Raw genomic sequence first — 922,746 nt, 5'->3', positions numbered from 1 at the left:
GTCTCACCTTCAGCCGGCGGGTCACGCCGCCCATCTGCACGGACCTGCCGAGCATCCGGCCGCTCGGCGAGGGGCGCTTCGAGGTGAGGTTCGCCGACGGACGGGTACCTCGGGCGGACGGCGCGACGGCGGCCGTCGCGGCGGCCCTGGCCGGTCTGCCCGACGACGCAGTTCCGCATCCGTAGACCGATCCGCAGCAGGCGGGCATGCAGGCAAGCGGGCAGCGGGGGCGGGCAGGCGGGCAGCAGGGGCGGTCGGGCAGGCGGGCAAGCGGGCCGTCCGGCTTCCGCCCGGCCCTTCAGCCCGATGTCAGCCGGGTCGGCTGCACCCCCGTGAGCAGGGTGTTCAGGGCCCGGTCGATGTCCGCGCCGAGGAACCAGTCGCCGGTGTGGTCGATGCTGTAGACGCGGCCCTCGCTGTCCATGGCGAGGATCGCCCGCCCCTCGCTCTCCTGTCCCAGCGGGCTGATCTCGGTGGCCAGCGCGCGGCCGAGGTCGCCGAGGGTGCGGGCGAGGTGGAGGCCGCCGAGCGGGTCGATCCGCACGGAGGCGGGGGCGATCTGCCGGCCGGGGCCGGGCGCGAGGATGTGCAGGTTGCCGAACTCCGCCCAGGCCTCGACCACGGCAGGGAACACCGCGTGCTCGTGTCCCGCCGGTGAGGTGTGGGCGCGCAGGGCGTCGGCCCACTCCTCGGCCTGCCGGATGATCCAGCGGCCGGGCTCCCAGCCCGCCGTGCGCAGGGCCTTCTCCACGACGGGGGTGAAGCGGGTGGAGGTGTGCTGGTTCGGATCGTGCATCGGGGTGCCGTCAGCCCTTCTCGGCCGTGGTGGCCGCGCCGTTGGCCGTGAGGTCGACGGGGCGTACGCCGAAGTGGGCGAGCATCACCGTGCAGGAGCGACAGGGCGCCGCGTAACTTCCGTGGCCGGGGTCGCCGTCCTCGCGGATGTGGCGGGCGGTGAGCCGGCCGTGCTTGAGCGCGCGCCGGGCCTCACCGCTGGTGAGGGGTTTGCGCTGGGCGCGCTTGGACCGGGTCCCCTCGGCGGCGGTGAGCTGCCGGGAGAGGAGTATCGCCTCGGGGCAGCGGCCCGTGAAGCGTTCGCGCTGGCTGGTGGGCAGGGTGTCGAGGAAGTCCTGCACGAGGTGGTGCAGGACGGGTGGCTGGTCCCCCTTGCCGGCGGTGCAGGTGAGCGTCTCGCCGCGCAGGGACAGCGCGGCGGCCACGGCCGGCAGGATGCCGTCGCGTCGGTGGTGCAGCCGGGGGGTGCGGCTGGAGTCGGTGGTGCTCCAGCTGAGGCGCGGATCCCCGGAAGTGACTGTCTGTACGTCGTGCATGGCGTCGATTTCCTCCCGTGCAATCCCCCGAGTTGCGGGGGACAGCCTGCCAAATGTGTCGGACGGTGGGGAAGCTGGGGCGGTATTGGGTGCAGCGTGTCGCTCAAAGCCGCCCAACCGTCGCTCTTCCGTCACCTCCGTGTGACGGTCGGTGACGGCCGCGGAGGGACGGTTCGGCCTGTTGCGCCACCGCATAGGCTGTGCGGAACACCGGACGCAGCAGGGGGCAACCGCCATGACGACAGGTCGGCTCGGGCAGCAAGCCGCGCCACCGAACGCGGCCTACGCCGGGCAGGTCGTGCACTTCCCGGACCCGGTCCGGGCGTCGCGCCACCCGAGGGGTGTTCGGATCGACGCGAACGGCCATCCGGACTTCTCCCCGTACGCGCGTGCGGCCGCCGAGATCGCCGATCCGCCTGAGGGTTTCGGCGTCGACGAACTCCGGCTCACGGACTACGTGTCGGCCAATGCCGCGCTGGCGGCGACCGGGCACGAGCTGTGGGACACGATCCCGGCGGTGGCGACCCCGCACGGCTGGACCTGGCACCACGTGTCGGGCAGCCGGCGGATGGAGCTCGTACCGGTCGACGTGAAGGCGTTGTTGCGCCACCACGCCGGACTGTCGACGACCCCGGTGGACCACGAGCGGCGCGGCACCCGGCCGTTGCAGGGCACCAAGCCCGCGCACTTCCGGCTGCCGAAGGGGGCCGTCGCGGTGTCCGAGACGCAGATCCTCGGCGCGGAGGAGGACTTGGGCTACCGGCTGCCGGGCGCGTACCGCTCGTTCCTGAAGGCGGCGGGCGGCTCGGCCCCGGCGGGTACCGCGCTCGATCCCGAGCTGGGGCTGCTGGTGGACCAGCCGTTCTTCACGGTGCGCGAGGAGGCGGCGGTCAACGACCTCGTCTACGTCAACAAGTGTCTGCGGGACCACTTCACCAAGGACTTCCTGGGCATCGCGTTCGTCCAGGGCGGCCTGCTGGCGGTGAAGGTGAGGGGCGACGGCATCGGTTCGGTCTGGTTCTGCGCGTACGACGACGCGCGCGACCGGAACGAGATGACGGTGCAGGAGCGGTCCGACCGGCTGATGGTGCAGTGCGGCGCGGACTTCGACGCGTTCCTCCAGCGGCTCGCGGGCAGCCCGCAGGAGCTGGACACGGTGGCGAACCTGATGGTGGACGGCGGCTTCGCGCGTGCCGTCCCGGTGGAGGGCTGAGCGCGATGGTGACGTTCGCACAGGCGCAGGAGCGGGCCGACGAGTGGGTCAACGGTGACGTGCCCGCCTACCAGCACCGGGAAGTCCGGGTCCGCGAGTTCGAACTGGGCTTCGTGGCGTGGGCGGAAGACCGCCCGGAGGGCCCCGTCTCGGACGGCGGCCGTCAGCGGCTGGTCATCGCCCGCGACAGCGGCGAGGCCACGCTGTGGCCGGGACTGCCGGTGGGCGAGGTGATACGGCGTTACGAGGAGGAGTACGGCTCCCCGGCGGACGCGGTGCCCGCGCCCCGGCCGCCCGCGCGCATCGACCTGAACCAGACGTCCTTCTTGCTGACGCCGCCGGAGTGGCTCCAGGAAGCGGCCGACAAGCTGGGCATTCCGGACCACAGGCGCGAGCCGTCCGACGCGGTTCCGGACGGCTCCGGCGGTGCCGGGGCGGTCCCCGCGCAGGCGAGCGGGGAGGGTGCGGTGAACGACGCGGTGAACGACGCGGTGCCGGTGGCGCCCGCCGCTCCTTCCGCTCCGCCCGCGCCGTCGGTGCCGTTCTCCGCGCCCTCCGTCGCGACCTCGCACGCGCAGGACTCCGGGGCGACGCCGTGGCCCGCCCGGCAGCAGCCTGAGGACCACGAGCCGACCGCCTCGGACGGGGTGCCCGCGACGGGCTCGCCGGTCGCCGCCGCCGTGCCGGACGGCGCCACGCCGTGGGCGGGTACGGACACCAACCGCGACTCGGACGACGCGGCGGTCCCGCTGCCCGCCACCGTGTTCGCGCCGCCGCTCTCGGGCGCCGACGACGAGGGCGCGCCCGCGCCGGTGGTTTCCGCCGACGCCCCGACCGCGCTGATGTCGGGCGGTGCGCCGGGGCGCAGGCGGGTGCCGGGCGTCCCTCCGGGGGCCGAGGACATCGCGAACGCCGCGACCAGCAAGGCCGCCGTCCCGCCGCGCGGCCCCCGCCCCGGTTCCGTACCGCCCCCGCCGAGCGCCCCGGGCATCCCGGGCGCGCGCCCCGGCGCGGTCCCGCCGCCCTCGGGTCCGGGCGCGCCCGGTGTGCCCGCCGCCGGTTACGTACCGACGCAGATGGCCCCCGCGATCGGCCTGGGCGGCGCTCCGGGGGTTCCCGCCCCGCCCGGTCCGCCCGGTCCGCCCGGCGCTCCTGGGGTGCCTGGTGCTCCGGGGGTGCCTCAGCCGCCTGCCCCGCCCGGTCCGCCCGGTCCGCCCGGGGTTCCGGCGCCTCCCGGTCCGCCCGGAGCGCGTGGCGACGTGCACCACGCCGAGACGGTGTTCGCCGCGCCCCCGGTCGGCGCCCCGGTCGGCCCGCCCGGCCCGCCGCCCGGCGTGCCCGGTGTGCCCGGGGCGCCTGGTCCCGGGGCCGTGCCTCCGCCGCCGCCCGCGTACGGCTATCCGCAGCAGCCCGCCCAGCCGCCGACCGTGGGCCCCGGCTACCAGGCGGTGCTGCGGTACCGCGCGCCCGACGGCAGCGAGCAGCAGCTCATCCGCCGTTCGGCGCCGGGCACCCCGCACCCGGAGTGGCAGATGCTCTACGAGTTGCGGGGCATGAACGTGCCGCCGCAGCAGGTCATCGAACTCCACACCGAGCTGGAGTCCTGCGAACTGCCCGGTGGCTACTGCGCGCGGATGATCCGCGAGATGTGGCCGCAGGTGCGGATCACCAGCGTCGCCCCGTACGGCACCGACCACGCGAGCCGTCAGCAGGGCATGCGGCACCTCCTCACCCATCAGGGTGAGCTGCACCAGGTGGCGGACGGCCCGGCGCGGCCCGCCCCGGTGCGGGCGCCGCTGCCGCCGGTGCAGCCCGCGCCGCCGGTCGGGCCGGAAGGGGTGGCCGAGGAGCTGCTCCAGGCGTTCGGCCCGCAGGGTGTGCTCCGGTTCGACGAGCGGTCCGTGTCCCGCCAGGGCGTACCGGAGACGGTGGGTCGGACCCTGGTCTGGGCGGGGCTGCCCGCCGATTTCGGGCCGTTCTTCTGGGCCCAGCCCGGTCAGCCGGTCGTCCCGACGCTTGCCGAGCTCGCCGCGCAGCGCCAGGTGCGGCCCGCGCCGGACGCGGGGGCGTACCTCGTGATGGGTACGGACTTCGGCCGGGCGATCTGCGTCCAGTACGGCACGGCGAACATCGTGGCCGTGCCGGTGGAGGCCGGCCCGGGCGGGCAGTCGGTGCTGCCGCAGTTCGTGAACACGGGGCTGCCGGAGTTCGTCCGGTCCATGGCCCTGCTCGGGCGGATGTGGCGGCTGCGGTACGGGCTGAACCCGGAGCAGGCCGGCCGCTGGACCGTCGATTTCCAGGCGCAGCTGGCCGCCCTGGACCCGGCGGCGCTGGCGTCGCCGGAGAGCTGGTGGTCGGTGCTGCTGGAACAGATGTGGGATGGCTTGATCTGATCCCTCCGCCGCGCGAGGTCGCCGGAAACGGCACACGCTGAGACGCCTGACCCCTTGTTCTTCTGTTCGAAGGGGCGGGCGTCTTCGCGTGTCCGGCCCGCTTCGGCCGGGTATTCCTTGGGGTGTTTGCGGTGGGCGTTCGCGAACGCCGCCGGGCTGTGACGCCGGTCGCTTCCGTCCGGAAAGCGGCTGATCGATTCCGACTTCCGGCCCAATTGCCGCATCCTTGACCTCAGGATCGATGGCGGCGTGCGGAAGAGAGGGCTTCAGGGATGAGTGCTGCACCGGTGTCCGGACATGGCTTCGTGGGGGGACGAGGACGTGGTTACCGCCCGGAGCAGGTGGATCGTTTCGTCGCCGCACTCTCGGCCGAGCGGGACGCGGCCCTGGACCAGCTCTCCCGGCTGTCCGCCCTCGCGGAGGAGCTGGCGGCCGAGTCGGCCCGGCTGGCCGACCAGGTGGCGGGCCTCGCCCCGCAGACGTACCAGGAGCTGAGCGAGCGCGCCCGGTCGATACTGGCCCTCACCGAGGAGGAGGTGGCCGAGTCCGGTGCCGCCGCCCAGGAGGCCGCGCAGGCGCTCCGCGACGCCGCCGAGACCGCCGGGCGCGAGGCCCGGGACGCGGCTCGCGCGTACGCCGAGAAGGTACGGACCCAGGCCGGGGAGGACGCCGATAGCATCCTCGCCGAGGCCGGGCAGGCGGCGGCGCAGACCCTGGCGGCGGCGGGCGAGGACGCCGCGCGCATCCGGGCGGAGGGTGAGGAGCTGATGGCCCAGACCCGTGCCCGCACGTCGAGCGTCCTCGCGCACCAGGAGCAGGAGCACGCCGAGCGCCACAAGGTCGCGGAGGCCGAAGTCCTCGCCCGGGAAACCGAAGTGACGACACGTCACGACGAACTGATGGGCCGCGCCGAGGCTGTCCTCGCGGCGGCGTGGCGCGGGCGCACCGAGGCCGAGGAAGCCGCGCGGCACCGCCAGGAGGACGCCGAGGACCGCTCCACCGAGCTCTTCGCCCAGGCCCGGGTCCGCGAAGAGCGGGTGGTCCGCGAGACCGAGCGCATACTGCGCGAACACGAGGTCGCCCGCGAGGAGTTGCACGCCCGCATGACCCACGTGCGCAACTCCCTCGCCGCCCTCACGGGACGCACGCCGAACCCGCCGACTCAGGAGGGTTGAGCGGGGAGCGGTCGAAGGCCCTGCTGCCGTTCTGTCGCCTTTTGTGGCTTTGCGGCTTTGCGGCAGATGACGGGCGACAGGGGGCCAGGGCGACCGGTCGGCCGCGGCCGCTCGACATCGAAACACGCCCAGTGCCCGCGTCGCGCCCTGCCGACGGGTTGCGGGAGGTGCTCAGGCGAGTGAGGTCGCGCGCGCCCAGGGCTGTCTGCGGGCCGAGAACCTCGGGCTTCTGGTGGGGGCGGCGGCCCGTGCTTCCCTGCTCTCGCGGAGAGCGGTACGCATCGACGCGATCGAACCGGTGGCGGCGTCGGCGGTGTGCTCGGGCGCCGGGCCGTCCGGGTCGGCGCACTCCTGGCACGAGCCCGGTTCCGCCGCGCGGAACGCTCGCTCGCAGCCGCCGTCGCAGGTCTGCCAGGGAAGTCGCGCCACCGGCGACGGGGCGTCAAAGGGCCTGCTCAGATCCTCTGTTGCCTCGACCCGGGTGGTGCGCGAAGGCATCGGGAGCGGCATGGGCCGGTCGCGGAGGCGGTAGGCGAGGATGCGGGCCGGGCGGGCACGGAGGGGCGTCGGCAGTGTGGCGGTCAGGGTGGAGGTGATCGTCGCGGCATCCACCCCGTGGGCGAGCCAGTCGGCAACGGCGGGCGCCAGCTTGCTCACTTCGCGCCGGGACAGGATCAGCCGGGAATCGACGATACGCAGCGAGGCGAGGATCACCACCGCCTGCGGGTCGACACCGGTGATGCCGAGGGGGGAGTCGTCCTCGACGTCGGCCTCGTCCGCCCGAGTGGGGCGAACGAGGGTGTCGGCGCTCATCTCCGGGTCCGCGTCCGGGGCGGTGCTGGTGGCTGTGGTCGTGGCTGCGGCGGCTGTGGCGTCGGCATCCGGGTCGGCCGGGGTCGTCGCCGTGGCCGTCGCCGGGTTCGTGCCGGGGGGCGTTTCGGGGGCCGGGGCGGTCGGCTCCTCGGCTGGCGGACGAGGGGCGGGCAGCAGCGGTCCGTGTGGCTCCGGCGCGGGAGGGTCCGGTACGCGCGGCTCCGGCGCGGGCACCACCGGTACGGGCACCACCGGTACGGGCGGCACCCGGTTCGGCGCCTCCGACTCCGGTAGCCGCAGCTCCGGGACCGTACGGAAGAAGGTGCGGGTACGGATGATGCCCCCGGCCCAGCGCTCCTTGCGGCGGACCAGATACCCCGCGTGCTCCAGCTCCCGCAGGGCTCGGGAGAGGGTGATCCGGCCCTCGTCGAAGTGGGCGCAGAGCGCGTCCACGGTCACGGGGGCGCCGTCCGGCAGCGACAGGATGTACGCGCCGACGCCCACCGCGACCGCGCTGCCCCGGCGTTGGGCGAGGGCGTTGTGCAGGATCGTGAAGTCGGAGGTCAGCCGCGTGCGGACATGGGTCACCCCGGAGGGTGGGTGCGCGGGCCCTGAACGGGCGCGCGGGGGCGCGATAAAGTCGGTTCCAGCCATGGGGAAGGTCCTTTGCTTCCTGAGTGGTCAGACCCCCGGCTGGGATTGCCGTCCCGTCCGGGGGTCGCTCTGCGTATGAAGTCGTTGCGCTGAACGTAACCGCCCGAACTGCCCCAGAGCAACCAAGTCACCCGCACGGGTGATGACAAGGAGGGGAGGGAGGGGGGTCAGTTCTGTCTACCGGTCCTTTGAGGAGTCCGCCGACCCACCGGAGTGCGGATTCCTGCCGCCCGGTGAGGCGGTCTGCGGCAGGCCGATGTCCGGTGACGCGGGCTGAGTTGGCGAGCCCGGGGGGTGTGAGGGGCATGGCTCAGTCGCGCAGGGACTCCGCGTACTCGACGGCCCTGTCTAACTGCGCCGCGGTGAGCCGCCGTACGTCCCAGATGAGTCCGGCCACTTCGCCGGGACGGGGGCCGGTCGACCGGGGGTTGGCAGGGGTGATGCCGGTCAATGCCGCCAGATCCTCGCCGGAGACGTCGAGAACGGCACAGAAGTCCGCGAGGAGTTCAGCGGTGAGCGGGACCGTTCCGCGCCCGATCCCTCCGTAGGTGGCGGCCGACCAGTAGCGGCCCGTGGCCGCGAGGAGCGTCTGCGCGGTGGCGGTCCACCCGAGGTTGCGGTTCCGTGCCAGTCGCATGAGCAGCGCCCCGGGTGTGTCGGGGTACTGCTCGAAGGGTGGCGGTGAGGTCGGGGCGGGGAGAGCCGGGCCGTAGTCCCGTCCGGGCTCTGATCCGAGAGGGTGGGGCCGGTAGCCTCGTCGGCATGCCGCACGGTCTCGATGTCTCGGTGGCGCTGCGAGGCGGAGTGCGTACGCGCGCCCATGCCTGGGACTTCGTGCGCTGGTTCGCCGACGCCTGGGTGGGGCGCCCGCTGGAGCCGGAGGACGGCTTCGGCGAGGCCGAGTTGGTCGCTGTGGAGGACGAGTTGGGCTTCCGTCTCCCGGCAGCCCTCCGCGAGGGGTACGCCCTGTTCGGGCGCCGGGCCGACCTGACTCGGCAGCAGGACCCACTCCTCCCGGTCACCGGGCTCCACGTGGACGACGCTTTGGGTGGCGTGCTGGTGCTCCGCCACGAGAACCAGGGCTGCGCCCAGTGGGCGATTCCCCTGGCCGGGATCGACCAGGACGATCCGCCGGTCGTGGTGGAATCGTGTGACGGCTGGGTTCCGTTCCTCGACCGGATGTCCGTCGCGTGGGTCGAACTCGCTCTGAGTGAATCGCTCTTCGGGGCGGACGACCTCGGCCTCTACGATGCCTGTGAGCTGCCGGACGCGTTGCTGCCGGGCCTCCGCGAGCGCTATGCCCGAGTGGATCTGCCCGACCACCCCATGTGGGCGTCGGGGGCCGACTCGCCCGTACGCTGGTACGCGGCACCTGGCCGGCTGGTGCGCCGGGACGGCGTGCGGGACCACACGTGGATCCACGCGCGCGGGCGTACGGCCGCCGACCTCGAAACCCTGCGCCGGGATCTCCCGGGACCGTGGGTGCGCTGAGACCGATGACGGCCCTGCCCCGTGCGCAACGTACGTCAGGGTGCAGGAGATCGGCCAACTCCTCCATCCGCATCAGAGGTGACGGTTTCGGCCGCACTGTTCTCCGTCCGGCTCCGGTCCGCCCAGGAGCCTCGGCACGTCGCTGTGGCAATACCAGGTTCCGCGAATCGGGTGGCCCCGCCGCACCCGACACCATCGGGCACAGGATGTCGGGTGCGGTGTGATGGGCTCCTCCTAGCGTGGTGAACGTCAAGAGGAGGGACACCGGGCATGCTGGAGCGGCTGAACCAGGCCATGGAGCACATCGAGCTCCACCTCGATCAGGCGATCGACGTGGGCGAGCTGGCCCGTATCGCGGCGACCTCGGAGTACCACCTGCGCCGGATGTTCTCCGCGCTGGCGGGCATGCCGCTGTCGGAGTACGTACGGCGCCGGCGGCTCACCCTCGCGGGGGCCGAAGTGCTGGCGGGCCGGGAGACGTTGCTGGAGATCGCGGTGCGGTACGGCTACGGCTCCGGCGAGGCGTTCGCGCGGGCGTTCCGGGCCATGCACGGCATCGGGCCGGGCGAGGCCCGGCGCACCGGGGCCGCGCTCAACTCCCAGTCCCGGATGTCCTTCCGCCTCACCGTCGAAGGAAGTAGCAGCATGCGCTACCGCATCGTGGAAAAGCCCGAGTTCACCGTCGCCGGGTTCAAGGCCCGGGTGCCCCTGGTGCACTTGGGTCCGAACCAGGCGATCATCGACTTCGTCCGAGGGATCGACCCGCAGGCTCTGGAGCGTCTGGAGAAGCTCTCGGACCAGCAGCCCGAGGGCATCGTCGCGGTCTGCGACGACCTCGACCCCAGTCGCGCCGAAGGCACCGAACTCGACTACTACCAGGGCGTGACCACCTCCGGGGAGGTGCCGGCCGGCATGACCGCCCTGGCGGTCCCGGCCGGCACCTGGGCGGTCTTCACCGCCTCCGGGCCGGTGCCGCAGGCCATCCAGGAGCTCTGGCGGGACGTGTACACCGAATGGTTCCCGTCCAACCCGTACCGCAGCCGCCCCGGGCCGGAGATCCTGCGCACCCGGCTGTCCCCGGACAAGACCGAGGCCGAGGCCGAACTCTGGCTCCCGGTGGAGCGCGAGCGGGCCTGAGCGAGAGATCCCGGCGCCGGACGATCGTGCTGGGAATCATGCTCGGGGGAAGCGGCACCGCCACCATCAGCAAGATCGCCGAGCGGACGGGGCAGCACTGGGGTCGCCAAGTCGTCGCCAGGGTGCCCGTCGAGACCTTGCGCCAGATCAACAAGGCCCTCGGCAGGCACTTCATCACGAAGTACGGGACGAAGCGGGGAATCATCGTCCTCGGCCGGGTGGCGTCCTTCGGCATGGGTGCCGTGATCGGTGGGGGCGCCAACGCCGGCCTCGCCGCTCTGGCGGTGCGGGCCGGACGTCGCGCCTTCGGCCCGCCCCGACGTCGTGGTCGTCGCCGACGAGCAGCGCTCCGCCCACGTCCGTGGACCCGCCGGGGTGATTCCGTCCAGGCACCGGCGTTCCGAGTGGTTCGAGCCACCCGGGTGCCGGTCCGGCGCCCCGCACCGCTCCCCGGAAACCCGCTCCCCGGAACGCAGTGACGGCCGTCGACGGACGCCGCAACGCGCCGCGCTGACCACAGCCGTGACGTGGACGGGCGCGGATACCGTGGCACCCATGGAACAGCGCATCAGTCTCGTCACGTTGGGCGTCACCGATCTCGCGCGTGCGCGGTCGTTCTACGAGGCCCTCGGGTGGGTGGGGCAGACGGTTCAGGACACGGTCTTCTACCAGGTGGGCGGCCTCGCGGTCGTGCTCTGGTCCCGCGAGAAGCTCGCGGCCGACTGCGGTCTGGACGACCACGGCCCGGCCGGCTTCGGCGGGATCGCGCTCGCGCAGAACCTCCGGTCGCCCGAAGAGGTCGACGCGCTCATGGCGGTGGCCGAGCGCGCGGGTGCCACCGTCACGCGCCCGGCGGCCACGACGTTCTACGGCGGCTACGCCGGTGTCTTCACCGACCCGGACGGCCACGCCTGGGAGATCGCGCACAACCCGGGCTTCCCGCTCGCCGCCGACGGCTCGCTCACCCTCCCCGACTTCGACAGCCTCTGACCCCGCTGCGGCCCGCCCCCGGCCCCCGGCGACACCCGTCAGCGCCGTGTCGCCGGGGGCGCGCCCGCCAGAATCCACGGCTCGACCTGCTCGTAACGGCGGCGCTCCTCGGCGGCGGGCCGCCGGCCGAGGACCGTACCCAGCCAGCCCGCGAGGAAGCCGACCGGGATCGAGACCAGCCCGGTCGTCGTGTACGGGAACCAGTTCGCGTCCACGTCCGGGAAGACCGCCCCCGGGGTCCCGGAGATCAGGTTGGTGCCCGACATCAGCACCACCACACCGGTGGTGCCCACGATCAGGGTGCAGAGCAGGCCGGTACGCGTGAACCGCCGCCAGAACAGGCTGTAGACGAGCGCCGGAGCGAGCGCCGAGGCACCGACGCAGAACGAGAAGATCGCCAGCGCCTGGACGTTCCAGTGCCGGGCCACGACCGCGAGCACCGTCGCGAGGATGCCGACGCCGATCGCCGCACCCTGGGCGGTCATGATCTCGGTACGGGGAGCGGGGGCGGGCCGGTCCTCGCGAGCCAGACCGTGTGCGAAGAGGTCGTGGGCGAGGGAGTTGGCACAGGCCAGGGTCATTCCGGCGACCGAGGCGAGCAGCGTCAGGAAGATCGCCGTGGTCATCGTCGTGGCGATCAGCGCCCCGGTACGGCCACCGCCCGCGACCACACTGGTCACCTGGAGGATCGCGCTGCTGCCCTGGCTGCCGCCCGCCGAGACGGCACCGTGGCCGACGAGGGCCGCCGCACCGAACCCGATCACGGTGAGGAACACGCAGACGAGGGCCACCGCCGACACCGCCCACGACAGCGAACGGCGCACCGCCCGGGCGCTCTTGACGGCGGACATCCGCATGATGATGTGCGGCAGGCACGCGGCTCCCAGCACCACGGTGAGCTCCGAGCTGATCATGTCGAGGTCGTCGCCCCCGTACTGGAGCCCCGCCCGCAGATACGCGTCCCCGGCCCCGCTGCGCCGTGCGGCGGCGGCGAGCAGCGCACCGGTGTCCCACTGGAAACGGTCCAGGATCAGTACGGAGATGAGCAGCCCCGCTCCGAGGAGCGTCACCGTCTTCATGATCTGGATCAGGGCGGTGGAGCGCATCCCGCCGATCGTCGCGTAGCTGATCATCGCCGCGCCCACGGCGGCGATCGCGCCGGTGCGGAAACCGGAGCTGTCGAAGCCGAGGATGAACGCCAGGAGGTTTCCGCTTCCCGCCAGTTGGACCGCCATGAACGGTACGAGGGCGACGAGCGTGACCGTGCAGGCGGTGATCCGCACCGCGCGCCCGGGGGAGCGGCGGGCGAGTACGTCCCCCAGCGTGAACCGGCCCGCGTTGCGCAGGGGTTCGGCCAGCAGGAACATCAGCAGCATGAGCGAGAGGACCGTGCTCAGCACGAGGACCAGTCCGTCGTAGCCGGTGAGTGCGATGACGCCGGTGGTGCTGAGCACGGTGGCCGCGGAGAGGTAATCCCCCGCGATGGCCAGGCCGTTGCGAAGCGGCGCCAGATCGCCGTATCCGGCGTAGAACTCCTCCAGGTTGTCCCGGTCGGGGCCGGCCAGAACGCAGAGCAGCAGCACGATGGTGGCCACGGCGATGAAGACCACGAGGGACGTCGCCTGCGCGGACTCGTCGAAGCCGGTCATCGGTCGGTACCCCAACTGCTGGGCCGGACCGAGGAGTCGGTGCGCCGGGCGCGTTGGCGCAGCTCGGCGGCGAGCGGGTCCACGGTGCGTCGCGCGGTGTGCTCGTAGAGCACCACGGCCACCAGGGCGATGGGCAGTTGGGCGAGTGCGAGCAGCAGCCCGAGGTTGAGGCCGCCGATCCCGACGTCCCGGCCCATCGCTCCGGGGGCGTACGCGGAGAGCACCAGCAACGCGGTGAAGTAGCCGAGCGCCGTGACCGTGGAGACCCGGCGCAGTACCCGGTACGAGGTACGCAGCCGCCGCAGGTCGCGGTGGCGGCCCGGCGCCTGCGAGCGGGTGCCCGTCGCCACCGGGAAGCGTGACACCGGGGGTTCCGGCGGCGGGGAGCTCTGCCAGGGGAGCAGGTAGTCGCGCTGGAACGGTGGCGGCGGGGGAGGGAGCTCAAGGGGCTCGCGGGGCTCGGGCTGCGCGTGGGACATGGGCAGTGCTGCTCCTTGCACGAGCCGGTACGAGGGGGACTGCAAGGCACACGGACGGGACTGCTGGTGGCATCGTGGCGACGTTACTCACGGGTAGCGAGCGGATGGCGAAGAATGGCCGAACTGCCTCTGCAAATCGGCCAGTTGGCGACCTTGCGCGCGGGCCGGTCGGAATGCGCGACGCACTGCCGGGACGTGAGGAGCGGAGCGGCGCCTCAGCGCCCGCCCGCACCCTGGGCCGGCTCCTCGGCGACCAGCGGGAACCGCTTCGGGGCCACCACGAGCAGGACGAGCAGCGCCAGGGCGGCAGCCGCCGCCGCGCCCAGGTACACGTGGTCGACCGCCGCGTCCACCGCTCGCCGCAGGGTGTCGGCGGCGTGGGCGGTCAGCGCGCCCGGGTCCTCCAGCGCGTGCGAGACGGAGTCCAGGTCACCGGGCAGCCCCGCGGCGGCGGCGCCGTCGAGCCGGGCCGCCAGGGTCGCGTTGGCGACGGCGCCGAAGAGGGCGGCGCCCAGCGACTGGCCGAGCTGGCGGCAGAAGAGGACGGAGGCCGTCGTCGTACCGCGCTCGGCCCACCCCACCGTCGACTGCACGCCCACGATCAGCGGGAGCTGGAAGAGCCCGAGCGAGGCACCGAGGAGCAGCATGATCAGGACCGGCTGCCACACCGCCCCCGGATAGGGGAGCGCCGGGAACGCGAGCAGCACCAGCAGCGCGCCGGCCATGCCGATCATCGCGGTGGAGCGGAACCCGATCCGTCCGTACACCCGGTTCGACAGGGCCGCCGCCACCGGCCAGCTCAGCGTCATTACCGAGAGCACGAAGCCGGCCGGGATCGCCCCGAGCCCGAGCACCGACTGCGCGTAGGTCGGCAGGAACACGGTCGGCGCCACCATCAGCAGCCCCATCGCGCCCAGCGCCAGATTGACCGCCGCGATCGGGCGTCGCCGCCACACCCACCCCGGCACGATCGGGTCGGCCGCGCACCGCTCCACCGCGACCGTCAGCGCGGCGAGCACCACGCTCGCTCCGAACAGGATCAGCGACGGCGCCGAGAGCCAGTCCCAGGCGACCCCGCCCTGGACGAGGGCGGTCAGCAGCAGCGCGGTGGAGGCGAAGATGCCGAGCGCGCCCGCCCAGTCGATCCGGGTCGCCGTGGCGGGGCGCGGGCGGGACGGTTCGTGGAAGTGGCGTACCACCAGCCAGAGCGCCAGGGCGCCGACCGGCAGGTTCACCAGGAAGATCCAGCGCCAGTCCGCGTACGTGGCGAGCAGGCCGCCGATCGCGGGCCCCGCCACGGACGAAGTCGCCCAGACCGTCGATATCTTGGCCTGGATCTTCGGGCGCTCCTTGAGCGGGAAGAGATCTGCCGCGATGGTCTGCACCGTCCCCTGGAGCGCGCCGCCCCCCAGACCCTGGACGACCCGGAAGGCGATCAGCGCCGTCATGTTCCACGCGGAGGCGCAGAGCAGCGAACCCACCGCGAACAGCACGATTCCGGCCACCAGTACAGGCTTGCGGCCGAAGGTGTCGGAGAGCTTCCCGTACACCGGCAGGGTGACGGTCACCGCCAGCAGATAGCCGGAGAACAGCCACGAGAACACCGTGAACCCGCCGAGGTCGCCGACGATCTGCGGCACCGCCGTGGAGACGATCGTGCCGTCCACGGCGGCCAGCGCCATCGCCACCATCAGCGCCGCGACGACTGCCCGGGGCACGGGGGGACGCGGCGGCGTCGCCGGCTCCGGGGTGGTGGCGGGGTCGCGTCCCGCGTCGGTGCCGTCCGGGTTGCTCGTGGCGCCCACAGACATTCCTTCCCCCTGCACGTATCTGCCGGGGAACACTGTCTCATTCCGTTCGGTACGGGTCCGCCGCGCTCTGCGGCGGGCGTCCTCGTGAGCGGGGGTCTTCAGCGTGAGCGGGGGTCTTCAGCGCGGACGGGGTCTTCAGCGCGGAAGCACCCAGTCCGGCACCCAGGTCCCGACGGCGTCGTGGCCGGTCGTCGTGGCGGCGAGGTGGGCGCGGAGAGTGGCCAGCGCCGGGTGGGGGCTGTCGCGGTGCCAGAGGAGCGAGTGCGGGTAGACGGGCGTCGGACCGGTCACCGGGATGCGGCGCAGGCCGTGGCCCGCGGGCCAGATGAGGCGGGAGTGCTCGCCCATGAAGGTGGCCAGGGCCGGGGTGTCGGCGATGGTGTCGAGGAGGGCGTCGGAGCCGAAGTTGGGGCCGGTCGCCTCGATGGTGAGGCCGAATTCGGCGACGAGGTCGTCGTAGTAGGCGGCCCATTCGGTACCGGGGGTGAGACCGGGCATCCAGATCCGGTGCCCGGCGAGCTGGGCGACGGTCACCGACCGGGCGTCCGCCAGTGCGTGGGCGGGGCCGGTGAGGAGCTGGAGCGGCTCGTCGAGGACCCGGACGGAGACGATGTCCTCGGGAAGGGGCCGGCCGGGCGCGGCGACCGCGCGGAAGGACGCGTCGATCGCACCGGACCGGATGGCGGCGACGGCCGTCTCGATGTCGAACAGCATCATCACGTCGAGCTCGATGCCGGGGTGCGCGCGGTGGAAGTCGCGCATCAGGCCCGACTGCGCGCTGCGCGAGGTGATCACGTCGACGCGCAGCGGACGGCGGCCGGGGCGCACGGACGCGCCCGCACGCTCGGCGACGCGCAGCAGCTCGCGCGCGTGGGGCAGGAACGCCCGCCCGTCGATGGTGAGCTCGGCGCCGCGTGGGGCACGGATGAACAACCGCACGCCGAGGGTGCGTTCCAGCGCTGCGACGCGTTTGGAGACGGCCTGCTGGGTGATCGACAGGTCGGCGGCGGCCTGCCGGAACTGGCCCGCTTCCGTGACGGCGACGAAGGTGCGTACTGCTTCGAGGTCCACGCCGACCCACCCTAAGGGCCAAGGCCGTGAACAACCGATGGTTGTGGATTTCCGGCCGATCGGTTGTTTGACCTGCGGTGGTCACGCCCGATTGGCTCTCCTGAGCCAACGCTGGTTTGTTCGAGTGGGACCTTGAGGGGAGTGCGCCGGGCATGGTGGGCAGGAGTCGGTTGGGCCGGAATTTCGGCTGGCTGTGGGCGTCGTACGCGGTGAGCGCCTACGGGTCCGGGCTCGGATTCGGGGCGTTGCCGCTGATCGCCGTACTGGCGTTGCGTGCCGGACCCGCCGAGGTGTCCGCGCTGTCCGCGGTGGGGCCGGCGGTGGGCGCGCTGATCGCGGTGCCGCTCGCGCCGTGGGTGGAGTTCCGGCGCAAGCGCCCGGTCATGATCATGATGGACGTGGTCCGGTTCGCGGCCATGGCGACGATCCCCCTCGCCTACGCCCTCGGACTCCTGGGTCTCGCCCAACTGTTCGTGGTCTCGGCGGTGGTCGCCGCAGCCAAGATCGCCTTCAACGCGGCGAGCGGCGCCTACCTCAAGGGCCTCGTCCGGCCGGACGACCTGCTCGTCGCCAACGCGCGGTTCGAGTCCACGAACTGGAGCTCCATCGCGGTCGGGCCGCCGCTCGGCGGGGCGGCGATCGGCCTGTTCGGGCCGGTCACCACCGTGGTGGCCGACGCGCTCAGCTACCTGCTCTCCGCGCTGGGCATCACCGCGATCCGGGACCCTGATGAAACTCCGCGAACGAGGGGAAAGAGCCCGCTCCGGGCGGGCGCCCTGCTCGACGGCTGGCGGCACATCATGGGCCACCCCGTACTGCGCCCTCTCTATCTCAACCAGGTGTGCGTCGCCGGACTGATCATGGCCACCGAACCGCTGCTGGCCGTACTCCTGCTCCGCACGCTCGGGTTCCCGCCCTGGCAGTACGCCCTCGCCTTCGCCGCCCCCTGCCTCGGCGGCCTCATCGGCTCCCGGGCAGCCCGTCGTGTCGTGCACCGCTTCGGCCGGCACCGGGTCTTCCGGATTGTCGGCACCCTGCGTGCCGTCTGGCTGATCGGCTTGGCCTTCGTCGGTCCCGGCGTCGTCGGCCTCGTCACCGTGATGGCCGTCGAGCTGGCCATCATCGTCCACATGAGCCTGTACGGCCCGGTGCTCGCCACCTACCGGCTCGAACACACCCCCGAGCATCTCGTCGCCCGCACCCTGACCGCATGGTCGATCGGCCAGCAGGCGTCCATCGCCGTGCTCACCGCACTCGCCGGGCTGCTCGCGGACGTCACCGGGCCGCGCACCGCTCTCACGGTCGCGGGACTGCTCATCCTGGCCACACCGCTCCTGCTGCCCCGGGCGACAGTCGACGGACGACCGGGGAGCTCCCGTCTCCGGGGCGAGGGGGGTTACCCCCACCGTCTCCAGGACGAGGCGGATTCCGCGAACCCCTAGGGGAAGCTCCCCCCAGCGCCCAAGGGGACGGTCCTCCCCGTGGACGACGTGATCGGGGCACGTCATTCCCTAGCGTATTCATCAGGTCGCGGAGTGCGGCCGGTGACGGTGGACGGGGGGTCCACCGCGTTCGCAGGGCGGTGTACGCCCGACCCCGGAGGAGAGAATCGTGACGACGGCTGTGACCAATCCCAGGCACGGGGGCGCCGGAGAACGGACTGCCGTGGCAGCGCGAGCACGTCAGGTGGTGAAGGCGTACGGCACCGGCGAGACCCGGGTCGTCGCCCTCGACCACGTCGATGTCGACATCGCACGCGGCGAGTTCACCGCGATCATGGGCCCGTCGGGCTCCGGCAAGTCGACGCTGATGCACTGCCTGGCCGGACTCGACACGGTGACCTCCGGCGAGATCTTCCTCCACGAGACGATGATCACCGGCCTCAAGGACAAGAAGCTCACCCAACTCCGCCGCGACCGCATCGGGTTCATCTTCCAGGCGTTCAACCTGCTGCCGACGCTGAACGCGCTGGAGAACATCACGCTGCCGATGGACATCGCGGGCCGCAAGCCCGACGCCGCCTGGCTCCAGCAGGTCGTGGAGACCGTGGGCCTCGGCGACCGGCTGAAGCACCGGCCGACACAGCTCTCCGGCGGCCAGCAGCAGCGCGTCGCGGTCGCCCGCGCGCTGGCCGCCCGGCCCGAGATCATCTTCGGTGACGAGCCGACCGGAAACCTCGACTCGCGGGCCGGCGCCGAGGTGCTCTCCTTCCTCCGCACCTCCGTGGACCAGCTGGGCCAGACCATCGTCATGGTCACCCACGACCCGGTCGCCGCGTCCTACGCGGACCGGGTGCTCTACCTCGCGGACGGCAAGATCGTCGACGAGATGCGCAATCCCACGGCCGACCAGGTCCTCGACCGCATGAAGAACTTCGACACCCGTGGGCGGACGTCATGACCGTCTTCAAGACCTCGCTGCGCAACTTCCTCGCGCACAAGGGGCGGATGGCCCTCTCGGCCGTCGCCGTCCTGCTGTCGGTGGCCTTCGTCTGCGGCACGCTCGTCTTCACCGATACCATGAACACGACGTTCGACAAGCTCTTCACGGTCTCCGCGCCGGACGTCTCGGTCGGCCTCAAGTCGGCCGAGGAGTCCGACGCCGTACCGGACTACGGCAAGCCGGAGACCATGCCGGCCTCGCTCCTCGCGCAGGTCGAGAAGGCCGAGGGCGTCAAGTACGCCGAGGGCCAGGTCTCCACCCTCCAGGTGACGCTCGTCGACAGCCACGACAAGAACCTCAGCCCGGAGACGGGCGCCCCGACCATAGCGGGCAACTGGACGCGCAACGACCTGCGTTCGATGAAGATCAGCTCGGGCCACGCGCCGCGCGGCCCCACCGAGACGATGATCGACTCGGGTACCGCCGACAAGCACGGACTGAAGCTCGGTGACGAGCTGCGCACCATCACCTCGGCCGGTGACCTCCGGGCGAAGATCGTCGGCATCGCCGAGTTCACCGTCACCAACCCCGGCGCGGCCATCGCCTACTTCGACACCGAGACCGCCCAGACGAAGCTCCTCGGCCGCCCCGACTCGTACAGCATGATCAGCGTCACCGCCGAACCCGGTGTCTCGGACGCCCGGTTGAAGGCCAACGTGGCGACGGCGCTCGGCGACACCTCGCTCTACACCCTGAAGACGCAGGCCGAATCGGCCGAGGACGGCAAGGACTCCATGGGGTCCTTCCTCGACGTGATGAAGTACGCGATGCTCGGCTTCGCCGGAATCGCCTTCCTCGTCGGCATCTTCCTCATCGTCAACACCTTCTCCATGCTGGTCGCCCAGCGCACCCGCGAACTCGGCCTGATGCGCGCCATCGGCTCCAGCCGCCGCCAGGTCAACCGCTCCGTACTCGTCGAAGCCTTCCTCCTCGGCATCGTCGGCTCGGTCCTCGGCGTCGCGGCGGGCGTCGGGCTCGCGGTCGGCCTCATGCAGCTGATGGGGGCCGTCGGCATGGAGCTGTCCACCGACGACCTCACCGTCGCCTGGACCACCCCCGTCGTCGGCCTCGCGCTCGGCATCGTCGTCACCGTGCTCGCCGCGTACGTACCCGCCCGGCGTGCCGGGAAGGTGTCGCCGATGGCCGCCCTGCGGGACGCCGGTACCCCTGCCGACGGCCGGGCCGGACGCGTCCGCGCCGCCCTCGGCGTCCTCCTCACCGGCGCCGGCGCCGCAGCCCTCTGGGCCACCGCGAGCGCGGACGAGGCGAAGGGCGGATCGGTCCTGCTCGGTGTGGGCGTGGTCCTCACCCTTCTCGGGTTCATCGTGATCGGCCCGCTCCTCGCCGGAGTCGTCGTACGGGCGCTCAGCGCGGTCCTGCTCCGGTTCTTCGGCCCGGTCGGCTGCATGGCCGAACGCAACGCCCTGCGCAACCCGCGCCGCACCGGAGCCACCGGCGCGGCCCTCATGATCGGCCTCGCCCTGGTGGCCTGCCTCTCGGTCGTCGGCGCGTCCATGGTCGCCTCCGTCAGCGACGAGCTCGACAAGTCGGTGGGCGCGGACTTCATCGTGCAGACCGCCGACGGCCAGCCGATCGTGCCGCAGGCCGCCAAGGCCATCGAGGCCGTCCCCGGCCTGGAGCACGTCACCCACTACACCTACCTCAACGCCACCCTGACCTCCCCCGACGGGGCCAAGGACGACGACGGCCTGGTCGCCGCCGACTCCAGCTACCAGCAGGACGTGCACCGCGAGGTCCTCTCCGGCGACCTCGCCGCCGCCTACGCCGAGGACGCCGTGGCCGTCGGCGAGGACTACGCGAAGAAGCACGGCGTCAAGGTCGGCGACACCCTCGACGTGGCGTTCAAGGCCGGCGCTACGGCGAAGCTCACGGTCGCCGCCGTCATGTCCGACGACACCAGCATCGACGGCGGAGCGAGGTACATCGGTCGCGCCACCGCCGCCAAGTACGTCGCTGCCGACCAACTCCCGGACAGCCTGCTGATGTTCGCGCAGGCGAAGGACGGCCAGGAGGAGACGGCCTACGCGGCGCTGAAGAAGGCCCTCGCGCCCTACCCGGTCTACCAGCCCCGCAACCAGGCCGACTACAAGGAAGACCTCCAGGACCAGGTGGGCCAGCTGCTCAACATCGTCTACGGCCTGCTCGCGCTCGCCATCGTCGTCGCGGTTCTCGGCGTGGTGAACACCCTCGCCCTCTCCGTCGTCGAACGCACCCGTGAGATCGGCCTGTTGAGGGCCATCGGCCTCTCCCGCCGGCAGCTGCGCCGGATGATCCGCCTGGAGTCGGTGGTCATCGCCCTCTTCGGCGCCCTGCTCGGCCTCGGCCTCGGCATGGGCTGGGGCGCCTCCGCCCAGCAACTCCTCGCGCTGGAAGGGCTGAACGCGCTGGAGATCCCCTGGCCGACGATCATCACCGTCTTCGTCGCCTCCGCCTTCGTCGGCCTGTTCGCCGCCCTCGTACCGGCCTTCCGGGCCGGGCGGATGAACGTCCTCGCCGCCATCGCCACGGACGGCTGAGCGGGCGGCCGGGCGCCGCACCGAGCACCACGGCACCCCGCGACGTTCCTCGGAACGTCGCGGGGTGCCGTGGTGACGGGTACGTACTCGGGTACGGGAACGGAACGTACTCGGGTACGGGGAGGCGTGCGTACGGCCCCCGTCAGCCGCAGCCGAAGCGCAGCGGGCCGTCCGTGCCCGGAGCGGCGTCGATGCCGCTGACCGCGAGGGTGCCCCCGTCCCCGGTCCACCGCAGCTCGTACGGGGCGGCGTGGTGGCCGTTGGCGGCGTGCCACGAGGCCGAGGGCTTCCAGGCCGTGCCGCTTTGGCCCACCGTGTACAGCTCGCCGTCGTGGCCGTACAGGAACGCGGCCTCCCGCACGACGGCCGTGCAGCCGTCCGGGCCGGCCGGCCGCAGGACCTCGTAGTGCGCGGTGAGGTCGAGCAGCGCCCCGAGGACGCACATCCAGCCGCCCAGCACCATCAGCGCGACGCGCAGGTACCGCGCGAGCGCCGCACGGCGCGGAGCTGCCCGGTCGCGCTCCGGTGGGCGCCGAGCCTCACCGGCACGCCGCAGGACGACGGACCCGAGGATCAGGGCCGCGCCCGTCGCCCACCCGGGGACCACTCGCCCGAGGACGAGGATCAGCAGACCGCTCGGACGCACGGCCACCGCGAGCAGCAGGCACACCGTGGCCGCGCCCGTGTACGGCGCGGATCGCGTCGCTCGTCGCGTACGAAGCACCCCGAACACCATCGGCGCACCCTACGGCCGGCCCGAACCGCCCCGCTACGGTCGGTTCCGGCCACCTCCCCGCAGCCGGGGCCGCCCGGGGCCGCCCGGCGGCGCCCGGGGGCGTGCGGAGCGCCCCGAGCGCCCGCCCGCACCCCGTCGCGGACGCGACTGTCCGTCCCGAGTCGTAGGGTGGAGACCCCGGCCCGTTCCACGTGTCGGGCCCTTCGCGTTGTGCCCCACGGGCGCGGCGCGCAGCTCCTGGCAGCAGCCGGCTGCCGGGAAGCCCGAAGCCACCCCGGACGGAAGCCCTCCATGAGCCTGCACGGTCTGCTGGATCTCGTCGCACGCGATCCCGCGCTCTCCGAAGCGGTGAAGGCCGCCACCGACGGTCACCGGATGCACGTCGACCTGGTGGGACCGCCCGCCGCGCGCCCCTTCGCCGTGGCCTCGCTGGCCCGGGGGACCGGCCGTACGATCCTCGCGGTCACCGCCACCGGACGCGAGGCCGAGGATCTGGCCGCCGCGCTGCGCACCCTGCTGCCCGCGGACTCCGTCGCCGAGTACCCGTCCTGGGAGACGCTGCCGCACGAGCGGCTCTCGCCCCGCTCCGACACCGTGGGGCGCCGCCTCGCCGTACTGCGCCGTCTCGTGCACCCGCGCGCCGACGACCCGGAGACCGGGCCGGTGAGCGTGGTCGTGGCGCCCGTACGCTCCGTGCTCCAGCCGCAGGTCAAGGGGCTCGGCGACCTGGAACCCGTATCGCTGGTCGGCGGACAGAGCGCCGACCTGGGCGAGGTGGTGGAGGCGCTCGCCGCAGCCGCGTACTCACGGGTCGAACTCGTCGAGAAGCGCGGCGAGTTCGCGGTGCGCGGCGGCATCCTGGACGTCTTCCCGCCGACCGAGGAACACCCGCTGCGGGTCGAGTTCTGGGGCGACGACGTCGAGGAGATCCGGTACTTCAAGGTCGCCGACCAGCGCTCCCTGGAGGTCGCCGAACACGGGCTGTGGGCCGCGCCCTGCCGGGAGCTGCTGCTCACCGACGAGGTCCGCGGGCGTGCCGCCGAGCTCGCCGAGGCCCACCCGGAGCTGGGCGAGCTGCTGGGCAAGATCGCCGAAGGCATCGCGGTCGAGGGCATGGAGTCCCTGGCGCCGGTGCTGGTGGACGACATGGAGCTGCTGCTGGACGTCCTGCCGAAGGGCGCCATGGCGCTGGTCTGCGACCCCGAGCGGGTCCGTACCCGCGCGGCGGACCTCGTCGCCACCAGCCAGGAGTTCCTCCAGGCGTCCTGGGCGGCCACGGCGGGCGGCGGTGAGGCCCCGATCGACGTGGACGCGGCCTCCCTCCGGTCCATCGCGGACGTACGCGACCGGGCCCGCGAGCTCGGCATGATGTGGTGGTCCACCTCCCCGTTCGCCGCCGACGACGAGCTGGACGAGGACACCCTCAAGCTCGGGATGCGCGCCCCGGAGGCGTACCGGGGCGACACCGCACGCGCGCTCGCCGACACCAAGGGGTGGATCGCCGACGGCTGGCGCACGGTCTACGTCACCGAGGGCCAGGGGCTCGCCTCGCGGACCGTCGAGGTGCTCGGCGGCGAGGGCATCGCCGCCCGGCTCGACGCCGACCTGACGGAGATCTCGCCCTCCGTCGTGCACGTCTCCTGCGGGGCCATCGACCACGGGTTCATCGACGCCGGGCTCAAGCTCGCGGTGCTCACCGAGACCGACCTCACCGGCCAGCGCACCGCCACCAAGGAACTCGGCCGGATGCCGGCCCGCCGCCGCAAGACCATCGACCCGCTGACGCTGGAAGCGGGCGACTACATCGTCCACGAGCAGCACGGCGTCGGCCGGTACATCGAGATGGTGCAGCGCACCGTCCAGAACGCGACCCGCGAGTACCTGCTCGTCGAGTACGCCGCCGCCAAGCGCGGCCAGCCCGGCGACCGGCTCTACATCCCGACCGACCAGCTGGAACAGGTCACCAAGTACGTGGGTGGTGAGGCGCCGACCCTGCACCGCCTCGGCGGCGCCGACTGGACGAAGACCAAGCAGCGCGCCAAGAAGGCCGTCAAGGAGATCGCCGGCGACCTGATCAGGCTCTACAGCGCCCGCATGGCCGCCCCCGGCCACGCCTTCGCCCCCGACACCCCGTGGCAGCGCGAACTGGAGGACGCCTTCCCGTACGCGGAGACGCCCGACCAGCTCTCCACGATCGCCGAGGTCAAGGAGGACATGGAGAAGACGGTCCCGATGGACCGCCTGATCTGCGGCGACGTCGGCTACGGCAAGACCGAGATCGCGGTACGCGCCGCCTTCAAGGCCGTCCAGGACGGCAAGCAGGTCGCCGTGCTCGTCCCCACGACCCTCCTGGTCCAGCAGCACTACGGCACCTTCACCGAGCGGTACTCGCAATTCCCCGTCAATGTGCGGGCGTTGAGCCGCTTCCAGTCCGAGGCGGACTCCAAGGCCACCCTGGCCGGGCTGAAGGACGGCGCCGTCGACCTCGTCATCGGCACCCACCGGCTGTTCTCCTCCGAGACCAAGTTCAAGGACCTCGGCCTGGTCATCGTCGACGAGGAACAGCGCTTCGGCGTCGAGCACAAGGAGCAGCTCAAGAAGCTCCGCGCCAACGTCGACGTCCTCACCATGTCCGCCACGCCCATCCCCCGTACCCTCGAAATGGCCGTGACCGGCATCCGCGAGATGTCCACCATCACCACCCCGCCCGAGGAGCGCCACCCCGTACTGACCTTCGTCGGCCCGTACGAGGAGAAGCAGATCGGCGCCGCCGTACGGCGTGAACTCCTGCGCGAGGGACAGGTGTTCTACATCCACAACCGGGTCGAGTCCATCGACCGCGCAGCCGCCCGGCTCCGCGAGATCGTCCCCGAGGCCCGGATCGCCACGGCGCACGGCCAGATGTCCGAACAGGCCCTGGAACAGGTCGTGGTGGACTTCTGGGAGAAGAGGTTCGACGTCCTCGTCTCCACCACCATCGTCGAGTCCGGCATCGACATCTCCAACGCCAACACCCTCATCGTCGAGCGCGGCGACAACTTCGGCCTCTCCCAACTCCACCAGCTGCGCGGCCGGGTGGGCCGAGGCCGCGACCGCGGGTACGCCTACTTCCTCTACCCGCCGGAGAAGCCGCTCACCGAGACCGCCCACGAACGCCTGGCCACCATCGCCCAGCACACCGAGATGGGCGCCGGCATGTACGTCGCCATGAAGGACCTGGAGATCCGCGGCGCGGGCAACCTCCTCGGCGGCGAACAGTCCGGCCACATCGCGGGCGTCGGCTTCGACCTCTACATCCGCATGGTCGGCGAGGCCGTCGCCGACTACCGCGCCCAGATGGACGGCACCGTCGAGGAGGAAGCGCCGCTGGAGGTCAAGATCGAGCTCCCGGTCGACGCCCACGTCCCCCACGACTACGCCCCCGGCGAGCGGCTCCGCCTCCAGGCGTACCGCGCCATCGCCTCCGCCAACTCCGAGGAGGACGTCCGCGCGGTCCGCGAGGAGCTCACCGACCGCTACGGCAAGCTCCCCGAACCCGTCGAGAACCTCCTTCTGGTGGCCGGGCTGCGCATGCTGGCCCGCGCCTGCGGAGTCGGCGAGATCGTCCTCCAGGGCTCCAACATCCGCTTCGCCCCGGTGGAACTCCGCGAGTCGCAGGAACTGCGCCTCAAGCGCCTCCACCCGAAGACCGTCATCAAGGCCCCCGCCCACCAGATCCTCGTCCCCCGCCCGACCACCGGCCGCATCGGCGGCAAGCCGGTCGTGGGCCGCGAACTGCTGGCGTGGACCGGGGAGTTCCTGACCACGATCCTGGGGTCGTAGCCAGAGGAGCGCCGGTGCCCCACCCGTGGCCCGGCGCTCTCCGTGGCCCGGCGCCGCACGTGGCCCGGTGCTCCCCGTGGCCCGGTGGGATCGACGCCCGCCCGGCGGCAAGCCGCCCGGTGTCACTATCTGCATGTATGTACCACGTTCGGGTGGCCGTCGGGGTGCTGCGGGGATTCCGGGGCGGGGTGGGCAGCCTTCTGGCGACCGCTGATCCTCGGCCCGAGAGGGTAATTCGTGGGACTGCCCCGTCCGTTCACCCGCGCCATCACTGAGGGACCGACCCCTGCCGACCTCGCGGGCACGCCCGCCCTGCCCTACCCGAGCGGCTGGTCCGCACTCGCCTTCGCCTCCGAGCTGAAGCCCGGCACCGTACTGACCCGGCCGCTCGCCGGAGAGGACGTGGTGCTGTACCGGTTGCGATCGGGAGGGTTACGCGCCATCAGGCCGTACTGCCCCCACCTCGGCGCCCACCTCGGGCTCGCGCGCGTCGACGGCGACGAACTCGTCTGCCCCTTCCACCAGTTCGCCTTCGGGCCCGACGGCACCTGCGTACGTACGGGATACGACACCCCGCCCCCGAGGTCGCCGCTGACGCGGCTGCCCGTGCACGAGGTCAACGGCGCCGTGTTCGTCTGGCGCCACCACGACGGCCGGGAACCCGACTGGTTCATTCCGCCGTGGCACGAGATCGGCCACCGCCCGGCCCGCGAGGCCGCGTGGGAGCTGGGCGGGAACGTCCAGGAGGTCATCGAGAACTCCGTCGACCTCGGCCACTTCGCCACCCTGCACGGCTGGCGGCGTGCCGAGATGGGCGGCCCGGTCGTGTACGAGGATGCCGGGTTCCACGTCTCCATGCGGGCCCACGAGTCGGCCCCGCTCCTCGGCGACTTCGTCGTCGGGATCGAGGTGGACGGATACGGGCTCGGCTGCCTCCACGCCGACGTGTACACGCCCCGGCTCGGCCTGCGGATGTGCACGATGGTGCTGCCGACCGCCGTCGGACCCCACCGGATGCAGTTCCGGCAGCGCAACCGCATCGCCTTCACCGAACCGTCCCGGCTGCCCGCCCCGCTCGCCCGCACGGTGAGCAGGACCGCCGCCCGGCTGCTGGACCGGGCGGTGTTCCGGTCCAGCTGCGAGTTCACCGCCGCGGACTTTCCGATCTGGAACCACAAGCAGTACCTCCAGCCCCCGAGACTCGCCCACGGCGACGGCCCGATCGGCCCGTTCCGCCGGTGGGCACGCCGTTTCTACCCGCCCGTGGGCGTGGACGGGGAAGGCGGCGCGGCGGTGACCGCGTGGGCCGGGCGCGAGAGCGAGGTGGCACGCCGGGCCGGGGCCTGAGGGCGACCCGGGCGCCCGCGTACCGATCCGCGCGCGGTCCGCGGGGGCCGGTGCGCGATCATCTGGACCGTGACCTCAACGAACCCGTCCGAGTCCGGCGCCGCCGACAGCGACCGCATCAAGGTGTGGTTCCGTTTCGTGCCACGCGAAGGCTGGCTTCCCCACGACACGGAAGGGCTGTGGGCAACGCGGCTGAGTGCCGACACCGCCCGGATCGAGAACATCCCCTTCCTGCAGAACGGGGTGGCCGAGGGTGACGTCGTGCGGTTCGTGACGGACGCCGACGGCCTCCACCGGTCGAAGGAACGGGTGGAGGCGTCGGGCAACTGCACCGTCCGGGTCCTGCCCGTTCCGTCCGGCCCCCTGGGACGGAGCGCTCGTGCCGTGCACGAGCGGCTGTCGCCGTTCGGCCTGGGCGGTGAGGTCTTCAGCGAGGAGTTCCCCCTGGTCGCCTTCACCGTGCCGGCCGACGCGGACCTCGGCGGGGTCAAGGCGCTGCTCGTCCGGGGCGTGCGGGACGGGTGGTGGCACTTCGAGGCGGGCTGTGTCACCGACGCGTGGCGCGACGCGTAGTCCGGCGACCGGTACCTGCTCCACGGCGGTGAGGTGCTGCCCCCACCCGCGCCGTGACGAGATCCAGGGCTCAAGGTGGGGTCGGGCACCGGATCAGGGCGTGCTGTGAAAGTGGACGATCACCGGGACGGTTCGGCCGACCGCTCTGTCGGCGACGCAGGTCGGGTGGGGGGCCCGGGCGAGCCGGCGGCAGGCCCGGTCGGAGCCGCACCGGCGGGGCTCACTCGCCGTTGACGTTGGTGATCAGCCGGCGGAGCAGTAGCCGGGCGGTGGTGTGCTCCTCGGGGGTCAGGCCCATGGCGGAGCCGATGGACACGGGGACGCTGAGGGCCTTCTCCCGTAGATCCCCGCCCGCCCCGGTGAGGTGGACGGCGACCGAGCGTTCGTCGTCGGGGCGGCGTTCGCGGCGGATCAGTCCGGCCGCCTCCAAGCGCTTCAGCAGTGGCGAGAGGGTGCTGGACTCCAGGTGGAGAGCGGCACCGAGCTCCCGGACGCTCATGCCGTTCCGCTCCCAGAGCGCCAGCATCACGAGGTACTGCGGATACGTCAGACCGAGTTCGTCCAGCAGCGGCCGGTAGCGGGCGGTCACCGCCCGCGAGGCCGCGTAGAGGGCGAAGCAGAGCTGGTCCTCCAGCAGCAGGGAGCCCTGTTCCTCGGGCTGCTCCGTGACGTGGCCCATGGCTTCTCTCCTCCGTGCGTACCAGTCCGCATCGATCGGCCTCAAGCCGCATCGATCGTCACCACCAGCCTAACTTCCGAAGAACGCGAACGACCCGATCGAGCACGACTTCCTTGCTTTCGATTCAGTTGTGCACGACCTAATCGCGTGCTACTTTTTCTCTCGTGAGCACCGACCGGGTCGACCGGCCGGCGCGATCACCACCCCGACCGCCGGCGCCGTCACGGCGCGGGCCGCCCCGACCCAGGAGTACGTCATGACCGAGCAGGCCGTCCGCCCCGTTCTCGAGCCCGCCGCAGCGGCCTTCGCCGAGGCCACCGCGAATCCGCCGTACCTCTTCGACCTGGCGCCCGCCGAAGGCCGCAAGGCCGTCGACGAGGTGCAGTCCGGCGAGACCGTGAAGCCCGCGATCGACGAGGAGTGGGTCACGGTCCAGGGCGGGCCCACCGGCTCGGTCAGGGCCCGCATCGTCCGGCCCGAGGGCGCCGAGGGCGCACTGCCGGTGATCATCTACATCCACGGCGCCGGCTGGGTCTTCGGCAACGCCCACACCCACGACCGCCTCGTCCGCGAACTCGCCGTCGGCGCCGGAGCGGCCGTCGTCTTCCCCGAGTACGACCTCTCCCCGGAAGCCCGCTACCCCGTCGCCATCGAGCAGAACTACGCCGTGGCCCGCTGGGTCGTCGCCGAGGGCGCCGCCCACGGTCTGGACGCCACCCGGATCGCGGTGGCCGGCGACTCGGTCGGCGGCAACATGAGCGCCGCGCTGACCCTGATGGCCAAGGAGCGCGGAGACGTCCCGCTCGTCCAGCAGGTCCTCTTCTACCCGGTCACCGACGCCGCCTTCGACACCGGCTCCTACCACCAGTTCGCCACCGGCTACTTCCTGCGCCGCGACGGCATGCAGTGGTTCTGGGACCAGTACACGACCGACGAAGCCGAGCGCGCCCGGATCACCGCGTCCCCGCTGCGTGCCACCACCGAACAGCTCACCGGCCTGCCCCCGGCCCTGGTGATCACCGCCGAGGCCGACGTCCTGCGCGACGAGGGCGAGGCGTACGCGAACAAGCTGCGCGAGGCCGGTGTGCCGGTCACCGCAGCCCGCTACCAGGGCGTCATCCACGACTTCGTGATGCTCGACGCCCTGCGCGGGACCCACGCCGCCGAGGCCGCCATCCGTCAGGCCGTCGACGCTCTGCGCACCGCCCTGCACACCGCCTGACCCGCACCACCCCGCCCCGTTCCCTGCTCGCCCCACCCCTTTCTCCAGGAGCTCCCGTGTCCAGCGGAATCACCACCGGCACCCTCTCGCACCAGGCAGGAACGGCCCGTCCGACCGTCGTACTCGTCCATGGCGCGTTCGCCGACGCTTCCAGTTGGTCGGGCGTCGTCCAGCGGCTGCGCCAGGACGGCAACCCGGTCGTCGCCGTGGCCAACCCCCTGCGCGGCCTGCACGACGATGCCGCCTACCTGCGGGGCGTACTGGCGACCATCGAGGGCCCTGTGGTCCTGGCCGGCCACTCCTACGGCGGTTCCGTGATCAGCGAGGCCGCCACCGGGAACCCCGAGGTCAAGGCGCTGGTCTACGTCGCCGCCTTCATCCCGGACCAGGGCGAGAGCGCGGGTGAACTGGCCGCGAAGTTCCCCGGAAGCACGCTGGGCGACACCGTGGAACCTTCCGCCTACCCCCTGCCCGACGGGGGCAGCGGCACCGAACTCACCATCAGGCAGGACCTGTTCCACCAGCAGTTCGCCGCCGACGTTCCCGCCGCAACCGCTCTCGTCATGGCGGCCACCCAGCGGCCCGTCTCCACCAGAGCCCTGGAGGAGACCGCGTACCGAGTGGCCTGGGACGCCGTCCAGGCGTACGCGTTGGTCTCCGGCCAGGACCTCAACATCCCGCCCCGGGCCCAGCAGTGGATGGCCGAGCGGGCCGGTGCCCACATCGTCACCGTCGACGGTGCCTCGCACGCGGCCACCGTCTCCGAACCCGGGGCGGTCGCCGACCTCATCCGCCGCGCGATGAGCGACATCGGCTGAACCTCCGCGCTGAACCACCAGGTTGAGCCACTGGGCGCCGAACCGCCGGGCTGAACCGCCGCGCCGAACCACCGGGCCGGGCCTTCGGGTCCGGCCCGCAGCCGTACCGAAGGGCCGACGGGCCCTCGACGGGACGCGGGCCGGCGCGGCCCGGAGGGGTCGTGCCGGCCCGCGCGGGCCGGACTCGCGGGCTGGTCAACTCCCCGGCCGCCGTCACCCCGCGCACCAGGAACGCGGTGCCGAAGCCGCTGGCCGGGGCGTCCAGGGCCAGGGCGCGGGTCGCGGCTCCCGGGGGCGTCCGGCGGCAGGCTGTTCACGGCGATGGGCCCGCCCGCCGCGGCGATCTCGCGTGCCGCCGCAAGTCGTCCGGCCGGCAGGCCCGCGCCGGACGGGCCCGATCCGAACGCCGAACCCGCATGGCTGAGGGCGACCGGTGCCCCAGCCCGTACGGGCGGCGGTCCGGGTGCCTCAGCCCGACGGGCGATGATCTGCCCGTTGACGGAGAAGTGCGCCCCGCAGGAGGGGCAGGCCGCCTCTCCCCAGGCATACGTCAGAGCGTCCGCCACCTCCGCGTGGCCGTCCGTCAGCGCCATGTCGTGCAGGCGCCGGCCGAGGCCGTCGAGGGCGCCCGGTGCGGCGGGGCGGAGCGGGAGGGTCTCGACGCCGTCCGAGAGGGCGTAGTCCTCCGCCGTGCTGAATCCAAGCACCGGCCTTCCGGGTGCCGCGGTGCCGGGCCTTCCGCCGGCTCTTCAGCTCCCGAAGACCGCCTCCGCGACGGAGAGGAACGCCTCCTCGGGGTCGCGGCCGCCCAGGAAGTCCGTCAGGTTGTGGCTCAGCAGCAGCGCGGCGAAGCCGTGGGCCAGGGACCAGGCGGCCACCCCCGTCCGACGGGCGTCCCCGGCGTCGGCCCCGGAACCGTCGGTCGTCAGGCCGGCGACGCCCTCGCGCAGGACGCGGGCGGCCCGTTCCCGGGCGGCGGCCAGGGCGGGGTCGTCGCCGCGGTAGAGGCCGGGCTGGAACATCACCTGGAAGTGCGCCGGGTGGTCGGCGGCGAACCGGACGTACCGCGCGCCCTGTTCCCTGAAGTCGGTGACCTCGGAGAGGGAGTCCGCGAAGAGCGTGTACGCCTCCGTCGCCACGGCGGTCAGCAGGCCCGTGCGGTCCTTGAAGTGGTGCGCGGGCGCGGCGTGCGAGACCCCGGCGCGGCGGGCCAGGTCGCGCAGGCTGAGGGCGGCCGACCCCTCTGCCGCGATGACGTCCACGGCCGCCGCCAGGATCGTCCGGCGCAGGTCGCCGTGGTGGTACGAGGTCTGGTCGCGGCTCGCGTCCCGGTCGGTGCTCATGTACGTACCGTACGCCGCATCTAGTCATTGACAAGTTCGGGGAGGGGGTGCACGCTGGCGGCCGAGCATCTAGGCAGTGACTAGATGGCGAGTCGATCGATCGCGGAGGTAGGAGCATGTCCGAGGAACTGGGGCGCGTCCGGCAGATGTGGCACCTGTTGGAGCCCTTGCACGCCGTTCTCTACTACGCCCCGGAGGCGTACGAGGAGGCCGCCGCCCTCGGGTACGACGTCGAGGAACGCTGGCCGAGCTATTTCGCCTGGCGCGCGGCCCCGGCCGGGGCGTCCGGAGGGGGCGGCCCCACGGCGGAGTACGTCACCGAAGCGTTCTACAGCTTCAGCTCCGCGATGGTGCGCGGGTACGTCCCCGGCATCTGGGCCACGGCCGGCCCGGAGGCAGTGCTCGCCGCGCGGGTCCGCGCGGTGGACCGGGCGTACCGGGCGCTGCTCGGAGCCTGGACCGACGGGCCCGAGGCGGCCGAGGCGGCGGCGCTGGCCCGCCGCGCCGCCGAGGCGGTCACCGCCGACGCGGCCCGTCCGGTGACCGGGCTGTCCCTCGGCGCCGCCAACTCGGCGCTTCCCTGGCCGGACGCCCCGCACCTCGTCCTCTGGCAGGCGGCCACGATCCTGCGGGAGCACCGCGGCGACGGCCACCTCGCCGCACTCCGGGAGGCCGGACTCGACCCCGTCGAAGCGCTGGTCTCGTTCGCCGCCGTGGGGGCCGCCCCCGTAGCGGTGTTCGCGAGCCGGGGATGGAGCGAGCGGGAGTGGACGGCCGCCGGGGAGCGGCTGGCGGGCCGGGGTCTGCTGGGCGAGGACGGTACGGCGACGGAGGCGGGCCGGGCGCTGCGCACGGAGGTGGAGCGGAGCACCGACGAGCGGGCCGCCGGACCGTGGCGGGCGCTCGGCGAGGCGGACCGGGCCCGGCTGGCGGAGCTTCTGGGTACCCCGTGGCTGGAGGTGATCGGCTCCGGACTGCTGCCGGCCGAGAACACGCTCGGCATCGGCAAGGTGTGAGGCGCCGACCCGCACACCGGCCCGCGCGCAGTCCCGCGGCCGGGGCCGCATACCGGCCCGCATGCCGGGAGCGGTGCCGGGGCTGAGGGCTGGGGGGCTGGGGGCAGGTGGGCATGGGGCGGGGAGCCGGGTGGTGAGGGCGTCGGCCGTTCCGGCCGGTGCGCGCGCCGGAATGCGTGACCGGAGTTCCGCGTTCCGCTACGTATGAGTGGTAAGTCCGCATCCGTCCCCCTCCCTGGGGCCGGCCCCGCCCGGTCCGGGGGCGGCCTTACCGGGCCGTCCCGGGCCGGCCCCGCCCGGTCCGACGACCGGCTTCCCGAGTCGCCCGGACCGGGCGCCGTGCGCGAGCGCATCGCCGCAGAACGCGCCTCCACGAACGCGCGGATCGAAGCGCTGCGACGCGACTTCGAGGGGATCGTCGAGGCGAACGCCCTGGTGGCCGTCGACGACGAGCACGACCCGGAGGGCTCCAGTACCGCGTTCGAACGGGCCCACGTGGCCGCCCTCCTCGCGCGGGCCGGTGAACAGCTGGCGGAGCTGGACCGTGCGCGGGAACGGCTGGACCACGGCGACTACGGGCGGTGCGAGAGCTGCGGCGAGCCGATTCTGGCCGCCCGCCTGGAGATACGGCCGGAGGCGACCCGCTGCGTCGCCTGCGCCCGGACGCGGGGGAGGCGCCGGCGCTGAGGCGCCCGCCGTCCGGCTGAGCGACCGTCACCCGGAGCCCCGTACGCCATGAATGGCGGCCGACGGGGAAGACGTCCGTAGGATTCCCGGGTTCGGCTCTCTCCCGTCAGGACGGCTGCCAGTGATATCTCTCCGTTCGTACCGCGTCGCGCTGCCCGCCCTGAGCGCGGCCGCCGTACTGGCCCTCGCCGGCTGCGACCCCGACGACCTCGCGGCCCCGGAAGGCACCCCGGGCGCCGGGGCGAACGACGGCGCGCGGTCCACCGAGGGCTTCGGCGCGAGCCCGCTGGACAACCCCGACGGAACGAAGCCCGGCCTGGCACCGCTGACCACCGGCGCGGACCGGGCCGAGGCGCGGAAGGTCATCGAGAAGGTACTCACCAAGGGGCGCGGGCCCAAGACCGGTTACGACCGCGACGAGTTCGGCTCGGCGTGGAAGGACACGGTGAACGGCATAGCGCTGGCCCGCAACGGCTGCGACACCCGCAACGACCTGCTCAAGCGGGACGGCCAGGAGGTGCGCTTCCGCAGCGGATCGGACTGCGTGGTGGCCTCGCTGACGCTCAAGGACCCGTACACCGGCACGACGATCGCGTGGACCAAGACGAAGGCCACGAAGATCCAGATCGACCATGTGATGCCCCTTTCCTACGACTGGCAGATGGGCGCCTCGCGCTGGAGCGACGCCAAACGCCAGCAGATCGCCAACGACCCGCTCAACCTCATCCCCGTCGACGGCCCCACCAACGGTTCCAAGAGCGACTCCGGGCCCGCCGCCTGGCTGCCGCCCTACAAGCCGATCCGCTGCTCCTACGCGCTCCGCTTCGCCCAGGTCTCGCTCAAGTACCAACTGCCGGTGACCACGGCCGACAAGGCGATGATGCTGAGGCAGTGCGCGGGCTGACGGCTCGGACCCCAGCGGCCGAACGCTCCGGCGCGGCAGCCCCGGCGTCCACGTCCACCGCGGCGGCCAGACCGCGGAAGGCCTTGCCGCCGCCGGTACGGGCCGGGCGGAGGAACACGAAAAGGTGCTGTCCCGGGTCGGGCAACGCGAGGACGGTGCAGCCGAAAGGGGCGTCCGGGGCCAGGGCGGGGTGCGGGATGTGGAGGGTGCCCTCGCGGACGGCGGAGGCCCGGCGTTCGGGCCGGAGCGCCCCGAACGCGGCACTCGATGCCGACAGACCTGCGACCAGCCGTGCCAGATCCGGGTCGGTCGGGTGGTCGGCGTGGTGTGCGCGCAGCGCCGCGACCAGGTCGGCGCCGACCGAGATGCCGGGTGCGCGATCGCCGGGCAGACGGTCGCCGTAGGGGCAGCAGAAGACCTGCCAGAGCGGATTGGGCTCGTGCGGGAGACGGTTGCCGGGTCCGTTCAGCAGGGCTCCGCCGAGCGGATTCCAGGCGAGCAGGTCGGCACACGGGCCCAGGACGAGGGCGGGACTGTCGGTGAGGGCCGCCGGCAGGGTGCAGGGGCGACTCGGTGACGGCGGGAGTGGGGGGCGCGGCCCCGGGTGAACGGACAGCGCCGAGCCCCCCGGCCCCGACGCTGTCCGCCTCCCCCGTTCGGGCGCCCCCCGACGCCCGCCCCCGCCCGGCGCGTCCCCCCGAGCGCGCCGGGCCGTTTTCGATGCCCGGATGCCCGGATGCCCGGATGCCCGGATGCCCGGATGCCCGGATGCCCGGATGCCCGGATGCCCGGCCGACGGACCCCGGCTCAGCCGAGGTCGACCATGTCCTTCGCGGCCGGCTTCTCCGCCACGACGGGCTTGTCGAGGTCGGAGAAGGTCATCGTCATCGGCTCGTCGCCGCCGGTGGTGGTGATCTGGAGGAGCTGCGGGTCGCCCTTCGTGGAGACCAGGACCGAGTAGGTCTCCTCGCCGTCCTTCTCGGTCAGGCGGAGGGCGGGAGTGCCGTCGAAGGTCGTCGTGCCCGCCTTCTTCGCCTCGGTGTCGCCTTCCTCGAACTCCGAGAGGAGCGACTTCAGGTCACAGAACCCGATCATGTCCTTGGTGTCCGGGTCGGAAGCCTTCTCGGCCATCCAGTGGTCGGCGACCATGTCCACCGTGGCCTGTATGTCCGCCTCGGACTCGCCCTCGGACTGAGCGCGCAGCATCGTCTCGTCGAGCTTCATGTAGACGGTCTCGGCGATCTTGATGATGGACATCGAGCCGCCGGCTCCCATGTCCGTCGTGCCGGTGCACCGGGCGCCGTCGACGGTGGTGGAGAAATCGGCCTTCAGGGGGGCGTCGGTCGACCGCATGTCCACCGAGAGGCGCAGGGAGGTCGCCTTGTGGATGTTCTTGAACGCCGCGCTGACGATGTCGGGGCCCGACATGTCCGCGAACGGCTCCTTCTCCGCCGGGGCGGCCGAGGAGGCGGCGCCGCCCTTCTTCGCGTCCGTGGCGGTGTCGCCCCCCTCGCTGCCGCAGGCGGCAAGGGTGAGCACGGAGAGGGTGCAGACGGCGGCAGCTGCGGTACGCGCGACTCGGCGCATGGCGGTACTCCAGGAGAAGTCAGAAAGAAGAGGGGGACGGGAAAGAAAGGGGGCACCGACGCCCGGCGGTACCCGGGCAGGCGGGTTTCTCCGGACCTTTCGCACCGATGGACTCCACCGGTGCGGGCACAGCCCCATCACAGCAGAGCCTGTGAACCGAGTCAACCAAGACTTCTGTGAACAACGGAAACCTGCCTGTGAATCGAGCGGTGCGGTGCGCGTCGGTATGCTCGCCTGCACAGCGCGGACGGTGGCGCGAACGGTTGACGGTTCGGACCAGGGAGACAGCACAGTGCCGGAGAACGCCTCTGAGGTGACCGCTGCCGGGATCGCCCGCCTGGCCGGCGTCGGACGGGCCGCCGTCAGCAACTGGCGCCGTCGTCACGCGGACTTCCCCAAGCCGGTCGGCGGTACGGAGACCAGCCCCTCCTTCGCGCTCGCCGACGTCGAGGAGTGGCTCCGGGGCCAGGGGAAGCTGGCCGAGGTGCCCCTCCGGGAGCGCGTCTGGCAGCAGCTCTCCGGCCATCCGGCCGGTGCCGTCACCGCCTTGATCCACGTGGGCTGTGCCCTGCTGCTGGTGCGCGACCGGCCCACCGACTGGCTGGAGTTGGTTGCGGTATCGGACGAACGCGTCGCCCGTCTGCTGCCCGACGCCCTCGCTCCCGTACTCGAAGCCCGGTTCGGGCCCCAGGCTCCGGCCGGGGGTGCCGGGGCGGCGGCCGTCCGGGTGCCCGGGACGGAGGTGCTGCGGCCGTCCGTGCCGCTGCTGCGCGGGGCCGCCGCGCTGGCGGCGGAGTCCGGGGCGGGACAGGCCTTCGAGTTCCTGTTCGGCCGCCAACTGGACGCCAATCCGCGTCAGTACACGCTCACTCCGCCCGAGCTGGCCGCGCTCATGGCCGACCTCGCCCTCCAGCGCCAGGGACCCGGCCGCGCGTCCGGGAAGGCGCCCGCCCCCGTCGTCCTGGACCCCGCGTCCGGGACCGGTGCGCTGCTGCGGGCCGTCGGCCGGCCCGCAGCCCTCCACGCGCAGGAGGCCGACCCCGACCTCGCGGCGCTCACCGCGCTCCGCCTCGCCCTGGGGGCCGGCGCCCCCGAGGCGCCGGAGCCGGCGGTGCGTACGGGGGACACCCTGCGCGCCGACGCCTTCCCGAAGCTGGCGGCCGACGTGGTGCTCTGCCACCCGCCGTTCAACGAACGCAACTGGGGCCACGACGAGTTGGCCTACGACCCCCGGTGGGAGTACGGATATCCGGCCCGTGCCGAGTCCGAGCTCGCCTGGGTCCAGCACGCGCTGGCCCGGCTGCGACCCGGCGGCACCGCCGTGCTGCTGATGCCGCCGGCCGCGGTCTCCCGCCGTTCAGGCCGCCGCATCCGCGCCGACCTGCTGCGCCGCGGCGCACTGCGGGCCGTCGTCGCGCTGCCCGCCGGAGCCGCCCCGCCGTACGGCATCCCGCTGCACCTGTGGATTCTGCGCAAGCCGGACCACGGTGTGCAGCCCACGCCCGAGCTCCTCCTCGTCGACACGGCCGAGTCCCCCGACCCGGCGGCGGGCGCGACCGGCGCCGCCGGAGGCGGCAGCACCGGGAGCCTCGCGGGAAGCGGCCGCGAGCGGATCGACTGGCCCGCCGTCCGGCGTACGGTCCTGGACGCCTGGCGCGCGTTCGCCACCACCGATCGCGGACCCGGCGCCCCCGCCGCGCCCGGCACCCTGCGGACCGGCGATACCGCCGCCACCGTCCCGCCCGGCTCGGGGGCGAGCCGGGCCGTGCCCGTCATCGACCTCCTCGACGACGATGTCGACCTCACCCCCGCACGCCACCTGCCCCGGCCCGCCACCGCCGGGGGCGCGGCCGAACTCGCCGACGTACGGGACAGGTTGACCGACGAGCTGCGGCTCACCCTCCGGCTGACCCCGCCCTCCGCCGACCTCGCCGATCCCGCCTCCCGGCCGTTCACCACCCTCGGTGAACTCGCCCGCGCGGGCGCACTCCGGCTCAGCGTCGGCGGCTCCGGAGGGGGCCGGGGGCCCGTCCTCACCGAACACGACGTCCTCGGCAACACCCCGCCCAGCGGCGCACCCGCCGGCCCCGCCCAGGAGTCCGAGACCCTCGCCTTCCTCGCGACCGGGCCCGCCTCCACGAGCGCCGCCGGTGCGGCGGGGGCCGCCGACGACGCGGTCGTCCTGCGCACGGGCGACGTCGTCGTCCCCGTGCTCGGCGGCGGCTCGGTCGTCCGCGTCGTGGACGAGGCCACCGCCGGTGCCGTGCTCGGCCGCAACCTCCAGCTGCTGCGCCCCGATCCGGGCGTGCTCGACCCCTGGTTCCTCGCCGGCTTCCTGCGCGGCACGGCCAACAACCGCCGTGCCAGCAGCCACGCCTCCACCGCCTCGCGGCTCGACGCCCGCCGTATCCGGCTGCCCCGGCTCCCGCTGGACGAACAGCGCCGGTACGGTGAGCAGTTCCGCGCCCTCGCCGCCTTCGAGGACGCGTTGCGCACGGCGGGCCGACTCGGCGGGCTGCTGGTCCAGGGCATGTACGACGGACTCACGGACGGGACGGTGTCCCCCTCGGTGAGCTGAGTCACGTCCGTTGTGCACAACCAGGGAACGGCTGCCCGCGTGGGTGTATACGCTCGCACCACACATCCGCCCATCGCCTCCCGGGAGCGGCACATGCACGGCTACGGCTATCCGCCGGAGCTTCCCCCGGCGCGCCCGTCCTCGGCGACGCTGACGGTCCTGCGCGTGGTCTTCGTGGCACTGACCGTGCTGAGTTGCGGCTTCCTGGCCTGGACGGCGATGCTGCGGCTGGCGATCGTCACCCGGCGACCGCGCGACTGGGGGCTGTTCGTCCTGTCCGTCGTGCTCACCGTGGGACTCGGCGTCTACCTGGACGTGCTCCCCAGCGCCGAGGACGAGATGACGGACAACCAGGCGTTCGCCCTGATCGGCTGGATCCTGGCCCTCCTCGGCGGCGTCACCTGGTACTACCTCTTCACCGACATCCGGCACTTCGGCCCGAACGGCCCCGGGGCCCTCGCGGCCCGCGCGCGGGCCACCCCCGGCTACCCGTCCGCCGGCCCCGTCCAGGGGTACGGCTACCCGCCGGCCACCCCCCGGCAGCAGACGCCCCCCTACGGCGCACCGCCCGTCACCCCGCACCCGCAGGGCCCCGCCGCGCCCTACCGAGCCGTCCCGCCGCAGCCCCAGCCGCAGCCGCAGCCCCAGCCGCAGCCGCAGCCACAGCCGCAGCCCACCCCGCCCCCGCGGCGCCCCGGCCCGCCCCAGCGGCTCGACCAGGTCCGCGCCGAGCTGGACGAGCTGAGCGACTACCTGCGCAAGGAAGGTGAGGGCCGGTGAGCGGACGCGTCGTCGCCGGACGGTACGCACTCGCGGCGATCCTCGGCCAGGGAGGGATGGGCCAGGTCTGGACGGCGTACGACCAGCGGCTCGACCGCCGGGTCGCGGTGAAGCTGTTGCGTCCCGACCGGATGGGCGTGCCCGGCGGCCGGGAGGAAGCCGAGGAGATGCGCCGCAGGTTCGCCCGGGAGTGCCGGGTGACCGCGCAGGTCGACCACCCCGGACTCGTCACCGTCCACGACGCCGGGGGCGACGGCGACGACCTCTTCCTCGTCATGCAGTACGTCGAGGGCTCCGACCTCGCCGACCACCTCGCCGAGCACGACCCCTACCCGTGGCCCTGGGCCGTCGCGGTCGCCGCCCAGCTCTGCGCGGTGCTCAGCGCCGTGCACGCGGTGCCGATCGTCCACCGCGACCTCAAGCCCCGCAACGTCATGGTCCGCCCCGACGGCACCGTCACCGTGCTCGACCTCGGCGTCGCCTCCGTACTGGACACCGACACCACCCGGCTCACCCACACCGGTTCGCCGATCGGCTCTCCGGCCTACATGGCGCCCGAGCAGGCGATGGGCGGCGCGGTCGGCCCGTACACCGACCTGTACGCACTCGGCGTGCTGCTGCACGAGCTGCTCAGCGGGGACGTGCCGTTCTCCGGGTCCACCGCCCTCGGCGTGCTCCACCGCCACCTCTACGAACCCCCGCTGCCGGTCCGCAACCTGAGGGCCGACGTGCCCGAGCAGCTGGAGGCCCTCGTCCTGCGGCTGCTCGCCAAGGACCCGCAGGCCCGTCCCGGCTCCGCCCAGGAGGTGTACGAGGCCCTCGCCCCGCTGCTGCCGGCGCACGGTTCGCCCGCCGGACCGCTCGACCCGACCCGGCCGTTCCTCCGCCCGCACGCCCCCTGGCCCGACCGGGCCACCGCCCCCGCTCCCGCGCCGGCCACCGGCTTCGGCCCGCCGCCCGTACCCACCCAGCGCCCGGCGTCCGGCCGGGCGGACGTGGCGCGCGCCGTCGACGAGGTCAAGCAGCTCCTCGGCGAGGGCCGGATCACCCAGGCCGTGGACATCCTCGGCTCGATCCTGCCGACCGCCGCCGCCGAGCACGGCGAGCGCTCACCCGTCGTCCGCATCCTGCGCAAGCAGTACGCGGCGACGCTGATGGACGACGGCCAGTACCGCCGGGCCCTGCCCGAACTGCGGCGCCTCGCCGACGACCGCACCGCCGAAGCCGGCCCCGGCGACCCGCAGACGCTCCAGTACCGCTACGACGCCGCCCAGTGCCTGGAGCAGCTGGGCGAGACGGCCGCGGCGCTCAACGAGTACCGCGCGGTCCTTCCGTACTACGAGAACGTCTACGGAGCCGTCGCCACCGACCCCGGCCGGGCCTTCGACATCCGCCACCGCATCGGGCTGCTGCTGCTCGCGGTCGGCGACCACACCGCCGGCCGTGCCCAGCTGCAGGCCCTGCTGTACGACACCGAGCGCTCCTACGGCCCGCACCACCCGCTCCCCGCCGAACTCCGCCGCCAGCTGACGCACCAGCGGGACGTACGCGGCGGCTGAGGCCGACGGCGGGCACGGCCGGGCGGAGACCGCCCGACGGCACCACATCCCCAACTCGTCCCGAATCGTTGGTCGAACCAGTGGCCCCCATGGCCACCACTGCCTAACATCGATCACCGCAAGGCTTTGTGCACTGATGCACAAACTCTCATCGGGAGGCTCCTTTGCACCGCCGTCGTCGCACCGCGCTCACCCTCTCCGCCGCACTCCTGCTCTCCGTGCCCGTCCTCACCGCCTGCGGGAGCGAGGCCCACCCCGGCGCCGCCGCGATCGTCGGAGGGCAGCGGATCGAGGTCTCCACCCTCCAGGCGGACGTCGCCGAGGTGCGCGGCGCGCAGCAGAACTCGCCGCAGTCCGCCCAGCTGGTGAAGGGGTCCGGACAGCTCCCGCGCGCCGCCCTGCACCGGCTGATCTTCGGACGGGTCCTCGACAAGGCGGCCGGGGACGCCGGGGTGACCGTCAGCCGCAAGGAGCTCCAGCAGGTCCGCCAGGCGGCGGTCGCCCAGTACGGCGGCGAGGACGAACTTGCCGCGACCCTCCTCCAGGAGCGCTGGATCTCCCCGGAGCAGATCGACGGCGACCTCCGCCAGGAGGTCCAGCTGCCGAAGCTGGCGGCGTCGCTCGGCGCGGACCTCCAGACCCAGGAGGGCACCCAGAAGGTGACCGAGGCGCTCACCAAGGCATCGAAATCGCTGCACATCGACGTCAACCCGCGCTACGGAGCCTGGGACGACCAGCAGATCCGCCTCGGTACCTACGAGTCCCCCTGGCTCGCCAAGGCCACCGGCGCCGACGACGCGACGTCCGGAGGGGACGGCGCCGGAGGCGACGGCAGCGGGCAGGACGGCTCCGGGCAGACGGACACCGCCCCGGCGGGCTGACACGCAGCCGAGGTAGGTTCGACGGGTGAACGCTGAAGCACCCGGCCGGGTCGTCCTCCTCACCGCCAGCCACCGAGTCGCCCCCGGACTGCTGTCCTGGCCCGCCTGGCAGACGTTGCGCACCGCCGACCGCGTCCTGTGCGGCGCCCCCGACCACGTACAGCTCCCGTACCTGCGCGAGGCGGGCGTCACCGTCGAGAACACGGAGCTGACCGCCGAGGAACTGGTCGACGCCTGCGCCGGCGGCCGGACCGTGGTGGTGCTGGTCGGCGGTGAGGGCGACCAGCGGCTCACCGACGGACTCGCCCGCCTCGGTGGCTCCGGCCGGGTACGGATGCCGGACCTGGAACTGCTCCCCGGTTCGTACGACCTGCCGGGCGCCCGCCTCCTCGACCTCGTCCAGGTCATGGACGTGATCCGCCGCGAGTGCCCGTGGACCTCGACGATGACGCACCGGGGGCTCGCCAAGTACGCCATCGAGGAGACGTACGAGCTGGTCGAGGCGATCGAGGACGGCGACCGCGACGAACTCCGCGAGGAGCTCGGGGACGTCCTCCTCCAAGTCGTCTTCCACGCCCGGATCGCCGAGGAGGACGCCGAGGCGCCCTTCTCCGTCGACGACGTGGCGGGCACCCTGGTGGAGAAGCTGATCCGCCGTCACCCGCACATCTTCGGCGACGCCACGGCGGAGACCCCGGAGGACGTCCGCGCGCACTGGCTGCGTACCAAGGCGGTCGAGAAGCGACGCGACTCGGTCACCGAGGGCATCCCGCTCGGTCAGCCCGCCCTCGCCCTCGCGGCGAAGCTCGGCAGCCGGGTCCGCGGCTCCGGCCTGGAGGTCGCCCCGCCCGCCGGCGACACCCTCGGCCACGAGCTCCTCGCCCTCGCCGTCCGCGCCGAGGCCGAGGGCGTCGACCCGGAGGCCGCCCTGCGCGCGGCGGCCCGCGCCTACCGCGACGTGATCCTCGCGGCGGAGGGCGCGGACGCCCCGGGCACCGGCGATGAGTGACCGGCCGGTGGACGACAGCCCCGAGGAACCCGGCCCCGCCGGCTGCCCCGCGCACCGCGCGCCCGCCGCCCCCGAACTCTTCACCTGGGAGTTCGCGACCGACCCGTACCCGGCGTACGCCTGGCTCCGCGAGCACAGCCCGGTGCACCGCACCACGCTGCCCAGCGGCGTCGAAGCCTGGCTGGTCACCCGGTACGCGGACGCCCGGCACGCCCTCGCCGACCACCGGCTCTCCAAGAACCCGGTCCACCACGCCGGGTCGGCGCACGCCAAGGGGAAGACCGGGATTCCGGGGGAGCGCAAGGCCGAGCTGATGACCCATCTGCTCAACATCGACCCGCCCGACCACACCCGGCTGCGCCGGCTCGTGTCCAAGGCGTTCACCCCGCGCCGGGTCGCGGAGTTCGCGCCCCGCGTGCAGGAGCTGACGGACCGGCTCATCGACCGGTTCGCGACCGAGGGCAAGGCCGACCTCATCCACGAGTTCGCGTTCCCGCTCCCCATCTACGCCATCTGCGACCTGCTCGGGGTGCCCGAGGAGGACCAGGACGACTTCCGGGACTGGGCGGGCATGATGATCCGCCACGGCGGCGGACCACGTGGCGGAGTGGCGCGCTCGGTGAAGCGGATGCGCGCCTACCTCGCCGAACTCATCCACCGCAAGCGGGAGAACCCGGGCGACGACCTGATCTCCGAACTCATCCGCACCAGCGACCACGGCGAGCACCTCACGGAGAACGAGGCCGCCGCGATGGCCTTCATCCTGCTCTTCGCGGGCTTCGAGACGACCGTCAACCTCATCGGCAACGGCACCCACTCCCTGCTCCGCCACCCCGAGGAGCGCGCCCGCCTCCAGGCGTCGCTGGCGGCGGGGGAGGAGGAGCTGCTCGCCACCGGCGTCGAGGAGCTGCTCCGCTTCGACGGCCCGGTGGAGCTGGCCACCTGGCGGTACGCCACCGAACCGCTGACCCTCGGCGGCGAGGAGATCGCGGCAGGCGATCCCGTGCTCGTGGTCCTCGCGGCGGCCGACCGCGACCCCGCGCGCTTCGAGGACCCCGACACGCTCGACCTCGCCCGGCGTGACAATCAGCACCTCGGCTACGGCCACGGCATCCACTACTGCGTGGGTGCGCCGCTCGCCCGGCTGGAGGGACGGACCGCCCTCGCGACCCTGTTGAGGCGCCTCCCTGACCTGCGTCTTGCGGGAGAAACAGCCGATTTGCGGTGGCGTGGAGGGCTCATCATGCGTGGACTGCGCACCCTTCCGGTGGAGTTCACGCCCAGGCCGGCGCTCGACCAAGGTGACGTTCCGTCAACACTGTGATGTTCACGTGATCTGCGAGGCATCGACTTGTGACACACGTTCGAGTCCCGCTAGGTTCACGGTTCGACGCATCAGTTCACCCGTCAGTCACACGGAAGGCACTCCCATGGGCTCCGCGAACGGCAGACACCGCCGCCCTCGCCAGGCACCCGCCATCGTCGTCGCAGCCGGCGTGACAGGCTCCGCCCTCGCGATTCCGCTCCTCGCCGCAGGCAGTGCCGGCGCGGCGGACGCGAACACCTGGGACAAGGTCGCCGAATGCGAGAGCGGCGGCACCTGGAGCGCGGACTTCGGCAACGGCTACTACGGCGGACTGCAGTTCTCCCAGGAGACCTGGTCCGCCTACGGCGGTACGGAGTACGCGCAGCGCGCGGATCTCGCCAGCCGCACCCAGCAGATAGCCGTGGCGGAGAAGGTGCTCGACGCCAAGGGCCCGCAGGCGTGGCCCGGGTGCGCGGTGATCTCCGGGCTGGCGCCCGCGGGCGCCCTCATCGGCGTCGACCCCGGCTCCACGGACGCGGGAGCCTCGGCCGGCACGATCCCGGACGCGGACGGCGCACCCGTCTCCACCGGCACCGCGGAGTCGACGGGCTCCTCCGGCTCGACCGGCGCCCCGGACTCCGGCGGCACCTCCGGGAGCAGCGCCACGCCGAGCCCCGACGCCTCCGCGACCCCCTCGCCCTCCGGCTCGGCCACCCCGGACGCCACCACGCCCGGCAAGAGCGGTGCGAAGAGCGGTACCAAGGGCGGCGCGACGGACGCGGCGACCGGTGACACCGCGACGAGCGGCAAGCACCGCGGGACGCCCGACCCGGACGAGGCGGCCGCCGACGCCTCGCGCGACACCGGCCGGCACGCCTCGCGCGGGGACGGCGACGCGCGCGACGACACGACCCTCGCGACGGACGGGACGTACACGGTCCGGTCCGGCGACAACCTCTGGGCGATCGCCGACGCGCAGAACCTCTCCGACGGCTGGACCGAGCTCTACCAGGCCAACGAGAGCGTGATCGGCTCCGACCCGGACCTGATCCTGCCCGGCCAGGAGCTCGACCTGACGTCGGCGGAGGCCCCCGCGGCGACCGGCACCGCCCCGGCCGCGTCGGACGCCACCTCCGACACGCCGGAGACCGTTCCCGACACGGCCGAGACCGCTCCCGCCAACTGATCCAATTCGGGAAAACACCCCAAAAAGAGGGGCAGTTAAGGGGCCTATGTCCACTTTTGCGAAAGTGAGACATGGGTCTCTTCGCTGTTTCGGCGTGTCGCGGTCACCGGCGTTCGCAGATGTCCGCTTTGACCTGCGGAAACGGTTATTCAACCGTGGCTAGTAAGGTCTGATTGTCTGATATGTCCATCATTGAATGTGGGGGTTCCCTCTGTTTACGGTCAGAACCGCTCGCACCGCGGGCCCCGTCGACCGTCACGCCGAATCCTGCCGTCGGTCGAAGGGAACAGACGCGTAAAGCGCCGTAGGCAGGAGCGGGGGACCCAGGTAAGCCGCCGGTATCGGACGGCCCGTCGGAACGACGGGCGGCCGGAGCCGGCTAGGGGTTAAGCCACACGCAAGGACGTGTGGCCGGGCACTCATTGGCCCGAACCCGACAGCTCACCTCGTAGGCGTCGGTGAGGAGACGTTCCATGCTGCTGTCCAGCAACGGTAAGCACCGCCGCTCGTCCAAGGCCGTCCGTGTGGCCACGCTCGCCGGCGTCGCCGGTGCCGCCATCGCCCTCCCGCTGATGGGCGCCACCAACGCTTCCGCCGCCTCCGTCGCCACCTGGGACGCCGTCGCCCAGTGCGAGTCCGGTGGCAACTGGTCCATCAACACCGGCAACGGCTACTACGGCGGCCTGCAGTTCTCGCAGTCCAGCTGGGCCGCCGCCGGCGGTACGAAGTACGCCCCCCGCGCCGACCTGGCGACCAAGGAGCAGCAGATCGCCACCGCCGAGGTGCTGCTCGACCTGCAGGGCCCGGGTGCCTGGTCCTGCGCCGGTGCCGGCAACCTCACCAACGACGGTGTGGACCCGGGCGTCGACACGGGCTCCTCCGCGAGCACCGGCTCGACCGCGACCGACGACAGCGCCACCACGGCGACGCCGGACCGCGCCACCGACTCGCAGACCGCCTCCCGCGGCGAGGACCGCCCCGCCGCCGCGAAGTCCGAGACCGTCACCACGCCGACCGGCGACAAGGTGGAGAAGGGCGACGGCGAGTACAAGGTCGTCACCGGCGACACCCTCAGCACCATCGCCGAGAAGCAGGGCGTCAAGGGCGGCTGGCAGAAGCTGTTCGAGTTGAACCACGACATCGTCGACGACGCCGACCTCATCTTCCCGGGTCAGCAGCTCCACCTGAAGTAATCACGAACCACTCCTCCCCGGAACGGGGGTGTCCGGCGGCACCCCTTTCCCACTCCCTGGCCCGGCGCGCACTCCCCCCGCGCGCCGGGCCAGGGCCTTTTCCGGCGCCGGTGCGGATGCGGGACCGCGAGCGGCGTACAGGTGAGGAGGGGAAGGAGAGGTTCGCTTCCCCCGCCGTACCGCGGACCGCCGGCCCCCGTACCGCCGGACGTTATGTTCCGTACGGAAACAATGTGTAGGCTCGTCGTGTCACTGGACGGACGGTCGGCTGGCCGATGTCCTGTGTCCGGTTAGGCTCTAGTCGCCAGGCTCAAGAGCCCCGCACAGTCAGCGTCACATCCCAGAAGGAGATGCTCGTGCCGTCCATCGACGTCGTCGTAGCCCGGGAAATCCTCGACTCGCGGGGTAACCCCACCGTCGAGGTCGAAGTTGGTCTCGACGACGGCAGCACGGGCCGTGCTGCCGTTCCGTCCGGCGCCTCCACCGGCGCGTTCGAGGCCGTCGAGCTTCGCGACGGCGACCCCAAGCGTTACCTCGGCAAGGGCGTGGAGAAGGCCGTCCTCGCCGTCATCGAGCAGATCGGCCCGGAGCTCGTCGGCTACGACGCCACCGAGCAGCGTCTGATCGACCAGGCGATGTGCGACCTCGACGCCACGGAGAACAAGGGCTCGCTCGGCGCCAACGCCATCCTCGGCGTCTCGCTCGCCGTGGCCCACGCCGCCTCCGAGGCCGCCGACCTCCCGCTCTTCCGCTACCTCGGCGGCCCGAACGCGCACCTGCTGCCCGTTCCGATGATGAACATCCTGAACGGTGGGTCGCACGCCGACTCCAACGTCGACATCCAGGAGTTCATGATCGCCCCGATCGGCGCGGAGTCCTTCTCCGAGGCCCTTCGCTGGGGTGCCGAGACCTACCACACGCTGAAGAAGGTCCTGAAGACCAAGGGCCTCTCCACCGGTCTCGGCGACGAGGGCGGCTTCGCCCCGAACCTCGAGTCCAACCGCGCCGCCCTCGACCTCATCGTCGAGGCCATCAAGGAGGCCGGCTTCGTCCCCGGCCGCGACATCGCGCTCGCGCTCGACGTCGCCGCGTCCGAGTTCTACAAGGACGGCAAGTACGAGTTCGAGGGCAAGTCGCGCTCGGCCGCCGAGATGACCGAGTACTACGAGGAGCTCGTCTCCGCGTACCCGCTGGTCTCCATCGAGGACCCGCTGTACGAGGACGACTGGGCCGGCTGGAAGGTCATCACCGACAAGCTCGGCACCAAGGTGCAGATCGTCGGCGACGACCTCTTCGTCACCAACCCCGAGCGCCTCGCCCGTGGCATCGAGGAGGGCTCGGCCAACGCCCTGCTCGTCAAGGTCAACCAGATCGGTTCGCTGACCGAGACCCTGGACGCCGTCGAGCTCGCGCAGCGCAACGGCTTCAAGTGCATGATGTCCCACCGTTCCGGTGAGACCGAGGACGTCACCATCGCCGACCTCGCCGTCGCCGTGAACTGCGGTCAGATCAAGACCGGCGCCCCGGCCCGCTCGGACCGCGTCGCCAAGTACAACCAGCTGCTGCGCATCGAGGAGATCCTCGACGACGCCGCCGTGTACGCCGGCCGCTCGGCGTTCCCCCGCTTCAAGGGCTGATCCGCGGCCCGGCCAGGGCCCGCTCCACCAGCCTCCGTCCGTCCCCGCACTCGGTCCCGTACCGTGTGCGGGGACGGACGTGCGTGACGGGGAGGCATGAACATGGCCGTGAAGGACCGCGACCGGTTCTCCACCGCGACCAGGCTGCGGCTGCTCGGCGAGCAGACGGCGGCCCGCGTCTACCGCTCCCAGAACCGCCGCCAGGCCCACCGCTCCCGGCTCACCGGCCGCGCCGCGTTCCTGGCGCTGATCGTCTGCACCCTGATCGTGGCGCTGGCGTACCCGATGCGGCAGTACGTCTCCCAGCGCGAGGAGATCGCCGACCAGGAACGGACGCTCCAGGACGCCGGGAAGCGCGCCGAGGAGCTGCGGGACGAGAAGGCCCGCCTCCAGGACGACGCGTACATCCGCCGCCTCGCCCGCGAACACCTCCACTACGTCCTCCCCGGCGAGACCGGCTACACCGTGATCGACCCCGACGCGGCGGACGACGGCCGGGGCGAGCCCGGCGCCGACGGCCGGCCCTGGCACTCCAACCTCTGGGACGGCGTGGACAGCGCGGACGGCTCCGGCAACGAATCCGACGGCTCCTCCCACGGCGACTGAGCCCCGCGCGGCCAGGCACACTGGTCCGAGCAGAACCGCGCCCCGCGGCGCACCGCACCCCACAGAGCAGCACCTTCGAGCAGAACCAAGGCAGGCATGGACACCGCCCCTCCGCAGACCGAATCCACTCCGCCCACCGACGCGGACATCGCCGCGTTCGAGCAGCAGCTCGGACGGCCGCCGCGCGGGCTGCGCGCCATCGCGCACCGCTGCCCCTGCGGCAACCCGGACGTGGTGGAGACCCAGCCCCGTCTGGAGGACGGCACGCCGTTCCCGACGACGTTCTACCTGACGTGCCCGCGCGCCGCGTCCGCGATCGGCACGCTGGAGGCGAACGGCGTCATGAAGGAGATGACCGAGCGCCTGGGCACCGACCCGGAGCTCGCCGCCTCCTACCGCGCCGCGCACGAGGACTACCTCGCCCGCCGCGACGCCATCGAGGTGCTGGAGGGCTTCCCGAGCGCCGGCGGCATGCCGGACCGGGTGAAGTGCCTGCACGTCCTCGTCGGCCACTCGCTGGCCGCCGGACCCGGCGTGAACCCGCTCGGCGACGAGGCCATCGCCATGCTGCCCGAGTGGTGGGCCAAGGGCCCCTGCGTCACGCCCTGCACGCCCGAGAAGCAGGCCGGGGAGACCGCGTGACCACGACCCGGGTCGCGGCCGTCGACTGCGGTACCAACTCCATCCGGCTGCTCGTCGCCGACATCGACCCCGCCACCGGTGGCTTCACCGAGCTGGACCGCCGGATGCGGATCGTCCGCCTCGGCCAGGGCGTCGACCGCACCGGACGCCTCGCCCCCGAGGCCCTGGAGCGCACGTTCGCCGCCTGCCGCGAGTACGCCGGCGCCATCGAGGAGCTCGGTGCGGAGAAGGTCCGCTTCGTCGCCACCTCCGCCTCCCGCGACGCCGAGAACAGCGCCGACTTCGTCCGGGGCGTCCACGAGATCCTCGGTGTGGAGCCCGAGGTGATCACCGGCGACCAGGAGGCCCAGCTCTCCTTCGACGGCGCCACCAAGGAACTCCACGGCACCGACGGACACGGCTTCGCCGCCCCGTACCTCGTGGTCGACATCGGCGGCGGCTCCACCGAGTTCGTCCTCGGCGACGACACGGTCCGCGCGGCCCGCTCGGTCGACATCGGCTGCGTCCGCATGACGGAACGCCACCTCGTCCAGGACGGCGCGAAGATCGACCCGCCGACCGAGGCACGGATCGCCGCGATCCGCGCCGACATCGACGCGGCCCTCGACCTCGCCGCCGAGACGGTCCCGCTCACCGGGGCCACCACCCTCGTCGGCCTCGCCGGTACGGTGACCACGATCGCCGCCATCGCGCTCGACCTCAAGGAGTACGACTCCGAGGCCATCCACCACTCCCGGATCTCCCTCGCCCGCGTGGAGGAGATCACCACCAGCCTGCTCGCCTCCACCCACGCCGACCGCGCCGCGATCCCCGCGATGCACCCCGGCCGGGTCGACGTGATCGCTTCCGGGGCCCTGATCCTCCAAGCCCTGATGCGGCGCACGGGGGCCCAGGAGATCGTGGTGAGCGAGCACGACATTCTGGACGGGATCGCGTTCTCGGTGGCCTGACGCCGGTCCCGTCCCGACTCGCTGAACGGCCCGGGGGACTCAGATCAGGCGGTCGTGGCGATGGCGGCCGAGGGCCCGGCCGAATCGCTCGGAGATGCCCGGCAGGAGACTCTCGCCTTCGACGGGACGGTCCAGGCCGAAGACGTAGCCGGGGAAGTCGAGATCCTTCTGCACCGCCCAGATCGCCTCGTGATCCTGGGGCGGAAGGATTCGGGCCGGATCCCCGACGGCCACCCAGCCGATCGGCACCGTCGAGTCGGCGGGCAGCACCGTACGCAGGTGCACGATGCCGTTGATGCGGACCTCCGAGCGGGTACCGATGCGCGCGCCGTTGAACACCCGGCTTCCGGTCGCCAAGAACACCTCGTCCTCCACCGAGCAGCCGGTCAGGTAGGACATGGGGCCGACCAGGACCTGCCGTCCCAAGCTCAACGGATCGCGCCGTGTCCCGCGCAGGACCGCGTTCTCCATCACGATGCAGTCCTCACCGAGTTCCACCGGCCCGCCTTCGGCGCTGAGCACGGCTCCGAACAGCACCCGGCAGCCCGCTCCCACCCGAACGTCCCCGCACAGCGTCGCCGTCGGCGCGACGTAGGCCGTGGGGTGGACGGTCGGCGAACAACCCTCGTGATCGATCAGCATGTTCGCGATCATGCAACGGCCCAGGCCGCTTCCGCAGGCACTTTGAGTCACTGTTCGGCGAAGAGACTGCGGAGCAGCCGGTGCCATGTGCCGACATGCGTGCTGATGTGCCGACCGGTGCCGCGTCGCCACGTCGGCCGTCCCGATTCACCGGACCTCCGGCCCGGATTAAATCGGCGACCCCTTGACGTAGATCATCGGGGATTCCCATGCTGGATTCATGCCGTCCGAGGTCGGTCCGCAGGCTCGTCGCGAGCGGGGAACGACCCGCGGATCATGCGTGCCGCGCCGCGGTCCGGCCGCCTGTCCGGGTTCGCGCTGACCTTCAATCCCGCTCGCGGAGACAGGCGTTGAGCGTATCTGCCGACGCCCCGTCGACCATCGTCGCTCGGTGCGCAGCGGACGCACGGGCGGCCGTCGCCGCTCGCGCGCCGACCGGGCGCGGTGCCGCCGCGTGCCCGCGTGCCGGCACAGGACACTCGTACCCCGAAGGAGGGCTGACCGATGACCAGCCACGAGAACCGACCGCCCGTCGGACGCCGGGCCCTGCTGGCAGGGGCCGCCGGACTGGGAGCGGCGGTGGCCCTGCCGGTACAGGCCGCGCAGGCCGCGCCGAGTGGGCATGCCGCCCCGCCCGCCCCGCCCGCCCCGCCCGCCCCGGTCGCGCCGAAGGAGCCGCCCGGCCACGCGCGCGGGCGGTACCCGGCGAACTGGCCCGACCCCGCCCCGAACGGCACCGCCGACACCCGCCAGGACCTCTGGCCGAGGGCGGACAACTCCTTCGTGCTGCCACTGGAGTTGCGCCCGCGCGACGAGGAGCTCGGGCGGGTCTGGATGCGGGACACGTACGTCAACTGCTTCACCGTCGACGGCCGTCCGCTCTACGTCGCCACCGGCACCACCCGGGTGCCGGGGCTCGAAGCGGCCGGTCCCTGGAACGACGGGATCTTCGTGTGGACGGCGCGGGACCTCAAGGGGCCCTGGAAGCTGGCCGACACGACCGGCATCCGGCCCGGCGCCGAGAAGGGCAAGGTGTGGTCGCCCGAGTTCGTGGACGAGAACCGGCCCGGCCGTACGGTCGTCGCCCCCTGGCAGGAGTACTGGTACGACTCCCCGTTCGGCAAGCGCGGTCAGGCGTGGGCGCCGGAGGTGCACCGCTTCGGGGGCACGTGGTACATCGTCGCGTGCATGGGCGACCACTCGAAGAAGGTCGGCTCGTTCCTGCTCGTCAGCGAGGGCGGCGTCGAGGGCCCGTACCGGCTGATCGAGGGCAACCTCGACAAGCCCTTCGGGGACTCCTTCATCGGCGGCCCCGCGTTCATCGCACCCGGCGCCTACCACCACATCGACGGCAGCCTGTACGCCGAGGGCGACGACGCCTGGCTGGTGCTGCACAACAACCTGTACGCGAAGTTCCGGGACGACATGGAGGACATCGTCCCCACGACGGGCCTTCCCGCGTTCCGGCAGACCCCGTACTCCCCGGAGCCGTACCTCGAAGGCGCGTACGTCTTCACCTACGGCGGCAAGTACTTCCTGCTCCAGGCCGCCTGGGACCGGACCTCGGTCAACGCCGACGGCAGTACCCGTCAGGGGTACGACACCGCTGCGACCGGTCGGGTCCAGTACCAGTACGACGCCGTCGCCGCCGTGTCCGACACCTTCGAGGGGCCGTACTCGCAGCGGTGGACGGTCGGCGTGGGCGCCGGCCACAACAACTTCTTCGAGGACCACCAAGGACGGCTGTGGGCGACTTTCTTCCGCAACCCGAACTTCGGCCACTGGTCCAACGCTTCACGGCTCGCCGAGTCCGCCGTGCCGGGGGTCGTCCGGGTGGAGTGGACAGGGCCGGAGGGCAACCGGCTGTACGTCCGGCGCCGCGACTGAGCCCGGGAGGGCGGCGGAGGACAGAGCGGGGGAGAGGGCTCAGCGCTCCCCTTCCCCTCGCTGTCCGGCCTCCCTTTCGTCTTCCGCTTCGTCTTCGTCTTCGTTCTCGTCCGTCGGGCCCTGGTGGTCGGTGAGGACGTCCGTCAGCAGCTCGGCCACGGTCGTGGTCGGGTCGACTCCGGCGAGCACCGCCTCCATGTCGAGCACGTCGGCCGCCTCCTCCAGGGCCTCGAAGTCCGCGATCGGCACCACGGCGGCCACCGGGGTGCCGTCGCGCGTGATCACCGTGGGTTCGCCCTGCTCGGCGTGGTCGATGGGGGCGGCGGGGTTCGCGCAGGCCTCCCGGACCGTCACGGTTCTCCTTGTGGTCATATGTCCAGTGTGTGCGCACTCGGGGCGGGTGCGCGCGTCCGGCCGCCGGGCGCGCTCCCGGGCCCGCCGTGCCCACCGGCCCGGGTGCTCGCGGGCCCGCCGCGCACCCCCGCCCGGGCACCCCTTCGCGCGCAACCTGACCTCTCGCGATCCGTGCGCTCACATGCGGCCCCGCCTGCACTTCTGATGTTTCCATGGGGCTCCGGAGGGGTCTCCCGGGGGCTCGGAGGGGGTCTTCGGGGAGGCGTCGGGACCAACTTCGTGAACTTCTTCACAAGGAATTCGGCCCCCTTGGGGCAAGTTCTTGGCTCTCCGGGGTTCGAACGGGCCTGTGCGTACGTTTTGTGCGGTACGCGCGGGTGTCCCACGCGCGGTGCGCTCGGGGTGGACGCAAGGGGTGGAGGGGGAGCGGGGGACCCCCGTTCCGGGGCCAAGGGCCAGCTCACAGGCGGTGAACAACGTTCGCCGCGCGGCTGTGGTTCCCCGCGCCGAGCATGACCTGGGTCACGCGGGCCGCGCAGTGTAGCAGAGGGGGCCCACAACCTTGTGAAGGGGCTCACGAGCTACCCCCCTGGATGGGGTGGATACTCGATTGCATGAGCACCACGGAGCGTCCCAGGATCCTCGTTGTAGGCGGTGGGTACGTAGGCCTGTACGCAGCTCGACGCATTCTCAAGAAGATGCGCTACGGAGAGGCGACCGTCACGGTCGTCGACCCGCGCTCGTACATGACCTACCAGCCCTTCCTTCCCGAAGCTGCCGCAGGCAGCATCTCGCCTCGGCATGTCGTCGTCCCCTTGCGACGCGTGCTGCCCAAGGCTGAGGTTCTCACCGGTCGTGTGACGACCATCGACCAGGACCGCAAGGTCGCCACGGTCGCGCCGATCGTCGGCGAGGCTTACGAGCTGCCCTTCGACTACCTCGTCATCGCGATGGGCGCGGTCTCCCGCACCTTCCCGATCCCCGGCCTCGCCGAGCAGGGCATCGGCATGAAGGGCATCGAGGAGGCCATCGGCCTGCGCAACCACGTCCTGGAGCAGCTGGACAAGGCTGACTCCACGACCGACGAGGAGATCCGCCGCAAGGCGCTGACCTTCGTCTTCGTCGGCGGTGGCTTCGCCGGTGCGGAGACCGTCGGTGAGGTCGAGGACATGGCCCGGGACGCGGCCAAGTACTACACGAACGTCAAGCGCGAGGACATGCGCTTCGTTCTCGTCGACGCCGCCGACAAGATCCTTCCCGAGGTGGGCCCGAAGCTGGGCGCCTACGGCAAGGAGCACCTGGAGTCCCGCGGTGTGGAGATCTACCTCTCCACCTCCATGGACAGCTGCGTCGACGGCCACGTCGTGCTGAAGAACGGCCTTGAGGTCGACTCCAGCACCATCGTGTGGACCGCCGGTGTGAAGCCGAACCCGGCGCTCTCCCGCTTCGGTCTGCCGCTCGGCCCGCGTGGCCACGTGGACACCAGCGAGAAGCTCCAGGTGCAGGGCACCGACTACATCTGGGCCGCCGGCGACAACGCCCAGGTCCCGGACATGGTCGGCCGCCGCGCCGGCAACCCGAACGCCTGGTGCCCGCCGAACGCCCAGCACGCGCTGCGCCAGGCCAAGGTCCTCGGCGACAACGTGGTCTCCGGCATGCGGGGCTTCCCGCAGAAGGAGTACAGCCACGCCAACAAGGGTGCGGTCGCCGGTCTCGGCCTGCACAAGGGCGTCGCGATGATCGTCATGGGCAAGGTGAAGATCAAGCTCAAGGGCCGTCTCGCCTGGTACATGCACCGTGGCTACCACGGCATGGCGATGCCGACGTTCAACCGCAAGATCCGCGTCTTCGCCGACTGGACCCTCGCGATGTTCCTCAAGCGCGAGGTCGTCTCCCTGGGTGCCATGGAGACGCCGCGCGAGGAGTTCTACGAGGCCGCGAAGCCGGCTCCGGCTCCCGCCGCCGCGAAGTCCGAGGGCGAGAAGGCCAAGGCCTCCTGACCCCGGCGCTCCCGCGAGGGCGCTCGGGCTCCGTACGCGGAGCCGCCGGTGCGTGACCTGTACGACCCGAAGGGGCCGTCCGCCATCCGTGGTGCGGACGGTCCCTTCGGCGTACTCGGACGGGTTTCCCGCAGGGCCCCGCCCCGGTAGGAGTGCCGTCGTTCCGACCGATACTTGGTAGCTACATGTATTTTGCCCAACCATTGCCCAGTAGCGGGATGACGGTAGCCCCGGCCAGAGTTGACGTATGCGTTACCTCGTCGCGACGCTGAGGCGTGTCGGCGGGGCAATGATGCATGTGTACGCATATATGGGCATTTTGGGAACACCACCACGGAGGTGTGCGCCATGGCAGACGCCGCGTCGCGGCTGACCGCTCTTCTCACGGAACTGCTCGGAGAACCCCTTCCGGTTCGCATCCGGGCCTGGGACGGCAGCGAGGCCGGCCCGCCGGGTGCCCCCGCTCTCGTCGTCCGCCACCGCCGCGCCCTGCGACGACTGCTGTGGAAGCCGGGCGAGCTGGGACTGGCCCGGGGCTGGGTCGCCGGAGAGATCGACGTCGAGGGCAATCTGTACGAGGCGCTCGACAGCATCGCCGCCCTCCTCTGGGAGCGGGGCGCCGATGCCAAGGAAGCGATCCACCCGCTGCGCGACCCGAAGGTCCGGGCCTTCGCGAAGGGCCTCGCCCAGCTCGCGGGCCCTTACCCGCCGCCCGCCCCGCCCGCCGAGGAGATGCACCGCCGCCGCATCGGCCCGCTGCACACCAGACGCCGGGACAAGGAGGCCATCAGTCACCACTACGACGTGGGCAACGACTTCTACGAGATGGTCCTCGGCCCGTCCATGGTCTACTCCTGCGCCTACTGGGAGGACGGCGGCACCCTGGAGGACGCCCAGCGCGACAAGCTCGACCTGGTCTGCCGCAAGCTCGCCCTGAAGGAGGGCGACCGGCTGCTCGACGTCGGGTGCGGCTGGGGCTCCATGGCCATCCACGCGGCCCGCGAGTACGGCGCCCTCGTCACCGGCGTGACCCTCTCCACCGAACAGGCCGCCTACGCCCGCAAGCGGGTCGCCGAGGAAGGGCTGACGGACCGCGTCGAGATCCGGGTGCAGGACTACCGTGACGTGCGCGACGGACCGTACGACGCGATCTCCTCCATCGGCATGGCCGAACACGTCGGCTCCGTCCGCTACCGCGAGTACGCCGACGACCTCTACGCCCTCCTCAAGCCCGGCGGCCGACTGCTCAACCACCAGATCGCCCGCCGCCCCGAGAAGGACGAAGAGGCGTACCACGTCGACGAGTTCATCGACGCCTACGTCTTCCCGGACGGCGAACTCGCGCCGCTGGGGCGGACGCTCGGCCTCCTGGAGGAGGCCGGATTCGAGGCGCGGGACGTTGAAGTGCTGCGTGAGCACTACGCTTTGACGCTCCGTCAGTGGGTCGCCAATCTGGAGGCCAACTGGGCCGCCGCCGTGGCGGCCACCTCCCCCGGGCGAGCCCGGGTGTGGCGGCTCTACATGGCCGCGTCCGCCCTCTCCTTCGAGCACAACAAGATCGGCGTCAACCAGATCCTCGCCGTCAGGCCGACGGACGCCGGACACTCCCGGATGCCCGCCCGCTCCCGCCGGTGGACGGCCTCCGCCGGCGGCTGAGACGTCGGCCGGCGCGTACCGCCACGCACCAGGGGCCGGAGCCCGCTTCCCGCGCGGTCTCCGGCCCCGAGGGCCTCCAGGTCAAGAGGCCCTTCTCCGTGACGGAAGCCCCGTCACTCGGTCTTGATCGCCGTCAGCATGTTCAGCCGTGCGGCGCTGCGGGCCGGCCAGAGCGAGGCGAGGACACCCACCAGGGCGGCCAGCACCAGGAAGATCCCGATGCGTCCCCACGGGACGACCAGTACGTACTGGGGGATCGCGGCGGCGATCGTACGGCCGATCGCCCAGGCCAGGAACGTCCCCAGGAGTACGCCGACCACCGCGCCGAAGAGCGAGATCACCACGGCCTCCAGCCGGATCATGCGCTTGACCCGGCCGCGGTCCAGGCCGATCGCCCGCAGCATCCCGATCTCCTGCTTGCGCTCGAAGACCGACATCGCCAGGGTGTTGACCACCCCGAGCACCGCGATGAGCAGCGCCATCGCCAGCAGCCCGTACATGATGTTCAGCGCCAGGTTCACGAAGCCGCCGAACATGTCCCGGATGTCCTGCCGGTCGCTCACGCTCATCGCCGGGTTGTCGCCCAGCGCGTCCACGATGGCCTGCTCGTTGGCTTCGGAGGCCCCGCCGTCCGTCGTCAGCCAGATCTCGCGGATGTCGGCGACCCGGGTGTGGGCGTTCGCGAGGTCCTCCGGGAGCAGGACGGGGGAGAGGAACTCGTTGGCCTCGTAGACCGCCCCGATCGTCGCCTCGCCCTTCTTCTCGTCCTCGAAGGTCACCGGCAGGGTGTCACCGGTCTTCCAGTGGTTCTTCCGCGCGGTGTCGGAGTCGACCGCGATCCGGCCGTCGGCGAGCGAGTCCAGCGAGCCGGAGACCAGCCTGAGCGCGAAGAGCTTCTCCACGTCGCCCGGGGTGACACCGGACGCCGCGTGGTGCCTGCCGCCGACCGTCAGCCAGTTGGCCTGCTGCGGGGAGACCGCGGTGACGCCGTCCGCCTTCCGCAGCGCGGTGAGGGCGGAGGTGTCCAGCGCGTCGCCGCTCGCCATCGAGACCAGGTAGTCGGCCTTGATGTTGTCCGTCGTCATCCGGTCGACCGCCTGCCCGAGGGTGACGCCCAGCACCGAGATGCCGGTGACCAGGGTCAGCCCGATCGCCAGGGCGGAGGCGGTGGCGCCGGTGCGGCGCGGGTTGCGCACCGCGTTCTGCGCGGCCAGCTTCCCGGACACCCCGAACACCCGGGTCAGCAGCGGGCGGACGAGCGCGATCGCCGGCCGCGACAGCAGCGGGATCAGCACGATGATCCCGATCAGCGCCAGGAAGGCGCCGGCCGCGATCAGCTTCCGGCCGTTCCCGTCCGCCGAGGCCGCGCCGCCGACGATCCCGGCCGCGCCCAGCAGGGTGAGGGCACCGCCGATCGAGTTCCGGACGACCAGCGAACGGGTGCTCGCCGCCGCGTGCACACTGCTCATGGCGGCCACCGGCGCGATCTTCGCGGCCCGGCGGGCGGGCAGATAGGCGGCGAGGACCGTGATCACGACCCCCACGGCGAACGCGGCGAGCACCGTGCCCGGGGCGATCACCAGCGGACCTGCCGGGATCTTCCCGCCGATCAGGCTCATCGCCGACCGCAGCCCCGTCGCGAGGCCGACGCCCAGCGCGAAGCCGATCGCCGAGGCGATGAGGCCCACCACGGCCGCCTCCATCAGCACCGACCGCTTGACCTGCCGGCGGGAGGCACCGACGGCACGCATCAGGGCCAGCTCCCTGGTGCGCTGGGCGATCAGCATGCTGAAGGTGTTGGCGATCAGGAAGACGCCCACGAAGAGCGCGATCCCGGCGAAGACCAGCAGGATCGTGTCGAGATTGCCCAGCCCGTCCTCGATCTGCTTCGCCTGCTCGTCGGCGAGCGCCTGCCCGGTACGGGCCTCGGCACCCTTCGGCAGCAGGGTCTTCACCTCGGCCAGCAGCTTCGCGTCCGAGGCGCCGGGGGCCGCGGTGACCGTGGCCTCCTGGAACTCGCCGGCCCGCAGGAACAGCCGCTGCGCGGTGGCCCCGTCGAAGAGGACCAGGCTGCCGCCCGCGTTGACCGCGCCGTCCTCGGTGGTGAAGACGCCGGTCAGGACGTACTCCTTCACCGGCCCGTTGGTGGCCACGCGCACCGTGTCGCCCACGTGGTAGCCGCCCTTGCCGGCGGAGGCGCTGTCCAGGGCGATCTGACCGTCCTCCACCGGGCCGTCGCCGGAGGTGAAGGTGTACGAGGGGTCCCGGCCGTCCTCGCCGGGGGCGAAGTTGCCGCCGTTGGTGGACCAGCCGTCGCCGATGAGCTTGCCGTCACGACCGGCGGCCCCGGCGAAACCGGAGACCCGCCCGGTCGCCCCGGCCACGCCGTCCAGCGCCCGGATCTTGTCCAGGGTGGCCTCGGAGATGCCGGCGGCGCTCCCGTCGTGGCGGCCGGCAGAGGTCGAGACGGCTACGGCGACGTCCTCGTAACTCTTGGCGGACTGGTTGCGGAAGGCGTTGCCGAGGGTGTCGGTGAAGACCAGCGTGCCGGAGACGAAGGCGACGCCGAGCATGACCGCGAGCACGGTCATCAACAGCCTGGCCTTGTGCGCCAGCACATTGCGCAGGGCGGTACGGAACATGTGTGTGTCCTGGGATGAGGTCCGGGAGGACCGGGGGAGGGCGAGGCACGCCCGGGGACGGGGGCGGAACGGAGTACGGGCCCGGGCCGCGGGTGGGCCCGGCCCCGGGTCAGCTGGTGCGGCCCTTGGCGTCGAACGCCTTCATCCGGTCCAGCACGCCGTCGGCCGTGGGCCGCGCCATCTCGTCGACGACCGCGCCGTCCGCGAGGAAGATCACCCGGTCCGCGTAGGAGGCGGCGACCGCGTCGTGGGTCACCATCACGACGGTCTGGCCCAGCTCGCGTACGGAGTTGCGCAGGAAGCCCAGGACCTCCGCGCCGGACCGCGAGTCGAGGTTTCCGGTCGGCTCGTCGCCGAAGATGATCTCGGGCTGGGACGCCAGGGCGCGGGCGACCGCGACGCGCTGCTGCTGGCCGCCGGAGAGCTGCGTCGGGCGGTGCTTCAGCCGGTCCGCGAGCCCGATCATGTCGATGACCCGCTGGAGCCAGGCGGCGTCGGGCTTGCGGCCCGCGATGTCCATCGGCAGCGTGATGTTCTCCAGCGCGGTCAGCGTCGGCAGCAGGTTGAACGCCTGGAAGATGAATCCGATCTTGTCCCGGCGGAGCTGGGTGAGCTGCTTGTCCTTGAGCGACCCGAGCTCGGTCTCGCCGATCCGCACCGACCCGGAGCTGAAGGTGTCGAGCCCGGCCACGCAGTGCATCAGCGTGGACTTGCCGGAGCCGGACGGCCCCATGATCGCGGTGAACTCGCCTTGCGGGAAGTCGACGGAGACCCGGTCCAGGGCGACCACCCGGGTCTCGCCCTGGCCGTAGACCTTCGACAGCTCCGTGGCGCGCGCGGCGACTCCGGTGGCACGGGGGACGGGGGGTGCGGTGGTCACAGGGACGCTCCTGAGGGACACGGGGGTGGAAAGCCGGGGGGCCGCGGGGCCGGACGCCCCCGTGACCGGACCGACCGCGCGGCCGACAGGGCCGACGGCACCCGGAGGTCTCAGGGGACTCCTACATCCTCCGTGTCCCCCACGCCCCGGTCGTCAGTCCCCGTGCCCGTTCGGGTGCCGACTTGAGTCGCACCGGGGCGGGACCCGCCTCCTCCTCCGGTATGACATCCCCGCAGCCGGTACGCCTCCGGGACCGCGCCGCGTTCCGGCAGGTCAGGCGAAGACCGGCCGCGGATCGCGTGCCGGTCAGCCGCCGGTCGGCCGCAGACATCGCGTGCCGGTCGGCCGCCGGTCGGCCGCAGATCGGCACGCCCGGTCAGCACGCCCGGTCAGCGCGCCGGTCAGCGCGGCGGTGCCGTCGAGCCGCGCGGTACGAGACGGGCGGTCGTCTCCTGGCGGCACTCGGCGGCACCCTCCGCGATCAGCGTCAGCAGGGTGCGCGCGGCCAGCGCCCCGTACGCCGGGATGTCCCGCCGCAGCGCGGTCAGCGGCGGCCGGACCACCTGCGAGAGCTGCGAGTCGTCCCAGGCGACGAGCGAGAGGTCGGCGGGTACGTCCAGCCCCATCTCCTGGGCGACGGAGAGCCCCGCGACGGCCATGATGTCGTTGTCGTAGATGATCGCGGTGGGCCGGTCGGGTGCGCTGACGAGCCGCCGGGTCGCGTGCGCGCCCTCGTCCCCGGAGTAGTCGGTGTGCACCACCACCGGTGCCTCCAGGCCGAGTTCGGCGCACGCGCGGTGCTGTTCCCGGTCGCGGAGCCGGGTGTGCGCCAGCTCCGCCAGCCCGGCGACGCGGGCCACCCGGCGGTGGCCGAGCGCGTGCAGGTACGTCAGGGTGTCGTGGAGCGCCGCCGCGTCGTCGGACCAGACCGCCGCCAGCGCACCGGCCGCCGAGGGGTGGCCGATCGCGACGGCCGGGAGACCGAGCCCGGCGACCCCCGTGACGCGCGGGTCAGGTTCGCCGTGGACGGCGCTCCTCCCGCGCAGATCGGCGAGGAACACGCCGTCCACCCGGCCCTCGCCCCACCAGCGCCGGTACACCTCCAGTTCGTGCGCCGGACCGCTCACCATCTGGAGCAGCAACGCGCACCCGCCGTCCGAGAGTTCGCTCTCGATCCCGCTGATCAGTTCCATGAAGAACGGCTCCACCCCGAGCATCCGGGCGGGGCGGGAGAGCGCGAGGCCGACCGTGTCCGCGCGGGCGCGGGTGAGCGCGCGGGCCGCGCTGTTGGGCCGCCAGCCGATCTCCTCGGCGATGGCCTTGATGGTGGCACGCGTGGCGGGGGACACCCCCGGACGGTCGTTGAGCGCGTAGGACACCGCGACCTTGGAGACCCCGGCGCGGAGCGCGATGTCGGCGATCGTCGGGCGGTTCTTGGGCAAAGGGACCTCGCTTAACCGGTTCGCATCGACCGGCATCGTAGCTCCTGCTCCCTTCCGCATCGCCGCGCCCCCACCCCTTACGGGCGCCCTCGAATCCCCTTCCGTTTGTCTCGAACGTACCGTCAACTCCCCTACGCGGCAAGGGTGGGAGCGCTCCCGCAAAGCCTTGACAGCGCCTCTGGGCCCCCATACCTTCACGGCACTTACCCGGTTCAGTGACTCCGCTCGCAGGGACGGCGGGGAGAGGAAGGGCTATGAGGACGGGTATCCGGGTGCGGATCGCCACCGCACTCGCCGTGATCGCGCTCACCGCCACCGCGTGCACCGGAGGGAGCCCGGCGACGGGCAAGGGTGCGGGCGGCGCGAAGGGCGGGGCGTTACCGCGCGACGAGACGCTCTACACCACCGGTACGCAGTGGGGGCCGCCGGCCAACTACAACCCGCTGCGCGACTGGGACCACGCCACCGGCACCAAGGGGCTGGTCTACGAGACGCTCTTCCACTTCGACCCCAACGCCGGGAAGCTGACCCCCTGGCTCGCCGAGTCCGGCGCCTGGAAGGACGCGAAGACCTACGAGGCGAAGCTGCGGCCCGGGATCACCTGGTCCGACGGCGAGCCGCTCACCGCCAAGGACGTCGCGTACTCCTACGGCCTCGGCAAGATCGAGGCCTCCTCCTTCCACTCGCTGTGGAGCTGGCTCTCCGGTGCCGAGGCGGTGGACGACACGACCGTCCGCTTCACCTTCAAGACGGCCCACTACCAGGAGTGGGACTTCACCCTCTACGGCCGGGCGATCGTCCCCGAACACGTGTGGAGCGGCCGGTCCGAGGAGGAGATCCTCAACGGGGTCAACGACAAGCCGGTCGGCAGCGGGGCGTACACCCTCAAGAGCAAGTCCCAGGACCGGGTGGTCTGGCAGCGCCGCGACACCTGGTGGGGCACGAAGGCGCTCGGCATGACGCCCGCGCCGCGCTACATCGTGGACGTCTCCAACCCGAGCAACGAGGTCGTCATCGGCCAGCTCGGACAGGGGCAGCTCGACCTGAGCAACAACTTCCTGCCCGGCGCCTCCTCGCTGGTCAAGGCCAAGAAGGTCGTCTCGTACTACGACCAGCCGCCCTACATGCTCTCCGCCAACACCGCCTGGCTGGTGCCCAACACCACCCGCAAGCCCCTGGACGACGCCGCCTTCCGCAAGGCGCTCGCCGCCTCCGTGGACATCGACAAGATCGTGAAGGGCGTCTACGGCGACCTGGTCAAGAAGGCCGACCCGACCGGCCTGCTCCCGCAGTGGGACAGTTACATCGACAAGGGCGTGGTGGCCTCGGACGGGTTCTCCCACGACACGGCGGGCGCCAAGAAGATCCTCGCCGACGCCGGGTACCGGGACACCGACGGCGACGGGCTCGTCGAGAACAAGGACGGCTCGAAGATCAGCCTCAAACTGGCCGTGCCCACCGGCTGGACCGACTGGATGGAGGCCGCCAAGGTCATCGCCGCAGGCGCCAAGTCCGCGGGCATCTCGGTGACCACCGAGTTCCCCGACCAGAACGCGCTCAGCGAGCAGCGTGCCAAGGGCGACTTCGACCTGGTCATCAACAACGACCGCCAGCTGTCCAACACTCCGTGGACGTACTACGAGTACATGTTCCAACTCCCCGTCCAGAAGCAGCAGAACACGGTGAACTTCGGACGGTACGAGAACCAGCGGGCGTGGGATCTGGTCCAGCAGCTCGGCGCGGTGCCGACCGACGACGCGGCCGGGATGAAGGCGGTGACGGGCAAGCTCCAGAAGATCCAGCTGGACGAGATGCCGATCATCCCGCTCTGGTACAACGGCCTCTGGTCGCAGTCCACCACCGGCACCTGGACCAACTGGCCCTCGGACGAGCCGGGAGCGCCCACCTACGCCCCGGCGCTCTGGCGCAACTGGCTGGAGATGGGCGGCTTCGAGATGCTGACCCAGCTCAAGCCGGCGAAGTAGCCCCCGCCGCAGGACCGGTACGGGAGGTCCCACGGGCTCCCGTACCGGCCCCCTCCGCGCGGACGTCCGCCACTCTCGCGCGGACGGCCGCCCCCTCCAGCCGCCCGGCCCCCTTGCCGCCGTCCGGCCCCCAGACCGTCCCGCCGGGTGCGCCGCCCTGACACGCGCGCGCCCGGCGGGGCACCCCGACGGGAGCTCCCTTGCGCCGCTACTTCGCCCGTAAACTCCTGGTCTACGCGCTGACCTTCGTCGTCGCCGTCACCGTCAACTGGATGATCCCGCGCTTCATGCCGGGCGACCCGGTCGCCTCCATGGTCTCCCGCGCGCGCGTCTCCCAGCCGGAGGCCGCCGAGGCGATGCACGCCTACTACAACAACCTCTTCGGCTTCGACGAACCCGTCTGGCAGCAGTACCTGCACTTCTGGGGCTCCCTGCTCACGGGCGACTTCGGGATCTCCGTCTGGGTGTTCCCGACGCCCGTCTCCGACGTACTGCTCGACGCGCTCCCGTACACCCTGGGGCTGATGGTCCCGGCGGTGCTGCTCAGCTGGATCGTCGGCAACTGGGCGGGCGCGCTCGCCGCCCGCCGCAAGGTGCTCGACAACACCGTGCTCCCGGCGGGCTATCTGCTGACCGCGATGCCGTACATGTGGATCGCCGTGATCCTCGCCTGGGCCCTCGGCTCGAAGGCCGGATGGTTCCCGATCTCCGGCGGCTACAGCCTGGACATCCAGCCCAGCTGGACCCTCGACTTCGTGGCCGACCTGGCGCACCACTGGGTCCTGCCGTTCCTGTCGCTCTTCCTCGTCGCGCTCGGCGGCTGGGCCATCGGCATGCGCAACATGATCATCTACGAGCTGGAGTCCGACTACTCCTCGTACCTCTCCGCTCTCGGCGCACCCCAGCGGCTCATCCGGCGCTACGCGTTCCGCAACGCGGTGCTGCCCCAAGTCACGGGTCTGGCGCTGCAATTGGGAGTACTGGTCGCCGGCGCGCTGGTCACCGAGATCGTCTTCGCCTATCCCGGGCTCGGCTCGCTCATCCTCGCCGCCATCCAGAACCAGGACTTCTTCCTGCTCCAGGGCGCCTTCCTCTTCATCGTCATCGGCGTGCTGATCGCCAACTTCGTCATCGACGTCGTGTACGTCCTCGTGGACCCCCGCACCCGTACCGGCATGGCAGGAGGCCAGTCATGAGCGCACCGCCCGGACCGGCCGGGAACGACACCGGACCCGCCGCGACCCCCCTGGAGAACGCGACCCCCCTGGAGAAGAAGGCGGTCGGCCCCGCGCGCGAGACCCTGCACTACGCCGTCCGCAACCCGAAACTGCTCATCGGCTTCACCGTCGTCGCCCTCCTCCTCGCCGTGGGGCTCTTCGGCCCACCGCTGCTGGAGACCACCGACCCGAACGCCTACGGCGGCCCCCAGGCCGCGCCGCCCGACTCCACGTACTGGATGGGCACCACCACCTTCGGCCAGGACGTGTACGCGCAGTTCGTGCACGGACTGCGCGCCACCTTCCTGGTCGGCGCGGTCGGCGGCGCCATCGCCGCCGTCGTCGCGATGCTCGTCGGCTTCTTCGCCGGCTACCGGGGCGGGGTGCTGGACGAACTCCTCACCATGGTCACCAACGTGGTGCTGGTGATCCCGGCGCTCGCGGTGCTGCTCATCATCAACGCGTACCTCGGGGTGCGCTCCGTGCCCGTACAGGGCGTGTTCATCGGGCTCACCTCCTGGCCCTGGGCGGCCCGCGCCATCCGGGCGCAGACCTTCACCCTGCGCACCCGCGAGTTCGTGGACCTGGCCCGGCTCAGCGGCAACGGCACCTGGCGGATCGTGTTCCGCGAGATCGCCCCCAACATGAGCTCCTACCTCTTCATGATGTTCATCCTGCTCTTCGGCGGCTCCGTCCTCATCGCCTCCTCGCTCGACTTCATCGGCCTGGGACCGACCGGCGGCGTCTCGCTCGGCCTGATGCTCCAGAGCGCCCAGCAGTGGAGCGCGCTCCAGCTCGGCATGTGGTGGTGGTTCGTACCGCCCGGCGCCGGGATCACCGCCATCGTCGGCGCGCTCTACGTCGCCAACGTCGGCCTCGACGAGGTCTTCAACCCGAAGCTGAGGGAGTCCTGAGCACATGACGCTGACCGTCACCGACCTGCGGGTCCACTACCGCACCCTGCGCGGCGAGGTCCGGGCGCTGGACGGCGTCGGCTTCGACGTGGCCGACGGCGAGATCCTGGGCCTGGCGGGCGAGTCCGGCTGCGGCAAGACCACCCTCGGCAAGTCCCTGATCCGGCTCGACGGCCGGATGCGGCACGCCGGCGGCACCGTCACCCTCGACGGCGAGGACGTACCCATCGCCGACGACCGGGCGATGAACGCCTTCCGCTTCCACCGGATCTCGCTCGTCCCGCAGTACTCGATGAGCGCCCTCAACCCGACCCGGCGCATCGGCCGCATGATCCGCGAACTCCTCGCCTCGCGCGGAGTGAGCGTGGACACCGCCGAACTCCACCGCAGGCTCGACCTGGTGGGCCTGGAGCGACACGTCCTCGACCGCTACCCGATCGAGCTCTCCGGCGGCATGAAACAGCGCACCGTCATGGTGATCTCCACGCTGCTCGACCCCTCGGTGCTCATCGCGGACGAGGTCACCTCCGCCCTCGACGTCTCCACCCAGAAGGCCGTCGTCACCGCGCTCACCGGACTGCGCGACGCGGGCCTCGTCACCAGCATGCTCTTCATCACCCACGACCTCGCCCTGACCTCGCACATCGCCGACTCGATCATGGTGATGTACGCCGGGAAGCTCGCCGAGAAGGCGCCGACCCGGGTCCTGACCTCCGAACCCCGCCACCCGTACACCCGGATGCTCCTCGGCTCGCTCCCCGAGGTCGGCGTCCGCCACCGCGACCGCCCGCTCAGTGGCATCGCCGGCTCCCCGCCGTCGCTCCTCGACCCGCCGGCCGGCTGCCGCTTCCGCGACCGCTGCCCGCTGGCCGACGCCGGCTGCGCCGAGGAGCCGCCGGTCGTGGAGATCGCCCCCCGTCACTCCGTCGCGTGCTGGAAGGCATGATGCTGACCCTCGACCGAGTCACCAAGACCTACCGCGCGGGCGCCTTCGGCGGCGGCTCCGTCACCGCCGTCGACCGGGTCTCCTTCGACGCGGCGCCCGGCGAAGTCGTCTCCCTCATCGGGGAGAGCGGCAGCGGCAAGTCCACCATCGGCCGCATGATCCTCGGCCTCACCCAGATCTCCGGCGGCAGCCTCACCCTGGACGGCGCCCCCGTCCGCCCGGGCAAGGACTTCTACCGACGCGTCCAGGGCGTCTTCCAGGACCCCTTCTCCTGCTACAACCCCGTCTTCAAGGCCGACCGCGTCTTCGACATGATCCGCCGCGCCTACCACTCCGGCGTCCCCGACCGGGAGTGGGCCGACCGCGTCGAAAAGGCCGTGCGCGACGTACGCCTCGACCCCGGGCAGGTACTCGGCCGCTACCCCCACCAGCTCAGCGGCGGCCAGCTGCAGCGCCTGCTCATCGCCCGCGCCCTCCTGCTCGACCTGAGCTTCCTCGTCGCCGACGAGATCACCAGCATGCTCGACGCGTCCACCCGCATCGACGTCCTCAACCTGCTGGCCGGACTGAAGGAACGCGGACTCGGCGTCCTCTACATCACCCACGACCTCTCCCTCGGCACCTACCTCGCCGAACGGACCGTGGTGCTCCGCCGGGGCCGGGTCGTGGAACGCGGCGACACCCAGAAGGTGTTCGGCAACCCCCTGCACCCGTACACCCGGACCCTGCTGGCCGCCGTGCCCCGGCTCAACACCCCCTGGGACCCGCCGGAACCGGTGGAGAGCTGCGCGTACCACCGGGGCTCCCCGGATCCGGGCGGCACCGGCGGGCTGCACCAGGCGGAAGACGATCACTACGTGGCCTGTGCCGGACTCCCCGACTGCGGAAGGACCATCGCGTGACCCTGCACCGACTGCCCCTCGCCGAAGGCTGGACGCTGCGCCCGGACGGGCCGGTCCCGCTGACCTTCCCGGCCGACGGCATACCCGCCACCGTCCCCGGCTGCGTCCACACCGACCTGCTCGCCGCCGGGCTCATCGACGATCCGTACCTGGACGACAACGAGAAGCGGCTCGGCTGGATCGGCCGCACCGACTGGACGTACCGCACCACCTTCCACCGGCCGGCCGCCGGGGACCGCCGCGCCGACCTCTGCTTCGACGGCCTCGACACCGTCGCCACCGTCACCCTCAACGGCACCGGACTCGGCCGCACCGCCAACCAGCACCGCTCCTACCGCTTCCCGGCCGAACACCTGCTCCGCGAGGGCGCCAACACCCTGGAAGTCCGCTTCACCGCCCCGTACGCCTACGCGGAGGCGCTCCGCGAACGGCTCGGCGACCGCCCCGGCGCCTACACGGAGCCGTACGCCTTCATCCGGAAGATGGCCTGCAACTTCGGCTGGGACTGGGGCCCCACCCTGGTCACCTCCGGCATCTGGCGCCCCGCCGCGCTGGAGAGCTGGACCGGCCCCCGGATCGCCGGGGTGAAGCTGCTCGGTGACGTGGACCCGCACGGCGTTCCGAGACTCTCGGTGGTGCTGACGGTGGACCGCCGGGGTGAGGGCGGCGAGGGCGGTGGAGCGCTCACCGCGCAGGCCGAAGTCGCGGGCGAACGCCACACGTTCACCGTCCCCGCAGGGGAGACGACCGCGACTCTGGTGGTGCCGGTCCCGCAGGCCGAACGGTGGTGGCCGCACAGTCACGGCGAACAGCCGCTGTACGCCGTCGAGGTCCGCCTCGGCGGCCACGCCTGGCAGGGCAGGACCGGCTTCCGCACGGTCGCGCTGGAGCGCGAGGCGTTCCGGATCGCCGTCAACGAGGAGCCGGTGTTCGTCCGGGGCGTGAACTGGATCCCCGACGACTGCTTCCCCTCCCGCACCACCCGGCAGCACCTCTCCGACCGGCTCGACGAAGCCGTCGCCGCCGGGGTCAACCTCGTCCGGGTCTGGGGCGGCGGCCTCTACGAAAGCGACGACTTCTACGAACTCGCCGACGAGAAAGGCCTCTTGGTCTGGCAGGACTTTCCCTTCGCCTGCGCCGCCTACCCGGAGGAGCAGCCGCTGTACGACGAGGTCGCCGCCGAGGCCCGCGAGAACGTCGCCCGCCTCGCCCGGCACCCCTCGCTCGTCCTGTGGTGCGGCAACAACGAGAACCTGGAGGGCCACGCCGACTGGGGCTGGGCCAAGGAACTCGGGAGCCGCACCTGGGGCTACGGCTACTACCACGAACTGCTCCCCGCGATCTGCGCCGAACTCGACCCCACCCGCCCCTACTGGCCCGGCTCGCCCTACTCCGGATCGCCCGGACTCCCGCCCAACGAGCCCACCCTCGGCACGGTCCACCTCTGGGACGTGTGGAACCGGGTCGACTACCGCCACTACGCGGACCACGCGCACCGCTTCGTCGCCGAGTTCGGCTTCCAGGGCCCGCCCGCGTACGCCACCCTGCGACGCGCGATCAGCGGCGAACTCGCACCCGACGCACCGTACGTGACACACCACCAGAAAGCCGAGGACGGCGACGCCAAGCTGCTGCGGGGGCTCGGCGACCACCTCCCGCAGCCCGGCGGTACCGGCGCCGCCTCCTTCGACGACTGGCACTGGCTCACCCAGCTCAACCAGGCCCGCGCCGTCGCCTTCGGCATCCGCCACTTCCGCTCGAACACCCCGTACTGCATGGGTGCGATCGTCTGGCAGCTCAACGACTGCTGGCCAGTCGTCTCCTGGTCCGCCCTCGACGGCGACGGTCGCCGCAAACCCCTCTGGTACGCCCTGCGTTCGGTCTACGCCGACCGCCTCGCCGTCCTTTGCGACGCCACCCTCCACCTCGTCAACGACGCCGCCGGGCCCTGGGGCGGCACCCTCCACCTGACCCGGCACGCGCTCGACGGCACGGTACTGGCCGAGGAACGGCTGCCCGTCGCCACGGCCGCCCGGGGCGTCACCCGCGTACCCCTCCCACCGTCCGTCGTCACCCCCTCCGATCCGTCGCGCGAGCTGCTGGTGGTGCGGCTCGGGGAGGTGCGGACCGTGGAGTTCTACGCGGAGGACCCCGCCGTGGACCTGCCCCCGGCCCGCTGGACGGCCACCGTCGCCCCGGACCCCCGGGACCCCGCCGGCTACGAGGTGCGGGTGACCGCCCACACCCTCCTGCGCGACCTCGCGCTCTTCCCGGACCGGCTGGACCCGGCGGCCCGGGTGGACGACATGCTCCTGACCCTGCTGCCCGGCGAAACCACCGTCTTCCGCGTCACCGGAGCCCGCCTCGACGATCCGGAGGCCCTCACCCGGAAGCCGGTGCTGCGCTGCGTCAACGACGCGTGGACGACGTGACCGGCTGACCAGGGAGGGACAGGGGTGGCGCGGCCCTGGCGAACGGTGGTGGAAGTCCGGCGGATTGGTCCGTAAGAGTGCGGCGACTTTCCGTCAATCCCGTTCGCCGGGGAGAGGGACCATGATCGGGTCGGGTCCATGGTCATGCCCCTGGGACACGGCCTGACGCACCATCAAGCGATCAATAAAATAAGACAACATCGCGCTACTGCTCCGCTGGTGGGGGGCGCCCCCCGATAGGGTCAAGTCCCGACGCGGAGCCGCGCGCCAGCCCGGGTGGTGGAACGCAGACACGGCGAGCTTAAACCTCGCTGCCCCTCGGGGGCGTGCCGGTTCGAGTCCGGCTCCGGGCACCTTTCTCCGTCGCGGCTCCGATCCTGGGAGCGTGGGGGGTTCAGCCTCGACCCGACGGCGACCGCCCGGCCGAGCGGTTCGGCACGCGGTGGATCACGCGAGGGCCGGCGCCGCGTCGAGGGTCCATCGGGGCCGGCGTCTCGGCGTCGCCCCGAGCGCCGCCCGGGTGGAGAGCGTCCGCCCGCCCTTCGGTATCCGGAAGTCGCGTGGACAGGGTTTCGGCCATCCCGTGCCAGGCCTCATCCAAGCGCCCTCCGGGTGCGGAATCCCTACGTGACGACACGAAGAGAGGGCCCTCGCGCGGCGGAGCCCGATGCCGCATATCGCGCCTATTTGACGCATACCATCCAGTGCTCGACCTGCCGCGCGGGTGAACGCTGCACCGCCGCGTCGCGCCTGGCCGAGGAGTGGCGGAGGCTCCGTTGATCTGTGTGGACTGCGATCAGGCCATTCTCGGGCCGGCCGTGCTGGTGTCGGAGGTGGACAGCATGTCCGGGGCGCGGGCCGACGCCTACGCCCACCCCCCGAACTCGCCGCAGTGCGTGCCCCGTACGCCCGGTAAGGCGAGACTGCGGCGCCTCATCGACGGCGGGGCGGGACCGGGGCGCACCGGAGCGGGATGACCCGCGCGGGAAGGAGTGCCGGGCGGGGTGACACGCTCCGGCGAGGGTGCGCGGCTTGGGCGAAATCCATGTGCGGCAGGGCTGGTTGAGCCGCACCATGGGGCGATGCGGAAGATTCCCACACTGTTCCTGCGCGACTTCGCCACCCGCCCCGCGGGCGTGCTCCCCGAGGTGACGCCCGGATGCGACTGGGTGCTCGCCGGGGAGGGCGTGGCCACGCGCAAGTACGACGGTACGTGTACCCGGGTGGACGAGGCGGGGGCCTGGTGGGCGCGCCGCGAGGTGCGGGCCGGCCGGGCCGCACCCCCGGAGTTCGTACCGCTGTCCACGGACCCCGCCACCGGGAAGACGGTCGGCTGGGAGCCGGTCGTGCGGTCCTCCTTCGCGAAGTTCCACACGGAGGCGCTGGCCGAGGGCGGGCGGCGGCAGTGGCCCCCGGGGACGTACGAGTTGATCGGGCCGCGGATCAACGGCAACCCCGAGCGCAGTGGTACGCACCGGCTCGTCCACCACGGCACCGCCGAGCGACTCGACGTGACGGAGCTGACGTTCGAGGGAGTCCGGGCCCGCGTGCTCGCGCTGGCGTCGGCCGACGGGTGCGAGGGGATCGTCTGGCACCACCCCGACGGCCGGATGGCGAAGATCAAGGCCAGGGACTTTCCCCGGGCCGGCGGACCGACGGCCTGAGCGGGCGCGCCCGTTCTGTGGCGAGTCGGCCAGGTCGGCCAGGTCGGCCAGGTCCGAGAGACCGGCCAGGTCGGCCAGGTCGGCCAGGTCCGAGAGACCGGCCGGCCGGTGGAACTCAGGGCCGGGGCCAGGGCCGCCCGCCGAGGCGTTCGAGGTCGGTGTTGAACCGGCGGAGGTAGTGGGCGAAGGCGGCGACGTCCTCGCCGGGCCAGTCGACCAGGACGCGGCCCAGGGACGCGACCGTCCCCTCGCGCTCCTCGTCGAGGATGCGGCTGCCCTCGGCGGTGATGCGGAACTTGCGGGCCATCCCGCCCGCCGGGTCGGGGATGCGCTGCACGAGTCCGGCACGCATCGCCGCCGTGGTCTGGCGGTTGAGCGTGGAGGCGTCGAGGTCGAACGCCTCACTCAACTCCCCGATGGACATGGGGCCCTGCACGCGGATGCGACTGAGCAGGATGTACGCGCTGCGCTCCAGTACGCCGTTCTCGCGCCGTCCCTTCCGGTGGTTCAGGAGGCCGTGGCGGCTGAGCAGCATCTGCTCGTACTCGACGTCCTCGACGGCCCTGTCCATGAGTGGGATGCCTCCAGCTTCCTGCCGGGCCGGTGTGCCGTTGCCCGGGGTGACCGAGGGTCCATCCTGGCACATGGTGTGCATCAAGCACATCGCATGCATAATGCACTAGGCGTGCACGACGCCACTCGTGCGCCGCCCCGCTCCTCCCGCCGGATTTCCGTCCCGGACTCCCGTCCCGACCACATCGAGGAATCGCGTTATGGACGCCCCCCAGCCCACGGCCCGCGCAGGCGGCGTGATCACCACGCTGGCCCTCGCCGGCACCGCCGCCGCGATCATGCAGACGCTGGTGACCCCGCTGATCGCGGAGCTCCCGCAGATCCTGCACACCTCGTCCTCGAACGCGGCGTGGGTGATCACGGTCACCCTGCTCGTCGCGGGCGTGTGCGTCCCGGTCACGGGCCGCCTCGGCGACCTCCTCGGCAAGCGCCGCATGCTCCTGGCGTGCGCCGTCCCGCTGATCGCCGGTTCCGTGGTCTGCGCCCTGGCCTCCTCCGTGGTGCCGATGATCGTCGGACGCGGTCTCCAGGGCATGGGCATGGGCATGGTGCCCCTCGGCATCGCCCTGCTCCGTGACGTGGTTCCCGCCGAGAAGCTCAGCAGCTCGATCGCCCTGGTCAGTGCCTCGATGGGGATCGGCGGTGCTCTCGGCCTGCCGATCTCCGCCGCCGTCGCCGAGTACACCAGCTGGCGCGTCCTCTTCTGGGGCTCCGCGGCACTCGCGGTGATCGTCGCGGTGCTGATCTACACCTTCGTTCCCGACGTCCCGGCCGGTGCCAAGGGCCAGCGGTTCGACGCACCCGGTGCGGTCGGGCTCGCCATCGGGCTGGTCTCCCTGCTGCTCGCGATCTCCAAGGGCGCCGACTGGGGCTGGGGCTCCGGCACCACCCTCGGCCTCTTCGCCGTGGCGGTCGTGGCCCTGGGCGCCTGGGGCTTCTACGAGCTCCGCACCCGCGACCCGCTGGTGGACCTGCGGACCACCGCCCGCCCGCGTGTCCTCATGACCAACATCTCCTCGATCCTGGTCGGCGTCGGCATGTACTCCTTCATGCTGATCGCCCCGCAGCTCCTCCAGTTCCCCGAGGCCACCGGCTACGGCCTGGGCCAGTCGATGCTGGCGTGCGGTCTGTGGATGGCCCCCGGTGGCGTGATGATGATGATCGTCTCCCCGCTCGGCGGAAAGCTGATCAACGCCCGCGGCCCGAAGATCGCCCTCGTCCTCGGCGCCCTGGTCATCTCCGCCGGGTACGGCATCTCCCTGCTGCTGATGGGCTCCGCCTGGGGCCTGATGATCGTCGGTATCGTCATCAACAGCGGCGTCGGCCTCGCCTACGGCGCGATGCCCGCCCTGATCATGAGCTCGGTCCCGATCTCGGAGACCGCCGCCGCCAACGGGTTCAACACCCTGATGCGCTCGCTCGGTACGACCATCGGCTCCGCCGTCATCGGTGTGGTCCTCGCCCAGATGACCATCAACCTCGGCGGCCACTCCCTCGCCTCCGAGGGCGGCTTCCGCGTCGGCCTGACGGTCGGATGCGCCGTGGCCCTGATCGCCGCCGCCGTCGCCGCGTTCATCCCGGGCCTCGTCCGCCCGGCCGAGGACAAGGCCGACGCCGCCCCGGCCGAGAAGGCCGCCGTCGAAACCGCCTGAGCCGTCGTCCGAACCCTGCGAAGCCGGGGCCCCGCACACTCAGGTGCGCGGGGCCCCAGCTTCGGTCGTCCGGGCGGCGGCCGGGTGTCACCGCTTCCGGCCGGAGCTCCGTGCGCAGGAGCCCGGCGACGTCTCGACGACCTCGCGCCGCCACGTCCTCCGGACCTGCTCCAAGCGCTCTCGGTGCTCGGCGATCCAGCCGTCCCGGTGCCGCGTTCCCCACGGGTGCCGTCAGGCGATCCGGGTCGTCGACTCGATCGACAGCCAACTGCCGTCCTCGTGGGTGTGGATGCCGAGCCCCGGCGCTCCGGTAGTGGGTCGCGTGATGTGCGGGCTCGCTTCCGTTCGGGACGACCTCGAGGACGGCCGCGTCCTCGGCCCGCGCGGCCGGTGGCAGCGGACCGGACGAGAACGGATCCGGCCCCCGCCCCGTCAGCCCCCCTGTCCCGCCACGTACTCCCGCGCCGCCGCCAGCGCCTCCGGGTGCAGTGCCTCGCCCGCGGGGAGGAGGCTCGGCAGCAGGGTGCGGTCGGTGAAGGAGCGGAACTCCAGTGCGGCGGTCACCCCGTGGTCCGGGCGGTGGACGATCTCGATCACGTCCCCGGCGCGGACGGAACCCGGGGTGACGACCCGCAGGTACGCGCCGGTGACCGCCTCCTGGCTGAAGCGCTTCACCCAGCGCTCCTCCCGCACGTGGCCCGCGAACGTACGGCACGGGATGCGGCCGGCGGTCACTTCCAGGACCAGGTCCGGGCCGATCCGCCACCGCTCGCCGATCAGTGCCCGGCTGACCTCCAGGCCGAGGGTCGTCAGGTTCTCGCCGAAGATCCCGTTGGGCAGCGGCTTGCCGAGCTTCTGCTCCCAGGCGTCGAGCTCCTCCCGGGCGTACGCGTACACCGCCTGGTCGCTGCCGCCGTGGTGGCGCAGGTCACAGACGGCGTCCCCGGCCAGGCCGCTGCCGCCGGTGCCCTTCGGCCCCGGGTCGGTCACCGCCACCGGTCCGTCCACCGGGCGCTTGTCGATGCCGGTGAGGCCGTCACGGGCGCCGGTGTGCGCGGAGTGGCGGGGGATTCCGACATTCACGGTCAGCAGATGCATGGGAAGAGGTTAGAACGCCGCACATGAAAGTCGCATCGCATTTTTTCGCGATCAACAGAAGTGACGCTTATGGTGGGAGGGTGATCGAAGCCCGTCATCTCCGCGTCCTGCGTGCCGTCGCCACCACCGGTTCGTTCTCCGCCGCCGCCCGCGAGCTGGGTTTCACCCAGCCGGCCATCAGCCAGCAGATGAAGGCGCTGGAATCCTCGGTCGGGACGCCGCTGCTGATCCGTACCGGCCGGGAGATGCGGCTCACCCAGGCCGGCGAGGCTCTCGTACGGCACGCCTCCGGCATTCTGGCCGGGCTGACCGCCGCCGAGGAGGAGGTCGCCGCCATCGCGGGGCTGCGCGCCGGCCGGGTCCGGCTCGTCTCGTTCCCCAGCGGCAGCTCCACCCTGGTACCCGGCGCCCTGGCCGCGCTGCGCGCCGAGCATCCGGGCACCCAGGTCTCACTGGTGGAGGCGGAACCGCCCCGGTCCGTGGAGATGCTCCGTGACGGGGACTGCGACATCGCGCTGGCGTTCCGGTACGGGAACTCCGGGGAGGGTGGCGCCGGCGACTGGAACGACCTGGTGGTCCGGCCGCTGCTCGCGGACCGGCTGATCGGCCTGCTGCCCGAGGGCCACCGGCTGGCCGGGACGGACGCGATCGACATCGGCGAACTCGCGGGGGACCCGTGGATCGCCGGCTGCCCGCGCTGCCGCCGGCAGCTGGTGGAGGTCTGCGAGGAGTCCGGGTTCACCCCCCGTATCGACTTCGCCACCGACGACTACCCCGCCGTGATCGGACTGGTCGGCGCCGGGCTCGGGGTGGCGGTGCTGCCCGCGCTGGCGATCGAGTCGGTACGCCCCAAGGGAGCCGTGACCGTGACGGTGGAGCCGCCCATCGTGCGCGAGATCGTGGCGCTGACCTTGCCGGACCTGGCGCGGGTCCCGGCGGTGGCGGCCACGCTGGACCAGCTGTCGCGCGCCGCGGCCCGCTGACGGCACGACCGAGCCCCGGTCCGTCGAGGTCCCGGCGGGGACGGACCGTGGATGGCGAAACGTTCCTGCGGTACGGGGCGGCGCGGGCCCCTCAGTCGTGGTGCGCGCTGTCACCCGGACCGGTGGCATGGCCGGAAGGGGAGGCGGTCGTGACCAGACGGTTGCGGGCGCGGCCCATCAGCTCCTCGCGTTCGTCCTCGGTCAGGCCGCCCCACACTCCGTAGGGCTCGCGCACGGCCAGCGCGTGGGCGGCGCACTCGGCGCGTACGGGGCAGCGCATGCACACCTCCTTCGCCGAGGTCTCTCGGGCGCTCCGGGCGGCTCCGCGTTCGCCCTCGGGGTGGAAGAACAGTGAACTGTCGACCCCTCGGCAGGCCGCGAGCAGCTGCCAGTCCCACAGGTCCGCGTTGGGTCCGGGAAGGCGGGAGAAATCTGCCATTGCTTGTCCCCTCGAAACCGTGCTCTGCCGGAGACGTCGTCCCGGCATTCGCAGTCCGTCGTCGTCCGTCGGTGGCCGATCCCCTGTTCCACAGGTCCTCAGGTCCTGGGTGATCGAGCCTGCCGTACATCTACGGTCGTAGTAGATGTAAATATGACTGATTGCGAATCTAGTCACAGACACCAGCAAAAGGGAAGAAAAGCCGCCAAATAGGGCACGCCAACCCGTGAAGTTTCGGTTGAAGGGTGAAGCGCCCGCGCCGATCCGCTCCGTGTGCGGCCCTTCACGTAGAGTGCCGAACCCTACGGTCCGACCCGTAACTCTTTCGAGTGACCATCGTTGAGAGTGCGGAGGCGGTTGGCGACGAACCGGCTCGGGCACATGTCCGAGGGGGTCAACCGCACAGGTGACGACTTGTATCAGCCTGGAGGCTCAAGGTGACGCGCATCAGCTGCGGAGGACGGTCATGACATCCGTCCTCGTCTGCGACGACTCCCCGCTCGCCCGAGAGGCGCTCCGTCGCGCGGTTGCGACCGTGCCCGGCGTCGAGCGTGTGACGACGGCGGCCAACGGCGAGGAAGTACTCCGCCGATGGGGGGCCGACCGTTCGGATTTGATTCTGATGGACGTCCGCATGCCAGGCCTGGGAGGTGTGGAGACCGTCCGGCGGCTGCTCTCCGCCGACCCCGGTGCCCGGATCATCATGCTGACGGTCGCCGAGGACCTGGACGGGGTCGCGCTCGCGGTCGCCGCCGGAGCCCGCGGCTACCTGCACAAGGACGCCTCGCGCGCCGAACTGCGGGCCACCGTGACCCAGGCGCTGGCCGACCCGACGTGGCGGCTCGCCCCGCGCCGGCTGCGGTCCGCGGAGATGGGGGCCGCCCCCACGCTCACCGCGCGGGAGATCCAGGTGCTCGAAGGCATGAGCCACGGCCGCTCCAACGCGGAGATCGGGCGCGAGCTCTTCCTCTCCGAGGACACGGTCAAGACCCACGCCCGCAGGCTCTTCAAGAAGCTCGGCGCCTCGGACCGGGCCCACGCGGTGGCGCTCGGATTCCGCTGGGGCCTGGTGCGCTGAGCCTGTCGGGTGGCCTCCGATCGGCGTGCCGGAATCGTCCCCGTCCGCGGACCCGCGGGCGGGGCGACGGAGGGCCAGCCCGCGGCGGCGCACCCGTGGCGGGCCGGTCGTGGCGGCGGTGGGTGACGCTTCCCGGCCGATGACGCATCCTTGAGCTGTGGAGTTCCTCGGGAACGACGATTCGGACCAGCGGATCCAGCGGAAGGGGAGGGCGCAGGACATGACATCCGGCGCACCCGCTCGTAACGCTTCGGTGCACAACTCTGAACGCGATGGCGCGGACCGGTCGGCATCAAGGCACCATGGTCCGATGCGCGACGACGAGACGACGGTGATCGCTGCCCTGGTGCAACGGGCCGTGGACGGCGACGCGCAGGCGACACACGACCTGCTGGCCCGCGTCCACCCCCTCGCGCTGCGGTACTGCCGGTCCCGGCTGAACCGGCTGCCCGGTGATGCTCGTCACTTCGGCGAGGACCTGGCGCAAGAGGTCTGCGTGGCGGTGCTCATGGCACTGCCGCGCTACCGCGACACCGGCCGCCCCTTCGAGGCGTTCGTCTTCGCCATCGCCGGACACAAGGTCGCCGACCTCCAGCGCGCCGCGATGCGCCACCCCGGCTCCACGGCCGTCCCCTCCGACGAGATGCCCGAGCGCCCCGACGACTCCCTCGGCCCGGAGGAGCGCGCCCTGCTCAGCAGCGACGCCGCCTGGGCCAAGAAGCTCCTCGCCAACCTCCCGGAGAACCAGCGCGAGCTGCTCGTCCTGCGGGTCGCCGTCGGACTGACCGCCGAGGAGACCGGGCAGATGCTGGGGATGTCCCCCGGCGCCGTGCGGGTCGCCCAGCACCGTGCGCTCAGCCGGCTGCGAGCCCTCGCCGAACAGTGATGTCGGCCGCACCCCGCGCCGGTCACCCCCGCCGACGCCCCGTGTTCGCGGGGTGTTCACGCCGTCGTAGGAATCTACGGAGCCGTTCGGCGATCTTGCTCGTGGAATGAGACACCCCCGAAGGCCGTTAGCATGGACATCCGCACCGATCAAGACCATTTGGGGAAGGTGTCATGACTGCAAACGTCGACGGAGTGCCTGGGAAGTTCGCCACGCTCGGGCTGACATACGACGACGTGCTGTTGCTGCCGGGCGCGTCGGAGGTCCTGCCCAACGCGGTCGACACCTCGTCCCTCATCTCGCGCAACGTGCGGGTGAACATCCCCCTGTTGTCGGCCGCCATGGACAAGGTGACCGAGTCGCGGATGGCCATCGCGATGGCCCGTCAGGGCGGTGTCGGTGTGCTGCACCGCAACCTCTCGATCGAGGACCAGGTGAACCAGGTCGACCTGGTGAAGCGGTCCGAGTCCGGGATGGTCACCGACCCGATCACCGTGCACCCCGACGCCACCCTCGGCGAGGCGGACGCGCTCTGCGCGAAGTTCCGCATCAGCGGCGTGCCGGTCACCGACCCCGCGGGCAAGCTCCTCGGCATCGTGACCAACCGTGACATGGCCTTCGAGTCCGACCGCTCGCGCCAGGTGCGCGAGGTCATGACGCCGATGCCGCTCGTCACCGGCCGGGTCGGCATCTCCGGCGTGGAGGCCATGGAGCTGCTGCGCCGCCACAAGATCGAGAAGCTGCCGCTGGTCGACGAGGCGGGCATCCTCAAGGGCCTCATCACGGTCAAGGACTTCAAGAAGGCCGAGCAGTACCCCAACGCCGCCAAGGACGCCGAAGGCCGTCTGCTGGTCGGCGCGGCCGTCGGCGCCAGCCCCGAGGCGCTCGACCGCGCCCAGGCGCTCGCCGCCGCCGGTGTCGACTTCCTGATCGTCGACACCTCGCACGGCCACAACAGCAACGCCCTCGACTGGATGGCGAAGATCAAGTCGAGCGTCGCCATAGACGTCATCGGCGGCAACGTCGCCACCCGCGACGGCGCCCAGGCGCTGATCGACGCCGGCGTCGACGGCGTGAAGGTCGGCGTGGGTCCGGGCTCGATCTGTACGACCCGTGTGGTCGCCGGTATCGGCGTCCCGCAGGTCACCGCGATCTACGAAGCCGCTCTCGCCGCCCGCGCGGCGGGTGTGCCGGTGATCGGCGACGGCGGCCTGCAGTACTCCGGCGACATCGGCAAGGCGCTTGCCGCGGGCGCGGACAGCGTGATGCTGGGCAGCCTCCTCGCGGGTTGCGAGGAGTCCCCGGGCGAGCTGATGTTCATCAACGGCAAGCAGTTCAAGTCGTACCGCGGCATGGGCTCGCTCGGCGCGATGCAGTCCCGCGGCCAGGGCCGTTCCTACTCCAAGGACCGCTACTTCCAGGCCGAGGTGTCCTCGGACGACAAGCTCGTGCCCGAGGGCATCGAGGGCCAGGTGCCCTACCGGGGCCCGCTGGCCAACGTCCTCCACCAGCTCGTCGGCGGTCTGCGCCAGACCATGGGGTACGTGGGCGCCGCGTCCGTCGACCAGATGGAGAGCAAGGGCCGCTTCGTGCGCATCACGTCGGCGGGTCTCAAGGAGAGCCACCCGCACGACATCCAGATGACGGTCGAGGCACCGAACTACAGCAGGAAGTAACACCCACACGGTGGGGGAGGGGCGGCCGGGGTTCCCCGGGCCGCCCCTCCGCCGTGTGTCGGGGATACTGGTCAGCGCAGACGTAGAGGGAAAGGCCACACATCGTGACTGAGATCGAGATCGGGCGCGGCAAGCGCGGCCGCCGGGCATACGCATTCGACGACATCGCCGTCGTACCGAGCCGCAGGACCCGGGACCCGAAGGAGGTCTCGATCGCCTGGCAGATCGACGCCTACCGCTTCGAGCTGCCGTTCCTGGCTGCTCCCATGGACTCCGTCGTCTCCCCGCAGCACGCCATCCGCATCGGCGAGCTCGGCGGGCTCGGCGTCCTCAACCTGGAAGGTCTCTGGACCCGCCACGAGGACCCGCAGCCGCTGCTCGACGAGATCGCCGAGATGCCGGTCGAGTCCGCGACCCGGCGCCTCCAGGAGATCTACTCCGCTCCGATCCAGGAGGAGCTGATCGGGCAGCGCATCAAGGAGGTGCGCGACTCCGGTGTCGTCACCGCCGCCGCGCTCTCCCCGCAGCGCACCGCCCAGTTCTCCAAGGCCGTCGTCGACGCCGGGGTGGACATCTTCGTCATCCGCGGTACGACCGTCTCCGCCGAGCACGTCTCCGGCGCCGCCGAGCCGCTCAACCTCAAGCAGTTCATCTACGAGCTGGACGTCCCGGTGATCGTCGGCGGCTGCGCCACGTACACCGCGGCCCTGCACCTGATGCGCACCGGTGCGGCGGGTGTCCTGGTCGGCTTCGGCGGCGGCGCCGCGCACACCACCCGCAACGTCTTCGGCATCCAGGTGCCGATGGCGACCGCCGTGGCGGACGTGGCGGGTGCCCGCCGCGACTACATGGACGAGTCCGGCGGCCGGTACGTGCACGTCATCGCGGACGGGGGCGTCGGCTGGTCCGGCGACCTGCCGAAGGCCATCGCCTGCGGCGCTGACGCCGTGATGATGGGCTCCCCGCTGGCCCGCGCCACCGACGCTCCGGGCCGTGGCCGGCACTGGGGCATGGAGGCCGTCCACGAGGACGTGCCGCGCGGCAAGCTGGTGGACCTCGGCTCGGTCGGCACGACCGAGGAGGTGCTGACCGGCCCGTCGCACACCCCGGACGGCTCGATGAACATCTTCGGCGCCCTGCGCCGCGCGATGGCCACGACCGGCTACAGCGACCTCAAGGAGTTCCAGCGCGTCGAGGTGACGGTGGCGGACTCGCAGCACCGCCGCTGATCCCGTACCGAGCGTACGGAGAGGGGCCCGGTCACCACGTGGTGGCCGGGCCCCTCTCCGTACGTCCGCGGACGGGTCAGTCGGAGATCTTCTTGGCGGCGGAGAAGGCGGCGAACCCGGCGATCCCGAAGAAGAGGATGCTGATGAAGTCGGTGTCGGCCTTCCAGATCTCCTGGAGCACGCCCAGGTGCTGGAAGAACATCTCCGACACGGAGACCGGGAGCTGCTTCGAGGCCATGATCGCGTCGGCGAGCAGCTGGCCGAAGTAGACCGAGCCCAGCGCGAACACCACGGAGGCGAACGGCAGTACGGGGTTGCGGCCGCCGGTCTTGCCCGCGACCCAGCCGACGAGGAGACCGACGACGACCGCCGCGTAGACGAACTCGCGCTCGGTGGCGCCGGTGATACCGCCGTAGATCGCGCCGACGACGAGGGCGGTGCCGAAGGAAGCGAGCAGGCCGAGGGCCAGGTTGTTGCGGACCGGACCGGTGATCGGTGCGAACGGCACGCCGGGGAACTGACCCGGCTGACCGGGCTGCTGCGGGGCGAAGGGGTTGCCGGTGGGCGGCGCCATGGGCGCGCCGACGGGCGGTGCCATGGGCACGGGCGCGCCGGTGGGCGGCGGCACGGGCGCACCGACGGGCGCGCCGACCGGCGGCGGCACGGGCGCACCGGCCGGCGGTGCCGCCGGAGCCGGCGCCTGGGGCTGCTCGGCCGCGTAGGGGTTGCCCTCGACGGGCTGCCCGCCGGTGGGCGGCTGGGGTCGGCTGGGCGGCGGCACGGGCTGGCTCATGGTGAAGATCCCCCCTGGGACGGATGCGCGCACGACTGTGCGGCAGATACGCAACTCTGTGCGAAGGTGACGACGCAGGCTAGCAGTCACCTGCGACATCGCTCACCGTGATACCGCCCGCCCTCGCGCCCGTCCCCGCGCCCGTCCCCGCCCACGGGGCGGATCCCCTCCGTCACAGCCGGTGCGCGGCCCCCGCCGGAGTGGCCCCCCGGGTGTCGAGCAGCAGCTGCGCCTTCACCGCGAGGCCCTGGAGGTCGTACGTCCGGTGGTGCTGGAGGAGCAGCGTCAGGTCGGCGGCGGCAGCCGCCTCGTACAGCGAGTCGGCGCGGGGGACGGGGGCGTCGCGGACCCGCCAGTCCAGGACGTGCGGGTCGTGGTAGCCGATCTGGGCACCCAGGTCCATCAGCCGGCTCGCGATCTCGCGGGCCGGGGCCGCCTCCTGGTCGGCGCTGTCCGGCTTGTAGGTGACGCCGAGGAGGAGGATGCGGGCGCCGCGCACGGACTTGCCGTGCTCGTTCAGCAGGGTGGCGCTGCGCCGGATCACGTAGCTCGGCATGCGGTCGTTGATCTCCTGCGCCATGGACACCAGCCGCAGCGGCGGGCCGGGGGCGTGGCCGGGGTACGGGACGCCGCCGGGGTCCAGGGGGACGCCGTGGCCGCCGACCCCGGGGCCGGGGCGGAACGGCTGGAAGCCGAAGGGCTTGGTCTCCGCGCACCGGATGACGTCCCAGAGGTCGACGCCCAGCTCGTGGCAGAGCACCGCCATTTCGTTGACGAGGGCGATGTTCACGTGCCGGAAGTTGGTCTCCAGCACCTTCGTCATCTCGGCCTCGCGCGGGCCTCTGGCGCGTACCACCTTGTCCGTGAGCCGGCCGTAGAACGCGGCGGCGGACTCGGTGCAGGCGGGGGTGAGGCCGCCGATGACCTGGGGGGTGTTGGCGTGGGTGTGGGTGCGGTTGCCGGGGTCCAGACGGCCGGGGGAGCAGGCCAGGTGGAAGTCCCGTCCGGCGCGCAGCCCGGAGCCCTCTTCGAGCAGCCCGCGCAGGAAGTTCTCGGTGGTGCCCGGGGGTACGGCCGACTCCAGCAGCACCGTGGTGTGCGGGCGCAGCCGGGCGGCCAGGGCGCGGGCGGCGTCGCCGAGGGCGGTCAGGTCGACGGTGCGGTCGGCCCCGAGGGGGGTGGGGGAGCAGATCACCGCGGTGCGGACCCGGCCGAGTTCGGTGGCGTTGGTGGTGGGGCGGAAGCCCCGGGAGAGCATCCTGCGGACCTCGGAGGCGGTGAGCGATCCCTCGACCGGGGTGCGCCCCGCGCTGAGATCCGCGTACGGGCGGGGGTCGGTGTCGTAGCCGATGGTGTCGATACCGGCGGCGACCGCTGCCTGGGCGAGGGGCAGGCCGAGGTGGCCGAGGCCGATGACCGCGAGGTCTGCGGGCATTCGAGGGCCGTCCTTCCCTTGGGTCGTGTGGTGAAAGTCCCGCCCGCCCTCGGGGGACGGCGCTACTTTCACCACACGCCCTGGGGTCGTGAGGGCCGAAAGCGCAACCGCTGAGGGCCGTGCGAGGTCAGACTAGGCGTAAATATGACCTGCATGTCGCATTTATGTCGTATTCGATGATCGTTGTCGCGCGTGGCCGCGCACCGCCGGTACCCGGTCGTCCGGCCGCCGGCGGCGGCGTTGTCCACAGGCGGTGGCTGAAGTCGCCCGTCGCGGACAGAATCGGGAGGTGGGCACGTCCGGCCCGCCCGGACATCACCGGACACGTCGCCCGGTGCCCGACCACCCCGATCCACCGGGAGGCAGAGTTGAGGACATCGACACTGGGACCCGCCGAGCGCGCCGAGGCGCTCGCCGCGATGGCCGAACGCGAACTGGACGTTCTGGTCGTCGGGGCGGGCGTGGTCGGCGCCGGGACGGCGCTGGACGCCGCCACCAGAGGACTCGCCACCGGACTCGTCGAAGCACGCGACTGGGCCTCCGGCACCTCCAGCCGGTCCAGCAAGCTCATCCACGGCGGCCTGCGCTATCTGGAGATGCTCGACTTCGCCCTGGTCCGCGAGGCGCTCAAGGAACGCGGACTGCTGCTGGAACGCCTCGCACCCCACCTGGTGAAGCCCGTGCCGTTCCTCTATCCGCTCCAGCACAAGGGCTGGGAGCGGCTGTACGCGGGCTCCGGCGTCGCCCTCTACGACGCGATGTCCCTCTCCTCCGGACACGGCCGGGGGCTCCCCGCCCACCGCCACCTCTCCCGCCGCCACGCCCTGCGCGTGGCACCCGCGCTCCGCAAGGACGCCCTGGTCGGAGCCCTGCAGTACTACGACGCCCAGATGGACGACGCCCGCTACACCGCCACCCTGGTGCGCACCGCCGTCAGCTACGGCGCGCACGCGGCGAACCGCGCGCGGGTGTCCGGATTCCTCCGGGAGGGCGAACGCGTCGTCGGCGCCCTGGTCGAGGACGTCGAGACCGGCGGCCGGTACGAGGTCAGGGCCAAGCAGGTGGTGAACGCGACCGGTGTGTGGACCGACGACACCCAGGCGCTGATCGCCGAACGCGGACAGTTCCACGTCCGGGCCTCCAAGGGCATCCACCTCGTGGTGCCGAAGGACCGCATCCACTCCTCGACCGGGCTGATCCTGCGGACCGAGAAGTCCGTCCTCTTCGTCATCCCCTGGGGGCGCCACTGGATCGTCGGCACCACCGACACCGACTGGAGCCTCGACAAAGCCCACCCGGCGGCCTCCAGCGCCGACATCGACTACCTCCTCGAACACGTCAACACCGTGCTCGCCACCCCGCTGACCAGGGACGACGTCGAAGGCGTCTATGCCGGGCTGCGCCCGCTGCTGGCCGGCGAGTCCGACGCGACCAGCAAACTCTCCCGCGAGCACACGGTGGCGCACCCGGTGCCCGGCCTGGTCGTGGTGGCGGGCGGCAAGTACACGACGTACCGGGTCATGGCGAAGGACGCCGTGGACGAGGCCGTGCACGGGCTCGACCAGCGGGTCGCCGAGTGCGTCACGGAGGACGTGCCGCTGCTCGGCGCCGAGGGCTACCGCGCCCTGTGGAACGCCCGTGCCCGGATCGCCGCCTCCACCGGGCTGCACGTCGTCCGGGTCGAGCACCTGCTCAACCGGTACGGCTCGCTGGCCGAGGAACTCCTCGCGCTGATCGCGGAGAACCCCGCACTGGGCGAGCCGCTGCCCGCCGCCGACGACTACCTCGCGGCCGAGATCGTCTACGCGGCCTCGCACGAGGGCGCCCGCCACCTGGACGACGTCCTCACCCGGCGGACCCGGATCTCCATCGAGACCTTCGACCGGGGTACCCTCAGCGCCCGCGTCTGCGCGGAGCTGATGGCCCCGGTGCTGGGCTGGGACGCGGACAGGGTCGACCGTGAGGTCGAGCACTACGAGAAGCGGGTCGAGGCCGAACGGGAGTCGCAGCGCCAGCCCGACGACCTGACCGCCGACGCGGCGCGGCTCGGAGCACCGGACATCGTGCCCATCTGACGGGGCGTCGCGCGACGGAGCCGGAGGCGGTACGGGCCCGCGCGCACGGCCCGCCCGAGGCATGGCCGGGCGCCGAGGGGGAACCCGTCGGCAGGGGCACCGCCGGGCCGGCGGTGCCCGGACGAAGCCGCGGCGGGGCGGCCGAAGGGCTCCGGCGCCGTGGGTACCGGGGCCCGGAGAGCCGTATGCCGGAGCCCTTGTCCGGCCCCCACCGGGGCCGACCCCGGACCCGGGACCAGAACCGGTCCCGGGGTGAGGGACAATGAACGCTCTGCCAGGGCGGGTTGATCGCAGAGGGGACGCATGTCGGAGGCGGAGCAGGCAAACGGGCCCCAACGGGACACCGAGGGACGTCTTCTCGCGGGACGGTACCGGCTCGGGAAGGTGCTCGGGCGAGGCGGTATGGGTACCGTCTGGAGCGCCGACGACGAGACGCTGGGCCGCACGGTGGCGGTGAAGGAACTCCGGTTCCCCACGGCCATCGACGAGGACGAGAAGCGACGCCTGATCACGCGCACGCTGCGCGAGGCGAAGGCGATCGCACGCATCCGCAACACCAGCGCGGTCACCGTGTTCGACGTGGTGGACGAGGACGACCGCCCGTGGATCGTCATGGAGCTCATCGAGGGCAAGTCCCTCGCCGAAGTCATCCGTGAGGACGGCACCCTGACGCCCCGCCGGGCGGCCGAGGTCGGACTGGCCATTCTCGACGTACTGCGCTCCGCGCACCGCGAGGGCATCCTGCACCGGGACGTGAAGCCGTCCAACGTGCTGATATCCCAGGAAGGCCGAGTGGTCCTCACCGACTTCGGCATCGCCCAGGTCGAGGGCGATCCCTCGGTGACCTCCACGGGCATGCTCGTCGGCGCACCCTCGTACATCTCGCCGGAGCGCGCCCGCGGACACAAGCCCGGACCCCCCGCCGACCTCTGGTCCCTCGGCGGTCTGCTCTACGCGAGCGTGGAAGGAAGCCCCCCGTACGACAAGGGCTCGGCCATCGCCACGCTGACGGCCGTGATGACCGAACCGCTCGACCCGCCGAAGAACGCGGGTCCGCTGAAGGACGTCATCTACGGCCTCCTCACCCGCGACCCCGAGCAGCGGCTCGACGACGCCGGTGCGCGGGCCCTGCTCACCGCGGTCGTCAACGCACCTGAGCGGCCGGCCGCCCCGCCCGCCGACGCCACCCAGGTCATGGCCGTACCCACCGGGGTGGGCCCGTCCCCCGCGGACGGGACCAAGCCGGCGGGCGACGCGGCGACGCCCGCGTCCTCGCGTACCGGCGAGGGGACCCGGGACCGGCTGCGCGGCGCCCTGCGTGCCACGCGGAACTCGAAGGCCGCCGCGGCCGCGGCGGCTGCCGGGGCTTCGAGCGCCTCCTCCGCCACCCCGGCCGGCCCTCCCGCCAAGCCCGCCGCCGCTCCGGCCGCCGGCTCCGGGCCCGCCGCCACCGCCGCGACCCCGGCCACGCCGGTCGCCCCGGGGGCCGCCACGGCCTCGGCGTCCGGCGGACTGCCGCCGCGCGGCCCCGGCGCGTCCACCCGCGCCTCGCTCACCGACGTGGTGCCGCGCCGGACCCTGGCGGTCATCGCCGGGATCGTGGTACTCGCCGTCGTCGGCACGGTGCTCGCGCTCAGCCTCGGCGGGGACGACACGGGCGGCAAGGACACCGGCGGGCAGTCGAGCGCGGCCGGATCCACCGGCGGGGCCGACGCCTCCGGGAAGGACAAGGACACCGGCAAGGAGGGCACCCAGGGGCAGGGGAACTCCGACGGCTCCGCGAGTCCGTCCACGGCCGGCACCCCCTCGGGGTCCGCCGCTTCGCCCGGCGGCACCGGGAGCGGCGAGGACGACGGGGGCAAGGACGACGACGGCGGCAAGGACGACAAGGGCGGCGACGCACTGCCGCAGGGGTACAAGACCGTCACCGACAGCCGTTTCCACTTCACCATGGCGATGCCCGGGTCCTACGGGCTCACCGCCATCGCGGGCACCAACTCGGGCGGCATCTACAACGCGTCGAAGGGCTCTTTCCCGCGCGTCCAGGTCGACTACAACAACTCTCCCGGCAGGGACGCCGCCGCGGCATGGACCGCGGCCGTCGCGGGGGTGAGCGCCGCGAGCAACGACTACAAGCACATCGGCATCAAGAAGGTCGAGTACAACGGCTACCCGACCGTCGCGGACTGGGAGTTCGAGCGCACGCAGAACGGCGAGCGGGTCCACGTCCTCAACCGGGGTTTCCGGGCCGACTCCACGCACGGTTACTCGATCATGGTGAGCTGCCCGGCCGGGGAGTGGAACAAGGACGAGTGCCGCACCCTGCGCCAGACGGCGTTCGCCACGTTCGCACCCAAGGACTGACGCCCGCCGGTGACCGCCCCCGGCGGGCGGTCACCGCACCGGTCGGCGAAGGCCGCACCCGGCCCGTACCGCCCGGGTTGCGTGACCCGGACACGCCGTCGCGTCCGGCCACGTATCGTAAGAGGCTGAGAACCGTAAGCAGCTGTGACGGCGTGTCTTATGTACGCGCATGACCGTGATGTGACGGGCCGCGCGGATCTCGTGACCGGGGGACCGTGCGCTCTGGGGAGGCGTCGTGGACGACTACGCGGGTCGGGTGCTCGCCGACCGCTACCGCCTTCCGCTGCCGCCGAACGACGCCTACGAACTTCTCGAAACCCGGGCCTTCGACACCTACAGCGGCCAGGAGGTCCTGGTCCGGCAGGTGCCGCTCCCCGAGGTCGTCGACGCCGAGGTGCTCGACGGTGACGGCCGGCCGTCACCCGTGCGCCGGGCCACCGGCCGGGCGGTACGCCGTTCCTCGGACCCGGCGGTGCGCCGCGCGATAGAGGCCGCGCAGGCCGCCGCCCAGGTCCCGGACCACCCGCGACTGGACCAGGTCTTCGACGTGTTCGCCGAGGCGGGTTCGCTCTGGATCGTGAGCGAGCTGGTCCCCGCGCGTCCTCTCGCCGCGCTGCTGGCCGAACGCCCCCTCAGCCCCTACCGCGCCGCCGAGATCGGCTCCGACGTGCTCACCGCCCTGCGGGTGCTGCACGCGCACGGCTGGACCCACCGCAACATCACCGTACGGACGGTGCTGGTCTGCGACGACGGCCGGGTGATGCTGACCGGCCTCGCGGCGGGCGCCGCCGAGGAAGCGCTCTGCGGGTACGTCACCGTGCCCCGGCCCGACCTGGACGAACCGGAACTCCCGCCCCGCCTGCACGAGGCCGAGGACGAGCACGGCGACACACACGGCGACGCGCACGGCGGCGACGACGGACACCTCCGCGAGAGCGGATACGAGGACGACGGACACCTCCGCGAGAGCGGATACGAGGGGGAGGCCGACGGCAGCGGGGACGGCGGTGACGGCGGCCGTCGATTCGCCGGGTACGCCCCCGCGCCGCCCGCCGCGCTTCCGCCCGCGCTGCCCGCCGCACCCGCCCCGTACGCGCCGCGGCCGGAGCCCTTCGACCCGTACACCGACCGGGACCCGTCCACCGGCCAGGACCCGTACACCGACCGGGACCCGTACACCGACCGTCCGGAGTACGCCCCGCGACCCGAGTCCCGCGACCCCTATGCGAAGGGCGCCCAGGCGTACCCCGGCGCCCACCACCCGGGCCCGGACGCGCCGCCGGAGGGCGGTGGGCACGAACTGGTGCCACGCCCGGCGGCACCCCCCGTCCCGCAGCGCCGGCTCCCGGGCCCGGAGACGCCGCCCGCTGCCCCGCCGCCGCCCGTCGACCCCGCCGCCGCGACCGCCGCCCAGCTGCGGGCCGCCCGCGCCGGGGCGATAGCGGCCTACCGGGCGGGCGCCCTCGCGGCCTCGGCCCGCGTCACCGAGGAACAGCAGCGCGCCGAGGAGCAGCGCCGGGCCGAGGAGGAACGACTCGCGGACGAGCAGCGCCGGGCCGAGGAGGAACGGCTCGCGGACGAGCAGCGCCGGGCCGAGGAGGAACGGCTCGCGGACGAGCAGCGCCGGGCCGAGGCCGTGGACGGGCCGGGGCTGCTGCCGCCTCCGCGTCCCGCCGCCGGTGCGCTGCCGCCGCTGCCCAGCGGCTGGGGCCGCTCGTCCGCCGACCTCTACCCGGACCGGTACGACGAGGAGGACGACGAGGAGGACGACGACCCGGAGGACCCGGGTCCGGCCGCACCGGGCCGCCGCGTTCACCTGGCCGGTTCCTGGGAGGACGGCGACCCGGGTCGTCCCGTGCCCGCAGGCGGTTCCGGCGCCGACGCCCTGCGGGCCGACACCCGGCGCGAGGTGCTGCCCGCCGCCCGGTCCGGGGCCGCCGTCGAACGTGTTCCCGCCGGCAGCTGGGACGCCGTCGTCGCCGCCGGTGACCAGGGCCCCGTCTACCGGGGGCCCGCCACCCCGCTCGCCGCCGAACGCGCCCGCCAGGCCCGTATCGCCGTCGTCGGAGCCGTCACCGAGCGGTGGGCGCCCGAACAGGCCGGGCCGGTCCACGAGAACTGGCAACTCGCCCCGCCCATCGGTCCGTCCACCGATCTCTGGGCGCTGGGCGCGCTGCTCTACCGCGCCGTCCAGGGGCACGCGCCCTACCCGGAGGAGAACGCCGCCGAGCTCGTCCAGATGGTGTGCGGGGAGCCGCCCGCCTTCGCGGAGGAGAGCGGTCCGCTGCGGCCGGTCGTGGAGTCGTTGCTGCGCCAGGACCCCGCCGAACGGCCCGACTTCGAGGAGCTGCGCGGCTGGCTGCGCTCCCTCATCCGGTCCGCCCCGGAGCCCGAGGCGGGCTCGGACGTCGTACCGCTCCCCGCCGACGACGCCACCAAACTGCCCATCGTCCGCCGCAAGGGCGAACTCGTCCGCAGGCGCCGGGGCCGCTTCCGTTCCGCCTCGCAGGGCCGGCACCGCCAGTCCGCCCACGGCGGTCAGGGCGGCGGCCAGGCCGAGGGCGGGCTGGAGTCCTTGGGGCTGCACGCCTACCCGGAGGCCGACGAGCGGGCGTACCAGGAGCCCCCTCAGCAACACACGTACCACCAGCCTCAGGAGACGCAGGGGCGCAAGCCCCCGCGTGGTCCGCGCGAACCCAAGGTGCTCCGGGACACCGGCGACAGGCCGCCGCGCCGCCTCGGCCGGCTGCTCCTGGTGCTCGTGCTGCTGGCGCTGGCCGGTGCCGTGGTCTACGCGATGCTGTTCATGCCGAAGAACGACGACGCCACCCGTACGGGCGCCGCTCCCACCCCGGCGGCCACCGACTCCGCGACCCCGGCCGGCTCCCGGCCGCCCGCGGAGAAGCCGTCCCCGTCCGGCAAGACCACGGAAGCGCCCGGTACCCAGGACCCGCAGACGAGCCGGTCCGCCGTCGCGCTCCCGCCGGGGTACACGCTCCGCAAGGACCCGGAAGGGTTCGAGGTGGGCGTGTTGAAGGACTGGCAGCGCAGCCCGGCCAACACGGACGGGCAGATTCGCTACGGCAGCGACGGGTTCAGCCTGCTCGTCGTGCCGGGCCGGGACACCGTGCAGGCCAACGGCTCCGATCCGCTGGCGTACCAGCGCGACAAGGAGGCGGAGTTGCAGCCGTTCCGCGACTCCTCCTGGGCCACGGCCACCGGGCTCCGCCGGGTCGACGTCGGCCGGCAGGCCATGGCCGAGGGGCAGTACACCTGGCAGGACGGCAACGGCCGTGAGGTGTACGTCCGCAACCTCGCGATGATCGTCGACGGCCGGTACCACGTCATCCAGGTCATCGGCCCGGTCAACGAGCGTGACCAGGTCTCCAGCATCTACCAGCAGGTCATCTCCTCGTACAAGGTGACCTCCTGACGGTCCGGAATGTTCCGGTACGGCGCCGTCCGGGGTCATCACAGTGCGGTCTCATGGGCGGTGCGAGGTTCCCCGCCTCCGGGCCCCTCCGTAACCTGGCACCTGAGGAACGGGGCGGGGACGACACGTGGATCACTCATCGAACAGCGGCAGGCGTACCGACAGGGTCGCCGCGACGGCGCCGGGACTGGTGCTCGCGGGGCGGTACCGGCTGGTGGACGTACTGGGCCGGGGCGGCATGGGCAAGGTGTGGCGGGCCGAGGACGAACTGCTCCACCGCACGGTCGCCGTCAAGGAGCTGACCGCGGGGCTGTACGTCGCGGAGGCCGACCGGGTCGTGCTGCACGCCCGTACCCGCAAGGAGGCGCGCGCCGCCGCCCGCATCAGCCACCCCGGGGTGGTCACCGTCCACGACGTGCTGGAGCACGACGACCGCCCGTGGATCGTCATGCAGTTCGTCGACGGGCCGTCACTCGCCGACTCCGCCAAGGAGAACGGCGAGGTCACCCCGCACGAGGCGGCGCGTATCGGGCTCGGGGTGCTCGGCGCGCTGGGTGCCGCGCACGCGGCGGGGGTACTGCACCGGGACGTCAAGCCCGGCAACGTCCTGCTCGCCCGCAACGGCCAGATCCTCCTCACCGATTTCGGCATCGCCGCCATCGAGGGCGACTCGACCATCACCCGGACCGGCGAACTCATCGGGTCCATCGACTATCTGGCGCCCGAGCGGGTGCAGGGCCACGACCCCGGTCCCGCGTCCGACCTCTGGTCGCTCGGCGCCACGCTGTTCGCGGCGATCGACGGCCGCTCGCCGTTCCGTCGCTCGTCCCCCATCGCGACCATGCAGGCGGTCGTCACCGACGAACCGTCGATCCCCGCGTCGGCGGGCACCCTCGGTCCGGTGATCGCCGCCCTGCTGTGCAAGGACCCGGCGGGCCGGCCCTCGGCCGTCGAGACCGAGCGGATGCTGCGGTCCGTGCTGACCGGCCGCGAACCGCGGACCGCGCAGGTGTACGTGGACACACGGCACTACCCGGGCGGGACGCGGAGCGACACGAACCCGCCGCCGGCCGGTGGGACCGTGACCGGGCAGGGCCCCGTCACCGGACCGACCGTGCCGGTGGAACCCCGGCACGGGCAGGCTCCGCCCGGCCACGGTCACGGTGCCCCGGCCGGGCAGCCGGTGACGGCGTCGCCCGCACCCGGCTTCGGCGCCCCCACGCCCCCGGCCGGCTTCCCGTACGGAACGCCGCCGGGCGGCACCACCGCGGCGACCGGACCGAAGGCAGGATCGCGGCGGCGCCGCAACACGGTGGTGGCCGTGGTGGTCGCGGCGGTGCTCGGTACCGGGGCCGGACTGGGCGCGATGCACTACGCCGGTACCGGCTCGGACGACGACGCCGCACCGCCCTCGCCCACCGTCACCGCGGGGGAGTCCGCCACCGCGCGCCCCTCGGACGAGGCCGCCGACCCTTCGGTGGACCCCTCCGGCACCGCCGCTTCGCCGACCGCCGGGTCCGGCGGGACGGCGGGCTCCGCGATACCGGCGGGCTGGAAGCGGGTGCAGGACCCGGCCGGCTTCACGCTCGCCGTACCGGAGGGCTGGGAGCGCCGGACGGAGGGCACCCAGATCGACTACACCCCGGACGAGGGCGGGCACCGCATCCGCATCAGCATCGACGACGCACCCGACTTCGACACCCCGTACGCCCACATGCTCAACATGGAGGGGAAGCTCGTGGACCGGCTGCCCGGGTACGCGCGCGTCTCGCTGGAGGAGAACACCTTCCGCGACTACCCCGGCTCGCTGTGGGATTTCACCTGGACGGAGACGAAGGACCATCCGGGGGAGCGGCGCGGCATCGACCAGATGTACTTCGGCGGGGACACCGGCGGTCCGGAGTACGCGCTCTACCTGACCGCCCCGGTGGACGACTGGGACGACACCCGGCAGCTGTTCGACACCATGCTGAGGAGCTGGCGCCCGCCCGTCGGGACCGGGTGACCCGCGCGCGGCCGGTGCGGCGGGAGGCGGGCGCGGGGCCGGGGCCCGCGTCGCGCCCCCATCGGCCCGATCACGTGGTGCCGGACGGGTAACCGCGCTGATCAGCGGTTACGTCGCCAGTGATCACTGGCCGGGTGTGGGGAGTGTGAAAAGGCTGTTACCCACGGGTACCCAAAGTCGTCCGGTGGACTTACCCTCGCCCTCATGACGGACTCGCAGGCAGCGGACACGAAGGCAGCGGACTCGCAGGCGGCGGACACGGACGCGGCCGACTCGCAGGCGGCCCCGGCCGCCGGGACCAACCCGGTGGCGGCGGCCCCGGCGGGCGTACGCACGGCGGCCGACGTGGTCACCCCCGACCTGGTCGCCCGGCTGGTCCGCGGTGTCGTCGGCTCGGGACGGACCGCCAACCACACCCCGATCACCGGCGAGAAGCTGGCCGACCTGCCGGAGTCCACCCCCGAGGACGTGGCGACCGCCTTCGAACGGGCCCGCGCCGCCCAGCCCGTCTGGGCCGCCACCCCCGTACGCACCCGGGCCGCCGTGCTGCTCCGCTTCCACGACCTGGTGCTCCAGCGCCAGGCCGAGGTGCTCGACCTCATCCAGCTGGAGACCGGCAAGGCCCGGCTGCACGCCCACGAGGAGGTGCAGGCCGTCGCCGTCGCCTCCCGCCACTACGGGCGCAAGGCGCCCGCGTACCTGCGCCCGAAGCGGCACACCGGGGTCGTACCGACGCTGACCAAGGTCACCGAGCTGCGCCAACCGCGCGGGGTCGTCGGCCAGATCGCCCCGTGGAACTACCCGCTGGAACTCTCCGTCGGCGACGCGCTGCCCGCCTTCGTCTCCGGCAACGCCGTCGTGATGAAGCCCGACACCGAGACCGCGCTGACCGCCCTCTGGGCCCGTGACCTTCTGATCGAGGCCGGACTGCCCGCCGAGGTCTTCCAGGTGGTGCTCGGCGAGGGCCCGGTCGTCGGCCCCGAGGTCGTCCAGCGCGCGGACTACGTCTCCTTCACCGGCTCCACCCGAACCGGCCGCGAGGTCGCCCAGGGCGCGGCGGCCCGGCTGGTCGGCGTCTCGCTGGAGCTCGGCGGCAAGAACCCCATGCTGGTGCTGGCCGACGCCGACGTGGAGAAGGCCGCCGCCGGTGCCGTCCGCGCCTGCTTCTCCTCCGCGGGGCAGCTCTGCATCTCCATCGAGCGGCTGTACGTCCACGAGTCCGTCGCCGACGACTTCGTGGCCCGCTTCGCCGCGCGGACCAAGGCGATGCGGCTCGGCGGCTCCCTCGCGTACGGCGCGGACATGGGTTCGCTCGCCGGGGAACGCCAGCTGGAGGCCGTCGTCCGGCACGTGGACGAGGCCGTCGCCAAGGGTGCCACCCTCGTCGCGGGCGGGAAGGCACGCCCCGACATCGGCCCGCTCTTCTACGAGCCGACCATCCTCGAAGGCGTCGAGGCGCCCATGGAGGTCTGCGCCCAGGAGACCTTCGGCCCGGTCGTCTCGGTCTACCGCTTCACCGACGAGGACGAGGCGATCGCCCTCGCCAACGCCACCCCCTACGGCCTCAACGCCAGCGTCTGGACCAAGGACTCCCGGCGCGGCCACCGGGTCGCCGCCCGGCTGAACACCGGCACGGTCAACATCAACGAGGGGTACGCCCCCGCCTACGGCAGCGTGCAGTCCCCGATGGGCGGCATGAAGGACTCCGGGCTGGGCCGACGGCACGGCTCCGAGGGAATCCTCAAGTACACCGAGGCACAGACCGTCGCCCAGCAGCGGCTGATCCCGCTCGCCCCGGCCTTCGGGATGGACGACGAGAAGTACGCGGCGTTCATGAGCCGCAGCCTCAAGGCGATGAAGGCGTTCCGGCTGCGCTGATCGCGCGCGGCCGTCCGTGACGACCCCAGCAGGTTCCACCGAGGTCCGCGAGACATCGCGACGAGAACGAGGAGAGCCATGCCCGAGGACAGCGCTGCCCGCCATCGGGCCGACGGCGTCGACACCGCCTCCGAAACCGCCTTCGACTACGACGTCCTGGTCGTCGGCTCGGGCTTCGGCGGCGCGGTATCGGCGCTCCGGCTGACCGAGAAGGGGTACCGGGTCGGGGTGCTGGAGGCGGGCCGCCGCTTCACCCCGGGGACGCTGCCCAGGAACTCCTGGGACCTGAGGAACTACCTCTGGGCCCCCGCCCTCGGCCTCTACGGCATCCAGCGGGTGCACCTCCTCGGCAAGGTCATGGTGCTGGCCGGAGCCGGCGTCGGCGGTGGCTCGCTGAACTACGCGAACACGCTGTACGTGCCGCCGGCCGCGTTCTTCGAGGACCGCCAGTGGGCGGGCATCACCAACTGGCAGGACGAGCTGCGGCCTTACTACGACCAGGCCACCCGGATGCTCGGGGTACGGCTCAACCCGACGACGACCCCCTCCGACGTCCACCTCAAGGCGACCGCCGAGGCGATGGGCGTCGGCGACACCTTCCACCTGGCACCCGTCGGGGTGTTCTTCGGCGACGGCCGGGACGCCGACGGCACGGCGAAGGCGGAGCCCGGCGGCACGGTCGCCGACCCGTACTTCGGCGGCGCCGGGCCCGCCCGGAAGGCCTGCACCGAATGCGGCGAGTGCATGACCGGCTGCCGCCACGGAGCGAAGAACACCCTCACCGAGAACTACCTCCACCTCGCCGAGAAGGCCGGGGCCGTCATCCACCCGATGACGACCGTGCTCTCCGTCACCGAGGACCCGGACGGCCCGGAACACGGCCACCGGGTCGAGACCGTTCCCACCGACCGCCGCCGCAAGGCCGCGCCCCGCACGCTCCGGGCCCGGTACGTGATCGTCGCGGCGGGCACGTACGGCACCCAGACGCTGCTGCACCGGATGAAGGACGAGGGGCGGCTGCCCCGGCTCTCGGACCGGCTCGGCGAGCTGACCCGTACCAACTCCGAGGGGCTGGTCGGCGCGCAGACCAGCGACCGCCGCTACCGCCGCACGCACGGCACCAAGCCCGACTTCACCAAGGGCGTCGCGATCACGTCCTCGATCCACCCGGACGCCAGCACCCACATCGAGCCGGTCCGCTACGGCAAGGGCTCCAACGCCATGGGCGGCCTCACCATCCTCCAGGTGCCGTTCGCGCGCCGGCGGGTGCTCGCCTGGGTCGGCAAGGTCATCAGGCACCCCACGATCGCGGCCCGCTCGCTCTCCAACCGCAAGTGGTCCGAGCGGACCATCATCGGGCTCGTCATGCAGTCGCTCGACAACTCGCTGACCGCCTACCGCAAGCCCAGCGGCATCGGAAAGGGCCTGCTCACCGCCCGGCAGGGCCACGGGGCACCGAACCCGACCCAGATCGCCGAGGCCACACAGGCCGCCTCGCTGCTCGCGGCGGAGATCAACGGCTTCGCCGGGTCCAACATCGGCGAGCTGATGGGCACCCCGCTCACCGCGCACTTCCTCGGTGGCTGCCCGATCGGGGCGAGCACGGCGGAGGGCGTCATCGACCCGTACCACCGGCTGCACGGCCACCCCGGGATCTCGGTGGTGGACGGCTCGGCGGTCTCCGCCAACCTGGGCGTCAACCCGTCGCTGACGATCACCGCGCAGGCCGAGCGCGCCATGTCGTTCTGGCCCAACAAGGGCGAGGTGGACCCGCGACCGGCCCAGAGTCAGGCGTACGAGCGGCTGACCCCGGTGAAGCCCGTCGCGCCGGTGGTGCCCGAGGAGGCGTTCGGCGCGCTGAAACTGCCGTTCCTGGGCATCCCGGCCGTACCACCGAAGCCGGCGCCGAAGACCTGAGGGCGGGACGTACGGAGAAAGCGGTGGGGGCCGGCCCCGGGTGTCCCCGGAGCCGGCCCCCACACGGGTGACCGGACTGCTGTCCCCTGCCGACCGGTCACCCAGGGCTGTCCCGCGATTCCTGGCGGGTGCGCGACGACGGCCACGGCACCTCGCCGCGTTGTCGGAACGTCCCGCTCCATCCCGTATGCGGACGCCCCTGCGCCTTGCGACGCACCACATCCGACGCCGCGCACCGATCCACCACGAAGTGCGGGACGACCCTGACGCCGGGACGCGGTCCCACGACGCACCTGAGATACGTCACACGTCCGAGCGGAGCCACGCGCGCTTTCCTGCCGACGCCGCCCCTGGTTGGCACGGACACCCCGAACAACGAAGACCGGCCGGGGCCGGACACGCTCCGTACGGGTGAGACGGAGACCGAACGGGGGTGCGGCCGTACAGCCCTGGGCGCGGCGGAGCGCCCGCGCGCACTTTGCCGCGCGCCGGGTTCACACCTGGCCGCGACAGAGCTCCAGCAGCGTCATCGCGAGCGGGGTACCGGGCTTCCCGAGCGCGTCCCGGAAGTGGCTGAGCACCTCCATCTCGCGGGAGAGGTTCACCCGGCGGCCCCCGGACGTGATCCTCGCCTCCTGGATGACCGCCGACACCGCCATCCGCTCCTGCACCAGTCCGATGATCCGATCGTCCAAGGCGTCGATCCGTGTCCGGGCGCCGCCGATCAGCGCGGCGGCCTCCTCGGTGCGCGCCCCGGTCACCTCCGTCGCGGTCTTCGCGGTCGTCGAGGTCTTCGCGGCCCCAACGGTCCCAACGGTCCCAGCGGTCCCAACGGTCCCAGCGGTCCCAGCGGTCCCAACGGTCTCAGCGGTCTTCGCGGTCTTCGCGGGCTGCGGGCTTCCGGCGGCGGGGGCGGCGGGCCCGGTGGCCGTCGTGGAGGAGGTGGCGGCGGGGGTGGTGGCGATGCTCATGGTCGGACTCCTGATCGGGATGTCGGGGTACGGGCCCCGGGCCGACAGCCCCTCGAACGCCAAGACGCCCCGGGCCTGTCGGCCCGGGGCGTCTGGAAGGTCGCTCGTCAGTTGCTCAAGCAGCACGACTATGACACCCGGCGGGCCGGATGTCATAGGTAAAGACGTGGATCGTGTGCTGACGCATGGAGTCAGTATGGACCCGCCCGGTCCGCCGCCCCACGGGGGCCCGGATGGTGAGACGGCGGCGGCGGAACGGGACGGTCCGGTGGGACGGCGGCGGAACGGGGACGAGGGAGGCGTCTTCGCCGCGGCCGGTAACATTGAAGGACCGACCCCTCTCACCGCCGGAAGGCCGCCTCGTGCCAGCAGCACCCCCCGCCGCCCCCGACATGACCACCGACGTGGTTCTCGTCGTCGACTTCGGCGCGCAGTACGCCCAGCTCATCGCCCGCCGCGTCCGTGAGGCCCGGGTCTACAGCGAGATCGTCCCGTCCACCATGCCGGTGGCCGAGATGCTGGCGAAGAACCCCCGCGCGATCATCCTGTCCGGCGGCCCGTCCTCGGTGTACGCGGAGGGCGCGCCCTCGATCGACCGCTCGCTGTTCGAGGCCGGGGTGCCGGTCTTCGGCATGTGCTACGGCTTCCAGCTGATGGCGACCACGCTCGGCGGCACCGTCGACGACAACGGTGCCCGCGAGTACGGCCGTACCCCGCTCACCGTCACGAAGTCGGGCTCCACCCTCTTCGAGGGCACCCCCGACGAGCAGGCCGTCTGGATGTCGCACGGCGACGCCTGCTCCGCCGCTCCCGAGGGCTTCACCGTGACCGCGTCCACCGACGTCGTCCCGGTCGCCGCCTTCGAGAACGACGAGAAGAAGCTCTACGGCGTCCAGTACCACCCGGAGGTCATGCACTCGACCCACGGGCAGCAGATCCTGGAGCACTTCCTCTACCGCGGCGCGGGCATCGAGCCGACCTGGACGACCACCAACGTCGTCGAGGAACAGGTCGCTCTCATCCGCGAGCAGGTCGGCACCAAGCGCGCCATCTGCGGCCTCTCCGGCGGCGTGGACTCCGCGGTCGCCGCGGCCCTCGTGCAGAAGGCCATCGGCTCCCAGCTCACCTGCGTCTACGTCGACCACGGTCTGATGCGCAAGGGCGAGACCGAGCAGGTCGAGAAGGACTTCGTGGCCGCCACCGGCGTCCAGCTGAAGGTCGTCGACGCCGAGAAGCGCTTCCTCGACGCGCTCGCCGGAGTCTCCGACCCGGAGCAGAAGCGGAAGATCATCGGCCGCGAGTTCATCCGCGTCTTCGAGCAGGCCCAGGCGGAGATCATCGCCGAGGGCGCGGCCGACGGCGAGCAGGTCGCCTTCCTCGTGCAGGGCACCCTCTACCCGGACGTCGTCGAGTCCGGCGGCGGCACCGGCACCGCCAACATCAAGTCGCACCACAACGTCGGCGGTCTCCCCGACGACATCGAGTTCGAGCTGATCGAGCCGCTGCGCCAGCTGTTCAAGGACGAGGTCCGGATGGTCGGCCAGGAGCTCGGCCTGCCGGAGGAGATCGTCCAGCGCCAGCCGTTCCCCGGTCCCGGCCTGGGCATCCGCATCGTCGGCGACGTCACCAAGGAGCGCCTCGACCTGCTGCGCGAGGCCGACGCCATCGCCCGCGAGGAGCTGACGGCCGCCGGTCTCGACCGAGAGATCTGGCAGTGCCCGGTGGTCCTCCTCGCCGACGTCCGCTCGGTCGGCGTCCAGGGCGACGGCCGCACCTACGGTCACCCGATCGTGCTGCGCCCGGTGTCCTCCGAGGACGCCATGACGGCCGACTGGTCGCGCCTGCCGTACGAGACGCTGGCGAAGATCTCCACCCGCATCACCAACGAGGTCGCCGACGTCAACCGCGTCGTCCTCGACGTGACGAGCAAGCCGCCGGGGACCATCGAGTGGGAGTGATCCTCCCCGCGAACCCCTGACGATGCCGCCGTTCTCCCCCGTGGGAGCGGCGGCATCGCCGTGTCCGGGCCCGTCCGCCGGGAGCACGCCGGGGCACAGGTGCGCGAAACGGGGCCGCCGGGCCGCCCCGATGCGGTCCGAAGGCGTCCGGTACGGCACAATTCACAAAAAACGTAAGTGAGTTGGCTGTACCGGGGCGGGAAAGGGCGGCACGGGTCGTGGCGTTGGACGAGGCGAGGGCAAGCGGGACGCACGGCGGGGGCTGTACGTGCGGCGACTGCCCGCACGGGGCACGCGAAGGACACCGGCGCGCGGTCGCCGCCTTCCTCGCCAAACGGGACGAACTCGCCGCCGGGAAGGGGCTGCCCGCCGGGGTGCGGCAGTCGCCTTCGGCCTCCCGCCAGTGGGTCTCCGACGAGCTGACCGGCGCCGCCCGGGCGGTCGCCGACCGCGGCCGGGATGCCGGCGACGCCTGGTTCCACCTGGTACGGCTGCGGACCCTGGCCGTCATCGCGGTCGCGCTCGTCGCGCTCGTCCTCGGCGAGACCGCCACCGCGATCGGCGCCGGCTGGTCCACCGCCCGTACCGCCGGGCTGATCGCCGGGCTCGTCACCGCCGTGCTGCTGGCCGTCGCCGCGTCGTACCACCGGGCGCGCGGCGGTCTGCTCGCCCCGCTCATCGGCGAGGACAACCGGCTCTCCACCTCGCGGACCGTCGCCGCCTGCTGGGTGCTTCTCGCCGTCTTCGCCGTCCTGGTGCTCTCCCTCCAGCTGGCCGGGGCTTCCGACCACGAGGAGCGGGACGCGCTCATCGAGGGGCTGGACCTGACGCGCTCGGCGGGGGTGCTGACGGTGCTGGCGCTGGTGTGCGCCGTCGCCGTCGTCGTCCGCCGGGTCGTCTCCGTGCGCGTACTGGCGCAGCGGCTCCAGAAGATCCGGGCCGACCGGCCGCGCGCCGCCGACCTGCTGACCGACGACTCCGGCCGCGGCAGCTTCACGGACGTGAGTTACGTGCTGGTCAACGGCGTCGCGGTGCTCTTCGCGGCGGTCCGCCTCGCCCGTCGGCCCGAGCAGCTCCCGGACCTGCCGTGGGGGCTCGCGCTGCTGGTGGCGGTCTCGGCGGCGACCTACTTCGCGGGGAAGTACGCGGAGGGCGGCCGGCCGGTGGTCCTCTCCGTCGTCCGGGCCCGCGAGGCCGGCGACCTGGACGCCCCGATCCGTACCGGCGACGACATCGAGATCCGGGGCGCCGGCTTCGTACCGCCCGGCGCGGGCGGCCCGGCCGGACTGGCCCGGCTCGTCGTCCGGATAGGGACGGTCCACGTCCACGTCCCGCTGATCCCCGTCAGCGGCGGATTCGCCAACCCGACCGACACGGTCCTCACCGTGCCCGTGCCGGTGGAGGTCGAACCCGGCTCGGTGGACGTCCAGGTGGTGACGGCCGCCGGGGTGGAGACCAACAGCTGCCGGATCGACGTGACGGACTGACCCGCTCAGAACACGGGTGCGGCCATGAAGGTCGTGAAGACCGATCCGCCGAGGATCAGCCACAGCAGGACCGCGCTGGTCAGCAGAGAGCGCGCGGCGGGGACGGCGGCCGGGCGGTCGCGGAGCGAGGCGACGACGCATCCGCAGGCGACGCAGACGACCGGCAGTCCGAAGAACAGCAGGGCGGTGCGCTGCAGGGCGAGCTTCGTCTCGTGGTTGCCCTGCCAGTCGGTGACGCTCTTGTTCCGGATCGCCTCTTCGGCGTAGTACCAGAACCCGAGGAACAGCGGGGTCAGCAGCACGGCGCTCACCACGAGGAGAACGACGAGCGTGCGTCCTCGGGACGGGAGGTCCGTGCCGTCCGGGTGGTCCGCGCCCGCGGGGGAGCCCGCGTCCTCGGGGGAGTTCGCGGCCTTCGCGTAGGCCGCGTCCACCGCTGCAGCCGCGTCCTCCGGGGCGGTCGGGGAAACCCCCGGGGCGGTCCGGGAGTGCTCCGGGGGGTGCTGGGCGTCGGTCATACGGGCATCCTCGGCGAGCGGGCCGGTGCTCCGCCACCCGTGTATCGCGTACGGGGACGGACGGGTGCGGGTTCGTGACACGGACCCGCCGCACGGTGTCCGGTCCGCCCGATGTGCGCCGGTGTGCACGCCCCCGTACGCGTGGCGTGCGCCGGAAGCCACCCTCTGCCCCCACGTACGTGTGTTCTTACGTATGGTCTGTTGACGGGGCAACGGAAAGGTGGGGCAGTTCATGCAGGGCCACGGAAGCAACGGTTACGGACGCGTTCCCGGCGAACCCAAAGGGCTGAGGGAGCAGGCGCGCACCTACGCGCTGCTGCCGCTGCGCGTCTTCCTCGGCGTCACCTTCGTCTACGCCGGACTCGACAAGCTGACGGACAGCGCGTTCCTGTCGTCCAGCGGCGCGGGTTCGATCGGCGACCAGATGCGCGGTGTACGCGACTCCGCCGGCGCACCCTGGCTCGTCGACCTGGCGCTGCACGGTCCGGTCGGCTTCGGGTACGCCATCGCACTCGGCGAGCTCGCCGTCGGCATCGGCACCCTGTTCGGGCTCTGGGGCCGGCTCGCGGCGCTCGGCGGCGCGCTGATCTCGCTGAGCCTCTGGCTCACCGTCAGCTGGCAGGCCACCCCGTACTACTACGGCAACGACCTCGTCTACCTCATGGCCTGGCTGCCGTTGCTGCTCGCCGGATCGGGCCCCTTCTCGCTGGACAGGCTCCTGCCGCCGCGCCGCCGCCGGAGCCTGTAGGCGACCTGGGCGGCCACGGCGGCGAGGAAGAGCCCGCCGCCCAGCACCGCGACGAAGAACACCCACGGCGCCTGCCAGGCACCGGCCCAGTCGGCCGCGTACCCCCCCGAGAGGGCCAGCAGGGTCAGGCCGAGGACCGCGCGGCCCGGCCGGAACTCATGAAGCAGCACGGGTGACCTCCACCTGTCCGAGACCGACTTCCAGGCGCAGCTCGATCGTGCCGGCCAGGTCCGCGCCCTCCGGGGGCGCGAGTGTGCGGGTGGTCCGCCGGTCCGGGGCGATGTCGATGTCCTGGCCGGCCGGATCGCCGGGCAGGGTCACGTCCCCGAGCCCCACCTCGGCCCGGACCCGGACCGTCGCGTCCTGCGGGACGACCACCACCACGCGCCCGGCCCCCGCCTCCACCCGGGTGGCGAGGGTGGTCCCCAGCGGGACGTCCAGACCGGACAGGTCGAGCCGGGCGGTACCCGCCCCGATGTCGTACGAGGGCTCCAGGGCGGCGGCGGTGACGGGACGCCACTCGGTCCGCGCCCAGGTCGTCCCGATGTCCCTCGGCAGCACGGTCGCCGCGGCGAGAACCCCCGCGACGAGCAGCGCGAACACCAGCGTCCCGAAACCGGTCCGCCCGAAGAACGAGGCGACCAGCAGCCCCACCCCGAGGACCGCGAGCGCCGCGACGGCCCCGATCTGCAGGCTCTCGCCCAGCGGGTGCCTGCCCCAGCCGGGCCAGGCCGCCGCCACCCCCGCGACGATCGCCAGGAACCGCACCAGGAACCCGATCGAGTGCGGCCCGTGCGTCTTCTCCCGCGGATCGGTGGCGACGGGCGGTACGTACTTCCCGTGCGGGTGCCCCGGATGCTTCCGGTGCGGCCCGTGCCCGCCGTGCTTCCGGCGTGCCTCGTCCGCGTCGGCCGCCTCGTCCGCGGGGCGGGGCACCGCGTCCGCCGGGCCCCACAGATAACCCGGGCCCACCGGTCCGGTCGTGCCGTCCTTGACGATCGGGTCCCGCCACCACGAGGGACCGGCCGGCGCCGGGGGCGCCTTGACCTCGGGAGGCACCGAGCCCCGTCCGGAGGGCGGCGGGGCCGGGGCGGTGCGGGGCGCGGACGGTGCGGGTTCCCGGTCGGCCCGGTCGGGCTCCTCGTCCGTCGCGGCCGGCCGGCCGTGCCGCGTCCACACCGAGAACCCGGCGACGGCCAGCATCAGCAGTACGGCGAACGCCAGGACCCCGCCGTTGTTGATCATCGAGAGGAAGAGCCCGCAGCCGACCAGCGCGAGGAGCAGCGCCACCAGCGACGCACCCTCCACCCGGCCGGAGAGCAGCCTGCGGAACTCGTTCTCCTCCTCGCCGTCCACCGGGAGCAGCAGCCACGCGAAGCCGTAGAGGATCAGCCCGGTGCCGCCGGCGACGGCGAGGACACCGAGGACCACGCGGAAGATGACCGGGTCCACGTCGAAGTACCGGCCGAGACCGCCGCACACCCCCGCCACCACCTTCTGCCGGGGGCTCCGCGTCAGCTGCGGTTTCGGTGCGCCCGCCGGGGCGCCGGGGGGTGCCTCGCCGGGGGGTGCGGCGGACGGGGAAGCGGTCATGACTCCATGGTGACGGCCCCGGGGCGCCCGGGGCACCCACGGCGACCCTGGCCCTCCCCTGATATTGGAGTAGGGGCACTCCCTGATGCCCCGGCGCACCCGGACGTGTGACGATCGGTCCCATGCCAACCGCCACGTCCCGAGCCGCCGGCGCACCGGTCACCGACCCGGAGGAGCCACCGGCGCGCAAGCTGTACCGCAGCGCCGAGGGGCGCATGCTGGGCGGCGTCGCGCGCGGGCTGGCCGGACACCTCGGGCTGCCGGTCGTCTGGGTGCGCCTCGTCTTCCTCGGACTGTTCCTCGCGGACGGCCTCGGCGCGGTGCTCTACGCGGTGTTCTGGATCGTGGTGCCCCTCGGCGTCGGCGGCGTCGGTGGCGTCGACGGCTCGCGCTCCCTCTTCGAGACGGCCCCGGACGGCAGCCGCCGGCTCCGCAAGCCCGACAAGGGACAGGTCTTCGCCCTCGTCGCGCTCATCGTCGGCGCCCTGATCTTCCTCGCCAACGTGAACATGGGCAGCGGCGCCGACCGCTACATCTGGCCCATCCTCCTCATCGGCGCCGGCTCCGTGCTGGTCTGGCGGCAGGCCGACAACGCCCGCCGCGCCCAGTGGATGGAGGTGGGCCGCCGGCGGGGCATGCTGCACCTCGCGCGCGGGCTCGCCGGGGTGGCACTCGTCGGCCTCGGCCTCGCCGCGTTCCTGGTGGTACGCGGCTCGGCCGCCCAGCTCGGCAACGTCCTCACCGCCGCCATCGCGGTCCTCACCGGCATCGCGCTGCTCGCCGGCCCCTATCTCGTACGGATGACCCAGGACCTCTCCGAGGAGCGCCTGATGCGTATCCGTGCCCAGGAGCGCGCCGAGGTCGCGGCCCACGTCCACGACTCGGTGCTGCACACCCTCACCCTGATCCAGCGCAACGCCGAGGACGCCGGAGAGGTCCGCAGGCTGGCCCGCGCCCAGGAGCGCGAGCTGCGGAACTGGCTCTACGACCCCGGCGGCACCGGAAAGGACGCGGACGACGAACCCACCACCCTCGCCGACGCCGTGAAACGCGCCGCAGCCGAGGTCGAGGACAAGCACGGCGTCCCGCTGGAGGTCGTCGTGGTCGGCGACTGCCCGCTGGACGAGAAGATCACCGCCCAGCTCCAGGCCGCGCGCGAGGCGATGGTGAACGCCGCCAAGTACGGTGGCGAGGGCGGCGCGGTCCAGGTCTTCGCGGAGGTCGAGGGCCGGACGGTCTTCGTCTCCGTACGCGACCGGGGCCCCGGGTTCGACCTGGATTCGGTCCCCGAGGACCGCATGGGCGTACGAGAATCGATCGTCGGCCGGATGCGGCGCAACGGCGGTACGGCCCGGCTCAGGTCGGTGCCCGGCGGCGGCACGGAAGTCGAGCTGGAGATGGAGAGGGCGGGCGAATGACCGAGAACACCGAAGTGACGACCCAGGGACCGGAGCGCCGGGTACGGGTCGTCCTCGTGGACGACCACCGGATGTTCCGCACCGGCGTCCAGGCCGAGATCGGCCGCACCGAGGAGACCGGCGTGGAGGTCGTCGGCGAGGCCGCCGACGTCGACCAGGCCGTCACCGTCATCACGGCGACCCGCCCCGAGGTCGTCCTCCTCGACGTCCACCTCCCCGGCGGCGGCGGGGTCGAGGTGCTGCGCCGCTGCGCGCCGATGATGTCGGCCGCCGACAACCCGGTCCGCTTCCTCGCGCTCTCCGTCTCCGACGCGGCCGAGGACGTCATCGGGGTCATCCGGGGCGGCGCCCGGGGCTACGTCACCAAGACGATCACCGGCGCCGACCTGGTCGACTCCGTCTTCCGGGTCCAGGAGGGCGACGCGGTCTTCTCGCCCCGCCTGGCCGGCTTCGTCCTGGACGCCTTCGCCTCCACGGACGCCCCTCCGGTGGACGAGGACCTCGACCGGCTCACCCAGCGCGAGCGCGAGGTACTGCGGCTGATCGCCCGGGGATACGCGTACAAGGAGATCGCCAAGCAGCTCTTCATCTCGGTGAAGACGGTGGAGTCGCACGTGTCGGCGGTGCTCCGCAAGCTCCAGCTGTCGAACCGGCACGAACTGACCCGCTGGGCGACCGCCCGCCGCCTGGTCTGACGCCGGTCACGGTCACGGCCGCGACCGGCGGCCCGGTGGGCGGCCCGGGCCCGGGTTCCCGTCGTCGTCACGCCACCCGGGTCGCCCCCGCGAACGGCATCTCGTCGATCGGGGCGATCCGGACGGGCGCTCCCGGGCGTGGGGCGTGGATCATCTTGCCGTCGCCGACGTAGAGGCCGACATGGCTGATCCCGGAGTAGAAGAACACCAGGTCGCCGGGGGCGAGCTGGGACCGGGAGACCCGCTGCCCCGCGTTGATCTGGGTGTAGGTGGTGCGGGGCAACGAGACGCCCGCCGCCTGCCAGGCGGCCTGGGTGAGGCCGGAACAGTCGTACGCGGACGGGCCGGTCGCGCCCCAGACGTACGGCTTGCCGAGCGCCCCGTACGCGAAGGCGACGGCCTCGGCGGCGCGGGAGTTCGGGGCCACGACCGGGCCGGGCGCACCGCTCGCGGCGCCGGCGCCCACGGTGGTGGCGCCGGTCGAGTCCTCGTAGGCGGCGCGTTCGGCGGCGGTGAGGGTGTGCAGCAGCTTCCGGGCGTCCGCGAGGCTGCTGGTGATCTCCTTCTTGTGGCGCGCGAGTTCGGCCTCGCGGGCGGCGAGCACGGCGGACTCGTCCTCCGCGCGGGCCCGGACCTGGTCGATCCCGGTGATCTGGCGCCGGATGCCGCTGATGGCCCCGGCCTGGCGGTCGCCCGCCATCTCGACGTACGAGGAGCGCTCCAGGTACTGGTCGGGGTCGGAGGTGAGCAGCAGCTGGAGAGCGGGGTCCAGTCCTCCCGAGCGGTACTGCGCGGAGGCGAGCGAACCGAGCGCGTGCCGGGATTCGTTGAGGAGGTCCGTGCGGCGGGCGGCCTCGTCGCGCAGCGCCTCCACGGACCGGGCGGCGTCGCCGGCCTTCTCCTTGGCCCCGTTGTACCGCTCGGTGGCGGCCTCGGCGTCCCGGTAGAGCTGGTCCACCTCGGACTTGACCTGGGCCGCGGTGAGGCGGGGCTCCGCCTGGGCGGAACCGGTCGCGGCGGTCGCGGTGGCCGCCCCGGCGAGTGCCAGAGCGGCGGCGGAGCGGGCAGCAGAGCCGGTGAAGAGGCGCTGCTTGGGCTTGCGGTGAGCAGATTTCCGGTGCGCGGCCACGAGGGCTGCATCCTTCCTGTCGGCTGCCCGCCCGGGGGTGTACCGGCGGGGCCCGGCGGACCCCGGCGGCGCGCGCCACATGGGGGAGGGCGGGCACCACCGGGACCTTTCGGCCAGGCGACCGGTGCCACCCGTCAGGGGTGGCAAGGCGGGCCGGTCACCTGGGAGGGACGCTAACCCCGGGGCAGGCCCAGAAGGCGTCATGATCGGTATTGACCTTCGGTGACGTTTCGCCTTCGGAGTGTGACCGTGGTGGTGGAGGGTGACCCGGTCATATTCGTGCAGCTTCGGGAAAAGGCTGCCAGGGCACCGGGTAAGCCCCACCTGACCTCCGGGGGGTGGTACGGCCGTCGTTAGGCTGCCGGCATGTCTGTACTCATCCATGTCTTCGTCGCCCTGCACATCATCGGCATCGCCTCCCTGCTGGGCGGCTTCCTGACGCAGACGAAGGCGATGGGTGCCGGCACCGCCCGCTTCTCGCCCGCGATGCTGCACGGCGCGCTCACCATGCTCGTCACCGGCATCGCCCTCGTCGGCTTCCACCAGGCGGACGACAACCCGGTCAACAACGTCAAGATCGGCGTCAAACTGCTGATCCTCGTGGTGATCCTGGCCCTCATCTACCTCAAGCGCGACGAGGAGAAGGTCTCCAAGGGCGCCTTCGCCGCCGTGGGCGGTCTGACCCTCGCCAACATCTTCATCGCCACCCTCTGGACCTGATCCGGCCCGGACGGGCGGCGGCCCCGCCGCGCGCCCGTCGCCGCCGGCCGACCGGGCCGGGGCGGTATGTCAGTACGGGCCCGTAGGGTGCCCGGCATGCCCATACGACCCACGGGGCGCGCGGACGGGCCGTACGACGCCGCCTTCCTGCCGCGTCTCCGGATCGTCCTCGAAGCGCCCGAAGAGCCGGTCACCGATCCGGTGGCGAAGTTCGGCGGCGATCCGGTCTGGCTCTCCGAACCCGCCTGGCCGCTGGACCCGCACTCCGGGGTCCCCCTGGTGTTCGTCGGCCAGTTCCCCGTCCCCGGCGAAGAACTCCGCCTGGCCTACCTCTTCCTCGGCGAGGAGGACATGATCATGGGCGGGCTGGGGCCGGAGGACGGAGACGGCGTCCTCCTGGTCCAGCCCGACGGCCGCATACCCTCCTCCGCCGTGATCGGGCCGTCCGGAACGCGCGGCCGGACGCTCTGGCGCTGCGGGCCCGACGGGTCGAGGACCCCCGTCGAGTGGCGCGTCCATCTGCGTCCGGTGGAGCCGGAGGCGGACCGGTCCGCCCACGAGCAGGCCGCCTCCGAGCACGGCACGCGCCGTGAAGGCCCCGCCGTCGCACAGCCCGGCGACGACGACCTGAGCGACTACCTCGGCGGCACCGCCCGCTACCCGAACGCCTGGGCGCAGGTCGAAGCCCCCTGGCAGTTCCTCTTCCAGCTGAGCGACGCCCCCGACGAAGACGGGGACTACCCGTACTTCCTCAACTTCGGCTACGGCCACGGTTTCGCCTTCGTCAGCCCCGACCACCGCGAAGGGCGCTTCTACTGGGAATGCTCGTAGGCGCCCCACCACCCCGGCAACCCGAACGAGGCGGGCCGGGACGGCGGGGTGAAGGCGGTCCGGTCGGGTCAGCCCGGCCGGACGCTGCCGTAGATCGGCATGTAGTAGATCGACTCCTCGCGGACGTACGCACCCGGCTTCGGCGCGTGGACCATCATCCCGTCGCCCTGGTAGATGCCCACGTGGCTGATGTCGTCGTAGAAGAAGATCAGGTCTCCGGGCTGGAGGTCGGCGGTCGCGACCCGCGTCCCCACGTTGACCTGGTCCCAGGTGGTACGCGGCAGGTCCACGCCCGCCTCCCGCCAGGCCGCCTGGGTCAGACCGGAGCAGTCGTACGACGCCGGGCCGGTGGCGCCCCACACGTACGGCTTGCCGATCTGGGACTCGGCGAACGCCAGCGCCTGGGCGCCCTTGGTGGAAGCGGACGTGGTCGAGCCGGTCGTGGTCCCGGTGGACCCGGTGGTCGCGTCCGAGCCAGAGGCGGCGGCGTCGGCAGCGGCCTCGTCGGCCGCCGCCTTCGCCGCGGCTGCCTGCTCTGCGGCGAGCTTCTCCGCCTTCTTCTCCGCCTCGGCTTCCTTCTTCCGCTCCAGCTCGGCGAGGCGCGCCTTCTCCTCGGCGGTCAGCTTCGACAGCAGCGTGCGCGCCTCGGCCAGCTTGTTCTGCACGGTCTGCTTGCTGGTGCGCAGATCCTCCTGCGACTCCGTCAGCGCTTCCAGGCTCTTGGTGGCCTCGGTGCGCTTCTCGGCCGCCGCCAGCTGCTGGGTGCGGAAGTCGGAGACCGCCTTCTCCTGCTGCCCGCTGCGACGCTTCATCAGCTGGTCCTGGTCGAAGTACGACTGCGGGTCGTCCGCCAGGAAGAACGTCATCGAGGACGCCAGACCGCCGGTGCGGTACTGCGCCGCCGCGTAGTTCCCGAGCGCGCGCCGGGCCTCGTTGACCTTCTCCGCCCGCTGGGCCGCCTCCTCCAACAGGGCGTCCACCTTGTCCTGCTGCTCGGCGGTGGAGTCCTTGGCCCGGTTGTACTCCTGGGTCGCGGAGCCCGCCTGACGGTAGAGGTCGTCGACCTTCTTCCGTATCTCCTCGATGCTCGGCTTGGGAGCCGACGGCGCTGCCGTCGCGCTCTGTGTCGAGAGCAGCGTCACCGAGGCCAGCGCGACCGTGGTGAACCCCACAGCCGGTGACGTCACGCGCATCGGGGTGCGCGGCTTGCGATGCGATGCCAAGACCGGCATCTCCTTCCATGGACCGCCTGCCGAGTGGGGCCTTCGGGTTCGGGCGGAACGGAAGGCTGCCCTACGCCCCGTACCCGTATCGACGCGTACGACCCGATTCGCCCCGGTGGTGCGTGTGGGGCCCCGGTTCCGGACAGCCGTGGGCGGGCCGGATTCGGCGGGGGCGGCCCTGTGGCGCGGTTCGCCCGTCAGGGGATACGGGCCGCCCGGCTGAGCACGGTAACCAAGCCGCAGGGCGGCTGGGAAGAGCGATGTGCGATATGCCCGATACATTTTCGTGACCTCGGCCACGAGGGGATGTCCTTCAGCGCGCCGCGTACGGTCCTTGACACTCGGTGACCGTCGCCGTGGGGACTCTGTCAAGGCCGCCCGGACTGTCGGTCGGGGCATCTAAACTCGACAAGCGATGAGCAGCCTCTTTGACGACAGTTACCTGACCAACCTCCAGCCCGTGGAGGAGGGGCCCCCGCCGCCCCCGGAGGACCACGAGCCCGAGGAGGAGCCCGAGGGCCTCTTCGAAGGGCTCTTCGACGCGCCCCCGCCGCCCAGGGACGGGTACTACCGCGACGGCGCCCCGCGCCCGGTCATCGACTCCGCGGCGCTGCTCGACGGGCTCAACACCGAGCAGCGTGCCGCCGTGGTGCACGCCGGGTCCCCGCTGCTCATCGTCGCGGGCGCCGGCTCCGGCAAGACCCGGGTGCTCACCCACCGCATCGCCCACCTGCTGGCCGAGCGCGGCGTGCACCCCGGGCAGATCCTGGCGATCACCTTCACCAACAAGGCCGCCGGTGAGATGAAGGAGCGGGTCGAGCAGCTCGTCGGCCCCCGCGCCAACGCCATGTGGGTCATGACCTTCCACAGCGCGTGCGTGCGCATCCTGCGCCGCGAGTCGAAGCGACTCGGCTTCACCTCGTCGTTCTCCATCTACGACGCGGCCGACTCCAAGCGGCTGATGGCCCTGGTCTGCCGTGACCTGGACCTCGACCCCAAGCGCTACCCGCCGAAGTCCTTCACCGCCAAGGTCTCCAACCTCAAGAACGAGCTCATCGACGAGGAGACCTTCGCCGGGCAGGCCGCCGACGGCTTCGAGAAGACGCTCGCCCAGGCGTACGCGCTCTACCAGGCGCGGCTGCGCGAGGCCAACGCCCTCGACTTCGATGACATCATCATGACGACGGTCCACCTGCTCCAGGCGTTCCCCGACGTCGCCGAGCACTACCGCCGCCGCTTCCGGCACGTCCTGGTCGACGAGTACCAGGACACCAACCACGCCCAGTACACCCTGGTGCGCGAGCTGGTCGGACCGGCGGGCGAGCACGACGCACCGGGCGAACTCTGCGTCGTCGGTGACGCGGACCAGTCGATCTACGCCTTCCGCGGCGCGACGATCCGCAACATCCTCCAGTTCGAGGAGGACTACCCGGACGCCACCACGATCCTCCTGGAGCAGAACTACCGCTCCACCCAGACGATCCTCTCGGCCGCCAACGCGGTCATCGAGCGCAACGAGAGCCGCCGCCCGAAGAACCTCTGGACCAACGCCGGAACCGGCACCCGCATCGCCGGGTACGTCGCCGACACCGAGCACGACGAGGCGCAGTTCGTCGCCGACGAGATCGACCGGCTCACCGACGCGGGCGACGCCAAGGCCGGCGACGTCGCGGTGTTCTACCGCACCAACGCCCAGTCCCGTGTCTTTGAAGAGATCTTCATCCGCGTCGGCCTGCCCTACAAGGTCGTCGGCGGCGTCCGCTTCTACGAGCGCAAGGAGGTCCGGGACATCCTGGCCTACCTCCGGGTGCTCGCCAACCCCGAGGACTCCGTCCCGCTGCGCCGCATCCTCAACGTGCCCAAGCGCGGCATCGGCGACCGCGCCGAGGCGATGATCGACGCTCTCTCGCAGCGCGAGAAGATCTCCTTCGCGCAGGCGCTGCGCCGTGTCGACGAGGCGTACGGCATGGCGGCCCGCTCCACGAACGCGGTGAAGCGGTTCAACACGCTGATGGAGGAGCTGCGCACCGTCGTGGAGTCCGGCGCGGGCCCCGCGGTCGTGCTGGAAGCCGTCATGGAGCGCACCGGCTACCTCGCCGAACTCCAGGCGTCCACCGACCCGCAGGACGAGACCCGCGTCGAGAACCTCCAGGAACTCGCCGCCGTCGCCCTGGAGTTCGAGCAGGACCAGGCCCGCGCGGTGGCGGAACCGGGCGCCACCGGTGACGCCGGCGCCGACGCCGGCACGGAGGAGGAGGCCGGACCGTCCGGGACGCTCGCGGAGTTCCTGGAGAAGGTGGCCCTGGTCGCCGACTCCGACCAGATCCCCGACGAGGACGAGGACGGCTCCGGCGTCATCACGCTGATGACGCTGCACACCGCCAAGGGCCTGGAGTTCCCGGTCGTCTTCCTCACCGGCATGGAGGACGGCGTCTTCCCGCACATGCGGGCGCTCGGCCAGGTCAAGGAGCTGGAGGAGGAGCGCCGTCTCGCGTACGTCGGGATCACCCGCGCCCGCGAACGCCTCTACCTCACCCGCGCCTCCATGCGGAGCGCCTGGGGCCAGCCCTCGTACAACCCGCCGTCGCGGTTCCTGGAGGAGATCCCGGACCAGCACCTGGAGTGGAAGCGGAAGGGGCCGATGGCGGCCTCGGCCGGACCCACCTCGGGGATCACCTCGTCCCTCTCCTCCTCCCGCGCCCGCTCCGGCCCCTCCGGCTTCGCCACCCGCCGCACCGGCGACAAGCCGGTGGTCACGCTGGCGGTCGGCGACCGGGTCACGCACGACCAGTTCGGACTCGGCACGGTGACCGCCGTGGACGGCTTCGGCGACCAGGCGAAGGCCACCGTCGACTTCGGCGACGAGCGGCCCAAGAAGCTGCTGCTGCGGTACGCCCCCGTCGAGAAGTTGTAGACGAGCACCGGGAAGCCGCGGCGAGCCGCTCCCGCCGGAGCGCGGACGTACGGAAGGGCCGGGTCGCCACGACCCGGCCCTTCCGTCGATTCCCGCGCTTCTACTGCGGGTCGAGTCCGTGGCTCGCCAGCCAGGGCAGCGGATTGATCGCGGCACCGCCGCCGGGGCGCACCTCGAAGTGCAGGTGCGGACCGGTGGAGTTGCCGGAGCTTCCGGAGTACGCGATCACGTCGCCGGCCTTCACCGAACCCGAGCGGATCTTGGTGCTGCTCAGGTGGCAGTACCAGGTCTCGGTGCCGTCCTCCGTGGTCACGATCGCCATGTTGCCGTAGGCGCTGTTCCACTGGGTGCGGACGGTGCCGTCGGTCGCGGCCATCACCGGAGTCCCGTACTGCACGGGGAAGTCGATGCCGGTGTGCACGGACATCCAGTTGACCCCGGCCTGGCCGAAGTAGGCGCTGAGCCCGTGCTGGGCCACCGGCAGAAGGTACTTGGGGCGGGCGGCCTCCTTGCGGGCGGCCTCCTCCTCCCGCTTCTTCTTCTCGGCGGCCTGCCGCTCCTTGAGGTCGATGCGCTCCTGCGTACGGCTGGCCCGGTCCCGGAAGTCCTCGCCGGCCGCGCTGACCCCCGCGAGCTGGGTGTCCAGCTTGGTGTTGGACGCGAGCGCCTTGACGCCGGCCGTGTCGGCGGCGGCCATCGTCGTGGCGTCGTCCTTGGTCTCGTCCGCACGCCCGAGCCCACCCACCGAAGCCGCCGCGATCCCCGCGACACCCATCACGCACGCGGACGGCACCGCGATCGTCAGCAGCGCGGACCGCTTGGCGGGCGTACGGCGGCGGGCACGGTTGCGGGCGGCGGACCGGCCCTCGGACCGCCCTTCGGGCCCGCCCTCGGACCGGACGGCGGGCTGGTACGGGTCGGGCCAGGTGTCCGGGAGGCCGGACGGGTCCTCGGACTCCGGCTCGGGGGCGAGGACCTGCGCGGAGTCGGGCGCGTCCGCCCCGCCCGTCGCGTCGTCGGGCCCCGCGTGTTCGGAGGCCTGGTGTTCCGTGCCCTGGTGTTCGGAGATCTGGTGTTCGGGTGTCGCCTCGTGCCGCGCGGCGGACGGGTAGGACATCTGTTCCGGGACGTACGCGGTCGCCCCGGGCGTGGCGTCGAGGTCCGACGCGGTGTTCCAGGCGGTCGCGTCGTAGGCGCCGGTGTCGTACGCGCCCGTGGCGAAGGCGGTGGGCGCGTGGACCGGGATGCCGGAGGCGGGGGTGTCGTAACCGGGGGTGTCGTAACCCGGGCTGTCGTAGCCGGGGGTGGCGCCGTAGCCGCCCGCCGCTTCGAAGACACCGGTGGTGTCGTAGTGCCCGGTGTCGTAGGCCCCGGTGTGGTGGGCGCCGGTGGGGCGGGCCCCGGTCTCGTAGGTGCCGGTCTCGTAGGCGCCGGTCGCGTAGGCGGTGGGTCCGTAGTGCGGGGCGCCGGCCTCGTGGGCGGGGGTGGCCGCCGCGTACCCCGCGGTGTCGTACCCGTCGTGGGCCTCGTACGCGCCGTTGGCCGGTGCGGCGGCCTGGTAGGTCCCCGTCTCGTACAGGGCCGACTCGAAGGTGGTGGTGGGGAAGGCGCCGGTGTCGGTGAAGGACCACTGCCCGGTCGTCGTGCGGGTCGCGTCCTGTTGCCAGGCGCTGGAGTCCCACTGCCCGGTCCCGTCGGGCGTGCCGACCGGCCAACTGCCGGTGGTGTCGTAGGAGTGCTGGTGCGTGGCCTGGTGGGGCTCCGCCGCGTAACCGCTGTAGGTGCTCCCGTTCTCCCAGGAGGAGCCGGCGGCGTAGGTGGTGTCCTGACCGGGATACGTGTCGTGGTGGGCGGCGGCCGTGGGGCCCGCCGCGAAGTCGCTGTCGTATCCGGAACCGGGAGCGACGCCGTGCTCACCGGGAAGCGTCCCGTAGAGCGGACCGGCGGGGTGGCTGCCGGTCTGTGACGTGTCGTATCCGGCGTACCCGGCGTGGGTGTGCTGGTCGTTCACCAACTTCTCTCTCGCCTCGGCAGCAGGACCAGTCCGGAGTTCAGTGGGGTGAGCCCCGGGAAGCAGTGGCCGCGACTGTACCTGTCGCTGAGTGACGGCCACAATCTTCGGAAGCGTTTGGTCTTGCGGGAAGCGGGCATTCGAGCGCCTTTCGGCGCAGCCGAGACCTGTTGTTGGCGTTACGTTCGAGGAATCCGTTCTGATTTCCACCGTGCGTGATGACGGAACGTAGTCATGACGGTTGACGTCATGGAAGATCGGTGTCCGAACGCGTTCGGAGGGGGAGATTCGGTGGACGAGGCGATCAGGGGTGGCGAGGGCTGGGGATACGCCCTCCGGTCCGACGAGGACGAGACCGACTTCTGGGGTCTCGCGCGCGGCGCGGAGGGACTGTTCACGCTGGTCGACGGGGGCGGGGAGATCGGTGAGGGGGGCGCCGCCGAGAAAGCCCCCGACGCCGGGCAACGCCGGGTGCTCCTCACCGGCTTTCGTCCCGAGGGCGGCCTGCTGAAGGCGGTCGGCCACATCGGCGGCCGACGCGCCGAGGCGGGGAACGCCTGGATCGACGTGCTCGACCCGGACGGTGCCCCGATGGGTTCCTACTTCGTCAACGGGGTGGCTGCCGCTGACGTCCGGCCATCCGCCCACGGGACCGGGTTGGTCGACCTCACGGTCGACCTGTGGTGCGAGGCGGCCGAGCCCGGCTCGGACGCCGTGTGGGACCTGGCCCGGGCCGGGGGGCCGGACCGTACGGGACTGTGGCGCGGACTCTCCGGTGACGAGCAATGGGCCTGGTTGTCGGTGGCGTTGAACTCCCACGAGTACCGCCGCCGAGGCAAGCCCGAAGCGCCTGCGGAGCGGACGGTAACCCTGGACGGCCGTTACGTCGTCGACCGGAACAGCTTCTGGTGCGCCATCGGTGAAGCCGTCAACGGGCCGCTGGGCTATTTCGGTTGGAACCTGGACGCCCTGAACGACTGCCTGTACGGCGGCTGGGGTACCGCCTGCGGATTCACTCTCGAGTGGACGGATTCCGTCGAAGCACGGGCGCGGTTGGCGGGGCCGGGGCCATCGAGTGACGGGGGGGCTCCGTTCTTCGACGTACTCATGGAGATCTTCGAGGAAAGGCGCGTCACCGTGGTGCTGAAGTGACGGCGGCCCGTCCCGGCCTCCTCAGGCCACGGTGGTGCCGCCCGTGAAGCTGGTTCCGGCGCATGGCTGACCGGCTGGGCTCGTGGTGTCGGGCAGGGTGGCGCCTGCCGGTGCGTCCAGTACCTGGCGGATGCGGGCGGCGACGGCCGGGTGCACGGGGAGCGCGAGGTGACCGATGCCCGTGACCCGAATGTTCTCCGCGTCGAGGTCCGGGTGGTCGACGCGCGCGGTGCTCACGGGGACCATCACCCGGTCCAGCTCGCTCCAGAAGGCGGCGAAGTGCGTCCGGCACCCGGGCGCCGGGGTGCGCAGCTCCTCGATGAAGTCGGAGCCCGCGCGCATCTGCCGCACGATCGGGTGGGCGCTCGCCAGGGGGGCGACGGCGGTGCCGCCGTGCGGGGTGCCGAGGGTGACCAGGACGCGTACCCGATGGTCACCGCCGAGGCACTGTACGTAGTACCGGGCGATCAGGCCGCCCAGGCTGTGCCCGACGATGTCCACCCGTTGGTGGCCGGTGCGCTCGCAGATCTCCTCGACGTGCCGCCCCAGCAGTTCGGCGGCCGTACGGATGTCGCAGGTCAGCGGGGAGTAGTTGAGCGATTCCAGATGGCCCCTGCCGTGCCGGGCGAGGGAACGGCGGAGCAGGACGAAAACCGAGCGGTTGTCGATGAACCCGTGCAGCAGAACCACCGGCGGACGGTCGTCCCCCTGGGCCGGGGGCAGCGCGGCGACGTCCGAGGGCAGCGTGTCGAGGTCCTGCTCGATCCCGGGGGTGGCTTTACGGCGCTCCGGGGTGAGGCCGGTCGGGTAGAACAGCACGTGTCCGGCGAGGATCGCCAGATCCAGCGCGGTAGCCCTGAGCAGCGCGGACGAGGTGCGCAGGCCCTGCGGTGACGGCAGGCGCGACAGGCGTGGCAGACGCGGCAGCAGGGTGAGCAACGACAGCAGATTCATGGCCGACCTCCTGCACCGGCACGCGCGAACGGCTTCGGTCCCGCGCGCCTTCAGGGGGTGCCGTGGCGAGGTCGCGACCGGCCCGGTCGGCCGCCGACGGAAGCTCGCGCCGGTCGGACCGCTCTTCCGGTGCCCGGATCACCTGGCGGAGGTCCGGGTGGCCGTCCGTTCTGCTCGTCGCTCCGGCGGCCGCGCCGGTGCGGAGCGGGTCCCGGCGGCCGGGATCTCCGGCGTGCCGGGCGTCCGGTTCCTCGGTGGCCTTGGTCGACGGCCGAGGGACCGGACGTTCGCGGGGGCCGCACCTCCGCGCCGTGCGGCTGACGGCGCGGGTGCGCGGCGACCTCTGGCGGCTCCCCTCACGGCCGTCCCCAGGTGGCGGGTGTGCGCCACTCGGTGTAGGGGGCGGACGTACGGCGAACATGTCCCACAAGGAGATTTCCCCCCTCATGTCCTTCACGAAACAGCACGCGACGGGGAAGGATGTCGAGGATAACGTTCGTTCACATCCGCGGGCCGTCGGCGCGAGGGACAGTGCGAAGCTGCGTGAGCTGCGGGAGTCGGTGCGGGCACCGCCTCGGATACGGCGCGGAACGGCGCAGTACGCGGGGCAGTACGCGGGAACGCGGCGCGGGACGGCGCGACCGGTGGTGCGGGAGACCAGGTGGAGGCAGTGATGGGTTTGTCCGGTCCGATTCGTGTGGTGGTGGCCAAACCGGGGCTCGACGGCCATGACCGGGGGGCCAAGGTGATCGCGCGGGCACTGCGGGACGCCGGCATGGAGGTCATCTACACCGGTCTCCACCAGACCCCCGAACAGATCGTGGACACCGCCATCCAGGAGGACGCCGACGCGATCGGCCTCTCGATCCTCTCCGGCGCCCACAACACGTTGTTCGCCAAGGTGATCGAACTGCTGAAGCAGCGGGAGGCCGAGGACATCAAGGTCTTCGGCGGCGGGATCATCCCGGAGGAGGACATCCCGCCGCTCAAGGAGCTCGGGGTGGCCGCGATCTTCACCCCGGGCGCGACCACCACCGCGATCGTCGACTGGGTCAACGCGAACGTCCGGCACCCCGCGGACGCCTGATACGGGCGGTACCGGGCACCCGGCGCGGGCGGTACCGGAACCCGGCGCGGGCGGTACCGGAACCCGGCACGGGCGGGCCCGGCACCCGGCACGGGCGGGCCCGGCACCCGGCGCGCGCGCCCCGGCGCCCGGGCGGGCGGCACCGGAACAGGCGCCGGTACCGGCACCTGACGGGTCCCGGGCTTCGAACGCCCGCATGCGCACCGCGGCCCGCATGTGGGCCGCGGCACCTCTGCGTACGCGTAGGCGCCCGCGGCCCGCGGCCCGTGCGCGTCCGGCGTCTGACGCGGACGCGGCCCTGCGCCTGAGGCTGCCGGGCACCCGGGCCTCATGCGTCGGTGCGGGGCGACCTCGGTGGCTCGCCCGCTGTGTCCGGCTCCCGCGCAGGTTTCCCGCCGGACTCCCGTTGGGCCCTGCCCCGGAGTTGCGCGCCAGTCCTCCGCGCCAGTCCTCCGCGCCAGTCCTCCGCGCCAGAGCCTCCCCGGTGGCTGTCGGCCGTCCTGTACGTCGGCCGACCCGGTGGGGTCGCCGCCTCGGCCGGGTGCCGGGGCTGGTGCGGGGGCTGGTGCGGGGGCTGGTGCGGCCGGGCGCCCGTGGCCGCCGACGGCCGACCACCCCGACGACCGGCCCTCCCTCCGGGCGTCAGGGGCCGGTGGCCTCCAGCTCGGCTTCCATGGCCGCTCGCAGCCGGAGCGTGGAGACCAGCCTCTGAAAGGCCTCCGACCAGTAGCCGCCCGCCCCGGGTGAGGCGTCCTCGCGTTCGTCCTCCGTCGTGGTGAGGACCTCCAGCCGGTCGGCCTCACCGGGGTCGAGGCAGCGTTCGGCCAGGCCCATGACTCCGCTGAAGCTCCAGGGGTAACTGCCCGCCTCCCGGGCGATGTCGAGCGCGTCGACGACCGCGCGCCCGAGCGGTGCCGCCCAGGGCACGGCGCACACGCCCAGCAGCTGGAACGCCTCGGAGAGGCCGTGGGACGCTATGAACTCGGCCGCCCAGGAGGCGCGTTCCTCCCGGGGGAGGGTGGCGAGGAGCTTGGACCGCTCGGCCGGCGAGTCCGTCCCCGTGGTGTCGGAGGGGGGCGCGGTGGGAACGCCGAGCAGTGCCCGCGCCCATTCCTGGTCCCGCTGCCGTACGGCGGCGCGGCACCAGGCGGCGTGCAGATCGGCGGCCCAGTCGTCGGCCACCGGCAACCCGACCACCTCCCGCGCCGTGCGTCCCCCGAGCTTCGCGGACCAGATGGCGAGGGGCGTCGATTCGACCAACTGCCCGAACCACCAGGAGCGTTCACCCTTCCCTGTCGGTGGTACGGCCACCACGCCGTCCCGTTGCATCGCGGCGTCGCACTCGTACGGTGCCTCGATGACCAGGGAGGGTCCGCCGGGGTTCGGCGAGAGGCCGCCACACCTGCGGTCCAGGCCGACGCAGGAGACCGCGCGGGCGGCCATCCGACGGCCGAACGCCGTGTCGGGCAGGGTGGAGAGGAGCTCGGCGGCGGTGGCCCGGACGTTGCGACTGCGATCCCCGAGCGCCTCCTCCAGGAAGTCCTCGTCCGCTCCGGAGAGCTTGGCGCGGAGGGTGTCCAGGAACATCAGCCGGTCCTCGGCGCGCTCGGTGGACCAGGTGCCGGCGAGCAGGTCCCGGGCCGCGTCCGGATCACGGAGCCGTACAGCACTGAGCAGCGCGATCCGCTCGGTGAACAGCCCCTCCTCCCACAGCGCGTGCACCGCGTCCGGGTCGGCACCGCCGCCGGGCCCGCCCCGGAGGGCGGCCTGCGGGGCGCCGTCGCGCAGGGCGAACCGCCAGTCCGGGTTCTGGCCGGCCAGCCAGCGGCCACGCGGGCCGGCGAAGACCAGTGCGTGCGGACGCAGGTCGGTACGGGCGCGCGCCGCGTCCAGCAAGGGCGGGAGCAGGGCCGCGGGGGCGCGGTAGCCGTGGCGGTTGGCGGCGGCCAGCCACTGCGGGATCAGTTCCGTCAGATCGGGGGCCGTGCCGCGCCGGCCGCCGGGAGAACCGCCTGTCCGGTCCGCGAGGAGCTGTGCGAGTCGGCGGTGGGCCGCCGGGGGCAGCGGTGGACGGGGGTCCTCGGGGGCCCGGTCGGGGAGCGTCCCGGCCGTCGCGGGGCACAGGCCCGCCCGGCGGCGCACGGCGTGCACCGCCGCCGCGTCCAGCAGGACGGTCGGACCCCAGGGCGTGCCGTCCCGGGCGTGAGCGGGGCGGCGGTCCGTACCGAGAAGGGCCCGGGTGACCAGTTCGTTCCACTGCTCGGTCCACTGCTCGGTCCGCGGCGGAGGGCCGGCCGGGTGCCGTGCGTCCGTGGGGTCCGGAGCGGTGGCCCGGGGGTGGTCGTGATCCGGGCAGCCGGGCCCGGAAGTCGGCGAGTTCGTTGCGGACATGGGTTCACCTCCGGCAGGCGGGGACGCGTACAGGTGGGGCGGGACGGGGAGCTCGGCGACGGAGAGGGCCCGGGCGGACCCTCCGGACTGTCGCGCGTCGGCGTCGGTGCCGATCAGTTTCAGTTCAGATCAGTTCAGATCAGGTCGGTTCAGGTCAGGTCAGGTCAGGACCACGGTCTCGACCGGACCGGCTCCCTCTCGCCGGTCGGCGCCGTCGTCCTCACCGGCGGACCAGGCCGTCAGCGGGGCGAAACCGCGCGGGCCCAGTTCGCCGAAGACCGTGACCGGGCTGCCGCCCGACAGCGCGCCCAGCCGCCAGAGCCCCGGCCTGGAGCGTGGGTCCCCCGCTATCGGCAGGGCGGCCCCGGTCCCCTCGTCGGCGAGCTGCCAGCGGCCGGCGGAGGGGATGGGTATCACCGCCTCCAGCACCACCGGCTGCCTCTGCGACCAAGGGTCCTCGCCCAGCGCGCGGCCGTACCCGGCGAGGGCCTCGGCGGGGGAGACGCCCACCGGGGGTGCGGGGGCGGGCTCCGGGGCGCCGAACACCGGTCCCAGCTCGGCACGGCGGCCCGCTCCCGGGTGCGGCGTCAACTCCGCCTCCAGGACCGCGCCCACCGGAAGGGATCGTTCCGGGGCGCGGCCCCCCGATCCGTAGGAGAGCAGCACCACCGTGCGGCCCGACCCTGCTCCGTGCAGCCAGACACGGCGGGTGACGATCTTGCCGTCCGGGACGTCGTACTGGGCGAGCACCTGCCAGCGGTCGCGCACCGCCGGGCCGACCGGCGCGGACGGCAGCCCCACCCGGGTGCGGACCGTCGCCAGCAGGGGTTCGGGCAGCCGATCTCGGTGCAGCCATGCGGTGTTGAGCAGATGCAGCAGTCCGCACTCCTCCAGCATGCGCACCGGCCACCCCGGACCGGAGGATGGCAACGCACCCAACTCCCGCACCCGTGCGGCGAGTCCAGGGGCCTGGGAATCGACCATCCGGGCGGCGGTCTCCTCCCAGTGGTCGCCACCGGACTGCCCCGCCGCCGCGAGGCCGGAGCGCAGGAGGTCGGCGAGACGCTCTTCCAACTCCCGTGCCCCATCGGTGATCCGGGCGGCCCTGCGCTCGGCCCGCTTGCGCGCCGCCTCGGCGTCGGCCGGGACGGCAGGTGCGCGCCCCACCGGATCGGTGGTCCGCGCGGACTCTCCCTCATGAGACAGCAGCATGGTGTCGACGTTAAGGCCCCCCACTGACAATCGCGCTGAGCTGCGGTGACGGTGAGTGAAGGGCTGATTGTCAGTGGCGTGGTGCACGGTGGTGACACATCGGACGAGCGATGAGCGATCTGGAGGGGGACCATGACCGTGTACGAACGAGCCGGACAGGACGCGGCCACCGGGCACGCGCCGGACGGCAGCACACCGGGCGCCGACGCTCAGCCGGGGGTGCCGCCGGGCGGGGTGCCGCCGGCCGGTTCGCAGCCGGACGGGGCGCTGCCGGACGCGGGCGCGCGGGCGCTCAGGCCGCACGCGGAGGTCGCGTTCGCCGACGAACTCAAAGCGCTGGCCGCCGCCGACGACCGTCCCAGGCCGGCCCGTTGGCGGCTCTCTCCGTGGGCCGTCGCCACCTATCTGCTCGGTGGGACACTCCCGGACGGCACGGTGATCACCCCCAAGTACGTGGGCCCGCGCCGGCTCGTCGAGGTCGCCGTGACCACGCTCGCCACCGACCGCGCCCTGCTGCTCCTCGGGGTCCCCGGCACCGCCAAGACCTGGGTCTCCGAGCATCTGGCGGCAGCCGTCAGCGGGGACTCGACCCTCCTCGTCCAGGGCACGGCCGGCACGCCCGAGGAAGCGATCCGGTACGGCTGGAACTACGCGCAGTTGCTCACTCACGGACCGAGCCGTGCCGCCCTGGTGCCCGGCCCGCTGATGCGAGCCATGGCCCAGGGGCTGACCGCCCGGGTGGAGGAACTGACCCGCATCCCGGCCGACGTACAGGATGCGCTCATCACGATCCTCTCGGAGAAGACCCTCCCCGTCCCCGAACTGGGGCAGGAGGTCCAAGCGGTCCGCGGATTCAACCTCATCGCCACCGCCAACGACCGCGACCGGGGCGTCAACGAGCTGTCCAGCGCGCTCCGCCGCCGCTTCAACACCGTCGTGCTGCCGCTCCCGGCGACGCCCGAGGACGAGGTGGACATCGTCTCGCGACGCGTCGAGCAGATGGGCCGCGCCCTGGACCTGCCGGCCGCACCCGAGGGGCTGACCGAGATCCGGCGCGTGGTCACCGTCTTCCGCGAACTCCGCGACGGCGTCACCACGGACGGCCGCGTCCGGGTCAAGTCCCCCTCGGGCACGCTCTCCACCGCCGAAGCGATCTCCGTCGTGACCCACGGTCTGGCACTCGCCGGCCATTTCGGCGACGGGACACTGCGCCCGGGGGACGTGGCCGCCGGAATCATGGGGGCGGTCGTCCGCGATCCGGCGGCGGACCGGGCCGTCTGGCAGGAGTATCTGGAGACCGTCGTCCGCGAACGGGACGGCTGGAAGGACTTCTACCGGGCCTGCCGCGAGGTCTCGCCATGACCTCGCCCCGTCCGAATCCCGCATCCGCGCCTCCGGCGCCCGGGGGCCAGGGGCCGCTGCTGCTGGGTGTGCGGCACCACGGCCCTGGGTCCGCACGTGCCGTGCTGGCCGCACTGGAGGCGGTGCGGCCGCGTGCCGTGCTGGTCGAAGGACCGCCGGACGGCGACGCGTTGCTGGCGCTCACCGCCGATCCGGACATGCGGCCCCCGGTGGCGCTGCTCGCGCACGCCGAGGACGATCCGGGGCTGGCGTCGTTCTGGCCGATGGCGGAGTTCTCGCCGGAGTGGGTCGCGATCCGCTGGGCGCTCGCGCACGGGGCGGCCGTCCGCTTCATCGACCTGCCCGCCGCCCATTCGCTGGCTCTCGCGGCGGCGGCCCAGGGCGAAGGACCGGGGGAGACCGCGCCGGCTCCGCCCGACCCGATCGCGGTGCTGGCCGAAGCCGCCGGTCACGACGACCCCGAGCGGTGGTGGGAGGACGTCGTCGAACACCGGTCCGCGGTGACCGGCGCCGACTCCGTCGCCCCCTTCGCCGCGCTGGCCGAGGCGATGACGGCGCTGCGCGAGACGTACGGGGACGGCGGGCACCCTCTCGACGCCGTACGTGAGGCATTCATGCGTATCCGGCTGCGGGCGGCCCGGAAGGAGTTCGGCGACGAGGTCGCGGTCGTCTGCGGCGCCTGGCACGTGCCCGCCCTCGCCGCGCGGACGACCCTCACCGCCGACCGCGCCCTGGTGAAGGGGCTTCCCAAGGTCAGGACCGCCATGACCTGGGTGCCCTGGACGCACCGGCGGCTGGCCCGGCGCAGCGGATACGGCGCCGGGATCGAGGCCCCCGGCTGGTACGCCCACCTCTTCCACGCCCGGGACCGGCCCGTCGAGCGATGGATGACGAAGGCCGCGGGTCTGCTCCGCGCCGAGGACCGGTTCGTCTCCCCCGCCCACGTCATCGAGGCGGTACGGCTCGCCAAGACGCTCGCGGCCCTGCGCGGGCGCCCTCTCGCCGGACTCGACGAGGCCACCGACGCGGTCCGGGCCGTCATGTGCGACGGGTCCGACGTACCCCTCGCCCTCGTCCACGACCGACTCGTGGTCGGTGAGGTGCTCGGCGAGGTCCCCGAGGACGCACCGGCCGTGCCGCTCCAGCGGGACCTGACCCGGCAGCAGCGCACCCTGCGCCTGAAGCCGGAACCGCCGGACCGTGAGGTGGAGTTCGACCTCCGCCGGGACACCGACGCGGCGAGGAGCCGGCTGCTGCACCGGCTGCGTCTTCTCGCCGTGGGCTGGGGCGAGCCCGTGGACGGACGGGGGAGTACCGGCACCTTCCGGGAGACCTGGCGGCTGCGGTGGGAGCCGGAGCTCTCGGTCCGGATCGCGGAGGCAGGCACCTGGGGCACCACCGTGCTCACCGCCGCGACCGCCAAGGCGGAGTCGGACGCCTGGAACGCGACCACCCTCGCCGAGATCACGGCCCTCGCCGAACTCTGCCTCCTCGCCGCTCTGCCCGACGCCCTGCCCGTGGTGATGCGGGCCCTCGCGGACCGGGCCGCGCTCGACGCGGACGTGGCCCGCCTCGCCGAGGCCCTGCCCGCGCTGGCCCGGTCGCTGCGGTACGGCGACGTGCGGGGCACGGACACCGCCGCCCTCGGCGAGGTCGCCGCCGGACTGGCGACACGGATCTGCGTCGGGCTCCCCGCCGCGTGCACGGGCCTGGACGCCGACCGTGCGGAGGCGATGCGCCGCACGGTGGACGAGGTGCACGGCGCGATCACCCTCCTGCCGGCCCCGGACGGGCCGGGGGTCTCGGGCGGGGCCGGGGTTATGGGCGGGGCCGGGGTTTCGGACGGGCCGGGGGTCTCGGGCGGGGCCGGGGTCTCGGGCGGGGCCGGGCCCTCCGGCGGGCCGGGGGCGCCGGACGCTCCGGGCCCCGGCGGGCCGCGGGGACGCTGGGCGGCGGTGCTCCACAAGCTGTCCACCCGGGACACGGTCGCCGGTGTCGTGCGCGGTCGCGCCACCCGGCTGCTGCTGGACGAGGGCCGGCTCGGCGACGACGAGGCCGCGCGGCTCATGGGCCTCGCCCTCTCGCCCGGCACCCCGCCCCCGCACGCCGCCGCGTGGATCGACGGCTTCATCGGAGGAGCCTCCGGAGGCGGGATGCTCCTCGTGCACGACGAGCGCCTGCTCGCCCTCGTGGACGGTTGGCTGACCGGCGTACCCGACCACGCCTTCGCGGACGTGCTGCCGCTGCTCCGCCGCACCTTCTCGGCGTACGAACCCGGCGTACGGCGCACCCTGGGAGAACTGGCCCGCCGGGGTGGGGCCGCGGGCGGGCGGGCGCGCGGGCCCGGCACGGAAGCAGCTCTGCCCGGCTACGGCCCCGAGCTGGACGGGCCCCGCGCCGACGCCGCACTCCCGGTGCTGCGCCTGCTCCTGGGCCATGTCTGACACGGCCCGGGCCCGACCGACGGGTCCCGGAGTACACCGAGCGCGCCCCGGCCGGACCTCGACCGGCCGACCGCCCCGGCCGGACCCGACCGCCCACCCCGAGCCCGACCGCCCCGGCCGGACCCGACCGCCCACCCCGAGCCCGACCGGCCCGACCGCCCCGGCCGGACCCGACCGGACTTCCACGTAGAGGAGTTGATCGACCGTGACGACACGCGCCCCCGGCTCCGGGCAGCCTGCGGAGCCCCAACGCGCCCTGCCCGACAGGACATCCGAAGACGAGCGGCTGAGGCGGTGGCGGCTGGTGCTGGGCTCCGACAGTGCGGAGTCCACCGGCCACACCCCCGAGGGCCGGGACGCCGCGATGGACCGTACCCTCACCGCGCTCTACGGCGGCGGGAAGAACCCGGTCACCCGGTCACCCGGTGAGCGCGGGGCCGGACTCGGCGCGTCCGCCCCCGCCGCGGCACGCTGGCTGGGCGACATCCGTACCTACTTCCCCGCCCCGGTCGTCCAGGTCATGCAGCGGGACGCGATCGAGCGGCTCGGTCTCGCCGCCCTGCTGCTGGAACCCGAGCTGCTGGACGCGGTCGAAGCCGACGTCCACCTCGTCGGCACCCTTCTCTCGCTCGGCGGGGCGATGCCGGAGACCACGCGGGAGACCGCCCGCGCGGTGGTGCGCAAGGTCGTCGCCGACCTGGAGAAGAGGCTGGCGGGCCACACCCGGGCGACCCTCACCGGCGCCCTCGACCGGTCCGCGCGGACGGGCAGACCGCGCCACCGCGACATCGACTGGAACCGCACCGTCCGAGCCAACCTCAAGAACTGGGTCCCGCTCCCCGCAGCGGACGGCGCTGCCCTTCCGAGCGGTGGTGCCGGTGCCGGCACGGTGGTCCCGGAGCGGCTCATCGGTTACGGCCGGGTGGGCCGGGCCGTGCGCAAGGAGGTCGTTCTCTGCGTCGATCAGTCGGGTTCGATGGCAGCCTCCGTCGTCCACGCGGCCGTCTTCGGGGCGGTCCTCGCCTCGATGCGCTCGCTGGACACCCGGCTGATCGTGTTCGACACGGCCGTCGTGGACCTCACCGACCGACTGGACGACCCCGTCGACGTTCTCTTCGGCACCCGGCTCGGCGGCGGAACGGACATCAACCGGGCCCTCACCTACTGCCAGGCGCGCATCACCCGCCCCTTCGACACCGTCGTCGTGCTGATCAGCGATCTCTACGAAGGCGGGATACGGGACCGGATGCTCCAGCGGGTCGCGGCGATGAGGGACGCCGGAGTGGAGTTCGTGGCACTGCTCGCGCTCTCGGACGAGGGGGCGCCCGCGTACGACCGCGACCACGCGGCGGCCCTGGCCGCCCTCGGGGTCCCCGCCTTCGCCTGCACCCCCGACCTCTTCCCGGAGGTGATGGCGGCGGCTCTGGAGAAGCGCCCCCTGCCGGTCCCGGAGCGGTAGCGCCCGAGCGGCGCGGCCCCGCGCCCGGACCGCGAAGGTGGTCCTTATCTCACCGGCCCGAGGGTTGGGGGGACGCGCGCGCGGCCGTCGTCCCGCCCGTTCCGCCCGCACCCCCGCTGACCAGCGTGGCCACCGGTGCGACACCGTGCCGTTTTGTCCCCTCCGGCCCGGTCACCAGCGGTGTCTGTGACCGTAATCACCGCTCGTGCGCGATCTCCGATTTAGGGTCGGGCGGAGCGCGGGGATAACCTGCCGGATGGACATGCCGCGTACCGGACACCGTGTACGCATTCCTGGTGACAGCGCAGTCACGTTTGCCCCTCGCGGCACGCCCACGCATCAAACCAACCGCGAGACCACTAAAAGGGACGGACGCGCGTGGACCTGTTCGAGTACCAGGCGAGGGACCTCTTCGCCAAGCACGGTGTACCGGTGCTGGCCGGTGAAGTCATCGACACGCCTGAGGCAGCCCGCGAGGCGACCGAGCGGCTGGGCGGCAAGTCCGTCGTCAAGGCGCAGGTCAAGGTCGGCGGCCGCGGCAAGGCCGGCGGCGTCAAGCTCGCCGCCACGCCGGACGAGGCGGTCGCCCGGGCGACCGACATCCTCGGCATGGACATCAAGGGCCACACGGTCCACAAGGTGATGATCGCCGAGCTGTCCCCCGAGATCGAGGCGGAGTACTACGTCTCGTACCTCCTCGACCGCACCAACCGCACCTTCCTCGCCATGGCGTCGGTGCAGGGCGGCATGGACATCGAGGAGGTCGCGGAGAAGACCCCCGAGGCCCTCGCGAAGGTCCCGGTCAACGCCGTCGACGGCGTCGACATCGTCAAGGCCCGCGAGATCGTGGCCCAGGCGAAGTTCCCGGCCGACGTGGCTGAGGGTGTCGCCGAGGCGCTGGTGACCCTGTGGGACACCTTCGTCGCCGAGGACGCGCTCCTCGTCGAGGTCAACCCGCTGGTGAAGACCAAGGACGGCCGCATCCTGGCCCTGGACGGCAAGGTCTCGCTCGACGAGAACGCCGACTTCCGCCAGCCCGGTCACGAGGCGCTCGAGGACAAGGCCGCGGCCAACCCCCTCGAAGCCGCCGCGAAGGCCAAGAACCTCAACTACGTCAAGCTCGACGGCGAGGTCGGCATCATCGGTAACGGTGCCGGACTGGTCATGTCGACCCTGGACGTCGTCGCGTACGCCGGTGAGAACCACGGCAACGTGAAGCCCGCCAACTTCCTCGACATCGGTGGCGGCGCCTCCGCCGAGGTCATGGCGAACGGCCTGGAGATCATCCTCGGCGACCCGGACGTCAAGTCCGTGTTCGTCAACGTCTTCGGTGGCATCACCGCTTGTGACGAGGTCGCCAACGGCATCGTCCAGGCGCTCGCGCTGCTGGAGAGCAAGGGCGAGAAGGTCGAGAAGCCGCTCGTCGTGCGTCTCGACGGCAACAACGCGGAGCTGGGTCGCAAGATCCTTTCCGACGCCAACCACCCGCTGGTCCAGCGTGTGGACACCATGGACGGCGCGGCCGACAAGGCCGCCGAGCTCGCCGCGGCTGCGAAGTAAGGACGAGGGACTCCACACCATGGCTATCTTCCTCACCAAGGACAGCAAGGTCATCGTCCAGGGGATGACCGGCGCCACGGGCATGAAGCACACCAAGCTCATGCTGGCCGACGGCACCAACATCGTCGGTGGCGTGAACCCGCGCAAGGCCGGCACGACCGTCGACTTCGACGGCACCGAGGTCCCGGTCTTCGGCTCCGTCGCCGAGGCGATGGAGAAGACGGGCGCCGACGTGTCCGTCCTCTTCGTGCCGCCGGCCTTCGCGAAGGCCGCCGTCGTCGAGGCGATCGACGCCGAGATCCCCCTCGCCGTCGTCATCACCGAGGGCATCGCCGTCCACGACTCCGCCGCCTTCTGGGCGTACGCGGGCTCGAAGGGCAACAAGACCCGGATCATCGGCCCGAACTGCCCGGGTCTGATCACCCCCGGCCAGTCCAACGCCGGCATCATCCCGGGCGACATCACCAAGCCCGGTCGCATCGGTCTCGTGTCCAAGTCCGGCACGCTGACCTACCAGATGATGTACGAGCTCCGTGACATCGGCTTCTCCTCCGCCGTCGGCATCGGTGGCGACCCGGTCATCGGTACGACGCACATCGACGCCCTCGCGGCGTTCGAGGCGGACCCCGAGACCGACCTCATCGTCATGATCGGTGAGATCGGTGGCGACGCCGAGGAGCGTGCCGCCGACTTCATCGCGAAGAACGTCACGAAGCCGGTCGTCGGCTACGTCGCGGGCTTCACCGCGCCCGAGGGCAAGACCATGGGCCACGCCGGCGCCATCGTCTCCGGTTCCTCCGGCACCGCCGCCGCGAAGAAGGAGGCCCTTGAGGCCGCCGGCGTGAAGGTCGGCAAGACGCCGACCGAGACCGCCAAGCTGGCGCGCGAGATCCTCGGCGCCTGATCACGGGCAGTTCGGCGGCCCCGCCGCCGCACCCCGCGTGAACGCGTCACGACGGCGCGGGCCCGTACCCCTTTCACCGGGGGCACGGGCCCGCGCCGTTCGTCGTTCCGGACGCCCCGCTCCGGAAGGGGGAGCGGGACGTCCGCGGAGTGGCCGGTCGTCAGCGGGCCAGCGGCACCACGCGTTCCGGTCCGTGGACGAGTTCCTCGCGCAGGGACGCCTGGAGTTCCAGGTCCTGTTCGGTCAGGCGCTGCGGGCCGCCGCGCGGGGGGACGCCGCCGACGCGTTCGGCGGGGGAGAGGGGTTCCTCGTACTGGGTCGGCGCGGTGTGCAGGGTGAAGGCGGTCGCCCCGATGAGCAGGGCGGCGAAAGCGATGGCCGCCCGGGTCCACAGCTGAGCCTTGCGCTCGCTCCCGGCGCGGACGGCCTTCGGGGCGGGCAACGCGGGTGGCGGTTCGACGGCCGCGAGGGCGTGGAGCCGCTCGCGCAGCCGGGCGGAGAGTTCCGTGGACGACGGGGCCTCGGCCAGTTCGGGCAGCCGCTCGGCGAGTGCGGCACGCGCGTTCACCAGCCGCCCGGCGGCGGCCGGTGTGCTCGCCTCCGTCTCGGCCGCCGTCTCCGGCAGATCGAGCCCGATCCCGTCGTAGAGGAGCACGGTACGACGGGAAGCGGGCGGCAGCGCGAGGAACGCTTCCAGCGTCGCCTTCCGCTCCGGGTCGGCGGGCGGGGCGTCCGGGTGGCGGTGGGCGCGGTGCACTCGGCGCCACGGAGACAGCGCGTAGTCGTGCGCGGCGGCCCGCACCCATCCCACCGGGTTCCGGTCCGTGGCGACTTCGGGCCACCGCTCCCACGCCGTGTGGAACGCGCGCTCCACGGACTCCTGGGACAGGCCCCGGCGCCCGGTCAGCAGGAAGGCCTGGCCCGCCAGTCCGGGGGCGGTCCGGTGGTAGAGCGCGTCGAACGCCCCCTCCGGGGTCGGCCCCGCAGGCACGTCGGGTTCGGGCGGAACCGGAACAGCGTCGTCCGGCACCGGAACGACATCGGGCGGAACCGGAACAGCGTCGTCCGGCACCGCAACGGCATCGGGCGGAACCGCGTCGCGGTCGCCGGGGCCCTCGGCGGTTCGCTCCGGAGAATCCGGGGCCGGGTCCGGCAAACCTGGGTCCGGGGAAGGGGTGGGGTCGGGGTCGGTCGGGGACATGGGTGTGCTCCCGGTGGCTGCGGCGATGGGGGGTGGCGCCGCGGCGGCTGCCGTACCGGGCGCGGTGGGAGGCCCGGGCGGTGCCGAGGTGCTCCCGGGGCCTGGTGGGTGGCCGGCGCGCCCGATGAGCCGGGCGTACGCCACCCGCTTGCGTCCACGCGGGGTCGTACGCCCCGACTCCCAGGACCGGACGGTGGCCGGGGTGACCCCGACCGCGGAAGCCACCTGCTCCTCGCTCAGTGATTTCGCCTCGCGCAGCCTCCGCCGTTCCTTGGGGGGCGGCAGTGGAACGTCGGCGGTGCCGGTCGTACGCTCCGTCACGGGTGGCCCCCCGTAACACTGCACCGGGTGAAAAAGTACATAAACGTATATTGGGCGACACGGCGCCCGTTCGCCCGTTACACGGATTCAGCGCGTGTCGTTGGCAGCATGGCGGGCGTGACCCAAGTGACCGATCGCAGCCCGATGTTGTCCTCCGGACGCGGCAGGGCCGCAGCCCTGGCCTTCGCGCTCCTGCGCGGTTCGATCGCGGCCGGACTCGGTCTCGGCACCCTCACCGTCCTTCTGCTGGGACTCTGGATCAGCTCGCCGTACTCCGACGCCGGACCCGGCCGGGCGGTGCGCACGGCGGCGGCTCTGTGGCTGCTCTCGCACGGTGCCGAACTCGTCAGGACCGACACCCTCAGCGGTGTCCCCGCCCCGGTGGCGACCGTTCCCCTGCTGCTGACGGCGCTCCCCGTGTGGCTGCTGCACCGGGCCGCCCGCGACGCGCTGGACGCGGCGGACCCCGTGTCCGTGGCCCCGGTGGACGCGACGGAGGACCGGCCGCCGTCGGCAGCCGCCGTCTGCTGCGCGGTGATGACCGGTTATCTGCTGGTGGTGGCCGGAGCGGTGGCCTCCGTACGGTCGGCTCCGCTGCGCGTGGACACGGGGGCTTCGGCCACGCTGGCGTTCCCCCTGGTGGCGGTGGTGGCGGGCGCCGCGGCGGCCGGAGTGTGGACCGCGTCCGGCCGGCCGCTCGGCGCCACCCCTTCATGGGCGCCCCTGCGGGTCCAGGAGGCGGTGGCCCGTACCCTCTTCCGCGACCGGGCCGAGGCGGCGACCCGGTCGGCGCTGGCGGGGGTCGCGGTGCTGCTCGGCGGCGGCGCGCTGCTCGTCGCGGTGGGGCTCGTACGGAACAGGGCCGCGACCGAGGAATCGTTCCTGGCGCTCTCCGACGAGGTGTCCGGGCAGGTCGCCGTGGTGCTGCTCGCGATGGCGCTGGTGCCGAACGCGGCGGTGTGGGCGGCGTCGTACGGACTCGGGCCCGGCTTCTCGCTCGGAACGGCGGCCACGGTCGCCCCCCTCGGGTTCCACGGCGACCCCGCCCTGCCCGGGTTCCCGCTGCTGGCGGCCCTGCCGCAACCGGGTCCGGGAACGGCCGTGAACGCGGCGGCCGGCGTGGTCCCCCTGATGGCGGCCGCCGCTGTCGCCTGGTTCACCGTGCGCAGGGCGGCCCCGCTGTACGGAGCGCGCGAGGATGCCTGGGGCCCGGGGGAGACCGCGTTGGTCACGGCTCTCGCGGCGATCGGCTGCGGTGCGGGCACGGCAGTTCTCGCCGCCCTCGCGGGCGGGCCGATGGGCACCCGGGCGCTCGCCGAGTTCGGACCGGTCTGGTGGCTGACCGGCGCCGCCGCGGTGACCTGGACCGCCGTCCTCGGAGTCCCCCTGGCCCTGCTGATGCGGTCCTGGCGACTGCGGGAACAGACCTGGGGCTGGCGGTGGGAGGCGGCCGAGACGGTGCGGGGCGCGGGAGCCGCGAGCGCGGTGCCCGAAACCGTGGCGGCGCAGGAGTGGACGGTGCTGCCTGCCCGCGCGTTCGGTTCCTGGCGGTCCGGGGCCCCGTCCCCGTCCGGGACCTCGTCCGGGGCCGCTCCTGAGGCGGCTTCCCCGGGCGGGGCGGCCGAGGTGTCCACCGGAGGTGCTCGTGACGCGCGCCCCTGGTGGAACCCGCGCCTTCCCTGGCGGAAGCCCGGGAAGCCGGACGCCGCGACCACCGGGACGCCGCCCGCTCCGCCGGACTCCGCGAGCCCGGCGCCCGGTGAGGCCGCGGACGGGACGCCCGGCCACGTCGGACGCGTCGGCCCGGAGCACCCGGCCGAGGCATCCGCCGCGCCGGCCGTCGCCCCCTCGGCTCCACCCGTCGCCCCCTCGGCGCCCCCCGTCGCTCCCGCCGAACCGGGGTCCGAGCAGTACGACTTCCTGCCGAGGTCGGAGCCCGCGGGCCGTCCCGAGCCGGAGGACCCCCGGCCGACGACGGACGGCGCGACAACCTGAGGCTGCCGCGCCGCCGCGCCGGTCGGGGTCCTGTCGATGTGCGGTACGAGTGCCGTGGTCGACAGGGGTGGTGCGGTGGGTGCGGGTCAGCTCGCGGTGCAGGTGACCGTCGGCCAGGTCCAGGCGCCGTTGGCCTGGATCGTCACGCCCCAGTTGTTGCCGCTGCCGTTCGGTTTGGCGACGAGCTGCTGGGCGCTCGGATAGCTGGCCCCGATGTTCCAGGTGGAGAGGACCTTCTCGGGCGAGGGCACGTTCATGGTGACGGTCCAGTTGCTGGAGCCGCTGACCGAGACGTTGAGGTTGTAGCGGTCGCTCCACTTGTCCCCTGCGGAGAGCGTCGCGGTGCAACCACTGCTCCCGCCGCCGGTGCCGCCGCCGCCGGTGCCGCCGCCGCCGGTGCCGCCGCCCGTACCGTCGACCGTGATGTTGGAGCTACCACTGCTCTGGTAGCCCTCGGTGGCGAGCACCATGTAGTGGTTGAACGAACCCAGGGGCATGCCCTTGCTCGCCCAGGCGTCGAAGTGGTTGCCCGTGGTGATGGTGCCGCCGGTCTTCTTGGACTGCCGGACGCTCCAGTACTGCTTGAACGTCTTGTTGTCCCCCTCGATGGACGGGGCGTTGGTCCGGGTCGTCTCGTAGATGTCGTAGGTGCCACCGTCGGTGGTCACCGTGCCCTTGAAGGTCCCGGTGGGCCGGTAGGTGCCCCAGTTGTCGACGACGTAGTACTCGACGAGCGGGTTGGAGGTCCATCCGTAAAGGGCCAGATAGGCGTTTCCGGACGGGTTGAACGTGCCGGTGTAGTTCACGCTCCGGCGTCCGCCGTTGCTCCATCCCTTGCCGGCGACGAAGTTGCCGACGTTGCTCCAGTTGGTGCTGTAATTCCCGCCGGAGCCGAGGTTCATGGAGACCGATCCGCCACCGTCGGACCAGTACGAGTAGTAATAGCCGTTGTTGGTGCCGGTCTGGTTCGTGTTGATCGTCGTATCGGCGTTGGCGGTGCCCGGCAGGATCAGCGCGGTCACCGCCGCAGCCAGGGCGAAGGCCCGGCCGAGGAGCCGGAAGCGGCCGAGGCCGCGACTCCTCGAACGAGTGGTGCCTTCCTTCATGAACATGCTTCCTCCTTGTGCGGACTGGCCGGCGGCCAGGTGGCGAGACGCCACCCCGGGCCCAGAAATGTCATGGACGCGTCAGATCCGGAGTCGCGTCGGTGTAGGGGCGACGCGGCGGGTGGGGCGTTCCTGACGCGGCCGGGAGCCGGAGGGGCGGGTCGGTCGTGCGGGTGCCTCAAATCAACGGCCTTTGAGGTCTGTCAGCGACGTCAGTGTTGATTCGGCGCCCTTGGGTGTCAATGGTTTCGGCAGCTATAGCGAAAAACTTTTTTGCCCCTAGGAGGGGGCTGGAGTGTATTTGCCCAGGTCAAGGCAATATTTATCCAGGGTGGCGCGGTGGAGGTCGGGGTAATCCTCGGATGCGGGAAGTAATGGGGAGTCGATGAAGGGTGTGGAATTCGAAACATTTCGAAAGTCTTTCGACCATGCACGGGTATGTCGGAATGCGTATCCGGCGGGTATCCGGGGCGGGGTGCAGGGGTGCAGGGGTGCAGGGGTGCCGGGGCGACGGCGAGTGTCTCCGGCGGAGAGCGGCGGGAGAGGGTCAGGGGGCGCCGCAGGTCGTGTGGAGGCGCGCTTGCCAGGAGGGGCGCCGTGGGAGCGGGGCGGGCGGGGCGCGCGCCTCGGCTCCGCACGGCTGGGGTGGCCGGATTCCGCCCTCGCGTGAACGGCCCTCGCCGTGCGGACGGGGGCCCGTGCGCACGAGTCCCCGCTGGAGGAGCCCGCCCCGGGCGAACGCCCCCGGGGCGGGCGGCCGTCGGGCGGACGGCCCGCTGCCGAGCGCACGCCCGCCCTCGCGCGCGGGCCCGCCCCGTGCGAACGGCCCGGCTCCTGGATCGGAGCCGGGCCGTTCGCGCGGGGCGGGGGAGGGGTGGGTCAGTTCTTGACGCCGAAGATCGGTTCGAGGGTGTCCGGCAGCAGGTCGTTGCAGGCCAGTGCGCTGGAGCGGGTCAGGGCGTCGTCCACGCAGGTGTAGTAGTCGCGGTAGACCAGCTCGACCGTGAACGTCCCGGCCACCATCAGCAGCGCCAGCAGCGCGGTCACCAGGCCGCTGACGGCGGCCGTGGTCTGCGGCTTGCCCCCGGGGGCCGGTACGGGGCGTCCGAGCTGACCGCCCGGCGGTACGGAACCGGGCGCGGGCTGTCCGGCGGACGCACCGGCGACACCGCCGGCCGTCGGCGCACCGATGCCGGGGGGCGTACCGGTCTGGCCGGAACCCGCCGTACCGTCGGCACGGGCGGGCGGCTTCGGCTCGGCACGCAGCGAGCTGATCGCCCAGTACGTGCCGAGCGCGCCGAGCAGCAGCGCGATCTCCGGGAAGCCGAACAGGACGAAGAAGAAGGCCCACATTCCGCTGAGCACCGCGTAGCGAGCACGGCGCTGGGCGGGATCGGTGGGGTCCCACCGCATTCCGCCCCGGCCGCCGTCGGGCCTCTCCGGACCGCCGCCCGCACCGGGGCGCCGGCCGAAGTCGCCGCCCTCGCGGCCCGGCTGCCGGTCGCTCCACTGGCTGCCCCAGGCGGGGCGGCCGTCGGACGGGCCGTTCCCGTTGCCGTTCCCCTGGCCGGTTCCCTCGCCCTGGCCGTTGCCCTGGCCGCTGTGGGCCGAGGGGTGGCGCGGCCGCCAGGGCTGGTCGGGGCGCCCCTGCGGGGGCGCGGCGAACGGGTTGTCCTCGACGGGTGGGGCGGGGGTGCCGGGGGCGGGCGTGTCCCCGCCCCCGGTACCGCCGGGGGCGGCCTGCCCGCCGGGCGTGCCCGGCGCACCCGGATCGGCCGGACCGGTGGAGCCGGGCGCCTCGGAGCCGCCGTGCGGCGAGGGCTGCCGCTCCCGCAGCAGGGGAGTCGCCGGCGCGGGACCCGGCACGGCCGGGGCGCCCCCGGTCAGCGGGGAGAGGTGCGGATGGCGCGAAAGGCGCGAAGGCTGGAAAGGGCGGGAGTCGGTGCGGCGGCGTCGGTCCGGCATGTGGTGAACGTCTTCCCCATCTCGTCGTTTCCGCCCGTCGGACGGTTCGCGTCCCCTGACGCTACCTCCCGCCCACGCCCCCGTCCCGTGGGGGCCGCAGGGTGTGCCGGTATCGTTGCCGACGACCGGTCCGTTCGTAGGGTCCCCCGTACTCGAGGGCGATCCTCGTTCGTAGGACCGTACAAAGAGACCGTACGAAGAGTTCGTCAGTCCAAGAGTTCCGCCGGCACGACGCAGGCGCGTCACCACGCGAGAAAGGGCCCAACCGTGGCCTCGCCCACCTCAGCCGATCCGGCTCGTCCCGCCGATCCGGCCCGTCTGGTCGTGCTGGTCTCCGGTTCCGGTACCAACCTCCAGGCCCTGCTCGACGCCATCGACGCCGACCCTCAGGGATACGGTGCCCGGGTCGTCGCGGTCGGCGCCGACCGTGAGGGCATCGTCGGCCTGGAGCGGGCCGAGCGTGCCGGTGTCCCCACCTTCGTCCGCAAGGTGAAGGACCACGCCACCCGCGGGGAGTGGGACGCCGCGCTGGCCGCCGCCACCGCCGCGCACCGGCCGGACCTCGTCGTCTCGGCCGGGTTCATGAAGATCCTGGGCAAGGAGTTCCTGGCCCGGTTCGGCGGCCGGATCGTCAACACCCACCCCGCCCTGCTCCCGAGCTTCCCCGGCGCCCACGGAGTGCGTGACGCACTCGCGTACGGCGTGAAGGTCACGGGGTGCACCGTCCACTTCGTCGACGACGGTGTCGACACCGGTCCGATCATCGCGCAGGGCGTGGTCGAGGTGACCGAAGAGGACACCCCGGAGGGCGAGTCCGCTCTCCACGAACGCATCAAGGAAGTCGAGCGCAAGCTGCTCGTCGAGGCCGTGGGGCGGATCGCCCGTGACGGTCATCGCATTGAGGGACGAAAGGTTCATCTCGGTCATGTCGGTGAATAAGCCCATCCGTCGCGCCCTGGTCAGTGTCTACGACAAGACGGGGCTGGAAGACCTCGCCCGCGGTCTGCACGAGGCCGGCGTCGAGCTCGTCTCGACCGGCTCCACCGCCGGAAAGATCGCCGCCGCCGGTGTCCCCGTCACCAAGGTCGAGGAGCTCACCGGCTTCCCCGAGTGCCTCGACGGCCGCGTGAAGACCCTCCACCCGCGCGTGCACGCCGGCATCCTCGCCGACCTGCGCCTGGACGCCCACCGCGAGCAACTCGCCGAGCTGGGCGTGGAGCCCTTCGACCTGGTGGTCGTCAACCTGTACCCGTTCAAGGAGACCGTCGCCTCCGGCGCCTCCGACGACGAGTGCGTCGAGCAGATCGACATCGGCGGCCCGTCCATGGTCCGCGCCGCGGCCAAGAACCACCCGTCCGTGGCCGTCGTCACCAGCCCCGAGCGGTACGCCGACGTCCTCGCCGCGGTGCGGGCCGGCGGCTTCGACCTGACCGCCCGCAAGCGGCTCGCCGCCGAGGCCTTCCAGCACACCGCCGCGTACGACGTGGCCGTGGCCTCCTGGTTCGCCGCCGACTACGCCGCCGCGGACGACTCGGGCTTCCCCGACTTCTTCGGTACGACGTACGAGCGCTCCAACGTGCTGCGCTACGGCGAGAACCCGCACCAGCCCGCGGCCCTCTACACCTCCGGCAGCGGCGGCCTCGCCGGGGCGGAGCAGCTGCACGGCAAGGAGATGTCCTACAACAACTACACGGACACCGACGCCGCGCGCCGGGCCGCGTACGACCACGCCGAGCCGTGCGTCGCGATCATCAAGCACGCCAACCCCTGCGGCATCGCCGTCGCCGACGACGTGGCCGAGGCGCACCGCAAGGCGCACGCCTGCGACCCGCTCTCCGCGTACGGCGGCGTCATCGCCGTCAACCGCCCCGTGACGGTCGAGATGGCCGAGCAGGTCGCCGGGATCTTCACCGAGGTCATCGTGGCCCCGGCGTACGAGGACGGCGCGGTCGAGATCCTCGCCCGCAAGAAGAGCATCCGCGTGCTGCGCTGCGAGGGTGCCCCGACCGCCCCGGTCGAGGTCAAGCCGATCGACGGCGGCGCACTGCTCCAGGTCGCCGACCGGCTCCAGGCCGACGGCGACGACCCGGCCAACTGGACGCTCGCCACCGGCGAGGCGCTCTCCGCCGACGAGCTGAAGGACCTCGCCTTCGCGTGGAAGGCGAGCCGCGCGGTCAAGTCCAACGCGATCCTGCTCGCCAAGGGCGGCGCGTCGGTGGGCGTCGGCATGGGCCAGGTCAACCGGGTCGACTCCGCCAAGCTCGCCGTCGAGCGCGCGGGCGCCGAGCGGGCCCAGGGCTCGTTCGCCGCCTCCGACGCCTTCTTCCCCTTCCCCGACGGTCTGGAGATCCTGACCGCCGCCGGGATCAAGGCCGTGGCCCAGCCGGGCGGTTCGGTCCGCGACGAGCTGGTGGTCGAGGCCGCGAAGAAGGCCGGCGTGACCATGTACTTCACGGGCACGCGTCACTTCTTCCACTGAGCCGCGCGCTGACGCGGTCAGGAACCCCGCCGTCGAGGTGTGACGGCCGTGCGGCCCGCCGGGACTTCCCGGCGGGCCGTCCGCGTACCGGGGCCGCGGCCGTCGGTGAACGGGACGGAACCGAGGGCTCCTCGGGGTCCCGGCTCTCTGTTCTAATGGATCGCTTGTCCGAAGGGGTGTGCGAGGCCGCGCGATCCGCGTGGCCGCCCGATCCGCGAGACCCTCCGATCGGCGTGCACGACTCGATGCGAACCGGTGGGTGAATTCATTGCGGATGGGGAAAGCGGCGCCCGGCCCGGGTGGCGACGAGCGGAGCCGTACCGGAGGCGGCTGGTCCGTCCCGGCTCAGCAGACGCGCGGCAAGGACCCCGGTGACCGGAGGGACGACGACCTGCCGCCGGCAGCCCCCGACGCGCCCGCTCCGGACGCACCGGCCCCCGAGGCGCCCGCTCCCGACGCGCCGGCCCCGGACTCACCGGCCCCGGACTCACCGGCAGCCGACTCACCGGCAGCCGAGGAGCGGCCCGGCCGCGTCCCGCTGCGCCCGTACCTGATCATCGGTGCGGTCCTCTGCGCCCTGTACTTCCTCTACGCCTACTTCCAGTACGCCCGCTTCGACTCGCCCTCCTGGGACCTCGGCATCTTCGAGCAGGAGGTCCGGGCGTACGCCGGGTTCCACGCGCCGGTCGTCGACATCAAGGGCCCCGGCTACCTGATCCTCGGCGACCACTTCTCCCCGGCGGTGGCGCTGCTCGTCCCGCTCTACTGGATCTGGCCGTCCGCCGTCGCCCTGCTGTTCGCGCAGGCCGCCCTGTTCGCGCTCTCCGCCGTCGTCGTGGGACGCACGGTCCAGCAGGTCCTCGGTGGGCGCTACGGGCCCTGGGTCACGGTCGCGTACGGCCTCTCCTGGGGGCTCCAGGAGGCGGTGAAGTCCGACTTCCACGAGATCGCCCTCGCGGTCCCGCTGATCGCCCTGGTCTGCCGGGCGCTGCTCACCGAGCGCTGGTCGGCGGCCGTCCTGTGGGCCCTGCCGTTGGTCCTGGTCAAGGAGGACCTCGGCATCACGGTGGCCGCCGTCGGGCTGGTCCTCTTCGTCCTCGGACAGCGGTTTTGGGGCACCCTGCTCGCGGTCACCGGAGTCTGCTTCTTCGTGCTCACGGTCTTCGTCCTCATACCGGCGGCCAGCAGCGCGGGCGGTTACGACTACTGGAAGAAGATCGAGACCGACGGCCAACAGCACGTCTCCACCCTCGACGTGGTCCTCGGGGCGTTCGACTCGTCCGTCAAGATCGAGATGCTGGTCTTCCTCTTCGGCATCACCGCCTTCATGAGCCTGCGTTCACCGCTGGCGCTGCTCGTCCTGCCCACGCTCGGCTGGCGGCTGCTCTCCCAGGACCCGAACCACTGGGGCATGGTCTGGCACTACAGCGCCGTCCTCATGCCGGTGGTCTTCCTCGCCATGGCGGACGGCATCCGCCGCAGCCGTACGTCCCCGAGGCCCTGGCTCGTCTCCTTCGGGAACGTCGTCGTCCCGGTGACCGTGGGCATCGCCTTCGCGATGACCCAGCACCTGCCGCTGCGCGAACTGCTGCGTCCGGAGACCTACCGTGCCGACGCCGGGACGTACGCGGCGCGCGAGGCGATGGCCGCGATCCCGGTGGGCGCCCGCGTCGAGACCGACATCGCGCTGATGGCGCACCTCACCTCCGACCGGACCGTCTACTGGATCGGCGGCGCACCCGGCACCGCCCCCGACATCGTCGCCTTCAACCTGGACTCCGGCTGGGCCCGTTCGATCCAGGACCCGGCGGCGTACGCGACGCAGCTGCACCCGGAGGCGGCGTACCGGCTCAAGCTCCGCACCGGCAGCATCGTCGTGGTGGAACGGATTCCGGCGGCGGGCTGACCCCGGGCCCGGACACGACGAAGGCCGTGCCCCGCGAACGGCGGAGTCACGGCCTTCGTGCGTCGGCGGTCGCGCCGGGGTGTCAGTACTGCTGAGGCTGCTTGTGACGGTTGAACCAGGCGCTGCCGTCGCTGTTGGCCGCGAAGACGACGACGAGGATGGCGAGCACCGTGTAGACGAGGCCGACCACGATGAACGGGTAGATGCCGAGGATCGCCGTCAGCACGCCGAAGACGATGGCCGTGACACGCAGGCCGCTGCCGCCCTTGCCGAACTTCGCCCCGAGGACGATGGCCAGCACCGCCCACACCAGCGCGAAGACGGTGATCCCCCACAGGACACCGCCCGAGTAGTCGGCGAGCTGCTGGAACTGCACGTCCTCCTGGAGGGAGGCGTCGTTCTTCGCGGCGCCGACGGCCGCCGCGCTGATCGCGAAGAGGATGGCGCCGATGATGCTGAGGCCGCCCATCACGAAGAGCATCACGCGGGCCGCCTTCACCCCGCCCGGCATCTCGGTCGGGCCGGCCGGGAACCCGCCCTGGCCGTACGGCGCCTGGGGGTAGCCGTAGCCCTGCTGGGGCGCGCCCTGCGGGTAGCCGTATCCGGGCTGCTGGCCGCCGGGCTGCTGGCCGCCCGGCTGCGGCTGGCCGTAAGGGTTGTTGGGGTCGCCGAAGCTCATGGCGAGGTTCCTCCGTTGTGACGATGCGGGGACGGTACGGCCCGCGCGGAGGATTTGCTGCGCAAACGAACGGTTCGTCCCCCCGGCACGGTCCGCATTGCTGCGCGCCTTATCGTCGTCCTGCTGGCCGGTTCCTGTCCACTCGATTGGCGTAGTAGTTGTGCAAGTGCAACCTCACGCGTCCGTCCACCGGACCTGAATTGGTACCCAGGTGGGTTCATCCGCGAGGATGGGGGCATGACTGCCCAGATTCTCGATGGCAAGGCCACCGCAGCCGCGATCAAGTCCGAACTGACCGTCCGCGTGGCGGCCCTCAAGGAGCGGGGCATCACGCCCGGCCTCGGCACCCTGCTCGTCGGGGACGACCCGGGCAGCCGGTGGTACGTCAACGGCAAGCACCGGGACTGCGCGCAGGTCGGCATCGGCTCGATCCAGCGCGAACTCCCCGACACCGCCACCCAGGAGGAGATCGAGGACGTCGTCCGCGAACTCAACTCCAACCCCGACTGCACCGGTTACATCGTGCAGCTCCCGCTCCCCAAGGGCATCGACACCAACCGCGTGCTGGAGCTGATGGACCCGGCCAAGGACGCCGACGGGCTGCACCCCATGAACCTCGGCCGTCTCGTCCTGGGCGAGGCCGGTCCGCTGCCCTGCACCCCGCAGGGTGTCGTCCAGCTGCTCCGCCACCACGGCGTGGAGATCGGTGGCAAGCACGTCGTGGTCGTCGGCCGCGGTGTCACGATCGGCCGCCCGATCCCGCTGCTGCTGACCCGCAAGTCCGAGAACGCCACGGTCACCCAGTGCCACACCGGCACCCGCGACCTCTCCGCCCACCTCAAGGAGGCCGACATCATCGTCGCCGCCGCCGGGGTGGCCCACATCATCAAGCCCGAGGACGTGAAGCCGGGCGCCGCCGTGCTGGACGTCGGCGTGAGCCGCGACGAGAACGGCAAGATCGTCGGAGACGTGCACCCGGGCGTGGCCGAGGTCGCCGCCTGGATCTCGCCGAACCCGGGCGGTGTCGGCCCGATGACCCGCGCGCAGCTGCTGGTGAACGTCGTCGAGGCCGCCGAGCGTGCCGCCGCCGAGGCCGACGCCCCGGCAGCCGGCTGACCCCGACGCGTCCGACCCCGCCCTCGCGAGTCCGGTCTGCCGACCGGTCGCGACTCCGTTCCCGCAGACCCGGAAGGAACCCGATGGCTGCTGCCACGAGCCCGGCAGACCCCGCCCGCCGCGAAACGCGGGACCCGGGCGACGCGGACCACGCCGGGACAGCGGGAGAAGCCGGGGGGCCCGCCGCCGAGCCCGACGAGGCCGCGGCGCCGCAGGACGCGTCCTCGTCGACGGCCCGGCGGTCCTGGCGGTTCACGCTGACCCGCGACACCGCCCGCCCCGAGGGCGGCGGTCGGGCCGCGTCGGGCGACGCCCCCGCACCGGCCCGCCAGTGGCCGCTGCTCACGGTGCTCGTGACGGCGGCCCTGGGGCTGCTGATCGTGGCCACCGACCCGTTCGCCGAGGCGTTCCGGATCGGCTCCCTGCTGATCGGGGTGGCCCTGCTGGCCGGGGCCGTGCTGCGCTGGGCGGTCCCGTCCGTCGGCATGCTGGCGGTACGGTCCCGGTTCACCGACCTGGTCACGTACGGGGTGATGGGCGCGCTGATCGTGTTGCTCGCGCTGATGGCGCAGCCGCAGCCGTGGCTGGACGTCCCGTTCCTGGAGGACGCGGTCCACTTCACGATCCGCTGAGGGCCGGACCCCGGACGGGCGGCCGTCGCGCGGACGGCCGCCCGCGCGGAGCCCCCGGGCACATGGCCCGCGCGGTGTCCGTCCCTTCCCCCGACAGGGACGGACACCTGGGTGGGCGGGGCGGTACTGCCCCGGCGGGCGGCGACGCGAGCGCCGTCCGCGACCCGCTCCAAGAGTCATGGACACGATCAGTCGGGGCAAGGAACGGCCGCTCCCTGTGGCACGGAAGTGACCATTCCGGCACTCTGTGACCGCTGTGCGACCGCCTCATGACCACCCTGCACAGGTGGCCGCGCCCGCCCCCTCGCCGGCCGGACGTGCCGATCCCCGGGGGTCGGTACGGAGGGTCTGTGGGCCGTGACACAGGGGGGCGGGCGGTCCGCGTGGCCCGGGTCGGATAGCCTGACCGACGGATATCTCTTCACATCAAGATTCAGGAGATGTCCAGCTCCAGGGGCCATGAGCCCCCACCGCCAGCTGTCTAACGGAGATCGCCATGACCCGCACTCCCGTGAATGTCACCGTGACCGGCGCGGCCGGCCAGATCGGCTACGCGCTGCTCTTCCGCATCGCCTCCGGCCACCTGCTCGGCCCGGACGTGCCGGTCAACCTGCGTCTCCTGGAGATCCCGCAGGGTCTCAAGGCCGCCGAAGGCACCGCGATGGAGCTCGACGACTGCGCCTTCCCGCTGCTGCGCGGCATCGAGATCACGGACGACGCCAACGCCGCGTTCAACGGCGCCAACGTCGCGCTGCTCGTCGGCGCCCGCCCGCGTACCAAGGGCATGGAGCGCGGCGACCTGCTCTCCGCCAACGGTGGCATCTTCAAGCCCCAGGGCAAGGCCATCAACGACAACGCCGCGGACGACATCAAGGTCCTCGTCGTCGGCAACCCGGCCAACACCAACGCGCTCATCGCGCAGGCCGCCGCGCCGGACGTCCCGGCCGAGCGCTTCACCGCGATGACCCGCCTCGACCACAACCGCGCGATCTCGCAGCTGGCCGCCAAGACCGGTGCCGCCGTCTCCGACATCAAGAAGCTGACGATCTGGGGCAACCACTCGGCCACCCAGTACCCGGACATCTTCCACGCGGAGATCGCCGGCAAGAACGCCGCCGAGGTCGTCAACGACGAGGTGTGGCTGGCCGACACCTTCATCCCGACCGTCGCCAAGCGCGGTGCGGCGATCATCGAGGCCCGTGGCGCGTCTTCCGCCGCCTCGGCCGCCAACGCCGCCATCGACCACGTGTACACCTGGGTCAACGGCACCGCCGAGGGCAACTGGACCTCGATGGGCATTCCGTCGGACGGTTCCTACGGCGTCCCCGAGGGCATCATCTCGTCCTTCCCGGTCACCACGGAGAACGGCTCGTACAAGATCGTCCAGGGCCTGGACATCAACGAGTTCTCCCGTGCGCGCATCGACGCGTCGGTCGCGGAGCTCGTCGAGGAGCGCGACGCGGTCCGCGAGCTCGGCCTGATCTGAGCCTGAGGGGCCACCCGGCCCCACCGGCTTTTGGAGCGCCCGTACGGCATCGGCCGTGCGGGCGCTCCGGTGCGTCGTGGCCCGTTCCCCGTGTGGCTGGTCCCGTAGTGCCCGGCCCGTCGTGTTCCGGCCCCGTCGTGCTCCGGCTCCGCGACGCGCCTGCGGGAAAGGGCTGCGGGGAGGGGCTGCGACGCGCGGACGTGAAGGTTGCGTGCACGGCCCTCTCGTGACGCGCAATCAGTTCGCACCGCCACTCCGCCGCCCGCTACATTGGCGTCCTTTCCCATCTGCAACACCCGTGCGAACGACGCGGGTTGCTCATCGAAGGGGTGCCGGTGTCCGTGACCTCCGTGCCGTCGCAGGAGCCCCCCGGCGGGGACGAGCCGCGCGCGAGGCCGCCGGTGCATCCGTCGGGCAGCGAAGCCTGCCGACTGCTCTGCGCCGGGGTCCACCACGACGAGGGCTTCCGCGACGCGGTGATCGACCACCTCTACGTCCAGGAGAACCGCATCGTCGCCCCGTCCGCGGGCTTCGACGCGACCCGCGTCCTGGCGCACGCCCTGTGGGCGCAAAGGACCCGGCTCCGGTGGGCGGCGGGCGTCCTGGCGTGCTGGGCGCTGGCGGTCTACGTCACCCGTGGCGTCTTCCTCCTGCCGGCCATGGCGGCCGTCTACATCGGTCTCGCCCGTGCCGTACGGGGAACCTCCGCGGAGCCGCCCTTCTACCGGGTCTTCCCGGCCCTGTTGATGCGCTGGTACGGACGCTTCTTCCTCGTCGCGTTCCTGGTGGTCGTCGTCGGCGCCCTCTTCGGCGGCACCGTCGACTGGTTCGACGACGGCGACTCCTACTCCTCCTCCTACTCCTACGACTCCAGTGGCTCGTACGGGTCGGACGACGGCTTCTCCGGCAGCCTCCTCGGCGTGTTCGTCCTGGGGCCCGGCGTCCTCTCCGGACTTCTGGAGGGCATGCCCACCTCACTGCCGTGGCTCTGCCTGCTGGCCTTCGCCGGGATCGCCGCCCTCCTCGTCGTCCAACGCGACCGGTGGGCACGGGTGATGGGCACCCATCTCTCGCCGCAGCACTTCGCCGACCTCTCCGCCGACCCGGCCGAGCGGTCCGCGGGTGGCCGGTTCCGCCGGCTCCGCGACCGCATCCGCGTCGAGCAGCACTCCCCGCTGATCATGTACAACGAGACCGATCCGTTCTGCGGGAGCGGCGACACCCGTCGTGCGTGGAACCTCTCCGTCGAGCTCCGCTCGCGTACGGACACCGAGGCCGAACCCCTCGACAACGCGGCCATCCTCCGCCGGATCGTGCCGCTGCTCGAAGGGCTCCGGGTGCCGTCCCCGCACGGATCGCCGCAGGCCGCAGAGGCCGTGCGCGACCGTCTGCGTGAACTCGAGGTCGACGAGTGCGTCTTCCTCCCGGTGCGAGGGCTGCCGAGGCGGCAGGACGCCCCGTACGGGCCCGAGGGGTTCGAGACGCACCGGCGGGCAGCCTTGGAGGAGGGCGGCGAAGGCCGTCGCCACTTCCTGCGGATCAGGGTCGGAGGCTGGGGCGAAGAGGTTGTCGTCACCGTCTTCGTCCGGGTCCACACCCAGGGCGGGATGCTGATGCTGGAGGTCGCCCCGCACATACTGACGCCGCTGCTGCCGTACTTCCGGGACGCGGACCAGATCGCACACCAGCACCGCAACAACAGCTGGTTCGGCAAGGCGTACTGGGCAGCCACCCGCGTGCCCGACTCCCTGGTGGCCTCCCTGACGACGCTCTTCAAGACAGCTGTCGGCGTACGGCGCCGGCTCACCGAGGGCTTCGGCGGAGCGCTTCCCGAGGGACCCGGACTCTCGGTCCGGCAGCTCGCCTCGGACACCGGGGCTGCGCTCTTCCAGGAGATGGACGTCGACCGCTACCTCAAGAGCATCGAGGACCGGGTGACCAGCGGGGTACGGCTGGCGCTGCGCGAAGCCGGCTGGCAGACCGACGAGTTCGAGCAGAAGATCATCCAAGTGGGGGCGGGCGGGGTCTTCATCGAGTCCGCGGTCGACAGCGCCATCGGCGTCGGCGACCACAACACCGTCACCAGCAACCGGACGCGCGCGGAGCGACGCGACGCCTCCGACGCGTCGCCGGACTCCAGGGCGGGCGGTGAGCCCCGGTCGGGACCGGATCACGACGCCGGCAGGCCGGCGTCGTCCCCCCGACCGTCCTCGCCGCTCGCCGCCGAGGGCCCGAAGAAGTGACCCGCTCCACCGGAGGGAGATGACCATGGGAAGCACGGACGGCCAGCAGGGACCGCCGGCCGGTGTGCGCATCGGTTCCGTGACGGGCAGCGCGTTCGCCATCGGCGACCACAACACCGTGACGCAGAACCAGAACAGCGTGCCGGTCGCCGAGGACCAGGCGGAATTGCTGCGTACGGTCAAGGAGCTGCGCGCGGACCTCGCCCGCTTCGTCGCGACGGACGCCACCGGCCGCCTCGACACCGAACTCGCCGTCGTGGCCGAGGAGATCGAGACCGGCGGCGCCGCCGAACCCGGGCGGCTCGTCCGGCTCCGCGACGCCATGGAGGCGGCCGGTGCCTTCGTCGCGACGCTGGCATCGGGTGTCGCGGTCGGCCATGAACTCGCGGCCCTGCTGGGAGGCTGACCGATGACCGGGGGCGGCGCGCCGCGCTGGAACGACGAGACACAGAGGTGGGAGACCGGGGAGCACACTCCGCCGGCCGCCCCGCCACCCCTGCCGGACTCCCCGCCGGTGGCCCCGAGTCCGCCGATGGGGTACCCCTCCCTGCCTCCGGGCCCGCCGCAGCCGCCCGCGCCCCCGCAGGCGTCGGACGGTCCGACGCGGTCCGGGTACGTCTACGGGCCGGACGGGCGGGGCGGGTTCGCGGACGGCTTCCCCGGCGGGTTCGTCGGCGAGGTCGAACCCGGGGACGGCGACGGGACCTGGTGGCAACGGTTCACCCCGCTCACCGCCGGGCTCACGGTCGGCGTGCTCGCCGCGTGCACGGCCGCCCTCTGGTTCACGCTCGCCCAGGACCCCGCCCCCGCGACGCAGGGAGCGCCGGCCTCCGACACCGCCCCCGTGGCGGAGGCGGCCGGCGGGCAGGGCACCGGTGAGGAGTCCCTCGCCGAACCGACCGGCGAGGGACCGGCCCCCACCGACGAGGAGACCTCGGCGACGGCAGGCCCCGGGTACACGGCCGTGGACGACCCGGGCGGCTTCACCGTCACCGTGCCCGAGGAGTGGCAGAACCGCACCGAGGACGACCACGGCGTCTACTACACCTCGGCGGACGGCACCTCGCTGCTCCAGGTCTGGCAGGTCACCGGGTTCACCAGCGCCCTGGACGCCGCGCACGCCGCCTCCGAGAGCCGCAGGGCCAGCCCCGGGTTCCAGGAGATCAGCGTCGGGGCGGTGGACTCCCCGGACGGCGGCGACGCGGCCGAGCTGGTCTACGCGTACGACCACGAGGCGACCGGTACCCGCCGCAAGGTGCTCGACCGGGTGTTCACCGCGTCGGACGGCAGGCTGTACGCCCTGCTGGTCGCCGCACCCGACACGGAGTGGCCGCTCCACGAGGAGATCCTCGCCGAGGCGGTCGCCGGTTTCGAGCCGCGGGGATCGGCGCTCTGACCCCGGGGCGGCCGGAAGCGGGGGCCGTGCTCAGCCGTTGGCGGCGGTGACGTTCACCGCCGCCCACGCCTTGTTCACCGCCGCGTACTCCGTGCCGCTCTGCCCGTACAGGTCCGCCGCGGCCTGCAGGGTCGCCGTGCGGGCGTCGTGGAAGTCGGTGCTGGAGACCATGTACCGGGTCAGTGCCTGGTAGAAGATCGCCACCGCCTTGTCGCGGCCGATGCCGGTCACCTTCGAACCGTCGTACGTCGCCGAGCTGTAGGGGACGCCACCGATGGTCTTGCTCCCGCTGCCCTCCGCCAGCAGGTAGAAGGCGTGGGAGGAGACGCCGGAGCCCGCGTGCACCTCCGTACTGGGAGCCTTCGTGCTCCAGTAGTCGACGGTGCCCTCCAGCTTGTCCAGTGACGGGTGGTCGAGCCGGCGCAGGAACCCCTGCGCGAGGCCCAGCTGTTCGCCCATCAGGTAGTTGGGGGCGTGCGTGGGGTTGTCGGTGGTGAACTCGACGGCGGAGCCGAAGATGTCGGCCAGTGACTCGTTGAGCGAACCCGCCTCGCCGATCTGGTCGCCGGCCGCGTCGTAGTCGGTCTCCAGGCCTGCCGTGGACGACACCACCCCGTGCGTCAGTTCGTGCCCGGTGACGTCCAGCTGGGTCAGCGGCTTGGTGAAGGTCGAGCCGTCACCGTCGCCGTAGACCATGCACCAGCAGCCGTCGCTCCACCCGGCGTTGCCGTAGTCGCGGGCGTAGTGGACGACGCCGTGCGGGCCGGCGCCGTCGTTCTTGATGCCGTTGCGGGCGAACGTCTTCTTGTAGAAGTCGAAGGTCGAGGTCATCCCGTACTGGGCGTCCACCCCGGCGGTGTTGGTGTCGGACGTGGTGCCGTTGCCCCACTTGTCGTCCGTGTCGGTCATGACGGTGGAGCCGGTGAAGACGCTCGACTCCGACAGTGACTTGTTCTTGGCGTTCTTGACCTGGGCGCCGCCGCGGGTGGTGTCGGTGAGGGTGTACGAGGACGCCGCGGTCTGGGTGGTGTTCAGGGTCACCGTGCCGTCGTACATCGACGCGCCGGTGCCCACCGCCGGGGCGGGGTACGAGGCGACGAACCGCCTGGCCGCCGGTGCGAACGCGGGCGTGGTCGTGGTCTTGGCAGGTCTCGCGCGCTCTCCCAGGGCCAGGAGCTTGTTCTCCAGCTTGGGCGAGATGAACTCGTCCAGGGCCGCCGCGTCGCTCACCACCCTGCCGGTCACCGCGTCGAGCAGTACCGAGCGGGAGGCTGCCGCGTCCGCGCCCGCGGACACCCCCACCTGGTAGGCGAGGATGCTCGTGCCCTGGTGGAACCGCACCACCAGGCGAGGAGTCGAGGCGGAGCCGTTCGAGACCACCGAGGCGGCCTTGGCGCGGGCCTGTCCGGTGGTGACCTTCGCCGCCACCGACGGCACCGAGACCGCTCTGTCGGCGGCGCGGGTCACGCCGAGGTACCCGGAAGTGCTGCTGAGGTGGACAACGATGTCGGCACCCATGACGGGAATGCCCCGGAAGGTCTGCGAGAAGCGCACGTGCTGCCGGCCGTTCCGGTCGGCCATGACGTCCGTGGCGACCAGCCCGCTCAGTCCGCTCAGTCCGGTCTTGGCGGAGTGCGCGAAGGCCGCGGAGCGCGCGGCGTTCACGATCGCCCCCCGGGCGGGAACAGCCTGCGAGCCGCTCGGCGCGGGGGAGGCCGTCGCGGCGGTACCCGTGATCGAGGCCGAGGCCACTGTGGTGAATGTCAGCGCGATGGCGAGCCTGGATATGAGAGGAGAGGGCATCTGCGGGTTCGTCCTTCCGGGACTCAACTCGACGCGCCCCGCCGGAAACGGCGGGGCGCTGGCGAGAGCATGCCATGGAGGGTGTCACGAACACAGATGCTTCGAGCAGGCAGGGTTCCTTCGCTGATCCGCGGAGAGTGAGGACATTTCTCGCCGCCGCAGGGCCCGTTGAACGCGGGCACCGCCCGCCGGGCCCGACGGGCAATTCGGCGCCGAAATTGTGGTGTTGCTCCGGGATCGGGGCGAGTGGAGGGAGGCGGCCGACGGTGCGGGCGGGACACGGCGTGGACGCACCGGACGCGGGTCCGGGCAGGGAAACGCCCCGCGGGCCGCGGCCCGCGGGGCGTCCCGGACGCACCGGCCGACGCACCGCCGGACGCACCGGCCGACGCACCGCCGGACGCACCGGCCGACGCACCGGGGCGCCCCCCGGCAGTCCGGTGCGTGCCGGGCGGGTCGGTGCGGTGCGGCGGGTGCCGGGGGTGGGTCAGTGCGCGCCCGGGGTGTAGTGGCCCGGGACCATGCGGGTGCTCACGGCGAAGCGGTTCCAGCCGTTGATCACGTTGATCGCGGCGACCAGGTGGGCCAGCTCGGTCTCGTCGAAGTGCTTGGCGGCCTTCTCCCAGACCTCGTCCGGCACGAACCCGTCGGTCACGACGGTGATCGCCTCGGTCAGTTCGATCGCCGCGATCTCCTTCTCCGTGTAGAAGTGCTTCGACTCCTCCCACGCGCTGAGCTGCACGATCCGCTGGACGGTCTCGCCCTGCGCGAGGGCGTCCTTGGTGTGCATGTCCAGGCAGAACGCGCAGTGGTTGAGCTGCGAGGAGCGGATCTTCACCAGCTCGCCGATGACGGGGTCGAGTCCCTTACGGGCCGCCGCGTCCAGCCGGACCATGGCCTTGTAGACGTCGGGGGCGAGCTCCGCCCAGTTGAGGCGCGGGGTGTGCTCGGGGGTGAACTCGGACGTGGCGTGGGTGTGGCTCCGTGTCGTCATGCCCACCACGCTACGGCTCGGGTGGCACCGGACTATGGTCCATTTCCATGACGGATTCCTGGGCCACTTTCGGCGCCGACCTGCACATCGAGCCGCACGCCGGAGGCTTGCGCGACGGACTGATGGAGGCGCTGCGGGACGCCGTCCGCACGGGGAGACTGGCCCCCGGCAGCCGGCTGCCGTCCTCCCGGGCGCTCGCCGCCGACCTGGGGATCGCGCGGAACACGGTGGCCGACGCCTACGCGGAACTGGTCGCCGAGGGGTGGCTCACCGCCCGCCAGGGCTCCGGGACCCGTGTCGCGCGGCGGGCGGAGCCGCGTGGCGGGACCCCGGTCGCCCGCAGGACCCTGCCGGCCCGCAGGCTGCCCACGTACAGCCTGATGCCCGGCCAGCCGGACCTGGCCTCCTTCCCGCGCGCCGCCTGGCTCCGCGCGTCCCGCCGCGCGCTCACCGATGCGCCGGACGGAGCATTCGGATACGGCGATCCGCGCGGGCGCACCGAACTGCGCACCGTCGTCGCGGAGTACGTCGGCAGGGCGCGCGGGGTGTACGCCGACCCGGAACGCGTGGTGATCTGCTCGGGCTTCATCCACGGACTGCGCCTGGTCGGCGAGGTGTTGGCGCGGCGTGAGGTGCGCGAGGTCGCCGTGGACTCGTACGGACTCGACTTCCACCGTACGGCCCTGGCGCGGGCCGGACTGCGCACGCCGTGCGTGCCGGTGGACCGACTCGGCACGGTGGTGGGCGCGTTGGCGGACAGGCCCGAGGCGGGGGCCGTGCTCATGACGCCCGCGCACCAGTTCCCCACCGGGGTGCCGCTGCATCCGGACCGCCGGGTGGCGGTCGTCGACTGGGCGCGTGCGACGGGCGGGCTGATCGTCGAGGACGACTACGACGGCGAGTTCCGCTACGACCGCCAGCCGGTCGGCAGCCTCCAGGGACTCGACCCCGACCGCGTCGTCCACATCGGCACGGTGAGCAAGTCCCTCGCTCCGGGGCTCCGGTTGGGCTGGATGGTGGCGCCCGCCGGCATGGTGGCGGAACTGGCCGACGCCAAGGGCTTCTCCGACTGGACGACCAGCTCCCTGGATCAGCTCACCCTCGCGGAGTTCATCGCCTCGGGCGCGTACGACCGTCATGTGCGAGCGATGCGGCTGCGCTACCGGCGCCGACGCGACCAGCTCGTCGCCGCCCTGGCCGAGCGGGCCCCCGGCATCCGGATCAGCGGCATCGCGGCCGGGCTGCACGCGGTCCTCGAACTCCCCGAGGGCACCGAACGTTCGGTGATCTCGGCCGCCGCCTTCCAGGGACTGGCGCTGGAGGGCCTCTCCTACTTCCGCCACCCGGACGCCGCACGGGAGCGGGACGCGCTGGTCATCAGTTACGGAAGTCCCTCGGACAGCGCCTGGAAGGGGACCCTGGACGCACTCTGCCGGGTGCTGCCATGACGTGGGCGGCCCGGTACCGCCGCGGTGGAACGACCGCAAGGCCGGACGTGCCGGGTGGCGGATCGGTTACCGTGACGACGGGCGGTCGCAGGGGGTGACGCGATGGGTGCGGCGATGCTGACGCTGGCGGCGGCGGTGATCGGAGGCGCGGTGTCGCTGGTCTCGGTCCTGCTCGCGCAGCGCCACGCACAGCGGGTCCACCGGCGGGAGCAGGAGCGCGTCGAGCGCCACCGGCAGGAGGACCTGACGCGCGCCCGGGAGGATCGGCTCCTCGCCGAACGGCAGGCCGTCTACGTACGGTTCAACGCCGCGTCCCGCTCGGTCCGGGACGCGCTCGCGGCCTGCGCGGCCGATCTGCGGCGGACGGGCGGGGTGGACGGTCCGTGCCGTGACACGCTCCACGAGAGCTGGCGGGCGTACGTCGCCCACCACGCGGAGGTGAACATCCTCGCCTCCGACGAGGTCCACGGCTTGGCCGGCCGGGTCAACGGCGCCCTGCAGAAAATGCACCGCCATGCCGTGCGGCTGGACACCGGCGCGACCGACCCGGGGGACGGTCTCGACGTCCTGGAGGGGCAGATCGAGGAGCTGTGGGAGCGTCTGGTCGCCCTGCGCGAAGGGATGCGCCAGGACCTGGGCATGACCATGACGCGACCCGGAGAGACGACCGGGGAGCGGCGGTAGGCCGCCGACGGGCTCACCAGCCGAGCAGGTCCATGGAGTTCCGGTCGAGCCACTCCGGGAACAGCACCGGCCCGCCGTCCAGGTCCAACGGAAGGATCCGGTCGCAGGTTGCCCGGCCGTCGAACCACAGAGTGCCCCGGTGCGGACCGGTGACCACGAGAAGCGTCGAGAAGCCGCAGCCGTTGTCCTGGATGAACACCGCCCCGGCGGTCTTGTGCTCCTGGAACACCTCGTACTCGGCGTCCCACCGCGCCCACGCGGCCCGGTGCGCGCCGGGGTCCGGGAAGTCCTCCGGCCGGGGCTCACGGGCGTCCAGTTCGTCCTCGCGGGCACGGTAGGAGTCCGGATGCGGAAAGGGGGTGGAGAGCAGGGCGTGGTTGGTACGCCAGTCCTCTTCCCAGCGCCATCCCTCCGGGGTGTGAAGCAGTCGCTTGACCCGCCCGCCGGCGCTCCTTCGGAGCAGGTACTCCCGGTACCCCTCCGGGAACGTGATGCCCAGCTCCGCTTCCGCCGCGCGGACTTCCTCCTCGGAGAGCCGCGGCGGAGAGGCGTCCCGCCCGGCTGGGGGCGGTGTAGCCGGACCGTCGGGACGGTGCCCCCGGCCCAGCCGTTCGGCGGCCTGTGCCGCCCGGTCCGTCGTCATACGGGCGAGGATAGGCGCCCGGTGAGGTGCCCCCGGCGCCTGCCGCCCGCCGCCCGCGTCGACACCAAGCCGCCGGGCCGGACGCGCGCGGTGGTCCGTACATCCGGACGTGGCCCGGATCATCGACGAGCACGGCAGCGGTGCGGTGAACCGCTACTTCGAGAGCCAGATGCCGGACGCGTCGGGATGGTCGGAAGGGGACGGAGGAATGGGCACCATCGGTGACCTGGACGACCCCGCACTCGGCTGAGCCGCCGTCCTCACGCGCTCGCGGGGAACCCGGCGGTGAGACGGGCCGCGAGCTGCCCCGCCGCGTCCTCCTGGAGGAGGTGGCCCGCGCCTTCGATCCAGTGCAGTTCGGCGTGCGGAACGCGCTCGTGCAGCCAACGCGCGTACTCCGGGGGGAGGATGCGGTCCTCCCGCCCCCAGATGAGCCGTACGGGAAGGGAGATGGTGCCGAGCAACTCCTCGTACGGGGCGGTGTCCGCCTGCCTGATCTGGCTGTACTGGCGGTAGAACGCGGCCTGGCCCGACGCTCCCCGCCACGGCGCGAGGTACGCGTCGAGGACTCCCGGCCGGAAACCGACGTGCGTGGCGTGCCGCAGGTGGGCGGCGACCAGCGCCTCGTGCGCGTACCCCGGCAGCTGCTCGAACACCTCCGTGTGCTCCAGGAAGAGCCGGAAGAGCCCTCGCTCCCAGTCGCCGCCGCTCACCGCGTCGAAGAGGGTCAGGTCCCGGTAGTTCCGCCGCTCCAGCAGCAACGTCCGCAGGGCCACGGCGCCGCCGATGTCGTGCGCGACGACGCTGGGGGAGGACAGTCCCCAGTGGTCGAGGAGGGCGGCGAACCTCCTCGCGTGGGCCGCCAGACCGAGGTCCTGGCCCTCGCGCTGCTCCGACCGGCCGAAACCGAGGTGGTCGAAGACGAAGACCTGGCGGGTACGGGCGAGCGCCGGCGCGATGTCCCGCCAGAGGAAGGAGGAGTAAGGGGTGCCGTGCACCAGCACGACGGGGGCGCCACCGGTGGCGTCCGCGTCGCCGAAGCGCCTCCACCGCATGACGCCATCGGGCGTCCCGAACTCCTCGCGCAGCTCCCACTCCACCGTCGTCCTCCTCTTCTCCGGCATGGTCCGCACCTTTCACCAGGCGCTTTCCCGGTGATCCCTACGATGGGCCGCCTGCCCCGAGAACGTGTCGACGCCACACCGCCGAGGAGCGAAGACGGGCCCCCGGGGCCGAGGGCGCGACGTCGGCGAGGAGAGAGGGCGGACCGGAGCCCGCCGGTGGGCGGCCCGGTACCACGGCCCGGATCTCCGCCGAACCGGTGCGGCAGCGCCCGGACTTGTTCACCGCGGGCGTCCGGCATCGCGCTTATGATGCTCCGATGCTGAAGTTCACCGACGTCATCCTCGACTGCCCCGACCCGTGGAAGCTGGCCGAGTTCTACGCCGAGGTGCTGGGCTGGGAGATCAACACCGACAGCAGCCAGGAGGACTGGGTCAACCTGCGCAACGACGGCATCGAGCTGTCGTTCCAGCGGGTGGCGGACTACCGGCCGCCGAGCTGGCCGGGTCAGGACCATCCGCAGCAGTTCCACCTCGACTTCGAAGTGGACGAGTTCGAGCCCGAACGGCGCCGGGTGACCGAGCTGGGCGCCACCTTCCTGAAGAGCTGCGTCGGCGAGTCCGGCTACGGCTGGCAGGTCTACACCGACCCGGCCGGGCACCCGTTCTGCCTCTGCCGCAACCGCCCGTAGGGCGCCTCCCGGCAAGCCATGTCCCGCCCCGGCGTCCAGCCAGCCACGGGCTGACACCGCGTCCCACGAAGGCCCTGGTAGCCCGGCTACCGGGGCCTTCGCGCGCCTGCGGTCGCCCACGCCGGCGCCGCTCCTCTTCGGGCGGACGCCGCTGTCCTGGCACCGGCCCGGCGTCCGGCCGACGGCGCCGCGCGTCCGAGAAGGGGTTGACCTCCACCTCCCTCGCTCTTATCGTTTCTCGATAACATCGATATTCGATACGGGGGCACTGGTGTTCGCTGAGGTGCGGGGGTCCGGACGGGCCGAGTCGCGGGATCGGTCGGCGTCACACGACGGCGACCGTGCGGAGAAGAGACTGCTGGAGCCGCTCTCCACGGTGGTCCGGGGCGTCTACCGACTGCTTCTCGGGGGCTTCGTCATCGGTGCACTAGCACCCCTGATCGGCGCCGGGCCGCACCTGATGTGGGGCGGTTCGTCCGTGTGCGCCGAGGACCGCGCGGACTACGGCGCGGACTCGTTCACGAGCATCTTCGCCCCCCGGCCGGGGGCCGAGGTCATGGCGCGACCGTCGTACTGCACCGACCACGCCGACGGCGCGCAGCGGCTGTTCGACTTCCTCGGCGGCTTCCCCTCGTGGGTGCTGCTCATGGGCGTGCTGTTCCTGCTGAACCGCCTGGTGCAGGGCGCTTCCCGCGAGGGCGTCTTCACCCCACGGGTGGCCAAGCTCCTGCGCGTCGCGGGCTGGTGGCTGCTGCTCGGCTGCCTGATCGGGGAGTTGGTGGAAGCCGCCGCCCACGCCGCCCTGCTGGCGACCCTGGCCCAGGACCACCCGTTCACCGCCGACAGCTGGCTGGGGGGCTGGGAGCCGCCCTACGCACTCGTGCTCACCGCCCTGGGTATCCTCACGTTCGCCCGCGTCATGCGCGCCGGGGTGGCCATGCGGGAGGATCTGGACGGGACGGTGTGACGGTGGTGGACGACAACGGGAGCCATGGGATCGAGGTCCACCTCGACCGACTGCTCACCGACCGCGGCATGACCCTCGCGGAGCTCGCCTCCCGGGTCGGTGTCACCAATGTGAACCTGTCCATCCTCAAGAACGGACGGGCCCGCGCGATCCGCTTCACCACACTGACCCGCATCTGCGAGGCCCTCGACTGCCAGCCTGGTGACCTGCTGACGTACGACGCGGACGGGTAGAGGCGGCGGACGGGGCCCGCCGGCCACCGGCCGTCCTCGACCGCATGACACGCGGGCGCACCCGGCCAGTCGGCGCCGGTCCTCCGCGCGCTCGTACGGAAGCGCCGGCGGGGGCCCGGCTCAGCCGCTCCACGCCTCGATACGGCGGTCGACGCCCGCCGTGATGGCGGGGATCACCGCCGTCATCTGCGGGCGCCAGCCGGGGACCGCGTTGACCTCGCAGACCGTGAAGGTGTCCTCGGAGGCGAAGAGGAGGTCCACCCCGGCGATGGCGAGGCCCATCGCCCCGGCCGCCCGCACGGCCAGCGCCTCCGCCTCCGGGTACTCGCCCGGGCAGACGGTGGCGGAGCCGCCCTGGCCGATGTTCGAGGCGAGGCCGCCGTTGCGGGAGGTGCGTACGGCCACGCCCACGGTCTCGCCGTCGACCACGATCAGCCGCAGGTCCCGGCCGTGCGAGTGCGCGACGTACTGCTGGAAGAGGTGCGGGGTCTCCTGCGCCAGAGCCCCCGCGATACCGCGCAGCAGGTGGGTGTCGGGGGCGAGGAAGACCTGCTTGCCCTTGTGGCCGGTGACCGACTTGACCACGCACGGGGTGTCGAGACCTTGAGTACGGACCACCCCCTCCAGGGGCGCCGTCCCGTACGAGAGTGTGTCCGGCACCGGCAGGCCGGCCAAGGCCAGTTCCTGCATCTGCCAGACCTTGTTGCGGCAGACGAGATGCGCCGCCAGCGGGTTGAGGAGGGTGGACCCCATGCGCTCCAGGTGCCGCAGCAGGGTCACCTCGCGATCGTGGTGCATGGAGCCCGGGGTCTGGCGCACGAGGACGACCTTCGGGGCGGGAACCTCCGCGCCGCCCAGGGTCCGCAGGAACAACCGCCCCTCGCGGACGCCGAACACGAACTCGTTGGTGTGCCAGACGGCGAACCTCGGGCCGTGGAGCGCGGCGAGGGCGTCCGCCAGCCGGTGGGTCGCGCCCTGCAACGGCACCGGCAGCGCCCGTACCAGCAGCCACACGTCCGTCGGGGGAAGTAACTCCGTGCGTGCCATTGTCTGTTCGCCTCTTCCGTCTCGATGTCGGAGTCGGCCGCAACGTAACGCGGGAGGCTCGGGTTCCTGGGGGGAATCAGGGATGTCGCACCCCAAAGAGCGTTCCTGATCCGAGGAGCGGCGATGCGCCAGGGGTTGCCCCCGGCGTCGTGGGCTGCGCCCGCGGGGCGATTCGACGAGGCCGTGGCGGGGTTCTGGGGCGACAGTGAGCCCCGCGTCCAGCCGCCTCCGACGGACGAGGCGGTGCGTGAGGCCGAGAGGGCGCTCGGGGTGACGCTGCCCCCGGCCCTGCTCGGCCTGCCGGCGATCCGTGACGGCGCAGTCGTGGCCGATGCGTACGACACGCTCCGCACCGGCCGGCCGACCTCGTGGGGCGGGGATCGTTCCGCGCCGGTCGCCGGTCGCCGGTCGCCGGTCGCCGGTCGCCGGTCGCCGGTCGCCGGTCGCCGGTCGCCGGTCGCCGGGCGTGGGCCCGGCCCCTGGCTGCCGTCCGCCTAGTGGGTCACAGCCGCTCGCCCCGGCTCCGCGCGTTGCACCGCGCGTTCTCGGCGCGCAGCCGCTCGGCGGGGTCCGCGAACCGCACCTGCTCCGGATCGGCCTGCCACTCGGCCCCTCCGGCCACCGGCCGCAGCTGCCAGAAAGAGCCCGAGACGCTCCGGAACTCGCCGATCACACCGGGGCGTGACGCGTCCACCACCAGTGCTCCGACGGCGGGTTCGCTTCTCTTGGCGTTCACTCTTCTCGTCCTCTCCGTATCCGAAGGGTGATCTTCGGATACCCAGAGTGAGGCAGAAACGGGGCGGTTGGTATGGAATCCGGGACCGACCCGCGCGGGAGTCGTCCGGGTGCGGTGCCGGGGCCCTACCGGCGTCGTCGCGGTGTCCGCTCCGGACGCCCGGGCCGCCGGTCGGGAGCGGGGGGATGAAATCCGGGAGGCAGGTTGACAGGGGTGCGATCGGCCCGCGCGAGCCGTCCGCGCGGCCTCCGCGCGGACGGCTGCGGCCGGACTCGCCGGAACCGTCACCGCTGCCTCAGGAGGCCCTGCCCGGGGCCGGTTCGAAGGCCGTCGGCAGTGAGCCGGGGGAGACCGGAGTCCGCTGGCCGGAGCCGGTGACGGGCAGGCGGGCGCCGTCCTGGGCAGGGTCCACGTACCGCGCGAACCAGGCGTCCAGACGGGCGGCGAGGGCGACGCGCTCGGCGGCGCGGGACGGGTCGCCGACGAGGTTGCGCTCCTCGCCCGGATCGGCGGTCAGGTCGTAGAACTCGTGCGGTCCGTGCGGGTAGCGGTGGACGTACTTGCGGTCCCGGGTGCGGATCATGCGCACCGGGCCGTACTCGTCGTAGACCACGACCCGCTCGCGGTCGGCGTCGCCCGCGCGGACCGGTCCGGCGGCTGCGCCGGTGATCGCCCCGGTGGCCGCTTCGTCGGCCGGGGCGCCGTCCGTGCCCGCCAGGATGTCCGCGAAGGAGCGGCCCGGGAGGGCGGGGTCATGGTCGTGGTCGATGCCGAGGTGTTCCACGAGCGTCGGCAGTACGTCGTACTGGGACAGCAGCGCCTCGCTGTGCCGGCCGGCCGGGATGCGGCCGGGTTGTGACATCAGGCAGGGGACGAGCACCGAACTGTCGTACATGTTCTGCGGGAAGGTGCCGTTGCCCTTGCCCCAGATGCCGTGGTGCCCGGCGTTGAAGCCGTTGTCACTGGTGAAGATCACCAGGGTCGATCCGGTGAGGCCGAGCGCGTCGAGCCGGGCGAGCACCCGGCCGATGGCGGCGTCCATGGCCGTCGTGGCGGCGAAGTAGCCGATGAGGGCCTCGCGGGTGTCGCTCTCACCGCCGACCGGGGCGCCGTTCTCGTCCAGCGGCTGCCAGGGGTGCGCGGGGCCCTGCGGGCAGCTGTCGAACGCGCAGTCCTCGTACAACGCCGTGTATTCAGGCGGGTGTTGGCCCTTCCAGGGCTTGTGCGGGGCGGTGAAGTGCAGGGAGAGGTGGAAGGGCTCCGGGCGGCCGGACTCGGCGGTGAGGAACTCCTGGGCGTCGTCGGCGAGCGCGTCGGTGAGGTAGGACGGCTCCTCGGTGCGGACGCCGTCGCGGTAGAGCGGGGCGCCGTAGTACGGGCCGCCGCCGCTCTCGTGCGCGTACCAGTGCACGAAGCCCTTGCGCGGGCGGTCGTTGGCGCCCAGGTGCCACTTGCCGCTGAGGCCGAGGCGGTAACCGGCGTCGGCGAAGACATCCGTGAAGAGGGTCCGGCCGGACAGGAAGTCGATGCCCGTCCGTCCGGCGTGATGGTACGAGAGCCAGTCGTGCACCCCGTGCTGGGACGGCAGTTCACCGGTGAAGAGCGAGGCGCGGGCCGGCGAGCAGACCGGCGAGGTGCAGAAGAAGCGGCTGAAACGGACCCCGCGGTCCGCCAGCGCGTCCAGATGCGGGGTGTGGATCTCGTCGTTGCCCGCGCAGCCCATGGCCCACGGCCCTTGGTCGTCCGAGAGGATCAACAGGACGTTGGGGCGGAGCGGGTCGCGGCTGGCCATGGGAAGTCCTCCTCGGGTGAGCCGAACGGGGGTCGAGCGGGGGTCGCGCGGGCGGCGGGGGCGAGCGGGCGGTACCGGAGCCGAGCGGGCGGTACCGGAGATCGGGCGCCCGGCACCGGAGCCGGGCCACCGGTACGGAAGCCGGCGGGGCGGCACCGAAGTCGGGCCGCCGGTACCCGAGTCGAGCGGGCGGCGGTGGCGCCCCGGGCGCCTCGGCGGGTTCGCCGGGCTGTGCAGAGCGTGGGCTCTGGTGGCCGGATAAGTCAACTGTTTCAACGATATGAATTGCTGATGTCTTGCGATTGAGTTCGACTCCTGGTTCCCCTCCCGTCGCACGCGATCACCTGGTGTTAGGCCCTTCCTCGCGGGAAAGATGCCTCGGCCTCGGAGAATTCATAGGGGATTCATGCGCTCAAGAAGCGATTGACCGCTCTATGAATGGCTGGAAATCATTGGGCCACTTCGCCAGCCCCGCCTCAGACCCCCGTTTCCGAGGAGAGCCATGCCTTCCGACCGATCCGCGAGCCTCTCGCGCCGCACCGTTCTCGCCGTCGCCCTGGCGGCGACCCTCGGCCTCACGGCATCCGCCTGTTCGTCCGGCGCCTCCTCGGCGGGCGGGGGCGGCGACTCGTTCACCTACTGGTCCATGTGGAAGCAGAACGAACCGCAGGCCAAGGTGGTTCAGGCGGCGATCGACGCGTTCACCGAGGACACCGGCATCAAGGTCAGCGTCCAGTGGAAGGGGCGACAGGTCGTCCAGCAGCTGGCGCCGACTCTGAACACCTCCAACGTTCCCGCCGACCTGGTCGACTCGTCGGACCGCTTCGCCTACGCACAACTCCAGGCAACCGGGCAGGCGCTCGACCTCACCTCCGTACTCGACCAGGAGATCCCGGGGGAGAGCGGCAACACCGTCGGCAGCGTCGTACCGGCCTCCTACCGCGATCTGAACACGGACGAGGGCACCCTCTGGCAGATCCCCTACGAGGTGCTGACCACCCAGGTCTGGTACGACGGCAAGGCCCTGCCCGACGTGGCCGCCGAGCCGCCGGCCACCTGGGACGAGTTCACCGCGCTGCTGGCGGACCGGAAGAAGGCCCGGGGCGACGGCCCGCTCGCCCTGGACTCCGACATCGCGGACTACTCCGCCTACTGGACGTACTACGCCGTTCTGCGCGCACTCGGCCCGGGCGCCTTCGGAAAGGCCGCCGCCGACCCGACCGGAAAGGCTTTCGAGGCACCGGAGTTCGTCGCCGCGCTCAAGAGGGTCCAGGACCTGGTCAAGGCCGACGACTTCACCGGTGGGTACGACGGCTCCAAGTGGCCCGCCGTGCAGCAGAAGTGGGCCAAGGGCAAGTCCGACTTCCTGCTGCTGGGTACCTTCGCGCCCAGCGAGACCGCCGAGTTCGCCTCGCCCGGCTTCAGCTACCGCTCGTTCCCCGTGCCGGCCGTGAACACGGACGGCGGGAAGCAGGCGCAGGACATCTCGCTCATCGGCTTCTCCATCCCGAAGAAGGCGAAGAACACCGACGCCGCGAGCAAGTTCATCGCCTACTTCCTCGCCAAGAAGCAGCTCTCCGGCATCTCCACCGAGGCCAAGAACATCACCCCGCGCGCGGACATCCCCGCCCCGGCCGAACTCGCCGACGCGCAGAAGGCTCTGGCCTCCGGTACGCCCGTGAAGACGCTCGACGGCGTGAAGGAGACCGCCGCCGAGTGGTACACCAAGGTCTTCCAGCCGCTCAACACCAGCTTCATCACCGGCAAGTCGAGCGCCGAGTCCTTCGCGGGGAAGCTCAAGTCCGGCACCGCGGACTACTGGAAGAACGCCTCGTGACGCCCGCCGGGACGACGGCCACCGCGACGACGGACACCGGGACTGCGTCCACCGACACCGAGGGCCGCGGCGCGACGTCCGACGGCGGGACCTCGACCGGGGCGGCGGCGCCCGCCGCCACCGGCAAGGGGCGCCCCGGGAAGAAGCCGTCCGAAGCCCGCCCCAGCCCGCTCGCCGTCCGGCGCCGCAAGCTGTTCTGGCCCCTCCTCGCGCCGGCCGTCCTCGTCTACGTGGTGTTCTTCGCCGGCCCGTCGCTCTACACGGTGTGGCTCAGCTTCAACAAGTGGGGCGGCGCCGGCCCCATGAGCTTCGTCGGCATCGACAACTACCGCCGTCTGTTCGACGATCCGACCTTCCAGCAGTCCTTCGCCAACACCCTGTGGATCATTCTGGGCGTCGGCGGACTGACCTTCCTGGTCTCCTTCGGGCTGACGATGGTGCTGCGGGACATGAAGGGCCGCAAGGCCGCCCGCTCCATCCTCTTCTTCCCCAACATCGTGCCCAGCGTGGTCCTGTCGATCCTCTGGGGCTTCCTCTTCCAGCACGACGGGCTCGCCGACGCGCTCGTGGGCGCGCTGGGCATGGAGCACCCGCCGAACTGGCTCGGCCAGAGCAATATCTTCCGGGTCATCATGGTCGGCCTGGTCTGGACGTCCACCGGCTTCTACACCACCATCCTGATGGCCGCGGTGGACCAGATCCCGCCGGAGCTGTACGAGGACTGCGAGCTGGCCGGAGCCAACGCGCTGCAGAAGTTCCGCCATGTGACCCTGCCCCTGATGTGGGAGGTCGTCGGCGTCTGCGCGGTGCTGTGGACCATCAGCGCCGTCAAGGTCTTCGAGTTCATCTACGCCTTCGCCGGCGCGGCCGGACAGATGCCGGACGCCGGGGTGTGGAACACCGCGCTCTACACCTACGGGGAGGCCTTCGCCTCCGGTGGCGTACCCCGCTACGGCTCCGCCGCGGCGAGCGCCGTCGTGATGGTCACCCTGGTCGGCGTACTCGTCGTCCTGATCCGCCGCGTCATGCGGCGCGACACCGTGCAGTTCTGACCGCGCGGTCCACCCCCGACCGGATCGCGCCCGGGGGCTCCCGTCCACCGCGGCGCGGCCCGGCGCCCGAACCGTCCCGCTCACCCGGGACACCCCGATGATCCCGCGTACCCCAGACCACAGGAGGCCCGCCGCCATGGCCGTCACCACGTCCGGTCGTCCCCCCGGCCGCCTCGCCCGCACGAGGAGCCGGCTCACCACCACCCAGGTACTCGGCGTCCCGCTGGTCTGGATCGTCGCAGGCTTCAACATCCTCACCGGGCTGTGGCTGCTGCTCTCCTCGCTGAAGAGCGCCGACGAGATCTTCAGCTCGCCGTGGCACCTGCCGGGCGCCCTGCACTGGGACAACTACTCGCGGGCCTGGAGCGAGGGGAACTTCGGGGTGGCGGCCGTCAACACGGTCGTCGTGGTCGGCGGCACCGCCGTGATCACCCTCGTGTTCGCCGCGCCCGCCGCGTACGTCCTCAGCCGGGTCACCACCCGGTTCAACGGCGGCTTCGTCCTCTTCTTCGCCCTCGGCCTCGGCATCCCGGCACAGGTCGTGATGCTGCCGCTCTTCGTGGTCATGAACAAACTGCTGCTCGTGGACAGCCTGTTCGGCCTGATCGTGGTCTACGTCGCGACCTCGCTGCCCTTCGCCGTCTTCTTCCTCACCGGCTTCTTCTCGACCCTGCCGGTCGAACTGGAGGAGGCCGCCGCACTGGACGGGGCGTCCGCCTTCCGCACGTTCTGGCAGGTCATGCTCCCGCTGGCGCGTGGCGGCCTGGTCACCGTGCTGATCCTCAACGTGATCCAGCACTGGGGCGAGACCGTGTTCGCCCTCGTCTTCATCCAGAACACCGACCACCAGACACTCTCCCTGGCACTTCTCGGCTTCCTCCAGCAGATGCAGTACAACGGCGCGGACTGGGGCGGCCTGTTCGCCGGCGTGGCCGTGGTCGTCCTCCCGGTCCTCGCCTGCTACGTATGGCTGGGCCGCCGGATCATCGAAGGCATGACCGTCGGCTCCGTCAAGTGACCTCCGAGGGAGACGACATGGACGACAACACGCCCGACGGCATGGACGACAACCCGCCCGCCGACAGGGCCCACGAGACGCCCGGCCGCAGGGCCGTCGCGGAGGGGCCCAAGGACCTCAAGTTCCGGTTGCTCGCCCAAGAGCTGCGGCAGCAGGTGCGCGCCGGAGTCTGGCCGGTCGGCGGACGCCTGCCCACCGAGAAGCAACTCGCCCTCGGCAGCGGCTCGTCGGTCTCCACCGTGCGCCGCGCGGTGGACGAACTGATCGCCGAGGGGCTCGTCGTGCGCAGGCAGGGCTCTGGCACCTTCGTCCTGGCACCCGACGCCCCCCGCACCGCCCGCGCCCTGATCGGCGTACTCGTCCCCGACACCACCTTCTACTACCCGCAGGTCCTCCAGGGCATCGAGGAGGGGCTGTCCGCCGCCGGCGCCCGGCTGCTGCTCACCTGCTCCGGTTACGACCAGGAGCGCGAAGCGAGGGACGTGGCGGATCTCCTCGACGGCGGAGCGGACGGACTGCTGCTCGTCCCCACCTTCAACGGGCCCGAGCACCGCGAGAGTTACCTGGCACGGATCGCCGCTCTGCCGGTCCCGGCCGTCCTGATCGAGCGGCGCGGCACCTCGCTCGGCGACACCAGCGAGTACGTCTGCACCCACCACGAGGCGGGCGCCTACGACGCGGTACGGCACCTCGCCGCACTGGGCCACCGCTCGATCGGGCTCGTCCTGCGCGCACCCGCCCCGACCGCCCCGCCGCTGATCGAGGGGTACCGTCAGGCTGCGGCCGAACTCGGCTGCGCGACAACGGAGTTCGAGGCGACCCGGCAGGAGTGGAGTCCCGCCACCGCCGACCGCGCCCTCGCCGCGCTCCGGGCGGGCGGCGCCACCGCCGCCGTCTGCTTCGGCGACCGGCAGGCCGCACTCCTGGAGGGCGCCGCCCGCCGGGCCGGGCTCACCGTCCCCGACGATCTCGCACTCGTCGCGTACGACGACGAGATCGCCGACCTCGCCGACATCCCGCTCACTGCCGTGGCGCCCCCCAAACACCTGCTGGGCCGCACCGCCGCCGAGACGCTGCTGCGACGGCTCCGCGAACCCGGATCGGCCCGCCACCGCATCCTGCTGCGCCCCAGCATCACCGTCCGCCAGTCCTGCGGCGCCCGGCCCACCTGACCCGCGGCGGCCACCGCCCGGCGGCCACCACCTCCACCACCGCCTTCCCCTCACCCACCCCCTCACCCAAGCAACGGGAGATCACCTCGTGACGGACATACGGCTCGGTCTGATCGGCGCCGGAGCGGTCGGCGTCCTGCACGCGCAGGCCGCCGAGACCGCCTTTGGGGTGCGTGTCACGGCCGTCTGCGACCTCGTGGAAGCGACCGCGCGCGGGGTCGCCGGTCCCCTGGGCGCCGCCGTGTTCACCGACCACCGCGCACTGATCGCCTCGGGCACCGTCGACGCCGTCGTGGTCAACACCCCGCACGCCCTGCACACCGCGATCGTGACCGACAGCGCGGCGGCCGGTCTGCATGTCCTCGTCGAGAAGCCCATGGCCACCAACTCGGCCGAGTGCACGGTCATGGAGCAGGCCTGCGCGGACGCCGGGGTGACGCTCTTCGTGGGGCACATCCAGCACTTCCTGCCCCCGATGGTGGCCGCCCGCGCGGCGCTCGACGCCGACGCCATCGGCGAACTGCTCGCCGTCAGCGACTGGCGCTCCACCGACTACCGGCCGGGCAGCCGTCCCGCCTGGTTCTTCGACCCGGCGGTCTCCGGCGGCGGTGTCTTCGTCAACATCGGTACGCACTGTGTGGACCGGCTCGTCTGGCTGGCCGGCCGCCGGGTCCGCGCGGTCAGCGCCAACGCGGTGCACCGGGCCGGCGCGCTCCCCGGCATCGAGACCGACATGATGGCCCGGCTGGAGCTGGAAGGGGGCCTCGTCGGCCACATCGGCGTCACCAGCACCGGGCTGCCCTCCCGCGACGAGCTGCTCCTGATCGGCGAGCGCGGCGCGATCCGGGTGGCGCGCGGGTCCGGCGCGACCCTGCACACCGAGCACGTGCCCGGCAGCGTCCCCACCGTGCTCGCCGCCGAGTCCTCCCAGGACGTGCCCCGGGCGTTCGCCGCGCAACTGGCCGCGTTCCGCGCGGCGGTACGCGGCGAGAGCGCGCCGGCCGTCACGGCGGACCACGGGCGGCACGTCGTCGAAATCATCGAGGCGGTCTACCGCTCCAGCGCCACCGGCGCACGCGTCGAAACCCCGGTGCCGGCCGGCGCCTCCGCCGCCTGACCCGTCCACACCCGAGTCCGTACCACCAGAACCACCAGCACCGTGAGCGCCACCGGCATCACCGGCACTGGCACGGAACGCACCACCGCACATGTCGAAGCTCCGCCCCCCCGAGGAGGATTCAGTGCACGAGACCACCGCCGCACCGTTCGGCCGCCGCGGCTTCATGTCCGCGCTCGCGCTGGCCCTGGCCGGCGCCGCGGGCGGCCTCCAGCTGCTGCCCGGCGCCACCCCGGCAGCGGCCGAAGGCGACGCCTTCGACGTCCTGCGCGAGACCTGGGCCGCCCTGCTGACCGGCGGTGACATCGATGCCACCGACGCCGACTACGCCCCCGCGCTGACCGTCCTGTCCACCGGCGCGACCGACCTGTGGAACACCATGGCGCCGGACGCCGCGGGCAACTCCCTCTGGCCCGGCAAACCGCTCACCGTCCCCGCCAACATCACCGCCGGATACAAGGCGCTCGCCTCGCTCGCCACCGCCTACGCCACCGAGGGCGCCACCGCCACCGACGGCAGCGGGCGCGCCCTGTACGGCTCCGCCGAGCTCGGCGCCGGCATCGTGGCCGGGCTCGACTTCCTGCACGCCCAGGCGTACAACGCCACCGCCGTGGAGGTCGGCAACTGGTGGGAGTGGGAGATCGGCTGCCCCGTCGCCCTCAACAACGCGGCCGTCCTCGTCCACCCCCTGCTCACCGAGGCCCAGCTCGCCGACTGGGCGGCTGCGATCGACCACTTCGTGCCCGACCCCACCCAGAACCGGTACGGCGCCGACCGCACCACCTCCACCGGCGCCAACCGCGTCGACCTGTGCCAGGTCGTCGCCCTGCGGGGGGTCCTCGGCCGCAGCGACGAACGCGTCGCCGCAGCCGTCGCGGGCCTCTCCGACGTGTTCCCGTACGTCACCTTTGACGACGGGCTCTACGCAGACGGCTCCTTCGTCCAGCACTCGTACATCCCCTACACCGGCACGTACGGCATGGTGCTGCTGCGCGGGCTCACCAACCTCTTCCAGCTGCTGCGCGGCTCCCGGCACGAGGTCACCGACCCCGCCGCCGCGCACATCCACACCTCGGTCGACACCGCGTTCGCCCCGTGGATCTGGAACGGCCTCTGCATGGACGCGGTCCGGGGCCGGGCCGTCAGCCGCGCCGCCGAGACCGACTTCTACGACGGCAACCTCACCGCCCAAGCCGTACTGCGCGCCGCGCTCTCCGCCCCCACCACCGAGCAGGCCACCCGCTTCAAGGGCCTGGCGAAGGGCTGGATCACCCGGGGCGAGGCGTACGCCCCCTACAGCGCCACCGCCGGTATCGCGGGGGTCGCCCTCGCCGCCCCGGTCCTGGCCGACCGCCGGCTGAAAGCCCTCCCCGAACCCGTCGGGCACCTCCAGTTCCCGAACATGGACCGGGCCGTCCACCGGGGCGAGGGCTGGGCGCTCGCGCTGTCCCTCTCCTCCGCGCGCATCGCCCGCTACGAGTCGATGAACGGCGAGAACCTGCACGGCTGGCACACCGGCGACGGCATGGCCTACCTCTACCTCACCGGCGATCCGGGCCACTTCACCGACGACTTCTGGCCCACCGCCGACCCGAAGCGGATGCCCGGCACCACCACGGACACCACCCCCCTCGCCGACGCGGCGGGTACGGGAACCCGCCCCGCCGCCACCTGGGCGGGCGGCGCGAGCCTCGACGGTACGTACGGCAGCCTCGGGCTCGACTTCCGCGCCCACGGCTCGACCCTCACCGCGAAGAAGTCGTGGTTCTGCCTGGACGACTCCGTCGTCTGCCTCGGCGCGGGCATCACCGGCGGCAGCGGCGCCGAGGTCGTGACCACCGTCGAGCACCGCAACCTCGGCGCCCCGGGCGCCCGCACCGCCCCGAGGCTGACCGTCGACGGCACCGCCCGGCCGTCCACCGCAGGCTGGGCCGACACCCTCGACGCCACCGGCTGGGCGCACCTCGCGGGGGTCGGCGGCTACCTCTTCCCCGGCGGCGCCACCGTCCGGGCCTCCCGCACCGACCGCACCGGCTCCTGGCACGACATCAACACCGGCGGCACCACCACCGCCTCCACCCGGCGCTACCTCACCCTCGGCCTCTCCCACGGCACCGCCCCGGCGAACGACACGTACGCCTACGTCCTGCTGCCGGGCGCCACCGCCTCCCGCACGGCGGCCCGCGCCGCCGAGCCCACCGTGGAGATCCTGGCCAACACCCCGGTCGTCCAGGCGATCCGGGAGAACTGCTCCGGAGTCGTCGCCGCCAACTTCTTCGCGGCCGGCACGGCGGCGGGCATCACGGTCAGCGCCCCCTGCTCGGTGATCCTGCGCCGCACCCGGACCGCCTTGACGGTGGCGGTCTCCGACCCCACGCACACCGCGTCCTCGGTCACCGTGCGGCTCGTCCACACCGGCACGGCCGTGGGCGCCGACCCCCGGATCACCGTCGACACGGCCTCCCCGACCCTCGCCTTCACCGTGAACACCGCGGGCGCCGCCGGAGCCACCGCCGAGGCCGTCTTCACGGTCACCGGTGCCGCCCTCGCCCCCGTCGCGGACGGCTACGTCCGGGACGGCGCCTACGCCGACACCTCCTACGCCACCGCCACCACCCTCGTGGTGAAGAACGCCACCGGCGGCGGCTTCGACCGGCAGTCCTACCTGGCCTTCGACACCTCGGCGCTCACCGGCCGGATCTCCTCCGCCACCCTCTCCGTCCATGGATTCGTCTCCGACTCCGGCGGCACCGACGCCGTCGTCACCGCGTACGGGGTCGCCGACACCGCCTGGACCGAATCCGCCCTCACCTGGAACACCCGCCCCGCCCTCGGCACCGCCCGCGCGGACGCCCCGGCCTCCGCCGTACCGTCCTGGCTCACCTTCGACGTCACCGCCCAGGTCGCGGCGGCCGTCCCCGGTCGGGTCTCCCTCGCCCTGGCCCAGGCCGCACCCGGCCTCGCCGTCGTCCTCAACTCCCGTGAGAACAAGGCGTACCCGCCGGTGCTGACCGTGACGCTGGGGTGACCCGGACACCCGACCTGAAGCGCGTTGCGAAAGCAGCGCCGTCCGTCCGGACGCCGCCGGACAGGCGGGACTTCCGCAACACGCTTCAGACGGGGTGGGCGCCCGCGGGCACGCCGTGGGCGACCCCGTACGGGGTCAGGGCGACCACGCCACCACCGCGCATGACGGTCTCGGGGCCGATGGTGAGCGGGCTGGCTCCGAACGACTCGGCGATCCCGGGCGCGAGGTCGAACGCGGCCCACTTCCACTCGTCCGCGTCGTCGTCGGACTCCAGCGCCGGGTCCCACTCCGGGCGGAGGCCGAGTTCCGCCCGCCGCGCCCGCTCGAACGGCAGAGGATCGCCGAGGGTCAGCAGATGGTCCTCGCCGTCGCCGGTCTCGCAGTAACGCCGGATCACCGTGCCCCGTTCGGCGGCGAGCCATCCCGAGCCGTCGTGCTGGGCGCCGTAGTAGTACGCCTGGGCGCTTCCGTAGCGCGTGCTGAGCAGCGTGCAGAGCCTCAGGACGTCCTCCGCGCGCTCCGCGCCGCAGGGGTCGCACCACGCGCCCAGCACGAAGGTCCACCCGTCGAGTTCGGGGGTGACGAAGACCCGGGCGAAACCGGACGGGTCGTCCGGTCCGGCCTCGTGGCCGTCGGCGTCCACGATGTCGTTGCCGAGCGCGAAGGTCACCGGTCTCGGAGCGACGAGGCCCAGCGTGCCGATGATCCCCGCCTGGTCCCCGCTCGGCACCGCGATCCAGTGGTTCCAGCAGGCCCAGGACGCGGTGGGCCGCTCGTCCAGGGCCTTCACACGGACGAGCCGCTCGACCGCCGCCACGTCGCGCTCGGACAGCGCGCTCTCGCCGCCGAGTCGGGCGAGCACGGACAAGGCCCCGGCGCGCTGCCTCCCCGGGCCGTCCCGCCGGATCCGCCGGAGGAGCGGTACGAGAATCTCCGCGGCCTCCGTGCCGCCCGCCATCAAGGTGTCCCGCGCCTGCCGGGCGACCTCGCGATCGGTGTCGCCGAGCAGGGGAAGCAGCGGGAGAAGGGCCGTGCGGCCCTCGCCCGCGCAGAGCCCGATCCCGCGTACCGACTGGCGGCGGACGAGGGGTGACGGGTGGGACAGAGCGCCGGCGTAGCGGTCGGCGACCCCGATGCCCAGCCGGACGAAGGCGTGACCGGCTTCGTCGCGGGCCTTCTCCGTGGGCGCGTCGAGGAGTCCGCGCACCAGACGGTCGAACGCCGGCTCCCCGATACGCCGGAGTACGGGAGCCGCCTCCCGCCAGGTCAGGGGCGACGAGGGGTCCGTCAGTGCGCGCACGAGGGTCTGCGCCGCCGCGGCCCCGCCCCGGGACAGCTCCTCCGACGCGGGCCCGCGCCGCTCCGGGCGCGCCAGATCCCGGACCAGGTCCCCGAGCGGTTCCGGGTCCCCGGGCGGTCGCACCTTCACGAAGCTCCTCCGTCCGGCCGCCGGCCCGGCGGGAAGGGCCGGACGTGGTCCGCCCGCACCGTCCGCCATCATCGCGCGGGGGTGTGACAAAGCGACGCCCGCGGGCTGTCCGCGCGGGGCGACCCGCTCGCCGGAGGGGGCGGACGCGCGCCGCGGCCGACAGTTGGTTATGTCATGACCCTGGCGGAACGATGCGCCCGGCTCCAGAATGGGCCCCGACTGTGGGAGCGCTCCCACCTTTGGATCGCTCCCCCCATCCGCACCCCGCCGACGCACGACGAAAGGTGTCCCGGTGAACGCCCCGCCCCCACGCCTCCGTACCTCGCGCCCCCGCCCGTCGCACCGCCGCAGCGCCCGGTCCCTCGCGCGGCTGTCCGGTGCGACGGCCGCCGCCCTGCTGGCCGCGGTGCTCGCCGCACCCGGCGCCGCCGCGGCCGACGAACCCGCACCCGCCGAAGGCGCCGAGCAGATCACCAACGGTGACTTCTCCGCCGGTACCGCGCCCTGGTGGTGGACGGCGAACACCTCCGGGACGGTCGTCGACGGACGCCTCTGCGCCGACGTCCCGGCCGGCACGGCCAACGCCTGGGACGTCATCGTCGGCCAGAACGACGTGCCGCTCGTGGCCGGGGAGACGTACCTCCTCAGCTACACCGCGAGCTCCACCGTGCCGCTGACCGTGCAGACCCGCGTCCAGGAGGCCGTCGAGCCCTGGACCACCGAACTCGCCACCGCCGACCCGGTCGGCGCCGAACCGGTCACGGTCACCCACACGTTCACCGCCACCGCCGACCGGCCGGGCGCACAGGTCGCCCTCCAGATCGGCGGCGGCGAACGGGCCACCACCTTCTGCTTCGACGACGTCTCGCTGCGCGGAGGCGCCGAACCGCCCGTGTACGTCCCCGACACCGGCTCCCCGGTCCGCGTCAACCAGGTCGGCTACCTCCCGTACGGCACCAAGGCCGGCACCGTGGTGACGGACGCCGACGCGCCGCTGACCTGGACGGTGAAGGCCGCCGGCGGAACCACCGCGGCCACCGGCACGACCGTCCCCGGCGGCGAGGACCCGACCTCCCACCAGCGCGTCCACACCTTCGACTTCAGCGCCCTCACCGCCGTCGGCGACGGCTACACCGTGGACGTCGACGGCCAGGTCAGCGAGCCGTTCTCGGTGCGCGCCGACCTCTACGACGGCCTGCGCTCCGACGCGTTGGCGTACTTCTACCACAACCGCAGTGGCATCCCGATCGAGGCGGACCTCGTCGGCGAGGAGTACGCGCGCCCCGCCGGACACGCCGGTACGTCCCCCAACCAGGGCGACACCGACGTGCCCTGCGTCCCCGGTGTCTGCGACTACCGCCTCGACGTCCAGGGCGGCTGGTACGACGCGGGCGACCACGGCAAGTACGTGGTCAACGGCGGTATCGCGGTGGCTCAGTTGATGGACACGTACGAGCGGACCCTGACCGCCGCCGACGCCGAAGGCGCCCAACTCGCCGACGGCTCCCTGCGCGTCCCGGAACGCGGCAACGACGTGCCCGACATCCTCGACGAGGCCCGCTGGGAGCTGGACTTCCTGCTCCGCATGCAGGTACCGGCCGGTGAACCGCTCGCGGGCATGGTCCACCACAAGGTGCACGACGCCGCCTGGACCGGCATCCCCACCCTCCCGGACCAGGACCCCCAACCCCGCCGGCTGCACGCCCCGTCGACCGCCGCGACCCTCAACCTCGCCGCGACCGGCGCCCAGTGCGCACGCCTCTTCGCCCCGTACGACCAGGAGTTCGCCGACCGCTGCCTGCGGGCGGCCACCACCGCCTGGAAGGCCGCCTCCGCGCACCCCGCCGTGTACGCCGACCCGGCGGACGGCACCGGCGGCGGGACGTACAGCGATGGCGACGTGACGGACGAGTTCTACTGGGCCGCCGCCGAACTCTTCACCACCACCGGCGACTCCGCCTACCGCACCGCCCTGCTCACCTCCCCGCTGCACGGCGACGCCGACAAGATCTTCAGCGCCGGGGGCGGCATCTCCTGGGGCTCCACCGCCGGACTCGGCGTGCTCACCCTCGCCACCGTCCCCAACGACCTCACCGCCACCCAACTCGCCGGTGTCCGCTCGGTGGTGACCGCCGGGGCCGACCGCTACGCCGCGCAGTCGGCGGCCGAGCTCTACGGACTGCCCTACTCCCCACCCGGCGAGGACTACGCCTGGGGCTCCAACAGCCAGGTCCTCAACAACATGGTCGTGCTCGCCGTCGCCCACGACCTCACCGGCGAGCCCGCCTACCAGAACGCCATCCTGCGCGGCGCGGACTACCTCCTCGGCCGCAACCCGATGGGCCGGTCGTACGTCACCGGGTACGGCGAGCGGTACTCCGAGAACCAGCACCACCGCTTCTGGGCCCACCAGAGCAACCCCGACCTGCCCCACCCGCCGCCCGGCACGGTGGCAGGCGGACCCAACCTGACGGCCGTCGCCGCCGGTGACCCGGTGGCCGCCGAGAAGCTCGGCGGCTGCGCCCCGGCCATGTGCTACCTCGACGACAACGGCTCCTGGGCCACCAACGAGGTCACCATTAACTGGAACGCGCCGCTCGCCTACATCGCCTCCTACCTGGACGACGCGGGCGACGGCCGCACGGCGGCCGACCGCGCCGACCGGGTCTGCCAGGTGTCCTACGCGTCGCACGCCTGGACCGGCGGCTCCACCGTCACCGTGCGGGTCCGCAACACCGGCGCCGCCCCGCTCCCCGCCTGGCAGTTGAGCTGGCTCTTCCCCGGCGGGCAGCGGATCGGCCAGACCTGGAGCGCGGACCTCGTCCAGAGCGGCCGTACGGTCACGGCCAAGCCCTTGGACTGGAACCGCGCCCTCGCCCCGGGCGCGACCGCCGACTTCGGGTTCAACACCACCACCGCGAAGTCCTGGGCCGACCCGGCCGTCTTCAAGCTCGGCGGACACGCCTGCTCCACCGCGTAGCCGCTCCGAGGCGTCCGGCCCCGGGTGGAACCACCGGGGCCGGACACCCCCGCCGGGCTACTTCTCGCCCAGCACCGCGCGGAGCCGGTCGAGCCCCCAGTCGAGGTCCTCCCGCTCGATCACCAGCGGGGGCGCGATCCGGATGGTGGAGCCGTGGGTGTCCTTCACCAGGACACCGCGCTCCATCAGCCGCTCCGAGATCTCCCGCCCGGTGCCCAGCGCCGGGGCGACGTCGACCCCGGCCCACAGCCCCCGGCCGCGCACCGCCTCCACCGCGCCGCCGCCCACCAGCCGGCCCAGCTCGCGGTGGAGATGGGCGCCCAGCTCCGCCGCCCGCTCCTGGTACTCGCCGGTGCGCAGCATCGCGATCACCTCCAGCGCGACCGCGCAGGCCAGCGGGTTGCCTCCGAACGTGGAGCCGTGCTCGCCCGGCCGGAACACCCCCAGCACCGCCGCCGAGGACACCACCGCCGACACCGGTACCACCCCGCCGCCGAGCGCCTTGCCCAGGACGTACATGTCCGGCACCACGCCCTCGTGCTCGCAGGCGAAGGTCCGCCCGGTGCGGCCCAGGCCCGACTGGATCTCGTCCGCGACGAAGAGCACGTTCCGCTCCCGGGTCAGCTCGCGGACCCCGGCGAGATAGCCCTCCGGCGGCACCAGCACCCCGGCCTCGCCCTGGATCGGCTCCAGCAGCACCGCGACCGTGTTGTCCGTCATCGCCTCGCGCATCGCGGTGAGGTCGCCGTACGGCACGATCGCGAACCCGGGGGTGTAGGGCCCGTAGTCCGCGCGCGCCTCCGGGTCCGTGGAGAAGCTGACGATCGTGGTGGTGCGGCCGTGGAAGTTGTCCGCCGCCACGATGATCTTGGCCATGCCGTCCGGGACGCCCTTGACGGTGTACCCCCACTTGCGCACGGTCTTCACGGCGGTCTCCACCGCCTCCGCGCCGGTGTTCATCGGCAGCACCATCTCCATGCCGCACAACTCGGCGAGCTCCGCGCAGAACGCGGCGAACCGATCGTGGTGGAACGCCCGTGAGGTGAGCGTCACCCGGTCCAGCTGTGCCTTCGCCGCGTCGATCAGCCTGGGGTTGCGGTGGCCGAAGTTGAGCGCCGAGTACCCGGCCAGCAGGTCGAGGTAGCGGCGCCCCTCCACGTCGGTCATCCAGGCCCCGTCCGCCGTCGCGACGACGACGGGCAGCGGGTGGTAGTTGTGCGCGCTGTGGGCCTCGGTGGAGGCGAGGGCGTTCTCCGTGGTCGACACGGGGTCTCCGTTCGTCGTGCGGCGCGTGCGGACGCGGTGCTGGCCGGGCGGGTGACGCCCGGGATCGGGGGCGGCGGGCAGGTCGTGCCCACTTTGTATCGTTCCGTCGCCGTACCGCCCGGGAAACCCGCCGCCCGCCCGGTGTCCCGTCCCGCCAGGCACGCCGGGCCGGTCCCGGCAACGTGTTTCTCCTCTCACCGCCCGCTCCGGCGGCCCCGCGCACCGCTGAACCGGGCCGCCCCGGAGCCCGCCCCGGATTCCCGAGTACCGGCTGCCCGGGATCGGTTGCGCACCTGAGACAATGGGCACATGGCCTCTGACCGACCTCGCGTGCTCTCCGGAATCCAGCCCACCGCAGGCTCGTTCCACCTCGGCAACTACCTGGGCGCGGTGCGCCAGTGGGTGGCGTTGCAGGAGTCCCACGACGCCTTCTACATGGTGGTGGACCTGCACGCGATCACCGTGCCGCAGGACCCGAAGGAGCTGCGGGCCAACACCCGCCTCGCCGCGGCCCAGCTGCTGGCCGCCGGCCTCGACCCCGAGCGGTGCACGCTCTTCGTGCAGAGCCACGTACCCGAGCACGCGCAGCTCGGCTGGCTGATGAACTGCCTGACCGGGTTCGGCGAGGCCTCCCGGATGACCCAGTTCAAGGACAAGGCCGCCAAGCAGGGTGCCGACCGGGCGACCGTCGGCCTCTTCACGTACCCGGTCCTCCAGGTCGCGGACATCCTGCTCTACCAGGCCAACCAGGTACCCGTCGGCGAGGACCAGCGCCAGCACATCGAGCTGACCCGCGACCTCGCCGAGCGCTTCAACGGCCGCTTCGGCGACACCTTCACCATCCCGGCGCCGTACATCCTCAAGGAGACGGCGAAGATCTTCGACCTCCAGGACCCGTCGATCAAGATGAGCAAGTCGGCGTCCACGCCGAAGGGACTCATCAACCTCCTGGACGACCCGAAGACCACGGCCAAGAAGGTGAAGAGCGCCGTCACCGACACCGACACGGTGATCCGGTACGACGCCGGGAACAAGCCGGGCGTCAGCAACCTCCTGACGATCTACTCCACCCTCACCGGCACGACGGTCCAGGCGCTGGAGCAGAAGTACGAGGGCCAGATGTACGGCGCGCTGAAGACGGATCTCGCCGAAGTCATGGTGGAGTTCGTCACGCCGTTCCGTGACCGTACCCAGGAGTACCTGGACGACCCGGAGACGCTGGACTCGCTGCTGGCCAAGGGCGCGGAGAAGGCCCGGACGGTTGCCGCGGAGACGCTGGCGCAGGCGTACGACCGGATGGGCTTCCTGCCCGCCAAGCACTGAGTCGAAGGACCCTGGCGGGAGCACGGCACCGCGCGGCACACTTGCGGCGACGGCCCCGTGCGACCGCCGGTGCCGCGGCGCCCCGGCGCGCGCGGTCATCGGGCATCATCGATCGACGACAGAGGAGAACGACGTGGGGACCGTAACGCTCGGCGTTTCGATCGCGGTCCCGGAGCCCTTCGGCACCCTGCTCCAGCAGCGCCGTGCCGGCTTCGGGGATCCGGCCGCGTACGGCATCCCCACGCACATCACCCTGTTGCCGCCGACCGGGGCCACGGCGGACGAGGTGCCGGCCGCCGAGGTGCACCTCGCCAAGATCGCCGCCGACTGCCGGCCGTTCCCGATGCGGCTGAGCGGGACCGGTACCTTCCGCCCGCTCTCGCCCGTCGTCTACGTCCGGGTCGTCGAAGGCGCCTCCTCCTGCGCCTGGCTCCAGAAGCGGGTCCGGGACGCCTCCGGACCGCTGACGCGTGAGCTCCAGTTCCCGTACCACCCGCACGTCACCGTCGCGCACTCCATCGAGGAGGCGGCCATGGACCGGGCGTACGAGGAGCTCGCGGAGTACGAAGCCGCCTGGACCTGCACCTCCTTCGCGCTCTACGAACAGGGCCCCGACAGCGTCTGGCGCAAGATCAACGAGTTCCCGTTCGGTTCGGGCGGCGGCATGCCTCCGCTGCCCCTGCAGACCGGGTTCTCCGCGGACGAGCCCTCGCTGCACCGCCTGCCCTGACCGGGCCGTTCCCGGACCGTTTCCGGGCCGGAGGGACAGTGGGCCGTTCGAGTGGGAAAATTTCCACAGGTAAGGCCGACGGCATGCCGTCGTTCCGGCATTCTTCCTGTCGCGGAGGTGGTCCGCGTGGTCCCGCTCTCCAGCCGTGAACGCCAGATACTGGCGCAACTGGAAGCCTCGCTCGCACGCGACTTCCCGGACGATCCCGCCGTCCAGTTCGGGCGCGACGTCGAGGGTGAGCACAACGCGGGTGGCGAGCGCGACCTCCTGGAGAAGCCACCGAGCGAGGGGCCCGGCACAGCGGGGTCCCGCCGCGAACCCCCCGGCGCGCGACCGGGCCGCGAGCCCCCGGCCGCCCACCCTCCGGGGCCACCGGCGCCTCCCGCCGCCACCGCGCCGGACGGACCCACCGGCACCCCGCGCCGCCCCGGCCCCCTCGGCCGGCTGATCCGGTCCCGCCGGACGTTCGTCCTGCTGGCCGTGGTCTCGTTCGTCCTGCTGGGCACCGGCATGGTCACCGGGAACCTCTGGGTGGTGGTCGCCTTCGTGGTGACCTGGTCGGCGACCTTCCTCATCGGCGCGGCCCGGATGCTCGCCTGGTCCCGCAGACAGGGGTACTGACCCCTCAGCGTGAGGCGGGGAGCCGGCGGAAGAGCGGGCGCGGCACGTGCCGCAGCGCCGACATCACCACCCGCAGCCCGCCCGGCACCCACACCGTCTCCGCGCCCCGGCGCAGCCCCGCGACGATCGCGTCGGCGACCTCCTCCGGGGTGGTGTCCAGCGGTGATTCCCGCACTCCGGCCGCAGGGACGGTCCGCACGAACCCCGGGCGCACCACCAGCACCTGCACCCCGGTGCCGTACAGCGCGTCACCGAGGCCCTGGGCGAACGCGTCCACGCCCGCCTTGCTGGAGCCGTAGATGAAATCCTCGCGCCGGGCGCGCTCGGCGGCGACGGACGAGAGCACCACCAGCGAACCGTGGCCCTGCGCCTGGAGGGCGCCCGCGCACACCAGACCGGCGGAGACCGCCCCCACGTAGTTGGTACGGGCGACCAGCGCGGCGGCGGCCGGGTCCTCCTCGTCACGAGCCTGGTCGCCCACGACGCCGAAGGCCAGCAGCACGGCGTCCACGTCCCCCTCCGCGAACACCTTGCCGAGCCCCGACGCGTGCGACTCCGGGTCCAGCGCGTCGAACTCCACCGTGGAGACCTCGGCGCCCAGTCCCCGCAGTTCGTCCGCCGCGGTCTCCAGCGCGGCCGACGGCCGTCCGGCGAGCCGGACCGTCCGGGTCCTCAGCGCGATCAGCCGGCGCGCGGTGGCCAGCCCGATCCGCGAGGTGCCACCGAGGACGAGCAGGGACTGCGGGGCGCCGAAGGCGTCCTTCACGGGAACACTCCAGGGTGACGGGCTCGATGGCGGGACGGGGGCGGTGCGGGCGGGGTGCGGTCCCGGGGCGTGAGGCGCCGGGCATGCGGTGCCGGGGCGTGCGCTGTCGGCGGGCGTGCGCTGTCGGGCGGACGCGCGCTGTCGGGCGGACGTGCCTCAGAGCCCGAGCCGGCGCGCGAGGTCGGAGCGGAACGCGCCGGTCGGGTCCGTACGGGCCCGCAGCTCGCGGAACTCCGCCACCCGGGGGTACATCGCGGCCAGCGACTCCGGCCGCAGCCGGGAGTCCCGGGCCAGGCTGACCCGTCCCCCGGCGGCGGCCACCTCGGCGTCCAGCCCGTCCAGGAAGTGGCCGATGCCCGGCGGCCCGGCCGGTACGTCCAGGGCGAGGCACCAGCCGGGCGCCGGGAACGACAGCCAGCCGGGCCCGCCCGCGCCGAACCGTTCGAGCACCGCGACCGAGGACGGGCAGGCCCGGGTGGAGAGCCGGCGCACCACCCGGTGCAGCGTCTCCTCCCGGCCGGGGCCGACCGTGAACTGGTAGCGCACGAAGCCGCCCCGCCCGGCCGGAGCGGGCGTCCGGGGCAGGGAGTCGGGGGAGCGGAAGAAGGAGTCGAAACTCCGCAGCGCACCGGTGCGGGCACGGGGCGCCGCCCGGTGGCGCACCTCGTTGACCAGCCCCATCGCGGTGCGGCCGAGCAGGCTCGTCGGTGCGAAGGCGGGTACGGCCGGCAGGTGCGGCAGCAGCGCGGGCGCGTTGAGCGGGGCCCGCCGGTCGCGGGCCGGCAGTGCGTCGAGCGGGGCGTGCGCGCCCCGGACCAGCACCGCGCGGCCGGTGGCCCGCCCACGCGCCATCAGGTCGATCCAGGCACTCTCGTACGGCGGCCGGGCGGTGGTCCCCGCCATCCGGGCGAGCAGATCGTCGAGGTCCGCCGCCCGCTCGGTGTCCACGGAGATCAGCGAGGTGGCGATCCGGCGGCAGTGCAGGGTGGCGGCGAGGACGATCCCGGTCAGCCCCAGTCCGCCCGCGGTGGCGTCGAAGAGCGGGGTGCCCGGCAGCACCGTGCGGACCGAGCCGTCCGCCGTCAGCAGGTCGAGCGCGCTCACGTGCCGGGTGAAGGAACCGGCCGTGCGGTGGTCGTGGCCGTGCACGTCGGAGCCGATGGCCCCGCCCACGGTGATCCGGCGGTCGCCGGGCACCACCGGGAGGTACCAGCCGGACGGGCGCAGCGTCTCGGCCAGCCGGTCCAGCCGCGTCCCGGCGTCGCAGACGACGGTGCCGGTGGCCGCGTCGAAGGAGCGGACCCGGTCCAGTGCGCCCATGTCGAGGACGGAGCCGCCGGCGTTCTGGGCCGCGTCCCCCGGCGCGCGCCCGAGCCCCCGGGCGATGGCACCCCGGGGCCCGCGCCCGCGTACGACGTCGGCCGCCTCCTCGTACGTCCGAGGACGGAACCGTACGGCGGTGGTCGGGGCGGTGCGGCCGGAGCCGCTCAAGGACACCGTGTCGACGGACATGCGGATGACCGTATCGCCCGAGAAAACCTCTTTGGGGTATTTGTTACAGGGCTCACCGGAATGGGTGATGCAGCGAGTGTCAGCGCTCCCGGGCGTCGAACTTCCTCCGCCGCGCGGAAGTGTGCCTCCCGTCCACAGGTTTTCCAGGCCCCGGAGGGTACCCGTACGTCATGGACTGGCTGAAGCGACTTCCCGTGGTCGGCCCGCCGCTCGCCCGGCTGATGGAGACGCACGCCTGGCGCTCCTACGAGACGCTGGAGCGGAAACACTGGGCGCGGCTCGCGGCGGCCATCACCTTCATCAGCTTCCTCGCGCTCTTCCCGCTGATCGCGGTCGGCGCCGCCGTCGGAGCCGCGCTCCTGAGCGACGACCAGCTCGACACGATCGAGAAGAAGACCGCCGAGCAGGTGCCCGGCATCTCCGACCAGCTCGGCATCGACAACCTCGTCGCGCACGCCGGGACGGTCGGGGTCGTCGCCGGTGTGCTGCTGCTCTTCACCGGCGTCGGCTGGGTCGGCTCGCTCCGCGACTGCCTGCGCGCGGTCTGGGGCATCGACGACCAGGACGACGGCAACCCGGTCGTCCGCAAGCTCAAGGACGCCGGACTGCTGGTGGGCCTCGGCGGCGCCGCGCTGCTGACCCTCGTCCTGTCCACCGTCGGCTCCACAGCGGTCGGCTGGACCGCCGACCGGATCGGCATCCCCGAGGACGGCGCGGGCGGCCTGCTGCTCCAGGCCGCCGCCATCGCCGTCGCGGTGGTGGCCAACTTCCTGCTGCTGCTCTACCTGCTGACCCTGCTGCCCGGGGTCGAACCGCCGCGCCGCCGGCTGGTGGTGGCCTGCCTGGTCGGCGCGGTCGGCTTCGAACTCCTCAAGCTGCTGCTCGGCAGCTACATGAGCGGGGTCGCGTCCAAGAGCATGTACGGCGCCTTCGGCGTGCCCATCGCCCTGCTTCTGTGGATCAACTTCACCGCCAAGCTGCTGCTGGTCTGCGCCGCCTGGACCGCCACCGGCAGCAAGGAGGAGGCGGAGGCGGAGCGGGAGGCGGAAGCGGCGGGCGCCGGCGGCCCGGCCGCTACGGGCGGGGGCGGCGCAACGGCCAGCGCCGGTTGACCAGGAACACTCCGGCCGCGAGCACCACCAGCACCCCGCCGACCAGGGCCAGGGCGATGCCGACGCCACCGGAAGACGCTTCGGCGTGGGCGGCCGTCTTCGCCGCGGTCTTCTGCGGGTTCGCCCCGGCGGCGGCCTGGGGCCCCTTGCCCGTACCGCTGCCGGCGTCGGTTCCGGCGTCCGTGGAGCTGCCGACGTCCGCCGACTTCGGCGGCACCAGCTCGCCGACCGGTGTCACCTTGCCGCTCGCCGCGAAGCCCCAGTCCAGCAGCGAGGCCGCCTCCTTGTAGACCGCGTGGCTCGCGTCGGAGGACGGGTTCATGACGGTGACCAGCAGCACCCGGCCGTCGCGCTCGGCGATTCCGGTGAAGGTGTTGCCCGCGTGGCTGGTGTAGCCGTTCTTGACACCCGCGATGCCCTGGTACGGGGCGATGCCGACGTCACCGGTGAGCAGCCGGTTGGTGTTCTGGATCGCGAAGGTGTCGCGCTTGCCGTCGTCCTTCTCCTCGCCGGGGAAGTCGGCCGTGGCGGTCGCCGCGTACTCGCGGAAGTCCTTCTTCTGCATCCCGCTGCGGGCGAAGAGGGTGAGGTCGTACGCGCTGGACACCTGGTCCGGGGCGTCGTACCCGTCCGGTGTGACCACGTGGGTGTCGAGCGCCTGGAGCTCGTCGGCGTGCTCCTGCATCGCGTTCACGGTCTTCGCGACGGCTTCCTTCTCCCCGCCGGCCTCCCCGCCGCCGTACATCGACGCGAGGACGTGCACCGCGTCGTTGCCGGAGCGCAGGAAGACGCCGAGCCAGAGGTCGTGGACCGTGTAGGTCTGGTCCTCCTTGACGCCGACCAGACTGCTGCCGTCCCCGAGGTCCGCCAGCTCGGCGTCGGTGACCTCGTGGGTCAGCGTGGAGGGCTGGAGGGCCGGCAGCACGGTGTCCGCGAAGAGCATCTTCAGCGTGGAAGCCGGGGGCAGCCGCCAGTGGGAGTTGTGCGCCGCGAGTACGTCCCCGCTCTCGGCGTCCGCCACGATCCAGGAGCGGCCGGTCAGCTCCTCGGGCAGCACGGGGGCGCCCGGCCCCGGGTTCACCTGGGTGCCCTCCTTCGCGAGCTGCGGTCCGCCGATGCTCGACATCGGCAGGGTCGGCCTCGGCTGCTTGTCGTCGCTCTTGTCCTTGTCCGCAGCGAATGCAGGCGCGGGACCCAAGACAAAGGTGGACATCAAGGCGGCGCAGATGGCTGTGAGTACGGTCTTTTTCAGAGCAGGCACGGTCGGAAACGTACAGGGCGTTCGTGCCGATGGGGACCCGGAGCCCCTGACCCGCCGAGGGCGACGCCGGGACAGCCCACCTCCGCCGCCAGGGCCGCCGGGGCCGCCGTTCCTGACGAAACGCCAGGATCGGGACACGCCCCGTTGAGCCGTCCGGCCCACCGGGGGAGCGGACCCGGCCGGGGTACCCCCGGCCGGGGTACCCCCGGCGGGGGGAGCGTCGCCGGGCGGCGATACTGGGTCCATGAAGCTCAGCCGTCCCGTCTCCTGGTTCCTGCTCGCGTTCGGCGCGTGGTCGTGGGTGATCTGGGTGACCTTCGCCAAGAATCTATGGAAGGACGGCAGCGGACTCGCGTTCGACGACGCGGGCGATCCGACCGCCTACTTCTGGGTCCACCTGCTCCTCGCCATCACCTCCTTCCTTCTGGGGACGGCCGTGGGAGTCATCGGGTTCCGGGGAATCCGGGCGCTGCGCACCGCACGCGCGTAGCGAGCCACCCGCCGGCGCCGTCCCAGGGCCGCCCCCGGTGACGCCGGGCCCGTCCGGCGCCCCGCCTCCCCGCGGGTGAGCGGGGCGAACCCGGGAGCCGTGGCCGTCCGGCCGCTCCAGGACGACGCGCCGCCCGTCGGTGGTCCGCCGTCCGTCGTCACGGGTCCTCCTCGCCGCCGGTGATCGCCGCACGATTAGCATGCGGGAGCAAGCCGCGCCGCGTACGCGCCGCGGCGGCACGGGGCGGGGAGTACCGGTGGTCGTGGTGTTCGTGGTGGTTCTGATCGTGGTGGTGGCACTGCTCGCCGGTGTGCACCGCTATCTCTGGCGCCGCTTCGTCGGCGACACCACCGCCCCGGGCACCGTGCTCCGGCGCCTGGGCACGGTGGCGGCCTTCGTCCTGCCGCTGCTCAGCGTCGGCGCGCTGGTCTCCGGCCAGGCCGGCGCGCCCTTCTGGGTGCAGCGGGTGCTCGCCTGGCCCGGGTACCTCTGGCTCGCCTGCCTGCTCTACCTGACGCTCGCACTGCTCGTCGGCGAGGCCGCCCGTCCGCTGCTCCGCCGGGTGCTCGACCGCCGGCGGCCGGAGCGAGCGGCCGAGGGTACGGCCGAGAGCGCGGGTGCTGATGCCGCACCGGCCGCCGAGAACCTCGCCCGCGGGAGCACCGACGCCCTCGTGCCGTCCGGTGCCACCGCCCGTACGGCAACCCCCGAGCCGGCCACCCTCGAGCCGGCCGCTCCGGTGGTGGCCGCCCCGGTCCCCGCGTCCCCCGGCCCCTCGCGACGGCTCTTCGTCGCGCGGGCGGTCGGCGGTGCCGCGGCCGTCGCCGGGTTCGGGACGGTCGGGTACGGCACCTACGGCGTGCTCCGCGGCCCCCGCACCAAGCGGATCACCGTGCCGCTGGCCAGACTGCCGCGCTCCGCGCACGGGTTCAGGATCGCGGTCGTCAGCGACATCCACCTCGGCCCGATCCTCGGCCACGCCCACACCCGGCGCGTGGTCGACTCGATCAACGCCACCCGCCCCGACCTGATCGCGGTCGTCGGCGACCTGGTGGACGGCTCGGTCGCGGATCTCGGGTACGCCGCCGAACCCCTGGCCGACCTGGAAGCGCGGCACGGCAGTTTCTTCGTCACCGGCAACCACGAGTACTTCTCCGGTGCCGCCGAGTGGGTCGACCACGTACGCGAACTGGGGCTCCACCCGCTGGAGAACGCCCGGGTGGAGATCGACGGCTTCGACCTGGCCGGGGTCAACGACGTGGCCGGCGAGAGCGAGGGGCAGGGGCCCGACTTCGACCGCGCGCTCGGCGACCGCGACCCGGCGCGGGCCGCGGTCCTCATGGCCCATCAGCCCGTCGTCATCGACGACGCCGTCGCGCACGGGGTGGATCTCCAGCTCTCCGGGCACACCCACGGTGGCCAGCTCTGGCCCGGCAACCTCGTCGCGGAACTGGCCAACCCGACCGTCGCCGGGCTCGAACGGTACGGCGACACCCAGCTGTACGTGTCGCGCGGCGCGGGTGCCTGGGGCCCGCCGGTCCGGGTGGGTGCGCCCTCCGACATCACCGTCGTGGAACTGGCCTCCCGGCAGGCCTGAGCCGCCTCCGTGGGCGCAGGCCCTCCCGAGTGAGCCCTCGATGAGGCTTTTCAGCTCTTTTCCTAGGTATTTCACCGAAGAAGGCCGTTGTGTGAAAGTCGACATGACGATCAATCAGCAGAGTCGCCGCACCCCGCCCGCACCTCGTTTTCGTCACCCCGCGTGACGGTTGTCCCACTCAATGGACAGGTGTGCCCTGCCTCTTGACGGCTGGGGCATCCAGCGTCAGTCAAAAGGCCATCGGTCACCCGTTTGGGCTTCCAGATGCGAAAATCCTGTGATTGAGTGAGCGCGAACATGCGGTGATGTGCGCGTATGCGCGCGCTGATCGCGGCGGGGCTGGTAAGGGAGAGCACGGCAATGCGTTCGATCCGGGTACGGATTCTTGCGATATGCGCGGTACTGATCATCGCAGGGGTCGGGGCCTGGCAGCTTCTCCCCTCCGGTGAGGCGGGTGGCAAGCCGATTACTGTGGGTACTGTCGACGAGGTCACCTCGCTCGACCCGGCAGGTGCGTACGACGCGGGATCCTGGTCCCTCTTCAGCAACCTGTACCAGACTCTGATGACTTTCAAGTCCGGAGCCATCGTGCCCGAGCCGGATGCCGCGGAGAGCTGCCAGTTCATCGGTCAGAAGCTCACGACCTACCGTTGCAAGCTGCGGGACGACCTGACCTTCTCCAACGGTCACAAGATCACGGCGAAGGACGTCAAGTACTCCTTCGACCGGCTGATGAAGATCAACTCCGATGTCGGCCCGGCGATCCTCTTCCCGAGCCTGCGGAACGTGGTGACCGACGGCCGCGACATCACCTTCAACCTGTCCGCCCGTGACGCGACCTTCCCCGCGAAGCTCGCCACCGGCGCCGGTGCGATCGTCGATCCGGCGACGTACCCGAAGGACAAGCTCCGCACGGACAACAAGGTGGACGGCTCCGGGCCGTACGTCCTGAAGTCCTACGAGGCCGGTGTCAAGGCTTCGATGACGCCCAACACCAGCTACCGGGGCGCGATCAGACACGTCAACGCGGCGATCGACGTCAAGTACTACGAGACCTCCGACAAGCTGCTCGCCGCCTGGAAGGCGGGCGGCCTCGACGTGACGCACCGCCAGCTGCCGCCGGCCGAGATCGCCAAGATCAACCCGGCCGACCCGAACGTGCAGATCACCGAGATGGACAGCGCCGAGATCCGCAACCTGGTCTTCAACGTCCGTGAGGGCGCGACGCTCTCGGACAAGCGCATCCGGCAGGCCATCGCCTGGACGATCGACCGCGGACCGCTGGTCGGCAACGTCTACGACTCCACCGTCGAGCCGCTCTACTCGCTGATCCCGCAGGGCTTCATCGGCCACTCGACGCCGTTCTTCGACACCTACCCGCAGCCCGACGTGGCCAAGGCCAAGGAGCTGCTCCAGGAGGCCGGCGCCGAGATCCCGGTGCCGATCACCTTCGCGTTCCGCCCGGACGGCGCGACCACCGCGGAGTCCGCCGAGATCAAGCGTCAGCTGGAGAAGGACGGGCTCTTCAAGGTCACCGTCAAGGAAGTGGAGTGGCAGGCGTTCCAGAAGGGGTACGCGGCCGGTAAGTACGACGCGTACACCGTCGGCTGGCTCCCCGACTTCCCGGACCCCGACACCTTCGGCCAGCCGCTCGTCGGCACCGACAGCAGTCTCCACAACGGCTACTCCAACGCCAAGCTGGACAAGCTCGTCACCGACACCCAGCAGTACGAGGACCGCAGCCGCACCTCGAACGACTTCAAGGAGATCCAGCAGATCGTCGGCGAGGACGTGCCGCTGGTCCCGCTGTGGCAGAAGAAGGACTACGTCATCGCCAAGACCGGGATCTCCGGTTCGCAGTACCTCTCCGACGGCACCGGCCTGTGGCGCCTCTGGGAGCTGAAGCGGATCTGATCCGCCGGTGGTCCGCACGCCACCCGCACGAACGGCCCGCCCGCGGAAGGGATTCCGCGGGCGGGCCGTTCTCGTGGGTACGGGGTCGGGCGGGGGCCCGTCAGTGCGCGGTGGGCCCCCGGCGCAGGCCCGCCGCCGCGACGACGGCGCCCGCCAGGCAGAGGACGCCGGTGACGGTGACGGCGGTGTGCACGCCGTTCATGAACGCCTGGCCGCTGCCCTCCACGACGGCCGCCCGGAGCGGGGCGGGCATCGCGGCGGAGACCGGGGCGACACCCATCGACACCGCGTCCCCGGCCCCGGCCAGGCCGTCCGCGACGCGCGCGGGCACCCCCGCACCGGTCAGTTCGCCGACGAGCGTGGAGCCGGCCCGGCCGCTGATCAACGAGACCAGCACCGAGGTGCCGAGCGCACCGCCGATCTGCAGCGCGGTGGCCTGGAGGCCGCCCGCCACTCCGCCGTCCCTGACCGGAGCCTGTCCGACGATCGCGTCCGAGGACGCGGAGAGCACGATGCCGACCCCCAGCCCGAGCGCGATGAACGGCGGCCACATCGTCGCGTACGACGAATCGGTCTCCCAGGTCAGCATGGTGAAGGTCGCGGCCGCCTGGAGCACCATGCCCAGCGGCATGGTCAGACGCGGACCGAAGCGTCCGGTCAGCGCGGCACCCAGCGGCGCGGCCACCAGCGAGGCCAGGCTCAGCGGCAGGATGCGCACCCCGGCCTCCACCGGCGAGAAGCCCCGCACGTTCTGGAGGTAGAGCATCACGAAGAAGAGCACGCCGAGCATCACGAAGAAGTTCAGCGCGGTGACGACCGCGCCGATCGTGAGGGAGCGGATGCGGAACAGCCGCATCGGCAGCAACGGGTGCTCCTGGCGCGTCTCGTAGAAGCCGAAGGCCACCAGGACCAGCAAGCCCGCCAGGATCGTGCCGAGCGTCCCGGCCGAACCCCAGCCCCAGGTCTCACCCTTGACCACACCGAAGACCACGCAGATCAGACCGGCCGCCAGCAGCACCACTCCGGGAACGTCGAAGCGGTGGTGCCCCGTGGAGTCCTTGCTCTGCGGCAGCACGAACGCGCTCACCAGTACCGCGATCACGCCGATGGGCGCGTTGACCCAGAAGACCGACTCCCAGCCGACGTTCTCGACCAGCAGGCCGCCGACGATCGGGCCGAGCGCCGTGGACACGGTCGAGACCATCGCCCACAGACCCACCGCCATGCCGAACTTGCGCGGCGGGAAGACCGCGCGGAGCAGACCCAGGGTGTTGGGCATCAGCAGGCCGCCGAAGAAGCCCTGGAGCACGCGGAAGCCGACGACCCCCTCGATCGAGCCCGACAGTCCGATGGCGACGGAGGCGAGCGTGAAGCCGACGACCCCCACCAGGTAGTAGGTGCGCCGGCCGAACCGGTCGCCGAGCTTGCCGCCCAGGATCAGCGAGGCGGCGAGGGCCAGCAGGTACGCGTTGGTCACCCACTGGAGGCCGGCCGTGGACGCGTCGAGGTCGCGACCGATCTCGGGGTTGGCGATGGCCACCACCGACGCGTCGAGCTGGACCATGAACAGCCCGAAGGAGACGGCCACGAGCGTCAGCCAGGGGTTCGCGCGGCGTCCCGCGGACGCGGCCGCCGGGGGTGGGGAGGAAGCGGGCAGGGGTGAGGGATCCACGATGGTGGACGACATGGGTGTGCCTTGTCCTTCTGAGGGAGGGGTTACCGGAAAAGCCCGGAGGCCCCCGGGTGTCCGGGGGTGTGCCACGCGGGCGGTGCGTCCTGGAACGCCGGAGGGGCCGCGGTGCCGGCAGGGCGCGCGGGTGGGCCGGGACGCGGAGGACGGGAGTGAGCCTCGGGCTCTCCTGGGATCTCCGAGGTGTCCCGGGTTCTCCGAGGTGTCCCGGGGTCTCCCGGATGTCCGGGGGTCTCCGGGGTGCCCGGGGAGGGGGTTACTCGGCCGCGGGCGCCGGGTGCAGCGCGTCCGTCAGTGCGTTCAGCGCGCCGAGCGCGGACCCCAGCGCGTCCTGCTCACCATCGGTGAGGGACTCCAGCGCGCGGGCGAGGTGGACGCCCTGGAGGCGTCGGACCTCGGCCAGTTCGCGCCTCGCCCGGGAGGTCGGGTACAGATGCGCGACGCGCTTGTCCGCGGGGTCGGGGCGGCGCTCCAGCAGCCCTGCCACGGTGAGCCGGGAGACGAGAGCGCTCACGTTGTTCGGCCGCATCAGCAGCGCGTCGGCCGCCTCGCGGACGGTGGAGCCCTCGTGACTCGACACGAAACGCAGCAGCGCGAGCTGCCCCTCCGGCGGCTTGGGGCCCGGGAAGTCCTGGGCGATCCGACGGTCCAGTGCCCGGTTCAGCGCGGGCAGGACGGACGCGAGCGCGGAGGCTGCGGAGTCGTCCTGCGCGGACGCGCGGGTGGCGGGCATGGTCCGGACTTTAGGTCTGACGGCATAGGTATGTCAAAAGACGGGACGGCTGCGCGCCGCCGGGACGGACGTCACGTCTTCTTGTTCGCCACCGCCGCCGAGGCCATCCCCGGCAGGAAGTCCGTGAACAGCTCGTGCACCTCGCGCACCAGCGGCCGCAGCACCCGGAAACGGGCGAGCGCGACGCCCCGCGTGGTGAGCCGGGCGCCCCGGACGGCGAGCCGCCGGGTGCGTTCGCGGTCCGGGGTGCGGTCGAACACCCAGTAGAGGACCAGGCCCATCTGGGAGAGCCACATCAGCTCCGGAAGAGCGTCCGCCAGCTCCTCGGGGACCTTCGCCTTCGAGCCCGCCAGCACCTCGCGGTGCAGGGCGATGGCGGCCTGGCGGGCGGGTTCCGACTCCGCGGAGAAGGGGCTGAGCGGGCTGTCCGGGTCGGCCGCGTTCTTGAAGAACTGCGCCGCGAACTCGTGGTACGGCGTGGCCACGTCCAGCCAGGCGGTCAGTACGCCCGCGAGCCGGGCCTCCAGATCGGTCTCGCGGTCCAGGACGATCCGGGCGGCGGCCCGGTGGTCCGCGCCGATGCGGTCGTAGAAGCCCTGGACGAGGTGTTCCTTGCCGGCGAAGTAGTAGTACGCGTTGCCGACCGAGACGCCCGCCTCCTGGGCGATGGCCCGCATGGTGGTCTTGTCGTAACCGCGCTCCTGGAAGAGCCGCAGAGCCGTCTCCAGGATGACCGTGCGGGTCTGCTCGCTCTTGGCGGTGCTCCGGCCGGCGCCCTTCTCGTCGGTGGTGGCGCCGGCCTCGGCCGCCGGCGGGGCGGGGGAGTGGACGGCGGGTGCCTCGGTGTCCCGGGGCGCCGCCGCCCGCCGCGCCGTCCGTGCGTCCGCCGCGTCCCCGCGCGGGTGCCGCCCGTCCGCGCCGCGCGGGGTCTGGCCGTCCGCCGCGCCGTTCTCGTCCCTGGTGTCCCGCTCGTCCTTCGCCACGGCCCCAAGGCTATCCGTCCGCTTCCGGCGCGGGGACCGCGCAGGTGCCGTCCGGGCCGCAGGGCGCGGCCGTCGCCGACCGGTACTTCGCGGCGGCCAGCGCCGTCGCGCGGGCGAAGGGCCGGCCCGCCGGAGTGGTGAGCCAGTGCGCCTTCGGCCGGTGGTCGGCGAGAGCCCACAGGCAGACGATCCAGGCCGCCGTGCCCCGGTAGACCTGCCCCTGGTCGCCGACGACGGTGATCTCCTCCAGTGTCGTCGCGGGGTCCAGCTCCGGGAAGCGCCGGCGGGCCTCCTCCGAGGCGGCGGGCACCAGGTCCAGCGGGACGAGCTGGCGCTGCCTCCGCAGCCAGTGGCGCACGTGGACGCAGAGCGAGCAGTGGGGGTCGTACAGCACGGTGAGCCGCCGGACCGGGACCGCGGTCCGCCGGGCCGGGGTGCCCGCCCCCGTGGCGGGCACCCCGGCTCCCTCGCGGAGCACCCGGCTCACCGTCCGGCGGCGGGGGCCGCCCACGGGCCCTGCGGCCCGGTCCAGCCCTGCGGCGGTACCGGCGGGGTCTGCTCACGCTCCATCAGGCCACGGCGGCGCATCCTGCTGAGGACGAAGACGTTGCCCAGGTGCATGGCGCCGAGCACCAGGAGGACGACGCCGATCTTCGGCGAGAGCGCGTCGAAGAGCGCGCGGGCGTCCGCGATGTCGTCGGTGTTGCGCAGATAGAGCGTCACGAAGCCCAGGTTCACCAGGTAGAAGCCGACCACCAGCAGATGGTTCACGGCGTCGGCGAGCTTCTCGTTCCCCTTCAGGACGTCCGCGATGAAGATGCGCCCGTTACGGCTCAGCGTGCGCGCCACCCAGACGGTGAGCGCCACGCTGACGACCAGATAGATGATGTACGCGACCACGGTGAGGTCCATGCCCCAGCCCCTTTGAACGTGTTCAATAAACCGTTGTCATGGACTGTAGACCCCTTCTTGAACATGTTCAAGAAGGGGTCGGGGCGAGCGCCTTCGGGGCCGCCTCGGGGCCCTGTGCCGCGCCGGGGTCCGGCTCGGCCACGAAGTGCCGGACGCCCGGCAGCGCGGCCGTGGCCAGGCAGGCCGTCAGCACCGCGGCTGCCGCCACCCCGAGCGGAAGTCCGGGCCCCACCGCCGAGGCGGCCAGCGGGGCGAGTACGTACCCCAGGGGCATCGCGGCGATCGAGATCAGCCAGTCGTACGACGTGACCCGGGCCAGCACCTGCTCCGGGACGGCCGACATCACCGAGGTGTCCCAGACCGGGCCGAGGTACCCCAGGCCGGTGAGGGCGAGTCCGTACGAGGTGATGGTGGCCCAGGCGGGCGCCGAGGCGGCGAGCAGCGCCAGGGGCAGGGCGTACGTCGAGAGGCCCAGGGTGGAGACCAGGACCGGCCTGCGCGGCTTGGCCCGGCCGGCCAGCAGGGAGCCCGCCAGCACTCCCGCCGAGCCGACCTGCATGAGCGTGACCCAGGCGCCTTCGTCGCCGTGCGCGCCGACGATCACCGCCGGGCCGAGGGTGGCCAGGGCCGCCGCCGCGCCGTTCCAGACACCGTGCGCGATCAGGGTGGGCCAGTACCAGTCCCGGGCGCGTACCTCGCTCCAGCCCTCCTTGAGGTCCGCGAGGACCGAGGAGTGGGGTACCCGGACGCGCCGCACCCGGATCGCGGCCAGCAGGGCGGCGCACGCCGCGAAGCTCGCGCCGTCGAGCAGGAACGCCCACCCGGCCCCCGCGGTGAGGACCAGAGTGCCGCCGAGAGCCGGCCCGCCGAGCCTCACCGCCCCGTTCACCGAGGCGATCAGGGCATTGGCGCGCAGCAGTTGGGAGTCGTCCACGGTGCCCCGGACCAGCGGGGCGGCGGTCGGCATGGAGAAGGCCCCGGCGATGCCCCCGACCGCCTCGGCGACCGCGATCTGCCAGATGTGCGGGTCTTTGCCGAGGAGTTCCAGCCCGACGAAGATCTGTCCCGCCGCCCGTACGGTGTTGGTCGCGAGCGCGACGGTCCTCGGGTCGAACCGGTCGCCGATCACCCCGCCGAGCGGCAGCAGCAACACCTTGGGGATCAGTGCGCAGGTGAGTACGAGGGCGAGGGCGCCGCTCGATCCGGTGGCCTGGTAGACGGCGAGGGTGAGCGCGACCGGCACGGCGGCGTCGCCGGCCAGGGAGAGGGTCTGGCCGGCGAAGAGCAGCGCGAAGGCGCGGGTGCGCAGGGGGTGGGATGGCATGGACACAGCTTATTTCGGTTCCGAATAATTCGCCATCGAAATAAGGGAGTTCGCGGATCGCTCCGCCTGGAACGGGTGCGGTGAGGTGCCCGCCCCGGCGGGCGTACGATTCCGCCATGCAGCCACGCGACCGGGTCGACAGCCACATAGAGCGGTGGAAGCCGGTGCTTCCCGGGCTCGATCCCGACGTCGAAGGCGCGGTGACCCGGATGCAGAAGATCACCGCACATCTGCGGCGGGTCAGGGAGCAGTCGCTCGCCGACGCCGACCTGGACCGACCGGAGTTCGAGACGCTCCACGAGCTGGCCGGACGCGGTGGTTCCGCCGCCCCGTCCGAACTGGCCGCCGCCCTCGACCTGGCGCCCGCCTCCGTCACCGGACGGCTCGACGTGCTGGAGGGCCGCGGCTATGTGCGCCGCACCCCCTCCACCACCGACCGGCGCAGGGTCGTCGTGGAACTCACCCCGGCCGGCCGGGCCGTCTGGACGGGAACCATGGACTACCTCGGCCACGAGGAGACCCGGCTGATCGGAGCGCTGGACGCCGAGGGGCGCGTCCAGCTCAACTCCCTGCTGCGACGCGTCCTGCTGGCCGCCGAACACGGCCCGGAACCGGAAGCCCCCTGCGCCTGAGCGGCGGCACGGGGCGGCCGGACGCCGGTGGTCGGGTCAGACGCTCATCGAACGTGCGGTGTTGACCTGCGCCATGATCATGGGGAAGGTGTTCGCGTCCCTGGCCGGGATCATCGTCGAATGGTGACGGCCGCCGCTGGTCACCGTCACCTGCACGAAGCCGGTGGTCTTCTTCTCCTTCATCAAGAGGAAGAGCAGACCCACCAGGCAGAGCAGCGCGAAGATGATCGCCAGCACGATCGCCACCGTAGGAATCTTCTCCTCGGTGCGTGACATGTCCGTCGCCGTCCACACCGCGCCCTTGAGGGGCATCGTCCCCGACGGCGTGACGACCGAATCGTTCATGATGGCGATGTCGCCGATGCTCAGCATCGGTCCGCCGCCGTAACCCTGCTGCGGGACAGGGAAGTTGGCGCCCATCGTCGGCTGCTGCTCCGGGCCCGGGTAGCCGTACCCCGGCCCCTGCTGGGCCGCGGACTCGGGCAGCGGCTGCGGATAGCCGTACGCCGGCGGGCCGCCCGCGGGGTAGCCATACCCCTGACCGTCCGCCACCGTGGGCGGGTTGGAGGGCTGCTGGGGCGGACCCCACTTGTAGGCATCGTCCGCGTACGGATTCGGCTCGCTCACCATGTCCCCGTTTCTCTCGTCCGGCACTGCGCACACGACCGTACCGTTCCGGCAGGGAACATACCCAAGAGGCCCCGTCCACCGCCGCTTTTCGCGTGCGGTGGACGGGGCCTCCCGTCGGACCGTCCGGGTCAGAAACGGCGCGTGATCAGCGCGCGCTTCACTTCCTGGATGGCCTTGGTGACCTCGATGCCACGCGGGCAGGCGTCCGTGCAGTTGAACGTCGTGCGGCAACGCCACACGCCGTCACGGTCGTTGAGGATCTCCAGCCGCTGCTCACCGGCCTCGTCGCGCGAGTCGAAGATGAAGCGGTGCGCGTTGACGATCGCCGCCGGGCCGAAGTACTGGCCGTCGTTCCAGAACACCGGGCACGAGGACGTGCACGCGGCGCACAGGATGCACTTGGTGGTGTCGTCGAAGCGCTCGCGGTCCTCGGCGGACTGCAGGCGCTCGCGGGTCGGCTCGTTCCCCTTGGTGACCAGGAACGGCATGACGTCGCGGTACGCCTGGAAGAACGGGTCCATGTCGACCACGAGGTCCTTGAGGACCGTGAGGCCCTTGATGGCCTCGACCGTGATCGGCTTCTCCGGGTTGATGTCCTTGATCAGCGTCTTGCAGGCGAGCCTGTTCTTGCCGTTGATCCGCATCGCGTCGGAGCCGCAGATGCCGTGCGCGCAGGAACGGCGGAACGTCAGCGTGCCGTCCAGCTCCCACTTGATCTTGTGAAGGGCGTCGAGCACACGCTCCTTCGGGTCGATCTCGATCTGGAAGTCCTGCCAGACCGCTTCCTCGGAGACCTCCGGGTTGAAGCGGCGGATCCGGATCGTGGCGGTGATGTACGGGGTGTCGGCGAAGCCCGGCTCGGGGGCGCTCGTCTTCTCCAGGGTCGGGGTAGCCATCAGTACTTACGCTCCATCGGCTGGTAGCGGGTCTGGACGACCGGCTTGTAGTCGAGCCGGATCGACTCGGTGCCGTCGGCCGCGACCTCGCGGTACGCCATGGTGTGGCGCATGAAGTTGACGTCGTCGCGGTTCGGGAAGTCCTCGCGGTAGTGACCGCCGCGGGACTCCTTGCGGGCCAGCGCGGAGGTCGCCATGACCTCGGCCAGTTCGAGCAGGTTGCCCAGCTCGACGGCCTCCAGCAGGTCCGTGTTGAACCGCTTGCCCTTGTCCTGGATGGACACGTCTCGGTAGCGCTTGCGCAGCTCGGCGATCTTGTCGACCGCCGTCTTGATCGTCTGCTCGGTGCGGAACACCATCACGTTGGCGTCCATGCACTCCTGGAGCTCCAGGCGGATCGCGTGGACCCGCTCGGTGCCGGTGGAGTTCCGCAGGCGCTCGACCTGGTCCACGACCATCTGCGCCGGGTTCTCGGGAAGCTCGACGAAGTCGTTCTCCGCGGAGTACTCGGCGGCGGCGATGCCCGACCGGCGTCCGAAGACGTTGATGTCGAGCAGCGAGTTGGTACCCAGACGGTTGGCACCGTGCACGGACACGCACGCGACCTCGCCGGCGGCGTAGAGGCCCGGGACGACGGTCGTGTTGTCCGAGAGCACCTCGCCCATGACGTTGGTCGGGATGCCGCCCATGGCGTAGTGCGCGGTCGGCTGGATCGGGATCGGGTCCGTGTAGGGCTCGATGCCGAGGTACGTACGCGCGAACTCCGTGATGTCCGGGAGCTTCGCGTCCAGCTGCTCCGGCGGGAGGTGCGTGAGGTCGAGGTAGACGTGGTCGCCCTCGGGACCGCAGCCGCGGCCCTCACGGATCTCCGTGTAGATGGAGCGGGACACGACGTCACGGGACGCGAGGTCCTTCATGACCGGCGCGTACTTCTCCATGAAGCGCTCGCCGTCCTTGTTGCGGAGGATGCCGCCCTCACCGCGGGCGCCCTCCGTCAGCAGGATGCCCATGCGCCAGATGCCCGTCGGGTGGAACTGGAAGAACTCCATGTCCTCCAGCGGCAGCCCGCGGCGCCACGCGGCGGCCTGGCCGTCACCGGTCAGGGTGTGCGCGTTCGACGTCACCTTGAAGAACTTGCCGGTGCCGCCGGAGGCGAAGATGATCGCCTTCGCCTGGAAGACGTGGATCTCGCCCGTGGAGAGCTCGTACGCGACCACACCGGCGGACTTCTTCACGCCGGTCTCGGGGTCCTCCTGGAGCAGGAGGTCCAGGACGTAGAACTCGTTGAAGAACTCCACACCCTCCTTGACGCAGTTCTGGTACAGCGTCTGGAGGATCATGTGGCCCGTACGGTCCGAGGCGTAGCAGGACCGGCGGACGGGGGCCTCACCGTGGCTGCGGGTGTGCCCGCCGAAGCGGCGCTGGTCGATACGGCCCTCGGGCGTGCGGTTGAACGGCAGGCCCATCTTCTCCAGGTCGAGGACGGCGTCGATGGCCTCCTTCGCCAGGATCTCGGCGGCGTCCTGGTCGACCAGGTAGTCGCCGCCCTTGATCGTGTCGAAGGTGTGCCACTCCCAGTTGTCCTCCTCCACGTTCGCCAGCGCGGCGGCCATGCCGCCCTGCGCCGCGCCCGTGTGGGAGCGGGTGGGGTAGAGCTTCGTCAGCACGGCGGTGCGGCTGCGCTTCGTGGACTCGATGGCCGCGCGCATACCGGCGCCGCCGGCACCGACGATGACGGTGTCGTACTTGTGGATCTGCATGATTTCCTCTGGTCCCTCTGGCCCGGTGCCTAGCGGATGTTCGGGTCGAAGGTGAAGATCACCAGCGTGCCCAGCAGGACGGTGAAGACCGTGGCGGTGTACAGGAGCATCTTGAGCCAGAAGCGGGTGTTCGCCCGCTCGGCGTAGTCGTTGATGACCGTACGGAGGCCGTTGGACCCGTGGAGCATGGCCAGCCAGAGCATCGCCAGGTCCCAGACCTGCCAGAACGGCGAGGCCCACCGGCCCGCCACGAAGGCGAAACCGATCTTGGAGACGCCGCCGTCGAGCACCAGCTGGATCAGCAGGTGGCCGATGACGAGGACGACCAGCACGATGCCCGACAGGCGCATGAAGAGCCAGGCGTACATCTCGAAGTTGCCGCGCGTCGACTTCGGCGTCTTGCCGGTCCGCTTGCGCGGGGGCTCGATCACCGGAGCCGGGTGGTCGACGTCGTACAGGCGCACGCCTTCGACGTCACCGATCGCGGAGGAGGTCTCGGTCGACATGGGCCTCAGCTCCCGAAGATTTCACGTACGGCGTGACCGAGGACGGGGTACAGGGCCCCGACCATCAGCACGATCCAGATGCCCAGCACGGTCCAGAGCATCTGCTTCTGGAAGCGCGGTCCCTTGGACCAGAAGTCCACGGCGACGATCCGCAGACCGTTCAGCGCGTGGAACAGGATGGCGGCGACCAGGCCGTACTCGAGGAGCGCGACGAGTGGGGTCTTGTAGGTGTTGACGACGTCGTCGTACGCCTCGGGGGAGACACGGACGAGAGCGGTGTCCAGGACGTGTACGAACAGGAAGAAGAAAATGAGGACACCGGTGACTCGATGAGCCACCCAGGACCACATGCCTTCCCGGCCGCGGTACAGCGTTCCAGCCGGCACGGAAGAACCCTCCGGGAGCGGGGATTGGGGTCGGCCGGCTTGACTGTCGGTCTGACCCGGCCGGGTACGGTCCACCGGCCCCGGCCATGGTAGCGACGCTTTGTCGGTTCGTTCGCGCCGGGGCCCTCGCTGTGATCAAAGAGGCAATCGATCAGCCACGGACGGGCTAGGGGTTTCGCTGCCCGCACCCGTGTCCGGCGCCGTGCCCGGGGAGGGCGCCGTCACCAGCTCGATGATGCGTTCCCGGGCGAGCCGCCGCATCTCCTCCGCCGTGAGCGAGCGCTCCTCGTCCTCGTCGTGGGCCAGCCGGGCCCTGATGCCGGCGAGCACCTGGTCCACGTGGTGGGAGGGGCGGTGGCCGTCCAGGCAGATGACGAAGGGGTGCCCGAACTTGGTCACGTACGCCGCGTGTGCCGCGTGCAGCGCGAGACGCGCCGCGTGGGGCGCGTCCTCGTGCAGCGAGGGGGCCGCCTCCCCGGCGAGCGCCTCGGCGACATCCGTGGGAGACAGGTCGTAACCCGCTTCGTCCGAGGCGGCGAGCAAGGAGTCCAGATCGGGATACGGGCGGTACGAGGCCATGCGGTGCGCCCAACGGGTACTCCCGCAGCACTCCAGCAGGGCGGCCTCCGCCACCAGGAACGGGGCCGCGTTGAACCGGGCGAGTCCCGCGAGCCGGCGGTCGTTCGGCCCGGCAGGGTCCGTCGGGCCGGTCGCATCGGCCGTCACGGTCGGGTCCGTCGGGGCCGGGGCCGGGGCCGGGTCGGCGGGGTCCGCAGGGACACGGTGCGGTGGGGCGGGCGCGGGGACACGGTCGCGGACGGCACGGCCCGTCCGGCCGGTCTGCCGCACCTGTTCCGGCTGACCGGCGGTGGGCTCGCTGGACCTGGACAGCGTGAACTCCTCGGACGAATGAACATCAAGGACCCGGAGAGGGGTCGGGAAGGCAGCGAGGTCGCACGGGGGGACGAAAGTGAAGGGAGTGACGTATGTGCCGCAACCGTAGCGAGACCCGACGACACCCGTCCGGCGGAACCCAGAAAACCACTCGAACGAGAGAGTTTCGGAACGTTTGACTGACATCACGACCGTTGTCGCGTCCCTCGATCGGGCTAAGTGAGGCCCGGAGGCCCCTCTCCGTGTCCCGGCGCGCGTATCTCTGCGGCGTGCGCATCTCCCTCACGTCCCGCCCTCCACGCCCCCCACGCCCCGGAGGTTCCACCCCCATGTCCCCCTCACGCGGCACGCCCCCCGCACGCGGTGCGTTCGTCGCCGGAGCGGCCCTCACCGCCGCCGCCACGCTCGTCCTCGTCTCCTGCGGTTCGGGCGACGACGGCGGCTCCGCGCCCACCGGGGACGCCGCGTCGTCGGCACCCGCCATATCCCCTTCCCCGTCGCCCACCCGCAGCTACGCCCTTTCCGAGGAGCCCCGCACCATCCCCGCCGTACGTGAACACACGGCCGCACGTGGCCCCGGCTGGAAGCCCACCTCCTCCGGCGGGGTGGTCGTCGCGGACGGCAGCGGCGCCCTCGCCGACGAGGCCCGGCTGCTCGCCGGGGAACTCAAGCTGCATTACCGGGGTGAGGCGGCCCCCCGTACGGGTGACGTCGAACTCTCCCTGGACAAGGGGGCGAAGACCGGCGCCGAGTCGTACGAGCTCGCCGTGCGGGACGGCCGGGTGACCATCAGCGGGCCCGACGAGGCCGGCGTCTTCTGGGGCACCCGCACCCTCAAGCAGTCGGTCGAGGCGGACGGCACCTTCCCCGAGGGAGTCGTCAACGACCGCCCCGACCGCCCACAGCGGGGCCTCAACCTGGACATCGCGCGCAAGCCGTACAGCGTCGACTGGATCGAGGACCGGCTCCGCGACCTGGCGGACCTCAAGATGAACCAGCTCGGGCTGCACTTCTCCGACGACCAGGCGTTCCGCATCGAGTCCCGGTCGCACCCCGAGGTGGTCTCCCCGGACCACCTGAGCCAGGCCCAGGTGAAGCAGATCCTGGCGCTGGCGAAGAGCCTGCACATCGAGGTGATCCCCGAGATCGACTCGCCGGGACACCTCGGCGCCGTCCTGCGGGCCCACCCCGACCTCCAGCTCCGCAGCGTCTCGGGGGCGCCGTCCAAGGGGTCCCTCGACATCTCGAAACCGGGGTCGGCGAAGCTGATCGACGAACTGCTCGACGAGTTCACCGGCCTCTTCGGGGGCAAGTTCTGGCACCTGGGCGCCGACGAGTACCAGGCGCTCACGGTTTTGGACCCGGACGCCTCGTACCCGCAGCTCCTCGCCGCCGCGCGGCAGAAGTACGGCGACGGCGCCACCATCGAGGACCTCGCCACCGGCTGGCTCAACGACCGCGCCGCCGTCGTCCGCCCGGCGGGGATGACCGCGAAGGCGTGGAACGACGGCCTCTTCGGCGGCGGCACCGTGACTGCGGACAAGCGGATCGAGATCGAGTACTGGACGGGCAAGGAGATCGGCGCCCGCGAACCCGAGGCGTACCTGGGCGAGGGGCGCCCGGTGGTGAACCTCAACGACGAGTTCCTCTACTACGTGCTCGGCCAGCCGAACACCTTCGTCTACCCGACCGGCAAGCGGATCTACGAACAGTGGACCCCGCTCGTGCTGCGCGGCACCCGGCCCGTCCCGGCGAAGTACTCCGACCAGATCCTGGGCGGCCGGTTCGCCGTCTGGGGCGACTTCCCGAACGCCCAGACGCAGGCGCAGGTAGCCGCGGGCATCCGGCTGCCGCTCGCGGCCACCGCCCAGAAGCTCTGGGTGCCGGGGAAGCCGGCGCTGAGCTGGACCGCTTTCACCGCGCTGGCCTCAAAGATCGACGGGCGCGGATGAGGGCGACGGACGGGGGGCCCGGGCCGGCCGGAGGGCCGGAGGAGGCCGTCCGGGGGGCGCGCGAGCCGCGAGGACAAGCGGAATCAAGCCATCCGTCCGCCGGGGCGGGAGTCGGTCACCCCGGGTCCCCCTGGTTTCCTCCAGGTTTCCTCCATCAAATTCGCGCCGAACCAGCGTCATTTTTCCTACTTTCTGGGATTGTTGTGGCTGGTGGGGCGCTCCGGCGGCGCCCTGGCGGGCGTTTCCTGCCGACGTGCGGTGACGTATTCGCGCCACACGGCGCTGTACGCGACAAAGAAGACCGTGGGGGTACGTCATGAACCTGTGGGATCTCATCGCCCGCGCCGATGCGCGTGCACTGGCCGCGAGCGGCCTCGCCTGCCTCGACCGCTGTCTGCCCCCGGCCCCGGAGGGCGAGGGCCCGGAACCGCTGCGCCCGCTCTGGGCGAGCTGCGAGGACGGCACCGAGTGGGCCGCCCGCCTCACCGCCGCGCGCGAGACCGTCGCGGCCCTGGACGGACCGGCCGGTGCCGGTCCGGCGCCCGCCGAACCGCTCACGCGCATCCGCGCGGTACTGGACGCCGCCCCGGAGACCTTCGAAGCGGGGCCCCTGCGCGCCTGGGCCGACACCTGCTCCCTGCTCTCTCTGGAGATCCACCGCCGCGCCGACCAGCCGCCCGCACCGGACGCGGTCAACCCGGCGGCGGACACCGCAGGGCTGCCGGAGGCGCCGGAGGGCGGCGAACGGGAAGCGCTGGAGCTGCTGAGGATCGGCTCCGCCGGGGCCGAGGCCGACGCGGGCCCGCTCGTCACGGGCGAACTGCGCCGCCAGCGCGAGCTGCTGGAGATCCTCGCCGAGACGGCCGGCTCACCCGGCAGCGGCGCGGGGCTGCGACGGGCGCTCGACCACTCGACGGAGGGCCGCCGCGTACTGCGCGCGGTCATGTCCCGCCGGGCCCGCAACCAGGCGTGAGGAGTGGTCCGGTGAGGGCGGGCGGGGTCGGGCCCGCCACGCCGGACGCGCCGCACCAAGGGGAGACGTCCGCACGCGTTCCGTGCAGGGGGCCCGCTTGATGGCTTCGGCCGGCTGATCCTGCCGGCCAGTGGCGTTCCGCAACTCCTCGAGATCCGCTGCCTATGGAGCCGTATCGCGCAGGTCAGGGCGGTTCCTTGGCAGCCCGAAGCCCGCCATCCTCTTCTCCTCGAAGGACAGGAAGCCCAGGCTCCGGTAGAACGCGTGGTTGCGGCTGCCCTCCGGCGACGCCTCGTGGTCCGTGGAGAGGAGGAAGAATCGGCAGTGGGAGTAGCGCAGCATCAAGTGCTCGACCAGCGCCCGGCCAACTCCCTGCCTGTGGTTCGCCGGATCGACCACGACGTCCTGGACGTAACAGATGTGTTCGTCGTCGGAGATGGTCCGGGCCAGTCCCAGGAGGGATCCCGATCCGTCTCGTGCTGTGATGACGAGGTGAGAGTTCACCAGACCGCGACAGAGCTTGTCCACGTCGCTGGTGTAGCCCTCCCAGCCGACCGAGTCGTAGAGCTTCAGTACCTCAACAGGATCGAAAACGCGCTCTTCCGCTAGGAACATGTCGACCCCCTATGCGCTCCGCAAGCGTGTCCTGCTCTACACGTAGGGCCACGTCCCCGAGTCGCCAGAGGTGCTGGCGGACGAGGGCGCCATGTGCCGGACAAGATCCCGTGACTTCTGCCGCAGTTCAGCTGTCCACTCCTCCGCATGGGGATCCGAAGCCGTCTTGAGACAGTGGCTCTCGTCCCGGTCGGCCCCCTGCCGGCTCACCTCGATGTCGGCTATCTGAGCCAAGGCCAGCACCGTGGCAACGAACCCTTCGGACAGCGTGGCCATGACGGCGTGCCTGGTTTTGCCGTGCCAGGTGAGCAGGGCGTCGACGAACGCTGCGAATGCGACGGGGTCGATCTGACACTCGTCAGCTTCCATGGGGCCGATGCCGGAGGGTAGCCCCACTTCGGCTTGATAGACGGTGACCTGGCTCATGAACAGCCGCGACGCCCCGTGGGACGGGTTCCACAGGGTTCGGTCGCCCAACTCGTAGTACTGGCTCACGTCAGCCTCTCACCGCTGGTCACAGGAGGTCGACGTTACGGTCGGTCAGCACTCCACGGAAACTGAGCCAGAGCCCACAGAGATCGACGAAGCAGGCATGCGTGGGTCACGCGCCAGCCGTCCGAGGGGCATTCAGGCTGCGTATTGCCAGTTCGGAGGGGGTTTTGAGGAAGACGGCCAAAGCCGCCACCCCCCACAGGAGAGGCCCCGGCCGTCTTCCGCGAAGCCGCAGTGCGGCCCCGTACTCCACTCAGCGCCGCGACGGCGTTTTCTGTCACACCGGCAGGCGCCGTCGGTTTGTTGCGACTTGTACAAGCCATGGACGCAACACCCGCCCAGCACGTAGCGTGCTGATCGCGCAGGGTGGCGCAGCGGCGGTGACCAGCCGCGATTCGGGACAGCAGGGCGGTTGAGGGGTGCTGGGGGACGACGCGGAGCTGACCGCCGCGGTGCTCGCGGCGCAGGGCGGCAGCGAGGAAGCTTTCCGCGTTGTGTACCGCGCTGTGCAGCCGAGGCTGTTGGGGTACATACGAACGCTGGTGGGGGACGCGGACGCGGAGGACGTGGCCTCCGAGACGTGGTTCCAGATAGCCCGCGATCTGAGCCGGTTCGGCGGGGACGCCGACCGGTTCCGGGGATGGGCGGCCCGGATCGCGCGCAACCGTTCCCTGGACCATCTGCGGATGCGCGGACGCAGGCCCGCGATCGGCGGTGACGAGACGGAGCTGACGGGACGTCCGGCCGATTCGGACACCGAGGGCGAGGCCTTGGAGGCCATCGACACCGGCCGGGCCATGGCGCTCATCGCCCGGCTTCCGCAGGACCAGGCCGAAGCGGTGGTGCTGCGGGTCGTCGTCGGCCTCGACGCGAAGAGCGCCGCGCAGACGCTGGGCAAGCGGCCCGGTGCCGTACGCACCGCGGCGCACCGTGGCCTGAAGCGGCTGGCGGAGATGCTGGGAGGCGAGCAGCGGGAAGCGGAATGGGCCGGTACGGTCGCTCAGGGGCCGCGGAACGACGGGGTGCCGCACGGTGCGGGGGGCCGGGACGGGCCCGGACCGGAGCTCGGTGCCGTACCCGCGCAACGCGTGGGACGGAGTGGTGTGGCGGCGCCCGCGGGAGTGGTTCCCGGAGTGACGCAATCGCGTCCGTGGACGCAGAAGGACATGTGATGGCCGACGAGCAGGACGAGTGGCTCGACAGGGACGCGGCGGAGAGACTGCTCCGCGGCGAACCGGTCGCGCCTCCCGGGGCTCAGGCGCGTTCCACCGCACGGAGCCTCTCCGAGACGCTCGGCGCGGCCCGTTCGGGATCGTCGGCCGACGGTGAACTCCCGGGCGAGGAAGCGGCGTTGGCCGCCTTCCGGCAGGTGGGGCCGGTGCGCGGGGCGTCCGGGACGGGGCGTCACCGTCGCCCCGTGGGGCCGGCCCCGGAGGCCGGTACGGCCCCGGGCGGGGGCACGCTCGACCCGGTGCGGCTCGGTACGCCGCCCTCCTCGTCCCGCCGCCGGGAGCGCCCCCGCCTCGGCCGGCCGGCGCGCATCGGCCTGGCTGCCTCGCTCGCGGGCTGCGCGCTCGGCGGCGTCGCGGTGGCGGCCGGTACGGGCGTGCTGGCCGGGGCGTTCGGCGGCGCGGAACACGTTCCGGCGAGCACCGTGTCGGTGGCAGCGTCGCCGGACGGCGCCCCGCCTGAGACGCCCCCTACGGACGCGCCCTCCGGCACCCCGGACGGCACCGGCGACGCCTCCGTCGGAAGCTCGGGGAAGACCTCCGAGGCGGCGGGCGGCGCGAACGCCACCCCGGGCACCGGCGGACCGGACGGCCGGGACGGCACCGGCGCCCCCGGCAGCCGGGCGGGCGGTTACGGGGACGGGGCCGCGGGCCGGGGCACGCTCGGCGGCCCGGGCGGCTCCGGCGCCGGCGACACCGACGGGTACGCCGCCGTCGTGGAGGACTGCCACGACTACCGGGAAGGGCACCTGGAAGACCGGGAACGGCGCCTCCTCGCCCAACTGGCGCGAGGAGAGAAGGACATTACGGCCTACTGCGCGATCATCACGGGCTCCTCCCCCAAGGGCCCCAGCACGGCGGACGGATCGGACGGATCGGACGGGCCGGAACGGAACGGCGTGGGCGACGGGTCCGACCGCACCGGTGGCGACAGTGACGAGTGGGACCCGGACGCCTACCAGCAGGGCCAGTCCTCCTCCCTCCCGCTCCGGAAGGCCCCTGCGGACGGCCCCGCCCCCATGGCGGCCCCGGCTCCCGCAGGGAGCAGGATGACGTCCACCGCGAAGTCCACCGCGAAGTCCACCGCGAAGTCCACCGCGAAGTCGTCGCCCGCGACGGGCGTGAGCACCGCCCCGCCTGCCACGCCGTTCGCGGGCGCGCCCGGTGCGCCCGCCGCGTTGTGGGCGGCGGGTCCCGGCCCGGCCGCCCCCGCCCCCGCTCCCGCTTCCGAGGCGAGCGCGGCGAGCGCGACCGCCGGGCGGGCCGGACGCGGTGGGGGCCGCGGATCCGGCGGGTAGCCGGGCGCGCTCGGGCCGTCCTCGATCCGGGCCGCCACTGTGGGACCGGTCACATCCGGTCGGCAGCTGTGACGTTTTTCGGACCGGTGACGCAGTAGGAAGCGAGCCGACTGGTCATCGGCGGCGCATCGAGCCGGGGTTCCCCCCGTACCTTCGGCTCCGCGCATCGGCGCGGGCGGGACACGTTCCCCCGGTCCCGTCCGCGCCCCTTCTCCCCGCTCCGCCGGTCGTGCCGAGCCTCAGTGGTAGATCACGACCTTGTCGCCGTCCCTCACCTGCGCGTACAGGGCGGAGATCTTCTTCTCGTCGCGGACGTTGACACAGCCGTGGGACGCGCCGGTGTAACCGCGCGCGGCGAAGTCGGACGAGTAGTGCACCGCTTGGCCGCCGCTGAAGAACATCGCGTACGGCATCGAGGAGCCGTACAGCGTGGAGACGTGGTGGCGCGACTTCCAGTAGACGGAGAAGACGCCCTCACGCGTCGGTGTGTACTCCGAGCCGAACCGCACGTCCATCACCGAGACCACCCGGCCGTCGACCATCCACGCCAGGGTCCGGCTCTCCTTGCTGATGCAGAGCACCCTCCCCTTGAGGCAGCGCGGGTCCGGAGCGGCCACGGGAAGCTCGGTCGGCGGGTCGAGCTCGGACGCGGTGGGCGTACGCGTGGCGGCCAGCAGCCGCTGCCAGGTGACGGAGTCCGTCCGGCCGGTCGCCGTGAGGCCGCGCTCGCGCTGGAAGGCCTCCACCGCCGTGGCGGTGAGGGTCCCGTAATAGCCGGTGGGGTTGCGGGTGAAGTGCCCGTCCTGCCGCAGCCGGGCCTGGAGTTCACGCACCCGCGCACCCTCCGATCCGATGCCCATCAGGGCCGGGGCGGACGGCGAGGGCGCCGGGGTGGTGGGGCTCGCGGCCGGGGCCGACGGCGCGGAGGGAGCGGACGGCTTGTCGTCGGAGGTCCGGGACGCCGAAGGGGGCCGCGTCGGAGTCCGCGGCGACGAGGACGGCTGCGCGGTGGCGGTCCCGGTGGTCGACCCGGGTACGGGTACGGGCGAGGCACTCGTACCGCCGGTCACCTCCACCGGTTCGCACCCCGTCGCCAGGACCGCCCCGGCGAGCAGCACTGCGGCGGTCGCGGCGAGCCTCCGCGCGGGCCGGCCGCGACCGTGCGTACGGACCGGTGCCGGGGCCGGTGGTGGTGTCGATGTCGAGGACGGACGTATCGCTCGTGTGCGTGTCACTTCGGCCTCCCCATGGCCCGCAACGCCCCGCGTACCTGTGTTACGGGGGACGCGTTCCCGCCCCGCACGGTTGCCGAACCTCGTACGACGGCGACACGAGGAACCACGCTTCCCACGAATGCGCTCGTCCGGGTGGATTGGAATCAGGGCCCGCTCGGAGCCGGCGGCCCGGGTGGACCATGGGACGGGGATGGTCCGGCCCCGATCGGCGCCGGACCCCCGACCGGCCAAGAGCCCGCAGGAGCAACCGACATGGCAGCACCGGACCCGGACCCGGACCTGACCGAAGCCGCCGACGGACCAGCGACCGCTCTCGACGAAGCAGCGACCGCTCTCGACGAAGCAGCGACCGCTCTCGACGAAGCAGCGACCGCTCTCGACGAAGCAGCGACCGCCGGTGCCTCAGCGGTCAACTGGCACCTGACCGCCCTCCCCGTCAGGCTCTGACCAGGGAAGTTCCGTGGCGCCGGACCTCGGCCCCTGGACAGTGCGGGCACTGCGCGTGCGAAACTCCGTCCCATGCTGGGTGTCACTGATCTGCCGACCTACCTCGTCGGCCTCGTCCTCATCGTTCTGCTGCCGGGGCCGAACTCGCTCTACGTGCTCTCCGTCGCGGCGCGGCGCGGCGTACGGACCGGATACGTCGCGGCGGCCGGGGTCTGGACCGGTGACACGGTCCTGATGACCCTGTCCGCCCTCGGCGCCGCCTCCCTGCTCCAGACCACCCCGCTGCTCTTCGCCGTGGTCAAGTACGCGGGCGCCGGCTACCTCACCTGGCTGGCGTTCGGGATGCTCCGAGCTGCCCGGGAGCTGTGGCGGGAACGCGCCCGGCGGGTCGCCGAACTCACCGAGGACACCCCGGCCGCCGGGGAGCCGGGAGCCGCCGGGGCGGATGCCGGGGCGCGCGAGCGGCCCTACCGCCGGGCCCTGGTGGTCAGCATCTTCAACCCGAAGGCCATCCTCTTCCTGATCTCCTTCTTCGTGCAGTTCGTGGACCCCGACTACGCCTACCCGGCGCTCTCGTTCGTGGTGCTGGGCGGGCTGCTCCAGCTGGCGAGCTTCCTCTACCTCTCCGCGCTGATCTTCGGCGGCACCCGCCTCGCCGCCGCCTTCCGCCGCCGCAAGCGGCTCTCGGCGACGGCCACTTCGGCGGCCGGCCTGCTCTTCCTCGGTTTCGCCGCGAAGCTCTCGCTCAGCGGCATCTGAGTCCCGCCCGGGTCACCGGGCGGCCGGTTCCGGCAGGGCGAGGCCCAGCCGTGCGGCGTACGCGCCCAGGCCCTCGGCGGTGGTGCCCGCCCAGCCGACGTACCCGTCCGGGCGGACCAGGAACAGCCCGGAACCGTACGCCGCCGAGAGCGGCGCGCGGTGCACCCGGACCATGACGTCGTCCGGCACCGGCAGCGGGGCGTCCGTGCCGACCGCCAGCAGGGTGAAGTGCGGGCCACGGAACACGTCGAAGAGCCGCCGCCCTCCGCCCGCGTCCCCGTCCGGCGCCCGGTCGCCCGCCACCAGCACGCCCGCCGCGCCCTCGGAGAGCGGGCCCTCGCGGTAGCCGAGCCCCAACTGCTGGGCGTCCTCACCACGTTGCTGCTCACCCCGGTGGATGCGGGTGGAGAGGCCCAGCATCTCCGCGGCGATCGGGCGGCGCTCCTGCTCGTACGTCTCCAGGAGGGCTTCGGGGGCGCCGTGCAGCAGCACCTGGCCGAGCTTCCAGCCCAGGTTGTACGCGTCCTGGACGCTGGTGTTCAGCCCCTGCCCGCCCGCCGGGGAGTGCACATGGGCGGCGTCCCCGGCGAGGAGGACGCGCCCCTGGCGGAAGCGTTCGACGAGCGCCGCGCGGGGCCGGAAGTCCGAGGACCAGCGGACCTCGGTGACCGCGTCCGCGCCGAGGTGGGTGCGGGCGGCGACGAGTGCCTGTACGCCCTCGGCAGAGGTGTCGGGCCTCCCCTCCGGGAACTGCGCGACCAGCTGGAAGTCCTCCGTGCCGGGCAGTGGGCAGAGGGTGAGCAGGCCCGCGTCGTGCACGAAGATGTGCCAGTTGAGCCGGTCGAGCGCCGCCGGTGAGATCCGCACGTCGGCCACCAGCATGGGGGACGGGTCGACGGTCTCGCCCTCCATCGCGAGGGAGAGCGCACGCCGGACCGTGGAGCGCCCGCCGTCCGCGGCGACCAGGTGGCGGGCGCGGACCTCGCCGGTGGTGAGGTGCGCGGTGACCCCGTCGGCGTCCTGGGAGAACCCCGTCAGGGCGGACGAGAGGACGACGTCGCCGCCCAGCTCGCGCAGCCGGGCGAGCAGGATCTCCTGCGTCCGCCACTGCGGCATCATCCAGGGCTCCCCGTACGGCTCCGCGTCGGTGGGTGCCGCACGGCGGAACATGTCGTACGCGCCCAGGCGCTCGCCGTCCTTCCAGGGCATCTGGACGGGCGCGGCCCCGCCGTGCGCCCGTACCGCCCCGCCCACTCCGAGGTCGTCCAGGACCTCCCGGGTGCGGGGCTGGATGCCCTTGCCGCGGGAGCCCGCGAAGAGGGTTCCCGAGCGTTCGACCAGGAGGTGGCGCACCCCGCGCCGGGCCAGGTCGCAGGCGAGCGCGAGACCGCAGGGCCCCGCGCCGACGATCAGCACGTCCGCGTCCAGCGAACTGCCGTCCTTAACGTTGTTAAGTTCCATGCGGCGAGTGTGTCCTTAACGGCGTTAAGGAGTCAAGGGGTGAGGGGTAAAGTGCGCGGAATGGGCACGACGAAGATCGACCGGGCGAGGGTCGCGGAGACCGCACTGCGGCTGCTGAACGAGACGGGCCTCGACGGACTGACCCTGCGCGCCATCGCCAAGGAACTGGACGTCCAAGCGCCCGCCCTGTACTGGCATTTCAAGAACAAGCAGGAACTCCTCGACGAGATGGCCACGGCGATGTACCGCCGGATGCTGGTCGAGGAGACGGCGGACCTCGCGGGCCGGGGCTGGCGGGAGCGGATCATCGCCTCGCAGACCGCCCTGCGGACCGCCCTTCTGCGCTACCGCGACGGCGCGAAGGTCTTCAGCGGGGCGCGCTTCACCGGCATCGACCACGCGCCGGGCATGGAGGAACACCTCCGCGTGATGGTCGACGCCGGATTCGACCTCCGACAGGCCGTACGGGCCACCGCCACCGTCAACGCCTACACGATGGGGTTCGTCACCGAGGAGCAGGGCGTCGAGCCCATGCCCGGCGAACGCCACGACGGGTACGACGTGTCCGAGCGGGCCGCGCGGATGGCGGACTTCCCGCTGGTCGCCGAGGCCGGTGCCGAACTCTTCACCCGCTACGACGAGTTGTTCGCCGAGGGGCTTCGGATCCTCGTCGCGGGGATCGGCGCGAGGTACGGCGTGGAGTGACGGCGGCACGGGCGGCGGTGCCACACGGGACGTCGGCACACGGGACGTCGGCACACGGGACGTCGGTACACGCGACGGCGGGACACGCGACGGGGGGACAACGCGAGACGGGCCGTTCCACACCCGGTGTCCGGGTGGAACGGCCCGCTCCGTGTTGCCCCGCCGTCGCGATCAGGCGGTGCGGTGACCCCTCACCCGGACGCCCCCCGGGCCCTCACCCGCAGCGCCTGCGCCGCCATCGTGCGCTTCAGGCGCGGGCCGATCGGCTTCTCGACGAAGCGGTGGAGCAGATAGGCCAGCGTGAGCATCGTGAGCACCGTCGCGGGCAGCGTGACGTACGGGGACAGCTCCAGGCCGCGGTTGAGGAGGCGGATCACGAACCAGCCCAAGTGCTCGTGGACCAGGTAGAACGGGTACGTCAGCGTCCCCGCGAAGGTGAGCCAGCGCCAGTTCGCCCACCGGAGCCAGCCGAGCGCCACCGCCGCCACCGCGAGGAACGCCAGCAGCACGATGGCCTCGATGACGTAGGGGGACCGCTGGAAGTCGCCGGTCATGCCCGGGTGCCAGTTCGCCGTGACCGAGTACCGCTGGCCCAGCAGCACGCTGACCAGGACGATGCCCCACAGCAGGAGGTCGCTGCCGTAGCGGTGGATGAGGTAGAGGGCCAGGCCGCCGATGAAGTACGGGGCGTGGTCCCGCATGACCAGCGCGTCGGTGAGCGGGTTGTCGGCGATGCGGGCGAAGGCCCCGGCCAGGGTCCAGGCGCAGCAGAAGACGACCACGCGGCGGTAGGTCACTCCCTTCCACACGACGAACACCGCGAACAGCACGTAGAAGCGGAGCTCCACCCAGAGCGTCCAACAGACGCCCAGCACCCGGTGCACCCCCATGGGCTGCTGGAGCATGGTGAGGTTGACCAGCAGTTCGTCGGGTCGCACCGGTTCCACCACCACGGGGAGCACCAGGGCGGCCGTGGTGACAAGGACGATCGCCACCCAGTACGCGGGGTAGAGCCGGGCGACCCGGGAACGGAAGAAGTCGCCGACCGACCGGCCCCAGCTGCTCATGCATATGACGAAGCCGCTGATGATGAAGAAGAGCTGGACCCCCATGCTGCCGTACGTGGCGAAGGAGGACAGGGTCGGGAACTTGACGCCGGGCGACTGCCCCCAGGACTCCGCGACGTTGCCGTTCTTTCCGGCGTAGTGGTACATGCAGACCATGAGGGCGGCCAGGATGCGCAGGCCGTCCAGGGCGCGCATCCGGTCGTTGCGGGCCCGGGCAGCACTGCCCGGTGCCGGCTTTTCGGCGACCCTTCCGGCGGTCTGCTCCGGAGGTGCCGTGACGGTTGTCATGGTGTCGGTCCCTTGGGTGAGTGTCAGCGGCCGCGCTGGACCCGCCGGCCTGCCGCCCGCTTCCAGGCGACCGCCTGCCGGGCGAACTTGCGGACCGTGGCGTTGCGCGGGATGAAGTCGAGTTGGGGGGGAAGCGCGCCGGGAAGGGCCAGGGCGGTCAGACGGCGGCGGCGGAAGTACCGCGACAGGGTTGCGGGGTCCATGCCGGAGAGGTGGCGCTCGGCCGCCGCCCGGAGCTCCGGGTAGATCTGCGCCTGCATCGCGAAGCCGACCGCCGTCACCAGGCCGGAGAGCTCCTCACGCACCCACTCCTCGTCGGGCATCGTCCAGGTCTCGACCGCCGAGGCGTCCTCCAGCGGAGGCAGCAGGGCGTCGACGACGGTCACCGGGATCCGGTTGCTGTTCTGGTACGGCGTCAGGCCCGCCAGCAGCTCCTCGGTACCGACCCGAGCGACCGGAATCCCGTAGAAGGCGGTCGCGGTCAGCAACGCGGTGGAGAACGCGCCGACGACGAGCGCCGGACGGAGCCGTTCGTAGACGACCTCGGCGATGACAGGGCTGTCGAGCACCGACAGTTCCGCGCCGAGACGCTCCGCCTCCTGCTCCAGGTCCCGCGACCAGCCCACCGGGGCCGAGGGGTGCGGCTTGAACACCACCCTGCGGTGGCCCAGCGCGACGGCGCCGCGCAGCATCCGCAGATGCAGTTCGCGCTCCTCCTGCGACGTCAGGATCTCGATCGCCGAAAGGTACTGGCCGAGGAGCAGGGCGGGTGCGCCGTCCCGCACGTCCAGTTCGCCCGCGGCGTCCGCGAGCGCGCCCAGCGCCTTCAGGAACTCCGGTGTCGGAACGACCACGGGCTCCACGCCGAACTCGGTCAGCAGCAGCGGCCGCAGCCCCGGCACCAGATCCAGGTGGAGCAGCCGCTGGATGCGGGTGCCGATCAACGGGTCGATCTTGCTGCGGGTCGGGCCGTAGCTCATCAGGCCGTCGGCGTAGATGTGCAGGGGGGCGTCGCCGAAGATCCTGGCCACCGCCTGGGACGGGTTGGCCTGGATCGATTCGCAGGCGACCTCCAGCGGGCCGTCGCCCAGCTCCCACTCGATCCGCAGGTATCGCTCCCACAGCAGCGTGTCCTGCTCGCGCGGGGACCATCCGACCGGGTGGAAGGGCCGCAGGAACGCGTTCCAGGACCGCACGTCGTCGTACTCGGGACGCAGCGACTCGAAGCCAGCCATCCGGTCGAGCGATGTGCCGACCTCGGGGGCGGGCGAGGGGTCGCTGACGACCAGGACGCGCCGGTGTTCGTGGCGGGGGCCGAAGAGTCCGGCCCGGATGGCGGCGGTCACCGTGAGGGCGGCGTACTGCGAGGAGGCGAAGAAGAGCTGGGTGGTGCGGATGCCGGACATCAGACGGTGGCTCCCGGGGCGGCGGCAGGGGCGGGGACTTCGGAGGCGACGGCGCGGCGGCGTGCCCGGCGGAGCAGGGCGGCACGGTGGTCGCCCAGTGAGGCCAGCGTCTCGTCGAGGATGTCCTGGGGCAGCCGTCGCAGGGCCGCCGCGGTCATCGAGCGCAGCTGCTTCGCCACCGGGGGCTCGAACCGTTCGATGGAGCCGAGGTGGTGGGCCATGACGGCGCAGTAGGTACGGACCGCCTTGGGCAGCAGCGCGTCGGCGTCCGGGTCCTGCGACGTCTCCTCGACGACCTGGTCGAACGACCGGATGAAGTCCAGTTGGCGTACGTCCCCGATCTGGGTGAGCGAGGACGCCACTCCTCGCCGGTAGAAGACGCCGAGAAGCCCCACCGAGGCGAAGCTCTCGGCCTGGCGGTGGAGCCGCCAGATCCACGGGCGGTCCTCGGCGGTGCGCAGCCCGTCGGTGAAGTGCAGCAGACCCCGGTCCAGGAGCCGCCGGTGGTAGATGCCGGCCCAGGCGTACGGGTAGTCGACGGGCGTGGAGCGATGGGCGGGGAGGATCACGGCCCGGGGGTCCAGCACGTGGTTGCGCATCCCGTGCGGCACCCGGTGCACGGTCCGGACCCGGCCGGTGACCTGTACATGGTCGGAGCGCACGAAGTCGCAGCCCAGCCGCTCGATCGACTCCAGAAGCGAGGCGAAGTACCCGGGAGCCAGCCAGTCGTCGCCGTCCAGGAAGGTCAGATACTCCCCGGTCGCGGCGTCGAGGCCGGTGTTGCGTGCGGTCGCCAGGCCGCCGTTCTTCTTGTGCCGTACGACCGACACTCCCGGAATTTCTTCCCGGGCGCGGGAAAGGATGTCCCCTGTTCCGTCGGTCGAACAATCGTCGACGAGGATGAACTCGAAGTCCTCGCGAGCGTTCGTTCTCAGACTTCGGAGGGTGTCGGGCGCGTATGTCTGCACGTTGTAGAACGGCACGATGACGGAGAGCTTGACCACACGCATCACGCTAGTTGCGGGTCCGTCCTTTTCCTCATCCGTCACGCGTATGCAAGGTGAACACCACATGGCGGGATCATGAAGTGACCTTTTTCGGGGGTGCACTTCACCCCTCGGGGAAGGGAAAACCCAAGCGTCGATCCTCTGTTAACCCTTTGTTGCCGTCATGTTGGGCCGCTCAACGAAATGGCTTCCTACCTTCTAGGACGTGCCCCCTCGTACCAATGATCCGGCCGCACCCGCCGAAGCTCCCGTCAATTCCGCGGCGCTCCGGGTGGCCGTCCTCGCAGATTCCGACACCCGATGGAAATGGGGTGCGCTCACCGCGCGCCGGCTCACCGTCGCGGGCGGGGAATCCCTCCCGGAGCGCCCGGTCGAAATCAGCGGACTCCTGCTGCGCGGACGGGCCACTCCCACCGCACGCCAGCTCGCCGAGGTCGGCGACGTCGGCGTGGAAGCCGGCCGGGTCCGCGAGGTCACCGCCGTCGAGTTCCTGCGCACCGTGCGCGAGGAGAAGTACGACGTCGTCGTGCTCGCCCTCGTCGGCGGCGGCGTCCAGGCGATGCTGCACGGCCTGGCCGCCCTGGACCTGCCCCGCAGGCCCGTCGTCGTCACCGGCTACGTCGGCGTCGTCTACGAGAAGCTCGCCGACGGGCTGTTGCTCCGGCACGGCGCGGACGTCGTCCTCGCCAACTCGGCCCAGGACGCGGAGCGCTTCCGCGCCGTGTACGAAGGGGTCGGCGCCGACGCGGGCGCCGTCACCGAGGCGGCCCTGCCGTTCCTCGGCGGGGAACCGTACCGGGCGCGGGAAGGCCGCGACACCGTGGTGTTCGCCGCGCAGCCCTCCGTACCGGCGTCCCGCGCCGACCGTACGTATCTGCTGCGCCGGCTCGTCGAGCACGCCCGCACCCACCCGGACCGCGAGGTGGTGCTCAAGCTCCGCTCCAAGCCGGGCGAGCAGACCACGCACATCGAGGAGCTGCCCTACCAGCGGCTCGCGGAGCGCCTGCCCGGCGGCCTGCCCGCCAACTTCCGGCTGGTGTACGGACACATGGGCGAGGTGCTCGACCGCACCGACCTGCTCGTCACCGTCTCCTCCACCGCCGCGCTGGAGTCGCTGCACCGGTCCGTCCCGACCGCGATCCTCAGCGACCTCGGCGTCCGCGAGACGCTCGGCAACCACCACTTCGTCGGCTCCGGTCTCCTCACCTCCTGGGACCGGCTGGACGAGGGCCTGCACCCCGTCCCGGACCCCGAGTGGCTCGCGGGCCAGGGCGTCGCCGCCGACGGCACGTACGCCACCGCCTACGACGCGGCGCGCGACCGGGTCGGCGCGCTGCTGGCGGCCGGCGAACTGCCGCCGCTCGCCCCCTACTACACCCCCTCCACCGCGCCGGGATACCTCCCCGGCATCCTCGCCCGCCACCACCTCGGCCCAGACGGCCGGCCGCTGCCCGGCGCGGCGGCCCCCCTCCCCACCGGCCGCATCAGGGGCGCGGTGCGCGAGACCGTCCGCAACGCGGCGCGCGGCGCCTACCGCCAGGGCGTCCAGCGCGTCGCCCCCGTGATCCGGCGGATGGGCGAACTGTGACCACCACGTCAGGAGCATCCATGCCGTCACGCACCGTCCTCGCGGTGATCCCCGCCCGGGGCGGATCCAAGGGCGTCCCCGCCAAGAACCTCGCGCAGGTCGGCGGCGTCCCGCTGGTGGCCCGCGCGGTCCGCGCCTGCCTCGGCTCCACCGAGGTCACGGACGTCGTCGTCACCACCGACGACGCCGCCATCGCCGAAGCCGCCCGGCTCGCCGGCGAGAGCGCGGCGGAGGCCGGCCGGGTGCACGTCGTCCAGCGCCCCGCGGACATCTCCGGGGACACCGCGACGAGCGAGGCGGCCGTGCTGCACGCGCTCGACGCCTACGAGGCGCTGCGCGGCGCCGCCGCCGACGTGGTGCTGCTCGTCCAGTGCACCAGCCCGTTCCTCTCCCGCGAGGACGTCGACGGGGTGGCCCGCGCGGTCGCCCGCGAGGGCGCCGACACGGCCGTCACCGTCGCCCCGTTCCACGGCTTCGTGTGGCGCGACGGGGAAGCGGTCGAGGAGAGCAGCTACGGCGTCAACCACGACAAGTCCGTTCGCCCCCGCCGCCAGGACCGTCCGCAGGACCTGCTGGAGACCGGGGCCGCGTACGCCATGGACGTGGCGGGCTTCCGCACCCACCACCACCGCTTCTTCGGCCACACCGCCCTGGTCCGCACGGACCCGGCGCGGGTGCTGGAGATCGACGACCAGCACGAGCTGGCCCGCGCCCGCGCACTCGCCCCGCTGCTGGACCCCTCCGCGCTGCCGACCCTCGCGGACGTGGACGCCGTCGTCCTCGACTTCGACGGCACCCAGACCGACGACCGGGTCATGGTCGGCCAGGACGGCCACGAGACGGTCTCCGTCCACCGCGGAGACGGCCTCGGCATCGCGGCCATGCGCCGCGCCGGGCTGGACGTCCTCATCCTGTCGACCGAGCAGAACCCGGTGGTCGCCGCCCGCGCCCGCAAGCTCCAGGTCCCCGTGCTGCACGGCATCGACCGCAAGGACCTCGCGCTCAAGCAGTGGTGCGACGAGAACGGCGTCAGCCCCGACCGGGTCCTCTACGCCGGCAACGACGTCAACGACCTGGCCTGCTTCGCCCTGGCGGGCTGGCCCGTCGCGGTCGCGAGCGCCCACGAGTCGGTCCGGACCGCGGCGCGCGCCGTCACCCGGACCCCCGGCGGCCAGGGAGCGATCCGTGAGATCGCGGGCTGGCTGCTGGGCCCCGAACTGACCCTCACCCGGGCCGGATCCCGTCCGGCCGCCACCCCCACAGGCACCACCCCCACCGTCAACACCCCCACGATCACCACCAAGTAAGGAACACCCTCACCATGAGCGACTCCCGTCTGCGCAGCTTCGGTACCCGCACCGCCGGCCCCGGCCGGCCCGTGTACATCACCGGAGAGATCGGCATCAACCACAACGGCGAGCTGGACAACGCCCTGGCCCTGATCGACGTCGCCGCCGACGCCGGCTGCGACGCCGTCAAGTTCCAGAAGCGCACCCCGGAGATCTGCACCCCGCGCGACCAGTGGGACATCGAGCGCGACACTCCCTGGGGCCGGATGACGTACATCGACTACCGCCACCGCGTCGAGTTCGGTGAGGACGAGTACCGCACCATCGCCGAGCACTGCGCCAAGCGCGGCATCGACTGGTTCGCCTCCCCGTGGGACACCGAGGCCGTCGCCTTCCTGGAGAAGTTCGACGTCCCGGCCCACAAGGTCGCCTCCGCCTCCCTCACCGACGACGAGCTGCTCCGCGCCCTGCGCGCCACCGGCCGCACCGTCATCCTCTCCACCGGCATGTCGACCCCGAAGCAGATCCGCCACGCGGTCGAGGTCCTCGGCAGCGACAACATCCTCATGTGCCACGCCACCTCGACGTACCCGTCGGTGGCCGAGGAGCTCAACCTGCGCGTCATCAACACCCTCCAGGCCGAGTACCCGAACGTCCCGATCGGCTACAGCGGCCACGAGACCGGCCTCCAGACCACGCTGGCCGCCGTCGCGCTCGGCGCCACGTTCGTCGAGCGCCACATCACCCTGGACCGCGCCATGTGGGGCTCCGACCAGGCCGCTTCCGTCGAGCCGCAGGGCCTCGCCCGCCTGGTCCGCGACATCCGCACCATCGAGGCCTCCCTCGGCGACGGCGTGAAGAAGGTCTACGCGTCGGAGCTCGGCCCGATGAAGAAGCTCCGCCGCGTCGCGGGCGTCGTCGCCGAGACCGAGAGCGCGACGGCCGCCGAGCCGGCCGCGGTCTGAGACGACCTCCGGTGAATCTCGCCTTCGTCGAGAGCCCGGTCCAGCTCCTGAACGTCCTGGAGTGGACCCACGCCAAGGGGGAGGAGGCGCCGGCCGTCACCACGGTCGTCGTCCTCCCCCCGGTCGACCCGATGTCTCGCGGCCAGCTGCGCAGGATGGCCGACCTGGCCCGCGACGAGGGCATCACCGTGCGCTGGCAGGAGGCGCGCGGCGAACAGGGCACCCCCCTCAAGACGCTGCGCGCCCTGGTGGCGCTGGTGCGCAAGGCCGACCAGGTCGTGATCGGTGACCCGTTCTCCCGCTACGTACAGCTCCTGCTGAGCATCGTGCGGACGGCTCACCTCACGGTGGTCGACGACGGCACCGCCACGATGGAGTTCGTGGCCCAGCTCGCCCGCGGCGAGCGGCTGGTGCGCTGGCACCGCAAGGGGAACAGGGGACCGCGCGAGCTGCTGCTCGCGCCGGTCACCGCCTCCGCGCGACGCCGGTTCACCCCGTCGTCCGGGCACCGCGTCGAGGTGTTCACCGCGATGCCGGTCCAGGCCCCCGAGGGGGTCGAGGTCACCGCCAACACCTTCTCCTGGACCCGCGCCCGCTTCGGGCCGCCCCGTCTCACCAAGGGCGCCGACATCGTCGGAACCTCCCTGGTGGAGACCGGCGTGGTCGACGCGGCGCCCTACCAGGAGGCGGTGGCGGCCCTCGCCCGTACGCACGGCGCCACCCGCTACTTCGCGCACCGCCGCGAGTCGGCCGACAAGCTCCGCGCCCTGGAAGCCGTCACCGGCCTGGAGATCGTCCGCCCCGACCTGCCGCTGGAGCTCATCGCCCGGCGCGGCCCCATCGGCCGTACCGTGCTGAGCTTCCCCTCCACCGTGGTGCACACGCTGCCCCTCGCGCTGGCGGGGACCGGGGTCCGGGTCGCGGTCTGCGACATCGACCCCGAGTGGCTGCGGGCCACGGCGTCCTCCCGTGCGCAGGGGTTCCTCGCGGGGGTCACCGAGACCGCCCGGGACGTGCACCGGCTGGCCTTCGCCCCGCTGGCCCCTCCGGCGGGACCCTGACCGGGTCCCGCCGACGGCCCACTCCCCACGGCGTACGCGGCACGAGCCGCGTACGCCGTTTCGCGTACGGCCCCGCGCGCGTTCCCGCGTACGGCGTACGGGCCCGAACGCCCCACCCGTACGGCGCAGTCGGGAGAAACGGCGCAGTTTACCCACCGGGCGTATGCCCCACACGTTTCCGCGCCGTTTCATATTCATCCGAGGTGCTGAAGTTTTGTTGATCCATGTCCGATCGGGCGTTCCGTAGGCATACCCTTCGATGGGTGAACCAGTTGAAGTCCCGCGCGTCCCTCGTCCACGCCGACGGTGAACCGGCCGGTGGCTCACCGGCCCGGGCCGTCTCCCTGCCCGGCACCCTCTCCGAAGAGCTCCGGGCCGAGCTGATCGCCTTCCGCCGCGATCTCCACATGCACCCCGAGCTCGGCAACCAGGAGTTCCGCACCACCGCCGCCATCAAGGCCCGGCTGGAGCAGGCCGGGCTCGCCCCCCGGGTGCTCTCCACCGGTACGGGCCTGATGTGCGACGTGGGGCGGTGGGACGGCGAGACGCCGATGCTGGCGCTGCGCGCGGACATCGACGCGCTGCCCATCCCGGACGCCAAGACGGGCGTCCCCTACCGCTCCACCGTCCCCGACCGCGCGCACGCCTGCGGCCACGACGTGCACACCACCACGGTCCTCGGCGCCGGTCTGGTCCTCGCCGAACTCGACCGCCGGGGCGCCCTTCCGCACGCGGTCCGGCTGATCTTCCAGCCCGCCGAGGAAGTGCTGCCCGGCGGCGCCCCCGACGCCATCGAGTCCGGCGTCCTGGAGGGCGTCGGCCGGATCATCGGTGTGCACTGCGACCCCAAGGTGGACGTGGGCAAGATCGGGCTGCGGATCGGGGCCATCACCTCCGCCTGCGACCGGCTGGAAGTCGCCCTTGACGGCGCGGGCGGCCACACCGCGCGCCCGCACCTCACCACGGACCTGGTCACCGCCGCCGCCCGCGTCGCCGTGGACGTGCCCGCGCTGCTCGCCCGCCGGGTCGACGCGCGCTCCGGCCTCGCCGTCACCTGGGGCCGGCTGCACACCGGGCACGCCTGCAACGTGATCCCGCAGCACGCGGAGCTCTCCGGTACGGTCCGCTGCCTCGACCTGAAGGCGTGGCGGGAGGCCCCCGACCTGGTGCACGCGGCCGTCGACGAGATCGCGACCACGCACGGCGCCAAGACGGTCATCAACTACGTCCGGGGGGTGCCGCCCGTCGTCAACGACGCGGCCTCCATCGGGCTGCTCGACGCCGCCATGACCGAGCGCCGCGGCCCGTACGCGATCGAGGACACCGAGCAGAGCCTCGGCGGCGAGGACTTCTCCTGGTACCTGGAGCACGTGCCTGGCGCCATGGCCCGCCTCGGCGTCCGGGCGCACGGCGACACCCGCGGGCTCGACCTGCACCGGGGCGACTTCGACGTGGACGAGGAGGCCATCACCGTCGGGGTCGAACTGTTCACCGCCGCCGCTCTGCTCAACGGCGCGAGGTAGGGATGCCGGGGTGCCGTCCGGGGGACGTGAGTTCCGTGTCACGTCCCCTTTTCGGGAGTGTCACCCCCTGATGTCAGGTGATGTCCTCCATGGAGGACATAGGAGCCACGGCGTGGGCAACGCGGGAGCCCTGCGGGAGCCTTTCATCCGAAATGTGGCGGAGTGTCAGGCGTCCTGATGTGACCAGAACTCTTCACGACGATCCGATAACGACCGGTGAACGTGTCTTTAACTGACATCTACGCGCGTTACGATCGCGGCGAACCCAGCGCCGGAGTGGCGCTTTCGGTCAGGTTTTTAAGGAGCCTCCCAGTGCGCCGGATCACCAGGATCGCCACCGTGGGCATTGCGTCCGCGGCTTTCGCGCTGTCCGTCACGGCTTGTGGCGGTAAGACGTCCTCCGAGGGCAGCAGCAGCGACAGCAGCAGCAGCTCGTCCGCCGGCGGCAAGACCGCCCTCGCCTACGACATCGGTGGCCGCGGCGACCAGTCGTTCAACGACGCCGCCTACGCGGGCCTGGAGAAGGCCACGAAGGAGCTCGGTTACAAGGGTGTCGAGGCCGAGCCCTCCGAGGGCGAGAGCGACGCGGACAAGATCCAGCGCCTGACGGAGCTCGCGCGCGGCGGCAACAACCCGGTCATCGGTGTCGGCTTCGTCTACGCCAGCGCCATCGCCGAGGTCGCCGCGAAGTTCCCGAACACCACGTTCGGGATCATCGACGACAGCTCGAAGCCCACCAAGAACACCGCGAACCTGGTCTTCAGCGAGGAGCAGGGTTCCTACCTCGCCGGCGTCGCCGCCGCCAAGGTCACCAAGACGGACACGGTCGGCTTCATCGGTGGTGTCGAGACTCCGCTGATCAAGAAGTTCGAGGCCGGCTTCGTCCAGGGCGTCAAGGACACCAAGGCGGGCGTCAACGTCAAGGTCCAGTACCTGACCCAGCCGCCGGACTTCACGGGCTTCTCCAAGCCCGACCTCGGCAAGGCCGCCGCGCAGGGTCAGCTCGACGCCGGCGCCGACGTGATCTACTCCGCCGCCGGTCTCGCCGGCTCCGGCGCGATCGAGGTCACCTCGAAGGCCAAGAAGTGGTCCATCGGCGTCGACTCCGACCAGTACAACCAGGCCGGCCTCGCCGACTACAAGGACTACATCCTGACGTCGGTCACCAAGGACGTCGCCGACTCGGTCTTCAACCTGATCAAGTCGGTCAAGGACGGCAAGCCGGAGACCGGTGAGATCCGCGCCGGTCTGGACACCGACGGCGTGGGCCTCGCGGCCTCCAACCCGGCCTTCACCGCGATGACGGACGTCACCGCCGCGATCGACAAGGCCAAGGCCGCCATCATCGCCGGCACGATCACGGTCAAGACCACCCCGTAACGGTCCCACCCCGTGAGGGCGGCGCCCCGCCGCCCGTCACGGGTGCGGTCGCGGGTACCCGGACGCGGAACCCTATGATTCCGGGACCGGGGAGAACGGCACACGCCGAACTCCCCGGTCCCGGACGGTGTTCCGCCGTCCGGATCTTTCTCTTCGGCAACGCTGCGCGTGTAGGGCCCGTATCGAGTTCCGGGCCGGGCTCGCGACGCCTTGCGACTCCGTCTCCGGCTTGTCGTCGGAGCCGAAGCCGCACGACGCCGCTCACTGATCCGGCCCAGAACTCGACTCGACCCAGAGCACCCTCGGGCGCGGTAGCTTCGCCCCGGCCCCTGCTCGTACGGCCCCATCTCCGGCAGCCGTGCTCCGCTCCTTCCCCGCCAAGGAGAGTGCGTCATCAACGCGTCCAGCCCTCCTGCCGTTGAAATCCGCGGCATCACCAAGCGTTTCCCCGGCGTCGTCGCCAACCACGACATCGACATCACCGTCGCCAAGGGCACCGTGCACGCGCTCATCGGCGAGAACGGCGCCGGCAAGTCGACCCTGATGAAGATCCTCTACGGCATGCAGAAGCCGGACGAGGGCACCATCGCGATCGACGGAGAGACCGTCACCTTCGCCAGCCCCGCCGACGCCATCGCGCGCGGGGTCGGCATGGTCCACCAGCACTTCATGCTCGCCGACAACCTCTCCGTCCTGGAGAACGTCGTCCTCGGCGCCGAGAAGCTGCACGGCATCGGCGGCGCGGCCCGGAGGAAGATCCTGGAGATCTCCGACGCCTACGGTCTCAGCGTCCGCCCCGACGTCCTCGTCGAGGAACTCGGCGTCGCCGACCGCCAGCGTGTGGAGATCCTCAAGGTCCTCTACCGCGGCGCCCGCACCCTCATCCTCGACGAGCCCACCGCGGTCCTCGTCCCGCAGGAGGTCGACGCGCTCTTCGCCAACCTCCGCGAGCTCAAGGCCGAGGGCCTGACCGTCATCTTCATCTCGCACAAGCTCGGTGAAGTGCTCTCCGTGGCCGACGAGATCACCGTCATCCGCCGGGGCACCACCGTCGGCACCGCCGACCCGCGCACCGCGACGACCAAGCAGCTCGCCGAGCTGATGGTCGGCAGCGAGCTGCCCTCCCCGGAGACCCGCGAGTCGACCGTCACCGACGTCGCCATGCTCACCGTGGACGGGCTGCGGCTCACCGCGACCGACTCCGACGGCGTGATCCGCGAGGTGCTCGACGGCATCGGCTTCACCATCCACAAGGGTGAGGTCCTGGGCATCGCCGGTGTCGAGGGCAACGGCCAGAGCGAACTGATCGAGGCCATCACCGGCCTGCGCGACCCGGACGGCGGCACCATCACGCTGGACGGAGCCGACATCTCGCACGCCTCCACCCGCAAGCGCCGCGAGGGCGGCCTCGGTGTCATCCCCGAGGACCGGCACCGCCACGGGCTGCTGCTGGACTCCCCGCTCTGGGAGAACCGCATCCTCGGCCACGTCACCGAGAAGCCCAACAGCCGGGGTGTGTTCCTCGACCCGAAGGCGGCCCGCGCCGACACCGAGCGGATCGTGCGCGAGTACGACGTCCGCACCCCCGGCATCGACGTCACCGCGGCCTCCCTCTCCGGCGGCAACCAGCAGAAGCTGATCGTCGGCCGCGAGATGAGCCACCGGCCGAAGCTGCTCATCGCCGCCCACCCCACCCGGGGCGTGGACGTCGGCGCGCAGGCGCAGATCTGGGACCAGATCCGCGAAGCCCGCCGCGAGGGCCTCGCCGTGCTGCTCATCTCGGCCGACCTGGACGAGCTGATCGGCCTGTCCGACACGCTGCGCGTCATGTACCGGGGCCGGCTGGTCGCGGACGCCGACCCGGCGAGCATCACGCCGGAGGAGCTGGGCACCGCCATGACCGGCGCGGCCTCCGGCCACATCGCGCACGACGACACCATCGCGCCCGACGAGAACGGTGAGAGCCGATGAAGAAGTTCGACAGGGACCGGCTGCTCCTGGGCGTCGCCGGCCCGGCGCTCGCCCTGGTGGTGGCGTTCCTGCTCACCGCGGTGGTGCTGCTGCTCTCCGGCAACAGCCCCTTCGAGCCGTTCCGGCTGATGTTCGACAACGCCCAGTACGTCGACGTACAGGTGCTGATCGTCAACCAGACGGGCACGTACTACCTCGCCGCGCTCGCCGTCGCGGTCGGGTTCCGGATGAACCTGTTCAACATCGGCGTCGACGGCCAGTACCGGCTCGCGGCGATGATCGCGGCCGTGGTCGGCGCCTCCGTGACGCTGCCGGGTCCGCTGCACATCCTGCTGATCCTGGTCACCGCGATGGCGGTCGGCGCGTTCTGGTCCGGCATCGCCGGTCTCCTCAAGACCCTCCGGGGCGTCAGCGAGGTCGTCTCGACGATCATGCTCAACGCCATCGCGACGAGCCTGATCGCCTGGCTGATCCTGACGGACAACTTCGGTGTCCAGCCGGCCGGTTCCAACGACCTCAACACCGGCGAGATCGCCTCCTCCGGCTGGTTCCCCGGCCTGGACGCCGGTGACGGCGGCACGATCTACGGCTTCACCTTCGTCGCCTTCGCCCTCGGCGTCGTCTACTGGTTCACCCTGGGCCGCACCCGTTTCGGCTTCGACCTGCGCGCCACCGGCGCCAGCGAGAGCGCCGCCCGGGCCAGTGGCGTCGACGCCAAGCGCATGGTGCTGACGGCGATGCTGATCTCCGGCGCGGTCGCCGGTCTGGTCGGCATGCCGATCCTGCTCGGCCAGAGCCACACGTACAACCTCAGCTTCCCCGCCGGGGTCGGCTTCATGGGCATCACCGTCGCCCTGCTCGGCCGCAACAACCCGGTCGGCATGTTCTTCGCGGCCCTGCTGATGTCCTTCCTGGAGAAGACCTCCGCCTCCCTGGACCAGTACGGGTACCCGCAGGAGATCGCCATGATCATGCAGGGGCTGATCGTGATCTCCGTCGTCGTCTCCTACGAACTTGTCCGCCAGTACGGGCTCCGCCGACAGCAGCAGAAGGTCGGCGAGGAACTCGCCGCCCAGGCCCGCGAGAACCGTGAGGGAGCAGCGGCATGAGCACCGTCCCGACGACGTCCACCGCCACCACCGCGCCCAGGAAGGGCGGCGGCCGGAGCAGGCTGAGCCTGCCGGTCGTCCTTCTGATCGCCGCGGCAGGTCTCGCGCTGTTCTCGCTGACCCGCGTGATCAGCGGGGCGAACGACCTGACCTCCGTCGGCCAGGTCTCCGGCGCGCTCCAGCTCGCCGTCCCGATCGGCCTCGCCGGACTCGGCGGCCTGTGGGCCGAACGCGCCGGCGTGGTCAACATCGGCCTCGAAGGCATGATGATCCTCGGCACCTGGTTCGGTGCCTGGGCCGGCTACCAGTGGGGCCCGTGGACCGGTGTCCTGATGGGCATCGTGGGCGGCGCCCTCGGTGGCCTGCTGCACGCCGTGATGACCGTGACGTTCAAGGTCAACCACATCGTCTCCGGTGTGGCGATCAACATCCTCGCGGTGGGCGTCACCCGCTACCTGTCGAACTACACCTTCGCCGAGGCGGAGGGCGGCTCCTCCAAGCAGTCGCCCCGCATCGGCGAGATCACCGACATCACGGTCCCCGGGCTCTCCGACTGGATGGCCGACCTCCAGGCCCACCACTGGTTCTTCGTCTCGGACCTCGCCGGGATCATCGGCGGTGTGGTCACCCACCTCTCGCTGCTGACCGTGGTGGCGATCCTGCTGATCCCGGGCACCTGGTGGGTGCTCTGGCGCACCGCGTTCGGCCTGCGGCTGCGTTCCTGCGGTGAGAACCCGGTGGCCGCCGAGTCGCTCGGCGTCAACGTGTACACGTACAAGTACGTCGCGGTCGCCGTCTCCGGCGGACTCGCCGGACTGGCGGGCGCGTTCCTCGCGATCGTCTCCACCGGCATCTACCAGGAGGGCCAGACCGGCGGGCGCGGTTACATCGGTCTCGCCGCGATGATCTTCGGTAACTGGATGCCGGGCGGCATGGCGCTCGGCGCCGGTCTCTTCGGCTTCACCGACAGCCTGAAGCTGCGCGGCGGCGCCGAGAACGTCCACGCGGTGCTGCTCTTCCTGGCGATCCTGCTGGTCGCCGCGGTGATCTGGCAGCTGGTGCGGCGCAAGTACATCGGCGCGGCGGTCTCCGCGGTCTTCGCCGCCGGTCTCTTCGTCTGGTACGCGCTCACGGACGAGGTGCCCAGCCAGTTCGTGGACGCCGCCCCGTACGTGGCGACGCTGCTGGTCCTCGCGCTCTCCGCGCAGCGGTTGCGGATGCCCAAGGCGGACGGTGTGCCGTACTTCAAGGGCCAGGGCAAGTGACGGCCCCGGCGGCGGCCGACTGGGAAGGGCTGCGGAAGGCGGCCCGGGACGCGATGTCCCGGGCGTACGCCCCGTACTCCGGCTACCCGGTCGGCGCCGCGGCCCTGGTCGACGACGGCCGCACCGTCGCCGGCTGCAACGTGGAGAACGCCTCGTACGGCATCGGCCTCTGCGCCGAGTGCGGGCTGGTCTCCGAGCTCGTGGCCACCGGCGGCGGCCGGCTCACCCACTTCACCTGCGTGGACGGGGCGGGCGAGATCCTGGTGCCGTGCGGACGCTGCCGCCAGCTGCTGTACGAGTTCGGGGGGCCGGACCTCGTCCTGGAGACCCCGGACGGGCTGCGCACCCTCGACGAGATGCTGCCCCAGGCCTTCGGCCCGCAGAACCTGGCCTGAGATCCCCCGGGCACCTCGACTCCGGTGGCCCTCCCGCGCGTCGGGAGGGCCACCTCCTCGTTCCACCTCTATGCGCGTAGAGTCGGGCCGGTCCGCCCCTCTCGCCCGGCGCGACCCGCGCCCTCATGACCGATCTCCCCTGCCGGAAGGAATCCCATGGACGCCATCTCCGTCATCCGCACCAAGCGGGACCGCGGCGAACTGACCCCCGAACAGATCGACTGGGTCATCGACGCGTACACGCGCGGTGAGGTCGCGGACGAGCAGATGTCCGCCCTGGCCATGGCGATCCTGCTGAACGGCATGAACCGTACGGAGATCGCCCGCTGGACGGCCGCGATGATCGCCTCCGGCGAGCGGATGGACTTCGCGGCGCTCTCCCGCCCCACCACCGACAAGCACTCCACCGGCGGCGTCGGCGACAAGATCACCCTGCCGCTCGCCCCGCTGGTCGCCGCCTGCGGCGCGGCCGTCCCCCAGCTCAGTGGCCGGGGCCTCGGCCACACCGGCGGCACCCTCGACAAGCTGGAGTCCATCCCCGGCTGGCGCGCCCACCTCTCCAACGAGGAGATGCTCGGCGTCCTCGGCACCACCGGCGCCGTCATCTGCGCGGCGGGCGACGGCCTCGCCCCCGCCGACAAGAAGCTCTACGCGCTCCGCGACGTCACCGGCACGGTCGAGGCGATCCCGCTGATCGCCAGCTCGATCATGTCGAAGAAGATCGCCGAGGGCACCGGGGCGCTCGTCCTCGACGTGAAGGTGGGCAGCGGCGCCTTCATGAAGACCATCGAGGACGCCCGCGAACTGGCCTCCACCATGGTCGCCCTCGGCACCGACAGCGGGGTGCGCACGGTCGCCCTGCTCACCGACATGTCCACCCCCCTCGGCCTCACGGCGGGCAACGCCCTGGAGGTCCGCGAGTCCGTCGAGGTACTGGCCGGTGGGGGCCCCAAGGACGTCGTCGCCCTCACCCTGGCGCTCGCCCGCGAGATGCTGGACGCGGCCGGCCTCAAGGACGCCGACCCCGAGAAGGCGCTCGCCGACGGCTCCGCGATGGACGTCTGGCGCCGCATGATCTCCGCCCAGGGCGGCGACCCGGACGCGGCCCTCCCGGTCGCCCGCGAGCGCCACGTCGTCACCGCCCCGGCCTCCGGCGTGCTGACCCGGCTCGACGCGTACGACGTCGGCGTCGCCGCCTGGCGCCTCGGCGCGGGCCGCGCCCGCAAGGAGGACGCGGTACAGGCGGGAGCCGGCGTCGAACTGCACGCCAAGCCCGGCGACACCGTCACCGAGGGCCAGCCGCTGCTGACCCTGCACACGGACACCCCGGAGAAGTTCTCCTACGCCCTCGACGCCCTGCCCGGCGCGTACGACATCGCCCCGGCGGGTACGGACTTCACCGCCCCCCCGGTGGTGCGCGAGCGCATCGCGTAACCCGGGCCGACTGCCCGACTGCCCGACTGCCCGACTGCCCGACTGCCCGACTGCCCGACTGCCCGACTGCCCGCCCGTCCGTGCGTCCGTGCGGACGGCGACGGCGGCGAGGACGGCTACGGCCGGCCGGTACGGAGTGCTCCGTACCGGCCGGCCGTCGTCTTTCCGCAGGTCGGCGAGACCGCAGCCGTGCACCGATGAGTTACGGCGGCGGGCACGGTCTGCACTGGTGTGGAAGCCACAACGCCGCCCCTCCCGCCCCCGGTCACCCTCGTGGTCACCGGCCGGATCACCCGCGCCCGGGTGCCGGAGCTCTGCGCCGAGCTGGAACGGCTCCTGGCCGCCCCCGGTCGCGCCGCCGCCCCGGCCGTGTGCGACCTGGCGGGAGTGGTCCGCCCCGACCTCACCGTCGTGGAGGCGGTGGCCCGGCTGTCGCTGGTCGCCCGCCGGGCGGGCGGCGGTACGCTGCGCCTGCGCGACGTACCGCCCGAACTGCGTACCCTGCTCGACCTGGTGGGACTGACGGACCTGGCCGGTTTCTCCGACCAACCCTGAGCGCGGCTCCTACTTCCCGTCGGCGTCCAGGCTGTCCGGCAGCCCGAACAGCGGGAACCAGCGCCGGGTGTCCAGGAAGCAGTGCATCGCGGTGATCGCGCCGTCCTGGATGTCGATGATCTGCAGCGCCCACGGCACCAACCCCGGCCCGTCCGGGTTCGGCTTGTAGTGGGCGAAGGCCGGGGTGCCGTTGGCGGCGGTGGCCACCAGCCGGGAGCCCGCGCAGCTCGCGCCGAAGGAGAGCATGAAGCCGGTGATGTCGTCGTGCCCCCGGAGCCAGAGGTCGAACGGCGGCATGGTCATCACGGCGTCCTCGTGGAGGAGCGCGGTGAGCGCCTTCATGTCGTACCCCTCGAAGGCGGCGACGTACCGCTCCAGGAGTCTGCGCTGCTCCTCGTCGAGCGGGTCGGCGGTGTCGGGGCCGCGCTCCCCGGCCTCGGCCAGGGTGGCACGGGCCCGCTGGAGGGCGCTGTTCACCGAGGCGACGGAGGCGTCGAGCAGCTCGGCGACCTCGGACGCCTTCCACGCGAGGACCTCGCGCAGGATGAGCACCACCCGCTGCTTGGGCGGCAGGTGCTGGAGCGCCGCGACGAAGGCGAGACGCACCGACTCGCGGGCGACGGCCGCCTCCGCCGGGTCGGCGGGGGAGGGGAGGACGCGGCCGTCCGGCATCGGCTCCAGCCAGGTGTCGTCCGGCAGCGGGTTGAGCGCGGTCCGGGCGAGCGGGGTCGGTCCGGACAGGTCGACGGGGCGGGCACGCTTGTTGCCCGCCGTCAGCATGTCCAGGCAGACGTTGGTCGCGATCCGGTACAGCCACGAGCGCAGCGACGAACGCCCCTCGAACTTCTCGAAGTTGCGCCAGGCGCGCACCATGGTGTCCTGGACCGCGTCCTCGGCCTCGAACGCCGAGCCGAGCATCCGGTAGCAGTACCCGGTGAGCTCGACCCGGTGTCCCTCCAGTCGGCTTTCGACGCTTGCGCCGTCGCTCGTGGCCCCCGCTTTTTCGGCCTTCGCGTCCCCGGTCGCGCCCGCCGTCGTCGTGAGATCACCCATCGCTCTGCCCCTGTCGCGCTGTGACACCGTCCCCGCACGTCAGGAAGTTACCGCAGCGCACGGACAAGCGGGCGGGAAGCGCACAACCGCTCAGGTCCCGGGCTTGCGCCCGTACACGTGGACGTCGTCGCCGTTGCGCAGCAGGTTCCAGTACGCCTTCGCGTCGGCGGGGCGCATGTTGACGCAACCGCCCGAGCCGGGCGGGTTCCACATGGACTTGGTGACCGAGTGGAACGCCTGCCCGCCGTCGAAGAACTGCGAGTACGGCATCCACACGTGGTAGATCGTCGACCAGTGGTTCGCGTGCCGCCAGTAGATCTTCTTGGCGCCGGTACGGGTCTCCGCACCGTCGCGGCCGGTCCGTACGGGCACCGGTCCGTACACGAGCTTCGCGCCGTCCTGGATCCAGCTCAGCTGCCGGGTGAGGTCGACGCAGGCGATCCGCCCCTTGTTCACGGGGCACTTCTTCGCCTTGTCCGGGTTCTTCCCCGCCGCCTTCTGGGCCAGCATGGTGTTCATGGTGCGCCAGGTGATCGGCCCCGCGTAGCCGATGGTGGGCGTGATCCCGTGCGTCTTCTGGAACTTCTGGATCGCCTTGCAGTCGGTCGTGGACTGCTTGCCGTCGACCGGCCGCCCGAGGAACTTCTCGACCTGCTTCTGGTAGGGCCCCTTCGACGTGGTGCACGAGGCGGCCTCGGCGGCCGTACCCGTCGTGAGCACCAGCGCGGGGGCGGCCACCAGCCCGGCGACCGAGAGCACCCCCACGCGCCGCCGCCGGGTTCTCCGTACGGCCGCCGGTGGCGCCGTGACTCTCGTGACCGGTGTGGTTCCTGAGTTCGCTGTGCTGTCCATGCGCGCCAACTCCCCTTTGCTCGCGCCAGATTGGTCACTCATCTGACAAGCGAAGGGGAGTCGGGGTTGTCCGGGGACGCCCACCGATGTGGCGGCGGGACGTGGGGCCGCGCGGTTCAGCGTGCGACGGCCATCCCCGCGTGCCGCGCGTGCGCCCTGCGCTCGGCCCGCGCGCACCGCGACCCGTGCAGGGTCACCGAGACGACGCCGGCCACGGCGAGGAGCCCGAGCCCGACCGTGCCGGTCCAGCCGCCCGCGTGGAAGGCGACCGCGCCGAGCGTGCCGCCCGCGCTGGAGCCGAGGTAGTACGCGGACTGGTACAGCGCCGACGCCTGGGCGCGGCCCGTGGTGGCCGTACGGCTCACCGAGGAGGAGGCGACCGCGTGGCCGGCGAAGAACCCCGCCGTGATCAGGACCAGGCCGAGCAGCACCGCGGCCAGCTGGTCGGAGAGCGAGAGCAGCAGCCCGGCGGCGGTGGTGGAGACGGCGAGGTAGAGGGCGCCCCGGCGGCCCAGGCGGCCGACCAGGCGGCCCGCGGCGGCGGAGGAGACCGTACCGACCAGGTAGACGAGGAAGATCGAGCCGACCACGCCCTGCGGGAGATGGAACGGGGCTGCCACCAGCCGGTAGCCGATCACCGTGTAGACGGCGCCGAAGACCGTCATGAAGAGCCCGCCGATGAGGAAGAGGCGGCGCAGCAGCGGGTCGGACAGGTGCCCGCCGACCGTACGCGCCAGCGCCCTCGGGTTCAGCGAGCCCGGGACGAAGTGCCGTGCCCGGGGCATCAGCAGGTGGAAGGCGACCGCGCAGCCCACGGCCAGCAGGCCGACCGCGCCGAGCGAGACCCGCCATCCCCAGAGCTGGGCGATCCAGCCGGTCAGGATGCGGCCGCTCATGCCGCCGATGCTGTTGCCCGCCACGAACAGGCCGATCGCGGCGACCAGCGCCTTGGGCCGGACCTCCTCCGCCAGGAAGGCCATCGCGGAGGCGGGCAGCCCGGCCAGTGCCGCGCCCTGCACCGCGCGCAGGGCGATCAGGGTGGCGAGCGAGGGGGCGAACGGCACCAGCATGCCGATCGTGACGGCGATGGTGAGCGAGGCCGTCATCATCTGGCGGCGGCCGAAGCGCTCGGAGAGCGCGCTCAGCGGCAGCACGGCGAGCGCCAGTGCCCCCGTCGCGGCGGAGACCGTCCAGCTCGCCTGTCCGGCCGTGGCGCCGAACGACGCGGAGACCGAGGGCAGCAGGGCCTGGGTGGAGTAGAGGAGGGCGAAGGTCGCGACCCCGGCGGCGAAGAGCCCGAAGCTCATGCGGCGGTAGCCGGGACGACCGGGTTCGAGCCGCGAGTCGGCGGGCGTCACGGGCGCGGTGGCCGCGACGGGCTGAGCGGACGCGACGGCCGGGGCGGACGTGTGCGGAACGGGCTGTGCGGAGGCATCCACCGCGACGGTGGATGCCCCGGTACTGGCAGGAGGCATACCGCGACGGTAGGCCGGTGCGTTTGATGCGTCCAATGCATGAAACCGCGATAATCGTTCCCATGGTGCATGACCGCAGCTCACAGCCCCGACTGTCACCGAGCAGTTACGAAGAAGACATTCGCGCGGTCCTCGCGCCCCGGCTCGCGTACTTCGAGGCGGTCGCCCGCCACGAGCACGTCACCCGGGCCGCGCAGGAGCTCCAGGTGCCCCAGTCCTCGCTGTCGCGGGCCATGGTCCGCCTCGAACAGGACCTCGGGGTCGCCCTGTTCGCGCGCCGGGGCCGGACCGTCTCCCTCACCCCCGCCGGGCGTACCTTCCTCGGCTCGGCGGAACGCGCGCTGGCCGAGGTGGAGAAGGCCGCCGACTCCGTCCGGGCCGACGCCGACCCGGCCTCCGGCAAGGTCGCCTTCGGGTTCCTGCACACCATGGGCTCGGAGACCGTACCGGCCCTCATCCGCGCCTTCCGGGTCGACCACCCGGGTGTCCGCTTCCAGCTGGTGCAGAACTACGGGGAGGCGATGATCGAGCGGCTGCGGGCGGGGAGGCTGGACCTCTGCCTCACCTCGCCCGTCCCCGACGCGCCCGACCTGGTGGCCCGCCGGCTGGACGAGCAGCGGCTGCGGCTCGTCGTCCCCGACGACCACCGGCTGGCCTCCCGCCGCAGGATCCGGCTGGCGGAGGCCGCCGACGAGACCTTCGTGACCCTGGAGCCGGGGTACGGCCTGCGGCGGATCACCGACGACCTCTGCGCGGAGGCCGGGTTCGTGCCCAGGGTCGCGTTCGAGGGGGAGGAGGCGGAGACCCTGCGCGGGCTGGTCGCCGCCGGCCTCGGCGTCGCCCTCCTGCCGCCGCCCGCCGTCGCCCGCCCCGGGGTCGTGGAACTGACGGTCACCGCCCCGCGCGCGGTCCGCGAGATCGGCGTCGCCTGGCTGGACGGCCACCCGGACACCCCGCCCGTCGCCGCCTTCAAGCAGTTCCTGATCTCCCGCCGCGGCCACCTGCTGCCGGACTGACCGGCCGGGTCCGGCGGCCCGGAAGCAACCGGCGGCCCCGCCCGGGACGCCCGCCCCCATGACCCTCCCGGGAGTCCTCAGTGCCGCAGCGACTGCCCGAAGCCGGCGGCCAGCGGCATCCGCAGCCCGAGCGGCGGCGGCGCGGCCAGCGCGTCGGCGACCGGCCGGGCGTAGGAGCGGGCGAAGAGCGAGCCCTGGACGAAGTCGGAGGCCAGCGCCACCACTTCGGCCCGGTGCTGACGGAGCGCGTGGCCGTCCGAGTGGACCTCGAAGCGGCAGATGTCCCGGTTGGCCTTCTTGGCGCGGGAGGCCAGCCGGAAGGAGAGCTCGGGGTCGGTGTGGGAGTCGTTGGTGCCGTGCACGATGAGCACCCGGCGCCCCGCGAGCTGCTTCACCGGCTCGGCGGCCGTCTCCGGTCCGGTACGCGCCGGAGCTCCGGCCCGCGCCGGCAGCCAGGGGGCCATCGCCAGTACGGCGGAGACCGCGGGGTGTCCGGCCGCGCGCAGGGCCGCCCGGCCGCCCATGCCGTGGCCGACGAGGCAGACCGGCACGTCGCCGTAGCGGCGCACCACCTCGTCCGCCGCCCACTCGGCGTCCGCCGCCGGGTCGGCGTCCTGGGCGTTCCAGCCGCGGTGGCGGTAGTGCAGGACGTGCACCGTCAGCCCGTCCTCGCGGCCGGCTCTCGCCAGGGCGCGGGCGAAGGGGAGTTGGCCGGCGTAGGTGAAGGGGGAGGGCCGGCGGTGGGATTCGACGGCTCCGTCCGGGAGCAGCAGGACGACACCGCCGACCTCCGAGGAAGGTCCCGAGGCCCGGACGGTCCGTCCGAGCCGGGCGGTGGGCGTGGGAAGCGCGCGCGTTGCCATGACAGAACATTCTCAGAAGCGCGGGTGTACTCCACCTGTCCGCACGGTCTCTGTTACGTATCTTCACTCGGCGATCTACGCGCGTAGGCGTTAGAGTGCGCAGATGACGAGCCAGCTCCGTGACGTTCCCGACGCCGAACAGATCCGCCGCGCCCCGAAGGTGCTCCTCCACGACCACCTCGACGGGGGGCTGCGCCCCGGCACCATCGTCGAACTCGCCCTGGCGCAGGGGTACGAGGACCTCCCGGAGACCGACCCCGGCAAGCTGGGCACCTGGTTCCGCGAGGCCGCCGACTCCGGTTCGCTGGAGCGCTACCTGGAGACCTTCGCCCACACCTGCGCCGTCATGCAGACCCGCGAGGCGCTCCGCCGGGTCGCCTCCGAGTGCGCCCAGGACCTCGCCGAGGACGGCGTCGTCTACGCCGAGGTGCGGTACGCCCCCGAGCAGCACCTGACCGGCGGCCTCACCCTCGAAGAGGTCGTGGAGGCGGTCAACGACGGCTTCCGCGAAGGGGAGCGGCTGGCGCGCGAGGCCGGCCGGCGCATCCGGGTCGGCGCGCTGCTCACCGCGATGCGGCACGCCGCCCGCTCTCTGGAGATCGCCGAACTCGCCAACCGCTACCGGGACTCCGGGGTCGTGGGATTCGACATCGCGGGCGCCGAGGCCGGTTTCCCTCCCACCCGCCACCTGGACGCCTTCGAGTACCTCAAGCGGGAGAACAACCACTTCACCATCCACGCCGGCGAGGCGTTCGGCCTCCCGTCGATCTGGCAGGCCCTCCAGTGGTGCGGCGCCGACCGGCTCGGCCACGGGGTCCGGATCATCGACGACATCGAGGTCGCCGAGGACGGCTCGGTCACGCTCGGCCGCCTCGCGGGTTACGTACGCGACAAGCGCATCCCGCTGGAGCTGTGCCCCACCTCGAACCTCCAGACCGGTGCCGCCTCCTCCTACGCGGAGCACCCGATCGGTCTGCTGCGTACCCTGCACTTCCGTGCCACGGTCAACACCGACAACCGCCTGATGAGCGGGACCAGCATGAGCCAGGAATTCGAGCGACTGACCGAGACATTCGGATACACGCTCGACGACATGCAGTGGTTCACCGTCAATGCGATGAAATCAGCATTCATTCCTTTCGATGAACGTCTCGCGATGATCAACGACGTGGTCAAGCCGGGATACGCCGAACTGAAGTCCGCATGGCTGTTCAGCCAGACCGCCGCGACCAGCGTTTCCTCGCTCGAACAGAGCTGAACACACATGTTCCGAAAGGGCCGGGGAAAACATTTCCCGGCCCTTTTCCGCGTGTCGCGCCATTTGCGGAGCGGGGAGCGGGGTGACTAGTTTGCAGAGCCGCTCGCATCCCCTTTCCCCAAGGATGAATGTCATGAAGCTCTCCTCCGCCCGCATCCTCGGTGTCGCCGCTCTCGGTGCCGCTTTCGCCGCTGCCGCAGCCGGCAGCGCGTCCGCCGCCCCGGCGCTCCCGCTCGACGCGGGCTCCTCCCTGCCCATCTCCACCGACGCGCTGGCCAACCTCGGCCAGACCGCGTCGACCCTCCCGGTCAAGGAGACCACCGGCAGCCTCCTCGGCGGCAAGGCCACCGACGCCGCCAAGCCCGTCACCCAGCTGCTCGGCGGACTGCCGACCAAGGGGCTGACCGCGAACGGCCTCCCGATCGGCGGCTGAACCGGCGCCCGACAGGGCCGCGGAAACGCCAGTGGGGCACCCGGCCTGTCAGGCCGGGTGCCCCACCGCGTGCTCGGTGCCGTGCTCGTCGTGCCCCCGTCGTACCCGCGTCACCAGGCCGTCGCGGACGTGGTGCCCGACGAGGAGGACTTCTCCCCGGGGAGCAGTATCCACAGCGCCAGATAGACCAGGAACTGCGGACCGGGCAGCAGGCACGAGACCAGGAAGATGACGCGCATGGTCGTCGCGGAGGTGCCGAAGCGCTGTGCCAGCGCCGCGCACACTCCGCCGATCATGCGTCCGTCGCGGGGGCGAACCAATCCGGCCATGGTGGACTCCTCGGTGAACCGTCCGGGGAGCAGCCGCTGCGGCGCTCCCGATGTATCCATGGTCGCTCCACCACCGGGAAGGGGCCTCCCTCTACGGTGCGACCCCGACCCTGGTAATCGTCGGGGTCGCGCCCTGAGGGGTCCCGTCGGCCCGCTCCGCGCCCTCGCCCGCGGAGGCGGGCCGGCGCCGCTGCCGCAGCCTGGCCCGGACGAACGGCACCACCAGCAGGTGCGTGAGCAGCACGCCGGCCGTGTTCAGCAGCAGCGAGTCGATGTCGACCACCTGTCCGGGCACCCCGGTCTGCCCCAGCTCGATGGCGAGGGATATCAGCGCGCCCGCGGCGGTCGTCCGGACCAGCGAAGCCCACGGGGAGACGGTGAGCCGCGCGTCGGCCATCGGCAGCAGGAACCCGAGCGGCGCCAGCAGCAGCAACCCCGCGCCGATGCGCCGCACGGCGGCGGCCGGGCCGAGCGCGAGGTCCGCCTTGATGCCGTCCAGCGGCGTGAAGTTCGCGGCGGTGATCCAGGGGACGTCCAGGGGGCGAAGCGTCAGCCACCCGACGATCACGAGATGCGCGAGGAGAAGCGTGAACCCCACCACGCGGAACAGGGTGACGGCCTTACCGCCGGGACCTTGACGCACGCCCCCCTAGACGTCCCGCCACGAGGGAACGGTTCCGGGCAAACGGCGGGAAGTGGCGCAGACCACGAAACGTGCGCCCCCGCCACGCCCCAGGCGCCCCGCGCACCCCAGCATCCCCACCGGCCGCGCAGCGCCGCGGCGGGCGGCCGACGCGCTCACCGGGGTGACGGGCGCCGCCGGGCCGCCGGGGCGCGGGCTCACCGGGCCACGGACACCGTTGGGCTCACCGGGGTGACGGCGTGCTCAGGGTCGGTACGTTCTGCGGCCTGGCCTTCGTCTCCTCCGTGCAGAGATAGGCCCGCGGGGCGTAGCCGTCGCTCGGCCCGCCGAGCAGCACTCCGCCGCCGGTCACGAGCGTGGTCTCCTCCGCGAACGTGCACACCACCTGGGCCAGCGCCTCGGCGGACAGGTCCTCCGGCTGGGTGCTCAGCCGCAGAGCGCCGGCGGGGTCGTCGTCGATGCCCTCCCCCACGGTCAGGTCCGAGGGGACGGCGGTGGTGAATCCGGCCCGCCGCTCACCGGAGAGCGGCGTCTGCCGGATCTGCGCCAGCAGCGCCCGGGCCAGGCCCAGGCGGCCACCGCGACGGTCGGTGTCCGCGATCGTCCGGTCGGCCGCCACCAGCTCCGACGCGCAGACCAGGTACACCCGCACCCGGTCGTCGGCCGTCTGCGCCCCGGAGCCCGTACCCGCGGTGCGGCAGGGCACCCGGGAGGGAGCGGCTCCGGCGTCCACCGGTACCGAGGTGGACCGGATGCCGCATCCGGCGGCCAGCGCGGTGGCCGCCACCGCGAGGACCAGCGCGGTGAACGGGCGGCGCCCGCCCCCCGGCCGCCCGCCCGGACGCGGGTCACCCGTCCCGGGCACGCCTCCCGGCTCCCCCCGGCCGGTACGCCGCCTCACGACTCCTCGCCGTCGGTGCCGTCGCCCGCACCGCGCACGTCGTTCGTGACACTCTCGTCCTCGGCGTCGTCGGGGAGCCGCAGGACGAACACCGCGCCGTCCCCGTCCGGGGAGTTGGCCGCGGAGATGGTGCCGCCGTGGATGAGCGCGTTCTCCATGGCGATCGACAGCCCGAGGCCGCTGCCCTCGGAGCGCGGGCGGGACGCGCTCGCCTTGTAGAACCGGTCGAAGACGTGCGGCAGCACGTCCTCGGGGATCCCCGGCCCGTGATCGCGAACCTCGATGACCAGTTCCTCACCCTCGGTGCGTACACGCACCCGCACCGGTGAACCACCGTGCTTGAGCGCGTTGCCGATCAGATTCGCCAGGATCACGTCGAGCCGGCGCGGGTCGAGCCGCACCATCATGCCGCGCTCCGCGTCCAGCTCCACCGCGTCCAGCCAGGCCCGGGCGTCGATGCAGGCCGTGACCTGGTCGGCGACGTCCACCGTGTCCAGGACCAGCCGGGCCGTGCCCGCGTCGAAGCGGGTGACCTCCATGAGGTTCTCCACCAGGTCGTTCAGCCGCCGGGTCTCGCTCACCACCAGATGCACGGCGGGCGCGATCATCGGGTCCAGGCTGTCGGCCTCGTCCTCCAGCACCTCGGCCACGGCGGTGATCGCGGTGAGCGGGGTACGCAGTTCGTGCGACATGTCGGCGACGAACCGGCGGCTGGACTCCTCCCGCGCGCTCATGTCCGCGACCTTCTTCTCCAGCGAACCGGCCGCCCGGTTGAACGTACGGGAGAGCTCGGCGAGTTCGTCCGTGCCGGAGACCACCAGCCGGGTGTCGAGCTTCCCCTCGCCCAGCTTGCGCGCCGCCTCGCCGAGCCGCTGCACCGGCCGCAGCACGGTCGTCGCCGCCGCCTGCGCGAGCAGTGCCGCGCCGATCAGCGCCAGCGTGGTGGCGATACCCAGCGACCAGGCGAGGGAGTTGAGGTCCTGGCGCTCCTGGTCGAGCGACTTCAGCATGTAGCCGGTCGGGCCGCCGCCGATGATCCGCGTCCCCGCCACCAGGTACGGGGTGCCGTCGATGCTCGTACGCTGCCAGAACAGGTGGTACGGGTACGTGTTGCCCGAGGTCAGCCGCTGCTGGGCGGACACCTGGCGCTCCAGCGATTCGGGTACGTCCACCTTGGTGAAGGAGTCCAGGTCCGAGTAGCCGACGATCGGCTTCCCGCCGTCCCGTTCGTCCTCCAGCAGCACCGCGTAACCCGGCCCGCTGTCCGCCATCTGCACGGCGGCGGACTGGAGATCGTCCTTGGTCGGCTGCAACGGCAGTGCCGCCGCCCGGTTCTGCATCTGCCGCCGGAAGTCCCCGAGCGCCGCGTCCTGAGTACGGGTCAGCACCGCTTCGCGGTTGAGCCAGTACGCGATCCCCGACGCGGACACCGCCGCGGTCAGCGCCACCAGGCCGAACACCACGACCAGCCGCAGCCGGAGGCTGCTCCAGCGGAGTCCCGCACGGACTCCGCGCCCGGCACGTCCACTCACTGAGGCGAGTCCAGCCGGTAGCCCACGCCCCGCACCGTACGGATGAGCGTCGGCGAGGACGGTACGTCCTCCACCTTCGCGCGCAGCCGCTGCACGCACGCGTCCACCAGGCGCGAGTCGCCGAGGTAGTCGTGCTCCCACACCAGCCGCAGCAACTGCTGCCGGGAAAGGGCCTGTCCGGGCCTGCGGCTCAGCTCCAGCAGCAGCCGCAGTTCGGTCGGGGTCAGCTGGAGGTCCGCCCCGTCCTTGGTGACCGTCATCGCGGAACGGTCGATGACCACGCTCCCGAAGGTCGCCGAGTCCGTCGACTCCCGCTCCCCGCGCCGGAGTACCGCGCGGATGCGCGCGTCCAGCACCCGGCCCTGCACGGGCTTCACCACGTAGTCGTCGGCGCCCGACTCCAGACCCACCACGACGTCGATGTCGTCGCTGCGCGCGGTCAGCAGGATGATCGGCAACTGGTCGGTGCGGCGGATGCGCCGGCAGACCTCGAAACCGTCGATGCCCGGCAGCATCACGTCGAGCACGACCAGGTCGGGCCGCTGTTCCCGGAGAAGGTTCAGGCCGTCCTCTCCCGTCGCCGCGGTGGCCACTCGGTGGCCCTGGCGTGACAGCGAGAGTTCGAGGGCCGTGCGGATGGCGTCGTCGTCCTCGATCAGCAACAGGAAAGGCACGGACGCCATTCTGTCCCATGGGGTGCCCCAGTTCGACCGCCGGGAGGCACTTCAGTTGCGTGAGTGGCCCCGGACAACCCTCGGTTGTGACGGTTACGACCCCACGAGGCCTGTGACAGCTCTGTGACAGTCGGCGGACAGTGGCGTGAAACTGCGCGGCCAGACTCAATGGCACACGGTTCGAACGGACTCCACCGACGGGGAGGCGCACGATGAACGCACTGCAACTGCAACGCACCAGCTCAAGCGCGGTTGTCACGCGTCTCCACGACATCGGACGGGGTCCGGACAAGTCCGGTGCGGTGAACGGGCGGGGGTGCGTTCGCAGCACCGGGCGTCAGCACCCGGCCACGACGGCGGTTGCCGATGTCACGGGGGACGGACCGGGCACGTACGGGGGAACGTACGGGGGACACGGGGGAAGCGCGTACGGGGAGGGCATCACGGGGGAGCGGACGCCCCAGGCGCCGGTCGAGGACGCCGAAGCGGCGTTCACGGCCTACGTCCAGGAGCGCCGCGCCTCCCTGTACGCGACCGCCTACCACCTGACCGGCGACCGGTTCGAGGCCGAGGACCTGCTGCAGAGCGCCCTCTTCTCGACGTACCGGGCGTGGGACAGGATCAGCGACAAAGCCGCGGTCGGGGGCTACCTGCGCCGCACCATGACCAACCTGCACATCAGCGCCTGGCGGCGGCGCAAGCTCAACGAGTACCCGACCGAGGAACTGCCGGAGACGGTCGGAGACTCGGACGCGATGCGCGGCACGGAGCTGCGCGCGGTGCTCTGGCAGGCGCTCGCCCGGCTGCCCGAACTCCAGCGCACCATGCTGGTCCTGCGCTACTACGAGGGGCGCACCGACCCGGAGATCGCGGCCATCCTCGACATCAGTGTCGGCACGGTGAAGTCCAGCATCTGGCGGTCGCTCCGCCGGCTGCGCGAGGACGAGGTCCTCAGCTTCGGACGTGACGAGAAGGAGTCCTTCGGCGAGCTGGTGGCCTGAGGCTACGGGGGAACGACGGGGCCCGCCGCTCCGGGGGGAAACGGCGGGCGACGGGGGAACGGCGGGGTCGTACGGGCTGGGGGGCCGGTACGGCCCCGTCCGTCGTTCCCGCCGCCCCTGCGCCGGCCCCGCTTCCGGTGCGAACGTACGTTTTCTACGCGGCGCCGCTTCCCGCCGGGGTGCGGCGGCAGCGGCCCGCGGCGGCGGCGGCCAGGCGGCCGAGCGCCTCCTCCTTGCCGCACGGGTGGGCGCCGAGCTCCGCCTGACGGGCCACGATCCGGCGCTCCGAGCGCATCAGCCGCCACCCCCGCCGCAGCAGGAACGGCACCGACTTGCGGCCCTCGCGCAGATCCCGCAGCAGCCGCCTGCGGAACGTGGTCGCGGGGCGCCCGCGCAGGCAGATCGCGTCGGCGAGCAGCCCCAGCTCCTGGCAGCGTCCGACGATGTCCGCCGCGAAGATGCCCTCGGCCACGAAGAGCGGCGAGCGGTCGATGTGCAGCACCTCGCTGCCGGTGCGCGCGCTGATCGAGATGTCGTACACCGGTACCCGGGTGCGGCCGGTGCGGCAGAGTTCCGCGACGGCGGTGACGGCGGCTTCCATGTCCCAGGACGCGGTGGAGTCCCAGTCGATGTCCGTGCTGCCGGTGACCAGGGGCAGGGTCGGATCGTTGGCCTCTTTGTAGAAGTCGTCCAGCCGGAGCACCGGGAGACCGGTACGTGCGGCGAGGAAGGACTTCCCTGAGCCGGAGGGGCCTGCCAGCAGGACGACGCGCGTCGGGATCGGTTGGGAACTCACAGAACAAAAGTGTGAGGCATGACCCGAGCAGGGGACCCCTCGGGAGTCCTGTTGGTATCGAGCATCACATCTCCACTACTCTGCGCGCACGCACGACTACCGCAACGAAGTCGATCAGGTGGGAAAAATGGCACGTCATGCACGAACCAAGCCCTCGCGGCACGTCCTGCTGCGCGCCGGGCTGGCCGTCACCGCGATGGGCGCCGCCCTCGGCGCGGGCGCCGCGTCCGCGCAGGCGGCCACGCCCGAGGCCGTGACCGAGGCGGGCGACAGCGCGGAGGCTGCCGTGTCGGCGGTGACCGACGCGGCCCTGCCCGCGCTGACCGGCGCGCTGTCGAACAGCCTCGCTCCCGTCACCGCGCTCCAGCTCGACCCGCTGGCCAAGACCGGGACCGACCCGCTGGACAACGCCGTCGGCACGCAGGTGGCCGACTTCAAGCCGGTCTCCACCGCCCTGGTCACCCATCACCTCACGGACGGCGGCGCGCTCCGCGACCTTCCCGTGGTGGGCCAGGTCACCGGGCTGATCACCGGCGCGCACTGATCACGCGGGCCCACGACGGCCCGTGACGCGCCGGGGCCGGACCCCCCGTCTCCGGGAGATCCGGCCCCGCCGTGCGCGTACGTCCACGCCCCCGCGAAGCCGTGGGGCGTCGGCGCGACCGTCAGTAGGACGACCCGGAGACGCCCAGCGCGCCCGTGGGGTGCCAGACCGTCTTGGTCTCCAGGAACGCCGTCAGCCGGTGGGTGCCCGGATCGGCGGTCCAGTCGGGCTCCGCCGCGCCGTCCACAGCCTGTGGACGCAGTACGCGCTTGAGATTGTCCGCCGCCGCGATCTCCAGCTCCTTCGCCAGCGTGGCGTCCGCACCGGTGAGGTCGACGGCGTTGACGTCCTGGTGCGCCGCGAGCGGAGCCGCCAGCTCGGCGGTGGCACCGGAGAGCAGGTTCACCACTCCGCCCGGCAGGTCCGAGGTGGCCAGCACCTCGCCCAGCGAGAGGGCGGGCAGCGGGGCGGCGGCGGAGGCGACCACCACGGCGGTGTTGCCCGTCGCGATCACCGGGGCGATCACCGAGACCAGCCCGAGGAACGACGAGCGCTGCGGCGCCAGCACCGCGACCACACCGGTCGGCTCCGGCGTCGACAGGTTGAAGTACGGCCCGGCGACCGGGTTGGCTCCGCCCACGACCTGGCCGATCTTGTCGGTCCAGCCCGCGTACCAGACCCAGCGGTCCACCGCCGCGTCCACCACGGCCCCCGCCCTGGACTTCGACAGCCCCTCGGCGTCGGCCACTTCGCGGACGAACTGATCCCGGCGGCCCTCCAGCATCTCGGCGACGCGGTAGAGGACCTGGCCGCGGTTGTACGCGGTCGCGCCGGACCAGCCGCCGAACGCTTTGCGCGCGGCGACGACCGCGTCCCGGGCGTCCTTGCGGGAGGACTGCGGGGCGTTCGCCAGCCACGTGCCCTTGGAGTCGGTCACCTCGTACACCCGGCCGCTCTCGGAACGGGGGAACTTGCCCCCGACGTACAGCTTGTAGGTCTTGAAGACGCCGAGGCGCCGCTCGGCGGAGCCGTTGGTCGATCCGTGCTCAGACATCGAGGTACGCCTCCAGGCCGTGGCGGCCGCCCTCGCGGCCGTAGCCCGACTCCTTGTACCCGCCGAACGGCGAGGTGGGGTCGAACTTGTTGAACGTGTTGGCCCAGACGACGCCCGCCCGGAGCTTGTTCGCCACCGCGAGGATGCGGGAGCCCTTCTCCGTCCAGATGCCCGCCGAGAGGCCGTACTGGGTGTTGTTCGCCTTCGCGACGGCCTCGTCCGGGGTGCGGAAGGTCAGCACCGAGAGCACCGGGCCGAAGATCTCGTCCCGGGCGACCGTGTGGGCCTGGGTGACACCGGTGAAGAGCGTCGGGGCGAACCAGTAGCCGGAGCCGGGCAGTTCGCACGGCGCGGTCCAGCGCTCGGCGCCCTCCGCCTCGCCCGTGTCCGCGAGCGCGGTGATCCGGGAGAGCTGTTCGGCGGAGTTGATCGCGCCGATGTCGGTGTTCTTGTCCAGCGGGTCGCCGAGGCGCAGCGTGGACAGCCGCCGCTTCAGCGCGTCCAGCACCTCGTCGTGCACCGACTCCTGCACCAGCAGGCGGGAGCCCGCGCAGCAGACCTGGCCCTGGTTGAAGAAGATGCCGGTGACGATCCCCTCGACCGCCTGGTCGACGGGGGCGTCGTCGAAGACGATGTTGGCGCCCTTGCCGCCCAGCTCCAGGGTGACCTTCTTCTCCGTGCCCGCGACCTGCCGGGCGATGGCCTTGCCCACGGCGGTCGAGCCGGTGAAGGCGACCTTGTTCACGTCCTCGTGCGCGACGAGGGCCGCGCCCGCGTCGCCGTACCCCGTGAGGATGTTGACGACGCCCTTCGGCAGACCCGCCTGGCGGCAGATGTCCGCGAAGAACAGGGCGGAGAGCGGGGTGGTCTCGGCGGGCTTGAGGACCACCGTGTTGCCGGCGGCGAGCGCCGGGGCGATCTTCCACGCCAGCATCAGCAGCGGGAAGTTCCACGGGATGACCTGGCCGGCCACGCCCAGGGGGCGCGGATCGGCGCCGAAACCGGCGTGCGACAGCTTGTCGGCCCAGCCCGCGTAGTAGAAGAAGTGCGCCGCGACCAGCGGGAGGTCCGTGTCGCGGGTCTCCCGGATCGGCTTGCCGTTGTCCAGCGTCTCCAGGACGGCCAGCTCGCGGCTGCGCTCCTGGACGATCCGGGCGATCCGGAAGAGGTACTTGGCGCGCTCGGAGCCCGGCAGCGCCGACCACTTCCCGAACGCCTTCCTGGCCGCCCGGACCGCGCGGTCCACGTCCGCCTCGCCCGCGCGGGCGACCTCGGAGAGGACCTCCTCGCTGCTCGGCGAGACGGTCTTGAAGACCTTGCCGTCGGCGGCTTCGGTGAACTCGCCGTCGATGAACAGGCCGTACGAGGGTGCGATGTCGACGACCGACCGCGACTCGGGGGCGGGCGCGTACTCGAATGCAGATGCCATGGGGATCAGTCCACCGTCACGTAATCGGGGCCGGAGTAACGGCCGGTGCTGAGCTTCTGGCGCTGCATCAGCAGGTCGTTCAGCAGGCCGGAGGCGCCGAACCGGAACCAGTGGTTGTCCAGCCAGTCCTCGCCCGCGGTCTCGTTGACCAGGACCAGGAACTTGACCGCGTCCTTGGTCGTGCGGATACCGCCCGCGGGCTTCACCCCGACCTGGACACCGGTCTGGAGCCGGAAGTCGCGGACGGCCTCCAGCATCAGCAGGGTGTTGGCGGGGGTGGCGTTGGTCGCCACCTTGCCGGTCGACGTCTTGATGAAGTCGGCCCCGGCCAGCATCCCGAGCCAGGAGGCACGGCGGATGTTGTCGTACGTGGAGAGCTCGCCGGTCTCGAAGATGACCTTGAGGCGGGCGGTGCCGCACTCGGCCTTCACGGCCGTGATCTCCTCGTACACCTTGAGGTAGTGGCCGGCCAGGAACGCGCCCCGGTCGATCACCATGTCGATCTCGTCGGCCCCGGCCGCCACCGCGTCGCGGACGTCCGCGAGCTTGACGTCGAGCGCCGCGCGGCCGGCCGGGAAGGCAGTCGCCACGGACGCCACCTTCACCTCGGAGCCGGCCAGCGCGGCGACGGCGGTCGCCGCCATGTCGGGGTAGACGCAGACCGCGGCGGTGCGCGGGGTCGTCCGGTCGGTCGGGTCGGGATGCAGGGCCTTGGCGCACAGCGCCCGGACCTTGCCCGGGGTGTCCGCGCCTTCCAGCGTCGTCAGGTCGATCATCGAGATGGCGAGATCGATGGCGTACGCCTTGGCCGTCGTCTTGATCGACCGGGTGCCGAGCGAGGCGGCGCGCGCTTCCAGGCCGACGGCGTCGACGCCGGGCAGCCCGTGCAGGAAGCGGCGCAACGCACCGTCGGACGCGGTCGCGCCGGAGAATGCGGGTGCAGTGGTGGGCATGGTCACCAGAGGAGCATATCTACGCGCGTAGCAGCCTGTACAGGGGGGTGCGGACCGTCACACGCTCCGCGCGGGAGCCCCGTACGCCGGGGGTGGCACCCGGCCGCTCCGCGCCCCACCCCCGGCGTCAGGCACAATCGGGCCATGACGAGCTCCACGCCTTCCGGCGAACCCGCCTACGCCGACCGGACCTACCGGTCCGGTGCCGCGATGGTGGCCGGCGTACTCCTGCTCCTGCTGATCGCCTGGCTGGTGATCGACGCGCTCTTCACCGGGGCGGGGCGCGCTCCGTGGCAGGCGCTCGCCGCGGGGGTGTTCATGGTCCCGCTGGTCGTCGCCCTCACCCTGCGGCCCGCCGTGATGGCCGGAGCGCGCCGCGTCCTGGTCCGCAACCCGTTCCGCACGATCCGGCTGCCGTGGTCGGAGGTGGCGGGCATCCGCGCCGCGTACTCGACCGAGCTGTCCACCACGGGCGGCGCGAAGTACCAGGTGTGGGCGCTGCCCGTCTCGCTGCGCGAACGGAAGCGGGCGCTGCGCCAGACGGCTGCGGCCCTGCGCGAGGGCGAGGGCGCCCAGGCCCACGTCCGTCCCGCGGCGGCGGACCAGGCGGTCTCGGAGCTGAGGCAGCTCGCCCAGGACGACGCCGAGCTGAGGGCGGCGGCCGAGGCGCAGGGCGTGCCGGTGCCCGGTGCCCAGGAGGCGACCTCCTCGGTGCGCTGGGCCTGGGAGATCATCGTTCCCGCCGTCGTGGGCGCGATCGCCCTGGTGGTGCTGTTCGCCACCGCCTGACGCGCGGTCCGTACACGATCGGGCCGGTACCTCCCCGGGAGGTACCGGCCCGATTCCGTGCGTACGGAGGGTCCGCAGGATCAGATGCCGGCCGCGGCGGAGAGGTCCCGCCTGATCCCGGCCAGCAGCTCGGCCGCCCGGCCCCGCGCGGCGGGCAGCCCGTCCGCCGAGGCGACCGGCACGACGACCTCCAGGTAGCACTTCAGCTTCGGCTCGGTCCCGCTCGGGCGGACGATCACCCGGGCGCCGTCCAGCCGGTAGCGCAGCCCGTCCGTGGGAGGGAGCCGGGCCGATCCTTTCGACAGGTCCTCGGCCGAGGTGACGGCCAGTCCCGCCAGCTCGGCCGGGGGCCGCTCGCGGAGCCGGCGCATGGCGTCGGCGATGACCGAGAGGTCCTCCACCCGGACCGAGAGCTGGTCGGTGGCGTGCAGGCCGTGCGCGAGTGCCAGATCGTCCAGCATGTCGAGCAGGGTGCGACCGCGCTCCTTGAGCACCGAGGCCAGCTCGGCGACGACCAGCGCGGCGGTGATGCCGTCCTTGTCCCGTACGCCGTCCGGGTCGACGCAGTAGCCGAGCGCCTCCTCGTAGCCGTACCGCAGTCCGTCCACCCGGGCGATCCACTTGAAACCGGTCAGCGTCTCCTCGTACCCGAGACCGGCTCGGTCGGCGATCCGGCCGAGCAGTGAGGAGGAGACGATCGAGGCCGCGAGCACGCCCTCGGCGCCCCGGTCCACGAGATGCGCGGCGAGCAGCGCGCCGACCTCGTCGCCGCGCAGCATCCGCCAGCCGCCCTCGGCCGCCGGGTCCGGGACCGCGACGGCGCAGCGGTCCGCGTCCGGGTCGTTGGCGATGATCAGGTCGGGGTTCTCCCGGCGCGCGGTCGCGAAGGAGAGGTCCATCGCGCCCGGCTCCTCCGGGTTCGGGAACGCGACGGTGGGGAACGCCGGGTCGGGGTCGGCCTGCTCGGCGACGAGCACCGGCGCGGGGAACCCGGCCCGCTCGAACGCCGCGGTCAGCACGGAGGTGCCGACGCCGTGCAGTGCCGTGTGGACGGTCCGGGCGGTGCGCGGGGAGCCGGCGGCGAGGACGGCGTCCGTACGGGCCAGATAGGCGTCCAGGATCTCGTCGCCGAGGACCTGCCAGCCGTCCTCGGGACGGTCCACCCCGGCGAGCGGGCCGACCGCCGCGATGGCGGCGGCGATCTCCGCGTCGGCCGGGGGCACGATCTGCGAGCCGTCGCCGAGGTAGACCTTGTAGCCGTTGTCGCGCGGCGGGTTGTGGCTCGCGGTGACCTCGACACCCGCGACGGCTCCCAGATGCCGTATGGCGTACGCCAGCACGGGGGTGGGCAGCGGGCGCGGCAGGACGGCCGCCCGGAGTCCGGCGCCGGTCATCACGGCGGCGGTGTCCCGGGCGAAGTCGGCCGAGCGGTAGCGGGCGTCGTAGCCCACGACGACGAGCCCGGGAGCGTCCCCCGGGGTTCGCCGGCTCTTGAGGTACGCGGCGAGGCCCGCGGCGGCCCGGATCACGACGGCGCGGTTCATCCGCGTCGGACCGGCGCCCAGCTCCCCGCGCAGCCCGGCGGTGCCGAACTGGAGGGTGCCCGCGAAGCGCGCGGCGAGCTCGGTGCGGGCTTCGGGCGCGTCGGAGCCGATCAGCCGCCCCAGCTCGTCCCGCGTCTCGGGGTCCGGGTCCTCGGCCTGCCAGGCCCTGGCCCGTTCGAGGAGGTCGTCGTCGTGCACGGGGGTCCACCTTTCGGGGATGACGGAGAGTGCCCGGCGGTGCGGGCCCGGTAGCGGACCGGCGGCGGCCAGGACCGCGAGGCCCGGCCGCCGCCGGTCCGGCCGGTCAGATGCGTTCGAGCACGCGGGCCAGCAGGTCGCCCATGCGCGCGGCCGAGTCCCGGCCGGCCTGCAGGACCTCTTCGTGGTTCAGCGGCTCGCCGGACAGCCCGGCCGCGAGGTTGGTCACCAGCGAGATGCCGAGCACCTCCGCGCCGGCCTCGCGCGCGGCGATGGCCTCCAGCACGGTGGACATGCCCACCAGGTCGCCGCCCATCGCGCGGACCATGCCGATCTCGGCCGGGGTCTCGTAGTGCGGGCCGGGGAACTGCACGTACACGCCCTCCTCCAGCGAGGGGTCGATCTCCTGGCAGAGCGCCCTCAGCCGGGGGGAGTACAGGTCGGTCAGGTCGACGAAGTTGGCGCCGATGATCGGGGAGGTGGCGGTGAGGTTGATGTGGTCGCCGATCAGCACCGGCTGGCCGGGCCGCATGCCCTCGCGCAGACCGCCGCAGCCGTTGGTCAGCACGACCGTCCGGCAGCCGGCGGCCACGGCCGTACGGACGCCGTGGGCGACGGCGGCGACGCCGCGGCCCTCGTAGAAGTGGGTGCGGCCGAGGAAGACCAGCACCCGCTTCTCGCCGATGCGGTACGAGCGGACCGTGCCGCCGTGGCCCTCGACCGCCGGGGGCGGGAATCCGGGCAGGTGCGTCACCGGGAACTCGGCGTCCGGGGTACCGAGCGCATCGCCCGCGGGCCCCCACCCGGACCCCATCACGAGGACCACGTCGTGGGTCTCGGCGCCGGTCAGCTCCCGCAGCCTGGCGGCGGCCTCCGCGGCCACCGCGTGCGGGTCGTCCTGGATGTTGTCCGGAATAACAGATGCGTTCACCGGACGAGGGTAACCGCTGAATCCCTACGCGCGTAGATGGACCGGCGCGCAGTCTGTCCGGTCCTTTCCCGTTTTCGTACGACGGGGAGGGCGGAGGGCCGGGACGCGGACGGGGCGAGTGGGGCGCGTGGGGTCCTCGGGACCCGTGCGCCCACAGGGTCAGCAGGGGCGCTTGCGCAGTTCCATGACGTAGTCGTGCGGGGCCCCGGCGGACTCCGCCGCGTCGGCCACCTCGCCGAGGTAACGGGCGGAGGGCAGCCCGCCCTCGTAACCGTTGAGCACGTACATCCAGGCCGGCTCCTCGCCGTCCAGGGTGTGCACGCGCACCCGCATCCGCCGGTAGATGTCGAGCCCGACGCCCTCCCAGCGGTCCAGGGAGTCCTCGTCCATCGGAGCCACGTCGTACAGGGCGACGAAGACCTGGGAGCGCGGCGCCTCGACGACCGTCGCCAGCGCGCCTTCCCAGCCCATCTGCTCCCCGCCGAAGGTCAGCCGCCAGCCGTTGAGCCAGCCCGTACCGCGCAGCGGGGAATGCGGTGCGCGGCGCGTCATCAGCCGCGCGTCGAGGTTGCCGGCGTACGCGGCGTAGAGCGACATGAGTCCGAGGGTACGGGAGATGCGGAGCGACGTGCCGAACTCCGGGCAGGAACAGCCCGGGAGAGGGAACGGCCGCAGGTGGCGGGCCGGTGCCCGCGCCACCCCGCCCGAGCTGCGAGGACGGCTCCGGCGCCCGGATGGAGGGACCCGGGGCGAAGCACCTTGGCGGGTGCGGGACAATGGAGTACGTACTGCATTCCCCCGGGGCGATCCCCCGGACCCCGGCCGGGACGGCAGACGGCCGCGGGATGACACCACGCGAGGCGGACATTTCGTGACCAGGATCGTGATCATCGGCGGCGGCCCCGGCGGCTACGAGGCGGCACTGGTCGGCACCCAGCTCGGGGCGGAGGTCACCGTCGTCGACTGCGACGGCCTCGGCGGAGCGTCCGTGCTCACCGACTGCGTCCCCTCCAAGACCCTGATCGCCACCGCCGAGGTCATGACGACCTTCGACTCCTCCTACGAGGAGCTGGGCATCATCGTCGCCGACGACACCCCGGCCCTGGAGCAGGCCGCCCGGGTCGTCGGGGTCGACCTCGGCAAGGTCAACCGGCGTGTCAAGCGCCTCGCGCTCGCCCAGTCCCACGACATCACCGCCTCCGTCACCCGGGCCGGCGCCCGGGTGATGCGCGGACGCGGCCGGCTGGAGGGCCTCCAGGCCGCCGACGGCTCCCGCCAGGTCGTGGTGACCGCCGCCGACGGCAGCGAGGTGCGCCTCACCGCCGACGCGGTGCTGATCGCCACCGGCGGCCACCCCCGCGAGATCCCGGACGCCCAGCCCGACGGTGAGCGCATCCTCAACTGGACCCAGGTCTACGACCTCGACGAGCTCCCCGAGGAGCTCATCGTGGTCGGCTCCGGCGTCACCGGCGCCGAGTTCGCCGGCGCCTACCAGGCGCTCGGCTCCCGGGTCACCCTCGTCTCCTCCCGCGACCGGGTGCTGCCGGGCGAGGACCCGGACGCCGCCGCCGTACTGGAGGACGTGTTCCGCCGCCGCGGCATGAACGTCATGGCCCGCTCGCGCGCCGAGGCCGCCAAGCGCGTCGGCGACCGGGTCGAGGTCACCCTCGCGGACGGCCGCGTCATCTCCGGCACGCACTGCCTGATGGCGGTCGGCGCGATCCCGAACACCGAGGGCATGGGGCTCGAGGAGGCCGGCGTCCACCTCAAGGAGTCCGGCCACATCAAGACCGACAAGGTCTCCCGCACCAGCGCCCCCGGCGTCTACGCCGCCGGTGACGTCACGGGCGTCTTCGCGCTGGCCTCGGTCGCCGCGATGCAGGGCCGGATCGCGATGTACCACTTCCTCGGCGACGCGGTGGCCCCGCTGAACCTGAAGACCGTCTCCTCCAACGTCTTCACCGACCCGGAGATCGCCACCGTCGGCTACACCCAGGCCGACGTGGACGCCGGCAAGATCGAGGCCCGCGTCGTCAAGCTCCCGCTGCTGCGCAACCCGCGCGCCAAGATGCTCGGCATCCGCGACGGCTTCGTCAAGATCTTCTGCCGTCCGGGCACCGGCATCGTGGTCGGCGGCTGTGTCGTCGCGCCGCGCGCCAGTGAACTCATTCATCCGATTTCGGTCGCGGTCGACAACAACTTGACGGTGGAACAGATCGCGAACGCGTTCACCGTGTACCCGTCCCTGTCGGGTTCGATCGCCGAGGTGGCGCGTCAGCTGCACACCCGGAAGCTCGACGGCGAGGCGTAGTCACCCGGTGCGATCGGCCCCGCGCGGCGGCAACCGCCTTCGCTGCGGGGCCTGTTGGGAGAGTGGGCGGATCACGCCTGACCACTCTCCGACCGGTTGTGTGCATGTTCCAGCCAATCCGGCGGCAACTGACGGCGACTACACGGGCGAGTCTGACAACATCGGTTTCGCGTATATCACTTGGTGACCCACTTCGTCGCCAACTTCTGCAATTCGGCCCAATGCGCTGAAAACGCGCGCGGGCCGGGTTACTGTCAGTTCTGTGTTCGCTGCAGAACGTCGTCAATTGATCCTCGAAATGGTGCGTGCCAACGGGGCGGTATCGCTCCGTGAGCTCGCCCGCGTCGTCCAGACCTCCGAAGTGACCGTACGGCGGGACGTGCGGGCACTGGAGGCAGAAGGACTCCTCGACCGCCGGCACGGCGGTGCGGTCTTGCCGGGCGGTTTTACGCGGGAGTCCGGCTTTCCGCAGAAATCCCATCTCTCGTCCGCGGAGAAGACGGCCATCGCCGATGTGGCGGCCGGCCTGGTCGGTGAGGGCGAAGCCATCGTCGTCGGGGCCGGTACGACCACGCAGGAGCTGGCCCGCCGGCTCGCGCGGGTGCCCGGCCTGACCGTCGTGACCAACTCCCTGCTGGTCGCCCAGGCCCTGGCCCACGCCAACCGCGTGGAGGTCGTGATGACCGGGGGCACCCTGCGCGGGAGCAACTACGCCCTGGTCGGCAGCGGAGCCGAGCAGTCCCTCCAGGGGCTGCGGGTCTCCCGCGCCTTCCTCTCCGGGAGCGGGCTGACGGCCGAACGCGGTCTCTCCACGTCCAACATGCTCTCGGCCAGCGTCGACCGGGCCCTGGTGCAGGCTGCCGCCGAGGTGGTCGTACTCGCCGACCACACCAAGCTGGGCGCCGACACCATGTTCCAGACGGTGCCGACGGAGCTGGTCACCCGGCTGGTCACGGACGAGCCCCCGCCGCACGACGAGCGGGCCGCCGCCGAGATCCAGGCTCTGGCCGACCAGGGCGTGGAGATCACCCTCGCGGGCGGTGACGCCGACTCGGGCGCCTGTGGTCCTTCCGGCGCGGAAGGCGTCCCGCCCGGTGGCAGACAGCGGCGCGAGATGCCCCTGCCGGGTCAGCGCCGTACGCAGAACGGCGGCCTCGGGGCGCAGTTGCGGGGCGCGGCGGTGATGGCCGACGCCGGGCCCGAGCGCGGCAGGGTCGCGGACCTGCGCCGCCGTTGAGGAGCCGGGGCCCCCACGGCGGGGCTCCACCTCGCGCGTGCCGGGGCCCGTCGGGGTCCGGGCTCAGGACTCCGGCGCCGTGTCCGCCGTGGTCCTGAAGCCCCGCAGGGTCAGCAGGAGCAGCCGGTCGGCCAGTTCGGGATCCTCGGGGTTCTGCTCCGCCGCCAGGGCGATGGCGTTCGTCAGCCCCATCAGATCGCCGATCGACACGTCCGCCCGTACCGCCCCGCTGTGCTGCGCCCGCGTCAGCAGCCGTGCCCCCGCCTCGCGCAGCGGTACATGACAGGGCGCCAGGGCCGAGCTGTCGTCCCGCGAGGCCGACAGCAGCGCCTGCGCCAGCCCGCGGTACTCGCCCGCGTGCCGGACGATCGCGCCGAGCCACTCCACCAGCGCCCGGCACGGCTGTTCGGCCTCCGCCAGGGCGTAGGAGTGGGCGATCAGATCCGCCAGCGCGTCCTGGAAGACCGCGTTCATCAGCGCGTGCCGGGTGGGGAAGTGCCGGTAGAGCGTGCCGATCCCGACCTGCGCACGACGCGCGAGATCCTCCAGCGAGGCGTCGGTGCCCTGTTCGGCGAAGAGGGTACGGGCCTCGCCGACCAGCCGGTCGTGGTTGCGGCGGGCGTCCGCCCGCATCGGGCGCCCCGGCGCGGGCGCCGGGGGACCGCAGTCCGGCCGGTCCGGGTCCGGGCGCGGGCCGGCCGTGCGAGGTGCGGCCGTGCTCGGGGTCGTACGGGGCGGCGTCGCGCTGGCCATGGTGGGGTCGTCCTCCCGGGTCTCCTCGGCATCCAGGATGCCACCGCGCTCCGCCGCACCTGTTCCCGGACCGCCCCCCGAGCGCACCGCGACTGTCTCCGCGACCGCCGCGACCCATTTCGCGGCCGCCCCCGGCTGTCTCCGCGACCGCGCCGACCGCGCCGACCGGGTTTCGCGGCCGCCCGACCGGGTTTCGCGACCGGATCGCGCCCGGGGCCCGCGCCGCTCCGGACGCGGACAGGCCCCGCCCGGTCCGTGCGCGGTGGGCGTACGGGTGGGGCGGGGCCTGTCGGTGTCCGAGGAGCGCCTTCGCGTGGTACCGGGCGCCGACGGAGTGCGTCAGCTCTTGATCTCGCAGATCGCGGCACCGGAGGAGAGCGAGCTGCCGACCTCGGCGGTCAGGCCCTTGATCGTGCCGGAGCGGTGGGCGTTGAGGGGCTGCTCCATCTTCATGGCCTCCAGGACGACGACGAGGTCGCCCTCCTTGACCTCCTGGCCCTCTTCCACGGCCACCTTGACGATGGTGCCCTGCATGGGGGACGCGAGGGTGTCGCCCGAGGCCGCGGCGCCGGCCTTCTTCGCCGCGCGGCGCTTCGGCTTCGCGCCGGCCGCCAGGCCCGTACGCGCGAGGCTCATGCCGAGCGACGAGGGCAGCGAGACCTCCAGGCGCCGGCCGCCGACCTCGACGACGACGATCTCCCGGTTGCCCTCGTCCTCGTCCGCCTCGGCGGGAGTGGTGAAGGGCTTGATCTCGTTGACGAACTCGGTCTCGATCCAGCGGGTGTGGATGCGGAACGGGTCCGAGGTGAACGCCGGGTCCACCACCACCGCGCGGTGGAACGGGATGGCCGTCGCCATGCCCTCGACGGTGAACTCGCCGAGCGCGCGGGCGGCGCGCTGGAGCGCCTGCTCACGGGTGGCACCGGTGACGATCAGCTTCGCCAGGAGCGAGTCCCAGGCCGGGCCGATGACGCTGCCGGACTCGACACCCGCGTCGAGCCGGACACCGGGACCGGTCGGGGCGCTGAAGGTGGTGACGGTGCCCGGGGCGGGCAGGAAGCCCCGGCCCGGGTCCTCGCCGTTGATGCGGAACTCGAAGGAGTGGCCGCGCACGGCCGGGTCGCCGTACCCCAGCTCCTCGCCGTCGGCGATCCGGAACATCTCGCGGACCAGGTCGAGGCCGGTGACCTCTTCGGTGACCGGGTGCTCCACCTGGAGGCGGGTGTTGACCTCCAGGAAGGAGATCGTGCCGTCCGTGCCGACGAGGAACTCGACCGTGCCGGCGCCGACGTAGCCGGCCTCCTTCAGGATCGCCTTCGACGCGGCGTACAGCTGGGCGTTCTGCTCCTCGGAGAGGAAGGGGGCCGGGGCCTCCTCGACCAGCTTCTGGTGGCGGCGCTGGAGCGAGCAGTCGCGGGTGGAGACGACGACGACGTTGCCGTGCTGGTCGGCGAGGCACTGGGTCTCGACGTGGCGCGGTTTGTCGAGGTAGCGCTCGACGAAGCACTCGCCCCGGCCGAACGCCGCGACGGCCTCGCGGACTGCGGAGTCGTACAGCTCCGGCACCTCTTCGAGGGTGCGGGCGACCTTCAGACCGCGTCCGCCACCGCCGAAGGCGGCCTTGATGGCGATGGGCAGGCCGTGCTCCCGCGCGAACGCCACGACCTCGTCGGAGCCGGAGACCGGGTCCGGCGTACCGGCGACGAGCGGGGCACCGGCGCGCTGCGCGATGTGCCGGGCGGCGACCTTGTCACCGAGGTCGCGGATCGCCTGCGGCGGCGGGCCGATCCAGGTCAGCCCGGCGTCCAGCACCGCCTGCGCGAACTCCGCGTTCTCGGACAGGAATCCGTACCCCGGGTGGATCGCGTCGGCGCCCGAGTCGGCGGCGGCGCGCAGCACCTTGGCGATGTCCAGATAGCTGGACGCCGGGGTGTCACCGCCCAGCGCGAACGCCTCGTCGGCCGCGCGGACGTGCAGAGCGTCCCGGTCCGGATCGGCGTAGACGGCGACGCTGGCGATCCCGGCGTCCCGGCAGGCCCGAGCGACGCGGACAGCGATTTCGCCACGGTTGGCGATGAGCACCTTGCGCACGATGACTCCCTCCTAGGAACAAGCTGAGTTTAGGGACTACCAACACGGCCGTACGACCCGTCCCCATGGGTGAGCTTGCCCACACGGAGCGTGATTCCGAGGCTTGCGGAGTCGCAAAATCCCTTGTCGGACCACGGTACGCCGCGATCCTCAACCGCACAGTAGCCACGAGGTGTGGTCCAGGTCTCTGTCTGTAGGCGCAACGACCGGTGGCTTTTCTTTGTCGGGTCCCCACGAACGGGTGAGGGTTTTCTTTGCCGTACGACCGAACCCCGCCGGACGTGCGCGGCCCCTTGTCCGGATGATTACCGGTTAGTAGGGTCCGCGGTATCGGTTGTAACTATGGGTAACAGGGGGTGGCGCCATGGTGCGCAGACCGGTGGCCGTCGTGACCGCGCTCGTTCTCCTCGCCGAGGCCGTGGGCGTGGCGATCGTCCACATGATTCTCGCCACGGTGGCGGAGAAGCAGAACATGTCGCTGGCCGGCCTGGAGACCGGGGCCGTGAGCACCGGCGCCTGGGTGATGGGCGGCGTCTCGGTCGCACTGCTGGTGGCCGTCGCCGTGATCACGCTGATCGCCGCGGTGCGCGACCGCGCCCCGGGCCGGGTGGGCCGGTTCGCGCTGATCCTCACCGCCGTCGCGCACGGGGTGCTCGGAGCCCTGGCGGTGGGCCTGGTCGGCTGGTACGCCTTCGCCTGCCTGATGGTCGCGCTGGCCCTGCTCGTCGGCACCCTGATCGGGTACGCCCCCGGGCGCCGGGACCCCGCGGCCGGGGCGCCCCCGGCGCCGCCGATGGTCAGTCCCACAACTCCGTGACGGACACGCCCAGTTCACCGAGGAGCCGGCGAAGCAGAGGCAAGGAGAGCCCGATCACGTTGGAGTGGTCGCCCTCGATGGAGTCGACGAACGGCCCCGAGAGGCCGTCCAGGGTGAACGCCCCCGCGACGTGGAGCGGTTCGCCGGTGGCGACGTAGGCGGCGATCTCGGCGTCGGTGGGCTCGCCGAAGCGGACGACCGTGGACGCGGTCGCGGACGCGGTACGCCCGCTCGCGGTGTCGATCACGCTGTGGCCGGTACGCAGCACCCCGGCGCGGCCCCGCATCGCCTGCCAGCGGGCGGTGGCCTCCTCGGCGTCGGCGGGCTTGCCGAGCGCCTCCCCGTCCAGGTCGAGCACCGAATCGCACCCGACCACCAGGGCGTCGGCCGCCTGCGGGAGCGCCGCCACGGCGGTGGCCTTCGCCCGTGCCAGGACCAGCGCCAGCTCGCCGGGGGTCGGTGCCGAGAGCGCGTCCTCGTCCACCCCGCTGACGATCTTCTCGGGGGCGAAGCCCGCCTGCCGCAGCAGGCCGAGACGGGCGGGGGAGGCGGAGGCGAGTACGAGCCGGCGCTGAGCAGTCATGCGGGCCATCGTAGGTCGCGGGCGGGTCCGCGGCACCGGGCGGCCGGGGTGAGCCGGTCGGGGGATCCGGTCGTCAGGGGTGGGGTGCGGGCGGGCGCCTGCCGACGGCCTTCTTCTGCCGGCGGCCTTCCTCGCGAGCGCGTTCGTGCCGCGCCGGCCCTGCGCACGGCTCAGGACCGCGTGCGGGGCGTCCGAGGAAGGGGTGCGGGGAGTCGGAGCGGCACGCCGTCACTCCCGGGGCGACGGTCGACGGCTCCGGCCCCGAGCGGAACCTCGCCTGCTGGTTTCCGGCCCGGAACGTGCGCGCGGTGGCCCGGGCCGGTCCGAACGGCCGACCCGCTCCGGTGCGGCGGCGCCCTTCCGTTTGACCGGCCCGCCCATGCCCGCCCGGCCCGTGACCGCCCGTGAGGGTGATACCCCATGCGCCTTGACGTGCCCGGACAGCCCAATGCATCATTGAACTAGTTCATTGGTTCTACGGGAGGTGAGGCCATGGGATTCGCCTTCCGTATCGATCGGCGCAGTGGCGTCCCGAACTACGTCCAGATCATCCAGCAGGTCCAGCAGGCGCTACGGCTCGGTCTGCTGAAGCCGGGTGACCGGCTGCCCACCGCGCGGGCCGTGGTGGAAGCGACCGCGCTCAACCCCAACACCGTGCTCAAGGCGTACCGCGAGCTGGAGTCCCAGGGGCTCGTCGAGACCCGGCGCAGACACGGGACCTTCGTGACCGGCACCCTCGGTGCCTCCTCGGCCGGCTCGCCCTGGCGGGCGGGGCTCGCGGACGTGGCCGCCCGGGCCGTCGCCGAAGGTGCCGAACGCGACGACCTCGCCGCCCTGTTCAACGACGTGCTGGACGACCTCTACCTCCCGAAGGAGCCCGATGACGTTCCCCACCAGCAGCCCTGACACGGCGCTCGCGGCCCACGCGGTCACCCAGAGATACGGCCGCAAGGGCAGGGACGTCCTCGACCGGTGCACCTTCGGCGTCCCCGCCGGGGTCGTCTCCGCTCTCGTGGGTCCCAACGGATCGGGGAAAACGAGCCTGTTGGAGCTTGCGGCCGGTGTGCGACGGCCCGCGTCCGGGACGATCGAGGTCCTGGGCGGACCGCCGGGAGCCGGACACCCCCGGGTCGCATACCTGGCCCAGCACCGCCCGCTCTTCGCCGGGTTCACCGTCAGCGAGATGCTGCGCCTCGGCGCCCGGACGAACGGGGCCCACTGGGACGCCGAGTTGGCCGGGCGGGTCGCCGAGCCGCTGCGCGACGACCGGGTCGGTGCCCTGTCCGGCGGCCAGCGCACCCGCCTGGCCCTGGCCCTCGCCCTTGGTAAACGCGCCGACCTGCTGCTGCTGGACGAGCCGATGGCCGACCTCGACGTGCTGGCGCGGCAGGAGCTGATGGGGCTGCTCATGGCGCACGTCGCCGACACCGGCACCACCGTGGTGATGTCCTCGCACATCATTTCCGAGCTGGCCGACGTCTGCGACCACCTGCTCCTGCTCGACCGGGGCACGGTCCGGCTCTGCGGCGACATCGACGAACTGACCGCGTCCCACGCCGTGGTCGCCGTGACCGGCGGTCCCGACGGCCTCGGCGGCCACACCGTCGTCGAGTCCCGCCCGGCCGGGCGCGGTACCAGCGCGCTCATCCGCCCCGCCGGGCCGCTGCCCGCCGCCTGGGACGCACGGACCCCCTCGCTGGAGGAGCTGGTCCTCGCCCACCTCACCCCCGCCGCCCCCGGCCGAGCGGCCGCCCCGGCCGCCCTCAGCAAGGAAGACGCCGCATGAGCGCCCCCGTCGCCGCCCCGCCCGCCGGACCTGCCCGAGCCGGACGCGCTCTGCCGCTCGTGCTCATCGCCGTACGGCAGTACCGGTGGGTCGCGCTGGTCGTCCTGCTGCTGGCCGCGCGCGTCTGCGCCGCGATCCTGTACCACTACGGCAGCTGGGCCGACGCCATCGCCCTGCGCGACCATGTCGGCTCCCAGGCCTACCACTTCGGGCGCTACGCGGACGACGCCCACCACGTGACCGAGCAGCTCGTGAACGACGGCTCGTCCCTCGCCTTCCAGCCGGCGCTGCTCGCCGCACTCGTCACCGCCGTACTGACCGCGCGGGAGTGGGAGACCCGCCGGGTCGTCCTCGCGCTGACCCAGTCGGTCACGCCCCGGCGGTGGTTCACCGTCCGCTGGGCGGTCCAGGCGGCGTTCCTCGCGGCGGTGACCGTCCCCGCGGTGGCGCTGTACCGGATCAGCGCCGTGCACGGCTTCCGTCTCGACCTGCTCACCTACGGCGCCGAACGGCAGAACGCCTTCTACACGATCGGCCCGGTGACCGTCGCCCACGTCCTCCTCGGAGTCGCGGCCGGCGCGCTGTGCGGCACGCTCCTGCGCCGTACCCTGCCCGCCCTCGTCGCGGCGCCCGTCCTCACCTGGCTGGTCGCCGGAGCACTGGTCCGCTCCCGGGCCGTGCTGCTGGTCGATTTCCCGCTGTTCTCCAAGGTCCACGGCTTCCACCCGGGCGGAGTCGTCGGCCTCCAGTTCTACGACGCCCTGCCCCAGGACAGCTACCTCATGAACGCCCTCGAACCCGGCGACTACTGGGGCTTCCAGATCGCCTCCAGCGCGCTGGTGCTCGCCGCCGCGGCTCTGCTCACCGCCGCCGCGCTCCGTGTCCTGCGCCGCCGCACGGCCTCGTACTGACCGCTGCGGACCGCCGTCCCCGGCGCACCGCCGGAACCGTCCGCGGCCCGCTCGTCCGCTCTTCAGCAGAGAAAGCAGCAGCCATGACGATCCACCCCACCGACCACCCGGACACCGACGGCCAGGAGGTGCGCCGCTACCTCGACGCCGTCGAGCAGGCCGTGTCGGGCCTTCCGGCTCATCGGCGCAAGGAGACGGTCGGGGACGTCGCCGAACGGATCGCCGTGGCCCTCGCCGGGCGCCCCGGGCGGATTACGCAGATCCTGGCCGAACTCGGCGCCCCTGAGCAGGTCGGCGCGGCAGCCGTGGACGCGTACCGGGTGGACGTGGAGGTGCCCTGGTGGAGCAGCCCCCGCCTGATCGTGTGGGGTCTGGCGGCGGGCAGCGCGGTGAGCCTTCTCAGCCGGCTCACGGGCGACGACGAGATCCCCGAGATCTTCGCTCTCCCCGTCTTCTACCTGACCTTCTGCGGCTGCGTCGCGTTGTGCCTCTCGCCGTGGTGGAGCCGGTCCCGCAGGTGTGCCGCCCTCGCCTGGCTCCTGGTGCCGAACCTGTTCCTCGCCCTGGCGACAGGGGCGACCGACAACCTCGCCATCCAGATCACTCTGAGCGTCGTCTCGGTCGCCGTTCGCGCCGGAGCCCTCTGGTGGATGTGGAGCTCCCGGACCGCGCCCGAGCCCGACCGTCACCGCTTCCCGCGCTGGGCCGGCGTGCTGAGCTGGATCGCCGTGGGCGCGGTCGCCGCGGGCGAGACCGTCCTGTGGGCGGTCACGCTGTAAGAGCTCCGAGCACCACGGGTCAGCGCAGGCCGACCACGATCATCCCGACCACCATGGCCAGGGCGAGGAGGAACCCCGCGCGCCGCAGCATCTCCTGGGCGTCGCGCAGTTCCTTCGGCGGGCGGTTGTCGGGGTCGGACCAGAGCATGCGTCCGATCCTGCTCCGCCCGCCGCGGTCCTGCCTGAGTACGGGTACTCAACCACCCGTACGCGGGACACCGGTCACTCCCGGCGACGGGTGCCCGGCCGCCGCTCAGGCGGGCCAGTAGGTGCGCGCCCACGCCGTCGGCCCCGGCAGGGCCCGTGTGGCGCGGGCGATCCGCGCCGGGTCGGACCACTGCGCGGGCGGCGGGGGCGCGGTGTCCGGCACCGCCGCCGCCGAAGCGGCGCGCGCCCGGACCACCGCCAGGGCGGCGGCGAGTTCCTCGGGGGTCGGGTTGCCCCGTACGACCCTGATCATGGCGGGCTCCAATCCGTCTTCGTACAGCTGTCCACGGCCTACAGCGGGATGTTGCCGTGCTTCTTCGGCGGCAGGGACTCACGCTTGGTGCGCAGTTGCCGGAGCGCCTTCACGACGTGCTTTCGGGTGTCCGAGGGCATGATCACCGCGTCGACGTAACCGCGTTCGGCCGCGACGTACGGGTTGAGCAACGCGTCCTCGTACTCGGTCATGAGCCGCGAGCGGGTCGCCTCCGGGTCCTCGGCGGCGGCGATCGTGCGGCGGTGCAGGATGTTGACCGCCCCCTGGGCGCCCATGACGGCGATCTGGGCGGTCGGCCAGGCGAGGTTCACGTCGGCGCCCAGGTGCTTGGAGCCCATGACGTCGTACGCCCCGCCGAACGCCTTGCGGGTGATGACCGTGATCAGCGGGACGGTCGCCTCCGCGTAGGCGTAGATCAGCTTGGCGCCCCGGCGGATGATGCCGCCGTACTCCTGGTCCACGCCCGGCAGGAAGCCCGGCACGTCGACGAAGGTCAGCACCGGCACGTTGAACGCGTCGCAGGTGCGCACGAATCGGGCGGCCTTCTCGCTGGCGTTGATGTCCAGGCAACCGGCGAACTGCATCGGCTGGTTGGCCACGACACCGACCGGCCGGCCTTCCACGCGGCCGAAGCCGGTGATGATGTTCGGCGCGAACAGGGCCTGGGTCTCCAGGAACTCGGCGTCGTCCAGCACGTGCTCGATGGCGGTGTGCATGTCGTACGGCTGGTTCGCCGAGTCCGGGATCAGCGTGTCGAGCTCGCGGTCCTCGTCGGTGGTCGCCAGGTCCGCCTCCTCCGGGAAGACCGGCGGCTCGGAGAGGTTGTTCGACGGGAGGTACGACAGCAGGGACTTGACGTACTCGATCGCGTCCTTCTCGTCGCCCGAGAGGTGGTGCGCCACACCGGAGGTGGTGTTGTGGGTGCGGGCCCCGCCCAGTTCCTCGAAGCCCACGTCCTCGCCGGTGACGGTCTTGATGACGTCGGGTCCGGTGATGAACATGTGCGAGGTCTGGTCGACCATGACCGTGAAGTCGGTGATCGCGGGGGAGTAGACCGCGCCGCCCGCGCAGGGGCCGACGATCAGCGAGATCTGCGGCACCACACCGGAGGCGTGCACATTGCGCCGGAAGATCTCGGCGAACAGCCCGAGCGCCGCGACCCCTTCCTGGATGCGGGCGCCGCCGCCGTCGTTGATGCCGATGACCGGGCAGCCGGTCTTCAGCGCGAAGTCCATGACCTTGACGATCTTCTCGCCGTAGACCTCGCCCAGCGAACCGCCGAAGATCGTGAAGTCCTGTGAGTACACGCACACCGGACGGCCGTCGACCGTGCCGTACCCCGTCACCACGCCGTCCCCGTAGGGGCGGTTCTTCTCGATGCCGAAGTTGGTGGAGCGGTGACGGGCGAACTCGTCCAGCTCCGTGAAGGAACCCTCGTCCAGGAGCAGGTCCACCCGCTCCCGTGCGGTGAGTTTGCCCTTCGCGTGCTGCTTCTCGACCGCGCGCTCGGAACCCGCGTGCGTGGCTTCGCCGATACGGCGCTGCAGGTCCGCGATCTTGCCCGCGGTGGTGTGGATGTCGCTCTGCGGCTCGGACATCGGGTGGCGGCTCCCTGCCTGGTCACGGGACATGACGGGGGCTCGGTCCGCGGAGACGGGCCCGGCACGCGTCCACGGGAAGCCCTCGTTCCTGTACAGCTACTGATCCGTAGCGTATCGGCGGCCCCACGGATCGGCAGTGCGTCCTCGTGCGTCCTTTGCCACACCTAGGGTGGCTTGCATGACACCCCCGGATGCGCCATCGAACCGCTGGTCGGACCTGGACCGGCCGCCCTTGAACACCTCCGCGCTCCGTCGCGGACTGCTGCGGCCGGGCGCGCTGTGGACCTCGCTCGACGTGGTGGAGGAGACCGGCTCCACCAATACCGACCTCGCCGCCCGGGCTTCGGGGAGTCCGCTCGCCGAGGGAGCGGTGCTCGTGGCCGAGGTGCAGAACGCCGGACGCGGCCGGCTCGACCGGGTCTGGACCGCGCCGCCGCGCTCCGGCCTCTTCCTCTCCGTGTACCTCGCGCCCACCGACGTCCCCGTCGAGCGCTGGGGCTGGCTGCCGCTGCTCACCGGGGTCGCCGCCGCGACGGGGCTGGCCCGGGCCGCCGGAGTGGACGTGGCGCTGAAGTGGCCCAACGATCTGCTGGTGACCGTGGACGGCGTCGAGCGCAAGGCCGGCGGCATCCTCGCCGAACGCGCGGGGGACGGCGTCGTCGTCGGCCTCGGCATCAACGTCTCGCTCCGCGCCGACGAACTCCCCGCCCCCACCGCAGGCTCCCTCGCCCTCGCCCGAGCCGTCTCGCTCGACCGCGAGACCCTGCTGCGGGGGGTCCTGCGCTCGCTGGAGCAGTGGTACGGCGAGTGGCGGGCGGCGGGCGGCGACGCGGCGGGCAGCGGGCTCCAGGCGGCGTACGCGGCGGGGTGCGCCACGCTCGACCGCCCCGTGCGGGCCGAGCTGCCGGGCGACCGCTCGGTGGTCGGGCGGGCCGTCGCGGTCGACGGCGACGGCCGGCTGATCCTCGCCACCGGGGACGGGCTCCAGCAGCCGGTCTCGGCGGGCGACATCGTGCATCTGCGCGGTGCGGCGGGCGGGCTCGTCTGACGCGGCGGGCGGGCCCGGCGGCCGGATCGCCACAGGCACGCGGCCGGCTCGTGCGAATGTTCCGGCATTGTGCGGATGTGCGGGTGGCGGCGTACGGAGGACGAACGCGCGCCGCCCCGACGGGTGAACGCGGCGCGCGCCGGAGTGCGAAAGCGTGAGTTGTCACGTCCGACGCACCCGGACCGGGCCATCGAGGACGTGAGCCAGGGCACACCTGCCGTATCGTTGAGGCGATCCAGCGACAGATCACAGATCGGCAGGGCAGTGCGCAGGGAACGGGCAGGAGGCGGCTGGTGACCGTCGGCGACACGGGTGCGGACGCGGGCGGGAGGCCCCCGTCCGACCCTTCGGTCCATGCCACGCCCCATCACGAGGTCGATCACACGGCCGAACCGACCGACGATCCGCTGGCGATCCGGCTGGAACAGCTGATCCTCGGCGCCGACCGCCAGTACACACCCTTCCAGGCCGCCCGTACCGCCGGCGTCTCCATGGACCTGGCCTCACGGTTCTGGCGGGCCATGGGCTTCGCCGACATCGGCCAGGCCAAGGCGCTCACCGAAGCCGACGTGCTGGCGCTGCGCCGTCTCGCCGGCCTGGTCGAGGCCGGACTGCTCAGCGAGCCGATGGCCATCCAGGTGGCCCGCTCCACCGGCCAGACCACCGCCCGCCTCGCCGAATGGCAGATCGACTCGTTCCTGGAGGGCCTCACCGAGCCCCCCGAGCCCGGGATGACCCGCACCGAGGTCACCTACCCCCTGGTGGAACTGCTGCTGCCGGAGCTCCAGGAGTTCCTGGTCTACGTGTGGCGCCGCCAGCTCGCGGCCTCCACCGGCCGGGTCGTGCAGGCGCAGGACGACGAGGAGATGGTCGACCGGCGGCTCGCGGTGGGCTTCGCCGACCTGGTCGGGTTCACCCGGCTCACCCGGCGCCTTGAGGAGGAGGAGCTCGGAGAGCTGGTCGAGGCCTTCGAGACGACCGCCGCCGACCTGGTGGCCGCGCACGGCGGCCGACTGGTGAAGACCCTCGGCGACGAGGTGCTCTTCGCCGCCGACGACGCCGGCACCGCCGCCGAGATCGCGCTCCGGCTCATCGAGGCGATGTCCGCCGACGCGACCATGCCCGCCCTGCGCGTGGGCATCGCCTTCGGCACCGTCACCACCCGGATGGGCGATGTCTTCGGCACGACGGTGAACCTGGCCAGCCGGCTCACCTCGATAGCCGCGAAGGACGCCGTCCTGGTGGACGGGGCGTTCGCCGAGGAACTGATCCGTACGGGCGACTCCCCCGAGTCCGAGGCCCGGGCGGCGGAGGAGGTCGCCGCCGCGGCCGAGCGGGCGCGGCTCGCCGAGAAGGAGGGGCGCGAGCCCGCCGAGGAGCCGCCGCTGCCCGCCTACCGCTTCCAGCTCCAGCCCATGTGGCAGCGGCCGGTACGCGGTCTCGGCGTGGTCGAACCGTGGATGCTGACCCGGCGCGGCAAGCGCGACGGGGGTCGCTGAACCCGTTCCGGCCGACCCCGCGCCGCTCTCCCGCCCGGAATCGCGGACAGTCCCTAAACTCCCCCGGAACGCCACCACCGGAGGGATGGAACCATGAGTGTCACGTCCGAGCAGCGGTTCGGGGAGTTCGTCGTCGTACGGCGCCACACGGAGCCCGCGCACGTCGCGGAGCTGGTGCTCGACCGCCCGAAGGCCATGAACGCGGTCTCCTCCCGGATGGCCCGGTCCGTCGCCGCCGCCTGCGAGGCGCTCGGCGCGGACCCGGACGTACGGGTCACCGTGGTCTCCTCCAGCTGCGGCCGCGCCTTCTGCGTGGGCGCGGACCTCAAGGAACGGAATTCCCTCAGCGACGCCGAGCTCGGCCGGCAGCGGCCCGTCTCGCGCGCCGCGTACACCGGGGTGCTGGAGTTGCCGATGCCGACCGTGGCCGCCGTGCACGGCTACGCGCTGGGCGGCGGCTTCGAGCTGGCGCTCTCCTGCGACGTCATCGTGGCGGACCGCACCGCCGTCGTGGGGCTGCCCGAGGTGTCGGTCGGCGTGATCCCGGGCGGCGGCGGCACCCAGCTGCTGCCCCGCCGGGTCGGCGCGGCCCGGGCGGCCGAACTGATCTTCACCGCGCGCCGGGTGGAGGCGGCCGAGGCTCACTCCCTGGGGCTGGTGGACGAGCTGGTGGCGGAGGGCACGGACCGGGACGCGGCGCTGGAGCTGGCCGGCCGGATCGCCGTCAACTCCCCGGTCGGGCTGCGGGCCGCGAAGCGCGCGCTGCGGCTCGGCCACGGGCTCGACCTGCGGACGGGACTCGAGGTGGAGGACGCGGCCTGGCGGTCGGTGGCCTTCTCGGGCGACCGGGCGGAGGGCGTCGCCGCGTTCAACGAGAAGCGGAAGCCGCAGTGGCCGGGCCTGGGTGACACGGTGTGACGGTTCTGCCGGGTCGGTCCGGCCTGTCACCGACTCTGCCGGGACCTGTCCGGCGATCACACCAGCCCATAGGTACATAAGCTGGTGGGATGGGTGGTGACGATGTGCGACTGCGCGCGGTGGTTTCGCTGGCGCAGACCATGGCGGCGGCTTACACGGCGAAGGAGTCGTGGCGGGCCGCGGCGGTGGGCGCCTGCGACGCGCTGGGCGGTTCGTTCGCCGCGCTGTCCGTGTGGGAGCGCGACCGGGGCAGGCTCCGGGTCCTGGTGAACGCCGGGGAGCGGGCCGAGGGGGAGGAGGAGTTCCCCGAGGAGGAGGCCTACCCCGTCCACCGGTTCCCGGAGATCACCGAGTTCCTGCACGAGCGCTGGGCGGGCGGCGGCGAACCCGACGCCTGGGTGGAGACCGCCGAGGGGCGGGCCGGCACCGACGCCCCGGCCCGGGGCGCCCGACCGTTCTGCCACCAGCGGGTCGCCGCGCTCCAGCGACGCGGCCGGGGCTGCTGCGTGGTCGCGCCGATCGTGCTGCACGGCCGGGCCTGGGGCGAGCTGTACGTGGCCCGCCCGGCCGGGGCGCCCGTCTTCGACCGGGACGACGCCGACTTCGCGACGGTGCTCGCCGCCGTGGTCGCCGCGGGCATCGCGCAGACCGAGCGGCTGGAGGAGGTGCGCAAACTCGCCTTCACCGACCCGCTGACCGGCCTGGCCAACCGCAGGGCCGTGGACATCCGGCTGGACGAGGCGGTGGAGCTGCACCGGGCCGAGAACGCCGTGGTCAGCCTGGTGGTCTGCGACCTGAACGGGCTCAAGTCGGTCAACGACACCCATGGCCACGCCGTCGGCGACCGTCTGCTGGAACGTTTCGGCTCGGTGCTCTCGCGGTGCGGGGCGATACTCCCGGGCGCCCTCGCCGCACGGCTCGGCGGCGACGAGTTCTGCCTGATCTCGGTGGGCCCGGGGGCGGACGAGGTGGTCCGGGTCGCGACCGAACTGTGCGAGCGCGCCGCCGCGCTGGAGCTGGGCGACGGGGTGGCCTGCGGGGTCGCCTCCACCGGCGACCCGATCGGGCAGGTGCGCTCGGCCCGGCGGCTCTTCCGGCTCGCGGACGCCGCGCAGTACCGGGCGAAGGCCGGCCGCGCGGTGGGCCCGGTGGTGGCCGGGCGGGACGGCGAGGTCATGCGGCTGGCCGACTCGCCGCCGACCCCGGCCCACGACCGCCGCAGGCTCCGGGGCAACCGGCCGTGAGGGCGGCGGGGCGTCCGGCGGCATCGGTAAGGGGTCAACCCGGCAACCACTGGTGACATGGCCAGTTTCAGTACGTAGGGTTCTGAATATGGATATGCACACTGTCGTGGTGGGGACCTCCGGAACGACCGCCGAGGACGTCCTGGCCGTGGCCCGCGAGGGCGCGCGCGTGGTCCTGTCCCCGGAAGCCCTGGACGCCCTCGCCGCCGCCCGCAGGACCGTCGACGCGCTCGCCGCCCGGCCCGAGCCCGTCTACGGCGTCTCCACCGGCTTCGGCGCCCTCGCCACCCGCCACATCAGCCCCGAACTGCGCGGACGGCTCCAGCGCAACATCGTCCGCTCGCACGCGGCCGGCATGGGCCCGCACGTGGAGCGGGAGGTGGTGCGCGCGCTGATGTTCCTCCGCCTCAAGACGCTCGCCTCCGGCCGCACCGGCGTACGCCCCGAGGTCGCGCAGGCCATGGCCGACCTCCTCAACGCCGGGATCACCCCGGTCGTCCACGAGTTCGGTTCGCTCGGCTGCTCCGGCGACCTCGCCCCGCTCTCGCACTGCGCCCTCGCGCTGATGGGCGAGGGGGAGGCGGAGGGCCCCGACGGTGTCGTGCGGCCGGCCGCCGAACTCCTCGCCGAGCACGGCATCACCCCGGTCGAGCTGCGCGAGAAGGAGGGCCTCGCCCTCCTCAACGGCACCGACGGCATGCTCGGCATGCTGGTGATGGCCCTCGCCGACCTGCGTGCCCTCTACACCGGCGCCGACATCACCGCCGCGCTCTCCCTGGAGGCGCTGCTGGGCACCGAGAAGGTCCTCGCGCCCGAACTGCACGCCATCCGCCCGCACCCCGGGCAGGGCGTCAGCGCCGCCAACATGCTGCGGGTGCTGGAGGGTTCCGGTCTCACCGGCCATCACCAGGACGACGCGCCCCGGGTCCAGGACGCCTACTCCGTACGCTGCGCGCCCCAGGTCAACGGGGCGGGCCGGGACACCCTGGCGTACGCCGCCACGGTCGCGGACCGTGAGCTCGCCTCCGCCGTCGACAACCCGGTGGTGCTGCCGGACGGGCGGGTGGAGTCCAACGGCAACTTCCACGGCGCCCCGGTCGCGTACGTCCTCGACTTCCTGGCGATCGTCGCCGCGGACCTCGGCTCCATCTGCGAACGCCGTACCGACCGGCTGCTGGACAAGAACCGGTCGCACGGGCTGCCGCCGTTCCTCGCCGACGACGCCGGGGTCGACTCCGGTCTGATGATCGCGCAGTACACCCAGGCGGCCCTGGTCAGCGAGATGAAGCGGCTGGCCGTGCCCGCGTCCGCCGACTCGATCCCGTCCTCCGCGATGCAGGAGGACCACGTCTCGATGGGCTGGTCGGCCGCGCGGAAGCTCCGTACCGCCGTGGACGACCTCACCCGGATCGTCGCGGTCGAGCTGTACGCGGCGGCGCGCGGTGTCGAACTGCGTGCCGCCGGAGGGCTGTTCCCGGCCCCCGCCTCCCGCGCCGCCGTCGAGGCGCTGCGCGGGGCGGGCGCCGAGGGGCCGGGGCCGGACCGCTTCCTCGCCCCCGACCTCGCCGCCGCGGACGCGTTCGTCCGCGACGGCGGGCTGGTCCGGGCCGTGGAGCGGGTCACCGGGCCGCTGGGCTGACGCGGCCGGCCGCCCGGCCCTCCGGTCGGGAGGGCCGGGCAGCGGCTGTCAGACGGGCGAGGAGGACCGGCGGTCCGAGCGGGCGACGTACCCCGCGCCCAGTCCCAGCAGGACCGTTCCGCCGATCAAGTACGGCGTGGTGCCCACGCCGGAACCGTCGCCCGCCTGGGCGAACGACCGGCTCGACGAGCCGTACGACTCGTCCTCCCGCCGCACCGGGGTGGTGGCGGTGGTTCTCGCCGCCGCGGTGGGCGAGGACGTGTCGTCCGTGTGCTTCGCCGACGGTACGAAGCAGAGCGCGCCCAGCACGATGCCCGCGGCGGAGACGGTCAGCAGTGTGCGACGAGTGATGGTCACAGATTCGATCCCCTGACGACGACCTTGAGTTGACCCCCGTGGGCCGATGGTACGACCTTCATCCAGGAGCACCGCGCGGCCCCGGCGCGTCCGGCCCCCGCGCCGACGCGGCGCCCCGCGAACGGGCCGCCCCGCAGCGGGTCGCGGGAGCACGCGGGAGCCGGAGCCCTACGCTCCGGCCTATGAGCACTTCGGAGAGCACGCATGAGAACACGGCGCGGGGCCTGGCGCGGGACGGCCGGGAGGCAGCGGAGGAGGGCGCTCCGCCGCCCGCGTTCATCCGTCTCCAGGTGGAGCTGGTGGTCGAGATCACCGATCTGGAAGCCCTGACCGGCACCGCCCTGGAGGCGGTCGCCGCCGAGTACGAGGACGCCCTCCCCGACCCCGACGACCACGGGACGGAAGGGGAGCGCAGGCATGCGGAGTCCCTCGTCCGGGCAGACGCCGCAGAAGCACTCGCTTCGCTGATCGACCCGTTCGACTTGGTCAGCGCCGTGCCGGGAATCGAACTCGCGCAGGCTTCGTGGAGCAGTGAGGCCGTCGAGCACGATTTCGACGACGACGACGATCACGGAGCGGACGCGTACGAGTACTACGACGCGGACGACGAGGAAGGCGAGCAGAGCGAGGCCGGCGGGCGGAAGTAAGCCCGAGGGCCGATCCGCGGGACGCTCCCGGCCGACCGGTACCGCCACCGGGCCGGGGAGCCGAGGAGAACGGAGGGGCGCGGCGCGGACAGCCGCGCACGGCGACCTGTCCGACCTGCGAGGAGACCGGTTCCGGGCCGCTCGACGGCCCGGAACCGGACCCGCGCCGGACCGGGTCGCGCGAAGGCGGGAACCAAACGCCGTCGGGGACGCGTCGATGAGTGGTGTTCCCCACATCCCGTACGGATGTGGAACGGATCGCCACCGACCGGGGTTCTGGAACATTGACGGGGATTCGCGTCTGGCGGCGCCGTTACGGGGATTTTGGGGAATTGGCAACGATGGAGAAGCGTGTGATCACGGACAGCAAGCGGCGCAAGGGCCTGATGGCCGCGTCCGCACTGCTCGGCGGCGTGCTGGTGCTCTCGGCGTGCAGCGGCGGCGACGATTCCAGTCCCTCCGCGAGCGGCTCCCAGAAGTCCCAGGCGCAGGTCGACAAGGCCGCGGCCCAGGACGTGTCCGAGGCCCAGATATCGATCGAGCCGAAGAACGGCTCCACCAACGCCAGCATCAACAACGCGGCCAAGGTCACCGTCGCCAAGGGGACGCTGACCACCGTCACCATGACGACCGCCGCGGGCGACGACGTGGAGGGCACGCTCGCCGCGGACGGGAAGAGCTGGAAGCCCGCCGCGCAGCTGGAGCGTTCGACCACGTACAAGGTCAGCGCCTCGGCCAAGGACGCCAAGGGTCGCGAGGCCCACGAGAACGGCTCCTTCACGACCGTCTCGCCCGACGACAGCTTCATCGGGAACTTCACCCCCGAGGACGGTTCCACCGTCGGCGTCGGCATGCCGGTCTCGATCAACTTCAACAAGGCGATCACCGACAAGGCGGCCGTCCAGGCCGGCATCACCGTCACGTCGAGCAGCGGCCAGGAAGTCGTCGGCCACTGGTTCAACTCGCAGCGGCTCGACCTCCGCCCCGAGGACTACTGGACGGGTGGCTCCACCGTCACGCTGAAGCTCGCGCTGGACGGCGTGGAGGGCGCGGACGGCGTCTTCGGAGTCCAGCAGAAGACGGTCACCTTCAAGGTGGGCCGCAACCAGGTCTCCACCGTCGATGCCAAGGCGCACACCATGACCGTCACCCAGGACGGGAAGACGATCAAGACGATCCCGATCTCCGCCGGTTCGCCCGACAACCCCACGTACAACGGCCAGATGGTGATCTCCGAGAAGTACAAGGAGACCCGGATGGACGGCGCCACGGTCGGTTTCACCGACGACGACGGCAAGGGCGAGTACGACATCAAGGACGTCCCGCACGCCATGCGCCTGTCGAACTCCGGCACCTTCGTGCACGGCAACTACTGGGGCAGCTCCAGCATCTTCGGCTCGGCCAACACCAGCCACGGCTGCGTCGGTCTTCAGGACGTCAAGGGCGCCGGCGACGCCGACCAGCCCGCGGCGTGGTTCTACAACCACTCGCTCATCGGCGACGTCGTCATCGTGAAGAACTCCCCGGACAAGACGATCTCCCCGGACAACGGCCTCAACGGCTGGAACATGAGCTGGTCCGAGTGGACGGCCGACTCGGCCGCCTGATCCCGGCACTCCCCGTCCCCGCCCCGAGGGCGGTGGCACCCCGGTCCGCACGGACCGCCGGTGCCACCGCCCTCGGGCGTTCGTGGCGCCCGTGGGCGATCTGGGCGGTTGCGCCCGGTGCCCAGGAGTTCCCGGCCCGGCAGGTTCTCATGCTCCTCTCATGATGGCCTTAACTCTCCATCACGCCCGGTCCATAGGTTCGCGGCATGTTCTTCACCTACCTCCGGCGCGAGCTGCGCCGTCGCAGAAAGGCGGCGCTGGTCGTCGCCTCGGGGCTCGCCCTCGGCATTGCGCTGGTCATCGTCGTCAGCTCGGTCACCGCCGGGATGGGCAAGGCCCAGGACAAGGTCCTGGAATCGCTGTACGGCCTCGGCACGGACATGACCGTGACCAAGGCCGCCGCGGCGCAGGGCGCCACCGGTGCCCAAGAGCGCCCGAAGTTCAACTTCGACGCCAACGACAGCGACGACGACGCGACGCAGTCCACCGACCGCGTCATGGTCCAGGGCTTCCAGACCCTGGCCGACTCCACCGTCACCAAGGTCGGCAAGCAGTCCGGCGTGGCGAACGCGGTCGGCGGTCTGAGCCTGAACGTCATGAAGGTCGACGGTCAGTTCAAGCGCGGCGAGTTCAAGCAGGACCAGTCGTCCGGCAGCGGCAACGCCGGCGGCCAGGGCGGCTACGGCGGCGGCCAGGGCGGCGGCGCTCCGCAGGGCCGTGTCGAGGGCGGCGGCGCCTCCTTCGACGTCAACTCCTACACCGTGTACGGCACCGATGTCGCGCACCAGGACCTCGGTCCGCTGACCTCCTCCGAGATCACCAAGGGCCGTACCTTCAAGACGACCGAGACGAACGCCAAGGTCGCGATCGTCGACGCCTCCTACGCCAAGGAGAAGTCGCTCGCGGTCGACAAGACCGTCACGATCTCCGGTACCAAGTTCACGATCGTCGGCGTCTCCACCGCCAGCAGCGGTGACGCCGCGGCGAACCTGTACATCCCGCTCCAGCAGGCGCAGACGCTCTCGGACTCCAAGTCCAAGGTCACCACGGTCTACGTGAAGGCCAAGGACTCGACGGCCATCGACAGCGTCAAGTCGACCATCCAGAAGAACATCTCGGGTACCACCGTCACCACCTCCGCCGACCTGGCCGACACGGTCTCCGGCTCCCTCTCCACCGCCTCCGACCTGGCCTCCAGCGTCGGCAAGTGGCTCTCCATCGTCGTCCTGATCGCCGCCTTCGTGGTGGCGGGCCTGCTCACCTCCTCGGCGGTCAGCCGCCGCGTCCGCGAGTTCGGCACCTTGAAGGCGCTGGGCTGGAAGAGCGGCCGGGTCACCCGTCAGGTCGTCGGCGAGGCGCTCGTCAACGGCCTCATGGGCGGCGTCCTCGGTATCGCCGTCGGCCTGGCCGGCGCGTACATCGTCACCGCGATCAGCCCCACCCTCACCGCGGAGCTCGGCTCCTCCGGCGGCGGTGGCGGCGGTGGCGGGATGATGGGCGGCGGGATGGGCGGTCCCGGCCGTCAGGCCGCCGCGAAGACCCTGGACATCGCGCTGACCGCACCGGTCTCCGTCTCCACCATCGTGATCGCTGTCGTACTGGCCGTGGCGGGCGGGCTCATCGCCGGCGCGTTCGGCGGCTGGCGCGCCTCCCGGCTGCGCCCGGCCGACGCCCTGCGCCGCGTCGAGTAGTCACCGGCTCCACGACCTCATCTTCCGTACGCACAGCAGGAGTCCACACATGTACCAGCTCAGAGGCGTCACCAAGCGCTACCTGCGCGGTAAGACCAAGGTCGACGCCCTCGCCGGTGTCGACCTGACCATCGAGGACGGTGGCCGGCTCGTCATCCAGGGCCCCACCGGTGGCGGCAAGTCCACCCTCCTCCAGATGCTCGGTGGTCTCGACCGGCCGACCGAGGGCACCATCGAGCTCGACGGTGTCGACCTCGCCAAGCTCTCCGAGGCCAAGCTCACCAAGGTCCGGGCCGAGTCCATCGGTTTCGTGTTCCAGAGCTTCAACCTGATCCCGACGCTCACCGCCGCCGAGAACGTCGAGACCGCTCTGGTCCCGCTCGGCATCGGTGCGAAGATCCGCCGCGAGCGGGCCATCGAGGCGCTGGAGTCGGTCGGCCTCGGCGACCGCCCCAGCCACCTGCCGAGCGAGATGTCCGGTGGGCAGCAGCAGCGCGTCGCCATCGCCCGCGCGCTGGTCAAGAAGCCCAAGGTGCTCCTCGCCGACGAGCCGACCGGCAACCTCGACGAGTCCATGCGCGACGAGATCATGACGCTGCTCGAAGGGCTCTGGAAGGAGCTGGGGCTGACCTTCGTCATGGTCACCCACGACAGCGCTCTCGCCCGCAAGGCCCCGCGCCTCGCGACCATCCGCAAGGGCAAGGTCACCGTCACGGAGAACGCCTCCGCCTGACCCGGCCCGACACGCCCGCGCGACACGCGAACGCGCCGACCGCCCGACGGGGTGGCCGGCGCGTTCGCGCGTCCGCGTCCGTGTCCGTGTCGGTGTCCGCGTACGCGGCGCGGCGGCGCGGCGGTCGCGGTGGGCTGCCGGCCGGGCGGGCGGCGGAGCGACGGCCGGCTCCGGCGTGATTCCCGTCACGCCGCACGACGGCCGTGAGCCGGACGGGCGGGCGGGGGAGCCGGTGATCCTTCACAACCGTAGGGTCGTTCGGGGGCCCGTTCGGCTCGGTGCGGGCGTCGTCCGGTGGCCACTATGTGGATGATCCGGAGGGTGCGCACCTCCCGAGAGGACAATTGAGCCATACACCGGTTTCGCTCCTCCCGCGCATGCGACCGCACACGCGTGCGGGGGCGGCAGGACCGGGTGCGCTCTCGGGACGGGTGCGCACGTATCTGCCACTGCTCCATGGAAGGTCTTGATCAGATGTCGGTCTCTTCTGAAACCGCGTTCTCGTCCGCCGAGAGCCGCGTCATCGAGCCGCTCTACGCGGAGGTACTCCGGCGCAACCAGGGCGAGAAGGAGTTCCACCAGGCCGTCCGGGAGGTCCTGGAGACCCTCGGCCCGGTGCTCGCCGCGCGCCCCGAGTTCGTGGACGCCCGGATCATCGAGCGGCTGTGCGAGCCCGAGCGTCAGCTCATCTTCCGCGTGCCGTGGTCGGACGACAACGGCGACATCCACGTGAACCGCGGCTTCCGCGTCGAGTTCTCCAGCTCGCTCGGCCCGTACAAGGGCGGACTGCGCTTCCACCCCTCGGTCAACCTCGGCATCGTCAAGTTCCTCGGCTTCGAGCAGATCTTCAAGAACGCCCTCACCGGCATGCCGATCGGCGGCGGCAAGGGCGGCTCCGACTTCGACCCCAAGGGCCGTTCGGACGCCGAGATCATGCGCTTCTGCCAGTCCTTCATGACCGAACTCCACCGTCACCTGGGCGAGTACACCGACGTCCCCGCCGGTGACATCGGCGTCGGCGGCCGCGAGATCGGCTACCTCTTCGGCCAGTACAAGCGGATCACCAACCGCTACGAGTCCGGAGTCCTCACCGGCAAGGGGCTCGGCTGGGGCGGCGCGCAGGCGCGTACCGAGGCCACCGGCTACGGCTGCGTCATGTTCACCTCCGAGATGCTGCGCGTCCGCGGCGAGTCGCTGGAAGGCCAGCGCATCGCCGTCTCCGGCTCCGGCAACGTCGCCATCTACGCGATCGAGAAGGCCCAGCAGCTCGGCGCCACCGTCGTCACCTGTTCCGACTCCAGCGGCTACGTCGTGGACGAGAAGGGCATCGACCTCGACCTGCTCAAGGAGATCAAGGAGCAGGACCGGGGCCGGGTCTCCGACTACGCCGAGCGTCGCGGCCCCTCCGCCACGTTCGTGCCGGGCACCGGCCTGTGGACCGTGCCGGTCGACGTCGCGCTGCCCTGCGCCACGCAGAACGAGCTGCACGAGGCGGACGCCCGCGCGCTCGTGGCCAACGGTGTGAAGGCGGTCGCCGAGGGCGCCAACATGCCCACCACCCCCGAGGCCGTGCGCGTCTTCCAGGAGGCCGGCGTCGCGTTCGGTCCCGGCAAGGCGGCGAACGCCGGCGGCGTGGCCACCAGCGCGCTGGAGATGCAGCAGAACGCCTCCCGCGACTCGTGGACCTTCGCCCACACCGAGGCGCGGCTGGAGGAGATCATGCGGCACATCCACGACTCCTGCTACACCACCGCCGAGCGCTACGGCAGCCCGGGCAACTACGTGGTCGGCGCCAACATCGCCGGCTTCGAGCTGGTCGCCGAAGCCATGCTGGCCCAGGGCCTCATCTGACGGACGACCGCATGCGGCCGGGGGCCGGTTCCGCGCGTGCGTGCGCGTGCGGGGCCGGCCCCCGGGCGTTCCGGGCGATGGGGCGGCCGGAGGCGTTCCGGGCGTGGGACGCCCCGGGGTTGTGCCGTTTCTCCGTCAGCAGATCCGCCCAGGGCACAGCGCCGTACGCCCCACGGGCGCGCTGCCGCTCCTACGCTGGAGCGATGACGAACCGAGCGAGGGACATCGGCCCGCACGCCGCCGATCTCGACGACGACCGCCCGCACGCCGCCGATCCCGGCGGCGGTGGTGGGCACGACGACCGCCCGTACGACGACCGCCCGTACGTCGACCGACAGGCGCGTGCGGCGGCGCGCGGGCTCAGTGGTGGCGCCCGGGTGATACCCCTGCGGCCCGTCCCCGCGGCCCCGGCGACCACTCCCGGGGCGCCCCGGGAGCCCCTGCTGCGCGACCTCGTCGGTGAGGTGCTGCGCCAGGAACGCCTCTCCCAGGAGCGCACGTTGAAGGACGTGGCGGACTCGGCGCGGATCTCCTTCGCGTACCTCTCCGAGCTGGAGAGGGGCCGCAAGGAGGCGTCCTCCGAGGTCCTCGCCGCCGCCGCGCACGCCCTCGGGCTCGGCCTCGCCGACGTGCTCGGCCGGGCGGCGTCGGAGCTGGCCCGCCGGAGCGCGTTCCGTGCGGCGGCCCGTGCGACCGGGCTCGTACCCTCCCGCTCGATACCCAGGGCCCAGGTGCGGCTGGCCGCCTGAGGGGGCGACGGCTCGTCCGCCTGCCGAGGGCGGCCTGGGCGGCCCCGTAAAATCCCGTGGCGAGCAGGCACGGAGATCACGGGGGCGGGGCACATGGAGCACGGCAACGGCACGGACGGCATACCTGTGACGGACGGGGGACCGGCGACGGAGGGGGGACCGGTGCCGGCTCCGGGAGACACTTCCGTGCCCGCGCCCAGGAACCGAGCGGCCACGGTCAGCGGTTTCTTCGCGCTGGGCGCGGTCGGTGCCATCGGGAACTTCGCCACCGGCATCGCGCTGATGAACCCGGCCGTCTTCATCGCCCTCGCGGTCCTGTGCGCGCTGATCGCCATCCCCGCCGGACACGTGGCCCGCTTCCGGGGCAAGCGCCTCGGCGGGGCCGGGCGCGGGGTCGCCCTGGTGTCCATCCTGACGGGCTGGCTGGTGCTGCTCATCTGCCTGATCGGGGTGCTGGCCCTCGTCGGCCTCGTCGCCGGCTTCGCCGCGCTCACCGGCACCACCTGATCCGTCCCGGGCGGCCCGCCGGGAACGGCGACCCTTCGGGAACGGCGACCCTCCCGGAACGACGGCGAGGGGCGCCCGTGGTGGACGCCCCTCGCCGGGGGTGTTCTGCGGTGCCGGACCCGGGTTCGCCCCCTGGGCCCGGCACGGTCCGGATCAGCTGCCCGCGCGGGCCACGCCGATCGGGCAGGAGACTCCGGTGCCGCCGATGCCGCAGTAGCCGCCCGGGTTCTTCTCCAGGTACTGCTGGTGGTAGCCCTCGGCCGGCCAGAAGGTGCGGCCCTCGGCGGGCAGGATCTCCGTGGTGATCGCGCCGTATCCGGAGCCCGTGAGGACCTTCTGGTACGCCTCGCGGGACGCGGCGGCGGCCTCGGCCTGCTCGGGCGAGTGGGTGTAGAGCGCCGAGCGGTACTGCGTACCGACGTCATTGCCCTGGCGGAAGCCCTGGGTCGGGTTGTGCGACTCCCAGAACAGCTTCAGCAGCTCGGTGTACGGGACGACCTCGGGGTCGAAGACCACGCGTACGGCCTCCGTGTGACCGGTCTGGCCGGAGCAGGTCTCCTCGTACGTGGGGTTCTCGGTGTAGCCGCCCTGGTAGCCGACGAGCGTCGTCCAGACGCCCTGCGTCTGCCAGAACTTGCGCTCGGCACCCCAGAAACAGCCCAGCGCGAAGTCCGCGACCTCCAGGCCCTGCGGGTACGGGCCCTGCAGCGGGTTGCCGAGCACGATGTGACGGTCGGGCACCGTGAACGTCGGGGTCGGGCTGCCCTTGAGGGCCTGCTCGGGGGAGGGGAGCACGGGTGTACGGCCGAACAACATGATCGGTCCTCCTTCTACGGGGCGGTATGGGGTGAACATCTCCCTACCGCCCCGCATTCCTCGCGGGAGGCCCGGTCAGGAGGCCTTCGCCGCGGCCTGGACGGACAGGTCGCGCAGGCGGCAGTAGAGCTTGGTGGGGTCCGACGAGTAGAACCACGGGAGCGAGCCGACGTACCCGTCCACCAGCTTGAACTGCTCCACCGCTTCCGCGTCGCGGTCCTGGAAGGACAGGAAGTACGCCAGCAGGTGGCGGGCCTCCACGAGCCGCGGGTGGGCGGGATCGGCGGCGGCGACGTCCGCGAGCGCGGCGTCGACCAGCGCGAGCACTTCGGGGGTCTTCGTGAAGTCGCCGTTCGAGGTGTCGTCGTGCTCGAAGCGAACGATGAGCGGGAACACCGTCATCAGGCTGCCGAGGGGAGCCCCGGCGACGGCCTCGGCCGCGAACGCGCGGGCGAGCTGCTCGGACCCGCGCCACTTCTCGCACCAGTACTGGAGCGCGAACCAGTGGGCCGCGTAGTGGTGCGGCGCACGGGCGACGACCTCCGCCCAGATGCGGTCCATCTCCGCGTGCGGGTAGCCGAGCCCCAGGGCCGCCGATATCTCGCTGAGGCAGGGGGTGGGGTCCTCGGGGTTCAGCTCGGCCGCGCGGGCGATCTCGGCACGGGCCCGGGCCAGGGTCCGGTGGAAGGCGTCGAACTGCTCGGAGGTGGTGTTCTGGGCGCGCTGGGCGCCCCGAAGCTTTCCGGCCAGCCCCACCGTGCTCCACGCGCGCAGCACCGCCGCGTCGGGATCGTCGGGGACGGCGCTCTCCCAGGCGAGCAGCCAGGTGTCGTCGACGGCGGCGTTGCCGCAGAGGATTCCGACGTCGTACGCCCGGCGCTCCCAGTCCTTCGCCCGGGCAGTCCCGCGCATCAGCTCGGCGGCCGGCTTCCAGTCCCCGGCCTCCACCGCCGCGAGCGCGGCGGCCAGCGCCTCGGGCCGGGGTCCCGGCGCGCTCTTGTCCAGCTCGCCGCGGGGGAGCAGGCCGAGCGCCGCACACTCCTCGGGCAGCTCGTACGCGTCGCCGTTCGCGTTGTTCTTCGACATTTCCTCGCGCCAGCCCTCACGGGCTCCCGAGAAGATCGCCTTGCCGAAAAAGATCGCGATGGCCAGGAGGATGAGGACGAGGGGGATCAGGACGACCCAGAGCACTATGGTCACTTCGTGTTTCTCCGTGGTTCCGTGCGGTGATGGGATGTCGCGGGTCCCGGGTGGGCGGTCACGCGACCGGGTCGGAATCCGGGGAGCCCGGGGCGTCCAAGGCGTCCGGGGCTTCTGGCGCGGGTGCGGCCGGCGCGGCCGTTTCCCCCGGCAGCGGTGCGACCGCGACCGGTGTCAGCAGCGCGCGCAGCGCGGTCGTCTCGGGGATGTCGGCCACCGCCGCCGCGACGGCGGCCTCGACGTCCGGCCGGGTGCCGTCCGGTAGCGGCACGATGTGCGGCGCGGCCGATTCCGACCAGGAGAACTCCCAGGTCAGCCGGGAGTCGGCGGAGAGCTCCGTGAGCACCATCGCCTTCACACCGCCGAGCAGCGCGGGCCGCGCGAACTCACGGAAGACACGCCCCTCGGCGGCCGAGGCCTGTTCCGACAGCGGCAGCCGCCGCGCGAGCTTCCAGAGCCTGCCGCCCTCGATCACCTTCAGCAGCGCGGTGAGCGTCGGCGGCTCCTCCGTGTACGCGGCCAAGGCGCGGTGCACGGGGGAGTCCACCGAGCGCAGCCGCACCTCCATGGACGCCTCCAGCAGCTCCTGCCAGCCGGTCGCCCGCGGCAACGAGCGCACCTTCCCCACCAGCACCACGTCCTCCAGCGCGGCCAACGTCCCGTCCGGGTCGGCCAGCAGCGCGGACGCGGCACCCTTGCGCTCGTCGGTGCGGTCGTCGGGGGCCAGCGCCTCGACACGGCGTACGCGTTCGCGCATCGACGGATGCGAGTCGTAGCGGGAGACGGTCTCGTCCGGCAGTTCGGCGCGCATCGAGGCGAGTTCGAGTTCGCGCGCCGCCAGCATCCGGCCGAAGCCCCCGAGCACCTCGCCGCGCGGCGGCAGCAGATCCGCGGGCAGCCCGAGCGTCGCGTACGTGTCGAGGTAGAAGTCGTGGGCGGCGCTCAGCCCGGGGATCTCGCGCAGCGCCGACACGGTGGCGTCGCGCCCGGTGATCCGGGCCGCCGCCGCGTCCGCCGCGAACTCCTGGCGGCGGGCGCCCGCGAGCGTCGCCCAGAAGTAGAACCGGGCGTACAGGCCGTACACCTTCGCCATCACGCGGTACGACACCCCGGCCGTGCCCGGATCGACCTCCTTGGGCTTCTTGCCCTTGGCGACGGCGCGGTCGGACTTCTCCTGCAGCCGCGCGCGCTCGTGGGAGGCCTTCTTCTCGGCGCGCTCCTCGAACCGCGAGACGGTACGCAGCACCTGGGCCCGGCCCCGGACGGTGATCCCGGCCAGCCGGGTGTCGGCGTGCGAGTAGTGGCCGAACTCGTGGGCGAGCACCGAGCGGAGCTGCGCCTCGCTGAGTCCCTGGACGAGCGGGACGCCGAGGTAGAGGGCGCGCGGGCCCGGCAGCAGACCGAGGAAGCGGGATCGCTCCGAGACGGCGGCGTTGACGTCGCCGGTGAGCACGATCCGGGACGGGGCCCGGGTCTCCACGGCGGCGGCGAGCTCACGCACCGTACGCCAGAGCTCCGGCTCGTCGGCCTCGGAGACCTCCAGCCCGGAGGGTTCCTCACCTTCCGGCGTCCGGAGCATCAAGAAGCCCTGGACGATCGGCAGCGCCAGGACCACCGAGAGTACGTACAGCTTCAGCAGCGCCGGGCCGCGCAGTCCCATCAGGGCGATGGACACGTCGGCGCCGACGATCGCCGCGAGGAGCAGCAGCCCGAAGACGTAGAAGCCGGCGAGCAGGACGAGGGCGCGCAGCGCGCGCAGGGTTGCGCCCACGGAATGGTTCCCCCCACGGGAATCGGATGGTCGACGAGCGGACAGGACGGGACGGGTCGCGACAGAAGAAGGACGGAGTGCGAGGTCAAAAGGTTGTAGGGGGAAACGGATCGTGTCCTGCCGGAGACCTGGCGGTGCACGAACGACGCGTACCGGGCATGCGCGGAGGGCGCGTGCGAACGTTCCGCACGCGCCCTCCACGGCTGTCGGCCCGCCCGACCGGGGCGGCAGCCACTACCCCAGCAGCCGGGCCGGGCTGCCGCCGTTGGCCTCGTAGCCGGCCACCGCGAGCGCGCGGTAGATGGCGTACTCGGCGGCCGGGTCGGGGTCCTCGGTCCAGGGCAGCGCCCCGATGTACCCGTCGATGTGGACGAACTGGTGCATCGCCTCGGACCAGCGCTCCATCCGGACCAGGAACAGCACCAGCAGATGCCGGACATGGGCGAGCATCGGATCGTCCTGCCGCGCCGAGTGGACCGCGTACAGCGCGCCCTCGACGGCCTTCGTCACCGCCGCGCTCCGGTAGAAGTTCGGCGTCAGATTCACCTCGGGCAGATTGTCGTAGAGCGAGAACAGCGGCAGTCCGGCGAGCAACGAGCCCTGCGGGGCGCGCGCCGCGGCGGCGGTGGCGAACCGGTCGGCCAGCTCGCGCGAGCCGTGCCACTTCGAGGACCAGAAGTGCAGCGCCGCCAGATGCGCGCCGAAGTGCGCCGGAGCACGGTCGATGAGCTCCGCCCAGATCCGGTCGAACTCCTCGGGGGTGTAACCCAGTCCGCGCGCCACGGTCAGCCGGGTGATGTGCGGAACGGGGTCGCCGGGAGCGAGCGCCGCCGCCTCGGCGGCCACGTCACGCGCCTCCTCCAGCAGGATCCGGAAGTCCTCGCTGCCCACGGCCGAGGACCGCCACGCCTGCTGCACCAGGAACTCCGCGTGCACCGCGGCAGCGCCCGGGTCCTGGGGTGCCTCGGCACGCCACGAGCGCAGCCAGGCACCGCCCACACCCGGCCGTGCGGCGAGTTCGAGCGAAGCTGCCCCTGCGAACGCTTGTACGCGTTGCCACCGGACCTCGCCCTCCTTCGGCGTGCCGGCCAGCAGCTGGGCCGCCGCGCGCCACTCCTGGGTGGCCTGCACCACGTGGAGCACGTCGACCAAGTCCTGGTCGGGGCCGGGCAGTCGCACGTCCAGCAGCTCCTGGCGCACGAAGCCGTACGTCTCCGGGTCGGCGGCGTCCGGCGACCCGGGCGACGCGAGCCGAATGCCGCCGCCGCCCCGGCGGCCCCGGAGGAACGGGACGAGCACCGCCGTGATCATGCAGAGCACGAGCAGCAACCACAGAATCTCCATGGACCCATTGTCCCCGTACGGCCGAGCGTCCGGTGCGGGCCCTCGCGACGAACTACGCTCGGGCCTCATGACCGACCAGCACAGCTTCGAGACCCTCGCGATCCACGCGGGAAACACCGCCGATCCGCTCACCGGCGCCGTCGTTCCGCCCATCTACCAGGTGTCCACGTACAAGCAGGACGGCGTGGGCGGACTGCGCGGCGGATACGAGTACAGCCGCAGCGCCAATCCGACGCGTACCGCCCTGGAGGAGAACCTGGCGGCACTGGAGGGCGGCCGTCGCGGACTGGCCTTCGCCTCCGGACTCGCCGCCGAGGACTGCCTGCTCCGTACGCTGCTCACCCCCGGTGACCACGTGGTGATCCCGAACGACGCCTACGGCGGCACCTTCCGGCTGTTCGCCAAGGTGGCGTCGCGCTGGGGCGTGGAGTTCTCGGTGGCCGACACCTCGGACGTGGCCGCGGTCCGCGCCGCGCTCACCCCGCGCACCAAGGTGGTCTGGGTCGAGACCCCGTCCAACCCGCTGCTCGGCATCACCGACATCGCGGCCGTGGCGGGCGTCGCGCGCCAGGCCGGGGCCCGGCTGGTCGTGGACAACACCTTCGCCAGCCCTTACCTCCAGCAGCCGTTGGCGCTGGGCGCGGACATCGTGGTGCACTCCACCACCAAGTACATGGGCGGCCACTCCGACGTGGTCGGCGGCGCGCTGATCGTGGACGACGAGGGCCTCGCGGAGGAGTTGGCGTTCCACCAGAACGCGATGGGCGCGGTCGCCGGTCCGTTCGACGCCTGGCTCGTGCTGCGCGGCATCAAGACCCTCGCCGTACGCATGGACCGGCACACCGAGAACGCCGGACGGATCGCCGAACTGCTCACCCGCCACCCCGAGGTGACGCAGGTCCTCTATCCCGGACTGCCGGAGCACCCGGGCCACGAGGTCGCCGCCAAGCAGATGCGGGCGTTCGGCGGCATGGTCTCCTTCCGCGTGCGCGGCGGCGAGGAGGCGGCCGTCGACGTCTGCAACCGTGCCGAACTGTTCACGCTCGGTGAATCGCTCGGCGGCGTCGAGTCGCTGCTGGAGCACCCGGGGCGGATGACGCACGCCTCCGCCGCCGGCTCGCCGCTGGAGGTGCCCGCCGACCTGGTGAGGCTCTCCGTCGGCATCGAGAACGGCGACGACCTGCTCGCCGACCTCACCCAGGCTCTCGGCTGACGGATCGCACTCCCGTCACCTCCGAACCGCCGTGCGGGGGACAGGTGCCGGCGTCTCAGCGTGGGTACGGTGCCGGCGTCTCAGCGTGGGTATGGTGCCGGCGTCTCAGCGTGGGTACGGTGCCGGCGTCTCAGCGTGGGTACGGTGCCGGGGGACGCTCCCCGGCACCGCACTCACGGACACCCTCGGCCCCCAAGCGGAAAACCCGGCAGGCTCTCAGACGGCGACCTTCTCGTCCTCCAGGGACGCCCTGACCTGTTCACGCAACTCGGGGCTGTCCGTATGGTCATGGACCGAGACGGCGTGCTCGGTCGCCGCGCGGACGACCTCGTCCTCTTCGCCGGAGATGGTCAGCGAACAGCCCGACACGCTCGGATACTTCCGGCAGTCGGCGACTTTCCTGGTCATGGTGGCCTCCTCGTCCTTCACGTGGGCCAGCACTTCCAGGGTAGTTCGCGGAAGCGGACTAGTCCCCTTGCGACTGATAAGCCGCCTGCCGAACCGCCAGAGAGTCGTTGAAGCGGGTCAGCAGGGTGCAGAAGATCTCCCGCTCCTCCTCGCTCCAGCCCTCCGTGACCTGCGACATCAGATCGCGGCGGGAGGCGCGCACCTCGTCCAGGCGGGCCTGGCCGCGTGGCGACAGCTGGAGCACGACGGCCCTGCCGTCCTCCGGGTGCGAGGTCCGCTTGACGAGCCCGGTGTCCACGAGCGGGGCGACCTGGCGGGTCACCGTCGAGGAATCGATACCCATCCCCGCGGCCAGCGCCTTGACGCCCATAGGGCCCTCCCGGTCGAGCCGGTTGAGCAGCAGGTAGGCGGCCCGGTCCATCGAGTTGCGGACCTTGCCGACACCACCGAGACGGGTCTGCTCCGCGCGCCGGGCGAAGACCGCCACCTGGTGCTGGAGCGTGTCGAGTACGACGGGGCCGGCCCCCTGTGGAGGGGCGACGTCGTCCCCGGAAGGAGACGCAGCATTCGTCATGTCCTGAGGGGGCATGGCCAATAGCTCTCTTCGTGCGGTGTCGGATGGGTGGGGGACACAGTACGCGGCGATGCGGCCGACTGTGTCCAGGGTATGTAATCCCGGGTACCCCGAGAGCGGGAAGGGCTTGGGGACAACGGCCTCCCCGGAGCACTCGGAGGGCGGTGGAGCGGCGAGCTGCGAGACTGGCGGTCATGAGCTTCCGTACGTCCGCCCCTTTCCCGTCGCTGATCCTCGACGACGTCCGGGGCGCCCAGAAAATACTGTCCGGAGTGGCCAGAGCGACCGCGATGGAGGGCAGCCGCCACCTGTCGGAGCTCGTCGGCGCCCCCGTCCAGTTCAAGTGCGAGAACCTCCAGCGCACCGGCTCCTTCAAGCTGCGCGGCGCTTACGTGCGCATCGCCGGACTGACACCGGAGGAACGGGCGGGCGGAGTCGTCGCCGCGAGCGCCGGAAACCATGCGCAGGGTGTCGCACTCGCCTCTTCTCTGCTCGGCGTACGCTCCACGGTCTTCATGCCGGTCGGCGCACCCCTGCCCAAGGTCGCGGCGACCCGCGAGTACGGCGCCGAGGTCCGGCTGCACGGTCAGGTCGTCGACGAGACGCTGGCCGCCGCCCAGGAGTACGCGGAGCGGGCCGGAGCGGTCTTCATCCACCCCTTCGACCACCCCGACATCATCGCGGGCCAGGGCACCGTCGGCCTGGAGATCCTCGAACAGTGCCCCGAGGTCCGCACCATCGTGGTCGGTATCGGCGGCGGCGGACTGGCGGCCGGCATCGCCGTCGCGGTCAAGGCGCTCCGCCCGGACGTGAAGATCATCGGCGTGCAGGCGGCCGGCGCCGCCGCCTACCCGCCCTCACTGGCCGCCGGGCACCCCGTCGCCCTGGAGGCGGTGCCGCAGACGATGGCCGACGGCATCAAGGTCGGCCGCCCGGGCGACGTACCGTTCCGCCTGATCCAGGAGCTGGTGGACGAGGTCCGCACGGTCACCGAGGACGAGCTCTCCAGTGCCCTGCTGCTCTGCCTGGAGCGGGCCAAGCTCGTGGTCGAACCCGCGGGCGCCAGCCCGGTCGCCGCGCTGCTCAGCGACCCGAAGTCCTTCCGGGGGCCCGTCGTCGCCGTGCTCTCCGGCGGAAACGTGGACCCGCTGCTCATGCAGCGCATCCTCCGCCACGGACTGGCCGCCGCCGGCCGCTATTTGAGCCTGCGGGTGCGGATCGTGGACCGGCCCGGCGCGCTCGCCGCGCTGCTGGCCACCCTGTCCGGGTCCGACGCGAACGTGCTCGACATCAGCCACGTGCGGACCGAACCGCGTCTCGGCCTCACCGAGGCGGAGGTCGAGCTGCACCTGGAGACCAAGGGCCCGGAACACTGCGAGGAGGTCGCCGCCGTCCTCAGGGGCGCCGGCCACCTCATCGTGGAGTGAGCCGGGCCCCATGCCCGTCGGGCGGCCGGTGCCCGGCACGGCACCTCGCCCCGCACGCCCCGCACCCGGTCGGTCCTCCGTCTCGCGGCGCACCGCACCGGACACCGGCCGCCGATCCGACGCGCATGGCCGGAAACGACCTAGGATTCGCACAGTAGTCACGTGAACGGGCAATCGGTCCGTCCGACGGCGGGCCGTCCGACAGCAGATGGGGGTATCCCCTGTGCCAGGTGCGATCCACGCCGAAGGTCTCGTGAAGACCTTCGGAGACGTACGAGCGCTGGACGGCGTCGATTTCGACGTCCCCGAAGGGACCGTTCTCGGCCTCCTCGGACCCAACGGCGCCGGCAAGACGACCGCGGTGCGTGTCCTCACCACCCTGCTGCGGCCCGACAGCGGGCGGGCGGAGGTCGCGGGCATCGACGTACTGGCCAAGCCCAACGAGGTACGCCGCTCCATCGGGCTGTCCGGACAGTTCGCCGCGGTCGACGAGTACCTGACCGGCCGGGAGAACCTCCAGATGGTCGCCCGGCTCTACCAGATGCGCGCCCGCGAGGCCAAGAGCCGGGCTACGGAGCTGCTGGAGCGGTTCCACCTCACCGACGCGGCCGACCGGACCACCAAGACCTACTCCGGCGGCATGCGGCGGCGGCTCGACCTCGCGGCGGCGCTCGTGGTCCGGCCGCCGGTCATGTTCATGGACGAGCCCACCACCGGGCTCGACCCCCGCAACCGCCAGCAGCTCTGGGAGGTCATCGAGGAACTGGTCGGTGGCGGAACGACTCTGCTGCTGACCACGCAGTACCTCGAAGAAGCCGACCACCTCGCCCACGACATCTGCGTCATCGACCACGGCAGGGTCATCGCACGCGGTACGTCCGACCAGCTCAAGGCCCGTACGGGCGGCGAACGCGTCGAGGTCGTCGTGCACCGCCCGGAGGAGATCGAACCGGCCCGCGACGCACTCGCCCGGTACGGCGGGGGTGAGGTCTCCGTCGTCCGGCACATGCGCAAACTGACCGTCCCGGTCACCGGCGGCGCCAAACTCCTCGCGGAGGTGATCCGCGACCTGGACGGCCGGGACGTGGAGATCGACGACATCGGACTGCGCCGCCCCACCCTGGACGACGTCTTCATCTCGCTCACCGGGCATGCGGCCGAGACCGCTGCCGAGAACGGCGGGAACGGCGAGGACGGCAGCGGCGGCGGTGGCGGGAGAGACGGCAGCGGCAGAAGCGGTGGCGGCGGCGGTGGCTCGTCGGCGACCGGGGACGCGAAGGAGGACGCACGGTGACCACCCGCCCGGAAGAGGTCCGCACGACCCTGGCCCCCCGCCCGTCCGGCGGCATCGTCCAGTCCGTCGGCGATTCCCTCGTGATCGCCAAACGCAACCTGATCCGGATGACCCGCATCCCCGAGGTGGTCCTCTTCGGGCTCATCCAGCCGATCATGTTCGTGGTGCTGTTCAGCTACGTCTTCGGCGGCTCGATGAACGTCGGCGGCTCGACCTCCCCGGAGGTCTACCGCAACTTCCTGATGGCCGGCATCTTCGCCCAGACCGTCACCTTCGCCACGGCGGGCGCCGGGGCGGGCATCGCGGACGACATGCACAAGGGCCTCATCGACCGCTTCCGCTCCCTGCCCATGGCGCGGGGAGCGGTGCTCACCGGACGGACCATCGCCGACCTCGTACAGACCACCCTCACCGTGCTGGTGCTGGTGGTCGTCGCCCTCCTGGTCGGCTGGCGCATCCACAACGGAGTACCGAAGGCCATCGGGGCGTTCGGGCTGCTCCTGTTGCTCGGGTACGCCTTCTCGTGGATCGGCGCGCTGATCGGCCTCTCCGTCCGGACCCCGGAGGCCGCCACTTCGGGAGGACTGATCTGGCTCTTCCCGGTCACGTTCATCTCGAACGCGTTCGTCGACTCCAGCCAGATGGCGTCGTGGCTCCAGCCGATCGCCGACTGGAACCCGTTCAGCGCGACCGTCCAGGCGTGCCGCAAGCTGTTCGGGAACCCGGGCGTCTCCCCGTCCGACGCCTGGCCGATGCAGCACCCGGTGTGGGCGTCGCTGATCTGGTCCGCCGTGATCATCGTGGTGTTCCGGACCCTCTCGGTCCGTAAGTACCGCCGGGCGGCCAGCTGACCGCCCGTACCGAGGGTTGTCCCGCACGCGAAGGCCCCGGCCGCCGGATTCCTCGGGAGTCCGGCGGCCGGGGCCTTCGCGTCGCGGGCGGCTCAGCCGGTGTGGGGCTCAGCCGGTGTAGGGCTTGGCCGAGAGGATCTTCACCGCGGCCTTCTTGCCGTTGGGCAGCTCGTACTCGGCGTCGTCGCCCGTGCGCTTGCCGTTGACGCCCCTGCCGAGCGGCGACTGCGGCGAGTACGTCTCGATCTCCGTGCTCGCGTACTCGCGGGAGGCGAGCAGGAAGGTCACGGTGTCGTCCGGGTCACCGTCGAAGGCGATCGTCACGACCATGCCGGGCTCGACCACACCGTCGTCGGCCGGCGCCTCGCCGACCTTCGCGTGCTCCAGGAGCTGGGTGAGCTGGCGCACCCGGAGCTCCATCTTGCCCTGCTCCTCCTTGGCCGCGTGGTACCCGCCGTTCTCGCGGAGGTCGCCCTCCTCACGGGCCGCCGCGATCTTTACGGAGATCTCCGTGCGCGCGGGACCAGACAGGTAATCCAGCTCGGCCTTGAGCTGGTTGTACGCCTCCTGCGTGAGCCAGGTGACGTTTTCGCTGGTCTGGGTCACAGGTGCTCCTCGTCGGTACTGGGAATACAAAGCATCGCCCTACCCCGAGCTTGTTCCCTCACGGGTGGGCGAAACCACGAGCCTAACAATTTCCCGGGCAAAGGGGGAGAAGGTCACCCAGTGACGATCGAGGCGTGGCGGACGGTGCGGGTGGCGCACAGGTTGGGACCGTCCCCCGCGGGCGCACCCCGGTGCTCAGCCCGCGGAACCGCCGCCCGTGCAGCCCAGCAGCTCCACCGCACTGGCCCGGGAGGTCGTCCGCAGCGCGACGACCTCGTCGACGCGGCCCTCGGGCTGGTCGAACCGGAAATCCTTGCGGGCGACCTCGCCGCCCGCCGCGTCCAGGGCGCGCACCGTGCAGAAGCCGCCGGAGTCCTTGTCCTTGTGCACTTCGAGATGTGCCTCGGCCCGCTCGTCGGAGACGATCTTGGATTTGATCAGCTCGGCGCTGATTTCCGTACCGGCGACCTTGTCCACGCCGATCCAGACGATCACGCCGATCAGCGCCGCACCCAGTACCGCACCGATCACCCGGAGCTTGCGGTCCGCGTTCTCGTCCTGGCTCCGGCCGTACCGGCCCTCGGGCGTGGCCTCGCGCAGCGCCGTCATGATCGTTCCTCCTGTGCGGGGAATCGCGGAATTTTCCACCTCCCCGTTCGGTCACTATAGGAGTTGCCCATCGTGACGAATAACTGAGGACCGAGTCTTGACCGAGCAGCTGCGCCTGATGGCCGTCCACGCCCACCCCGACGACGAGTCGAGCAAGGGCGCCGCCACCATGGCCAAGTACGTGTCCGAGGGGGTGGACGTCATGGTCGTCACCTGCACCGGTGGGGAACGTGGTTCCATCCTCAACCCCCGTCTCCAGGGAGACGCGTACATCGAGGAGAACATCCACGAGGTACGCAGGAAGGAGATGGACGAGGCCCGCGCGATTCTCGGCGTCCAGCAGGAGTGGCTCGGCTTCGTCGACTCCGGCCTCCCCGAGGGCGACCCGCTGCCCCCGCTTCCCGAGGGCTGCTTCGCGCTGGAGGGTGAGGAGAGCGCCGCCGGGCGCCTCGTCGCCAAGATCCGCGCGTTCCGTCCGCAGGTCGTCACCACGTACGACGAGAACGGCGGCTACCCGCACCCCGACCACATCATGACCCACAAGATCACGATGATCGCGTTCGACGGTGCGAACGACAAGGAGCGCTTCCCCGAGGACGAGTTCGGTCCCGTCTGGGAGCCGCAGAAGCTCTACTACAACCAGGGCTTCAACAAGCCCCGCACGGTCGCCCTGCACGAGGCGCTCCTCGCACGCGGTCTGGAGTCCCCGTACGGCGACTGGCTGAAGCGCTGGGACGAGATGAAGCACACCGAGCGCACCCTGACCACGCACATTCCGTGCGCGGACTTCTTCGAGGTGCGCGACCGGGCGCTCATCGCGCACGCCACGCAGATCGACCCCGAGGGCGGCTGGTTCCGCGTCCCGATGGACGTCCAGAAGGAGGTCTGGCCGACCGAGGAGTACGAGCTTGTGAAGTCCAGCGTCGATACCTCCCTCCCCGAGAGCGATCTCTTCGCGGGCATCCGCGACAATGCCTGATATGTACTCCACCCAGGCACTGACGCATCTCGTCCCGCTGGCCGCCGACGAGCTCGACAAGAACAAGGTGACCCCCGGCGTCCTCGGCTTCATCGTCTTCGCCGCGCTCGCCGTCGGCGTGTGGCTGCTGATGAAGTCGATGAACCGCCACATGGGCCGGGTGAACTTCGAGGAAGCCCCGGAGGACACCGAGGCGCCCGCGACCGCCGGGACCGGTGCCTCCGCCGGAGCCCGCGCCGAGTAGCACCCCGGGACGCCGTCCGGCCGTCGGGCCTTCGGCCGGTGCCCCGACCCGCCCCGCGCCGTGCACGGTCGGCGCGGGGCTTGGAGCCGTGCCCCCGCCACCGGCTACGACGCCCCGAGCAGCGGTGCCCGGATCGCCGGCGGAACGCCCCACGGCTCGCCCTCGCGGATTGCGTCCGCACCATCGCGACGCATCACCGCACTGACTTCCCGACCCTGGCGCACTCCGAGAACCAGGGCGCCACCGGTGCCGCGTCCGCAGCGCGGATTGCCGCCCGCCACGGGTTGGACCCTGCGACGACGCCGGTATGAACAGACTGGGTGATGCGCCGTAGCCCTGCCTACTCCGGTACGCCTCCCATCCGGTGGACCGGTGGCCATGGGGAGAGGAGCGCGCCTTCGCCCGGCTCCACGGTTTCAGACGCCTCCGCACCCCGCTGGGAACGCAGAGCCGACATCCACGACGCCTCCCTCAAGCTCGCCTGCTGCCTGATCACCCGCCGACGGACCAAGCCATGGTGTCAGCCGTCGTCAGGGGAGCCGACCGCAGCGGAAAGAGCCTTCAGGCGCTGCCGGAACTTGCGCTTCCCCTGTGCTCAGTCATGAGGAATCTTCCAGCGGTTCTCAGACGGCTCCCAGATCGACAGCGACGGAGAAAGGCGCGGTGGCCTTCACCCTGCCGGTGAACATCTCGCCGTCCCGGTAGGCCCTGGTGGCGGGGTCGAGGACGTAGGTGTAGACGATCGGGACGCCGGTGGCGGCCTGCTCGACCCGCCAGTAGAAGGGGATGCCGGCCTTGGCGTACTGGGCGACCTTCACGACCCGGTCGGTCGTCTCCGATCCGGGCGACACCACCTCGACGACCAGGAGTACGTGCTCGGGGCGGGTGGGTGTGAGGTCGATGGTCTCTGCCCGGTAGACGGTGACGTCAGGGCGGCGGTTGGTGAGGGGAACGTCCTGCAGGCGGACGTCGAAGTCCGTGTCGGCGTTCCAGTCCGTGCCCGCGGCGGCGTCCAGGGCATTGGCCAGGATCCGGGCCAGCCGGTTGTGGCGCTTGGAGGCGCTCGGGCTCACGACGACCATCCCGTCCACGATCTCGATGCCGGCGCACTGCTCCTCGGACCAGGAGTCGTACTGTTCCGCGCTGATCTGCGTATGCATCCACGCGGGCGCCACCATCTCGGCGGTCATGGTGTACCTCCTTCGAGAGGCCTCGGCAGGTCCGGCGCTGCTCGGCTCAGCGTACTGTCCGCATGCTGCCGGTGTGGGAGCACTGCGGCTCCGTGGGATCGCCCGTGCACACGGCCTCTCCCGCCGCTCCCGGTGAGCCCGTCCCCCAGTCGCCATCCCCGGTGCGCAAGGATTGGGGCATGGTCAACCGACTCGCGCACACCACCTCCCCGTACCTCCTCCAGCACGCGGACAACCCGGTCGACTGGTGGCCGTGGTCGCCCGAGGCGTTCGAGGAAGCCAAGCGCCGTGACGTGCCCGTGCTGCTGAGCGTCGGGTACGCCAGTTGCCACTGGTGCCACGTCATGGCGCACGAGTCCTTCGAGGACGAGGCGCTCGCCGCCTACCTCAACGCGCACTTCGTCGCGGTGAAGGTGGACCGGGAGGAGCGGCCGGACGTCGACGCCGTGTACATGGAGGCGGTGCAGGCGGCGACCGGGCAGGGCGGCTGGCCGATGACCGTGTTCCTGACGGCGGACGCCGAACCCTTCTACTTCGGTACGTACTTCCCGCCCGAACCCCGGCACGGCATGGCGTCCTTCCGGCAGGTGCTGGAGGGCGTGACCGCCGCGTGGACCGACCGGCGCGGGGAGGTCGCCGAGGTCGCCGGGCACATCGTGGCCGACCTGGCCAAACGGTCGCTGGCGCACGGCGGGCAGGGCGTGCCGGACGAGTCGGACCTGGGGCGGGCGCTGCTGGGGCTGACCCGGGACTACGACGACACGCACGGCGGGTTCGGCGGCGCGCCGAAGTTCCCGCCGTCGATGGCGATCGAGTTCCTGCTCCGCCACCACGCCCGTACCGGCTCCGAGGGGGCCCTGCAGATGGCCGCGGACAGCTGCGCGGCGATGGCCATGGGCGGCATCTACGACCAGCTCGGCGGCGGGTTCGCCCGGTACGCGGTGGACCGGGAGTGGACGGTGCCGCACTTCGAGAAGATGCTCTACGACAACGCGCTGCTCTGCCGGGTGTACGCGCACCTGTGGCGGTCGACCGGGTCGGACCTGGCCCGCCGGGTGGCGCTGGAGACCGCCGACTTCCTGGTCCGCGAGCTGCGGACCACCGAGGGCGGCTTCGCCTCCGCGCTGGACGCCGACAGCGAGGACGCCCAGGGCCGGCACGTGGAGGGCGCGTTCTACGTGTGGACGCCCGCCCAGCTGGCCGAGGTGCTGGGCGAGGAGGACGGGGCGTTCGCCGCCGCCCGCTTCGGGGTGACCGAGAAGGGCACCTTCGAAGAGGGCTCCTCGGTGCTCAGGCTCGACGCGGGTACGGCGGGGGCGCAGGCGGATGAGGACACCCCCGACCCCGACGCCGAGCGCGTCGCCTCCGTGCGGGCCCGGCTGCTGGCCGCCCGTGAGCTGCGACCCCGTCCGGGGCGGGACGACAAGGTGGTCGCCGCCTGGAACGGCCTGGCCGTCGCGGCGCTGGCCGAGACGGGCGCCTACTTCGACCGGCCCGACCTGGTGGAGCGGGCCACGGAGGCCGCCGACCTGCTGGTGCGCGTCCACCTGGGCGAGAACGGCAGGCTCTGCCGCACCTCCATGGAGGGGCGGGCCGGCGGGAACAGCGGGGTGCTGGAGGACTACGCGGACGTCGCCGAGGGGTTCCTCGCACTGGCGTCGGTGACCGGCGAGGGCGTCTGGCTGGAATTCGCGGGGCTGCTGCTCGACGTGGTGCTGACCCGGTTCGCGGGGGAGGGCGGGCAGCTCTACGACACCGCGGACGACGCCGAGAAGCTGATCCGCCGCCCGCAGGACCCCACCGACAACGCCACCCCGTCCGGCTGGACGGCGGCGGCCGCGGCGCTCCTGTCGTACGCGGCGCACACCGGCTCCGAGCCGCACCGCACGGCGGCCGAGGGCGCGCTCGGGGTGGTGAAGGCCCTCGGTCCGCGCGCGCCCCGGTTCGTGGGCTGGGGGCTGGCCGCCGCCGAGGCGCTGCTCGACGGGCCCCGCGAGGTGGCGGTGGCCGGGCCGGTCGGCGGTGAGCTGCACCGGACGGCGCTGCTGGGCCGGGCGCCGGGCGCGGTCGTCGCGGTGGGGGAGCCGGGCGGCGGGGAGTTCCCGCTGCTGGTGGACCGGTCGCTGGTGGGCGGCGAGCCGACCGCGTACGTCTGCCGCCACTTCGTCTGCGAGACCCCGACCACCGACGTGGAGGAGCTGAGCCGGAGGCTGGGCGGCTGAGAACCCCGGCGCGGTCGTGACGACGCCCCCTGCGGCAGCTGCCGCAGGGGGCGTCGTCACGACCGCGCCGAGCCGGTCAGTCGTGCTGGTAGGCGACGAGCGAGATGGCCACGTAGTGCGCGGCGAACGCGGCGAGGGTCAACGAGTGGAAGACCTCGTGGAAGCCGAAGTAGCGCGGCGAGGGATTGGGGCGCTTGAGGCCGTAGATCACGCCGCCCGCGCTGTAGAGCAGTCCGCCGACGACGACCAGGACCAGCACGGCGACGCCGCCCGCCCGCATGAAGTCCGGCAGGAAGAAGACCGCCGCCCAGCCCATCGCGATGTAGCAGGGCGTGTACAGCCAGCGCGGGGCGCCGACCCAGAACACCCGGAACGCTATCCCCGCCAGCGCCGCCGCCCAGACCGCCCACAGCAGGGGCCGCCCGGTGGAATCCGGCAGCAGGAGCAGGGTGAGCGGTGTGTACGTGCCCGCGATGATCAGGAAGATGTTCGCGTGGTCCAGCCGCCGGAGCACCGCCTCGCCGCGCGGGCCCCAGGTGCCGCGGTGGTAGACCGCGCTCACGCCGAAGAGCAGGCAGGCGCTGAGGACGTACACCGCGCAGGCGATCCGCCCCTTGGCGCTGTCCGTGAGCGTGATGAGTGCCAGTCCGGCGACCACCACCGCGGGGAACATGCCGGCGTGCAGCCAGCCGCGCATCCGTGGCTTGAGCGGCTCGGCGTCCAGGACGGCGGTTTCGGGTGCGGACGCACCGGCAGCAGTCATGTCCGCATGCTACCTACGCCCCCGTAAGTACCGCCTCCGAGTGGTGAGGCTCACCCACGGGGCACGCACGGCTCACCCTCCGGGCACGCACGGCTCGCCCACCGAACACCCGTAGCCACACCGCGACGCCCCTTTTCCGGAGCGTTCATGCTCACGCTCCGAGTGGCCATGCTCACATGTGAGGCCCTCTGGACAGATGGGCGGTAGCGTCGGATGATCAAATGAGTGCGGTCGGCACCGGATGAGCGCCAGGGATGACGCAGTCGAAGCGTCCGGGTCGAAGCCCCCACGGGGCACCAACGGCAATCCACCCTCGACAAGGAGCGATCGTGGCGCGCGACATCGCGGCTCCCTCCCCTCTTCCCACCCGGCACCAGGAGCTCGTCTCCTGGGTCGACGAGATCGCGGCTCTCACCCAGCCGGACCGTGTGGTCTGGTGCGACGGCTCAGAAGCCGAGTACGAGCGCCTGTGCGGGGAGCTCGTGGCCAAGGGCACCTTCACGAAGCTGGACGCGACTCTGCGGCCCAACTCCTACTACGCCGCGTCCGATCCGAGCGACGTCGCCCGCGTCGAGGACCGCACCTTCATCTGCTCCGCGAAGGAGGCGGACGCGGGCCCGACCAACCACTGGAAGGACCCCGCCGAGATGCGGGAGATCTTCTCCGGCGCACAGGGCGTCTTCCGGGGATCGATGCGCGGTCGCACCCTCTACGTCGTGCCCTTCTGCATGGGCCCGGTCGGGTCCCCGCTCTCCGCGATCGGTGTGGAGCTCACCGACTCCGCCTACGTCGCGGTCTCCATGCGCACCATGACGCGGATGGGGCAGGAGGTCCTCGACGAACTCGGCACCGACGGCTTCTTCGTCAAGGCGGTCCACACCCTCGGTGCCCCGCTCGCCGAGGGGGAGCAGGACGTGCCCTGGCCGTGCAATGCGACCAAGTACATCTCGCACTTCCCCGAGGACCGCGAGATCTGGTCGTACGGCTCCGGCTACGGCGGCAACGCCCTGCTGGGCAAGAAGTGTTACGCGCTGCGCATCGCCTCCGTCATGGCACGCGACGAGGGCTGGCTCGCCGAGCACATGCTGATCCTCAAACTCACCCCGCCGCGCGGGGAGTCGAAGTACGTCGCCGCCGCGTTCCCGAGCGCCTGCGGCAAGACCAACCTCGCGATGCTGGAGCCGACCATCTCCGGCTGGAGCGTCGAGACCATCGGCGACGACATCGCCTGGATGCGCTTCGGCGAGGACGGCCGGCTCTACGCGATCAACCCCGAGGCCGGGTTCTTCGGCGTCGCGCCCGGCACCGGCGAGCACACCAACGCCAACGCGATGAAGACGATGTGGGGAAACTCCGTCTTCACCAACGTCGCGCTCACCGACGACGGCGACGTCTGGTGGGAGGGCATGACCGAGGAGCCGCCCGCGCACCTCACCGACTGGAAGGGCAACGACTGGACCCCCGCGTCCGGCGTCCCCGCCGCCCACCCCAACGCCCGCTTCACCGTGCCGGCCGGCCAGTGCCCGATCATCGCTCCCGAGTGGGAGGACCCGAAGGGCGTACCGATCTCGGCGATCCTCTTCGGGGGCCGCCGCGCCACCGCCGTACCGCTGGTCACGGAGTCCTTCACCTGGCAGCACGGCGTCTTCCTCGGTGCCAACGTCGCCTCCGAGAAGACCGCCGCCGCCGAGGGCAAGGTCGGGGAGCTGCGCCGCGACCCGTTCGCCATGCTGCCGTTCTGCGGTTACAACATGGGCGACTACATGAACCACTGGATCAAGGTGGGCGCGGACAAGCCCGACCAGTCCAAGCTGCCCAAGATCTACTACGTGAACTGGTTCCGCAAGGACGACGCGGGCCGGTTCGTCTGGCCCGGGTTCGGCGAGAACAGCCGGGTGCTCAAGTGGATCGTGGAGCGACTGGAGGGCAAGGCGGAGGGCGTCGAGTCGCCGATCGGCATCCTGCCGGCCAAGGGCTCGCTCGACACCGACGGACTCGGGCTCTCCGAAGAGGAGTTGGACTTCCTCCTCACCGTCGACAAGGAGGTCTGGCGCGAGGAGGCGGCACTGGTTCCCGAGCACCTCAACACCTTCGGCGACCACACGCCGAAGGAACTGTGGGACGAGTACCGGGCGTTGGTCCAGCGCCTGGGGTGAGACCCGGCACGCCGTGCGGACGAGCAGACGTGCAGAGGTGCAGACGTGAAGATGTGAAGGCGTGAAGGTGTGACGCCGTGAACGGCCCCTGGAACCCGCGTGGTTCCGGGGGCCGCGCGCTGTTCCGAGGTGTTGGTTCGGGGCTGTCCGCCATGCGAGGTGACACGCCGGTTCACAACAATCCCTTGAACATCGCGTGTTCACGGAGGCTACTGTTGCTCCGCACGCCTCCGGGAGCCGCTCGGAGGTGTCAACGAACGTGTGGGGGAAACCAGTTGAGGAACTCATGGCTCCGCTTGCGGGTCGCCGCAGCGGTCACCGCTCTCTCGCTCGGCGCGGTCGGCCTGACCGCGCTCGGCGCGCCCCTCGCCCGGGCCGCCGAGGCGGGCACCGGGACGGCCGGTGAGCAGGTGGCCAAGCTGCCGATCTCGTCGTTCGGGGCGCTGGCCGTCGACTCGGCGCACCAACGGGTCTACGTCAGTGACGACCGCAGGACCTCGGGGGCGGGCTCGGTCCAGGTCTACGACTTCGACGGTGAGAGGGTCGCCACCCTGGCGACGGACGACGTGCCGTCCTCGCTGGCGCTCAGCCCGGACGGGACCGTCCTCGAGGTCGCCCAGACCTCCGGCGTCATCTCCTTCGACACCGCCACCTACACCAGGACCGCGCGCTACTACGGGAACTACGACGTCTACTGCCCCCGTGACGCGGGATTCGCCGGCGGCCGTGTCTGGTTCACCGAGACCAACAACACCAGTGACTGCGACAACCGGACGTACACCCTCTACGGGACGGCCGACGGAAGGACCGTCGCGACCGGCTGGAACGACACCGGGCGGCTGCGGCTCTTCGACGACCAGCGGAACCCGGACCGGCTGATCCTGGCCCAGCCCCGGACGACCGCCGTGACCAATCCCTTCCTCGGCGTGTTCGACGCGAGCGGGACCACCCTGGTCCGCACCGCCGAACGCCGGTTCGCCGACGCTGCCGGCCAGGGCGGGCTGGACATGCGCGACGTGGCCCAGTCCCCGGACGGCAGCCTGATCGCCGTCGCCGACGCCCGTACCGGAACCCGGCTGCTGAACGCGGACGACCTCTCGGACGCCGACACCGCCTACCAGCCGCTCCCCGAGGGGGCCGTGGCCAGCGCGGTCGCCTTCAGCGGCGACGGGAAGTACATCGCCCGGGGCGCCGCCGCCACCGGCGGCACCGCCGACCTGCTGATCCAGGCCGCCGACCCGACCGATGCCACGCCCCCGCTGGAGTTCGCCTTCGAGGGCGCGCTCGACGGGAACAAGGTCCAGCCGCGCGGACTCGCCTGGTCCGAGGACGGCTCCCGCCTCTTCGCCGTCACCAACGGCGGCAGTGGGTACGAGTACTGGCTGCACGTCATCCGGCCGCCCGCCGCTCAGTACGACACCCGTTTCACCGGCACGCTCGCCACGAACGTCGCGCAGCCCGTGGTCGGCGAGCCCCTCGGCATCCGGGGCCGGCTGGAGATCGACGGGCCCGCACTCGCACAGCCGGTCAAGGTGACGGCCGTACGCACCGACGCCAACGGCGACCGTACGCTCGCCGCCGCCGAGGTCGACGCCGACGGGACGTTCACCGTGCTGGACGTGCCGTCGGTGGTCGGCCCGGCCACGTACACCGTCTCGTTCACCGGCGACCTGACCCACCGCCCGACCGAGGACGTCTCCCTGGAGACCGTGGTGGCGAAGGCCCCGACCTCGATCGCGTTGACCGCCCCGGCGGAAGGCACCAAGGGGGTGGGGCTGCGGATCACCGGCACCCTCACCGGCCAGGGCCGCGCGCTGCCCGCCGGGATCACGCTCTCGGTGGCGCGTACCGACAAGAAGGGCAGCTACGCGCTGACGTCGGCCGCCGTCGCGGCGGACGGATCCTTCACCGTCGACGACGTCCCCGGCGCCAACGGCGAGGTGGTGTACGAGATCGGCTACGCGGGTGACGACCTGCATCTCGCGAGCGGGGCGACGGCGACCGTCCGGGTGCGTAAGCCGGTGGCCTGATCCGGCGGCGGCGGCCCGTACCGGGCCGCCGTAGGGCGGGGGACGCGCGGCGCGGGCGTCCCCCGCCACGCCCTCGACGGACCGGGCACAACTTTAGACTGATTCCAAGCTAGGATGGTTGTCCAGCAGAACCTGGAGGCCACCCATGTACGAGCCGATTCGCACGCCGTCGGTCCACACGCCGGCCGACACCGCCGGATTCCCGCACCGCAGTCGCGGGGAGGAGCTGGACATCCAGCTCGCCGGCCACCTCGCCGCGCTGCTCGCCGTCACCGACGAACTGGGCCTCGACACGGCCGGGGACCGTATCGCCGAGCAGGTGTCCCGACTGCGCGGCACGCCCCCCGCCCGGCACGCCGGGCTGACCGGAGCCCCGCCCGCGGCCCTGCACCGCCGTGCCCACTCCCTCGCGGGCCGGGCGCTCGTGGTGGCGGCTTCGCGCGCCGACACCACGGCGGCGATCCTCGCGGCGGAACGGATGGACGCGCACGCCGCGGCGCTGTCGACGGCGGCGCACCGCCTGGTCCCGACCGCCTGAGACGGCCGCCCGACGCGACCGCCTGACCCGGCCGCCCGACGCGACCTTCAGACCCGGCCGCCCGACGCGACCTTCAGACCCGGCCGCCTGACCGGGCCGCCCGGTCGCCGGCCCGCACGGACGGTGACGGCGCTCAGGGCTGGCTGTAGCCGTCCAGGAAGTGCGCGATCCGTGTCACCGCGTCCCGGAGGTCCTCCGCCGAGGGCAGTGTGACCACCCGGAAGTGGTCGGGTTCCGGCCAGTTGAACCCGGTGCCGTGCACCACCATGATCTTCTCGGCCCGCAGCAGGTCCAGCACCATCTGCCGGTCGTCCTTGATCTTGTAGACCTTCGGATCGAGCCGGGGGAAGAGGTACAGGGCGCCCTTGGGCTTCACGCAGGTCACGCCGGGGATCTGCGTCAGCAGGTCGTACGCCACGTCCCGCTGCTCCAGAATCCGGCCGCCCGGCAGCACCAGATCGTCTATCGACTGCCGGCCGCCGAGCGCCGCCGCCACCGCGTGCTGGGCCGGCATGTTGGCGCAGAGCCGCATGTTGGCGAGGATGGTCAGCCCCTCGATGTACGAGGAGGCGTGCTCCTTCGGCCCGCAGACCGCCAGCCAGCCGGAGCGGTAACCGGCCACCCGGTAGTTCTTGGACAGCCCGTTGAAGGTGAGGACCAGCAGGTCCGGGGCGATCGCCGCGGTCGGGGTGTGGGTGGCACCGTCGTAGAGGATGCGGTCGTAGATCTCGTCCGAGCAGACGACCAGGCCGTGGCGACGGGCGATCTCCGTCAGACCGCGCAGCATCTCGTCGTCGTAGACGGCGCCGGTCGGGTTGTTCGGGTTGATGATCACGATGGCCTTGGTGCGGTCCGTGATCTTCCGCTCGATGTCGGCGAGGTCCGGCATCCAGTCGGCCTGCTCGTCGCAGCGGTAGTGCACCGCCGTACCGCCCGCCAGCGAGACCGAGGCGGTCCAGAGCGGGTAGTCGGGCGCCGGTACGAGGACCTCGTCGCCGTCGTCGAGCAGCGCCTGCATCGACATCTGGATGAGCTCGGAGACGCCGTTGCCGAGGTAGATGTCCTCGACGTCCAGCGCGATGCCCTTGGTCTGGTAGTGCTGCATCACACCGCGGCGCGCGGACAGCAGGCCCTTCGCGTCGCCGTATCCGTGCGCCCCCGCGACATTGCGCAGGATGTCCTCGAGGATCTCGGGCGGGCATTCGAAACCGAACGCCGCCGGGTTGCCCGTGTTCAGCTTGAGGATGCGCTGACCGGCCGCTTCCAGCCGCATCGCCTCCTCCAGCACGGGGCCCCTGATCTCGTAGCAGACGTTGGCGAGCTTCGTGGACTGGATGACCTGCATGTCCGCGAGCTTACGGCGGTGTTTCGCGGCGTGCTCGGGGCTTCCTGCCCGCCGGCGCCCTCGGGGACGCGCCGGACGGCCACCGAGGCTTCCATCGCCATGCGGCCGGGCGGGTGAGCCGTGGGAACGTCCGGTCGCGCCGGTGGTGCGGCTTGGAATGCGGGTGCGCGCCGCGAACGCGGTGAGATGCGCCACCCGTCCCCCTGTTCGTACACACGTACGCGACCGGGCGCGCGCGGGCTCGTACGTGTGTACGGAGGCCTGGTTGCGGGCCCCGGGGCGGACCGCCTCAGATGTCGCTCAATTCGCGCACCGGGTGCGCGGCGCCCGGGAAGAGTGCCCTCATGGGCCTCCTCACGAAGAACCACCTCGCCGTCCTCGTCCTGCACGACGCGCCCGGGATCCTCGCCGCGCTGCGCGAGGAACTGGCAGCCGCGCCGGACGCCGACCGGGCCGGCCTGGAGCGCGCGCTCGCCCTCGTCGGGCGGTACACGGACCGCCCCGAGGAAGAGCTGCGCGTCCGCTGGGTGCGGGAACGGCTCACCGCGGCCGGCTACGCGGGACCCGCCGACTCCACCGAAGCGATCAGGACGCTGCGCCGCGCCGAGCCGGGCCTCTCCCTGCTCCAGGCCGTGACGTACGCGAGGGAAGCGGCGGCGGCCGGGAGCTGAACCGGTCGCCTTCGGCTCCGCGTTCGCCGGGCCCGCGAGGGTGGCGGCCGGCGCGGTGGCCAGGGTCCGGCCGCCGATCACGTCGGGCGGTGAGTGCGTGCCCGCCACGATCCGGGTGTGGCCGAGGTCCGAGGCGCGGGCTCCCCACTCCTGGAAGCGCTCCGGGACGGCGTACGCCGGCGCCGCCAGGTAGAAGGCGTTGGTGTGGCCGCTCGCGAAACCGGCTTCGTCCACCGGGGAGAGGCTGCGCCGACGGAAGAGCAGCGGGGCGACGGAGACGTCGCCTCCTTTCGCGCCGGGCGGTGCCGATCGGCGCCTCCCTCCGCGCACCGGGCCGCGTCGACCGGGTCGCCTTCCTGCGTGCGGGGGCCGCCGGGCGCGGCTTGTTTTCACCCCTTGTGGGGGCAGGGCCCGTACGTGAACATGCTCATGCCAAGACCGGAAGATCTCCGGTCGCGCGTGTGCGGGCCCGCCGACCCCGGCGTGTCCGCACGCCAGGTCAACGGAGGGGACCCCCCATGAAGAAGCCTCTCGTCGCCGCGCTCCTGAGCGCCCTGCTCCTCGGTGCCGGCGCGGTGCCCGCGGTCGCCGCCACCGACTCCGGCGCGGGCGCCTCCCCGGCGTCCGTGTCCGTCGGTAAGTCGGCCCCGGGTGCGGTCGCGTCCGGGGCCCCGGACGTCGCGGCCTCCGCGGCCCCCGGCGTCGCCGCCGTGCAGGCGGTCGGATTCGCCGGCACCGTGGCGCTGAGCAACTGTTCCGGCTCCGTCGTCCGTACCCCCACCGCCCTGTCCACCGATCCCGCGCTGGTCCTCTCCAACGGGCACTGCCTGGAGACGGGCTTCCCGGCCGCCGGGCAGGTCATCGTGAACCGCGCGTCCACCCGTTCCTTCACGCTGCTCAACGCGGCGGGCACCGGCGTCGGCACTCTGCGCGCCAGCAAGATCGCCTACGGCACGATGACCGACACCGACATCTCCCTCTACCAACTCACCCGCACCTACGCCCAGATAGAGAGCAGCTACGGCATCAAGGCGCTGGAGCTCTCCGCCACGCACCCCGTCCAGGGCACCGCGATCACCGTCGCGTCCGGCTACTGGAAGCGGACCTACTCCTGTGCCGTGGACGGCTTCGTCTACCGCCTCAAGGAAGGCGCGTGGACCTGGAAGGACTCGGTCCGCTACACCTCCGCCTGCCAGACCATCGGCGGCACCTCGGGCTCCCCGGTGATCGACAACGCCACCGGCAAGGTGGTCGCGGTCAACAACACCGGCAACGAGGACGGCGAGCGGTGCACGGAGAACAACCCGTGCGAGGTCGACGCCAACGGCACGGTCACCGTGCGCCAGGGCATCAACTACGCCCAGGAGACCTACGGCATCGTGCCCTGCGTCGGCCCCGGCAGCGTGATCGACCTCACCCGCACCGGCTGCGCCCTGCCCAAGCCGTGACGCGGTAGGGGTTGTTCGGCGGGCCCCGGGCCACGGTCCGGGACCCGCGTGCGCCGGCTCAACGCGCGGTCGAGCGCACCGAACGTCCCGCGAGCACCTGGGTCCTGCGCCCGTCCTCGATGACGAACCGGCCGTCGATCAGCACGTGCGGGATGCCCACCGGCAGGGTCCGGGGCGCCTCGAAGGTCGAACCCGCCGCCACCGTCGAAGGATCGAAGAGCACGAGGTCGGCGCGGTATCCGGGGCGTACCATCCCCCGGTCCGTCAGCCGCAGCCGGGCCGCCGGGCGGGAGGTCAGATGGGCCACGCACTCCTCCAGGGAGAGCACACCCAACTCGCGTGCGTACCGGCCGAGATAGTGCGGGAAGGTGCCGTACGCGCGCGGGTGCGGCTTGTCGCCCCGCAGGATGCCGTCGCTGCCGCCGGTGTGCACCCGGTGCCGCATGATCCGCCGGACGTTCTCCTCGTGCCCCACGTGCTGGAGGATCGTCGAGCCGAGGCGGTCCTGGCCGAGCAGCCGCCGCGCGGTGCTCCACGGCTCCTCGCCGCGCTCCCGGGCGGAGGCGGCGACCGTGCGCCCCACGTACCCGGAGAGCCCGGGGACGGTGACGCCGGAGATCTCGATGGTGTCCCAGTCGATCGGCACCCCGTGGCAGCCGTCCGAACCGGTGACCTCCAGGTCGTGGCGCATCCGCGCGGCGGCGGCCGGGTCCGCGAGCCGCGCCAGGGTCGCTTCCGGGCCGCCCTCGCTCGCCCAGCCCGGCAGCACCGCCACCAGCGTGGTGCACCCGGGGGTGTACGGATAGGTGTCCAGGGAGATGTCCGCGCCCTCGTCCAGCGCCCGGTCGAGCAGGTCGAGCAGCTCCGGCGCGCGGCCCTCGTTCACCCCGAAGTTCATCGTGGCGTGGGCGAGATGGAGGGCGCACCCCGCCTTCCGGGTGAGCCGCACCATCTCCTCGTACGCCTCCAGCGCACCGGCTCCGTACGAGCGGTGGTGCGGGCAGTAGTAGCCGCCGTGCTCGGCCACCACCCGGCAGAGTTCGGTGAGTTCGGCGTCGTCCGCGTACATCCCGGGGGTGTAGGTCAGGCCGGACGACATGCCGAACGCGCCCTCCCGCATTCCCTGGGCGACGAGTTCACGCATCCGGTCCAGCTCGGCACCGGTCGCGGGGCGGTCCTCCCAGCCCACCGCGTACATCCGGACGGTGCCCTGCGGGACCAGATAGGCGGCGTTGACGGCGATGCCCTCGCCGCCGAAGTTCCGGTCCAGCCGGTCGAGATACTCGCCGACCGTGCGCCAGTCGAGGTCGAGGTCCTCGCCGTCGCCGTTCCACCCCGCGATGGTCCGGCGCACCTCGGCGAGCGTGCGGTCGTCCACGGGGGCGTACGACAGGCCGTCCTGGCCCAGGACTTCGAGCGTCACGCCCTGGGCGGCCTTGGCGCTGTGATCGGGGTCGCGGAGCAGGGCGAGGTCGCTGTGGGCGTGCATGTCGATGAAACCGGGGGCCAGGGCGAGGCCGTCCGCCTCCAGGGTGCGGCGGGCGGTCGGGCGGGGGCCCGGCGAACCCTCCGGGTGGATCGCGGAGATCCGCCCGCCGCCGACGGCGACGTCCGCCCGGACGGACGGACCGCCGCTGCCGTCGATGACGCGCGCGTCGCGGATGACGAGGTCCATGGCGACCCTCCCGGGGTTCTGGTGTGCGGCTCAGGTGGTGCACGGGTGCGGCGCGGCTCAGAAGTAGGTGCGCAGGTACTCCTCGACCGTGCCGTCCTCGCGCACGACGGGGATGAGCTGCCACTTGTCGAAGGAGGTGCACGGGTGCGACAGCCCCAGGCCGACCCAGTCGCCGACCTCCAGCCCGGTGCCCGGCTCGGTGGCCAGCCAGCCGTGCTGGTCGGAGAGGCCGGTGACGGTGATCCCGGTCGCGGGGCGCACCGACCCGTCCCGGGCCGAACGGACCACCTGGGCCTCGGGGAGGTGGAGGTCGTGGGCGGCGTCCCGCTTGCCCGCGTTGACGAACGCCTGGCCGTCGGTGGGGCGCGAGACGACCTGCGTCCACAGCCGGAAGGCGGCACGCAACTCTCCTTCCTCCGGGACCCGGTTGAAGGGGGTGAGGTTGCGGTACTGGCCGTCGTCGTGCGAGACGTACGCCCCCGAACGCAGCAACTTGCACACCGTTCGGCTCAGTTCGGGAATCTCCGCGAACACCTCGGCGACGACGTCGAACCAGGCGCTGCCGCCCGCGCTCACCAGGATCTCCTCGTCCCCGGTGAGTCCGCCGAACCTGCCCGCCCGGTCGAACTCCACGGCGAGCGAGACGAGTCGGCGCAGCCAGTCGGCGACCCGTTCCGTCGTGGCCTTCGGCACCTCGCCCTCGTAACCGGCGACCCCGACCAGCCGCAGCGTGGACACGGCGGCGACCGCGTCCGCGACCGCCGCGCACTCCGACTCCGTACGCACACCCGTACGGGCGCCTTCGCCGGCGCCCAGCTCCACCACCACGTCCACCGGGCGGCGGGCACCCGCCGCGCGCAGCGCCTCGTCCATCAGCTCGACCCCGCGCACCGAGTCGACGTACGCGACGAAGGTGAACTCCGGGTCCGCGTCGAGCTCGCCCGACAGCCAGGTCAGTGCCACCGGGTCCACCACCTCGTTGGCGAGGAAGATCCGCCGGATGCCGTGGTCGCGGTAGACGCGGGCCTGGTGCGGAACGGCGGCGGTGATGCCCCAGGCTCCGTGCCGGAGCTGACGGGCGAAGAGCTGCGGCGACATCGAGGTCTTGCCGTGCGGTGCGAAGGCCAGGCCGTGCCGCTCGGTGTACGTCTCCAGGAGCGCGAGGTTGTCGGCGAGCGACTCGGCGGAGAGCGTCAGCAGCGGGGTGGTGAACCCGCCGGAGAAGAGGGGCCGGGCCTCGGCGGCGAGGGCGCCCACGGTGAGACCCTCGGCGTCCGGCGGCAGGCCCTTGAAGCGGGAGTCGATCCGCTCGTCGGCCAGCGCGGCGGCGTACCGCTCCGCGACCGTCACCGCGTCCTCGGCCGGGCCGGCCGAGGTGGTGCCCGTGGTCCCGTCGCCGGATGTCGCGTCGGCTGCCATGCGGATCCCCTTTCCCTGATTCCTTCGAGCGTTGCATCCTCCGCAACGCTCATTGCGTATGTCGCTCCAGGCTGTCTAACATCCGAGCCGACGCCGGGTCAACGACGAGCCGGCGGAGCAGGCGGGGACGCGGCCCTGCCGATCAACGACCGACGAGGAGCCCAGGTGCCCGGAACGGGAACGGCAACGGGAGCGGCGACGGGAACGGGAACGGCCGACCCGGCGGACGCCGGTGCCACCGGTGCCGAGGCCGACGCCGCTGCCGTGGACGTCGTCTGCCTCGGCGAGTCGATGGTGACCTTCCTGCCCACCGAGCCCGGCCGCCTCGCCGACGTACCCGCCTTCCTGCGCGGAATCGGCGGCGCCGAGTCCAACGTCGCCTGCGCCCTGGCCGGAGCCGGACACCGCACGGCCTGGGTCGGCCGGGTCGGCGAGGACGGCTTCGGCGACCACCTGGTCGACACGATCGCCGGACACGGGGTCGACACCTCGGCCGTCCTGCGCGACCCCGACCGCCCCACCGGCGTCTACTTCCGCACCGCCGCCGACCGCGCGGACGGCCACCACGAGGTCGCCTACTACCGGGCCGGGTCCGCCGCCTCCGCGATGTCGCCGCTGAACGCCCCGTACGACGCCCTCTTCGCCGGGCGCGTCCTCCACCTGTCCGGCATCACCGCCGCGCTCTCCGACGACTGCCTCGCCCTGCTGCGCACCCTCACCGCCCAGCGCCCCGGCCGCCCCCTGGTCTCCTTCGACATCAACCACCGCCCCCGCCTCTGGCGCGGACACGCTGCGGGGCCCGGAGTCCTGCGGGACCTGGCACGCGGCGCCGACGTGGTGTTCGTCGGCGAGGACGAGGCGGCGGAGGCATGGGGCGTGCACGGCCCCGACGCCATCCGCGCCGCGCTGCCCGAACCCGCCGTCCTCGTCGTCAAGCACGGCGCGGACGGCGCCACGGTCCTCGCCCGCCCCGAGGACACCCCGCCCGGCCCCGGAACCGACGAGACCACCACCGCCCCGGCCCTGCGCGTGGACGTGGTCGCCGCCGTGGGCGCCGGCGACGCCTTCGCGGCAGGCTTCCTCTCCGCCACCCTGCGCGGGCTGCCCGTCCGCGACCGCGTCCGCCACGGTCACCTGATGGCCGCCGCCGTCCTCACCGTCCCCGGCGACCTCGCCCACCCCCCGGCCCGCGCCCACGCCGACCGGCTCGCCGCGCTGGACGACGCGGCCTGGGGGAAACTGCGACTTAGGCCCGGATGGACGGGGCGTACGGCAGCCGGTCACGAGCCCGGGCACGCCGTGGAAGGAACACTCCGATGAGCCAGACCGTCGACCGCGCGCTCAGCATCCTGCCGCTGCTCGCCGAGGGCCCCGCCGACCTGGGCCGCGTCGCCGACCGCCTGGGCGTCCACAAGTCCACGGCCCTGCGCCTGCTGCGCACCCTGCGCGAACACGGTCTCGTCTACCGCCAGGAGGACCAGCGCTACCGGCTCGGCGCCCGCCTCTTCGCGCTCGCCCAGGAAGCCGTGGAGAACCTCGACGTCCGCGAGATCGCCCACCCGCACCTCGTCGAGCTCAACGAGACGTGCGGACACACCGTCCACCTCGCCGTGTACGAGGAGGGCGAGGTCCTCTACATCGACAAGGTCGACAGTCGCTACCCGGTCCGGATGTACTCGCGCATCGGCAAGACCGTCGCCATGTCCGTCGCCGCCGTCGCCAAGCTGCTCCTCGCCGACCTTCCCGAGCCGGAGCGCCGGGCCGTCGCGGAACGGCTCGACTACCCGTCGTACACGCCCCGTTCGACGCCCGGCGCCGCCGCCTTCCTCCGTGAGCTCGCCGTCGTCCGCGAACAGGGGTGGGCCACCGACCTCGGCGGCCACGAGGAGTCCATCAACTGTGTCGGCGCCCCCGTCCGGGGGGCCGACGGACGCGTGGTCGCCGCGATGTCGCTCTCCGCGCCGAACGTCGTGGTGACCTCCGAGGAGCTGCTCGCCCTGCTGCCGCTGCTGCGCCGCACCGCGGACGCCATCAGCCGGGAGTACTCGGGCACCGCCGTTCCCCCGCCGTAGGGGCGGGCACCGCCGTGCCCCCGCCGTGGGGACCGCACCGCGCCCCGGGGCGCCGATACACACACCGCACCAGTACACCGCACCGTCTAAGGACACCCCATGACCGAGAAGACCGCCCTCACCCCCAGCACCCACACCACCCCGCCCGCGAAGTTCTCGCACGGGGTGAAGAAGGGGAACATCCTCCAGGTCGCCGGCCAGGTCGGCTTCCTCCCCGCCGTCGAGGGCCAGGCGCCGACCCCGGCCGGCCCCACCCTGCGCGAGCAGACCCTCCAGACCTTCGCCAACGTCAAGGCGATCCTGGAGGAGGGCGGCGCGGGCTGGGACGACGTGATGATGATGCGCGTCTACCTCACCGACGTGGACCACTTCGCCGAGATGAACGAGATCTACAACGCGTACTTCGAGGAGCAGGGACTCAAGGCTCCCGCCGCCGCGCGCACCACCGTCTACGTCGGCCTGCCCAAGGGCCTGCTCATCGAGATCGACGCGCTCGCCGTACTCGGCTGAGGCTCCGCGTCCCCCCGGAGCCACCGCTCCACCCGCCACCGCTCCACCCGCCACCGCTCTCCCGGAACGCCGACAAGCGCCACCGGGGGAGCGGTGGCGCTTGTCGACGGTGTGGCCGGCCGGTCACGACAGGTGATCCGGCCGGTGCGCTGCGGTCGTTACGGCAGGGCGTGGACGTGCGCGCCGACCGCGCTGGACCAGGCGTTGCCCGCGGTGGCGTCCCAGTTGGTGGACCAGGTCATCGCGCCGCGCAGCGCCGGGTAGGTCTTGGCCGGCTTGAACGAACCGCAGCTGGTGCCCTTGGCGAGGCAGTCGAGCGCCGCGTTCACGATCGACGGGGCGACGTAGCCGCTACCCGCGCCGCGGGTCGAGGCGGGAACCCCGAGGCCGACCTGCGAGGCGTCGAGGCCGCCCTCCAGCTGGATGCAGGCGAGAGCGGTGAGGAAGTCCACCGAACCCTGCGAGTAGACCTTGCCGTCGCAGCCCAGCATCGAACCACTGTTGTAGTACTGCATGTTGACGACGGTCAGGATGTCCTTGACGTTGAGCGCCGTCTTGAAGTACTCGCCGGACGTCGACTGCATGTCGATGGTCTGCGGGGCCATGGTGATGACCAGGCCCGAACCCGCCTTGGTGGAGAGCGAGCGCAACGCCTTCGTCATGTAAGTGGAGTTGAGGCCGTTCTCCAGGTCGATGTCGACGCCGTTGAAGCCGTAGGTCTGCATCAGCGAGTAGACCGAGTCGGCGAAGGCGGTGGCGGAGGCGTCGCTGTTGACCGCGACCGCGCCCTTCTCACCGCCGACCGAGATGATGACGTTCTTCCCGGCGGCCTGCTTCGCCTTGATGTCGGCCTTGAACTGGTCGACGGTGTAGCCGTTCAGACCGGCCGAGTCCAGCGTGAAGGAGACCGCGCCGGGCGTGGACGTGGCGTCCGCGAAGGAGACCGCGATGATGTCGTAGGCGGACGGCACGTCGCTGAGCTTCTGGACGGTCGCACCGTTGTTGAAGTTCTGCCAGTAGCCGGTCACCGCGTGCTTGGGCACGGTGGTCGACGCGGGCGGGTTGGTGGTGCCCGAGGTGGACGTACGGACGCTGAGCGCGGACGACTTGGCGGACTCGCCCGCCGCGTTGGTCGCGCTGACCGCGAAGGAGTAGGCCGTGTCGGCGGAGAGCCCGGAGATCGTCGCCGAGGTCCCGGTCGAGGTGGTGGCCTTCGCGCCGTCCTTGTAGACCGTGTAGCCGGTGGCCCCGGAGACGGAGTTCCAGGAGAGCGACACGGAGGACGAGGTCTTGGAGCCCGAGGCGAGACCCGCCGGGGTGGCCGGGACCGTCGGGGCGGGATCGGTGCCACCGCCGCCGTCCGGGCCGGTGACCGCGATGTCGTCCGCGTAGTAGGCGGGCTGGCCGTACCAGCCGTGGGTGTAGACCGTCACCGAGGTGGTCGAGGCGCCGGTGGTGAAGCTGGTGGCGAGCTGCGACCAGCCGGTGGAGCTGGGCGTCCAGGTGGAGACGTCCGTGGTGCCGGTGCCGCTCACGCCGAGGTAGACGTAACTGCCCTGCACCCAGGAGGACAGGCTGTACGTAGAGTTGGGCTTCACCGCGACGGTCTGGCTGCACTGCGCGTTGTCCAGCCCGGCGGGGGTCGCCTTGAGGGCGGAGCTGCCGCCGTGCACGGGCGAGGAGACGGTGGCGCCGCTGCCGGCCGTACAGGTCCAGTTGGTGAGGCCCGACTCGAAGCCCGCGTTCTTGGCCACGTTGACGTCGGCGGCCTCCGCGTTGCTCACGAGACCGGTGAGGGTCAGCGCGCCCGCCGCGACGACGGCCATGGCGGCGCCGAGCGCGGGTCGGGTGTAGGGCCTGCGGTGCCTTCTGCCTGCGGTGCGTTCCACTGCATCCTCCGGGGGAGTCGGGGTGGTGGCGTGGGTGTGCCGGGGGGGCCGTGCGGGTCTGTGCTGTTCTGCGTGGGGGGTCGCCGGGGGAGGGCGACGGGGGACGGTGGCCACCGCTGGCCGATAAACTGGTCCAGACCAATCGAGTTGTCAAGACCTGTGATGCCGATTCACTCGTCCTAGCGGTTGTCGGGAGAGTGCGAGCGGGGTGCCGATTGTCCGGTCCGGGTGGGTCTGGGTGCTCGGTGCGCACCCCTCCGGACCCGGGTCCCGAGGATTCCCGCCAGAGCCTTTGCGGGCGTGTGCACCCGCGCCCCCATGTCAACGCGGCGCGCCTACCCAGAGGTTGTGAGGACGTGTCCGAACGGCGGCCCGGGAGGGCCACCCTCGTCCGGCCCTCCCCTTCCGTGCCTGCTGAGGGAGGCGGCGCGAGGGGCCGGCCCCGCCGTCGGAGGAGTGCGGTGCCCGGCGTCGCGTCGGAGCGCACCGTCACCCGGATAAAATGGCGTGTGCAAAGAAGGTTGACGTCCGCACCGAGGGGCATCATGCGGACGCACGGGGGAGCGGGTGACGTCAATGAGTTCCCATACTCATCAATTGCCGTACAGGGGCGCGCACGTCAGTGCATGAAACCCTCAACGCCGGTCCAAGATCGGCGGATTGGCGAATGGCTGGAAAAGAACCGGATAAACCTCCTTGCGGCTTCCAATTCAACTACCTTCCGTCCGGGCTGATATGGGTCCGGCGCCCACGCCGCGTTCCTGGTGGCCGTCTCCATATTGATTCCTGAAGACGGTTTCCCGCCTGGTGGGACGTGACTACAGTGCTGTCGAAGAACCACGGACAGGAGCGATTGCGGTCGGCGGCGCGACGCCGGCCGGAGCCGAACGGGGAACAGCGTGCCGATCGCCATTGCAGTAACCAGCGCTGACCTGGTGCTACCACCCACCGACCAGCAGACGCCGACCGCCGCTCTGCTGCACGCGCCGGAGGATCAGGCACTCGAACTCGCCGTCGGCGACATCCATCTCCTGCTGGAGCAGCACGGATACGTCATCGCCGTGTACCCGTCCTCCCTTCCGCCCGGCCACGAGCGGCGGCTCTACGCCATCCGCTCCGTCCTGGAGAGCGACCGGATCGCCCTCCTCAAGGTCGATCTCCCACCGCTGGGAATCGCCGTACTCGTACGGCAGTTGCGCCAGCTCTCCATCTGCGACTTCAGCCCCGGCGTGATCGCCTCGGCCGTACGGCTGCTCGCCCACTACATCCACACCGGAGCGCTGCTGAACTCCGTCGCCAAGCTGGACCGTTTTCCGGTCAGCCTCAAGGAGCACGCCAAGTCATGGGTTCCGGGCGCCCAGTTCGTCGCACTCACCGGGACCCACGAGCGACTGGTCAAAGTGCGGCCGACGATGGAGCCGCTGCCCGGGCCGGATTTCGCGACCCATCTGCTGATCGCCAAGGGGCAGGCACCGCAGGAATGGGTGCGGGAGCGACTGGCCCCCGACTGGAAGGTCCAGGCCATTCACGAGGCGGCGCTCCCCGCCGAGTCGGCCCGCTGGTGGGGCACCCAGAAGCTGGTGGAATTCGCGTCCTACCTCCCGGACATCTCCGTCCTGTACCAGCTGGTGGCCTCGGTGCGCCGGGAGACGTGCCACTGGTGCGGCATGGAACTCATCGGTGACCGCTGCGGGTTCTGCTCGTCCCCCCTCGCGCAGCACGAGCGCCGTGCCCACGCCTCGGTCGTACTCGCCCGTGAGCGGTAGCGACCGTCGCCGGGTCACCCGCCCTGCGCCGGGTACACCGCACCGCGCGCACCCCTCCCTGTCCGCAGCCCCACGCATCCGATCCGAACGAGGTTGTCCGGTCCATGAACTCCCGCCAGCGCCGTGGCGTCATACTCCTGCTCCTGTCGGTCCTGTGCGCCTTCGGCGTCTTCGCCGGTGTGCTCTCCGTGATCAGTGACGTCAACTCGAAGGTCGGACCCGAGGTCACCGCGTACCAGCTCAAGACCAACGTCGCCCCGTACACGGCCCTGAACAGCGGTCAGTTCGAGAAGGTCTCGATGCCCGAGCGGTGGCTCTCCACCAACGCGGTGACCGATCTGCGTGAGGTTCAGGGCAAGATCGCCGTCACCCAGCTCCAGGAGGGCTCGCTGCTACAGACCGACATGATGGTCGCCAAACCCGAACTCCGTGCCGGAGAACAGGAGATCGCCATCATGATCGACGCGGCGACCGGCGTGGCGGGCAAGATCACTCCGGGTGCCACGGTGAACGTCTACGCGACCTTCGCCGCCGAACGCGAGGGTGATCCCGCCCAGTCGAAGGTGATCGTCGCCAACGCCAAGGTGCTCGACGTGGGCAAGCTCACCGCGCTGGAGCCGGACCGCAACGGCACCTCCTTCCAGATGACGCAGGCGGTGCCGATCACCTTCGCCCTCAACACGCTGGACACCCAGCGCATCGCGTACGCCGAGTCCTTCGCGGAGCACGTACGACTGGCGCTCGTCGCCCCGGGCAGCGACGGAACGATCCGTCCGGGCGACCGCACCTACCAGCTCGACAAGGACAAGTGAGGACGGATGACCACCAGAATCCTCCCGGCCGTGGGGGACGTCGACGCGGCCAGGTCCGTCACCACTCTGCTCAGTCAGCTGCCCGACGCCGAACCGGCCACGCCGGTCGGTGACTCCACCCAGCTCATCGACACCCTCGCCCGGCTGGCGGGCGAGGCCTTCGACGAGCTGCCGGAGGTCGTCCTCGTCCACGAGCGCATCGGTCCGGTGCCCGCCCTGGAGCTGATCAGGGAGGTCTCCCTGCGCTTCCCGGCGGTGGGGGTCGTCCTGATCACCGCCGACCCCAGCCCCGCGCTCTTCGCCGACGCCATGGACTCGGGTGCCCGCGGCATCGTCACGCTCCCCCTCGGCTACGAGGAACTGGTCAACCGCATCCAGGCGGCGGCCCAGTGGGCGTCCGGCGTACGGCGCCACCTCGTCGCCGGCAACGAGGTCTTCACCGGCCCCGGCGGCATGGTCGTCACCCTCACGGGTGCCAAGGGCGGCGTCGGCTGCACTCTCGCCGCCGTACAACTCGCCCTCGCCGCCCAGGCGTCCGGCCATACCGTCGCCCTCGTCGACATGGACCTGCAGTCCGGTGACGTCGCCTCGTACCTGGACGTGCAGTTCCGCCGGTCGATCGTCGATCTCGCCCTGGTCTCGGAGATATCGCCCCGCGTCCTCACCGACGCCGTCTTCTCCCACTCCACGGGACTCTCCCTGCTGCTCGCGCCGGGCGACGGGGAGCGGGGCGAGGAAGTCAGCGACCGTTCCGCCCGCCAGATCGTCAGCGCCCTGCGCTCGCGGTACGAGGTGGTCGTCGTGGACGGCGGCAGTCAGATGAACGGCGCCAACGCGGCGGCCGTCGAGATGGCCGACGTGGCCGTGCTGGTCACGACCCCCGACGTCATCGCGGTACGCGGCGCCAAGCGCATCGTGCGGATGTGGGACCGGCTGCAGATCCGCAAGGCGGAGGAGACCCTCACCGTGGTGAACCGCTACACCCGGAACACCGAGATCCAGCCGCCACTGATCCAGAAGATCACCGGCACCAGGGTCGCCGGTGTGGCCGTGCCCGCCCAGTTCAAGGAGTTGCAGGGAGTCGTGGACGCCGGACGGCTCCACGAACTCGACGCCAAGAGCACGGTCAAGCAGGCGCTCTGGGGACTGGCCGGGGAGATCGGGATCGTCAAGCCCCGGCCCGGGGAGAAGAAGAACGGCAAGGCGCGCAACGACCGGGGCTCGGTCGGCGGCCCGCGCGGACGGCGCGGCGCGGACCAGGGCCGGGGACGGACCGAGGGGACACGTTGACCGATGACCACCACACCGACGCACGACACCGACATAGGGAGGAGGCGCCCCGACGCCTCCTCCCGGGACGGGCGGCCCGCCGCCGCTGAGCCCGCACCGGTCCAAGGACGGGGCCCATTCCGTACCGCAGGCGGGCCGGAGCGCGACCGGGGGCAGACGGCGATCGAGTTCCTCGGCATGACGCCGTTCATCATCCTGATCATGCTCGTGCTCTGGGAACTCGCCCTCGTCGGCTACACCTTCAGCCTCGCCGGGAACGCCGCGGACAAGGGCGCGCGGGCCGGCGCCGGGGCGGAGTTCGGCTCGAACTCGGCCTGCCGGCAGAAGGCGCGTGAGAACCTGCCCGACGCCTGGGAGGGGAACGCGGTCATCAGCTGCGGCGGCGGATCCTCCCTCTACCGGACGAGGGTCCGCCTCAAGGTTCCGGTACTCGTACCCGGCCTCTTCGACCTCGACGTGCACATCGACGGTGACGCGGCCTCACCGCGGGAGGGCTGAGCCGATGACGACCACGAGGCCTTCCGTGCCCTCCCCGCCCCCTGCCGTGCGCCGCGACCGCGGTCAGGTGGCCATCGAGTACCTCGGCTTCCTCCCCCTGCTGCTCCTGGTCGGGATGCTCGCGGTCCAGCTGGGTCTCGCGGCGTACGCGGCCGGACAGGCGGGTACCGCCGCCCGGGTCGCGGCCCGCAGCGCCAGTCAGGACTACCCCCGGGGGGACGCCGCGCAGGACGGCCGCGACGCCATCAGCGACTGGCTCACCGGCGGCGACGAGTTCGACATCGCCATGTCCGAGGGGGCCGACGAGGTCACCGCCACCGTACGCATCAAGGTCCCGAGCGTGGTTCCCGGCGTCGACTGGTCCTGGGCCGAACGCAGCGCCACCTTCCCGAAGGGCTGACCGCTCCGCCACCTCCCGTACGCCCGTACCACCCGCCCGCAGCACCGACCGGAAGCCAGAAAGAGAGTCAGCCACATGAGCCTGCGGGCACGCATCACCGCTCCCGAGGAGAAGGGCGGGGCGGGCGAGGACGGCCACATGGTCGCCCTCTACCGCGCCAAGCTCCTTGAGGAGATCGACCTCGCGGAGATGTCCTCGCTGGCCGCCGCCGACCGGCGGGTACGGCTGGAACGGGTACTCGGCCACATCATCAGCCGGGAGGGCCCCGTCCTCTCGACGGTGGAGCGCTCGCAGCTCATCCGCCGCGTCGTCGACGAGGCCCTCGGCCTCGGCATCCTGGAGCCGCTGCTGGAGGACGCGTCCATCACCGAGATCATGGTCAACGGCCCCGACCAGGTCTTCGTCGAGCGCAGCGGAAAGGTCGAGCAACTGCCCCTGCGCTTCGGGTCGCACGAACAGCTGATGCAGACCATCGAACGCATCGTCTCCACCGTCAACCGCCGTGTGGACGAGTCCAACCCGATGGTCGACGCCCGGCTCCCCAGCGGCGAGCGCGTCAACGTGATCATCCCGCCGCTCTCGCTCACCGGCGCGACCCTCACCATCCGCCGCTTCCCCCGCTCCTTCACCCTCCACGAGATGATCGGCTTCGGCTCACTGGACGAGCAGATGCTGGTGCTGCTCGCCGGGTTCGTCCAGGCCAAGCTCAACATCATCGTCTCCGGCGCCACCGGCACCGGGAAGACCACCCTGCTCAACGCCCTCTCCGGACTGATCCCGAACAACGAGCGCATCGTCACCATCGAGGACTCCGCCGAACTCCAGCTCCAGCAGAACCACGTGATCCGGCTGGAGTCCCGCCCCGCCAACGTCGAGGGGAAGGGCCAGATCACCATCCGCGACCTGGTACGCAACTCCCTGCGTATGCGCCCCGACCGCATCGTCGTCGGTGAGGTCCGCGGCGGCGAGTCGCTCGACATGCTCCAGGCGATGTCCACCGGCCACGACGGCTCGCTCGCCACCGTCCACGCCAACAACGCCGAGGACGCGCTGATGCGCCTCCAGACCCTCGCCTCGATGTCCGAGATCAAGATCCCGTTCGAGGCGCTGCACGACCAGATCAACAGCGCCGTGGACATCATCGTCCAGCTGACCCGGCACGCCGACGGAACCCGCAAGATCACCGAGATCGCCGCGCTGGACTCGCACGGCCGCGACCCGTACCGCATCGTCAGCGTCGCCCGTTTCAACGCGCAGCCGATGGCCGCGGACGGCAGGATCTACGGCCAGTTCCAGTACCTCCCGCTGCCCCGCCGTATCGCCGACCGCCTCTACATGGCCGGCCAGCCCATCCCGCAGGCGTTCGGCGTCGCCATGCACTCCGATCAACTCGCCACCCGAGAGGCCATGTAGGTACCCCCGCCATGAAATATCTCCCTCTGATCACGGTCGGCGCGACGCTGCTCTGCGGCGTACTCGGCGTCTGGGGCCTGTACGCCTACACCGGCGGCAAGGCGGACCGCGACGCCCTCGTGGACCGGCTCTCCTACACGGGGCACGCCGCCAGGAACACCAGGCGCTTCGCCGGACTGGACCGGCGGCTGCGGACGACCACACTCGGCCGGAGGCTCGAACTCAAGCTCGGCGCGACGGGTCTGGAGATCACGCCGGGCGAGTTCCTCGTGTACGCGATCGCGGCGATGGCCGTCCTCTGGGCCGTCGCGTCCGCGATGCTGGCCTCCTTCTTCGGCCCGGTCGCCGCGCTCATCGGGCTGTGGGCGACGAATGCCTTCCTCAACTGGCAGCGGAACAAGCGCATCGAGCGCTTCATCAATCAACTCCCCGAACTCTCCCGGGTTCTCGCCAACGCCACCCAGGCGGGCCTCGCCCTTCGCACCTCACTCGGCATGGCGGCCGAGGAGTTGGAGAATCCGGCGGGGGAGGAGCTGGCCCGGGTGGCGCGCCGCCTCGCGGTCGGCGAGTCCCTGGACGACGCACTGGCCGAGTTGACCGACCGGCTTCCCTCCCGCGAACTCTCCGTCCTCGTTTCCACATTGGTGCTCTCCAACCGGGCCGGCGGTACGGTCGTCAGCTCGCTGCGCAACCTCACCGAGACGCTGGAGGAGCGCAAGGAGACCCGTCGCGAAGTCAAGACCCAGCTCTCGCAGGTCACCGTGACGGCCTACGCGGTCCCGGTCTTCGGGCTCGGCGCGATGCTCCTGATGAACGCGGTGATGCCCGGAGCCCTGGACCGCATGACCGGAGCCTTCTTCGGCCAGGCCGCCGTGGTGGTCTCCATCGCCCTGTACGCGATCGGATTCGTCGTCATCCGTCGCATGTCCCGCATCGACGTCTGAGGGAGGAACGGACATGGACCTGCTGCTCGCCGCGGGCGCTGGACTCGCGATCTACGGAGTCCTGTACGGCTACCGGATGTACCGCGCCGACGCCAAACTTCCCACCGACCTCGCCGTCGCCCTGGAAGTCGGATCCACCCGCACCTCCGCCGTCGGCTCGGGCGTCGACCGGCTCGGCATGCGGTGGGCTCCGTCGGTGCTGCGGATGATGGGCGAGAAGGCCGTCAACAAGAAGCGCCGCCAGATCGACATGGCGGGCAACCCCGGTGGCCTCACCATCGACCGCTACGCGGCCAGGCGTGCGGTGTACGGCGCGCTCGGTCTCCTCGGCGCTTTCGCCATGGTGCTGCGCGGCCAGGTCTTCCTCGCCCTGCTGATGGTCGGCTTCGGCCTGTTCTGGGTCGAGGCGGGCATCTGGTCGGCGGTCAGGGCCCGCCGGGAGCACATCGAACGCACCCTCCCGGACTTCCTCGACGTGCTGGCGGTGGTCGTGTCCGCGGGCCTCGGGTTCAGGCAGGCGCTCGGGCGCGTCGCCGAGAAGTACGAAGGCCCCTGGGCCGACGAACTGCGGATCACACTGCGGCAGATGGACATGGGCGTCAGTCGGCGTCAGGCCTTCGACGAACTGCGCAGGCGCAACGACTCCGAGCAGGTCGCCATGTTCGTCACCGCCCTCCAGCAAGGGGAGGAACTCGGTGCTCCGATCGTCGACACGCTGATCCAGATCGCCAACGACATGCGCCGCACCGACGCACAGAACGCACGCCGCAAGGCCGCCCGGGCCGTGCCCAAGGCGACCTTCGCCGTCACGACGTTCCTGCTGCCGGGGACGCTCATCCTGCTGACGGTCGGGTTCGTGTACGGGGCGGATCTCAACCTGGGTTTCGTGTCGGGGAAATGAGAGGAGACCGACGGTGATGCCGGTGAGCGGGAAGGGGGTGGAGCGGTGGTCCGTCGGGTGAGTCGGTCGCTCGGCGGCGGTCTGCTGAGCGAAATGCGTCAGGCGCTCGAAGTGCCGCCCACCGAACCCGCGTTGGGCATTCAGGTCAACGCGTTGCAGGCGATGTGCCGACAGGTGTTCGGCTTCCGGCTGGCGATGATCGCCGTCGGTACGCCCTTCGCCATCGGTGGCGCCGCCCCCGGTGCCGCCGGCTGGCTCGTCGGCGGGGCGATCCTCGTGACCTTCATGGGCTCGTACCTCCTCTTCCGCGACTGGGAACGGTTCGGCCCCCAACTGCTGCGCCACCGGTGGATCCTCGGGGTCGACGTCTGCCTCGGAGCCCTGCTCCTGGTCACCGCCACCCCGGACTCGACGCTCGCCTACGTCACCGTCTGCACCCCACTGCTGGCTGGGCTCGTCTACGGATGGAGAGGGGCCGCGGTCTTCGCGGCGCTGCAGATCGTGATCGTGCTCGGTGTGTACAACACCGTTCCCGGGCTGCGGAGCGACGACGCGAGCGCTCTCCTCCTTCCCGGCTTCTGCGTGATCGCCGGCGCGGTCGGGGTCACCCTGCGCAATCTGCTGCTCCGGTTCGGAACCGCCAGCCAAGCCCTCACCGAGACCAGGGCGAGGCTCGCCGTCAGCGAGGCGGTGGAGGGCGAACGCACCCGCCTTGCCCGGGAGATGCACGACTCCGTGGCGAAGACCCTGTACGGCCTGGCCATGGCGGCGGAGGGGCTGGCCGGTTCGGCGGACCGGACCGATCCGCTCACCATCAGGAGCCAGGCCGAGCTCGTCGCCCGCTCGGCACGACGCGCCGCCGCGGAGTCCCGCGAACTCCTCACCGATCTCCGCCGGGAGTCGGGCTGGGACGGCGGAGTCGACGTGGTGGCCGAAATTCGCTCCCGTACGACCGATTTCGCCAACCGTCACCCAGTGGCGGCCTCGTTCCGTCCCCTGGGTGACGTACCGGTACCGCCGGTTCCCCAGGCGGTCGCCCGGCATCTGCTCACCGTCGTGTCGGAAGCGATGGAGAACGCGCACCGCCACGCGGACCCGGCGCACCTGCTGGTACTCGCCGGAGTGGAGGGCGATGTGCTGCGGATCAGCGTGTGCGACGACGGGCGAGGACTGCCCGCCGGTACGTCCCTCGGCGCGCTCCGCGCGACCGGTCACTTCGGCCTGGTCGGCATGGTGGAGCGGGCCGCCTCCATCGGCGCCCGCATCCGGATCGGTCAGGGACTGGCCGCCCGAGGTACGGAAGTCCGTCTGGAACTGCCACGCGCCGCGCTCGGAAACCCGGCGGCGCCCGAACCCGACGAGGGCGCAGTCGCGGCCTCGCCGACGCTCCTTCCCCCCACCCAACAGGTCGACAGATCCTGAGAGGAGGCCGCAGCATGCCGGAAGACATGCCCCGCACGCGAGAACGGCGCGACCCGGACCGACGGGACGCGCCGCAGTTCCGACCGGTGCCCAACAGGGAGCCGGACGCCGCGGAAGTTCCCGCCACCGACGGGCAGGCGACCCCCGGGGCACCTCCCGCCCCCTTTCCCCCGCTCCCCGAGCGCCAAGCCCCGCTGAGGGTGGTGGTGGCCGACGACAATCCGGTGGTCAGAGCAGGGCTGAGCGCCCTGCTGTCCGGGCGGCCCGACATCGAGGTCGCCGCGGAAGCGGCGGACGGCCGGCAGGCCTACGAGGTGGTGGTGGACCACCGTCCCGACGTCGTCCTGCTGGACGTCCGGATGCCGGGCGTCGACGGTATCTCGGCCCTGCCGTACCTGGTGCCGATAGCCCCGGTGCTGATGCTGACGTACAGCCGGGAGAGCGAGATCGTGCGGGAAGCCCTCCGGCTGGGCGCGGGCGGCTACCTGGTGCACGGCGAGTTCACCGCGGATCAGCTCGTGCAGGCGGTCCGTGACACCACGCGCGGACGCGCCCACTTCACCACCACGGCGGCGGGCGCCCTGCTGGCTCACATGCGTCAGGATGCCCCCGCGCGCCGAGTGCCGCTGCCCGACGGCCTCGGTGCCGCGCTCACTTCGGAGTCCGTACCGGCGGTTGACGAGGAGGCGGGCAGGACGCGGCACGGGGAGCGGCCGTTCCCCGTGCCGGGGCGGGAGTCAGGACAGGCAGAAGGTCTTTCGCATGTGCAACCTTCTGTGGGACAGTCGACCGAGTCGTCGCGCCGGGTGGGTATGTCTAAAAACCTTACCCATGACCTGAGTTCGAGGGAGGTGGAGATCATGGAGTTGATTGCTTCCGGAATGAGCAATCAGCAAATCGCTGCCACCTGCTTCATCAGCGAGAAGACGGTGAAGAACCACATCAACCGGATCTTCACCAAGTTACGGAGTCGCAGCCGGAGCGAGGCGATAGCGCGCTGGCTCGGGACGGCTCCTTCCGCAGGTCCCGGCCCACAAGGGGGGCGGTAGCGATGGAGGGTGTGGACACCGCGCAGGGGGCGGCCGAACCGCCATCGGTCGGCGCGGATGACAACCGGGCGAACCACGGGGGGGTTTGGGTCCGAAAATGGGCCCTGGGACCCTCTGTCGTGCAGTCCTCCAGGCCGTATGTTTCTGGTGTCGCGGACGGGACCGGCCGGGAGGAAGCCGGTACCGGGAACGACGGTGAAGCACTGTGCGAGTCGGCCGACGAGCGGCTGACCGGACCAGGAGGGGACCACCATGTCGAACATCTCTCTGAAGAGCGCCGTCCGCGTCAACGGATGGGCCAACACGGCGGTCTCGGCCATCCGGAAGCGCTACGCGGCGAAGGACCGGGGACAGACGGCGTTCGAGTACCTGGGCATCATCCTGGTGGTCGTGGCGATCATCGGCGCGATCCTCGGTTCGGGTATCGGTGGGGAGATCTCCAGGCGCATCAGCGACATGGTGCGGGACATCGTCTCGGGATGACGCCCAACCGCAACCGGCGCGACCTCGGGCAGGCCTTCCCCATCTACATCGTGATGGTGGCGGGCCTGCTCTTCCTCGCGTTGGCCTTCTTCGCCGTCGGGAAGGCTTCGGCTCTCCGTAACGGAGCGCAGGGGGCTGCGGATGCCTCCGCGCTGGCAGCGGCCCAAACGGTACGGGAGGAGTTCGAAGCGCCCTTCATCGCGGCGCTCTGGACGAACTCGATCGACGAGTTCCTCAACACCCCCTTCGCCCCTGCCTGCGGAGCCGCACAGGGCCTGGCCTCCGCCAACGACGCCACCGTCGAAGACTGCTATCCGGGCTTCGGTCGCGACAGGGACTCGATGACGGTCAAGGTGAGGGGCACGGACTCGGTGGATTCGCCCGTCCTGCCGGGATCGAACGGTACTCAGGCGACCGCTCGTGCCACCGCTGTGATCGACTTCGGATGCACCTGGGTGCCCGTGGATCTCAACGACGACGGTGTTCCGGACATCTACTACTTCACCTGTCCGAACGGGGCGGTCGAGATTAGGCCAAGCAGCCCTCCGCCGTGGGCCACCGTGAGCAAAATTCTCTTCGACGTGCACTTGGTCGACAGATGACAACGAACGACTTAGTAGAGGATTCGCCCCATGAGCATTCGGCGCACGATCGCATCCCGGAGGGCGGTGGCGGCTGTCTCGGCTGCGGCAGCCCTCGTCCTCGCGCTCTCCGGTTGTGGCGGGGACGACGGAGGCAAGTCCACCGAGGAGGGCGCGCCCCAGGCATCCGCATCCGCCACTCCTTCCTCGGAGGACAAGGGGGAACAGCAGCCCGACACCGCTGCCGGCGAGAGCGTCGATCCGAATGCCAAACTCGCGGAGGTCCAGGCACGGCCCGGAGTGGTGTTGACGATCAACCAGGTGCTGCGGGACGCAGGTGGTTTTGTGACCGTCCAAGGAGTCATCAAGAACGGCAGTGATGCCGCAGTCAACCCGTCCTCCTGGGTAGGGAACGAACCGGGCGTATTGAACGTCAACTTCAACTCCGTCGCCGGTGCGACGCTGGTGGACAAGGTGGGCAAGAAGCGCTATTACGTCCTGCGCGACACGGACAACCGCTGCCTCTGCACCACTAAGATCAGGTCGCTCCAGCCGGGAGACAGCACCTCGATCTTCATGCAGTTCCCCGCACCGCCCCCCACCACCACCGAGGTCGACTTCACCCTGCCGACCTTCGCCACCACGTCCCTCAAGATCTCCGGGTGAGTGCACGGATGGCCGACATTCGACTGACCCCGGAACGACGGCGCCACCTCGCCGTCCCCGTCGCCTCGGTGATGCTGTTCGCGGGCATGACCCTGTTCGGCGGAACGCCTGCCCTGGCCGACGACGGACCCTCGGTGCCCCCCGGCACCGAGGCGACCTCCGAGGCCCCCGTACCCCTCGACGCCAACGACCCCGACCTCAGGATGCCGGAGGGCGGCACGCTGGCTCCCGGCAAGGTTCTCGACATCGTCCAGGTCGTCGAGGACATGGGCGGCGAGGAGCGGCGGGAGGACTCGAACCAGTCCATCAAGTTCGCGCTCCAGGCAGAGGTGCTCTTCGGTAAGGACAGCGCGAAGCTGAGTCCGCAAGCGAATTCCCGCATCGAGGCCATCGCGGCCGAGATCAAGGCGCAGAACGCCACCCAGGTCCGGATCTTCGGCTTCACCGACAACCTCGGCACCTCGGCCCACGGCGACGTGCTCTCCAAGGAGCGCGCGGAAGCCGTGCACGCGTTGCTCTCCAAGAAGTTCGGCGCCGAGGTCACCTTCGAGATCCGTGGGTACGGAGAGGAATACCCGATCGCGGACAACGGCACCGAGGAGGGCCGGAAGAAGAACCGGCGCGTGGAGGTTTCCTTCCCGCGCGGTGCCACTTCCTGACACCGAGCTGATGCAGGGCCTCAGAACTCGCTGCACCGTCGCAGCGAGAATCGAGCGGCGGCGGCATTCGTGTCGCCGCCGTGAGCCCCGCAGGTCGGAGTCGGCACCGGTCTCCCGGAGGAGCCGGCCGGTGTCGGCGTAGACGACGTTCGGCTGGGTCGGATCGGGAGCCGTTGTCACACCCGGCTGGCAGAGTGCCCCGGCATGGACACCTCTGAGTTCTGGACCATTGTCGAGGCCGCCCGATCGGCCGGCGGTCCAGACAGACCTTTCGCCGAAACCCTGGTCGACGAGCTGGCCGTCCGCACCAAGGACTGTGTCCTCAGCTACCAGGAACGCTTCGACGAGGTGCATGCCGCGGTGTATCGATGGGACGTATGGGCCGCCGCCTACCTCATCGGCGGCGGCTGCTCGGACGACAGTTTCACGGACTTCCGTGCCGGCCTGATCGCCCTGGGCCGCCACTGGTACGAGAAGGCAGCGGCTTGCCCGGACAGTCTTGCTGAGCACCCGGCAGTGATCGCCGCCGTGCGCGTGCACCGCGACGAGGCTCTCTTCTACGAGGAGGTCAACTACGCCTCCAGTGAGGCGTTCGCGCGCATCACCGGCGATGGAGAGGACTTCTACGAGGCGTGGGACACGTACAGAGCCTCCCGGGACAGCTCCGAACGGGGCTCCGAAGGCATGGGAGAGGACTTCGACTTCGACGATCCCGATGAGATGCGACGCCGACTCCCGCGGCTCGCCGCCCTCTGTCTTCGTGACGCCCCATGACCGACCTCGCCAAGCGGCGACTCCGCACGGCCATGTCCGGCCCTCGCCGGCGCCGGTCCTCACGTCCTCCAGGTGGTCTCAGGCCCCGGTGGACCCGGACTGATCAGGCGCCGGGTTCGCCCTGGCCGGGGAGATCGCCTGCCGGTGCGAGAGGGTGATGCGGCGCCGGGCCAGGCCGATGTCCAGGATCTTCACGGGGAGCGCGTCGCCGACGGATACCCTCGGCTCCTCCGGGCCCTTGCCGCCCAGTTCGGTGTTGTGCACCAGCCCCTCGAACCGTTCTTCTTCTCTTCGACGCGTACGAACACGCCGAACGGTACGAGCCTGGTGACGCGGCCGACGACGGTCCGGCCGATCTGTCCGAGGAGCGGTGGCATCGGGTCTTCGTGCAGGGCCTTGAGCGACAGCGACACGCGTTCGCGAATCGGGTCGACGCCGAGGATTTCGGCGCTGATCTCCTGGCCGACGGCGACGACCTCGGAGGGGTGGTTGAGGGGGCGCCATGACAGCTCGGGGACGTTGATCACCGCTTCGAAGCCGCCGATGTCCACGAAAGTGACGCAGAAGTCGGCGATCCGGGTCACCCGGCCGGTGACGGTCCCACCTCGGTGAAGAGTCTTGAGGAGCGCCCGTTTCCGAGTGCTCGGGGTGGGGGCGATCTCCCAGCGGGCGCGTACCACTCCGTCGCCGTCGGGCAGGACGGCGGCGAGCAGCGGCACGCGCTCCTCAACGTCCATGGGCAGGATCATCGCGGCACAAGCGCTGGAGAGCCGGGCGGCCAGCTCCGGGAACTCGTCTTCGTCGGCGGTGGCGCTGTGCGTCCGCCCGTCACCGCCCTGCCAGACAGTCCAGCGCGATCCCCACGACCGCGCCGGCGACGAGCGAGACGGCGGGCATGAGCACGCCCTCGATGCCCACCACCTCCCACGAGACGCCGTAGCCGTTGCCGAGCCCGACGAGCGGGACGGTCAGACAGCCGAGCGGGTACAGCGTCCGGGAGGCCCGGTGGCTCTCGGGGAGCAGCCGGGCCGCGGCAAGTACGGCCAGCACGGTGACGGCGAGGTGGGGTATGTGCAGCAGGAGGAGCCGCCGGCCGAAGTCCTCCAGGTGCTGAGGGGAGCCCAGCACCACGTCCGACGCGCGGTCGGCCATGAAGCCGAGGGCCACGCACACCGGCGCGCCCGCCGCCCAACTGCGGGTGAGGGGAGCGAACCATCCGGTGCGCGGGCCGTCACCGGTTTTGCCGCGACCGGTGCCGGCGTCCTCGTGGTCCGCGCCCCGGTCCTCTCGCCGGCCGCCACCGCTCACGGTCCACCTCTCCCCGGCGCACGCCCATGGCCCCTTCGGAGGGTAGGTGGCGAACCCGCCCGCCCGCACGGGCCCCCGGCCCCGAGCGAGGCCCAAGCCCAGCTCAGGGCCGAGCTGTTGACCGGCTCGTTCGCGGCTCGTTCGCGGCCCGTGCGGGTGGGCCTCGGCTGAGCCCTGGGGCCCAAGACCCCGCCCGGAAACGGAGTTAGCGTCGAAGCCGTAGACCAGGAGCAACCACGAGCGTTTCGCCGACACTGACGAGACCGCGATCCGGCGCTCCCCCACGGTGCCGGGCCGCACGCAGACGGAAAGGTGACCGAGGACGTGCTGACCTCGCGACAACTGACGTGCAAGGAAGGGGAGTCCGCGCCTCTTGTGGACGGACTTGCCGGATGGGGCGGACCGGAGATCCCCGCGGGGGCACCGCACCGTCCGCCCGCGGCGGGCCCGGTACGCGGCCACGGGGGCGGTCCTGAGCGGTGAAGGTGCTGGAGAGTGTGCGCAGTCTGGTCTTCCTGGGGAGCCTGCCGCAGGCCAGGGCCTTCTCCGCCACCTGCGCGGAGCGCGCCTCCGTCGTGTTGCTGCGCTCCCTGGAGTCGGCCGGTCGCGCCGACGACCTGGAGGCGTGCCGGACCGCCGTCGACCTGCTCTGGAGGCCCCGTCCGCAGCCCACCGCCCACGCCCCCGGTCTGCTCCGGCGGCTGCACGCGTTGCCCGAACTGCACGGCCCCGGAGCCGTCGCCGGCCTTGACGTGCTGGCCAGGACCGGCGCCCGCGCGCTGTACTCCGCGCTGGTACTCGCCGCCTGCCCGGAGGATCGCGGCGGACCGGGAGGCGCGGTGGAACCGTCCCTTTTCGCGCGGGACTTCGCGCGGGAGATGTACTTTCATGGTGCGAAGCGGCTCCCGGCGGAGGAGGACGGCGCGCAGAACCGTGACGTGTCGCTGATCATGTCGTTGAGTGCGGCGGAGTTGCCCTCGTCGCTGTCCTCGCTCCGGTCGAAGGCGGCCGAGGAGGGGCGCTACCGGCTGACTCTGGCCGTCACCGGGTGCACCACACAGCCTCAGCCCCAGCTCCAGCCCTCCTGGCCGGCGGCGGACGGCGGGAGGGCCGGTCTGCGGCAGCCCGCCTGACGCCGCGCCGAGCCCGCCGTCGCACTTCTGGCGCCTGTCGTGTCCCCGCGCCGTCGCCCCGCGACACACAGGCGTTACGCGATGGGTGCAGGGTGGACGGACACGGCCGAGGGGCGCGGCGGACGGTACGGGCACAGGCACAGGTGTGCCGAGCGGAGGACGGGCGGTGGGGATGCGAAGACGGGCCCAACGGGCGGCGGGCGGGCTCGTCGCCGCGGTGCTCTGTCTGCCGGCGGGGGCCTGCGCGCCGGGCGGTGCGGGGGCGGGCCGGGCGAGCCCGCGTCCGGGGATCACGAACGGAGTCCCGGCGCTTCCGTCCCCCGCACCAGCCTCCGTCGCCATCGCCTCCTCGGGTCCTGAACCCGCCGGGTCGGTTGCGGCTCACCCGTCCGAAATGGCGCTGCGGAGCGGCGAGTTGAAGGGATACGTGATCGCGCCCCTGCGGTACGAGGAGGCGGGCGGCACCGAACGGTCCGATACCCCCTCCTGCGCGCCGCTCGCCGACCTGGTCAACCTGACCCCCGAACCGGCCCCCGCGGCTTCCGTCTTGCGTACCGCCGTCGACGCGTCCCGTGCCGGGCGGGACGACCAGACCGTGGTGACGCTGCTGCTGGCCACCTATGCCGGCGACGGCGCCGCGGCGCTCATGGACCGGGTGCGGCGGGCCGTCGACGTCTGTGCGGGCGGTTTCGGAACCCGGGGGGAGGACGGGCCGGCCGCGTACTCCGTCGTCACCGCACTGCCCGCTCCGCGGGTGGGCCAGGACGCGCTGGCGTACCGGATGGTGTGCGACCGGGGCGGGCACCGGAGCCCCCTGGTGTTCACCGTCGTACGGAGCGCGGGCGCCGTCGTCGTCTTCAGCGCGGCCAACTACCTGGACCGCGAGGTCCCGGAGATACCGCCCGCGCTCGTCACCGCGCAGGCCGCGAAACTCCCGGCCGCCACGTGACGTCCCCCGAAGCCCGAAGCCCGAAGCCCGAAGCCCGAAGCCCGAAGCCCGAAGCCGTGTTCAGCCGGCGGCCGGCTCCGCCCCGTCCGGGGTCCCCACCGACACCGCCACCCGGACGCCCGGCCGCAGCCCCCACGCGGCCATCGCCCCGGCCTGCGACTCCACCGCGTGGCGGGCGCGCGGCCGGGGCAGGCCGAGCCGGCCCGGCTTCATCGTGCGGACGGCGAGGACGTTCAACTTCCGGTCCAGATAGGCCACGTCGATGGCGAACCGCATCCGGAAGGTGTGGACGCTCGAACAGGGCGTGAGCAACAGCGCCCCCTCGATCCCGTCCTGCCCGAGCAGCCCTCGGGTACGCGCACGGTAGGAGGCGGCCACCCGCAGTGGGACCACCCTCGCCTCGCCGCCCGTGCCCACGGTCAGTGTTCCGTCGCCATCACGCCATCTGCCCATGGGCACCGACCGTAGCGCCCACCGGAAGGTTCCGTACGGCTCCGGCGAAGATCCCCGTCCGCCCGCGGGCTGCCCGGGCCACTCCCGCACGCGAGCCGGACGCCAGTGGGCCCTCGGACCCAAGACCCGTGCGGGGGAGTGCGATTAGGGTCGGTCCGTGGACGCCATCCGGATCACCGCCGTGACTCTCGCCGCCGTTTGGGGCGCTGCCACCGGGCTGTTGATCCCGCGTGCCGCGTACCGGTTCTCGGTGGAGCCGGAGGAGGAGTGGCGGGGCGCGTGTCCCGCCGGGCACCCCTTCTCCGCTACCGGCCCCGGCCGTGGCTGGCTGGGCGCCGCCGGCTGCCGGGTCTGTACGGCGGACGGCTCCGCCGCCGCCCCGTTCGCGCCACAGGTCCTCCTCGCCGCCGTGACCGCGTCGGCCTGCGCCCTGCTGGCCGCCGCCACCGGTACCCGTCCGGAACTGGCCGTCTGGCTGCTGCTCGCGCCCGTCGCCGCGCTCCTCGCCGCGGTCGACCACCGTGTGCACCGCCTTCCCGACCAGCTGACCCTCCCTCTGGCCGGGGTCGCCGCCGTTCTCCTGGGGGTGGCCTCCCTGCTGCCGGAACACGGCGGCTCCTGGTCCGGCGCACTGCTCGGCGGGGCCGCGCTGGGCTGCTTCTACCTGGTCCTCTACCTGATCAACCCGAAGGGGATGGGCTTCGGCGACGTGAAGCTCGCCCTCTCCCTCGGCGTGGTGCTCGGCTGGTACGGCTGGCCGGTACTGGTCGCGGGCGGGTTCGCCGGGTTCCTCTACGGCGCGGTGTACGGCCTCGGGCTGCTGGTGCTGCGGCGCGCGAACCGTCGTACGGGTATTCCGTTCGGCCCCTTCATGATCGCGGGTGCGCTGACCGGGGTCGTCCTGGGCGCCCTGTGACGCCCGGGCGCGGTCCGGTCGTGAGCGGTCCGACCGTGAGCGGATCCGGTCGTCCGGTGTCCGACGCCCGTAAAACCGTTCGCGGCCGCCGCGCCGCCCTGGGACCCTGCGGACATGCCGAAGCAGCCGGAGAACCCGGCCCCCTCCCAGCCCCTCACCGGAGCCTGCGCCGACCGCTTCGCCAAGCTGGTGGCCGAGGCGGAGGCGGCGGAGGTGGACGGCTGGGACTTCTCCTGGCTGGACGGGCGGGCGACCGAGCAGCGGCCCTCCTGGGGATACGCCCGCCGCATGGCCGACCGGCTGGGCCGGGCCACCGCCGCGCTCGACATCCAGACCGGCGGCGGCGAGGTGCTGGCCTCGGCCCCGGTCCTTCCGCCGCTCATGGTGGCCACCGAGTCCTGGCCGCCGAACGTGGCCCGTGCCACCGCACTCCTCCATCCGCGCGGGGCGGCGGTCGTCGTGGATTCCGACGAGCCACCGCTGCCGTTCGGCGACGGTGCCTTCGACCTGGTGGTCAGCCGCCACCCGGTGACCACCTGGTGGCAGGAGGTCGCCCGGGTGCTCGCCCCCGGCGGGACGTACTTCTCCCAGCAGGTGGGCCGGGCGAGCGTCTTCGAGCTGGTCGAGCACTTCAGGGGCCCGCTGCCGCCCTCGGCGTACGCCGCCCGCGACCCCGAGCGGGCCCGTACCGACGCCGAGGCGGCGGGGCTGGTCGTGACCGACCTCCGGTCGGAGTCGCTGGACACCGCGTTCTTCGACATCGGGGCAGTCGTCTATTTTCTCCGCAAGGTCATCTGGATGGTGCCGGGCTTCACCGTCGACGGCTACCGGCCCCAACTGGAGTCGTTGCACCGGCGGATCGAGGCCGAGGGCGTCTTCAGGGCCCGGACCACGCGCTTCCTCATCGAGGCGCGCAGGCCGACAGGCCCCGCACGAGACCGCTTTCGGTGAGGAAATCATTAACCTCCCTCCGTTCGCGCCGTCTTGTGCCACAAAGTGCGATCCTGGACGAGTTGTACGGAGAGAGGGAGCGTGGTGTGGGGAGCGAGCAGTCCGGGGGGACGGCCGGCCGGCACCGCTCGGGCAGGTCCGACTGGCTCCGGGGCGCCTGGATCATCGGCGTCCACGGTGTCTTCTACCGCCCGGACGGCCGGGCCGGGGGACCCGAAGCGGTGGAGTTCGTCCTCGCCGAGGAGAGGTCGGTCCTGATCACCTGTGCCTCCGACCGGACGCTCCGGGTGACCGCCGGCACCTGGCCGCGGCTTCCTGACTGGTGCGTGCCCGCGGGGCTCTGGGTACACGGCCCGCTGAACAGCCTGCCAGCCGCGCCCTACGGGAGCGGCTGGACGGTCACCGGGACGCAGGAGAGCCGGGACGAGGACGACCAGGTGCGCGAGACCGTCATCCACTGCGAGAACGGCGACTTCGTGGTCGCCGCCGGGGACGCGCTCGTCATCCGTTTCCATCCGAGCTGAAGCGGTCCGAAGCGGGGGCGGGAGCCTGCCCGCGGGCGCCCGCGGCGGACCAGGCCCGTGCCGGCCCGGACCGACCCCGAGCGCCCGCACGCCACCCGGAAGGCGGCTCGGGGCCGCCCGCACGCCCGGAATGCCGGATTCCCTGCCCGCTACGGAGTCCGCCGAATCCGGAGAGTAGTGGTGGAGTGGCGAGGCGGGCAATAACGCTCACGAAGGGTTAGGGTGGAGTTCCCCCCCTCGGGCCGGTCCGTATCCCCCCCCACGGACCGGCCCGTTTTTTTGGTACGGCCCCGGAGTCGCGGCCGTGACCCCGCGGTCCCGCCGCCACCTCCGCAGCGCCGGAGCTTTCCGCGATACGCCCGGTACTCCCCGGAGTCGCCGCGCGACACGGTGGCACAGGGGGCGGGGGAGCGCTCACATTTCTCTGGTCTTCGCGGAGTTGTGACAGACCGGGTTGGGCCCGTACCGCCTTCCCGCAGTAATGTGACGGCTTCGGGGGAACGCCGGCGCGAGGCGCGGCACACGTCCGCGCGGGGCCGTGCGGACATGGCGGCGAACCCCCCACGGGGCGGTCCCCGCACCCCTGTGACAGGGGCGGGCGGGCCGATGACCCGAACGGAATCGAGAGGGTGAACTCAGTGAACTTGCGCGACCTGGTGTACGGGCTCTACGCACGCCGGGTGGAAGGCCGGCTGGACCACTCGCAGGTGCCGAAGCACATCGGAGTCATCCTCGACGGCAACCGCCGCTGGGCGAAGGCGTCCGGTGGTTCCGCGGTTCAGGGCCACCAGGCCGGTGCGGACAAGATCTCCGAGCTGCTCGGCTGGTGCGACGAGACCGATGTCGAGGTCGTCACCCTCTGGCTGCTGTCGACCGACAACTTCGACCGCCCCGAGGCCGAGCTGAAGCCGCTTCTCGGCATCATCGAGAACACCGTGAGCAACCTGGCCGCGGACGGCCGCTGGCGGGTCCACCACGTGGGAACCATGGACCTGCTCCCCGCCCAGACCCAGACCGTCCTCAAGGAGGCGGAGCAGGCCACCGCCGACGTCGACGGGATAATCGTGAACGTCGCGGTGGGCTACGGCGGCCGTCAGGAGATCGCCGACGCCGTCCGGTCGCTGCTCCTGGACCACTCCGACAAGGGCACCACCTTCGAGGAGCTCGCGGAGGTCGTCTCCACCGATCTCATCTCCGAGCACCTCTACACCCGCGGCCAGCCCGATCCCGACCTCGTGATCCGTACGAGCGGCGAGCAGCGCCTCTCCGGATTCATGCTGTGGCAGAGCGCTCACTCCGAGTACTACTTCTGTGAGGTCTTCTGGCCGGCCTTCCGCAAGGTCGACTTCCTCCGGGCGCTGCGCGACTACGCGGCCCGCCACCGTCGCTACGGCGCCTGAGCGCACCGCCTCCCCGGGAAGGGGAGCGGGGACGGAACGTGCGGCGCACTCCTCTTGTACGGACGCGCGGCGCGCTCCCCTTGTACGGACGTGCGCGAGGACCCGCGCGCCCGGACACGTACGCACCGCCGCCACGAGGGCGTCCCCGTCGAACGGGGGCGCCCTCGTGGCGGTTCGCGGTCCGCGGTTCGTCGGCCGGCGGTTGCCACGTGTCCACCTGGGCGCCTCCGGACGGTGGCGCAACCCGTTGCATGGCTTCGGGCGTTCGAGGGAATACCCCTGACAGGTCGACGTCCGGTCATCAACCAGGCGGACGTCGCAGCATGTGGACGGCCCACCGGACCGTCCACCCGGGAGGCCCTTTGCACACGAAGGACCGTACGCACCGTACGGCCGACGCGGAGGGCCGGCGTTCGGCCCGCGCGTGGGGGCCAGAACCCGGTCCGTCCTCTTCCTCCGGGAAGTTCCGCGACGCCCGTCGCACTCCCCGACCTCGTCCGAGGGGGTACGTCCTTCCGTGGTGACCAGCTCAAAGCGCCGCATGCCCGACAGGCGCACCTATGTTCTCGACACCAGCGTCCTGCTGGCCGACCCCAACGCCATGACGCGTTTCGACGAGCACGAAGTCGTGCTGCCGATCGTCGTCGTCACGGAGCTGGAGGCCAAAAGGCACCACCCGGAGCTCGGTTACTTCGCCCGGCAGGCCCTGCGCCTGCTCGACGACTTCCGCGTCCGGTACGGCAGGCTCGACGCTCCGATCCCCCTCGGGGACCTGGGCGGCACGCTCCGTGTCGAACTCAACCACTCCGACCCCGGCGTTCTGCCCGCCGGCTACCGGCTGGGGGACAACGACTCACGGATTCTCGCGGTGGCGCGCAATCTGCAGGCCGAGGGGTACGACGTCACGGTCGTCTCCAAGGACCTTCCGCTGCGCATCAAGGCGTCCTCGGTCGGGCTGCTCGCCGAGGAGTACCGCGCCGAACTCGCCATCACCGACTCGGGTCACACCGGGATGGCGGAACTGCCGCTCTCCGGTGAGCAGGTGGACCTGCTGTACGCGGAGGAGACGCTGTACGTCCCCGAGGCGGCCGAGCTTCCGGTGCACACCGGGCTCGTGCTCCAGTCCGAGCGGGGCAAGGCGCTCGGCCGGGTGACGGCACAGGGCAACGTCCGTCTGGTGCGCGGGGACCGGGAGGCGTTCGGCATCCACGGCCGCAGCGCCGAACAGCGGATCGCCCTCGATCTGCTGCTCGACCCGGAGGTCGGCATCGTGTCGCTCGGCGGCCGGGCCGGCACCGGCAAGTCGGCTCTGGCGCTCTGCGCGGGCCTGGAAGCCGTCCTGGAGCGTCGGCAGCACCAGAAGGTGATGGTCTTCCGGCCGCTGTACGCGGTCGGCGGGCAGGAGCTGGGCTATCTCCCGGGCAGCGAGGCCGAGAAGATGAGCCCCTGGGCGCAGGCCGTCTTCGACACGCTCTCGGCGGTGGCCGGGCGCGAGGTGATCGAAGAGGTGCTGGGGCGCGGCATGCTGGAGGTCCTGCCGCTCACCCACATCCGGGGCCGCTCGCTGCACGACGCGTTCGTGATCGTCGACGAGGCGCAGTCCCTCGAACGCAATGTCCTGCTGACCGTTCTGTCCCGTATCGGGGCGAATTCGCGTGTGGTGCTCACTCATGACGTGGCCCAGCGGGACAACCTCAGGGTCGGCCGGTACGACGGAGTGGTCGCGGTCGTCGAGAAGCTGAAGGGGCATCCGCTCTTCGCCCACGTGACACTCACCCGCTCCGAGCGTTCACAGATCGCCGCACTGGTGACCGAAATGCTCGAAGAAGGATAAAAACGCGACAGATTCAGCGATCTGTCCCACATGTCCACGGGGCGCCCGGCGAGCGAAGCAGCTTAGCCGGGCGTCTTCATGTCACGCCGTCATTTCCGTCAAACGGGTGGCATAAGGAGCGTGTGAGCTTTCCCACGCAACAGAGAATTGCTTCTCGGCGTCCTTCTCCGGCAGAGTCTTGCTTCCGTCAGGCCCCGCATACGGAAACCGGGCACCTTCCGAGGCGCTCAGCACCACACAACTCAACAACCGATCTCCGTATGCCGCCCGCGAGCACCACGCGGCACTTCCGCGAGGAAGTCGCCCACCGGGCCCGTGTCTCCCGTGACCCAAGCAGTAGGGAGGCCAGTGTCAGAGGGCACGATCGCGCCCGCGAGGTCACCTAAGCGGGCGATGCTGGAAGGACACCGTGTGAGCCGGATCTCGGTCCGGGGGTTCGCAGTGGCATCAGCCACCGCGGTCACCACCGTTGGCGCCGTCGTAGGCGTTGCTTCGGGCAGCACTCCCGCTGTCGACGACAACAACTTCGAGGCCACCGCAGCCGACACCACGCTGCTCGCAGACATCCCCGTGGGCCACCAGGCCCAGGTGCAGACCGCTTCGCTGACGCAGCAGGCCGATGCCCAGGCATCCGCGGCCGACGCCGCCGCGAAGAAGTCGGCGGAGGAGTCGGCGCGACTCCAGGCCGCCAAGGACGCCAAGGTCAAGAAGCAGTCGGCCGAGGACCAGGCGGAGCGCGAGAAGGAAGCCAAGGAGGCCCAGGAGGCCAAGGACGCCCAGGAGCGCGCCAGCCGTTCGGCCGTGCGCGACGCCACGTCGTTCGCCGCCCAGGGCTCGTACTCGGTCGCCGAGGTCCAGGCGATCGCGCGGCAGATGATCCCCGCCGACCAGTTCCAGTGCTTCAGCAACATCGTGAACCACGAGTCCACGTGGAACTACCAGGCGGTCAACGCCTCCTCCGGCGCGTACGGTCTGGTCCAGGCGCTTCCGGGCTCCAAGATGGCGTCCGCCGGCGCCGACTGGCAGACCAACCCGGCGACCCAGATCAAGTGGGGCCTCAGCTACATGAACGCCAGCTACAAGAGCCCCTGCGGCGCCTGGTCGTTCTGGCAGGCCAACCACTGGTACTAGAGTTCCCGCTCCAACCCCTCGATGCCCCGCACCGTTCGACGGTGCGGGGCATCGTGCGTGGTGCGACCCGTCACCCATGTACGGTCGCATTCCGGCCGTTCGGGGGTAGACGGTCGGTGCACACCCATGGGGGAGAGGGACCACGCATGTCGAAACTGCCCGGTTGGCTCGGACGCGTCGGGGCCGAACTGACGGACCTGGCGGCCCGCCTGGAGGAACGGCGGGAGCAAGCCGCACGCGAGGAGTCGGAGTCCGGGCACGCCCACGCACACGGGCCGCACACGCCCCCGCGCTCCGGTCACCGCCATGCGAGCGCCGCGGCCGCGAAGAGCGACCCCGACGCGGGTGCGCAGGTGCCCGCGCCGCCCGCCTACGCCCCCGACGTCGCCGCCCGGGCCCATCCGGTGGGTGCCATCCCCTGGGGCATGCGCGTCGCCGCCGAGGCCGGCTGGCGGCTGCTCGTGCTCGCGGGCACCCTCTGGGTGCTGATGCGGGTCATCAGCGCCGTCCAGCTCGTCGTGCTCGCCTTCGTGGCCGCCCTGCTCGTCACGGCGCTGCTCCAGCCGACCGTGGTGCGTCTGCGGCGGTACGGGCTGCCGCGCGGTCTGGCCACGGCCGTCACCGCGGTCCTGGGCTTCGTCATCATGGGGCTGGTCGGCTGGTTCGTCGTCTGGCAGGTGATGGACAACCTCGACACCCTCTCCGACAAGGTCCGCGACGGCATCGACGAGTTGAAGCGCTGGCTGCTGGACAGCCCCTTCCACGTCACCGAGTCGCAGATCAACGACATCGCCAAGAACCTCAGCGACACCATCGGCACCAACACCGAGGAGATCACCTCCGCCGGCCTCCAGGGCGTCACGGTGATGGTCGAGTTCCTCACCGGGATGCTGCTCGCGATGTTCTCGACGCTCTTCCTGCTGTACGACGGCAAGCGGATCTGGGAGTGGACCCTCAAACTGGTCCCCGCCCAGGCCCGTCCGGGGGTCGCCGGCGCCGGACCGCGTGCCTGGCGCACGCTCACCGCCTACGTGCGGGGCACCGTGATCGTCGCGTTGATCGACGCCATCTTCATCGGGCTCGGGATCTGGTTCCTCGACGTGCCGATGGCGGTGCCGCTCGCCGTGTTCATCTTCCTCTTCGCCTTCATCCCGCTGGTCGGTGCCGTGGTGTCCGGGGCGCTGGCGGTGGTCGTCGCGCTCGTCACCGAGGGGGTGTTCACCGCCCTCATGGTGCTGATCGTGGTGCTGGCGGTGCAGCAGATCGAGGGGCACATCCTCCAGCCGTTCATCCTCGGCCGGGCGGTACGGGTCCACCCGCTCGCCGTGGTGCTCTCCGTCGCCGCGGGCGGGATGGTCGCGGGCATCGGCGGCGCGGTCGTCGCCGTACCGCTGGTCGCCGTCACGAACACGGTGGTCGGCTACCTGAGGTCGTACAGCAGGCAGGAGGCCCAGCGGCACTCCCCGCAGCCGCACGGCGCCTCCGCGCTCCACGTGGCACCCACCCCCGCCCCCGGCACCCCGCCCGAGGACCGGTACGACGAGTCGTACCCGGCTGACGGGGACGGGACCGGCGGTACGGGGACGAGCGGGGAGGCGCCCGAGGCGCCCCGGACCCCCGAGGCCCCCGGCACCACCCCGCCGGAGGGCACCGGTCCCGCCCCGGACGACCGGCCGGACCACCCGTAGGCACCCCCGCGCGGGAAGCTCACGCACGAGGAGCTCGCGCGCGAGGGCTCGCGCACGTAAAGCCCGCGCGCGAGGGCTCGCGCACGTGAAGAAGGACCCCGCGGACGGTCGGTCGTCCACGGGGTCCTTCTCGTACAAGGTACCGCTGTCCTATTCGGCGAGCACGGCCTCGGCTTCGAGGGTGACGCCGACGGCCTGGATCACCGAAGCGATCTTCACGGCTTCCTGAATGGTCTCACGGTCCACGCCGGCCTGGCGGAGCACCTGCTCGTGGGAGTCCAGGCACTGGCCGCAGCCGTTGATCGCGGAGACGGCGAGCGACCACAGCTCGAAGTCGACCTTCTCCACGCCCGGCTTGCCGATGACGTTCATCCGCAGACCCGCGCGGAGGTTGCCGTACTCCGGGTCCGACAGCAGGTGCCGGGTCCGGTAGAAGACGTTGTTCATCGCCATGATGGCGGCGGCCGACTTCGCGGCGGCGTACGCCTCCGCGGAGAGGTTGGCCTTGGCCTCCGGCTCCAGCTCGCGCAGGACCGTGCGTGAACGCGAGGCGATCGCGCAGGCGAGCACGGTGCCCCAGAGCTGCTGCTGCGGCAGCTCGCTGTTGCCGATGACCGAACCGAGGTTCAGCTTCAGGTCCTTCGCGAAGTCCGGTATGGCGGACTTGAGTTCGTCGAGTGCCATGGTGATATCAGCTCACTCGCCGGAGAGGAGGGCGACCGGGTCCAGGGTGTTCTCGCCCTTGGTCCAGTTGCACGGGCAGAGCTCGTCGGTCTGGAGGGCGTCGAGGACCCGCAGGACCTCCTTGGGGTTACGGCCCACGGAACCGGCGGTCACCATCGTGAACTGGATCTCGTTGTTCTGGTCGACGATGAAGACGGCGCGCTGCGCGAAGCCGTCCTCGCCCTCGATGCCGAGGTCACGCATGAGCTCGTGCTTCGAGTCGGCCATCATCGGGAACGGCAGGTCGGTCAGGTCCGGGTGGTCCTTGCGCCAGGCGTGGTGCACGAACTCGGAGTCGCCGGAGAAGCCGAGGATCTGCGCGTCGCGGTCGGCGAACTCCTCGTTCAGCTTGCCGAAGGCGGCGATCTCGGTCGGGCACACGAAGGTGAAGTCCTTGGGCCACGCGAAGACGATCTTCCACTGACCCTCGTAGGTCTTGTGGTCGATCTGAGCGAACTCCTTGCCGCTCTCCAGCGACACGCAGGCGGTCAGGTCGAACTCGGGGAACTTGTCACCAACAGTGAGCACGCGATCTCCTAGCAGGTCAGGAATTCCCCTTTTGGGGGCCTTCCTGGAGGGTTGGACTGCGCCCACCTTGGCACAGAGTGCATTGATCGCGGAAATAGCTACACTTGTTTCCGATGATCGGAGGTACCTATCAGTGGCTCAGCCAATCCAGGGCAACAGGACCAAACAGCCCAGCCTCTCCCAGCTGCGCGCCTTCGTGGCCGTCGCGGAGCATCTGCACTTCCGGGACGCGGCGGCAGCCATCGGGATGAGCCAGCCCGCCCTCTCCGGGGCCGTCTCCTCGCTGGAGGAGGCACTCGGTGTCCAGCTCATCGAGCGGACGACGCGCAAGGTGCTGCTCTCGGCGGCGGGCGAACGCCTCGCGGTCCGCGCCCGAGCCGTCATGGACGCGGTGGGCGCGCTCGTCGAGGAGGCCGAAGCGGTCCGCGCACCCTTCACCGGGACGCTGCGGCTCGGGGTGATCCCGACCGTGGCGCCCTACCTGCTGCCGGCCGTGCTGCGCCTGGTCCACGACCGGTACCCCGCACTCGATCTCCAGGTGCACGAGGAGCAGACCTCCTCACTGCTGGAGGGGCTGACCGCCGGACGGCTCGACCTGCTGCTGCTCGCCGTGCCGCTCGGCCACCCCGGCGTCACCGAGCTGCCGCTCTTCGACGAGGACTTCGTCCTGGTCACCGAGCGGACCCACCGGCTCGGCGGTCGCGCGGACATCCCCCGCGAGGAGCTGCGCGACCTGCCGCTGCTGCTGCTCGACGAGGGGCACTGCCTGCGCGACCAGGCCCTGGACATCTGCCGGGAGGCCGGACGCGTGGACGGGACGCCGGTGACGACGACCGCCGCCGGGCTCTCCACCCTCGTCCAACTCGTCGCCGGCGGCCTCGGCGTCACGCTGCTGCCGCGCACCGCCGTGACCGTGGAGACCGACCGAAACCCGGCACTGGCCACCGGCCGCTTCGCGGCACCCGCTCCCTCGCGGCGGGTCGCGCTGGCGATGCGCACCGGGACCGCCCGGCACGAGGAGTTCGGCCGGCTCGCCGAGGCACTGCGCGAGGCGATGGCCGCGCTCCCGGTACGGACGACGGCCGCCGGGGAGCACTGAACCCCGGCGGCCGCCCGCGGCCCCCGCGCGGGGGCGCCGCAGTCACTCCGTGCGCAGGCCGTCCGGCCGCATCAGCCGCCAGAGCACCGGCAGCGAGAGCAGGGTGACCAGCAGGACCACTCCGGCACCCGCTCCGGCCATCGGCAGGAACAGCGACCAGTCCGAGACCGGCTTGGCGGTCATCCAGGACAGCCCCCAGCCCAGTGCCAGCCCGCCGACGACCGCGACCACCAGTCCCACCGCCACCGGGATCGCCGTCTGCCAGAACACCGACCAGCCCAGCGTGGAGCGGCGGGTCCCGAACGCCACCAGCACCGACAGCAGGCGCTTGCGTTCACGCAGCTGCTCCAGCTGCTGCACGAGCATCGAGGCGGCCATCAGCAGCAGGGTCGCGGTCCCGCCGACCTTGAGGGCGGTCTGAATGCTCGCGTACCGGCCGTCCCGCTCGGTCGAGTTCAGGGCGACCACCCGCATCGAGGGGTCGATCACGGCCGCCGTGTTCCGGACGAGCTCGGAGACGTCCGGCACGCTCTCGTCGATCTTCACCTGGAGGACGATCGTCGCGCCCGGCAGGGTGGCCGGATCGATCGCGCCGAGGGTGGCGAGGATGCCCGTGGTCTCCTCGCCGTGCGGGTCGAAGCGCCCGGTGACGGTCCGCGCCGCCGCGGGGAGGGTCCAGCGGACCGGTCCGTCGGCCGTCCCGTAGTCGTCGATCTCGACCTCCTCGCCCTTGCGGGCCGACTCGTCGACCCAGTCGGACATCTCCTGGTCGTGGGCGGGGTGGGCGACGAAGGTGTCGCCGTCCGCGCAGTCGCCGATCCTGGCGAGTTCCTCCAGCGTCGCGCAGTCGCCGATCGTGATCGAGGTGGTGGGCTGGACCTCGTCCTCGGAGTACGTGCCCGGCTTGGTCGCGTACACCTGCACCGTGCCGATGACCTTCTCCACACCCCTGACGTCCCTCAGCGACTCGATCGCGCCGGTGGCGCCCTCGCCGGTGACGTTCTGGGAGGCCATGTAGAACTGGGCCCGGGTGGGGTCCTGGCCGGTCATCCGGTTGAAGTCGGTGTTCATCGAGGCGAACAGCATCTGGAGCGCCACCGCGCCCGCCACCGCCACGGTGATCCCGCTGACCGTCCGTGCCGCCGTGCCGGCGCTCAGCTGGAGCCGGCGCCCGGCCAGCTGCCAGGGCACCGGGCCGCCGCGCAGCCTGTTCACGCACGCCTCCACCGCCCAGGGCAGCAGCAGAGTCAGGCCGCCCAGGACGAGCACTGCGCCGATGACGATCGGCGCCGCCTCGGCCGTGCCGTCCTCGGGCGCCCTGCCCTTCGCGGCGAAGACACCGAGCCCGGCCAGCGGCACCAGCAGCCGCCACCAGAGCCGCCGCTCGCGGGTGCGCGCGTTCCGTACGACACCCAGCGGCTCCACCACCACGGACCGCATGGCGACCAGGGTCACCAGCACCGCGCAGGCCGGTACGGCGGCCGCGATCAGCGCGACCATGGGGACGGAGGGGGCGAGGTCGGCAGGGAAGACGCTCTGCTCCCAGACCGAGAGGGAGCCGACGAACGGTCGCACCGAGAGGAAGAGGACCGCCCCGCAGGCCAGCCCGAGCGCCGCGCCGAACAGCGCCTCTCCCGCGGCGATCCAGCGGACCGAGCGGGTGTCCGCGCCCACCAGGCGCAGCGCGGCGAGGCGACGGTCCCGGCGGTCGCCGCCGAACCGCACGGCGGTGGCGATGAAGATGGCCACCGGCATCAGCAGCACCACGCCGACCATCACGCCGAGCACGAGGAGCAGCGGGCTGAGCGGCGGGACGGGCAGCCCGCCGCCGTAACCGTTCAGCCGGTGGCCGCCGTTCGCCCGGTCGAGGGTGGAACTGCCCAGGTAGAAGCGGAGCTCGCCGGGGGAGACCAGTCCCGCGTCGGAGATCGTGCCGTCGACGGCGTACGGCAGCCGTTCGCGGAGCAGGCGCCCGTCCGGGGCGTCCAGCATCTCGGCGAGTGCGGGCGAGACGTACATCCGCCCGGCCGCGGGGATGCGCGGCAGGCCCGCCGGCAGCACCGGGTGCGCGCCGTCGGCGCGCATCAGCACGCCTTGGACGGCGCGGTGGTGGTACTCGGTGTCGATCGTGGTGACGAGGACCGTGCGGTCCGTCCTCTTGTTGGTGTCGGGAGCCATGGAGGCACGGCTCTCCGACCGGGCCTCGCTGCGGTTCTCGCGCGCGTCGAGCAGATGCGGGACGGCGGAGGCGACGAGCAGCAGCAGCACGCCGATGCCCACGCCGACGGCGGTGAGCAGGGTGCGTGCCCACCCTTCGCGTCCGCCCGCCGCGGCGAACCGGACACCGAGCCCGAGGTCCCGGAGCCGGGCAGGGGTACGGGTGCGGGTGCGGGGGAGGGGGCCGGGCGGCGTCGTCACAGGGCGTACTCCAGATCGGTGGCCCGGCCGTCCCGGACGGTCACGTCCCGGTCGGAGTAGGCGGCGACCCGCGCTTCGTGGGTCACCAGCACCACGGCGGTCCGGGTGGACCGGGCGGCTTCGGTGAGCAGTTCCATGACCCGCTCGCCGTTGAGGGAGTCGAGGGCGCCGGTCGGCTCGTCCGCGAAGAGCACCTTCGGTGAGGAGGCCAGGGCGCGGGCCACGGCGACCCGCTGGCCCTGGCCGCCGGAGACCTCGCCGGGGCGTTTCGCCGCCAGGTCCTCGACTTCCAGGCGCTCCATCCAGCGCAGCGCGGTCCGCTCGGCGGCCTTGCGGCGGACGCCGTCCAGCCGCAGCGGGAGCGCCACGTTCTCCACGCAGGTCAGTTCGGGGACGAGCTGGCCGAACTGGAAGACGAAGCCGAAATCGGTGCGGCGCAGGGCGCTGCGCTCCCCGTCCGACATCGAGGAGAGCTCACGGCCCGCGTAGGTGACCGAGCCGGAGTCGGGCGTGACGATCCCGGCGAGGCAGTGCAGCAGGGTGGACTTCCCCGAGCCGGAGGGGCCCATCACCGCGACGACCTCGCCGGGGTGGACGGAGAAGGAGGCGCCGTCGAGCGCGGGCGTCGCGCCGTACGTCTTGCGCAGGTCGCGGGCGGCGAGCAGGGGGGCGAGCGGGGAGCCGGGGAGCGCGGGGCCGGGGAGCGTCACGGGGTGATCACCTCGGCGAGCTTGTCGAGCCGGGCGGCGGTCAGTTCCAGCCACCGCAGGTCGGCCTCCAGATGGAAGAGCGCGTGGTCGCAGATCAGCTGGTCGGCGAGGTCGCCGTCGCGCTTGCGCGCCGTCAGCGTCCGCATCAGCCGCAGGTGTTCGGCGCGCTGGGTGTCCAGCACTCCGGCCGCGCCGCGACCGGTCAGGATCGCCAGCACCACCTTGGTGTACAGGGTCGACTGGAGGTAGGGCTCCGGCTTCTCCGGCTGGGCGAGCCAGTCGGCGACGTCCGTGATCCCGGCGTCCGTGATGGCGTACCGCTTGCGCTCGGGACCTCCGTCGCTCTCGACGCCGTCGACCTCGACGAGCCCGTTCTTCAGCAGCCGGGACATGGTCGAGTAGACCTGCCCGTAGTGCAGGGGGCGGTCGTGGCCGAACTTCTCGTCGAAGGTGCGCTTCAGGTCGTAACCGTGGCGGGGACCGGACTCCAGGAGTCCGAGCAGGGTGTGGCCGATAGACATGCGGAGCACTGTACACGCTGTGTATACCTGCGGTGTATAGCTGGCCGGGAAGCGGCGGTGCGGCGCCGCTCCCCGGCTCCCGGGAGGCGGCGCCGTTGCCGGAGAGCGGTGAGCGGCATCCGCCCCGTGCTCACTCCGGCGGACGCGCCTTCGACTCGGGCCCCGAGGGCCCCGAGGGCGTCGAGGGCCCCGAGGGTGCCCCGGGCGGGCGTCCCCGGCGGGCGATGGGGGCCGTGGCGCCGGGCAGCCGGCCCGCCTCGGCCAGTGCCCGCCGCAGCAGGAACTCGATCTGCGCGTTGGCGCTGCGCAGCTCGTCGGAGGCCCAGCGCGCCAGCGCGTCGTGCACGGCGGGGTCGAGCCGCAGCAGCATCTGCTTGCGCTGCCGCGGCCCTCTTCCGGTGGTTTCCTCGGTCACTGGTAGAGCGTGCCCGTGTTCAGGACCGGCTGTGCGGCGCGGTCCCCGCAGAGCACCACCATCAGATTGCTGACCATGGCGGCCTTGCGCTCGGAGTCCAGCTCCACGATGTCCTGCTCGGCGATCCGGGTGAGCGCCATCTCGACCATGCCCACGGCGCCCTCGACGATCTGCTTGCGGGCCGCGACGACCGCCCCGGCCTGCTGCCGCTGAAGCATCGCCGAGGCGATCTCGGGGGCGTACGCGAGGTGGCTGAAGCGCGATTCGATGATCTGGACCCCGGCCGCCTTCACCCGGGCGGTCAGCTCGACGGCCAGCTTCTCGGTGATCTCCTCGGCGTTGCCCCGCAGCGAGAGGCCGCCCTCCTCGTGGGCGTCGTACGGGTACTCGATGGCGATGTGCCGGACGGCCGCCTCGGTCTGGGTGGCGACGAACTCCAGGAAGTCGTCCACCTCGAAGAGCGCCTGCGCGGTGTCCTCGACCTTCCAGACGACGATCGCGGCGAGCTCGATCGGGTTGCCGTAGGCGTCGTTGACCTTGAGCACCGCGGTCTCGTGGTTGCGGACCCGGGTGGAGATCTTCCGGCTGCTGGTGAGCGGGTTGATCCAGCGCAGGCCGTCGGTCCGGATGGTGCCGACGTACCGGCCGAAGAGCTGGATGACCCGGGCCTCGCCGGGCGCGACCATCTTCACGCCGCTCATGCAGAAGAAGGAGGCGATGACGATGAGGATGCCGACGATCACCAGGGCCGCGCCCGCGCCGTCGTTGCCGCCCGATCCGGTCACGCCGCCGATGACGATCACGCCGATGCCGATGAGGACGCCGACCACGGTGAGCAGCAGACCGAGGCCGCCGGGGATGGAGTGCGCGGTCACTTCTCCGACCTGCGGGGCCGGCAGCTGAGGTGCGTCGACGGGCAGGTCGGTGGTGGGCGTGGGCGTGGACGGGATCTGCTGGTGGTCGTCGTGCTGTTCGGACACGGGGTCCCCCGATTCGTCTGACGGCCCTGCGTGGGCGCAGGGGGAGCTCCTGGCGGGAAGCTCATAGCTTGCAAAGTGATATCACATTAATGCTTTTCGCAACCATGGGGCCCTCTGCGGAGTCGGTTCCTTGAGAAGCGGGTGCTGATTCTCACGTCCGGAAAAGGCCGGATCGCTTGCTTTTTGTCCGTCCTGACGGTGTTAGCTGTCTTGGCTGGGCAGAGCTGACGGCAGAACTGACGGCAGGGCTCACGAACGGACCGACGGCACCGCCGGGCAGGTCCGAACGGGCCGCGGGGGACCGACCGACCGAGAAACAGGAGCGACACAGCGATGGGGCGAGCGGATGAGCGACGTGCCCGCGGCAGGGAGGCACGGGCGGGCAAGAAGGGCGGCATACGCGGGCTCTTCACCTGGAAGCGGCTCCTGGGCACCTTCTTCGGTCTCTGCCTGCTGGTGATGGGCGCCTTCGTCGTGCTGTACCTGTACGTACCTGTACCCGAGGCGAACGCCCAGGCGCAGAAGCAGAGCAACGTCTACAAGTACAGCGACGGCACCGTGCTGGCCCGCACGGGCGAGGTCAACCGGGAGATCGTCGACCTCGCGCAGGTCCCCAAGGACGTGCAGCACACCTTCGTCGCCGCCGAGAACAAGTCCTTCTACCAGGACAAGGGCGTCGACCTGAAGGGCACCACCCGGGCCCTGCTCAGCACTGTCTCCGGCAAGGGGAAGCAGGGTGGCTCGACCATCACCCAGCAGTACGTGAAGAACTACTACCTCACGCAGGACGCGACGGTCTCCCGCAAGCTCAAGGAACTGGTGATCTCGCTCAAGGTCGACCAGAAGATGACCAAGGACGACATTCTCGCCGGGTACATCAACACCGCCTTCTACGGGCGTGGCGCCAGCGGCATCCAGGCCGCCGCCCAGGCGTACTACGGCGTGGACGCCTCCAAGCTCAATGTTTCCCAGGGCGCCTACCTCGCCGCGACCCTCCAGGCCCCCAGCCAGTACGACTGGTCCACGGCCACCGAGACGGGCAAGCGCCTGGTCAAGGAGCGCTGGGGCTACACCCTGGACAACATGGTCGAGAAGGGCTGGCTGAGCAGCGCCGACCGCCAGAGCCTGAAGTTCCCCGTCCCGAAGGACCCCAAGGCCGCGCCCGGCATGGAGGGCCAGACCGGTTACCTCGTCGAAGAGGCCAAGGCGGAACTCAAGGAGCAGGGCGTCACGGAAGAGCAGCTCGAAGCCGGCGGCTGGACCATCACGCTGAACATCGACAAGAAGCGGCAGAAGCAGCTGGAGAAGTCGGTCGACGCGCAGCTGGAGTCGAAGCTCGACCGGAAGAACAACAAGGTCGACGCCACCGTCCAGGCCGGGGCCACCTCGGTCGACCCGAAGACCGGCGGGATCGTCGCCCTCTACGGCGGGGTCGGCTACACCGAGCACTACACCTCCAACGCCACCCGCCGCGACTACCAGCCCGCCTCCACCTTCAAGCCGCTGGTGCTCGCCTCCGCCCTGGAGAACGAGTCCACCACGCAGGACGGTGACCTGATCGGCCTGAACACGACCTACGACGGCACCAGCAAGCGGCCGGTCGTCGGCAGCGACACCCCGTACTCCCCGGAGAACGAGGACGACCAGGACTACGGCGACATCAGCGTGCAGAAGGCGCTGAACGCCTCGGTCAACTCCGTCTTCGCGCAGATGGTCGTCGACGTCGGCCCCGGCAAGGTCAAGAAGACCGGGCTGAGCCTCGGGCTGCCGGACAAGAACTTCCCCGAGCGCCCCGCGATCACCCTGGGCACCATGGAGGTCTCGACCGAGGACATGGCCGGCGCCTACGCCACCCTCGACAACCACGGCAAGAAGGTCACGCCGTTCATCGTGAAGTCGGCCGAGCACCGCGACCGCACGGTGGACGCCGTGAAGGGCGTCGGCAAGCAGGTGATCAGCCGCAAGTCGGCCGACACCGTGACCCAGGCGATGACCGGGGTCATCGATTCCGGTTCCGGCCAGGCCGCCAACACCTCCGCGTACGAGGCGGCGGGCAAGACCGGTACGTCCGAGAACAACAAGGCGGCCTGGTTCGCCGCCTACACCCCCGAGCTGACCACCGTCGTCGCGCTCTTCGGGGAGGACCCGAAGGACCACCACCAGGTCAGCCTGACCGGCACCGCCAACTCCGGCCGCGCCAACGGTGGTGGCTTCCCCGCCCGGATCTGGGCCGACTACACGCTGGGGGCGCTGAACGGCGGCTCCGACGCGCAGTTCGACCTGGAGGACGTGGAGAAGGGCGAGGTGCCCTACACCCCGCCGCCGACCCCGACCGAGTCGGCCTCGCCCACCCCGACGCCGAGCGCCACGACCCCGTCCCCGTCCGCGACACCCTCGGACGAACCGACCGAGCCCGAGACCCCGTCGCCCGACCCGAGCCAGTCGACCCCCGTCGAGCCCAGCGAGACGCCTTCCGGCGGGCTGGACCCCGGGGACGGCGACAGCGACGACGACGGCGACCAGACGGGCGGTCGCCCCGGCGGCACCGGGCTGCTGGGCTGAGAGCCTGTCGGGCGGCCTCTGATCGGGTGGCCGCGCCCTGGCACGCACGCTTCCCGTGTTGCGGCTGAATGGCCCCGTAGCTGAGCTACGGGGCCATTCAGCCGCCGTTGACCTTCTTGGCGACCCGGTCGCCCACCGGCAGGGTCCCCGAACCGAGCGGTGTCCGCGTCCGGACCGCCGTACGAGTTCGGCGCGTACACCGCCCCCGTGCGCGAAGGCCCGTACCGCATCGGGCCGTCCTTCGCGTACGGGTTCACGCCGTGCCGGGGACGGTTCGGCGGGAGCTGCGCGTAGTTCGGGCCGATCCGGTAGCGGTGCGTGCCCGGGCAGGAGAAGAGCCGGCCGAGCAGCATCTCGTCCGGGACGGCCCGATGCCGGGCACCAGGTTCGACGACTCGAAGGACGCCTGCTCGACGTGGACGAAGAAGTCCTCGGGATTCTCGTTCAGCGTCATCCGGCAGACCTCGGTCAGCGGACAGTCGCCGTGCGGCCACACCTCGGTCAGGCCGAACGGGTTGAACCGGTGGTCCGGCGCGTCCTCGAAGGAGAGCGTCCAGAAGTCCCCCTGCATGGCGTGGTCGCGCACCCCGTCGTCCGGGCGGCGCTTCTGCGAGCGGATGAAGTCCTTCAACCTCATCGGGTCCCGGTGGCCATCTCGAACCACACCACCTTGCCCGAGGACAGCCGTGTCGCCCCCCACCGCCGGGCCAGCCGGTTCACCAGGAACAGACCGCGCCCGCCCTCGTCCGTCTCCCGGGCCCGGCGCTGCCGCGGCAGCTGCGGAGAGTCGTCGCCGACCTCGCAGCGCAGGATGTCGGTCCGCAGCAGCCGCAGGCTCACCGGCCGCTCGGCGTACCGGACGGCATTGGTGACCACCTCGCTGACCAGCAGCTCCACCTCGTCCGAGAGGTCGGCGTCCATGCCCCAGCGCTCCAGCGCGCCCCGGGCCAGCTTGCGCGCCCGGCTCGGCGCCGAGTCCTCCGGGTCCAGCGACCAGTACGCCACGTCGTTCGGCGCGATCCCGTCGAAGCGGGCCGCCAGCAGCGCGATGTCGTCGTCCCGGTCGCCCGGACCGAGCATGTCGAGCACGTCGTCGCAGAGCGCCTCCAGCGGCGGCGCGTGGTCCGGACCGGTGAGCCGGGCAGTCGTGGCGAGCCGCTCCCGCAGCTGCTCGATGCCGGTCCACACGTCCCGCAGCCGCGACTCCACCAGCCCGTCCGTGTACAGCAGCAGCGTGCCGCCGGCCGGCGCCTCCAGCTCCACCGCCTCGAAGTCGACCCCGCCCACGCCGATCGGGGCGTTCGGCGGCACGTCGAGCACTTCCGCGCGGCCGCCGAGATGCAGCAGCACGGGCGGCGGATGGCCGGCGTTGGCGACGGTGATGCGGTGCGCGACCGGGTCGTACACCGCGTACAGGCAGGTCGCCATGCGGTTCTCGCCGAGCCGCTGCGCCTGCTCGTCGAGATGGTGCAGGACCTCCTGGGGCGGCAGGTCGAGACCGGCCAGCGTCTGCGCGGTGGTGCGCAGCTGCCCCATGATCGCGGCCGAGGTCATCGAGTGCCCCATGACGTCGCCGACGACCAGCGCGACCCGGCTGCCGGGCAGCGGGATCGCGTCGTACCAGTCGCCGCCGACCCGGGCCGTCTCGGCGGCCGGGAGGTACCGGGAGGCGAGCCGCACCCCGGTGGGCTGCGGCAGGGAGTCCGGCAGCATGGTGCGCTGGAGCTCGTCCGCGATGTACGCCTCACGCCCGTAGAGGACGGCCTTGTCGATGCCGAGCGCGGTGTGGGTGGCGAGCTGCGCCGCGACCAGCAGGTCGTTCGCCTCGAACGGCGCGCGGTCCGTGGTGCGCAGGAAGACCGCCGAGCCGATGACCCGCCGCCGGCCGCGCAGCGGCGCGAGGATCGCGCGGTGGCCGGTGGGCGCGGACCGGCCGGTGCCCAGCAGCTCGGGCAGGGCCGCACGGGCCGCCGCGTTGTCGCCGAAGACCGGGCGTACGCCACGCAGCACCTCGCCGAGCGCGCCGCCGGTGCGGACCTCGCAGAGCTCCGCCACGGGCAGCTGATCGGCCCCCGGGTCGATGAACGGCGGCCTGAGCCGCTCGGGGTCGTGGAGCCCGTCCGGCTCCTCCTCCGTCAGCCGGAGCCGGTCGCTGCGGCGCAGCCGCAGCACGAACGGCTCCACCGGCCGCTCGTCGCCCACCGGCAGCGGATCGCGCAGGTAGATGAGGATCTCGTCGCAGAACGTCGGCACGCTGGCCCGGCAGAGCCCGAGCACGATCTCGTCGAGATCGATGCCCCGGGCGATCCGGCGGGTGGCCGCGCCGACGAACCGCAGCCGGTCGCCCTCGCGCCGCGACGCGGCCTGCGGGTCGGGCACGCCGACGGCGGGGGCGGCGGCGGAGGCTCTGGGCGCTCCGGCGGGGCCCGGGATGGCCGCGGGTGCCGCGGTGCCCGGCGCGGCGTCCTGCTGCCGGGGCCGGGTGCGCTCCTGCGGCCGGGCGGCGAGAGGCCGGTGGCCTTCGTGGGAGGTGGGGTGCTCCGTCACGCGTGGGGTTCCGTCCGTCCGGGCCGGTTGTATGAGGCAGTCACCTCGTGGGGCGACACTCTGCCCCGGTGAGAGCGGTGGGAACAACGGCGCTCACCCGTGGCCGTCGCGCCCGGGGCCGAAACCGTGCGCACACGCGGCCGGGCGCTGACAACGTTTTCGGTGCGCGCCGGGTGCGCGGCGGTCGCGGTCCGCGTGGCCGAGGTCCGCGCGGTGCCCGTGCGCGGGCCGGGTGCGGCCCGGGCCGGGCCGACCGCGCCGGCCGGGAGGGCGGCCGTGCCGGTGTGTCCGCCCGCTGGTGCGAGCACCACGCCTCCACCCCCTCGTAGTGGCTTCCGCCGCCGTGCGGCCCGTACGGGCTGCGGCCCGTGCGGGGCTGGTACGGCGTGTGCGGTAGCGCCTGTGACATGCGGTCAGGACCGGTGGCCGATACGCGGGTTGTCGCGCACGGGCCCTCGGGAGGCTGATCCTACGGGCGCCCCCCACGGGTGATTCAAGAGTCTCACGACGGTGTGCGCGCGCGGGTGCGGTCCCAGTCATCCGGCAGCGCCGGGACGGGCCAGGCCGGATCGGGCCGCCAGTGCTCCCAGCCGTCCCGGAACGGGGGGCCCCACGCCTCGATCACCGAGACCGCCGCGCGCCCTGCCCGGCGCACCCGCTCGGCCGTCCCGCGGTCCATCAGGCCGACCCGTTGGGCCTGCGCGAACTCGTCCTCGTCGAGCCACTTCCAGCTCCGGTCGGGGTGCACCGAGATGTCGAGGAAGTGGTCCTCGGAATCGACTCCGGAACTCCAACGAGTGAGTGGTTCCTCGAAGTTGACATACCAGTTGCGGAAGACCCAGCCGCGGTCCCAGAAGAGCCAGACCGACCACGGCTCGCCGGGCCGCGCCAGCTTCAGCACGCCCATGCCCCACCAGGTGTAGCGGTCCGTGGTGCGCGGCACGGTGTAGCGGGTGGCCAGGGGCTCCGTGTGCACCTCGGCGCCGCTCGCGAGGACCGGCCGTACGCACTCGGTGCCCGGGGCCATCCATACGGCCAGGAGGTCTTCGGTGTCCTGGACGACCGTGACCGGACGGCAGATGCGCAGCGGTGTCGCGTGCGCGGGCCCGTCGTCGCTGCCCTTGTCCCGGTAGCGCCAGAGGATGTGGTCCCCGGGCGCCCAGCGTGTGTGCTCTCCCGTACCTGCCATGAACAGATCTTACGGACGCCGCCGCGCGGGCGCTGCGATACGGATCACCCGGCGGCGCGCATCCCTACGGGCCGTCAGGGAGACCTGACGGCCCGTCCGGGGCGAGGCCGTGCCGGGCACCGTCCGCCGGGAATCGCCGGACACGGCCCAGGTTTCACGGCCTGGTCATGCGCAGGACGTCGAGCGCCTCGTCCAGTTGCTCCACCGTCAGGTCGCCCCGCTCCACGTACCCGGAGGTGAGCACGGTCTCGCGGATCGTGGTGCCGTCGGCCAGCGACTTCTTGGCGACCTTGGCGGCCTCCTCGTACCCCAGGTACTTGTTCAGCGGGGTCACCACCGAGGGGGAGGACTCCGCGTAGGCGCGCGTCCGGGCGGTGTCGGCGGTGATGCCGTCCACCGTGCGGTCCGCCAGCAGCCGCGAGGCGTTGGCGAGCAGGCGCACGGACTCCAGCAGGTTCTTCGCGATGACCGGCATCATGACGTTCAGCTCGAAGTTGCCGGCCGCGCCGGCCGCCGCGACCGTCGCGTCGTTCCCCGTGACCTGCGCGGCGACCATCAGCACCGCCTCGGGGATCACCGGGTTCACCTTGCCCGGCATGATCGACGAACCCGGCTGGAGGTCGGGCAGCGCGATCTCGGCCAGGCCGGTACGCGGTCCCGAGGCCATCCACCGCAGGTCGTTGCAGATCTTGGTCAGCGAGACGGCGACCGTACGCAGCTGCCCGGACACCTCGACCAGGCCGTCCCGCGCGCCCTGCGCCTCGAAGTGGTTGCGGGCCTCCGTCAGCGGTAGTCCTGTCGCCTCGGCGATCTCGGCGATGACGGCCGCCGAGAAGCCGGGCGGGGTGTTGATCCCGGTGCCGACCGCCGTACCGCCCAGCGGAAGTTCGGCGAGCCGGGGGAGTGAGGCGCGCAGGCGCTCGACGCCGTAGGAGATCTGCGCCGCGTACCCACCGAACTCCTGTCCAAGGGTGACAGGCGTCGCGTCCATGAGATGGGTGCGCCCCGACTTCACCACCTGCGCGAACTCGCGGGCCTTGCGCTCCAGCGACGCGGCCAGGTGCTCCAGGGCCGGGACGAGGTCGCCGGTGACGGCGGCGGTGGCGGCGATGTGGATCGAGGACGGGAAGACGTCGTTCGAGGACTGCGAGGCGTTGACGTGGTCGTTGGGGTGCACGTCACGGCCGAGCCGCTCGGAGGCGAGCGTGGCGATCACCTCGTTGGTGTTCATGTTGGACGAGGTGCCGGACCCGGTCTGGAAGACGTCGACCGGGAAGTGGTCGTCCCACCGGCCCTCCGCCACCTCGGCGGCCGCCCCCGAGATCGCCTCGGCCACCTCCGGATCGAGCACCCCCAGACCGGCGTTGACCTTGGCGGCAGCCGCCTTGATCCGGGCGAGTGCCTCGATGTGGGCGCGTTCCAGTCGCTGGCCGGAGACGGGGAAGTTCTCCACCGCCCGCTGGGTCTGCGCACGCCACTTGGCGTCCGCCGGGACCCTCACCTCCCCCATCGAGTCGTGCTCGATGCGGAATTCCGCCGGGTCCTGTGCATCGGTCATGTTGTTCGAACCTCCTGTGCGGTTGAGCGCGCGCCGTCGCGGGGCTATTCCCACCCCGTCCGCCCCGGAGCCACCCTCTCCCGCGCCCGTCCCCGCGCGCTCCCGGCACGCGGGTACGGGCGGGTGGGGGTCCGGGCACGCCTGCGGGCGCGCCCGTCGCTCAGGCGGCCGTCAACACGGCGCGCAGGGCCGCCGCCAGATGTGCCGGATCCCGCGCTCCGCACAGCTCGCGCGCCGAGTGCATGGAGAGGCCGGGCACCCCGACGTCCAGCGTGGTCACGCCGAGCCGGGCGGCGGTGAGCGGACCGATCGACGTGCCGCAGGGCATCGCGTTGTTGGCCGCGAAGGACTGCCACGGGACCTCGGACCGGTCGCACGCCTCGCGGAACAGGGCCACCCCGGTGCCGTCGGTGGCGTACCGCTGGTTGGTGTTGACCTTCACCGTGGGCCCGCCGTTCGGCAGCGGGAGGTGGCCGGGGTCGTGGCGCTCCTGGTAGTTGGGGTGAACGGCGTGGGTCATGTCGGCCGAGACGCAGAAGGAGCCCGCCAGCGACCGCGCCCACTCCTCGGCGCCGCCCCCGCGCGCCACCACCGCACGGGACAGCACCCGTTCCAGCAGCGGGCTCTGCGCCCCGGTCTGCGAGGCGCTGCCGACCTCCTCGTGGTCGAAGGCGGCCAGCACCGGGATGTAGCGGGGCGGTTCGACGGAGGTCGCGGTGTCCACCAGCGCCGTCACGCCCGCGTGCACGGAGACCAGGTTGTCGAGGCGGGGCGCGACCACGAACTCCTGCTCCACGCCCAGGTATCCGGGCGGCTGGACGTCGTGCAGCATCAGGTCCCAGCCCAGCACGTCCGCCGGATCCTCGCCGGCCGCCGCCGCGACTCGGCGCAGCAGCGCGCCCTCCTCGGGGGCGCCGAGCGACCACACCGGCGCCAGATGGCGCTGCGGGTCCAGGAGCGCGCCCTCGTTGACCTTCCGGTCGAGGTGGATGGCGAGTTGGGGTACGCGCAGCAGAGGTTCGTCGATCTGTACCAGCAGGTCGCGCGGGGTGCCGGGGGTTCCGCCGCGCAGGGTGAGCCGGCCGCTGAGGCCCAGGTCGCGGTCGAGCCAGGTGTTCAGCGGCACGCCGCCGTAGATCTCGACGCCGATCTGGCGCCAGCCCGCCGTCCCGGTGTCGGGGTTCGGTTTCACCCGCAGGTTCGGTGAGTCGGTGTGACAGCCGACGATCCGCAGCGGCGTGTGCGTGGGCGCGTGTTCGGGGACGTACCAGGCGATCAGCGCGCCGGCCCGGGCGACGTAGCAGCCGCCGCTCGTGCCGCTCCAGTCGTCGGTGCCGCGCAGTTCGCGGAACCCCGCCTTCGCCAAGCGCGTCACGGCACTCGCCACCGCGTGGTACGGGGAGGGGCTGGCGGCGATGAAGGCCAGCAGATCGTCGGTGTGGCTTCGGTGGGGGGCCGGCGTCATGCGTCGTCCGCCTTTCCGGTGGTGGGTGACCGCGGGGTGGGGCACGGGGGCTGTCGGCGATCTCCCCGCCGCTCGCGGTACGCGGGTGCGTCCGGCGCACACGGCCGCGCGGGCGGTGGGGGTGCCCGGCGGATCGGAGCCTGTCGGCCGACCCATGCCGACGGCGTGCGCGCGCCAGGCGTGGCCGCCCCGTCGGAGGCCGTCCGGCAGGCTCTCGGGGCCGGACGGCATCAACCCACCCCAACACGCGGGCACGGCGCAAGCCCGGCATCGGGTCCGGTGCGGGGAAAGGTGCGGTGGTCCGGGTGCCGGTCACCTCCCGGATCACGGTGGCCGCGGCGGCACCGGGGGGACCGGACGCGGGCGGTCCCCGCTCCCGTCGCCGGGCCGAAATCGCTGTCCGCGCCCGCCGGACGCGCCCCCACGGCGGTCCCGGCACCGGGTACGGGCGTCCGCCCGCGCGGCCTCGGCCCGCCGCCCCGGGCAAAGCGGCCGTCCCCCGTCGGCACGAGCGAGATTGGCTTGAATTCACCCATGCGCTCAGGGGGCGCCGCAGCCCGCGACGGCAGGAAGACGTCCGGGGCGCCCCGGCCGGATGTCATCGGCCGGAACGCCCCGGACGGGTCCGCGGATCAGGTCCGCGAAGCCTGCGGCACCGTGGACCCCGGGACCTCGTGGACCCCGGGTGCCTCACCTCGCGGACCCCGGGTGCCTCGCGGACCCCGTGGATCAGGCGAGACCGGGACCGCGCACCGGGATGCTGGTGAAGGTCGGCGCCGGCGCGGGCTCGGTGAAGAAGTCGTTGCCCTTGTCGTCCACCACGACGAACGCGGGGAAGTCCTCGACCTCGATCCGCCAGACCGCCTCCATGCCGAGCTCCTCGTACTCGACGACCTCGACCTTCTTGATGCAGTCCTGCGCCAGCCGGGCGGCCGGGCCGCCGATCGAGCCCAGGTAGAACCCGCCGTGCGCACCGCACGCGTCGGTGACCTGCTTGCTCCGGTTGCCCTTCGCCAGCATCACCTTGGAGCCGCCCGCCGCCTGGAACTGCTCGACGTAGCTGTCCATCCGGCCGGCCGTCGTCGGACCGAACGAGCCGGAGGCGTACCCCTCGGGCGTCTTCGCCGGGCCCGCGTAGTAGACCGGGTGGTCCTTGAGGTACTGCGGCATCTCCTCGCCCGCGTCCAGCCGCTCCTTGATCTTGGCGTGCGCGATGTCGCGCGCCACGACCAGCGGACCGGTCAGCGAGAGGCGGGTTTTGACCGGGTACTTGGTCAGCTCGGCGAGGATCTCGTCCATCGGCCGGTTGAGGTCGATCCGCACCACGTCACCGGACTCGTCGAGGTGCTCGTCGGTGGTGTCCGGCAGGAAGCGCGCCGGGTCCGTCTCCAGCTGCTCCAGGAAGACGCCCTCGGCGGTGATCTTCGCGGTCGCCTGGCGGTCGGCGGAGCAGGAGACGGCGATGGCCACCGGCAGCGAGGCACCGTGCCGGGGGAGGCGGACCACACGCACGTCGTGGCAGAAGTACTTGCCGCCGAACTGCGCGCCGATCCCGATCTTCTGGGTCAGCTCGAAGACCTTCTCCTCCAGCTCCTTGTCCCGGAAGCCGTGCCCGGTGGGGGAGCCTTCGCCGGGAAGCTCGTCGAGGTAGTGCGCGGAGGCGTACTTGGCGGTCTTCAGCGCGAACTCCGCGGACGTGCCGCCGACCACGATCGCCAGGTGGTACGGCGGGCAGGCCGCGGTGCCGAGCGAACGGATCTTCTCCTCCAGGAACTTCATCATGGAGGCCTCGTTCAGGACCGCCTTCGTCTCCTGGTAGAGGAACGACTTGTTGGCCGAGCCGCCGCCCTTCGCCATGAAGAGGAACTTGTAGGCACCGCCGTCGGTCGCGTACAGCTCGATCTGCGCCGGGAGGTTGGAGCCGGTGTTCTTCTCTTCCCACATGGTGATCGGGGCCATCTGCGAGTAGCGCAGGTTGAGCTTGGTGTACGCGTCGAAGATGCCGTGCGACAGCGCCTCCTCGTCACCGCCCTCGGTCAGCACGTTCTGCCCGCGCTTGCCCATGACGATGGCCGTGCCGGTGTCCTGGCACATGGGGAGCACGCCGGCGGCGGCGATGTTCGCGTTCTTCAGCAGGTCGAGCGCCACGAACTTGTCGTTCGAGGACGCCTCCGGGTCGTCGATGATCCGGCGCAGCTGCGCGAGGTGGGTGGGGCGCAGGTAGTGGGAGATGTCGTGCATCGCCTCGGCGGCCAGCGTGCGCAGCGCCTCGGGCGCCACCTTGAGGAACGTACGGCCGTCGGCCTCGAAGGTCGAAACGCCTTCGGAGGTCACCAGCCGGTACGGCGTGGTGTCCTCTCCCACGGGGAGCAGATCGGAGTACGCAAACTCTGGCATTTCGGCCATTCCTCACTCGGTGACAGCGGCTGACCTCCCTTGGGCAGCGCACCCACCAGGGTAGGGCTCGGGAGGACGGCCGGGCTTGTGAGGTAAGGCTCACCCCGGGTGAGGCGGGGGACCGGCGAGTGGCGGGGCGGTACGGAAGCCGTCCGGGTGCGCTCCGGGGTGGCGCGCGGGCGGCCGGGCCCGCTGCCCGGCGCACTCCTCGGTCCGGCCGGGCGGGCGGTGTCGGGCAGGCCCCTCGCGGCGTTGCCGGACCGCGAATTGCCGGACACGGCCTAGTCGCGATCTATCGCGTTTGGGTACGCTGGGCCGGTGGACCTCGAAAAGCAGCCTCAGCAGTCCCCGCGGCCGACGGCCACGGCCGCCGCCCCGTCCGCCGGGCCCTCCGGCCTCCGCGCGTCCGACGCCGACCGCGACCGGATCGCGGACATCCTGCGGGAGGCCGTGGCGGAGGGCCGGCTGACCGCCGAGGAGCACGCGGAACGGGTGGAACTCGTCTACCGCGCCAAGACCGTCGGCGAGTTGGAACCTCTGGTGAGCGACCTTCCGGCGGCCGGGAGTTCCTCGGCCGGGCAGGCGGCCGGGAGTCCCTTCGCGTACGAGGCGGGCGTCGCCGCCACCGACGCGGAGAATCTCGTCGCGGTCTTCAGCAGCGTGACGCGCAGGGGCCGTTGGCGGGTCGGCGGGCGCACCCACGCGTTCGCGCTCTTCGGAACGGTGGAGATCGACCTGACCGAGGCGCTGTTCGGGCAGCGGCTCACCGTCATCAACGCGACGTCGATTTTCGGCAATGTCGAGGTCAAGGTCCCGGAGAACATCACCCTGCGCGGCAGCGGGACCGGGATCTTCGCCAACTTCGAGGTGGTGAACACCGAGTCCCCCGATCCGGAGGCGCCGGTCGTCGTCGTCAACGGCTACTCGGTCTTCGGGAACGTCGAGGCCAAGCCCAAGCGGGGCAAGCTGATCGAGAACCTCCACCGCCAGCTGCGCAAGCACCTCGGACACTGAACGAACGGTCGGCGCACTCCCGTCGACGGGTGGGCGGCCGGCCCCGGGCCCAGGGGCAGGGGCGGTACGCACGGGTCGCAAGAGGCACTATCCGGCCAAGGGCCGGCCCGCACCCTCTTGCGTGGCCCGTTCGGCGATGCCACCCAGCGCATAGCCGTGCGTACAGCGGGTAAAGAATCCTGCATCGTCTCTCGCTCGCGAAGCCGTCGTCAGGAGTAGACCGTGCTGCAACTGCCTCATCAGCCCCTGCAGGTCGCCGCTGTGCCCACTCAGCGAGCTCCCGCGCGGGAAGACCAGGCGGGCCCCTGGCATTCCGAGGCGGTGTGCCGCCGGGACGAAGCCGGGCTCTTCTTCGCCCCGTCGAAAGAACCGACCGCCGCCCGGCTGTCCCGCGAGGACGCCGCCAAGCGGGTCTGCGCCCGCTGCCCCGTCATGGTGGAGTGTCAGGAGCATGCCCTGATGCAGCCGGAGCCGTACGGGGTCTGGGGCGGCCTCACGGCCGCCGAACGCCGGGTCGTGCTCGCCCGCAGGCGCCGCCGCGACATGGAGCTCAAGGCCGCCGCGGCCGCCAAGGGAGCGATCGCCGCCGCCGGCTGACCCACCGACGACGCGAAGGGGGCCACCCGCCCGGTGGCCCCCTTCGCGTTGCCCCGGGGTGTGGTCCGTGGATGCGGTCCGTCCGGGGCGGGTCCTACTGCGCCCGGTCGAAGTCGATCGCGCTGTACGCGCGCAGCTTCGACAGGCGGTGCGTGGAGGAGATGGTGCGGATCGTGCCCGACTTGGACCGCATCACGATGGACTCGGTGGTGGCGGTCTCGGCGCGGTAGCGCACCCCGCGCATCAGTTCGCCGTCGGTGATCCCGGTGGCGACGAAGAACACGTTGTCGCCGCTGACCAGGTCGTCCGTCGACAGCACCCGGTCCAGGTCGTGCCCGGCGTCCAGGGCCTTCTGGCGTTCGGCCTCGTCCTTCGGCCAGAGCTTGCCCTGGATCACGCCGCCCAGGCACTTTATGGCGCAGGCCGAGATGATGCCCTCGGGCGTGCCGCCGATACCCATGAGCAGGTCGATGCCGGTGCCCTCGCGGGCGGCCATGATCGAGCCGGCCACGTCGCCGTCCGAGATGAACTTGATCCGGGCGCCGGTGTCCCGGATCTCCTTCACGATGCCTTCGTGGCGCGGGCGGTCGAGCACGACGACGGTGACGTCCTCGGGCGTGGAGTGCTTCGCCTTCGCGACGCGCCGGATGTTGACCGCGACGGGCGCGTTGATGTCGACGAAGTCGGCGGCCTCGGGCCCGGTCACCAGTTTGTCCATGTAGAAGACGGCCGAGGGGTCGAACATCGCCCCCCGGTCGGCGGCGGCCAGTACCGCGATGGCGTTGGGCATGCCTTTGGCGTTGAGCGTGGTGCCGTCGATCGGGTCGACGGCGATGTCGACCTCGGCGCCGGTGCCGTCGCCGACCCGTTCGCCGTTGAAGAGCATGGGGGCCTCGTCCTTCTCCCCTTCGCCGATCACGACCACACCGTTCATGGACACCGTGGAGACGAGGGTCCGCATGGCCTTCACCGCGGCCCCGTCGGCGCCGATCTTGTCGCCTCGCCCGACCCAGCGGCCGGCGGCCATGGCGGCGGCTTCGGTCACCCGGACCAGTTCGAGGGCGAGGTTGCGGTCGGGGGCCTCCGGAGAGACCTCCAACTGGGACGGCAGATGGTGCTCGGGCATCGGAGCACGCCTTTCTGTACGACGACGACCGGAAATGAGCGCGCTTCGACTCTATCGGTAGGCCGATAAAATGAGCAGGGCGCCCCACGGATGAGCGCACGATGCCGTACCGACCGATGACGGGCCGGCGCCGCGTCCCGGCGACGGCCGGCCGGCCGGGGTCCCGGGCGGCTGTCGGGGGGCCTCGTGCCACCATGTATCCGTGGCAAGCAAGCGAGGCAAGCAGACAGTCCGGGACATGTTCCTGTCGTTGGTGTTGATCGTCGCCGCGGCCGGCGTCATCTACGTCTTCGTTCCGCACGACGACAAGGCCGACCCGGTCCAGACCGTCGACTACCGCGTCGAACTCGCGACCGCGCGCCGCGCGGCCCCGTACCCGGTGGCCGCCCCGTCCGGGCTCCCCGAGGGCTGGAAGGCGACCTCCGTCTCGTACGACGGTGCCGAGGGCAGCAGTTGGCACCTGGGCTTCATCGACCCGGACGGCAAGTACGTCGCCGTGGAGCAGTCCACGACTCCCGTGAAGGCCTACGTCCCCGACGTCAGCCAGGACGCCGAGGACACCGGACGCACCGAGACCGTCGCGGGCCAGGAATGGCAGTACTGGAAGGGTGCGAAGTACGACGCCCTGGTGCTGAACGCCGAGGGCTCCACCACGGTGGTCACCGGCTCCGCGCCCAGGAAGCAGCTGGCCGCGATGGCCGCCGCGCTCACCACGTCCTGACGCGGGCCGGGCCCGTTGCGGCACCGGAGACCCGAAAAGCCCGGAACACCTTCAGGTGTTCCGGGCTTTTCGTCGGGCGCGGCCGGCCGGGCCGGACCGGTCAGACGGTGGTGACGACCTCGTCGTACGACAGGCGCGGCAGGCGCGGGAACCAGGCGTCCTCACCCGGCTTGCCGATGTTGACGACCATGAGCAGCTTGTGGTCGCTGTCGAGGAACTCCTTCTCGATGCCCGCGGCGTCGAAGCCGGTCATCGGGCCGGCGGCCAGACCGGCGGCGCGGACGCCGACGATGAAGTAGGCGGCCTGGAGTGCGGCGTTCAGCGCGGCGGACTGCTCGCGGACCGGGCGCTCGGAGAAGAACGCGTCCTTGGCCTGCGGGAAGTGCGGCATGAGCGCCGGGAGCTCCTCGTGGAACTCGTTGTCGGCGGCGAGGATCGCGACCAGCGGCGCGGCGAGGGTCTTCGGGCGGTTGCCCTCGGCCATGTGCTCGACGAGGCGGGCGCGGCCCTCCTCGGAGCGGACCAGGACGACGCGCAGCGGCGACTGGTTGAAGGCGGTGGGGCCGTACTTGACCAGCTCGTAGATCGCCTGGACCTGCTCGTCGGTCACCGGCTCGTCGGAGAAGGTGTTGGCGGTGCGGGCCTCGGTGAAGAGGAGGGCCTGCGCGGCGGGGTCAAGGGCGAGGGACATGGACGAACCACCTTCGGGGCGTACGGGATCGAGCGATGTGATCACCGTAGCCGAGAGGTAGATTAACTTTCAACTAATCCCGGGCCGGGGTGAGGCACGCCACAGCGGCGACCGTGAGCGTCGCGGCCGTCCGCCACGTGTCCGGGCCCACTCGTCCCGGCGGAGAGCCGCCCCGATCTGGATGTACCGGGGCGGCCCCGACAACGCGGCGAGCGTGCGTACCAGGCGTCGCCGGTCAGGCTTGCACCACACGGCCTACTCGCCCGGCGACCCGTCCTCGCGGTCGTCGTCCGGACCTGCCAGGGCCGCGTCGAGGCGGGCGCGGGCACCCTCCAGCCAGCGGCGGCACACCTTCGCCAGCTCCTCGCCGCGCTCCCAGAGCGCCAGCGACTCCTCCAGCGTGGTGCCGCCCGTCTCCAGCCGGCGCACGACCTCGATCAGCTCGTCGCGCGCCTGCTCGTAACCGAGCGTGCCGGTCGCACCGGCGGTGGTCGTCCCGTCGTCCGTCATGCCGCCCACTCTATGTGCGCGCACCGACAGCGGTCCCGGTCCGGAACCAGGAGGCGTCCACCCGGTGCCGCAGGCCCGCTCACCCCTCCACCCGTACCGCGAACTCGCCCTCCGACACCCGCGCCCGCAGCACCTCGCCGGGGGCGCCGGCCTCCTCCGGGGCGCGCACCACATGGCCGTCCGCCCGCTGGAGCACCGCGTAACCGCGCTCCAGGGTGGCCGCGGGGGAGAGCGAGACCACCCGGGCCAGGGTGTGCGCGATCTCCGAGTCGGCCCGGTCCAGCAGATGCCCCAGCACCCGGCGGCTACGCCCCGTGAGCGCCTCCACCTCGGCGGCCCGCTCGTCCACCAGCCGCTGCGGGCGTTCCATCGACGGCCGGCCGAGTGCCTGCGCGAGGCCCCGCTCCTCGCGCTCCAGCAGCCCGCGTACGGTCCGCAGCGCCCGGTCCCGCAGCTGCTGGACCCGGTCCAGCTCCTCGCCCACGTCCGGTACGACCTTCTTCGCCGCGTCCGTCGGCGTGGACGCGCGCAGGTCCGCGACCAGGTCCAGCAGCGGGGAGTCCGGCTCGTGCCCGATGGCGGACACCACCGGCGTACGGCAGGCGGCGACGGCCCGGACCAGCGCCTCGTCGGAGAACGGCAGCAGGTCCTCCACGCTGCCCCCGCCCCGCGCGACGACGATCACGTCCACCTCGGGCATGCCGTCCAGCTCCTGGACCGCCTGGACCACCTGGTTGACCGCGTGGACGCCCTGCACGGCGGTGTTGCGCACCTCGAACCGCACGGCGGGCCAACGGCGGCGCGCGTTCTCCAGGACGTCGCGCTCGGCGGCCGAGGCCCGCCCGCAGACCAGCCCGATCAACTGCGGCAGGAACGGCAGCGGCCTCTTCCGGTCCAGCGCGAACAGCCCCTCCGAGGCGAGCGACTTCTTCAGCTGCTCCAGCCGCACCAGCAGCTCACCGATGCCGACCGGCCGGATCTCCGTCGCCCGGAGCGAGAGCTGGCCGCGCGGCGCGTACCACTCCGGCTTCGCCAGGACCACGACCCGCGCGCCCTCCGTCACCACGTCCGCGATCCGGTCGAAGACCTGCCGGAAGCAGGTCACGCCCACCGAGATGTCGTGGGCCGGGTCGCGCAGCGTCAGGAAGACGACGCCCGCCCCCGGCCGCCGCGAGAGCTGCGTGATCTGCCCCTCGACCCAGACCGCGCCGAGCCGGTCGATCCAGCCGCCGATGAGCCGCGACACCTCACCGACGGGCAGCGGGGCTTCCGCGGACGTGTTGAGAGCCATACGGGCGAGCGTAACCGCCACCGCGGACAGCGGGCCCGTTCACGCACCGGGCCGGGTGCCCCCGCCGCGGCCCATGGATTCCTCGCCCCCGCCGGTACGCCGTCCGCCCTGCACCGCGACCACCACGAGACCTACGGCGAGCCAGCAGGCACCCACCACCTGCGCGCTCGTCGTCGCCTCCACGATCACCGCGACCAGCGCGGCCGCGCCCAGCACCGGCACCACCAGATGGCGCCACCAGCTCGGCACGCCCTCCATCCGGCGGACCACGAACCAGCCCACCACCGACGCGTGCAGCAGCACGAACGCGGTCAGCGCGCCGATGTTCACCACGGACACCAGATGGTCGAGCCCGTCGTCCCGCCGGGCCGCCCACACCGCCGCCACCAGCGTGACGACCGCCGCGCACAGCACGGCCACCCTCGGCACCCCCGACTTCACGTCGATCCGCGCCAGGAACGACGGCAGCCGCCGCTCCCGCGCCATCGCGAAGACCAGCCGCCCGGCCGCCGCCTGCCCCGCCAGCGCCGCGAACGCCGCCCCGACCGCCTTGCTCGCCGCGACCAGGTCGTGCAGCCAGTTCCCGACCGAGGCGTCCACCGCGTCGTAGAACGCCGACCCCTGCGCCGCCGGATCCGCCGCCAGCTCCGCCGAGGAGACCGGCTCCAGCAGCGCCGCCAGATACGACTGCGCCACGAACAGGGCCCCCGCCATCACCAGACACAACAGCACCGCCCGCGCGACCTTCGCGGACCCGCCCGTCACCTCCTCCGCGAACGAGGCGATGGCGTCGAAGCCCAGGTAGGAGAGGACGGCCACCGACACCGCCCCGATCACCGCCGTGGTCGAGAACCCCGAATCGCCGGTCAGCGGCGACAGCCAGCCGCGCTGCGCGCCGTCCCGCGCCAGCACCACCACCGCCGACACCACGAACACCAGCAGCACCGTGATCTCCAACGCGAGTACCGCGAAGCCGACCCGCGCGGCGGCCCGCACCCCCCACAGGTTGAGTGCCGTGGTCAGCACCACCGCGATGGCCGTCCACACCCACCGCGACACGTCCGGGACCAGCGCGTTCATCGCGATTCCGGAGAAGAGGTAGGCGACCGCCGGGATCAGCAGATAGTCGAGCATCGCCATCCACCCGGCGATGAACCCGGGCACCTCGCCGAGCCCCTTGCGGGCGTACGTGAACACCGACCCGGCCTTCGGGGCGACCCGCACCATCTGGGCGTAACTGAACGCCGTGAAGGCCATCACGACCGTCGCCACGACGTACACGAGCGCGACCGCGCCGCCGGACTTCGCGTCCAGCGTGCCGAACACACCCACCGGGGCCATCGGGGCGATGAACAGCAGCCCGTAGACCACCAGGTCCCTGAATCCGAGCGTGCGGCGCAGCCCGCCCCGTGTGCTGCTTCCCGGTCCCGGCATCGGCCCTCCATGGTGTCCGGCAGCCCGCAGTCGATTGGTTCCCCCCGGCGGGCCGTCCGCCGCGTCCTCGCGAAGACGCGCGCCCGTGCCCCGTACCCGTACCTCGTGGATCAAGGCTCAGTCTCCCGACCGGACCGAGCCCGCGCCTGTTCGGTACGGCCTTACGATGGGACGCATGACTGCCACCCCTGCCCGCCGTGTCCTGCTCGCCGCTCCCCGTGGCTACTGCGCGGGCGTGGACCGTGCCGTGATCGCCGTCGAGAAGGCCCTGGAGCAGTACGGGGCCCCGGTCTACGTGCGCCACGAGATCGTGCACAACAAGTACGTCGTGCAGACCCTGGAGAAGAAGGGGGCGATCTTCGTGGAGACCACCGCGGAGGTCCCCGAGGGCTCCATCGTGATGTTCTCCGCGCACGGTGTCGCGCCGACCGTCCACGCCGAGGCCGCCGAGCGCCGGCTCGCCACGATCGACGCCACCTGCCCGCTCGTCACCAAGGTCCACAAGGAAGCCGTCCGCTTCGCCAAGGAGGACTACGACATCCTCCTGATCGGCCACGAAGGCCACGAAGAGGTCATCGGCACCAGCGGCGAGGCTCCCGACCACATCACCCTGGTCGACGGCCCCGAGGACGTCGCCAACGTCCAGGTCCGCGACGAGTCGAAGGTCGTCTGGCTCTCCCAGACCACGCTCTCGGTGGACGAGACCATGGAGACGGTCGACGCCCTGAAGAACAAGTTCCCGAACCTGCTCTCGCCGCCCAGCGACGACATCTGCTACGCCACGCAGAACCGCCAGGTCGCCGTGAAGAAGCTGGCCGAGGACGCCGATCTGGTGATCGTCGTCGGTTCCAAGAACTCCTCCAACTCGATCCGCATGGTCGAGGTCGCCCTGGACGCCGGAGCCCCCGCCGCCCACCTGGTCGACTTCGCCTCCGAGATCGAAGAGGCATGGCTGGAAGGCGTCACCACGGTCGGCCTCACCTCCGGCGCCTCCGTCCCCGACGTCCTCGTCGACGGCGTGCTGGAGTGGCTCGCCGAGCGCGGTTACGCGGACGTCGAGACGGTCAAGACGGCCGAGGAGTCGATCACCTTCTCGCTGCCCAAGGAACTCCGCCGTGACCTGCGCGCCGAGGCCGCCGCCCTGGCCGCCCAGCAGTAACTCCGCGCACGCGCGGCCGTCCACGGCGCACGCGCGGCCGTCCACGGCGCCCAGGCGTACCGGACGGCCGTGCTCCGCGTGCGGCCCGCTGGAGCCGTTCTACGCGCATCCCACAGGACCTTTACGTACGTACCGGCCGCTCGGGGCGTGCGGGGCGCCCGGTGCCCTTACCGTGGTGCCCATGGAGATCTTCGGCGTGGACATCGGCGGTTCAGGGATCAAGGGCGCTCCCGTGGACCTGGATCGTGGGGACTTGGCGCAGGAGCGCCACAAGGTGCTGACACCGCACCCGGCGGTACCCGAGGGTGTCGCCGACTGCGTGGCCGAGGTCGTCGGCCACTTCGACTGGTCCGGACCGGTCGGCATCACCTTCCCCGGCGTGGTCACCGACGGCGTCACCCGCACCGCCGCCAACGTCGACAAGGGCTGGGTCGATCTGGACGCCCGCGCGCTCCTCTCCGAGCGGCTCGGCTGTCCCGTGACGATCCTCAACGACGCGGACGCGGCGGGCGTCGCCGAGATGACCTTCGGCGCGGGCAAGGGCCGCAAGGGAACGGTCATCGTGCTCACCTTCGGCACCGGCATCGGCTCCGCCGTCTTCACCGACGGGCAGCTCGTGCCCAACACCGAGCTGGGCCACCTGGAGCTGAACGGCCACGACGCGGAGAAGCACGCGTCGACCAAGGCCAAGGAGGACCACGACCTGAGCTGGGAGCACTGGGCGCACCGGGTGCAGAAGTACCTCGCCCACGTGGAGATGCTGTTCTCGCCCGAGCTCTTCATCATCGGCGGCGGGGTGAGCCGCAAGGCGGAGAAGTTCCTGCCGCTCGTCAAGCACGTACGGGCGGAGATGGTCCCGGCCCAGCTGCAGAACAACGCCGGCATCGTCGGCGCGGCCATGGCGGCCCGCGCGGCGGGGAAGTAGCACGAACCTCTTCTCGCCAGGGGCCGCGCACGGCCCGCCGTCCGTCGCGGGCGGCAGCCCACCCGCCGGTCGCCCGCCGTTCGTTACGGGCGGGCGGGCCCGCCGGTCGCCCGCCGTTTTCGTCAGGGGCGGGCCCGCAGTCTCCGCGCCCGGGGCCTCGGGTCCCTACGCCTGCGGAGTGCGGCGGGCCGTGCTCCGTCCCAGGGGCCCGCCGCGCACCCCGGAGGCGGGGCGGGCCTTCGCCGGGCGGGGGCGCTCGCCCTGGCCGGGCCGGTCCTCCGGGCGCCCGTCGGCGCTCGCGTTACGGTCCCCGGCCACCGGAGACACGGCGGGCCGGAGCGCCTTCGCGGCGAGCAGGAGCTGCCGCTGCCGCATCTGCCGGACCTTGCGCACGGTCGCGATCACTCCGGCGACCAGCGTGCCCCCGTACAGCCAGCCCGCGTGCACCGCGAGCGCGGTGACGACCGCCATCAGCCGGCCGCCGAACCCGCCGTCGCCCCCCGCCACGGGCAGCACACCGACGGCGAAGGCGATCGGCACGCTGATCGGCGCGGTCACCAGGTCGGCGGGCCGCACCCAGAGCGCCGTCAGCGCGCTGACGGGCACGAACAGCACCCCGTAGACGAGCACGGACGAGTCGAACAGCAGCCAGACCAGGCAGGCCAGTACGAACATCACGGCGGTGGCGAAGAGCCCCGCACCGATGCCCGTCAGCCGGGGAGCGGGGAGTCTGCGCAGCGCGAGCACCACGGGAGGCACGCTCCGCCGCGCTCCGGGCGCACCGACCACCCGGTACACGGCCGAACTCTCGACGAGGGGCGCGCCGCCGCCCTGAGGAACCGGGGCCGCCGAGGGCTCCTGGGGCTGCCTGCGCTGCGGGGGACGAGTCCTGTGCTGCTCCACCTGGACAACGTAGGTCGCGGAACCGGGTGGATCAGGCATTGAACACGCGCTTTGGCCGAGCTTGGGGCTGCGTTCGACGTCACACGGCCGAATGAGGACCCTGTTCGGCGTTCGGCTCCGGTGGGAGGGGCGCCGCCGCTCCCACCGGACCCGTGACGGCACGGTCGGCCCCGCCCGTAAACTGGAGAATCGGTCCCCTGCCGGGCCCAGCCCGGCACGCTCCGCCCCCGTGCCCCGTCCTCACTCCAGGAAGTCGCCAACGTGTCGCTCACGATCGGAATCGTCGGTCTGCCGAATGTCGGCAAGTCGACCCTGTTCAACGCCCTGACCAAGAACGACGTACTGGCGGCCAACTACCCGTTCGCCACCATCGAGCCGAACGTCGGCGTGGTCGGCGTGCCCGACCCCCGGCTGAACACGCTCGCGGGGATCTTCAACTCGCAGAAGATCCTCCCCGCCACGGTCGACTTCGTCGACATCGCCGGGATCGTGCGCGGCGCCAGCGAGGGCGAGGGCCTGGGCAACAAGTTCCTCGCGAACATCCGTGAGTCCGACGCGATCTGCCAGGTCATCCGCGCCTTCAAGGACGAGAACGTCGTCCACGTCGACGGCAAGGTCTCGCCCAAGGACGACATCGAGACGATCAACACCGAGCTGATCCTCGCCGACCTCCAGTCCGTCGAGAAGGCCGTCCCGCGCCTCACCAAGGAGTCCCGCCTCCAGAAGGAGAAGGTCGCCGTCCTGGCCGCGGTCGAGGAGGCCCAGAAGATCCTGGAGTCCGGCCAGACGCTCTTCGCCGCCGGCATCACCGCCGCCACCGAGAAGGGCCGGCTCCTCCACGAGCTGCACCTCCTCACCACCAAGCCGTTCCTCTACGTCTTCAACGTCGACGAGGACGAGCTGGTCGACGAGGAGTTCAAGGACGCGCAGCGCGCCCTGGTCGCCCCGGCCGAGGCCATCTTCCTCAACGCCAAGATCGAGTCCGAGCTCATCGAGCTGGACGACGACGAGGCCCTGGAGCTCCTCCAGTCCATGGGCCAGGAAGAGCCGGGTCTCGCCACCCTCGGCCGCGTCGGCTTCGACACCCTCGGCCTCCAGACCTACCTCACGGCAGGCCCCAAGGAGACCCGCGCCTGGACGATCAAGAAGGGCGCCACCGCCCCCGAGGCGGCCGGTGTGATCCACACCGACTTCCAGAAGGGCTTCATCAAGGCGGAGATCATCTCCTTCGCCGACCTGGTCGAGACCGGCTCGGTCGCCGAAGCCCGCGCGAAGGGCAAGGCCCGCATGGAGGGCAAGGAGTACGTCATGCAGGACGGGGACGTGGTGGAGTTCCGCTTCAACGTGTAGCCGTGCGCGTCCGCACGTTAGGCATGGGGTCAAACGTGCACGTCAGAAGGGGTCGGGCTCGGTCGAGTCCGACCCCTTCGTCGTCACCGTGCTGGATGGGTGCTGGATCGACGGGGCGACCGTCAGCCGTCTTCCCTTTCGGGTGGTACTGAGCGTGGTGCGTCATCGAGTACCACTTGATGAGAGGGGTGGAGTCATGTTCATGACGGCGAGTCAGCCCGCAAGGAACTGTTTCCGTTGATCAAAAAGGTCAACGAGAACCATGAGGCCAAGGAGATCGTCTTCCTCGCTGCCCGGTATCGCTACTGATCGGTGAGTGTCCGGCGCTCCGTCACCTGCGCGCTCGTGTCCCCCTCAGTCGGAAAGCGGGTCGAGCATCGGCTCGTAGGAGGAGTCCTCTCCGTCCGGGCAGTGCGGGAGGAAGCCGTCGGGGACGGTGCGGGCGGCGGCGGCGAGGAGACGGTCCAGGGCTTCCCGCTCGGTGGCCGGGGGGAGCCGAAGGGCGGCGAGGAGGCGGTCGCGGACGACAGGGTGGTCCGGGTGGTCGTCGAGGTAGTCGGAGCTGAGGGCCGGGGGTCGGAAGCCGGCCAGTGCATCGTGCCAGGACGGTAGGGCGACGGCAAGCGTCAGGGCCTCGGCGAGCGACTCGGCGATCAGGGAGGCCCGGCCCTCGGAGTCGGTGTAGAGGACGGGGCGGGGTCCGCCGGGGACGGCCGGGCCGCAGAGGTAGTGGGTGCCGCCCGCGTGGCAGCCGGCGACAGGCTCCACCGGGAGGCCGTTGGGCAGGGCGATCGGCTCGATCGGGTCGGTGCGGGCGAGGTCGAACTCGCCGTCGCAGGCCAGGTAGGAAGCGGCCTCCGGATGTGCGGCGATTCTGCGGAGCAGGGCCTGGTCCGAGAGGGCGGCCGGGTTGAGGGCCGCTGCGACCTCAAGGGTGAGGGGTTGTCCGGCGAGGACGTGGCGGACCGCTTCGAGGGGGACGGGGCGTTCGTAGTAGTCCTCGAAGTGGGCCTGGACGGCCTCGGGGGAGCGGTCGGTGAGGAGGCGGAAGAGGTAGGCGGAGCCGTCCGGGTCGTCGGCGCCGGGCGGGAAGTCGATGGCCGAGCCGGTTCGCCACTCCGTGTCGCCGGCCGTCCGCCACAGGCAGGTGGTGACGCGGGGGACGGCGGAGCCCTCCTCGCAGAAGGCGGGTTCGTCCAGGAGCGGGCTCAGTGCGGCGGGCACCTCGTCGATGACACCCGGCCAGACCTCTTCGTCGTCCGTCGCGTAGGGGCTCATTCTCGACTCGTGGTCGAAGCCGCGTATGAGCACGCCGGACGGGGAGAAGACCACCGAGAAGTCGTCCCCCGAGCCGTTGTCCATCAGAGCGGCCTCTTCGCCGGGGCCCCAGTCGGTGTGGAAGCCGTAGCAGCAGTACTGCGGGGCGTCGCCGATCGTGGCGTCCAGAACGGCCAAAGCGCGCAGGTGGGAGCGGAGTTCGTCGGGGCCGGGGAGACGGGCGGCGGTTTCGCGCAGGGTGCTCATGACGTCATGGAAGCAGCAGCCACCGACAGTGGCCCCGGCCCGGCCCGGCCCGGCCCGGCCCGGTCGGAGGGGAAGCGCGCCGAGCGCCCGGTCCGTGACGAGGGGCTTACCCGGGGCTCAGGCGGAGGACGTCGGCCCGTCCGCGCCCTGGCCGCCCGCTCCGGCGACCGGAACGCCCAGCGCGAGCAGCGCCGTGTCGTCGTTCACGCCCTCACCGAAACTGTCCAGCAGGCCGGTCAGGGCGGCGATGACGGCGTGGGCGGATTCGCCGGCCCGGCCTCGGGCGAAGTCGCGCAGTGCCTCGTCCCCGTAGAGGGAGGTGCCGTCGCGGCTCGTGCGTGCCTCGGTGAGGCCGTCCGTGTAGAGCAGGAGGGTGTCGCCGGGGGTGAGCCGGGTGTCGGCGGTGACGAAAGCCGGGTCGGGCAGGACGCCCACCAGAAGGCCGCCCGGCGTGGGCAGGTACTCGGCGCCGCCTCCGGCGCGCAGGACCAGCGCCGGCGGGTGACCGCCCGACGCGAGATGGACGTCGACCTCTCCGGCGGCGGGGCCGGGTGCGAGTACACCGAAGACGGCGGTGCAGTAGCGGGGGTCCGGGCCGCTCGAGTAGCGCTCGTACAGCACCGTGTTGAGCGTGGAGAGGGCCGATACGGGATCGGGGTCGTGCAGGGCCGCGGCACGCAGGGTGTGGCGGGTCAGCGCGGTGACGGCGGCGGCTTGGGGACCCTTGCCGCACACGTCGCCGAGGAAGAAGGCGAAACGGGTGGCGTCGACCGGGAAGACGTCGTAGAAGTCGCCGCCGAGCCGGTCGGGGGAGGCGGTGTGGTAGTGCGCGGCGGCCTCCATGCCGGGGACCGGCGGCAGGGTGTCGGGCAGCAGCGCCTGCTGCAGTACCGCGAGGGCGTCCTGCAGTCTGGTGCGGTCGTCCTGGGCGCGCCGGGTGGCTTCCTCGGCCGCGCGGCGCGCCCGCAGGAGTTCCTCCTCGTAGCCGCGGCGGTCACGGGCGTCGAAGACGGTGACGCGGATCAGCAGCGGGTCGCCGGCGGCGTCGTGGTTGACCACGGCCGAGACGAGCACCGGCATCCGCCCTCCGTCGGACTGCCTGATGTCGAGGGCGATGCCGCTTATCCGGCCGCGCATGCGCAGCAGCGGGGCGAAGTGCGTCTCGTGGTAGAGCCTGCCACCGACGGTCAGCAGGTCGACGAAGCGCATCCGGCCGACCACCGCCTCCCGCGCGAGGCCGAGCCAGTCCAGCAGGGTGGTGTTGATCTTCGCCACCGTGCCGTCCATGCGCGTGGACAGATATCCGCACGGAGCGCTCTCGTACAGCTCCTCGGCGCTGGGCTCCAGGAGCGCCGCGAACGCGTCCTCGCGGGACGGATCCGGTTCCGGGCCCGCCCGGTCCGTCATCCCAGGCCGGCCAGGAACTCGGTGATCGCCGCGTTGGTGGCGTCGGGCGCCGACAGCTGGGGGCAGTGGCCGGTCGCGTCGAGGGTGACCAGGGTCGAGCCGCCGATCGCGTGATGCACGTAAGCCCCGACCTCCGGCGGCGCGATCATGTCCTGGGCGCATTCCAGGACCAGCGTCGGCACCGTCACGCCGGCCAGGTCCGCGCGGCTGTCGGACAGGAAGGTGGTGCGGGCGAAGACGCGCGCCATGTCCGGGTCGGTCGCGCAGAAGCTGTCGGTCAGCTCCTCGCCCAGAGCGGGCCGGTCCGGATTGCCCATGATCAGCGGTGCCATCGTGGCGGACCAGCCCAGATAGTTCAGCTCCAACGAGGCCAGCAGCTCGTCGATGTCCTCGGCGCTGAAACCGCCCCGGTAGCCGTCCTCGTCGACGTAGCGGGGCGAGGGGGCGACCATCACCAGCGCGCCGATCCGGTCGGGTGCCTCCCGCGCCGCCAGGACCCCGACCATGGCGCTGACCGAGTGCCCCACGAACACCGCCCGCTCCAGATCCAGCTCCTCGCAGACCTCCACCACGTCCCGGGCGTACCCCTTCAAGGACGAGTAGCGCTCCTCGCTCCACGCCGAGAGGTCGGATCCGCCCGACCCGACGTAGTCGAAGAGCACCACCCGGTAGTTTTCGGCCAGAACGGGCACGGTCAGGCGCCACATGTTCTGGTCGCACCCGAAACCGTGCGCCAGCACCACCACGCGCCCCCGCGGGTTGCCGGTGACGGAGACGTTGTTCCTGCGCCGGATGTCCATGTCCGCCATCCTCCCAGCACCGGCCGCAGGCTTCGACCCGGAGAGCGCGGGAGTTCCGGTGGGCCGGGTGGCCCCGGGCGGAGCCCTTCCGCCGCGCTACCGCACCTTCAGCTCCGTGATCCCCGCCGGCTCAGCCGGGTCCGCCGAGACCACCGTCACCCGGACCTCGCGCGCCGTGGCACCCGGGGTGTACGGGCGCCAGGTGCGGCCGTCCGCCGAGGTCTCCACGGTGTGGGCGGCGGGCGGTACGTCGCTCCACACCGGGTCCACCGAGGTGATCCGCAGCGAGCGGTCCAGCCGGACCGTCAGGGTGCCGGTGGCCCCGTCCGGGGACCAGGCGGTGGCGGAGGAGCCGTCCACAGCGGCCTCGGCGTAGAGCCCGGGGGAGGCGGAGTCGGCGGTGGCCGGGCGGCAGCGGGCGGCGTCGTCGGTGGGGGCGAGGTCAGGGCGGCGGGTGGGCAGCACCAGGGTGCCGGACAGGCGCTTCGGCCCCGCCGGGGTGTGCACGGTGAAGGGCGCGCCCGACGTCAGCCGGACCGTGGTGGTGGCGGGCCCGAGCGCGATGTCGTAGGTACGGCCCCGGTACCGCAGTCCCTTCAGGCTCACGCCCGCGCGCAGTTGGGGCGGCAGGACGGGGTCGAGCCGGATGCCGTCCTCGCGCAGCCGCAGTCCGGTCAGGCCGTGGGTGAAGACCTGGAGGAAGCCGCCCTTGCCGGTGAGGAAGTCCTCGGCGGGGAACCCGGACAGCGGGTCCGAGGCGCCGGACTTGGCCCCGCGCGCCTCGGAGAACAGGCCGAACGGGCCGCGCATGAAGGGACGTACGGAACGCTGGAGGTAGGTGTACGTGACGCACCCCGGCTCCCCGATGGCGGCGGCGTCGATCGCGTGCACCGAGTCCGTCATGGCCGGGCCGTCCGGATCGGTGCGCGCGGCGTAGAAGTCGAGGGTCGCGGCGGCGGCGCCCGGCTCCATGGGCCACTCCAGCGGGTACGTCAGCAGCACCGTGTCCGCCTGCTTGATCGTGGAGCCGGTGTACCCCGCGTACTGGAGGAAGATCTTGCGCTCCGGGTCGTACGGGATGCGCAGCCCGTCCGCGACCCGCTGCCAGGCGGCGGGCGCGGGCCGGCCGAGGAGGGTCGCGGCGCGAACGGCGTCGCGCAGGGCGGTCGCGGCGACCGCGTTGGTGTAGACCCCGTCGGTGACGCCGTTGCTGTATTCGTCGGGACCGGCGACGTTCACGATCGACCAGCTGCCGTCCGGGTTCGCGGTCGCCCGGGAGGCCCAGAAGTCGGCGATCCCGCTCAGCAGCGGCCAGCCGCGCTCCGCCAGCCAGGCGCGGTCGCCGGTGGCCAGCCAGTACTGCCACACCGCGAGCGCCACGTCGCCCTGGAGGTGGTTCTGGGTGAGGCAGTGCGGCGGGTCCCAGCTCTGGCACTCGGAGTCCAGGCGGCCCCGGCTCGCGCTGGTCCACGGGTAGAACAGCCCGTCGTACCCCAGCTTCGCGGCGTTCGCCCGGGCCGCGTCCCGGGTGCGGTAGCGGTACTCGACCACGGTGCGGGCGAGCTCGGGGCGGGTGGCGAGCAGCCCCGGGTACATCCACGTCTCGGCGTCCCAGAAGATCATGCCCGCGTAGTTGTCGCTGGTCGCACCGGCGGGGGCGACGCTGTCCGAGGCGCCGGTACGGGTGGCGGCGAGCAGCCCGTACTGGGCCGCCCGCAGCCATCGCTGGAGGTCCGGGCTGCCCGGCACCAGCACGTCGGACGACCAGTCGCGCCGCCAGAGCGCCGCGCTGTCGGCGAGCATCCGGGCCCAGCCGCGCCGGGCGGCCCGCCGGGAGGCCGCGCGGGCCGAGGCGAGCGGGGTGGACGAGGTGAGGGCGGTGTCGACGCCGACGTACTTCTCGACGGTGTACGACCGCCCCGCCCGCACCCGCAGCTCCCGGGTGAGCCCCGGGCTCCGGGCCGGCCGCAGGGTCTGGACGACGGCCCCCTCGACCCCGGTGCCGTGCGTGCGGAAGGTCCCGTCGTCCGCCACCGTCATCCGGCGCGCGCCCCGCGCGTCGAGCCGGCCGGTGACCGTGGCCGTGCCGCTCCACCGGGGCGTCAGCGTCAGCCGTACGGCACCGGCGTGGACGTGCCTGCGGTCCGTCAGGACCTCGTACACGAGGTCGGTGGCCCTGCCGTCCGCCGTGGTCCACCGCAGTGAGGTGCGGACCAGTCCGCAGGCGAGGAAGAGGGTCTGGCGGTAGTCCGAGATCCGGCCGGGCGGGGTGTCGGCGCCGAAGGTCTCCGTTCCGACGCGGAGGTCGAGCGGGGTCCAGCTCGGCAGCGCGGCGAGCACCTCGCGCCCCTCGGTGGTGCCTGGCTCGGCCCCGTACAGCCCGGTGACGAAGGCCCCGTCGTAGCGCGGGGTGTACAGCGGCCAGCCGGTCTTCTCCGGGTGGACCGCGTAACCCGCCCCGGTCGCCGGGACGCGGTGGCCGAGGTAACCGTTGCCGACGTACGGGTCGTACCCCCCGGCCTCACCGAAACGGGTGGAGGTCATCTCCCACGCGGCGTCAGCGACGCCCGGTGGGGCGGCGGTCCGGGTGCCGGGGGCCGCGCAGGAGGAGGGGGCCGCTTCCGTTCCGTGGGCGGCCACGGGGCCCGGAGCTACGACCAGGGCCGAAACGGTGGCCAGGCAACCGACGAGGGAGGTGCGCGCGTGTCTCACCCGTACGAAAATAGGGACGCGACCGGCGGGCGCCCGTCACGGCGCGCCTGACACCGCGCACGGCAAGCGAGCGGCCGACGGGCCGTCCTCCGAACGGAGCAGCCGGGCCGTGGAAGCCCTGGTCCGGCGCGCGAGAGGGAGGGGGATCATGTCCTACCCGGAACCGGTCCACAAGGACGGCCAGGGCGTCGTCAGCGCCACCTACCGGCCGGCGGGCGCCGCCGCCGAACTGGCCGCCCCGAACGGCAGCCGCACCCACCATCTGGCCAAGGGCACCGCCACGAAAGGTGCGTTCGGGCTGTACCGGGTGGACATGGCACCCCGGGCGGGCTGCATGGTTTCCGCAACGACGCAGACGCGGACGCCCCGATGCTCCTGCTCTTCGCCCCGGGGCCCCGCGCGAGGAGTACTTCGAGAAGGTGGCCGAGGCCGTCCACTGGCCGGAGGTGGAGCGGGCGGAGTTCTTCGTCGAGCACGACACCTACGGGGTGGGCGGCTGACGCGCCCTCACGCGGCCATCCCCGTCTTGAGTCCCGCCCCGCACACCGGCACCACGATGCTGCCCTCCGTCCACCCGCCGACCGCCGCCCAGCAGGCCACGGCTGTCGTCTCCGCGTAGAGGCCGCGACGGGCCAGGTCCCGCTGGGCTTCGCGGAGTCCGTCCTCCGTCACGGTGAGGAAGGTGCCGCCGGACTCGCGTACCGCCGCCAGGATCTGCGCGGCGCGGGGCGGGTCCGCGATGGCGATGCCCTCCGCGAGGGTCGGCGCCGGGGACGCCGGCTCCCGCAGCTGGGCCGCACCGGCGTGGAAGGCGGCGGCCAGCGGGGAGACCGCCTCGGCCTGGACGGCGATCAGCGCCGGACGCCGGTCGACGAGCCCCAGCGCGAGGAGTTCGGCGGTGGCGAGGGCGGCGCCGAGCAGCAGGGTGCCGTTGCCGACCGGGACGGCCAGGGCGTCGGGGAGCCGGCCGCCGAGGTCCTCCCAGAGCTCGTACACGTACGTCTTGGTGCCGTGCAGGAAGTACGGGTTGAAGACGTGCGAGGCGTAGAAGGTGCCCGGCTCGTCCGCGGCGGCGCGCGCCGCGAGCGCGGTGGCCGTACGGTCGCCGGGGACGGTCTCCAGCCGCGCGCCGTGGGCCCGGATCTGCTCGGTCTTCTTGGCCGAGGTGCCCTCGGGGACGTACACCGTGCAGGGCAGACCGGCACGGGCGCAGTAGGCGGCGACCGAGGTGCCCGCGTTGCCGCTGCTGTCCGCGACGACCCGGTCCGGGCCGAGGCGCCGTGCGAGTTCGGCCAGCATCACCGCGCCGCGGTCCTTGAAGGAGAGCGTCGGCATGAGGTGGTCCAGCTTCGCCGAGACGGTGGCGGTGAGCTCGACCAGCGGGGTACGGCCCTCGCCGAGCGAGACGGCGGGGCCGGCGAGCGGCAGCGCCTCCCGGTAGCGCCACAGGGAGGCGACGCGCCGGGCGAGGGCGTCCCGGTCGATCGGCCCCGAGGGGGCGAAGTCGAGGTTCCACGGGCCGCGGCACCGAGGGCAGCACCAGTGCGCGGAGGCGGCCTCGGCCAGGGTCCCGTCCCGGGGGCAGCGGTACGACGGCAGGGACGGAGGAGCGGTCACGGGTATGGGCATGGGGCCAGCCTGCCAGCCGGCGGGGCGGCGCGGCCGCCGATCGGGGAGGACAGGTGGCCCGCGTACTCCCCGCACACGGCCGCCTCGCGGGGCCGGGCGTCCGCCCCCGGACCGGTGCCCGGGAAGGCACGTGTCACGTCCTCGGGTTCCGGGGGCTTGCGGAGGGCGTGAAGTGGGCAGAGAACGGCCGGAAGAGCTGTGGTGATGCCTTTCGGACCATGCATGCGGCACCCCCGAATCACCACTTCGAGTGAAACTCTGGCCATCGCTTGTCCTGGGACACTCACGGTTGCCACTCTGTTGCGGTCTGTCAACGTGTTGGGAGTGGCCAGTGACTTTCGGTGAGCAGCCCGCCTATCTGCGCGTGGCGAGCGATCTGCGGGAGAAGATCGTCAAGGGTGCGCTGCCGCCCCATACCCGTCTGCCGTCCCAGGCGCGCATCCGCGAGGAGTACGGCGTCTCGGACACCGTCGCGCTGGAGGCGCGGAAGGTCCTGATGGCCGAGGGGCTGGTGGAGGGGCGCTCCGGCTCCGGCACGTACGTCCGGGCCCGTCCGGTACCCCGCAGGATCGCCCGGTCGGGCTACCGCCAGGGGATCGGAGCCAGCCCGTTCCGCCAGGAGCAGAGCGCGGACGGCGTCCGAGGCACCTGGGAGTCCCGGAGCGAGCAGGAGGAGGCCGGCCCGGAGATCGCCGCGCGCCTCGGCATCCAGCCGGGGGAGCGGGTGATGCGCACCCGGTACGTCTTCCGGGACGCGGGCGAGCCCATGATGCTCTCGACCTCCTGGGAGCCGCTCTCGGTCACCGGGCGGACCCCGGTGATGCTCCCCGAGGAGGGGCCACTGGGGGGCTGCGGGGTGGTCGACCGGATGGCGGCGATCGACATCGTGGTGGACAACGTGACGGAGGAGGTCGGCGCCCGGCCGGGGCTGGCGGACGAACTCGGCGACCTCGGCGGGGTACCGGGCCACGTGGTCCTGGTCATCGAGCGGACCTACTACGCGGGCGGGCGGGCGGTCGAGACCGCCGACGTCGTCGTCCCCGCCGACCGCTACCGCGTCGCCTACCACCTGCCGGTCAAGTAGGAGCTGTCCCGCCGAACGGCTCGCCCCGCCCGCCGCGCCACCCGACACGGGCGGCCGACCGCTGTGCGGTGCGGCGCGTCCGCCCGAGGTGACACAGACTTAACCCCCCGTCACCTGCCGTAACTCCCGGGCAACGCCCGGCGACCGCGGCCCGTCATGTCCGGCTCCTACCTTCCCGTCCGTCGCCGCACCAACGGACCGACGGACGGGAAGCCCCATGACGGACATCGCACCACCCACCACGGCCGAGACCCCGCAGTCCCCGCCGCGCACCGAGCCGCAGCAGCCCGAGCTCCGGCGTCCCGAGCCGCAGGGTTCCGAGGACACGTCCGGCTCCGGCGGGCCGGCCCGCAGCTACGCGGTCCTCGCCGCCGACGAGAGCCGCGAGGACTACTCGCTGCGCTACGCCCCGCACTCCTTCCGTCGCTGGTCGCCCGGCACGGTCGCGGGCACCGCGCTCGGCGGCATCGCCTATCTCGCGGACTTCGCCATCGGCGCGTCGATCGTCTTCACCTACGGCTTCAGCAGCGGTTTCGCGTCGATCCTGACCGCCGCCGCGATCATCTTCCTCACCGGCATCCCCATCGCCCGCGCCTGCGCGACGTACGGCCTGGACATGGACCTGGTGACCCGGGGCGCGGGCTTCGGCTACTTCGGATCGACGCTGACCTCGCTCATCTACGCGTCGTTCACCTTCATCTTCTTCGCGCTCGAAGGCTCGATCATGGCGCAGGCCATGCACCAGGCGATCGGGCTCCCGGTCCAGCTCGGCTATCTGCTCACCACGCTGATCGTGATCCCGATCGTGTTCCGGGGGATGGGCGCGCTCGCCAAGGTGCAGGCGTGGACCCAGCCCGTCTGGATCATCGGCATGATCCTGCCGTTCCTGGTGCTCGCCTTCGAGGCCCCGGACGCCTGGGGCTCGTTCAGCTCCTTCGGCGGTACGGAGGGGGCCGGCTCGGGCTTCTCCTGGCTCGGGTTCGGCCTCGGCACCGGGGTGGCGCTCTCGCTGATCGCGCAGATCGGCGAGCAGGCGGACTACCTGCGCTTCATGCCCGCGAAGACCGAGGCCAACAAGCGCCGCTGGAACCTCGCGGTGCTGGCCGCCGGGCCCGGCTGGGTGATCATCGGTGCCGCCAAGCAGCTCGGCGGGGCGTTCCTCGCCTTCGTCGCCCTGGAGGCGGTCGGCAAGACGCACGCGCTGGAGCCGATCGCCCCGCAGATCGAGGCGCTGCGGCCCTGGCTCGGCGGGTTCGCCCTGCCGGCCGCGGCGATCTTCGTCATCGTCTCCCAGGTCAAGATCAACGTGACGAACGCCTACAGCGGCTCGCTCTCCTGGTCGAACTTCTTCTCCCGCGTCACCCACCGGCACCCCGGGCGGGTCTGGTACATCTTCCTCAACCTCGCCATCGCGCTCACGCTGATGGAGATGGACATGTTCGCGGCCCTCAACAAGCTGCTGGGCTTCTACTCCAACGTCGGCATCGCCTGGATCGCCGCCGTCGCCGCCGACCTGGTCATCAACAAGCGGATCGGGCTCAGCCCGCCGTACATCGAGTTCAAGCGGGCGTACCTGTACGCGGTGAACCCGGCGGGCTTCGGTTCCATGGTGATCGCCTCGATCGTCTCGATCCTGGCGTTTTTCGGCCTCTTCGGTCAGTACGCGGAGGCCTTCTCGACCTTCATCGCCGCGGGGCTCGCGGTGACGCTCTGCCCGCTGATCGCCTGGGCCACGAAGGGCAAGTACTACCTGGCCCGGCCCAATCCGGTGAACGGCCCGGGCGTGGCGGTCGAGGACATCACCGCCACCCACACCTGCGCCGTCTGCGAGACGGCCTACGAGCTGCCGGACATCGCCGACTGCCCCGCCCACGCGGGCCCCGTCTGCTCGCTCTGCTGCTCGCTGGACGCCACCTGCGGCGATGTCTGCCGCAAGGCTCCGGCCGCGGGACCGGTGCTGATGCCCCTGCCCACGGTGCCGGTGGCCGGTTCCGCCACCGCCGCCCGGGAGGGCTCGCGCCCGGTGTGATCGCCTCCCCGTGCGGCGCGGTAGGGTCCCGTTCTCCCCTCCGGGGGCGCATCCGGACGGATGCGCCCCGTGTATGGCCGGTTCCGTATCCCTTTGTGCGATTCCGCATTCGCTGAGTGAAGGTCAGGCGTACGCTCCGGCATATGCGCACAGCGATTTCCTGGGAATCGTCCTATGAGATGTGCAGACCGGTGGGGAGAGGGGCAGCATGCTCGGGAGGAGCACGATGAGTGACAGCGCAGCTGTCCTCCCGTGGCTGGTGATACGGCAGGACATCAACGGCAGTACGTACCGCGTCGGCCGATACGCCACGCAGGAAGAGGCGCAGAAGGTCGCGGACGGGTTCGACACCAGGGAGCACCAGCAGCTCTACTGGGTCGAACGCGTGGGTGAGACCGCCCGCCCCTGACCGAACCGCGTCCCGGCGGCCGGGCACTTCCCTGACCAGGGGGTGCCCGGCCGCCGTCGTACGTCCCGCCGGTCCCGTGCCCGCCCCGCGCGCGGCCCCCGTACATCCGCACCGGCGCACGCCCCCGGGCGCGGAACGCGCCGCCGCGCGGAGGTAAGGTCCGCCCTGACCGGCCTGAACGCCAGGCCGGGGAACGAAGGCGGAGCGATGCCGGCCCTGATCGACACGGTGGCGTGGGTACGAGTGGAGAGCGGCAGGATTCTCTGCGCGCGGTCGAAGGGGAAGGACGTCTTCTACATCCCCGGCGGCAAACGGGAGCCGGGGGAGAGTGACCTCCAGACCCTGCTGCGGGAGGTCGAGGAGGAGCTGGCGGTGGCCCTCGATCCGGCGACCGTCGTGCACGCGGGCGTCTACGAGGCCCAGGCGCACGGGCACGCGGACGGCGTGGTGGTGCGGATGAGCTGCTACTACGGCGACTGTGAGGGCACCCCGGTCGCGAGCAACGAGATCGACGAGGTGGCCTGGTTCACCTATGCGGACCGGCCGCTCGTCGCCCCGGTCGACCAGGTGCTCTTCGACGATCTCCACGCGGCGGGCGTGCTGGTCTGAGAGCCTGCCGGGTCCTCGCGCGGAGTCTTTACGCGGACGGCCGTCGAAACGGCGACCCGGTGCACCCGTACGACCTACTTGGTAACGATCTGTGGTAATTCGTGGAGAGCGTCGGGTATGTCCACACTGACCCCTCGCACGATGAATCCGCTGTCGGCCCCGGGAAGTGATCGGCGTGATCGATACCGAAGGCGGCAGCGCCGAGTGGTCCTTCCCCGCGGAGCCGGGCTCCGTACGGGGTGCGCGGAACGCGGTCCGCGAGACGCTGCGCGCCTGGGAGCTCGGCCCGCCGGTCATCGACCTCACGGTCCTGCTCGTCAGCGAGCTGGTGACCAATTCGCTCCGCCACGCCACCGGGCCCATCGGGGTACGCCTGGTGAGGCCCGGCGACACCCCCCCGGACGCGCCGGACCCCGCACCCGACGACCACGGACTGCTGGTGGAGGTGTCCGATCCGCTTCCGGATCTTCCCACCCGGCGCAGCGCCGGCCCCGACGACGAGGGGGGCCGGGGGCTCCAGCTGGTGGCCTGTTCCGCACATCGCTGGGGGACTCGCAAGGGAAAGACTGGGAAGACGGTGTGGTTCGAGCTGCCTCTGTCTGGTTAGGAGTGGAGGGGGACGCACAGCGATCACCTGAGGTCGGGGCCGCCGACGAGAAGGACTGAGACCTTGCTGTGATCGTGAACGCCGTGTCGGGAGTGGCCGTAGTGCTGAATACTGCGCACAGGACCGGTCCGGTGTGTGAGCTGGAGGGGACGGTCGCGTGAGCGAGATACCTGGGACAGCGGGCGACATCGTGTGGCAGAGCAGCCCGCCTGGCTCGATATACGAGTACATCAGGGTTGCCTCCTTCTCGATGGGCCCGGACGGCCTGGTCGAGCAATGGAGCGGAAGGGCCGCCGATCTCTTCGGCATGGGTCCGGACGAGGTGATCGGCCGCGATCCCGTGGAGGCCTTCATGCCTGCCGAGCTGCGCCGCGGGGGGCACCGGCAGGTCCGCGAGATCCTGGACGGCAAGGAGTGGACGGGCCTCGTCCCGTTCCGGATTCCCGGGGAGCACGACGTACGCGGGCTCGCCGAGGTCTACGTCATGCCCAGCGTGACGGCCGCCGGGGAACGGGCCGCCCTCTGCATCGTGGTGGACGTGCGGGCCTTGCGCGGCATCGAGACGGACCTCGCCGCCTCGCAGGCAATTTTCGGCCAATCCCCCTTCGGTTTCGTGCTGTTCGGCAAGGACCTCTCCGTGGTCCGCGCGAACGAACGATTCGCCACGGTCTTCGGCGGGATGGCCGCCGACCACCGGGGACGCAGGGCCGAGGACTATCTGACCCGCCCCGAGGCCGACCGGCTGACGGAGACCCTGAAAAGGGTGCTGGCGACCGGGGAGTCCGTCACCGACCTCCGGCTCATCGGCACGGTCCCCGGCGACACCGACCGCCGCCACTGGTCGATGAACCTCTACCGGGTGCACAGCGGATCGGGACGGCCCACCGGGGTCGCCGGACTCGCCACCGACGTCACCAGCAGGCACGTCGCCGCCCGCGAGGCCGCCAGCGCCCGGCGCAATCTGCGGCTGCTGAACGAGGCCAGCGCCCGCATCGGCAACTCCCTCGACCTGGAGACCACCGCCCGCGAACTGCTCGACGTCGCCGTACCCGGCTTCTGCGACCTCGCCACCGTCGATCTCTTCCCCGCCGTGCTCACCGGCGCCGAGGCCCCGCACGCCGGCGGTCCCGCGCCCGAGCCCGGCGCGGCCTCGCCGGAGCTGCGCCGGGTCGCCCAGGCCAGCGCGGTCTCCGACGCCCACCCCCGGGTACCCGGCCCGCCGGACGCCCAGGTGCCGGCCGCGCGGTCCGGCGGGCACCCGATGGGCGCGCACCCGGCCACGGAGCACCCCGCCGGCGCGCGGGGAGGCGGGCCGGGCGCGGGAGAGCCCGCCCTCGGTGCCGTGCACCGCTACCCGTACGCCTCCGCCTGCGCCACCGCCCTGCGTACCGGCCGCGTCCACGAGGCGCCCGGCGACGGCCTCGGGTTCGTCCGGTCCACGCTCGCGGTGCCGATGGTCGCCCACGACACCGTGGTCGGTCTCGTCCGCTTCTCCCGTACGAAGGGCAGCGAACCCTTCGGCGAACGCGACCGGGACCTGGCCGGGGAACTGGCCGCCCGCGCCGCCGTCTGCATCGACAACGCCCGCCTCTACCGCCGCGAGCACGAACGCGCCCTGCTCCTCCAGCGCAGCCTGCTCCCACCGGGCGCCCCCGAGGCGGCGGGCCTGGACATCGCCTGCCGCTACCTTCCCGGCAACGCGGCCACCGAAGTCGGCGGCGACTGGTTCGACGTCATCGAGCTGCCCGGACACCGCACCGCGCTCGTCGTCGGCGACGTCATGGGACGCGGGCTGCGCGCCGCCGTCGCCATGGGCGAACTCCGCACCGCCGTACGGACGCTCGCCCTGCTGGACCTGGAACCCGCCGAGGTGCTCTCCGCTCTGGACGAGGTCGCCCGCGGCCTCGGCACCCCCGGCGGCGGCGACCGGCCCGAGGGCGGCGGCACCCAGTGGCCCTCCCGCGCGCTCCAGAAGTCCCGCGAGGCCGACCTCTCCGAGGTGTACCTCGCGACCTGCGTCTACGCGGTCTACGACCCGGTCACCCGGCGCTGCACCTTCGCCAACGCGGGCCATCTGCCCCCGGCCGTGGTCGAACCCGGCCAGGAGGCCCGGCTCCTCGACGTACCACCGGGGATGCCGCTCGGAGTCGGCGGCGAACCCTTCGAGGAAGTGGTGGTCGAGCTCGCCGAGGGCGCCCTGCTCACGCTCTACACGGACGGGCTCGTGGAGTCGCGGGACCATCCGCTCGACGAGGGCCTGGAGGTGCTCCGTACCGCCCTCACCGGACCCCGGATGCGGCTGGAGGCGGCCTGCGACCACGTGCTGACCGCCCTGGACACCCGGCACGGCGAGGACGACATCGCGTTGCTGATGGCCCGCATCCAGGGGCTGCCGGAGGAAGCGGTCGGCGACTGGACGCTGCCCCGGGAACCGCGTTCGGTCGGCAGGGCCCGCGAACTGGCCCGCCGACGGCTGACCGAGTGGAACCTGGACGACCTGGTGGACACCACCGAACTCCTGGTCAGCGAACTCGTCACCAACGCGCTGCGCTACGGCGAGGGCGAGATCCGGCTCCGGCTGCTGCGCGACCGCACCCTGGTCTGCGAGGTGTGGGACGCGGGGCTGGTCCAGCCGCGCCGCCGCCGCGCCCGCGACACCGACGAGGGCGGCCGGGGGCTGCAACTCGTCGGGCTGCTCAGCGCGGCCTGGGGATCGCGGCGTACTCCGCGCGGCAAGACCGTCTGGTTCGAACTCGCCCTGCCCGACGGGCGACCGGCCGCCGAACTCTCGGTCGAACAGCTGCTCAGCATGTACTAGTCACGCACTTACACGAGGAACGCGAGGGACGAAGGGGGCGGGGTGGGACGGTTCGAACCGTCCCACCCCGCCCCCTTCGTCGCCCCGCCCGTCCTGGCGCCGCGCGGATGGACCCGGCGGTCGGGGGGCGGTCGGGAGGTGGCCAGGAGGCGGTCAGGAGGAGGACTTCAGTGCGGCGAGGCGCGCCTCGACCTCCGCGCTGTCGCCCATGCTGTCCAGCTGCTCGAACTGCGCGTCGAGCGAGGACGCGGCCAGCTCCTGCTTGCCCACCGCCTTCGCCTCCTCGCGCCGGACCTTGTCCTCGAAGCGGTTCAGCTCGCTGGTCGGGTCCAGCACGTCGATGGACTTCACCGCGTCCATCATCCGGTTCTGGGCCTGTGCGGACTTGGCGCGGGCCACCAGCTCGTCCCGCTTCGCCTTCAGCTCGCCGAGCTTCGCCTTCATCTGGTCCAGCCCGGACTTGAGCTTGTCCACCACCTCGGTCTGCGAGGCGATCGTCGGCTCGGCCGTCCGCGCCTCCTTCTCCGACTGGAGCTGGCGGCCCAGGGCGACCTTCGCGAGGTTGTCGAACTTGTCCGCCTCCGCCGCCGATCCGGCCGTCCGCAGTTCGTCCGCCTTGCGGCTGGCCGCGAGCGCCTTGCCGCCCCACTCCTTCGCCGCCGCCACGTCCTCCGCGTGGTCCTGCTCCATCAGCCGCAGGTTGCCGATGGTGGCGGCGACCGCCTGCTCCGCCTCCGCGATGTTGTTGGTGTAGTCGCGGATCAGCTGGTCCAGCATCTTCTGCGGGTCCTCGGCCTGATCGATGAGGGCGTTGATGTTGGCCCTCGCGAGCTGGGTGACTCGGCCGAGAATCGTCTGCTTCGACATGGGAGCTCCTCTCCTGGAACGGGACGGTCGGGCGGTGCGCGACGGGGTGCGGTCGATGCCGGGCGGGGCGATTCGGGTACGGGCCCGGCAGCATCGGCGCCACCGGGCCGACAGGACCGGTCGACGGTCAGAAGCGGCCACCACCGCCTCGGCGGCCCCGCGTCCCCCCGCCGCCGAAGCTGCCGGGCCCGGCGCCGCCGAAGCCGCCCCCGCCGAACCCGCCGCCCCCTCCGAAGCCCCCGCCGAACCCGCGGCCACCGCCCCGTCCGCCGCCGCCGAGGAGTCCGCCGAGGAGGATGCCGCCCAGCACCGCCCCGCCCGTACCGCCGCCGCCCCGCATCCCACCGGGACCGGAGCGGCCGTCGAAGGCGCGTACGTCCTGCTCGGCCAGGGCCTGGGCCTGTCCGGCCAGCGCGTCGGCGCGCTGCGCCTCGGCGAGCGCGCGCTGCGGATCGCCGCCGGCCGCCAGCTGTCCGGCCTGCTCCGCGTGGCGCTGGGCCTCCGCGAGCCGGGTGCGGGCCTGGCTGCCGACCGCGCCGCGGTGCGTGGTGATGTAGTCGGCGGCGGCCGAGATCGCCGAGCGGGCGGAGAGCATCGCCTGGTCCAGCAACGGGCGGGCCCGGGTGTTGCCCTGGTCCCGTTCGCGCGCCCCGGCCAGCGACTCGTCCAGCGCCGCGTCCGCCTCCTCCAGCCGGCGCAGCGCGTCGATGGGGTCGTACGGTCCGCCCGCCACCTCGCCCCGTACGTCCGTCAGCACCGCCTCCGCCCGGCCGATCCGCCCCTGGAGGTCGGCCGTGGAGACGCCCTGCGCGGTGCCCCGCAACAGCCCGTGCGCGTCCGCGAGGTCGGTCTCCATCTCGGTGAGCGCGGCGGGGATGCGGGAGGCGGCCTCGGCGAGCTCGGCGGCCCGCCGTTCCACGGCGTCCACCAGGGTCGCGGCCTGGCGCACCGCGCTCTCCGCCGCCCGTACGAACACGGCGGCGCTGGAGTTGTCGCCGCCGTCCACCGCCTGGCGTGCCTGGTTGAGGGAGGAGGTGGCGAAGACCAGGCGCTCCTTCGCCTGTTCGACGTCGTCCACGACGGGGGCGGCGGCCGAGGGCGCGTAGTGCGTGCGCATCGCGTCCAGCGTCGAACCCGCCGTGGACGTACGCGCTGCGAGGTCGCGGAAGGTCACCTCCACCTCCGACAGCGCCTGCGGGGCGTTCTGCTCCAGGTCGCGCAGCCGGTCGAAGTCGGCCGACACCGCGTCGAGTCGCTCGTCCGCGGCGGTGCAGCGGCTGATGATCTCCGCCAGCATCCGGCGCTGGGTCGGCTCGTCCTCCGGGATCGCGTCGTCGAGTTGCTGGCGCAGCCGGAAGGACGCGGTCAGCTCGCTCTTGGCCCGTGCCACCGCGGCCGCGAACGGTGCCGCCGCCTCCTCGCCGAACTGGGCCGAGGCGAAGCCCAGTTCCTCCTCGCTGGTGCGTACCGCGTCGTCCGTGTCCACCAGCAGCTCTTTGGCGCGGGCGTCCAGTTCGGGCAGCGGGGTGGGTGGTTCGGCGGGCGTCCCGGCACCGGGAGCCCCGGCGCCCCAGCCGGCGGCGGCCGGTGTCGTACGGGTCTTCGCGCGCCGCTTGCGCCGCGAGAAGGCGTACGCCGCGACGAGGAGCACCGCGACGAACAGGACCGCGGGAAGCAGGAAGTCGCCGGCGTCGGTTCCGCCCGAACCGCTCGAACCGGGGTCGGCGGCACCGGGGGAGAGCGAGGGGGAGGGCACCGGCTGCCCCGCGAGCACGGCCGCGTAACCGTTCGCCGCGCCGATCGCCGCACCCGCCCAGTCGTTCACCCGCAGCGCCGGCACGACGGCGGTGCTCGCCACGTCCCTCAGCTGCGCGTCGGTGAGCCGGGACGCCTCGTCCACGGAGTACGCGTACTGCCGGTCGTGGGTGGCGACGGCCAGCAGCACGTCGTCCTGGCCCAGACCGTTGCGGGTGGCGGTCTCGTCGGCCCAGCTCTGCGAGGAGCGGCCGGAGAAGTCGCGCACGTACACGACGAAGAGCTGCACCCGCCGCTCGTCGAAGAGCGAGTCGAGCGCCGCCTCCACCTCCCCGGTACGGTCCCCGAGCGCCCCGGTCCGGTCGGTGATCTGCCCGTCCTTGGAGAGCGTGACGGGGTTGTCCGCCCACGCCGGAGCGGCGGTCCCGGCGGCCAGCCAGCAGGCCGCGAACAGCACGCCGAGCAGGGCCCGGCAGGTTCGGGAGCTGCGGATACGGGTCGCGGGAGGCGTCACATCTGGGAGGCTATGGCCACCTTTGGCACCCCGCGACCCGAGCATCCGGCGGGGGCGCGGGGCCTGGGAGGGGCCGGTCCGACCGGGGCGGAGCGCGTGGGTGAGTCCTCACGTCCTCGGCGGACTCGACGGCGGACTCGGACGGTGCCGGGCCCGGGGGGCCCGAGCTTAGGCGGGCAGGGCGACCGGCCGGGCTGGGTGCGGGGGAATCGCCACAGGTGGGCGTCCGTCCGTACCGCATCGCCCGCCGGGGCGCGGAATCCCCGCTCGCCGTACCCCTGCGTGCCGTCGCTGTCCGGGATGGATTACCTCTCCACGGCGCTCGTGAAAATCTGTATTGGTCGTAGTAGACATTGGGTGGTGGTGTGCCTATGCTTTCTCTCGTAGCCCAGAGAGACAGCAGGGCCCGGCAGGGATGAACTGCCGGGCAGCAGTACGGAGCAGTACCTGTAGTCGCAGTGCGCAGGACGGTGCGGTGGTGGAGTTTCGAAGCCAGGGTTGTCGCAGGACGGCGACGGGGCTGACGACCGGACCGGGTGGCCCGCAGTGATCAGGGGCCGCCGTGAGCAGTACCGCAGCCGATGCTGCGGCTGGAGTGCGCAGCAGTGAATGGGTGAGCGGTACCTCGGTGAAGGCGTCGGCTGCGGGCGCGCGCACCGGGAGGTTCGGCAGTGGGGTCCCAAGCCGGAGCGGACGCAGGACGGGCGACGGGGCCGGCTGCCGGAAGTGGCGCCGGGAAGGGTCACAGCAGTACGAGCGGTTGCAGTACCAGCAGTACGCAGTTCCCTGCCAGGTGAGCAGTTGAACACAGAGGGAAGAACGGAGGAGCCGAGCATCATCAGGATCGCCCGGACGCCACGCGAGTCCGGGTACCGCAGGACATCGACAGTGAGGTGGTCTCCGGTCACGCATCCGCGATCCCCGCACGCCCGGCGAAGTTCAGGCCGGGTCGGCGGAAACAGAAGGCCGGCGCAGTACCAGGGCCGGCAGATGGTGTAGCAGTTCCTTCGGGGCCCGGGAGCAATACGCTTCCGGGCCCCTCCACGTGTTCCACGAATGAGGTGCGAATGACCGCAGACGACCCGTACGGCCGTCTCGACGACGACGACTACCCCGCCTACACCATGGGCCGGGCCGCCGAACTGCTCGGCACCACCCAGAGCTTCCTGCGCGCGATCGGCGAGCACCGCCTGATCACCCCGCTGCGCTCCGCCGGCGGCCACCGCCGTTACTCCCGCTACCAGCTGCGCGTCGCGGCACGTGCCCGCGAACTCGTCGACCGGGGCACCCCGATCGAGGCGGCCTGCCGCATCGTCATCCTCGAAGACCAGCTCGAAGAAGCACAGCGCATCAACGCCGAGCACCGTGCCGCCGTCGGACCCGCGAACCCGACGGCCGCGGTCTGAGCGCACGTGAGGCGCCTCGTCACGTGGGATGCCTCGTCACGGACACCGCGACCGGGCTGTCGACGGGCGAGGCCGTGAGAGCCTCCACGCCGCGGCCGGCCCGAGCCCGGCCGCGTCCGGATCGTCCGGCGGTCGCAGGCGCCGACGGCCGGGGTGCCGCCGCCGGGAATGCCGGCGTCACCTGCCCCGGCGGACACCGCCCGCCCGCCGGCTCACGCCCATCAGGGCCAGTCCGGCCGGCAGGGCCAGGCTCCGGGCCCGGGACCGGATCGCGGTCGCGGTCACCGGGCGCCGCACCGGCGGCTCCACCGCCTCTTCGCCGAGCCGCCGGCCGAGCCGCCGGACGGGGTCAGGGCCTGCGGGACGGCTCGGGGGACGCCGTCGAACCGGGAGTCTCCGCGCCGGGGGAGTCCGCCTCGCCAGGCGTCGCCCGGCGGACGGCGGTGGACGACACGCCCTTGGCCCCGGGTCCGAAGACCTCCGCCGATCCGACAGGATAGACAGGTAAACTTGCAAGATGTTCTACCCATCTTCTACGGTGGGGAAATGCCCGATACGACCGGAACCCCAGCCGCACGGCCGGCCACGCCTCCCGTGGACGACCCCGCTCCGGACGTGCTGGCCGTACGGCTCGCGTCGGTGGTGAGCCGGCTGCTCCGCAAACTGCGCACCGAGTCGGCGGAGAGCCTCCTCACCCCGTCGCAGCGGTCCGTCCTGGCCCGGCTGGAGAGCGACGGGCCCGCCACCACGGCGGCCCTCGCGCGGGCGGAGTACGTACGTCCGCAGTCCATGCGGCTGACGCTCGCCGCGCTGGAGAGCCAGGATCTGGTCGAACGGGCCCCCGACCCCGAGGACGGGCGCAAGTCGCTCGTCTCCGTCAACGACGCGGGGCGGGCCACGCTCGCCGGTCTCCGGGCCGCCAAGCACGACTGGCTGACCGAGGCGCTTGCCGCCGGGATGGACGAGGCCGAGCGCCGAGCCGTGGCGAAGGCGGTCACCCTCCTCGACCGGCTGGTGGAGCAGTGAGCTCCGCGCGCGGCACCGAGGTCGCGACCCCGCCGCTCATACCCCCGGCGGCGACCGGAACCACCGGTTCCGCCGCCCCGGCCACGAGCAGGAGCGCGGGCAGCGCCTCCCCGGCCCCCGAACAGCCCGGCTTCGGCGGTCGCCTCACGGCGCCCCTGCTGATCGGCTCGCTGGTCAACCCGCTCAACAGCACGATGATCTCCACCGCACTGGTCGCGATCGGGCACAGCTACTCCGTCGGCGCGGCCGGTACCGCCTGGCTGATCTCCGTCCTCTATCTCACCAGCGCCGTCGCGCAGCCGGTGCTCGGCAAGCTCGCCGACTCCGTCGGCCCGCGCCGGGTCTTCGTCGCCGGGCTGGTCGTGGTCCTGATCTCCGGGCTGGTGGGCGCCTTCGCCCTCTCGTTCACCTGGCTGCTGGTCTCCCGACTGCTGCTGGGCATCGGCAGCGCCGCCGCCTATCCGGCCTCGATGGCGATCCTGCGCCACGAGGGCCTGCGGGTCGGCCGTACGCCGCCGCGTCCGGTCCTCGCCCGGCTCTCGTTCGCCGCGGTCGGCAGCACCGCCGTCGGCCCGACGCTCGGCGGCGTGCTGGTGATGCTCGTCGGCTGGCGGGGCATCTTCGCGGTCAACGTGCCCGTCGCTCTGATCGCGCTCGTCACCGCGATCCGGTGGATCCCGGTCGACCGGCCCCGCGTGCGCGCCGAGGACGGCAGCCGCCCGAAGACCTCCGTCGATCCGCTCGGCATCGGGCTCTTCTCCACGGCCCTCACGCTGCTCGCCTTCTTCCTGCTCGACCTGGCCCACCCGCAGTGGTGGCTGCTGCTGCCCTTCGCGGTGGTCGGCGCCGTGCTGGTCCGGTGGCAGCTGCGGACCCCCGCCCCCTTCATCGACCTGCGGGTGCTCGTCTCCAACGGCGCGCTCACCCGTACCTACCTGCGGCACGGCCTCGGCTACCTGCTCGTCTACTGCGTGATGTACGGCCTGACGCAGTGGCTGGAGGAAGTCCGCGGGTTCTCGTCCGGCGAGACCGGGCTGCTGATGCTCCCGATGTCCGTCGCCGCCCTGGCCTGCTCGCTCCTCGGAGCCCGTACGAGGGGCATCCGGGGGCCGCTCACGCTGGCCTGCCTGCTGCTCGCCGGCGGGGCCGTGCTGCTGGGCTTCCTCTCCGGGAGCTCCCCGCTCGTCCTGCTGCTGCTGGCGGGTGCCTGCTTCGGCATCCCGCAGGGGCTGATCGGCACGAGCAACCAGGCGGCCGTCGCCCAGTTCGCCCCGGCCGCGTCCATCGGCTCGGCCGCCGGGCTCCAGCGCACCGCGCAGTACATCGGCGCGATCACCGCCTCCAGCATGATCGCCCTCGCCTACGGCCAGGCCGCCACGGACGCCGGTCTGCACCTCATGGCGTGGATCGCCGCCGGACTCGGGGTAGTGCTGATCGTCCTGACCCTCACCGACCGGGCCCTGCGCACCCCGCACGCCTCCTGAAGACCACCCCGCGCACCCGAACGACCGCACCGCCCCGGCCCTCGCGACCCGACGGGCCGGACCACAGAACAAGGAGTACGTCCCATGACCGCCACCACCCTCGACGCGAAGACCGCGCTCGTCGTCATCGACCTGCAGAAGGGCATCCTCGAACTGCCGATCATCCACTCGGGTGAGGAGATCGTCGCCAAGGCCGCCGAGCTCTCCGAGGCCTTCCGCGCCAAGGACCTGCCCGTCGTGCTCGTCCGCGTGACCGGCGGAGCGCCGGGCCGCACGGAGGCCGGCCACGGCGGCGGCCGGCCTCCGGCCGACTGGGCCGACCTGGCCCCCGGCCTCGGCCGCCAGGACAGCGACATCGTCGTCACCAAGCAGCAGTGGGGCGCCTTCTACGGCACCGACCTGGACCTCCAGCTGCGCCGCCGGGGCATCACCCAGATCGTGCTGCTCGGTGTCGCCACCAGCATCGGTGTCGAGTCGACCGCCCGTTTCGCCCACGAGTACGGCTACCACGTGACCGTCGTGACCGACGCGATCAGCGACATGGACGCAGGCTCCCACGCCAACTCCGTCGAGAAGGTGTTCCCGCGCCTCGGCGAGACCGCCACCACCGCGGAGATCATCAAGCTCCTCGGCTGATCCCTCCCGTACGCCGGTCCTCGCGCCTCCTCCCGCGTACGGCCGGTACGCGCACCCGTGCCCCGGGCCCGGCGAGCCGCCGGACCCGGGGCACGGGTGTGTCCGGAGCCCGGCGGGCCACCGGACGGCCGCACGCCCGTACCTCCGCGCGGGTGAGGTTTCCCGGTGGACCGACGTGTCGGGGACGACCCACGCGCGCAGGCGCTTTCAGTGGGGAGGCGTCATCGGTGTGATCAACCGCTTATGCCATCAGATCGTCAGGTAACTGTCATCCGGTCCATTCCGGTACGGGGTGGTCCGTTCCGGCCCCGGAGGTACCAGCCATGTCCCACGTCGGCGTCCCGCGCGGGACCGTCCGCAAGCGCCGCACCCTCGCGCTGTTCACCGCGGGTGTGCTCACGATCCCGGCGCTGGCCGGCTGCGACTCCGGCGGGGAGAAGTCCAGCGCCGGACTCCCCCAGGACATCGCCCCGACCGCCCGGGGAGCGATCGCCCAGGGATCCACCCTGAACTGGGCCGTCGACGCGGTGCCCGCCACGCTCAACACCTTCCAGGCGGACGCGGACAGCACCACCACCCGGATCACCGGCGCGCTCCTGCCGAACCTCTTCCCGCTCGACGCGACGGGAGCGCCGAAGCTCAACCCGGACTACCTGGAATCCGCGAAGGTCATCGACCGGGAGCCCAAGCAGGTCGTCCTCTACAAGCTCAACCAGCGGGCGGTGTGGAGCGACGGCCGCGAGATCGGCGCCCCGGACTTCGTCGCCCAGTGGCGCGCGCTGAACGGCAAGGACTCGGCGTACTGGACCGCGCGCAACGCCGGGTACGAGCGGATCGAGAAGATCGAACGCGGCCACGACGACCTCCAGGTGCGGGTCACCTTCTCGAAGCCGTACGGCGACTGGCGCTCGCTCTTCTCCCCGCTGTACCCGAAGGAGGTCATGGGCTCCCCGGACTCCTTCAACGAGGGCGCGCGCGCCACTCTGAAGAACACGGCCGGACCGTTCAAGCTCCGGTCCGTGGACAAGGGCGCCAAGACCGTCACCGTCGTCCGCGACCCCCGCTGGTGGGGTGGCGGGGCGAAGCTCGACAAGATCGTCTTCCGTGCGGTGGCTCCCCGGGACCGGGGCAAGGCACTCACCGAGGGCACCGTGGACGTGGCCGACATCGACGGGCGCGACGCGCAGCGCATCCGCCTCGCCGCCCGCGACGACGGCCGCAACGGCCGCCCGCTCACCCACGGCCCCCAGGCCGATCTCACCCCCGCCGCCGCCCTGCGCTCCTGGGCGCTCGCCCACGGCTCGGACGAGGAGGCGGCCGAGATCGCGCAGGCGTCCCGGGAGAAGGCCAAGGAGGCGATCGAGACGTACGAGGCCGAGCAGGCGGGCCTGCGCTCCTACGTCGTACGCAAGTCCCTGGAGCCCGCCTACACACAGCTGGCGCTCAACGGGGAGTCCGGCCCGCTGGCCGACGAGCGGGTGCGGCGGGCGGTGGCCCGCGCGCTGGACCGCCAGGAGATCGCCGACTCCGTCCTGAAGCCGCTGGGACTGCCCTCCGAGCCGCTCGGCAGCCACCTCGCGATGCTCGGCCAGCCGGGCTACACGGACAGCAGCGGCGCCATCGGCGACCAGGACACCGCGGAGGCCCTGGCGCTGCTCGCGGACGCGGGCTGGACACCGGGCGGCGGCGCCCGGAAGCCCAAGGGCACCGAGGCGGGCAGCGAGGCCGAGACGAAGGCCGGAGCAGGCAAGGCGTCGGCCTCGGCGGACGCCGACGACGAGGCTTCGGAGGAGGCCGAGGACGGCGCGGCGGGCGCGGAGAGCACGGGCGACGCGAAGACCGACACGGACGACAGCGGCGCGCGGAGCGACGCCGGGAGCAGCGGGAAGACCGACACGGAGGGCACCGGGACCGGGACGGCCGACGCGGAGGGTACCGGGAAGGCCGACGCCGACAAGACCGACGCCGGAAAGACCGACGCCGGCACGACCGCGGCCGACAAGGCCGCCGCCGACGAGAAGGCCGACGCCGGGAACGCCGGGCGCTACGTCGTCGGGGACGACGGCAAGCCGGGCGACGACGACTCCGCCGCCCGGGCGTCCCTCCAGGACCGCAAGGCCGGGGGCGCGCCGGGCCTGTACGCCCCCGTGGGCACCGCCGCCCCGGCGAGGCCCGCGGCGCCGGCCCGGCACGCGGCCGTACGCAGCCGGATCGGCAAGGACGGCAAGACGCTGAGCCTGCGGTTCGTGCTCCCCTCGGGGGCCGAGTCGGCCGCCCTGCGCAAGGTCGGCGAGAAGATCGCGGCCATGCTCGACTCCGTCGGCATCTCCACGGTGATCACCAAGGTCTCCGACGCGAGCTACTTCAAGGACCACATCGCCTCCGGCGAGTACGACCTGGCCCTGTACTCGTGGCCGGTCAGCGCCTACCCCGCCACGGACGGCCGTCCCATCTTCGCCAAGCCGGTCCCCGCCTCGGACGGATCGCTGGTCGTCGAGCAGAACTACACGCGGGTCGGCACCGACTACATCGACCAGCTCTTCGACCGGGCCGTCGCGACCCTGGACGAGAAGGCGTCCCGTGACCTGATGAAGCAGGCGGACGCCCGGATCTGGGCCGCCGCGGGCTCGATCCCGCTCTACCAGCGCCCGCAACTGGTGGCGGTCGACAAGAAGCTCGTGAACGTCGGCGCCTTCGGCTTCGGCACGCCGCGCTTCCAGGACATCGGGTTCAAGGACAAGAAGGCCGCGGGCGCCCCGGCGCGGCTGACCGAGTAGCGCGGGGCCCCGCCCAGGGGCCCACGTCGGCCGGGAGTGCCCGCCGGATCCCTCCGGCGGGCACTTGCGCGTCCGGCGGCGGGCGGGGGCCCGGGAAGGCCCGGGGAGAGGGTGCGTACGGGGGCCCAGGGGGCCTCAGCGGGCCCCCGCGGGCCGGTCCGCGGGGGCCCCGGCCCGTGAATATCCGTTGAATCCTCGGGGTGGAACGGTCTCGCGGATCGGGCCGGGAAGCCCCCCGCGCGGCTGGCCCGTACCATGGGACAAGCCGTGGCGTGTCAGCCCGGCGGGGCGTACGAGGACCTGAGACCGACTGCGACGCCTGATCCCACGATCCGAGAGAAGCGCATTCCACCCATGCCCACGCGCCACGACATCCGTAACGTAGCCATCGTCGCCCACGTCGACCACGGCAAGACCACGCTGGTCGACGCCATGCTCAAGCAGGCCGGTGCCTTCGCCGCGCACGCCGCCGAGAGCCTCGACGACCGCATGATGGACTCGAACGACCTGGAGCGTGAGAAGGGCATCACGATCCTCGCCAAGAACACGGCGGTGAAGTACCACCCCAAGGCCGGCGGGGAACCGATCACGATCAACATCATCGACACCCCCGGCCACGCCGACTTCGGTGGCGAGGTCGAGCGCGGCCTGTCGATGGTGGACGCGGTCGTCCTGCTCGTCGACGCCTCCGAGGGCCCGCTGCCGCAGACCCGCTTCGTGCTCCGCAAGGCGCTCGCGGCGAAGATGCCGGTCATCCTCTGCATCAACAAGACGGACCGTCCCGACTCCCGCATCGCGGAGGTCGTCGACGAGACGTACGACCTGTTCCTGGACCTGGACGCGGACGAGAACCAGATCGAGTTCCCGATCGTCTACGCCTGCGCCCGTGACGGCGTCGCCTCGCTGACCAAGCCGGAGGACGGCACCGTCCCGCCGGACAGCGAGGACCTGGAGCCCTTCTTCAACACCATCCTGGCGCACGTCCCCGCCCCGGAGTACGACGAGGCCGCTCCGCTCCAGGCCCACGTCACCAACCTGGACGCCGACAACTTCCTCGGCCGTATCGCGCTCTGCCGCGTCGAGCAGGGCGAGCTGCGCAAGGGCCAGACCGTCACCTGGATCAAGCGTGACGGCACCCAGCAGAACGTCCGCATCACCGAGCTGCTGATGACCGAGGCGCTCACCCGCAAGCCGGCCGAGGTGGCGGGCCCCGGTGACATCTGCGCCATCGCCGGTATCGGCGACATCATGATCGGCGAGACGCTGGCCGACCCCGAGAACCCGATCGCGCTGCCGCTGATCACGGTCGACGAGCCGGCCATCTCGATGACCATCGGCACCAACACCTCGCCGCTCGTCGGCAAGGGCGGTAAGGGCCACAAGGTCACCGCCCGCCAGGTGAAGGACCGTCTGGACCGCGAGCTGATCGGTAACGTCTCGCTCCGCGTCCTCGACACCGAGCGCCCGGACGCCTGGGAGGTCCAGGGCCGCGGTGAGCTCGCGCTGGCCATCCTGGTCGAGCAGATGCGCCGTGAGGGCTTCGAGCTGACCGTCGGCAAGCCCGAGGTGGTCACCAAGCAGATCGACGGCAAGACGCACGAGCCCATCGAGCGCATGACCATCGACTCGCCCGACGAGCACCTGGGCGCCATCACCCAGCTCATGGCGACCCGCAAGGGCCGTATGGAGACCATGACGAACCACGGCTCCGGCTGGGTCCGCATGGAGTGGATCGTTCCGTCCCGCGGCCTCATCGGCTTCCGTACGGAGTTCCTCACCCAGACCCGCGGCACCGGCATCGCGCACTCCATCTTCGAGGGCCACGAGCCGTGGTTCGGCGAGCTGCGCACCCGTCACAACGGTTCGCTCGTCGCCGACCGTGCCGGCTCGGTGACGCCGTTCGCCATGGTCAACCTCCAGGAGCGCGGCATCATCTTCACGGAGGCTGGCACCGAGGTGTACGAGGGCATGATCATCGGCGAGAACTCCCGCGCCGACGACATGGACGTCAACATCACCAAGGAGAAGAAGCTCACCAACATGCGTGCGGCGTCCGCGGACACCACGGAGAACGTGGTTCCGGCCCGCAAGCTCTCCCTGGAGCAGTCCCTGGAGTTCTGCCGCGAGGACGAGTGCATCGAGGTGACCCCGGAGACCGTGCGCATCCGCAAGGTCGTCCTGGACGCCAAGGAGCGCGGTCGCACCGCGTCGCGCGCCAAGCGCTGATCACATCCGGCCACCGGCCGGTGTGCGTCAAAGTCGGGTTTGAACTCGATCCCATGCATTGACATGAGGCCCGGCCCCCCGCAGACACTGTGGGGGGCCGGGCCTTCGTCAATTGATTTTCGTCACTTTAGTGTCCGGTTATCGGGCGTTGCTCTCCGAAACCTGTGTTAACAGTCCGTTTCGGGGGTGTCTGTCTGGACTCAGTTTGTCCGGATTTCGGTCACACGGCCTGTATCGATGTTGTCAAACCGAGACCCTTTAAGTGTGGTTTACGGTCCAGTCGTACTTAATAGTTGGCTCCATTGAGCTCGGGTCAATGAGTCACGCACTGTGGGGAGTGCCGACTCACGAGCACACGGGGCACACAGATTTTTCGTCGCCAGGGGTGTCGACGGAGATCGCTGGTGCCCGCTTCGTATGGAAGAACAAGTGGACTCATGAGGAGGAACCCATGCACGGTGCCACAAGCGCCCAGTGGGTCACGTCGTCCGGCCGGCGCGTCAGACGCCCACGATCCCTGGCGGTATGTCAGGGGTCGGTGCGATCGCTGTACTGATCCGCCCGGCGCCCGATCTCCCGTATCGGTTCTCCGGGGTGAGTCCACCCTGGCCGCGGTCTACCCGCGCAGATCAGCCTTAGGCCTGCTCGCCGCTCCGTACGCTCTCCTACCCGCCTTGTCGTTCGGCAACTCGGTTCAGGTGAAGTGCGGTTGACTTTTCGCATACTGCTGAAGAGGCGGCACGTGCGCGGGCCGGCGGCCGTCAATTACATGTGAAACGGACGAATCATGACGAGTCCAACTGGGATTCAGGCTGAGGCCCCGGCCTCGGTCCTCGAGAAAGAGCCCGAGAAGCCGACCGGCCCCGCCAAGGTCGAGGGGCGCTCGCCGGGCCAGCTGATGTGGCGCCGCTTCAAGCGGGACAAGACCGGACTCGTGTCCGCGGTCGTGGTGATCGTGTTCTTCGCGGTGGCGGCCCTCGCCCCGCTGATCACCAAGCTGTACGGCAAGGACCCGTACACGCTCTACGGCCAGGACGACCCGAACCTGCTGGACATGTTCAACATGCCCTCCGGCGGCATGGGCGGCATGTCCCCCGAGCACTGGTTCGGCATCGAGCCGACGCTCGGCCGCGACGTCTTCGCCCAGCTGCTCTACGGCATGCGGACCTCGCTGTACACGGCGGTCATCGCCACCCTCGCCATGGTGGTCATGGGTGTGCTGATCGGTCTCGTCGGCGGCTACTTCGGCGGCAAGACCGACTACTGGATCGGCCGGGTCACCGACTTCTTCCTCGCTCTCCCGAGCCAGCTCTTCTTCGTCGCCGCGATGCCGGTCATCACGACCGTGTTCGTCGCGCCGGACGAGGAGACCCCCACCTACGTGCGCACCTGCGCGATCATCGCCGTGATGTGGCTGCTCGGCTGGATGGGCCTGGCCCGTCTGGTCCGCGCCGTCACCCTCTCGCTCAGCGGACGCGAGTTCGTCGAGGCGGCCAAGGTCGCCGGAGCCTCCCCCTGGCGCATCATCCGCAAGGAGCTGCTGCCGAACCTCGTCACCCCGATCCTGGTGCAGTCCACGTACATGCTGCCCAGCACCATCCTCTCGGTTGCTTTCCTCTCCTTCGTCGGCGTCGGCTACGTCGAGCCGACGCCGGACTGGGGCCGGATGTTCTCCGTGGGCGCGAACGTCTACGAGCAGGACCCGGTCTACATGTTCTTCCCGGGTGTCGCCATGGTCGTCTTCGTTGTGGCGTTCAACCTCCTCGGGGACTCCGTACGGGACGCCTTCGACCCGAAGACGGGACGCTGATCCGAACCGCGGGGGAGCTGCCTCCCGGGCGCCGGCACCGACCGGACGTGCAGGGCAGCACAGTTGATCACTACTCACAGGCAGGTGGACTCGACTCCATGTCTATGCTCAAGAACCGTACGGCGAGAGCCGCACTGGTCGCGGTCGCGGCGGGCGCACTGACGCTCACCGCCTGCGGCGGCAACGACGACAACGCGGCCAAGGACAACAGCAAGACCAAGAAGGACGCGTCCTCGCAGTCCAACGCGGTCGTCCTCGGTACCGCCGCGGACTCCACCGGCCCGGCGGCCGAGGTCGCGGGCGCCCGCTCCGGCGGTACGGCCGAGGTCTACAACGACACCGACTTCTCGCACCTTGACCCGGGTCAGATCTACGTCAGCGACGGCGGCCTGCTCTCCCGCCTGATCTACCGCGGCCTGACGCAGTACAAGGAAGCCAACGGCAAGCTGACGGTCGTCGGCGACCTCGCCACGGACTCGGGCAAGGTCTCCGACGGCGGCAAGACCTGGACCTACACGCTGAAGGACGGCGTGAAGGACCAGAACGGCCACGTCATCGACTCGGCCGACATCCGTCACACCGTCGAGCGCCTGTACTCGACCAACATCACCGACGGTCCGGTCTTCCTGCAGCAGTGGCTGTCCGGTGCCGGCAACGCGTACCGCAAGGCGTACGAGGGCCCCTACAAGGGCAAGCACCTGCCGGACTCGGTGCTGGAGACCCCCGACGCGAAGACGGTCGTCTTCCACTTCCCGGCCGCCGAGCCGGACCTTCCGCAGGCGCTCGCCATGGCCGGTTACTCCGTCGTCCCCAAGGCCACGGACACCCAGGCCAAGTACGACAGCGCCCCGGTCGCCGTGGGCCCGTACAAGATCGCCGAGTTCAAGCCCGGCAAGGGCATGAAGCTCGTCCGCAACACCAACTGGGACGCGAAGACCGACTCGGTCCGCCACCAGTACGTCGACGGCTTCAACATCGAGTACAACCACGACGACACGGACCAGACCAAGACGATCCTCGCCGACCGCGGTGCGGCGAAGAACGCGGTCATGTTCACCGGTCAGGTCGCCACCGAGCAGCTCAAGGCGGTCACCAGCGACAAGGCCGCCATGGCCCGCACGATCCAGGGCTACGCCCCGTACGTGTGGCAGATGAACTTCAACCTGGACCGCATGACGGACAAGAAGCTCCGTGACGCGATCACTCTGGCTCTGCCGGCCTCCGCGATCGCCAAGGCCGACGGTGGCGCGTACGGCGGCGAGGTCGCCAACAGCCTGATGTCGCCCACCACCCCGGGCTACGACGAGACCTTCGACCCGTTCGAGCGCAAGACCAAGGCGAACGGTGACCTGGCCAAGGCCAAGAAGCTCGTCAAGGAAGCCGGCGCCGAGGGCAAGAAGATCGTCTACGCGTACGGCAACACCCCGGTCCGTCAGCAGCAGGCGGTCCTGATCGCCAACGCGCTCGGCAAGATCGGCCTGGACGTCCAGAAGAAGGAGATCGACTCCGCCACCTGGTACGAGCGGGTCGGCAAGGTCGACAACGGCTACGACATCTACATGACCGGCTGGGGCCAGGACTGGCCGTCGGCGTCCACCGTCATCCCGCCGGTGTACAACGGCACCGCCATCCAGGACGGTTCGTCGAACTACTCGCACATCAACGACCCGCACGTGAACTCGGAGATCGAGCGGATCCTGAAGATCACGGACGTCGCCGAGGCCACCAAGGCCTGGGCCGCGCTCAACGAGTACATCTCCACGGAGATCAACCCGGCTGCCCCGGTCTACTACACCAAGGTGTTCCAGATCGCCGGCTCCAACATCGGTGGCCTGCGCTACTCGACGGTGCAGAGCTACACCGACGTGACGCAGATCTTCCTCAAGAAGTAGTCGGCAACAGCAGTTTCACGGGGGTGCGCGCGCGGCGGAGCGCGCGCCCCCCTCTGCCGGATCCGCCCCACCTCCCCCCTCTCGTCCCGCCGTCCTGAGAGCAGCCTCTTGCCATGCTTCGTTTCCTCTTGCGCCGGTCGCTCGGCGCGTGCCTGATCCTGGTCCTGATCAGCGCCTTCACCTTCTTCATGTTCTTCGCCATCCCACAGGACCCGGCGATGCTGGCCTGCGGCAAGAACTGCACCCCGGACGCGCTGGCGATCATCCACACGAACCTCGGTCTCGACAAGCCGACGATCGTCCAGTACTGGATCTTCCTCTCCGGCATCTTCACCGGTCGTGACTTCTCCGTCGGCCACTGCGCGGCACCCTGCTTCGGTGTCTCGTTCAACAACGGCCAGATGGTGTGGGACACGATCGTCGACCGTTTCCCGCTGACCCTCTCGCTCACCATCGGCGGGCTCATCGTCTTCCTCACCGTGGGTCTCGGCACCGGCCTCATCGCCGCCCGCTACCGCGGTACCTGGCTGGACAAGGTCGTCAGCTCCTTCTCGCTGGTGCTGAGCTCCTTCCAGATCTACTTCCTCGGCCCGATCGTGCTCGGCATCTTCGTGTACAGCACCGGCTGGCTGGACAAGCCGAAGTACAACGACTTCAGCGACGGTGTCGGTCCCTGGTTCATGGGCCTGCTGATCCCCTGGGTCGTGATGTCCGTGATCTTCACGGCCAACTACACCCGTATGGCCCGCTCCACGATGATCGAACAGCTCCAGGAGGAGCACGTCCGGGCGGCCAAGGCCAAGGGCATGAGCGGACGTTACGTCTTCATGCGCTACGCCTGGCGCGGCTCGCTCATCCCGATCGTCACCATCCTCGGCATGGACATCGCGGCGCTCCTCGGCGGCGGCATGGTCACCGAGATCACCTTCGGCCTTCCCGGGATCGGCCGGCTGGCCATCGATTCCGTGAACAACAAGGACCTGCCGATGACCATGGGCGTCATGCTCGTCAGCGCGGCCTTCATCATTGTTCTGAACCTCGTCGTGGACGCCCTGTACGCCGTGATCGACCCGCGCGTGCGGCTGTCCTAGGAGTAGCAACGTGACCACACTCACCAAGACCGAGGACGCCGCGGCCCCCACCGGGTCCGACTCGTTCCTCTCGGTACGCGATCTGCACGTCAAGTTCTCCACCGAGGACGGCGTCGTCAATGCGGTGAACGGGCTCTCCTTCGACCTGGAGCGCGGCAAGACGCTCGGCATCGTCGGCGAATCCGGTTCCGGCAAGTCGGTGACCAACCTGACCGTGCTGGGCCTGCACAACCCGAAGTCGACCACCGTCGAGGGCGACATCCTCCTCGACGGCGTGAACCTGACGCACGCGCCCGAGTCCCAGCTCGAATCGCTGCGCGGCAACAAGATGTCGATGATCTTCCAGGACGCGCTCACCGCGCTCTCGCCGTACTACACGGTGGGCCGGCAGATCTCGGAGCCGTTCCGCAAGCACACCGGCGCCAGCAAGAAGGAGGCCCGGGACCGGGCCATCGAGATGCTGACCAAGGTGGGCATCCCGCAGCCCACGCTGCGGGTGGACGACTACCCGCACCAGTTCTCCGGCGGCATGCGCCAGCGCGCCATGATCGCCATGTCGCTGGTCTGCAACCCCGACCTGCTGATCGCCGACGAGCCGACGACCGCCCTGGACGTCACCGTCCAGGCGCAGATCCTCGACCTGCTCAAGGACCTCCAGCAGGAGTTCGGCTCCGCGATCATCATGATCACGCACGACCTGGGCGTCGTCGCCAACATGGCCGACGACCTGCTGGTGATGTACGCCGGCCGGGCCGTCGAGCGCGGTTCGGTGCGTGAGGTGCTCAAGTCGCCCCAGCACCCGTACACCTGGGGTCTGCTCGGCTCGATGCCGCGGCTGAGCTCCAGTGTCGACGAGCCCCTCATGCCGATCCCGGGTTCGCCGCCGTCCCTGCTCAACCCGCCGTCCGGCTGCGCCTTCCACCCCCGGTGCGCGTTCACCGGAGACGTCGGCGGGGACGCGTGCGTCTCCTCGCGTCCCGGTCTGCCGGCCGGACGGGGTTCCGCCTGCCACCTGACGGCGGAACAGAAGCAGCAGGTGTTCATCGAGAAGATTCAGCCCCGGCTGGGCTGACCTACCAGCGACTGGGGCATCACCATGAGCGAGAACAACACCACTGACACGGCGGCCACCGGCACCGTGCCGAAGCAGCAGGACAAGGACGCGGCCTCCCCGCTGTTGGAGGTCCGCGACCTCAAGAAGCACTTCCCCATCAAGGGCGGCTTCCCGATCAAGCGGACCGTCGGCGCGGTCAAGGCGGTCGACGGCCTGTCCTTCGACGTCATGCCGGGCGAGTCCCTCGGTCTGGTCGGTGAGTCCGGCTGTGGCAAGTCGACCACCGGGCGGCTGCTGACCCGCCTGCTGGAGCCGACCTCGGGCACGGTCGCGTACAAGGGCCAGGACATCAGCCACGCCTCGCGGCGCGACATGATGCCCATCCGGTCCGAGATCCAGATGATCTTCCAGGACCCGTACGCCTCCCTGAACCCGAGGCAGACGGTCGGCAACATCATCGGCGGACCGATGGAGATCAACGGCATCAACCCGCCCGGTGGCCGCGAGGCCCGGGTGCGGGAGCTGCTGGAGATCGTCGGCCTGAACCCGGAGCACTACAACCGCTTCCCGCACGAGTTCTCGGGCGGCCAGCGGCAGCGCATCGGTGTGGCCCGCGCGGTCGCGCTGCAGCCGAAGCTGATCATCGCGGACGAGCCGGTCTCGGCCCTGGACGTCTCCATCCAGGCGCAGGTCATCAACCTGCTCCAGGAGGTCCAGCGCGAGATGGGCATCGCGTTCGTCTTCATCGCGCACGACCTCGCGATCGTCCGGCACTTCTCGCAGCGCGTCGCGGTGATGTACCTGGGCAAGATCATCGAGGTGGCCGACCGCGACTCGCTGTACGAGGCGCCCCGGCACCCGTACACGCACGCGCTGCTGTCCGCCGTCCCGGACGCCGACATCGACGCCGACAAGCGCGAGCGCATCCGGCTGGAGGGTGACGTCCCGTCGCCCGTCAACCCGCCCTCGGGCTGCCGCTTCCGCACGCGGTGCTGGAAGGCCCAGGACAAGTGCGCCACCGAGGAGCCGCCGCTCGTGCAGCTCTCCGGCGACAAGCCCGGCCACCTCACGGCCTGCCACTTCCCGGAGGACCCGACGGTCACCCGCACGAAGGACATCGTGATGGACCCGGCGCTGGCGGCGCTGGAGGAGTAGTCACTCCAACCCCGCTGGTACCCGTGGCACCAGCGAGGCAGGCGCCGGTTCGCGGTCTGGGACGACGGGCCCGTACTCAGGAGATCACTCCCGAGTACGGGCCCGTCGTCGTGTCCGGGGAGCGGGGTCCGGAGCCGGGCGGGGCCGGTCGGGTGACGGGCCCTCGGCCGGACCCGCCCGTACGGGCCAAGCGTGCATGCCATACCTAGGCGAATGGGGTGATATAGGGCAGAGCTACTCATGGCATCTCAGGAGGAGGCACTTCATGCGCGGAGCCACACGGGCCAGGTGGACCGCATGCACCGTGGCAGTCGCACTGGCGGCGACGGCCTGCGGCGGGGGCGGCGACAGCGACAGCGGCGGCAGTGGCGCCGACGGGATCGTCAGCTCCTCCTGGGGCGACCCGCAGAACCCGCTGGAACCCGCGAACACCAACGAGGTGCAGGGTGGCAAGGTCCTCGACATGCTCTTCCGCGGTCTCAAGCGGTACGACCCGAAGACCGGCGAGGCCAAGAACATGCTGGCCGACAAGATCGAGTCCAGTGACGCGACGAACTACACCATCACGGTCAAGGACGGCTGGACCTTCTCCAACGGCGAGAAGGTCACCGCGAAGTCCTTCGTCGACGCCTGGAACTACGGTGCCGCGCTGAAGAACAACCAGAAGAACGCCTACTTCTTCCAGTACATCGACGGCTACGAGAAGGCCCACCCCGAGAGCGGCTCCGCCTCCGCCACGACGCTCTCCGGCCTCAAGGCCACCGGCGACCTGACCTTCACGGTGAAGCTGTCGCAGAAGTTCTCCCTCTGGCCGGACACGCTCGGCTACGCGGCCTTCTCGCCGCTGCCCCAGAGCTTCTTCGACGACCACGACGCCTGGCTCTCCAAGCCCGTCGGCAACGGCCCGTACACCATCGACCAGTACGCCAAGGGCTCGTCGATGAACCTGCGCCGCTGGGACAAGTACCCCGGGGACGACAAGGCCGAGAACGGCGGCATCGACCTCAAGGTCTACACCGACAACAACACCGCCTACACCGACCTGACCGCGGGCAACCTCGACCTCGTCGACGACATCCCCGCCTCCCAGCTCACCAACGTCCAGTCCGACCTCGGCGACCGCTACATCAACACCCCGGCCGGCATCATCCAGACCCTCGCCTTCCCCTTCTACGACAAGGAGTGGGACACCGAGAACGGCCGTAAGGTCCGCCAGGGACTGTCGATGGCGATCAACCGCCAGCAGATCACCGACCAGATCTTCCACCAGACCCGGACCCCCGCCTCCGACTGGACCTCCCCGGTCCTCGGCGAGGAGGGCGGCTTCAAGAAGGGGCTGTGCGGCAAGGAGTGCGCGTACGACGCCGACGAGGCCAAAAAGATGATCAATGACGCCGGCGGCATCCCCGGGGGCCAGCTCAAGATCTCGTACAACGCGGACACCGGCTCCCACAAGGAATGGGTCGACGCCGTCTGCAACAGCATCAACAAGGCCCTGGACAACAACCGGGCCTGCGTCGGCGGCCCGGTCGGCACCTTCGCCGACTTCCGCAACCAGGTCTCCCAGCAGAAGCTGAACGGCGCCTGGCGCGCGGGCTGGCAGATGGACTACCCGCTCATCCAGAACTTCCTCCAGCCGCTCTACTACACCAACGCCTCGTCCAACGACGGCAAGTGGAGCAACCAGGAATTCGACGACCTCGTCGACAAGGCGAACGCGGAGACGGACAAGGCCGCCGCGGTGAAGACCTTCCAGGACTCCGAGCAGGTGCTCGTCGAGCAGATGCCGGTCATCCCGCTCTGGTACCAGAACGGCAGCGCCGGCTACTCCGACCGCGTCTCGAACGTCGCGCTGAACGTCTTCAGCGTCCCCGTCTACAACGAGATCAAGGTCAAGTGACCCGCTGAAGCCGGGTGGCCGGTGCGGACCACCGCACCGGCCACCCGGCTCATCCGGTGCCCGGCCCACGCTTCCGCCCCCACCCCCCGGAGCCCCACATGGGACGTTATGTGATCCGGCGGCTGCTGCAGATGATCCCGGTCTTCTTCGGCACCACGCTGCTGATCTTCCTCATGGTGAACGTGATGGGCGACCCCATCGCGGGTCTCTGCGGCGACCGCCAGTGCGACCCCGCCACCGCCGCCCAGCTGCGTGCCGAGTTCGGCCTCGACAAGCCGGTCTGGCAGCAGTACCTGACGTACATGGGCAACGTCTTCACCGGCGACTTCGGCACCGCGTTCAACGGGCAGAAGGTCACCGAGCTGATGGCCACCGCGTTCCCCATCACCATCCGGCTCACCATCGTCGCCATCGTCTTCGAGATCATCATCGGCATCAGCCTCGGCGTCCTCACCGGCCTGAAGCGGGGCCGGCCCGTCGACACCACGGTGCTGATCCTGACCCTGGTCGTCATCTCCGTCCCGACCTTCGTCACCGGTCTGCTGCTCCAGCTGCTGCTCGGCGTGAAGTGGGGCGTCATCAGCCCCTCGGTCTCCTCGGCGGCGCCGCTCGACGAACTGATCGTCCCCGGACTCGTCCTCGCCTCGGTCTCGCTCGCCTACGTCGCCCGGCTCACCCGCTCCTCCATCGCGGAGAACGCCCGCGCCGACTACGTACGCACCGCCACCGCCAAGGGGCTGCCCCGGCGCCGGGTGATCGTGCGCCACCTGCTGCGCAACTCGCTGATCCCGGTCATCACCTTCATCGGTACGGACGTGGGCGCGCTGATGGGCGGGGCCATCGTCACCGAGCGGATCTTCAACATCCACGGGGTCGGATACCAGCTCTACCAGGGCATCCTGCGCCAGAACACCCAGACCGTCGTCGGGTTCGTCACCGTCCTGGTCCTCGTCTTCCTGGCGGCCAACCTGATCGTCGACCTCCTGTACGCCGTACTCGACCCGAGGATCCGCTATGCCTGAGCCGTATTCGCAGGACGGGGCGATCTCACCGGCGGGAGCCGGCGGACCCATGGACCTCGCCCTGGAGGAGGGCGAGACGCTGGAGAAGCCGCCCGGCCACGACGGCGGGGGCCCCGCCGAGAAGCCCCGCAGCCTCTGGTCCGACGCCTGGCGCGACCTGCGGCGCAACCCGGTCTTCATCGTCTCCGGCCTGATCATCCTCTTCCTGGTGGTCATCTCGATCTGGCCGTCGCTCATCGCGAGCGGCGACCCGCTCCAGGCCGACCTGGCCGACGCCCAGAAGGGCCGGGAACCCGGCCACCCCTTCGGCTTCGACCCGCAGGGCCGCGACGTCTACACCCGCGTCGTCTACGGAGCCCGCACCTCGGTCACCATCGGCATCTGCGCCACCCTCGGTGTCGGCATCCTGGGCAGCATCCTCGGCGGACTCGCCGGGTTCTTCGGCGGTGGCTGGGACGCCGTGCTCTCCCGGATCACCGACGTCTTCTTCGGCATCCCGGTGGTCCTCGGCGGCCTGGTCTTCCTCTCCGTCGTGACCAGTTCCACCGTCTGGCCCGTCGTCGGCTTCATCGTCCTGCTCGGCTGGCCGCAGATCGCCCGCATCGCCCGCGGCTCCGTCATCACCGCCAAACAGAACGACTACGTCCAGGCCGCCCGCGCGCTGGGCGCCTCCAACTCGCGGATGCTGCTGCGCCACGTCGCCCCGAACGCCATCGCCCCCGTCATCGTCGTGGCGACCATCGCGCTCGGTACCTACATCTCCCTGGAGGCGACCCTCTCCTACCTCGGCGTCGGCCTGAAGGAACCCGCCGTCTCCTGGGGCATCGACATCTCCGCCGCGTCCAGCTACATCCGCAACGCCCCGCACATGCTGCTCTGGCCCGCGGGAGCGCTGGCGGTCACCGTGCTGTCGTTCATCATGCTCGGCGACGCGGTGCGCGACGCCCTCGACCCCAAGCTGCGCTGAGGAGCCCGTTGCCATGCTGTTGGAAGTGCGCGATCTGCACGTGGAGTTCCACACCCGGGACGGTGTCGCCAAGGCCGTCAACGGCGTCAACTACTCGGTGGACGAAGGGGAGACGCTCGCCGTACTCGGCGAGTCCGGCTCGGGCAAGTCGGTCACCGCGCAGGCGATCATGGGCATCCTCGACATGCCGCCCGGGAAGATCAGCGGCGGCGAGGTGCTCTTCAAGGGCCAGGACCTGCTGAAGCTCAAGAAGGACGAGCGGCGGAAGATCCGGGGCCAGGAGATGGCCATGATCTTCCAGGACGCGCTCTCCTCGCTGAACCCCGTACTGACCGTGGGCGAGCAGCTCGGCGAGATGTTCCGGGTGCACCGGGGGATGTCCCGCAAGGACGCCCGCGCGAAATCGGTCGAGCTGATGGACCGGGTCCGCATCCCGGCGGCCAAGGAGCGGGTCGGGAACTACCCGCACCAGTTCTCCGGCGGGATGCGCCAGCGCATCATGATCGCCATGGCGATGGCGCTGGAACCCGCGCTGATCATCGCCGACGAGCCCACCACCGCGCTCGACGTGACGGTCCAGGCCCAGGTCATGGAGCTGCTCGCGGAACTCCAGCAGGAGTACCGGATGGGCCTCATCCTCATCACCCACGACCTCGGCGTCGTCGCCGACGTCGCCGACAAGATCGCCGTGATGTACGCGGGCCGGATCGTCGAGACCGCCCCCGTCCACGAGATCTACAAGGCCCCCGCCCACCCGTACACCAAGGGCCTCCTCCAGTCGATCCCGCGCCTGGACCAGAAGGGCCAGGAGCTGTACGCGATCAAGGGGCTGCCCCCGAACCTGCTGCGCATCCCGCCCGGCTGCGCCTTCAACCCGCGCTGCCCGATGGCCCAGGACGTGTGCCGCACGGACGAGCCGCCGCTCTACGACGTGGCCGAACACCGCGCGAGCGCCTGCCACTTCTGGAAGGAGACGCTCGATGCACGCTGACCACTCCGGAGGCCGCAAGGAGGCGCGCGAAGAGGGCGAGATCGCCGCGACCCTCCTCTCCGAGTCGCGCCGGCTCTCCTCGTGGGCCGAGGGGGAGCCGATCCTGCGGGTCCGCGAGCTCGTCAAGCACTACCCGCTCACCCAGGGCATTTTGATCAAGAAGCAGGTCGGCGCGGTCAAGGCCGTCGACGGGGTCACCTTCGACCTCTCGGCCGGTGAGACGCTCGGCATCGTGGGCGAGTCCGGCTGCGGCAAGTCCACCGTCGCCAGGATGCTGGTCCACCTCGAACGCCCCACCGCCGGGACGATCCAGTACAAGGGCGAGGACGTCACCAAACTCTCCGGCCGGGCCCTGAAGGCGGTGCGCCGGAACATCCAGATGGTGTTCCAGGACCCCTACACCTCGCTCAACCCGCGCATGACGGTCGGCGACATCATCGGGGAGCCGTACGAGATCCACCCCGAGGTCGCCCCGAAGGGCAGCCGGCGGCAGCGGGTGCAGGACCTGCTGGACGTGGTGGGGCTCAACCCCGAGTACATCAACCGCTATCCGCACCAGTTCTCGGGCGGCCAGCGCCAGCGCATCGGGATCGCCCGCGGTCTGGCGCTCAACCCCGAGATCATCGTCGCCGACGAACCCGTCTCCGCCCTCGACGTCTCCGTCCAGGCGCAGGTCGTCAACCTGCTGGACCGCCTCCAGGCCGAGTTCAGCCTCAGCTTCGTCTTCATCGCCCACGACCTCTCGATCGTCCGCCACATCTCGGACCGGGTCGGGGTGATGTACCTCGGCCGGATCGTCGAGATCGGCACCGAGGAGGAGATCTACGACCACCCGACGCACCCCTACACCCAGGCCCTGCTCTCCGCCGTCCCGGTACCCGACCCGGAGGCCCGCGAGCACCGTGAACGGATCATCCTGCACGGGGACGTGCCCTCGCCCGCCAACCCGCCCTCCGGCTGCCGCTTCCGCACCCGGTGCTGGAAGGCGCAGGAGCGGTGCGCGGTGGAGGAACCGCTGCTCGCCGTCCCGGAGGCGTTCAGGGCGGTGGCGGGCCCGGCCCACCACGACTCCGCCTGCCACTTCGCCGAGGAGAAGCACGTGGTCGCGGTGGAGACCGACCGGGTGCTGCCGCCGACGCCCCCGGCGGCGGGTACGGAGGGCGGGGAGGGCGGCGGTACGGAGCCAGGGGCCGGCGACGGCGGCCGGGACGCAGGCGACGACGGTACGGCGCCGGGTGCGGGTGGGACCGGACCGGAGCGGCGACCGCCGGACGCGGGGCTGTAGGGCGTGCACCGGAAGTGGCGCCGTCCTCCGGTGCTCCGGCGCCCGGCGGAACATCGTTAACAGCGAGGCAACTCGGTTGTCGCCACACCGATATACGGACCGCGCACCATGTACAGCGTACGGCCGTGCGGGTGCCGTGGACCGGCCGGGACGACGTCACGTCGTCCCGGCCGGTTTCCCGTTCCGGACTTGAGCGGACCCCTTGTCGGCTGAACCCGGGCAGTGGAGTATCGCCGCGTGACACTCACACGGGGAGCCCGCATCACCGGTACGGCTCTCAGCGCCGTGCTCGCACTGATCACCGCCGGCTGGATCGTCCGGGACCTGCGGGTCCTCCACGGTCCCGGCCCCCTCTGGGACATGTGGTCGGGGCTGCCCGAGGCCTTCCCCGCCGGAATGCCCACCACGACCGGCGGCACCCTGGTCCTCCTGCTCGTCCAGGTCGTCACCGCCTTCGTCGTGCCCCGGTCGCCGGTCGCGGCCGCCGCGCTGGTCGCCACCGGCACGACGACGCTGCTGCTCCGGCTTCCCGGCGTCTGGATCACCACCGCCTCGTGGATGGCGGGCCGGTACTCCGACGAACTCCGCGTCCGCGCGCTGATCTTCACCCTCGTCACCCTGGCGGTCTCGGTCGCGATGATCGTGACCGCGGCGGTCGGCCGGCGGCCCGCCGTGGAGGTGGGGTTGCCCGCGCCGACCCGGCCCACCACGGGGGCCGCGGTCGTGGCGTTCCTCGCGCTCGGGATCTCCGGGGTGGTGGTGATCGCGTGGGAGATCCGGCAGTACTCCGTCTACCCGGCCGAGGTCTACCCCGCCTGGTACTTCGGCGGGCACGCGATCAGCGCCCCGCTGTACGACGCGCCGGCCGGCTGGTCCACCGTGGCGGTGGCGCTGCTCGCCCTGTTCGCCGGGGCCGCGGCACTCGCGCACGCCGTGCACTCCCGGCCGTTCGCGGGCATCGCCGCGGCTTTCCTGCTGTTCTCCGGCGGCATGAGCATCGTCCGCGGTGTCCGGCTGCACCTGTTCGGGATGTTCACCGACGCGGGGATCGAAGGCCAACTGAGCATGATGTCCTGGGTGTTCCTCGCCCTCGCGGGTGTCGTCGCGCTGCTGGCGACCGTCCGCCGGGGGCGTCCCGCCGCCGGGGGCGGACCGGGAGAGGGCTGGGGGCCGGGTGCCCCGGGGTACGGCTACCCGCCCCTCGGGCCGCCCGGCCGGGCACCCGGCTACGGCTACCCGTACCCGTCGTCGGCCTCCGGCTCCGGGTACCCGGGCACGCCCGGCTACGGCTACCCGCCCGCCGGGTACGGCCCCGGCCAGGACTCCGGACGGGACCCGGCGCAGGGCTCCGGTCCGGGCCCCGGCCAGGGCCCCGGGCCCGGCGGGGGCGGCGGCTTCGGTCCGCCGCCGCCCTCGTCACCGCCGCCCGGCCGGTGAGCCCGGAACCCCGGGTCAGTCCGTCGCGCCGGCCGGCGTCGACGGCAGGCCCAGGGACCGCTTGAGGAAGTCCACCTGGAGCAGCAGCAGGTTCTCCGCGACCTCCTCCTGCGGGGTCATGTGCGTCACCCCGCTGAGCGGCAGCACCTCGTGCGGGCGGCCCGCCGCCAGCAGCGCGGAGGAGAGCCGCAGCGAGTGCGCGACCACCACGTTGTCGTCGGCCAGGCCGTGCACGATCATCATCGGCCGTACGGTGTCCGCCGGTTCGGACAGTCCGCCGTCGGTCACCAGCGAGTTGCGCGCGTACACCTCGGGCTGCGCGGCGGGGTCGCCGAGGTACCGCTCCATGTAGTGGGTGTCGTAGAGGCGCTGGTCGGTGACCGGGGCGCCCACGACGGCCGCGTGGAACACGTCCGGGCGCCGCAGCACCGCGAGGCCCGCGAGGAAGCCGCCGTACGACCAGCCGCGCATCGCCACCTTCGACAGGTCCAGCGGGAAGTCCCCGGCCAGCGCGTGCAGGGCCTCCACCTGGTCGTCCAGGGTGAGTACCAGGTTGTCGAGCACGGCCTTCTCCCAGGCGGGGGAGCGGCCCGGGGCACCCCGGCCGTCCGCGACCACCACCGCGAAGCCCTGGTCGGCGAACCACTGGGAGGTGAGGTGGGCGTTGTACGCGGCGACCACCCGGCGGCCGTGCGGGCCGCCGTACGGGTCCATCAGCACCGGAAGCGGACCGTCCGACTCCTGGTAGCCGGTGGGCAGCAGTACGGCGCACGGGATGCGCCGCGCGCCCCCCTCGGTGAGGGTGAGCCGGGGCTGCAGCCCGGGTTCCTGGGCGTGGTTCGCCACCTGGGCGACCTGCTTGCCGTCCCGCAGGACGCGGGCGGTCGCGCCGGAGCGCTCCAGGGAGGTGGAGAGCAGCACCGTGAGAGGGCCGGAGCGGACCGCCGAGTGGACACCCACCCCCTCCGACATCCGTTCGACGCCCAGTTCGTTCACCCGGTACACATGGCACTCGCCGATCTCCGGCGCGGCGGCCTCCTCGCCCGCCACCGCCAGCACCAGGACGTCCGACTCCCCGACGTCGAGCACCGCCTGGAGGTGCAACCGCGCCCCCGTCAGGGCCCGGTCGCCCACGTGCAGGACCCGCGCCCCGCCCTCGTCCGCGATCCGCACGAGCCGCCCGTCCGGCGTCCAGGCGGGCACCCCACCGAAAAGATCAAGCCACGCCGGGTCCTCTTCCGCGTGCACGGTCCGGGTCGCCCCGGTCGCCGGGTCCACCGCCAGATACCGCTGACCGCGCTGGTCGCGCGCCTGCACCAGCAGCAGCGGCGCACCCGCCGACGACCAGTGCACCCGGGCCAGATACGGGTAACGCGCCCGGTCCCACACCACCTCGGTGCGCCCGCCGGCGAGGTCCATGACGAAGAGCCGCACCTCGGCGTTGGGCGTCCCGGCCGCCGGGTAGGCGACCTCGGCCGGCTTGCGTTCGGGGTGCGCGGGATCGGCGATCCACCAACGCCGGACCGGGCTGTCGTCCACCCGGGCCACCAGCAGCCGGTCCGAATCCGGCGACCACCAGAAGCCCCGGTCGCGGCCCATCTCCTCCTGCGCGATGAACTCCGCGAGCCCGTAGGTGAGGTGCTCCCCCTCCGGTTCGGCCACCGCCCGGTCGTCGGTGCCGTCCGCGCCGACCACCCGCAGCGCACCCCGTGCGACGTAGGCGACGTGCCGCCCGTCGGGGGAGGGCCGGGGGTCGATGACCGGTCCGGGGACCGGCAGCGCGCGTGCCGTGCCCGCACGCAATTCGGCCACGTACACCTTGCCGGAGAGCGCGAAGGCGGCCAACTCCGCCTCGCCGTCCAGCGCGTACCCGACGATGCCGGAGCTGCCCTCACGTGCGCGTTCGCGCCGTGCCCGCTCCTGGGGCGAGAGCTTCTCCGCCGAACCGCCCAGCAGCGCCTCGGGGTCGGCGGCGAGGCGCTCCTGGCCGGTGGAAGGGTCAAGTACCCAGAGCCGGTTGACCGGATCCGTGCCCGAGGTGGAACGCAGGAAGACCACCCGCGTCCCGTCAGGTGAGACGGAGAAGGCCCGGGGCGCTCCCCGGGTGAATCGTTGGGTCCGGGCGTGCTGACGGGGAAAAGACAGCTTCTGCGAGGTCATGAGCCGAAACCTAGCCCGGGGGCGGTCGTCCGTGCGCCCCCTCGTGCTGCCGTGACCCGGACAATGCCCTGGCACGGATAGTTATGATCCGTAGCGCTCGGTGGGTAGGAACCTGCTGGGCTCTTCGTTGCTGCCCGACTGCTGTCCGTTCAGACCCGATGTGTTTGATCTGTCCCGATGTTCCGTCGCGACCGTACTGATGGAGGTGAACCGCCGTGGCACTCTCGATTTCGGCGGTAGTGCTGCTGGCGATCGTCGTCTTCCTGCTGATCCGGAAATCCGGACTCAAGGGCGGACACGCGGCGATCTGCATGCTGCTCGGGTTCTATCTGGCGAGTTCTTCCATCGCCCCGACGATCGCGGACCTCACGTCGAACGTCGCGGGCATGATCGGCAGCATCAAGTTCTGACGGCCCGCCGGGCCGTGCCGGGACTCGGCCGCCCGGCGTGCGTACGAGGGCTCCCACGCGCGCGTGAGGGCCCTCTCGCGCGCGTGGGGCGCCGTACCGTCCGGTCCCCGGACGTGTGAACGGAGGACGCCGACGTCCCCGAGGGGGAGCCGGGCTCGTAGGGTGGTCCTCATGAAGGACCTTCCCGCCCGCCGTCTGCTCCTGGTGCACGCGCACCCCGACGACGAGTCGATCAACAACGGCGCCACCATGGCCAAGTACGTCCACGAGGGCGCCCACGTCACGCTGGTGACCTGCACCCTGGGCGAGGAGGGCGAGGTCATCCCGCCGTCGCTGGCGCACCTCGCGGCCGACCGGGACGACGCGCTGGGGCCGTACCGCGTGGGTGAACTCGCCGCCGCCATGAAGGAACTGGGGGTCACCGACCACCGCTTCCTGGGCGCTTTGGGCAGGTACCGCGACTCCGGGATGATGGGCACCGAGCAGAACCACCGGCCCGGCGCCTTCTGGGACGCCGCCGTGGACGACGCGGCGGCCCCGTTGGTGGAGGTCATCCGCGAGATCCGTCCGCAGGTCCTGGTGACGTACGACCCCGACGGCGGATACGGCCACCCCGACCACGTCCAGGCGCACCGGGTGGCGACCCGGGCGGCCGAACTCGCCGCCGACCCCGGGTACACGGGCGGTTCCGGCGCTCCGCACGCCGTCGCGAAGATCTACTGGAACCGGACGCCCCGCCCGGTGGCCGACGAGGCGTTCGCCCGGCTCCGGGCCGAGGCGCCCGGGGTGTTCGCGGAGATCGCCGACATCGACGACGTGCCCGGCGTGACCGATGAGTCCGTGATCACCACGGAGATCGACGGTTCGGCGTACGCGGAGGCGAAGGCGGCGGCCATGCGGGCGCACGCCACCCAGGTCGCCGTGCACGGCCCCTGGTTCGCCCTCTCCAACGACAAGGGCCAGCCGCTCTTCACCACCGAGTACTACCAACTGGTCCACGGCGCCCCCGGAGGTGGCGGGGAGCGCGAGAGCGATCTCTTCGCGGGCCTGCCCGAGGCCGGCACCGGCACGGGGGCCCGGTCATGAGCGGCAGGAAGGACCGGGCCCGCGCCGAGGCCCGCGCCCCGCGCACCAACGCCCCGCCCCGGGCGCCCGAGCCCACCGGGATGGCGGCCCCGCTCAACCCCCGCCGGATCGGCGCCTACATCGCCCTCGCGGTTCTCGGGGCGCTGGTCGCGGTGGCCGGTGCGCTGGTCCAGGCGGCCTGGTTCCCCGGCGGCCTGCTGCTGGCGCTGGCCGGCGCGGCGGGCGTCTTCTACGCCGGTCGCGTCCTCACCCGTACGCAGCTCGGCGCCTTCGTGCCCGCCGCCGGCTGGCTGATCGCGGTGGTCGTGGTGCTGAACGGACGCCCGGAGGGCGACTTCTTCTTCGGAGGCGGCGACGAGATCGCCCTGGCCCTCTTCGTCCTCGGAGGGATGGTGGTCGCTGTGATCTGCGCCACCTTCGCCGGGGGGTCGATTTCGGCCAACGACCAGGAACGTTCAGGCCGGTGACACGCCTTGAGCGGCAGCTCGTGGGCGTTCACCGGTGTGAGGTGCCGGTGGAGGTTTCCACCGGGCGTGAAACGCCCGTGCGCGGCGGCCAGTATGGTGGTGCGCGCGCCGAGCCGTCCCCTGGCCTGCGGCATGGGGGAAGTACGGGCGGCGGAGCCAATCGGGAGAACCTGCTTTGAGTCGTGAAACTGACAGTTCGTCCTCCGGGCCCCAGGGGCGCGGTGGTGCCGCCTACCCCTCGGGCACGCCGCCGTACGGATCACGCCAGTACCCGTCGTTGCACCCGACGCAGGACGGCGCGGAACCCGCACCCGAGCCCACCCCGGATTCCCCCCGGTCGTCACGGTCCGACGAGCCCAGGACCGAGACGACCCTGACGACGCGCATCCGGATCAACATCCCCGGGTCGCGGCCGATCCCACCCGTCGTGATGCGTACGCCCATGGCGGAGGGCGACAGCGCCCCCGACCCCGAGCGCACGGCCGTCACGCCGCTTCCCGGAGCGGGCACCCCCGCCCCGGGGCAGCCGTCCGGCGAGCCGGCCGCGGAGGCCCGTGACGGCGGTGACCCCGAGGGGACGCCGGCCGAGCCGCCCGCCAAGGAGAAGCCCACCAGCGACTGGTTCGCCCCGCGCAAGGCGCCGGCCGCCCCGTCGGTGCTGGACGGCCCGAGCGGTCCCGTCGGTGCTCCTTCCGGGGGAAGCGCGGCGGGCCCGGGCCCGACGGGTTCGGACACGCCGGGCGGCCCGCGCGCCGAGTCGCCGTACTTCTCCGACGCCCCGCAGTCCGGCTTCCCCGCCGGTCCGCCGGCCGGCCGGAGCGCCCTGGACAGCATCGACGCGGACCTCGCCGACTCGGGCCGGCCCACGCCGGAGTCCGGGGTACGCGCCTCCGGCCCGGCCGGTTCCACGACCGGACCCACGGCCGGCACCGCCAGCTTCCCGTCCGGCTCCGGGGCCGGTAACCCGGGTCCCGGAAGCCCCATCGGCCAGGGTCGTCCCGGCCTCACGGTCCCGGGCGTCCGGAACACGCCCTCGGGCCCCGGTCCGCAGGGCGGCCCCGGTGGCCCCGGCGGCACGGGCTCGGCCCCCCGGCTCTCGGACGACACCGCGATCCTGACGCCCCAGGTCCCCGCGCCCGTCCCGGGCGGCGGGCACGTCTCCGGTGACACCCTCACCGGCGGCATCCCCGTCGTGCCCGGCGGCGCACGGCCGTTCCCGCCCCGCTCCGAGGGGCCGGACGGGCCGAGCCCCGTACCGCAGGGCCCCTCGGGTCCCACCACCCCGCGTCCCGCCCCGCAGACCGCCGCGCCCGCCCGCAAGGGCCGGTCCAAGACGGTCCTGCTGGGCGTCGCGGTCGTCGTCCTGGCGGGCGTCGCCTACGGCGCGGGCCTGCTGATGAACCACTCCGAGGTCCCCAAGGGCACCACGGTCCTCGGCCTGGACATCGGCGGCGGCACGAAGACCGAGGCGGTGAGCAAGCTCGACGCCGAGTTCGGCAAGCGCGCCCAGGCACCGCTGAAGCTGTCGGTCGACGGCAAGCAGACCGAGCTCTCCCCGGAGAAGGCCGGTCTGGCGCTGGACAGCGAGGAGACCGTGCGCGGCGCGGCGGGCAGCGACTACAACCCGGTCTCCGTGATCGGCTCCCTCTTCGGCGGGGCGCGCCCGGCCGACCCGGTCATCCCGGTCGACGAGGAGAAGCTCGCCGCGGCGCTCAACGCCCTGGCCGGTGTCTCCGGTTCCGCGACCGACGGCACCATCAAGTTCGAGCCGAACAAGGCCGAGCCGGTGCCGGGCAAGGCGGGCAAGGGGATCGACGTCAACCAGTCGATCGTCGCCGTACGGGACGCCTACCGCGCCCAGGTCCAGACGGGCACCTCCGCCGTCGTGGAGCTGCCGGTCGTGGCCCGTCAGCCCACCGTCACCCAGGCCGAACTCGACCGGGCGATGAAGGAGTTCGCGGAGCCCGCGATGTCCGGCCTGATCACCATCAAGGCCGGTACCGCGTCGATCGACTTCGGCCCGGCGCGCTCCCTGCCGCAGATCCTGTCGATGAAGGCGGTCGACGGGAAGCTCGTGCCGTACTACGACAAGCAGGCCATCGAGACCCTCTGCGACGGCGTCTTCGACGGCGTCATGGCGACGAAGGCGGACGGCAAGCAGCACCAGGTCGGACCCGACGACGTGGCCAAGGCCATGCAGCAGGCGCTGCTCGGCAAGACCACCGCCGAACGCACGGTCACGATCGACCTCACCGGTCAGGGCTGACCGGGTCCCCGCCGCACCGCACACCGCTCCCGCCCAGGTTTCCCGGGCGGGAGCGGTGGCGTACCCGGCGTCGTCCCCGCGGGCGTACCCGTGAGGCCCCCGTGCCGGCCGTCGCCGTGCGGGCGGCGCTGTCATCCGTGCGGTATGACATCTGTCATCCCCGATCACAGCCCGCCGACCCTGCCGGGCGCACCCCCGTTCGGCGAGGCTGTACCCATGACAACGACAGTCACCGGAGCGACCGCCGCAGCCACGGCCGTGGTCAGCTTCGACCAGGTCAGCAAGGCGTACGGCGACGTGCGCGCGGTCGACGGGCTCCGCCTCGACCTGCACCCCGGCGAGACCGTGGCGCTGCTCGGCCCCAACGGAGCGGGGAAATCCTCCACGCTCGACCTGCTGCTCGGGCTGCGGACGCCGGACAGCGGCACGGTCCGCGTCTTCGGCACCACCCCGCAGGCGGCCATCGCCGCCGGGCAGGTCGGTGCGATGCTGCAGAGCGGCGGGCTGATGGAGGACGTCACCGTCGAGGAGATCGTCCGGCTGGCGTGCAGCCTGCACCCCCGCGCGTACCCGGTCGGCGAGGTGCTGGCACGGGCGGGCATCGCGTCGATCGCCGGCCGCATGGTCAACAAGCTCTCCGGCGGCCAGGAGCAGCGGGTGCGGTTCGCGCTCGCCACCGCCGGGGCCTCCGACCTGATCGTGCTCGACGAGCCGACCACCGGCATGGACGTCACCGCGCGGCAGGCGTTCTGGGCCACCATGCGCGAGCAGGCCGACCAGGGCCGTACCGTCCTGTTCGCCACCCACTACCTCGAAGAGGCCGACGCGATCGCCGACCGCGTCCTCGTCCTCCACAAGGGCCGGTTGCTCGCCGACGGCACCGCCGCCGAGATCAAGGCCAAGGCGGGTGTCCGCAGGATCTCCTTCGAACTGGAGGGCACGATCGACGAAACCGCGCTGCGCGCCCTGCCGTTCCTCTCCGCGCTCGACGTCACCGGCGACCGGGTACGCATCCAGTCGCAGAACGCCGACGCGACCGTCCACGCGATCTACGGCCTCGGCCTCTACCCGCGCGCGCTCGAAGTCACCGGACTCGGCCTGGAGCAGGCCTTCGTCGCCATCACCGAGGCCGAGGAGGCCAGAACCGCATGAGGGACGAGACGAGCACGACGAAGACCGCGACCACCGCGGCCGTGACGACCACCGCGGCCGTGAACGCCGCCGCGCCCCCGGCGCCCGCCGCGAGCGCGGCCGGTGCCGCCGACGCGCGGGGCGGGACGACGGCTCCGGCCACCAGGGCCGGGGCGAATCGGGCGAACCTCTTCTCCTGGGCGCTGATCCGGCTGGAAGTGACCCGCACCCTGCGGAACAAGAAGTTCATGTTCTTCTCGATCCTCTACCCGTCGGTGATCTACCTGGCGGTCTCCAGCACCCAGAACACCACCGGCACGGTCCCCGGCACCGAACTGACCATGCAGGCCTTCTTCATGGTCGCCATGGCCTCCTTCGGCGCGCTGACCGCCGTGCTCATGGGCAACAGCGAACGCATCGCCAAGGAGCGCGAGAAGGGCTGGGTCCGTCAGCTCCGCCTGACCGCGCTGCCCGGTCACGCCTACGTGCTGGGGAAGATCGCCGGCGCCGCGATCGTCACCCTGCCGTGCATCGTGGTCGTGTTCGTGGTGGCCGCCGGGGTCAAGGGCGTACGGCAGGAGGCGTGGCAGTGGTTCGCGCTGGCCGGGGTCATCTGGGCCGGATCGCTCGTCTTCGCCGCCCTCGGAGTGGCCATCGGCTACCTGGCCAGCGGTGACGCGGTCCGCCCGATCACGATGATCATCTACTTCGGGCTCTCGATCCTCGGCGGACTGTGGATGCCCGCCTCCACCTTCCCCGACTGGCTCCAGAACATCTCCCGCTGGCTGCCCACCCACGCGTACGCCGCGCTCGGCCAGGCCATCGAGACCGGTGGCGCCCCGCACGCCCGGGACGTCCTTCTGCTCTGCGCCTATTTCGTGGTCTTCGCGGGCAGCGCGGCCTGGCTCTACCGGAAGGACACCCTGAAGGCGTGAGCGACGACGACACGTGGGTGGGCATCGGGCGCCCGCCGGTCAACCGCCGCCAGGTCGGCATGAAGCTGCTCTGGATCTGCATCTGGCTGGCGTTCATGAGCGCCCCGGTCAAGGACCTCGCCGACGGCGACCACACCGGGTGGGACACCGTGCTCGGCTCCCTCGGACTGGCCGCGTTCGTCTGCGCCTACCTCCACCTGGTCTTCCGCTACACCGCCCGGTCCCCGATTCCGGCCCGGGCGGTGGGGTTCCTCACCGTGCCGGTGACGCTGACCGTCCTGACCGTGCTGGCGACCGTCCTCAGCCTGAGGCTCGGGCTTCCCTGGCTGGTGCTCTTCGTCTACGTCTGCGTCTCCGTCGGCGCCGCCCTGAGACTGCGGGCCGCCGCCTGGCTGATTCCGGCGGTGACCGCCCTGATGGTGGGGCTCGGCCTCGCGATCGGCGGTGACGGGGCGCGGTCGCTGATCGTCGCCCTGGTCCCGCCCGCCCTGCTCGTCGGCTTCGCGATGACCGGCGTACGCCAACTGGTCCGTACGACGGTCGAACTGCGCGAGGCCCGCGCCACCGTCGCCCAACTCGCCGCCAACGAGGAACGCTTGCGCCTCGCCCGCGACCTGCACGACCTGCTCGGCCACTCGCTCTCGCTGATCACCCTGAAGAGCGAGCTGGCCGGGCGGATGCTCCCCGGCCACCCGGACCGGGCGGCCCTCCAGGTCGCCGACATCGAGCAGGTCAGCCGCCAGGCCCTGGCGGACGTGCGGGACGCCGTCACCGGCTACCGCCGGCTCACCCTCGCCGGTGAACTCGCCGGAGCCCGTACCGCGTTGGCGGCGGCGGGCATCACCGCCGAGGTCCCCACCGCCACCCCGGCCCCGGACACCCTGCCCGCGGGCTCCGAGGAGGCCCTCGCCTGGGGGCTGCGGGAAGCCGTCACCAACGTCGTACGCCACAGCGGGGCCGGCACGTGCGCCATCGGCCTCACATCCCGGCAGACCCTCGCCGGCCGTTTCCTCGAACTCACCGTCGCGGACGACGGCCGGGGCGGCGCGGGCATCACCCCCGGCAACGGCCTCACCGGGCTCCGCGAACGCCTCGCCGCCGTGGACGGCACGCTCACCGCCCGCCCGGCCGACACCGGCCGGGGCTTCCGGCTCACCCTGAGCGTGCCGCTGGGGGAGCGTCTTTGAGGGCTGTCCCGCGCTGCCGGGCGGGCGGGCGGCGGATCACGCGTTGAGCCTCACCGCTTCGATCCACAGGTTGTTGTCGCGGGTGCCGGCGTAGGTGAAGTCGTAATCGTCGTCCGGGTTGTCGTCGCAGGTCAGAGGGAGCCAGTCGCCGTCGTGGACGTACGTGCTCTCGCAGACGCTGGTCTTGCCGCCGCCGACCGCGATGGTGAACCCCCGCAGCCACAGGGCGTCCTTCTCGGTACTGCCGAGGTAGGCGTCGGCGCCGTCGACGGCGTACTGCCACGTGTAGGGGAAGTGCTGGTCGTCGGTTCCCGCGGGGTTGCGGGTCATGGCGTTGCCGCCCGAGCCGTCGGTTTTGGACGACGCGACGTTGACGGAGGTGATCTGGTCGCCCGAGCCCGGCGTGCCCGCCGTGTCGCCGTCGCACGCGGCATCGGACCAGCCGTGGTCCCTCGTGTGGACGCGGTAGCAGATGTGCCGTTCACCCGGCTTCTCCGCGGCCTTCTGCCGGACCGCAGTCGCCGCGGTCCGCTCCTCGGTGTCGGTCTTCTTCTCCTCGGAGCCACCGCTTCCCGCCCCGCCCTCGTCCGCCTCCTGCGTCGCGGCGGCGGCCGGGGGTGCCGTGGTCGCGGCGGGTGCGGCCTTCGGCGCCTCGGGGGGCGGCGAGGGCAAGGGGGGCGCCAGCGTGCCGACGGCGGTCTCCTGGGGCTTCTCGGTGGCGGTGCTGGCGACGCGGGGCGAGCGGCTGAGCCAGATCATCACGAACGCGATCACCAGAGCGAGGAGAACGCTCAAGAAGGCCGCCAGCCAGCGCGGCAGGACGCTCCGCTGCACGTAGGTGCCCGCCACGTCCAGCGGCGTGGCACCCGACCGCTGCACCGCCATGGTGTACGGCCGGTCCGCCTTGGACCCGATCCAGGTGATCTGCCGCGGCTTCAGTGTCGTCTTCAGGAACGCCGCGCGTCCCGGCTCGATCTGCACATTGCTCGGTCGGATGTCGTACGACAGGTGATCACCGTTGTCGCTGCCGCGCACCGACGCCGTCAGTTTGGTGTTGCCCAGGTTGTCCACGGCCAGCCTGGGGCGTCCGCGGAAACGGCCCTTCACGGTCGGCGGCACCAACTCCGCCCGCATCTCCGTGAACGGGGTGACGGTGAGGTTCCCCTCCGGGACGGTGGTGGCCTGCGGGTGCTCCGTCGGCGTGACCTTCACCGCGTACGGATGGGGGCCGGCCGCCGCGTCCGGCGTGCGCGGCGGGGAGAACGTCAGCTCGACCGTCCCCGTCGTCCCCGGGAACAACCGCAGTGACGGCGGCTCCACGGCAGCCCAAGGAGCGAGTGAGCCCACCACTTCGAAACGGTACTCGTCCACCACGTCACCGGTGTTGCGCAGACGCAACCGCACGGTCGTACTGTCACCCGGGTCCACGGTCGCGGAGGCAGGTTCGAGAGAGGTCCAGAGGTTCACCCATGGACGTTAAACGCGACATCGGTGCCGGGGCAGGGAGCTACGGGGCACGATGGGTGCCCGAAGGGGCGGAGCCGGTTGCCCCGTGCCCCTGACGGGGGCCTGGCCCACCAGCTGCACCTGTTCCACGACGGTGGCGGTGTCCCGGCCGGCCTGGACCGGGACCCGCCCGCGGCCACCTCCGCCCGGTCGGCGGCGGACCTGCCCGATGCCGCGCTCGCTGGGCCCGTACTCACCGGCAGTGGCGAGGACGCCGAGGACGCCGAGATCGCCCCGGGAAGGGACGTGGCCGACGGGGAGGGTGTTCTGCCCACAGAGGTTCGTGACGCGGCACTAACATCGCCGGAATGAGCGAGCGTGTGATCCGACTCCTCCTCGCCGAGGACCAGTCCATGGTGCGGGAGGCCCTCGCCGCGCTGCTCGGGCTCGAACCCGACATCGAGGTGGCGGCCCAAGTGGCACGCGGCGACGAGGTCCTGGACGCCGCCCGCGCCCACGCCGTCGACGTGGCCCTGCTGGACATCGAGATGCCGGGCATGACCGGCATCGAGGCCGCCGGAGTGCTGCGCCGCGAACTCCCGTCCGTGAAGATCGTGGTGGTCACGACCTTCGGCCGCCCCGGCTACCTCCGCCGCGCGATGGAGGCGGGTGCCGACGCCTTCCTGGTGAAGGACGCGCCTGCCGCCCAACTCGCGGCGGCGGTACGGAAGGTGATCGCCGGAGAGCGTGTCATCGACCCCGCTCTGGCCGCCGCCGCGCTCGCGGAGGGCGCCGACCCGCTGACCGACCGCGAACGGGACGTGCTGCGCGCCGCGGCGGACGGCTCCACCAACGCCGAGATCGCCGCCGCCCTCCACCTCTCGCACGGCACGGTCCGCAACTACCTCTCCACCGCCATCCAGAAGACCGCCGCCCGCAACCGCTCCGACGCGGTACGGATCGCGGCGGCCAAGGGCTGGCTGTAGGCCGCTTCGGAGGACCCGGGCCATGGGAGCGGGCCCCGGAACTCGGGTCTTGGGTCTCGGGGTTCGAGTTCCGGGGTTCGAGTTCCGGGGTTCGAGCTTCGCTGTGGGGCTATCACTCGTTCGAGGGATCGGGAGAGGTGCTCGGACCGACGCTTGAGCTTCGGGATTCGGGGGTCGGGATGCGAGGTCCGGGATTCGAGCGGTGTTGTTCATCCGGGAGGTAGGTAGGGGGGTTTGAGGAAACCTCCCCACCTCCCTCCCACCCCTCGCGATCAGCAAGTATGACTAATGGTGAGCGAGTTGCGGCGGAGAGTCACGCATGCTTACGGTGCCCTCAATGAATCGACCCCGACGCGGTGTTCTAGCACCAGGTCGGGGTCTCACCAAAGATCGCACCCAAAAGAAAGACGATCTCGTGGCTACCCAGCATTTTAGTCCCGCCCTGCCCGCGCCCGCAGCTTCGCGTCCGTACCGCCGGGCCCACACCGGCTACGGCAAGCAGTCCGTACCGTCCGTCTCCGGCCAAGTCGCTTCCGGACCCCGTGACTTCGCGTTCCTGCCGGAGCGTGAGCGGTATGTCGCCGCCTATGTCGACCACTTGCCCGAGGGCGCTTCGATGGACATCAAGTCGCTGGCCAAGGACCTGCCCCTGTACGGCCAGATGGCCATCGGTTCCGCTCTGCGGGCGCTCGGTGTGGCCGGGCACCTGCGGCGCGTACGCAGGCGGACGGGGGGAGACGGCCCGTGCCGGTGGGTGACGCTGACCTTCTGGTCGCGCACCGCCCGCGACAACGAGTGGTGGACCGCCAAGCTCGACGCGGACGCCGCCGTACCCGAGCAGCCTCTCGCGCACCCGGGCGAACCGTGTCCGGCGCCGTGTCCCGAACCGTCTGCCGAGTCCTCTGCCGAGTCCTCTGCCGAGTCAGTGGTTCCCCGGCAGCGCACTGCGGAGGGAGCCCCGGAACGGCCCGCGCTCCCGTACCAACCTCAGCCGGCCGGTGCGCTTTCGGAAGCTGACACCCCGGACGCGGTCGCTTCTCCGGCCGCCGACGCTCCTCCGGCTGTCGACGCTCCTCCGGCTGTCGCCGGTCCCTCTCCCGCCTACGTCGCCCTGGCCGAACTCGGGCGCCGAGACCCTCGCTTGACGCTCTCGGCTGCGGACTGCGAGGTGCTGGAGCCGCTCGCCGCCGCCTGGTTCGCGCGGGGCGTCAGCGCCGGGTACCTGACCTCGGCGCTCACCGCCGGGCTTCCCGAGCAGGTCGGCTCACCCGTCGGGCTGCTGCGCCGCCGCCTCGCCGACAAGATGCCGCCCCGCCTGTCCCCGACGCCCACCCCGCCACCGGTCCCGGCGCCGGGCACCCCCGCCGCTCCGGTACGCGGGCTCCTGGTCGAGTGCACCGACTGCGGGCGCCCCGCCCGCGCCGAAGCACTCCCGGACGGCCTCTGCGCCCCCTGCCGCACCGCCCACCAGGCGCCGCAGCCCGCCGACCCGGACGCGGCCCCGGCGTCGGCCCCGGCCCAGGTCGAACGCGACGTCCCGGCCCTCGTCGCCGGACTCCGCAACCTGATGCGCACCCCGTGAGCCCGGCGGTCGAGCGCCTCCGCCGGACGGGTTCGTCGCCGCTGAAGGGTGTATCGAAAGCGCTGTTCGCGGTGCTCATCGGCGGCTGCGGGCAGCGCTGGATGCACGAGCCGGAGCTGGTACGCGCCACCCTTCCAGTCGTAGAGTTGAACACGTTCAATAAATCTGACAAGGTATCTCTCACGGCCCACTCCTATCGGGTGGCCGATATGGGCTGAAGGTGGGAGGTCCTGGTGGCGGGCGGAAGCAGGCTACGTGCGTTAGGGGCGACCCTCGGTGGCTTGATGGTGGTTTTGGCTGCTCTGACTGCGTGCGCCGGCCCCTATCAGTACTACGAGGGAACAGGGATCCACGACACCACGGCGGCCGAAGTCGCTGGGGGCTGGGACAACGTCGAGGGAACCCGCGTGGTGCTTCGCAAGGACGGAACGGCTCTTCTCGAAAAGCTCGACGGGCAGGACTTCGACTTCGAGGACGGCTGGCGCCTCTCCGGTACGGGGACCTGGCAACTGACTGACGACAACGGCGGACAGGTCGTCCGAGTCACGCTGACAGCCCGGACCCGAGCGGAGAGCCGTTCCGCCGCGACGGCCACTGACACCTCGCCTCCCGAACCCCCATCGACCTACGCGTGGTCCTTCTACGTGGACCGCGATCAGAACCACGAGCTGAAACTGTTCTTCTTCTACGGCGATCCCGACATCGGGAACACCTACGTGATGACGCGCGAGACAGCGGCATAGCCATTCGTTGACTCCTGCGGCGGCGCAGGTGGGCGCGGTTCATCCTGGCGATGGCCGCAGGCATCTGGCACAACAATGCCATCGGCGCACCGGTCACCCGCTCACTGATCGCCTATGACCCTTGATCGCAGTCATGCTCAAAGAGTGGGCGGACCTTCACCCGGAATGCCGACTACCAAAGGCATGGAACCCTCAACGAGGTAGGGATGCCCGGGAAATGGTCGATGTGGCGGTGGCCGCCGCCGTCCACATCAGCCATGGCGGTGGCCATGGCATCGAGATTGCCCGCGAAGAGAGCCATGGCGACGGGATCGCCGCTGATCACAAGGATCTGACGCTGGGAGTCGAGAGGGATCAACACCCCAGGCCCGGGAGCCTCCCTGACTTCGGCCCCCGTCAATGCCTCGCTGCCCAGCGCAGTCGCAGACATAGAGATGATGAATCCCGCGCCCTCGGCCACCGCTCCCGCCAAGCGGGCCAGTTCTCTCGCCGAACCAGTGAGTTCCACCTCGCCGAAGAGGGCGAGTGGGCGGGCGGATGGTCGTCGAAGAGGCCGCAGGCGTCGCCGGGTTCGCCGACGGACTCGTCGGAGTGCGTGCACCAGAACAGCATCACCCGAGCTACAGGCCGAAGCGCTGTCTCAATCAGCATCGGTGGCCATGATTGAAAAGGCACGAAAGGGCACCCTGCGACGACTGAATCCCCCCGATGGTTCAAGTGCTCCTACAGCAGTAACGGTGGCAACTGTGTCGAGGTCGCCGCCAACCTCGCCGCTGCGTACGGTGTCGTACCCGTCCGTGACTCCAAGGCTCCGAGCGGCCCGGTCCTGGGCTTCTCCGCCGGTTCGTTCACGTCGTTCGTGGCGGGCGTGAAGGCGGGAGGGTTCGGCGCGGTCTGACTCCTCGGCGCCGGGGCAACCCCCCTCGGGGGACAGCGGAGCATTCCGATGAAGCTCAGACGTTCCTAAGGGCTGTCCCGCAATTCCTGGCGGGTGCGCGACGACAGCTACGGCACCTCGCCGCGTTGTCGGAACGTCCACATACATCCAGTATGCGGACGCCCCTCCGCCTTGCGATGCACCGCATCTGACGCCGCGCACTGATCCACCACGAATTGCGGGACAGCCCTTAGCGCCACGGATCGAGGGCCAGCTTGCCCTGGGTCTGGCCCGCCCCGACTTGCTGGAGCACTGCCGGTCCTTCGGCCAGGGGGTGCACCTGTGGAGTGCCGGGCGGGTAGACGCCGTGGGCGATGAGGGCCTCGATCTCGACCAGCAACGACTGGTAGAGGGAGGGGGCCGCGACCGCCAGTGCACCGATGTGCAGACCCTTGACCTGGACCTGGTGGGTGAAAACCAGGTCGTGGGTGGTGAGGGTGGCATCGCCGGAGGCGGCGCCGAACACGACGATGCGTCCGGTGAAGACTTTGGCAACGGACAGGCTGGTCCTGAACGTGGCCTGTCCCACCGATTCCAGGACCAGATCGACGCCGCCGGTCAGGCGGGTGATCTCCTCGGCCAGATCGGGACGCCGGCTGTCCAGCACCTCGTCGGCGCCGAGCGCTGTGACGGAGCGGTGCTTCTCGGGTGAGGCCGTGGCGATGACGCGTGCGCCGTAGTGGCGGGCGAGGCGGACGGCGGCCTGCCCAACGCCTCCGGCCGCAGCATGTACGAGGACTACCTCACCCTTCTTGATCTCGCCCAGCGGCTTCAGTGCCGCCAAGGCGGTGGCCCAGTTCAGCACCAGCCCGAGGGCTTCGGCGTCGCTCCAGCCGGACGGCACGGGAAGCACCCCCGCAGCCGGCATCGTCATGTACTGCGCGAAGGCGCCCGGTCCGGCTCCGACGACGTGAGTGCCGAGCTGCAACGGGGTCTCGACGTCCGGTCCGACGCCCACGATCTCGCCGGCGGCCTCGAAGCCCGCCACATAGGGTGCCTGCGGGCCTCCTCCGTAGGTGCCGTGGGTCTGCATGACATCGGCGAAGTTGACCCCGGCGGCGCCGACGCGGATCAGGTACTCGCCGGGCCCGGGGGCGGGACGGCGGTGATCAGTCGTGAGAGTCAGGTCCTCCGGTCCCCGGTGCGTGCGCTGGACCAGTGCGCGTACGGTCTGCTCGACGGTGTTCTGCTGCTTGTTGATCCCCATGCGCCGAACGTAGGAGCCTGACACTTGCGTCAAGGTCAAGCGGCTGTCAGAGATTTAGTACGGCGGGCCTCGCGCAGGTATGCGTCGAGCGCCGCCTGCTGATCGCTGAGAACGGCGATGCGGGCGGCGAGCCGATCGCGATGGCTCTGTACCTCGTGGAGGAATTCCGCGCACACCATGTCGGTGCCGGCATCGGATCCGTCGGTGAGGCTGGGCAGGACGTCCCTGATCAGCCGCACCGGCAGCCCGGACTCCAGCAGCGAGCGGATGACGAGCACCCTGTCGATGGTGGACTGGCAGTAGTCACGGAACCCGTTGCTGAAACGGCCAGGGACGATCAAGCCCTCGTCCTCGTAGTGCCGTAACGATCGCGCACTCGCGCCGCTGGCTCTGGAAGCCTCGCTGATCTTCATACATGCAGTAACGTCCCGGAGAACCGCAATCTTCCGGCACTCGCTGCGATGACTCGAAGACCTGCTCAGGCGCCAACTCCAGGATTTCCCGCGACGCTTGGTCGGGCGGGTTCTCGTCTCGTCGGCGTACGGGTGCGCGGCCTGCTGTCGTATGGCGGAGGCCGCGAGCGTGGCCGGCATCGCGTTCTCCGCCTGCGCGGCCGGCCGGCTCGTCGACGGACCGGCGGGCGCGGGGGCGGGCTTCGCCGTCCCTTTCTCGCCCTGGCCGTGACGGCGGTCCTGGTCCGGGCCGGCCGTCGTGCCCTCGCCACGGGCCGAGCCGGGGCCGGGGCCGGGGCCGGGTCCTCAGGCTGACCCGATGCGGCTCGCTGCCGCCGGGACCGTCCTGCCCATCACGGCGGCGAGCGCCGCTCCGAGGGCGCTGACGCCCACCAGGGTCGGCCAGATCGCCGCCGCCCCGCCGGACAGCAACCCGGAGAGGGCGACCGGGGCGACCGTGCCCGCGACGGTCACGGCGAGTTGGTTGAGGGCCAGGTAACGGCCGCGGAGAGCGTCCGGGGCGCTCTCCGCGGCGACCGTCGAGGTGACGGGGCCGCCGAGGAGCTCCCCGAGGCTGTAGCTGCCCGCGCCGAGCAGCACGACGGCGACCGCGAGGCCGACCGAGGCCACCCGGTCGGCGGCGAGGAACAGGAGGTACCCGGCGGCGAAGCAGGCGTGCCCCGCCACGAGGACGCGACTGCGGACCCGTCCGCCGACCCGGCCGAGCACGGCGGCCTGGCCGAAGCCGACCATCAGGGTGTTGAGCGTGAAGACCGCCCCGGCCGTCCAGCCGGGCAGTCCCAGTACGTCCACGGCGTAGACGGGTATCGCGATGTTGAGGGCGAACAGCGAGATGGCGAAGCAGAGTTGCTGACCGACGACGGGAAGGTAACGCCGGTCCCGGAGCACGCGCCGCCAGCCCCCGGCGGTGCCCTGGCCCGTTTCCGGGCGGGTGTTCGGCACGGTCCGCATCAAGACGAACGCGGCCAGGAACGACAGGGCGTTGACGACCACGACCGTCGCGTACGCGCCGTGCGTGCCGACACCGACGGCGACGGCGGAAAGAAGCCCGCCGAGTGCGTACCCGAGGTTGCGTACGGACCCGAGCAGGCCGAACCAGCGCTCGCGTCGACCGGGCGCGGCCAGTGCCGTGACGGCCACGCCGTAGCACCCGGAGAACACCGCCCGCCCGGCGCTGTTCACCCATGCGCAGACGATGATCTGCCAGGTGTGCCCCACGACGAGGTACCCGGCGAAACCGAGCGCCTGGGCCAGGTTCGCCGCCCGCAGCAGCGGCGTGGTGCCGTACCGGTCGATCAGCCCCGCGACCAACGGGCCTGCCGGGAGCGCCAGCAGTCCGGCCGCCGTCATGGCCGCGCCCACCTGCACCAGCGTCAGCGAGGTCGCGGCCAGGAAGTACAGCATCGTCACGGGGATGAACACGCCGGTGCCGATCGCGTCGATGGCGATCGCCGTGACGAAACGGCCGTGTCGAGCCATGGAGGGGCGGACCGTGGAATCGGTGGGAGTCACGGCCCAGACGGTATAGATTCTATATCGGTATCCTCAACGCTACCGGGAGTCGCTCATGGGCAAGGCCTACAACGTCATGGCCGCGACCTGCCCCAGTCGCACGGTCCTGCACCGGATCGGGGCGCGCTGGACGGTGTTCGTCGTCAACGCGCTCGACACCAGGACGATGCGGTTCACCGAACTCAAGGCGCACATCAGGGGGATCACGCCCAAGGCGCTCACGGAGACGCTTCGCGCGATGGAGAGCGACGGCCTGATCTCCCGTACCGAGATCCCCGCACATCCCCCGCACGTCGAGTACTCCCTCACCGACCTCGGCCGGTCCCTGCTCATCCCCCTGCGGGCCGTCCGGGAATGGGCCGAGCGCCACGTCCCCGACATCGAACGCGCCCGAGCGCAGGCCGATTCGCACCAGTGAGGTGGCCGTCCCGGCCGCTGCCGACCCGCCTGCGACCCTCAGGCCCCGTCCCCGGAATCCCCGGAATCCCCGGCCCAGTACTCCGCGAGCATCTCGCCCGGCCAGGCCGGCTCGTGGACCGGGCCCCGGGGGCCCATGGCGGTGAAGTAGGGGGCCAGGTCGTAGACCGGCGTGCCGTCCACCGCGTCCAGGTCGGACACCCGCAGATCGAGGCCGTCCACCCCGAGCAACCGGGGGAAGCTGGTGGCGAGTTGGTTCGGGCGGCGGTGGTTGCGGTGGGCGAAGGTGCCGGTGGGCGGCCAGGCGGGGTTGTTCCGGGGGCTCCGCGCGTGCAGCGCCACGTCGCCGGGGTCGGCCCGGTCGAAGTGCCAGACGACCACGAGGTGGGAGAACTCCTCCAACCCGCGCACGACCTCCGGCGGGAAGTCCGGCCGCAGCCGGATCACCGCCTCGACGCCGCCCCAGTGGTCGTCGGCGACCTCCTTGCGTCCTCCGACCACGGCCCCGATCGGCTCGATGCCCAGTGCGTCCGCCATGCCCGTACCCCCACCCGACCCGAACGAAAGCCCTCGGTCGTCAATGTAGCTTCGACAGATGTCTGTTGGCGCGTTCGGACACCGCCGTCACCGACGGAATCCCGCGATGACGCAGCGGCGACAGCAGCCGCCTCACCTGGGCGACCGCCTGCTCCGCCCGGCCCGACTGGATGCCCTCTTCCTCCATCGCGTCCAGCAGCCCGCTCCACGTGAGGCAGGCCTCCTCGACCTGTCCGTCCGCCATCTGGGCCGCCCCGAGGTGCCCCAGGGTCACCGCGTGGGTACGGCGGAAGGCCGGGCCCCGGGTCCGTACCGAGCGGCCGAACTCGCGGATCGCGCCCCTGCGGTCACCGAGCACCTCCAGGGTGCGCGCGGTCTCGTGGGCGAGGGACGCCTCACCGAAGAAGAAGGTCCGGTGCGGCTCGACCACCCCGTCCTCGGCGGCGGCGAGATCGTTCTCCGAGCGCAGCAACGCCTTCACCGCGCTCCGGGTCCGGCCCGCCGCCGCCAGCGCGCGGGCGTGCACCACTCCGAGCAGGGCGCGCTCGCGCGGGGTCGCCTCCGTGTAGCGGCGGTCCGCTACGGATGCTTCGGCGAGGGCGAGCGCGTTGTCGAAGTGGCCCATGTCCAGGGCCTGGTGGGCCATCGCGCGCAGGATGTGCCCGCCGAGCGGGTGATCCCCCGCCTGGTCCGCCAGTTGGAGGGCGAGCACGAAGTAGCGCTGGGCTAGCGGGTTCTCGCCGCTGTCGAAGGCCATCCACCCGGACAGGTAGGAGAGTTCGGCGGCGGCGGACTCCATGTCCCGGCGCACCCGCTCGTGCGTGTACCGCCCGTGCAGCAGATCGCGTACGTCCGTGCGGAGGTACTGCACCAGCGCGGTACGGCCGTGTCCGCCACCGCGCCGCTGGTCCACCGCCGAGAAGGCGAGGGTGAGTTCACGGACGGTCGCGACGTCGCCCTGGACCACCCGCAGGTGGTTGGACAGCCGCTCGGCCGCCTGCGGGACGGGCCCGGGTGCCGCCCCCGGCCGCTCCCCGGTGGGGACCGCCAGGATCGCCGTGGAGTACACGATCCCGGCCAGCAGGTTCCGGCGGTCCGGGTGAAGGTCCGCCCGCCCCAGATCCGCCAGTACGGCCAGGGCGTCGGCGGGCGGCCCGATCGGCGCCGGGCCGCCCGGGTCGCCGAACCCCAGCTCGGAGACGGTGACGACACGCTTCAGCCGCCGGGACAGCGCCAGCGCGAGGACGGCCGGCGCCGAGCCGGAGGGCCTGGTGCCGCCCACCCACATGCTCACGTGCGAGCGCCCGATCAGCGGACCGCACGGATCGCCGGAGCGACGGCTCTCCGTCGCCGCCCGGTTGAAGGCGCTCGCCGCCTGGGCGCGCGACCAGCCGGCTTCGCCCAGGAGGCAGGCCAGCTGCTCGTTCCGTGTACGTGTCATCGCGTCCCCTGGGTGCCCGAAGCCGGAAGTCCGGTACGCGGCGCCGCCGCGCACGCCGAGTGCCGCCGGGAGATGGCGTGGGCTCCCGGCGGCGCTCGGACGGGCTCAAATTAGCCACGGGTCGGGGCCCTCGGGGGGCAGATTTCCGCACGTCACCCGTGTCGGGGTGGTCCGGGACCGGTCCTGGGCAACGCCTGTCGATCTTTGACCACTTTGATCAGCCCGATGGGCCGTCAGTCCCTCCGCGCGAGGGCGGGATGCGGTTCGATTCTCATACCGCAGCTTGCCGAGCAGACCGTCCCGGAGCGGGCCCAGGCCCGTCCCGTCCACCGGCGGCCGGCGGGCGGGGAGACGTGCCGGACGCCAGGAGGACCGATGAACAGCAGCACCGCACCGGACGTCCGACCGAGGGACCCGGGCATCGATGTGGACGTGATCGCCGACGCCATCGAGCACGCGCGGGCCGACCGGGCGGGGGTGCCGCCGCGCAGTGTCGTCAACGCGGGTACGGACGAACTCGTCACCCATCTGCGGAAGCTGATGAGCGCGGACGAGTACGGCCACGACGAGCCGGACCGGGGAGCGGTCCGGCTGCTCTTCCGTGCCGCCTACCGCCACCTCGACGTCGCCGTGCGACCCGACGCGGCCACCCCGGACCTCGCCGCGTACGCGTACTGGCGCACCGTCGCCTCCCTCGCCGCCGCCTTCCGCGACCTCTACTGCGAACTGGGGCGGGACGGGAAGTGAACCGGCCCGCCCCCGGGCGGTGCCTGGAGCGGCGGTCAGCGCACCTTCTGGAGGTGGACGAGACGGAAGGTGGTGAACATCCGGTTCGCCGGCGTCAGCGGGAAGCACGACGGGCAGGCCCAGGCGAAGTCCGGGTGCTGCTGGGAGTTGATCCAGTAGGTGCGCAGGTCCGGCCGTGTCACGGGGGCGCAGGTCCGGCCGTGCCCGGGGTGTCGGCGCTCCGGGCGTGCCCCGGGGTGTCAGTTCAGCCGTGCCCGGGCCGCCCGCGCGTCCCGTCGTATCGTCTCGGACGCCGCCGGCTCGATGCCGCTGATGATGTCCGCGTACTCCTCCATCTCCGACGCCCCGCGCAGGAAGTCGCCGCGCTGTACGAGGAGTTGGGCTCGCTCGTACCGCAGCCTGGCCGGATGCGACGGCAGGAGGAGTGACAGTTCGACCGCCCAGAGCGCCACGTCGGTGCGCTCGGGGCGGGCCGACGCCCAGGCCCGGATGTTGTTCAGGACGCGCAGCACGATCGCCTGCGGCCGGGCCGGCGTCGGCAGTGACTCGCGCAGGGGCACACCGGTCGACCCCGCCACCATCAGCTCCGCGTCCTCGCCCGTCAGCACCACGCCCCCGGCGAACGGATCGGCGAGCACGTGCTCCGCCGGATCGCCGAAGCCGACCACGAAATGCCCCGGCAGCGCGACCCCGTGGACCGGACCGCCCGCCCGGCGAGCCACCTCCATCCACACCACGGAGAGCAGGATCGGCAGCCCCCGACGGCGGTTCAGCACCTGTTGGAGCAGCGACGACTCCAGCCGCTGGTAGTCGGGGGAAGCTCCGCAGAAGCCGTACCGGCCGCCGAGCAGTTCACCCAACGCCGTCGCCCACTCCCACGGGGTGGACAGCCCGTGCGGGAGCAGCCCGGCCAACCGGTCAAGCTCGATCTGCGCCGCGTCGATGCCGTACGGATCGGGATGGCCGGGCGAGGGCTCGGGCATCGCCTCGGCACCCACCAACAGGCAGAGCAGCGCGAGATCCGGCCGCTCCGAGCGTGCCTCCTCGGCGAACCGCGCCCGGCGCCCGGCCGTGGAGAAGTCCTCGGATTCCGCTCCGTCGTCCACGGAGTCCATCTCTGACACCTGTTCCGCCGCTCCGAACGCCCGTGCCGTCAGGGTGTGTTCCGAAAGTCCGAAACACGCCCTAAGCGGAACGGAAGTGGTGGTACCGGTGGTGGGTCACGAAGCCCATCCGGTCGTACAGGGCGAGCGCCCCGGCGTTGTCCTCCTCCACCTGGAGCCAGGCCGCCGAAGCGCCCTCCTCCAGGGCGGTACGGGCCAGCGCGGTCATCATCGTGGTGGCGATACCCCGGCGCCGGTGTTCCGGGCTCACCTCTATCGCCCCGAATCCGGCCCACCGGCCGTCCACCACGCACCGGCCGATCGCGGCGGGCGCGCCCTCCGGGTCGTCGCCCGGCACCGTCGCGAACCAGACCGAGGGGCCCTGGGACAGCACCCGGAGCATGGGAGCCGGGTCCGCTCCGGCGCGGTGGTAGCGCTTCAGCCACGGGGCGTCGAGGGTCCGGTGGAGCAGGACCCGGGAGACGTCCGAGTCCTGGTCGCCGAGGGGAGCCAGCGCGGCGATCCGTACCTCTGCGGAGACCTCGCGCCGCCAGCCGTTCTCCTCCAGCTCGGCGCAGAGCGCCTCCTGGGAGTCGGCGGCCCCGGTTCCGGCCTGGACGTAGGCGGGCAGACCGCGCTCCGCGTACCACCGCTCGGCGTACGCCAGCGCGTCCGCGACCGGCATCCCGGGATCGCCCAGCGGCAGGATCGAGTTGGCGCGGCGGGTGAAGCCTTCCGCGGCGCGCAGCCGCCAGTCGCCCAGCGCCTCGCTCTCCACCGGCTGCCAGGCGCGCGCCGTCGCCCGGGCGAGCTCCGTGAAGGTGGCCGCGGGGCCGGAGCGGCGCGCCGGGGCGGGAGGAACGACCTTGCCGGCGACGAGCGTGGATTCCGCGATGTGGACGCTCCGCCCGCTCTTCGGTGTGATCCGGAGCACGCCCGTGTCCCAGGATGTGAGAACACCGACCGTGTCCGTGAAAGCGGCGCCCGGGGCGCCGTCCTCACAACGGCACCGGACGGACACGCGTTTTCCCACATCAGCCTGGGTAATACGGACCTCGAGCCGTCCGCCGACGGTGAATTCCACGGCTCCCACCGCCCCTCCTGTTCGGATCCCGCTGAACTACGGAGATACTAGGTGAGGGCATCATCGACGCCGCGCTCCCGCGCGAGAGCCAACGCCCTACCGAGGAGGAACGACAGCGTGACCTACGTCATCGCGCAGCCTTGTGTCGACGTAAAGGACAAGGCCTGCATCGAAGAGTGCCCCGTCGACTGCATCTACGAGGGCCAGCGGTCCTTGTACATCCACCCCGACGAGTGTGTCGACTGCGGCGCCTGTGAGCCGGTCTGTCCGGTCGAGGCCATCTTCTACGAGGACGACACCCCCGAGGAGTGGAAGGACTACTACAAGGCGAACGTCGAGTTCTTCGACGACCTCGGCTCGCCCGGTGGCGCTTCCAAGCTGGGGCTCATCGAGCGCGACCACGCCTTCGTGGCCGCACTGCCGCCCCAGAACCAGTAAGCGACGGCCGCGGCCGCGCCACACCCAGCACAGACGCGGCAGCAGATGTGCCGCCCGGTCCCGTACGGCTCGTCACCGTGCGGGACCGTGGTGTTTCCGCCCGTACGAGAAAGCAGAGTTCCGTGTCCGCACCACTCTCCTCCCGCCTCCCGGAATTTCCCTGGGACAGCCTCGCGCCCCACAAGGCGACCGCCGCCGCCCACCCGGACGGCATCGTGGACCTCTCCATCGGCACCCCCGTCGACCCGGTGCCCGAGGCGATCCAGCAGGCGCTCGCCGCAGCGGCCGACAGTCCCGGCTACCCGACGGTCTGGGGTACCGAGGAACTGCGCGACGCCCTCAGCGGCTGGGTGGAGCGGCGCCTCGGCGCGAAGGACGTCACCCACCGCCACGTCCTGCCGGTCGTCGGCTCCAAGGAGCTGGTGGCCTGGCTGCCGACCCAGCTGGGCCTCGGCCCCGGCGACAAGGTCGCCTTCCCGGCACTCGCCTACCCGACGTACGAGATCGGCGCCCGGCTCTGCGGCGCGGACGCCGTCGCCTACGACGACCCGACCACGCTCGACCCGGCCGGGCTCAAGCTGCTCTGGCTGAACTCCCCGTCCAACCCGACGGGCCGCGTCCTGTCCGGCGAGGAGCTCACCCGGATCGTCGCCTGGGCCCGCGCCCACGACATCCTGGTCGTCAGCGACGAGTGCTACCTGGAACTCGGCTGGGAGACCGAACCGGTCTCGGTGCTCCACCCGGACGTCAGCGGCGGCTCGTTCGACGGTCTCGTCGCCGTCCACTCGCTCTCCAAGCGGTCCAACCTGGCCGGTTACCGGGCCGCGTTCATCGCCGGCGACCCGGCCGTACTCGGCGAACTGCTCCAGATCCGCAAGCACGGCGGCATGATGACCCCCGCCCCGGTGCAGGCGGCCACCGTGGCGGCTCTCGCCGACGACACCCACGTCGCCGAGCAGCGCGCCCGGTACGCCGACCGGCGCGCGGCCCTGCGCACGGCCCTGGAGGGCCACGGCTTCCGCGTGGAGCACAGCGAGGCGAGCCTCTACCTCTGGGTGACCCGCGACGAACCCTGCTGGGACACCGTGGCGTACCTCGCCGGACTCGGCATCCTCGTGGCGCCCGGCGAGTTCTACGGCCCGGCGGGGAACCGCTTCGTCCGGGTCGCGTTCACCGCGACCGACGAGCGGGTCGCGGCTGCCGTGAAGCGGCTGTCCTGACCGACGGCGGTGCTGCCTGACCGACCGGGCCTGTCCGACGGGTCCTGTCCGACGGGTCCTGTCCGACCGGGTCTGACCGAAGATGCTCGGACGGCGGCGCCCGGACCACGGCGCGCGGACGGCGGCGCCTGAACCACGCCGAGGGGCCCGGGACCAGGTCCCGGGCCCCTCGGCGTCACTGATGCCCTGCGGGAACGCGGCCTCCTCGGCCGCCCCCGCGGGCTCGGCGTCTTCCGTCAGCCGCCGAGCGGCAGGGCGCCGGCGAGACGCTCGACGGGCAGCGAACCGCCGGTCGCCTTGTTGGCGGTGCCACCGAGCACCTCGGCCGCCTGACCGGTGGTCTTGCCGGCCTTGTCCTTGGCCTCGGGAGCGACCAGCTCGCCCGCCTGGTTCACCGTCTTCGCGGCGACCGGGACGGCCGTGCCGACCAGCTTGCCGCCCGTCTCGTTCAGCGTCTTCGCGCCCTGCTGGGCGGTGCCGTCGAGGGTGCTGCTGAGGTTCGCGCTGTCCAGGTTGGTCAGACCGCCCAGGTCGGGCGTCTGCGGGAGCCCCGCCGCGCTCGCGGCACCGGCCGCGCCGATCACGGGGGCGGCTGCGGCGATCAGCAGGACGGCGCGGGCGATACGGCGGGTCAGGGGGAGGGACATGATGCTCCTTCGGCGGGAAGTTCGTCAGGTCCTGCCGGTGCTTGCCCGTGCTCGGCGTGCCCGGCAGTGCTCGTCCGGCGTTCCGGACGGACTGATCAACTGCGCCGGGGGCGGGAGAGGTTGCGGTGGGTCGAGGTAAAGAGTCGGCAATGCGTCGGATAATCCGCACCCCGGACGCTCGGTCCGGGCGGGTCGTTCCGCGTCGCCCGGAGTACCGTCACTTCGCTTGTGCCGCAAGGGAAAAAGGGCACCGGGCCACGCCTCGCGGCCGGTGCGGGGATGCACCGGCGGCCGCTGCCCTGGATGGCCCCTGCGGGTGATGCGCCGCGCTACTGTGCGAGGCGCATCCGGACCTCGTCGGTGTCCGATTCCGCCGATTCTGCGGTGTCTGTGGAATTCGCGTCTCCGGCCCGGTCCGTGCGCCAGCCCGCGCCCGCCGTCCACACCTTGCCCGCGTATGCGATCTCGTCGATACCGAGGTCGGCGGAGCGGGCGACCGCCCAGTGGGCCAGCGACCAGCCCCGCTGCGCGGCCGTCGCCGCGGTGGTGTCGCCGGCCGCCCCGGCCCCGTTCTTCGCGTCCGCCGTGTCCGCCGTGTCCGCCGTGTCCTTCGTGCCCGCCGCGCGCACCGGTACCGCGACCGTGTGCGCCGCCGCCGGTCCCGCGGCCCCGTCCGCCGGCAGGACCCCCTTGCCGAAGTCCCGCACCAGCTCGGTGCGGAGGCGGTCCGGGTCGCCCGGCGCGGTGGCGGTCGCGGTGACCGGCGCCGCACAGTTCACCGAGGCGGGGATGCGCCCGGTCAGCGCGGAAGCCAGCAGTACCGCGTCCGGCTCGTGCTGCGCGTACGCCTGCGGGAACCCACTGCGCTGCACCTTCTGCGCGGCCTCCGTCAGGGGCAGGTCCTCGTAGTCGCTGATCTTCGCGAGGTGCTCGTAGAACTTCCCGGAGGAGTACACCGGGTCCTGGATCTGCGCCGCGGTGCCCCAGCCCTGCGAGGGGCGCTGCTGGAAGAGGCCGAGGGAATCCAGGTCGCCGTAGTCGATGTTGCGCAGCTTCGACTCCTGGATCGCCGTCGCCAGCGCGATGGCCACGGCCCGCTCCGGCATCCCGCGCGCGGCTCCCACGGCGGCGATCGTCGCCGCGTTGGCGGCCTGGTCGACGCCCAGCTCGTACACACGTCCCTCGCCGTCCGCCTTGCCGTCGCCGGAGCGCACCTCGCAGCCGGTCAGTAGATCCTTGCTGCCGGAGAGGTACTGGACAGCGAGATACCCGGCCAGAGCGGCGAGTACGACGAACGCCGCGAGCACCTGGTAGAGGCGGCGGCGGCCGGTGGGGCGGCTGGGGGAGGAGGGTGTCGTCCGAGGCACGGGCCCACCGTACTGGAGGGTACGGGCAGGGCCGAGATCCCTGCGGTCGCGGATGTCCGCCCGGGCACGCCGACCGGACCGCACCCCCGTCGGACCGGACTTCCCGGGGCTTGCCCCGCCCGCCCCCGGCCGGCCGGGGGCGGTCCGGCCCCGGTCCGCCCGCCCCCGATCCGCCCCGGTCGTCCCCTCCGCCCCCGATCGTCCCCTCCGCCCCCGATCGTCCCCTCCGTCCCCGGTCCGTTTCCGTCCCCCGGCGGATGCGGGCGCGCCGGAGTAATAGGGTCGGAACCATGGCCGATCGCACGCTTGACCTTGCCCTGGACGGACCCGCACTCACCGCCCGACTCGTCGACTTCCCGTCGGTGAGCGGGGAGGAGAAGGAACTGGCGGACGCCATCGAGGCGGCCCTGCGCGAACTGCCGCACCTGACGGTCGACCGGCACGGCAACAACGTGGTCGCCCGCACGCACCTGGGCCGCCCCGAACGCGTGGTCCTGGCCGGTCACATCGACACGGTGCCGATCGCCGAGAACGTGCCCTCCCGGCTCGACGAGAACGGTGTCCTCTGGGGCTGCGGCACCTCCGACATGAAGTCCGGGGTCGCCGTCCAGCTGCGGATCGCCGCGACCGTCCCCGAGCCCAACCGCGACCTCACCTTCGTCTTCTACGACAACGAAGAGGTCGCCGCCCACCTGAACGGCCTCGGCCATGTCGCCGACGCCCACCCCGACTGGCTGGAAGGCGACTTCGCGGTCCTCCTGGAACCCTCCGACTCCCAGGTCGAGGGCGGCTGCCAGGGCACCCTGCGCGTCATCCTGCGCACGGAGGGCGAACGCGCCCACTCCGCGCGCAGCTGGATGGGGTCCAACGCCATCCACGCCGCCACCCCGATCCTCACGGCGCTCGCCGCGTACGAGCCGCGCCGTCCGGTCATCGACGGCCTCGAATACCGCGAAGGCCTCAACGCGGTGAAGATCGAGGGCGGCGTCGCCACCAACGTGATCCCGGACGCCTGCACCGTCACCGTCAACTACCGCTACGCCCCCGACCGCACTGCCGAGGAGGCCCTCGTGCACGTCCGTGAGGTCTTCGCGGACTGCGCGATCGCCGAGTTCACGGTGGACGACCACTCGACCGCCGCCATGCCGGGCCTCTCCCACCCTGCGGCGAAGGCGTTCATGGTGGCCGTCGGCGGCACCGCCCAGCCCAAGTTCGGCTGGACCGACGTCTCCCGCTTCGGCGACCTCGGCGTGCCCGCCGTCAACTACGGTCCCGGCGACGCGCTCTACGCCCACAAGCGCGACGAACACGTGGTGACGGCACGGATCACCCACTGCGAGGAGCGCCTGCGCTCCTGGCTCACCAGCTGACGCACGGCATTACCCCGCCCGTAACCTCGGCCGATCTAGGCTGACGGGGAACAGCCACAACGCAGGTCGGTGGAGGGAGCAGATCATGGGCAACCCGGAGGACGCGCGGATTCCCGAGCACGCCGAGATTCCCGAAGGCGCGGTCAGGCCCGAGGAACAGCGGCTCGGCCCGGTGCTGCGCCGCAGGGAACAGGTACAGCCCGGCACGACCGATCAGCGGCTGCTGGACTCCGAGGACGACTCGGAATGGGTGCACACCGACCCCTGGCGGGTCATGCGCATCCAGTCCGAGTTCGTCGAGGGTTTCGGGGCGCTCGCCGAGCTGCCCAGCGCGATCAGCGTGTTCGGCTCCGCGCGCACCGCGGCGGACACTCCGGAGTACGACGCCGGGGTACGGATCGGCCGGGCGCTCGTCGACGCGGGCTTCGCCGTCATCACCGGCGGCGGCCCCGGCGCGATGGAGGCCGCCAACAAGGGGGCCAGGGAAGCGAAGGGGATCTCGGTCGGGCTCGGCATCGAGCTGCCCTTCGAGTCCGGGCTGAACCCGCATGTCGACATCGGCGTCAACTTCCGTTACTTTTTTGTCCGAAAAACGATGTTTGTCAAGTATGCCCAGGGCTTCGTCGTCCTCCCCGGCGGCCTCGGCACCCTGGACGAGCTCTTCGAGGCGCTGACCCTCGTGCAGACCGGCAAGGTCACCCGCTTCCCGATCGTCCTCTTCGGCTCCGCGTACTGGAGCGGTCTCGTGGACTGGCTCCGGAACACGGTGGTCGCGCAGGGCAAGGCCTCCGAGCGGGACCTGCTGCTGTTCCACGTCACCGACGACGTGGACGAGGCGGTGGCCCTGGTGACGAAGGAGGTCAACCGGTAGTCCGGCCGCCTCGGCCCGTCCCGCCCGCCGTCCTGCCCGCCGTCCTGCCCGCCGTCCTGCCCGCCGTCCTCGCCGTCCGGGGAGCCCCTGGGAGCGCGCGGAGTCGGGGAGCCGGCCTGGTCCGGGCCGCTGCCCGGGGAGCACCGTCGGCTCCCCGGGCGCCCGGCGTCTCAGGCCAGCCCGCGCCGCGCCACCGCGGGCGGCCGGTGACCGGCGATCGACGCGACCATGTCCAGTACCTGCCGGGTCTCCGCCACCTCGTGCACCCGGTACACCTGGGCCCCCAGCCACGCCGACACGGCCGTGGTCGCCAGGGTCCCGATCACCCGCTCCTTCACCGGGCGGTCCAGGGTCTCGCCGACGAAGTCCTTGTTGGAGAGCGAGACGAGCACCGGCCAGCCGGTCTCCGTCATCTCGTCGAGGCGCCGGGTGGCCTCCAGCGAGTGCCGGGTGTTCTTCCCGAAGTCGTGACCGGGGTCGATCATGATCCCGTCCCGGCGCACCCCGAGCTCCACCGCCCGCTCGGCCAGCCCCAGGGTGACCCGCAGGACGTCCGCCATCACGTCCTCGTACTCCGCCCGGTGCGGGCGGGTACGCGGCTCGGCGCCGCCCGCGTGGGTGCAGACCAGCCCCGCGCCGTACCGGGCGGCGACCTCCGCCAGCTTCGGGTCCACCCCGCCCCAGGCGTCGTTCAGCACGTCGGCACCGGCCTCGCACACCGCCTCGCCCACGTCGTGCCGCCAGGTGTCCACGCTGATCACCACGTCCGGGTGACGGCGGCGGACCTCCGCGACGAAGCCGACCGTGCGCCGGGCCTCCTCCTCGGCGGAGACCTCCTCGCCCGGCCCCGCCTTGACACCACCGATGTCGATGATCGCCGCGCCTTCCGCGACCGCCTGCTCGACCCGGGTGAGCGCCGGCTCGTCGAGGAACGTGGCGCCCTGGTCGTAGAAGGAGTCGGGGGTCCGGTTCACGATTGCCATGATCACCGGTTCGTGCGGACCGAATTCCCGCCGCCCCAGCCTGAGTGGACCGCTTCGCATCCCGTGTTCCTCCTCGTAGATCGACCCTCGGGTCTCCTCCGGATCATGCCGGACGACGCCGGGCCCGTGCGGACCGCGCCCTGTGCCGCACCTGTGGGAGTCGGCGTGATCCGAACAGAGAACCCTAACCGTCGGCCTCGCATGGCACGATCGGACCCGGACTGATTCCCGCCCTCTGGGGAGGCGCACGTGTTCTTGTTCCTGCTGCTCGCGATGGTCGTGGTCGTCGGGGCGGTCACCCTTGCCGTGGTGGGCGGGGGTGACCGCGGGGTGCTTCTGGACACCGCGCCCGAGTGCCTCACGGACCCGCTGCCGGCGACCCGGCCCCTGGTGACCTCCGACATCGAGAAGCTCCGGCTGCCGATGGCCGTACGCGGCTACCGCATGGCCGACGTGGACGAGGCGCTCGACCGGGTCGCGGCCGAACTCGCCGAGCGCGACGCCCGGATCGCCGACCTCGAGTCGGCGCTCTCCGGGGCCCTCTCCCAGGGCGCCCCCGGACCCGATCTCCGCAAGCGCTCCTTCGGCCGGGAGCCGGGCCACGACGAGGGCGGGGAACGATGACCGACGGAGCCCAGCCGGGTCCGGACGGCGCGTTGCGCTGCCCCTGGGGCCTCAGCACCGACGACTACCTGGCCTACCACGACACCGAGTGGGGGCGGCCGGTCCACGGCGACGACGCCCTCTTCGAACGCCTCTGCCTGGAGGCGTTCCAGTCCGGTCTCTCCTGGCTGACGATCCTGCGCCGCCGGGAGGGCTTCCGCACCGCCTTCGCCGGATTCCGGATCGCCGAGGTCGCCCGGTTCACCGACGCCGACAAGGAGCGGCTCCTCGCCGACGCCGGCATCATCCGCAACCGCGCCAAGATCGACGCCACCCTCGCCAACGCCCGGGTACTCGCCGAGTGGGCCGACGGCGAGCTGGACGAACTGATCTGGTCCTACGCTCCCGACCCGGACACCCGGCCCGCCCCCAAGACGCTCGGGGACGTGGCGGCGGTCACCCCGGAATCGACCGCGCTCGCCAAGGCGCTCAAGAAGCGGTCCGTGCGTTTCGTCGGTCCGACCACCGCGCACGCCCTGATGCAGGCGTGCGGCCTGGTGGACGATCACCTCGCGGACTGCGTGGCGCGGGGCGCCACCGGCTGACGACCCGCCTGCGGCGACCCCCTGAACCCGCCTGCGGCGCCCCGTGGAGTGGCGAGGGTCACTCCCCGTGGGTCACTTCCCGAGGTAGCGCGGCTTCTCCTTGGCGAGGAACGCCTTCACCGCGATGGTGTGGTCCTGCGAGGCGCCCGCCTTCGTCTGGAGTTCGTCCTCCTTCTCCAGCGTCTCGGCCAGGGTGTGCCCCGCGCCGTACGCCAGGGACGCCTTGAGCGCCGCGTAGGCCACGGTGGGCCCGTCCGCGAGCGCGCGCGCCACCGAAGCGGCCTCGGTGGCGAGATCGGCCGCCGGGACGACCCGGTTGACCAGGCCCAGCTCGTACGCCTGGGCCGCGGTGACCGAGCGCGGGAAGAGCAGCAGGTCCGCGGCGCGGCTCGGCCCGATCAGCCGGGGCAGGGTCCAGGACATCCCGGAATCCGCGGTGAGCGCGACTCCCGCGAACGAGGTGTTGAAGGAGGCGGTGTCGGCCACCACCCGGTAGTCGGCGGCGAGCGCGAAGCCGAAGCCGGCCCCGGCGGCGACCCCGTTCACCCCCGCCACGACCGGCTTCTCCATCTCCGTGATGGCGAGCACGATCGGGTTGTAGTGCTCGCTCACCGTGCTCAGCGCGTTGCCGCCGCCGGTCTCCTGCGCGGTGACGAGCGAGGCGACGTGCTCCTTCAGGTCCTGGCCGACGCAGAAGGCACGCCCGGTGGCCGTGAGCAGTACGGCGCGTACGGAGGAATCGCCGGCGGCGGCGCGCAGCGCGTCCCGCAGGGCGACCTTGGCCGCCGTGTTCATGGCGTTCATCGCGTCGGGGCGGTTGAGGGTGATCGTCGCCAGTCCGTCGCTCACCTCGTAGAGCACGGTGCTCGCCAGTTCGTCGGCCATGGTGGTGTCCCCTCGCTGTCCAGGTTTCGGTGCCTCGCCAGGCAAGCATGGCCGACGCCCCGCCGGGCCGACATGTGACCTGCGTCTAACGATTGGCTCTCGGCTCGGGCCGCGAGGGGGCGAAGTATCGCAGCCGGATCGCCGAATTGGGTGGTTTTGGTGGTGTGCGTTGTGCAAGCGATGCGGATCGATGTTGGTCATCGGGGTGTCGCATGCGGGATAATGACCTGGAAGCAATGTGTTCGATGCCGGTGAGGCAGCGCCTGTCATGGGGCCGCCGGTTGCGATTGAGCTGGTTTCAGGAAGGGGAACGAGCATGGCGGCCATGAAGCCGCGGACGGGCGACGGCCCGCTCGAGGTGACAAAGGAGGGGCGGGGCATCGTCATGCGAGTTCCGCTCGAAGGCGGCGGTCGGCTTGTTGTCGAGCTGACGCCGGACGAGGCAGACGCGCTCGGCGACGCGCTCAAGAAGGTTGTCGGCTGACCTTCTGCGCGCCCACACTTCACTTCTGCCCCGGCACGGGTTCCCGTGCCGGGGCAGAAGCGTGTCCGGAGCGGGGTGCGTGCGTACGGGGCAGACCGGGCGGCCCGGGCCGGACGGTCACGGGCCGGGCGCCGGGCGCTCCCGGTGCGGTCAGCCGCGCCGGACCGCCCCGGGTGGGTCAGCCGCGCCGGACCGCGCAGAGCAGCCCGTCGCCGACCGGCAGCAGCGTGGACATGAGCTCCTGGCTCTCCCGCACCGCCCGCAGCAGCTCCCTGATGCGCTGGACCTCGGCGGGCTGGGCCGCGGCGTCGACCGTACGGCCGTCGGCGAAGACCCCTTCGAAGCAGACGACCCCGCCCCGGCGGAGCAGACGCAACGATTCGGCCAGGTACTCCAGGCTCTCCAGCCGGTCGCCGTCGCAGAAGACCAGGTCGTACCCGCCGTCCGCGAGGCGCGGCAGGACGTCCAGCGCCCGTCCCGGGATGAAACGGGCCTTGTTGGTGGCGAAGCCCGCGGCGCGGAACGCCTCGCGGGCGAACTGCTGCCGTTCCGGCTCCGGATCGACCGTGGTCAGCACCCCGTCGGGGCGCATCCCGTTCAGCAGATAGATGCCGGACACGCCGGTGCCCGTGCCGATTTCCGCCACCGCTTTGGCGTCCGCCGCGGCGGCGAGCAGCCGCAGCGCGGCGCCCGTGCCGGGGGAGACCGAGCGGATCCCGAACGACCTGGACCGCTCGCGGGCCAGGTACAGAGCCTCGTCCTCGGGGACAAAGGCGTCGGCGAACGCCCAGCTCGTCTGCCGGTTGGCGGTAATGACCCTCTCCTGTCCCCGTAGTTGGCGCAACGGTGACTGTATCCGCTGCGCAGGGGAACCCGCAGATGGGACCGGACGTTGGGGAGGGAGAGGGGAAAGCGCCCGAAGGGGGCCCGCGGATCGGGCTCACCGGACCGGCACGAGCACGCCCCGGGCATGGCCCGGCCCCTTGCGAAAAAGGCTTATACGGAGCTAACGGGCGAGGTGGCTATGGTAGGGGCTCCACTGGACACCACCAGAGCCGACAGGGGAGGTGCGGCTGCGCCTGGGGATCGGGGAGGAGCGCTGCGGCGCTTTCTCAGGTCGGCGGGTGAGCCGAAATCCGTGACCAACAACGCTGACCGTTCTTCCAACGATTCCGCAACGACCGCGACCTTCGCCTCCGACACGGAATCCCCGGCGTGGACCCCGCCCTCTTGGGAAGAGATCGTCAGCACCCACAGCGGTCGCGTGTACCGACTCGCGTACCGGCTGACGGGCAACCAGCACGATGCGGAGGACCTCACCCAAGAGGTGTTCGTCCGCGTCTTCCGGTCGCTGTCGACGTACACCCCCGGCACCTTCGAGGGGTGGCTGCACCGCATCACCACCAACCTCTTCCTCGACATGGTCCGCCGCAAGCAGCGGATCCGCTTCGACTCCCTCGGGGACGACGCCGCCGAACGGCTGCCCAGCCGTGAGCCGTCGCCGCAGCAGGCGTTCAACGACACCCACTTCGACGCGGACGTGCAGCTGGCGCTGGACACCCTCGCCCCCGAATTCCGTGCCGCCGTGGTGCTCTGCGACATCGAGGGTCTGAGCTACGAGGAGATCGCGGCGACCCTCGGGGTCAAGCTGGGCACCGTGCGAAGCCGTATCCACCGAGGCCGTTCGCATCTGCGCAAGGCGCTCAAGCACCGGTCTCCCGAAGCCCGCGCCGAACAGCGCTCCCTGGCGGGCGCCGTCCTCGCGGGGGAGGGCGGAACGACGTGACACCCACAGGCCCCACCCCTGCCGAGCAGCACTTGGGGGACCGGCTCGCCGCCCTGGTCGACGGCGAGCTCAAACACGACGCCCGCGAACGCGTCCTGGCCCACCTCGCCACCTGCGCCCGCTGCAAGGCGGAAGCGGATGCCCAACGGCGGGTCAAGTCCGTGTTCGCGCAGACAGCTCCTCCCTCGCCCACCGAGGGTTTCCTCGCCAGGCTGCAGGGTCTCCCCGGCGGTACGGGCACCGAGGACGGGCTCCGGAGCGGGCCCTTCGGCCCCGACGGCCGCCCGGTGGACGACTTCCGCCTCCCCACGGGCCGCCCCCCCGGTGGCCGCCGGACGGAGCGGGCCCCCTCGCCGCTGGACGGCTTCGGATACCTCCCCACCGCGCACGGGCCGAGTGCCGTCCTGCCCGGCGGTTCGGGCGGCTCCGCCTTCCGCATGCACGAGGTGGCCCGCGAGGCCGACCGCTCCCCGTGGCGCAGCCGGCGGTTCGCGTTCGCCGCCGCCAGCGCCGTCTCGCTGGCGGCCATCGCGCTGGGCGGTGCCGTCCCCGGCGGTGACACCTTCGACGTCTCCTCGCGTGCCGAGGGCGCCGGGGCCGCCGCGACCCCGCTCGACGCCGACGCACGGGCGGCGAGCGGAATCTCCGCGGCCAGCCGCGGAAGTTCCCAGGGCGGCGCACTCTCGGTGGAGGACCGTTCCGGCACCACGCCCACCTTCGCGGCGTCCTCCGCCCCCGCGGGGCTCGCCACCACCGGCACCGGGCCCCTGACGGGTACGCAGTCCCTGTCCGGCACCGGCACCGCGACCCTCTACGGGACCGGGCAGGAGTACACGCGGCCGACGAGGAAGGTCTCGCTGGCCTCGCTGATATGCCCCAGCACCGCGTCCCCGCTCCTCGCGCCGCTGTTCCCCGCCGCGGCCGCGCAACCGGGGGCCACCGCGTCCGCGACGCCCGCCGCCCCGTCCCCGTCCGCCACCGCCACGCCGCTCTCGGCCCTGCCGTCGCCGCACCAGGCGCTGCGCTGATCGCCCCGCGCCGGTCATCCCCGGCGCGGGAACGGCACCTCCACGTCCCGTCCCGGCGGCCCGCACGGGCCGCCTCCTCACCCGCTCCTCGCCGTCTCCGGTCAACCCGCCCAAAACCTGGTTGAATTCCGGTCTGAACGCTCCGGGGAGGGCGTCAGGAGGCCATGTGCGGGGAGAGTATGGACGACGGAAAGCCCACCGGACCGAAGCCGAAGTGGTGGAGCCGTCCCGCGACGGGACCCGCCGCCGAGACCGTGGGCCCACCCCCGCCCCTCCCGCAGGCCGTCCCCGAACAGCCCGTGCCCGGCACGCCGGAACCCGCGTCCGTCCCACCGGAGCCCGTGCCCGGCACGCCCGCACCCGGGGCGGCGGGCACGGACGGACCCGCTGAAGCCGTACCCGAGGTCCCCGGACCCCGTACCCCCGGCGCCGCGCGGCCCCTGCACGAGCCCGACGAGTACAGCACCCCGCCCTACGGGGACCCCGGCCCCTGGGCGCCCGCCCCGCCGGTCCAGCATCCGGCCGCGACTCCCGCGCACGGCACCCCCGTACCCCCGGCGTACGCGACGGCACCCGGCGCGCCGTACCCGGCCGGACCCCACGGGCAGCAAGCCGCACCGGGGCAGGTCCCCGCGCAGGGATCGCCCTGGACCCACTACGACCCGTGGGGCTCCGCCGGGCAGCCGCTGACGCGGACCGCCCCGCAGCACTCCGGAGTCGTCCCGGCAGCGGGCCGCAAGGGCGGCCGGCGCGGATCGCTCCTCGTCGGGGCCGTACTCCTCACGCTGGTCGCGGGAGCCATCGGCGGCGGGGTCGGCGCGTACGTCGAGCGGAACGGCGGCCTCACCACCGTGCACCTCCCGCAGGCCGCAGCCGCGCCCGCCGGACGCGCGCCGGACAGCGTCGCCGGGATCGCCGCGAGCGCCCTGCCGGGCGTGGTCACCCTGCACGTCAGCGGCAGCGCGGAATCCGGCACGGGCACCGGCTTCGTCCTCGACGACCAGGGCCACATCCTCACCAACAACCACGTCGTCGCCCCCGCCGGTTCGTCCGGGGACATCACCGTGACCTTCAGCGGGGGCGAGAACGCGCGGGCCGAGGTGGTCGGCACCGACAGCGGGTACGACCTCGCCGTGGTCAAGGTCAGCGGAGTGTCCGGCCTGCGGCCGCTGACGCTCGGCAACTCCGACAACGTCGCGGTCGGCGACCCGGTGGTGGCCATCGGCGCCCCGTACGACCTGTCGAACACCGTCACCTCCGGGATCATCAGCGCCAAACAGCGCCCCATCACCGCCGGTGGCGAGGAGGAGGGCGCCACCGACGTCGCTTACGTCGACGCACTCCAGACCGACGCGCCGATCAACCCCGGCAACTCCGGCGGCCCGCTCCTCGACGCCCGGGCACAGGTGATCGGCATCAACAGCGCCATCCGCGCGGCCGACTCCGGAGCCACCGGCGCCGGCGCCCAGGCGGGGTCGATCGGCCTCGGGTTCGCCATACCGATCAACCAGGGCAAGCGCGTGGCCGAGGAGCTCATCAACACCGGCAAGGCCACCCATCCGGTCATCGGCGTCACCCTCGACATGGAGTACACGGGCGACGGGGCGAAGGTGAACACCGAGGGAGCGGACGGTTCGGCCGCCGTCACCGAGGGCGGCCCGGGAGACCGGGCCGGCGTCCGGCCCGGGGACGTCATCACGGCGGTGGACGGCGTACGCGTCCACAACGGCGAGGAGCTCATCGTGAAGATCCGCGCCCACCGGCCGGGCGACCGGCTCGGCCTGCGCCTGACGCGCGGGGGTAAAGAGCTGTCCATGACTCTGACGCTGGGGTCCGCGACAGGCACCTGATCCGCGACGACGTGGTGGGATGTCCGATCATGAGACGGGAGCACTGCGTCACGAGGAACCACATACGGGTGTGGCACGAACCCGCGCTGCCCCCGGCCTCGCGGCAGGTCACCCTCCGGTCGGTGCTGCGGGGTTCCCTGCTGCCACTTCTGTTCTGGGCCGCTGTCGCCGGCGCCGTGTCCGTGCGGGCCCCGCTCGTGGCGGCGGGCTTCGGCGGGTGCTTCGCGGTGTCGTTCGTCGTGAGGTTCTGGCGCCGCCGCAGGAGGACCCACACCGTGCGGTGCAGTCTCTACGGGGCGCTGGGCGCGGCCTTCGCCCACTCCGGGGACGGGTTCTGAGGCGTCGCGGCGGACGGCGCCCGGTGCCGAAGGCGCCCGGGTGAGCGGCTTTCCGGGGCGTCCGGGCGTCCGGTGCGATCCGGGCGGGAGCCCCCGGACGTCGTCCGGAGCTACCGTCCGTACAGCTCGGCCAGGTACGGTTTGCACGGCCGGACTTTCCGGCCGTGCCGGTGGGAGACCACGCGACGAACACGCGGAGCACACGAGGAGCGGCAAAGTGTTCAATGACATAGGCGCACTTGAGCTGCTGACTCTCGGGATTCTCGCCGTCCTGGTCTTCGGCCCCGACAAGCTGCCGAAGGTCATCCAGGACGTCACGCGCACGATCCGCAAGATCCGCGAGTTCTCGGACAGCGCCAAGCAGGACATCCGCTCCGAGCTGGGCCCGCAGTTCAAGGACTTCGAGTTCGAGGACCTGAACCCGAAGACCTTCATCCGCAAGCAGCTCATGGACGGCGACGACGATCTCGGGCTCAAGGAGATCCGCGAGAGCTTCGACCTCCGCAAGGAGATCACCGACATGACGGACGCCGTGCACGGCCGCGAGAGCGTGGCGGCCGCGACCGCGGCGACGGTGGCCCCGGCCGGTTCCGACGCCGGCGCGCTGACGAAGTCCGCGACCTCCGACCCGCTCGCGAAGGGCGCCGCCGACCCCCTGAAGAAGGCCGCTCCGGCCGCTGCGGACGACCGCCCGCCGTTCGACGCCGACGCCACCTGAGGCCCGTCCTTCCCGACTGGTCCGGACGGTATGGCTATTCTCCATCTGTCCGGTTGCGAGGATGCCCGAGCCCGCGGGGGGCGGGCCGCTCCGGATCCTGAGAGATCGAGGAGGCGGCCGGGCAGATGGAGACCACGAGTCGGGTTGACACGGATGGCACGCCCAGCACGGACACCGCGGCGGCGGAGGGGGTGCCCTCGGCCCGGCCAGCGGTCGTCGACGGCTATCTGCAGGCGTCCTTCCCCTGGTACGCGCTGGACGGGGCGTTCACCGGACCGCGCCGGCTGACCCAGGTCGGCCGCGCCGCGGACGGTACGGTCCAGCACGGCGCGATCGGCCACGGTGACGAGCCGCTGGCGCGCCCCGACGCGGGCCCCGAGAAGGAGCGGTTCGCCGTCGTGGTGACCGTGGCCAGCAGCCCCGTACGCGGCAGCGGCGACGGCACCGGGACGCTGGAGGCCACCACGGTGTCCACGGCGGCCTGGCTGGCCGGCTCCGGACTCCTCGCCTGCACCTGGCCGCAGCAGCTCGACCACGGCCTGCGCGACGACTGGCTCGACCAGCAGACCGAGATCGCGTTCGAGCTCGCCGACGAGCTGGACGGGGCGCCGTGGTCGACGCTCTCGCTGCCGGTGGACGGCGTGCCGGTCGAGTTCCACTACCGCGAGTCCGAGTTCGGCTGGGTGCTGGCCGGTTCCGCGCAGGGCGTGCACCTCGGTGCGTACGGACGGGGGATGAGCGCGTACGGGCTCGGCTTCTCGGCCGTCGAGGACGTCGCCGCCTACGCCTGAGCCGGACGGCCCGCCGGACGCGTACGGGCCGGACGCGGGAGGAGCCGGGCCGGACGCGGGAGGAGCGGGGCCGGACGCGGGAGGAGCCGGGCGGTCCGTACCTACGGACCGCCCGGCTCCTCGTGCGTCAGCCGCGAGACCTGCCGGTCTGCGGGGGACTCAGAACTTGTTGCGCGGGGTGATGCCCAGCGACATGCCGGACAGGCCGCGCTGACGGCCTCCCAGCTTCTCGGCGATGGAGCGGAGCGCGCGCCCGGCGGGGGAGTCCGGGTCGGAGAGCACGACCGGCTTGCCCTCGTCGCCGCCCTCGCGGAGCCGTACGTCGATCGGGATCGAACCGAGCACCGGTACCTCGGCGCCGATCGTCTTGGTCAGACCGTCCGCCACCCGCTGCCCGCCGCCGCTGCCGAAGACGTCGACCATCTCGTCGCAGTGCGGGCACGGCATGCCCGACATGTTCTCCACGACACCGGCGATCTTCTGGTGCGTCTGCACCGCGATCGAACCGGCCCGCTCCGCGACCTCGGCCGCCGCCTGCTGCGGGGTGGTGACGACGAGGATCTCGGCGTTCGGCACGAGCTGCGCCACCGAGATCGCGATGTCACCGGTGCCCGGGGGCAGGTCGAGCAGCAGCACGTCGAGGTCGCCCCAGTAGACGTCGGCGAGGAACTGCTGGAGCGCGCGGTGCAGCATCGGGCCGCGCCAGACCACCGGGGCGTTGCCCGGGGTGAACATGCCGATGGAGATGACCTTCACGCCGTGCGCGGACGGCGGCATGATCATGTTCTCGACCTGGGTGGGCTTGCCGTCCGCACCCAGCATGCGGGGCACGCTGTGGCCGTAGATGTCCGCGTCGACGACGCCGACCTTCAGCCCGTCGGCCGCCATCGCCGCCGCGAGGTTGACCGTCACCGAGGACTTGCCGACGCCGCCCTTGCCGGACGCGACCGCGTAGACACGGGTGAGCGAGCCGGGCTTGGCGAAGGGCACCTCGCGTTCGGCCGTACCGCCGCGCAGCGCGCCCGCCAGCTCCTTGCGCTGCTCGTCGCTCATCACGTCGAGGGTGACCTCGACCCGCGAGACGCCTTCGACCGCCGCGACCGCGTCGGTCACGTTCCGGGTGATGGTCTCGCGCATCGGGCAGCCGGAGACCGTGAGGTACACCGTGACAGCCACCACACCATCAGGATCGATCTCGACCGATTTCACCATGCCGAGTTCGGTGATCGGGCGGTGGATCTCCGGGTCGTTCACTGTCGCCAGTGCTTCGCGCACCGCGTCTTCCGTAGCCATACGACGATGTTACGGCGCGCGGCGCTACGCGCGGGTAGCCTCTCAGCGGTCGCCTTCGTCACTCTCGGACGGGAGGAGGACACGCCGGTCCTCCAGGTCCCTCACGAGGTCCTCCAGCTCCGAACGGATCCAGTCGCGGGTGGCGACCTCGCCGAGGCCCATCCGCAGCGCCGCGATCTCCCGGGTGAGGAACTCGGTGTCGGCGATGGACCGCTCGTTCTGCTTGCGGTCCTGCTCGTGGGTGACCCGGTCCCGGTCGTCCTGGCGGTTCTGCGCGAGCAGGATCAGCGGCGCCGCGTACGACGCCTGGAGCGAGAGCATCAGCGTCAGGAAGATGAACGGGTACTCGTCGAACCGCAGCGCGGTCGGCGCGAAGATGTTCCAGAGCACCCAGAGGATGATGATCAGCGTCATCCAGACGATGAACCGCCCGGTCCCCAGGAAGCGGGCGATCCGCTCCGAGAACCGGCCGAACGCCTCGGGGTCGTACTCCGGCAGGAGCCGGCGGCGAGGCGACTTCGGCTGGTCCAGCCGGAACCGCGGCGGGCGCACCATCCCGGAAGAGCCGGTGGACGCCGCCTTCGTACGCTCCTCAGCGGCCACGGGCGATCCCCTCCTCGCCGTGGAAGTCGGTCTCCCGCCAGTCCTCCGGCAGCAGGTGGTCCAGCACGTCGTCGACGGTCACCGCGCCCAGCAGCGAGCCGCTCTCGTCCACCACGGGCACCGAGACCAGGTTGTACGCGGCCAGATAGCTGGTGACCACCGCCAGCGGGGTGTGCGGCGGCAGCGGCACGAGGTCGCTGTCCACGATCGAGCTGACCAGGGCGAACGGCGGATCGCGCAGCAACCGCTGGAAGTGCACGGTCCCGAGGTACCTGCCGGTGGGCGTCTCGTCGGGCGACCGGCAGACGTACACCTGGGCGGCGAGCGCGGGGGAGAGGTCGGACTGGCGGACCCGGGCGAGCGCGTCCGCGACGGTGGCGTCCGGGCGCAGCACGATCGGCTCGGTCGTCATCAGGCCGCCCGCCGTCCGGTCCTCGTAACTCATCAGCCGTCGCACGTCGGCCGCGTCGTCCGGGCGCATCAGCGTCAGCAGCCGCTCCTTGTCGGCCTCCGGCAGCTCGGAGAGCAGGTCCGCCGCGTCGTCCGGGTCCATCGCCTCCAGCACGTCCGCCGCGCGCTCCTCCTTGAGCTTGCCGAGGATCTCCACCTGGTCGTCCTCCGGCAGCTCCTCCAGCACGTCCGCGAGCCGGTCGTCGTCGAGGGCGGCGGCCACCTCCGCGCGGCGCTTGGGGGTGAGATGGTGCAGCGCGTTGGCCACGTCGGCCGGGCGCAGCCGTTCGAAGGTGGCGACCAGGCTCTCGGCGCCCTGTCCGTGCTCCTCCAGCGCGAAGCCGCTGACCGCCGACCACTCGACGGTCAGCGTCTCGCCCTTGCGGCGCAGCGCCCCGCCGCGCCCCTTGCGGACGAAGTACTTGTCGATCTCCCAGTCGCGGCGGGCCGGCAGCTGGTGGATGGCGACGTCGAGGACGGTGACCTCCTCGCCGCTCTCCGCGAGCCGCACCCGCCGGTCCAGGAACTCGCCGAGCACCAGACGCTCGGTGGGCCGCTGCTCGAAGCGCCGCATGTTGACCACGCCGGTGGTGATGACCTGGCCGGACTCCACGCCCGTCACCCGGGTCATGGGCAGGAAGATGCGCCGCCGGCTGACCACCTCCACCACCATGCCGAGCAACCGGGGCGGCCGACCGCCCACGCGCAACATCGCCACCAGGTCGCGGACCCGGCCGACCTGGTCGCCGTTGGGATCGAAGACCGGGACCCCGGAGAGGTGCGAGACGTAGACCCTGGGCGCGCCCGATGCCATCGCGCACCCCTTCCGTGCCGGTTGCCGCGTGCCGTGCCCGACGTGGTCGTGTCATGGAACGTCAGGGGCGTCGGATGACGCCGGTATGCCGGATTCAGGCTAACCGGTACCGCTGTGTACCGCTCCGTACCGGCCCCGGAGCACCCCCGGACGGCTCCCTTCCGGGTGGCGCCCGAACCCCGGGTACGCTGCCGCTTGCCATCCCACACGTATGACGAGAGGCAAGCACGCGTGACCTCCTACGCTCCCGCCGTACGGGCCCGCCGCACCGCGCTCGCCGTGGCACTCGGGGCGGGACTCGCCCTGGGCCTCACCGGTTGCGGGGGCGACGACCCCGACAAGGGTACGAACGGAATCGGCAAGCTCTCCGCCACCGAGATCGACACCCGGGCCAGAGCCGCCGCCGAAGCCGCCACGGCCGTCCACCTGGCGGGCACCCTCATCAGCAAGGACGGCAGCTACACCCTCGACATGCGGCTCAACGCCGACGGCGGGACCGGCTCCGTCACCTCGCAGGAGAACACCTTCGCCGTCCTCCGGGTCGGCGACGACCTCTACCTCAAGGCGGACGCCGCCTTCTGGAGCGCCGAGCAGGACGGCAAGGGCGAGGAATCCGACGAAGAGGCCGCCAGGAAACTGGACGGCAAGTACGTCAAGGTGCCCGAGGACGACCCCACGTACAAGCGGCTGCGCGGCTTCACCGAGAAGGGCACCCTGCTCGACGGGCTGCTCTCCCTGCACGGCACCGTCAGCAAGGGCGACCGGGACAAGGTCACCGGCGTCCCCACCATCCAGATCCTGGGCGGCAAGGGCGCGGGCGGCGCGCTCGACGTGTCGCTCAAGGGCACCCCCTATCCCGTCCGGGTGGCGCGCGGCGGCGGTGGCGGCACGGTCACCCTCGCCGACTGGGGCCGTTCCTTCGAACTGGCGGCCCCGCCCGAGGACGACACCGTCGACTACAGCGGCCAGCTGCCCAAGGATTCCGGCTGAGCCGTCGGTACGTCCGGGGCCGGGAGGCAGCCCCGGCGCTCAGCTCCTGCCGCGGCGCTTCTTCAGCAGCAGTCGGGGGAGGCCGGCCGGTACCGGTTCGCGGGTGATCGCCGGGGTGGCGAGCGGGCGGGCGGCGAGCGAGGTGTCCGGCAGGTCGGTGGTGTGCGCCACGGGCGTCAGCCGGACCACCCGGCAGTCGCTCGCCCAGCGCTCGGTGAGCCGCTCCGCGTCCGGCGCGTTCAACCGCTTCCCCTTCAGCTCCGCGACCGCGGCCTCCCACTCCTCGGAGTGCGGGGCGAGCTCGGCCACCGAGGCGGTCCACGCGACGATCCGGCCGCCCTTGTCCTTGCTGCGCACCGTCACCCCGGCCCGCGCGCCGTCCGTCAGCCCGTCCGGGAGCGGCTGCTCGCCGGGGCCGCCGACGAGCAGTGCCGCCCCCTCGTGCCAGACGTGCCAGAGCGCCCGGGCCGCGCCGGAGGCGCGCACCCAGACCAGGCCGGACTTCTTGGTGGCCTCCTCGACGAGGGCCTGCCCGAGCAACGAGTCAGCAGTCATGGCGAAGAGCCTAACGGCCCGCGGTCCGGGCCCGAGTGGGCCGGTGGCGCGCTGTCGCCGAGCCGGCTACAGCCAGCCGTTGCGCTTCAGCGTCCGGTGGATGGAGAAACAGACCACCGCGATGACGCCCAGCACCATCGGATAGCCGTACGTCCACTCCAACTCCGGCATGTGCTCGAAGTTCATGCCGTAGACCCCGCAGATCATCGTGGGGACGGCGACGATGGCGGCCCAGGACGTGATCTTGCGCATGTCCTCGTTCTGGGTCACGGTCGCCTGTGCCAGATTGGCCTGCAGGATCGAGTTCAGCAGCTCGTCGAAGCCGAGAACCTCCTCCTGCACCCGCGAGAGGTGGTCGGCCACGTCACGGAAGTACTTCTGGATGTCCGGGTCGATCAGCCGCATCGGCCGCTCGCTGAGGAGCTGCATCGGCCGCTGGAGCGGCGAGACGGCCCGCTTGAACTCCAGCACCTCACGCTTGAGTTGGTAGATCCGCCCGGCGTCGGTGCCGCGCGCGCTGCCCTTCGTCGGAGTGGAGAAGACGTCGATCTCCACCTCGTCGATGTCGTCCTGCATCGCACCGGCCACCGCGATGTACCCGTCCACCACGTGGTCGGCGATGGAGTGCAGCACGGCCGACGGGCCCTTGGTGAGCAGCTCCGGATCGTCCTGGAGGCGGTGGCGCAGCGCGCGCAGCGAGCCCTGGCCGCCGTGCCGGACGGTGATCACGAAGTCCCGGCCGGTGAAGCACATCACCTCGCCGGTCTCGACGACCTCGCTGGTCGCGGTGAGCTCGGCGTGCTCGACGTAGTGGATGGTCTTGAAGACCGTGAAGAGCGTGTCGTCGTACCGCTCCAGCTTCGGCCGCTGGTGGGCGTGGACCGCGTCCTCCACCGCCAGCGGGTGCAGCCCGAACTCCCGGGCGATGACCGCGAATTCGGCCTCGGTGGGCTCGTGCAGCCCGATCCAGGCGAAGCCGCCTCCCTCGCGCACCCGCAGCATCGCCTCGTGCGGGGTCTGGCAGGCGGAGGCCTCCATGCGGCGGCCGTCGCGGTAGACGGCGCAGTCCACCACGGCGCTGGAGGCGGACGGGTCGCGGGTGGTGTCGTAACCGGTGTACGGGGCGGGGGACTTGCGGAGTGAGGGCCGCAGGGAAGGGCGCACGGCGGCGCGCAGGTCACGGATCATGGACATGGCAGGCTCCTACACGAAAGGGCCGTGCGGTGCGCGCAGGCGGAACAGCCCGGAATGGAGGCGTGGAAACCACGTCCGCAAAGCGGGCGGCACCGCGGAGCGGTGGCGACGGCGTTCGCTACAGACAGGCAAAAACGGGATGCTCTTCCGCCGTGCGACAAGCCACGAGCCCTGACCGAGAGGGCTTAAGGAATCACCGGGAAACGGTGGGGACGGAAGGGCGCTCGGTACTGCACGGTCGACTTGGATCCATGGCAGTCCCCACCTCCTCCGGTCGGTCCCCCGTGGGGGACGACGTGCTGTCGGGACGGAGAGGGCGCCGCGTCGCGCGCTGTCCCGACCGGCGGCCAGGCTATCAGCCGGCCAAGGGTCAATCCCTTACTTTGCCCGTTCGATACGCGTTCTATGCTCGCGACATGGAAGAAATTCTCGCGCTCGTCGAAGCCCGGCTACGCAACGCCCTGGGGGAGCCGGACGCCCGCGCCGCGGTCACCTTCCTCGGTACGGACCGCATCGAGGTGCTGCGCTTCCTCGACGGCGACGTGGTCCGGTACGCCACCCTCGGCATGTCCGCCCAGCCCATGGCGGACCCCACCGCACCGTTCGCCGACCCGGTGAAGGGCCCCCGCGCCGAGCTGGTGCTCTCCGTGCGCGTGGGGCTGGCCGACACCGACCAGGTGCTGCGCCCGCTCGCCGTACTGGCTGCGTCCCCGCAGGTCGAAGGCGTGATCGTGGCCCCGGGTGCCTCCCTCGACCTGGGCGATCCGCTCTGGCCGTCCGCCCCCTTCTCCTCGGTGCTGGTGGCCGAGCCCGGCGGGCTGGTGGAGGACGTGGAGCTCGACGAGCCGATGGACCCGGTGCGCTTCCTGCCGCTGCTCCCGATGACCTCGAACGAGGCCGCCTGGAAGCGGGTCCGGGGCGCCCAGGAGCTCCAGGAGCGCTGGCTCTCGCACGGTACGGACCTGCGGGACCCGCTGCGGAACTCCGTGGCCCTGGACTGAGATCACCCGTACGGGGTCATCCGTACGTGGCACGCCTGAGGGGCCCCGCCGGTCCCGGACACGGTCCGGGCCGGCGGGGCCCCTCTTCGCGTACGCCCTCGGGGCTCTTCGCGTACGTCTCGGGACCTGGCGCGTGCGTACGTCCTCGGGGCTCAGTCGGCGAACGCCGAGACGCCGTCCGCGGTGGCGTGCGCGGGCTGGACCTCCGCCGCCTCGTGGGTGAGCGCGGAGCGCCGTACCCACACGATCAGCGCGCCGGCCACGGCCGCGACGGCGGCGACCACGAACGGGACGCGCGCGTCGCTCCACTCCTCGATCTTCGGGGCGAGGTAGGGGGCGGCGGCGGCGGCGAACCAGCGGACGAAGTTGTAGCCGGCGCTCGCGACCGGGCGGGGTGCGTCCGAGACGCCGAGGGCGAGCTCGGTGTAGACGGTGTTGTTCATGCCGATGAAGGCGCCGGAGACGATCGTGCAGACGATCGCGGTGGTGTGGTCGCCGTAGCCGAGCACCAGCAGGTCGGCCGCGAAGAGGACGAGCGAGGCGCCGAGCACCTTCAGCGAGCCGAAGCGGGCCTGGAGGCGCGGGGCGACGAAGACCGAGAAGACGGCGAGCAGCAGGCCCCAGGCGAAGAAGACGGCGCCGGACTTGTACGGCGTCATGTCCAGCACGAACGGGGTGAACGCGAGGATGGTGAAGAACGCGTAGTTGTAGAAGAACGCGGAACCCGCCACCGAGGCCAGTCCGCCGTGGCCGAGCGCCTTGACCGGGTCGAGCAGCGAGGTCTTGCGGGCCGGCTTCGGCTGTTCCTTCAGGAACGCGCCGATGCAGACGAAGCCGATCGCCATCAGGGCGGCGGTGCCGAAGAAGGGGTAGCGCCAGCTGGCGTTGCCGAGCAGCGCACCGACCAGCGGTCCGCACGCCATGCCGAGGCCGAGCGCCGCCTCGTACAGCAGGATCGCCGCCGCGCTGCCACCGGCGGCGGCGCCGACGATCACGGCGAGCGCGGTGGAGACGAAGAGCGCGTTGCCGAGTCCCCAGCCGGCCCGGAAGCCGACCAGCTCACCCACCGACGAGGACGTTCCGGCGAGCGCGGCGAACGCGACGACCAGGGCCAGTCCGGCCAGCAGGGTCTTCTTCCCGCCGATGCGGCTGGAGACGAAACCGGTGACCAGCATCGCGAAGGCGGTGATCAGGAAGTACGAGGTGAACAGCAGCGACACCTGACTCGGCGTCGCGTCCAGCCCCTTGGCGATGGACGGCAGGATCGGGTCCACCAGGCCGATCCCCATGAACGCCACGACCGAGGCGCCGGCGGTCGCCCAGACCGCCTTGGGCTGACGAAGGATGCTGGTGGCCCCTTCGTCGAACGGGTCCTTTCCCTGCATGGTGTCCCACTCTCCTCGTGGAAGCCGGTCCTGACGGGGGCCGCACGGCCGGGCCGGATGCCTGTGCGATACACAGAATAAGTTAGACAAGCTAATAAGTGCAAGTTACATCTATGTTTGCCGGTGGTAGCCACGCTGCGGACGGGTGACCGTCCTTGACGTGGCGACCCCGGAGGGGGACCGTGGGTCGCTATGAGGGGCGAACCCAGTTGCCCGAAGTGCGGTGGCCGGGTCAGGGCGCCCGGTCTTTTCGCCGACTCCTGGCAGTGCCCCGCGCACGGCCCGGTCCATCCGATGCAACCGGTGGTCCCGCCCAGCGTCGAGGCCCTTTCCGTGGTGGTCCACCGCGCACAGGTGCCGGTGTGGATGCCGTGGCCGCTGCCGGTGGGGTGGCTGTTCACGGGCGTCGCGCACGCCGGCGACGACCGCAGCGGCGGCCGGGCCACCGCGCTGGCCTGCACGGGCCCCGGTCCGCTCGGCGGGATGGGCGAGCTGCTGCTGGTCGCCGAGGAGCTCGGCGTCGGTCTCGGCGCGCGCTACGCCGGTATCGAAGGCCCCGACCCCGGCCCCCGGATGCGCGTCGAAGGTCCCCCCGTGGCCAAGGTGCTCGCCGCCGGCCGACCGACCCCGCTCTGGCAGGTGCACGGCGTTCCTGAGGACCGGGCCGTCTTCGCGGGCGAGGCGCGCGGACTCTGGCTCTGGGCGATCGTCTGGCCCCAGCAGTCGGCGCTCCTCATGTACGACGAACTGGTCCTCACCGACCTCCGCGACGCGGGCGCCGAAGTGGACCTCGTGCCCTGCGGCGCCCTCACCCCGCGCCTGCTCGGCATCCCCGAGGCGCCGCCCCGGCAGGGCCCCGGACCGCGCTGAGACCCCCGGAGCACGGGCGGCTCCGGTACGGCCGTCCGGGCGAGGTCCGGGCGGTGGTTATCCTGGAGCGTCCCCACCGTCCGCCGCGAGCACAGGAGTCACCGTCGTGCGTATCGACCTGCACACGCACTCCACCGCGTCCGACGGTACCGACACCCCGGCCGAGCTGGTCCGCAACGCGGCGGCGGCCGGACTCGACGTCGTCGCCCTCACCGACCACGACACGGTGCGCGGCCACGCCGAGGCGCTCGCGGCCCTCCCCGAGGGCCTCACCCTCGTCACCGGCGCCGAACTCTCCTGCCGCGTCGACGGGGTGAGCCTGCACATGCTGGCGTACCTCTTCGACCCCGAGGAGCCCGAGTTCGCCCGCGAGCGCGAGCTGGTCCGGGACGACCGGGTGCCGCGCGCCCAGGCCATGGTGGCCAAGCTCCAGGCCCTCGGCGTGCCGGTGACCTGGGACCAGGTGGCGAGGATCGCCGGTGACGGCTCCGTGGGCCGCCCGCACGTGGCCGCCGCCCTCGTCGAACTGGGCGTCGTCCCCACCGTCTCCGACGCGTTCACCCCCGAGTGGCTCGCCGACGGCGGCCGGGCGCACGCCGGCAAGCACGAACTCGACCCCTTCGACGCCGTCCGCCTCGTCAAGGCCGCGGGCGGGGTCACCGTCTTCGCCCACCCGGCGGCCGTCAAGCGCGGCTCCGTCGTCCCCGAATCGGCCATCGCCCAGCTCGCCGCCGCCGGACTCGACGGCATCGAGGTCGACCACATGGACCACGACGAGGCCACCCGGGCCCGGCTGCGCGGCCTCGCCGCGGACCTGGGACTGCTGACCACCGGTTCCAGCGACTACCACGGCAGCCGCAAGACCGTCGCGCTGGGCGAGTACACCACCGACCCCGAGATCTACGGCGAGATCACCCGGCGTTCCACGGGAGCCTTCCCCGTGCCGGGCGCCGGTGGAGCCCTCCGCCGCTGAGGGCCGCACCACCCCTCTCCCCGGTAGCCGGATCTCCGGCCGCCCAGGCCGTACCCCGGCCGTACGCCGGTGCCGCGCGCCCTTCGCACCCTCCCGCCTCTCCCGTACCCCGGCCTCTCCCGTAACCCCGCTCCGGCGAGCCGGGGGTGGCCGCGCGCGGTCCCACCCCGACCTGCTTCTCCTCTTCTCCCGCAAGGCTCACCGTGTTCGACGTCGCTGTGTTCGGTTCGCTCTTCCTCACCCTGTTCGTGATCATGGACCCGCCCGGGATCACGCCGATCTTCCTGGCCCTCACCGCGGGCCGCCCCGCGAAGACCCAGCGCAAGATGGCGCTCCAGGCGGTCGCGGTCGCCTTCGGGGTGATCGCCGTCTTCGGCGTGCTCGGCCAGCAGATCCTGGACTACCTGCACGTCTCCGTGCCCGCGCTGATGATCGCCGGAGGTCTGCTCCTGCTGCTCATCGCGCTGGACCTGCTGACCGGCAAGACGGACGAGCCGACGCAGACGAAGGACGTCAACGTGGCGCTCGTACCGCTCGGCATGCCGCTGCTGGCCGGACCCGGCGCGATCGTCTCGGTGATCCTGGCCGTACAGCACGCGCACAGCGTGAGCAGCCAGATCTCGGTCTGGGCGGCGATCGTCGCCATGCACGTCGTGCTCTGGCTGACCATGCGTTACTCGCTGCTGATCATCCGGGTCATCAAGGACGGCGGTGTGGTGCTGGTGACCCGGCTCGCCGGAATGATGCTCTCCGCCATCGCGGTGCAGCAGATCATCAACGGCGTCACCCAGGTCATCCGAAACGGCTGAACCGGCTCCGGGCCGCCGCGGTCGCCGGCCCCGGACGCACTGCGCCCCCCGTACGGAGATCCGTACGGGGGGCGACTCGTCATCTCATCAAGGCGTACTGCCGGAAGGTGTTACGAGGCCGAGCTTTCTGCCGGCCGAATGTAGATGCGCTGGCCCATTGCCGCGGCCTGCTGCACGATCCGGTTGACGGAGGCGGCGTCTACGACGGTGCTGTCCACGGCGGTACCGTCGACATCGTCGAGTCGCATGATCTCGAAGCGCAAGGGGCTTCCCTTCGTCTGATCCTCCTGCTGGAGAACTACTGGTCGGACGGGGATTCCCGTCCGCAAGGATAAGGAAGCGTGGCCTCGCGGTCCCGCTCCCTACGAGGGGTACAACGGCGCACCCCCCGGAAAACATTCCCTACGCTAAGGAAATTTTTTGGATGTCTAAGTACCCGCAGGCAACCACGCCACCACGGACGTCGAGTCGCCCATGACCGATGCCGATTACCCCGCCACCCCGGACGACGTCCGCGACCGCCTGGACCTGACGAACCAGCTCCTCCACCGTGTGCTCGCCGAGGTCTCGAAGACCCCCTCCACCCACGCGATCTTCGTCGACGCGGGTTATGTCTACGCCGCCGCCGGACTCCTCGTCACCGGCACCGAGGACCGCCGTTCCTTCGACCTCGACTCCGGAGGACTGATCGAGGCGTTCATCGAACAGGCCCGCACGATCTTCGCGGACAGCCGGCTCCTGCGCGTCTACTGGTACGACGGCGCCCGGCGCCGCATCCACACCACCGAGCAGCAGTCCATCGCCGAACTGCCCGACGTCAAGGTGCGCCTCGGCAACCTCAACGCCAACAACCAGCAGAAGGGCGTCGACTCCCTCATCCGCACCGACCTCGAATCCCTCGCCCGGCACCGCGCCATCAGCGATGCCGCACTCGTCGGCGGCGACGAGGACCTCGTCTCGGCCGTGGAGGCCGCGCAGGGGTACGGCGCCCGGGTGCACCTCTGGGGCATCGAGGCCGGAGAGGGCCGCAACCAGGCCGAGCCGCTGCTCTGGGAGGTGGACAGCCAGCGCACCTTCGACCTGGACTTCTGCCGCCCGTACGTCACCCGCCGCCCGGTCACCACGTACGAGGACGAAGGGCCCGCGCCCTCCCGCGAGGACGTCCGCTTCGTCGGGGCGCAGGTCGCCGCCGCCTGGCTCGCGGCCAAGGGCCGGGAGTCCCTGGTCGACCTGATGCCGGGCCACCCGTACCTGCCGGGCTCCGTCGACCAGGACCTCCTGGTCGAGGCGGAACGCCTGCTCCAGCACTCCCTGCGCGGGCACGCCCCGCTGCGCAGGGCGCTGCGCGACGGCTTCTGGCAGCACCTCCAGGCGCAGTTCTAGGCCGTGCTCCGAAAGTCCCGCCTGCCCGGCGGCGTCTGGCACGCACGCTCGCCGCGTCGTCGGGACCACCCCGGTACATCCGGTATCGGGGCGATCCTCCGCCGTGCGATCGCACGCACCGGGGTTCGGGCGGGCCCCGGCGGGCTCCGGACGGGTCTCAGAGGCCGGACCAGAACGCCACCAGCGCCGCTGCCGTCTCCTCGGGGCGGCCGGTGTTGGGGGAGTGCTCGGCGCCCGCGATCGTGGTGCGGCGAGCGCCCAGCCGGCGGGCCATCGCGGTGAGCAGATCGACGGGCCACACGTCGTCGCGCTCCCCGGAGAGGACGTGGACGGGCAGGCCGGTGGCGGCCAGCTCGTCCACCCGGTCCGGCTCCACGGACAGCTGGCGGCCGGTGGTGAGCAGCTGCGCCGGATCGTTGCGCAGCCACCGGCGGCGCAGATCCTCACCGCCGCCGGTGTCCGCGTCCTGCGGCGGGTCCAACGCCCGCATCGCCTGCCACACCTGCTCCATGGTCAGCGCGGACAGCGCTTCGCCGAGCAGCTTCACCTTGTCCCGCTGCCCCGCGGAGACTTCGGCCGGGCCGGACGACATCAGCGTCAACGAGCGGAAGGGCGTGGGGTCCTGGAGCACGGCGGCACGGGCGACCTGACCGCCGAGTGAATGGCCGAGCAGATGCGGCAACGTGCCGTCCACGCAGCCGAGCGCCTTCGCCTGCGCGTGCACGTCCCGCGCCAACTCGCCCTGTGCGTAGTCTTCCTGACGGCCCGTTCCCCGGCTTTCGTACTGCCCCCGGCCGTCCACCGCGACGGCGCGGAATCCGGCGGCGGTCAGCGGTTCGAAGAGAGCGACGAAGTCCTCCTTGCTCCCGGTGTAGCCGGGGAGCATCAGGACCGTGCCCCGCGCGTCGGTACGTGGTGCGGCGTCCAGGACGGCGAAGTCGCCGCGCGGGGTGCGCAACGCGCGGGCGCGGGCACAGGGGGGCGGGGTGAAGGTCGGCGGCCGGCTCATGGGACGAGGGTAGGCGGTGTCCCGCCCCGTCCCCGCCGCCCCGTCCCCGCCGCCCCGCCCCCGCCGCCCGGGCCGCCCTGCCCCCGCCAGACGGCCCGGGCAGGTCGGGAACGTCGGCCGGACCGGAAACGCCGGACGGTCCCGTCCCCCGGTGTGCGGGGGAGCGGGACCGTCCGGCACGCGGTCGCTGCCGCGTGGGAATCAGCTCTCGGTCGGCGCGGCCTCGGTGGTCGCCGGCCGCGTACGGCGACGACGGGTCCGGGCCGGAGCCTCGGCCGCCTCGCTCGCCACGGCCTCCGCCTCGGCGACCACGGAGGTCTCCGGCTTGACGGCGGTCCGGCGACGGCGCTTCGGCTTCTCCTCCGCGGCGTCGGCCTCGGCGGCCGGAGCCGCCTCGGCCTTCACGGCGGTCTTCGGCGCGGCGGCCTTGCGCGTGCGGGGCTTCGTCTCGGGCTTCGCCTCGGCCTTCGTCTCCGTGGCCGGCTTCGCGGCCGTACGGGGACGGCGGCGCGTCCGGCTCTCGGACTCGGGCTCCGAGGGCGGGGCGATCTGGAAGTCGACCTCGTCGGCGGCGGGCTTCACGACCCGGGGACGGCGGCGCGGCTTCGTCTCCGCGGCGGGCTCGGTGAAGCCCACGGCGACGGCCACCGTCTGGAACTCCGGCTCGGCCGGAGCGGCGGCACGGGTGCGGCGACGGCGCGCCGGCTTGGTCGCCTCGGCCACGGCCGGAGCCTCGGCCACGGGGGCCTCCACGACGGCCACCGGTGCGGGGGCCTCGGCGACGGCGACGGCTGCCGCCTCGGCGGCGACGACCTCCGCGACACCGACCCGGCCACGACGGCGGCGGCGCGGGGTGCGCGGCTCCGTCGCCCCGGCGGTCCCGGCGCCCTCCGGAGCCGGTACGGCCTCGGTGGCGGGTGCGGGCACCGAGGCGGCGCCCTCCTCGCCGGCTCCGCCACGGGTGCGGCGGCGCTGACGCGGGGTGCGCGCGGGGCGCTCCTCGCGAACCTCGCGGGCGGGACCCGAGGAGGCGGGAGCCTTGCGGCCCCGGCCACCGGTCTCGCCGAGGTCCTCCAGCTCCTCCGCGCGCAGGCCCGCACGGGTCCGCTCGGCCCGCGGCAGTATGCCCTTGGTGCCCTCGGGGATGCCGAGGTCCTCGAACAGGTGCGGCGAGGTGGAGTACGTCTCCGGCGGGTCCGGGAACTTCAGGTCCAGCGCCTTGTTGATCAGCTGCCAGCGCGGGATGTCGTCCCAGTCCACCAGCGTCACCGCGGTGCCCTTGGCGCCCGCGCGGCCGGTGCGGCCGATGCGGTGCAGGTAGGTCTTCTCGTCCTCGGGGGACTGGTAGTTGACGACGTGGGTCACACCCTCGACATCGATACCCCGCGCCGCGACGTCGGTGCAGACGAGGACGTCGACCTTGCCGTTGCGGAAGGCGCGCAGCGCCTGCTCGCGGGCGCCCTGGCCGAGGTCGCCGTGGACCGCGCCGGAGGCGAAGCCGCGCTTCTCCAGCTGCTCCGCGATGTCGGCGGCGGTGCGCTTGGTGCGGCAGAAGATCATCGCCAGTCCCCGGCCGTCGGCCTGGAGGATGCGCGAGACCATCTCGGGCTTGTCCATGTTGTGCGCCCGGTACACGAACTGGGTCGTGTTCTTGACCGTCGTGCCCTCGTCGTCGGGCGACGTGGCGTTGATGTGCGTGGGCTGCGACATGTAGCGGCGGGCGAGGCTGATCACGGCGCCGGGCATCGTCGCCGAGAAGAGCATGGTCTGGCGCTTGGCCGGCAGCATCGTGAGGATGCGCTCGACGTCGGGCAGGAAGCCGAGGTCCAGCATCTCGTCGGCCTCGTCGAGGACGAGGGCGCGGACGTGGGACAGGTCCAGCTTCCGCTGGCCCGCGAGGTCGAGCAGTCGGCCGGGGGTGCCGACGACCACGTCGACGCCCTTCTTCAGTGCCTCGACCTGGGGCTCGTACGCCCGGCCGCCGTAGATGGCCTGGACGCGGACGTTACGGACCTTGCCCGCGGTGAGGAGGTCGTTGGTGACCTGCTGGCAGAGCTCGCGCGTGGGGACGACGACGAGCGCCTGCGGCGCGTCGGTCAGCTTCTCGGGCGCGGCCCGGCCCGCCTCGACGTCGGCGGGGACGGTGACGATCTCCAGGAGCGGCAGGCCGAAGCCCAGCGTCTTGCCGGTGCCGGTCTTCGCCTGGCCGATGACGTCGCTGCCCGAGAGCGCGACGGGGAGGGTCATCTCCTGGATCGGGAAGGGGGACGTGATGCCGACGGCTTCGAGGGCCTCGGCCGTCTCGGGGAGGATCCCGAGGTCGCGGAAGGTAGTCAGGGTGCTGCCTCTTCTGTGAGACGCGGACCGAGGCGAACGCTGGGGGTCGTACCGTGCCGGGGTTGGTCATCCGGCCCTGGGAGGGCGCGGGTGGCGCGGGACCACTGCCGTCGCTCGAGCGCTCGTGCCGCTGAGGGGGCCCCTCATCTGCGGTCGTACGGTGTGTACGACCCGCGCGGAGGGCTGTCGGGTCGGAGCCGATCGGGCCACCGACCGGGCATCCTCATTCAAGGGCGCGCCCCGGGCATACGAAAATGCTCAGTAGGCGCATTACCACTGTACCCCGGATTCGCGCATGTGTGTTGGGCGAATTCATCGGAACGGTGTGATCTCGGTGGTGGACCGGGCCCTTACCACCGACGCCGTGCGGGCTATTGTGCGCTCCATGGAGACGCCTGACAACGCCGCTCGCACACCCGACGAAGCCCCCGCCCCCACCGGTACCGCCGCCGGAAGCTGGTCGGCGGCATCGGCCGACCCGCAGTACCGAGCCGCCGTGGTGGATCTGCTGGGCGCCCTCGCGTACGGCGAGCTGGCCGCTTTCGAGCGGCTCGCCGAGGACGCCAAACTCGCGCCGACCCTCGGGGACAAGGCGGAACTGGCGAAGATGGCCTCCGCGGAATTCCATCATTTCGAGCAGCTCACCGAGCGGCTCTCGGCCGTCGGTGAGAACCCCACCGGGGCCATGGAGCCTTTCGCCAAGGCGCTGGACGACTTCCACCGCCAGACCGCTCCCTCCGACTGGCTGGAGGGCCTGGTGAAGGCCTACGTGGGCGACTCGATCGCCAGCGACTTCTACCGCGAGGTCGCGATCCGGCTCGACGCGGACACCCGGGACCTGGTCCTCGCCGTCCTGGACGACACCGGCCACGGGAACTTCGCGGTGGCCAAGGTGCGTGCCGCGATCGAGGCCGACCCCCGCGTCGGCGGCCGGCTCGCCCTCTGGGCCCGGCGGCTGATGGGCGAGGCGCTCTCGCAGGCCCAGCGGGTGGTCGCCGACCGCGACGCCCTGTCGACGATGCTGGTGGGCGGCGTGGCGGACGGGTTCGACCTGGCCGAGGTCGGCCGGATGTTCTCCCGGATCACCGAGGCGCACACCAAGCGGATGGCAGCCCTGGGCCTCGCCGCCTGACGCCCGCCCCGCGGACCCGCGGTCCGTCCCCGACCGACCTATCGCGCGGCCGCGGAGCCGGTGATCCGGCTCCGGCCGCGCGGCCGCAGCAGCAGCGACAACGTCACCGCGCCGACGACCAGCGCACCGGCGACCGTGGCCGTGGCGTGTCCGGAGTACAGCACACCGTCCGTCAGATACGCCCCGAACAGTGCCCCCAGGGCACCGGTGGGGTAGACCGCGCGGGCCGACGGCAGCCGGCCGGGCAGGACGTGGAGGGCGGCCCAGGCCAGGGCGAGCCCGACCACGACGGAGCCGAAGGATTCCCAGATCACGGAGCATCACCTCGCGGGGTTCGTCGGTACGTCCCCGTCCGCGCGGAGCGACGGGGGAGGGCCGGTGGGCCCTCGCCGTGCAGGGGCCGGTGGATCGTGGACGGGCACGGCGCCCGGCGCGGTACGCCCGGCCGCGGCCGCCCTTGATCCGTAGGACGCTGCCTACGCCGTCCTACCCGTGACCTACGTCACGCAACCCTTCCGGGGTCGGGGGAAACCTTTCGGCGGAGCGCGCTGTTCCACCGGGGGTGAGCGGGGACGGCGTACGGAACGGCCCCTGGGATCGGCGGAGTCCGACGCCCCCCCGGGAGCGGCCCGGCGGGGCGGAGTCCGACCGTGTTCCCTCCGCGTCCCTGGACATGCGGAACGGCCCGGCGGGATTCCCACCGGGCCGTTCCGTCGTGCTGCGCCGGGCCGTCGGAGACGGCCCGGTGTCACTTACAGTGCGCCGAACCCGACACGCCGGGCCGTCGGCTCGCCGATCTCGACGTACGCGATCCGGTCGGCCGGCACGAGGACCTTGCGGCCCTTCTCGTCCGTGAGGCTGAGCAGCCGCGCCTTGCCGCCGAGCGCCTCGGCGACCGCGCTCTCGACGTCCTCGGCGGAAAGCCCGCTCTCCAGAACGATCTCGCGGGGCGTGTGCTGCACCCCGATCTTGACCTCCACGGCTATGTCCCTCCGACGGTCAGTCCCTGCGCGGTAGCCGCGCCGTACGCAGCCACATTAGCCCGGTGGGCCGAGCGCCCACGGCCCGACCGGCCACGCCGGGAGCGAACACGCCCGGTGCCGCTACTCGGTCCCGTGCAGCGGGAACCCCGCGATGCCGCGCCAGGCGAGCGAGGTGAGCAGCTGCACCGCGGTGTCGCGGGGGATGCCGGAGGGGCTGGAGAGCCAGTAACGGGCCACCACCTGGGCGACTCCGCCGAGGCCGACGGCCAGCAGCATCGATTCGTCTTTGGACTGGCCCGTGTCGCCCGCGATGACGTCCGAGATCGCCTCGGCGCACTGGAGGGACACCCGGTCCACCCGCTCGCGCACGGCGGGCTCGTTGGTCAGGTCCGACTCGAAGACCAGGCGGAAGGCGCCGCCCTCGTCCTCCACGTACGCGAAATAGGCGTCCATGGTGGCCTCGACGCGCTGCTTGTTCTCCGTCGTCGACGCGAGGGCGGTGCGCACCGCCTGGAGCAGCGACTCGCAGTGCTGGTCCAGGAGCGCGAGGTACAGCTCCAGCTTCCCGGGGAAGTGCTGGTAGAGCACCGGCTTGCTGACGCCCGCCCGCTCGGCGATGTCGTCCATCGCGGCGGCGTGGTAGCCCTGCGCGACGAAGACCTCCTGGGCGGCGCCCAGAAGCTGATTCCGTCGGGCGCGGCGGGGCAGGCGAGTGCCCCGCGGGCGCGCTGCCTCTGTCTGCTCGATGGCGCTCACGCCGCCTCCCAAATGTGTGATCCGACACGGTGTCCCGTGCTTGCCGCGCCGCATGGCCATCGTACTTTTGGGTAACCCGGGTGCGCGCGGCGCGGACGCAGAATTTCACGGACCGGACAACTCCGGTAGCCACGGACCGGCGCCGCATCCTCGGCCGGGCCGGGACGAAACGGCCCTGAACTGCGTGTTTCAGCGGTAATCGCCCCGCGCGGAGCGACTTTTGGCCATTTCCCGGTGCCGCGCGCACGTCGCTCCGGCGCCGGCCGCGACCGTGCCCCAGACCCGGCGGGGCCGGACGCACGGTCGCGGCCGGTGACGCGCGGACCGCTCAGCGGTAGTCGTCCTCGTGCTCGGCGACCACCTTGGTCTGTTCCGCGACGTCGGCCTCGTCGGCCTCCTCGGTGCCTGCCTCCGTCAGCGGCTCGTCTTCCTCCTGCCGGACCTCCGTCCGCTGCTCCGCGGCGTCCGCGGCGGGGGTCTCCAGGCCCGCCGGGTCCGGCTGCTCGTCCTCGAACGTCTCCGGGTCCCTCGGGTCGACCGTCATGGTGACTCCCTTCCGTCCGTCATCCGAAGCCTATGAGCTGGACTCCTGCCCCGCGATGCGGCCTGTGACCGCGAACACATGAATCGGCGCGTGATCGTCTCGTAACATTGCCGCATGTCTTCGACCGAGCTGCCGGGTGTCCAGGCCGCCGCCGCGGCGGTCGCCCCCACGGTCAGTGCCGTGCGCGTCGGGTCCGGGGAGAGTCTGCGCACCGTTCCCCTGGCCGGGCTGAGCCTGACCGTCCGTTCCCGGCCCGGCGTGCGCGCCGGGCTCCCTCCCGCGCTCTACGTCCACGGCCTGGGCGGTTCCTCGCAGAACTGGTCCGCCCTGATGCCGCTGCTGGAGGACGTGGTCGACGGGGAGGCGGTCGACCTGCCGGGATTCGGCGACTCCCCGCCGCCGGACGACGGCGCCTACTCGGTGACCGCACACGCCCGGGCGGTGATCCGGCTGCTCGACGCGCAGCGGCGCGGTCCGGTCCACCTGGTCGGGAATTCGCTGGGCGGCGCGGTCTCCACCCGGGTCGCGGCCGTCCGCCCCGACCTGGTGCGCACCCTCACCCTGGTCTCGCCCGCGCTGCCCGAGATCCGTGTCCAGCGGCCGGCCGTGCCGACCGGGCTGCTGGCGCTCCCCGGGGTCGCCGCGCTCTTCTCCCGGCTCAGCCGGGGCATGACCGCCGAGCAGCGCACCCGCGGGGTCATGGCACTCTGTTACGGCGATCCCACGCGGATCACCGAGGAGGGCTTCCGCCAGGCGGTGGCCGAGATGGAACGGCGACTGGAGCTGCCGTACTTCTGGGACGCCATGGCGCGCTCCGCCCGCGGGATCGTCGACGCGTACACGCTGGGCGGGCAGCAGGGGCTGTGGCGCCAGGCCGAGCGGGTACTCGCGCCGACGCTCCTGGTGTACGGCGGACGGGACAAGCTGGTCTCGTACCGGATGGCACGCAGGGCGTCCGAGGCGTTCCGCGACTCGCGCCTTCTGTCGCTGCCCGAAGCCGGGCACGTGGCGATGATGGAGTACCCGGAGGCGGTCGCCCAGGCGGTCCGGGAATTGGTGGAATACGACGGCGGGAGCTGATCCGGGGCGTGGGACGACACAGCCGAAGGGGCGCCGAGGCCAACGGCCCGGCGGGCGAGGCCGCACCGGCCCCGGTCGGTGCATCGGGGGCGGGCTCCGGCAGTGGGCGCCGCAGGAGGACGCCGGAACCGGCGCCCGCCGGCCGCGACGGACAGCGGCAGCCCGACGCGGCTCGGGACACCCCGTTCCAGGGCGTACCGCAGGTGCGTGGCGGCCACCCCGAACAGCGCGAACCAGGCGGCGGCTGGGGCACCGGCCCGCAGCCGCGCTACGGCCCCGGCGAGGCCCCGCGGTCGGCGCGGCCCGCCGACCCGGCCCGGCAGCAGACACGTTCGGGCGAATTTCCGCCCGCAGGTCCCCGCGCCGGGACCTCCCGTACGGGAGACCCGCGCGCAGGCGAGTCCCGTGCCGAAGGCCCTGGCGCTCCGGCCGGGCGTGCGGTGGTGCGGCCCGCGCCCGGCGGTACGCCGCTGATACCCGGTCCGCGGCCCGAGTTCGTGGACGCCTTCGAGGCGCCGTCCGTGGGACTTCCGGTACGGCAGGTCCCGTCGAGGGTGGCCGTGCCCGCACCGGCGGAGGAATCCCCCGGCGCGCCGGACCGGCGCGCCGACGGCCCGGACGGCGGGGCCGGCGACGGTTCCGGCGAAGCGGACGGCACCCCCGGCAAGGGGGGCCGGGGCGGCAAGGGGCGGACGTTCACCGGTATCGCGGCGGCGGCGGTGACCACGGTGCTGGCCGTGGTCGTCGCCGGGCAGGTGGCCCAGGGGCACGGCGGGGGCGACTCCCCGCAGGGGTCCGGGACCCCGCGGAGCGGTCAGGACGACGCGCGCTCCGACGCGCGGGCCACTGCCGCGACGCCGACGGCCGCACCGCTGAAGGCGCTGACGTACGAGCAGAAGATGGCCACGCCCTACCCGCTCGCCGCCGATCTGGCGGGCGACGGGAAGTTCGAGGCCGTCCCGGGCGCGGCTAAGGCGCCCGGCACCGGGCACAAGTACCGCTACCGGATCGACGTGGAGCAAGGGCTCGGGCTCGACCCCGCCCTCTTCGCGGAGGCCGTACAGAAGACCCTCAACGACGACCGCAGCTGGGCGCACCACGGGGACATGACGTTCGAGCGGATCTCCAGGGGTGCGCCCGACTTCGTCATCACCCTCGCCAGTCCCGGCACCACCGGGGTCTGGTGCGAGAAGTCCGGCCTGGACACCACCGAGGACAACGTCTCCTGCGACTCCGCGTCCACCGAGCGCGTCATGATCAACGCCTACCGCTGGGCCCAGGGGTCGGTCACCTTCGGCCCCGACAAGCTCCTGTCCTACCGGCAGATGCTCATCAACCACGAGGTCGGACACCGGCTCGGGCACAACCACGTGAGCTGCCGCACCCCGGGCGCCCTGGCGCCCGTGATGCAGCAGCAGACGAAGTCGCTGGACATCGACGGGATCTCGTGCAAACCCAACCCCTGGGTCTACCCCGTCAGTTGATCCAGTGAGTCGCGAGTCCGCCGTGTGACGCGTCCGTCTCGTTCCGCGTGGACATGCCGGTGAGCGGTCGTTCGGGACCCTCCGCGGGGGCACCCTCCTGATCACCTCCGGGAGCGCCGCCCCGGAGCGCGCGGTCGTCGGTGCGACCGGGCGTCGCGGCGCCGGCCTCTCGGTCGTCGCCGCCCGCCAGGTCGTGTTCCGGCCGCTGTCCGCGTCCCCGAGGGTGTCCCGCACGGCCGCCGGGCCACGTCCCCGGCGCCACCCGGCCCGCAGGCGCGGCCCGGCGGGCCGGCGACAGGGTCGCGCCGATGCACCACGGCCGGACCGTCGAACAGGGTGCCGTCGAGGAGGTGTACGGCTCCCCGCGCGACCCGTACACCCGACGACCCCCCGCGGCCGCCGTGCCCGCCCTCGATCAGGGGGCGCCGACGGCCCGGAGAGCGGCGCGCGGGGGAGCTCGCGACGGTCTGACGGGGCGTGTCCGGAGGGTCGTTCCGCGGCGAAACGCGTGGGGACCGGGAAAGTTACGCCGGTTCACCCCTTCTGGTGGCGTGACGGACAACCGTCCGTCGCGCCACCGGCGTATCCGCTTAACGTCGTCCCGACGCTGGTCACCGGCCAACGGTGGCCGCCCACATGGGAGATCGGGGGTGTACTCGTGCGTATCGGCCTGCTCACCGACGGTGGTTATCCGTATGCGGACGGTGAGTCCAGACTGTGGTGCGACCGCTTGGTACGTGGTCTTCCCCAGCACGAGTTCGACCTCTACGCGCTGAGCCGCTCCGCCCACCAGGAGAAGCTCGGGTGGGTGAGTCTGCCGCCGCAGGTGGGGCGGGTACGGACCGCGCCGCTCTGGAGCGCGCCGCACACCGCGCCGCGGCGGACCACGGACGGGAGCGTGCGGCAGGACGAACCGGGCGGCCGCCTCACCCGCTTGGTCACCGGCAGCGGGGGCGCCTACGGCCGTCGCGAGCGCCGGCGCTTCACGGCGCATCTGACGGCGCTCGCCACAGCGGTCAGCGCCTCGGGCGCGGACGGTCCGACGCACCCCCGGGGCGGTTCGGGGGCCGGGCGGACGCCCGTCGAACCGTCCGTACTCTTCGGCGAAGGGCTCTACGGACTCGCCGAACTGGCCCGGGAGCACGGCGGGCTGCCCACCGCGCTCCGTTCCGAACCCGCCCTGCGCGTACTGGAATCCGCCTGCCGCGCCCGGGGAACCGGCCGCACCGTGCAGCGCGCCACCGTCACCGACCACCTGGCCTTCGCCACCGAACTCGCCCGTCTGCTCCTGCCGTTCTCGCTCGACTGGTACACCACCGAGTCCCTCGGCGGAGTGGACCTCTGCCACGCGGCTTCCGGCGGGACCGCGGCACTCCCCGGACTGCTGGCCAAACGCTTCTTCGGCGTTCCCCTCCTCGTCACCGAGCACGGCCTGCCGCTGCGGACGCACTACCTCACCGCCACGGACGCGCCGTTCGGTGCGCCGGTACGCGCCCTGCTCGCCAACTTCCACGCACTCCTGGCCACCGAGGTCTACCGTCAGGCCTCCGTCGTCACCCCGGGCAACACCCACGTACGCCGCTGGCAGCAACGCTGCGGGGCGGACACCGCGAAGCTGCGCACGGTGTACCCGGGCATGGAGACGGGGCGCTTCGCGCAGGTGGGCGAGGGGGACAGCGCCGGCCCGGACACCCTGGTGTGGGTGGGCAGGGTCGAGCCCGCCAAGGACCTCGTCGCCCTGCTGCACGCCTTCGCCGAGGTGCACCGGGCCGAACCCGGTGCCCGGCTGCGGATCTTCGGTGCCCCGGTCGAAGGTGCCGAGGGCGCCGCGTACCTCGCGCACTGCCGGGCCCTGGCCGACGTGCTCTTCCCCGGGACCACCGCTGAGGGACCCGGAGGCGGAGACGGGGGCGGGGCTGGAGACAGGGCCGGGGACGCGCCCGGCACGGAGGAGCCCGGGGCCGTGGAGAGCCCGGTCCGCTTCGAGGAGATCGGCGGGGCCGGGGCGCAGGAGCTCGCCGGGGCGTACGCGGCCGGCGGGGTGGTGGTCCTGTCCAGCGTCGTCGAGGGCTTCCCGATCAGCCTGGTGGAGGCGATGTTCTGCGGCCGGGCCACCGTCTCCACGGACGTGGGCGCGGTGGTCGAAGTCGTCGGCGGCACCGGACTGGTGGTCCCGCCGCGCGACACCCCGGCGCTCGCCGACGCGTGCCTCGCGCTGCTGCGCGACCCGGAGCGCCGTGCGCGCCTGGGTGAGGCGGCGCGGGCGCGCGCTCTCGAACTCTTCACCGTGGAGCAGAACCTCGCGGCCTTCCGCTCGCTCTACCGGGAGCTGACCGCGGGCCACCCGCCGAGCCCGAGGGGCACCGCCCCGGCCACCGCCCGGCCGGAAGCCGGGAGTCCGCGGACCGGGGGAACACCGGACGCCTCGGCACCCCGCCCCTTCGCCGTCCCGCCCGAGGAGTACGTACGTACCGGCCGGCCCCGCACGGGCCCGGCGGAGCGGCGGCCCGCCGGAACGGCCGCCGGACGGACCCCGGTCCGGGCCGTCGCACCCGCACCCGAGAAGGTCGGCGCCGCCGCGACGGCCGGAGCGGGGGACGGCGATGCGTGACCCCCGCGACCACCTGTCCGCCCCGGGCAACGAACCGTACGGAGGAACCCTCATGGGCCGCGTGCCCGAAGCCCTGGACGTGCCGAACACCCCGCCGCCCGCCGCCGAGCCCTCCGCTCGGGCCGTCGGCTCCGTGGCGGACGCACCGGCCGAACGCGCCCCGGCACAGCCCGTGCCACCGGAACGCGCGGAGGCGGGCGGCGCGGAGGCGGGCGGCGCGGCGGTGGGCGGCGCGGCGGTGGAGAACACCGCGGCGGAACGCGCCGGAGCGATGGACGCCCCGGCGGAACGCGCCGTGGCCACGGGCGCGGGAGCCACCGGCGCCGGAGCCACCGGCGTCGCGAAAGCCGGGCCCGTCCCTGTCCCCGTCCCCGACCTGGCTCCCGCTCCCGTCCCCACCGCCGCCCGCCGGGCGCCCGCCGACCCCGTGCGCGCCCTGCTGCGGCACCACCGCGAGCTCTGCGCACGCGCCGTCGACCCGCTGGAGATCGCCGCCGGGCTGGAGGCACACGGAATCACCGACCGGGCCGCCGCCCGCTACCGCCACCGGGACGTCTTCTCGCTGGCCGAGGAGCTCTACGCCCGGGTACCCCGGCCCGCCACCGGCCCGGTCGGGCCGCCGTCCGACCGGCGGACCGCCGACGATCCCGACCACCGCGCCGCCTGGCCCCTGCACGCCCTGCTGCCCGGGGCCGCCTGCCTCGCCACCGTCGGAGCGCTCCGGGTGACGGAGGGGGCGCTCGGCACCGGCGCGCGGAACGCGCTGACGGCCGCCGGCGCGCTGCTGGTCTTCTTCGCGCTCCGGTCCGCCCTGGCCACCGGTCCGCTGCGCGCCCCGGCGGGCTCCGGCCGGACCGCCCTCTACACCTGCTGGCTCCTCGGCTACGCGGTGTACGGGGAGGAACTGCTCGACCAGGTCCTCAGCGGTGGTCCGGACGGCCACTGGCCCGGCACCCCGGCTCCGCTCCTCGGCCTCTCCCTCGCCGTGGTCCCCGCCGCCTGGTGCGCGCACCTCTTCGCCGTGCACGCCCGCCGCAAACTCGGCGGCAGCCGGGCGCTGGAGGAGTTCGGAGCGGGGGTGAGACCGGTGCTGCTGACGAGCGTCGCGCTCTTCCTCGCCGCTCTCCTGCCGCTCATGCTCCTCGCCGACCTGGGGTACGGCGGCCACGGCGTACCGCTCTCGGCCTACGCCCTCGGACTGCTGCTCTTCCTCGCCCGGCTGGAGACCGCGCACGGCCTGCCCGCCCCCGCCGTCACGGCGCTGGCCGCCGCCTGCGCGGTCGAGGCGGCGGCCCCGCTCCTCGTGCTGGGCGGCCGGCTGCCCGGCCTCGACCTGCTGGCCCGGCCCGTCGACGTGCTCGTCGCCGAGGGCGGCACCGGAGCCGTACCCGCCCTGGCCTGCGGCGCCGCCGCGCTCGGTTTGCTGGGGCACGCGGCCGTCGCGCTCTCCCGCGCCTCCGCCCACCACCGGCACTGACCCTGCCCGGCGCGCGGCGGCTCCCGCGCACCCGACCCCGCGCGCACCGGCCGTCGCGCACCGGCCCCGCGCACTCGACCGCGACAGGCGCCGCCGACCGCGCCCGGTCCGGCCGACGGCCGCACCACCCCGCACCACTCCGCCCATCGACCCGCCGGCCGACGCCGCGGGTCCGCCACACCGCTCACGCCTTCCCCATCAAGGAGTAACCGGACATGACCCGCCGACCCGCCGCACCGGCCACCCGCCGTCGGCACCCTGGGAGTGCACGATGAGGGTTCTGCTGCTCGGCGCCAACGGATTCCTCGGCCGCTTCGTCGCGGACCGCCTGCTGGCCGACCCGGCCGTCCACCTCACGGCCCTCGGCCGGGGCGACGACGCCGACGTACGGTTCGACCTCGCGGGCGGCAGCCCCGGGGCGCTCACCCGCTTCCTGGACGCCGTCCACCCCGGGGTCGTCGTCAACTGCGCCGGGGCCACCCGGGGGCAGGCCCGCGAGCTGACCCGGCACAACACGGTCGCGGTCGCCACCGTCTGCGAGGCGCTGCGCCGCAGCGGCTGCGGGGCGCGGCTCGTCCAGGTCGGCTGCGCTTCGGAGTACGGGCCCTCGCAGCCCGGGTCCTCCACCGCCGAGGACGCCGTACCGCGCCCCGGCGGCCCGTACGGCGTCAGCAAACTCGCCGCGACCGAACTCGTCCTCGGCTCCGGGCTCGACGCGGTCGTGCTGCGGGTCTTCTCGCCGGTCGGCCCCGGCACCCCGGCCGGCTCCCCGCTCGGCCGGCTCGCCGAGGCGATGCGCCGCGCGATGCAGTCCGGCGACGGCGAGCTGAAGCTCAGCGGCCTCGGGGTGCAGCGCGACTTCGTGGACGTACGCGACGTGGCGCGGGCGGTGCACGCGGCCTCCCTCTCCGCCGCCCAGGGCGTCGTCAACATCGGTACCGGCAGGGCCGTCCGGCTGCGCGACGCCGCGGCCGTCCTCGCCCGGGTCTCCGGGTTCGCCGGTGTGCTGCACGAGTTGGAGGTGCCGCCCGGCCGGCTCCCGATCGGCGCCCAGCGCACCTCCGCGGAGTCGGTGATGGAACATCTCGCGGCGACTCCGTCGCCCTACCCGGACGGCTGCGGTGCCTGGCAGCAGGCCGATGTGCGCACCGCCCGCGACCGACTGGGCTGGCGCCCCCGGATCAACCTGGAGGAGTCCCTGGCCGATATCTGGATGGAGGCGGCGTGCCGCATCTGACCGGCACGGGAACGGCCCGCCGGACGAGCGGGGACGAGCAGATGGGTTTCGGTGTGCCTGGATACGCCCATCCGCTGCTCGCTCCCACCGAGTGGGCGGAACTCACCCGCCCCGGCACGCCGTTGCACTGGGCGGTCCTCAACATCGCGGACGGGCCGGGCACCCGGCCCGACCCGCACTGCCTGGAAGCCGCCGGAAAGCTGCACAGCGCCAGGGAGCGTGCCCTGCAGGGGTGCGCTCCCGGCGCCGCCGCCCCGGGCGGCCGGCTGCTCGGGCACCTCGATCTGGTGCACGGGGCACGGCCGTTCGGTGATCTGGTCGTCGACGCCCAGCGGTTCCTGGACTGGTACCGGGTCGGCGGCTTCTACCTCGGCCGCTGTCCCACCGAGCGGGCCGGCCTCCCGGCGGTCCGCCGGCTCACCGCCACCTTGCGCGAACTCGTCGCGCAGAGCGAAGCCGTCCGGGGCGGGCCGGACGGCGACGGCGGACGGATCGTGCTGGGGCTCGGCACCCATCCGTACCCCGGCTACGCCGAGGCCGCCGACCAGCTCGTCACCTTCCGGGGCTCCTGGCCCGACTACCGCTGGTCGCAGGTGGCCCAGTGGACCGCCGAGTACCCGCCCGAACGGTTCGCGCACTTCGTCCACGGCGTCCCCCGGACCCACCTGGACGAGGCCATGCGCATCGCGCGCTGGCAGGGCGCCGGCACGATCTTCTTCACCGACCGGGACGGCCGCAACCGGCAAACCGATCCATTCGCGGCACTGCCCGGTTACTGGGACGAAATCGTCTCGCGGATCGGACCGGGTATCTCGGAATGAGTGAGGGCGTGGCAGTGTTACCGGGAGAACAACCGTACGTAAGTGAAGTACGTAGAAACCGACCACCTGCATTGTTGAGGTTCCTGTGTCGCTGCCACCCTTGGTCGAGCCGGCTGCCGAGCTCACCGTCGATGAGGTCCGCAGGTACTCCCGCCACCTGATCATCCCGGACGTCGGGATGGACGGACAGAAGCGGCTGAAGAACGCGAAGGTGCTCTGTGTGGGCGCGGGCGGCCTCGGTTCGCCCGCCCTGATGTACCTCGCCGCCGCCGGTGTCGGCACGCTCGGCATCGTGGAGTTCGACGAGGTCGACGAGTCGAACCTGCAGCGCCAGATCATCCACAGCCAGGCCGACATCGGCCGCTCCAAGGCCGAGTCGGCCAAGGACTCCGTGCTGGGCATCAACCCGTACGTGCACGTGGTCCTGCACGAGGAGCGGCTCGAAGCCGAGAACGTGCTGGAGATCTTCGCCCAGTACGACCTGATCGTGGACGGCACGGACAACTTCGCCACCCGCTATCTCGTCAACGACGCGGCCGTACTGCTGAACAAGCCGTACGTCTGGGGCTCCATCTACCGGTTCGACGGACAGGCGTCCGTCTTCTGGTCCGAGCACGGTCCCTGCTACCGCTGCCTCTACCCGGAGCCGCCCCCGCCGGGCATGGTTCCCTCCTGCGCCGAGGGCGGGGTGCTGGGCGTGCTCTGCGCGTCCATCGGCTCCATCCAGGTCACCGAGGCCATCAAGCTGCTCGCCGGTGTCGGCGACCCGCTCGTCGGCCGGCTGATGATCTACGACGCGCTGGAGATGCAGTACCGCCAGGTCAAGGTCCGCAAGGACCCCGACTGCGCGGTCTGCGGCGAGAACCCGACCGTCACCGAGCTCATCGACTACGAGGCCTTCTGCGGCGTCGTGTCCGAGGAGGCGCAGGAGGCGGCGCTCGGTTCCACGATCACTCCCAAGCAGCTCAAGGAGTGGATCGACGCCGACGAGAAGATCGAGATCATCGACGTCCGCGAGCCGGGCGAGTACGAGATCGTCTCGATTCCGGGCGCCAAGCTGATCCCGAAGAACGAGTTCCTGATGGGCAACGCCCTCCAGGGCCTGCCCCAGGACAAGCGGATCGTCCTGCACTGCAAGACCGGTGTCCGCAGTGCCGAGGTCCTCGCGGTCCTCAAGTCGGCGGGCTTCGCCGACGCGGTGCACGTGGGCGGCGGCGTCATCGGCTGGGTCAACCAGATCGAGCCGTCGAAGCCGGTCTACTAAAGCGTGTCGCGAAAGTCCCGTCTGCCCGGCCGGGCGGACGGGACTTTCGCGTGCCCGTGGCGTACTGCGTCAGGACGAGCAGGTCGAGCCGTCCGCCGGGACCTTCCCGTCCAGGAAGTAGGAGTCCGTCTTCGTGGTCACGCAGGTGCCGTTGCCGTAGGAGCCGTGCCCCTCGCCCTTGTTGGTGAGCAGGACGCCGACCCCCTTGCCGAGCTCCGTCGCCATCCGCCGGGCACCTTCGTACGGGGTCGCCGGATCGCCGGTCGTCCCGATCACGAGGATCGGCGCCGCGCCGGGGGCGCTCGCCTCCGGGGTGTCGTGCTCCCCGCCCACCGGCCAGTTCGCGCACCAGCCGGCGGTGTCCCAGGCGAGGAACGGGCCGAACACCGGCGAGAGCTTCCGGAACTCCGGCAGCAGCGCCGCCGCCTCGTCGCCGGTCGGCCGCCGGGAGCTGTCCGCGCAGGAGATGGCCCGCTGGGACTGCGCCTGGGGGTCGTAGTGCCCGTTCTCGTCCCGGCCGTTGTACGAATCGGCCAGAGCGAGCAGCGTGGTGCCGGTGCCGTTGTTCTCCGCCTCGTCGAGCGCCTGCGTCAGCGCCGGCCAGTTGCTCTCCGAGTAGAGGGGAGTCACGATGCCGGTGATGGCGAGGGACTCGCTGAGCACGCGTCCGGAGTCGGTCGGCAGAGGGCTCTTGTCCAGCTTCGCGAGCAGCCGGGCGATGCGCGCGGTTCCGGCCTCCGGGTCTTCGCCCCGGGACGTGAGGTAGTTCTCCAGTGCCCGCTGGAAGCCGGTCGCCTGGTTCCGGGCGTGCCCGACGGCGTCCGCCGTGGGGTCCACGACCGCGTCCAGCACCACCCGGCCGACGTTCCCCGGGAAGAGGTGGGCGTACGTGCCGCCGAGCTCCGTGCCGTAGGACATGCCGAAGTAGTACAGCTTCCTGTCGCCGAGCACCTGGCGGATCAGGTCCATGTCGCGGGCGGTGTTGGTGGTCGTCAGGAACGGCAGGACCTTGCCGGAGCCCTTCTCGCAGCCGGCGCCCATGTCCGCGCCGTCCTTCAGGAAGGCCGCCTCCTCCGCCGGGGTGTCAGGCGTCATGTCGACGCGTTTCAGGGCCGCCTCGGTCTCGCCGTCGCTCCGGCAGCTCACCCCTTCACTGCCCGCGACCCCGCGCGGGTCGAAACCCACCAGGTCGTAACGGGTGTTGAGGGTGGAGTACTCGGTCGCCGCCTGGGGCAGGATGCTCACCCCTGAGCCGCCCGGGCCGCCGAAGTTGAAGAGCAGCGACCCGATCCGGCTGCCCCGGTCGGTCGCCTGACGCTTGATCAGGGCGATGCCGATGGTCTCCCCGTCCGGCTTCCGGTAGTCCAGCGGCACCTGCACGGTGGCGCACCGCCAGTGACTGTCCGGGGTGCTGCCGCCGCCCTCCGGGGCCCCGCACTTCCTCCAGTCGGCCTTCTGCGAGGTGAGCGAGGCCGGCAGCCCGGTGGGCGCGGCGCCGGCGCTCGCGGACGTGGCCGGACTCCCGGCGGACTCGCCGGCCTTGTCGGCTCCGCCCGTGGCGGCCGGCTTCGCGGAGCCGTCGCAGCCCGCCAGCGCGACAGCGGTGAGCAGCGCCGCCCCCGCCAGAGCCGTGACGCGGCGAGCGCGTGGGTGCATGTGCATGGTGTCGTCGTCCTCCCCGGTGCCGGGACGGTGCGGCCCCGGCACGACATGTGTGCGGCCACGGTAGTTGAGCCGTGTCCGCCGCCGGGAGCCCGGCGGCGGCCGGCGGTCGCCTCGGGACGGGCGCGCATGCTCGCCCGGCCTGAGGGGTCTCGTCGTGGGCCCCGGTCCGCGCGGCGACAGCTGGGCTTATGTGACCGCAGGGTGCTGGGCCGTGATGGAGGAGGACGGCCAGCGCGATCCGGAGATCGCCTCGCGCCTTCGCGACGGGCCGGGCGTCGGGCCGGACGATGACCACGCGGGGGGTTTGCAACGCAGGAAGTCCGCCCCGGACCGAATCCGAGAGGGCCTCCCACACCTCGCGGAAGGTTCCGAGCGGCGGGTCCAAGGGAAGCGTCTCCCGCACCGCCTCGAAGAACGCCTACCCCTGTCGATCGCCATGCGCGGAACCGTACGCGTACAGCCGCCACCGGCCCGTGCTTTGCGCGCGGGCCGGGACCGTACGCGTACCGCTACAACTGGCCCTTGCGGGTCAGCTGGGTGAAGCAGATCCAGCCGGGCAGCACCGGCAGCCACAGGGTCATCACGCGGAACAGCAGCACCGCCGGAGCGGCGACCTCACTGGGCAGCCCGACCGCGATGAGGCCGATCGTCAGCGCACCCTCCACCGCGCCCATACCGCCCGGGGTGGGCGCCGCCGACCCCAGGGCGTTGCCCGCGAGGAAGACCACCGCGACGCTCGCGTACGACAGCTGCGGCACGTCCGGCCCGCTGAACGCCCGGATCGACGCGTCCAGACAGAGCACGAACAACACCGTCAGCAGCAGCATGCCGCCGATACCGGTGGCCAGCTTCTGCGGTCGCTGCACCACGTCCAGCATGCGCGGCACGACCCCGGCGAACAGCGACCGCACCCGCGTCACCACGAACTTCCGCAGGAACGGGATCGCCGTCACCACCAGCACCAGCACCGCGACCGTGAGCAGCCCGGCGATGACCGTACGGGACGGGGTCAGCGAGTCCGGCGTCTTCTCCGTACCCGTCAGATAGCCGAACAGGGCCAGCAGCAGGATGTGACAGCCCAGCCCGAACAGCTGCGAGGCCCCCACGCTCGCGACGGCGAGACCCGGCCGCACCCCCTGGCGCTGGAGGAAACGGGTGTTCAGCGCCACTCCGCCGACCGCCGCCGGAGCCACGATCTTCACGAACGACCCGGCCACCTGCGCCAGCACCGTGCGCCGGAACGGCACCCGCTCGGGTACGAAGCCCAGCAGGCTCATCGCCGCGGCCACGTAACTCAGCGCCGAGAAGCCCAGCGCCGCCGCCACCCAGCCCCACTCGGCCTCCTCCACGACCGTGCCGAAGTCGGCCTGGGTGATCTGCGAGATCACGAAGTACGCGGCGATGGACCCGGCGATGAAGCTCAGCAGGGTGCGCGGCTTGATGCGCTCCAGCCGGACCGGTTCGACCGGGGCCTGCGGGCGGATCAGCAGGACCTCACGACGGATCTGGGTGAGCAGGTCCTCCTCGCGGGCCTCCTCCCGTGCCTCGTCCAGGGCCCGCTTCTCGGCCTGCTTCTCCGTACGCTGCGACTTGCGCTCCGTCTTCCGGTCGGCGGGCGAGGCCACCGTGGAGGACGCGGACTCCGCCCGGTCCCGGCGCGCCGCGTCCGATGCCTCCAGCGCCGCGTCACGCTCCCGCTGCCCCCGCTCGCGGGCGAGTCTGCGCAGGGTCGCCCGGGTGGAGCGGGTCAGTGCGATCGGCTGGAGCAGCGGCAGACACCCGGCCACCGCGTCCGGGCCCAGGACGGCGAGCGCCCCGGCCACCGACCGCTCCGCCCCCACCCGCAGACCGAGCGTGGTCAGCAACTGGGCGACGTCCATCCGCAGGATCAGGTCCCCGGCCGCGATCTCGCCGCCGCGCAGATCGGTGACGTACACCTCGCCCGAGGCGTCCACCAGGATCGCGTCCCCCGCGAGCCTGCGGTGGGCGATCCGCCGCGACTGGAGCGACCGCACCTGCTCCCAGGCGCCGCGTACCAGGTCGTCGGTGATCTCCTCGTCCTCCAGCGAGTCCAGCGACCGGCCCCCGATGTGCTCGTACACCAGCATCACGGCGTCCGGGCCCAGCTCGGACGTGGCGATCAGCTTCGGCGCGTTCGCCCCCGCCGCGATGGCCGCGTACGCGAGCAGCGCCTCCTGTTCCAGGGCCTGGCGCAGCGACTGGATGGAACGCCGCTGGGTGATGCTGCGCAGGGTGAGCCGCCGCCAGGCCCGGTAGAAGAACCCCTGGGCCTGCTGTTCCCGGTCCACGACCGTCACGTCGAGCGGGGGGCCGTCCTCCAGGGTGACCAGATAGCGGCGCCCCCGGTCGTTCTGGTCCGGGTTGTCGGGAGCCTCGTCGGCGCGCAGCGCGGCGACCGGCCGGAAACCGACGTGCCGCAGCCCGGCCATCAGATGCTGGCCGGTGGGCCGGACGTTCGGGGAACCGACCCCGTACAGCGTCCCGTACGCGACGGTCCAGCCGATCAGCACGGTGAGGACGATCGAGAACGGGGTGGTGTACCCGCCGACCAGCATGGCGAACGCGTCGAGCAGCAGCACCACCCAGAGCACGACCCGCCAGCGCGGACGCCGGGCCATGCCCACCGCCGTCATGTAGGCGATGACGGGCGCGAGGTAGCCGTGCACCGGGTCGGTCAGCGCGTGACCGGGCTGCTGCTGGGTCAGCGCGTCCTGGATCGAGCCGGGGGCGGACCGGGAGACCCAGAGATCGGTGGCGAGCGTCACCCCGTGCGCGAGCACGGCGGCGAGCACCCCGTCCGCGATGCGCAGCCCGTCGCGTTTGATCAGACGTTCGATGGCGAAGGCGACCGGGACGAGCAGCACCGCGATGCTCGACACCAGCCCGGCGACCTTGATCAGGAGATCGGGCGCCTGCTCGGTGCCCCGGGAGATGTCGTCCTCCAGGCCCGTCGTGGTGCCCTGCGCGAACGCGGCGACGGCCAGCAGGACGGCGATGGCGAGCACGCCGACGAGCAGGCGCATCAGGTCGGACGGGCGGTGCACCCGGGCCGCGAGCAGCGGTTCGTCGCCGGAGACACGCCCGGTGGGCCCGTCGCCGGTGCCCGCACGGGTCGAACCGGTCAGGCGCGGGGTGCCGTCGCGGCCGGCGGTGGCGTCATCGCTGTTCCCGGCTGCTCCGGCTGCTCCGGGGTTCTCGGCTTCTCCGGAGTTCCCGGCTGCTCCGGCTTCTTCGGTACGGGTGGGCTCGGTGGGGTCACCGGTGGGTTCCGGCGTGGAGCCGGAACCACCTGGCTGCGAGTCGGCATCGGAGGCGTCCGCCGCCCTGGATGGCTGCACGCCCTGCTCCTTCGTCGCATCTGGTCGATCTTCGTGTTCTCGTATCACCGGTCACCGCCCGCACGATGGTGGCACGGCGCACGGACACGCGGAGCCATCAGGGTGCATTGCCCGCGCGCGCGAAGGGGAGGATTCGCTCCTTTGCCCGCGAGCGCGCTCGCGGTCCGCGGGGTGCGCGCGCTCCCCGCAGGGGCCGGCGGAAATCTCCGGACGGGCACCCCGCTGTCGGTGGCGTACGGCAGGATGGGACGGATGAGACAGGACCGGACGCCCCGCGGCGGCGCGGACGACGGCACCCTCCGCCGCCCGCCGGCGGAGGACGACACCGCCGGTGCGCCGGCCGCGCAGGCCCACGCCGAGCTTCCGGAGTACGCCGAGCGGGTCCTCGACGTCGCCGACCTGGTCCCGCCCGGTCACGTCATGACCTACGGCGACGTCGCCGAGTGGCTGGGCGACGGCGGACCGCGCCAGGTCGGCCGGGCGATGGCGCTCTACGGATCGGCGGTGCCCTGGTGGCGCGTCGTGCGGTCGGACGGCACGCTCCTGCCCGGGCACGAACTGCGCGCACTGGCGCGCTACCGCGACGAGGGCACACCGCTGCGCGGCGCCGCCCGGTCCGCGGACGGGCATCTGCCGCGGATCGACATGCGGCGCGCACGGTGGGACGGCAGGACCGGGGGACCCGGCGGGAGTGCCGGACCGGACAGGGGCGAGGAAGCTCACACCTGACAGCTTCGGCCATCGGGGCCCGGCAGTCGCCCTCCTCCGGTCCGGTATCCCGCGCGTCGCCGGACGCGACCGGCGGGACCGGAAACACCCCCGGCCGGCCGCGGCGCACCGGACACGTGACGAGTGACGCAGCCGACCCTCGTCCGCCCGCGCCCCCACTGGCGTAGCGTCGAAGCCCGACGCGGCTCCGAGCCCCCGCCGCACCGTGTTCATCCGCGCACCCCTCCGTACCTCTCAGCCTCTCTTCGACAGCCCGCCGAACCGCCCGCCACCCGCCCGCCGAATCGCTACGAGCGGCCCGACCCCGCCCGCCGAACCGCTCACGAGCGACCCGACCCGACCCGCCCGACCCGACCGTCCCTGTCCGTGACCGTCCACCGCCCGGTGCGACGCCCGGTGCGACGGTCGGCGCACCATCAGGCAGCGCACCACCGACAGGACCGGCGAACCATTGAGCTCCTCCTCCACCACCCGGCAGGACCCGCCCCGCGAAACGCGACGGCGGGCGCCGGGCGCGTACCGGCTGGTGCGCACGCCCCCCGGGGCCGTGGAGCCCCCTGTACTGGACGCGGCACAGCGTGCGGTGGTTGACCACCCGGGCGGGCCGCTCCTTGTGCTCGCAGGGCCCGGCACGGGCAAGACCACGACGCTCGTGGAGTCCGTCGCCGCGCGCGTGGCCGCCGGTACGGAACCGGCCCGCATCCTCGTCCTCACCTTTAGCCGCAAGGCCGCCGTGGAGCTGCGCGACCGGATGGCGGCCCGGCTCGGTGCGGCGCGCGGACCGCAGGCCACCACCTTCCACTCGTACTGCTACGCCCTGGTCCGCGCCCATCAGGACGCCGACCTGTTCGCCGACCCGTTGCGCCTGCTCTCCGGACCCGAACAGGACGTCACCGTCCGCGAGCTGCTCGCGGGCCAGCTCGACCTGGAGAAGTCCGGCCTCGCCCACGTCCGCTGGCCCGACGAACTGCGCGCCTGCCTGACCACCCGCGGCTTCGCCGACGAGGTGCGTGCCGTCCTGGCCCGCAGCCGTGAGCTGGGACTCGGCGCGGACGCCCTGGCGGACTTCGCCCGCAGGACCGGCCGCCCGGACTGGGGCGCGGCGGCCCAGTTCCTCGCGGAGTACCTCGACGTCCTCGACGCGCAGGGCGTCCTCGACTACGCGGAGCTGGTCCACCGCGCGGTCCTGCTCGTCGAGCGCCCCGAAGTCGCGGAGCGGCTGGCGGGGGAGTACGACGCCGTATACGTCGACGAGTACCAGGACACCGACCCGGCCCAGGTGCGGCTGCTGCACGCGCTGGCCGGCAACCGCCTCGGGCGTACGCAGGGTGGTACCGGCACCGGTCCGGGCGCGGGCACGCACGCCGGAGGCCGTACCGGGGCGCGCGCCGGATCGCGGGCGGCGGCGCCGGGCGGCGGCCGGACGCTGATCGCGTTCGGCGACCCGGACCAGTCCATCTACGCCTTTCGGGGCGCCGACGTGAACGGCATCCTCGACTTCCCCGACACCTTCCCGCGTGCGGACGGGGCGCCCGCGCCGGTGGGCGTCCTCACCACCTCGCGGCGCTCCGGCGCCGGCCTGCTCGCCGCGACCCGGCTGCTCACCCGCCGGATGCCGCTCACCCGGCTGCCCGCCGAGAAGGTACGCGCCCACCGCGAGCTCTCCGCCGCCCGGGAGGGCGGCCAGGTGGAGGTGTACACCTACCCGACCGCATCCACCGAACTCGACAACATCGCCGACCTGCTGCGCCGCGCCCACCTGGAGGACGGTGTGCCCTGGAACGAGATGGCCGTACTGGTGCGCGCCGGCGGGCGCTCGATGCCCTCCGTGCGCCGGGCGCTCACCTCGGCCGGGGTCCCGCTGGAGGTCGACGGCGGCGACCTCCCGCTCCGCCACGAACCCGCCGTCGCCCCGCTGCTGACCGCCCTGCGCGTGGTGGCGGAGGACGCCCTGCGGCAGCCGGCCGCCGTCGGTGCGGGGGCGGACGCTGCCGGGCCCGGCCCCGCCGGCCGCCCGGCGGCCTCGTCCTCGGGTGTCTCGGGTGTCTCGGGTGTCTCGGGTGTCTCGGGCGTCCTGGACGAGGAGACCGCCCTCACCCTGCTCACCTCCCCGCTCGGCGCCATGGACGCCGCCGATCTGCGCCGCCTCGGCCGGGCCCTGCGCGACGACGAGCGGGCCGCAGGCAACCGCGTACCGCCGCCGTCGGGAGAACTGCTCGCGCTGGCCCTCGCCGAACCCGAACGCCTCGCCACCCACGACCCCGTCCACGCCCGGGGCGCCCAGCGCCTCGGCGCCCTGCTGGTCCGGGCCCGGACCCTCCTCCAGGAAGGGGGCACCGCGGAGGAGGCGCTCTGGACCCTCTGGAACGGCACCCCCTGGCCCGGCCGCCTGGAGCGCGCCGCGCTGCGCGGGGGCGCGGGCGGGCGCAACGCCGACCGGGACCTGGACGCCGTGTGCGCCCTCTTCGAGACGGCGGCGCGCGCCGAGGAGCGCACCGGCGGGCGCGGGGCCCTCAACTTCCTGGAAGAGGTGGACGCCCAGGACATCGCCGCCGACACCCTGTCGCGCCGGGTCGCCCGGCCCGACGCCGTCCGGCTGATGACCGCCCACCGCTCCAAGGGCCTGGAATGGCGGCTCGTCGTGGTCGCCGGAGTACAGGAAGGGCTCTGGCCCGACCTGCGCCGCCGGGGCTCCCTGCTGGAGGCCGACCGGATCGGCCGCGACGGACTCGCCGAACCCCTCTCGCCCGGCGCGCTCCTCACCGAGGAACGCCGGCTCTTCTACGTCGCCGCGACCCGGGCCCGCGAACGCCTCGTCGTCACCGCCGTCAAGGCGCCGGCCGACGACGGCGACCAACCGTCCCGGTTCCTGGCCGAACTCGGCGTCGAACCCCGCGACGTCACCGGCCGGCCCCGCAGGCCGCTCGCCGTCGCCGCGCTCGTCGCCGAACTGCGCGCCACCACCGTGGACCCCGCCGCCTCCGACGCCCTGCGCGAGGCCGCCGCCCGGCGCCTCGCCCGGCTCGCCGCCCTCACCGACGACGAGGACCGCCCGCTGGTGCCCGCCGCCCACCCGCACCGCTGGTGGGGCGTGGACGAGCCGACCCGCTCCGCCGTCCCGCTCCGCGACCGGGATCAGCCCGTCGTGCTGTCGGGCAGCGCCCTCGACCAGCTCGCCCACACCTGCGCCCTCCAGTGGTTCCTCGGCCGGGAGGTCAAGGCCGACGCCCCCGCCACCGCCGCGCAGGGCTTCGGCAACGTCGTCCACGTACTCGCCGACGAGGTGGCCTCCGGCCGCACCCCCGCCGACCTGGACGTCCTCATGGAACGGCTCGACACGGTCTGGAACGGCCTGGCCTTCGACGCCCCCTGGAAGTCCGACCAGGAGAAGGGCCAGGCCCGCGCCGCCCTCGAACGCTTCCTCCACTGGCACGTCATGGACCGCTCCGGCCGCACCCCCGTCGCGGGGGAGCACGGATTCGACGTGACCCTCGAAGCGGGGGAGTACGCCGTCCGCATCCGGGGCTCCATGGACCGCGTCGAACGAGACGCCGAGGACCGGGCGTACGTCGTCGACTTCAAGACCGGCAAGCAGGCACCCACCAAGGACGAGGTGGCCCGCCACCCCCAGCTCGCCGTCTACCAGCTGGCCGTCCGCGAAGGCGCCGTGGACGAGGTCTTCGGCGGCCTGCGCCCCGAACCCGGCGGCGCCGAACTCGTCCAGCTGCGCCGCCCCGCCCCCGTACGCGAAGGCGGGGAGACCTCGCCCCAGGTACAGGCCCAGCAACCGCTCGCCGGGGAGTGGGTCTCCGACCTGCTCGCCACGGCCGCCGGGCGGGTGCTCGACGAGCGCTTCACCCCGACGACCGGCACGCACTGCGGCCACTGCGCCTTCCGCGCCTCGTGCAGCGCCCAGCCCGAGGGGAAGCACGTGGTGGAGTGACGAGCCTCATGGCCGCGCGCCCGCTGAGGGCACGGGCCTGTTCACGGCCGCGGGCCTGTTCACGGCCGCGCGCCCGGGCCCTACGGCCCGAGGAGCGGTGGCGATGGTCCGGGGCACGGTGTCGGTGGGGCCGGTTACCGTTCTTGGGTGTCCTCACGCCTCACCGATCCCGAGCAGCTCAAGGAGCTGCTGGGCATCCCCTTCACCCCGGAGCAGACGGCCTGCATCACCGCGCCGCCCGCCCCGCAGGTGATCGTGGCCGGAGCCGGTTCCGGCAAGACGACCGTGATGGCCGCCCGCGTGGTCTGGCTGGTCGGCACCGGCCAGGTCGCCCCCGAACAGGTCCTCGGCCTCACCTTCACCAACAAAGCCGCAGGCGAACTCGCCGAACGCGTCCGCAAGGCCCTGGTGGCCGCCGGGGTCACCGACCCGGACGTCATCGACCCGGACAACCCGCCCGGCGAGCCGAGCATCTCCACGTACCACGCCTTCGCCGGCCGGCTGCTCACCGACCACGGGCTGCGGATAGGGCTCGAACCCACCACCCGGCTGCTCGCCGACGCCACCCGCTACCAGCTCGCCGCCCGCGTGCTGCGCGACGCCCCGGGCCCCTACCCGGAGCTCACCCACTCCTTCCCCACTCTGGTCGGCGACCTCCTCGCACTCGACGCCGAGCTGGCCGAGCACCTGGTCGGGCCGGACGCCCTCTCCGGGTACGACACCGGCCTCCTCCGTACCCTCGAAGGCGTCAAGCTCTCCAACGAGCAGCTGCGCAAGCTCCCCGCCACCGCCCGGGCCCGGGGCGAACTGCTCAGCCTCACCGAGCGGTACCGGCAGGCCAAACGAGGCCGGGACCTCGTCGACTTCGGCGACCAGATCGCCCTCTCCGCCCAGCTGGCCCTCACCCGGCCCGAGGTCGGCGCGCTGCTGCGCGACGAGTTCCGGGTGGTGCTCCTGGACGAGTACCAGGACACCTCCGTCGCCCAGCGGCTGCTGCTGTCGGCCCTCTTCGGCCACGGCCCGGCCGGCCGTACCGGCCACGCCGTCACCGCCGTCGGCGACCCCTGCCAGGCCATCTACGGCTGGCGCGGCGCCTCCGTCGCCAACCTCGACGACTTCCCCCAGCACTTCCCGCACGCCGACGGCACCCCCGCCACCCGCCACAGCCTCAGCGAGAACCGCCGCAGCGGCGGACGCCTCCTCCAGCTCGCCAACGGCCTCGCCGAACCGCTGCGCGCCCGGCACGAGGGGGTCGAGGCGCTGCGCCCCGCCCCCGGGGCCGAACACGACGGCATGGTCCGCTGCGCCCTGCTCCGGACCCACGCCGAGGAGATCGACTGGCTCGCCGACTCCCTCGCCCACCTCGTGCGGACCGGTACCCAGCCCGCCGAGATCGCCGTGCTCTGCCGCACCGCCTCCGACTTCCCGCAGATCCAGGCCGCGCTGGTGGCCCGTGACGTTCCCGTCGAGGTCGTCGGCCTGTCCGGACTGCTCCACCTGCCCGAGGTCGCCGACCTGGTCGCCGTCTGCGAGGTCCTCCAGGACCCGGGAGCCAACGCCTCCCTGGTCCGGCTGCTCACCGGCCCACGCTGGCGCATCGGCCCCCGCGACCTCGCGCTCCTCGGCCGCCGGGCCCGCCTCCTCGTCCACCGGGCCTCCGCGGGCGACGGAGAGGGCGACGCCGACCTGAGGCTCGCCGAAGCCGTGGAAGGCACCGACCCGGCCGAGGTCGTCTCGCTGGCCGACGCCCTGGACACCTTCCTCGACCGGGGCGGCGACGAGGACGACGGCCTGCCGTTCTCCGCCGAGGCCCGGGTCCGGTTCGCCCGCCTGGCCGCCGAACTGCGCGACCTGCGCCGCTCGCTGGCCGACCCGCTGATGGACGTACTGCACCGGGTCCTCGCCACCACCGGGCTCGAAGTCGAACTGTCCGCCTCCCCGCACGCGCTCGCCGCCCGCCGCCGCGAGACCCTCGCCAACTTCCTCGACGTCGCGGCCGGTTTCACCTCCCTCGACGGCGAGGCCACCCTCCTCGCGTTCCTCGGCTTCCTGCGCACCGCCGCCCAGTACGAGAAGGGGCTCGACAACGCCCTGCCCGGCGGCGAGAACACCGTCAAGGTGCTCACCGCCCACAAGTCCAAGGGGCTGGAGTGGGACGTGGTCGCCGTACCCGGCCTGGTCACCGGTCAGTTCCCCAGCAGCCGCGCCCGCGAGTCCTGGACCTCCCAGGCGAAGGTGCTCCCGCACGCCCTGCGCGGCGACGCGGCCACCCTCCCGGCGCTGGACACCTACGACGCCAAGGCGCTCAAGGCGTACCAGCAGGAGATGAAGGAGCACCAGCACACCGAGGAACTCCGTCTCGGCTACGTCACCTTCACCCGCCCCCGCTCCCTGCTGCTCGGCTCCGGCCACTGGTGGGGCCCCTCGCAGAAGAAGACCAGGGGCCCCTCGGTCTTCCTGGACGCGCTGTACGAGCACTGCGTGGCTGGACACGGCGAGATCGAGGTCTGGGCGGACGAGCCGGAGGCCGACGAGGAGAACCCGGCTCTCGCCGGCCAGGACGCCGACATCGCCTGGCCGCTGCCCCTGGACGCCGCCGCGACCGCCCGCCGCCGCGCCGCCCGCGACACGGTCCTCGCCCACCTGGACGCCTGGGCGGGCGCGGAGGCGCCCCCGTACGCCTCGTACGCCGAGCCGGAACCGGCCCCCGCCGAGGTCCACGAGTACGGGGACCCGCCCCTGGAACTGGAACCGGACCCGGGCCCGGACGACGAGCCGGACTGGGACGACTGGGACTCCCTCGCCACCGAGCGGCCCGAGGAGCCCACGGCCCCCCAGGCGGACGGCGACCCCACCGGGCCCGCCACCGCGGCCGCCGGGGCTGCCGCGGAGAGCGCCGATCCCGTACGGCCCGCCACCGGGGCTGCCGGGCCCACCGGGCCCGCCGTCGAGGAGGCCCCCGCCGGCCCGCTCCCGTACATTCCCGCCGCCCGGCACCCCGGCGAGCCCACCCCCGAGGAGAGCCGCACCATCGCCTCCTGGGACCGCGACCTCGACGCCCTCGCGGGCGAGCTGCGCCGGGCCCGCGCCACCGTGCGGGACGTCGTCGTACCCGCCTCGCTCTCCGCCACCCAGCTGCTCCTCCTCGCCGAGGACCCCGACGCCTTCGCCCGCGAGCTGGCCCGCCCGATGCCCCGCCCTCCGCAGCCCGCCGCCCGCCGGGGCACCCGGTTCCACGCCTGGGTCGAGTCCCGCTACGAGGAGCTCCCGCTGCCGATGCTCGGCCCCGACGAGCTCCCCGGCGGCGGCGACAACGACGTCGACATCGCGGACGAGCGTGAGCTCGCCGAGCTGAAGGAGGCGTTCGAACGGACCGAGTACGCCCGCCGCACCCCGTACCGGGTCGAGACCCCCTTCCAGATCTCGCTCGCGGGCCGGATCGTCCGGGGACGGATCGACGCCGTGTACCGGGCGGAGGACGGTTCGTACGAGATCGTCGACTGGAAGACCAGCCGCCACCGCACCGCCGACCCGCTCCAGCTCGCCGTCTACCGGCTCGCCTGGGCCGAACTCCACGACCTGCCGATCGAATCCGTCACAGCGACCTTCCTCTACGTACGCACCGGAGAGACCGTCCGGCCCCGCTCACTGCCCGGCCGCCCGGAGCTGGAACGACTGCTGCTGGACGAGCCACCCGCGCGAGCCCGTTAGGCTCAATGACATGAGCGACACCCCGGACAGCGCCGTCCAGCCGTACATCGAGCAGCACCGCGAGTCCTTCCTCGAAGACCTCGCCGCATGGCTCCGCATCCCCTCCGTCTCCGCCCAGCCGGAGCACGCCGGGGACGTACGACGCAGCGCCGCATGGCTGTCCGACAAGCTCAGGGACACCGGATTCCCGGTCGCGGAGGTCTGGGAGACGCCCGGCGCCCCGGCCGTCTTCGCCGAGTGGCCCTCCGACGATCCCGGGGCCCCCGTCGTCCTGGTCTACGGCCACCACGACGTGCAGCCGGCCACGCGTGAGGACGGCTGGCACACCGACCCGTTCGAACCGGTCGTCACGGACGGCCGGATGTACGGACGGGGCGCCGCGGACGACAAGGGTCAGGTGTTCTTCCACACACTCGGCGTCCGTGCCCACCTCGCCGCGACCGGCCGCACCACCCCGGCCGTCCACCTCAAGCTCGTGATCGAGGGCGAGGAGGAGTCCGGTTCCCCGCACTTCCGTGCCCTGGTCGAGGAACGCGCCGACCGCCTCGCCGCCGACGTCGTGATCGTCTCCGACACCGGCATGTGGGACGAGGACACCCCGACCGTCTGCACCGGCATGCGGGGCCTCGCCGAATGCGAGATCGAGCTGTACGGCCCCGAGCAGGACATCCACTCCGGATCGTTCGGGGGCGCCGTCCCCAACCCCGCGACCGAGGTGGCCCGGCTGGTCGCCGGCCTCCACGACGAGCGCGGCCGCGTCGCCGTCCCCGGGTTCTACGACGGTGTGGCCGAGCTCACCGACACCGAGCGTGCCCTCTTCGCCGAGCTCCCCTTCGACGAGGCAACCTGGCTGCGCACCGCCAGGTCCACCGCCGCCTCCGGCGAGGCCGGCTACTCCACCCTCGAACGCGTCTGGGCCCGCCCCACCGCCGAGGTCAACGGCATCGGCGGCGGCTACCAGGGCGCCGGCAGCAAGACGATCATCCCCTCCTCCGCACTGGTCAAGATCAGCTTCCGGCTGGTCGACGGCCAGGAGCCGGACCGGGTGGAGAAACTCGTACGCGACTGGGCCGGGAGCCGGGTACCGGCCGGCATCCGCCACCGGATCACCTTCATGCCCGCGACCCGCCCCTGTCTGACCCCGCTCGACCACCCCGCCCTCCAGGCACTGGCCCGGGCCATGGGACGGGCGTTCGGCCAGAAGATCCTCTTCACCCGCGAGGGGGGCTCCGGCCCCGCCGCCGACCTGAGGGACGTGCTCGGCGCACCCGTCCTCTTCCTCGGCATCTCCGTACCGTCCGACGGCTGGCACGCGCCCGACGAGAAAGTCGAGCTCGGCCTTCTTTTCAAGGGCGTGGAGACCACCGCCCACCTCTGGGGTGAGCTGGCCACCGCACTCCGCCGAAACAACTGAACACCCGATCCGCCCCGGGGGAGTAGGAAGACAAGCACTGTGAGTACCTTCGACACCGACCGCATCGCCCGTCCCATCGGCCTCACCGCACCGAGCGGCATCGACCGGGCGGCCCACCACCGTCTGGACGAGGCGTGGCTCGCCGTCGCCTGGAGCCACCCCACCACCAAGGTCTTCGTCGTCTCCGGCGGCCAGGTGCTGGTCGACGACACCGCCGACGGCGGCACCGAGATCGTCATGACCCCGGCCTTCGAGGCCCCCATGACGGAGACCCACCGCTACTTCCTCGGCACCGACGGGGACGGCGTCAGCTACTTCGCCCTCCAGAAGGACTCGCTGCCCGGACGTATGGACCAGCAGGCCCGGCCCGCCGGACTGCGCGAAGCGGGCATGCTGCTCAGCGACCGGGACGCCGGTCTCATGGTCCACGCGGTGGCGCTGGAGAACTGGCAGCGGCTGCACCGCTTCTGCTCCCGTTGCGGCGAGCGCACCATGATCGCGGCGGCCGGGCACATCCGCCGCTGCCAGGCATGCGGCGCCGAGCACTACCCCCGTACCGATCCCGCCGTGATCATGCTGGTCATCGACGATCAGGACCGTGCTCTCCTCGGCCGCCAGGTGCACTGGCCCGAGGGCCGGTTCTCGACCCTCGCCGGGTTCGTGGAGCCGGGCGAGTCGATAGAGCAGTCCGTCGCCCGCGAGGTGCTGGAAGAGGCCGGGATCACCATCGGTGACGTCGAGTACGTCGCCAGCCAGCCCTGGCCCTTCCCCTCCAGCCTGATGCTCGGGTTCATGGCGCGGGCGACCACGTCGAAGATCGACGTCGACGGCGACGAGATCGAGGAGGCCCGCTGGTTCTCCCGCGACGAACTGACGGAGGCCTTCGAGTCGGGTGCGGTCCTGCCCCCGAACGGCATCTCCATCGCCGCCCGGCTCATCGAGATGTGGTACGGCAAGCCGCTCCCGAAGGCCCGCCCGCTGGGCTGAGGCAGCCACCCGCGTCCGGCAGCGGCGTCGTGAGCCGGGCGCTCCGGTGTCCTGGCGTGCGGGAGTCCGGCTGTCCTGTGCCCGTCATCCCCGCCCCGGCCGGAGCGCCGCGGCGCGAGCCGCCCACCGCACGACGAGCGAGGCCCCCGCCGGGTCATTCACCGGCGGGGGCCTCGCTCGTCGTGCGGCGGGTGTGGCGGTCAGGCGCCGAGGGCCTGCTTCACCTGGGCCAGACTCGGGTTGGTCATGACGACCTCCGAGCCGCCCTGCGCGGGAACGATCCGGACGGTGGGGACCGTCTGGTTTCCACCGTTCGCCTTCTCGACGAAGGCGGCCGACTCCGGGTCCAGCTCGATGTTGATCTCGGTGTACCCGATGCCCTCGCGGTCCATCTGGCCCTTGAGGCGGCGGCAGTAGCCGCACCACGTGGTGCTGTACATCGTCACAGTGCCCGGCATGTCGCTGGTGCTCCTCTGGTCGTCTCGTCCGTTTCGCCGCACGCCCGAAGCCGGAAAAGGCCGAAAAGGTGCGGTGTCCGGGTCTCCGCACCGCGCACCCGTCACCGGAAGCGCGCACGTGGCACCCGCTCGCACAACGCTCGGACCTCCGCCACCATTCCCACCCTCCCTGCGCGACGAGCCCCCTCCGCCAATCCCGACCCGGACCCCGGCTCCTCCGACCCCGACCCCGGCTCCGACCCTGGCCGGGGCCCCGGTCCATGGGCCGAACGGCTCGGCCCTCGGAGAGGCTCACTCCTGGCCGGAGTCACTCCCGGCAGGACAGCGGAGCCCGCAGCTCCGCACGGAGCCGGGCCGAGGCGTCGAGGGGCAATCCCATGGCGGCGTGGCGGAGCCGCTCCGAGAACCCGGCTATCAGATCGAGGTCACGGAGCTGCCGCCGCAACTCGGCGACGAGTGCTTCGTCCGTGTCGACCGGGAGGTCGACCGCTTCGTCCTCCGTCGTCTCGGCGAGGTACTGAAGGTGCTGGTCGACGGCCTCCACCGCCCGGGCGCCGGTCCACACGGCGAAGTCCCGGCAGCCGAACAGGTAGGCGTGAGCGGCGTGCAACGTCGCTGCCGCGGCGGACTCGTCCGCCTCGTCCGGTCCGTCCTGGCCGTCGTTGTGGCAGTACTCGCTGAGCATGTACTCGGCGACTCCCCGGTTGACCGCCGAGAAGGCCGACCTGTCGCCCAGAACGCCGTCCCACACGGAATTCAGCAGGGGGCGCAGGCTCAGGGTGAACGGCACACGCTCGTCCTCCGGCAACGCCTCGTGCCGGCTCATCAGGCGTTCAGCGACCGCCGCGGCGAAGACGCCGCGCTGGTCGGCCGACACCGTCCCCAGCCGTTCTTCGACCTGCGCCGAGAGCTTCTGCCACATGTCCACGCGACCCCCTGCGGATTCGGGTACCGGCCCGCTCGGGCCGACCGCGAAGATCGTCCCACCCACCACCGACAGCGCCCGGGTGAGCCCGGTGACCTGCTGTTCCGTGCGGTCGCACGTCGGCGAAGGCCGTCCGCCCCCCGTGTGACCGGTGCCGGCGGCCGGGCCGACCGCTCCGGTATGACGGATGCGTCACCCCTGTGGACAACGATTCCGGTGGTCGTCGGCGACCTGGCAGCATGGCAGGGTGACAGCAGCAACGCATTCCACTCTCTTCCCGCAGGTGCCCGAGTCTCCGGACGCGGTCCTGGAAGGGCTCGACCCCGAGCAGCGCGAGGTCGCCCTCGCCCTGCACGGGCCGGTGTGCGTGCTGGCCGGAGCGGGCACGGGCAAGACGCGCGCGATCACCCACCGCATCGCGTACGGCGTCCGCGCCGGGATCCTCCAGCCCTCCACCGTGCTGGCCGTCACGTTCACCAACCGGGCCGCCGGAGAGATGCGCGGACGCCTCCGCCAGCTCGGCGCCTCGGGGGTACAGGCGCGGACCTTCCACTCCGCCGCGCTGCGCCAGCTCCAGTATTTTTGGCCGAAAGCAGTCGGTGGTGATCTTCCCCGGCTGCTGGAGCGCAAGGTGCAGCTGGTCGCCGAGGCGGCGGCCCGCTGCGAGATCCGTCTCGACCGCAACGAACTCCGTGACGCCACGAGCGAGATCGAGTGGTCCAAGGTCACCCAGACCGTTCCGGCCGACTACCCGGCCGCGGTGGCCAAGAGCCTCCGCGACGCCCCCCGCGACCCCGCGGAACTCGCCAAGATCTACGCGACGTACGAACAGCTGAAGCGCGACCGGTCCGTGATCGACTTCGAGGACGTGCTGCTGCTCACCGTCGCGATCCTCCAGGACCGCAAGGACATCGCCGAGAACGTCCGAGCCCAGTACCAGCACTTCGTGGTCGACGAGTACCAGGACGTCAGCCCGCTCCAGCAGCGGCTGCTCGACCTCTGGGTCGGCGGCCGGGACAACCTCTGCGTCGTCGGCGACGCCAGCCAGACGATCTACTCCTTCACCGGCGCCACCCCCGACCACCTGCTGAACTTCCGTACCGCCCACCCGAACGCCACCGTGGTCAAACTGGTCCGGGACTACCGCTCCACCCCGCAGGTCGTCCACCTCGCCAACGGGCTGCTGCGCCAGGCGAGCGGACGGGCCGCCGAGCACCGCCTCGAACTCGTCTCCCAGCGCGACAAGGGCCCCGAGCCCGTCTACACGGAGTACGCGGACGAGCCGGCGGAGGCGGAGGGGACCGCTCGCCGCATCCGGGACCTCATCGCCGCAGGAGTCCCGGCGGGGGAGATCGCCGTCCTCTACCGGGTGAATTCCCAGTCCGGCGTCTACGAGCAGGCGCTCGCCGACGCCGGGGTGCCCTACCAGCTGCGCGGGGCCGAGCGGTTCTTCGAACGCCGTGAGGTCCGTGAGGCGTGGGTGGCCCTGCGGGGCGCCGCCCGGGCCGGGGGGAACGACTCCCTCCTCGACGGCGCCGAGGGACTGCCCGCCCAGGTGCGGGCCGTGCTCTCCACCCAGGGCTGGTCGCACCGGCCGCCCGCCGGCTCCGGGGCGGTGCGCGACCGGTGGGAGTCGCTGGCCGCGCTGGTCCGGCTGGCCGAGGACTTCGGAGCCGCGAAGCCCGGCGCGACGCTCGCCGATCTCGTCCGGGAGCTCGACGAGCGCGCCGCCGCCCAGCACGCGCCGACCGTCCAGGGCGTCACCCTGGCATCGCTGCACGCGGCCAAGGGGCTGGAGTGGGACGCGGTGTTCCTGGTCGGGCTGACCGAGGGCATGATGCCGATCGCCTACGCCAAGACCGACGAGCAGGTCGAGGAGGAGCGCCGCCTGCTGTACGTCGGGATCACCCGTGCCCGCTTCCACCTCGCGCTCTCCTGGGCGGTGTCACGTTCGCCGGGAGGCCGGGCCGGCCGACGGCCCACCCGCTTCCTCAACGGACTCCGCAGCGGTTCCGGGGCGAGTGCCCGAGGCGGGGCCGGAGGTGGCGGAGGCATCGATCGCGGTACGGGCACGGGCGGCGCCACGGCCACGCGCACCGAGAGCACCGTCCAGCGCAAGAAGTGGGGCCCGGTGCGGTGCCGGGTCTGCGGCCGGACCCTGACCGAGGCCGGCGAGATGAAACTGATGCGCTGCGAGGACTGCCCCTCCGACATGGACGAGGCGCTCTACGAACGGCTCCGCGTCTGGCGGGCAGCCCGGGCCGGGGAACTCTCCCAGCCCGCCTGGTGCGTGTTCACCGACAAGACCCTGATGGCCATCGCGGAGGCCGTCCCCGGCAGCGAGCGCGAACTCGTCACGATCGCAGGTGTCGGGAACCGCAAGATGGGTCGATTCGGCAGCGATGTCCTGGCCATCTGCGCAGGTGAGAGCCTGGATGAGGAAGATCGCGAGGGCTTCGGCGAGAGCTGAGGAAAACTCGTCGGAAAAATAGTTTGCGCCCGTGCCAGTCGTCACCATAGGTTCTTAACCACGGAAACAGCGGCTTCTCCGAAGCCCGCCTTCCGTGCTGTACTTGTCCGTACCCATCCGAATAAGCAGGACCGGCCCCGGCCGGTCCCCCGAGACGCCGAGAGGAGGCGATTCCAGTGATCAGCATCATCAAGAACGTCAAAATGACCGATCGCCCCGTCGTCTCCGCATGCTCACTCGGCCTTCTCGGCTCCTCGGACGTCTCGCTTCTCGGCACCGGTCTGTCCGGCATTTCCGCCGCGCGTCCGCTGCCTCTGGCATCCCTGCCGGTAGTCCGAGAGCGCAATGAGCGACCGATCCAGGCATCGGCGGCAGCAGGAGCGAAGGCGGAAAAGGCTCAGGCCTCTGCCTTTGCGGCAGCCGGTGCCGGATTCGCGAGCAAGCAGCAGACGACGTATCACCACACGATGTGGGCCTTCCGTGGGCCTGAACCCTGGAGCGATCCAGCCTGATCCAGCATCAGGCCGGCGCCTTCAGGGCCGCGGAACCCCACTCGGGATCCGCGGCCCTTTTGTTTTGTCCGAACGGATGAAACGGAACGAAGGAGCCTCGGGACAAGCAGTACCTGGTACCAGCCGACAACCGGCCAACAGCCGGAACGACCAGACGAGGACACCACCCACCGTGCAACTCGAAGCGCACGCCCCGTCCGTACCGCCTTCCCCCTCGATCGTCCCGCCAGGTTCCACGGAGGACCCCACCTTGCTGCCCCTCACCACCCTCACCGCTCTCGACGACGCCATCGAGAACCTCGGCACCCCGGTGCCCTGCCGCTCCTACGACCCCGAGGTCTTCTTCGCCGAGTCGCCCGCCGACGTCGAGTACGCCAAGTCCCTCTGCCGGACCTGTCCCCTCGTCGAGGCGTGCCTCGCCGGCGCCCAGGAGCGGCGTGAGCCTTGGGGCGTCTGGGGCGGCGAGCTCTTCGTCCAGGGCGTCGTCGTCGCCCGGAAGCGGCCCCGCGGCCGTCCGCGCAAGAACCCGGTCGCGGCGTGACCGCCGACCTGGGAGCCATGGCTCCCGCAGTACTGCAGTTGGTCGGCACCATCGACCGCCCCCACACTCATGACCCGCGAAATCAGGCACCCATGACGACCACCCCCACGAAGGAGCCCGTCGGCTCCGCCACGCTCGACGTCACGAACTCCGGCGCGAACGACTCGCGTCAGAACAGGAACCGCGAGATGCAACTCATCCCAGAAGCCCTGGCGCGTGCGCATATGCACGACCGCCTGACCACTGCCGAGGTGGAACGCCGGGCCCTTCGCCTGGTCTCCGCCCGGCGGATGCAGCGCCGGGCGGAGCGCGTGTCCCTGCGCGCCCGCCGTGCGCTCGCCATGGCGGTCATGCAGTAGGAACAGCGCCTCCAGCAGCGCCTCCAGTACGGCCCCCGGCAGCAGCCACGCGTCCGGAGCACAGCCGTGCGAGCAGGAACCACCACCCCCGCGCGCCGGGGCCGCCGAACAGGCAGGCCCCGGCGGGCGGGGTTTTTCGTGCGCGCCGGACCTGGGGTTTCGTCCGTGTGTCGGGTGTGCCCCGGTCTCGTTTCCGCCCGTGCGTTCCGCCGTGCCGCCCGTCATCCACGGAGTTATCGTCACGGCGTGGACGAGCAGACGTATCACCCCCCGATGCCCCAAGCCCCCCACGTTTCCTGTGGGCGGTGCGGCGTCACCGCCGGCGCGAGCGCACCACCCACCTGGATGTGCGCGGTGGAGAAGGACGGGCGCCACTACTTCTGCGAGAACTGCGCCCGCGCCCATATCAGGGCCGTCGAAAGCCGGCTCGACGTCGCCTCCTGGTGAGTTCGGGCCGTGTCACTCGGGTACGCGAGAACGCGGGACCCGGCCCACCCGGCCCGGGAACGTCCCTGGACCCGCTGCGCAGCAGGAATACGGGGCTGAGCTGCGGCCGACCGGCCCGTAGGCCGCTGGGTAGGGTTCGCGGCATGGGCATGTTCAAGCGGTGCAATGACGCGAAGAAAGCCGGTCAGCCCGGGGACCAGGCTCTGTTGGGTGCGTTGCTCCAGCAGGGCGAGAACTTGATCGAACGACTTGGTCGCGCGCACATGACCTGGGGTCTGGGATCGGCGGACCGCTGGGATCTCGACCAGACGACCGGCACGATCACGTGGACCTTCCCCGACAAGACCGCGACGGCCCCGGCGCAGATACTGGGAAGTTTCAGCTCCACGTCGAACTCCTGGCTGTGGGCTTGGGCGAATCCGAGCATCCTTCCTGGCATGAGCCGCGACGCGCGCGGCTTCCAGGACTGGGCGGAGGCGAACGGCCACCCCGGGCTCGCCCAGCCGAAGATCGAGGCGGACGCGACAGTCGCCGCCACCCTCGCGGCCCTGGCCGTCCGGGTCACCGAGGCCACCGGCTACTACCGGAGCCAGGGAAGCAGCTCCCTGGTCATGACCTTCGGCCCGGTCACCCTGACCGCGGCCGACGGCAGCGTCTCCAGCTTCCACCTCGATCTCGGCTGAAGGCCGAAGGTCCGGGACTCGGCTGCCCGCTCGGACGCAGCGCAGAGCGCGGAGCGCAGAGCGGCTGGCGGCTGGCAGTAGGCGGCTGGCAGCAGGCGACTGCCGAGGAGCCGGCAGTCGCCGGCCAGAAGCCAGCAGCCGGTGGTCGCCAGTAGGCGGCCCGTTGCCGACAGCCCGCAGCCCGCAGCCCGCAGCCCGCAGCCCGCAGCCGACAGTCGGAAGTCGCTGTCTCCCGCTCCGAAGCCGCCCTTCCTCACACCTCCTCGGTCTCCCGCCCGGTCCGTCCGTCGGAAGCACTCCGCCGCCCTCGGCCCGTTCGCTCGGCGCCCGCCGCGCGCTCCGTCCGCGTACTCGGGTCGTCCGAGGTACCCCGTAGTCCGGGACGTCCCGGACCCTCCGCGCCGTCCGGACCCTCCGCGCCGATCAAGGCGTCCGGGCCCTCGCCGCCGCCGCCCGCGCCGGTCGTCCCACCCGCACTGCCCGCGCCGTCCGCATCGCCCGCACCGGTCGTCCCACCCGCACCGCCCGGTTCCGGGAAGCCGGGCAGCCACGCTTCGAGCTCGTCCCGCAGGCGCACCGTCGCGCCCAGCTGGCAGAGCACCCCGATCGTGCTCAGCGTCACCCGGTGTATGAGGAGATAGGAGGGTGGAAGGTTCAACTGCCTCCCGAGCCGGTGCGCGGGGGAGCGGGGATCTGCGATCCGGGCCGCCTGGGTGCGCAGCCACCCCCGGCTGAAGGCGAACTCCTCCACCTGGGCCGGTTCGATGACGGGGACCAGGTAGTCCAGGACCGCGTCGGGGTCCAGATCCACCGACTCCGAAACGAAGCCCGCCCGCCGCAGCAGGGCATACACCTCCTCCGCCTCGCCGAGCAGCGTCATCCGCAGGGCCTCGCCGATGATCTCGGGCAGCCCGCCCGGCAACCGGTCGACCGTCCCGAAGTCGAGCACCCCGAGCCGCCACTCCCGCCACTCCCCGGAGCAAGGCGGGGCATCCGGCAGGGGGGCCTCCGGCGCGACGGCGGCCGGTTCCTCCCCGACGGGTGGCAGGAGGCGGAAGTTGCCCGGGTGCGGGTCGGCGTGGAGCAGGCCCGTCCGGGCCGGCCCGGAGAAGAGGAAACGCGAGAGCAACTGGCCCGCCCGGTTCCGCTGCTCGACCGTCCCCCGATCGATCACCTCGGACAGCGGGATGCCGTCCATCCACTCCGTCACCAGAACCTGGTCCGACTGGAGCACCACTCCGGGGACGACCACGTCGGGGTCGCCCGCGAACTCGGCCGCGTGCTCCTCCTGCGCCCGCGCCTCCAGCGCGTAGTCCAGCTCCTCCGAGACCCGGTCGCGCATCTCCTTGATCAGCGGCTTGACGTCCAGGCCGGGGATCAACGGCCCGAGGAGCCGCGCGAACCTGCTGAGCTGAGTGAGATCCGACAGCAGCGCCTCCCCGGCACCCGGATACTGCACCTTCACCGCGACATCGCGCCCGTCGTGCCAGACCGCCCGGTGTACCTGGCCGATGGAGGCGGCGGCGGCCGGCTGGTCGTCGAACGAGAGGAAGAGATCGCGCCAGCCCTCACCGAGCCGCTCCGTGAGCACCCCGTGGACCGTCCGCACCGGCATCGGGGGAGCGGCCTCCTGGAGCTTCGTCAGCGCCGCCCGGTACGGACCGGCCACCTCCTCGGGCAGCGCGGACTCGAACACGGAGAGCGCCTGACCGAGCTTCATGGCACCGCCCTTCAGCTCCCCGAGGGTCTTGAAGAGCTGGTCCGCCGTCCGCTGCTGCACCTCCCTGGCCACCAGCTCGGCCGGCCTGCCCCCGATCCGTTTGCCCAGGCCCCACGTGGCCCGGCCGGCGAAGCCGAGCGGCAGGGCGGCCAGTTTCGCGGTGCGGGTGACCGCCTTGCGGGGAAGATCGGACATGTGCTCCTCCAGTTCGTGAACTGCGGTGCCGGTGCGCCCTTCGCATCGATCCGGCGATGGCGGTCACCCGGCCATTGTGTCGCGCGCCGGGCCCGAGGCGGGGGAAAGCGCCCCGGTGGTGCGAGCGGCGCCGCACACACACGCCTGGTGGGGAGCGATTCGTTCGCCGCGCCACTCCATGAGGGGAAGCGCGGCTTCCCACCGGGAGCCCGTGATCGCCGGCAGTTCACCGTCCAGAAAAGACAGGGCGTGCGAGGCGGCGAGCCCGGCCACCGCTGCCGACAGCGCGAGGTCGCAGGCGGGTACCGCCCCCCGCCGTCCGGTCCGCCACTGCGCCACCATGCGAGGCCACTGCGCGTCTTGGTCCGCCCGGTGCAGGCCCAGACAGCCCGCGCATCCCGTGCCTCCGGGCAGCACCAGCGGGCCCACCACCCCGGTGGCTTCGATCACTCCCGCGTACAGGTGGGGGGTGCCCGAGGAGATCCATGGTTCGGCCGTCCCCGGGTCGGGGGCGTACACCGCGAGTCCGTCGCGCGGGGCGACCACGACCAAGGAGAGGCCGGGGCCGCCGCCCTCCGGCCCTACGTCCGCCTCCGTCGTGCGCGGGGCGGCTCCGGCGGCCGACCGGCGCACGAGCCGACGGGCCGAGACATCGCGGCGCTCCCCGACCGCCGAGGGCGGGAGGCCGCCGGGTGCCACGTCCCACGGCTCCGTCAGACCACCGTCCAGCACGTCCACCCGGCCCACCCCCGAACCCGAGAGCAGGGCCGCGATCGCCGCACCGACCCGGCCTGCGCCCCGGACCTGTACGCGCATCGCCCGCCGCGCGGCGAGCCGGCGGACCGCGCTCCCCGGTTCGGGATGCACCAGGGAGAGTGAGGCCGCGTCCGGGCGCTGGCGGTCCAGGACATCGGCCCGGCGGCGTAGGGCCGCAGCCTCCGCGCCACCCGCGTGGGGGTCGTCCAAGAGGCCTGCGCCCGCCAGCCGCTCGACGAGCACGTCCACATGGCGCTCCGCCAGATCCAGGGAGCGGGCCTCCTCCTTCAGCAGGGGCAGCCCCCGGGTGCCGTCGAGCAGCTCCAGGAAACTTCCCGTGGCGATATCCAGAGGACCGAAGGTGACCGCGTGCGCGGGAGTGACCCCGAATTGCACGGTGCTCCGTCCACGCCAAGCGCGGCGCAGTGCGGGCTTCAGCATCGGATGCATCTCTTTCTCCCTTTACGGTCGGGCCGCTCTTCCGCGGTCGGCCACGGACGTGGCAGTTCACGGACGAGGCAGTTCACGGACGTGGTTGACGACGGATGCGGCCGGCGACCCGATACGGCTCGTCGGCGGATACGGCGGATACGGCGGATACGGCGGAGCGTCGGGCCGGACTCCTCCGGTCTCCCTCCGCTCACAGAATGTCGTCGGAGCCCGAAACCCGCCGAAAGTTATCCACAAGGGAGGGAATTAGTCGTTCAAATGGTGTGCTTCCTGCGGGGATCGGAGAGGAACCGCAGGGGAGGCGGTACTTCTGCCGGGAACAGCGGGTAACGTCGAGGCGTGCCCGCCGATCCGTCACCCGGCCTCGCCGGGGAGATTCCCGCGCGCTCCGCCGCTGTACCGCAGCGCGGTGCCACCCGCCCGATCCGCCCGGCCGCGACGAGCGCCGTGGAGGTGCGCAGGAGCGACCGGCGCCGCAGGACGGTCTCCGCCTACCGCGAGGGCGACCGCACGATCGTGCTCATCCCCGCCCGGATGTCCGAGGCCGAGGAGCGCCGATGGGTCGGGGTGATGCTGGACAAACTGGCAGCCCAGGAGAGCCGCCGGGTGCTCGGCGACGGCGCGCTCGTGGAGCGGGCCGCGAGCCTCTCCGCCCAGTACCTCGGAGGCCGGGCCCGGCCGGCTTCGGTGCGGTGGGTCACCAACCAGAACACCCGCTGGGGCTCGTGCACGCCCGCCGAGGGCAGCATCCGCCTCTCGCACCGGCTGCAGGGGATGCCGGAGTACGTGGTCGACTACGTACTCGTCCACGAACTCGCCCACCTGCTCGTGCCCGGACACGGGCCCGACTTCTGGCGCCTGCTGGAGGCCTATCCGCGTACCGAGCGGGCCCGGGGGTACCTCGAAGGCGTGGTGGCGGTGGACCGGTTGCCGCATCTGCCCACCGCGCGGGAGGAGTGACGATCGGTGACTCTGTACCGAGTGTGTACCGACTTGGCTCAATGTCGTAGTTTGCGGATAGCCTGACGCGACGCATTCACATTCGGGATGGGGGACGGTCGTTACGCATGGCCAGGGAATTCCAACGCGGCCACAAGGCCAAGATCAGTGATCTCACGTCAGGGACGGATCTGTACGTAGGTGTGCAGATCGCAGGCCCGGGGCTGACCTTCGACATCAGCTGCTTCGGCCTCGACGCCGACGAACAGCTGTCGGACGACCGGTATTTCATCTTCTTCAATCAGCCGAAATCGCCCGAGGAGTCCATTCAGCTGCTCGGCGCGCAGTCCGGTGACACCGAGTCGTTCCGGGTGACGTTGGATCGTATTCCGGCCAACATCCACAAGCTGTCGTTCACGGCGACCGTCGACGGCGCCGGCCAGATGTCCCAGGTCGGCCCCGGATACATCCGGATCGTCGCGGGCGGTGAGGAAGTGGTGCGGTACGCCTTCACCGGCTCCGAATTCACCACCGAACGCGCGGTGATGCTCGGGGACTTCTATCTGAAGGACGTCTGGCGGTTCGCCGCGGTCGGACAGGGATTCGACGGCGGGCTCGACGCGCTCCTGCGCAACTTCGGCGGCGAGGTCGCCGAGGAGGAAGCGCCTGCCGCCGCGCAGCAGGGCGCACCCTCCTTCGCGCCGCCGGCCCAGGCGTCCGCGCCGCCGGCCTTCGGCGCGCCCGCCGCTTCCCAGGCGCCGCCGCAGCCCGCGCCGTCGTTCGGAGCGCCGGCGGCCCCCGCGCAGCCGCTGCACGCGGCGCCCACGATCGCCGCCCCGGTCGCACCGCAGGCCCCCGCCCCGTACGGCCAGCCGCCGCAGCAGCCGCAGTTCGGGCAGGTCCCGGGCCAGGCCGGCCCGCCGTACGGCCAGCAGCCCCCGCAGGCCTACGGGCAGCCGCAGTTCGGCCAGCAGCCCCCGCAGCAGTTCGGCCAGCCGCCGCAGGCACCCTTCGGCCAGCAGCCCGGCGGTCTCCCGCAGGGAGTGCCGCAAGGCGCCCCGGCGGCCGGCGCCGGACTCGCGGCGGCACTCCAGCCGTACAAGGAGAAGCCGACCGGACAGCGCTGGACCCCGCAGAACCAGCAGCTCATGCGGGTCGATCTCACCCTCGGAGGCAACCCCGTGCTGGCCCGTCAGGGCAGCATGGTGATGTACCAGGGCAAGGTCGACTTCGGTTACAAGGGCGCCGGCTTCACCGGCCGGGTCGTGGGCAACGCCACCGGCCAGGAGATGCAGCTCATGCGCTGTACCGGCCGCGGCCAGGTCTTCCTCGCCGAGGAGGGTGCCCACCTGCACCCCATCGAGCTCCAGGGCGACGGCATCTGCGTCTCCGCGGAGAACGTCCTGGCCTTCGACGAATCACTCCAGTACGAGGTCCGCAGGGTGGAGGGCCACGGCATCCCCGGCGGAGCCCTGTTCACCATGCAGTTCCAGGGCACCGGCACCGTGGTCGTCAAGACGCACGGTGTGCCGGTCGTCCTGCCGGTCACCCCGACCACCTTCGCCGACTGCAACGCCGTCGTCGCCTGGTCGTCGGCCGCCCAGGTCATCATCTCCAGCCAGGTCCGGCTGCGCCGCAACGCGTACCCCGGCCACAGCGGGGAGACCGTGAACCTCCAGTTCCGGGGAGCCCCCGGCAACTTCATCGTCGTCCAGCCCTACGAGGTCTGAGGGAGCCTGCCATGAACCAGCAACTCGCGGCCTACGCCCCGACCCCCGTCACCGCGCGGATGGAGAACCACGGCCACTCGATGCTCAAGGTGGCGATGGCCACCGGCCAGGACCTCTACGCCCGTACGGGTTCGATGGTGGCCTACGAAGGCTTCATCCAGTACGAACCCAACCCGCCCGCCGTCCGGCAGATCGCCTCCCAGTGGGTCACCGGCGAGGGCACCCCCGTCATGAAGTGCTCCGGCGACGGCCTGCTCTACCTCGCCGACTACGGCGCCGACGTGGTCGTCATCAACCTCAACAACGAGTCGATCTCGGTCAACGGCACCAACCTCCTCGCCTTCGACGCCCACCTGGGCTGGGGCGTGGAGCGGGTCAAGGGGATGGCGAAGTTCGCCGGCCAGGGCCTGTGGAACGTCGTCGTGGAAGGCACCGGATGGGTGGCCATCACCTCCCGGGGCACCCCGATCGTGGTCGACTGCGGCCGGGGCGAGGACGAGACGTACGTCGACCCGGACGCCCTCGTCGCCTGGTCGCCGAACCTCAAGATCAAGGGCAAGCGGAGCTTCAAGGCGAGCGCGCTCATCGGGCGCGGCAGCGGCGAGGCGTACCAGATGGCCTTCTCCGGCCAGGGCATCGTCGTCGTCCAGCCGAGCGAGGACAGCACCGACCGCCTCCGCGTCCGGTCCTGAAGGGAGGGAGAGACACCATGCAGAGTCCGCTTTTCGCCCACACCGAGCAGCAGTCCTCGGAGCGGTACACCGTTCAGAACCCGCAGTTGCTGCGGGTCTCCCTGACGGGCAGCGACGCCGTGCTCGCCCGCAAGGGCGCCATGGTCGCCTACCAGGGGCTGATGGAGTTCGACGGCGAGTACCAGTCGAGTTCCCAGCGCAACGCCCGGGCCCGCACGGGCGAGGGTCTCGACCTGATGCGCTGCACGGGCCAGGGCACCGTGTACTTCGCCAACCTCGCGCAGTACATCCACGTGGTCGACGTCGACCACGCGGGGATGACGGTCGACAGCGCCTACGTCCTGGCGCTCGACTCCTCGCTGCACACCGAGGTCATCGCCGTGGACAGCCAGTACGGCATCTCCGGCACGGGCAAGTACCAGCTCAACATCACCGGCTCCGGCAAGGTCGCGCTGATGACCTCGGGGCAGCCGCTGATGCTCCAGGTCACGCCGGACAAGTACGTCAACGCCGACGCCGACGCCATCGTCGCCTGGTCAAGCTCGCTCCGGGTCCAGATGCAGGCGCAGACGCACTCCTCGGGCGTCATGCGCAGGCGGGGCAACACCGGCGAGGGCTGGGAGCTGAGCTTCCTCGGCGAGGGCTTCGCGCTGGTCCAGCCCAGCGAGGTCATGCCCCCGCAGCACGCCCAGATCGGCCAGGGCATACGCGGCCAGTACGGCGTGGGCTCGCAGAACCAGAACCAGAACAACGCCTGGAACTGAGCACGGGAATGGCCGTGTCCGGCCATTCCCGTCGGACAGCCGGGACTCCGCGACACGTCCCAGGACGGACCACGCGCCCAGCTGCGCCACAGGGGCGGCCCCTCCATCGACGGAGGGGCCGCCCCTGTGGCGTACGGGCGGGTCAGAGCGCCGCTCGGGCGGCTTCCATCAGCCGTACCACCGAGGCGTCGGCGACCCCGGCCACCTCGTCGTACGGGTACCAGCGCAGATCCAGCGACTCCTCGCTGATCCGCTGCGTGGCCCCGGCGGGGGCCAGCGCGGCGTACTGCACGTCGAGGTGCCAGTGGCAGGGAGCCGGGATCGGGTGCCGGTCCAGGCGCACCGGGCCGCCGGCCAGCAGCACCAGGCCGTCGATGCCGGACTCCTCGGTGGCCTCCCGCAGCGCGGCGTCCGCGAGGGTGGCGTCCTCCGGCTCGCAGTGGCCGCCCATCTGGAGCCACATGCCGAGCTTCCTGTGCAGGGTCAGCAGCACCCTGTCCGCCGCCGGGTCCAGCACCAGCGCGCTGGCGGTCAGATGCCCCGCCCCGCAGGCCTTCCACATCCCGTCGGGATGGGCGTCGAGATGGTCGAGGTACGTCTGGCGGAGCTCCGCCTGACCGGCGTGACCGCCGCCCTCGTACGCCTTGAGCACGAGGGCGGCGTCGTGGTGCAGGCTCACCGGTCCGTGTCGCCCTTCGGGTCGGAGCCGTCCTTGCCGTCGGTCCCGCCGTCGCTCCCGGCCGCAGTGTCCTTCGGCGTGGTGCCCTCGGGTGCCGGGTCCTCGGGTGCCGGGTCCTTGGACGGGGCACCGCCGCTCGCGGCCTCGCCGAGCATCTTGTCGAGCTCGGAGAAGTCCAGCTGCTCGTGGTGGACGAAGCCGTCCGGATCGTCCAGGTCCTGGGCGGTCGGCAGCATGTCCGGGTGCTCCCAGAGGCCGTCGCGGCCTTCCACGCCCCGGGCGTCCGTGAGCGAGGCCCACAGGCGCGAGGCGTCCCGCAGCCGGCGCGGGCGCAGCTTCAGCCCGATGAGCGTGGCGAAGGTCTGCTCGGCGGGACCGCCGGAGGCACGGCGTCGGCGCATCGTCTCGCGCAGCGCGTCCGCCGAGCCCAGACGGGGCTTCGCCGCCTCGTGGACCACCGCGTCCACCCAGCCCTCGACCAGCGCGAGCGCCGTCTCCAGACGGGCCAGCGAGGCCTTCTGCTCCGGGGTGTCCTCCGGCTGGAACATGCCCTGCTGAAGGGCGTCCTGAAGCTGCTGGGGCTCCGAGGGGTCGAACTGCCCGACGACGTCCTCCAGCTTGGACGTGTCGACCTTGATGCCGCGCGCGTAGGACTCGACCGCGCCGTACAGGTGCGAGCGCAGCCACGGGACGTGCGCGAAGAGCCGCTGGTGGGCGGCCTCGCGCAGGGCGAGGTAGAGCCGCACCTCCTCCAGCGGGACGCTCAGGTCCTTGCCGAGACGCTCGACGTTCAGCGGGAGCAGGGCCGCCTTGCCCGCCGGACCGAGCGGCAGCCCGATGTCCGTGGAACCGACGACCTCGCCCGCGAGGACGCCCACCGCCTGCCCGATCTGCTGGCCGAACATGGCGCCGCCCATCGACCGCATCATGCCGATCAGCGGGCCGGCCATCGCCTGCATCTCCTCGGGCAGCACGTCGCCCATGGCCATGCCGACGCGCTCGGCCACCGGGTCCACCAACTGCTGCCACGCCGGAAGGGACGCCTCGACCCACTCCGCACGGCTCCACGCCACGGTGGTGACCGCGCCGGAGGGCAGTGAGGTCACACCGTCCAGCCAGTGGTCGGCGAGCCGCAGGGCCTCGTCGACGGCCGCGCGCTCGGCGGGGCCGACGCTCGCGTCCTTGCTGCCGTCCTGGGTGCCCTGCGAGACCGTCTGGCGGGCGATCTGCTTGGCCATGTCCCAGTTCACCGGCCCGCCCTCGTAGCTCAGCATCTGGCCGAGCTGCTGGAAGGCGGCGCCCAGGTCGTTCGGGTTCATCGAACCGAACATGGCCGCGAACGGGTTGTCGCCGGCGGCACCGGGACCGAAGCCGAACGGGTTCGCCGGTCCGCTCTGACCCTGCCCACCTTCGATGGGGTCCTTCTTCTTGCCGTCGCCGTTCTCCGGCTCCTCCGGCGGAAGGCCGAATCCGAATGGGGTGTCACTCACGGGTTTCCTCGGCTCGTAGGGCCGCCGGCTGGAACCGGCGGCGGTGCCCGGCTTGTCACCATCCAGCGTAGACACCCGCTCCGGCTCAGGGGCTCAGTGCTCCGCCGGGACTCGGGCTGCGGCAGGATGGACGCCACCAGGTACGCACGCCTCGACTCGGGTACGTACTGAAGACAACCGCTGGAGACGCCTGGTGAGTTCCCCAGATCCTCAGGTTCGCGGAGCGCGAAACCTGAACGACCCCATGACCGAGAAGAAGCCCGCGAAAAACATTTCCGGGAAGCGGGGCCCCGTCGTCGCGGTCACCGGCGCGGCGACCGGAGTGGGGGCGCTGCTGACCGCGCACCTCGCCGCGTCGGACGAGATCGGGCGGGTCGTCGCGATCGACGAGCGGCGCGCGGACGTACCCGGGGTGACCTGGCACGTCCTGGACGTGCGGGATCCCGCCATCGCCGAGAAGCTGCGGGGCGCGGACGTCGTGGTCCACCTCGCCGTCGACCTGGATCTGGAGACCGACGCGGCGGCCCGTACCGCCTACAACGTGCGCGGCACCCAGACCGTGCTCACCGCCGCCGCTGCGGTGGGCGTCCACCGGGTGGTGCTCTGCACCTCCGCGATGGTCTACGGCGCCCTGCCGGACAACGACATCCCCCTCTCCGAGGACGCCGAACTGCGGGCCACCGCGGAGGCCACCGGCGTCGGCGACCTGCTGGAGATCGAGCGTCTCGGCCGCCGCGCCCCGCGTGCCCACCCCGGCCTGAACGTCACCGTCGTCCGCCCGGCCGTCCTGGTCGGCGGGACGGACACCGCGCTCACCCGCTACTTCGAGTCCCCCCGGCTGCTGGTGGTGGCCGGATCGCGGCCGACCTGGCAGTTCTGCCACGTGGAGGACCTGGTCAGCGCCCTGGAGTACGCGGCGCTGGAACGGATCGACGGGGAGTTCGCCGTCGGCTGCGACGGGTGGCTGGAGCAGGAACAGGTCGAGGAGCTCAGCGGGGTACGCCGCATGGAGCTGCCCTCCGCGGTCGCGCTGGGCGCCGCCGCCCGGCTGCACCGGATCGGACTGACCCCCTCCCCGGCCGGCGACCTCGCCTACACGATGCACCCCTGGGTGGTCAGCGTGGGCCGGCTGCACGACGTCGGCTGGCGCCCCCGCTGGACCAACGAGGACGTGCTGGCCGCGCTCCTCGAAGAGGTGGAGGGCCGCCACACGCTGGCCGGCCGCCGGCTCGGCCGCAAGGACGCCACCGCCGCGGGCGCCGCCGGGGCGACGGTCGCGCTGCTCGGTACGGCCGCCCTGGTCCGCCGCGCCCGCAAGGCCCGCCGCCGGATCTGACCCCCGGCGGCCCGCCGATCCGCCCACGCGCCCCGCCGCCCGCGCTCCGCACCGCTGCCACCGTTCGCGGCAGGCCGCTTCCCGGCGGGAGGGAACACGTGTTTCCGTCGCGCCCGCGCCGTGCGGCACCATGGCCCCATGGCATCCCTTCACGACCACCGCGGCGACCACCCCGGCGAGCGGGCCGCGGCCGACCCGCTCCGGCTCCTCGCGATCCGCGAGACCCCGCTCTCCCTCGACGAGGTCTTCCGGGCGGTGGGGGACGACGCGGCCGGAGGGATCTCGCTCTTCGTCGGCACGGTGCGCAACCACGACGGGGGCCAGGACGTCGGGGCGCTCGGCTACTCCTGCCATCCGTCCGCCGAGGACGAGCTGCGCAGGGTCGCGGAGAAGGTCGTCGCCGACTACCCGGTCCGCGCGCTGGCCGCCGTCCATCGGGTGGGTGAACTCGACGTGGGCGATCTGGCGGTAGTGGTGGCCGTGGCCTGCCCGCACCGGGCGGAGGCGTTCGAGGCCTGCCGGAAGCTGATCGACGACCTCAAGCACGAGGTGCCGATCTGGAAGCACCAGCGCTTCCTGGACGGCACCGAGGAATGGGTCGGCGCCTGCTGAACCGGCCGGGACGACCCGATGACCGCCCGACCGCGCCCGACCGTGGTTCCCGGCCGCAAACCGTACGGGCACGGATCAGCCCCGATTTGCGTAACCGCCCCCCTGCCAGCAGCGTTGGTCCTGCCGCTGGTTCAATACGCAGACCGCCCGTCGCGGTCGCTCATGGGGTAGGGAGGTCGTAGTGGCCGCACTCGCATGGCTCTTGATTCCGCTTTTCGCCGCTCTCGGCGCGGCGATATGGGGAGGCTGGGCCGCACGTAACCGCACGACCGGCGATGTCACCGAACTCGCCGGGTACGCCCGGTTCCGGGAAGCGATGGAGAGATCGCACTCCGGTTCCGACGCCGTCTGACGAACGACGGTGACCGCGAGGACCGCGTCAGCCGTCCGCGACCGCCCCCCGGGCGTCGCCCCGCGACGCCCCCGCTCCGCCCGCGCACCTCCCGCGCGCTTCCGGCGCCACGAGCGGACCGTGAGCCTCCGATGTGCCGCCCCACCCCCGCCGATCTCGTACGGACCGGCCCCGGCGGTGCACTGACAGGTGCTTACCGTACTGTCGTTCCATGCCACGCCGCACCGCGACGATGCTCGCCTCGATTCTCATCTTCATCGCGCTCATCTGTGTGGGCGTGGTGCTTCCCGTCCCGTACGCGGAGATGTCCCCGGGGCCGACCTTCAACACGCTGGGCGACGCGGACGGCGATCCGGTACTGCAGATCTCCGGTCGCAAGACCTACCCGACGTCGGGGCACCTCAACATGACGACGGTCCGCGTCACCGGTGCGGACTACAACATGAACCTGGTCGAGGCCGTGTACGGCTGGCTGGCCCACGACAGTGTGATCGTGCCGCACGACACCCTCTACCCGGACGGGAAGACCGAGGAGCAGTCCACGCAGGAGAACGCCGAGGAGTTCAGCCAGTCCCAGGAGAGCGCCAAGGTCGCCGCCCTGAAGGAGCTGGACATCCCGGTGACTTCGCGCGTCGTCGTGTCGACCGTCGTGAAGGGCGGGGCGGCCGAGGGCAAGCTCCACGCGGGCGACGTGATCAAGTCCGTGGACGGCACCGCGGTGAAGAACCCGGCGGACGTCGCCGAGCTGGTGAGCAAGCGCGACGCCGGCGAGGACGTGACGTTCACGGTCGTCCCGGCCGAGCGGGCCGCCGCCGCCGAGAAGGCCGGCAAGGAACCCGAGGGCACCCAGGACGTCACCCTCACCACCCGCGAGGCGGAGGACGACGGCCGGGCGATCGTCGGTATCCAGGCGGGAACCGACCACACCTTCCCGTTCGAGATCGACATCAATCTCGCCGACGTCGGCGGCCCGAGTGCCGGGCTGATGTTCTCGCTCGGCATCGTCGACAAGCTCACGCCGGGTCAGCTCACCGGCGGGAAGTTCGTCGCGGGCACCGGCACCATCGACGACGACGGCACGGTCGGCCCGATCGGCGGCATCAACATGAAGCTGGTCGGCGCGCGGAACGCGGGGGCGCGGTACTTCCTCACCCCCGACGAGAACTGCGCCGCCGCCGCGGCCGACATCCCGTCCGGTCTCACCCTGGTCCGGGTCAAGACGATCGACGACGCCAAGAAGTCCCTGGACAAGATCCGCACCGGGGACACCGCCGCGCTGCCGAGCTGCTCGAAGAGCTGACGGCCGGCTGACGGCGGGGCCCGCGGAACCGACGGCCGGGGCCCCGCGGCGGGGCCCCGGCCGGACCCTCAGGACTCGAAGGTCGCGGCCAGCGCGTCGGCCAGTCCCGGGACGAGCGCCGGGCCCGTGAGGACCTCGTTGGCGGAGTCCTTCTCCCGCAGCCGGATCGCGGACTCGCGCTTGCCGTTCCGCAGGACGGCCACGGTCATCCGGACCTCCTGCCGCGCCGGGTGCGCCGCCACCCAGGCGGTCAGCTTCTTCCCACTGAGCCCTTCGGGTACGGAGGCCTCGGCGGACGGCGGCAGCATGAGCCGCTCGACCGTCAGCGCGCACCCCGCCACCCCGTCCGGCCAGGCGATCGTGGCGAGGAACTCGTCCAGCGGCTTGCCGGAGGGGATCTCCTCCTGCTCGACGGGGGTGTAGGCGGCGGGCACCGTACCGTCGGCGCCGAGGCCGAGCTGGGCGGCGAGGCCCGGCTCCTGGGCGCGCAGGCTGGTGGTGTCGACGAGGGCGAAAAGGCGGGCGGGGCGGTCCCATCCGAGACCGGCGGCGTACTCGTCGATCTCGAGCACCGCGACGGTGAGGGGACTCGCGGCCATCGGAGGGCCTGAGGAAGAAACGTTGGGCATACCAATATCCTGCCTCTTTTCGCACCGGGAGCGGGAACTAGGTAAAGCCTCCGTAAGTTGCAAGGAAGGGCTCCACGATCGCGGAGCCCGTTCCACACGACCCCGAAGTACGAGGTGCGCACGTTGGCTTTCCAGATGCCGGACCGCGGCGGAGGCCCGACCGGGCCACGGATCAGAGTCGGCCGCCCGTCCCGGCGTGCCCGTACCCTTCTCTTGACGCTGGGCGTCCTCGCGGCGCTCTGCATGGCGTTCGTCATGTTCGCCGGGTTCTGGACCGACTGGCTCTGGTACCGCTCGGTGTCGTACTCGTCGGTCTTCACCACGACGCTGTGGACCAAGATCGGTCTGTTCCTCGTCTTCGGACTGCTGATGGCCCTCGCCGTCGGCCTCAACGTCTGGCTCGCCCACCGGCTCCGGCCGCCACTGAGCGCGATGTCGCTGGAGCAGCAGAGCCTGGACCGCTACCGCATGGGTGTCGCCCCGTTCAAGAAGTGGGTGCTCCTCGCGGTCACCGCGCTCGTCGGGCTGATCTCCGGGGCCTCCGCGTCGGGCCAGTGGCGCACCTGGCTGATGTACGTCAACGGCGTCTCCTTCGGGCAGAAGGACCCCCAGTTCCACCTGGACGTCTCCTTCTACGCCTTCGACCTGCCGTGGTACCGCTTCCTGCTCGGCTTCGGCTTCGCCGCGGTCGTGCTGTCGCTCATCGCGGCGGCCCTGACGCACTACCTCTACGGCGGTCTGCGGATCACCAGCCCCGGCGCCCGCGCGACCGGCGCGGCCACCGGGCACCTCTCGGTGCTCCTGGGCGTCTTCGTCTCGCTGAAGGCCGTGGCGTACTGGCTCGACCGGTACGGACTGGCCGTGAAGTCGAGTGACTTCAAGGCCACCGACAACTGGACCGGCCTGCGGTACGTCGACGCCAACGCCTATCTGCCGGCGAAGACGATCCTGTTCTGCATCGCCGCGATCTGCGCGGTGCTGTTCTTCGCGACGCTCTGGCGCCGCACCTGGCAGCTCCCGGTGATCGGCTTCGGGCTGATGGTCCTCTCGGCCATCCTGATCGGCGGGCTCTACCCGGCGATCGTCCAGAAGTTCCAGGTCCAGCCGAACGAGCAGGCCAAGGAAGCCCCGTTCATCCAGAAGAACATCAAGGCGACCCGCGACGCGTACGACATCGACGACGCACAGGTCGACGACTACGCCGGCAAGAGTACGGAGACCGAGGGCGCCGCGCTGCGCACCCAGGCCGACGCCGCCGCGAGTTACCGCGTGATGGACCCCAACGTCGTCTCCCCGGCGTTCCAGCAGCTCCAGCAGAAGCGGAACTACTACCAGTTCCCGGCGACGCTGGACGTGGACCGCTACGAGGAGGACGGCAAGGAGCAGGACACCGTCGTCGGCCTGCGCGAGCTCAACCTCGCGGGTCTGCCCAAGCGGAACTGGATCAACGACCACTTCACGTACACCCACGGCTACGGCGCCATCGCGGCCAAGGGCACCAGCACGGGCACCAACCCCGTGGGCTCCCCGGACTTCACCGAGTCCGGACTGCCGACGACGGGCAAGCTCGGCGAGTACGAGCAGCGGATCTACTACGGCGAGAAGACCGAGCAGTACTCCATCGTCGGCGGGCCCCAGAAGGAGCTCGACTACGAGGACGACGGCGAGAAGACCACCAGCTACAAGGGTGACAGCGGGGTCAGCCTCGCCAGCGCCTTCAACCGCGCCGCGTACGCGGTCTCGTTCAGCGAGCCGCAGATCCTCTACTCGGGGGCCATCGGCGACGGCTCGCGGATTCTCTACAACCGCACGCCCAAGGAGCGCGTCGAGGCGGTCGCCCCGTGGCTGACCATCGACGGCGACGCCTACCCGGCGGTCGTCGACCACCGCATCCAGTGGATCGTCGACGCGTACACCACGACGAACGGCTACCCGTACGCGTCCCGTACGACGCTCGGCGACACCACGGCCGACTCGCTGACGACCAACCAGCGCGCGGTCGTCGCCCAGCAGAACCAGGTCAACTACATCCGCAACTCGGTGAAGGCCACCGTCGACGCGTACGACGGCACCGTCACGCTCTACGAGTGGGACACCGAGGACCCGGTCCTCAAGACCTGGCGCAAGGCGTTCCCCGGGACCGTGAAGGACAAGTCCGCCATTCCGGCGGATCTCATGGACCACCTGCGCTACCCGCAGGACCTCTTCAAGGTCCAGCGGGAGCTGCTGACCCGCTACCACGTCACCAACCCCGCGCAGTTCTACAGCGGCAGTGACGCGTGGCAGGTGCCGGACGACCCGACCAACAAGGAACCGGGCTCCGTTCCGCCGTACTACCTCTCCATGAAGATGCCGGACCAGGACCAGCAGACGTTCTCGCTGACCACGACGTTCACGCCGAGAGGCCGTCCCGACCTCGGGGCGTTCATGGCGGTGGACGCCGACGCGGCCAGCTCCGACTACGGCACGATCAGACTCCTCAGAGTCACCAACACGGTGAAGGGGCCCGGGCAGGTACAGAGCGAGCTCAACGGCAACGACGACGTAGCCGAGTTCGTGAGGAACCTCAAGGGCACCGACTCGGACATCGAGTACGGAAACCTCCTCACCGTGCCCCTGGACGGCGGGTTCCTCTACATCGAGCCGGTCTACACGCGCGGTGGCAACCAGAACTACCCGCTGCTGCGCAAGGTGGCCGCCTCGTTCGGGTCGAAGATCGTCTTCGAGAACAGTCTCGGCGAGGCGCTGAACGCGGTCTTCGACGTGGACTCGGGCACGACCCAGCCCACCGAACCCACGGAACCCACCGAACCGACCAAGCCGAACGAGCCGACCAAGCCGCCGGCCACCGGCGACGCGGCGCTCAAGGAGGCCATCGCGGACGCCCAGGAGGCGTACGACGCCGGCCAGGAAGCGCTCCGGAAGCCGGACTGGACGGCCTACGCCAAGGCCCAGGACGACCTCCAGGACGCCCTGAAGCGGGCCGCGGAGGCCCAGTCCGGATCGGGCGGCTCCGCGGCCGGCTCCGGCACGGGCTCCGCTTCCGGCAGCACCGCCCGGTCCACCGGCACCTCGGCCGAAGGGGCCGCCGACCAGGGCAGCTGAGAAAACCCACCCCCGCGTCGTGGTACTGTTTGAACACAACGACGCGGGGTGGAGCAGCTCGGTAGCTCGCTGGGCTCATAACCCAGAGGTCGCAGGTTCAAATCCTGTCCCCGCTACTGAAAGACGAAGGCCCGGATCCACTGGATCCGGGCCTTCGTCATGTCGTGGTGTCCTCGAAGAGCGGGCGTGAAGTGCGGTTCGCGGGGCACCAGTTGTCCGGGGTCGTGTTTGACTTGTCTCTCTGTGGGCATGTCGACAAAACGCTGAAGTGACCTCACTGTCCGCGATATACCAGGTGTACGCGGGTTACAGGTGGTGCGACGATGGTATTTATGGGGGACAGGGCAACTCTGTTGGAGACAGGGCGGTTTGTGCAACGGCGGACACGGGGCCCGGAGCGGGCGCCGGCCGCGGCGTCGTCCGCGGTGACCGACGGGGCGGCGGGGGCCGCCGAGCAGGCCGTGACCAGCGACCACTTCACCACCGGGGCCACCGAGACGACGGGGGGCACGGTCACGCCAGGCAACCCAGAAGACACGGACACCGCCGCCCGGTCCTCGTACACGGCCGGGGTGAGCGACGCCGGAGACGTCGCCGACGCGATCGGCGCCCCGGGGAGCGCCGAGACCACCGAGGAAGAGGAGCGCCACCGGCGTGCCGCCGACGCGGGCGACACCGCCGCGATGAGCGTCGTCGGCGCGCTGCTGCTGCGCCGGGGCGAACTCGACGCCGCCGAACCCTATCTGCGCGGGGCCACCGCCGACGGCGACCGGGCCGCCGCGAACAACCTCGGCGTCCTGCTGCACCAGCGCGGATACCCGGACGAGGCGGCCGGGTGGTGGCGCATCGCGGCAGTCGCGGGCTCCGCCTCCGCCGCGCACGCGCTCGGCCGGCACCTGCGCGAGCGGGGCGACGAGCCGGGCGCCGAGTACTGGCTGCGCCAGTCCGCCGAACAGGGCCACGCGCTGGGCGCCTACGCCCTCGCGGACCTGCTGGAACACCGCAGCGACGTCGGCGCCGAGCGCTGGCTGCGTGCTGCCGCCGAGCAGGGCCACCGGGAGGCCGCGTACCGCCTGGCCAGGACCATCGAGCGCAACGCCGTCGAGGACCCGCACCAGGCCTTCGGGCTCGGGCGGCTGCCCGTCGAGGCCGTGGAGCCCGCTCCCGGCCCCGCCCGTGCCATCGGCGACGGCCCGGTCGCGGGCCCCGCCGAGGGGCGCGTCGGCGAGGCCGAGCAGTGGTACCGGCAGGCGGCGGCCCGGGGCCACCGCCGCGCCGCGCTGCACCTCGGCGCCATCCTGGAGCGGCGTGGCGAGCTCAAGGAGGCCGGGCGCTGGTACCTCACCTCCGCGCGGGCGGGCGAGGCGCGCGCGGCCTGCGCCCTGGCCTTCCTGCTGCGGGACGTCGGCGACGTGGAGAGTGCCGCCGTGTGGTGGCTCCGCGCCGCCCAGGAGGGCGACGGCAACGCCGCCAACGCGCTCGGCGCCCTGCACGCCGACCGGGGCGAGCCGCAGACCGCCGAGCGGTGGTACCGGGCCGCTTTGGACGCGGGCGACGTGAACGGCGCGTACAACCTCGGGCTGCTCTGCGCCGCCCAGGACCGCACCCCGCAGGCCGAGCAGTGGTACCGCCGGGCCGCCTACGCGGGCCACCGCGAGGCTTCCAACGCGCTCGCCGTGCTGCTCCTGCAGGCGGGCGACGCGACGGGTGCCGAACCCTGGTTCTCCAAGGCGGCCGAGGCGGGCAGCGTGGACGCCGCCTTCAACCTCGGCATCCTGCACGCCGGCCGGGACGAGGAACTCGCGGCGCTGGGCTGGTACAAGCGCGCCGCATCCGCCGGACACACCGACGCGGCGCTCCAGGTCGCCATGGCGCTGCTGCGCCAGGGCGAGGACCAGGAGGCCGAACGCCACCTGCGTACCGCCGCGGGCGGGGGCAGCGCCGAAGCCGCCTTCCGGCTGGCCGGGGTGCTCGACGCGCGCCGCCCGCCGCGCGCGACGCCGGTCCTCGGCGAGCCGATGCCGGAGAAGACGGAGTGCGAAGAGTGGTACGAGCGCGCCGCCGAGCAGGGGCACCGCCGCGCCCAGGTCAGGGTCGGCATGCTCTGCTCCGCGCGCGGGGACGTGGAGAGCGCCGCGCGCTGGTACCGCGAGGCCGCCGAAGCGGGCAGCCGCAACGGTGCCTTCAACCTCGGGCTGCTGCTGGCCCGCGAGGGCAGTGAGCGCGAGGCGGCCCTGTGGTGGAGCCGCGCCGCCAACGACGGCCACGGCCGGGCGGCGCTCCGGCTCGCCCTGCTCGCCGCCCGCCGGGGTGAACTCACCGAGGGGCAGCGCTGGTGCGCCCGCGCGGTCGAGCTGGGCCCCGCCGAGGTCGCGGAGCGCGCCGCCCGCCTCCAGGAGGCGCTGCACCAGGAACTCACGGCGTGAGCGGGGTGCCCACCGGAGCGACGGCGTGCGCCCCGGCGGGCACCCCGCTGAATGGATTTGCCACGGCCGACCGGGTGACGTAATGTTGCATTCAACGACGCGGGGTGGAGCAGCTCGGTAGCTCGCTGGGCTCATAACCCAGAGGTCGCAGGTTCAAATCCTGTCCCCGCTACTGAAAGACGAAGGCCCGGATCCACTGGATCCGGGCCTTCGTCGTGCGCGCGTGCGCGACGCCGTCACACGCAGGACCGGCCGGTGAGGAACCCCGGCCGGTCGTGGCGCGTGCGGGCGGATCGGGCGGTGACGGTCAGGCGGTGGTCGTCGCGCAGTTCGGGCAGAGGCCGCGGTAGGTCACCTCGACGCCCGACACCGTGAAGCCGAAGCGCTCCTCGTCGGGCAGGTCCGCCAGTGGATTGCCGGTGGGGTGGACGTCCCGGATGGCTCCGCAGTTCGCGCAGACCAGGTGGTGGTGCGGGCGGCGGGCGTTCGGGTCGTACCGCTTGGCGCGGCGGTCCGTGGAGACCTCCAGCACCTCGCCCAGCGACACCATCTCGCCCAGGGTGTTGTAGACCGTGGCCCGCGAGATCTCGGGCAGTCTGTCCACGGCCCTCGCGTGCACCTCGTCGGCCGTCAGGTGCACGTGTTCGCCGTCGAGGACCTCGGCGACCACGCGGCGCTGCGCCGTCATGCGCCAGCCACGTCCACGGAGTCGTTCCAACAGGTCACTCATGGCACCAGCCTAACAGCGGGCAGGATCAGTCCCGAACAGGTGTGACATTGGATGTTCACTTGACTTAGACAAAGTCCATCGTAGGATCGAATCCGGCAGAAGCCAAGGGAACGGCCGTGCGCGCCGCCGGGAGACGGCGGGCGCACGGCGGACATCACGCAGGAGGCGCACGTGACGCAGGGACCGCTCACCACGGAGGCCGGAGCGCCGGTCGCCGACAACCAGAACAGCGAGACGGCGGGCGTCGGCGGTCCGGTGCTCGTGCAGGACCAGGCGCTGCTGGAGAAGCTCGCCCACTTCAACCGGGAGCGCATACCGGAGCGCGTGGTGCACGCCCGCGGCGCCGGCGCGTACGGCACCTTCACGCTGACCCGCGACGTCTCGCAGTGGACGCGCGCCGCGTTCCTCTCCGAGGTCGGCAAGCAGACGGAGACCTTCCTCCGCTTCTCCACCGTCGCCGGAAACCTCGGATCCGCCGACGCCGTGCGCGATCCCCGCGGCTTCGCGCTGAAGTTCTACACCGAAGAGGGCAACTACGACCTCGTCGGCAACAACACCCCGGTGTTCTTCATCAGGGACGCCGTCAAATTCCCCGACTTCATCCACACCCAGAAGCGCGACCCGTACACCGGCTCGCAGGAGGCGGACAACGTCTGGGACTTCTGGGGCCTGTCACCCGAGTCGACCCACCAGGTCACCTGGCTCTTCGGCGACCGCGGCATCCCGGCCACGCTGCGCCACATGAACGGGTACGGCTCGCACACGTACCAGTGGAACAACGAGGCCGGCGAGGTCTTCTGGGTCAAGTACCACTTCAAGACCGACCAGGGCATCAAGAACCTCACCACCGACGAGGCCAACCGCCTCTCCGGCGTCGACCCCGACAGCCACCAGCGCGACCTGCGCGAGTCCATCGAGCGCGGTGACTTCCCGTCCTGGACCGTGCAGGTGCAGATCATGCCCGCGGCGGACGCGGCGACCTACCGTTTCAACCCGTTCGACCTCACCAAGGTGTGGCCGCACGAGGACTACCCGCCGGTCGAGATCGGGAAGCTGGAGCTCAACCGCAACCCGGAGAACATCTTCGCCGAGGTCGAGCAGTCCATCTTCAGTCCCGCGCACTTCGTGCCCGGCATCGGCCCGTCCCCGGACAAGATGCTCCAGGGCCGCCTCTTCGCGTACGGCGACGCCCACCGCTACCGCGTCGGCATCAACGCCGACCACCTGCCGGTGAACCGCCCGCACGCCACCGAGGCGCGGACCAACAGCCGCGACGGACACCTCTACGACGGCCGTCACGCCGACTCGAAGAACTACGAGCCGAACAGCTTCGGTGGTCCCGCCCAGACCGGCCGGCCGCTCTGGCGACCGAGCCCGGTCGACGGTGCCACCGGCAACCACGTGACGCCCCTGCACGCCGAGGACGACGACTTCGTGCAGGCGGGCAACCTCTACCGGCTGCTCTCCGAGGACGAGCAGGGGCGCCTGATCGAGAACCTCGCCCAGTTCATCGCCAAGGTCTCTCGTGACGACATCGCCGAGCGCGCGGTGGACAACTTCCGCCGGGCCGACGGCGACTTCGGCAAGCGGCTGGAGGACGCGGTCCAGGCCCTGCGCGCCTGATCACGGACGGCACGCGCGAGAACGGGCCGGACACCCCGCACGCGGTGTCCGGCCCGTCCCGTCGTCCAGGCGCCCCGAAGGGCTCGCTCAGCCAGCCAGTTCGACCGTGTGACGGCGGCGCACCGGAGCCCAGCAGCGGATGATGTCGCGGACCGACACCAGGCCCACCGGGCCGTCGTCGTTCAGCACGATCAGGTGCCGGAACCCGCCGTGCGTCATGGCCTCGGCGGCCTCTTCCAGGGTCCAGGTGGGGGCTGCGAAGACCACGTCCGTGGTGGTGTGGCCGGACACGGACTCGCGGTCCGGGTCCTGGCCGAGCCCGACCGCGTCCAGGATGTCGCGTTCGGTGATGATGCCGAATCCGCAGGTGTCCGGATCATGGACGACGGCGGCTCCGACGCGGCGGGCCGACATCAGTGCGGCCGCCTGACGGAGTGTGTGGGTGGGGCCGATGGTGAGCACCACGGTGGTCATGGCGTCTCGGACCAGCATGACGGGGCACCTCCTCGGTGGACCGGCCGGAAAGTGAGCCGATTCACAAGTTCACAAGCGGGGGTTTCAGGATGGCACCCCGCCCGAGACCCGACAAGAGGTGCGCGAGGCGGCCACAGGGCGTGCGCGCGCACGCCCCGCGGCCCCCGGGCGCCCCTGGCGCTCCGCCGACCGGGGCGGTACCCCGGCCGGGACGGCGCGGTCGTCAGTAACGCTGGTCGCGTCGGTCGTCAGTAGCGCTGGTCGCGTCGGTCGTCAGTAGCGCTGGTTGAGATAGCCCAGCAGTTCGTCGTGGAGCAGGCCGTTCGACGCCGCCGCGTTGCCGCCGCCCGGGCCGGGGACGCCGTCCAGGCCGGTGAAGCTGCCACCGGCCTCCTGCACCACGATCGCGGTGGCCGCCATGTCCCAGAGCGAGAGCTCGGGCTCCGCACACATGTCCACGGCCCCCTCGGCGACCATCATGTACGACCAGAAGTCGCCGTAGCCCCGCGTCCGCCAGCAGGCCCGGGACAGGTCGAGGAAACCGTCCAGCCGCCCCTGCTCCTCCCACCCGGTCAGCGAGGAGTACGCGAAGGAGGCGTCCGAGATCTGCCCGACCTTCGAGACTTCGAGCCGGGTCGCGGAGGTGAGGCTGCGCCCCGAGTACGCGCCGGAGCCCTTCGCCGCCCACCAGCGCCGGCTCAGCGCCGGAGCGGACACCACGCCGACCACCGGCTGGAAACCGTTCTCGCCCGCCTCCATGAGCGAGATCAGGGTCGCCCAGACCGGCACCCCGCGCACGTAGTTCTTCGTACCGTCGATCGGGTCGATCACCCAGCGGCGAGGGCCGGTGCCCTCCAGTCCGTACTCCTCGCCCAGGACCGCGTCGCGCGGGCGGGCCCGGTGCAGGTGGCCCCGGATCAGCTCCTCGGCGGCTTTGTCGGCCTCGCTCACCGGAGTCATGTCCGGTTTGGTCTCCACCTTGAGGTCGAGGGCCTTGAACCGGTCCATCGTCGCCGCGTCGGCGGCGTCCGCCAGTACGTGGGCGAGACGCAGATCATCGTGGTAGTCGGACATGCCGTCACAGTATCCAGCCCGGTCCGCGCGGGGCCACACGGCCCGGCGTCACCCGGCCGGAGCACGCGCGGGGCGGGCGGCAGCCGGTGCGACGGGCCGGAGGGCTCTCGGACGGGCGTCAGCGCGAGGGGCCGGAGGGCTCACGGACGGGCGTCAGTGCGAGGAGCCGGAGAGCTGGAGGCCGATCACGCCGATGATCACCAGCGAGATCGAGACGAGCTTCAGCGCGTTCACCACGTCATCGAAGAAGACCATGCCGTAGATCGCCGTGCCGGCCGCCCCGATGCCGGTCCACACCGCGTACGCGGGGCCCACGTCGAGCTTCCGCAGCGAGAGGGTCAGCAGGCCGAAACTCCCGAGGGCGAACGCCGCGAACGCGATCGTCGGCCAGAGCCGGGTGAAACCGTGCGACAGCTTCAGACACACGGCGAAGCCCGTCTCCAGCAGCCCCGCGACCACGACCAGCAGCCACGCCATCGTCCGTAGTCCTCCGCATCGGTCACCGGTCCGCCTGCCCGCTGCGATTATGCCCCTACCCCGGTCGTGTGGTCGCAAGCGTGCGCGAGTCGCGGCAGCCGGTCCGGCCGGAGCTCCCGCTCAGTCGCCCTCGCGCCGCTCGCGCGTCGCGAGCAGCCTGCGCAGTGAGTAGAGCCGCGCCGGATCGGCGTGCCCGCCGGCCACCCACGCGTCGAGCGCGCACTCCGGCGCGTTGTCGTCGTGGGCGCAGCCGCGCGGACAGTCCTCCGTGCCGGGCTGCAGGTCGGGGAAGGCGTTGATCACCCGGGACGGGTCGATGTGGTGCAGGCCGAACGACCGCACGCCCGGGGTGTCGACCACCCACCCGATGCCGTCCGGCAACGGCAGCGCCAGCGCCGAGGTGGTGGTGTGCCTGCCCCGCCCGGTGACCGCGTTGACATGACCCGTCGTACGCCGGCGGTCCGCCGGCACCAGGGCGTTGACCAGCGTGGTCTTGCCGACCCCGGAGTGCCCGACGAAGGCGGTGATCTTGCCGTTCAGCTGCTCGCGCACCCGGTCGGCCGCGTCGCCGTTGGCCAGCTCGTCGCGGTTGGTGACGATGAACGGCACACCCAGCGGGGTGTACGCCTCCAGGAGCTTGTCCGGGGAGGCCAGGTCGGACTTGGTCAGCACCAGCAGCGGGGTCAGCCCGCCGTCGTACGCGGCGACCAGGCACCGGTCGATCATGCGCGGGCGCGGTTCCGGGTCGGCGAGCGCGGTGACGATGGCGAGCTGGTCCGCGTTGGCCACGACCACCCGCTCGAACGGGTCGTCGTCGTCGGCGGTGCGCCGCAGCACCGAGCGGCGCTCGCCGATACGGACGATGCGCGCCAGGGTGTCCTTGTCGCCGGAGAGATCCCCGACGATCGACACGGTGTCGCCGACCACGGCGGCCTTGCGGCCCAGCTCGCGGGCCTTCATCGCGACGACCGTGCGCCCCTCGACGAGGCAGGTCAGCCGGCCCCGGTCGACCGTGAGGACCATGCCGTCCTCGGCGTCCTCGTGTTTGGGCCGGATATGGGTGCGGGGGCGGTTGCCCTTGCGGTTCGGACGGACGCGGATGTCGTCCTCGTCGGGGTTCTTCCCGTAGCGGCGCATTCTCTAGGCCCCGGCACCGAGCATGCCGGTCCACATGTCCGGGAAGTCCGGCAGGGTCTTCGCGGTCGTCCCCACGTTCTCGATCTCCACCCCGGGCACCGCCAGGCCGATGATCGCGCCCGCCGTCGCCATCCGGTGGTCGTCGTAGGTGTGGAACACCCCGCCGCGCAGCGGACGCGGCCGGATGTGCAGCCCGTCCGCCGTCTCCGTGACGTCACCGCCGAGCTCGTTGATCTCCTTGGTGAGGGCGGCCAGCCGGTCCGTCTCGTGCAGCCGCAGATGGGCGACACCGCTCAGCGTGGAGGGGGAGTCGGCGAGCGCGGCGACCGCGGCGATGCCCGGAGTCAGCTCGCCGACCTCGCTCAGATCCGCGTCGATGCCGTGGACGCGGCCCGAACCGGTGAAGGTCAGTCCCTGCGGCGTCAGTTCGCAGGAACCGCCCATCGCCGTGAACAGCTCGCGCAGCGCGTCCCCGGGCTGCGTGGTGCGCTCCGGCCAGTCGCGTACGGTGACGCGCCCCCCGGTCACCAGGGCGGCGGCCAGGAACGGCTGGGCGTTGGAGAGGTCGGGCTCGATCGTCAGGTCCCGGCCGAGCAGCGCGGAGGGGGCGACCCGCCAGACGTCCGGCTCGCCGCCCGTCTCCGGCTCGTCCACCTGGGCGCCGACCGCGCGCAGCATCTCCACCGTCATCCGGATGTGCGGCATCGACGGCAGGGCCGAACCCACGTGCCGTACCTCCACGCCCTGGTTGAACCGGGGGGCGGAGAGCAGCAGCGCGGAGACGAACTGGGAGGAGGCGGAGGCGTCGATCCGTACCGGACCGCCCTCCAGCGCGCCCGCGCCGTGCACCGTCAGCGGGAGCGAGCCGCGCCCGCCGTCCTCGATCCGGGCGCCGAGCGCGCGCAGCGCGTCGATGACGCCGTGCAGCGGACGCTCGTAGGAACGCGGGTCGCCGTCGAAGTGGACCGGGCCGTCCGCGAGGGTGGCGACGGGGGGCAGGAAGCGCATGACCGTACCGGCGTTGCCGACGTCGACCGTGACCGGGCCGTGCAGCCCGGCGGGGATGACCCGCCATGCCTCACCCGTGACGTCCGTGCCGCCCGGCGCCGCCGCCGAACTCGACGACACCGTCTCCTCGATGCCGACGCCCATCGCGCGCAGCGCCTGGGCCATCAGCAGGGTGTCGCGCGAGCGCAGCGGCCGGCGGAGCCAGCCGGGCTCGGCGGCGAGGGCGGCCAGGACCAGCGCCCGGTTGGTGACCGACTTGGAACCGGGCACGGTGACGGTCGCGTCGACGGGGCCGCTCGCGTGGGGGGCGGGCCAGAGGGCGGGGTGCACGGAACTTTCGGTCATGCCTTCACTTTAGGGGGTGTCCGGCAGAGGGCTCCCCGACGGGCCGGACCGGCTCCCGGCGCGTGTCCCCCGCCAGGACGCCCCACGAGGGGCTGTCCCGGGAACCGGTCAGATCCCCAGCAGCCAGCGTCCGCCGCCGATGAGCGAGCAGAGGGACACCGCGTGGAAGAGGAACAGCCAGAGCCAGGCCGGGGCGTCCGTCAGCCGGGCCAGTTGGTCCGCGTCGGAGTCCGGAGCACCGCCGTGCCGCCGCTTGGACTGGAGCTCGAAGACCGGGCGCACCCCGCCCATCAGCAGGAACCAGACCACCGCGTACGCGAACGCCGACTGGACGGCGGCCGAGGTGAGCCAGGAGACCAGCAGGAAGAGGGAGCCCGTGAAGATCACGGTCAGCGCCCCGAACAGATTGCGGATCATCACCAGCATCACCGCGAGCAGCGCGGTGGCCAGCCACAGCAGCAGCGTGATGCGGCCGTTGGTCAGCAGCCAGGCGCCGCCCAGGCCGAGCAGCGAGGGCGCGGTGTAGCCGGCGGCGGCGGTGAGGATCATGCCGATGCCGGTCGGCTTGCCCCGGCTGACGGTGAGCCCGCTGGTGTCCGAGTGCAGCCGGATACCGGAGAGTTTCCGGCCGGTGAGCAGGGCGATCAGCCCGTGGCCGCCCTCGTGCGCGATGGTGATCGAGTTACGGGCCAGCCGCCACAGCATGTTGGGGACGACGGCGACGAGCGCGGCGGTCGCGGTCACCACCACCAGCCACTGTGCCGGTGCGGGCTGGGTGCCGAACACCTGGTCCCACAGGGCGCCCAGTTCGTTGCTGTCCATTGCGGCTGGGACTCCTTGCGGCGGGGACGGGGTGTCGTGGCAGGCTGGCAGACATGTGCGGACGTTATGCGGCGAGCCGGCGGCCAGAGGACTTGACCGGACTCTTCCAGGTGGAGCGGTGGGACCCGGAGGAGACCCTGGACCCCGACTGGAACGTGGCGCCGACCAAGGAGGTCTACGCCGTACTGGAGCGTCCCGTGAAAGACGCCGCGGACCGCCGTCCGGTTCGCCAGCTCCGTACCCTCAAGTGGGGCCTCGTACCCTCCTGGGCCAAGACGCCGGAGGGTGCCGCGCGGATGATCAACGCCCGCGCCGAGACCGTCCACGAGAAGCCCTCCTTCCGCAAGGCGTTCCTCCAGCGCCGCTGCATCCTCCCTGCCGACGGGTACTACGAGTGGATGACCGGCGCCGACGAGCGGCAGCTGGAGGAGGCGGGGAAGAAGAAGCGGCCCCGCAAGCAGCCGTACTTCGTGACCCCCGCCGACGGGTCCGTCTTCGCGATGGCCGGGCTCTACGAGTTCTGGCGCGACGCCACCCTCCCGCCCGACCATCCCGGGGCGTGGTGGGTGACCTGCTCGGTGATCACCACCGAGGCGGAGACGACCCCGCTCGCGGTCGCCCCCGCCGAGGGCCCGTCCGCCCTCGCCGACATCCACCCCCGGATGCCCGTGATGCTGACGCCCGACCGCTGGGACGCCTGGCTCGACCCGGCGCGCAGCGACAGCGAGGAACTGCGCGCCCTGGTCGCACCGCCCGAGGGCGGACTGATGCGCGCCTACCCGGTCGCCACCGCCGTCAGCAACGTCCGCAACAACGGGCCCGAACTCCAGGCGGAGCTGGCCGCGCCCGAGGAGACCACGCTGTTCTGACGGCGGGCCGGGGCCGGGCAGGATGGGTCCCATGAGCAGCGAAGGAACCACCCCGGGCGGGCGGCCCGTCCGTGTCGACACCCCGGCGGGGGAGGCCAGGATCACCTGGTTCCCCGCCACCGGCGCCCGGCTCGTGCTGGCCCTCGGTCACGGGGCCGGTGGCGGCATCGGGGCGCGGGACCTGGCGGCGCTGGCCGCCGCCGTACCCGGACACGGGGTGAGCGTCGCCCTGGTGGAGCAGCCCTGGCGGGTCGCGGGGAAGAAGGTCGCGCCCGCACCGAAGACCCTGGACGCCGGCTGGCGGGCGCTCTGGCCCGAGCTGGCCGCCCACGGAACGCCGGTCGTCGCGGGCGGGCGGAGCGCCGGCGCACGGGTCGCCTGCCGCACCGCCGGGGAGCTCGGCGCCCACGCCGTCCTCGCGCTGAGCTTCCCGCTGCACCCGCCGGGCAGGCCCGAGAGGTCCCGCGCCGACGAACTCCTGGGCGCCGGGGTCCCCACCCTGGTGGTGCAGGGCGGCAACGACCCTTTCGGCCGCCCCGCCGAATTTCCCTCCGGTGCGTACGAGATGGCCGAGGTCCCGCAGGGCGACCACGGCTTCGCGGTGCCCAAGCGGGCGGGGCTGACGGAGGCCCAGGCGATGGAGGGCCTGACCGGCGCGGTCACCGGCTGGCTGGCCCGGCTTCCCGGCTGAGCTGCCCGGAACCCCCGCCGGAGGTGGTACCCGTCACACCCCGCCGACGGCGCACGGGCGTGGGGAATGCGGGCCGGGGGACCGCTGTTGTTCGGTACATCGGCGCCCCGTACGCCGACGCGATCGGTACACCGGCACCTCCGGTACACCGGCACGAGTCTTCTGGTTGTGGAGAGGGAGTCCGCCGCATGGGTTCGACCATCTGCCCGCGTCGTTCGAACGCCGCGGATCTGGAATGGACGGTGCTGCACGCGCCGAGCACCGTTCCCGTGCGCGCGCCGGGCGGAAGCGATCGACCGCACGCGCGGGACCATGGTCGACTATTCTCCGAGGCGAGCGGGTCCGGTTTCGGCCCCGCAACAGCGTTGGAGGAGGTGGGTCCGGTCACTGGTAACGACACAGGGACCGACGACGGCCGCCCGGAGGAGACGACGGACGAGCGGAACGCACGTTTCGAGCGGGACGCGCTCGTCTTTCTCGACCAGATGTACTCCGCGGCACTGCGGATGACGCGCAACCCCGCGGACGCCGAGGACCTGGTCCAGGAGACCTACGCGAAGGCGTACGGCTCCTTCCACCAGTTCCGTGAGGGCACCAACCTCAAGGCGTGGATGTACCGCATTCTCACCAATACCTTCATCAACTCGTACCGCAAGAAGCAGCGCGAGCCCCAGCGCAGCGCCGCCGAGGAGATCGAGGACTGGCAGCTGGCGCGGGCCGAGTCGCACATGTCGACCGGGCTGCGTTCGGCAGAGTCGCAGGCGCTCGACCACCTCCCGGACTCCGACGTGAAGTCGGCGCTCCAGGCGATCCCCGAGGAATTCCGCATAGCGGTCTATCTCGCGGACGTCGAGGGCTTTGCCTACAAGGAGATCGCGGACATCATGGGGACTCCCATCGGTACGGTGATGTCCCGACTGCACCGCGGACGCCGCCAGTTGCGCGGCATGCTGGAGGACTACGCCCGCGAGCGCGGGCTGGTTCCCGCCGGCGCCGGTGAGTCGGACGATCGGAAAGGCTCGGCCTCATGAGCTGCGGAGAGCCGCACGAGACGGACTGCTCAGAGGTTCTCGACCATCTCTACGAGTTCCTCGACCACGAGATGCCCGAGGGCGACTGCACCAAGTTCGAGACGCACTTCGGTGAGTGCTCCCCGTGCCTGGAGAAGTACGGTCTGGAGCAGGCAGTCAAGAAGCTGGTCAAGCGCTGCTGCGGTCAGGACGACGTCCCGACCGACCTGCGCTCGAAGGTGATGGGACGGATCGACCTGATCCGTTCCGGCCAGGCCGTGCCGGACCAGGACGTGTCGCTGGGCGACACGGGCCGGCCGGCGGCCACGGCCGAATAGCACGTGGACGACGGCCGGGAGGCGCACCGCGCGGGACGCGGTGCGCCTCCCGGCCGTTTTGCGCCCGGACGGACACGGTCCAGCATCCGGCCCTCCGACGCATCACCCGAACGCGCTAATCGCGATCGTTGCGGCACCTGAGCTCCGACTACTCGCTAGCGTGACGCCTCCATCGACCACGCGGGGGCGGGTGCAGGCATGAGGAGAACACCGGTCGCGGCACGGGCGTTCATCGCGGTCGTGGCGGTCTGTGCGGTCGGCTGTATCAGCCCCGTACTCACCCGAGTCCCCTGGGCAGGGCAGGTGCCCACCGGGGCGGGCGGGGCTCCCGTCGCCTGGCCGAGCCTCGGGCTGCTGGCCGCGCTCTACCTGGCGGGCGAACTCCCCGGCCGCTGCCCCTTCTTCGGCGAGCGGGTGCCGGTCCGCGCCGGATCGTTCTTCCCGTTCCTGTTTGCCGCCGCCTTCCTGCTGCCGCCCTCGGCGGCCGCGCTCGTCGCCGTACCCGGCGCGCTGGCCGGCCGCGTCGAGCACCGGCCGTCCGCCGCCCGCCGGATCTGGCGCGCCGCGCAGCTCGCCCTCACCGTCGGGGCGGCCTCCTCGGTCTACGGGGCGCTCGGCGGCCCGGCCGCGCTCGGCGGGCAGCACGGGCCGGGCGGGCAGCGGGGGGCCGTGCCCGACTTCCCCCACGTGCTGGTGCCCGCCTGCGCCGCCGCTCTCGCCTTCAGCCTCGTCCTCGCCCTGCTCGACGGCGCCATCCGGGTGCCCGCCGAACACGTGCCCGTACGGAACGCCTGGCACGGCCTGTTCGCCTCCTCGTTCGGGCCGCATCTCGTGCACGCGCTCGCCGGGCTGATGATGGCGGTCCTGTGGCGCGGCCCCTACGGCCCGCTCTCCTCGCTCTTCGTGCTGCTGCCCATGTACATCTCCTGCTGGGTCTTCGCCCAGTACCACCGGGAGCGGGCCGCGCATCGGGCCACCATCCGCGCCCTCGTCCAGGCCGTCGACATCAAGGACACCTACACGCGTGGCCACAGCGAGCGCGTCGGCCGTGCGTCCGTCCTCATCGCCCGTGAGATCGGCATGGCGCCCGAGCGGGTGGAGGCCCTGCGGTTCGCCGGCATCCTGCACGACGTCGGCAAGCTCGGCGTGCCGACACGGATCCTGCGCAAGGACGGACCGCTCACCCCGCAGGAGCGGCGGGTCATCGAACTCCATCCCGAGTACGGCCACGAGATCGTGCGGGGCATCGGCTTCCTCGACGAGGCCAGGGCGGCGATCCTCCACCACCACGAGCGGCTGGACGGCACCGGCTACCCGCACGGACTCAGGGGCGCCCACATCCCCGAGTCCGCCCGGGTGGTCGCCGTCGCCGACGCCTTCGACGCGATGACCTCCAACCGCTCCTACCGGCGCGGGCGCCCGGTGGCCGCCGCCGTCGAGGAACTGCGCCGCTGCGCGGGCAGCCATTTCGACCCCCGGATGGTGCGCGCGCTGGTCCGCGCCCTGGACCGGTACGACTGGTCGGCGGCGACGGTCGCCGTGACCTCGGACGAGGCCACGCTGCCGCCCCCGCGCGGTCAGGTGCCGGGCGCCGGGGGAGCGGCCGGCGCGGCACGGACCGCCGACGGCGACGGACGGAGCGAGCGGTGACCTCCCCGACCGGCCGCCCCGGTGGCGGACCGCCGTCCGCCGTCCGCGCGCTGCGCGTGGCCGCCCTCGTGCTGATCCTCGTCGCCGTGGTCCACACCCTCCGGGCCGGGTTCGCCGAACCGGGCCACGCCCTCGCCTTCGGCGCGCTCGTCGCCGGCGGCGAACTCGCCCGCCGGGGCGCCCTGCCCGGCGAACGGGAGCCCGCGCCGCTCGGCGCCGCCGGGGCCCTCGCGTACGCCCTGCTCGGGCGGAGCGCCGGGGAGCCGACCGGGCAGGGGGTGCTCCAGGTGATCACCGTCGTCACCGCGGCCCAGCTCCTTGCCGCCGTACCGCATCTCAAGCGTGTTGCGAAGGTGCTTTCGCGGCACGCCCTGGTGCGCGGCGGCGGTCCCGACGCCGACGGGGCGGCCCGGCGGATCCTGACCGTGGCCTTCGCCGCGGTCTGCTTCCAGCCGCTGCGGATCGCCGAGCAGTCCACCGGGGCGCTGGGGGAGGGGCCGGCGTACGCCGCCTTCTTGGTCGGGCTGCTGGGGCTGACGGCGCTGTGCGACGCGGTGCTCGCCGCGTCGGTGCTGGCGGCGCGGACCCGCTACCCGTTCGGCTCGCACCTGCGCGACGAACTGTGCGGCCTGCCCGGCATCGGGTCGGCGGTGTGCGCGACCGGCGCCGTGATGGCGCTCGGGGTCGCCGTCGCCGGGCTGTGGGCGCTGCCCGTGCTGTGCGTACCGCTCCTCCTCACCCAGGTCTCCTTCCGCCGGTACGCCGCGGTCCGCGAGACCTACCGGCAGACCATCGCCTCCCTGGCCCGCTCCACCGAGATCGCCGGGTACACCCCGCCCGGCCACGCCCGCCGGGTCGCCGAGCTCTCCACGGCGGTCGGCCGCGAGCTGGGGCTGGCGGGCCGCGAGCTGACCGTGCTGGAGTACGCGGCGCTGATGCACGACATCGGCCAGCTCTCCCTGGTCGATCCACTGGCGGACGGGGCCACCGCCCGGCTGCCCGCCGCCGAGCAGCGCCGGATCGCGCTGCTCGGCGGGGCCGTGGTGCGGCAGACCGGGGTGGACGCGAAGGTGGCGGTGGTGGTGGAGACCCAGGCGGACCCGTACCGGGAGCAGCCGCTCACCGCGCGGATCGTCCGTGCGGTCAACGCGTACGAGGACCTGTGCGGGGAAGCCGTGGGAGGGGCTCTGGGGGCCTTGGAGCAGTTGCGCATCGGCACCGGCCACGACTACCAGCCGCAGGTGGTCGAGGCGCTGGCCGGCGTCCTGGCGAGGGGCGGTCCGTCCCGGGTGCGCACGGGGTAACCCATGGGTAATGAGCGGGCGTCCGGCCGGGCATGGTTGGATGCGAAAGAAGAGGGTGTCCAGTCGGGACAGGCGGGAATCGTGAGGATCTTCGGGAAGGCACGGCATCGGCCGTCCGCCTCGTGGCGGCAGGCCACCGACCGGGCGTTCACCCTGATCGGCGACGGCCGGTACGAGGACGCGGGGGCGTTGCTGACGCGCGCGGCGGACCTGGAACCCTGGCTCTCGGAGTCCTGGTTCAACCTGGCGCTGCTGCACAAGTTCCGGCACGACTGGGAGCAGGCGCGGTCGGCGGGACTGCGGGCCGTCGCGCTGCTGGACCGGGAGTCCGGCGCTCCGGACTGGTGGAACGTGGGCATCGCCGCGACCGCGCTCCAGGACTGGCCGCTGGCCCGCAGGGCCTGGCAGGCGTACGGCCTGAAGGTGCCCGGCACCGGGGCGCAGGGGGCCGCCGCGACCACCGAGCCGACCGGCATGGAGCTGGGCAGCGCCGCGGTACGGCTGTCGCCGGAGGGCGAAGCCGAGGTGGTCTGGGGGCGCCGGCTCGACCCGGCCCGGATCGAGGTCCTGTCGATCCCGTTGCCGTCCTCCGGGCGCCGCTGGGGCGAGGTCGTGCTGCACGACGGGGTGCCCAACGGTGAGCGGGTGACCGCGGCGGGTCCCTCGTACCCGGTCTTCGACGAGATCGAGCTGTGGGCGCCCTCGCCGGTGCCGACCTGGGTGGTGCTGCTGGAGGCGGCCACCGAGGAGGACCGGGACGCGCTGGAGAAGCTCGCCTCGGACGCCGGGTTCGCCGCCGAGGACTGGTCCTCGTCGGTGCGGCTGCTCTGCCGGTCCTGTTCGGAGAGCCGGATGGAGAGCGACGAGGGCGACGGCGAGCACCTCGACCCGCACGACCACAGTGAGCCGGGTCACCCCGGTCCGCTGGGACATCGCACGGCGGGCGGCCTCTGGGCCCCCGAACGCGAATGCGGCCTCGCCGCCCCGGCAGGACTGGTGCGAGGGCTGCTGGACGGCTGGGTCGCCGACAGTCCGGACAGCCGTGAGTGGCGGGATCTCGAAGAAGTCTGCTGACCGTGCCCCCGGGCTCCGTCTCCCCGTAGGCTGTACGGGCACCGATTCCCAGGTGCTGATCTGCCCGGACTCCGGGTTTCACGGTTCACGGTTTGCAGGAAGGCGTACGGCGGACATGTCGCAGCAGGAGACGGACGAGCGGATCGGCGTGGACGACGAGGTTTTCGTCGTGGACACGGAGGACTGCGAGGAGCGTGAGGCGGCGTACCGCGGACGCGGCACCTCCCGTCCGATCACGGTCGTGGGCAACCCGGTCCTGCACAAGGAGTGCCAGGACGTCACCGAGTTCGGCGACGAGCTGGCGCGGCTGATCGACGACATGTTCGCCAGCCAGCGGACGGCCGAGGGCGTCGGCCTGGCCGCCAACCAGATCGGCGTGGACCAGAAGGTCTTCGTCTACGACTGCCCGGACGACGACGGGGTGCGGCACGTGGGTGTCGTCGTCAACCCGGTCCTGGAGGAACTGCCCCCCCAGGCCAGGGTGCTGGACGACTCCAACGAGGGCTGCCTGTCGGTCCCGACCGCCTACGCCGAGCTGGCCCGCCCGGACTACGCCGTGGTCAGCGGCCAGGACGCGCAGGGCAACCCGATCAAGGTGCGGGGCACCGGCTACTTCGCGCGCTGCCTCCAGCACGAGACGGACCACCTGTACGGCTACCTCTACATCGACCGGCTGTCGAAGCGGGACCGCAAGGACGCGCTGAAGCAGATGGCCGAGGGCACCCCGCGCTACGAGATCGTCGCCAACGACTGATTCCGTACCGCGCGTTGGCGGTGAGGGGGTCCGGTCGGGCAAGGAGACTTCGGCGGCCGGACCCCTTTCGTGTGTGCGTCACCTCAACCAGGCTCTTACCAGGGGGAGTTGACGCGCGTCGACCGCTGCGTCAGGCTCGCTCCCACACCGCACCGCGAGGCGCACCGCACCGCGAGGTACACCGCACCGCGAAGTACACCGCGAGGCGCGTCGCACCGCGAGTCACATTCCACCGCGAGAGGGAGCACCCCACATGCTCAGGCGCACCGCGCGTGTCCTGCTCGGATTTGTCATGACCATCTCACTGGCGTGGGGCGGGGCCGTGCTCACGGCCGGCACCGCCCACGCGGACGGCTGTTTCACCTTCACCCGCACCCTGTCCTCCGGTGCTACCGGCAACGACGTCACCCAGCTCCAGATCCGGGTCGCCGGATACCCCGGCTACAACACGGTGCTCGCCGTCGACGGCTCGTACGGCCCCGCCACCACCGCCGCCGTCAAGCGCTTCCAGGCGGCTTACGGCCTCACCGCCGACGGCATCGCCGGACCGGCCACCCAGGCCAAGATCTACGCGCTCCAGGACGACGACTGCACCCCGGTCCACTTCACGTACGCGGAGCTGAACACCTGCAACAGCACCTGGGCCGGCGGCGCGGTCGCCGCCGGAACGGCGAAGGCCAACGCCCTCACCAGCATGTGGAAGCTGGAGGCCCTGCGGCACGCGCTCGGCGACCAGCCGATCCGCGTCACCAGCGGCTTCCGGTCCACCTCCTGCAACGCGGCGGTGGGCGGCGCCTCGGGCAGCCGCCATCTCTACGGTGACGCGGTCGACCTCGGGGTCGGGGCCCACTCGCTCTGCACCATGGCGCTCCAGGCACGCAACCACGGCTTCAACGGAATCCTCGGCCCGGGCTACCCGGACCACGGTGACCACGTGCACGTCAACCAGGGCCCGAGCCACTTCTGGTCGGCCCCCAACTGCGGCATCTGACCGTCGCCCCCACGCGTGCGCACGGACCCGCGGCGGACTCCGCGGGTCCGTGGGCCGCTCTCAGGCCGCCCCCGGCACCTCGGCCGGGCCTCGGAAGGTCCGCCGGTAGGCGTTGGGGGTCGTCCCCAGCGAGCGTACGAACTGGTGCCGCAGCGCGGCCGCGTTGCCGAAGCCGGTCCGCCCGGCGATGGCCTCCATGGTCTCGTCCGAGGACTCCAGCAGATGCTGGGCCAGCAGCACCCGCTGCCGCAGCAGCCAGCGGTACGGGGTCGTGCCCGTCTCCTGCTGGAACCGGCGCGCGTAGGTGCGCGGCGACATGTGGGCGAGGCTCGCCAGCTGATCGACGGTCATCTCCTGGTCGAGATGGTTCTCCATCCACGCCAGGGTGTCCCCGACGGTGTCGCACCGGGTGCGCGGCAACGGGCGCTTGACGTACTGCGCCTGGCCGCCGTCCCGGTGCGGGGGGACCACCATCCGGCGGGCGATGACGTTGGCGACCTCCTGGCCGTACTCCTGGCGCACCAGATGCAGACAGGCGTCGATACCGGCCGCCGTCCCGGCCGAGGTGATCACCCGGCCCTCGTCGACGTAGAGCACGTCCGGCTCCACCCGCGCCAGCGGGAAGCGGCGGGCCAGTTCGTCGGAGTGCCGCCAGTGCGTGGTGCAGCGGCGGCCGTCCAGCAGCCCCGCAGCCCCGAGGACGAACGCGCCGGAGCAGACGGACAGCACCCGCGCACCGCGCGCCACGGCCCTCCGCAGCGCTTCCAGGACCTCCTCGGGGTAATCCCGGGCGAGGAAGCGGCTGCCCGCCGGCACGGCGACGAGGTCGGCCTCCTCCAGCCGTTCGAGGCCGTGCTCGGTGGAGATGGTGAAACCGGCATGGGTACGCAGTGCCGGCCCCTCCGCCGACACCACCGCGAAATCGTGCACCGGCAGCCCCTCCTCGCTGCGGTCGAGGCCGAACACCTCGCACAGGACGCCGAGTTCGAAGGGGTGGACCTCGTCCAGCAGGAGAGCGGCGACGTTTTTCAGCATGGTGGCAGTGTGGCAGCAATTCGATGGTCGATGACAGTCCTGCCACTGCTCGGATGTGTTCCCGACCGCCAGAGTGGAGCCATGAACACACTCCTGAGCCTCCTCGGTGTCACCGTCCTCGCCGCCCTCGTCCTGCTCCCGGCGCTCGTCGGGTCCGCCCGGGAGCGCCGCATCTCCCGTGAGCTGCGCGCGGCTCGGGACGCCCGCCGCGCCGACCCGCCCGCCCCCTCCGCCGACCCGCCGGCGGCCGCCCCGGCCCGGCACGCCGCAAGCCTCCCGCGCCTCCGGTCCTGGGCCCGTATCTGACGGAGGGCGCCGCGCGGGAGTCCCGCGTCGGGACCGCGTGCGCGCCCGGCCGGCACGCGATCATGGGACGACCTGTTCACCCGACGGACGAAGTGAGACATGGCAGTCATCCACCGCACCACCATGAACCCCGGCAAGCTCGACCTGGTCGCCGCCTGGCTGCCCGCCCAGCCCTGGTACGCGGGCGAGGAGCCCGAACTGGCGAAGGCGGGCGGCTTCCGGCTCGACGACCCGGAGGGCGAGGTGGGCATCGAGTTCATGGTGGTCACCGACGCCTCGGCGGGCCGCCCGGTCCCGTACCACGTGCCCGTCACCTACCGGGGCGCCCCGCTCGACGGCGCCGAGGCAGCCCTGATCGGCACCACCGAGCACGGGGTGCTCGGCACACGCTGGGTGTACGACGGCACCCGGGACGCCGTACTGACCGACCGGCTCCTGGCCCTGCTGCACGGCCGGGCCGTACCGCAGGCGCAGAGCGAGTCGGACACCGTCGACCCGACCGTGCACAGCCGGTTCATGGGGGACGACATCCCCGGGAGCGCGGTCGTCGAGACCGTGCGGAGCGGGATGTACGGCACCGACGTCCTGCTGACGGACCCTGCGGGGGGCGGAAGCTGGACCCTGCGGGTGGTCCGCGCGCTGAGGGGTGACGCCGAGGAGGCCAAGGGCGACGCGGGGCCGCTGCACGGCGAGGTCACCGCGCTCTGGGCACCGCCGGGAGCGGAGCCGGCCCGGGCCCGTTTCGCCGAGGTGCGCGCCTCGACCGGGGCCTGACGCAACGGCGGCGGGCACCCCCTCGTGGGAGTGCCCGCCGCCGTGCGAGCGGACCGGGAGGATCAGAAGTCGTCGTCGAAGCCGACCGTGCCCTCCACCGCGACCTGGTAGGCGGACGGGCGCCGCTCGAAGAAGTTCGTCAGCTCCTGCACGCCCTGGAGCTCCATGAACGAGAACGGGTTCTCGGAGCCGTACAGCGCCGGGAAGCCCAGCCGGACCAGGCGCTGGTCCGCGACGCACTCCAGGTACTGGCGCATCGACTCGGTGTTCATGCCCGGCAGGCCCTCGCCGCACAGGTCGCGGCCGAACTGGAGCTCCGCCTCCACGGCCTCCTTCAGCATGTCGGTGACCTGCTGCTGGAGTTCGTCGTCGAAGAGGTCCGGCTCCTCCTTGCGGACGGTGTCCACGACCTCGAAGGCGAAGTTCATGTGCATCGTCTCGTCGCGGAACACCCAGTTGGTGCCGGTGGCGAGGCCGTGCAGCAGGCCGCGCGAGCGGAACCAGTAGACGTACGCGAACGCGCCGTAGAAGAACAGACCCTCGATGCAGGCCGCGAAGCAGATCAGGTTCAGCAGGAACCGGCGCCGGTCGGCCTTGGTCTCCAGCCGGTCGATCTTCTCGACCGAGTCCATCCAGCGGAAGCAGAACTGCGCCTTCTCGCGGATCGACGGGATCTCCTCCACCGCGTCGAACGCGGCGGCACGGTCGTCCGGGTCGGGCAGGTAGGTGTCGAGCAGCGTCAGATAGAACTGGACGTGCACGGCCTCCTCGAACAGCTGCCGCGACAAGTACAGCCGTGCCTCGGGGGAGTTGATGTGCTTGTACAGCGTCAGCACGAGGTTGTTGGAGACGATCGAGTCGCCCGTGGCGAAGAACGCCACCAGCCGGCCGATCATGTGCTGCTCGCCCGGGGACAGTTTGGCGAGGTCGGCCACGTCGGAGTGGAGATCGACCTCCTCCACGGTCCAGGTGTTCTTGATCGCGTCCCGGTAGCGCTCGTAGAAGTCCGGATAGCGCATGGGGCGCAGGGTCAGCTCGAAGCCCGGGTCGAGCAGGTTCTTGTTCATGTCGGTGGTCATTACTGGCAGGCCTCGCAGGACTCGGGGTTTTCGAGGGAGCAGGCGAGGGCCTCCGCGTCGGAGTAGGCCTGCTGCACGGGGACGGTGGCGGGGGCGGGGGCGGCGGCCTTCGCGGTGCCGGAGGCGGCACGGGCGATCCGGGTCGCCGGACGCGAACGCAGGTAGTACGTCGTCTTCAGCCCCTGCTTCCAGGCGTACGCGTACATCGAGGAGAGCTTCCCGATGGTCGGCGTCTCCAGGAACAGGTTCAGCGACTGGCTCTGGTCGAGGTACGGCGTACGGGCGGCGGCCATGTCGATCAGGCCGCGCTGCGGGATCTCCCACGCGGTGCGGTACAGCGCGCGCACCTCCGCCGGAATCCAGCCGAAGCCCTGTACCGAGCCGCTCGCGTCGCGCAGCGCCTCACGGGTCCGCGCGTCCCACACGCCGAGCCGCTTCAGCTCGTCCACGAGGTACGCGTTGACCTGGAGGAACTCACCGCTGAGCGTCTCGCGCTTGAAGAGGTTGGAGACCTGCGGCTCGATGCACTCGTACACCCCGGCGATCGAGGCGATGGTCGCGGTCGGCGCGATGGCGAGCAGCAGCGAGTTGCGCATTCCGGTCTTCGCGATCCGGGCGCGCAGCGCCTCCCACCGCTCCGGCCAGGCCGGCGCCGTGTCGTAGTGGTCCGGGTGCAGCACCCCGCGCGCGGCGCGGGTCTCGCTCCACGCGGGCAGCGGGCCGGACTTCTCCGCGAGGTCGCAGGAGGCCTCGTACGCGGCGAGCATGATCCGCTCCGAGATACGGGTGGAGAGCTCGCGGGCCTCAGGGGAGTCGAACGGCAGCCGCAGCTGGAAGAAGACGTCCTGGAGGCCCATCGCGCCCAGACCCACCGGCCGCCAGCGGGCGTTGGACCGGCCGGACTGCCCGGTCGGGTAGAAGTTGATGTCGACGACCCGGTCCAGGAAGGTCACGGCCGTGCGCACGGTGGCGTCCAGCCGCTCCCAGTCGATCGCCCCGTCCGCCACGAAGGCGCCCAGGTTGACCGAGCCGAGGTTGCAGACGGCGGTCTCGCCGTCGTCGGTGACCTCCAGGATCTCCGTGCAGAGGTTCGAGGAGTGCACGACCCGGCCCGGCTCGGCGGTCTGGTTCGCGGTGCGGTTGGACGCGTCCTTGAACGTCATCCAGCCCTGGCCGGTCTGCGCCAGGGTGCGCATCATCCGGCCGTACAGCTCACGGGCGGGGATCGTGCGGCGGGCCAGGCCCTTCGCCTCGGCGGCCCGGTAGGCGGTGTCGAAGGCGTCGCCCCACAGGTCCACCAGCTCGGGCACGTCGGCGGGCGAGAACAGCGACCAGGCGGAGTCGGTCTCGACCCGGCGCATGAACTCGTCGGGGATCCAGTGCGCCAGGTTCAGGTTGTGCGTACGCCGCTGGTCCTCACCGGTGTTGTCGCGGAGCTCCAGGAACTCCTCGATGTCGGCGTGCCAGGTCTCCAGGTAGACCGCGGCCGCGCCCTTGCGCCGGCCGCCCTGGTTGACGGCCGCGACGGAGGCGTCCAGCGTCTTCATGAACGGCACGATGCCGTTGGAGAGCCCGTTGGTGCCCCGGATCAGGGAGCCGCGCGAGCGGATGCGGGAGAACGACAGACCGATGCCGCCCGCGTGCTTCGAGAGCCGCGCCACCTCGTGGTAGCGGCCGTAGATCGAGTCCAGTTCGTCCAGCGGGGAGTCCAGCAGATAGCAGGAGGACATCTGCGGGTGGCGGGTGCCCGAGTTGAAGAGCGTGGGGGAGGAGGGCAGGTAGTCGAGCCGGCTCATCAGTCCGTAGAGCGCCTCGACCTCGTCCACCGCGCCGGCGGAGTCGTTCTCGGCCAGCCCGGCGGCGACCCGCAGCATGAAGTGCTGCGGGATCTCCACGACCTGGCGGGTGATCGGGTGGCGCAGCAGGTAGCGGCTGTAGAGGGTGCGCAGGCCGAAGTAACCGAAGCGGTCGTCGGCGCCGCCCGCGAGGGCCTCCTCGACCAGGGCGTCCAGCCGCTCGGCGTGCAGTTCCACGAACGCCGCCGTACGGTCCGCGATCAGGCCCTCGCGGTGGCCGACGGCGACCGAGGCGGAGAAGGACACCGCGCCCTCACCGGCCGCCTCGGCGGCGATGGTCCGGGTCAGCAGCCGGGCGGCGAGCCGCGAGTAGGCGGGGTCCTCCGCGATCAGACCGGCGGCCGATTCGGTGGCCAGGGTCAGCAGCTCCGCCTCGTCGGCGTGCGCGCTGCGGCCCCGCAGCGCGGCGGCGGCGACCCTGCCCGGGTCGGTGTCCGGCAGGTCCGCGGTGAGGGCGGTCAGGGTGCGCAGCAGTGCGGCCCCGGGGCCGTCGGCGGGTTCGGTCGCTGCGGTGGCTGCGGGCACGGACGCCGGATCGGCGGGCGCGATGGTCACGGTGGTGCTCTCCCTCGCTCGGCTCTGGACCGGCGGGGGATGGGGAGGGCCGCGGGGCGCGCCACCTGGAGACGGGCGGCACCGCACACGGCGTCCACCGGCCCAACCGCGAGGCCCGGACGTACGGGCGTCCGGTTCGGGTGAGCCGGACGCGCTGTCGGCAGGTAGCCGGACTCGAAGGTGCGCGAAACGCGCGGTTCACACCGTTGCGGGACAGTTCCGGATTCGCACCGGATTCCCCTGCGACGACAGCGAGACGAGCATACATGTGGTGGCCGGGGAGCACCGACACCCCACATGTAGTGGCGGTGAGGGGCGGTGTTCCCGTACGGGGACGGGCGCGACGGGCCGTCCGGGGCCTCTGGCGGCGGGCTCTCAGCCCCTGCCGGCCAGGTCCAGCCGGTAGGTGAGCAGGGTCAGGCCCGGCACGGGAGACCAGTCGCGCTCCGGGGTGCGGGCGAAGCCGAGGCGGTGGTAGACCCGGTGCGCCCCGGCCATCGCGGGCTGGGTGGAGAGAGCGAGACCGGTGACCCCGGCGGTGGCCCGGGCACGTGCCGCGCACGCCCGTACGAGCGCCTCTCCGGCTCCCCGACCGCGCCCGGCTCTGCCCACGGCCAGCATGCGGAACTCCGCCTCGTCCGGCGGTGCGACGTCGCACATGGGGCTGCCGGGCGGCGCGTACGTCACCCCGCCGAGCACCGTGCCGTCGGCGTCGACCGCCACCAGCACCTCCGCCACGGCGGCCCGGCCGGACACGTCCCGCAGCCGGTCCAGATAGGGGTCGTCCTCGCCTCCGCCCAACAGGCCGTCACCGAGGTACGCCTGGGCCGTGATCTCGCCGAGGAGCGCGTACTCCTCGGGTTCGGCCCTTCTGATCGTCAGGTCCATGACCGCCATTCTGCGTGGTCCACGGGCCCGGGGGACAGGCCGGTGCGGGGCGGGGCTCAGCCGCTCGCGCCCACGTGGTTGTCCGGGGCGCCGTCGCCCTCCGGCGGGAGGTCGCCGCGCTCGATCGGCTGCGACCCGGGGGCCTGGCCGAGTGGCGGGAGGACGGTGTCGAGCTCCGCGTCGTCCGCCAGGTGGGCCGCGTCGGCCGCCGCACGCAGGGTGTCCCGGTCCGCGGCGGCGAGTTCGGCGCTCACCGTCACCACGAGATCCCCCTTGGTGCGGGCGTAGGCGCGGCCGAGGGCGGTCTCGCTGTACCAGCGCTCGCCCTCGCGCTCGCAGACGGTGTATCCGGCCGAGCCGTCGCTCACCGGCTTCTTGCCGCAGTCGGCGGGGGAGTAGTCGGCGCGCTCCACGCCGAGCTGGATCACGTGTCCGTGCTTGTCCGTGTAGGAGCTGCCGAAGCCGTCGTCGCCCAGCACGCCCACCGACTGCGTGGCCAGGGTGTAGCCGGGCACCTCGGTGACGTACACGCGGTCGGTCCGGGTCTGGAGCGCCGTCGCCCGCGCCTCCAGCTCGGCGTGGTCCGCTACGCCCTCCGGGGCTTCGGCCCCCGCCACGGCGTGCTCGGTGCCGCAGCCGACGAGGGTGAGGACCAGCAGGGCGGGCCACAAGCCGTGCAGTCGCGCGCGAGATGTCATGAGCACATCCTTCCGTACGGGTCTGGCGGTCCGGCCGCGGGGCGGGAACGCCGCCGGGCCGCCGCCCCTCCCGGTGAGGGAGGACGCGACGGCCCGGTGGTCGGTTTCGCCCCGGCGTTCCGGCCCGGCCCGCCGGAGCGCGTCAGTGGCCGCCCGGCGCACCCACGGTGGCCGGCGCCAGCTTCTCCTGCACGCCGGGGTCGCCGACGTCCGCCGTGTAGTCCTCCGGCGAGGTCTCGTCGATGCCCGCCGGCGCCTTGAGCGCGTTGAGTACGAGGGTCACCACGATCACCACCACGACGTTCAGCACGAACGCGGTGAGGCCGATGTAGCCGATCTCGCCGATGCCCGGGATCTCCTTGGACGAGCCGCCGAAGTGCTTCTGGGTCGGGGAGGCCACGCCGTACGCGGCGAGGGTGCCGTACAGCATGCCCGCCGCCCAGCCCGCGATGAGCGCCCAGCGGTGGAACCACCGGGTGAACAGCCCGCCGACCAGCGCCGGCATCGTCTGGAGGATCCAGATCCCGCCCAGCAGCTGGAAGTTGATGGCCACGGTCTTGTCCATGGTGAGGACGAAGACCAGGGCGCCGACCTTCACCAGGAGCGAGACCAGCTTGGAGACCTTCGTCTCCTGGGCGGGCGTCGCGTCCGGCTTCAGGAACTCCTTGTAGATGTTCCGGGTGAAGAGGTTCGCGGCGGCGATGGACATGATGGCCGCCGGTACCAGCGCGCCGATCCCGATCGCGGCGAAGGCGACCCCGGCGAACCAGTCGGGGAACATGTTCTCGAAGAGCTGCGGGATGGCCAGCTGTCCGTTGGCCACCTTGACCCCGGCCGCGATGGCCATGAAGCCGAGCAGGGCCAGCAGGCCGAGCATCAGCGAGTACAGCGGCAGGATCGTGGTGTTGCGGCGGATCACCTCACGGCTGCGGCTGGAGAGCGTCGCCGTGATCGAGTGCGGGTACATGAACAGCGCCAGAGCCGAGCCCAGCGCCAGGGTGGCGTAACCCCACTGGCCGGACACTCCGGGCACGATACCGGCGACCGTCTTGCCGGCCGCCTCGTTGGCGGCGGAGAACTTCGCGTTCGCCCCGGCGAAGACCTCGTCGAAGCCGCCCAGCTTGATCGGGATGTAGATGATCGCCACCGCGATGACCAGGTAGATCAGCCCGTCCTTGACGAACGCGATCAGCGCGGGCGCGCGCAGGCCCGAGGAGTAGGTGTACGCCGCGAGCACCGCGAAGGCGATCAGCAGCGGCAGGTCCTTGAGGAACCAGTTGGTGTTCTCGCCGCCGCCGACGCCCATCACGTCCAGCACCGCCTGGATGCCGACGAGTTGCAGGGCGATGTACGGCATCGTGGCGAGGATGCCGGTGAGCGCGACCGCGAGCGACAGTCCCCGGGAGCCGAAGCGGCCCCGGACGAAGTCGGAGGTGGTGACGTACCCGTGCTTGTGCGACACGGACCAGAGCCGCGGCAGGAAGGTGAAGATCAGCGGGTACACCAGGATCGTGTACGGAACCGCGAAGAAGCCCGCGGCCCCCGCCCCGTAGATCGCCGCCGGGACGGCGACGAAGGTGTACGCGGTGTACAGGTCGCCGCCCAGCAGGAACCAGGTCACCCAGGTCCCGAACGACCGCCCGCCCAGGCCCCATTCGTCCAGGCTCTGGGCGTTGTCCGCGCGCCGCCAGCGGGCGGCCATGAACCCGACGACGGTGACCGCCAGGAAGAAGAAGACGAAGACGCCGAGCGCGACGCCGTTCACACCGTCCTTCATGCGGAGACACCCCCCTTGCGGGAGCGCTGGTCGCGCTTCCAGAGCGTGTACGCGAGCATCGTCAGCCCGGTCGAGATGATCACCCAGAGCATCTGGTACCAGTAGAAGAACGGGATACCGATGAACGCCGGGTCGGCCTTGGCGTACGAGCCGACCCAGAGCAGCGCCACGAACGGAGCGGCGAGGCATATCGCGATGACCACCCGGACCGGCGTCACCGTCGGGGGTGGGGTGGGCAAGGGCACTTCTGACATGGTCTGACTCCGTTCCTCGCTGACCGCCGGTGGGTCCGGCCGGTGCCCCGGCCGGGTGCACCGGCCGTATGACTTCCCGGCGACGGGACTGTTTCCGTCAACGGCACGGAGAGGGAACGGATGTGGTTCATCGATGGCTGAAAGTGATCGCTACGGGTTCGATCCCTGGCACGCGCGGGTGAACGGAACCGGTCCGCTCAGTCCAGCGGACGCTTGAGCCGGGCCACGAACTTGTACCGGTCGCCCCGGTAGACCGAGCGCACCCACTCCACCGGTTCCCCCCGCCCGTCGAGGGAGTGCCGGGAGAGCATCAGCATGGGAAGACCCACGTCGGTGCCGAGCAGCCCCGCCTCGCGCGGAGTGGCGAGCGAGGTCTCGATCGTCTCCTCGGCTTCCGCGAGCCGGACGTCGTAGACCTCGGCCAGCGCCGTGTAGAGCGAGGTGTACTTCACCAGCGAACGGCGCAGCGCCGGAAAGCGTTTGGCCGAAAGGTGCGTGGTCTCGATGGCCATCGGCTCCCCGCTGGCGAGCCGCAGCCGCTCGATGCGCAGCACCCGGCCGCCGGCCGTGATGTCCAGCAGCCCGGCCAGGGCCTGGTCGGCGGTCACGTAGCCGATGTCCAGCAGTTGGGAGGTGGGTTCGAGGCCCTGTGCCCGCATGTCCTCGGTGTACGAGGTCAGTTGGAGCGCCTGGGCGACCTTCGGCTTGGCGACGAAGGTGCCCTTGCCCTGGATGCGTTCGAGCCGGCCCTCGACGACCAGCTCCTGGAGCGCCTGGCGCACCGTGGTGCGGGAGGTGTCGAACTCGGCCGCGAGGGTGCGTTCCGGCGGCACGGGCGTGCCGGGCGGCATGGTGTCCGTCATGTCGAGGAGGTGGCGCTTGAGCCGGTAGTACTTGGGCACGCGCGCGATGCGCGTACCCGCTCCCGTGCCGCCTCCGGGGCTGCCCTCACCGGCGCTCATGGTCCCTCTCCCCGATTGCTGTGCTGCCGTCACCGGCTCCTCCGTACTTCGCGGCTCACATGGTGGCACGGTCCGGCCGAGGGGGCGCCGTTCTCCCCTTCGGCTCGTGTCGTCGGCCCGCCGTCCCATGGCGATCCAGGTGTGGGCGCTTTCGATCAAAAGCCCCTAGGTGTCGGTCCTATAACGGACGCGAGTGCACTTCTTATACACCCTTGACACCCCTAAAGGTCTAGGCCAAGCTCCGGGTGCTGGTCTAAACCATTAAAGACCAGGTCCAGCCCCAGCAGTACTCGTCGAATGTCTTCGCGGTGGGCGGGGTTGCAGCATCCCTGAGGAGGGTTTGACGTGAAGCGCAAGCTCATCGCGGCCATTGGCGTCGCGGGCATGATGATCTCGATCGCGGCATGTGGCTCGGACGACACCGAGAAGGACACCGCCAAGCCGGCAGGTCCGGACAGCTACAAGGGCCAGACGCTGACGGTGTGGGCCATGGACGGCTCGACGCCCGACCAGTGGCAGAAGGACCTGAGCGCGGCGTTCGAGAAGAAGACCGGCGCCACGGTCAAGTTCGAGGTCCAGAAGTGGGACGGCATCCAGCAGAAGCTGACGACCGCCCTCTCGGAGGAGAACCCGCCGGACGTCTTCGAGATCGGCAACACCCAGACGGCCGCCTACGCGAAGTCGGGCGGCCTCGCCGACCTCGGCGACGTGAAGTCGGAGATCGGTACCGACTGGGCCGAGAGCCTCAACAAGGCGTCGGTCGTGGACGGCACCCAGTACGCCGCGCCGTGGTACTTCGCCAACCGCGTGGTCATCTACAACAAGTCCGTCTTCGCGGATGCCGGGATCACCGACACCCCGAAGACCCGCGACGAGTTCTTCGCGGACCTGGACAAGATCAAGGCGAAGGGCAAGGCGGAGCCCCTCTACCTGCCCGGCCAGAACTGGTACTTCTTCGACGGCCTCACCATCGGTCAGGGTGCCGACCTCGTGAAGAAGGACGGGGACAAGTGGGTCTCCAACCTCGCCGACCCGAAGATCGGCGCGGCGATGGACATCTACAAGAAGTACCAGGCCTACTCCAAGGCCCCCAAGGACAAGGACGAGGCCACCCCGCAGCAGGCCGACGTCTTCGCCAAGGGCAAGACCGGCGCCTTCATCGGCATGGGCTGGGAGGCCGGCACGGCCATCGCCGCCAACCCCGCCATCGAGAAGGAGATCGGCTACTTCACCATCCCGGGTGAGACCGCCGACAAGCCCGAGGGTGTCTTCCTCGGAGGCTCCAACCTCGCGGTCGCCGAGGGCAGCAAGAAGAAGGACCTCGCCAAGGAGTTCCTGAAGCTCGCGCTCTCCGACCAATTCGAGGGCCAGCTCGCCAAGCTGAACGGTGTCATCCCGAACAAGGAGTCGCTGAACAGCAACCTCACGGGCAACGTGGTCGCCGAGGCTGCCGCGCCGGCCGCCAAGGTCGGTGGCACCACGCCGCTGATCCCCGAGTGGGCCGCCGTCGAGAACGCGCCCAACCCGATCAAGACCTTCATGACCGCGGTCCTGAACGGCAAGTCGAACGAAGAGGCCGCCAAGCAGGTCGAGGCGGAGCTCAACAAGCGCCTCGCGCAGCAGCAGTAAGACCGAGCTGCCGGGTGCGGACTCCACCGAGGAGTCCGCACCCGGCAGCCGAGTTGTCCCATGGTGCCAAGAAAGAGATGGCGAGCATGACCGTGCAGACCGAACGGCCGCCCTCCGGTCCGGCGGAGGTCAAGAAGCGGGCCGACCGCACACCGGGCCCGTCCGGTATCGGCGGCAGAAAAACGCAGCTGGCCCCCTATCTGCTGCTGGCCCCTCCGGTGGCCGTGACCCTGGTGTTCCTCGGCTGGCCGCTGGTGAAGAACACCCTGCTGTCGTTCCAGAACCTCAACATGCGGCAGCTGATCCAGCACATTTCCGAGTGGAACGGCGTCGACAACTACAAGGAGATCCTCGGCAACGCGGACTTCTGGAACGTCACCGGCCGGTCGATCGTTTTCGCGGGCACCAACGTGGTCCTGATCATGATCTTCGGTACGCTCACCGGACTGCTGCTCGCCAAACTCGGCAAGCGCATGCGGGTCACGCTGCTCATCGGCCTCGTCCTCGCATGGGCGATGCCCGTCATCGCCGCGACCACCGTCTACCAGTGGCTCTTCGCCTCGCGGTTCGGTGTCGTCAACTGGGTGCTGGACAAGATCGGCTTCCACTCGATGGCCGACTACAACTGGACCGGCAGCCAGTTCTCCACCTTCTTCGTCATCACGGTGCTCATCGTGTGGCAGTCGATCCCCTTCGTGGCGATCAACCTGTACGCCGCCACCACGACGATCCCCAAGGAGCTCTACGAGGCCGCCTCGCTCGACGGCGCCGGCGCCTGGAAGAGCTTCACCTCGGTCACCATGCCGTTCCTGCGGCCCTTCCTCTTCGCGACCACCTTCCTCGAAGTCATCTGGGTCTTCAAGGCGTTCGCCCAGGTCTTCGCGATCAACGAGGGCGGCCCGGACCGGCTCACCGAGATCCTGCCCGTGTACGCCTACATCGAGGGCGTCGGCAACCAGCACTACGGCATGGGCTCGGCCATCGCGCTGCTGACCATCGTGATCCTGCTCCTGCTGACCTCCTCCTACCTCCGGATCGTTCTCAAGCAAGGGGAGGACGAGCTGTGAAGCGCTCGGCTTCGTCACGTTTCGGCCGTATCTGGCCCAACGCCACGGCGCTCGTCATGGTCGTCGGCTTCGTCTTCCCCGTGTACTGGATGTTCGCCACGGCCTTCAAGCCGACCCCGGACATCGTCTCGGACGACCCGGTGTGGATCCCGACCCACATCACGCTCGACCACTTCCGGACCGCGCTCGCCGCCGACAACTTCTGGACCATGGTCCGGAACTCCCTCACCGTCACCGTCGTCGCCGTGGCCCTCTCCCTCGCCCTCGCGCTGGCCGGCTCGTTCGCCCTGGCCCGGATGCGCTTCAAGGGACGCAAGGGGTTCATCATCGGCTTCATGGTGGCCCAGATGGCGCCGTGGGAAGTCATGGTCATCGCGATCTACTTCATCGTGCGTGACTCGGACATGCTCAACAGCCTGATACCGCTGACCCTGTTCTACATGGTCATGATCCTGCCCTTCACGCTCCTGACCCTGCGGGGCTTCGTCGCCTCCGTGCCCAGGGAGCTGGAGGAGTCCGCGATGGTGGACGGCTGCACCCGGCCGCAGGCGTTCGTCAAGGTGATCCTGCCGCTGCTCGCGCCCGGCCTGATGTCCACCTCGCTGTTCGGCTTCATCACCGCCTGGAACGAGTTCCCCCTCGTCCTGGTCCTGAACAAGCAGGCGGAGGCGCAGACCCTGCCGCTGTGGCTGTCGCAGTTCCAGACCCAGTTCGGCGACGACTGGGGTGCCACCATGGCGGCCTCCTCCGTCTTCGCGGTCCCGATCCTCGTCCTCTTCGTCTTCCTGCAGCGCAAGGCCGTGAGCGGTCTGACCGACGGCGCAGTGAAGGGATAGTGCGGCCCCATGACCACTCTTGCCTCCTCCACCGACACCGTCACCCGTGACGCGCTCGCGGTCCTCCAGCCGGGCTTCACCGGCACCACCGCGCCCGACTGGCTGCTGCGCCGCGTCGGCGAAGGCCTCACCTCCGTCGGCCTGTTCGGCCGCAACATCGTCTCGCCCGGCCAGCTCGCCGCGCTCACCGCCCAACTGCGGGCCGAGTGCGACGACGTACTCGTCGCCATCGACGAGGAGGGTGGCGACGTCACCCGCCTGGAGGTGCGCGACGGCTCGTCCTTCCCCGGCAACCACGCCCTCGGTTCCGTGGACGACCCCGCGCTGACCCGGGCCGTCGCCCACGAGTTGGGCCGCCGGCTCATCGAGTGCGGCGTCAACCTCAACTGGGCGCCGTCCGCGGACGTCAACTCCAACCCGGACAACCCCGTCATCGGCGTACGCTCCTTCGGTGCCGATCCCGCCCTGGTGGCCCGGCACACCGCCGCGTACGTCGAGGGCATCCAGGCCGCCGGGGTCGCCGCCTGCACGAAGCACTTCCCCGGCCACGGCGACACCGCGGTCGACTCGCACCACGCGCTGCCCCGGATCGACGTCGGTCTGGAGACCCTGCACGCCCGCGAACTGGTGCCCTTCAAGGCCGCCATCGCCGCGGGGTCGAAGTCGGTGATGAGCGCGCACATCCTGCTCCCCGCCCTCGACCCCGACCGCCCCGCGACGCTCAGCCCGCAGATCCTCACCGGTCTGCTCCGCGGTGAACTCGGTTACGAGGGACTCATCGTCACCGACGCGGTGGAGATGCAGGCCATCGCGGCGACGTACGGGATCGAGCGCGGCTCGGTCCTCGCGATAGCGGCCGGCGCCGACGCCCTGTGCGTCGGCGGCGGGCTGGAGGACGACGCCACGGTGGAGCGGCTGCGCGACGCGCTGGTCGCCGCCGTGCGCGGCGGGGAGCTGGCAGAGGAGCGGCTGGCCGACGCCGCCGCACGTGTACGGGCACTCGCGTCCTGGACGCGCGGTGCGAGGGGGGCGGTCCCGGAGCCGGGCGCGGCAGTGCAGGAGGGGACCGCGCCCGGCACCGCGACCGGACTGCCCGACGGGTACGACGCGAACATCGGTCTCGTCGCGGCCCGCCGCGCGGTACGGGTGAGCGGTGACGGCCCCCGGCTGGACGCTCCGGTCCACGTCGCCGCCTTCACCCCGGTGGCCAACGTCGCCGTCGGCGCCGAGACCCCGTGGGGCGTGGCCGCCGAGCTGACCCGCCTGCTGCCCGGCACCACCGGTGCGACCTACGGGATCGACAGCGGGGACCCGGTGGCGGACGCCCTCGCGGCCGCGGGGGAGCGTCGCGTCGTCGCGGTCGTCCGCGACGCCCACCGCCACCCGTGGATGGCGGCGGCGGTCGACGCCCTGCTCGCCCGGCGCCCCGACACGGTGGTCGTGGAGATGGGCCTGCCGTACTCCGCGCCGAGGGGGGCGCTGTACGTGGAGACCCACGGTGCCGCCCGCGTCTGCGGCCTCGCCGCGGCGGAGGCCCTCACCGGGGCGTGACGGCGCGCGCGACTGGCGGAGGGGCCGGTCACCACCTGGGACGCTGCAGGCGAATTCCGCGGCAGCCTCCCACCTGGTGACCGGCCCCTCCGCCTTCGGGGCCGCCGCCCGATCATGGCTGGTTCTACCGCATTGCCCGGGAACTCCGGGCCCTGGGAACCTGGTGTGATGGTCGATACCCATTCGCGTAGGTACCTGCTGGTGGTCCGCCGAATATTCTGGGCCGGCGTCCTGCTCTTCGGCCTCGGCCTGACCGCCGGTTGGTCCGCCAAGGGGCATCGGGCGACCGCGTGGGAGTGCGATCCGGTGTGCCGGCCCGCGACCAGCGCCACTTGGCGGGCCGTCTCGGACACGGCCATGGTGTCAGTCGTGCTCGGCACCGCCCTCGCTGTGGCCGCTTTCCTCATGATCATGCTCCGCCGCCCACGCGCCGAGCCGGACACCGGCAGTCAGCGGTCGGCAGTCACGCGCGACGACGGCGGCCCGTGAGCGGGCGTCCTGCAGAAAATGGGGACCAACCCGCTCGGGCCGCGCGGCCGGTGGAAGGAGGAGCCGGAGGACGTTCTGCCGGACGCCCCCGCGCAAGGAACCGGATGGACCAACGGCGTCCTGGGCGGTGACCGGCCCTTCCTTCACGCGGTGCGGACGCCGGGGCCGTGGCGACCGTGGCGCCCGTGGGGGGGCTTACAGGCCTTGCCAGGAGGGCTTGGAGGCGAAGGTGTGGCGGAAGTAGTCGGCCAGTTTCAGCTTGGAGGCCGCCGCCTCGTCCACCACGATCGTGGCGCGCGGGTGCAGTTGGAGCGCGGAGGCGGGTACCACGGAGGCGACCGGCCCCTCGACGGTCAGCGCGACCGCGTCGGCCTTGCCCTCGCCGGTGGCCAGCAGGATCGCGTGGCGCGACTCCAGGATGGTGCCGATGCCCTGGGTGATGACGTGGTGCGGCACCTGGTCGATGTCGTCGTCGAAGAAGCGGGCGTTGTCCACCCGGGTCTGCTCGGTGAGCGTCTTGATCCGGGTGCGCGAGGCGAGCGAGGAACAGGGCTCGTTGAAGCCGATGTGCCCGTCCGTGCCGATGCCGAGCAGCTGGAGGTCGACGCCGCCGGCCTCGGTCAGCGCCCTGTCGTAGGCCTCGCAGGCCGCCTGGACGTCCTCGGCGGAGCCGTCCGGGCCCATGAAGGAGGACTCGGTCAGGCCGAGCGGCTCCACGACCTCGCGCAGCACGACGGAGCGGTAGGACTCCGGGTGCCCGGCGGGGAGCCCGACGTACTCGTCGAGCTGACAGATCCGGGCCCGGGAAGCGTCCACCGCGCCCGAGCGCACCTTTTCGGCCAGGGACCGGTAGATGGGCAGCGGGGTCGAGCCGGTGGCGACGCCGAGCAGGGCGTAGGGCTTGCGGCTCAGCAGCGCGCCCATGGCCTCCGCGATGAGCTCGCCGCCTGCCGCTGCGTCCGGGACGATGACAACTTCCACGCTGTGCCTGCCGATCTGATCAATGACGACGTGTGTGGTATAGACCAATCTGGTCCAAATTTAACAGAGTTCCACGCCTGGGGAACAGGTGCCTTCCGCATTTGGGTCATCGTCCGGTGGCTGGTCGCGGGACGTCGTGCGGCGGGGGTCGACTTGAGTCAATTGTCCGCAGATGTGGAGGGTGCGCGACCCGGGCCCGAGCCCGCGCGGGCGGGGCAGGCCGGGGGTGGTGGGCCGGTGCGGGCGGGGCCGGAGCGGGACGCGAGGCGGAGTCGTCCGGGGGCCGTCGTGCGGGCACCGTCGTCCGGGCGTCGGAACATGACGCGCGCGAAGGGGTGCGAGGTGCCGTGCGGGGCGGCGTCGTGCCCGACCCGCGGGCCACGGCACCGGGAGGGACCCTCGGCCCGCCCGGTACCGCAGCCCGGAGCTGCTCGGCCGGCGGTGTGCGGTGCCTCCGGCCGTACGAGGCGCCGGCGCGATCAGGGCAGAGAGCGCGGGTGCCTCGGTCCGTCCTCCTGTGCGGGGAGGGCGGAGGTTCTTGTTTCTGTATTGTGGACTAGACCATTTGTCGGTGTCCATGCGTCTGCGGTATCGATTCTGCTGACGCGGTACCGATTCTGGTGGTGCGGTGCCGTTCTGTACACGGCGTCGCCGCTCCCGAGGGCGGGGACGGGCTCCCGCTCGGTTCGGAACCTCTCGGTATCCACGGGTACGCTCGCACATGTGCCCTCCATGAACGACCTCGTCCGCCAGCACACAGCCCTGAGCGACACCGATCTCGAATGGCTCCACCTGCTGGTCTCGGAGTGGCAGCTGCTCTCCGACCTGTCCTTCGCCGACCTCGTCCTCTGGGTTCCGACCCGGGACGGGACCCGGTACGTCTCCGTCGCGCAGATGCGCCCCAACACCGGCCCGACCTCCTACCAGGACGACATGGTCGGCCATCTGGTGCCGCGCGGCCGTCGCCCGCTGCTGGACGCCGCCCTGGACGAGGGGCGGATCGTGCGCGAGGGCGACCCGGAGTGGCGGGAGGAGGTGCCGGTACGCGTCGAGGCCATCCCGGTCCGCCGCGAGGGCCGCATCCTCGGCGTCATCGCGCGCAACACCAATCTGCTGACCGTGCGGACCCCTTCCAGGCTGGAACTCACCTACCTCCAGTCCGCCGCCGACCTCGCCCAGATGATCGCCGCGGGGGCCTTCCCGTTCCCCGGCCAGCAGGTCGACATGGACGCGTCCCCGCGCGTCGGCGACGGGCTCATCCGGCTCGACGCCGACGGGGTCGTGCAGTACGCCAGCCCCAACGGCCTCTCCGCCTACCACCGGCTCGGCCTCGCCTCCGACATCGTCGGTCTCCACCTCGGCCAGACCACCGCCGAACTCGCCCCGTCCCGGGGGCCGGTGGACGAAGCTTTGGCCAAGGTCGCGAGCGGCTACGCGCCCCGCGAGTTCGAAGTGGAGTGCGCCAGCGGCGTCATCCAGTTCCGGGCGATCCCGCTCAAGCCCAAGGGGGCCCGGATCGGATCGCTGGTGCTTCTCCGGGACGTCACGGAACTGCGCCGTCGTGAACGCGAGTTGATAACCAAGGACGCGACGATCCGGGAGATCCACCACCGGGTCAAGAACAACCTCCAGACGGTGGCCGCCCTGTTGCGTCTCCAGGCCCGCCGGATGGACTCCGTACAGGGGCGCGAGGCGCTCAACGAGGCGGTGCGGCGCGTCGGTTCGATCGCCATCGTCCATGAGACGTTGTCCCAGAATCTGGACGAGCGCGTCGAGTTCGACGAGATCGCCGACCGGGTCATCTCCATGGTCGCCGAGATCTCGCCCGGCAAGGTCACCTGCCGGCGCACCGGACGCTTCGGCGTCCTGGACGCGGACGTGGCCACCCCGCTCTCCATGGTGCTCACCGAAGTCCTGCAGAACGCCCTGGAACACGCGTTCAGCGAGGGCGACAGCGGCACGGTCGAGGTCTCCGCGGTGCGGGGCGGATCGTCCCGGGACGGCCGGCTGCTCATCACCGTGCAGGACGACGGATGCGGTCTCCCCGAGGGCTTCGACCCCCGTAAGGCCGGCAACCTGGGACTCCAGATCGTGCGCACGCTGGTCGAGGGCGAACTGGGCGGCAGCTTCGACATGGTGGCCGCCCCGGAACGCGGCACCCAGGTGCTGCTCGACCTCCCGGTCAGCGCCGACCGCTGAAACCCGCCCCAGGCGCGGCCCCCGTCAGCCGGGGGCCGCACGGCACACCGAAAGGCCCGGACCGTGGTGACGGTCCGGGCCTTTCGGTTCAAGCACGTTCTTCTGCGCTACGGGGTACTGCGCGCTGCGACTCGAAGGCGGGGCTGTGCGTACGCTGCGTACGCGCCGCCGGGCTGAGGCTTTGTCGCGGGGGCGTCGAATCAGGCGCTGGCGTTGCGCGCCCGGTTGCGAGCGGCGCGGCGCTTCATGGCGCGGCGCTCGTCCTCGCTGAGGCCACCCCAGACGCCGGAGTCCTGGCCGGACTCGAGCGCCCACTGCAGGCACTGCTCCATGACGGGGCAGCGACGGCAGACGGCCTTGGCTTCCTCGATCTGCAGCAGCGCAGGACCGGTGTTGCCGATGGGGAAGAACAGCTCGGGGTCTTCCTCACGACAAACGGCGTTGTGACGCCAGTCCATGGCTGCTACCTCTCCTTGGTATTACATGCTTGTTGCTTGTGAATGTGAACGCTTTCACGAATCCCCCCGCAGGTGAAGGGCCTACGCCCAGACGAACTGGTCGTGGTCTGCACAGTGGGGAGGGGTTCTGGCTCTCAGTGGAGGCCGATGCTGCGGGCCGTCCCGATCGCCATGTAGAGATTCGCAAACCTCGGCGACGGATACAACCCCTTCTGGAAAGTTTTTTTTGATTCCTCGGTGTCGGCTCCGTCACAGCCGTACTTCTTAGGGGTGGGAACCAGCCCAAACGTTCGAGTTAAAGGACTTTGGGTTCTTCCGCTCACACAATCACACGCAGTGCACGGCGTACGCCTGTGAACGTCACGCTCGTACGCAGTCCCAGGTGGTCGCCGTCCATCTGGAAGGGGAGCGGGACCTTTGAATGCAAGGTGAAGTCCGTGAGGTCATGCCGTGAAACCACGTGCTTGCCGCGCGGGCCCTTGTCAGGACTGGAAGTGAGCAGCTGGGTGCCGTAGCGGGCCACCTGCGCGGTGGAGAGGCGCTTCAGGCCGAGGATGTCCAGGGCGGTGTCGAAGGACGCCTTCGGAGAGGCGTACATCGGGCGATTGCCCAGGTAGGTCCAGGGGGCGGTGTTGCAGATTATCGACAGCGCCAGCTCGTGCACCGGCTCCTGGCCGGGCACCTCCAGCGTGATCACGCCCTGGCGGCGGTGCGGCTCGTCGACGAACTGGCGGAGCACCTGGCGTACGTAGAGGGCGTGGGTCGAACGCTTGCCGCCCTCGCGCTTCTGTTCGACCCGGCCGATCACGCCGGCGTCGAAGCCGAGGCCCGCGCAGAAAGTGAACCAGCGTTCGGGTACCGCTTCGTCGGCGGAGCCCGGCGTACCGAACGCCCGCCCCAGCCCCACCGTCCGCGAGCTCTCTTCGGCCAGGGCCTGAAGGATCGCGCCGGTCGCCTCCACCGGGTCGTTGGGCAGCCCCAGCGCCCGCGCGAAGACGTTGGTCGAGCCGCCGGGAACCACCGCGAGACTCGGCAGTCCGTCGTCGGGGCCCCGGTGCAGCAGTCCGTTGACGACCTCGTTCACGGTGCCGTCACCGCCGAGGGCGACCACCAGGTCGAAGGAGCCGGAGTCCGCCGCCCGGCGTCCCAGATCCCGGGCGTGGCCCCGGTACTCCGTGGTCACGGCCTCGATTTTCATCTCGCTCGCCAGAGCGTGGATGAGCACGTCGCGCGTCCGCGCACTGGTGGTGGTGGCGGCGGGATTGACCACGAGGAGAGCGCGCATGACTGCCAGCCTACCTACCAGGCGGTACCGGCCCGCAGTCCCTCCCCCCTGCACTCACGCTCCGTGATCGCCCGCACCCCGGTCACCCGGCGTGACCGGGCGTGTCGGGAGGGGCGCACCGGCCCCCGGCTTCGCTTTCCGGGCCGCGGGATGCCAACCTGGCTCGCGTGAGTACTCAAGCGAACACGCCCTCCCCGTCGTCCGCGCCGCTGCCCGCGTCCGGGGAGCGGACCGGGGAGCGGACCGGGAAGCCGGGGCGCATCGAGGCCCTCGCCGCGCTCACCGCCCTCGAAGGGGCGGCCCTCGTCGTCGGCGGGATCTACATGCTGGTGATGGGGATGCTCGGCCGCCCGCAGAGCCCCACGCAGGCGGTGACGGGCGGAGCCACCCTGATCGCGCTCGGCCTCATCCCGCTCGCGGGTGCCCGGGGCCTGCTGCTGCGCCGCAGCTGGGGCCGGGGCCCCACGGTCATCACGCAGATCATGGGGGCGCCCGTCGCCTACACGCTGCTGAAGTCCCACGGCGCGCTGATCCCCACCGGGATCGTGCTCGCCGCCGTCGTGGTCACCGCGCTGGTCCTGCTCTTCAACCCGGCGACCACGCGCGAGCTGGGCATGGACCGGCGTCCGGGTCCGGCCTCCGACGGCGACGAGTAGCGCCCACGCGACTCCGGGCGGCCGAAGGCCCCCGCCCCCGGTACACGCCGGGAAGCGGGGGCCTTCGGTCTCTCGTCAGGATCGCGCCGGCTCGTCCGCCCGACCCGGGCGAGCGGCCCCGGCGCCCTCACTCCTCCACGAGCAGCCGCTCGCGCAGCTGGGCCAGCGTGCGGGCCAGCAGCCGGGAGACGTGCATCTGCGAGATGCCCACCTCCTGGGCGATCTGCGACTGGGTCATGTTGCCGAAGAAGCGCAGCAGCAGAATCCGCTTCTCGCGCGGCGGCAGCCCCTCCAGCAGCGGCTTCAGGGACTCGCGGTACTCGACGCCCTCCAACGCCTCGTCCTCCGAGCCCAGCGTGTCCGCGACGGCCGGCGACTCGTCGTCGGTGTCCGGCACGTCCAGCGAGAGGGTGCTGTAGGCGTTGGCCGATTCCAGCCCTTCCAGCACCTCCTCCTCGGAGATGCCGAGCCGCTCCGCCAGCTCGTGCACGGTCGGCGAGCGGCCGTGCTGCTGGGAGAGCTCGGCGGTGGCCGTGGTCAGCGAGAGCCGCAGCTCCTGGAGGCGGCGCGGCACCCGGACCGCCCAGCCCTTGTCGCGGAAGTGCCGCTTGATCTCCCCGACGACGGTCGGTGTCGCGTACGTGGAGAACTCCACGCCCCGGTCCGGATCGAACCGGTCCACCGACTTGATCAGGCCGATCGTGGCGACCTGGGTGAGGTCGTCCAGCGGCTCGCCCCGGTTGCGGAACCTGCGGGCCAGATGCTCCACCAGTGGCAGATGCATCCGGACCAGCCGGTTGCGCAGCTCGGCCTTCTCCGGTGACCCGTCCGGCAGTTCCCGGAGGACTACGAAGAGCGCCCGCGCACCGCTGCGGTCGTTGGGATCGTGATGCCCGTGCTCGCTCATCTGGCCCGCCCGCTCCGCCTGCTCCGCCGCGACCGTGAGCCCCGAGGGCCCGTCCGTCCCGTCCGCCCCGTCCACGGGGTGCGGGCGGGCCTGTTGCTCGGGGACGGCGGTAGGGTGCGCCGCCCCCGATCGGATCGAATCGTCCCGCACAGCACCTTCCCCGTTCCCGTCGCTCACGCCGGCCCGGGTCCCGCGCCGCGTTGTTTGTGGAGGCTGATGCTGACCGTCCGGTCGTCGGCGACCGTGGACTCGACCTTGCCCGCCAGCGCGGCGAGCACCGTCCACGCGAAGGTGTCGCGTTCGGGTGCCCGGCCGTCCGTGGTCGGGGCCGACACGGTCACTTCGAGGGAGTCGTCCACGAGCCGGAACACGCAGCTGAGGACGGAGCCGGGCACGGCCTGCTGGAGCAGGATCGCGCAGGCCTCGTCGACCGCGATGCGAAGGTCCTCGATCTCGTCGAGAGTGAAGTCCAAGCGCGCCGCGAGGCCGGCCGTGGCCGTACGCAGCACCGACAGGTAGGCACCCGCGGCGGGCAGCCGGACCTCCACGAAGTCCTGGTTCCCGGGTTCGCCTGCGATCTGGGACACCCTCACCTCCAAGGTGGCACAAACTCGTTCGAGGTTCCGGAACATGTCCGCAACCGTTCGGTCGGTCGTCGGTTCTCGGTCGGGGCGACGCTATCGCGATACATGATGCCGTGTCGCCGCGAGCCCAACCGGTGGGGGTCACACATGGTAAGCATGGGGGTACTGACGGTGGCTAGGGGCGTGACCGGCATGGTTCGCGCCGGACGGGGACGGGCCTTGCCGGCAGAGGCCTTCGGGTTCGGTGGCGCACAATTGCGAAGAACCGGCGCCGGTTTGACGTACCCAGACGTCAGACGATCGAACCGTCCTCGTAGCACCAGCGCCAGCTCTCGCCCGGCTCGAAGCTGCGCATGACGCAGTGCCCGCTCTCCCGGGCGTGTCCCGTTCCGTGCCGGAGCGGTGACGAATCGCAGCAGCCGACGTGCCCGCAGGTCAGGCAGAGCCGCAGCTGCACGGGGTGCGTCCCGGCGTCCCGGCACTCCAGGCAGGTGGCACTGAGCGGGGTCGGTTCGGGGCGGGGCAATTCGGATACGTGCGGGCACTCACTCATGATGGCCAGGTTACGACGGATGTGAGGACCCGACCGATGGACGCATTGCCCCTGGTCGCACTGGTCGCGGCCAGTGCGGCGGTAGCCGGCGCGGCGCGGCGCACCCCTGTGCCCGCGCCGCTGCTGCTGGTTGCCGTAGGACTTCTGGCCGCCTACCTGCCGGGTGTGCCCCCGTACACGCTCGACGCGCACATCGTGCTGCCGCTGCTGCTGCCGCCCCTGCTGTACACCGCGGCCGTGGACAGCTCCTACCTGGACCTGCGGGCCAACGCCAGACCCGTCGCGCTGCTGTCGGTCGGGTACGTCCTCTTCGCCACGCTCGCGGTCGGCTGGCTCGCCTATCTCCTCGTCCCCGACCTGCCGTTGCCCGCCGCGCTGGTGCTCGGCGCGGTCGTCGCCCCGCCCGACGCCGTGACCGCCGCCGCCATCGCCCGCCGGGTCGGCCTCCCCGCCCGGGTCACCACCATCCTCCAGGGCGAGTCCCTGGTGAACGACGCCACCGCGATCACCGCCTACAAGGTGGCCCTGGCAGCCGCCGTGGGCGCGGGGATGAGCTGGGGCGAAGGGGTGCGGGAGTTCCTGCTCGCCTCGGTCGGCGGCGTCCTCGTCGGCCTGCTGCTGATGGTCCCGCTGCACTGGCTGCGCACCCACCTCAAGGAGGCGCTGCTCCAGAACACCCTCTCCCTGCTGATCCCGTTCGTGGCGTACGCGGCGGCCGAGCGGGTGCACGCCTCCGGAGTGCTCGCCGTGGTCGTCGTCGCCCTGTACCTCGGACACCGGTCCTGGCAGGTCGACTTCGCCACCCGCCTCCAGGAGGCCGCCGTCTGGAAGATGGTGGCCTTCGTGCTGGAGTCCGCCGTCTTCGCCCTCATCGGGCTCCAGATGCCCTTCGTGCTGAAGGGGCTGGGCACCTATGCGGTGTGGGACGCCCTGCGGTACTCCGTCGCCGTGTTCGTCGCGGTCGTGGTGGTCCGCTTCCTCTGGGTCTACCCCTCCACCTACCTGCCCCGCGCCCTCTCCGCCCGCATCCGCGCACGCGAACCCGAGACCAACTGGACCTCCCCGCTGATCGTCGGCTGGGCCGGGATGCGCGGAGTCGTCTCCCTCGCCATCGCCTTCTCCATCCCGATGACCATGCACGACGGCGAGCCCTTCCCCGCCCGCAACCTGGTGCTCTTCCTGACCTTCACCACCGTCATCGGCACCCTGGTCGTCCAGGGCCTCTCCCTGCCCCTGCTGGTGCGCCTGCTGAAGCTGCCAGGACCCGACCCGCAGGCGCAGACCCTCGCCGAGGCGCAAGCCCAGAGCGAGGCGTCCACGGCGGCCGAACAGCGGCTGGACGACCTGCTCTCGGACCAGCGCAACAGCCTCCCCGAACCCCTCGCCGACCGGCTGCGCACCGTCATGGAGCGCCGCCGCAACGCCGTCTGGGAACGCCTCGGCGCCGCCAACCCGCTCACCGGCGAGTCCGCCGACGACACCTACCGCCGACTGTCCCGCGACATGATCGAGGCCGAGCGCGAGGTCTTCGTACGCCTCCGGGACGACCGCCGCATCGACGACGAGATGCTGCGCACCCTGCTGCGCCGCCTCGACCTCGAAGAGGCCGCCGCCTACCGCGAGTCGGACGCCGGCTGAGTCCCGGCGGACGTCACGCCCCCGGTTCCGCCTCCGGGCGCCCGGTGATCACCGCGGTCACCCGGGTGCCCGGGGCGAACGCGCCCTCCCCGGCCAGCGCGGTCAGCGCGAACAGCAGCTTCGCCACGTAGATCCGCTCGACCGGCAGTTGGTGCCGGTCCTCGAAGTCGTCGGCGAACGCGTGGAGTTCCGGCGTCGTACGGGCGTACCCGCCGAAGGTGAACCGGTCCTCCACCGACCACCGCCCGGCCGGGCCGCCGAACGCGTCGCGCTGGAGGTCGCGCACGGCGTCGGACAGGAAGCCGCCGCGCAGCACCGCGACGCCGAGGGCGCGCCCGCCCGGGTCCAGACCGGCCGCCAGGCCCGCCAGGGTGCCCCCGGTGCCGCAGGCCACGGCGGCGACCTCGGTGCGCCCCCGCAGCTCGCGCCCGAGCTCCGTACAGCCCTGTGCGGCCCGCGCGTTGCTGCCGCCCTCCGGGATGACCCGCACGTCCCCGAAACGGTCCAGCAACGCCGCCAGCACCCGCGGCTCGTCCTTCGCGCGGTACGTCCCCCGGTCCACGAAGTGCAGCCGCATCCCGTCCGCCGCGCACCGGGCCAGCGAGGGGTTCAGCGGGCGGCCGGCCAGCTCGTCGCCGCGTACGACCCCGATGGTGGCGAAGCCCAGCAGCCGCCCGGCGGCGGCGGTCGCCCGCAGATGGTTCGAGTACGCCCCGCCGAAGGTCAGCACCGGGCGTCCGGCGCCCTCCGCGAGGTTGGGCGCCAGCTTGCGCCACTTGTTGCCCGGCAGGTCCGGGTGGATCAGGTCGTCCCGCTTGAGCAGCAGGGTCACCCCGTGCCGCCCGAACCGCTCGTCGGGCGCCGCCACCAGCGGGGAGGGCAGCCGGGGGCGGAGTACGGACGCGGGGTCCGCGGCGGTGGGGGCCGGGCCGGTGGGGGCGGCGGGGTCGGCGGGCGGGTCGGTCGGGCTCATCCCTCCAGTGTCGCCGCCCCCGCCGCGCGTCTCAGTCCTGGGCGAGCCAGAGGTCCGGGCCGAACACCTCGTAGTGGATGTCCGCCGCCGGTACCCCCTTGGCCAGCAGCTGCGTACGCACGGCGCGCATGAAGGGCAGCGGGCCGCAGAGGTAGGCGTGGGTGCCGGGGGCGACGGTCAGTCCGCCCAGATCGACCAGTCCGGTGCGCTCGGTGGGGTGACCGGCCTCGGGGTGCTCGTACCAGAAGTGCGCGGCGCCGGCCTTGAGTCCGGCGGTCAGCCGTGCGTGGTCGGCCCGCAGGGCGTGGTCGGCGGGGAAGCGGTCACCGTGCACCACCGTGACCGGGGCGTCGTGGCCGGTGGCCGCGAGGTGCTCCAGGAACGACAGCATCGGGGTGCAGCCGATCCCCGCCGAGGCGAGCAGCAGCGGGGCGGCCGGCTCCGCCCCGGCGGACGCGCCGAGCGTCAGGTCGCCGTACGGCAGCGAGACGCGCAGCCGGTCGCCGGGGCGGGCGTGCGCGTGCAGGTGCGCGGAGACCTCGCCGTCCGGCCCGTCGCCGCCGTGCACCCGCTTGACGGTGATCGAGCGCACCGGCGCGCCCGGGGCGCCGGAGAGGCTGTACTGGCGTATCTGGTGCGCGCCGTCCGGGAGTTCCACCTGTACGGAGACGTACTGGCCGGGCCGGAAGGCGGGGGCCGGGGTGCCGTCGGCGGGGCGGAGCGTGAAGGTGGTGACGTCGGCGGTCTCCTCCGTGCGCCCCGCCACCTCCCACTCCTGCCAGACCTGGCCGGCGGCGACGCCGCGTTCCGCGTAGAGACGGTCCTCGACGGCGATCAGGGCGTTGGCCATCAGCCAGTAGACCTCGTCCCAGGCGGCGGCGACCTCCGGGGTGACCGCGTCGCCCAGTACCTCCGCGACGGCGGCGAAGAGGTGCGTGTGGACCACCTCGTACTGCCCGGCCGTGACGCCGAGGGAGGCGTGCTTGTGGGCGATCCGGCTCAGCATCACGTCGGGTCGGGTGTCCGGGTGTTCGACCAGCATCGTCGCGAAGGCGGCGACCGAGCCCGCGAGGGCGCGCTGCTGGGTGGCGGCGGCCTGGTTGCCCCGGTTGAAGAAGTCCCGCAGCAGCTCGGGGTGGGCGGCGAAGAGCTTCTGGTAGAAGAGACCGGCGATGTCCCCGATGGCGGCCCCGACGGCGGGGAGGGCGGCGCGGACGGTGGCGGTCGACTGCTCGGAGAGCATCGGGACTCCTCGGACGTTGAATTGGTATGCGAGATGCGTATTTCTTGGTACGGGTGAATCCGGTGCGGCCCACGAGGGCGCGTACCCGGCCGGGGTGGTGCGGTCCGCGCCGTCCGTGCGCTCCGGGCGCCGTTCAGCCGGTGTCCGCGGGGCCGGCGCCGAGGCCGATGAGCAGCGGCCCGGTGGGCGAGGCGACGAGATCGGTGACGGTGAGGGGGTCGAGCTCCGTGAAGAACGCCTCCTGGGCCCGGCGCAGGGCGCCGCGCAGCCGGCAGGCGGCGAGCAGCGGGCAGGGGGTGTCCCCCTCGCACTCCACCACGTCGCCCGCGCCTTCGAGTTCGCGGACGAGCCCGCCGACCGAGGCGGTGCGGCCGGCTCCGGTGAGGGCGAGCCCGCCGCCGCGTCCCCGGCGCGCCTCGACCAGGCCGAGGTGCTGGAGCCGGGCGACCACCTTGGCGGTGTGGGTGTAGGGCACCCGCATGACCGACGCCACCTCGCGGGTGGTCGGCGCCTCGCCGTTCTTCGTGACGGCGAGGCGCATCAGCACCCGCAGCGCCACGTCGGTGAATCTCGTCAGCCGCATGGGAGCACCCTAGATAACTGGTATTTGAGATGCAAGTTATCGGCCTCGGCAGGCATCGCGGGACCGTGCTGCCCCGCCCGCACCCCTTTTAGTCGCACTCTTTTGTGTAATGGCGTAGCGACACTCCGTGCTGAAAGGCTTCTTCACGCAGCTCAGCCCATGATCGAGAGGACCCGTCAGATGTCCGTTGGTGAAGAGGTTCGCGACACGCAGGGCACGCCGCAGCAGAGTCTCGGCACTGCCGCTGCGAGGAACCTCGCGACGACCACCAAGTCCGCGCCGCAGATGCAGGAGATCACCTCCCGGTGGCTGCTGAAGATGCTGCCGTGGGTGCAGGTACAGGGCGGTACGTACCGGGTGAACCGTCGGCTCAGCTACTCGGTGGGAGACGGCCGGGTGACCTTCGTGCAGACCGGCGACCGGGTCGCGGTCATCCCCGCCGAGCTCGGCGAACTGCCCGCGCTCCGCGACTACGCGGACGAGGAGGCGCTCGCCGAACTGGCCCGGCGCTGCGAACAGCGCGACGTGGCCGCCGGGGAGGTCATCGCCGCCTCGGGGGACGCGGCGGACCGGGTCTACCTGCTGGCCCACGGCCGGGTGGAGAAGATCGGCACGGGCCCCTACGGGGACGAGACGGTGCTCGGAGTCCTCGCGGACGGTTCGTACTTCGGAGACCACTCCCTGGTGGAGGGCGACGCGCAGTGGGAGTACACCACCCGCGCGGCCACCGCCTGCACCCTGCTGACGCTGAGCCGCGCCGACGTACTCAACCTCGCCGAGCGGGTCGGTACCCTCCGCGACCACCTCGCCGGGCTGCTCGCCATCCCGCAGCAGCGGACGAACAAGTACGGCGAGGCGGCGATCGACCTCTCCGCCGGCCACGTCGGGGAAGCACTCGTCCCGCACACCTTCGTGGACTACGACGCGTCGCCACGCGAGTACGAACTCAGCGTCGCCCAGACCGTACTGAAGGTGCACAGCCGTGTAGCCGACCTGTACAACCAACCGATGAACCAGACCGAGCAGCAGTTGCGGCTCACGGTCGAGGCGCTCCGTGAGCGCCAGGAGCACGAACTCATCAACAGCCGGGAGTTCGGCCTCCTCAACAACTGCGACTACGGCCAGCGGCTCCAGCCGCACGCCGGTGTGCCCAGCCCCGACGACATGGACGAACTCCTCTCCCGGCGGCGCGGATCGAAGCTCTTCCTCGCCCACCCCCGCGCCATCGCCGCCTTCGGCCGCGAGTGCAACCGGCTCGGACTGGTCCCGGAGAGCGTGGACGTCGGCGGACAGCACGTACCGGCCTGGCGCGGGGTGCCGATCTTCCCGTCGAACAAGATCCCGATCACCGAGGCCCGCACCACCTCGATCATCTGCATGAGGACCGGCGAGTCCGAGCAGGGCGTCATCGGCCTCCAGCAGACCGGCATCCCGGACGAGATCGAGCCGAGCCTCTCCGTCCGTTTCATGGGCATCGACGAGCAGGCGATCATCTCGTACCTGGTCACGGCCTACTACTCCGCGGCCGTCCTGGTTCCCGACGCCCTCGGGATCCTGGAGAACGTCGAGGTCAGCCGCTGGCACTGAGGGCCGGCCCGCGGGGCGCGCAGCGACCTCACGGGGTGACCCACGGGCGGGCGACGGGTCCGGGGCGGGGGCACGGGGGCCGGGCACGGGAGCGGGCGCCGGCTGGGTGCCCGACCCCCGGCGCCCGCGCCCGCCCGACCCCCGGCGCCCGTGCCCGGCCTCCGGGCCCGTCGCCCGTCCGGCGCCCGTGCGCCCGCCGGTCGCCCGTGCGCGCCCGACGGGTGCCCCGTATCACCGCCGTACCACCGCACCGCCCGTACGACCCGTGCCCCCGGCCCGCGACGAACCGGACCGGGGGCTCACCGGCGACAGAGGGAGTGACCGTGACCATGACGAGTACGGACGCCGCGACCGAGGGCCACGAGGCCGCGGCGCTCCTGGAGCGGACCCGGGCTCTCGTCGACCCGCATCTGCGCGCCGCGGTGGCGTCGCTGCCCGGCGGGATGCGCCGGGTGGCGACGTACCACTTCGGCTGGGCGGACGCCGAGGGGAATCCCGCCCCGGGCCCGGCCGGCAAGGCCATCAGACCCGCCCTGGTGCTGGCGGCGGCCCGCGCGCTGGGCGGCGACCCGGAGAAAGCGCTGCGCGCCGCCGTGGCCGTCGAACTCGTGCACAACTTCACCCTGCTCCACGACGACGTCATCGACGAGGACGCCACCCGCCGCCACCGGCCCACCGCCTGGGCGGTCTTCGGCGTCCCGGACGCCGTCATCACCGGCGACGCCATGCTGGCGCTCGCCCTGCGGCTCCTCGCCGACGACGACCACCCCGCCTCGGCCCAAGCCTCGGCGAGGATCACCTCCTGCGTCATCGAGCTCTGCGCCGGCCAGCAGGCCGACTGCGCCTTCGAGGAACGCGGCCCCCGGGACGTCAGCCTCGACGAGTGCCTCACCATGGCCATGGCCAAGACCGGCGCGCTGCTCGGCTGTGCCTGCGCCGTGGGCGCCCTCTACGCCGGCGCCTCGGACCGGTCGGTGGGCGCGATGGACGGCTTCGGCCGGGAGGCCGGACTCTCCTTCCAGCTCATCGACGACCTGATCGGCATCTGGGGCGATCCGGCACGTACCGGAAAACCGGTCGGCGCCGACCTCACCGCACACAAGAAGTCCCTGCCCGTGGTGGCCGCGCTCACCTCGGGCACCCCGGCCGCCGCCGACCTCGCCGCGCTCTACGAAGGCCCGCTCGGCGCGCCGGACGACGTGCGCAGGGCCGCCGACGCCGTGGAGCGGGCCGGCGGACGCGACTGGGCCCAGGTCACGGCGGCCGACCGGATGGCCCGGGCGGTCCACCACCTCTCCCGCGCGGTGCCCGACCTCGCGGCGGCCGGGGACCTGCTCTCCCTGGCGGAGTTCGTCACCCGCCGCAGCCACTGAGTTCGGCCGTAGGCCGTGCCGGACCACGCCCGCCCGGAGGGAACTGCCGGACACGGCCTACGGCCCCGGACGCACGAACCCCGCTCCTGCGCATGGCGGGGAGCGGGGTTTCCGGCACCCGAGGGTGCCGGTGCGCGTGCGTTCTCCGTACCGGTGGGGGTGCCCGGCGCGGGCGTCAGCGCCGGGCGACGCCCTCGGCCCGTGCGGCGGCGGCGACCGCGGCCGTCACCGCCGGGGCGACCCTCTCGTCGAACGGCGACGGGATGACGTAGTCCGCGGCCAACTCGTCGCCGACCACGTCGGCCAGCGCGTTCGCCGCGGCGATCTTCATGCCCTCGGTGATCCGGGACGCCCGGACCTGGAGCGCGCCCGCGAAGATGCCGGGGAACGCCAGCACGTTGTTGATCTGGTTCGGGTAGTCGGAGCGCCCGGTGGCCACGACCGACGCGTACTTGTGCGCGATGTCGGGGTGCACCTCGGGGTTCGGGTTGGCCATGGCGAAGACGTACGCGCCCGGGGCCATCGAGGCGACGGCCGGCTCGGGGACCGTACCGCCGGAGACGCCGATGAAGAGGTCCGCGCCGGCCAGCGCGGCCTCCAACGGGCCGGAGACACCCGCCTTGTTGGTGATGCCGGCCAGCTCCCGCTTGACGTCGGTGAGGTCCTCGCGGTCCCGGCTGACGATGCCCTTGCGGTCGGCGACGGCGATGTCGCCGATGCCCGCCTCCAGCAGGAACTTCGCGATGGCGACACCGGCCGCGCCCGCACCCGAGATGACCCCGCGCAGGTCGCCCAGGGTCCGGCCGGACAGCTTCGCCGCGTTGCGCAGGGCCGCCAGCGTCACCACGGCGGTGCCGTGCTGGTCGTCGTGGAAGACCGGGATGTCCAGCCGCTCCTGGAGCTTGCGCTCGATTTCGAAGCAGCGGGGCGCCGAGATGTCCTCCAGGTTGATCCCGCCGAAGGAGGGCGCGAGCCGGACGACGGTCTCCACGATCTCGTCCGCGTCGGTGGTGGCGAGCGCGATCGGCACCGCGTCCACTCCGCCGAACTGCTTGAAGAGAATGGCCTTGCCCTCCATCACCGGGAGGGACGCCTCGGGGCCGATGTCCCCGAGGCCGAGGACGGCGGTGCCGTCCGTGACGACGGCCACGACCTGCGACTTCCAGGTGTAGTCGTGGACGAGCTCCGGGTTCTCCGCGATGGCGCTGCACACCTTGGCGACGCCCGGCGTGTAGGCGAGGGACAGGTCGTCCTTGTCGCGGATCGGAACGGTGGCCTGCACGGCCATCTTCCCGCCGCGGTGGAGCGCGAAGGCCGGATCGAAGGGCTCGTCGGCCACGTTCGATTCTGCGGCCCGGCTGCCGGTGGTGCTGTGATTGAGAGGATTGACGATCTCCGCTGCCATGCTGTCTGACCCCTTAAGTCTTCTTCGTCTGAGGGTTGCCGCTCCTGGTGAGGAGGGGTGGGTGGGCACCGCGTACGTCCCCGCGCCGGCGGTTGGACCGCCTCGGCGGGGAGGGTTCGCACGCGCGGACGCGCCGCACACGCGTCCTGGTCCCCGGATGAGGGGTGTAAAGGTCTTTCTTACCGGACCGAGCCCGCCACGGACGAGTCTCTTTCGACCGGGTGACACGACTCATGGGCGAATGGCGTGACAAGTCCGCCCGGCACAGGCCGGCGACGGCAATTCCGTTGTACGGCACACGAGTCGTCGGGTCGATCCGGCCGTCCCGGAGATTCTCCGGTCGAGAGGTGAAATTCCCACAGATGGTCCGGGCTCACTGTCCCGGCCTGTGGGGATTCGGGGGTCGCCCGTTACCCGATTTTGACATGGCTGGACCCCTGAATGGGCTATTCCGGATGGCAAGATGCCCTAATCGCTCGGGGTGTCGGGACTCGAAGACGCGTTCGTGCGCACCCCTTTTTTTGACGCTCCCTCACCGCCGGAGGACTCCGACCATGACCGCTCGCACCATCCGCTGTACGCCCGCCATGTCCCGTCTGGCAGCGGTGAGCTCCCTCGCGGTCGCCGGCGCGCTGATCCTGACCGGCTGCGGCGACCAGACCGACACCGCCAAGTCGGCGGAAGCGGAGACCTCCGCGTCCGCCACCACCGCGTCCGCCCCGCTCGCCGACCTCCTTCCCCAGGCGATCCGCGACAAGGGCGAGATCAAGGTCGGTTCCGACATCGCCTACCCGCCGGTCGAGTTCAAGGGCAAGGACGGCAAGACCATCGGCATCGACCCCGACCTGGGCGACGCCCTGGGCAAGCAGCTCGGGGTGAAGTTCGTCTTCGAGAACGGCACCTTCGACACCCTGCTCACGGGCCTGCGCTCGGACCGCTACGACCTGGCCATGTCGGCCATGACCGACACCAAGAACCGCCAGGACGGTGTCGACCCCGAGACGAAGAAGAAGGTCGGCGAAGGCGTCGACTTCATCGACTACTTCACCGCCGGCGTCTCCATCTACACCAAGAAGGGCGACGACAAGGGCATCGCCACCTGGGCCGACCTCTGCGGCAAGAAGATGGTCGTGCAGCGCGGCACGGTCTCCCACGACCTCGCCAAGGCCGAGAGCGCCAAGTGCGGCAGCAAGGGCAAGATCTCCATCGAGGCGTTCGACAACGACCTGGAGGCCCAGACCCGGCTGCGCGCCGGCGGCGCCGACGCCGGCTCCTCCGACTTCCCGGTCGCCGCCTACGCGGTCAAGACCTCCGGCGGCGGCAACGACTTCCAGCTCGTCGGCGAGCAGGTCGAGGCGGCCCCGTACGGCATCGCCGTCGCCAAGGGCAACGACGAGCTCACCAAGGCCATTCAGGCGGCGCTGGACGCGATCATCAAGAACGGCGAGTACCAGAAGGTCATCACCAAGTGGGGCGTGGACGCGGGCGCGGTCACCGAGGCCAAGATCAACGGCGGGGTCTGACGGGAACCCGGCGCTGAAAGGCATCACCAGTGACTGACATCGACACCCCCGGGCCGGCAAAGACCCCGCCGGCCCCGGCCGACGGGCCCGAGCCGATCAGGGCCGTCCCGGTACGCCACTACGGCCGGTACCTCGCCGCGATCGTGGTGCTCGGCCTGCTCGCCTCGCTGGTCTACGCGTTCTCCCAGGGCGACATCAACTGGGGCGCGATACCCGACTACTTCTTCAACGACCAGATCCTCGACGGGGTCAGGAACACCGTCGTCATCACCCTGCTGGCCATGACGATCGGCATCGTCCTCGGCGTGGTGCTCGCGGTGATGCGGCTCTCCAAGAACCCGGTGACCTCGTCCGTCGCCTGGGGCTACATCTGGTTCTTCCGCGGCACCCCGGTCTACGTACAGCTGCTCGTCTGGTTCAACCTCGGCCTCGTCTTCAAGTACATCGACCTCGGGCCGATCTACCGGGACGAGTGGTCGAACTTCATGACCCCGTTCCTCTGCGCCCTGCTCGGCCTCGGACTCAACGAGGCCGCCTACATGGCGGAGATCTGCCGGGCCGGCCTCCAGTCCGTCGACGAGGGCCAGACCGAGGCGGCGCACGCGCTCGGCATGACCCACGGCAGGACGCTGCGCCGGATCGTCGTCCCGCAGGCGATGCGCGTCATCGTGCCGCCCACGGGCAACGAGGTCATCAACATGCTCAAGACCTCCTCGCTCGCGGTCGCCGTCCAGTACGGCGAACTGCTGCGCTCCACCCAGAACGTCTCCCAGTCCTCCGGCGCCACCGTCGAGATGCTGTTCCTGGCGGCCGTCTGGTACATGGTGGCGACCTCGGTGCTGAGCGTCGGCCAGTACTACCTGGAGCGCCGCTTCGCGCGCGGGTCGAGCCGCAGTCTTCCGCCCACCCCGTTCCAGAAGATCAAGGCCAACATGCTGACGCTGAGCCGTCCCAAGGGAGGCGTCGCATGACCGCCATGGTGAAGGCCGAGGGCGTCCACAAGTCCTACGGCCCCGCGCACGTCCTCAAGGGCATCGACCTGGAGGTCGCCCCCGGAGAGGTCTTCTGCCTGATCGGACCCTCCGGTTCCGGCAAGTCGACCTTCCTGCGGTGCATCAACCACCTGGAGAAGATCAACGCCGGACGGCTCTCCGTCGACGGCGAACTCGTCGGCTACCGCGAGCACGGCGGCAAGCTGTACGAGCTCAAGGACCGCGAAGTCGCCCTGCGGCGCCGGGACATCGGCATGGTCTTCCAGCGCTTCAACCTGTTCCCGCACATGACGGCCGTCGAGAACGTCATGGAGGCCCCGGTCCAGGTGCTGCGCCTGCCCCGGGCCGAGGCCCGCGAACGCGCGGAGCGGCTGCTCGACCGGGTGGGCCTGGCGGACAAGGCCGGCAACTTCCCCTCGCAGCTCTCCGGCGGACAGCAGCAGCGCGTGGCCATCGCCCGCGCCCTGGCCATGGAGCCGAAGCTGATGCTCTTCGACGAGCCCACCTCGGCGCTCGACCCGGAGCTGGTCGGTGACGTCCTGGACGTCATGCGGGGACTGGCCGAGGACGGCATGACGATGATCGTCGTCACCCACGAGATGGGCTTCGCCCGCGAGGTCGGGGACGCGCTCGTCTTCATGGACGACGGCGTGGTCGTCGAGTCCGGCCACCCGAGGGACGTGCTGACGAACCCGCGGCACGAGCGGACGCAGGCGTTCCTCTCCAAGGTCCTGTAGCGGACGCGGATACGGGGCGGTGGAGACTCTCCGGTCTCCACCGCCCCGCGTCGTCCGCGTCACTTCGCCGGCAGCAGCTCCGGCCGGGTCAGCAGGTCACGAACCTGGGCGCTGTTCAGCGGCGGGGTCTTCAGCAGCGGCCCCTGCGCCCCCTTGGCCTCGAACCCCGTGCTGGAACGGAGCACCAGCACGCTGCCGTCCTCCAGGGTCAGCCGCCCGTCGATCTCCGGACCCCACTGGGGCGTCCCGTCCCCGTAGTCCATGGCGTCGCTCCAGGTGGTGAGGGTCCGTCCGTCCGGCAGCACCTCGCGCACACAGTCGACCCGCGGCGGCTCCTTGCCCTCGGCCTCGCACAGGTCCTGGTCCGCGACCGGCACCCGGTCGCCGCTCTTCGCCGCGACCTCCTTCGCGCTCCTGACCTCGAACGCCAGGTAACCGACCCCGCCGTCCCGGTGGACCGCGTACTCCCCGTCCAGCGGACCGAGGTGGTCCCGCTTTCCCTCGCCCGGCTTCACGTGCTTGATGAGCACCGCGAACGAGACCTCTTCCAGCCTGCCGACCCCCGCGGGCAGCAGGGCGGCGACCCGGCTCGCCTTGTCCGCCCCGGCGGTGCCGGTGGACGCCGCGACCGAGATCCGGTCCAGCGAGGGGTCCTGCTTCAGCCGGGGCACCGCGACCGCCCCCGCCGCCACGACCGCCAGCGCCGCGCACGCGACCGCGGCACGCCGCCGGAACCGCACCCGGGCCGCTCCCGCGTACACCGCCTCCGTCGACAGCACCGGCCGGCCGGCGTCCAGCGCGGCCCGTTCCAGCAACTTCCTCACGTCGTCGCTCACACCAATTCCTCCGTCATCCCGGCGCGCAGCGCCGCCAATCCCCGAGCCGTGTGGCTCTTGACCGTGTTCTGCCGCATTCCGAGCAGGTCCGCCGTGGCCTCGACGCTCAGGTCCTCCCAGTACCGCAGGACCAGAACCGCGCGCTGCTTGGCCGTGAGCCCGGCGAGCGCCGCCCGCACCTGGAGGCCGGTGTCGCTGTCCTCGTGGCCGGCCGCGCGGTCGGGCAGCTCGCCGAAGGGCTGCTCCCGCCGCCAGAACCTGCGTCGGGACGCGATGAAGGTGTTGACCAGCGTCTTGCGCGCGTACGCCTCGATGTCGTCGAGCCGCCCGTGCCGCCGGCCGCCGACCACCACCTTCACGAGCGCCGTCTGCACCAGGTCCTCGGCCTCGTGGCGGTCGCCGCACAGCAGGTAGGCGCTGCGGAACAGCGCGGTGCGCCGGCTCTCCACGAAGGCGTGCAGCGCGGCATCCTCGTCGGTCCGCATTCCCGCCCCTCTCCGGGCCCGCGGGCGCGGACCGTCTCACCCCTTCCAGTGCGCCGGACCGCGTCGGAGGTTGCGGCCGGACGCGAGGAATCGGAGGCGTGTTCCGTGCCGGGGCGCTTTCCGTGCTTTCGTCCGTGCCGGGACACGGCGGCGGGGGCGGGGGCGGTACGGAACCCTCTCCGTACCGCCCCCGCCGCCCGCCGGGCGTCACTTCGGCGCCGGCACCACCGCTTCGGAGGGCGAGGCCCAGACCGTCCGCGCCTCGCCGAAGCCGGACGCGCGCAGCGTACGGGCGTGCCAGTCCGCCGAGGGGGCCTCCCCGTCGGCGTGGTCGCCCTAGATCGCGAACCGCTCGGCGGTCGGCCCGGCGAGCACCGGGTCCTTCGCGGCCTCGCCCCACCACTCGGCCCGGTCCAGCGCGCCCGCCGCCTTGGCCCGGTCCATCCCGGCGTGCCGGTGGGCGCGTTCGGCCGCGTCGAGGCGGGGGGTGGACCCGTCGGTCATGTGGTCGGCGTTCATGAACGCCCCGCCGTCCCGCACCAGTTCGCCGACCTGCCCGTAGAGCGCGGCGAGCGGCTCACGAGGGAACCAGTGGAGTGCGGTGGCCGTGAGCACCGCGTCGTAGGGGGTACGGGGGAGCGCCTCGGTCCAGGCGGGGTCCTTGAGGCCGGCGGTGACGAGGGTGACCCGGTCGTCGCCGTCGAAGGTGCCGCGGGTGATGGCGAGCAGCGCGGGGTCGAGATCCACGCCGGTGCTGGTGGCCTTCGGGAACCGGCGAAGCAGCCGGTCCGTAATACTTCCCGTACCGCAGGCGAGATCGAGCACGCTCGGCTCGGGGCCGACCACGGCCTCGACCACGTCGAGCATGATCCGGAAGCGTTCCTCGCGGCCCGGCACGTACCACTCCTGCCGGCGGTCCCAGCTCTCCTGCCAGGAACGCCAGTCGGTGCCTGCCGCCGAGCCCGTCACCTCGGTGTCCGTCATGTCAACCCGCACCTCTGATGTAATACCCAAATTGCGCAATGGACCATTACACTGCTGGTTGCAGGGAACTTTAGACCCACGCTGTAAGGACGACAAGTGGAACTGGCCTATTACTCGGACTACGCCGTGCGTCTGGTCAACACCGAGGAGCCGGTCCGCAACAAGGACGTGCTCACCTCGGTCGACGCCGTCCGTGACCTCTTCGCGGGCAACTCCCAGGCGGCCCGGCGGGCGACCGAAGCCGACGTGACCCGCTTCCGTTCCGTACGGGGCCGGCTGCGCGCGGTCTTCGAGGCGGCGGACGGAGGCGACGAGACCCTCGCGGTCGACCTGCTGAACTCCCTGCTGCTGGAGTTCCCCGTCAGCCCGCAGATCTCCGGCCACGACACCCTGGACGGCACCGGGAAGCCGGACTGGCACATGCATCTGGCGGACCACCCGTCCAACGCCACGGCCGGGTACGCCGCCATCGCCGCGATGGGGCTCGCCTTCCACCTCACCACCCACGGCGTGGACCGGCTGGGCCTCTGCGAGGCGCCGCCGTGCCGCAACGCCTACCTCGACACCTCCACCAACCGGTCGCGGCGCTACTGCTCCGACCGCTGCGCGACCCGCGCCAACGTCGCCGCCTACCGGGCCCGCAAGCGCCTGGAGGCAGACCGCTCCGCCGACAACGGCCGCACCGCCGAGGCCGCCCAGCCGAGCACCCCCAGCGGCGAGCGCTGATCCTTCCTCAGTGGCCGGAACCGCAGGTGCGCCCGGGCCAGCACGAGATCCTCCGGGACGGTCCCGTACACCGTGCTGTCCCCGCCCGCGAACGTGTTGTCCGCCAGCACCCACCAGCCGCCCGGGCGGCGCTCGGTGGCCCGCTTCACCACCAGCAGGTCCTGCTGGAAGGGGTGGCGCAGGATCACCACGTCCCCCGGCCGCACGGGCGCCCCGTACCGCACCAGGAGCCGGTCACCGTGATACAGCGTCGGCACCATCGAAGGCCCCGTCACCTCCACCACCTGAAACCGCACCCCTGCCGCCCGCCCGTCCCCGGGCCCCTGCGCCGGCTCCGCCATCTCCGCTACCTCCCCGGTCCGTTCGTCCGCGTCCAGTACACCCCTTCGGGCGTCGCTCGTACATTCGGCCCGGAAGGCTCGTCCTCGCCCCGGACTTTTGACCTAAGCCCACGGGGGCACTCGCTGAAACAGGTGCTCCACGGAGTAATGTCCCACCTGAGAAGACGATCACGAGGAAGGACAGCTCCATGCTCTCCCGCCTGTTTGCCCCCAAGGTGAAGGTCAGCGCCCACTGCGACCTGCCCTGCGGCGTGTACGACCCGGCCCAGGCCCGCATCGAGGCGGAGTCCGTCAAGGCCGTCCAGGAGAAGTACCAGGCCAACGAGGACGCGGACTTCCGCACCCGCTCGGTCCTGATCAAGGAACAGCGTGCGGAGCTCGCGAAGCACCACGTCTCCGTGCTCTGGAGCGACTACTTCAAGGCCCCGCACTTCGAGAAGTACCCCCAGCTGCACCAGCTGGTCAACGACACCCTGAAGGCGCTCTCCGCCGCCAAGGCGTCGAACGACCCGGCCACGGGCCAGAAGGCCCTGGACCTGATCGCCGAGATCGACAAGATCTTCTGGGAGACCAAGAAGGCTTGATCTCTGGTTGGGCCGTCTGACCTGCGGTTTCGCTGGTCGGACTCCCTACCGGTCCGCACCCGGTCCGCAGGCCGCCGAGCACGGCGTCCATGGCGGGCCGGGTGCGGTCGTTTCCGCCCGGCAGCACAGGCCGACCCGCCCCCTGCGCGACACGTTCCGCGCGGGAACGCCGGGGAGTGGTCCTCTCGGGGGACGCGGAGGGCGAAGCGGATCAGTGGGACCGCTGAGCGGATGCCCGAAGGCGCTCGTGGAGGTACGGGTCGTCGAGACGTACGTCGACGACACGGTCGCGCACGTCCGAGAGGAGCCAGCCCAGCAGCTCGGCTGCGGCGTCGTACTCCTCGTAGAAGCCCATGCGCAGGTCGGTGATCTCGAACTCGAACATCACGTCGTCGACGAGGTCCGTCAAGTGCGCGTCGGCGGCCGGGGTGCGGGTCGCGGCCCATGTGTTCAGCCATGGGCGCAGGCTGTGGGTGGCCACGGTGATGACGCTGAGGGAGTTCCTGACGGGTACGGGGCTGGGGTGGGTGCGCAGCGTGCTCTGCCACCACGTTGACCAGACGTCCCGAAGCGCCTCGGTCAAGGGCGGGTCCCAGGTGGTCCATCCCGCCTGAACCAGGCGGGAGGCGATGAGTTCCTCGTCGACATGGAGCCGACCCGTGACGAGTGGGCGAATGACGCGTGGGACGAGACGACGGTAGAGGCGGGGGAAGTCCTCCCAATGATCAGGCGTCTTCGCTGCGACCGAGGAGACCAGGCGGTCGGCCATGAGGTGCAGCGGGCCGGAGAGTTGGGCGAAGTCCCGCTCGTCGTAGCAGTACGTGCACCCCGTGACGCGGAAGGGGGCCTCTGAGGCGAAGGCGTGGTCCAAGGCGTCGAGAGCGGCCGTGAGCTGCTCGGAGCTAGACATGAAGACCTGCCGGGGGGACTCCGTCCGGGTGACCGGAGAAGAGCGCAGGTTATCAGGCGGTCTCCTGTTCTCGGGCATGTCCCGATGGTCCGAGTGGCGGGGGCGGAATTCCGTGAAGGGCCCAACTCCGGTGCTCACGCCGCCGACTCGATCCGGTCGAGCCACGAGGGAGAACGTCGTGGCCGAACTGTTCGACGCCGAGTACCGACGTGTCCGGGACCGGATCTACGACGAGTGCACGTTCCGGCCGAGTCCGGTCCACGGGCACCGCTGTCCGCCCTGTCTCACGCCCCCCTGCTGAGGCGGCCGGAGCGGAGGGCGGCGACCACGCCACCGTCGACCAGCAGGTCGTTTCCGGTCACGAAACTCGCGTCGGGGCCCAGGAGGAACGCGGCCGCGGCCGCGATGTCGTCGGCGGTGCCGAGGCGCCCGGTGCCGGAGGCTTGCACCATCGCCCGCATGTGCCGGCCGCTCTCGCCGTCCAGCTCCTGACGCCCCATGGGCGTGGAGATGACGCCGGGGCTGATGGAGTTGACCCGTGCCCCGCGTCGGCCCCAGTCGGTGGCGGCGGCCTGGACCCGCAGCCGGTTGGCGTACTTGGACAGGGGATAGGTACGGCGGCCTGGCAGGCCCAGGGATGTGCAGACGGACCGGGCGATCCTGGACGCCGCGCAGGAGCTGCTGCTCCAGGACGGGTACGCGGGCCTCTCGATGGAGAAGGTCGCCGCGCGGGCGGGGGTCGGCAAGCCGACCGTGTACCGCCGCTGGCCGTCCAGGACGGCACTGGTCGGCGATGTCACCCGGCGCGCGTACCTCGCAGCCGCACCCGAGGGGCAGATTCCGGTACCGGAGGCCGGGCACGTGGCACATGCCGTCGTCGCGTGGTTCCGGACCCACGCCCACGCGGTCACCGATCCGGACAACTCCGCGCTGGTGCTGGCCCTCACGGCGGCCGCAGCGGAGAACCCCAGGGACGCGGACTCGCTCTACCGCGACCACACACGGGATCAGCACGAGGCGCTCGCCGCACTGTTGCGCGCGGGTGTGGAGGCGGGTGAGTTCCGCCCCGGCACCGACGTGGACGCGGTGGTGGACGCCCTCATCGGCTCCACCCTCTATCTGCTGCTCACCGGGCGGTCCGCCGAGGCGCCGGAGCGGGCCGATGGACTGGTCGCCGCGTTGCTGGACGGAATCCGCAGCTCCCCGGACGAGGGTGCCTGGTCAGCGTGAGGTCGTGCCCCCACCGGCCCCGGTCGCGGGACCCGGCCACGGCCGTACCTCGACCACCGCGTCCACCGGCAGCGGCCCGTACAGGTGCGGGAACTCCTCGCCGCCCTCGGTCATGGCCTCGTGGCGCAGGGGCGCGGTGAGGCGGGCCGGGTCGATGACCAGGACGACCAGCTCCACCTCCTCGGAGCCGTACAGCATGCGGGCCACGGCGGGGAGTTGGTGGGGGTGGGAGAGGTGGATGTAGCCCTCCTGCTGGAGGGTGCGGCCCCGGGTGGACCAGGTGTGGGCGCCGTCGTGCAGGGCCGCTGCCCAGAGACCCGGCTCGGTGAGGTGGAGGAGTTCCGTCATGGAGTCACGGTAGCGGGGCGGCGAGTTCCTCAGCCGACTGCCAGCAGGCGGGCTTCCACCTCCGGGGCGAGGCCGACGGGAGGCCGGTCGGGGCGTTGCGGGGCGACCCCGCCCATCGACTTCAGCCAGGTCCAGGTGTCGGCGACGGTCTCGGAGACGGGGCGGCAGCGCATCCCGGCGGCGAGAGCCTTGCCGACGTCGCCGCGGTGGAGGGCGTCGTGCAGCTCTCCCTCGGGCAGCCAGATCGGGAGCTCGGTCCAGGGCTCCACGCCTGCCGCGAGGATGGTCGCCGGGTCGGTCCAACGAAGCTCGGCGTCGGACCCGGTGACCCGGACGCAGGCGTCCAGCAGCTCACCCATGGTGGCGTGACCGGACGCGCTGACGGTGTTGTACGGGCCGTTGAGGCGCTGCTCCGCCGCGTCCAGCACCCACACCGCCAGGTCGCGGGCGTCGATGTACTGGAGCGGGCTGTCCCGGGGGCCCGGCGCCAGGACCGGGCCGCCCCGGGCCGTCCGGTTCAGCCACCACGGGAGCCGTCCGATGTTCTCGTACGGGCCGAGGATCAGGCCGGGACGTGCCAGCAGGGCGCGGTCGCCGAAGGCGCCGAGCGCGGCCAGCTCGCCGCCGAGCTTGGCCTGCGGGTACGGGACGTCCCCCTCCTCGTCCGGAGACGCACCGGACACCAGCGGGCCGTCCTCCGGCAGCCCGGCGGGTGTCGGGTACGCGTACACCGAGCGGGTGGAGACGTACGTGTAGTGGCCGGCCCGGTCCGCGAGCAGCCGGGCCGCGTCCCGCACCGCCGAGGGAGCGCCGGACCAGGTGTCGACCACCGCGTCCCACTCGCCGCTCTCCAGCGCCGCCAGACCGGCCTTCCCCGCCGTCCGGTCGCCCCTCAGCGCCGCCGCGCCGGGGGCGGGCCGCCCGCGGCCCCGGTTGAACACGGTGACGTCCCAGCCGCGCCCGAGCGCCGCCTCGGTGACGGACCGTCCGACGAACCCCGTGCCGCCCAGAATCAGGATCTTCATGGTTCGACTCTGCCCCTGTTCGCAGGGGAAGGGAACCTGGCCTCGCTGTCGGCAGATCGGGGAACGAATTCCGGCTTCGGGGAGTTCGGCGCCCGCGTTCGTGCCCGTGCGTGCGGCCCGCGGCCGGGCCCCCGCGCCCGAACCCCACGCCCAATCCCCCGCGCCCGGACCGGCAGGCCCGGTCAGAGAGCCGGAGCCCGCAGCCGGGTGTCCTGCGGCAGGACGCCGCGTATCGCGGCCAGGGCCGCGGCGAAGTCGCGTTCGGCGCGCGCCGATTCGTAGAGCGCGCCGTCCAAGTGAAGGGCGAGGTGCACGTCCGGGTCCGAGCGGCGCAGGGAGAAGAGGCAGCTCATCGTCGCGGGCCGTTCGGTCTCCCCGGTGACGATGACCACCGGCTGGTCCCACTCCAGGACGCAGTCGGTCAGGGCGCCGTCCGCCAGGGCGAACGTGGCGCCGTCCGGGAGCGGGTACACCACCGGGCGGAGGTCGTCGAGGCGCTTGCCCTCGAAGTCGACACCCCGGATGCGCAGCTTGATCACTCCGCCGTCAGCGAAGACGGTGGCCGCGTCGGAACCCAAGTGGTCCCGGTACCAGCCTGCACACGACTCGTTTGTCATGAGCAGGGACTGTAGCCCCTGCTCACGGTGCGATTCGTGCCGCCCTCCACTTTGCGGCGAGGACGGTCGGGAGAGGGTCAGGCGGGGGTCAGTACGATCTTGCCGAACTGGTCGCCCGTGAGCATGCGTTCGAAGCCCTCGCGGGCCCGGTCCAGCGGCAGGACCGCGTCGATCACGGGCCGTACGCCGGTCGCCGCGCAGAAGGCGAGCAGGTCCTCCAGCTCGTCCTTGGAACCCATCGTGGAGCCGACGATCTTGAGTTCGAGGAAGAAGACCCTGGTCAGCTCGGCGTGCGAGGGTCGATCGCCGCTGGTGGCACCGGAGATGACGAGAGTGCCGCCGGGGCGCAGGGACTTCACCGAGTGGGACCAGGTCGCGGCGCCGACCGTCTCGATGACCGCGTCCACGCGTTCGGGCAGGCGGGCGCCCGGCTCGAAGGCGTCGACGGCACCCAGTTCGATCGCGCGCCTCCGCTTCGCCTCGTCCCGGCTGGTCGCGTAGACCCGTAGGCCGGCCGCGCGGCCGAGGACGATGGCGGCGGTGGCGACCCCGCCCCCCGCGCCCTGGACGAGGACGCGATCGCCCGGGCGCACACCGGCGTTGGTGAAGAGCATCCGGTACGCGGTGAGCCAGGCGGTCGGCAGGCAGGCGGCCTGCTCGAAGCTCAACTCCTTCGGCTTGGGCAGTACGTTCCAGGAGGGCACGGTGACCCGCTCGGCGAAGGTGCCCTGGTAGCGCTCGGTCAAGATGGAACGCGGCTCCTTCGGTCCGACCCCGTGACCTGTCTGGCCGATCACCGAGTGCACCACGACCTCGTTGCCGTCCTCGTCGACGCCGGCCGCGTCGCAACCGAGGATCATCGGCAACCGGTCCTCCGTGATGCCCACTCCGCGCAGCGACCAGAGGTCGTGGTGGTTGAGCGAGGCGGCGCGGACCTCGACGGTGGTCCAGCCGGGGCGGGACCCGGGAGCGGGGCGTTCGCCCAGTTCCAGGCCGGACAGGGGGTTCTCGCGGTCGATGCGGGCTGCGTAGGCGGCGAACATGCCCCGACCCTAGGCCCGGCCGCCGCCCGATCCAACCGGCTGCCGGTGTGACACGCGCCGCGCCCCCGGCCTCGTGCGTGAACCGCCCGGCCGCCTCTCATGTCAACTGGGGTTGACGTGCCCCGCATGTCAACTTATGTTGACAGCATGACCGAAGCAACGGACCTGGCCGCACGCGCCGGGGATCGCGATCCGCGCGTCGGGCTGCGGGCCGTCGCCGCGCTGCGGCGGCTGCTGGAGCAGCTCGAAGCCGTACAAGTCAGAAGCGCCCGCGCCAAAGGCTGGTCGTGGCAGGAGGTCGCCGCCGAACTCGGCGTCAGCAGGCAAGCCGTGCACAAGAAGTACGGGAGGAACTGATGTTCGAGCGATTCACCAAGGAGGCCCGGGCCGCCGTCGCCGGAGCCGTCACCTTCTCCCAGGGTGCGGGGGAGGGTGGCATCACCGAGGAACACCTGCTGCTCTCTCTCCTGGACCAGGACTCGGGCCGGGCCGCGTTCGCCCTCGCCGCGCTCGGGGTGACCGACCGCCGGGCCTCCCTGCAAGCGGCGCTCGGCGAGGCCCGTCGGCTGGGCGGTCTGACGAAGGCCGACACGCAGGCGCTGGCCGGGCTCGGCATCGACGTCGGCGAGATCGTCGCCCGGATCGAGGAGGAGCACGGCGAGGGTGCGCTGGCGCAGGACGGCCGGGTGCGCCGAAGCCGGTCCGGACGCCGGCCGCTCACCGCCGGCGCCAAGGGCGTCCTGGAGGGTTCCCTGCGCATCGCGGTGGGCCGGGGGGACCGCTTCATCGGCGGGGAGCACCTGCTGCTGGCGCTCGTCGCGCGGCCCGGAGTGGTGGCGGACGTACTCGCGGAGCACGGCGCCTCGTACGCGACCGTGGAGCGCGCGCTGTACGGGGCGGGGCGCGAGGGCGGGGGAGGAGCGGCCGGGGCGGCGGCAGCCGGCTGACGGGCGTCCGACGGTACGGGCGGCCGCCGGGAGAGTGGTCGCGGTCGGGGCCCGGTGAGGCCGCCGGCCGTCAGGCCCGGAGCCGGTCCGCCCGACGCCACCCACCGGGCCCGGAGCCGGTGAGACCGCCGCCCCGACCCGGGCGGCGGTCTCACTGCGTGACGGCCCTTCAGGCCCTGCGGAGGTCCTTCGGGTCGTCCCCGTCGGGCGGGCCGGCGCTCCGCAGCAGCGCGTCGACGCGCGAGGCCGCCGTGGCGAGGTGGGCGCGGGCCTTTGCCACCTGCTCGTCCGTGACGCCCCGGTCGCGGGCGGCGTCGCGGATGTCGTCGCGAAAGCGGTCCAGCAGCCGGTCCAGGTCGCGTGCCGGATCGCCGGTGACCGGCACGTCCCCGGCCCAGTCGGGCGCGGGGCCGGCCTCCGTGCGGGAAGCGGCCGTCCCCGTGGACGCCCCGCCCGGACGCGAGGGCTCCTGATCCGACGACCGGGCCTCCGGGCCCTGCGCACGCGTGTGCTCGGTACGGTCGGCGGGCGGCCAGGTACCGGTCTTGGCGAGGCCGGCGAGGTGGCCGGTGATCTCGGCCAGACCGTCGCGCACCCCGGCGGGCCAGTCGCCCCGCGCGAAGTGCTCCTGCACCTGGCGGGCCGCGTTCCGCATCTGCTCGCGGGCGCGCTCGTCGGCCTCCTTCGCCTGGCGGCGGGCCTGTTGCGCGTCCTCGCGGGCACGCCGCGACTCGTCCTTCGCCCGGCGGGCCTGCTCCTTCCACTCCTGCTTGGCCTGGCGCAACTCCTCCTTGGCCTTGCGCCAGGCGTCCTTCTCCGTGAAGTCGCCCAGGTTCCCCACCTTGGCGAGGTCTCCCAGATCGCCGATGAGGGACTCCCAGTCGCTCCGGGCGCCGCCGGGTCCTGCGGAGCCGGGCCGGTGGCGGGAAGCGGACGCGGCGGCGCGCATGTCGCTGCGCAGCTTCCCGGCCGCGCCCCGGACGTCCTCACGGATCTCGGCGGCCAGCTCGGAGACGGACTCCCGGATCTCCAGCTCGAGATCGGCGAGTTCGCCGGTGCGGCCGGCGAGTTCGGTGCGGCCCGCTTCGGTGATCGAGTAGACCTTCCGGCCGCCCTCCGTCGCGTGGGTGACGAGCCCTTCCGCCTCCAGCTTGGCCAGCCGGGGGTAGACCGTGCCGGCGGACGGGGCGTACAGCCCCTGGAAGCGCTCCTCCAGCAGCCGGATCACCTCGTAACCGTGGCGCGGGGCCTCGTCGAGCAGTTTCAACAGGTAGAGGCGCAGGCGGCCGTGGGCGAATACGGGGGGCATGTCAGAGCGCCTTTCCGGTCGGCTCGGCAACGTACGGTTCGTCCTCGGACGGCGGGCGGCGCAGCAGAGCGATCGAGCCGGACACGGTCGTCGCCTTGAGCTTGCCCGTACCGGCGCCCAGCGTGCCGGTGATCTTCTTGGCGCCCCACTGGCCGCCCACCCGCAGGTCCTCGAAGGCGTTGGAGACGGCGCCGCTCGCGGTGTTCGCCTCGACCTCGGCGTCCGCCGGGTGGGGCAGCCGGATCGCGATGGCGCCGGAGACCGTGGCGAGCCGGATGTCGGTCGGCGCCCCCGAGGCGTCGAGGTCCAGCACCATGTCGCCGCTGACGGAATCGGCGCGCACCGAGGTGCCCGCGCCCTCCACGACGGTGAGATCGCCGGAGACCGACTTGAAGCGGAGGTCGCCGGTGACGGCCTGCGCCTCCAGGCCGCCGGAGACCGTCTCGCCGCGCACCTCCCCGGAGAGCGCGACGAGGGTGGTGTCGCCGGTGACACCGCGTACGTCGGTACGGCCCCGGATGCCCGAGACGAACGCCCCGGCGCCGACGACGCCGACCTCGACGGACGCGGAGGCGGGTACCGCGAGGGTGACCGTGGCGCTGCGGGAACGGCCGTTGCGGTCGAGCCACTTGAGGAAGCTCTTCCAGGGGAGGTCCTCGTAGGTCACCGACAGGACGCCGTCTTCGAGGGTGACGATCAGCGGCGGGCCGTCGATGGCGGAGACCTCCAGCCGGGCCTCGGGCTCCTCGGAGCCGACCACGTTGACGGTGCCGCTGACGACTCGCACCCTGAGCGCGGTCACCTGCTCGGCGAAGGCGAGTTTCAGTGGCTCGGCGACGGTCCACGTCGACACAGGCATGGGTGTGACCTCCAGAGAGCGTGGCACGACGCAACATATCGCGTCTCTGCAGAACACGATATATCGCGGATCGGCGGAGTCAAGGCCGTGAGGTCCTCCAGGTCCTCACCCACGCGACAAAAGGGCTCATACATGGATGAGGTGCCCTAGCGTGTAGGCATGGACGCGACACCCGTGGGGGCTCTGCTGCTGTGCCGGGCGGACCCCGAGACCGTGCGGCCCCTGGCCCACCTCCTGCGCGAGCGCATGCTCCTCATCCCTGCCGGTGAGGAGTGGAGCGTGCTGGTGCCGGAGGGCCGGGCCTGGCGGGACACGCCCGACGAGCCCGCCGAACCGGTCGACCGAGTGCTGACGGGCTGGGCGGCGGCCCTCGCGGTCGCCTCCACCTGGCCGGTCGTCGCGCTCTGGTGGGACGCCACCCGGGCCGGCTGCGTGCTCGCGTCGGGCTTCCGCCGCCCGGTCGGATACGTCTGGCTGGCGGACGGCACCCCCGCCGGCGAGGACGAGGCGATGACCACGTTCGCGGCACGGCTGGATCTCGACCCGGTGCTCGACGTACAGGCGCTGCAGACCCTGACCCGCCCCGACCCGCACGCGGACGGCTGTGCGCGGCTGCGGACGCTGCTCGGCCTGCTCACCCGTGCGGGAGTGGTGCTGCGGCCGGGACTGGAACCGGGCCGGAGCACCGAGGCGCTGCGGGAGGCGGCCCGGGCGCTGCCGGGCACCGGACGGATCGAGTGGGCGGGCTGGCGGGACGCCGTGCGCGTGGAACTCGACGCCGTGGAGAGCAGCGGACTCGGCCCCTGGATGCTCGGCCCCCGCGCGCGGGCGGCGGCCACCACGCAGGTGCTCGTCGGCGGCCCGCTGGTCCTCTGGGGGGCGTTCCGTCGCAGCGGCGGATGGACGGCGGCGGGCGTGCTGCTGCTCGCGCAGGGGGTGCTGGGACTCGCGTACAACGAGGTCAGGGCCCGGGCGACGGTACGCGATTCACCACCGCGCCGGTGAACGGGCAGCCCGGTACGGCTGACCCCGCCGCAGCCCCGTACGCCGGGTCGTCGGCGCGGTAGGGGCCCTCACAGCACTCGCCGGCGGGAGACGCCGGGGGCAGACCTGGACAGCACCCGCAGCGACCCGCGCGACGCGGGAAAACCCCGAGGGCGCCGCTGGGCAACGGCCATGCCGCGGGCACCGGGACGGAGCCCGCGGCATGGCCGGTCCGGCCTCACTTCCGCCAGAACAGGTGGTGCGTCACGCCGCTCGGGCTGGGCACGACGTCCCGGTGGAACCGGTCGAGCAGCTCATCAGGGGACTCCCACAGCCGGGCCCCGGAGCCGAGCTTCGTCGGCGCGACCGCCACGTGCAGGGTGTCGACGAGGCCGGCCTCGATGAACTCCCGGATGATCGTGGCCCCACCGCCGAGCCGGACGTCCTGACCCTGCGCCGCCTCCTTCGCCCGGGCGAGCACCGCAGCCGGGTCGCCGTCGACGAAGTGGAACGTGGTGTCGGTGAGCGTGAACGACGGCCGCTCGTGGTGCGTCATGACGAACACCGGTGTGTGGAAGGGGGGTTCGTCACCCCACCAGCCCTGCCACTCATGGTCCTGCCAGGGCCCGCGCTGCGGCCCGAACTTGTTGCGGCCCATGATCTCGGCGCCGATGTTGCGGGCGTAGTCCCGCGTGAAGTAGTCGTCCAGACCTCGCCCGCCGGGTTCGGAGCGGCTGATGGGCGGGTGGTCGGTGGCAAAGGCCCAGGCGAGCAAGTTCCCCGGATCGGCATGGCCGAACGGCTTCTCGAGGCTCTGGCCCTCGCCGGCGCCGAACCCGTCGCTCGAGACGGTGAAGTTCTGGACCCGCAGCAACTGGCTCATCAAGCTCCTCCTGCTTCACACTGTCCGATCACCTGACGAACGGTAGACCGGCGGGCCGCAAAACTCATCACCGTGCACTTCTCGTCGAACTCCCGCAGTCGCGCGCAGGGCCACGACTCCCCCGCGGCGGACACTGCCCGACCCGGTAGCGGACGTATCGGGGTGGCCCGACGGAGCGACGAGCGTGCGCGCCGGGCGTCGCCGGACAGAAGGGAGCTTCACCCCGCGTCCAGCCGCCACCGGGCCTCGACCGGCCGCGTCACTCGTCCTCTTCTTCGTCGTCGTCCAGACGCGCCAGCCAGGTCGCCAGCCGCTCGACCGGCACCTCGAAATCGGGGTTGAGGTCGACGAAGGTACGCAGCTGCTCGGCCAGCCACTCGAAGGTGACCTCCTCCTCGCCGCGCCGCTTCTCCAGTTCCTCGATGCCCCGGTCCGTGAAATACACAACGTGCTCCTGTTGCCTGCCTGCGGATGTTCTTCTCTCAGGGTAGGGCGCCCCCGGCCCCCGCCCCACAGCAGCACGGAACAGGGACCGGCCCCCACCGCGGTGCTGGTGGGGGCCGGTCCCTGTCGTCGAGCGGGTACCTCTGCCGGTCAGGCCTCGAAGACCTCGGCGACCAGCTGAGCCTGCTCCGCCTGGTGGCGCTTGGCCGAACCGACGGCCGGCGACGAGCCTGCCGGCCGCGAGATGCGGCGCAGACGCTCGTTGTGCGGGACGTCGGCACCCACGGCCAGGTCCAAGTGGTCGATCAGGTTGAGCGCGATGAACGGCCACGCACCCTGGTTCGCCGGCTCCTCCTGCGCCCAGAGGTACTTCTCGGCGTTCGGGTACTTGGCGATCTCGGCCTGGAGCTCCGCACCCGGCAGCGGGTACAGGCGCTCCAGCCTGATGATCGCGGTCTCCGTGTCGCCGCGCTTCTGGCGCTCGGCGTCGAGGTCGTAGTACAGCTTGCCGGCGCAGAAGACGACCTTGCGGACGTTCTCGGGGCTCACCGACGCGTCGCCGATCACCGGGCGGAAGCCGCCGGTGGTGAACTCCTCCACCTTCGACGACGCCGCCTTGAGGCGGAGCATCGACTTCGGGGTGAAGACGATCAGCGGCTTGTGGTGCGGGTTGTGCACCTGCCACCGCAGGAGGTGGAAGTAGTTCGACGGCAGGGTCGGCATGGCGACCGTCATGTTGTCCTGGCCGCACATCTGGAGGAAGCGCTCCGGGCGGGCGGACGAGTGGTCCGGGCCCTGGCCCTCGTAACCGTGCGGCAGCAGCAGGGTGACGCCGGACGTCTGGCCCCACTTCTGCTCGGCCGAGGAGATGAACTCGTCCACGACGGTCTGCGCGCCGTTGACGAAGTCACCGAACTGCGCCTCCCAGACGACCAGCGACTCCGGGCGGGCCAGCGAGTAGCCGTACTCGAAGCCCATCGCCGCGTACTCGCTGAGCAGCGAGTCGTAGACGTTGTAACGGGCCTGGTCCTCGGTGAGGTAGAGCAGCGGGGTGTAGTCCTCGCCGGTCACCTGGTCGACCAGCACCGCGTGGCGCTGGCCGAACGTGCCGCGGCGGGTGTCCTGGCCGGCGAGCCGGACCGGGGTGCCCTCCATCAGCAGCGAACCGATGGCGAGGGTCTCGCCCATGCCCCAGTCGATGGTGCCGTTCTCCACCGAGGCGGCACGGCGCTGCATCTGCGGCATCAGGCGCGGGTGCACCGTGATGTGCTCCGGGATGTTGACCTGGGACTCGGCGATCCGCTTGACGACCTCGGAGGAGACGGAGGTGTCCACGGCGACCGGGAAGGCCGCCTGCGGTTCGCGCACGTGCGGGGCCGCCGACTGCGAGGTGGCTTCGCGGACCTCCGCGAAGACCTTCTCCAGCTGGCCCTGGAAGTCCTGGAGCGCCTGCTCGGCCTCTTCCAGCGTGATGTCGCCGCGACCGATGAGCGACTCGGTGTAGAGCTTGCGCACCGAGCGCTTCTTGTCGATCAGGGTGTACATCTGCGGGTTGGTGAACTCCGGGTTGTCGCCCTCGTTGTGACCGCGGCGGCGGTAGCAGATGAGGTCGATCACGACGTCCTTGTTGAACGCCTGACGGAACTCGAAGGCGAGGCGCGCGACGCGGACCACGGCCTCCGGGTCGTCACCGTTGACGTGGATGATCGGCGCCTCGATCATGCGCGCCACGTCGGTGGCGTACATCGAGGAGCGCGAGGACTCCGGGGCGGCGGTGAAGCCGACCTGGTTGTTGATCACCACGTGCACGGTGCCACCGGTGCGGTAGCCGCGCAGCTGCGACATGTTGAGCGTCTCGGCGACGACACCCTGGCCGGCGAAGGCCGCGTCACCGTGCAGGGCGACGGGCAGGACCGTGAAGTCCGTGCCGCCCTTGTTGATGATGTCCTGCTTGGCGCGGGCGATGCCCTCCAGGACCGGGTCGACCGCCTCCAGGTGCGAGGGGTTCGCGGCGAGCGAGACCTTGATCTGCTCACCGTCCAGACCGGTGAAGGTGCCCTCGGCGCCCAGGTGGTACTTCACGTCGCCGGAGCCGTGCATCGAACGCGGGTCGAGGTTGCCCTCGAACTCGCGGAAGATCTGCGCGTACGACTTGCCGACGATGTTCGCCAGGACGTTCAGGCGGCCGCGGTGGGCCATGCCGATGACGACCTCGTCCAGGCGGGCCTCGGCGGCGGAGTCGATGACGGCGTCGAGCAGCGGGATGACGGACTCGCCGCCCTCCAGGGAGAACCGCTTCTGGCCGACGTACTTCGTCTGCAGGAAGGTCTCGAAGGCCTCGGCCGCGTTGAGGCGGCGGAGGATGCGCAGCTGCTCCTCGCGCTCGGGCTGCGAGCGCGGACGCTCGACCCGGTCCTGGAGCCACTTGCGCTGCTTCGGGTCCTGGATGTGCATGAACTCGATGCCGGTGGTGCGGCAGTACGACTCACGGAGCACACCGAGGATGTCGCGGAGCTTCATCATCGACTTGCCGGCGAAACCGCCGACCGCGAAGTCGCGCTCCAGGTCCCACAGGGTGAGGCCGTGCTCGGTGATGTCCAGGTCGGGGTGCTTGCGCTGGCGGTACTCCAGCGGGTCGGTGTCGGCCATGACGTGGCCGCGGACCCGGTAGGAATGGATCAGCTCGAAGACCCGCGCGGCCTTGGTGACGTCGTCGTCGTGCGAGGCGTCGATGTCCTTGAGCCAGCGGACCGGCTCGTAGGGGATGCGCAGGGCCTCGAAGATCTCGTCGTAGAAGCCGTTCTCGCCGAGCAGCAGCTGCGAGAGGACCCGCAGGAACTCGCCGGAGGCGGCGCCCTGGATGACCCGGTGGTCGTACGTCGAGGTCAGCGTCATGACCTTCGAGATACCGAGCTTGTTCAGGGTGTCCTGGGAGGTGCCCTGGAACTCCGCCGGGTAGTCCATCGCGCCGACGCCCATGATGAGGCCCTGTCCGGGCATCAGGCGGGGCACCGAGTGGACGGTGCCGATGCCGCCGGGGTTGGTCAGCGAGGCGGTGACTCCGGTGAAGTCGTCCATGCCCAGCTTGCCGATGCGGGCGCGGCGGACGATGTCCTCGTACGCCTGCCAGAACTCGAAGAAGTTGAGCGTCTCGGCCTTCTTGATGGCCGCGACCACGAGCTGGCGGTCACCGTTCGGCTTGACCAGGTCGATGGCCAGACCGAGGTTGACGTGCTCGGGCTTGACCAGGGTCGGCTTGCCGTCCTTCTCCGTGAAGGAGTGGTTCATCGACGGCATGGCCTTGAGGGCCTGCACCATCGCGTACCCGATGAGGTGCGTGAAGGAGATCTTCCCGCCGCGGGCGCGCTTGAGGTGGTTGTTGATGACGATGCGGTTGTCGAAGAGCAGCTTCACCGGGACGGCGCGGACGGACGTGGCCGTCGGCAGCTCCAGCGAGGCGTTCATGTTCTTCGCGACGGCGGCCGAGGGGCCGCGCAGCGTCACGTACTCGGGTCCGCCGGTCGACTCGGTCGCCGGAGCGGCCTTGGCGGGCGCCTTCGCGGCCGGCGCCTTCGGGGCGGGGGGAGCAGCCGGGGTCGCGGGGGCCGCGGGGGCCGCGGGAGCGACAGGTGCGGCCGGAGCTGCGGCTGCGGGCGTCGCGGGGGCTGCCGGGGCGGGCTGCGCGGGCGCGGCCTTCTCGGCGGCGGGCGCGGCGGCCGGGGTCACCGGTGCGGCGGGCGCCGCCGGGGCTGCGGCTCCGGGCTTGTCCGCCGCACCGGCGGAACCCGGCTTGTAGTCGGCGAAGAAGTCCCACCAGGCACGGTCGACGGAGTTCGGGTCCTGGAGGTACTGCTGGTAGATCTCGTCGACGAGCCATTCATTGGCACCGAAAGCAGCGGCCGGGTTGATTCCCGGGCCTGCTTGGTCGGTCGAGATGGTCGAGTTACTGGGGGACTGAGACGACACGGCGGCAACCGCCCTCTTCCGCTTCACAAGGTGATGGACAGCGGGAATCAAGGCTACGCCTCCCGCGCCGTTCCTTGCAGACCGGGCCGCTCATCGTCGTGCACATCACATCTGAAGGCGGGTTTCGGAGCTCGGAATGGCGGGAAACAAGCGGGGTTCCGCTGCGCTTCGGGTAGTCAGGGACACGGCTATGGCCCCTCCGGCCGTACCCCTGGTGACGAGGGACCAAGATCACGTCCCTTTCGTTCGAACCATATGTCAACTGCGGTCCGGTGACATCCCCGGAAGAGTGATCTGAATCCGGCAGCCCTGAGTGGATTCAGCCACTCTGATGCGGCCACCGTGCAGATCCACCGCCCAGTGGGCGATGGCCAGTCCCAGCCCCGTGCCGCCGTCGCTGCCGGGGCCGTGCGGGGACGGGGTCTGACCCCGGTTGAACCGCTCGAAGACGTGGTGGCGTTCGGCCTCCGGGATGCCGGGGCCCTCGTCGATCACTTCGAGTTCCAGAGACTCAGGATGCGGACCCCGTCGCGCGAGCACCGTCACCCGGCCGTGCGGCGGGCTGTGCTTGACGGCGTTGTCGATGAGATTCGCCACGACCTGGTGCAGGCGCTCGGTGTCCGCGTACGCCGTCATGTCCCCGGGGGACACGTCGAGGTGCAGATGCACGTCCGTACGGGAGTGGTTGCCCGAGCCCGAGGAGAGCCGGCGGCGCGAGGCCGCGAGGTTCGCCTCCTTCAGTACCCCGGCCAGATAGGGCCACACCTCGAAACGGCCCGCCTTGAGGGGGACGACACCGTTGTCCAGCCGCGACAGGTCCAGCAGCGTCTCCACCAGCCGGCCGAGCCGCTCCGTCTGCTGGAGCGCCGTCCGCATGGTCTCCGGATCGGCGGCCGACACCCCGTCCACCACGTTCTCCAGCACGGCACGGAGCGCGGCGATGGGGGTCCGCAGCTCGTGCGACACGTTGGCGACCAGCGCCTTGCGGTGCCGGTCGACCGCCTCCAGGTCGTCCGCCATGCGGTTGATCGTCTGCGCGAGGTCGCCCAGCTCGTCCCGGCGCCCGGCCCCGCTGACCCGCCCCGTGTAGTCGCCGTGCGAGATCGACCGGGCCACCGCCCGCATCTCGTCCAGCGGTGCCGTCAGGCCGTGCGCGACGAACTGGGTGATCAGCAACGTGGCGATGACCGAGAACACGGTGATGAACTGGAACTCGGTCCGGGTCCGCAGCGCCACCACGAGCAACCCCGTGGTGATGAAGACGGACACCACGACGAGCGTGCCCAGCTTGGCTTTGATCGAGAACGGGCGCAGGCCGGGCCCGGAGCGGGTCATGCTGCCGGGGTCTCCAGCGCGTAGCCGACACCGTGGACCGTACGGATGCGCTCGGCGCCGATCTTGCGACGGAGCGCCTTGATGTGGCTGTCGACCGTGCGGGTGCCCGAGGCGTCCGCCCAGTCCCAGACCTCCGCGAGCAGCTGCTCGCGGGAGAGCACCGCGCGCGGGGTGTTCGCCAGGCAGACCAGCAGGTCGAACTCGGTCGGCGTCAGGTGCACGTCGTCCGCACGCACCCGGACCCTGCGCTGCGCGTGGTCGATCTCCAGCTCACCCAGGCGCAGGATGCCGCTGCGCGGCGTCACCGCGGCCAGCGCGGCCCGCTCGACCCGGCGCAGCAGCACGTGCACCCGCGCCGCCAGCTCCCGCATCGAGAACGGCTTGGTCATGTAGTCGTCCGCGCCGACCCCGAGCCCGACCAGCATGTCGGTCTCGTCGTCCCGCGCGGTCAGCATCAGCACCGGCACCGGACGCTGCGCCTGTACCCGGCGGCAGACCTCCAGGCCGTCGAAGCCCGGGAGCATGATGTCGAGCACCATGAGATCGGGCTGCCACGCCTCGGCCGCGTCCACGGCGGCCGGGCCGTCCAGCGCGGTCTGCACCAGGAAGCCCTCCGCCCGCAGACGCGCGGCGATGGCGTCGATGATCGTGGCGTCGTCTTCGACCACCAGCACCCGGCGCTGCGCTCCGGGGGTGGCCGCGACGCCGTTGTGGTGGGTGTGTGTCTGTTCCATCGCCCCGCCCCTGCCCGCTCCCGCGGAGATCAGTCCTCCGGGGGTCGCGGTCTTCGCTCGTTTTTCTTGCGTGTGTGGTCCGTCTGCCGGGCAGCAGCGTAGAGGCTGGGGACACCTTTCGGCTACGCAGGGTGTTGCCCGGAGTGGAAGGGATACCCCGCCGGGGCAGGTGGAAAGCGTGTCTTGTCCGGGTATCCGCGCCTGGGCAGATACCCCGGCGGGGTGCTCAGGCGGTCCGAAGTGCGAGATGAACCACGTCGGGCACACCTCGGGCAACGGGCACCTCTTCGGTCCGTACCCCATCGAATCCGGCACTCCGTAAGGCCTGTTCGAACGATTCGGACGGCTGAGCGGACCACATGGCGAGAACACCGCCGGGGGTCAGGCGTTCCCGGCAGGTGGCGAGGCCGGAAGGGGAATAGAGGCTTCCGTTGTCGTCGGTCACGGTCCAGTCCGGACCGTTGTCGATGTCCAGACACAATGCGTCATAACGCTCCGTAGTCGTACGCAGATGCGTGACCAGGTCCGCGCGCAGGACCGCGGTCCTGGGGTCGGTCAGGGCGCCACCGGAAATCCGGTCCAGTGGGCCGCGCAGATGCCACTCCACGATCGCCGGTTCCCGCTCCACCACGACGATCCGGCCCCAGCGCTCCTGCGTGGCGGCCCGGACCAGGGAGAACCCCACCCCGAGCCCGCCGATGAGCACCGAGGGGGCAGGGCGTGCGGGCGGCAGAGCCGCGAGGGCCGCGTCGATCAGCAGCCGCTCGGACCTGCCGTCCGAGGTGTCCATGAGGAAGCAGCCGTTGGCGATGATCTCGAAGTGCTCGCCCCGCTCGCGCAACACCACCTCGCCGAAGGGGCCGTCGCGGCGGTCGAGGGTGACGGGGGCCGAGTCGGTGGTGCGGCTGGGGCTGGCGGTCATGCTGGTTGCTCTCCGGTCTCCGTGGTGGCGAACGGGTTCGAGGCCGCCCATCCTGGCCCGCGGGGTCCCGGTGGCGCCAACCGGTATCGGTGGGCGGGTGGTTGGGCGGGCGCGGGGCCGTGGCCGCCTCGCGTCTCCTCGCCGGGTGCGGCCGTCGCCGGCCTCGCGGAGGGCCGAGGGGCCGCGATCCCGTCTCGCGGGTCCCCTCCGGTAACGACGGGGGCCGTCAGGGGGACACCGCCTGGCCGGGCCCCGCCCGGGCGGGGAGTCGGGCCCGGTGCGAGGTCACCGAGGCGGGTGCCGGGCACCGTTGCTCCGGTCGTCGGGCCCTGCTAACGTACCTCAACTCCTCAGAGGACCTGAGGAGTGGGATGCGTACGAGCGAGGAACGGAACCGGCGATGACGATGACGGCGGGCCGCGGCGAACCGCGGCGGCAGAAGTGGGGCGGCGGTGCACCGCGACCGGAGGCGGCAGGGAGCGCCGCGAGCGCGAGCGGCGTACGGAAGGGGCAGTTGGGGTTCCTGACCGGCACCCACGTCGTCAACGACCTCTACCAGGGGGCCCTGCCCGCGCTCCTGCCGTTCCTGGTCTCCGAACGGCACTACAGCTATGCGGCGCTGTCGGGCATCTCGCTCGCCGCCACCGGGCTCTCCAGCGTGGTGCAGCCGCTCTTCGGCGCGCTGGCCGACCGGGCACCGCGCCCCTGGCTGGTGCCCGCCGGATTCCTGGTGGCCGCGGCGGGCGTGGCCGGTACGGGGCTGTTCTCCGGCTATCTGCTCACCTGGATCTGCGCGGCCGTCGCCGGCGTCGGTATCGCCGCCTACCACCCGCCCGCCACCAACCAGGCGCGCGCGGCCGGCGGAAGCTCCCAGAAGGCGATGAGCGTCTTCTCGGTCGGCGGCACCCTGGGCGGTTCGCTGGCCCCCGGGTTCGTCACGCTGGTGGTCGGAGCGGCAGGCCTGCGGGGCACCTGGCTGCTGGCCGTGCCCGCCCTGGTGATGGCGGCGCTCTGGCTGGCCAAGGGGCCCTGGATGCGGGCCCGTGGCATCCAGGAGGCCACGGTGGTGGTTCCCGCCGCCGGTGCCCGCTCGGGCGGCGCCGGAGTTCCGGACGACTGGCGCGCGTTCGGCCGGCTGGTCGTGGTCGCCGCCTGCTGGTCCGTCCCCTACGTGACGACGGTGTCCCTGGTCTCCCTCTTCATGATCCGTGAGCTGGGCAGCTCGCGCGGGGCGGCGGCCGCCGTCCTGACCTCGTTCACGCTCGCCGGGGCGGCCGGAACCCTGGCCGGCGGGTGGGCCGCCGACCGCTTCGGGCGGCTGACCGCGATCCGCTGGGGTTACGTCGCCGCGGTGCCCGCGATGGCCGCGCTGGTCTTCGCCCCCGGGGTGGCGGTCGGCGCGTCCGGCGTCGCCGTGCTGGGCTTCGCCCTGTTCGTACCGTTCTCCTCGCAGGTGACCCTGGCCCAGGACTACCTGCCCAACCGGCCCGGCACGGCCGGCGGCGTCACGCTGGGGCTGACCATGTCGGTCGGCGGGCTCGGCTCCCCGCTCTTCGGCCGGCTCGCCGACGCCCACGGGCTGCGCGTCACCTTCGGCCTGGTGCTCGCGTTCCTCGTGGTCAGCCTGCTCGCCGCACTGCGGTTGCGGGAGCGGGCGCCGCAGGCACCGGCTCCGGAGGCGGCAGGGGAGAAGGAGGGCTCCGAAGCTGTGGGCTAGGTTGTCTGAGTACCTGAGGGGTGGCGGGGCCGGTGGCGGTGCCGCCATCCCCGTTCTCCGTCCGAGTCCACCCTTCCCACCCCATTCCAGGGAGCGTCCGTCATGGCGGTACGGCCGGTGCAGCGCACCTCGCTCGTCGAAGGCGCGGTGGCCGAACTGCGCCGCCTGCTCGCGGCGGAACACTGGCCGGTGGGCGCCCGGTTGCCCGGCGAGGTCGAGCTGAGCCGACTGCTCGGTGTCGGCCGCTCCACCGGCCGGGAGGCGGTCCGGGCGCTGATCGCGTCCGGACAGCTCCGCTCCCAGCAGGGGTCCGGCACCTACGTGGTCTCCACCGCGCCCGTCGAGGAGTTCGACCGCGGGCTGCGCCGGGCCGCCGTCGCCGACGTGTACGAGGTACGGATCGCGCTGGAGGTCGAGGCGGGGCGGCTCGCCGCGAACCGGCGCACCGACGAGGACGTCGCGGTCCTCGGGGAACTGCTGGCCGAGCGGGGCGCCGCCGGTTCGGACGCCGAGCTGGTGGAGGCCGATCTGCTGCTCCACCGTGCGGTGGTCACGGCCGCGCACAATCCGGTCCTGGCCCAGGTGTTCGACTCCTTCCTCGGTGCGCTCCGGGTCGCCGCCCGGGACGCCGTGGCCGACGGGGGCGTGCACGGCGGCCCGGGCGGCGACGACGCCCGGGCCCACGAGGAGCTCGTCGCCGCCGTCGTCGCGGCGGACCCGGAGGCGGCGGAGGCGGCGACCCGCCGCAACCTCGGACGCGCCCTGGAGCGACTGCGCGGCGAGTGACGGAGCCCGTCGGTCTCCGTGATCCGTTTCGAGTGGTTTTCCAGGTCGTTCCGCCTCCAGAAGTGGACCGCGCAGTCCATTAGGCGTTAACTTTGAACCGTACGGTCCAATCTGGAGTTCCGAGAGGGAGTGCGGCAGCCATGACGGCACGACTGGACAAGAGGACGGCGCTGGTCACCGGCGCGACCAGCAACATCGGACGGGCCATCGCGCTGGCCCTCGGCGCGGAGGGCGCCCACGTCGTGGTGTCCGGCCGCGACAGCGGGCGCGGTGAGCGGGTGGTCGCCGAGATCAGGGCCGCCGGGGGCCGGGCGGACTTCGTCGCCGCCGACCTGGACGGCAGCGCCGCGGCTTCCCGGGAACTCGCGGAGCGGAGCACCGGGATGCTCGGAGGCCGGATCGACATCCTGGTGAACAACGCGGGCATCTACCCGCCCTCCACCACGACCACCGCCGACGAGGCCACCTTCGACCAGGTCTACGGGGTGAACGTGAAAGCCCCGTTCTTCCTCACCGCGGCCGTGGCTCCGGCCATGGTGGAGTCCGGCGGTGGCGTCATCGTGAACCTCGGCTCCTGGATCACCCGCCTCGGAGTCGCCTCCAACGCGCTCTACAGCTCCACCAAGGGGGCCGTCGAGACCCTCACCCGAGCCTGGGCCGCCGAATTCGGACCGTCCGGGGTGCGGGTGAACGCGGTCTCGCCCGGTGTGGTCCACGAGCCCTCGGACGAGCCGCTGCCCGGCGACGTGATGATGAAGGGCACCCCGGCCGGTACGCACGGCAGGCCCGAGGACATCGCCCGCGCCGTCGTGTACCTGGCGAGCGACGACTCCTCCTTCGTGCAGGGCATCGTCCTGGACGTGGACGGCGGCCGGACCTCGACCGCGGTGATCGCGGCCTGAGGCGGGGGCCGCGGCGGGCGGCCCGAGGCGGGCCGGTCGCCGCTCCGGCGGGGGCCGGGGGCGTACCCCGGTGGCCCGTGCCACCACGGTCCGTAACCTCGTGGCCCGTACGCCCGAGGTCCGTGCCGCCGTGGCCCGTACGCCCCGGTTATACGATGGGCCGACCAGGCGAAATCCGGTACGCGCGCCGCCTCCCGGGCGCACGCCGGGCGCCCCCGCACTCCCAGGAAGCGGACCCGTGGCACAAGGCCTGACCAGCAAGGGCGCCGCGACGCGGCAGCGCATCGTCGACGGCGCCGCCCAGCTGATGCGCGAGCGCGGGCCGGAGGTCTCCCTCGACGAGATCCGTGCGGCGACCGGCACCAGCAAGAGTCAGCTCTTCCACTACTTCCCCGAAGGCCGGTCCGCCCTCCTCGTCGCCGTCGCCCGGCACGAGGCCGAGGCGATCCTCGCCGACCAGCAGCCCCACCTCGGCCGGCTCACCAGCTGGGCCGCCTGGGACGCCTGGCGGGACGCGGTGCTCCAGCACTACCGGATCCAGGGTCGCCACTGCCCGCTCAACGTCCTCACCGGCCAGCTCGCCGGGGACGACCCCGAGGTGCGTGCCGTCGCCGAGGACCTGATGGACCGCTGGCAGGCCCAGCTGGCCGCCGGGGTACGGGACATGCAGGACCAAGGGCTGATGTCGGCCGCACCGGACGCCGAGCGCGCGGGGGAGTCGATCCTCGCCGCCGTGCAGGGAGGCGCCTTCACTCTGATCGCCACCGGCCGCCTCGGTCCGCTGGAGTCCGCCCTCGACCTGGCCCTGGACCACCTCCGGGTGGGGGACGCCGCCTGAGGACGGTGGGCCCGGCCCCTTTCGGGGTACCGTCTCGCCATGTCCTCATCAGCCGAGACCGGCTCCGTCCGGCCGCCCGTCACCGCGGACGACCTCGACCTCGCCGTCCGCCTCGCCGTGGAGGCCCTTCGAGAGGCGCCGGTGGCCGCGTGGGAGGGAAGGGCCGGTTCGCTGGAGTGGACCTGCTGGGAGACCGTCGAGCACCTCAGTGACGACCTCTTCGCGTACGCCGTGCAACTGGGCCCCGGAGAACCGCCCTTGGCGGGGGACGTGCCCTTCCTGTGGGAGAGTCGGCGGCCCGGAGGTCCCGCGAACGCGATTCACGCCGACCGCGCCGCCGGTCCCGCCGGTCTGCTGCAGGTGCTGGAGGCCAGTGGCGCGCTGCTGGTCGCCATGGTGCGTACGAAACCCCCGCGGACCCGCGCCCACCACGGCTTCGGGGCGTCCGACCCCGAGGGCTTCGCCGCGATGGGGATCGTGGAGACCCTGGTGCACACCCACGACCTGGCCCAAGGGCTCGGGTTCGCCTGGAACCCGCCCGCGGATCTCTGCTCACGGGTGCTCGCCCGGCTGTTCCCGGACGCTCCGGAATCGACGGACCCCTGGCCCGCTCTGCTGTGGGCGACCGGACGCGACGAACTGCCCGGACGCCCCCGCCTGACCACGTGGCGCTGGGACGGCACACCCCGGGGGTAGGACGTGCGTCGAAAGTGGGGAGAACGAGGCCCGTCGGAGGAGGGGGCGCGTCCGCGTGATGACGGCGGAAGAGGTGTTGTCGGTCCTGGCCCTGCTGCGGCGGGCAGGGGCCGACGTATGGATCGGCGGCGGCTGGGGGATCGACGCGCTGATCGGCGAGCAGACCCGGGACCACCGCGACCTGGACCTGATGCACCGCCAGGACCAGGAGCCCGCCGTGGTGGCCGCGCTGGCCGTTGCCGGTTACGCGGAGACCCTGGACCAGCGACCCGTACGGTTCGTCCTCACGTCCCCGTCCGGCCGCGAGCTGGACCTGCATCCGCTGGTCTTCGCCGCCGACGGCTCGGCCGTACAGGCGTCCTTCGAGCCGGACCGCCCCTTCCCGTACCCCGCCTCCGGGTTCGTGACGGGACACGTCGCGGGGGTGCGGGTCCCGTGCCTGTCGGCCGCGCAGCAGGTGTACTTCCACCAGGGGTACACGCCCTCGCCGCGCGACCTGCACGACATGGCCCAGCTGCGCCGCGCCTTCAAGATCGCGACGCACTTCTGATCCGGGTCGAGGTGTCCGGTGCCCGGCCGCTTCCGTCTCGCCGGCCGGGGATCGGATCCGGCTTCGCTCAGGCGGCGGCGGGAGCGGGAGCGCCGAGCATCGCGGACGCGTGTGCGAGCGTGTGGTCCTCGTGTGCGGGCGGGGCGGTAGGCGCGGGGGTGGGGCAGGTGAAGCCGAGCTGGGCCATGGCCCGGAGGACCTCACCGGCGCTGAAGTCCCGGCGGTCCTGCCGGGTGATGACCTGCCCGACCTGCTTGACCGGGTAGGTACGCCGGCCGATGATCACGCACTCGCCGACGGCCGGCTCAGGCTTGATTCCCTTCATGGCTTCCAGGACCCCGTTCTTGGTGAGCTCGAACGGGAAACGGGCGATGACGCAGCGCATGATGCCTCACAAAGAAGAGAGGAGGATGGGTTCTTTCGCGGTGAGCGAGTCGGTTCAGTGAACCAGGGCGAGAGGGCTGGAGGTGCCGTCCCGGTCGTCGACGAGGATGTCGCGCAACTGGATCCGGTCCGTGTACGCGGCCCCGTCCCGGACGGCGGCGAGCCCGGCCATCGTAACCATCCCCGTGCGCGATCCGTCGTTGTCGCAGACGAGCAGGTGCTCCACGCGGGCGCTGGCCATGACCGAGAGAGCCACCTCGACGGTCATGTCGTCACCGACCTGAGGTCCGGCCGTCTCCGGGGCTGCGGACTCCGCCCGTCGGGAAGAACGAATGGCGCCGGTACGACTGTTTGAGAAGCGTTTGTCCGTACGTGTGGAGTCCAAGGAGAACCTTTCCTCGATACGGTGCTGATCAAGGAATTCTCGCGGTGGTGAAAAGCTGCCGAGAGCGCTGAGAATTCCAAGAATGCGCCGGACGGAATGCGGGATCAGAACCCGCATTCGTGAATCGTGTGGCTGTGGAACGGTGGTGCCCCGCGTCGGTGAAAACGGATGCGCGGGTGGGGGAAATGCTCGTGGCCGGGGCCGTGCCCGAGGGGCAGCGGGGCTCCGGCCACGTCTCGCGTGCCGCCGTCAGGCGGGAACGATGTTCTCGGCCGTCGGACCCTTCTGGGTCGGTGCGATGTCGAAGGTGACCTTCTGGCCTTCGAGCAGCTCACGGAAGCCTTCGGCGGCGATGTTCGAGAAATGGGCGAACACGTCCGGGCCGCCGCCCTCCTGCTCGATGAAGCCGAAACCCTTGGCCGCGTTGAACCACTTCACGGTGCCGGACGCCATGTCATATCTCCTTGGGGCATTACGCCGGAAACCGCAGTGCGTGGATGCCGGGTCGCCGCGGTGATGCCCCGTCCGATGGACCGGAAACGCGAAAGGCGTCCTACTGTCGGAAATGTCGACGAGGGTGCTCAAAATTTAGGACCGCGGCAACTGGAGTCGACGATAGCATGCGGTAGCGGTGGGTGGGCGATGCGTATATTCTGCTCCATCGGCCCGGATAAAACACTTGGTGCGCGGTGTCCTTAAAACTCGCCTCGCGAACACAGATATTGCTCCGCCGGGGACGCAGCTCTTCCGGAGGGTATCCGCCGCTCGTGAGGGCGCCCCGAAAAGGGGCGATGATCGCCGCGGTCGACGGCTCAGGGTTGTCCCGCAATTCCTGGCGGGTGCGCGACGACAGCTACGGCACCTCGCCGCGTTGTCGGAACGTCCCGCTGCATCCCGTACGCGGACGCCCCTCCGCCTTGCGATGCACCGCATCCGACGCCGCGCACCGATCCACCACGAATCGCGGGACAACCCTTCGGAAGGGCGCCGCGGCGCCCGGCGTCCGCGGTCGGCGGAGGACGGGCGGACGCCTCAGTTCCGCGGCGGCTTCGGTGACGCGGTGACGTCGCGGTATTCGGCGTTGATCCGCTGGGCTTCTTCGAGCTGGTCTTCGAGGATGACGATGCGACAGGCGGCCTCGACGGGGGTGCCTTGGTCGACGAGTTCCCGCGCCCGTGAGGCAACGCGCAACTGGTAGCGGGAGTAACGCCGGTGCCCGCCCTCGGAACGGAGGGGGGTGATGAGGCGGGCTTCGCCGATGGAGCGGAGGAAACCCTGGGTGGTGCCGAGCAGCGCGGCGGCCCGGCCCATGGTGAAGGCGGGGTAATCGTCGTCGTCAAGACGGCCGTTCGAGTCCTGTGCTGTCATGTGCGCCTCTCCGTGGAACGCGTGGAGGGGCCCTGGTGCCGTACGCGCCAGGGCTCCGAAGGAACTGCTGCACCATCGGCCGGCTCGGGTACGGCGCCGGCCCTCGACTGCCGGCAACGCGGCAACGGCCTCCACTACGCAGTCCGAGCCGTCGCCGCACTCCACGATCACGCCCGCACACCATGATCCACGAAGGCGCAGAACCCGGCCCCGCGTGCCCGCCCACCGACTTCTGCAGCACGCTTTGGTCCTGGCTCCGGGACTCCACCAACGCGCCGACCTGCGTACTGCCGTCCTGCGCGTACCGCTGCCCGGCGGTTCATCTCTGCCGGGCCCTGCGCTCTCTCTGAGCTACGAGAGAGAGCCTAGCCACACCGTCAATGTCTACAGTCATTGCTGTAGATTTCTTGGCTGTGTCCGTAGAGATATTCGTCCTGGGGTGTCGTGGGCAGATCCGACGGCCTGGACCGGAGGATCGCGACCGGTCCGCGGGCCTTGCTCGCTGCCGGACCCGGGTGTGGGGTGGGGGCATGACCGGACTCGGACCCATCACCTGGCCGCCTGCTCCGATCAGGACGGAGAGACTCGTACTCCGCGAGCCCGAGGGCCGGGACCGTGCGATGTTCGTCGAACTGCTGTCGTCGCCGGAGGTGCACACCTACCTCGGCGGTCCCCGCCCGCGCGACGAACTGGAACGTGAGCTCGCGGCGGTGCCCGAAGGGTGGCCCGGGAGTCTCGTCGTCGATCTCGACGGGGCGATGATCGGCCAGATCCTGCTCAGAAGAGCCGTGGAGCATCGTCGCCCGGCTGCCGTGGGAAAGGTCGATCTCGGCTACCTGTTCCTGCCGAGGGCGTGGGGGTCCGGATACGCCACCGAGGCGTGCGCGGCGGTGCTCGACTGGTTCGGCGACGCCCTTCCCGGCGAACCGGTGGTGCTCGCCACCCAGACCGCCAACACCGGCTCGATGCGCCTCGCGGCGAAGCTGGGGTTCGAAGAAGTGGAGCGGTTCCGCGCCTGGGGCGCCGAACAGTGGCTCGGCCTGCGACCGCCGGCGGGCTGACGTCAGGGTGCGCCGGTGCGGTACGGGCGCCCTCCGCCGGTTCGGCCGGACGTGCACGGCATGACCGAAGCCTTCGCGGGTGCGCGCACGGGGGTGCGGTGTGGGGGACTGGCGGACCGATGCGGCGTTCGCGATGTGCGCGGCGCTGGTGGACGGGGCGGACCTCGCGTCGTTCGCGGGGGCGCGTACGACGTGCGGGCGGTGTGGTGGCCGGCATCCGGCCCCGGGCCCCACGCGGGTTGCTCCTCGACGCCGTGCACGCACGACCCCGTCCCCGAGACCTTCGTCGGCCCATCCGTGATCTCCGTGCCACGTCGACCCTCACCGGACCACGACTCCCTGATCGCTCACAGCGAACATCCCTTGGGGAACATTCCCCGGCTCACAAGCATTGAGCGTGCATAGCTCAACTTGACTGCCGAAGGGAAGATCATGGCTACGGAGACCAAGGCGTCCACCCCGTTCGACCTGCCTGTGCTGCCGCTCGACGACGAAGTCGTGCTGCCGGGCATGGTGGTTCCTCTCGATCTTTCCGACAGCGAGGCCCGCGCCGCCGTGGAGGCCGCGCAGGCTGCCGCCGGTGAGGGCAGCAAGCCCGAGGTGCTCCTTGTTCCGCGCATCGACGGCAGATACACGGGGGCCGGTGTCCTCGGTACGGTCGAGCAGATCGGGCGGCTCTCCGACGGGGACCCCGGGGCCATCGTGCGGGCCCGTTCGCGGGTGCGGATCGGCGCCGGTACGAGCGGTCCGGGGCGGGCCCTCTGGGTGGAGGCGACCCGGATCGACGAGAACGTGCCCGACCCGCTGCCGGGCGCCGTCGCCGAGCTGGTCAAGGAGTACAAGGCGCTCGCCACCACCTGGCTGAAGAAGCGGGGGGCCTGGCAGGTCGTCGACCGGGTGCAGCAGATCGAGGGCGTCTCCGCGCTCGCCGACAACTCCGGTTACTCGCCTTTCCTGACCACCGCGCAGAAGGTGGAGCTGCTGGAGACCACGGACGCCGTCGCCCGGCTGAAGCTCGCCGTGCGGTGGCTCGGCGAGCACCTCGCCGAGCAGGACGTGGCCGAGTCCATCGCGAAGGACGTCCAGGAGGGCGTCGACAAGCAGCAGCGCGAGTTCCTGCTGCGGCGCCAGCTCGACGCCGTGCGCAAGGAACTGTCGGAGCTCAACGGCGACCCGGGTGACGAGTCCGACGACTACCGCACCCGGGTCGAGGCCGCCGACCTGCCCGAGCACGTCCGTGAGGCGGCGCTCAAGGAGGTCGAGAAGCTGGAGCGCTCCTCCGACCAGAGCCCCGAGGGGTCCTGGATCAGGACCTGGCTGGACACCGTGCTGGAGCTGCCCTGGAACGAGCGGACCGAGGACGCGTACGACATCCCGGGCGCGCAGGCGACCCTGGACGCCGAACACGCCGGGCTCAGGGACGTGAAGGAACGCATCACCGAGTACCTCGCGGTCCGCAAGCGCCGGGCCGACCGGGGCCTCGGCGTGGTCGGCGGGCGGCGCGGGGGCGCGGTGCTGGCTCTCGTCGGGCCTCCTGGAGTCGGAAAGACCTCGCTCGGGGAGTCCGTCGCGCACGCCATGGGGCGCAAGTTCGTCCGGGTCGCGCTCGGCGGCGTCCGGGACGAGGCGGAGATCCGGGGCCACCGGCGTACGTACGTCGGGGCGCTGCCGGGACGTATCGTCCGGGCGATCAAGGAGGCCGGCTCGATGAACCCGGTCGTGCTGCTCGACGAGATCGACAAGGTCGGCTCGGACTTCCGGGGCGACCCGGCCGCCGCCCTGCTCGAGGTGCTTGACCCGGCGCAGAACCACACCTTCCGCGACCACTACCTGGAGGTCGAACTCGACCTCAGCGACGTGGTCTTCCTCGCCACCGCCAACGTCCTGGAGGCCATCCCGGAGGCACTGCTCGACCGCATGGAGCTGGTCCGCCTCGACGGGTACACCGAGGACGAGAAGGTCGTCATCGCCCGCGACCACCTGCTCCCGCGCCAGCTGGAGCGGGCCGGTCTGGAGAAGGACGAGGTCGTGCTGGAGGACGCGGCGCTGCGCAAGCTGGCGGGCGAGTACACCCGTGAGGCAGGCGTCCGGAACCTGGAGCGGGCCGTCGCCCGGCTGCTGCGGAAGGTCGCGGCCCAGCACGAACTGGGCGACCGGGAGCTGCCGTTCACGGTCACCGACGCCGAACTGCGGGGACTGATCGGACGGCCGCACCACGTGCCCGAGTCCGCGCAGGACCCGGCCGAGCGGCGTACGGCCGTGCCGGGTGTGGCCACCGGCCTCGCGGTGACGGGTGCGGGCGGTGACGTCCTCTTCGTGGAGGCCTCGCTGGCAGACCCGGAGACCGGGGCGTCCGGACTGACCCTCACCGGTCAGCTCGGCGACGTGATGAAGGAGTCCGCGCAGATCGCGCTGAGCTTCCTGCGGTCGCACGGCGCGGAGCTGGAGCTGCCGGTCGCCGATCTCAAGGACCGGGGCACCCACATCCACTTCCCGGCGGGCGCGGTTCCGAAGGACGGTCCGAGCGCCGGCATCACCATGACGACGGCGCTGGCCTCGCTGCTCTCCGGGCGGCTGGTCCGCACGGACGTGGCGATGACCGGTGAGGTCTCGCTGACCGGGCGGGTGCTGCCGATCGGTGGCCTGAAGCAGAAGCTGCTGGCGGCGCACCGGGCGGGCATCACCACCGTGGTGATCCCCAAGCGGAACGAAGCCGATCTGGACGACGTCCCGGCCGAGGTCCTGGAGAAGCTGGAGGTGCACCCGGTGACCGACGTCCGCCAGGTGCTGGAGATCGCCCTCGCCCCGGTCGGCGCCGGCGCGGAGGAAGGTGCCGAGGAAGGTGCGGAGGAGAAGGTTCCGGCCGCGGCGTGACCGGCACGGCGTGACGGACGTGCCGCCGCGCGCGTGACCGGTACGGACGGCCCGTCGCCCCGGAGAACCGGGGTGGCGGGCCGTTCCCGCGCGGCGGGGTGCGCGCGGCGGCGCACCGGATCAGGGGCGGTAGATCGTGCCCGGCTCGGGCTCGGCGGGGGCCATCAGCTCGGGGACGGTGACGAAGGTGTAGCCGCGTTCCCGCAGGGCGTCGATGATGCCCGGCACGGCGGGCACGGACCCCTTGTATATGTCGTGGAGGAGGATGATGCCGTCCCGGCTCGCCTGGTCCAGGATGCGCTTCTCGATCAGTGCGGAGTCGGTGGTGGAGTAGTCCTTGGCGGTCGCGCTCCACAGGATCTGGGAGAGCCCCAGCTCCTTGCTGATCTCCGAGACGGTGTCGTCGGTACGGCCCTGGGGCGGACGCATCAGCCGGGGCTTCTTCCCGGTGATCTTCGCTATGGCGTCCTGCGTCTTCTCCAGCTCGGCCCGTATCTCGTCCGGCTTCTTGTCGGTGAGGATCTCGTGCGACCAGGTGTGGTTGGCCACCTCATGGCCCTCGTCCGCGATGCGCCGCACGGTGTCGGGGTGCTTGAGGACGTGGTTCTTGCCCAGCAGGAAGAAGGTCGCGTGGACCTTCTTCTCCTTGAGCACGTCCAGCAGGTGCGGGGTGTCCGCGCCGGGTCCGGCGTCGAAGGTCAGGGCGATGCACTTCGCGACACGGCAGTCCACCGGGCCGGGTTCGCCCTTCCCGTCGGACGCCGCCTCCTCCCGGGCCGAGGCGGGCGCGGTGGTGGCCATGGAGCAGCCGCCCAGGGCGAGAGCGAGCGCGGCCACCAGGGCGGGGGGCAACCAGGTGCGGGGCTTCGACGTCCTTCTGGGCACGGTGGATCCATCCATCGGTCGGCACGGTGCGGTACTGCCGCACGTCCGGTACGGCAGCCCGGACTATACATACTGCGTATACAGCGAGTGCATAGTGGGGGTCGCGGGCCCGGCGGAACACCGCGGCCCCGGCGACGACGGGCGTCACCGGGGCCACGGGCGTTCAGCGGTGCCGGATGTGGCGTCCTGTCAGCCGTTCGCCAGGGCCTGCACGCGGTCCAGAGCGCCGTTGAACTTGTCGTGGTCCCCGACCGTCGGTCCCGTCGAGGTGTACTGCCAGATCGTGTAGTAGTCCCAGCCGGCGGGCAGCGTGCCCACCGTGGTGTTGTAGCGGGCCACCCACAGCGGGTTGGTCGCGCCGAAGCCCGCGTTGTTGCCGGTGCACGTCGTCCACCAGCTGGTCGCCGTGTAGATGACCGCGTCCCGCCCGGTGCGCGCCTTGTAGGTGTTCACGAAGTCGCGTATCCAGGCGACCATCGCGGCCTGCGTCTTGCCGTAGCACTGGTCCCCGTACGGGTTCCATTCGATGTCCAGCACGCCCGGGAGGGTCCGGCCGTCCCGGGACCAGCCGCCGCCGTTGTCCGCGAAGTAGTTGGCCTGGACGGCGCCGGAGGTCGTGTCGGGGGTGGCGAAGTGGTACGACCCCCGGATCATCCCGACGCCGTACGAGCCCGTGTACTGCTGCGAGAACGAGGTGTTCTTGTAGTACGTCCCCTCGGTCGCCTTCACGTACGCCCACCGCACACCGCTGCTCCACAGCGTCGACCAGGCGACGTTGCCCTGGTGGCCGCTGACGTCGACCCCTTCGGTCTGGGTCGCGGTCGTGCCGGTGGGCAGGGAGCCCCGGCCGTCGTGGGCCACGACGCCCATGCCGAGCGAGGCCGTGCCCCGGGCCGGGACGTCGGCGGCCGAGGCGGCGCCGGGCAGGGAGAGGAGCAGGGAGAGAGCGGCGAGCAGGGCGCCGGCGGGAGCGAGCAGCCGGGCCGTTCGGGAACCGGATCCGTGCGCGGACATGGGCGTGCCTCCGTGGTTCGGTGGGGGACGGTGGGAGGAACCGCGAACCGGGGTGCGTGCGGGGCCGGGCCCCGGCGGACGCGCCCCGTCACGGACGCGCCGAGCAACGACGCTACGCGCGTTGAACCGCCCTGTGGAAGAGGGCCCGGGAGCCGCCTGTGGTCTACTCCTGCGAAATACTGGCCCAGCTGCGGAAAAGGCCGCCGGCGGGGAGAAGTTTCAGAGGTGGAAAACGCATGAGGGGTGCCGTGGTGGAGGAGAACGACAGCGGGACCGGTCCCGGCACCGCCGCCGGGGCTCCGGTGGATCAGGAATTCCTCGCCCTGGAACACGAACTGGCCGTGATCCTGCGACGTGCGCGCGCCACCTCCGGCGAAATGGCGCGAGAGGTCCACCCCGAACTGGAGTCCGCCGCCTACGGCCTGCTCGTACGCCTGGAATCCGCCGGGCAGCAGCGCGCCACCGAGCTGGCGGCCTGGTTCGGGGTCGGCAAGGCCACGATGAGCCGTCAACTGCGGGCCCTGGAGGATCTCGGTCTGGTGAACCGTGAGCCGGACCCCGAGGACGGCCGGGCCTCACTCGTCCACCTCACCGAGGAAGGGCTCGCCCGCTTCCGCCACGTCCGCGACGCCCGGCGGGCCCGCTACGTCCGCAAGCTCGCCGACTGGGACCGCGCCGAGGTCGCCGAACTCGCGCGACTGCTGCACCAGTTCAACGAGCGGGCCGAGGGCTGACGGTGCCGGGGCGTGTTTTCGGGGGTTCCGCCTGCGGCCTGCCCGCCTGCGGCCTGCCTGCCTGCGGGCGGAAGAAACGCTCTTCGAAGCGCGCCCTCCGTCCGCCACCTGCCCGTCAGAGCTCCACCAGGACCACCGTGGCGTCGTCGTGGCGCTTGCCCCGGCCCAGGTGGACCCGTTCGGTGTCGGCCCGCTCCCGTTCCCGAACGCGGTCGATGAGGTGCTGGGGGCCCGCCGAGCGCAGCAGCCCCAACGCGGCGTGCCAGTCGCCCTCCTGGAACACCTCGGTCCATCGGCTCGCCCCGTCCGTCAGGGCGGCCAGCGCCCGCACCTCCGCGAGCGGCAGCCCGCCCGTCACCGCGCGTGAGGCGACGGCCGGATCGGCGGCGGCGGTGAAGAATCCGCCCTCCTTGTTCCGGGCCAGCGTGTCCGTCAATTCCACGGACGAGAGGGTCCCCGGCGCGAGCCGGTCGAGCCGGTCGTCCACCACCGCGCGTACGCTCCCGTCCGGGGACTCCAGCAGCAGCACCGAATCGGACAGCACGAGGTACTCGACCGCCGCCCCGCCCCAGCGCGCCAGGACGACGGTTGCCTGAGGCGTCCTTACGTGAGAAAGGTCACAGGAGATGCGATGGGCGTCCGCAGTGCGCCGGATGGACTTCGCCAGCACCTCCTCCAGGGTCAGATCCGGGCGTGAAGCGGACAGTTCGGCCAGCGCTCCGCCCAACCGCGAGGTGAACCAGGGCACCGAGTGCACACAACCGTCGTCGCCCGGAGGGGGAGTCACCCCGTCCAGCAGGACCAGGCACCCACCCTGGCCGGACGCGGGGAGGGCCGCCATGACCCAGTCTTCGTTGGGGCGTTCGGGGCTGCCGGGCGTGCCGGCGAGTTCGATGCGCATGGCAATCAGTCTGCACGACGCCTTCACAGCGTCTGCATGCTGCGAATGTTGCCGCGTACCAGCAGGTCAGAACGGCCCGCGGGGCGGGCGCGGCGACCAGGGCGAGGTGCGGGCGGGCATCCTGCCAAAGCCCGCGCGGAAGGTCCACCCGGCGTGCGACGCATGGGGCATGGCCGCGCTGGGGAGACTTGTTCGCCCACTCACGAGTGATGTTCACTCGTTCGAGTGGCGGAGCGGTCGTTGTGCGCCCCCCTCCCAAAAGGGCTGGAATGGTCAGAAGCCGGACCAGATGTGGGAGGAGCGCGCGCATGTGACGGTGCGTCACCTCTGCTTCATGGGTGGACGAGTCAAGAATGCGAGCACCGGTGCAGAAGAAGCGGCCGCGGAGCAAGGTCAGCACTAGGGACGTTTCCGGGGCGACCGCTCCGGTGGCGGGCGGCGACAAGCGCAAGGTGCGCGTGCGCAGCCGACTCGTGGCGGGCGTCGCCGTCGTCGGGATCACCGTCATAGCGGCGGGCGCCCCGGCGGCCCTCGGCGCTTCCAGCGACCTCAACGAGTCGCAGAACCTGGTGACCCTGGCCGAGCTCGACCAGCAGGCCATCACGCTCGCCCACTCCCTCGCCGACGAACGGGACGCGGTCACGGCGTACATCGCGGGCGGCCGTAAGGCCGACTCCGGCGACGGCGGCGGCAAGCCGGGCGCCGACGGCCTCAGCGCCCGGGTCGACCAGCAGATCGACGAGATCCGCGAGGCCGCACCCGCCGGGCTCCTGCGGGACCTCTCCACCGTCCCGTCGCTGCGCCGCGACGCGGTCAGCGGCAAGGGCTCGGCCCTCGCCGCCCACCAGGCGTACTCCGAGGTCATCGCGAAGCTCCACGACATCGCCGCCGAACTGGCCGAGACGGCCCCGCCGCGCGCCGCCGCGGCCACCCGGGCGCCGCTCGCCCTCTCCACCGCCGTCGAGCGGGCCTCCGCCACCCGGGGACTGCTGCTCGCGGCCCTCGCCGTGCCCAGCCCGGAGCCGGTCCAGGAGTACGACCCCTACACCGGGCTCCCGGTGGAGAGCGACGACGACGAGAAGTCGGCCGACGACCGTGCCCGGGACGAGCTGAGCGCCGCCGCCCAGCAGGCCCGGGTCCGCGAACTCGCCGCCCTCGCCGACTTCGACCAGGCGGCCGGCGCGAGCGCCCGCGACAAGCTCTCCTCCACCGTCACCGGCCCCGAGGTCAACAGCGCCGAGAAGTACCTCGCCGCACTGACCGACAGCCCCGAACTCTCCGACTCCGAGCAGGAGACCAGCTCCAAGAAGCTCTCCGCGGCCCTCTCCGCGCGCATCGACCGGATGCGCGGCGTCGAGTCGGCGCTCGGCACCGCGCAGGTGCGGCGGCTGGAGAAGCTCCGCGACGACGACGTCACCGGCCTCGAACTCTCGCTCGCCCTGCTCGGCGGCTGCTTCCTGATCGCGGTCGGCGTCTCCACCGCCGTCGCCCGCACCCTCACCCAGCCGCTCGCCGTCCTGCGTATCGGGTCCGCCCGGCTGGCCGCCGAACCGGAGACCGCGGAAGGCGTCGCGTACCGGGGCCGCAATGACGAGTTCGCCCAGGTGGTCCGCTCGATCAACGCCCTGCACGAGCGACTGCTCGCCCTGCACGGCGAGTTCGCCGGGCAGTCCGGCGGGGTGCGGGACGAGCACGCCGAAGTGATCGCCGGACGCGAGGCGCTCACCCTCCAGCGCGCCGAACTCCAGGTCCAGGTCGCCGACCTCACCGCCGAACTCCAGCGGCTGCGCAACACCGTGCACCACACCTTCGTCAACCTCTCGCTGCGCAGCCTCGGGCTCGTCGAGCGCCAGTTGGGCGTGATCGAGAACCTGGAGGAGCGCGAGCAGGACCCGGAGCGGCTGGCCACCCTCTTCAAGCTCGACCACCTCGCCACCGTGATGCGCCGTCACGGCGAGAACATGCTGGTCCTCGCGGGCGCCGATCACGGCCAGGGGCACGCCGGACCGATTCCGCTGGTCGACGTGGCCCGTGCCGCCGTCAGCGAGATCGAGCGGTACGAACGCGTCACGATCCAGTCCCTGCCGCCGCACGCCCAGGTCGCGGGCTTCGCCGCCGACGACCTGAGCCATCTGGTCGCCGAACTCCTGGAGAACGCGACCGCGTTCTCCCCGCCCGACTCGCGTGTCGAGCTCTCCGGCTGGCTGCTGGAGACCGGCGAGGTGATGCTCTCCGTGCAGGACGAGGGCATCGGGATGTCGGCGGCCCGGATGGAGGAGGTCAACCTCCGCCTCGCCGACCCGTCCTCCTTCCGGTTGGGGGACCCGGGCGACGACAGTGCCGGGCTCGGCCTCCAGGTCTCCTCGCTGCTGGCCGCGCGCCTCGGCGTTCAGGTGCGCCTGCAGACGCAGAAGACCGGCAGCGGCGTGACGGCGGTCGTCGTGCTGCCGCAGGCCCTGCTTCCGAAGGCCCCGCCGGCCTCCTCGCCGCCGCCGGTGAACGTGTCGGGCGGGGCGCCGACGCTGAACCTCCCGGGTTCGGTCGCCGAGGCGAACTCCAACACCCTGCAGGGCCGTCTCCTCGCACTCCCCGCCGACGACCCGCTGATCACCGCAGCCGAGCGGACCATCCTGGACGCGGGCCCCGAGGCTGCCCCGGCCGCCGTTCCCCCTGCGCCCGAGGAACCGGCACGTGCCGAGTCCCCGGCCGAGACCACCATGCAGTTCCGCCTCCCGGCCGCTGCCGACACGGGTCCCGCGACCGCCCCCGGAGCGACCCCCGAACCCCCCGCGCAGGCTTCCGGGACGGCCGGGAACCCGTACGCCATCGGCCCCGACCGGCACGAGCGGCCCGCCGGCACCGCCGGTACGCACGACCCGGCCGCCCACGACCCGTACGGGGCGCCCGAGCCCCGCCCCTTCCCGCTGCCCGGGAACGCGCGGCACGCGCACTCCCAGGAGCCGCCGGTCCCGGAGCCCGAGGCGCTTCCCACCAGGGAGACCGAGTCCGTGCCGGGTCCTCGGCAGCCCGAGCGGATCACCGACAAGGGACTGCCCAAGCGCACCCCGCGGGTGGTCAAGCCCGCCGAGGCATCCTCCGGGGAGCGCGCGGGCAGCCTGGACAAGGAAGCGCTCCGGCGCCGGCTCGGCGGATTCCAGCGAGGAGCGCGTGAGGGCCGCCGGGACGTGGAGGCGGAGATCGCGGAAGGCGCCGAGCCGGAAGCGCCGGCCGCACGCACCGACCTGGCCGGCCGCCCGGACGGCCAGGAGACGGGGGACACTGTCGAGGAGGCACGCAGTTGACTGCGCCCAGCACGCTCGGGCTGAGCACCGAAGCCCGGAACCTGCACTGGTTGCTGAGCAACCTGGTGGAGGAGGTACCAGGGGTCCACTCCGTCACGGTCGTCTCGTCCGACGGGCTGATGCTCCTCTCCTCCGACCCCGGTCACCAGGCCGCTCCGGCCGCGGGGAACCAGCAGAGCCCCAGGGGTTCCAGCGCCGACCTCGCCACCATCGTCTCCGGCATCGGGTCCCTCACCATGGGGGCCGCGAAGCTGATGGACAGCGGCGGCGTCAAGCAGACGATGGTCGCGATGGAGGAAGGCAGCGTCTTCGTCATGTCGATCAGTGACGGCTCGCTCCTCGGCGTCCACGCCACCCCCGACTGCGACATGGGCGTCATCGCGTACCACATGGCGCTCTTCGTCGGCCGGGCCGGACACGTCCTCACCCCCGAACTCCGCAATGAGCTGCGCCAATCGATGGAGAGCGCCCAGTGACGTCTGCTGCCGAACCCGCCCGCAGGCTCCCCGTGCGGGGGTCCGACCGGAAGCCCGCACGCGTCCGTCCGTACTCCCTCACCGGAGGGCGCACCCGCTTCGGACACGTGCTGCTCGTCGAAACCTTCGTCGCCGCGCTGGAAGCCCCCGAGGAGCGTCGCGAACTCACCAACGGCAACCTCAACACCCGGGTCATGCCGGAGCTCCTGGCGATCGTCGAACTCTGCCGCCGGATGCGTACGGTCGCCGAGATCTCGGCCCTGCTGAAGATGCCGCTCGGTGTGGTCCGGGTGCTGCTCAGCGACCTGGCCGACCAGGGAAAGATCCGCGTGTACGGAACCGGCCACGGCGCCGGTCAGCCCGACCGCGCACTGCTCGAAAGGGTGCTCAATGGACTCCGTCGTCTCTGAGCCGAAGCTCTCCTCGCCCGGACTCACGGCGCCCGCGCCGGCCGACCCGGCGCCGACGCTGTTCACCCCGCGTCAGCCGGGGCCCGGCGACCGGACGGAGGAGTCGGTCCAGGCGTGGCAGCTGGACCACACCCGGGCGCCCACCGCCACCAAGATCGTGGTGGCGGGCGGCTTCGGCGTGGGCAAGACGACCTTCGTGAGCGCGGTCTCCGAGATCACCCCGCTGAAGACCGAGGCGGTCATGACCCGGGCCAGTGAGGAGACCGACGACCTCTCCGCCACCCCGGACAAGGCCACCACCACCGTGGCCATGGACTTCGGACGTCTCACGCTCGACGACGACCTCGTGCTGTACGTCTTCGGCACGCCCGGCCAGCAGCGGTTCTGGTTCATGTGGGACGACCTGGTGCGCGGCGCCATCGGCGCGATCGTCATGGCCGACACCCGCCGCCTCGCCGACTGCTTCCCGGCGCTCGACTACTTCGAGAGCTGCGGGCTGCCGTACATCGTGGCCGTCAACCACTTCGAGGGGTCCGACTCCTACGAAGCGGTCGACGTCCGGGAGGCCCTGAGTGTCCCTCAGCACGTGCCTGTGGTGATCATGGACGCGCGTAACAGGATCACCGTCGTCGAGTCACTGCTCACCCTGGTGGGCCACGCTCTCGACGCCACCCCTGTCTGAGAAGCGCCCCCCGATCGTCGTACCACGTAAACGGAGAACCGTCCCATGCGGAAGATACTCATAGTCGGAGCCGGTCAGTCCGGTCTTCAGCTCGCTCTCGGCCTGCAGTCGCGCGGGTACGAAGTCACCCTGATGTCGAACCGGACCGCCGACGAGATCCGGACCGGCCGGGTCATGTCGACGCAGTGCATGTTCGACACCGCCCTCCAGTACGAGCGTGACTACCAGCTCAACTTCTGGGAGTCCCAGGCTCCGAAGATCGAGGGCCTCGGCGTCTCGGTCGCCGGTCCCGACTCCTCGCGGGTCATCGACTGGGTCGGCAAGCTGGACGGCTATGCCCAGTCGGTGGACCAGCGGGTGAAGATGGCCGGCTGGATGGAGACCTTCGCCCAGCGCGGCGGCCAGCTCGTCATCCACGGTGCGGCCGTCTCGGACCTGGACTTCTTCTCCCGCACGTACGACCTGGTGATGGTCTCGGCCGGCAAGGGCGAGCTGGTCTCCATGTTCGGCCGGGACGCCTCGCGTTCGCCGTTCGACGCCCCGCAGCGGGCGCTGGCCGTCGCGTACGTGCACGGCATGGGCCCGCGCCCGGAGCACCCGGAGTTCGACGCGGTCCGCTGCAACCTGGTGCCGGGCGTCGGCGAGCTGTTCGTGATGCCGACCCTGACGACCTCGGGACGCGCCGACATCCTCTTCTGGGAGGGCGTGCCGGGCGGCCCGCTCGACGTCTTCCAGGGCATCAAGGACCCCTCGGAGCACCTGGCGAAGACGCTGGAGCTCATGGAGCGGTTCACGCCGTGGGAGTACGCCCGCGCCACCAAGGTCGAGCTGACCGACGCCAACGGCACGCTCTCCGGCCGTTACGCGCCGACGGTCCGCAACCCGGTCGGCCGCCTTCCCGGCGGCGGGCTGGTACTCGGCGTGGCCGACGTGGTCGTGGCCAACGACCCCATTACCGGCCAGGGCTCCAACTCGGCCTCCAAGTGCGCCAACGCCTACCTGGAGTCGATCATCGAGCACGGTGACCGCGCGTTCGACGCCGACTGGATGCAGGCCACCTTCGACCGCTACTGGGACACCGCCCAGCACGTGGTGAAGTGGACGAACGCCATGCTCGGCGTCCCGCCGGAGCACGTGCTGAACCTGATCGGCGCCGCCGGCCAGATGCAGCCGGTCGCCGACCGCTTCGCCAACGGCTTCAACGACCCGGCCGACTTCGACAACTTCTTCTTCGAGCCGGAGAAGACGAACGCGTACCTGGCCTCGGTCGCGGGCGCCTGACCCGCACCGCCTCGGCCTCTGGCACCGCCCACCGGTAACTCGCCGCTGGGCGGTGCCTTTTGCGTGGGCGGTGGCCGTCGGTGACGGGCGGGCGGCATGTGTTGAACGTGTTCAATTTTTCATGACAGGATGGGTGTCGCCGCAGTTGCCCGCCGGGTGTGCCGCGCTGCTCCGGCGTGCCGCTCGCCGTGCTGTCCGGCGTGCCGTCCGCCCTGTCGTGAGGGGGCTCTCCCGTGGAGAGAGAACGGTCGTTCGGCCGCATGGTGTGGATCTCGATGCTCGTGCTGTTCCTGGAGGCGGTGACCGTCGTCATCCTCGTCGCGTTCCACGGGCAGACGCAGGAGTCTCCGAGCGCGGGCGTCAACTCCCTGGGGGTGGCCCTGCAGCTCTTCCTCGCGATCCCGGGCGCTCTGGCCGGAGCCGTGGTGTCGCTGCTCCTGGTGCTCCCCGCCGTGCGGCTGAGCGAGGCGCTGGGGCGCAGGGTCACCGGCCGTGAGGCCTGGTGGTGGGTGCCGGTGGTCGTGGCGGCCGGATGCGCGCCGCTGGGGGTGCTCGCCGCCCTGACCGGCGTTCTCGGACCGTTCGAGGCGGTGGGGACCTGGTGCGCGGCGACGGTCCTGCTCTCCGTGGCCGCCCTCTTCACCCGCGTCGCACGCAAAGGGCTCTTCGGCCGCATCCTGCTCCGGGGCTCCCTGGCGGTGCTGAGCACGGGGGCCCTCGGACTCATGGCGCTCGGCTTCGGCCTCGTCGACCCGTACGCCCCGCCCGTCGTCAGCCACGCCTCGATGGTGGGCGACTGGACCGACGGGAACGGCGGGACCCTGACCCTGTCGGAGGACGGCGGCGCGGTGGCCTCGGCCGTCGGGGACCCGGCCTACGACGCCGAGGACACCGAGGGGATGGAGCGGTGCACCGGCCGGGGCGCCTGGAGCTACGACCGCGGCGAGGGACCCTGGGGGCAGACGGTCGAGGTCACCGTCCCCGAGTGCGGCTGGCAGCCGTGGGAGGTCCTCGGCAGTGAAAGCCGGGTCACCCTGTACCACTACGTCGGGGACCCGGACTCCTGGGTTCTGTACACCCTGACGAAGGCCCACGGGTGAGGTCGGCCGGACTGTCGCCGGAGGAGTGGAAGCGGCACTACCGGCGGATGACCCGGGTGTCCCTGCTCGTGCTCTTCCTGGAGGCGCCGGTCCCGATCGCCCTGAACGCGCTGCGCGGTCCGGTGGAGGAGTCGCTGGTCCTCTCCTTCGCCGTCGTCGTGCTCCTCGGAGCCCTCCCGGGCGCGCTGCTCACCTACTTCGTGGTGCTCCCGGTGGTGGGGCTGAGCGAGGTGCTGGGACGCAGGTTCGGTGGTCGTGAGGCGTGGTGGTGGGTTGCGGTGGCGTTGGCGGCGGGGCTCGCCCCGTTCGGTCTGCTCGCGGCCCTGACCGGGGTCGTGGCGCCGCTCGCGGCCCTCGCGGGCTGGGGCGTCTGGGTGGTGCTCCTCACCGTGCCCGCGCTCTTCGCCCGGATCGCACGCGAGGGGCTCTTCGTCGACGTCGCCCTGTGGGGCACGCTGGTGTGGCTGAGCGTCGGCACGCTCGGGCTGGTGGCCCTCCACTTCGGGGGCTGAGCCGAGGTCGGGGGCCGAGCCGAGGTCGGGGGCCGAGCCGACGTCCTACTCGTCCGGGTCCCAGGCACTCAGCTTGTCGAAGACGCCTCGGTCGCCGTCGAGCCTGAGGGAGTCGAACGGGATGCGGTCGTGCAGGATGAGGACCAACTCGTCGGCCGTGCCCCGGACGGAGAGGTCGGCGGCGCCCGCCGTGGTGCCGGGCCCGGGGAGACGGCCGGTCCGTGCGCCGTCGGCGGAGAGGGAGAGGCGCCAGGAACGGCCCTCAAAGGCGTGGAAGTCGACGACGGCGGGCTCGTGCGGCCAGGCACTCGCCGTGGCCACGCAGGTGGACAGGAACTCGTCGACCCCGTCGAGAGCCACCTCGACCGGCAGCGGCTGCGGCGCACCCACGGTGATCTGGGCGTCGTACGTGTGCACCGCCATCTGCTGGAGCTGGTGCCGGGCCACGGCACCGGAGGTGTGCGGCGACTGCAACGTCTCCCACCACGACCAGCAGCCGCGATCCGGGCCGGCCTTCCGCAGCGCGTCCAGCAGTTGCTCCGTGGAACGGGCCAACCAGGCCAGCAGGGCCTCGCGTTCCCGAGGCGCGGCCGGGGCCCCCTCCGCCGTGGACTTGGCCGGAGCGGGCCCGGCGGCGACGGTGACGGCCCAGTCGCGGCGCCCCTCGCCGATGTGCCGCGCCAGGTCGAACAACGTCCACTCGGGGCAGGTCGGCACCTGTACGTCGAGGCTGGGCGCGGAGGCGACCGCGGCACGGAAGGCTGTCGACCGTTCGTCGATCAGGCGCAGCAGGACGGGGAACTCGAGTGTCGTCGTCACCCGGAATCTCTACCACTGCGGTCAGACGATCGGACAGTGATTTTCCCTGCCTCCCTCGTGGGCGCGGACCCTCGCCGTCGCGGAGACAGGATGGAGGAAGGAGGCTACGGACGGCCGGCGGGGCGCCGGCTTCGATCCGGGTGGAGCCCCGGTCGCACGAGTCGGGCCGGCCCGCCGGCCATGTGATGGCGCGTCGGCCGGGTGACGGCAGCTCTACTCCGCGCCTTCGACCGGTGCGTCGTACCCGGTGTCCGAGCCATCCGACGCCCCCTCCGGCAGCTCCGGCCGGGTGTACACGTCCAGGGGGACGCCCTCCGGGTCGGGGCGTACGGCGCCCAGCAGCGGGTTCGACGCCAGCGGGGACACCTTCACCACCGCCCCCGGTCTCGGCGCCTGCACCACCAGGCCGTCGCCGATGTACAGCGCCACGTGCGTGGCCTCCGGGTAGTACACGACGAGGTCGCCCGGCCGCAGCGAGGAGACCGGCACCCGGGGCAACTCGGCCCACTGCTCCTGCGAGGTACGGGGTACGGTCAGCCCGGCGTGCTCCCAGGCCCGCATGGTGAGCCCGGAGCAGTCGAAGGTGTCCGGCCCCTCGGCCCCCCACTCGTACTCCTTGCCGATCTGCCCGATCGCGTACGCCACGGCCTCGGCGCCCTGCCGGGTCGGCGGGCGCGTCGAGCCGAGGGCGCCGGAGGCGACGAGGTCCTGCTGCGCCGCGTCCACCTGCTCGTCCTCCAGGGCGGAGACCGCGCCGAGTTGGGCGGGCGTGAGCCCCGCCAGGCGCGCCTCGACGGCGTCCAGCGCCGTGCGTACGGTGTCGCGCTGCCGTCGTTGCTCCGCCGCGAGTGCCCGCTGCTCGGCGAGCGCCTCGCGGGCGGCGGCCGCGAGGACCCCGGCCCGCTTCTCGGCCTTCGTCAGGCGGTCCACGGCGGCCGCGCGCCCGGCCGCCGCCCGGGCGATCACATGGCTCTGGTCGAACAGGCCGGAGGGCTCGTCCGCAAGCAGCAGCCTGAGGTACGCGGAGAAGTCGGACCGGCCCCGGTACTGCTCCCGGGCCAGCCTCCCGGCGTCCGCGCGCCCGGTTCCGAGCGTGCGCCGGGCCCGCGTCAGCGCGTCGTTCGCCTTGCGGGTGGCGGCCGTCCGGCTCGCCAGCTTCTCGTCCGTCGCGTTGTACTTCTCGGTGGCCTGTTCCATCCGCCGGTAGAGGGTCCGGAGTTCGGTGAGCAGGGCCGGCGCGGCGTTCGGGGCGGCGGCTTCGGGGGTGCCGGGGGTGGCGGTCGCGGACGGCGTGCGGCCGGCGAGGGCCTCGGAGGCGTCCACGGTGAGGCCTGGGGTCGGGGTGACGGACGGGGCGGTAACCGGGTCCTCGGCCGCGTCGGGAGTCGTCCTGGCGGTCGTACCGGGAGTCGCGCCGGCGGTCGCGTCGGGAGTCGCGTCGGGAGTCGCGTCGGGAGTCGCGCGGGGAGTCGTACCGGGACTCGCGCCGGTGGTCGCGTCGGGAGTCGTACGCGGGAGCGCCTTCGCGGACGCCTCGGAGGGCTCGGGCGCCGGTCGTGGGTCGGGGCCGGTGGCGGCCGGGGCGCGGGCGGCGACGGCGGCCAGGACCGCCGTCGCGCAGACCGCTCGCAGAAGTCTGCCTGACACGTCATCACCTCCGGTGAGGGTGCGGGGCTCGTCCATGCGTCGAACCGGTCCGGACCCCTTAAAAGTGTGCGAATCATATTTATCCGCTCACTTGGTGTCCGCCGGTGCAAGCACCGCACGGCGTGGCGCCCCGCGTCACCCCGTACGGCGGGGTCCGGGTCCGGGCGCCGCCGGACGTCAGGTGACGGGGAACGCGTAGACCGCCCGCCCCCGCAGGACGACGGCGCTCTGTCCGGTCGTCAGGGTCCGGTACGGGCCGGTGACGGCGGCGCCCTTGGGCTCGGCCACGCCGATGTCCTGGAACTTCCACAGACGCCGCCCGTCCCGCGCGTCGAACGCCGTCACCTGCGTGGTGTCCGAGGCGAGGACCGTCTTGCCGGACGCGGTGACCGTGAGGGCGGGCGCGGAGCCACCGGCCGGCACCTCGGTGGCACGCAGCCAGAGGAGCTTGCCGGTCTCGCGCTCGACCATGCCGACCTCCTGGCTCCGGTTGGTGGTGACGATCAGGTCGCCCGACTCCACCGGTGCGCCGAACTCGGAGGACGCGGCCGTTCCGTCGAGCCGCCACAACGACTTCCCGGACTCCGTGTCCCACGCCTCCAGGTTCTTGCCGACCGCTCCGAAGAGCCGCCCCTCCTCGTCGCCGCCCGCCGCGCCCCAGGCGGTGACCGTGCCGAACCGCCTGGTCCAGAGCAGCTTTCCGGTCGCCCGGTCGAAGCAGCGGAAGGTGCCCTTCCCCTTGGCCGCGTGCACATCGGCCGGGGTGAGGGTGGCGGCGTCCTGGCGCACCACGATGTCGTTGAGCCGGGCCGCCGTCAGCCGGTACTCCGGGCCCGCCGCGTCCCGGCCCGCCGGTACCTGGACCCGCCACATCTCCTGGCGGCTCACCAGGTCGTACGCGAAGAAGTACGCCTGGACGACCTGCTTGTCCTTGCCCGGCTTCTTGCCCTTGGCCGGTTTCGGGGCCTTCACCGTCACGGTCCGCGCGCCGGAGAACCAGACGACGGAGCCGGACCGGCCGGTGAGCGTGCCGACCCGGAGCCCGGGCAGACCGGCGAACCCGTCGGCGTACCGCACCCGGTGCTTCACCTCGCCGGTCTCCGGCGACAGCCACAGGAACGCGGTCGGGCCGGCGACGAAGACGAGGTCGTCCCCGGCGGCGAGCGCGGCCTGCCCCTCGGCGGCGTCCGCGCGCTGCCAGCGCTTCTTGCCCGTACGGAGGTCGACCGCCGTCGCCTGGGCCTTGCTCGTCAGCACCAGCAGCCGGTCCTGCCAGAGCGCGGCGGTGAGGGGTTCCGCCTCGGACGCCGGGTGCGCGTACACCCAGGTGGGAGCGGGCGGCCGGCCGGGGAGCGCGGGCCCCTCGCTGGGCTCGGGCTCGGCGTCCGTCGCGGGCGCGGGAGCGCCGTCGTCGACGAGGGCGCCGACCGCGACGCCGCCGACGAGGAGGCCGAGCGTTCCGGCGGCGACCGTGGCCAGCAGCGACCTGCGGGTGGGGAACAGCGCGGTGCCGTCCGGTCCGGAGGGGGCCCGTCGCACCGGCGGGGTACCCGGACCGGCGGGCAGGGAACCGCCGCCGGGCAGGGAGGTGCCGGCGTACGGCACCGGGTACGCCGGAGCGGACGGCATCTGGGCAGAGAGCGAGCCGCCGGCCGGCGACTCCAGGGCCCGGCGCGCGGGGAGCAGCGAACCGGGGGAGGGGGCGGCGGCCGGCACCGCCGGGGCGGGGGGCCGGGTCGCCAGGGCGCCGCCGGGGGAGTGCTCACGGGACACGGCGAGCCGCGTGGTGGGGTGGTCCGGCTCCCCGGCGCGGGAACGGGTGTCGAGGAACCGGGTGGGCGTCTCCCTGTCGGTGGCCCTCTCCCCGTCGGTGGCCCTCTCCCCGTCGGTGGCCCTCTCCCCGTCGGTGGCAGTCTGGCCGTCGGTGGCCGTCTCCCCGTCAGCGGGTGAGGGCTCCAGCGGCACCTCCAGCGCCCGCGCCCGTGCCTCCTGGTCCGCCACCGCCGCCGACAGCCGTTCGGGCAGCCAGCCGTTCCGGGCGAGTGCCGCCGCGCCCTCCAGCGCGAGCGACGCCGCGACGGACGCGGCGGTCGGGCGGCCACGCGGGTCCTTCGCCAGGCACCCGGCCACCAGGCCCCTCAACTCGGCCGGTACGCCGTCGAGTCCGGGCTCCCCGCGGGCGATCCGGTCCGCCGTCCGCTCGGCGGGGCCCTCGGCGAACGGGGTGGCGCCGGTCGCCGCGTACGCCAGCAGCAGCCCGAGCACGAAGAGATCGGACGCGGCGCCCACCTCGTGGCCGGCGAGCTGTTCCGGGGTGAGGTAGCCGAGCCGTACGGAGAGCTGCCCGCCCGGCAGCGCCTCGGCCGCGGCCGCGCCGCCCAGCGGGCCGAAGGCGGTCAGCCGGGGGCCGTCGGCCGCCAGCAGCACCGTGTCCGGCGAGAGGCCCTGGAGGGCGGAACCGGTGGCGTGCACCCGGGCCAGCACCTCCGCGACGCCCGCGCCCAGTATCCGTACCGCGCGCTCGGGCAGCGGACCCGCGACGGCGATGGCCTCGGCGAGCGTCAACGCGGGGATGAAGGGGGCGGCGGTCCAGAGCCGTTCCGGGCCGGAGGCCGGACCGTCACCGTCGCCGGGGACGTCGAGGGGCGGCTGCACCCAGCCGCCGGCCAGCCGTTCGGCGGTGCGGACCTCGGCCTGGAAGCGGCGCCGGAAGGCGGGCAGTGCCGCGAGCTCCGGCCGGGCGGCGGTGATCAGCACCAGGTCCCCGGCGTCCGCGCCGCGCGCCAGGTAACTCACCGCGCTCGCCGTCCCGCGGTGGCGGGCCAGCGCGGTGTACGGGCCGAAGCGGCGTGGATCGTCCTGACGCAGCGCCTCCATGGCGCACCCCCCTCGTGACCGTCCCTCGGCACCTGACCGCCGATCCTAGGCCGTCCGGAACCGGAGAGGGCGGGCCGCCCCGCGCAGTCAGCCGTCGCTGTTCGGCTTCGTCCAGGGCCACTTGGGGCGGAAGCGCTCCCGGCCCTCGGGGGCGTACTCGTACAGCCAGCCGCGCTGGATGTGCAGCCGGGGGGTGTGTCCGGCGGGGACGCGGCGGTACGCGTGGACGGTCGGCGGACCGCCGTCCTCGGCCGGTACCGGCACCACGTACCACTTGGGCGGGTGGCCGGTGGGGCCGGTGAGGACGGGCAGGACCCGGCCGTCCAGGGGGCCGCCCTCGAAGGGGGTGTTCTCGCTTCTCACCCGGACAGTCTCGCCCACCGGACACCGACGGCCACCCGGGCCGGACCGCAGGGCGCACCCGGCGCCCCGGCCCCGCCCCGGGCTCAGGCCAGCAGGCCGGACTTCCGCCACAGCTTGCGGCTCACCCCGTTCATCACACCGATGTCGTCGAAGAAGTCGGTGAGCCGCTTGGCGCCCGACTGCATGACCTCCTTGCGGTGTCCGCTCGCCTTGACCTGGGCCAGCGCCTCGCGGCGGTCGAGGCCCACGTTCTCGTAGACCTGCGGGTTGATGAAGCAGACCGAGAACACCCGGGCCGCCTCGCCCGAGGTCAGCCGGGTCAGCTCCCGCTCCCAGCGCGGGGCCGTCACCATCTGGCGGCGGAGCTCCTCGCGGGCGTAGCGGACGTGCCGGGCCTCCTCGACGACGTGGATGCGGGTCACCCCGCGCACCAGCGTCTGGACGCGCTCGTCCGGGAAGGTCAGCCGCTGCATCCAGTCGAGGATCTCCTCGCCGAGCAGGGTCGCGGCGAACGAACCCGGCGTGGTGGACACGCTCTTCAGGACCCGGGCCACGTTGTGGTAGCCGCGCGGAACCGGGTACGTGGGGGCCTGGCCCCACTGGATCATCTTGCCGAACATCATCGAGTGGCGGCACTCGTCGGCTATCTCGGTGAGCGCGTACCGCACGTGGTTGCTGGTCACCGGTTTGTCGTAGATGTGCCGGACCAGCAGCTGCATCAGGATGATCTCGAACCAGACGCCCAGTGAGGCGAGCGACGCCGCCTCGTGCCGGGCGAGGTCCATCCGCTGCTCCTCGGACATCTTCCGCCAGAGCGGGGTGTCGTAGAGGGAGACCAGCTCGGGCGGCCAGAACCACTTGCCTTCCTCGATCGCGGAGTTCCAGTCGATCTCGGTCTCCGGGTCGAAGGAGTGCTTGGCCGAGGATTCGAGCAGGCGCTCGGCGATCTGCTCACGGTCCCGGAGGGGGCCGAGCGCGTCGCGGAGGACCTGGACGTCGTGTTCGCTCACTGTCGTCATGACTGGGGTACCTCGCACGTGGGTTACCTGGGGTCACCTCTTATTGGACTGCTTGTCAGCAAGGCAGTCAATCCCCCGGGTCCCACTCGTCGTCCGGGCGCCCCATGGCGTGCGTCACGTCAACTGCCCTGCCGAAGGGTTCTGTTGCGGGCGGGGCGTCGAGGCTCCCATGATGCTGACCGCGGACCCGCAGACGGGCGTGGGCAGGGGAGGGCGGCGGTATGACGAACTCCTCGCGGAACATCCCGGCGGACGTCTCCGGGGCCGGTGCCGACGCGGCCCGCCGCAGTGGCAGAGCAGGATGAGACAGTCCCGATGGGACGCGTCTCATGCCCGGCTGTCGCGCGTACGCGAGCCGGACCTCCATGGAACCGGTCCGCCACCGGAGCGTGACTCGGCGAGCCGGGCGTCGTGGTTCGTGGAGCCGGCCCGCGAGTACGGCCCGCTGTCAGCGCTCCGCGGACCCACCCGGCTGCCCGAGCGGCCATTTCTCCCTGCCCTCACGTACCTGGCGCGGCCGGAAGGGCGGCCTGTATTGACGAAGGGACACCCTCGTCCCTCCTGGAAGGTCCCGATGCGCCCGCTTGAGCCAACCCCTGTGCAGGACAGATCCGGTGCTGGTCGGGCGCCCGCGCGCATCCCCGGGAAGACGCCGGAGGTGAGCCGCCGCTCGGGCCGGCCGCAGTCGTTCCTCGCCCTCCAGGCCACCGCGGGCAACGCCGCCGTGGTCCAGCTGCTCCGCACGGCGGGCGACCCCCGGGCGCAGGCACAGGACGAGCACCAGCACGGCGCCGGCTGCGGCCACCAGTCCGTAGTGCAGCGCTCCGCCGTCCACGACGTGCTGCGCGGAGGCGGCCGGCCGCTCGACGACGCCACCCGCACCGACATGGAAGCCCGCCTCGGCAGCGACTTCTCCGGCGTCCGCATCCACGACGACAGCGCGGCCAGGGCCTCGGCGGCCGAGCTCGGTGCCCGCGCCTACACCTCCGGCGACCACGTCGTCATCGGCGACGGCGGTGCCGACAAGCACACCCTCGCCCACGAGCTGACCCACGTCGTCCAGCAGCGCCAGGGCCCCGTCGCGGGCACCGCCAACGGCTCAGGACTCAAGGTCTCCGACCCCTCCGACCGCTTCGAACGCGAGGCCGAGGCCAACGCCACCCGGGTGATGTCCGGCGCGGTCCAGCGTGCGGTGCCGGCGGTCGACACGGCCCGGCAGACCGGAGGTACCCCCTCGCCCGTGGTTCAGCGCGTGACGGAGGAGGCGGCCGACGTGTCCGTGGACCAGGCGGTCGCGGCTGCCGTGACCGCCTTTCTGGGGGAGGGCAAAGCGCCGCGCAAGATCTTCAAGAGGGACGATTCCGCCATCGCCCAAGCGGTCGAGGGCCATTACCTCCCCGCCCACGGCGACAAGGCGGAGTTCGAACGCCGGGTGCGGCGTGCTGCCGCTCCGGCGCCTCCGGACCCCATGGCCGCGTACAAGAAGGGCCTCAACGAGGACGACCAGGCAGACCTGATGAGAGAAATGGGCAGCATCCAGGCCCAGTTGAATGCCTGGAAGAACGTCAAGAAAACGGACGACAGGTGGCCCGCCGGGTGCAATCAGGACGGCACCTGGGGCACCAGCGCAGGTGGCGCCGGAGCCGATTACCGGGAGTCCAGCGTCAGCCGTCGGGTCGGAGCGAATCTGCAGAACTGGTGGACGGAGAAGAAGGGGGGATACATCGCGTCAAGCCGGACAACGGGCGTCAGCCTCAAGAAGGATCTCGCCGGAGACGGAAGCGGCGCACGGAGCCCGAAGTTCATCTACCACATCAAATTCGTCAGCTGAACGACCGACTCTCCCACGGAACGACAGGCGGCCCGGCCCCGGCCGACGGCGCAGGCGCCCGAGCGGCGTGGAGGAGCGGCACAACGGCTCGCGCACCGGCGTCACTCCTGCCCCAGCGCCGCCTCCATCACCGCCCGCGCGATCGGCGCCGCGCTGCCGCCGCCGCTGATGTCCGCGCGGTCCGCCGCCGCGTCCTCCACCACCACGGCGACCGCCACCTCGGGCGTCGCCGAACCGGCCGACTGCGCCCACGAGATGAACCACGCGTACGGCGCACCCGTGTTGTCCACCCCGTGCTGCGCGGTACCCGTCTTGCCGCCGACCGTGACACCGTCGATCGCCGCGTTGGTGCCGGTGCCGTTCTCCACGACGTCGACCATCATCCGCCGCAGCTGGACGGCGGCCGACGGGCTCATCGCCCGCCGGTAGGAGCGGGTGGACGTCTGCGACACGGTGTCGCCGTCGTGCTTGACCGTACGGTCCACCAGGTGCGGGTGGGCGATCTCGCCGTCGTTCGCCACGGCGGCGGCGACCATCGCCATCTGGAGGGGGGTCGCCGTCGTGTCGAACTGCCCGATCGAGGACTGCGCCAGCTGGTCGTCGCTCATCTCCGTGTCGAAGTTGCTCTTCGCCACCCCCGAGGGGATCCGCAGCCCGTCGTCGTTGAAGCCGAACCTCTCCGCCGCCTCCACCATCCCGTGCAGCCCCACCTCCACCCCCAGATGCGCCATCACGGTGTTGCAGGAGACCCGGATCGCCTCCGCCAGCGATGCCTTCTCGCACCCGCTCGACTCGTTGGGCAGCACCGTGGACGTGCCCGGCAGGACGTACGGGGACGGGGTGTCGGTCTCCTCGTCGGGGTCGTCCACCACCCCGGCGTCCAGCGCCGCCGCCGCCGTCACGATCTTGAAGGCGGAACCGGGCGGGTAGGTCTGCCGGATGGCCCGGTTGAGCATCGGCCGGCTGTCCGAGGCGTTGAGCCGCGCCCAGGCGTCGGTCACCGCCGAGCCGGTGCCGGAGAGCTGCTCGGGGTCGTACGAGGGCGAGGAGACCAGGGCCAGGATCTTCCCGGTCGACGGCTCCAGCGCGGCCACCGCGCCCTTGCGCCCGGCGAGACCCTGGTAGGCGGCCCGCTGCATCGCGCTTCTGACGGTGGTGACCACGTTCCCGCCCGGCTGCCGGCCGCGTGTGAGGTCGTTCCAGAGCGGCAGCGGGGCGAGCAGGGAGTCGGTCCCGGAGAGGATGCCGTCCTCGGCGTTCTCGATCAGGGTGGTGCCGTACGTCTGTGAGGCGTAGCCGGTGACCGGGGCGTACAACGGGCCGTGGAGGTAGGTGCGCTCCCAGGCGAGCTGCTCGCCGGTGTCCTTGGAGCCGGTGACGGTGGCCGTCGCGTCGCCGCCGCCCGTACGCACCAGGATGTTGCCGCGCGGCTGGTCGTAACGGGCGATCGTGTTGCGGCGGTTGGCGGAGTTGCCGGTCAGCTCGTCGGCCTCGAAGACCTGGACGCGCGCCGCGTTCACCAGCAGCGCCGCGAGGAGCAGCAGACAGAACGCGGCGGCCCGCCGGATGTACCGGATCACTGCTCGTCCTCCGCGATCGGGGCGATGACGCCGGTCTCCGGCCCGCCGGGGCGGGGAGCGCGGGCCTGGTCGCTGAGCCGGATGAGCAGCGCCACGATGATCCAGTTGGTGACCACCGAGGAACCACCCTGTGCCAGGAACGGCATCGCCATGCCCGTCAGCGGGATCAGCCCCATCACCCCACCGGCGATCACGAACACCTGGAGCGCCAGGATCGAGGCGAGCCCGACGGCGAGCAACTGCCCGAACGGATCGCGCAGCGCGAGCCCCGCGCGGTAGCCACGCGCCACCATCAGCGCGTACAGCATGAAGACGGCGGTCAGCCCGGCCAGCCCCAGCTCCTCGCCGGCCGTCGCCAGGATGAAGTCGGACTTCGCCGCGAAGCCGATCAGGATGGAGTGCCCGAGCCCGAGGCCCGTACCGAGCATCCCGCCCTCGGCGAACGCGAAGAGCGACTGCGCCAGCTGGCTCGGCCCCTGTCCGGCGTCGATCGTGGCGAAGGGGTCCAGCCAGTCCTCGACCCGGCTGTGCACGTGCGGTTCGACCGAACCGACGACGAACGCCCCGACCGCGGCGAGCAGCAGACCCACCGCGATCCAGCCGAGGCGCCCGGTCGCCACGTACAGCAGGATCACGAAGAGGCCGAAGAAGAGGAGTGAGGTGCCCAGGTCCCGTTCGAGGACGAGGACACCGACGCTCAGCAGCCAGATCGCCACGATCGGACCGAGCACCCGGCCGGTGGGCAGCTGGAGCTTCCAGACCGTGCGGCCGGAGTACGCGAGGGCGTTGCGGTTGGCCGCGAGGTACGCGGCGAAGAACACCGCCAGCAGGATCTTCGCGAACTCGCCCGGCTGGAAGGAGAACCCGCCGGCCCTGATCCAGATGCGGGCGCCGTTCACCGCCGGGAAGAAGATCGGCACGATCATCAGCACCAGCGCCGCCGCCACCGACAGGTAGGCGTACCGCTGGAGCACCCGGTGGTCGCGGAGCAGGAGCACCACCACGATGAAGAACGCCACCCCGAGGGTCGACCAGATCAGCTGGGTGGGCGCGGCCGTGTCCGAGGGCGTCTCCAGGTCGAGCCGGTAGATCAGCACCAGACCCAGCCCGTTGAGCAGTACCGCGATGGGGAGCAGCAGCGGGTCGGCGTACGGGGCGCGGAAGCGGACCGCGAGATGGGCGACGAGGGCCAGCAGCCCGAGCCCCCCGCCGTAGCGGGCGACGTCCGGCGGTACCGCGTCGTCGTGGGCGAGGCCGACCGCCGCGTACCCGTAGACGGAGATGAGGACGGCGCCGACGAGGAGGGAGAGCTCCACGCCGCGCCGTTTGGGCAGCCGGAGCGGGGGCGGGGGAGAGTCCACCGTCGGTGCGGTCATGCCAGGAACGTAGCAAGTAAGGGAGGTTATTTCCCTTATGTCATAGTGCGGCGGTCGCGCGGATGTTCCTCCCTCGCGACGGCTTCCGGGCGTCCCGGGTGGAGACGCGCCGCCGCCCGGGCTCTCGCGAGGCGAGGAACCCGGGCGGCGGAGGTGTGGTGTCGAGGCGTCAGCACCACTCGGGGGCGGCGCCGATGTTCTCGATGTAGCGCGCCGAGCCCCAGGCCCAGGTGCCATTGGTCAGCAGGTACCAGCGGTCGTTGCCGTCCACGCTGTCGCCCCGGGTCTTGCAGAAGATGTCGACGATCGTGCCGTACGGCAGCTCGCCCACGACCCGGCTGCTGCGGGTCGGGCGGTCGCGGAGCAGCAGGCTCGGCCGCGCGATGACCCGCCCCCGGTACGTGACCCTGGTCGCGGCGGGCTCCGCCTGCGGCTGGGCGGGCTTCACCTGGGGCTCGACGGACGGCCTGCCGTGGGTGGCGGGCCCCCCGTGGTCGTGGCCGTGGCCGGGCGCCGGGTCGGCGGCGGAGATGACGTGGTGGTGCGGGAGGTCCACCGGCTGCGGCAGAGGGCCTGCGGCGAAGGCGGGTGCGGCGGCCGTCAGCGCGGCGAGCACACCGGCGGCGACACCGAGGCCGATGCGGCGGAGGGACGGAGAGGACATGCTGCCTCCAGAAGGCGTGGGCGAGGTGCGGGGCCGCGACCGGGGGCCGCTCCGCCACGCTAGGTTCGCCACGCTACGCACGCATAGAGTCGCTCTCGGTGATGTACGCGGACGGGGGACGCCCGATGGGCCGTCCGGGTGTATCCGCCACCCGCCCGCTCCCGTCGGCCGTCCGGCCAGGCCGGCCCGCGATCCGGGGTGCCCCAAGGGCGGTGCGGGGGCTGTGCCGGGGCACCGCGCCGGAGTGTGCGGGCGCCCCGGTGGCGTGTGCGCCTCAGCTGTTGTAGGGGTTCTGGCCCGGGGCGTTGCCGTGCTGCGGGGCCTGGGCGGGCTGACCTGCCTGGCCGGCCTGGCCGAACGGGTTGGCACCGTCGGGGCCCGCCGCGTGCTGGGCCAGCAGGGCTTCCGCCTGCTCCTTGGCTATCTTCTGCTCTCCGCCGCAGAAGGTGCACTGCGTCGCGTACTTGACGGAGATCGGGAAGAGCGGGACGAAGAACAGGGTGAACTTGGTGACCCGCTTGCGGAGGGTGTGCGCGGCGGGGTTCCCGCACCAGCCGCACACCATCGTCAGGACGGCCAGCTGGTAGAGGTAGCCCCGCGTACCGAAAATGATCATGTTGTGCCTCTCTTCGTTGCCTTCTGTGCGGTTCTGCCGCGGGCCTGGCGGCCCCGGCTTCCCGCGACGCGGCGTACCGGCCGTTCCGGCACCCCGGTGTCCGCCCGGTCCGGAACCGGGCGCGCCCGACTCACCCCCGGCCGCCTCCGCCGAGCAGCGCCTGCCGGCACAGCGTCAGCAGGCGTTCGTCCGCGGCGATGTCGGAGGTGCCGAATCCGAATGCGCCGTCCCGGGCGTTGTGACGGCGCACGGAGGACAACTCGGCACGCAGGGTGCGGGCTGCTCCGGACCCTGCCGCAGCCACTCCCGTCCGCGTCAGAGCGTCCGCCACCCGGACGCGGACGTACGGCTGCCGCGTCCATCCGTCCAGCAGCACTTGCCACGTCCGCGCGGACAGTCCCGAAATTTCGCACAGTGCGAGCGCCGCGTCCACCCGTACCCAGATTTCGTCGTGGTCCAGCAGCGCCCGCAGCCGGGGCACGGCCACCGCGGCACGGGCGCCGAGCCGCCCCAGTACCCGCGACGCCGCGCGCACGGCCAGGGCCTCCTCTTCCATGAGGGCGTCGATCAGCACCGGCAGGACGGTGTCGACATCGCCGGAGACCGAGTAGAGCGCGTCCGCCGCGTCGACCGCCTCGCGCGCCGGTGACCGGCGCATCAACGCCTCCACCTCCTCGACCGCGCCCCGGGCCCCGGGTCCGAACGAGCCGAGTGCCCCCAGTGCCGACGACCGCAGGTGCGACGCGAAGGGCTCCCGCAGGACGCGCAGGACCTCGGGCGTCGCCTCGTCCGCCCGCAGCGAGGCGAGGGCCGCCAGCAGCGGCGCCGCTCCGCCGTCCTCGGAAGAGTCCGCCGCGCTCACCCCCGCCAGCTTGCGGCGCAACGCCCCGGCCAGCGGGAGGGCGGCCGGCCCGAGGCCGGCGACGGCGTGCCCGAGATCCCGCGGCACACCGGGCCTCTCCAGTACCGAGCCCAGCGCCGGCAGCGCCCGGGGGTCGCCGATGTTGGCCAGCGCCCGCAACGCCGGGTCGAGGCTGCGCTGCCCGTACTGCCACTCCCGGACCCAGGAATTGTGGGTGACCGCCACCCGTGCGGCCAGCGCGTCCGCGGCCGGTGCGGCCAGTCGCTGGACCTCCGACAGCAGCCCTCCGGCGGCGTCGCGGAGCCGGAGATCGGGCTCGCCCAGGAGTTCCCCCAGCAGCCGCACCACCTCGTCGTACGACCCCCGCCACGCGCGGATCAGGCCGCCGCTCATCCGGACGGCGTCCAGCCGCTGGGCTTCGTCCGGGCTGCACAACTGGTCGGCGAGGAGCGCCACCCGGTCCTCCACCCGGTCGCCGAGCGCCCCGTGCAGGGTGCGCAGCAGATCGGCGGCCCACGGAGCGCTCCGCCCGGCCTCCTCCGCCGCCTGCAGGGCTCGCAACTGGCCGATCAGCGTCGGCGCGTGGGCGCCCTCCCGGGGAGCGGCCTCCGCGGCGGCTCTCGCGGCTGCCCGGGTGGCCGGGTCGGACGGCGGGTACGCCGTGCGCAGCGCCCGCAGCAGGTCCGCGACCCTGGGCACGATGTCGACGGGCAGCGCGCCGGGCGCGCACCGTGCCAACTGCGCCAGCGCCGCGAGCCTGAGACCCGGCGCGTACTCCTGCATCGCGAGCCGGCTCAGCCAGTGCGCCGCCGCCTCGGCCACCGTGTCGTGGCGCAGCGCGAGGCGGCCGGCCGCCTCCACGAGGGCGAGCCGCACCTCCTCGTCCGGCTCCGCGGGCAGCCGCTTGCGCAGCAGTGCCAGAACGCGCGGCGGATCGGCGTGCAGGGTGGCGAGCGCCAGCGGGGCCGCGAGCCGCACACCGCGGTCGGCGTCGGCGAGCAGTCCGACGAAGACCTCGGCTCCGGCGCAGACGGCCGCGGCGGCCATGGCGTAGTTGGCGGCACCCTCGATCTCGTCCTCGTCGAGTTCCTCCTCGTCGTCCTCGTCCAGTTCGATGCCGCCGATGCTGGTCAGCAGTTCGACGATGCTGCCGCGCTCCGCCACCGAAGGGTCGGCGACCAGCTCGAAGAGGAAGGGGATGCACGCGAGCGTGCAGGCGTAGACGTCGCCCTGGTGGTGGACGGCGCCGTACATCCCGTCCAGCGCGCGCTCCCGTTGCACCGGGTCCGCCGAGGCCAGACCCGCCAGCAGCGCGGGTACGTCGTCGGCCGGCCCGTAGGCATGCTCCATCGAGGCCCAGTCCACCTCGTCGATCCCCGCGAACACTCCGGCCATCCCCTCCCCGCTCACCACGCTCAACCGCTGCGACGGCACGTGGCCGGAGTTGGTTCCCGGAACTCCCACGCCCGTCCCGCAGCCGAGTCTGCCCCAGTTCCGCGGTGGTCCGCCCGGCGGACGGGGCTTTCCCGCCGCCGCACCGCCAGGCTGTGGGAGACCTGTGGGGCGGGTGGTTCCCCGGACGGCCCGTGGGGGCGGTCGGACGGTGGCGGTGAGCGCGCGGTGCGACAGGGGCGGGCGCGGTCGCGTGCCGTCATGCGCCGGGGCGGCGCCCCCGGCGGGCGGCGGGCAGTGGACGGGCCCGGTTCGGGTTGATGAGCGGCCCGAGCAGATCGCCGTACCGCTCCAGCCGTGCGGCCATGTCGCCCGCGAGGAAGACCATGTCGTCGGGGGTGCCGCACTCCTCGATCTCCTCCCAGGTGACGGGGGCGGAGACGGCGGGCGCGGGGCGGGCACGGAGCGTGTAGGGGGTGGCGGTGGTCTTCGCGGCGGCGTTCTGGCTGAAATCGACGAACACCTTCCCCGGGCGCAGATCCCGCTTCATCCGGTGGACGACCAGGTCCGGCAGCGCCGCCTCCGCCTCGACCGCGAGCTTCTTCGCGTACGCCGTCACCTCGTCGGAGGGGGTCGGCTCCAGCGGGACGAGCAGGTGCAGGCCCTTGGAACCGGAGGTCTTCCCGTACGCGAGCAGGCCGTCCGCCGCCAGCCGCTCGCGCAGCCACCCGGCGACCGCGCAGCACTCGACCACGCTCGCCGGGGCACCCGGGTCCAGGTCGAAGACCATCCGGTCGGCGACGGCGGGGGCGTCCGCCCGCCACTGCGGGGTGTGGAACTCGACCATGAGATTGGCCGCCCACATCAGCGAGGCCAGGTCCTGGACCATGACCTGTGCCGCGTCCCGCTCCCCCCGGTGCGGGACGCGCGCCGTACGCACCCAGGCGGGCGTACCGGGCGGCGGGTTCTTGGAGAAGAAGTGCTGGCCCTCCGCGCCGTCCGGATACCGCAGGAAGGAGACCGGGCGGTCGTACAGATGGGCGAGCAGGGCGCCCGCGACCGTGGCGGCGTAGTAGTGCAGCACCTCGCCCTTGGTCGTACCGGTGGCCGGGTACACCACCTTGTCCAGATTGCTGAGCGCCAGGCGCCGCCCCTCCACCTGTGTGATCGGCGTCATACGATAAGAATCACACGAATCGGATGAAGTGTGCGAAACGGCCGTAAAGGTGGCCGCCGGGCCGCGCGGCTTCGGCGGTCCGCAAGGCACCTCGGCATGGTCCCGGAAGGAGCCGGAGAGTGAGTTCCATGAGGTCCATCTGGAACGGCGCGATCTCGTTCGGGCTGGTCAGCATCCCGGTCAAACTGATGAACGCCACCGAGAACCACTCCGTCTCCTTCCGTCAGGTCCACCTCACCGACGGGGGCCGCATCCGCTACCGCAAGGTCTGCGAGGTCGACGAGGAGGAGGTGACCTCCGCCGAGACCGGCAAGGCGTACGAGGACGCGGACGGCACCCTCATCCCGATCACCGACGAGGACCTCGCCTCGCTCCCGCTCCCGACGAACAAGACGATCGAGATCCTCGGCTTCGTCCCGTCCTCGCGGATCGACCCGCTCCAGATGGAGAGCGCCTACTACCTCGCCGCGAACGGGATCCCCGCCGGGAAGCCGTACACCCTGCTGCGCGAGGCGCTGAAGCGCAGCGAGAAGGTCGCGGTCGCCAAGTTCGCGCTGCGGGGGCGCGAGCGGCTCGGGATGCTGCGGGTGACCGAGGACGTCATCGTGATGCACGGGCTCCTCTGGCCGGACGAGCTCAGATCGCCGGAGGACGTCGTGCCGGACGCCGGGACCAAGGTGCGCGACGCCGAACTCGACCTGGCAGACGCGCTGATGGACACCCTCGGCGGGGTGGACCTGGACACCCTCCACGACGACTACCGCGAGGCGGTGGAGGAGCTGGTCGCGGCGAAGGCGGCGGGCGAGCCGCTGGAACCCGCTGAGGAGACGGACACCGGGGGCAAGGTCATCGACCTGGTCGCGGCTCTGGAGAAGAGCGTCCGCGCGGCGAAGGAATCGCGGGAGGACACGGAGGGCGCGGGCGGCCGCGAAGAGGCCGGGGGAGACGGCCAGGTGGCGGACGTCCACCCCATCGGGCGGTCCACGCGCCGCACGCCGACCGGCAAGACGGTGTCCCGCTCGGCCGGCCAGGACTCCGGGAAGTCACGGCCCAAGGAGACCGGGGCGAAGAAGTCCACCGGCGGGAGGTCCACCGGCGGGGCGGGGGCGAAGGACGGGCAGAAGCCGGCGGCGCACAAGTCGACCGCGAAGAAGGCGACCGGGAAGAAGAGCCCCGCGAAGAAGACGACCGGGACGAAGACCGCGACGGGAACCACCGGGAAGGGGGCCGCCGCGAAGAAGAGCCCCGCGAAGAAGGCCACCGCGAAGAAGACCGCGGCGCCCCGGAGCGCTTCGGGCGGGCGGGGTTCACGCTCGTCCGCCTGAAGGCCTGCCCGCCACCCGCCCGCGCTGGGCGCCGGGCCCGCCCCGCCGTACGGGCACGTACGGCGGGGCGGGGAGGGTCAGGCGATGTCGTCCGGGTCGATCGAGGGCAGGTCCAGCGAGGGCAGATCCAGTCCGTAGGGGTCGTCCTGCTCGACGACGTAGGTGCACGAGGTGTAGGTGTACCCGGGCTCGATCGTCGAACCGTCCGCGTAGTTGTCCACGCTCGAACCGGTCTCGTGCTTGTACAGGAAGTGGTAGTCACCGGCGGGCAGCCGCAACCGGGCCTTCGGGTAACTCTTCCCGCTCGCCTTGCAGGCGTTCCGGTTCCCGGCGGTCGTGCTGTCGTACCGCCCGCAGCTCCCGCACGCCTTCAGCGTGACGCTGCCGGTGACCGGGCCGGTGTAGAGCACCTCCACCCCGTTGGGGGCGTCGTTGCTGATGACCAGCTCCATCGTGGCACCGCCCGGACGCTTCGCGGGCGGCAGCTTGTTCCCGGCTTCGGGCCGGTCCTCCGCGATCTCGGCGGCTATCGCGATGTTCCGCGCCTGCCCGCGCCGGTCGTCGTCCTTGTACGTGTCGGAGAACCCGGTCAGCGTGGTGCGCGCCTCGCTGAACTCCTTCTCGCGGAACTGGTCCACCCCGCAGGCGTACACCCCGTCCTGGACGCCCTGGTCCGCGCGGGCGGCCGAGGCGTCGAGGTCGTCCCCGGTCAGTGCGCCGACGGTCCCGCTCATGCCGCGCAGGGTCTCCGTCACCGTGCACGGCTCCCCTCCGGCCAGCTTCGCGGTCTCCTCGGCGATCCGCGCGTCGACGGCCGGGGCCACCTTCCGCGCGGCGGCCGATTCGGGGAACGTCCGCAGCAGCTCGCCCAGTTCGGCCCCGCCGGACGCGGACGTGATGTCTGCGCCCACGGTGCCGAACGCCGAGATCCCGCACGCGTAGAGGGACTCGGCGAGCGGTTCGTCGGGCCACTTCGCGAGCTCGCCCAGCAGCTCGGCGCCGGCGGCCTTCGGAAGGGTGCGCAGGTAGCGCAACGGCTCCAGCGCCATGCAGTAGTCCTTCTCGGCGTACGGGGCGGCGACCGCCTCGTAGTAGGACTTCAGCCGGTCCGGAACCTGCTTGCCCGCGCGGGAATCCGCGTGCTTCTCGCCCAGGTCGCGGTAGGCGGCGAAAGCCTTGCCGTATCCCGCCTTCGCCGTGGTGAAGGACTGGCCGTCCGCCGCGGCGACCGCCCGGTCGGCCTTCTCCAGCCGGTCGAGCAGCATCTTCTGGACCGCCTCGTCGCGCGCGGAGCCGTAGAGCGCGACCCCGCCCACCGGAACGGCCAGCAGCACCAGTCCGAGCACGGCGGCGACCACCGGCCGCCAGGAGCCGGCGACCGCGGTGCGCCGGGCGATCCTGGCCGCGTCGAGCGCGGCCAGGACGAGCACCACGAGGTACGCGACGAGCAGCCCGCCGGAGACCCCGTCGGGCTCGGCGGGCAGGACCGCGAGCAGCAGCAGCCCCGTCGCCGTCAGGCAGAGGGCGGCGCGGAACCAGCGGCGGACGAGCAGATGACCGAGCCCGAGGCCGCTGAGGCTGAGCAGCCCCGCCGCGGCGGCGCGCAGCCCGGCACCCGGCGGCGGCGGGCCGACGGGGCCGGCCGGAGAGGGCGGCGCGGCGAACGGCGGCAGAGGAGGCGCGGGGGGAAGCGGGGGTGGCGGCACGACCGGCGGCCCGGGTGGAGGCGGCGGCGCGTCCGTGGGCCCATCCGGGCCTGTCGGTCCGCCCGACCCTGCCGGGCCGGTGTCCCGGGCGGCGGCCGGACCGGGACCCGGTCCGGCCGCTCCTGGACCCGGCCCCGGCCCCGACCCCGCTCCGGGCGCCGGAGCGCCGTCGTACGGGTGTGCGCGTCCCTCTTCGGACTCCATACGGTCCCCCCACCGTCGAGCCGTCTCGGTCACCCCCCATCTTTCCCGTTTCCACCCCCGTCCACGCGCGAACCGGACGGTTCATCACGGTGCGGGCGGTACCCGGGGATTCACGGCGAAATGATCTTCGCGGGCCGTGACGTGGTGTGCGGGAACCGGGCGAGGCCGTGGGGGGCGGGGGCGGGGGTGGGGCGCCTCACTCGCGCGCCGCTGCCTCGGCCCGCCGCGCCAGTGCCTCGTTCATCGCACGGAACTGCGGCAGCGTGTCCGACCTCAACTGCCCTTCCACGAACGGCACCGCGACCCCGGTGAACGCCTCGCTCTGCGTGAGGCGGACCCGACCGCCCCCGATCTCGTCGATGACGAACCGGTGCTCCCCGTCCGCGATCCAGCCGGGCCCCGTCTTCCCCAGCCAGCGCAGCTCCCGGCCCGGTTCGACGGTCAGGAGCTCCGGCGTGAAGACGGTGTCCCCGGTCCTGTCGTGCATCACGGTGCGCAGGGTCGCGCCCTCTTCGAGGAGGCCGCCCTGCGAGGTCACCTCCGTCGAGGTCATGAACGGGTTCCACTGCGGATAGGCGGAGAAACCGGTCAGCACGTGCCAGACCTCGCTGGACGACGCCTCGATCTCGATGGAAGCGGTCAGCCGCACGGGGTGGGTATTGCTCCACGCCGTGTATCCGCCGAGCAGGGCGACGAGCGCCGCCCCGGCCCCGAGGAGTACGCGACGCCTGCGGCGCCGGGCGGCAGCGGGAACCGGGGGAGTGCGGGTGGGCGTGGACGGTAAGGCGGTGGCCATCGTCGGACTTCCTCTCGTCAGTGGTTACTGGGTGGGTCCCGCGGGGTGCGGCCTCAGGAGGCCGCACCCCGCAGCACGCCGGCCACGAGTCGGCCGACATACGCGGTGTCGAGGGGGCGACCGGTGATGAGCAGCCGGTAGTACAGCGCACCGGCCAACTGGTCGAAGAGCACCTCGGGCTCCACGTCCTCGCGCAACTCCCCGGCATCCCGGGCCTCTTCGATGAGCTGGAGCACCAAGGCGTTGCGCCGGACGAACATGGCCCGCACCGCGGAGCCGATGTCCGCGTGGCGCGCGGCGGCGGCGGCGACCTCCGCGACGAGCCCGGCGGAGGTGTCCCCGGACGTCGCGGGACGCCCGGCGAGCCGCATCCGGTCGAGGCCCTCGACGATCGCGTCGAGGTAGCGCGTGAGATCGGCACGCACGTCACCCCGGTACCCGACGGGGACCTCGTCCTGCATCCGCGCCACGACGGCGACGACGAGGTGGTCCTTGGTGGGCCATCGCCGGTACAGCGTGGTCTTGGCGACCCCGGCCTTCACCGCTACCTCTTCGACCGACAAGGCGTCGTAACCGCGTTCGAGCAGCAGCTCCATGGCTGCGCCGGTGATGCGGGCGTCCGCCGCTTCACTGCGCGGCCGACCGCGCCGGACTGCCGGTTCCATGGCCTCTCCCTTTTCGCTACGACCGTTTCGTAAAATGAAAGTAGCGCCGCGCGCGGCATTACGCAACGCTCGTAGTGAAAGTCCGGCCGGACCGTCGCGGTACGGAAGGGTGCACGCCGGCGCCCTTCCATGGAAGTCACGGGCGCGCACCGCGCCGAGCGGGTACCGTCGTACGTGCCGCGACTGGCGTGCGCCCCCGGGGCGTTGCGTGGAACCGACCACGAGGGAGCGGCACGCTCCGGCCCAGGTCATGGCCGACACCGCCCGCCCGGCGGGAACCGTCGGACACGGCCCAGCCGGAGGACCACCGCCGGAGGGCCGTCCGCCTGGGCATCCGGGTCCATGCCGCACGACGCGGCCGACCCGGGAGAGTCTCGTGACCGCACCCGCACCCGTTCTGGAAACCGCCACCCGACCGGCGCTCGCCGCCTCCGATCCCGAACTCGCCGGGCTGATCGACGCGGAGGAGCGGCTGCAGGCCGACACCCTGCGGATGATCGCCAGCGAGAACTACGTCTCCGCCGCCGTGCTGGAGGCTTCCGGCACCGTTCTCCAGAACAAGTACTCCGAGGGCTATCCCGGCCGCCGCTACTACGAGGGCCAGCAGGTCGTCGACCAGGTCGAGACACTGGCCGTGGAGCGCGCCAAGGCCGTCTTCGGCATGGCGCACGCCAACGTGCAGCCGTACTCGGGTTCCCCCGCCAACCTCGCCGTCTACCTGGCGTTCTGCGCACCCGGCGACACCGTCCTCGGCATGGGCCTGCCGATGGGCGGCCACCTCACCCACGGCTGGGACGTCTCCGCCACCGGCACCTGGTTCCGCGGGGTGCGTTACGGCGTGCGGCGCGACACCGGGCGGATCGATCTGGACGAGGTCCGCGACCTGGCCCTCGCCGAACGCCCCAAGGTGATCTTCTGCGGCGGTACGGCCGTGCCCCGCACCATCGACTTCGCGGGCTTCGCCGAGATCGCCCGCGAGACCGGGGCCGTGCTGGTCGCCGACATCGCCCACATCGCCGGGCTGGTCGCCGGCGGAGCGCACCCTTCGCCCGCCCCGTACGCGGACGTCGTCTCCACCACCACGCACAAGACGTTGCGCGGGCCGCGCGGCGCGATGCTGCTCAGCACCGCCGAGCACGCGCGCGCCCTCGACCGGGCGGTCTTCCCGGGCCTGCAGGGCGGTCCGCACAACCAGACCACCGCCGCCATCGCGGTCGCGCTCGGTGAGGCCGCCCGCCCGGAATTCTCCGGCTACGCCCACCAGGTGGTCGCGAACGCCCGCCTCCTCGGCGAGGAACTGGCCGGCCGGGGCTTCGACCTGGTCTCCGGCGGCACCGACAACCACCTCCTCCTGATCGACCTCACCAACAAGGACGTGCCGGGCAAGACCGCCGCCAAGGCGCTGGACCGGGCGGGGATCGTGGTGAACCACAACTCCGTGCCGTACGACACCCGCAAGCCCTTCGACCCGTCCGGCATCCGCATCGGCACCCCCGCCCTCACCACGCGCGGCATCCCGGCCTCCGCGATGGCGGACGTGGCGGCCTGGATCGACACCGTGGTCGCCGCGGCGCGCACCGGCGACGAGGCCGTCGTCGCCCGGGTCCGGGCCGAGGTCAAGGAGTTGACGGACGCCCACCCGGCGCCGGGCCTGCCGCTCGCCTGACAGCCGGGCACGGAGGCGGTACGGGCCCGGGGGCATGCCCGTACCGCCTCCGGGGCGTGTCCGTACCGCTTCGGGGGCATGCCCGTACCGCCTCCGGGGCGTGTCCGTACCGCTTCGGGGGCATGCCCGTACCGCCTCCGGGGCGTGTCCGTACCGCCTCGGGGGCATGCCCGTACCGCCTCCGGGGCGACGGCCGGAAAATCGATACCTTCCTCCGCTTGCCGAAGAACCGTCTCTGCGGCCAATGTCCAGACAGGCACGAGCCGTCCAGGAAAGAGACACACGATGCACACGAACCACGGCGACGTCGTCGCCGCCGCCCCCGCCACCCCCTCCGAGCCCGCCGCCGGCCCCGCCGCGCGCTGCCCGTTCCGGCTCGACCCGGCAGGTACCGACATCCAGGGCGAGGCCGCCCGCATCCGCGCGGGCGGCTCGGCCACCCGGATCGAACTGCCGGAGGGCGTCCCTGCCTGGGCCGTCGCCGACCCGGCGGTCATCACCCGGCTGCTCACCTCCCCGGCCGTCTCCAAGGACGCCGCCCAGCACTGGCCCGCCTGGATCGACGGCGAGGTCGGGCCCGACTGGTCACTGGCCCTGTGGGTCTCCATACGCAGCATGTTCACGGCGTACGGCCCCGCCCACACCCGGCTGCGCAAGCTCGTCTCCGGCGCCTTCACCGCCCACCGCACCAAGGCCCTCGCACCCGTCGTCTCCCGGATCGCGGAGGAACTGCTCGACGAGATCGAGGCGTTGCCCGAGGGCGAACCGGTGGACCTGCGCGCCCGGTACGCCGGACCGCTGCCCGCGCGCCTGATCTGCGAACTGTTCGGCGTGACCCTGGCCAGCCGCGACCGGCTCTGCACCCTGTTCGACGCCCTGTTCAGCACGGCGACCCCGGCCGAGGAGGTCCGCGTCCACGCCGGGGAGCTGTACGGCATCCTCCACGAACTCGTCGCCGTCAAGCGGGAGACCCCCGGCGACGACCTCACCAGCGCCCTGGTCGCCATCCAGCGCGAGCAACTCGCCACCGGCGCACCGGACCCCCTGGAGGACCAGGAACTCCTCGACACCCTCGTCCACTTCCTGTCGGCCGGGTACGAGACCACCATCAACCTGATCGACCACGCCGTCCACGCGCTGCTCACCCACCCCGAGCAGCTCGACCTGATCCGCACCGGCAAGGCCGAGTGGGCCGACGCGGTCGAGGAGACCCTGCGCTGGGAGCCGGCCGCCGCGAACCTCATGCTCCGGTACGCCGTCGAGGACCTCGACCTCGGCGACGTGGTCGTGCCGAAGGGCGACGCCCTCGTGATGGCCGTCGCCGGGGCGGGCCGCGACGAGGGCGTGCACGGACCGGACGCCGGCCTGTTCGACCTGACCCGGGCCACCCGCCGCGACCACCTGGCCTTCGGGTACGGCGTCCACCACTGCATCGGGGCGCCCCTCGCCAGGATGGAGGGCGCGACGGCCCTCTCCGCGCTCTTCGCCCGGTTCCCCGGACTCCACCTCGCCGTACCGTCGTCGTCCCTGCGCCCCGTGAGGTCCTTCATCTCCAACGGCCACCAGGAACTCCCCGTCCTGCGGCACGGGCCCGCGGCCGAGTAGCCGGACACCACCCGCCGCGGGGGGAGGCCGGTGGCGGACGGACCACGAGATCCGCCCGCCGCCGGCCCCCGGGCGTCACGCGCCCCTCACTCCGGGACGACGACGGGCCCGGCCACTCCCCCCACCACGCTGCGGAACGCGACCTCCCCGCGCTGGGTTCCGGTCACCTCCACCGCGATCCCGCCCGGAACTCCCCCCAAGGGCGTCCCGGCCGTGGAGACTTCGCGTGCGTCGATCCAGCACGGTGCGTCGAACTCGACGTACCGGGACGTGACCATGTCCGTGGTGAGCGGGCGCCACGACCGGGCGCCCGCGCCCGCGACGACGGCGTGCGCGGCCTGCTGGCTCGCCTCCATGATCACGAGCCCGGGCACGTGGTCGACCGGGTGGTCCATCAGCGCCGGATTCCCGGTGTCGGCGATCAGTACCCAGCGGTCCGGGTGGTCCGAAGCGCCGAGCACGACCTCGTCCGCCGCGCTCCGACCGGCCACCGCCGCCGCGACCGGCGACGGCATGACCCCGGGCCGTGCGGAGAGGAACGAACCACGCAGCCGCTGGTAGACCCGCTCCGACACCCAGGAGAATCCGGACTCGCTCGTGACGAAGACGGTTCCGTGCTGCTCCAGGGTGATCGCTATCCGGATGGCGTTGCGCCCCGTCCAGGTGCAGACCGCCTCGGCGCGGACCGGCGACCGGTCCGTCGCGCGACGGGGATCGGCCGCGTAGGACATGCCGCTCATCAGGAACTGGTGCGCGGAACTGATCCCGAACTCCGTGTGCGCGAGTCCGAGTCCGATCTGCCGCAGTGTCTGCGCGATCAGCATGTGGTGGTGCACACTGCCGAGTGCGGGTCCGAAGAAGACGTGCCGCCCGGCCCAGTCGATGTCGAGCGCGTAGGCGTTCTCGGCCAGTCGGTGACGGCCGCGGATCAGCACGTCGTCCGGCTGGACGCGGTGGGCGTCCGCAGGGCGGACCGCGGGCGCGGTGCCGGGTACTCCCCTTCCGGGCACCGGGACGGACGGGGTGTGGTGGTGTTTCACGATGTGGTGCATGTGCTCCCCCCAGGGATGAATGCGCACGTGTTCGGTGGTGTTCTGGTGCGAATACGGAGCGATGAGCCGGGTCCTCAAAGAGGAGGACCGCACGGGCCGTTGAGGGCGGGGAGCGCGGCCGGGCGCACGGCCGCCGGCGCCGCCTCAACTGGAGGCCGCCGCGAACGGTGCCATAGAATACGGACCAGCCGGTTTCTTGAGGGGAACGTGCCGGAGACACTGAGCCCCGTCAGGCGCATCGTCAGGAGATCCCGAATGGCACGGCAGGAGCGCGCGATCAGGACGCGCAACGCAGTACTGACGGCCGCCGCCGCGGTCTTCGCCGAGCGCGGCTACGAGGCCGCGACGATCCAGGAGATCCTGGAACGGGCCGCGGTGACCAAGGGCGCGCTGTACTTCCACTTCCCCTCCAAGGAAGATTTGGCGCGAGGCGTTCTGGACCACGCCGTGACCGAACCACCCCCCGAACAACCACTGAAGATGCAGTCCTTCGTGGACATGGGGCTGATCCTCGCGCACCGACTGCCGAGAGAGCCACTGTTGCGGGGCGCCGCGCGCATCGCCGCCGACCAGAGCAACCAGCGCTTCTTCGGCAAGCCGTGGCACGACTGGGTGCAACTGACGAGTCAGCAAATCGTCGCAGCTCAGGGGCAGGGCGAGGTGCTGCCGCACGTCGATCCGGAACGGACCGCCCAGACGATGGTCGGCTCCTTCACCGGAATCCAGCTGATGTCCCAGGCCGCCACCGAGATGGCCGACTTCGAGGAGCGCATCTCCCTCCTCTACGACCTGGTGCTGCCCAGCATCGCGGTGCCCGGCGTCCTCGGCCGGCTCGACACCCGGCCCGAGCGCGGTGCCCGTGCCTTCGCGGAGGCCCGCGCCGCCGCCGAGGGGCAGGAGCCCGCGGAGTCCGCAGAGCCCGGCGTCTTCGGTACCGCCCGGCCGACGGCCCGCACGGCCTGACCCCGGACACCCGCTACCCTCCCCGCCGCGGACTCCTCTCGGCTCTCCGGCTACCCGTCCCCGCCGCGGACTCCTCTCAGCTCTCGGGGCCGCGGTCCGAGCGCGGCCAGACGTACGGCAGATCCTCCGGGGCCTCCGGGAAGAGCGGACGGTACCGCTCCGGGTCCTTGCGCACGAGCGCGGAGCGATGGCTCAGGTGGAACGCCTCGTCGCCGAGCCAGGGCGGCAGCTCGCCCGCCGCCGCCAGATCCTCCTCGCTCCGGACCAGGACCCGGTCGCGCCCCCGGAACGCGGCGAGGTCCGTCGACAGGGTCGCCGCGCAGGTGTCCGCCCGGCCCGTCCCGGTCCACACTCCGCAGACGTCGAGTCCGTACCGCACCAGCGCCTCCTCGTACCCGGCCCACATCCGGACGGCGGGATGCCGCCGCCAGCCGTAGCCGGGCACCGTGAGCCCGCGCAGCACCTGAATCGCCTCCACCCGTTGCTTCCCGAGGCGGCGGTCGTCGAGTGCGCGCGCACTGCGGCGGAAGTCCGGGTACGGCAGGAACGTCTGCATGGAGAGCATGTACCGCGCCCGCGGCCACCGGCATCCGTGGCGGCGCCGATTCATCCGACCGCGGGGCGGGGCGCGCGGACGGATTCGTCCGAGGCGCCCCGGGTACCCGAAGTGGCGGCGCATCCGCGCTCCGGCAACCATGGGCACGTCGAACGGAGACTTCAGATGACCGACCGCAGGCCGGAAGGCCCCGCATACACCGGCGCCTCGGGAAGCCCGCCGCCGGTACCCGCCGACATGCCCGACCAGCAGGTGCAGGACGGCGAGGACGCGCTGGACGTCCCGCCGCCGCCCTGGATGGAGCAGCAGGACGACAGCTCCGGGAAGGCCGACCCCGACGAGGCCGGCGCGGGCGCGCACACGGCCCGCAACGCGGGCGTCCACCCGGAACACCCGACCCCGGACGAGTCCACGGGCTGAGCCGCTGCCGCCCGGCGGGTAAAGCGGTTGAGCCGCGGGAGATCCCGTGGCAGGCTCGCCCGCCGGTGCCGGGATCGCCGCGTGCGCGACAGCGTCCGGGGCCCCGGCCGCGGCGAGCGTCCTGGAGGACCGGTTGGCATCGATCAGGAAGTTCCAAGTCACCTTCGACTGCGCGGAACCCGAGCGCGTCGCCCGGTTCTGGTGCGAGGTGCTGGGGTACGTCGTACCGCCGCCGGAGGGGTTCGCCGGCTGGGACGACCACGACCGGTCGCTGCCGCCGGAACGCCGGGGCGCCGCGTTCGCCTGCGTGGATCCCACGGGGGTGGGCCCGCGTCTGTTCTTCCAGCGGGTTCCCGAGGGCAGGGTCGTCAAGAACAGGGTCCACCTCGACGTACGGGCCGGTACCGGGCTCGTGGGTGACGAGCGCCTGGCCGCGCTCGAAGCGGAGTGTGCCCGGCTGGTCGCGCTCGGCGCGGTGTGCGTACAGGTCATGCGCGCCGACGGCTTCGACGAGTCCTGCATCGCGATGCAGGACATCGAGGGCAACGAGTTCTGCCTCGACTGAGGGGCCGGGCCCGGCGAGGCGGCGCCCGCCGGGGACCGCGCCGCCACCCGCGCGTCCGTCCGTGCCCGAGCCGGTCCACGCCCCGGTCTCGGCGCCGGTCTCCAGGACGTCTCCGCGGCGGCCGGGCCGGGGGCGGGCACGGACGGGGGCCGGGGGGCGGCTACGGCGGATTCCAGCGATACCGGCGATTCGGGCGGCTTCCGCGGTTCCGGCGCACGAGAAAGGGCCCGACCAGCATTTCTGCTGGTCAGACCCTCTGTCCGGAAGTGCCCCCGGCAGGATTCGAACCTGCGCACCCGGCTCCGGAGGCCGATGCTCTATCCCCTGAGCTACGGGGGCGTATCGCGGTGTTGCTCTGCGACGGGTGAAACAGTACCAGCTCGCGGAGGGTGTCCGTGAACGGGTTTGTCCGCGGCGCCGGACGACGGGCGTTCGCGGGGGAGCGGGGCGGCCCGGCCCCGGGGCGGAAGTGGGCAAAACCCGGACGCGGCCCCGGGAGCGCACCTACTCTCGAAAGGTGTCAGGGGCGTACGGCCGCGTGCTTGTTGTGGACGACAACAAGGTCATCCGGCATCTGATCAGGGTCAACCTGGAGCTTGAGGGCTTCGAGGTCGTGACCGCGGCCGACGGTGTCGAGTGTCTGGACGTCGTGCACCGCGTGCGGCCCGACGTGATCACCCTCGACGTCGTGATGCCCCGGCTCGACGGCCCCCGGACCGCCGCACGGCTGCGCGAGGACCCCCGTACCAGCGCCATTCCGGTCGCGATCATCAGCGCCTGCACCCCGTACGAGGCGGACCGGGGCGTCGCCGCCGGGGTGGAGGCGTTCCTGGCGAAGCCGTTCGAGCCCAGCGAGCTGGTGCGGCTGGTGCGCCGCCTCGCGCTGCCTCCGGAGCCCTCCGCGGTGGACGGCGGCTGCGGCGCCGGACGGGCCGCCGGCGCCGCCCGCTGAGCGCACCCCGCCCCGGCGGGCGCCGGGCCGGTGCCCGCATGGCGAAACGCGGTCGCGGAGGGCCCCCCTTCCTCCCCTAGGCTGGTCCCGTGACCCCCGCCGACCTCTCCAGGACCGTGCTGCACGCCGTGCGCCGTGCGGTCGACGAGGATGCCCTGCGCGTGGCGGTGCCCGCGCGCGTACGGGTGGAGCGGACCCGGCCCGGCGGCAGCGGGGACTACGCCTGCGCCGTCGCGCTCCAGCTGGCCCGTCCGGCCGCACTGCCCGCGCACGAGGTCGCCCGCATCCTCAAGGACCGCATCGCGGCCGAGCCCGGGATCGGCCGGGTCGAGATCACCGGACCCGGCTTTCTCAACCTCACGCTCGACGCCTCCGCCGACGGAGCCGCCCGCGTCGCCCTGGTGCGCGAGGTAGCGTCGCGCGGCACGGAGTACGGCCACGGGACGGCCCTGCGCGGCGAGGCGCCCCTGCTGACGTACGCGCCCGAGGTCCGGGCCGCCGTCACCGCCGACGCCGTGGCCGCGCTGCTGCGGTCGCAGGGCGCCACCCCGCGCACCGCCCCGGCCGGCCCCGCCGACCCCGGGTGGGGCGGCCTCGGGGTCACCCCCGGCGCGGTCTCCGGGCCGACCGGGGAAGGCCCGTCCGCGGAAGCCGGCGAGGCGACCGTGATCCGGCCCGTGCCCGCCGGGGTGCCTGTCGCCGACCTGCTCGTACGCCTCGGCCCGGACGCCGCCCGCTGGGGGCTGCTGCGGGCCGCGGGGCACGACCGGGCCGCGCTCGACGGCGGGCTCCTGGTCCAGAGCGCCGCCAACCCTCTCTTCCTGGTCCGCTACGCCCGTGCCCGCGCCCACGCCGTCACCCGGGCCGCCCGCGAGCTCGGCGTCCGGGTCGCACCCGAGGCGTACGACGTACCGGAGGCGTCCGTAGTCGTACCGGAGGCGTCCGTCGTACCCGCGGCGTCCGTCGTACCGGAGGCGCAGGTCGCGCCCGGCGCGTACGGGGACGGCGCCCGGGACCGTACCGCCCAGGGCGACGGTGCCCCGTTCGGCGAGCCGGCCGCCCTCGCGCTGACCGCCCTGCTCGCCGACCATCCGGCGGTCCTGCTCGCCGCCGCACGGCACCGCGCGCCCGACCGGCTCGCCCGCCACCTCGAAGCCGTCGCGCACGCCTTCTTCGACTTCCACGACGCCTGCCCTCCGCTCCCCGCCGGCGACGAGAAACCCTCGGCCGCCCACCGCTCCCGGCCGGCCCTCGCCGAGGCCGCCGGTGCGGTGCTGGCCGGCGGCCTGTCCCTGCTCGGTATCAGTGCGCCCCTACATCTTTGAGACCCGAGAGACCTGAGAGAACCGAACGATGAGCCGATCCGCCCACCCCGCCGGACCCCGTCACGCCGATGTGGTCCCCGAGGGGCACTACGCCGCCCCGCCCGCCGACCTGAACGTCCTCGACGAGAAGGTCTGGTCGCGCACCGTCACCCGTGACGCCGACGGCGCCCTCACCGTCGGCGGCATCGAAGTCGCCCGGCTCGCGGAGGAGTTCGGTACCCCCGCCTACTTCCTCGACGAGGCCGACTTCCGGGCCCGCTGCCGCGCCTGGGCCGACGCCTTCGGTGCCGACGCCGACGTCTACTACGCGGGCAAGGCGTTCCTCTCCCGCGCGATCGTGCGCTGGCTCCGCGAGGAGGGGCTCAACCTCGACGTCTGTTCCGGCGGTGAGCTGACCACCGCGCTGGACGCCGGGATGCCCGCCGAGCGCATCGCCTTCCACGGCAACAACAAGACGGTCGACGAGATCGAGCGGGCCGTGGAGGCCGGTGTCGGCCGGATCGTCCTCGACTCCTTCCAGGAGATCGTCCGCGTCGCGCACACCGCCCAGCGGCTCGGCAAGCGCCAGCGGGTACAGATCCGGGTCACCGTCGGCGTGGAGGCGCACACCCACGAGTTCATCGCCACCGCGCACGAGGACCAGAAGTTCGGGATCGCGCTGGCCGGTGGCCAGGCGGCCGAGGCGGTACGCCGCGCCCTCACGCTGGACGGTCTGGAGCTCACCGGCATCCACTCCCACATCGGTTCGCAGATCTTCGACATGGCCGGTTTCGAGGTCTCCGCCCGCCGTGTGGTCCAGCTCCTCGCCGAGGTGCGCGACGAGCACGGCGTCGAGCTGTCCGAGATCGACCTCGGCGGCGGCCTGGGCATCGCCTACACCTCCGACGACGACCCGCGCGAGCCGCACGAGATCGCCAAGGCGCTCGGCGACATCGTCACCCGCGAGTGCGAGGCCTCGGGTCTCGCCACCCCCCGGATCTCCGTCGAACCGGGGCGCGCCATCGTGGGCCCCACCGCCTTCACCCTCTACGAGGTCGGCACGATCAAGCCGCTCGAAGGGCTCCGCACGTACGTCAGCGTCGACGGCGGGATGTCCGACAACATCCGGACCGCGCTCTACGACGCCGAGTACAGCGTCGCGCTCGTCTCACGCAGCTCCGACGCCGAACCGATGCTGGTCCGGGTCGTCGGCAAGCACTGTGAGAGCGGTGACATCGTGGTGAAGGACGCGTTCCTGCCGGCCGACCTGGCACCCGGCGACCTGATCGCCGTACCGGCCACCGGCGCCTACTGCCGGTCCATGGCGAGCAATTACAACCACGCACTCCGCCCGCCCGTCGTCGCCGTGCGCGACGGAGAGGCGCGCGTCATCGTCCGACGCGAGACGGAGGAAGATCTCCTGCGTCTCGATGTCGGCTGATGAAATAGTCGTCTCAGAATCCGGACGGGTGACAGAATCGCCCGTCCGGTGAGTGAGACTGGTCCACATATCAAACGCAGGAGAAACGAGGTCGGATGATGCGTACGCGTCCGCTGAAGGTGGCGCTGCTGGGCTGTGGTGTGGTCGGCTCAGAGGTGGCGCGCATCATGACGACGCACGCCGACGACCTCGCCGCGCGCATCGGCGCGCCGGTCGAGCTCGCCGGCGTCGCCGTCCGCCGGCCCTCGAAGGTGCGCGAGGGGATCGATCCCGCGCTCATCACCACCGACGCCACGGCCCTGGTCGAACGCGGCGACATCGACGTCGTGATCGAGGTCATCGGCGGCATCGAGCCGGCCCGCACCCTCATCACCTCCGCCTTCGAGCACGGCGCGAGCGTCGTCTCCGCCAACAAGGCGCTCCTCGCCGAGGACGGCACGGCCCTGCACGCCGCCGCCGAGAAGCACGGCCGCGACCTGTACTACGAGGCAGCCGTCGCCGGGGCCATCCCGCTGGTACGTCCGCTGCGCGAGTCCCTCGCCGGCGACAAGGTCAACCGGGTGCTCGGCATCGTCAACGGCACCACCAACTTCATCCTCGACAAGATGGACACCAGCGGCGCCGGCTACTCCGAGGCGCTCGACGAGGCCACCGCCCTCGGGTACGCCGAAGCCGACCCGACCGCCGACGTCGAGGGCTTCGACGCCGCCGCGAAGGCCGCCATCCTCGCCGGAATCGCCTTCCACACCCGGGTGAAGATCGGCGAGGTGCACCGCGAGGGCATCACCGAGGTCACCGCCGCCGACATCGCCTCCGCCCGCCGCATGGGCTGCACCGTCAAGCTCCTCGCCATCTGCGAGCGGGCGGCGGACGGGCAGTCGGTCACCGCGCGCGTCCACCCCGCGATGATCCCGCTCAGCCACCCGCTGGCCTCCGTCCGCGAGGCGTACAACGCCGTCTTCGTCGAAGCCGAAGCGGCCGGGCAGCTGATGTTCTACGGCCCCGGCGCCGGCGGTTCGCCGACCGCCTCGGCGGTCCTCGGCGACCTCGTCGCCGTCTGCCGGAACAAGCTCAACGGGGCCACCGGCCCCGGTGAGTCCGCCTACACGCGCCTCCCCGTCAGCCCGATGGGTGAGGTCGTGACGCGCTACCACATCAGCCTCGACGTCGCCGACAAACCGGGTGTTCTCGCCCAGGTCGCCACCGTCTTCGCCGAGCAGGGCGTGTCGATCGATACCGTTCGTCAGCAGAGCCGTAATTCAGGCAGCGGCGACGAGGTCGCCGTCGAGCAGGGGGGCGGCGGGCGCCGGGTGGACACGAGTGGCGAGGCTTCTCTCGTCGTCGTCACCCACCGCGCGCCCGACGCCGCCCTCTCGGCGACCGTCGAAGCGCTGCGCAAGCTCGACACCGTCCGCGGTGTCGCCAGCATCATGCGTGTTGAAGGGGAGTAAGGACCCATGACCAGCAAGGGCACCCACCAGTGGCGGGGCATCATCGAGGAGTACCGGGACCGCCTTCCGGTCACGAGCACGACGCCGGTCGTCTCCCTCGGTGAGGGTGGTACGCCGCTCGTTTCGGCGCAGGTTCTCTCCGAGCGCACGGGCTGCGAGGTGTACCTCAAGGTCGAGGGCGCCAACCCCACCGGTTCGTTCAAGGACCGCGGCATGACCATGGCCATCACCCGGGCCAAGGAGGAGGGCGCGCAGGCCGTCATCTGCGCCTCCACCGGCAACACCTCCGCCTCCGCCGCCGCGTACGCGGTGCGCGCCGGAATGGTCTGCGCCGTCCTCGTACCGCGCGGCAAGATCGCGCTCGGCAAGATGGGGCAGGCGCTCGTGCACGGCGCCAAGATCCTCCAGGTCGACGGCAACTTCGACGACTGCCTGACACTGGCCCGCTCGCTGTCGGACAACTACCCGGTGGCGCTCGTCAATTCGGTCAACCCGGTCCGCATCGAGGGCCAGAAGACCGCCGCGTTCGAGATCGTCGACGCGCTCGGCGACGCCCCGGACATCCACGTCCTGCCGGTCGGCAACGCGGGCAACATCACGGCCTACTGGAAGGGCTACACCGAGTACGCCGGTGACGGCCTGGCCACCCACCGGCCGCGCATGTGGGGCTTCCAGGCCTCCGGTTCCGCGCCCATCGTGCGCGGCGAGATCGTGAAGGACCCGGCGACGATCGCCACCGCGATCCGGATCGGCAACCCGGCGTCCTGGAACTACGCGCTGGCCGCCCGGGACGAGTCCGGCGGCTTCATCGACGAAGTGACGGACCGTCAAATCCTCTCCGCGTACCGGCTGTTGGCCGCGCAGGAGGGCGTCTTCGTGGAACCCGCCTCGGCTGCCTCCGTCGCCGGCCTGCTCAAGGCCGCCGAAGAGGGCAAGGTCGACCGCGGCCAGCGGATCGTCTGCACCGTCACCGGCAACGGCCTCAAGGACCCCGACTGGGCCGTCGCGGGCGCACCGCAGCCCGTCACCGTCCCGGTCGACGCCGCCACCGCCGCGCAGAAGCTCGGCCTCGTCTGAGCCCCGTCCGCACGCGGTACCCCGGTTCCGGGGCCACGCACCGACACCGCGCCGCCCGGCAGGCGAAACGCCTCCGGGCGGTGCGGCGCACCCCGGCCGGCCGGGCCCAACCCCCCTGTCCGGGGCGGAGAGCGCAAGGGACGGGTGCGACACGCATCGTGCGCCTCCCATGCGCCCTATGTCGCCACAGAACCTTCCTTCGATAAGCTGTACGTGACCGGCAGCGCCGTAAGGGCCTGTCCTTGTCGTCGTGCGGTGGTCGTGGGGTCCACCGCCGGAGCACCGCCGCCCGGAAGTCGCTTTCCGGCCGACCGGACTCCCGCGTCACCCCGCCGCCGCAGAGTCACCCGCACGCACCGCATCCCCGCCCCAAGGAGTCCACCAGCCGATGGCCGGTCCCGCGTTCCGAGCCGCCGCCGTCAGGGTGCGCGTCCCCGCCACCAGCGCCAATCTGGGCCCGGGCTTCGACGCCCTCGGCCTGTCGCTGGGCCTCTACGACGACGTCGTCGTCCGGGTCGCCGACTCCGGTCTGCACATCGACATCGCCGGCGAGGGCGCCGACACCCTGCCCCGCGACGAGTCGCACCTGCTCGTACGCGCCATGCGCACCGCCTTCGACCTGCTCGGCGGACAGCCGCGCGGACTGGAAATCGTCTGCGCCAACCGCATTCCGCACGGCCGCGGCCTCGGCTCCTCCTCCGCCGCCATCTGCGCCGGCATCGTCGCCGCCCGCGCGGTGACGACCGGCGGAGAGGCCCGCCTCGACGACGCCGCGCTGCTGGAACTGGCCACCGAGATCGAGGGCCACCCGGACAACGTCGCGGCCTGCCTCCTCGGCGGATTCACCCTCGCCTGGATGGACGGCGGGGCGGCCCGCGCCATCCGGATGGACCCGGCCGCCGCGGTCGTGCCGGTGGTCTTCGTACCGGGCAGGCCGGTGCTCACCGAGACCGCCCGCGGACTGCTGCCGCGCCAGGTCCCGCACGTGGACGCCGCCGCCAACGCCGGCCGCGCCGCGCTGCTCGTGGAGGCGCTGACCCGGCGCCCCGAGCTGCTGCTGGCCGCCACCGAGGACCGGCTCCACCAGGAGTACCGGGAGCCGGCGATGCCGGAGAGCCTCGAACTGGTGCACCGGCTGCGCGCGGACGGGGTGCCCGCCGTCATCTCCGGTGCGGGGCCCACGGTTTTGGCCCTCACGGAAGAGGGCGCCGCCGACAAGGTGGCCCGCCTCGCGGGTGAGGGGTGGGCCGCGAACAAGCTCGCCCTCGACGGCCCCGGCGCGTGCGTGCTGCCGCTCGCCCCGTAAGCAGAGGGATTGCCGGTGACAGAGAGGGGGAATATTTGTTGGAGCCGGTAGTGTTAATCTCAAGTCGGCAATCGACGTCCCAGCGACGCGTTGCTTCGTGTCCCCTTCAGGGACCACCTTTCTTCCGGGAGCCTCCCCAACTGCCTGATCAGCCTGTCTGAGCAGTTTCGAGCACGCTCCGGAACCGGCACGACACCCCTCGTTCGTCCATGAGTGGGCCGAGCAGGGGGAGCTCGAGTCGGACCCCGCACGTACCTCTCTCCGCCGCACCGGCGGACCACCGCCCCGGCACGGTCCGCGATCGAAAAGATCACCAACCGAATGCCGGACAGCACAACCGGTCGCCGAGCCAGAAGGCCGACGTCCGCTCCAGGGAAGGACCCTTCGTGAGCGACACCACCGATCTGATGGGCGTGACTGCCGACAAGAGTGTCGACAGCGCCGCGCCCGCCGAAGGTGCTGCCTCTGGCACCACCGCACGGCGCCGCCGCTCCGGCACCGGCCTTGACGGCATGGTCCTGGCCGAGCTGCAGCAGGTCGCGTCCGGCCTCGGCATCAGGGGCACCGCGCGCATGCGCAAGAGCCAGCTGATCGAGGTCATCAAGGAGGCGCAGGCCGGCAAGGCCCCCGCCGCCAAGGCCGCCGCCAAGGCGCCCGCCGCCGGTACGGACGCGGAGAGCAAGCCCAAGCGCCGCGCCACCTCCAAGGCGCGCACGGGCGACGAGGCCGCGGCCCCGGCCGAGAAGCCGGCCGCGCAGCAGCAGATCGACATCCCCGGCCAGCCCGCCAGCGACGACCAGCCCGCGGGCGAGCGCCGCCGTCGGCGTGCCACCGCGCAGGCCGGTGCTCCCGAGGTGAAGGCCGAGCCGAAGCAGGACGAGCGCGCCGCCGAGAAGCAGGACGACCGCGGCGAGGCCAAGGCCGACGCCCGTGCCGAGTCGGCCGCCGACACCGCCGAGGGCCGTCGCGGCGACCGTCAGGACCGTCAGCGCGGTGATCGCCGGGACCGTCAGCGCGACCGCCGCGGCAAGGGCGACGACCAGGGCCAGCAGCGCCAGGGTCAGGGCCAGTCGCAGCGCCAGGGACAGGGCCAGAGCCAGAGCCAGGGACAGGGTGGCGGCCAGGGCCAGCAGCAGCACCGTGACAACGGGCCGCAGGACGACTTCGACGACGAGGGCGGCCGTCGTGGCCGTCGCGGCCGCTACCGCGACCGTCGTGGCCGTCGTGGCCGCGAGGACTTCGTCAGCGACGTGCCGGTCGCCGACGACGACGTCCTGATCCCCGTCGCGGGCATCCTGGACATCCTCGACAACTACGCGTTCATCCGGACCTCCGGCTACCTCCCGGGTCCGAACGACGTGTACGTCTCGCTCGCCCAGGTCCGCAAGAACGGCCTGCGCAAGGGCGACCACGTCACCGGTGCCGTGCGCCAGCCCAAGGACGGCGAGCGCCGCGAGAAGTTCAACGCCCTCGTGCGCCTCGACACCGTCAACGGCATGGCGCCCGAATCCGGCCGCGGACGCCCGGAGTTCCAGAAGCTGACGCCGCTGTACCCGCAGGACCGGCTCCGCCTGGAGACCGACTCCAACGTCCTGACGACGCGGATCATCGACTTGGTCGCGCCGATCGGCAAGGGCCAGCGAGGTCTGATCGTGGCCCCGCCGAAGACCGGTAAGACCATGATCCTCCAGGCCATCGCCAACGCGATCACGGTCAACAGCCCGGAGTGCCACCTGATGGTCGTCCTCGTGGACGAGCGTCCGGAAGAGGTCACCGACATGCAGCGGTCGGTGAAGGGCGAGGTCATCTCCTCGACCTTCGACCGCCCCGCCGAGGACCACACCACCGTCGCCGAACTGGCCATCGAGCGGGCCAAGCGCCTGGTCGAGCTGGGGCACGACGTGGTCGTGCTGCTCGACTCGATCACCCGCCTGGGCCGCGCGTACAACCTCGCGGCGCCCGCTTCCGGCCGCATCCTGTCCGGTGGTGTCGACTCGACCGCGCTGTACCCGCCGAAGCGCTTCTTCGGTGCCGCGCGCAACATCGAGGACGGCGGCTCGCTGACCATCCTGGCCACCGCGCTCGTGGAGACCGGCTCGCGCATGGACGAGGTGATCTTCGAGGAGTTCAAGGGCACCGGCAACATGGAGCTCAAGCTCGACCGGAAGCTCTCGGACAAGCGCATCTTCCCGGCCGTCGACGTCGACGCGTCCAGCACCCGTAAGGAAGAGATCCTGCTGGGCAGCGACGAGCTGGCCATCACCTGGAAGCTGCGCCGGGTCCTGCACGCGCTCGACCAGCAGCAGGCGATCGAGCTCCTGCTGGACCGGATGAAGAAGACCTCGTCCAACGCGGAGTTCCTGCTCCAGATCCAGAAGACGACGCCGTCGCCGGGTAACAACAACGACTGACGTCCGCAAGGAAGTTGCACGAACCGCCCCCGTCGCACCCGCGGCGGGGGCGGTTTCGTCGCGTCCGAGACGTTCACCACACTCAGGGTGACCGTCCCGGGGGCGCGGAAGAGCGTGCAGGGAGAACGAAACCGCAGGTGAGTGCGGTGTCACCGGCAGTTCTCCAGGTCCGCCTCCCACCCGTTCGGCCGTACGGTGGTCACAGGGCGTCGTGGCACCCTTCTTGGTGCTTCGGCGTCCATCCGAGAGACGACCCGACCGTGCCGGGACCACTCCGGCAGGGGGGAGCAGGGAGCAGCGGGGAACCGGGAACGAGGAACATCCATGAGCGAGCAGGGCAGCAGAGGTACGGGCCGCATACGCGGCACCGGCGGGCGGCGCAGAAAGCCCTCCCGCCGGCGCCGGGCGAAGACCGTGGTGGCCTGGACCGCGGCCGGGGTCGTGGTCCTCGGCGGTTCGGGACTCGCTTACGCGTACTTCGCGCTCGACGGCAACCTCAAGGGCGTCGACATCAACGCCGCCCTCGGCACCGACCGCCCCGACGACGTCGACAACGGCTCCGAGGACATCCTGGTGCTCGGCTCGGACTCCCGCTCCGGCGCCAACTCCGAGTACGGCGAGGACCAGGGCACCGCCCGTTCGGACACGGCGATGGTCGTGCACGTCAACAAGGGCCACAAGTCCGCCGACGTCGTCTCGATCCCGCGCGACACCATCGTCGACCGGCCCGCCTGCACCGACCCCGGCACCGGGGCGCAGACCCCGGCGGCCACCGGCCAGATGTTCAACTCGGCCTACCAGGTGGGCGGTCCGGCCTGCGCGGTGAAGACCGTCGAGGCGATGTCCGGTATCCGCATGGACCACTACGTCGAGGTCGACTTCACCGGCTTCAAGAAGCTCGTCGACCAGCTGGGCGGTGTCGAGATCACCACCAGTGAGGCGATCGACGACCCCGGCAGCCATCTCGACCTCGCCCCCGGCACGCACACCCTCGACGGCGAACAGGCCCTCGGCCTGGTGCGTACGCGCAAGAGCGTCGGCGACGGCAGCGACCTCGGGCGCATCCAGCTCCAGCAGGCGTTCGTCAAGGCGCTGATGGAACAGGTCAAGTCGGTGGGGGTGTTCACCAACCCCGCCAAGCTGTTCGGAATGGCGAACACCGCCACCAAGGCCATCACCACCGACTCCGACCTCGCCTCGGTGACCAAGCTCACCGGCTTCGCGAACGGGCTCAAGAACCTCGGTGCCGACGACGTCGACATGGTCACCCTGCCCGTCCGGTACGACCCGGCGGACCCCAACCGTGTGGTCCCGCTGGAGAAGGACGCCCAAGCGGTCTGGAAGGCCCTGCGCGCGGACGTGGCGATCCCGGCCGCCGCCACCGCGAACTCCGCGGGCGACAAGGGCTCCGCGGCGACCGTGGTCGGCTGAGCACGGTCCGACGAGGCGCCAGTCGCCGGCCGGGCACCCCGCGGCGCGGACGGCTCGGCGCGCTCCCGCCCGGTCCCGCCGGGAATAGACCGGCTCGTACCCCGGTTTTGGGAGATACGGCCGGTCCTGGCAGACTGGTACGTCGGCCCCGGTTCACGGACGCGCAATCCGCGCGGACGACCCGGAGCCCTCCCGAAACTAGGAGACACCTTGAAGCGCGACATTCACCCCACGTACGTCGACACGCAGGTCAGCTGCACCTGTGGCGCGTCGTTCACCACCCGGAGCACCATCGACAACGGCACCATCCGTGCCGACGTCTGCTCCGAGTGCCACCCGTTCTACACGGGCAAGCAGAAGATCCTCGACACCGGCGGCCGGGTGGCCCGCTTCGAGGCCCGCTTCGGCAAGGGTGCAGGCTCCGCCGCCAAGTAGCGAGCCACAGCGCCGGTTCTCGGGCGCCCTCTCGGGGGCGGTCGGAACCGGCGTTTTTTCCGGTCGGGTCCTGGGGAGACCCGCGGACCCGACCGGCACCTTCCTCCAGCAGGCCCGTAGGGCGTGTGTCGAAAGTGGCGCCTGTCCGGCGACGCCCGGCACGCACGCTCGCGGCGTTGTCGGGATCACCCCGATACATCCAGTATCGGGGCGACCCTCCGCCTTGCGATCGCACGCACCGGACGCCGCCGGACCCGCCCTCCGGGCGGGCGGCGCCACTATTCGACACACGCCCCAGTCACCCCCACCCAGGAGCCCGAAGATGTTCGAGGCGGTCGAGGAACTGATCGGCGAGCACGCCGATCTCGAGAAGAAGCTCGCCGACCCGTCGGTCCACGCGGATCAGGCCAACGCGCGCAAGCTCAACAAGCGCTACGCGGAGCTGACCCCGATCGTCGCCACGTACCGGTCCTGGAAGGGCACGGGTGACGACATCGTCACCGCCCGCGAGTTCGCCGCCGACGACCCCGACTTCGCCGCCGAGGTCAAGGAACTGGAGAAGCAGCGCGAGGAGCTCACCGAGCGCCTGCGCCTCCTTCTCGTTCCGCGCGACCCGAGCGACGACAAGGACGTGCTCCTGGAGATCAAGGCGGGCGCGGGCGGCGACGAGTCGGCCCTGTTCGCCGGTGACCTGCTGCGCATGTACCTCCGCTACGCCGAGCGCATCGGATGGAAGACCGAGATCATCGACTCCACCGAGTCCGAGCTCGGCGGCTACAAGGACGTCCAGGTCTCCGTGAAGACCAAGGGCGGCAACGGCGCCACCGAGCCCGGCCAGGGCGTCTGGGCCCGGATGAAGTACGAGGGCGGCGTGCACCGCGTGCAGCGCGTGCCCTCCACCGAGTCCCAGGGCCGCATCCACACCTCCGCCGCCGGCATCCTCGTGACCCCCGAGGCCGAGGAGGTCGAGGTCGAGATCCACGCGAACGACCTGCGCATCGACGTGTACCGGTCCTCCGGCCCCGGCGGCCAGTCCGTCAACACCACCGACTCCGCCGTCCGCATCACGCACCTGCCCACCGGTGTCGTCGCCTCCTGCCAGAACGAGAAGAGCCAGCTCCAGAACAAGGAGCAGGCCATGCGCATCCTGCGGTCCCGGCTGCTCGCCGCCGCCCAGGAGGCCGCCGAGCAGGAAGCTTCCGACGTGCGCCGCAGCCAGGTGCGCACCGTCGACCGGTCCGAGAAGATCCGCACGTACAACTTCCCGGAAAACCGGATCTCGGACCACCGCGTCGGCTTCAAGGCGTACAACTTGGACCAGGTCCTCGACGGGGACCTCGACGCGGTGATCCAGGCATGCGTCGACGCCGACTCCGCCGCCAAGCTCGCCAACGCCTGATCCCGCCCGCCCCGCCCGTGAACCCGTACGGAGATCCGCGATGAACCTGCTGCTCGCCGAGGTGGCCCAGGCCACCCAGCGGCTGGCCGACGCCGGTGTCCCCTCGCCGCGATTCGATGCCGAGGAGCTCGCGGCCTTCGTCCACGGAGTCAAGCGGGGCGAACTGCACAGGGTGCCGGACGCGGACTTCGACGCGCGCTACTGGGAGACCATCGCGCGCCGCGAGAACCGCGAGCCGCTCCAGCACATCACCGGCCGCGCCTTCTTCCGCTACCTGGAGCTCCAGGTCGGCCCCGGGGTGTTCGTACCCCGCCCGGAGACCGAGTCGGTCGTCGGCTGGGCCATAGACGCGGTCCGCGCGATGGACGTCGTCGAGCCGCTGATCGTCGACCTCTGCACCGGCTCCGGCGCCATCGCCCTCGCCATGGCCCAGGAGGTGCCGCGCTCCCGCGTGCACGCCGTGGAGCTCTCCGAGGACGCCCTCACGTGGACCAGGAAGAACGCCGAGGGGTCCAGGGTCACCGTGCACCGCGGAGACGCCCTGAGCGCCCTTCCCGAGCTCGACGGCCAGGTCGACCTGGTGATCTCCAACCCGCCGTACATCCCGCTCACCGAGTGGGAGTACGTGGCGCCCGAGGCCCGCGACCACGACCCGCAGATGGCGCTCTTCTCCGGCGAGGACGGTCTCGACACCATCCGCGGCATCGAGCGCACCGCGCACCGCCTGCTCCGCCCCGGCGGCCTCGTCGTCATCGAGCACGCCGACACCCAGGGCGGCCAGGTCCCCTGGATCTTCACCGAGGAACGCGGCTGGGCCGACGCGGCCGACCACCCGGACCTCAACAACCGGCCGCGGTTCGCCACCGCCCGCAAGGCCATGCCGTGACCGGGGCGACGGCCCCCCGCCCGCACTGCCCGCATCACCTTTACCCGTACCCGCTTGAGGAGGCCGGCTGATGGCACGGCGATACGACTGCAACGACGCGACCGACCGTACGACCGGGCTGCGTGAAGCGGCCTCGGCGGTACGTCGCGGCGAACTGGTCGTGCTCCCCACCGACACCGTCTACGGGATCGGTGCGGACGCCTTCTCCTCGGAGGCCGTCGCGGACCTGCTCGACGCCAAGGGCCGCGGGCGCAACATGCCCACCCCGGTCCTCATCGGCTCCCCGAACACGCTGCACGGCCTGGTCACCGACTTCTCCGAGCAGGCGTGGGAGCTCGTCGACGCCTTCTGGCCCGGCGCCCTCACCCTCGTCGCCAAGCACCAGCCGTCGCTCCAGTGGGACCTCGGCGACACCCGTGGCACCGTCGCCGTCCGGATGCCGCTGCACCCGGTCGCCATCGAGCTGCTCACCGAGGTCGGCCCGATGGCCGTCTCCAGTGCCAACCTCACCGGCCACCCGTCCCCGGAGACCTGCGACGCCGCCCAGGAGATGCTCGGGGACTCCGTCTCCGTCTACCTCGACGGCGGCCCCACCCCGGGCAACGTCCCGTCCTCCATCGTCGACGTCACCGGCAAGGTCCCGGTCCTGCTGCGCGCCGGCGCTCTGTCCGTCGAGGAACTGCGCAAGGTGGTACCCGACCTCGAGGTGGCCAATTGACCGCCCCTGAGGGGCGTGGCATAGCGGGGCAGAGGGACCACTTCCGCATTCTCCACGTCAGCACCGGCAACGTCTGCCGCTCGCCCATCACCGAGCGGCTGACCCGCCATGCCCTGGTGGACCGCCTCGGCGATCCCCTCCAGGGCGGCCTCATCGTGGAGAGCGCGGGCACCTGGGGGCACGAAGGCGCCCCCATGGAGGCGAACGCCGAGATCGTCCTCGCCGACTTCGGCGCGGACGCCACCGGCTTCGTCGGCCGCGAGCTCCTCGACGAGCACGTGATCCGTGCCGACCTGGTGCTCACCGCGACCCGGGACCACCGTGCGCAGGTCATCTCGATGGGCCACTCCGCCGGCCTGCGCACCTTCACCCTCAAGGAGTTCACCCGGCTCGTGCGGGCCATAGACCCCGCCACCCTGCCGGACGCCCACGACGAGGGCGTGGTCGAGCGTGCCCGCGCCCTGGTGCGCGCCGCCGCCGCGCTCCGCGGCTGGCTGCTGGCCCCGACCGCGGACGCCGACGAGGTGTACGACCCGTACGGCGCCCCGATCACCTTCTTCCGCTCGATCGGGGACGAGATCAACCAGGCGCTCGACCCGGTCGTCACCGCGCTCACCGGCGTACCCGCGCACCACTGAACCGCGCCCCGGCCGGCGCCCCGCGCGAGCGGTGAACGCCCCTGCGCCGACCGGCCCCGACCGCCCTCCGCGGCGGGCGTACGGGCTCGTACCGGCTCGACGCCCCTGCCGGCAAGCTCCGCCCCGTCGCGGTGTCCGGCACGCACGGTCGCGGCGTCGGCCGGAAGCCCTGGTGGCTCCGCCACGAGAGCTCCCGGCCGCCTGGTGATCGCACGCACCGGACACCGCTCCTCATCGGGCGGAGACGGCCGGTCGCGGCCTACATGGGATGCGACGCCACCCCACCGCAGCACCCTCAGGCCCGGAGCCGTCAGATGCCGGTCAGCACCCCCACAGCACCCCCGCCGCCCCGGCCGAGGATTTCGACCCGCTGTTCCGGACCGACCCGGAGATCGCCGGCCTGTCTGCGGGAGGAGTCCCGCAGACAGGCCGGCTCGCTCCAGCTCATCGCCGCCGAGAACTTCCAGTCGCCCGCCGTGCTCGCCGCGCTCTCCTCGCCGCTGGCCGACAAGCCCCGACTACCCGCTCTTCCGCGAGATCGCCGACGAGGTGGGCGCCCGCCTGATCGTCGACGCGGCGCACCCGATGGGGCTGATCGCCGGGGGAGCGGCGCCGAACCCGGTCCCGTACGCCGACGTGGTCTGCGCCACCACGCACAAGGTGCTGCGCGGTCCGCGCGGCGGAATGCTGCTCTGCCGGGAGGAACTGGCCGGACGGATCGACCGCGCGGTCTTCCCGTTCACCCAGGGCGGGGCACAGATGCACACGATCGCCGCGAAGGCCGCGCGTTCGGCGAGGCCGCGACTGTCGGGTACGCGACGTACGCGCACCGGGTCGTCGCCAACGCCCGGGTGCTCGCCGCAGCCCTTCAGGCGGAGGGGTTCGACGTGGCGACCGGAGGCACCGACACCCACACGGTGCTGGCCGACCCGTCGCCGCTGGGCGTCGACGGACGTACCGCCCGTGACCGCCTCGCCGCCGCGGGGATGGTGCTGGACGTATGCGCCCTGCCGCACGCGGGAGCCGCCGCGCTCAGGGACGGTCACGGCAGGGGTATCCGGCTCGGCACGGCGGCGGTCACCACGCAGGGCATGGACGAGGCGGACGTGGCACGGATCGCCGTCCTGCTCGCCGACGCGGTCCGGGACGGAGCCGATCATGATCGCATCCGTGCCGAAGTGCGGGGATTCGCCGAGCGGTATCAGCCCTTTCACGGGTAGACGGAACCTGTGGAACCGTCACCCGTTCCCCGATGTCTTCGCTCGTGGGGCTAGGGTGTGGGGCTGAGATGGCCGGCGAAATCTGTGGGGCAGCCCGTGCGTGATTACCTGCTGACGCTGTGTGTCGCGGCCGCAGTGACCTATCTGCTGACCGGACCGGTGCGGAAGTTCGCCATCGCGATCGGGGCCATGCCCGCGATCCGCGCGCGGGACGTGCACCGGGAACCGACACCGCGGCTCGGTGGCATCGCCATGTTCGGCGGACTGTGCGCCGGACTGATCGTCGCCTCGCACCTGTTCAACCTCGGCGGGGTCTTCGAACTCTCCAACGAGCCGAGGGCGCTGCTCTCCGGTGCGGCGCTGATCTGGCTGATCGGCGTCCTCGACGACAAGTTCGAGATCGACGCGCTGATCAAGCTCGGCGGCCAGATGATCGCCGCCGCCGTCATGGTCATCCAGGGTCTGACGATCCTCTGGCTGCCCATCCCCGGTATCGGGACGGTGGCGCTCACCCCCTGGCAGGGCACTCTGCTCACGGTCGCGCTGGTCGTCGTGACGATCAACGCGGTGAACTTCGTCGACGGCCTGGACGGCCTCGCCGCCGGCATGGTCTGCATCGCCGCCGCCGCGTTCTTCCTGTACACCTACCGCCTCTGGTACGGGTACGGCATCGAGGCAGCGGCCCCCGCCACCCTCTTCGCCGCGATCCTCATGGGCATGTGCCTGGGCTTCCTGCCGCACAACATGCACCCGGCGCGGATCTTCATGGGCGACTCCGGTTCGATGCTGATCGGCCTGGTCCTCGCCGCCGGCGCGATCTCGGTGACCGGGCAGGTCGACCCGGACGCGATGAAGCTCTTCGAGGGGAGCGAGCGGCAGGCCACCCACGCGATGCTGCCGGTCTTCATCCCGCTGCTGCTGCCGCTGACGATCATCGCGATCCCCGCCGCCGACCTGGTGCTCGCGATCGTGCGGCGTACCTGGAACGGCCAGTCGCCGTTCGCCGCCGACCGCGGCCACCTGCACCACCGGCTGCTGGAGATCGGCCACTCGCACAGCCGGTCCGTGCTGATCATGTACTTCTGGTCGGCGCTGATCGCGTTCGGCGCGGTCGGGTACTCGGTGCACTCGGCGTCGATGTGGATCGTGCTGGTCATCGTGTTCCTCAGCGCCGTCGGGCTGGTGCTGCTCCTGCTGCCGCGCTTCACCCCGCGTGCCCCGCGCTGGGCCAACTCCATGGTGCCGCCCCGCTACCGGCGCCGACGACGCCCCGCGGAGCTCCCGGCGGACCCCGCGCCCGCGCCGGAGGAGACGGCGGCTCCGGAGGCACACGGTTCGCACCTCGCGGACGAGGACGCCGACCGCCCACGGGTCGCCGTGGGAGTCTCCGGCGTCAACGGAGCGACCGCCATCGGCACTCGTTCGCGGTTCTCCGATCGACGTAAGGCCAATTCCCCGCGCTGACCTTTCGGACGCTGTCGCCCTTACCAGACAAGTCGTCAGACTGTCGCGTCGCCACGCGGGCAACTAGTCCTCGCGTGTGACAGTTGGCACACGTTTGAGGTAAAGACCTCATCAAATAGTTTGTGATACCGTTCACGAGACCCGGTGACAGAGCCGAAGGACCCCAGTACGTCGGTCCATTGGCCTCAGGCATCGACTCGGACCGGGCCTACGCTCGTCCATGACGACACCATTTGCCCACCCCAAGCAAGCGGAGCTGCCGCCATGCCGACCAACGACGCCCGGACCCTCCTCCACACCGCCCTGCCCACCGCTGCCGCCGGCGCGATCGCCGTAGCCATCGGTGCCGGCGTGGCCGGTGGCAAGGGGGCCCTCGGTGCGCTCGTCGGGACGCTGGTCGTGATTCTCTTCATGGGGATCGGACTCGTCGTCCTGCAGCGGACCGCCCGGTCTCTCCCGCACCTGTTCCAGGCCATGGGGTTGATGCTGTACACCGCGCAGCTTCTGCTGGTGTTCATCTTCGTCGCCGCGTTCAAGAACACGACCGCGTTCAACCCGAAGGCGTTCGCGATCACGCTGGTCGCGCTCACCCTCGTATGGATCGGTGCTCAGGCACGGGCGCACATGACCGCCAAGATCCTCTACGTCGAACCCGAGTCCAGCAAGGCTGAGAAGCCCGAAAAGACCGGCTCCCCGACGTGAAGGGTAGGGGCGGAATAAACGCCCGTTCCGGACCCTGCTATCGTCCGGTTCCAACTGCGGCACTGCGGGCGCGGGCATGTGAGCTGACGCCTGCCCGATCGCGAGGCTCACATGCCTGACTGCCGCTCTCACATCCGAAACACCAGTCCAGTGCCGAACCGCGGCTGCGCGCCGCGCCGACACAACGAGGTTGCCGTACCTATGCGCCACGCTGAAGGAGCCCGCGGTGAGTGCTGACCCGACACAGGTGCTCGCCTTCGAGACCGATTGCCACATCTTCGACGGTTGTGGTTTCCCGGCACCCGGCCTGCACTCGTTCCTGTTCGAACCCCTCTGGGGCGACGCGGACAGCAACCTGTACTTCAACAAGCCGATGCTGCTGGCCCTGCTGGGCTCGGTCATCATCGTCGGTTTCTTCTGGGCCGCGTTCGCCAAGCCCAAGATCGTCCCCGGCAAGCTGCAGTCCGTCGCCGAGATGGGCTACGACTTCATCCGCCGCGGTGTCGTGCACGAGACCATCGGTAAGCGCGAGGGCGAGAAGTACGTCCCGCTCATCGTCTCGCTGTTCTTCTTCGTCTGGATGATGAACCTCTGGTCGATCATTCCGGTCGCCCAGTTCCCGGTGACGTCGATCATCGCCTACCCGATCGCGCTCGCTCTGATCGTCTACGTGCTCTGGGTGAGCCTGACGTTCAAGAAGCACGGCTTCGTCGGGGCCTTCAAGAACTTCACCGGCTACGACAAGTCGCTCGGCCCGGTGCTGCCGCTGGCCATGCTGATCGAGTTCTTCTCGAATCTGCTGGTCCGCCCGTTCACGCACGCGGTGCGTCTGTTCGCGAACATGTTCGCGGGTCACACGCTGCTGCTGCTGTTCACGATCGCCAGCTGGTACCTGCTCAACGGCATCGGTATCGCCTACGCCGGCGTCTCGTTCGTGATGGTCATCGTGATGACCGCGTTCGAGCTCTTCATCCAGGCGCTGCAGGCGTACGTCTTCGTACTCCTGACCTGCACCTTCATCCAGGGCGCGCTCGCCAAGCACCACTGAGCACCGTCCCGATCCTCAGTCGTCCGGTGGCCAACCCCCACCGGTCCGTGAAAGAGAAGGAAGAACTGGCATGTCCCAGACCCTTGCTGCCGTCAGCGGCTCCCTCGGCTCCATCGGTTACGGCCTCGCCGCCATCGGCCCCGGCGTCGGCGTCGGCATCATCTTCGGTAACGGCACCCAGGCTCTCGCCCGTCAGCCCGAAGCCGCGGGCCTGATCCGCGCCAACCAGATCCTCGGCTTCGCCTTCTGTGAGGCGCTCGCCCTCATCGGTCTGGTCATGCCGTTCGTCTACGGCAAGTGATCCTCGGATCCACGACCAGCAACCGAGACGAAAGGCACTGATGTGAACCCTCTGGTTCAGCTCGCGGCCGAAGAGGCGGAAAACCCCCTCATCCCGCCGATTCCCGAGCTCGTCATCGGCTTCATCGCCTTCATCATCGTCTTCGGTTTCCTCGCCAAGAAGCTCCTCCCGAACATCAACAAGGTTCTGGACGAGCGCCGCGAGGCCATCGAAGGCGGTATCGAAAAGGCCGATGCGGCCCAGACCGAGGCGCAGAGCGTTCTTGAGCAGTACAAGGCTCAGCTCGCCGAGGCGCGTCACGAAGCCGCTCGACTGCGCCAGGAGGCGCAGGAGCAGGGCGCCGTCATCATCCAGGAGATGAAGGCGGAAGGCCAGCGGCAGCGTGAGGAGATCATCGCTGCCGGTCACGCCCAGATCGAGGCCGACCGCAAGTCCGCGGCCGCCGCGCTGCGTCAGGACGTGGGCAAGCTCGCCACCGACCTGGCCGGCAAGCTCGTCGGCGAGTCCCTCCAGGACCACGCCCGGCAGAGCGGCACCGTCGACCGGTTCCTCGACGAGCTCGAGGCGAAGGCCGAGGCCGTCCGATGAACCACGCGAGCCGCGAGGCACTGGCTGCCGCGCGCGAGCGACTCGACGCTCTGACCGACAACACGTCGGTCGACGCCGAGAAGCTCGCAGAAGAGCTGGCATCCGTCACCGCGCTGCTCGACCGTGAGGTCTCGCTGCGTCGGGTCCTCACCGACCCGGCGCAGAGCGGCGAGGCCAAGGCCGAGCTCGCGGGCCGGCTGCTCGGCGGTCAGGTGAGCGGCGAAGCCGTCGACCTGATCTCGGGCATGGTCCGCTCGCGCTGGTCCTTCTCGCGCGACCTGGTGGACGCGGTCGAGGAGCTGGCGGCCACCGCCGACCTCACCGCGGCCCAGCGTGCGGGAGCGCTCGACGACGTCGAGGACGAGGTGTTCCGGTTCGGCCGGATCGTCTCCTCCGACACGGCGCTGCGCTCCGCGCTCACCAGCCGTACGGCCACTCCGGCCGCCAAGGGCACGCTGCTGCGCAGCCTGCTCGGCGGGAAGAGCCGCCCGGCGACCGAGCGTCTCGTCACGCGCCTGGTCACGCACCCCCGCGGACGTAGCCTGGAGGCGGGACTCGACTCCCTGTCCAAGCTCGCCGCCGCACGTCGCGAACGCACGGTGGCCGTGGTCACCTCTGCGGTACCGCTGACCGACGTGCAGAAGCAGCGCCTCGGCGCGGCGCTGGCGAAGATCTACGGCCGGCAGATGCACCTGAACCTGGACGTGGACCCCGAGGTCCTCGGCGGAGTTTCGGTGCGCGTCGGTGACGAGGTCATCAACGGCACCATCGCGGACCGCCTCGACGAGGCGACCCGCCGCATGGCCGGCTGACGCCAGCCTTCGCACCAACTGAACGAGCAACACCTGCGGCCCGGTTGGGCCGTGCAGAAACTGCAGAAGATTCCTGGGGGTCGGCCCCCAGACCCCCTTAAGAAACTTCGGGCCCAACAAGGAGAGCAGGGAACCCAGATGGCGGAGCTCACGATCCGGCCGGAGGAGATCCGGGACGCACTGGAGAACTTTGTCCAGTCGTACCAGCCGGACGCGGCCTCGCGCGAGGAGGTCGGTACGGTCAGCGTTGCCGGCGACGGCATCGCGAAGGTGGAGGGCCTGCCCTCCGCCATGGCGAACGAGCTGCTGAAGTTCGAAGACGGCACCCTCGGTCTCGCCCTCAACCTCGAAGAGCGCGAGATCGGTGCGATCGTCCTCGGCGAGTTCAGCGGTATCGAGGAGGGCCAGCCGGTGCAGCGCACCGGTGAGGTGCTCTCCGTCGGCGTCGGCGAGGGTTACCTCGGCCGCGTCGTCGACCCGCTCGGCAACCCGATCGACGGTCTCGGCGAGATCGCGACCGACGGCCGACGCGCCCTCGAGCTGCAGGCCCCGGGCGTCATGGTCCGCAAGTCGGTCCACGAGCCCATGCAGACCGGCTACAAGGCCGTCGACGCGATGGTGCCGATCGGCCGCGGCCAGCGTCAGCTGATCATCGGCGACCGTCAGACGGGTAAGACCGCTCTGGCCGTCGACACGATCATCAACCAGCGCGACAACTGGCGCTCGGGCGACGTGAACAAGCAGGTGCGCTGCATCTACGTCGCCATCGGTCAGAAGGGCTCCACCATCGCCTCGGTGCGCGGTGCCCTCGAAGAGGCCGGCGCGCTGGAGTACACGACCATCGTCGCCGCCCCGGCGTCCGACCCGGCCGGGTTCAAGTACCTGGCGCCGTACACCGGTTCGGCCATCGGTCAGCACTGGATGTACCAGGGCAAGCACGTCCTGATCGTCTTCGACGACCTTTCGAAGCAGGCCGACGCCTACCGCGCCGTGTCGCTGCTGCTGCGCCGTCCGCCGGGCCGCGAGGCCTACCCGGGCGACGTCTTCTACTTGCACTCGCGTCTGCTGGAGCGCTGCGCCAAGCTCTCCGACGAGATGGGTTCCGGTTCGATGACCGGTCTGCCGATCGTCGAGACCAAGGCGAACGACGTGTCGGCGTTCATCCCGACCAACGTCATCTCCATCACCGACGGCCAGTGCTTCCTGGAGTCCGACCTGTTCAACGCGGGTCAGCGTCCGGCGCTCAACGTCGGTATCTCGGTCTCCCGAGTCGGTGGCTCCGCCCAGCACAAGGCCATGAAGCAGGTCTCCGGCCGACTGCGCGTGGACCTCGCCCAGTACCGCGAGCTGGAGGCGTTCGCCGCCTTCGGTTCCGACCTGGACGCGGCCTCCAAGTCGTCGCTGGAGCGCGGTAAGCGCATGGTCGAGCTGCTGAAGCAGCCGCAGTACGCCCCGTACCCCGTCGAGGAGCAGGTCGTCTCCGTCTGGGCCGGCACCACCGGCAAGATGGACGACGTCCCGGTCGAGGACATCCGTCGTTTCGAGAGCGAGCTGCTGGACTACCTGCGCCGCGAGCGCAAGGACCTCCTCACCAGCATCGTCGAGGGCGGCAAGATGTCGGACGACACGCTGCAGTCGATCGCTGACGCCATTGCCGCGTTCAAGCAGCAGTTCGAGACCTCGGACGGCAAGCTTCTGGGCGAGGGCTGATCGATGGGCGCTCAGCTTCGCGTTTACAAGCGCCGCATCCAAGCCGTCACCGCGACCAAGAAGATCACCAAGGCGATGGAGATGATCGCCGCCTCGCGCATCGTCAAGGCGCAGCGCAAGGTGGCGGCGTCGCTGCCGTACGCCACCGAGCTCACCCGCGCGGTGACCGCGGTGGCGACCGGCTCCACCACCAAGCACCCGCTCACCACCGAGGTCGAGGCTCCGGCCCGGGTCGCGGTCCTGCTCCTCACGAGCGACCGCGGTCTGGCCGGCGGCTACTCCTCCAACGCCATCAAGGCGGCGGAGCGCCTCCGGGAGCGTCTTGGCGCGGAGGGCAAGGAGGTCGACACGTACATCGTCGGCCGCAAGGGTGTCGCGTACTACGGCTTCCGTGAGCGCACGGTCGCGGAGTCCTGGACGGGCTTCACCGACAACCCGTCGTACGCGGACGCCAAGGCGATCGCCGCCCCCCTCATCGAGGCCATCACCAAGGACTCGGCCGAGGGCGGTGTCGACGAACTGCACATCGTCTTCACGGAATTCGTGTCGATGATGACGCAGAACGCCATCGAAGGCCGGATGCTGCCGCTCTCTCTCGACAAGGTCGCGGACGAGAACGGCACGAAGGGGGAGATCCTTCCCCTGTTCGACTTCGAGCCGTCGGCTGAGGACGTCCTCGACGCCCTTCTGCCGCGCTACGTCGAAAGCCGCATCTACAACGCGCTGTTGCAGGCCGCTGCTTCCGAGCACGCTGCCCGCCGCCGCGCGATGAAGTCGGCGACCGACAACGCCGGGGATCTCATCAAGAGCCTCTCCCGGCTTGCCAACGCGGCCCGCCAGGCCGAAATCACCCAGGAAATCAGCGAGATCGTCGGTGGTGCCAGTGCGCTGGCCGACGCGAACGCGGGGAGTGACAAGTAATGACGACCACAGTTGAGACGGCCGTTGCCACGGGCCGCGTCGCCCGGGTGATCGGCCCGGTCGTCGACGTGGAGTTCCCCGTCGACGCGATGCCGGAGATCTACAACGCGCTGCACGTCCAGGTCGACGACCCGGCCGAGGCCGGCGCCCGTAAGACGCTGACCCTCGAAGTCGCCCAGCACCTGGGTGACGGCGTGGTCCGCGCGATCTCGATGCAGCCGACCGACGGCCTGGTCCGCCAGGCCCCGGTGACCGACACGGGCACGGGTATCACCGTCCCCGTCGGTGACGTGACCAAGGGCAAGGTCTTCAACACCCTCGGTCAGATCCTGAACGAGCCGGAGGCCGAGGCGCAGATCACCGAGCGCTGGCCGATCCACCGCAAGGCCCCGGCCTTCGACCAGCTCGAGTCGAAGACCGAGATGTTCGAGACCGGCCTGAAGGTCGTCGACCTGCTGACCCCGTACGTCAAGGGCGGCAAGATCGGTCTGTTCGGTGGTGCGGGCGTCGGCAAGACGGTCCTCATCCAGGAAATGATCATGCGTGTGGCGAAGCTGCACGACGGTGTGTCGGTGTTCGCCGGTGTCGGCGAGCGCACCCGTGAGGGCAACGACCTCATCGACGAGATGACCGACTCGGGCGTCCTGGACAAGACCGCGCTGGTCTTCGGCCAGATGGACGAGCCGCCGGGCACCCGTCTGCGGGTCGCGCTGTCCGCCCTGACCATGGCGGAGTACTTCCGCGATGTGCAGAAGCAGGACGTGCTGCTCTTCATCGACAACATCTTCCGCTTCACGCAGGCCGGTTCCGAGGTCTCCACGCTGCTCGGCCGCATGCCGTCCGCAGTGGGTTACCAGCCGACCCTGGCCGACGAGATGGGTGTGCTCCAGGAGCGCATCACCTCGACGCGTGGTCACTCGATCACCTCGATGCAGGCGATCTACGTCCCCGCGGACGACCTGACCGACCCGGCCCCGGCCACCACGTTCGCCCACCTCGACGCGACGACGGTTCTCTCCCGTCCGATCTCGGAGAAGGGCATCTACCCGGCCGTGGACCCGCTGGACTCCACGTCCCGCATCCTGGACCCGCGTTACATCGCGCAGGACCACTACGACACGGCCAGCCGTGTCAAGGGAATCCTGCAGAAGTACAAGGACCTCCAGGACATCATCGCGATCCTCGGTATCGACGAGCTGGGCGAAGAGGACAAGCTCGTCGTCCACCGTGCCCGTCGCGTCGAGCGCTTCCTGTCGCAGAACACCCACGCCGCCAAGCAGTTCACCGGCCTGGACGGTTCGGACGTTCCGCTCGACGAGTCGATCGCCGCGTTCAACTCGATCTGCGACGGCGAGTACGACCACTTCCCCGAGCAGGCGTTCTTCATGTGCGGTGGCATTGAGGACCTCAAGGCCAACGCCAAGGAGCTCGGCGTTTCCTGAGCCTCCGGCTCACCGAGGGGGGTGGGTGTGTCCCACCCCCCTCACCACGCCCCGTAGAATTGACCCAACACCCGGCATCTGCTGCCGGGTGGTGACCCGAGGAGCCACCCTTGGCTGCTGAGCTGCATGTCGAGCTGGTCGCCGCGGACCGCAGTGTCTGGTCCGGCGAGGCCACCCTGGTCGTCGCGCGCACCACGTCCGGCGACATCGGCGTCATGCCCGGTCACCAGCCGCTTCTGGGTGTGCTGGAATCGGGCCCGGTGACCATCCGTACGAGCGAGGGCAACACCGTCGTCGCCGCCGTGCACGGAGGTTTCATCTCGTTCGCGGACGACAAGCTGTCGCTGCTGGCCGAGATCGCCGAGCTTGCCGACGAGATCGACGTCCAGCGTGCCGAGCGCGCGCTGGAGCGAGCGAAGTCGGACACGGACGCCGCCGCCGAGCGGCGCGCGGACGTACGACTGCGCGCGGTGTCGGCGCACTAGTGCCGTGACCGGCAGTGTGACCCGGAAGGGGCGTCAGCGCTCCTGACGGCAGAAGTTTTTACTCAGCCGCGGCCCGAGCTGGAATCATCCAGACCGTGTCGCGGCTGAGGCGATGCGGGTGCGGTTCGTTTTCTGGTTACTCGACGATGCGAGGAGGTCGGTGGAGATGGTCCTCGCGTTGTGGGTGGGCGGAGTCGTCCTCGTACTGATCCTGGTGGGACTCTTCGTCTTCGGTCTGCGCCGGCGGCTCATCCAGCGTTCGGGCGGGACCTTCGACTGCAGTCTGCGCTGGGACGTGTCCATGGAACCCGACCCCACCGGCAAGGGCTGGGTCTACGGAGTCGCCCGCTACAGCGGCGACCGGGTCGACTGGTTCCGGGTGTTCTCCTACTCCCCGCGTCCGCGCCGGGCCCTGGAGCGCGGTGCCATCGAGGTGGTCGACCGTCGGCTCCCGGAGGGCGAGGAGGAGTTGGCGCTGCTCTCCGACTCCGTGGTGCTCGGCTGCCTCCTGCGGGGGATCCGCCTGGAGCTCGCGATGAGCGAGGACGCGCTGACGGGGTTCCTGGCCTGGCTGGAGGCGGCGCCGCCCGGCCAGCGGGTGAACGTGGCGTAGGGGCTCTCCCCGTAGTCCGCGGCCTGAGCCGTGGCGCATCGTGGGGTGTTCCGTGTGGCACGGTCCGCAGGGTGATCGTGGTGGTTCCGTACGGGCCGGGTGATTCTTCCCCGGCCTTCTCCTGTTTGCGGGGCGTTCCTCCTCCCCGGCCGCCCTCCCGTTCCCATTCCTTCCCGGCCGCTTTCCCGGGCCCGCTCTTTCCCGGCCGCTCCCTCGGCCTGGTCCTTTCCGGCTGTTCTCCCGGGCCTGTCTTCCCGGCCCTTGAGGGCTCTTACCCGCGGCGTGGCTTTCGCCGGGGCCCCCGCCCGCCCGGAAACGACGAAAGACCGGGGAGACAGGGGGCGGACCTGTCTCCCCGGCGCTTTCGGGGGTGGTGCTGGTGGTGCTCTCAGGGCCGGGGCCCCGGGGGAGGGCTACTTGAGGTTGGTGCCCATCGCCTTCACGAGCTCACCGTTGCTGGTGTCACCGCTGAACTCCCAGAAGAACGCGCCGCCCAGGCCCTGGTTCTTCGCCCACGCCATCTTCGAGGCGATGGTGGCCGGGGTGTCGTAGCTCCACCAGTTGGTGCCGCAGTGGGCGTAGGCCGTACCGGCGACCGTGCCGGTGGCCGGGCAACTGGTCTTCAGGACCTTGTAGTCCTCGATGCCCGCCTCGTAGGTGCCGGCCGCCGCGCCGGTGGCGGTGCCGCCGGGCGCGTCCTGGGTGACGCCGGTCCAGCCGCGGCCGTAGAAGCCGATGCCGAGGAGCAGCTTGGCCGCCGGGACGCCCTGGGCCTTGAGCTTGGCGATCGCGTCGGCGCTGGTGAAGCCGGCCGTCGGGATGCCGGAGTACGAGGTCAGCGGCGAGTGCGGGGCCGTCGGTCCGGTGTTCGCCCAGGCGCCGAAGAAGTCGTACGTCATGACGTTGTACCAGTTGAGGTTCGCCGAAGCACCCGCGTAGTCGGCCGCGTCGATCTTGCCGCCGGTGGAGCCGTCCGCCGTGATGGCGGCGGTGACCAGGGCGGAGGAGCCGAACTTGCTGCGCAGCGCGGTGGTGAGGTTCTTCAGGGCCGCCGGGCCGCTGGTGTCACAGGTCAGGCCACAGGCGTTCGGGTACTCCCAGTCGATGTCGATGCCGTCGAAGACATCGGCCCAACGCGGGTCCTCGACCAGGTTGTAGCAGGACTGGGCGAAGGCGGTCGGGTTCTGGGCCGCCTGGGCGAAGCCGCCGGACCAGGTCCAGCCACCGAAGGACCAGAGGACCTTGATGTTCGGGTACTTGGCCTTCAGCTTGCGGAGCTGGTTGAAGTTGCCACGCAGCGGCTGGTCCCAGGTGTCGGCGACGCCGTCGACGGCCTGGTCGGCGGTGTAGGCCTTGTCGTAGTCGGCGTAGGAGTCACCGATGGCGCACTGGCCGTTGGTGACGTTGCCGAAGGCGTAGTTGATGTGCGTGATCTGCTCGGCGGAACCCGAGGTGACCAGGTTCTTCACGTGGTAGTTGCGGCCGTAGACGCCCCACTCGGTGAAGTAGCCGAGGTTGATCTTGCTGCCCGTGCCGGGGGTGCCGGGATCGGTCGTGCCGCCGCCGGTGGTCTTGACGCTCACGGCGCCGGAGACCGGGCCCGTCACGTCGGAGGTGTCGCGCGCCTGCACGGTGTACGAGTAGCTGGTACCGGCGGTCAGGGCGCTGTCGGTGTACGTCGTGGTGGTGACGGTGGCGACCTTCGCCCCGTCGCGCAGCACGTCGTAGTTCTTGATGCCCGAGTCGTCGGTCGCGGCGGTCCAGCTGAGCTTCGCCGAGGTGTTGGTGATGGCGCTCGCGGTGGGGGTGCCGGGAGCGGAGGGGGCGCTGTTGCCGGGCACGGTGGTGCCGCCGTCACAGGAGGCGCCGTTCAGCTTGCAGCTGCTGGGGGAGCCGGTGCCCGCGCCGTTGAAGCCGAAGCTGATGCTCGCACCGGCGGCGAGGGAGCCGTTCCAGCCGAGGTTCTTGGCGGTCCAGTGGGTGCCGGAGCTGGTGACGGTCGCGTCCCAGGCGGAGGTGACCGAGGTGCCGGAGGGGAAGTCCCACTCGATGGTCCACGAGGAGAGCGCCGTGGTACCGGTGTTCTTCACCGTCCACTGGCCCTCGAAGCCGGTGCCCCAGTCGGTCTTCTTGACGTAGGTCGCGGTGGCCGAGGTGGCCGCCGACGCGGGAGAGGCGAGGCCGACCATCGCGGCGATCGGCAGCAGCAGTGCGGAGAGGCCGGCTATCGCCTTGGTCCTGCCGCTCTTTCTGAGCGTCCAGCCGAATCTGGTCCGGCGTTCGGGGGTCTCGGTGCTCAACGGTGCTCCTCGGGTGAGGTCCGACAAACGGGGGGTGGTTCGTGGACTGCAGACCCTGCGCCGCCCTGAGCGCGCCTTGTCATGCGCGCGCTCATCGCAGTGTGTTGCGGTGAGACTAGGAAGGTCTGGACCAATCGTCAAGAGGTCTGGACCAGGGGAACCCGGCGACGCCGTGGGCCTGATCACAGGCCCAACTCCCGCGCCCGTACCGCCGCCTGAGCGCGACTGCGCAGCCCGAGCTTGGCCAGCACCCTGCTGACGTGCGTCTTTGCCGTCGCTTCCGCCATCGAGAGCCGCCCGGCGATCTCCGCGTTGGACAGCCCGGCGGAGAGGCATCCCAGAACCTCCCGCCCGCGGCGGGTGAGCGCCGCCGCCTCGGCGCCGCCGGACGCGGAGTCCGGCGGCGCCGAGGCGGCCGACACCGCCGCGAACTCCGCGATCAGCCGACGCGTCACGGCCGGAGCGATGAGCCCTTCGCCCCGGGCACCGCGCGGACCGCGTCCAGCAGACCGAGCGCCCCGGTGCTCTTGAGCAGGAAGCCGGAGGCCCCGGCGCGCAGCGCCCCGAAGACGTGACTGTCCAGGTCGAACGTGGTCAGCACCAGCACGTCGGCGCTCCCCTCGGCCACCACCCGCTCGGTGGCCGACACCCCGTCCAGGCGCGGCATCTGAAGGCCCATCACCACCACGTCGGGGCGCAGTCCGCGCGCCAGCCGTACGGCCTCCTCGCCGTCCGCCGCCTCGCCCACCACCTCGATGTCCGGCGCGCTCCGCAGGATCAGCACCAGACCCGCCCGCACGGATGACTGGTCCTCGGCCACCAGGACCCGGATCGTCATGAGCTCATCGTCCCTTCTCCCTTGCCGATGGACACCGGCAGTTCGGCCCGCACCCGCCAGAGCGCGGTGCCGTCCGCCGCGCGCTCCTCGCCCGCCCGGATCGTCCCGCCCAGCAGCTCCGCCCGCTCCCGCATACCGATCAGCCCGGTACCGGAACCCGGGGCACGGGGGCCCTTGCGCGCCCCGGACACGCTGGTCACCTCCACCGTCAGCAGCCCGCCCGGCCGGGCGAGCCGGACCCGCACCGCACCCGCGGCGGCGTGCTTGAGTGCGTTCGTCAGTGACTCCTGGACGATGCGGTACGCGGCGAGTTCCGCCGGAGCGGGCAGCACTCCGCCACCCCGCGCGTCGTCCAGCACGCAGGTCAGCCCGCTGGAGGCGGCGTGGGCGCGGGACTGTTCGATCAGCGCGTCCAGCGCCGAGAGCCGCGGCGCCGCACCGGGCATGTCCGGCGCCCCGCCCCGGCGCAACAGACCGATCAGCCTCCGCATCTCCGCGAGTCCGGCGACCGCCAGGGCGAGGGCCGCGCCGGGCCGGGTGCGGCGCATCAGCTCCGCCGCGGCCATCGGTACCAGGAAGAGGAGCCCCGCCCAAGGAGCTTCGAAGGGGCGGCCGTTCTGCATCCGCAGATCCAGCAGCCAGAGCAGCACGCCCCCCAGCAGGCCGGCGGCGGCGATCAGGAGGTCATGGCGGTGCGGGCGGCGGATGACGGGTTCCACCTCGTCATCCACCAGGGAACGGGCGCGGGACGCACGGCTGTTCACGGGGGCGGGGCGTTCAGTACATCGAAGGATGCAGTCGCGATTCGTCATCGGGGACGACGAAGTGGCGCCCCGTGGGCGGGAGTCGGGGGGAGACAGGAGGAGAGGCCGTGATCGTCACACTGATCGTTCTCAGCGAGGCCGGCTTCTGGGTGCTGCTCGCCGCCGGGCTCACCCTGAGGTACGCGGCGCGGCGGCCCCGGGCCGGAACGGCGGTTCTGCTGTGCGAGCCGCTGCTGGAGGTGGTCCTGCTCGTCGTGACGGCGATCGACCTGCGCGACGGCGCCGAGCCCGACTGGAAGCACGAACTGGCCGCCGTCTGCATCGGCTTCACCGTCGGGCTCGGCCCCGGCCCCGCCACCATCAGGTGGGTGGACGCGCGGGTGGCCCACCGGTTCGCCGGGGGGCCGAAGCCGGTGATGCCGCCGAAGTACGGGCGGGCCCGCGCGGTCCGCGAGTGGCGCACCGCCGGTCGCTGGACCCTGGCGGCGGTGATCGCGATCGCCCTGCTCCAGGCCGCCGCGTGGTACGTCGGCCAGGACGGAGACACCGGTTCGCTGCGGATGTGGCAGCAGAGGATGCTCTGGGTGATCGGCGTCAACCTGATCGTCGCCGGGTCCTACACCCTGTTCCCGAAGACCGCGCCGGCCCCCACGCGGGAGCAGGCACGGGAGCAGGAGAGCACGCGAGAACACGAGGTCTGAGGGTACGTCGCACATCCACCAGGGAGTGAGGGACGGCCCTCAGGCCGGTCCGACGATCCCGCCGGCCCGTGCGGGGCGTCGGAAGCGGCCCGGTCCGTGTCCGGCCACGCGCGCCGACTCCCCGACGGGAACGGCCGGAGGCGGCCCGGCCCTCAGCGCTCCCCGCCCGGCACCCACAGCACGTCCCCGACCTCCTTGTTCGCCACCCTCGCCAGGATGAACAGCAGGTCGGAGAGGCGGTTGAGGTACGTCGCCGTCAGCGGGTTCATCACCTCGCGGTGCACCTCCAGCGCCGCCCACGTCGAGCGCTCGGCGCGTCGGACCACCGTGCACGCCTGGTGGAGCAGTGCCGCGCCCGGCGTACCACCCGGAAGGATGAAGCTCCTCAGCTTCTCCAGGTCCTCCAGGAAGTGGTCGCAGTCGGCCTCCAGCTTGTCGACGTAGGACTGCTCCACCCGCAGCGGCGGGTACTTCGGGTCCTCCACCACCGGCGTCGACAGGTCTGCGCCGACGTCGAAGAGGTCGTTCTGCACCCGGACGAGGACCTTCACCACGTCCGCGGAGAGCTGCCCGAGCGCCACCGCCGTACCGATGACCGCGTTGGCCTCATTGGCGTCGGCGTACGCCGAGATCCGCAGATCGGTCTTGGCGGTACGGCTCATGTCACCGAGGGCGGTCGTGCCGGTGTCGCCGGTACGGGTGTAGATGCGCGTCAGATTGACCATGCGACCAGGCTATGCGGAGCGTGGTGGCGCCGGGCGCCCTTCCTCGCGTGGCCGTGGTCACGCGGCAACTGCCGTCCGGACGCCGCCGCCTGACGCCTGCCGGTGTGATGTCCGTCATGTGAGACGTGACGCGCATCTCTAAGCGGTCACACCGCCCCTCACGGGTACTAATCTCCGCCGGAGAGCACATGAAGGACAGTCGGAGAGAGTGCGTCAGAACTGCCGCACGGTGACAAGACCAAAGGGGTGTGACGTGGCCGGGAAGCTCGCCGTCATCGGAGCCGGACTCATGGGGTCCGGTATCGCGCAGGTCGCAGCCCAGGCCGGCTGGGACGTCGTGCTGAGGGACGTCACCGACCAGGCCCTCTCCCGCGGACTGGACTCCGTGAAGGCGTCGTACGAGAAGTTCGTCGCCAAGGGCAAGCTGACGGCGGACGACGCCGGGGCCGCGCTCGGCCGCATCACCACGACCACCGATCTGGACGCCGTCGCCGGCGTGGATGTCGTGGTCGAGGCCGTCTTCGAGAAGCTGGAGGTCAAGCACGAGATCTTCCGCGCCCTCGACGAGGTCGTACGTGAGGACACCGTCCTCGCCTCCAACACCTCCGCCATCCCGATCACCAAGATCGCGGCGGTGACGAAGCACCCGGAGCGCGTCGTCGGCGTGCACTTCTTCTCACCGGTCCCGATGATGCAGCTCTGCGAACTCGTCCGGGGCTACAAGACGAGCGACGAAACCCTGGCCACCGCGCGGGAGTTCGCCGAATCGGTCGGCAAGACCTGCATCGTCGTCAACCGGGACGTGGCGGGCTTCGTCACCACCCGGCTGATCTCCGCGCTGGTGGTCGAGGCGGCGAAGCTCTACGAGTCGGGCGTCGCCACCGCGGAGGACATCGACACCGCCTGCAAGCTCGGCTTCGGCCACGCCATGGGCCCGCTCGCGACCGCCGACCTGACCGGCGTCGACATCCTCCTGCACGCGACCTCCAACATCTACACGGAGTCGCAGGACGAGAAGTTCGCCGCCCCGGAACTGATGCGCCGGATGGTCGACGCGGGTGACATCGGCCGCAAGAGCGGGCAGGGCTTCTACACCTACTGAGCACCACCCCGGCTCCCCGGGGGCCCCGCGCCGCGCCGTCGGCCGGGCCCCGGGCGCCCGGGGGTACCAGGGGCCGCACCCGGCTCCCGGGGAAGCCGGACCGGAAACGGTGCCGGACCGGCGGACCGGCATCACCCCACAGGGTGAATTCGGTACCGGTTCGCTCACAGGCGGCAACTTCCCCGCTCCTGCCACAGTCACTGGTGGCAGGAGCGGGCAGCCACACCGACTCTTGTACGAAGCGATACGGGGAGCGCATATGCACATCAGGGGCGACCACGCCGAGCTGGTCGTCGGGGGCCGCCTCGACGTCCGAAGCGCGGCGGACGCCCGTACGGCTCTGCACGCCGCCGTCGACGACGGCGTCGGTGACCTCGTGCTCGATCTGACCGAGCTGGACTCCTGGGACGCCACCGGTCTCGGCGTGATCATGGGCGTGCACCGCAGGGCGGGCCGTGCCGGACGCCGACTGGTGCTGCGCGGCGTCCCTCCGCAGATGCAGCGCCTGCTGGTGGCGACCCGGCTGCACCGCATCCTGGCCATCGAGGGCGGGATCGCCGCCGAATCCCTGCCGCGGGTCTGAGGTCGCACGGAAGAACGGCGTGCGCACGGAAGACAGGGCGCACGGGAGGACAGGGTGCGCACGGAGAGACAGGGTGCGCACGGAAGACAGGGCGACCGCGGCGTGGACTTCCGCGTCCGCCCCGACCTCGTCCGCGCCCCGACCGCCCACACGTCGTTCGGTCCCCGGGCGGCGGGGTCCGTGAAGGCGCCGTAGTGCGAGCTCGGTTCGGGAGTGGGAACGATCGCCCAGGCCACGCCGTCGTAGTGCGGCGTGAGCGGACGGACGCGGCCTTCCGGCGTGCCGATGCTGCCGGTGGCCCAAGCGTCGTCGGGGCCGGTGGCGACCACGTCGTCGAGCGTCCAGTAGTCGCTGTCCACAGCCGGTGCAGGCACCCGCTGCCACCGGGTGCCGTCCCCCGTGCTCGATGAGTCCGAGGAAGGTCAGGTAATCGGTGGGCCGACTCCAGCCCACCGCCCACCCGTCGTCGGCGGGGCGAGCCCGTCGAATCCGCCGCTCAGGGACCCCTCGGGCAGGGGGCCTTCCTCGATCCGCCGTCCGGTGGCGTCGTGGCGGGCGGTCACCACACCCCGCCGGACACCGGGGCGGTGTCGGTCACCCACGTGGTCCCGGTGGGGCTTCCGGTCACCGAGCACGGCCGGTGCGATGCACCACCGCGTCACTTTCGCTGTCGATGTCACTGGTCCGCCTCCATCGTCCGCGGATGCCCGAAACGAGTCCGGCCGCATTCGTCCTGTCACCGACTACTGATGCGGGAGACGCGCGAAAGGTTGAAGTGCCGGAAGGGTATGGGGACGCGGACTCACCCAGGTGGAGGGCGGACCGCCGGGGCCGTTCATCCGACCCGCTTCCCGGGCGCGCCGACGCCGTCCCGGTGGCCGCCGGCCGGCCTCACGGGCGCCCGCCCGCAGCCCGAGCCACCGACGCCGGGTCCGGGCGCTCCGGCATGAGAGGCGGTCGAACCGGGCAATACACCTGAGAACGTGATGTCCCGGGCGGGATCCACCCCCGCCGACGAGACGGGACGGACGAAGGTTTAGGGTTCGGCCGTCCGCCGATCGACCGAACCCGCAGGCGGACACCACGAGCAACAGCGGCACGTGCGCGCCGGACGGGCAGCAGCGCGACGCGTCTGGGGGACTTGGACGATGAACCCGACAGCACGGGACCCGGAACACCACAGCGGTCACGACACCCACGGGAGCGGCGAGGCACCTGCCCGGCGCAGGCCGTCCCGTGACGCCCTGTCGACCGAACTCGTACCCCAGGCGGGGGCCAAGGCCCGCGTCGTGCGACTCATATCCGGCGACCTGCTGATCACGGTCAACCCCGTGGACGGCAGCGAGGCCGAGCCCTGCCCGCCCGGTGTGCGGCCCGAGGCCCCGCTCCGGCGCACCGCCGAGGAGCGTGCCGGCCGCGAGCGTGCGGCGGAACCCCCCGTACCGCCGGGCCCGCCCGCCCCGCAGCTGCCGCTGCTGGAGCGTCAGGAGGAGCTTGGGCGGCTCGTACGCCTGCTCACCAGGGGCCGTTCGGCCCGCCTCAGCGGCCCGGCCGGTTCCGGCCGTACCGCCCTGCTGGACGCCGTAGCCGCCGACTGCGCCGAACTCGCGCCCGACGGTGTCGTCCGGCTCTCCGGCCATCGGCGCACCGCCCCCGACCTGCTGTACGCGCTCTACGAGACCGTGTACGACGCACCGCTGCGCCGTCCTGAGCGCGAGGAACTGCTGGGCGCGCTCTCCGGGATCGGCGCGGTCGTCGTCGTGGACGATCTGGAGTTCGGCGGCCCGGCCCTGGCGGAACTCCTCGACGCCACGCCCGAGTGCGCCTTCCTCTTCGGTACGACCCCCGACGTGGCCACGGACGCCGGACTCGACGAGGTCTCCCTCGCCGGGCTGAGCCGCGCCGCGGCGACCGACCTGCTGGGCCGGGTGGCCGGACGGCCGCTCACCGACGAGGAGTCGAACTGGGCGGGCGACCTCTGGTTCGAGTCCGAGGGGCTCCCGCTGCGGTTCGTCCAGGCGGGCGCCCTGCTCCGCCAGCGCGACCAGCTCCGGGAGATCCCGGAGGACTTCGACGAGTACGGCGCGTTCGAGGAGCGGCCCGCGGGCGCCCCGCCCGTGCCCCTCGTCCCGGTCCTCGACGACGAGGTGCCGCTGCCCAGCATCGGCGAGGCCGCCGCGCCCGCCCCGCTGCTCGCCTCCCGCCTCAGCGAGGCCGCCCGGGAAGCCCTGCGGTTCGCCGTCGCGCTCGGCGGCGAGGTGCCGCACCAGGCGCACCTTCCGGCGTTGATCGGACACACCCACGCGGACGCCGCGCTCGGCGAACTCGCCGGTGCCGGGCTCCTCTCGCCGGCCGGCTCCCGTTACCGGCTGGCCGCCGGCGTCCAGGTCCAGCTGGAACTCGGCGGCTACGCCGAGGGCGCCGAGCACCGCGCCCTCACCGTCGCCGAGCACTACGCCTGGTGGGTCAAGCACCCCTCGGTCACTCCCGCGCGCGCGGTCGCCGAAGCCGACGCCGTACTCGCGGCGATGGCGGTCCTGCTCCCCAGCGGAAACCCGGAGGCGGCACCGGTCGTCGTCCGGCTCGCCCGGAGCGCCGGCCCCGCCTTTGCCGCCGCCTTGCAGTGGGGCGCCTGGGAGAAGGCCCTGCGGGTCGGCCAGGAGGCATCGCGGCTGGCCGGAGACGTCGCCGAAGAAGCCTATTTCCACCACGAGTTGGGCGTCCTCGCGCTCTGTGCCGGACACCTGGACCGGGCGCGGGCGGAGCTGGAGGCGTCGATCGGGCTCCGGGGCGCGCTCGCCGACCGGTCCGGTGCCGTCGCCGGACGCCGCGCGCTCGCCCTGGTCACCGACCGCTCCGGCAAGCTGCCGCTCGGGGCGAGGCCGGAGGCGCCCGCGGTGCACACCGCCACGGGCGCCCGGGGTGACGGTGCCGCGACGGAAGTCCTGCCGGTCCTGCCGCCGCTGCCCGCCCTGCCGCGTCAGACGCTGGTGGTGGAGGAGCAGGCCGCGACCTACCCGGTACCGGCCGGGGCACCGGGCAAGGGCGGGCGTCCCGCCGGAGTGAAGGCCCTGGGCCGGACCGTCGTCGCCGGAGCCCGGCGCAACCTGGTGGCCGTCGGCGCGGGCGCGCTGCTGGTCGCGGTGCTCGGTACCGTCGTGACGCTCGGCGCCACCGCGGGCAGCGAGGACGCGGGCAACCAGAGCGTCACCCCGGGGCACTCCGCCGAGGAGGGCGACGAGGAGAGCAGCGTGCCGGCCGAGGACACCCCCGCCGACGACAACGGCTCGGGCGGCGGCTCCGGCTCCGTACCGACCGGCAGCAGCTCCGTCCGGCCCGGCACGTCCGGTACGCCCACTCCGGGCACCACCGGCACGCCCACACCCGGCAGCAGCGGTACGGCGCAGAGCCCGGACCCGGACACCACCTCGCCCACCGCGGTCGACACGGGCAGCGCGGTGCCGAAGCCACCGGCCGGAGGTTCCTCCTCGACCCCGCCCAAGGGTTCCACCGGTTCCACCGGCTCCACCCCGACCCCCTCGGCGACGAGCACCGCCCCGTCGGCCACCCCGACGACGGAGACCCCGTCCACCGGCGAGACCCCCGGTGACGACGGGGGCGGGAGCGGTGACGACGGCGGCGGTGCGGCCACGGCCACCGCGTCCGGCACCGCCGAAGCGAGCCCTTGGGGCAGCCCCGGGACCGCGACGGCCACGCCCGACGAGGCCTGAGCAGTCGGATTCCGGACGAGGTGACGTTTTTCCAGGACGTACCGCGCCCCACGAAACATCGAAAACCGGACGGCTTGTCGATCAAGCCGTCCGGTCGGCCGTACCCCGCGCGGGCCGGCGGGGAATCAGAACAGTCGCAGCTTGTCGTCCTCGATACCGCGCATCGCGTCGTAGTCCAGGACCACGCAGCCGATCTTGCGGTCCGTGGCGAGCACCCGCGCCTGCGGCTTGATCTCCTGCGCCGCGAAGACACCGCGTACCGGCGCCAGGTGGGGGTCGCGGTTGAGCAGTTCCAGATAACGGGTGAGCTGCTCGACACCGTCGATGTCACCCCGCCGCTTGAGTTCCACGGCCACGGTCGCACCCTCGGCGTCCCGGCAGAGGATGTCCACGGGGCCGATGGCGGTGGGGTATTCGCGGCGGATCAGGGTGTAGCCCTCGCCCAGGATCTCGATCCGGTCGGCGAGCAGCTCCTGGAGGTGCGCCTCCACACCGTCCTTGATCAGGCCGGGATCGACGCCGAGTTCGTGCGAGGAGTCGTGGAGGATCTCCTCCATCGTGATGATCAGTTTCTCGCCCGCCTTGTTCACCACCGTCCAGACGCCCGCGTCGTCGCCGGAGCCCTCCTTCAGGGTGCACGGCGGGGACATCCAGTTGAGCGGTTTGTACGCCCGGTCGTCGGCGTGGATCGAGACGCTGCCGTCCGCCTTCACCAGGATCAGACGGGGAGCGGAGGGCAGGTGGGCGGTGAGCCGGCCCGCGTAGTCGACGGAGCAACGGGCGATGACGAGACGCATGGTCGGCAACGCTACTCGACAACGGGCGGTCGGCGCGATTCGTACCTCCTGAGCCACTTCCGCCCCTGCCGGAGCACACGGAGTCTTGCCCCTCTTTGCTCAGGTTCGTTGTTGGCCGGTTGTGTTCCCAATCTCCTGGTGCGACCCGGACCGCGCCCTTACCGTGGAAGCAGGAGGTCGCCGGGCGTGCACGCTGCGTCGCCGCCGTCCTCCTGCCGTGCCCGTAAGGCCCCGGCCTCCCGCCGGGGTCGCGAGAGGAGAACCCATGTCGCTCGACGTCTCACCGGCCCTCTTGGAACAGGCCGAGCGAGGCGAGGTCGACGAAGCCGACTTCGTCGACTGCGTCCGGACCTCCCTGCCCTACGCATGGGAGATGATCAGCTCCCTGGTGGCCCAGCTGAAGGTGGACGGCGGGCAGTTCGCCGACAACCAGACGCCGCCGCCGAACGAGCAGGCACGTGGCCAGCTGCTGCGCGCGCTCGCGAGCGACGCGATACGCGGCGCCCTGCAGCGGCACTTCGGAGTGCGACTGGCATTCCAGAACTGCCACCGTGTCGCGGTCTTCCCGCTCGACCCTTCGGTCGACGAACGGCTGGCCAAGTTCACTTCGGTGAGAGGCCAGTTGCTCAACCAGTCGCCCGAACTCCGGGACTGCTGAACGTCTCCGCCGCCGCTCCGGGCCGGGGCCGGCGCCCCCGGGAGACGGTTCCGCCCCGGAGCGGCGGTGTCCCGTGCCACCGACGGACCGGTACGCACGCGCCGGTGGCACCGTGTCCCTCAGACCAGCAGGGGCAGCACCTCGGTGCCCAGCCGACGTACGTTCTCCTCAGTCGCCCCGAGGTCGCCGGACCCCTCGGAGAGGAGCGCGAAGCGGGTGATGCCCGTGCGCTCGGCCGTGGCCGCGAGCCGGTCGGCGGCGAACCGCGGCGGCCCCACCGGGTGCAGCCCGCAGAGCAGTTGGGTGTACGCCACGGGGTCGCGCATCACGCGGAACCGGCCGTCGACGGTCACGTGCTTGCCCAGGCCGTCCCGCAGCCACTCCGGCATCGCCTTCACCAGTGTCTGCACGGCGTCCTCCTGGCAGTCCCCGATCTGGGCCACACCGGCCGAGACGTGCGAGGCTGCCGCGACGGTCTCCGGCGGATGACCGGCCTCCCGGGCGCTTCGGCGCCACAGCGCGACCATCTCCGCCTTCTCCTCGTCCCCGCAGTGCATCCCGAGCAGCATCGGCAGGGCCTTCTCGGCGGCGAGGCGCACCGTCTTCGGCGAAGTGCACGCCACGATCACCTCCGGGCCAGGCAACGGCGCCCCGTCCGCGTCGAGCAACTCGTCCGCGCGCGGCACCACCGCCACCTCGCGGAAGGGGTAGCGGCTTCCGCGTCCGGCCACCCGGGGCTCGCGCAGCCAGTCGAGCAGCAGGTCCAGGGACTCCGGGAAGCCGCTGTCGTACGCCTCCAGGCCCGCGCCGAAGACCTCCAGGTCCACCCAGGGCCCGCCCCGGCCCACACCGAGGCTGAACCGGCCGCCGGCCGTCAGGTGGAGCAGCGCCGCCTGTTCGCCGAGCGCCACGGGGTGCTGAGTCGGCAGCACGCTGACCGCCGTGCCGACCCGGATTCTGCGGGTGCGGCCGAGCAGCAGCGCGGCCAGCGTCACGGCCGAGGGGCAGACCCCGTACGGCACGAAATGGTGCTCCGCCAGCCACACGGAGTCGAGCCCCGACTCCTCCGCCACCTCGGCGGTCCGGATCGCCCGGTGCAGGGCCTCGCCCTGTCCCTGACCCGGAAACTGTGCTGCCAGTACGAACGTTCCCACGCGCATCGCCTTCTGCCTCCTTGCGGCCGACGCGGTTTTCCCCTACCGGCATCAACGCCTGACACGTGCCAAAGGCACGGGCCGGGGAGAAAATGTTGCGATTTTCCGGTAACTACCTCCGTTGCCCGCCTCCGCGCCCGTCACGCGCACGCGGCCGGTGGAGGCGTACCGGCGTCCCCCCTCGGTCCCCCCACCCCCTTAGGCTGGAAGTCCCTGTCCCGCCGCAGCCCCGTGAGGTGTCCCGTGTCTCCGCGCCGCAACCGCCCCAAGAGCGGCGAAAGCCCGTCCGCCGACGCGAGCCTCACGGGGGACCGGTACGGCGGCGGCCAGGCCACCGAGAGCTGGCAGGGCGAGGAGTGGTCGGTGCGCCCGGTGGCCGGCGCGAGTGCGCAGGGCAAGCGCTACCGCTGCCCCGGCTGCGACCAGGAGATCCCGTCCGGCGTGCCGCACCTGGTGGCGTGGCCGGAGTACGGCGGCATCGACGACCGGCGGCACTGGCACAAGGCGTGCTGGAACGCGAAGGACCGCCGCACCACACGGGTGCAGCGGTCCCGGAACGCCCCGCGCCACTGACCCGCGCGCGGGCGTGGCGGCGGTGCGTCAGACGTCGCGCCGGTTCAGCGCCAGGTTGGCGACGAGCAGGACGGCGGCGGTCAGCAGGAACATGATCGCCACCGGGTCCCAGCCGGACGGTCCGGAGTCGGTGATCGAGGAGTCGTAGAGTGCGGCGATCTGGCTGGGGACGGAGTACTCGAAGAGCAGCTCCCGGAGCCTGTTCAGCTGGTCCACGGCCATGAACAGGGCCAGCACGAGCGGCAGCAGCACCACCCCGATCATGATGGTGATCGCCCCGGCCGAGTGCCGGACGATCGTGCCGATACCGAGTGAGAGCAGCCCCAGCAGCGCGGTGTAGAGCCCGACCCCGACCGTGGCCCGCATCCAGTCGGCCCCCGAGGCGGAGGAACCGCCGCCGAGAATGGCCGTCTGGAGCATGGCCACGACGGCCGCCGTCACCGTGGTGAGGACGAAGACCAGCAGGAAGAAGACGGACGCCTTCGCCATGAGCACCCGGCTCCGGCTCGGGCACGCCGTCAGCGTCGTGCGGATCATGCCGGTGCCGAACTCCGAGGCGATGGTCAGCACGCCGAGCGTGATCACGCAGATCGAGCCGAGCAGCACCCCGAAGAAGCCGAGGCTCAGCACCTCTCCGCCCGCCTCCCCGGCGCCCGAATCGCTCGCCGCGTTCACCCCGAAGGCGACGAGCAGACCGATGCCCAGCAGCAGCGCGACCATGGTGCCGAGCGTCCACATCGTGGAGCGCACCGAGCGGATCTTCGTCCACTCGGAGGCCAGCGCGTCGCCGAAGGTGGCCGGGCGGACCGGGATCGGCGAGACGTAGTCGCTCAGTCGCGGAATTCCGCCGGGAACGGCCGGTCTGTGGAAGGCGGGACCCGGACCGGGGTGCGGTTCGGCCGGGGGCAGCGGTGGTGTGGCCGGCGTCGTCATCGGGAGTCCTCGCTGGTCTTCTGCTCGGCGGGGGCGGGGGCGGGGGCGGGGTTAGTCGGCGCGGGCGCGACCGGGGCGGGCACGCCCTGCGCCGGGGCGACCGGGGCGGCCGTCCCGTCGGTGGCGTACGGATTCTGGCCGGGCGGCGCGGGCGCGTACCACTGCTGCGTCACCGGCGACTGCCCGTACCCGGGGGGACTCGGGGCGGGCTGCGGGACGGTGTACGAAGGCGTGGGCGGCCGGAGCCCCGCCTTCGCGTCGTCCGTGGAACGGTAGTCCACGACGTGCTGCGTCATCCGCATGTACGCCTCCTCCAGGGAGGCCTGGTGCGGCGACAGTTCCCACAGCCGCACGTCGGCCCCGTGCGCGAGGTCGCTGATCCGCGGCAGCGGCAGCCCGGTCACCCGCAGTGCTCCGTCCGGCTCGGACAGCACCCGTCCGCCCGCCCCCGTCAGGGCGCCGGTCAGCTTCTCGCGGGACTCCGGCGCGTCCTCGGCCACCCTGATCCGTGCGAAGTCGGCGGAGTTGACCGAGATGAACTCCTTGATGCTCATGTCGGAGAGCAGCCTGCCGCGACCGATCACGATCAGATGGTCCGCCGTCAGGGCCATCTCGCTCATCAGGTGGCTGGAGACGAAGACCGTACGGCCCTCGGCCGCCAGCGCCTTCATCAGGTTGCGGACCCAGAGGATTCCCTCCGGGTCGAGACCGTTGACCGGTTCGTCGAAGAGCAGAACCTGCGGATCGCCCAGCAGCGCCGCCGCGATGCCGAGCCGCTGTCCCATCCCGAGCGAGTAGCCCCGGGAACGCCGGTGGGCCACCTCGCGCAGGCCCACCACGCCGAGCACCTCGTCGACCCGGGCGGCCGGGATACCGGCCAGCTGGGCCAGCGACAACAGGTGGTTGCGGGCGCTGCGCCCGCCGTGCACCGCCTTCGCGTCCAGCAGCGCGCCCACCTGGCGCGGCGCGTTCGGCAGGCTCGGGTAGGAGTGACCGCCGATCGTCACATGGCCGGAGGTCGGCCGGTCGAGCCCGAGCATCATCCGCATGGTGGTGGACTTGCCCGAGCCGTTCGGGCCGAGGAAGCCCGTGACCACTCCCGGCCTGATCCGGAAGGAGAGGTTGTCCACGGCCGTCTGTGCGCCGTAACGCTTGGTCAGGCCGACTGCCTCGATCATTCCCTGCCCCATCGACTCATCCGTCGTCGGGGCCCGGCCCGCTCGGCCGCATACCCCCGTGTGAGTGAGGAGGATAACCAGGCCCGGACGGTTCCGGCGAAGCCACCACCGATCTGTCGAGCGGCGCGTGGCAAGGCCGCACGGGCGTGCGTGTCCCGTGCCGGCCCGCCGTGCACGGCTTCCCGCCCTCTTCCGCGCCCGCCCGCTCGCGCCGGGCGACCGGGGCGACGGCGGGCACATAAGGGCTGTCTCCCGGAGGGCCGAAGCTCCAGGGCCGTGGGCCTCGGTGTCCGCGAGTCTCGGTGTCCGCGAGTCTCCGTGTCCGCGAGTGTCCGCGTCCGCGAGTCTCCGCTCCTCTTCCGCCCTTACGCGTCCCGCTTCCGGAGCACGAGGTAGCCACCCACCAGCGCCGCGACCACCCAGATCAGCATGATGCCCAGTCCGGCCCACGGCCCGTACGGCGCCTTGTCGCTGCCCATCGCGTCCGGGACCACCTGCATGATCTTGGAGCCGGCCTGGTCGGGGAAGTAGCGGGCCACCGTCTTGGCGCCCGGGACCGAGGACAGGATCTGCGAGACGAGGAAGAAGAACGGCATCAGGATGCCCAGCGAGAGCATCGAGCTCCGCAGCATCGCGGCCACGCCCATCGAGAAGACCGCGATGAGGCCCATGTAGAGGCCACCGCCGACCACCGCGCGCAGCACGTTGTCCGCGCCGAGGTCCGTGCCGTGATCACCGAGCAGCGCCTGCCCGAGAAGGAAGGCGATGAAGCTGGTGATCAGCCCGACGACCAGGGCGAGCGCCCCGGCCACCGCGATCTTGCTGAAGAGGAGCGTGCCGCGCCGGGGCACGGCCGCCAGCGAGGTACGGATCATCCCGGAGCTGTACTCCGTACCGACCACCAGTACGCCGAAGACGACCATCGCGAGCTGGCCGAGGATCATTCCCGAGAAGCTGACGAAGGTGGGGTCGAAGGTTGCCCGTTCCGTGGCGTCGAGGTCGTCGAACCGCGACCTGAACAGCGCGCTCAGGGCGGCTCCCATGGCCACCGTGACGACGAAGGCCGAAATGAGCGTCCACGTGGTGGACGAGACCGTGCGGATCTTCGTCCACTCGGAGGTCAGGACCGCGGGTACCGATGCCATCGGTCACACCCCCTTGCCGTCGTTGCGGGCACCGGCTCCGCCGCCGGTGTCGTTCCAGCCGGCACCCCAGCGCCCGCCGGGCTGTCCGGGACCGGGCTGTCCGGGACCGCTGCCCTGCCCGGGACCGCCGGCCGCCCCCGGGAGGACCGCGCCCGCACCGGTCGCGCCGCCGGGGACCTCGGCGTCGCCGTGCGCGTGGTACTCCACCGAACCCGCCGTCATCTGCATGAACGCCTCCTCCAACGAGGCCCGTTGCGGGCTCAGTTCGTGGAGGACGAGCTGATGTCGGGCGGCCAGCTCACCGAGCTGCTCGCTCGTCGCGCCGTCGACCTCCAGGGTGCCGTCCCCCGCCTCGACCGGGGTGAAGCCGCCGGCGGCGAGCGCGTCGCGCAACCGCTCCTGATCCGGGGAGCGCAGCCGCACGTAACTCCGTGAGTTCTGGTGGATGAAGTCCGCCATCGACGTGTCGGCGAGCAGCCGACCCTGACCGATCACGATCAGGTGGTCCGCCGTCAGCGCCATCTCGCTCATCAGGTGCGAGGAGACGAAGATCGTCCGGCCCTCGGCGGCGAGCGCGCGCATCAGGTTCCGGATCCAGTGGATGCCCTCGGGGTCGAGGCCGTTGACCGGCTCGTCGAACATCAGGATCTGCGGATCGCCCAGCAGCGCCGAGGCGATGCCGAGCCGCTGCCCCATGCCCAGCGAGAAGCCCTTCGACTTCTTCTTCGCCACCGCGCTCAGCCCGACCGTGTCCAGTACCTCGGCGACCCGCGAGGCGGGGATGCGGTTGCTCTGGGCCAGGCAGAGCAGGTTGTTGTACGCGCTCCGACCGCCGTGCATCGACTTGGCGTCGAGCAGCGCCCCGATGTACTTCAGCGGCTCGTCCAGCTCGCGGTACCGCTTGCCGTCGATGCGCACCGAACCACTGGTCGGGTTGTCCAGATCGAGCATCATCCGCATCGTGGTGGACTTGCCCGCGCCGTTCGGGCCGAGGAAGCCGGTGACCATTCCGGGTCTGATCCGGCAGGACAAGGCGTCGACGGCGACCTTCTGGCCGTAGCGCTTGGTCAGTCCTTCGAGCTCGATCATGCGTTCACGCTAGAACGGCCGCGCGCCCGGCGCCACCACAAAGGCGGAACCGGGCGCACGAAGGTGGGCCGAGGGTGTGAGGCGGCGTCAGCGGGTCTGCTGGGCCGGGACACCACGGGTGGCGGGCTCGTCCTCCACCGGGGAGGAGGCGGCGGCCACGGCCGCGCCGGTCAGCGTCGCCAGCATCTCGCGGACGTTGGTCAGCTGGGCGTTGATCGAGTCGCGGCGGTTGGTGAGCGCCGCCAGCTCGCGCTCCGACTCGCTGCGGATGCGGTCGGCCTTGGCGTTCGCGTCGGCCACGATGTCCTCGGACTGGCGCTGCGCGGTCTCCACCGTCTGGCGGGCCCGGCGCTCGGCGTCCGTACGGAGCTTCTCGGCCTCCAGGCGGAGCTGCTCCGCGCGGTGCTCGATCTCCGCGAGCCGCTTCTCGGCCTTGGCCTGACGGGACGCGAGGTCGCGCTCCGACTGGTCGCGGCGCTTGGCCAGGTTGGTCTCGAAGTCCGCGGCGGCCTGGGCGGCCTTGGCGCGGGTCTCCTCGAAGAGGGCGTCCGCCTCCTCGCGCTTCTGCTGCGCGTCCTTCTGCGCCTCGGTGCGCAGCGTGGTCGCCTCGCCCTTGGCCTTGTCGACGATGCGGATCCCGTCGTCCTCGGCCTTCGCCTTGCGCTCGGCGGCGAAGTTCTCCGCGTCGTTGCGCACCTGCTGGGCGGCCGACTCGGCCAGCTCGCGGTGCTGCTCGGCGGCACGGCGGGCCTCTTCGCGCAGGTCCTTGGCCTCCTCCTCGGCGAGGCGGAGGATCTTCTCGACGCGGGCACCGAGGCCGGCGTAGGAGGGCTCGGCGTCGCTCACCTGGGCCTGGGCGTTCTGCGTTTCGAGGTGGAGCTCCTCGATGCGCTTCTCCAGGGAGGTGATGCGCGCGAGCGCACTATCACGGTCGGCGACGAGCTTGGTGATGCGGTCGTCCACCTGACCGCGGTCGTAACCACGTCGCACGAGCTCGAAGCCGAAGGGGGAAGAGGGGTCGCTCATGGGTTTCCTGTCGAATGAGACCGGTGAGGTGATAGAGGGAATCCTAGGGGCCAAAGCGGCGTGTCAGCGTGGAGATACCAGTTTGATCTGGAGAATGACACCTCTTTCGGGTGGCGGACCCATGGGACGCTGATCACTCTCCAGGGTGGCCGGGAACGCCGGTCGCGCACCCCGGCACCCGTCCCCGACAGCCCCTCAGCCCTCCGTCTGCTTGCCGCCCGCCCGGGTGCCCGCGCCGGCGGCGGCCTTGATGCCGCCCCCGAGAGTTCCCCCGCCGGCGGCCTTCCCGCCTCCTGCCGGAACCTCGAAAGACTCCAACGCCTCCAGCACGTCCTGGACACGGGAGATCTCCGTATTGATGTCCGCGCGCCTGCGCACGAGGACGTCGAGTTCCCGCTGTCCCTCGTCCACCGTACGCTTCGCCTCGGCCTCGGCCTCGGCCCGCAGCTTCTCGGCCTCGCGGATGAGCTCCGCCTTCTTGGCCTCCGCCTCCTTGAGCAGGGACTCCGCGCGCTTGACCGCCGCGATCCGGACCTTGCCGGCCTCCGAATTCGCGTCCGACAGCAGCTCCTTGGCCCTCTTCTCCGCCTCGTCGCGCTGCTCGGTGGCCACCTTCATCAGATGGTCGACACGCTCGCCGGCGGTCTTCATCTGCTCGGACGTCTCCCGGCGGGCCCGCTCGTGCAACTCCTCGACCTCGGCCTCCGTCCGGGTGCGGTGTTCCTCCGCGCGCTCCCGGGTGGCGGTGGCGTCCCGCCGCGCGCCGACCAGCAGCTCGTCGGCGTCGGTGCGCGCCCGCTCCACCAGGGTGTTGCCCTCGACGGTGGCCTCCGAGGTGATCCGGACGGCCTCCTTGCGGGCGGCGTCGACCATGGTGTCGGCCTGGGCCTCCGACTCGGTGGCGGTGCGCAGAGCCTCCTCGCGCGCCTTGTTGATCAGCTGGTCCGCCTGCTCGGCCGCGTCCGCCCGGCGCTTGGCCGCCGCCTGCCGCGCCTCGTCCAGGACCCGCTCGGCCTCCTCGCGGGCGTCGTTGCCGAGCTTCTCCGCCGCCTCCTCCGCGTCGGTCCGCAGCTTCGCGGACTCCTCGCGGGTGCGGGCCGCGTGCTCCTGCGCCGAGGCCACGGTCTTCGCCGCCTCCGAACGCCGCCGCTCGGCCTCCTTCGTCGCCTCGCCGACGAGCTGGTTCGACGAGTCGGTCGCCTCCTGACGGATGCGCTCGCCCTCGCTCGTCGCCTCCGCGACCAGCCGGTCGGCCTGCACCGCCGCATCCGACCGCATGCGGTTGGCGTCCTCGCGGGCCTCCGCACGGGACCGGGAGGCGTCCTGCTCGGCGGACGTGAGGGCGTCGGACGCCTCGGTACGTACCCGCTGGCTGTACTCCGCGGCCTCCGCGCGCAGCCGCTCGGACTCCGCGATGGCGTCCGTGACGGTCCGCTCGGCGAGCGCCTTCGCCGCGTCCGACTCCTCGGCCGCGACCTGACGGATGCGGTTGGCGTCCTCGCCGGCCCGCTCCCGCTCCGCGGCGGCGTCGGCGCGCAGCCGGTCCGCCTCCTCCCGCGCCTCGGTCCGCGTCCGCGTGGCCTCCTGCTCGGCGGCCGTGCGCTGCGCGGCGATCTCCGTCTCGGCCTGCTCGTGCAGTCCGGCGACCGATTCGCGTACCTGCTGGGCTGACTGCTCGGCGGCGGTGACCATCTCGGCCGACCGGCTCTCCGCCTCGCCGACGAGGCGCTGCGCCTCGGTCTGCGCATCCTCGACCCGGGTCCGGGCGGACGCGAGGAGCTCCTCGCTCTGCTCGCGGGCCCGCTCGCGCTCCTGCCCGGCCTCGGCCCGGGCCGCCTCCAGGGTCTCCTCGGCCGTGCGGCGACGCCGGTTGGCCTCCTCCTGCGCGGCCTCCAGCGCCTCGGCCGCCTCGGCCGCGACCCGCTCGGCGGCGGCAGCCGCCTCGGCCCGCACCCGGTCGGCGGTCTCCTGCGCCTCGGACTTGAGGCGCTCCGCCTCGGTGGACGCCTCGGTACGCAGCCGTACGGCGACGGTCTCGCCCTCCGCACGCGACTGCGCCGCGTCGGCCGCGGCTTCGTCGCGCAGCCGCTGCGCCTCCGCCTCGGCCTGCTCCTGGAGCGTACGCAGCCGCTCGGCGGCCTCGGCGCGCAGCCGCTCGGACTCCTCGGCCGTCTCGCGGCGGAGGCGCTCCGCCTCCGCGCGGGCCGTACCGAGGGCCTCCTCGGCGGAGGCGACCCGGGTCTCGGCGTCGGTGCGCAGCCGGTCCAGCTCCGCCGCGGCCTCCTCGGCGCGGGCCGCCACCTGACGTTCGGTCTCGGCGCGCAGCTCGCCGGCGGCCTCCTCGGCCGCCGCCTTCGTGGACTCCGCCTGCTCCTCGGCCTCCGCGCGCAGGGCCTCGGCCTCGGCGCGGGCGCGCTCCAGGGACTCCTCGGCCTGCTTGCGCAGGGTCGTCGAGCGCTCGCCGGCCTCGGTGCGGACCCGCTCGCTCTCGGCCGAGGCGGAGGCACGCTGCTCCTCGGCGTCCGTCCTGGCCTTGGTCAGCAGCTCCTCGGCGGTGCGGGCACCCTCCTCGATCTGCTGGACGGCCTCGCGGCGGGCCTCGCCCCGGATGCGCTCGCCCTCGGCGACCGCCTCGGAGCGCAGCTGCTCGGCCTCGCCGCGCAGCCGGCGGGCCTCTTCCTGGAGCTCGACCGTCTTGGCCCGGTACTCCTTGGTGCCTTCCTCGGCCGCGCCCTTGAGCTGGTCCGCCTGCTCGGCGGCCTCGCCGCGCAGCCGGTCCGCCTCGGCCTCGGCCTCGCGGCGGATGCGCTCGGCCTCCTCCGCCGCGGCCCGGGTGGTGGAGGACGCGTCCTCGGATGCCTTGGTCAGCACCTCCTCGGCGCTGCGGGCGGCCTTGGCGAGCTGGGCGGCGGTGTCCTCGGCAGCCGCCGTACGCGCCTTCTCGGCGGCCTCGGCGAGGAGCCGCTCCGCCTCGGCGCGGGCGTCGGCGAGGGCCCGCTCGGCCTCTTCCTTCAGGGTCTCGGCGTTCTTGGTGGCTTCGCCGACCAGGCGGGCGATCTCCGACTTCGCGGTGCGGGTGCGCTGTTCGTTCTGCGATTCGGCCCCGGCCAGCGTCTTCGACGCGGCGTCCTTGGCCTCGGAGAGGAGTTTCTCCGCCTCCAGCCGCGCTTCGCGCAGCCGGGTCTCGGCCTCCTGGGCGTGCTGTTCGGCGGAGCGCTGGAGGTCGGTGGCCTGCCGGCGGGCCCGGTCGGCCTCGGCGGTGGTCGTGGACCGCAGTTCCTCGGCGTGCTGGGTGGCCTCCTGCGCCTGGCCGGCGGCGGTGGACAGCATCCGTTCGGCGTCCCGGCGGGCGCGCAGCAGGATCGCCTCGGCCTCGGCGCGGGAGGTCTCGGCCTCGGAGCCGAGCCGCTGGCGGGTCTCCTCGGCGATCCGGGCGGCCTCGCCGCGTGCGGCGTTCACGGACTGCTCGGCCTCGGACCGGGACTCCTCCATGAGCCGGCGGGCCTGGGACTCCGTACGGGCGCGCAACTGCTCGGCCCAGGCAACGTTCTCGTTGACGTGGGCCTCGACGGTCTGCCGGCGTTCCGCCAGCTCCTGGTCGAGGCGCTGGCGGCGCTGGACCGCCTCGTTGTGGAGTTCGGCCTGGAGCCGGGCCTGGTGCTCCGCGTGCTCCTGGAGGATGCGCTGGGTCTGCGCCCGGGCGTCGCGCAGCTCGCGCTCGGCGTCGGCCCGCACCTGCTCGGCCTGAACCTGGGCGTCACGGAGCATCTGCTCGGCCTGGTATCCCAGGTCCGCGCCGCCGTAGGCGGGACGGGTCGCGAGATTGCGCCGAGCTTCGTGCAGCTTGGCTCGCAAGACCTCGACCTGGTAACCGAGGTCCTCGGCGTGCTGGACGGCCTTCTCCCGGTCGGTTTTCAGCCGGTCCATCTCGGCTTCGAACCGCGAGAGGTGGTCGTCTTCAGCTCGGTGGCTCTCCTGGCGTTCGTAGCCCCGCACTGCGCGGTCCCATCCGTCCCCTGGTCGCAACTCTCCACACAGGGCCGCCCGCCGGCGAGCGGCCCCCCGGGGAATGGTGACAGACAAACGACAGGGACGTTTTCACGGCCCCGGCCCCGGCCCCGGCCCGGAACGGCCCACTCTACCGGGCCGGGTATCCGGCGGTCAGTGCTCCGTCCGGGACGTGACCAGTTCGGTGAGGACCCCGTGGCAGTCCTTCGGGTGGAGGAAGGTGATCCGGGAGCCCATGGAGCCGGTGCGGGGCTCGTCGTAGAGGACCCGTACCCCCTTCTCGCGGATGTCCGAGGAGTCCTGGTCCACGTCCTCGGTACCGAAGGCGATGTGGTGGACGCCCTCGCCGTTCTTCTCCAGCCACTTGCCGACGGCCGAGTCGGGCCGGGTCGGCTCCAGCAGCTGGAGGTAGGAGGCTCCGCCGTCGGAGGTGCCGTTGATCCTCAGCATGGCCTCGCGCACGCCCTGCTCTTCGTTGATCTCCGAGTGGTGGACCTCGAAGCCGTACGTGGAGCGGTAGAACTCCACCGTCTTGTCGAGGTCGAAGCAAGCGATTCCGATGTGGTCGATTCGCGTCAGCATGGGACCAGTGCAGCGTCCGGGAGGAGGATTGGCAAGGTGCGCGCGATCACACACGCTGCCGGATGACGGACGGTGGGCGCCTCAGTACATTTTCAAGTCAACCCTCGTTAACCACCCTCACCTCCTTAGGGGCCGTGCCCATGTCAGGAACGACAGGTACCACCACCTCAGTGATCGTCGCGGGCGCCCGTACGCCCATGGGCCGGCTGCTCGGCTCCCTGAAGAGCTTCTCCGGCGCGGACCTCGGCGGCTTCGCCATCAAGGCGGCGCTGGACCGGGCCGGCATCGGCGGCGACCAGGTCGAGTACGTGATCATGGGCCAGGTGCTCCAGGCCGGCGCGGGGCAGATCCCGGCCCGGCAGGCGGCCGTCAAGGCGGGCATCCCGATGAACGTCCCCGCGCTCACCGTCAACAAGGTGTGCCTCTCCGGGCTCGACGCCATCGCGCTGGCGGACCAGCTGATCCGCGCCGGTGAGTTCGACGTGGTCGTGGCCGGCGGCCAGGAGTCCATGACCAACGCCCCGCACCTGCTGCCGAAGTCCCGCGAGGGATACAAGTACGGCGCGATCGAGATGCTCGACGCGATGGCGTACGACGGTCTGACCGACGCCTTCGAGAACATCGCGATGGGCGAGTCGACCGAGAAGCACAACACCCGTCTTGGCCTGGAGCGCGCCGAGCAGGACGAGATCGCCGCCCTCTCCCACCAGCGCGCCGCCGCCGCCCGGAAGAACGGAACCTTCGAGGCCGAGATCACCCCGGTCGAGATCCCGCAGCGCAAGGGCGATCCGGTGCTCTTCGCCGAGGACGAGGGCATCCGGCCCGAGACGACCGCCGAGTCGCTCGGCAGGCTCCGTCCCGCCTTCGCCAAGAACGGAACGATCACCGCCGGTTCCTCCTCGCAGATCTCGGACGGTGCCGCCGCGGTCGTCGTGATGAGCAAGGCGAAGGCCCAGGAGCTGGGGCTCGACTGGATCGCCGAGATCGGCGCCCACGGCAACGTGGCCGGTCCGGACAACTCGCTCCAGTCCCAGCCGTCCAACGCCATCCGGCACGCCCTGAAGAAGGAAGGGCTGACCGTCGACGACCTGGACCTCGTGGAGATCAACGAGGCGTTCGCGGCCGTCGCCGTGCAGTCCATGAAGGACCTCGGCATCACCTCGGAGAAGGTCAACGTCAACGGCGGGGCCATCGCGCTCGGCCACCCGATCGGGATGTCCGGCGCCCGCGTGGTGCTGCACCTGGCCTTGGAGCTGAAGCGGCGCGGCGGCGGCACCGGTGCGGCGGCGCTCTGCGGCGGCGGCGGTCAGGGCGACGCGCTGATCATCCGCGTACCGGGCAAGTAGTGCCGCTGACGCGGCAGCAGTACGGGTGGCCCACGGGCCCGGCGGTGCGGCACGGTACTCGGTGACAGGAACGGAGCGGTGATGGTGGACGTCCCCACCCTGGTGGAACAGGCACGGCGGGGCGGGCCGCGTGCCGTCGCCCGGCTGATCTCGCTGGTGGAGGGGGGCTCGCCGCAGCTGCGCGAGGTGATGGCGGCGTTGGCCCCGCTGGCCGGGCACGCGTACGTCGTCGGGCTGACCGGCTCGCCCGGGGTCGGCAAGTCCACCTCCACCTCGGCGCTGGTCACCGCGTACCGGAAGGCCGGCAAGCGGGTCGGGGTGCTCGCGGTCGACCCGTCCTCGCCGTTCTCCGGCGGGGCACTGCTGGGCGACCGGGTGCGGATGTCGGACCACGCCTCGGACCCCGGGGTCTACATCCGGTCCATGGCGACCCGGGGCCACCTGGGCGGCCTCGCCCGGTCGGCGCCGCAGGCCGTCCGGGTGCTGGACGCGGCGGGGTGCGACGTGGTGCTGGTGGAGACGGTCGGGGTGGGCCAGTCCGAGGTGGAGATCGCCTCACAGGCCGACACCTCGGTGGTGATGCTCGCGCCGGGGATGGGCGACGGCATCCAGGCGGCGAAGGCCGGAATCCTGGAGATCGGCGACGTGTACGTGGTCAACAAAGCGGACCGGGACGGCGCGGACGCCACCGTCCGGGAGCTGAACCACATGCTCGGCCTCGGGGAGTCCCGGGGCCCTGGTGACTGGCGGCCCCCGATCGTGAAGACGGTGGCCGCCCGGGGCGAGGGCGTCGACGAGCTGGTCGAGGCGCTGGAGAAGCACCGGGCGTGGATGGAGGAGCACGGGGTGCTCCTCGCCCGGCGCACCGCGCGGGCGGCCCGGGAGGTGGAGACGATCGCCGTCACCGCCCTGCGCGAGCGGATCGCCGACCTGCACGGCGACCGTCGGCTCGAAGCGCTGGCGGAACGCATCGTGGCGGGCCGGCTCGACCCGTACGGCGCGGCCGACGAACTGGTCGCGGGGGTCACCTCGGCAGCGCCCTGAACGGGCCGCGCGTACCGGGGGTGCCGTGCGGGCCACCCCCGGTACGGACCGCGGTCACGGCCGGCCGCGCCGTCCGCGCAGATGGTCCGCGATCGGGGTGAGGGCCGCGTGCAGTTCGGCCAGGGCCTCGGGGGTCAGCAGGTCCATGAAGTGCTTGCGGACGGAGGCGACGTGGTACGGCGCCACCTTCCGCATCGTCTCCCCGCCTAGGTCGGTGAGGACCGCGAAGAGTCCGCGCCGGTCCGACTCGCAGTTCTCGCGCTGGACCAGCCCGGCGGTCTCCATCCGGGTGATCTGGTGCGAGAGCCTGCTCTTGGACTGGAGGGTGAGCGACGCGAGGTCGCTCATCCGCAGCCGCTGGTCCTCGGCCTCGGACAGGTTGACGAGGATCTCGTAGTCGTTCATGGTCAGGCCGAACGGCTGGAGGTCTTTCTCCAGCTGGTGCGTCAGCAGCCTGCTGACGTCCAGGTGGGTGCGCCAGGCACGCTGTTCCGCGTCGCTCAGCCAGCGTGTGGCCGTCTCGGTCTCCATATATGGATTCTACCTAAGAAGTTGAAAGCCGGACGAAGTGGGGGGCGTGACTCCCGGCACTCACCCCGGCATCCGCCGCCGGCCGCCGGGTCGCACGCGGCACGCGCCGCACTACGGGCACGGGAAAGGCCGGGCCCCGGGGCGTACCCCTGGGAATCACGCTCCGCAGAGTACCGCTCACAGGCCGAACCGACGCTGGAGATCCCCCAGCTGGCCGGGGAGACGGGGTGCGGACCCAGGTTGACCCCCGCCGGGGACGCCGGGGCGGCCCCCGCCCGGGACCCCCGCCTCCACCGGAACCGCGCCCACCGACTGCTCGGCCATCAGCACCTCGGTCGACTGCAGCAGCACCGTCCCCGCACCCACGAACTCGAACTGGTGCTCCTCGCCGGACGTCCCGCCGATCCCCGTCAGAGACCGCAGCCCGCCCATCACGCCCCGCATGTACCCGTGGTCGTAGTGGTGGCACGGGGACGGGCAGTCCGCCCAGCCCACCAGGGCCTGCGGGTCCACCCGCAGCGGCGGCTCCATGAAGACCACCGGCCCGTTCGAGGCCGCCACGAACTTCCCCGTACCGATCAGCGTGAGGAACCCCGGCACGATCGACTGCTTCAGCGCCAGGGATGGCTGGAAGGCCAGCAGGTTGCCGGAGCGGATCGTGAGGTTGCCGTTGTCGAGGTCGTAGGAGTTGACGTCGAAGGCACGGTCCGCGAGCAGCATCTTGCCGCTGCCCTCGGCCACCACCCAGTCGCTCGCGTGCATCGGCGAGTGGAAACTCGTCCGCAGCAGCCGGTCGAAGCGGCCGTTGCCCACCCCGTCGAAGTCGATGCGCCCGTAGTAGGCGATCATCTTCCCCTTCTGGAGGAACCACTGACTGCCCTTCAGCTCCACGCAGAAGGTGTACGCGTTGACGTTGTCGTCCGACGGCAGCGTCGTCGGATCGAAGATCACGGGCGTGCTCACAGCTTCTCCTCCGACGCCTGGACGTACACCGCACCACTGCCGCTGAGCTCCAGCTGGAACGCCTCGCCCGAGCCGCGCCCCACCATGTCGCGCCAGCCGAGCGCGGTGGAGAGCTTGTTGCGTACGTCCCCGTGGTGGGCGACGTACGCCTGCGGGTCCACGTGCACCTCGCGGCCGGGCGTGATCGGCAGCTCGATCACGCCGCCGTGGGCCATCACCGCGACCGCGCCGTGCCCCTTGAGGGTGGTGGTGAACAGGCCCTGGCCGGTCACCTGGCCGCGCACCATCCCCATCACCCCGCCCTGCGAGCCCATGAACATCGTGCCCTGCTGGAGCGTGCCGTCGAACGCCAGCAGCCGGTCGGCCTCGACGTGGAGGGTGTCGCCCGCGAGGTTGATCACCTGGATGTGGTGGCCGCCGTGGCCGAACATCACCGTGCCGCTGCCCTCCACCGTCATCAGCGGGGTCGCCTCGTTCGCCACCCGCCGGCCGATCATCGACATCAGCCCGCCCTGGCCGCCCTGCACGTTCGGGGTGAAGGAGACCTCGCCCCGGTAGGCGAGCATCGCGCCGCGCTGGCTGTACATCTTCTGACCGGGGACGACCGTCGCCTCGATCATCTTCGAGTTGATCTCACGGAACGGCATCAGACGTCGCCCCCGATCGTGTTCCGCTCGCTGGGCTGCACGTACACGAGCCCCTCGCCCTCGAAGCGGATCTGGAAGGACTCCCCGGAACCCTCGCCCATGAACGTGCGGAAGCTCACCCCGGACTGGAAGTGCTGCTGCAGGTCGCCCTGGTGGGCGATGTAGGCGCCGGGGTCGACGTTCAGCGGGTACTGCCGGGTCACCCGGAGCACCACCGCCGAACCGTCCGACATGATCGCCGCCTGCCCGGTGCCCTCCACCGTCGTGGTGAACAGGCCGTTTCCGGTCGCGCCCCCGCGCAGCCCGGTGAAGCTGGTGCCGGTGCGCAGACCGGCGTCCGTGCAGAGCAGATTGCTCGCCTCCACCCACAGCTTCTCGCCGCGCAGCGACACGAGATTGATCTCGCTCGCCCGGTCGGCGAAGTAGCAGGTGCCCTGCCCCTGCACCTCCATCACCGTCATCTGTTCGCCGGTCAGCCTGCGGGTCACCATGCCGCGCAGGCCCTCACCGCCGCCGGACAGTTTCTTGAACGCCATCCGGCCGTCGTACGCGACCATCGAGCCGTTCTTCGCCTTCACGGCATCGCCCGTCAGATCGACGGCGAGCGTCTTGCTGCCTTGGAGTCGGAACATCGCCACGGACCGACGGTAGCCGCCCGCACGGCGCCCGGGCCAGTGTCCGGGAAAGGATCACGGACCACGCCCCGTCCCGCGCGCACCACCCTCCCCGTACGCCCCCGGGGCAGGAGGGTCCGGCGGACGGTGCACAATGGGGGCGGCTTGTGCATGCGTTCACAAGCCGTGACGACCCTCCCACCGAAGGTGCCCCCGTGGACATCAAGACCGCTACCGCCCTGCACCGGCTGCGCCTCATCTCGATTCCCGAGGCGCTCTCCTTCCCGGCGCTGATCATCTTCGGATCGATCCTCAGCCGCGTCTCCGACATCGACTTCCTGATGATGCCGCTGGGCGCCCTGCACGGTCTCCTTTTCGTGATCTACGTCCTCTTCCTGCTCGACGTGTGGATCAAGGCGAAGTGGCCCGTCAAGCGGGTCGCCCTCTTCTTCCTGCTCTGCCTCCTGCCGTTCGGCGGGCTCTACGGCGACAAGCTCCTCAAGCGGTACGAGACGGACGGCGTCATCGCCGCCCGCGCCCGCCGCGAAGGCACGGTGAACGCGTGATCGTCGCCTTCTCGGTCTCTCCGCTCGGTGTCGGAGAGGACGTCGGCGAGTACGTCGCCGACGCCGTGCGCGTCGTCCGCGAGTCCGGACTGCCCAACCGCACCGACGCCATGTTCACCTCGATCGAGGGTGAATGGGACGAGGTGATGGACGTCGTCAAACGTGCCGTCGCCGCCGTCGAGGCCCGTGCCGGACGTGTCTCCCTCGTGCTGAAGGCCGACATCCGACCCGGCGTCACCGACGGACTCACCTCCAAGGTCGAAACCGTGGAACGGTACTTGGCCACCTGACGCCCCGTCCGTTCCCGCATCGCGCCGTCCCCCCGAGGAGCCCCCCGCCGCAACACGGCGGGGGGCTCCTCCCGTTCCGGGTGCGACCCGCCCGGGACACGCCGCGCCGCGCGCTCTCGAACCCCTCACTCGGCCCTGTCGAGTCGCCCCGTTGCGAAAGATCCACTTATGTGGTGAGACAAACCGGTTCGACATAGGAGGCACGGTGCGGTCGGAGGTCTACGACTACGACTCCCACTCCCGGCTCGCGGGTCCGCTCACGGAACCGGAAGGACCGGCGTACCGGGTCCGGTACCGGAGCCTCCTCGCGGCGGAGAAGCGGCGCGTCCGCGCCGTGCTCCTCATGACCCTCGCCCCGGTGCTCACGGGGCTGCTCCTGCTCTATCTGGTCTGGCCGACGCACTGGACCCGGCGCGAGAACGGCGAGCACTGGCTCGTCGCCGCCGACACCGCGATGCTCGTCTCCATCGCGCTGATCGAACTCTTCGTGCTCGTCAACGTCGTCTCGGTCGCGCACGCCACGATGGTCGCCAGGGACCCGGTGCCCGTCGTCCCCGAATCCGGCACCAAGGTCGCCTTCGTCACCACGTACGTACCGGGCAAGGAACCCCTCTCCATGCTCCGCGCCACCCTCCGGGCCGCCGTACGGCTCCGGCACGACGGACCGCTGGACGTCTGGCTGCTCGACGAGGGCGACGATCCGGCGGCCAGGGCGCTCTGCGCGGAACTCGGCGTCCACCACTTCACCCGGCGCGGCGTCCCCGAGTGGAACCGCCCCGAGGGGACCCACCGGGCGAAGACGAAACACGGCAACTACAACGCCTGGCTCGACGCGCACGGCGACGCCTACGAGTTCTTCGCCTCGGTCGACACCGACCACGTGCCGCTGCCCGACTTCCTGGAGCGCATGCTGGGCTGGTTCCGCGATCCCGACACCGCCTTCGTCGTCGGCCCGCAGGTCTACGGCAACTACGACGCGGCCGTCACCAGGGCCGCCGAGTCGCAGCAGTTCCTCTTCCACGCCCTGATCCAGCGCGCCGGCAACCGCTACGGGGCGCCCATGTTCGTCGGCACCAACAACGTCGTCCGGATCGCCGCACTGCGCCAGGCCGGCGGGCTGTACGACTCGATCACCGAGGACATGGCGACGGGCTTCGAGATCCACCGCCGCCGCAACCCGCTCACCGGCCGCCACTGGCGGTCCGTGTACACGCCGGACGTGCTGGCCGTCGGTGAGGGCCCGTCCTCCTGGACCGACTTCTTCACCCAGCAGCTGCGCTGGTCGCGCGGGACGTACGAGACGCTGCTGCGGCAGTACGTCAGGGGGCTGTTCCGGCTGCCGCCGGGCCGGCTCCTCAACTACACCCTGATGCTCGTCTACTACCCGATGACCGCCGTCAACTGGCTGCTCGGGGTGTTCAGCTGCGTGCTCTTCCTCTGGCTCGGCGCCTCCGGCACCGAGGTGTCCGCCTCCCTCTGGCTGATGCTCCACAGCGACGCGGCGGCCCTCCAGATCGGGCTCTACCTCTGGAACCGGCGGCACAACGTCTCGCCGCACGAGCCGGAGGGCTCCGGCGGCATCGCCGGCATGGCGATGTCCGCCCTCTGCGCGCCGATCTACCTGAAGTCCCTCGGCGCCGCCGTGCTGCGGACCAGCGGGCGCTTCGTCGTCACGCCCAAGGGCGGCGCCACCAGCCCGGACCGGCTCCTCACCTTCCGCGTCCACCTCTTCTGGGCCGCCGTGCTGCTGGTCTCGCTCGCCGCGTCCGTACCCCTGCACCACACGCACGCGGCGATGCGTACCTGGGCCGTGCTGGCCGTGGCCGTCGCGCTCTCCCCGGTCGCGGTGTGGGCGTACACCGACCGGCGGGCGGCACACCCGGCACGGCCCCGCCGGAGTGCCCGGCGGACGGTCCCGCGCCCGGCCCCGCACCCGCTGACCGCCGAGGCGACCTTCATCACCACCACGACGACCACGCCGCCGAGCGCGCCGACGACCGGTGCCGCCCTCGCCGAACCCGTACGCAGCACCGCAGGAGGGAACTGACCCATGCCCCACCGGCCCACCAGACGGATCAGGAGGGCGGTCCTCGGCAGCGGGGCCGTCGTCGTGCTCGCGGGGCTCAACGCGCCCGCGGCGCTCTCGTTCGCCCAGGACCAGTACCACGCCTACAAGATCGCCCAGCCCGGCTACCAGGCGCGGTACGGCTCCTGGCAGCGGGTGGACATCCCCAAGAGGTACCGGACCAACGCCGTCCACGCCGCGCTGCTCCACACCGGCAAGGTGCTGATCGTCGCGGGCTCCGGCAACAACCAGCGGCACTTCGACGCGGGAACCTTCGACACGGTCCTGTGGGACCCGGTGGCCAACACCTTCAAGAAGGTCGACACCCCGGTGGACTTCTTCTGCGGCGGCCACGCGGCGCTCCCCGACGGCCGGCTGCTGGTGGCCGGTGGCACCGCCCGCTACGAGGTGCTCGACGGCGAGGTCTCCCGGGCCGGGGGCGGGATGCGGGTGAAGAACGAGAACCCGGACAAGGCGCTGTTCCTGAAGAAGGGGACGGTCTTCCGCTCACCCTCGGGCATCGAGTACCGCTCCCTCTTCGACGTGACCGTGCCCCGGGCCGCCAAGCGCGGCTTCGCCGTCAGTTACTACGCCGACGGCGGGATGAAGCCGTGGAAGAGCAAGGTGACCGCCGGCGAGGAGCGGGTCTTCGTCGAGGCGGTGGAGAGGGGCCCGGACTCGGCGACCACCGACTCCGCCCAGTACGAGATCGAGGGGCTCACCGGCACGGACGCCGACAACTCCTACGGCCTGGCCGAGAAGATCACCACGCAGAAGCAGGACTTCCAGGGCATCCGCGCGGCCTACGAGTTCGACGCGCTCGCCGAGAAGTACATCAAGGTCGACCCGATGAAGGAGGCCCGCTGGTACCCGACGCTCGTCGGGCTCGGCGACGGACGGGTGCTCGCGGTCTCGGGGCTCGACGACGTCGGCGAGATCATCTCCGGCGACACCGAGATCTACGACCGGGCGACGAAGAAGTGGTCCAAGGGGCCGTTCCGCTACTTCCCGACCTACCCCGCCCTCTTCCTCACCAAGGGCGGCAGGCTCTTCTACCCGGGCGCCAACGCCGGTTACGGCCCGGCGGACAAGGGGCGCGCCGCCGGGCTCTGGGACCTGCGCAAGAACACCTTCAAGGCGGTCGGCGGGCTGAGGGACCTCGACGCCACGGAGACGGCCTCCTCCCTGATGCTGCCCCCGGTCCAGGACCAGAAGGTGATGATCCTGGGCGGCGGCGGTGTGGGGGAGTCGAAGGTGTCGACCGCCCGCACCGCGATCGTGGACCTCAAGGCGAAGAACCCCGTCTTCCGGGCGGGCCCCGACCTGCCGCAGGGCACGCGCTACCTCAACAGCGTGATCATGCCGGACGACACCGTCTTCACCACCGGCGGATCGAGCGACTACCGGGGGCGCGGCGACAGCAACATCCTCAGGGCGCAGACCTACGACCCGAAGACCGGCGAGTTCATCGAGACGGCGGCCCCCACCATCGGCCGGAACTACCACTCGGAGGCACTGCTGCTGCCCGACGGGCGGGTGGCGACCTTCGGTTCGGACTCGCTCTACGGCGACAAGGCCAACACCAAACTGGGCACGTTCGAGCAGCGGATGGAGGTCTTCACCCCGGCCGTGCTCCACCGTGCGGGCGGCGACCGGCCGGTGATCGGCGCCGGGCCCGGGGAAGTCGAGCGCGGTGACACCGTCACGTACGCGGTGACCGGCGGCGGACGCATCGCGACGGCCCGGCTGATGCGGCCGAGCGCCGTCACCCACACCACCGACGTGGAGCAGCGTTCGATCGCGCTGGAGCCCCGCAGGAGCGAGGGCAGGATCACCGTCACGGTGCCCGGGGACAGCACCCTGGTGCCGCCCGGCTGGTACATGCTCTTCGTCACGGACACCGACGGCATCTCGTCGGTGGCGAAGTGGGTCAAGGTCGGCTGAAGCCGCCCGGATGCGGGAGGCCCCGGTCACCGCCGTATCCGGCGGCCACCGGGGCCTCCCGCACACCCGCTCAGGACCCCGCGGCCCGGGCCAGGCCGAGCGCGTAACCCGGCCACCAGGCCCCGGCCGCCGGGCCGCCCCGGCAGGGGCCGTCGGAGTCGCCCGGACGCTTGATCCAGAGGTACGCGTCCAGCCGCTCGTCCCCGGTGGCGGTGGTCGGGGGAGTGCCCAGGGCCCGCCCCGGCGGGTTGCACCAGGCTTCCGACCGGCCACCGGAGAGCGGGCCGCGGCCGTTGCGGCTGCTGTCGATCACGTAGTGCGCGCCGTCGAGGAGGGCGGAGAGCCGCGCCCCGTACGCCTTCACCGTGTCGTTCGTCTGGAAGTTGGCGACGTTGAGCGAGAAGCCGTCCGCCCGGCCGACGCCGGCCCGGCGGAGCGGTTCGACCAGCTTGCCCGGGTCGGCGAGCCACTCCGGGTTGCCGGCGTCCAGATAGACCCTGGTCTCCGGGCGGGCCTTGAGGGTGTCCACCGCCGCGGCGAGCAGATCGAGCCGCTCGGCGTGCTTCTCGGGCGGGGTGCAGCCGTCCACGACGTGCGCGACGGCGTCGGGCTCCAGGACCACCGTCGCCGGGGCGTCCCCGATGGCCGCGGCGAACCGCTCGATCCAGCTCCGGTACGCGTCCGGGTCCGACGCCCCGCCGGCCGAGTAGGCCCCGCAGTCGCGGTGCGGGATGTTGTACGCGACGAACAGCACCCTCTGCCGCGAGGCCGAGGCGCCCCGCACGGCGGTGCGGATGTCATCCTCCGGGTCGTCGCCGGCGGGCCAGTCGGCCACCGGGTGGGTGGAGATCCGCTCCAGCAGCTTCGCGTCCGCGAGGCGCCCCGCCTCCTCCCAGGCGCTGACCTGACGGGCGGCGTCGCTCTCCGGGTCCACCCAGAAGGGGGATGACGCGGACCCGCCCCGGTAGGCGTCCGCGGTGCTCGCGGCGGGTACCTCCGCGCTCCCGGACGGTGTCCCCGGCGGGGACGAGCAGCCCACCGCGAGAGCGGCCGAGACGGCCACGGCGGCGGAGACTGCGGGCAAGATCCTGCGGCCGGACATCCAGCCCCCTGACGGTGGCTCTACACGGTGGCTTACGGGGAGACGGGCGCGAAGCGGGACACCCGTGCGGGGCACGCCCGGCGGCGGCCCCGCGAGATACAGAGATGCCGCCGATCCTGACATATCGGTCACGGAGCGTGGTGCTGCGACACCGGCCGCCCCGCAGCGTCAACCACGTGCCCGGCGAACCGTCCCCGTCCGGGCGCTCACGGCCGGCCGGGCCTCCCCGTACGCGCATTCGGTACCGAACTCCGAGACGGCTCTCGCGGCCATGTGACCAGTGGGTAAGGTCGGAGCCGTGCCGAAGCCGCTCAGCCTCCCCTTCGATCCCATCGCCCGCGCCGACGAGCTCTGGCAGCAGCGCTGGGGCCCCGTGCCCTCCATGCAGGCGATCACCTCGATCATGCGGGCTCAGCAGATCCTCCTCGCGGAGGTCGACGCGGTGGTGAAACCGTACGGGCTGACGTTCGCCCGGTACGAGGCGCTGGTGCTGCTCACCTTCTCCAAGCAGGGCGAACTGTCGATGTCGAAGATCGGCGAGCGCCTGATGGTGCACCCGACCTCGGTCACCAACACCGTCGACCGGCTGGTGCGGTCGGGCCTGGTCGACAAGCGCCCCAACCCCAACGACGGGCGCGGCACGCTCGCCTCCATCACGGAGAAGGGCCGCGAGGTGGTCGAGGCGGCCACCGAGGAGCTGATGGCGATGGACTTCGGGCTGGGCGTGTACGACGCCGAGGAGTGCGCGGAGATCTTCGCGATGCTCCGGCCGCTGCGGGTCGCGGCCCAGGACTTCGAGGACGCCTGAGCGGGTGCGCGCGGGCCGCTCGCGGGCCGCGCGTGCGGGGGTGTGCCCGCTGCAAGATCGCCCCCGGGCTCCGGCTAGTCTCGATGTCATGAAACGCAGCGTGCTGACCCGCTATCGGGTGATGGCCTACGTCACCGCCGTCATGTTGTTGATCCTCTGCCTCTGCATGGTCTTCAAGTACGGATTCGACAAGGGCGAGGGCCTGACGCTCGTCGTCTCCCAGATCCACGGCGTGCTCTACATCATCTATCTGCTCTTCGCCTTCGACCTCGGGTCCAAGGCGAAGTGGCCGGTCGGCAAGCTCCTCTGGGTGCTCGTCGCCGGCACCATCCCGACCGCCGCGTTCTTCGTGGAGCGCACGGTCGTCCGCGAGGTCGAGCCGCTGATCGAGGGCGCCGCTCCGGCCGCAGCCGCGAACCGGTCCGAACAGGGCAGCCCCGTCAAGAACGGCTGACGCCCCGCCCGCACGACCCGGACCGCCCCGTACCGGACTCCGTCCGCGTGCCGGGCGGTTTGCCATCGACAGATAGTAGGACGTCCTAGTAAATTCGACAGTATGGACGCTGACGCGATCGAGGAGGGCCGCCGACGCTGGCAGGCCCGTTACGACCAGGCCCGCACACGCGACGCGGACTTCACCACCCTGTCCGGGGACCCGGTGGACCCGGTGTACGGGCCCCGCCCCGGCGACACGTACGAGGGGTTCGAGCGGATCGGCTGGCCGGGCGAGTACCCGTTCACCCGGGGACTCCATGCGACCGGCTACCGGGGCCGGACCTGGACCATCCGCCAGTTCGCCGGCTTCGGCAACGCCGAGCAGACCAACGAGCGGTACAAGATGATCCTCGCCGCGGGCGGCGGCGGGCTCAGTGTCGCCTTCGACATGCCGACCCTGATGGGCCGCGACTCCGACGAACCCCGCTCGCTCGGCGAGGTCGGCCACTGCGGCGTCGCCATCGACTCCGCCGCCGACATGGAGGTCCTCTTCCGGGACATCCCCCTCGGCGAGGTCACCACTTCCATGACGATCAGCGGACCCGCCGTCCCCGTCTTCTGCATGTACCTCGTCGCCGCCGAACGCCAGGGCGTCGACCCGGCCGTCCTCAACGGCACGCTCCAGACCGACATCTTCAAGGAGTACATCGCCCAGAAGGAGTGGCTCTTCCAGCCCGAACCCCATCTGCGGCTCATCGGCGACCTGATGGAGCACTGCGCCCGCGCCATCCCCGCGTACAAACCGCTCTCCGTCTCCGGCTACCACATCCGCGAGGCCGGATCCACGGCCGCGCAGGAGCTCGCCTACACCCTCGCCGACGGCTTCGGATACGTGGAGCTGGGCCTCTCCCGGGGGCTCGACGTGGACACCTTCGCGCCCGGTCTCTCCTTCTTCTTCGACGCCCACCTCGACTTCTTCGAGGAGATCGCCAAATTCCGCGCCGCCCGCCGCATCTGGGCCCGCTGGATGAAGGAGACGTACGGCGCGAAGACCGACAAGGCCCAGTGGCTCCGCTTCCACACCCAGACCGCCGGAGTCTCCCTCACCGCCCAGCAGCCGTACAACAACGTCGTACGCACCGCGGTCGAAGCGCTCTCCGCCGTCCTCGGCGGCACCAGCTCGCTGCACACCAACGCCCTCGACGAGACGCTCGCCCTCCCCTCCGAGCAGGCCGCCGAGATCGCGTTGCGCACCCAGCAGGTGCTGATGGAGGAGACCGGCGTCGCCAACGTGGCCGACCCGCTCGGCGGGTCCTGGTACGTCGAACAGCTCACCGACCGGATCGAGGCGGACGCCGAGAAGATCTTCGAGCGGATCAGGGAGCGCGGCACGCGCGCCCATCCGGACGGCCGCCACCCCGTCGGCCCGATCACCTCGGGCATCCTGCGCGGCATCGAGGACGGCTGGTTCACCGGGGAGATCGCCGACTCCGCGTTCACCTACCAGCGCTCCCTGGAGAAGGGCGACAAGCGGGTCGTCGGCGTCAACGTCCACCACGGCTCGGTCACCGGCGACCTGGAGATCCTGCGGGTCAGCCACGAGGTCGAGCGCGAGCAGGTGCGCGCCCTCGGCGCCCGCCGGACGGCCCGCGACGAGGCGAAGGTGCGCGGCTCGCTGGACGCGATGCTCGCCGCCGCCCGGGACGGATCGAACATGGTGCCGCCGATGCTGGAGGCGGTCCGCGCCGAGGCGACCCTCGGTGAGATCTGCGGGGTGCTGCGCGAGGAGTGGGGCGTCTACACGGAGCCGCCGGGGTTCTGAGGCGGCGCACGGGTGTCGCCGGGGCTCCTGCGCCACCGCGTGCGGGGCCGTCACAGCGGCTCCGGGGGTTCGGTGGCGCTACGCCACCACGCCCAGGCCGGACAGCAGCAGCGAGGTGAAGCGCCGGGCCCAGTCCGCGTCGACGGGCTCGGCGCTGACCAGCGTCCGGTGCACCACCGCGCCCGCGATCACGTCGAAGATCAGATCGGCCGCCAGCGAGGCCGTCCGGCCGTCCGGTTCGGGCGGCAGCTCGCCGCGCTCCTGGGCCCGCCGGCGGCCCTGGACCACCAGCCGCTTCTGGCGGTTGACGATCGAGTCCTGTATCCGGGTGCGCAGGGCCGCGTCGCGCGTCGACTCGGCGACCACCGCCATCAGCGCCGTCCGGGTCTCCGGGCGCTCCAGCAGTTCCGCGAACTGGAGCACCACGCCCTGCACGTCGGCGGCGAGGCTGCCGAGGTCGGGGAGTTCGAGTTCGTCGAAGAGCACGGCGACGGCGTCCACGACCAGCTCGTTCTTGCCGGCCCACCGGCGGTAGAGCGTCGTCTTGGCGACCCCGGCGCGCGTCGCCACGTCCCCCATCGTCAGCTTCGACCAGCCGAGCTCGACCAGCGACGCCCGGGTCGCCTCCAGGATCGCGGTGTCGGCGCCGACACTGCGGGGGCGGCCGGGGCGGTTGGACGGGGGGTCGTTGCTGCTCGGCATGGAGCGACCTTACCCGCGAGTAGGTACGGCGGCCCGCTCCGGGAGCGGGTGAGACAGATCACCGAGGTGTCCTGTTCAGGGAGGGTGCTCGCCAGTTACGCTACGGGTCGTAGCGTAAGGACCCCCGGGCATCGGCCCGTTGGCCCGCGCCACGAACGAGCGACAGCCACGTGGGGGCACCGGATGGGGATCCGGTGCCGACCGGGCGGTGCCGGGGGGCAGGAATCCGGCGCCGCGACCGGGGGGTTCGTACCTCCCGAGCCGTGTCCGTCCGCCCGCCCCGCACACCGGCCGGGGCGGCGGCAGGACCCGGTTGACCGATCGCTTTCCGGAACGGCGGGTACAGGGGGGAGGATGTACGTATGCAGCCTAGGAACATGTCCATGAGCGGCGTCGTCGACCTCGCCGCTGTCAAGGCGGCCGGAGAGGCCAAGGCCAAGGCGGAGCAGGCCCGTGCCGAGGCCGCCCGCAAGGGGGGCACCGGGGCCGTCGCGCCGTCCGCCCTGGTGATCGACGTCGACGAAGCCTCCTTCGAGCGCGATGTCCTCCAGCGCTCCGCCGAAGTACCCGTCGTCATCGACTTCTGGGCCGAGTGGTGCGAGCCCTGCAAGCAGCTCGGCCCCCTGCTGGAGCGGCTGGCCGTCGCCTACAACGGCCGCTTCCTGCTTGCCAAGGTCGACGTCGACGCCAACCAGATGCTGATGCAGCAGTTCGGTATCCAGGGCATCCCGGCGGTCTTCGCCGTCGTCGCGGGCCAGGCCCTCCCGCTCTTCCAGGGAGCCGCGCCCGAGGCCCAGATCCGCGAGACCCTGGACCAGTTGATCCAGGTCGGCGAGGAGCGCTTCGGCCTCACCGGGATCGACGTCGACCCCGACGCCGAGGGCGCCGACGCGGCCCCCGCCGAGGTTCCGGCCGGCCCGTACGACGCACTGCTGGAGGCCGCCTCGGTGGCCCTGGACGCCAACGACTTCCCGGGCGCGGCGCAGGCGTACCGCAACGTCCTCTCCGACGACCCGGGCAACCCGGAGGCCAAGTTGGGCCTCGCGCAGGCCGAACTCCTGGCCCGGGTGCAGAAGATGAACCCGCAGGAGGTGCGGGAGAAGGCCGCCGCGAACCCGGCCGACGTCGCCGCCCAGATCGACGGCGCCGACCTCGATCTCGTCGGGGGCCACGTGGAGGACGCGTTCGGACGGTTGGTGGAGACGGTCCGCCGCACGTTCGGCGACGACCGCGACGCGGTGCGGGTGCGGCTGCTGGAGCTTTTCGAGGTCATCGGCCCGGAGGACCCCCGGGTCGCCGCGGCCCGTACGGCGCTCGCGCGGGTCCTGTTCTGATGCGCTCCGTTCCGGTTCGACTTATTGAGACGCGACTTGTTCCTATGTGACAAGACGGCCGTGACGCCCACCGGGCGGCGCGGCCGTTTTCGCGTCCGGGCGACAACTCGGGCCTTTCCCGGGCCCCGCTTTACCAAATCTTGACCAGATGAGCCGCTGTTACTGGCAGTAAATCATCTCGGGTCTTCTGCCCGGTTGCGCGGTGTTTTCCTCCGGTTCGGGCGTCCCTTTCGTGCCACCCTGCGTGGCCGGGGTGTGCCCCCGCGTCGCGGGTCGGTTATCGGGCCGTTACTAGCGAGTAACGACACCCCTTGTGCACGGGCCCCGAATGCACCACGATCGGCCACGCTCGGTCCAATACCCGCCAGCTCGACCGCCAGTCGGCGCCGGGGGCAGTTGGTCCCCACCGGGCGGGCCGGCGGAACACGCGCCGACCCAGGACAGGGGGGTTCCTGCCCGAGGGCGGGGCCTGTCCGACCGGCTGCGCGGACCGCGCGGTCAGTGGTTTGTCGCTCGGGGGTGATCGCCGGTGCATCGGATGCGGTACACGCCTCCGGAGCGGGCGCTCTCCTTCCCGAGGACGTAGCACTTCTCCCATCCCAGGGCGGGCAACGGCCCGACCGGAGATGTACGTCCGAGAAGGAGGAAATATATGAGTTCCCAGGTTCGCGGTGGAACGAGATGGAAGCGTTTCGCCCTGGTCATGGTGCCGAGCGTCGTCGCGACCGCTGCGGTGGGCGTCGGCCTCGCGCAGGGTGCGCTCGCCGCGTCGTTCAGCATCTCGGGGCAGGACTTCAAGGTCACTGCCGACGAGCTCAAGGGCGACGACTTCGTCCAGTACGGCAACGTCGCCGCGGGCGACGCGGGGGCCCACCCCGTCGCGGTCTCCGGCTTCAGCTACGCGAAAATCACGAACATGTGCCAGTCGGTCGTGACGCCGATCCCGGGCCTTGGCACGTGGACGCTGAAGCTGACGGCCGGTACGAAGGCGGACAAGCCGGTTGAGGCGACCGACCTGTACCTTGACGTCTCCCAGCTCGACGCGGACGCCTACTTCGAGAACATCGACATCGGTGTCGCCGCGGGCAAGCTCGGCAAGGAGAGCAACGACAACTTCGGCATCCAGCCGAAGACCACCGGGGCGAACGCGAACGGCTTCGGCCAGCGCGCCGAGCACGCGACGCTGACCAACGTGTCGCAGAGGGCCTGGGCCACCACCGCCGGCACCTTCAAGCTGAGCAACCTCAGCCTGCGCCTGAACCACGACGCGAACGAGTGCGAGTAGGCATTCAGTTCGGGTGGCCGGGGCCCGCGACAAGGGCTCCGGCCACCCACCCTCCCTTTCTCACAGCAGTACCGGTTCCAGGGAGCTGTTTTCCATGAGCCCCGAGTCCACAGGGCAGAACGAGCACTACCTCACCGTTTTCCGGCGGGGCTTCCGCACCTGGCGGGGGAACAGGCCGTTCTGGGCAGGCCTGTTCACCATGGCGGGCGGTATACCCATCGCCTACTTCCCGTACGCCAACATGCACCTCGGCAACGTCACTCTGGCGATGTCCACCACCGCCGGTGCGGGATCACTGATCATCGGGGTCCTGCTCGTCACGCTGGGCCTGACGATGTGGTTCCATCACATCGTCCGGGTGTTCGCGGGCGTGGCGGCGATCCTGCTCGGGCTGATCTCCATACCCGTGGCCAACTTCGGCGGGTTCGTCATGGGCTTCGTCCTCGCGATGCTCGGCGGCGCCCTCTCCGTCTCCTGGGCCCCGGGAGAGCCGAAGGAAGAAGCCGAGGGCCCCGACGGCCCCCCGAGCTCCGAGTACGTGCCCTTCCCCTCGGCTCCGGTCGCCCACGGCACCGACGAGCCGGCATTCGCGAGCGGCTCGCCCTCGGGGGAGTCCCATGGCGTTACCACCTTCCCCGCGCACTCCGACACGGCCCCCGGTGCCGACGCGGACGGCGGGAGGCACCGTGCGTGAGGACGGGTACTCCGACACCTTCGCGGGCGAAGCCGCCCGCGAGCGGAGAGGCCCGCGCCACGCGGCCCCCCGCAAGTCGCTGCTGTTGAAGCTCAACCTGCCGTCCGGCAAGAAGGCCTTCGCGCTCGCCGCGATGCCGACGGCGGTCTTCGTGGGCATGAGCCTCACGCCCAAGCTGGCCATGGCGGACGACGCGTCCGACATCCCGTACGCCCCCGGACCGTGCGTCACCCGGTCCGACGAGGCGAGCGAGTCGCCGGAACCGTCGACGTCCGCCTCGCCGTCACCCTCGGCCTCCGACTCCGCTCCGGCAGGCACGGACGAGGGCAAGGACGACGAGCCCTCCGGCGCCACGCCGACCGCGACACCGTCCCCGTCCGCGACGTCGCAGGCGCCCGCCGCCGACACCGCGCAGGACGAGACGGCCGCAGAGGCGAAGTCCGTCGCCGCACCCACGCCGTCCGCGACGAAGAGCACCAACCCGCTCGACCCGCTCGGTGTCGGCGACGCGATCAAGGACTTCTTCGACGGCCTCGACCCGAACAAGGCGACCCCGTCCCCGAGCGCCACCACCCAGGCTCCGGCCGCCGAGGAGACCGGATCCGCTTCCGGGACGGACGAGCCGGCCGGAGCGCCGACGGCGGGGTCCACCGACGCCGAGGACACCACCGACGCTGCCGACGCCGCCACGAAGACGGCGGCGGCCGAGAAGACCGAGGCGGAGATCCGCGCGGCGGCTGCCGAGGCGGGCCAGACGGTCGAGGAGCTGGACGAGGACGCCAAGGGCCTCGACGCGAAGAAGGACGAGGACATCCCGGACGGCGCCAAGCAGCCGTTCCCGTGTCCGACCGAAGACCCGGAAGCCCTCGCGGCCGCCGAGCTGGAGCCGGGCCTGCCCCTGCTGCCGGCCGACCCGTGGATTCTGGAATCCTCGCTGCTCACCCTCACCGGGCTGGACTACGTGGGCATCGTGGAGGTGAAGACGGCGGACGGAAAGGTCAAGAAGGTCCTGAAGTTCACCGCCGACTCCATAGACATCAAGGACCTGCACCAGAAGGCGGTCGGTCCGGACGGCACCACCACCCACGTCCAGGCGCGGGCAGGTTCGACGTCCACCATCCGCAACGGCCAGGTGACGATGTACACGGAGGAGCTGAAGGGCAACCTCTTCGGCATCATCCCGATCACCTTCAGCCCCACCGCCCCGCCCCCGATCAACGTGCCCTTCGCGTTCTTCACGAACGTCAAGGTCACCCAGGCCGGCCAGTTCGGCGGCTCGCTCAAGGTGCCGGGTCTGCACAACTACCTGACCCAGAACGCGGGCTGACCCGCAGCACCACCCCCAGACCAGTCCGGGAGCCGCACAACACCTGTGGCCCGTAGCCCTGTTGATCAGGGATGCGGGCCACAGGTGCGTCCGGACGTCGGACCCGTACGGCAGGACGGCCGTGGGCCGCACACCCGGCTCTCGCCGGAGTGTGCGGCCCACGGCCGTCGCTGTGCCGAAGGCGTGCGCGTCAGGCGCGCTCGCCGCCGCCCACGTGGTGGACGCGGACCATGTTGGTGGTGCCGGGGACGCCGGGGGGCGAACCGGCGGTGATGATCATGGTGTCGCCCTCGTTGTAGCGACCGAGCTTCAGCAGCTCGGCGTCGACCATGTCGACCATCGCGTCGGTGGTCTCCACGTGCGGCACGACGTGGGCCTCGACGCCCCAGCTCAGGGCGAGCTGGTTGCGCGTCGACTCCTCCGTGGTGAAGGCGAGCACCGGCTGCGCGGCGCGGTAGCGGGACAGACGGCGGGCGGTGTCACCGGACTGGGTGAACGCGACCAGCGCCTTGCCGTTCAGGAAGTCCGCGATCTCGGCGGCGGCGCGGGCGACCGCTCCACCCTGGGTGCGCGGCTTCTTGCCCGGGACGAGCGGCTGGAGACCCTTGGAGAGGAGCTCCTCCTCGGCGGCGACGACGATCTTCGCCATCGTCTTGACCGTCTCGATCGGGTACGCGCCGACAGAGGACTCGGCGGACAGCATGACCGCGTCCGCGCCGTCCAGGATCGCGTTGGCGACGTCGGACGCCTCCGCGCGGGTCGGACGGGAGTTGGTGATCATCGACTCCATCATCTGGGTCGCCACGATCACCGGCTTGGCGTTGCGCCGGCACAGCTCCACGAGGCGCTTCTGCACCATGGGGACCTTCTCCAGCGGATACTCGACGGCGAGGTCGCCACGGGCGACCATCACACCGTCGAACGCCATGACGACGCCCTCCATGTGCTCGACCGCCTGCGGCTTCTCCACCTTGGCGATGACGGGGACCCGGCGGCCCTCCTCGTCCATCACCTTGTGGACGTCCTTGACGTCCTCGGCGTCCCGCACGAAGGAGAGGGCGACCAGGTCGCAGCCCATCCGCAGGGCGAACCGGAGGTCATCCACGTCCTTCTCGGACAGGGCGGGGACGTTGACCGCCGCGCCGGGCAGGTTGATGCCCTTGTGGTCGGAGATGACACCGCCCTCGATGACGATGGTCTTGACCCGGGGGCCGTCGACCGAGACGACCTTCAGCTCGACGTTGCCGTCGTTGATGAGGATCGGGTCGCCCTTGGCGACGTCGCCCGGCAGACCCTTGTAGGTCGTGCCGCAGATCGACTTGTCGCCCGGAACGTCCTCCGAGGTGATGGTGAACTCGTCACCGCGGACCAGCTCGACGGGGCCTTCGGCGAACTTCGCCAGGCGGATCTTCGGGCCCTGGAGGTCGGCGAGCACGCCCACCGCCCGCCCGGTCTCGGCGGCAGCCTTGCGGACGCGGTCGTACCGGCCCTGGTGCTCTTCGTGGGTGCCGTGGCTGAAGTTGAAACGGGCCACGCTCATGCCGGCCTCGATCAGAGCGACCAGCTGCTCGTGGGAGTCGACGGCGGGACCGAGGGTGCAGACGATTTTGGAACGGCGCATGGGGCGGATCCTATCGGTTTGTTTCACTGCGGAATATTCCGTCTGGTGGAAAGTACAAAGGGGCGTGGGGGCGCTCAGTTGTGGGGGTCTACGGGTGCGTCGCCCCGGCCCCCTCGGACCCGGCCCCGCCTCCGTCGCCGCCGTCCCCGGCGGCCCGTCCGACCAGCGCGAACGTCTGCCCGGCGATCTCCAGCTCCTCGTCCGTCGGGACCACGGCGACCGCGACCCGGGCGTCGTCGGGGGAGATCAGCCGGGGCCGGGACGACCGTACGGAGTTCAGATCGCCGTCCACCGCGAGGCCGAACCCCTCCAGTCCGGCGACGGCAGCCTCCCGCACCGGGGCGGAGTTCTCGCCGACCCCCGCCGTGAAGGCGATGGCGTCCACCCGGCCGAGGACCGCCATATAGGCGCCGATGTACTTCCTCAGCCGGTGGATGTAGATGTCGAAGGCGAGGGCGGCGCGCTCGTCGCCCTCGTCGACCCTGCGGCGGATCTCCCGCATGTCGTTGTCGCCGCAGAGGCCGACCAGGCCGCTCTTCTTGTTCAGCAGCTCGTCGATCTCGTCCGCCGACATCCCCGCCACCCGCTTCAGGTGGAAGGTGACGGCCGGGTCGATGTCCCCGGAGCGGGTCCCCATGACCAGACCCTCCAGCGGGGTCAGCCCCATCGAGGTGTCCACGCACCGCCCGCCCGCGACCGCCGATGCCGAGGCGCCGTTGCCCAGGTGCAGCACGATGATGTTGAGGTCCTCGACCGGCCGGCCCAGCAGCTTCGCCGTCCGCCGCGAGACGTACGCGTGCGAGGTGCCGTGGAAGCCGTAGCGGCGCACCCGGTGGGCGTCGGCGGTCTCCACGTCGATCGCGTACCGGGCCGCGGCCTCGGGCATCGTCGTGTGGAACGCCGTGTCGAACACCGCGACCTGCGGCAGGTCCGGCCGCAGCTCCTGCGCGGTACGTATGCCGGTGATGTTCGCCGGGTTGTGCAGCGGGGCCACCGGCACCAGCCGCTCGATCTCCTTGAGCACGTCGTCGGTGACCACGGTCGGCTCGGTGAACCGGAGCCCGCCGTGCACCACCCGGTGCCCGATCGCCGCGAGCTCGGGGGAGTCCAGTCCCAGCCCGTCGGCCGCCAGCTCCTCGGCCGCGGCCTTCAGGGCCGCCGCGTGGTCGGCGATCCTGCCGGTGCGCTCCCGCGCCTCGCCGCCCTCGCCGGGCCGAGGGGTGTGCACCAGGCGGGACGTTTCCTCGCCGATGCGCTCCACCAGTCCGGAGGCGAGCCGGGAGCGGTCGCGCATGTCGAGCAGCTGGTACTTCACCGACGAGGAGCCGGAGTTGAGGACGAGCACCCGGTGCGCGCCCGAGGGCGCCGCGCCCGCGCCGTCCTGTCCGGCGTTCGCCTCGGTGTTCGGGTCGGTCATGCGGGTCACTCCTCGCCCTGCGCCTGGATGGCGGTGATGGCCACGGTGTTGACGATGTCCTGGACGAGAGCGCCGCGCGACAGGTCGTTGACCGGCTTGCGCAGCCCCTGGAGCACGGGACCCACCGCGACCGCGCCCGCCGAGCGCTGTACGGCCTTGTAGGTGTTGTTGCCGGTGTTCAGGTCCGGGAAGATCAGCACGGTGGCCTGCCCCGCGACCTGGGACTCCGGCATCTTGGTCGCCGCGACGGTCGGCTCGACCGCCGCGTCGTACTGGATCGGGCCCTCGATCAGCAGGTCGGGCCGCGCCGAGCGGACCCGCTCCGTCGCCTCCCGCACCTTCTCGACGTCCGCGCCCGAGCCCGAGGTTCCGGTGGAGTACGAGAGCATCGCGATCCGCGGGTCCACGCCGAAACGGGCCGCCGTCGCCGCCGACTGGACCGCGATGTCCGAGAGCTGCTCGGCGTCCGGGTCCGGGTTGACCGCGCAGTCGCCGTACACCAGCACCTTGTCGGCGAGGCACATGAAGAACACCGAGGAGACGATCCGGGCGTCCGGCTTCGTCTTGATGATCTCGAAGGCGGGCCGGATGGTCGCCGCCGTGGAGTGCACGGAACCGGAGACCATGCCGTGTGCCAGGCCCTCCTGGACCATCAGGGTGCCGAAGTAGTTCACGTCGGAGACCACGTCGAACGCCAGCTCCACCGTCACCCCGCGGTGCGCGCGCAGCTGCGCGTACCGCTCCGCGAAGGTCTGCCGCAGCTCGGAGGTCTGCGGGTCGACGATTCTCGTGTCCGCCAGGTCGATGCCGAGGTCGGCGGCCTTCTTGCGGATCAGGTCCACGTCGCCGAGGAGGGTCAGATCGCACACGTCACGGCGGAGCAGCACGTCGGCGGCGCGCAGCACGCGCTCCTCGGAGCCCTCCGGCAGCACCACCCGGCGCCGGTCGGCGCGCGCCTGCTCCAGCAGGTCGTGCTCGAACATCATCGGGGTGACGCGTCCGGTACGGGCCACCGAGACCCGCTCCAGCAGAGCGGTGGTGTCCACATGGCGCTCGAAGAGTCCGAGCGCGGTCTCCGCCTTGCGGGGTGTGGCCGCGTTCAGCTTGCCTTCGAGGGCGAAGAGTTCACCGGCGGTGGGGAAGGAGCCCCCGGGCACCGAGACCACCGGGGTGCCGGGCGCGAGCCGGGCCGCGAGCTGGAGGATCTCGTCACCGGGACGCTCGTCCAGGGTGAGCAGCACCCCCGCGATGGGCGGGGTGCCGGCGCTGTGCGCGGCGAGCGAGCCCACCACCAGGTCGGCCCGGTCGCCCGGAGTGACGACCATGCACCCGGGCGTCAGCGCCTTCAGGAACCTTGGCAGCATCGCCCCGCCGAACACGAAGTCCAGCGCGTCGCGCGCGAGCCCCGCGTCGTCGCCGAGCAGCACCGTGCCGCCCAGCGCGGCGGTGACCTGCGCGACCGTGGGCGCCGAGAGGGCCGGCTCGTCGGGCAGCACGTACACCGGCACCGTCAGCCGCTCCACGATCCGCTCGGCGAGGGCGTCCCGGTCCTCGGGCGCGACCCGGTTGACCACCATCGCCAGCACGTCGCAGCCGAGCCCGGCGTAGGCGCGGTACGCGTTGTGGGTCTCGGCCCGCACCGACTCGGCGGGCTGGTCCTTCCCGCCGACCACCGCGATGACGGAGGCCCCGAACTCGTTGGCGAGGCGGGCGTTCAGCGCCAGCTCGTCGGGGAGCTGGGTGTCCGCGTAGTCGCTGCCGAGCACCAGCACCACTTCGTACGCGCGCGAGACCTGGTGGAAGCGCTCGACGAGCCGGGAGACGAGTTCGTCGGTACCCTTCTCCGCCTGGATCGCGGACGCCTCGTGGTAGTCGAGGCCGTGGACGGTCTCCGGGCTCTGGGAGAGCCGGTAACGGGCACGCAGCAACTCGAACAGCCGGTCGGGACCGCTGTGAACCAGCGGGCGGAAGACGCCGACGCGGTCCACCTGCCGGGTCAGTAGTTCCATGACCCCCAGCTCGACGACCTGGCGGCCGTCTCCCCGGTCGATCCCGGTCACGTACACGCTGCGCGTCACGCGTGCTCTCCCGTCCTGATGCGGCTGTTCGCCCGGTACGGGCGGTGATATCCCGGTAGGGGTGGCATTGGCTTGCATTTCCTCCGACGATACCCGCGAGGGCGGCAGGGCCGCCCGCCGGAGACCCTTTCCCCGCACGGGACCCGGCCGTTGCGCGTACGCGCCCGTACGCGCCCGTGCGTGGGGGCTTCGTCGCCCGCCCCGGTCCTCCGTCGCCCATGAGGCCCCACGTAACGTGGCCCCGGAGTCGGCTTCCGGACCTGTTACCCGGATTTTCGCCCCCTGTTCGTGCGCCGGAGCATCCGAAAGCGCGGGGTGTACCCCTGCCGTGGGAGAATCGTGACGGCTCACGGCGCGGGGGCCGCTCACCAAGGCCCGAACAGCCCGGTACTAGCGAGCAGGAGACAACGCACGATGCGCATCGGAATTCTCACCGCAGGCGGCGACTGCCCCGGCCTGAACGCAGTGATCCGTTCGGTCGTGCACCGCGCAGTCGTGGGGCACGGCGACGAGGTCATCGGGTTCGAGGACGGTTTCAAGGGCCTGCTGGACGGCCACTTCCGCCCGCTGGACCTGAATGCCGTCAGCGGCATCCTGGCCCGTGGCGGCACCATCCTCGGCTCCGCCCGCCTGGAGCGCGACCGGCTCCGCGAAGCCGCCGAGAACTGCGAGGAGCTGGCCCGCCGTTACGGCATAGACGCCCTCATCCCCATCGGCGGCGAAGGCACCCTGACGGCGGCCCGCATGCTCTCCGAGGCCGGAATGCCCGTCGTGGGCGTCCCGAAGACCATCGACAACGACATCTCCGCCACCGACCGCACTTTCGGTTTCGACACCGCCGTGGGCGTCGCGACGGAGGCCATAGACCGCCTCAAGACCACCGCCGAGTCCCACCAGCGCGTCATGGTCGTCGAGGTGATGGGCCGTCACGCCGGCTGGATCGCCCTGGAGTCCGGCATGGGCGGCGGCGCGCACGGCATCTGCCTGCCCGAGCGCCCCTTCCAGGTCGACGACCTGGTCAAGATGGTCGAGGAGCGCTTCGCGCGCGGCAAGAAGTTCGCGGTCATCTGCGTCGCCGAGGGCGCGCACCCAGCCGAGGGCTCGATGGCGTACGCCAAGGGCGAGATCGACCAGTTCGGCCACGAACGCTTCCAGGGCATCGGCAACCGCCTCGCCGTGGAGCTGGAGCGCCGCCTCGGCAAGGAGGCCCGCCCGGTCATCCTCGGCCACGTCCAGCGCGGCGGTACCCCGACCGCGTACGACCGCGTCCTCGCGACCCGCTTCGGCTGGCACGCGGTGGAGGCCGTGCACCGCGGCGAGTTCGGCAACATGACCGCCCTGCGCGGGACCAGCATCGAGATGGTGCCGCTCGCCGACGCGGTGACCCAGCTGAAGACCGTACCGGCGGACCGGATGTTCGAAGCGGAGTCGGTCTTCTAGGACGTCGGCCACCAGGGCGCCGGTCTTCCGGGCGTCGGTGTTCCAAGGCGCCGGTCCAGCCGGACCTGCGTACCGGAAGGCCGGTCCGCCACCCCTCGCAGGGTGGTGGACCGGCCTTCCGTCGTTCCGGAGGCCGCCTGCCGGTGTGCCGGTCAGCCGCGCAACGTCTTCAGCGCACCGGCCCAGCGCTCCAACTGGTCGAGCACACGGACGAGTTCCTTTTCCCGGGTACCGATGGGCGCGAAGGCCGGGTACTCCGCGAAGTCGTCCGAGAGGTTCAGCGCCAGCTGCGCCTGCACCGTGGCGAGCTGGAGTTCGGCGGCGACGCCCCGCAGATGCTCCGCCGCGCGTACCCCGCCCGCGAACCCGAGACCGACGAAACCCGCGGCCTTGTCGTTCCACTCCTCGTAGAGGTGGTCGAGCGCGTTCTTCAGCACGGCCGGGGCACTGTGGTTGTACTCCGGGGTGACGAAGAGGAACCCGTCGAACTCCGCGACCGTCGCCGCCCAGCGTCGTGTGTGGGCGTGCTCGTACCGCCCGGACCTGGGCGGATGCGCCTCCTCGTCGAAGGCCAGGTCGTGGTCGGCGAGGTCCACCACCTCGTAACGGGCGTCCGGGCGCCCGGCGGCGACGGTGTGCGCCCAGTCCGCCACCGCTCGGGTCACACGACCCGGGCGGACGCTGCCGACGACGACGGCGATCCTGATCATGGCTGCTGCTCTCCCTTCCCCTGGTGGTCCCGTCCCGTGGGCGGGCCGGGCCGGTATTCCGGCTGCTCCGGGCCTGTCAGCCGAACTGGCCCGGCTGGTAGTCGCCGGCCGGCTGCCGGACCATGACGTTCAGCCGGTTGAAGGCGTTGATGACCGCGACGAGGGAGACCAGGGCGACGAGCTGCTCCTCGTCGTAGTGCTTGGCGGCGGCCTCCCACGCCTCGTCCGTGACCCCGCCGGCCGCGTCCGCGATCCGGGTGCCCTGCTCGGCCAGTTCGAGCGCGGCGCGCTCGGCCTCGGTGAACACCGTGGCTTCCCGCCAGACCGCGACCAGGGCGAGACGCACCGCGCTCTCCCCGGCCGCCGCAGCCTCCTTGGTGTGCATGTCGGTGCAGAATCCGCAGCCGTTGATCTGGCTGGCGCGGATCTTGACCAGCTCCTGTGTGGCGGCCGGCACGTTCAGCGCCGAGACCGCCTTCCCCGCCGCTGTGAAATGCCCCAGCATCCTGGTGACGGCCGGGTTGCCGAAGAGGTCGAGCCGGGCGCTGTGAGTGGTCATGAAGGGCTCCTCGCCGGTGGTGGACACGCACCCCGTGGTGCGTACACCACTCAGACAGGGCGGCCCCGCGGAATGTGACACACGTCTGCGGCGGACCGGCTCCGGGACGCCGCTCAGCGCGTCTGCGGCACCCACCGGTAGTGCAGCTCGGGCCGTCCCACCTGGCCGTAGTGCGGTCGGCGGGCGGCACGGCCGAGGCCGACGAGGTGCTCCAGGTAACGGCGCGCGGTGATCCGGGAGATGCCCAGCGCCTCGCCGGTGGCCGCGGCCGTCACCCCGTCCGGCGCCCCGCGCAGCTCACGGGTCACCGCCTCCAGCGTCGGCGCGCTCAGCCCCTTCGGCAGCGCCGCCGGATGCGGGGCGCGCAGCACCCCGAGCGCCCGGTCCACCTCCTCCTGGCCGCTCGCCTCACCGGCCGCCGCCCGGAACTCCGCGTACCGCACCAGCCGGTCCCGCAGCGTCGGGTAGGTGAACGGCTTCAGCACGTACTGCACGACCCCCAGCGAGACGCCCTCCCGCACCACCGCGAGGTCCCGCGCCGAGGTCACCGCGATCACGTCGGCGCCGTGCCCGGCCGCCCGCAGCGCGCGCAGCAGCTGGAGCCCGTGGCCGTCGGGGAGGTACAGGTCGAGCAGCAGCAGATCGACGGGCTCCCGGTCCAGCGCCCGTACCGCCTCCGCCCGGGTGTGCGCCACCGCCGCCACCTCGAAGCCCGCCACCCGCGCCACGTACATCCGGTGCGCGTCGGCGGCCACCGGGTCGTCCTCGACGACCAGGACCCGGATCACGCGGGCCCTCCCGCGGCGGTCCCGGGCAGGCTCGGGACGCGGTCACCGATCGGCAGACGTACGGAGAACTCCGCGCCGCCGTCCGGACCCCGGCCCAGCTCCACCGTCCCGCCGTTGCGCCGCGCGGTCTGGCGGACCAGCGCGAGCCCGAGGCCCCGGCCCGTGCCGTGCGTCGACCAGCCGGTGCGGAACACCGCCTCGGCGTCCTCGCGCCCGACGCCGGGGCCGTTGTCCGCCACCTTCAGCAGCAACTCACCGGCCTCGGCGACGGCGGTGACCGTGACCCTGGGGCGGACGGGTGCGTGCGCCGGCGCCGGGTTCTCCTCGCCGGGCGCGGGCGCGGGCGCGGGGACGGCGGCGGCCGGGGCCCGGGGCCCCTCCGCAGCCGCGTCCGTCGCGTTGTCGATCAGGTTGCCCAGCACCGTGACCAGGTCCCGCTGCGCCAGGGTGCGCGGCAGCACCCCGTCGTCGATCCGGCTGTTCTCGGCCAGTACCAGCTCCACCCCGCGCTCGCCGGCCTGGGCCGCCTTGCCGAGCAACAGGGCCGCGAGCACCGGCTCGGCGACCGCGCCCACCACCTGGTCCGTCAGTACCTGGGCCAGCTCCAGCTCGGCGGTCGCGAACCCCACCGCCTCCTCGGCGCGGCCCAGTTCGATGAGGGACACCACCGTGTGCAACCGGTTCGCCGCCTCGTGCGCCTGCGCGCGCAACGCGTGCGAGAAGCTGCGTTCGGAGTCCAACTCGCCTGTCAGGGACTGAAGTTCGGTGTGATCCCGCAGGGTGGCCACGGTGCCCCGCTGCTCACCGCCCACCACTGGACGGGAGTTGAGCACGATCACCCGGTCCGCCGTCAGGTGGAGCTCGTCCACCCGCGGCTCGGACGCCAGCAGCGCACCCGTCAGCGAGAGCGGCAGCTCCAGCGCGTCCACCCTCCGGCCGACCGCCTCGGGGCCGAGTCCGAGCAGCTCCCGGCCCGCGTCGTTGATCAGCGCGATCCTGCGCTGCCCGTCCAGCATCAGCAGTCCCTCCCGCACCGCGTGCAGGGCCGCCTCGTGGTAGTCGTGCATCCGGCTCAGCTCGGCCGCGTTCATCCCGTGGGTGTGACGGCGCAGCCGGGCGTTGATCACATACGTACCGATCCCGCCGAGCGCCAGCGCGCAGGCCGCCGCGAGGCTCAGCGCCCGCAACTGCCCCCGCACCTGGGAGGAGACCCGCTCCACGGTGATGCCCGCGCTGACCAGCCCGGTGATCCGGCCCCCGTCACGCACCGGGGTGACCACCCGGATCGACGGGCCGAGCGTGCCGGTGTACGTCTCCTCGAAGGTCTCGCCCCTCAGCGCCCGCGCGGTGTGCCCGAGGAAGGTCTCGCCGATGCGGGTGGGGTCCGGGTGCGTCCAGCGGACCCCCTGCGGATCCATGATCGTCACGAACGCGATCCCGGTGTCCTCGCGGACCTGCTCCGCGTAGGGCTGGAGCACGGCGGACGGGTCCGGGGCGCGGATCGCCTCCCGCACGGAGGGCGAGACCGCGATCGCCAGTGCCGCCGCCCGCACCTGCCGCCGCGCGGTCTCCTCGGCCCGCGCGGAGCCGGAGACGTACGCGAAGAACGCCCCGCCGGCCACGACGGCGGCGATCAGGACGACCTGCATGGCGAACAGCTGTCCGGCCAGGCTGCGCGGACGGGGACGGAAGGAACGCATGGCGGACAGTCTGCCCCCGGAGCGGGGAGGGGCGCGATCACGGGTGGGAAGGAGCGCCGGGTACGGACGCCACCGGGGCGACCGGCGGGGCGACCGGCGGGGTGACGGGCGAGGGTGACGGGCGGGGCGACGGGCCGGAGCGACCGGCGAGGGTCACGGGCGCGGCGGGGCAGCCGGTGACCGGCAGGTCCCAGGACCGGGCACGGGCACGGGTGAGGGCCTCCCACTCCTCCCGGAGCAGCGCGTGCAACCCGAGGTCGTGCCGACGGCCCCGGTGCGCGCAGGCGGAGAGGCGTACCCCCTCCGCGAGGAACCCCGGCCGTGGATAGGGACGCCCAGGGCCGCGGTGTTCGTGGTGCGGGTCCCGGTCTCGACGCGGTGCAGCGGCAGTTCGCCGAAGGCGAGGTCGACCAGGGCGTCCACGGCGGCGGTGCCGCGTACCGGGGCCACGCGATTTCGAGGCCACGAGGCTCCGGCACGCGGCTCCGGTCCGCGTGAACGTTATGAACACAAGGGTGACCCGCGTCACGGCTCGGTGGATAGTCACCGGGGCCCCCAGGGACGGGGGCCGGTACGCGCCCCGAGGACGGGACCCGTACGTGCCCCGGGCGAGGGGGTTCGTACGCGCCCGGTTCCCGGGACCCGTACGCGACACGACCGAGCCGAGACGGAACCCAGGAGGCACCCGTGGCAGGGACAGCCGGACAGCGCGACCGCACCCAGTACCTGTACATCGCCGTCATCGGCGCGGTGGTGCTCGGCATCGTCGTGGGCTTCGCCGCCCCCGGGGTCGCCGTCGAGCTGAAGCCCATCGGGACCGGCTTCGTCAACCTCATCAAGATGATGATCTCGCCGATCATCTTCTGCACGATCGTGCTGGGCGTCGGCTCGGTGCGCAAGGCCGCCAAGGTCGGCGCGGTGGGCGGGCTGGCGCTCGGCTACTTCCTGGTGATGTCGACCGTCGCCCTCGCCATCGGCCTGATCGTCGGCAACATCCTGGAACCCGGCTCCGGCCTGCACCTCACCGAGACCGTCCGCGCGGCCGGGGAGAAGCAGGCGGCGGGGGCGAGCGAGTCCACCGCCGACTTCCTGCTCGGCATCATCCCGAAGACCATGGTCTCGGCCTTCACCGAGGGCGAGGTCCTCCAGACCCTGTTGATCGCGCTGCTCGCCGGTTTCGCCATCCAGGCCCTGGGCTCCGCCGGCGAACCGGTCCTGCGCGGCGTCGGCCACATCCAGAAGCTGGTCTTCCGCATCCTCGCGATGATCATGTGGGCGGCCCCGGTCGGCGCGTTCGGCGCGATGGCGGCGGTGGTCGGAGAGACCGGCGTGGACGCGCTGAAGTCGCTCGCCATCATCATGGTCGGCTTCTACGTCACCTGCGCGATCTTCGTCTTCGTCGTCCTCGGGACCATCCTGCGCCTGTTCACCGGGGTGAACCTGCTCCTCCTGCTGAAGTACCTCGGCCGCGAATTCCTGCTGATCCTGTCGACCTCGTCCTCCGAGTCGGCACTGCCGCGCCTCATCGCGAAGATGGAGCACCTCGGCGTCAGCAAGCCCGTCGTCGGCATCACCGTGCCGACCGGCTACTCCTTCAACCTCGACGGCACCGCCATCTACCTCACGATGTCGTCCCTCTTCATCGCCAACGCCATGGGTGACCCGCTGAGCGCGGGCGAGCAGATCTCCCTCCTCGTCTTCATGGTCATCGCCTCCAAGGGCGCCGCCGGAGTCACCGGCGCCGGACTCGCCACCCTCGCGGGCGGCCTCCAGTCGCACCGTCCCGGACTCGTGGACGGCGTCGGCCTGATCGTCGGCATCGACCGCTTCATGAGCGAGGCCCGCGCCCTGACCAACTTCGCCGGGAACGCCGTCGCCACCGTCCTCGTGGGTACCTGGACCAAGGAGATCGACCGGGCCCGGGTGGACGAGGTCCTGGCCGGGCGGCTCCCCTTCGACGAGCGGATGCTGGAGGCCGAGGCACCGGCGGACCCGGGTACGGGCCTTCCGGCCGCAGCCGAGGAGGTACCGGACCAGCGCGACGGGGGCGGGGTACCGGCGAAGGTCTGACCCGGCCGCACGCCCGGCCGGTACCGGGACCGGCCCGTGCGAGCCGCACGGACGCGCGCCGGGCTTCCCGGGCCCTCACACGTCGGGACCCTCGCCGAGAACCCCACCTCCGCCTCGGCCGTCCCGCCGGGAACGCCCGCACCCCGATCGGGGTGCGGGCGTTCGCGTGTGCGGTGCGGTGCGGGCGTTCGCGGCCCCACTCACCCCTGCAGCACGCCGCCCGCCTCGTCGTGGAACACCTCCGGCCAGTAGCGGTAGTCGTCCTTACCGGTGGAGGGGAGGCAGGCCACCGGGTCGACCGAGGCAAGCGTTTCGGCCATGGCGTCGGCGAGCTGGTGGTAGAAGTCCTGGGTGAAGTCCTGCTCGGCGTCGAGGTGTCGCTCCCGGCTGAACATCCACAGGGTGAAGGCCAGCGTGGAGACGTCGGCGTTGACCGGGACCAACGCGTCCTCGGCGTAGGGGCGGTACGAGAGCAGGCCGGTCGTGCCGTCGACCACGACCTCCATGTCCTCGACCAGGCCGCCCAGGCAGAGCAGACGGTCCGCGTCGGCCGGTATCGCGGCCGGGTCCGCGTCCCGGGACTTCTCGACCTCCGCGAGCGGGCGCAACAGCGTCTCCTCGCTCCACAGGCCGAACATCAACCGCGTGCGCGGCAGCCCCACCTCGGCGAGGAAGCGCCTGGTCGGCTCGTGGACGAGCGCCACCGGGAGCGCGGACGGCTCGGTCCGCACCAGGTCCTCCGGGCCGAACTCCGCCTCCAGCAAGCCCTTCGGCAGACCGAGGCACAGTCCCTCGCCCGGCCCCGCGACCAGGGCCAGCGGGCGGATGGCGGCGGCGATCCGCCACAGCGCGGGCACCGGGTGCTCCCAGGTGTCCGGGGCGCCCGCGCTGCCCCAGCCGTCGGTGCCCCAGTCCTCCTCCGCGAAGACCGCCGTCAGCAGTTCGGTGGCCCGTGCCGCCACCTCCGTGCCGTACCGCCCGGCAGCCACGCCTGCGAACCGGCCGCGCCCCGCGCGCAGGTCGTCCACCTCCCCGAGGAATCGGGCCAGGGCGTCGACGGAGGGCGCGAGCGGCACCACGTCGATCAGTCCGGGCGCGTCCTCGAAGAGGTCCATCGAGAAGACCCGGCCCGTGGCTCCGTCGAGTACCACCTCCTGGGCTTCACCGCCCTCGCAGAGGAGGTGGCCGACGCGCAGCAGGCGACCGATGTGCGGATGGAGTTCAGCAGGGTCCGCCCCGTCCGCGAGCAGATCGACGACCCGCACCACCCGGGACTCCGCCAGGGGCCCGAACCGGATCAGCTCGTGGGTGAGGGGCAGCCCCGCGCCCGCGAGCCGCAGGCGCGTCGGCCCGTGCGTGATGAGCGGATGGAGCGCTTGTGCGGGCAGGACGACCTTGTCGGACATGGTTCCCCCGTGGTGCTCGTGCCTGGATCCCTGCCGTGAGATCTCTGACCGCTTCCACGATAGGAGCATCAGCGGGCGGACAGAGGGTGGGTGCGCAATCGCTGCGGAAACGGCAGCAACGCCTCCTGGGGCTGCTGTCCGAGGAGTGGGATCTCCGGGACCTCGCCCGGGATCTGGTCAAGGCCGGGAGCCTGGAACCGTGGGTCGGTCGTGGCCCCCGGCCCGCCCAGGTCCGGCCGTGCGCGAGGAGGCCGAGGCCCTCGCCTCCGGCGCGAGCCCGCTGACCAGGTCCGGGGCGGCGAGCAGCCGTACGGACGCGGCGTCGAGCCCGCCCGGGTAGACCGCGTACGCCTGCGCACCGGCGGGCAGGGCGAAGTCGCCCCGCAGCAGGAAGGCCAGTCGCGCGTTCTCCGGCACGGCCCGCGCGCCGGCCGGCTCACCCGCCCCGGCACCGGGCTCCATCGCTCCGACACCGGACTCCTGCGCCCCCGCGACCGCGTCTTCGTCCGGGCCGCCGATGCGCGCCGCGAACTGGGCCGCGGTCTCGCCGTCACGGCGACCGTAGGTGCGCGTCGTGCTGTCGACGTGGCGTACGAGGACGGTCCGCGCGCGGGAGGCCGCGTGCCAGACGGCCAGTTCGCCCAGGGTGACGCGGGCGCCCGACGTGAACAGCGCGGTCAGGTGCCGGCCGAGGTCCGCGAGGCCGCCGCCGTGGCGGTGCACGGCGTGGTGGGTACCGGTGACGCCCTGGACGATGTCCAGCCAGCGCATGGCACGAGCCTGGACGTCGAGGAGCAGGGGGACGCACGCCTTGGCGGGGCTGGTCAGGTCGAACCGCTGCTCCACCTGGCGCGGGTCGAACGGCGGACCCTCCCACCCCGGCCGGTCCCGGACCATCAGCCCGGCGAAGGCGTCCGCGAGTTCGGTGAAGGGGACGTCGTTGAAGGAGTACACGACCGCGACGACGTACCGGACACCGGTGGCGGCCAGCTTCTCCGGATCGAGGTCGACGAATTCCGAGGAGCCGCGCGGGGCCGGGGCGCTGGTCAGGTCGCCGGAGTGCACCGCGCCGTCGGCGTACCGCAGCCGGGTGTAGTCGCAGGTACCGACGTGGTTCCAGTCGGCGTCGAACATGGCGGTCGCCAGGTCCAGATCGGTCCGGCCTGAGGTCTCCGACTCCGTCCAGTGCAGGAAGAGACGCACGGTACGGCCCGGCGGCACGCCCAGCTCGCTGCCGCGTGGCAGCGTCACCAGCGCGCGCGAGGCGGTCCGTTCCGCGAACGGGGCGACGACTCCGTCGAGTTCGGCGTCCACGACCGCGGTCTCCACCGACGGGAGAGCGGCGGCCCGGCGCAGCACCTCTTCGGTCAGCAGGGCGACGGCGCGCGCGACGACCGAGGCGTCGAGCGGCACCCGCCCGTCGTCGGCGACGTGGGCCTTCGCCGCGGTTCCCTTGGGGAAGAACACCCGGTTCTCACGCACCGTCGTACGGGAGCGCAGCGCGCCCAGGGCGGAGAGCAGCACCGCCGGGGCCACCGCGGGAACGGCCGTGGCGAGCGCGGCGATCACCGGGCCGGCGCCCACCGGTCCCGCCAGGCGCAGCAGGTGGTCGGCGCGGCGTACCAGCTCTCCGGGGCGCTGTCCGAGCAGGCGCAGCGCGGTCGGCAGGTCCGTGGCGGACAGTGCCGCCTCCACGTGTCCCGCCCACCCGGGCACCCGTACCCGGCCCGTCTCCGTGCCGGCGCCGGGCACGGTCGCCGCGGTCGCCCGCAGGCCGGTGGACAGGGTGTCGTCCGTGAGCCGGAGTTCGCGGAGCGCGGCGAAGGCGAGAGCGGCGTGCGGGAAGCGGTGGGCGTACTCGAAGGGATGCAACCGCTCGCCGGCCCGCTTCCACAGCTCCGGCCGACGGCCCATGTCCTCGGTGGCCGACACCGGGTCCAAGCCGTCCAGCGCCTGGATCAGCGCGCGGCGGAGCGGTCGTGCCACCGGCGCCGGGCGAACCCTTTCCACCAGGCCGGGGTCGCCGCCCGAACGCACCGCGAGCAGCCGCAGTACGTCGGTCGCGGTGGTGATCCGGCGGACGACGGCCGGAAGTGTCACCGGGAAGTGCGCCGGGTCCGCGAGCAGCCAGGCCAGCAGGCGGGCCTTGGCCTCCCGGCCCGGGACCTCCTCCGGCAGCCAGGCGAGAGCGGAGCGGTCGCCCACGCCCTCCAGCAGAGCGCCCAGGTCGTCGCCGTCCTGGGGGCTGAGCGCACCCGTACGCGACAGCAGCGCGGCCAGCTCGGCGTGGGCGTGGGCGCGGCGGTCGCCCGCGTCCCCGCCGAGAGCCAGCACCCGCAGCCGGGCGGGCGGCGCCCGGTGGGCCGAGGCGCCCGGCCGGACGGACGAGGGGCGCAGGAAGGGGTCCGCCGGGTCGATGCGGCGGTGGCAGATCGGGCAGGCGGAGAAGTCGGCGCCGTCGAAGCAGGAACGGCAGACGAGGTGGGCGCAGGGGGCGACCGGATGGACGGTGCCGGCCGCACCGCAGAGCACGCAGGGCTGGTCCCCGTCCTGGAGGCCGAGGCTCAGGACACGGTCCACGTAGAAGCCGAGGGTGTCCAGGGGGGTACTGGTGGGGAAGTCGCGGAACAGAGGGGTGTGGTCGCGGTCCGCGCCGAGCTCCGCGTCGATGCCGGCGAGCAGCGAGGTACCCGTGACGGCGAGCGCGCCGTCACCGAGCCGCGTGAGCGCGGTGCGCAGTCCCGCCGAGACGAGGAAGCCGCGCTCGACGAGGTCGGTCTCCAGCAGGGTGACCCCGGCGAGTGTCCGGGGCGAGGGGACACGGGCGGTGGAAGCGCCGCCGGGGAAGTAGACCGCGCCGCGGCGACTCAGCAGCACCGCGTCCAGGCTCCGCGTGCTCGGCGCGGTGGTCCGGGTGGTGGTGGTCGTCATGGGTCGGGTTCCTCTCCGTAAGGTGTTCCCCCGCGCGGCGGTCCTGCGGGAGCGCCGCCCCGAGCAGCGATCCGTGGGACCGGCCGGCGGCAAAGGCGACGGGCGGGAAACCCTCGCGGACAGGTCGCCGGGCGAGGGGCGGGCCAACTGCCGACCGGTGCCGAACCGTCGCGGGTGCGGAGCAGACGAATGCGGGGCGGGAAGTGAGCGCGCTGGTTCTTTTACAGAGAAAGGGGAGAAGGAAGCACGCTGCGGAGCCGCCCCGCGGTGACGAACGTACTCAGCCCCGGCCCCCGGCGCATCACCTTTTCGCCCGGCCTACGCCCCGCCACTCCGGACCGTGCGCGAGCGTCCCCGGACGCGGCTGTCAAATCCCCCGTGTGAAGCGGGTGTTGCAGGTTTCTGGCGATCGGCGCGCGAGCCTTACCGGCAGCCCCCCACGCGGGCTAGCGTGCGCAGGCACCGGGCTCCCGCCGGTGTTCCCCCCCGGAGCCGTACGGCCCCCGACACCCGGATCGAGAGCCCTCAGTTGAATCCTGCCAAGCGCCTCCTGCGGCGCGTGCGACGGACCAGACCCCGCGCCGCCGCCGTCTCCCTGCTCGCCGCCGGAACGCTGCTCGCCGGCGCCCTGGTCGCCGCCCCCACGGCCGCCGCGACCTCCGATCCGCTGCCCGCCACGGGCGACCCCTGCCAGGGCCAGTGCCTGGACATCCTCACCGCAGGTCAGAACGGGCACGCCACCCTCGCCGGCATCCTGCTCCACAAGTCGATCGGCACCCGGCCGGCGCACTCCGCCGACCAGATCGAGAAGTACGACAACCTGCTGCACGACTACTCCGGGCTCACCCCCGACCAGTTGGCGAACTACTTCAACGACGCCTCCTTCGGCGTACCGTCCGGTCAGACCGAGTCCACCCTCACCCCGCGCAGTGGCGTCACCATCACCCGGGACAAGGCCACCGGCACCCCGCACATCAAGGGCACCACCCGCGCCGACACCGAGTTCGGCGCCGGTTACGCGGCGGGCCAGGACCGGCTGTGGCTGATGGACATCCTGCGCCACGTCGGGCGCGGGAAACTGTCCTCGTTCGCGGGCGGTGCGGCGGGCAACCGGGCGCTGGAGGAGAGCCTCTGGGCCGTCGCCCCGTACACCGAGGCCGACCTCAGCGCCCAGCTCGACCGGGTCGCGGCCTCCGGGGCGCGCGGCACCCAGGCCGTGCAGGACATCGACGACTACGTGGCGGGCATCAACGCCTTCATCGACGCCGACCTGGCCGCCAACAACTATCCGGGCGAATACGAACTCACCGGACACGGCAAGGACATCGCCGACTTCACGGCCACCGACACCGTCGCCATCGCCTCGGTGGTCGGTGCCATCTTCGGCAGCGGAGGCGGCGGCGAGGTCGAGAACGCGCTCGCCGAACTCGCCCTCCAGCAGCAGTACGGCACCACCGCCGGCTCCGCCGCGTACCGCGCCTGGCGCGCGCAGAACGACACCGAGGCGACCGCCACCCTGCACACCGGCAGCGTCCCGTACGCGACCACTCCCGCCTCGCCCGTCGGCACGGCGACCCCCGACGGCGGCACCGTGACCGCCTACCCGCACGCGGTCAACGGCACCGGCACCGGCGCCGCGGCGGCCACGGCGACGGCCGCCAGGACGGCCTCCGCCGAGGGCGTCCTGCCCGCCGACCTGATCACCGGCGAACACGGCATGTCCAACGCCCTGGTGGTCTCCGGCGACCACACCGCCTCCGGCCACCCCGTCGCCGTCTTCGGCCCGCAGACCGGCTACTACGCACCCCAGCTCCTCATGGTCCAGGAGCTGGACGGCCCGGGCCTGCGTTCGCGCGGCGCCTCCTTCCCGGGCATCAGCTTCTACGTGGAGATCGGCCGGGGCCTCGACTACTCCTGGAGCGCCACCTCGGCGAACCAGGACATCACCGACACCTTCGCCGTCGAACTCTGCGAGCCCTCGGGCGCCACGCCCACCACCGCTTCCCGCTCCTACCTGCTGCGCGGGGCCTGCACCCCGTTCGAGAAGCTGACCGCCCACAACTCCTGGGCGCCCACCACCGCCGACGCCACCGAGGCCGGCTCCTACGACCTGGAGACGCTCCGCTCCGCGTACGGGCTCGTCACCCACACCGGGAAGAGCGGCGGCAAGCCGGTGGCCTACACCGCGCTGCGCTCCACCTACCAGCACGAGCTGGACTCGGTGATCGGCTTCCAGCAGTTCAACGACCCTTCCGTCATCACCTCCGCCACCGCCTTCCAGACGGCCGCCCGGGACGTGGGGTACACCTTCAACTGGTTCTACGTGGACGCCCACCACACCGCGTACTACAACTCCGGCACCAACCCGGTGCGCGCCGCCGGCACCGACCCCGACAAGCCGATCTGGGCCCTCCCCGCCTACGAGTGGCAGGGCTGGAACCCGACGATCAACACCTCGGCGGTCACCCCGCCGGCCCAGCACCCCAACTCCGTCGACCAGGACTACTACGTCAGCTGGAACAACAAGCAGGCGGCCGGCTTCGCCTCCGGCTGGGGCAACGGCGCCGTGCACCGGGCCGACCTGCTGGACAGCCGGGTCTCCGCACTCGTCGGCACGGGCGGGGTGACCCGCGCCCAGCTGGTGAAGGCGATGGAGGACGCCGCCGCCACCGACCTGCGGGCCGAGGAGGTGCTGCCCGAGATCCTGCGGGTCATCGACAGCGCCGCCGTGACCGACCCCGCCCTCTCGGCCACCGTCGAGCAGCTGCGCGCCTGGGCCGCCTCGGGCTCCGAGCGCCGCGAGCCGTCCAAGGGCGCGGGTACGTACGACCGGGCCACCGCGATCCGGGTGCTCGACGCCTGGTGGCCGCTGCTGGTGGAAGGGGTGTTCCAGCCGAAGCTGGGCACCGCCGCCTACCAGGCGCTCACCGCCGTCGCCCCCATCAACGAGTCGCCCTCCGGCGGCCAGAACGGCTCCGGCGCGGTCGGTACCGGCATCGCCGCCGCCCAGGCCCACAAGGGCTCCTCCTTCCAGCACGGCTGGTGGAGCTACCTCGACAAGGACCTGCGCACGGTGCTCGGCTCCGCGGTCGCCTCGCCCCTGGACCGTACCTACTGCGGCACCGGCACCGTCGCGTCCTGCCGGAACGTGCTGCTGACCACCCTGGCGACCGCCGCGGCCGTCCCGGCGGCCACCGTCTACCCGGCGGACGCGTCCTGCTCGGCGGGTGACCAGGTCTGCGCCGACTCCATCGTGCACCGGGCCATGGGCGGCATCACCGTGCCCCGGATCGCCTGGCAGAACCGCCCCACCTACCAGCAGGTGGTGGAGTTCCCGGCCACCCGGTCGGACAGCCTCACCAACCTCGCCGCCGGCGCGAAGGCCACCGCCTCCGACTACCAGAACGCCGTGGTGGTCGCCTACCCGCCCAAGCAGGCGGTCGACGGAGACCGGTCCACCCGCTGGGCCAGCAAGACCGTCGACACCGCCTGGATCACCGTCGACCTCGGCGCGGTGCGGCGGGTCGGCCGGACCGCGCTCGACTGGTCCGACCAGTACGCGGTGAAGTACACGGTCGAGGTCTCCTCGGACAACGCCGGCTGGAAGACGGTGCACACCACCACCGCCGGCTCCGGCGGCACCGAGAACCGTTCCTTCACCCCGGTGGACGCCCGGTACGTACGCATCACCGGGCTGGTCAAGGGCACCGACAACCGGTACTCCCTGAACGAGATCGGGATCTACGCCCAGTGACCCGAGCCGTCGCACGGTGATCCTCCGCGATGCCCCGGGCGTACTCCACCACCGTGGAGCACGCCCGGGGCATCCGGCGTCCTCCGGCGGTGACCAGGTGCTTGTCAGTGCCCCGCGCTACGGTGCCGGGATGACGAACTACGTGCTGGTGGCGGGAGCTTGGCTCGGAGGCCGGGCCTGGGACGAGGTGGCCGAAGAGCTGCGCCGGGGCGGGCACACCGTCCACCCGGTGACCCTCTCCGGACTCGCCGAGAAGAGTGACGTACCGGCGGGGCAGCGGACGCACGTCCAGGACATCGTGGACGCGGTCGAGCACGCAGGACCGGCCGGGGTGGTGCTCGTCGGCCACAGCTACGCGGGCGTCCCCGTGGGCCAGGCCGCCGCACGCGTCGGGGACCGGCTCGCGCACGTGGTGTTCGTGGACTCCGAAGTCCCCGCCGACGGACGGGCATTCGTCTCCAGCCCCTGGGGCGGGAGCGTGGTGGCCGCCATCGCCGAGAACGGCGGCTCCTGGCCCCCGCCACCCGCCCAGGAGTTCGAGGGACAGGACCTCACCGACGCGCAGATCGGCCGGCTCCTCGACGGTGCGACCCCCCACCCCGGCGCCGCCCTCACCGAGCCCGCCGAGCTCACCCGCCCGCTCGGCGAGCTGCCCGCCACCTACGTCAAGTGCCTGCTCGACGGCCCGGAGCCCAACGACGACGTGGTCGAGCTGCTGAAGAGCGACCGATGGCGGCTGGTCGAGATGGAGACCGGCCACTGGCCGATGTTCTCCAAGCCGCGCGAACTGGCCCGCATCCTGGCGGAGGTGCCGCTCCCCTCCTGAGCGGCCTCCGAGGGCTGTCCTTGCCTTGACGTCGGCGTCAAGGACTACGGTCGGGCCATGCGAATCGGTGAGCTGGCCGAACGGGCCGGGACGACGACGCGGACACTGCGCTACTACGAGTCGCGCGGTCTGCTGAGAGCGCGACGGTCCGAGAACGGTTACCGCACGTACGACGAGAGCGACCTCAGGCAGCTCCGCCAGATCCGGACCCTCCAGGACTTCGGGTTCGACCTGGAGGAGACCCGGCCGTTCGTGGAGTGCCTGCGGGCCGGACACCCGGCGGGTGACGCCTGCCCCGCTTCGCTCGCCGTCTACCGGCGGAAGCTCGATGAGCTGGACGCGCTGATCGCACAACTGCAGACCGTACGGACCGAGGTCGGCGCACAGCTCGCCCGCGCCGAGGTCGAGGTGGCCGCCGGACTTCCCGGCGGCCCCGAACCCCGCTGTGAACTGGGAGGATGACAGATGATCCATGCAGAAGGCGTCGCCGAGGTGACCGATGCGACCTTCGACGGCGAGGTGCTCGGCGCCGAACTGCCGGTCCTGGTGGAGTTCACCGCCGACTGGTGCGGCCCCTGCCGCCAACTCGCGCCGGTGCTCAGCGAGATCGCCAGGGAAGAGGCCGACAGGATCAAGATCGTGCAGATCGACGTCGACCACAACCCCGGCGTCGCCGCCCGCTACGGCGTGCTCTCCATGCCGACCCTGATGGTCTTCCGCGACGGCGAACCGGTGAAGTCGATGGTGGGCGCCCGGCCCAAGCGCCGCCTCCTCCAGGAACTGGAGGACGTCCACGCGCCGGTGTGAGCCACCCGGGAGGGGCGCGGGGAGGAGACGCGTCAGGGCCGGCGCGGGCCGCGAGCGGGCAGCGTCCGGCTGTAGACCACGCTCGTGGTCGTACTCCCGAAACCGGCCAACTCGTCTACGAGCGACTCCAGATGCTCCATGGAGGTCGCGGCCAGCTTCAGCGTGTAGCAGTCGTCGCCGGTGGTCCGCAGGCACTCCAGGATCTCGTGGCGTTCGGCCAGCAGCCGGTGCAGCGGCTGGTGCCGGTTGCCCGGGTACTTCAGCCGGACGACGGCGAGCACCGGATAACCGACCTTCGCCAGGTCGACCGTCGCGGAGTACCCGGTGATGACGCCCAGCGCCTCCAGCTGACGCACCCGCTCGGTGGTGGCGGAGGGGCTGAGGCTCACCCGCCGTCCCAACTCGCTCAGGGAGATCCGGGCCTCCTGCTGCAACTGGGTGATGATCGCCCAGTCGACGTCGTCGAGATTCGCGGCCATGAGGCGAATCTACCGGGAAAACAGCGGACACCGGCCGCCGATCCGGGGAAGAGTCCGTTCCCCGGGCCATGATCGCGCGGATAACCTCCTGGAATGCAACTGGGCGTCAACGTACCGAACTTCGGGCCGGGAACCGACCCCGGCACCCTGCGCGCATGGGCGCGGACCGTGGAGGACCTGGGGTACGGCCTCCTCATGGTGTCGGACCACGTGGCCGTCACCCCGGACGTGGCCGGGCAGTACCCGGAACCGTTCCACGAACCCTTCACCACCCTGTCCTGGCTGGCGGCCGTCACCACCCGGCTGCGCCTGGGCACGACCGTGCTGGTGATGCCCTACCGGCATCCCCTGCTGGTCGCCCGCATGGCGGGCAACCTGGACCGGCTCAGCGGCGGGCGGTTCGTGCTCGGGGTGGGCGTGGGCTGGGCCCGGCAGGAGTTCGCCGCTCTGGGTGTGCCGTTCTCCGAGCGCGGCAAGCTGACCGACCAGTACCTGGACGCCCTCCGCGAGGCATGGCAGGAGGACGGCCACGGCCCCACCGCGTCGGTACCGATCTGGATCGGCGGCAACAGCGACGCGGCCGTCCGCCGCGCCGTCCGGCTCGACGCCCCCTGGCACCCGCTGAACAACACCGTCCCCTGGCTGCGGTCGGTCGTCGAGCGACAGAGCCTGCCGGGCTTCGCTCCCCGCATCGCGCTGCGGCTGACCGCCGCGCCCGTCGACGACCCCGACCGCCCCGCCGGGGTCGGAACCCTCGAACAGGTCCTCGACGATCTCGACCAGCTGGAGCGCCTCGGCGCCGATACCGTCGTACTCGATCCGTACGACGGAGACCCGGAGGAAACCCGCAGGCCCGAAGCGGCCTGGCGGGCGCTCGCCACCGTGGCCGACCACTGGAGGACACCCGCGTGATCACCGAAGCCGACGAGACACTGCTGCGCCGCGCCATCGGCCTCGCCGCCCGCGCCGTCACCCTGGGAGACGCGCCGTACGGCTCCCTGCTGGCAGCCGAGGACGGCACCGTCCTCGCCGAAGCGCACAACACCGTGCGGCGCGACGACGACATCTCCGCCCACCCCGAACTGAAGCTCGCCCGCTGGGCGGCCCGCGAACTCGACGCCGGCACGGCGGCCCGCACCACCATGTACACCAGCTGCCAGCCCTGCCAGATGTGCGCGGGCGGCATCGTCCGCTCCGGCCTCGGCCGGGTCGTGTACGCGCTCTCCACCGAACAGCTCGTCGCGCTCAACCCGGCCTCCGGGGCGTGGCCGGAGGTACCGCAGGACGGACCGGCCCTCTTCGCGGAGGCCCGTACCCCCGTCGAGGACCACCGGCGCGGGTGATCCGGCCCGACACGCCTCAGGGCATTGAGCACGATCCGGCCACCGACCGCCCCGGCCTCCCCACGGCGGTGCCCCTCGGCGGCGGGACGCGCCTTCCCGGGGTGGGCGGGCAGACAGCGCAGCCGGCCGCCGACCGGATCGACCACCACGTCGAAGCGCCGGTCCCCGACCGCTCCGATCAGGTCTTCGCCCACGATCAGTTCGTCGTGGGGAAGACCGGAGTCCCCGCCGCGCCCCGAGCGCACCGTGCCGACCACATCCGTCGCGCCCAGCGCGCGGCCATGCCGGGAAAACCCGACGCCGGTCCGCCCAGCGCGGACCTCCTGGTAGCTGCACGGCCCTCGCGGCCGATCGCGGCGGGGTCCGCCCCATCACCCTCGCGGCCGTGGCCCTGCACCCTTCCGCCGTCAGGCGCTACTTCGACGACAAGGAGGAGCTCCTCCTCGCCCCGGCAGACGGCCACCGCGGAACCGTCACCCTCGCGCGGCCACCGCTCTACCGCGACCTGCTGACCCATGTCTCGCTCAGTCTCGAAGGCGACGTCACCATCGACCGCGCCCGCCGCTTCGAGACCAACTCGTTCGCGGCCTTCGACACCGTCGCCGAGACCCTGACCGCCACCGGCACCATGACGACGGAGCAGACCGAAGACCTTCTCGCGGCGATGGTCTGCCTGACCGCCCACCTCTGGCAGGTCTCCCACCCCACCCCACCCCCGCCCTTGCCGAACTCCTCAACGAGGACCCCCACCGGGGCCGCATGGCCTTCGACTACGAGCCCCACCTCACCCGGTTCCTCCAGGCCACGGCGGTCGGCCTCACCACCGAGTGACGCGACCGGGCGCGGCTCGACGCTCCTGTGGTGGATCACGGTGCGATGCCGGGGTTGACAGGGTGCCCGCGCCTGAGTAACGTCCTCCGAGCTGTCCGACGTGAGCGCCGACCCCGGTCGGTCCCCGGAGAGCCATTCCGCACCATCACTCAACAAGGCCCGACTTCCCGTCGCGTGCCTTTGCGTGTGCTTGTGTGAAATGAGGATTGCCCGTTCGAGAGAGCAGCCCCGATTAGCGTCGGAGCCCGGCAATCCGCTAATGTCTCACTCGTCGGAAGGGCCCGCAACGGCCCGGAGGACAAGCCCGCTGACTGGGAATCAGGCCCGAAAGGATCTGATAGAGTCGGACTCGCCGGAAAGGGAAACGCGAAAGCGAAGAACTGGAAAGCGAAAATCGCTTGACCCGCTTCGACCGGGAATCGGACCGATAAGAGTCTGATAGAGTCGGAAACGCAAGAACGAAGGGAAGCGCCCGGAGGGCCCCGGTGAAACGGGACCGAAGGAAGCGTCCGTTCCTTGAGAACTCAACAGCGTGCCAAAAGTCAACGCCAGATATGTTGATACCCCGGCCTGCTTCGGCAGGTTGGTGGTTCCTTTGAAAAGTCCTACCGGTGCTTAACGGTCCGGTGGGCAACAACAGCGAGGACGCTGTGAACGACCGGTCATATTCCGACCTGGTCGTTCCGCTCTCGTGTTGTGATCCCGATTACGGGAAAACATTCACGGAGAGTTTGATCCTGGCTCAGGACGAACGCTGGCGGCGTGCTTAACACATGCAAGTCGAACGATGAAGCCTTTCGGGGTGGATTAGTGGCGAACGGGTGAGTAACACGTGGGCAATCTGCCCTTCACTCTGGGACAAGCCCTGGAAACGGGGTCTAATACCGGATAACACTCTGTCCCGCATGGGACGGGGTTAAAAGCTCCGGCGGTGAAGGATGAGCCCGCGGCCTATCAGCTTGTTGGTGGGGTAATGGCCTACCAAGGCGACGACGGGTAGCCGGCCTGAGAGGGCGACCGGCCACACTGGGACTGAGACACGGCCCAGACTCCTACGGGAGGCAGCAGTGGGGAATATTGCACAATGGGCGAAAGCCTGATGCAGCGACGCCGCGTGAGGGATGACGGCCTTCGGGTTGTAAACCTCTTTCAGCAGGGAAGAAGCGAAAGTGACGGTACCTGCAGAAGAAGCGCCGGCTAACTACGTGCCAGCAGCCGCGGTAATACGTAGGGCGCAAGCGTTGTCCGGAATTATTGGGCGTAAAGAGCTCGTAGGCGGCTTGTCACGTCGGATGTGAAAGCCCGGGGCTTAACCCCGGGTCTGCATTCGATACGGGCTAGCTAGAGTGTGGTAGGGGAGATCGGAATTCCTGGTGTAGCGGTGAAATGCGCAGATATCAGGAGGAACACCGGTGGCGAAGGCGGATCTCTGGGCCATTACTGACGCTGAGGAGCGAAAGCGTGGGGAGCGAACAGGATTAGATACCCTGGTAGTCCACGCCGTAAACGTTGGGAACTAGGTGTTGGCGACATTCCACGTCGTCGGTGCCGCAGCTAACGCATTAAGTTCCCCGCCTGGGGAGTACGGCCGCAAGGCTAAAACTCAAAGGAATTGACGGGGGCCCGCACAAGCAGCGGAGCATGTGGCTTAATTCGACGCAACGCGAAGAACCTTACCAAGGCTTGACATATACCGGAAAGTGCCAGAGATGGTGCCCCCCTTGTGGTCGGTATACAGGTGGTGCATGGCTGTCGTCAGCTCGTGTCGTGAGATGTTGGGTTAAGTCCCGCAACGAGCGCAACCCTTGTTCTGTGTTGCCAGCATGCCCTTCGGGGTGATGGGGACTCACAGGAGACTGCCGGGGTCAACTCGGAGGAAGGTGGGGACGACGTCAAGTCATCATGCCCCTTATGTCTTGGGCTGCACACGTGCTACAATGGCCGGTACAATGAGCTGCGATGCCGCGAGGCGGAGCGAATCTCAAAAAGCCGGTCTCAGTTCGGATTGGGGTCTGCAACTCGACCCCATGAAGTCGGAGTTGCTAGTAATCGCAGATCAGCATTGCTGCGGTGAATACGTTCCCGGGCCTTGTACACACCGCCCGTCACGTCACGAAAGTCGGTAACACCCGAAGCCGGTGGCCCAACCCCTTGTGGGAGGGAGCTGTCGAAGGTGGGACTGGCGATTGGGACGAAGTCGTAACAAGGTAGCCGTACCGGAAGGTGCGGCTGGATCACCTCCTTTCTAAGGAGCATCTAGACCCTGCAAGGGGTCCAGAGCCACTACGTCGGCAAATGTTCGACGGTGGTTAGCTCATGGGTGGAACGTTGACTATTCGGCACGGTTGGTTGGTTGTTGCGAGTACTGCTTCGGCGTGGAAAGTAATGATGGATCGGTCGTGTCGGGCACGTTGTTGGGTATCTGAGGGTACGGCCGAATGGCTGCCTTCAGTCCGGTCCCAGTGAACTCGGCCGTGAGGTCGGGGTGATGGGTGGCTGGTTGTTGTTTGAGAACTGCACAGTGGACGCGAGCATCTGTGGCCAAGTTTTTAAGGGCGCACGGTGGATGCCTTGGCACCAGGAACCGATGAAGGACGTGGGAGGCCACGATAGTCCCCGGGGAGCTGTCAACCTAGCTTTGATCCGGGGGTTTCCGAATGGGGAAACCCGGCAGTCGTCATGGGCTGTCACCCGCTGCTGAACACATAGGCAGTGTGGAGGGAACGAGGGGAAGTGAAACATCTCAGTACCCTCAGGAAGAGAAAACAACCGTGATTCCGGGAGTAGTGGCGAGCGAAACTGGATCAGGCCAAACCGTATGTGTGTGATACCCGGCAGGGGTTGCGCATGCGGGGTTGTGGGATCTCTCTTTCACAGTCTGCCGGCTGTGAGACGAGTCAGAAACCGTTGATGTAGGCGAAGGACATGCGAAAGGTCCGGCGTAGAGGGTAAGACCCCCGTAGCTGAAATATCAACGGCTCGTTTGAGAGACACCCAAGTAGCACGGGGCCCGAGAAATCCCGTGTGAATCTGGCGGGACCACCCGCTAAGCCTAAATATTCCCTGGTGACCGATAGCGGATAGTACCGTGAGGGAATGGTGAAAAGTACCGCGGGAGCGGAGTGAAATAGTACCTGAAACCGTGTGCCTACAAGCCGTGGGAGCGTCGCTGTATGTGCTTGCACATGCAGTCGTGACTGCGTGCCTTTTGAAGAATGAGCCTGCGAGTTAGCGGTGTGTAGCGAGGTTAACCCGTGTGGGGAAGCCGTAGCGAAAGCGAGTCCGAATAGGGCGATTGAGTTGCACGCTCTAGACCCGAAGCGGAGTGATCTAGCCATGGGCAGGTTGAAGCGGAGGTAAGACTTCGTGGAGGACCGAACCCACCAGGGTTGAAAACCTGGGGGATGACCTGTGGTTAGGGGTGAAAGGCCAATCAAACTCCGTGATAGCTGGTTCTCCCCGAAATGCATTTAGGTGCAGCGTCGTGTGTTTCTTGCCGGAGGTAGAGCACTGGATAGGCGATGGGCCCCAACGGGTTACTGACCTTAGCCAAACTCCGAATGCCGGTAAGTGAGAGCGCGGCAGTGAGACTGTGGGGGATAAGCTCCATGGTCGAGAGGGAAACAGCCCAGAGCATCGACTAAGGCCCCTAAGCGTACGCTAAGTGGGAAAGGATGTGGAGTCGCAGAGACAACCAGGAGGTTGGCTTAGAAGCAGCCACCCTTGAAAGAGTGCGTAATAGCTCACTGGTCAAGTGATTCCGCGCCGACAATGTAGCGGGGCTCAAGCGTACCGCCGAAGTCGTGTCATTCCAGCACATACCCCCAACGGGGGCTGGGATGGGTAGGGGAGCGTCGTGTGCCGGGTGAAGCAGCCGCGGAAGCGAGTTGTGGACGGTTCACGAGTGAGAATGCAGGCATGAGTAGCGATACACACGTGAGAAACGTGTGCGCCGATTGACTAAGGGTTCCTGGGTCAAGCTGATCTGCCCAGGGTAAGTCGGGACCTAAGGCGAGGCCGACAGGCGTAGTCGATGGACAACCGGTTGATATTCCGGTACCCGCTTTGAAACGCCCAGTACTGAATCAGGCGATGCTAAGTCCGTGAAGCCGGCCCGATCTCTTCGGAGTTGAGGGTAGTGGTGGAGCCGATGAACCAGACTTGTAGTAGGTAAGCGATGGGGTGACGCAGGAAGGTAGTCCAGCCCGGGCGGTGGTTGTCCCGGGGTAAGGGTGTAGGCCGTGTGGTAGGCAAATCCGTCACACGTTAAGGCTGAGACCTGATGCCGAGCCGATTGTGGCGAAGTGGATGATCCTATGCTGTCGAGAAAAGCCTCTAGCGAGTTTCATGGCGGCCCGTACCCTAAACCGACTCAGGTAGTCAGGTAGAGAATACCGAGGCGTTCGGGTGAACTATGGTTAAGGAACTCGGCAAAATGCCCCCGTAACTTCGGGAGAAGGGGGGCCATCACTGGTGATCCGATTTACTCGGTGAGCTGGGGGTGGCCGCAGAGACCAGCGAGAAGCGACTGTTTACTAAAAACACAGGTCCGTGCGAAGCCGTAAGGCGATGTATACGGACTGACGCCTGCCCGGTGCTGGAACGTTAAGGGGACCGGTTAGCTGACTTTCGGGTCGGCGAAGCTGAGAACTTAAGCGCCAGTAAACGGCGGTGGTAACTATAACCATCCTAAGGTAGCGAAATTCCTTGTCGGGTAAGTTCCGACCTGCACGAATGGCGTAACGACTTCTCGACTGTCTCAACCATAGGCCCGGTGAAATTGCACTACGAGTAAAGATGCTCGTTTCGCGCAGCAGGACGGAAAGACCCCGGGACCTTTACTACAGTTTGATATTGGTGTTCGGTTCGGCTTGTGTAGGATAGGTGGGAGACTTTGAAGCGGCCACGCCAGTGGTTGTGGAGTCGCCGTTGAAATACCACTCTGGTCGTGCTGGATGTCTAACCTCGGTCCGTGATCCGGATCAGGGACAGTGTCTGATGGGTAGTTTAACTGGGGCGGTTGCCTCCTAAAGAGTAACGGAGGCGCCCAAAGGTTCCCTCAGCCTGGTTGGCAATCAGGTGTTGAGTGTAAGTGCACAAGGGAGCTTGACTGTGAGACCGACGGGTCGAGCAGGGACGAAAGTCGGGACTAGTGATCCGGCAGTGGCTTGTGGAAGCGCTGTCGCTCAACGGATAAAAGGTACCCCGGGGATAACAGGCTGATCTTCCCCAAGAGTCCATATCGACGGGATGGTTTGGCACCTCGATGTCGGCTCGTCGCATCCTGGGGCTGGAGTCGGTCCCAAGGGTTGGGCTGTTCGCCCATTAAAGCGGTACGCGAGCTGGGTTTAGAACGTCGTGAGACAGTTCGGTCCCTATCCGCTGTGCGCGTAGGAATATTGAGAAGGGCTGTCCCTAGTACGAGAGGACCGGGACGGACGAACCTCTGGTGTGCCAGTTGTCCTGCCAAGGGCATGGCTGGTTGGCTACGTTCGGAAAGGATAACCGCTGAAAGCATCTAAGCGGGAAGCCTGCTTCGAGATGAGTATTCCCACCCCCTTTGAGGGGTTAAGGCTCCCAGTAGACGACTGGGTTGATAGGCCAGATGTGGAAGCCCGGTAACGGGTGGAGCTGACTGGTACTAATAGGCCGAGGGCTTGTCCTCAGTTGCTCGCGTCCACTGTGTTGGTTCTGAAATAACAACCGCCGTGTTTTCATCCGGTTGGTTAATTTCATAGTGTTTCGGTGGTCATTGCGTTAGGGAAACGCCCGGTTACATTTCGAACCCGGAAGCTAAGCCTTTCAGCGCCGATGGTACTGCAGGGGGGACCCTGTGGGAGAGTAGGACGCCGCCGAACAATTTTTCCGGGAGACCCCCGTGCCTTTGGGCACGGGGGTTTTCTGCGTTCACGGGCAATTTCATGGACCTGGGGTTCCTGCGGCATCCGTCCTTGAGGCACGATCCAGTCATGGGGAATCTCTACGACTACTACGCGGCCACCGACGACGCCCAGGCGATAGCACTGTCCGAGAACGAGTACGGTGCCGGCACGGCCGATCCGTTCGGCACGATCGGACTCAAAGGGGTCATGCCCCATGAGATTCTCGGTACCGTCGAGTCCCGTCTGACGGGCGTGCCCGAGGAGCAGGTAGAAGCAGACCCCCGATTCTGCGAGCTGCTCAACGTGGACGGTGACGATCAGGACGGGCCCTGGCTCGTCTCGCTCACGGACACCCTCCGGGACGCTCTCGCGGAAGCCACTCCGGAGCGTCTGGAGGACGGTGTGGGACAGGACTCCGAACTCATGGCCGACTTCCTGCAACGTCTCGCCGAACTCGCCCGCGACGCCGGGCCGCAGCGGCGCCTGTACTGCCGCATGTCCCTGTGACGGTTCGGCCCCACCCGTGTCAGCGCCCCACGGACGCCCGGTACACGTCCAGGGCGGAAGTCGGCGTGCGGCCGAGGAGCCTCGGCAGGGCGTTGTCCACGAGCGCGCTGCCGTCGAGGAAGCCCGCGGCGATCGCCGAGTAGGTGCCGACGAGCATGGGCACCTGGAAGGGCAGGGCCTCACCGGCCGAGGAGATCGCCTCGCGGGCCGCCGCCAGCGAGCCGGGCCGGTAGCGTCCGCCGACCGCCCCGGCCAGGTCGTCGCCGCCCAAGGGCTCCTCGCCGACGAGCTCGTACACCTTTCCCGCGTGCGCTCCGGGCTCGGCCACCACCCGGGCCGCCACCGCCGCCAAGTCCTCCCTGGCCACGGCCGCCAGTCTGCCGTCGCCCAGCGGGGCCGTGATCGTGCCGTCGCCGGTGGGTGCCGCGACGGCGGCGAGGAACTCGGCGTAGAGGCCGTTGCGCAGGACCGTCCAGCTCAACGGCGAGCGCGCCAGGCGGCGTTCCGTCCAGCGGTGGGCGAGGGCGAAGGGCAGGTGATCGCCGTCGCCGCTCAGGCTGGTGTACACGACGTGCCGCACCCCGGCCTTCTCGGCGGCGGAGATCGCTGTCTCGTGCCGGGCGAGGACGACGTCGTCCTCGCCGTATCCGGCGGAGATGAGCAGCAGCGTCTCCACCCCGGTGAAGTCCAGCGACGACGGGTCGTCGAAGTCGACGCGCCGCTCGGTCGCCGAACGTGGTGTCCGGGTACCGAGGACGACGTCGTCGCGGCCCGCCAGTTCGCTGGTGACGAGCCTGCCGAGTGCGCCGTTCGCGCCGGTGATGAGCAACATGGAAGTTCCCTCCTGAGCAGTGTGTTCTCATCCTCGGGAGTGGACGCGGATCGCATAAGGAGGCACTTCGATGTCGGTAGGGCACACCGGTGTAACCACGTCCGAGCCGCGGGAGCCGGTGATCGTCTGTGAGACCCCGCAGGACGAGTGCGGTGTGCGGGACGTGCTGGACCGGCTCGGCGACAAGTGGTCGGTCTACGTGATCGTCGAACTCGCCTCCGGAGTGCGGCGGTTCAAGGAGTTGCAGCGCCGGATTCCGGGCGGCGTCTCGCAGCGCATGCTGACCCTGACCGTCCGCCGCCTGGAGCGTGACGGCCTGGTGAACCGGACCGTGTACGCGACCGTTCCGCCCCAGGTCGAGTACGAACTCACGGAGCTGGGCCACAGCCTCACCCACCTGGTCAAGGCGCTGGCGGACTGGTCGATCGAGCACCGGCCGGTCATCGCCGCCGCCCGCGAGGCGTGGGACGACGCCGGCCGGACGCCGGCTTTCGGTTCCTGAGACTCACGGGTGCATGCGGGCGCCCTTGAGGACCTTGTCGACCGCGTTGCGCGGGCCGTACACCGCCAGGCCCACCAGGTCGAGCGCGTCCGCGCCCACGGCGCGTACGGCCGCCCGGTTGTCCCGGTCGTTGCCCGTGGTGAACAGGTCCGAGGTGAACAGGGACCTCGGCAGCGCGCGGGAGAGCGCTCGGGTGTGCGCGGCGGTCAGCACCTCCTTCGTGCCCTCGAAGACCAGCACGGGCTGACGGAACATCGGCAGGTACGGGGTGCCGTCGGCGTCCTCGTACGGCTCGCCGACGACCTCGGGCGCCACCGAGCCGAGCCCGCTGACCAGGAAGGCGGTGACGTTCAGCCGCTGCCAGGTCTCCAGGTCCTCCCGGAGCAGCACGGCGATCTTGGTGTCGAAGCGGACGGGGGCGTTCTCGTGCGGGGCGGTGGCCTCGGTGATCTTGGTGGTGTTCCCGTTCTCGGTGTTCATGCTCCGAGACTCCGCGACACCCGACCGTTCCGTCTTGTACGTTCTTGGCGTGACGTCCGTACCGGAGACCTCCGCCTGGCGCCCGCCGGTCCCGGGCGTCGTCGAGGTGTTCCACGCCCACTTCACCGAGCACGCCTACCCCATGCACGTCCACGACGCCTGGACACTGCTGATCGTCGACGACGGCGCAGTCCGCTACGACCTCGACCGGTACGAGCGCGGCACCCCGCGCGACACCGTGAGCCTGTTGCCCCCGCACGTCCCGCACAACGGCTCGCCCGCCACGGCGCACGGCTTCCGCAAGCGCGTCGTCTACCTCGACACGACCCAGCTCGACGTGAGCCTCATCGGGCGGGCGGTGGGCCACCCGGACTTCACCGAACCGCTGCTGCGTACCCGCGTCGGCCAGCTGCACGCGGCCCTCGCGCACCCCGGAGACGCGTTCGAGGCGGAGAGCCGGCTGGCGTTCGTGGGGGAGCGGCTGAGGGCGCTCCTCGGCCCCGGGCCGGATCGTGGGGGTGCGGCACCCGACGGCCGGGGAGTCGCCCGGGACCTCCGTGACCTGCTCGACGCACGGCTGCTCGACGGCCTCACCCTGGCAGAGGCAGCGCGTCTGGTCCACGCCCACCCCACCCATCTCGTACGGGCCTTCAGCGGCGCGTTCGGTATCGCCCCGCACCAGTACGTGACGTCCCGCCGCGTCGACCTGGCCCGCCGCCTGCTGCTCGACGGACGGCCGCCCGGCGAGGTGGCGGCAGCCGCCGGCTTCCACGACCAGTCGCACCTCAGCCGGCACTTCAAGCGGATCGTGGGCACCACCCCGGGGCGTTACGTCCGTGCCGGTACGCCGGAAAGCCGGAAAGCCGGGAAGCCCGGACCGGGCGGTCCGGGCTTCCCGCGTGACAGGGGCGGGGCCGCGGGTCAGGCCGGGCGGAACCAGACCGTCGCGAGCGGCGGCAGGGTCACCGTGATGCTGACCTGACGGCCGTGCGCCGGTACCTCCTCCGGCTTCAGCGGCTCCTCGTTCCGCACGTCGCTGCCGCCGTAGCGGGCCGAGTCGGTGTTCAGGACCTCCACCCAGCTCCCGGCCGACTCGGGCACCCCGAGCCGGTAGTCGTGCCGGACCGCCGGGGAGAAGTGGGAGACCGCGAGCAGCGGTGAGCCGTCCGCGTCGAAGCGGAGGAACGCGAGGACGTTGTCCTCCGCCGCGCCGCCGTCCACCCAGCCGAAGCCGCCCGGGTCGGTGTCGCGCTGCCAGAGCGCGGGCACCGCGCCGTACACCGCGTTCAGGTCGCCGACCAGGTCGCGTACGCCCCGGTGGTCGGCGGACGCCTCGTACGCCGGGTCGAGCAGCCACCAGTCCGGGCCGTGGCCCTCCGACCACTCGGCCCCCTGGGCGAACTCCTGTCCCATGAAGAGGAGTTGTTTGCCGGGGTGGGCCCACATGAAGCCGAGGTAGGCGCGGTGGTTCGCGCGCTGCTGCCACCAGTCGCCGGGCATCTTCGAGACCAGCGCCTGCTTGCCGTGCACCACCTCGTCGTGCGAGATCGGCAGCACGTAGTTCTCGCTGTACGCGTACACCATCGAGAAGGTCATCTCGTTGTGGTGGTACTTGCGGTGCACCGGCTCCTTCGCCATGTAGGTGAGGGAGTCGTGCATCCAGCCCATGTTCCACTTCAGCCCGAAGCCGAGGCCGCCGAAGCCGTCCGGGCCGGTGTGGTGGGTGGCGCGGGTGACGCCGTTCCAGGCGGTGGACTCCTCGGCGATCGTCACGACACCGGGGTTGCGGCGGTAGACGGTCGCGTTCATCTCCTGGAGGAAGGCCACCGCGTCCAGGTTCTCCCGGCCACCGTGCTCGTTGGGCGACCACTGGCCGTCCTCGCGGGAGTAGTCGAGGTAGAGCATGGAGGCGACGGCGTCGACCCGCAGTCCGTCGATGTGGAACTCCTCGCACCAGTAAGTGGCGTTGGAGACGAGGAAGTTGCGGACCTCGGTGCGGCCGTAGTCGAACTCCAGGGTGCCCCAGTCCGGGTGTGCGGCGCGGGACGGGTCGGAGTGCTCGTACAGCGGGCGTCCGTCGAACTCCGCCAGCGCCCACTCGTCGCGCGGGAAGTGCGCGGGCACCCAGTCCATGATCACTCCGATGCCCGCCCGGTGCAGCGAGTCCACCAGGTGCCGGAAGTCGTCGGGGGTGCCCATGCGGGAGGTCGGCGCGTAGAAGCCGGTCACCTGGTAGCCCCAGGAGCCGCCGAACGGGTGCTCGGAGACGGGCATCAGCTCCACGTGCGTGAAGCCCAGGTCCTTGACGTACGCGGGCAGTTGCTCGGCGAGTTGGCGGTACGTCAGGCGCGGTCGCCAGGAGGGGAGATGGATTTCGTATACGGAGAAGGGCGCCTCGTGCACCGGACGGTCGCCCCGGCGCTCCATCCAGTCGGCGTCCTGCCACGCGTAGTGCGAGGCCGTGACCACCGAGGCGGTGGCGGGCGGGATCTCGGTGGCGCGGGCCATCGGGTCCGCGCGCAGGGTGTGCGAGCCGTCCGGGCGGCAGAGGTCGAACTTGTAGAGCGCGCCCTCGCCGACCCCGGGGAGGAAGAGCTCCCACACGCCGGTCGACCCGAGCGAACGCATCGGCAGGCCGGTGCTGTCCCAGTAGGTGAAGTCACCCGCGATCCGCACCCCGCGCGCGTTGGGCGCCCACACGGTGAACCGGGTTCCGGTGACGCCCTGGTGCTCCATGATCCGCGAGCCCAGCGCGGTCCACAGCTCCTCGTGCCGTCCTTCGCCGATCAGGTGCAGGTCCAGCTCGCCGATCGCGGGCAGGAAGCGGTACGGGTCCTCGATCTCGATCTCGTTGTCCGCGTAGGCGACCAGCAGCCGGTAGGCGGGTACGGCCCCGAGCGGCAGGACGGCGGAGAAGAAGCCGTCGCCGTCGTCGAGCAGTTCGGCGCGCAGCCCCTCGGCGAGCACCGTCACGCCGCGCGCGTGCGGGCGCAGCGCCCGGACCAGCACCCCGCCGTCGTGGGGGTGTGCGCCGAGCAGGTCGTGCGGGGCGTGGTGCTCGCCGGCGAGCAGCCGGCCCCGGTCGGCGTCGTGCAGGGCGGGTGCGGGCCGGACGCCTTCGCCGGCGTCGGTGCCGCCGCGCCGGGGGCGGGGCGGCACGCCGTTCTTCCGCTTGGCCTTGGGGCGCTTCGCGGGCGCGGGCGCGGTGGCGGTGACCGTGGCGGCGGCGGAGGCCGCGGCCACGGGCCCGTCGGCCGTCTCGGTCGTCACCGGCTGGGGGGCGGGTGCGGCCTCGGCTTCGACGGGGGCGGGCGTGTTCCTGGACGGCTTACGGGCGGTCACGGGGGACGGCCTCCTCGGGGGGTCGGTCGGTGCGGGGGCGGGGGCGTACGGAACGGGGAAATCCGTGCGGTCGGGGGGCGGACCGGGCGGTGGACGGGGCCGGGGTGCGGAGCGGGCGCGGGCCGGGACGCGCCCGCCGGTCCACCGGGCCGCGCGGCGGGGGAGCCGCGCGGACCCGGATCAGGTGGACGCGGCCAGCCGCTGGATCGCGGCCATCGGGACGGGCAGCCAGTCGGGGCGGTGCCGTGCCTCGTACAGCACCTCGTACACCGCCTTGTCCGTCTCGTGGGCGCGCAGCAGTTCGGGTTCGCTGCGCGGGTCGGTGCCCGAGACGTCGGCGTACCCCTCGCAGTACGCGGAGCGGCAGCGCTCCGCCCACGCGTCGCTCCAGGGCCGGTGGGAGCGGGCCGCGTAGTCGAAGGAGCGGAGCATCCCGGCGACGTCGCGCACCGGAGGCTGCGGGCTGCGGCGTTCGGCGAGCGGTTTGGCGGGTTCGCCCTCGAAGTCGATGAGCGACCAGAACCCGTCGGCGCCGCGGAGTGTCTGTCCGAGGTGCAGGTCGCCGTGGACCCGGTGGGTGGCCCAGGAGCGGCCCCGGTGTCCGAGTTCCCCCAGCGCGTCGAAGGCGGCGCGTAGCGCGGGGACGTACGGCAGGAGCACGGGGACGGCCTGCGCGGTCGCCTCCAGTCGCTGGGTCATGCCGGCGACCAGCGTCTCGGTGCCCGCACGGCGCAGGTCGGGGCCGGGGAGGGCGGAGGCGAGCGCGGAGTGCACCTCGGCGGTGGCCCGGCCGAGCGCACGGGATTCCGGGACGAAGTCGCGCCCCTCGGCGAGTGCGCCGAGGGCCAGTTGCCAGCCGTCCTCGGCGCCGCGCAGGAAGGGTTGCAGCACGCCGAGGGTGAGCGGTTCCGGCGTGGCCGCCTCGAACCAGGCGACGGGTGCGGGCACCCGTCCGCAGCCCTCGCCGACGAGGGCGAGCGGCAGCTCCAGATCCGGGTTGGTTCCCGGGAAGACTCTCCGCAGGATCTTCAGGATGTACGCGTCGCCGAAGACGAGCGAGGAGTTGGACTGTTCGGTGTCCAGCAGCCGGGGCGCGAGCCCGGCCGGAATCGTTTCGGCGCGCTCGAAGCGGAGTGCGCCGAGCGGGCCGGGGCGGCGGAACCGTTCCAGCAGCAGACCGGCGAGCCGGGGGTCGTGGAGGCCCTCGTACACGGTGCGGCCGGCCAGCGGGCCGTCCGCCACCCGCCCGATGAGGGCGGGGGCCAGACTCGGTGGCAGGTCCTTCCTCACCCCGAGCAGGAGTTGGTAGCAGTCTCCGGTGGCGCGGGCGGGCAGTCCGGGCTGGTGGACCCGGACCAGGAGGTGCAGCAGCCCGGGGCCGGTCGTCGATGAGTCCACCGGCAGTATCTCGGTCGCGCAGACCAGGGTGAACCCGGCCACCGGGTGGCCCTTGCCGGCGAACCATCTCTGCCGGGGCAGCCAGTCGTGGAGCAGCGGGGCGAGGGAGGGCAGCAGCGCGGTCGCCGCCGCGGCGCCTCCCGGCCGTGGATGGGGTTGCGGGTGGGGCGCCTGTTTCGTGGTGCTTTTCGCCAGGGCGACGTGAGTGGATGCAGCCTCCGACATGGCATCGCGTCCTTTCCCCGGGCACACAGATGCGAGGAGTGTCCCGGATTGCGGCAATGGCTGTCCGGCTGTGCGGGACGTGTCGGCTGAGGATGGTGCGTACGGACTCGAATGGCCCAACGGCCACGCGAAGCCGTCCAACGCTCGATGTGGGGGAGAGTGCCCCGTGCGGGACGGCCAAAACCGTCCCGCAGGAGCCGTGCGTTCCGTTGCCCGGGGCGTAACACCCCGGTGGCGCCCGTCAGATGGCCGGAGCTTCCTTCCGCAGCCGGAACCAGTAGAAGCCGTGGCCGGCGAGAGTGAGCAGGTAGGGCCACTCGCCGACGGCGGGGAAGCGCACCCCGCCGATCAGTTCGACCGGGTGGCGTCCGTTGAAGGACCTCAGGTCGAGTTCCGTCGGCTGTGCGAACCGGGAGAAGTTGTGGACGCACAGCACGAGGTCGTCCCCGTACTCACGGGTGAACGCGAGCACCGCCGGGTTGGACGACGGCAGTTCGGTGTACTCGCCCAGTCCGAAGGCCGGATTCTGCTTGCGGATCTCGATCATGCGCCGGGTCCAGTGCAGCAGGGAGGAGGGCGACGCCATCGACGCCTCGACGTTGGTGACCTGGTAGCCGTAGACCGGGTCCATGATCGTGGGCAGGAAGAGCCGGCCAGGGTCGCTGGAGGAGAACCCGGCGTTGCGGTCCGGCGTCCACTGCATCGGGGTGCGTACCCCGTCGCGGTCGCCGAGCCAGATGTTGTCGCCCATCCCGATCTCGTCCCCGTAGTAGAGGATCGGGGAGCCGGGCAGCGACAGCAGCAGAGCGGTGAACAGCTCGATCTGGTTGCGGTCGTTGTCCAGCAGGGGGGCGAGGCGCCGCCGGATGCCGATGTTGGCGCGCATCCGCGGGTCCTTGGCGTACTCGGCGTACATGTAGTCGCGCTCTTCGTCCGTGACCATTTCGAGGGTGAGCTCGTCGTGGTTGCGCAGGAAGATGCCCCACTGGCAGTTCTTCGGGATGGCCGGTGTCTTGGCGAGGACTTCGGAGACCGGGTAGCGGCTCTCCCGCCGTACCGCCATGAAGATGCGCGGCATCACCGGGAAGTGGAACGCCATGTGGCACTCGTCGCCGCCGGACTGGTAGTCGCCGAAGTAGTCGACGACGTCCTCGGGCCACTGGTTGGCCTCGGCGAGCAGGACGGTGTCCGGGTAGTTGGCGTCGATCTCCTTGCGGACCCGCTTGAGGAAGCCGTGGGTCTCGGGGAGGTTCTCGCAGTTGGTGCCTTCGCGCTGGTAGAGGTAGGGCACGGCGTCCACGCGGAAGCCGTCGATGCCGAGGTCCAGCCAGAAGCGGAGGGCGGAGATGATCTCTTCCTGCACCGCAGGGTTCTCGTAGTTGAGGTCGGGCTGGTGCGAGAAGAACCGGTGCCAGTAGTACTGCTTGCGTACCGGGTCGAAGGTCCAGTTCGAGGTCTCCGTGTCGACGAAGATGATCCTCGCGTCGGGGAACTGCTTGTCGTCGTCGGCCCAGACGTAGTAGTCGCCGTACGGCCCGTCGGGGTCCGACCGGGACTGCTGGAACCACTCGTGCTGGTCGCTCGTGTGGTTCATGACGAAGTCGATGATGACGCGCATGCCGCGCTGGTGCGCGGCGTCCACGAACTCCACGAAGTCGGCGAGGTCGCCGAACTCCGGAAGCACGGCGGTGTAGTCCGAGACGTCGTAACCGCCGTCGCGCAGAGGCGACTTGAAGAACGGCGGCAGCCAGAGGCAGTCGATGCCGAGCCACTGGAGGTAGTCCAGCTTGGCGGTGATGCCCTTGAGGTCTCCGATGCCGTCGCCGTTGGAGTCCTGGAAGGACCGGACGAGGACCTCGTAGAAGACGGCGCGCTTGAACCAGTCGGGATCGCGGTCCTTGGCGGGGGTGTCCTCGAAGGTGTCGGGAACAGGCTCATTCACGATCATGGTGTGGGTGACCCTCCGGTCGGCGGGGACGGTCGCAGGACGACGACGTGCGCGGGCGTGATACCCGGCTCTAGGCGCACGTAGAAGGTCCTGCCCCAGTGATAGGTGTCGCCGGTGAGCTCGTCGCGCACCGGCACGCTCTCGTGCCAGTCGAGGCCGAGTTGCGGCATGTCCAACGAGACCGTGGCCTCCTGGGTGTGGTGCGGGTCGAGGTTCACGACCACCAGGAGGGTGTTCGATCCGGAGCGCTTGCTGTAGACGATCAGCGCTTCGTTGTCGGCGGAGTGGAAGTGGACGTCCCGCAGCTGCCGGAGCGCCGGATGGCGGCGCCTGATCCGGTTGAGCGACGTGATCAGCGGGGCCAGCGAACGTCCCTCGCGTTCGGCCGACTCCCAGTCCCTGGGCCTGAGTTCGTACTTCTCCGAGTGCAGGTACTCCTCGCTCCCCGGACGCGTCGGGGTGTTCTCGCACAGCTCGAATCCCGCGTACACGCCCCAGGACGGGGAGAGCGTCGCGGCCAGCACGGCCCGGACCTCGAAGGCGGGCCGGCCGCCGTCCTGGAGGTAGCCGGGAAGGATGTCGGGGGTGTTCACGAAGAAGTTGGGGCGCATGTACGAGGCGGCCTCGCCGGAGACCTCCAGGGCGTACTCGGTCAGCTCCTGCTTCGTGTTCCGCCAGGTGAAGTACGTGTACGACTGCTGGAAACCGACCTTCGCGAGGGTGTGCATCATCGCGGGGCGGGTGAACGCCTCGGCGAGGAAGACGACGTCCGGGTCGGTGCCGTTGATCTTCTCGATCACCTGCTCCCAGAAGACGACCGGCTTGGTGTGCGGGTTGTCCACGCGGAAGATCCGCACCCCGTGGTCCATCCAGAACCGCAGCACCCGTACCGTCTCGGCGACCAGCCCCGGCATGTCCTTGTCGAAGGCGATGGGGTAGATGTCCTGGTACTTCTTCGGCGGGTTCTCGGCGTACGCGATCGAGCCGTCGGGGCGGTGGTGGAACCACTCCGGGTGCTCCTTCACCCAGGGGTGGTCCGGGGAGCACTGGAGCGCGAAGTCCAGGGCGATCTCCATCCGCAGGGTGCGGGCGGCCTCCACGAAGTGGTCGAAGTCCTCCAGCGTGCCGAGGTCCGGATGGACGGCGTCGTGGCCGCCGTCCGCCGAACCGATCGCCCAGGGCACGCCCGGATCGCCCGCGCCCGCCGTCAGGGTGTTGTCCGGCCCCTTGCGGTGGGAGGTGCCGATGGGGTGGACCGGCGGCAGGTAGACGACGTCGAAGCCCATCGCGGCCACCGCGGGCAGCCGCTCGGCCGCCGTCCGGAACGTGCCGCTGACCAGCCGGGTCTCGCCGCCGGGGACGCTCTCGCGGCGGGCGCCCTCGGAGCGCGGGAAGAGCTCGTACCACGCGCCGTACAGCGCACGCGGGCGCTCGACGACCAGCGGGAGGGGGCGCGAAGCGGTGACCAGCTCGCGCAGCGGGAAGCGGGCGAGCGGGGCGGCCACCGCCGGGGTGAGCGCCGCCGCCAGCCGGTCGGCGGGCGTACGGGTGGTGTCCCGCAGGGCGTCGACGGCGGCCAGAACCGCCTCCCGGCCGTCCTTCTTCGGCACGCCCGAGGCGGCGCGCTCGTGGAGCGCCGCGCCCTCGGCGAGCACCAGTGCGGTGTCGATGCCTGCCGGGATCTTGATCTGCGCGAGCCGCCGCCAGGTGGTCAGCGGGTCGCTCCACGCCTCGACCTTGTACGTCCAGCGCCCCTCCGTGTCCGGGGTGACGTCGGCTCCCCACCGGTCCGTACCGGGAGCGAGTTCGCGCAGCGGCACGAACGGGCCGCGCCGTCCGCTCGGGTCGCGCAGTACGACATTGGCCGCCACCGCGTCATGGCCTTCGCGGAAGACCGTGGCGGAGACCTGGAAGGTCTCGCCCACCACCGCCTTCGCCGGGCGTCTGCCGCAATCGACGAGCGGAAGGACGTCCAGGACGGGGATACGACCGATCATGACATCACCTGAAAGCTGGAGCGGGGCGTGCGGGGACGACGGCACGCGCGGCGAGGACCGCATCCGCGTGCCGCGAGAATGGGGATCAGTCCTTTGTAGCTGCTCAGCTGTCTGCTGACGGGCTGTGGGCATGGCCGCTCCTGTCCGCGTTCACTCGAATGGCACTCGAATGGCTGGCGTGCGCGGGGATGACGCGCACGCTGCGGGGGTGTGCGCGAGGACGTGTGCCGCCGGGTCGGCTGTGTACGCGGGTAGCCTTCCCATCGCTTTCGCGCGGTCAACCCGGCGTCGTGTTAACTACTGGGTCGTCATCCGGACGCCGCGCGCGTCCGGTGCCCGGCATCGGGCGTGCGGCGTCACACGAGTCACCGGGTACCCGCGCTCCGGCGACTCGCACCTCCCGGTGGGTTCGCCACCCCGGAAGCCTCTCCCGGCCGGCCCACGCCCACAAGGTCGCCCGAGGGGGTGAAATCAGCCATATCCGTGCGCAGCGGGCGGGATTGCCGGGACCGCCGGGACCCCTGGGGCAGCGCCGGAGACCCGGGGACGCGTGCGCCGGACCGCGCGACGACCCCGTGCGCCGTGGCAGGACGGAGCCCCGGGCCGTTACCGTCGTCAGTGGCGGAGCGGCGCACACCGTGGTGCGGCGTCCCCTCGGATTCGCAACTCCCCTGTAAAGGTGGAACGCGTGAAGGCCATTCGTCGGTTCACCGTACGTCCCGTCCTCCCCGACCCCCTGCGACCCCTGCACGACCTCGCGCGCAATCTGCGGTGGTCGTGGCACACCGAGACCCAGGAGCTCTTCCGGTCCGTCGACCCCGAGGGGTGGCGGCCGGAGGATGCCGACCCGGTCCGCCTCCTCGGCTCCGTCTCCGCCTCCCGGCTGGCCGAACTCGCCCGCGACGAGGAGTTCCTCGGCCGCCTCGGCGAGGCCGCCGACGAGCTCGACGGCTACCTCACCGGCCCCCGGTGGTACCAGAACCAGCTCGCCCAGGGCAGCCAACTCCCCAGCTCCGTCGCCTACTTCTCACCCGAGTTCGGAGTGACCGCGGCTCTGCCGCAGTACTCCGGCGGACTCGGCATCCTGGCAGGCGACCACCTCAAGGCCGCCAGCGACCTCGGCGTCCCGCTCATCGGCGTCGGCCTGCTCTACCGGCACGGCTACTTCCGCCAGTCGCTCTCCCGCGACGGCTGGCAGCAGGAGACCTATCCGGTGCTCGACCCCAACGAACTCCCGGTCACCCTGCTGCGCGAACACGACGGCACCCCCGCCCGGGTGGTGCTCGCCCTGCCCGGCGGGCGCTCCCTGCACGCCTGCGTCTGGAAGGCCCAGGTCGGCAGGGTCCCCCTCCTCATGCTCGACTCCGACGTGGAGGAGAACGCCCCCGGCGAACGCGACGTCACCGACCGGCTCTACGGCGGCGGCAGCGACCACCGCCTCCTGCAGGAGATGCTGCTCGGCATCGGCGGGGTGCGTGCCGTGCGCACCTGGTGCCGCCTCACCGGCGCACCCGCGCCCGAGGTGTTCCACACCAACGAGGGCCACGCCGGCTTCCTCGGCCTCGAACGCATCCGGGAACTCAACCAAGCCGACCAGGCGTCCGGACAACTCGGCGGCGAGGGGCTCGACTTCGACGCCGCGCTCGAAATCGTCCGGGCCGGCGCCGTCTTCACCACCCACACCCCGGTCCCCGCCGGCATAGACCGATTCGACCGCCAGCTCGTCGCCCGCCACTTCGGCGACGACGGCGAACTCCCCGGAGTCCCCGTCGACCGCGTACTCGCCCTCGGCGAGGAGACGTACGAGGGCGGCACCCCCGGCATCTTCAACATGGCGGTCATGGGCCTGAGGCTCGCCCAGCGGGCCAACGGAGTCTCCACCCTGCACGGAGCCGTCAGCCGGGAGATGTTCTCCGGGCTCTGGCCGGGATTCGACCCGGCGGAGGTGCCCATCAGCTCCGTCACCAACGGCGTGCACGCCCCGACCTGGGTCGCCCCCGAGGTGCTGAGCCTGGGCGCCCGGCAGGTCGGCGAGGACCGCGCCCGGGACGCGCTCGCCGGCGGCGAAGTGGCCGCCGGGATCGGCGTCGACCGCACCGGCACGCCCCGCCGCTGGGACGCGGTGGCCGCCATCGGCGACCGCGAGATCTGGGACCTGCGCCGGGTCCTGCGCGAACAGCTCGTCACCGAGGTCCGCAAGCGGCTCTACGCCTCCTGGCGCAGGCGTGGCGCCGGAACCGCCGAACTCGGCTGGATCGACGGCGTCCTCGACCCCGACGTCCTCACCATCGGCTTCGCCCGCCGGGTCCCCTCGTACAAGCGACTCACCCTGATGCTCCGCGACAAGGACCGGCTGACCCGGCTGCTGCTCCACCCCACCCGGCCCATCCAGATCGTCGTCGCGGGCAAGGCGCACCCCGCCGACGACGGCGGGAAGCGGCTGATCCAGGAGCTGGTCCGGTTCGCCGACGAGGCCCGGGTCCGCCACCGGATCGTCTTCCTGCCCGACTACGGCATGGCCATGGCGCAGAAGCTCTACCCCGGCTGCGACGTGTGGCTCAACAACCCGCTGCGCCCGCTGGAGGCCTGCGGCACGAGCGGGATGAAGGCCGCCCTCAACGGCAGCCTCAACCTCTCGGTGCGCGACGGCTGGTGGGACGAGTGGTTCGAGCCGGACTTCGGCTGGGCCATCCCGACGGCGGACGGTTCCGCGGTGGACGACGACCGGCGCGACGAACTGGAGGCCGACGCCCTCTACGCGCTGATCGAGGACCGGGTCGCGCCCCGCTTCTACGACCGGGGGGAGAACGGGCTGCCGGAGCGCTGGATCGAGATGGTCCGCCGCACCCTGGCCGCCCTCGGCCCGAAACTCCTCGCCGGACGCATGGTCCGCGAGTACGTGGAGCGGCTCTACGCCCCCGCCGCGGTGTCGCGGCGCGCTCTGGACGTCCCCGCCGCACGCGAGCTCGCGGCGTGGAAGTCGAAGGTGCGGGCCGCCTGGCCGCAGGTGGCCGTCGACCACGTCGAGACGGTCACCGACACCACCGCGAGCGGCTCGGCGGAGCTGGGCGCGACCCTCGCGCTGCGGGTCAGGATCGTGCTCGGCGGCCTCGCCCCGGAGGACCTGGAGGTGCAGGTCGTGGCCGGGCGGGTGGACTCCGGCGACGCGCTCGTCGACGCCCAGATCACCCCGCTGAAGGTGACCGGCACCGGTGACCTGGAGGACCACCGGGTGTACGAGGGGCCGCTCTCGCTGGACCGTACGGGCCCGTACGGCTACACCGTGCGGGTCCTGCCCTCGCATCCGCTGCTGGCCTCCGGGACCGAACTCGGCCTGGTGGCACTGCCGGACGCGAGCGTCGGGGAGGAGGAGGGCGGCCCGGTGCTGCGCTGAGCTGCGGGCACCCGCGGGGGATGCGCGGACGTTCCCCGGCCGCTGGCGGGTGCCGGCGGCCGGACGCGGAAGGCCCCGGCCGCCGGTCCCGAGGTGGTCGGGTCCGGCGGCCGGGGCCTACTCGTGTTCCGGCCGTCAGCGCACGTCGACGAAGTCGCCCGCCGCCGTGGCCGGCGGGGTCGACGCGGTGCCGGCGAAGGAGTAGCGCCAGAACCCGTCGACCGTGGCCGTCACCGTGGTCTTGAGGTTCCCGACGCCGTCCGTGTTCACGGTCTTCACCGTGGTGTACGTCGTCGTCCCGTTCTTGCGGAACTGGAGCCGGACCGGCTGGGTGGCGTAGCCGTGGTAACCGCCCGTCTCCCAGTTGGCGCGGGAGAGCTTGCCGGTGACCGTGATCGTCTTGCCCTTCGCCACGGGTTCCGGCGCGGCGTCGGTGGTCTGGGCCGAGTCGCGCTGGACCGGCACCGACGCGGCGGCGTGCAGGTCGGTGAGGCTGCTGCCGTCCGCCGACTCCGCCCAGGCCGCGATTTTCCAGCCGCCGGCCAGCGCGTTGAGGCCGAGGGTCCAACGGGGGGAGACATAGGCGAAGTGGGTTTCGCAGGAGGACGTGGTCGCGCTGACCTCGGTGCAGGTCGCCGGCCAGGAACCGTAGAGCACCCCGTCCGGGGCGTCGTACGAGCCGTGGTAGAGGTACATGTCGCCGCCTGCGATGCCCGCCGGATCCGTGGCGGTGAACGTCGCCTTGAACTCCTGCAGCGGCTGGTCGGACAACTCGACGGCCTTGCCGCCGTTGACGACGACCTTCGAGATCCGGGTGGAGCCGACCGTCTCGTCCCCCTGGGCGCCCGGTCCCGCGAAGGCGCGCTCGATGGTGCGGCGCAGGCTGTCGCCCCGGTCGTCGCTGGCGGTGACGCGCAGCGAGACGAAGGCCGCGGTGGCGGGAACGGTCAGGGACGCGGTGGCGCCGGTGAGCGGCAGAGAGGTCCATGACGAGCCGCCGTCGACGGAGTACTCGATGCCGGTGACGGACGCCTCCGCCGAGGGCGCGAGGGTGTCGGCGGAGGCGGTGACGGTCACCGGGGTGGCGGTGACGGCCCGGTTCGACGCGTTGAGCCCGGTGAGCTTCACCCGGGTACCGACCAGCGGCAGCGAGGTCGCCCGGGACGTGGTGCCGGACGTGAACGTCCACTCGTTGCGCACCGTCGTGGAGAGCTTCCGGTACGGCACGCGGTGGTCGACCGTCTGCTCCAGGGTGTACGTGCCGGAGCCGGACGGGAGCTGGGCCACCAGAGGGTGGTTGACCTGTGCGTCCTCGGCCTGGGCGTAGGTCACGCCGTCGCGCGTCAGACGGTAGGAGACCGCCGACCGGTTGTCGGCCCCGTAGTGCCCGTCGGCGTCGCCGAGACCGCCGGATTCGTTCAGGGTGACGGTGTTGCCACTGCGCTGTGAGGCCCAGCCCTGGATCCGGACCGGTTGCAGCGGCGCCGCCCCGAGGGTCTCCCCGGGCGTGGTGCCGGCGGCCAGGGTGCGGTCCGGGAGCTGCAGGGAGTAGTCCCCGGTCCCGTAGGCGAGGAACCTGCTGTAGGAGACGCCGGGCGTGACGTACTCGGTGACCGAGCCGGCCACGGGCACGGCCGAGTCCACGTAGACGCCGGTCCATTCACCGAGGTTCGGGACCGTCTGCAGGATGGCGGTGGTCCGGGTGCCCGGAGCGTTGACGCGGGTGACCGTCTTCGCGAGCGAGGCCTGCTTCACCGACGCGACCGGAACGGCGGGCACCGTGTCGGTGTAGGCGTACGTGAGGTCGTAGCGGAAGGGGCTCGGGGTGCTCGCCGTGCTGCCCGTGCGGCTGAGCACGTCGTGGATCCGCAGCGCCGCGCCGGTCTGCGAGAACGGCGTGACGTACACCTTGCCCGCGCCCGACCCGGCGAATCCGGCGAGGCCGTTCCCGGGCACCGAGATCCACACGGCGGAGGCCTCACGGGCGGCCGTCGTGTCGTCGACCTTGATGCCCGTCTCCTTCGCCGCGCGCTCGTCGAAGGAGACGGTCGTCGCGGCCGTACCGACCTTGAAGGAGCGGGTCAGGAGGTAGGACGGGCGTTGCCAGTCGCTGTGCAGCGCGACGGAGAAGTAGTCGCCCGGCGGAAGCTTGAGGGACGCGGACGGACCGATCGCGTCGCTGTCGACGGCGTAGGACGTCCAGGTCGTGCTGTTCCAGACGTAGAAGATCTTGGACGTCACATCGGCGTTGGTGATGTTCAGCTTCACCGTGTACGTGGCCGCCGCCTGCGCGGCGGACATCGCCGCCCTGGCGGTCGGGACGGCGAGCCGGGTGGGCCGCACCTGCTGCGGCAGCGCGGTCGGACGCACTTCGAGTGCGCCGCTCGCCGAGCCGAAGGCGTAGGTGCCGGTGGAATCGGCCGTGCCGCTGTCCGTGATGCGCACATCACCGTCGACGAGGCTGACCCGCTCGCCGTCGCCGAGGGAGACGCTGCCCGGCGTGACCGCCGCGGCTGCCTGGGCGGACGGCACCAGGGCCATCGCCACGGGGCGCGCGTCATGGCCCGTGGCCGGTCCCGGAGCCAGCAGGATTCCCCCCACCACCGCGGTGCACAGTCCCGCACCGATCGATCTTCGTACGTTCCACTTTCCGGTCCCGGACATCGAATCCGCCCTCCCCATGGCTCTTCGCGCAACACCCCGAATGATCGGAGGGTGTTGATCGGCGACAGCTTAGACGGCCGTCCCACGGCGACTTCCGGGGCCATGGGCAGGGAGGGAGGGCGGACGGCGACGGACGGACGGCCCGGGAGGAGTGGTCTCCTCCCGGGCCGTCCGGGGTCCGCCCCGACCGGGCCTGCGTGGCCCCGGTCGGGTCAGGTCGGTCCGCATGCGGATGCGGACGCGGGTGCGTCAGAAGGTGAGCGAGAAGCTGTTGATCTTGCCGGTGTCGCTCGAAGCGACGTCCTGCGCCTTCAGCTTCCAGACACCGTTGGCGACCTGCGCGGAGGCGTTGACCGTGTAGGTCGCCACCACGTTGTCGGCCGAGTCGCTCGACGAGGAGTTCTTCAGCCGGTAGGAGGTCCCGTTCGGACCGACGAGGTCGACGACCAGGTCACCGCGCCAGGTGTGGGTGATGTTCACCGCGACCTGGAGGGTGCTCGGGGCGTTGCCGGTGACACCGGAGACGGTGAGCGAGCTGGTGACCGCGGCGCCGTTGTCCGGGATCGAGACGGCGGTGTTGCTGGTGAAGACCGTCCCGGTGGGGGGTGTGGTGCCGCCGGGACGGGTGCCGACGTTGATGCCGGCCCAGGCGTTGGCCACGGCGGTGTACTCGGCGCTCGTCGTGCCGTACAGCTCACCGGCGGCGGCGAGGGTACCGGTACGCGCGGAGGCGTAGTTGGTCGTCGTGGTGAACTTCGTGGTGAGCGCCCGGTACCAGATCTGCAGCGCCTTGTCGCGGCCGATGCCGGTCACCGCGAGGCCGTCCGAGGTCGGGGAGTTGTACGAGACGCCGTTGACGGTCTTGGCGCCGCTGCCCTCGGAGAGCAGGTAGAAGAAGTGGTTCGCGGGACCCGAGGAGTAGTGGACGTCGGCGTTGCCGATGCCGGAGTACCAGGAGTCGTACGAGCCGCCGTCCTTGCTCGGCTTGTCCATGTAGCGCAGCGGGGTGCCGTCGCCGTTGATGTTGATCTTCTCGCCGACGAGGTAGTCGCCGGGGTCGGCGGTGGTGTTGGAGTAGAACTCCACACCCGCCGCGAAGATGTCGCTGGTCGCCTCGTTGAGGCCACCGGACTCACCGCTGTAGACCAGGCCGGCGGTGGCGGCGGTGACGCCGTGCGACATCTCGTGCGCCGCGACGTCGAGCGAGGTCAGCGGGGCGGCGTTGCCGGACCCGTCGCCGTACGTCATGCAGAAGCAGCTGTCGGTCCAGAAGGCGTTGACGTAGTTGTTGCCGTAGTGGACGCGGGAGTAGGCGGCGACGCCGTTGCCCTTGATGCCGGTGCGGCCGTGGACGTTCTTGTAGTAGTCCCACGTCTCGGCAGCGCCGTAGTGGGCGTCGGCGGCGGCGGTCTCGGTGTTGGTGCCGACGCCGTTGCCCCAGACGTCGTCCGCGCCGGAGAAGAGCGTTCCGGTGCCGGACGTGCCGTGGTTCAGGTTGTACGTCTTGTGCCCGCCGCGCGTGGAGTCGGTCAGGTTGTACGAGCCCGTGGTGCCCGAGGTGCCGAGGGTGACGGTGCCGCTGTACTGCGTGTTGCCGGTACCGGTCTCGATGCCCTGCCACTCGAAGAGCTTGGCCCCGGAGGCGGCGTCGGTGACGACGTGCAGCTCGTTCGGGGTGCCGTCGTCCTGGAGTCCGCCGACCACCGTCTCGAAGGCGAGCTTCGGTGTGCCGTTCGCCAGCCAGACGATCTTGCGGGGGGCCTGGCTCGCCTCGGTGGCCTTCGAACCGTCGGCCGAGGCGGCGCTCAGGGCCTGCTTCTCGGCGGCGGCCGGGGCGATGTCGGCGACGGTGCCGACGGCCTTCAGCTGCGCGGAGGTGGCAGGGGAGGCCTTGGTGACGGACTCGGTCGCACCGGCCGCGCTCTCGGAGACCACGAGGTCACCGCCGAGGACCGGCAGCCCGCCGAGGGTGCGCTCGTAGCGGGTGTGCACCGTGCCGTCGGCGTCCTTGACCACGTCACGGACGACGAGCTTCTCCGTGGCGCCGAGACCGAGTTCCTTGGCGGTGGCGGCCTTGCCCGCGTCGGCCTGGGCGATCAGGGCTGCGCGGGCGGCGGGGGAGAGAGCCGCCGGCAGCGCACCCGGGTTGACCTTGCCCAGGGCGGGAGAGGCCGCCGGGGACGCGGCGGGGGTGGCGGTCGCGGCGGGGGAGGTGACGCCGACGGCGACGAGGGCCGCCGCGGCTATCAGGGCGCCGGTCGCGGTGGTGCGACGGCTGTGCGTGAGTCTCACGCGGACTCCTTCTGCGAAGGGGGGGTACCGGCGGGCGGTGGCCCGGTCGGCAGTGCAGGCGGTGCGCGGAACGACGGAAGAGTGTCAGTCACGGCGTGTTCCTGTCAGGAGCGCGTCAATGATTTGGCCAGAATTCGTCCGTTGCCGGGTGGCCGGTGTTCGTTAAGCGGACGTTTCGTCGATCTTCGCCGTGTTGCCGCCCGTCGACTGTCGGCCGTCGTCACCACCGGGAACAGCGGTCCGCGGCCGTGCGGAACGTGTTCGAAATTTTCGGGGGCGGAGGGGGCTGGCTCACGTGGTGAGACGCGCAAGGCGCGTGGCTCATAACCAGCCATGCCGAGCGCCTCCGGAGCCGGCCGCCGCGGACCCACGAGGGGCGGGCCGGGGCGCGGCGGGGGTGTGTGGCGCGGATGGGCAGGAGCGGGGTGGGGATGTCCGACTCCCCGCGGTCATGGGGGTCGTGCGGTCGTACGATCGTCTCATCGCCGAATGGACATGAGGAGAAAGGCAATTCCCCGCCAGGCGCCGCCCATTGAAATGATGAGTACGCGAACGGGTAGCGCGTCGCCGTTGATCGTGCGTTCACGTCGTGTCCGCCCCTGTCTTTCGTGACGGGTCGGGCACGATTCCTCCGTGGCGACAGGAAAACATCAGACCCCGGTCGAAGCGGCCGCGAACCCAGGGCCGGAAATCTCGGCAACCCCCGCCGCGGCGGAGGACGTTCCCGCTCAGGGCCGTACCGACCCCGACCGGAATTCCTTGACGCCCGCTCGACCGGCCGACTTTCCCGGCCAGGCGGCACCCCCCGGCCCCTTCGGTGCGGCGGACGACGGTGCGCCGCACCGCCTCCCGCTGTCCCGGGCGGAACGTCACGGACGAGCCGTCGCCGTGATCGGACTGGGGTACGTAGGTCTGCCGACGGCCCTGGCGCTACGGGCGGCGGGGGTGCGGGTGATCGGGATCGACATCAGCGCGGACCGGCTGCGCGACATCCGTGCGGGCGCCGTGGACCTGGCGCCGCAGGACAGGGAACGGCTGACGGACGCGCTGAACGACGCCGCCTTCCTGCTCACCGACGACTCCCGGGCCTCCGCCTGGGCGGACACCGTGATGATCTGCGTCCCCACCCCCGTGGACCGCCATCAGGTGCCGGACCTCGGGATGCTCGCTTCGGCCTGTGCCTCGGCGGTCGCGCACGCGACGCCCGGACAGCTGATCCTGCTGACCTCCACCAGCTATGTGGGGACGACCCGCGATCTGCTGCTCACGCCGCTCGCGGCCCGGGGGATGAAGGTGGAGACCGATGTCTTCGTGGCTTTCACTCCGGAGCGGATCGACCCGGGGAGCGTCGGCCACAGCCAGGACCTCACGCCGCGGGTGGTCGGCGGTGCGGGGCGTCGGAGCACCGCCTCGGCCGCCTCGGTTCTCTCCCGGGTCTGCCTCTCCGTGCACACGGTCGGAAGTCCGGAAGCCGCCGAGATGACCAAGCTCTGGGAGAACACGTTCCGGGCCGTCAATATCGCGCTGGCGAACGAATTGGCCGACAGCTGTGCCGTTTTCGGACTGGATCCCCGAGCGGTGATCGACGCGGCCGCCACCAAGCCGTACGGTTTCATGCCGTTCTATCCGGGCCCCGGGGTGGGCGGGCACTGCATTCCGTGCGATCCGCATTACCTGCTCTGGCAGTTGAGGGCCGAACGCATTCCCTCGCCGGTCGTCGAAGCCGCGATGCGGGCCATCGCGGAACGTCCCGGACGCATGGCGGGGCTCATCACGGCGAAGCTCGCCGCACGGGGAATTCCGGTCGCCGGAGCGCGCGTCCTGCTGGTCGGGATCGCGTACAAGCGGGGCGTGGCGGACGTCCGCGAGAGCCCCGCGCTGGAAATCATGGGGCTGCTGGCGGACTGGGGGGCGACGGTCGCCTTCACGGACCCGCTGGTGCCGAGCGCCGAGCTGCACGGCGGGACGCTGGCCGGTCTCACCGACCCGTGGGAGCAGCGGTGGGACCTCGTCGTGCTGCACACGGTGCACCCGGGCATGGATCTGAGCCGGCTGGGCCCCGAACACACGGTGCTCGACATCTCCCAGGACCGCAGGGGACCCGGTTCCGCCGGGACGTACCGAGCGACGGGGGCCACAGGGGGCGCCAGGGCGTCTGGGGTGCCTGGGGGCTCCGGGGCTACGGGGGCTGTCAGGACTACCGGGGCCGCCGGGGCTGCCGGGGCCGCCGGGGCCGCCGGGGCCACGGAGGGTGTCGGGACGCACGGGACGCACGGTCCGGTCGGGGCGCCGGCATGACCCTGACCGACCGAACGTCCGCCGACCGAACGTCCGCCGACCGGGCAACCGCCGACCGAACGTCCGCCGACCGTGCCGTCGGCTCCCCGCCCGCCGCCCGGCGGCCCGTCCTCCGCCACGCTCCCGCGACCGCGCGCCCGGCACGCCAGACCCCCGGGCCCGCCCGCCGGCTTGCCCGGCGCCTCGCGGACGCGGTCCCCGGGGCAGGGCGCGGGGTGCGCCGGCTGCTGGTGCTGATCTGCCTGACGCCCCTGACCGTCGTCCTGGCCCACCAGGCGCTGCGGCTTCCGCGCCTGAACACCGCGACGGCGTACGGCCTGGTGGTCCTCGGGGGCACGATCACCCTGCTGTACCTCGCTTACAGCAGATACGAGGACCCTTCGAAGACCCCGGGCCCCCGGCGGCCCGACCCCGGTTTCCCGTTCCTCCCGGCCCGGCCGCGCGTCGACTTCCTGCTGGCGGTGAAGGACGAGGCCGACGCCATCGAGGCGTGCGTCCGCTCGATGGCCGCCTCGGACTGTCCCCGGGTGCGGATCGTCGTGGTGGACGACTTCTCCACCGACGGAACGCGCGAGATCCTCCTCCGGCTGCGCGACGAACTCGGCATCACCGTCCTGCTGCTGGACGAGAACGTCGGGAAGAAGCACGCCCTGGTCGCCGCGTGCGGGCGGGCGGACGCCGAGATCATCGCCTTCACCGACTCCGACTGCGTGCTGGCACCCGACGCGCTCCGCCGCTGCGTGGACGCCCTCGCCCGCCACCCCCGCCTCGGTGCCGTCAGCGGGCACTGCCGGGCCCTCAACGCGCACGCGAACACGCTGACGCGCATCCAGGACATCTGGTACGAAGGGCAGTTCAGGATCGCCAAGGCGGCGGAGTCCTCCTTCGGCTCGGTGTCCTGCGTCTCCGGCCCGCTCGCGGTCTTCCGCCGGGAGGCGATCTGGAACTACCTCCCCGCCTGGGCCGGGGACCGCTTCCTGGGCGCTCCCTTCCGGTTCGCCACGGACCGGCAGCTCACCGGGTACGTCCTCGGGCAGGCGTGGATCGGCGGAAGGCTCAAGGACCGCTACCGCGACTCCCCGTTCGTCACGGACGAGGACCACCCCGAACGCCGCTGGCGGGTCGGCTACGTCCGCTCGGCCCACGTCCGTACCAACGTCCCCTCCCGCTTCGTTCCCCTGATGCGCCAGCAGGTCCGCTGGAAGAAGAGCTTCATCCGCAACCTCTTCTTCACCGGCGCCTTCATGTGGCGCCGGGGCCCGGGACCGGCCGTCCTGTTCTACGGGCACGTGCTCTGGGTGCTCGCCGCGCCGCTGATGGCCCTCCGCCACCTGGTCTGGGCCCCGGCCCACGGCGCGTACCTGCTCACCCTCCTCTATGTCTGCGGGGTCCTGCTCAAGGGCTGCGTCTGGGGCCTCGCCTACCGGATCGACCACCCCGGCGACACCCGCTGGAGGTACCGCCCGCTCATGAGCCTCTTCTCCTCGGTGGTCCTGGCCTGGCTGCTCCCGTACTCCCTGCTCACCGTGCGGCGCGGCATCTGGTCGAGGAGCGCGACATGAGGGCGGCCGACCGCAGGTCGAGCGGCTGGCGGCTGGAGGAGGACGTCCCGGGCGGCCCGGGTCCGCGTGGGGGAGCGGCGCGGCGAGGCGCCCGGCTGGTGGCGGGCATCCTGACGGCCTGTGCGGTCGTCGCCCTCTACCTGCTGGTCCTGCTCCGGGGAGACCTGGCATGAGACGCGGTGTCCCGGACCCGGCACCAGTGCGGACGGCGGTGGTGCGGGCGGTGCTCGGGCTGCTGGCCCTGACGCTGGTCGCCCTGCCCTTCTACGCGGCGTGGCGGTACGACGCCCACCGCAGGGCGGTGACTCCGCAGGCCGCCCCGCCCGCCGGGGCGCGGCCCGTCGCCGGGGAGGCGGGTCCGCCGCGCGGCGGCGGCCCGGGAGGCGACGCGGCGGCTCCGCCCGTCGTGCTGGCGTACCACGACATCGGGCCCCGCGGCGGCAGCAGGTACACGGTGACGCCCGAAGCCTTCGACGCACAGCTCGCCGCCCTGGCGCGCGCCGGCTACCGGAGCCTGTCCACCGAGGAGTTCGTCCGCTACCTGGACGGCGGACCCCCACCCGCCCGCCGCTCCGTCTATCTCACCTTCGACGACGGCACCCACGGGCTCTGGGTGTACGGCGACCGCATCCTGGCCAGGTACCGGATGCGTGCGGCGGCGTTCCTGATCACCGGATCGGTGGGGAGCCACCGCCCGTACTACCTCTCCTGGCAGGAGATCGGGCGCATGGCGGCCACGGACCGGTGGGACTTCCAGGACCACACCCACGCCCTGCACCGGCGGGACGCCGTGGACGCGTCAGGCACGCGCGCGTCGGCCCTCTCCAACCGCCTCTGGCTGCCCGGGGACCGGCGGCAGGAACGCGAGGACGAGTACCGGGCGAGGATCGCCCGGGACCTGGACACCTCGCTCGCGGAGTTCGCCCGGCACGGCCTGCCCCGTCCCCGGCTCTTCGCGTACCCCTTCTCCGAGGCGTCCGAGCCGGTCAACTTCCCGACGGCGAAGGGCATCCTCCGGCACGAGCTGGCCGACCGGTTCGCCGCCGGTCTGACGAACAACTCGGACCGGCCGCTCCCCGCCGGGCGGCGCGCCGCCGCCGCGCGCGAGGTGCGGCGTCTGGAGATCACCCGGGCGACGGACCTCACGGCGTTCCGCGCGGAACTGGATCTCTGGACGGCGGAGGAACCGGGCGCCCGCCCCGACCCGCTGCACGACGCGGCCGGCTGGGAGCACACCGGTGCGACGAGCCAGGGCGGCGCCGGGGTCTTCACGGGCCGGGGGCCCTATCCGGGGAGGACGGGATTCGCCGCGGCCTCCTACCGTCCCGTCGCCACGGCGGACTGGACCGACTACAGGCTGGACGTGACGGTCGACCGGCTGCGCGAGGCGACGAACAACGTCGGCATCGTCGTACGGGACGGCAGCCTGGCGCCCGTCACGGTGGCCCTGAGCCACAGCTACGTCAGTCTCCTCGCGGGCACCGGGGACCGGCGGGCCGAAGTGGTGCGGCGCACGCTCGAGGACAACGCCGTGCACCGGGTGCGCGTCACCGTGCGGGGAGCGCGTACGGAGGTCGTGGTCGACGGACGCTTCCGGATCGACTGGACCGAGCCGTCGGCCGCCGGCGGGAACGGCAGGGGCGGACTCGCCCTCAACATCCGCAACGGCGGCGCCCCGGGGGAGTGGCCCCGCTTCGCCTCCCTGCGGGTCAGCCCCTTGCGGGTCGCCTCCTCGCCCGCAGCCGGTACGGGCACGGCGGCCGGAGCCCGAGCCGGTACGGGCACGGCCGGGGCCGTACCGGCGGAGGCGCGGTGATCCGACGGGGGGAGGGGCCGTCCGCCCCCGGGTACAGCCGCCGCGCGGTGGTCGGGCTCGGGCTCGCCGCCACGGCGGGCGTCCTGCCGCTCACCGACGACCCTCCGGCCGGGGCCGGGGCGGGGGCAAGGCCTGGCCTACCGGGGGGCGCGGACGCCCGGAACGACCACGTGCCGGCCCCGCCACCGGTGCGGGCCGCCGCTACCGCTGTCACCTGCGGTGTTCCGGACGCCGCTCCGTTCGTCGCGGTCTTCCCCGGCTCCGGCCTGCTCACCAACGAGTACGCCTACCGCCATCCCGACGCCGACGATGCCCGCACCGACCCCGACTGGTCCGTCACCAGTGGATCGCTCTTCGCGGACGCGGGAACCGCCTGGAGCGGAATCCCGGACGGACTCTCCCCCGACCCGGCCTCCCGGCTGCACACCGGCTCTTCGGTCCTGCGCGTGGTGACCGTCCGACGCGACTTCGCGGACATCGCCGTACGCACCCGGGCCCTGCTCCGGCCTCCCGGTACCACCGCGCGCACCCCCGCGACGGACTGGGACGGCGGGCACCTCTGGCTCCGCTACCGCAGTCCTCAGGAGCTGTACGCGCTCAGCTTCCGGCGGCGCGACGGCCTGGTCGCCATCAAGCGGAAGCTCCTGCCGCCCGACGCCCCCGAAGGCACGGAGGGGACGTACACGACCCTCGCCCAGGCTCGTTGCGCGATCCCGTACGACAGTTGGCACGACGTCGAGGCGCAGGCGCGCACCACGGCGTCGGCCACGGTGCTGCTACGGCTCCTCGTCGACGGGCGGACCGTGGCCGAAGCCGTGGACACCGGGCCCGGTGTACTCACCGGCCCCGGCGGTGCGGGGGTGCGGGGCGACAACACCGAGCTGCGGTTCACCGCCTTCACGGCCGTGCCTTGCCCGGCCCCATGAGCTCCTCTTCGGTGCCAGGCGCTCGGCCGAGGGCCGGGGCAGGGGCTGCGGCTACTTGTTCAGGACCCCGGACCCCGCACCCGACGACGACACCGGCCCCGCGGGGACGCCCCAACAACCCCACCAGCCCGAGCTCTTGGCGCTCTTAACACGATCATGCGCCCCAGCTCCAGTGGCCGGGGTGGGGCGTGGCCCTGGATCGTGGACACCACGGCACGTGTGGGGAAGAGGTGCGGGTACCTCTTCAGCCGCCTCCGGCGGATGAGGTCGCAGGCCAATGAGGCGAAGACCTTGAGGAGTTCGGTGCGGCGTTGCCGGCGGACGGCGAGGCGTCTGAAGGGGTGGAGCAGTGCGTAGGCCCGCTTCACCTGCCATAACAGGATGAAAGGGGCTCACCGACTTGCTGGTGTGGAGTCGGCGCAGGGCTTGGAGGATTCAACTTTTCGATGACCGTTGTCAGTGCCTCCCCATATGATGCGGGTGGAGACGTCCGCGTGGACTGGGGGCACCTGTGCCGAAACGTGTGTTCGTCAGTAGGGAAGCGTCGCAGGTCTGGAACGCCAAGGCGCGCGCCATGATCCGGGCTTCCGACCTCGTCATCTGCGGCAAGCACACGCGTGAGGTCGTCGGCGTGGCCATCGAACTCGAGATTTCCCGGCAGGAAGGTATCCCGGGCTTCCTCCTGAACAGATACGACGGTCAGACCGGAGCGGAGCAGACCACCGAGAGGGTCAGTGACAAGCTCTACACGTGGACGTGGCCCCTCCTTGAAACGCTTGCCGGAGGTGCCCGGTGACTCCCCCTCCCGATCCGGTCCGGCGTGCGGAGGTCCTTGAGCTGTACAAACTCGCTGTGGAAATGGCTGACCGGGTCTCGGCGCGCCGGGGGACTGCCAACGCCTTCTTCCTGTCCGTCCAGACCGCGTTCGTCGGCCTTGTCGGCTTCGGATTCAAGGAGTTCGCCGAGGCCCCCTGGTGGGCAGCGTTCGCCATTGCTCTGGCCGGTGTCACCTTGTCCGCCACCTGGTGGCTTCAGCTGCGCAGTTACCGGGACCTCAACAGAGCAAAGTTCAAGGGCATCAACAAAATCGAGGAAATTCTCCCGGTCAAGATCTTCGCGGACGAGTGGGAGACGCTGCGCCGCGATCCGATCCCCGGCTGGCGCACGCGGTACGCCGAGCTGGGCGCATCCGAACGGGTCGTTCCTTTGGTGTTCGCGGCGGCGCATCTCCTTCTGCCTGCGGGCACACTGGCCGTGTGACCTACCTCGACTCCCTTGCAGCCCTGATCCGTTCCTGCCTTCCCCCCGAAGCTGAGCCTCCCGAGGACTCCAACGGGCTGTTCCGTTTGTACGCCGTGCTCCTCAAGGCCAAGGGGGTGCGGGTCACCGACGAAGACGTCCACGATGCCTGGTCAGCATGGATGCAGACGGTGAACGGCACTCACGAATCATTGGTCCCCTTCGACGACCTCGATCCGCGGATCCGTGCCTACGACGCTCCGTACGCGGAGGCCATCCGCGCTGCCGCTCGGCGGTACCTCACCTGAGGAGAACGTGCGGCCCAGAAATTCTTACAGCATCAGTAGATCCGTCATGGGGGAACAGTAATGAGCATCAATTTATACAGTGCTCTCGCATGGGTAGAGGATGTTGAGATCGATGATGTGATGCACGCGCGCGGATACATTTTCGGCATACTGGTGGCATGGCTCATACAGGCCCCTTCGCTGTCCAGGAACCTCTCCGGATACACGCCAAAAACCACCGTGCGGCCGGGATTCAATCTTCGGTTTATCTTGACTTTTTCATTGCTTGCCCTCCTGGATGCCGACAGGTCTTTTCTGTATGGCCTTCTGGTGGGGAACCTGATTCTGTCGACCTTGGCATTCTTTATGAGTCGCCTCCAATTGGCCGGTTTGCTCTTTCAGGTATTCATCCCCGCGCTTGCTCTTGCTTCTGTCGTCGGCGTCTTCCTGTTCCTGTCTGAAGAGGAAAAGGGAAATAGTGAAATGGGGGCATGGTTGCTCCCTTTGGCCCTATCGCTCCCGACTATGATTATTGGCTGGTCCATTCCGCTCGGTAAAAGCTTGTACTGGCGTGGATCATGGTATTTTCCCTATCCCCGCAAGATGCCTCCAGGGTTATCGCGTGACCCGCAGCAAAAGTTTCGTCACACTCTCCTGCCCGGCCAGTCCCCGCTCAGAGGGATAGGTATGTGGCTTGCCGCGTGGCCGTGCTGCATCGGATCGCTTGGGATTTCAATCGCGGCAATACACCAGCTTCTGAGCGATCCCTCCTCATCCGTGAGTGGATTCTGTGTCCCGCTCGTAGGTGGAGGTGTAATTGCTTACCATCAGAGCCGGAAGCTTTTTTTGAGAGGGCGTAGGCATCTCAGTTTCGGCATTGAATCGCCGGACATCCTTCATCCCGGAACCTTTACGCTCTACCTGAGACCGTTCAAGGAAGATCAAGCGCACACCGCACTCAAGGAGGACATGCACATGGGTGGCGATCCTCTATCGCGGACAGCTGATCCGTTAGGGGGGTTGCTATTTCTGCCGGTGTCCAACCGTGACGAAGAAGAGCACATAGCGGACGCCCTGAAACCCATTGGTCCGCTGGTCGCCGTCGGTGCCCCCGGCGAGTTTCTTCCCTTTGCGGGAGCGGTGCGCATGTATCTTCCGCAGGACTCCTGGCATGAGGAAGTAAGTCAGTTGATAGCGAGGGCTCGCTTGGTCACTCTCACGCTGGGCTCAAGCAAGGGAACGGTTTGGGAGCTCTCCGAATCGATACGTATTCTTCCACCCCAGCGACTCATTTTGATGTTACCGAGAAGGATGAGCCAAGAAGAGTACGAGGGGATCCGCATGGAGAACGAGAGGAATCTACGAGCTGTTCCGGAATCCGATAGGAACCGGACGTGGGTGCGCGCTGACCCGCCATCCCTTCCTCGCTACGCATCCGCAGAATCGAGCCGGGATCCGGTGGCAGGCCTCATCTCTTTCTCCCCGGACTGGAAGCCCATTTTCACCCCGCTCTCCAGCGCCCATGCCCCCTGGCAAAACCTGGGTACCGGCCTCATTCGCGGGTTGCGTCCGGCCTTCGGACGGCTGACCTCATACGAGGAAGAGACCGGCTGGCACTGCGGCTGACGGTATTCGAGCCTCCGCTACCTCGATGGCGCCGTTGAGCTGGCTGAGCGCCGTGTGCGCAGGCGCTCAGCACCGGCTCGGCAAGGGTGCCGACGGCTGCGGGACCCGGACCGAGGCGCCCAACGGCCTCTGCGTGGGCATGAGGGCTGAAGTCGCCACCGACGGGGTGACGGTGGCGATGGCGCAACGCACGAGGCGTGCCCGTGCCTTGGGGGAGGGGTTTGACGTCTCAACACTTCGGCGCAGGTGCCTCGTTGATTTCCCATCCGGCCAAGGTCAACCTGCCCCGTAGGCGGGTCGGGTGGGTCATCTTGCTCATCGTCACCCACCCGCCCCGTGCTCTCTGCTCCAGCGAGGACGGGTGGTCGCCTCATGCGCGGGCGCACGGCGTCCCTCCGGAGCCGCCCACCTTTGTCTTGACGGGGCTATCCGTTCGTCGGTGCGGAGGGCGCGCGTCCGGTCTTGCGTACCTGGGACGTGTCCGCGTCCACGACTCCGCCGTCCGTGCCGGTCGGCACGACCTCCGGCACGGGTGCGCCGTGCCGGTCGACCAGGGTGGAGTGCGCTTCGCCCGGAGCGAAGGCGTGCCGTTCCCCCCACTGCCGGAGCGTGAGGACGGCGGGGAAGAGATCGCGTCCGGCGTCGGTCAGGACGTACTCCTGACGGCGGCCCGAGGGCGCGGTGGCCCGGGCGAGCAGCCCGTGATCGACGAGCTTGCGCAGGCGGTCGCTGAGGATGTTGCGGGCGATTCCCGTGCGCCGCTGGAACTCGGTGAACGAGCGTGCCCCGTCCATCGCGTCGCGGACGACCAGGAGGCTCCACTTGTCGCCGACCAGGTCGAGAGTGCGGGCCACGGGGCAGTCGGGATCGGTCCACCCGGGCTCGGGGGAGCGCGCGGTGTCGCCTGGCATGACACCTCCCATTCGGTTGCGGATCGAAACCATCATGCCGTAGCGTCGAATCAGTTGCAATATGCTACTGATTGGGGGCGTGATGACTGTGTGGCGGCGTTTACTGCTCGCGATGGTCTGCGGTGTCGCTGTGGCGAGCATCTATGCCGCGCAGACGGTGCTGGAGCCGATGGGCCACGACCTCGGGGTGTCGCCCGGGCTCACCGGCTGGATCGTCTCGACCGGCCAATTCGGCTATCTGGCAGGCCTGGTGCTGCTGGTTCCCCTCGGGGACGTGGTGGACCGGCGGCGGCTCATCGCCGTCCATCTGGCCGTCACGGCGGCCGGTGCGGCCCTCACCGCCTCGGCGACGGTTTCCTGGGTGGCGTTCACCGGACTCGCGGTGGCCGGGATGTTCGCGGTGGTCGTGCAGACCACCGTGGCCTACGCCGCGTCGGTGTCGTCGCCCGCCGAACGGGGCCGCACCATCGGGGTGGTGACCTCGGGCGTGGTCGTCGGCATTCTGGGCGCGCGGGCCGTCACCGGCGCGCTCACCGAGCTGTGGGGCTGGCGGAGCGTCTACGTCGTCCTCGCGGTGCTGTCCCTGGGGCTCGCGGCCCTCGTCCTCGCGGTCCTTCCGGCGGAGGACCGATCCGGCCGGCCCACGGGATACGTACGGGCCGTGAGCTCGATCGGCGGGCTCTTCCGGCAGCGGCTCTTCCTTTCCCGCGGGCTGATCGCCTTCTTCCTGTTCGCGTCCTTCGGGACGCTGTGGAGCGGGCTGTCGCTACCGCTGTCGGATGCGCCCTGGCACCTGGGCGAGGGGCAAGTCGGCCTCTTCGGCTTCGTCGGCCTCGCGGGCGCACTGGGCGCGGCGCGCGCGGGACGGTGGGCGGACGCGGGGCGGGCGACGACGGTCACCGGTCTCGCGCTGGGTCTGCTGATCCTCTCGTGGGTGGCGATCGGGCAGTTGACCTGGGTGGTGTGGATTCCGCTCGTCGGGATCGTGCTGCTGGACTTCGCCGTGCAAGCCGTCCACGTGAGCAACCAGCATCTGCTCACCACCGCCCACCCCGACCGCATCAGCGGAGTCATCGGCGGTTACATGGTCTTCTACTCGCTCGGCTCCGCCCTCGGCGCCGCCACCACCACCGCTCTCTTCGCAGCCCGTGGCTGGGTCGGATCCAGCGTCCTCGGGGCGGGTTTCGCCGCGTGCGCGCTGGTCGTCTGGGCGGTCGACCGGCGGCTCCCCTCCGGCGAGTCCCTCCGTCCCGGCGACGGCTTGGAGGCCCGATCGCTTCGGGAAGGGAAAGCCGGTGAGGCCCAGGAGCTCGTCACACGGTGGGCCGGAGGGCGTGGAGCCGCGCGCCGGTCGGGCGACGGTTTCTGAGCCCTCGGCAACTTCAGCTGGAGGAACGGGCGTGGGGTGGGCGCACCGGGACGCTCGCCGACTCCATGGGGCCAGCCCGGGTCTCGGGGTTCGAGTCTCGGGGTTCGGCTCTCGGGTCTTGGGCCTTGGGGCTTGGGTCTCGGCTCTTGGGGTTCGAGCGTCGATCACTCTCCTGGTCACTCGTTCGAGGGACCGGAAGAGGTGGGCGGGCCGACGCTTGAGCTTCGGGATTCGGGGGTCGGGATGCGAGGCCCGGGATTCGAGCGGTGTTGTTCATCCGGGGGGTAGGTAGGGGTGGTTGAGGAAAACCTTCCCCCCTCCCACCCTCGTCACGGCCAGCAAGTATGACTAATGGTGAGCGAGTTGCGGCGGAGAGTCACGCGCGCTTACGGTGCCCTCAATGAATCGACCCCGACGCGGTGTTGGCGCACCAGGCCGGGGTCTCACCAAAAGATCGCACCCATTAGAAAGACGATCTCGTGGCTATCCAGCACTTTAGTCCTGCCCCGCCCGCGCCCGCAGCTTCGCGCCCGTACCGCCGGGCCAACACCGGCTACGGCAAGCAGTCCGTACAGCCCCTCTCCGGCCAAGCCGCGCCCGGAGAACGGGACTTCGCGTTCCTGCCGGAGCGTGAGCGGTACGTCGCCGCCTATGTCGATCACTTGCCCGACGGCGCCTCGATGGACATCAAATCGCTGGCCAAGGACTTGCCCCTGTACGGCCAGATGGCTATCGGCACCGCCCTTCGGGCGCTCGGTGTGGCCGGGCACCTGCGGCGCGTACGCAGGCGGGCGGGGAAAGACGGCCCGTGCCGGTGGGTGACGCTGACCTTCTGGTCCCGCACCGCCCACGACAACGAGTGGTGGACCGCCCATCTCGAAGCCGCAGCCACCGCGTCCGAACAGCCCAGCGCGCCCTCTGCCGAGCCGTGCCCTACCTCCGGGCCCGACCCCGTCGTCCCCCAGCAGCGCACCGCCGAATCGGCCCCCGGCCGGCCTCCGTCCCCGGAGCAGTCATCGGAAGCTGTCGGTGCGGCCGACCCCGCCCCGGAGGCGCCGGTGCCCCCGGCGCAGGACGACGCTCAGGTTGCCGCGACACCTGCCGTCCCGCAGGCGGCTCTTGGCGCTCCTTCGGCTGCCGGTGCTCCTCCGGCTGTCGAGGGCCCTTCTCCCGCCTACGTGGCCCTGGCCGAACTGGGCCGCCGTGATCCTCGCTTGACGCTCTCCGCTGCGGACTGCGAGGTGCTGGAGCCGCTCGCCGCCGCCTGGTTCGCGCGGGGTGTCAGCGCCGGGTACCTGACGTCGGCGCTCACCGCCGGACTTCCCGAGCAGGTCGGCTCACCCGTGGGGCTGGTGCGCCGCCGCCTCACCGACAAGATGCCGCCCCGACTGTCCCCGACCCCCACCCCGCCACAGGTCCCGACCCAGGGCGGCGCTCCCGGCGCCCGAGTACGCGGGCTCCTGGTCGAGTGCACCGACTGCGGGCGCCCCGCCCGCGCCGAAGCACTCCCGGACGGCCTCTGCGCACCCTGCCGCACCGCACACCAGGCCCCGCAGCCCGCCGACCCGGACGCCGCCCCGGCCCAGGTCGAACGCGACGTCCCGGCCCTCGTCGCCGGACTCCGCAACCTGATGCGCACCCCGTGACCTTCGGGACGTCGCACACGGCGTCCGTACGGTCAGTCATTACGGGAGCACCGGGACCGGTCGGCCCCGGTTCGTGGGGGTGGTCTCAGTTCGCGTTGAACGACCAGAAGACGCCGACCTCCTCCGTACTCACGGCGATCAGCCCGACGTCCATCATGTGGCTGGTGAAGGCCCTTCCGCCCGAGAGATCACCGGCGAGGAAGTCCGGCGAGGCGGAGTCGCGGGCCAGATCGGAGGACGTACGGAAGACGGCGCCGGGACCGAACCTGCTGAGTACCGTCCGGGCATCGGCCATCACGTCGTCCTTGTCGGGGCGTGTCCGGACGGGACGGATCTCGAAGAACCACTCCTGAGTCAGGGAAGCGAGCAGCTCGGCGGCGGCAGATGCCGTGATGGGGTAGGTCCACGCACGCACCTGCGCGGCCGTCGGCGGCAGGAACGGAAACGACGGACGGTCGTTCTCCCGTCCCTCCTCGTCTATCCGCCACACCTGCGACGACCAGCCCCGGGGGTCGGCGATCGTCCGGTCCATGACGGCCAGGACGTCTTGGCCCCAGTCCTCGGCCCGGCGGGGGCCGGTCATCGCGAAGGTGTACACGTCGTCGAGGAGCCGCTTCAGCGCGGCGTCCCAGGTCAGCCGACGAACCCTTCGGCCTTGACGCCTGCTAGGAACGCGGTGAATGAGGTGGCGGAGAAACCCAGCACCGGGCCGCTCGTGTTCTTGGAGTCCCGGATGGGGACGATGCCGTGTACCGAAAGAAGGTTCGCCGCGACTTCGACGCAGTCGCCGCCGTTGTTGCTGTAGGAGGACTTGAACCAATGGGGGGACTCAGTCATCACAGGGTTCCCTTCCGTACGGCTCGATCATGGTCAAGGACGGTGCCTGCGAGAGTTCCTCGGATTACGGCACCTGATGGTAGGTCGACAACAGCATTCGAAGGCGAGCGTGTTGCGGGATTCAGCCATCGGTGCAAGGTGGGGAGTTGGCGTGCGGGCCAGGACGGTCCCCGACGGCGAGCGGCCGACGTGGCAGGCCGACGCTTGACTAGCACCTTCAGCGGGTCTCGCCGCCGGTCAGCGGACAGCCCCACCGCGCGAAGACACGGTGGGGCTGTCTGTTGCTGGCAGGGTCGCTCGGTGGTCAGCCGGCGAACCCTTCGGACTTGACGCCTGCGACGAACGCGGCGAAGGAAGTGGCGGAGATGTCCAGGACCGGACCGCTCGTGACCTTGGAGTCGCGGACGGGGACCATGTTGTGCGAGGCGGCAAGATTGACAGCGACCTCGACGCACTGCCCGCCGCCGCTGCTGTACGAGGACTTGAACCAACGGGGGGACTCGGTCATCACGGGGTGCCCTTTCGTACCTGTTCGATCATGTCCAGAGACGCTGCCTGGGAGAGCGCCTCGGTTTGCAACTGATGGTAGGCCGTCAACATCGCCAGCGCGTAACGGCTTTCGCGCTCAAGGTGCCCTCGCTGGGACGACTCCGCATAGGACATGAGGGAGCGGTCGGGAAGCGTCAGGACGGTCACGGGGAGGGTGCAGGCGCGGCGCTCTCCCATGGTGAACGGTGCTACCTGCAGCGCGGTGTTCGGCAGGTCGGCGAACTCCAACAGACGAGCCAGCTGCGCGTCCCAGACGGCAGGGGCCCCCACGGGGCGGCGGATGCAGCTTTCGTCCAGCACTACGAAGACCAGGGGTGGGCGGCGGCGCACCAGCACTTCCTGTCGCTGCGCCACCAGGGCCACCCGCTCCTCGGCCTGCTCCGGCGTCGCAGCTCCTCGCTTGACCTCACCCCCTTGGATGGCTGACGCGTAGGCCGGTGTCTGCAGAAGGCCCGGTATCACCCCGACCTCGTACAGCCTGATTTCTGCCGCCCGAGCCTCGTGGGACACGTACTCCGGGAAGCCTTCGATCAGCGACCCCTGCCGGATCTCGCGCCACTCGCGTTCGAACGAATCGGGAGTGTCGGCCGTGCCGAAGGCCGCGTCAACATCTCTTGAGAAACCAAGGGTTGGCGACTTGCGAGCAGTTTCCACCGCAGAGATATGCCTACTGGAGTACGCACCCTTCGCGGCCAGCACGTCCTGTGTCCACCCTCGGTCCTCGCGGAATCGTCGGAGACGTGCGCCATAAGCCGCCTCCGGGCTCGCCTCGGGGTTCAACTCTCTTCGGTTCACCATGGTCGGGCGTAACCCTCCCTTCGCGCCTAGCGGGTTGAGGACATCCCAACGATAGGCCACTCTGAGCACCCTTGGTAGCCAAACTGCTACAGAGAGGAGTGGTCGTGCATGCGTCTGATGGTGCCTCTCCGTCGCCGGTGGTCGGGAGGCTGATGGTGGACACCGGCCGCGATGGCCGCATCGGCGAGTTCCGAGGAGTCGCGGGCCCCTACTGGTCGTTGCGCCCCCTCGGTGGCGGGCTCGAATGGGAAGCCGAACCCGGACTCGTCCGGCCGGCGACCCCGATAGAGCGACTGCGGGCCGAGAACGCCCGCTGCAACGCCCGGAGTCGGAGTGACGTGCTGTGAGGGAGCCGAGCGTGCGTGAGCCAGTGGTCCAGGAGTCGGCGGGGCCTTGTGACGGCAGAGTGGAAGGGAAATCCATGGCACAGAACGACGACATCGAACTACCCGCCCCCGTCCGGCGGGTCGGCGCCACCGTCCTGGTGCGTGACCCCACCGGGGCCGTACTGCTGGTCAAGGCTCCCCGTGAGAGCGAGTGGGGTCTCCCCGGCGGTGTGGCGTACGAGGGGGAGACCGTGGCTGAAGCGGCCACCCGCGATCTGGTGGAAGTGACAGGCCTCGTACGGCACTTGACGCTCTTTGCCGCGCTCGACCTGATCCCGGCTCCCCGGGGCAGCCGCTCCGCGAACGGGTTCGACGTCGTCGGTGACGGCGGCACGCTGAGCGCGGAGGAAGCCGCCCGCGTGGCCGTCCCCGAGGGTGCGGAGGACCGGGTCGCCGAACTCCGCTGGGTGCCACTGGACCAGGTGGAGCTCGTCGCGGCCGGTCTTGTGGCCCGGCGTATCCGTCAAGCCGTGGCCGCGTTCGAGCACGGGCAGCAGCCGCTGTTGCTGAACGGTCTCGTAGCCGCATGACTTCCTGAGGGCCGCCTTCGGGCCGCCCCGATCGGCTCATCCCGGAGCCGTAGCCCCGGCCGTAGCCCCGGAGCCGGAGCACTCCGCAACACCTGTCCGCCGGCCCGGCCCCACCCCGCTGCCACGTGGTCCCCGCAGTGCGGGTGCGAGCACCGCTCGGCCCCTCCCGCCGGGTCGGGCGGGGATTCCACCTGTCCACGAAGCTCCCGTGAGGCCTCTCGTGCTGCAATGCACCGCTGTCTGCCGTATCCCCGAGATCGACGCGCTGGTCTTTCTGACCGCCATGGAGGGAGCGCCCGAGCAGCCCGTCGACCACCTCTCCTTACTCGACGAGTACGCGCTCTGTGAGCTGGGCGAGCATGCCGAAGACGTCGAGCACGCCGCCTTCATCGGGGGTGCTGAGGACGGCTCCGACATCGACCTCTGGATGTACTGGGACGACGGTCTGCCGGCCCGGTTCGCTGAGTCCCGCTCGTGCCGTGCCGTCACGTGGCTGATCAGCCTGCCCCACAGCGTGGACCGGTGCACACTGCCCCCTGGGCACCCGCCGGGCCATTCCTGGGACGTGACGGACCCGCTCGGTGACCTGTTGGACGAGGCCGCCCGCCGAGCTGCCAACCCCCTCCCGGACGAGCGTGCGGACAAGTGCACGGGCGAGCACACCGACGAGCACGCGAACGGGCACGGGGACCGGCACGTGGACGACCGGGGCGACACGCCATGACGGAAGCGCGGTACTTCCACTGCAACGACACGCGGCGGGCGCCATGGGCGGAGGCCGCCGACCGCCATCTGCCGGCCGACGTACCCCGCTCGGTGACCTGCGAACTCGCCCGGAACCACGACGGTGATCACGCGGACCACCTCGACTACCTCGGGCTCGAAGACGGGGACGTCTGGGCGTACTGGAACGAGGCCGACCACGTCACGTACGCGGTCATGCCACCGTGCCAAGTGGCCGACCGGACACTCCCCGGGATTCGGCAGGACCCCTGCCACCTGTACGCCGGTCATCCCCCGGGGCACTCGTGGGACTTCGTGGACATGCTCCACGACTGAGTCATGGTCCTCTGGTCAGCCTTGCCGGTCGCCGGTCAGAGCGTGCCGTCGAGCCCATGCGCCGATCTCGTCGGCGATGGCCCGGGGTCGGTCCTCTTGCGCGTGATGACCGGCCGGGCCGCAGTGCCGGGTTTCCAGTGCGGCGATGTTCTCCGCGCACCAGTCGGCCATCTCCTTGCCGATCAGCAAGGTGGGCGAGGAGTCGAAGGTGAGGAGCAGTTTGGGTACCTCGCCGCTGTCCGACAGCCACCTGCCGTACCGCCCGACGCGTTCGGCGACCTCGGTCGGCTCCCCGTCCAGCGGGAGCGAGCGTGCCCATTCCAGTATCGGGCGGCGGCTCTCCCGAGTCGGGTACGGAGCCCGGTAGACACGCATGTCCTCCTCGCTCACCGGGTTCAGCACCCCGCCGGTGAAAGCCGACTCCAGGAAGGAGTTCCGGTCGAGCACCAGCGCTTCCCCCTGCGGCCCGCGCATGGCCAGGGCGCGCGAGCGCGGCCCCTCGCCCAGCTCGTTCCAGGACATCGGACGCACGATGGCCTCGAAGAACGCCACACCACGGACGCGGTCCGGGTGGCGTGCTGCCCAGTCGAACGCGAGCGCACCGCCCCAGTCGTGGCCGACGAGCACCACCTCGTCCAGACTCAACCGGTCGAACCAATCGTCCAGATAGCGGGCGTGGTCGGCGAACCGGTACGGCACCTCGGGCTTGCCGGAGCGGCCCATGCCGATCAGGTCGGGGGCCAGCAGGCGGGCGGGCAGGTCCACCGCGGGCAGCACCTCGCGCCACAGATGGGACGAGCCGGGGTTGCCGTGCAGAAAGACGAAGGGGGTGCCGTTGCCGGCGTCCTCGTAGAACATCGTCGAATCCAGAACGTTCGCCACTGGCATGACGTCCTCCGTATCGTTCGTCCCACTAACGTTCCCTGGCTCGACGAAGATAGATTGTTAGTGGGACTAACGCAACGGTAGAATCGCGGCATGAGTAACAGCACGCCCGACTCGGGGCGTTCGGCCGACCGGCGGCCCGGTGCCGCGCGGCTGCGCCATCTGCGGACCAGGCTTCTGTCACTGGCCGCGCTCCAGTCGGATCGCCTGGTGAACGAGGAGTTGACGCGCGCGGGCGCCCGCAAGTGGCACTACGCGGTGCTCGCCACCCTGGACGAGTTCGGGCCCGCCAGTCAGGCGGAACTCAGCAGCCGCACAGGGATCTACCGCAGCGACATGGTCGCGGTGATCAAGGAACTGGCCGATCGCGCATGGGTGGAACGCTCACCCAACCCCGCCGACCGCCGGCAGAACATCATCGTCCTCACCGAACAAGGAAGCAGGCAACTCCCCGAGTTGGACGGACTGCTCGCTCGGGTGGAAGACGAAGTGCTCGCACCGCTGACCCCTTCGGAACGCGATCAGTTGGCCCGGTTGCTCGCCGCGCTGGTGGATCATCACGGCCAGGCGATGTGAAGGAGCCTCGCCCAGTCATGGTGGTCCGCATGACGTGGACGCGCGCACGGCATCGACGCCGAGGTCAAGACGGTGCAGGTGTCTTCCCGGGCCTGGAGGTCGACAGGAGCGCCCCTCGCGGACACGGTCTGACCTCGGCCGGGAAGAACCGGTGGAGACTCATGCCGAGGAGTGCTCGACGATCTGGTCATGGCACTGCCGGGCGCGGTCTCCCACCCCGTCTGCCACCGCGAAGAGCTCGACCAAGTACGTGAGCAGATCCGCGATCTCACCACGACCGGGGTGCGTGGCGAGCAACTCCTCCGTTGCCTCCCTCACGCTGCTTTCCGTATCGAAGAGCAGGCGTCGGAACAGGTCGGAGAGCGGGTCGGGAGCTTCGTCCGGGAGGCTCGGGGAAGCGGCGAGCAGTTGACGCCACCGCTCCGTACACGCCTCGAATCGCCCCTCCACGGTCTCGAGCATGAGCCTTTCGAACGCGCAGGATTCGGCTCCTGGGTGCGTTTCGGCGGCTCGCTCCATGTCCGCTCTCGCCTTGTCGAGATGGCCGGCCTGTCGGTGCGCTTGGCTGCGGGCTGCGAGTGCCCAGGCGTAGGTGGGGTTGAGTTCGAGCGCGTCGGTCAGGTCGGCGACGGCCTGGTCGTAACGGCCGGCCTGTATCTGTGCCTGTCCGCGGGATGCGAGTGCCCAGGCGTAGGCCGGGTTGAGTTCAAGTGCGGCGGTGAAGTCGGCGATGGCCTGGTCGTACCTGCCTGCCTGCCTGTGTGTCTCTCCGCGTGCTGCGAGTGCCCAGGCGTAGGTGGGGTTGAGTTCGAGTGCGGCGGTGAGGTCGGTGATGGCTTGGTCGTAGCGTCCGGCCTGTCGGTGGGTCTGTCCTCGGGAGGCGAGTGCCCAGGCGTAGGTGTGGTCGAGTCCGAGTGCGGCGGTGAAGTCGGTGACGGCCTCGTCGTAGCGTCCGGCCAGTCGGTGGGTTTCTCCGCGTGCTGCGAGTGCCCAGGCGTAGGTGGGGTTGAGTTCGAGTGCGGCGGTGAGGTCGGTGATGGCTTGGTCGTAGCGTCCGGCCTGTCGGTGGGTCTGTCCTCGGGAGGCGAGTGCCCAGGCGTAGGTGTGGTCGAGTCCGAGTGCGGCGGTGAAGTCGGTGACGGCCTCGTCGTAGCGTCCGGCCAGTCGGTGGGTTTCTCCGCGTGCTGCGAGTGCCCAGGCGTAGGTGGGGTTGAGTTCGAGTGCGGCGGTGAGGTCGGTGATGGCTTGGTCGTATCGGCCGGCCTGTCGGTGGGTCTGTCCTCGGGAGGCGAGTGCCCAGGCGTAGGTGTGGTCGAGTCCGAGTGCGGCGGTGAAGTCGGTGACGGCCTCGTCGTAGCGTCCGGCCAGTCGGTGGGATTCCCCGCGCTCTGCGAGTGCCCAGGCGTAGGTGGGGTTGAGTTCGAGTGCGGCGGTGAGGTCGGTGACGGCTTGGTCGTATCGGCCGGCCAGTCGGTGGGTCTGTCCTCGGGAGGCGAGTGCCCAGGCGTAGGTGGGGTCGAGTCCGAGTGCGGCGGTGAGGTCGGTGATGGCTTGGTCGTAGCGTCCGGCCTGTCGGTGGGTCTGCCCTCGGGAGGCAAGTGCCCAGGCGTAGATGGGGTCCAGTTCGAGTGCGGCGGTGAGGTCGGTGATGGCTTGGTCGTAGCGGCGGGCCAGTCGGTGGGTTTCTCCGCGTGATGCGAGTGCCGAGGTGTAGGTGGGGTCCAGTTCGAGTGCGGCGGTGAGGTCGGTGATGGCCTGGTCGTAGCGTCCGGCCTGGGTGTGCGCCTGTCCGCGGGATGTGAGTGCCCAGTCGTAGGTGGGGTCGAGTTCGAGTGCGGCGGTGAGGTCGGCGACGGCCTGATCGTGGTGGTCGAGCCATCGATGAGTCTCTCCGCGCCGGGCCCAGGCGTGGGCGTTTAGGTCGTTGTGGGCGATCGCCCGGTCGAACTCGGACAGCGCCTCTTCGTCCCGGTCGCAGAGGTAGAGGTGGATGCCTCGGTACGTGTACGCCCAGCTCCTGCTCTCGGCGCTCAGCCGGTCGTGGGACAGCAGGACTCCGAGACAGGCGAGAGCGGGATCATCGCCGTTGAGAGCGTCCCGAAGACGCCCTGACCAGTGGAGCAGGGAGGAATCCGCGGCGTCCTGCGCTGCTTGCTCCAGTGCTTCGACCCACTGCCGCAGTACGGCGGAGTCCTGACCTGCGGCATGGGCCACGTGTTCGAGAGCGGACGGCAGACCGGTGCCCCCCGGGTGGGCGCACAGTCGGTGGTACGTCTCGTCGAGGCGGTGCCGGCGCCACGTGGGGTCTTCCCAGCGCTTGGCCTCGGGGAGGCGCTCCTCGACAGCCGCGCGCCAGGCGGCATGGGTTTCGGCGAGCCGGGCGTGCGCCGAAGCCCAGCCCTGCGGGGAGTGGGTGCGCTGCTGGCGGATCATGCTCGCGCGGACCACCGCGTGATAGTGCTTGTAGCCGCTGCGGCCGTTGACGAAGGGCTGCCCGCACAGCCACTCCCACAGCGGTTCCGCCGCAGGGCCCGCTGCGGCGGCGAAGATGTCTTCGTTCAGCTGAAGGGGCAGGGCACACGCCCGCACGGCGTCACGCTTGTCCGGGTCCGTGATCCACTGCACGAAACGCTCGACGGCCACATCCGCGATGTCCCCTCCCGCGTCGACGTCCTCGACCGTGTCCGGGCGAGCCAGGGCGAGGAGTTCGACGAGCAGCGGAAGTCCCATCGAGAGCTGTAGCACCGCCTCCACCACCGACGTATCCGTCACGCCCCGCGAGGTCAGCAGCGAGCGGGTCTCCGTCGCGGTGAAGACTTCCAACGGCACGTCCGCGACTTCGTCCCGCAGCGGCGCCCACTCCCGCTCCGGCAACTCGTCACGGCCGGCCAGCACGACGACGAGGTTCGCCGGCACCGGGCCGAACTCCTCGTCCAACAGGCTCAGCAGCCACCCGTCCAGGTACTGAGCCGTCTGCTCCCACGTGTCGAAGAACAGCACCACCCAACGCTGCCGACGGCACAGCCGCTCCAGCTCGGCGACGAAGGCACGGCTCAGCCCCGTCTCGTCGCCTCGGCCACCGCGCCGCTGCTGACGGGAGCGCGACGCCGACCGAATCCGGTCCAGCCCCTGGGCGGCGGCATCCGGATTCGCCATCGCCGTCACGACCCCCGCGCCCGGAATCAACGAGACCGCCCCCAAGGCGGCTTGCGTCACCACCCGGCTCGACACCGACGCCTCACCCTCCGCGGGTGTCGGCTCAGCATGCGTCGCCTGCTCCCGACGGAACTGCTCGACCGCCTTGTCGAAGTCCTTGCACGGCCCGCCCTGCGCCGCCAACTGCCGGGCCAGCTCGGTCAGAGCCTGCCGCACCCCGTGGACATCGTTCTCGTCCACCACCGCCGTCGCGGCATCAGCACGCCTGGCCGCCTCCTGCCACTGGCGCAGCAGCGTGGACTTCCCCACGCCACCCACCCCGCGCACATGGAACAGGAAGTCCGCCGGATCCTCCTCGGACTGCGGGTCCTTCGACAGGTTCTCCGTGAAGAGGGCCAACTGCGCACGCCGACCGACGAATCGGGCCTTCGCGCGCTGCCGGATCAATGCCCCCCGAGACAGGCCTCGCGTATCCGACCCCGACATCCCCGTACCCCCGTCACTTGCCCACGTCGCCCCGAGAACGGCACTGCGCGGGTCCACGCTTCTCGCACCAGACACAGGCCACCAGTGTCCTGTCCAGGCCCGCGCCTGTCAGCCGAGCGCGGCAGGCAGCCGGCCTTCGGGGCTTCTTTCGGCCAGAGCTACGGAGTTCGGGACGCATTCCTGATCCTGGCCGGCGGCGCTCCTCACCCGCCGCAGCCGCACCCTGCGGCCGGGGTCACGGCGTCGCCCGCTTCCGGCCGGTCCGCGCAGCAGGTGTCCCCGGAGGGCGCGAGTGCGGGGCTCTTGCCGAGCCGGTCGGCGTCGGCCTTGACGGTGTAGACCTCCCAGGGCTCCTTGCCGGGGCCGTGGACCCACACCTTGTCCTGGAGTGCGTAGCAGCAGGAGGTGTCGTTCTCCTCGAAGGTGGCGAGCCCGGCGTCCTTGAGGCGGGTGGTGGCGGCGGTGACCTCGTCGGTGGACCCGACTTCGACGCCCAGATGGTCCAGGCGGGTCTCCTGGCCCGGCTCGCCCTCGATGAGGACCAGCTTGAGCGGCGGGGTGGTGAGGGCGAAGTTCGCGTAGCCGGGGCGCCGCTTGGCGGGCTCGGTACCGAACAGCTTGGAGTAGAAGGTGACGGACGCTTCGAGGTCCGCGACGTTGAGCGCGAGCTGGACACGGGACATGGTGTCTCCCCGATCAGGTTGTATCGATGTCTGTCGATTCAAGGTTGCATCCTGAATCGAGAAACGTCAATATAGAAGGATGTCGAAACAAGAGCTCGTGGTGATCGGCCAGGACGGTGCCGGGGGATGCTGCCCCGGTCTGCTGGCCTCCCCGCTGGACGAGGAGCGCGCGCAGGCGCTGGCGAAGGTGTTCAAGGCGCTGGGCGACCCGGTGCGGCTGCGCCTGCTGTCGATGATCGCCTCGCGGGCGGGCGGTGAGGTCTGCGTCTGCGACCTCACCCCGGCCTTCGACCTGTCGCAGCCGACTATCTCCCACCACCTGAAGCTGCTGAAGCAGGCCGGGCTGATCGACTCGGAGCGGCGCGGGACGTGGGTGTACTACCGGCTGCTGCCCGAGATGACCGACCAGCTGGCCCTAGTACTCTCCCGCCCCGCCGATCCTGCCGGGGCACTTGCGCCCGCCTCCGCGGGGACCTCTTCGTGAGCGGGGGCGGAACGGCGCACGCGGAGCCGGCCGCCCGGCGGCTGTCGTTCCTGGACCGGTTCCTCGCCGTGTGGATTCTCGGCGCGATGGCCGCCGGCCTCGGCCTGGGCCGCCTCGTACCGGGGCTGGGCGACACGCTCGCGAAGGTGACCGTCACCGGGGTCTCGCTGCCGATCGCGCTCGGCCTGCTCGTGATGATGTACCCGGTCCTCGCGAAGGTCCGTTACGACCGCGTCTCCACCGTCACCCGCGACCGGCGCCTGCTCGTCCCGTCCCTGGTGCTGAACTGGGTCGTCGGCCCGGCGCTGATGTTCGCGCTCGCCTGGATCTTCCTGCCCGACCTGCCCGAGTACCGCACCGGCCTGATCATCGTCGGCCTGGCCCGCTGCATCGCCATGGTGGTCATCTGGAACGACCTGGCCTGCGGCGACCGCGAGGCAGCCGCCGTCCTGGTGGCACTCAACTCGGTGTTCCAGGTCCTCGCGTTCTCGGCGCTGGGCTGGTTCTACCTCGGCGTGCTGCCCGGATGGCTCGGGCTGGAACAGACCTCCCTGGACGTGTCGGTGTGGGAGATCACCCGCTCCGTACTGATCTTCCTCGGCATCCCGCTGCTGGCCGGGTTCCTCACCCGGCGGCTCGGCGAGAAGGCCAAGGGGCGTACCTGGTACGAGACGAAGCTGGTCCCCCGGATCGGACCGTTCGCCCTGTACGGGCTGCTGTTCACCGTCGTCGTGCTCTTCGCCCTCCAGGGCGAGGCCATCACCTCGAAGCCGCTGGACGTCGTCCGCATCGCGCTGCCGCTGCTGGTGTACTTCGCGGTGATGTGGGCCGGGTCCCTGGCAGCCGGCCGCGCGCTCGGACTCGACTACCCGAAGGCGGCCACGCTCGCGTTCACCGCCGCGGGCAACAACTTCGAACTCGCCATCGCGGTCGCCGTCGCCACCTTCGGCGCCACCTCCGGCCAGGCCCTCGCGGGAGTCGTCGGCCCCCTCATCGAGGTCCCCGTCCTGATCGGCCTCGTCCATGTCGCCCTCGCCGTACGCCACCGCTTCCCCGGGCCCGGCGGCCCGGCAGCCGTACCGGCCACCGCTCCGGAAGGTTCCGCCCGTGTCTGAGCCCGTGTACGAGCCCGTGTCTGAGCCCGAGCCCGAGCCCGAGCCCGAGCCCGAGCCCGAGCCCGAGCCCGAGCCCGAGCCCGAGCCCGAGTTCGATCCGATGCCTGGGGCCAAGCCGTCCGTGCTGTTCGTGTGCGTCCACAACGCGGGCCGTTCCCAGATGGCCGCCGCCTGGCTCACCCACCTCTCCCGAGGCCGGGTCGAGGTCCGGTCCGCCGGTTCCGCACCCGCCGACGCCGTGAACCCGGCCGCCGTACGAGCGATGGCGGAGGTCGGCATCGACCTGTCCGCCGCGACCCCGAAGGTACTGACCGCCGACGCCGTACGGGCATCGGACGTGGTCATCACCATGGGCTGCGGCGACAGCTGCCCCGTCTTCCCCGGCCGGACCTACCTCGACTGGCAACTCGACGACCCCGCAGGCCGGGGCGTCGACGCGGTCCGCCCGATCCGCGACGAGATCGAGCGCCGGGTACGGGACGTGCTCGCCGAACTCCTCCCGGACGTGTCCTGACCGGCAGGAGCGTGGCGCTCAGGCCAGGCTCTCCCGCCACGCCCGGTGCAACCCCGCGAACCGGCCCTCGCCGCCTATGAGTTCGGCCGGTGAGCCGTCCTCCACGATGCGGCCGTGCTCCATGACCAGCACCCGGTCCGCGATCTCCACCGTGGACAACCGGTGCGCGATCACCACCGCCGTACGGCCGTGCAGCACCGTGTCCATGGCCCGCTGCACCGCGCGCTCGCCGGGGATGTCCAGGGAGCTGGTCGCCTCGTCCAGGATCACCACCGCCGGGTCGGCCAGCAGGGCCCGCGCGAACGCGACCAACTGGCGCTGCCCGGCGGAGATCCGGCCGCCCCGCTTGCGTACGTCGGTGGCGTACCCCTCCGGCAGGCCCTCGATGAACTCGTGCGCCCCGATCGCCTTCGCCGCCCGCTCGATCTCCTCCGGCGTCGCGTCCGGGCGGCCGATCGCGATGTTCTCCGCGACCGTCCCGGAGAACAGGAACGCCTCCTGCGTCACCATCACCACCCCGCGCCGCAGCTCCGGCGTGGACAGCTCCCGCAGATCGACGCCGTCCAGCAGCACCCGGCCGTCGGTCGGGTCGTAGAACCGGGCCAGCAGCTTCGCCAGCGTCGACTTGCCCGCGCCCGTCGAACCGACCACGGCCACCGTCTGACCGGCCGGCAGGGTCAGGTCGAAGCGCGGCAGTACTTCGCCGCCGGTGCGGTACGCGAACCGGGCGCCGTCGAAAACGACCTCCCGGCCCGGCTGCTCGCCGCGCAGCGCGGGCAGCTCCACCGGGGCGGCGGGCTCGGGCACGGACGGGGTCTGCGCCAGCAGGCCCGCGATCTTCTGCAGGGACGCGGTGGCGGACTCCCAGGAGTTGAGGACCATCGCCAGCCGGTCGATCGGGTCGTACAGCCGGCGCAGGTAGAGCACCGCCGCGGCCAGCACACCCAGCGCCAGGGTGCCCGAGGCCACCCGGTAGGCGCCCCACAGCACCATGCCCGCGATGGCGATGTTGGCGATGAGCCGGGAGCCCACCACGTAACGGGCCATCTCCAGCAGGGTGTCGCCGTTCGACCGCTCGTGACGGCGGTTGAGGGTCTCGAACACGGCGTCGTTGGCCCGCTCGCGGCGGAAGGCCCGCACCGGCCGGATGCCGTTCATCGTCTCGGCGAACTTCACGATCACCGCCGCCGTGGCGGTGGACCGCACCGCGTACGCCCGGCCCGCGCGCGCCTGGTAGACGCGCACCAGCAGATAGAGCGGCACGAACGAGAGCACCGCGATGGACCCGATGCCGAGGTCCAGCCAGAGCAGCATCCCCGAGATGAAGACGAAGGAGAGGACCACCGTGACCAGCTCCTGGAGACCCTCGCTGAGCAGCTCCCGCAGGGACTCCACGTCGGTGGTGGACCGGGAGATCAGCCGGCCCGAGGTGTAGCGCTCGTGGAAGTCCACGCTCAGCGCCTGCGCGTGCCGGAAGATCCGGCCGCGCAGGTCCAGCAGCACGTCCTGGTTGATACGCGCCGAGCCCCGGATGAAGGCGTACTGGAGGTAGCCGCCGCCCGCCGCGCAGAGCGCGTACCCGACGCCCACCGCGATCAGCGGACCGTGGTCGGAGTCGCGGAACGCGGGCACCCCGCGGTCGATGGCGTACGCCACGAGCAGCGGGCCCGCCTGCACGGCGGCCTGCTGGACGAGCAGCAGCACCACGGTCACCAGGACCCGGGCGCGCAACGGCCGCAGCAGCGAGGCGAGCAAGGTACCGGTGGCGCCCGGCGGGGTGGGCAGGGCGTCCCGGTCGAAGGCGTCACCGGACTCGGGGGCGGCCCCCGGGCCGGTCGTACCCGGGGTGCCGTCGGCGGGCCCGGTGCCGTCGGCGGACGGGGTACCGGTGGTGGTGGTACTGGTCATGGGGTCGTGGCCTCCTCGGCGACCGTGATGCCGGGCCGTTCGGCGCCCGACATCAGCCAGGCGTACTCGGCGTTCGCCCGCAGCAGTTCCTGATGGGTACCGACAGCCGCGATCCGGCCCCCGGACAGCAGCGCGACACGGTCGGCGAGCATCACGGTGGACGGCCGGTGAGCGACGATCACCGCCGTGGTCTCCTCCAGCACCTGCCGCAGCGCCGCCTCCACCCGGGCCTCGGTGTGCACGTCCAGCGCGGAGAGCGGGTCGTCCAGCACCAGGAACCGGGGCCGGCCGACCACCGCGCGGGCCAGCGCGAGCCGCTGGCGCTGACCGCCCGACAGACTCAGCCCCTGCTCGCCGACCTGGGTGCCGGTGCCCTCGGGCAGCTCGTGCGCGAAGTGGGCCTGGGCGACGTCCAGGGCACGGTTCAGGTCCCCGTCGTCGGCGCCGTCCGCCCCCATCAGCACGTTCTCGCCGACCGTGGCCGAGAACAGCGTCGGCTCCTCGAAGGCCACCGACACCAGCGAGCGCAGCCGCGCCCGCTCCATCAAGACGACGTCCTCACCGTCCAGGGTGATCCGCCCGCCGGCGAGCTCGTGCAGCCGGGGCACCAGGGCGGTGAGCGTCGTCTTGCCGGAACCGGTCGCTCCGACCAGCGCCATCGTCTCGCCCGGCCGGACGTGCAGATCGATTTCGGCGAGCACGGGCACGGAATCCGGGGCCGCGTCCGGGTAGCGGAAGGAGACCCCCTCGAAGACCATCCCGGGCGCGGTGCCGGCCGCAGCACCGGTGGAGCCCCCGGACGCGAGCCCGCTCTCCTCCGCCACGTCCATGACCTCGAAGTAGCGGTCGGTCGCGGTCGCCGCCTCCTGGCTCATCGCGAGCAGGAAACCGATCGACTCCACCGGCCAGCGCAGCGCGAGGGCCGTCGACAGGAACGCCACCAGCGTCCCCGCCGACAGGTCGCCGTCCGCCACCTGAACGGTGCCGAGGACCAGCGCCGCGCCGATCGCCAACTCCGGCACCCCGGTGATGAGCGCCCAGATCCCCGCCAGCAGCCGGGCCTTGGTCAGCTCGGTCGAACGCAGCCGGTGCGACAGCTCCCGGAACGCCCGCGCCTGGCTGCGGTGCCGGCCGAACCCCTTGATGATCCGGATGCCGAGCACGCTCTCCTCGACGACCGTCGTCAGATCGCCGACCTGGTCCTGGGCGGTGCGCGCCGCGAGGGAGTACCTCGACTCGAAGATCGAGCTGAGGATCATCAGCGGGACCGCCGGGGCGAGCAGCACCAGCCCCAGGGTCCACTCCTGGACGAACAGGATGACGAACCCGATGGCGATCGTCACCGTGTTGACCAGCAGGAAGGTCAGCGGGAACGCCAGGAACATGCGCACCAGCATCAGGTCGGTGGTGCCGCGCGACAGCAGCTGACCGGAGGGCCAGCGGTCGTGGAAGGCCATCGGCAGCCGCTGGAGACGGTGGTACAGGTCCGCCCGCATACCCGCCTCGACCCCGGCCAGCGGCCGGGCCACCAGCCACCGCCGCAGCCCGAACAGCACCGCCTCCACGATGCCCAGGAGAAGCAGCCACAGCGCCCCCAGCCAGACCCCGCCCGGGTCACGGTCGGCCACCGGACCGTCCACCATCCACTTGAGCACGAGCGGGAAGACGAGGCCGAGCCCGGAAGCGACCACCGCGACACACGCGGCGGCGAGCCAGCGGGCTCGTACGGGACGGAGGTAGGGCCACAAGCGCTTGAGGGAGCGCACGGTGGACCGGTCCGTGCGCTCGGCGGGGTTCGGGGGCATCAGGGGTGATCCTATGTTTCACCACTGACCACCCCCACCGGGTTTTCCGGCCGACCGGGAGCTCCGGCTCCGCACCGGTGGCGAGAGACCGGGAACCGCCACACGCTTCAGGCTCGTCGAGTACCGGACAGTGTGGGCGTTCCTCCTGGGAGAACAACGTGAGCGACGGTCTTCAGTGGATGGTCGGCAGGACCTCCAGTTCCGGTTGGATGCTGGACGTGCACTTCGCCCGGGGCATCGGCGCCGAAGAGCTGGCGGTTCGCATGGGCGCGCGGGCGGGCTCGGCGGCGGAGGCGATGACCGACGACGAGATCACCGGTCTCGACATCGACGCCTACCCCGGCCGGGGACCGGGCAGCGCCGTCGTCCGCGTCGGTGAGCACGCCGGCTGGGCGTTCGCGATCACCTACGGCCCCTACCTCGACAAGCTGGACGAGGTCGCGCGCGACGGCGTGGAAGCCGTCCACTACCACCACAACTCCGAGCATCCGCCCACGCACGTCTCCTACGGCCGTGACGGCCGCACAGTCACCGGATTCGGCCTGTGCGAGGAGTACCGCCGGTACGGCGAAGGGGGCGATCCGCTCCTGCCGGAGCTCGTGGCCGCCGGAATCCTGCGCCCCGACGGCGCGGCTCTCCGCGACCCCGGCATCGACGACCACGACGGACACCGCCGCCGCACTCTGGCCGTCTTCGAAGAACGCTTCGGTCTCTCCCTGCCCCGCACCTCCCTGGCCGGGGGCCGCCTCCCCGTCTACGCGGTCATGGGCTCCCCGGCGGCCGACTTCGAGGAGATCCACGCCTGGGCCGCGGCGAACGGCAGCCCCCTCCCCGACGAACGCCTCCGCCTGATTCCGGCCGGCCTGCGCGCCGCGTACGAGCGGGCCACCGGACCCCGGTGGCGGGGCCGCCAGAGCGGTGTGGACCGCGCCCCCGCCCAGGGTGGGTTCCGCACCAGCGGCGTCCTGCCGGCCCGCCCCGTAGACCCTGCGGGCACAGGGCTGCGCCCGCTACGCCGTCACCCGCAGCAGTAGCACCGAGCGCCCCGGCACCGTGAGCACCGTGCCGCCCGGGTGGACCGTGCCGGGTGCCTCGGCCTGGTCCTCCCGGGAGGTGTCGAGGACGAGCTCGTAGGCACCGGCCCACGGCGGGCCCGGCAGAGCGAAGTCGGCCGGGCGTTCCGCCGCGTGCAGGATCGCCAGGAAGCTGTCGTCCACGATCTGTTCGCCCCGCGCGTCCCGGCCCGGGATGTCCCGCCCCGAGAGGAAGAGCCCGAGCGTCGCGGCGGGCGCGTACCAGTCCTGGGCCGTCATCTCCTCGCCGTGCCGGGTGAACCAGGCCAGGTCCCGCAGCCCGTCCGCGGTCTGCGGCCGTCCCGAGAAGAAGGCCCGGCGGCGCAGCACCGGATGGGTGTGGCGCAGCCGCAGCACCCGGGCGGTCAGCTCGGTCAGCCCGCGCCAGCCCGGGTCGTCGAGGAGCGACCAGTCCACCCAGCTGATCTCGTTGTCCTGGCAGTAGGCGTTGTTGTTGCCGCCCTGCGTACGCCCCATCTCGTCACCCGCCACCAGCATCGGCACCCCGGTGGAGAGCAGCAGGGTGGTGAGCAGGTTGCGCAGCTGGCGGCGGCGGAGCGCGTTGATCTCCGGGTCGTCGCTCTCGCCCTCCGCGCCGCAGTTCCAGGAGCGGTTGTCGCCGGTGCCGTCGCGGTTGCCCTCGCCGTTGGCCTCGTTGTGCTTGTGGTGGTAGCTCACCAGGTCGCGCAGGGTGAAACCGTCGTGCGCGGTGACGAAGTTGACGGAGGCGTACGGGCGCCGCCCGCCCCAGGCGTACAGGTCGCTGGAGCCGGAGAGGCGGTAACCGAGGTCGCGCACGTCCCCCAGCGCGCCGCGCCAGAAGTCGCGCACGGCGTCGCGGTAGCGGTCGTTCCACTCGGTCCACAGCGGTGGGAAGGCGCCCACCTGGTAGCCGCCGTTGCCCACGTCCCAGGGCTCGGCGATCAGCTTCACGCGGCGCAGCACCGGGTCCTGGGCGATCACCGCGAGGAACGGGGAGAGCATGTCCACGTCGTGCATCGAACGCGCCAGCGCCGCCGCCAGGTCGAAGCGGAATCCGTCGACGCCCATCTCGGTCACCCAGTACCGCAGGGAGTCGGTGATCAGCCGCAGCACGTGCGGCTGCACCACGTGCAGGGTGTTGCCGCAGCCGGTGTAGTCGGCGTACCGGCGGGCGTCGGACTGGAGGCGGTAGTAGCCGCGGTTGTCGACGCCCCGCATGGACAGGGTCGGGCCCAGCTCGCCCGCCTCGGCGGTGTGGTTGTAGACGACGTCCAGGATCACCTCGATCCCGGCGTCGTGCAGGGCGCGCACCATCCGCTTGAACTCGCCGACCTGCTGCCCGGCGGTGCCGCTCGCCGCGTAGTCGGCGTGCGGGGCGAAGTAACCGATGGAGTTGTAGCCCCAGTAGTTGTGCATCCCGCGCCGGAGCAGATGGTCCTCGTGCGCGAACTGGTGCACCGGCAGCAGCTCCACCGCCGTCACCCCCAGCCGCTTCAGGTGCTCGATCGCGGCGGGGTGGGCGAGACCGGCGTACGTGCCGCGCAGCTCGGGCGGGATGCCGGGGTGCAGCTTGGTGAAGCCGCGCACGTGGAGCTCGTAGATGACGGAGTCGGCCCAGGGCGTCTTGGGACGCCGGTCGTCCATCCACTCGTCCTCGCCGCCGGGGAGATCGTCGTGGACGACGACCCCCTTGGGCACGAACGGCGCCGAGTCGCGTTCGTCGCGCACGGTGTCGGCGACGTGCTGCTGCGGCCAGTCCCGCATGTGGCCGTAGACCTCGGGCGGCAGCGCGAAGGTGCCGTCCACGGCACGGGCGTACGGGTCGAGCAGCAGCTTCGCGGCGTTCCAGCGGGCCCCCGTCCACGGGTCCCAGCGGCCGTGGACGCGGTAGCCGTACCGCTGGCCGGGACGCACCCCCGGCAGGAAGCCGTGCCAGATCTCGTGGGTCAGCTCGGTCAGCCGGCACCGGGTCTCGTGCCCAGCCCCGTCGAAGAGGCAGAGCTCGACGGCCTCCGCCCCGCCCGCCCACAGGGCGAAGTTGGTACCGGCCACCCCGTCCGGGCCCACCCTGAACCGCGCGCCCAGCGGCATGGGCGCGCCCGGCCACACCGGGGGCGGCACGGCTCCGTCCTGGCCCCCCGCGGGGGCACCGGACTGCGGCACACGGGTGGTGTTTCCCGATGCCCCCTCGTCCGCGCGCACCGGTCGTACCGGCTCCTGCACGGCTTCCTGCTCGGCTGCGCTCGACACTCCCGGCCTCCTGCGGCTCGTGGGGACGGGCAGAACGGGAGACGCGCGGCGTCCCGGCCGCGGCCTCCCGGTGAAGTCCTCCCCCCTGTTCTGCCCACCGGGAGGCCCACACTCACGTTTCCCCGGAGCGACCCCGGTCGTTGGGGGTGCGTGACTCACACAGCGAAGAGAGCGCGGACCGGTCCGGCCGCCGTGCTGACATGGGCAGGACTACTGGCGCTCGCGGCCGTACTGACCGGCTGCACCGGCCACATCCCCTTCGTCAACGGGAAGCCCCGCGCCCCCGAGGACGTGATCCGGATTCTCCCGGCGGACGGCGCGAAGAACGTCCCGGCCTCCACCCGCATGGAGGTGGAGGTCCCGGACGGGCACCTGGAGAGCGTCGAGGTGGCGCAGATCGAGGACGCCCGGAGCGGCCGGATCACCGGAAAGATCTCCGAGGACGGCCGCCGGTGGACCCCCACCGGCGGTACCGGACGCCTCCGGCTCGCCGCGAAGTACAGCGTCGACGCGGTGGCGGTGGACGGCGCCGGGCGCAGGTCGGCCCGGCACACCACCTTCACCACGCTCATCCCCGGGCACCACTTCATCGGCTACGTCAAACCGGAGCACCGCTCGACGGTCGGCACCGGCATGATCGTCTCCCTCGACTTCAGCAGCCCCGTCACCGACCGTGCCGCGGTACAGCGGGCCGTCAAGGTCACCGCCGTCCCCGCCGTGGAGGTGTCCGGCCACTGGTTCGGCAAGGACCGGCTCGACTTCCGGCCGGAGAAGTACTGGAAGCCGGGCACGGTGGTCACCGTCGACATCGGGCTGCGGGACGTGGAGGGCTCACCCGGCGTGTACGGAAGCCAGAACAAGCGCGTCCGCTTCACCGTGGGCCGCTCCCAGGTCTCCCTGGTCGACGCGGCCGGGCACACCATGGAGGTGCGCCGGGACGGCGAGCTCGTCAGTACCGTGCCGATCACCGCGGGGGCGCCGAAGACCACCACGTACAACGGGAAGATGGTGGTCAGCGAACTCCACGAGGTGACCCGGATGGACGGGCGGACGGTGGGCTTCGGCGGGGAGTACGACATCAAGGACGTGCCGCACGCCATCCGGCTCACCGAGTCCGGCACCTTCCTGCACGGCAACTACTGGGCACCCGAGGAGACCTTCGGCTCCGAGAACGTCAGCCACGGCTGCATCGGGCTGCGGGACGAGAAGGGCGGCAGCGCCTCCGCGCCGGCCGGCTGGTTCTTCGACCGCACCCTCGTCGGCGACGTGGTGGAGGTCGTCAACTCCGACGACAAGACGGTCGCCCCGGACAACGGACTCAGTGGCTGGAACCTCGACTGGAAGCGGTGGAAGGCGGGTTCGGCCCTCCCGGTGGGGTCCGGGGCGCTCCGCGCGGGGCGGTGACACCCCGCCTCGGGTGAGCGTCTCCGCACCCCGTGTCACCTGCTTTTGTTCCGGCAGCACTTGGGACTGAACGGTGACATCCCCAGTACTTCACCGCCCATTACCGTGTGGTTTTCTTCTCGATAGGCGCGCATGTTCGACGCGCGGGGGTGTGCGGGGTCCGATCGGGCCAGGCCGCGCGAGGGGAGACAACCACGATGAGCGGAACACCGATACGGGGACGTGCGGCCGGGACCGGCGGGGGAACGCGTGGGCGCCGGGGCCCCGGAATCCTCGCGCTGCTGCTCGGCGCACTGCTTCTGCTGGTGACGGCCTGCGGCGGTTCCGGCGGAAGCGGTGCGGGCAGCGGCACCGGCGCCGGAGGCAAGGGCGGCAGCGGCACGGTCGAGGACACGGCCGCCTCCGAGGCGGTCGTGACCGTGGCACCGGCCGACGGCGCCACCTCCGTGGAGACCAGCGGAGCGCTGAAGATCTCCGCCGCCAAGGGCAAGCTGACCTCGGTCAAGGTCGCCGACGCCCAGGGCGCCGAGGTGGAGGGCACCCTCTCCGCGGACGCCACCACCTGGACCCCGGAACGCCACCTCGCCGCGTCCACCAAGTACGCGGTGCACGCCCTCGCCGAGGATTCCAAGGGCCGCCAGTCCGCCAAGGACACCACCTTCACCACGCTGGTCCCCAAGAACACCTTCATCGGGCAGTACACGCCGGAGAACGGGTCGACCGTCGGCGTCGGCATGCCGGTCTCCATCAACTTCACCCGGGGCATCACCGACCCCGCCGCCGTCGAGAAGGCCATCACGGTCAAGGCGGAGCCCAGCGTGCCGATCGAGGGCCACTGGTTCGGCAACGACCGCCTCGACTTCCGCCCCGAGAAGTACTGGGCCGCCGGCACCAAGGTGACGGTGGAGCTCAACCTCGACGGCGTGGAGGGACGGCCGGGCGTCTACGGCAAGCAGGCCAAGACCTTCAGCTTCACCATCGGCCGCAGCCAGGTCTCCACGGTCGACGCCTCCACCCACCGGATGGTCGTCGTCCGCGACGGCAAGACGCTCAAGGACATCCCGATCTCGGCGGGCGCCCCGGCCACCACCACGTACAACGGTCAGATGGTCATCAGCGAGAAGCTCCGGGTGACCCGGATGAACGGGGACACCGTCGGCTTCGGCGGCGAGTACGACATCAAGGACGTGCCGCACGCGATGCGCCTGTCCACCTCGGGCACCTTCGTCCACGGCAACTACTGGGGCGGCTCCGGCATCTTCGGCACCACCAACACCAGCCACGGCTGCGTCGGGCTGCGGGACGTGCGCGGCGGATACGACGGCAACACCCCGGCCGGCTGGTTCTTCGACCAGTCGATCATCGGAGACGTCGTCGTCGTGAAGAACTCCAAGGACAAGACGATCGCCCCGGACAACGGCCTCAACGGCTGGAACATGGACTGGTCCGAGTGGATCAAGTGACCCCGCACAGCAGCTGAACACGGGCGGTGGGCCCGGTGCCGTGGAACGACGGCGCCGGGCCCACCGCCGTTCCACGCGGACGCGACGGACGCCGGTCGGCGGACGGCCCGCTCAGCCGGTGTGGGACACCACGGCGTCGATGAGCTTCGGCCAGAGCTCCCGGGGGCGGTCGTGGCCCATGTCGGGGAGCAGCAGGAGTTCCGCACCCGGTACGAGCTCCGCCGTGCGCTGTCCGCCGCTGGGGGCGATCAGCGTGTCGTCCAGGCCGTGTATCACCAGCGTCGGCACCCGCAGTTCACGGAGGGCGTCCGCGCGTGAACCGCCGAGGACCATCGCGCCGAGCTGCCGCCCGATCCCCGCGGGGTAGTACGAGCGGTCGTAACTCGCGGCGGCCAGCTCACGCAGCGCCGCGGCGTCGCCGTAGCGCTTGGAGGCCCACACCAACTCCCTCTCCGCCGCCGTGACATACCCCTCGCGGTCCGCCGGCTTCGGGGCGGACACCACCGCCTGGGCCTCCGGGGTGGACCGGCCGTACTCGCTCTCGCCGGTCGAGGACATCATCGACGTCAGGGTCAGCACCCGCTCCGGAGAGGAGAGGGCCATCGTCTGGGCGATCATCCCGCCCATCGAGGCACCGACCACGTGGGCGCGTCCGATACCGAGCGCGGTGAGCAGACCGAGTCCGTCGTCGGCCATGTCGCGAAGCCGGTAGGGAACCATCGCGAGGGCGGCGGGGATGTCACCCGAGCTGACGGTGGCGATGAACTCGCCCGTGTCGACGGGGTGATCGTCGAACCTGGTGGACAGCCCGCAGTCGCGGTTGTCGTACCGGATCACGTACCGGCCGCGGTGTGCCAGAGCCCGGCAGAAGTCCTCGTGCCAGGCGAGCATCTGCGCACCGAGACCCATCACGAGCAGGACGGGTGGGTCCCCGGGGTCGCCGAAGCTCTCGTACGCGATGGAGACCTCGGGAGACACGACAACATTCGGCATACATGAATCCTGCCACGGGGCCGACGGAGCGCACCCACGCACCGGCGCACCCACACCAGGCACGTGACCCGCGCCTCTTCCGCCGACCCCCGTCATCGGCCGGGACAGCGCTTAGCCTGCCCCCATGACCGTAACCCTCGAAGTACAGGACGGCGTCGGCACGATCCGGCTGGACCGGCCGCCGATGAACGCGTTGGACGTGGCCACCCAGGACCGGCTGAAGGAGCTGGCCGAGGAGGCGGCCCGGCGCGACGACGTGCGCGCCGTGGTGATCCACGGAGGAGAGAAGGTGTTCGCGGCGGGAGCGGACATCAAGGAGATGCGGGACATGGACCACGCGGCGATGGTCGTACGTTCCCGGGCCCTCCAGGACTCCTTCACCGCCGTGGCCCGCATCCCCAAACCGGTGGTCGCCGCCGTCACCGGCTACGCCCTCGGAGGCGGCTGCGAGCTGGCGCTCTGCGCCGACTTCCGGATCGCCGGTGACAACGCGAAGCTCGGCCAGCCGGAGATCCTGCTCGGGGTGATCCCGGGGGCGGGCGGTACCCAGCGCCTCGCCCGGCTCGTCGGCCCCTCGCGGGCCAAGGACCTGATCTTCACCGGCCGGCACGTACGGGCGGACGAGGCCCTGGCCATCGGTCTGGTCGACCGGGTGGTCCCGGCGGCCGAGGTGTACGAGCAGGCGCACGCCTGGGCCTCGGCCCTGGCGAAGGGGCCGGCGCTGGCGCTGCGGGCGGCGAAGGAGGCGGTGGACGCGGGTCTGGAGACGGACCTCGACACCGGACTCACCATCGAACGGACCCTGTTCGCGGGGCTGTTCGCCACCGAGGACCGGGAGACCGGCATGCGCAGCTTCATGGAGGACGGGCCGGGGAAGGCCACCTTCCGCTGAGTGTGCCGGGCGGGCCCGGCTCCGCGGTTCGGACCGGTCCCGCCGGGAGCCCGCCGCGGGGCCCGGTCCGCGCACGGTGCCGCGGGCCCGTGAGCCCGCACGGGGCCGGACCACGTTCATCCGTGCGAGCGGCATCGCAGGGACCGCCCCGGGGGCGCACCGCACGGGCCGACCGGAGAAGAGCCGGTGCGAGCGTTCCGTACTGCCGGTGTTCCGCCGCAGGTCAGAGGGGTCACGCCGATCATTTTTATGCCTTTGGTATATGCCGATCTCCCTACCGGATTCGGCCATTCCGGCGGTGGGATTCCCTCGGAACGGCCCCGGACCGTGCCCGCTCCGGCCATGATGGGGTGCATGGCGGGCCTGGAGGGTGGGGAACAGTCGCGCGCGCACGGCAGTGCGACAGCGGCGCGGCGGGTATCGGTGTCGGACGACGAACAGGCAGCCCATGTACTGGAGTTGTACGGGAACCCGACCGGCGAGGACGGGGTGCGGCTGCCGTCCCGCCCGGAGTCCGCGGCGACGGCCCGCCGGATCGCGTCGGCCGTGGTGCTGTGGCAGTGGAAACTCTCCCCGCAACTCGCCGAGTACGCCGTACTGCTCGTCTCCGAACTCGTCGGCAACGCCGTACGGCACACCGGTGCGCAGTACTTCGGTCTGCGCATGGAGCGTCGCCGGGGCATGATCCGCATCGGGGTGCGCGACCCCTCGCGCGGTCTGCCGTGTCTGATGCCGGTGCGGGAGATGGATGTGAGCGGGCGGGGCCTCTTCCTCGTCGACAAGCTCTCCGACCGCTGGGGCGTCGACCTGCTGCCGCGCGGCAAGATCACCTGGTTCGAGATGCGGATCTCGGACCGCTCGGACCGCTCGGACCGCTGAGGGCGGTGCCGCGGGGCGCCACCGCCGCCACACCCTCCCGGTTCCCGGCGCACGCAGAAGCCCCCGTCCGCCGTGGTGCGGCGATCTGGGGGCTTCTGTGGGGGGCCGTGAAATGGGGGGTGATCCACGGCCGCGTGCAAGACCTGGCTCGGGTCGGAGGAGGTCGTGAGACGACTATGGCACATCAGCCCCAGGAAGCCAAAGGTGCATTTCGGGCATTGGTGGGCCAATGCGCTCTTTTGGTATGTGAATCGTAGGTTCCATGGATGAAACTCCTGGCATTCAGTGAATGAATATGAGGTTCACTGGATGATTTGCAGATTCGGCGGAGGTGGTGCAGATCGTTCCCGCTCCGGACCTCCGAGTCGGCGCTCCCCTTCCTCACCGGCCGCCGCAGGAGCGAAGGTGTCGGCCGGTTAATCTGACCACCGTCAATCGGACAAGCGATAGGGGCGGAAAAGTGGCGGACATCGAGTCGGCACGCAAGGCGTTCGAGCATTTCGACCAGAACGGCGACGGTCTCATCACGGCCGCCGAGTACAAGAGCGCCATGGCCCGGCTGGGCGACCCGTTCGTCACCGAGACCGTCGCCCAGGCGATCATCAACTCCCACGACGCCAACGGCGACGGCCTGCTCACCTTCGACGAGTTCTGGGCCTCGCAGAACAAGGCCTGAGCCGACGGGACCCGGTCCCGATCCCCGGCCGGGGGCCCCGGCCTCCGAGGGCCGGGGCCCACCCGCGACTCAGCCCGCCGCGCGGTACGGTGGCCAGCCGCGCAGCTCGTCGTCCCTGGGCGCCTCCACCACGGCGGGTGCGCCCGGACCGAACGCCATCACCGGCCGCCGCGCGTCCCAGGCGGCCCACCCCGGATCGCCGGTGGCCGCGAACCGTACCCAGGCCGCGTGCATCGCGTCCGCCAGCTCCTGCGGGGCGTGCGGACCGGCCAGCGCCACGGCGTCCGGGTGGGCCAGGGTGTCGAAGACGAAGCCGATCTCCAGGGCGTGGCAGGCACCGAGCCGCCGCACGGGGGAGCGCCAGCCGAACTCGTAGAGGTGCGTGCGGCCTTGGGCGCCCACCCGCGCGTCAGCCAGGACGTTCAGGGGCACCCGCAGCAGCAGGTCCGTCGCGAGCGCGCCGAGCAGCTCGCCCGGTGTCGCGCCCGGGCGGTTGGCCCGGTACACGCGTGCCGTCGCGCCCGGCACCCCGAACCTCAGGAGCGCCAGCCGCAGCCGGACGCGCCCGAGGCGCTCGGTGAGCCCGCTGGGCACGAACCAGAGACGGTACTCCTCGGTGTTCGTCCCCATCAGCAGGTCCACCCCGTCCGCCGCACCCGCGCGCAGCGCCTCGGCCGGATCGCGGGGGAGCAGCTCACCGTCGGTCACGATGTGGAAGGCGTCGCGGCCGGTCAGCGGGTTCCCGCCGCGGGTCACCTCGCTCTGCGCGGCCAGCAGCGCGGACGGTGCCACGGCCGCCAGCGCCGCGGCCGTCGCCGGAACACCCAGGCGCCGGGCGACGAGTTCCGTCGTACGGCGCCCCACCTCGGGCGCCGGGGCGTCGGGCGCCCCGCTCTGCAGCACCGCCCGCCGGAACAGCCCCACGGCCCTCGGCGCGGCGAGCAGCGCGGCGACGCTCACCGCCCCGGCCGACTCGCCCGCCACCGTCACCAGCCCCGGATCGCCCCCGAACGCCGCGATGTTGTCCCGTACCCACTCCAGGGCGGCCAGCTGGTCGAGCAGCCCGAGATTGGCGGGGGCGTCCGGGAAGACGCCGAACCCCTCGATCCCCAGGCGGTAGTTGACGGAGACCAGCACCACCCCGTCCCGGGCGAACGCGGTGCCGTCGTAGACCGGGACGGCGGAGGACCCGTGCAGCAGCGAGCCGCCGTGCATCCAGACGAGGACCGGCAGCCCGGAGGGCCCGGACCGTTCCGTGCCGGGCGTCCACACGTTGAGGTTGAGCCACTCGTCGCCGGGCACCTCGGGGTCCGGCAGCAGCACGTCCAGGGGCGGGTCGTACGGGCGCTTGGGCGCGGTCGGCCCGAACGCCACGGCCTCCCGCACCCCCGGCCACGGCTCGGGCGGCTCCGGAGCCCGGAACCTGCGGGCACCCACGGGCGGCGCCGCGTACGGGACGCCCCGGAAGACCGTCACCCCGTTCTCCCGGACTCCGCGCACGGCTCCGTGGAGGGTGGTGGCGGTGGTGACGGACGGGCGGTCGTCCGGATGTGTCTCGCGCATGTGCGTCGGCCCTTTCGCGGGGTGCCCTCCAGAATGGGGTACTTCCCCGCCGGAGGCAGCCCGAAGATCCCGGCGCCCCGTACGCACCGGGACCCGCCGACGCGGCCCGCGGGCACCCCGGCGATCCTGGTACACGGGCGCACCCGCAGGCAGGCCGGCCCCGCACGGCAGCACGTCACCACGACAACAACCTCACCACGGCAGTACGTCACCACCGGAGCTTCCGCATGAGCACGTCCGACCGGCCCTGTTGCGCCCCCGGCCGCACCCCGCACCCCCCGCACGCGTCCGGCGCCGGCCCCGGCCCCGCCCTGCTCGGCATACCCCCCGTCCCGCCGCCCCCGGGTCGGGCGCGGGCGGCGGGGCACACCATGGCCGAACTACCCGGCGGGACCTTCTGGATGGGGGACGCCTTCGACGAGGGGTACCGGGCCGACCACGAGGGCCCGGCGCGCCGGGTCACCGTCGCTCCCTTCGGTATCGACACCACCGCCGTCAGCAACGAGCGGTTCGCCGCGTTCGTCCGGGCCACCGGACACCGCACCGACGCCGAACGCTTCGGCAGCTCCTTCGTCTTCCACCGGCTCGTCCACCCCGACGCCCGGCGCCACGTCGTCGGAACCGTCCCCGGGGCGCCCTGGTGGCTGGGCGTGGAGGGCGCCACCTGGTCGGCCCCCGAAGGGCCCGGCTCCCACGTCGAGGACCGCGCCGACCACCCCGTCGTCCACGTCTCCCACGACGACGCCCTCGCCTACTGCGCCTGGGCCGGCCTGCGGCTGCCCACCGAGGCGGAGTGGGAGTACGCGGCCCGGGGCGGGCTGGAGAGCGCCCGCTACCCGTGGGGCGACGAGTTCACCCCCGGCGGCGAGGAACGCTGCAACACCTGGCTGGGCGACTTCCCGCACCGCTCCGACCGGCCCGGCGGCCCCGGCACCGTACCCGTCACCGCCTACCCGCCCAACGGCCACGGCCTCCACAACACCTCGGGCAACGTATGGGAGTGGTGCTCCGACGCCTTCGGCCCCGGCGAACGCGTCATCCGCGGCGGCTCCTACCTCTGCCACGCCTCCTACTGCAACCGCTACCGGGTCGCCGCCCGCTCCCACAACACCCCCGACTCCTCCACCGGCCACGGCGGCTTCCGGTGCGCCCGCGACGCGTGAGAGCCGTCACCACGACAGCGCGCCCCGGCCGGTGGACCACCGGCCGGGGCGCGCTGTCACATGTGGCGCCGTACGGGCACTACTTGAGGTAGACCAGCCCGTCCGTGGTGATGGCGGGCCGGCCGCTCGTGCCGACCACGACCAGCTTCACCGTGTGCTTGGCGGCGGCCGGCCAGGTGGTCGTCCAGATCGCGTCGCGGTACTTGGTGGTGGTGGACTTCAGGTCCACCGTGGCCGTCTTCTTCCCGTCCACGTAGACGTACACCTGCCCCGAGGTCGAGGCGCGCGAGACGACGAGCGCGGCCGAACGGCCGGTGAACGTCCACGTCATGCTCGCGTTCTTGGCGCTGCTGGAGTACGACTTCCCGCCGAGGTAGCTCGTCGAGGACTTCGCCGTCCACGTCCCCGTCCGGGTGGTGGAGGTCTCCTGGAGGATCACCGGGGTACCGATCACCGAGGCGGCGGCGGTGTTGCCCGCGCGGTCGTACGCCGTCATCTTCCACGTCGTCGGCACACCCGGCTTGGCGGTCTGGGCGGCGCTGGTCGTCGTCGCCGGGTAGGTCTTCGCCGCCGGTGCGGTGAGCCGGACCTCCTTGAGCGCGATCCCGTCCGCGGCCTTCCACTTCAACGTGACGGGGACGGCCGTGGTGTTGACCGTACCTGCGCTCAGCGCCAGTGAGGGCTTGGTGGTGAAGGCGGGGGCCGTCTTCTCGGCGACCACCGTCGCGGCGGCCGAGGGCGCCGACACCTTGCCCGACGCGTGCGTGGCGCGGACCTGCACCTTGTGGGTGCCGAGGGCGAGCGTCGCCGTGGCGGAGGTGGTGGAGCCGTTCGTGGTCGCGACGACCTTGCCGTCCACCAGCAGTTCGTACCTGGAGATCAGCGCGGACGGGGTGGTGGCCGTCCAGGCGACCTTCACGCCCGACTGCGTGTACGTCGTCGAGCCCGAGGTGCTGCTCCCGGTGACCGAGGAGACGGCCAGTCCGGTGACCGGACCCGCCGCGGCGGTACGGATCGCGCCCAACTGCCCGTAGAGCGCGGTGCCGGGGCACTCGGTGTTGAAGCCGTCGCGGTGACCGGAGATCTGGTTGAAGGTGTAGGTCTCCCCGGCGGTGTACGAGATGCCGGTGCCGCTCTTCTGGGTCGCGCCGGCCACCAGCGTCGTCTTCCCGGCCGGGTCGCCCTTGTACTGGCCGAGCTTCCACGCGGCGAGCCGGGCCACCGCCGTGGTCGCGGCGGTCGCGGCCTTGGTGTCGGTGTACATGCCGATGACCGCGATACCGGCCGTCTCACGGTTGAAGCCGTAGGTGTGGGCGCCGAACACCGGCTTGTCGACACCGCCCTTGCGGCCCTCGAAGATGGTCCCGCACTTGTCGACGATGAAGTTGTAGCCCAGGTCCTTCCAGCCGTTCGACCGGACGTGGAAGGCGTGCAGGCTCCGCATGATGGCGGGGGAGTCCGCACAGGAGTAGTCGTTGGTCTGCGCGGTGTGGTGCACGAAGACGGCCTTGACGGAGGTCGTGTACTCCGGCGCCTCGTCGTTGAGGCTCTCGTCCGCGCCCCAGCCCGCCCGGCCGACGATCGGCGGCTTCGGCATCGTGGACACCGGTCCGGGCGTCAGCGTCGGCGAAGGAGAGGCCGTCGTCGCGGACGGAGCCGGGGTGGTCGGGGACGGAGTGGTCGCGGTCGGCGCCGGGGTCGTGGGCGCCGCCGTCGTCGGGGTCGCCGTCGGGGTCGCCGTCGGCTCGCCGGAGTCCGAGCCGGTCAGCCCGCCGGAGCCCGAGGTGTCTCCCGTCGCCGTGGGCTCGGGGGTCTCCGGGGTCTCCGGGGCCGACGCGGTGTCCGCCGGGGTGGGCTCCTCGCTCTCGCCGTCCTCGGTGAGACCTTCCTTCACGTCCTGCGCGTACGCGGCGGTCTCCGCGTCGAACCCGGAGGTGCCGGGATCGACGGTGTCCAGGCGGAGACCGGCGGGCAGGCCGGCGGACGACGTGCCCCGGGAGGTCACCCGGACCTCCACACCGTTCGACGCCCCGACCCAGCGCGGCTCGGTGGTGCCCCGCACGCCGGGCTGACCGGTCTCGGTGCGCCCGTCCACGTCGGTCGCCAGCGGCAGCCAGCCGGTCCACTCGCCGGTCGCCACCGAGCGGGTGCGGGCCTCGACGGTGCCGGAGACCTTGGCCGCCGGATCCGTCCAGGTGACGCCCAGCAGGCTGAAGGGCGCGGCTTCCTTCTGCGTGAGGTCAGCGGTGGTCCCGTCCGCCGACACCTTGAGCTCGTTCTCGTGCACGTCGACCCGCGCCGGGGCGGACTTGGCGTCCACGCCCCCGTCGGCGCCGTCGGTGCCGGTGACTCCCTGGAACACGAGAACACCCGCCACGGCTGCCGTCGCGACGGCAGCCGTGGCCCATACTCTGCGCTTTGATCTCACGTGTGATTTCCCCGAGGATGATGAGAGAGATAACGGCGATCCGTCGGTCGGGGTTCAACCTGGGGCGTGGTCGTACGACGCCTCCGCGATACGGGGCAACCCACAGGAACCAGCCGACTCTTGGGTGCCGGAGGAGACAGTCTCGCACGGGAATTCACCCGAACGGGTGTGGTCTCGGTCATCAGAGCGTAAGAAGTGGCGGGTGGTCCCTCAGGGGGTCGCCGGATGCGGCTTCCGGGGTTCCGCCGCCGAAAGTCCGGAAGCCACATGCCGCGAGTGCTCGTACGCCTGACGGGTCCTCGGGAAGGCCTCTTTTCAGGAGCCCGTGGACGCGCGGGGCGTCCGGCTCCGGGCGAGGCCGTTCACGCCGCGAAGAACCGGGAGAGTTCGCTCCGTTCCTCGGGCTCCACCAGGTCCGGCCTGGTGTAGCGCTCGGCCCGCGCGTGGTAGTCGAAATCGCCCCGCACGAGACCGCGGTAGTCCCGTACGCACCGTTCGAGGGCGACTCGTTCCGCGCCCTCTATTTTGGCCGCGTCCATTTCCTCGGCCAGGGCCCTTTCCGCGCGCCGCACCCGTTCCGTTATCCGGGCGAGCTGGATGGCGGCCTCGTCGACCGCCTCCTGGAGCGTGCAGCCGCGGTCGCGCTGGATGAGGCGGACGGCGTTGTGTTCGTAGCCCATCGCCGCCTCCTTCTCGAAGGAGCAGATGTCGTTGCAGAGACCCGAATGGTCGGTCACCGCGTCCCGGAGCGCGATGTACGCGGGAAGGCTCCGGGCCGCGTCCGTGAGATCGATGCCGGCCGTGATCTCGTGGAGATCGAGAAAAGGCTGCATCGCCACGGAATCCCGCCGGTGTTTCACGAACTCGGCCCGGGACGGCACCTGTCCGGCGGCGCGCTCGACCGCCTCGGCGTAGTACGTCCAGAGCCAGGCCACGGTGTCCCGGCGGAACTGCCGTACCCAGGCGGCCGAGCGCCCGCGGTACGTGCGGTTCCGCAGTTCCTCCAGGGCCAGTTCCATGGCGGAGTGCGGTACGGCCCCGTCGAGTACGTCCACGAGGCGGGTGATCGCGCTCCCGCACATCCGGGGGTCGCGCCCGGCAGGTCCGTCGTCGAATTCGTCGTCCACCAGAAAAGCCCAGAAGAGCCATTGGCAGAAGAGGTCGAGGTGCTGCTGGGAGGCGGACGGGAAGATGAGGGAGATCCACAGCTCCGGCCGGGTTCTGATCATCTTCTTCCGGGCCACCGGGGAGAGTTCCACGCCATGGTGGTCAGCCCATTTCCAGGCGGCCTCCTTGGTTTTCTCCAGGCCCGGATTGCAGCCGGCGCTGGAAAACGGCATATGAAACGCCGGTAACGCGATCTGGCTCATTGGTACCCCTCGTCAAGACGATGTGGATGGAGGGTCGGTGCGGTGAGCGGTCGTGGTGCACACGGAGCGCGAAGTCGTGGGGAGCCGACGGAACCAAGCGTTCCGGAATCCACCTTCATTGGCCAAGGCTTCACCCTGCGGGGTGTGCTGGTTCCTCCCTCTCCTTCCCTGTCGTGCCGAGGCCCCCGAACGGGTGTATTCGGTGGCCGGGTGGAACCGGACTTCGAACCGTCGCGTCACCATGCGTGACGCCCAGTCAACCCCGGGCGAGCGGCTGAGGGAAGTCGCCCGTGACCGAAATTGTATGGTGCCGCCGAACGCTGGTGACTTTATGAGCGGTTGATGACCGTCGTAGTCCACTCCGTGGCGTCTCGGCGTTTGTACGACGGGTTTCCCCACCGGCTCGGGGGGCTTTGCCGTGCGTCCTTGGGCCGAGATCCCTAAACCCCCGGCCCGTTCCCCCGAATCCGACGTCCCACGGCCCGAAGCCTTGGGACCGCTGCCCTCCGGCGTCCTCCCGCGGTCCGTCCGGCACCCGCGCACCGCCCGTCGCCGCCCGTCCTCCGTCCGTACGTCTCCCGATGGCGCGAGCCCGTCGGGCGTCCCAAGGTGGGGTGAGGCGAAGTCGTGTTCGAAGGGCGGTGGTGGAGCGGTGCCGGACGACGACCTGCCGTCTGCGGTTCCCCCGGACCCGGCTCCCCCCGCCCTGCTGCACGCCCTCGTGACCGCCCCCGTCATCCGCACGTACGTGGTCGACCGGGACCTGCGCATCGTCCGGGCCGGCGCGCTGACCTTCGGCGAGGCCCCGGACCAGGTGGTCGGACGGCTCCTGACCGACGTGTTCCGGCTGGAGGACCCCGACGCGGCGGTGCGCGCCCTCGAACCCGGCACCCCGGAGCGCTCCTCGGCCGCCCCGTCCGCGACCGACCGGAGCGAGGGCGTCGGCGTCGCAAGGGCGTACCGCACCGACCCGGCCGGCACCGACCGCACCTTCGCCGTCGCCTTCCACCCGCTGGCCGCCGACACGGACACCGCCGCACTGCCGGACGCCTCCGGTCCGGGACCGGCGGCACTGCTCGTGCTGGCCGCGGACATCACCGCCCAGGAACGCAACTCCGCCCGCGCCGCGGCCCTCGACGCCGTACGCGAACGCGTCGGCCAGTCCCTCGACCTCGCCGTCACCTGCGAGGAGCTGGTCATGGCGCTGGTCCCCGGGTTCGCCGACATCGCCGTCGTCGAGATCGTGGACGACGTCCTGCGAGGCGCCGACGCCCTCGCAGGCCCGCCCGCCCGGGGCGCCCCGCTGCGCCGCATCGCGTTCCGGGGCCCTCTCGGCATGGGCGGGGCCGCCCATCCGGTGGGCGACGTACGGGAGATGCCGCACCCGACCCCGTACTCCCTCTCGCTCGGCGACCTCCGCCCCCGCCTGGTGCAGCTCACCCCCGACCTGCCCTGGTACGAGACGGACCCCGACCGGGCCGAGTCCATCGCGAAGTTCGGGTCGCACTCGCTGATCGTGGCGCCGCTGGCACTGCGCGGCACCGCGCTCGGCGTGGTCAGCTTCTACCGGTGCGCCGGAAGCGAGCCGTACGACGAGGGCGACCTCGCGTTCGGGGTGACGCTCGCCGCGCACACCGCGCTGAGCGTCGACAACGCGCGGCGCTACGAACGCGACCACACCGTCGCCTCCACCGTCCAGCGCAGACTGCTGCCCTCGGGGCCGACGTCCCCCATCGCCGTCGACACCGCTCACGTCTATCTGCCCGGGCGCAACAGCGGCAGCTGGTTCGACACCATCTCCCTCTCCGGCGGACGGACCGCCCTCGTCGTCGGCCGGGTCGACGGCCATGGCGTCCAGACCGCGACGACCATGGGCCAACTGCGCACCGCCGTCCGCGCGCTCGCCGCCCTCGACCTCTCGCCCGAGGAACTGCTCGCCCGCCTCAACGACATCGCCGTCCAGCTCGCCGAGGAGCGCGCCGCCCTCCCCGTCGGCGACGCCCTGCGCCACCGTCCCCTCAGGGCGACGTGCCTGTACGGGGAGTACGACCCCTTCACCCGGCTCTGGACGGTGGCCCGGGCCGGCCAGCCGACCCCCCACATCGTCCGCCCGGACGGCACCCCGCTCCTCTTCGACCTGCCCGAGGGGTCGCCGCTCTCCGCGACCGAGGGCACCCCCTTCGTCACCGCCGAGATCGAGCTGGAGCCGGGCAGCCTCCTGGTCATGCACAGCGGCGGCAGCAACCTGCGCGACCGCCCCGGCCTGCGCCCGGTGGACGAGGTGCTCTCGCCGCCCGACCGGGACCTGCGGGAGATCGGCGACGCCATCACGTACAACTACCCGCCCATCGCCCACCCGGAAGGCGCGGTACTGCTCCTCGCCCGGCCCATGGAGGTCAGCCCCGCCCAGGTGGTCACCGTCGAGCTCGACGACGACCCGGGGGCCCCGGCGAAGGCACGGACCGTGGCCCGCACGCACCTCGCCGAGTGGAAAGTCCCCAAGGACGCGCTGTACGCGGTCGAACTCATCGTCAGCGAGCTGGTCACCAACGCCGTGCGCTACGGCACCCCGCCGCTGTCCCTGCGACTGGTCCGTACCCACACCCTCACCTGCGAGGTCCGCGACGCCAGTCTCGTCGCCCCCCATCTGCGGCACGCCCGGGTCGGCGACGAGGGCGGCCGAGGCCTCTTCATCATGTCCCAGCTCGCCTCCCGCTGGGGCACCCGCTACACCCACGACGCGAAGATCATCTGGGCCGAGGTGGAGTTGTAGGGCTGTATCGGGAGGCTCCGTCCCAGGTCAGGGCGGTCGCGGAGTTGTCGGAGTGTTGGGCGGACGGTCGCCGGTGCGACATCCGCCCGCACCCGTGGCCTTTCTAGCGTGCGAGCATCCACTTCTTTTCGCTGGGAGCACGCATGCACACCACCCCTGACGGCAGCCCCGACGCCCCGGAGCGGAACCTGCTGACGGAAGCGGCCGCGCACTCGGCCGGCTGCGGCTGTCCGCGCACCGCGGACCTCGACGGCGAGGGGCCGGCGGCCGGCAGCCGGCGCACCTTCCTGCGCGGCGCCGGTGTCCTCGGCGCGGGGGCCGCGGCGACCGCGACGGGGCTGCTCGGCGCGACGCCGGCCTTCGCCTCGGGCGCGTCCGACGCGCACGCGGACGCGTACTCCGGCGCGCACGACGACGGCAAGAAGACCGGGCGCGGCAAGCGCGGCACATGGAGCCCGGACCCGGAGAGCCCGCGGTTCACCTTCGTCGTGATGCCCGACACCCAGTACATGTTCGACATCGACCGGATCCACCCGGCTCCGATGGAGGCGTCCTTCCGATACGTCCTCGACCCGGCCGGGCGGGCCGGTGGAAACGACGAGAACATCGTCTTCCTCGCCCACCTCGGCGACGTGACCAACAACGGTCACGCCGAGGAGTTCGCCGCCGTGACCAAGGTGTTCGACATGCTCGACGACGCGGGCGCCGCGTACGGCGTGCTGGCGGGAAACCACGACGTCGGCGGGGACGACCAGCGGGGCCGGACCCCGTACCTGGACACGTTCGGCCCGGCGCGGGCCAAGAAGTCGCCCGCGTACCATTCCTCCAGCCCCGACGGCTACCACACCAGCCACATCTTCCGCGCGGGCGGCCGACGTTGGATGGTGCTCTCCCTCGACTGGCGCATGTCGGACGCCGGGTTCGCCTGGGCCAACACCGTCATCAGGGAGAACCCGGCCCTCCCGGTGATCGTGACGACCCACGAGATCGTCGGCTCGTACGACGACGGCTCCGCCGACCTCTCGGCGTACGGGCAGCAGATGTGGGACGGGCTGATCAAGGACAACGACCAGATCTTCCTCACCCTGAACGGCCACTACTGGCCGCCCGGCTCGACCGTGAAGAAGAACAGCGCCGGCAACGACGTGCACCTGCACATCACCAACTACCAGGACCGCTACTACGGCGGTTCCGGCATGCTGCGCTCGTACCGCTTCGACCTCAACCGGGGCCGGATCGACATCGCCACGTTCTCGCCGTGGATGCGGGAGCGCGCGGCCGAGGACGAGCTGAACGCGGCCGCCGCCAAGGAGATCGAACTGACCTCCCCGGTCGACTACTTCTCCATGGACATCGACTTCGACGAGCGTTTCGCCGGTTTCGCCCCGGTCGCGGAGCGCGGCCCCCGTGCCGCCCGGCGGATGCTGGTCCCCGGCACCCTCGCGTACTGGCGGTTCGACGGCTCGGGCGCCGAGGGCGGCAGCCTGCCCGCCGGTACGGTCGTCCAGGACCAGTCGGGCCACGGCAACGACCTCGTCCTCCAGCAGGTACCGGGCGCCGCCGCGAACGCGCTGACCTGGACCGGCGACCACCACCCCGACCAGCCCGGACACGGCGGCCTCGTCTTCGCGGGCCAGGGCAACCCGGTGGCCGGCGCCTACCTCCGTACCGTCGACAAGGCACCGGTCAACGCGGAGACGTTCCCGCACGGTTACACCATCGAGCTCTTCTTCAAGGTGCCCGCCGACTGGAACGGCGGCCGCAACGGCTGGTCCTCGATGCTCAGCCGCGCCGGGACCGCGGCGGAGGCCGGGAAGAACGGCCCGGGGTCGACCGCCGACGAGCCGGTCATGACGCTGGGGCTCAGCGGGTCCCTGGAGATCCAGTGGAACGCCTACCCGCTCAACACGGACGGAGCGACCACCGCGTGGAGCCACCTGCTCCGGCAGCAGGAGTGGTGGCACGTCGCCGTCGTCAACGACGGCAAGGTCAGCAAGCTCTACGTGAACGGCTGCGAGGAGGGCCGCAACCCCACCTCGAAGGCGGTCGGCCTGGCCTCGCTGCACCAGCCGTTCCTGGTCGGCGGCTACCAGTGGGCCGGGAACGTCAGCCAGGTCTTCCACGGCACCCTCGGCGACGTACGCATCGTCGACCGGGCGCTGCGGGTGGACCAGTTCATGAACGCCTGATTGGGGCGGGGCGGGGCTGGGGCGCGGGCCGGGCGGGGTGCGACGCCCCGCCCGGCCCCGGAAAACTCGGCCGCCTCAGCCGGGATTGTTGGACGCCACAGTCCCGGAGGCCAGGTCGAGGACCGCCGCGGTGCCCCAGCCGCGCATGTCGTTGCCGGTTATCCAGGCAGCCTGGCTGCCCGCCATCACGCCGATGCCCGCCTCGGCGCCCGTGCCGCCACTCGGTCGGGACACGTTGCCCTGGCAGGACACGTTCACCGCGTTGCCGCCGATGCGGATGGCGTAGGTGCCCGCCAGACCCGAGGTGCCTGCCCCGGTGACCCGGTTGTCGCGCACCGCGACGTCGGAGGAGGCGATGGCGATGCCGTTGCGTGCCGCGTTCAGCACGGTGTTCTGGGCGACCAATACCCCGGTCGAGGCGCTGTCGACGCCGATGCCGTCACCCTCGACGTCCGACACGTGGTTGCCGGTGACCAATGCGTTCGGGGAGCCCTGGAGCTGGATTCCCTGGGCGTTGCCGCCGGTCGGGTGGCGGGTCGTGGCGATGATGTTGCCGGTGACCGAAGCGCCGTCGCTCTGGCCGATGTAGATACCCGTCTCGCCGGCCACCTCACGGACGATGTTGTCGCTGACGACCACCGAACTGTTCCGGCCCGTGCCACTGTTGGACACCACGATCGCGCCACCCGACCCGGTGCCGCGGATGGTGTTGCCGGTCACCGCGATGTCCTTCAGGGGGTTACCGGAACCGGAAGTGACGTAGATGCCGTTGACCGCCGCAGAGTCGATCGTGTTCCCGGAGATCACCGACTGCTGCCAATCGGTGGCGCGAATGCCGTACGCGCCGCTGCTCTCCACCCGGTTCCCCAGAACGCGGATGTTTCGGTGCAGAGGGCGGGGGGCGTCGGACGAAGCGACGTAGTGATCGCCGCACAGGGCGTCGTAGGGGGCAAGGACGGCGGAGGAGTTGCGCACGGTGCAGCCGGAAATCAGCACGTCCTCACAGGAAGTACCGTCGTAGTCGGGTGCCGGCAGGTTGTTCGCGTTGGTGGCACCGGTGATTTGCACGGCCTCGTGTCGGTTCGGCACGGTGGGCGTACCGGGTGCCACGTACACGCCGTCGAAGAGGCAGTCGATGATCCTGACCCGACGCATCGCGTTGATCTCGACGGCGTGCGCTTCGGGAACGCCGAGGACGGCAGCGTCACGGATGGTGAGGCCTTCGGCGTGAGTGAAGACGAAGGCCGGGCATGTCGAGGTGAAGGTACTGCCACGCATGTCCCAGGTGCCGCCGAAGACGGATATGTTCCCGGCTCCCGCGTACCCGCCGACCGCGGGCATGCCGGTCGTGTAGTTCTTGACCAGGGCCGAGGTGTTGCCGGTCCGGAACAACCGGGCTCCGTACGCGCGCACGCTCATACCGGGACCGAGCAGCAACGACTCCCCGAGTGGGTAGCTGCCCGCCGGCACCAACAGCGTTGCCCCGCCTCCCGGCACTGCCCGGGCGTCGGCCAGTGCCCGGTGGAAGGCCGGGGTGTCATCGGCGACGCCGTCTCCGACCGCCCCGTAGAGCCGTACGTCGAAGAGCGGGCCGGCCGTGGCGTCCGCTTCGGCGGCTACGGCCGACGGCCCCGCCACCACCTGGGCGGTACCGACGCCACCCAGGAGTCCGCCGGTCGCCAGCATCAGTGCACGTCTGTCCATGTGGTGTTCTTCCTTCGACGAGAGAGTGTCGTGGCGTGGGCACGCGCCCGGGACCGCCGCCGCGCGACGGTCCGTGTACGCGTCCTCCCACCGAAGTCGATCACGGGACCGGGGAACCGGGTGCCAATTTGTGGGCTGTCACTTCGCGGGCCGGAGCCCCGGTGCGAAGGCGCCACGACAGATCGATCGGATGGCGCGCGTCGCAACTCCGACCGCTCAGACGCACGTGATCCCTCGCCCGACCTGGCTCCTGGTCTCCGAATCAGTCGGCCCCTGACAGCGAGTACGGCCGGTGAACGCCCGTGCCGGACTCCCGGCGACGGGCGAGGACGCCGGCCCTTCCGTCAGTCCGCCGAGACCGGCTCCACCCGGGGCTCGGCGACGGACCGGAAGTCCGCCGTGGACAGGGCGAGCGAGCGGTCGAGGCGGCCGGCGTTGAAATACATCTCCGGGTGGACCAGCAGCGCGGGGTCCACGATCAGTTCCAGCCGGTCGTCGAACGAGAACGGGAGGATCGTGCCGCTCGGGGACTTGGCCAGGTCCTCCGCGATGTCGGCCGAGGCGAAGGAGGCGTAACTCCCGCCGTAGAGCGCCTTCACCGCCGCCAGGTCGACCCGCTTGTCCCCGGGCACGACCACCAGGACGAAGTGCTTCTCCTTCTTGCCGACCTTCACCATCGTGACGATGCACTTGGCGGCTTGGCCGAGGGGGTGGCCGCGGAGCAGGCTGACCGCCTCGGAGTTGCCCTCCGAGGCGTGCTCGATCACCCGGTACGCGGCCCCGCGCTCGTCCAGCAGGGACAGCAGCTTGCCGTAGATGCCGTCGGCGTCGTCCGTAGCCATCGTGTTCTCCCGTTCGGTTCCCGACGTGTTCGTGTGGTTCGGGACGACCTTAAGGGTCGAGGAGCGGGCGCGGCCTCGCCGTCAGACCTCGATGACACGGACGCTGGGGCCGCAGGGCGTCAACAGGTCTTCGGTGTCCGATGTCAGGACGGTCCCCGGCGCTGGTGAGGTGAGCGCGGTGGCGGCCACGACGGCGTACTTGTGGCCGTGCGGCCCGGCCGTGGCCAGAAGCTTGCTCGCACGGCGGGCGACGGCTTCGCTCGGCGGGATGATGTTCACTCGGGAAACGGCGTAGTCGAAGCGGGCCTGGTTGATTTTGGGGTCGCGCGCGTCGACGAGGGTGACGGAACTGGTGACGACGCGGATGTCTTCGGCTTCGGCTGCCGCCGGCCACTCGGTGATCTCAGGTGTGCGTCGTACCAGTTGGGACAGGCCCTCGCAGTCCAGGACGAGCGTGCCGCCCACGCGGCGTCCGCGGGGTCGGCCGTCTCGCCGCGGAGAATCGCACGTTTGGCGTCATCACCGCGCGGCCGCTACGGGCGCCCATCGGCCGGGCTCCGCCAGGAACTTCCCGGAGACTTTCCCTTGTGCGAGCAAAGGAGGTCCCGACCAGCGCCCGTGGCGCGAAGACACTGGTCAGGGCCCTGAACCTCAGCACTCGATGATGTTCACCGCGAGCCCGCCCCGGGCCGTCTCCTTGTACTTGACGGACATGTCGGCGCCGGTCTCCTTCATGGTCTTGATGACCTTGTCCAGGGAGACCTTGTGGGTGCCGTCGCCGCGCAGGGCCATCTTCGCGGCGGTGACGGCCTTCACCGCCGCCATGCCGTTCCGCTCGATGCAGGGGATCTGGACGAGGCCGCCGACCGGGTCGCAGGTGAGGCCGAGGTTGTGTTCCATGCCGATCTCGGCGGCGTTCTCCACCTGCTCGGGGGAGCCGCCGAGGACCTCGGCGAGCGCGCCGGCGGCCATGGAGCAGGCGGAGCCGACCTCGCCCTGGCAGCCGACCTCGGCGCCGGAGATCGAGGCGTTCTCCTTGAAGAGCATGCCGATCGCGCCCGCCGCGAGGAGGAAGCGGACGACGCTGTCGTCCTTCTCCTCCGGGGTGGCGCCGCCGGCCGCGAAGTTCATGTAGTAGTGCAGTACCGCCGGGATGATGCCGGCCGCGCCGTTGGTGGGGGCGGTCACGACCCGGCCGCCGGCGGCGTTCTCCTCGTTGACCGCCATGGCGTAGAGGGTGATCCACTCCATCGCGTGGGTCTGCGGGTCGCCCTCGGCCCGCAGCTGGCGGGCGGAGTTGGCGGCGCGGCGGCGGACCTTGAGGCCGCCGGGGAGGATGCCCTCGCGGGACATGCCCCGGCCGACGCACGCCTGCATGACCCGCCAGATCTCCAGCAGACCGGTACGGATCTCCTCCTCGGTGCGCCATTCCTTCTCGTTTTCCAGCATCAGCGAGGAGATGGAGAGCCCGGTCTCCCGGGCCAGGCGGAGCAGCTCGTCGCCGGTGCGGAAGGGGTGGGCGAGGACGGTGTCGTCGGGGATGATCCGGTCGGCGCCGACCGCGTCCTCGTCGACGACGAACCCGCCGCCCACCGAGTAGTACGTCTTCTCCAGCAGCAGCGCGCCGGTCTCGTCGTACGCGTGGAGGGACATGCCGTTCGCGTGGTACGGGAGCGCCTTGCGGCGGTGCAGGACGAGGTGCTCGTCCGCGTCGAACGGGATCTCGTGGGCGCCCAGCAGGCTGATGCGGCCGGTGGTGCGGATCTGCTCGACCCGGGCGTCGGCGGCCTCGACGTCCACGGTCCGGGGGGACTCGCCCTCCAGGCCGAGGAGGACCGCCTTCGGCGTGCCGTGGCCGTGGCCGGTCGCGCCGAGGGAGCCGTACAGCTCGGCGCGTATCGAGGCGGTCGGCGCGAGCAGGCCCTCGTTCTTCAGCCGGCGCGCGAACATCCGCGCCGCCCGCATCGGGCCCACCGTGTGGGAGCTGGACGGCCCGATGCCGATCGAGAACAGGTCGAAGACCGAAATGGCCACGGATGACTCCTAGCTGGGCGGACGCCGTTGTCCACCGGCGAAACGAAAGAGGGGAGCGGGGAAGGTGCCCCGTACGGAACGCGGCGGGGCACCGCGCTCACCGTCCAGTGTGCGCGATGCCCCGCCCGACCTGCGAAAAATGCCCGTGAACGGGCGGTTGCTACTTCTTCAGGCCGGGGTACAGCGGGAACTTCTCGGCCAGCGCGACGACGCGGGCCTTGAGGTCCTCGGCGTCGTACGAGGGCTTCAGGGCCGAGGCGATGATCTCCGCCACCTCGGTGAAGTCCTCGGCCCGGAAGCCGCGGGTGGCCAGGGCCGGCGTACCGATGCGCAGGCCGGAGGTGACCATCGGCGGGCGCGGGTCGTTCGGGACGGCGTTCCGGTTGACCGTGATGCCGATCTCGTGGAGCCGGTCCTCGGCCTGCTGGCCGTCCAGCTCGGAGTTGCGCAGGTCCACCAGGACCAGGTGCACGTCGGTGCCGCCGGAGAGGACGGAGACGCCCACCTCGGTGACGTCCGGCTGGACCAGGCGGTCGGCGATGATGCGGGCACCGTCCAGGGTGCGCTGCTGGCGCTCCTTGAACTCTTCCGACGCCGCGACCTTGAACGACACGGCCTTGGCCGCGATCACGTGCTCCAGCGGGCCGCCCTGCTGCCCCGGGAAGACCGCCGAGTTGATCTTCTTGGCGAGTTCCTGGGTGGAGAGGATCACACCGCCGCGAGGACCGCCGAGGGTCTTGTGCGTGGTGGTCGTGACGACGTGGGCGTGCGGCACCGGGCTGGGGTGCAGGCCCGCGGCGACCAGGCCCGCGAAGTGGGCCATGTCGACCATCAGGTACGCGCCGACCTCGTCCGCGACGCGGCGGAAGGCGGCGAAGTCCAGCTGACGCGGGTACGCGGACCAGCCGGCCACGATCAGCTTCGGCTGGGACTCCTTGGCGAGGCGCTCCACCTCGTCCATGTCCACGACACCGGTCTCGTCGACGTGGTACGGGACCACGTTGTAGAGCTTGCCGGAGAAGTTGATCTTCATGCCGTGGGTCAGGTGACCGCCGTGGGCCAGGTTAAGGCCCATGATCGTGTCGCCGGGCTTGAGCAGCGCGAACATCGCGGCGGCGTTCGCCTGCGCACCGGAGTGCGGCTGGACGTTCGCGGCCTCGGCGCCGAAGAGCGCCTTGACGCGGTCGATCGCGATCTGCTCGACCACGTCGACGTGCTCGCAGCCACCGTAGTAGCGGCGGCCCGGGTAGCCCTCGGCGTACTTGTTGGTGAGGACGGAGCCCTGCGCCTCCATGACGGCGGCCGGAGCGAAGTTCTCCGAGGCGATCATTTCGAGGGTGGACTGCTGGCGGTGGAGCTCGGCGTCGACTGCGGCGGCGACGTCCGGGTCCAGCTCGTGGAGGGAGGAGTTGAGAAGCGACATCAGGCGGTCCCTTGGGTCTCAGTTGCCGGAGAACTCGGTGTATTCGTCGGCGGTGAGCAGATCCCCCGGCTCTTCCGCGATGCGCACCTTGAAGAGCCAGCCGCCCTCGAAGGGAGCGGAGTTCACCAGGGCCGGGTCGTCCACCACGTCCTGGTTCGCCGCGGTGACCTCGCCGGTGACCGGCGAGTACAGGTCGCTGACCGACTTGGTCGACTCCAGCTCGCCGCAGGTCTCGCCCGCGGTCACCGTGTCGCCGACCGCCGGGAGCTGGGCGTACACGACGTCACCGAGCGCGTTGGCCGCGTACTCGGTGATGCCCACGGTTGCCACGCCGTCCTCGACGGCCGACAGCCACTCGTGCTCCTTGCTGTACCGCAGCTGCTGGGGGTTGCTCATGACCTGAATTCTCCTGTACGCGGGTGGGTGCTGACGAACGATGGTCTTACGGGATGAGACGCGACTGGGTCACGTTCGGCCCCGTGGGCGGGGCGCGGCGGGCCCCGACGCCTACTTCTGGCGCTTGTAGAAGGGCAGGGCCACGACTTCGTACGGCTCGTGGGTGCCCCGGACGTCCACGCCGACACCCTCGGTGCCGGGTGCGGCGAAGGCCGCGTCCACGTACGCCATGGCGATCGGCTTGCCCAGCGTCGGGGAGGGGGCGCCGGAGGTGACCTCGCCGATCACCCTGCCGTCCGCGACCACCTGGAAACCGGCGCGCGGAACCCGGCGGCCCTCGGCGACCAGGCCGACGAGCTTGCGGGGCGGGGCGATCTCGGCGCGCTCGGCGGCGGCGGTGAGCGCCTCGCGGCCCACGAAGTCGCCCTCCTTCTCGAACTTCACGACCCGGCCGAGGCCCGCGTCGAACGGGGTCAGCGCGGTGGTCAGCTCGTGCCCGTACAGCGGCATGCCCGCCTCCAGGCGCAGCGTGTCGCGGCAGGAGAGCCCGCAGGGGATCAGGCCGTGCGGGGCGCCGGCCTCGGTGAGCGCCTGCCAGAGCGCCTCGGCGTGCTCGGGGGCGACGAACAGCTCGAAGCCGTCCTCGCCGGTGTAGCCGGTACGGGCGATGAGCGCCGGAACTCCGGCGACGGTGCCGGGCAGGCCCGCGTAGTACTTCAGCCCGTCGAGATCGGCGTCGGTGACGGCCTTCAGGACGGCGGGGGACTCGGGGCCCTGGACGGCGATCAGCGCGTACGCGTCGCGGTCGTCGCGGACCTCGGCGTCGAAGCCGGTGACCCGCTCGGTCAGGGTGTCCAGGACCGTCTGGGCGTTGCCCGCGTTGGCGACCACGAGGTACTCGGTCTCGGCCGGCCGGTAGACGATCAGGTCGTCCAGGATGCCGCCGTCCTCGCGGACGATCATCGTGTAGCGGGCCCGGCCGACGCCGACCGTGCCGATGTTGCCGACGAGCGCGTGGTTCAGGAAGGCGACGGCACCGGGGCCGGTGACGGCGATCTCGCCCATGTGCGAGAGGTCGAAGAGCCCGGCGCGGGTACGTACCGCGTGGTGCTCGTCACGCTCACTGGCGTACCGCAGCGGCATGTCCCAGCCCGCGAAGTCGGTCATGGTCGCGCCCAGCGAGCGATGCAGCGCGTCGAGGGCGGTCGTACGGGGGGCGTTGCTCATGAGGTGTGGCTCCCAGGGCGCAGGGCATGACGACGAGGACGGTCCCTCCCCATCTGTCATCGGAACCTGAGAGGTTCGCCGAGAGGCCCCTGACGGGTCGGCTTGCACCTTGGGTGGAGCCGTCGGACGGCTCGCTTTTCAGATCTGCCTCATCCACGCGGTACGGGGCCTGAGAGATTCAAGGGAGGAACTTGCTCCTTCGGCGCCCGGCACACACGGTGGCCGGGACTCTCCCGCGTGGATTCAAACGGCCGGTATGCAGTTGCGGGCACATCATCGCACGCACGGCGGGCGACCCCGGCGGCCGGTACCCCGCCCACCCCCCCCGCGCGGCCTCCCGTCCGGGACGCTTGCTGCGCATTACCTTTTCTTTACACTCTGTGAGCAGGTGTGGGGCGACTCGACAGGGGGAGTGCCGATGTCCTTGCGACCGTACGCGGGGGTGGTGCGGGGGGCGGCCCGGTCGCGGCACGCACCACCCGCCGCGGAGAAGGAGCCGCCGGCCGTACGCGACCTGCGCGGCGGGGCCGGGGACGGACCCCGGCGGCTGGAATTCGCCCCCGGGGACGTCGTCGTCGTCTCCGGGCTGCCCGGCAGCGGCAAGTCCACCCTGATCCGGCGCACGGTCACCGCCCGCGCCGTCGACTCCCAGGACACCCGGGACCGCTTCACCGCGGCCCTGCCCCGCTTACTCCCGTACGCCCTCTACCGCCCCCTGGTCCGCGCCGCCCACTACCACGGGCTCCTCGGCGCGCTGCGCTCCGGCGAGGCGGTCGTCGTCCACGACTGCGGGACGCAGGGCTGGGTACGCCGCTGGCTGGCCCGCCACGCGGCACGCCGGGGCCGCGCCCTCCACCTGGTGCTGCTCGACGTGTCCCCCCGTACTGCCAGGGCGGGCCAGCGCGAACGCGGACGCGGCGTCTCCGGGTACGCCTTCGCCCGGCACCGGCGCGCGGTCGGCCGGCTGCTGCGCGACGCGGAGCGCGGCCTGCTGCCCCCGGGCTGCGCCTCCGCCGTGCTGCTGGACCGCCCGGCGGCCGGGGCGCTGGCGGCCATCGCCTTTCCGGCGACGGCGCCGGGCGTGGCGGGGCCGGGCGTGCCGACGGCGGTGGCGGGGCCGGGCGTGGCGGGGCCGGGCGTGCCGACGGCGGTGGCGGGGCCGGGCGTGGCGGGGCCGGGCGTGCCGACGGCGGTGGCGGGGCCGGGCGTGGCGGGGCCGGGCGTGCCGACGGCGGTGGCGGCGCCGGGCGTGGCGGGGCCGGTGGCGACGGACGTGCCCGTCGGGGTGGTCGACGGACCGGTGGCCGCCACTCCTCCGGGTGCGCCGGGCGCGGTGCCCGGCATGCGGGACAACGCCGGGGACAGCAGCGTGGCCGGGACGCCGAGGCCCCGCGCCGGTTAGTGTTTCTGCCGCAGGACACGGTCGACAAGAGGACACAGAGGCAGTGGACATCCCGGCACAGACGTCGCCCCGCCAACTCCAGGGGTGGCCTGCGAACGAGTTCGAAGAAGTGCTCAGCGCCTCGCTGGGCGTCCCCGGGGCGGGCGGCCGGCTCGTCGAGGTGCTCGGCCGCAGCCAGCTCTGGATTCCGTTGCCCGGCGGCGGCGGTCCCACCAGCGCCGATCTCGACCTGCCGACGATCGAACTCGACGGTGCCGCCTTCGTCCCCGTCTTCAGCTCCGAGGCCCAGTTCCTCGGATGTGCGGGCTCCCACCTCTCCTACGCCGTCGCGCCCGCCCGCGAGTTCGCGCGCGGACTGCCCCCGCAGGTGGGCATCGCGGTCAACCCGGGCGGTGCGGTCGGGCTCCCGCTGCCGCCCGCCGCCGTCGCCGAGCTCTGCCGTGCAGGTAACACCCCGCTGGACGGGCCGGCCGGCGGTGGCCGGGTGCGGCTCTGGGAGCCGGACTGGAAGGAGGAACCGGTCGACTTCCTCGCCGCCGTGTCCGCCGAGTTCCGGGAGACCGGTGTGGTCGCCACCGCCCGTCGCGCGCTGGCCAGCATCGAGGGCGGCGACCCCGTCCTCTTCGTCGCCGTCCAGTTCTCGGCGTGGGACGAGGCCACGCGGGGCGCTCCCATGGACGCGCTGGGCCGCGCGCTCGGACGCGTGCAGGTGCCGTGGCCCGTCAACCTGGTCCTGCTCGACATGGCGCAGGACCCGGTCGGCGACTGGATGCTGGAGAAGGTCCGGCCCTTCTTCCAGTGACCGCCGGGGCGGACCGGCCGCGGCGCCGGGCCGAGTCCGTGGACCGGTTGCCGGGTGGCCCGGTCGCCGCCCGGGACCGGCCTGCCGTGTCCGGCATGTCGGACGGTGGCGTCAAGTCGGTGTCAGTAAGGGCGCATAAGCTGGTTTGATGGCGAGGTCGCTCCCGCGCGCCCGGGGGCGGCGCGCGACACGGTGGATCGACGAGGGGCGGGACCCAGGGTGAGTGCGTCAGGCACGGCAGCGGCCGGGCAGGTCGAACACATGCTGCGCCAGGTGACCCCCGGGCGCTTCGACGCGTACGAGGAGTTGCTGAGGGCCCTTTCGGAGGGCCAGGTCTGGATGCTGCTCTGGCACGGCACGGCCGGCTCCCCGGACGCCCAGTACGGCAACATCGGTGTGGACGGCCTCGGTTACGCCCCTTGCGTGACCTCCGCCCAAGAGCTCGCGGCCAGTGGCTGGAACCGCGCCCACGAGGTGATCACCGGCCGGGAGATCGCGCGCTCCCTCTTCCCCGACCACTGGGGAATCTGGCTCAACCCGCACACCCCCGGCGGCGGCGTAGGCATCCCGTGGCTGGATCTGCGCCGGATCGCCAACGGGCTCGACCGGCTGCCCGCAGGACCCCTCACCCTCTCCGAACCGGCCATCGAGATCCCGCAGTTCTACGCGTTGCTCTCGCAGAACGCGCACCGTACCCCGGCGATCCGCTCGCTGCGTCGCGCCTGGGTGCAGCCGGCGCTCGGCGCTCCGTACCTCGCCATCGGGCTCGACCTCTACGACACCGGCCGGGCCGCGGTGGAGTCGGCCCGCGCGATGATGGGGCAGACGATCGGCGCGGTCCCGGAGGGGCTTCCCGTCTCCACGGTCGCGATGTCCGACGACTACGACCCGGTCGCGATGTGGCTGCGCGCCAACGCCCGCCCGTTCTACGACCGGGAGGCGCACGCCGCTCCGGTGCAGCCGCCGATCACCGGCGGCTACGGGTATCCGCAGCGCGGGGCGTACTGAGCGGAGTGACGTCCCGGCGGCCGGACGGCCCCCGAGGACGCGGGGCCCGCCGGACGAGGCCCGGCGGGTGGTTCCCGTCAGGAGACAAGACGCGCCGCCCTTCGGCGCTCCGACGCGTTCAGACGCCGTGCCGCCGAAAGCTGTCCCGGCTCGCCCGCCCGATCGGCCGCCCGCTCGCCCGCCCGATCGGCCGGCGACGGCGCGCGCCGCGCCCCTGAGGGCTGTTCCCTTCCGGGTGCCGCCGCCCGCGTCCCCGGAGGTGTCGTTGTGTCACCTTTTCCCGTGGGTCGCGCCGACTGTCCGCCATGCCCGCTTGGCGGTCTACGGGTGGTGAAGGGCGAACTCGTCGGCCGGTGTGCGCATTTGTATGCCGACCGTCGCCTGTTCGCGGGATGGAACCCCGTGTTCGGATAACGGTATCCCCAGCACAGCATCACGGTTGCGCATACATTCCCCGTCAGCTCTGGCTACTGATCACGTAGACGCTGAAGACTCCCGGGACATGCATGGGGTCGTCGATTCCATGAATGGGTAAACAGTCGTAGTTCAGCTGCTCAGCGGGGGCGCATCATCTGCGCGCACTGGGCTTTTCGTAGCAAGGCGAGCCGTCGACAGCGGCATCGCAAAGGCCGGTGACCACCGGCTGGAAGGGTCAGGGCGCTGTGACCGCACCGATCGAGACCACCGGGGCGGCTGCCGGGGCGCAGCCGGAGGCTGTGCTCGACCAGGGGATCAAATCCCAGGACATCGAGGGGCGTTCGCTCGGACGGATCGCCTGGACCCGCTTCAAGCGGGACAAGATCGCCGTCGTCGGTGGAGTCGTCGTCGTCCTGCTGATCCTGATCGCCGCCCTGTCCCGCCCACTCCAGTCCTTGCTGGGTCTCGATCCGAACGCCTTCCACCAGGACCTGATCGACAGCAGCACGTCGCTGCCCACGGGCGGGTTCGGTGGCATGAGCCTCGATCACCCGCTGGGTGTGGAGCCGAAGTTCGGCCGTGACATCCTCGCCCGCATTCTCGAAGGGTCCTGGGTGTCCCTGGTGGTGGCGTTCGGCGCCACCGTGCTCTCCAACGTCATCGGTACCATCCTCGGCGTGGTGGCCGGGTACTACGGCGGGCGGGTCGACTCCGTCATCAGCCGCCTGATGGACACCTTCCTCGCCTTCCCGCTCCTGCTGTTCGCGATCGCCATCTCCGCGACCCTGCAGGGCGGCGCCTTCGGGCTCGACGGACTGCCGCTGCACATCAGCGTGCTGATCTTCGTCATCGGCTTCTTCAACTGGCCCTACCTGGGGCGGATCGTCCGGGGACAGACACTGGCCCTGCGCGAGCGCGAGTTCGTGGACGCCTCGCGCGGCATGGGGGCCGGCGGCCCCTACATCCTCTTCCGGGAGCTGCTGCCCAACCTGGTCGGTCCGATCATCGTGTACTCGACGCTGCTGATCCCGACCAACATCATTTTCGAGGCCTCGCTCAGCTTCCTGGGGGTCGGCATCCAGCCGCCCCAGGCGTCGTGGGGCGGCATGCTCAACCAGGCGGTCGACTACTTCCAGATCGATCCCCAGTACATGGTCGTGCCCGGCCTCGCCATCTTCGTCACCGTGCTCGCGTTCAACCTGCTCGGTGACGGTCTCCGCGACGCTCTCGATCCGCGCAGCCGCTGACTTCCGGCCGCGTGGATCTCGACAAGTTTCCGACAATGGAGGGGATTCCGACCATCATGCGAAGGTCATCACTTGCCGCTGTTGCGGCCCTGGGCAGCGTGGCTCTGCTGCTCGCCGGCTGCAGCAAGGCAGACGACGGAAAGAGCGACGGCGGGACCAAGTCCGCCGGCGCGGACGCCGCGACGAAGAGTGTCGTCAACGCCTCCACCGCCAAGGGTGGCACGGTCACCTACGCGATGTCGGACGTCCCGGACTCGTTCGACCCGGGGAACACCTACTACGCGTACATGTACAACTTCAGCCGGCTGTACGCCCGCCCGCTGATGACCTTCAAGCCGGACGCCGGCGAGAAGGGCAACACGCTCGTCCCGGACCTCGCCTCCGAGCCGGGCACCCAGAGCGACGGCGGCAAGACCTGGACGTACAAGCTGCGCGCCGGCCTGAAGTACGAGGACGGCTCGCCGATCACGTCCAAGGACGTCAAGTACGCCGTCGAGCGCTCGAACTTCGCGCGTGACGTGCTCTCGCTGGGCCCCAACTACTTCCAGCAGTTCCTTGAGGGCGGCGACAAGTACACGGGTCCGTACAAGGACAAGAGCGCCGAGGGCCTCAAGTCCATCGAGACGCCGGACGACACCACGATCGTCTTCCACCTGAACCAGGCCTTCCAGGAGTTCGACTACCTGGTCGCCACGCCGCAGACCGCGCCGGTCCCGCAGGCCAAGGACACCGGCGTCGACTACGTCAAGAAGATCGTGTCCTCGGGCTCGTACAAGTTCCAGAGCTACACCGAGGGCAAGCAGGCCGTCCTGGTGCGCAACGAGAACTGGGACGAGAAGACCGACCCGCTGCGCAAGCAGTACCCGGACAAGATCGTCGTCAACCTGAAGGTCAACCAGTCGACGATCGACCAGGACCTCCAGTCCGGTGACACGCTGATCGACCTCCAGGGCAAGGGTGTCGAGACCCAGACCCAGGCGCAGCTGGTCAGCGACCCGAAGAAGAAGGCGAACACCGACAACACCTACGGTGGCCGTCTCGTCTACGCGGCGATCAACTCCAAGGTGAAGCCGTTCACCAACGTCGAGTGCCGCAAGGCCGTGCAGTACGCGATCGACAAGGTCTCCGTGCAGACCGCCGAGGGCGGCAGCATCCGCGGCGACATCGCCACCACCGTCCTCCCGCCGGACATCACCGGTTACGAGAAGGCGGACGCGTACGCGAGCGACGGCAACAAGGGCGACGAGGCCAAGGCCAAGGAGCACCTGAAGGCCTGCGGCGTCGACAAGATCACGACCAACATCACCGCGCGCAGCGACCGTCAGGAAGAGGTCGACGCGGCCACGGCGATCATCGCGTCGCTGAAGAAGGTCGGCATCGAGGCCTCGCTGAAGCAGTACCCGTCGGGCAAGTACTTCACCGACTACGCGGGCGTTCCCCAGTTCAACGCCAAGAACAACGTCGGCATCATGATGATGCAGTGGGGTGCCGACTGGCCGTCCGGCTACGGCTTCCTCCAGCAGATCCTGAACAGCAAGGCCATCGGCGAGTCCGGCAACACCAACCTCTCGCAGCTGGAGAACAAGGAAGTCGACGCGAAGCTGGCCCAGGCCATCGCCTCGCCCGACGTCGCCGAGCGCAACAAGCTGTACGCGGAGATCGACCAGAAGACCATGGACGAAGCGGTCCTCGTTCCGCTGACCTACTTCAAGGTCCTGCTGTACCGCTCGCCGTACGCCACCAACCTGGTGTCCACGTCGGCCTTCAGCGGTGAGTACGACTACCTCAACATCGGCACCACCAAGAAGTAGCAGCCCCGGAAGGCAGGTGAAGGCATTGGTTGCCGCAGGTCTCGCGACCTGCGGCAACCGGCGCCGATCCCCGTGATCTCGTACATCCTCCGCCGGACTGTCGCCGCAGTGATCCTGCTGCTGGTCGTCACGGCGGTCACCTTTGGCATCTTCTTCCTGTTGCCGCGGCTCGCCGGCCAGACACCCGACCAACTGGCGCAGCAGTACATCGGCAAGAGCCCCACGGCCGCGGACATCGCGGCGGTCAAGCACAACCTCGGTCTGGACCAGCCCGTCTACGTCCAGTACTGGCACTTCATCAAGGGGATCGTCGGCGGCGCCACCTATGACCTCGGCCCCACCACGGCACACTGCGGTGCGCCGTGTTTCGGGTACTCCTTCAAGAACCACGTCGAGGTCTGGCCGGAGCTGACCTCGCGCCTTCCGGTGACGCTCTCGCTCGCCGCGGGCGCCGCGGTGATCTGGCTGCTCTCCGGCGTCACGGTCGGGGTGATCTCCGCGCTCAAGCCGGGCTCGTTCTTCGACCGCACCTTCATGGGCGTCGCCCTCGCGGGTGTCTCGCTGCCCATGTTCTTCACGGGTCAGCTGGCGCTGCTGCTCTTCACCTACCAATGGCCGATCTTCGGCCGGACGTACGTCCCGTTCACCGAGAACCCGGCGCAGTGGGCGAACACCCTCGTTCCCGCCTGGTGTTCACTGGCACTCCTGTACTCCGCCGTCTACGCGCGGCTCACCCGCTCGGGGATGCTGGAGACGATGAACGAGGACTTCATCCGCACGGCCCGCTCCAAGGGCCTGCCCGAGCGCACGGTGGTCGCCCGGCACGGCCTGCGCGCCGCGCTCACCCCGATCATCACCGTCTTCGGCATGGACCTCGGCCTCCTGCTCGGCGGCGCGCTGATCACCGAGCGGGTGTTCTCCCTGCACGGCATCGGCGAGTACGCGGTGCAGGCGATCACCGACAACGACCTGCCGCCGGTTCTCGGCGTCACTCTGCTCGCCGCGTTCTTCGTCGTGCTCTGCAATCTCCTGGTGGACCTTCTCTACGCCGCCGCCGACCCGCGGGTGAGGCTCTCGTGACCGAACTGTCCAAGACCGGCGCCGCAGTGGGCGATCCGGTGCCCGAGGCCGGATCGGCGGCGCCGACCGCCTTCCTCGAAGTGCGCGACCTCAAGGTGCACTTCCCCACCGACGACGGCCTGGTGAAGTCCGTCGACGGGCTCAGCTTCCGCCTGGAGAGGGGCCAGACCCTCTCCATCGTGGGCGAGTCAGGCTCCGGCAAGTCCGTGACCTCCCTGGCGATCATGGGCCTGCACCGGCTCGGCGCCCGGGGCAAGAACGTGCGGATGTCCGGCGAGATCTGGCTGGACGGCAAGGAGCTGATCGGGGCCACGCCGGACGAGGTCCGCCGGCTGCGCGGCCGGGACATGGCGATGATCTTCCAGGACCCGCTGTCCGCGATGCACCCGTACTACACGGTCGGCAACCAGATCGTGGAGGCGTACCGCGTCCACAACGACGTGACCAGGAAGGCCGCGCGCAAACGGGCCGTCGAACTGCTGGACCGGGTGGGCATTCCCGAGCCGGACAAGCGCGTCGACAGCTACCCGCACGAGTTCTCCGGCGGCATGCGTCAGCGCGCGATGATCGCGATGGCGCTCTCCAACAACCCGCAGCTGCTCATCGCCGACGAGCCCACCACGGCGCTCGACGTCACCGTGCAGGCGCAGATCCTCGACCTCATCCGGGACCTGCAGAAGGAGTTCGACTCCGCCGTCGTCCTCATCACGCACGACCTCGGCGTGGTCGCCGAGATCGCCGACCAGGTCCTCGTGATGTACGGCGGCCGGTGCGTGGAGCGCGGGCCCGTGGACGCGATCTTCTCCCAGCCCCAGCACCCGTACACCTGGGGTCTGCTCGGCTCGATGCCCCGCATCGACCGGGAGCAGACCGAGCGTCTCGTCCCCGTCAAGGGCCAGCCGCCGAGCCTCATCAACGTCCCGTCGGGCTGCGCGTTCCACCCGCGCTGCCCCTACGCGGACGTTCCCAAGGGGGGCATCACCCGTACCGAGCGGCCCGATCTGCAGGTGGTCGGCGGCGGGCACTACTCCGCCTGCCACCTCTCGCCGGAGGACCGCACGCGGATCTGGACCGAAGAGATTGCGCCGAAGCTGTGAGCGAGACGACGAAGACGGACACGGCCGGGGCCGGCATCCCGCGGCAGGCGAAGGCGGCCGGGGACCGGGAGGTGCTGCTCAAGGTCGAGGGCCTGGTCAAGCACTTCCCGATCAAGAAGGGCATCCTGCAGCGGCAGGTGGCCGCGGTGAAGGCGGTCGACGGTCTCGACTTCGAGGTCCGCAAGGGGGAGACCCTGGGCGTCGTCGGCGAGTCCGGCTGCGGCAAGTCGACCATGGGCCGGGTCATCACCAAGCTGATCGAACCGACCGGCGGAAGGATCGAGTTCGAGGGCCGTGACATCACGGACCTGGGGACCAGCGGGATGCGGCCGTTGCGCCGCGACATCCAGATGATCTTCCAGGACCCGTACGGCTCCCTCAACCCCCGCCACACCGTCGGCTCCATCGTCTCGGCGCCGTTCAAGCTCCAGGGCGTGACCCCCGACGGCGGGGTGAAGAAGAAGGTCCAGGAACTCCTGCAGTTGGTGGGACTGAGCCCCGAGCACTACAACCGCTACCCGCACGAGTTCTCCGGCGGGCAGCGCCAGCGCATCGGCATCGCCCGAGCGCTCGCCCTCAACCCGAAGCTGGTCGTCGCCGACGAACCCGTCTCCGCACTGGACGTCTCCATCCAGGCGCAGGTGGTGAACCTGCTCGACGACCTCCAGAAGGAGCTGGGCCTCACCTATGTGATCATCGCGCACGACCTGTCGGTGGTCCGGCACGTCTCGGACCGGATCGCGGTGATGTACCTCGGGAAGATCGTGGAGCTCGCCGACCGCGAGTCGCTCTACAAGGCGCCGATGCACCCGTACACCAAGGCGCTGCTCTCCGCCGTGCCGATCCCGGACCCCCGGCGCCGGGGTGCCAAGAGCGAGCGCATCCTGCTCACCGGTGACGTCCCCTCGCCGATCTCGCCGCCCAGCGGCTGCCGCTTCCACACCCGGTGCTGGAAGGCGACGGAGGTCTGCCGTACGCAGGAACCGCCGCTGATCGCGCTGCGGACCGGGCACCAAGTGGCCTGCCACCACCCGGAGAACGCACCGGACCAGGCCCCGGGCGAGGAGGTTCTGCCCCTGGCGCGCGAGGCGATCGTGGCCGCCACGCCGAAGTCCGCCGCGCCGGCAGCCGCCGCGCCCGAGGCAGCCGCCGCGCCGGAGGCAGCCGCCGAGCCGGAGCCCTCCGGGGCGTCGGCCGGGGCCGAGGCTTCCGAGGTGCCCGGGGCCACCGCTCCGCGGGCCACCGGGGCCACCGATGACACGGAGGACGGCCCGAAGGGTTAGGGCCCGTATCGAGTTCCGGGCCGGATCAGTGAGCCGGCCCGGAACTCGACACAGGCCCTGGCACCGGCACAATTGGCCGGTGCTCACCGAACTGTTCACTCCCTCCGTCCAGCACGCGCTCGATGTCGTCGGGATCTTCTTCTTCGCGATCTCCGGCGCTCTGCTCGCCGTACGCAAGAACTTCGACGTCTTCGGCATCGCGGTTCTCGCCGAGGTGACCGCGCTGGGTGGAGGGATTTTCCGTGACCTGATCATCGGAGCGGTGCCGCCGGCCGCCTTCGTCGACCTCGGCTACTTCCTCACCCCGCTGATCGCGGCCGCCCTGGTCTTCTTCCTGCACCCGCACGTCGAGCGCATCCAGGTCGGCGTCAACGTCTTCGACGCGGCGGGGCTCGGCCTCTTCGCCGTGAGCGGCACGACCAAGGCGTACGACTACGGGCTCGGGCTGACCTCCTCCGTCGCGCTCGGCCTCGCCACGGCGGTCGGCGGAGGGGTGTTGCGGGACGTGCTGGCCAACGAGGTGCCCTCGCTGCTGCGCTGGGACCGGGACCTGTACGCGGTGCCCGCGCTCGTCGGCGCCTCCATGGTCGCGCTCTGCATCCAGTTCGACGCCCTGAACGGCTTGACCACGGCCCTCGCGGTCGTCACGGGGTTCGTCCTGCGGCTGCTGGCGATGCGGTTCCACTGGCGGGCGCCGCGCGCGTACAACCGCCGTTCGGCGAGCGGCGAGGAGGGGGCGGCGGCCACCTGAGGAGGCCGGGGCCCGTCCGCTCCCCCCATGAAAAAGCTACCGCTCAGTAAGGTGTCGGTGTAGCGTGCGTGGCATGGCACAGGCAGCAGCGCACCCGGCACCGACCGGGCAGACGACCCCGGGACCCGCGCCCCTCGCGCGGGCGGCCGTCGGGGACAGCGAGTTCGACCGGGACACCGCGGTCGTCCGTCGCGACGAAGGCGTCTACGACGCGGAGCTCTCCGCCGGGTGGACCATCATCCACGCGGTCAACGGCGGCTACCTGCTGGCCCTGATGGGCCGCGCGCTGGGCGACGCGCTGCCGCACCCCGACCCCTTCTCGGTCACCGCGCACTACCTCACCGCCTCCGTACCCGGCCCCGCCGTCATCCGTACCGAGGTCGTCCGCGCCGGGCGCACCCTTTCCACCGGCCAGGCGACCCTCTACCAGTACGCCGAGGACGGCAGCGAGGTCGCCCGCATCCGGGTGCTCGCCACCTACGGCGACCTCGACGCCCTGACCGGCGAGGTCCGCACCACCGCGCTCCCGCCCGCCATCCCGCCGTACGACCAGTGCCTGGGGGCCGAGTCGGGCAGCGACGTGATCCCCGGCAGCTCCGCCATCACCGAGCGGCTCGACATCCGGCTCGACCCCGCGACGGTCGGCTGGGCGCTGGGCAAGCCGTCCGGCAAGGGAGAGATGCGCGGCTGGTTCGGTCTGGCGGACGGCCGCGACCCGGACCCGCTCTCGGTGCTGCTCACCGTCGACGCGCTGCCGCCGACCTCGTTCGAGCTCGGCCTCAAGGGGTGGACCCCCACCGTCGAACTCACCGTCCACGTCCGCTGCCGCCCGGCCCCCGGCCCGCTGCGCGTCGCCATCACCACACGCAACCTCGCGGGCGGCCTTCTGGAGGAGGACGCCGAGGTCTGGGACAGCGCGGACCGGCTCGTCGCCCAGTCCCGCCAGCTCGCCCGGGCACCCCGGGACTGACCGCGCCACGCGCGGCCCGCAGCGCCGACCCGACCCGTCCGGTGGACCGCCGGACGGGTCCCGTGCTGTCCGGGGGCTCCTCCCGCCGGACCTGTGCGCGGGGGAGCGGCGAGCGCCGGCACGGCTCCTGACGCGCCGTTTGCTCCCGGCGGCTCCCGGGTACCCGGACTCAGCGCCGAGCGGCGGTGCAGCAACGCCGCACCCCAGGAGGCAATGCCCATGAGTCACACCGACGGAACGAGTCTCGGGACCATCACCACCAAGGTCCCCGCCCGCCTGGACCGACTGCCCTGGTCCCGATGGCACTGGATGATCGTGATCGGCCTCGGGACGGTCTGGATCCTGGACGGTCTGGAAGTGACCGTCGTCGGGAACATTGCCAGCCGGCTGTCCGAGGACGGCAGCGGACTGCCGATCACCGACGCCCAGGTCACCGGCCTCGCGGCGGCCCTCTACGTCGCCGGAGCCTGCTCGGGCGCCCTCTTCTTCGGCTGGCTCACCGACCGCTTCGGCCGCAAGAAGCTGTTCCTGATCACCCTCGCGGTCTATCTCCTGGCCACTGCGCTGACGGCGCTCTCGTTCTCGGTCTGGTGGTTCTTCCTCTTCCGCTTCTTCACCGGCTTCGGCATCGGCGGCGAGTACGCGGCCATCAACTCCGCCATCGACGAACTGATCCCGAGCAAGTACCGGGGCCGCGTCGACCTGATCATCAACGGCAGTTACTGGCTGGGCGCGATGGGCGGCGCGCTGCTCTCCGTCCTCGCGCTCAACACCGACATCTTCCCGAAGGACATCGGCTGGCGGCTCACCTTCGCCCTCGGAGTGGTCCTCGGTCTGGTCATCCTGCTCGTCCGCCGGCACGTGCCCGAGAGCCCTCGGTGGATGTTCATCCACGGCCAGTCGGAAGGGGCGAATCGGATCGTCGACGAGGCGGAGGCGGAGGTCGAGAAGGAGAAGGGCCGGCCCCTGCCCGAGGCGGAGACCGCGATCACCATCGAACAGCGGCGCAGCATCGGCTTCGTGGAGATCGCCCGTACCCTCTTCCGCGACTACCCGAAGCGGGCGACGCTCGGTTTCTCGCTCTTCATCGGCCAGGCGTTCCTGTACAACGCCATCACCTTCGGGTTCGGCTCGATCCTGGTGAAGTTCTTCGACGTCTCCAGCGGGACGACCGGGTACTTCTTCGCCGTCATCGCCTTCGGCAACTTCCTCGGCCCGCTGCTGCTCGGCCGGCTCTTCGACACCTGGGGCCGCCGCCCCATGATCGCGGGCACCTACATCCTCTCCGGCGCCCTGCTCTTCGGTACCGCGGGACTGTTCGGCGCCGGGGTGCTCACCGCCGCCACCATGACCCTCTGCTGGTGCGTGGTGCTGTTCTTCGCCTCGGCCGGGGCGAGTTCGGCCTACCTGACGGTCAGCGAGATCTTCCCGATGGAGACCCGGGCGATGGCGATCGCCTTCTTCTACGCCATCGGTACGGCGGCCGGCGGCATCTCCGGACCGCTGATCTTCTCCGGGCTCACCGCGAGCGGCGTCGTGGGCGACGCGGTCATCGCGTTCTGCATCGGAGCCGCGCTGATGGTGGCCGCCGGGCTGGTCGCGGTCTTCTTCGCGGTTCCCGCCGAGCGGAAGTCGCTGGAGGACATCGCCACCCCGCTCTCCGCGCGCGAGGGGGAGCAGTCGTAGAGGCTGTCCCGTCGGCCCCTCCCGTCCCCGGCGTCGTGGGGCGGGAGGGGCCCTTCGCCGACCCGGCCCTGCCGGTACTCAGCCGCCGTCCACAAGGGGCGTCCGGCCTTCGTCGTCCAGCCAGTGGCGGCGCCCCAGGGTGATCAGGCGCAGGCGGCGCCGCGCCAGCCGCACGACCTCCTCCTCGGTGCCGGGAGCCGCGTCCAGGAGCGCGGAGGCGGTGATCACCATGTGATCGACGTGCAGCCCGCCCAGCATCAGCAGGTCCTCCCGGCACCAGCCCGTCGACTCCGCCTCCCCGGCCAGCGCGTCGGCCACCTCCGTCACGAACAGGGCGAGTTGCTCCGCTATCGCCGCGCGGACCTCGGCCACCCCGCCGTGCCGCTCCCGGGCGATGAAGCGGAAGTGCGCGGGTCGCGCCGCCACATGGCCCGTGATGGCCGCGACGCTCCGCTCCAGCCGCTCCTCGCTGATCCACGTCCCGGCGAGGATCTCGCCGATCAGGCCGTGCAGGCTGCCGAGCGTCTGGTCCACCAGTGCCACGCCGAGGGCGGCCGTGTCCTCGAAGTGACGGTAGAAGGCGGTGGGGGTCACCCCGGCCGCCCGCGTCACCTCGCGCAGGCCGAGGCCGCTCAGGCTCTGGTGCTCCAGGAGCTGGAGGGCGGCGTCCAGCAGGCACTGACGTGTCCTCAGCTTCTGGGCCTGACGGGTCCCGGTGGTGTGACTCATGCCATTCAGTAAACAACTGTTCTCCGGTTCGGGGGAGCCCTCGGGGAGGGGCATGGGTTTAGACTGAGCAGTCAGTGAACATTCGTACTCTCACAGGGTGCGGAAGCCGGTGCCCGCGCCACCGGGGCGCGCCCCGTGGTCCGTACGACTCCGACGATCAGAAAGGCCGCCCATGCTCGCCCTCGTCGCCGCACTGCTCCTCTTCGGGATCGTGCTCGGGACGGTCGCCCACCTCCCGGTCGCGCTGACCCTGGCGTCCGCCGCCGTGATCGGCTGCTGGCTGATCGGCTTCGCGGTCCGCGAGCGCCGGTCCCACTGAGCCGCCGCCGGTCCCGCCGGGTCCCGGGCAGCCGCCGCCGGTCCTGTCGAGCCGGCGCTCCCACCGAGGCGCCGCCGGTCCCACCGAGCCGCCGCCGCACCCCCCTTTCGCGAAGATCCCGCCTCCGGCCGAAGGAGCTCGCACCATGGCCCTCTTCCCGCTCGTCGCCCCCGCCCTCCGCCCCGGCCGCCGGGCCGCCCTCGGGGCCCGGCCCGCCGTCACCGGGGAAGCCGTCGGCGGGGCGCGTACCCGTGACGCGGACGGGCTCGCCGTCGCCTCGTTCGTCCTCGGCCTGCTGGGCCTGCTCGTGTTCAACCTGCTGTTCGGTCCGGCCGCCGTCGTCATGGCGCTGATCGCGCTGGCCCGGTCCACCGAGCGGCGCGGGAGGGCCCTTCTGGGGCTGGCGCTGGGCGTCGCCGACCTCGTCGTCCTCGCCGTAGTGGTCACCGCTCACGGGGTGGTGGCCTGGGGCTCGTAGAATCGGACGCACCATGGCATATCTCGACCACGCCGCGACCACGCCGATGCTTCCGGAGGCGATCGCGGCGATGACCGCACAGCTCGCCGCGACCGGTAACGCGTCCTCCCTGCACGCAGCCGGGCGCCGGGCCCGTCGTACCGTCGAGGAGTCCAGAGAGACCCTCGCCGACGCCCTCGGCGCCCGCCCCAGCGAGGTGGTGTTCACCTCGGGCGGCACCGAGGCGGACAACCTCGCCGTGAAGGGCCTCTACTGGGCCCGCCGCGACGCCGACCCCCGGCGTACCCGGGTGCTGGCCGGTCCGGTCGAGCACCACGCGGTGCTGGACGCGGTCGACTGGCTCGCCGAACACGAGGGCGCGACCGTCGAGTACCTCCCCGTCGACCACTACGGCCGGGTGCACCCCGAGGCGCTGCGCGAGGCGGTCCTCCGGGACCCCGACGACGTGGCGATGATCACCGTCATGTGGGCCAACAACGAGATCGGCACCATCATGCCGGTCCGTGAACTCGCCTCCGTGGCAGCTGAGTTCGGTATCCCGATGCACGCCGACGCGGTGCAGGCGTTCGGGCAGCTGGAGGTCGGCTTCGCCGACTCCGGGCTCGCCGCGATGACGGTCAGCGCGCACAAGATCGGCGGGCCGTTCGGCATCGGTGCCCTGCTGCTGGGCCGCGCCCACGCCCCCGTACCCGTACTGCACGGAGGAGGCCAGGAGCGGCGCGTGCGTTCCGGCACCCTCGACGTGCCCGCCGTCGCCGCCTTCGCCGTCGCCGGTGAACACGCCGCCCGTCACCGCGAGGAGTTCGCCCGCCGCGTCGGAGGGCTCCGCGACGATCTGGTCGCGGCCGTGCTGGAGGCCGTCCCGGACGCGGTGCTCGGCGGCGATCCCGCCCCCGGCGGCCGGCTCCCGGCCAACGCCCACTTCAGCTTCCCCGGCTGCGAGGGCGACTCGCTCCTGCTGCTGCTGGACGCCCAGGGCATCGAATGCTCCACCGGTTCCGCCTGCACCGCCGGGATCGCCCAGCCCAGCCACGTCCTGCTGGCCACCGGCACCGATCCCGACCTGGCGCGCGGCACCCTGCGCTTCTCGCTCGGCCACACCTCCACCGCCGAGGACGTCGCCGCCGTGGCCCGCGCCATCGGCCCCGCCGTCGAACGCGCCCGCACCGCCGGACTCAGCTGAGGGACCGCCCGGCCCGGGTGTTCAGGCCGCGCGTCCCGAGGCCGCCCGCCGTATCAGTTCGATGTACCGGTCCCAGTCCCAGTGCGGCCCGGGGTCGGTGTGGTCCGTACCCGGCACCTCCACGTGCCCGATGACGTGCTCCCGGTCGACGGGAATGGCGTACCGCCCGCAGACCGAGGCCGTCAGCCGCGCGGAGGAGGCGTACATCGCGGCGGTGAAGTCCTGCGGCCGGTCCACGAACCCCTCGTGCTCGATGCCGACGCTCCGCTCGTTGTACGCGCGGTTGCCCGCGTGGTACGCCACGTCCAGCTCCCGGATCATCTGCGTCACCGACCCGTCCTTGCCCACGACGTAGTGTGCGGCCGCCTGGTGCGCGGGGTCCTGGAAGACCCGCACCGCACTCGCCAGACTGCCCTGCGTGACATGGACGACCACCCGGTCTATCCGGTAGTCCTCGGGGCGGTCCGCGCGCCGCCAGTTCGCCTCGGAGGCCGCCGTCCAGCGGGCCTGGGCGTAGTCCAGCTCGCCGGGGGTGCGCGGCTTCTCCACGCCCGGCAGCCGCCACCAGGCGTGTTTCAGCTCGTCCCGCGCCAGAGCGGCCGCCGTGACCGCCGCCGCCATGGCCGAGCCGCCGATCAGCAGGGTGCGCCGGCTCACACCGTCCGCGGTCCCGTCCGGACCGGACGGGCTGCCTCCCGAGGTTCCCATGACAGCTGCAACGCATATCCGCGAGCGATCGGTTCCCGGAGCCCCGTACTCTGGACGGGCTATGACTCAGACTTCCCAGCGCCCCCTGCGCGTGCTCGCCGCCATGTCCGGCGGAGTCGACTCCGCCGTCGCCGCCGCGCGCGCCGCCGAGGCGGGGCACGACGTGACCGGTGTGCACCTCGCCCTCTCCGCGAACCCGCAGTCGTTCCGAACCGGAGCGCGCGGCTGTTGCACCATCGAGGACTCCCGGGACGCCCGCCGCGCGGCGGACGTCATCGGCATCCCGTTCTACGTCTGGGACCTGGCGGAACGCTTCCGCGAGGACGTCGTGGAGGACTTCGTCGCGGAGTACGAGGCCGGGCGCACGCCCAACCCCTGCCTGCGCTGCAACGAGAAGATCAAGTTCGCCGCGCTGCTCGACAAGGCGCTCGCCCTGGGCTTCGACGCCGTGTGCACCGGCCACTACGCCACCGTCGTGCTGAAGGAAGACGGCAGCCGCGAACTGCACCGCGCCTCCGACATGGCCAAGGACCAGAGCTACGTCCTCGGGGTGCTGGACGAGAAGCAGCTCGCCCACGCGATGTTCCCGCTCGGCGACACCCTCACCACCAAGGAAGAGATCCGCGCCGAGGCAGAGGCGCGCGGACTGGCCGTCGCCAAGAAGCCCGACAGCCACGACATCTGCTTCATCGCGGACGGCGACACCCAGGGCTTCCTGGCGAGCCGGCTCGGCGGCAAGGCGGAGGGCGACATCCTCGACGAGGCGGGCGCCAAGCTCGGCACCCACGACGGGGCTTTCGGGTTCACCATCGGCCAGCGCAAGGGTCTCCGCATCGGCCACCCCGCCCCGGACGGGAAGCCCCGCTACGTCCTGGACATCTCCCCGGTGAACAACACCGTCACGGTCGGCCCGGTGGAGGCCCTCGACGTCACGGCGCTCACCGCGATCAAGCCGCGCTGGTGCGGCACCGCCCCGACGGGCCCCGGCACGTACACCGCGCAGCTGCGCGCCCACGGAGGCGAGAGCGAGGTCACCGCCGAGCTGACCGACGGCACCCTGCACGTCTCCTTCGCCGAGCCGGTGCGCGGGATCGCCCCCGGCCAGGCGGTCGTGCTCTACGACGGCACCCGGGTCGTCGGGTCCGCCACCATCGCGACCACCGTCCGGCGCGAGACGGCCCCGGCCGTCTCCTGAACGCGGCTGGACGCGGGGGAGCCCGGTGACCGGCCCGCCCGGCCGGCCGCGGGGCTCCGCTCCACCCTCGCGGGACGAGACCCGGGCGGCGCATCCACGACCGGGGCCCCGGGCGGCGGAGTCAGGACTGGGGGACGAGCCCCCGGCGGGCGAAGAAGTCCGAAAGGACCGGGGCGAGCACCTGCGGGGAGAGTTCCCTGGTCTGGCCGCTGAGCGTCCGGTGCCGGGCGTCGGGGATCGCCTCGGCCAGCGCCATCGCCGTCTCCCGCACCGGGCCCGCGCTGAATCCGCCGCTGACGACCAGCGTGCGAGCGGTCACCGCCGCGAACCGCTCCAGCGGGGGAGTCCCGTCCCCGAGCAGGACGTCGTCGTACTCCAGCGTGTGGGCCAGCGCCTCCAGCCCCGCCCACAGCGGCGCCCGGCGCATCCGCGCCACGGTCTCCGGCGGCACGCCCGTCCGCGCCAGGAAGAGCTCCACCGCCCCGCCCCGGTCCCCCGCCGTCAGCCGCTCCCGAAGCTCCGCCGTGCACCGCGCCTTGTACGCGAGCCCCTCCGCGCCCGGGGTGTAGGGCGGCTCGAAGACGGCCAGCACCTCCATGGGCACGCCCGCCGCCTGCGCCTCCAGCGCCAGCGCCCCGCCCGACGACATGCCGAACACCGCCACCGGCCCGTCCGCCGCGCCGACGACCGCCGCGAGATCCTCGATCTCCCGGTCCGGCACGTACGGACCGCCCGGTCCGGCACCGCTACGGCCCCGGCCCCGGCGGTCGTACGTCACGACGGTGAAGCGGTGCGCGAGCAGCGCGGCCAGCGGGCCCTCGGTCGCGGCGGTGCTCAGCGCGCCCCCGACCAGCACCACCGGCGCCCCGTCGCCCTGTCTGCGGTGGGCGATCGGGGTGCCGTCCAGCGAGAGAATCCTGTCCATGGGAGGGCAGACCCCCGGCGCCCGGAGAACTCATCGCAGCCGGAGAGGATTTTTCGGCAGGACCCGAAGCAGGCTCAAAAAGCCTGCTGGTTCGGTCGATTGGTGATCAATCAGTGACATTCTCGGTCTCGTAGAAGCAGAAGTGGTCCTTGATCGCCGCCACTCCAGGCTTCGGATCGAGGTAGGCCCAGACGAGATCGGCCGCCCCGGGCAGCGACCAGTAGGAGGCGTCTCCCTTGAACGGACAGTGCGTCCGGGTCCCGGAGGGCGTCAGCAGTTCGGTACGGACGTCCTCGGGCGGCAGGTAGTAGCGGACCGGGCAGCCGGTCTCGCGCAGCACGAGCGGCCGTCGGCTTTCGGCCAGCACCTGCCCGTCGCGGACGACGCGGACGTGGTCGGTCCCGGACTCGACGGTGATGCGGTGTCCCTCGGCGGAAGTCATGTCCGGTGCAGCGGACGGGGCGCCGGTTTTCTTCCCGTACCGCTCCCGCCCCGGGGCGCGTCGGGCCCGGCCCGCTCGTCGCCGTACGGTGTCGTCATGAACATCTGTGTCTTCCTCTCCGCCGCCGACCTCGACGACCGCTACACCCGCCCCGCCCGGGAATTCGCCGAGCTGCTCGGACGCGGCGGGCACACCCTCGTCTGGGGCGGCTCGGAGAGCGGGCTGATGAAGGTCGTCGCCGACGGCGTGCAGGAGGCGGGTGGCCGCCTGGTCGGGGTGTCCGTGGAATTCATGGCGCACCAGGCCCGGAAGAACGCCGACGAGATGGTCTTCGCCCGCGACCTCGCCGAACGCAAGGCGCTGCTGCTGGAGAAGGCCGACGCCGTCGTGATCATGGTCGGCGGCATGGGGACGCTCGACGAGGCCACCGAGATCCTGGAGCTCAAGAAGCACGGCAAGCACACCAAGCCGGTGGTCCTGCTGAACGCCGACGGCTTCTACGACGGCCTGCGGCAGCAGTTCCTGCGGATGGAGGAGGAGGGCTTCCTCCCGATCCCCCTCACCGACCTCGTCTTCTTCGCCGAGGACGGTGTCGGCGCGCTCGCCTACCTGGAAGAGTCCGCGGGTCAGCTCTGACCCCGGCCCACCCGGCCCGCCCACCCGGCCCACCCGGTCCAGCGCGCCCGGCCGGTGCCGGCGCGGGACCGGGTGGGATCATGGAGCCCATGCCTACCCACCTCATCACCGGCGCCGGTTCCGGCATCGGAGCAGCCGTCGCCCGCCGCCTCCACGACCGGGGCGACGACCTCGTCCTGCTGGCCCGCGACGCGGGCCGCGCCAAGGAACTGGCCGCCCTCCACCCCGGGGCCCGTACGCTCGTCGGTGACCTGGGCAACCCCGACCGGCTCTCCTGGGCTTTCGGCCAGCAGCCGATGCCCGAGAGCCTCGACTCGCTGCTGCACATCGCCGGCGTGGTCGAGCTGGGGAACATCGGCGACCTCACCCCGAAGGCCTGGCACTTCCAGCTCAACGCCAACCTCGTCGCCCCCGCCGAACTGACCCGGCTGACACTGCCGCAGCTGCGCGTCGCCCGGGGGCACGTCGTCTTCGTCAACTCCGGCGCCGGCCTCTCCGCGTCCGCCCAGTGGGGCGCGTACGCCGCCAGCAAGCACGGCCTCAAGGCGCTCGCCGACTCGCTCCGCCACGAGGAGCACGGCAACGGCGTCCGCGTCACCTCGGTCTACCCCGGCCGCACCGCGAGCCCCATGCAGGCCAAGGTCCACCAGCAGGAGGGCAAGGAGTACGACGCCGCGCGATGGATCGACCCCGAGTCCGTGGCCACCACGATCCTCATGGCGATCGACCTCCCGCGCGACGCCGAGGTCAACGACCTGACGGTCCGCCCCGGCCGCTGACCCGGCGGGTCCCCCCGGGGCCCGGCCCGCCCCTGGGGACCGGGGCCGCCGCCCCGGGACCGTACGCTTCCCGGGTGAGCGAGAAGAGCAGGTTCAGCGAGTGCGCGGCGACCGGGGTCGGGTCCATGCCCGGAGGCGACGCGCGGGAGACGGCGAAGACCGTCACCGGGTCCTTCGCGGACGGCCAGGGCATCCCCCACCTGGCGGAACTCCCCGCCCGGGGCCCCGGCGCGGACATGATCGGACGGACCGTCGGACTCCTCGTGGAGATGTACGGGCACGTCGAGCCCAGCGGCTGGCGGATCAGCGACCGCCCCGGCCGCGACACCCGCCGCGCCCGCTCCTGGCTCGGCGAGGACCTCGACGCCCTGGAGGAGTTCACCCAGGGGTACGAAGGGGTGCTCAAGGTCCAGGCCGTGGGGCCGTGGACGCTCGCCGCGGCCCTGGAGCGGCGCAACGGCGAGGCCGTCCTCGGTGACCCCGGCGCCTGCCGCGACCTCGCCGGATCGCTCGCCGAGGGACTGAGGGCCCACCTCGCCGAGGTGCGCCGCCGGATTCCCGGCGCCGACGTCGTGCTCCAGCTCGACGAACCGTCCCTGACCGCCGTACTCGGCGGCCGGGTCAGGAGCGCGAGCGGCTACCGCACCTACCGCTCCGTGGACCGCCAGATCGTCGAGAGCGCCCTGCGCGACCTGCTCGCCGTCGCCGGGGACGGCGCGGGGCTCGTGCACTCCTGCGCCCCCGGCGTCCCCTTCGCCCTGCTGCGGCGGGCCGGGGCCGCCGCGGTCTCCTTCGACTTCTCGCTGCTCACCGAGCGTGAGGAAGAGGCGATCGGAGAAGCGGTGGAGGGGGGCACCCAGCTCCTCCTCGGCATCGTGCCGGGCACCGACGCGGCCTCGGCCGGATTGTCCGATCCGGGCGGTAGCGTCATGGGAGTCAGGAAGCTGTGGAGCAGGCTGGGGCTGAATCCGGGGACTCTCGCCGAGTCCGTCGTGCTCACCCCGTCGTGCGGCCTCGCGGGTGCCTCGCCCGCGTACGCCCGCGCCGCGCTCGCCCACTGCGCCCGGGCGGCGCGGTCCCTCGCGGACAACCCCGAGTGACGGGACGCGCGGCGCGGCCCTGACCCGGGGCACCGCGCCGCGCACCCCGCACCATGCGAGAGACCACGCGAGAGACACCCCCCAACGGGAGGACGGGACGATGGCCGGCACCGGCGACGAGCACATCCAGCAGGACACGGCGGTGCCCAGCGAGGCACGGGAGCGGCACGCCCTCGTCGCCGAGCAGATCGAGGATCACCGCTTCCGGTACTACGTCCGGGACCAGCCGGTCGTCAGCGACGCCGAGTTCGACCTGCTGATGCGCGAACTGGAGGCGTTGGAAGAGGCCCACCCCTCGCTGCGCACCCCGGACTCACCGACACAGAAGGTCGCCGGGCCGTACATCACCGAGTTCACCTCGGTGACCCACCGCGAGCGGATGCTCTCCCTGGACAACGCCTTCGACGACCTGGAGCTGGCCGCCTGGTTCGAACGCGTCGCCAAGGACGTCGGCTCCACCGGCCACTCCTTCCTCTGCGAGCTGAAGGTGGACGGCCTCGCCGTCAACCTCACCTACGAGCACGGCCGGCTGACCCGTGCCGCCACCCGGGGCGACGGCGTCACCGGCGAGGACGTCACCCCCAACGTCCGCACCATCGCCGAGATCCCGCACCGGCTCAAGGGCGACCGCGTCCCCGCGCTGGTCGAGATCCGCGGTGAGGTCTTCTTCCCCATGGAGGACTTCGAAGGGCTCAACGCCCGCCTGGTGGAGGCCGAGGACAAGCCCTTCGCCAACCCGCGCAACGCGGCGGCGGGTTCGCTCCGCCAGAAGGACCCCAAGGTCACCGCCTCGCGCCCGCTGCACATGGTGGTCCACGGCATCGGCGCCCGCGAGGGCTTCGACATCGACCGCCTCTCCCACGCCTACGAGCTGCTGAGCGAGTGGGGCCTGCCCACCGCCCGGCACAACAAGGTCGTGGACACCCTCGACGGCGTAGTCGACTTCATCCGGTACTTCGGCGAGAACCGGCACTCCGTGGAGCACGAGATCGACGGGGTCGTCGTCAAGCTCGACGAGATCCCGCTCCAGGGCCGGCTCGGCTCCACCGCCCGCGCCCCGCGCTGGGCCATCGCCTGGAAGTACGCCCCGGAGGAGGTCAACACCAAGCTGGTCAACATCCGCGTCGGAGTCGGCCGCACCGGCCGCGTCACCCCGTACGCCCAGGTCGAGCCCGTGAAGGTGGCGGGCTCCGAGGTCGAGTTCGCCACCCTGCACAACCAGGAGGTCGTCAAGGCCAAGGGCGTCCTCATCGGTGACACCGTCGTGCTGCGCAAGGCCGGTGACGTCATCCCGGAGATCCTCGGCCCGGTGGTGGACCTGCGCGACGGCACCGAGCGGGAGTTCGTCATGCCCGCCGAATGCCCCGAGTGCGGCAGCCCGCTCAAGCCGGCCAAGGAGGGCGACGTCGACCTCCGCTGCCCCAACGCCCGCTCCTGCCCGGCCCAGCTCCGCGAACGCGTCTTCTACCTCGCCGGCCGCAAGTGCCTCGACATCGACCACTTCGGTTACGTCGCGGCTGCCGCCCTGACCCAGCCGCTGGAGCCCGCCGAGCCGCCGATGCTCGACGAGGGCGACCTCTTCGGGCTGACCATCGAGCGACTGCTGCCGATCCGCGCCTACGTCCTCGACCCGGCCAGTGGACTGCCCAAACGCGACCCGAAGACCGGTGAGGAGAAGACCGCCCTCGTCTTCGCCAATCAGAAGGGCGAGCCGAAGAAGAACGCGCTCGCCATGCTGGAGGGCATCGAGGCGGCCAAGCAGGCCCCGCTGGCCCGGCTGCTGACCGGACTCTCCATCCGGCACGTCGGCCCGGTCGCCGCACAGGAGCTGGCCCGCCAGTTCCGCTCCGTCGACGCCATCGACACCGCGACCGAGAAGGAGCTGGCGGACGCCGACGGCGTCGGCGACATCATCGCCGCCTCCGTCAAGGAGTGGTTCGCCGTCGACTGGCACCGGGAGATCCTGCGCAAGTGGCGGGAGGCCGGGGTCCGCATGGAGGACGAGAGCACCGGCGAGGACGAGGGCCCCCGCCCCCTGGCAGGGCTCACCGTCGTCGTCACCGGCACCCTCGCCGGGCACACCCGGGACGGTGCCAAGGACGCGCTGCAGAGCCGGGGCGCCAAGGTCACCGGCTCGGTGTCGAAGAAGACCTCCTTCGTCGTCGTCGGCGACAACCCGGGCTCCAAGTACGACAAGGCGATGCAGCTCAAGGTGGCCGTGCTCGACGAGGCCGGGTTCGCGGTCCTGCTCGACGAGGGCCCCGAGGCGGCCCGCGCGGCGGCGCTGCCGTCCGAGGGAGCGTGAGCGGGGCGGCTCCGGGGCATCGGACCACACCGTGACGTGACGGTGTCCCGGCAGGCACCACCCGTTCGGACCACGGCGGACGCGGGGGACCCGTCCGTCGAGGCCGGAGGAGCGACGCGGGCCGCTGAACATGCGCGCCGCACGTCGAAGAACCGTTCGCATACTGGACATACAGGGGTGTTCCGACGGTGCGGCGAGGTGTCGTGACCGCCGTCGCGCACCGGCCGGGAATCACGGGAGCGCCCCAAAGGCGCGGAGCGCTGCCCCGGAAGCTCCCGGCGTCCTACTGTTGGCACCTGCGCCCTCCGTGCACGGCTGCGTGGCGGGAGCGGGCCGTGGTGGCATGGGAGCGGGGGCCACCGTGTGACGTCGTCACCGCAGGCTGTGAGAGGGACGGAATGAAGCCGACCGAGAGCGCCGTACCGGTGTCGCGGACGCAGGGTTTCGCGGGCCTCACGCCGAAAGGGGGGGCCCTGCTCGTGGCGCTCGCCGCCGTACAGCTCGTCACGGGCCTCGGCCGTGTCCTGCGCGACGGCGACGCCCTCTTCCCGGACGGCACCGCGGGCTGGTCCCTCGCCGTCCTGACCGGTGTCATCGTCGGTCACCTGGTCGCCCTCGGACGGGACCGGTGGTGGGGCGGTACCGGCTCCGGTTCCGCGCTGACCCTCGCCGTCCTGCTGCTGTACGGCTGGGTGCCCGCCGGACTCGTCAGCGTGATCGTCGTCGTCCTCGTCGGCGTCGCCCGACGCCACCGCTGGCAGCAGGGCCTCCTGCACGGCGCCGTGGACATACTCGGCATCGGTGCCGCGGCCCTCGTGCTCGCCGCCTTCGGAGTCGCACCCAGCGTCGAGACCCCCTGGCAGCCACTCGACTGGGGCATCGACACCTTGCCGGCCGTGGTGCTCTGCGCCGGCACCCACCTCCTCGTCACCCGCGCCCTCCTCTGGTACGCCCGCGCCCCCCAGGGCGGCGGACTGCCGACCATCGCCCGCACCGCACTGCTGCGCCAGGGACTCGTCGCCGTCGCGCTGCTCGGCATCGCCCCGCTGATCTGCGTCGTGGCGATGACCATGCCGGTCCTCCTGCCGCTCTTCGCCGTGCCGCTCATCGCGCTGGACTCCACGCTCTGGATCGCCCGCGCCCGCGCCGAGGAGCAGCTGCGCGACCCGCTGACCGGACTGCCCAACCGGCAGTGGCTGCTCCAGCGGATCTGGTCCGCGCTGGAGGAGGCCGAACCCCTCGGCAGCCGCTCCGCCCTGGTCCTCATCGACCTGGACCGCTTCCGTGCCGTCAACGACACCCTCGGCCACCTGGCCGGCGACCGGCTGCTCCTCCAGATCGCGGACCGGCTCCGGCTCGCCCTGCCGCGCGGCGCGGAGGCCGCCCGCCTGGGCGGGGACGAGTTCGCGGTGCTGCTCCCGCACGCCGAGTCCACCACCAGCGCCCAGCGCGTCGCCCGGCACCTGGTCGCCGAACTCTCCTCGCCGCTGGACCTCGACGGACTCACCCTGGTGCTGGAGGCCAGCGCCGGGGTCGCCGTCCACCCCGAGCACGCGCAGGACGCCGAGGGGCTGCTGCGCCGCGCGGACGTCGCGATGTACCAGGCGAAGCGCGACCGCACGGGCGTGGAGGTGTACGAGTCCAAGCGGGACAGCAACACCCCGGACCGCCTCGGCCTGCTCGGCGACCTCCGCCGGGCGCTGGACGCGGGGGACGTGGAACTGCACTACCAGCCCAAGGTCCGCTTCGACGGCCAGGTGGCCGGGCTCGAAGCCCTGGTCCGGTGGGTGCACCCCGAGCGCGGCCGGGTCCCCCCGGACGAGTTCATCGCCATCGCCGAGACGTCCGGGCTGATGCCGCACCTGACGGAGTACGTCCTGGAGACCGCGCTGGCCCAGGTCGCCCGCTGGCGGGCCGAGGGCCTCTTCGTGCCCGTCGCCGTCAACGTCTCACCGAGGGACGTCCACACCCCCGGGTTCGCCGGCGGTGTGGCCGCCCGGCTGGCCCGCCACGGGGTTCCGGCCGGCTCTCTCCAGCTGGAGATAACGGAACACGTGCTGCTGGAAGACCCGCAGCGCGCGGCCGACACCCTCGCCGGACTCACCGGACACGGCGTGAAGATGTCGCTGGACGACTTCGGCACCGGGTACTCCTCCCTCGTCCATCTGCGCCGGCTGCCGGTGAGCGAGCTCAAGATCGACCGGTCGTTCGTGGCCCGGCTCGCCGTCGACCAGGAGGACGCGGAGATCGTCCGCTGCACGATCGACCTCGCCCACTCACTCGGACTGCTGGTCGTCGCGGAGGGCGTCGAGGACGACGAGACCTGGGAGCGGCTGCGGGACCTGCGCTGCGACGCCGTACAGGGCTGGCTGGTGGCGGCCGCGATGCCGCCGCAGGAGGCGACGGCCTGGCTGCGGGCGCGCGGCGAACACGGCTGGCGGCGCCCGGCCGAACTGAAGGCCGCGGCGGCAGCGGCGGCAGCCACGGCGACGGTGACGGCGGCGAAGGTGACAACGGCACCGGCGAAGGTGACGGCGGCACCGGCGAAGGTGACGGCGGCACCGGCGAAAGTGACAACGGCAGCGGAACCCGAGCAGCGCCCGTCGGGCCGCGCCGTGAACTCCGGCCCGGCCCCGGCCTGAGGCGGCGTACGGGCGGGCACGGGCGGCGTACGGGCGGGGCCGCACCCCGCCGGGTGCCGGGGCCCCGGCACCCGGTGGCGGAGGCGTGTGCGGGCGACCCCATAGGATTGGGCCAAACCGACTTGGCCAATCCTGTTGGCCGATGCGACACACCGTAGCCACACACCCCAACCCCTGAGGATCGCTGCATGCCTGGCATCACGCGCGAGGAGGTCGCCCACCTCGCCCGGCTGGCGCGTCTGGAGCTGAAGGGCGAAGAGCTCGATCACTTCGCCGGTCAGCTCGACGACATCATCGGCGCGGTCGCCCGCGTCTCCGAGGTCGCCGACCAAGACGTACCGCCGACCTCCCACCCGCTGCCGCTGACCAACGTCATGCGGGCCGACGTGGTCCGCCCGTCGCTCACCGCCGAGCAGGCGCTCTCCGGCGCTCCCGCCCAGGAGCAGCAGCGTTTCAAGGTGCCGCAGATCCTGGGGGAGGACTAACAGCCATGACGGACCACAGCACCATCATCAAGCTCACCGCGGCCGAGATCGCGGCGGCCATCGCCTCCGGCGAACTCACCGCCGTCGAGGTCACCGAGGCCCACCTGGCCCGGATCGAGGCCGTCGACGAGAAGGTCCACGCCTACCTGCACATCGACCGCGAAGGCGCGCTCGCGCAAGCCCGCGCCGTCGACGCGAAGAAGGCCGCAGGCGAGAAGCTCGGCCCGCTGGCCGGCGTCCCGCTCGCGCTGAAGGACATCTTCACCACGAAGGACATGCCGACCACCGTCGGCTCCAAGATCCTCGAAGGCTGGGTCCCGCCGTACGACGCGACCCTCACGCGCAAGCTGCGCGAGGCCGACGTCGTCATCCTCGGCAAGACCAACATGGACGAGTTCGCCATGGGGTCCTCCACCGAGAACAGCGCCTACGGCCCGACCGGCAACCCGTGGGACCTCACCCGCATCCCCGGCGGCTCCGGCGGCGGTTCCTCCGCCGCGCTCGCCTCGTACCAGGCACCGCTGGCCATCGGCACGGACACCGGCGGCTCGATCCGCCAGCCCGCCGCCGTCACCGGCACCGTCGGCGTCAAGCCCACCTACGGCTCGGTCTCCCGCTACGGCATGGTCGCCTTCTCGTCCTCCCTCGACCAGGGCGGCCCCTGCGCCCGTACGGTCCTGGACGCGGCCCTGCTCCACGAGGCCATCGCCGGGCACGACCCGATGGACTCCACCTCCATCGACGCCCCGGTCCCGCCGGTCGTCGAGGCCGCCCGCAACGGCTCCGTCGCGGGCCTGCGCGTCGGCGTCGTCAAGCAGTTCTCGGGCGAGGGCTACCAGGCCGGTGTCGTCCAGCGCTTCGACGAGTCGGTCGAGCTGCTCCGTTCGCTCGGTGCCACCGTCGTCGAGCTGGACTGCCCCTCCTTCGACCTGGCGCTCTCCGCGTACTACCTGATCGCGCCGTCCGAGTGCTCCTCGAACCTGGCCCGCTTCGACGCCATGCGCTACGGCCTGCGGGTCGGCGACGACGGCACGAAGTCCGCCGAGGAGGTCACCGCCCTCACCCGTGAGGCCGGCTTCGGCGACGAGGTCAAGCGCCGCATCATCCTCGGTACGTACGCCCTGAGCTCCGGCTACTACGACGCGTACTACGGCTCGGCGCAGAAGGTCCGCACCCTCATCACCCGCGAGTTCGAGAAGGCGTTCGAGGAGGTCGACGTCATCGTGTCGCCGACCACCCCGACCACCGCCTTCCCGATCGGCGAGCGCGCCGACGACCCGATGGCGATGTACCTCGCGGACCTCTGCACCATCCCGACGAACCTCGCCGGCAACTCCGCCATGTCGCTCCCCTGCGGCCTGGCCCCCGAGGACGGCCTGCCGGTCGGTCTCCAGATCATCGCCCCGGCGATGAAGGACGACCGGCTCTACAAGGTCGGAGCCGCCGTCGAGGCCGCCTTCGTGGAACAGTGGGGTCACCCGCTGCTTGAGGAGGCTCCGTCGCTGTGAGTGCCATGGCAAAGAAGGCCAAGAACTTCAAGAAGTCCAAGACCGGTCTGTACGTCTCGCTGGGCTCCACCGCCTTCGGTGCGATCAGCGTCGCCAAGCAGGCGAAGCTGGCGCGCAACGACAACGACGTGCTCCGGCTCATCGACGCGGCCGTCTCCGCCGCGGCGATCGTGACCGGTCTCGCGATCCTGTACCGCGAACTGAAGCGTCTCGGCGACGACGACGTCCTGCTGGGCTGAGAGGGAAAGTTTCACCGTGACTGTCATTGACCTGGTGTCGTACGAGGACGCTCTCGCGACGTACGACCCCGTCATGGGCCTCGAAGTCCATGTCGAGCTGGGCACCAAGACCAAGATGTTCTGCGGCTGCTCCACCGAGCTCAAGCAGGACGCCAACTCGCAGACCTGCCCGGTCTGCCTCGGTCTGCCCGGCGCACTCCCCGTCGTCAACGAGATCGGCGTCGAGTCCGCCATCAAGATCGGCCTCGCGCTGAACTGCGAGATCGCCGAGTGGTGCCGCTTCGCCCGGAAGAACTACTTCTATCCGGACATGCCGAAGAACTTCCAGACCTCCCAGTACGACGAGCCGATCGCCTTCGACGGCTATCTGGACGTCCAGCTGGAGGACGGCGAGATCTTCCGCGTGCAGATCGAGCGCGCCCACATGGAGGAGGACACCGGCAAGTCGACGCACGTCGGCGGGGCCACCGGCCGCATCCACGGCGCCTCGCACTCGCTGCTCGACTACAACCGCGCCGGCATCCCCCTCATCGAGATCGTCACCAAGCCGATCGAGGGAGCGGGCGCCCGCGCCCCCGAGGTCGCCAAGGCGTACGTCGCCGAACTCCGCGAGCTCATCAAGGCGCTCGGCGTCTCGGAAGCCCGCATGGAGATGGGCCAGATGCGCTGCGACGTGAACCTGTCGCTGCGCCCGAACGGCACCGAGACCTTCGGTACCCGCTCCGAGACGAAGAACGTGAACTCCCTGCGTTCCGTCGAGCGTGCCGCCCGGTTCGAGATCCAGCGGCACGCGGCGGTGCTGAACTCCGGCGGGAAGATCGTGCAGGAGACCCGGCACTTCCACGAGGAGGACGGCTCCACCACGGCCGGCCGCATCAAGGACAACGCCGAGGACTACCGCTACTTCCCGGAGCCGGACCTGGTGCCGGTCGCCCCGGCCCGCGCGTGGGTCGAGGAGCTCCGCAAGGGACTCCCCGAGCTGCCGCGCGTGCGCCGCAACCGGCTCCGCGAGGAGTGGGGCGTCTCCGAGTTCGACATGCAGTCGATCCTCAACGCCGGTGCCGTCGACCTGATCGTCGCCACCACCGAGGCGGGCGCCCCGTCCGACCAGGCCCGCAAGTGGTGGATGGGCGAGCTGGCCCGCAACGCCAACGAGACCGGCCGCGGCCTCGACGAGCTGCCCATCACCCCGGCGCAGGTCGCCCGGGTGACCGAGCTCGTCGCCTCGGGCGACCTCAACGACAAGCTGGCCCGTCAGGTCATCGAGGGCGTCCTCGCGGGCGAGGGCGACCCCGACACCGTCGTCGAGAAGCGCGGCCTCAAGGTCGTCTCGGACGAGGGCGCGCTGTCCACGGCCGTGGACGAGGCCATCGCGGCCAACGCGGGCATCGCGGACAAGATCCGGGCCGGCAAGGTCGCGGCGGCGGGCGCGCTCGTCGGCGCGGTCATGAAGGCGACGCGCGGCCAGGCCGACGCCGCCCGGGTCCGCGAGCTGATCCTGGAGAAGCTCGGCGTCGAGGGCTGACCCTCCCGGTCGGCTCCCGCCGGCGACTTCGACCGCACGAAGGGGCGACGCATCCGGTACCGGGTGCGCCGCCCCTTCGCGCGTGCGGCGGCCTTTCCCCTTTCGCTGTTCCTGTCCCCGTTTCCCCTGCCCGCCCCAGGCGGGCGGGCCCGTCGGCCCCGGAGGGTCCGCTGAACACCGTGCTCGCCGCGACCGTCTCCGTCGCCGTCCTCCTCGCGGTCCTGGCGTTCGCCGTCGTCCGCCCGCGCGGGCTGCCCGAGGCCGTGCTGGCCGTGCCCGCCGCCGTGCTCGTGGTGGTGATCGGAGCCGTACCGCTCAGCGAGGCGCGTGAGCAGACCGAAGACCTGCTGCCGGTCGTCGGATTCCTCGCCGCGATCCTCGTCCTCGCCCAGCTCTGCGCCGACGAGGGGCTCTTCACGGCCGCCGGTGACCTGGTCGCCCGGATCTGCGGAGGCCGTACCGTACCGCTGCTCGGCGGGGTGTTCGTGGTGGCCTCGGTCATCACCGCCGTGCTCTCGTTGGACGCCACGGTCGTGCTCCTGACCCCCGTCGTCTTCGCCACCGCCGCCCGGGTGGGCGCCCGCCCGCGCCCGTACGTCTACGCGTGCGCGCACCTGGCGAACTCGGCGTCGCTGCTGCTGCCCGTCTCCAACCTCACCAACCTCCTCGCCTTCACCGCGAGCGGACTCTCCTTCACCCGGTTCGCCGCGCTGATGACGCTGCCCTGGCTGGCCGCCATCGCCGTCGAGTACGTCGTCTTCCGCCGGGTCTTCGCCGAAGACCTGGCCGCCGGAGCCCACGCGCCGGACCCGGAAGCCGAACGCACCGAGGTGCCCGTCTTCACCCTGGTGGTGCTGGTGCTGACCCTGCTGGGCTTCGTCGTCACCTCCTTCGCGGGCGCGGAACCCCTCTGGGCGGCGCTGGCCGGTGCCCTGGTCCTCGGGGTGCGCGCGCTGGGGCAGCGCAGGACCACGCCGCTGCGGCTGCTGCACTCCGCGAACGTGCCGTTCTGCCTCTTCGTGCTCGCCCTCGGCGTCGTGGTCAAGGCCGTCGTGGACCACGGGCTCGGCGACGGCATCGGCAAGGTGCTCCCCGACGGCTCCTCGCTGACCGCGCTGCTGGCCGTCGCGGCCGTCGCCGCCGTGCTGGCCAACCTGATCAACAACCTCCCCGCGATCCTCGCGCTGCTGCCGGTCGTCGCGGCGGCCGGCCCCGGGCCGCTGCTCGCCGCGCTGATCGGCGTCAACCTCGGCCCGAACCTGACGTACGTCGGCTCGTTGGCCACCCTGCTGTGGCGTCGCATCCTGCACGCCCACGACTCCCCGCCCGACCTCGGCCACTTCACCCGGCTCGGCCTGCTGACCGTCCCCGCCACGCTCGCCGTCTCCACGGTCGCGCTCTGGGGGTCGCTGGAACTGATCGGGGTGTGAAAAACGAGCCACCCGGGGCCGATTAGCCTCGTACGCATGAACGAGAACGTGTACGTGGGCAACGCCGGCGCGGACGCGGCGCTTGACCGGGGATGGATCCTCGGGCACTTCAAGGACGCGGCCGACCCCCGCCACAGTGAGGACGTCGAGATCAAGTGGGGCGTCCACCCGCGAGGCGACGAGCGGGCGCAGTGGGTGCGGGGCGAGGAACGAACGGCCCTGCTGGTGCTCATCAGCGGGCGGTTCCGGGTGGAGCTGCCCGGCCGGGAGGTGGTGCTGTCACGGCAGGGCGACTACGTCGTGTGGGGCCACGGCGTCGACCACTCCTGGTTCGCGGAGGAGGAGTCGGTCGTGCTGACGGTCCGGTGGCCCTCGGTGCCCGGCTACGCGGTACCCGATGCCGGCGGACGCGGGCAGGGCTCGGGAGTGGACGTTTGTGCGACTATGTCCGCTGCGCGTACCGACGACGAAGGAGCCGCATGTTCGCTGTGAGCCTGGGTGAGGACGGGGCCGAGCTCTGCCCGCTGGAGGTCTGGCAGGCCGAGGAGCTCCTCGCCCACATGGACCGGGCCCGCCCGGCCCTCGACCCCTGGATTCCGTTCGCGTCGCAGGCCACCGACCTGCCCTCCGCCCGCGTCCTGCTCCAGCGGTACGCGGACAAGCAGGCGGCGGACACCGGACGGCTCTACGGCATCCGGCTGGACGGCGTCCTGGTCGGCGGAGTGATGTTCCGGATCTTCGACGCGGAAGGGGGCAACTGCGAGGTGGGCTGCTGGCTGGAACCGGACGCCACCGGCCGTGGCCTGGTCACCCGGGCCGTACGCGTACTCATCGACTGGGCCGTCGACGTCCGGTCGATGCACCGGATCGAGTGGCACGCCTCCGCCGGGAACACCCCGTCCATCGACGTGGCCCGCCGCCTCGGCATGACCCGCGACGGGGTCCTCCGGGAGAGTTACCCGTATCACGGTGTGCGCCACGACACCGAGATCTGGTCGGTCCTCGCCCCGGAATGGCGGGCCGCACGGGCGTGAGCCGGCGGTGACGGCGTCCGGCGGGGCCGTGACGTTAAGAGGGTTCTCATACGGGGCACCTAGCGTGCGGCGCATGAACACCTCCACCGCCAAGACCTCTACCGTCCCTGCCGCCGAAGACGCCGGCGAGGAGCAGCAGCCGCCCACGTCCGACGCCGCCGACGCGGTGGCGCAGGGCGGCTCCCCGGCCACCGGGGAGAAGAACGGGCCGTCCGTCGCCCTCGGCAAGACCGACGCCCTCACCAAGACCGCCGGGTCCGAGGAGTTCGAGGACCTGGACGAGAGCTTCCACGACGAGGACCTCGACGACGACGCGGCCTCCCGGGGCATCGGCGCCGGAGCCGGGGCCGTCGTCTCGACCGCCCTCGGCGTGGTCGGCCTGGTCGGCGGCTGGACCGGCAAGGTCGCCTCCGAGCGCGAGACCCTGATCGGGCAGATCAAGACCTCCAGCGGTGGCAGTGCCGCCCAGCAGATCTCCGAGATCTACGGCGACTCCTGGCACACCACCGCCCTCGTGAACGGCATCTTCGCGATCCTCGCCCTGCTCGTCGGCGTCTACGTGCTGGTACGGCCCGCCTTCGGGGCGCCCTCCGCGAAGCCGCAGCCGTCCTGGATCCGCTCCGTCGCCCTCGGCGGCGTGGTGCTCGGCGCGATCGGGCTGGTCCTCTCGATCGCCATGTTCTTCGACCTGATCGTCGCACTGCCCAGCACCTGAGGCTCCCGGGTGGTGACCGGATCCCCGGATCCGGTCGCTACCTGACCTCCACCAGCAGGATGCGGTCGTCGCCCGGCTCCGGTTCGCCGCGTCCGTCGGTGTTGCCCGTCACCACCCACAGCTTGTCGCCGCCCGCCGCGACCACCGTCCGCAGCCTGCCGTACGTCCCCTCCCAGAACGCCTGGGGCTCCGCCAGGGGCTCCTTCGCCGAGCCGGTCAGCGGAATCCGCCAGAGCCGCTCGCCGCGCAGACCCGCCATCCAGATCGAGCCCTTCGCGTACGCGATCCCGCTGGGCGACGCCTCGGCCGTCTTCCACTGGGCGACCGGGTCGACGAAGTCGCCGCCCGCGCCCTTGGGCGCGATGCCCTCCACGTCGGGCCAGCCGTAGTCGCCGCCCGGTTCGATCAGGTTCAGCTCGTCCCAGGTGTCCTGGCCGAACTCCGAGGCCCACAGCCGTTTCTCGCCGTCCCACGCCAGACCCTGCACATTGCGGTGTCCGGGCGAATAGACGACCGAGTCCGCCTCCGGATTGCCGTGCACCGGCTCCCCGTCCGGGGTCATCCGCAGGATCTTGCCCGCCAGCGAGTCCTCGTCCTGGGCCAGCCCGTCGTCGCCGGTCTCGCCGGTGCCCGCGTACAGCATCCGGTCCGGACCGAAGGCGATCCGGCCGCCGTTGTGGACCGCGCCCTTCGGGATGCCGCGCAGGATCGTGTCCGGCGCCCCCAACTGCTCACCTGCGGGCCGCCGTTCGTCGTACACCATCCGGGCGATGCGGTTGTCGGACTCGGTGGTGAAGTACGCGTACACCTGGTGGTCGGCGCCGTACGTCGCGGAGACGGCCAGCCCCAGCAGCCCGCCCTCCCCGGCGGGCGACACCCCGGGAACGGACCCCAGGAGCGTCTTCTTCCCGGTCTCGGCGTCCACCCGGGTCACCGTGCCCTCGTCCCGGGAGGAGACCAGCAGATCGCCGCCCGGCAGCACCGCGAGCCCCCAGGGGGAGGCCAGGCCGGTGGTGAGGGTGGAGACGACCTTCGCCGACCCCTCGGCCGGCGGCAGCGAGACCGTGGGGGAGGGGGAGGCGGACGGCGAGGCGGCCCCGTCGGGGCCGGTCGCACCGGGGATCTCCGGTCCTCCCGGGTCCGCCGACGACGAACAGCCGGCCGTCAGCGCCAGGGCCGCCGCCGCGAGGAGAGCCACCGCCGGGCCGCGTGCCCCGGTGACGCGTACTGATCCGAACACCGAACCGCGCACAGAACCGATCCTTCCCCGGGCCCAACGGGCCCCCTCGTCCGCTCCCGGGCCGCCCGTCCGCGGGCCGCCCCCGCCCATGGTGCCCGTACCGGCGCCCCGTATTCGGGCATCGCGGCCAGAAGACAGGTCGCTCCCTCACCGGCCCTCCGGTGGGCCGGGTCCCGCCGCACCCCGGCGGGCATCGGATGACCGTTGCCGCCCTCACCCCTCGACGACGGCAGGGGGCGTCAGTCCCACGACCCGAGGGCCCGCGGGAGCGCGGCGATCTCGGCCAGATCGCGGTCGGTGAGTGCCAGTGCGGCGGCCCCGGCGTTCTCCACCGCCCACTCCTCCCGCTTCGCGCCCGGCACCGGCACCACGTGCGGGCCCTGCCGCAGCACCCACGCCAGCGCCACCTGCGCGGGCGTGGCCCCGTGCCGCTGCGCGACCCGGCGCAGCCCGGCCACCACCGGCTGGTTCGAGGCCATCATCTCGGCGGTGAACCGCGGGTGCCGGGCCCGGGGGTCGTCCGGTTCGAAGCCCTGCCCCGGCTTCAGGGTGCCCGTGAGGTAACCGCTGCCGAGCGGCATCGCGGCCAGCAGCCCCACCCCGCGCGCGGTGCACCAGGGCAGCAGGGACACCAGTGCCTCCGGGGACCACACCGACAGCTCCGCCTCGACCGCGCTGACCGGGAAGACCTGCTGCACCCGCTCCAACTGCCGGATCGTCGCGTCGTGCAGCCCCGCCCGGGACCGCCGCGGGACCAGCGCACCCACGGCGCAGAGCCCCAGCGCCCGCACCTTCCCGGCCGTCACCAGCTCCGCCATCGCGCCCCAGGTCTCCTCCACCGGCACCTCCGGATCGGCGCGGTGCAGCTGGTACAGGTCGATCACATCGGTCTGCAACCGCCTCAGCGAGGCGTCGCAGGCCCTGCGCACGTACCCCGCGCGGCCGTTGGCGACGATGTGCTGATCCCCCACCAGCAGACCGCACTTGGTGGAGATGAAGGCGTCGTCCCGGCGGCCCCTCAACGCCCGGCCGACCAACAGCTCGTTGGTGAACGGGCCGTACATGTCCGCCGTGTCGAGCAGCCGGACCCCCGAGTCCAGGGCCGCGTGCACCGTACGCACCGAGCGTTCGCCGAGCCGTTGTGACGCGCTGTAGCCCCAACTCATCGTCATGCAGCCCAGCCCCACCGCGCCCACGGTGAGCGCCGCCCCACCGATCGTCCTGCGCTCCAACTCCCCGAACCCTCCCCAGGTCGTGCCACCGCCCAGGGCCCGCCCCGTGCTCGTCCCACGATAGGGAGTGGATCAGCACATCGCGTCACGCGGCTCGGGCCGAAGGCGTCTTCCGCGGGTACCGGAACGCCTCGTCCCAGCGTCCCGGACGCCTTCGCATAGCCTCGGGAACATGACTTCCACGACCCGCGCCGACGTGTGGCTTCCCCTCCCCGCCGATTCGATGACCGGGCTCCCCGAGGGCCTCGACTACCACTTCTGGGACGGCGGGGACGAGTTCCCGGCCGACCCGGCGCAGTGCGCCTTCTACGTGGTGCCGTACATGAAGGGAGCCGAAGCCTCCGTCCGTCCGATTCCCCTGATGCGCTCGGTACGGGTCGTGCAGACCCTTTCGGCCGGCACCGACCACGTGGAGCCCGCCCTCGCGGGGCTCCCCGCCGGTGTGCGCCTCTGCAACGCCAAGGGCGTGCACGAGGCTTCCACCGCCGAACTCGCGCTCACGCTGATACTCGCCTCGCTCCGGGACGTCCCGGGCTTCGTGCGGGGCCAGGACGCCGAGGATTGGCGGTCCGGCTTCTACCCGGCGCTCGCCGACAAGTCCGTGCTCATCGTGGGCTACGGCTCGATCGGTGCGGCCGTCGAGGACCGGCTCGCGCCCTTCGAGTGCGCGCGGATCACGCGCGTCGCGCGCACCCCCCGTACCACCGCGCGCGGGCCCGTGCACGCCCTCGACCGACTGCCCGCGCTGCTCCCGCAGGCCGACGTGGTGATCCTGTCCACCCCGCTGAACCCGTCCACACGAGGGCTGGTGGACGCCGCGTTCCTCGCCGCGATGCCGGACGGCGCACTGCTGGTGAACGTCGCCCGGGGCCCGGTCGTCGACACCAAGGCGCTGCTGGTCGAACTGGAGTCGGGGCGCCTGCGGGCCGCTCTCGACGTCACCGACCCGGAACCGCTGCCGGCGGGCCATCCGCTCTGGCACGCTCCCCACGTCCTGATCAGTCCGCACGTGGGCGGCAGCACCTCCGCGTTCCTGCCGCGCGCCAAGCGGCTGATCGCCGGCCAGTTGACCCGCTTCGCCGCCGGGGAGCCCGTTCTCAACGTCGTGCGCACCACCGGCTGACAGCGGTCCGGAGCCGTGTTGTCGCGCCCTGTGCGCACAACACCCCAGGTCGTCACGGAGAGTAGAGGAAGTATGGCTTTGCGTGACGAGTCTGGTGTATCGTCCAGAGGCGGGGGCTGCGCCGTGGAAGGACGGCGGCGGGGCGGGCAGCTGGACGCGAGGGGGCAGTGGGCGATGTGCGGCCAAAAGCGGGACGGACGGACGCCGAACCGGCGGCAGCGGTCTTTGACGGGAGCGCTGCCGGGCAGCCGCCTGCCGTCGCGACCGGTGCCGCGCCGCGTGCCGGTGGGCCGGAGTGTGCCGGCGCCGCACGGAGCGGTGCGGCGGACTGCCCCGGACCCAGGGGCCGTCCGGTGAGCGCCCTGGACGCATCGCTCTCCCGCCGGACGGCCGCGTCCGCCCGCGCGAGGGTGCTGCCCCAGGTCCTGCTCGCCCTCGTCTGCGCGGGGTACGCCGTCGGCGCCGCCGTCGGCTGGGGATCGACCCGACTGGCGCTCTTCATGGGCGACTTCGGCCTCAGCCTGGCGGCCCTCATCGCCTCCGTCTCCTGCTTCCTGTACGCGGGCGCGGCAGGCCGGCCCGCCCGGGCCGCCTGGCTGCTCTTCTCGTTCTCCTCCGCGATGGCCGCCTGCGGCAACGCCGTCTGGGGCTGGTACGAAGTCGTCCTCGACGGGCACGTACCCCCGCTCTCCGCCGCCGACTTCTTCTTCCTCTGCTTCGCGCCGCCCGCGATCATCGGACTCCTGGTGCTCGCCAAGCGCCCCGTCAACCGGGCCGGCTGGTTCTGTCTGGTGCTCGACAGCTGGCTGATCGGCGGATCGCTGCTCACCCTCTCCTGGAGCCTCGCCCTCGCCCACACCACCGACGTCGTCGGCGAGGGGGAGAGCGTCGCCCGCGCCGCACTCTCGCTGGCCTACCCGCTGCTCGACATCGTGCTCGTCTCGATGGTCCTGGCCCTGCACTTCCGGCAGAACAACGCCAACCGCTCGGCGGTCAACACCGCCATCGCCGGACTCGCCCTGACCGTCGTCAGTGACGCCCTGTTCACCTCGCCGCTGCTCCGCTCGACCTACCACTCGGGCCAGCTCCTGGACGCGGGCTGGTTCGCCGGCTCGCTCCTGCTCGCGTACGCGCCCTGGGGCGTACGGCACACGGCCGGGCACCCCGAGTGCGCCGAACGCCCCGGCCGGGCGGCGCGCGCCACCAGTCGCCCGATCGCCGGATCGCTCGCCGCGCTCACGCCCTACCTCGCCGCCGCCGTCTGCACCCTCGGCATCCTCTACAACGTGGTCGAGGGACGCAGGGTCGACGCCGTGGTGGTCTTCACCGGCTGCGCGGTCGTGCTGGCCCTCGTGCTGCGCCAGGCGATCATGCTGCTGGACAACCTCACCCTCACCCAGGAACTCGCCCAGCAGGAGAACCACTTCCGCTCCCTGGTCCAGGGCTCCAGCGACGTCATCATGATCGCCGACGCCCACGGCAAACTCCGCTACGTCAGTCCGGCGGCGGCCGGGGTCTACGGCTGCCCGGCGGAAGACCTGCTCGAAGCCGAACTCATCTCGATCATCCACCCCGACGACCGCGGCAGAGTCGTCCACCAGGTGCGGCGCTTCCTCGCCGCCCACCCCGTCGAGGAGCCCACCACCCGGATCGAGTGCCGCTTCCGTTCGGGCGCCGGGGACTGGCTCAACGTCGAGTCCACCGTCAACCGCCACCACGGCGGCCTCCTCCTCAACAGCCGCGACGTCACGGAACGCGTCCGCCTCCAGGCCCAGTTGCAGCACAACGCCGAACACGACCCGCTCACCGACCTGCCCAACCGGGCGCTCTTCACCACCCGGGTACGCCAGGCCCTCGGCGGAAGGCGGGCGGGCGACCTCGGCACCGCCGTGCTCTTCATCGACCTCGACGGCTTCAAAGCCGTCAACGACACCATCGGGCACCAGGCGGGCGACGAACTCCTCGTCCAGGCCGCCCAGCGGCTCGCCGACTCCGTCCGGGCCGGGGACACCGCCGCCCGCCTCGGCGGCGACGAGTTCGCCGCACTGATCCTCGGCGACGGCACCCGCGACCAGGCCGCCCGGGAGTACCAGGTCCACGAGATCGCGGACCGGCTCCGCCTCACCCTCTCCCAGCCGTACCTCATCGGCCCCGGCGAGGTACGGGTGGCGGCCTCCATCGGTGTCGCCTTCACCGAGCCCGGGATCACCCCCACCGACCTGATGCGCAACGCCGACCTCGCGATGTACCGGGCCAAGGCCGCGGGCAAGGACCGGGTCGAGCTGTACGCCCCCCAGATGCAGGCCGACGTGGTGCGCCGCTCCGAGCTCGCGGTCCGGCTGCGCACCGCCCTGCGCGACGGCGAGTTCGCCCTGCTCCACCAGCCCGTGGTGCACCTCGCCACCGGCACCGTCGCCGCGGTGGCCGCCCAGGCGCGCTGGCGTTCCGCCCAGGGCATCCTCTTCACCCCCGCCGAGTTCCTGCGTGCCGCCGACGACGGCGACCGCACCGCCGAGCTCGGCCGCTGGCTCCTGGAGGAAGCCGTCCAGCAGGCCGCCGAGCGCACCAGGGCCGGGTACCCGGTCTCCGTGTCCGTACGGCTCTCCGCCGGGCGGCTGCTGGACAACGCCCTGCCTTTCGGCTCGGTCGAGGCGCTGCTGACCCGGCACGGCCTGCCCTCCGGCGCCCTGATGATCGAAGTGGGCGACAGTGACCCCCGGATCTCCTTCGACGAACTCGAACGCCGTCTCGTGGCGCTGCGCCGCCTCGGTGTGCGCATCGCGCTCGACGGCTTCGGCAGCGGGTACGCCGCCATCAACGCCCTGCGCCGCCTCCCCGTCGACGTACTCAAACTCGACCGGGGTCTCGTCGAGGGCGTGGTGGAGTCGGCGCGCCTGCACAAGATCACCAGCGGGCTGCTGCGGATCGCCTGCGACCTCGGGATGCAGTCGGTGGCGGACGGCGTGGACGTCCCGGAGCAGGTGCTCGCGCTGCGGGCCATGGGGTGCACCCACGGCCAGGGGATGGCCTTCTCGGGGCCGCTGGACGAGTACCGCCTGCGCCACGCGCTGCGGCGCGGGCACTTCCCCGTACCCGGCGTACCAGCAGCTCAGCCGGTTCTCGCGGGGGGGTCGCCGCCCCGGCTGGGCGGCTCACATGATGAGACGTCCGTCCCACCCGCTTGACACGGCCGCCGTGCCGGAGAGAGGGTCAATGCCATGCGCACCCGAATTCTCGTACTTGGAAAGCGCGTCGGCTGAAGCGGAGTCCTACGACACTCCGCTTACCGCACCGGCGCGCTCCCCTCGCTTGCCTCACGGCACGAGGGGTTTTTTGTTGCACTGGCACTCCCCAAAACCCCGCAAAACCCTCAGCCTCGAGAAGAGAATGCCGATGACCGAGCAGGCCACCGGGGCCCACCACCCCCAGTCGCGGTCCCGTAACGGTGGACAGCCGTCCGCCATCGTTGAGCACGTCACGGGCGCGCAGTCCCTCATCCGTTCTCTCGAAGAAGTCGGCGCCGACACGGTATTCGGCCTTCCCGGCGGCTGCATTCTCCCCGCCTACGACCCGCTGATGGACTCCACCCGGGTCCGCCACGTCCTGGTGCGGCACGAGCAGGGTGCGGGCCACGCCGCCTCGGGGTACGCCCTCGCCACCGGCAAGGTCGGCGTGTGCATGGCGACTTCGGGCCCCGGCGCCACCAACCTGGTGACCCCGATCGCCGACGCGCACATGGACTCCGTGCCGATCGTCGCGATCACCGGGCAGGTCGTCACCGCGTCCATCGGCACGGACGCCTTCCAGGAAGCCGACATCTGCGGCATCACCATGCCGATCACCAAGCACAACTTCCTGGTGACCAACGCCGACGACATCCCGCACACCATCGCCGAGGCGTTCCACATCGCCTCCAGCGGCCGTCCGGGCCCGGTCCTCGTCGACATCGCCAAGGACGCTCTCCAGGCGCAGACCACCTTCAGCTGGCCGCCCGTCCAGGACCTCCCGGGCTACCGCCCGGTCACCAAGCCCCACGCCAAGCAGATCCGCGAGGCCGCCCGTCTCATCACCCAGGCCAAGCGCCCGGTGCTGTACGTCGGCGGCGGCGTGATGAAGGCCGGTGCCACGGCGGAGCTGAGGGTCCTCGCCGAGCTCACCGGAGCCCCGGTCACCACCACCCTGATGGCGCTGGGCTCCTTCCCCGACAGCCACCCGCTGCACGTGGGCATGCCCGGCATGCACGGTTCGGTCACCGCCGTCACCGCGCTGCAGAAGGCCGACCTGATCGTCGCCCTCGGCGCCCGCTTCGACGACCGCGTCACCGGCAAGCTGGACAGCTTCGCCCCCTACGCCAAGATCGTGCACGCCGACATCGACCCGGCCGAGATCGGCAAGAACCGCCTCGCCGACGTGCCGATCGTGGGCGACGCCCGCGAGGTCATCGCCGATCTGATCCAGGCGGTCCAGGCGGAGCACACCGAGGGCAACACGGGCGACTACAGCGCCTGGTGGAAGGACCTCAACCGCTGGCGCGAGACCTACCCCCTCGGCTACGACATGCCCGAGGACGGCAGCCTCTCCCCGCAGCAGGTCATCCAGCGCATCGGTGAACTCGCCCCCGAGGGAACGATCTTCGCCGCGGGCGTCGGCCAGCACCAGATGTGGGCCTCGCACTTCATCCAGTACGAGCAGCCCGCCACCTGGCTCAACAGCGGCGGCGCCGGGACCATGGGCTACGCGGTCCCGGCCGCGATGGGCGCCAAGGTCGGCCGGCCGGACGCTCCCGTCTGGGCCATCGACGGCGACGGCTGCTTCCAGATGACCAACCAGGAACTCACCACCTGCGCCCTGAACAACATCCCGATCAAGGTCGCCATCATCAACAACGGCGTCCTCGGGATGGTCCGCCAGTGGCAGACCCTCTTCTACAACCAGCGGTACTCCAACACCGTGCTGAGCGGCGGGGCGGACACCGACGGCGTCCCGCAGCGGGGCACCCGGGTGCCGGACTTCGTCAAGCTGTCCGAGGCGATGGGCTGCTACGCCATCCGCTGCGAGGACCCCGCCGACCTGGACAAGGTCATCGAAGAGGCCAACGCCATCAACGACCGCCCGGTCGTCATCGACTTCATCGTCCACGAGGACGCCATGGTGTGGCCGATGGTCGCCGCCGGCACCTCCAACGACGAGGTCATGGCCGCCCGCGGTGTCCGCCCCGACTTCGGCGACAACGAAGACGACTGAGAGACAGAGAGACCGACTCCATGTCCACCAAGCACACGCTCTCGGTTCTCGTCGAGAACAAGCCCGGTGTCCTCGCCCGGATCACCGCCCTCTTCTCCCGGCGCGGGTTCAACATCGACTCGCTCGCCGTCGGGACCACCGAACACCCCGACATCTCCCGCATCACCATCGTGGTCAATGTCGAGGACCTGCCCCTGGAGCAGGTGACCAAGCAGCTCAACAAGCTGGTCAACGTCCTGAAGATCGTCGAACTGGAGCCCGGCGCTGCGATCCAGCGCGAGCTCGTCCTGGTGAAGGTCCGTGCGGACAACGAAACCCGCTCGCAGATCGTCGAGATCGTCCAGCTGTTCCGCGCCAAGACCGTCGACGTCTCCCCGGAGGCGGTCACGATCGAGGCGACCGGAGGTGCCGAGAAGCTGACCGCGATGCTCAAGATGCTGGAGCAGTACGGCATCAAGGAGCTCGTCCAGTCGGGCACCATCGCCATAGGGCGCGGCGCGCGCTCGATCACCGACCGATCCCTGCGCGCACTCGACCGCACCGCATGACCCCGCGGGGGGTCCGCGGCGCGGAGCCCGGACCCTCCGCCCCCGTCTCGCCGTTCGGATGGCGAGACCGGAGCACGTACACGGCGCCCCCCGCCGTACGGTGGGACGCAACACCTGCACACCAAGGAGAAACACCAGTGGCCGAGCTGTTCTACGACGCCGACGCAGACCTGTCCATCATCCAGGGCCGCAAGGTCGCGGTCATCGGCTACGGCAGCCAGGGCCACGCCCACGCGCTGTCGCTGCGCGACTCCGGCGTCGACGTGCGCGTCGGTCTGCACGAGGGCTCCAAGTCCAAGGCCAAGGCCGAGGAGCAGGGCCTGCGCGTGGTCACCCCGGCCGAGGCCGCGGCCGAGGCCGACGTCATCATGATCCTCGTGCCGGACCCGATCCAGGCCCAGGTCTACGAGGAGTCCATCAAGGACAACCTCAAGGATGGCGACGCGCTGTTCTTCGGCCACGGCCTGAACATCCGCTTCGACTTCATCAAGCCGCCGGCCAACGTCGACGTCTGCATGGTCGCCCCCAAGGGCCCGGGTCACCTGGTCCGCCGCCAGTACGAAGAGGGCCGCGGCGTTCCCTGCATCGTGGCCGTCGAGCAGGACCCGTCGGGCAAGGGCCTGGAGCTGGCCCTCTCCTACGCGAAGGGCATCGGCGGCACCCGCGCCGGCGTCATCAAGACGACCTTCAAGGAAGAGACCGAGACCGACCTCTTCGGCGAGCAGGCCGTCCTCTGCGGTGGCACCGCCGCCCTGGTCAAGGCCGGTTTCGAGACCCTGACCGAGGCCGGCTACCAGCCGGAGATCGCGTACTTCGAGTGCCTCCACGAGCTGAAGCTCATCGTGGACCTCATGTACGAGGGCGGCCTGGAGAAGATGCGCTGGTCCATCTCGGAGACCGCCGAGTGGGGCGACTACGTCACCGGCCCGCGCATCATCACGGACGCCACCAAGGCCGAGATGAAGAAGGTCCTCGCCGAGATCCAGGACGGCACCTTCGCCAAGAACTGGATGGCCGAGTACCACAACGGTCTGCCCAAGTACAACGAGTACAAGAAGGCCGACGGCGACCACCTGCTGGAGACCACCGGCCGCGAGCTCCGCAAGCTCATGAGCTGGGTGAACGACGAGGCGTAAGCCTTCCGGCCGCCGGACGGGTCCCGCCCGCACGAGGGGGACCCGTCCGGCGGCCACACGCCCGGCCCCGTGTCACTGCGGGGCGCGACGGGCGGCACACGCACGGACCGGAAGGCCGCGTCCGGAGGTGTGGTCGTACGTATGTACAGGCTGTCCACCCTCGGATGAGTGATCCTTCCACCGGGGCGCGTTCAACGCCCCGGCGCATGACTACACTGCTCAACACATATACGCGTCAGGGCCCACAGTGTCGTGCGTCTACCACGCGGCTAGCCTCCACCGCCTGCGGCCGTCGGGACGGCCGTCCGCACTGGGATTTGTGAGGACACACGTGAGCTCGAAACCTGTCGTACTCATCGCCGAAGAGCTGTCGCCCGCCACGGTCGACGCCCTGGGACCGGACTTCGAGATCCGGCACTGCAACGGCGCCGACCGCGCCGAACTGCTCCCGGCCATCGCCGATGTCGACGCGATCCTGGTGCGTTCCGCCACGAAGGTCGACGCCGAGGCCATCGCCGCGGCGAAGAAGCTCCGGGTCGTCGCCCGTGCGGGTGTCGGTCTGGACAACGTCGACGTCTCCGCCGCCACCAAGGCCGGTGTGATGGTCGTGAACGCACCGACCTCCAACATCGTCACGGCCGCCGAGCTCGCCTGTGGTCTGCTGGTCGCCACCGCCCGCCACATCCCGCAGGCCAACACCGCCCTGAAGAACGGCGAGTGGAAGCGCTCGAAGTACACGGGTGTCGAGCTGAGCGAGAAGACCCTCGGTGTCGTGGGCCTCGGCCGCATCGGCGTGCTGGTCGCCCAGCGCATGTCCGCCTTCGGCATGAAGATCGTGGCGTACGACCCCTACGTGCAGCCGGCCCGCGCCGCGCAGATGGGCGTCAAGCTCCTCAGCCTGGACGAGCTGCTGGAGGTCTCCGACTTCATCACCGTCCACCTGCCCAAGACGCCGGAGACCCTCGGTCTCATCGGCGACGAGGCGCTGCACAAGGTGAAGCCCTCGGTGCGCATCGTCAACGCCGCCCGCGGCGGCATCGTGGACGAAGAGGCGCTCTACTCCGCCCTCAAGGAAGGGCGCGTCGCCGGAGCCGGCCTCGACGTCTACACCAAGGAGCCCTGCACGGACTCCCCGCTCTTCCAGTTCGACCAGGTCGTCTGCACCCCGCACCTCGGCGCCTCCACGGACGAGGCCCAGGAGAAGGCCGGTATCGCCGTCGCCCGCTCGGTGCGCCTCGCGCTCGCCGGCGAGCTGGTACCGGACGCCGTCAACGTCCAGGGCGGAGTCATCGCCGAGGACGTACGCCCGGGCCTGCCGCTCGCCGAGAAGCTCGGCCGCATCTTCACCGCCCTCGCGGGCGAGGTCGCGGCCCGTCTCGACGTCGAGGTGTACGGCGAGATCACCCAGCACGACGTGAAGGTGCTCGAACTCTCCGCGCTCAAGGGCGTCTTCGAGGACGTCGTGGACGAGACCGTCAGCTACGTCAACGCCCCGCTCTTCGCGCAGGAGCGCGGTGTCGAGGTCCGCCTCACCACCAGCTCCGAGTCGGCCGAGCACCGCAACGTCGTCACCGTGCGCGGCACCCTCTCGGGCGGCGAGGAGGTCTCGGTCTCCGGCACGCTGGCCGGCCCCAAGCACCTCCAGAAGATCGTCGCCATCGGCGAGCACGACGTGGACCTGGCGCTGGCCGACCACATGATCGTCCTGCGCTACCAGGACCGTCCCGGTGTCGTCGGCACCGTCGGCCGCATCCTCGGCGAGGCCGGTCTGAACATCGCGGGCATGCAGGTTTCGCGCGCGGACGTGGGCGGCGAGGCGGTCGTCGTCCTCACCGTCGACGACACCGTCCCGCAGTCGGTGCTGAACGAGATCTCCGAGGAGATCGGGGCCGCCATGGCCCGCTCGGTGAACCTCGTCGCCTGAACCGTTTCCCGCACCGCGTGCCTCGGCGCGCCGTGGCCTTCGCACGCCGTGACCCGCGCACGCCGTGACCTTCGCACCCGGGGCCCGTACGTCTTGTGAGACGTACGGGCCCCGGGTGTTTCGCTGTTCGCGCTGTTCCCGCTGTTCGCGACGTGTAACGGGCGCCTCGCCCGTTCCGCCCGGTCGGCTGAATAGTCCGGTATGGGCCTGGAGTTGGGCCCTGGGGCCCACGACTCGGACGGCCGGCCGCCCTTAGCGTGTGCGGCAGTCGTGTCGCGTACGGGCACCGGGGGTTGGGGTCAGCATGTCGGCAGTCGGTGGGATACCCGTGGGCGGGGCCGCAGGGGCTCCGGCGCCCGGTGGCAGACAGCCGTTGCCGCGCGCGCTGGCCCTGGCGCAGATTCTCCTCATGGTGCTGGCCGCCGCGACCGCGGTGGGCGCCGTCGGCCTGTTCGGCTCCGCCTTCGCGGTGGACGCGGTGGGCGGTCGGCTCCTCGGCGTCGCCGCCTGGGCGGCCCTGCCCGGAGCGCTCGCCTGGTGGCTCTCGCGCCGGCTGCACGAGGGTGGCAACGGCCTCAGGTGGGCGCTGATCGCCCTCCAGCTCTGGCTGGCGGCCGGAGGCGTCTCCAACCTCGCCGACGGTTCGGCGCACGGTCTGACCCAACTCGCCGTACCCGTGGCGGTGCTCGTCCTCCTCTTCCGGCGCCGCAGCCGGGAGTGGTTCCTGCTGCCGCCCGGACGCCGGGCGGCGAAGCCGGAGTTCTCGCTCCCGCACATGATCACCTGGCGCCGCGACCGGGGTCAGACGGCGCTGGAGTACCTGGGCCTGGTCCTCATCGTCGTCGCGCTCGTCGGGGCGCTCACGGCCGGCGGGCTGGGCGGCCGGATCACCGAGGGTCTCCAGTCCGCGATCTGCTCGCTCACCGGCTCCTCCTGCCCGGCCTCCGGCAGCGGTTCGGTGGAAGCGGGCGGCAGTACGGGCGGCGAATCGGGTACGGGCGGTGCGACCGGCGGCAGTTCGGGTACGGGCTCCTCCGGCGAGGGCTCGTCGACGACCACCGGCGGCACCGGACCGGACGGCGGCTCCACGACGACCGGAGGCACCGCGACCGGGGGCTCTTCCACGGAGGGATCGGCGGCCGGCGGGTCCGCTTCGGGGGCCACCGGCGGGACCACGTCCGGTTCCACCGGCGGCACTTCCACCGGCGGCACTTCCGGCGGTGTCTCCGGCGGAACTTCCGCCGGCCCGGACACGTACCCCGAGACGAGCGAGGAGCCGGAAGCCGCCTACGACACACCGGCGTCCGTCACCGATCCCTCCGGCGACGAGGGCGGCGAAGGGGGCGGTGAGAAGAAGGAAGAGAAGGACTGCGGCGGCTGGGGATTCTTCGGCTGCGCCTGGGACCAGACGACCCAGGTGGTCAAGGGCGTCGCGGTCGACGGTGTCTGGGGCGACCTCACCGGCATCGTCAGCCTCGTCAAGCCGGAGACCTGGTCCGGCATCGCCGACTACGGCAAGCAGCTCGGCAGCGACTGGATGCGGGACTCCAAGGACGCCTCGGGCAAGTGGAGCGACGGCGACTACCTCGGCGCGGTCTTCGACTGGGGCAAGGCATCGGTCAACACCGTCGTCAGCGTCGGCGACACCGTGTTCGTCGGCGACGAGGTGCGCGACCGGTGGAACAACGGCGAGAGGACCCGCGCCGTCACCGACGTGCTGTGGAACGTCGGCTCGCTCTTCATCCCGGGCTACGACGTCGGCAAGGTCGCCGGAAAGGTCGGCGAACTCGGCAAGATCGGCAAGGCCGCCGAAGAGGTGGCCGAGGCGGCCGGGGACGCGGGCGCGGCGGCCCGCCGGGCGGCCAAGGCAGCCGAGGCGGGTGACCTGGAAGGGCTGAGCAAGGCGGCGAAGGAGGCCGACGAGGCCGCCGACAAGGCCGAGGACGCGGCACGCAAGACCGGCTGTGTCATCGCCTCGGGCCCGCTCGTCCGCACGGGGCCGGGCGGCGGGGCCCCGGGCGGCACCCGCCCGGGTGGAGGAGGGGTCGCCGGGTCGGGCACGGCCGTTCTCGCCTCGGGCCCGGCGGGCCGGATCGTCCTCGCGGAGGGCGGCTGCGACACGGCAGCGAAGGAGGCCGCGGAGAAGGCCCGCGCCGACGCCCGTGCCGCCGCGCTGGAGAAGAAGCGGCTGGAGGAGCCCGAGCGGGCCCGTAAGGCGGCCGAGGACCTGAAGCAGTACCCGGAGCCCCGCCACGGGGACACCTCGGACCCCCGCAACTACGAACCGGCCCCCTGGGCGAAGGACTTGAACGACCCCGAGCTCGGCTCCGCGGACCTCGGCGACGGCTACTGGGCGAGCCGCGACCGCAACCCCCAGCCCAACTGGACCAACGAGTCCTGGCTCCGCTACCAGGAGCAGGTCACGGGCACGGTCCGAGGTCGGGAGTACGTCGTGCCCAGCACCAAGGAGGGCAAGCCGGCGGTCGAGTACGACGGCTGGGACTCCGGCAGGCAGACGTTCCTGGAGGCGAAGAACGGCTACACCAGCTACCTCGCCCAGCCGGGCAAGGCGGCCCTCACCGCCTCCGGCAAGGAGAAGTTCCTCGCGGAGGCGCGCGCCCAGGTGGAGGCGTCCGGAGGACGCGCCGTCGAATGGCACTTCTCCGATCCGGACGTGGCCAAGGCGGCCCGTGCCGCCTTCCGCGAGGAGGGACTGCCGGTCAAGGTGGTGCACACCGCGCAGAAGCCGATCGACAGCGCGCGGAAGCCGGGCGCGTTCGACTGAAGGCCGTCCGGCGCGGAGCAGTGGGGCAGCCAGTAGATCCTGTCGGTCTCGTTGCTACGGTCGCCGGGTGGAGAACTGGGACGGGGACGGGGTCCGCGCGCGGATTCGGGAGATGGCCGCAGCGGACCCGGGGTTCGCTCGTTTCGGGGCACGTACGCACCGGTACGCGCTGGAACCCCGGCTGCCGGAGACCGAGATCCGGGCGTTCGAGGCGTTCCACGGGATCGCCCTGCCGGTGGAGTACCGCTCCTTCGTCGCCGAGGTCGGCGACGGTCCGGCCGGGCCGGGGCATGGGCTGATGCCGTTGGTCTCCCTCGGCGCCGAGGCGGCCGAGGACGGGGACCGGGCCGTGGACGACGAGTGGGCGGAAGACCGGAGGCCGGGCCGGCTCTCCGCGCCGTTCCCGCTCACCGGACCGCTGCCCGGCCGGATCGGGTCACCGGGGCTCGAAGAGCTGACACCCGGCACGCTCGTGCTGGCCGAGGAGGGCTGCGCGATGTTCCTCCGGCTGATCCTCAACGGCCCGTACGCGGGGGAGATCTGGCGCATCGATCCGGACTGGGGCGGCTTCACGCCGGCGAGTTCCGGTTTTCGCGCCTGGTACGGCGACTGGCTGGCGAGCCGTTGACGCGGCTCGTCACCGCCGGACCGACTCGTTTGCCCCGTTTGCCCCGTTGCCCCGCGCTCCCGCGAACCCCGCCGCCCGGGGCGCGGCCAAGCTGCTAGCCTTCCGGAGGCCGTGCGAGAGAACGAGGAGGTGGTACCCGTGAACCAATTCACTGTGGTGCTCTCCTCCGGGGTCACGGTCGGGCGATAGGTCGTCCGGGAGCGCCGTCACGAGCTCTCCCGAAAGGCACGACCATGCGTTTCACTTCCGAACGACGCCTCGACGAAACCATGTTTGAGCGCGAGTTCACCCTCGGCGACATCCCCGGCATCCTGTGGACGCCCGCATCGGCATCCGGGTCCGCGCCGGTGCCGCTGATCCTGCTCGGCCACCCCCCGCTCGGGCTGGGCAAGATGTACCCCCGGCTGGTGGGGCGGGCCCGGCAGGCCGTGGCCGACGGCTTCGCCGCAGCCACCGTCGAACTCCCCGGAAGCGGCGACCGGCCCCGCCTGGCCGCCGTCGACCAGGCCCGTGCGGACATGCGCCGGGCCGTCCAGGCGGGCGAACCGGTCGGCGACGACACCGTCGACGCCCTCGTCCTCCCGCTGGTCGAACAGGCGGTCCCCGAATGGCAGGCCGCCATCGACGCCCTCCTCGCGCTGCCCGGCATCGACGGTCCGGTCGGGTACTCGGGGGGAGTGATCTCCATCGGAATCCGGCTGGCGCTGGTCGAGCCGCGCGTCTCGGCCGCCGTCCTGTTCGCCGGGAGCTTCGTACCGCGCGCCATCCAGGAGGAGGCCCGCCGGGTCACCATTCCGCTCCACGTCCTGTTGCAGTGGGACGACGAGGGGAACGACCGGCAGGCAGCCCTGGACCTCTTCGACGCCTTCGGCTCCGAGGAGAAGACGCTGCTCGCCAGCATGGGCGGCCACACCGGCGTCCCGCAGTCGGCGGGTGAGGACGCGGCCCGCTTCCTCACCCGGCACCTGAGCTGAGGGGGCACCCGTAGGCGGTGTCCGGCGGACACCGCTTCAGCGGTACGGCCCCTGTCGGCAGCGGCAGGGGCCGTACGCTCCCCGGGGCGACTCCTACGGGGTGTTCGCGGCGATCGTCCGGCCGTGCACGACCTCCTGCTCCCACCGGTCCTCCGGCTGGGTGTGCAGCCGCCAGTAGTGTTCGGCGATCAGATCAGGGTCGAAGGAGGTACCGGGCACCACGGGCCCGTCCACGGTCACGGAGGCGACATGGACGCCCCGGGAGCCGTACTCCAGGCCGAGCAGGTGCACCAGGGTCCGTACCCCGGCCTTGCCGAGGGAGAGGCTGACCCATCCGGGCTTCGGCTCGGGCATTCCGCCGGTGACGAGGAAGGTGCCGCGCCCGCGCTCCGCCATGCCCGGCGCGACGTGGGCGGCGGTGGTGAGCGCGCCGCCCACGTTGACGGCCCAGGCGCCGAGCTGACCGGAGGCCGAGAGTTCGCCCGGTGCGTCCGACCTGATGATCGCGGCGTTGTACACCACCACGTCGGCCGGGCCGAACTCGTCGGCGGCCGCGTCCAGGGCGGCGCGCAGCGCCTCCTCGTCGGTGGCGTCGGCCGTCAGCGTGAGCAGCGGGCCGCCGTCGGCCGGAATCGCCTGGGCGGCGGCCTTCAGCGTTCCCTCGCCGCGTGCGAGGAGCGCCACCGGCAGACCCTCCCGCGCGAACCTGCGAGCGACCGCCGCGCCGATTCCGGTACCCGCTCCGACGACGACTGCTCCGGACATGCCGATCTCCCCAACTCGCCTTGCCTGCGGTGACAATGAGGACGGTAGGACCTCACACCGGTGTGAAGGTCAAGGCGGTCGACGGCGCGCGCCCCGCGACCGGACGGCAGGGGGACGGGCATGCGGATCGGTGACCTCGCTGAGGCGACCGGGGTGAACAGGCGGCTGCTGCGCTACTACGAGGAGCAGGGCCTGCTCCGCCCGCGACGGCTCGCGAACGGCTACCGCGACTACGACGACGGGGACGTCGTGGCGGTGCGCAGCATCCGCTACCTCCTCGCGGGCGGCCTGCCCACCTCGGTGATCGCCGGGCTGATGCACTGCGTGCACGCCGAGGACGACCGGCTCGTCCCCTCCGGCTGCCGGGGCATGGTCTCCGCACTGCAACGCGAAACCGCCAGGGTCGCCGAGGCGATCGCCGGCCTGCGGGCCTCCCAGGAGGCGCTCGACGCCATGCTCGCCGCCGCCGTGCGCAAGCTTGGTGAGTGACCGGCGCGGCTTCGGGCCGACGGCGGCTACGCGGCCGGTGACCCGGTCATCGGAATCGCGTCCACCAGCCGGCGGACCGCGTCGGGACTCAGCGCCGGGTTCGCGGCGGCGGCGTGGGCCAACTCCTCGTCGTCGAGGAGTTCCGCCAGTCGCGGCCGCGGAAGATTCGGGTGGCGTGCCGCCGCGGCCCTCACGGCAGGGTCCGGGTCCCGGGAGAGCCGGTCCACCACCGCCGGCCCGGTCGCGGGGTCGCGTGTGGCCAAGGCCCGGACCGCGGGCTCCTCGTGGTCGGCGAAGGCGGCCAGTCCTTCGGTCGGGAAGTCCGGCCGGGTGGTGAGGTGGGCGCGCTCGGCACCGGTGTACTCGACGAAGCTGCGCAGCAGGAGTGGTGCGGGGGCGTCCGGATGGTTCTGTGCCAGCAGGACGCGGACACCGAGGTCGTCGTCGGCCAGGCGCGCGACGAGGTCCGGCGGTAGCAGGTGATATCTGGCCGCTCGCCGGCGCAGCAGCGGGTGTTCGGAGAGTGCGTTCGGCCGGACGGCTTCGGGATCCTCGGGTGTCCAGGCCGGAAGACACCGGCCGAAGTCGCCGCCCGGGGGAACTTCGTAGTCGATCCGGGCGCGTTCCTCCTCGCTCAGCCCCGGGTGGACGGACACGGCCAGCCGGACGTCCGGGTCGGGGTCCGTCGCGAGCGCGGCGCGCTCGGCCGGTCCCAGGTCCGCGTGGTGCGCCACCTTCCTGCGTACGCCCGGGTCAGGGTCGGCGACGAGTGCACGGCGCTCGGTGGGCCGCAGGTCGGCGCGGCGCGCGATCCGGCCCCGGATCTCCGGGTCCGGATCGGCGGCCAGGAGGATCACGGCGTCGGGAGGGAGGGTGGGGTTGCCGGCGATCATCGCCCTGTCCTGCCTGCCGACGGGCGTCGCGAGGACGCATCCCACCACGGCTGCGCTGAGGGCTCTGTTGACCAGCATGTCGGTGCGGGCGTGGCACGGTCGGTCGGGGAGCGCGCTCTCCACCCACGCCGGGTCTTCGAGGCGCGCACGCTGCCGCGCCATCTCCCGGACACCCTCGTCGGGGTCGGTCAGCATCGCGGCCCGTACCTCGGCGGAGCTTGATCCGAACATGCCGAGCCCCCGGCGGCGGACCTCCGCGTTCGGGTGGGTGGGCATGGACGCACGCAGCCCGGCGGACACATGACGGTAGAGAGACCACTGGAGATCGTCGTCATACGTTCTGATCATGTGGATGACGGTTTCGTCGGGCAGGGGTCGGGGCCGGTCGAGCAAGTCCACTTCGGGCCCTTCGGCGAGGTGCGCTCGGACGAGCCACTCGGGATCGTCCACCAGCCGGGCCCGCTGGGCCGGATCGACATGGGGGTTCCGGGCGAAGAAGCCGCGGGTGTGGTGGTCGGGGTGCGCGATCACCGCGTCGACCACCGCGTCGGGCAGCACCCGGTCCCGGCACAGCACCATCCGTACCGCCAACGGGGCGGCGGCGAGCAGCCTCAGCAGGACGCTCTCGGGCACGGACGGGTTGAGGGCCAGACCGGCGAGCCGCCGGGTGGGGAGATCGGCGTCCTCCCGGAGTCGCGCAGGTGCAGGCATGGCGTGGCCCCCCATGGGTCAACCGGCTCCGTGGAACTCCCGGTTCACGACCCTATCCGCCCCGCACATCGAGGAACCGAGGGGAGCAGCCCTGCGCCGGGGCCGTTGAGGGAGCTCCCGAACGACGCCGCGGGCAGCCCGCCGTGCGCGAACGCGGTGCGTGAACGCGATGAGGGCGACGCTCGTCGACCCACCGCATCCGACGGCGCGCACCGATCCCCCACGAATGACGGGGCAACCCTTAGTCTGCTGACCCGAGAGGCGTTGGACACCGGGCGACGGAGGAAGCGGATGCGGCGTGTGGTGCGGGGTTTCTGGGGCCCCCGGGTGGAGTCCGTCGAAGAGCTCTCCGGGCGCTGGGAGCTGACGCTCCGGCAGGTCGCCGCGCTCCTCGGGGGCGCGACCGGCCCTGACTGGGCGTGGCGGCGTGTCCGGGCGTCCGGCGCGGACGATGCCCCGCTCGCGCCGGGGCGGGAACCGCTGGCCGAGGTCCTGCGCGAGGCGCGTACCGCCGACGACTGGTCGGACCGGGTCGGCACCGGGCTCCGGCTGATCGCCGCACCGGACGCGGGAGTCGGGGTCGAGATCAGTGGACTTGCGGGCGGCGCACCGGAGTTCCTGCTCCAGTCCGTGGTGGTGGCCGTCGACGCGCCGGACGGCGCGGACGTGCCCGAGGGCGAGCTGCTCGCGGCCCTCGCGCGCGTGTGGGGCCCGGACTTCGGTGACGTCAGCGACGACGACCTCCTCGACGCCCTGGAGGACGAGGCCGGTTACACGGTCGGAGACCCGGTCGTCGGCCGGTACGGCTACCTCTCGCCCGCCCGGGCGGCCCTGGTCCCGGACGGACTCGGTTCGGAGCGGGAGGAGTTGCCCGGCGGAGGCGTTCTACTGGCCCTGGGCGGTACGGCCGAGGTGGTCGAGGCGTACGACGCGCTGAGCGCGGCCGGCGCGCTCCGCCCGCTGCCGCGTCCGCTCGACCGGGCCGTGCTGTGAGCGTCCGCGCCGGGGAGCCCTTCGACGCCGGGCGGGCCGTGGCCGACGTGACGGCGCTGGCGGCGGGGCCCGTACCCGTGGCGGGGCCCACCGTCGGCGAGGGGGACCCCGGGACGGGGGAGTGGCGGGCCACCACCGGAAAGGGGTTCCGGATCGTCCCGCTCTGGGAGGGCGACGGTCTCGCCGGCGTGTACGGGAGCGACTGGAACGACGCGGAAGGCGCCGCACAGCGACAACTCGAAGCGCTCGTAGCGGAATTGGACGTCCGATGGGGGGCGCACCGCCGGGTGGCGATGCACCCCGCGTTGGTGTGGCGCCAGGCGGGACGGCCCCTGCCCCCGCTCCACGCGGCCCTGCTCGGCGAGGACTGTTACGGCGACCTCCGCGTCTGGGGGCCGCTGCCCGGCCGGGACCGCTGGGTGGGGGTGAGCGTCGGCCACAGCGACGGGGACGCACCCCTGGTGATGGTCGCGCTGGTCAGCGCGTCGCCCGTCGTCGAGGCGGACCGGGGCGACTGATCCGGCGGCCGTTCCCGGCGGCGTCGCTGAGAGCCGGCCCCGCTGAGAGCCGGCCCCGCTCAGAGCCGGGCGCGCTTCAGTGCCATGTGCAGCAGCAGCCGGTCCTCGCCGCTGGCGAGGTCGAGCCCGGTGAGCTGCTGGACCCGGGAGAGCCGGTAGTACAAGGTCTGACGGTGGATGCCCAGCTCGGCCGCCGTCCGGCTCGCCTGCCCCGCGAGGTCGAGGAAGGTCTCCGCCGTGCGGGCCAGCTCCGCGTGGGCCGGGGCCAGCAGCGCGACCACCGAGGGGTCGGGGCCCGCGGGGGCGTGGGACAGGGCGGTCAGCAGGCGGTACGGGCCGATGCCCGACCACCGGGCGACCGGGCCGAGCCGGGGTTCGGCCGCCGCCGCTCGGGCCGCCGACACCGCCTCGTGCCAGGCGTCGGCCAGCTCGCCCAGACCCCGGCGCGGGTCGGCCACCCCCGCGGTCGCGTCCCGGCCCGCCGCGGTGCGCAGCCGCTCGGCCGCCGTGTCCGCGGGGCCGGGGGTGTCCGGGGACCGCAGCCGTACGAGCGCGGCGAGGCAGAGCGCGTCGTGCCCGGCCGGCGGGGCGACCACCGTGAGCGCCGCCGCCGAGGGGACCGTCCGCGCCGACGGGGTGTCGTCCGCCGTCCACGGGGAGACGCACACCACCGCGTGCAGCCCGTCGGCGTCCGCGCCCAGCGCCTCCCGGAGCGCGGTCAGCGCCATGTCCCGCTGCCAGCCGTGCCCCGCGGTGAGGGCCGCGCCCAGCTCGCGGGAGAGGTCCGCGCCGGCCCGGACCTCGTCGGCGAGGAGTGCCCCGATCCGGTCCGCCACGTCCATGGCCGCCGCCAGCCGTTCGTCGGTCGGGCCGGGGACCGTGTCCAGCAGCCAGACGTAACCGAGCACCACACCCCGGTGGCGTACCGGGAGGCAGATCCGGCTGAGGTGGACTCCGGCTTCCGGGCCCGCCGGAATGCGGACCGGCCCGGTGGCACGGGTGATGCCGAAGCCCTCGAAGAAGGCGCGGACCGCCGATGTGGAGCGGCGGGTCAGGATCGACCGGGTACGGACCGGGTCCATGGCGGTGTCGTCGTCGCTGTCGTGCACCCCGAAGGCGATCAGGCCGAAGTCGCGGTTCTCCAGGGTGGCGGGCGCGCTCAGCAGTCCGGAGATCTCGTCGACGAGTTCCTGGTAGTCGCCTTTCATCCCGCCATTCTCGCACCCTTCAGACAGATGTATGAGGTGGCGGGCGCGGATGCGTGACAGCTGTCGATGGCACACGTTCGGTGCAATCCATAGATTTCACCGTGGTTCTCCGTGCTGTCATGGTCCGGACCGGTACGAAGCCTTTCGTCCGGCTCCAGGACAGGCGGCCGGCCCCGTAGTCGTCCCGTCGTCCATCAGTACTTTCGTGGAGGTGCCCCGTGCTGGGTCCCGTGATTCTCGCCGCGTCGCGCAGCGACCGGATGCGCCGGTTCATCTCGGCCGCGCCGGGCACCAAGCAGGTCGTCGACCGCTTCATCGCCGGTGAGAACGTCGACCACGTCCTCCCGGTCGTCCGTGAATCCGTCGGAAAGGGCCTGGAGCTCACCCTCGACGTGGTCGGCGAGGACATCACCACGCCCGCCGAGGCCGCTGCCGCGCGCGACGCCTACCTGGAGCTGGTCGGACGCCTGAAGGACCTGGGCTTCGGCACCAAGGCCGAGATGTCGGTCAAGCTCTCGATGTTCGGCCAGGCGCTGGAGAACGGCCACGAGCTGGCCCTCGCCAACGTCCGCCCGGTCGTCGAGGCCGCCGCGGCCATCGGCACCACGGTCACCCTGGACGCCGAGGACCACACCACCCTCGACTCGATGTTCGCCATCCACGAGGAACTGCGGAAGGACTTCCCGCAGACCGGCTGCGTGATCCAGGCGTACCTGTTCCGCACCGAGGACGACGCCCGCCGGCTCGCCGCCGCGGGCAGCCGCGTGCGTATCGTGAAGGGTGCGTACAAGGAGCCCGCCTCCGTCGCGTACCAGGACAAGGCCGAGATCGACAAGGCGTACGTCCGCATCATGAAGATCCTCATGGAGGGCGACGGCTACCCGATGATCGGGTCGCACGACCCGCGTCTCGTCGCCATCGCCCAGGAACTCGGCCGCCAGGCCGGCCGCAAGCTGGACGAGTACGAGTTCCAGATGCTCTACGGCATCCGCAGCGACGAGCACGTCCGCCTCGCCGCGGAGGGCCACCGCATGCGTGTCTACACCGCGTACGGCACCGACTGGTACGGCTACTTCATGCGCCGCCTCGCGGAGAAGCCGGCCAACCTCCTCTTCTTCGCGCGCTCCATCCTCACCAAGGGCTGAGTCCGGCTCCCACCCCCCACCCCGACGAACCAAGGAGACAAGGCACTCATGGATGCTGTCACCCAGGTCCCCGCGCCGGTCAACGAGCCGGTCCACTCCTACGCCCCGGGTACCCCCGAGCGCGCCCGCCTGGAGGCGAAGCTCAAGGAGCTCGGCGAGAACCCGATCGACCTCCCGATGACCATCGGTGGCGAGGAGCGGATGGGCGGCGGCGCCCGCGTCGACGTCGTGCAGCCGCACAACCACCGCGCCGTCATCGGCACCTTCGCCGGTGCCACCGAGCAGGACGCCCAGGACGCGATCGACGCCGCGCTCGCCGCCGCCCCGGCCTGGCGCGCGATGGCCTTCGACGACCGCGCCGCGATCATCCTGCGCGCCGCCGAGCTGCTCTCCGGCCCGTGGCGCGAGACGATGGCCGCCTCCACCATGCTCGGCCAGGGCAAGACCGCCCAGCAGGCCGAGATCGACACCCCCTGCGAGCTCGTCGACTTCTGGCGCTTCAACGTGCACTACGCGCGCCAGATCCTCGCCGAGCAGCCGCCGGCCAACTCCACCGGCGTGTGGAACCGCATGGACCACCGCCCGCTGGAGGGCTTCGTCTACGCGATCACGCCCTTCAACTTCACCGCCATCGCGGGCAACCTGCCGACCGCCCCGGCGCTCATGGGCAACGTCGTCGTGTGGAAGCCGTCCCCGACGCAGACCCACGCCGCCGTGCTGCTGATGCGGCTCCTGGAAGAGGCCGGTCTGCCCAAGGGCGTCATCAACCTGGTGACCGGCGACGGCATCGCGGTCTCCGAGGTCGCGCTGAACCACCGCGACCTGGCCGGTATCCATTTCACCGGCTCGACCCCGACCTTCCAGCACCTGTGGAAGACGGTCGGCAACAACATCGCCAACTACCGCACCTACCCGCGGCTCGTCGGCGAGACCGGTGGCAAGGACTTCGTCGTCGCCCACCCGTCGGCCGACCAGGCCGTCCTGAAGACCGCGCTGACCCGCGGCTCCTTCGAGTACCAGGGCCAGAAGTGCTCGGCGTCCTCGCGCGCCTACGTCCCCGCCTCCATCTGGAACTCCGGTTTCAAGGAGAAGTTCGCGGCCGAGGTCGACGCCATCACCATGGGTGACGTCACCGACCTCTCGCATTTCATGGGCGCCGTCATCGACGACCGCTCCTTCGCGAAGAACAAGGCCGCCATCGACCGCGCCGCAGCCGACCCGACGTGCACGATCGTCGCGGGCGGCACCTACGACGACTCGGTGGGCTACTTCGTCCGCCCGACCGTCATCGAGTGCACCGACCCGGAGAACGAGGTCTTCACGACCGAGTACTTCGGCCCGATCCTCGCCGTCCACGTGTACGAGGACGACCAGTACGACGCGATGCTGGACCAGATGGAGTCGGTCTCCGACTACGCCCTGACCGGTTCCGTCATCGCGGGCGACCGCGCCGCCGCGGCCCACACGATGGAGAAGCTCCGCTACGCGGCGGGCAACTTCTACATCAACGACAAGTCGACCGGTGCCGTCGTCGGCCAGCAGCCCTTCGGTGGCGGCCGCGCCTCGGGTACGAACGACAAGGCCGGCGCCCCGCAGAACCTGCAGCGCTGGACGCTGACCCGCGCCATCAAGGAGACGCTGGTCCCGCCGACCGAGTACACCTACCCCCACCAGGGCTGACGCCCTCCGGGACGCCGGCCGCCCCTCGGTCACCACGACCGCGGCGGCGGCGCCCCGCCCGGAACCCCGCCCCTGTCCGGCACCCCCCCTGCCGGACGGGGGCGGTCTGCGTATCCGCCGGGCGCACCCCGGGCGCGGATCGGGCCTACGCGACCGCGCTCCGGATGCCGAGAGCGACGAGCACCGCCGACGTGGTGCGTTCGGCCGACGCGGAACGCCACGTCCAGATGCCCAGGCCGACGAGGTAGGCGGCGCCGGTGAGTCTGACGGCGGTGAACGCCTGGCTCGAATGCATGACCAGGGCCGACAGACCTGCCACGGCGAAAGCGGCGTGGACGTACAGGCCGGTGACCGTGCCGAGGACGACCGGAACGGCCCGGCGGCGCCCGGCGTCGGTCACGTGCTGGACCAGCAGGGCCAGGCCGGCTCCCGGGGTGGCGATCAGCGGGAGGATCGCCACCAGGAACCCGGCGACGGCGTACGGGTGGATCACATCGCCACCAGGAACCCGGCGACGGCGTACGGGTGGATCACGGTGCCTCCAGGCGCTGCCGCTCCGTGATCAGACCACGACGCGGTAGTGGGTGGTCAGGCGCCGGTCGTCGTCCAGGACGTGGAAGGCGAGGCCGGGGGGCTGCTCGCGGTCCGCGGGCTCGTCGCCTTCCCAGGGCAGGCGCAGGGTCCAGGTGACGGCCGGGCCGACGATCAGCGGACGCCCCGCGAAGGTGGAGGCGGCCGCGGTGTGGGCGTGTCCGGTGAGGACCGCGGTGATCTGCGGATACGCGTCGAGCAGGGCGGCGAGCTCGCCGGGCTCTTCGAGCATGAAGGAGTCGGGCAGCGGGTGGTGGAGCCGGACCGGCGGCTGGTGGAAGGCGATCAGCGCCGGGGCGTCCTCGGGCAGCGCGGCGAGAGTGGTGCCGATCCAGGTGAGCGTCTCCGCGTCGAGACGGCCCTCGTCGCGGCCCGGAATGGTGGAGTCGCACATCAGGATCGTGGTGCCGCCGATGTGGTGGGCCCGGTTGACGGGGCCGTGGCCGGGCGCCTCTTCGAGCAGGGCCTTGCGGTAGGCGGCGCGCTCGTCGTGGTTGCCGGGGCACATGAGCACCGGGAAGGGGGCGGCGAGTATCCGGGCCGCTTCCTCGTATTCGGCCTCGTCGCCGTGGTCGGCGATGTCCCCGGTGACCAGAAGGGCGTCGACCGGCCGGGGCAGGGCCCGCAGGTGGTCCATGACGCGGGTGGCACGCAGGGTCGCCCGCTCGCTGCCGTCGAGGTGCAGGTCGCTGATCTGTGCGAGCAGCAGAGTCATTCCGTCGTCTCCCTCGGTCGCGTCGGCTTCGGCCGCCGCACGTGCGGCGGCACGGCACGTGTCGCCCGGATGCCACCACCCGCCGCAGACTCTAACGGTAGTTTTTGGTTTTCCGTTAGAGGTGTGAGGATGGAGGCCGACGACCCGGGCGCAGAGCCGGAGCTGGAAGGAGACGTCTCGTGGAGCGTTGGCTGGCACTGGAACTGGCGAGCACGATCCGCCACGACGGTGAAGGCGGCATCGCCGACGACCTCGCCACCGTCCCGGGGGCGACCCGCTGGATTCAGGAGTGCGGGGATCTGCTGGCCGGCCGGGTCCCGGCGGAGTTCGCGGCGGACGAAGACCTGAGGCTGCGGATCGTCGAGGTCCGCGAAGCGGTCCGGGCCCTGTTCGCGAGGGCCGTCCGTCCCGCTCAGCCCAGCCCGGCGGACGCCCACCGCCTGATGCCGGTCGACCGGGCCACGGCCCGGCTCAACGCGGCGGCGGCCCTGGAACCGGTCGCCCCGCAGATGGACTGGCCCGCCGACGGAGCTCCCGTCGCCCGGCTGCTGTCGACCGAGGACGATCCGGGCGTACGGCTCCTCGCCGCCCTGGCCCGCGCCGTCATCGACTTCCTCAGCGGTCCGCAGCGCCCACGGCTGCACTCCTGCACCGCACCCCACTGCGTGCGCTATTTCGTCAAGAGCCACGGGCGGCAGGGGTGGTGCAAGCCGTCGTGCGGGAACCGCGCCCGCGCCGCCCGACACTACGAGCGCCGGCGAGCGGTCGCCGAAGGCGGTTCCGCCCCGACCTGACCGGGCGGCGGCTGATGTGCCGGGGGCCCGGCGGATACGGAGACCGCGCCGGTCCTGGTCGCCTCAGCCGCGCTGCCCGGGAATCGCGGGCGGCGCGCCGGCGCCCCACGTGTCCGGCTTCCAGACGCCCGAGCGACGCAGGGACGCCGGGCAGTGCCGGAAGATCTCGTCGATCTCGACCAGCAGCGCCAACTGCGGCCGGGCGCCCTTCGCGTCGGCCAGTTCACCGAAGAACGGCGCGTCCCGCAGGACCCGGGCGCGGCCGTTGACCCGCAGCACGTCCATGACGCCGGGTATGAAGTAGAGCAGGCCCACGTGCGGGTTCTGCAGGATGTTGCGGAAGCCGTCCGAGCGGCGGTTGCCCGGCAGGTCCGGCAGCGCGAGGGTGCGCTCGTCCAGAACGAGCGTGAACCCCGGCTCCCCGCCCTTCGGGGAGGCGTCGCAGTTGCCCGCCGCGTCCGAGGTGGCGATCGTGCAGAGCGGGGACTGGCCGATGAGCCGGAGGTCCTCCTCCGTCAGCCTGTCGTGGACCTTCTCGATGACGATCGGGTGCGGGGCGCCGAGGAGTTCGGTCAGCTCCCCGGGGGCGGTGAGTTCGACCCAGCCGTCGCGGGGGAGCGGGGCGGCGGACGGTACGACGGTGGGCGCTGCGGTGCTGGGGTGCAAGACGACTTCCTGGCAGGTGGCCTGGCGGTACGTACGGACGGAGGTCGCCCTCGCCGGGTACCCGTGGATGGCTGGATCCGTACGGTCAACCGGTGCGGCATCGTGACCCAGACCGGTTTTTTCCGTACATGCTTACAATGTTAGGGTCACCTTACTGTAGGCCCTCGGGTTATCTCCTGGCGGGCATTCCCCCTGCGTGGAGCCGTTGCCGGCTTCACGCGGAGCCCGTTGAGGAGCGAACGATGCCGGACGCGATACCGGCCACCGCGACAGGTGCCCGGTGACCCCGGCCGCCGCCACCCTGCCCTCGGCGCGTACCGCACCGCCGGCCGCCGGCGTCCGCCGCAAGGGTTCCCGTTCCGCGCTCGCCGCCGGTCTCCTGGCCGCGCTGGTGGTCCTCGTACTGATCGCCGCGGTCAGCCTCGCCGTCGGATCGGGGCACGTACCCCTCGCCGACGTGTGGCACGGACTGGTCAGCCCCGACGACGCCCGGCGCACCGACGTCATCGTCCGGACGGTCCGCATCCCGCGCACCTGCGCCGGAATCCTCGCCGGAGTCGCCCTCGGCCTCGCCGGGGCGCTCATGCAGGGCGTCACCCGCAATCCCCTGGCCGACCCCGGCCTGCTCGGCGTCAACGCCGGAGCGTCCGTCTCCGTGGTCCTCGCCATGGGCGTCCTCGGCCTCACCGCCCCCGGGCAGTACCTCTGGTTCGGATTCGGCGGCGCGCTGCTCGCCGCCCTCTTCGTCTACGGCGTCAGCTCGATCGGACGGGAAGGCGCCACCCCCGTCAAACTGGCGCTCGCCGGAGCCGCCACCACCGCCTTCCTCGGCTCCCTCACCACCGCGATGCTGCTGACCGACAGCAAGACCTTCGACCAGTTCCGCTTCTGGCAGGTCGGTTCGCTCTCCGGCCGGGAGACCGACGCGCTCTGGCAGGTACTGCCCTTCATCGTGGTCGGCTCCCTCCTCGCCCTCGCACTCGGCCCCCAGCTCAACGCCCTCGCCCTCGGCGACGACGTGGCCCGGGGCCTCGGCCAGCGGGTGGGCGTGGCCCGCGCCGCCTCCGCCCTCGCCGTGGTCCTGCTCTGCGGCGCGGCCACCGCGATCGCCGGACCCATCGGGTTCGTCGGCCTGGTCGTCCCGCACGCCGCCCGGCTGATCACCGGCCCCGACCACCGCTGGGTGCTCGCCTACAGCGCGGTCCTCGCCCCGATCCTGCTGCTCGTCGCCGACATCGTCGGCCGTCTGGTCGCTCGGCCCGCCGAGGTGCAGGTCGGCATCGTCACCGCCGTCATCGGCTGCATCCCCTTCGTGATCCTGGTCCGCCGACGGAAGCTGGTGGAACTGTGACCGCCCCCGCCGCCACCTCTTCGGTGTCCGCCCCCGCCGGGGCGGTACGTGAGGTCGCCCGGGTGCGCCGCAACGGCCGCGCCCGCTACCTCACGGTCTGCGTGGTCCTCGCCGTCGCCACCGTCGCCGCCCTGTGCGGTTCGCTGGCGTACGGGGACATGGCGGTGCCGCTCTCCGACGTGTTCGCCGCCCTCACCGGGCGCGCCGACCCCGCCACCTGGTTCATCGTCGGCGAGCTGCGGATGCCCCGCGCCCTGATGGCCATCCTGGTCGGGATCGCCTTCGGGCTCTCCGGTGCGATCTTCCAGAGCCTGCTGCGCAACCCGCTCGCCAGCCCCGACATCATCGGCATCAGCTCGGGCGCCTCCGTCGCCGCGGTGCTCGCCTCCTCGCTGTTCGCGGTCAGCGGGGTGCTGCTCTCCGTGTCCGCCCTGGCCGGCGCGGTCCTCACCGGCGCGCTGATCTACGCGCTCGCCTGGCGGCGCGGGGTGACCGGCGCCCGGCTCGTCCTCGTCGGCGTCGGTATCGGCGCCGGACTGTCCAGCGTGATCTCCTACCTGATGACCCGCTCCGAGGTCACCGAAGCGCAGTCGGCGCTGCTCTGGCTCACCGGCAGTCTCAACGGCCGCTCCTGGGACCTGCTGAGGCCCCTGGCCTGGGCGCTCGTGGTGCTGCTGCCGCTGCTCTTCCTGGCCGCCCGCCAGATGCCCGTACTGCAGCTCGGCGACGACACCGCCGCCGGCCTGGGCGCCCGCACCGAGCGGGGCCGGCTCCAGCTGCTCTGCTGTGCCGTCGCGCTGGCCGGTGTGGCGACCGCCGCCGCCGGACCCGTCGGGTTCGTCGCCTTCGTCGCCGCGCCCGTCGCCCGCCGACTGGCCCCCGGGCGGGGCGCCTCGCTGGTCGCCTCCGGGCTGACCGGCGCGCTGCTGGTGGTGGTCGCCGACTTCGCCGCGCAGCACGTGCTGGACCTCGTCGACCTGCCGATGGGTGCCTCCGGGCAGCTTCCCGTCGGGGTCGTCACCAGCGTGATCGGCGCCCCGTACCTGATGTGGCTGCTGATCCGCGCCAACCGTTCGGGACAGGGCGGATGACCCGCCCGCGGCCGACCCCGCAAGCAGGGCCGGCAAGGACTCGCAAGGACCAGATGGAGGGGAGTGCCGCGTGAGCGCGGAACACAGCCTGGGAGCGCGCGGACTGCGCCTCGGATACGGCAGCCGGGACATCGTCAAGGACCTCGACATCGACATCCCGCCGGGCGGCGTGACGATGATCGTGGGCCCCAACGCCTGCGGCAAGTCCACCCTGCTGCGCTCCATGGCCCGGCTGCTCGCCCCCTCGGCGGGCACGGTCCTGCTGGACGGCAAGGACATCCGGTCGATGCCCACCAAGGCGGTCGCCGGAATCCTCGGCATCCTCCCGCAGACCCCGGTGGCCCCCGAGGGCATCACCGTCGCCGACCTGGTCGGCCGGGGCCGCTACCCGCGCCAGGGCTGGCTGCGCTCCTGGACCGCCGAGGACGACGCGGCGGTCGCCGAGGCGCTCGTCGCCACGGACGTACTGGAGCTCGCCGAGCGCCCGGTCGACGAGCTCTCCGGGGGCCAGCGCCAGCGCGTCTGGATCGCCATGGCGATCGCCCAGCACACCGACGTACTGCTGCTCGACGAGCCGACCACCTACCTCGACATCAGCCACCAGCTGGACGTCCTCGACCTGCTCACCGACATCAACCGGGAGCGCGGGGTGACCATGGTCGCCGTGCTGCACGATCTGAACCTCGCCTGCCGGTACGCCGATCACCTGGTCGCGATGAAGGACGGCCGGATCGTCGCCGAGGGCCGCCCCACCGAGATCGTGACCGGGGAACTGGTCACCGAGGTCTTCGGAATGCGCTGCTCGGTCGTCCCCGACCCGGCCTCCGGCACCCCGATGATCGTGCCGATCGGCCGCCACCACGTGCCGGCCGCGGTGCGGCAGGACGAGCCCGTCGCCTGAGCCCGGTCCGGGCCCGAAGCCTCCGGGCGGCGACCCAACTCGCCCTGAAGCGGCGCGAATTGCATCTATCGGACCCCTGTGCGCCGCCTGAATTAAGGTTAGGCTAACCTCATGGGCATGAAGAACGTGCGTCTCCGGAACCCCCTTGCCCGTCGTTCCGGTACCCCCACCCGCTCCCGTGCCTCGCTCGGCCTGCTGGCGCTTCCGCTCGCCGCCGTGCTGATCGGCGCGACCGGCTGCTCCTCCGACGACTCCGGCGACTCCGCCAAGGACACGTCGTCCACCGCCTCCGCCTCGGCCGGAGCCTTCCCGGTGTCCGTCGACACCAAGTTCGGCTCCATCACGGTGAAGGAGCAGCCCGAGCGGGTCGTCGCACTCGGCTGGGGCGACGCGGAGACCGCGCTCGCCCTCGGCGTCCAGCCCGTCGGCGAGAGCGACTGGCTCGCCTTCGGCGGCGACGGTGTCGGCCCGTGGGCCAAGGGCCTCTACACCAAGAGCCCCGAGAAGATCGGCACCATGGAGCCGGAGTACGAGAAGATCGCGGCCCTCAAGCCCGACCTGATCCTCGACACCAAGTCCAGCGGTGACCAGACCCGTTACGACACCCTCAGCAAGATCGCCCCGGTCATCGGCGTCCCGAAGGGCGGCGACCAGTACAAGCTCTCCTGGGAGCAGCAGACCCGGATGGTCTCCACCGCGCTCGGCAAGAAGGCCGAGGGGGACAAGCTGATCCAGGGCGTCGAGGACAAGTTCGCCGCCGCGGCGAAGGCGCACCCCGAGTTCAAGGACAAGACGGTCACCCTCGCCTCGAAGACCTCGGTCGGCTGGGGTGCGTACGTCTCGGGCACCGGACGCGTCGACTTCATCAAGCGGCTCGGCTTCAAGAACAACCCGGTCATCGAGAAGCAGGCCGGTGACGCGTTCTCGGTCAGCGTCTCCGAGGAGAACCTCGACCAGTTCGACGCCGACCTGATCGTCACCGCGCCCATCGGCCTCAAGCCCGCGCAGGTCACCTCCGACGCGCTCTACAAGAAGATCCCCGCGGTCGCCGACGGTCACGCCATGGTCTTCGACGAGGGCGGTCTGAGCCAGGCGTTCGCCACCGACTCGATCCTCTCGACCACCTACGCGATCGACCACGTCGTGCCGGAGTTCGCGAAGTACGTCAAGAAGTAGCGGAACCGCCAGGTCTCCGGGCCGGTGGGACGGGCGCACGGTCGCGCCCGTCCCACCGGCCCGGTCCGTTTTCCCGGGAGCGGGGGGCGGGGGCCGGGATTCGGTTCGGTCGGGTCGGTCGTCCTGGGCCGGGCGGGTGGATCATGCGGGACATGTCCCGCGAAGAAGCACCCGGCCGGGGTGGCGGTCGCCTCTCCGGCCCGGCTGCCCGATCGGCTGTCCCGGCGCCTCTGAGCAGGCACGATCCCGCGTGGGCCGGGTGCGCGCGGGTGGATTGCGGGTGCGGGCGTGGACCGGGTCGTCTCAGATAGTAGGAAGTCCGAGTAATTGTGGAGACAGGGCGCCCCGGGTGTCCTAGTTTTGTAGGAGCCGAACGATTCGCTTCTACCAGCGACTGGTGGTGAGCGGGTACGCCCCATGCAGGCCACCCCTGCGGCGTCCGCTCCCGCACCTTCCGGCGCTTCCCACCCTTGTGTACCTGGTCCCGCACGGCCGGCGGCAGTGCGTCACCCGCCGTCCGCAGCGCGACCGGGTCCGGCCCCGGCCCACGCGTTCCCCGCGGCGGCCCGTCGTGCCCCCGATACCCGTGACACACCGATACCCGTGACATCCGTGATTCTCAGGAGGCGTTCCCCCATGGCAGAGACCACCGTCCGCCGCCGCGTCCGTCACACCCCCCGCCCCACCGAAGCCGAGCGCGACAACGCCGCCGCGGCCCTCCAGCGCGCCCTGGACCGCCGCGACAACGGCGGGGCCACCGGCCACTGAGTCCCGACAGGCCCGAAGGCTCCCCTCCGCCGCCCCGAGGGACGGACGGACGGGAGCCCCCGGACCCGGTGACCGTGCCGGATCAGCCGCGGCTGACCTCGAAGTGGTCGATGCGCGCGCCCGACTCGGCGAGCGCGGTGACCTTCATCTTCGGGTGCTGCCCCACCGTGACCTCGACCGCGAGGAACGAGTAGCCGGTGTACCGCACACGGGACCACTCGACGGTCTCCGTCGCGTGCACGCCGCCCTTGGCCACGTAGTACGTGTCCACGCTCTCCTGGTCGTGGACGTGGCCCTCGTACGTGTCGGGGGCCGGGAAGTCGTAGAGCGACTTGCCCGCGCCGCCGGCCGTGACGTACACGATGCCGTCGCGGGTCGGGTCCGTGCGCTCGCCGATCGGCACCTTGCGGGAGACCACGTTCTTCAGAATCGCGTCCGTGCGCTCGTACACGTGGTTGTGGCCGTTGATGACCAGGTCCACCTGGTGCTTCTCGAACAGCGGCACCCACGCCTCGCGCACCCCGCCCTCGGAGGCGTGCGCGTTGGTGGTCGAGAAGGCGCAGTGGTGGAAGAAGACCACGACGAAGTCGACGTCCTTGCGGGCGCGGAGCTCGCCGAGGCGGCGGTCCAGCCACTTCGTCTGCTTGCCGCCGCTGATGCCGAGGTTCGCCGGGATCTCGTTCGAGACGTCGTTGGCGTCCAGCGCGACGACCGCCACGTTGCCGTGGACGAACGAGTACACGCCCGGCAGGCCCACCGGGTCGGGGCCGTTGTCCGGCAGCGTCCAGCGGGCGTTCTGGCCGCCGTAGCCGTCGGGGGAGTACCACGCCTCCATGTCGTGGTTGCCGGTCGTCACCATCCAGGGGACCGTCTTCGCGACGGTCTCCGTCTGGGCCAGGAACTGGTCCCAGGTGCGCGCGTCGTAGACGTCGGTCTCCTGGCCCTGGCCGGACGGGTCGGCGTAGCAGATGTCGCCGGCGTGCAGGTGGAAGGCCGGGTTCTGGCCGAGCAGCAGCTGGTCGTTGCCGAGGGCGTGGTAGCTGACGCCCTGGTCGCCGAAGGCCGTGAACGTGAAGTTCTCGGCGCGCGAGGGCGCGGTGGTGAACGTACCGAGCGAGCCCAGGTTGCGGGTGTCCGCCGGGTCGAAGCCGTCGTGGCCGACGCCGTAGTAGTACGTCGTGCCGGGCTGCAGGCGCTCCAGGCTCGCGTGCACGTAGAACTGCTCGGCGGCGGCGATCGCGCCGTTGTTCAGCGTCGGCGTGGTGAGGTGGCGCACCTCGGCGTCGATGCGGCGGCTCAGCGACCACGGCTTGAGGCCGATGCGGATGTACGGGCGCTTCACGGCGAACGGGACCTGCCACGAGACGCTCATCTGCGTCTTCGGGTCGGCGCCGTACGCGAGGTGCCGGCCGAACGGGGCCACCAGCGAGCCGTCCACCTGCGTGGTGGAGCGCGAGGTGAGCACCGTCGGGGAGTTCTTGGCGGAGTCGGCGGCGGCGGGCGAGGCCGTGAGGAGGCCGGTGCCCAGACCCGCGCCGGCGACGGCGGCGGTCGCCACGCTCGTGCGCAGCACGCCGCGGCGCGTCAGTCTGGTGCGGAGGTACTCGTGCTGCTCCGCCATGCTCATGCGGGCGGCGAGCTTCTCGGGGATTCCGAAGCGGGGGATGTCCATGGCCAGAACATCTACTTGTCGAGTGACCCGATCCCGTCCGTGAGGTGAACGGCACGCGTACAGCTCACCATGTGTCCGTATAGTGGACGGCTGGTGTCATGGGGTGGGACGCACGGCTAAGGTGCCGTCATGTCTCGCAGCATCAATCTCGCAGTGATCCCCGGTGACGGAATCGGCCAGGAAGTCGTTGCCCAGGGCCTCAAGGTCCTCAACGCCGTCCTCCCGCAGGACGTGAAGCTGGAGACCAAGGAGTACGACCTTGGCGCCCAGCGCTGGCACCGTACCGGTGAAACCCTCCCGGACGCGGAGCTCGAATCCCTCAAGGGCCACGGCGCCATCCTGCTCGGCGCGATCGGCGACCCCTCGGTCCCGTCCGGCGTGCTGGAGCGCGGGCTCCTGCTGAAGCTGCGCTTCGCCTTCGACCACTTCATCAACCTGCGGCCGTCGAAGCTCTTCCCGAACACCGCGACCCCGCTGGCCGGACGCCCCGACATCGACTTCGTCGTCGTGCGCGAGGGCACCGAAGGCCCGTACACCGGCAACGGCGGTTCGCTGCGCACCGGTACGCCCGCCGAGGTCGCCACCGAGGTCAGCGTCAACACCGCATACGGTGTCGAGCGCGTGGTCCGCGACGCCTTCGACCGTGCCGCCGCCCGCCCGCGCAAGAAGCTGACGCTGGTCCACAAGAACAACGTCCTCGTCTTCGCCGGGCACCTGTGGAAGAACACCTTCGACAAGGTCGCGGCCGAATACCCCCAGGTCACCACCGACTACCTGCACGTCGACGCCGCGACGATCTTCTTCGTCACGCAGCCGGAGCGCTTCGACGTCATCGTCACCGACAACCTCTTCGGCGACATCCTCACCGACCTCGCCGCCGCCGTCACCGGCGGTATCGGCCTGGCCGCCTCCGGCAACATCAACCCGACCGGCGCCTTCCCGTCGATGTTCGAGCCGGTCCACGGCTCGGCCCCCGACATCGCCGGCCAGGGCAAGGCCGACCCCACGGCCACGATCCTCTCCGTCGCCCTCCTGCTGCGCCACCTCGGCTACGACACCGAGGCCGCGCGCATCGAGGCAGCCGTCTCCGCCGACCTCGCGGAGCGCGACGGGGCCACCCGCACCACCGACGAGATCGGCGACGCGCTCGCGGTACGCGTAGCGGGCTGACCCGACGACTCTCCACGAAGCCGCCGGGTCGCGAAGGCACCCGGCGGTTTCGCACGTGCGGCCCCGGGGCCACCATCGACCCGGGACCGCACTCCCGCCGCGTTTCGTGCCCGGCCCCTCACGCGTGATAATCGAACGTGGGGCCGCGGCTCGTGGCACTGCTCGGACGTCCTCGCACTTGTTCGCACCTGCGGGCGGGAGCGGGCGGGAGCACGGTCCCTCACACACAGATACGGTGAAGGACACGCACATGACGACGCCCACGATCGAGCTCAAGCCCACCTCGTCCCCGCTGTCCGACGCGGAGCGCGAGGCGATCCTCTCCGCCCCCGGATTCGGCCGCCACTTCTCGGACCACATGGTCACCATCCGGTGGACGGAGGGCCGCGGCTGGCACGACGCCCAGCTCGTCCCGTACGCCCCGCTCTCCCTCGACCCGGCGACGATGGTCCTGCACTACGCGCAGGAGATCTTCGAAGGGCTGAAGGCGTACCGGCAGCCCGACGGCACCGTCGCCACCTTCCGCCCCGAGGCCAACGCCCAGCGCTTCCAGCGCTCCGCGCACCGACTGGGCATGCCGGAGCTGCCGGTGGAGACCTTCATCGGGGCCTGTGACGCGCTGGTCCAGCAGGACAAGGCGTGGGTCCCGGCGCACGGCGGTGAGGAGTCCTTCTACCTGCGCCCGTTCATGATCGCCACCGAGGTCGGCCTCGGTGTGAAGCCCGCCAACGAGTACCTCTTCCTCGTCATCGGCTCCCCGGCCGGCGCCTACTTCGCCGGCGGTGTGAAGCCGGTCTCCATCTGGCTCTCCGAGGACCGGGTCCGCGCCGTCCCGGGCGGCATGGGCGACGCCAAGACCGGCGGCAACTACGCCGCGTCCCTGCTCGCCCAGGCCGAGGCCACCGCGAAGGGCTGCGACCAGGTCGCCTACCTCGACGCCGTGGAGCACAAGTGGGTCGAGGAGCTCGGCGGGATGAACCTCTACTTCGTGTACGACAACCACATCGTCACCCCCGCTCTCACCGGCTCCCTGCTCGCCGGTGTCACCCGTGACTCCCTCCTCACCGTCGCCCGCGACCTCGGCTACACCTCCGAGGAGGGCCGGGTCTCCATCGACCAGTGGCGCGAGGACAGCGCGAACGGCACCCTCAAGGAGGTCTTCGCCTGCGGCACCGCCGCCGTGATCACCCCCGTCGGCACCGTGAAGTCGGCCGGCGGCGAGTGGACCCAGGGCGACGGCACCCCCGGCGAGACCACCATGAAGCTCCGCGACCGCCTGCTGGACATCCAGCGCGGCATCGCCGAGGACACCCACGGCTGGATGCACCCGCTGGGCGACTGACGCCCCCTGCTCCGCCGCACACGCAGTACGTACGAAGGCCGCGCCCGGGTCAGCCGGGGCGCGGCCTTCGTGCTTCACGCGCGGTGACGGCCCAAGGGACAAACCGTCAGGAGGGTTTCGCGCCCTGAGCTCAGGGCGCCGCCCGCCGGGCGCGGTGCGCGCGGACCCGTCCGCGGCTGGCGCACGCCGGGGAGGGGCACCACCGGCGGCGGCCGGCGGGATCGGTGAAAACGCCCCGGCAGTCGTCCTCGGGACACACCTTGAGCCCGGTCCGGTCCGCGCCGGTCAGGTGGTCCGCGGCCTGCCGCGCGATGCGGACGAGAGCTTCGCCGGCGGTGGCCGGCGAGCTGCGGCGCAGGCGGTCGCCGCCGGTGAGTTCCACCGGGTCGTCGGCCACGACGAAGTCGCTCAACCCGGTGACTGCTTCTTCCGGAGGGGTGCGGCCCTGGGTGGTGGCAAGGGCCAGGGCGCGCAAGCACTCACGCAACCGCCGTGTGTGTTCCAGGTCGGCGTGCGTGGGCCTGCGGTGCGGCGCCAGCTCGCTCATCCTCAGCCATTCCGCCAGCAGATCCGCCGAGCCGAGGCGTTCGACCGGGTGGCTGCTGAAGGCGCGGCCCCGTGTGGCGAGCAGGTTGAGCCAGGTGGCGCCACAGTCGAAGCGGAAGCTGTGCGGGTCGTCGGTGGCCATGCGCCGAGTGTAACGCCTCAACCGTTACGTCTGTTAACGTCGTAACGCCTTGACCGTTACGCACTGATGAGGAGGCCGACCATGGCCGATTCCGGACCTGTCGACCCCGTGCCTCTCTCCGAGCGGCTGACCCCTGCCGTTCTCGACCGGGAGGCGGGCCATCGGACGCTCGACACCCTCCAGGACCCCGCGACCCAGGCGCTCTTCCCTTGGCTGGAGGATGTGGCTCCGGGCTTTCCCGACTGGCTGATCACCACCCTCTTCGGCGGCACCTATCAGCGCACCGGACTCTCGCCGCGCGAGCGCCAGTTGGTGAACCTGGGGGCGCTCACGGCGCTCGGCGGCGTCGATCCGCAGCTGGCCGGGCAGGTCGTCACCTCGCTGCGGGTGGGTCTGGCACCCGAGGAGGTGGTCGAGGTCTTCGTCCACCTGGCGCCCTACGTCGGCGTTCCCAAGGCGCTGGCCGGCCTGCGGGTCGCCGCCGCGGCGCTGGAGGACACCGCGGCCCCGAGCGAAGCGGATCGGAGTGACCTCCGGTGAGTGAGGTGACGCACCCCGTGGCGGGACGGACGGTGAGGACCGTACTCGGCGACATCGACCCCGGTGACCTGGGCGTCTGCGACGCCCACGACCACTTGTTCCTGCGAAGCCCGCGCCTTCCCGGCGAGGAGCTCGACGACACCGCGGCGGCACGGTCGGAACTGGACTCCTTCGCACAGGCCGGGGGGCGGGCCATGGTGCAGTGGACGCCCTGGGGTATGGGACGGCGGCTGTCCGCCCTTCCCGCGCTCTCCCGCGACAGTGGCGTCCACCTGATCGCGGCGACCGGCCTGCATCAGGCGAAACACTACGAAGGCGTCCGGTTCGCGCACGGTGTCGACGAGTTGGCGGAACTCTTCGTCCGGGAACTCACCCGGAGCCCGGTGAGAGCGGGCCTGATCAAAGTCGCCGGTGCCTTCCACCGACTGGACGAGCACGCTCGCCGGACGATGGCCGCAGCGGCGACAGCCCATCACGCCACCGGCGCACCGATCGGCGTCCACCTGGAGGGCGGCACCGCGGCCCTGGAAACCCTCCAACTCCTCTGTGCGGACCACGGTGTACCGGCCCACCGGGTGATCCTGGGCCACCTTCTCCGTTACCCCGATCCCGCTGTCCACCTGCGCGTCGCGGAAGCCGGGGCGTACCTGGCGTTCGACGGGCCTTCCCGGGCCCATCACGCCGGTGACCACCGACTGGTGGAGTGCGTGGCGGCACTCGCCGACGCCGGGCATGCCGACCGCGTGCTGATCGGCGGCGACACCGTGGTGGCGTCGGCCCGCTCGTCGGCGGACGGGCCAGGAACGCGTCACCTCCTGGAAGGAGTCGCTCCCCGCATCGCCCAGGAAATCGGCAGGGACGTGGCCCGTGCGATCTTCGTCGAGAACCCCGCCCACGCCTTCGCGGCACACTGGCCGGGCCCCGCACGACCATCGCCGGGGATGCCCCCCACGTCCGCGGAGCCCGGCTGATCCGCGTATCTGGGCCCTGCGGAAACCGCTGCCGGTATCGATGGCGTGCGTACCGCCCGGCCCGACTCCCCGGTCGCCCGGTACGTCGGGCGCCCCGGACGCCCCGCTTCTACTCCCGCTCCCCCCGCACCAGCTCCGCCACCTCGGCGAGCGAGTCGACCGACCAGTCCGCCGTGGCGCGGACGGCCGGGTCGTCGGCCCACCAGTGGCCCCACGGTCCGCGCCGCAGGTGCGCGGTGCGCAGGCCCGCCGCGTGGGCGGGGAACACGTCGTTGACCGGGTGGTCGCCGACGTACAGGGTGTGCTCGGAGCGGGTGTTGGAGACGCCGAGGACGCGGGCGAAGAAGGCGGGGTCCGGCTTGGCGGCGCCCCACTCCTCGGACATCACGACGAGATCGGCGGGCAGCTCCAGCGCGCGCAGCAGCTCTCCGGCGCGGGCCGTCTGGTTCCCCGCGACGATCACGCGGACGCCGAGCGCGCGGAGCCGGCCCAGGGTCAGCCGCACGTCCGGATAGAGGTCCGACTCGTCCAGGTACTCGCCCCGGCCCGCCGCCTCGCGGGCCCGCCACTCGGCCTCGACGTCGATGCCGGGGCGGACGAGGCGCAGCGCGTCGGAGTTGTCGCGGCCCTGGGTCACCACCGCCCCCACCAGGGCGCTCATCGTGTGCCGGGGGACGTCCAGCCAGTCCGCCCAGGAGCCCCAGTACCGGTTGTCGTTGGTCAGCGTCTCGCCGACGTCGAAGACGATGGTCTCGATCACCGGGCCGACCCTACTGCGCGGCGGAGCGGGGAGTCCGGCCCCGGCGGCTTCCTCCGCCGCCCGTTTCGTCCGGGCCTCGCCGGGCAGGCGCCGTCCTGCAGGCACTGCCGGGGTGGCCTACGTTGGCAGTGCAAGGTTCGTCCGTCCGAGGAGGCCCCGTGACTGAGGGAAGCAAGGACAAGGTCAAGGGCAAGGCCAAGGAAGCCATGGGCAAGATGACCGGCAACCGCGGCAAGGTCGCCGAAGGCAAGGCCGACCAGGCCAAGGGTGCCGCGAAGGACGCCGTGGGCGACGCGCGCAGGAACCTGCGCGACAAGACCGGCCCCAAGGACCCGCTGATCACCGACGACGAGTGAGTCCGGTACTCACTCTTCGCGCCCCCGCCCTTCCCTGGGCGGGGGCGCGTCGGCTTTCACGGCGTGCCGCGCCGTGTCAGCGCCAGCGGTACGTCCGGTCGGTGATCGGCGGAAGCAGTACGGGTCCGGGGCCGGGCGGGCCGTAGGCCGGGAGCAGGTGGCCGAGCACGTCGGCCACGGCGGGGTAGAGGTGGAGGTCCGCCGCCTCCGCCAGGGGGACCCACACCACCCGGGTGGGGTATTCGGCGTCCTGCTCGGTCTCCGGCAGGGTGTCCCGGAGGTGGCGCGGAAGAGCCAGCACGTGGATCAGGTGGAGGCGGCGGAAGGTGCCGGGGCGGCCGGGGCGCGTGGTGAGCTGGTCCTGTGCCCAGAGCAGCCGGGGCGGGTCGGGCAATGCGCCGACGTCGAGGGTGAGCTCCTCCCGGAGCTCGCGGGCGAGCGCCTCCGGTACCTCCTCGTCCGGTTCGAGGAGCCCGCCGGGCAGGGAGTGCTGTGTCCCGCCGGGGCGGGAGCGGCGGATGAGGCAGATCTCCCCGCCTTCGACGAGCGCGGCGCAGACCCGGACGGTGATGGCCGGGGCGGGATCAGTGGTGGTCGCGGGCGGGAGGGTGGTCATGGGGCTGGTCCTGGTGGGTTCGGGCCGTGCCGTGGGCCGGTGCGGACCGGGGGACGGGCGTACGGGGTGCGGTCCGTGGGCCTTCCGCTCTGCCCGCGCACGCGTCGTACTACCCCTCACCGAAGGGGCGGAACCGCAGCGGGGAGCCAACTCGCCATCCACTCGCCGCTGTTGGCCGCGAACCGTCCCTCTTTCGGTGTACGCAACGCACGCAAGTAAACCGGATCGTTCCCCTCCGCTCCCTTGTCCGCGCTCCCCGCCGTACGGCACGGTGACCGACCATGGGACGTGAGCAGTGGAAGAGGATCTGGGTCGGTTCGGCCGGGAACATGGTCGAGTGGTTCGACTGGTTCGTGTACGCGACCTTCGCGGTCTACTTCGCGGACGCCTTCTTCCCCGAGGGCAACGGGACCGCGAACCTCATGAACACCATGGGCATCTTCGCCGTGGGGTTCTTCATGCGCCCCGTCGGCGGCTGGCTCCTCGGGAGGATCGGTGACCGCCGGGGCCGCAAGGCCGCGCTGACCCTCACCGTCTCGCTGATGTCGGCCTCCGCGATCCTCATCGCCGTCGCCCCGACCTACGCGGTCGCCGGGTACGGCGGGGTGGCCGTGCTCATGGTGGCCCGGCTGCTCCAGGGCCTGTCGGTGGGCGGTGAGTACGCGGCCAGCGCCACGTACCTCACCGAGGCCTCGCGCCCCGACCGGCGCGGGTTCGCCTCCAGCTTCCAGTACGTGTCGATGACCGCCGGTCAGCTGATCGGGCTCGGGCTCCTCATCCTCCTCCAGCACACCCTGTCCGAGGACGCCCTGCACAGCTGGGGCTGGCGGGTGCCGTTCGTGGTCGGCGCGCTCGGCGCGGCCGTCGTCTTCTATCTGCGGCGCACCATGCTGGAGACCGAGGTCTACGCGGAGTCCGGCGCCGCCGAGGACGCCGACCGGGGCACGCTCAAGGCCCTGTGGGCCCACCGGCGCGAGGCGTTCCTCGTCGTCGCGCTGACCATGGGCGGGACCGTCGCGTACTACACGTACACGACGTACCTGACGAAGTTCCTCTCCAAGAGCGCCGGGATGGAGAAGTCCACCGCCACCCTCGTCAGCTTCTGCGCGCTCTTCGTCTTCATGTGCCTCCAGCCGCTCGCCGGACTGCTCTCCGACCGGATCGGGCGGCGCCCGCTGCTCATCGGGTTCGCCGTCGGCTCGACCCTCCTGACGGTGCCGGTCATGACGATGCTCCGCCACGCAGGTACCTTCTGGCCCGCCCTCGGCCTCTCGCTGCTGGCCCTCGTCGTGGTCACCGGCTACACCTCCATCAACGCCTGCGTGAAGGCCGAGCTCTTCCCGACCGGCATCCGCGCGCTCGGAGTGGCCCTCCCGTACGCCGTCGCCAACGCGCTCTTCGGCGGGACGGCCGAGTACATCGCGCTCTGGTTCAAGAACGCGGGCGCCGAGTCCGGGTACTTCTGGTACGTGGCCGGCTGCGCCGCCGTCTCGCTCGTCGTCTACCTCGCCATGCGCGAGACGCGCGAACTCGACCTGCACCGGGTCGGCACGGAGGCGCCGGCCGCACCCGGTGCCGGGCGGCCCTCGGACGGGACGAGTGTCACGACCGCATTCTGAGACGGGCCCGTCACGGGGGCGGTGCTGTGCCAAAATGCTCCCGTGTCCTCGTTGTCCACGATTATTGGCAGCAGGCGCGCCGGTCCGCAGTGACGTCCCGTACCACCACGTACGGCACGCTCATCGTGCCCCAGACCCGCGCGCAGACCTCTCGCACCCGCGAGGGGTTTTTTCGTTTTCCGGCCCCCACCCAGGCCGGGGCGGCGTGCGCGGGATGATGGGGGCAAGTGGAGCCCGATCGTCCGGATCCACTCATCCGACAGGAGTCGCATCAGCATGACCAACAAGGCCACCGCCACCGACGACAGTTTCCATGTCTTCGACACCACCCTGCGCGACGGTGCACAGCGTGAAGGCATCAACCTGACGGTCGCCGACAAGCTGACCATCGCCCGGCACCTGGACGACTTCGGCGTCGGATTCATCGAGGGCGGCTGGCCCGGCGCCAACCCCCGGGACACCGAGTTCTTCGCCCGCGCCCAGCAGGAGATCACCTTCGCCAACGCCCAGCTCGTGGCGTTCGGCGCGACCCGCAGGGCCGGCGGCAAGGCCGCCGAGGACCCGCAGGTCAAGGCGCTGCTCGACTCCGGCGCCCCGGTGATCACCCTGGTCGCCAAGTCCCACGACCGCCACGTCGAACTCGCCCTGCGCACCACCCTGGACGAGAACCTGGAGATGGTCCGCGACACCGTCTCCCACCTGCGCGCACAGGGCCGCCGGGTCTTCGTCGACTGCGAGCACTTCTTCGACGGCTACCGCGCCAACCCCGAGTACGCGAAGTCCGTGGTCCGCGCCGCCGCCGAGGCCGGCGCCGATGTCGTCATCCTCTGCGACACCAACGGCGGGATGCTCCCCGCCCAGGTTCAGGCCGTCGTCTCCACCGTCCTCGCCGACACCGGCGCCCGGCTCGGCATCCACGCCCAGGACGACACCGGCTGCGCCGTCGCCAACACCCTCGCGGCCGTCGACGCGGGTGCCACCCACGTCCAGTGCACCGCCAACGGCTACGGCGAACGCGTCGGCAACGCCAACCTCTTCCCGGTCGTCGCCGCCCTGGAACTGAAGTACGGCAAGACGGTGCTCCCCGAGGGCGCCCTCGGGGAGATGACCCGCATCTCCCACGCCATCGCCGAGGTCGTCAACCTGACCCCCTCCACGCACCAGCCGTACGTCGGGGTCTCGGCCTTCGCCCACAAGGCCGGGCTGCACGCCTCCGCGATCAAGGTCGACCCCGACCTCTACCAGCACATCGACCCCGCGCTCGTCGGCAACAGCATGCGGATGCTCGTCTCCGACATGGCGGGGCGCGCCTCCATCGAGCTGAAGGGCAAGGAGCTCGGCATCGACCTCGGCGGCGACCGCGAGCTGGTCGGCCGGGTCGTCGAGCGGGTCAAGGAACGCGAACTCCGCGGCTACACCTACGAGGCGGCCGACGCCTCCTTCGAACTGCTGCTCCGCGGCGAGGTCGCGGGCACCCCGCCCCGCTACTTCCGTACCGAGTCGTGGCGGGCGATCGTCGAGGACCGCCCGGACGGGGTGCACGCCAACGAGGCGACCGTGAAGCTCTGGGCCAAGGGTGAGCGGATCGTCGCCACCGCCGAGGGCAACGGACCCGTCAACGCCCTGGACCGGGCGCTCCGGGTGGCCCTGGAGCGGATCTACCCGCAGCTCGCCAAGATGGAGCTGGTCGACTACAAGGTCCGCATCCTGGAGGGGCGTACCGGCACCGAGTCCACCACCCGGGTACTGATCACCACCGGCGACGGAGCCGGCGAGTGGTCGACCGTCGGGGTCGCGGAGAACGTCATCGCCGCGTCCTGGCAGGCGCTGGAGGACGCGTACACCTTCGGCCTGCTGCGGGCCGGGGTCGAGCCCACGGAGTAAGGGCGTGCGGAGTGTGCCGCCGGACGTCCGGCGGCACACTCACCGCCCCTGCCGCGCGCGGTACCGCGTCACCCCAGCCGCGGTCGCTCCCAGGGGTACGGCGACGGCGGGCACCGTCCACGTCGGGGTGCCGATCCACATGGCGAGCAGACCCACCGCGAAGCAGATCCCGAAGTTGATGGTGAGCAGCGTATTGCCGTCCGGGTACCACAGGTAGGACCGGTAGGCGCGGGGCCGGACGAGACGCACTGCCCCGAACACGAAGGCCTGGGCCGCGAGGAGCGCGGCGAACACGCCGACGGCGGTGTTCATCTGAAGCTCGTCACGGGGCGCGTCCGGGGTGTTCTGCCGTTCGCCGTCCTTGCTGACCACCACGATGTCGCCCCGCCATACGGTGGCCGTGACCTGGTCGCCGGGTGCGAGCTCCCTCAGGAGCGGCCCCTCCTTGCCGCCGGCCCGCACTCTTCCCCGCCAGCCGTCCTCATCCGTCAGGGTCGCCTCGTAGTACCAGCTCTTCCCCCCGTTCTTCCTCTCCGTCTTCTCCACGGTGAGGCGCAAGGCACTCAGACAGTCCGCCGGCCCCTGCCGCACCGTGCGGGAGGAGCAGGACTCGGCCGCGCGGTAGTCCTGGAGGCGCTCGCCGTCGGAGGGCAGCCACCAGGAGAACACCACGTAACAGCCCGCCGCCGACATCAGGGACAGCAGGATCATCAGCACGCCCGCGAGCCGCGTCCGCCCCGTGGACCGCCGGTCGGCATCCTTCTGGTGCGGCTGTCCGTTCGTGCTGTGAGCCCTCGCCCGCGTCGTTGTCATGACGTACCCCCTCCTCCTGAGCATCCTTCAGTCAGAGACAGGAATACACGCACGTCAACGGCAGTCTGCGGGCGGTCGGGGTTGCCGGACTCCGGCAACCCCGACCGCCGGGGCCGAGGTGCGCCCGGTCCCGGCGGTCACCGCGGAACTACTGGAGCCGCCACTTCTGGTTGGCGGCCCCGGTGCAGCTCCAGATCTGGGCGCGCGCTCCGTTGGCCGTCGAGGCGTCCGTGACGTCCAGGCACTTGTTCGCCGCCGTGTTCACCACGTCCCCGGTGCTCGCGTTGTACGTCCACCGCTGGGCACCCGTGCCGTTGCAGGTGTAGAGCTGGACCTTCGCGCCGTCCGCGGTCGACGCCGAGGTCACGTCCAGGCAGGCGCCCAGCGCGCGGATGGTGCCGTCGGACTGGACCGTCCAGCGTTGCGCGGCCGAGCCGTTGCAGTCGTACAGCTGGACCGCCGTGCCGTCCGCCGAGCTTCCGTTCGCCGCGTCCAGGCACTTGCCGCCGGTGCCGGTGAACGCACCCGAGGTGCCGGTCGGGGTGCCGGTACCGGACTGGGTGCCGGACCAGGTGAAGGTGGCCGAGGTGCGGGCGGGCAGCGAGTAACCGAACGTCGAGCCGCCCCAGTTGACGGTGAGCTGCTGTGCCGAGGAGCCGCCGTTGTAGGCGATCAGCGCCTTGGAGCCGTCCGTGTTGCGCCACGCGACGTTGGGGACGGTGGAGCTGGCGGTGGAGGCGATCCGGGAGGCACCCGGGCGGACGAACTTCGTCAGGTGGCCCATCGTGTAGTACTCGATGGTGTAGTCCACCTGCCCGCTCCTGGCGTCACCGTTGTGGACCGTGATCAGCCCGTCGCAGGTGCCGCAGCCGCCGTTGTGCGGGCCCCGGTTCTGGTCCACCGCGAGGGACCACTTGGTGACCGACTTCGCCCAGTTGCGGGTGTAGTCGATGATGTTGAGCATGTCCTCCTTCTGCTGGTCGGCGATCCAGGTGCCGCCGGAGTGCTCGGTCTGGAAGGCGTCCATCGTCGGGTACTGGTTGTGCACCGCGGTCTGCTTGGCGATGTCACCGCCGTAGCCGTGCCAGGCGACCCCGCCGAAGTTGGGGTGGTTGCGCACCGCCGCGTCGTCCACCGTGGGCGCGGCGTAGGCGTCGTAGGTGTCCCAGTTCCAGTCGTGCGCCAGCACCTTGGTGGAGAGCCCCGCCGCCTGGAGCTTCGGCAGCAGCTCGCTCTTGGTGAAGTACGCGAGCCCCGAGCCGTTCCAGCTCATCGAGGGGTAGCCCGAGCAGCAGGTCGGCTCGTTCTGCGCGGTGACGTACTGGACCGGGACGCCCTGGGCCTGGTACGCCTGGAGGTACTTCACGAAGTAGTCGGCGTACGTGCCGTAGTTCTCGGCCTTCAGCCAGCCGCCGTTGAGCTGGCCGCTGTCCTTCATCCACGCCGGGGCGGTCCAGGGCGAGGCCATCGTGGTGAGGGCCGGGTTGAGCTGCTTCGCCTGCTTCGTCAGCGGGAGGACGTCCGCGAGGTCGTGCGCCACCGAGAAGTTCGCGAGCGTGGGGTCGGTCTGCCCGGCGGGCAGGTCGTCGTAGGTGTACCCGGTCCGGGCCAGGTCCGAACCGCCCATCGGATTGCGGACGAACGAGAGCCCGATCCCCTCGGTCGGGGAGAAGAGCTTCTTCATCGTGGCGTCCCGGGTCGCGTCGCTCAGCGCCCCGCTGCTCTTCATCAGCCAGGCCGCGGTGTCCGTGAAGGACGCGCCGCCGCCGGTGAAGGCCTGGTACCGGGTGTTCTCGTCCACCGTCACCACGGTGCCCGCGCTCCCGCCGCCGGCGGCGAAGGAGACCGGCGTCTGGGCCTGGAGGCCCCGGGTGACATGCCGGCCACCGGAGTCGTCGGTGGTGGTCAGCACGATGGAGACGCTCTCGCCGGCCGCCTGGGCGGCGGGCGCGGCGAGCCCGGTGAGGCCGGCCGCGGCGAGTGCGGTCGCCAGGAGCGTCGCACCTGTTTTCAGAGGTCCGCTCGATCGGATCATGGGGGAATGCCCTTCTTCGGCACTTCTTCGGCACAGGGGTGGGGTGCTGCCGTCGATCGAGGCGTGAGTGAACTGCCCTCACAGGCTCGCGTCAAGGGGGTGCGTGCGTACAAGAATTGAATGCACAACTCCCTTCTCCCGCCCGCCGGATGGGTCTGGATCAATCTCGGTGTGAAGTATTGACGGCTCTGTCCGGGCGGGGTTAACTCCAGCCGCGACGCCGGTACCGGTTCCGGGACCGGTACCGCGAAGTGGCCGGCCCAACGGGCCGCGCCCGTGCTCCCCGTTGCCTCCCGAAGTGGTGAAGTCCGCCCGCCCGGCGGCGAAATGCTCTGTACGTCCTGTGTTCTCGCCTGGTCAGGGAGGCTCCGTTGCGCGTCACCATCGCCGATGTGGCCCGTGCCGCCGGAGTCAGCAAGACCACCGTTTCACGGGTGCTCAACACCAAGTCCGACGTGGACCGTTCCACCGCCTCCCGCGTTCGTGAAGTGATCGCACACCTCGGCTACGTCCCCAGCTCCGGAGCGGTCGGCCTGGCCCGGGGCAGCAGCCGCACCGTCGGGATGCTGGTGCCCTCGCTGACCTGGTCCTGGATGGGCGAGGTCCTCCAGGGAGTCGTGGACACCGTCGAGGCGGCGGAGTACGGCCTGCTGCTCTTCACCTGCAACCGGGGCGCCGAGTCCGTCCGCCGGTTCACCACGCAGGTCTCGGCCCGCGCTTTCGACGGGCTCGTGGTCGTGGAGCCGGAGAACACCCTCGGCCACCTCACCGCGTTGCACCGCAGCGGCCTGCCGATCGTGCTGATCGACGACCGGGGCCACCACCCCGAGTTCCCCTCGGTCGTGACCACCAACCACGAGGGCGGCGCGAGCGCCGCCCGCCACCTGCTGGCCGACGGGCGCACCCGCCCACTGGTGCTCAGCGGGCCCGCGCACTACGGCTGCGTACGCGAACGGCTCGACGGATTCCGGTCCGTGCTGCCGGACGCCCTCGTCGCCCAGGGCGACTTCACCGAACGCGGCGGCGAACGCGTCATGGCCCGACTCCTCGCCTCGGGGACGCGGTTCGACTCCGTCTTCGCGCACAACGACGTCAGCGCCACCGGTGCCCTGAGAGCGCTCCACGCCGCCGGACGCCGGGTCCCCGACGACGTCGCCCTCGTCGGCTTCGACGACATCTTGATGGCCGCGCACACCGCGCCCCCGCTGACCACCGTCCGCCAGCCCACCCGCGCGATGGGCGAGACGGCGGCCCGGATGCTCCTCGCCCACCTCGACGGCGAACCGGCCCCGGACGAACCGGTCGTGCTCCCCACGGAACTCGTGGTCCGCCGCTCGGCGCCCTGACTCTCCGGCCCGGCGCACGCGCGGCTTCGGACGGCCGCGCGCACCGGTACACCCACACACCCCCCACGGGCTCCGGCCCCGCACCACCCCCCGGCCCCACCCCCTCGCCCCACCCGTACCGCTGCCGACCCCGTGCAGCCGAGACGAGAGAAGAGCCGCAATGCCAGCTACCCGTCACCGAAGAGGATCGGCGAGGGCCCTCCTCGCCGCCGTCACCGTCCTCGCCGGACTGATCACCGCGGCCGTGCCCGCGGCGGCCGACGACCCCGCACCGGTGCTCGTCGACCGGTACGAGGGCGAGGTCCCCCTCAGCGCCCCGCCCGCCGACTCGATCTTCACCTGGGGCTCGGACGCCGACGACCAGCCGAAGCTCGCCTTCACCGAGCGCGCCGACGCCCCCGAGGGCTCCAAGGTCCTCGAAGGCACCTACGACATCAGCGGCTGGGGCGGACTGAGCCACGAGTTCGCCGTCGACCAGGCCCCCCAGGACTGGAGCGCCCACAAGGGCATCCGCTTCTGGTGGTACGGGCAGAACAAGGCGCCCCTGCCGCCCGGTTCCGGCAAGAAGATCAGCTTCGAGATCAAGGACGGCGGCGCCAACGGCGGCGCGTCCGAGCTGTGGACCATGTCCTTCACCGACGACTGGGAGGGCTGGCACCAGGTCGAGGTCCCGTTCGCGGACTTCGTCTACCGCGGCGACTACCAGCCCGTCGGCGGCATCGACCACATCCTCGGGCTCGACCGGATGTGGGGCTACGCCCTCACCCTGCCGACCGGCGCCCCCGGCTCCTTCGCCATCGACGGCATGGAGCTCTACGGCAAGGCCGACCCGGCGCTGACCGCGGGCATCGCCACCGACGCCACCGTGCACCCGGTGGACGACGGCGGCGCCGCGACGGTTCGCCTCACCCTCTCCACCACCGGCGGCCTCCCCGTCGAGGAGCCCGTCACCGTCGCGTACACCACCGAGGGCGGCACCGCGGTGGCCGGCACCGACTACACCCCGGTCACCGGCACGTACACCTTCCCGGCGGGCACCGCGTCCGGCGCCACCCACACCGTCACGGTGACGACCAAGAAGGCGAAGAAGGCGTCCGAGGCCCGGACGGTCCCGCTCGTCCTCACCGTCACCGGCGCCAAGGCACCGACGGAGACCCCCCAGGTCGTCATCAACGCCCACGGCCTCCCGTACCAGAACGCCAAGCTCCCGGTGAAGCGGCGCGTCGCCGACCTGCTCTCCCGGCTCTCGCCCGCCGAGAAGGCCGGCCAGATGACGCAGGCCGAGCGCAACGCACTGCGCAGCCCCGGCGACATCGCCTCCTACGACCTCGGCTCGCTGCTCTCCGGCGGCGGCTCGGTCCCCACGCCCAACACCCCCGAGGCGTGGGCGTCGATGATCGACTCGTTCCAGCTGCGCGCGCAGGCGACCCGCTTCCAGATCCCGCTGATCTACGGCGTGGACGCGGTGCACGGCCACAACAACGTCGTCGGGTCGACGATCATGCCGCACAACATCGGCCTCGGTGCCACCCGCGACCCGCAGACCGCCCAGAAGACCGGCGCGGTCACCGCGAGCGAGGTCCGCGCCACCGGCGTCCCGTGGGACTTCGCCCCCTGCGTCTGCGTCACCCGCGACGAGCGCTGGGGCCGGTCCTACGAGTCCTACGGCGAGGACCCGGCGCTCGTCGAGTCCATGGAGACCGTGATCCAGGGCATGCAGGGCGCCGCGAACGGCAGCGACCTGGACCGCAACGACAAGGTGCTCGCCACCGCGAAGCACTTCGTCGGCGACGGCGGCACCGAGTTCGGTTCCTCCACCACCGGTTCGTACACGATCGACCAGGGCGTCACCAAGGTCACCCGCGAGGAGCTGGAGGCGGTGCACCTCGCGCCGTTCCAGGAGGCGGTGGACCGCGGCATCGGCACCGTCATGCCGTCGTACTCCTCGCTGGACATCCTGGGCGACGACCAGGGCCCGGTGAAGATGCACGGAGACGCCGAGATGATCAACGGCGTCCTCAAGGACCGGATGGGCTTCGAGGGCTTCGTCATCAGCGACTGGCAGGCCATCGACCAGCTCCCCGGTGACTACGCCGACGACGTGCGCACCTCGGTCAACGCCGGCCTCGACATGATCATGGTGCCGACCGCGTACCAGGACTTCACCACCACGCTCAAGAGCGAGGTCGCCGCGGGCCGCATCAGCCAGGCCCGGATCGACGACGCGGTCTCGCGCATCCTGACCCAGAAGTTCAAGCTGGGCCTCTTCGAGAAGCCGTACGCCGACACCTCGAACATCGACGACATCGGCTCCGCCGCCCACCGCGCGGTGGCCCGTGAGGCCGCCGCCAAGTCCCAGGTGCTGCTGAAGAACGACGGCGCGGTCCTCCCGCTGAAGGCGGACCAGAAGGTCTACGTCGCCGGCTCCGACGCCGACGACATCGGCAACCAGGCCGGCGGCTGGACCGTCAGCTGGCAGGGTTCCTCCGGTGCCGTCACCGAGGGCACCACCATCCTCCAGGGCATGAAGAAGGACTCCGCCTCGGTCACCTACTCCAAGGACGCCTCCGCCTCCACCGACGGCTACGACGTGGGTGTGGTCGTCGTCGGCGAGACCCCGTACGCCGAGGGCATCGGCGACGTCGGCAACGGCAACGACCTGGAGCTGACGGCCGCCGACAAGGCCGCGATCGACAAGGTCTGCGCCGCGATGAAGTGCGCCGTCCTCGTGGTCTCCGGCCGCCCCCAGCTCATCGGCGACCGCCTCGGCGACATCGACGCCCTGGTCGCCTCCTGGCTCCCGGGCACCGAGGGCGACGGCGTGGCCGACGTCCTGTACGGCAAGCGCGCCTTCACCGGCCAGCTGCCCGTCACCTGGCCGAAGTCCGAGGCCCAGCTGCCCATCAACGTGGGCGACGCCACCTACGACCCGCAGTTCCCCTTCGGCTGGGGTCTCACCACCCTGAAGAAGGCCCCCGCGGGCGGCGAAATCACCCTGACCGCCCTCCAGGTGGCCGCCGGAGTCGCGGAGAAGCTCCACCTCGGCACGACCGCGGCGGGCAGGGCGATCGTGGACCAGGCCCGTCTGCTGGTCCAGCAGAAGACCGGCGGAAAGCTGACGGCGGCGGTCTCCAAGCCGTTCGCCGAGGCCGACCACCTGCTGCTCACCGGTGACCTCACCGGCGCGGTGGCCAAGCTGCGGGCGGCCTACCGGGCCGCGTGACCCAGCGGTAGCGAACGTACGAGGGTGTGCCCGGGCAGAGCGTCTGCGCCCGGGCACACCCGTGCGCCCGGGGAGTCCGCGCCCTCGGGGGAGAGCGCGCGGGCCGGGAGGTCCGGAGTAGCGTGAAGTATGCGAAAAAGTCAGATATTCGCACTCTTGGCCGGTCTGCTGCTGGTGCTCTCGACCGCGCTCCTGACCCTCGTCCCCGCCGCGTCCGCTTTCCCCGGGTCTGCCGCACGCGCCCCGGCCGCGACGATCGAGGACGCGGCCCAGGCGCTGCGCGAGGACCCGGTGTACGTGGACCCCGGCGCCCGTGACCAGCTCTCCACCGGACAGGAGAAGGCCCTGGAGGACCGGATCACCAAGGCCGACAAGCCGGTGTTCGTCGCCGTCCTCCCGGACGGCTCCGCCTTCCCCGAGGACGGCCTGCTGGCCACGCTCCGCAACGACACCGGCATCACCGGGGTGTACGCCGTCCGCCTCGGCGACGGATTCGACGCGGGAGCGGACCCGCAGGTCATGCCGGTCCGCGCGGTCGACAACCTCACCGCGGCCGTGAAGGCCCCGGCCGCCGACACCTCCACCGACGCCCAGCTCGACGCCTTCGTCGACGGTGCGCTCGAACAGGCCAAGGGCACCGCCCCGGCCTCCTGGGACGGCGACGGGAACGGCTCCTCGGCAGCCCGCTCCACCGGTACCGGGCTGCTGGTCCTCGCCGGCGTGGCCGTCGCGGGGGCCGCGGGCGCCTACGCGGTCATGCGCCGCAACCGCCGCCGGGCACGCGCCGAGGAGAGCGCCGCGCTCGACAAGCTCCGGACCGTGGTCGACGAGGACATCACCGCCTACGGCGAGACCCTCGAACGGCTCGACTTCCACCCCGGCGAGCCGGGCGCCGACGAGGCGATGCGCGCCGACTACGAGCACGCGCTCGACTCCTACGAGAGCGCCAAATCCAGCATGGAGAAGGCCGAGCGCCCCGCCGACGTCCGCCCCGTCACCCAAGCCCTGGAGGACGGCCGCTACTCCCTCGCCGTGCTGGAGGCCCGCCGCACCGGGTCCGCCCTGCCCGACCGCAGACCCCCGTGCTTCTTCGACCCGCGCCACGGCCCCTCCGTCGCCGACATGCGCTGGCGCCCGGCCGGCGCCTCCTCCCGGGAGGTCCCGGTGTGCGCCGCCGACCGGGCCCGACTGGAGGACGGCGAGGACCCGATGAGCCGCACCGTGGACGTGGGAGACGGGAACCGACGCCCGTACTGGGAGGCCGGACCGGCTTACGGGCCCTGGGCCGGCGGCTACTTCGGCGGCGGGCTGCTCCCCGGGCTGCTGATCGGGACGATGCTCGGCTCGATGCTCTCCACCCCCGCCTATGCGGCGGAGTACGGCGGCGGCGACTTCGGCTCGGGCGGTGACTGGTCCGGCGGTGACGCCTCCGGCTCCGATTTCGACTCCTCCGGCTTCGGCGACGGCGGCGGCTTCGGGGACGGCGGCGGCTTCGGCAGTGGCGGAGGGTTCGACGGGGGCGGCGGGTTCTGAGCCTGCGCCCGCAGTTCCGGGACGGGAAACCGCGTGTTGCCGTTCCGGCAAGTGGGCTTGTCTGGGCGTGCGGGGCGGGCGCACCCTCTCCTCGTAACGCCGTGACGGACGTCAGGAGACCGCATGACCAGCGACAGCACCGCCCCCGCCCATCCGCGCGCCGACGCGGAAGCGGCCACCCCCGCCGAACTGTGGGACGAGCGCTACCGCCTGAGCGACCGGATCTGGAGCGGGAACCCCAACACCGTGCTGGTCCGCGAGGTCGCGGGGCTGGAGCCGGGGCGCGCCCTCGACCTCGGCTGCGGGGAGGGTGCGGACGCCGTCTGGCTGGCGGGCCTAGGCTGGCAGGTCACCGCGACCGACCTCTCGCGCGTCGCGCTGGAGCGGGCGGCCGTCCACGCGGCCGACGCCGGGGTCGCCGACCGTGTCGACTGGCAGTGGCACGACCTGGGGGCGTCCTTCCCGGACGGCGAGTTCGACCTGGTCTCGGCGCAGTTCCTGCACTCCATGGCGGACCTGCCGAGGGAGCGGATTCTGCGGCGGGCGGCAGCCGCCGTCGCGCCCGGCGGAATTCTGCTGGTCGTCGGCCACGCCGGATTCCCGCACTGGGAGACCGACCCCGACCCCTCCGTCCGGTTCCCGACGCCCGACGAGGTGCTGGCCTCGCTGGAGCCGGCGCCGGGGGAGTGGGAGGTGCTGCTCAGCGGCGAGCACGAGCGGGTGCAGAACGACCCGGACGGCAACCCCACCACCCGTACGGACAACGCGCTGAAGATCCGGCGCCGGTAGCGGGACGGGCACGGTCCGGCCGCGCACGCACGAGCGCCCGCCCCGGTCCTCCCCGGCGGGGGAGGGAGGGGCGGGCGCGCTCGGGTGGGGCGGGGATCAGGCGGCGGCCTTGATCGCGGAGATGTCGAAGGTCAGCTTGACCTTGTCGCTGACCATCACGCCACCGGTCTCCAGCGCGGCGTTCCAGGTCAGGCCCCAGTCGGAGCGGAGGATGGTGGCGCCACCCTCGAAGCCGACGCGCTGGTTGCCGTACGGGTCGGTCGCGGAGCCGTTGAACTCCAGGTCGATGGAGAGCGGGCGGGTGACGTCCTTGATGGTGAGGTCGCCGGTGATCCGGTAGGTGTCGCCACCGAGCTGCTCGGCGGAGGTGGAGCGGAACGTCATCAGGGGGAACGCCTCGGCGTCGAAGAAGTCGCCGCTGCGCAGGTGGCCGTCGCGGTCGGCGATGCCGGTGTCGATGCTGGCGATCTTGACGTCGATCGAGGCGGTGGAGTGGTGCGGGTCGGTGCCGTTCAGCACCAGGGTGCCCTCGTGCTCACCGAAGGAGCCGCGCACGTTCGTCACCATCGCGTGGCGCACCGTGAAGCCGATGCTGCTGTGGGCCGGGTCGATCGTGTAGGTGCCGGTCAGGGCGGCGAGCGCGGGGTCCACGGCGGGCTTCTCGGCGACAGCGGTCGTGGTGGCGGACTTGCGGTTGAACAGAGCCATGGCTCCTCCTCGGGAGACGTTTTCCTCGAAGTCGAAGGCCCTGGTTTGTTCAACCTTCAACGACTTCGACTGTAGACCTGATTGGTTCAAAGTTCAACATCTAGCGTGGGGCTCGTCGTGCTGGCGTCGATCCCGGCGCCCTCCGGCCCGGCGGCGGCCGTCCCGACGGTCCCGGCGTTCACCGCATCGCCACGGACGCGGTCTGGCGGACGCGCGTAGAACTCGGGCAGTATCGCCATGCCGCGCCGTGCGGTGGTCCCGCGTTCACCCCATTCGTCGTGCGGCGGCAGACCCGAATTTGTCATGAGCAGGAGGAGACCCCCCATGTTGACCCGCCCCAGGCTCCGCTCCGCCCTCACCGCCCTCGCCCTCGTGCTGGGCGTCCTCTTCGCGCCGGGAGTCGGCGTGATCGGCGGCGCCACCGACGCCCACGCCGCCACCAAGCTCACCCACTCCCAGGCCACCGCCCGGTTCAGCTCCTCCGGGATCACCTGGTCCTCGTCGGGCGGCTGCTCCGACCGCAACAACTCGACGTGTACCTCGTTCGACCAGCTCAACCTGGCCACCGCCCAGGGCGCCCAGACCCTCAAGAGCGCCACCGGCTGCGCCATCAACATCACGGGCGGTACCGAGACGGGCCACGCGAGCGGCACCTACTCGCACTGGAACGGCTACAAGCTCGACTTCGCGAAGAACACCTGCCTGAACAACTACGTCACCGGCACCTTCACCTACATCGGGCTCCGCGGTGACGGATACGCCCAGTACCAGGCGGCCTCCGGCAACATCTACGTCAACGAGGGCAACCACTGGGACACGACCTACTACAACTGCGGCGGCTGCTGACCCGGCACCGACGCCCGGCCGCCACGCACGCGTGCCCCCTCTCCCGCCGTCGGGAGAGGGGGCACGCGCGCCGTGGGGGTCCAGGAGCGGGTCAGGAACCGACGCTCACGGTGAAGCGCCGCGGGTTGCCGTCGTTGGCGGCGCCCGAGACGTCGGGCTGACCGTCGGGGCGCACGTCGTCGTAGGGGAAGGCGTACCCGATCGGGCTGTTGGCGTGCACGATGCGGGACCAGTGGTTGGTCACGGCTTCCTGGTAGTAGTCCGCGGTGGTCGTGCCGTTCGGCTGGTCCGGGTGGCTGAGCATGATCGAGCGGTTGAACCCGGCCGCCAGCCGCGCCAGCAGGGCCTTCTTGTCGTCCGAGTCGGCGGGGTTGTTGGTGAAGGGGCCGTGGTTGCAGGTGAAGACGTCCTTGGACACCGGTTTGGTGAACGTGTGGCCGCCGTCGAAGACCAGGTCGTCCCCGCTGACCCGGCCGGCCAGCACGCCCCGGCCGCCCTGCAGGTCGATCCGCAGATCGGTGGAGCGGTACTTCTCCCAGACCTGGTCGATCTGCGCCGTGAACAGGTCCCGGAAGGGCATCTGGTCCGGCCGGTCGAAGTACGGTGCCATGAGGTTCTGCGGGGAGACGACCCGCAGGACCTGCCCGTCCGCCCCCCGGGTGACCAGTTGGTCCCAGGGCTGCCCGTCCGCGGCCGCCTGGGCGATCAGCCCGTCCGCGATCCGCCGCACCGCGCCGTCCGGCAACGGGGCGACGGTGTGGGTGGAGTCGCCCTCCAGGGTCAGCCCGATCGGGAGCGCCGTGACGAGGTCGACGTAGCTGATGTTCGCGTAGAGCTGCTGCGGGTTGAAGGTGAACTCGCAGAAGGACCAGGTCCGCCCGTAGTTCGCGTCCGTCGAGGTGGCGAAGGCCGGCTCCACCAGCGCGGGGCCGGGGTTCAGGTAGAAGTCCAGGGTGTCGTCGCGTACGAAGTACACCCGGGCGCCGTACATCTGCGGGAGTGTCAGCACCACCGGGGCGCCGCCCGCCGGGTTCAGCGGGATCGAACAGTCGACCGGCAGGGGGGTCTGCGCCGCGGCGGGGGAGTCCGGCCGGTAGAGGCTGCCGTCCGCGCGCAGGAGCACCCAGCGATCGGTTCCCTGCTCGTGGCCGGTGACGTACGCGCGCACCGTGCCGGGCAGCGAGCGGTTCTCCAGGGCCAGCTCGCAGGTCGCGGCGGCGGCCGAGGCGCGCGGGGAGAGGGCGCTGCCCCAGACGGGATAGCTGAGCGCCGCGGCCGAGGCGGCGGCGCCGGTGAGGAAGGTGCGACGAGAGATCACGAGGAGCTCCGGAGGGGTGGGGGGGATGGGCGGAGCACGGCCGGACCGTGCGGACGGTGGGGGCCGCCCTGTGGTGCGGACCACTTTCATCACGCCTGTCACAGGCGTCAAGAGGTGTGACTGAGAGCGCTCTCAGAATCAGTGTTTCTTCACAACTCGTCTTCAAGGTGCCCGCGTTGGTGCGTGGAAGGGCGCGACTTCCCGTTGTTCCGGTCAAGAGGTGACAAGGGCTGAAAGGGGGCGGGTGCGCGGCGCACGACGGCCGCCGGGCCGGCAGGAGTGCCGCCGACGGGTCGTGGCGAGGCCGCTCCGCCGCCGCGAGAGGGCCCCGGGGAGGGATGCCGGGGAAGGGGCCCGGCGGGGAGGCGGCCGACGTGGCCGTTGCCTTCCGGAGGGGGACGGTCCATTAGGCTCGACCCCCGTACGGGTCGCCAGGGCCGTCCCGGACGCCCTCCCGCCTTTTGTGGGAACCTCATAAAGCGGGAGGGGTCTCAGATGGTGGATCGCACGCATGGTGCGAGGCTTCTGTCGGCCCTCGCCAGGAAACCGGGCAGGAGACTGTACGGATTCGACGGCGGTATTTGCGCCGCTGGATTCGTAGGGTCGGTACATGACCGTTGTGGACGAAATCCCGGGTGAGCCGAGCGACACGCGTGGCCGGGTGGCCGAACTGCTGGCCCTGCGTGAGCAGGCGCGGCGCGGCCCGAGCGACCGGGCGACCGAGGCGCAGCACGCCAAGGGCAAGCTGACCGCCCGCGAGCGCATCGAACTCCTGCTGGACGCCGGTTCGTTCAAGGAGGTCGAGCAGCTCAGGCGGCACCGGGCCACCGGCTTCGGTCTGGAGTCCAAGAAGCCCTACACCGACGGTGTCATCACCGGCTGGGGCACGGTCGACGGCCGGACGGTCTTCGTCTACGCGCACGACTTCCGGATCTTCGGCGGTGCGCTGGGTGAGGCCCACGCCACCAAGATCCACAAGATCATGGACATGGCCATCTCGGCCGGAGCGCCGCTGGTCTCCCTGAACGACGGCGCCGGCGCCCGTATCCAGGAGGGCGTCAGCGCGCTCGCCGGCTACGGCGGCATCTTCCAGCGCAACACCCGGGCGTCCGGTGTCATCCCGCAGATCAGCGTGATGCTCGGCCCGTGCGCGGGTGGCGCGGCGTACAGCCCCGCGCTCACCGACTTCGTCTTCATGGTCCGCGAGACCTCGCAGATGTTCATCACCGGCCCGGACGTCGTCAAGGCGGTCACCGGCGAGGAGATCACCCAGAACGGCCTCGGCGGCGCGGACGTGCACGCCGAGACCTCGGGCGTCGCGCACTTCGCGTACGACGACGAGGAGACCTGCATCGCCGAGGTCCGCTACCTCATCGGGATGCTGCCCTCGAACAACCGCGAGAACCCGCCGACGGTGGCGAGCGACGACCCGGCGGACCGGCGCGGCGACGTCCTGCTGGACCTGGTTCCGGCCGACGGGAACCGCCCGTACGACATGCACAAGGTCATCGAGGAGCTCGTCGACGAAGGCGACTACCTGGAGATCCACGAGCGCTGGGCCCGCAACATCATCTGCGCCCTCGCCCGGATGGACGGCCAGGTCGTCGGCATCGTCGCCAACCAGCCGCAGTCCCTGGCCGGTGTGCTGGACATCGAGGCGTCCGAGAAGGCCGCGCGATTCGTCCAGATGTGTGACGCCTTCAACATTCCCATCATCACTCTTCTGGACGTACCCGGCTTCCTTCCGGGCGTGGACCAGGAGCACGGTGGGATCATTCGGCACGGCGCCAAACTGCTCTACGCCTACTGCAACGCCACCGTGCCGAGGATCTCGCTGATCCTGCGCAAGGCGTACGGCGGCGCGTACATCGTCATGGACAGCCAGTCCATCGGCGCCGACCTGACCTACGCCTGGCCGACCAACGAGATCGCGGTCATGGGAGCCGAAGGTGCCGCCAACGTCATCTTCCGGCGCCAGATCGCCGAGGCCGAGGACCCCGAGGCCATGCGGACCCGCATGGTCAAGGAGTACAAGGCCGAGCTGATGCACCCGTACTACGCGGCGGAGCGCGGGCTGGTCGACGACGTCATCGACCCGGCCGAGACCCGCGAGGTGCTGATCGCCTCGCTCGCCATGCTCCGGAACAAGCACGCCGACCTGCCGTCCCGCAAGCACGGCAACCCCCCGCAGTAGTCGTCGGCCCGCGCGGTACCCGCGCACCGGAACGACCCCCTGCCGAGAAGACGGAGACATCCCATGAGCGTCACTTCTGCCGAGTCCGTGCTGCGCGTCGAGAAGGGCCACGCCGCCCCCGAGGAGCTCGCGGCCATCACCGCCGTGCTGCTCGCCCGCGCGGCGGCCCGGCCCGCTCCCGTCCGCGGCGGCCGTGACACGGCCGGATGGCGCCGCCTGGAGCGCACCCCCGGCTTCCGCGCCCCGCACAGCTGGCAGGGCTGACACACCTCCCCGAGGGCCGGACCGACACGGGTCCGGACTCCGGTGCGGCGGACATCCCGCCCACAGTGCCCCACAACGCCCCTCAAAGCCCTGGAGGGCCGCTCCGGGCTCCGCACGAGGCCCCGGCCGGGAAGTTCTCCGGCCGGGGCCATTGCGTGGCCGGAAACAGCCGTCATGGCCCGCGCAGGGGCTCACGGGAGCGCGGACCGGTCCCGTACGCACGCGGAAGAAGCCCCGGCCCTCCGGTGAACAACCGGGGGTCGGGGCTTCTTCGCGTACGGGCCGTACCCGGACGTCAGCGCAGCCGGGCCATGAGGGCGTGTTCGACGAGGGTGATGAGGGCGCTCTTGGCGTCCGAGCGGTGTCGGGCGTCGGTGGTGAGGATCGGGGTGTCGGGTCCGATCTGGAGTGCCTCGCGTACCTCGTCGGGGGTGTAGGGCTGGTGGCCGTCGAAGCCGTTGAGGGCGATGACGAAGGGGAGGCCGCTGTTCTCGAAGTAGTCGACGGCGGGGAAGCAGTCGGCGAGGCGGCGGGTGTCGACCAGGACGACGGCGCCGATGGCGCCGCGTACGAGGTCGTCCCACATGAACCAGAAACGGTCCTGCCCGGGGGTGCCGAACAGGTACAGGATCAGGTCCTGGTCCAGGGTGATGCGTCCGAAGTCCATGGCCACCGTGGTGGTGGTCTTGTCCCCGGTGTGGGTCAGGTCGTCGATGCCCGCCGAGGCGGACGTCATCACGGCTTCGGTGCGCAGCGGGTTGATCTCCGAAACGGCACCGACAAACGTGGTCTTACCCACGCCGAAGCCCCCTGCCACCACGATCTTCGCCGAGGTGGTGGAGCGGGCCGCTCCGCCGCTAGAGCTTGCGAAGTCCACTGAGCACCCTTTCGAGCAGTGTCACATCTGGCTGGCCGCCGGCGGTCTCGTCGCCGCCGGGCTGATGGATAGCGACGAGTCCGGCCTCGGCCAGATCGGCGACGAGGATCCGGGCAACGCCGAGCGGGATCGAGAGAAGGGCCGAGATCTCGGCCACCGACTTGATCTCGAAGCAGAGCCGGCAGATCCGCTGGTGCTCGGGCAACTGCCCTTGCAGCCGGGACGGATCGGCCGTCGTACTGACCAGCGCCTCGATGGCGAGCTGGTAACGCGGCCGCGTCCGTCCGCCGGTCATGGCGTACGGGCGGACCAACGGGTTGTGAGCGGCGGGCGCCGACGGCGCGGGCCGCGGAGGCCGCTGCGCCACCGGCTGGATCCGGGGTGCCGGGGCGTCGAACCGCTGCGGCGGCTCCTGCCGGGGCTGCCACTCGGACTGCTGCCGCTGGGACCACTCCGGCCCCGGATGCTGAGGCCAGTCGGCTCCGCGCGGGTGCGACTGCGCGGGCTGCTGGGGCGGGAGATAGGGGTCGTAACCCTGCACACCGCCCTCGGCGCTCGGCGTGGAGGGGAAGTTGAAGCGGTTTTCCCCGTGCTCGTCCGGAACCCGCTGACTGCCGTCATACGGGTGTCCGCCTGTGGGTGCTGCCACGTCTCCTCCTCCTACTGCCGTTCGCCGATCCCAGTGGGGGCGCGCCACCGCACCCTATGGCGCGGTGACGAGAAACGCACTGTCTGTCTCCTAGTTGAGAAGACTTCCCTGGAGTTCGGCGCGGAGATCCGGCGTCAGAACACCGCCCGCGCGGTCCACCAGAAGTGCCATTTCGTACCCAACCAGGCCGATATCGGCGTCCGGGTGGGCCAGAACGGCCAGCGAAGATCCGTCGGAAATCGACATGATGAAGAGAAACCCTCGCTCCATCTCCACAACAGTCTGGTTGACGGCGCCGCCCTCGAAGATCCGGGAAGCGCCCGCGGTCAGCGACGTCAGACCGGAGGCGACCGCCGCCAACTGGTCGGCGCGGTCACGCGGGAACCCCTCGGACATGGCCAGCAGGAGTCCGTCGGCGGAGACCACCACCGTGTGCGACACCCCGGGGGTGCTGTCCACGAAGCTGGTGATCAACCAGTTGAGATTCTGCGCCGCCTGGCTCATCGGGCTCACACTAACGCTCCTGGTTGTAGGTATCACTGCTGTCCGAACCCTGGTTGCGTCCCTGCTGGATGCCGCGCCGCAGGTTGCTCAACCTGCCGCGGATGTCCTCGGGAGCACGGGAGACCTGGGGCCCGCCCTGCTGGGACTGCTCCGCGGTGCCCTCGACCAGATTGGCCTTGGGCACCCGCCGGGGAAGCCCGGAAAGGGTTATTCCGCCGGCCTTCGGGTCCCGGAGCTTGTCGGCCCGCTCCCAGCGCTCGTCGTTGGTCGAACGCCAGTCTTCCGTGCCTCCGCCGTCCTGCGGTCCGGCGGCGGCCGACGGGGAGTCCTGCTGTCGGGGCTGGTCGGCGGCCGCGGACCGGTCGTTGTCCGATCCGTCGGGCTGCCAGTGCTGCTGCCCGCCCCGGCGCGGGAGCCCCGCGTCGGTCATCTCGTGACCGGCGTTCGCGGTGGGACCCGAATGGTCGAAGCCTACGCGCTCGGGCGTCTCCTCGGGAGCGCCGGGAGCGGATTCCGTTTCTTCCTGGGCGGAGGACTCGTAACTGCCCTGGAAACCACCCTGTTCCGGCCACCCGCCCTGCTGGGACTGGTCACCGTGCGGCGTGAAGTGATCACCGTACGAAGGCTGTTGGGCTTCCTGAGTCGCGTAGTCCTGTTCCGCATAGCCGCTTTGGGGGAGCTGCTCCGCGTCCGGCCGGAAGCCGGCGTCCGCCGCGTACGGGTCGTACGCCCCCTGGTGACCGGACTGCTCGAAGCCCTGCTGCTGTCCGTAGGAGCCGGACTCGTAGGAACCCTGCTCGAACCCGCCCTGCGGGTAGCCGTTCCGGTCGTACGAGGACTGCTCCTCGTAGCCGGCTCGCGGGTAGCCGTCCTGCTCGAACAGCTGCTGCGGCGCGGCTTGACCGGCGCCTTCGAACGGAGATTGCTCGCCGCCGGTGTGCGCGGCCTCCAGGGCGGCCCGGCGCTCCTCGCGCATCAGTGAGCGGCCCACCGGGTCGAGCGTCGGCGAGTCCGCCTCGTAACGCGAGTCGTCGAAGCCGAGTTCGGCGGCCGTGCGCATTCCCGAGAGCTGCGGAGCGGCGGGCAGGGACTGCTGCTGCTCCGGGATGATCGAGGAGACGGTGAAATCGTCCGACGCGGAGACGGGTTCGCCGCCACCACCGTGGGTGATGGCGTCCGGCAGCATGACCAGCGAGGTCGTGCCGGCCTGCTCGCCCGAGGGGCGCAGCTGGACCCGGACGCCGTGGCGGTCGGAGAGCCGGCCGACCACGAAGAGACCCATCCGCTGGGAGACCGCGGCGTCCACGGTCGGCGGGTTGGCGAGCTTGTGGTTGATGTCGGCGAAGTCCTCGGCGGTGAGGCCGATTCCCTTGTCGTGGATCTCGATCATCACGCGACCGTCCGGCAGCCGCGTCGCGGTGACCCGGACCTTGGTCTGCGGCGACGAGAACACCGTGGCGTTCTCCAGCAGCTCCGCCAGCAGGTGCACGAGGTCGGTCACGGCCTGGCCGTGGATCTCGGTGTCCGGGACGCCGGTGAGCTCGATGCGCTCGTACGACTCCACCTCGGAGGAGGCGGCGCGCAGCACGTCCACCAGCGGCACCGGCTGGTTCCAGCGGCGGCCCGGCTCCTCGCCCGCGAGGACCAGGAGGTTCTCGCCGTTGCGCCGCATACGGGTGGCCAGGTGGTCCAGCTTGAAGAGGCTCTCCAGCTGGTCCGGGTCGGCCTCGTTGTTCTCCAGGCCGGTGATGAGGGTCAGCTGGCCCTCGATGAGCGACTGGTTGCGGCGCGAGAGGTTGGTGAAGATCGCGTTGACGTTCCCCCGCAGCATCGCCTGCTCCGAGGCGAGCCGGACGGCCTCACGGTGCACCTGGTCGAAGGCGCGGGCGACCTCGCCGATCTCGTCACTGGTGTTGATCGGGATCGGCTGGACCCGGGTGTCGACCCGGCCCGGTTCCGTCCGCGACAGCTGGTCGACCAGCGACGGCAGCCGCTGCTCGGCGACCTCGAAGGCGGCGGTGCGCAGCCGGCGCATCGCCCGGCTCATCTGTCGCGCCATGAATCCGGCCGCGACGAACGCGGCGAGCAGGGCGACGACGACGATCGAGGCGTTGACGATGGCGTCGGACTTGGCGTCGGAGGAGATCTGCGCGGCCTCTTCCACCGCCTTGTCGACGAGCTCGTCCGTGACGGTGGCGTACCCCTCGAACTTCGCGGTGGACGCGGCCAGCCAGGTCTCCGGGGTGATCCCCTTCGCCTCCAGCTCGGACGGGGAGAGACCCTTGCCGATCTGCGCGGCCATTCCGTCGAAGACCGAGCCGCCGACGCTGGGCGGGGCGACGAACGGAGCCCCGGTGGCCTCGGCCTGCTCCTTGGCGGCCTTCAACTGCTCGGCGCCCTCCGCGGCCTTGCCGGCCATGACCGTCTTGAGGCGGTTCACGTCCCCCTCGGTGCCACCGGAGTTGAACTCGCCGAGCGCGATCTGCTCCAGGTAGTTGTACGAGCCGAAGGCCTTGACCTGGTCGTTGAAGGTGGACTCCTTCTCGCTCGGACGCACCAGCAGGTGAAGTCCGATCGAGCGCTGGAGCGATTCCGCGGCCTGCGAGAGTTCGAGCGCGTAGACGGTACGGCCGTAACTGGTGATGTTGCCGGTACCCAGACCGAGCTCGTTGGCGAACTCCATCAGCGAGTGCTGGATCTGGGTGTAGCCCTCTTCGGTGCTCACCGGGTCCAGGCTCGTGGAGTACGCGGACTTCCGCAGCGCGGCGAGCTTCGGTTCCTCACCCCTGAAGAGCTTCAGCCGACGCTGTAGACCCGCGGTCTGCGGCATGCCGGCCACCGCGGCGGTGAACCCCGACGCCGCGGCGTCGGTGGCGGCACGGCTCTGCGTCACGACCGAATCGGTGGACTTCTTCGTCAGGAGGGGCTGTGCGGTGAGGTCGCGCTCGTTCAGCAACGCCTGCCCGTACACCGAGGCCGCACGGACGACGAAGGCGGTCTTCTCGGCGTCCTGCGCCTCGTTCCAGGTGTCGATCGACCCCTTCACCTGGAAACCGCCCATGGTGAGGCCCACCAGGGCGGGGATCAGGAGGATCGCATTCAGTCGCGTCGCCACACGCCAGTTGCGGGGGGACAGCTTGCTCGTGCTGCCGACGGGCGGTCCGTCGTCGGCCGTGTCCGTACGGTCGGCGCGCTCCCCGGGGGACACAGCGGTGCGCGGCGGCGTGAAGTTGCCTCGCTCAGGCTGCGTCGGGGAGCCTTCGTTGCTTCGCCTCACTCGACCAACAACCTCTCGGCGTCGGCACCTACGTTGTGCCGGTAAATTCGTTCAGGGCCGTACTACTCGGGAGTTCGCCGCATTCCAGCATGGGGACCTGCCGCGTTCCAAACACTCGAACTCGATCGGTCCGAGTGGCGCATGCCTCAGATAAAACGGGCATAAAGAACGAGCCCCGCCAAAAGGCGAGGCTCACATGAGCGGAGCGGCACCGGACGGATGCGTCGGGTGTCGGCCCACGGGAAATTCTCTGTCGAAACGTTATGAACGCGGGGGCGGATCGTGTCGAAGGACACAGGACCACCCCCGCGTGACTACGGCAACTTACCTACGCCGATACCGACTTATGCCTACTTGAGCCGGGCCATGAGGGCGTGTTCGACGAGGGTGATGAGGGCGCTCTTGGCGTCCGAGCGGTGTCGGGCGTCGGTGGTGAGGATCGGGGTGTCGGGTCCGATCTGGAGTGCCTCGCGTACTTCGTCGGGGGTGTAGGGCTGGTGGCCGTCGAAGCCGTTGAGGGCGATGACGAAGGGGAGGCCGCTGTTCTCGAAGTAGTCGACGGCGGGGAAGCAGTCGGCGAGGCGGCGGGTGTCGACCAGGACGACGGCGCCGATGGCGCCGCGTACGAGGTCGTCCCACATGAACCAGAAACGGTCCTGCCCGGGGGTGCCGAACAGGTACAGGATCAGGTCCTGGTCCAGGGTGATGCGTCCGAAGTCCATGGCCACCGTGGTGGTGGTCTTGTCCCCGGTGTGGGTCAGGTCGTCGATGCCCGCCGAGGCGGACGTCATCACGGCTTCGGTGCGCAGCGGACTGATCTCCGAAACGGCACCGACAAACGTGGTCTTACCCACGCCGAAGCCCCCCGCCACCACGATCTTCGCGGACGTGGTGGAGCGGGCCGTACCGCCGCTAGAGCTTGCGAAGTCCACTGAGCACCCTTTCGAGCAGTGTCACATCCGGCGTTCCGCCGGCCTCTCCGTTGCCCGGCTGGTGGATGGCCACCATGCCGGCTTCCGCCAGGTCCGCGACCAGGATCCGTGCCACACCGAGCGGCATGGACAGCAGGGCCGAAACCTCGGCCACCGACTTGACCTCGCGGCAGAGGTGGCAGATCCGCTGGTGCTCGGGCAGCAGCGTTCCCAGGTGCGCGGGGTCGGCCGTCGTACTGACCAACGCCTCGATGGCGAGCTGGTAACGCGGTCGTGTCCGCCCGCCGGTCATGGCGTACGGACGAACCAGCGGCTGGTCGCCCTCCCCGTCGTACGACGCGTGGTGCAGAGCGCCGTACGGATCGGGTGAGGCGGGTGGCGGGGTCATGAATCCTCCGGGCGTGACAGCGAGGTGTCTACTCGCCGTCTGCAAGGGGCCGGTGGGGGCGGTGAGCGGCCGGACGAGTGAGGGTGGTGGGCAGTACCTGAGGAGATCCCGAGGGATTTCCGCTGCGTGGCCGCCTAGTGGAGCAGACTTCCTTGGAGCTCGGCGCGCAGGTCGGGCGTGAGGACGGTGCCGGCACGGTCGACGAGCAGAGCCATCTCGTAACCCACGAGGCCGATGTCGGCCTCCGGGTGGGCGAGCACGGCCAGCGACGAGCCGTCCGAGACGGACATCAGGAACAGGAAGCCGCGCTCCATCTCCACCACCGTCTGGCTGACGGCGCCGCCCTCGAAGATCCGGGAGGCGCCGGCCGTCAGCGAGGTGAGCCCGGAGGCGACCGCGGCCAGCTGGTCGGCGCGGTCACGCGGGAATCCTTCGGACATGGCCAGCAGGAGTCCGTCGGCGGAGACCACCACCGTGTGCGACACCCCGGGGGTGTTGTCCACGAAATTGGTGATCAGCCAGTTCAGATTCTGCGCGGCCTGACTCATGGGGCTCAACTAACGCTCCTGCTGGTGAGTGGGGCCGAGTTGGAAGCTGCCGGTCGACTGGCTGTTCGCCTGCCGACCCTGCTGGATGCCCCGGCGGAGATTGGTCAG

Annotated in this window: 794 protein-coding genes, 4 tRNA genes, 3 rRNA genes, 14 pseudogenes and 3 riboswitches (2 of these 818 only partly in view); of the genes and pseudogenes, 486 read left to right on the top strand and 329 right to left on the bottom strand. The window is 71.8% G+C overall.

What is annotated here, in order from left to right; all coding sequences use genetic code 11:
- Positions 1-185, top strand: the final stretch of a protein-coding gene (locus tag OHT52_RS10750; RefSeq protein ID WP_328719915.1) for a DUF6193 family natural product biosynthesis protein. Its footprint begins 559 nt before the window's first position; the window shows 185 of its 744 coding nt (coding positions 560-744); its start codon lies beyond the left edge, outside the window; it ends in the stop codon at positions 183-185.
- Between the two features lie 113 nt (positions 186-298).
- Here the strand turns inward: OHT52_RS10750 and OHT52_RS10745 are convergent, their stop codons facing one another.
- Both OHT52_RS10745 and OHT52_RS10740 read right to left on the bottom strand, forming a co-directional pair.
- Entirely contained in the window at positions 299-796 is a 498-nt protein-coding gene (locus OHT52_RS10745; RefSeq protein WP_328719914.1) for an SUKH-3 domain-containing protein, read from the bottom strand.
- A 10-nt stretch (positions 797-806) separates the two neighbouring features.
- Positions 807-1,331 carry a YwqJ-related putative deaminase gene (locus OHT52_RS10740; protein ID WP_328719913.1) on the bottom strand — a complete coding sequence of 175 codons (525 nt, stop codon included), beginning with the start codon at positions 1,329-1,331 and terminating at the stop codon, positions 807-809.
- 235 nt (positions 1,332-1,566) lie between these two features.
- Here OHT52_RS10740 and OHT52_RS10735 point away from each other — a divergent pair, with 235 nt between their 5' ends.
- The 3 genes from OHT52_RS10735 to OHT52_RS10725 all read left to right on the top strand — a co-directional run bounded on the left by OHT52_RS10735 (position 1,567) and on the right by OHT52_RS10725 (position 6,112).
- Positions 1,567-2,544, top strand: coding sequence for an HNH endonuclease (locus tag OHT52_RS10735; protein WP_328719912.1), 978 nt, complete (start codon positions 1,567-1,569; stop codon positions 2,542-2,544).
- 5 nt (positions 2,545-2,549) lie between these two features.
- The gene (locus tag OHT52_RS10730; RefSeq protein ID WP_328719911.1) at positions 2,550-4,937 is read left to right on the top strand and encodes an SUKH-4 family immunity protein; all 2,388 of its coding nucleotides are present in this window, start codon (positions 2,550-2,552) and stop codon (positions 4,935-4,937) included.
- Between the two features lie 272 nt (positions 4,938-5,209).
- Entirely contained in the window at positions 5,210-6,112 is a 903-nt protein-coding gene (locus tag OHT52_RS10725) for a cellulose-binding protein (RefSeq protein WP_328719910.1), read from the top strand.
- A 171-nt stretch (positions 6,113-6,283) separates the two neighbouring features.
- Here OHT52_RS10725 and OHT52_RS10720 read toward each other — a convergent pair whose 3' ends face one another.
- Positions 6,284-7,579: a hypothetical protein gene (locus OHT52_RS10720; protein WP_328719909.1), complete on the bottom strand. Its 1,296-nt coding sequence runs from the start codon at positions 7,577-7,579 to the stop codon at positions 6,284-6,286.
- Positions 7,580-7,889: 310 nt separating this feature from the next.
- Positions 7,890-8,216 (bottom strand): hypothetical protein, encoded by a 327-nt coding sequence (locus OHT52_RS10715; protein WP_328719908.1) that lies wholly within the window; start codon positions 8,214-8,216, stop codon positions 7,890-7,892.
- Positions 8,217-8,341: 125 nt separating this feature from the next.
- On the opposite strand from OHT52_RS10715, the gene OHT52_RS10710 reads away from it, so the two are divergent.
- The 4 genes from OHT52_RS10710 (at position 8,342) to OHT52_RS10695 (ending at position 11,197) form a co-directional block, all read left to right on the top strand.
- A complete protein-coding gene (locus tag OHT52_RS10710) occupies positions 8,342-9,070 on the top strand; it encodes an SMI1/KNR4 family protein (protein WP_328719907.1) in 729 nt (242 codons plus the stop codon).
- Positions 9,071-9,340: 270 nt separating this feature from the next.
- The gene (locus OHT52_RS10705; protein ID WP_328719906.1) at positions 9,341-10,207 is read left to right on the top strand and encodes an AraC family transcriptional regulator; all 867 of its coding nucleotides are present in this window, start codon (positions 9,341-9,343) and stop codon (positions 10,205-10,207) included.
- Between the two features lie 38 nt (positions 10,208-10,245).
- A complete protein-coding gene (locus tag OHT52_RS10700) occupies positions 10,246-10,686 on the top strand; it encodes a hypothetical protein (protein ID WP_328719905.1) in 441 nt (146 codons plus the stop codon).
- A 76-nt stretch (positions 10,687-10,762) separates the two neighbouring features.
- Positions 10,763-11,197 carry a VOC family protein gene (locus OHT52_RS10695; RefSeq protein ID WP_328719904.1) on the top strand — a complete coding sequence of 145 codons (435 nt, stop codon included), beginning with the start codon at positions 10,763-10,765 and terminating at the stop codon, positions 11,195-11,197.
- Between the two features lie 38 nt (positions 11,198-11,235).
- Here OHT52_RS10695 and OHT52_RS10690 read toward each other — a convergent pair whose 3' ends face one another.
- From OHT52_RS10690 to OHT52_RS10675, 4 genes are all read right to left on the bottom strand, one after another.
- Complete coding sequence (locus tag OHT52_RS10690) at positions 11,236-12,846, bottom strand: sodium/solute symporter (RefSeq protein WP_328719903.1); 1,611 nt, start codon at positions 12,844-12,846, stop codon at positions 11,236-11,238.
- The gene (locus OHT52_RS10685; protein ID WP_328719902.1) at positions 12,843-13,325 is read right to left on the bottom strand and encodes a DUF485 domain-containing protein; all 483 of its coding nucleotides are present in this window, start codon (positions 13,323-13,325) and stop codon (positions 12,843-12,845) included. Before OHT52_RS10685 ends, OHT52_RS10690 begins: the two co-directional genes overlap by 4 nt.
- 215 nt (positions 13,326-13,540) lie before the next feature.
- Positions 13,541-15,136, bottom strand: coding sequence for an MFS transporter (locus OHT52_RS10680; RefSeq protein ID WP_443046545.1), 1,596 nt, complete (start codon positions 15,134-15,136; stop codon positions 13,541-13,543).
- Between the two features lie 135 nt (positions 15,137-15,271).
- Entirely contained in the window at positions 15,272-16,207 is a 936-nt protein-coding gene (locus OHT52_RS10675; RefSeq protein WP_328719901.1) for a LysR family transcriptional regulator, read from the bottom strand.
- Between the two features lie 152 nt (positions 16,208-16,359).
- Here OHT52_RS10675 and OHT52_RS10670 point away from each other — a divergent pair, with 152 nt between their 5' ends.
- The 3 genes from OHT52_RS10670 to OHT52_RS10660 all read left to right on the top strand — a co-directional run bounded on the left by OHT52_RS10670 (position 16,360) and on the right by OHT52_RS10660 (position 21,186).
- Positions 16,360-17,649 (top strand): MFS transporter, encoded by a 1,290-nt coding sequence (locus OHT52_RS10670; RefSeq protein WP_328719900.1) that lies wholly within the window; start codon positions 16,360-16,362, stop codon positions 17,647-17,649.
- A 169-nt stretch (positions 17,650-17,818) separates the two neighbouring features.
- Complete coding sequence (locus OHT52_RS10665) at positions 17,819-18,607, top strand: ABC transporter ATP-binding protein (protein WP_328719899.1); 789 nt, start codon at positions 17,819-17,821, stop codon at positions 18,605-18,607.
- A complete protein-coding gene (locus OHT52_RS10660; protein ID WP_328719898.1) occupies positions 18,604-21,186 on the top strand; it encodes an ABC transporter permease in 2,583 nt (860 codons plus the stop codon). The genes OHT52_RS10665 and OHT52_RS10660 overlap by 4 nt, the downstream gene beginning before the upstream one ends.
- A gap of 142 nt (positions 21,187-21,328) precedes the next feature.
- Here the strand turns inward: OHT52_RS10660 and OHT52_RS10655 are convergent, their stop codons facing one another.
- A complete protein-coding gene (locus OHT52_RS10655) occupies positions 21,329-21,922 on the bottom strand; it encodes a hypothetical protein (RefSeq protein ID WP_328719897.1) in 594 nt (197 codons plus the stop codon).
- Between the two features lie 291 nt (positions 21,923-22,213).
- On the opposite strand from OHT52_RS10655, the gene mfd reads away from it, so the two are divergent.
- The 3 genes from mfd (at position 22,214) to OHT52_RS10640 (ending at position 27,664) form a co-directional block, all read left to right on the top strand.
- Positions 22,214-25,744 carry a transcription-repair coupling factor gene (gene mfd / locus OHT52_RS10650; protein ID WP_328719896.1) on the top strand — a complete coding sequence of 1,177 codons (3,531 nt, stop codon included), beginning with the start codon at positions 22,214-22,216 and terminating at the stop codon, positions 25,742-25,744.
- 237 nt (positions 25,745-25,981) lie between these two features.
- Complete coding sequence (locus OHT52_RS10645) at positions 25,982-27,091, top strand: Rieske 2Fe-2S domain-containing protein (RefSeq protein ID WP_328719895.1); 1,110 nt, start codon at positions 25,982-25,984, stop codon at positions 27,089-27,091.
- A gap of 69 nt (positions 27,092-27,160) precedes the next feature.
- The gene (locus OHT52_RS10640) at positions 27,161-27,664 is read left to right on the top strand and encodes a DUF4265 domain-containing protein (RefSeq protein ID WP_328719894.1); all 504 of its coding nucleotides are present in this window, start codon (positions 27,161-27,163) and stop codon (positions 27,662-27,664) included.
- Positions 27,665-27,884: 220 nt separating this feature from the next.
- Here OHT52_RS10640 and OHT52_RS10635 read toward each other — a convergent pair whose 3' ends face one another.
- Positions 27,885-28,343, bottom strand: coding sequence for a MarR family winged helix-turn-helix transcriptional regulator (locus OHT52_RS10635; RefSeq protein ID WP_328719893.1), 459 nt, complete (start codon positions 28,341-28,343; stop codon positions 27,885-27,887).
- A 256-nt stretch (positions 28,344-28,599) separates the two neighbouring features.
- Here OHT52_RS10635 and OHT52_RS10630 point away from each other — a divergent pair, with 256 nt between their 5' ends.
- Both OHT52_RS10630 and OHT52_RS10625 read left to right on the top strand, forming a co-directional pair.
- Positions 28,600-29,565: an alpha/beta hydrolase gene (locus tag OHT52_RS10630; RefSeq protein ID WP_328719892.1), complete on the top strand. Its 966-nt coding sequence runs from the start codon at positions 28,600-28,602 to the stop codon at positions 29,563-29,565.
- A 56-nt stretch (positions 29,566-29,621) separates the two neighbouring features.
- A complete protein-coding gene (locus OHT52_RS10625) occupies positions 29,622-30,383 on the top strand; it encodes an alpha/beta fold hydrolase (protein WP_328719891.1) in 762 nt (253 codons plus the stop codon).
- A gap of 749 nt (positions 30,384-31,132) precedes the next feature.
- Here OHT52_RS10625 and OHT52_RS10620 read toward each other — a convergent pair.
- Positions 31,133-31,726 (bottom strand): TetR/AcrR family transcriptional regulator, encoded by a 594-nt coding sequence (locus tag OHT52_RS10620; protein ID WP_328719890.1) that lies wholly within the window; start codon positions 31,724-31,726, stop codon positions 31,133-31,135.
- A gap of 116 nt (positions 31,727-31,842) precedes the next feature.
- On the opposite strand from OHT52_RS10620, the gene OHT52_RS10615 reads away from it, so the two are divergent.
- The 3 genes from OHT52_RS10615 to OHT52_RS10605 all read left to right on the top strand — a co-directional run bounded on the left by OHT52_RS10615 (position 31,843) and on the right by OHT52_RS10605 (position 34,333).
- Positions 31,843-32,742: an SCO6745 family protein gene (locus OHT52_RS10615; protein WP_328719889.1), complete on the top strand. Its 900-nt coding sequence runs from the start codon at positions 31,843-31,845 to the stop codon at positions 32,740-32,742.
- A 339-nt stretch (positions 32,743-33,081) separates the two neighbouring features.
- Positions 33,082-33,429: a TraR/DksA family transcriptional regulator gene (locus tag OHT52_RS10610; RefSeq protein ID WP_328719888.1), complete on the top strand. Its 348-nt coding sequence runs from the start codon at positions 33,082-33,084 to the stop codon at positions 33,427-33,429.
- A gap of 121 nt (positions 33,430-33,550) precedes the next feature.
- Positions 33,551-34,333 (top strand): HNH endonuclease family protein, encoded by a 783-nt coding sequence (locus OHT52_RS10605; protein WP_328719887.1) that lies wholly within the window; start codon positions 33,551-33,553, stop codon positions 34,331-34,333.
- Here the strand turns inward: OHT52_RS10605 and OHT52_RS31460 are convergent.
- On the bottom strand, positions 34,269-34,889 hold the full coding sequence (locus OHT52_RS31460) for an MmyB family transcriptional regulator (protein ID WP_443046783.1): 621 nt from the start codon (positions 34,887-34,889) through the stop codon (positions 34,269-34,271). The genes OHT52_RS10605 and OHT52_RS31460 overlap by 65 nt on opposite strands.
- A gap of 251 nt (positions 34,890-35,140) precedes the next feature.
- On the bottom strand, positions 35,141-35,920 hold the full coding sequence (locus tag OHT52_RS10600; RefSeq protein ID WP_328719886.1) for a hypothetical protein: 780 nt from the start codon (positions 35,918-35,920) through the stop codon (positions 35,141-35,143).
- A 292-nt stretch (positions 35,921-36,212) separates the two neighbouring features.
- On the opposite strand from OHT52_RS10600, the gene OHT52_RS10595 reads away from it, so the two are divergent.
- From OHT52_RS10595 to OHT52_RS10540, 12 genes are all read left to right on the top strand, one after another.
- On the top strand, positions 36,213-38,498 hold the full coding sequence (locus OHT52_RS10595; protein ID WP_328719885.1) for an N-6 DNA methylase: 2,286 nt from the start codon (positions 36,213-36,215) through the stop codon (positions 38,496-38,498).
- Positions 38,499-38,537: 39 nt separating this feature from the next.
- The gene (locus OHT52_RS10590) at positions 38,538-39,278 is read left to right on the top strand and encodes a hypothetical protein (protein ID WP_328719884.1); all 741 of its coding nucleotides are present in this window, start codon (positions 38,538-38,540) and stop codon (positions 39,276-39,278) included.
- The gene (locus tag OHT52_RS10585; RefSeq protein ID WP_328719883.1) at positions 39,275-40,837 is read left to right on the top strand and encodes a serine/threonine-protein kinase; all 1,563 of its coding nucleotides are present in this window, start codon (positions 39,275-39,277) and stop codon (positions 40,835-40,837) included. Before OHT52_RS10590 ends, OHT52_RS10585 begins: the two co-directional genes overlap by 4 nt.
- A 164-nt stretch (positions 40,838-41,001) precedes the next feature.
- A complete protein-coding gene (locus OHT52_RS10580; RefSeq protein WP_328719882.1) occupies positions 41,002-41,718 on the top strand; it encodes a SurA N-terminal domain-containing protein in 717 nt (238 codons plus the stop codon).
- A 25-nt stretch (positions 41,719-41,743) separates the two neighbouring features.
- Positions 41,744-42,727 carry a nucleoside triphosphate pyrophosphohydrolase gene (locus tag OHT52_RS10575; RefSeq protein WP_328719881.1) on the top strand — a complete coding sequence of 328 codons (984 nt, stop codon included), beginning with the start codon at positions 41,744-41,746 and terminating at the stop codon, positions 42,725-42,727.
- On the top strand, positions 42,720-44,051 hold the full coding sequence (locus OHT52_RS10570) for a cytochrome P450 family protein (RefSeq protein ID WP_328719880.1): 1,332 nt from the start codon (positions 42,720-42,722) through the stop codon (positions 44,049-44,051). The genes OHT52_RS10575 and OHT52_RS10570 overlap by 8 nt, the downstream gene beginning before the upstream one ends.
- Before the next feature lie 106 nt (positions 44,052-44,157).
- Positions 44,158-45,219, top strand: a complete 1,062-nt coding sequence (locus OHT52_RS10565; protein ID WP_328719879.1) for a transglycosylase family protein — start codon at positions 44,158-44,160, stop codon at positions 45,217-45,219.
- Between the two features lie 290 nt (positions 45,220-45,509).
- A riboswitch (cyclic di-AMP (ydaO/yuaA leader) is annotated at positions 45,510-45,689 on the top strand.
- A gap of 3 nt (positions 45,690-45,692) precedes the next feature.
- Positions 45,693-46,412, top strand: a complete 720-nt coding sequence (locus OHT52_RS10560; RefSeq protein ID WP_328719878.1) for a transglycosylase family protein — start codon at positions 45,693-45,695, stop codon at positions 46,410-46,412.
- A gap of 350 nt (positions 46,413-46,762) precedes the next feature.
- Positions 46,763-48,049, top strand: coding sequence for a phosphopyruvate hydratase (gene eno / locus OHT52_RS10555; RefSeq protein ID WP_266708104.1), 1,287 nt, complete (start codon positions 46,763-46,765; stop codon positions 48,047-48,049).
- A gap of 102 nt (positions 48,050-48,151) precedes the next feature.
- A complete protein-coding gene (locus OHT52_RS10550; protein ID WP_328719877.1) occupies positions 48,152-48,655 on the top strand; it encodes an FtsB family cell division protein in 504 nt (167 codons plus the stop codon).
- A gap of 96 nt (positions 48,656-48,751) precedes the next feature.
- A complete protein-coding gene (locus OHT52_RS10545) occupies positions 48,752-49,297 on the top strand; it encodes a DUF501 domain-containing protein (RefSeq protein ID WP_328719876.1) in 546 nt (181 codons plus the stop codon).
- Positions 49,294-50,247: a Ppx/GppA phosphatase family protein gene (locus tag OHT52_RS10540; protein WP_328719875.1), complete on the top strand. Its 954-nt coding sequence runs from the start codon at positions 49,294-49,296 to the stop codon at positions 50,245-50,247. The genes OHT52_RS10545 and OHT52_RS10540 overlap by 4 nt, the downstream gene beginning before the upstream one ends.
- 39 nt (positions 50,248-50,286) lie before the next feature.
- On the opposite strand, the gene OHT52_RS10535 is transcribed toward OHT52_RS10540, so the two are convergent.
- On the bottom strand, positions 50,287-50,889 hold the full coding sequence (locus OHT52_RS10535) for a gamma carbonic anhydrase family protein (protein WP_328719874.1): 603 nt from the start codon (positions 50,887-50,889) through the stop codon (positions 50,287-50,289).
- A 504-nt stretch (positions 50,890-51,393) separates the two neighbouring features.
- Between OHT52_RS10535 and OHT52_RS10530 the strand changes: the two genes are divergently transcribed.
- Entirely contained in the window at positions 51,394-52,776 is a 1,383-nt protein-coding gene (locus OHT52_RS10530) for a family 43 glycosylhydrolase (RefSeq protein ID WP_328719873.1), read from the top strand.
- Positions 52,777-52,884: 108 nt separating this feature from the next.
- On the opposite strand, the pseudogene OHT52_RS10525 reads toward OHT52_RS10530, so the two are convergent.
- Positions 52,885-53,148, bottom strand: a pseudogene (locus tag OHT52_RS10525) (type II toxin-antitoxin system Phd/YefM family antitoxin); the annotation flags it as partial.
- A gap of 596 nt (positions 53,149-53,744) precedes the next feature.
- On the opposite strand from OHT52_RS10525, the gene OHT52_RS10520 reads away from it, so the two are divergent.
- Both OHT52_RS10520 and OHT52_RS10515 read left to right on the top strand, forming a co-directional pair.
- A complete protein-coding gene (locus OHT52_RS10520) occupies positions 53,745-55,130 on the top strand; it encodes an NAD(P)/FAD-dependent oxidoreductase (RefSeq protein ID WP_328719872.1) in 1,386 nt (461 codons plus the stop codon).
- Between the two features lie 348 nt (positions 55,131-55,478).
- Complete coding sequence (locus tag OHT52_RS10515; protein ID WP_328719871.1) at positions 55,479-56,786, top strand: cyclopropane-fatty-acyl-phospholipid synthase family protein; 1,308 nt, start codon at positions 55,479-55,481, stop codon at positions 56,784-56,786.
- A gap of 113 nt (positions 56,787-56,899) precedes the next feature.
- Here OHT52_RS10515 and OHT52_RS10510 read toward each other — a convergent pair whose 3' ends face one another.
- The 3 genes from OHT52_RS10510 to OHT52_RS10500 form a co-directional block, all read right to left on the bottom strand.
- Positions 56,900-59,428 (bottom strand): ABC transporter permease, encoded by a 2,529-nt coding sequence (locus tag OHT52_RS10510; protein ID WP_328719870.1) that lies wholly within the window; start codon positions 59,426-59,428, stop codon positions 56,900-56,902.
- A 109-nt stretch (positions 59,429-59,537) separates the two neighbouring features.
- Positions 59,538-60,308, bottom strand: a complete 771-nt coding sequence (locus tag OHT52_RS10505) for an ABC transporter ATP-binding protein (RefSeq protein WP_328719869.1) — start codon at positions 60,306-60,308, stop codon at positions 59,538-59,540.
- A 401-nt stretch (positions 60,309-60,709) separates the two neighbouring features.
- The gene (locus OHT52_RS10500; RefSeq protein ID WP_328719868.1) at positions 60,710-61,750 is read right to left on the bottom strand and encodes a LacI family DNA-binding transcriptional regulator; all 1,041 of its coding nucleotides are present in this window, start codon (positions 61,748-61,750) and stop codon (positions 60,710-60,712) included.
- Between the two features lie 254 nt (positions 61,751-62,004).
- On the opposite strand from OHT52_RS10500, the gene OHT52_RS10495 reads away from it, so the two are divergent.
- The 8 genes from OHT52_RS10495 (at position 62,005) to OHT52_RS10460 (ending at position 71,810) form a co-directional block, all read left to right on the top strand.
- Complete coding sequence (locus OHT52_RS10495) at positions 62,005-63,735, top strand: ABC transporter substrate-binding protein (protein ID WP_328719867.1); 1,731 nt, start codon at positions 62,005-62,007, stop codon at positions 63,733-63,735.
- A gap of 200 nt (positions 63,736-63,935) precedes the next feature.
- The gene (locus OHT52_RS10490) at positions 63,936-64,931 is read left to right on the top strand and encodes an ABC transporter permease (RefSeq protein ID WP_328719866.1); all 996 of its coding nucleotides are present in this window, start codon (positions 63,936-63,938) and stop codon (positions 64,929-64,931) included.
- Positions 64,928-65,866 carry an ABC transporter permease gene (locus tag OHT52_RS10485; protein ID WP_328719865.1) on the top strand — a complete coding sequence of 313 codons (939 nt, stop codon included), beginning with the start codon at positions 64,928-64,930 and terminating at the stop codon, positions 65,864-65,866. Before OHT52_RS10490 ends, OHT52_RS10485 begins: the two co-directional genes overlap by 4 nt.
- A 4-nt stretch (positions 65,867-65,870) precedes the next feature.
- The gene (locus tag OHT52_RS10480; protein ID WP_328719864.1) at positions 65,871-66,812 is read left to right on the top strand and encodes an ABC transporter ATP-binding protein; all 942 of its coding nucleotides are present in this window, start codon (positions 65,871-65,873) and stop codon (positions 66,810-66,812) included.
- Positions 66,797-67,714, top strand: coding sequence for an ATP-binding cassette domain-containing protein (locus OHT52_RS10475; protein WP_328719863.1), 918 nt, complete (start codon positions 66,797-66,799; stop codon positions 67,712-67,714). Before OHT52_RS10480 ends, OHT52_RS10475 begins: the two co-directional genes overlap by 16 nt.
- Positions 67,711-70,146, top strand: a complete 2,436-nt coding sequence (locus OHT52_RS10470) for a glycoside hydrolase family 2 protein (protein ID WP_328719862.1) — start codon at positions 67,711-67,713, stop codon at positions 70,144-70,146. The genes OHT52_RS10475 and OHT52_RS10470 overlap by 4 nt, the downstream gene beginning before the upstream one ends.
- A 270-nt stretch (positions 70,147-70,416) precedes the next feature.
- A tRNA-Leu gene (locus OHT52_RS10465) sits at positions 70,417-70,499 on the top strand.
- Between the two features lie 729 nt (positions 70,500-71,228).
- Entirely contained in the window at positions 71,229-71,810 is a 582-nt protein-coding gene (locus tag OHT52_RS10460) for an RNA ligase 1 family protein (protein WP_328719861.1), read from the top strand.
- Between the two features lie 115 nt (positions 71,811-71,925).
- Here the strand turns inward: OHT52_RS10460 and OHT52_RS10455 are convergent, their stop codons facing one another.
- Positions 71,926-72,381: a MarR family winged helix-turn-helix transcriptional regulator gene (locus OHT52_RS10455; protein WP_328719860.1), complete on the bottom strand. Its 456-nt coding sequence runs from the start codon at positions 72,379-72,381 to the stop codon at positions 71,926-71,928.
- A gap of 202 nt (positions 72,382-72,583) precedes the next feature.
- Between OHT52_RS10455 and OHT52_RS10450 the strand changes: the two genes are divergently transcribed.
- On the top strand, positions 72,584-74,035 hold the full coding sequence (locus OHT52_RS10450) for an MFS transporter (RefSeq protein WP_328719859.1): 1,452 nt from the start codon (positions 72,584-72,586) through the stop codon (positions 74,033-74,035).
- A gap of 432 nt (positions 74,036-74,467) precedes the next feature.
- On the opposite strand, the gene OHT52_RS10445 is transcribed toward OHT52_RS10450, so the two are convergent.
- A complete protein-coding gene (locus tag OHT52_RS10445; protein ID WP_328719858.1) occupies positions 74,468-75,133 on the bottom strand; it encodes an MOSC domain-containing protein in 666 nt (221 codons plus the stop codon).
- Between the two features lie 80 nt (positions 75,134-75,213).
- Between OHT52_RS10445 and OHT52_RS10440 the strand changes: the two genes are divergently transcribed.
- Positions 75,214-76,116 (top strand): LysR family transcriptional regulator, encoded by a 903-nt coding sequence (locus tag OHT52_RS10440; RefSeq protein ID WP_328719857.1) that lies wholly within the window; start codon positions 75,214-75,216, stop codon positions 76,114-76,116.
- Between the two features lie 91 nt (positions 76,117-76,207).
- Here OHT52_RS10440 and OHT52_RS10435 read toward each other — a convergent pair whose 3' ends face one another.
- Positions 76,208-76,555 carry a WhiB family transcriptional regulator gene (locus OHT52_RS10435; RefSeq protein ID WP_328719856.1) on the bottom strand — a complete coding sequence of 116 codons (348 nt, stop codon included), beginning with the start codon at positions 76,553-76,555 and terminating at the stop codon, positions 76,208-76,210.
- 466 nt (positions 76,556-77,021) lie between these two features.
- Here OHT52_RS10435 and OHT52_RS10430 point away from each other — a divergent pair, with 466 nt between their 5' ends.
- The 4 genes from OHT52_RS10430 (at position 77,022) to OHT52_RS10415 (ending at position 81,424) form a co-directional block, all read left to right on the top strand.
- On the top strand, positions 77,022-77,633 hold the full coding sequence (locus tag OHT52_RS10430) for a response regulator transcription factor (RefSeq protein WP_003948568.1): 612 nt from the start codon (positions 77,022-77,024) through the stop codon (positions 77,631-77,633).
- 310 nt (positions 77,634-77,943) lie between these two features.
- Positions 77,944-78,519 (top strand): sigma-70 family RNA polymerase sigma factor, encoded by a 576-nt coding sequence (locus OHT52_RS10425; protein ID WP_328719855.1) that lies wholly within the window; start codon positions 77,944-77,946, stop codon positions 78,517-78,519.
- A 173-nt stretch (positions 78,520-78,692) separates the two neighbouring features.
- On the top strand, positions 78,693-80,195 hold the full coding sequence (gene guaB, locus OHT52_RS10420) for an IMP dehydrogenase (protein WP_328719854.1): 1,503 nt from the start codon (positions 78,693-78,695) through the stop codon (positions 80,193-80,195).
- Between the two features lie 104 nt (positions 80,196-80,299).
- Positions 80,300-81,424: a GuaB3 family IMP dehydrogenase-related protein gene (locus OHT52_RS10415; protein WP_328719853.1), complete on the top strand. Its 1,125-nt coding sequence runs from the start codon at positions 80,300-80,302 to the stop codon at positions 81,422-81,424.
- Between the two features lie 76 nt (positions 81,425-81,500).
- Here OHT52_RS10415 and OHT52_RS10410 read toward each other — a convergent pair whose 3' ends face one another.
- Together OHT52_RS10410 and OHT52_RS10405 are read right to left on the bottom strand one after the other, a co-directional pair.
- Complete coding sequence (locus OHT52_RS10410; RefSeq protein ID WP_328719852.1) at positions 81,501-82,217, bottom strand: hypothetical protein; 717 nt, start codon at positions 82,215-82,217, stop codon at positions 81,501-81,503.
- 172 nt (positions 82,218-82,389) lie between these two features.
- Positions 82,390-83,652: a nucleotide sugar dehydrogenase gene (locus OHT52_RS10405; protein WP_328719851.1), complete on the bottom strand. Its 1,263-nt coding sequence runs from the start codon at positions 83,650-83,652 to the stop codon at positions 82,390-82,392.
- Between the two features lie 368 nt (positions 83,653-84,020).
- On the opposite strand from OHT52_RS10405, the gene OHT52_RS10400 reads away from it, so the two are divergent.
- The 6 genes from OHT52_RS10400 to OHT52_RS10375 all read left to right on the top strand — a co-directional run bounded on the left by OHT52_RS10400 (position 84,021) and on the right by OHT52_RS10375 (position 97,324).
- Entirely contained in the window at positions 84,021-85,727 is a 1,707-nt protein-coding gene (locus tag OHT52_RS10400) for a glycerol-3-phosphate dehydrogenase/oxidase (RefSeq protein ID WP_328719850.1), read from the top strand.
- 303 nt (positions 85,728-86,030) lie between these two features.
- Positions 86,031-88,091, top strand: a complete 2,061-nt coding sequence (locus OHT52_RS10395; RefSeq protein ID WP_328719849.1) for a serine/threonine-protein kinase — start codon at positions 86,031-86,033, stop codon at positions 88,089-88,091.
- 235 nt (positions 88,092-88,326) lie between these two features.
- Positions 88,327-91,524 (top strand): protein kinase, encoded by a 3,198-nt coding sequence (locus OHT52_RS10390; RefSeq protein ID WP_328719848.1) that lies wholly within the window; start codon positions 88,327-88,329, stop codon positions 91,522-91,524.
- Between the two features lie 190 nt (positions 91,525-91,714).
- Positions 91,715-93,529, top strand: coding sequence for a protein kinase domain-containing protein (locus tag OHT52_RS10385; protein WP_328723686.1), 1,815 nt, complete (start codon positions 91,715-91,717; stop codon positions 93,527-93,529).
- A 204-nt stretch (positions 93,530-93,733) separates the two neighbouring features.
- Positions 93,734-95,407: a succinic semialdehyde dehydrogenase gene (locus OHT52_RS10380; RefSeq protein WP_328719847.1), complete on the top strand. Its 1,674-nt coding sequence runs from the start codon at positions 93,734-93,736 to the stop codon at positions 95,405-95,407.
- Between the two features lie 78 nt (positions 95,408-95,485).
- A complete protein-coding gene (locus OHT52_RS10375; RefSeq protein WP_328719846.1) occupies positions 95,486-97,324 on the top strand; it encodes a GMC family oxidoreductase in 1,839 nt (612 codons plus the stop codon).
- Positions 97,325-97,818: 494 nt separating this feature from the next.
- Here OHT52_RS10375 and OHT52_RS10370 read toward each other — a convergent pair.
- Positions 97,819-98,118: pseudogene (locus OHT52_RS10370) on the bottom strand (chorismate mutase); the annotation flags it as partial.
- 539 nt (positions 98,119-98,657) lie between these two features.
- On the opposite strand from OHT52_RS10370, the gene guaA reads away from it, so the two are divergent.
- Both guaA and OHT52_RS10360 read left to right on the top strand, forming a co-directional pair.
- Positions 98,658-100,253, top strand: a complete 1,596-nt coding sequence (gene guaA / locus OHT52_RS10365; protein ID WP_328719845.1) for a glutamine-hydrolyzing GMP synthase — start codon at positions 98,658-98,660, stop codon at positions 100,251-100,253.
- A gap of 218 nt (positions 100,254-100,471) precedes the next feature.
- Positions 100,472-101,740 (top strand): hypothetical protein, encoded by a 1,269-nt coding sequence (locus OHT52_RS10360; RefSeq protein ID WP_328719844.1) that lies wholly within the window; start codon positions 100,472-100,474, stop codon positions 101,738-101,740.
- A gap of 5 nt (positions 101,741-101,745) precedes the next feature.
- Here the strand turns inward: OHT52_RS10360 and OHT52_RS10355 are convergent, their stop codons facing one another.
- Positions 101,746-102,258, bottom strand: coding sequence for a hypothetical protein (locus OHT52_RS10355; RefSeq protein ID WP_328719843.1), 513 nt, complete (start codon positions 102,256-102,258; stop codon positions 101,746-101,748).
- A 232-nt stretch (positions 102,259-102,490) separates the two neighbouring features.
- Here OHT52_RS10355 and OHT52_RS10350 point away from each other — a divergent pair, with 232 nt between their 5' ends.
- Complete coding sequence (locus OHT52_RS10350; RefSeq protein ID WP_328719842.1) at positions 102,491-103,006, top strand: DoxX family protein; 516 nt, start codon at positions 102,491-102,493, stop codon at positions 103,004-103,006.
- Here the strand turns inward: OHT52_RS10350 and OHT52_RS10345 are convergent.
- Together OHT52_RS10345 and OHT52_RS10340 are read right to left on the bottom strand one after the other, a co-directional pair.
- Entirely contained in the window at positions 102,913-103,176 is a 264-nt protein-coding gene (locus OHT52_RS10345; RefSeq protein ID WP_328719841.1) for a hypothetical protein, read from the bottom strand. The genes OHT52_RS10350 and OHT52_RS10345 overlap by 94 nt on opposite strands.
- On the bottom strand, positions 103,163-104,599 hold the full coding sequence (locus tag OHT52_RS10340; protein ID WP_328719840.1) for a PspC domain-containing protein: 1,437 nt from the start codon (positions 104,597-104,599) through the stop codon (positions 103,163-103,165). Before OHT52_RS10340 ends, OHT52_RS10345 begins: the two co-directional genes overlap by 14 nt.
- A 122-nt stretch (positions 104,600-104,721) precedes the next feature.
- Between OHT52_RS10340 and OHT52_RS10335 the strand changes: the two genes are divergently transcribed.
- A complete protein-coding gene (locus OHT52_RS10335; RefSeq protein WP_328719839.1) occupies positions 104,722-106,017 on the top strand; it encodes a PspC domain-containing protein in 1,296 nt (431 codons plus the stop codon).
- Complete coding sequence (locus tag OHT52_RS10330; protein ID WP_328719838.1) at positions 106,014-106,712, top strand: response regulator transcription factor; 699 nt, start codon at positions 106,014-106,016, stop codon at positions 106,710-106,712. The genes OHT52_RS10335 and OHT52_RS10330 overlap by 4 nt, the downstream gene beginning before the upstream one ends.
- Before the next feature lie 67 nt (positions 106,713-106,779).
- On the opposite strand, the gene OHT52_RS10325 is transcribed toward OHT52_RS10330, so the two are convergent.
- Complete coding sequence (locus OHT52_RS10325) at positions 106,780-107,841, bottom strand: C40 family peptidase (RefSeq protein WP_328719837.1); 1,062 nt, start codon at positions 107,839-107,841, stop codon at positions 106,780-106,782.
- A gap of 366 nt (positions 107,842-108,207) precedes the next feature.
- Between OHT52_RS10325 and OHT52_RS10320 the strand changes: the two genes are divergently transcribed.
- On the top strand, positions 108,208-108,561 hold the full coding sequence (locus tag OHT52_RS10320; protein WP_328719836.1) for a hypothetical protein: 354 nt from the start codon (positions 108,208-108,210) through the stop codon (positions 108,559-108,561).
- 96 nt (positions 108,562-108,657) lie between these two features.
- The gene (locus tag OHT52_RS10315; RefSeq protein ID WP_328719835.1) at positions 108,658-109,392 is read left to right on the top strand and encodes a hypothetical protein; all 735 of its coding nucleotides are present in this window, start codon (positions 108,658-108,660) and stop codon (positions 109,390-109,392) included.
- A 68-nt stretch (positions 109,393-109,460) separates the two neighbouring features.
- Here the strand turns inward: OHT52_RS10315 and OHT52_RS10310 are convergent, their stop codons facing one another.
- Positions 109,461-110,624: a C40 family peptidase gene (locus tag OHT52_RS10310; RefSeq protein ID WP_328719834.1), complete on the bottom strand. Its 1,164-nt coding sequence runs from the start codon at positions 110,622-110,624 to the stop codon at positions 109,461-109,463.
- Positions 110,625-111,030: 406 nt separating this feature from the next.
- Here OHT52_RS10310 and pcrA point away from each other — a divergent pair, with 406 nt between their 5' ends.
- Complete coding sequence (gene pcrA, locus OHT52_RS10305) at positions 111,031-113,529, top strand: DNA helicase PcrA (protein WP_328719833.1); 2,499 nt, start codon at positions 111,031-111,033, stop codon at positions 113,527-113,529.
- 100 nt (positions 113,530-113,629) lie between these two features.
- Here pcrA and OHT52_RS10300 read toward each other — a convergent pair whose 3' ends face one another.
- Positions 113,630-115,540 (bottom strand): M23 family metallopeptidase, encoded by a 1,911-nt coding sequence (locus OHT52_RS10300; protein ID WP_328719832.1) that lies wholly within the window; start codon positions 115,538-115,540, stop codon positions 113,630-113,632.
- Between the two features lie 291 nt (positions 115,541-115,831).
- Between OHT52_RS10300 and OHT52_RS10295 the strand changes: the two genes are divergently transcribed.
- On the top strand, positions 115,832-116,692 hold the full coding sequence (locus OHT52_RS10295; protein ID WP_328719831.1) for a barstar family protein: 861 nt from the start codon (positions 115,832-115,834) through the stop codon (positions 116,690-116,692).
- A gap of 21 nt (positions 116,693-116,713) precedes the next feature.
- Here OHT52_RS10295 and OHT52_RS10290 read toward each other — a convergent pair whose 3' ends face one another.
- Positions 116,714-117,646, bottom strand: a complete 933-nt coding sequence (locus OHT52_RS10290; protein ID WP_328719830.1) for a lipase family alpha/beta hydrolase — start codon at positions 117,644-117,646, stop codon at positions 116,714-116,716.
- 673 nt (positions 117,647-118,319) lie between these two features.
- Here OHT52_RS10290 and OHT52_RS10285 point away from each other — a divergent pair.
- A complete protein-coding gene (locus OHT52_RS10285; protein ID WP_328719829.1) occupies positions 118,320-118,733 on the top strand; it encodes a cobalamin B12-binding domain-containing protein in 414 nt (137 codons plus the stop codon).
- Between the two features lie 642 nt (positions 118,734-119,375).
- Here OHT52_RS10285 and OHT52_RS10280 read toward each other — a convergent pair.
- Together OHT52_RS10280 and OHT52_RS10275 are read right to left on the bottom strand one after the other, a co-directional pair.
- Positions 119,376-121,124, bottom strand: coding sequence for a DUF5691 domain-containing protein (locus tag OHT52_RS10280; RefSeq protein ID WP_328719828.1), 1,749 nt, complete (start codon positions 121,122-121,124; stop codon positions 119,376-119,378).
- A gap of 159 nt (positions 121,125-121,283) precedes the next feature.
- Entirely contained in the window at positions 121,284-122,336 is a 1,053-nt protein-coding gene (locus OHT52_RS10275) for an SWIM zinc finger family protein (protein WP_328719827.1), read from the bottom strand.
- Between the two features lie 132 nt (positions 122,337-122,468).
- Between OHT52_RS10275 and OHT52_RS10270 the strand changes: the two genes are divergently transcribed.
- The 5 genes from OHT52_RS10270 (at position 122,469) to sucD (ending at position 130,065) form a co-directional block, all read left to right on the top strand.
- On the top strand, positions 122,469-123,698 hold the full coding sequence (locus OHT52_RS10270; protein ID WP_328719826.1) for an ATP-binding protein: 1,230 nt from the start codon (positions 122,469-122,471) through the stop codon (positions 123,696-123,698).
- A complete protein-coding gene (locus OHT52_RS10265) occupies positions 123,695-126,142 on the top strand; it encodes a DUF5682 family protein (protein WP_328719825.1) in 2,448 nt (815 codons plus the stop codon). The genes OHT52_RS10270 and OHT52_RS10265 overlap by 4 nt, the downstream gene beginning before the upstream one ends.
- A 256-nt stretch (positions 126,143-126,398) precedes the next feature.
- Entirely contained in the window at positions 126,399-127,601 is a 1,203-nt protein-coding gene (locus tag OHT52_RS10260; protein ID WP_328723685.1) for a VWA domain-containing protein, read from the top strand.
- Between the two features lie 378 nt (positions 127,602-127,979).
- Positions 127,980-129,161, top strand: a complete 1,182-nt coding sequence (gene sucC / locus OHT52_RS10255; protein ID WP_328719824.1) for an ADP-forming succinate--CoA ligase subunit beta — start codon at positions 127,980-127,982, stop codon at positions 129,159-129,161.
- Between the two features lie 19 nt (positions 129,162-129,180).
- Entirely contained in the window at positions 129,181-130,065 is an 885-nt protein-coding gene (sucD, locus tag OHT52_RS10250) for a succinate--CoA ligase subunit alpha (protein WP_266708217.1), read from the top strand.
- Positions 130,066-130,225: 160 nt separating this feature from the next.
- On the opposite strand, the gene OHT52_RS10245 is transcribed toward sucD, so the two are convergent.
- Positions 130,226-131,095 carry a hypothetical protein gene (locus tag OHT52_RS10245; protein WP_328723995.1) on the bottom strand — a complete coding sequence of 290 codons (870 nt, stop codon included), beginning with the start codon at positions 131,093-131,095 and terminating at the stop codon, positions 130,226-130,228.
- A gap of 300 nt (positions 131,096-131,395) precedes the next feature.
- Positions 131,396-131,587: pseudogene (locus tag OHT52_RS10240) on the bottom strand (helix-turn-helix domain-containing protein); the annotation flags it as partial.
- A 108-nt stretch (positions 131,588-131,695) separates the two neighbouring features.
- Between OHT52_RS10240 and OHT52_RS10235 the strand changes: the two are divergent.
- Entirely contained in the window at positions 131,696-133,582 is a 1,887-nt protein-coding gene (locus OHT52_RS10235; protein ID WP_328719823.1) for a cell division protein PerM, read from the top strand.
- Between the two features lie 86 nt (positions 133,583-133,668).
- On the opposite strand, the gene OHT52_RS10230 is transcribed toward OHT52_RS10235, so the two are convergent.
- Both OHT52_RS10230 and OHT52_RS10225 read right to left on the bottom strand, forming a co-directional pair.
- Complete coding sequence (locus OHT52_RS10230; RefSeq protein WP_328719822.1) at positions 133,669-134,694, bottom strand: glycoside hydrolase family 11 protein; 1,026 nt, start codon at positions 134,692-134,694, stop codon at positions 133,669-133,671.
- A gap of 873 nt (positions 134,695-135,567) precedes the next feature.
- On the bottom strand, positions 135,568-136,653 hold the full coding sequence (locus OHT52_RS10225) for a hypothetical protein (RefSeq protein WP_443046541.1): 1,086 nt from the start codon (positions 136,651-136,653) through the stop codon (positions 135,568-135,570).
- Positions 136,654-136,920: 267 nt separating this feature from the next.
- On the opposite strand from OHT52_RS10225, the gene purN reads away from it, so the two are divergent.
- The 3 genes from purN (at position 136,921) to OHT52_RS10210 (ending at position 141,038) form a co-directional block, all read left to right on the top strand.
- Positions 136,921-137,592, top strand: a complete 672-nt coding sequence (gene purN / locus OHT52_RS10220; RefSeq protein ID WP_328719821.1) for a phosphoribosylglycinamide formyltransferase — start codon at positions 136,921-136,923, stop codon at positions 137,590-137,592.
- Positions 137,579-139,132 (top strand): bifunctional phosphoribosylaminoimidazolecarboxamide formyltransferase/IMP cyclohydrolase, encoded by a 1,554-nt coding sequence (purH, locus tag OHT52_RS10215; protein WP_328719820.1) that lies wholly within the window; start codon positions 137,579-137,581, stop codon positions 139,130-139,132. The genes purN and purH overlap by 14 nt, the downstream gene beginning before the upstream one ends.
- 274 nt (positions 139,133-139,406) lie before the next feature.
- Entirely contained in the window at positions 139,407-141,038 is a 1,632-nt protein-coding gene (locus OHT52_RS10210) for a DUF2079 domain-containing protein (protein ID WP_328719819.1), read from the top strand.
- A gap of 82 nt (positions 141,039-141,120) precedes the next feature.
- Here the strand turns inward: OHT52_RS10210 and OHT52_RS10205 are convergent, their stop codons facing one another.
- Complete coding sequence (locus OHT52_RS10205; protein WP_328719818.1) at positions 141,121-141,717, bottom strand: hypothetical protein; 597 nt, start codon at positions 141,715-141,717, stop codon at positions 141,121-141,123.
- A gap of 237 nt (positions 141,718-141,954) precedes the next feature.
- Here OHT52_RS10205 and OHT52_RS10200 point away from each other — a divergent pair, with 237 nt between their 5' ends.
- The 6 genes from OHT52_RS10200 (at position 141,955) to OHT52_RS10175 (ending at position 148,590) form a co-directional block, all read left to right on the top strand.
- On the top strand, positions 141,955-142,833 hold the full coding sequence (locus tag OHT52_RS10200) for a bifunctional methylenetetrahydrofolate dehydrogenase/methenyltetrahydrofolate cyclohydrolase (protein WP_328719817.1): 879 nt from the start codon (positions 141,955-141,957) through the stop codon (positions 142,831-142,833).
- 83 nt (positions 142,834-142,916) lie between these two features.
- Positions 142,917-143,465 (top strand): DUF3017 domain-containing protein, encoded by a 549-nt coding sequence (locus OHT52_RS10195; RefSeq protein WP_328719816.1) that lies wholly within the window; start codon positions 142,917-142,919, stop codon positions 143,463-143,465.
- A gap of 496 nt (positions 143,466-143,961) precedes the next feature.
- Positions 143,962-144,951, top strand: a complete 990-nt coding sequence (locus OHT52_RS10190; RefSeq protein WP_328719815.1) for a malate dehydrogenase — start codon at positions 143,962-143,964, stop codon at positions 144,949-144,951.
- 335 nt (positions 144,952-145,286) lie between these two features.
- Positions 145,287-147,194: a hypothetical protein gene (locus OHT52_RS10185; protein ID WP_328719814.1), complete on the top strand. Its 1,908-nt coding sequence runs from the start codon at positions 145,287-145,289 to the stop codon at positions 147,192-147,194.
- Positions 147,195-147,213: 19 nt separating this feature from the next.
- The gene (locus tag OHT52_RS10180) at positions 147,214-147,600 is read left to right on the top strand and encodes a hypothetical protein (protein WP_328719813.1); all 387 of its coding nucleotides are present in this window, start codon (positions 147,214-147,216) and stop codon (positions 147,598-147,600) included.
- A gap of 126 nt (positions 147,601-147,726) precedes the next feature.
- Positions 147,727-148,590, top strand: a complete 864-nt coding sequence (locus OHT52_RS10175) for a serine/arginine repetitive matrix protein 2 (protein ID WP_328719812.1) — start codon at positions 147,727-147,729, stop codon at positions 148,588-148,590.
- A 30-nt stretch (positions 148,591-148,620) separates the two neighbouring features.
- On the opposite strand, the gene OHT52_RS10170 is transcribed toward OHT52_RS10175, so the two are convergent.
- Together OHT52_RS10170 and OHT52_RS10165 are read right to left on the bottom strand one after the other, a co-directional pair.
- Entirely contained in the window at positions 148,621-150,393 is a 1,773-nt protein-coding gene (locus OHT52_RS10170; protein ID WP_328719811.1) for a M4 family metallopeptidase, read from the bottom strand.
- A 487-nt stretch (positions 150,394-150,880) separates the two neighbouring features.
- A complete protein-coding gene (locus tag OHT52_RS10165) occupies positions 150,881-151,387 on the bottom strand; it encodes a carboxymuconolactone decarboxylase family protein (RefSeq protein WP_328719810.1) in 507 nt (168 codons plus the stop codon).
- A gap of 47 nt (positions 151,388-151,434) precedes the next feature.
- Here OHT52_RS10165 and pdxR point away from each other — a divergent pair, with 47 nt between their 5' ends.
- Complete coding sequence (gene pdxR, locus OHT52_RS10160) at positions 151,435-152,835, top strand: MocR-like pyridoxine biosynthesis transcription factor PdxR (RefSeq protein ID WP_328719809.1); 1,401 nt, start codon at positions 151,435-151,437, stop codon at positions 152,833-152,835.
- A 102-nt stretch (positions 152,836-152,937) separates the two neighbouring features.
- Positions 152,938-153,519, top strand: coding sequence for a hypothetical protein (locus tag OHT52_RS10155; protein ID WP_328719808.1), 582 nt, complete (start codon positions 152,938-152,940; stop codon positions 153,517-153,519).
- 13 nt (positions 153,520-153,532) lie between these two features.
- Here OHT52_RS10155 and OHT52_RS10150 read toward each other — a convergent pair whose 3' ends face one another.
- Entirely contained in the window at positions 153,533-154,162 is a 630-nt protein-coding gene (locus tag OHT52_RS10150) for an SMI1/KNR4 family protein (RefSeq protein WP_328719807.1), read from the bottom strand.
- 109 nt (positions 154,163-154,271) lie between these two features.
- On the opposite strand from OHT52_RS10150, the gene OHT52_RS10145 reads away from it, so the two are divergent.
- Positions 154,272-154,412, top strand: a complete 141-nt coding sequence (locus tag OHT52_RS10145; RefSeq protein ID WP_328719806.1) for a hypothetical protein — start codon at positions 154,272-154,274, stop codon at positions 154,410-154,412.
- 10 nt (positions 154,413-154,422) lie between these two features.
- On the opposite strand, the gene OHT52_RS10140 is transcribed toward OHT52_RS10145, so the two are convergent.
- On the bottom strand, positions 154,423-155,262 hold the full coding sequence (locus tag OHT52_RS10140; protein ID WP_443046782.1) for an alpha/beta fold hydrolase: 840 nt from the start codon (positions 155,260-155,262) through the stop codon (positions 154,423-154,425).
- Between the two features lie 281 nt (positions 155,263-155,543).
- Between OHT52_RS10140 and OHT52_RS10135 the strand changes: the two genes are divergently transcribed.
- The 3 genes from OHT52_RS10135 (at position 155,544) to OHT52_RS10125 (ending at position 157,115) form a co-directional block, all read left to right on the top strand.
- Complete coding sequence (locus tag OHT52_RS10135) at positions 155,544-155,915, top strand: VOC family protein (protein WP_328719804.1); 372 nt, start codon at positions 155,544-155,546, stop codon at positions 155,913-155,915.
- Positions 155,916-156,186: 271 nt separating this feature from the next.
- On the top strand, positions 156,187-156,882 hold the full coding sequence (locus OHT52_RS10130) for a DUF2975 domain-containing protein (RefSeq protein ID WP_328719803.1): 696 nt from the start codon (positions 156,187-156,189) through the stop codon (positions 156,880-156,882).
- 2 nt (positions 156,883-156,884) lie between these two features.
- The gene (locus OHT52_RS10125) at positions 156,885-157,115 is read left to right on the top strand and encodes a helix-turn-helix domain-containing protein (protein ID WP_443046540.1); all 231 of its coding nucleotides are present in this window, start codon (positions 156,885-156,887) and stop codon (positions 157,113-157,115) included.
- 120 nt (positions 157,116-157,235) lie between these two features.
- Here OHT52_RS10125 and OHT52_RS10120 read toward each other — a convergent pair whose 3' ends face one another.
- Complete coding sequence (locus tag OHT52_RS10120; RefSeq protein ID WP_328719801.1) at positions 157,236-158,162, bottom strand: RimK family alpha-L-glutamate ligase; 927 nt, start codon at positions 158,160-158,162, stop codon at positions 157,236-157,238.
- A gap of 123 nt (positions 158,163-158,285) precedes the next feature.
- On the opposite strand from OHT52_RS10120, the gene OHT52_RS10115 reads away from it, so the two are divergent.
- Positions 158,286-158,660 (top strand): hypothetical protein, encoded by a 375-nt coding sequence (locus tag OHT52_RS10115; protein WP_328719800.1) that lies wholly within the window; start codon positions 158,286-158,288, stop codon positions 158,658-158,660.
- Between the two features lie 4 nt (positions 158,661-158,664).
- Here OHT52_RS10115 and OHT52_RS10110 read toward each other — a convergent pair whose 3' ends face one another.
- Both OHT52_RS10110 and OHT52_RS10105 read right to left on the bottom strand, forming a co-directional pair.
- Positions 158,665-158,898: a hypothetical protein gene (locus OHT52_RS10110; protein WP_328719799.1), complete on the bottom strand. Its 234-nt coding sequence runs from the start codon at positions 158,896-158,898 to the stop codon at positions 158,665-158,667.
- A gap of 295 nt (positions 158,899-159,193) precedes the next feature.
- Positions 159,194-160,690 (bottom strand): sulfatase-like hydrolase/transferase, encoded by a 1,497-nt coding sequence (locus OHT52_RS10105; protein ID WP_328719798.1) that lies wholly within the window; start codon positions 160,688-160,690, stop codon positions 159,194-159,196.
- A gap of 502 nt (positions 160,691-161,192) precedes the next feature.
- On the opposite strand from OHT52_RS10105, the gene OHT52_RS10100 reads away from it, so the two are divergent.
- From OHT52_RS10100 to OHT52_RS10075, 6 genes are all read left to right on the top strand, one after another.
- A complete protein-coding gene (locus OHT52_RS10100) occupies positions 161,193-162,527 on the top strand; it encodes an ABC transporter substrate-binding protein (protein WP_328719797.1) in 1,335 nt (444 codons plus the stop codon).
- Positions 162,524-163,579 carry a carbohydrate ABC transporter permease gene (locus OHT52_RS10095; protein WP_328719796.1) on the top strand — a complete coding sequence of 352 codons (1,056 nt, stop codon included), beginning with the start codon at positions 162,524-162,526 and terminating at the stop codon, positions 163,577-163,579. The genes OHT52_RS10100 and OHT52_RS10095 overlap by 4 nt, the downstream gene beginning before the upstream one ends.
- Before the next feature lie 136 nt (positions 163,580-163,715).
- Positions 163,716-164,597: a carbohydrate ABC transporter permease gene (locus OHT52_RS10090; RefSeq protein WP_328719795.1), complete on the top strand. Its 882-nt coding sequence runs from the start codon at positions 163,716-163,718 to the stop codon at positions 164,595-164,597.
- Positions 164,598-164,614: 17 nt separating this feature from the next.
- Positions 164,615-165,769, top strand: coding sequence for a LacI family DNA-binding transcriptional regulator (locus tag OHT52_RS10085; RefSeq protein WP_328719794.1), 1,155 nt, complete (start codon positions 164,615-164,617; stop codon positions 165,767-165,769).
- A gap of 88 nt (positions 165,770-165,857) precedes the next feature.
- On the top strand, positions 165,858-166,886 hold the full coding sequence (locus OHT52_RS10080) for a Gfo/Idh/MocA family protein (RefSeq protein WP_328719793.1): 1,029 nt from the start codon (positions 165,858-165,860) through the stop codon (positions 166,884-166,886).
- A 124-nt stretch (positions 166,887-167,010) separates the two neighbouring features.
- A complete protein-coding gene (locus OHT52_RS10075) occupies positions 167,011-169,914 on the top strand; it encodes a polysaccharide lyase family 8 super-sandwich domain-containing protein (protein WP_328719792.1) in 2,904 nt (967 codons plus the stop codon).
- An 85-nt stretch (positions 169,915-169,999) separates the two neighbouring features.
- Here the strand turns inward: OHT52_RS10075 and OHT52_RS10070 are convergent, their stop codons facing one another.
- Positions 170,000-171,343 (bottom strand): HEAT repeat domain-containing protein, encoded by a 1,344-nt coding sequence (locus tag OHT52_RS10070; protein WP_328719791.1) that lies wholly within the window; start codon positions 171,341-171,343, stop codon positions 170,000-170,002.
- A 370-nt stretch (positions 171,344-171,713) separates the two neighbouring features.
- On the opposite strand from OHT52_RS10070, the gene OHT52_RS10065 reads away from it, so the two are divergent.
- A complete protein-coding gene (locus OHT52_RS10065) occupies positions 171,714-174,323 on the top strand; it encodes a glycoside hydrolase family 9 protein (protein WP_328723683.1) in 2,610 nt (869 codons plus the stop codon).
- A gap of 57 nt (positions 174,324-174,380) precedes the next feature.
- Here the strand turns inward: OHT52_RS10065 and rocD are convergent, their stop codons facing one another.
- Positions 174,381-175,589 (bottom strand): ornithine--oxo-acid transaminase, encoded by a 1,209-nt coding sequence (gene rocD / locus OHT52_RS10060; protein WP_328719790.1) that lies wholly within the window; start codon positions 175,587-175,589, stop codon positions 174,381-174,383.
- A 309-nt stretch (positions 175,590-175,898) separates the two neighbouring features.
- Here rocD and trpS point away from each other — a divergent pair, with 309 nt between their 5' ends.
- From trpS to OHT52_RS10045, 3 genes are all read left to right on the top strand, one after another.
- A complete protein-coding gene (gene trpS, locus OHT52_RS10055; RefSeq protein WP_328719789.1) occupies positions 175,899-176,912 on the top strand; it encodes a tryptophan--tRNA ligase in 1,014 nt (337 codons plus the stop codon).
- 133 nt (positions 176,913-177,045) lie between these two features.
- Positions 177,046-177,642: a 2'-5' RNA ligase family protein gene (locus OHT52_RS10050; protein WP_328719788.1), complete on the top strand. Its 597-nt coding sequence runs from the start codon at positions 177,046-177,048 to the stop codon at positions 177,640-177,642.
- Positions 177,643-177,768: 126 nt separating this feature from the next.
- A complete protein-coding gene (locus tag OHT52_RS10045; protein ID WP_328719787.1) occupies positions 177,769-178,263 on the top strand; it encodes a hypothetical protein in 495 nt (164 codons plus the stop codon).
- 4 nt (positions 178,264-178,267) lie between these two features.
- Here OHT52_RS10045 and OHT52_RS10040 read toward each other — a convergent pair whose 3' ends face one another.
- Together OHT52_RS10040 and OHT52_RS10035 are read right to left on the bottom strand one after the other, a co-directional pair.
- Positions 178,268-179,029: a decaprenylphospho-beta-D-erythro-pentofuranosid-2-ulose 2-reductase gene (locus OHT52_RS10040; protein WP_328719786.1), complete on the bottom strand. Its 762-nt coding sequence runs from the start codon at positions 179,027-179,029 to the stop codon at positions 178,268-178,270.
- Positions 179,030-179,185: 156 nt separating this feature from the next.
- Positions 179,186-180,541, bottom strand: coding sequence for an FAD-binding oxidoreductase (locus OHT52_RS10035; protein WP_328719785.1), 1,356 nt, complete (start codon positions 180,539-180,541; stop codon positions 179,186-179,188).
- A 170-nt stretch (positions 180,542-180,711) separates the two neighbouring features.
- Here OHT52_RS10035 and OHT52_RS10030 point away from each other — a divergent pair, with 170 nt between their 5' ends.
- Positions 180,712-181,653: a YihY/virulence factor BrkB family protein gene (locus tag OHT52_RS10030; protein ID WP_328719784.1), complete on the top strand. Its 942-nt coding sequence runs from the start codon at positions 180,712-180,714 to the stop codon at positions 181,651-181,653.
- Here the strand turns inward: OHT52_RS10030 and OHT52_RS10025 are convergent.
- The gene (locus OHT52_RS10025) at positions 181,616-182,914 is read right to left on the bottom strand and encodes a D-alanyl-D-alanine carboxypeptidase family protein (protein WP_328719783.1); all 1,299 of its coding nucleotides are present in this window, start codon (positions 182,912-182,914) and stop codon (positions 181,616-181,618) included. The genes OHT52_RS10030 and OHT52_RS10025 overlap by 38 nt on opposite strands.
- Positions 182,915-183,158: 244 nt before the next feature.
- Between OHT52_RS10025 and OHT52_RS10020 the strand changes: the two genes are divergently transcribed.
- The 3 genes from OHT52_RS10020 to OHT52_RS10010 all read left to right on the top strand — a co-directional run bounded on the left by OHT52_RS10020 (position 183,159) and on the right by OHT52_RS10010 (position 186,915).
- On the top strand, positions 183,159-183,404 hold the full coding sequence (locus tag OHT52_RS10020) for an SCO4848 family membrane protein (protein WP_328719782.1): 246 nt from the start codon (positions 183,159-183,161) through the stop codon (positions 183,402-183,404).
- A 262-nt stretch (positions 183,405-183,666) separates the two neighbouring features.
- Positions 183,667-185,001 carry a metallophosphoesterase gene (locus tag OHT52_RS10015; protein ID WP_328723682.1) on the top strand — a complete coding sequence of 445 codons (1,335 nt, stop codon included), beginning with the start codon at positions 183,667-183,669 and terminating at the stop codon, positions 184,999-185,001.
- A 360-nt stretch (positions 185,002-185,361) separates the two neighbouring features.
- Positions 185,362-186,915 carry an ABC transporter substrate-binding protein gene (locus OHT52_RS10010; RefSeq protein ID WP_328719781.1) on the top strand — a complete coding sequence of 518 codons (1,554 nt, stop codon included), beginning with the start codon at positions 185,362-185,364 and terminating at the stop codon, positions 186,913-186,915.
- A 100-nt stretch (positions 186,916-187,015) separates the two neighbouring features.
- Here the strand turns inward: OHT52_RS10010 and OHT52_RS10005 are convergent, their stop codons facing one another.
- The 6 genes from OHT52_RS10005 to OHT52_RS09980 all read right to left on the bottom strand — a co-directional run bounded on the left by OHT52_RS10005 (position 187,016) and on the right by OHT52_RS09980 (position 192,557).
- Positions 187,016-188,602 carry a DHA2 family efflux MFS transporter permease subunit gene (locus OHT52_RS10005; protein ID WP_328719780.1) on the bottom strand — a complete coding sequence of 529 codons (1,587 nt, stop codon included), beginning with the start codon at positions 188,600-188,602 and terminating at the stop codon, positions 187,016-187,018.
- 259 nt (positions 188,603-188,861) lie between these two features.
- A complete protein-coding gene (locus OHT52_RS10000) occupies positions 188,862-189,338 on the bottom strand; it encodes a MarR family winged helix-turn-helix transcriptional regulator (RefSeq protein WP_328719779.1) in 477 nt (158 codons plus the stop codon).
- Between the two features lie 71 nt (positions 189,339-189,409).
- Positions 189,410-190,069 (bottom strand): TetR family transcriptional regulator, encoded by a 660-nt coding sequence (locus tag OHT52_RS09995; RefSeq protein WP_443046781.1) that lies wholly within the window; start codon positions 190,067-190,069, stop codon positions 189,410-189,412.
- 262 nt (positions 190,070-190,331) lie between these two features.
- Positions 190,332-190,778, bottom strand: a complete 447-nt coding sequence (locus OHT52_RS09990; protein ID WP_328719777.1) for a thiol-disulfide oxidoreductase DCC family protein — start codon at positions 190,776-190,778, stop codon at positions 190,332-190,334.
- 26 nt (positions 190,779-190,804) lie between these two features.
- Positions 190,805-191,233 carry a hypothetical protein gene (locus tag OHT52_RS09985; RefSeq protein ID WP_328719776.1) on the bottom strand — a complete coding sequence of 143 codons (429 nt, stop codon included), beginning with the start codon at positions 191,231-191,233 and terminating at the stop codon, positions 190,805-190,807.
- A 67-nt stretch (positions 191,234-191,300) separates the two neighbouring features.
- Entirely contained in the window at positions 191,301-192,557 is a 1,257-nt protein-coding gene (locus OHT52_RS09980) for an MFS transporter (RefSeq protein WP_328719775.1), read from the bottom strand.
- A 116-nt stretch (positions 192,558-192,673) separates the two neighbouring features.
- On the opposite strand from OHT52_RS09980, the gene OHT52_RS09975 reads away from it, so the two are divergent.
- Positions 192,674-193,189, top strand: a complete 516-nt coding sequence (locus tag OHT52_RS09975) for a MarR family winged helix-turn-helix transcriptional regulator (protein WP_328719774.1) — start codon at positions 192,674-192,676, stop codon at positions 193,187-193,189.
- 36 nt (positions 193,190-193,225) lie between these two features.
- On the opposite strand, the gene OHT52_RS09970 is transcribed toward OHT52_RS09975, so the two are convergent.
- The 6 genes from OHT52_RS09970 to OHT52_RS09945 form a co-directional block, all read right to left on the bottom strand.
- The gene (locus OHT52_RS09970) at positions 193,226-193,816 is read right to left on the bottom strand and encodes a hypothetical protein (protein WP_328723681.1); all 591 of its coding nucleotides are present in this window, start codon (positions 193,814-193,816) and stop codon (positions 193,226-193,228) included.
- Between the two features lie 131 nt (positions 193,817-193,947).
- Positions 193,948-194,715 carry a succinate dehydrogenase iron-sulfur subunit gene (locus OHT52_RS09965; RefSeq protein WP_328719773.1) on the bottom strand — a complete coding sequence of 256 codons (768 nt, stop codon included), beginning with the start codon at positions 194,713-194,715 and terminating at the stop codon, positions 193,948-193,950.
- Complete coding sequence (gene sdhA / locus OHT52_RS09960; protein ID WP_328719772.1) at positions 194,715-196,475, bottom strand: succinate dehydrogenase flavoprotein subunit; 1,761 nt, start codon at positions 196,473-196,475, stop codon at positions 194,715-194,717. Before sdhA ends, OHT52_RS09965 begins: the two co-directional genes overlap by 1 nt.
- 29 nt (positions 196,476-196,504) lie before the next feature.
- Entirely contained in the window at positions 196,505-196,981 is a 477-nt protein-coding gene (locus tag OHT52_RS09955) for a succinate dehydrogenase hydrophobic membrane anchor subunit (protein WP_328719771.1), read from the bottom strand.
- A gap of 5 nt (positions 196,982-196,986) precedes the next feature.
- Positions 196,987-197,367 (bottom strand): succinate dehydrogenase, cytochrome b556 subunit, encoded by a 381-nt coding sequence (sdhC, locus tag OHT52_RS09950; protein WP_328719770.1) that lies wholly within the window; start codon positions 197,365-197,367, stop codon positions 196,987-196,989.
- Positions 197,368-197,502: 135 nt separating this feature from the next.
- A complete protein-coding gene (locus OHT52_RS09945) occupies positions 197,503-198,093 on the bottom strand; it encodes a 2-oxo-4-hydroxy-4-carboxy-5-ureidoimidazoline decarboxylase (RefSeq protein WP_328719769.1) in 591 nt (196 codons plus the stop codon).
- Between the two features lie 497 nt (positions 198,094-198,590).
- Here OHT52_RS09945 and OHT52_RS09940 point away from each other — a divergent pair, with 497 nt between their 5' ends.
- Together OHT52_RS09940 and OHT52_RS09935 are read left to right on the top strand one after the other, a co-directional pair.
- On the top strand, positions 198,591-200,213 hold the full coding sequence (locus OHT52_RS09940; protein ID WP_328719768.1) for a family 20 glycosylhydrolase: 1,623 nt from the start codon (positions 198,591-198,593) through the stop codon (positions 200,211-200,213).
- A 316-nt stretch (positions 200,214-200,529) separates the two neighbouring features.
- A complete protein-coding gene (locus OHT52_RS09935) occupies positions 200,530-201,186 on the top strand; it encodes a hypothetical protein (RefSeq protein ID WP_328719767.1) in 657 nt (218 codons plus the stop codon).
- 162 nt (positions 201,187-201,348) lie between these two features.
- On the opposite strand, the gene OHT52_RS09930 is transcribed toward OHT52_RS09935, so the two are convergent.
- Together OHT52_RS09930 and OHT52_RS09925 are read right to left on the bottom strand one after the other, a co-directional pair.
- Positions 201,349-201,801, bottom strand: coding sequence for a GNAT family N-acetyltransferase (locus OHT52_RS09930; protein WP_328719766.1), 453 nt, complete (start codon positions 201,799-201,801; stop codon positions 201,349-201,351).
- Between the two features lie 36 nt (positions 201,802-201,837).
- On the bottom strand, positions 201,838-202,296 hold the full coding sequence (locus tag OHT52_RS09925) for a DUF6086 family protein (RefSeq protein ID WP_328719765.1): 459 nt from the start codon (positions 202,294-202,296) through the stop codon (positions 201,838-201,840).
- A gap of 416 nt (positions 202,297-202,712) precedes the next feature.
- On the opposite strand from OHT52_RS09925, the gene OHT52_RS09920 reads away from it, so the two are divergent.
- Positions 202,713-203,465: an RNA polymerase sigma factor gene (locus tag OHT52_RS09920; protein ID WP_328719764.1), complete on the top strand. Its 753-nt coding sequence runs from the start codon at positions 202,713-202,715 to the stop codon at positions 203,463-203,465.
- Positions 203,465-204,820 (top strand): hypothetical protein, encoded by a 1,356-nt coding sequence (locus OHT52_RS09915; RefSeq protein WP_328719763.1) that lies wholly within the window; start codon positions 203,465-203,467, stop codon positions 204,818-204,820. Before OHT52_RS09920 ends, OHT52_RS09915 begins: the two co-directional genes overlap by 1 nt.
- Before the next feature lie 239 nt (positions 204,821-205,059).
- On the opposite strand, the gene OHT52_RS09910 is transcribed toward OHT52_RS09915, so the two are convergent.
- Complete coding sequence (locus tag OHT52_RS09910; RefSeq protein WP_328719762.1) at positions 205,060-206,055, bottom strand: L,D-transpeptidase family protein; 996 nt, start codon at positions 206,053-206,055, stop codon at positions 205,060-205,062.
- A gap of 252 nt (positions 206,056-206,307) precedes the next feature.
- Between OHT52_RS09910 and OHT52_RS09905 the strand changes: the two genes are divergently transcribed.
- Complete coding sequence (locus OHT52_RS09905) at positions 206,308-206,502, top strand: hypothetical protein (protein ID WP_328719761.1); 195 nt, start codon at positions 206,308-206,310, stop codon at positions 206,500-206,502.
- 72 nt (positions 206,503-206,574) lie between these two features.
- Positions 206,575-207,261 carry a leucine efflux protein LeuE gene (gene leuE / locus OHT52_RS09900; RefSeq protein ID WP_328719760.1) on the top strand — a complete coding sequence of 229 codons (687 nt, stop codon included), beginning with the start codon at positions 206,575-206,577 and terminating at the stop codon, positions 207,259-207,261.
- Positions 207,262-207,273: 12 nt separating this feature from the next.
- On the opposite strand, the gene OHT52_RS09895 is transcribed toward leuE, so the two are convergent.
- Positions 207,274-208,722, bottom strand: coding sequence for an FAD-dependent monooxygenase (locus OHT52_RS09895; protein ID WP_328719759.1), 1,449 nt, complete (start codon positions 208,720-208,722; stop codon positions 207,274-207,276).
- A 60-nt stretch (positions 208,723-208,782) separates the two neighbouring features.
- Here OHT52_RS09895 and OHT52_RS09890 point away from each other — a divergent pair, with 60 nt between their 5' ends.
- Positions 208,783-209,427: a TetR/AcrR family transcriptional regulator C-terminal domain-containing protein gene (locus OHT52_RS09890; protein ID WP_328719758.1), complete on the top strand. Its 645-nt coding sequence runs from the start codon at positions 208,783-208,785 to the stop codon at positions 209,425-209,427.
- Positions 209,428-209,618: 191 nt separating this feature from the next.
- Here the strand turns inward: OHT52_RS09890 and OHT52_RS09885 are convergent, their stop codons facing one another.
- The 3 genes from OHT52_RS09885 to OHT52_RS09875 are packed head-to-tail and all read right to left on the bottom strand — an operon-like array spanning position 209,619 to position 213,192.
- Positions 209,619-210,782: an acyltransferase family protein gene (locus OHT52_RS09885; protein ID WP_328719757.1), complete on the bottom strand. Its 1,164-nt coding sequence runs from the start codon at positions 210,780-210,782 to the stop codon at positions 209,619-209,621.
- Positions 210,783-210,805: 23 nt separating this feature from the next.
- Positions 210,806-212,188: a polysialyltransferase family glycosyltransferase gene (locus tag OHT52_RS09880; RefSeq protein ID WP_328719756.1), complete on the bottom strand. Its 1,383-nt coding sequence runs from the start codon at positions 212,186-212,188 to the stop codon at positions 210,806-210,808.
- A complete protein-coding gene (locus tag OHT52_RS09875; protein WP_328719755.1) occupies positions 212,188-213,192 on the bottom strand; it encodes a glycosyltransferase family 2 protein in 1,005 nt (334 codons plus the stop codon). Before OHT52_RS09875 ends, OHT52_RS09880 begins: the two co-directional genes overlap by 1 nt.
- 208 nt (positions 213,193-213,400) lie before the next feature.
- Here OHT52_RS09875 and OHT52_RS09870 point away from each other — a divergent pair, with 208 nt between their 5' ends.
- The 12 genes from OHT52_RS09870 to OHT52_RS09815 all read left to right on the top strand — a co-directional run bounded on the left by OHT52_RS09870 (position 213,401) and on the right by OHT52_RS09815 (position 227,730).
- The gene (locus OHT52_RS09870) at positions 213,401-214,783 is read left to right on the top strand and encodes a DUF6716 putative glycosyltransferase (protein WP_328719754.1); all 1,383 of its coding nucleotides are present in this window, start codon (positions 213,401-213,403) and stop codon (positions 214,781-214,783) included.
- Between the two features lie 20 nt (positions 214,784-214,803).
- A complete protein-coding gene (locus OHT52_RS09865; protein WP_328719753.1) occupies positions 214,804-216,090 on the top strand; it encodes an acylneuraminate cytidylyltransferase in 1,287 nt (428 codons plus the stop codon).
- A gap of 14 nt (positions 216,091-216,104) precedes the next feature.
- Complete coding sequence (locus tag OHT52_RS09860) at positions 216,105-217,037, top strand: N-acetylneuraminate synthase family protein (RefSeq protein WP_328719752.1); 933 nt, start codon at positions 216,105-216,107, stop codon at positions 217,035-217,037.
- An 11-nt stretch (positions 217,038-217,048) separates the two neighbouring features.
- The gene (locus tag OHT52_RS09855; protein ID WP_328719751.1) at positions 217,049-218,098 is read left to right on the top strand and encodes a hypothetical protein; all 1,050 of its coding nucleotides are present in this window, start codon (positions 217,049-217,051) and stop codon (positions 218,096-218,098) included.
- 272 nt (positions 218,099-218,370) lie between these two features.
- On the top strand, positions 218,371-219,621 hold the full coding sequence (locus OHT52_RS09850; RefSeq protein ID WP_443046780.1) for an amidohydrolase: 1,251 nt from the start codon (positions 218,371-218,373) through the stop codon (positions 219,619-219,621).
- Positions 219,622-219,933: 312 nt separating this feature from the next.
- On the top strand, positions 219,934-221,001 hold the full coding sequence (locus OHT52_RS09845; protein ID WP_328719750.1) for a BMP family lipoprotein: 1,068 nt from the start codon (positions 219,934-219,936) through the stop codon (positions 220,999-221,001).
- A gap of 393 nt (positions 221,002-221,394) precedes the next feature.
- The gene (locus OHT52_RS09840) at positions 221,395-222,972 is read left to right on the top strand and encodes an ABC transporter ATP-binding protein (protein ID WP_328723679.1); all 1,578 of its coding nucleotides are present in this window, start codon (positions 221,395-221,397) and stop codon (positions 222,970-222,972) included.
- A complete protein-coding gene (locus OHT52_RS09835) occupies positions 222,969-224,081 on the top strand; it encodes an ABC transporter permease (RefSeq protein ID WP_328719749.1) in 1,113 nt (370 codons plus the stop codon). Before OHT52_RS09840 ends, OHT52_RS09835 begins: the two co-directional genes overlap by 4 nt.
- The gene (locus tag OHT52_RS09830; protein WP_328719748.1) at positions 224,078-225,346 is read left to right on the top strand and encodes an ABC transporter permease; all 1,269 of its coding nucleotides are present in this window, start codon (positions 224,078-224,080) and stop codon (positions 225,344-225,346) included. The genes OHT52_RS09835 and OHT52_RS09830 overlap by 4 nt, the downstream gene beginning before the upstream one ends.
- Positions 225,343-225,741, top strand: a complete 399-nt coding sequence (locus tag OHT52_RS09825; RefSeq protein ID WP_328719747.1) for a cytidine deaminase — start codon at positions 225,343-225,345, stop codon at positions 225,739-225,741. Before OHT52_RS09830 ends, OHT52_RS09825 begins: the two co-directional genes overlap by 4 nt.
- 156 nt (positions 225,742-225,897) lie before the next feature.
- Entirely contained in the window at positions 225,898-227,175 is a 1,278-nt protein-coding gene (locus OHT52_RS09820) for a thymidine phosphorylase (protein ID WP_328719746.1), read from the top strand.
- A 231-nt stretch (positions 227,176-227,406) separates the two neighbouring features.
- Positions 227,407-227,730: an STAS domain-containing protein gene (locus tag OHT52_RS09815; protein ID WP_328719745.1), complete on the top strand. Its 324-nt coding sequence runs from the start codon at positions 227,407-227,409 to the stop codon at positions 227,728-227,730.
- A gap of 9 nt (positions 227,731-227,739) precedes the next feature.
- On the opposite strand, the gene OHT52_RS09810 is transcribed toward OHT52_RS09815, so the two are convergent.
- The 3 genes from OHT52_RS09810 to OHT52_RS09800 all read right to left on the bottom strand — a co-directional run bounded on the left by OHT52_RS09810 (position 227,740) and on the right by OHT52_RS09800 (position 231,110).
- A complete protein-coding gene (locus tag OHT52_RS09810) occupies positions 227,740-228,783 on the bottom strand; it encodes a sigma-70 family RNA polymerase sigma factor (RefSeq protein ID WP_328719744.1) in 1,044 nt (347 codons plus the stop codon).
- Between the two features lie 90 nt (positions 228,784-228,873).
- Complete coding sequence (locus tag OHT52_RS09805) at positions 228,874-229,635, bottom strand: L,D-transpeptidase family protein (RefSeq protein ID WP_328719743.1); 762 nt, start codon at positions 229,633-229,635, stop codon at positions 228,874-228,876.
- A 116-nt stretch (positions 229,636-229,751) separates the two neighbouring features.
- On the bottom strand, positions 229,752-231,110 hold the full coding sequence (locus tag OHT52_RS09800; RefSeq protein ID WP_328719742.1) for an MFS transporter: 1,359 nt from the start codon (positions 231,108-231,110) through the stop codon (positions 229,752-229,754).
- Positions 231,111-231,172: 62 nt separating this feature from the next.
- Here OHT52_RS09800 and OHT52_RS09795 point away from each other — a divergent pair, with 62 nt between their 5' ends.
- Positions 231,173-232,126, top strand: a complete 954-nt coding sequence (locus tag OHT52_RS09795) for a LysR family transcriptional regulator (protein ID WP_328719741.1) — start codon at positions 231,173-231,175, stop codon at positions 232,124-232,126.
- A gap of 77 nt (positions 232,127-232,203) precedes the next feature.
- Here the strand turns inward: OHT52_RS09795 and OHT52_RS09790 are convergent, their stop codons facing one another.
- Positions 232,204-232,989: an alpha/beta hydrolase gene (locus OHT52_RS09790; RefSeq protein WP_328719740.1), complete on the bottom strand. Its 786-nt coding sequence runs from the start codon at positions 232,987-232,989 to the stop codon at positions 232,204-232,206.
- A 103-nt stretch (positions 232,990-233,092) separates the two neighbouring features.
- Between OHT52_RS09790 and OHT52_RS09785 the strand changes: the two genes are divergently transcribed.
- Positions 233,093-234,247 carry an adenosine deaminase gene (locus OHT52_RS09785; RefSeq protein WP_328719739.1) on the top strand — a complete coding sequence of 385 codons (1,155 nt, stop codon included), beginning with the start codon at positions 233,093-233,095 and terminating at the stop codon, positions 234,245-234,247.
- Between the two features lie 133 nt (positions 234,248-234,380).
- Positions 234,381-234,680: a hypothetical protein gene (locus OHT52_RS09780; protein WP_328719738.1), complete on the top strand. Its 300-nt coding sequence runs from the start codon at positions 234,381-234,383 to the stop codon at positions 234,678-234,680.
- Between the two features lie 110 nt (positions 234,681-234,790).
- On the opposite strand, the gene OHT52_RS09775 is transcribed toward OHT52_RS09780, so the two are convergent.
- The 5 genes from OHT52_RS09775 to afsQ1 all read right to left on the bottom strand — a co-directional run bounded on the left by OHT52_RS09775 (position 234,791) and on the right by afsQ1 (position 238,759).
- Positions 234,791-235,009 carry a PspC domain-containing protein gene (locus OHT52_RS09775; protein ID WP_328723678.1) on the bottom strand — a complete coding sequence of 73 codons (219 nt, stop codon included), beginning with the start codon at positions 235,007-235,009 and terminating at the stop codon, positions 234,791-234,793.
- Positions 235,010-235,100: 91 nt separating this feature from the next.
- A complete protein-coding gene (locus tag OHT52_RS09770; RefSeq protein ID WP_328719737.1) occupies positions 235,101-235,652 on the bottom strand; it encodes a VanZ family protein in 552 nt (183 codons plus the stop codon).
- Between the two features lie 223 nt (positions 235,653-235,875).
- Positions 235,876-236,517, bottom strand: a complete 642-nt coding sequence (locus OHT52_RS09765; RefSeq protein ID WP_443046537.1) for a hypothetical protein — start codon at positions 236,515-236,517, stop codon at positions 235,876-235,878.
- Between the two features lie 32 nt (positions 236,518-236,549).
- Positions 236,550-238,085, bottom strand: a complete 1,536-nt coding sequence (locus OHT52_RS09760) for a HAMP domain-containing sensor histidine kinase (protein WP_328719736.1) — start codon at positions 238,083-238,085, stop codon at positions 236,550-236,552.
- Positions 238,082-238,759 carry a two-component system response regulator AfsQ1 gene (gene afsQ1, locus OHT52_RS09755; RefSeq protein ID WP_328719735.1) on the bottom strand — a complete coding sequence of 226 codons (678 nt, stop codon included), beginning with the start codon at positions 238,757-238,759 and terminating at the stop codon, positions 238,082-238,084. Before afsQ1 ends, OHT52_RS09760 begins: the two co-directional genes overlap by 4 nt.
- A gap of 212 nt (positions 238,760-238,971) precedes the next feature.
- Here afsQ1 and OHT52_RS09750 point away from each other — a divergent pair, with 212 nt between their 5' ends.
- A complete protein-coding gene (locus tag OHT52_RS09750; RefSeq protein WP_328719734.1) occupies positions 238,972-239,760 on the top strand; it encodes a SigE family RNA polymerase sigma factor in 789 nt (262 codons plus the stop codon).
- Between the two features lie 154 nt (positions 239,761-239,914).
- Here the strand turns inward: OHT52_RS09750 and OHT52_RS09745 are convergent, their stop codons facing one another.
- On the bottom strand, positions 239,915-240,556 hold the full coding sequence (locus OHT52_RS09745; protein ID WP_328719733.1) for a uridine kinase: 642 nt from the start codon (positions 240,554-240,556) through the stop codon (positions 239,915-239,917).
- 127 nt (positions 240,557-240,683) lie between these two features.
- Between OHT52_RS09745 and OHT52_RS09740 the strand changes: the two genes are divergently transcribed.
- On the top strand, positions 240,684-241,100 hold the full coding sequence (locus OHT52_RS09740) for a hypothetical protein (protein WP_328719732.1): 417 nt from the start codon (positions 240,684-240,686) through the stop codon (positions 241,098-241,100).
- A gap of 121 nt (positions 241,101-241,221) precedes the next feature.
- Here OHT52_RS09740 and OHT52_RS09735 read toward each other — a convergent pair whose 3' ends face one another.
- From OHT52_RS09735 to deoC, 3 genes are read right to left on the bottom strand one after another with little or no spacing between them, the layout of a single operon-like run.
- Positions 241,222-242,154, bottom strand: a complete 933-nt coding sequence (locus OHT52_RS09735; protein WP_328719731.1) for an aldehyde dehydrogenase family protein — start codon at positions 242,152-242,154, stop codon at positions 241,222-241,224.
- Positions 242,147-243,583, bottom strand: coding sequence for an aldehyde dehydrogenase family protein (locus tag OHT52_RS09730; RefSeq protein ID WP_328719730.1), 1,437 nt, complete (start codon positions 243,581-243,583; stop codon positions 242,147-242,149). Before OHT52_RS09730 ends, OHT52_RS09735 begins: the two co-directional genes overlap by 8 nt.
- Positions 243,584-243,588: 5 nt before the next feature.
- Positions 243,589-244,536 carry a deoxyribose-phosphate aldolase gene (gene deoC, locus OHT52_RS09725; protein ID WP_328719729.1) on the bottom strand — a complete coding sequence of 316 codons (948 nt, stop codon included), beginning with the start codon at positions 244,534-244,536 and terminating at the stop codon, positions 243,589-243,591.
- Positions 244,537-244,680: 144 nt separating this feature from the next.
- On the opposite strand from deoC, the gene OHT52_RS09720 reads away from it, so the two are divergent.
- Positions 244,681-245,325, top strand: coding sequence for a PH domain-containing protein (locus OHT52_RS09720; protein ID WP_328719728.1), 645 nt, complete (start codon positions 244,681-244,683; stop codon positions 245,323-245,325).
- An 80-nt stretch (positions 245,326-245,405) separates the two neighbouring features.
- Here the strand turns inward: OHT52_RS09720 and OHT52_RS09715 are convergent, their stop codons facing one another.
- From OHT52_RS09715 to OHT52_RS09705, 3 genes are all read right to left on the bottom strand, one after another.
- A complete protein-coding gene (locus tag OHT52_RS09715) occupies positions 245,406-247,067 on the bottom strand; it encodes a phospho-sugar mutase (protein WP_328719727.1) in 1,662 nt (553 codons plus the stop codon).
- Positions 247,068-247,173: 106 nt separating this feature from the next.
- Complete coding sequence (locus OHT52_RS09710) at positions 247,174-247,998, bottom strand: purine-nucleoside phosphorylase (RefSeq protein ID WP_327177648.1); 825 nt, start codon at positions 247,996-247,998, stop codon at positions 247,174-247,176.
- Between the two features lie 159 nt (positions 247,999-248,157).
- The gene (locus tag OHT52_RS09705) at positions 248,158-248,595 is read right to left on the bottom strand and encodes a gamma-glutamylcyclotransferase (protein ID WP_275492381.1); all 438 of its coding nucleotides are present in this window, start codon (positions 248,593-248,595) and stop codon (positions 248,158-248,160) included.
- Positions 248,596-248,869: 274 nt separating this feature from the next.
- Between OHT52_RS09705 and OHT52_RS09700 the strand changes: the two genes are divergently transcribed.
- Both OHT52_RS09700 and OHT52_RS09695 read left to right on the top strand, forming a co-directional pair.
- Entirely contained in the window at positions 248,870-250,309 is a 1,440-nt protein-coding gene (locus tag OHT52_RS09700; protein WP_328719726.1) for an NAD(P)H-quinone dehydrogenase, read from the top strand.
- Positions 250,310-250,571: 262 nt separating this feature from the next.
- Positions 250,572-251,546 carry a DeoR/GlpR family DNA-binding transcription regulator gene (locus OHT52_RS09695; protein WP_328719725.1) on the top strand — a complete coding sequence of 325 codons (975 nt, stop codon included), beginning with the start codon at positions 250,572-250,574 and terminating at the stop codon, positions 251,544-251,546.
- Positions 251,547-251,609: 63 nt separating this feature from the next.
- On the opposite strand, the gene OHT52_RS09690 is transcribed toward OHT52_RS09695, so the two are convergent.
- Both OHT52_RS09690 and OHT52_RS09685 read right to left on the bottom strand, forming a co-directional pair.
- On the bottom strand, positions 251,610-252,179 hold the full coding sequence (locus tag OHT52_RS09690; RefSeq protein WP_328723676.1) for a TetR/AcrR family transcriptional regulator: 570 nt from the start codon (positions 252,177-252,179) through the stop codon (positions 251,610-251,612).
- 459 nt (positions 252,180-252,638) lie between these two features.
- Entirely contained in the window at positions 252,639-254,390 is a 1,752-nt protein-coding gene (locus tag OHT52_RS09685) for an acetyl/propionyl/methylcrotonyl-CoA carboxylase subunit alpha (protein WP_328719724.1), read from the bottom strand.
- Positions 254,391-254,754: 364 nt separating this feature from the next.
- Here OHT52_RS09685 and OHT52_RS09680 point away from each other — a divergent pair, with 364 nt between their 5' ends.
- Positions 254,755-255,207 (top strand): hypothetical protein, encoded by a 453-nt coding sequence (locus tag OHT52_RS09680; RefSeq protein WP_328719723.1) that lies wholly within the window; start codon positions 254,755-254,757, stop codon positions 255,205-255,207.
- On the opposite strand, the gene OHT52_RS09675 is transcribed toward OHT52_RS09680, so the two are convergent.
- Positions 255,188-255,799 (bottom strand): Maf family protein, encoded by a 612-nt coding sequence (locus tag OHT52_RS09675; protein WP_328719722.1) that lies wholly within the window; start codon positions 255,797-255,799, stop codon positions 255,188-255,190. The genes OHT52_RS09680 and OHT52_RS09675 overlap by 20 nt on opposite strands.
- A gap of 483 nt (positions 255,800-256,282) precedes the next feature.
- Between OHT52_RS09675 and OHT52_RS09670 the strand changes: the two genes are divergently transcribed.
- The 4 genes from OHT52_RS09670 (at position 256,283) to OHT52_RS09655 (ending at position 259,266) form a co-directional block, all read left to right on the top strand.
- Positions 256,283-256,696, top strand: a complete 414-nt coding sequence (locus OHT52_RS09670) for a GntR family transcriptional regulator (RefSeq protein WP_328719721.1) — start codon at positions 256,283-256,285, stop codon at positions 256,694-256,696.
- Entirely contained in the window at positions 256,671-257,576 is a 906-nt protein-coding gene (locus OHT52_RS09665) for an ABC transporter ATP-binding protein (RefSeq protein ID WP_328719720.1), read from the top strand. Before OHT52_RS09670 ends, OHT52_RS09665 begins: the two co-directional genes overlap by 26 nt.
- Positions 257,573-258,487, top strand: coding sequence for a hypothetical protein (locus OHT52_RS09660; RefSeq protein ID WP_328719719.1), 915 nt, complete (start codon positions 257,573-257,575; stop codon positions 258,485-258,487). Before OHT52_RS09665 ends, OHT52_RS09660 begins: the two co-directional genes overlap by 4 nt.
- A gap of 83 nt (positions 258,488-258,570) precedes the next feature.
- On the top strand, positions 258,571-259,266 hold the full coding sequence (locus OHT52_RS09655; RefSeq protein ID WP_328719718.1) for an HAAS signaling domain-containing protein: 696 nt from the start codon (positions 258,571-258,573) through the stop codon (positions 259,264-259,266).
- A gap of 19 nt (positions 259,267-259,285) precedes the next feature.
- Here OHT52_RS09655 and mmpB read toward each other — a convergent pair whose 3' ends face one another.
- From mmpB to OHT52_RS09640, 3 genes are all read right to left on the bottom strand, one after another.
- On the bottom strand, positions 259,286-259,414 hold the full coding sequence (mmpB, locus tag OHT52_RS09650) for a morphogenic membrane protein MmpB (RefSeq protein WP_328719717.1): 129 nt from the start codon (positions 259,412-259,414) through the stop codon (positions 259,286-259,288).
- A 105-nt stretch (positions 259,415-259,519) separates the two neighbouring features.
- Positions 259,520-259,726, bottom strand: coding sequence for an acyl-CoA carboxylase epsilon subunit (locus OHT52_RS09645; RefSeq protein WP_328719716.1), 207 nt, complete (start codon positions 259,724-259,726; stop codon positions 259,520-259,522).
- Between the two features lie 38 nt (positions 259,727-259,764).
- The gene (locus OHT52_RS09640) at positions 259,765-261,345 is read right to left on the bottom strand and encodes an acyl-CoA carboxylase subunit beta (protein ID WP_328719715.1); all 1,581 of its coding nucleotides are present in this window, start codon (positions 261,343-261,345) and stop codon (positions 259,765-259,767) included.
- A 181-nt stretch (positions 261,346-261,526) separates the two neighbouring features.
- Here OHT52_RS09640 and OHT52_RS09635 point away from each other — a divergent pair, with 181 nt between their 5' ends.
- From OHT52_RS09635 to hutH, 5 genes are all read left to right on the top strand, one after another.
- The gene (locus tag OHT52_RS09635; protein WP_328719714.1) at positions 261,527-262,396 is read left to right on the top strand and encodes a biotin--[acetyl-CoA-carboxylase] ligase; all 870 of its coding nucleotides are present in this window, start codon (positions 261,527-261,529) and stop codon (positions 262,394-262,396) included.
- Positions 262,397-262,689: 293 nt separating this feature from the next.
- Positions 262,690-263,895: an adenylate/guanylate cyclase domain-containing protein gene (locus tag OHT52_RS09630; RefSeq protein WP_328719713.1), complete on the top strand. Its 1,206-nt coding sequence runs from the start codon at positions 262,690-262,692 to the stop codon at positions 263,893-263,895.
- A 93-nt stretch (positions 263,896-263,988) separates the two neighbouring features.
- The gene (locus OHT52_RS09625) at positions 263,989-264,813 is read left to right on the top strand and encodes an enoyl-CoA hydratase/isomerase family protein (protein WP_328719712.1); all 825 of its coding nucleotides are present in this window, start codon (positions 263,989-263,991) and stop codon (positions 264,811-264,813) included.
- Positions 264,814-264,902: 89 nt separating this feature from the next.
- Positions 264,903-266,057 (top strand): GGDEF domain-containing protein, encoded by a 1,155-nt coding sequence (locus tag OHT52_RS09620; protein ID WP_328719711.1) that lies wholly within the window; start codon positions 264,903-264,905, stop codon positions 266,055-266,057.
- 94 nt (positions 266,058-266,151) lie between these two features.
- The gene (gene hutH / locus OHT52_RS09615) at positions 266,152-267,696 is read left to right on the top strand and encodes a histidine ammonia-lyase (RefSeq protein WP_328723675.1); all 1,545 of its coding nucleotides are present in this window, start codon (positions 266,152-266,154) and stop codon (positions 267,694-267,696) included.
- A gap of 48 nt (positions 267,697-267,744) precedes the next feature.
- On the opposite strand, the gene OHT52_RS09610 is transcribed toward hutH, so the two are convergent.
- The gene (locus tag OHT52_RS09610; RefSeq protein WP_328719710.1) at positions 267,745-268,053 is read right to left on the bottom strand and encodes a hypothetical protein; all 309 of its coding nucleotides are present in this window, start codon (positions 268,051-268,053) and stop codon (positions 267,745-267,747) included.
- Positions 268,054-268,235: 182 nt separating this feature from the next.
- Between OHT52_RS09610 and OHT52_RS09605 the strand changes: the two genes are divergently transcribed.
- The 7 genes from OHT52_RS09605 (at position 268,236) to OHT52_RS09575 (ending at position 275,838) form a co-directional block, all read left to right on the top strand.
- Positions 268,236-268,700 (top strand): hypothetical protein, encoded by a 465-nt coding sequence (locus OHT52_RS09605; protein ID WP_443046535.1) that lies wholly within the window; start codon positions 268,236-268,238, stop codon positions 268,698-268,700.
- 341 nt (positions 268,701-269,041) lie between these two features.
- Positions 269,042-270,307, top strand: a complete 1,266-nt coding sequence (locus OHT52_RS09600; protein ID WP_328719709.1) for a L,D-transpeptidase — start codon at positions 269,042-269,044, stop codon at positions 270,305-270,307.
- Between the two features lie 206 nt (positions 270,308-270,513).
- Positions 270,514-271,998, top strand: a complete 1,485-nt coding sequence (locus OHT52_RS09595) for an ABC transporter permease (RefSeq protein ID WP_328719708.1) — start codon at positions 270,514-270,516, stop codon at positions 271,996-271,998.
- A gap of 49 nt (positions 271,999-272,047) precedes the next feature.
- The gene (locus tag OHT52_RS09590) at positions 272,048-272,731 is read left to right on the top strand and encodes an ABC transporter ATP-binding protein (RefSeq protein ID WP_328719707.1); all 684 of its coding nucleotides are present in this window, start codon (positions 272,048-272,050) and stop codon (positions 272,729-272,731) included.
- A 474-nt stretch (positions 272,732-273,205) separates the two neighbouring features.
- On the top strand, positions 273,206-274,582 hold the full coding sequence (gene gdhA, locus OHT52_RS09585) for an NADP-specific glutamate dehydrogenase (protein ID WP_328719706.1): 1,377 nt from the start codon (positions 273,206-273,208) through the stop codon (positions 274,580-274,582).
- A 377-nt stretch (positions 274,583-274,959) separates the two neighbouring features.
- The gene (locus OHT52_RS09580) at positions 274,960-275,331 is read left to right on the top strand and encodes a helix-turn-helix domain-containing protein (protein WP_328723673.1); all 372 of its coding nucleotides are present in this window, start codon (positions 274,960-274,962) and stop codon (positions 275,329-275,331) included.
- A gap of 186 nt (positions 275,332-275,517) precedes the next feature.
- Entirely contained in the window at positions 275,518-275,838 is a 321-nt protein-coding gene (locus tag OHT52_RS09575) for a DUF4190 domain-containing protein (RefSeq protein WP_328719705.1), read from the top strand.
- A gap of 153 nt (positions 275,839-275,991) precedes the next feature.
- Here the strand turns inward: OHT52_RS09575 and msrA are convergent, their stop codons facing one another.
- From msrA to OHT52_RS09555, 4 genes are all read right to left on the bottom strand, one after another.
- Complete coding sequence (gene msrA / locus OHT52_RS09570) at positions 275,992-276,657, bottom strand: peptide-methionine (S)-S-oxide reductase MsrA (RefSeq protein ID WP_328723672.1); 666 nt, start codon at positions 276,655-276,657, stop codon at positions 275,992-275,994.
- A gap of 72 nt (positions 276,658-276,729) precedes the next feature.
- Positions 276,730-277,854: a hypothetical protein gene (locus OHT52_RS09565; RefSeq protein WP_328719704.1), complete on the bottom strand. Its 1,125-nt coding sequence runs from the start codon at positions 277,852-277,854 to the stop codon at positions 276,730-276,732.
- Positions 277,855-277,912: 58 nt separating this feature from the next.
- Positions 277,913-279,625 (bottom strand): M48 family metallopeptidase, encoded by a 1,713-nt coding sequence (locus OHT52_RS09560; protein WP_328719703.1) that lies wholly within the window; start codon positions 279,623-279,625, stop codon positions 277,913-277,915.
- Between the two features lie 234 nt (positions 279,626-279,859).
- Entirely contained in the window at positions 279,860-280,969 is a 1,110-nt protein-coding gene (locus OHT52_RS09555; protein WP_328719702.1) for a hypothetical protein, read from the bottom strand.
- Between the two features lie 67 nt (positions 280,970-281,036).
- Here OHT52_RS09555 and OHT52_RS09550 point away from each other — a divergent pair, with 67 nt between their 5' ends.
- Positions 281,037-282,182 carry a cystathionine gamma-synthase gene (locus OHT52_RS09550; RefSeq protein WP_328719701.1) on the top strand — a complete coding sequence of 382 codons (1,146 nt, stop codon included), beginning with the start codon at positions 281,037-281,039 and terminating at the stop codon, positions 282,180-282,182.
- A 216-nt stretch (positions 282,183-282,398) separates the two neighbouring features.
- Here the strand turns inward: OHT52_RS09550 and OHT52_RS09545 are convergent, their stop codons facing one another.
- Both OHT52_RS09545 and OHT52_RS09540 read right to left on the bottom strand, forming a co-directional pair.
- Positions 282,399-282,590 (bottom strand): DUF1059 domain-containing protein, encoded by a 192-nt coding sequence (locus tag OHT52_RS09545; protein ID WP_266708441.1) that lies wholly within the window; start codon positions 282,588-282,590, stop codon positions 282,399-282,401.
- 58 nt (positions 282,591-282,648) lie between these two features.
- Positions 282,649-283,179 (bottom strand): MarR family winged helix-turn-helix transcriptional regulator, encoded by a 531-nt coding sequence (locus tag OHT52_RS09540; RefSeq protein ID WP_328719700.1) that lies wholly within the window; start codon positions 283,177-283,179, stop codon positions 282,649-282,651.
- Positions 283,180-283,358: 179 nt separating this feature from the next.
- Between OHT52_RS09540 and ilvA the strand changes: the two genes are divergently transcribed.
- The 3 genes from ilvA (at position 283,359) to OHT52_RS09525 (ending at position 286,736) form a co-directional block, all read left to right on the top strand.
- Entirely contained in the window at positions 283,359-284,591 is a 1,233-nt protein-coding gene (gene ilvA, locus OHT52_RS09535; RefSeq protein ID WP_328719699.1) for a threonine ammonia-lyase, read from the top strand.
- Between the two features lie 223 nt (positions 284,592-284,814).
- Positions 284,815-285,885 carry an ATP-binding cassette domain-containing protein gene (locus OHT52_RS09530; RefSeq protein ID WP_328719698.1) on the top strand — a complete coding sequence of 357 codons (1,071 nt, stop codon included), beginning with the start codon at positions 284,815-284,817 and terminating at the stop codon, positions 285,883-285,885.
- Entirely contained in the window at positions 285,882-286,736 is an 855-nt protein-coding gene (locus OHT52_RS09525) for an ABC transporter permease (RefSeq protein ID WP_328719697.1), read from the top strand. The genes OHT52_RS09530 and OHT52_RS09525 overlap by 4 nt, the downstream gene beginning before the upstream one ends.
- A 108-nt stretch (positions 286,737-286,844) precedes the next feature.
- On the opposite strand, the gene greA is transcribed toward OHT52_RS09525, so the two are convergent.
- Both greA and OHT52_RS09515 read right to left on the bottom strand, forming a co-directional pair.
- A complete protein-coding gene (greA, locus tag OHT52_RS09520; protein ID WP_328719696.1) occupies positions 286,845-287,342 on the bottom strand; it encodes a transcription elongation factor GreA in 498 nt (165 codons plus the stop codon).
- Positions 287,343-287,537: 195 nt separating this feature from the next.
- The gene (locus tag OHT52_RS09515) at positions 287,538-287,951 is read right to left on the bottom strand and encodes a DUF4307 domain-containing protein (protein ID WP_328719695.1); all 414 of its coding nucleotides are present in this window, start codon (positions 287,949-287,951) and stop codon (positions 287,538-287,540) included.
- A gap of 97 nt (positions 287,952-288,048) precedes the next feature.
- On the opposite strand from OHT52_RS09515, the gene mca reads away from it, so the two are divergent.
- The 3 genes and pseudogenes from mca to OHT52_RS09500 form a co-directional block, all read left to right on the top strand.
- Complete coding sequence (mca, locus tag OHT52_RS09510; protein WP_328719694.1) at positions 288,049-288,930, top strand: mycothiol conjugate amidase Mca; 882 nt, start codon at positions 288,049-288,051, stop codon at positions 288,928-288,930.
- Between the two features lies 1 nt (position 288,931).
- Entirely contained in the window at positions 288,932-289,174 is a 243-nt protein-coding gene (locus OHT52_RS09505; RefSeq protein ID WP_328719693.1) for a hypothetical protein, read from the top strand.
- A 379-nt stretch (positions 289,175-289,553) separates the two neighbouring features.
- A pseudogene (locus OHT52_RS09500) lies at positions 289,554-289,686 on the top strand (IS5/IS1182 family transposase); the annotation flags it as partial.
- A 111-nt stretch (positions 289,687-289,797) separates the two neighbouring features.
- Here OHT52_RS09500 and OHT52_RS09495 read toward each other — a convergent pair.
- Positions 289,798-290,364 carry a Uma2 family endonuclease gene (locus tag OHT52_RS09495; protein ID WP_328719692.1) on the bottom strand — a complete coding sequence of 189 codons (567 nt, stop codon included), beginning with the start codon at positions 290,362-290,364 and terminating at the stop codon, positions 289,798-289,800.
- Between the two features lie 179 nt (positions 290,365-290,543).
- On the opposite strand from OHT52_RS09495, the gene OHT52_RS09490 reads away from it, so the two are divergent.
- Entirely contained in the window at positions 290,544-292,586 is a 2,043-nt protein-coding gene (locus OHT52_RS09490; protein WP_328719691.1) for a thioredoxin domain-containing protein, read from the top strand.
- A gap of 76 nt (positions 292,587-292,662) precedes the next feature.
- On the opposite strand, the gene trhA is transcribed toward OHT52_RS09490, so the two are convergent.
- Entirely contained in the window at positions 292,663-293,349 is a 687-nt protein-coding gene (gene trhA / locus OHT52_RS09485; protein ID WP_328719690.1) for a PAQR family membrane homeostasis protein TrhA, read from the bottom strand.
- Between the two features lie 329 nt (positions 293,350-293,678).
- Between trhA and OHT52_RS09480 the strand changes: the two genes are divergently transcribed.
- The 3 genes from OHT52_RS09480 to OHT52_RS09470 all read left to right on the top strand — a co-directional run bounded on the left by OHT52_RS09480 (position 293,679) and on the right by OHT52_RS09470 (position 298,073).
- The gene (locus OHT52_RS09480; protein ID WP_328719689.1) at positions 293,679-295,505 is read left to right on the top strand and encodes a phosphoenolpyruvate carboxykinase (GTP); all 1,827 of its coding nucleotides are present in this window, start codon (positions 293,679-293,681) and stop codon (positions 295,503-295,505) included.
- A 296-nt stretch (positions 295,506-295,801) separates the two neighbouring features.
- Positions 295,802-297,535, top strand: a complete 1,734-nt coding sequence (locus OHT52_RS09475; RefSeq protein ID WP_328719688.1) for an Ig-like domain repeat protein — start codon at positions 295,802-295,804, stop codon at positions 297,533-297,535.
- Positions 297,536-297,680: 145 nt separating this feature from the next.
- A complete protein-coding gene (locus OHT52_RS09470; RefSeq protein WP_328719687.1) occupies positions 297,681-298,073 on the top strand; it encodes an SCO4983 family protein in 393 nt (130 codons plus the stop codon).
- Positions 298,074-298,206: 133 nt separating this feature from the next.
- On the opposite strand, the gene OHT52_RS09465 is transcribed toward OHT52_RS09470, so the two are convergent.
- On the bottom strand, positions 298,207-299,418 hold the full coding sequence (locus tag OHT52_RS09465) for a pyridoxal phosphate-dependent aminotransferase (protein WP_328719686.1): 1,212 nt from the start codon (positions 299,416-299,418) through the stop codon (positions 298,207-298,209).
- Between the two features lie 344 nt (positions 299,419-299,762).
- On the opposite strand from OHT52_RS09465, the gene OHT52_RS09460 reads away from it, so the two are divergent.
- The gene (locus OHT52_RS09460; RefSeq protein ID WP_328719685.1) at positions 299,763-300,089 is read left to right on the top strand and encodes a hypothetical protein; all 327 of its coding nucleotides are present in this window, start codon (positions 299,763-299,765) and stop codon (positions 300,087-300,089) included.
- A gap of 518 nt (positions 300,090-300,607) precedes the next feature.
- Entirely contained in the window at positions 300,608-301,537 is a 930-nt protein-coding gene (locus OHT52_RS09450) for a S1 family peptidase (RefSeq protein ID WP_328719684.1), read from the top strand.
- Positions 301,538-301,595: 58 nt separating this feature from the next.
- Here the strand turns inward: OHT52_RS09450 and OHT52_RS09445 are convergent, their stop codons facing one another.
- Positions 301,596-303,212, bottom strand: a complete 1,617-nt coding sequence (locus OHT52_RS09445) for an N-acyl-D-amino-acid deacylase family protein (protein ID WP_328719683.1) — start codon at positions 303,210-303,212, stop codon at positions 301,596-301,598.
- Between the two features lie 57 nt (positions 303,213-303,269).
- A complete protein-coding gene (locus OHT52_RS09440) occupies positions 303,270-304,631 on the bottom strand; it encodes an alanine racemase (RefSeq protein WP_328719682.1) in 1,362 nt (453 codons plus the stop codon).
- 291 nt (positions 304,632-304,922) lie between these two features.
- On the opposite strand from OHT52_RS09440, the gene OHT52_RS09435 reads away from it, so the two are divergent.
- The 3 genes from OHT52_RS09435 (at position 304,923) to OHT52_RS09425 (ending at position 307,213) form a co-directional block, all read left to right on the top strand.
- Positions 304,923-305,951, top strand: a complete 1,029-nt coding sequence (locus OHT52_RS09435) for a sugar kinase (protein WP_443046779.1) — start codon at positions 304,923-304,925, stop codon at positions 305,949-305,951.
- Positions 305,948-306,703 carry an IclR family transcriptional regulator gene (locus OHT52_RS09430; protein WP_328719681.1) on the top strand — a complete coding sequence of 252 codons (756 nt, stop codon included), beginning with the start codon at positions 305,948-305,950 and terminating at the stop codon, positions 306,701-306,703. Before OHT52_RS09435 ends, OHT52_RS09430 begins: the two co-directional genes overlap by 4 nt.
- A gap of 99 nt (positions 306,704-306,802) precedes the next feature.
- Complete coding sequence (locus OHT52_RS09425; RefSeq protein ID WP_328719680.1) at positions 306,803-307,213, top strand: RidA family protein; 411 nt, start codon at positions 306,803-306,805, stop codon at positions 307,211-307,213.
- A gap of 158 nt (positions 307,214-307,371) precedes the next feature.
- On the opposite strand, the gene OHT52_RS09420 is transcribed toward OHT52_RS09425, so the two are convergent.
- On the bottom strand, positions 307,372-309,102 hold the full coding sequence (locus OHT52_RS09420) for a chitinase (protein ID WP_328719679.1): 1,731 nt from the start codon (positions 309,100-309,102) through the stop codon (positions 307,372-307,374).
- Between the two features lie 899 nt (positions 309,103-310,001).
- Here OHT52_RS09420 and OHT52_RS09415 point away from each other — a divergent pair.
- The 15 genes from OHT52_RS09415 to OHT52_RS09345 all read left to right on the top strand — a co-directional run bounded on the left by OHT52_RS09415 (position 310,002) and on the right by OHT52_RS09345 (position 322,760).
- Positions 310,002-310,868, top strand: coding sequence for a hypothetical protein (locus OHT52_RS09415; protein ID WP_328719678.1), 867 nt, complete (start codon positions 310,002-310,004; stop codon positions 310,866-310,868).
- 104 nt (positions 310,869-310,972) lie between these two features.
- Positions 310,973-311,680 carry a Flp pilus assembly protein CpaB gene (gene cpaB, locus OHT52_RS09410; protein WP_328719677.1) on the top strand — a complete coding sequence of 236 codons (708 nt, stop codon included), beginning with the start codon at positions 310,973-310,975 and terminating at the stop codon, positions 311,678-311,680.
- A gap of 6 nt (positions 311,681-311,686) precedes the next feature.
- The gene (locus tag OHT52_RS09405) at positions 311,687-312,970 is read left to right on the top strand and encodes an AAA family ATPase (protein WP_328719676.1); all 1,284 of its coding nucleotides are present in this window, start codon (positions 311,687-311,689) and stop codon (positions 312,968-312,970) included.
- Between the two features lie 3 nt (positions 312,971-312,973).
- Positions 312,974-313,468 (top strand): TadE family protein, encoded by a 495-nt coding sequence (locus OHT52_RS09400; protein WP_328719675.1) that lies wholly within the window; start codon positions 312,974-312,976, stop codon positions 313,466-313,468.
- 4 nt (positions 313,469-313,472) lie between these two features.
- Positions 313,473-313,868, top strand: coding sequence for a TadE/TadG family type IV pilus assembly protein (locus tag OHT52_RS09395; RefSeq protein WP_328719674.1), 396 nt, complete (start codon positions 313,473-313,475; stop codon positions 313,866-313,868).
- Between the two features lie 75 nt (positions 313,869-313,943).
- On the top strand, positions 313,944-315,281 hold the full coding sequence (locus OHT52_RS09390; RefSeq protein ID WP_328719673.1) for a CpaF family protein: 1,338 nt from the start codon (positions 313,944-313,946) through the stop codon (positions 315,279-315,281).
- Positions 315,282-315,292: 11 nt separating this feature from the next.
- Positions 315,293-316,225 (top strand): type II secretion system F family protein, encoded by a 933-nt coding sequence (locus OHT52_RS09385; protein ID WP_328719672.1) that lies wholly within the window; start codon positions 315,293-315,295, stop codon positions 316,223-316,225.
- Positions 316,226-316,238: 13 nt separating this feature from the next.
- The gene (locus OHT52_RS09380) at positions 316,239-317,126 is read left to right on the top strand and encodes a DUF5936 domain-containing protein (RefSeq protein ID WP_328719671.1); all 888 of its coding nucleotides are present in this window, start codon (positions 316,239-316,241) and stop codon (positions 317,124-317,126) included.
- A gap of 93 nt (positions 317,127-317,219) precedes the next feature.
- On the top strand, positions 317,220-318,548 hold the full coding sequence (locus OHT52_RS09375) for a sensor histidine kinase (RefSeq protein WP_328723670.1): 1,329 nt from the start codon (positions 317,220-317,222) through the stop codon (positions 318,546-318,548).
- Positions 318,549-318,562: 14 nt separating this feature from the next.
- Entirely contained in the window at positions 318,563-319,597 is a 1,035-nt protein-coding gene (locus OHT52_RS09370) for a response regulator transcription factor (RefSeq protein WP_328719670.1), read from the top strand.
- 252 nt (positions 319,598-319,849) lie between these two features.
- Entirely contained in the window at positions 319,850-320,080 is a 231-nt protein-coding gene (locus tag OHT52_RS09365; protein WP_328719669.1) for a hypothetical protein, read from the top strand.
- Positions 320,077-320,682 (top strand): pilus assembly protein TadG-related protein, encoded by a 606-nt coding sequence (locus tag OHT52_RS09360; protein ID WP_328719668.1) that lies wholly within the window; start codon positions 320,077-320,079, stop codon positions 320,680-320,682. The genes OHT52_RS09365 and OHT52_RS09360 overlap by 4 nt, the downstream gene beginning before the upstream one ends.
- A gap of 30 nt (positions 320,683-320,712) precedes the next feature.
- Positions 320,713-321,327 carry a hypothetical protein gene (locus OHT52_RS09355; RefSeq protein WP_328719667.1) on the top strand — a complete coding sequence of 205 codons (615 nt, stop codon included), beginning with the start codon at positions 320,713-320,715 and terminating at the stop codon, positions 321,325-321,327.
- Positions 321,328-321,335: 8 nt separating this feature from the next.
- Positions 321,336-321,986: an OmpA family protein gene (locus tag OHT52_RS09350; RefSeq protein ID WP_443046532.1), complete on the top strand. Its 651-nt coding sequence runs from the start codon at positions 321,336-321,338 to the stop codon at positions 321,984-321,986.
- A 204-nt stretch (positions 321,987-322,190) separates the two neighbouring features.
- Positions 322,191-322,760, top strand: coding sequence for a DUF4240 domain-containing protein (locus tag OHT52_RS09345; protein ID WP_328719666.1), 570 nt, complete (start codon positions 322,191-322,193; stop codon positions 322,758-322,760).
- 191 nt (positions 322,761-322,951) lie between these two features.
- Here OHT52_RS09345 and OHT52_RS09340 read toward each other — a convergent pair whose 3' ends face one another.
- Positions 322,952-323,497 (bottom strand): S1 RNA-binding domain-containing protein, encoded by a 546-nt coding sequence (locus OHT52_RS09340; RefSeq protein ID WP_328719665.1) that lies wholly within the window; start codon positions 323,495-323,497, stop codon positions 322,952-322,954.
- 91 nt (positions 323,498-323,588) lie between these two features.
- The gene (locus tag OHT52_RS09335; protein WP_328719664.1) at positions 323,589-324,068 is read right to left on the bottom strand and encodes a hypothetical protein; all 480 of its coding nucleotides are present in this window, start codon (positions 324,066-324,068) and stop codon (positions 323,589-323,591) included.
- 497 nt (positions 324,069-324,565) lie between these two features.
- Between OHT52_RS09335 and OHT52_RS09330 the strand changes: the two genes are divergently transcribed.
- Complete coding sequence (locus tag OHT52_RS09330; protein ID WP_328719663.1) at positions 324,566-325,201, top strand: hypothetical protein; 636 nt, start codon at positions 324,566-324,568, stop codon at positions 325,199-325,201.
- A 394-nt stretch (positions 325,202-325,595) separates the two neighbouring features.
- On the top strand, positions 325,596-326,150 hold the full coding sequence (locus OHT52_RS09325; RefSeq protein ID WP_328719662.1) for a hypothetical protein: 555 nt from the start codon (positions 325,596-325,598) through the stop codon (positions 326,148-326,150).
- 60 nt (positions 326,151-326,210) lie between these two features.
- Here the strand turns inward: OHT52_RS09325 and OHT52_RS09320 are convergent, their stop codons facing one another.
- Positions 326,211-326,603, bottom strand: coding sequence for a DUF192 domain-containing protein (locus OHT52_RS09320; protein WP_328719661.1), 393 nt, complete (start codon positions 326,601-326,603; stop codon positions 326,211-326,213).
- A 166-nt stretch (positions 326,604-326,769) separates the two neighbouring features.
- Here OHT52_RS09320 and OHT52_RS09315 point away from each other — a divergent pair, with 166 nt between their 5' ends.
- From OHT52_RS09315 to OHT52_RS09285, 7 genes are all read left to right on the top strand, one after another.
- Positions 326,770-327,519 carry an A24 family peptidase gene (locus OHT52_RS09315; protein WP_328723668.1) on the top strand — a complete coding sequence of 250 codons (750 nt, stop codon included), beginning with the start codon at positions 326,770-326,772 and terminating at the stop codon, positions 327,517-327,519.
- Positions 327,520-327,633: 114 nt separating this feature from the next.
- Positions 327,634-328,470, top strand: a complete 837-nt coding sequence (locus OHT52_RS09310; protein ID WP_328719660.1) for a class I SAM-dependent methyltransferase — start codon at positions 327,634-327,636, stop codon at positions 328,468-328,470.
- Positions 328,471-328,556: 86 nt separating this feature from the next.
- Complete coding sequence (locus OHT52_RS09305; RefSeq protein WP_328719659.1) at positions 328,557-328,994, top strand: hypothetical protein; 438 nt, start codon at positions 328,557-328,559, stop codon at positions 328,992-328,994.
- A gap of 638 nt (positions 328,995-329,632) precedes the next feature.
- Positions 329,633-330,394 carry an isoprenyl transferase gene (locus tag OHT52_RS09300; protein ID WP_328723667.1) on the top strand — a complete coding sequence of 254 codons (762 nt, stop codon included), beginning with the start codon at positions 329,633-329,635 and terminating at the stop codon, positions 330,392-330,394.
- 517 nt (positions 330,395-330,911) lie between these two features.
- Positions 330,912-332,228 carry a PhoH family protein gene (locus OHT52_RS09295; RefSeq protein WP_328719658.1) on the top strand — a complete coding sequence of 439 codons (1,317 nt, stop codon included), beginning with the start codon at positions 330,912-330,914 and terminating at the stop codon, positions 332,226-332,228.
- Between the two features lie 411 nt (positions 332,229-332,639).
- Positions 332,640-333,359: a transglycosylase SLT domain-containing protein gene (locus OHT52_RS09290; protein ID WP_328719657.1), complete on the top strand. Its 720-nt coding sequence runs from the start codon at positions 332,640-332,642 to the stop codon at positions 333,357-333,359.
- A 146-nt stretch (positions 333,360-333,505) separates the two neighbouring features.
- The gene (locus tag OHT52_RS09285; protein ID WP_328719656.1) at positions 333,506-335,047 is read left to right on the top strand and encodes an AI-2E family transporter; all 1,542 of its coding nucleotides are present in this window, start codon (positions 333,506-333,508) and stop codon (positions 335,045-335,047) included.
- Between the two features lie 150 nt (positions 335,048-335,197).
- On the opposite strand, the gene OHT52_RS09280 is transcribed toward OHT52_RS09285, so the two are convergent.
- Both OHT52_RS09280 and OHT52_RS09275 read right to left on the bottom strand, forming a co-directional pair.
- On the bottom strand, positions 335,198-335,731 hold the full coding sequence (locus OHT52_RS09280; RefSeq protein ID WP_328719655.1) for an alkyl hydroperoxide reductase: 534 nt from the start codon (positions 335,729-335,731) through the stop codon (positions 335,198-335,200).
- 12 nt (positions 335,732-335,743) lie between these two features.
- Entirely contained in the window at positions 335,744-336,298 is a 555-nt protein-coding gene (locus OHT52_RS09275) for a peroxiredoxin (RefSeq protein WP_328719654.1), read from the bottom strand.
- A 133-nt stretch (positions 336,299-336,431) separates the two neighbouring features.
- Here OHT52_RS09275 and OHT52_RS09270 point away from each other — a divergent pair, with 133 nt between their 5' ends.
- Complete coding sequence (locus tag OHT52_RS09270) at positions 336,432-337,397, top strand: hydrogen peroxide-inducible genes activator (protein WP_328719653.1); 966 nt, start codon at positions 336,432-336,434, stop codon at positions 337,395-337,397.
- Between the two features lie 42 nt (positions 337,398-337,439).
- On the opposite strand, the gene OHT52_RS09265 is transcribed toward OHT52_RS09270, so the two are convergent.
- From OHT52_RS09265 to OHT52_RS09245, 5 genes are all read right to left on the bottom strand, one after another.
- On the bottom strand, positions 337,440-339,815 hold the full coding sequence (locus OHT52_RS09265; RefSeq protein ID WP_328719652.1) for an FtsX-like permease family protein: 2,376 nt from the start codon (positions 339,813-339,815) through the stop codon (positions 337,440-337,442).
- The gene (locus OHT52_RS09260) at positions 339,812-340,525 is read right to left on the bottom strand and encodes an ABC transporter ATP-binding protein (RefSeq protein ID WP_328719651.1); all 714 of its coding nucleotides are present in this window, start codon (positions 340,523-340,525) and stop codon (positions 339,812-339,814) included. Before OHT52_RS09260 ends, OHT52_RS09265 begins: the two co-directional genes overlap by 4 nt.
- The gene (locus tag OHT52_RS09255) at positions 340,522-341,046 is read right to left on the bottom strand and encodes a PadR family transcriptional regulator (RefSeq protein ID WP_328719650.1); all 525 of its coding nucleotides are present in this window, start codon (positions 341,044-341,046) and stop codon (positions 340,522-340,524) included. The genes OHT52_RS09260 and OHT52_RS09255 overlap by 4 nt, the downstream gene beginning before the upstream one ends.
- 130 nt (positions 341,047-341,176) lie before the next feature.
- Positions 341,177-341,461 carry a hypothetical protein gene (locus OHT52_RS09250; protein WP_328719649.1) on the bottom strand — a complete coding sequence of 95 codons (285 nt, stop codon included), beginning with the start codon at positions 341,459-341,461 and terminating at the stop codon, positions 341,177-341,179.
- The gene (locus OHT52_RS09245) at positions 341,458-342,441 is read right to left on the bottom strand and encodes an SPFH domain-containing protein (protein WP_328719648.1); all 984 of its coding nucleotides are present in this window, start codon (positions 342,439-342,441) and stop codon (positions 341,458-341,460) included. Before OHT52_RS09245 ends, OHT52_RS09250 begins: the two co-directional genes overlap by 4 nt.
- Positions 342,442-342,774: 333 nt before the next feature.
- Here OHT52_RS09245 and OHT52_RS09240 point away from each other — a divergent pair, with 333 nt between their 5' ends.
- Positions 342,775-345,003: a transglycosylase domain-containing protein gene (locus OHT52_RS09240; RefSeq protein ID WP_328719647.1), complete on the top strand. Its 2,229-nt coding sequence runs from the start codon at positions 342,775-342,777 to the stop codon at positions 345,001-345,003.
- A 134-nt stretch (positions 345,004-345,137) separates the two neighbouring features.
- On the opposite strand, the pseudogene OHT52_RS09235 reads toward OHT52_RS09240, so the two are convergent.
- The 6 genes and pseudogenes from OHT52_RS09235 to OHT52_RS09210 all read right to left on the bottom strand — a co-directional run.
- A pseudogene (locus OHT52_RS09235) lies at positions 345,138-345,649 on the bottom strand (catalase); the annotation flags it as partial.
- Entirely contained in the window at positions 345,637-347,550 is a 1,914-nt protein-coding gene (locus OHT52_RS09230; RefSeq protein ID WP_328719646.1) for an ATP-binding SpoIIE family protein phosphatase, read from the bottom strand. The gene OHT52_RS09230 and the pseudogene OHT52_RS09235, both read right to left, overlap by 13 nt.
- 502 nt (positions 347,551-348,052) lie before the next feature.
- Positions 348,053-348,739, bottom strand: coding sequence for a cytidylyl-2-hydroxypropylphosphonate hydrolase (fomD, locus tag OHT52_RS09225; protein ID WP_328719645.1), 687 nt, complete (start codon positions 348,737-348,739; stop codon positions 348,053-348,055).
- 154 nt (positions 348,740-348,893) lie between these two features.
- Complete coding sequence (locus tag OHT52_RS09220; protein WP_328719644.1) at positions 348,894-350,297, bottom strand: class II fumarate hydratase; 1,404 nt, start codon at positions 350,295-350,297, stop codon at positions 348,894-348,896.
- Between the two features lie 160 nt (positions 350,298-350,457).
- On the bottom strand, positions 350,458-351,762 hold the full coding sequence (locus OHT52_RS09215) for a M18 family aminopeptidase (RefSeq protein ID WP_328719643.1): 1,305 nt from the start codon (positions 351,760-351,762) through the stop codon (positions 350,458-350,460).
- Between the two features lie 729 nt (positions 351,763-352,491).
- Positions 352,492-354,168, bottom strand: coding sequence for a fumarate hydratase (locus tag OHT52_RS09210; RefSeq protein ID WP_328719642.1), 1,677 nt, complete (start codon positions 354,166-354,168; stop codon positions 352,492-352,494).
- A 309-nt stretch (positions 354,169-354,477) separates the two neighbouring features.
- Here OHT52_RS09210 and OHT52_RS09205 point away from each other — a divergent pair, with 309 nt between their 5' ends.
- On the top strand, positions 354,478-355,173 hold the full coding sequence (locus OHT52_RS09205; protein WP_328719641.1) for a DUF1707 SHOCT-like domain-containing protein: 696 nt from the start codon (positions 354,478-354,480) through the stop codon (positions 355,171-355,173).
- 222 nt (positions 355,174-355,395) lie between these two features.
- The gene (locus OHT52_RS09200) at positions 355,396-355,770 is read left to right on the top strand and encodes a WhiB family transcriptional regulator (RefSeq protein ID WP_328719640.1); all 375 of its coding nucleotides are present in this window, start codon (positions 355,396-355,398) and stop codon (positions 355,768-355,770) included.
- A gap of 94 nt (positions 355,771-355,864) precedes the next feature.
- On the opposite strand, the gene glpX is transcribed toward OHT52_RS09200, so the two are convergent.
- Positions 355,865-356,896: a class II fructose-bisphosphatase gene (gene glpX / locus OHT52_RS09195; protein ID WP_328719639.1), complete on the bottom strand. Its 1,032-nt coding sequence runs from the start codon at positions 356,894-356,896 to the stop codon at positions 355,865-355,867.
- A 202-nt stretch (positions 356,897-357,098) separates the two neighbouring features.
- On the opposite strand from glpX, the gene OHT52_RS09190 reads away from it, so the two are divergent.
- Positions 357,099-357,617, top strand: a complete 519-nt coding sequence (locus OHT52_RS09190; protein WP_328719638.1) for a DUF4245 domain-containing protein — start codon at positions 357,099-357,101, stop codon at positions 357,615-357,617.
- A gap of 100 nt (positions 357,618-357,717) precedes the next feature.
- Here OHT52_RS09190 and OHT52_RS09185 read toward each other — a convergent pair whose 3' ends face one another.
- From OHT52_RS09185 to OHT52_RS09170, 4 genes are all read right to left on the bottom strand, one after another.
- Positions 357,718-358,308, bottom strand: a complete 591-nt coding sequence (locus OHT52_RS09185; RefSeq protein ID WP_328719637.1) for a malonic semialdehyde reductase — start codon at positions 358,306-358,308, stop codon at positions 357,718-357,720.
- A gap of 255 nt (positions 358,309-358,563) precedes the next feature.
- The gene (locus OHT52_RS09180) at positions 358,564-358,818 is read right to left on the bottom strand and encodes an exodeoxyribonuclease VII small subunit (RefSeq protein WP_328719636.1); all 255 of its coding nucleotides are present in this window, start codon (positions 358,816-358,818) and stop codon (positions 358,564-358,566) included.
- A 79-nt stretch (positions 358,819-358,897) separates the two neighbouring features.
- A complete protein-coding gene (xseA, locus tag OHT52_RS09175; protein ID WP_328719635.1) occupies positions 358,898-360,109 on the bottom strand; it encodes an exodeoxyribonuclease VII large subunit in 1,212 nt (403 codons plus the stop codon).
- A 39-nt stretch (positions 360,110-360,148) separates the two neighbouring features.
- Positions 360,149-361,543, bottom strand: coding sequence for an APC family permease (locus OHT52_RS09170; protein WP_328719634.1), 1,395 nt, complete (start codon positions 361,541-361,543; stop codon positions 360,149-360,151).
- Between the two features lie 166 nt (positions 361,544-361,709).
- On the opposite strand from OHT52_RS09170, the gene OHT52_RS09165 reads away from it, so the two are divergent.
- Positions 361,710-362,702: a 4-hydroxy-3-methylbut-2-enyl diphosphate reductase gene (locus tag OHT52_RS09165; protein ID WP_328719633.1), complete on the top strand. Its 993-nt coding sequence runs from the start codon at positions 361,710-361,712 to the stop codon at positions 362,700-362,702.
- 181 nt (positions 362,703-362,883) lie between these two features.
- Positions 362,884-363,627 carry a polyphosphate--glucose phosphotransferase gene (gene ppgK / locus OHT52_RS09160; RefSeq protein WP_328719632.1) on the top strand — a complete coding sequence of 248 codons (744 nt, stop codon included), beginning with the start codon at positions 362,884-362,886 and terminating at the stop codon, positions 363,625-363,627.
- Positions 363,628-363,792: 165 nt separating this feature from the next.
- On the opposite strand, the gene OHT52_RS09155 is transcribed toward ppgK, so the two are convergent.
- A complete protein-coding gene (locus OHT52_RS09155; protein ID WP_328719631.1) occupies positions 363,793-364,530 on the bottom strand; it encodes a DUF6542 domain-containing protein in 738 nt (245 codons plus the stop codon).
- Between the two features lie 261 nt (positions 364,531-364,791).
- On the opposite strand from OHT52_RS09155, the gene ychF reads away from it, so the two are divergent.
- Positions 364,792-365,880, top strand: coding sequence for a redox-regulated ATPase YchF (ychF, locus tag OHT52_RS09150; protein ID WP_328719630.1), 1,089 nt, complete (start codon positions 364,792-364,794; stop codon positions 365,878-365,880).
- Between the two features lie 354 nt (positions 365,881-366,234).
- Here ychF and OHT52_RS09145 read toward each other — a convergent pair whose 3' ends face one another.
- The 5 genes from OHT52_RS09145 to OHT52_RS09125 form a co-directional block, all read right to left on the bottom strand.
- Positions 366,235-367,404, bottom strand: coding sequence for a hypothetical protein (locus OHT52_RS09145; RefSeq protein WP_328719629.1), 1,170 nt, complete (start codon positions 367,402-367,404; stop codon positions 366,235-366,237).
- Between the two features lie 117 nt (positions 367,405-367,521).
- Complete coding sequence (locus OHT52_RS09140) at positions 367,522-368,811, bottom strand: PP2C family protein-serine/threonine phosphatase (protein WP_328719628.1); 1,290 nt, start codon at positions 368,809-368,811, stop codon at positions 367,522-367,524.
- Positions 368,808-369,611: an alpha/beta fold hydrolase gene (locus OHT52_RS09135; RefSeq protein ID WP_328719627.1), complete on the bottom strand. Its 804-nt coding sequence runs from the start codon at positions 369,609-369,611 to the stop codon at positions 368,808-368,810. Before OHT52_RS09135 ends, OHT52_RS09140 begins: the two co-directional genes overlap by 4 nt.
- 96 nt (positions 369,612-369,707) lie before the next feature.
- Complete coding sequence (locus OHT52_RS09130; RefSeq protein ID WP_328719626.1) at positions 369,708-372,323, bottom strand: glycosyl hydrolase family 65 protein; 2,616 nt, start codon at positions 372,321-372,323, stop codon at positions 369,708-369,710.
- Positions 372,324-372,830: 507 nt separating this feature from the next.
- Positions 372,831-373,952, bottom strand: a complete 1,122-nt coding sequence (locus OHT52_RS09125) for a pyridoxal-phosphate dependent enzyme (RefSeq protein ID WP_328719625.1) — start codon at positions 373,950-373,952, stop codon at positions 372,831-372,833.
- A gap of 331 nt (positions 373,953-374,283) precedes the next feature.
- On the opposite strand from OHT52_RS09125, the gene OHT52_RS09120 reads away from it, so the two are divergent.
- The 6 genes from OHT52_RS09120 (at position 374,284) to OHT52_RS09095 (ending at position 381,508) form a co-directional block, all read left to right on the top strand.
- Positions 374,284-375,036, top strand: a complete 753-nt coding sequence (locus OHT52_RS09120; RefSeq protein WP_328719624.1) for a GntR family transcriptional regulator — start codon at positions 374,284-374,286, stop codon at positions 375,034-375,036.
- 217 nt (positions 375,037-375,253) lie between these two features.
- Positions 375,254-377,065, top strand: a complete 1,812-nt coding sequence (locus tag OHT52_RS09115) for a purine-cytosine permease family protein (protein ID WP_328719623.1) — start codon at positions 375,254-375,256, stop codon at positions 377,063-377,065.
- Positions 377,066-377,273: 208 nt separating this feature from the next.
- The gene (locus OHT52_RS09110) at positions 377,274-377,474 is read left to right on the top strand and encodes an SPOR domain-containing protein (RefSeq protein ID WP_328719622.1); all 201 of its coding nucleotides are present in this window, start codon (positions 377,274-377,276) and stop codon (positions 377,472-377,474) included.
- 207 nt (positions 377,475-377,681) lie between these two features.
- Complete coding sequence (locus OHT52_RS09105; protein ID WP_328719621.1) at positions 377,682-378,083, top strand: NUDIX hydrolase; 402 nt, start codon at positions 377,682-377,684, stop codon at positions 378,081-378,083.
- A 166-nt stretch (positions 378,084-378,249) separates the two neighbouring features.
- Positions 378,250-378,690 (top strand): ATP-binding protein, encoded by a 441-nt coding sequence (locus OHT52_RS09100; RefSeq protein WP_328719620.1) that lies wholly within the window; start codon positions 378,250-378,252, stop codon positions 378,688-378,690.
- A 190-nt stretch (positions 378,691-378,880) separates the two neighbouring features.
- Positions 378,881-381,508 (top strand): SpoIIE family protein phosphatase, encoded by a 2,628-nt coding sequence (locus OHT52_RS09095; RefSeq protein ID WP_328723666.1) that lies wholly within the window; start codon positions 378,881-378,883, stop codon positions 381,506-381,508.
- A 153-nt stretch (positions 381,509-381,661) separates the two neighbouring features.
- Here the strand turns inward: OHT52_RS09095 and OHT52_RS09090 are convergent, their stop codons facing one another.
- Both OHT52_RS09090 and OHT52_RS09085 read right to left on the bottom strand, forming a co-directional pair.
- Positions 381,662-382,375 (bottom strand): PspA/IM30 family protein, encoded by a 714-nt coding sequence (locus OHT52_RS09090; RefSeq protein WP_328719619.1) that lies wholly within the window; start codon positions 382,373-382,375, stop codon positions 381,662-381,664.
- Between the two features lie 127 nt (positions 382,376-382,502).
- Complete coding sequence (locus tag OHT52_RS09085) at positions 382,503-384,644, bottom strand: TPM domain-containing protein (protein ID WP_328719618.1); 2,142 nt, start codon at positions 384,642-384,644, stop codon at positions 382,503-382,505.
- A 1,067-nt stretch (positions 384,645-385,711) separates the two neighbouring features.
- On the opposite strand from OHT52_RS09085, the gene OHT52_RS09080 reads away from it, so the two are divergent.
- From OHT52_RS09080 to OHT52_RS09000, 17 genes are all read left to right on the top strand, one after another.
- Positions 385,712-386,050, top strand: coding sequence for a helix-turn-helix domain-containing protein (locus OHT52_RS09080; RefSeq protein WP_328719617.1), 339 nt, complete (start codon positions 385,712-385,714; stop codon positions 386,048-386,050).
- Positions 386,051-386,596: 546 nt separating this feature from the next.
- Positions 386,597-387,076: a MarR family winged helix-turn-helix transcriptional regulator gene (locus tag OHT52_RS09075; RefSeq protein ID WP_328719616.1), complete on the top strand. Its 480-nt coding sequence runs from the start codon at positions 386,597-386,599 to the stop codon at positions 387,074-387,076.
- Positions 387,073-388,560 (top strand): MFS transporter, encoded by a 1,488-nt coding sequence (locus OHT52_RS09070; protein WP_328719615.1) that lies wholly within the window; start codon positions 387,073-387,075, stop codon positions 388,558-388,560. The genes OHT52_RS09075 and OHT52_RS09070 overlap by 4 nt, the downstream gene beginning before the upstream one ends.
- An 84-nt stretch (positions 388,561-388,644) precedes the next feature.
- Positions 388,645-389,196: an isochorismatase family protein gene (locus tag OHT52_RS09065; RefSeq protein ID WP_328719614.1), complete on the top strand. Its 552-nt coding sequence runs from the start codon at positions 388,645-388,647 to the stop codon at positions 389,194-389,196.
- Between the two features lie 323 nt (positions 389,197-389,519).
- On the top strand, positions 389,520-391,973 hold the full coding sequence (locus OHT52_RS09060; RefSeq protein WP_328719613.1) for an ABC transporter family substrate-binding protein: 2,454 nt from the start codon (positions 389,520-389,522) through the stop codon (positions 391,971-391,973).
- Between the two features lie 354 nt (positions 391,974-392,327).
- Positions 392,328-394,199 carry a translational GTPase TypA gene (typA, locus tag OHT52_RS09055; RefSeq protein WP_328719612.1) on the top strand — a complete coding sequence of 624 codons (1,872 nt, stop codon included), beginning with the start codon at positions 392,328-392,330 and terminating at the stop codon, positions 394,197-394,199.
- 787 nt (positions 394,200-394,986) lie between these two features.
- A complete protein-coding gene (locus OHT52_RS09050; RefSeq protein WP_328719611.1) occupies positions 394,987-396,009 on the top strand; it encodes an ABC transporter permease in 1,023 nt (340 codons plus the stop codon).
- Between the two features lie 98 nt (positions 396,010-396,107).
- The gene (locus tag OHT52_RS09045) at positions 396,108-397,901 is read left to right on the top strand and encodes an ABC transporter substrate-binding protein (RefSeq protein WP_328719610.1); all 1,794 of its coding nucleotides are present in this window, start codon (positions 396,108-396,110) and stop codon (positions 397,899-397,901) included.
- A 113-nt stretch (positions 397,902-398,014) separates the two neighbouring features.
- Positions 398,015-398,992 (top strand): ABC transporter permease, encoded by a 978-nt coding sequence (locus OHT52_RS09040; protein WP_328719609.1) that lies wholly within the window; start codon positions 398,015-398,017, stop codon positions 398,990-398,992.
- A 10-nt stretch (positions 398,993-399,002) separates the two neighbouring features.
- Positions 399,003-400,064 (top strand): ABC transporter ATP-binding protein, encoded by a 1,062-nt coding sequence (locus OHT52_RS09035; RefSeq protein WP_328719608.1) that lies wholly within the window; start codon positions 399,003-399,005, stop codon positions 400,062-400,064.
- 24 nt (positions 400,065-400,088) lie between these two features.
- Positions 400,089-401,201: an ABC transporter ATP-binding protein gene (locus OHT52_RS09030; RefSeq protein WP_328719607.1), complete on the top strand. Its 1,113-nt coding sequence runs from the start codon at positions 400,089-400,091 to the stop codon at positions 401,199-401,201.
- A gap of 265 nt (positions 401,202-401,466) precedes the next feature.
- On the top strand, positions 401,467-403,101 hold the full coding sequence (locus OHT52_RS09025; protein ID WP_328719606.1) for a peptide ABC transporter substrate-binding protein: 1,635 nt from the start codon (positions 401,467-401,469) through the stop codon (positions 403,099-403,101).
- Between the two features lie 98 nt (positions 403,102-403,199).
- Positions 403,200-404,123 (top strand): ABC transporter permease, encoded by a 924-nt coding sequence (locus tag OHT52_RS09020; protein ID WP_328719605.1) that lies wholly within the window; start codon positions 403,200-403,202, stop codon positions 404,121-404,123.
- On the top strand, positions 404,116-405,090 hold the full coding sequence (locus tag OHT52_RS09015) for an ABC transporter permease (protein ID WP_328719604.1): 975 nt from the start codon (positions 404,116-404,118) through the stop codon (positions 405,088-405,090). Before OHT52_RS09020 ends, OHT52_RS09015 begins: the two co-directional genes overlap by 8 nt.
- A 13-nt stretch (positions 405,091-405,103) precedes the next feature.
- A complete protein-coding gene (locus tag OHT52_RS09010) occupies positions 405,104-406,081 on the top strand; it encodes an ABC transporter ATP-binding protein (protein WP_328719603.1) in 978 nt (325 codons plus the stop codon).
- Entirely contained in the window at positions 406,071-407,366 is a 1,296-nt protein-coding gene (locus tag OHT52_RS09005) for an ABC transporter ATP-binding protein (RefSeq protein ID WP_328719602.1), read from the top strand. Before OHT52_RS09010 ends, OHT52_RS09005 begins: the two co-directional genes overlap by 11 nt.
- Before the next feature lie 237 nt (positions 407,367-407,603).
- Complete coding sequence (locus tag OHT52_RS09000) at positions 407,604-408,803, top strand: hypothetical protein (protein WP_328719601.1); 1,200 nt, start codon at positions 407,604-407,606, stop codon at positions 408,801-408,803.
- A gap of 15 nt (positions 408,804-408,818) precedes the next feature.
- On the opposite strand, the gene OHT52_RS08995 is transcribed toward OHT52_RS09000, so the two are convergent.
- Positions 408,819-410,963 carry a S9 family peptidase gene (locus tag OHT52_RS08995; protein WP_328719600.1) on the bottom strand — a complete coding sequence of 715 codons (2,145 nt, stop codon included), beginning with the start codon at positions 410,961-410,963 and terminating at the stop codon, positions 408,819-408,821.
- A gap of 215 nt (positions 410,964-411,178) precedes the next feature.
- Between OHT52_RS08995 and OHT52_RS08990 the strand changes: the two genes are divergently transcribed.
- From OHT52_RS08990 to OHT52_RS08960, 7 genes are all read left to right on the top strand, one after another.
- Positions 411,179-411,373: a hypothetical protein gene (locus tag OHT52_RS08990; protein ID WP_266708674.1), complete on the top strand. Its 195-nt coding sequence runs from the start codon at positions 411,179-411,181 to the stop codon at positions 411,371-411,373.
- Positions 411,374-411,544: 171 nt separating this feature from the next.
- A complete protein-coding gene (gene mshB, locus OHT52_RS08985) occupies positions 411,545-412,459 on the top strand; it encodes an N-acetyl-1-D-myo-inositol-2-amino-2-deoxy-alpha-D-glucopyranoside deacetylase (protein ID WP_328719599.1) in 915 nt (304 codons plus the stop codon).
- Positions 412,456-412,926: a DUF6113 family protein gene (locus tag OHT52_RS08980; protein WP_328719598.1), complete on the top strand. Its 471-nt coding sequence runs from the start codon at positions 412,456-412,458 to the stop codon at positions 412,924-412,926. The genes mshB and OHT52_RS08980 overlap by 4 nt, the downstream gene beginning before the upstream one ends.
- Positions 412,927-413,101: 175 nt before the next feature.
- Positions 413,102-415,192: a hypothetical protein gene (locus OHT52_RS08975; protein ID WP_328719597.1), complete on the top strand. Its 2,091-nt coding sequence runs from the start codon at positions 413,102-413,104 to the stop codon at positions 415,190-415,192.
- 216 nt (positions 415,193-415,408) lie between these two features.
- Positions 415,409-416,344: an ABC transporter ATP-binding protein gene (locus OHT52_RS08970; protein ID WP_328719596.1), complete on the top strand. Its 936-nt coding sequence runs from the start codon at positions 415,409-415,411 to the stop codon at positions 416,342-416,344.
- 227 nt (positions 416,345-416,571) lie between these two features.
- On the top strand, positions 416,572-417,258 hold the full coding sequence (locus OHT52_RS08965) for an ABC transporter permease (protein WP_328723665.1): 687 nt from the start codon (positions 416,572-416,574) through the stop codon (positions 417,256-417,258).
- Positions 417,255-418,445, top strand: a complete 1,191-nt coding sequence (locus OHT52_RS08960) for a sensor histidine kinase (RefSeq protein WP_328719595.1) — start codon at positions 417,255-417,257, stop codon at positions 418,443-418,445. Before OHT52_RS08965 ends, OHT52_RS08960 begins: the two co-directional genes overlap by 4 nt.
- Positions 418,446-418,481: 36 nt before the next feature.
- On the opposite strand, the gene OHT52_RS08955 is transcribed toward OHT52_RS08960, so the two are convergent.
- Positions 418,482-419,912 (bottom strand): COG1470 family protein, encoded by a 1,431-nt coding sequence (locus OHT52_RS08955; RefSeq protein WP_328719594.1) that lies wholly within the window; start codon positions 419,910-419,912, stop codon positions 418,482-418,484.
- Positions 419,913-420,259: 347 nt separating this feature from the next.
- On the opposite strand from OHT52_RS08955, the gene OHT52_RS08950 reads away from it, so the two are divergent.
- The 5 genes and pseudogenes from OHT52_RS08950 to OHT52_RS31455 all read left to right on the top strand — a co-directional run.
- On the top strand, positions 420,260-420,877 hold the full coding sequence (locus tag OHT52_RS08950; protein ID WP_328719593.1) for a response regulator transcription factor: 618 nt from the start codon (positions 420,260-420,262) through the stop codon (positions 420,875-420,877).
- 415 nt (positions 420,878-421,292) lie between these two features.
- Positions 421,293-422,459: a MarR family transcriptional regulator gene (locus OHT52_RS08945; protein WP_328719592.1), complete on the top strand. Its 1,167-nt coding sequence runs from the start codon at positions 421,293-421,295 to the stop codon at positions 422,457-422,459.
- On the top strand, positions 422,456-422,677 hold the full coding sequence (locus tag OHT52_RS08940; protein WP_328719591.1) for a hypothetical protein: 222 nt from the start codon (positions 422,456-422,458) through the stop codon (positions 422,675-422,677). Before OHT52_RS08945 ends, OHT52_RS08940 begins: the two co-directional genes overlap by 4 nt.
- Before the next feature lie 66 nt (positions 422,678-422,743).
- A complete protein-coding gene (locus tag OHT52_RS08935) occupies positions 422,744-423,202 on the top strand; it encodes a hypothetical protein (RefSeq protein ID WP_328723664.1) in 459 nt (152 codons plus the stop codon).
- Between the two features lie 26 nt (positions 423,203-423,228).
- Positions 423,229-423,327 (top strand): annotated as a pseudogene (locus OHT52_RS31455) (IS982 family transposase); the annotation flags it as partial.
- Between the two features lie 47 nt (positions 423,328-423,374).
- Here OHT52_RS31455 and OHT52_RS31450 read toward each other — a convergent pair.
- The gene (locus tag OHT52_RS31450) at positions 423,375-423,632 is read right to left on the bottom strand and encodes an Imm32 family immunity protein (RefSeq protein ID WP_443046778.1); all 258 of its coding nucleotides are present in this window, start codon (positions 423,630-423,632) and stop codon (positions 423,375-423,377) included.
- Positions 423,633-423,893: 261 nt separating this feature from the next.
- Between OHT52_RS31450 and OHT52_RS08930 the strand changes: the two are divergent.
- Positions 423,894-424,100 (top strand): annotated as a pseudogene (locus OHT52_RS08930) (DUF397 domain-containing protein); the annotation flags it as partial.
- Positions 424,101-424,329: 229 nt separating this feature from the next.
- Here OHT52_RS08930 and OHT52_RS08925 read toward each other — a convergent pair.
- The 3 genes from OHT52_RS08925 to OHT52_RS08915 all read right to left on the bottom strand — a co-directional run bounded on the left by OHT52_RS08925 (position 424,330) and on the right by OHT52_RS08915 (position 427,331).
- Positions 424,330-425,346 (bottom strand): NADPH:quinone oxidoreductase family protein, encoded by a 1,017-nt coding sequence (locus OHT52_RS08925; protein WP_328719590.1) that lies wholly within the window; start codon positions 425,344-425,346, stop codon positions 424,330-424,332.
- Between the two features lie 35 nt (positions 425,347-425,381).
- Positions 425,382-425,759 (bottom strand): MerR family transcriptional regulator, encoded by a 378-nt coding sequence (locus OHT52_RS08920; protein ID WP_328719589.1) that lies wholly within the window; start codon positions 425,757-425,759, stop codon positions 425,382-425,384.
- Between the two features lie 345 nt (positions 425,760-426,104).
- Positions 426,105-427,331: an MFS transporter gene (locus OHT52_RS08915; RefSeq protein WP_328719588.1), complete on the bottom strand. Its 1,227-nt coding sequence runs from the start codon at positions 427,329-427,331 to the stop codon at positions 426,105-426,107.
- Positions 427,332-427,386: 55 nt separating this feature from the next.
- Between OHT52_RS08915 and OHT52_RS08910 the strand changes: the two genes are divergently transcribed.
- Positions 427,387-427,749, top strand: coding sequence for a winged helix-turn-helix transcriptional regulator (locus tag OHT52_RS08910; RefSeq protein ID WP_328719587.1), 363 nt, complete (start codon positions 427,387-427,389; stop codon positions 427,747-427,749).
- A 38-nt stretch (positions 427,750-427,787) separates the two neighbouring features.
- On the opposite strand, the gene OHT52_RS08905 is transcribed toward OHT52_RS08910, so the two are convergent.
- Positions 427,788-428,285: an SAM-dependent methyltransferase gene (locus tag OHT52_RS08905; protein ID WP_328719586.1), complete on the bottom strand. Its 498-nt coding sequence runs from the start codon at positions 428,283-428,285 to the stop codon at positions 427,788-427,790.
- 40 nt (positions 428,286-428,325) lie between these two features.
- Positions 428,326-429,726 carry a Tat pathway signal protein gene (locus OHT52_RS08900; RefSeq protein WP_328719585.1) on the bottom strand — a complete coding sequence of 467 codons (1,401 nt, stop codon included), beginning with the start codon at positions 429,724-429,726 and terminating at the stop codon, positions 428,326-428,328.
- 375 nt (positions 429,727-430,101) lie between these two features.
- On the opposite strand from OHT52_RS08900, the gene OHT52_RS08895 reads away from it, so the two are divergent.
- Positions 430,102-430,473 carry a hypothetical protein gene (locus tag OHT52_RS08895; protein WP_328719584.1) on the top strand — a complete coding sequence of 124 codons (372 nt, stop codon included), beginning with the start codon at positions 430,102-430,104 and terminating at the stop codon, positions 430,471-430,473.
- Positions 430,474-430,508: 35 nt separating this feature from the next.
- Here the strand turns inward: OHT52_RS08895 and OHT52_RS08890 are convergent, their stop codons facing one another.
- The 3 genes from OHT52_RS08890 to OHT52_RS08880 all read right to left on the bottom strand — a co-directional run bounded on the left by OHT52_RS08890 (position 430,509) and on the right by OHT52_RS08880 (position 432,660).
- On the bottom strand, positions 430,509-430,655 hold the full coding sequence (locus tag OHT52_RS08890) for a hypothetical protein (RefSeq protein ID WP_328719583.1): 147 nt from the start codon (positions 430,653-430,655) through the stop codon (positions 430,509-430,511).
- Between the two features lie 57 nt (positions 430,656-430,712).
- Positions 430,713-431,588 (bottom strand): transglutaminase-like domain-containing protein, encoded by an 876-nt coding sequence (locus OHT52_RS08885; protein ID WP_328719582.1) that lies wholly within the window; start codon positions 431,586-431,588, stop codon positions 430,713-430,715.
- Positions 431,589-431,658: 70 nt separating this feature from the next.
- Complete coding sequence (locus tag OHT52_RS08880) at positions 431,659-432,660, bottom strand: GNAT family N-acetyltransferase (protein WP_328723663.1); 1,002 nt, start codon at positions 432,658-432,660, stop codon at positions 431,659-431,661.
- 117 nt (positions 432,661-432,777) lie between these two features.
- On the opposite strand from OHT52_RS08880, the gene fdxA reads away from it, so the two are divergent.
- The gene (gene fdxA, locus OHT52_RS08875; protein ID WP_065490770.1) at positions 432,778-433,098 is read left to right on the top strand and encodes a ferredoxin; all 321 of its coding nucleotides are present in this window, start codon (positions 432,778-432,780) and stop codon (positions 433,096-433,098) included.
- Between the two features lie 122 nt (positions 433,099-433,220).
- Entirely contained in the window at positions 433,221-434,318 is a 1,098-nt protein-coding gene (dapC, locus tag OHT52_RS08870; protein ID WP_328719581.1) for a succinyldiaminopimelate transaminase, read from the top strand.
- A 236-nt stretch (positions 434,319-434,554) separates the two neighbouring features.
- On the opposite strand, the gene OHT52_RS08865 is transcribed toward dapC, so the two are convergent.
- Positions 434,555-434,965, bottom strand: coding sequence for an ATP-binding protein (locus OHT52_RS08865; RefSeq protein WP_328719580.1), 411 nt, complete (start codon positions 434,963-434,965; stop codon positions 434,555-434,557).
- A gap of 329 nt (positions 434,966-435,294) precedes the next feature.
- On the bottom strand, positions 435,295-436,332 hold the full coding sequence (locus OHT52_RS08860; RefSeq protein WP_328719579.1) for a hypothetical protein: 1,038 nt from the start codon (positions 436,330-436,332) through the stop codon (positions 435,295-435,297).
- 290 nt (positions 436,333-436,622) lie between these two features.
- On the opposite strand from OHT52_RS08860, the gene dapE reads away from it, so the two are divergent.
- Together dapE and OHT52_RS08850 are read left to right on the top strand one after the other, a co-directional pair.
- Positions 436,623-437,702, top strand: a complete 1,080-nt coding sequence (gene dapE, locus OHT52_RS08855) for a succinyl-diaminopimelate desuccinylase (protein ID WP_328719578.1) — start codon at positions 436,623-436,625, stop codon at positions 437,700-437,702.
- Between the two features lie 85 nt (positions 437,703-437,787).
- Positions 437,788-438,573 carry a TIGR00730 family Rossman fold protein gene (locus OHT52_RS08850; RefSeq protein WP_328719577.1) on the top strand — a complete coding sequence of 262 codons (786 nt, stop codon included), beginning with the start codon at positions 437,788-437,790 and terminating at the stop codon, positions 438,571-438,573.
- A 170-nt stretch (positions 438,574-438,743) separates the two neighbouring features.
- Here OHT52_RS08850 and folP read toward each other — a convergent pair whose 3' ends face one another.
- On the bottom strand, positions 438,744-439,616 hold the full coding sequence (gene folP, locus OHT52_RS08845) for a dihydropteroate synthase (RefSeq protein ID WP_328719576.1): 873 nt from the start codon (positions 439,614-439,616) through the stop codon (positions 438,744-438,746).
- Positions 439,617-439,805: 189 nt separating this feature from the next.
- Here folP and OHT52_RS08840 point away from each other — a divergent pair, with 189 nt between their 5' ends.
- Both OHT52_RS08840 and OHT52_RS08835 read left to right on the top strand, forming a co-directional pair.
- On the top strand, positions 439,806-440,180 hold the full coding sequence (locus OHT52_RS08840) for a DivIVA domain-containing protein (protein ID WP_328719575.1): 375 nt from the start codon (positions 439,806-439,808) through the stop codon (positions 440,178-440,180).
- Positions 440,177-440,764: a DNA-3-methyladenine glycosylase I gene (locus tag OHT52_RS08835; RefSeq protein ID WP_328719574.1), complete on the top strand. Its 588-nt coding sequence runs from the start codon at positions 440,177-440,179 to the stop codon at positions 440,762-440,764. Before OHT52_RS08840 ends, OHT52_RS08835 begins: the two co-directional genes overlap by 4 nt.
- 72 nt (positions 440,765-440,836) lie before the next feature.
- Here OHT52_RS08835 and OHT52_RS08830 read toward each other — a convergent pair whose 3' ends face one another.
- Positions 440,837-441,649 (bottom strand): enoyl-CoA hydratase/isomerase family protein, encoded by an 813-nt coding sequence (locus OHT52_RS08830; protein ID WP_328719573.1) that lies wholly within the window; start codon positions 441,647-441,649, stop codon positions 440,837-440,839.
- 316 nt (positions 441,650-441,965) lie between these two features.
- Here OHT52_RS08830 and OHT52_RS08825 point away from each other — a divergent pair, with 316 nt between their 5' ends.
- The gene (locus OHT52_RS08825) at positions 441,966-442,133 is read left to right on the top strand and encodes a DUF3117 domain-containing protein (protein ID WP_003966491.1); all 168 of its coding nucleotides are present in this window, start codon (positions 441,966-441,968) and stop codon (positions 442,131-442,133) included.
- Between the two features lie 178 nt (positions 442,134-442,311).
- On the opposite strand, the gene OHT52_RS08820 is transcribed toward OHT52_RS08825, so the two are convergent.
- Positions 442,312-442,977: an O-methyltransferase gene (locus OHT52_RS08820; protein WP_328719572.1), complete on the bottom strand. Its 666-nt coding sequence runs from the start codon at positions 442,975-442,977 to the stop codon at positions 442,312-442,314.
- A 180-nt stretch (positions 442,978-443,157) separates the two neighbouring features.
- Here OHT52_RS08820 and sigE point away from each other — a divergent pair, with 180 nt between their 5' ends.
- The 6 genes from sigE to OHT52_RS08790 all read left to right on the top strand — a co-directional run bounded on the left by sigE (position 443,158) and on the right by OHT52_RS08790 (position 448,644).
- The gene (gene sigE / locus OHT52_RS08815; RefSeq protein ID WP_328719571.1) at positions 443,158-443,919 is read left to right on the top strand and encodes an RNA polymerase sigma factor SigE; all 762 of its coding nucleotides are present in this window, start codon (positions 443,158-443,160) and stop codon (positions 443,917-443,919) included.
- Positions 443,916-444,947 carry a zf-HC2 domain-containing protein gene (locus OHT52_RS08810; RefSeq protein ID WP_328719570.1) on the top strand — a complete coding sequence of 344 codons (1,032 nt, stop codon included), beginning with the start codon at positions 443,916-443,918 and terminating at the stop codon, positions 444,945-444,947. Before sigE ends, OHT52_RS08810 begins: the two co-directional genes overlap by 4 nt.
- Positions 444,948-445,126: 179 nt before the next feature.
- Positions 445,127-446,797 carry a S1C family serine protease gene (locus OHT52_RS08805; protein ID WP_328719569.1) on the top strand — a complete coding sequence of 557 codons (1,671 nt, stop codon included), beginning with the start codon at positions 445,127-445,129 and terminating at the stop codon, positions 446,795-446,797.
- A 68-nt stretch (positions 446,798-446,865) separates the two neighbouring features.
- Positions 446,866-447,135, top strand: a complete 270-nt coding sequence (locus OHT52_RS08800; RefSeq protein ID WP_328719568.1) for a hypothetical protein — start codon at positions 446,866-446,868, stop codon at positions 447,133-447,135.
- 217 nt (positions 447,136-447,352) lie between these two features.
- Positions 447,353-447,853 (top strand): sec-independent translocase, encoded by a 501-nt coding sequence (locus OHT52_RS08795; RefSeq protein ID WP_328719567.1) that lies wholly within the window; start codon positions 447,353-447,355, stop codon positions 447,851-447,853.
- 125 nt (positions 447,854-447,978) lie between these two features.
- Complete coding sequence (locus OHT52_RS08790; protein WP_328719566.1) at positions 447,979-448,644, top strand: hypothetical protein; 666 nt, start codon at positions 447,979-447,981, stop codon at positions 448,642-448,644.
- Positions 448,645-448,803: 159 nt separating this feature from the next.
- Here the strand turns inward: OHT52_RS08790 and OHT52_RS08785 are convergent, their stop codons facing one another.
- Genes OHT52_RS08785 through OHT52_RS08775 form a run of 3 tightly spaced genes read right to left on the bottom strand, consistent with a single transcriptional unit; the run spans position 448,804 to position 451,804 of the window.
- On the bottom strand, positions 448,804-449,937 hold the full coding sequence (locus OHT52_RS08785; protein WP_266708782.1) for an Mrp/NBP35 family ATP-binding protein: 1,134 nt from the start codon (positions 449,935-449,937) through the stop codon (positions 448,804-448,806).
- A gap of 42 nt (positions 449,938-449,979) precedes the next feature.
- On the bottom strand, positions 449,980-450,540 hold the full coding sequence (locus tag OHT52_RS08780; RefSeq protein WP_328719565.1) for a DUF1003 domain-containing protein: 561 nt from the start codon (positions 450,538-450,540) through the stop codon (positions 449,980-449,982).
- Complete coding sequence (locus OHT52_RS08775; RefSeq protein ID WP_328719564.1) at positions 450,530-451,804, bottom strand: magnesium transporter MgtE N-terminal domain-containing protein; 1,275 nt, start codon at positions 451,802-451,804, stop codon at positions 450,530-450,532. The genes OHT52_RS08780 and OHT52_RS08775 overlap by 11 nt, the downstream gene beginning before the upstream one ends.
- Before the next feature lie 231 nt (positions 451,805-452,035).
- Here OHT52_RS08775 and OHT52_RS08770 point away from each other — a divergent pair, with 231 nt between their 5' ends.
- Positions 452,036-452,794, top strand: coding sequence for a hypothetical protein (locus OHT52_RS08770; RefSeq protein ID WP_328719563.1), 759 nt, complete (start codon positions 452,036-452,038; stop codon positions 452,792-452,794).
- A gap of 39 nt (positions 452,795-452,833) precedes the next feature.
- Here the strand turns inward: OHT52_RS08770 and OHT52_RS08765 are convergent, their stop codons facing one another.
- Both OHT52_RS08765 and OHT52_RS08760 read right to left on the bottom strand, forming a co-directional pair.
- Entirely contained in the window at positions 452,834-453,349 is a 516-nt protein-coding gene (locus OHT52_RS08765) for a hypothetical protein (RefSeq protein ID WP_328719562.1), read from the bottom strand.
- A 66-nt stretch (positions 453,350-453,415) separates the two neighbouring features.
- Entirely contained in the window at positions 453,416-454,543 is a 1,128-nt protein-coding gene (locus tag OHT52_RS08760) for a magnesium and cobalt transport protein CorA (protein ID WP_328719561.1), read from the bottom strand.
- A gap of 416 nt (positions 454,544-454,959) precedes the next feature.
- Here OHT52_RS08760 and OHT52_RS08755 point away from each other — a divergent pair, with 416 nt between their 5' ends.
- The gene (locus tag OHT52_RS08755) at positions 454,960-455,544 is read left to right on the top strand and encodes a suppressor of fused domain protein (protein WP_328719560.1); all 585 of its coding nucleotides are present in this window, start codon (positions 454,960-454,962) and stop codon (positions 455,542-455,544) included.
- Between the two features lie 152 nt (positions 455,545-455,696).
- On the opposite strand, the gene OHT52_RS08750 is transcribed toward OHT52_RS08755, so the two are convergent.
- Entirely contained in the window at positions 455,697-456,929 is a 1,233-nt protein-coding gene (locus OHT52_RS08750; protein ID WP_328719559.1) for an MFS transporter, read from the bottom strand.
- A 192-nt stretch (positions 456,930-457,121) separates the two neighbouring features.
- Here OHT52_RS08750 and OHT52_RS08745 point away from each other — a divergent pair, with 192 nt between their 5' ends.
- The 3 genes from OHT52_RS08745 (at position 457,122) to OHT52_RS08735 (ending at position 459,581) form a co-directional block, all read left to right on the top strand.
- The gene (locus tag OHT52_RS08745) at positions 457,122-457,799 is read left to right on the top strand and encodes a DUF6758 family protein (protein ID WP_328719558.1); all 678 of its coding nucleotides are present in this window, start codon (positions 457,122-457,124) and stop codon (positions 457,797-457,799) included.
- A 106-nt stretch (positions 457,800-457,905) separates the two neighbouring features.
- On the top strand, positions 457,906-458,772 hold the full coding sequence (locus OHT52_RS08740; RefSeq protein ID WP_328719557.1) for a PHP domain-containing protein: 867 nt from the start codon (positions 457,906-457,908) through the stop codon (positions 458,770-458,772).
- Between the two features lie 203 nt (positions 458,773-458,975).
- Entirely contained in the window at positions 458,976-459,581 is a 606-nt protein-coding gene (locus tag OHT52_RS08735) for a MarC family protein (protein ID WP_328719556.1), read from the top strand.
- A gap of 110 nt (positions 459,582-459,691) precedes the next feature.
- Here OHT52_RS08735 and OHT52_RS08730 read toward each other — a convergent pair whose 3' ends face one another.
- A complete protein-coding gene (locus OHT52_RS08730; protein ID WP_015611185.1) occupies positions 459,692-459,844 on the bottom strand; it encodes a hypothetical protein in 153 nt (50 codons plus the stop codon).
- A 211-nt stretch (positions 459,845-460,055) separates the two neighbouring features.
- Here OHT52_RS08730 and OHT52_RS08725 point away from each other — a divergent pair, with 211 nt between their 5' ends.
- Positions 460,056-460,964 carry an NYN domain-containing protein gene (locus tag OHT52_RS08725; protein ID WP_328719555.1) on the top strand — a complete coding sequence of 303 codons (909 nt, stop codon included), beginning with the start codon at positions 460,056-460,058 and terminating at the stop codon, positions 460,962-460,964.
- A 157-nt stretch (positions 460,965-461,121) separates the two neighbouring features.
- Here the strand turns inward: OHT52_RS08725 and OHT52_RS08720 are convergent, their stop codons facing one another.
- Positions 461,122-461,973, bottom strand: a complete 852-nt coding sequence (locus tag OHT52_RS08720) for an alpha/beta fold hydrolase (protein WP_328719554.1) — start codon at positions 461,971-461,973, stop codon at positions 461,122-461,124.
- Positions 461,974-462,174: 201 nt separating this feature from the next.
- Positions 462,175-464,220: a DEAD/DEAH box helicase gene (locus tag OHT52_RS08715; RefSeq protein ID WP_328719553.1), complete on the bottom strand. Its 2,046-nt coding sequence runs from the start codon at positions 464,218-464,220 to the stop codon at positions 462,175-462,177.
- A 475-nt stretch (positions 464,221-464,695) separates the two neighbouring features.
- Between OHT52_RS08715 and OHT52_RS08710 the strand changes: the two genes are divergently transcribed.
- Positions 464,696-465,442 carry a ferritin-like fold-containing protein gene (locus OHT52_RS08710; protein WP_328719552.1) on the top strand — a complete coding sequence of 249 codons (747 nt, stop codon included), beginning with the start codon at positions 464,696-464,698 and terminating at the stop codon, positions 465,440-465,442.
- A 38-nt stretch (positions 465,443-465,480) separates the two neighbouring features.
- Here OHT52_RS08710 and OHT52_RS08705 read toward each other — a convergent pair whose 3' ends face one another.
- The 4 genes from OHT52_RS08705 to OHT52_RS08690 form a co-directional block, all read right to left on the bottom strand.
- On the bottom strand, positions 465,481-465,756 hold the full coding sequence (locus OHT52_RS08705) for a hypothetical protein (RefSeq protein ID WP_328719551.1): 276 nt from the start codon (positions 465,754-465,756) through the stop codon (positions 465,481-465,483).
- 438 nt (positions 465,757-466,194) lie between these two features.
- Positions 466,195-466,422 (bottom strand): DUF3107 domain-containing protein, encoded by a 228-nt coding sequence (locus tag OHT52_RS08700; RefSeq protein ID WP_266708813.1) that lies wholly within the window; start codon positions 466,420-466,422, stop codon positions 466,195-466,197.
- A 123-nt stretch (positions 466,423-466,545) separates the two neighbouring features.
- Positions 466,546-467,181: a TetR/AcrR family transcriptional regulator gene (locus OHT52_RS08695; protein ID WP_266708815.1), complete on the bottom strand. Its 636-nt coding sequence runs from the start codon at positions 467,179-467,181 to the stop codon at positions 466,546-466,548.
- Between the two features lie 328 nt (positions 467,182-467,509).
- Positions 467,510-467,725 carry a hypothetical protein gene (locus OHT52_RS08690; protein WP_328719550.1) on the bottom strand — a complete coding sequence of 72 codons (216 nt, stop codon included), beginning with the start codon at positions 467,723-467,725 and terminating at the stop codon, positions 467,510-467,512.
- A 114-nt stretch (positions 467,726-467,839) separates the two neighbouring features.
- On the opposite strand from OHT52_RS08690, the gene OHT52_RS08685 reads away from it, so the two are divergent.
- From OHT52_RS08685 to moeZ, 7 genes are all read left to right on the top strand, one after another.
- Positions 467,840-468,805 (top strand): alpha/beta fold hydrolase, encoded by a 966-nt coding sequence (locus OHT52_RS08685; RefSeq protein WP_328719549.1) that lies wholly within the window; start codon positions 467,840-467,842, stop codon positions 468,803-468,805.
- A gap of 8 nt (positions 468,806-468,813) precedes the next feature.
- Entirely contained in the window at positions 468,814-470,289 is a 1,476-nt protein-coding gene (locus OHT52_RS08680; RefSeq protein ID WP_328719548.1) for a DUF3152 domain-containing protein, read from the top strand.
- A 658-nt stretch (positions 470,290-470,947) separates the two neighbouring features.
- A complete protein-coding gene (locus tag OHT52_RS08670; RefSeq protein ID WP_328719547.1) occupies positions 470,948-472,900 on the top strand; it encodes a DUF3492 domain-containing protein in 1,953 nt (650 codons plus the stop codon).
- A 271-nt stretch (positions 472,901-473,171) separates the two neighbouring features.
- Positions 473,172-474,377, top strand: coding sequence for a hypothetical protein (locus tag OHT52_RS08665; RefSeq protein WP_443046777.1), 1,206 nt, complete (start codon positions 473,172-473,174; stop codon positions 474,375-474,377).
- A 271-nt stretch (positions 474,378-474,648) separates the two neighbouring features.
- Positions 474,649-475,614, top strand: a complete 966-nt coding sequence (locus OHT52_RS08660) for an NAD-dependent epimerase/dehydratase family protein (RefSeq protein ID WP_328719545.1) — start codon at positions 474,649-474,651, stop codon at positions 475,612-475,614.
- Positions 475,602-476,435, top strand: coding sequence for a spherulation-specific family 4 protein (locus tag OHT52_RS08655; protein ID WP_328719544.1), 834 nt, complete (start codon positions 475,602-475,604; stop codon positions 476,433-476,435). Before OHT52_RS08660 ends, OHT52_RS08655 begins: the two co-directional genes overlap by 13 nt.
- An 85-nt stretch (positions 476,436-476,520) precedes the next feature.
- Positions 476,521-477,699, top strand: a complete 1,179-nt coding sequence (gene moeZ, locus OHT52_RS08650; RefSeq protein WP_328719543.1) for an adenylyltransferase/sulfurtransferase MoeZ — start codon at positions 476,521-476,523, stop codon at positions 477,697-477,699.
- Positions 477,700-477,768: 69 nt separating this feature from the next.
- Here moeZ and OHT52_RS08645 read toward each other — a convergent pair whose 3' ends face one another.
- Both OHT52_RS08645 and OHT52_RS08640 read right to left on the bottom strand, forming a co-directional pair.
- Complete coding sequence (locus OHT52_RS08645) at positions 477,769-479,361, bottom strand: alpha/beta hydrolase (RefSeq protein ID WP_328719542.1); 1,593 nt, start codon at positions 479,359-479,361, stop codon at positions 477,769-477,771.
- 512 nt (positions 479,362-479,873) lie between these two features.
- Complete coding sequence (locus OHT52_RS08640) at positions 479,874-482,723, bottom strand: lysylphosphatidylglycerol synthase transmembrane domain-containing protein (protein WP_328719541.1); 2,850 nt, start codon at positions 482,721-482,723, stop codon at positions 479,874-479,876.
- 252 nt (positions 482,724-482,975) lie between these two features.
- Here OHT52_RS08640 and OHT52_RS08635 point away from each other — a divergent pair, with 252 nt between their 5' ends.
- The 5 genes from OHT52_RS08635 to nudC all read left to right on the top strand — a co-directional run bounded on the left by OHT52_RS08635 (position 482,976) and on the right by nudC (position 493,507).
- Entirely contained in the window at positions 482,976-483,452 is a 477-nt protein-coding gene (locus OHT52_RS08635) for an MGMT family protein (RefSeq protein ID WP_328719540.1), read from the top strand.
- A 451-nt stretch (positions 483,453-483,903) separates the two neighbouring features.
- Positions 483,904-487,395, top strand: coding sequence for an ATP-dependent helicase (locus OHT52_RS08630; RefSeq protein WP_328719539.1), 3,492 nt, complete (start codon positions 483,904-483,906; stop codon positions 487,393-487,395).
- Positions 487,396-487,542: 147 nt separating this feature from the next.
- Complete coding sequence (locus OHT52_RS08625; protein ID WP_328719538.1) at positions 487,543-491,106, top strand: ATP-dependent helicase; 3,564 nt, start codon at positions 487,543-487,545, stop codon at positions 491,104-491,106.
- Between the two features lie 10 nt (positions 491,107-491,116).
- On the top strand, positions 491,117-492,520 hold the full coding sequence (locus OHT52_RS08620; protein ID WP_328719537.1) for a dipeptidase: 1,404 nt from the start codon (positions 491,117-491,119) through the stop codon (positions 492,518-492,520).
- A gap of 39 nt (positions 492,521-492,559) precedes the next feature.
- Positions 492,560-493,507, top strand: coding sequence for an NAD(+) diphosphatase (gene nudC / locus OHT52_RS08615; RefSeq protein ID WP_328719536.1), 948 nt, complete (start codon positions 492,560-492,562; stop codon positions 493,505-493,507).
- Between the two features lie 200 nt (positions 493,508-493,707).
- Here nudC and OHT52_RS08610 read toward each other — a convergent pair whose 3' ends face one another.
- Together OHT52_RS08610 and OHT52_RS08605 are read right to left on the bottom strand one after the other, a co-directional pair.
- On the bottom strand, positions 493,708-493,965 hold the full coding sequence (locus tag OHT52_RS08610; protein WP_266708857.1) for a glutaredoxin domain-containing protein: 258 nt from the start codon (positions 493,963-493,965) through the stop codon (positions 493,708-493,710).
- 307 nt (positions 493,966-494,272) lie between these two features.
- Positions 494,273-494,893, bottom strand: coding sequence for a hypothetical protein (locus OHT52_RS08605; RefSeq protein ID WP_328719535.1), 621 nt, complete (start codon positions 494,891-494,893; stop codon positions 494,273-494,275).
- Between the two features lie 244 nt (positions 494,894-495,137).
- Here OHT52_RS08605 and OHT52_RS08600 point away from each other — a divergent pair, with 244 nt between their 5' ends.
- The 6 genes from OHT52_RS08600 to OHT52_RS08575 all read left to right on the top strand — a co-directional run bounded on the left by OHT52_RS08600 (position 495,138) and on the right by OHT52_RS08575 (position 499,902).
- Entirely contained in the window at positions 495,138-497,360 is a 2,223-nt protein-coding gene (locus tag OHT52_RS08600; protein WP_328719534.1) for an ATP-dependent DNA helicase UvrD2, read from the top strand.
- Between the two features lie 176 nt (positions 497,361-497,536).
- Entirely contained in the window at positions 497,537-497,872 is a 336-nt protein-coding gene (locus tag OHT52_RS08595; RefSeq protein WP_328719533.1) for a hypothetical protein, read from the top strand.
- Between the two features lie 172 nt (positions 497,873-498,044).
- Positions 498,045-498,413 carry a WhiB family transcriptional regulator gene (locus tag OHT52_RS08590; protein ID WP_266708861.1) on the top strand — a complete coding sequence of 123 codons (369 nt, stop codon included), beginning with the start codon at positions 498,045-498,047 and terminating at the stop codon, positions 498,411-498,413.
- A gap of 32 nt (positions 498,414-498,445) precedes the next feature.
- Positions 498,446-498,772 (top strand): hypothetical protein, encoded by a 327-nt coding sequence (locus OHT52_RS08585; protein WP_328723662.1) that lies wholly within the window; start codon positions 498,446-498,448, stop codon positions 498,770-498,772.
- A gap of 273 nt (positions 498,773-499,045) precedes the next feature.
- Positions 499,046-499,219 carry a hypothetical protein gene (locus OHT52_RS08580; RefSeq protein ID WP_443046527.1) on the top strand — a complete coding sequence of 58 codons (174 nt, stop codon included), beginning with the start codon at positions 499,046-499,048 and terminating at the stop codon, positions 499,217-499,219.
- A gap of 143 nt (positions 499,220-499,362) precedes the next feature.
- Positions 499,363-499,902, top strand: a complete 540-nt coding sequence (locus OHT52_RS08575; RefSeq protein WP_328719531.1) for a DUF6882 domain-containing protein — start codon at positions 499,363-499,365, stop codon at positions 499,900-499,902.
- Between the two features lie 253 nt (positions 499,903-500,155).
- On the opposite strand, the gene OHT52_RS08570 is transcribed toward OHT52_RS08575, so the two are convergent.
- Entirely contained in the window at positions 500,156-501,817 is a 1,662-nt protein-coding gene (locus OHT52_RS08570; RefSeq protein ID WP_328719530.1) for an ABC1 kinase family protein, read from the bottom strand.
- A 63-nt stretch (positions 501,818-501,880) separates the two neighbouring features.
- On the bottom strand, positions 501,881-503,023 hold the full coding sequence (locus tag OHT52_RS08565; RefSeq protein ID WP_328719529.1) for a ThiF family adenylyltransferase: 1,143 nt from the start codon (positions 503,021-503,023) through the stop codon (positions 501,881-501,883).
- 339 nt (positions 503,024-503,362) lie between these two features.
- Between OHT52_RS08565 and OHT52_RS08560 the strand changes: the two genes are divergently transcribed.
- From OHT52_RS08560 to OHT52_RS08545, 4 genes are all read left to right on the top strand, one after another.
- Positions 503,363-503,983 (top strand): M48 metallopeptidase family protein, encoded by a 621-nt coding sequence (locus OHT52_RS08560; protein ID WP_328719528.1) that lies wholly within the window; start codon positions 503,363-503,365, stop codon positions 503,981-503,983.
- Positions 503,984-504,090: 107 nt separating this feature from the next.
- Complete coding sequence (locus tag OHT52_RS08555) at positions 504,091-505,692, top strand: TerD family protein (RefSeq protein WP_328719527.1); 1,602 nt, start codon at positions 504,091-504,093, stop codon at positions 505,690-505,692.
- An 11-nt stretch (positions 505,693-505,703) separates the two neighbouring features.
- On the top strand, positions 505,704-506,384 hold the full coding sequence (locus tag OHT52_RS08550) for an AIM24 family protein (protein WP_328719526.1): 681 nt from the start codon (positions 505,704-505,706) through the stop codon (positions 506,382-506,384).
- Positions 506,385-506,401: 17 nt separating this feature from the next.
- Positions 506,402-507,148 carry an AIM24 family protein gene (locus OHT52_RS08545; RefSeq protein ID WP_328719525.1) on the top strand — a complete coding sequence of 249 codons (747 nt, stop codon included), beginning with the start codon at positions 506,402-506,404 and terminating at the stop codon, positions 507,146-507,148.
- A gap of 142 nt (positions 507,149-507,290) precedes the next feature.
- On the opposite strand, the gene OHT52_RS08540 is transcribed toward OHT52_RS08545, so the two are convergent.
- Both OHT52_RS08540 and OHT52_RS08535 read right to left on the bottom strand, forming a co-directional pair.
- Positions 507,291-507,827: an NUDIX hydrolase gene (locus OHT52_RS08540; RefSeq protein WP_328719524.1), complete on the bottom strand. Its 537-nt coding sequence runs from the start codon at positions 507,825-507,827 to the stop codon at positions 507,291-507,293.
- Positions 507,824-509,317, bottom strand: coding sequence for a zinc-dependent metalloprotease (locus tag OHT52_RS08535; protein WP_328719523.1), 1,494 nt, complete (start codon positions 509,315-509,317; stop codon positions 507,824-507,826). The genes OHT52_RS08540 and OHT52_RS08535 overlap by 4 nt, the downstream gene beginning before the upstream one ends.
- Before the next feature lie 193 nt (positions 509,318-509,510).
- On the opposite strand from OHT52_RS08535, the gene OHT52_RS08530 reads away from it, so the two are divergent.
- From OHT52_RS08530 to OHT52_RS08515, 4 genes are all read left to right on the top strand, one after another.
- Positions 509,511-510,653: an SDR family oxidoreductase gene (locus OHT52_RS08530; RefSeq protein WP_328719522.1), complete on the top strand. Its 1,143-nt coding sequence runs from the start codon at positions 509,511-509,513 to the stop codon at positions 510,651-510,653.
- A gap of 138 nt (positions 510,654-510,791) precedes the next feature.
- The gene (locus OHT52_RS08525; protein WP_328719521.1) at positions 510,792-511,265 is read left to right on the top strand and encodes a molybdenum cofactor biosynthesis protein MoaE; all 474 of its coding nucleotides are present in this window, start codon (positions 510,792-510,794) and stop codon (positions 511,263-511,265) included.
- A gap of 181 nt (positions 511,266-511,446) precedes the next feature.
- On the top strand, positions 511,447-511,617 hold the full coding sequence (locus OHT52_RS08520; RefSeq protein ID WP_266708887.1) for a hypothetical protein: 171 nt from the start codon (positions 511,447-511,449) through the stop codon (positions 511,615-511,617).
- A gap of 211 nt (positions 511,618-511,828) precedes the next feature.
- Positions 511,829-512,917 carry a YlbL family protein gene (locus OHT52_RS08515; RefSeq protein WP_328719520.1) on the top strand — a complete coding sequence of 363 codons (1,089 nt, stop codon included), beginning with the start codon at positions 511,829-511,831 and terminating at the stop codon, positions 512,915-512,917.
- 68 nt (positions 512,918-512,985) lie between these two features.
- On the opposite strand, the gene OHT52_RS08510 is transcribed toward OHT52_RS08515, so the two are convergent.
- Positions 512,986-513,546: a PPA1309 family protein gene (locus OHT52_RS08510; protein ID WP_328719519.1), complete on the bottom strand. Its 561-nt coding sequence runs from the start codon at positions 513,544-513,546 to the stop codon at positions 512,986-512,988.
- Positions 513,547-513,681: 135 nt separating this feature from the next.
- Between OHT52_RS08510 and OHT52_RS08505 the strand changes: the two genes are divergently transcribed.
- The 4 genes from OHT52_RS08505 (at position 513,682) to OHT52_RS08490 (ending at position 519,249) form a co-directional block, all read left to right on the top strand.
- A complete protein-coding gene (locus tag OHT52_RS08505) occupies positions 513,682-516,651 on the top strand; it encodes a UPF0182 family membrane protein (RefSeq protein ID WP_328723661.1) in 2,970 nt (989 codons plus the stop codon).
- Between the two features lie 42 nt (positions 516,652-516,693).
- A tRNA-Met gene (locus OHT52_RS08500) sits at positions 516,694-516,767 on the top strand.
- Between the two features lie 207 nt (positions 516,768-516,974).
- Positions 516,975-519,077, top strand: a complete 2,103-nt coding sequence (locus OHT52_RS08495; RefSeq protein WP_328719518.1) for a tetratricopeptide repeat protein — start codon at positions 516,975-516,977, stop codon at positions 519,075-519,077.
- A 98-nt stretch (positions 519,078-519,175) separates the two neighbouring features.
- Positions 519,176-519,249: transfer RNA gene (locus tag OHT52_RS08490), tRNA-Met, on the top strand.
- 135 nt (positions 519,250-519,384) lie between these two features.
- On the opposite strand, the gene OHT52_RS08485 is transcribed toward OHT52_RS08490, so the two are convergent.
- A complete protein-coding gene (locus OHT52_RS08485; protein WP_328719517.1) occupies positions 519,385-519,807 on the bottom strand; it encodes a Fur family transcriptional regulator in 423 nt (140 codons plus the stop codon).
- A 153-nt stretch (positions 519,808-519,960) separates the two neighbouring features.
- On the opposite strand from OHT52_RS08485, the gene OHT52_RS08480 reads away from it, so the two are divergent.
- The gene (locus OHT52_RS08480; RefSeq protein ID WP_328723660.1) at positions 519,961-521,430 is read left to right on the top strand and encodes a catalase; all 1,470 of its coding nucleotides are present in this window, start codon (positions 519,961-519,963) and stop codon (positions 521,428-521,430) included.
- 87 nt (positions 521,431-521,517) lie between these two features.
- Here the strand turns inward: OHT52_RS08480 and OHT52_RS08475 are convergent, their stop codons facing one another.
- The 6 genes from OHT52_RS08475 to OHT52_RS08450 form a co-directional block, all read right to left on the bottom strand.
- Positions 521,518-521,922: a CBS domain-containing protein gene (locus OHT52_RS08475; RefSeq protein WP_328719516.1), complete on the bottom strand. Its 405-nt coding sequence runs from the start codon at positions 521,920-521,922 to the stop codon at positions 521,518-521,520.
- A 255-nt stretch (positions 521,923-522,177) separates the two neighbouring features.
- Positions 522,178-522,978: a histidinol-phosphatase gene (gene hisN, locus OHT52_RS08470; protein WP_328719515.1), complete on the bottom strand. Its 801-nt coding sequence runs from the start codon at positions 522,976-522,978 to the stop codon at positions 522,178-522,180.
- A 153-nt stretch (positions 522,979-523,131) separates the two neighbouring features.
- The gene (locus OHT52_RS08465) at positions 523,132-523,455 is read right to left on the bottom strand and encodes a DMT family transporter (protein ID WP_328719514.1); all 324 of its coding nucleotides are present in this window, start codon (positions 523,453-523,455) and stop codon (positions 523,132-523,134) included.
- A 120-nt stretch (positions 523,456-523,575) separates the two neighbouring features.
- Complete coding sequence (gene rsgA, locus OHT52_RS08460) at positions 523,576-524,592, bottom strand: ribosome small subunit-dependent GTPase A (protein ID WP_328719513.1); 1,017 nt, start codon at positions 524,590-524,592, stop codon at positions 523,576-523,578.
- 3 nt (positions 524,593-524,595) lie between these two features.
- Complete coding sequence (gene aroA, locus OHT52_RS08455; RefSeq protein WP_328719512.1) at positions 524,596-525,945, bottom strand: 3-phosphoshikimate 1-carboxyvinyltransferase; 1,350 nt, start codon at positions 525,943-525,945, stop codon at positions 524,596-524,598.
- Positions 525,946-526,053: 108 nt separating this feature from the next.
- Complete coding sequence (locus OHT52_RS08450) at positions 526,054-526,767, bottom strand: M50 family metallopeptidase (protein ID WP_328719511.1); 714 nt, start codon at positions 526,765-526,767, stop codon at positions 526,054-526,056.
- A 53-nt stretch (positions 526,768-526,820) separates the two neighbouring features.
- On the opposite strand from OHT52_RS08450, the gene OHT52_RS08445 reads away from it, so the two are divergent.
- The 9 genes from OHT52_RS08445 to OHT52_RS08405 all read left to right on the top strand — a co-directional run bounded on the left by OHT52_RS08445 (position 526,821) and on the right by OHT52_RS08405 (position 535,448).
- Positions 526,821-527,636 (top strand): SOS response-associated peptidase, encoded by an 816-nt coding sequence (locus tag OHT52_RS08445; RefSeq protein ID WP_328719510.1) that lies wholly within the window; start codon positions 526,821-526,823, stop codon positions 527,634-527,636.
- Positions 527,637-527,667: 31 nt separating this feature from the next.
- Positions 527,668-528,327, top strand: coding sequence for an alpha/beta hydrolase family protein (locus OHT52_RS08440; protein WP_328719509.1), 660 nt, complete (start codon positions 527,668-527,670; stop codon positions 528,325-528,327).
- Positions 528,328-528,701: 374 nt separating this feature from the next.
- The gene (locus OHT52_RS08435; protein ID WP_266708915.1) at positions 528,702-529,358 is read left to right on the top strand and encodes a sigma-70 family RNA polymerase sigma factor; all 657 of its coding nucleotides are present in this window, start codon (positions 528,702-528,704) and stop codon (positions 529,356-529,358) included.
- Positions 529,355-529,675, top strand: coding sequence for a mycothiol system anti-sigma-R factor (gene rsrA / locus OHT52_RS08430; protein ID WP_266708917.1), 321 nt, complete (start codon positions 529,355-529,357; stop codon positions 529,673-529,675). Before OHT52_RS08435 ends, rsrA begins: the two co-directional genes overlap by 4 nt.
- A gap of 198 nt (positions 529,676-529,873) precedes the next feature.
- Positions 529,874-531,325, top strand: a complete 1,452-nt coding sequence (locus OHT52_RS08425; protein WP_328719508.1) for an HD-GYP domain-containing protein — start codon at positions 529,874-529,876, stop codon at positions 531,323-531,325.
- Positions 531,322-532,629 carry an HD-GYP domain-containing protein gene (locus tag OHT52_RS08420; RefSeq protein WP_443046526.1) on the top strand — a complete coding sequence of 436 codons (1,308 nt, stop codon included), beginning with the start codon at positions 531,322-531,324 and terminating at the stop codon, positions 532,627-532,629. Before OHT52_RS08425 ends, OHT52_RS08420 begins: the two co-directional genes overlap by 4 nt.
- Positions 532,630-532,710: 81 nt before the next feature.
- On the top strand, positions 532,711-533,703 hold the full coding sequence (locus OHT52_RS08415; protein WP_328719507.1) for a tetratricopeptide repeat protein: 993 nt from the start codon (positions 532,711-532,713) through the stop codon (positions 533,701-533,703).
- 115 nt (positions 533,704-533,818) lie between these two features.
- Positions 533,819-534,457, top strand: coding sequence for a peptide deformylase (def, locus tag OHT52_RS08410; RefSeq protein ID WP_328719506.1), 639 nt, complete (start codon positions 533,819-533,821; stop codon positions 534,455-534,457).
- Positions 534,458-534,710: 253 nt separating this feature from the next.
- The gene (locus OHT52_RS08405; protein ID WP_328719505.1) at positions 534,711-535,448 is read left to right on the top strand and encodes a D-Ala-D-Ala carboxypeptidase family metallohydrolase; all 738 of its coding nucleotides are present in this window, start codon (positions 534,711-534,713) and stop codon (positions 535,446-535,448) included.
- Between the two features lie 60 nt (positions 535,449-535,508).
- Here the strand turns inward: OHT52_RS08405 and OHT52_RS08400 are convergent, their stop codons facing one another.
- Entirely contained in the window at positions 535,509-536,483 is a 975-nt protein-coding gene (locus OHT52_RS08400; protein WP_328719504.1) for a helix-turn-helix domain-containing protein, read from the bottom strand.
- A gap of 81 nt (positions 536,484-536,564) precedes the next feature.
- On the opposite strand from OHT52_RS08400, the gene OHT52_RS08395 reads away from it, so the two are divergent.
- Together OHT52_RS08395 and OHT52_RS08390 are read left to right on the top strand one after the other, a co-directional pair.
- Positions 536,565-536,789 carry a hypothetical protein gene (locus tag OHT52_RS08395; protein WP_328719503.1) on the top strand — a complete coding sequence of 75 codons (225 nt, stop codon included), beginning with the start codon at positions 536,565-536,567 and terminating at the stop codon, positions 536,787-536,789.
- A 99-nt stretch (positions 536,790-536,888) separates the two neighbouring features.
- Positions 536,889-537,563 (top strand): maltokinase N-terminal cap-like domain-containing protein, encoded by a 675-nt coding sequence (locus tag OHT52_RS08390; protein ID WP_328719502.1) that lies wholly within the window; start codon positions 536,889-536,891, stop codon positions 537,561-537,563.
- Between the two features lie 62 nt (positions 537,564-537,625).
- Here OHT52_RS08390 and OHT52_RS08385 read toward each other — a convergent pair whose 3' ends face one another.
- The 7 genes from OHT52_RS08385 to OHT52_RS08355 form a co-directional block, all read right to left on the bottom strand.
- On the bottom strand, positions 537,626-538,642 hold the full coding sequence (locus OHT52_RS08385; RefSeq protein ID WP_387374814.1) for a ribonucleotide-diphosphate reductase subunit beta: 1,017 nt from the start codon (positions 538,640-538,642) through the stop codon (positions 537,626-537,628).
- Entirely contained in the window at positions 538,642-541,053 is a 2,412-nt protein-coding gene (locus OHT52_RS08380; RefSeq protein ID WP_328719501.1) for a ribonucleoside-diphosphate reductase subunit alpha, read from the bottom strand. The genes OHT52_RS08385 and OHT52_RS08380 overlap by 1 nt, the downstream gene beginning before the upstream one ends.
- Before the next feature lie 142 nt (positions 541,054-541,195).
- A riboswitch (cobalamin riboswitch) is annotated at positions 541,196-541,358 on the bottom strand.
- A 70-nt stretch (positions 541,359-541,428) separates the two neighbouring features.
- Complete coding sequence (locus OHT52_RS08375) at positions 541,429-541,941, bottom strand: GNAT family N-acetyltransferase (protein ID WP_328719500.1); 513 nt, start codon at positions 541,939-541,941, stop codon at positions 541,429-541,431.
- 56 nt (positions 541,942-541,997) lie between these two features.
- Complete coding sequence (locus OHT52_RS08370; protein WP_328719499.1) at positions 541,998-542,639, bottom strand: hypothetical protein; 642 nt, start codon at positions 542,637-542,639, stop codon at positions 541,998-542,000.
- A gap of 142 nt (positions 542,640-542,781) precedes the next feature.
- Positions 542,782-544,416 carry a monocarboxylate uptake permease MctP gene (gene mctP, locus OHT52_RS08365; protein WP_328719498.1) on the bottom strand — a complete coding sequence of 545 codons (1,635 nt, stop codon included), beginning with the start codon at positions 544,414-544,416 and terminating at the stop codon, positions 542,782-542,784.
- Positions 544,413-544,670: a DUF3311 domain-containing protein gene (locus OHT52_RS08360; protein WP_328719497.1), complete on the bottom strand. Its 258-nt coding sequence runs from the start codon at positions 544,668-544,670 to the stop codon at positions 544,413-544,415. The genes mctP and OHT52_RS08360 overlap by 4 nt, the downstream gene beginning before the upstream one ends.
- Before the next feature lie 197 nt (positions 544,671-544,867).
- The gene (locus tag OHT52_RS08355) at positions 544,868-545,632 is read right to left on the bottom strand and encodes a GntR family transcriptional regulator (protein WP_328719496.1); all 765 of its coding nucleotides are present in this window, start codon (positions 545,630-545,632) and stop codon (positions 544,868-544,870) included.
- A 345-nt stretch (positions 545,633-545,977) separates the two neighbouring features.
- Here OHT52_RS08355 and OHT52_RS08350 point away from each other — a divergent pair, with 345 nt between their 5' ends.
- The 5 genes from OHT52_RS08350 to OHT52_RS08330 all read left to right on the top strand — a co-directional run bounded on the left by OHT52_RS08350 (position 545,978) and on the right by OHT52_RS08330 (position 551,204).
- Complete coding sequence (locus OHT52_RS08350) at positions 545,978-547,261, top strand: extracellular solute-binding protein (protein ID WP_328719495.1); 1,284 nt, start codon at positions 545,978-545,980, stop codon at positions 547,259-547,261.
- A gap of 86 nt (positions 547,262-547,347) precedes the next feature.
- Entirely contained in the window at positions 547,348-548,328 is a 981-nt protein-coding gene (locus OHT52_RS08345; RefSeq protein ID WP_328719494.1) for a carbohydrate ABC transporter permease, read from the top strand.
- A 56-nt stretch (positions 548,329-548,384) separates the two neighbouring features.
- Complete coding sequence (locus OHT52_RS08340) at positions 548,385-549,164, top strand: carbohydrate ABC transporter permease (RefSeq protein ID WP_443046776.1); 780 nt, start codon at positions 548,385-548,387, stop codon at positions 549,162-549,164.
- A gap of 9 nt (positions 549,165-549,173) precedes the next feature.
- A complete protein-coding gene (locus OHT52_RS08335; RefSeq protein ID WP_328719492.1) occupies positions 549,174-550,715 on the top strand; it encodes a glycoside hydrolase family 3 protein in 1,542 nt (513 codons plus the stop codon).
- Between the two features lie 168 nt (positions 550,716-550,883).
- Positions 550,884-551,204 carry a hypothetical protein gene (locus OHT52_RS08330; protein WP_328719491.1) on the top strand — a complete coding sequence of 107 codons (321 nt, stop codon included), beginning with the start codon at positions 550,884-550,886 and terminating at the stop codon, positions 551,202-551,204.
- Positions 551,205-551,399: 195 nt separating this feature from the next.
- Here OHT52_RS08330 and nagB read toward each other — a convergent pair whose 3' ends face one another.
- Positions 551,400-552,185 (bottom strand): glucosamine-6-phosphate deaminase, encoded by a 786-nt coding sequence (gene nagB, locus OHT52_RS08325; RefSeq protein ID WP_328723658.1) that lies wholly within the window; start codon positions 552,183-552,185, stop codon positions 551,400-551,402.
- A gap of 732 nt (positions 552,186-552,917) precedes the next feature.
- On the opposite strand from nagB, the gene OHT52_RS08320 reads away from it, so the two are divergent.
- Positions 552,918-554,384: a sensor histidine kinase gene (locus OHT52_RS08320; protein WP_328723657.1), complete on the top strand. Its 1,467-nt coding sequence runs from the start codon at positions 552,918-552,920 to the stop codon at positions 554,382-554,384.
- Positions 554,385-554,584: 200 nt separating this feature from the next.
- Here the strand turns inward: OHT52_RS08320 and OHT52_RS08315 are convergent, their stop codons facing one another.
- Together OHT52_RS08315 and OHT52_RS08310 are read right to left on the bottom strand one after the other, a co-directional pair.
- Complete coding sequence (locus OHT52_RS08315; protein ID WP_003953983.1) at positions 554,585-554,842, bottom strand: WhiB family transcriptional regulator; 258 nt, start codon at positions 554,840-554,842, stop codon at positions 554,585-554,587.
- A 319-nt stretch (positions 554,843-555,161) separates the two neighbouring features.
- Positions 555,162-556,127, bottom strand: coding sequence for a diacylglycerol/lipid kinase family protein (locus OHT52_RS08310; protein ID WP_328719490.1), 966 nt, complete (start codon positions 556,125-556,127; stop codon positions 555,162-555,164).
- 167 nt (positions 556,128-556,294) lie between these two features.
- Between OHT52_RS08310 and OHT52_RS08305 the strand changes: the two genes are divergently transcribed.
- Positions 556,295-556,783: a hypothetical protein gene (locus OHT52_RS08305; protein ID WP_328719489.1), complete on the top strand. Its 489-nt coding sequence runs from the start codon at positions 556,295-556,297 to the stop codon at positions 556,781-556,783.
- Positions 556,784-556,910: 127 nt separating this feature from the next.
- On the opposite strand, the gene OHT52_RS08300 is transcribed toward OHT52_RS08305, so the two are convergent.
- The 3 genes from OHT52_RS08300 to OHT52_RS08290 all read right to left on the bottom strand — a co-directional run bounded on the left by OHT52_RS08300 (position 556,911) and on the right by OHT52_RS08290 (position 558,827).
- Positions 556,911-557,975: an RNA polymerase sigma factor SigF gene (locus OHT52_RS08300; protein WP_443046524.1), complete on the bottom strand. Its 1,065-nt coding sequence runs from the start codon at positions 557,973-557,975 to the stop codon at positions 556,911-556,913.
- The gene (locus tag OHT52_RS08295) at positions 557,864-558,277 is read right to left on the bottom strand and encodes an anti-sigma regulatory factor (protein WP_266708962.1); all 414 of its coding nucleotides are present in this window, start codon (positions 558,275-558,277) and stop codon (positions 557,864-557,866) included. The genes OHT52_RS08300 and OHT52_RS08295 overlap by 112 nt, the downstream gene beginning before the upstream one ends.
- 289 nt (positions 558,278-558,566) lie before the next feature.
- The gene (locus OHT52_RS08290) at positions 558,567-558,827 is read right to left on the bottom strand and encodes a UBP-type zinc finger domain-containing protein (RefSeq protein ID WP_328719487.1); all 261 of its coding nucleotides are present in this window, start codon (positions 558,825-558,827) and stop codon (positions 558,567-558,569) included.
- Between the two features lie 36 nt (positions 558,828-558,863).
- Between OHT52_RS08290 and OHT52_RS08285 the strand changes: the two genes are divergently transcribed.
- Entirely contained in the window at positions 558,864-560,465 is a 1,602-nt protein-coding gene (locus OHT52_RS08285) for a Na+/H+ antiporter (RefSeq protein WP_328719486.1), read from the top strand.
- Between the two features lie 13 nt (positions 560,466-560,478).
- Here OHT52_RS08285 and OHT52_RS08280 read toward each other — a convergent pair whose 3' ends face one another.
- From OHT52_RS08280 to OHT52_RS08270, 3 genes are all read right to left on the bottom strand, one after another.
- Positions 560,479-561,438 (bottom strand): 1-aminocyclopropane-1-carboxylate deaminase/D-cysteine desulfhydrase, encoded by a 960-nt coding sequence (locus tag OHT52_RS08280; RefSeq protein WP_328719485.1) that lies wholly within the window; start codon positions 561,436-561,438, stop codon positions 560,479-560,481.
- Between the two features lie 31 nt (positions 561,439-561,469).
- On the bottom strand, positions 561,470-562,681 hold the full coding sequence (locus OHT52_RS08275; protein ID WP_328719484.1) for a globin domain-containing protein: 1,212 nt from the start codon (positions 562,679-562,681) through the stop codon (positions 561,470-561,472).
- A 133-nt stretch (positions 562,682-562,814) separates the two neighbouring features.
- On the bottom strand, positions 562,815-563,264 hold the full coding sequence (locus OHT52_RS08270) for an Rrf2 family transcriptional regulator (protein WP_328719483.1): 450 nt from the start codon (positions 563,262-563,264) through the stop codon (positions 562,815-562,817).
- Positions 563,265-563,444: 180 nt separating this feature from the next.
- Here OHT52_RS08270 and OHT52_RS08265 point away from each other — a divergent pair, with 180 nt between their 5' ends.
- Complete coding sequence (locus OHT52_RS08265; protein ID WP_328719482.1) at positions 563,445-564,851, top strand: family 2B encapsulin nanocompartment shell protein; 1,407 nt, start codon at positions 563,445-563,447, stop codon at positions 564,849-564,851.
- 329 nt (positions 564,852-565,180) lie between these two features.
- The gene (locus OHT52_RS08260) at positions 565,181-566,224 is read left to right on the top strand and encodes a family 2 encapsulin nanocompartment cargo protein polyprenyl transferase (protein ID WP_328719481.1); all 1,044 of its coding nucleotides are present in this window, start codon (positions 565,181-565,183) and stop codon (positions 566,222-566,224) included.
- 175 nt (positions 566,225-566,399) lie between these two features.
- Here OHT52_RS08260 and OHT52_RS08255 read toward each other — a convergent pair whose 3' ends face one another.
- Positions 566,400-567,629 (bottom strand): NAD(P)-dependent malic enzyme, encoded by a 1,230-nt coding sequence (locus OHT52_RS08255; protein WP_328719480.1) that lies wholly within the window; start codon positions 567,627-567,629, stop codon positions 566,400-566,402.
- 554 nt (positions 567,630-568,183) lie between these two features.
- Between OHT52_RS08255 and OHT52_RS08250 the strand changes: the two genes are divergently transcribed.
- From OHT52_RS08250 to OHT52_RS08240, 3 genes are read left to right on the top strand one after another with little or no spacing between them, the layout of a single operon-like run.
- Complete coding sequence (locus OHT52_RS08250) at positions 568,184-569,152, top strand: ABC transporter substrate-binding protein (RefSeq protein ID WP_328719479.1); 969 nt, start codon at positions 568,184-568,186, stop codon at positions 569,150-569,152.
- Between the two features lie 29 nt (positions 569,153-569,181).
- The gene (locus OHT52_RS08245; RefSeq protein WP_328719478.1) at positions 569,182-570,123 is read left to right on the top strand and encodes an amino acid ABC transporter permease; all 942 of its coding nucleotides are present in this window, start codon (positions 569,182-569,184) and stop codon (positions 570,121-570,123) included.
- Positions 570,124-570,128: 5 nt separating this feature from the next.
- A complete protein-coding gene (locus OHT52_RS08240) occupies positions 570,129-570,881 on the top strand; it encodes an amino acid ABC transporter ATP-binding protein (RefSeq protein ID WP_328723656.1) in 753 nt (250 codons plus the stop codon).
- A 59-nt stretch (positions 570,882-570,940) separates the two neighbouring features.
- Here the strand turns inward: OHT52_RS08240 and OHT52_RS08235 are convergent, their stop codons facing one another.
- The 3 genes and pseudogenes from OHT52_RS08235 to OHT52_RS08225 all read right to left on the bottom strand — a co-directional run bounded on the left by OHT52_RS08235 (position 570,941) and on the right by OHT52_RS08225 (position 573,186).
- Entirely contained in the window at positions 570,941-571,717 is a 777-nt protein-coding gene (locus OHT52_RS08235; protein WP_328719477.1) for a hypothetical protein, read from the bottom strand.
- A complete protein-coding gene (locus OHT52_RS08230) occupies positions 571,714-572,202 on the bottom strand; it encodes a SigE family RNA polymerase sigma factor (RefSeq protein ID WP_328719476.1) in 489 nt (162 codons plus the stop codon). Before OHT52_RS08230 ends, OHT52_RS08235 begins: the two co-directional genes overlap by 4 nt.
- Before the next feature lie 207 nt (positions 572,203-572,409).
- Positions 572,410-573,186: pseudogene (locus OHT52_RS08225) on the bottom strand (class I SAM-dependent methyltransferase).
- Between the two features lie 96 nt (positions 573,187-573,282).
- On the opposite strand from OHT52_RS08225, the gene OHT52_RS08220 reads away from it, so the two are divergent.
- Entirely contained in the window at positions 573,283-573,912 is a 630-nt protein-coding gene (locus tag OHT52_RS08220) for a CGNR zinc finger domain-containing protein (protein ID WP_328719475.1), read from the top strand.
- Here OHT52_RS08220 and sodX read toward each other — a convergent pair.
- Entirely contained in the window at positions 573,816-574,253 is a 438-nt protein-coding gene (sodX, locus tag OHT52_RS08215; RefSeq protein WP_328719474.1) for a nickel-type superoxide dismutase maturation protease, read from the bottom strand. The genes OHT52_RS08220 and sodX overlap by 97 nt on opposite strands.
- Positions 574,254-574,441: 188 nt before the next feature.
- Between sodX and sodN the strand changes: the two genes are divergently transcribed.
- The gene (gene sodN, locus OHT52_RS08210) at positions 574,442-574,837 is read left to right on the top strand and encodes a superoxide dismutase, Ni (RefSeq protein WP_266708992.1); all 396 of its coding nucleotides are present in this window, start codon (positions 574,442-574,444) and stop codon (positions 574,835-574,837) included.
- A 211-nt stretch (positions 574,838-575,048) separates the two neighbouring features.
- Here the strand turns inward: sodN and OHT52_RS08205 are convergent, their stop codons facing one another.
- The gene (locus OHT52_RS08205) at positions 575,049-575,747 is read right to left on the bottom strand and encodes a hypothetical protein (protein WP_328719473.1); all 699 of its coding nucleotides are present in this window, start codon (positions 575,745-575,747) and stop codon (positions 575,049-575,051) included.
- Between the two features lie 284 nt (positions 575,748-576,031).
- Positions 576,032-576,358: pseudogene (locus tag OHT52_RS08200) on the bottom strand (SDR family oxidoreductase); the annotation flags it as partial.
- Between the two features lie 100 nt (positions 576,359-576,458).
- Here OHT52_RS08200 and OHT52_RS08195 point away from each other — a divergent pair.
- Positions 576,459-576,977 (top strand): TetR/AcrR family transcriptional regulator, encoded by a 519-nt coding sequence (locus OHT52_RS08195; RefSeq protein WP_328719472.1) that lies wholly within the window; start codon positions 576,459-576,461, stop codon positions 576,975-576,977.
- On the opposite strand, the gene OHT52_RS08190 is transcribed toward OHT52_RS08195, so the two are convergent.
- The 4 genes from OHT52_RS08190 to OHT52_RS08175 all read right to left on the bottom strand — a co-directional run bounded on the left by OHT52_RS08190 (position 576,969) and on the right by OHT52_RS08175 (position 580,010).
- Positions 576,969-577,325, bottom strand: coding sequence for a DUF952 domain-containing protein (locus OHT52_RS08190; protein WP_328719471.1), 357 nt, complete (start codon positions 577,323-577,325; stop codon positions 576,969-576,971). The two genes, OHT52_RS08195 and OHT52_RS08190, sit on opposite strands and share 9 nt — an antisense overlap.
- Before the next feature lie 29 nt (positions 577,326-577,354).
- Positions 577,355-578,350 (bottom strand): NAD-dependent epimerase/dehydratase family protein, encoded by a 996-nt coding sequence (locus OHT52_RS08185; protein ID WP_328719470.1) that lies wholly within the window; start codon positions 578,348-578,350, stop codon positions 577,355-577,357.
- Positions 578,351-578,532: 182 nt separating this feature from the next.
- Entirely contained in the window at positions 578,533-578,967 is a 435-nt protein-coding gene (locus OHT52_RS08180; protein WP_328719469.1) for a DUF6304 family protein, read from the bottom strand.
- Between the two features lie 77 nt (positions 578,968-579,044).
- Positions 579,045-580,010 carry a zinc-binding dehydrogenase gene (locus OHT52_RS08175; protein ID WP_328719468.1) on the bottom strand — a complete coding sequence of 322 codons (966 nt, stop codon included), beginning with the start codon at positions 580,008-580,010 and terminating at the stop codon, positions 579,045-579,047.
- Between the two features lie 147 nt (positions 580,011-580,157).
- On the opposite strand from OHT52_RS08175, the gene OHT52_RS08170 reads away from it, so the two are divergent.
- Positions 580,158-580,367 (top strand): helix-turn-helix domain-containing protein, encoded by a 210-nt coding sequence (locus OHT52_RS08170; RefSeq protein ID WP_328719467.1) that lies wholly within the window; start codon positions 580,158-580,160, stop codon positions 580,365-580,367.
- Positions 580,367-580,957 carry a Clp protease N-terminal domain-containing protein gene (locus OHT52_RS08165; protein ID WP_328719466.1) on the top strand — a complete coding sequence of 197 codons (591 nt, stop codon included), beginning with the start codon at positions 580,367-580,369 and terminating at the stop codon, positions 580,955-580,957. The genes OHT52_RS08170 and OHT52_RS08165 overlap by 1 nt, the downstream gene beginning before the upstream one ends.
- A gap of 169 nt (positions 580,958-581,126) precedes the next feature.
- Here OHT52_RS08165 and OHT52_RS08160 read toward each other — a convergent pair whose 3' ends face one another.
- Positions 581,127-582,266, bottom strand: coding sequence for a helix-turn-helix transcriptional regulator (locus OHT52_RS08160; RefSeq protein WP_328719465.1), 1,140 nt, complete (start codon positions 582,264-582,266; stop codon positions 581,127-581,129).
- 1 nt (position 582,267) lies between these two features.
- Positions 582,268-583,125 carry a DUF4097 family beta strand repeat-containing protein gene (locus OHT52_RS08155; RefSeq protein ID WP_328719464.1) on the bottom strand — a complete coding sequence of 286 codons (858 nt, stop codon included), beginning with the start codon at positions 583,123-583,125 and terminating at the stop codon, positions 582,268-582,270.
- A gap of 159 nt (positions 583,126-583,284) precedes the next feature.
- Here OHT52_RS08155 and OHT52_RS08150 point away from each other — a divergent pair, with 159 nt between their 5' ends.
- Positions 583,285-584,130: a hypothetical protein gene (locus tag OHT52_RS08150; protein ID WP_328719463.1), complete on the top strand. Its 846-nt coding sequence runs from the start codon at positions 583,285-583,287 to the stop codon at positions 584,128-584,130.
- 217 nt (positions 584,131-584,347) lie between these two features.
- Here OHT52_RS08150 and OHT52_RS08145 read toward each other — a convergent pair whose 3' ends face one another.
- The 6 genes from OHT52_RS08145 to OHT52_RS08120 form a co-directional block, all read right to left on the bottom strand.
- Positions 584,348-584,992 carry a dihydrofolate reductase family protein gene (locus tag OHT52_RS08145; RefSeq protein WP_328719462.1) on the bottom strand — a complete coding sequence of 215 codons (645 nt, stop codon included), beginning with the start codon at positions 584,990-584,992 and terminating at the stop codon, positions 584,348-584,350.
- A gap of 259 nt (positions 584,993-585,251) precedes the next feature.
- The gene (locus OHT52_RS08140; RefSeq protein WP_328719461.1) at positions 585,252-585,437 is read right to left on the bottom strand and encodes a DUF6104 family protein; all 186 of its coding nucleotides are present in this window, start codon (positions 585,435-585,437) and stop codon (positions 585,252-585,254) included.
- 149 nt (positions 585,438-585,586) lie between these two features.
- The gene (locus OHT52_RS08135; protein ID WP_328719460.1) at positions 585,587-589,402 is read right to left on the bottom strand and encodes a multifunctional oxoglutarate decarboxylase/oxoglutarate dehydrogenase thiamine pyrophosphate-binding subunit/dihydrolipoyllysine-residue succinyltransferase subunit; all 3,816 of its coding nucleotides are present in this window, start codon (positions 589,400-589,402) and stop codon (positions 585,587-585,589) included.
- A gap of 258 nt (positions 589,403-589,660) precedes the next feature.
- Positions 589,661-590,737 carry a HAMP domain-containing sensor histidine kinase gene (locus OHT52_RS08130; protein ID WP_328719459.1) on the bottom strand — a complete coding sequence of 359 codons (1,077 nt, stop codon included), beginning with the start codon at positions 590,735-590,737 and terminating at the stop codon, positions 589,661-589,663.
- Positions 590,734-591,471, bottom strand: a complete 738-nt coding sequence (locus OHT52_RS08125) for a response regulator transcription factor (protein ID WP_328719458.1) — start codon at positions 591,469-591,471, stop codon at positions 590,734-590,736. Before OHT52_RS08125 ends, OHT52_RS08130 begins: the two co-directional genes overlap by 4 nt.
- 226 nt (positions 591,472-591,697) lie before the next feature.
- Positions 591,698-592,393 carry a spermidine synthase gene (locus OHT52_RS08120; protein ID WP_328719457.1) on the bottom strand — a complete coding sequence of 232 codons (696 nt, stop codon included), beginning with the start codon at positions 592,391-592,393 and terminating at the stop codon, positions 591,698-591,700.
- A 400-nt stretch (positions 592,394-592,793) separates the two neighbouring features.
- Between OHT52_RS08120 and OHT52_RS08115 the strand changes: the two genes are divergently transcribed.
- The 6 genes from OHT52_RS08115 to OHT52_RS08090 all read left to right on the top strand — a co-directional run bounded on the left by OHT52_RS08115 (position 592,794) and on the right by OHT52_RS08090 (position 597,882).
- Positions 592,794-594,110 carry an MFS transporter gene (locus OHT52_RS08115; protein ID WP_328719456.1) on the top strand — a complete coding sequence of 439 codons (1,317 nt, stop codon included), beginning with the start codon at positions 592,794-592,796 and terminating at the stop codon, positions 594,108-594,110.
- A 102-nt stretch (positions 594,111-594,212) separates the two neighbouring features.
- Complete coding sequence (locus tag OHT52_RS08110; RefSeq protein ID WP_328719455.1) at positions 594,213-594,896, top strand: FadR/GntR family transcriptional regulator; 684 nt, start codon at positions 594,213-594,215, stop codon at positions 594,894-594,896.
- A gap of 140 nt (positions 594,897-595,036) precedes the next feature.
- Positions 595,037-595,798 (top strand): SDR family NAD(P)-dependent oxidoreductase, encoded by a 762-nt coding sequence (locus OHT52_RS08105; protein WP_328719454.1) that lies wholly within the window; start codon positions 595,037-595,039, stop codon positions 595,796-595,798.
- A gap of 238 nt (positions 595,799-596,036) precedes the next feature.
- On the top strand, positions 596,037-596,636 hold the full coding sequence (locus OHT52_RS08100; RefSeq protein ID WP_328719453.1) for a TetR/AcrR family transcriptional regulator: 600 nt from the start codon (positions 596,037-596,039) through the stop codon (positions 596,634-596,636).
- Positions 596,637-596,675: 39 nt separating this feature from the next.
- A complete protein-coding gene (locus OHT52_RS08095) occupies positions 596,676-597,332 on the top strand; it encodes a DinB family protein (RefSeq protein WP_328719452.1) in 657 nt (218 codons plus the stop codon).
- A gap of 58 nt (positions 597,333-597,390) precedes the next feature.
- Positions 597,391-597,882, top strand: a complete 492-nt coding sequence (locus OHT52_RS08090; RefSeq protein WP_328723655.1) for a nucleotidyltransferase domain-containing protein — start codon at positions 597,391-597,393, stop codon at positions 597,880-597,882.
- A gap of 67 nt (positions 597,883-597,949) precedes the next feature.
- Here OHT52_RS08090 and OHT52_RS08085 read toward each other — a convergent pair whose 3' ends face one another.
- The 4 genes and pseudogenes from OHT52_RS08085 to OHT52_RS08070 form a co-directional block, all read right to left on the bottom strand.
- Complete coding sequence (locus OHT52_RS08085) at positions 597,950-598,267, bottom strand: SCO5918 family protein (protein WP_328719451.1); 318 nt, start codon at positions 598,265-598,267, stop codon at positions 597,950-597,952.
- Between the two features lie 69 nt (positions 598,268-598,336).
- A pseudogene (locus tag OHT52_RS08080) lies at positions 598,337-598,534 on the bottom strand (CBS domain-containing protein); the annotation flags it as partial.
- Positions 598,535-598,900: 366 nt separating this feature from the next.
- Positions 598,901-599,104, bottom strand: coding sequence for a cold-shock protein (locus OHT52_RS08075; RefSeq protein WP_328719450.1), 204 nt, complete (start codon positions 599,102-599,104; stop codon positions 598,901-598,903).
- Positions 599,105-599,683: 579 nt separating this feature from the next.
- Positions 599,684-600,019, bottom strand: a complete 336-nt coding sequence (locus OHT52_RS08070; protein WP_328719449.1) for a MerR family transcriptional regulator — start codon at positions 600,017-600,019, stop codon at positions 599,684-599,686.
- Between the two features lie 530 nt (positions 600,020-600,549).
- On the opposite strand from OHT52_RS08070, the gene OHT52_RS08065 reads away from it, so the two are divergent.
- Together OHT52_RS08065 and lon are read left to right on the top strand one after the other, a co-directional pair.
- A complete protein-coding gene (locus tag OHT52_RS08065) occupies positions 600,550-601,080 on the top strand; it encodes a GNAT family N-acetyltransferase (RefSeq protein ID WP_328719448.1) in 531 nt (176 codons plus the stop codon).
- Positions 601,081-601,512: 432 nt separating this feature from the next.
- Positions 601,513-603,954 carry an endopeptidase La gene (gene lon / locus OHT52_RS08060; protein WP_328719447.1) on the top strand — a complete coding sequence of 814 codons (2,442 nt, stop codon included), beginning with the start codon at positions 601,513-601,515 and terminating at the stop codon, positions 603,952-603,954.
- 120 nt (positions 603,955-604,074) lie between these two features.
- Here lon and OHT52_RS08055 read toward each other — a convergent pair whose 3' ends face one another.
- Together OHT52_RS08055 and OHT52_RS08050 are read right to left on the bottom strand one after the other, a co-directional pair.
- On the bottom strand, positions 604,075-604,854 hold the full coding sequence (locus OHT52_RS08055) for a polysaccharide deacetylase family protein (protein ID WP_443046522.1): 780 nt from the start codon (positions 604,852-604,854) through the stop codon (positions 604,075-604,077).
- 174 nt (positions 604,855-605,028) lie between these two features.
- Positions 605,029-605,853: a lysozyme gene (locus OHT52_RS08050; protein ID WP_328719446.1), complete on the bottom strand. Its 825-nt coding sequence runs from the start codon at positions 605,851-605,853 to the stop codon at positions 605,029-605,031.
- A 236-nt stretch (positions 605,854-606,089) separates the two neighbouring features.
- Between OHT52_RS08050 and OHT52_RS08045 the strand changes: the two genes are divergently transcribed.
- Positions 606,090-606,587 (top strand): MarR family winged helix-turn-helix transcriptional regulator, encoded by a 498-nt coding sequence (locus OHT52_RS08045; protein ID WP_328719445.1) that lies wholly within the window; start codon positions 606,090-606,092, stop codon positions 606,585-606,587.
- A gap of 115 nt (positions 606,588-606,702) precedes the next feature.
- Here the strand turns inward: OHT52_RS08045 and OHT52_RS08040 are convergent, their stop codons facing one another.
- Positions 606,703-607,488 (bottom strand): hypothetical protein, encoded by a 786-nt coding sequence (locus OHT52_RS08040; RefSeq protein WP_328719444.1) that lies wholly within the window; start codon positions 607,486-607,488, stop codon positions 606,703-606,705.
- 365 nt (positions 607,489-607,853) lie between these two features.
- On the opposite strand from OHT52_RS08040, the gene OHT52_RS08035 reads away from it, so the two are divergent.
- From OHT52_RS08035 to OHT52_RS08005, 7 genes are all read left to right on the top strand, one after another.
- Positions 607,854-610,790, top strand: a complete 2,937-nt coding sequence (locus OHT52_RS08035) for a sensor histidine kinase (RefSeq protein WP_328723653.1) — start codon at positions 607,854-607,856, stop codon at positions 610,788-610,790.
- Positions 610,787-611,266, top strand: coding sequence for a roadblock/LC7 domain-containing protein (locus OHT52_RS08030; RefSeq protein ID WP_328719443.1), 480 nt, complete (start codon positions 610,787-610,789; stop codon positions 611,264-611,266). The genes OHT52_RS08035 and OHT52_RS08030 overlap by 4 nt, the downstream gene beginning before the upstream one ends.
- Positions 611,263-611,676, top strand: a complete 414-nt coding sequence (locus tag OHT52_RS08025) for a DUF742 domain-containing protein (RefSeq protein WP_328719442.1) — start codon at positions 611,263-611,265, stop codon at positions 611,674-611,676. The genes OHT52_RS08030 and OHT52_RS08025 overlap by 4 nt, the downstream gene beginning before the upstream one ends.
- Positions 611,657-612,358, top strand: a complete 702-nt coding sequence (locus OHT52_RS08020) for a GTP-binding protein (protein WP_328719441.1) — start codon at positions 611,657-611,659, stop codon at positions 612,356-612,358. The genes OHT52_RS08025 and OHT52_RS08020 overlap by 20 nt, the downstream gene beginning before the upstream one ends.
- Before the next feature lie 45 nt (positions 612,359-612,403).
- Positions 612,404-613,639: a styrene monooxygenase/indole monooxygenase family protein gene (locus OHT52_RS08015; RefSeq protein WP_328719440.1), complete on the top strand. Its 1,236-nt coding sequence runs from the start codon at positions 612,404-612,406 to the stop codon at positions 613,637-613,639.
- A 233-nt stretch (positions 613,640-613,872) separates the two neighbouring features.
- Positions 613,873-614,739, top strand: a complete 867-nt coding sequence (locus OHT52_RS08010) for a hypothetical protein (RefSeq protein ID WP_328719439.1) — start codon at positions 613,873-613,875, stop codon at positions 614,737-614,739.
- Entirely contained in the window at positions 614,736-615,251 is a 516-nt protein-coding gene (locus OHT52_RS08005) for a hypothetical protein (RefSeq protein WP_328719438.1), read from the top strand. The genes OHT52_RS08010 and OHT52_RS08005 overlap by 4 nt, the downstream gene beginning before the upstream one ends.
- A gap of 45 nt (positions 615,252-615,296) precedes the next feature.
- Here OHT52_RS08005 and OHT52_RS08000 read toward each other — a convergent pair whose 3' ends face one another.
- The 5 genes from OHT52_RS08000 to OHT52_RS07980 all read right to left on the bottom strand — a co-directional run bounded on the left by OHT52_RS08000 (position 615,297) and on the right by OHT52_RS07980 (position 621,976).
- The gene (locus tag OHT52_RS08000; protein WP_328719437.1) at positions 615,297-616,070 is read right to left on the bottom strand and encodes a maleylpyruvate isomerase N-terminal domain-containing protein; all 774 of its coding nucleotides are present in this window, start codon (positions 616,068-616,070) and stop codon (positions 615,297-615,299) included.
- Between the two features lie 213 nt (positions 616,071-616,283).
- Positions 616,284-617,717 (bottom strand): C40 family peptidase, encoded by a 1,434-nt coding sequence (locus tag OHT52_RS07995; protein ID WP_328719436.1) that lies wholly within the window; start codon positions 617,715-617,717, stop codon positions 616,284-616,286.
- 177 nt (positions 617,718-617,894) lie between these two features.
- Complete coding sequence (locus OHT52_RS07990; protein ID WP_328719435.1) at positions 617,895-620,594, bottom strand: outer membrane protein assembly factor BamB family protein; 2,700 nt, start codon at positions 620,592-620,594, stop codon at positions 617,895-617,897.
- Between the two features lie 87 nt (positions 620,595-620,681).
- Positions 620,682-620,957 carry a hypothetical protein gene (locus OHT52_RS07985; protein ID WP_328719434.1) on the bottom strand — a complete coding sequence of 92 codons (276 nt, stop codon included), beginning with the start codon at positions 620,955-620,957 and terminating at the stop codon, positions 620,682-620,684.
- Positions 620,958-621,040: 83 nt separating this feature from the next.
- The gene (locus OHT52_RS07980) at positions 621,041-621,976 is read right to left on the bottom strand and encodes an AurF N-oxygenase family protein (RefSeq protein WP_328719433.1); all 936 of its coding nucleotides are present in this window, start codon (positions 621,974-621,976) and stop codon (positions 621,041-621,043) included.
- Positions 621,977-622,634: 658 nt separating this feature from the next.
- Between OHT52_RS07980 and OHT52_RS31445 the strand changes: the two genes are divergently transcribed.
- Positions 622,635-623,807 (top strand): eCIS core domain-containing protein, encoded by a 1,173-nt coding sequence (locus OHT52_RS31445; RefSeq protein WP_443046520.1) that lies wholly within the window; start codon positions 622,635-622,637, stop codon positions 623,805-623,807.
- 101 nt (positions 623,808-623,908) lie between these two features.
- Here OHT52_RS31445 and OHT52_RS07970 read toward each other — a convergent pair whose 3' ends face one another.
- The 6 genes from OHT52_RS07970 to ligD form a co-directional block, all read right to left on the bottom strand.
- Positions 623,909-625,387, bottom strand: a complete 1,479-nt coding sequence (locus OHT52_RS07970) for a penicillin-binding transpeptidase domain-containing protein (protein ID WP_328719432.1) — start codon at positions 625,385-625,387, stop codon at positions 623,909-623,911.
- Entirely contained in the window at positions 625,384-626,763 is a 1,380-nt protein-coding gene (locus OHT52_RS07965; RefSeq protein ID WP_328719431.1) for an FtsW/RodA/SpoVE family cell cycle protein, read from the bottom strand. The genes OHT52_RS07970 and OHT52_RS07965 overlap by 4 nt, the downstream gene beginning before the upstream one ends.
- Positions 626,764-626,932: 169 nt before the next feature.
- Positions 626,933-627,427, bottom strand: a complete 495-nt coding sequence (locus OHT52_RS07960; RefSeq protein ID WP_328719430.1) for an SH3 domain-containing protein — start codon at positions 627,425-627,427, stop codon at positions 626,933-626,935.
- A 274-nt stretch (positions 627,428-627,701) separates the two neighbouring features.
- The gene (locus OHT52_RS07955; protein WP_328719429.1) at positions 627,702-628,043 is read right to left on the bottom strand and encodes a zinc-ribbon domain-containing protein; all 342 of its coding nucleotides are present in this window, start codon (positions 628,041-628,043) and stop codon (positions 627,702-627,704) included.
- Positions 628,044-628,173: 130 nt separating this feature from the next.
- Positions 628,174-630,291: a PBS lyase gene (locus OHT52_RS07950; protein WP_328723652.1), complete on the bottom strand. Its 2,118-nt coding sequence runs from the start codon at positions 630,289-630,291 to the stop codon at positions 628,174-628,176.
- Positions 630,292-630,556: 265 nt separating this feature from the next.
- Positions 630,557-631,474 (bottom strand): non-homologous end-joining DNA ligase, encoded by a 918-nt coding sequence (gene ligD, locus OHT52_RS07945; protein WP_328719428.1) that lies wholly within the window; start codon positions 631,472-631,474, stop codon positions 630,557-630,559.
- Between the two features lie 128 nt (positions 631,475-631,602).
- On the opposite strand from ligD, the gene ku reads away from it, so the two are divergent.
- A complete protein-coding gene (gene ku / locus OHT52_RS07940) occupies positions 631,603-632,799 on the top strand; it encodes a non-homologous end joining protein Ku (RefSeq protein ID WP_328723651.1) in 1,197 nt (398 codons plus the stop codon).
- A 77-nt stretch (positions 632,800-632,876) separates the two neighbouring features.
- Here the strand turns inward: ku and OHT52_RS07935 are convergent, their stop codons facing one another.
- From OHT52_RS07935 to OHT52_RS07925, 3 genes are all read right to left on the bottom strand, one after another.
- Positions 632,877-634,709 (bottom strand): hypothetical protein, encoded by a 1,833-nt coding sequence (locus OHT52_RS07935; RefSeq protein WP_443046519.1) that lies wholly within the window; start codon positions 634,707-634,709, stop codon positions 632,877-632,879.
- A gap of 196 nt (positions 634,710-634,905) precedes the next feature.
- Positions 634,906-635,505 carry an SRPBCC domain-containing protein gene (locus tag OHT52_RS07930; RefSeq protein ID WP_328719426.1) on the bottom strand — a complete coding sequence of 200 codons (600 nt, stop codon included), beginning with the start codon at positions 635,503-635,505 and terminating at the stop codon, positions 634,906-634,908.
- Between the two features lie 53 nt (positions 635,506-635,558).
- A complete protein-coding gene (locus tag OHT52_RS07925; protein ID WP_328719425.1) occupies positions 635,559-636,170 on the bottom strand; it encodes a TetR/AcrR family transcriptional regulator in 612 nt (203 codons plus the stop codon).
- Positions 636,171-636,546: 376 nt separating this feature from the next.
- Here OHT52_RS07925 and glyA (OHT52_RS07920) point away from each other — a divergent pair, with 376 nt between their 5' ends.
- On the top strand, positions 636,547-637,836 hold the full coding sequence (glyA, locus tag OHT52_RS07920; protein WP_328719424.1) for a serine hydroxymethyltransferase: 1,290 nt from the start codon (positions 636,547-636,549) through the stop codon (positions 637,834-637,836).
- Positions 637,837-638,121: 285 nt separating this feature from the next.
- A complete protein-coding gene (locus OHT52_RS07915) occupies positions 638,122-639,441 on the top strand; it encodes a cytochrome P450 family protein (RefSeq protein ID WP_328719423.1) in 1,320 nt (439 codons plus the stop codon).
- Positions 639,442-639,527: 86 nt separating this feature from the next.
- On the opposite strand, the gene OHT52_RS07910 is transcribed toward OHT52_RS07915, so the two are convergent.
- A complete protein-coding gene (locus OHT52_RS07910) occupies positions 639,528-640,493 on the bottom strand; it encodes a ScbA/BarX family gamma-butyrolactone biosynthesis protein (protein ID WP_328719422.1) in 966 nt (321 codons plus the stop codon).
- A 255-nt stretch (positions 640,494-640,748) separates the two neighbouring features.
- On the opposite strand from OHT52_RS07910, the gene OHT52_RS07905 reads away from it, so the two are divergent.
- Positions 640,749-641,456 (top strand): ScbR family autoregulator-binding transcription factor, encoded by a 708-nt coding sequence (locus OHT52_RS07905; RefSeq protein ID WP_328719421.1) that lies wholly within the window; start codon positions 640,749-640,751, stop codon positions 641,454-641,456.
- A 76-nt stretch (positions 641,457-641,532) separates the two neighbouring features.
- Here OHT52_RS07905 and OHT52_RS07900 read toward each other — a convergent pair whose 3' ends face one another.
- Entirely contained in the window at positions 641,533-642,012 is a 480-nt protein-coding gene (locus OHT52_RS07900; RefSeq protein WP_328719420.1) for an MSMEG_6728 family protein, read from the bottom strand.
- Between the two features lie 165 nt (positions 642,013-642,177).
- On the opposite strand from OHT52_RS07900, the gene OHT52_RS07895 reads away from it, so the two are divergent.
- Together OHT52_RS07895 and OHT52_RS07890 are read left to right on the top strand one after the other, a co-directional pair.
- The gene (locus tag OHT52_RS07895; RefSeq protein WP_328719419.1) at positions 642,178-642,432 is read left to right on the top strand and encodes a hypothetical protein; all 255 of its coding nucleotides are present in this window, start codon (positions 642,178-642,180) and stop codon (positions 642,430-642,432) included.
- A gap of 133 nt (positions 642,433-642,565) precedes the next feature.
- Positions 642,566-642,997 carry a VOC family protein gene (locus tag OHT52_RS07890; protein WP_328723650.1) on the top strand — a complete coding sequence of 144 codons (432 nt, stop codon included), beginning with the start codon at positions 642,566-642,568 and terminating at the stop codon, positions 642,995-642,997.
- A gap of 267 nt (positions 642,998-643,264) precedes the next feature.
- Here OHT52_RS07890 and OHT52_RS07885 read toward each other — a convergent pair.
- Positions 643,265-643,336 (bottom strand) — tRNA-Arg (locus OHT52_RS07885).
- A gap of 130 nt (positions 643,337-643,466) precedes the next feature.
- Between OHT52_RS07885 and OHT52_RS07880 the strand changes: the two genes are divergently transcribed.
- From OHT52_RS07880 to OHT52_RS07820, 13 genes are all read left to right on the top strand, one after another.
- Positions 643,467-643,949: a response regulator gene (locus OHT52_RS07880; protein ID WP_328719418.1), complete on the top strand. Its 483-nt coding sequence runs from the start codon at positions 643,467-643,469 to the stop codon at positions 643,947-643,949.
- An 89-nt stretch (positions 643,950-644,038) separates the two neighbouring features.
- Positions 644,039-645,274, top strand: coding sequence for an ArgS-related anticodon-binding protein NrtL (gene nrtL, locus OHT52_RS07875; protein ID WP_328719417.1), 1,236 nt, complete (start codon positions 644,039-644,041; stop codon positions 645,272-645,274).
- 28 nt (positions 645,275-645,302) lie between these two features.
- Complete coding sequence (gene lysA / locus OHT52_RS07870) at positions 645,303-646,694, top strand: diaminopimelate decarboxylase (protein ID WP_328719416.1); 1,392 nt, start codon at positions 645,303-645,305, stop codon at positions 646,692-646,694.
- 95 nt (positions 646,695-646,789) lie between these two features.
- A complete protein-coding gene (locus OHT52_RS07865; protein WP_328719415.1) occupies positions 646,790-648,145 on the top strand; it encodes a homoserine dehydrogenase in 1,356 nt (451 codons plus the stop codon).
- 6 nt (positions 648,146-648,151) lie between these two features.
- The gene (gene thrC / locus OHT52_RS07860; protein WP_328719414.1) at positions 648,152-649,222 is read left to right on the top strand and encodes a threonine synthase; all 1,071 of its coding nucleotides are present in this window, start codon (positions 648,152-648,154) and stop codon (positions 649,220-649,222) included.
- Positions 649,223-649,610: 388 nt separating this feature from the next.
- Complete coding sequence (gene thrB / locus OHT52_RS07855) at positions 649,611-650,528, top strand: homoserine kinase (protein ID WP_328719413.1); 918 nt, start codon at positions 649,611-649,613, stop codon at positions 650,526-650,528.
- Between the two features lie 386 nt (positions 650,529-650,914).
- Positions 650,915-652,939: a transcription termination factor Rho gene (gene rho / locus OHT52_RS07850; RefSeq protein ID WP_328719412.1), complete on the top strand. Its 2,025-nt coding sequence runs from the start codon at positions 650,915-650,917 to the stop codon at positions 652,937-652,939.
- A gap of 324 nt (positions 652,940-653,263) precedes the next feature.
- On the top strand, positions 653,264-654,370 hold the full coding sequence (locus OHT52_RS07845; RefSeq protein ID WP_328719411.1) for an LCP family protein: 1,107 nt from the start codon (positions 653,264-653,266) through the stop codon (positions 654,368-654,370).
- A 210-nt stretch (positions 654,371-654,580) separates the two neighbouring features.
- Positions 654,581-654,805 carry a 50S ribosomal protein L31 gene (rpmE, locus tag OHT52_RS07840; protein WP_266709126.1) on the top strand — a complete coding sequence of 75 codons (225 nt, stop codon included), beginning with the start codon at positions 654,581-654,583 and terminating at the stop codon, positions 654,803-654,805.
- 322 nt (positions 654,806-655,127) lie between these two features.
- Positions 655,128-656,204 carry a peptide chain release factor 1 gene (gene prfA / locus OHT52_RS07835; RefSeq protein WP_328719410.1) on the top strand — a complete coding sequence of 359 codons (1,077 nt, stop codon included), beginning with the start codon at positions 655,128-655,130 and terminating at the stop codon, positions 656,202-656,204.
- Between the two features lie 40 nt (positions 656,205-656,244).
- Positions 656,245-657,090 carry a peptide chain release factor N(5)-glutamine methyltransferase gene (gene prmC, locus OHT52_RS07830; protein WP_266709130.1) on the top strand — a complete coding sequence of 282 codons (846 nt, stop codon included), beginning with the start codon at positions 656,245-656,247 and terminating at the stop codon, positions 657,088-657,090.
- Between the two features lie 70 nt (positions 657,091-657,160).
- Positions 657,161-657,808, top strand: coding sequence for an L-threonylcarbamoyladenylate synthase (locus OHT52_RS07825; protein ID WP_328719409.1), 648 nt, complete (start codon positions 657,161-657,163; stop codon positions 657,806-657,808).
- Positions 657,805-658,446: an arsenate reductase/protein-tyrosine-phosphatase family protein gene (locus OHT52_RS07820; protein WP_328719408.1), complete on the top strand. Its 642-nt coding sequence runs from the start codon at positions 657,805-657,807 to the stop codon at positions 658,444-658,446. The genes OHT52_RS07825 and OHT52_RS07820 overlap by 4 nt, the downstream gene beginning before the upstream one ends.
- Positions 658,447-658,756: 310 nt before the next feature.
- Here OHT52_RS07820 and OHT52_RS31440 read toward each other — a convergent pair whose 3' ends face one another.
- Positions 658,757-658,957, bottom strand: coding sequence for a hypothetical protein (locus OHT52_RS31440; protein WP_443046830.1), 201 nt, complete (start codon positions 658,955-658,957; stop codon positions 658,757-658,759).
- On the opposite strand from OHT52_RS31440, the pseudogene OHT52_RS07815 reads away from it, so the two are divergent.
- The 12 genes and pseudogenes from OHT52_RS07815 to OHT52_RS07760 all read left to right on the top strand — a co-directional run.
- A pseudogene (locus OHT52_RS07815) lies at positions 658,948-659,666 on the top strand (serine hydroxymethyltransferase); the annotation flags it as partial. The gene OHT52_RS31440 and the pseudogene OHT52_RS07815 sit on opposite strands and share 10 nt — an antisense overlap.
- A gap of 84 nt (positions 659,667-659,750) precedes the next feature.
- The gene (locus tag OHT52_RS07810; protein ID WP_328719407.1) at positions 659,751-661,130 is read left to right on the top strand and encodes an MraY family glycosyltransferase; all 1,380 of its coding nucleotides are present in this window, start codon (positions 659,751-659,753) and stop codon (positions 661,128-661,130) included.
- A gap of 264 nt (positions 661,131-661,394) precedes the next feature.
- A complete protein-coding gene (locus OHT52_RS07805) occupies positions 661,395-661,832 on the top strand; it encodes a hypothetical protein (RefSeq protein WP_328719406.1) in 438 nt (145 codons plus the stop codon).
- Positions 661,833-662,043: 211 nt separating this feature from the next.
- Positions 662,044-662,880 (top strand): F0F1 ATP synthase subunit A, encoded by an 837-nt coding sequence (gene atpB / locus OHT52_RS07800; protein ID WP_328723649.1) that lies wholly within the window; start codon positions 662,044-662,046, stop codon positions 662,878-662,880.
- A 70-nt stretch (positions 662,881-662,950) separates the two neighbouring features.
- Positions 662,951-663,181 carry an ATP synthase F0 subunit C gene (gene atpE / locus OHT52_RS07795; protein ID WP_024884520.1) on the top strand — a complete coding sequence of 77 codons (231 nt, stop codon included), beginning with the start codon at positions 662,951-662,953 and terminating at the stop codon, positions 663,179-663,181.
- Positions 663,182-663,223: 42 nt separating this feature from the next.
- Positions 663,224-663,769: a F0F1 ATP synthase subunit B gene (locus OHT52_RS07790; RefSeq protein ID WP_328719405.1), complete on the top strand. Its 546-nt coding sequence runs from the start codon at positions 663,224-663,226 to the stop codon at positions 663,767-663,769.
- Positions 663,766-664,581: a F0F1 ATP synthase subunit delta gene (locus OHT52_RS07785; RefSeq protein WP_328719404.1), complete on the top strand. Its 816-nt coding sequence runs from the start codon at positions 663,766-663,768 to the stop codon at positions 664,579-664,581. Before OHT52_RS07790 ends, OHT52_RS07785 begins: the two co-directional genes overlap by 4 nt.
- A gap of 138 nt (positions 664,582-664,719) precedes the next feature.
- Positions 664,720-666,291 (top strand): F0F1 ATP synthase subunit alpha, encoded by a 1,572-nt coding sequence (atpA, locus tag OHT52_RS07780; protein ID WP_328719403.1) that lies wholly within the window; start codon positions 664,720-664,722, stop codon positions 666,289-666,291.
- Between the two features lie 3 nt (positions 666,292-666,294).
- On the top strand, positions 666,295-667,212 hold the full coding sequence (locus OHT52_RS07775) for a F0F1 ATP synthase subunit gamma (RefSeq protein WP_328719402.1): 918 nt from the start codon (positions 666,295-666,297) through the stop codon (positions 667,210-667,212).
- Entirely contained in the window at positions 667,212-668,654 is a 1,443-nt protein-coding gene (atpD, locus tag OHT52_RS07770; RefSeq protein WP_328719401.1) for a F0F1 ATP synthase subunit beta, read from the top strand. Before OHT52_RS07775 ends, atpD begins: the two co-directional genes overlap by 1 nt.
- A gap of 110 nt (positions 668,655-668,764) precedes the next feature.
- Positions 668,765-669,139 (top strand): F0F1 ATP synthase subunit epsilon, encoded by a 375-nt coding sequence (locus OHT52_RS07765; RefSeq protein WP_328719400.1) that lies wholly within the window; start codon positions 668,765-668,767, stop codon positions 669,137-669,139.
- 166 nt (positions 669,140-669,305) lie between these two features.
- On the top strand, positions 669,306-669,752 hold the full coding sequence (locus tag OHT52_RS07760) for a DUF2550 domain-containing protein (protein WP_328723648.1): 447 nt from the start codon (positions 669,306-669,308) through the stop codon (positions 669,750-669,752).
- A gap of 413 nt (positions 669,753-670,165) precedes the next feature.
- On the opposite strand, the gene OHT52_RS07755 is transcribed toward OHT52_RS07760, so the two are convergent.
- The 3 genes and pseudogenes from OHT52_RS07755 to OHT52_RS07745 form a co-directional block, all read right to left on the bottom strand.
- The gene (locus OHT52_RS07755; RefSeq protein ID WP_328719399.1) at positions 670,166-672,052 is read right to left on the bottom strand and encodes a glycoside hydrolase family 18 chitinase; all 1,887 of its coding nucleotides are present in this window, start codon (positions 672,050-672,052) and stop codon (positions 670,166-670,168) included.
- Between the two features lie 182 nt (positions 672,053-672,234).
- Positions 672,235-672,890: pseudogene (locus OHT52_RS07750) on the bottom strand (response regulator).
- Entirely contained in the window at positions 672,887-673,609 is a 723-nt protein-coding gene (locus tag OHT52_RS07745) for a sensor histidine kinase (protein ID WP_328719398.1), read from the bottom strand. Before OHT52_RS07745 ends, OHT52_RS07750 begins: the two are co-directional and overlap by 4 nt.
- 152 nt (positions 673,610-673,761) lie before the next feature.
- Here OHT52_RS07745 and OHT52_RS07740 point away from each other — a divergent pair, with 152 nt between their 5' ends.
- On the top strand, positions 673,762-674,355 hold the full coding sequence (locus OHT52_RS07740; protein ID WP_328719397.1) for a hypothetical protein: 594 nt from the start codon (positions 673,762-673,764) through the stop codon (positions 674,353-674,355).
- 152 nt (positions 674,356-674,507) lie between these two features.
- Here the strand turns inward: OHT52_RS07740 and OHT52_RS07735 are convergent, their stop codons facing one another.
- Positions 674,508-675,080: a cob(I)yrinic acid a,c-diamide adenosyltransferase gene (locus OHT52_RS07735; RefSeq protein WP_328719396.1), complete on the bottom strand. Its 573-nt coding sequence runs from the start codon at positions 675,078-675,080 to the stop codon at positions 674,508-674,510.
- 253 nt (positions 675,081-675,333) lie between these two features.
- On the opposite strand from OHT52_RS07735, the gene OHT52_RS07730 reads away from it, so the two are divergent.
- From OHT52_RS07730 to OHT52_RS07720, 3 genes are all read left to right on the top strand, one after another.
- The gene (locus OHT52_RS07730; RefSeq protein ID WP_328719395.1) at positions 675,334-676,182 is read left to right on the top strand and encodes a 3-hydroxyacyl-CoA dehydrogenase family protein; all 849 of its coding nucleotides are present in this window, start codon (positions 675,334-675,336) and stop codon (positions 676,180-676,182) included.
- A 259-nt stretch (positions 676,183-676,441) separates the two neighbouring features.
- Entirely contained in the window at positions 676,442-676,765 is a 324-nt protein-coding gene (locus tag OHT52_RS07725) for an STAS domain-containing protein (RefSeq protein ID WP_328719394.1), read from the top strand.
- A gap of 1,148 nt (positions 676,766-677,913) precedes the next feature.
- Complete coding sequence (locus OHT52_RS07720; protein WP_328719393.1) at positions 677,914-680,496, top strand: ATP-binding protein; 2,583 nt, start codon at positions 677,914-677,916, stop codon at positions 680,494-680,496.
- A 125-nt stretch (positions 680,497-680,621) separates the two neighbouring features.
- Here OHT52_RS07720 and nucS read toward each other — a convergent pair whose 3' ends face one another.
- Entirely contained in the window at positions 680,622-681,293 is a 672-nt protein-coding gene (nucS, locus tag OHT52_RS07715) for an endonuclease NucS (protein WP_328719392.1), read from the bottom strand.
- 265 nt (positions 681,294-681,558) lie between these two features.
- Between nucS and OHT52_RS07710 the strand changes: the two genes are divergently transcribed.
- Positions 681,559-681,951 (top strand): SCO5389 family protein, encoded by a 393-nt coding sequence (locus OHT52_RS07710; RefSeq protein WP_328719391.1) that lies wholly within the window; start codon positions 681,559-681,561, stop codon positions 681,949-681,951.
- Between the two features lie 119 nt (positions 681,952-682,070).
- Here OHT52_RS07710 and OHT52_RS07705 read toward each other — a convergent pair whose 3' ends face one another.
- Positions 682,071-683,111 (bottom strand): LLM class flavin-dependent oxidoreductase, encoded by a 1,041-nt coding sequence (locus OHT52_RS07705; RefSeq protein ID WP_328719390.1) that lies wholly within the window; start codon positions 683,109-683,111, stop codon positions 682,071-682,073.
- A 237-nt stretch (positions 683,112-683,348) separates the two neighbouring features.
- Here OHT52_RS07705 and OHT52_RS07700 point away from each other — a divergent pair, with 237 nt between their 5' ends.
- Entirely contained in the window at positions 683,349-683,678 is a 330-nt protein-coding gene (locus OHT52_RS07700; RefSeq protein WP_328719389.1) for an ATP/GTP-binding protein, read from the top strand.
- A 27-nt stretch (positions 683,679-683,705) separates the two neighbouring features.
- Here the strand turns inward: OHT52_RS07700 and OHT52_RS07695 are convergent, their stop codons facing one another.
- The 7 genes from OHT52_RS07695 to mce all read right to left on the bottom strand — a co-directional run bounded on the left by OHT52_RS07695 (position 683,706) and on the right by mce (position 693,639).
- Positions 683,706-684,611 carry an ABC transporter permease subunit gene (locus OHT52_RS07695; RefSeq protein ID WP_328719388.1) on the bottom strand — a complete coding sequence of 302 codons (906 nt, stop codon included), beginning with the start codon at positions 684,609-684,611 and terminating at the stop codon, positions 683,706-683,708.
- Positions 684,608-685,789 carry an ABC transporter ATP-binding protein gene (locus tag OHT52_RS07690; RefSeq protein ID WP_328719387.1) on the bottom strand — a complete coding sequence of 394 codons (1,182 nt, stop codon included), beginning with the start codon at positions 685,787-685,789 and terminating at the stop codon, positions 684,608-684,610. The genes OHT52_RS07695 and OHT52_RS07690 overlap by 4 nt, the downstream gene beginning before the upstream one ends.
- 365 nt (positions 685,790-686,154) lie before the next feature.
- Positions 686,155-686,934 carry an ABC transporter permease subunit gene (locus tag OHT52_RS07685; RefSeq protein ID WP_328719386.1) on the bottom strand — a complete coding sequence of 260 codons (780 nt, stop codon included), beginning with the start codon at positions 686,932-686,934 and terminating at the stop codon, positions 686,155-686,157.
- A 3-nt stretch (positions 686,935-686,937) separates the two neighbouring features.
- Positions 686,938-688,023: an ATP-binding cassette domain-containing protein gene (locus OHT52_RS07680; protein WP_328719385.1), complete on the bottom strand. Its 1,086-nt coding sequence runs from the start codon at positions 688,021-688,023 to the stop codon at positions 686,938-686,940.
- Between the two features lie 87 nt (positions 688,024-688,110).
- The gene (locus tag OHT52_RS07675) at positions 688,111-689,049 is read right to left on the bottom strand and encodes a cellulose-binding protein (protein ID WP_328719384.1); all 939 of its coding nucleotides are present in this window, start codon (positions 689,047-689,049) and stop codon (positions 688,111-688,113) included.
- A gap of 195 nt (positions 689,050-689,244) precedes the next feature.
- Positions 689,245-693,045 carry a polarized growth protein Scy gene (scy, locus tag OHT52_RS07670; RefSeq protein ID WP_328719383.1) on the bottom strand — a complete coding sequence of 1,267 codons (3,801 nt, stop codon included), beginning with the start codon at positions 693,043-693,045 and terminating at the stop codon, positions 689,245-689,247.
- 165 nt (positions 693,046-693,210) lie between these two features.
- Positions 693,211-693,639 carry a methylmalonyl-CoA epimerase gene (gene mce / locus OHT52_RS07665; protein ID WP_328719382.1) on the bottom strand — a complete coding sequence of 143 codons (429 nt, stop codon included), beginning with the start codon at positions 693,637-693,639 and terminating at the stop codon, positions 693,211-693,213.
- Positions 693,640-693,779: 140 nt separating this feature from the next.
- On the opposite strand from mce, the gene OHT52_RS07660 reads away from it, so the two are divergent.
- Entirely contained in the window at positions 693,780-694,985 is a 1,206-nt protein-coding gene (locus OHT52_RS07660; protein WP_328719381.1) for an acetyl-CoA C-acetyltransferase, read from the top strand.
- 81 nt (positions 694,986-695,066) lie between these two features.
- A complete protein-coding gene (meaB, locus tag OHT52_RS07655; protein ID WP_328719380.1) occupies positions 695,067-696,029 on the top strand; it encodes a methylmalonyl Co-A mutase-associated GTPase MeaB in 963 nt (320 codons plus the stop codon).
- Positions 696,030-696,083: 54 nt separating this feature from the next.
- On the opposite strand, the gene OHT52_RS07650 is transcribed toward meaB, so the two are convergent.
- From OHT52_RS07650 to OHT52_RS07635, 4 genes are all read right to left on the bottom strand, one after another.
- Positions 696,084-696,560, bottom strand: coding sequence for a MarR family winged helix-turn-helix transcriptional regulator (locus tag OHT52_RS07650; RefSeq protein ID WP_328719379.1), 477 nt, complete (start codon positions 696,558-696,560; stop codon positions 696,084-696,086).
- Positions 696,561-696,737: 177 nt separating this feature from the next.
- Positions 696,738-697,523 (bottom strand): AIM24 family protein, encoded by a 786-nt coding sequence (locus tag OHT52_RS07645; RefSeq protein WP_328719378.1) that lies wholly within the window; start codon positions 697,521-697,523, stop codon positions 696,738-696,740.
- Positions 697,520-698,170 (bottom strand): AIM24 family protein, encoded by a 651-nt coding sequence (locus tag OHT52_RS07640; RefSeq protein ID WP_328719377.1) that lies wholly within the window; start codon positions 698,168-698,170, stop codon positions 697,520-697,522. Before OHT52_RS07640 ends, OHT52_RS07645 begins: the two co-directional genes overlap by 4 nt.
- Positions 698,170-698,802: an AIM24 family protein gene (locus tag OHT52_RS07635; protein ID WP_328723647.1), complete on the bottom strand. Its 633-nt coding sequence runs from the start codon at positions 698,800-698,802 to the stop codon at positions 698,170-698,172. The genes OHT52_RS07640 and OHT52_RS07635 overlap by 1 nt, the downstream gene beginning before the upstream one ends.
- 197 nt (positions 698,803-698,999) lie before the next feature.
- Here OHT52_RS07635 and OHT52_RS07630 point away from each other — a divergent pair, with 197 nt between their 5' ends.
- The 4 genes from OHT52_RS07630 to OHT52_RS07615 all read left to right on the top strand — a co-directional run bounded on the left by OHT52_RS07630 (position 699,000) and on the right by OHT52_RS07615 (position 703,649).
- A complete protein-coding gene (locus OHT52_RS07630; protein ID WP_266709199.1) occupies positions 699,000-699,350 on the top strand; it encodes a DUF3817 domain-containing protein in 351 nt (116 codons plus the stop codon).
- A complete protein-coding gene (locus OHT52_RS07625; protein ID WP_266709201.1) occupies positions 699,347-699,640 on the top strand; it encodes an MTH1187 family thiamine-binding protein in 294 nt (97 codons plus the stop codon). Before OHT52_RS07630 ends, OHT52_RS07625 begins: the two co-directional genes overlap by 4 nt.
- A 205-nt stretch (positions 699,641-699,845) precedes the next feature.
- A complete protein-coding gene (locus OHT52_RS07620; RefSeq protein WP_328719376.1) occupies positions 699,846-701,687 on the top strand; it encodes a glycosyltransferase family 2 protein in 1,842 nt (613 codons plus the stop codon).
- A gap of 3 nt (positions 701,688-701,690) precedes the next feature.
- Positions 701,691-703,649, top strand: coding sequence for a kelch motif-containing protein (locus OHT52_RS07615; RefSeq protein ID WP_328719375.1), 1,959 nt, complete (start codon positions 701,691-701,693; stop codon positions 703,647-703,649).
- Between the two features lie 70 nt (positions 703,650-703,719).
- On the opposite strand, the gene OHT52_RS07610 is transcribed toward OHT52_RS07615, so the two are convergent.
- The gene (locus OHT52_RS07610) at positions 703,720-704,751 is read right to left on the bottom strand and encodes a glycoside hydrolase family 6 protein (protein WP_328719374.1); all 1,032 of its coding nucleotides are present in this window, start codon (positions 704,749-704,751) and stop codon (positions 703,720-703,722) included.
- 298 nt (positions 704,752-705,049) lie between these two features.
- On the opposite strand from OHT52_RS07610, the gene OHT52_RS07605 reads away from it, so the two are divergent.
- From OHT52_RS07605 to OHT52_RS07595, 3 genes are all read left to right on the top strand, one after another.
- The gene (locus OHT52_RS07605; RefSeq protein ID WP_328719373.1) at positions 705,050-705,559 is read left to right on the top strand and encodes a MarR family winged helix-turn-helix transcriptional regulator; all 510 of its coding nucleotides are present in this window, start codon (positions 705,050-705,052) and stop codon (positions 705,557-705,559) included.
- Positions 705,560-705,647: 88 nt separating this feature from the next.
- Complete coding sequence (locus OHT52_RS07600) at positions 705,648-706,013, top strand: DUF3817 domain-containing protein (RefSeq protein ID WP_328719372.1); 366 nt, start codon at positions 705,648-705,650, stop codon at positions 706,011-706,013.
- 102 nt (positions 706,014-706,115) lie between these two features.
- Positions 706,116-707,816: an acyl-CoA mutase large subunit family protein gene (locus OHT52_RS07595; protein WP_328719371.1), complete on the top strand. Its 1,701-nt coding sequence runs from the start codon at positions 706,116-706,118 to the stop codon at positions 707,814-707,816.
- Between the two features lie 78 nt (positions 707,817-707,894).
- On the opposite strand, the gene OHT52_RS07590 is transcribed toward OHT52_RS07595, so the two are convergent.
- The gene (locus OHT52_RS07590; protein ID WP_328719370.1) at positions 707,895-708,518 is read right to left on the bottom strand and encodes a TetR/AcrR family transcriptional regulator; all 624 of its coding nucleotides are present in this window, start codon (positions 708,516-708,518) and stop codon (positions 707,895-707,897) included.
- 362 nt (positions 708,519-708,880) lie between these two features.
- Here OHT52_RS07590 and OHT52_RS07585 point away from each other — a divergent pair, with 362 nt between their 5' ends.
- From OHT52_RS07585 to OHT52_RS07570, 4 genes are all read left to right on the top strand, one after another.
- The gene (locus OHT52_RS07585) at positions 708,881-709,852 is read left to right on the top strand and encodes a tetratricopeptide repeat protein (protein WP_328719369.1); all 972 of its coding nucleotides are present in this window, start codon (positions 708,881-708,883) and stop codon (positions 709,850-709,852) included.
- Positions 709,853-710,504: 652 nt separating this feature from the next.
- Positions 710,505-711,137, top strand: a complete 633-nt coding sequence (locus OHT52_RS07580) for a DUF6230 family protein (protein ID WP_328719368.1) — start codon at positions 710,505-710,507, stop codon at positions 711,135-711,137.
- A 94-nt stretch (positions 711,138-711,231) separates the two neighbouring features.
- Complete coding sequence (locus OHT52_RS07575) at positions 711,232-711,831, top strand: DUF6114 domain-containing protein (protein ID WP_328719367.1); 600 nt, start codon at positions 711,232-711,234, stop codon at positions 711,829-711,831.
- A complete protein-coding gene (locus OHT52_RS07570) occupies positions 711,824-713,158 on the top strand; it encodes a hypothetical protein (RefSeq protein ID WP_328719366.1) in 1,335 nt (444 codons plus the stop codon). The genes OHT52_RS07575 and OHT52_RS07570 overlap by 8 nt, the downstream gene beginning before the upstream one ends.
- 190 nt (positions 713,159-713,348) lie before the next feature.
- Here OHT52_RS07570 and pyk read toward each other — a convergent pair whose 3' ends face one another.
- The 3 genes from pyk to pta all read right to left on the bottom strand — a co-directional run bounded on the left by pyk (position 713,349) and on the right by pta (position 718,274).
- The gene (pyk, locus tag OHT52_RS07565; protein WP_328719365.1) at positions 713,349-714,779 is read right to left on the bottom strand and encodes a pyruvate kinase; all 1,431 of its coding nucleotides are present in this window, start codon (positions 714,777-714,779) and stop codon (positions 713,349-713,351) included.
- A gap of 88 nt (positions 714,780-714,867) precedes the next feature.
- A complete protein-coding gene (locus tag OHT52_RS07560) occupies positions 714,868-716,196 on the bottom strand; it encodes an acetate kinase (RefSeq protein ID WP_328719364.1) in 1,329 nt (442 codons plus the stop codon).
- A 5-nt stretch (positions 716,197-716,201) separates the two neighbouring features.
- Positions 716,202-718,274 carry a phosphate acetyltransferase gene (gene pta / locus OHT52_RS07555; RefSeq protein WP_328719363.1) on the bottom strand — a complete coding sequence of 691 codons (2,073 nt, stop codon included), beginning with the start codon at positions 718,272-718,274 and terminating at the stop codon, positions 716,202-716,204.
- A 414-nt stretch (positions 718,275-718,688) separates the two neighbouring features.
- Between pta and OHT52_RS07550 the strand changes: the two genes are divergently transcribed.
- The gene (locus OHT52_RS07550; RefSeq protein WP_328719362.1) at positions 718,689-719,714 is read left to right on the top strand and encodes an ATP-dependent 6-phosphofructokinase; all 1,026 of its coding nucleotides are present in this window, start codon (positions 718,689-718,691) and stop codon (positions 719,712-719,714) included.
- A 152-nt stretch (positions 719,715-719,866) separates the two neighbouring features.
- On the opposite strand, the gene OHT52_RS07545 is transcribed toward OHT52_RS07550, so the two are convergent.
- The 5 genes from OHT52_RS07545 to OHT52_RS07525 all read right to left on the bottom strand — a co-directional run bounded on the left by OHT52_RS07545 (position 719,867) and on the right by OHT52_RS07525 (position 723,721).
- Entirely contained in the window at positions 719,867-720,424 is a 558-nt protein-coding gene (locus OHT52_RS07545; RefSeq protein WP_328719361.1) for an NADPH-dependent FMN reductase, read from the bottom strand.
- Between the two features lie 76 nt (positions 720,425-720,500).
- Positions 720,501-720,983 (bottom strand): carboxymuconolactone decarboxylase family protein, encoded by a 483-nt coding sequence (locus OHT52_RS07540; protein WP_328719360.1) that lies wholly within the window; start codon positions 720,981-720,983, stop codon positions 720,501-720,503.
- A gap of 113 nt (positions 720,984-721,096) precedes the next feature.
- The gene (locus OHT52_RS07535; RefSeq protein WP_328719359.1) at positions 721,097-721,771 is read right to left on the bottom strand and encodes a response regulator; all 675 of its coding nucleotides are present in this window, start codon (positions 721,769-721,771) and stop codon (positions 721,097-721,099) included.
- Entirely contained in the window at positions 721,768-723,471 is a 1,704-nt protein-coding gene (locus tag OHT52_RS07530) for a sensor histidine kinase (protein WP_328719358.1), read from the bottom strand. The genes OHT52_RS07535 and OHT52_RS07530 overlap by 4 nt, the downstream gene beginning before the upstream one ends.
- Positions 723,472-723,508: 37 nt before the next feature.
- Positions 723,509-723,721 carry a hypothetical protein gene (locus OHT52_RS07525; RefSeq protein WP_328719357.1) on the bottom strand — a complete coding sequence of 71 codons (213 nt, stop codon included), beginning with the start codon at positions 723,719-723,721 and terminating at the stop codon, positions 723,509-723,511.
- A 71-nt stretch (positions 723,722-723,792) separates the two neighbouring features.
- Between OHT52_RS07525 and OHT52_RS07520 the strand changes: the two genes are divergently transcribed.
- Positions 723,793-723,969, top strand: a complete 177-nt coding sequence (locus tag OHT52_RS07520; RefSeq protein WP_328719356.1) for a hypothetical protein — start codon at positions 723,793-723,795, stop codon at positions 723,967-723,969.
- Between the two features lie 189 nt (positions 723,970-724,158).
- Positions 724,159-725,541, top strand: a complete 1,383-nt coding sequence (locus OHT52_RS07515; protein WP_328719355.1) for a cation:dicarboxylate symporter family transporter — start codon at positions 724,159-724,161, stop codon at positions 725,539-725,541.
- A 200-nt stretch (positions 725,542-725,741) separates the two neighbouring features.
- On the opposite strand, the gene OHT52_RS07510 is transcribed toward OHT52_RS07515, so the two are convergent.
- Together OHT52_RS07510 and OHT52_RS07505 are read right to left on the bottom strand one after the other, a co-directional pair.
- Positions 725,742-726,947 carry an SUKH-4 family immunity protein gene (locus OHT52_RS07510; protein WP_328719354.1) on the bottom strand — a complete coding sequence of 402 codons (1,206 nt, stop codon included), beginning with the start codon at positions 726,945-726,947 and terminating at the stop codon, positions 725,742-725,744.
- Positions 726,948-727,124: 177 nt separating this feature from the next.
- Positions 727,125-729,878, bottom strand: a complete 2,754-nt coding sequence (locus OHT52_RS07505; RefSeq protein ID WP_328719353.1) for an MXAN_6230/SCO0854 family RING domain-containing protein — start codon at positions 729,876-729,878, stop codon at positions 727,125-727,127.
- 550 nt (positions 729,879-730,428) lie between these two features.
- On the opposite strand from OHT52_RS07505, the gene OHT52_RS07500 reads away from it, so the two are divergent.
- The 4 genes from OHT52_RS07500 (at position 730,429) to trxA (ending at position 735,265) form a co-directional block, all read left to right on the top strand.
- On the top strand, positions 730,429-733,632 hold the full coding sequence (locus tag OHT52_RS07500) for a penicillin acylase family protein (protein WP_443046773.1): 3,204 nt from the start codon (positions 730,429-730,431) through the stop codon (positions 733,630-733,632).
- 130 nt (positions 733,633-733,762) lie between these two features.
- On the top strand, positions 733,763-734,458 hold the full coding sequence (locus OHT52_RS07495) for an alpha/beta fold hydrolase (protein WP_328719351.1): 696 nt from the start codon (positions 733,763-733,765) through the stop codon (positions 734,456-734,458).
- A 57-nt stretch (positions 734,459-734,515) separates the two neighbouring features.
- A complete protein-coding gene (locus OHT52_RS07490) occupies positions 734,516-734,920 on the top strand; it encodes a MerR family transcriptional regulator (protein ID WP_328719350.1) in 405 nt (134 codons plus the stop codon).
- A 3-nt stretch (positions 734,921-734,923) separates the two neighbouring features.
- Positions 734,924-735,265 carry a thioredoxin gene (trxA, locus tag OHT52_RS07485; protein WP_328719349.1) on the top strand — a complete coding sequence of 114 codons (342 nt, stop codon included), beginning with the start codon at positions 734,924-734,926 and terminating at the stop codon, positions 735,263-735,265.
- A gap of 32 nt (positions 735,266-735,297) precedes the next feature.
- On the opposite strand, the gene OHT52_RS07480 is transcribed toward trxA, so the two are convergent.
- Entirely contained in the window at positions 735,298-735,744 is a 447-nt protein-coding gene (locus tag OHT52_RS07480; RefSeq protein ID WP_328719348.1) for an Lrp/AsnC family transcriptional regulator, read from the bottom strand.
- 93 nt (positions 735,745-735,837) lie between these two features.
- Here OHT52_RS07480 and OHT52_RS07475 point away from each other — a divergent pair, with 93 nt between their 5' ends.
- The 7 genes from OHT52_RS07475 (at position 735,838) to OHT52_RS07445 (ending at position 744,307) form a co-directional block, all read left to right on the top strand.
- Positions 735,838-736,656 carry an LLM class flavin-dependent oxidoreductase gene (locus OHT52_RS07475; RefSeq protein WP_328719347.1) on the top strand — a complete coding sequence of 273 codons (819 nt, stop codon included), beginning with the start codon at positions 735,838-735,840 and terminating at the stop codon, positions 736,654-736,656.
- On the top strand, positions 736,653-737,087 hold the full coding sequence (locus OHT52_RS07470; RefSeq protein ID WP_328719346.1) for a nucleoside deaminase: 435 nt from the start codon (positions 736,653-736,655) through the stop codon (positions 737,085-737,087). Before OHT52_RS07475 ends, OHT52_RS07470 begins: the two co-directional genes overlap by 4 nt.
- Before the next feature lie 385 nt (positions 737,088-737,472).
- Complete coding sequence (locus OHT52_RS07465) at positions 737,473-737,976, top strand: hypothetical protein (protein WP_328719345.1); 504 nt, start codon at positions 737,473-737,475, stop codon at positions 737,974-737,976.
- Positions 737,977-738,637: 661 nt separating this feature from the next.
- Positions 738,638-740,163: ribosomal RNA gene (locus OHT52_RS07460) — 16S ribosomal RNA — on the top strand.
- Positions 740,164-740,457: 294 nt separating this feature from the next.
- Positions 740,458-743,583 (top strand): 23S ribosomal RNA (locus OHT52_RS07455).
- Positions 743,584-743,659: 76 nt separating this feature from the next.
- Positions 743,660-743,776, top strand: a 5S ribosomal RNA gene (gene rrf / locus OHT52_RS07450).
- The 16S, 23S and 5S rRNA genes sit together here, the layout of an rRNA operon.
- Positions 743,777-743,887: 111 nt before the next feature.
- Positions 743,888-744,307: a hypothetical protein gene (locus OHT52_RS07445; RefSeq protein ID WP_328719344.1), complete on the top strand. Its 420-nt coding sequence runs from the start codon at positions 743,888-743,890 to the stop codon at positions 744,305-744,307.
- Positions 744,308-744,326: 19 nt separating this feature from the next.
- Here the strand turns inward: OHT52_RS07445 and OHT52_RS07440 are convergent, their stop codons facing one another.
- Positions 744,327-745,139: an NAD(P)H-binding protein gene (locus OHT52_RS07440; RefSeq protein ID WP_328719343.1), complete on the bottom strand. Its 813-nt coding sequence runs from the start codon at positions 745,137-745,139 to the stop codon at positions 744,327-744,329.
- 70 nt (positions 745,140-745,209) lie between these two features.
- On the opposite strand from OHT52_RS07440, the gene OHT52_RS07435 reads away from it, so the two are divergent.
- Positions 745,210-745,641 carry a winged helix-turn-helix transcriptional regulator gene (locus OHT52_RS07435; protein ID WP_328719342.1) on the top strand — a complete coding sequence of 144 codons (432 nt, stop codon included), beginning with the start codon at positions 745,210-745,212 and terminating at the stop codon, positions 745,639-745,641.
- 3 nt (positions 745,642-745,644) lie between these two features.
- Here OHT52_RS07435 and OHT52_RS07430 read toward each other — a convergent pair whose 3' ends face one another.
- Positions 745,645-746,121 carry a DUF2000 domain-containing protein gene (locus tag OHT52_RS07430; RefSeq protein WP_328719341.1) on the bottom strand — a complete coding sequence of 159 codons (477 nt, stop codon included), beginning with the start codon at positions 746,119-746,121 and terminating at the stop codon, positions 745,645-745,647.
- Between OHT52_RS07430 and OHT52_RS07425 the strand changes: the two genes are divergently transcribed.
- Positions 746,120-747,103 (top strand): AraC family transcriptional regulator, encoded by a 984-nt coding sequence (locus tag OHT52_RS07425; RefSeq protein WP_443046516.1) that lies wholly within the window; start codon positions 746,120-746,122, stop codon positions 747,101-747,103. The genes OHT52_RS07430 and OHT52_RS07425 overlap by 2 nt on opposite strands.
- On the opposite strand, the gene glgB is transcribed toward OHT52_RS07425, so the two are convergent.
- From glgB to OHT52_RS07405, 4 genes are all read right to left on the bottom strand, one after another.
- Positions 747,043-749,463, bottom strand: a complete 2,421-nt coding sequence (glgB, locus tag OHT52_RS07420) for a 1,4-alpha-glucan branching enzyme (protein WP_328719339.1) — start codon at positions 749,461-749,463, stop codon at positions 747,043-747,045. The genes OHT52_RS07425 and glgB overlap by 61 nt on opposite strands.
- A 180-nt stretch (positions 749,464-749,643) precedes the next feature.
- Complete coding sequence (locus OHT52_RS07415; protein ID WP_328719338.1) at positions 749,644-751,086, bottom strand: maltokinase N-terminal cap-like domain-containing protein; 1,443 nt, start codon at positions 751,084-751,086, stop codon at positions 749,644-749,646.
- 241 nt (positions 751,087-751,327) lie between these two features.
- Positions 751,328-753,034 carry a maltose alpha-D-glucosyltransferase gene (treS, locus tag OHT52_RS07410; protein ID WP_328719337.1) on the bottom strand — a complete coding sequence of 569 codons (1,707 nt, stop codon included), beginning with the start codon at positions 753,032-753,034 and terminating at the stop codon, positions 751,328-751,330.
- Positions 753,031-755,031, bottom strand: a complete 2,001-nt coding sequence (locus tag OHT52_RS07405) for an alpha-1,4-glucan--maltose-1-phosphate maltosyltransferase (RefSeq protein ID WP_328719336.1) — start codon at positions 755,029-755,031, stop codon at positions 753,031-753,033. The genes treS and OHT52_RS07405 overlap by 4 nt, the downstream gene beginning before the upstream one ends.
- 688 nt (positions 755,032-755,719) lie before the next feature.
- Here OHT52_RS07405 and glgP point away from each other — a divergent pair.
- The gene (gene glgP, locus OHT52_RS07400) at positions 755,720-758,425 is read left to right on the top strand and encodes an alpha-glucan family phosphorylase (protein ID WP_328719335.1); all 2,706 of its coding nucleotides are present in this window, start codon (positions 755,720-755,722) and stop codon (positions 758,423-758,425) included.
- Between the two features lie 135 nt (positions 758,426-758,560).
- Here glgP and OHT52_RS07395 read toward each other — a convergent pair whose 3' ends face one another.
- On the bottom strand, positions 758,561-761,029 hold the full coding sequence (locus tag OHT52_RS07395; RefSeq protein ID WP_328719334.1) for a hypothetical protein: 2,469 nt from the start codon (positions 761,027-761,029) through the stop codon (positions 758,561-758,563).
- A 309-nt stretch (positions 761,030-761,338) separates the two neighbouring features.
- Positions 761,339-763,381: a M4 family metallopeptidase gene (locus OHT52_RS07390; RefSeq protein WP_328719333.1), complete on the bottom strand. Its 2,043-nt coding sequence runs from the start codon at positions 763,379-763,381 to the stop codon at positions 761,339-761,341.
- Positions 763,382-764,269: 888 nt separating this feature from the next.
- Here OHT52_RS07390 and OHT52_RS07385 point away from each other — a divergent pair.
- The 9 genes from OHT52_RS07385 to OHT52_RS07345 all read left to right on the top strand — a co-directional run bounded on the left by OHT52_RS07385 (position 764,270) and on the right by OHT52_RS07345 (position 773,135).
- Positions 764,270-765,679, top strand: coding sequence for a nucleotide sugar dehydrogenase (locus OHT52_RS07385; RefSeq protein WP_328719332.1), 1,410 nt, complete (start codon positions 764,270-764,272; stop codon positions 765,677-765,679).
- On the top strand, positions 765,676-767,241 hold the full coding sequence (locus OHT52_RS07380) for a glycosyltransferase family 2 protein (RefSeq protein ID WP_328719331.1): 1,566 nt from the start codon (positions 765,676-765,678) through the stop codon (positions 767,239-767,241). The genes OHT52_RS07385 and OHT52_RS07380 overlap by 4 nt, the downstream gene beginning before the upstream one ends.
- Entirely contained in the window at positions 767,238-767,414 is a 177-nt protein-coding gene (locus tag OHT52_RS07375; protein WP_328719330.1) for a hypothetical protein, read from the top strand. The genes OHT52_RS07380 and OHT52_RS07375 overlap by 4 nt, the downstream gene beginning before the upstream one ends.
- A complete protein-coding gene (locus OHT52_RS07370; RefSeq protein WP_328719329.1) occupies positions 767,411-769,057 on the top strand; it encodes a polysaccharide deacetylase family protein in 1,647 nt (548 codons plus the stop codon). The genes OHT52_RS07375 and OHT52_RS07370 overlap by 4 nt, the downstream gene beginning before the upstream one ends.
- Positions 769,054-769,983: a hypothetical protein gene (locus tag OHT52_RS07365; RefSeq protein WP_328719328.1), complete on the top strand. Its 930-nt coding sequence runs from the start codon at positions 769,054-769,056 to the stop codon at positions 769,981-769,983. The genes OHT52_RS07370 and OHT52_RS07365 overlap by 4 nt, the downstream gene beginning before the upstream one ends.
- Before the next feature lie 574 nt (positions 769,984-770,557).
- The gene (locus OHT52_RS07360; protein ID WP_328719327.1) at positions 770,558-770,779 is read left to right on the top strand and encodes a hypothetical protein; all 222 of its coding nucleotides are present in this window, start codon (positions 770,558-770,560) and stop codon (positions 770,777-770,779) included.
- Positions 770,776-771,243, top strand: coding sequence for a RipA family octameric membrane protein (locus OHT52_RS07355; RefSeq protein WP_443046514.1), 468 nt, complete (start codon positions 770,776-770,778; stop codon positions 771,241-771,243). The genes OHT52_RS07360 and OHT52_RS07355 overlap by 4 nt, the downstream gene beginning before the upstream one ends.
- The gene (locus tag OHT52_RS07350) at positions 771,240-771,530 is read left to right on the top strand and encodes a DUF7701 domain-containing protein (protein ID WP_328719325.1); all 291 of its coding nucleotides are present in this window, start codon (positions 771,240-771,242) and stop codon (positions 771,528-771,530) included. The genes OHT52_RS07355 and OHT52_RS07350 overlap by 4 nt, the downstream gene beginning before the upstream one ends.
- Before the next feature lie 60 nt (positions 771,531-771,590).
- Complete coding sequence (locus OHT52_RS07345; protein WP_328719324.1) at positions 771,591-773,135, top strand: hypothetical protein; 1,545 nt, start codon at positions 771,591-771,593, stop codon at positions 773,133-773,135.
- 425 nt (positions 773,136-773,560) lie between these two features.
- On the opposite strand, the gene OHT52_RS07340 is transcribed toward OHT52_RS07345, so the two are convergent.
- Positions 773,561-774,046, bottom strand: a complete 486-nt coding sequence (locus OHT52_RS07340; RefSeq protein WP_328719323.1) for a winged helix-turn-helix transcriptional regulator — start codon at positions 774,044-774,046, stop codon at positions 773,561-773,563.
- An 82-nt stretch (positions 774,047-774,128) separates the two neighbouring features.
- On the opposite strand from OHT52_RS07340, the gene OHT52_RS07335 reads away from it, so the two are divergent.
- Both OHT52_RS07335 and OHT52_RS07330 read left to right on the top strand, forming a co-directional pair.
- Positions 774,129-775,415: an MFS transporter gene (locus OHT52_RS07335; RefSeq protein WP_328723646.1), complete on the top strand. Its 1,287-nt coding sequence runs from the start codon at positions 774,129-774,131 to the stop codon at positions 775,413-775,415.
- 479 nt (positions 775,416-775,894) lie between these two features.
- A complete protein-coding gene (locus OHT52_RS07330) occupies positions 775,895-777,061 on the top strand; it encodes a MarR family transcriptional regulator (RefSeq protein WP_328719322.1) in 1,167 nt (388 codons plus the stop codon).
- A gap of 85 nt (positions 777,062-777,146) precedes the next feature.
- Here OHT52_RS07330 and OHT52_RS07325 read toward each other — a convergent pair whose 3' ends face one another.
- From OHT52_RS07325 to OHT52_RS07310, 4 genes are all read right to left on the bottom strand, one after another.
- Entirely contained in the window at positions 777,147-777,644 is a 498-nt protein-coding gene (locus OHT52_RS07325; protein WP_328719321.1) for a hypothetical protein, read from the bottom strand.
- A 50-nt stretch (positions 777,645-777,694) separates the two neighbouring features.
- Positions 777,695-777,898, bottom strand: a complete 204-nt coding sequence (locus OHT52_RS07320) for a DUF397 domain-containing protein (protein ID WP_328719320.1) — start codon at positions 777,896-777,898, stop codon at positions 777,695-777,697.
- A gap of 304 nt (positions 777,899-778,202) precedes the next feature.
- Positions 778,203-778,406, bottom strand: coding sequence for a DUF397 domain-containing protein (locus OHT52_RS07315; RefSeq protein WP_387366664.1), 204 nt, complete (start codon positions 778,404-778,406; stop codon positions 778,203-778,205).
- A complete protein-coding gene (locus OHT52_RS07310) occupies positions 778,406-779,245 on the bottom strand; it encodes a helix-turn-helix domain-containing protein (protein WP_328719318.1) in 840 nt (279 codons plus the stop codon). The genes OHT52_RS07315 and OHT52_RS07310 overlap by 1 nt, the downstream gene beginning before the upstream one ends.
- A gap of 152 nt (positions 779,246-779,397) precedes the next feature.
- On the opposite strand from OHT52_RS07310, the gene OHT52_RS07305 reads away from it, so the two are divergent.
- The 4 genes from OHT52_RS07305 to OHT52_RS07290 all read left to right on the top strand — a co-directional run bounded on the left by OHT52_RS07305 (position 779,398) and on the right by OHT52_RS07290 (position 781,220).
- Positions 779,398-779,592: a hypothetical protein gene (locus tag OHT52_RS07305; protein ID WP_328723645.1), complete on the top strand. Its 195-nt coding sequence runs from the start codon at positions 779,398-779,400 to the stop codon at positions 779,590-779,592.
- Between the two features lie 74 nt (positions 779,593-779,666).
- On the top strand, positions 779,667-780,161 hold the full coding sequence (locus tag OHT52_RS07300) for an NUDIX hydrolase (RefSeq protein WP_328719317.1): 495 nt from the start codon (positions 779,667-779,669) through the stop codon (positions 780,159-780,161).
- Between the two features lie 220 nt (positions 780,162-780,381).
- On the top strand, positions 780,382-780,885 hold the full coding sequence (locus OHT52_RS07295) for a hypothetical protein (RefSeq protein ID WP_328719316.1): 504 nt from the start codon (positions 780,382-780,384) through the stop codon (positions 780,883-780,885).
- The gene (locus OHT52_RS07290) at positions 780,882-781,220 is read left to right on the top strand and encodes a hypothetical protein (RefSeq protein WP_328719315.1); all 339 of its coding nucleotides are present in this window, start codon (positions 780,882-780,884) and stop codon (positions 781,218-781,220) included. The genes OHT52_RS07295 and OHT52_RS07290 overlap by 4 nt, the downstream gene beginning before the upstream one ends.
- A 15-nt stretch (positions 781,221-781,235) precedes the next feature.
- Here the strand turns inward: OHT52_RS07290 and OHT52_RS07285 are convergent, their stop codons facing one another.
- Positions 781,236-782,108, bottom strand: a complete 873-nt coding sequence (locus OHT52_RS07285; RefSeq protein ID WP_328719314.1) for a haloalkane dehalogenase — start codon at positions 782,106-782,108, stop codon at positions 781,236-781,238.
- A 90-nt stretch (positions 782,109-782,198) separates the two neighbouring features.
- On the opposite strand from OHT52_RS07285, the gene OHT52_RS07280 reads away from it, so the two are divergent.
- Positions 782,199-782,681, top strand: a complete 483-nt coding sequence (locus tag OHT52_RS07280; RefSeq protein WP_328719313.1) for a MarR family winged helix-turn-helix transcriptional regulator — start codon at positions 782,199-782,201, stop codon at positions 782,679-782,681.
- Between the two features lie 159 nt (positions 782,682-782,840).
- Here the strand turns inward: OHT52_RS07280 and OHT52_RS07275 are convergent, their stop codons facing one another.
- Both OHT52_RS07275 and OHT52_RS07270 read right to left on the bottom strand, forming a co-directional pair.
- A complete protein-coding gene (locus OHT52_RS07275) occupies positions 782,841-786,236 on the bottom strand; it encodes a tetratricopeptide repeat protein (protein WP_328719312.1) in 3,396 nt (1,131 codons plus the stop codon).
- Between the two features lie 290 nt (positions 786,237-786,526).
- Entirely contained in the window at positions 786,527-787,006 is a 480-nt protein-coding gene (locus OHT52_RS07270; protein ID WP_328719311.1) for an ArsI/CadI family heavy metal resistance metalloenzyme, read from the bottom strand.
- 79 nt (positions 787,007-787,085) lie between these two features.
- Between OHT52_RS07270 and OHT52_RS07265 the strand changes: the two genes are divergently transcribed.
- The 3 genes from OHT52_RS07265 to OHT52_RS07255 all read left to right on the top strand — a co-directional run bounded on the left by OHT52_RS07265 (position 787,086) and on the right by OHT52_RS07255 (position 789,119).
- On the top strand, positions 787,086-787,490 hold the full coding sequence (locus OHT52_RS07265) for an ArsR/SmtB family transcription factor (protein ID WP_328719310.1): 405 nt from the start codon (positions 787,086-787,088) through the stop codon (positions 787,488-787,490).
- The gene (arsB, locus tag OHT52_RS07260) at positions 787,487-788,605 is read left to right on the top strand and encodes an ACR3 family arsenite efflux transporter (RefSeq protein WP_328719309.1); all 1,119 of its coding nucleotides are present in this window, start codon (positions 787,487-787,489) and stop codon (positions 788,603-788,605) included. The genes OHT52_RS07265 and arsB overlap by 4 nt, the downstream gene beginning before the upstream one ends.
- A gap of 100 nt (positions 788,606-788,705) precedes the next feature.
- The gene (locus tag OHT52_RS07255) at positions 788,706-789,119 is read left to right on the top strand and encodes an arsenate reductase ArsC (RefSeq protein ID WP_328723644.1); all 414 of its coding nucleotides are present in this window, start codon (positions 788,706-788,708) and stop codon (positions 789,117-789,119) included.
- An 18-nt stretch (positions 789,120-789,137) separates the two neighbouring features.
- On the opposite strand, the gene OHT52_RS07250 is transcribed toward OHT52_RS07255, so the two are convergent.
- On the bottom strand, positions 789,138-791,027 hold the full coding sequence (locus OHT52_RS07250; protein ID WP_328719308.1) for an ABC transporter ATP-binding protein: 1,890 nt from the start codon (positions 791,025-791,027) through the stop codon (positions 789,138-789,140).
- On the bottom strand, positions 791,024-792,832 hold the full coding sequence (locus OHT52_RS07245; protein ID WP_328719307.1) for an ABC transporter ATP-binding protein: 1,809 nt from the start codon (positions 792,830-792,832) through the stop codon (positions 791,024-791,026). Before OHT52_RS07245 ends, OHT52_RS07250 begins: the two co-directional genes overlap by 4 nt.
- A 158-nt stretch (positions 792,833-792,990) precedes the next feature.
- Here OHT52_RS07245 and OHT52_RS07240 point away from each other — a divergent pair, with 158 nt between their 5' ends.
- Entirely contained in the window at positions 792,991-793,866 is an 876-nt protein-coding gene (locus OHT52_RS07240; protein WP_328719306.1) for a DUF6461 domain-containing protein, read from the top strand.
- Here the strand turns inward: OHT52_RS07240 and glgX are convergent.
- A complete protein-coding gene (gene glgX / locus OHT52_RS07235) occupies positions 793,843-796,050 on the bottom strand; it encodes a glycogen debranching protein GlgX (RefSeq protein ID WP_328723643.1) in 2,208 nt (735 codons plus the stop codon). The two genes, OHT52_RS07240 and glgX, sit on opposite strands and share 24 nt — an antisense overlap.
- A 237-nt stretch (positions 796,051-796,287) precedes the next feature.
- Between glgX and OHT52_RS07230 the strand changes: the two genes are divergently transcribed.
- Entirely contained in the window at positions 796,288-797,541 is a 1,254-nt protein-coding gene (locus OHT52_RS07230) for a L,D-transpeptidase (protein WP_328719305.1), read from the top strand.
- Positions 797,542-797,738: 197 nt separating this feature from the next.
- A complete protein-coding gene (locus OHT52_RS07225) occupies positions 797,739-799,004 on the top strand; it encodes a L,D-transpeptidase (protein WP_328719304.1) in 1,266 nt (421 codons plus the stop codon).
- 111 nt (positions 799,005-799,115) lie between these two features.
- Here the strand turns inward: OHT52_RS07225 and OHT52_RS07220 are convergent, their stop codons facing one another.
- Positions 799,116-799,997, bottom strand: a complete 882-nt coding sequence (locus tag OHT52_RS07220) for an alpha/beta fold hydrolase (RefSeq protein ID WP_328719303.1) — start codon at positions 799,995-799,997, stop codon at positions 799,116-799,118.
- A 124-nt stretch (positions 799,998-800,121) separates the two neighbouring features.
- On the opposite strand from OHT52_RS07220, the gene OHT52_RS07215 reads away from it, so the two are divergent.
- The 3 genes from OHT52_RS07215 to OHT52_RS07205 all read left to right on the top strand — a co-directional run bounded on the left by OHT52_RS07215 (position 800,122) and on the right by OHT52_RS07205 (position 802,444).
- Positions 800,122-800,889 (top strand): enoyl-CoA hydratase/isomerase family protein, encoded by a 768-nt coding sequence (locus tag OHT52_RS07215; protein WP_328719302.1) that lies wholly within the window; start codon positions 800,122-800,124, stop codon positions 800,887-800,889.
- Positions 800,890-801,243: 354 nt separating this feature from the next.
- The gene (locus tag OHT52_RS07210; RefSeq protein ID WP_328719301.1) at positions 801,244-801,768 is read left to right on the top strand and encodes an ATP-binding protein; all 525 of its coding nucleotides are present in this window, start codon (positions 801,244-801,246) and stop codon (positions 801,766-801,768) included.
- A gap of 460 nt (positions 801,769-802,228) precedes the next feature.
- A complete protein-coding gene (locus OHT52_RS07205) occupies positions 802,229-802,444 on the top strand; it encodes an EF-hand domain-containing protein (RefSeq protein WP_328719300.1) in 216 nt (71 codons plus the stop codon).
- A 69-nt stretch (positions 802,445-802,513) separates the two neighbouring features.
- Here OHT52_RS07205 and OHT52_RS07200 read toward each other — a convergent pair whose 3' ends face one another.
- A complete protein-coding gene (locus OHT52_RS07200) occupies positions 802,514-804,007 on the bottom strand; it encodes a carboxylesterase/lipase family protein (RefSeq protein WP_328719299.1) in 1,494 nt (497 codons plus the stop codon).
- A gap of 227 nt (positions 804,008-804,234) precedes the next feature.
- On the opposite strand from OHT52_RS07200, the gene OHT52_RS07195 reads away from it, so the two are divergent.
- Positions 804,235-805,170, top strand: a complete 936-nt coding sequence (locus OHT52_RS07195; protein WP_443046513.1) for a formylglycine-generating enzyme family protein — start codon at positions 804,235-804,237, stop codon at positions 805,168-805,170.
- A gap of 79 nt (positions 805,171-805,249) precedes the next feature.
- On the opposite strand, the gene OHT52_RS07190 is transcribed toward OHT52_RS07195, so the two are convergent.
- Positions 805,250-807,598 carry a peptidoglycan recognition protein gene (locus OHT52_RS07190; RefSeq protein WP_328719298.1) on the bottom strand — a complete coding sequence of 783 codons (2,349 nt, stop codon included), beginning with the start codon at positions 807,596-807,598 and terminating at the stop codon, positions 805,250-805,252.
- 362 nt (positions 807,599-807,960) lie between these two features.
- Positions 807,961-808,938 carry a terpene synthase family protein gene (locus tag OHT52_RS07185; RefSeq protein ID WP_328719297.1) on the bottom strand — a complete coding sequence of 326 codons (978 nt, stop codon included), beginning with the start codon at positions 808,936-808,938 and terminating at the stop codon, positions 807,961-807,963.
- 682 nt (positions 808,939-809,620) lie between these two features.
- Between OHT52_RS07185 and OHT52_RS07180 the strand changes: the two genes are divergently transcribed.
- Complete coding sequence (locus OHT52_RS07180; protein ID WP_328719296.1) at positions 809,621-811,741, top strand: ATP-binding SpoIIE family protein phosphatase; 2,121 nt, start codon at positions 809,621-809,623, stop codon at positions 811,739-811,741.
- A gap of 143 nt (positions 811,742-811,884) precedes the next feature.
- On the top strand, positions 811,885-813,930 hold the full coding sequence (locus OHT52_RS07175) for a LamG-like jellyroll fold domain-containing protein (protein ID WP_328719295.1): 2,046 nt from the start codon (positions 811,885-811,887) through the stop codon (positions 813,928-813,930).
- A 75-nt stretch (positions 813,931-814,005) separates the two neighbouring features.
- Here the strand turns inward: OHT52_RS07175 and OHT52_RS07170 are convergent, their stop codons facing one another.
- The 7 genes from OHT52_RS07170 to gcvT all read right to left on the bottom strand — a co-directional run bounded on the left by OHT52_RS07170 (position 814,006) and on the right by gcvT (position 821,556).
- Positions 814,006-815,634 (bottom strand): right-handed parallel beta-helix repeat-containing protein, encoded by a 1,629-nt coding sequence (locus OHT52_RS07170; RefSeq protein ID WP_328719294.1) that lies wholly within the window; start codon positions 815,632-815,634, stop codon positions 814,006-814,008.
- 344 nt (positions 815,635-815,978) lie between these two features.
- Positions 815,979-816,476, bottom strand: coding sequence for a YbaK/EbsC family protein (locus OHT52_RS07165; RefSeq protein WP_328719293.1), 498 nt, complete (start codon positions 816,474-816,476; stop codon positions 815,979-815,981).
- 81 nt (positions 816,477-816,557) lie between these two features.
- Complete coding sequence (locus OHT52_RS07160) at positions 816,558-816,941, bottom strand: type II toxin-antitoxin system VapC family toxin (protein ID WP_328719292.1); 384 nt, start codon at positions 816,939-816,941, stop codon at positions 816,558-816,560.
- 186 nt (positions 816,942-817,127) lie between these two features.
- Positions 817,128-818,510: an L-serine ammonia-lyase gene (locus OHT52_RS07155; RefSeq protein WP_328719291.1), complete on the bottom strand. Its 1,383-nt coding sequence runs from the start codon at positions 818,508-818,510 to the stop codon at positions 817,128-817,130.
- Between the two features lie 160 nt (positions 818,511-818,670).
- Positions 818,671-819,933: a serine hydroxymethyltransferase gene (gene glyA, locus OHT52_RS07150; RefSeq protein WP_328719290.1), complete on the bottom strand. Its 1,263-nt coding sequence runs from the start codon at positions 819,931-819,933 to the stop codon at positions 818,671-818,673.
- An 18-nt stretch (positions 819,934-819,951) separates the two neighbouring features.
- Positions 819,952-820,329 carry a glycine cleavage system protein GcvH gene (gene gcvH, locus OHT52_RS07145; protein WP_328719289.1) on the bottom strand — a complete coding sequence of 126 codons (378 nt, stop codon included), beginning with the start codon at positions 820,327-820,329 and terminating at the stop codon, positions 819,952-819,954.
- A gap of 111 nt (positions 820,330-820,440) precedes the next feature.
- Complete coding sequence (gene gcvT, locus OHT52_RS07140) at positions 820,441-821,556, bottom strand: glycine cleavage system aminomethyltransferase GcvT (protein WP_328719288.1); 1,116 nt, start codon at positions 821,554-821,556, stop codon at positions 820,441-820,443.
- Between the two features lie 148 nt (positions 821,557-821,704).
- Positions 821,705-821,802: riboswitch (glycine riboswitch) on the bottom strand.
- 172 nt (positions 821,803-821,974) lie between these two features.
- Here gcvT and OHT52_RS07135 point away from each other — a divergent pair.
- The 11 genes and pseudogenes from OHT52_RS07135 to OHT52_RS07085 form a co-directional block, all read left to right on the top strand.
- Positions 821,975-822,625, top strand: a pseudogene (locus tag OHT52_RS07135) (AAA family ATPase); the annotation flags it as partial.
- A 376-nt stretch (positions 822,626-823,001) separates the two neighbouring features.
- On the top strand, positions 823,002-823,760 hold the full coding sequence (locus OHT52_RS07130; RefSeq protein ID WP_328719287.1) for an enhanced serine sensitivity protein SseB: 759 nt from the start codon (positions 823,002-823,004) through the stop codon (positions 823,758-823,760).
- Positions 823,761-823,979: 219 nt separating this feature from the next.
- Positions 823,980-824,768, top strand: a complete 789-nt coding sequence (locus tag OHT52_RS07125) for an enhanced serine sensitivity protein SseB C-terminal domain-containing protein (RefSeq protein ID WP_328719286.1) — start codon at positions 823,980-823,982, stop codon at positions 824,766-824,768.
- 662 nt (positions 824,769-825,430) lie between these two features.
- Positions 825,431-826,432, top strand: coding sequence for an ABC transporter permease (locus OHT52_RS07120; RefSeq protein WP_328719285.1), 1,002 nt, complete (start codon positions 825,431-825,433; stop codon positions 826,430-826,432).
- A 56-nt stretch (positions 826,433-826,488) separates the two neighbouring features.
- Positions 826,489-828,243 (top strand): ABC transporter substrate-binding protein, encoded by a 1,755-nt coding sequence (locus tag OHT52_RS07115; RefSeq protein WP_443046512.1) that lies wholly within the window; start codon positions 826,489-826,491, stop codon positions 828,241-828,243.
- Between the two features lie 72 nt (positions 828,244-828,315).
- Positions 828,316-829,323 carry an ABC transporter permease gene (locus OHT52_RS07110; protein WP_328719283.1) on the top strand — a complete coding sequence of 336 codons (1,008 nt, stop codon included), beginning with the start codon at positions 828,316-828,318 and terminating at the stop codon, positions 829,321-829,323.
- Entirely contained in the window at positions 829,320-830,420 is a 1,101-nt protein-coding gene (locus OHT52_RS07105; RefSeq protein ID WP_328719282.1) for an ABC transporter ATP-binding protein, read from the top strand. Before OHT52_RS07110 ends, OHT52_RS07105 begins: the two co-directional genes overlap by 4 nt.
- A complete protein-coding gene (locus tag OHT52_RS07100; RefSeq protein WP_443046511.1) occupies positions 830,417-831,703 on the top strand; it encodes an ABC transporter ATP-binding protein in 1,287 nt (428 codons plus the stop codon). The genes OHT52_RS07105 and OHT52_RS07100 overlap by 4 nt, the downstream gene beginning before the upstream one ends.
- 79 nt (positions 831,704-831,782) lie before the next feature.
- A complete protein-coding gene (locus OHT52_RS07095; protein ID WP_328719281.1) occupies positions 831,783-832,454 on the top strand; it encodes a trimeric intracellular cation channel family protein in 672 nt (223 codons plus the stop codon).
- A gap of 73 nt (positions 832,455-832,527) precedes the next feature.
- Positions 832,528-833,424 (top strand): acyl-CoA thioesterase domain-containing protein, encoded by an 897-nt coding sequence (locus tag OHT52_RS07090; protein WP_328719280.1) that lies wholly within the window; start codon positions 832,528-832,530, stop codon positions 833,422-833,424.
- Between the two features lie 219 nt (positions 833,425-833,643).
- Entirely contained in the window at positions 833,644-835,110 is a 1,467-nt protein-coding gene (locus tag OHT52_RS07085) for an MFS transporter (RefSeq protein WP_328719279.1), read from the top strand.
- Positions 835,111-835,188: 78 nt separating this feature from the next.
- Here OHT52_RS07085 and OHT52_RS07080 read toward each other — a convergent pair whose 3' ends face one another.
- Positions 835,189-835,839, bottom strand: a complete 651-nt coding sequence (locus OHT52_RS07080; protein WP_328719278.1) for a TetR family transcriptional regulator — start codon at positions 835,837-835,839, stop codon at positions 835,189-835,191.
- A gap of 172 nt (positions 835,840-836,011) precedes the next feature.
- Between OHT52_RS07080 and OHT52_RS07075 the strand changes: the two genes are divergently transcribed.
- The 3 genes from OHT52_RS07075 (at position 836,012) to OHT52_RS07065 (ending at position 837,819) form a co-directional block, all read left to right on the top strand.
- Positions 836,012-836,158, top strand: a complete 147-nt coding sequence (locus OHT52_RS07075; protein WP_328719277.1) for a hypothetical protein — start codon at positions 836,012-836,014, stop codon at positions 836,156-836,158.
- Positions 836,159-836,303: 145 nt separating this feature from the next.
- Positions 836,304-836,636 (top strand): DUF4190 domain-containing protein, encoded by a 333-nt coding sequence (locus tag OHT52_RS07070; protein WP_328719276.1) that lies wholly within the window; start codon positions 836,304-836,306, stop codon positions 836,634-836,636.
- Positions 836,637-836,649: 13 nt separating this feature from the next.
- Positions 836,650-837,819, top strand: a complete 1,170-nt coding sequence (locus OHT52_RS07065; protein ID WP_328719275.1) for a cysteine desulfurase family protein — start codon at positions 836,650-836,652, stop codon at positions 837,817-837,819.
- A 21-nt stretch (positions 837,820-837,840) separates the two neighbouring features.
- Here OHT52_RS07065 and OHT52_RS07060 read toward each other — a convergent pair whose 3' ends face one another.
- A complete protein-coding gene (locus OHT52_RS07060) occupies positions 837,841-838,527 on the bottom strand; it encodes an N-acetylmuramoyl-L-alanine amidase (protein ID WP_328719274.1) in 687 nt (228 codons plus the stop codon).
- A gap of 61 nt (positions 838,528-838,588) precedes the next feature.
- On the opposite strand from OHT52_RS07060, the gene mnmA reads away from it, so the two are divergent.
- A complete protein-coding gene (gene mnmA / locus OHT52_RS07055) occupies positions 838,589-839,722 on the top strand; it encodes a tRNA 2-thiouridine(34) synthase MnmA (RefSeq protein ID WP_328719273.1) in 1,134 nt (377 codons plus the stop codon).
- A gap of 121 nt (positions 839,723-839,843) precedes the next feature.
- Here mnmA and OHT52_RS07050 read toward each other — a convergent pair whose 3' ends face one another.
- Together OHT52_RS07050 and OHT52_RS07045 are read right to left on the bottom strand one after the other, a co-directional pair.
- Positions 839,844-840,647, bottom strand: coding sequence for an alpha/beta fold hydrolase (locus tag OHT52_RS07050; RefSeq protein WP_328719272.1), 804 nt, complete (start codon positions 840,645-840,647; stop codon positions 839,844-839,846).
- A gap of 106 nt (positions 840,648-840,753) precedes the next feature.
- A complete protein-coding gene (locus OHT52_RS07045) occupies positions 840,754-841,089 on the bottom strand; it encodes a DUF427 domain-containing protein (RefSeq protein ID WP_328719271.1) in 336 nt (111 codons plus the stop codon).
- A gap of 96 nt (positions 841,090-841,185) precedes the next feature.
- Between OHT52_RS07045 and OHT52_RS07040 the strand changes: the two genes are divergently transcribed.
- The 13 genes from OHT52_RS07040 to OHT52_RS06980 all read left to right on the top strand — a co-directional run bounded on the left by OHT52_RS07040 (position 841,186) and on the right by OHT52_RS06980 (position 855,487).
- Positions 841,186-841,725: a TIGR00730 family Rossman fold protein gene (locus OHT52_RS07040; protein ID WP_328719270.1), complete on the top strand. Its 540-nt coding sequence runs from the start codon at positions 841,186-841,188 to the stop codon at positions 841,723-841,725.
- Positions 841,726-841,814: 89 nt separating this feature from the next.
- On the top strand, positions 841,815-842,504 hold the full coding sequence (locus OHT52_RS07035) for an SDR family oxidoreductase (protein ID WP_328719269.1): 690 nt from the start codon (positions 841,815-841,817) through the stop codon (positions 842,502-842,504).
- A gap of 74 nt (positions 842,505-842,578) precedes the next feature.
- The gene (locus OHT52_RS07030; RefSeq protein WP_328719268.1) at positions 842,579-843,604 is read left to right on the top strand and encodes a methionine synthase; all 1,026 of its coding nucleotides are present in this window, start codon (positions 842,579-842,581) and stop codon (positions 843,602-843,604) included.
- 100 nt (positions 843,605-843,704) lie between these two features.
- A complete protein-coding gene (gene ligA / locus OHT52_RS07025; RefSeq protein ID WP_328719266.1) occupies positions 843,705-845,909 on the top strand; it encodes an NAD-dependent DNA ligase LigA in 2,205 nt (734 codons plus the stop codon).
- 398 nt (positions 845,910-846,307) lie between these two features.
- A complete protein-coding gene (locus OHT52_RS07020; protein ID WP_328719265.1) occupies positions 846,308-848,551 on the top strand; it encodes a putative bifunctional diguanylate cyclase/phosphodiesterase in 2,244 nt (747 codons plus the stop codon).
- A gap of 188 nt (positions 848,552-848,739) precedes the next feature.
- Positions 848,740-849,036, top strand: coding sequence for an Asp-tRNA(Asn)/Glu-tRNA(Gln) amidotransferase subunit GatC (gene gatC, locus OHT52_RS07015; RefSeq protein ID WP_266709411.1), 297 nt, complete (start codon positions 848,740-848,742; stop codon positions 849,034-849,036).
- 5 nt (positions 849,037-849,041) lie between these two features.
- A complete protein-coding gene (gene gatA / locus OHT52_RS07010) occupies positions 849,042-850,544 on the top strand; it encodes an Asp-tRNA(Asn)/Glu-tRNA(Gln) amidotransferase subunit GatA (protein ID WP_328719264.1) in 1,503 nt (500 codons plus the stop codon).
- Positions 850,545-850,549: 5 nt separating this feature from the next.
- On the top strand, positions 850,550-850,783 hold the full coding sequence (locus OHT52_RS07005) for a hypothetical protein (protein ID WP_073727053.1): 234 nt from the start codon (positions 850,550-850,552) through the stop codon (positions 850,781-850,783).
- A gap of 16 nt (positions 850,784-850,799) precedes the next feature.
- On the top strand, positions 850,800-852,308 hold the full coding sequence (gene gatB, locus OHT52_RS07000; protein ID WP_328719263.1) for an Asp-tRNA(Asn)/Glu-tRNA(Gln) amidotransferase subunit GatB: 1,509 nt from the start codon (positions 850,800-850,802) through the stop codon (positions 852,306-852,308).
- A gap of 170 nt (positions 852,309-852,478) precedes the next feature.
- Positions 852,479-853,738 (top strand): SLC13 family permease, encoded by a 1,260-nt coding sequence (locus OHT52_RS06995; RefSeq protein ID WP_328723640.1) that lies wholly within the window; start codon positions 852,479-852,481, stop codon positions 853,736-853,738.
- Between the two features lie 36 nt (positions 853,739-853,774).
- On the top strand, positions 853,775-854,230 hold the full coding sequence (locus OHT52_RS06990) for a signal peptidase I (protein WP_328719262.1): 456 nt from the start codon (positions 853,775-853,777) through the stop codon (positions 854,228-854,230).
- A complete protein-coding gene (locus OHT52_RS06985) occupies positions 854,218-854,772 on the top strand; it encodes a GNAT family N-acetyltransferase (RefSeq protein WP_328719261.1) in 555 nt (184 codons plus the stop codon). The genes OHT52_RS06990 and OHT52_RS06985 overlap by 13 nt, the downstream gene beginning before the upstream one ends.
- Before the next feature lie 73 nt (positions 854,773-854,845).
- Positions 854,846-855,487: a hypothetical protein gene (locus OHT52_RS06980; protein WP_328719260.1), complete on the top strand. Its 642-nt coding sequence runs from the start codon at positions 854,846-854,848 to the stop codon at positions 855,485-855,487.
- Between the two features lie 37 nt (positions 855,488-855,524).
- On the opposite strand, the gene OHT52_RS06975 is transcribed toward OHT52_RS06980, so the two are convergent.
- Positions 855,525-856,685 carry a PQQ-dependent sugar dehydrogenase gene (locus tag OHT52_RS06975; RefSeq protein ID WP_443046771.1) on the bottom strand — a complete coding sequence of 387 codons (1,161 nt, stop codon included), beginning with the start codon at positions 856,683-856,685 and terminating at the stop codon, positions 855,525-855,527.
- 281 nt (positions 856,686-856,966) lie between these two features.
- A complete protein-coding gene (locus OHT52_RS06970) occupies positions 856,967-857,923 on the bottom strand; it encodes an aldo/keto reductase (protein ID WP_328723639.1) in 957 nt (318 codons plus the stop codon).
- Positions 857,924-858,131: 208 nt separating this feature from the next.
- Between OHT52_RS06970 and OHT52_RS06965 the strand changes: the two genes are divergently transcribed.
- From OHT52_RS06965 to OHT52_RS06925, 9 genes are all read left to right on the top strand, one after another.
- Positions 858,132-859,082: a 2-hydroxyacid dehydrogenase gene (locus tag OHT52_RS06965; RefSeq protein ID WP_328719258.1), complete on the top strand. Its 951-nt coding sequence runs from the start codon at positions 858,132-858,134 to the stop codon at positions 859,080-859,082.
- A gap of 353 nt (positions 859,083-859,435) precedes the next feature.
- On the top strand, positions 859,436-862,267 hold the full coding sequence (locus OHT52_RS06960) for a putative bifunctional diguanylate cyclase/phosphodiesterase (RefSeq protein ID WP_328719257.1): 2,832 nt from the start codon (positions 859,436-859,438) through the stop codon (positions 862,265-862,267).
- Positions 862,268-862,469: 202 nt separating this feature from the next.
- Positions 862,470-864,326 carry an acetolactate synthase large subunit gene (locus tag OHT52_RS06955; protein ID WP_328719256.1) on the top strand — a complete coding sequence of 619 codons (1,857 nt, stop codon included), beginning with the start codon at positions 862,470-862,472 and terminating at the stop codon, positions 864,324-864,326.
- A 20-nt stretch (positions 864,327-864,346) separates the two neighbouring features.
- Positions 864,347-864,874, top strand: coding sequence for an acetolactate synthase small subunit (ilvN, locus tag OHT52_RS06950; protein ID WP_328719255.1), 528 nt, complete (start codon positions 864,347-864,349; stop codon positions 864,872-864,874).
- A 137-nt stretch (positions 864,875-865,011) separates the two neighbouring features.
- A complete protein-coding gene (ilvC, locus tag OHT52_RS06945) occupies positions 865,012-866,010 on the top strand; it encodes a ketol-acid reductoisomerase (RefSeq protein WP_328719254.1) in 999 nt (332 codons plus the stop codon).
- A 331-nt stretch (positions 866,011-866,341) separates the two neighbouring features.
- Positions 866,342-867,934, top strand: a complete 1,593-nt coding sequence (gene serA, locus OHT52_RS06940; protein ID WP_328719253.1) for a phosphoglycerate dehydrogenase — start codon at positions 866,342-866,344, stop codon at positions 867,932-867,934.
- A 304-nt stretch (positions 867,935-868,238) separates the two neighbouring features.
- Positions 868,239-870,719 (top strand): Tox-REase-5 domain-containing protein, encoded by a 2,481-nt coding sequence (locus OHT52_RS06935; RefSeq protein ID WP_328719252.1) that lies wholly within the window; start codon positions 868,239-868,241, stop codon positions 870,717-870,719.
- 67 nt (positions 870,720-870,786) lie between these two features.
- A complete protein-coding gene (locus tag OHT52_RS06930) occupies positions 870,787-871,347 on the top strand; it encodes an SMI1/KNR4 family protein (RefSeq protein ID WP_328719251.1) in 561 nt (186 codons plus the stop codon).
- A 233-nt stretch (positions 871,348-871,580) separates the two neighbouring features.
- Positions 871,581-872,321 carry a dienelactone hydrolase family protein gene (locus tag OHT52_RS06925; protein WP_328719250.1) on the top strand — a complete coding sequence of 247 codons (741 nt, stop codon included), beginning with the start codon at positions 871,581-871,583 and terminating at the stop codon, positions 872,319-872,321.
- 93 nt (positions 872,322-872,414) lie between these two features.
- Here OHT52_RS06925 and OHT52_RS06920 read toward each other — a convergent pair whose 3' ends face one another.
- On the bottom strand, positions 872,415-873,086 hold the full coding sequence (locus OHT52_RS06920) for an SDR family NAD(P)-dependent oxidoreductase (RefSeq protein ID WP_328719249.1): 672 nt from the start codon (positions 873,084-873,086) through the stop codon (positions 872,415-872,417).
- Between the two features lie 120 nt (positions 873,087-873,206).
- Here OHT52_RS06920 and OHT52_RS06915 point away from each other — a divergent pair, with 120 nt between their 5' ends.
- Positions 873,207-873,575 (top strand): MerR family transcriptional regulator, encoded by a 369-nt coding sequence (locus OHT52_RS06915; RefSeq protein WP_328719248.1) that lies wholly within the window; start codon positions 873,207-873,209, stop codon positions 873,573-873,575.
- Between the two features lie 26 nt (positions 873,576-873,601).
- On the opposite strand, the gene OHT52_RS06910 is transcribed toward OHT52_RS06915, so the two are convergent.
- Positions 873,602-875,179 carry a hypothetical protein gene (locus OHT52_RS06910; protein WP_328719247.1) on the bottom strand — a complete coding sequence of 526 codons (1,578 nt, stop codon included), beginning with the start codon at positions 875,177-875,179 and terminating at the stop codon, positions 873,602-873,604.
- A 291-nt stretch (positions 875,180-875,470) separates the two neighbouring features.
- Between OHT52_RS06910 and OHT52_RS06905 the strand changes: the two genes are divergently transcribed.
- Together OHT52_RS06905 and OHT52_RS06900 are read left to right on the top strand one after the other, a co-directional pair.
- Entirely contained in the window at positions 875,471-876,172 is a 702-nt protein-coding gene (locus tag OHT52_RS06905) for a hypothetical protein (protein ID WP_328719246.1), read from the top strand.
- Positions 876,169-876,690, top strand: coding sequence for a hypothetical protein (locus OHT52_RS06900; RefSeq protein WP_328719245.1), 522 nt, complete (start codon positions 876,169-876,171; stop codon positions 876,688-876,690). Before OHT52_RS06905 ends, OHT52_RS06900 begins: the two co-directional genes overlap by 4 nt.
- A gap of 59 nt (positions 876,691-876,749) precedes the next feature.
- On the opposite strand, the gene OHT52_RS06895 is transcribed toward OHT52_RS06900, so the two are convergent.
- Positions 876,750-877,898 (bottom strand): PucR family transcriptional regulator, encoded by a 1,149-nt coding sequence (locus OHT52_RS06895; RefSeq protein WP_328719244.1) that lies wholly within the window; start codon positions 877,896-877,898, stop codon positions 876,750-876,752.
- A 218-nt stretch (positions 877,899-878,116) separates the two neighbouring features.
- Between OHT52_RS06895 and OHT52_RS06890 the strand changes: the two genes are divergently transcribed.
- Both OHT52_RS06890 and pruA read left to right on the top strand, forming a co-directional pair.
- Complete coding sequence (locus OHT52_RS06890) at positions 878,117-879,043, top strand: proline dehydrogenase family protein (protein ID WP_328719243.1); 927 nt, start codon at positions 878,117-878,119, stop codon at positions 879,041-879,043.
- Between the two features lie 48 nt (positions 879,044-879,091).
- Positions 879,092-880,723: an L-glutamate gamma-semialdehyde dehydrogenase gene (gene pruA / locus OHT52_RS06885; RefSeq protein WP_328719242.1), complete on the top strand. Its 1,632-nt coding sequence runs from the start codon at positions 879,092-879,094 to the stop codon at positions 880,721-880,723.
- A gap of 187 nt (positions 880,724-880,910) precedes the next feature.
- On the opposite strand, the pseudogene OHT52_RS06880 reads toward pruA, so the two are convergent.
- Together OHT52_RS06880 and OHT52_RS06875 are read right to left on the bottom strand one after the other, a co-directional pair.
- A pseudogene (locus tag OHT52_RS06880) lies at positions 880,911-881,216 on the bottom strand (LysE family translocator); the annotation flags it as partial.
- Between the two features lie 69 nt (positions 881,217-881,285).
- Positions 881,286-882,029 carry a phosphodiesterase gene (locus OHT52_RS06875; protein WP_328719241.1) on the bottom strand — a complete coding sequence of 248 codons (744 nt, stop codon included), beginning with the start codon at positions 882,027-882,029 and terminating at the stop codon, positions 881,286-881,288.
- A gap of 179 nt (positions 882,030-882,208) precedes the next feature.
- Between OHT52_RS06875 and OHT52_RS06870 the strand changes: the two genes are divergently transcribed.
- Positions 882,209-882,823, top strand: a complete 615-nt coding sequence (locus OHT52_RS06870; RefSeq protein WP_328719240.1) for a CGNR zinc finger domain-containing protein — start codon at positions 882,209-882,211, stop codon at positions 882,821-882,823.
- A gap of 63 nt (positions 882,824-882,886) precedes the next feature.
- On the opposite strand, the gene OHT52_RS06865 is transcribed toward OHT52_RS06870, so the two are convergent.
- Positions 882,887-883,489 (bottom strand): MSMEG_1061 family FMN-dependent PPOX-type flavoprotein, encoded by a 603-nt coding sequence (locus OHT52_RS06865; protein ID WP_328719239.1) that lies wholly within the window; start codon positions 883,487-883,489, stop codon positions 882,887-882,889.
- Between the two features lie 301 nt (positions 883,490-883,790).
- Here OHT52_RS06865 and OHT52_RS06860 point away from each other — a divergent pair, with 301 nt between their 5' ends.
- From OHT52_RS06860 to OHT52_RS06840, 5 genes are all read left to right on the top strand, one after another.
- Positions 883,791-884,840, top strand: a complete 1,050-nt coding sequence (locus OHT52_RS06860) for a FecCD family ABC transporter permease (protein ID WP_328723638.1) — start codon at positions 883,791-883,793, stop codon at positions 884,838-884,840.
- A complete protein-coding gene (locus OHT52_RS06855; RefSeq protein WP_328719238.1) occupies positions 884,837-885,931 on the top strand; it encodes a FecCD family ABC transporter permease in 1,095 nt (364 codons plus the stop codon). Before OHT52_RS06860 ends, OHT52_RS06855 begins: the two co-directional genes overlap by 4 nt.
- A 70-nt stretch (positions 885,932-886,001) precedes the next feature.
- Positions 886,002-886,832: an ABC transporter ATP-binding protein gene (locus OHT52_RS06850; RefSeq protein WP_328719237.1), complete on the top strand. Its 831-nt coding sequence runs from the start codon at positions 886,002-886,004 to the stop codon at positions 886,830-886,832.
- A gap of 111 nt (positions 886,833-886,943) precedes the next feature.
- A complete protein-coding gene (locus OHT52_RS06845; protein ID WP_328719236.1) occupies positions 886,944-888,008 on the top strand; it encodes an iron-siderophore ABC transporter substrate-binding protein in 1,065 nt (354 codons plus the stop codon).
- Between the two features lie 636 nt (positions 888,009-888,644).
- Positions 888,645-888,776, top strand: a complete 132-nt coding sequence (locus OHT52_RS06840; protein WP_328719235.1) for a hypothetical protein — start codon at positions 888,645-888,647, stop codon at positions 888,774-888,776.
- 82 nt (positions 888,777-888,858) lie between these two features.
- On the opposite strand, the gene OHT52_RS06835 is transcribed toward OHT52_RS06840, so the two are convergent.
- Positions 888,859-890,448: a purple acid phosphatase family protein gene (locus OHT52_RS06835; protein WP_328719234.1), complete on the bottom strand. Its 1,590-nt coding sequence runs from the start codon at positions 890,446-890,448 to the stop codon at positions 888,859-888,861.
- Between the two features lie 129 nt (positions 890,449-890,577).
- Between OHT52_RS06835 and OHT52_RS06830 the strand changes: the two genes are divergently transcribed.
- Complete coding sequence (locus OHT52_RS06830; RefSeq protein WP_328719233.1) at positions 890,578-891,618, top strand: 3-isopropylmalate dehydrogenase; 1,041 nt, start codon at positions 890,578-890,580, stop codon at positions 891,616-891,618.
- Positions 891,619-891,868: 250 nt separating this feature from the next.
- Positions 891,869-892,960 (top strand): branched-chain amino acid aminotransferase, encoded by a 1,092-nt coding sequence (locus OHT52_RS06825; protein ID WP_328719232.1) that lies wholly within the window; start codon positions 891,869-891,871, stop codon positions 892,958-892,960.
- A gap of 130 nt (positions 892,961-893,090) precedes the next feature.
- On the opposite strand, the gene OHT52_RS06820 is transcribed toward OHT52_RS06825, so the two are convergent.
- Positions 893,091-893,648 (bottom strand): CGNR zinc finger domain-containing protein, encoded by a 558-nt coding sequence (locus tag OHT52_RS06820; RefSeq protein ID WP_328719231.1) that lies wholly within the window; start codon positions 893,646-893,648, stop codon positions 893,091-893,093.
- Between the two features lie 81 nt (positions 893,649-893,729).
- Here OHT52_RS06820 and OHT52_RS06815 point away from each other — a divergent pair, with 81 nt between their 5' ends.
- On the top strand, positions 893,730-894,188 hold the full coding sequence (locus OHT52_RS06815; RefSeq protein ID WP_328719230.1) for a carboxymuconolactone decarboxylase family protein: 459 nt from the start codon (positions 893,730-893,732) through the stop codon (positions 894,186-894,188).
- A gap of 32 nt (positions 894,189-894,220) precedes the next feature.
- Complete coding sequence (locus tag OHT52_RS06810) at positions 894,221-895,159, top strand: phosphotriesterase family protein (RefSeq protein WP_328719229.1); 939 nt, start codon at positions 894,221-894,223, stop codon at positions 895,157-895,159.
- 109 nt (positions 895,160-895,268) lie between these two features.
- Here OHT52_RS06810 and OHT52_RS06805 read toward each other — a convergent pair whose 3' ends face one another.
- The gene (locus OHT52_RS06805; protein ID WP_328719228.1) at positions 895,269-895,919 is read right to left on the bottom strand and encodes an HAD family hydrolase; all 651 of its coding nucleotides are present in this window, start codon (positions 895,917-895,919) and stop codon (positions 895,269-895,271) included.
- Between the two features lie 158 nt (positions 895,920-896,077).
- On the opposite strand from OHT52_RS06805, the gene OHT52_RS06800 reads away from it, so the two are divergent.
- Positions 896,078-896,275: a CsbD family protein gene (locus OHT52_RS06800; RefSeq protein ID WP_328719227.1), complete on the top strand. Its 198-nt coding sequence runs from the start codon at positions 896,078-896,080 to the stop codon at positions 896,273-896,275.
- 76 nt (positions 896,276-896,351) lie between these two features.
- Here OHT52_RS06800 and OHT52_RS06795 read toward each other — a convergent pair whose 3' ends face one another.
- On the bottom strand, positions 896,352-896,891 hold the full coding sequence (locus OHT52_RS06795) for an NUDIX hydrolase (protein ID WP_328719226.1): 540 nt from the start codon (positions 896,889-896,891) through the stop codon (positions 896,352-896,354).
- Positions 896,892-897,172: 281 nt separating this feature from the next.
- Between OHT52_RS06795 and OHT52_RS06790 the strand changes: the two genes are divergently transcribed.
- Both OHT52_RS06790 and cimA read left to right on the top strand, forming a co-directional pair.
- Positions 897,173-898,510, top strand: a complete 1,338-nt coding sequence (locus OHT52_RS06790) for an MFS transporter (protein WP_328719225.1) — start codon at positions 897,173-897,175, stop codon at positions 898,508-898,510.
- Between the two features lie 276 nt (positions 898,511-898,786).
- A complete protein-coding gene (gene cimA / locus OHT52_RS06785) occupies positions 898,787-900,394 on the top strand; it encodes a citramalate synthase (RefSeq protein WP_328719224.1) in 1,608 nt (535 codons plus the stop codon).
- A 39-nt stretch (positions 900,395-900,433) separates the two neighbouring features.
- Here the strand turns inward: cimA and OHT52_RS06780 are convergent, their stop codons facing one another.
- Positions 900,434-901,207 carry a hypothetical protein gene (locus tag OHT52_RS06780; protein WP_328719223.1) on the bottom strand — a complete coding sequence of 258 codons (774 nt, stop codon included), beginning with the start codon at positions 901,205-901,207 and terminating at the stop codon, positions 900,434-900,436.
- A 148-nt stretch (positions 901,208-901,355) separates the two neighbouring features.
- Complete coding sequence (locus OHT52_RS06775) at positions 901,356-903,242, bottom strand: lectin (RefSeq protein WP_328719222.1); 1,887 nt, start codon at positions 903,240-903,242, stop codon at positions 901,356-901,358.
- Positions 903,243-903,613: 371 nt separating this feature from the next.
- Here OHT52_RS06775 and OHT52_RS06770 point away from each other — a divergent pair, with 371 nt between their 5' ends.
- The 4 genes from OHT52_RS06770 (at position 903,614) to OHT52_RS06755 (ending at position 910,133) form a co-directional block, all read left to right on the top strand.
- A complete protein-coding gene (locus tag OHT52_RS06770; protein WP_328719221.1) occupies positions 903,614-904,588 on the top strand; it encodes a LacI family DNA-binding transcriptional regulator in 975 nt (324 codons plus the stop codon).
- A gap of 160 nt (positions 904,589-904,748) precedes the next feature.
- A complete protein-coding gene (locus OHT52_RS06765; protein ID WP_328719220.1) occupies positions 904,749-907,811 on the top strand; it encodes a glycoside hydrolase family 3 protein in 3,063 nt (1,020 codons plus the stop codon).
- 129 nt (positions 907,812-907,940) lie between these two features.
- On the top strand, positions 907,941-909,344 hold the full coding sequence (locus OHT52_RS06760) for a hypothetical protein (RefSeq protein ID WP_328719219.1): 1,404 nt from the start codon (positions 907,941-907,943) through the stop codon (positions 909,342-909,344).
- Positions 909,345-909,467: 123 nt separating this feature from the next.
- Entirely contained in the window at positions 909,468-910,133 is a 666-nt protein-coding gene (locus tag OHT52_RS06755) for an SAM-dependent methyltransferase (RefSeq protein WP_328719218.1), read from the top strand.
- 96 nt (positions 910,134-910,229) lie between these two features.
- Here the strand turns inward: OHT52_RS06755 and OHT52_RS06750 are convergent, their stop codons facing one another.
- Complete coding sequence (locus OHT52_RS06750) at positions 910,230-910,841, bottom strand: YceI family protein (protein WP_328719217.1); 612 nt, start codon at positions 910,839-910,841, stop codon at positions 910,230-910,232.
- Between the two features lie 324 nt (positions 910,842-911,165).
- Between OHT52_RS06750 and OHT52_RS06745 the strand changes: the two genes are divergently transcribed.
- Complete coding sequence (locus OHT52_RS06745) at positions 911,166-911,687, top strand: hypothetical protein (protein WP_328719215.1); 522 nt, start codon at positions 911,166-911,168, stop codon at positions 911,685-911,687.
- Positions 911,688-911,778: 91 nt separating this feature from the next.
- Here the strand turns inward: OHT52_RS06745 and OHT52_RS06740 are convergent, their stop codons facing one another.
- The gene (locus OHT52_RS06740; protein WP_328719214.1) at positions 911,779-913,005 is read right to left on the bottom strand and encodes a glycoside hydrolase family 64 protein; all 1,227 of its coding nucleotides are present in this window, start codon (positions 913,003-913,005) and stop codon (positions 911,779-911,781) included.
- Between the two features lie 610 nt (positions 913,006-913,615).
- Here OHT52_RS06740 and OHT52_RS06735 point away from each other — a divergent pair.
- Both OHT52_RS06735 and OHT52_RS06730 read left to right on the top strand, forming a co-directional pair.
- Positions 913,616-915,199: an acyl-CoA carboxylase subunit beta gene (locus tag OHT52_RS06735; protein ID WP_328719213.1), complete on the top strand. Its 1,584-nt coding sequence runs from the start codon at positions 913,616-913,618 to the stop codon at positions 915,197-915,199.
- Positions 915,200-915,262: 63 nt separating this feature from the next.
- On the top strand, positions 915,263-915,463 hold the full coding sequence (locus OHT52_RS06730) for an acyl-CoA carboxylase subunit epsilon (protein WP_328719212.1): 201 nt from the start codon (positions 915,263-915,265) through the stop codon (positions 915,461-915,463).
- Between the two features lie 295 nt (positions 915,464-915,758).
- On the opposite strand, the gene OHT52_RS06725 is transcribed toward OHT52_RS06730, so the two are convergent.
- The 8 genes from OHT52_RS06725 to OHT52_RS06690 all read right to left on the bottom strand — a co-directional run.
- Positions 915,759-916,340 carry a GTP-binding protein gene (locus tag OHT52_RS06725; protein WP_148021028.1) on the bottom strand — a complete coding sequence of 194 codons (582 nt, stop codon included), beginning with the start codon at positions 916,338-916,340 and terminating at the stop codon, positions 915,759-915,761.
- Positions 916,321-916,989, bottom strand: a complete 669-nt coding sequence (locus tag OHT52_RS06720; protein ID WP_328719211.1) for a DUF742 domain-containing protein — start codon at positions 916,987-916,989, stop codon at positions 916,321-916,323. Before OHT52_RS06720 ends, OHT52_RS06725 begins: the two co-directional genes overlap by 20 nt.
- A gap of 90 nt (positions 916,990-917,079) precedes the next feature.
- The gene (locus tag OHT52_RS06715; protein ID WP_266709517.1) at positions 917,080-917,493 is read right to left on the bottom strand and encodes a roadblock/LC7 domain-containing protein; all 414 of its coding nucleotides are present in this window, start codon (positions 917,491-917,493) and stop codon (positions 917,080-917,082) included.
- 10 nt (positions 917,494-917,503) lie between these two features.
- Positions 917,504-920,770: a sensor histidine kinase gene (locus OHT52_RS06710; protein WP_328719210.1), complete on the bottom strand. Its 3,267-nt coding sequence runs from the start codon at positions 920,768-920,770 to the stop codon at positions 917,504-917,506.
- 350 nt (positions 920,771-921,120) lie between these two features.
- A complete protein-coding gene (locus tag OHT52_RS06705) occupies positions 921,121-921,702 on the bottom strand; it encodes a GTP-binding protein (RefSeq protein ID WP_266709547.1) in 582 nt (193 codons plus the stop codon).
- Positions 921,683-922,090 carry a DUF742 domain-containing protein gene (locus OHT52_RS06700; RefSeq protein ID WP_266709549.1) on the bottom strand — a complete coding sequence of 136 codons (408 nt, stop codon included), beginning with the start codon at positions 922,088-922,090 and terminating at the stop codon, positions 921,683-921,685. The genes OHT52_RS06705 and OHT52_RS06700 overlap by 20 nt, the downstream gene beginning before the upstream one ends.
- Positions 922,091-922,224: 134 nt before the next feature.
- The gene (locus OHT52_RS06695) at positions 922,225-922,638 is read right to left on the bottom strand and encodes a roadblock/LC7 domain-containing protein (RefSeq protein ID WP_323180487.1); all 414 of its coding nucleotides are present in this window, start codon (positions 922,636-922,638) and stop codon (positions 922,225-922,227) included.
- A 9-nt stretch (positions 922,639-922,647) separates the two neighbouring features.
- Positions 922,648-922,746 carry the 3' portion of a sensor histidine kinase gene (locus OHT52_RS06690; protein ID WP_328719209.1) on the bottom strand. It continues 3,852 nt past the right edge of the window, so only the last 99 of its 3,951 coding nucleotides appear in the window; its start codon lies off the right edge, out of view; the stop codon is at positions 922,648-922,650.

It is taken from the genome of Streptomyces sp. NBC_00247 (assembly GCF_036188265.1).
GTDB lineage: Bacteria > Actinomycetota > Actinomycetes > Streptomycetales > Streptomycetaceae > Streptomyces.
Note: the sequence above shows the minus strand (reverse complement) of the source record. Positions and strands in the feature narration are given on the sequence as shown.

Coding starts and splice junctions, on each gene's coding strand:
- OHT52_RS09780 (WP_328719738.1), top strand. CDS start 234,381: ATGAAGCTCTCCTCCGCCCGCATCCTCGGTGTCGCCGCTCTCGGTGCC.
- OHT52_RS09665 (WP_328719720.1), top strand. CDS start 256,671: ATGACGTTCCCCACCAGCAGCCCTGACACGGCGCTCGCGGCCCACGCG.
- OHT52_RS10410 (WP_328719852.1), bottom strand. CDS start 82,217: ATGAGCCAGCCCGTGCCGCCGCCCAGCCGACCCCAGCCGCCCACCGGC.
- mctP (WP_328719498.1), bottom strand. CDS start 544,416: ATGAAGGACGGTGTGAACGGCGTCGCGCTCGGCGTCTTCGTCTTCTTC.
- OHT52_RS07825 (WP_328719409.1), top strand. CDS start 657,161: ATGGCACGGCGATACGACTGCAACGACGCGACCGACCGTACGACCGGG.
- OHT52_RS07545 (WP_328719361.1), bottom strand. CDS start 720,424: ATGATCAGGATCGCCGTCGTCGTCGGCAGCGTCCGCCCGGGTCGTGTG.
- OHT52_RS08390 (WP_328719502.1), top strand. CDS start 536,889: ATGGCAGTCATCCACCGCACCACCATGAACCCCGGCAAGCTCGACCTG.
- OHT52_RS08175 (WP_328719468.1), bottom strand. CDS start 580,010: ATGTTCGCCGCCTACGCAGCCCGCATCGACCGCGAGAACCCCCTGTCC.
- OHT52_RS07720 (WP_328719393.1), top strand. CDS start 677,914: ATGAACCCGACAGCACGGGACCCGGAACACCACAGCGGTCACGACACC.
- OHT52_RS08450 (WP_328719511.1), bottom strand. CDS start 526,767: ATGGACAGCAACGAACTGGGCGCCCTGTGGGACCAGGTGTTCGGCACC.
- OHT52_RS07345 (WP_328719324.1), top strand. CDS start 771,591: ATGAGCATCAATTTATACAGTGCTCTCGCATGGGTAGAGGATGTTGAG.
- OHT52_RS07020 (WP_328719265.1), top strand. CDS start 846,308: ATGAAGCCGACCGAGAGCGCCGTACCGGTGTCGCGGACGCAGGGTTTC.
- OHT52_RS09955 (WP_328719771.1), bottom strand. CDS start 196,981: ATGTCGACCGAGACCTCCTCCGCGATCGGTGACGTCGAAGGCGTGCGC.
- OHT52_RS08565 (WP_328719529.1), bottom strand. CDS start 503,023: ATGCATCCGATGCTGAAGCCCGCACTGCGCCGCGCTTGGCGTGGACGG.
- OHT52_RS09030 (WP_328719607.1), top strand. CDS start 400,089: ATGAGCGAGAACAACACCACTGACACGGCGGCCACCGGCACCGTGCCG.
- OHT52_RS09165 (WP_328719633.1), top strand. CDS start 361,710: ATGGGACGCATGACTGCCACCCCTGCCCGCCGTGTCCTGCTCGCCGCT.
- OHT52_RS07305 (WP_328723645.1), top strand. CDS start 779,398: ATGGTGGACACCGGCCGCGATGGCCGCATCGGCGAGTTCCGAGGAGTC.
- OHT52_RS08440 (WP_328719509.1), top strand. CDS start 527,668: ATGAGCAGCGAAGGAACCACCCCGGGCGGGCGGCCCGTCCGTGTCGAC.
- ilvN (WP_328719255.1), top strand. CDS start 864,347: ATGTCCACCAAGCACACGCTCTCGGTTCTCGTCGAGAACAAGCCCGGT.
- sucD (WP_266708217.1), top strand. CDS start 129,181: ATGGCTATCTTCCTCACCAAGGACAGCAAGGTCATCGTCCAGGGGATG.
- OHT52_RS06835 (WP_328719234.1), bottom strand. CDS start 890,448: ATGGACATCCCCCGCTTCGGAATCCCCGAGAAGCTCGCCGCCCGCATG.
- OHT52_RS08925 (WP_328719590.1), bottom strand. CDS start 425,346: ATGGGGATCAACAAGCAGCAGAACACCGTCGAGCAGACCGTACGCGCA.
- OHT52_RS06990 (WP_328719262.1), top strand. CDS start 853,775: ATGAACGAGAACGTGTACGTGGGCAACGCCGGCGCGGACGCGGCGCTT.
- OHT52_RS10480 (WP_328719864.1), top strand. CDS start 65,871: ATGACGCTGACCGTCACCGACCTGCGGGTCCACTACCGCACCCTGCGC.
- OHT52_RS10495 (WP_328719867.1), top strand. CDS start 62,005: ATGAGGACGGGTATCCGGGTGCGGATCGCCACCGCACTCGCCGTGATC.
- OHT52_RS10570 (WP_328719880.1), top strand. CDS start 42,720: ATGAGTGACCGGCCGGTGGACGACAGCCCCGAGGAACCCGGCCCCGCC.
- pyk (WP_328719365.1), bottom strand. CDS start 714,779: ATGCGCCGTTCCAAAATCGTCTGCACCCTCGGTCCCGCCGTCGACTCC.
- cimA (WP_328719224.1), top strand. CDS start 898,787: ATGACCAACAAGGCCACCGCCACCGACGACAGTTTCCATGTCTTCGAC.
- OHT52_RS08830 (WP_328719573.1), bottom strand. CDS start 441,649: ATGGCCGACGAACTGGCGAGCACCGTGCTCTACGAGGTGAGCGACGGA.
- OHT52_RS07980 (WP_328719433.1), bottom strand. CDS start 621,976: ATGACGACAGTGAGCGAACACGACGTCCAGGTCCTCCGCGACGCGCTC.
- OHT52_RS10175 (WP_328719812.1), top strand. CDS start 147,727: ATGGGGTACCCCTCCCTGCCTCCGGGCCCGCCGCAGCCGCCCGCGCCC.
- OHT52_RS08785 (WP_266708782.1), bottom strand. CDS start 449,937: ATGGCTACGGAAGACGCGGTGCGCGAAGCACTGGCGACAGTGAACGAC.
- OHT52_RS07300 (WP_328719317.1), top strand. CDS start 779,667: ATGGCACAGAACGACGACATCGAACTACCCGCCCCCGTCCGGCGGGTC.
- OHT52_RS07905 (WP_328719421.1), top strand. CDS start 640,749: ATGGCACGGCAGGAGCGCGCGATCAGGACGCGCAACGCAGTACTGACG.
- OHT52_RS08050 (WP_328719446.1), bottom strand. CDS start 605,853: ATGTCCGCGCACGGATCCGGTTCCCGAACGGCCCGGCTGCTCGCTCCC.
- OHT52_RS08045 (WP_328719445.1), top strand. CDS start 606,090: ATGAGGGGTGCCGTGGTGGAGGAGAACGACAGCGGGACCGGTCCCGGC.
- trxA (WP_328719349.1), top strand. CDS start 734,924: ATGATCCATGCAGAAGGCGTCGCCGAGGTGACCGATGCGACCTTCGAC.
- sodX (WP_328719474.1), bottom strand. CDS start 574,253: ATGGCGGAGCCGGCGCAGGGGCCCGGGGACGGGCGGGCGGCAGGGGTG.
- gatC (WP_266709411.1), top strand. CDS start 848,740: ATGCCTGGCATCACGCGCGAGGAGGTCGCCCACCTCGCCCGGCTGGCG.
- OHT52_RS07370 (WP_328719329.1), top strand. CDS start 767,411: ATGAGACGCGGTGTCCCGGACCCGGCACCAGTGCGGACGGCGGTGGTG.
- OHT52_RS10730 (WP_328719911.1), top strand. CDS start 2,550: ATGGTGACGTTCGCACAGGCGCAGGAGCGGGCCGACGAGTGGGTCAAC.
- OHT52_RS09705 (WP_275492381.1), bottom strand. CDS start 248,595: ATGTCGCTCTACGCCGCGTACGCCGGCAACCTCGACGCGCGGCTGATG.
- ligA (WP_328719266.1), top strand. CDS start 843,705: ATGGCCGGCACCGGCGACGAGCACATCCAGCAGGACACGGCGGTGCCC.
- OHT52_RS06700 (WP_266709549.1), bottom strand. CDS start 922,090: ATGACCCCGCCACCCGCCTCACCCGATCCGTACGGCGCTCTGCACCAC.
- def (WP_328719506.1), top strand. CDS start 533,819: ATGTCGCAGCAGGAGACGGACGAGCGGATCGGCGTGGACGACGAGGTT.
- OHT52_RS09515 (WP_328719695.1), bottom strand. CDS start 287,951: ATGACGGCGCTGCGCGAGGCCACGCCCGAGGGCCGGTACGGCCGGAGC.
- OHT52_RS10350 (WP_328719842.1), top strand. CDS start 102,491: ATGCAGGGCCACGGAAGCAACGGTTACGGACGCGTTCCCGGCGAACCC.
- OHT52_RS07490 (WP_328719350.1), top strand. CDS start 734,516: ATGCGAATCGGTGAGCTGGCCGAACGGGCCGGGACGACGACGCGGACA.
- OHT52_RS06695 (WP_323180487.1), bottom strand. CDS start 922,638: ATGAGTCAGGCCGCGCAGAATCTGAACTGGCTGATCACCAATTTCGTG.
- OHT52_RS09735 (WP_328719731.1), bottom strand. CDS start 242,154: ATGTCTGAGCACGGATCGACCAACGGCTCCGCCGAGCGGCGCCTCGGC.
- OHT52_RS09125 (WP_328719625.1), bottom strand. CDS start 373,952: ATGCCCATACCCGTGACCGCTCCTCCGTCCCTGCCGTCGTACCGCTGC.
- OHT52_RS06875 (WP_328719241.1), bottom strand. CDS start 882,029: ATGACTCTGCTGCTCGCACAGATCAGCGACCTGCACCTCGACGGCAGC.
- OHT52_RS09620 (WP_328719711.1), top strand. CDS start 264,903: ATGGGTGGTGACGATGTGCGACTGCGCGCGGTGGTTTCGCTGGCGCAG.
- OHT52_RS07245 (WP_328719307.1), bottom strand. CDS start 792,832: ATGCCCCCGAACCCCGCCGAGCGCACGGACCGGTCCACCGTGCGCTCC.
- OHT52_RS08405 (WP_328719505.1), top strand. CDS start 534,711: ATGCTCAGGCGCACCGCGCGTGTCCTGCTCGGATTTGTCATGACCATC.
- OHT52_RS07425 (WP_443046516.1), top strand. CDS start 746,120: ATGCTCCGAGACTCCGCGACACCCGACCGTTCCGTCTTGTACGTTCTT.
- OHT52_RS06925 (WP_328719250.1), top strand. CDS start 871,581: ATGCGTTTCACTTCCGAACGACGCCTCGACGAAACCATGTTTGAGCGC.
- OHT52_RS09980 (WP_328719775.1), bottom strand. CDS start 192,557: ATGCCATCCCACCCCCTGCGCACCCGCGCCTTCGCGCTGCTCTTCGCC.
- OHT52_RS09075 (WP_328719616.1), top strand. CDS start 386,597: ATGCCCGATACGACCGGAACCCCAGCCGCACGGCCGGCCACGCCTCCC.
- OHT52_RS09375 (WP_328723670.1), top strand. CDS start 317,220: ATGCGTCAGGCGCTCGAAGTGCCGCCCACCGAACCCGCGTTGGGCATT.
- OHT52_RS10105 (WP_328719798.1), bottom strand. CDS start 160,690: ATGGCCAGCCGCGACCCGCTCCGCCCCAACGTCCTGTTGATCCTCTCG.
- OHT52_RS07380 (WP_328719331.1), top strand. CDS start 765,676: ATGACCCTGACCGACCGAACGTCCGCCGACCGAACGTCCGCCGACCGG.
- OHT52_RS08085 (WP_328719451.1), bottom strand. CDS start 598,267: ATGCGCTGCGTCATCGCCCGTTTCCCGTTCGAGCTCACCAAGAACGGG.
- OHT52_RS10655 (WP_328719897.1), bottom strand. CDS start 21,922: ATGGTGTTCGGGGTGCTTCGTACGCGACGAGCGACGCGATCCGCGCCG.
- rsrA (WP_266708917.1), top strand. CDS start 529,355: ATGAGCTGCGGAGAGCCGCACGAGACGGACTGCTCAGAGGTTCTCGAC.
- OHT52_RS09635 (WP_328719714.1), top strand. CDS start 261,527: ATGACACCCCCGGATGCGCCATCGAACCGCTGGTCGGACCTGGACCGG.
- OHT52_RS07650 (WP_328719379.1), bottom strand. CDS start 696,560: ATGGAGACCGAGACGGCCACACGCTGGCTGAGCGACGCGGAACAGCGT.
- OHT52_RS08505 (WP_328723661.1), top strand. CDS start 513,682: ATGCCGGACCGCGGCGGAGGCCCGACCGGGCCACGGATCAGAGTCGGC.
- leuE (WP_328719760.1), top strand. CDS start 206,575: ATGCTGGGTGTCACTGATCTGCCGACCTACCTCGTCGGCCTCGTCCTC.
- OHT52_RS10210 (WP_328719819.1), top strand. CDS start 139,407: ATGGGGAAAGCGGCGCCCGGCCCGGGTGGCGACGAGCGGAGCCGTACC.
- OHT52_RS08995 (WP_328719600.1), bottom strand. CDS start 410,963: ATGACCTCGCAGAAGCTGTCTTTTCCCCGTCAGCACGCCCGGACCCAA.
- OHT52_RS08330 (WP_328719491.1), top strand. CDS start 550,884: ATGGTCGATACCCATTCGCGTAGGTACCTGCTGGTGGTCCGCCGAATA.
- OHT52_RS10715 (WP_328719908.1), bottom strand. CDS start 8,216: ATGCGACTGGCACGGAACCGCAACCTCGGGTGGACCGCCACCGCGCAG.
- OHT52_RS07475 (WP_328719347.1), top strand. CDS start 735,838: ATGCAACTGGGCGTCAACGTACCGAACTTCGGGCCGGGAACCGACCCC.
- OHT52_RS08660 (WP_328719545.1), top strand. CDS start 474,649: ATGAGGGTTCTGCTGCTCGGCGCCAACGGATTCCTCGGCCGCTTCGTC.
- OHT52_RS06765 (WP_328719220.1), top strand. CDS start 904,749: ATGCCAGCTACCCGTCACCGAAGAGGATCGGCGAGGGCCCTCCTCGCC.
- OHT52_RS07435 (WP_328719342.1), top strand. CDS start 745,210: ATGTCGGTAGGGCACACCGGTGTAACCACGTCCGAGCCGCGGGAGCCG.
- OHT52_RS08155 (WP_328719464.1), bottom strand. CDS start 583,125: ATGCCTGTGTCGACGTGGACCGTCGCCGAGCCACTGAAACTCGCCTTC.
- OHT52_RS07695 (WP_328719388.1), bottom strand. CDS start 684,611: ATGACGACGCCGGCCACACCACCGCTGCCCCCGGCCGAACCGCACCCC.
- OHT52_RS08835 (WP_328719574.1), top strand. CDS start 440,177: ATGACCGACGGAGCCCAGCCGGGTCCGGACGGCGCGTTGCGCTGCCCC.
- OHT52_RS09440 (WP_328719682.1), bottom strand. CDS start 304,631: ATGGCAGCCGACGCGACATCCGGCGACGGGACCACGGGCACCACCTCG.
- OHT52_RS09110 (WP_328719622.1), top strand. CDS start 377,274: ATGCTCGGGAGGAGCACGATGAGTGACAGCGCAGCTGTCCTCCCGTGG.
- OHT52_RS06780 (WP_328719223.1), bottom strand. CDS start 901,207: ATGACAACGACGCGGGCGAGGGCTCACAGCACGAACGGACAGCCGCAC.
- OHT52_RS07065 (WP_328719275.1), top strand. CDS start 836,650: ATGGCATATCTCGACCACGCCGCGACCACGCCGATGCTTCCGGAGGCG.
- OHT52_RS08400 (WP_328719504.1), bottom strand. CDS start 536,483: ATGCTGAAAAACGTCGCCGCTCTCCTGCTGGACGAGGTCCACCCCTTC.
- mshB (WP_328719599.1), top strand. CDS start 411,545: ATGAAGGACCTTCCCGCCCGCCGTCTGCTCCTGGTGCACGCGCACCCC.
- OHT52_RS10445 (WP_328719858.1), bottom strand. CDS start 75,133: ATGCATCTGCTGACCGTGAATGTCGGAATCCCCCGCCACTCCGCGCAC.
- OHT52_RS10335 (WP_328719839.1), top strand. CDS start 104,722: ATGCCAACCGCCACGTCCCGAGCCGCCGGCGCACCGGTCACCGACCCG.
- OHT52_RS09905 (WP_328719761.1), top strand. CDS start 206,308: ATGGCAGCACCGGACCCGGACCCGGACCTGACCGAAGCCGCCGACGGA.
- OHT52_RS10115 (WP_328719800.1), top strand. CDS start 158,286: ATGCGCCAGGGGTTGCCCCCGGCGTCGTGGGCTGCGCCCGCGGGGCGA.
- OHT52_RS07600 (WP_328719372.1), top strand. CDS start 705,648: ATGAAACGCAGCGTGCTGACCCGCTATCGGGTGATGGCCTACGTCACC.
- OHT52_RS10290 (WP_328719830.1), bottom strand. CDS start 117,646: ATGAATCTGCTGTCGTTGCTCACCCTGCTGCCGCGTCTGCCACGCCTG.
- OHT52_RS08725 (WP_328719555.1), top strand. CDS start 460,056: ATGACCGATGCCGATTACCCCGCCACCCCGGACGACGTCCGCGACCGC.
- OHT52_RS10155 (WP_328719808.1), top strand. CDS start 152,938: ATGGGTGCGGCGATGCTGACGCTGGCGGCGGCGGTGATCGGAGGCGCG.
- OHT52_RS08495 (WP_328719518.1), top strand. CDS start 516,975: ATGGTATTTATGGGGGACAGGGCAACTCTGTTGGAGACAGGGCGGTTT.
- OHT52_RS08385 (WP_387374814.1), bottom strand. CDS start 538,642: ATGACCACCGACATGAACAAGAACCTGCTCGACCCGGGCTTCGAGCTG.
- OHT52_RS09790 (WP_328719740.1), bottom strand. CDS start 232,989: ATGGCAACGCGCGCGCTTCCCACGCCCACCGCCCGGCTCGGACGGACC.
- OHT52_RS10340 (WP_328719840.1), bottom strand. CDS start 104,599: ATGACCGCTTCCCCGTCCGCCGCACCCCCCGGCGAGGCACCCCCCGGC.
- lysA (WP_328719416.1), top strand. CDS start 645,303: ATGAGCCGATCCGCCCACCCCGCCGGACCCCGTCACGCCGATGTGGTC.
- OHT52_RS09280 (WP_328719655.1), bottom strand. CDS start 335,731: ATGGCACTCGACGAACTCAAGTCCGCCATACCGGACTTCGCGAAGGAC.
- OHT52_RS10030 (WP_328719784.1), top strand. CDS start 180,712: ATGGACTGGCTGAAGCGACTTCCCGTGGTCGGCCCGCCGCTCGCCCGG.
- OHT52_RS07635 (WP_328723647.1), bottom strand. CDS start 698,802: ATGTTCCGACTCCAAGGCAGCAAGACGCTCGCCGTCGATCTGACGGGC.
- OHT52_RS09180 (WP_328719636.1), bottom strand. CDS start 358,818: ATGACGGACGACGGGACGACCACCGCCGGTGCGACCGGCACGCTCGGT.
- sodN (WP_266708992.1), top strand. CDS start 574,442: ATGCTCTCCCGCCTGTTTGCCCCCAAGGTGAAGGTCAGCGCCCACTGC.
- OHT52_RS10285 (WP_328719829.1), top strand. CDS start 118,320: ATGGGTTTGTCCGGTCCGATTCGTGTGGTGGTGGCCAAACCGGGGCTC.
- OHT52_RS10435 (WP_328719856.1), bottom strand. CDS start 76,555: ATGGCAGATTTCTCCCGCCTTCCCGGACCCAACGCGGACCTGTGGGAC.
- OHT52_RS10100 (WP_328719797.1), top strand. CDS start 161,193: ATGCCTTCCGACCGATCCGCGAGCCTCTCGCGCCGCACCGTTCTCGCC.
- OHT52_RS08935 (WP_328723664.1), top strand. CDS start 422,744: ATGGTGGTTTTGGCTGCTCTGACTGCGTGCGCCGGCCCCTATCAGTAC.
- OHT52_RS07210 (WP_328719301.1), top strand. CDS start 801,244: ATGGCGGGCCTGGAGGGTGGGGAACAGTCGCGCGCGCACGGCAGTGCG.
- OHT52_RS08195 (WP_328719472.1), top strand. CDS start 576,459: ATGGAGAAGGTCGCCGCGCGGGCGGGGGTCGGCAAGCCGACCGTGTAC.
- thrB (WP_328719413.1), top strand. CDS start 649,611: ATGGCCGGTCCCGCGTTCCGAGCCGCCGCCGTCAGGGTGCGCGTCCCC.
- OHT52_RS09140 (WP_328719628.1), bottom strand. CDS start 368,811: ATGACGGACCGGGCGGGCCCGGAACCGGATCCGTCCCGCGAGGACGCG.
- OHT52_RS10235 (WP_328719823.1), top strand. CDS start 131,696: ATGGCGGGCGTGACCCAAGTGACCGATCGCAGCCCGATGTTGTCCTCC.
- OHT52_RS08340 (WP_443046776.1), top strand. CDS start 548,385: ATGGTCGTCGGCTTCGTCTTCCCCGTGTACTGGATGTTCGCCACGGCC.
- OHT52_RS09915 (WP_328719763.1), top strand. CDS start 203,465: ATGGCCGACGAGCAGGACGAGTGGCTCGACAGGGACGCGGCGGAGAGA.
- OHT52_RS07785 (WP_328719404.1), top strand. CDS start 663,766: ATGAACCACGCGAGCCGCGAGGCACTGGCTGCCGCGCGCGAGCGACTC.
- OHT52_RS10565 (WP_328719879.1), top strand. CDS start 44,158: ATGGGCTCCGCGAACGGCAGACACCGCCGCCCTCGCCAGGCACCCGCC.
- dapE (WP_328719578.1), top strand. CDS start 436,623: ATGGCCGATCGCACGCTTGACCTTGCCCTGGACGGACCCGCACTCACC.
- OHT52_RS09385 (WP_328719672.1), top strand. CDS start 315,293: ATGAAATATCTCCCTCTGATCACGGTCGGCGCGACGCTGCTCTGCGGC.
- OHT52_RS09730 (WP_328719730.1), bottom strand. CDS start 243,583: ATGGCATCTGCATTCGAGTACGCGCCCGCCCCCGAGTCGCGGTCGGTC.
- OHT52_RS07705 (WP_328719390.1), bottom strand. CDS start 683,111: ATGCGCGTGGGAACGTTCGTACTGGCAGCACAGTTTCCGGGTCAGGGA.
- OHT52_RS07510 (WP_328719354.1), bottom strand. CDS start 726,947: ATGTCCGACAAGGTCGTCCTGCCCGCACAAGCGCTCCATCCGCTCATC.
- OHT52_RS10330 (WP_328719838.1), top strand. CDS start 106,014: ATGACCGAGAACACCGAAGTGACGACCCAGGGACCGGAGCGCCGGGTA.
- OHT52_RS10165 (WP_328719810.1), bottom strand. CDS start 151,387: ATGACGACACGGAGCCACACCCACGCCACGTCCGAGTTCACCCCCGAG.
- OHT52_RS10170 (WP_328719811.1), bottom strand. CDS start 150,393: ATGCCCTCTCCTCTCATATCCAGGCTCGCCATCGCGCTGACATTCACC.
- OHT52_RS07040 (WP_328719270.1), top strand. CDS start 841,186: ATGAACATCTGTGTCTTCCTCTCCGCCGCCGACCTCGACGACCGCTAC.
- OHT52_RS08190 (WP_328719471.1), bottom strand. CDS start 577,325: ATGACGGAACTCCTCCACCTCACCGAGCCGGGTCTCTGGGCAGCGGCC.
- OHT52_RS09505 (WP_328719693.1), top strand. CDS start 288,932: ATGTACTCCACCCAGGCACTGACGCATCTCGTCCCGCTGGCCGCCGAC.
- OHT52_RS07505 (WP_328719353.1), bottom strand. CDS start 729,878: ATGACGACCACCACCACCCGGACCACCGCGCCGAGCACGCGGAGCCTG.
- OHT52_RS10355 (WP_328719843.1), bottom strand. CDS start 102,258: ATGACCGACGCCCAGCACCCCCCGGAGCACTCCCGGACCGCCCCGGGG.
- OHT52_RS07910 (WP_328719422.1), bottom strand. CDS start 640,493: ATGCACCACATCGTGAAACACCACCACACCCCGTCCGTCCCGGTGCCC.
- purH (WP_328719820.1), top strand. CDS start 137,579: ATGTCGGTGAATAAGCCCATCCGTCGCGCCCTGGTCAGTGTCTACGAC.
- OHT52_RS09930 (WP_328719766.1), bottom strand. CDS start 201,801: ATGTTCCTAGCGGAAGAGCGCGTTTTCGATCCTGTTGAGGTACTGAAG.
- OHT52_RS10010 (WP_328719781.1), top strand. CDS start 185,362: ATGCGTTCGATCCGGGTACGGATTCTTGCGATATGCGCGGTACTGATC.
- OHT52_RS09860 (WP_328719752.1), top strand. CDS start 216,105: ATGAGCGACTCCCGTCTGCGCAGCTTCGGTACCCGCACCGCCGGCCCC.
- OHT52_RS07430 (WP_328719341.1), bottom strand. CDS start 746,121: ATGAACACCGAGAACGGGAACACCACCAAGATCACCGAGGCCACCGCC.
- OHT52_RS09215 (WP_328719643.1), bottom strand. CDS start 351,762: ATGACGCCGGCCCCCCACCGAAGCCACACCGACGATCTGCTGGCCTTC.
- gdhA (WP_328719706.1), top strand. CDS start 273,206: ATGTCGGTCTCTTCTGAAACCGCGTTCTCGTCCGCCGAGAGCCGCGTC.
- OHT52_RS10180 (WP_328719813.1), top strand. CDS start 147,214: ATGACCATGGGAAGCACGGACGGCCAGCAGGGACCGCCGGCCGGTGTG.
- OHT52_RS07585 (WP_328719369.1), top strand. CDS start 708,881: ATGCAGCCTAGGAACATGTCCATGAGCGGCGTCGTCGACCTCGCCGCT.
- ku (WP_328723651.1), top strand. CDS start 631,603: ATGAGGTCCATCTGGAACGGCGCGATCTCGTTCGGGCTGGTCAGCATC.
- OHT52_RS09060 (WP_328719613.1), top strand. CDS start 389,520: ATGTCCCACGTCGGCGTCCCGCGCGGGACCGTCCGCAAGCGCCGCACC.
- OHT52_RS08970 (WP_328719596.1), top strand. CDS start 415,409: ATGACAACGACAGTCACCGGAGCGACCGCCGCAGCCACGGCCGTGGTC.
- OHT52_RS09545 (WP_266708441.1), bottom strand. CDS start 282,590: ATGACCAGGAAAGTCGCCGACTGCCGGAAGTATCCGAGCGTGTCGGGC.
- glpX (WP_328719639.1), bottom strand. CDS start 356,896: ATGCCCGAGCACCATCTGCCGTCCCAGTTGGAGGTCTCTCCGGAGGCC.
- OHT52_RS07070 (WP_328719276.1), top strand. CDS start 836,304: ATGGCCCTCTTCCCGCTCGTCGCCCCCGCCCTCCGCCCCGGCCGCCGG.
- OHT52_RS07185 (WP_328719297.1), bottom strand. CDS start 808,938: ATGCCGTTTTCCAGCGCCGGCTGCAATCCGGGCCTGGAGAAAACCAAG.
- OHT52_RS08445 (WP_328719510.1), top strand. CDS start 526,821: ATGTGCGGACGTTATGCGGCGAGCCGGCGGCCAGAGGACTTGACCGGA.
- OHT52_RS07045 (WP_328719271.1), bottom strand. CDS start 841,089: ATGACTTCCGCCGAGGGACACCGCATCACCGTCGAGTCCGGGACCGAC.
- OHT52_RS08715 (WP_328719553.1), bottom strand. CDS start 464,220: ATGACCCTCCCCGTCGCGCTCTCGGGCAGCGACGTCATCGGCCAGGCG.
- OHT52_RS09540 (WP_328719700.1), bottom strand. CDS start 283,179: ATGCCCCCTCAGGACATGACGAATGCTGCGTCTCCTTCCGGGGACGAC.
- OHT52_RS08270 (WP_328719483.1), bottom strand. CDS start 563,264: ATGCGGCTGACGAGATTCACCGACGTGGCGCTGCGGGTGCTGATGCGC.
- OHT52_RS06910 (WP_328719247.1), bottom strand. CDS start 875,179: ATGCCTGCACCTGCGCGACTCCGGGAGGACGCCGATCTCCCCACCCGG.
- OHT52_RS08160 (WP_328719465.1), bottom strand. CDS start 582,266: ATGCCCCCCGTATTCGCCCACGGCCGCCTGCGCCTCTACCTGTTGAAA.
- OHT52_RS10225 (WP_443046541.1), bottom strand. CDS start 136,653: ATGCCGGACCGACGCCGCCGCACCGACTCCCGCCCTTTCCAGCCTTCG.
- OHT52_RS06715 (WP_266709517.1), bottom strand. CDS start 917,493: ATGAGCCAGGCGGCGCAGAATCTCAACTGGTTGATCACCAGCTTCGTG.
- OHT52_RS07340 (WP_328719323.1), bottom strand. CDS start 774,046: ATGCCAGGCGACACCGCGCGCTCCCCCGAGCCCGGGTGGACCGATCCC.
- OHT52_RS08465 (WP_328719514.1), bottom strand. CDS start 523,455: ATGGCGTGGCTGCTGGTCGTGGTCGCGGGGCTGCTGGAGACGGGCTTC.
- OHT52_RS09425 (WP_328719680.1), top strand. CDS start 306,803: ATGACCGAGAAGACCGCCCTCACCCCCAGCACCCACACCACCCCGCCC.
- OHT52_RS07445 (WP_328719344.1), top strand. CDS start 743,888: ATGGGGAATCTCTACGACTACTACGCGGCCACCGACGACGCCCAGGCG.
- OHT52_RS08765 (WP_328719562.1), bottom strand. CDS start 453,349: ATGACTGCTGACTCGTTGCTCGGGCAGGCCCTCGTCGAGGAGGCCACC.
- OHT52_RS07580 (WP_328719368.1), top strand. CDS start 710,505: ATGAGTTCCCAGGTTCGCGGTGGAACGAGATGGAAGCGTTTCGCCCTG.
- OHT52_RS08255 (WP_328719480.1), bottom strand. CDS start 567,629: ATGGCAGCGGAGATCGTCAATCCTCTCAATCACAGCACCACCGGCAGC.
- OHT52_RS10680 (WP_443046545.1), bottom strand. CDS start 15,136: ATGTCTGTGGGCGCCACGAGCAACCCGGACGGCACCGACGCGGGACGC.
- OHT52_RS10020 (WP_328719782.1), top strand. CDS start 183,159: ATGAAGCTCAGCCGTCCCGTCTCCTGGTTCCTGCTCGCGTTCGGCGCG.
- lon (WP_328719447.1), top strand. CDS start 601,513: ATGGCTACGGAGACCAAGGCGTCCACCCCGTTCGACCTGCCTGTGCTG.
- OHT52_RS08545 (WP_328719525.1), top strand. CDS start 506,402: ATGCAGAGTCCGCTTTTCGCCCACACCGAGCAGCAGTCCTCGGAGCGG.
- OHT52_RS09810 (WP_328719744.1), bottom strand. CDS start 228,783: ATGGGTGATCTCACGACGACGGCGGGCGCGACCGGGGACGCGAAGGCC.
- OHT52_RS10560 (WP_328719878.1), top strand. CDS start 45,693: ATGCTGCTGTCCAGCAACGGTAAGCACCGCCGCTCGTCCAAGGCCGTC.
- OHT52_RS07560 (WP_328719364.1), bottom strand. CDS start 716,196: ATGACCGACCCGAACACCGAGGCGAACGCCGGACAGGACGGCGCGGGC.
- OHT52_RS07775 (WP_328719402.1), top strand. CDS start 666,295: ATGGGCGCTCAGCTTCGCGTTTACAAGCGCCGCATCCAAGCCGTCACC.
- OHT52_RS08020 (WP_328719441.1), top strand. CDS start 611,657: ATGGACTCCGTCGTCTCTGAGCCGAAGCTCTCCTCGCCCGGACTCACG.
- OHT52_RS09465 (WP_328719686.1), bottom strand. CDS start 299,418: ATGCAGGTCATCCAGTCCACGAAGCTCGCCAACGTCTGCTACGAGATC.
- OHT52_RS10405 (WP_328719851.1), bottom strand. CDS start 83,652: ATGCCCGCAGACCTCGCGGTCATCGGCCTCGGCCACCTCGGCCTGCCC.
- OHT52_RS08555 (WP_328719527.1), top strand. CDS start 504,091: ATGGCCAGGGAATTCCAACGCGGCCACAAGGCCAAGATCAGTGATCTC.
- OHT52_RS10660 (WP_328719898.1), top strand. CDS start 18,604: ATGACCGTCTTCAAGACCTCGCTGCGCAACTTCCTCGCGCACAAGGGG.
- OHT52_RS06760 (WP_328719219.1), top strand. CDS start 907,941: ATGCGAAAAAGTCAGATATTCGCACTCTTGGCCGGTCTGCTGCTGGTG.
- OHT52_RS07530 (WP_328719358.1), bottom strand. CDS start 723,471: ATGCGTTCCTTCCGTCCCCGTCCGCGCAGCCTGGCCGGACAGCTGTTC.
- OHT52_RS10695 (WP_328719904.1), top strand. CDS start 10,763: ATGGAACAGCGCATCAGTCTCGTCACGTTGGGCGTCACCGATCTCGCG.
- OHT52_RS09395 (WP_328719674.1), top strand. CDS start 313,473: ATGACGACCACGAGGCCTTCCGTGCCCTCCCCGCCCCCTGCCGTGCGC.
- OHT52_RS07195 (WP_443046513.1), top strand. CDS start 804,235: ATGAGCACGTCCGACCGGCCCTGTTGCGCCCCCGGCCGCACCCCGCAC.
- OHT52_RS08240 (WP_328723656.1), top strand. CDS start 570,129: ATGGTGAAGGCCGAGGGCGTCCACAAGTCCTACGGCCCCGCGCACGTC.
- OHT52_RS06845 (WP_328719236.1), top strand. CDS start 886,944: ATGGGCATGAAGAACGTGCGTCTCCGGAACCCCCTTGCCCGTCGTTCC.
- OHT52_RS07080 (WP_328719278.1), bottom strand. CDS start 835,839: ATGAGTCACACCACCGGGACCCGTCAGGCCCAGAAGCTGAGGACACGT.
- OHT52_RS09895 (WP_328719759.1), bottom strand. CDS start 208,722: ATGGAACTTAACAACGTTAAGGACGGCAGTTCGCTGGACGCGGACGTG.
- OHT52_RS07685 (WP_328719386.1), bottom strand. CDS start 686,934: ATGGCATCGGTACCCGCGGTCCTGACCTCCGAGTGGACGAAGATCCGC.
- OHT52_RS10425 (WP_328719855.1), top strand. CDS start 77,944: ATGCGCGACGACGAGACGACGGTGATCGCTGCCCTGGTGCAACGGGCC.
- OHT52_RS08250 (WP_328719479.1), top strand. CDS start 568,184: ATGACCGCTCGCACCATCCGCTGTACGCCCGCCATGTCCCGTCTGGCA.
- OHT52_RS09655 (WP_328719718.1), top strand. CDS start 258,571: ATGACGATCCACCCCACCGACCACCCGGACACCGACGGCCAGGAGGTG.
- OHT52_RS06985 (WP_328719261.1), top strand. CDS start 854,218: ATGTTCGCTGTGAGCCTGGGTGAGGACGGGGCCGAGCTCTGCCCGCTG.
- OHT52_RS10085 (WP_328719794.1), top strand. CDS start 164,615: ATGGACGACAACACGCCCGACGGCATGGACGACAACCCGCCCGCCGAC.
- OHT52_RS09555 (WP_328719702.1), bottom strand. CDS start 280,969: ATGGAGATTCTGTGGTTGCTGCTCGTGCTCTGCATGATCACGGCGGTG.
- OHT52_RS06750 (WP_328719217.1), bottom strand. CDS start 910,841: ATGGCTCTGTTCAACCGCAAGTCCGCCACCACGACCGCTGTCGCCGAG.
- OHT52_RS08315 (WP_003953983.1), bottom strand. CDS start 554,842: ATGGACTGGCGTCACAACGCCGTTTGTCGTGAGGAAGACCCCGAGCTG.
- OHT52_RS06825 (WP_328719232.1), top strand. CDS start 891,869: ATGACGACGCCCACGATCGAGCTCAAGCCCACCTCGTCCCCGCTGTCC.
- OHT52_RS08105 (WP_328719454.1), top strand. CDS start 595,037: ATGACGGCACGACTGGACAAGAGGACGGCGCTGGTCACCGGCGCGACC.
- OHT52_RS08920 (WP_328719589.1), bottom strand. CDS start 425,759: ATGAAGATCAGCGAGGCTTCCAGAGCCAGCGGCGCGAGTGCGCGATCG.
- OHT52_RS09115 (WP_328719623.1), top strand. CDS start 375,254: ATGACGGACATCGCACCACCCACCACGGCCGAGACCCCGCAGTCCCCG.
- OHT52_RS08515 (WP_328719520.1), top strand. CDS start 511,829: ATGCCACGCCGCACCGCGACGATGCTCGCCTCGATTCTCATCTTCATC.
- OHT52_RS08805 (WP_328719569.1), top strand. CDS start 445,127: ATGGACGACGGAAAGCCCACCGGACCGAAGCCGAAGTGGTGGAGCCGT.
- OHT52_RS07285 (WP_328719314.1), bottom strand. CDS start 782,108: ATGCCAGTGGCGAACGTTCTGGATTCGACGATGTTCTACGAGGACGCC.
- OHT52_RS10310 (WP_328719834.1), bottom strand. CDS start 110,624: ATGCCGGTCTTGGCATCGCATCGCAAGCCGCGCACCCCGATGCGCGTG.
- OHT52_RS08120 (WP_328719457.1), bottom strand. CDS start 592,393: ATGACCGCCAGCCCCAGCCGCACCACCGACTCGGCCCCCGTCACCCTC.
- OHT52_RS07590 (WP_328719370.1), bottom strand. CDS start 708,518: ATGCCGAGCAGCAACGACCCCCCGTCCAACCGCCCCGGCCGCCCCCGC.
- atpE (WP_024884520.1), top strand. CDS start 662,951: ATGTCCCAGACCCTTGCTGCCGTCAGCGGCTCCCTCGGCTCCATCGGT.
- OHT52_RS08550 (WP_328719526.1), top strand. CDS start 505,704: ATGAACCAGCAACTCGCGGCCTACGCCCCGACCCCCGTCACCGCGCGG.
- OHT52_RS09625 (WP_328719712.1), top strand. CDS start 263,989: ATGAGTGTCACGTCCGAGCAGCGGTTCGGGGAGTTCGTCGTCGTACGG.
- OHT52_RS10000 (WP_328719779.1), bottom strand. CDS start 189,338: ATGCCCGCCACCCGCGCGTCCGCGCAGGACGACTCCGCAGCCTCCGCG.
- OHT52_RS07550 (WP_328719362.1), top strand. CDS start 718,689: ATGCGCATCGGAATTCTCACCGCAGGCGGCGACTGCCCCGGCCTGAAC.
- OHT52_RS10120 (WP_328719801.1), bottom strand. CDS start 158,162: ATGGCACGCACGGAGTTACTTCCCCCGACGGACGTGTGGCTGCTGGTA.
- OHT52_RS08980 (WP_328719598.1), top strand. CDS start 412,456: ATGAGCGGCAGGAAGGACCGGGCCCGCGCCGAGGCCCGCGCCCCGCGC.
- OHT52_RS08575 (WP_328719531.1), top strand. CDS start 499,363: ATGGGCATGTTCAAGCGGTGCAATGACGCGAAGAAAGCCGGTCAGCCC.
- OHT52_RS09405 (WP_328719676.1), top strand. CDS start 311,687: ATGACCACCAGAATCCTCCCGGCCGTGGGGGACGTCGACGCGGCCAGG.
- OHT52_RS09550 (WP_328719701.1), top strand. CDS start 281,037: ATGACCGACCAGCACAGCTTCGAGACCCTCGCGATCCACGCGGGAAAC.
- nucS (WP_328719392.1), bottom strand. CDS start 681,293: ATGCGTCTCGTCATCGCCCGTTGCTCCGTCGACTACGCGGGCCGGCTC.
- OHT52_RS08265 (WP_328719482.1), top strand. CDS start 563,445: ATGTCCGTTGGTGAAGAGGTTCGCGACACGCAGGGCACGCCGCAGCAG.
- OHT52_RS09020 (WP_328719605.1), top strand. CDS start 403,200: ATGGGACGTTATGTGATCCGGCGGCTGCTGCAGATGATCCCGGTCTTC.
- pcrA (WP_328719833.1), top strand. CDS start 111,031: ATGAGCAGCCTCTTTGACGACAGTTACCTGACCAACCTCCAGCCCGTG.
- OHT52_RS09740 (WP_328719732.1), top strand. CDS start 240,684: ATGGCACGTCATGCACGAACCAAGCCCTCGCGGCACGTCCTGCTGCGC.
- sdhA (WP_328719772.1), bottom strand. CDS start 196,475: ATGCAGATCCACAAGTACGACACCGTCATCGTCGGTGCCGGCGGCGCC.
- OHT52_RS09400 (WP_328719675.1), top strand. CDS start 312,974: ATGACCACCACACCGACGCACGACACCGACATAGGGAGGAGGCGCCCC.
- OHT52_RS10230 (WP_328719822.1), bottom strand. CDS start 134,694: ATGTTCATGAAGGAAGGCACCACTCGTTCGAGGAGTCGCGGCCTCGGC.
- OHT52_RS08685 (WP_328719549.1), top strand. CDS start 467,840: ATGTCTTCGACCGAGCTGCCGGGTGTCCAGGCCGCCGCCGCGGCGGTC.
- OHT52_RS07255 (WP_328723644.1), top strand. CDS start 788,706: ATGCCTGGGGCCAAGCCGTCCGTGCTGTTCGTGTGCGTCCACAACGCG.
- OHT52_RS09450 (WP_328719684.1), top strand. CDS start 300,608: ATGAAGAAGCCTCTCGTCGCCGCGCTCCTGAGCGCCCTGCTCCTCGGT.
- OHT52_RS08905 (WP_328719586.1), bottom strand. CDS start 428,285: ATGGCGGACGCACTGGGCATCGAGCCGATCGGGGCCGTGGTCGGAGGA.
- OHT52_RS08825 (WP_003966491.1), top strand. CDS start 441,966: ATGGCGGCCATGAAGCCGCGGACGGGCGACGGCCCGCTCGAGGTGACA.
- OHT52_RS09320 (WP_328719661.1), bottom strand. CDS start 326,603: ATGGGCAGATGGCGTGATGGCGACGGAACACTGACCGTGGGCACGGGC.
- OHT52_RS10710 (WP_328719907.1), top strand. CDS start 8,342: ATGCCGCACGGTCTCGATGTCTCGGTGGCGCTGCGAGGCGGAGTGCGT.
- OHT52_RS09005 (WP_328719602.1), top strand. CDS start 406,071: ATGCACGCTGACCACTCCGGAGGCCGCAAGGAGGCGCGCGAAGAGGGC.
- OHT52_RS10515 (WP_328719871.1), top strand. CDS start 55,479: ATGGCAGACGCCGCGTCGCGGCTGACCGCTCTTCTCACGGAACTGCTC.
- OHT52_RS08665 (WP_443046777.1), top strand. CDS start 473,172: ATGGACGCCCCGGCGGAACGCGCCGTGGCCACGGGCGCGGGAGCCACC.
- OHT52_RS09880 (WP_328719756.1), bottom strand. CDS start 212,188: ATGTCCGGCATCCGCACCACCCAGCTCTTCTTCGCCTCCTCGCAGTAC.
- OHT52_RS07725 (WP_328719394.1), top strand. CDS start 676,442: ATGCACATCAGGGGCGACCACGCCGAGCTGGTCGTCGGGGGCCGCCTC.
- OHT52_RS10705 (WP_328719906.1), top strand. CDS start 9,341: ATGCTGGAGCGGCTGAACCAGGCCATGGAGCACATCGAGCTCCACCTC.
- OHT52_RS10375 (WP_328719846.1), top strand. CDS start 95,486: ATGCCCGAGGACAGCGCTGCCCGCCATCGGGCCGACGGCGTCGACACC.
- OHT52_RS09170 (WP_328719634.1), bottom strand. CDS start 361,543: ATGCCGGGACCGGGAAGCAGCACACGGGGCGGGCTGCGCCGCACGCTC.
- OHT52_RS09015 (WP_328719604.1), top strand. CDS start 404,116: ATGCCTGAGCCGTATTCGCAGGACGGGGCGATCTCACCGGCGGGAGCC.
- OHT52_RS09220 (WP_328719644.1), bottom strand. CDS start 350,297: ATGACCGATGCACAGGACCCGGCGGAATTCCGCATCGAGCACGACTCG.
- OHT52_RS10315 (WP_328719835.1), top strand. CDS start 108,658: ATGCCCATACGACCCACGGGGCGCGCGGACGGGCCGTACGACGCCGCC.
- OHT52_RS08335 (WP_328719492.1), top strand. CDS start 549,174: ATGACCACTCTTGCCTCCTCCACCGACACCGTCACCCGTGACGCGCTC.
- OHT52_RS10275 (WP_328719827.1), bottom strand. CDS start 122,336: ATGCTGCTGTCTCATGAGGGAGAGTCCGCGCGGACCACCGATCCGGTG.
- OHT52_RS08040 (WP_328719444.1), bottom strand. CDS start 607,488: ATGCGCATCGAACTCGCCGGCACGCCCGGCAGCCCCGAACGCCCCAAC.
- OHT52_RS07005 (WP_073727053.1), top strand. CDS start 850,550: ATGGCAAAGAAGGCCAAGAACTTCAAGAAGTCCAAGACCGGTCTGTAC.
- hisN (WP_328719515.1), bottom strand. CDS start 522,978: ATGTCCGACTACCACGATGATCTGCGTCTCGCCCACGTACTGGCGGAC.
- OHT52_RS07735 (WP_328719396.1), bottom strand. CDS start 675,080: ATGGTCAATCTGACGCGCATCTACACCCGTACCGGCGACACCGGCACG.
- OHT52_RS10195 (WP_328719816.1), top strand. CDS start 142,917: ATGGCTGCTGCCACGAGCCCGGCAGACCCCGCCCGCCGCGAAACGCGG.
- OHT52_RS06745 (WP_328719215.1), top strand. CDS start 911,166: ATGTTGACCCGCCCCAGGCTCCGCTCCGCCCTCACCGCCCTCGCCCTC.
- OHT52_RS07660 (WP_328719381.1), top strand. CDS start 693,780: ATGTCAGGAACGACAGGTACCACCACCTCAGTGATCGTCGCGGGCGCC.
- OHT52_RS08320 (WP_328723657.1), top strand. CDS start 552,918: ATGAACGACCTCGTCCGCCAGCACACAGCCCTGAGCGACACCGATCTC.
- OHT52_RS09045 (WP_328719610.1), top strand. CDS start 396,108: ATGTCTATGCTCAAGAACCGTACGGCGAGAGCCGCACTGGTCGCGGTC.
- OHT52_RS07220 (WP_328719303.1), bottom strand. CDS start 799,997: ATGCCGAATGTTGTCGTGTCTCCCGAGGTCTCCATCGCGTACGAGAGC.
- OHT52_RS10615 (WP_328719889.1), top strand. CDS start 31,843: ATGTCCGAGGAACTGGGGCGCGTCCGGCAGATGTGGCACCTGTTGGAG.
- OHT52_RS07930 (WP_328719426.1), bottom strand. CDS start 635,505: ATGGCCACCGCCTTACCGTCCACGCCCACCCGCACTCCCCCGGTTCCC.
- OHT52_RS07035 (WP_328719269.1), top strand. CDS start 841,815: ATGCCTACCCACCTCATCACCGGCGCCGGTTCCGGCATCGGAGCAGCC.
- OHT52_RS10535 (WP_328719874.1), bottom strand. CDS start 50,889: ATGCTGATCGATCACGAGGGTTGTTCGCCGACCGTCCACCCCACGGCC.
- OHT52_RS09890 (WP_328719758.1), top strand. CDS start 208,783: ATGGGCACGACGAAGATCGACCGGGCGAGGGTCGCGGAGACCGCACTG.
- OHT52_RS06965 (WP_328719258.1), top strand. CDS start 858,132: ATGACTTCCACGACCCGCGCCGACGTGTGGCTTCCCCTCCCCGCCGAT.
- OHT52_RS09210 (WP_328719642.1), bottom strand. CDS start 354,168: ATGGCCGAAATGCCAGAGTTTGCGTACTCCGATCTGCTCCCCGTGGGA.
- OHT52_RS08750 (WP_328719559.1), bottom strand. CDS start 456,929: ATGCAGGGAAAGGACCCGTTCGACGAAGGGGCCACCAGCATCCTTCGT.
- OHT52_RS07680 (WP_328719385.1), bottom strand. CDS start 688,023: ATGATCGAGCTCGAAGGACTGACCAAGCGCTACGGCCAGAAGGTCGCC.
- OHT52_RS09600 (WP_328719709.1), top strand. CDS start 269,042: ATGGAGAAGCGTGTGATCACGGACAGCAAGCGGCGCAAGGGCCTGATG.
- OHT52_RS07915 (WP_328719423.1), top strand. CDS start 638,122: ATGCACACGAACCACGGCGACGTCGTCGCCGCCGCCCCCGCCACCCCC.
- OHT52_RS06895 (WP_328719244.1), bottom strand. CDS start 877,898: ATGAAAGGCGACTACCAGGAACTCGTCGACGAGATCTCCGGACTGCTG.
- OHT52_RS08310 (WP_328719490.1), bottom strand. CDS start 556,127: ATGCGCGCTCTCCTCGTGGTCAATCCCGCCGCCACCACCACCAGTGCG.
- OHT52_RS09370 (WP_328719670.1), top strand. CDS start 318,563: ATGCCGGAAGACATGCCCCGCACGCGAGAACGGCGCGACCCGGACCGA.
- OHT52_RS06840 (WP_328719235.1), top strand. CDS start 888,645: ATGGCAGAGACCACCGTCCGCCGCCGCGTCCGTCACACCCCCCGCCCC.
- OHT52_RS10430 (WP_003948568.1), top strand. CDS start 77,022: ATGACATCCGTCCTCGTCTGCGACGACTCCCCGCTCGCCCGAGAGGCG.
- OHT52_RS09050 (WP_328719611.1), top strand. CDS start 394,987: ATGACGAGTCCAACTGGGATTCAGGCTGAGGCCCCGGCCTCGGTCCTC.
- OHT52_RS09675 (WP_328719722.1), bottom strand. CDS start 255,799: ATGGCCCGCATGACTGCTCAGCGCCGGCTCGTACTCGCCTCCGCCTCC.
- OHT52_RS09490 (WP_328719691.1), top strand. CDS start 290,544: ATGGTCAACCGACTCGCGCACACCACCTCCCCGTACCTCCTCCAGCAC.
- OHT52_RS10725 (WP_328719910.1), top strand. CDS start 5,210: ATGAGTGCTGCACCGGTGTCCGGACATGGCTTCGTGGGGGGACGAGGA.
- OHT52_RS09105 (WP_328719621.1), top strand. CDS start 377,682: ATGCCGGCCCTGATCGACACGGTGGCGTGGGTACGAGTGGAGAGCGGC.
- OHT52_RS09470 (WP_328719687.1), top strand. CDS start 297,681: ATGTACGAGCCGATTCGCACGCCGTCGGTCCACACGCCGGCCGACACC.
- OHT52_RS10700 (WP_328719905.1), top strand. CDS start 10,246: ATGCTCGGGGGAAGCGGCACCGCCACCATCAGCAAGATCGCCGAGCGG.
- OHT52_RS09340 (WP_328719665.1), bottom strand. CDS start 323,497: ATGGACGTTGAGGAGCGCGTGCCGCTGCTCGCCGCCGTCCTGCCCGAC.
- OHT52_RS08055 (WP_443046522.1), bottom strand. CDS start 604,854: ATGGATGGATCCACCGTGCCCAGAAGGACGTCGAAGCCCCGCACCTGG.
- OHT52_RS07540 (WP_328719360.1), bottom strand. CDS start 720,983: ATGACCACTCACAGCGCCCGGCTCGACCTCTTCGGCAACCCGGCCGTC.
- OHT52_RS08280 (WP_328719485.1), bottom strand. CDS start 561,438: ATGAGCCCGACCGACCCGCCCGCCGACCCCGCCGCCCCCACCGGCCCG.
- OHT52_RS06935 (WP_328719252.1), top strand. CDS start 868,239: ATGTCGGCAGTCGGTGGGATACCCGTGGGCGGGGCCGCAGGGGCTCCG.
- OHT52_RS10520 (WP_328719872.1), top strand. CDS start 53,745: ATGAGCACCACGGAGCGTCCCAGGATCCTCGTTGTAGGCGGTGGGTAC.
- OHT52_RS10600 (WP_328719886.1), bottom strand. CDS start 35,920: ATGCGCCGAGTCGCGCGTACCGCAGCTGCCGCCGTCTGCACCCTCTCC.
- atpA (WP_328719403.1), top strand. CDS start 664,720: ATGGCGGAGCTCACGATCCGGCCGGAGGAGATCCGGGACGCACTGGAG.
- OHT52_RS09380 (WP_328719671.1), top strand. CDS start 316,239: ATGGACCTGCTGCTCGCCGCGGGCGCTGGACTCGCGATCTACGGAGTC.
- OHT52_RS06820 (WP_328719231.1), bottom strand. CDS start 893,648: ATGGCCACCGACGACCCGCACAGCTTCCGCTTCGACTGTGGCGCCACC.
- hutH (WP_328723675.1), top strand. CDS start 266,152: ATGCACACTGTCGTGGTGGGGACCTCCGGAACGACCGCCGAGGACGTC.
- OHT52_RS08090 (WP_328723655.1), top strand. CDS start 597,391: ATGACGGCGGAAGAGGTGTTGTCGGTCCTGGCCCTGCTGCGGCGGGCA.
- OHT52_RS09800 (WP_328719742.1), bottom strand. CDS start 231,110: ATGCCTCCTGCCAGTACCGGGGCATCCACCGTCGCGGTGGATGCCTCC.
- OHT52_RS08635 (WP_328719540.1), top strand. CDS start 482,976: ATGAGACAGGACCGGACGCCCCGCGGCGGCGCGGACGACGGCACCCTC.
- trhA (WP_328719690.1), bottom strand. CDS start 293,349: ATGACTGCTGCCGGTGCGTCCGCACCCGAAACCGCCGTCCTGGACGCC.
- OHT52_RS10690 (WP_328719903.1), bottom strand. CDS start 12,846: ATGACCGGCTTCGACGAGTCCGCGCAGGCGACGTCCCTCGTGGTCTTC.
- OHT52_RS06915 (WP_328719248.1), top strand. CDS start 873,207: ATGCGGATCGGTGACCTCGCTGAGGCGACCGGGGTGAACAGGCGGCTG.
- OHT52_RS06730 (WP_328719212.1), top strand. CDS start 915,263: ATGAGCGTCACTTCTGCCGAGTCCGTGCTGCGCGTCGAGAAGGGCCAC.
- OHT52_RS09640 (WP_328719715.1), bottom strand. CDS start 261,345: ATGTCCGAGCCGCAGAGCGACATCCACACCACCGCGGGCAAGATCGCG.
- gcvT (WP_328719288.1), bottom strand. CDS start 821,556: ATGAGCAACGCCCCCCGTACGACCGCCCTCGACGCGCTGCATCGCTCG.
- OHT52_RS09820 (WP_328719746.1), top strand. CDS start 225,898: ATGGACGCCATCTCCGTCATCCGCACCAAGCGGGACCGCGGCGAACTG.
- OHT52_RS10745 (WP_328719914.1), bottom strand. CDS start 796: ATGCACGATCCGAACCAGCACACCTCCACCCGCTTCACCCCCGTCGTG.
- OHT52_RS08065 (WP_328719448.1), top strand. CDS start 600,550: ATGACCGGACTCGGACCCATCACCTGGCCGCCTGCTCCGATCAGGACG.
- OHT52_RS09285 (WP_328719656.1), top strand. CDS start 333,506: ATGTCGAAACTGCCCGGTTGGCTCGGACGCGTCGGGGCCGAACTGACG.
- OHT52_RS10620 (WP_328719890.1), bottom strand. CDS start 31,726: ATGAGCACCGACCGGGACGCGAGCCGCGACCAGACCTCGTACCACCAC.
- OHT52_RS07335 (WP_328723646.1), top strand. CDS start 774,129: ATGACTGTGTGGCGGCGTTTACTGCTCGCGATGGTCTGCGGTGTCGCT.
- OHT52_RS06755 (WP_328719218.1), top strand. CDS start 909,468: ATGACCAGCGACAGCACCGCCCCCGCCCATCCGCGCGCCGACGCGGAA.
- OHT52_RS09065 (WP_328719614.1), top strand. CDS start 388,645: ATGACCGCCACCACCCTCGACGCGAAGACCGCGCTCGTCGTCATCGAC.
- OHT52_RS08015 (WP_328719440.1), top strand. CDS start 612,404: ATGCGGAAGATACTCATAGTCGGAGCCGGTCAGTCCGGTCTTCAGCTC.
- OHT52_RS07990 (WP_328719435.1), bottom strand. CDS start 620,594: ATGGAGGCGCTGCGTCAGGACGATCCACGCCGCTTCGGCCCGTACACC.
- OHT52_RS08720 (WP_328719554.1), bottom strand. CDS start 461,973: ATGAGCCGGCCGCCGACCTTCACCCCGCCCCCCTGTGCCCGCGCCCGC.
- OHT52_RS08230 (WP_328719476.1), bottom strand. CDS start 572,202: ATGCGGACCGACGAGGATGCCGCGCTGCACGCCTTCGTGGAGAGCCGG.
- OHT52_RS07610 (WP_328719374.1), bottom strand. CDS start 704,751: ATGTCCGGCCGCAGGATCTTGCCCGCAGTCTCCGCCGCCGTGGCCGTC.
- OHT52_RS07225 (WP_328719304.1), top strand. CDS start 797,739: ATGAGCGGAACACCGATACGGGGACGTGCGGCCGGGACCGGCGGGGGA.
- ppgK (WP_328719632.1), top strand. CDS start 362,884: ATGGAGATCTTCGGCGTGGACATCGGCGGTTCAGGGATCAAGGGCGCT.
- eno (WP_266708104.1), top strand. CDS start 46,763: ATGCTCGTGCCGTCCATCGACGTCGTCGTAGCCCGGGAAATCCTCGAC.
- OHT52_RS08125 (WP_328719458.1), bottom strand. CDS start 591,471: ATGGAACAGACACACACCCACCACAACGGCGTCGCGGCCACCCCCGGA.
- OHT52_RS07310 (WP_328719318.1), bottom strand. CDS start 779,245: ATGGTGAACCGAAGAGAGTTGAACCCCGAGGCGAGCCCGGAGGCGGCT.
- mmpB (WP_328719717.1), bottom strand. CDS start 259,414: ATGCTCTGGTCCGACCCCGACAACCGCCCGCCGAAGGAACTGCGCGAC.
- OHT52_RS09365 (WP_328719669.1), top strand. CDS start 319,850: ATGTCGAACATCTCTCTGAAGAGCGCCGTCCGCGTCAACGGATGGGCC.
- OHT52_RS07900 (WP_328719420.1), bottom strand. CDS start 642,012: ATGCAGACGTTCCTGCCGTACCCGGACTTCCGCCGCAGTGCGCGCGCA.
- typA (WP_328719612.1), top strand. CDS start 392,328: ATGCCCACGCGCCACGACATCCGTAACGTAGCCATCGTCGCCCACGTC.
- OHT52_RS10630 (WP_328719892.1), top strand. CDS start 28,600: ATGACCGAGCAGGCCGTCCGCCCCGTTCTCGAGCCCGCCGCAGCGGCC.
- OHT52_RS06830 (WP_328719233.1), top strand. CDS start 890,578: ATGTCTCGCAGCATCAATCTCGCAGTGATCCCCGGTGACGGAATCGGC.
- treS (WP_328719337.1), bottom strand. CDS start 753,034: ATGATCGTGAATGAGCCTGTTCCCGACACCTTCGAGGACACCCCCGCC.
- OHT52_RS08285 (WP_328719486.1), top strand. CDS start 558,864: ATGGACGCATTGCCCCTGGTCGCACTGGTCGCGGCCAGTGCGGCGGTA.
- OHT52_RS07925 (WP_328719425.1), bottom strand. CDS start 636,170: ATGGAACCGGCAGTCCGGCGCGGTCGGCCGCGCAGTGAAGCGGCGGAC.
- mnmA (WP_328719273.1), top strand. CDS start 838,589: ATGACTCAGACTTCCCAGCGCCCCCTGCGCGTGCTCGCCGCCATGTCC.
- OHT52_RS09445 (WP_328719683.1), bottom strand. CDS start 303,212: ATGGACCTCGTCATCCGCGACGCGCGCGTCATCGACGGCAGCGGCGGT.
- OHT52_RS09940 (WP_328719768.1), top strand. CDS start 198,591: ATGTCCCCCTCACGCGGCACGCCCCCCGCACGCGGTGCGTTCGTCGCC.
- OHT52_RS10545 (WP_328719876.1), top strand. CDS start 48,752: ATGGACACCGCCCCTCCGCAGACCGAATCCACTCCGCCCACCGACGCG.
- OHT52_RS07360 (WP_328719327.1), top strand. CDS start 770,558: ATGATCCGGGCTTCCGACCTCGTCATCTGCGGCAAGCACACGCGTGAG.
- OHT52_RS07290 (WP_328719315.1), top strand. CDS start 780,882: ATGACGGAAGCGCGGTACTTCCACTGCAACGACACGCGGCGGGCGCCA.
- OHT52_RS09390 (WP_328719673.1), top strand. CDS start 313,944: ATGAGCCTGCGGGCACGCATCACCGCTCCCGAGGAGAAGGGCGGGGCG.
- OHT52_RS09025 (WP_328719606.1), top strand. CDS start 401,467: ATGCGCGGAGCCACACGGGCCAGGTGGACCGCATGCACCGTGGCAGTC.
- mce (WP_328719382.1), bottom strand. CDS start 693,639: ATGCTGACGCGAATCGACCACATCGGAATCGCTTGCTTCGACCTCGAC.
- OHT52_RS08110 (WP_328719455.1), top strand. CDS start 594,213: ATGGCGGTACGGCCGGTGCAGCGCACCTCGCTCGTCGAAGGCGCGGTG.
- OHT52_RS06775 (WP_328719222.1), bottom strand. CDS start 903,242: ATGATCCGATCGAGCGGACCTCTGAAAACAGGTGCGACGCTCCTGGCG.
- OHT52_RS08165 (WP_328719466.1), top strand. CDS start 580,367: ATGTTCGAGCGATTCACCAAGGAGGCCCGGGCCGCCGTCGCCGGAGCC.
- OHT52_RS07170 (WP_328719294.1), bottom strand. CDS start 815,634: ATGGACAGACGTGCACTGATGCTGGCGACCGGCGGACTCCTGGGTGGC.
- OHT52_RS09460 (WP_328719685.1), top strand. CDS start 299,763: ATGGGCCTCCTCACGAAGAACCACCTCGCCGTCCTCGTCCTGCACGAC.
- OHT52_RS10380 (WP_328719847.1), top strand. CDS start 93,734: ATGACGGACTCGCAGGCAGCGGACACGAAGGCAGCGGACTCGCAGGCG.
- OHT52_RS10320 (WP_328719836.1), top strand. CDS start 108,208: ATGTCTGTACTCATCCATGTCTTCGTCGCCCTGCACATCATCGGCATC.
- OHT52_RS08395 (WP_328719503.1), top strand. CDS start 536,565: ATGAACACACTCCTGAGCCTCCTCGGTGTCACCGTCCTCGCCGCCCTC.
- OHT52_RS07320 (WP_328719320.1), bottom strand. CDS start 777,898: ATGACTGAGTCCCCCCATTGGTTCAAGTCCTCCTACAGCAACAACGGC.
- OHT52_RS07935 (WP_443046519.1), bottom strand. CDS start 634,709: ATGGAGTCCGAAGAGGGACGCGCACACCCGTACGACGGCGCTCCGGCG.
- OHT52_RS08275 (WP_328719484.1), bottom strand. CDS start 562,681: ATGCTCTCCGAGCAGTCGACCGCCACCGTCCGCGCCGCCCTCCCCGCC.
- OHT52_RS08755 (WP_328719560.1), top strand. CDS start 454,960: ATGGAAGAAATTCTCGCGCTCGTCGAAGCCCGGCTACGCAACGCCCTG.
- OHT52_RS07175 (WP_328719295.1), top strand. CDS start 811,885: ATGCACACCACCCCTGACGGCAGCCCCGACGCCCCGGAGCGGAACCTG.
- OHT52_RS07575 (WP_328719367.1), top strand. CDS start 711,232: ATGAGCCCCGAGTCCACAGGGCAGAACGAGCACTACCTCACCGTTTTC.
- OHT52_RS08115 (WP_328719456.1), top strand. CDS start 592,794: ATGACGATGACGGCGGGCCGCGGCGAACCGCGGCGGCAGAAGTGGGGC.
- folP (WP_328719576.1), bottom strand. CDS start 439,616: ATGCGAAGCGGTCCACTCAGGCTGGGGCGGCGGGAATTCGGTCCGCAC.
- OHT52_RS07675 (WP_328719384.1), bottom strand. CDS start 689,049: ATGAGCGACCCCTCTTCCCCCTTCGGCTTCGAGCTCGTGCGACGTGGT.
- OHT52_RS08580 (WP_443046527.1), top strand. CDS start 499,046: ATGCCCCAAGCCCCCCACGTTTCCTGTGGGCGGTGCGGCGTCACCGCC.
- OHT52_RS10510 (WP_328719870.1), bottom strand. CDS start 59,428: ATGTTCCGTACCGCCCTGCGCAATGTGCTGGCGCACAAGGCCAGGCTG.
- OHT52_RS10670 (WP_328719900.1), top strand. CDS start 16,360: ATGGTGGGCAGGAGTCGGTTGGGCCGGAATTTCGGCTGGCTGTGGGCG.
- OHT52_RS07165 (WP_328719293.1), bottom strand. CDS start 816,476: ATGGCTACGGACGACGCCGACGGCATCTACGGCAAGCTGCTGTCCCTG.
- OHT52_RS08485 (WP_328719517.1), bottom strand. CDS start 519,807: ATGAGTGACCTGTTGGAACGACTCCGTGGACGTGGCTGGCGCATGACG.
- OHT52_RS06795 (WP_328719226.1), bottom strand. CDS start 896,891: ATGACCACCCTCCCGCCCGCGACCACCACTGATCCCGCCCCGGCCATC.
- OHT52_RS08370 (WP_328719499.1), bottom strand. CDS start 542,639: ATGACATCTCGCGCGCGACTGCACGGCTTGTGGCCCGCCCTGCTGGTC.
- OHT52_RS09690 (WP_328723676.1), bottom strand. CDS start 252,179: ATGCGGGCGGACGCCCGCCGCAACCACGACCGGCTGGTCGGCGAGGCC.
- OHT52_RS09350 (WP_443046532.1), top strand. CDS start 321,336: ATGGCCGACATTCGACTGACCCCGGAACGACGGCGCCACCTCGCCGTC.
- OHT52_RS07200 (WP_328719299.1), bottom strand. CDS start 804,007: ATGCGCGAGACACATCCGGACGACCGCCCGTCCGTCACCACCGCCACC.
- OHT52_RS08760 (WP_328719561.1), bottom strand. CDS start 454,543: ATGTCCATGATCCGTGACCTGCGCGCCGCCGTGCGCCCTTCCCTGCGG.
- OHT52_RS09835 (WP_328719749.1), top strand. CDS start 222,969: ATGAAGAAGTTCGACAGGGACCGGCTGCTCCTGGGCGTCGCCGGCCCG.
- OHT52_RS09645 (WP_328719716.1), bottom strand. CDS start 259,726: ATGATCAGGGTCGTACGGGGCAACCCGACCCCCGAGGAACTCGCCGCC.
- OHT52_RS08570 (WP_328719530.1), bottom strand. CDS start 501,817: ATGTCCGATCTTCCCCGCAAGGCGGTCACCCGCACCGCGAAACTGGCC.
- pdxR (WP_328719809.1), top strand. CDS start 151,435: ATGACGGATTCCTGGGCCACTTTCGGCGCCGACCTGCACATCGAGCCG.
- ilvA (WP_328719699.1), top strand. CDS start 283,359: ATGAGCTTCCGTACGTCCGCCCCTTTCCCGTCGCTGATCCTCGACGAC.
- OHT52_RS09360 (WP_328719668.1), top strand. CDS start 320,077: ATGACGCCCAACCGCAACCGGCGCGACCTCGGGCAGGCCTTCCCCATC.
- OHT52_RS08850 (WP_328719577.1), top strand. CDS start 437,788: ATGGGCAACCCGGAGGACGCGCGGATTCCCGAGCACGCCGAGATTCCC.
- OHT52_RS07845 (WP_328719411.1), top strand. CDS start 653,264: ATGAGCGAGCAGGGCAGCAGAGGTACGGGCCGCATACGCGGCACCGGC.
- OHT52_RS07325 (WP_328719321.1), bottom strand. CDS start 777,644: ATGACCGGCCCCCGCCGGGCCGAGGACTGGGGCCAAGACGTCCTGGCC.
- OHT52_RS09240 (WP_328719647.1), top strand. CDS start 342,775: ATGGGGCGAGCGGATGAGCGACGTGCCCGCGGCAGGGAGGCACGGGCG.
- OHT52_RS08375 (WP_328719500.1), bottom strand. CDS start 541,941: ATGGACCTGACGATCAGAAGGGCCGAACCCGAGGAGTACGCGCTCCTC.
- OHT52_RS07495 (WP_328719351.1), top strand. CDS start 733,763: ATGACGAACTACGTGCTGGTGGCGGGAGCTTGGCTCGGAGGCCGGGCC.
- OHT52_RS08865 (WP_328719580.1), bottom strand. CDS start 434,965: ATGTCCCTCCCCCTGACCCGCCGTATCGCCCGCGCCGTCCTGCTGATC.
- OHT52_RS07865 (WP_328719415.1), top strand. CDS start 646,790: ATGATGCGTACGCGTCCGCTGAAGGTGGCGCTGCTGGGCTGTGGTGTG.
- OHT52_RS08345 (WP_328719494.1), top strand. CDS start 547,348: ATGACCGTGCAGACCGAACGGCCGCCCTCCGGTCCGGCGGAGGTCAAG.
- OHT52_RS10460 (WP_328719861.1), top strand. CDS start 71,229: ATGCGGAAGATTCCCACACTGTTCCTGCGCGACTTCGCCACCCGCCCC.
- OHT52_RS10395 (WP_328719849.1), top strand. CDS start 86,031: ATGTCGGAGGCGGAGCAGGCAAACGGGCCCCAACGGGACACCGAGGGA.
- OHT52_RS08690 (WP_328719550.1), bottom strand. CDS start 467,725: ATGACGGTCGACCCGAGGGACCCGGAGACGTTCGAGGACGAGCAGCCG.
- aroA (WP_328719512.1), bottom strand. CDS start 525,945: ATGACCGAAAGTTCCGTGCACCCCGCCCTCTGGCCCGCCCCCCACGCG.
- OHT52_RS09435 (WP_443046779.1), top strand. CDS start 304,923: ATGGTGACCTTCCTGCCCACCGAGCCCGGCCGCCTCGCCGACGTACCC.
- OHT52_RS08290 (WP_328719487.1), bottom strand. CDS start 558,827: ATGAGTGAGTGCCCGCACGTATCCGAATTGCCCCGCCCCGAACCGACC.
- mfd (WP_328719896.1), top strand. CDS start 22,214: ATGAGCCTGCACGGTCTGCTGGATCTCGTCGCACGCGATCCCGCGCTC.
- OHT52_RS10090 (WP_328719795.1), top strand. CDS start 163,716: ATGGCCGTCACCACGTCCGGTCGTCCCCCCGGCCGCCTCGCCCGCACG.
- meaB (WP_328719380.1), top strand. CDS start 695,067: ATGGTGGACGTCCCCACCCTGGTGGAACAGGCACGGCGGGGCGGGCCG.
- OHT52_RS08965 (WP_328723665.1), top strand. CDS start 416,572: ATGTTCTTCTCGATCCTCTACCCGTCGGTGATCTACCTGGCGGTCTCC.
- OHT52_RS07050 (WP_328719272.1), bottom strand. CDS start 840,647: ATGGACAGGATTCTCTCGCTGGACGGCACCCCGATCGCCCACCGCAGA.
- OHT52_RS07060 (WP_328719274.1), bottom strand. CDS start 838,527: ATGGGAACCTCGGGAGGCAGCCCGTCCGGTCCGGACGGGACCGCGGAC.
- OHT52_RS09680 (WP_328719723.1), top strand. CDS start 254,755: ATGGTGCGCAGACCGGTGGCCGTCGTGACCGCGCTCGTTCTCCTCGCC.
- gatA (WP_328719264.1), top strand. CDS start 849,042: ATGACGGACCACAGCACCATCATCAAGCTCACCGCGGCCGAGATCGCG.
- OHT52_RS08645 (WP_328719542.1), bottom strand. CDS start 479,361: ATGCACATGCACCCACGCGCTCGCCGCGTCACGGCTCTGGCGGGGGCG.
- OHT52_RS08130 (WP_328719459.1), bottom strand. CDS start 590,737: ATGACCCGCTCCGGGCCCGGCCTGCGCCCGTTCTCGATCAAAGCCAAG.
- xseA (WP_328719635.1), bottom strand. CDS start 360,109: ATGGCTCTCAACACGTCCGCGGAAGCCCCGCTGCCCGTCGGTGAGGTG.
- OHT52_RS09040 (WP_328719609.1), top strand. CDS start 398,015: ATGCTTCGTTTCCTCTTGCGCCGGTCGCTCGGCGCGTGCCTGATCCTG.
- OHT52_RS07595 (WP_328719371.1), top strand. CDS start 706,116: ATGGACGCTGACGCGATCGAGGAGGGCCGCCGACGCTGGCAGGCCCGT.
- rsgA (WP_328719513.1), bottom strand. CDS start 524,592: ATGCGCCGCTACGGGAAGAACCCCGACGAGGACGACATCCGCGTCCGT.
- OHT52_RS08475 (WP_328719516.1), bottom strand. CDS start 521,922: ATGCTGGTCCGAGACGCCATGACCACCGTGGTGCTCACCATCGGCCCC.
- OHT52_RS09185 (WP_328719637.1), bottom strand. CDS start 358,308: ATGTCCCTCGCCCTTGACCCCGCCGCGCAGGCCCTCCTCTTCACCGAG.
- OHT52_RS08355 (WP_328719496.1), bottom strand. CDS start 545,632: ATGAGCGCCGGTGAGGGCAGCCCCGGAGGCGGCACGGGAGCGGGTACG.
- OHT52_RS10530 (WP_328719873.1), top strand. CDS start 51,394: ATGACCAGCCACGAGAACCGACCGCCCGTCGGACGCCGGGCCCTGCTG.
- OHT52_RS08360 (WP_328719497.1), bottom strand. CDS start 544,670: ATGTCAGAAGTGCCCTTGCCCACCCCACCCCCGACGGTGACGCCGGTC.
- thrC (WP_328719414.1), top strand. CDS start 648,152: ATGACCAGCAAGGGCACCCACCAGTGGCGGGGCATCATCGAGGAGTAC.
- OHT52_RS07415 (WP_328719338.1), bottom strand. CDS start 751,086: ATGTCGGAGGCTGCATCCACTCACGTCGCCCTGGCGAAAAGCACCACG.
- OHT52_RS08510 (WP_328719519.1), bottom strand. CDS start 513,546: ATGCCCAACGTTTCTTCCTCAGGCCCTCCGATGGCCGCGAGTCCCCTC.
- OHT52_RS09080 (WP_328719617.1), top strand. CDS start 385,712: ATGACCGCAGACGACCCGTACGGCCGTCTCGACGACGACGACTACCCC.
- OHT52_RS10190 (WP_328719815.1), top strand. CDS start 143,962: ATGACCCGCACTCCCGTGAATGTCACCGTGACCGGCGCGGCCGGCCAG.
- OHT52_RS07640 (WP_328719377.1), bottom strand. CDS start 698,170: ATGCCGTTCCGTGAGATCAACTCGAAGATGATCGAGGCGACGGTCGTC.
- OHT52_RS10150 (WP_328719807.1), bottom strand. CDS start 154,162: ATGACGACGGACCGGGCGGCACAGGCCGCCGAACGGCTGGGCCGGGGG.
- gcvH (WP_328719289.1), bottom strand. CDS start 820,329: ATGAGCAACCCCCAGCAGCTGCGGTACAGCAAGGAGCACGAGTGGCTG.
- OHT52_RS09775 (WP_328723678.1), bottom strand. CDS start 235,009: ATGGCCGGATTGGTTCGCCCCCGCGACGGACGCATGATCGGCGGAGTG.
- OHT52_RS09495 (WP_328719692.1), bottom strand. CDS start 290,364: ATGACCGCCGAGATGGTGGCGCCCGCGTGGATGCATACGCAGATCAGC.
- OHT52_RS09310 (WP_328719660.1), top strand. CDS start 327,634: ATGCCGAAGCAGCCGGAGAACCCGGCCCCCTCCCAGCCCCTCACCGGA.
- OHT52_RS10035 (WP_328719785.1), bottom strand. CDS start 180,541: ATGTCCGTCGACACGGTGTCCTTGAGCGGCTCCGGCCGCACCGCCCCG.
- OHT52_RS07315 (WP_387366664.1), bottom strand. CDS start 778,406: ATGACCGAGTCCCCCCGTTGGTTCAAGTCCTCGTACAGCAGCGGCGGC.
- OHT52_RS07955 (WP_328719429.1), bottom strand. CDS start 628,043: ATGATCATTTTCGGTACGCGGGGCTACCTCTACCAGCTGGCCGTCCTG.
- OHT52_RS10270 (WP_328719826.1), top strand. CDS start 122,469: ATGACCGTGTACGAACGAGCCGGACAGGACGCGGCCACCGGGCACGCG.
- OHT52_RS10485 (WP_328719865.1), top strand. CDS start 64,928: ATGAGCGCACCGCCCGGACCGGCCGGGAACGACACCGGACCCGCCGCG.
- OHT52_RS08775 (WP_328719564.1), bottom strand. CDS start 451,804: ATGGCATCGGGCGCGCCCAGGGTCTACGTCTCGCACCTCTCCGGGGTC.
- OHT52_RS07280 (WP_328719313.1), top strand. CDS start 782,199: ATGAGTAACAGCACGCCCGACTCGGGGCGTTCGGCCGACCGGCGGCCC.
- OHT52_RS08950 (WP_328719593.1), top strand. CDS start 420,260: ATGAGCGAGCGTGTGATCCGACTCCTCCTCGCCGAGGACCAGTCCATG.
- OHT52_RS09965 (WP_328719773.1), bottom strand. CDS start 194,715: ATGGCTACCCCGACCCTGGAGAAGACGAGCGCCCCCGAGCCGGGCTTC.
- OHT52_RS07760 (WP_328723648.1), top strand. CDS start 669,306: ATGGTCCTCGCGTTGTGGGTGGGCGGAGTCGTCCTCGTACTGATCCTG.
- OHT52_RS09985 (WP_328719776.1), bottom strand. CDS start 191,233: ATGGACCTCACCGTGGTCGCGTACATCATCTATCTGGTCGTCAGCGTG.
- OHT52_RS07250 (WP_328719308.1), bottom strand. CDS start 791,027: ATGACCAGTACCACCACCACCGGTACCCCGTCCGCCGACGGCACCGGG.
- cpaB (WP_328719677.1), top strand. CDS start 310,973: ATGAACTCCCGCCAGCGCCGTGGCGTCATACTCCTGCTCCTGTCGGTC.
- OHT52_RS09830 (WP_328719748.1), top strand. CDS start 224,078: ATGAGCACCGTCCCGACGACGTCCACCGCCACCACCGCGCCCAGGAAG.
- OHT52_RS10550 (WP_328719877.1), top strand. CDS start 48,152: ATGGCCGTGAAGGACCGCGACCGGTTCTCCACCGCGACCAGGCTGCGG.
- OHT52_RS10135 (WP_328719804.1), top strand. CDS start 155,544: ATGCTGAAGTTCACCGACGTCATCCTCGACTGCCCCGACCCGTGGAAG.
- OHT52_RS07960 (WP_328719430.1), bottom strand. CDS start 627,427: ATGTCCTCTCCGTCCCTCCGCCGCATCGGCCTCGGTGTCGCCGCCGGT.
- OHT52_RS10740 (WP_328719913.1), bottom strand. CDS start 1,331: ATGCACGACGTACAGACAGTCACTTCCGGGGATCCGCGCCTCAGCTGG.
- OHT52_RS10685 (WP_328719902.1), bottom strand. CDS start 13,325: ATGTCCCACGCGCAGCCCGAGCCCCGCGAGCCCCTTGAGCTCCCTCCC.
- OHT52_RS10735 (WP_328719912.1), top strand. CDS start 1,567: ATGACGACAGGTCGGCTCGGGCAGCAAGCCGCGCCACCGAACGCGGCC.
- OHT52_RS07440 (WP_328719343.1), bottom strand. CDS start 745,139: ATGTTGCTCATCACCGGCGCGAACGGCGCACTCGGCAGGCTCGTCACC.
- OHT52_RS09135 (WP_328719627.1), bottom strand. CDS start 369,611: ATGGACATCCGGCGCAGGAACAACGTCTCCGTCACCGGCAACCCGCGG.
- OHT52_RS08525 (WP_328719521.1), top strand. CDS start 510,792: ATGGCATCCCTTCACGACCACCGCGGCGACCACCCCGGCGAGCGGGCC.
- OHT52_RS07690 (WP_328719387.1), bottom strand. CDS start 685,789: ATGATCGAGGCAGTCGGCCTGACCAAGCGTTACGGCGCACAGACGGCC.
- OHT52_RS09935 (WP_328719767.1), top strand. CDS start 200,530: ATGAACCTGTGGGATCTCATCGCCCGCGCCGATGCGCGTGCACTGGCC.
- OHT52_RS06790 (WP_328719225.1), top strand. CDS start 897,173: ATGGGACGTGAGCAGTGGAAGAGGATCTGGGTCGGTTCGGCCGGGAAC.
- guaB (WP_328719854.1), top strand. CDS start 78,693: ATGACTGCAAACGTCGACGGAGTGCCTGGGAAGTTCGCCACGCTCGGG.
- OHT52_RS07115 (WP_443046512.1), top strand. CDS start 826,489: ATGCGAAGGTCATCACTTGCCGCTGTTGCGGCCCTGGGCAGCGTGGCT.
- OHT52_RS09605 (WP_443046535.1), top strand. CDS start 268,236: ATGAGCACTTCGGAGAGCACGCATGAGAACACGGCGCGGGGCCTGGCG.
- OHT52_RS08075 (WP_328719450.1), bottom strand. CDS start 599,104: ATGGCGTCCGGCACCGTGAAGTGGTTCAACGCGGCCAAGGGTTTCGGC.
- OHT52_RS09670 (WP_328719721.1), top strand. CDS start 256,283: ATGGGATTCGCCTTCCGTATCGATCGGCGCAGTGGCGTCCCGAACTAC.
- OHT52_RS08185 (WP_328719470.1), bottom strand. CDS start 578,350: ATGAAGATCCTGATTCTGGGCGGCACGGGGTTCGTCGGACGGTCCGTC.
- OHT52_RS08425 (WP_328719508.1), top strand. CDS start 529,874: ATGAGGAGAACACCGGTCGCGGCACGGGCGTTCATCGCGGTCGTGGCG.
- OHT52_RS09660 (WP_328719719.1), top strand. CDS start 257,573: ATGAGCGCCCCCGTCGCCGCCCCGCCCGCCGGACCTGCCCGAGCCGGA.
- OHT52_RS10200 (WP_328719817.1), top strand. CDS start 141,955: ATGACTGCCCAGATTCTCGATGGCAAGGCCACCGCAGCCGCGATCAAG.
- trpS (WP_328719789.1), top strand. CDS start 175,899: ATGGCCTCTGACCGACCTCGCGTGCTCTCCGGAATCCAGCCCACCGCA.
- OHT52_RS09010 (WP_328719603.1), top strand. CDS start 405,104: ATGCTGTTGGAAGTGCGCGATCTGCACGTGGAGTTCCACACCCGGGAC.
- OHT52_RS10280 (WP_328719828.1), bottom strand. CDS start 121,124: ATGTCCGCAACGAACTCGCCGACTTCCGGGCCCGGCTGCCCGGATCAC.
- OHT52_RS08070 (WP_328719449.1), bottom strand. CDS start 600,019: ATGACAGCACAGGACTCGAACGGCCGTCTTGACGACGACGATTACCCC.
- sigE (WP_328719571.1), top strand. CDS start 443,158: ATGGTAGGGGCTCCACTGGACACCACCAGAGCCGACAGGGGAGGTGCG.
- OHT52_RS08205 (WP_328719473.1), bottom strand. CDS start 575,747: ATGTCTAGCTCCGAGCAGCTCACGGCCGCTCTCGACGCCTTGGACCAC.
- OHT52_RS08885 (WP_328719582.1), bottom strand. CDS start 431,588: ATGGACTCCGTGGACGACGGAGCGGAATCCGAGGACTTCTCCACGGCC.
- OHT52_RS09325 (WP_328719662.1), top strand. CDS start 325,596: ATGGCGCTGCGGAGCGGCGAGTTGAAGGGATACGTGATCGCGCCCCTG.
- OHT52_RS09865 (WP_328719753.1), top strand. CDS start 214,804: ATGCCGTCACGCACCGTCCTCGCGGTGATCCCCGCCCGGGGCGGATCC.
- OHT52_RS08180 (WP_328719469.1), bottom strand. CDS start 578,967: ATGACAAACGAGTCGTGTGCAGGCTGGTACCGGGACCACTTGGGTTCC.
- OHT52_RS08790 (WP_328719566.1), top strand. CDS start 447,979: ATGGAGACCACGAGTCGGGTTGACACGGATGGCACGCCCAGCACGGAC.
- OHT52_RS06735 (WP_328719213.1), top strand. CDS start 913,616: ATGACCGTTGTGGACGAAATCCCGGGTGAGCCGAGCGACACGCGTGGC.
- OHT52_RS06905 (WP_328719246.1), top strand. CDS start 875,471: ATGCGGCGTGTGGTGCGGGGTTTCTGGGGCCCCCGGGTGGAGTCCGTC.
- OHT52_RS10205 (WP_328719818.1), bottom strand. CDS start 141,717: ATGAGCTTCGGCGACCCCAACAACCCTTACGGCCAGCCGCAGCCGGGC.
- OHT52_RS09145 (WP_328719629.1), bottom strand. CDS start 367,404: ATGAGCACCCTGCGCGAAACCGCCGCCCGTCTCCCCGGCCCCGACGAA.
- OHT52_RS08710 (WP_328719552.1), top strand. CDS start 464,696: ATGGAGACGCCTGACAACGCCGCTCGCACACCCGACGAAGCCCCCGCC.
- OHT52_RS07615 (WP_328719375.1), top strand. CDS start 701,691: ATGCCCCACCGGCCCACCAGACGGATCAGGAGGGCGGTCCTCGGCAGC.
- OHT52_RS10720 (WP_328719909.1), bottom strand. CDS start 7,579: ATGGCTGGAACCGACTTTATCGCGCCCCCGCGCGCCCGTTCAGGGCCC.
- glyA (WP_328719290.1), bottom strand. CDS start 819,933: ATGTCGCTTCTCAACTCCTCCCTCCACGAGCTGGACCCGGACGTCGCC.
- OHT52_RS09750 (WP_328719734.1), top strand. CDS start 238,972: ATGAACGCACTGCAACTGCAACGCACCAGCTCAAGCGCGGTTGTCACG.
- OHT52_RS07215 (WP_328719302.1), top strand. CDS start 800,122: ATGACCGTAACCCTCGAAGTACAGGACGGCGTCGGCACGATCCGGCTG.
- OHT52_RS06955 (WP_328719256.1), top strand. CDS start 862,470: ATGCCGATGACCGAGCAGGCCACCGGGGCCCACCACCCCCAGTCGCGG.
- OHT52_RS08610 (WP_266708857.1), bottom strand. CDS start 493,965: ATGCCGGGCACTGTGACGATGTACAGCACCACGTGGTGCGGCTACTGC.
- OHT52_RS08900 (WP_328719585.1), bottom strand. CDS start 429,726: ATGACACGTACACGGAACGAGCAGCTGGCCTGCCTCCTGGGCGAAGCC.
- OHT52_RS09785 (WP_328719739.1), top strand. CDS start 233,093: ATGACGAGCCAGCTCCGTGACGTTCCCGACGCCGAACAGATCCGCCGC.
- OHT52_RS09590 (WP_328719707.1), top strand. CDS start 272,048: ATGTACCAGCTCAGAGGCGTCACCAAGCGCTACCTGCGCGGTAAGACC.
- OHT52_RS09805 (WP_328719743.1), bottom strand. CDS start 229,635: ATGGACAGCACAGCGAACTCAGGAACCACACCGGTCACGAGAGTCACG.
- OHT52_RS07895 (WP_328719419.1), top strand. CDS start 642,178: ATGACCGACCGCAGGCCGGAAGGCCCCGCATACACCGGCGCCTCGGGA.
- OHT52_RS09885 (WP_328719757.1), bottom strand. CDS start 210,782: ATGACAACCGTCACGGCACCTCCGGAGCAGACCGCCGGAAGGGTCGCC.
- OHT52_RS09090 (WP_328719619.1), bottom strand. CDS start 382,375: ATGTCGAAGCAGACGATTCTCGGCCGAGTCACCCAGCTCGCGAGGGCC.
- pruA (WP_328719242.1), top strand. CDS start 879,092: ATGGATGCTGTCACCCAGGTCCCCGCGCCGGTCAACGAGCCGGTCCAC.
- OHT52_RS07375 (WP_328719330.1), top strand. CDS start 767,238: ATGAGGGCGGCCGACCGCAGGTCGAGCGGCTGGCGGCTGGAGGAGGAC.
- OHT52_RS07805 (WP_328719406.1), top strand. CDS start 661,395: ATGCCGACCAACGACGCCCGGACCCTCCTCCACACCGCCCTGCCCACC.
- atpD (WP_328719401.1), top strand. CDS start 667,212: ATGACGACCACAGTTGAGACGGCCGTTGCCACGGGCCGCGTCGCCCGG.
- OHT52_RS09255 (WP_328719650.1), bottom strand. CDS start 341,046: ATGTCTATCGGCCACACCCTGCTCGGACTCCTGGAGTCCGGTCCCCGC.
- OHT52_RS07265 (WP_328719310.1), top strand. CDS start 787,086: ATGTCGAAACAAGAGCTCGTGGTGATCGGCCAGGACGGTGCCGGGGGA.
- OHT52_RS08170 (WP_328719467.1), top strand. CDS start 580,158: ATGACCGAAGCAACGGACCTGGCCGCACGCGCCGGGGATCGCGATCCG.
- OHT52_RS09720 (WP_328719728.1), top strand. CDS start 244,681: ATGACGAGCTCCACGCCTTCCGGCGAACCCGCCTACGCCGACCGGACC.
- OHT52_RS09355 (WP_328719667.1), top strand. CDS start 320,713: ATGAGCATTCGGCGCACGATCGCATCCCGGAGGGCGGTGGCGGCTGTC.
- prfA (WP_328719410.1), top strand. CDS start 655,128: ATGTTCGAGGCGGTCGAGGAACTGATCGGCGAGCACGCCGATCTCGAG.
- OHT52_RS10455 (WP_328719860.1), bottom strand. CDS start 72,381: ATGGACAGGGCCGTCGAGGACGTCGAGTACGAGCAGATGCTGCTCAGC.
- OHT52_RS09595 (WP_328719708.1), top strand. CDS start 270,514: ATGTTCTTCACCTACCTCCGGCGCGAGCTGCGCCGTCGCAGAAAGGCG.
- OHT52_RS06980 (WP_328719260.1), top strand. CDS start 854,846: ATGAACACCTCCACCGCCAAGACCTCTACCGTCCCTGCCGCCGAAGAC.
- OHT52_RS06815 (WP_328719230.1), top strand. CDS start 893,730: ATGGCCGATTCCGGACCTGTCGACCCCGTGCCTCTCTCCGAGCGGCTG.
- OHT52_RS07710 (WP_328719391.1), top strand. CDS start 681,559: ATGTCGCTCGACGTCTCACCGGCCCTCTTGGAACAGGCCGAGCGAGGC.
- OHT52_RS09975 (WP_328719774.1), top strand. CDS start 192,674: ATGCAGCCACGCGACCGGGTCGACAGCCACATAGAGCGGTGGAAGCCG.
- OHT52_RS08150 (WP_328719463.1), top strand. CDS start 583,285: ATGGACGCGACACCCGTGGGGGCTCTGCTGCTGTGCCGGGCGGACCCC.
- OHT52_RS08145 (WP_328719462.1), bottom strand. CDS start 584,992: ATGAGCCAGTTGCTGCGGGTCCAGAACTTCACCGTCTCGAGCGACGGG.
- OHT52_RS07965 (WP_328719431.1), bottom strand. CDS start 626,763: ATGACCGCACCGACGGTGGACTCTCCCCCGCCCCCGCTCCGGCTGCCC.
- prmC (WP_266709130.1), top strand. CDS start 656,245: ATGAACCTGCTGCTCGCCGAGGTGGCCCAGGCCACCCAGCGGCTGGCC.
- fomD (WP_328719645.1), bottom strand. CDS start 348,739: ATGGCAGGTACGGGAGAGCACACACGCTGGGCGCCCGGGGACCACATC.
- OHT52_RS07270 (WP_328719311.1), bottom strand. CDS start 787,006: ATGTCCCGTGTCCAGCTCGCGCTCAACGTCGCGGACCTCGAAGCGTCC.
- OHT52_RS06920 (WP_328719249.1), bottom strand. CDS start 873,086: ATGTCCGGAGCAGTCGTCGTCGGAGCGGGTACCGGAATCGGCGCGGCG.
- OHT52_RS10450 (WP_328719859.1), top strand. CDS start 72,584: ATGGACGCCCCCCAGCCCACGGCCCGCGCAGGCGGCGTGATCACCACG.
- deoC (WP_328719729.1), bottom strand. CDS start 244,536: ATGCCCACCACTGCACCCGCATTCTCCGGCGCGACCGCGTCCGACGGT.
- OHT52_RS07090 (WP_328719280.1), top strand. CDS start 832,528: ATGGCACAGGCAGCAGCGCACCCGGCACCGACCGGGCAGACGACCCCG.
- OHT52_RS10265 (WP_328719825.1), top strand. CDS start 123,695: ATGACCTCGCCCCGTCCGAATCCCGCATCCGCGCCTCCGGCGCCCGGG.
- OHT52_RS08745 (WP_328719558.1), top strand. CDS start 457,122: ATGAGGGGCGAACCCAGTTGCCCGAAGTGCGGTGGCCGGGTCAGGGCG.
- OHT52_RS08895 (WP_328719584.1), top strand. CDS start 430,102: ATGAACAGCAGCACCGCACCGGACGTCCGACCGAGGGACCCGGGCATC.
- OHT52_RS08260 (WP_328719481.1), top strand. CDS start 565,181: ATGACGAGTACGGACGCCGCGACCGAGGGCCACGAGGCCGCGGCGCTC.
- OHT52_RS31450 (WP_443046778.1), bottom strand. CDS start 423,632: ATGTCTGCGACTGCGCTGGGCAGCGAGGCATTGACGGGGGCCGAAGTC.
- OHT52_RS09430 (WP_328719681.1), top strand. CDS start 305,948: ATGAGCCAGACCGTCGACCGCGCGCTCAGCATCCTGCCGCTGCTCGCC.
- OHT52_RS10005 (WP_328719780.1), bottom strand. CDS start 188,602: ATGTCGTCCACCATCGTGGATCCCTCACCCCTGCCCGCTTCCTCCCCA.
- ligD (WP_328719428.1), bottom strand. CDS start 631,474: ATGACGCCGATCACACAGGTGGAGGGGCGGCGCCTGGCGCTCAGCAAT.
- OHT52_RS07085 (WP_328719279.1), top strand. CDS start 833,644: ATGAGTCACACCGACGGAACGAGTCTCGGGACCATCACCACCAAGGTC.
- OHT52_RS08095 (WP_328719452.1), top strand. CDS start 596,676: ATGTCCTCATCAGCCGAGACCGGCTCCGTCCGGCCGCCCGTCACCGCG.
- OHT52_RS08910 (WP_328719587.1), top strand. CDS start 427,387: ATGGGCAAGGCCTACAACGTCATGGCCGCGACCTGCCCCAGTCGCACG.
- OHT52_RS09345 (WP_328719666.1), top strand. CDS start 322,191: ATGGACACCTCTGAGTTCTGGACCATTGTCGAGGCCGCCCGATCGGCC.
- OHT52_RS08620 (WP_328719537.1), top strand. CDS start 491,117: ATGAGCGACACCCCGGACAGCGCCGTCCAGCCGTACATCGAGCAGCAC.
- OHT52_RS09795 (WP_328719741.1), top strand. CDS start 231,173: ATGGTGCATGACCGCAGCTCACAGCCCCGACTGTCACCGAGCAGTTAC.
- OHT52_RS07405 (WP_328719336.1), bottom strand. CDS start 755,031: ATGATCGGTCGTATCCCCGTCCTGGACGTCCTTCCGCTCGTCGATTGC.
- OHT52_RS07480 (WP_328719348.1), bottom strand. CDS start 735,744: ATGGCCGCGAATCTCGACGACGTCGACTGGGCGATCATCACCCAGTTG.
- OHT52_RS07075 (WP_328719277.1), top strand. CDS start 836,012: ATGCTCGCCCTCGTCGCCGCACTGCTCCTCTTCGGGATCGTGCTCGGG.
- OHT52_RS10635 (WP_328719893.1), bottom strand. CDS start 28,343: ATGGGCCACGTCACGGAGCAGCCCGAGGAACAGGGCTCCCTGCTGCTG.